The following is a 922,746-nucleotide window of genomic DNA, read 5'->3' on the forward strand; positions in this document are numbered from 1 at the left end:
TTTAAACTGAGCGGGCTGGCCAGCAGCTGGTTGACCATGGCGGTCTGATGATTGAGCAATTGGCCGGCCACCACGGCAGTGAAGTCGGTTGGCGCCTTCTGCTGCGCCTCCACTTTTTTCAGCAGCGCCTGCGCGTAACGTGCCGGCACCAGGAAGCTCACCAGTTCGCCGTCGAGGCGCTTGGAGACGTTGACGCCAGCCACCGAGCCGTCGGCGGTCACGCTGGGGCCGCCGCTCATGCCGGAGTTGATCGGACCGGTGAACATGAGCTGGTCGTAGAAGCTGCGCGTGATGACGCCGTTGTAGGCGCCTTCCGAAATCGCAAACCCCAGGTCAAGCGGATTGCCCATCGAGTACAGGTACTGGCCTTGCGTCAGGCGCGCCAGCTGCTCGGGCATTTTGAAGAAGCCGGTGCCGTTGCGGTTCACGCGCAGCACGGCCAGGTCGTGCAGCACATCGACTGCCAGCAGTTCGACATTGCCGCGCTGGCCGCCAGTGTCCACCCATTCGCCCACATACGTGTCGGGATCGAGCGCGAACTGCGACACCACGTGGTAGTTGGTCAGCACCAGGTTGCTGGTGCCGATCAAAAAGCCGGAGCCGACCGAGGATTGCGTGCGGCCGCTTTTCAGCAGCGAGCGTACTTGCAGGATGTCGTTCTTGGCGGCGGCGTACAGATGCTGGGCGGCGCTGGATGGCGGCGGCAGCGGCGCGGCGTCCGCATTGGCGTCGGGATCGGCGGCAGGCGCGGCCTGTGGCGCAGTGGGCGCTGGCGCCTGCCGTGCGCCGTGCGGCGCCGTTGCGGCTGGCGTGGCTGCCGGTGCGGCGGCGGGATTAGCTGTCGAGGCTGCCTGGGCAGCGCTGGCAGCGGCCCAGGTGAACAATAAAACGTGAGCGAGCTTGGTGACTTTCATGCAGTCCTTAAATCGTTACTACCTTACAGCGCGCCATCCTCCACTTGCGCCGGCGTCAGCGGCGTCATCATGTGGCCCAGCTTGGCGGCCTTGGTATCCAGGTAATACTGGTTGAAGGCATTGCGGTTGACCAGCAGCGGAACGCGCTCGGCCACCTCAACACCCAGTTTGGTCATGGCATCGATCTTACGCGGATTATTGGTCATCAGGCGCAGGCTTTTCACGCCAAATTGCGCCAGCATCGGCTGCACCAGGCCATAAGTGCGCTGGTCGGCCTTGAAGCCCAGCTGTTCATTCGCTTGCACCGTGTCGGCGCCGGCTTCCTGCAGGCGGTAGGCGCGGATCTTGTTGACCAGGCCAATGCCGCGGCCTTCCTGGCGCAGATACAGCAGCACGCCACGGCCTTCGTCGGCGATCTTCTTGAGTGCGCCCTCAAGCTGGGCGCCGCAGTCGCAGCGCTGCGAGAACAGAACGTCGCCGGTCAGGCACTCGGAATGCACGCGCGCCAGCACCGGGGCGCCATCGCCGATGTCGCCCAGCACCATGGCCAGATGCTCTTTGCCGGTGGCTTTTTCAACAAAGGCATGCAGCGTGAATTGTGCCCAAGGGGTGGGCAGGGCGCAGGAAGTGACGTAGTTCAGTTCGTCTGGGGAAGGGATTTCTGCGCTCTGCGACATGGTTTTGCTCTTTATATTCGGTGATGACTAGGTAAAAAAGGCGCGCCGGGCTGTTCCAACAGACCCGGCGCGCCCCTCATGATACCAAAACTGGCGGAAACTTATTTAAGGCCTCCCTCTACCCTTTGCAAGACTTATTTCGGCAGGTCAAATACTAAAATCTCGGCTGCCTTGGCGTTATCCAGCGTCACCAGCGTTTCATCGGTGATTTTGGCCGCATCGCCGCCTTGCAGGGCGGTGCCGTTGACGGTCACTTCGCCACGGATCACGTGGACGTAGGACTGGCGGCCCGCTTTCAGCTCATGCTTCAGGCTGTCGCCCGAGGTCATGATGGTGGCGTAGATTTCCGCATCCTGGTGGATCAGCACCGAGCCGTTGCGGCCGTCATTGGAGGCAATCAGGGCCAGCTTGCCCAGTTTGCTTTCCGGTGTGAAGTGCTTTTCCTCATAGCTGGGCGGAATGCCGAGCTGGTTAGGCTGGATCCAGATTTGCAGGAAGTGCACCAGTTCGCTACGGTCGCCGTTGAACTCGCTATGACGCACACCGGTACCGGCGCTCATGCGCTGCACATCGCCGTAGTGCAGTACCGAGCCGGTGCCCATGCTGTCCTTGTGTTCCAGCGCGCCGCTCAGCACGTAGGAGATAATCTCCATGTCGCGGTGGCCGTGGGTGCCGAAGCCCTGGCCGCCGTGTACCTGGTCTTCGTTGATGACCAGCAGCGGGCCAAAGCCCACGTGTTCCGGATCATGATAGTGGCCGAAGGAGAAGCTGTGTTTGGAATCCAGCCAGCCGTGGTTAGCTTTGCCGCGCGATTCAGATTGACGTACTTGCAACATGGTGAGCTCCTTTGATATGCGATAATTTTGAAAGCGATGGACACATTGTAGGCCGCCGTTTCGGAATAAAAAAACGGAAAATTTACCCCTCTACTATCGAAAATTTCGAATGCTCAGATTAAGCCTGGAAGCCCTGCAAATTGTGGACGCCATCGACCGCCGGGGATCGTTCTCCGCTGCGGGCAAGGAGTTGCACCGCGTGCCATCGACGATTTCCTACACCGTCAGCAAGCTCGAAGATGACCTGGGCGTCCAGGTGTTCGAACGCAACGGTCCGCGGGTCGAGCTGACGGCCGCCGGCGCCGAGCTGCTCAAGGAGGGACGCTACCTGCTGAAGGCCGCGCTGGATCTGGAACACCGGGTGCGCCGCGTCGCGTCCGGCTGGGAGACGGAGCTTGCGGTGGCGATGGACTCCATGTTCTCGGCTTGCGTGTTCCATGAGGACATACCGGCGTTTTACGCGGTGGCGCAGCAGACCCGCTTGCGCATCGTGCAGGAAGCCCTGTCCGGCACCTGGGAGGCGCTGCTGGATCGCCGTGCCGACCTGCTGGTGGGCGCGGCGGGCGATGGTCCCGCAGGCGGCGGCTACGTATCGGAACCGATCGGCAAGGTGGATTTTGTGTTTGCCGTCGCCCCGACGCATCCGCTGGCCGCAGTCGAGGAACGGCTGGGACGCACCCATTTGCAACACTATCGCGCCATCAGCGTGGCCGATTCCGCGCGCCAGCTGGCGCCGCGCACCGTCGGCCTGTTGCTGGGCCAGGACGCGCTGACCGTGGCCGACATGCACACCAAATTCCAGTACCAGCTGGCCGGCGTCGGCTTTGGCTTCCTGCCCGAGCCCTGCGCGCGCGCTGCCATCAGCGCCGGCCTGCTGGTGGAAAAGCAGGTGGACGAGCCCAAGCCGGCCGAAACGTTCTATCTGGCCTGGCGTAGCGGCGAAAACGGCGCGGCATTGAACTGGTGGCTGAACCGGATGCGCAAGCCGGGATTGTTTGAGCGCTTGCTGCGCCATCTGCCCCATCATAATGTTGACCAACGTTAATAATTTCGGAGTACCATAGCGGGATAATTGCCTGTCCATTTGCTGGAACGTGTTCATGACTGTTTTGACTGCCATGCCGCCCGTGTTTTTGCATCCGCTGGCCGACCGCAACGGCAGCCCGGCGGCTTTGTTATTTGACGCCGCGCGCCGCCCCGCTGTGGACGGCGAGCTGCCGGTCAACCTGCTCGAAGAGCTGGCCAACGCCAGCATGAATTGCTTTTACCGCCCCGGCCCCAGCCAGGCACTGAACCAGATGCTGGGCCATGCCGGCTGGAAGGCGCTGGCCGCCGATAAAGTGCTGCGTGCCGACAGCGCGCTGCCCAAGGACTTGCCGGCGTCGGTGCAGTGGGTGGAAGGCGACTGGTTCCTGGCGCCGCCCCCGAAAGCCGTAGGCACGCAAGCCGCCTCGCGCGCGCTGGCGCTGCAACTGGTGCAACTGGTGTCCGCCGATGCCGATACCCATGAAATCGAAGCGCTGCTGCGCCAGGACCCGACGCTGTCCTACCACCTGCTGCGGCTGGTGAATTCGCTGGGCATGGGCACTGGCCGCCGCGTGACGAGTTTTTCGCAAGCCATCCTGATACTGGGCCGTTCGCAATTGCGCCGCTGGCTGAACCTGATGCTGTTCTCGTCGCGTGAAGGCGATCCGCGTTCGGCCATGCTGCTGTCGCGCGTGGCGGTGCGGGCGCGCTCGATGGAGCTGCTGTCGAAAGCCTGTGGCGAAGACAAGCCGCACCAGGAGCAGGCCTTCATGGTCGGCATGTTCTCGCTGCTGGGCGCATTGTTCGGCATGCCGCTTGAAGAGGTGCTGAAACCGCTCACGGTCAGCGAATCGGTGCAGCAGGCCTTGCTGTCGCATGAGGGCGACTTGGGACAGCTGCTGTGCGTGGTTGAATCGGCCGAGCGCGAAGACTTCGATGCGTTCAACGGCTGCCTGCAGGCGCTGCAGCTGGACAACGCCACCTACAACCGCATCATCATCGACGCCTATCTGTGGATGCAGAGCGTGGCGGCGGGCAAAACCGGTAGCCCCCATGCGTGACGCGATCGAGCGTTGTCTTGCCCTGAGCCGCCAAGCCCGGAGTGAGCAAGGCGAGGCGCTGGCGCAGACATTGGCCGCACTGGATGCGGCGCTCAACGAGGCCCGCGAGGCGATCAAGCCGGCCGATATGCCGGCGCTGGATGCGTCGCTGGCGCTGGACCTGACCGGTTACGTGACGTCCTGGAGTCCGGGCGCGGAGCTGATGTTCGGCTACGCGGCGCACGAGGTGGTGGGCCAGCACGTGCTGTTCCTGTACGCGGAAGACGATGACGATGGCAACATCGCCGAACTGTTCTTCGACCATAGTCCCGGCGAGACGGCGGCGCGCACCGAAGTCCGGCGCCGCAAGAAGAACGGTGAAATCATCTGGGTCCATCTGGATATCGAACTGCGCCACGAGGACGGCGAGCCGGTGGGCATGCTGGTGCGGCTGTCGCAAGCCAACCAGACCCTGTCGGACATGGACAAGGTCAACCTGCACGCGCGCATCATCGAGGACAGCGAGCAGGGCGTGCTGATTACCGATGCCCATGAGCGCATCGTCTCCATCAATTCCTCCTTCACGCGCATCACCGGCTATACGCCAGCCGAATCGATCGGCAAAACGCCGGACCTGCTGCGCTCCGGCGTGCACGATGCCGACTTCCGCGCCAAGGTGCGCGCGGCCATGCAGGGCGGCGGTCCGTGGCGCGGCGAGATTGTCGGCAAGCGCAAGAACGGCGAGTTGTTCCCGCAGTCGGTGACCATCAGCGCAGTGCGCGACCAGAACGGCAGGATCAGCCACACCTTCTCGCTGTTCTCCGACATCAGTGTCCACAAGGATGCGGAAGCGCGCATGCAGCGCATGGCCAATTACGACCCGCTCACCGGCTTGCCGAACCTGTGCCTGCTGACGCAGCTGGTGGGCCAGGCGCTGACCGAAACCAAGCGCACCGGCGAACATGGCGCGGTGATGGTGATTGAGATTTCGCGCGTGGGCGCCATCAGCGATACACTGGGCCATGAAATCGGCAATGAGCTGCTGTGCGAAATCGGCCGCATGTTCCGCACTTCGCTGCGCGAGGGCGACGTGCTGGCGCGGCTGGATGGCCACCGCTTTGCCATCGCGCTGCTGCACATCGAAAAGCGCGAGCACGCGGCCATCGTCGCCAAGAAGCTGCTGGCGGCGTTGTCCTCGCCGATTGCGCTGGCCTCGCACAGCCTGCAGGTGGGCGCGCATATCGGCATTACCGTGTATAGCGAGGATGGCGTCGATGTGCCGACGCTGATCCGCTGCGCCGACGTGGCCGTGGCCAAGGCGGCGCAGAGCATCGAGTCCAACTTCCTGTTCTACAGCGAAGAGATGAACCAGCGCGCCAAGGAGCATCTGCGCATCGAGAGCGAATTGCGGCAGGCCTTACAGAACAACGAGCTGCTGCTGTATTACCAGCCCAAGGTGAGCTTGCGCAGCGGCCGCATCGTCGGTGCGGAAGCGCTGCTGCGCTGGCGCCATCCGATACGCGGGCTGGTGTCGCCGGGCGTGTTCATTCCGGTGGCGGAAGAGACGGGCCTGATACTGGACCTGGGCGCGTGGGTGCTGGAAGAGGCCTGCCGCCAGGTGCGCGAATGGCGCGACGCCAACCTGATTATGCCGCCGATTGCCGTCAACCTGTCGGCACGCCAGTTCGACAATGAGCTGCCGAAGCGGATTGCCGCAGTGCTGGAGCGCCACTGCGTGCAGCCCGACCAGATCAATCTGGAGATCACCGAAAGCCTGCTGGTGCGCGGTACCGACAAGGTCATCGCCATCATGAACCAGCTGGTGGCGATGGGCATGGCGCTGGCGCTGGACGACTTTGGCACGGGCTATTCCAGCCTGGCCTACCTGAAAAAATTCCCGATCAGCACACTCAAGATCGACCGCTCCTTTGTGATCGGTTTGCCGTACGAAGAAAACGATTGCGCCATCGCGCGCGCCATCGTCACCATGGCGCAGCAGCTGCGTCAGGAGATTGTGGCGGAAGGCGTGGAGACGGCCGAGCAAATGGCTTTCCTGCGCGAGCTCGGTTGTGACCAGCTGCAAGGCTATCTGTTCAGCCAGCCGGTCCCCGCAGCGGAATTCGCGGCCATGCTCAGGGAAGGCAAGCGGCTGGCGTTCGGCCGCTAAGCTGGCATAGCGCCATACCGCCATACCGCTAACGGGGGATGGCGCCGGCACGGGCCAGTGGTACTTTGTATGACGCCGGTTTCGGCGACATCTGACCAGAGGAGTGCATGTCCATGTTCTCAGCCCGTAAATGCCTGGCCGCCTTGCTGACGGCTTTATCCCTGACTGCGGCCCATGCGGCGGTTCCCGCTTTCCCTGACAACTTCAAGACCATGAAAGTGGCCACGGCCGATGGCGTCATCCATGTGCGCGTGGGCGGTGCCGGTCCGGCGGTGCTGCTGATCCATGGCTTTGGCGACACCGGCGATATGTGGGCGCCGCTGGCGGCTGCGCTGGCCGTTGACCACACCGTCGTGGTGCCGGACCTGCGCGGCATGGGTTTGTCCTCGCGTCCGGCCGGCGGCTACGACAAGCGCACGCAGGCTGCTGACATGCGCGCGGTGCTGGAAAAACTGCGCATCGACCATGCCGATGTGGTCGGCCATGACATCGGCACCATGGTGGCTTACGCCTATGCCGCCCGCTATCCCGACAAGACCGATCGCCTGATTGTGATGGATGCGCCGGTGCCCGGCATTCCGCCGTGGGAGCAGATTGTGCGCAGCCCGCTGCTGTGGCATTTCTCGTTTGGCGGCCCGGATGCGGAGCGCCTGGTGGCGGGCCGCGAACGTATTTATCTCGACCGCTTCTGGAACGAGTTTGCCGGCACGCCGTCCAAAATTGACGAGGAAACGCGCCGCCATTACGCCAAGCTCTATGCGCTGCCAGGCGCAATGCATGCCGCCTTCGCGCAATTCCTGTCGATCCCTAAAGATGCCGAGGATAACCTCAAATCCATGGCGACCAAACTGACCATGCCGGTACTGGCTGTCGGCGGCGCCAAGTCCTTCGGCGCCAACGAAGCGATCGTAATGCGCAACGCCGCTACCAACGTCACCGAACTGGTGGTACCGGACGCCGGCCACTGGCTCATGGAGGAGCAGCCGGCCGCCACGGTGGCGGCGGTCAAGTCCTTCCTCAAGCGCAATCAATAAGGAGCTGACATGAAGCTATTGACCATACTGGCGGCGGCCTTGCTGGCAGCCGCGCAGGCTGCGGCCGCACCGATCCAGTCCGCTTCCCGGCTGACTTTCGGCGATGCCCACACCTTGTTTGTCGCCGACTGGAAGGGTGCGCGTATCCATGCGCTGGAGGTGCCGGTGGCGGCCAATGCTGCGGGCCGGCCATTCAATCTGAAGGATGTGCAGGGCACGATCGCCAAGGCACTGGGCGTGGCGCCAGCTGCGCTGCGGTTCGAGGATCTGGCGGTGCAGCCTGGCAGCGAGCGGGCGTTTGTGGCGTTGACGGTGCAGGGCGCCAAGGGCAGAGCGACGCCAGCCATCGTCAGCATCGACGCGGCCGGCAAGGTGACGCGGCTTGACCTGGGCAAGGCAGGCGGTTCGGCGGCGGTTGGCGATGTGCCGGCGGCTGACGTGGCATTCTGGCGCGACGTGCCGGCGCAAACGCTGACCGTGACCGACATGCGCTTTTACCAGAACAAGCTGTACGTGGCCGGCTTGTCCAACCGCAGTTTTGCCTCGACGCTGCGGGTGTACGACTATCCGTTCCAGGGCCAGGCCCGGACCACCACGGTGGAAATGTACCATCCGGTGCATAACCAGATCGAAACCCGCGCGCCGATCCGCAGCATGGCGGTAATGACGATCAATGGCGAGCCGTCGCTGCTGGCGGCATACACATGCACGCCGCTGGTGGTGATCCCGCTCAAGGACCTCAAGGATGGCGCGCACATCGCCGCCAAGACCATTGGCGAAATGGGCTGGGGCAGCATGCCGAATGGCCTGGTCACGTTCACGCAGGGAGACTCGGAATACGCCTTGCTGCTCAATTCCAGCCGCTCGGCGGACCTGCTCAGCGCGGCGGATCTGGCCGCTGGCGCCGCCGCGCCGGGCCTGAAGACGCCGATTGAGTGGCCAACCCAGCCTTATCTTGGCGTGAAGGGCACGATGACGCCTATGGCCGCCACCATGCGCGTCGATAACCTGAATCCGCAGCTGCTGCTGGCGTTGCGGCGCGAGGATGCGAGCGGCCGGATGCAGCTGGTGTCGATTCCCAAGGGCGCCTATCTGCGGCTCAGCGACTTTGTGAACGAGTACGACTTCCCGGATTACCGTTATCCGGATGGCGACAAGTTCCGTGACTTCCACAAGTATGCCCGTGGTCTTGAAGGCTATTCCGATCTGGCGCGCTAGTGCGCTGGCGCTGGTGGCCGCTGCAGCGCCAGCGGCCACGCTGGTGACGCCGTCCGGGCCGGCGGTGCCGGCCAATCTGCTGCGCATCGGGCTGCATCTGGATCGCCCGCTGTCCGCACCGCTGGACATGCACCAGGTGGCCTTGCTCGACAGCGAGGGTGCGCTCATCAAGGACGCTTTTCTTGACCTGCCGCTGGCGGGCCGGGACGGGCGCTCGGTCACGTTGCTGCTTGATCCGGGGCGCATCAAGACCGGCGTCGGCCCGAATCTGGCGCACGGCTTGGCCCTGCAGGCGGGGCAAACGGTGCTGTTGCGGATCACCGATCCCCGGCTGGGGCGGCCCGTGGAAAAGCGTTGGCTGATTGAACCTGTGCTGCGGCAAGCCATTTTGCCGCAGCAGTGGCGTTTGACGACCCCCGCGCGGGGCAGCCGCCAGCCGCTGCGCGTCGACTTCCCCACGGCGCTGGACGGTGACGCCGCTCCGTTGCTGGCGCTGCAAGGTCCCGACGGCCGGCGCGTGGCAGGCAAGGTGCAACTGGCGGACGGCGAGCGGCAATGGCGCTTCATACCAGCGCAAGCGTGGCGCGCCGGCGCCTATCTGCTACGCGCGCATCCGCGGCTGGAAGATCCGCAGGGGAACCGCTTGTGCTCGGCATTTGAACAGGCGCAGCAGAGTGCTCAACAGTGCGACGAAGAAGGGCGGCGTGCGTTTATCATTGATTAACAAACTTTTTTGGGAGATTGTCATGCAAAAACGTACTTTCCTGACGCGCAGTGTGGCCGCTGTCGCTTTCGCAGGCCTGGGCCTGGCAATGAGTGGTTGCACCACGACCACCGGCGCCGCCAAACCAAGCAGCGCTGCCGTCAAGACGGAAATCGAACAAGGTGCTTACACCACGCTGGAGCGCCTGTACAAGGAAGTCAAAGGTTCGCGTGAACTGGTGCACAAGGCGAATGGCGTGCTGGTATTCCCGAACGTGGTGGCGGCCGGCCTGGTGGTGGGCGGCGAATACGGCAAGGGCGTGCTGCGCACCGGTGGCCAGACGGCGGATTACTACAGCGTCGCTTCGGTATCGGTCGGCTTCCAGGCTGGCGCGCAATCCAAGGCCGTGGTGCTGCTGTTCATGAGCCGCGAGGCGCTGGACAAATTCCGCAACGGCAAAGGCTGGACCGCTGGCGTGGATGGTTCGGTGGCGCTGATCAAGGTCGGCGCGAATGGCGAGGTCGATACCAACACCGCCAACAATCCGGTCCAGGCGTTTGTACTGACCAATGCCGGCCTGATGGCCAACCTGAATCTGGAAGGCACGAAGATTTCCAAGCTGGACCTGTAATGCTACTCTACGGTCATCCTACTAACATGGAGTAATGATGACTCGTAATATCCTGGACCAGGCCCATATTCATCCTGCCGCCTTGGCGCAGATCGAGAGCAATCATCCGCATCTGATCGCCGAGGTAAAGGCCGCCATTGCCGCCAACAAGGTGGTGGTGGTCGGCATGGGCTTGAATCCTTTCCCTGCCAAGGCGCGCAAGATTCTGGCTGCGCAGGGCACGCCGTACACCTACCTCAGCTACGGCAACTACTTCTCCCAATGGCGGCCGCGCCTGGCGCTCAAGCTGTGGAGCGGCTGGTCGACGTTCCCGATGATTTTTGTGAACGGCACGCTGATCGGCGGCGCCAACGATCTGCAAAAGCTCATCGATAGCGGCGAGTTCGCGCGCCTGGTGGGCTGAGTCATGCAGGCCTTGCCGCTGCGCCTGAATCCCGGGGACGACCTGCGGGCGTCGGTGGTGGCGGCCTTGGCGGCCAGCGGCCATGCGGCTGGTTTTGTACTACAGGGCATCGGCAGCCTGAGTGTGGCGCAGCTGCGCTTTGCCGGTGTGCCGCAACCATCCGAGCTGCGCGGCGATCTGGAAATTTTAACGCTGGCCGGCTCGATCTCGCCCGACGGTGCCCATCTGCACATGACGGTGTCGGATGCGCAGGGCCGCGTCATGGGTGGGCACGTGGGGGGCGGCTGCATCGTGCGTACCACGGCGGAATTGTTGCTGGCGCTGCTGCCCAGTCAGCGGTTCACACGCGAGCATGATCCGCTGACCGGCTATGCCGAACTGAAAATCAGCTAGTCCGGCTCGACCTCATCGTTGATCTTTTCGGTAAGCGCCTTGAGCGCGGCCGGCGCCTGGTCCAAATGGTAGCTGATGCAGTGGCTTTGCTGGCCATCGTCTACCGTCAGGTCGTATTGAAAATCCCAGGATTTGGGCGCTTCCTTGACCAGTTGCGGATGCAGCGCGAAAAAATCGCTGGCCTGCACCAGCTGCCGGAGCTGGCTGGCCTGGTCTTGCGGCAGCTGGGCCAGATCCACGGTGCGCGTCTGCGCGCCCGCCGGTCCGGTAAAGCCGCCCTTGCATGTCAATGTCAAGCGCATCATGGTTCCTCAGGTGACGCCGACGACTTTCCATGCAGCTTGCACCGCATGCTCTTCGGCTGAATCGGCGCCGTACAGCAGCACGGCCGCTTGTGCAGTGGCCTTGGCCATGTCGGCAAAGGTGGCATTGGAGGTCAGCAGCGACAGCGCCTTGTACCAGATCGGCCCGGCCTTGTCCCAGGCGTTGCCCTTGAGCGCAATGGCGGCCGCGTAGAACGCGTGGTTGGGAATGCCGGAGTTGGTGTGGACGTCGCCGTTTTCCACATAGCCCTTCATGTGCTTGGGCTGGTCGTCGCCGGACCAGGTGAGTTCCTTGTTGCCCGGATCGGCCATCGAGCGCAGCGCCTTGCCGACGGCGGGCGCCATGATGCCGGGGCCAATCAGCCAGTCAGCCTGTTCGACGCTCTGCTTGAGCGTCCATTGCTTGACCACGCTGCCGAACACATCTGAAATCGATTCATTGAGTGCGCCGCTCTGGTCCTGGTAGACCAGGCCGCCCGGTACCGAGTACTGGGTCACGCCGTGCGTGAGCTCGTGCGCAATCACATCGATGGCGCTGGTGAAACCCAGGAACAGTTTGCCGTCGCCATCGCCATACACCATCTGCTGACCATTCCAGAACGCGTTGTTGAAGCGGTTCTGGTAGTGGACCGTGGAATCCAGGCGCATGCCCTTGTTGTCGATGGAATTGCGTTTCAGGACTTCGCGGTAGAAGTCGTAGGTGACGCCAGCGCCATCGTAGGCCTGGTTGACGGCCGTATCGGTGGACGGTTTTCTGTCCTCTTCGCGCACCAGTTTGCCGGGCAGCGCGGACTTGTTCTGGCCATCGTAGACGGTGCGGCGTTTTTCGCCGGTGGCGGTTGCAACCAGACCCAGGGCGATAGGCGCAACCGACCGCTGCCCACGCAGATGGGCGGACATTTCGGCCTGGTCGAGCAGGCAGTGACGCTCAGCGGTGTCTGGCGTTTCCTCGGCAAGCTGGCGCAGCATCTTCGGTGGAATGATGAAGCAAGTGCAGCCGGGTGAATGCTCAGCCATGACGTTCTCCTAAACAATGCAATAGTGTATTTATACACGGATTTTGAAGGCCGGGATGTCACGGTTGACGACGCAGGGGATCGAGCAGGGAGCGCAGATTATTGTGGTCGATTTCGTACATCAGCGCGATCAGCGCACCCAGTTCGCCAGACGGAAAACCTTCGCGCGCGAACCAGCCGAGGTAGTGGCCGGGCAGGTCGGCAATCTTGCGGCCTTTGTACTTCCCGTAAGGCATTTCGCGCGTGAGCAGCAGGGCGAGTTTTTCAGAATTCATGGGCGGGCTTGCGTCAGAACGTATTGCCGGATCGTGTACAGGCCGACGATGTCGGCCGAGGCATGGATCATCATGGCCGCGACCAGGCCGATATGCTGAGCGATCGCACCGAATGCGACGCCGGTGAAGAACAGCATGCCGGCCTGCATCAGGGTTTTCCGATTCAGCTGCTGAAAGCGGTAGGCGCGGATATGGGCCAGCGTGAACAGGGCAGCGGCTGCGTAAATGCCCATCAGCGGCTGCAGTGCGCCGCGGAACAGCAGTTCTTCGCCAAAGCCGGCGGCCAGTGAAATCCAGAGCGGATTCCAGCCCGAGAGATCCAGCCGGGCATAGTTTTCTGCCGTACTCCGGGCGGCCTCCGATTTCGTCATATACCGGTAGCCGATTTTTGTGCCGGACCAGTACAGTGCAAGGAACGCGGCGCCGATCAGGACTTGATAGCTCAGCGGCACGCCGGCAAGCAGGGTCGTCAGATACGGCGGCTGGTGGAATACGGCGATGACGGCAACAGCAATCGCCGACAGCAGCGCGCAGGTTGCCAATTGCCGGCGCAAAGTAATTTTTGGGGCTTCTGACGTCATGGCTGGAACCAGTTGAGAATACGCTGATATTCGGGCCATAGCGCGTCACCCGACGCACCCGCTGGCTGCAAGGTGTGGCCCACATCGGGAAGCCGGCGCACGGTGACATCGCGGCCGGCGGCGCGCAGGTCGGCGGCCATGGCTTCGGCGGACAGGATCGGCGTGCTGCTGTCCTGCATGCCGCTGACGACGTAGACCTTGCTCCGGCTCTTCAGCAGGCTGGTGGTATTGGAGGCGCGAAAGAAGCTGCTCCAGCGTTTGTAGGGATGGCCCCAGGCGAAGTCCGTGGCGCTGTCCGACGCGGCAAAGATGCGCTGGCGGGTGGCGTCGAGTTCATCGAGTTTTTGTTTGACCTCGCTATCATTGGCGCCGCTGCGGTAAGCGCTGACGATGAAGTCGTAATACTGCGTCGCGCCGCTGCCGCTGACCATGGCGACGTTGGTGACGGCGGCATCGCGCGCAGCCAGCGCGGCCGCAGCGGTCGCGCCTTCGGACACACCAATCACCAGCAGCGGGCCTTGCGCCACCCAGGGCAGGCTGCGCGCGTGCTGCACGGCGCGCGCCAGATCGCGCGTCCAGTTCTCCAGCGTGAAGTACTGGTTGAATTGCTCGGGACAGGCGGTTGCGGTGCCGTCGGATTGCGGCGTGGCCGGCGAGTAGGGCTTGTTGACCGTCATGACGGCATACTTGCCGGTCCACGCCGTATCGAGAAAGCCGAAGATATTGGCCGAACGCCTTGGTGTGCCCAGGCCGCTGAATCCCGGTGTGCAGCCCGAGCCTTGAATCAACAGCACCAGCGGCGCTGGCGCCGTGGTCCGCGAGATGTAGTATTCAACTGGTGGCGCGTCGCCAGCCGGCGGTACCTGATACTCGATGAAGCCGGTACCGCGCGCCTCGAAACGCGTGATTTCCTGCGCTTGCTCCTGCGCTTGCGCCGCACCCGCCAGTGCCAGCGCTGTCAACAATCCAGATGCTTTCACCACTGGGTCTCCTGTTCAGTGAGTGGCGGTGAGCCAGTTGCCGATGGCATCCAATGCCGTCGGATTCGACGGAATGAAAGCATGGCTGGCCGGAACCGCAATGGCGGGCCATGGGGCTGGCGGCGCGGCCTCTTGCGCGGCAACCATACCGTCGTGCGCAAAGCCAAAGCCGAACAATATGCCTAGCGCCCCGAGCCATGGCCAGGTTCCGTAGACGCATGCGGTGGGCACGGTGGGCATGGTGAGCGTGGCCATCTGCGCGCGGTCGGCGGCGAACTGGCCGCATTCGCCGCACAGCAGGCGATAGATGCGCCAGTCACGCAGCCGGGCGCCCAGCCGCATCGCGCCAATCGGCGAAGCCAGCAGCACGACCTTCGACGGCTGGATAGCGGCGCTGCTTATTTCGTTCCACAGCATGCGCAGCAGTACGCCGCCAAATGAATAGCCGATCACGCTGTATTCACCACGCTGTGCGGCTTGCGACAGCGCGTGCATCAGGTTTTGTTTGATGGCGTCCAGCGATTGGCGCGAGGCCAGGTAGTCGAAGCAGTGGACGGTATAACCATGGCGCTCGAAATAACGCACCAGCGCGCCCCGCATATACCGTTTTCCGCCTACGCCATCGATGAATAAGATCTGCCGCGCCATATGAATAGTCCTGATGTCCGGCTGGAACTGTAACCGATTTGCCAACTACTGTCATTGTTGCTCGCGGGTCAAATATATTTTTGATTGATCGCTCTTTTTCTCATTAAAAGAAATCCTGATACTGCATGACATTAACTTTTCAGGAGTGAAGCATGCCAATTGCCCTACTTGCGCTGACCATCAGCGCGTTTGCCATCGGGACTACCGAGTTTGTGATTGTCGGCCTGTTGCCTACCATCGCCGCCGATCTGGGCGTGAATCTGCCATCGGCTGGGTTGCTGGTCAGCCTGTATGCCTTGGGCGTCGCGGTTGGCGCGCCGGTGTTGACCGCGCTGACCGGCAAGGTGCCGCGCAAACTGCTGCTGGTATCGCTGATGGTGCTGTTCACACTGGGTAATCTGCTGGCCTGGAAGGCGCCCGGCTATACGTCGCTGGTGATTGCCCGGATTCTCACAGGCCTGGCGCATGGCGTGTTCTTTTCGATCGGCTCGACCATCGCCACCTCGCTGGTGCCGAAGGAGAAGGCGGCCAGTGCGATTGCCATCATGTTCACCGGCCTGACCGTGGCGCTGGTGACCGGCGTGCCGCTGGGGACCTTCATCGGCCAGCATTTCGGCTGGCGTGAAACCTTCCTGGCCGTGGCGGCGCTGGGTGTACTGGCGATTGCCGGCAGCGCCATCTTCGTGCCCTCGACGGTTCAGCACAACCAGCCCGCCTCGCTCATGCAACAGGTGAGGGTGCTGGCGGAGCCGCGTCTGCTGCTGGTGTATGCGATGACGGCGGTCGGTTATGGCGGGTCCTTCATCGCCTTCACTTTCCTGGCGCCGATCCTGACGCAGATTAGCGGCTTCAGCGCCAATGCGGTCAGTCTGGTGATGCTGGTGTACGGTGTATCGGTCGCTGTCGGCAACCTCTGGGGCGGCAAGCTGGCGGACCAGCGCGGCCCGATCGGCGCGCTGAAGATCATCTTCCTGGGGCTGGCAACTGTACTGCTGGCGCTGAGCTTCACTGCACCGAGCAAACCCCTGGTGCTGGCAACTGTACTGGTGTGGGGCGCGGTGGCGTTTGGTAACGTGGCGGGCCTGCAGGTGTATGTGGTGCAGCAGGCGGAACACTTCACGCCGCGTGCGGTGGACGTGGCGTCGGGCCTGAACATTGCTGCCTTCAACCTGGGCATCGCTGGTGGCGCCTGGGGCGGTGGGCTGATTGTCGAGCATCTGGGGCTGATTCATACCGGCTGGATTGGCGCGCTGGTGGTACTGGGCGCTTTTGGCCTGACGGCGCTGAGCGGCCGGCTGGATCGGTTGAATCCACGTCCCGCCAACGCCGGCGCCAGCAAATCCATTCACGCTGTGGGCCATTAAGGACGGCGGCGAGCGTGGCCGGTGTATAGTGGCGGCGATTTGAACTCAGCCGCCACACCATGTCCGCAGTCTCGCTATTTTGTCTCGTCTTCGCCTATTTTTCCGTGCTGCTGGTTGTCGCCTGGCGCACCTCGCGCAACGCCAATAACGACAGCTTCTTCATCGGTAACAAGAGCAGCAACTGGGTGCTGGTGGCGTTTGGCATGGTCGGCACCACCATGAGCGGCGTGACCTTCATCAGCGTGCCCGGCGCGGTGGGCCGGGACGGTTTCGCCTACCTGCAAGTGATACTGGGCTATGTGCTCGGTTACATCGCCGTGGTGTGCGTGCTGCTGCCGCTGTATTACCGGCTCAAGCTCACCTCGATCTACACTTATCTGGAGCAGCGGCTTGGTCCGCGCTCGTATCAGAGCGGCGCCGCCTTCTTCATCCTCTCACGCACCATGAGCGCCTCCGCGCGGCTGTACCTGGTCGTCAACATCCTGCAGATCACCATACTGGACAGCATGGGCGTGCCGTTCTGGCTCAGCACCGTCGTCATTCTCGCCATGATCCTGCTGTACACCTTTGAGGGCGGGGTTAAAACCATCGTCTGGACCGATACGCTGCAAACGCTGGGCATGGTGCTGGGACTGGTGATCTGCACCGGCTGGCTGCTGCACGAAATGCACCTCGGCCCGCTCGAGAGCATCGCGCAGATGCAGCAGCACGGCCTGACCAGGATCGTCAATCATACGGTCGACAGCCCAGGCTATTTCTGGAAGCAGGTGCTGGCCGGCTTCTTCATTGTGCTGGGCATGACTGGCATGGACCAGGAAACCATGCAGAAGAATATCTCCGTCAAGACCCTGCGCGATTCGCAAAAGAATATGGTGCTCATGACGGTTGTACTGACTGCTGTACTGGTACTGTTCATGTACCTTGGCGCGCTGCTGTACCTGTACGCGCCGACGGTAGGTGTATCGGCCACGGGCGACAAACTCTTCCCTGCTGTGGTGATGGGGCATATGCCGGCTGTACTGCAACTGATTTTCTTCATCGGCCTGATCTCGGCATTGTTCCCCAGCGCGGATGGCGCCATGACAGCGCTGACCTCCTCGTTCAGTATCGACATCCTCGGCGTGCAGCGCCGCACCGGCATGACGGAACAGGTCAGGAAACGCTTGCGCCACCGCGTGCACCTGGCGTTCTGCGCCATCTTCCTGATCCTGGTGCTGGCGTTCAAATGGGTGGACAACGCCAGCATGGTGGGGCTGGTGCTGAAACTGACCGGCTATACCTACGGCCCCCTGCTTGGCCTGTTCGCGTTTGGCATCCTGACCCGCCGCACGCTGCGCGACGGCTGGGTGCCGCTGGTGGCGCTGGCCGGTCCCGCGCTGTGCTACCTCATCGACAGCAACCAGGAAATCCTGTTCGGCACCTATCGCATAGGGCTGGAATTGCTTATCCTGAATGGATTGCTGGTCTTTGCCGGCCTGCTGCTCATTTCAAAAAAAGGCACATAAGGGCTGGCATACAGTATTATCATTGCCAATAACGCAATCACTGGAGTGTAGATGAGCCAATCGCCGTTTTCTTATATCCGTCATGGTTTCGCTTTTTTCTGGCGCGCGCTGGATGCCGGCCGCCGTACGTTGCTGAACCTGATTTTCCTGATTATCTTGCTGGTGCTGCTGTATGGGATCTTTGGCGGCGGCGCCAAACCGCTGCAGCCCAAGACCACGCTGGTGCTGGAACTCAAAGGCCAGCTGGTCGAGCAATCCAGCATCAATGCGCGCGATGCGCTGCTGACCAACGTGCGCGGTGGTGACGTGCACAAGATGATCCAGCTGCGCGATGTGCTGGCCGTGCTGGAGCAGGCCGCCAAAGACCCGGACGTGGGGGCGGCGGTGCTGCTGACCGATGAATTGCAAGGCGCCGGCCAGGCTTCGCTGCGTGAAGTGGCGGCCGCCATCGACCGCTTCAAGGCCTCCGGCAAGCCGGTGATTGCCTGGGGTTCCAGCTATGACCAGCGCCAGTACCTGCTGGCGGCGCATGCCAGCGAGGTGTATCTGCACCCGATGGGCATGGTGCTGATCGAAGGCTTTGGCCGCTATCGCAACTACTACCGCGATGCGCTGGACAAGTTGGGCGTGACTGTCAACCTGCTGCGCGTCGGCACCTACAAGAGCTTCGGCGAACCGTTCATCGCCAACGGCCCGTCGCCGGCGGCCAGCGAAGCGGAGGCTTACCTGAACAACGCCCTGTGGGCGTCCTATACCGACAACGTGGAAAAGGCGCGCAAGCTGCCGCAAGGCCAGATCATGAAGGTCATCAACGACCTGCCGGCGCAAGTGGCAGCGGTGAATGGCGACCTTGGCAAGCTGTCGCTGTCGTCCAAGCTGGTTGATGGCCTGAAGACCAAGGATGAAATCCGCAAGCTGATGATGGACCGCGGCGTGCGCGATGCCGATGGCAAGAGCTTCCGCCAGATCGCCTTTGACGACTACCTGGCACGCGTGCCGCGCAAGGCGACCGGCGCTGCCGTGGGCGTGATCGTGGCGCAGGGTGAGATCAGCGACGGCAGCGCCGGACCTGGTTCCATCGGCGGCGATTCGACGTCGAAACTGATCCGCATGGCGCGGGAAGACGACAACATCAAAGCCGTCGTGCTGCGGATCGATTCGCCTGGCGGCAGCGCCTTCGCTTCGGAACTGATCCGCCGCGAACTGGAGCTGACCCGGTCGGCCGGCAAGCCGGTCGTGGTCTCGATGGGCAACGTGGCCGCGTCGGGCGGTTACTGGATTTCGATGTCGTCCGACGAGGTGATCGCAGAGCCGACCACCATCACGGGTTCCATCGGCGTATTTGCGATCCTGCCGACCGCCGACAAGGTGATCGACAAGCTGGGCATCCACACCGGCGGCCAGCCAACCACCTGGCTGGGTGACGCCGGCAATCCGCTGCGCCCACTGGACCCGCGCTTTGGCCAGGTGATCCAGGGCAGCATCAATCACATCTACGAAGAGTTCACCACCAAGGCCGCCAAGGCGCGTAAAACCACACCGGAGAAAATCGACGCCGTGGCCCAGGGCCGCGTGTGGACCGGCGCGCAAGCCAAGGACCGTGGCTTGGTTGATCGCCTGGGCAGCTATAACGATGCGCTGAAATCCGCAGCTGCCCGCGCCAAGCTGCCAGCCGACTACCGCGTGGTCTACGTTGAGCGTGAAATCAGCAAGTTCGATCGCCTGGTTGAAATGGTGGGCGGCGGCACGGCGCAGGTGATTGCGCAGGCGGTATCGACGCAGCTGAAACTGGGCGCGGCCGCTACCACCGGCCTGCCGCCAAGCGCCGCCAGCGGCATCGCCAATGACCTGGGCTGGCTGTCGGAGATCACCGCGCAGCGCAAGCCGTTCACCGCGATCACGCACTGCCTGTGCGAATCGCCATGAGCGATATCCTGATCCGCGCCGCCGCGCGCGGTGACGAGGAAGCCTTGTCCGCAGTGGGCAAGGCCAGCTTCCTTGAAGCCTTTGCCGGCATCCTGGACGGCGGTGACATCATCGCCCATTGCGAGAAGCAGCACGCCGCTGCGGTCTACCGCGACTGGCTGGCCGATGGCGACATGCGGATCTGGCTGGCGGAGGTGAACCCGGGCCGGGCGCCGATCGGCTACCTGGTGCTGGCGCCGGCCACGCTGCCCATCGCCGAACCGCGTGCCGATGATCTGGAGATCAAACGCATCTACCTGCTGCACCGTTTTCACGGGCAGCGTGTGGGCAAGCGGTTGATGGATGCAGCGGTGGCCGATGCACGTTCACGTGGCGTGGGCCGTGTGCTGCTGGGCGTGTATGCGGAGAACCATGATGCGCTGGCGTTTTACCAGCGCTGCGGTTTCCGGCAAATCGGCAGCCGTACCTTCCGGGTCGGCGATACCGATTATGCCGATACTATTTTGGCGCTGGAGCTGACAGCGGCAGCGTAACTTCAAAGCAGCTGCGTCCATCTTTCATGAGGGCGCAGCGCGCTTCACCGCCGTGACGGCGGGCGATCTGGCGCACCAGAGCCAGTCCCAGTCCGGCGCCGGTATTATCCAGCGTGCCGCGGCGGCGGAAGAAGGGCTCGAAGACGCGCTCAAATTCCGGGTCCGGCACACCTGGTCCCTGATCCCACACCCTGAGCGTCGCCACCTGGCCGGCGCAGGTGATTTGCACATTGGCCGGCGGTATGCCGTGCCGGTGGGCGTTTTCCAGCAGATTGCGTAGCAGGCGGCGCAGCAGGCGCGGATCGCCTTGCATGATGGCGGATTCGCCATCCAGCGTGGCATCGTCGTAATGCGCGCATTCTTCGGCGGCCAGGGCCAGCAGGTCCAGTTCTTCCGTGTCGGTGTTTTCCGGGATGGCGCCCAGGCGGCTGGCCAGCAGGATTTCGTCCAGCAGGTGATTCAGCTCGGCGATGTCCTGTTCCAGCCCTGCGCGGCGTTTTGGATCGATGCCTTCCTGGATCAGTTCCAGCGCCAGGCGGATGCGTGCCAGCGGCGTGCGCAGTTCGTGCGAGGCATTCGCCAGCAGCGTTTTATGGGCGCTCACCAGTTGCTCGATCTGGTCGGCGGCGCGGTTGAAGCTCTGCGCCAGACGCGCCACTTCATCCTTGCCCTCAACCGGCACGCGTGCCGTCAGGTCGCCTGCGCCGAGTTTTTCCACGCCCATCTGCAAACGTTCCAGCCGCTTGGTCAGGTGGCGCACCAGCGGGAAGGCGGCGATGCCGATACCCAGTGCCAGCAGCAACAGGGCGTTGTGCAGCATGGCTTTGGGACGCGTGAAACCCAGCGGCTCGCTGGACAGCAGGCGGCGGCCATCGGGCAGGCGCACGTAGGATTCGGGCGGCGGGCCGGTCATGCCCTGGCGGCGCCAGTGACGGGCCGGAATCTGCTCGCCGACCACGGCCAGCGGACGCCAGTCGCGCGTGTACAGCGTCATGTGCGCGTTGAGGCCTTGCGCCACGCGCGCCAGTGCGGCCTGCTGGACGTCGGGCGGTGCATCGGCGGGCGCCAGCACGTTCTGCATCACTTGCGCCAGCGTGGCGTTGGAGCGTTCCAGCGGACTGCCGGTGCGGTTCCAGATCATCACTACCGCCATCGCAAACAGCACGAGGATGAACAGCAGCGCGACATAAAAACGGAAGTACAGGCGCGGCAGGCCCATGCTGATGCGCGCCATCAGTCCTGCACCTTTGCGAACAGGTAGCCGGCGCCACGCACGGTGATGATGCGGCGCGGTTTTTTGGGATCATCTTCGACAGCGGCGCGGATGCGCGACATATGGACGTCGATGGAGCGGTCGAAGGCCTCCAGCGGCTCGCCCTTGAGCAGATCCATCAGCGCATCGCGCGACAGCACGCGGCCGGCGTGCTTGGCCAGTACCAGCAGCAGGTCGAACTGGTAAGCGGTGAGTTCGCACGGCACGCCGTCCAGTCGCGCCGCGTGTGCGGCGGGATCGATTTCCAGGCGGCCGAAGCGCAGGAACTCTTCGCTGGCGCCGGCGCTGCCGCGTGCTGTATCCAGGTGGCGTACGTCAACGCGGCGGCGCAGGATGGCGCGCAGGCGGGCCAGCAGCTCGCGTGGCTCGAACGGCTTGGGCAGGTAATCGTCGGCGCCGATTTCCAGGCCGACGATGCGGTCGATGGCGTCGCCGCGCGCGGTCAGCATCAGCACCGGGACATCGGACGTGGCGCGCAACTGGCGGCACACGTCCAGGCCATCCATATCGGGCAGCATCAGGTCCAGGATCACCGCGTCGATTTCGGCGCTGTGAATATGGTCCATGGCGGCACGGCCGGTGGGGGCGTGGGTAACGCGAAAGCCCGACTGGCCCAGATACTCGGTGAGCATCTCAGCCAGGCGGGGATCGTCTTCTACTAACAGAATGCGGTCTACAGGGTTCATGCGGTCAATTCTTACATGCCTCGGAAGCGGCGTCCATGGCTCAGGTGTTCGGCCAGTTTCTTGCGCTGTTCCGGCGTCAGATTATCACCGACGTCGGCCACCAGCTGGAGCACGCGGCTGGACGCCTTGTCGGCCAGCGCCAGGCCTTGCTGGCGCGTGGCTTCCATGGCGGCGCGGTCGATGGTGGGCGCGCTTGCCTGTTCGAGTAGTTTTTTATGCAAGTCGCGCAGCTGTTCGTGCAGTGGCTTGAGATCGGCCATGGCGGCCTTGAGCAGTGGATCGATCTTGGCTTTTTGTGCGTCAGTGGCTTGCACTTCGGCGTACAGTCGGCCGATATGCGCGTGCGGCCCGCCTTCATGGCGCTCGACGGCGTAGGCGCCCACGCCCACAGCCAGTGCGGAACCCAGCACAAATGCGGCAACGGTCTGACGGTTGAAGATACTCATGACAATCTCCTGGTTGAGTGACAGTGAAGCCAGTATGCGGACCATACGTTTAGTTGCCATGTCGCGCCGGTAAAGATATGTAAAGGCAGTTTAACGATTGATGCTGAAGTCCTTGTTTTGTAGCGAGTTTGTAACCCATGACCGTCGCTGACAGGCACTTATGCTAGAGTCCTCGCATTGATGCCGTGGCGTGTTTGCCATGGGTACGCACGTCTACAAAAAGGAAAAAGATGGATTCGCAAGCCAAGCCGAATTTGAATGCCAACCCTCCTAAACGCAGCCGCAAATTGCTGGGCAGTGTGATTGCCGTTGCCGCCATGGCGGGCCTGGGCGGACTGGCATGGCACTTGACCCATCAGCCGGCTGGCAATGCCGCCGGTGCGCAAGGCCAGGGAGGTCCTGGCCCCGGCGGCCCAGGTGGTCCCGGCGGTCCGGGCGGCGCTGGCGGTGGACGGCGCGCACCAGCGACCACGGTCGGCGTCGCGGCTGCGGAAAAGGCTGATATTCCCGTGACGCTGGAAGCGCTGGGCACGGTCACGGCAGCTGCCACCACCACGGTGCGTCCGCAGGTATCGGGCATCCTGCAAAACGTCCTGTTCAAGGAAGGCCAGATGGTGAAGGCGGGGCAGGTGCTGGCGCAGATCGATCCGCGCCAGTTCGAGATGTCGCTGATGCAAGCGACCGGCCAACGCCAGCGCGATGAAGCACAGCTGGAAAACGCCAGGCTGACGCTGAACCGTTACCGCACGCTGCTGGGCCAGGACTCGATCGCGCGCCAGGACGTGGACACCCAGGCCGCGCTGGTGAAGCAGCTCGAGGGCACGGTCATGACCGACAAGGCGGCCGAAGGCACGGCCAAGCTGAATCTGGGCTACACCAAGGTGGTGGCGCCGATCTCCGGCCGCGTGGGCTTGCGCGCGGTTGATATCGGCAACCTGGTCGGCTCCAGCGATGCCAATGGCATTGCCACCATCACCCAGCTGTCGCCGATTGATGTGGAGTTCTCGATTCCGCAGGATAGCGTACCCGCAGTGGCGCAGCGCGTGAACGAAGGCGCGAGCCTGCCGTCGCTGGCGCTGGACCGCACGCGCACCAATACGCTGGACAGCGGCAAGTTCTATGCAATGGATAACCAGATCGATACGCAGACCGGTACCGTGAAAGCCAAAGCGCGCTTCGCCAACAACAAGATGGCGCTGTTCCCCAGCCAGTTTGTGAACGTGCGCCTGGAGCTGCGCACCATCAAGGATGCCATCATGGTGCCGGTGACCGCGCTGCGCCACGGTACCAACGGCGATTTCGTGTATGTGCTCAAGGCCGACAAGACCGTGACCGTGCGTGCGGTCAAACGCGGCGCGGCGACCGTGGACAAAATCCAGATCACCGAAGGCCTGCAACTGGGCGAACAGGTCATCACCGAAGGCGCGGACCGACTCAAGGAAGGCGCGAAAGTGACGCTGCCAGGTCAGGGCGGCGGCCAGGGCGGCCAGGGTAAGGGCGGCAAGGGTGAACACGGCGGCTGGAAAGGCAAGCGTGACGGCGCCGCTGCCGCGGATGGCGCCAGCGCCGCCGCAGCTTCCGCACCGGCCGGCGAAGCCCCATCCGGCGAGCATCGCCGCCGCAACAAGGAAGGCGCAGCACAACAATGAGTCCATCCGCACCATTCATCCAGCGTCCGGTAGCGACTTCGCTGCTGATGCTGGCGATCATCCTGGCGGGTATTGTGGGCTTCAGGTTCCTGCCGCTGTCGGCCTTGCCGCAGGTGGACTTCCCGACCATCCAGGTACAGACGCTGTATCCGGGCGGTAGTCCGGAAGTGATGGGCCAGACCGTGACGGCGCCGCTGGAGCGCCAGTTCGGCCAGATGGCCGGCCTGCAGCGCATGAGCTCCACCAGCGCTGCCGGCGTTTCCATCATTACCCTGCAATTCAGCCTGGGCCAGTCGCTGGACGTGGCCGAGCAGGAAGTGCAGGCCGCGATCAATGCCGGCGCTTCGCTGCTGCCGACCGATTTGCCGGCGCCGCCGGTCTACGCCAAAGTCAACCCGGCCGATGCGCCGGTGCTGACGCTGGCGATTACGTCGGATACGATGCCGCTGACCGAAGTGCAGAACATCGTCAACACGCGCCTGGCGCTGAAAATCAGCCAGGTCTCCGGCGTGGGCCTGGTGACGCTGAGCGGTGGCCAGCGGCCTGCGGTCCGCATCCAGGCGGACACCAATGCGCTGGCGTCGTATGGCCTCGGCCTCGATACGCTGCGCACCGCCATCACGGCGGCCAATGCCAATGGCGCCAAGGGCAGCTTTGACGGTCCGACGCGCGCCTACAGCATCAACGCCAACGACCAGCTGGTTACGGCCAAGGACTATCAGGAGCTGATCCTGGCCTACAAGAACGGCGCACCGGTGCGCCTGACCGATGTCGCGCAGGTGGTGGACAGCGCCGAGAACGTGGAGCTGGGCGCGTGGTCCGGCACCAAGCAAGCCATCATCCTCAATGTGCAGCGCCAGCCGGGCGCCAACGTCATCGCCACGGTGGACGCCATCAAGGCGCGTCTGCCGGAGCTGCAGGCGGGCCTGCCCGGCGCCATGCATGTAGAAGTGCTGAGCGACCGTACCACCGGTATCCGAGCCTCCGTCGAACACGTGGAGACAGAGCTGGTGCTGGCGGTGGTGCTGGTGGTGCTGGTGATCTTCGCCTTCCTGCATAGCCTGCGCGCGACCGTGATTGCCAGCCTGTCGGTGCCGATTTCGCTGATCGGCACCTGCGGTGTGATGTATTTGCTGGGCTATAGCCTCAACAACCTGTCGTTGATGGCGCTGACCATCGCCACCGGTTTCGTGGTCGATGACGCCATTGTCATGATCGAAAATATCTCGCGCTACATCGAAGAGGGCGAAACGCCGATGGCCGCTGCGCTCAAGGGCGCCAAGCAGATCGGCTTTACCATCATCTCGCTGACGGTGTCGCTGATTGCGGTGCTGATTCCGCTGCTGTTCATGGGCGATGTGGTGGGGCGCCTGTTCCGCGAGTTTGCGATTTCGCTGGCCATCACCATCCTGATTTCCGCCGTGGTGTCGCTGACACTGGTGCCGATGATGTCGGCGCGCTGGCTCAAGAATCACGCCGAGGAAAAACCATCCCGCTTCGCGCAACGCTTCCAGCAGTTCTTTGACTGGGTGATTGGCCATTACGACAAATCGCTGACCTGGGTCATCGATCACAGCGGCCTGACGCTGCTGGTGGCGCTGGGGACGCTGCTGCTCACGGTGCTGCTGTATGTGGTGATTCCCAAAGGCCTGTTCCCGACGCAGGACACAGGGCAGCTGCAAGCGCGCCTGGAAACCGGCAAGGCGGTCTCGTATGACAAGATGGCCGCCCTGCAGCAGCAGGCTGCCAAGGCGATTCTTGACGATCCTGACGTGAACAATCTCAGTTCCGTGGTGGGCGTGGATGCAGCCAACAACACCATGCTGCACACCGGCAGCATGCTGATTAATCTGAAGCACAAGCGCATCGGCAGCCAGCAGGAAACCATGGACCGTCTGCGCGCCCGGATTGCCGAGATCCCTGGTCTGACGCTGTACCTGCAACCGACGCAGGATCTGACCATCGATGCTGAAACCGGCCCGACCCAGTTCCGCGTGTCGATTGAAGGCGCCGACAACGCCACCGTCAACGAATGGGCCACCAGGCTGGCGGTGCAGATGCGTACCAAACATGAGTTGCGCAACGTGGTGTCCGACGTCGGCGCCAGCGCCAATGCGGCCTACGTTACCGTTGACCGGGATACGGCGTCGCGCCTGTCCGTCACCGCCGCCTCCATCGATGATGCGCTGTATAGCGCGTTTGGCCAGCGTATCGTCTCGACCATTTTCACAGAGACCAACCAGTACCGCGTGATTCTGGAAGCGCGCCGCGACGATATCACCACGCCGGCCGACCTGGCCAACCTGCAGCTGCGCACCGGCTCCGGCAAGGCGACGCCGCTGTCGGCGGTGGCCACCGTGAGCGAACGCGCGGCGCCGCTGCAGATCACCCACGTGGCGCAGTATCCGGCCACCACGCTGGGCTTTGACACCGCCTCCGGCGTCTCGCTGGGGACGGCCGTGGAAAGCATCCGCCAGGCCGCGACCGAGATCAAGTTCCCGGCTTCGGTGACCATGACCTTCCTCGGTGCGTCCGGCGCGTATCAGAATTCGCTGTCGAACCAACTGTGGCTGATCCTGGCCGCCGTGATCTGCGTGTACATCGTGCTCGGCGTGCTGTACGAAAGCTATATCCATCCGCTGACCATTCTGTCGACGCTGCCGTCGGCTGGTGTCGGCGCCTTGCTGGCGCTGCTGGTGACTGGCCAGGATCTGGGCGTTATCGGCATCATCGGCATCATTCTGCTGATCGGCATTGTGAAGAAAAACGCCATCATGATGATCGACTTCGCGATCGAGGCGGAGCGCGATGAAGGCAAGGCGCCGCGTGATGCCATTCACCAGGCCGCGCTGCTGCGCTTCCGTCCCATCCTGATGACGACGTTGGCCGCGCTGTTTGCCGCCGTGCCGCTGATGTTCGGCTGGGGCGAGGGCGCGGAGCTGCGCCGTCCACTGGGACTGGCCATCTTCGGTGGCCTGATCGTCAGCCAGATGCTGACGCTGTTCACCACGCCGGTGATCTACCTGGGCTTTGACAGCCTGGCCAGCCGCTTCCGCCGCAAGCCAGCAACCCATGCCGAAGGTGGTGCGCTGTGAATCTGTCCTCGCCATTCGTCAAGCGCCCGATCGCTACCGTCCTGCTGACGATAGGCGTGGCGCTGGCCGGCATCGGTGCGTTCTTCGTGCTGCCGGTGGCGCCGCTGCCGCAGGTGGATTTCCCCATCATTTCGGTGAACGCCACGCTGCCGGGCGCCAGCCCGTCCACCATGGCGACCAGCGTGTCAACGCCGCTGGAGCGGCATCTGGGCACCATTGCCGGGGTCAACGAAATGACCTCGCAGTCCAGCACCAGCACGTCCAACGTCACCTTGCAATTCGACTTGAACCGCAACGTGGATGCGGTGGCGCGCGAGGTGCAGGCGGCGATCAATGCCAGCCGTGTGGACTTGCCGGCGTCGCTGCGCAGCAATCCAACCTACCGCAAGGCGAATACTTCCGGTGCGCCCATCATCATTCTGGCGCTGACCTCCAAGACGCGTACGCCGGGCCAGATCTTTGATTCGGTCTCCAACATCGTGCTGCAACGCCTGTCGCAGGTGACGGGCGTGGGCGACGTGGAGCTGGGCGGCAGCTCGCTGCCTGCGGTGCGGGTGGAGCTCAATCCCTATGCGCTGAACCGACAGGGCTTGTCGATGGAAGACGTGCGCGCGGCCCTGCAGGCCACGAACGCCAACCGTCCACGCGGTGCGATCCAGGGCAATGGCCGCCGCTTGCAGATCTATTCCGAGGCGGCCAACGCGATTGGCGGCCGCAGTGCTTCCGATTACCGCAATCTGGTCGTCGGCTGGCGCAACGGCACGGCAATCCGCCTGCAGGACGTGGCGGAAGTGGTGGATGGCGTCGAAGACCAGAATAACCTTGGCCTGTTCAATGGCCAGCCGGCGATTATCGTGCTGCTGCGCTCCCAGGCTGGCGCCAACGTGATTGAAACCGTGGACAGCGTGCGCGCGCAGCTGCCGACCCTGCAGGCGCAGCTGCCGCCGGATGTGAAGATCGAGGTGGCCAGCGACAGCACCAACTCGATCCGCTCGTCGCTGCACGAAATTGAGGTCACGCTCATCATCTCCATCCTGCTGGTGGTGCTGGTGGTGAGCGTCTTCCTGCGCAATGTGCGGGCGACGATTGTGCCGACGGTGGCCACGGTGGTGTCGCTGCTGGGTACCTTCGGCGTCATGTATCTGCTGGGTTTCAGCCTGAATAACCTGTCGCTGATGGCGCTGACCGTGGCCACCGGCTTTGTGGTCGATGACGCCATCGTGGTGCTGGAAAATACCACGCGCCATATCGAGGCCGGCATGGACCGCTTCAAGGCGGCGCTGCTGGGCGCGCGCGAGGTGGGCTTCACCGTGCTGTCGATCAGCCTTTCGCTGATTGCCGTATTCATTCCGCTGCTGTTCATGGGCGGCCAGTTCGGTGCGCTGTTCAAGGAATTTGCCGTCACGCTGTCGGCTGCGGTGATGATTTCGCTGGTGATCTCGCTGACCACCACCCCCATGATGTGCGCCTGGCTGCTGACGCCCGGCGGCCATGAGGCCAAGCCGCCGGGCCGCGTCGCACGTTTCTTTGAACGCGGTTTCGACGCTATTCTCAAGGGCTACGAGCATAGCCTGGACTGGGCGCTGCACAGCGTCTGGCTGGTGATGCTCAGCCTCTTGTTTGTGATCGGCCTGAATGTCTATCTGTTTGCGGCGATTCCCAAAGGCGGCTTCCCGCAGCAGGATACGGGCCAGATCAGCGGTGGCATCCGCGCTGACCAGAGCATCTCTTTCCAGGCCATGCAGGGCAAGCTGCGCCAGCTGGTCAACATCATCAAGGATGATCCCGATGTCGCCACGGTGGTGGGCTTTACCGGCGGCCGCCGCGCGGGCGGTGGTTTCATGTTCATCAATCTGAAACCGGCCAGCGAGCGCAAGGCGGCAGGGCAGGCGGTGATTGCGCGCCTGCGGCCCAAGCTGGCCAGGGTGACGGGTGTGAGCCTGTTCCTGAGTCCAGTGCAGGATCTGCGCTCGGGTGGACGCTCGGCCAACGCCAACTTCCAGTACACGCTGAAATCGGACAATCAGGCCGACCTGAAAAAATGGGCGGCGCGTCTGGCGGAAGCGATGAAGGCGCAAAAAGGCCTGACTGATGTGGACTCCGACCAGGCGGATAACGGTGTCGAGACCTTTGTCACCATCGATAAGCAAAGCGCGGCGCGGGTCGGCGTCTCCACGCGCGATATCGACAATGCGCTGTACAACAGCTTCGGCCAGCGCCAGGTGGCGACCATTTACAGTGAGCTCAATCAGTATCACGTCATCATGGAAGTGCCGCGCTGGTACGCCAAGTCGCCGGAGGCGCTGAACGATGTATATGTGCCGTCCAAGGGACTGCCGTCGCCGTCGGCTTCCAATCCGACCGGTGCGCCGGTTGCGACCACGACGTCGGCGACCGGCAATGCCACTGCGGCCAACGTTGCGGCGCCGGCGGTGAAAGATGCGTCGTCCGGTTCGGCGCTGAGCACGACGGCGACCAAGATGGTGCCGCTGACCACACTGGCGTCGTTTGCCGAAAGCTCGGCCGCCACCTCGATCAACCATCAGGACGGCGAACTGGCCACCACCATCGCGTTCAACCTGGCCGAAGGCTACAGCCTGTCCGACGCCGCAGAGCAGATCAAGGCGGCGGAAGCGGACATCGCCATGCCGAACAATGTGCGCGGCAGCTTCCAGGGTTCGGCCAAGGCGGCGCAGGACAGCAACAAGTCCTTGCCGCTGCTGATCCTCGCGGCGATTGTGGTGATCTATATTGTGCTGGGCATCCTGTACGAGAGCCTGGTGCACCCGGTCACGGTGCTGACCACCTTGCCGTCGGCGGGTGTGGGCGCGGTGCTGGCGCTGCTGGTGTTCAAGATGGAGTTCTCGACGATTGCGCTGATCGGCATCTTCCTGCTGATTGGTATCGTCAAGAAGAACGCCATCCTGATTATCGACTTTGCGCTGGAAGCCGAGCGTGCCCGTGGCCTGTCGCCGATGGAAGCGGTGCGCGAGGCTTGCCTGCTGCGCTTCCGTCCTATCCTCATGACCACGGTGGCTGCAGCGCTGGGCGCCTTGCCGCTGGCGATCGGTTTCGGCGAAGGCTCGGAACTGCGCCAGCCGCTGGGCGTCGCCATCATCGGTGGCCTGATTGCCAGCCAGTGCCTGACGCTGCTGACGACACCCGTGGTCTACATCCTGATGGACAAGCTGCGCCGCCGCAGCCCGTCCGAACAACAACTGAGCCGCATCCATAGCGGCGAATCGCCGATTACATCATGAGCAAATACGCACCAACTCCCCGTTATTCATTGATTGCGCTGGCCGTGGCGGCTGCGTTGCTGTCCGCGTGCTCGGTTACGCCAAGCTACAAGGTGCCGGAGACGCCGCAGCCAGCGGCTTTCAAGGAAACCGCCACCGATGCGGACAAGGCGGCCGCCGGCTGGACCGCCGCCGCACCGGCCGATATGCTGGAGCGCGGCCCGTGGTGGCAGCTGTTCGGTGACCAGCAGCTGAACCAGATGACCGAGAGTATCGAGGTCAATAACCAGAACGTGGCTGCCGCCGTGGCGGCCTATGCGCAGGCGAGGGCGCTGGTGGCGCAGCAGCGCGCCACGCTGTTCCCCAGCGTAGACCTGAACGGCAGCGCGACGCGCACCGGCGGTGGCGGCGACACCAAGACGGGTAACCAGTACCGCGCCAATATCGGCGCCAGCTGGGAGCCGGATGTGTGGGGCAAGCTGCGCGCCGGCGTCGGCAGCGCCAACGCCAGTTTGCAGGTGAGCGCGGCCGAGCTGGCGGCGGCACGCCTGTCGGCACAGGGCGAACTGGCCACCAACTACTTCTCGCTGCGCCAGGCCGACGCCGAAAAGGCGCTGCTTGACGCCACGGTGGAAGGTTATGAGCGCGTGCTGCAAATTACCCAGAACCGCTTTGACGCCGGCATCGCTGCCAAGTCCGATCTGCTGCAGGCGCAAACGCAGCTGGCCAGCGCGCGCATTGACCAGATCACGCTGGTGCGCCAGCGCGCCAACCTGGAACATGCGATTGCCGTTTTGCTGGGCAAGGCCGCCAGCGACTTCACGCTGGCGCCGGCGTCGTGGACAGTCGTGGTGCCGGATGTGCCGGCCGGCGTGCCATCGACGCTGCTGCAGCGCCGTCCGGATATCGCTGCCGCCGAACGCCGGGTGGCGGCGGCCAATGAGCAGATCGGCATTGCGCGCAGCGCCTACTTCCCGAGCCTGAACCTGACCGGTTCCTTTGGCTATGGCGCGGCATCCACCGGTGGCCTGTTCAACGCCTCGAATAATCTGTGGTCGCTGGGGCTGACGGCTGCACAGACCTTGTTTGACGCCGGCGCCACCAAAGCCCGCGTCAGCGGCGCCGAAGCGGCGCGCGACCAGGCGATTGCGAGTTACCGCCAGACGGTGCTCGCGGCGTTTGCTGATGTCGAGAACCAGCTGGCAGCCACCCGCACACTGGCGCAGCAGCAGGACTTGCGCAAGGCGGCATCCGAAGCGGCGGACCAGGTCGAGGTGCAGATGCTGAACCGTTATCGCGCCGGCCAGGTCAGCTACAGCGATGTGGTCACCGCGCAGAATACCGCGCTGACCGCGCGCCGCGCGCTGGTGCAGTCGCAGGCCGACCGCCAGACCACGGCCATCGCGCTGATCCAGTCGCTCGGCGGTGGCTGGCATGCGGCAGGCAACTAAGCCGAAACAGCCCCTTTAACGGCGTAGCCTTGCTGTATAATCATCTGGCAAGATGTACATAAAAACACGCCTCGATGAACAAAACAAGCGCTACCGCCGTTCCCGCCGCTGAGACGCTACTGCCCATCGTAGGTATCGGTGCATCGGCCGGCGGGCTCGATCCTATTTGCGAGTTTCTCGTCAGCGTGCCAGCTGACAGCCGGTTTGCCTATGTGGTCGTGCAGCACCTGGACCCGCTGCATAAAGGCATGCTGCCAGAGCTGCTGCAGCGCATGACCAGCATGAGGGTGTGCGAGATCGAGGACGGCATGGCGGTGCAAGCCAATCATGTCTACGTCATCCCGCCTGGTCACGACATAGGCATCGAACACTATCATTTCACATTGCAAGCGGTTGCGGCGCGGCGCGGCCACCATCTGCCGATCGACAGTTTTTTCAAGTCGCTGGCCTTGCACAGCCGCGATGTCGCGATTGGCGTGCTGTTTTCCGGCATGGGAGCGGATGGCTCGGCGGGCCTGAAAGCGATCCGCGACAGCGGCGGCCTGACGCTGGCGCAGCTGCCGTCGTCGGCCCGCTTCGATCCCATGCCCTCCAATGCGATTTCCAAACGCGCCGTGGATATGGTGGAACTGCCCGGGCAGATGGCCATGCGGATTGCCGAATGGTGGGCGACGCAGGAATCCGGCCTGCCGGAACAGGCGATGATCCAGCGTGAAGGCTTGCAGCAGCTGTTCCAGCAGCTGCTCAAACAGACCGGCGCCAACTTCTCCGACTATAAACTGAGCACGGTGCTGCGCCGGATTGACCGGCGCATGAAGCTGCGCCAGTGCAGCTCGCTGGCCGACTACGTGAAGTTCATGCGCGCCAATCCGGCCGAGGTGGAGCTGCTGTTCAAGGAGCTGCTGATCGGCGTCACCAACTTCTTCCGCGATGCCAAGGTGTGGGAGTACCTCATGAATACGGCGCTGCCGCAGCTGATCGCGGAGCATCCCGAGGGTGCGGCGTTCAAGGCCTGGGTCGCCGCCTGCTCGACAGGCGAGGAGGCCTATTCGCTGGCCATCGCCTTTAACGAAGTGCTGGAGCGCCTGCGGCCCACGGCGCACTACACGCTGCAGATCTTTGCGACTGACCTTGATGACGATGCGGTCGATCAGGCCCGCCAGGGCGTGTTTGGCGCCGATATCGAGGCGGATGTGTCGGTCGAGCTGCTGCAGCGTTACTTTATGCCGGCCGAGAAAAATGGCTATCGTATCCGCAAAGATGTGCGTAATATGATTATCTTCGCGCGCCAGAACGTGATCTCCGATCCGCCATTCACCAAGCTGGACATCCTGTGCTGCCGCAATTTGCTGATTTACTTTACGGCCAAGCTGCAGGAGCGGCTGATCCCCTTGTTTCATTATGCCTTGCGCACCGGCGGCCTGCTGATGCTGGGCAGCGCCGACACACCGGGGCACTTCAACGAATTATTCACCCTGATGCCCGGCGCCGGCCGTATTTACCGGCGATTGGATGCATCGATCCATCGCGTAGCGAATTATTTCCCGACCCGCGTCAGTAGCGTCGTGGCGCCCACAGTGATTGAACCAAGCAACCTTAACATGAACGGTAACCTTCAAATTCAGGTTGAGCAGATGCTGCTCAAGAAGCATGCGCCGGCTGCGGTGCTGCTGAACGCCCACGGCGACATCCTTTACATTCACGGACGCACCGGCGCCTATCTGGAACCGGCGGCGGGTAAAGCCAACTGGAATATCCATGCCATGGCGCGTGATAGCTTGCGCCATGAGATGGCGGAGCTGCTCAAGCGCTCGACCCAGGAAAGCGGCTTGATTGCGGTGCGTGGCCTGATCCAGCGCGACGAAGCGGGCAAGCCCTCGCAGGCACTGGACCTGACCGCCGAGGCCATGCCGGACAGCGGGCCGTTGCCAGGCACCGTGCTGCTGACGTTTTCCAGCGCGCCGCTGCCGCCCAAGAAGCGCCGTACACGCTCGAGCAATCCCTACGTGCTGGAACTGGAACAGCAGCTGGCGCAGGCGCGGCTGGAGATTCAGGCCGTGCGCGACGAGATGCAGGCCTCACGCGAGGAACTCAAGTCGGCCAACGAGGAACTGCAATCGACCAACGAGGAACTGCAGTCCACCAATGAAGAGCTGACCACCTCCAAAGAGGAGATGCAGTCGCTGAATGAAGAGCTGTACACCGTCAACGCCGAGCTGCAATCCAAGGTGGATGACCTGTCGCTGGTGAATGGCGACATGAAGAATCTGCTCAACAGCACCGACGTGGCCACCATCTTCCTGGATGGCGAACTGCGTATCCGCCGCTTTACCGACCAGACCACGCAGATCTACAAGCTGATCCCCAGCGACGTCAATCGCCCGTTGAGCGATATCGTCAACGATCTGCTGTACACGGACCTGGAGCAGGATGCCCAGCACGTACTGCGCACGCTGGTGTTTTGCGAAAAGCAGATCGAAACCCGCAGCGGCGGCTGGTACACCATGCGCATCCGTCCTTACCGCACAGTGGACAATGTGATTGATGGCGTGGTGGTCACCTTCATCAATATCACGGAGCTCAAGCAGATGGAAGCGCGCCTGCTGCCGCTGTTGCGGGATAGAAGAGATGCGAGCCGGCCATGACCAAGCCCTCGCGCGCTGAGCTGGACGCCCATCTGCTGCGCGAGAACGCCGAGCGAGCCGCCGCCTCGCTGCCGCCGCAGCCGCCGGCGGATACGCCCAGCGACCAGCTGAAACAGTGGCATGAGTTGCAGGTCACCCAGATCGAACTGGATATGCAGAACCAGGCGCTGGCCGAACTGCAGACCGAGCGCGATCTGGCCGATGAGCAGCGCGAGCGCTATACGGACTTGTACGACCAGGCGCCGGCCGGCTATCTGTCAGTGGACGACGAAGGCTACATCACCCGCGCCAATCTGGCGGCGGGCGAATTGCTGCGCAGCGGCCGCGATGAACTCATCGCCAAACGTTTCGAGCAGTTTGTGGCGCCGCAGGCGCAGGCAGGCTGGCGGCGCTTCCTGCAAGCCCTGTTTGCCAGCGGCGAGCGCGGTGTCATGGAAGTGCCCTTGTTTGATCCGGCCGACGCCGCCGGCATACCATCGCGGCAGGTACGCATGGAAGCCAACCTGGAGGCAGGCGCGCGCAAGTGCCGCATCATCCTCACCGACGTTGGCACGGCGCCGGTGCGTGATGCGGTGCGTCTGCGCGCCCTGCAGGTACTGGACAGCATCAAGGAAGGGGTGCTGGTGTGTGACGCCGACTACCAGATTGTCTCGGTCAACCCGGCGTTCACGGAAATCACCGGCTATCCGGTGGAGGAGGCGCTGGGCCGTAATCCGCGCTTTCTGGGCCGCCAGACGGAACACCCGCCTGGGTACCATGCCGAGGCTATGCAGCAGTTGCGCAGCGAGGGGCGCTGGCAAGGCGACGTTTTCAATTGCCGCCGCGACGGCACGCTTTACGTGGCGCATATGTCGCTGACGGTGATACGCGACGAGCATGGCGCGATCAGCTACCACATCGGCGTGTTCTCGGACGTGACGGCGCAGCGTCAGGCCGATGCGGAGCTGCTGCGCTGGTCGCACGAGCTGGATGAACGGGTGGAAGCCCGCACCGCGGAACTCAGCGAATCACGCGAACAGCTGCGCAAGCTGGCGGCACACCTGGAAACCATCAAGGAAGAAGAGCGCAAGCGCATTGCACGCGATATCCATGATGAGCTGGGACAGAACCTGCTGGCGCTGCGCATCGATATTTCCATGCTGGGCACACGGACCAGCGAGCGCCACGCGCGCCTGCACCAGCGCGTCAACGCGGCGCTGGACAATGTGGACGCCACCATCCGCAGCGTGCGCGGCATCATGAATGAACTGCGGCCGGCGGTGCTGGACCTGGGCCTGCCGGCAGCGCTGGAGTGGCAGGCGGCCGAATTCAGCAAGCGTAGCGGCCTGGCGTGCACGCTGACGCTGCCGGACGATGCGGATAGCCTGGTGGTGGCGCCGGACATGGCGATTGTGCTGTTCCGTGGCCTGCAGGAAGCGCTGAGCAATGTGCGCCGCCATGCGCAGGCCAGCAAGGTGGCGATTGCATTGGCGCTGCGCGGGCGCCGTCTGTCGCTGAGCATCGTTGATGACGGCATCGGCCTGGAGCCGGCGCCGGCCGGCATCGGCCAGCGCGATTCCTTTGGACTGATCGGCATGTCGCAGCGCGTGGCCGCACTGGGCGGCGCAATGGAGATTGGCACCCCGGCCACGGGCCATGGCTGTAGGCTGATGGTGAGCTTCGATCTATAATATCGGCGCCGTAATCAATCAGGGGCCATATCTTGTTAAAAAAATTAGTTATTCCAGCCGCGCTGCTGTGCGTCACAAGTGTACAAGCGGACGAAGGTCAATGGCAGCCGTACCAGCTGCCGCAATTGAAATCCGAACTGAAACGCGTCGGCATCGCCATTCCGGCGGAGAAGCTGGCGGATCTGTCCAAACATCCGATGAGCGCCATCGTGTCGCTGGGCGGCTGTTCGGCATCGTTTGTGTCGGACGCCGGCCTGGTGGTGACCAATCACCATTGCGCGTATGGCGCCATTCAGCGCAACTCGACCCCTGAACACAATTACATCGCCAACGGCTTCCTGGCCAAGACCCGCGCAGCAGAACTGCCGGGCGGCCCGAACACGCTGGTGTACGTGACCGACAAGGTGGAAAACGTCACCAGCCGCGTGCTGAAGGACATCACGCCGGCCATGAGCGGCAAGCAGCGCAACGAAGCGGTCGAGAAAAACATCAAGTCGCTGATCGCCGAATGCGAAAGCGACAAGTTCTACCGCTGCTCGGTGCCGGCCTTCCACCGTGGCCTGGAGTACTACCGCATCCGCCAGATGATGATACGCGACGTGCGCCTGGTCTATGCGCCAGCCAACTCGCTGGGCGACTTTGGCGGCGATATCGATAACTACGAATGGCCGCGCCATGTCGGCGACTATTCCTTCCTGCGCGCTTACGTGGGCAAGGACGGCCGCCCGGCCGATCCGTCGCCGGACAATGTGCCGTACAAATCCAAGGACTTCCTGGTGGTGTCGGCCGAAGGCCTGAAGAATGGCGATCCGGTGCTGCTGGCCGGCTACCCTGGGCGCACCAGCCGCTACAAGCTGCCGTCGGAAATCCGCTACGCGCGCGATGCCGCCTATCCGGCCAAGGCTGGCGAGATCCAGTCGGACCTGGACGTGATTGCTGCGTCGACCAGGGACAACGAAGCCAATGCCGTGCGTTACGCCAGCGTGGTCAAGAGCCTCAACAATGTGATGAAGAAAACGCGCGGCCTGATGGACGGCTTTGCGCGCAAGGACATCGCCGCCATCAAGGATGTGCAGGACGCCGAGTTCCGCGCCTGGTACGCAAAGCAGTCTGGCGGTAACAAGAACCTGCTGGCGGAACTGGATGCGCTGATCGCCGCCGACATCGCCCTGAGCGATGAGGAGTTCGGCCACAGCGTCGCCACCACCAGCGACCTGCTGAAATCCGGCACCACCCTGTACCGTCTGGCCCAGGAAAGTGCCAAGCCGGATGCGGAGCGTGAAAGCGGCTACCAGCAGCGCGACCTGGCCTTCATCAAGGCCCGCCTGAACCGCCTGGAGCAGTCGTATGTGGGCAGCGTGGATCAGGCGCGTTTTACCGCAGCCCTGCAGCGCTATGCCAAACTGCCGAAATCCATGCACATGACCGGCCTGGATCCCTTGCTGCCATCGGTTGACAGCGTGCCGGCGTTGTACGCGCAATCACAGCTGGGCGACACCGCCCAGCGCCTGTCGTGGGTGGGCAAGGATGGCGCTGCGGTCGCCGCGTCGGATGATGCCTTCCTCAAGCTGGCGGTGAAGATCGACGGCGTGTCGCAAGCGCTGAAGGAGCGCCGCAAGGAACTGGACGGCAATCTGGAACGCGTGATCCCGCAATATATGGCGGCCGTTATCGCGTGGAAGAAATCGCAGGGCAAGCCAGTGTACCCGGATGCGAATTCGACGCTGCGCGTGACCTATGGCACCGTATCGCCGTACTCGCCGAAGGACGGCATCACCAAAGGCCCGTTCACCACCATCGAAGGCATCGTCGAGAAGAACACCGGCAAGGCGCCGTTCGACGCACCGGCCAATCTGCTGGAAGCGATCAAGGCCAAGCGCTATGGCAAGTTCAAGGATCCTGTTCTGGGCACCGTGCCGGTGGACTTCCTGACCAGCGCTGACACCACCGGCGGCAACTCCGGTTCGGCGGTCATGAACAAGAACGGCGAGCTGATTGGCCTGAACTTCGATTCGACCTACGAGTCCATCACCAAGGACTGGTACTTCGACCGCGATATCACCCGCGCCATTCATCTGGACATTCGTTATATGCTGTGGGTGATGGCGGAAGTGGATCACGCCGAGAATCTCCTCAAAGAGATGACGATCAAGTACCCTAAAAAATGAACGCACTGACGCTCCTGCTTAGTTACGCCAATATGCCATTGCACCTGGCCGTATTCGCCACGACCCCGCTGGAGCTGCTGTCGTTCCTGCTGTCGGTGGCGACGGTGTGGTTGAACATACGCCAGAGCCACTGGGGCTGGCTATTTGCCATCATTTCGTCCGCCACCTATGGCCTGGTGTTCTACGGCTCGCGGCTGTATGGCGACATGGGCTTGCAACTGGTGTTCATCACTGTGTCCATCTTCGGCTGGTATCAATGGCTGCATGGGGACGACCGCCATGAGAAGCTGCCCGTGACCGCGCTGGACGCGCGCGGCCGCTGGATCGCCGGTGCTGCGTGGCTGGCGGGCTTCGGCGTGCTGGCCTGGTTCCTCAAAACCTACACTGATACCGATGTACCCAGTTCTGATGGCTTCCTGACCGCGGGTTCGCTGATCGGTCAGCTGCTGCTGTCGCGTAAAAAGATCGAGAACTGGCATGTCTGGATCATCGTCGATATCCTGTATGTGGCGCTGTACCTGCACAAGCATCTGATCCTGACGGCCATTCTGTACGGCGTATTTGTCGGTATGGCGATTATCGGCCTGCGCGCGTGGAGCGGCGACGCTGGCACGGGTGGCCGCCGCCTGGCGCTGGAATGACGGTGTTACGCATAGCCATTCTGGGTACGGCGTCGTCCGGCAAGACGACGCTGGCCGCGGCATTGGCCGGGCGCTATGGCACGCTGTGGGTGCCTGAATATCTGCGCGAGTTTGTCGATGTTGAAGGCCGTGTGCCGGTGGACGCGGACCAGATCCATATCGCCCGCGTGCAGCGCGAACGCGAGAACATGGCCGCACCGGCGGCGCAGCGCTATCTGTTTTGCGATACCACGCCGTTGATGACGGCGGTGTACAGCCGCCATTATTTTGGCGGGATTGATGCGCAGCTGGCGCCGCTGGCGGACGCGCATCTGCAGGATTACGACCTTACGCTGGTGACGGCCGCCGACATCCCATGGCAAGCGGATGGCCTGATGCGCGAGAATGAAGAGGTCAGCATTATCATCAACCGCATGCTGAACGAAGAGTTGACGGCACGCGGTATTCCCTACGTGCCGGTGAGTGGCAGCATCGAGCAGCGCGTCGCGCAGGTTGCGGACGCGCTGTCGCGGCTTTAAAGGTCGAACTGCGCCGAGACGCGGAAGGTGCGCGAGGCGCCCGGCATCAGATAACCACCCAGATCCGGCGTCACATCGCGCCAGTAGAACTTGTCGAAGGCGTTGTCGACGTTGGCGCGCAGCGTGGTGGCCACATCGCCGATGCGGGTCGCATACGAAGCGCTCAGGTTCATCACGTGATAGCTTGGCACGAACACGGTGTTGGCGGCGTCAAAGGCTTTCTTGCTGCTGTAAACCCAGTTGGCCGCCACGTCCAGGCCACGCACCTGCGGCACCGCATACTTCGCGTACAGGGATGATTTGAAGGCCGCGACGTCGGTGACGCGCTTGCCGTCCAGCGTAGCCGAACCGGTGCCGCTTTGCTGGGTGTTCAGCGCGGTGGCCGATACGCCGACCAGCAGTTCAGGCGTAACACGGCCGGCCAGCGCCATCTCCAGGCCACGGTTCTGCGCTTCGCCATTGCGCACGAAGGTGTTGGCGGCGTCCGTGTACTCCAGGCCTTTGCGGATCTGGAACAGCGATACGCTGGCGCTCAGGTCCGGACGGATGTCCGCCTTCACGCCCACTTCCACCTGCTTCGATTTGCCCGGCTCCAGTGCGCGGCGCTGGTTCGCCGTGCCCATCGGCGCGACGCCGCCGTGCTCCAGGCCCTGGGCGTACGACACATAGGTCGCCACGTTGGGACGCACGTTGTACACCAGCGCGACGTTTGGCAGCCAGAAGCCGACGTCGGTGTGGGCATAGGGCAGTACCTTGCCGGCATCGACGCCCACGTATTCGTCGCGCTTGACCTGCGCGTAGCGTGCGCCCGCATGCAGCTTGAGTTGCTGGTTGAGGCTCAGGATGTCCTGGGCGAACAGGCCGCGTTCATTGTCGCTGCGGCGTTCGGTGACCGGGCCGCTATCGCCTGGCGCCGGCGTCACCACCACCGGGCGATAGATATTGCTGGTGCCCGAGTAGTCGTACAGGTAGTCGCCCCATTTTTCGCTGTTCTTGAAGAACGATGCGCCGGCGGTCAGTTCATGCTGCAACGCGCCGGTGGCAAAGCGGCCCTGCAGCAGCGCTTGCGCGGTCAGCGGCGATTTCTTTTCGCCTTTGCTGATGTAGTTGTAGACGTCATAGTCGCCGTTGCCGCAGAAGCCGGGGTACAGGTCCTGTGCGCCGCAGCCGTAAGGGAAGGCCGTGTAGTCGTCGCGCTTGAAGTTGTGCTGGTTGGCGCTGATGGTGGCGGCCCAATCCGGCGAGAACTTGTAGTCGAAGCGGATGCCGACGTTGCTGCTGGTGGTTTCCACGGGACGGGTCCATGGCTGGTCGTTCAGCAGCTGGTCAGCAGGGACGTTGGGCAGCGTGGCGTTGTTGAGCAGCTGGTAGCCCGGCGCGGTGATCTGCGATTTGCGCTGGTAGTCGGCATCCACTTGCAGCAGCGCTTGCGGCGAGATGCGCCAGTCGAAAGCGGCCGAGATGAATTTGCGATTGCCGTCGGCGCCCTTGATGTAGGAGCGCAGGCGTTCGGCGGCGGCGTTGATGCGGTAGCCGAAGCGGCTGTCTTCAAAGCGTCCGCCCAGATCGACGGCGCCATACAGCGTGCCGCGTTCGCGGGTTTCCAGCACCACGGTGCGCAGCGGCGTATCGGTCGGGCGCTTGGTGACGAAGTTGATGACGCCACCGGGCGCGGAGACGCCGGACTGCAGGCCGGACAAGCCTTTCAGCACTTCCAGCTGTTCCTTGTTTTCCAACGGGATCTGGGTGTCGCCGGCAATCGCCATGCCATCCTTGCGGTAGCTCGAGGCGTTGTCCAGTTTGAAGCCGCGGATGGAGAACTGTTCCGCGTAGCCGACGGCGTTGTAGGCGTCGCTCAGGCTGGCGTCGAATTTGGCGGCATCGGTAGTGGAACGGATTTGCAGGTCCAGCATCTGCTGCGCGTTCAGCACGCTGACCGACGCTGGCGTTTCCAGCAGCGGCGCGTTGGAGAAGCCGGCCACGCTGGCCGAGCTGGCGCGGACCTTGACGCCGCTGACGACGACTTCCGGCATGGTTTGGTCTGGGGCTGCGGCCGGGTCAACGGCTTCAGCGCGCGCGGCGCCGGACATAGCCTGTAAAACCGCCAATGCGATGGCGGACACTGCAAAGTTTGGTGTGGACATATCTGCTCTCTACTTGTTCGGCTGGAGGCCGGCGAAGAGAGCCATCAAAGGAGGGGAGAACCACTTTTGCGCTTTCCTTCGCTGGCATTATCCAGATCAGGTACGAAGGGTATCTCTCACCCGGAAATGCGTTTCCAGGACCCCTAGCGAGGCGCCAGTGTAACACAGTTGTCATCAAGGCTCGCCGCAGCAGTGCCGTGCGCCGTGTTTTGCGCGGCGCCGCTACACTGCGGACTTGCACCGCCCGGTGCTGATGAAAGGGTTGGAATGAAGCAGTCGTATCAAGAGGGGAGCTGGTTTGCTGTGCCATTGCTGGACGGCGGCTATGGTTGGGGCCTGGTGGCGCGCATGACGCCTGGCAGCAAAATCCTGCTCGCCTATCTGTTCGGTCCCAAACTGACGCGCTTGCCGTCGGTGGAAGAGCTGAATACCCTGCAGCCGCAGGATGCGGTCAAGGTGCTGCGTTGCGGCGACATGGCGCTGGCCAGCGGCCACTGGCGCGTGCTTGGCGATATCGCCGTGTGGGATCCGGCCATGTGGCCGGTGCCGCAATTCCTGCGCCGTGCCGATGCGCTCAAGCGCGCCTGGCGCGTGACGTATTCGGACAGCGATCCGGGCCGCTCGGAGCGCGAAGAGTCCGTGCCCTACGATACACCGGGACTGGAAGCGGACTCGCTGTACGGCTACGGTTCGACCGAGCTGCTGCTGACCAAGCTGCTCGAACACGCCGATCATCCCATCAATCAGGGATGACCGGCAGTGCCCGATCAGGGCACTGTACGCATGACTTCACGGCTTGAGGTGCCGACGCCGGCGGCGATAAACAGGCGGCCATTGAGCGCTGCCATGCCTTGCGCGGCAAATTGCCTGCCAAGGTCGGCCCGCTCGGGCTGCCAGGTTTGCAGATCGGCCGTCGAATAGGTCGGTCTGCCATAGCCATCGCTTGGCGTTACATACAGGCGGTCCTTGAGTACCGCGCATTGGCTGGACTTGTACGGGAAGCTCTTGCTGGAGACTGGGCGCTCGGTCCAGGTCTTGCCATCGCTGGAGGTGACCACGGTGTCGCCGATGACGACCAGTGAACCGCGCCAGCCCAGCGCGCAGGTAGGACGGCCCAAGGCTGCCGGCAGCGTGGCCAGGCGGCTCCAGTGACTGCCGTCATCCGACGATTTCCACACATCGCTCAGTTGTTGACTGCCATTGACGCCGCCCATCAGGTAGATGTCGCTGCCCATCTTTGCCATGAGATGCTGCTCCCGGGGCAAAAATTCGCCGGCGGCCGTACGCTGCGTCCAGCGCGCGCCGTCAAACTTCCACACGTGATTGGTATCGTTGTTGTTGCTATCGCGGCCGCCGCTCAGATACAGGGCGGTGCCATCGCCAGCCGTTGCATACGCATTGGTGACCGGCGTTGGGCCAGCAGCTGGCGACAATTGCCAGCTGTCGGCGTTGTCGCTGGATAGCCAGGTCTGAATCTGCTGTGGAGTATAGGGGCTGACGGAGACCATGGCCAGCGATGAGCCGATGGTGGCCAGTTGCATGCCATAGACGAAAGGCGCGGACGGCGTGGCGGTTTCCCATCGGCTGTAATGCAGGTCGCTTTCCGCCAGCACGGTGATTTTGTATGGCAGCTGCCATGGCGAACCTGCGATTGGGCGCGCGCAGGTGGTGGGGGCGTCGTAGCACAGCTTTAGTTCCAGCGCGCCGGTGTGCACGCCGGCCGGCAAGCCTGCCCGGGTTTGCAGGCTAAACACGTAGATCAGCGGGCTGCCGGTTGGATCCATCCGGACGTCCGGGTTGAAGACACCGATGTTGTCGGTCAATGCGCCATTGAATGTCTCGCTGATGACCTTGCTGGATTGGGCCGTAATGCCAGCGCGCGCAGGCTGTCCGGGGAAAACCAGGATATCGTCGAGCGTCGATCTGAATGTCAGCCATGAACCGTCATTGGTGGACGAGCCATTGCCGCCATTGCCGCCGTTATTGCCAGGGTTGGTACTGCTGCCATTGCTGCCGCCACCGCCGCCGCCGCAAGCGCTGAGTCCTGCAGCGAGTACGAGTGCGGCAACGCCCGATATATTTTTCTTCAACATGCCTGCCTTTATTTTTTAACAAAGGCCGGGATTGTACTTTATTTAACTAGACAACAGGGCAGCTGACATTCCACGCGGCGTATTCGCCGCGATGCTTGCGGACGGCGACGTGTACCCGCGTGTCACGGTCGCTCTCGAATACCATGCCGACCATGGCCGGAGCGCCGTTGGCTGGCGGCGCCGGCTCCATTGCGGCAAAGCGGAAGGTCAGCGAGCGCTGGCGCGCGCAGCCGGAATTCCCCGCAAACAGCAGGCGCGCGCGCTGCAGCAGTTCGCGATGCTGGCGCAGCAGCGCGGTGGCGTCCTCGTTCGATACGGCCGGGTCCATGCGCACCGTGTATTGCGCTGCGGTGCAGATGACCTTGGGCGTCGCCAGCCACACATACCATTCCGGCGCCGCTGCAGACGGCGACCAGCGCTGTCCCTTGGGCGCCTTGGCGTCATAGATGTAGCTGGTGCGGACCTGGCGGCACAGCTCCGGCGTGTAATGGCGTGGCGATGAATCCACGCGCGCAATCACCTGCCATGGCTGGCCGCGCCGGCGCTGGATGTCGAAGACGGGGGCAAATAGCGATGGTCCGCCGCTGACGCGTGGCGGCACTTGTTCGCGGTAGTACTCGTCAAAGGTATTGCGCTCATCGGCGCTCGGCTCGCGCTGCTGCACGGCTGGCGGCGCAGGGTGCGCGGCATGGACAAGGGTGGCCACGCCGAGCAGCGCGGCGCAAACGAGGGTACGGCGCATTACAGGCCTTTCATGACAATCTGGATCAGCAGGCCGCCGCCTTCGCGGTTGCGCACATGCAGTTCGGCGCCGTGGCGCGTGATGACGCGGTCGACAATCGCCAGTCCCAGACCTGCGCCGTTGGCCTGGCTGCGCGCCTCGTCGAGCCGGGTGAAGGGCTTGAGCAGCTGCTCGATCTGCTCCGGCGGTACGCCGCTGCCATGGTCCTGGACTTCGATGGTCACGCGTTTGGCAGCATGCATGCCTTTGACGCTGCACTTGATGTCGATTTCAGTGTAGTCCGCGCCTGGCGTTTTGCCGTAGCGGCGGGCGTTCTCGATCAGGTTGTTGATGACGCGCTTGATGTCGGTGGCATTGCCCATGGCGTGCGCGCCTGGCGCGATGTCGGTGCCGATCCGCACATCGGGCAGGCGCGCGGCTTCGTGCGCCGTATCCGTCAGCAGTTCGCTGATATCGACATTGATAAAGCTGGCCGCCTCGGTCGGCTTGGCGTAGTCGAGGAACTGGCCGATGATGGCGTCCATCTGGCCGATGTCCGACTGCATGCCCTCGCGCGCTTCCTGCGACAGATTGGCCATCTCCACCTCCAGCTGCATGCGCGCCAGCGGTGTGCGCAGGTCATGCGAGATGCCGGCCAGGATCACGGCGCGGTCGGACTCCACCTGCTGCAGGTCGTCCACCATCTGGTTGAAGCTGCGATTGGCTTCGAGGATTTCAAGCGGGCCTTTTTCCGGCAGCGGCGCCGGGCGCTTGCCCTGGGCGAAGTCGCGTGTGGCCTGCGTCAGGCGGCGCAGCGGCAGGTTAATCAGACTGGAAATGAAGGCGGCGCCCAGCAGCGATACCACCGACACCACGCTGGCCCAGCCCAGCCACTGGATGCCGGTCAGGCCGCGGATGCGCTCGCGCTCGAGCATCAGCCAGTACTGGTCGTCGTCGATATTGAAGCTGACCCAGAAGCCGGCCACGCCATTTACCTTGGACGAGAAGCGCGTGTCCGCACCCAGCTTGGCCTTGACCAGCTTTTCGATGTCCGGCATCAGCGCGTTATCGGCTGGCGGTTCGACCTTGTCGTCGTCCTCGAGCGGGAATACGCGGATGCCCTCGTTCGACACCAGCTCGAACAGCAGCTCGCGCCGCAGTTCGGGCGCGGAGTGGGTGAGGGCGGCGTGGGTGATGGTGACCACCGAGATCACCTGTGAGGAAATCTGCTGCACCTGCGGCTCGTGCTGCACCACGCTGATCATGCCGACCCAGGCCGTCATACTGGTGGTGGTCAGCGCCCCGAGCAGGAAGAAGGTGCGCCAGAATAATCCGCTTTTGAGGCTGGCGATGCGGAGGCCAAAGGGTAGCTTCGACGGCAACTTCATGAACGCGCCCGCGCCTTAGCGCGGCTGGCCCTCCGGAATGAAGACGTAACCCAGGCCCCATACGGTCTGGATGTACAGCGGGCTGGAGGGATCGGGTTCGATGAGTTTGCGCAGGCGCGAGATCTGCACGTCCAGGCTGCGGTCGAATACTTCGTACTCGCGGCCGCGCGCCAGTTCCATGAGCTTCTCGCGCGACAGCGGCTGGCGCGCATGGCGCGCAAACACTTTGAGCACCGAGAATTCGCCGGTGGTCAGCGGCACGGTCTCGCCGTTTTTCTTCAGCGTGCGCGTGCCCAGGTCCAGCACGAACTGGCCGAACTCGAAGGTCTGCGGGGTTTCCGATGGCGCGCCCGGGATTTCGTCCGGACCACGGCGGCGCAGTACGGCGCCGATGCGGGCCACCAGCTCGCGCGGGTTGAAGGGCTTGGGCAGGTAGTCGTCCGCGCCCATTTCCAGGCCGACGATGCGGTCCACGTCCTCGCCTTTTGCGGTCAGCATGATGATCGGCGTCTGGTCGCCGGCGCCGCGGAGGCGGCGGCAGATCGACAGGCCGTCTTCGCCAGGCAGCATCAGGTCCAGTACCAGCAGGTCGTAGCGCTCGCGCAGCCACAGCTTGTTCATGGCCGTGGCGCTTTCGGCGGTGAAGACGTTGAAGCCTTGTTCGGTGAGGTAGCGGCGCAGCAGATCGCGCAGGCGGACGTCGTCGTCCACTACCATAATCTTGGCCGCGTGGCCTTGCGCGTTGGCGTTGTTGTTGCCGGATTCAGTCGTTGTGCTAGTCATTTGGCTGCCAGAATTGTCTTATTCATGTTGCTATGGTAACGTCATATTCGTCCTGCGAATACGAACGCAAGATAACCCATTACAAAGTGTTACAAACTTTACCCATTTAGCCTTACCCCCTCAGGCAAAGCATCATACACTGCGGGCATAGAATCAGTTTTTTAGGAACGCCATGTTCATCGATCACAAAAAAAAATCCGCGGCAGCTAGCGCATCTTTTTGCGTTCGATCCTCCCTGGCTTCCGCGCTTTTATGCTGCGGTTTAATCAGCACCGGCATCGCCCGCGCTGAAGGCCCTGACGGCCCGCGCCGCGAGGTGCCGCAGCATCAGCAAGGCAGTCAGCGTACCGAGCAGCGTCCAAGCAGCGAACAGCGTCAGATCGATACGCGCACTTACGAAGCGCGCGCCGAGGAACAGCGCCGCGCCATGCAGGAAGCCAGCCGCAATGCGGAAATGAGCCGCCGCGTCGGCCGCATGACGCCGGACGAACGCCGTGATCTGCGCCGCCAGATCAACGAAGTGAGCCAGGACCTGTACGCCAATCCCCCCCGTCGTTAATTGCCTGGCAATTAACCATAATAAAACGGCACTATTATTATTTGATTAGTATTGGTTTGTATCAATATTTTCACAGTTGTGCCGTTTTAGTCACAGAATTTCCTTCTTTTTCTATGGTCTGCGTGTAAGATTAATTAATCACACGCAACGCCTTCCGGCCCGAGCGTGCCGTTTGGAGGAAGACCGTGGTTCAAGACGTTGCATCCGCAGCGCCAGCCGCAGGCGAGGGGCCAGAAGCCTCCGGCCCGGCATTGCCTATTGGTTTGGGTAAGCTGGCGGACGGAATTTACATTGATCTTGGGATGAGCAAGCCGGCGCTGGTGGCTGCGGTCACGCACGTCTTTCAGTCGGGCTGGTATTTCATCGGCCTCGATTACCCGGTCCTGATCAAGGCGCTGTACGGGGTGGGGCCGGACACGGGCAGTCAGCAGGCATTGCGCCTGGCCGACGATGTGCGGGTGTTCGACGCAGGCCGTCTGTCGCTGTACAAAAATCCGAAAGTGAGCCTGTCCTACGCCGAGTACTACTTCCAGCAGCTGTACCTGGAAGAGATGACGCTGCCCGACGGCACCGTGATTCCCGAGCGCCCCGTGGCGCTCGATATCGACGAGTTCATCGCCGATATGTGGAACAAGGGCATCCACTTCGGCATCGATGTGGCGGCGGTGAAGGCGGCGATGGCGTCGACCAAGGCCGACCGCATTACCTTTGCCAGCGACCTGGAACCGGAGCCGGGCCAGGATGCCACGGTGGTGGAGGTGTCGTCCGAACTGCACCGCAGCGATGCGCCCAAGGCGCGGCCGGATGGCCGCATCGACCTGCAAAGCTTCCAGAACCGCTTCCCGCAAATCAAGGCGCATATGCGGCTGCTGAAAAAGCTGCCGCCGGTGCCTGGCCTGCCGGGCTTTGACCTGGCGGGACGCAAGACCGACCCGGAGCCGCCCAAGGATCTGACGCTGCGCTTCCTGTCTGGAGAAGGCACCGAGGCCAAGCTGTTCGAGGACGGTGAATACCTGGTCTCGACGCGCGAAGGTTTTCTCAGCGTGGATGCCAAGTCCAACCGCATCTCCATCACCGACAAGATCATCAGCCTGGAAGGTGTGAGCGGCCGTACCACGGGCAATCTGCAACTGGCCGGCGCTTATGAGGAATATGGCGATGTGCAGGAACAGCGCGACGTCACGGGCAGCGATATCACGGTGCATGGCAACGTCTACGGGAATATCCATTCGCGTGGCGGCACGGTAGTGCTGGACAAGAACCTGGTCAGCGGCAGCGTGCATAACGCCGCCGGGAATATCAACATCGCTGGCGTGGCGTCCAACTCGGTGATCTATGCGGCCAACGGCGCCATCACCATCAGCCGCGCCGAGAACTGCGTGATCTCGGGCAGCCGGGTCAAGGTGGAGGAGGCCTCCAACTGCGAGATTATCGGCGACGAGGTGATCGTGGAAGTGGCGGAGGGCTGCGCCATCGCCGGCCGTAACGTCGAAGTGGAAAGCGCCGGCCCGCGCCGCCGCACCGAGATGATGATTTATGTGCTGGTCAAGGACGTGACCCAGTTCGATCAGGAGATCGCGGAACTGGACATGCGTATCGCCGCCTTTGTCCAGGCCAACCAGGCCAGCGAGGAGGAATTGAACCGCATCTCGGCGCTGCCGGATGTGCGCCGCTACCTGGCGCTGGCCGCCAAGCTGCGTACGCAGGAACTGGTGCTGACGCCGGAACAGGGCCAGCATCTGCGCAAGATCGCCGGTGCGGTGGCGGAGGAAATGAAAGCCATGCAGAAGCTGCAACAGGAACTGCAGGTCGGCCATACCCAGATCAAGCTGCTGCAGGACCGGCTGGCGCGCGTGATCGAGCAGAAGATCGAAGCGGCCGGCATTTCGCGCTGCGGTCTGCACATGGTCAGCGGCGACACCATGGTCCGCACCATGCCGTTTGCCGCCGACACCGCGGCGCTGCGCCAACTGCAGCCCAAGGATATCAAGGCGCGCCTGCGCGGCACGCCGACCGGCGGCGAGTTGTTGTTTGCCGATAGCCTGGGTTCACTGGACTGGCATATGAACCCGCACTTGCGGCCTGCGTCCCCTTGAAGCGGCTGGCGCAAGCCCGGCTTAACATGCTAATCTTGGGCTAACATCAAAAAGTGAAGGGCGCTTGCTATGGCGGGCTTCCGACGTACATCTTCCTGGGGATAGCACTGTGTCAGACGACGCTACGGCGCTGGAACAAACTGCGGAAGGCGATCTGCCTGCAGCGATCGTCAGGCGGGCCGACGGCATCTTTTTCGCTGCGGATGCGGCGGCGGTGTCCTGCCTGTCCGCCGTCAGCCAGATTTTCCTCAGCAGCTCCTACTTCACTGGCCTGGATTACGCGGTGTTCAGCAAGATGCTGTACAACGTCGGCCCCGATCTACCGGACACCTTGAAGAACAAGCCTTTGCTGCGTTTTGCCGACAGCATAGAGCCGTTCCATGCGCCACGCCGCGCTTTGTACAAAAACGTCAAGATCATCAACGGCGAGGCGGAGTATTACTTCGAGCCGGTGTTCTTTGAAGTGCCGGACATGCCGCCGCAGCCAGCGCGCCTGAACTTCGACGAATTCGTTTCCGACATGTGGGTCAAGGGCATCCGCTTTGGCATTGATGCGCCGGCGGTGCGCGATGTGATCCTGACAGGGCGGCTGGCGCGCATGATTGTGGCGCGGCGCCTGAATGCGACGCCAGGCAAGGACGCTACCATCGTGGAAGTGTCGCAGGATATCCACCGCAGCAATGCGCCCAAGGAGAAGGGGGATGGCCGGCTGGATTGGCAGACGTTCCAGAACCGCTTCCCGCAGGTGAAACCGCACGTCAAGCTGCTGCGCAAGGTGCCGCGTACACCGGGCGTGCGCGGCTACGAGCTGTCCGGACTGGTGCTGGAGCCGCCGGTGCCCAAGGATATCGAGCTGACTTCGGTGGCCGGTGAAGGCACGCTGATCGAAACCGTCAAAGGCGTGGAATACCTGGTCTCCGCAGTCGAAGGCTTTTTGAGCGTGGACCCCGGCAGCAAGCGTTTGTCGATCGGCCCCAAGATCATCAGCCGCGAGGGCGTGAGCGCGCGCACCACGGGCAATCTGCAACTCACCGGCGAGTACGAGGAGTTTGGCGACGTGCAGGAGCAGCGCGTGGTCGAAGGCGGCAACATCACCATCCACGGCGATGTGTTCGGAAATATCGTGTCGCGCGGCGGCGATATCGTGCTGAGTAAAAATCTGATGGGCGGTACCGCCACCAATGCCGACGGCGCGATACGCGTGCAGGGCGTGGCTTCCGGCGCGGTGCTGCAAACCAAACGCGGCGAGATCGCGCTGACGCGTGCGGAGAGCTGCATCATCTCGGGTACGCGCGTGGTGATCGGCGAGGCGAGCAACTGCGAGATCATGGCCGAGGAAGTGGTCATCAAGGTGGCCGAGGGCTGCGCCATCGCGGCGCGCAAGATCGAGATTCTTCACGCCGGCCCGCGCAAACAGAACGAGATGCTGCTGTATCCGCTGGTGCCGGATACCGCCAAATTCGACAAGAAGATCGCCGAGCTGCAGCCCAAGGTGCAGCACGCGGCGCGCGAGGCCGACAAGCGCAAGGCCGAGATGGATGCGATCACCAGCCAGACCGAGGTCCGTAATTATCTGACGCTGGCGACGCGCGTGCGCAAGCGCGAAGTCACTCTGACGCCAGAGCAGGAGCCGCTGTTCCACAAGATGGCGGAAGCAGTCGGCCCGTCGCTGCGCCAGGTGGCGAAGATATCGCTGGCCATGAAGGCGGCGCAGGTACAGCAGGAACAGGCGCAGGAAGAGGTCAACCAGGTCATCCGCCAAAAGAAGGCGATACAGCGTGGCTCGCGCTGCGTGGTGGAGCTGCTGACTGGCGATGTACTGGTGCGTACCATGAGTTTTGTGCCGGGCGAACCGGCGCCATACGACCGCCCCGCCAAAGAGGTCAAGGCCAAGGTGCGTACCGTAACGCCGGGCATGACGGTGCTGCACTCAGGGCACATCGGCCCGATCAACTGGGCGCCGGACGTGGATTAGCTAGCGGTGATTTTCTGCCAGCGCGCCAACCAGCTCGCGGGCATAGCCGGGCAGGGTGCTGGCGTCGCGGACGCAAATCAGGAGTTTGCGGTCGGCCCATTCGTCGGTGAGCTTGACCATGCGCAGACCATTGCCGCTGCGGCGCGCGGCCGCTTCCGGCAACAGGGCGACGCCGGCGCCGCTGGCGGCCATGCGGCACACGGCTTCAAAGCTGAGCAGACGGATCTTGCAGTGAATGCGCCGGCCCAGCCGCGTCGCCTGTTCGTTGGCGTTCTGCTGAAAAGCGCTGTCGCCGGCCAGGCCGATGAAGTCGTGATCCAGCGCATCCGCAAACGCCATGTGGCGCTTGTGGCCAAGCGCGTGCGCCAGCGGATGGCCGCGTGCCATGACCAGCACCAGTGGATCGTCACGGAAGGGAAAGGTCTGCAGCGCGCCACGGTCCACGGCGTCCGAGATGATGCCGATGTCGGCGGCGCCGTCCGCCACGGCACGCGTGATTTCGCGGCTCAGGCGTTCTTCCAGATTGATGCTCAGTTGCGGATGCGCCTTGAGGAAGCTGGCCAGTGCGTCCGGCAGGAATTCGGTCATGGCCGAGGTATTGCACAGCAGGCGCACCTGGCCTTTGAGGCCGGTGGCAAACTGCGCGAGATCGGCCTGCATATCGCTGACCTGGCGCAGGATGGTACGGGCGTGCTGCAACAGCGTACGGCCAGCTTCGGTGGGCTCGGCGCCGCGGCGGCCGCGTTCCAGCAGCGGCACGTTGAGCGCTTCTTCCATGCCGCGTATGCGCGCACTGGCCGATGGCAGCGCCAGATGCGACAGCTGCGCACCAGCCGTGATACTGCCGCTTTCAGCGACATGAATAAATAGCTGCAAGTCAGTCAGGTCGAAGCGCATCGCTTTGTGCCTATGGAAATTCCGAAGTCTGGCTCAGTATATTCCAGATTTTCAAGTGCCGCGCCAGCGCTCAGAATGGCTGGCATGGACATCTTCTTCATTACCCTGGTTTTCATCCTGGCCGGCATGGTTAAAGGCGTGACGGGCATGGGCTTGCCGACGGTGGCAATCGCGCTGCTTTCCCTGCGCATGCCGCCGCTGGAAGCCGCCGCGCTGCTGATTGTGCCTTCGGCTGTTACGAATGTATGGCAGCTGGCTGCCGGGCCTGCGCTGTATCCGCTATGGCAGCGTTTCAAGTGGGTGATGCTGGCGGTGTGCGCCGGCGTTGCGCTGGCTTTCCTCCTAGGCGCTGCATCGTGGAGTGGCGCGGTGCTCGGGCTGGCGCTGGCCGGCTATGGCTTGCTGGGCCTGACGGGCTGGCGCTTGCACGTGGCGCCGCACAACGAGCGCTGGGCCGGGCCGCTGGCCGGGGCCGCCACCGGCGTCATGGCTGGCGTTACTGGTGTATTCGTGATGCCGGTGGCGCCCTATCTGCAAGCGCTCAACCTCGACAAGGATGACCTGGTGCAGGCGCTGGGCATGGCGTTTACCGTCGGTACGCTGGCACTGGCCGTGATGCTGTCGTTGCGCGGCCAGTGGCATGTCACGGCGGCGGGGAGTTCTTTGCTGGCGCTGGTCCCATCCGGCATCGGCATGGTGCTGGGCCAATGGCTGCGTGACCGCATGCAGCCCGCCGTGTTCCGCCGCTGCTTCTTCATCGCGCTGCTGGCGCTGGGCATACATCAGCTGGCGCGTCTCATTACAGGGTAACTTTGCCGCGCAGCTGTTTGCGTTCGCCGTCCTTGGCCTTGCCATCGAGGCGGCGGCGCTGTGAGCTGCGGGTCGGTTTGGTCGGCCGGCGTACGGTCGGCAGGACGGCGACGCTATCGACCAGCTCCTGCAGGCGGCGCAGCGCATCTTCCTTGTTTGCCTCCAGGCTGCGCGACTGCTGCGCTTTCAGCACCACCACACCTTCCCGCGTGATGCGGGTGTCGCGCAGTGCCAACAGGCGTTCCTTGATATGTTCGGGCAGCGACGAAGCCGTGATGTCGAAGCGCGCATGCACGGCGTTGGACACCTTGTTCACATTCTGCCCGCCCGGCCCCTGGGCGCGGATGGCGCTGAATTCCACTTCGTTCGGATCGATGTTCATGCGCGGATTGTAGCAAACGTGCATAGCTGCCGGAGAAGGTTGACGCTAGTCAACGCCTGACAGTGGGGTCACGGTTAGGATGATACTTGCTGTTCTCCGAACGAAAGGATCATCATGTCTTCCTCGACCACGCAGACAAATGAGTCATGCCAGTACCTGGTTTTCCGGCTCGGCGGACTCGATTACGCGCTCGACTTCAGTAAAGTCCAGGAGCTGCGTCCCTTAAAGGCGCTGGAGCGCTTTTCCTCGGATGGTGAAATCGTCAGTGGCGTGGTGGTATCGCGCGGCGTCATCATGCCGATTGTCGATATGCGGATTGCCTTCGGCCCGCGTCCACCGCAGCACGATCCGTTGACGGATGTGATTATCCTCAAGCTGTCCAGCTGTGTGATGGGGATGGTGGTGGATGGCGTGACGGATATCGTCGCCTTGAAACCGGCCCAGATCCAGCCGATTGCCGGTGCCGGCGCGGTTGATTATCTGGTCGGCCTGGGGGAAGTGGAAGGGCGCCGGCTGATTGTGGTGGACATCGACAAGCTCATGTCCATCCGCAAAGTGCAGTTCGGCGCCCGGCAGGCGGCTTAGCGGCCGTGAGCCGTTAAGCCAAAGCCTCCAGCTGCTCATTCAAGGCCAGCCACTGTTCTTCCAGTTCGCCCAGGTCCTTGGTGAAGAACGCCTGATCGGCCAACAACTGCTTCAGCTTGGCCTTGTTGGCCGCGTCGTAGATTGATTCCTCGCCCAGTTGGGCATCCACTTCCGCTTTCTGTGCCGTGCGTTTGGCGATCTGCTCGTCCAGACGCTTGACCTTCTGCTCGATCGGCTTGCGCAGCGCGGACAGGCGCTGACGGTCTTCCGCTTCCTTGCGCTTCTGTTCCTTGGTGTTGACGACCGGCGCTTCAGCTTCGGCTTTTGACGGCGCCACTGGCGACTGCACCGGGAAGGCAGTCTTGTTGTCCTTGCCCGCTGCCGGCAGCACATCGGTGCCTTTACCCAGCTTGGTCTGGAACAGCCAGTCCTTGTAATCATCCAGGTCGCCGTCGAACGGTTGCAGCTTGCCGTCAGCGACGATGATGAACTGGTCGGTGGTGGCGCGCAGCAGGTGGCGATCGTGGGATACCACCACCAGCGTGCCTTCAAACTGCGCCAGCGCTTCGGTCAGCGCTTCGCGGGTTTCCAGGTCCAGGTGATTGGTTGGTTCATCCAGCAGCAGCAGGTTAGGGCGCTGCCACACGATCAGGGCCAGTGCCAGGCGCGCCTTCTCGCCGCCGGAGAATGGCGCGATCGAACTGGTGACCATGGTGCCCGGGAAGTTGAAGCCGCCCAGGAAGTTACGCAGCTCCTGCTCACGCGTGGTCGGCGCAATCTTCGCCAGGTGCCACAGCGGCGACTCGTCGTGACGCAGCATCTCCACCTGGTGCTGGGCGAAGTAGCCGATGTTCAGGCCCTTGCCGGTGGTGGATTCGCCGGTCAGCGGCGCCAGTTCGCCTGCGATGGTTTTGATCAGCGTGGATTTACCTGCGCCGTTCACACCCAGCAGACCGATACGCTGGCCTATCTGCAGCGAGAAGTTGATGCCGTGGACGATGGTTTTTTCGGAGATCTCGCCGGTCTTCTGGTCTTCGCTGCGGTAGCCGGCGTCGACGTCCTCCATCACCAGCAGCGGATTTGGCGCGTTCAGCGGCTCGCGGAATTCAAACGAGAATTCGGCAGCAGCGCGCAGCGGCGCCAGTTCTTCCATCTTGGCCAGCGCCTTCATGCGGCTCTGCGCCTGGCGGGCTTTGGAAGCTTTGGCCTTGAAGCGTTCGATGAACGACTCCAGGTGGGCGCGTTTGCGCTGCTGCTTCTCGAGCGCACCGGCGGCCAGCGCCATCTGCGCTGCGCGCTGGCGCTCGAAGGCCGAGTAGTTGCCCGAGTAGCGTTTCAGCTTGCGTTCGTCGATGTGCACGATGACGTTGACGATTTCGTCGAGGAAGTCGCGATCGTGGGAGATGATGAGCAGCGTGCCGGTATAGCGTTTGAGCCAGTCTTCCAGCCAGATGATGGCGTCCAGATCCAGGTGATTGGTTGGTTCGTCCAGCAGCAGCAGGTCGGAAGGGCACATCAGCGCTTGCGCCAGATTCAGGCGCATACGCCAGCCCCCCGAGAAGCTGGCCACGGGGCGCTGCATCTGGTCGAGCGAGAAGCCAAGACCCAGCAGCAGCTGTTCGCCGCGCGACTGCACGGTGTAGGCGTCGGCGTCGGCCAGGGCGCTGTAGATCTCGCCCATGGCGATGCCGTTTTCGGTGGACTCAGGCTCGGTTTCCAGGCGCTCCAGTTCCGCTTGCAGCTTGCGCAGGTTGACGTCGCCGTCGATGGCGTAGTCCAGCGCGGCGCGTTCCAGCGGCGGGGTTTCCTGCGCCACGTAAGCGACGCGCCATTTGGCCGGGAAGTCGATGTCGCCCTGGTCCGGGTGCAGCTCGCCGCGCATCATCGCGAACAGGCTGGATTTACCGGCGCCATTGGCGCCGATCAAACCGATCTTGTCGCCCGGATTGAGGGTGACGTCTACTTGTTCCAGCAGCGGCTTTACGCCGCGCATCAGGCTTACTTGATTGAAGCGAATCATTCGTGGTTCTTCTTAGAGTTTCAGTTGGTCTGCCGTCAGCAGGAAGACCATGTCGTCGCCATTGCTGGTGGTGAGCCAGGTCAGTCCCAGTTCACCAAATGCGGCTTCAGCGAATTCCTTTTCATTGCCGATTTCAACGATCAGCAGGCCATCATCGGTCAGACGTTCAGCAGCGCCGGCGACAATGCGGCGCACGATGTCCATGCCGTCCTTGCCGCCGTCCAGCGCCAGTTCAGGCTCCGCGCGGTATTCCATCGGCAGCTTGCTCATCGACGACGAGTTCACATACGGTGGATTGGTGATGATCAGGTCATACTTCTTGTCCGGTACATTGGCGTACAGGTCGGACTGGATCAGCGTCAGGCGGTCTTCCAGTTCGTAGGTCGCCACGTTGCGCTTGGCGACTTCCAGCGCATCGGCCGAAATATCGACGGCATCCACGTGCGCGTCCGGGAAGGCGTCGGCCATCATGATAGCCAGGCAGCCGGAGCCCGTGCACAGTTCCAGAATGTTGGACACATTCTCTGGCTCGTTGACCCACGGCGCAAAGTATTCTGGAATCAGCTCGGCGATGAAGGAGCGCGGTACGATGGTGCGCTCGTCAACATAGAACTTGTAAGTGCCCAGGAAGGCTTCGTTGGTGATGTAGGCCGCCGGCACGCGATCGTTGACGCGGCGGTCGATCACGGCCATCACCGCCGCGATTTCTTCCGGCAGCAGCTTGGCGTCCAGGAATGGATCGAGCAGGTCCAGCGGCAGCTTCAGCGTGTGCAGGATCAGATAGGCTGCTTCGTCATACGCTTCCGTGCTGCCATGGCCGAAGAACAGCTGGGCGGTGTTGAAGCGGGTGACGGCGTAGCGCAGCAGGTCGCGCGGCGTGGTGAATGGAGTCGTGTTCATGGCTATCTCGGTAAAACGGTCATCGGAGCCCACGCCGCACTGCTGTTACGTCAGCAGGTTTTCCAGCGTGCGGCGATAGATATTCTTCAGCGGATCGACAAATCGCAGCTCGATATGCTCATCGATCTTGTGGATACTTGCGTTGGGAGGACCGAATTCTATCACCTGAGGGCAGATCTGAGCGATAAAGCGGCCGTCCGACGTGCCGCCAGTGGTCGACAGTTCCGTGTCCACGCCGGTTTCCGACTTGATCGCCGACGACAGCGCATCGCTCAGGGTGCCGCGCGGGGTCAGGAATGGCAGGCCGCTCAGCGCCCACTTGATGTCGTAGTGCAGATTGTGCTTGTCCAGGATGGCGTGAACGCGGCGTTTCAGTTCCTCGTGCGTGCTGGCGGTCGAGAAGCGGAAGTTGAAGTCGATGACCATCTCGCCCGGAATCACGTTGTTGGCGCCCGTGCCGGCATTAATGTTGGACATCTGCCAGGAGGTCGGCAGGTAGTACTCATTACCGTGGTCCCAGACTTCGGCAGCCAGTTCGGCCAGCGCAGGTGCGCCCAGGTGGATCGGGTTCTTTGCCAGCTGCGGGTAGGCGATGTGGCCTTGCACGCCCTTGACCGTCAGCTTGCCGGACAGCGAACCACGGCGGCCATTCTTGATCATGTCGCCCAGGGTTTCGTCCGAGGTTGGCTCGCCGACGATGCAGTAGTCCAGCGTTTCGCCGCGCTCTTTCAAGATGTTACAGACGATGACGGTGCCGTCGGTGGCCGGGCCTTCTTCATCGCTGGTAATCAGGAAGGCAATCGAGCCTTTGTGGTCGGCGTGCTTGGCGATGAACTCTTCACAGGCGACGACGAAGGCGGCAATGGAGGTCTTCATGTCCGCCGCGCCACGGCCATACAGCTTGCCGTCGCGATGGGTCGGGGTGAAAGGCTGCGAGCGCCATTGTTCGACCGGGCCGGTAGGCACCACGTCGGTGTGACCGGCGAATACCATCACTGGCGAGGTTGTGCCACGGCGCGCCCACAGATTGGTCACGCCATTCGATTCGATGGTTTCGCAGACGAAGCCCAGTGGGGTCAGCAGGTCGATCAGGTGCTGCTGGCAGCCCTTGTCGTCCGGCGTGACGGAGGACAGGGAGATCAGCTTTTCGGTCAGCGCCAGGGTCTTGGATGGAGTCATATCAGCTATTGAAGATTTGTTGATACTGCGCGTCGGAGAAACCGACGGAGAAAGTGCCATTCTTGTCCAGCACCGGGCGCTTGATGACGGATGGATTTTCCAGCATCAGCGCGATGGCTGCTTCATCGTCAACGATGGACGCCTTGCGTTCATCGGACAGCGCGCGCCAGGTAGTGCCCTTGCGGTTCACCAGCACATCGCGCGACAGGTGTTTGAGCCAGCCGGCGACGATGTCGCGGGTCAGGCCCTGTTTTTTGAAATCGTGGAAAACAAAATCCTGCTGCTGGTCGGCCAGCCAGGTGCGTGCTTTTTTGACGGTATCGCAGTTAGGGATGCCGTAGACGGTAATGGTCATGATCGTTCGGGAAAGTTGGACCCGGTAGGATACCACGCCATGCAGGCCCGCTCATAGCGGCGGCCCATCGGTAAAAACTGGTTTCACCAATTATCAAATCGTCATTTACCATGATGATAGCTATACTTGCGAGAATATTTTGATAACAATGAGAGAACGGCATGAAAATCAAACCAATCATCTTCGCGACGATCGCCGCCTTGGCAATGGGCGCATCCGCCGCCCAGGCAACGGTGCTGGACTTCGACACTTTGGGTGCTTGCAACAGCGCTTCCAATGGCAGCGGCAGCGTCGTTGCCTGCGGTGACTGGAGCGCCATCTCGCAGGCCTACGGCGATGTGGCCGGCGTGGTCGACGTGCAGTACTCGGCGCCGCGTATTCCAGGCAGCTCGCTGCAGTGGTGGTCTGCCAGCTACAACACGCTGCATGGCATCGTGTTTGCACCAGGTGGCAACGACAACTCGAAAGCCCGTATTGATCTGGTGTCGCTGAACGGCCAGGCTGTCACGCTGTCGCACTTCGATCTGGGCGCCTATTCCAACACGACCCGCAACACCAAGATCACCATTTCGGACCTGAGCGGCCATGTGCTGATGAACTATGCCGGCACCGTGGGCAACGACAATCCTAATGGCCCAAGCAGTTTTAATGGCAGCTGGACTGGTGCAAGCGGCATCCGTATCGAGTGGGAAGATAATGCCTACAACGTCGGCATCGATAACATCACCTACAGCATGGCGCCAGTCCCTGAGCCAGAAACCTACGCCATGCTGATCGCCGGCCTGGCTGCGTTGGGTGTGGTGGCGCGCCGCCGCAAGGCCTAAGCGTTAGGGAAGCTGATAAACGACGCGGGCACGGCCTCCGTCAGCCAGACGCCGTTCTCAGACACGTAGAACTGGTGGCCTTGCTGATGCATGGCCTGCGCCCGGACCTCCAGTATTACGGGCTTGCCATGACGTTGGCCGACATTCATCGCAGTGTCTTTTTGCAGCGAAAGATGGACGTGGTTACGTGATCTCGCGTGTAAGCCGCTGGCTTTGATCGAGTCGACAAACCGGCTGGCGGTACCGTGGTAGAGGATGGCGGGCGGTGTCGCAGGTGGCAGCGCCAGATCGACACTCGCAACGGAATGGCCCTGATTAGCGCGTATCGACAGACCGTCTTCGCTCAAGGCGAAGCGCTTTTTATCGCTGGTGGCGACCACTTCCTCAAGCTCTGAGCGCGTGAACGCTTTGCCATGCGCGGCTGATTTTTCCAGCAGCTCCGCCACATTGGCCCATCCATGCTGGTCCAGCTGAAGGTTCACGGTTTCTGGCGCGTGCCGCAGAATCAGCGACAGGAATTTGCTGGTACTTTCCAATTTATTCTTATTCATGGCTGAAAATTATACAAGAACCGTTTGCCAATTCGCTACTGCGTGGTGCCGAGCCGTTCCAGGATAGGCTTGCGATAGCGTCGGCTCATTCGCAGGCGTTTGGCATTGTGCAGGACGACCTCGTACTCGCCGTCCTCGCGGATCTCCAACGCGCTGACGCGGTCGAGATTGACGATGGCAGAGCGGTGGATACGCGAGAAGCCATGCGTTGCCAGCAGCGCGTCTAGATCCGCCAGGCTGCGGCGTAGCATATAGGTCTTGCTGCCGGCATGCAGTGTCGAGTAGTAGTCGCTGGCTTCAATCCAGTCGATGTCGGTGAATTTCACTACTTCCAGTGCGCTGCCGTTCTTGATGATGAAGCGCCTGGTTTCGCTGCTGGTCTGCAGGCGCTCTTTTGCGCGCGCCAGCACACGTTCAAAGCGCTGATCGTCGAAGGGCTTCAACAGGTAGTCCAGTGCCCCCACTTCAAACGCGCGCAGTGCGAACTGATGGTGAGCGGTGACGAACACAATCGCGAAGGCCGGCGCCGGACCGATACGCTCAAGCAGCTCGAAGCCGTCGCACTCCGGCATTTCTATGTCGAGGAATACCAGGTCGGGTGTAAGGCTGGCTATCGCGGTGATGGCTTCTTCGGCCGAGCCGCATTGGCCTACGATGGTGATTTCCGCGTCGCGCGCAAGCAGTGCGGCGACATTGCTGCGTGCCAGAGGCTCGTCGTCGACGATCAGGGCGCGTAACAAATTCCTGCTGTTGTCCATTAATGCTCGCGGTAAGGCAGGGTGATGGTGGCCACCACACCGGTACTGGCGTGGTTTTGCAGCGTCAGGTCCGAGGCGTTACCGTACAAGGCAAGCAGGCGCTGACGCGTATTGCTGATGCCTACCCGTTCCTCAAGACGCTCTGGCAGCGGCGGGCCGTCATTGGAGACACACAGTGCGAGCGTGTCGCCATCGCGGCTGGCGGCTACCTTCAGTTCTCCACCCCTGGCGCGTTTGGCGATGCCGTGCTTGATCGCGTTTTCCACCAGCGCCTGTACGACGAAGTCCGGCACCTGCGCCTTCATGAGGTCATCGGGAATATCGATTTGGTAGCGCAGCCGTTCGGCAAAGCGCATCTGCTGTATCGCCAGATATTTACGCAGAAATTCGATCTCCTCTTCCATGCTCACAAATTGACGCTCCGATTGGTCGGTGACACGGCGCAGCAGGTCTCCCAGCGCCGCGATCATCGCAATCGCCTCGTTATCCTTTTTTTCGCGTATCAACCCGGTGACGGCATTGAGTGAATTGAAAATGAAATGCGGTTCGATTTGTAGTTTGAGCGCAGAGAGCTGTGCCTGCGCGAGCAGTTCGGCAAGCTGCGCGCTCGCCGTTCGCTGGTGCAAAAGGCGGTTATGCGCGTCCAGCATCAACGCCAGCGTGACGACGGCGCCGTACAGCAGAACATCAATCACCAGCGTGCCGAGGAACTTGGATTTCCAGAGTAGCTCGAAAGAGCCGGGACCGGCCGCATAGGCAAATGGATTGGTCTGGTGCTCCAGCAGCGCCGCCCATGTCGCCCACACCCAGCCAATTGCCAGGCAGGCTGCGATATGCACTCCCCATGGCGCGGCCGCGCGGGACGGAAGGTGGAAACGCTGCAGCAGCGCCAGTATGGCGGGAGTCAGCACCGCCCAGGGCGCCCAGGAGGCGGCGGTTACGATAAATAAGGTCAGCCAGGCGTGATGCATGCCCATCGCGCGCATCGAGGCCACGGTCTGGATGGCGTCGAACAGGGCGATCGCCAGCCAGCCACCAGCCACGTAGCGCCATGAACTGGCCAAAGAATGGGAGCTTGATTTCATGGCGCAATCATAGGGGAAAAGCAGCCCGGCAGCGACGTTTTGCAGCGAATTCACGAAAGCGTGCAGGCAAGCGCCTCGTGTCGCCGTGCTCGCGATGGGACACTCCACAGCTTCTAACTCGGAGGATAAATAATGAATCGACGCGATCTTTTCCGTTTGGCGGCGGCCATGGGGCTGGCAGCGGCAATTCCCAATATTGGGAACGCCAGGCCGCAGCAGGCTTTGTCCAACCCGCTGCAGCCGCCAGCGGAAGGCAGCATCCCCGTGGCCGTCCTGCTGTCGGATGGCGCGGTCGTCATCGATTTCGCAGGACCGTGGGAAGTATTCCAGAACGTCAGCGTCCCCGGACGGGCGACGGAACCGGTGTTCCAGCTTTATACGGTGGCTGAAACCACTGCGCCGGTCAAGGCTGGCGGCAGCATGACCATCGTGCCGGAATATACCTTCGCCACAGCGCCTGCGCCCAAGATCATTGTTATCCCCGCGCAGGGCGAACCCACCGAAGCCATGCTGGCCTGGATACGCGAGGCGGCGCGCACTGCGGACCTGACCATGTCGGTTTGCACCGGCGCCTTTGTGCTGGCCAAAACAGGCCTGTTGTCCGGCAAAGCCGCAACCACGCACCATAGCGCCTATGCGCAATTCGTGATGGCGTTCCCTGACGTAGCGCTCAAACGTGGCGCGCGTTTTGTCGAATCAGGCCGTTTCGCCAGCTCCGGCGGCCTTTCGTCCGGTATCGATCTGACGCTGCGCGTTGTGGAACGCTACTTTGGGCGCGCTGTGGCGCTCAATACTGCGAACACCCTGGAATACCAGGGGCAGGGCTGGCTGGATCCCGCCTCCAATATGGTATATGCCAAGCGCCGGAAATCGACTGCGCAGCACCCGCTGTGTCCTGTCTGCGAAATGGATGTCGATAAGGCGAACGCGCCGTCGTCGGTCTATCAAGGCCGGACATACTACTTTTGCATGGCTTCTCACCAGAAGATTTTCGACGCCAGTCCGGCCAGATTTTTAAGCTAAGTTTTTGCTGGCGGGGGCCAGATAGGGGCCGGGGTGGTTTAGCCGCCACGGCCACTGAGCTTTTGCTCCACAACAGGAGACTTTAAGCTTACAATTCCAAAAAAGATTCTTGTCGGAAATACCATTTTGGCCCCTACATGAGCAATTCCGGAGTTATTTCGCCCGCTCCCGCTGATTCTCTGGTCCAGCGGCTAACGCGCATGAACCTGCAGCTGCTGACCATCACCATGCTGCTGACGTTTGCCTTGTTGGCCACCGCGACCTGGTATGTCGCGCGCGCTCACCAGCTGCATGCCGCCCAGCTCAGCGCGCGCCAGCTGGCCAACAGTGTGTCGCCGATGATGGTGTTTGCCGACCGTGCTGCTGCGCGCGGCGAGCTGGAAGCCTTCTCCCGCCGCAGCGATCTGCTGCTGGTGCAGGTACAGACACAGACCGGTGAGGTGTTTGCGCAGTGGCAGGCCGTTGAGAGCGCGCCGCTGCCGCGTGTGATGCCACCGGCCGCCGCCAGCCAGCAGGAGGGCGCAGCGTCAGCGACCCTGCGCGGCCTGGAAGTGTGGACACCGATACAGTTGAAAGGCGAGACAGTCGGTGTACTGGTGCTGCGCGAAAGCCTGGATGGTTTGCGCACTTCTGTACTGGTACTGAGCGCAGTGGCCATGGCCTTGATTACAGTGGCCATCCTGGTAGCCTGGCGCGGCCTGCTTCTGGTGCAGCGCCGCGCACTGGCGCCGCTGGTCGAACTGTCCAACCTGGCCGAGCACATTGCCCGCGAACGTGATTACAGCAAGCGTGCCAATGTCTACCGTCCCGACGAGGTAGGGCGCCTGACCGAACGTTTCAACGATATGCTCAAGCGGATTGAGGTCTGGCAGGCAGACCTGCACCAGAAACTCGAACAGGAGCAGGAGGCGGGCCAGCAGTTCCAGCAACTGGCGCACAAGGACAGCCTGACTGGCCTGCCCAACCGCCTGTACTTCCAGGGCGCTTTGCAGCGTTACATTGGCGCCAGCGTCGAACGGCACGAGCTCATGGCGCTGATGTTCATCGATCTGGATAACTTCAAAACCGTCAACGATAAACATGGCCACGACGCTGGCGACGAGGTACTGTGCGAAGTTGCGCGCCGCATGACCAGCGTGGTCCGCTCGCGTGATGTGCTGTGCCGCCTGGGAGGCGACGAATTTGCGCTGATCCTGCCGGAGCTGCCAGATGAAGCAGCCGCCGAGCAAATGGCGCAACGCCTCATCGATGCGGTACGCGTCACCATGACCATACGCAGCCAGATCATGCCGATCGGCGCCACGGTGGGACTGGCGTTTGCGCCTGTCGATGCCAATGATCCGGCTGCGCTGCTCAATGCCTCGGACCAGGCCATGTACGAGGCCAAGCGGGCTGGCAAGAACTGCTACCGGAGGGCGCTGCGTGCGGCCGCGTAGTGCCTTGCTGCTATGGGCAGCCTGCCTGTCAACGGCAGCGCTGGCGCAGCAGCAGCCGGCCAGCCTGGAGGACCTGCTGCGGCAGACGCCGACCGATGTCACGCGTGACGTCGAAGAGTCCACATCGTCGCGCTTTGCGCAGAGCAGTTCGCAGGCGCCGTCCGTCACCTACGTCGTCACGGATACGGATATCGCACGCTATGGCATGCGCAATATGGCCGATATCCTGCGCAGCATGCCGGGGCTGTATGTCACTGCCGACGGCAACTTCACTTACGTTGGCGCCCGCGGCCTGGGACGGCCTGGCGATTTCAATGCGCGCCTGCTGTTCCTGATCGACGGCATGCGCGTCAACGAGAACATTTACGATGCGGGCCTGCTGGGCAGCGAATTCTTTGTCGACGTCGATTTGATCGACCATGTCGAATACGCGCCTGGTCCCGGCTCTGCGCTATACGGGAATAACGCCTTCTTCGGCGTGGTCAACATCATTACCAAGGGCACCGACAAGCTGCACGGCTTGCAGGTGCGGGCCAGCGCGGATTCGGACCGTACACGCGAGGTGCGCGCCAGCGTCGGTCACCGCTCGGAGCAGGGCTGGGAGGCCACGCTCGGACTAAGCGCCTTTGAACAGAGCGATATCGCCCCACCTTATGACTTGCGGCCCCAGGATGCCGAGGCTGTCAAACCGCTCAGTTGGGACCGTGGGCGGCGCCTGCTGGCCATGGCCAGGTATGGCGGTCTCACGCTGCGCGCGGGCGCCAGCCACCGCGAACATGGCATCCCGGCGTATATGGGGCCGGATGCGCCGATCCGCTTCCTGCAGGACCGCCGAGTCTTCAACAACAACTTCATCGCGGCTGAATATCAGCGCGACCTGGGCGAGTGGAACCTGTATGGTGCGGTTTCTTCGAAGCGCAGCGACTACTTGGGCGCCTACGCCTTTCTGCGTGAAGACTTGACGCCCATGGTCTTCGACAATCACTCGCTGGGGCGCTGGTATAACCTGGACCTGCGCATTGGCACGCGGCGCTGGCATGACCATGAAGTGATGGCGGGCTTTGAGTACCAGTACGACCGCACGCAGCAAATCATCGAAGGCCCGGCGGGCGAAGAGCCGGATGACTACTTCTTTGGCGAAAACCGGCGGCGCGGCCTGTTCTTGCAGGATACGTGGCAGGTCAGCGATCATCACCGCCTGACGCTCGGCCTGCGCCATGACAGCGCGATGATAGGCGGCTCCACGGTCAATCCGCGCTTCGCCTGGATCTGGAGCGGCGTGCCGGATGCATCGCTGAAGCTGATGTACGGCAGCGCCTTCCGCGAAGCCAACCTGTACGAGTACCGCGCTAACGCGCCGATGGACGCGCCGCTGCCGAGGCCCGAGCGCATACGTACGCTGGAATTGGCGTGGGACCACGCGCTTGGGCGTAATTTCCAGTACCGCGCATCGGTGTATCTGTCGCGGATACGGGATCTGATTAGCCTGAGAATGGACTATCCGGTATTTGAGAACAGCGGCCCGATACGCAACCTGGGCGCGGAGCTGGGGCTGGAGCAGCGCTGGGCTGGCGGCCAGCAATTGCAGGCCTCAGTGTCTTTGCAGCGCACCACCGACGACACAGGCCGCCGGCTCGATAATTCGCCGCGCGCGCTGGTCAAGCTGCTGTACACGCAGCCGTTGCAAGGTGATCGCCTGCGGCTGTCGTGGCAAGTGCTCGGCGAGAGCCGCCGCACCAGCGGCCCGCAGGCGCTGCCAGGTTACGCGCTCTTGAACACTACCTTGTTATGGCGTCCGGCCAACGACACCGATGTGGCGCTGTCCTTGTACAACGCCGGGGATGTGCGCTACTACGACCAGCCAATTGCCGTCGGCGCGCCATTGCGGCAGCCAGGTCGCGTAGTGCGCCTGAGTTTAACGCGGCAGTTCGGACCATGAACGCCTTGCGCCGATTGCTCGCCTGGGTGTTGTTGGCGATGCTGCCATTGCCGCAGGCTTGCCTGGCACAGGACCAGCTACAGTTGAAGGCGGCTTTCATCTACCGCTTCGCGCAGCTGACAGAATGGCCGCCGCCACCGGCGCGCGAGTTCACGTACTGCATAGCTGGCGATGCGCGTTTGCAGGAAGCCTTGCGCGCGCTGATGCAAACCACGCCATCCAATGCTTCAACACACACGCTGCTGCTGAACGAGCCGCAACGCGTGCCGCAGTGCCAGTTGCTGGTGCTCGGAATCGGTGCGCGCGGCGACCTGCGGCGCTGGCATGAGGTGCTGGCAGATGATCCCGTGCTGGTGATTGGCGATAGCGCCGATGCCTTCCGCAGCGGCGCCAGTATCGGCCTGGTGATCGAGCCGAACGGCCTGGCCTTCCGCATTAATCAGACGGAGGCCAGGCGGCGCGGCCTCACACTCAGCTACCAGATGCTGAAGCTGGCGCGTGAGGTGAAGTAGGGCGTTCAGGTATTGAGGGTGAACTCGGTGAAGGAAGCTTCGCTGGCCGGGGCCTTGGTCTCTTCTTCCTTGGTGGCCGCGCTGTCCGGGCCATTGTTCAGGAGCCACAGCAGGTTGGTGGCGGAATCGGCGTTAGCCAGGGCTTCGTCCTGGCTGACCAGGCCATCATGCACCAGCTTGAGCAAGGACTGCTCGAATGATTGCGAGCCAGGCGACATGCTCTTTTCCATCGCTTCCTTGATCTGGCCGATTTCGCCTTTTTCAATCAGGTCCGAGATGTAGCGGGTGTTGACCATCACTTCCACCGCTGCCGAACGCGTGCCGCCGTTGAGGGAACGGATCAAGCGCTGCGAGACGATCGCCTTGACGGTGCTTGACAGGTCCTGCAGCAGCGCTGCGCGGTTTTCGATCGGGTAGAAGCTGATGATGCGGTTTAGCGCGTTGTAGCTGTTATTCGCATGCAGCGTCGCCAGTACCAGGTGGCCTGACTGCGCGTAGGCCAGCGCTGCGGCCATGGTTTCCTTGTCGCGGATTTCGCCGATCAGGATGCAGTCCGGCGCCTGGCGCATGGAGTTGCGCAGGGCGGTGTAGAAGTCCTTGGCATCGCTGCCGATCTCGCGCTGGTTGACAATGGATTTCTTATTGCGGAACAGGTATTCGATCGGATCTTCCAGCGTCAGGATATGGCCGGAGCGCAGTTCGTTGCGGTGATCCAGCATGGACGCGATGGTGGTCGATTTGCCCGAACCGGTGGAGCCCACCAGCAGCAGCAGGCCGCGCTTTTCCATGATGAGGTCTGCCAGCACGGGCGGCAGCTGCAAATCTGCCAGTACGGGGATGGTGGCGGGTACAAAGCGGAATACGGCGGAGATGGTGCCGCGCTGCTTGAACGCGGACAGGCGGAAGCGCCCCAGGTTGGGCACGGACACGCCCATGTTCAATTCATTGGTGGCCGCCAGTTCCTCCATCTGCTCCGGCGAGGCGATTTCCGCCAGCAGGGCATGGATGTTTTCAGGCTCCAGCTTTTGCTGGTTGATGGGAATCAGGTTGCCGTTGATTTTGATGTGCACCGGGGAGTTCACGGCAAAGAACATGTCAGACGCGTTCTTTTCCTTCATCAGCTGGAACAAACGATCCATGGCCATGATGATCTCCCCGGTTGGCTTACAGCTTATACAGCTTAGATACCGCGCAGCAGTTCGTTGATGCCGGTTTTCGAGCGGGTCTGTGCATCGACGCGCTTGACGATCACCGCGCAGTACAGCGAGTACTTGCCGTCATCCGATGGCAGCGAGCCCGATACCACCACCGAGCCCGAAGGTACGCGGCCGTAGGTGATTTCGCCGGTGGTGCGGTCATAGATCTTGGTCGACTGGCCAATGTACACGCCCATCGAGATCACCGAGTTCTCTTCCACGATCACGCCTTCAACGATTTCCGAACGGGCGCCGATGAAGCAGTTGTCTTCGATGATGGTTGGATTGGCCTGCATTGGTTCCAGCACGCCGCCGATGCCGACGCCGCCCGACAGGTGGACGTTCTTGCCGATCTGCGCGCACGAACCCACGGTGGCCCAGGTGTCTACCATCGCGCCTTCATCGACGTAGGCGCCGATGTTGACGTAGGAAGGCATCAGCACCACGTTCTTGGCGATGAAGGAACCACGGCGCGCCACTGCTGGCGGCACCACGCGGAAGCCGCCCTTGGCGAAATCGTCGGCGGTGTAGTTGGCGAACTTGGTTGGTACCTTGTCGTAGAACTGCATGGTGCCATCCGATGGCAGGACCACATTGTTCTCCAGGCGGAACGACAGCAGCACGGCTTTCTTGACCCACTGGTTCACTACCCAGGTGCCGGTGGCTTTGTCGGCCACGCGGATGGTGCCTGCGTCCAGGCCGGCCAGCACGTGGTTGACGGCGTCACGCAGTTCGGCGGAACCGTTGGCTGGGTTGATGTTGGCGCGGTCTTCCCATGCCTGGTCGATGATGTTCTGGAGTTGTTGGGTCATGATATTCAACTTATTTGTTAAGGGACTTGCAGAATTGGACAATGCGCTGCGCGGCTTCCAGGCCTTCCGCCGTTTCGGCGACCAGCGCCATGCGGATGCGGTTGCGGCCCGGATTGACGCCATGCGCTTCACGCGCCAGGTAGCTACCCGGCAGTACAGTGACATTATATTCGGCGTACAGGCGCTGGGCGAATTCGGTGTCCGACAGGCCGGTGCGGCTGACGTCAGCCCACAGGTAGAAGCCGGCGTCCGGCAGTTCCACGTCCAGCACGTCCTTGAGCAGCGGCGTGATGGCGTTGAACTTGGCGCGGTATTGTTCGCGGTTCTGTTCGACGTGGGTTTCGTCGTTCCAGGCCGCGATGGACGCAGCTTGCACGGCGGTGCTCATGGCGCCGCCGTGATAGGTGCGGTACAGCAGGAATTTTTTGAGGACATCGGCGTCGCCGGCCACAAAGCCCGAGCGCATGCCCGGCACGTTGGAGCGCTTGGACAGGCTGCTGAACACCACCAGGCGCGCGTATGGCTTGTCGATGGTGGCCAGGCCCAGTTGATGGGCGGCTTCCATCGCGCCCAGCGGCGCCTGCTCGCCGTGGTAGATCTCCGAGTAGCACTCGTCGGCGGCGATGACAAAGTTGTAGCGCTCCGACAGCGCGAACAGGTGTTCCCAGTCGGTCAGCGAGAGTACGGCGCCGGTTGGGTTGCCCGGCGAGCAGACGAACAGCAATGCCACGCGCTGCCACACTTCGACCGGAATGCTGTCATAGTCGCAGCCGAAGTTGCGGGCCGGGTCGGAGTTGACGAAGTAAGGCTCGGCGCCGGCCAGGTAGGCCGCGCCTTCATAAATCTGGTAGAACGGATTCGGACTGACCACAATCGACTTGGCATCCTTGTCGATGACTGCCTGGGCCAGCGCAAACAGCGCCTCGCGCGAGCCGTTCACCGGCAGCACCTGCGTGGCGGGATTCAGCTTGGGCAGGTTGTAGCGGCGCTCCAGCCACGTGGCAATCGCAGCGCGCATGTCGGGAGTGCCAATGGTGGTGGGATAGACGGCCAGGCCATCGACATTGTCGATCAGCGCCTGCTGGATGAATTTGGGCGTAGGATGCTTGGGTTCACCCATGCCCAGACTGATCGCCTTGTACTGCGGATTGGCGGTGACTTGCTCAAACAGCAAACGAAGTTTTTCGAACGGGTAGGGATGCAGCTTGTCGAGAAGTGGGTTCATAGTCTTTGATTATAGCGCCTCAGCGCCTGTCGGGTCATCCATGCTAAATTATTAAAATATACGAATTACCAATCACGGATGGAGACAATGGAGCAACACGAGATTGCATTGGAGACGCAGGTCAGCCGCAAGGTCATGCTGGCACGGCTGGGTACAGGGCTGGTGCAGGGATTACTGTTGTACTGGTTATACGCCGCTGGCCGCGATGGCGTCTGGCCTGCCACGGAGCCGTATCTGATGGTGCCGCTGCTGACGGCGCTGGTAATTATGCCGGTACTGCTGATCTCCAGTCTGGGCCATCTGCGTCCGCGCCAAATCGTCATCTGGCTGCTGGCGGTGCTGGCCGTGCTGCTGGCGTTTTCGGCGCATGATGTGTGGCGTGGCCTGAACTCGCATCCGTTCATGATGGGCTGGGACCACAGGCCTTCGCATACGCCGTCGTTCCTGATGGTGTTTTTCAGCGTGGTGTTTTTCTTCATTGCGCACACCCTGGTGCGGGCAGGCGCGCACGATGGACGGCGCATCGCGCGCTACGGCACTTATTTCGAGACCGCCTGGAAGCATGCGATCCAATTGCTGTTCTCGGGCTTTTTTGTGGGAGCGCTGTTCTTTGTGCTGTATCTGGGCGCGGAACTGTTCATGCTCGTCAAGCTGAAGTTCCTGCACCAGATGCTACAAGAGTCTTGGTTCAATGTGCCGGTGATTTGCACGGCCTTCTCCTGCGCCATGCACGTAACGGATGTGCGGCCGTCGATCGTGCGCGGCATCCGTACCTTGCTGCTGGTGCTGATGTCATGGATCTTGCCGGTGGCCGTGGTGCTGGTTACTGGCTTCCTGTGCTCCCTGCCATTCACGGGCCTGAAAGCCCTGTGGGAAACGCGCCATGCGACGTCGGTATTGCTGGGCGTAGCTGCTGTGCTGCTGGTGCTGATTAATGCGGCGTTCCAGAATGGCGATGCCAAGGTAACGCTGGCGCTGCGCGTCAGCGCGCGCACGGCGGCGATACTGATACTGCCGGTGGTCATGGTCGGCGTCTATGCGCTGGGCCTGCGCGTTCATCAATACGGCTGGACGTCGGATCGCGTGGTGGCTGCGGCGTGTCTGCTGGTGGCGGCGTTCTACGCGGCGGGCTACCTGTGGGCGGCATATCAGTACGAGACCTGGCTCAATCCCGTCACCATCGTGAATGTGCTGGCGGCGTTTCTGGTGCTGGCCGTGCTGCTGGCTTTATTTACGCCGATAGCCGATCCCGCACGCATCGGCGTCAATAGCCAGATGGCGCGTCTGGCCAAGGGCAAGACCAAGGTCGCCGATTTCGATTTCCGCTATCTGCGGTTTGAGGGCGGGCGCTATGGCCGCGCCGCGCTGGAGGCGTTAAAGCTGCGCAGCACAGGGCCGGACGCCGCCGCATTGCAACGCGGCGCTGCCGAAGCATTGGCGTGGACAGATACGGACCGCTGGAAGGCGGCGTCACTCTCTACGACGCCAGTCGCCGTGGCGGACAACCTGACTGTCTGGCCAGCCAAAGCCACACTGCCAGCCAGCTTCCTGGCGCAGAAATGGGATGCTATTCCGGATAATCAAAAGCCCGATTGCCTGAGCAGGAAAGAAGGTAAATGCGATGCGATCCTGATTGACGCCGATAGCGATGGTAAACCGGAGGTGCTGTTGGTGGAGCAGCATAGTCCTTGGGGCGGGCAGCTGTTTGCGGAGGGGCGTGATGGCCAGTGGACGGTGGTCGCCTCCATCAGCTACCGCCACCTCGCCTGCAAACCGCTCATGGAAAAGCTGCGCAAGGGGGAGTACACCCTGGAGGCGCCGCGCTACAAGGAGTTAAATGTCGGCGGCCGGCAGGTGCAGCTGGACCCGGTATATGAGCAGGATCTGGAGTGCAGCAAGCTGCAATAGCAGAGGTTTCATCGCCGGTGAGTCAATTGCTACTCAGGGATGGGTTGCAATGGGCAGTTCTGCATGTCGTCGCCTATGCGCCGCGCCAGTTCCCCGCGCAGCATTTGCAGACCGGAGATGCGCTGGTCGATGTCGGCGAGTTTGCGTTGTAGCGCGGCGCGCAACTGAGGTGCGGCGGCATCCGGTTCGGCCAGCAGCGGCAGGTCGGCTTCGATTTCATTCAGTGTGAAGCCGAGTGTCTGCGCCAGGCGGATGTAGCGTAGCCAGTCCACGGCTTCCGGCGGATAGTCGCGGTAGCCATTGGCGCTGCGGCGGGCGCGCAGCAGGCCACGTTTTTCGTAAAAACGCAGGGTGTCGCGGCTTAGGCCAGTGGCGTCGGCCATCTCTCCGATTTGCATACAGGTCTCCAGATAATGCTTGACCCTGGAGTGTACTCCAGCCTTTAGCATGCCTCATCACTTTGAGGAGCCACCATGCTTACAGCCGCAAACTTCCGCAAAATCGTCCTGGGCAGCGCCGTCTACGACCTGATTGTCACCGCGCCGTTTGCCACCCCGTGGACCTTCGCCGCCGCGCACACGCAGCTGAGTGCCATCAACCAGCAGCTGGGTGGTACGGCGCTGCCCGCGTTCACGCCATTTCATGTGCTGTTCGCGTGCCTGCTGGGCAGCGTGGTGCTGGTGTGGGCCGCGTTGCGCATCAGCGATCCACAAGTACGCTACGGCCGCTTCGACGGTGTCGCCCGGCTGCTGTTCACCACCTGGATGATGTGGACGCTGAACGCCACTGGTGCACCGCTGTTATGGCTATTTATCGTCCCGGAGCTGTCCTGGGGCGTGGTCCAGTGGCTGCCGGCACGCTCTCTACCAGGAAGTCGATAAAGGCCCGCGCCCGCGCAGGTTGCTGTTGACGGCTGGGGTAATACGCGTACAAGTCCGCCGAGGGCAGGGTGTAGTCGGGCAGGATGACTTGCAGGCGGCCGCTGTCCAAGTACTTGGCCGCATCCCATTCGGAGCGCAGGAGGATGCCATGACCGTCGAGCGCCCAGCCCAGCACCACATCACCGTCATTGCTGGACAGGCTGCCGTGGACTTTCACGGTTTCGTGCTTGCGGCCCTTTTGCAGTTTCCAGGTACTGTAGGTATCGTCGTTCTGGCGGTGCAGGATGCAGCGGTGCTGCGTCAGCGCCTGTGGTGTCTGCGGTACGCCATTGCGTTTCAGGTAGGCCGGCGAGGCGCACAGGTAGCGCTGGTTGGAGAGGATCTTGCGCGCGCCCAGGCGTGTATCCGGCAGCTCGCCAAAGCGGATGCCCAGGTCGTACGCGTCCTCCACCAGATTGATGGCACGGTCGGTGAGCTGGAGCTGCACTTCAATGTCGGGATAGCGCTTGGCGAACGCCGACACCAGCGGGGCGATCGTCGTGCGCCCGAACCCCAGCGTCGCATTCACGCGCAGCAGGCCTTTCGGTGCGGCGCGGCTGCTGGATACGGATTCCTCCATGTCGCGGATGTCCGCCAAGATGCGTGCAGCTTGTGTCAGATAAGTCTCACCCTCGCTGGTCAGGCTGACGCGCCGCGTGGTGCGGTTCAGCAGACGGACGCCGAGACGCTGCTCCATCTGCAGCAGTCGTTTGGTGATGGCTGGTGGCGTCAAACCCAGCTCGCGCGCAGTGGCGGCCAGGCTGCCCAGCCTGGCCAGCTGCACAAAGAATGCCATTTCCGAGACGATGTCGTTATTCACTTGAAGTTAATAAAGGAATCAATGTCAGTAAATTATACGACTATCTTTCAAGAGTAAGCTGTCACCATTCTTTAACGGAGACCACATCATGAAAATAGTCGAGATACGCGAAAAGACCATCCCGATCAGCTCCCCGATCCGCAACGCTTACATCGATTTCAGCAAAATGACCTTGAGCCTGGTGGCGGTCATTACCGATGTGATCCGCGATGGCAAGCCGGTCGTGGGTTACGGGTTCAACTCCAACGGCCGCTATGGCCAGGGCAAGTTGATGCGCGAGCGTTTCATCCCCCGCATACTGGAAGCCGATCCGCTGTCGCTGCTGAACGATGAAGGCACCAATCTGGACGCGCACAAGGTGTGGGACTGCATGTTCACGAACGAGAAGCCGGGCGGCCATGGCGAGCGTTCCGTTGCCATCGGCACCATCGACATGGCGATCTGGGACGCCGTCGCCAAGATCGAACGCAAGCCGCTATTCCAGCTGCTGGCGGAGCGCTACGGCGCCGGCGCCCCGGACCGCAAGGTATTCGTCTATGCCGCCGGTGGCTACTACTATCCGGGCCAGAGTCACGAGGCGCTGAAAGACGAAATGCGCAGTTACATCGACCGTGGCTACAACGTGGTCAAGAAAAAAATCGGTGGCGCTTCGCTGGACGAGGACCTGCGCCGCATCGACTCCATCCTCAGTGTGCTGGGGGATGGCCAGAAGCTGGCGGTAGACGCCAACGGCCGCTTTGATCTGGACACGGCCGTCAAATACGCCAAAGCGCTGTCGCATTATGATCTGTTCTGGTACGAAGAGGCAGGCGATCCGCTGGACTTCGAACTGCAAGCCACGCTGCGCAACTACTACGACAAACCCATGGCGACAGGCGAGAACCTGTTCTCCATGCAGGATGCGCGTAACCTGATCCGTTACGGCGGCATGCGCGCGGACCGCGACTGGCTGCAGTTCGACTGTGCCCTGAGCTATGGTCTGGTGGAATACCTGCGCACGCTGGATATGCTGCACCAGCATGGCTGGTCGCGCAACCGCTGCATCCCGCACGGTGGCCACCAGATGTCGCTGAACATCGCCGCTGGCCTGGGCCTGGGGGGCAACGAATCCTACCCCGACCTGTTCCAGCCCTTTGGCGGTTTCCCGGACGGCGTGCAGGTCGATAACGGCTACATCACCATGCCGGACCTGGTGGGCATAGGCTTTGAAGGCAAGGCCAATCTGTATAGCGAGATGAAGGCGCTGAGCGAATAATCACGCAGCTTTGGCCAGTTGCTCGGGCGCGTTCCACACCTGCTGTGCAACGCGCATCATATTGCGGCCCAGGACCAGTTCCGCTTCGCTGTCGCTCATGCCGACCCTGCGCAGCGCGAGCGGCAACTCGCGCCATACTTCCGGTGGCGTGAAGGTTGGCGGGTGCTCCATGCTGTAGCCGGCCGACGAGGGCCACCAGTGCGATGGATCGAATGCGCCTGGCGGCGTGTCATCCAGTCCAGGCTCGGTGAAGCAGATGTCCAACCCTATGCCGGCGTGGCGTACGCCCACCAGGTCGGCCACGTAGGCCGCGTGGCGTGCCACGTCGTCGGCGGTTGGCTGCGCGCTGCCGATAAAGAAGGAGAGGCCGGAGACGCACACCACGCCGCCAGTCGCCGCGCAGGCGCGAATCTGTTCATCCGTCACGTTGCGGCCATGCTGCACCAGCGTGTACGGATTGGCGTGGCTGAAGATGACCGGCCGGGATGAGGCGTTCATGATATCCAGACTGCACAGACGACCCGTATGCGAGCAGTCCATCAGGATGCCGTTTTCGTTGACGGCTTCCACCATGCGGTGCCCCAGGGACGTCAGGCCGCGTGGCACATCATGGCAGCCATCCGCGACGCTGTTGTTGCGGTTGTAGGCGAAGTGAATCTGGCGCACGCCCAGTTGCGCATACAGTGCAACCATCTCCGGCTGCTCCATCAATGGCATGGCGCCTTCCAGATCGAAGGTGATGGCCATGCGGCCGTCGGCTGCGGCCTGAATGATGTCGTCCACGCTGGACACCAGCACATAACGCTCTGGGTCGGCGGCGATGGTGGCGCGGTAGCCCGCGATCACGGACATTACCTGCGACACAGGGTTCATGTCCGCGCCCACGTTCAGCGATACATAATTCACGCCAGCGGCGTGCAGCTTGCGCACCGGCGTGAAGTCGGCCAGTGGATGTTGCGGCAGACAAGCGTGGGCGTCCCAGTTAATCATGATCTTCTGTGTGGTCAAAAAGGCTATATTCCCACGAATGGCCGGGAAGGGCAAATTTGCCGCATGCTTTATACTGTCGGCTTTTCACCGTATTCACCTACCCAAAGGCCGACATGTCTTTCTCTACGCTGGGCCTTGCACCCTCATTGCTTAACGCCGTTACCGAAATCGGCTTCCAGGAACCAACCGCCATCCAGCGCGCCGCCATTCCCGCCATCCTGCGCGGGGAGGATGTGCTGGGCGCTGCGCAAACCGGTTCCGGCAAGACGGCCGCATTTGCGCTGCCGCTGCTGCAATCGATGGTAGAGAAGCGTAAATGGCCACGCAAGCTGCATGGCCTGGTGCTGGTGCCGACGCGCGAGCTGGCGGCGCAGGTAGGGGAATCCATCAGCAAGCTGGCGGAGCATCTGAATGAACCGGTCAAGCTGGCGGTGGTATTCGGTGGTGTGTCGATTAACCCACAGATGATGGCGCTGCGGGGCAGCGCGGACATCGTGGTGGCGACGCCGGGCCGTCTGCTGGATCTGATTGACCACAACGCACTGGATATCTCGCATACCCGCATGCTGGTGCTGGACGAGGCAGACCGCTTGCTGGATCTGGGCTTTAGCGAAGAACTGAACCGCATCCTGGAGCTGCTGCCCAAGCAGCGTCAGAGCCTGTTCTTTTCCGCCACGTTCCCGCCTGCAGTACAGGCGCTGGCGGACAGCATGCTGCACCAGCCGTCGCGGATTGAGGTCCTGGCGGAGCCGGAGAGCCGGCCGGACATCCAGCAGCGCGCGATCACGGTGGATGTGCCGCGCCGTACCATGCTGCTCAAGCATCTGATCCTGGAAAATCAATGGCGCGGTGTGATGGTGTTTGTCGCTACCAAATACGCGTCCGACCATGTGGCCGAGAAGTTGAACCGCAATGGCATCCGCGCCGCGTCCTTCCATGGCGAATTGAGCCAGGGCGCACGTACCGACGCGCTGAAGGATTTTAAAGAGGGCCGCCTGCAAGTGCTGGTGGCGACCGACGTGGCGGCACGCGGCATTGATGTGGCGCGCTTGCCCGCTGTGGTCAATTACGATCTGCCGCGCTCCGCGGTCGACTACACCCACCGCATAGGCCGCACCGGCCGCGCTGGTTTGAGCGGCGTGGCCATCAGCTTTGTGACCGCCGAAACGGAACAGCATTTCCGCCTGATCGAGAGCCGCCAGGGCGGCCGCGTCGAGCGTGAAGTGATTGCCGGCTTTGAGCCGACCGAGGTGGCGCCGGCGCCGGCCAATGGTGTGACTGACATCGTCAACGGTGGCATCAAGGGCAAGCGCAAGAGCAAGAAGGACAAGCTGCGCGAAGCCGCTGCGCTTGAAGCGGCCGGAAAATAATCAGGCTGCGGTATCGCGGAACTGACGCCGGTACTCGGACGGCGATGTATGCAGCGTGGCGCGGAAGTGCTGGCGCAGCGATAGCGCCGAACCGAATCCGGCTTCCTGCGCCACCACTTCTATCGATACATCACTGGTCTCCAGCAAGCCCTGGGCGTGCGCTACGCGCTGGTTCAGCAGCCATTGCTTGAACGAGGTGCCGGTGGCGTCACGGAAGTGGCGCGTAAAATTGCGGCGGCTCATGGCCGCGCGGCCGGCCAGTGCGTCGATGCTGTGATCGTGGGCCAGATGCTGGTTCACCCATTCCAATACCTGCGTAAAGCGGTCATCGCTGCCGCTGACGGGAATCGGACGCTCGATGAACTGGGCCTGGCCGCCCTGACGATGCGGCGCCACCACCAGTTGGCGCGCCACGCGGTTGGCCACTTCAGCGCCGCATAGTTCGCGCAGCAGGTGCAGGCAGCAATCCAGTCCCGCCGCCACGCCGGCTGACGTCAGAATGTCATCATCCACGTAAAGCACTTCACGGTCCACGGTGACGGCGGGGAAGCGCTCGGCCAAGGTGTGTGCAAACGACCAGTGGGTGGTGGCGGTGCGGCCATTCAGCAGCCCCGCTTCCGCCAGCGGAAACGCGCCCAGGCACAGGCCGACAATCCGGGCGCCACGGCGGTGGGCGCGGCGCAGCGCATCCAGCAGCGTCGCAGGTGCTGGCCGGCAGTCGTCGTGCCAGGTCGGTACGATGACGATATCGGCGCGGCTCATTGTCTGCAAGCCGTAAGGCACGGAGATGTCGAAACCGCCGGTGGTGCGCAATGGCGAAGGATCGGGCGAGCAGATCCTGATGTCGAACGCCTCCACATGCCGGAACACCATGCCTGGCACGGATAGATGGAAGGGTGTGATGTCGTCGAAGGCGACGACGGCAATTTTATATTGGGCGCGCATGGCCCGATTGTATCGTATGTATGCCTACGGGCCACTGTTTTGACAGCCGCTGAACGCGCACAATGTCTCTCATCGCAACCCACCAAGGAGAACTAAAATGCGCCGTGCCCTGCTTGTCATTGATGTACAAAACGAATACTTCAGCGGTCAATTGCCGATTGAATACCCGCCAGTGGCTATCTCCCTGCCGAATATCACCCGCGCCATGGATGCTGCGCGCGTGGCTGAAATTCCGGTCGTCGTCGTGCAGCACGACGCCCCGGAACAGTCGCCTATCTTTGCCCAAGGTTCGGAGGGCTGGAAACTGCACCCGGAAGTGGCCAGGCGCCAGGCCAGCCACCAGATCAACAAGGCTTACGCCAGCGTGTTCACGGATACGGATCTGGACAAATGGATCGCCGCCAACAGCATCGATACGCTGACGGTGGTCGGCTATATGACGCACAACTGCAATGCTTCCACCATCTTCGAGGCGGCGCACAAGGGGCTGACGGTGGAGTTTCTGGCGGATGCCGGCGGCTCGCCATCGTATGAAAATGCGGCCGGAAAAGCGAGTGCAGAAGAGATACACCGGGTTTTCAGCACGGTGTTCCATTCGAGCTTTGCGGCCGTGGCCAGCACCGATGAATGGATTGCGGCCGTACGTGACGGGCGTGCGCTGGAGCGTGACAACATCTATCAGTCCTACCAGCGCACCCGCAAATAAGGCTTAGCCGCCCACGCGCTTGGGCTTGTGGCCGAGTTTTGTCAGCTCGGCCATCACGCGTTCGCAATGGTCACCCTGGATTTCGAGGACGCCATCCTTGACGGTACCGCCGGAACCGCACGCGCTGCGTAATTGCTTGCCCAGCGCTGCCAGTGCGTCGGCATCCAGTGGCAGGCCACGCACCAGCGTGACGGTTTTGCCGCCGCGTCCTTTGGATTCACGCGAGACTTTGACGTTGCCGTCGCCAATCGGCCTGGCCTTGGCGGCGGCTTTGCATGTACAGTCGCTGAGCGGCTTGCGGCAGTCCGGGCAGATACGCCCGGTTTCGGTGGAGTAGACGAGGGCCATGGTTTAGTCCTTCAATAAACGCGGCATCAGAATCTCAAAGAAGCGCTTCTGGTCAGAGGCCAGGCATACCTGGACGTTGGGTGTGCCAGCCTGTTCGCGCGTGTAGCCTTCGTGATCGACCATGATGCGCAGCGGGATGGTGGGGCAAACCGATGGATCGATCATCCATGCGACCGGCACCACGTCAAACAACGACGGCATATTGCTGGACCATGGCTGATAGGCGTTTATCCACTGGTGGTAGAGCAGGGCCAATGCGTCGGTGACGGCCGACCCGTGGCCGAGCAGGGCGTTGCGTTCCACTTCGTCGAGGCGGATTTGCGTGGAATCGACGGGCATCATCACAATCGGCACGCCGGAGGTGAACAGCTTTTGTGCGCTGGCGATGTCGGAGACGATGTTGTACTCCTTGTCAACCGGACGCGCTGGCACGTATTGCGATTTGCGGTAACCGCTGCGTACCGAGCCGCCCATCATTGCGACCTGTCTGAGCTTGCCGAAGGTGGCGGCATCGCGTTCGATGGCGGCGCCGATATTGGTCAGCGGGCCAAGGGCCAGCAAGGTAATCTGGCCGGGCTGGCGCTTGATCTGGTCCAGCATGAAGCCGGCCGCGTCGATCTTTGGCGGCAGCTTGCCGCGCTGAGCATAGCGGGCTTGCGTAAATGGCTGCGGGTTGCCGGTGGTATGGATACCCTGGGCTATCGGAATTTGGCCATGGCCGGTTTCACGCAGCATGCGCTCCAGCAGTTGCGCGCGCAGTGCGGTGTCGCCCCAGGCGGTGGTGATGCCGACAATCTCGATCTCGGGGCTTTGCAGCAGCAGGCCCAATGCGAAGGCGTCATCGATGTCGTCGCCGATGTCCATGTCGACGATGACTTTCTGCGGTGCGGCCTGCGCCAGCATCGCGCAGGACAGTGCAAGTACGGAAAACAGCCCGCGTACAGTGCGGGCGAGGGTGGAGGCCATGTAAATCCCTGATGCGTTGGAAGCAGGATTTTACAGGAAGCGGGCTTTCCTCAACGTGGCAGGAACGATGCGGCGATGGGCCGGCGCCACAAAGAACATATAGATGCGTCCCAGCGTATTGTTGATGTGGACCACGGTGCTGACCGAAACCTGCTGCTGCGTCTTGCAGATGGAGAGTTCGACTTTGAGGTGTTTGTCGTTGTCGCCGAGGATGACTTCCCGCTCGCTGAGGTAGCGGATGCGGAAGATGCCGATACGGTCGCCGACCGTGTAAGCACTGGCTGGTTTGTCTGGATCGATGTCGGTCAGCAGGCCAAGGTCTTGCAGGCCGACCAGCTGGACGATGCGGTTGCGGAGCGCCATGGCCGTGTTGACCCAGCGTGGCGTGGTGGCGATCACCTTCAGATAGGTCTCCAGCGCGGACAGCGTGTTTGGCGTGGTATCCACGCTAAAGCAGTCATGAAAATAGGCGCCGGGCAGGCGCTGGGCGATTTCGCTTTGCTGCGGGATGGCGGTTTCGAGAACGGTCATGGCGGTTCCTGTTTTAGCGCGTGATAAGGGCGATGCGGCGCTTGATGCGCTGGGCTTCGGCCGTGTCGCCAGCTTGCTCGGCGCGCATGGCCTGCACGCCAAGCCAGGCAAGCAGTGGCCGGCGCCAGCCTTGGGCGGAGGCGGTGTCCACGGCGTTGGCCAGCACTTGTGGGCTGGCGCGGCTGGTGCGCAGCAGGACACCGCTGGCCACCAGCCGGGACAAAGGATCGGCGATGGCCTGGACGGCGCTTGCTGCTGCCTGGTCGCTTGCGGCGGCTGCCACCGCCTGGTGCTGCGCAGGCAGCAGGGCTGCGTCGGCGCTGGTGGCCTGGCCGGCCAGATAGGCGGCGTAGGCGCGGTCCGCCGGGCTGGCGTCCTGTGCGAGTTTTTGATAGCCGGCGCAGTCTTCGAAGACCAGCGAGGCGACACGGGCCGCGCATTGGATCAGTTCCGCGCGTATCATCAAATCCACTTTGCCGGTACTGGCCAGCGCGCTGCGGGCGCGCTGGTGTTCTGCGGCTTCAACACGGGCGTTGCCTTCCATGTAGGCTGCCGTGGCGTGCTCGATGCCGTTTTGCGCGTTCATCTGCCAGTCTGGCACAGGAGGATTGTTGCCGCAGCCAGCGAGCAGCAGGACGGATATCGCGATGATTTTTTTCATGGCAGCTTGATCTCCGTATCGCGCTTGAATGGCCATTTGCGGTTGATTTCGTTGACCAGTTGTTCGACGCGGCGCAAGCTGCTTTCCACTTCACCGCGCAAGGCGCCCAGATCTGCCGTAGCTTCCTTGGTGTTGGAGGCGACGGCCTGCGCTTCAACCAGCACGGCATCCATTTTTTTCAGGCTGTTGCGCGCATCCGCCAGCAATCCATTCAACTGGACGATGGTGGCTTGCGCATCCGTCATCACGCCTTGCTGGCCGAAGACGCGTTCGTCGGCGTGGCCGATCAGGCTATCTGCCTTTACCGCCAGCGCATTGACGGTGACCAGCAGCTTGTTGGCGCGCTCGGCAAGCTGCTGTGCATTTTTGTCGTCGCCGGCGATCACGCCCATGGCGCCATACGGGCCATTGAGCTTGCCGGTAACGCCCTGCACATTGGCGAGGCTGGCGGCCAGTGCGGAATTTTCCGCTGTGAGGTCGTTCAGGTTTTGCAGCAGCTCGCGTGCGGACGCCAGCAGGCGCGGGATTTCGGCGGCTGCATCGCCAACCAGCAGCGAACGTGTAGCGCCGTCTTCCAATGGCGGATCGGTGGGGATGCCGCTGAATGCGCGCAGCTTGGCGCCGCCGACGATCGCCCGTTCAAGCGTGAAGATGCTGGAGCTGCGCAGCCAGTGCGCGTCCTTGCGCGGGACGTCGACCAGCACGTGGGCTTTGCCTTCTGTGCTTAATTCAATGCGCCGCACGCGGCCGATGGGGAAGCCGGCAAAGGTGACGTCCATGCCGACCACTACGCCTTCGGAATCGTCTGCCTGCAGCACCAGCGTCTGGGTGGACTCGAAGGCGCCGCGCGCGTACATGAGGTAGAGGGCGGATCCAAGTACCAGCGCCACCATCAGCACCAGCAGCATGGCGGCCTTGAATTCGGCATTCCGCACCGGGGCGGTTTCATTGGTTTGTTCTGTCATATTAGTAGTAGTTCCCCATGAGCGACGCGACTTCGATGAAGAGCATCACGGCAAACAGGCGCACCATGTCCGACAGGCCGTGCGTGACCTTGTTGCGGTAGCTGGCGCCAAAATAAAAGGAGGAGGCCATCGGAATCAGTCCGACGGCAAAGCTGAAGAACACGATTTTCAGCACCAGGATCAGTGTCACGGCCGGGTTGAACACCTGTCCCACCACGCGCGTGTAGCCAGCCATTGCCCACGGCGTAAAGCCATACAGCGACAGGTAGGCCAGTATCAGCGTGAGTACGCAGCTGACCGCCGCCAGCATCCACACGGCGAAGATGCCTGCTGCTACGCGCGGGAAGAACTCGGTGTGCAGCTCGGCCAGCGTCACCGTGCCGGCGCTGCGACGCTGGGCGAATTCCAATCCTGCCGGCAGTGTGGTGCGCAGGGCAACGAAGGCTGCTGCCGTCAGCGGCACCAGTTCCAGCACCAGTACCCGCACCACCATCTCCAGCGCAAAGCGCGACAGGCCGTAGCTTTGCGAGGTCACCACCACAATCCGTATCAGCACCAGGCTGACCAGCGCGGACAGCACGCCATACCAGGCCAGGTTGGGCGCCGTATCGGCAACCAGGTGACGCGCGAGCAGGGGGCGCTTGTCGCGTCCATAGGTGGAGGGCAGCAGTGCCAGCGTGAACATCACCACCGCAAAGTGCAGCAGCCGCCACCAGCTATGCAGCCAGTCGACTGTGCCCTGATGCAGCCGTTGCAGGACGGTAGGGATCGATGCTTGTGTGCTCATATTGGCATATTAGCACCGCCGGCGCCCAGGCAGGCGTCCGCTACTTTTCCGGGAAGCTGGCGATGATGGCATCCGCTGCTGCGCGTACGCGCGCGCTGCGGCTCAAATCGCTGTGCATCACCAGCCAGACGTCATAGTGATCGACGCGCTCCGGCCAGATGCGTACCAGCCGCTTGTCGCCGTCGGCCATGTGGCAGGGCAGTTCGGTGACGCCCATGCCCTGGCGCGCCGCTTCGATCAGCGCCAGGCCGCTGTTGACCTCCATGGCGACGCGTGCGTTGTGCACGGGTTCCAGGCATATTTTCTCGCGATGGCGGGGCGCCACTGTGGCCTGATAGATCACGATGTCGTGGCCGGCCAGCCCATTGCCCTGGACCGGCATGCCGCGCGCCTTCAGGTAGCCCGGCGTAGCGTACAGGCCCATGCTGCGCCTGACCAGGTGGCGCGAGATCAGGTCGGGACTGGTGGGCTTGAGGGTACGTACCGCAAGGTCGGCCTCGCGCCGCGTCAGGCTGGTGATATCGGTGCTGGTGCTCAGCACAATGCGGATATCGGGATGCTGCACGTGCAGCCGCTGCATGGCGTTGATGACAAAGTGGATGGCCATGGTGTCGGACGTGGTCACGCGCACACTGCCCGACAGGCGGTTGTCGATGCCCTGCATCTCGCGTTGGAACTGCAGGGCCGCCTGCTCCATCTTCTCGGCGGCGCTGAGCGCCAGTTCGCCGGCCGGCGTGGCCATATAGCCCGATGGCGTGCGCAGGAACAGCCGCGCGTTCAGCGAACTTTCCAGCGCGTTGAGGCGCCGGCCGACGGTGGCCTGGTCGATATCCAGCATGGCAGCGGCAGAGCGCAGCGTGCCTTTGCGGTAAATGGCGAGGAAGATGCGGGCGTTGTCCCAGTCCATGGCGGGCATTTCACGTGATGCATTTTTGCATCGGAGTGCTGATGTTATGCGTATTTACTGCATCGCGCAAGCGGCCTACCATGCGCGCATGAACACGACAACCACAACGGCGGCGCCAGCCCGCCAGATTCCCCCGCTGTTGATGCTGATGACGCTGGCCATCGGCTTTGTGATGGCGATGATCGATGTCACCGCCGTCAATACGGCGTTGTCCGACATCTCGGCCAGCCTGTCGGTGCCGCTCACGGGCTTGGTGTGGGTGGTGGACGGCTACACGCTGACCTTTGCCGCGTTGCTGATGGCGGGCGGCGCGCTGGCCGACCGCTACGGCCCCAAAGCCGTGTATCAGGGCGGGTTGTGCGTGTTTATCCTTGGCTCGGTACTATGCGCGCTCGCGCCGAGCGGTAATGCGCTGATCGCCGCGCGCCTGCTGCAAGGCGCCGGCGCCGCGCTGTTCATGCCCAGTTCCCTGAGCCTGCTGACGCATGCTTATGAAGACCAGGCCACGCGTGCGCGCATGCTGGGTACCTGGTCGGCCATTGTTGGCTGCTCGTCGGCCGCCGGCCCGCTGGTGGGCGGCCTGCTGGTGCACGAATTTGGCTGGCGTAGCGTGTTTTGGGTGAACGTGCCTATCGGCTTGCTGGGCATCGTGCTGACGCAGGTGCTGGCGCCTGCCACGCCGCGCCACGAGCGTGATCTGTCAATGCTGAGCCACGTGCTGGGCGTGACAATGCTGGCGGCGCTGAGCTTTGTGCTGATTGAAGGCCCGGTGCTGGGTTGGACGTCCGCTGCGGTGTTGTCCGCGGCGGCTGCGGCGATGGCCGTGGCGACGCTGCTGGTGCGGCGCGAGCGCAATGGCGCGCATCCGCTGCTGCCCAAGGCGCTGTTTGAAACGCCGGCATTCGCAGCGGCCAACGGCGTCGGCTTCATGATTAATTTTGCAGTGTTTGGCCAGCTGTTCCTGCTTAGCCTCTTTATCCAGCAGGGCGGGGCGGACGCGCTGCAAACGGGCCTGAAACTGATTCCCATGATGGCGGCTTTCGCCATCGGCAACCTGACCTCGGGCCGCATTACCGCCCGCACAGGTACGCGGCCGCCGATGCTGTATGGCCTGATGGTTGGCCTGCTCATGGCGGTACTGATGCTGCTTGGCCTGCGTCCCGAAACGCCTTACTGGCTGCTGGTAACGGCGGCGGTGGTGATGAACGTTGCGATCGGTATTGCGATTCCTGGCATGACAGCCACCGTGATGCTGGTGGCCGGCAAGGCGCACGCCAACAGCGCCGCCGCCGCACTCAACGCCAACCGCCAGATCGGCGCGCTGGTGGGCGTGGCGATGATGGGCACGGTGATGCACATGGCGCAGAACTGGTCGCTGCGCCTGCCGCTGGCGTTCACGCTGATCGCAGCGGCATACGCAGGCGCGCTATGCCTGGTCTACCGCTACGTCAAGCTGGGAAAACCGGTTTAAATACCGTGTTTGGTGCGCCATTCGATCATCTCGGCGATGGTCAGAATGGGCATCTGGTGCAGTTCGGCGAAACGTTCGATGTCGGCGCCGCGCATCATGGTGCCATCCGGGTTCATCAACTCGCACAGTACGGCCGATGGATTCAGGCCCGCCATGGTGGACAGGTCGACCGAGCCTTCGGTATGGCCTTTGCGGGCCAGTACACCGCCTGGCGTGGCGCGCAGCGGGAAGACATGGCCTGGATGTACCAGGTCGGATGGCCTGGCGTTTGCTGCCGTCGCCGCGCGGATGGTGGTGACGCGGTCGGCAGCGGAGACGCCGGTGGTCACGCCTTCGCGCGCTTCGATCGATACCGTGAACGGCGTGCCGTAACGGCTACCGTTATTGGCCGCCATCATCGGCAGTTCCAGTTCGCGCACCTTGTCGGCGCTCAGGCACAGGCAAACGATGCCGCTGCATTCGCGGATCATCATGGCCATGGTTTCCACGGTCATCTTTTCAGCGGAGACGATCAGGTCCGCTTCGTTCTCGCGGTCGAAATCATCGAGCAAAATGACAGGCACACCGGCGCGCATGGCTTCCAGCGCCGCGTGGATGCGGCCTTCCAGGTCATCGGATACGAGGGAGTAAGGGGATACTGCGGTTTGGTCCAGCATAGGTGAAACGCTCCTTGTAAGAATCAGGAACGCGACAGGGCAAGCGAATACGCGCAGCCAGCTACGCCGATCTCTCGGGCAGCAGGATACGTAATAAGCGCACATCTTCTTTCATCCGGACTTTAACCGTCGGCCCTGGAGTTACACCAGATCTGCGCCGAAGCGCTCGCGGGCTTTACCGCCGGTGGGGAATTGCACCCCGCCCCGAAGACGTCGTTGTTGTTACCCGCCGGGTGGCAGGCAAGCGAGGATTCTAGCCTAAATTAAGAATTTCGGTGTATGGTAGCTGTTCTCTAAAATTTTCAAGCACTGCGGAATGAAGCTGAATAACCTGCGTATCCTGTCCGGCGCTGCACTGGTGGCGTGTACTTTTCTGGCGCAAGCCGACGATCTTCCAGCACTTAAGCTAAGTGACAAGATTCCAGTTGGACCGCAGGTCAAGGTTGGCAAACTTGCCAATGGCCTGACGTACTACATTCAAAAGAACAGCCGTCCGGAGAAGAAGCTGGAGCTGCGGCTGGTGGTGAAGGCAGGCTCCATCCTGGAAGACGAAGACCAGCAGGGCCTGGCGCACTTCACGGAGCACATGGCATTCAACGGCTCGACGCACTTCAAACGCAATGAGCTGGTATCGTATCTGCAGTCGATTGGGGTAAAGTTTGGCGCGGACCTCAATGCCTACACCAGTTTCGACGAGACGGTTTATATCCTGCCTATCCCGACTGACAATAAGGAAGTTGTGGAGAAGGGCTTCCAGGTGCTGGAAGACTGGGCGCATGGCCTGTCGTTCAACGATGCCGATATCGATAGCGAACGTGGCATCGTGCTGGAAGAACTGCGCCTCGGTAAGGGTGTGGACGACCGCATGAACAAGATCGTCCTGCCCAAGGTGCTGAACGGCTCACGCTATGCGCAGCGTATGCCGATCGGTAAAGAGGACATCCTCAAGAGCTTCAAATACGACGCCATCAAGCGCTTCTACCGCGACTGGTATCGTCCGGACCTGATGGCGGTGGTGGCCGTTGGCGACATCGATCCGGCCGAGGCGCAGCGTTTGATTGAACAGCATTTCGGCAAGCTGAAAAATCCCGCCACACCGCGTCCACGCGACTACGCCAAAATCCCTGAGCGCCAGGATTCCGAAGGCATCGTCTTCACCGACAAGGAAGTCAGCGCCAACACCGTCTACATCCGCTATCCGATCCAGTCCTGGCCGGCCGGCGAGACGATTGCCGATTACCGCCAGAAGCTGATCGACAGCATGTACAGCTTCATCCTCAGCCAGCGCATGTACGAGTTGACGCAGCAGGCGAATCCGCCATTCCTGCAAGGCGGCAGCGGCATGAACAAGATCGTGCGCGGTTACCGCTCGTTTGGCGCAGGTGCGGTGCTGGGCAAGGGCGGTGCGACGCCGGCCATCAATGCGCTGGTGGAGGAAGACCAGCGCGCGCGCCAGTACGGCTTTACCGCCTCTGAAGTGGAGCGTGCCAAGAAAGGACTGCTGCGGAATTACGAGCGCATGTACAACGAGCGTGACAAGTCCGACTCGGGTGGCTACGCGGCGGAATACATCCGTAACTTCCTGGAGCAGGAGACGATTCCTGGCACCGCTGCGGAGTACCGTTACGCGACGGAGCTGATCCCCGGTATTACGGTGCAGGAGGTGAATGCCGCCGTACGCGCCGCGATTCCGCTCAATCAGAGCAAACTGGTGATCTATTCCGGCGTCGACAAGCCGGGCGTGGTGCAGCCGAAAGCCGATGAACTGGTGGCGACTGCGAGCGCAGCGGAAAAGAACGCCGTCAAGCCGCTGGAAGAGAAGGTCTACGCCAGCCAGCTGATGCCGGCGCTGCCGAAAGCCGGCAGCATAGTCAGCGAAAAGGTCAACGCCAGCATCGGCACCACGGAACTCACGCTGAGCAACGGCGTCAAGGTCGTGCTCAAGCCGACGGATTTCAATAACGACCAAGTGATTCTGGGCGGCTTGCGCTACGGCGGCTGGTCGCTGCTGCCGGACAGCGATGTCTTTGCCGCGCACTACGCCAGCAGCATCGTCGGCCAGATGGGCGTGCTGAATTACACGCCCAACGATCTGGTGAAAGTCCTGGCAGGGAAGAGCGTGAGCTCCAGTGCCAATGTCAGCTCGCTCAATGAATCGGTGGGCGGCAGCTCGGGCAGTTCGGATGTGGAGGCCATGCTGCAGCTGGTGTATCTGCAAATGACGCAGCCGCGCAAGGACGCTGCAATCTACACCGCCTACGTGGATCGCCAGCGCGAACTGGCGCAGAACAATCTGGCAAGGCCGGAGTCGGTGTTCTACGACACGGTGACGTCCACCCTGTATAACAACAATCCGCGTGTGCTGCGCGCTGCCAAGCCGGCCGACTTTGACCAACTGGCGCTGGACCGCGTACTGGATATCTATAACAGCCGCATGTCCAGCGCGCGCGGCTTCACCTTCTTCATTGTCGGCAGCTTCGATGTGGCGAAGATCAAGCCGCTGATCGCGACTTACCTGGCCAGTTTGCCGGTGGGCGAGATTCCGGTGGCGTTCAAGGACGAAGGCGTCCGTCCGATCAAGGGCGTGGTGAAGAAGGAGGTGCATGCCGGCTCCGAGCCGAAGAGCACGATCTCGCTGTCCTTCACCGGCGAAGTGGCTTACTCGCGCGCCGAACGCATGCGCCTGCAGGCACTGGTGGAAGTCATGAATCTCAAGCTGATTGAAACGCTGCGCGAGAAGATGGGCGCCATGTACAGCGGCGGCATGAGCGGCTCCATGAGCCGTATCCCGTACGGGAACTACACTATCAACGCCAGCCTGCCATGCGCGCCGGAGAACGTGGACAAGGTACTGGCCGCGACCTTTGCTGAAATCGACAAGATCAAGCAGGGCGGCGCGGAAGAGGCGGACCTGAACAAGGTCAAGGCCTCGTGGATCAAGAATTACCGCAAAGGCATGCGTGAAAACGGCTACTGGATGGCGTCCCTGCAAAATGCCTTCTTCAACAATAACAATCCAGAGGATATACTGGCCTATGAGTCACGCGTGAACGCGCTGACGGCTGCGGACTTGAAAGAGGCCGCGCAACGCTACTTCGATACCGACAACTATCTGCAAGTAGTGCTGTACCCCGAGAAGTAAGGAGCAATGCAATCATGGCAAAGAAAAAAGAAGAGCTGGACCCGGAAACCCTGGAACTGATTAACTGGTGTATCGAAGTGGAGGGCTTCCTGGTCAAGGGCGGCGCCACGCAGGAGCAGGCGCAGGAACATATTGAAGAGCAGGTAGAATGGTTCACCGACCAGTTCTACGAAGGCTTGACGCCTGAGGAAGCGGCCAAGGAAGCCCTGGCCTAAGCCTTATCCGGCACGGCGTCGTGACAGGCGACGCCAAATTTATTCCCCTCCGGGTCGCGGAAGTAGGCGCCATAGTAGTTGGCGTGATACTGCGGACGCAGACCCGGCGCACCTTCGCAAGTGCCGCCATGCTCGCGCGCGGCTGCATAGACGCGATCCACGATCTCCCGTGAATTTGCCAGCAAGGCAACCATCTGGCCATTGCCGGCGGCAGCCGGCTGGCCATTGTTGGGCGCGCCGATTACAAACAACGGCCGCCCGCCTTCCGCCGGTTGCCATGCCGCCCACGGCTTGCTGGCGTCGGCGAAGCGCAGCTTTGCGCCCAATGCCTCCAGCACCGCGCTGTAAAACGCCAGCGCCGGTTCAAAGTTGTTAATTCCCACATAAACGTGCGACAGCATTTGCTTCCTCCCGCGAGTGAGTATATCGTCAACATTTGGAGACCCAAGTGTACGCGGAGACGGACGGGAATGGAAAAAAACATCATGGAACTTACACCGGGCATGGCGCCGCAGCGCCAGATTACCGATCTGCCAGGGCCAAGGGCGCGGCCGCTGATGGGCAATATACGCGAGATTCGCGCCCAGCCTTTCCACCGTGTGCTGGAGGGCTGGGCACGCGAGCATGGTCCGCTCTACCGCTTCCGCATCATGCGCAAGCAGATGCTGGCCACGGCCGACCGCGATCTGATCGCCTCGCTGCTGCGCGACCGGCCGGACGTGATGCGCCGTTCCAGCCGCACGGCGGAAATGCTGAATGAAGTGGGCACGCGCGGCCTGTTCACGGCCGAAGGCGAGGAATGGCGCCGCCAGCGCAAGCTGGTGATGCGTGCGCTGACGCCGGAAGTGATCCATAACTTTTTCCCGACCTTGTCGGCGATGACGGAACGCCTGCGGCTACGCTGGGAGCGTGCCATTGCCGATGGCCGCCCCGTTGATTTGCTGCGCGACCTGAAGGCGTACACGCTGGACGTGATCATCGGCCTGGCCATGGGGCAGGACATCAACACGCTGGAGCTGGAAGAGCATCCGCTGCAGCGCGATATCGAGTTCCTGTTCAAGCTGGTGGCCAAGCGTCTGACCACGCCGTTTGCCTACTGGCGCGTGCCGATGCTCAAGCGCGAGCAGGATCATGAAGCGGTTGCTGCCGCAGCGCGCATTCAACAGGCGATCTTCGGTTTCATCGCCGGCGCGCGCAAGCGGTTGGCGGAGAATCCGGCATTGCGCCAGAAACCCGCGAATATGCTGGAGGCCCTGATTGTGGCGCGCGACGAGCCGGATTCCGGCTTTACCGATGAGGGCGTGGTGGGCAACGCCATCACCATGGTGTTTGCGGGCGAAGACACCACGTCGAACACTGCCGCGTGGCTGCTGGAGTTCCTGGCCGATCACCCGCAGGCTGCGGCGCATATGGCGGCAGAATCGCAGCAGGTGCTGGGCGCGCGCACCGTGCTCGATGATTATCATTTGCTGGACAAGCTCAAATACATCGACGCCGCAACGCGCGAAGCCATGCGCCTCAAGCCGGTGGCGCCGTTTATGGCGGCGGAGCCGAATCAGGATGTGGTGCTGGGCGATCTGGCCGTGCCGGCGGGTACCGTGATTTTCCTGCTGCTGCGCCATGCATCGGAGCGCGAATGCGAGTTGTCCGAGCCCGAGCGCTTCATGCCGGAACGCTGGCTGGATGGCGCCATCGGGCAGGGCGACGACCCTGGCCGCAAGCTGTTTCCGTTTGGCGGCGGGCCGCGTTTCTGCCCGGGGCGTTACCTCGCCATGGCGGAAATCAAGATGGTGATGTCCATGTTGACGCGGAATTTTGCGCTGGCGCGCGTGCCAGGTGCGCCTTCCGCGCGCGAGTGCTTTACCTTCACCATGACGCCGGATGTGTTGCCGGTCCGGCTGGTGCATAATTAATCCAGAAAAGGGGAAACCATGTTCAAGAAGATTATCATTGGCCTGTCGGTGCTGATCCTGATTGTGCTGGCCGTGGCTGCCCTGCAGCCGGGCACGTACAGCGTGACGCGCTCCATCGCCATCAAGGCGCCGCCTGAAAAAATCCAGCCGCTCATTAGCGACTTCCATCAGTGGCCGCAGTGGTCGCCATGGGAGAAGCTGGACCCGGGCATGACACGCACCTTCAGTGGTGCGCCCAAGGATCTCGGCGCGGTCTATGCTTGGGAAGGGAATAAAAACGTGGGCAGCGGCCGCATGGAAATCGTTGGCCTGACGCCACCGGCCAAGGTCAACATCAAGCTGGACTTCTTCCAGCCGATGGCGTCAACCGCCATGACGGATTTTGTGCTGGAGCCAAAAGGCGATACCACTGTCGTCAGCTGGACCATGTCCGGCAAGACGGATTTTATGGCCAAGCTGATGACAATCTTCGTCAGCATGGACAGCATGATCGGTCCGGCGTTTGAAAGCGGCCTGTCGCAAATGAAGACGGTGGCGGAAAAATAAACGGAGGTGTGCGATGCGGATGCGAGTTTGGACGTTGATGGCACTGGCGCTGCTGCCCGCTGTGGCATCGGCCGCTGCCGGCGCCAAGGCTGGTGCGCCATTGCGCGCGGATCATCCCGTCGTCGGCACCTGGCGCATCACGCTGCCCGATGGTTCCTGCACCGAGACCTATCGTATCCGCGCGGACGGCACCACGCTGGTGTTCAGCAATGAGGAGGTGGCCGAATCCACCTTCACCATCAGCGACCAGCCCGACAAAGAGGGCTTTTACAAAGAAACCGATACCATCTTCAAAGACAACGGCAAGCGCGATTGCAGTGGCGAGGTCACCAAACCAGGCAAGGCCGTTACCAGCTACCTGCAATTTCACCCCAACGGCAACCTGTTTGTGATGTGCGTTGAGCGTGATCTGGAGCGCTGCATCGGCCCGTTCATCCGGGTGCGCGGCGACACCATTTAACTGCTGCGGTACGCGCCGGGATTGACGCCGGCCCACTCCTTGAAAGCGTGATTGAAAGCGCTTTGCTCCTGATATCCAAGCAGGAAGGCGATATCCACCAGGCTTAATTCCGGCCGCCGCAAATAATCCCTGGCCAGCGCGAAGCGCGCCTGGTCCAGCACCTGCTGGAAGCTGCTTCCCGCATCGCTGAGTTTGCGCTGCAGGGTACGCGGCGACAGTTTCAGCTCCTGCGCAATTGATGCCAGCCGCACCTGCCCATGCGAGAGATTGGCGACGATGGCGGCATGGACCTGCTGCGTAATCGACGGCTGTAACGTGGTGCGCTGTTGCAGCAGCTGCTCGGCATGCTGCTGCAGCACCGGATAGAGGCTGACGTCCGCGTTCGGCACAGGCCAGGACAGCATGGCGGAGGTGAAGCTGGCGGTATTGGTTTGCGCGCCGAAGACGGGCATCTCGCCCAGCACCCGCACGTATTCCTCGCGCAGTTCGGCCGGGCCGCCGTCATGCGTCAAGGTCAGTTGGTTGGCGGGCAGCTTCATACCGGCCAGCCAGTTGCTGAAGACGCGTATGCCCGAAAACACGCTGTCGGCCAGATGGCGGTGAGCGCTGCCATAGTTGCTATGCCAGGTGTAGCGGGCCATCTCATCTTCGATCGTCATGGAGGAGCGGCCCAGATCATGGGCCAGCTGCTCGTAACGCATGGTCTGCTCGAAGACCTGGCCGAAATCGCGGCAGCTCAGAAGTATCAGGCCGTAGACAGTGTAGGTGCCCAGTTTGACGCACTGGCCCACATGCAGACCGAAATGCGGATCGTTGGCCAGTTCGGCGCCGATATCCAGCAGGCGCACGTAGACATCGGCCGGCAGCGACTCCGGCAGCGGATCGAGGGCGCCAGGCGCCAGACCGGCCGCGCTTTCCAGCGCCTGCGCGTTGACGCCGCGCTGGGCGGCAGCCTCCAGCAGCGGTTGCAGATAAGAGCCTGCGACGCGCTTGGCATGATCGAACAAGGCGGATGTCATGAATGCGCAATACCGGCAGAAGGCATTGTTTTAACCTTATTTGGTGAATAATCGGTGCGCGTCAGTATAGCAAGCGCTCCGCCAGGGAGACAGAAAAACAATGAGACGCTGGAACGGTTGGGGTGATGATGCAGTTGAATTTGCGCTCAATGAGGAGGCCTTGGCCTTTCTCGTGCAGCGCGTGGGCGCCGGCAAGCCGGTGAAGGATGCGGCGTTTGAGCAGGCATGCGCGCAGGTGCGTGAATCGCGCCTGCCGCCGCATCGCCTGATTGATGTCGCACCGGAGGTCAGGCTGCGCAATGCGCTGGGCCAGAGCCTGCCGGACTGGCTGCGGCTGCGCTATGGCGTGATCGGCACGACGCCGGATGGCGTGGCCTATCCGGAAAGCGCGCAGGACGTGCGCGACCTGCTGGACTATGCGCAGCAGTATGGCGTGGCGCTGATACCGCAGGGCGGTGGCACCAGCGTGGGCGGCCATCTGACGGCGCCCGCTGAAATGCCGGCACTGGCGGTGAACATGACGCGTATGCGGCAGCTGCTGTACCTGGATACGGAGTCGCAACTGGCGACGTTTGGCGCCGGCGTGTTCGGGCCGGACCTGGAGGCGCAGCTGCGTGCGCGCGGTTATACGCTGGGACATTTTCCGCAATCGTTCGAGTATTCGACGCTGGGCGGCTGGGTTGCGACGCGTTCGTCGGGGCAGCAGTCCTTGCGCTATGGGCGTATCGAGCAGATGTTCCGTGGCGGCTCGATGGAGACGCCATCCGGCACGCTGCATCTGCCGACCTTCCCTGCATCCGCAGCGGGGCCGGACCTGCGCGAGATGGTGCTGGGTTCCGAAGGCCGCATGGGTATCCTGACCGAGGCGACGGTGCGCGTGACGGCTGCGCCAGCATATGAATCCTTCCATGCGGTGTTCTTCCCCAGCTGGTCGGCAGCCGAGACGGCGGTGCGGCAGATCGTGCAGGCAGGGTTGTCGCTCTCCATGCTGCGGCTGTCGAATGCGCTGGAGACGGTGACCATGCTGGCGCTGGCGGGCCACAAGAAACTGATCTCGCTGCTCGAGGGCTATCTGTCACTGCGCGGCTGCAAAGAAGGCAAGTGCATGCTGATGATCGGCGTCAGCGGCCGTAAAGCCCTGGCGCGCGCGGCCCTGCGTGAGGCATTGTCGCTGACCACTCCGCACGGCGGTGTGCACATGGGGCGCTATATGGGCGAAAAGTGGAAGCAGAACCGCTTCCGCAACGTCTACCTGCGCAACGCAGCATGGCAGCACGGCTTTGCCATCGATACCGTGGAGACGGCGGTCGACTGGCCACGCGTGGAAGTCATGATGCGCGCGATAGAAACGGCGGCGACGGCGGCGCTGGAACAGCACGGCGAACAGGTACATACCTATACCCACCTGTCGCACCTGTATGCGCAGGGTGCCAGTGTGTACACGACTTTTGTGTACCGTCTGGCGGGCGATTACGAGTCGGATCTGGCGCGCTGGAAGTCGCTGAAGAAGGCCGTCAGCATGGCGATTGTGGAGAATGGCGGCACCATCAGCCACCAGCATGGCGTAGGTACGGACCACGCGCCGTATCTGGCGGCGGAGAAGGGGCGCCTGGGGATGTCGTCGCTGCGGGCGATGTTTGACCATCTGGACCCGCAGCAGATCATGAATCCAGGGAAGCTGTTGCCATGAGCAGGCAAAGTGCGTTGGCGGGAGCGTGGGATGTCGTCGTCATCGGTGGCGGCATCACAGGCGCCGGCATACTGCTGGAGGCATCGCGACGTGGCTTGAAGATCTTGCTGGTCGAGCAGCGCGATTTCGCGTGGGGCACGTCCAGCCGTTCCTCCAAGCTGGTGCACGGCGGCTTACGGTATCTCAAAGAAGGGCAGTTCGGGCTTACGCGTGAATCCGTGCACGAGCGCGAACACCTGCTGCAACAGGGCGCAGGCCTGGTCGAGCCGCAAAGCTTTGCGTTCGGCGACTATGCCGGGCGCAAGCCGGGCAAGCGCGCGTTCCTGGTCGGGCTGGCGATCTACGACCGCATGGCAGGACAAAGCGGACGTCATTATTTTGACCGTGCCGAGTTTGCCGCGCTGGCGCCAAACGTGGCAACGGACGGTCTGCAAGGCGGCATGGTCTACACCGACGCCAAGACCGACGATGCGCGGCTGGTGCTGCGCGTGTTGCAGGAAGCGCGCCAGCACGGTGGTGTGGCGCTCAACTACATGGCGGTTGAATCCCTCGTGCGCAATGACGACGGCGAAGCAGCCGGCGTATGGCTGCGGGACGGCCAGAGTGGCGAACAGCACGAAGTGCGCGCACGGCTGGTCATCAGTGCCACAGGTGCCTGGGCAGATCGCTTGCGCCAGCCTTCCGTGGCCGGTGACGGTGGCGCGGGTCACAGGCTACGGCCTTTGCGCGGCAGCCATCTGGTGCTGCCAGCCTGGCGCCTGCCGCTGGCGCAGGCGATTAGCCTGATGCATCCGGCAGATGGCCGCCCGGTGTTTGCCTATCCGTGGGAAGGCGTGACGCTGGTCGGCACCACCGACGTCGATCATAAACAGGATTTGTCGATGGAAGCGGCCATCACGCGCGAGGAGTGCGACTACCTCATGGCTGCGCTGCATGCCCAGTTCCCGCAACTGGAGCTGACCGACGAAGATATCATCGCCACCTATGCAGGCGTTCGACCCGTGATCGACAGCGGCAAAGCCGATCCGTCCAAAGAGACACGCGACCACGCGCTGTGGCTGGAGAACGGCCTGTTGACCGTCACTGGCGGCAAGCTGACCACCTTCCGTGTCATCGCGCTGGATGTGCTCAAGCTGGCCGCCGCGCGCCTGCCCCAACTACAGGGCAAGCTGGCGCCGCAACCCGTGTTTGCGCCGTCGCCACTGCTGCGCTACATGCCGGACCTGCCGCCAGGGCAGGCGCAGCGTCTGCAGGGGCGCTACGGCGCCTCGGCACAGGCGCTGCTCGATGCAGCGCAGCCTGGCGAACTGGCATGCATCCCTGGCACGGAAACCATCTGGGCGCAGCTGCGCTGGGCCGCGCGTCACGAAGACGTCTGCAAGCTGGAAGACCTGATGCTGCGCCGTAGCCGCATCGGCATCCAGTTGCGCGGCGGCGGCGTGGATATTCTGCCGCGCATCCGCACCATCTGCCAGCCGGAGCTTGGCTGGAGTGACCAGCGTTGGGAAAGCGAGCAAGCCGATTATCTGACGCTGTGGTCCAGGCATTACAATCTACCAAAACTAAAACCATAACGAGACACCATGGCAGACCAATACCTGCTCTCCATCGACAATGGCACGCAGAGCGTACGCGCGTTGCTGTTTGATTTAAACGGCAACCTCGCCGCCAAATCGCAAATCCATTTGCAGGCATATTTCTCAGAGCATCCCGGCTGGGCCGAGCATGACGCGGATGGTTACTGGGATGCCGTGGCAGCCGCGTGCCAGCAACTGTGGCGCACTACCGACATTCCGCGCAGTGCCATCAAAGGCGTGGCGGTGACCACCCAGCGCGGTACCGTCGTCAACGTGGACCGCGACGGTAAAGTCCTGCGGCCGGCGATTACCTGGCTGGACCAGCGCCGCGTAGGCAAGCAAAAGCCACTGAGCCTGTTGTGGCGCACCGCCTTCAAGCTGGCGCGCGTCGAAGACACCATCGAATACTTCCGCCGCGAAGCGGAGATCAACTGGATCGCCGAGCAGCAGCCGGAAATCTGGGAACGGACCCACAAATATCTGCTGCTGTCAGGCTTCCTCAACTACCGCCTGTGCGGACGCCATGTCGATTCGATCGGTTCGCAAGTCGCCTATCTGCCGTTCGATTACAAGCGCCACAAATGGGCCGGGCCGCGCGACTGGAAGTGGGAAGCCTTGCGCGTGAAGCCCGGGATGCTGCCCGAGCTGGTGGAACCAGGCGCCATCATCGGCGCCATCACAGCGGAAGCGGCAGCGGTCACCGGCATCCCGGAAGGCACACCGCTGGTGGCAGCGGCGGCCGACAAAGCCTGCGAAGTGATCGGCGCCGGCAGCCTGGAGCCGCACATCGCCTGCCTGAGTTACGGCACCACCGCCACCATCAACACCACCAGCAAAAAATACGTTGAAGTGACGCCATTCATTCCACCGTATCCTGCGGCGGTACCGGGTGCATATAGCACCGAGGTGCAGATATTCCGCGGTTACTGGATGGTCAACTGGTTCAAGGAGCAGTTCGGGCATCTGGAGCAGATCGCGGGCGCGGAGCAGGGCATGGCGCCAGAAGCCATGTTCGATCAGCTGGTAAACGAGGTGCCGCCGGGTTCCATGGGACTGATGCTGCAGCCGTACTGGAGTCCCGGCATCCGGATTCCGGGGCCGGAAGCCAAGGGTGCGATGATCGGCTTTGGCGACGTCCACACGCGAGCCCATGTGTACCGCGCCATTCTCGAAGGCCTGGCCTATGCGCTACGCGAAGGCAAAGAACGCATCGAAAAGCGCAGCGGCGTGCCGGTGACGGAACTGCGCATCGCCGGCGGCGGCTCGCAAAGCGACGCCGCCATGCAGCTCACCGCCGACATCTTCGGCCTGCCCGCGGCGCGAGCGCACGTCTACGAAACTTCCGGACTTGGCGCCGCGATAGCGATTGCGGCCGGCCTGGGGCTGCACAAAGACTTTGACACCGCCACGCGCGCGATGACGCGCCCGGGGCGCGTGTTCCACCCCATCGCCGCCAACCAGAAAATCTACGACCAGCTTTACCGCCGCGTGTACCTCAATATGTACAGGCAGTTGCAGCCGATGTACCAGCAAATCGCCGACATCACCGGCTACCCCGAGCAGTTATAACTCGGGAATTAGCGCATGACCATGGCTTTGACGGCGGCCAGCGAGGCGCCGCCGGTTTTGGTGGCCTGGACCTGGTTGCGGCCACCTTCCTTGGCCACGTACATGGCGCGGTCGGCGGCCACGAACAGGGATTCGGTGTTGTCCAGCTGGTGCGGGTGGATGGTGGCTACGCCGATGCTGACGGTCAGCCATGCCGATGTCGTCGAGCGCGGGTGCGGGATCTGCAGCGATTCGATGTGGTTGCGGATCGATTCGCCCAGCAGGTAGGCTGCGTCGCCATCGGTCTCCGCAAACAGCAGCACGAATTCTTCGCCGCCGTAGCGGGCCGCCAGGTCGGTCGGCCGCAGCGCGTGCGAGGCGATCGCTTGCGCCACCTGCTGCAGGCAGGCGTCGCCCGCCGCATGCCCCAGGGTGTCGTTGTACAGTTTGAAGTGGTCGACGTCCAGCACCACCAGCGACAAGGGCTGGCCGCTGCGCATCGCGCGCTGCCATTCTTTTTCGAGGAAGGTATCGAAGTGGCGGCGGTTGGCGATTTTGGTCAGCGGATCGACCATGGCGGCGCGCTGCAAGGCGTCTTCCGATTGTTTGTGGTGCGTGATGTCGTGCAGCAGGCCGATAAACAGCGGCTGGCGCAAATACATCGGCGTCAGCGTCAGGTCCATGCACACGGAGCTGCCGTTGCGGTGGCGGATGATGACTTCGCGCGTGCCGTGGTTGTGCGCGGTCTGCGGCGCGGCGGCGTAGCGCGCGAAGTAGTCCAGGTATTCCTGCGCCACCAGTGGGTTCAGCAGGTCGGTGATGCTGCGCCCCGCCAGCTCTTCCACCTGGTAGCCCAGGTACTTGTCGCAGGCGGGATTGGTGAACTGGATGCGGCCATCCGCTTCAATAATCAGCAGGCCCTCGGCCATGTTGTTGACGATGGTGCGCAGGCGCTCGGCCTGTTCTTCGTGTGTTTCGCTCCTGCTGCGGATTTGCAGCTGCGTACGCACGCGCGCGCACACTTCGGGCATGCGCAGCGGCTTGCTGATATAGTCGACGGCGCCGATATCAAAGCCGGCCACCACATCGTCGGTGCCGGTGCGTGCGCTCATGAAGATGACGGGAATGCGCTGGGTCGCGGCATTGCTCTTGAGCTGGCGGCAGGTTTCGTAGCCGTCCATCCCGGGCATCATGATGTCGAGCAGGATCAGGTCCGGATGCACGCGGCGGGCGATTTTCAGCGCGCGCTCGCCGGAGGTGGCGACGAAGGTTTGATAGCCTTGTTCGACCATCAGCTTGCGCAGCGCGCCCAGATTTTCGGGCGCATCATCAACAATCAGTATCGCGGCATCCCGCCGCGTTGCAAAACTCAGACTTCCAGAATTCATCGGGATTCGCCTTTAACCTGGTGGGTTGCGTTGGCGTGGCAGTGCGGTTGCGCGGATGGGCAACGGTGGGGGAAAGCGGGGGTGATTGGTGCGCGTTTCAACAAAGGCTGGCCTGATTTGAAAGTGACTATCCGTTCAAATCATACCGCTTTGCAACGATTGCTGGTGAAAAAAAACCGATGATTTTGGAGGATGTCCTCGAAAGCATGATGCCGCAGCCAGACTAGCGCCAAATGGTATAAGTAATGTTGGCGGCTTGCTATTGGTTTAGCGCTTTTTGGTGACTTTTAGTGATAAAGACTGCGCGGCCGGTGTTGTATTTTTGTGGGCGGCGAGCGCCGCCCACGGAGGTGTGACTTGCGACGGCTTAGATCTTGGAGGCGATCAGCTTACCCAGGATCTCAATGCCGGTGCGGATGCGCTCTGGCGACACGGTCACGAACGACAGACGCAGGGTATTGGTCTCTGGCTCGTTGGCGTAGAACGGCGAACCTGGTACGAACGCCACTTTCTGTGCGATGGCTTCGTCCAGCAGCTGCATGGCGTTGATGTGCTTTGGCAGCGTCACCCAGATGAACATGCCGCCTTCCGGCTTGGTCCACTCGACACCGGCCGGGAAGTGCTGCGCCATGGCGTCCAGCATGACCTGGCACTGGTTGCCGTACAGGGTGCGGATTTTTGGAATGTGCTGCTCCAGGAAACCGTCCTTGATCACTTCGTGCACCACCATCTGGGTCAGCTGCGAAGTGTGCAGGTCGGCCGCCTGCTTGGCCAGTTCCAGGCGGCGCGCCAGTGGCAGCGGGGCGACCACATAGCCCAGGCGGATGCCAGGGGTCAGGACCTTCGAGAAGGAGCCCATGTAGATCACGCCGTCCGGGTTCATCGCCACCATCTTCGGTGCCGGGTCGCCTTTGTAGCTCAGGGCGCCGTATGGATCATCTTCGATCAGCGGCAGGCCAAGGCGGGCGCAGGTTTCTACCAGTTCCAGGCGGCGCTCAACGGACAGCGAACGGCCGGTCGGGTTCTGGAAGTTCGGCAGGGAGTACAGCAGGCGCGCGCCTTCTGCCACTTTGTCGATCGACGCTGGCACCAGGCCATGGTCGTCGGTCGCCACCGATTTGAATTCCGGACGGTAGACCGAGAACGCTTGCAGTGCGCCCAGGTAGGACGGGGTTTCGACCAGCACGCGGCTGCCTTCGTCGATGAGCACTTTGCCCAGCAGGTCCAGCGCCTGCTGCGAACCGGAGGTCATCAGGACTTGTTCCGGCAGGATCTTGGCGCCGCCGGTCGACAGCGAGTCGGCGATCCATTGGCGCAGCGGGGTGTAGCCGTCGGTCGGGCCGTATTGCAGCGCTACCTTGCCGTTGTCGCGCAGGACTTTGTCAAACGCGGCCTGCATTTCTTCGACCGGGAAGGTGGCTGGCGATGGCAGGCCGCCGGCGAAGGAAATGATCTCTGGCTGCTGCGTGATCTTCAGGATCTCGCGGATGAAGGATGCCTGCAGCTGCTCGGCGCGTTCAGCGAAGCGCCATTCGATCGGATTCTGGTTTTCGATTTTCATACATGTCTCACTAGAGGAACCGGCGTGGCCGGTCATTCATTCAGCGCGCTTGTGGCGTGCTCTTATCAAAGGAACGGCAGCGGGTAAGCTGCCGCCCGCTTACGCGACTTCCGCGATCAGTTCGATTTCGACGCAGGCGCCAAGCGGGATTTGTGCGACACCAAAGGCCGAGCGGGCGTGCTTGCCGGCGTCGCCGAAGACTTCGCCCAGCAGCTCGGAAGCGCCGTTGGTGACCAGGTGCTGTTCGGTGAATTCCGAGGTCGAGTTCACCAGGCTCATGACTTTGACGATGCGCTTGACGCGGGTCAGGTCGCCGCCCACGGCCGCTTGCAGGGTGCCGATCAGGTCGATGGCGATGGCGCGCGCGGCAGCCTTGCCTTCTGCGGTGTCGATGTTCTTGCCCAGTTGGCCTACCCATACGCTGCCGTCGGCGCGTTTGGCGATGTGACCGGACAGGAATACCAGATTGCCGGTTTGGGCGTACATGACGTAGGCGGCTGCTGGAGTGGCCGGTGCAGCCAGGGTGATATCAAGCGCTTTCAGTTTTTCGTAAACAGACATGTGGTTATCCAAGTGTTATGTGTATCAAGACCGTTATTGTACCCTTGCCGCCGGGGATGCTCACAATTGAGGCAAAATCAAAATCCTGTATGGCCTCAGCTGCGTTTTACCTGCATTTTGCGGCCCGCACCCACCACGGCGATCACGGCAATTGCGAAGATCAGGGTTTGCCATTCCAGCGTTTCCCCGAGCACCACGGTGGCGCCCAGTACAGACAGAAACGGCTGCACCAGCTGTACTTGTCCGACCCGCGCCACCCCGCCCAGGGCCATGCCGCGGTACCAGAACACGAAGCCGATGAACATGGAGAACACGGAAACATAGGCGAAGCCGGTCCAGGCGGCCGTGCTGGCGCTGGCGATTTGCGCCTGTTCCTGCCAGGACTGCCAGCCGACGATGGGCAGCAGCAGCGGCGCCGACAGCACCAGCGCCCAGCAAATGGTCTGCTGTCCGCCCAGCGTCTGCGACAGGCGGCCGCCGGCGGCATAGCCCATGGCGGCCAGCACCACGGCCAGGAAAATGGCCAGGTCCGCCAGATGCAGACTGCCGCCGCTCTGGCGCAGCGCAAAGCCGACCACCAGCACCGAGCCTAAGATCGCCATGATCCAGAAGCCTCTGGACGGCTTTTCACCGCCCAGCAAGGCCGCAAACACGGCGGTGGCCAGCGGCAGGATGCCGACCAGTACAGCGCCATGGGCGGCAGGCAGACTGCGCATGGCGACGGAGGTCAGCCACGGGAAGCCGATCACGCAGCCGATGGAGACCATGGCAAGTGCGGGCAGGGCGGATTTGGGCGGCAGTGGAACGCGTTTCCAGTACAGCCAACTGCCGGCCAGTACAGCCGCCGCCAGCGCACGGGCGAGGGCGACGAACAGCGGCGACAAGCCATCGCCATCCACACCGCCGCTGACTGCCAGGCGCGTGAAGGGCAGTGTCAGGCTGAAAATGGCAACGCCGATTAAACCCAGCAGCATGCCGGTGGTTTCTTCGCTCAGGCGGCTGTGTGTGGGCAGGGTCGGTGTAATGGGTGATGTATTTTCTGTCATGGGTTTATGCTACGTGACAAAACCAGTACAGTGCCAGTACACTTGATAACATAATTCCTCATACTGTGACGGTAAAATGACCAATACACGATCACGCACTTCGATGTTAGGCGCCGCCGCAGCTGCCGCGGCGGAGGCAGTCAATGAAGCGCTGGCCGCAGCGCAGGCCCGCGCCATGGCGGCGCCGGCGCCCGGACCGTCGGTGATGTCGGTGCAGGTGCAGGTGCCGGCCACCGCGGCCGCACAGCGTAGGCCGACCCGCACGCCGGGGCGGGGCGCGAGCGGGCCGATGGTGGGCTTGCTGTCGCGCGAGTCCGGTGAGACGCTGATCGACCAGATCGTGCGGTCGGTGGCGGCGCGTATCGATGACCGCCTGCTGCGGGGCGGCGCCCGCATGCCGTCCATCCGCGCCTTTGCGGCCTCGCATGGGGTATCGGCGTTTACCGTGGTGGCCGCGTATGACAAGCTGGTGGCGACCGGTTATCTGGAATCGCGCCGCGGCGCCGGCTTCTTTGTGCGCGAGCGGCCAGCCATGGCGGTGCACGCGGGCGACAGCGCGCCATTGCTCTCGCCAGTCCGCAGTCAGCACGCCGGCTTTGAATCCAAGCCGATCGACATTGTCTGGCTGGTGCGGAATATGTTCCGCCAGATGCCGCACCAGCAAATGCCGGGCACCGGCGTGCTGCCGTCCGAATGGCTGGATGGTCCGGCCATCGCCAATGCGCTACGCGCCGTCAGCCGCCAGAATCCCAACCTGCTGCTCAGTTATGGCGTGCCACAAGGCTTCCTGCCGCTGCGCCAGCAACTGCAGCACAAACTGGCCGAGCTGGAGATCGCCGCCGAGCCGGAACAATTCGTCACCACGGCAGGCGTAACGCAGGCGCTGGACCTGGTGGCGCGCGAGTTCACGCGCCCCGGCGATGTGATTTTTGTCGATGACCCGGCCTGGTTCCTGATGTTTGGTTCGTTTGCGGCGCTGGGCGCGCAGGTGATCGGCATTCCGCGCCTGGCCGACGGCCCGGATATCGCCCGCCTCACGGAGCTGGCCGCCATCCACAAGCCCAAGCTGTACATCATCAACTCCGTGCTGCACAACCCGAGTTCCACCTCGCTGTCGGCGGCCAAGGCGTTTCAGGTGCTGCGGCTGTCGGAGGAGCATGGCTTCCTCATCGTGGAGGACGACATCTACTGCGACCTGCATCCGGGCAGCGCTGTGCAACCGGCCACCCGGCTGGCCGCACTGGACCAGCTGCAGCGCGTGATTTATCTGGGCGGTTTTTCGAAGACCATGGCGGCGAACCTGCGCGTGGGCTTTATCGCCACCTCGATGGAACGCGCCGAGCGGCTCGCGGATCGTAAAATGCTATCGACACTGACCACCAGCGATATCGGCGAGCGGGTGGTCTACAAAGTGCTGTCCGAAGGCTCCTACCGCAAGCATGCCGACCGTTTGCGCGGGCGCCTGGACAGCGTGCGTGCCAAGGCGCTGCGCCAGATGGAGCGCATCGGCCTAAGAGTGGAAAGTTCGCCGCTGGCCGGCATGTTTGTGTGGGCCGACGCCGGCTGCGACACCAATGCCCTGACCGAGCGCGCCATGGCCCACAACCTGCTGCTGGCGCCGGGTAGCCTGTTCTCGCCCAAGCAGCTGCCTTCCACGCGTATGCGCCTAAACGTGGCGGCGATGCAGGAGCCGGCCGTGTGGCGTTTTCTTGAACGAGAGTTAGGCGGCTCTTGAAAAGCCTTTTATAATCCCCACCTTCCGCAAATCTTAACCAAAAGACTATTCAAAAATGGCTGATACTGAAAAACAGACCCTTGGATTCCAGGCCGAAGTGAAACAGCTGCTGCAGCTGATGATTCACTCCCTGTACTCGAACAAAGAAATCTTCCTGCGCGAGCTGATCTCCAACGCGTCCGATGCCTCGGACAAGCTGCGGTTTGAAGCCATCAACAACGATGCCCTGTACGGCAACGACCACGAACTCAAGATCAAGGTCTCGTTCGACAAGGCGGCGCGCACCATCACCATTTCCGACAACGGCATCGGCATGAGCCGTGACGAGGCGATCTCCCACCTCGGCACCATCGCCAAATCGGGCACCAAGGAATTCTTCGGCAAACTGTCGGGCGACCAGCAGCAGGACGCGGCGCTGATCGGCCAGTTTGGCGTGGGCTTCTACTCGGGCTTCATCATCGCCGACAAGATCACCGTGGAATCGCGCCGTGCCGGCTTGCCGGCGTCGGAAGGCGTGCGCTGGGAATCGGGCGGCGAGGGCGACTACTCGGTCGAGCAGATCGAGAAAACCAGCCGCGGCACCGACATCATCCTGCATCTGCGCGAAGGCGAGGACGAGCTGCTGTCGTCGTGGAAGCTGAAATCCATCATCCGCAAATACTCCGACCATATCTCGCTGCCTATCGTGATGCAGAAAGAGGAATGGGACGACGAGAAGAAGGAAACCGTCGTCAAGGACGACCTGGAAACCGTCAACCAGGCCAGCGCGCTGTGGGCACGTAACAAGTCCGACATCACGCCGGAGCAGTACGACGAATTCTACAAGCACGTGTCGCACGACTTCCAGTCGCCGCTGACCCACACCCACAACCGCGTGGAAGGCCGCAGCGAATACACCCAGCTGCTGTACATCCCGGCCAAGGCGCCGTTCGACCTGTGGGACCGCAACAAGCGTGGCGGCATCAAGCTGTACGTCAAGCGCGTGTTCATCATGGACGATGCCGAACAGCTGATGCCGACCTATCTTCGCTTCGTCAAAGGCGTGATCGATTCGGCGGACCTGCCGCTGAACGTCTCGCGCGAAATCCTGCAAGAGTCGCGCGATGTGAAAGTGATCCGCGACGGTTCGACCAAGCGCGTGATCGGCATGCTGGAAGAGCTGGCGAATGCGGACGAACAGGAAAAGAAAGACAAGTACCAGACCTTCTGGACCGAATTCGGCCAGGTGCTGAAAGAAGGCATCGGCGAAGACGCGGCCAACAAGGACCGTCTGGCCAAGCTGCTGCGCTTTGCCTCGACCGCCAACGACAACGACGAACAGATTACGTCGCTGGAGCAGTACATCGCACGCGCCAAGGAAGGCCAGGACAAGATCTACTACGTCACGGCCGATAACTACATCGCCGCGAAAAACAGCCCGCACCTGGAAATCTTCCGCAAAAAAGGCGTGGAAGTGCTGCTGCTGACCGACCGCGTGGACGAGTGGATGCTGTCCTTCCTGACCGAGTTCGAAGGCAAGGAACTGGTCTCGGTAGCGAAAGGCGGCCTGGATTTGGGCGCGCTGGAAGACGAAGCCGAGAAGAAGGAACATGAAGAGACCGAAACCGCCTACAAGGACCTGGTCGAGAAGATGAAAGAAGCGCTGGCCGACAAAGCCAAGGACGTGCGCGTGACCTTCCGTCTGACCGATTCGCCGGCCTGCCTGGTGGCGGACGAGAACGAACTGTCGGGCAACCTGCTGCGCATGTTGAAAGCGGCCGGCCAGGCCGCGCCCGAGTCCAAGCCTATCCTGGAAATCAATCCAGAGCACCCGCTGGTGCAGCGCTTGAAGGCCGAAAATGTGGCCAGCTCGTTTAGCGACTGGTCGCACCTCCTGTTCGACCAGGCCCTGCTGGCCGAAGGCGGCGCGCTGAGCGATCCCGCCACCTTCGTCAAACGCCTCAACGAACTGCTGCTGGCGAAATAAACGCCTTCCGGGGTCAGGTCCGTCATTTCTACACGAGCTCTGCGCTAACGCGTTTAGTGCTGAGGCCGTGTAGAATTGGCGGACCTGACCCCGGAGTTCTCATGAAGAAATCTGTTCTTGCGCTGGCTGTTCTGGCCAGCGTGCTGCTGTCTGCGCATGCGCAGAATCCTTTGCCGAGCGAGACGCCGGACGAATTCAAAGCCCCTGTCGATAGCTTCGACTACATCAAGCGCGCGGTCATGATACCGATGCGCGACGGCGTCAAACTCAATACGGTGATTGTCATTCCACGCAAGGCGCGCAATGCGCCGATTCTGCTCACGCGTACGCCGTATAACGCGGCGGATATGGTCAATCATGCGGAAAATTCGCAGATGGAGTCGGTGCTGACGGGCTATGACAATATGGCGGATGTCATCACCCAGGGCGGCTATATCCGGGTGGTGCAGGATGTGCGCGGCAAGTATGGCTCGGAAGGCGATTATGTGATGACGCGGCCGATGGCCGGCACGCCGTTCAATCCGACCGTGATCGATCATTCCACCGATGCCTGGGATACCATCGAGTGGCTGTCCAAAAACGTGCCAGAGTCGAACGGTAAAGTAGGCATCATCGGCGGTTCGTATGACGGTTTTCTGCCGCTGATCGCGCTGGTGAATCCGCATCCGGCGCTGAAGGTGGCGGTGCCGATGAATCCGATGGTGGATGGCTGGCGCGGCGATGACTGGTTCCATCACGGCGCTTTCCGCCAGATTAATATGTCGTACATCCTGGAACAGGTGGCCACGCGCCGCAATGACGCGCACTGGTTCACCAGCCATTACGATGACTACGATACCTTTATCCGCGCCGGCTCGGCCGGTGCGCTGGCGCGTCAGCGCGGCGTGGAGCAGAGCGGTTTCTGGCGTAAGATCGCCGCCCATCCGTCGTATGACGAGTTCTGGCAAAGTCAGGCGGTCGACAGGATACTCGCCAGGCAGCCGGTGACGGTGCCGACGCTGCTGGTCCACAGCTTGTGGGATGCGGAGGATATTTATGGCGCGATCGCTGTCTATAAGGCGATCAAGCCCAACGATAAGGATAACCAGGTGTTCATGGTGCTGGGGCCGTGGAATCACGGCGGCCAGGATGGCGACGGCAGCAAGCTGGGGCCGATTAAATTCAACAGCGACACGGGTCTGTACTTCCGCCAGGAGATATTGCGCCCCTTCCTTGATCGTTATCTGAAGGATGACCCGTCGCCAGAAGCGCTGGCAGCGAAGATCGCACCAGTTACGGCGTTTGAGACGGGGACCAATAAATGGCGGGCGCTGGACAGTTGGCCTGCCGGCTGCGTCAGTGGCTGTGTAATCGCTCCTGCGACGCTGCGTCTGGCCGCCGGCGCGCGGCTGAACCTGACCAATACGGCGTCGGTGCCGCTGGCCAGGCCCGCGCAGAAAGAGGCGTACGATGAATACGTCTCCGACCCGGCCAAGCCGGTGCCTTACCGCCAGCGTCCCATCGCACCTTATGGCTACGATGAAGCCAAGGGCCAGACCTGGCCGCGCTGGCTGGTGGATGACCAGCGCGAGGCCTCGGGCCGCACCGACGTGCTGACGTACACCACGGGTGTGCTGTCCGCGCCCGTCAAGATCAGCGGCGAGCCGATCGCGCACCTGCTGGCCGCCACCAGCGGCACGGATGCGGACTGGGTGGTGAAGCTGATTGATGTCTACCCGGACCAGGTGGCGTCGCAGCCGGAGATGGGCGGTTATCAGCTGATGATTTCCGCCGATATCTTCCGTGGCCGTTATCGCGAAAGCGCTGCCACGGCCAAGCCGATCGCTGCCAATACGCCGCTGCCGTACCGCTTTGCGATGCCGACGGCGAACCATGTGTTCCTGCCGGGACACCGCATCATGGTGCAGATCCAGTCCAGCTGGTTCCCGCTGTACGACCGTAATCCGCAGACCTTTGTGCAGAATATCTTCTACGCGCAGCCGGCGGATTACAAGAAGGCGACCCAGCGCATTTATCACGACAGCTATATCGAGCTGCCGCTGGTGAGCGCTACGGTCAGGTAGGCCTGCGGCGGCGCCGTGCCAGCATCAGCACTGCGGGCAGGCCCAGTCCGAACATGGCGTAAGTGCCGGGTTCGGGCACCGGCGAGACGTTGACCAGGAAGCCGCGGATTTCACCGTTCGGATAAATGCTGCTATGGATGTTGAGGTAGGCGCTGCCGGAGTTAAGCCCGGTCAGGAACGCGGCCTCGGCGCCGGCGGCAGTACCGCCATTGGCGCTCAGGAAGGCCGGATTCCAGCTGCTGGTCAGCGCGGTGTCAAAGGTGTGCTGATAGGCGCCGGTATGCAGGTCCAATGGGAAGTTGGTGAAAGAGGGCAGTTCGGTGGCGACGCCCGCTGTGCCGCTGCCCGCCGTCGTGGTGCAGCAGTGGATGTGCGCGGCGGTGCTTTCGCCGAGCAGTCCGCTGAAGGCGACGCCGATGTCCAGCACATGCGTGGTGGCGTCAAATTTGACGAGGGCGGCGCCGATGCCGCCTGAAGTATTGGCCGGCGATTCCTGCGGGCCGGTCAGGATGGTGGTGTAGGTGGCGGCGGACGCCACGGTGGCAAACAGCAGGCCTGCTGCCGCCACCGCATTGCGGATATGCTTCATGATGTGATCCCTCCTTGTTATGACGTATAACTTAGAGGGGACATCGGCGCTGGAGTTCCCGGCTTCTTCCCGGCTTCTTTACAGTGCGGTGCGCAGGGCGAACAGTTCGGGGAACAGCACCACGTCCAGCATCTTGCGCAGGTAGCTGACGCCGGCCGTGCCGCCAGTGCCGGTCTTGAAGCCGATGATGCGTTCGACCGTGGTCACGTGGCGGAAGCGCCAGAAGCGGAACGCGGTTTCCATGTCCACCAGCTTTTCGGCCAGCTCGTACAGCGCCCAGTAGCGGGTCGGGTCGCGGTAGACTTCCAGCCAGGCTTGCTGCACCGATTCATCGGCCACGGTGGGCTGGCTCGGATCGGCATTCAGGCGTTCGGCGGAAATCGGCAGGCCGTTACGCGCCAGTAGCTTGATCGCTTCGTCGTAGATCGATGGCGTGCGCAGCGACTCTTCCAGCAGCGGGAATTCCGGCGTGGTGGCGTGGACGTTGAGCAGGTTGGCGTTCTTGTTGCCGAGGATGAATTCGATTTCGCGGTACTGGTAGGACTGGAAGCCCGACGATGCGCCCAGATAGGGACGGATGGCGGTGTATTCCGGCGGCGTCATGGTGGCCAGCACGTCCCAGGCGTGTACCAGCTGGTCCATGATGCGGGCCACGCGGGCCAGCATCTTGAACGCCGGCGGCAGGTCGTCGGCCTGCAGGTGCGTGCGGACGGCGCGCATTTCATGCAGCATCAGCTTCATCCACAGTTCGCTGGTCTGGTGCTGGATGATGAACAGCATTTCGTTATGGTTGGGCGACAGCGGGTGCTGGGCGTGCAGGATTTTTTCCAGGCCCAGGTAGTCGCCATAGCTCATGTCATTGCTGAAGTCCATTTGCGCGCCGTGCCACTGGGCCGCGTCGGCGCTGGCGCCGTGCATGGGACATTTGTTATCGCTCATATTGTTTATCTCGTTTTCAGGTGACGGCGTCGCGCTTGGCGTCGACGTTGTAGTCTTGGCGGTCCAGGATGTCGCGCAGGATTTCCACGGCGTCCCATACCTCAGCATAACTCGTGTACAGCGGCGTGAAGCCGAAACGCATGATGGCCGGCTCGCGGTAGTCGCCAATCACGCCGCGCGCGATCAGCGCTTGCATCACGGCGTAGCCATGCGGATGGGTGAAGCTGACATGGCTGCCACGGTGTGGGTGTTCGCGCGGCGTCACCAGTCCCAGCGGATGCATGCCGCAGCGCGCTTCCACCAGTTCGATGAACAGATCGGTCAGCGCCAGCGATTTTTCGCGGATCGCGGCCATGCTGGTCTGGGCGAACACGTCCAGGCCGCATTCGACCATGGCCAGCGAGACGATGGGCTGGGTGCCGCACAGTGCGCGGCCGATGCCGTCGGTCGGTGCAAAGTGCGGCGCCATCGCAAACGGCGTGGCGTGACCCCACCAGCCGGACAGCGGCTGCTGGAATTGGCCCTGGTGTTTTTTCGGGACCCAGATGAAGGCGGGCGCGCCAGGTCCGCCATTCAGGTATTTATAGGTGCAGCCTACGGCCAGGTCGGCGCCGTTGGCGTGCAGGTCGACCGGCACCGCGCCCGCCGAGTGGGCCAGGTCCCAGAGGATCAGGGCGCCGGCGGCATGGGCGAGGGCGCTGGTGGCCTGCATATCGTACTGGTAACCGCTGCGGTAGTTCACGTGGGTCAGCATGACGACGGCGGTGTCGGCGCCGATAACGGCCGACAGCTCATCCGGGCTGTTGATGAGTTTGATGCTGTAGCCACGGTCCAGCCATTTGCTCAGGCCTTCCGCCATGTAGATGTCGGTCGGGAAGTTGGAGCGTTCGGTAACGATCACGCGGCGGGCGGTATCGCTGCTTTGCATCTGCAGGGCGGCGGCCAGGGCCTTGAACAGATTGACCGAAGTTGTGTCAGTGACAACCACTTCGCCATCCACACCACCGATCAGCGGCGCCAGGCGATTGCCAAGATGCCTGGGCAGGTCAAACCAGCCGGCGGTATTCCAGCTGCGGATCAGGTCGTGGCCCCATTCCTGGGTAATCACGTGCTGGGCACGGGCGAGGGAGGTCTTCGGACGGGCGCCCAAAGAGTTGCCATCCAGATAAATAACGCCGGCTGGCAGGTCAAACTGGCTGCGGAAGGCGGCGAGCGGATCTTGCGCGTCGCGCTCCAGGCAATGGTTGCGAGTTGTCATTTTGATCGTTGCTTGAGGTCTAAAGTAGTGAGTTTAACCTGAAAAATTGCGTCCGACGCCGTTTTTTCACTGGCAGGATCGCCCGCTAACCCGCATGAATGCTGGACTTGAGCTCTTTTTTAAAAATTTTTCGGTTTTTTTCAAAAAACCCCTAAAGTTCTTTAAACCTCTGCCGTTACCGTTCTTAGATGTGCAGGAATCCGTTGGTGGGTGACTTTTGAAAGAAGCGAAAAATATTTTAAAAATTTTTCGTCAAAACCCTAAAGTTCTCCAAAACCCTGCCGTTACCAGTTTAGATGTCGCAAAAAAGAGTCGTTTTATCGTCTTATTTTTCGATTCAAAGCAGGATATTTTTGAAGATTCATCGCCTCCCCAGGCCCGCATCCACAGCGGGTTTCAGAGTGATCTGCGTGTGTTTGTAAGACAAACACCGACAGGTCCTGCCCGTCATTTCCCGACCTAAAATACGGAGTGTCACCTCTTCTCGTGCATTTGTTGCTCGAGCAGAATGTATCTCAACGGAAACGCAAATGCGTTCTGACAGAGAGAAAACTGCAAGGAGTGGGAAAATGACCGCAAACGATATGATGGCTGAAATTCGCGACGCCAACCTGAGCTACCTGATGCTGGCTCAGCAGATGATCCGCGCCGACAAAGTCACCGCGATCTTCCGCCTCGGCATCTCCGCCGACATTGCCGACCTGATCGAAGGCATGAGCAATGCGCAAATCCTGAAACTGGCAGGCGGCAACATGATGCTGGCCCGTTTCCGCTTCGACGACAGCGCCATCCTGTCGATGCTGACCAACTACAACAAAGACCGCGTACTGGCCCAGTCGCACGCCGCCATCCTGATGGCCGGCCAGCCAGTCGAAGAGATTGCTTAATTTACCTGCGTCGTTGGAGTAGAGATCATGGCCGCCAAGAAAAGCGTAGTGTCGGAAGCCCAGGAAATTCAGCTGGCAATCGAATTGATCCAGCTGGGCGCCCGCCTGCAGCTGCTGGAATCGGAAGTGTCGCTGTCGCGTGAGCGCCTGCTCAAGCTGTACAAGGAGCTCAAGGGCGTGTCGCCACCGAAAGGCATGCTGCCGTTCTCGACCGACTGGTTCCTGACCTGGCAGCCGAATATTCACTCCTCGCTGTTCATCAACATCCACGGCTTCCTGGTGACCCACGCCGGCGCCACCGGGGTGGAAGCGGTGATGAAGGCTTACAAGCTGTACCTCGAACAAATGCCGCCGGAGCCGGGCGAAGAGCCGCTGCTGTCGCTGACCCGCGCCTGGACGCTGGTACGCTTCTTCAGCAGCAGAATGCTGGAGACGGCGCCTTGCACCAAATGCCAGGGCAAATACGTGGTCAACGCCATGGATCTGAACGGCAGCTATGTGTGCGGCCTGTGCCACATGCCTTCGCGTGCCGGCAAGACCAAGAAAATTCGCGAAGTGGAAGTATTGGCGGCATAATGCCCGCGTGACCCTCTCTTATCTCCACCGTATCGCCCGCGCGCCCGCCGTGCGGGCCATGCTGATCCAAGCCGGCGCCTTGCCGCTGACACTGGCCCTCATTTATGTGATGGCCAGTTTTCATTTCTCCGTTGATTATCTGACTGTGGCCGTGGTGCAGGGGCTGATTGCGGCCGGCATTACCTGGAAGCTGGCGCTGGCGGCCTGGTGGCGCGCGATCCAGCTGCTGTTTCCGCTGGCGGTGCTGACGGCGCTGGCGCTGCAGCTGCCGTCCTGGCTGTTTGGCCTGGTGTTTTTGCTGCTGCTGGGCTGGTACTGGTCGACATTCCGCACCCAGGTGCCGTACTACCCGTCCGGCGCCGCCGTGTGGGATGCGGTGCGGCAGCAGCTGTCTGATCGCCAGGCGCCGCGCATTATCGATATCGGCAGTGGCCTGGGCGGCTTTGTACTGTATATGAGCCGGGTCCGGGCGGATGCCGAGGTGGTGGGGATTGAACTGGCGCCATTTCCCTTCTTATATAGCTGGCTGCGCGCCAAACTGGGCGGCAGCCGCGCCCGTATCCTGCTCGGCGACTACGAGAAACTTGATTTCAGTCAGTTTGATGTGGTCTTTGCCTACCTGTCGCCGGCCGCCATGTCTGGATTGTGGCGCAAGGCGGCGGCGGAAATGCGTCCCGGGTCCATGCTTGCAAGCTACGAATTTGTCATTATGGAAAGATCTCCGGATGAGGTCATTCCTGCCACAGAGCTAGGATCTTCACTCTACATTTGGTACTTTTAAGCATCATTTGACGTTATTCTCTTGCCCGTCTACCCCTACTCAGGCTATTGTAGTTCTACATGTAAATTTATAGAAAATCGGCTATTGATTTGACATATTTCAACCGGTTTTCGCTCTGGGGAGTCTGGACACTTGTTAGTCATCATTGGATATGTAGTGGTCTGTGTCGGCGTGTTCGGCGGTTTTGCCATGAACGGCGGGCATCTGGCCGCCCTGATGCAGCCGCTGGAGGTGGTCATGATCGGCGGCGGTGCGATGGGCGCTTTCCTGGTTGGCAATAACGCCAAGACGCTCAAAGCCACGATCGCCGCACTGCCGACCCTGTTCAAAGGCTCGCGCTACACCAAAGACCTGTACATGGAAATGATGTCGCTGCTGTTCGACGTGCTGTCCAAGGTGCGCAAGGAAGGCCTGATGTCGATTGAAGGCGATATCGACAGCCCGGAGCAGAGCCCGCTGTTCAGCAAGTATCCGACGGTGCTGGAAGATCATCACATCGTGGAATTCATGACCGATTACCTGCGCCTCATGGTGTCGGGCAATATGGATGCGTTCCAGATCGAGAACCTGATGGACATCGAAATTGAAACCCACCACCACGAGGGCGCCGCGCCGGCCCACGCGATCGCCAAGCTCGGTGACGGCATGCCGGCTTTCGGTATCGTGGCGGCGGTGATGGGCGTGGTGCACACCATGGAATCGGTGGGCCTGCCGCCGGCCGAGCTGGGCATCCTGATCGCGCACGCGCTGGTCGGTACCTTCCTCGGTATTTTGCTGGCCTATGGTTTCGTTGGCCCGCTGTCCAGCCTGCTGGAGCAGAAGCTGGAAGAATCAACCAAGATGTATCAGTGCGTCAAAGTCACGCTGCTGGCCAGCCTGAATGGCTATGCGCCGGCGCTGGCAGTGGAATTTGGCCGCAAGGTGCTGTATTCGACCGAGCGTCCGACCTTCAACGAGCTGGAAGATCACATCAAGAAATCGAAGTCGAAGTAAGCCATGCTGGTCACTGTTTATATGTTAAGGAAGAATCATGGCTGAAGAGGGCTTACGGCCTATTATCGTCAAGCGCGTCAAGAAGGGCGGCGGTGGTCACCACGGCGGCGCCTGGAAGATTGCGTATGCCGACTTCGTGACCGCGATGATGGCCTTCTTCCTGCTGATGTGGCTGCTGGGCTCCACCACCAAGGGCGACCTCAACGGGATTTCCGAATACTTCAAGACGCCGCTGAAAGTAGCGATGGAAGGCGGTTCGGGCAGCGGCGACAGCTCGTCCATCCTCAAGGGCGGCGGCAAGGATCTGACCCGCAGCGAAGGCCAGGTCAAGGCCAGCGATGACCCGGCCGTGAAAAAGACCTTTAACCTGACCGCCGCCAAGGCCGCGCTCGAGGCCGAGGAAAACCAGCGCCTGAAAGCGCTCAAGGAAAAGATCGAGAACAAGATCGACGCCAATCCGCTGCTGAAAAAGTACAAGGAACAGCTGCTGCTGGACATCACCAATGATGGCTTGCGGATCCAGATCGTGGACGAGCAGAACCGCCCGATGTTCGCGCTGGCCAAGGCCGAGCTGCAGTCGTATACCAAGGACATCCTGCATGAAATCGGCTTTGTGCTCAATGACGTGCCGAACCGCATCGGCCTGTCCGGCCACACCGATTCGACGCCGTACATGAGCGAAACCGGTTACAGCAACTGGGAGTTGTCGGCCGACCGCGCCAACGCGTCGCGCCGCGAACTGATTGCCGGCGGCATGAACGATGCCAAGGTGCTGCGCGTGGTGGGCCTGGCGTCGGCCGTGAATTTGGACCGGGCTGACCCGTTCAACCCGATCAACCGCCGCATCAGCATCGTCGTGATGAACAAGCGCGCCGAAGAGAGCGTGCTGCGCGATGGCCGCAAACTGGAAGTGGGCGACGTGGAAGAGGCGGCCGGTGTGGCCGCGGCTGCCGGCGCCGCGCCCGCGCCTGCGAAGTCGGGGCCGCCGGTACGCAAATAAGAGATGTAAAGAACGAGACTGTTATGACGAGAAAAAAAATTCTGGGTTCCCACGTCAAGCGCCTGTTGTCCGGCGTGTCTGACCACGGTCGCCGTCATTTGACCGAAGTCGAGACTGACCTGATCCAGACCGGCCTGCTGCTGGAGGAAGCGATAGAAAAGCTGTCCTTCAACTTCATGGCCATCCATCAAACGGTGGAGGCCGAACAGGCCACCATCCAGTTGCTGCTGGACGGCGGGACGGTGACGCCCGAGCAGCGCGCCCAGCTGGAGGCGCTGCAAGGCCAGGTGGGCAGCTATGTCAATGCTGCCATCACCAGCCTGCAATTCCAGGACATGACCAGCCAGCTGCTGGATCGCACGCTGAAACGCGTGACCGGTTTGCGCGAGTTCCTCGGCACACTGGGCGCTCATGGCGCAGAGATGCTGCCGGAAAGCGACAACGAGCAGATCGTCGAGCTGCTGGGCAAGGTCAGCATGGCGCTGGCAATTCAAAGCCTGGAACTGCGCAGCGTGCTGCGCAAGGCGGTCAGTCAGCAACACCTGGAGAGCGGCGACATCGAGCTGTTCTAACGACTAATAAATGATTTACTGAGTGAGATAAAAAGATGGCTAAGACTATACTTGCGGTTGATGATTCCAGTTCCCTGCGCCAGATGGTGGCGTTCAGCCTGAAAGCGGCTGGCTACCAGGTGGTGGAAGCCGTGGACGGCCAGGACGGCCTGGAAAAAGCCAAGCTGCAGAACGTCGATCTGGTGCTGACCGACCAGAACATGCCGCGCATGGACGGCCTGCAACTCATCAAACTGCTGCGTGAGCTGCCCAGCTACGCCAAGACCCCTATCCTGATGCTGACCACCGAATCGTCCGACGAGATGAAAGCCAAGGGCCGCGCCGCCGGCGCCAATGGCTGGCTGGTCAAGCCTTTCGATCCACAGCGGCTTATCGAGGTAGTCAAAAAGGTCATCGGCTGATAAGGCGTGCAATGATGCTGAGCGAACGTAACGGAGTATCACCATGACCATCGATATAAGCCAGTTCTACCAGGTCTTTTTCGATGAGGCCGAGGAACTGCTGGCTGAAATGGAACGGCTGCTGCTGGCCGTCAATGTGGAGTCGCCTGATCCGGAAGACCTGAATGCGATCTTCCGCACCGCCCACTCGGTCAAGGGCGGCGCGTCCACGTTCGGCGTGACCGACATGAGCGAAGTCACGCACGTGCTGGAAACCCTGCTGGACCGCATCCGCAAGGGCGAGATGGCGCTGACTTCCGAGCACGTCGACGCCTTCCTGGCCGCCAAGGACATCCTCAAGATGCAACTGGACGGCCACCGCAACGGCAGCGAAGTGGACCAGGACGCCGTCGCCGACGTGCGCATGATGCTGCAATCGCTGGCGCAGGATGTGCCCGTGGTGGCGCTGGCGCCCGTGGCGCCGGCCTTCAATGCGCCGGAAGCCAAGGTGGTCGATCACAGCGGTGGCCGCCGCTACCGGCTGGAATTGCCGGCCATGGCGTACCGCGAAGTGCAGGCGCTTGGCGACGAGCTGGGCCTGATGGGCCACGTCTCGATCACGCCGCTGGACAAGGACCGCAATGCGATGGTGATGACCACGCATGAAAGCCTGGACGACATCATTGCAATCTGCTCGTTCGTGCTGAACCCGGACGAGATGCAAGTCACCGAGCTGCCCAGGCTGGACGACGCCCAGGCGCAAAAGGAAAAAGCCGAGCGCGACCAGGTCGAGAACGACCTCGGCTACGGCTTCTTCGACACCACCGAACTGAAACCGGCCGCGGCCGCAGGCGAAGGCTATGGCTTCTTCCAGCCGCTCGACGAGATCCGCGCCAATGCGGCCGCCGGCAGCGAGGATGCGCAAGGTTACGGCTTCTTCCAGCCGGTGGAGCAGATCCGCGCGGCGGCCGGCATCGTGATCGAGACGCCGCCCGAGGAAGAAAAGAAAGTCGTCAAAAAAGAAGAGAAGGAAAAGGAAAAATCGCCGGCGCCGGGCGCCGAGTCTTCCTCGATCCGGGTATCGATTGAGAAGGTTGACCAGCTGATTAACCTGGTCGGCGAGCTGGTCATCACGCAAGCGATGATCGAGCAGCGCGTCGATACGCTGGACCCGATGGTGCACCAGCGCCTGCTCAACAGCGTCAGCCAGCTGACCCGCAACACGCGTGACTTGCAGGAAGCGGTCATGTCGATCCGCATGATGCCGATGGACTTCGTGTTCTCGCGCTTCCCGCGCATGGTGCGCGACCTCGCCACCAAGCTGGGCAAGAAAGTCGATTTCATCACGAATGGCGCTGCCACCGAGCTGGACAAGGGCCTTATCGAACGCATCGTCGATCCGCTGACCCACCTGGTGCGCAACTCGATCGACCACGGCATTGAAATGCCGGACGTGCGCCGCGCCGCCGGCAAGAGCGACGCCGGCCGCCTGTTCCTGTCGGCCTCGCACCAGGGCGGCAACATCATCATCGAGGTATCGGACGACGGCGGCGGCCTGAATCGTGAGAAGATTCTTGCCAAGGCCCAGCAGAATGGCTTGCCGCTAAGCGACAACATGAGCGATGCGGACGTCTGGCAGCTGATCTTTGCGCCTGGCTTCTCCACCGCCGAAACCGTGACGGACGTATCCGGCCGCGGCGTCGGCATGGACGTGGTCAAGCGTAACATCACGGCCATGGGCGGTGTGGTGGACATCCGTTCAGCCAAGGGCTTTGGCACCACCATCTCGATTTCGCTGCCACTGACGCTGGCGATCCTGGATGGCATGTCGATCCGCGTCGGCGAGGAAATCTACATCCTGCCGCTGGGCTTTGTGATTGAGTCGCTGCAGCCGGTGCCGGAAGACGTCAAGGAAATCAGTGGCAAGGGCCGCGTCATCAAGGTGCGCGGCGAGTACCTGCCGCTGGTGCCGCTGTATCAGATGTTCGACATCACGCCGCGCTTCAATGACCCGTGCAAGGGCATCGTGATCATTGTCGAAACCGATGGCCGCAAGGCCGGCCTGTTTGTCGATGAACTGGTAGGCCAGCAGCAGGTGGTGGTCAAGAACCTGGAGTCCAACTACCGCAAGGTGGCGGGCATCTCCGGCGCAACGATTTTGGGCGATGGCGGCGTGTCGCTGATTCTGGATGTCGCCGCGCTGATACGCTCGTCGCGTCAGCTTGCTGACGAATCGATTTTTTCTTCATAGGGGGCCATCATGGCAGAGATTCAATCCAACGCGGCACATGCCAGCGACATCGCCGGCCACGAATACCTGGCATTCAAGCTGGGCTCGGAAGAGTACGGCATCGACATTCTGAAAGTGCAGGAAATCCGCGGCTACGAAGCCGTGACCCGGATTGCCAATGCACCGGAATTCATTAAGGGCGTGATCAATCTGCGCGGCATCATCATTCCGGTGGTGGACATGCGCATCAAGTTCAACCTGGGCGAGCCGGTGTATGACCAGTTCACTGTGGTCATCATCCTCAACATCAACGGCCGCATTGTCGGCATGGTGGTGGACTCGGTGTCGGACGTGACCACGCTGAGCCCGGAGCAGGTCAAACCGGCGCCGGAAATGGGCACCGCGTTCAGCAGCGATTACATGATCGGCCTGGGCACCATTGATGAGCGTATGCTGATCCTGGTGAACATCGACAAGCTGATGTCCAGCCCGGAAATGGGCTTGATCGAACAACTGGCGGCCTGATCCAGGCCGACTGCCGGCGCCACAGCCCCGCGCCGGCCACGCAAGACTACGGACGCACTCCAAAAAGAAGAGCGCGCCGCCACATCATATAGAGCACAGACATGAGGGGAGAATCACAATGAATTTACGCGACTTCAAAATCGGCGCACGGCTGCGGATCGGGTTCGGCATTATTTTGCTGATCCTGGTGGCGATCGTCCTGATGACCAATTACCTTAATTACAGCAACAAGAGCAAGCTGACCAAGGGATTGGAAACCGCGACGGCCAAGAATCTCGACGCCGGCACCATGAAGAGTGCGATGCTGGAAACCGGTATCGCCATGCGCAATATCGGCTTGCAGTCCGACGTCAGCCTGATGCAGAAGGAAGAGCAGAAGGTGAAGGACCAGCGCGCGCGCTATGACAAGGCGCTCAACGAACTGAAGGCGCAGGGCCTGAATGACGCCGAGAAGAAGGTGCTGGGCGAGATTGCCGCGCTGGATGCCGACACCGATGCGGCGTTCAAGGAAGCCATCGGCCAGATCCTGGCGTTTAACAGCGAAGGCGGCGCCAAGGTGATTTCCGGCCGCATCGACCCGCTCAACACGCAGACGCTGGCCCTGATCAACAAGCTGGTTGACATGCAGCAGGCCAACGCCAAGGAAGTGATGGACGGTTCCGTCACCGCCGACCGTGGCCTGATGGTGGTGCTGTTCGTGCTGGGCGGTATTGCCGTGGCGCTGGGTGTGATCTGCGCCACCGTGATTACCCGTTCGATTACCGGTCCGTTGTCGGGCGCCGTGGGCGTGGCGCAGAAAGTGGCTGCTGGCGAACTGACCTCGCATGTGCACGTGGAAGGCCAGGACGAAACCAGTGAACTGCTGCAGGCGCTCAAGGACATGAACGAGAGCCTGGCCAAGACCGTGGGCGATGTGCGTACCGGTACCGAGCTGATTTCGACCGCGTCGCAGGAAATCGCTTCCGGCAATGCCGACCTGTCGGCCCGCACCGAATCGCAGGCCAGCTCGCTGGAAGAAACCGCGTCCTCGATGGAAGAACTGACCAGCACCGTGAAGCAGAATGCCGACAATGCGCGCCAGGCGAATCAGCTGGCGGTGACGGCGTCGTCGGTGGCAGAGAAGGGCGGCACCGTGGTGTCGCAAGTGGTGCAGACCATGGGCTCGATCACCGAATCCTCGCGCAAGATTGCCGACATTATTTCGGTCATCGATGGCATTGCGTTCCAGACCAACATCCTGGCGCTGAATGCGGCGGTGGAAGCGGCGCGCGCTGGCGAACAGGGCCGCGGCTTTGCGGTGGTGGCCTCGGAAGTGCGTAACCTGGCCCAGCGTTCCGCTGGCGCCGCCAAGGAAATCAAGGAACTCATCAGCGACTCGGTGGAAAAAGTCGACGCTGGCAGCAAGCTGGTGGATGAAGCCGGCCAGACCATGGACCTGATCGTGACCTCGATCCGCCAGGTGGCCGACATCATGGGCGAGATCACTGCCGCGACCCAGGAACAGAGCAACGGCATCGAGGAAGTCAACCAGGCCATCTCGCAGATGGACGAAATGACGCAGCAGAATGCCGCGCTGGTGGAAGAAGCTGCCGCAGCGGCGGAAAGCATGCAGGAGCAGGCCGAGCTGCTGTCGCAGGCGGTCAGCATCTTCAAGCTGTCGCATGACGAGTCGGTGCGCCGTCCGGCACCACGTCCGGCGCCGGCGCCCGTGGTGGCCGCCGCAGCGCCAGCACGCGCGCCGGCGATTGCCGCACCGCGTCCGAAACCGGCCGCCGCCAAGCCTGCCGCACCGAAGAAGGCGCCAGCCGCGCCATCCGGTGGTGACGAGTGGGAAGAGTTTTAAGTTAGCGTGTCACGCCCGCGTCAGCGGGCGTGACGCGGGCATAGTTAGCACAGCCAAAAAGGATTTAACATATGCCGCAATCAAAAGATACGGTCAAAGAATTTGACTTCAACGCCCGCGATTTCGAGCGGGTTCGCGGCCTGATTTACAAGCGCGCCGGCATTTCGCTGGCCGACAGCAAGCAGGAGATGGTCTACAGCCGCCTGGCACGGCGCCTGCGTGCCACCGGCATCGACTCGTTTGCCAAATACCTCGACGACCTGGAAGCCGGGCGGCTCGGGGAAGAGTGGGAGTCGTTCACCAACGCGCTGACCACCAACCTGACCTCCTTCTTCCGTGAAGCCCACCACTTCCCGCTGCTGGCCGACCACATCAAGGGCAAGCGTGAACCGCTGACCATCTGGTGTTCCGCCAGTTCCACCGGTGAAGAACCGTACTCGATCGCCATGACGGTGTGCGAAGCGTTCAATACGCTGACGCCGAACTGCCAGATCGTCGCCACCGACATCGACACCAATGTGCTGGCCCACGCTGCCAACGGCGTCTACACCATGGACCGGCTGGACAAGATGGCGCCGGAACGCCAGCGCCGCTTCTTCCTGAAAGGTAAAGGCGACCGCGAGGGTATGGCGCGCGTGCGTCCGGAATTGCGTAATATGATTACGTTCAAGCAGTTGAATCTGCTGGCGGACGGTTGGCCGATCAGCGGCCAGTTCGACGCGATTTTTTGCCGGAACGTCATGATTTACTTCGACAAGGCGACCCAGCGCAAGATCCTGGCGCGCTTTGTGCCGTTAATGAAACCGGATGCCTTGCTGTTTGCAGGCCATTCGGAGAACTTCCTGTATGTCTCGGAGTCGTTGAAACTGCGCGGCAAGACCGTCTACGAATTGGACGATAACGCTGCGGCCCGCAAAACACCGCAACGCACATGAGAATAAAACATGGACCTCGAACAATTTGCCACGAACGTGTATTACGACAGGACGTTCGACTGCCAGGCCGCCAAGATTTTGCCGGGCGAGTACTACCACACCAACAAGGACATGTTGATTGTGACGGTGCTGGGCTCCTGCGTTTCCGCCTGCATCCGTGACCGGACCACCGGCCTGGGCGGCATGAACCACTTCATGCTGCCGGATGGCGGCGGCGATGCCGGCAGCCCGGTCTCGGCCTCGGCGCGCTACGGCACTTATGCCATGGAAATTCTCATCAACGATCTGCTCAAGGCGGGCGCCAAGCGTGAGAACATGGAGGCCAAGGTGTTTGGCGGCGGCGCCGTGCTCAAGGGCTTCACCGCCATCAACGTTGGCGAGCGCAATGCGGCTTTTGTGCTGAATTTCCTCAAGGTGGAAAAAATCCGCGTGGTGGCGGAAGACCTCAACGACATTTATCCGCGCAAGGTGTACTTCTTCCCGCGCACCGGCAAGGTGCTGGTCAAGAAGCTGATGCAAAGCCATAACGATACACTGGTCAAACGCGAAATCGAATACGCCAGCCGCCTCAAAGTGGCGCCGGTGGGTGGTGAGATTGACCTGTTTTAAATAATAAAAGGTAGTACATATGAAGATCAAAGTCCTGGTGTGCGACGACTCCGCACTGATCCGCAGCGTCATGAGCGAGATCATCAACTCCCAACCGGATATGGAAGTGGTGGGCGTGGCGCCTGACCCGCTGGTCGCGCGCGAACTTATCAAACAGACCAATCCCGATGTGCTGACGCTGGACGTCGAGATGCCGAAAATGGACGGCCTCGACTTCCTGGAAAAACTCATGCGCCTGCGGCCGATGCCGGTGGTGATGGTGTCCTCGCTGACCGAACGCGGTTCGGAAATCACCATGCGCGCGCTGGAGTTGGGCGCGGTCGATTTCGTCACTAAGCCGAAAATCTCGATCCAGGCCGGCATGCGCGAGTACACCGAGCTGATTACCGACAAGATCCGCGCCGCCTCCAAGGCCCGCATCCAGGCGCGCCGCCTGCCGCAGCCAGGCGCGGAGGGCCACACCGCAACACCGCTGTCGGCGCTGCGCAACCCGCTGTTGTCGTCGGAAAAACTGATTATCGTCGGCGCCTCCACTGGTGGCACGGAAGCGATCCGCGAATTCCTGATGCAGATGCCGTCCGACTGCCCGGGCATCCTGATCACCCAGCACATGCCGGAAGGCTTCACGCGCTCGTTTGCCAAGCGCCTGGACTCGCTGTGCAAGATCTCGGTGCAGGAAGCGCAGGGCAATGAACGTGTGCTGCCGGGCCACGCCTACATCGCGCCCGGCCACTCGCACCTGTACCTGACCCGTAGCGGCGCCAACTACATGACCCGCATCGACCAGGCCGAGCCGGTCAACCGTCATCGTCCATCGGTCGATGTGCTGTTCCGTTCCGCCGCACAGTGCGCGGGTAAGAATGCGGTTGGGGTTATCCTGACCGGCATGGGGAAAGATGGTGCAGCGGGCATGCTGGAGATGCGCAACGCCGGGGCGTATAATTTTGCTCAGGACGAGGCGAGTTGCGTGGTATTCGGCATGCCGCGTGAAGCGATCGCAGTGGGGGCAGCGCACGAAGTGGGCGCCTTGCAGGCATTGCCGGGCATGGTGCTGGGTTATCTGGCGCAACACGGGATGCGCGCATTGCGTGTTTAATTGTGCAACTGTGACGTTTTACTGCGACTTTGTTCGCCTTAAAGCAACGAAAATGCTATCCTACAACTTGCTGCCAATTGTAGGCACTATTAACAACCGCGTAGAGAAACAACGGAGCAATTCATGGCTGATCCAAAGATGAAATTTTTAGTTGTTGACGATTTTTCGACGATGCGCCGCATCGTCCGGAATCTGTTAAAAGAACTGGGTTATGCCAATGTCGACGAGGCAGAAGACGGCGTGATGGCGCTGGCCAAGCTGCGTGCTGAGCAGTTCGACTTCGTCGTGTCCGACTGGAACATGCCGAATATGGACGGCCTGACCATGCTGCAAAACATCCGTGCCGATCCGGCGCTGGCCAAACTGCCAGTGTTGATGGTCACTGCTGAAGCGAAAAAGGAAAACATCATTGCGGCAGCCCAGGCTGGCGCAAACGGCTATGTGGTGAAGCCATTCACCGCGGCCACGCTGGATGAAAAACTCAACAAGATCTTCGAGAAACTCGGAGCTTGATGATGTCTGAGCAATACAGCGGCGCCATCGCAGCAGCAGCGGTGGAGCCGAGTGAGGAGTTTTTGTCGCGTATCGGTCACATGACCCGGGCCTTGCATGAAAGCTTACGCGGTCTCGGCCTGGATAAACTGATTGAAAAAGCCGCGTCGGACATCCCCGACGCGCGCGACCGCCTCGATTATGTGGCGCGTCTGAGTGAAGACGCGGCCCAGAAAGTGTTAAACGCCACCGACGCCGCCGGTCCCTTGCAAGACCAGATCAGCGGCGACGCCCGGGAGCTCAGTGCTTCCTGGAACAGCCTGTTGGCGGCAGGCGGAGCAGATGAGTCCTGGCGTGCCCTGGCGCAGCAAACCGTCGCCGCGCTGGATGGCGCCGCTGCCGGTTCCTCGCAGACCAAGTCGCATCTGATGGACATTATGATGGCGCAGGATTTCCAGGATCTGACGGGCCAGGTGATCAAACGGGTCACCTCGATTGCCCAGAATCTGGAACAGCAGCTGGTACAGATGCTGATTGATTTTGCGCCTGAACAATTGAAGAAAGACAGTGACAACGGCTTGCTGAACGGACCGCAAATCGATGCCGGACGCGAAGGCGTGGTGGCTGACCAGGAGCAGGTCGACGACTTGCTGGACAGCCTGGGTTTCTGATTCCTACGGCCCGCTTGTGCGGGCCTTTTTCATGCGACAGCCATGCACCAGACTAATTATCTCGTTCGTGAGCCTTTGCTGGACCCCAGGCAGCGGGTGGTCGGCTATGAGCTGAGCTGGCAGCAGCAGAGCGGCGGTGCGACCTCGACGCTGGAAGCGCTGGAGTCGCTGGTCGGCTTTGTCGCCGGCCAGGTGCTCGATGACGACGGCGACTGGCGCCTGCGCGACAAGATCCTTTTCCTCGAAGCTGTCCCCGCCATGCTGTCGACCGATGCGCTGCACGAACTGCCGCCGGAGCGCACGGTGCTGTCGATCCGCGCTGCCGAGCTGGCCAATCCCGATACCATGGCGGCGGTTCAGGGCTTGCGCGCAGGCGGCGTCGGTGTCCTGCTGCGTGAAGCGGACCTGACCCGCATCGGCACGCGTTTGCCGACCATGGCTTCTTACGTGGAAGTGCGTTTTTCCGGCGCCGATGTGGGGGCGCAGGCCCGCACTTACGCTGCCTTGAAACAATCTACGGTAGGCATGATCGCGCGCCCGGTCAGCAACTGGGCTGATTTTGACGCCTGTGCGGCGCTGGGCCTGAATGCCTTCGTCGGCAAGCTGCACCTGACGCCGCGCCCGTCGACCGATAGCAAGGGGCTCAATCCGGCCCAGACCATCATCATGCAGTTGATGCAGATGGTGCGGCAGAATGCCGACATTGCCCAGCTGGAAGCCGTGCTCAAGCGCGATGCGACGCTGTCATACAAGCTGCTGCGTTTCATCAACTCGGCGGGCTTTGGTGCGGGCAGGGAAGTGCAGTCGCTGCGCCAGGCGCTCACGCTGCTGGGCTATACGCCACTGTACCGCTGGCTGACCCTGCTGCTGGCCACGGCCAGCACGTCGGGCTATTCGCCGGTGCTGCTGGAAACCGCCGTGGTGCGCGGCCGCCTGGCCGAGTTACTGGGACAATCGGCGCTGGGCAAGAGCGAAGCGGAGAATGTGTTCGTGGCGGGTATGTTCTCGCTGCTGGACCGCCTGCTGGGAATCCCGATGGCCGAGGTGCTGGCCAATATCCAGCTGTCGGAAGAAGTGGTCGCCGCGCTGCTGACCCGCAGCGGCAAATATGGGCCTTACCTGGCGCTGGCCGAGGCCTGCGAACTGAACTCCGACCTGGTCGCCTCCCTGGCCGCGAGCCTGAAATTGACGCCATTGGAAGTCAACCAGGCCCACCTCTCAGCGCTCGCCTGGGCACAAAACGTCGCCGCTTGATCTTGCTCAAGCACGATATGCGTGCGCGTTGACGTCCCCGATTGCGCGGCGCATCATGGCCGCATGAACGCGAATTCCGACAGAGAGTATATCGACAACAAGGTGGGCGATGTCCGCACCTCCCTTGAGGACTTGCGCACCACAATGAACGAGCGCTTTGACGCCTTGCGCACCACCATGGATGAGCGCTTCAAAGCGGCCGACGCCAAGCTTGAAGCCATGGCGGCAAAAATCATTGCTGATGTGATCAAGTGGGTTGTCGGACTGTTCGTGACGATGATTGCGCTCACCGTCGGGCTGGTCAGCATTGCGCTGAACCTTATTTTGCGGATGCCTCTGCCAGCGGCGCCACCAGCGGCTCCCGTGCCAGTCGTCAGCACGCCATCCGTCATCATCCAGCTGACACCGCAAGGCGCGACCGTATTGCCGGCCGCGCCTGCGGGAGAACGAAAACCTTAGATTTCCAGATTGTCGATCAGGCGGGTTGTGCCCAGCTTGGCGGCTGCCAGCACGACCAATGGCGTGCCTTGCGCCAGATCGCCAGCGTTCGGTGGTTGCAGATCGTTGCGTTTGCGGATGGAGATGTAATCCGGCTTCCAGCCGCGCTGGGCCAGATCGTCCATGGCCTTGTGCTCAAGCTGGAACACATCCAGATGGCCGGAACGCACTTCATTGGCGACGGCATTCAGCGTCTGGTACAGCGCTGGCGCTTCCGCGCGCTCGCTTGCCGACAGATACATATTGCGCGACGACAGCGCCAGGCCGTCATCGGCACGCCAGGTCTCGGCAGCAATGATCTCGGTCGGCATCGCAAACTGGCGGCTCATGTTACGGATGATCATGAGCTGCTGGTAATCCTTTTTGCCGAACACGGCCACGCGCGGCTGCACGCACGAGAACAGCTTGGTCACCACCGTGCACACGCCGTTGAAGAAGCCCGGACGGAACTCGCCTTCCAGCGTATTGCCCAAACCGTCAGGCGGCTGCACGCGGTATTCCTGCGGCTCCGGATACAGATCCTTCTCGGTCGGCGCGAACAGCACGTAGACGCCTTCTTTTTCCAGCTTCTCGACGTCAGCCTGGAAGGTGCGTGGATATTTGTCGAAGTCTTCGTTCGGGCCGAACTGCAGGCGGTTGACGAAGATCGAGGCTACCACCGGGTCGCCATGCTTGCGCGCCAGGCGCATCAGCGACAGGTGGCCTTCGTGCAGATTGCCCATGGTCGGGACAAACGCGGTACGCAGCTGACCGCTCAGTTGGTCGCGTAGTTCTTCAATGGAGGTGATGATTTTCATGGTGTAGGCTCATTCTTATTGCCGGCTTACGCCGGTGAGTAGGCAAGCCGCACGTAAATAGGTGCGAATGGCTCGGCCTGGGTAATTTCAATCAGGGTTTCTTTGGCCAGCTCCAGCAGCGCGACAAAATTGACGACCACTACCGGCACGCCGCCGGCGACGTCGAACAGGTCGGCAAACTCCACGAAGCGGGTCGATTGCAGACGTCGCAGGATGCCGGTCATGTGCTCGCGCACCGACAGCTCCTCGCGGCTGATTTTGTGATGCTGGGTCAGCTTGGCACGCTTCATCACGTCCAGCCAGGCTTGCTGCAGGTCGCTGGCGACCACCTCGGGCCAACTTGGCGCCAGGCTTTGCTCGATGAAGATCTGGGTACGCACAAAATCGCGGTCCAGTTGCGGGATCGTGTTGAGGTCGTAGGCGGCCAGCTTGATTTGCTCGTATTCCAGCAGACGGCGCACCAGCTCGGCACGCGGGTCATCGGCTTCCACATCCAGGTCCACCTGGCGCTGCGGCAGCAGCATGCGCGATTTAATCTCGATCAGCATGGCCGCCATCAGCAGATACTCGGCCGCCAGCTCCAGATTGGACAGGCGGATCTGGTCGACATACTTCAGGTATTGCAGCGTCAGCTGCGCCATCGGGATGTCGAGGATGTTGAAGTTCTGCTTGCGGATCAGGTAGAGCAGCAGGTCCAGCGGACCTTCAAACGCATCGAGGAAGATTTCCAGCGCGTCTGGCGGGATGTAGAGGTCGGTCGGCAGCTTGAGCAGCGGCTCGCCGTACAGGCGGGCAAGGGAGCCGACTTCGGCGGTGACCGCTGCGGCTTCGTCCGCCGCAGCCTGCGCTGTGGCGTCGTTTGCTGCCTCGCCGGCTTCTGCGGCAACCGCATCCACCGCGTCGGTCGCGACCACAGCACCGGCTGCCGGTGCGCCGTGTTCGGCTTCCGGCACCGGCGGCTGCTGGTCAGCCGTTTCGTCTGGCAACATCCTTGCCGTCCGCGTACTTAAACTTTGTTCTGGTAGACGTAAGCTTGTTGCTTGACGGCCGATTCCAGCTGACGCTGTTGTTCATCCAGCGAGACCGGTGGACGATCCCACAGCAGAGCACGGCCTTGTTGCTGGCCTTCCTCGATGCCTGGATTCTTTTCCTTCAACGCCTTGATGAACAGGGTGTGGTCGGATTCGTACATCGAATGTTGTTTAGAGAGTTTCATATTATCTAAGAGGGTGGATCAGCAGCGGTTATTTTACCGCGCCCCGGCGCTTCAACGCTATTTCTATCGCTCGCAGGACGGAAGGATGGGGTATGCTTTTGCGGATAATGTTGCATGAATATTAAAAATGAACCATCGCCTCACTCCCCGGACCATCTTCCTGCTGACCTTGCCGCCGCTGCTGTGGGCCGGGAATGCCATCGTCGGCCGCCTGGTGCACGACATGCTGCCGCCGGTATTGCTGAATTTTCTACGCTGGTCGATCGCCTTTGTCATCCTGCTGCCGCTGGCCGGGCCGGTGTTCCGGCGCGAAATTGGATTGTGGCGCTATTGGAAGACATACGCCGTGCTGGGTCTGCTGGGCATCGGCATGTACAACGCGCTGCAATACATGGCGCTGCAAAGCTCGACGCCGATCAACGTCACGCTGGTCGCCTCCGGCATGCCGGTGTGGATGATGCTGACCGGCTGGCTGTTCTTTGACGTTCCCGTGAGCCGCAAGCAGGTGGTGGGCGCTGTGCTGTCGATTGCCGGCGTGCTGCTGGTGCTGGCGCGCGGCGAATGGCAGCGTGTGCTGGAGTTGCGGCTGGTGGCGGGCGATCTGTTCATGATACTGGCGACGATCGCCTGGTCGCTGTACAGCTGGCTGCTGCTGCGCGTGAAGGAACCGGCGGCGGTGCGCGCCAACTGGGCCAGTTTCCTGCTGGCGCAGGTGGCGTTTGGCGTGGTCTGGTCGGGCGGCTTTGCGCTCGGTGAGCAGGCGCTGGACGCGATTGCCGTGCAATGGAGCTGGCCGCTGGCTGCGGCGCTGCTGTATGTCGCCACCGGCCCGGCGATTGTCGCCTTCGGCTGCTGGGGCGCAGGCGTGCGCGAGGCTGGGCCATCGGTCGGCGCGTTCTTTGTGAACCTGACGCCGCTGTTCACCGCGCTGCTGTCGTCGGCGTTTCTGGGCGAGGCGCCGCATGGCTATCATGCGGCGGCATTTGCGCTGATTGTAGGCGGAATCGTGGTATCCGCGCGCCGGGGTTAGCCGCCGGTCGCGGCTTTCAGCGCATCGATAAAGACGCGCACCTTCTGCGGCAGGTGCGAGGTGGCGGGATAGACGGCGTGGATCTCGCTTTCCGGCTGCGTCCACTCTGGCAATACCCGCACCAGCCGTCCTGCCGCCACATCCTCCCTGACTGAGAACACGGTCGCGCGCAGCACGCCGTCGCCTGCCAGTGCCGCTGCGCGCGTGGCATAGGCCGTGTTGGAAGAGAACACGGTGTTCTGCATGCGTACTTCCGTCTGGCTGCCGTCGCTGCCGATCAGCGTGAACTGATTCGGCTGCGCCAGCACGGACAGCGACACATAAGGCAGTTGCGGCAGATCGTCCGGTGTGGCTGGCGTGCCGTGGCGGGCAAGGAAGTCCGGGCTGGCCACCAGCCAGCGCGTCAGCTTGTCGATCCGCGTGGCCATATGGCCGGAGTCCGCCAGTTTGCCCAGCCGCACGGTGACGTCGATGCCTTCGGCGATCAGATCGATGATGTGGTCGTGGCAGGTCAGGTCGATCTTCAGCGCCGGATAGCGCGCGCGCAGCTGCGCCAGCACGGGCGACACCACAATAATCCCGTAGTCGATGGGCGAGGCCACGCGCAGCGTGCCTTGCGGCGTATCGCGGCCACTGCGCGCCTGCTCGATGGCCTGCTCGGCCGCCTGCAATAGCTGGCGGCTGGATTCGTAAAAGCTGCGGCCGGCTTCGGTCAGGCTCAGCTTGCGCGTGGAGCGCACCAGCAGACCCACGCCAATTTCCTGTTCCAGCAACTGCATATGTTTGCTGACCATCGATTTGGCGAGCCCCAGCCGCTCGGCGGCAGCGGTCAGCGAGCCGGCCTCGACCACGGCGACAAAGGTGGTCAGGCGGTTGAGGTTGATGGTGCTGAGATCGATCATGCGGCGATTGTACACTTATAGTGGACAGAGATTCCGGTTTTGTCCGGCTTATCAGCACGACCGGCGCTCCCTATACTGGCTTCATCGTTCACTTACCAAGGAGTAATCATGAAACTGTATGGCATCCCACTGTCCGGCCACACCCACCGCGCCCATTTGTTCCTGAACCTGCTGAACCTGCCACATGACTATGTGACGGTCGACCTGCGCAATGGCGAACACAAAAAAGCACCGTTCACGGACATGAACGCGTTTGGCGAAATCCCGGTACTGCAGGACGGCGACGTCACGCTGGCCGATTCCAACGCCATCCTGGTCTACCTGGCGTCGAAATACGACGACACTGGCCGCTGGCTGCCGCGCGATCCGGTTGCCGCCGCCAATGTGCAGCGCTGGCTCTCCATCGCCGCCGGCAAGGTCGCCTACGGCCCGGCCGCTGCGCGCCTGGTGACCGTATTTGGCGCACCGCGCGACCATGAAGCTGCCAAGACCATCGCCGTCAACCTGTTCGACGTGATGGAGCGCGAGCTACAAGGGCGCCGCTGGCTGGTGGGCGATCACGCCAGCATCGCCGATATCGCCGGCTATAGCTACATCGCGCATGCACCGGAAGGTGGCGTGTCGCTGAAACCGTACCCGAACATCCGCGCCTGGCTGGACCACGTGCGCGCGCTGCCAGGCTTCGTCGCCATGCCGGCCAGCCAGGCCGGTCTCGCACCAGAAGAGGTGTAATCATGACTGCCGCCGTAGTGTCCCCATTCCATGCCCAGGAGCTGGAGATTCAGCAGCGCGTAGGCGTGCGTGAACAGATGGCGGGTGCGGCGGCATTCATCCGGGATTACATGCCGGACCAACACCGCGAGTTTTTCGCCGAGCTGCCGTTCTTCTTCCTCGGCGCGCTGGATGTGTCGGGCCAGCCGTGGGCGACCATGCTGGCTGCCGATCCGGGCTTCGTCTCGACGCCAGACGCGCGCACGCTGCACATCAACGGCGGCATGCTGCCGGGCGATCCGCTCACCGGGCAGCTGCATGCGGGCGACCACGTGGGCGGCCTGGGACTGGCGCCAACCACACGCCGTCGCAACCGCGTCAACGGTGAAGTCGTGGCGGCTCATGATGGTGCGCTGCGCATCGCCGTCACGCAGAGCTTCGGCAACTGTCCGCAGTACATCCAGCATCGCCAGCACACGCCGGTTGTGCCGGGGACGCATGCAGTGCAGGTATTGCGCAGTGCGTCGCTGACGGCGGCGGACCGCGAATTGATCGCGCGCGCCGACACGTTCTTCATCGCCAGCGCCAATCTGGCGGCCGACGCGGGCCGTGGGCGCGGCGTGGATGTATCGCACCGTGGTGGCCGTCCGGGCTTCGTGCGCGTGGACGACGAGCACACGTTGACGGCGCCCGAATTTGTCGGCAACTTCTTCTTCAATACCATGGGCAATCTGCTGGCGCATCCGCGTGCCGGCCTGCTGTTCATCGACTTCGAACGCGGCGACATGCTTCATCTGGCCGTGGAGGGCGAGATCATCTGGGACGGTCCGCAACTGCAAGCCTTTGCCGGTGCGGAGCGCCTGCTGCGCTTCCATGTGCGCGAAGTGGTGCGCAATGTCGGCGCGCTGCCGTTCCGCTGGACCGATCCGCAACCCGCCATGCAGCTGGCGCGCACCGGCAACTGGAGCGAAGCAGATCGCACGCAGGCTGCGGCCTCCCTGACCACCAGCTGGCGGCCGTTCAATGTCGTCGACGTGGTTCAGGAAAGCAGCGACGTACGCTCCTTCTACTTTGAACCTGCGGATGGCCTGGGCGTTGCGGCCCATGTGCCGGGACAGTTCGTGTCCCTGCGCGTGCCCGATTGGGCGGGCGATGGCGCGGCGTCGCAGATACGCAGCTATACCATTTCCGATGCACCCGATGGCCGTCGTTACCGCATCAGCGTCAAGCGCCAGGGCCTGGTGTCGTCATGGCTGCACGCACACCTCGCACCGGGCGCGCAGATTGAACTGATGGGACCTGGCGGTGACTTTACGTTTGAGGAGGGCACGCAGCGGCCCGTGGTGATGCTGTCGGCCGGTATTGGCATCACTCCCATGATCGCCATGTTGAATGGCTTGCTGGTCAACGGCAGCCGCACGCGGCACAAGCATCCGATCTATTTCGTGCACGGTGCGCGCGAGGTTGCGCATCCGTTTACGGTGCATCTGCAAACGCTGGCGGCGGGGCATAACAACCTGGCGGTGCACGTGCAGCAGAAACGCATCGACATCAAGGTGCTCAAGGAGCTGCTGCCGTTTGATGATTACGATTTCTACCTGTGCGGTCCGGCCGGATTCATGCAGGATATGTACGAGGGACTGCGCCAGCTGAATGTCGCCGATGAGCGCATCCGCTTTGAAGCATTCGGTCCGGCCAGTGTACGCCGCAGCGGTGCAGCCAATGCGCCGGCCGTGTCAACGGCGACCGGGCCGGTGCCGGTGCGCTTCGTCCGTTCGGGCATTGAGGCCACATGGGATGGCTCGCACGGCAGCCTGCTGGAACTGGCCGAAGCCAATGGCGTCGCCGCGCCTTCGGGTTGCCGCTCAGGCTTGTGCGGCTCGTGCGCGGTAGGGCTGGAAGCGGGCGATGTCGCTTACACCCGCACCTGCGGCTCCCAGCCGGCAGCAGGGCAGGTACTGCTGTGTTCTACCGCCCCGCGTGCAGGCGCCAGCGAGATTGTGCTGGCGCTGTAAGGCTTAACGCTGCGTTTTGGTGGTGTTATCGCAGTCCGCGCGGACCGTGTCGGCTGGCGTGGTCGAGTTGCCATCGGTATGGGCCTGGTTGCAGTCCATCTTGGTGCGGTCACTTTTCTTCATCTTCGAGTGTTTTGCGTTCTTGGCCGGCGCGGTGTTCTGCATATTGCTGTTGTTCTGCATGGTGGTGGCGTTTTGCTCGCCGCTGTTAGCCATGCTCTGGCCCTTGGTTGGCGTGCCGGTATTGCTGGTGCCGGAAGGTTGCGTCTGCGCGATGGCGGCGCTGCTCAGGCATAGCGTTGCGATACATGCAATGGCTTTGATATTCATGGCTGTCTCCTGGTTAAAGTAGGGCCATTTTTTCATGACCGGTCCATGCGCCGCGTAGGAGCACGCCTTGCGTGGCGGTCGGACGTCAACCCAGTGACTTGATGTAGCGCGGATCGACCTGCGCGCAATAGCTGGCGCACGACTGGCGCGCGGCGTTGGCGGCCGCATGCACCAGCATCTCGGCATTGGAGTGGAAACACATGGACACGATAATCGACGGCGGCTCCGGCTGCACCGGCAGCTCGACAAATTCGCCACTGTCGAGCAGACCCGCGACAAACAGGCTGGGGATCGCCGCCACGCCATAACCATCTTTCATGAGCTGAACAATCGCCGCCACCGACGGCGAGCAGGTGATGCGCGTCTGCTCCAGCGGCATCATGGCCAGATTCGCCATCTTGCTGACGATTTCCTCCAGCATGCGGTGCGGCGCCGTGCCGCGTCCGAAGGTGAGGATAGGCAGCTGCAACAGGCGCTGGTTCAAGCCCTCCTTGCGCGGATCGAGCAGGCCTTTGCGGGCGATCCAGTGCAGCGGATAGACCGCCAGCGCTTCGGAAACGATGTCGCTGCTTTCCACGCCCTCCACCTGAATCACCAGGTCCAGCTCACGCGCGCGCAGGCGGCGCTCCAGCACATTGCTCATATCGACCGCCAGATCGACTTCCATCTCCGGATACACGGCATTCAGTTCGCGGATGTACTGCGCCAGCCAGCTATGCACCACCGATTCAATCACGCCGACCCGCAAACGGCCACGTACTGCACTGTCCTTGTGCGCTGCAGCCTGCAGGCGCCGTGTCGCGTCAACCACGGCCTTGGCATGGCCCAGCAGGTATTCGGCATTGGCGGTGAGGCGAAAGTCCTTGCTGCTACGGTCGATGAGTTCCGTTTGCAGCTCTTCCTCCAGCGTCTTGATACGCAGGGAGATGGCAGCGGGCGTGGCGTGCAGTGCCTGCGCGGTAGCACGAAAGCTGCGCAGCTGGGCCAGGATGACGAAAGTCTCCAGAAAGCGGGTATTCATGCAACAAGAATACCTTAACCTCATGCACCAGGATAGCGCAGAGTGGTAAGAAAAACTAAACAACAACATCAACAATAACTAGATAGCCTGTGTGGTTATTCGAGATTATTCTTGTCTCATGCAGTTTTAATATGATTGAGCGAGCCAGCCATGACACCACTTGAATTGCGCCAGCAGGTCCGTAGCGGCGCCTTCCGCCAGCCCACCGCAGGTTATTGCGGTCCATACGCCCAGGCCAACCTGGTGATCCTGCCGCAGCAGCATGCCAACGACTTCCTGCTGTTCAGCCAACGCAACCAGCGTGCGTGCCCGCTACTGGCGGTGGGGGAGCCGGGCCAATGGCATCTGCCGCGTCTGGGCCAGGACCTCGACATCCGCAGCGACACGCCGGGTTACAACATCTACCGCGAAGGCAAGCTGGAAGAACAAACCTATACGCTGCATGAGGTCTGGCGCGATGACATGGTGGTGTTTGCGATTGGCTGCTCGTTCTCGTTCGAGCACATGCTGCAGGAAGCGGGCATCCACCTGCGTCACGTCGAGCAGCGCCGCAATGTCGCCATGTTCCGCACCAATATCCGCAACCAGCCTGCCGGGCCGTTTGGCGGCGAGATGGTGGTATCGATGCGGCCGATGAAAGCGGCCGACGCCATCCGCGCGATTCAAATTACCAGCCGCTATCCCGCAGTCCACGGCGCGCCGGTCCATCTGGGCGACCCAGGTTTGATCGGCATTGCCGACATTATGCGGCCGGATTACGGCGATGCAGTCGAGATCATGCCTGACGAAGTCCCGGTGTTCTGGGCTTGCGGCGTCACGCCGCAGGAAGCCATACGCCACGCGCGCCTGCCGCTGGTGATTACCCACCAGCCGGGCTACATGCTGGTAACCGACATACCCAATTCTTCACTCGCAGCTTTTTAATCTAAAAAAACCGCGCAGTACCACAACGGTCCAGCACTGCTGGCCCGAACGGGGACGGCTGCGCCTTCAAAAAGGGAGACAACCATGAATACACGAGCACTCAGCACGGACCAGCGGGAAGGATTCTTTTCCTGGTTCTTCGCCTTGACGGGCAAGGAGCGGCGTACCTTCTGGAGCTGCAAAATCGGCTACGCGCTGGATGCGATGGACACGCAGTTCCTCAGCTTCGTGATTCCAACACTGATCGCCACCTGGGGCCTGTCCAAGGGCGACGCGGGTTTAATCGGCACGGTGACGCTGCTGACGTCCGCAGCAGGCGGCTGGATCGCCGGCATCCTGTCAGACCGCATCGGGCGCGTGAAAGCGCTGCAAATTACGATTCTGTGGTTTGCCTTCTTCACCGTGCTATGCGGCCTGGCGCAGAACTTTACGCAGCTGTTGTGGGCGCGCGGCCTGATGGGCTTTGGCATGGGCGGCGAATGGACCGCAGGCGCCATCCTCATCGGCGAAGTAATCCGCGCCAAGGATCGCGGAAAGGCGGTCGGCATGGTGCAGGCGGGATGGGCGATCGGCTGGGGCGTATCCGCACTGCTGTATGCGCTGATGTTCTCGCTGCTGCCGCCGGAATGGGCGTGGCGCTCGCTGTTCCTGCTGGGGATCTTGCCTGCGCTGTTCGTCATCTTCATTCGCCGCTTTGTCGATGAGCCGGAAGTGTTCGTGGCCGAGAAGAAGAAAGCGGCGCGTGCCGAAGGCCAGCCATCGTTCTGGCAGATCTTCTCGCCCAAGATGTTGAGTGTAACCCTGCGTGCCGTGCTGCTGACCACTGGCGCCCAGGGCGGCTACTACGCCATCACCACCTGGCTGCCCACCTTCCTCAAGACCGAGCGTCACTTGACGGTGCTGGGTACCGGTGGCTACCTGGCCATGGTGATTGTGGGCTCCTATGCCGGTTACATCGTCAGCGCCTTCCTGACCGATTACCTTGGCCGCAAAAAGAACTTCATCCTGTTCGCTACCGGTTCAATGTGCATCGCGCTGGCTTACACCCGTTTGCCGGTGACCGACGGCGTGATGCTGTTCCTCGGCTTCCCGCTGGGCTTCTGCGTGTCCGGTGTGTTCAGCGGCATGGGCGCGTTCTTGACGGAGCTGTTCCCGACCGCCATCCGTGGCTCGGGCCAGGGCTTCAGCTACAACATGGGCCGCGCAGTCGGTTCGCTGTTCCCGCTCATGATCGGCATGAGCAGCCAGTCGATGGCGCTGGGTGAAGCCATCGGCATCTTCGCCGGCACAGCATACGCCGTCATGATCCTGGCGGCGCTGACACTGCCGGAAACCGCCGGCAAACAACTCGAATCCTGATTACAGACTTAAAGGCATCATCATGAAAAACGACATCCCCGCTCAACAACTGCGCTGGCAATTCTGGGTTGACCGTGGCGGCACCTTCACGGACATCGTCGCGCGCCGTCCCGACGGCAAGCTGGTAACGCACAAGCTGCTGTCGGAGTGCCCGGAGCGCTACGACGACGCCGTTACCCAGGGCATGCGCGAGATGCTGGGGCTGAAGACTGGCGATCCACTGCCAGCCGGGCAGATTGAGGTCATCAAGATGGGCACCACGGTGGCGACCAATGCGCTGCTGGAGCGCAAAGGCGCGCGCACCGCACTGGCGATTACCCGTGGCTTCGCCGACCAGCTGCGCATCGGCTACCAGGACCGTCCGGACATCTTCGCCATGCACATCGCGCTGCCGGATCTGCTCTATGAAGACGTGATCGAGATTGATGAACGTATCGGCGCACGTGGCGAAGTGCTGCAAGCGCCGGACGAAGCGCTGCTGCGGCGCCAGTTCCAGTCATTGCGCGAACGCGGCATCGATGCGATTGCGATTGTGCTCATGCACGCATACCGTTACCCGCAGCACGAACAGCGTCTGCGTGTGCTGGCCGAAGAGGCAGGCTTCAGACAAATCTCGGTCAGCCATCAAGTCAGCCCGCTGATGAAAATTGTCGGTCGCGGCGATACGACGGTGGTGGATGCTTACCTGTCGCCTGTGCTGCGCGACTATGTCTCGCGCGTTTCGGCGGATACCGGCGATGTGCGCCTGATGTTCATGCAATCCAATGGCGGCCTGACGGACGCCAGCCGATTCCAGGGCAAGGATGCGATTCTGTCCGGTCCTGCTGGCGGCATCGTCGGCGCGGTCAAGAGCTGTGAGGCGATCGGACTGAAACAGGTGATCGGCTTTGACATGGGCGGCACCTCGACCGACGTTGCGCATTACGATGGCGCTTATGAGCGGGTGTTCGAAACCGTCGTTGCTGGCGTGCGTGTGCGCGCACCGATGATGCACATTCATACGGTAGCAGCGGGTGGCGGCTCGATTTGCAGCTTCGAGAACGGCCGCTTCAAGGTTGGCCCGGAATCGGCGGGCGCCAATCCGGGGCCGGCAAGCTACCGCAAAGGCGGCCCACTGACCGTCACCGACTGCAACGTGATGCTGGGCCGGATTCAGCCCGAGCACTTCCCGCACGTGTTTGGTCCCAACGGCGACCAGCCGCTGGACCGTGACGTGGTGGTGCGCCGCTTCAGCAAACTGGCCGAGCAGATCGAAGCCGAAACCGGTACGCGCCTGTCGCCATCGGCGGTGGCAGATGGCTTCCTGGCGGTCGCTGTCGATAATATGGCGCAGGCGATCAAATCGATTTCGGTGGAGCGCGGCTATGACGTCAGCCGCTACGCCATGTGCTGCTTTGGCGGCGCCGGTGGCCAGCACGCCTGCCGCGTGGCCGATGTTCTGGGCATGAGCAAGATCGCGATTCATCCGTTTGCTGGCGTGTTGTCGGCATTCGGCATGGGCCTGGCGGACATTCGTGCAATGCGCGAAGCCGCCGTCGAGCAGCCGCTGAATGCCGCCACGCTCGCCGCGCTGGCGCCGCAACTGGCGACGCTGACGCAGCAGGCGGCCGACGAACTGCTGGCGCAACAGGTCGCATTGGACGACATCTGCGTTGAACTGTGCGCGCGCGTAAAATACCAGGACAGTGACTCTGCTTTCGTCGTCGCGTTGGACAGCGAGATCGCCATGGCCGAAGCCTTCGCCACGCTGTACCGCAGCCGCTTCGGCTTCGTGATGGAAGGCCAGCCGTTGGTGATTGAGTCCGTGTCCGCCGAGGCGATAGGCGCCGGCGATGGCGCCGACTTTGAAATCGCCGTGCCGTCCGGCGGCGGGAATGTGGTCGATGGCCGCGTCTACAGCTACGTTGATGGCCAGACGGTGCCGATCCCGCTGTATGTACGCGCCGAGCTGCCAGCGGGTAGCCGCGTCGCTGGCCCGGCGCTGATCCGCGAAGCCATCGCCACCACCGTGGTGGATGCCGGCTGGAGCGCACGCGTGCTGCCAGACCATACGCTGCTGCTGGAGCGCGTGGTCGCCGCAGGCGCCGCGCACAAGATGACCACTGCCGTGCATCCGATTCACCTGGAGATCTTCAACAACCTGTTCATGGCGATCGCGCGCCAGATGGGCACCACCCTGGAGAACACCGCGTATTCGGTCAATATGAAGGAGCGCCTGGACTTTTCCTGCGCCGTGTTCGACCGCCATGGCAATCTGATCGCCAATGCACCGCACATTCCAGTGCACCTTGGCTCGATGAGCGACAGCGTGCAATGCGTCATCCGCCAGCATGCCGCCACCATGGCGCCGGGCGATGCGTATGTACTTAATGTGCCATACAACGGGGGCACCCACCTGCCGGACATCACCGTGGTTTGCCCGGTGTACGGCAAAGCCGATCAGCCGCTGTTCTACGTCGCCGCGCGCGGCCACCATGGCGATGTGGGCGGCATCACGCCAGGCTCCATGCCACCGAATAGCACCAGCATCCTGGAAGAGGGCGTCCTGCTGGATAACCTGAAGATCGTCGACCGTGGTGTCTTCCTCGAACAGGAAGTGCGGGTGCTGTTTGCCGCCGGCCCCTGGCCGAGCCGTAACATCGACCAGAACATCTCCGACCTGATCGCGCAACTGGGCGCTTGCGAAACCGGCGCCAATGAATTGCTGAAGGCCGTAGCGACCTACGGTGATGACGTGGTGCTGGCTTACATGCAGCACGTGCAGGACAACGCCGAGCAGGCCGTACGCAAGGCCATCCGCCAGCTGCGCGATGCCAGCTTCGCTTATGAGATGGATGATGGCGCGCTGCTACAGGTGAAGCTGACCATCGACCGTGATAACGGCAGCGCCATCGTTGACTTCACCGGCACCAGCGAGCAGCGTCCGACCAACTTCAACGCGCCGCTGTCGGTGTGCAAGGCGGCGGTGCTGTACGTATTCCGCACGTTGATCGACAGTGATATTCCGATGAATGAAGGCGTACTCAAACCACTGCACCTGATCGTGCCGGAAGGCTCGATGCTGAACCCGCGCTATCCGGCAGCGGTGGTCGCTGGGAACGTGGAAGTATCGCAGTATGTCACGGACGCCCTGTATGGTGCGCTGGGTGTGATGTCCGCCTCGCAGGGCACGATGAACAACTTCACCTTCGGTAACGACGAACACCAGTACTACGAGACGATTGCTGGCGGCTCTGGCGCCGGTCCAGGATTTGACGGTACAGCCGCTGTGCAGACCCACATGACCAACTCGCGCATGACCGATCCGGAAGTGCTGGAGTGGCGCTTCCCGGTGCTGGTGGAGACGCATGCCATCCGTCGCGGCAGCGGCGGCGCGGGGCTGCATCGTGGCGGTGATGGTGCGCTGCGCCGCATCCGCTTCCTGGAAGCGATGACCGCCAACATCCTGGCCGGCCACCGCCGCATCGCACCGTTTGGCCTGCAGGGTGCGGAAGCGGGCGCGTTGGGCCGTAACTGGGTGGAGCGCGGCGATGGCACGGTCGAGGAATTTGGTGCGACCCATACCGCGGAGATGCAGGCAGGTGATGTGTTTGCGATTGAAACGCCGGGCGGTGGTGGCTTCGGCGCCTAACTAAAACAAGGGAGATGACAATGAAAAAAACAATGATCGCACTCGCATTGAGTGCAGTGGCAGGCATGGCGGCGGCACAGTCCAACGTCACCGTGTACGGCATATTCGACATGGCGCTGGTGCACGAGAGTGGCGGCACGGCTTCCAGCACCAAGGTGACGAGCGGCGTGGAATCAGGCTCGCGCATCGGTTTCAAGGGCACAGAGGATCTGGGCGGCGGCATGTCGGCGATCTTCCTGGTGGAGAATGGCTTCCAGGGCGATACCGGCGCGATGGGGCAGGGCGGCCTGCTGTTCGGCCGTCAGGCTTACGTCGGCCTGCAAGGCAGCGCCGGTACAGTGGCGATAGGCCGCCAGTACACGCCGCAGTATCTGGCCGTGGCGGCGGTTGATCCCTTCGGTTCCGGTACTGCGGGCGATACCAAGAACCTCATGGCATCGACCGGCAATAGCGCTAGCCGCATGGACAATGCCGTCAAATACATCTCGCCGATGGTGCATGGCTTCAGCACGGAGGTGGTGTATGGCGCCGGCGAGGTGGCTGGTGACAATAGCGCCAGCCGCCAGTTCGGTGGCACCCTGGCATACGTTGGCGGTCCGTTGACATTGCGGCTCTCCACGCACTATCGCAACAACGAAACTGCCACTGTGAAGAACGTCAGCAGTGCGCGTAACTCCGTGATTACAGCGCTGTACGACTTCGGCGTGGCCAAGGCGCATTTCGCCTATGGGGTGGACAAAGGCGTCAACAGCGCCTTGCCGCGCAACCTGGCCAATCCGTTTGGCGCGGCGGTGGCGCCGACGCCCTCTACCGACAGCGACGTCATTTTGCTGGGCGTGACAGTGCCTGCTGGCCTGGGCACCTGGCTGGGCTCCTACATCCGCAAGAACGACAAGACCGGCTTCAATCAGGATGCGGAGCAGTTTGCGGCGGGGTATCGCTACTACCTGTCCAAACGTACCGACCTGTATGGCGTGTACGGCTACATCCGCAACAAGAACGGCGCCGGCTACACGGTCGGCAGCGCGATTGAAGGTGGTACCGGCAACCGCGCGCTCAACCTCGGCATCCGCCATATTTTTTAAGGAGTGGTTATGTTCAAGCGTATCTTGATGGTGCTGTTGATGGTGTGGACGGGTGTCGCTGGCGCGGTAGAAAAGGGCACGGCGGATGAAGCGGTGGCCATGGTGAAAAAAGCCGGCGACTTCCTCAAGAAGAATGGCAAAGAAAAGGCCTACGCCGAGTTCAATAATCCGAAAGGACAGTTCATCCAGAACGACCTGTATATCTTCACCTTCTCCGCCAATGGCGACGGCATCGAAACGTCCAATGGCGCCAACCAGAAGCTGGTCGGCAAAAACGTCAAGGAGATGAAGGATGCGGACGGCAAGTTCCTCATCAAGGACATACTCGCCGTCGGCATGAGCAAAGAAGGCAAAGGCTGGGTCGATTACAAATGGCCTAACCCGAGCACCGGCACGATTGACGCCAAACGCACTTACGTCGAGCGTGTGGATGATGTGGTGATCGGCTGCGGTATCTACAAATAGCCGTCAGCTGATGGTATCGACCACGCCGCCGTCCACGCGCAGTGCCGCGCCGGTGGTGGCCGATGCCTGTGGCGAGCAGACATAGACCACCATGTTAGCGACTTCCTCCGGCGTCGCCACCCGCTGGATGATGGACGTGCTGCGATGCTCTTTCACAAAGGCGTTGGCTTCGCGCTCCGCAGCCGCATAGTCGGCATCCGGCGCCACCAGGTGCTGCACCCCCTCCGATAGCGTAGGTCCGGGCAGCACCGCATTCACCGTGATGCCGGTGCCGGCCAGACTCTTGGCCAGGCCGCGCGAGATCGCCAGATAACCGGTCTTGGTGAACCCATAGTGAATCATATCGGCTGGAATATTCAGTCCCGATTCCGACGAAATGAACACGATACGTCCCCAGTTCTTCTGCTGCATGCCAGGCAGGTAAGCGCGACTGGCGCGCACGCCCGACATGATGTTGATTTCAAAGAAGCGCGTCCACTCTTCGTCGGGAATCTCGGCGAATGGCTGCAGATTGAAGATACCGAGGTTGTTGACCAGGATGTCCGCCACCGGCTCAGCCTTTTGCAGGATAGCGAAACCTGCCGCATTCCCCAGATCCGCCGCCACACCGCGCACCTGCGCACCCGGCACCTGATCGCGCAGCTTGTTGAGCGCCTGATCGACGTCCGTCTGCTTGCGGCCCGTGATAACAACCGTCGCTCCAGCGCCGGCCAGGCCCAGTGCAATGGCGTAACCGATGCCACGCGTGGAACCAGTAACGATAGCGGTCTTACCTTTCAGATCAATCTGCATGACATGTCCTTTCGAGTTAGGTGATGTGCCGCTCCATCCTAGTCGAAAAGCGAGGGAAGGCAATCTACCTTAAAGAGTTATTTCGATCGCAGTTTCCTCAGTGGCATTTCGCTAGATTTTCGGCAAGGCTTATATGGTAAATTGCCATCGGCTTGTGTACTGTAAGGGTACCTGAATGTGATTGGCTGGCCGTTGGCTAAAAAATGACGAATTGATTTCGAAAATGGATTTCGTACACTTGAGAGTAGTCTATGACGGTAAAGGACCGTTAATTTGGGGGCGCAAACCCGGAACTTTCGGTTTGCAAGACAAAGACGGGCACCTGCAAATCGGGACTATTGGGGGCGCTGGTGAAACTACATTTGAACTATCTCTCCAAGTAAAATCTGGCAAATCTGGTGAGCCCGTGTTGCTCGGCTCTTTCGCTCATGGTCCACCTGCCGGGCGTTTTTTATACCTCTCGTGGGCCGAAGGAGATGGAACATTAGCTCAGCGCTTGAAGTTACCGCTTGCTGGTATTGAGTGGAGCGACATACGCGAGTCCGTTAAACAGCAGAAGCCGTTAGTCGGTGTTCTAGTCGATCATGCGCCACGCGTTACCTCGACTGGCGCCAATATTGGTGGGAGCCGGCCAGTTTGCTGGAAATTACTCTAGGTTGCTAACAGCCAAGAACAGACTCTGACGCACGCCTCTCATTGGCCTTCTTTGCGTAGATAAGGCAGCCACGGACTATGAAAAAAATCGCCAAAAAACTATCGCTGCTAGCCGGCCATTTGCTAAACGTGGTGATTGCGCTCGTCGCCGTTGTTTACCTTTTCGGAGCGGTAGTTTGGATGCATGTGTCTCTGATTCCTGCATTACTTCTTACTCTGGCGATGGCATTGCCATTTTTGGGGATTGCATGGGTTTTGTTGAAGCTGGGAAAGGTGGTCAGAGAATGATGGGCCTGATTAGGGGCAATGTTCGGCCAAAACCAACCCTTCGCATTTTTCTTCTTTATCATGTTCGAACATATAGATTACATTCTCACTAACTTCTTCTCAGTAGAAATTGGTCATAGCGAGCACGAGGCGCTGGACTGTTTGCGGCAGGAAGTAGGACTCGATACTCCTATATGGGAAGAGCTACGTTTGCAGCTAGTACGAGCATTTTCGGATCCAAAATTTTCATGGAAAAGTGCATTTTCCCGAAATAATGTTTGCGACTTTGCTGACGAAGATACTGCTAGAACATATGCGGAAAGACTTCTTAGGTTGGGGTTGAAAAATCACTTAGGATAGACTTGACTGATTTCGGCCAAGAGCGGGCATCCATAATTTTTGAGTTCTATTGATGAGTGAAATTGCGAAAGCCATAGATGAGTTGGTCAGAATTGGTATCATGCCAATCTTGAAGGATGCTGGGTTTAAGAAAAAGGCTAGAAATTTTCACCTCGTACAAACTGAATCCATCGCAGTCATCAACGTTCAAGCAAGTCAATGGAACTCTGGGAAAGAGGGACAATTTACTTTTAATGTTGGGCGATACTATCCGGCATTAGACGCACGAGTGCGGGGCGGTAAGCTCTCGTTTCTTCCAAAAGAATATGAATGCACGATTCGCCGCCGCGTAGGCAGCCTGATGCCCGAAGGGATCGATATCTGGTGGACGGTAAATCTTGAGCAAGACAACACGCAAATTGTGGAACAAACACGTAATGTAGTTCAAGAGTTCGCGATACCGTGGTTGGCGCGAATTGAGTCAATTGCCGGGCTGAAAGACCTATTGGAGCATGAGGCGTCTATCGATGCTGCGGAAATCTTGATCTTCTTGGGTAACACAACAGGCGCCAAACAGTGCCTGCAGCGTTTGATGTCAATAAGGCCGACTGACTGGCGACGTATTGAACTCTGGGCACATCAACACGGTATCGACCTCGGGTAATGATTTTTCAGCGGTAGGAAGTCAGTGAGTCCGCATTGAATTATCGTGCATCGAGCTGCTATTTTCCTAAATGTGCGAATGGCAACAACGGGGCGACTTCTGTCAGGGCGTGACAAATCGTTAGGTTTGCACACTGGCAAGATACTATTCTGACCATGTTGGCCGTATTCGGCCAAAAGCGGGCACTGCTCCGGCCTCGCAAGCCTCTCCGGCCGTTGCCGATCATAGACGGATTTTAGCAAGCCGGGTAGGATGCCCAAGATCAACATCGTAACGTTTTAACTCCGAAGACCATGAACATGAAGTCTATTCTCGCGCTTGCCCTCGCATTATTCATCCCAGCGGCAGTCCATGCTCAAAATCAGGAAATAGTCGTGCAGCAGCCACCGCCATTGCCGGGAAAGTATGCCGGTGGGACTCCGGTTAGTTGCCCCCAGCCCGCCTGGCCACGCGAGGCGTTGCGCTATGAATTGGAGGGGACGACTACCACAGAGGTTCTCGTAGGGGATGATGGTAAGCCCTACGGTCAGCGGGTCTATAAGTCTAGTGGTTGGGACATTCTCGACGAGGCGACACTCTCGATGATGGCGTCATGTCGTTTTATACCGATTACGCGTGATGGCCAACCGGTGGGGGCGCATTGGAGTAAGGTAGCTTTCAAATGGACGCTTGAACAGGAAGGTAATCCGTCCGTCTCGCGCCCTGTTTTGATTCGTGAGTCATGCGCTGGGGCCGAGGGACTTGTCTTGGTCGACAACCCGGCCTCCGGTCGCGGCGTTCTGCTGCGCTTTCTGGTCTCGCCTGAAGGCAAGCCGTTCGGCATTAAAGTGGTGAAGGACGGTACCAGTACCGAACTCCAAGAAGCAGCCGTTCGGAAGCTGGAGAGCTGCAAGTTTCTACCAAGTGTGAACAGGGGGGCGCCAGTGCCTGGGAATGCATTTGCGCGTTACCAAGCGGATCTATCACGTTGAATCCCCAAACCAGGGTGACAGTGAGAAACAGTTCATCCACCGGAAGGGATACATAAGTTTGTGCTTGGTTGTCTGTGCTCGGCCAGTAGTAGACGTACTAGCTTTCGCGAGAATATTTGAAATGCAACGAAAATACATTTTACTTATAGTCTTTTGCACTTGGCTTCTCGGCGTATTGACTATTGGAATCGTGGATATCTACAGTACGATGGAAGAGCTACGAGTGAATCCATCTCCAGACCTCTATGCAAACAACGTGGGATTTCAAATAATCGTCTTCACTGTAAGCAAGGGCATGGCATCCCTACTGCTCTTGGGACTCGGACTGATTGCGGGGTTGTCATGGCGCGTTGGTGACAAACAGGCCGGTTAGACAGCACCCGGCCAAGAGCTGTCGTTGAAATTGAGTATATGATAAGAACGTCAGTGTTCGGAGTTGAGTTGTTATGCTCGCCCTAACGCAGGGAGCTCTCGCCGTGGAAAATAGTCCAAAAAACGGAAACCGTGAACTTGACCCATTTGCGCCCGCTGTCGTCGCCTATGCGAATGTATGTTCTGAGCGGTATCCTGAAAATACTTATACTATCAAGTTTCTGTTAAGGCGGTTCTTGATGGGTATAAAAAAGAATACGAAAAACTGAACGCTGATATCCAGTTTCAAAAAGAACTCGGAAAATTTAGAAAACAGGTAACCGAAAAGTCCAAGGCCCAGCTAGACAGTGAGTGTGCAGGTGTCCTGGAAATGGGAAAAGAGGCTGTGCAGCAGTACAAACCTCAGCAGTGAAAGACTGACCTCGGCCAGTGACAGCCAGTCAGAAAGCTAGACAAAAGGGAATAGAGTGATTTTTAAATATGCTGCTGTATTAGTAACTGTCGGCTTGGGTATTTCGTGCCACCCCGCACAAGCGGGTTCTGGAACAACACCGTGTTCTCTAACCACTGGATTTGGTCAGACATTTGGTTCGTCACTCGTCGTAGGAACGGTGACCGCTAGGGGCCTAAATTCAGTCTTCGTTACCCCGCATGATGTAATGCCACCCTATACGCAACCTGAGGTAGGCGTAAGCCAAAAGACTGGACTGATATGGAGCGCAAATGCATGGGCTAAATTTGACAATGAAGATGCGGCCTCTAGTTTCGCCATAAACCTTGTTAAACAATTTGAGGCTGAACTTTCAGTGACGGAGAAGAAAGTTGAATCCAACACGATCGAGTTATACACAGGGGCGTTAGTTAAACGAAAACTTGACGGTAAGGACTACATCTATCACGATAATGGATTGAAGGTGGTTATATCGCCACACAGGAATGCTGTGTCCGTGGAGTGTGTTGATCTTAAGTCTGAACAAATACACATAAAAGAAGCCTTTGCGCGCTAGCGTGTCAATAGTCCTATTCTAGGAACGGTTTAAGCCGTGAACGGCCAACAGCAGACCTTCAAGGTTAAAAAAGTAAAGGCAAATATGACTGGAGTCACGACCGAGCGGATCACCGAATTAGAGGTAGCGATTGGGCTGCAGCTGCCTGAGGATGTTCGCTCTATGTACGGCATATCTAATGGATATAAAGGTCCGACAGAGTGTCAGCTCTTGTATCCAGCAGATGCTGAAAGCGAAATTCTGAGTATGAACCGGCTCAAGGAAGAGCCTTGGTTCCCTAAGCAATTTCATTCGCTTGTGCTCGTTGGGGATGACGGATGCGGTAATCTGATTGGGTTTGACTGGGCAACTGGTCGTGGAGTTCTTTGGAACCCTAGCGATGGTGACTCTGTGCAGCAATCACGTGGTTCGGTCACAGAAATCTGGGAGTACGTCATTGACTGGTACAAAACGATCGGATGATCGATCAAGAACGTGAACTTTATCGGATTCAGCATTCGGCCAGTGACAGACGGACGCTCAACTATTAGCATGAGTTAAAAAATGCGCGTACGCTTAAACAATGGATATGATGCAGAAATTATCGCGGATGGCGGTCGATTGGACCTATTTTTACCGGACGGTCACTATGTGTTCACAGCCAAATCACCCGAATTCAGTACCTTCTTTGCTTTTGCAGACTACGCCACCAAGGGCGTCTGTCCTCTCATTTCCTTTGCGCCAGAACACAAACAAAATGGGTGGATGGACTGGTTTTGTGAAATAAACGTTCGTTCTCAATCGATCACTTTGCTCAATCCTTGGCGATAAATGTAAAGCGGTTTCACCGAATGCGACAATAACCGGCCAGTTGCAGTCCTTCTTAGCTAAGAAATTTTAAATATCGAACATGGCAACACTCTCTGTTATATCAGTCGAGCCGTACTCACCTGGTAATGAATGCGCGTCCGTAAAGCTGAGCAGCGGAAAAGGTGAGGTTGTGGCTTTTTGTTGGCCTTGCAGTCTCAATGTTGGGGATGTCGTTGAAAATCGCCTGTCTACGTTGGAGGGGCAGGCTCAAGCAGCTTATTTCTCGGACTGGCCTGACGACGAAATAGAGGCATTGTCAACGGAGTGGATGGAGAGCACTGGAAGCTATTCGTACAAAGGGCGTGGGCTAGTCATTGATGCCTCAGAGGGGCTTGTGGAAGTCAACGGCTTTGTCATTGAGCTTGACGATGTCTTTGGTGAGGGGCATGTCGATTTCGAAATTACTCGGCTTGACGTCAGGTCTTAGCAATTGTCGAGAACCGGCCAAGAGCTGTCGTTGATGTGGCGCTCATTAAGGAAAGTTTGGAGATAAAATGGACCAAGACCCTGCACCGTATCTGGACATGAAAAAACATGGAGCTACTGCCGCAGAGGTATATCGCAAGGCGCGTGGAGACGGCTATAAAAAACATGAGTGCTTGGGTCTCATAATGGGAGTGTTCGGACTTGAGCTTGATGAAGCAAGAAAAATTGGACATCAGTTGTTTTATCAAGAACGCGATATGCTTGGGAAAGCTGACCTATAACGGCCAAAAGCTGACTATGTTTTATAGAAATTCGTATCAACCAATACTTTTAAAGACTCAACCAAATCGTGAAAACCAATGTTTTTTCTTTTCTTTTTATGCTAGTTTGTGCCCAAGTAGTCGCTGCCACGAGCGATGCTAAAATCGAAATTGCAGGAAGCGGACTAAAATCAATTCACCCCCGTAGCTTCAGTTATCCTCGTATCGGGACCTATCTAAAAGATGATATAGGAACGGCCGCTATCTTGGTTACGGCTATGCCTATAATTAAATACAATCCTGAAAATGATAAAGAATATTTAAAATATTCCTACCCTGTTCCCCCTGAGGCGTTTTCCAATGGGAGGTTGGCGGGGCGACTTTACAAAAGATCCAGAACTGGAAATGTTGGAAATTGGGATGGGACTTGGCTTACTGTAAATCGGGGAGGCACGCAACTTTCTGTTACTGTGAGTTTTAATGGTCCTGTTGAAAAGTCCCGTGCGGTCTTCGAGCTCGCACAACCATTCTTGGATCATCTTGAGTGGGACGAAACTAAGCTGGACAGTGAGGTTGCGTTCGGAGCAAGATTGAGAATTCCAGGCATGTTGCCGGTTAAAAAAATGGTGGGCACACTGCTCTATAATAAGACGGGTGAGCCAGGAAATAGTTCACCAAATATAATGATAAATGCTACCCCGCTACCTCGCACAATAACAACTGCAGAATTCACCCAGCTTTGTACCAATGCACTAACCCGGACGTTTTCAGGAAAAAAACATGAGGGACCTTATATAAACGTCAAAAATGGGGTTCGAGTGTGCGATGGGTGGGGTTCTGACATGCAGGGCAGCATAATGTACATTGGTGTAGCTAGCCTTCCAAGTGGTGATGTTATCAATTCCATTGGATACGTCCCGGATACCATGAAGGACTTTAAGGTGACGAGCCTGAGAGAGGCTATTTTAAATGTCCAATTATTGCGGTAAGGCTTTGTGTAAATGAGTGCCAAGGTCCGCAACGGGGTGCGGAAGCCGCCTGTCATGTACTGCAATTATTTAAGCACTGGATCTTTTTGTTCTGGATTCGGTGTTGTCGGCGCGGCGCTGGGAGAATCGGCTTTGCGATTATCTTTGCCGCACGCTTTGCTATTGGCGGCGGTGGCTTTGTCCGATTTGGCGTGCATCTCGACGCTTTCGCCGCCGCTGGCATCGACGCCGCCTTGCATGCCGGCGCATTTCGATTGGCTGGTCGATTTGGCATGCGCAGCCTTGCCGTTGGCGGTTTTAACCGCTGGATCAGGATTGGTTTGCTGGGCGTAAGCTGCTGAACTCAGGCAGAAGGCCAGCAGTGGGATGGCAAGCTTCATGATGTGTCCTCAGGTGAGGTAACTGTGAACAGTTATTTTTTCACCTTGTCGTCCAACAGCAGGTAGGACGCACCCTCGTGATTACGTCGGACAAGCGATTCAGTGCCGCAGCGAGCGTCGCATCACCAGCGGCGCGGGCTCCAGTGGATTGGCGTGCGAGTATTCCAGCTCTTCCGCGAGCTCAAATTCATACGCGGTGTAGAAGTCGATGAGTTTGGGCTGGTCGGCGCGCACCGCCAGGCGGACTTCTTCCACGCCCACGGCCAGGCCGTGGTGGATCACGGCTTCCAGCAGATGCTGCGACAGATTGCTGCCGCGATGCTCCGGTAGCACGCCCATGCGGCACACTTCCCACACGTCCTGCTCCGCATCCAGCGGCAGCCAGCGTACCGAGCCTACCGGTTGCTGATCGATCTCCAAAACAAAACCGCCGCCATCGCGCAGGTGTTCTGCTACGAGGACGGCGGTTTCGCGGTGGCCGCTGGAGGTAACACTGACCTTGCCGGCCCACGCTGCACGCGTGAGCTCGGCGATCAGTTTGGCATCTTCCTTTGTCGCTTCGCGCACCACAAGGTTCATGCCGGCTTCCTTAGCTGATGCGCATGCCCGGTTCAGCGCCCGGCCATGGGTTCAGGATGTAGATGCCTGGATTGGCTTTTTCATCCACTGCCGATGCTGCCATGACCATGCCTTCCGACACGCCAAACTTCATCTTGCGCGGCGCCAGGTTGGCCACCAGCACGGTCAGCTTGCCGATCAGGTCTTCCGGCTGGTACATCGATTTGATGCCGGAGAAGACGTTGCGGTGACGGCCTTCGCCAGCGTCCAGCGTCAGGCGCAGCAGCTTGTCGGAACCTTCCACGTGTTCGCAGTTGACGATCCTGGCGATGCGCAGGTCGACCTTGAAGAAGTCGTCTACCGAGATTTCTGGCGCGATCACTTCAATGCCAGTCTCGGTCACGGCCACCGCTGGGGCGGCCTTGGCTTTGGCTGGCTTCTCAGCCTTGACGGCTGGTGCTGCCGCTGGTGCGGCGCCGGCAGCCGGCGCATCGAACAGGTCTTCGATCATCTTTGGATCAACGCGGGTCATCAGGTGCGTGTAGGCGCCGATGGTACGGCCCAGCATGGCGTTGGCGACCACGCCGCTGGCCACATTGGTTTGCGTCCAGTCGAACTGCTCATCGTTGAGGAACTTGGCGACATTGGCGGCCACGCCTGGCAGCACTGGCGACAGCAGGATGGACAGCTGGCGGAACAGGATCAGCGCGGTGGTGCAGACGTCGTGCAGCTCGGCGAGCTTGCTTTCGTCCTTGGCCAGGATCCACGGCTTGTTCTCGTCCACGTACTGGTTGGCGAAGTCGGCGATCTCCATGATCTCGCGCAGCGCTTTGCCGAACTCGCGCGACTCGAAGTTGGCAGCGATATTGGCCTGGCGTTCCACGCCTTCCGGCGTCACCAGTGCGCGCTTGATCCATTCCTGCGCGTTGGCGGACAGGCTGGTGGCCAGCTTGCCGTCAAATTTCTTGGCGATGAAGCCGGCGCAACGCGACGCGATGTTGACGTATTTGCCGATCAGGTCCGAGTTCACGCGGGCCACGAAGTCGTCGCCGGTGAAGTCCAGGTCTTCGACCTTGGAGTTCAGCTTGAAGGCGATGTAGTAGCGCAGCCATTCCGGATTCATGCCCAGGTTCAGGTAGCGCAGCGGCGAGATGCCGGTGCCGCGCGACTTGGACATTTTTTCGTTGTTGACGGTCAGGTGGCCGTGCACCGCGACGCGCATGCGGTCGATGGTCGGGTGGTCGGCAAACTTCAGCATCGCTGGCCAGAACAGCAGGTGGAAGGAGACGATGTCCTTGCCGATGAAGTGGATCTGTTCCGCGTTCGGGTCTTGCAGGAAGGCGTCGTAGTCGATGCCTTTCTTGCCGAAGTAGTTTTTCAGCGAAGCCAGGTAGCCGACTGGCGCGTCCAGCCAGACGTAGAAGTATTTGCCCGGTGCGTCAGGAATCGGGATGCCGAAGTAAGGCGCATCGCGCGAGATATCCCAGTCGGCCAGTTTTTCACCGGCTTCGCCCAGCCATTCGGACACCTTGTTGACCATCTCTGGCTGCAGGCGGCCAGGGGTGTTGAGCCAGTCGCGCAGGAATTCGTAGCAGCGCTTGTCGGACAGTTTGAAGAAGTATTGTTCCGATGGTTTCAGCACCGGCGTGGCGTTGGTGAACACGGAGAACGGGTTCACCAGGTCGGTCGGCTGGTAAGCCGCGCCGCATACTTCGCAGTTGTCGCCGTATTGATCCTTGGCGCCGCATTTCGGGCATTCGCCCTTGATGTTGCGGTCGGCCAGGAACATGCCTTTGACCGGGTCAAAGAAGCGGTCCACGGTTTTGGTCTGGATCAGGCCGGCATCGCGCAGCTTGCGGTAGATGCCTTGCGACAGTTCGACGTTTTCCGGCGAGTCGGTCGAGTACCAGTTATCAAACGCGATGTGGAAGCCGTCCAGGTACTGGGCGCGGCCAGCCGCGATCTTGGCAACGAACTCCTGGGGAGTAATGCCTTCCTTTTCCGCCGCAATCATGATCGGCGTGCCGTGAGTGTCGTCGGCGCCGACAAAGTGCACCTCGCGCGGTGCATCGCCGTCACGCTGCATTCGCTGGAACCGGACCCAGATGTCAGCCTGGATGTACTCCATCATGTGGCCAATATGGAAAGCGGCGTTCGCGTAGGGCAGGGCAGTGGTGACAAACAGCTTACGAGTCATGGTTAATGCACTTTTTGGGTGGAAAAGGAGCATTTTAACAGCGGATGCGGTGCTTGCGCAGGTTGCGCTAGAATGGCAGCATATTTAACGGAGAGTTACATGAGCATTGCAGTAGAAGACGTCAAGGCCGCCCTGTCTAAAATCGTTGATCCAAATACAACGAAAGATTACGTCAGCGGCAAGTCCGTGAAGAATTTGAAGGTCGATGGCAGCGATATCTCGCTCGACATCGAACTGGGCTATCCAGCCAACAGCCAGATCGACGCCATCCGCAGCAGTGTGATTGCCGGTTTGAAGGCGCTGCCGGGCGTGGGCAATATCAGCGTGAGCGTGTCCAGCAAGATCCTTGCGCACACCGTGCAGCGCGGCCTGAAGCCGATGGTCAATGTGAAAAACATCATTGCCGTGGCCTCGGGCAAGGGTGGCGTGGGCAAGTCGACCACCGCCGTCAACCTGGCGCTGGCGCTGGCCGCAGAAGGCGCTTCGGTTGGCCTGCTGGATGCCGATATTTACGGCCCGTCGCAGCCGATGATGCTGGGCGTGTCCGGCCGTCCGCAGACCAAGGATGGCAAGTCGATGGAACCGCTGGAGAATTACGGCGTGCAAGTGTCGTCAATCGGCTTCCTGATCGATCCGGATGAGCCGATGGTGTGGCGCGGCCCGATGGTCACGCAGGCGCTGCAGCAGTTGCTGGAACAGACCAACTGGCGCGACCTGGACTATCTGATTGTCGACATGCCGCCAGGTACCGGCGACATCCAGCTGACGCTGTCGCAAAAAGTGCCGGTCACCGGTGCGGTCATCGTTACCACGCCGCAGGACATCGCGTTGCTAGATGCGCGCAAGGGCCTGAAGATGTTCGAGAAAGTCGGCATCCCGATCCTGGGCGTGGTGGAAAACATGAGCGTGCACATCTGCACCAACTGCGGCCATGCGGAAGAGATCTTCGGCCACGGCGGTGGCGAGAAGATGTGCAAGGACTTCGGCGTGGACTTCCTCGGCGCGCTGCCGCTGACCATGGCGATCCGCGAGCAGGCCGATGCGGGCAAGCCGACCGTGGTCGCTGACCCGGATGGTAAAGTTGCTTCCATCTATAAGGAAATCGCGCGTAAAGTAGCGGTGCAGGTGGCAGAAAAAGCCAAGGACATGACCAGCAAGTTCCCTACCATTGTCGTCAAGAACGACTAACAGGAGAGCATCATGATGAAAGCGGTATTGGCGGCAGCGCTGCTGACCCTGAGCGCGGGCGCGTTTGCGCAGCAATCGGTATGGTTTGTCGAGCCGGCCAACGGCGCGACGGTGACCAGCCCGTTCAAGGTCAAGTTCGCGGTGGCCGGCATGGACATCAAGCCGGCCGGCGACATGACCTCCAATACCGGCCACCATCATTTGCTGGTCAACGCCACGCCGGTCAAGGCCGGCGAGGTGATTCCGGCCGACGAGAAGCACATCCACTTTGGCAAGGGCCAGACCGAAACGGAACTGACCCTGCCGCCGGGGAACTACACCTTGACCATGCAGTTTGCCAACGGCCTGCACCAGGCCTACGGCCCGGGCATGAACAAGGAAATCAAAATCACCGTCAAGTAATCACTTGTGCAGCGTGATGCCGATGGTCCTGCCATCGGCTGGCAGCGAGAAGCGGGCCGCTTCGTATTTGGGCGGACCGAAGCTGCCTTCGGCGTCATTGCTGAAGCCCGTGGGTTCGGAGGGAATGCCGAAGATCATGGTGTCCAGCTTGCCGTTGCCGTTCACGTCCTGAAACAGCGCGACCGCGTAGTCGCCGGGCGCCAGATCCTCCAGTTTGACCTGCATGGCGGCCTCGCCAGCGGGGACGATCTTTTTCTTCATGCCCTTGTGCAGGAAACTCTCGCTGCTGTCGTACAGCACGATGGCCACACTGCCTTTGCCAGGGATGACGCCTTTGAGATCCAATGTCAGTGTGCTGGCTTGCGCCGTGGTGGCCAATGCGGCCAGCGCGATGGCCGCCGCCGCGCCGCGCGCCGTCCGGCCCCAGAAGTAGGCGAGGATCATCAGGAACACCACGATGGTCAGACCCTGCGACAGGCCGAGCATGGCCTGCTGGCCAATCAGTGATGGCACGCGCGAGAACAGTTCGTTAATCAGGCCGCCGATCAGCTGGTAGTAGCTGAAGACGATGGCGGTCAGGTGGACGCGCAGCCACTGCCGTCCCGGCGTTTGCCAGCGCGCGCTGGCGAACGCAATCCCCAGGCTGGCCAGCGTGCACAGTGCCAGTACGTGGAAGATATTGAAGCCGCCGATCTGGTAGATGCCCAGCGCGCTCAGATTCACAAACACCATCGCATAAATATAGCGCCGGCCATCGCGCTGGTGCGCTGTGCCGCCCTTGGCTGCCCACAGCAGTTTGGCGCCGATGATGAGCGAGTAACAGCAAGCCAGCGTGTGCAGCCAGCCAATCAAAGTCAGATGCATGGTATTCCTTTCAGGTCGGATTACATGTCCAGCAGCGAGCGTAGTTGCGCCACGTGGTGGCGGTAGGCGGCGCGGCCGGCGGTGGTGGTGCGGATGCGGGTCAGCGGTTTTTTGCCGACGATTTGTTTATCGATTTCCACGTAGCCGGCGCGCGCCAGCGTGTCCAGGTGCGCGCCCAGGTTGCCGTCGCTGGCGTTGATCAGCGATTTGAGGCGCACGAACTCTATCCACTCATCTTTCTTGAGCGCGTGCAGCGCCGTCATCATGCGCAGGCGTGTGCTTTGGTGGATCACTTCATCGAGGCCGTTCATGTGGATGGCCTCAGCGCGCGTGGCGCATCCAGGTGCCACCCAGCAGCAGGCCGCCGCCCGCCGCTGCGGCCATGATGAGTTCATACCATGGGCTGTGCGAGAAGTAGGCCAGCAGGCTGACGGCGATCACCAGCGCGCCCAGCACGGTCCAGCGCAAGCCAAACCACAGGCCATGCAGCATGTACGCGCTCATGAACAGGCAAGTCCAGAGTACTTCGATCGCGCGGCCGCGAGGGCCGATCAGCATGGACGCGATGGCGCCAAACGCCAGCAGGATGCAGCCGGCCCACGTCAGGCGGCGGCCGGTCTGCCGCTGGCTGCTGTCATCGGTGCTATGGCGCAGGCGGAGCAGGACGGTGCCGGCGAAGCCGATGGCGTCGCAGACCAGCCAGATCTGACCGGCGCTGGCGGGCAGGAAGTAGCAGGCGACGTGGGCGATGATCCATACTAGGCCCCACAGCTGAACCGTTGGGCCTTGGCGCCAATAGCCGAGATACTGCGCGCTACGTTGCTGGGTTTGCTCAATCTCCGCGAGCATGTCGCGTGCCATTTGCTGATTCATGATGATCCATAGAGTACTCTGTAATGCAGAGTATACTGCTTGGGGATTATCCTGATGTCAACAACAATTTAGGCTGCGTCGCGGTGCGCTGCTTCGCCGACTTTCCAGTAGCCTTTGGCGCTGACGCGTTTTGCGTCCAGCCACAGCGTTTGCAGGTAGCGGTTGCGCAGGCTGCGGATGCTGGCCGATTCGCCGGCGATCCAGATGTAACCGGGACCGGGCGGCAACGGGCGATTCAGCAGCGACAGGCACAGCGCGCTGCCGGGCATGGCGCCAGCGGGCAGCCAGTGCACATTCAGCGAGGCCGTGCTGTCGATGACCTGGCGGTCGTCTGGCGATGCCAGTTCGACGTGGATCTCGGCCGGCAGGCCTGGCGGCAGCGTCGCCGCGATGCGCTGGATGGCTGGCATCGCGGTCAGGTCGCCGGCCAGCAGCAACCAGCTTGCGCCATCCGGCAGCGCGTAGCCGCCGTCGCGCGGACCAGCGATGACGACCTGTTCGCCGGCCTGGGCTTGTGCAGCCCAGGTTGCGGCGGGACCGGATGCGCCATGCGCCGTATGCAGCATGAATTCAATGTCCATCGTGCCTGCGCTGTGATCGACACTGCGGATGGTGTAGGCGCGGCTTTCACCCGATGGCAGGAAGATCTTGACCCAGGCGGCGGGCGTGTCGATGCCATCCGTTTGCAGGAAGGCCGCCAGTTCCGGCCCGCCGAAGGTAATCCGCTGCAGGTGCGGCGACGTCAGACGTGTCGCCTGCACCTGCGCTTGGACTTGCAGGCGTTTGGGGCGCAGAAGTTCAAGCATGGCGGACTCCTTGCGACTGGCGGCCCAACAGCATCAATGCGACCACGAAGGACAGCGATACCGATGCCGCACCCGCCAGATACACCGCGCTGATGCCGCAGTGCGCGGCCAGCATGCCGGCCAATGGGCTGGTGATGCCGAGCGAGATGTCGAGGAAAGCCACATACGCGCCCATGGCCAGCGCACGCGTTTGCGGCGGCGCGCGGCGCATGGCTTCCACACCAAAACCGGGGAAGGCCAGCGAGTAGCCGAAGCCGGTCAGCGCGGCGCCCATATACGCCAGCGGCGCCGTGCCCGCACCCCAGATCAGCAACTGGCCAATGGCTTCGATCACCACGCACACCAGCGCCACGCGGGCGCCGCCCAGTTTGTCCGGCAGGTGGCCGAACAGCAGGCGGGCGCCGATGAAGGCAGCGCCAAACGCGGAGAAGGCCAGTGCCGAATTGCCCCAGGATTTGGCGGCAAACAGCAGCGCAATGAACGCCGTGATGACGCCAAAGCCGACGCTGGACAAAGCCAGTCCCACACCAGGCGCCCACACTGCGCCCAGCACCTTGTAGAACGGCGTGCGGCGCGTGGCGCTGGGCGGCGTAGCGCGGACGCCCGGTACGATGATGGCGGCCAGCAGCGGCGTCACGATGGTGGCAATCGCGATGCCGCTAAAGCCCGCAACGCTGTTGAACGCCACGCCCACCGGCGCACCGAGTGCGTAAGCGGCATACATAGCGATGCCCAGCCAGGCCATGACCTTGCCGCCGTTCTGCGGGCCGACCAGGCCGATGCCCCAGCCCATGGTGCCGGTGACGATCAGGCTTTCGCCCAATGCCAGCAGCACGCGGCCTGCAACCAGCACCCACACCGATGACACGGGAGCATCAACAAAAGCCAGCGAGGCCAGGTAGATCAGGCCGGAGGCGGAAGCCGTCAGTGCGCCGGTGATGACGGCACGCTTGGCGCCGCGCATATCGGCAAAGTTGCCGGCCCAGGCGCGTGACAGCAGGGCGGCGGCAAACTGCGCGCCGACCACCAGGCCCACCACACCCGGCCCCATGCCCAGTGTGTCGTGCAGGTGCAGCGGCAGCACGGGCAACTGGATGCCGATAGTCAGAAAAGCGATAAATACCGCCAGCGTGATAGGCGCCAGCGTCAGGAATACATTGGCGCCGCCTGGCGCCGGAGAAGTAGATTGCATGGTTTGCTCACTTGAGACGGAGGGAAAGTTCGATGCCGCCATCCAGCGGCATCGACAGATAGCTGTGCGTGGACGAACGGATGTAGTCCAGGTATTCCGGGCTGTAGGCCGCGTCGTCGGCGATGATGAGGGCGCCGCGCGCCAGACGGTGTTCGACCAGTTGCAGTACTTCTGGATACAGGCCTTTGGCGCCGTCCAGCAACAGCATGTCGATGCGGTCAGGTAGGTCGGCGGCCAGGGTTTGCAGGGCGTCGCCCTGGCGGATTTCGACCAGGTCGAGCAAGCCGGCCGTATCCAGGTTGGCGCGGGCGCGTTCCACCTTGGAGGGCTCGAACTCGGTGGTGAGCAGGTGGCCGCCGCCGTTGTCCTTCAGCGCGGCGGCCAGGTACAGGGCAGACACGCCGAATGAGGTGCCGAATTCGACGATCGACAGCGCCTGGTTTGCGCGCACCAGCATATACAGCAGCATGCCGGTTTCGCGCGAGACGGCCAGCGGCATGTCTTTCAGGCTGCGGTAGAAGTCGAGGTATTCGGTTTTGCTGGCCATCAGCTTGTCCTGTTCCGCTTCGCTGAGCTGGAAGAATGGATGGCTGCGGTCCGGCATGGCGGCCTTGGATTCGGCAAACAGCTGGTCAATCAAGGCATTGAATTGTGGTGTGGCGATAGTGGTCATGATGGTGTCTTGTAGGTTGAGCGCGATGCCGCGCTGGCGTAAAATGCGACTAATTCGTCACATCGAAGTATGCGACGAATTCGTCACATTTTCTATTCGCATTCCTCAACCCACTTTTTCGCTGCCATGACAGACCGCCCGCGCCCGCAGATCTCCTCGAGAAAACAGCCGAAACAGGCCCGTTCCGCCGAACTGGTGGCGGCCATATTGCAGGCCGCTATTCAGGTTTTGGCCAAAGAGGGCGCGCAGCGTTTCACCACCGCGAGGGTGGCGGAGAAGGCTGGCGTGAGCGTTGGGTCGGTGTATCAATACTTTCCGAACAAGGCGTCCATCCTGTTCCGGCTGCAAACCGATGAGTGGAAACAGACCACCGACATGATGCGTGGCGCGCTGGAGGCGCCGGGCAAGCCGCCGCTTGAGCGCTTGCGCAATCTGGTGCATGTGTTTGTGCAGTCCGAGTGCGAGGAAGTGGAAATGCGCGGTGCGCTGGACGATGCGGCGCCGCTGTACCGCAATGCGCCGGAAGCGCAAGAGGCGCGCGCTGCGGTACAGGAGACGATCGACAAGTTCATGCTGGAGGTCTGGCCGGGGGCAAACGCCGATGCGCGCACGATGGCGGGAGACATGATCCTCACCACGCTCAGCACCATGGGCAAGCATGTGTCCAATACTGCGCGCACGCCAGCCGAGGCCCGGACCTATGGCGATGCCATCGCAGATATGTTCTGCGCCTACCTTGAGCAAGGATTATGAATTTCATCTAAAATTGGATGAAGTGTTTAATTTTGAGGAGTTACGGATGCAAACTGTTCTGGAAACGCCGGCGTTGTTGCTGGATGAGGCGCGCATGCAGCGCAATATTCAACGCATGCAGCAGCGTATGGATCAGTTGGGTGTCGCGTTTCGCCCGCACGTAAAGACCAGCAAATGCCTGGAGGTGGCACGTCGCCAGCTGGCGGAGGGCGCGCGCGGGATTACGGTCTCGACGCTGAAAGAAGCGGAAGAGTTTTTCCGCGCCGGTGTGGACGACATTCTGTATGCAGTGGCGATTGTGCCCAACAAGCTGGATCACGCGCTCAGGCTGATCCGCGAAGGCTTGCGTCTGACGTTGCTGCTGGAGTCGGTGGCGATGGCGCAGCAGGTGGCCCGGCGCGGTACGGAACATGGCGTGTGCTACGACGTGATGATCGAGATTGATACGGACGGCCATCGCTCCGGCGTCAAACCAGACGACCCTGTGCTGCTGGAGATCGCCGCCGCGCTGCAGGGCGGCGCGCGGCTCAAGGGCGTGATGACCCATGCAGGCGCATCCTACGACCTGAATACGCCGGAAGCGCTGGCGGGCATGGCCGAGCAGGAGCGTTCGCGCTGCGTCGCGGCGGCGCAGTTGCTGCGTCATGGCGGCCATGCTTGCGAAGTGGTCAGTGTCGGCTCGACGCCGACCGCGCTCAGCGCCCGTCATCTGGAAGGCGTGACGGAGGTGAGGGCGGGCGTCTACGTGTTCTTTGATATGGTGATGGTCGATGTGGGCGTATGCAGCACCGACGATGTCGCCATCAGCGTGCTGTGCACCGTGATCGGCCACCAGCCCGCGCAAGGCTGGGTCATCACCGACGGTGGCTGGATGGCGATGAGCCGCGACCTTGGTCACAACCATCACGGCTACGGCCTGGTGTGCGATAGCGAGGGGAGGCCGGTGCCGGAGCTGGGCTTTGGCAAGGCCAACCAGGAACACGGCGTGCTGCAATGGCGTGGCGAGACGGGGGCGGACATCACCCAGCGCTTCCCGGCCGGCAGCAGCCTGCGCGTCCTGCCGAACCACGCCTGCGCCACGGCGGCGCAGCACGGCCAGTATCATGTGATCCCGCAAAACGGCGGCGACTGGCCGGTCTGGCCGCGCTTTAGCGGCTGGTAAGGTGCGTGATCCGGCGGTTGTTGGCGCCAAGCCCACGCTGACGCGGTAAAATAGCGCTTTTATATCTCAGCTTTTTTACTTCGATGACGAACGTACCAACACCGGCACCAGCCAAGCCAGTCCGCACCCGTTTTGCCCCTAGCCCGACCGGCTACCTCCACCTCGGCGGCGCCCGCACGGCGCTGTATTCGTGGGCCTTCGCCCGTCACTTCGGCGGCACCTTCGTGCTGCGGATTGAAGATACCGACCTGGAACGTTCGACGCCGGAAGCCGTGCAGGCGATTATCGAAGGCATGGAATGGCTGGGCCTGAACCACGACGAAGGTCCGTTCTATCAGATGCAGCGCATGGACCGCTACCGCGAAGTGGTGGGCCAGATGCTGGAAGCGGGCACCGCTTACCACTGCTACTCGTCGCAGGAAGAAGTGCAGGCCATGCGCGACCGCGCAACGGCCGCTGGCGAAAAGCCGCGCTACGACGGCACCTGGCGTCCAGAGCCAGGCAAGGTACTGCCGGCGATTCCGGAAGGCCGCAAGCCGGTAGTGCGCTTCAAGAACCCACTGGATGGCGAAGTGAGCTGGGATGACTTCGTCAAAGGCACCATCACCATCGGTAATAAAGAGCTGGACGATCTGGTGATCGCGCGCCCGGACGGCACGCCAACTTATAACTTCTGCGTGGCGATCGACGACCTGGATATGGAAATCAGCCACGTGCTGCGCGGCGACGACCACGTCAACAACACGCCGCGCCAGATCAATATCCTGCGCGCGATTGGCGCACCGCTGCCGCTGTACGGCCACCTGCCGATGATCCTGGGTTCGGACGGCGCCAAAATGTCCAAGCGCAAGGATGCCGTCAACGTCATGCAATATCCCGCCGAGGGCTATCTGCCGGAAGCCATCCTGAACTACCTGGCGCGCCTGGGCTGGAGCCACGGCGATGATGAAGTGTTCTCGATGGAGCAGGTGTGCGCGTGGTTCGACGGCACCCACCTGTCGAATTCCGCAGCACAGTTCAACATCGAAAAGCTGAACTGGCTGAACAACCACTATATTAAGCAGGCCGACAATGAGCGCCTGGCCGAACTGGCCAAGCCGCGCATGCTGGCCGCCGGCGCCGTGTTCGAAGGCGCACCGGCGCTGCCAGTCGTACTGGGTCTGCTGAAAGAGCGTACCAATACTGTTAACGAACTGGCCGACGCCGCCATGCTGTTCTACCGCGAGCCGCAACCGGACGCGGCGTTGCTGACCCAGCACGTCACCGATGCCGTCAAGCCAGCGCTGGCCGACTTTGCCGAGCGTTGCAAAACGGTGGAGTGGAACAAGGCAGCGCTGGCCGCCATGATTAAAGAAGTGCTGGCCGCACATGGCTTGAAGATGCCGCAGATCGCCATGCCGCTGCGCCTGTTTATTACGGGCCAGTTGCAAACGCCGGCGATTGACGCGGTGCTGGAAATCTTCGGCCGCGACACCGTTGTGGCGCGCCTGGCAAAGTTCCTGTGATTTAAGCGTTGAAGCAGGGGCAAAGTTGCAAAAGGGTATTTGCATAATACGGCGCCTCTGCTATACTCTTGTCTCTCGCGCAAACGGGGGTATAGCTCAGCTGGGAGAGCGCTTGCATGGCATGCAAGAGGTCAGCGGTTCGATCCCGCTTACCTCCACCAAGTTTGCAGAGAAAGTAGTACGGTAGTTCCAAGGTCCCCATCGTCTAGAGGCCTAGGACATCACCCTTTCACGGTGAGTACCGGGGTTCGAATCCCCGTGGGGACGCCAGCTTCGCCAAGGCTGGTTAGTAGTAAATGTTCTGTGCCCTGAGGGGGTATAGCTCAGCTGGGAGAGCGCTTGCATGGCATGCAAGAGGTCAGCGGTTCGATCCCGCTTACCTCCACCAACAAGCACAGGATAGTAGTACGGTAGTTCCGAGGTCCCCATCGTCTAGAGGCCTAGGACATCACCCTTTCACGGTGAGTACCGGGGTTCGAATCCCCGTGGGGACGCCAGCTTTGCCAGAGCTGGTCGGTAGTAGTAAATGTTTTCTGCGCCCGGGGGGTATAGCTCAGCTGGGAGAGCGCTTGCATGGCATGCAAGAGGTCAGCGGTTCGATCCCGCTTACCTCCACCAACAGCGTAGAATGCATATTGAGAAGTTCCTTGGTCCCCATCGTCTAGAGGCCTAGGACATCACCCTTTCACGGTGAGTACCGGGGTTCGAATCCCCGTGGGGACGCCAAAGCGTAATGAACAAGCCGCCATGAGCGGCTTTTTGTTTTTTTGGCATTCAAAAATCCTCCCTTTTTATACCATCGCGCCGCGGATGTTGATTCAGCGGTGAGCGTCGTGCTGTGCCGGATAACACCGCGTTATATGCCAATCTTCATCTCCCAAAGCGCTTGTGGTGACAAAATGTGAAATTTCACTATGGCAAAAATGCTATGCTTGTCTGCGCAGAGTGATTGAATCCACAGTCTAAGGCCGCCGTTGTAGTTGTAGGCGATTTCCTAAACAAGGAGCGAAATTGATATTACCGATAATGCTTGGTACCGGCGTCGGTGCCGGTGCTGGAACCGCACTCGCTGTTGCCCTGCACAGTTCTACCTTGGGATTTGCTCTTGGTATAGGAATAGGCATTGCGACAGCATTGGGGTTTGCTGTCGTCATAAGAAAGAAAGCCTGAAATAACCTGTAAAGGCCGTTGAAGAACGTTAACAGGATAGACATGGGTGTACAAAATGACCTGATGGATCTGGTCGAATTACGAACCAATAAATTTGCGCCGTTTCTTCCTGATGACTCACAAGTAAATCCAGGGGGATATGGCGCTGAGCTCGCGTTTTGGCTCGCGAAAAAGTTGGCGTCTCGTGGAATATCTACCAGCTATCCCGAAATGTAGAAGTGGTGCCTTGGGAACTGGCATTGTTGGCTGTTTGTGCGATAAGAACTGGTGTGCGGGAAATCGCTTTGGGGGCTGATGAATTGGCGGCGACGTACACATGTCTCAACTCTAAATGTCATTCTACAGGACGGACCCCAGAGGCAAAACGTTACACTGGGCGTCACTGCGGCTAACGGCCAGGAGCAGCCGAAGACATTTTTACTGATGAAAAATGTCCTGGACGGTAAAAATGAAAGCCAGGTACGGTCTACGGACTTTTTTAATTTGAATTCAATACGTCAGGCTCATCGTGATCAAATTAGTTGCCAAGCTCATTCTTGTCGCCTACGCCACTCTCGTCGGCTTTTTCGGGCAGTTAGCGGCTTTGGACAGCATGGATCTTGGCTATTCCCCGATCTTTGTGCTTATCACTTCTATCTCCGCACTTTCGTTGGCGGCAGCCATTCTTATAGTTGCACTGGAATGGGATGCTGAAATTCTGCGATTCTGGCGGCCACTCTTTTGGCTTAGTTGCTTCGATCTCGTTCTCGGTACCATTATGGATTTGGGGCACATGTCCAGTAGCTTTTGGGCTCGTGTCTTCATAGCTTTTCTTGTCGTTGGCTTTTTGGCTCCCGCCTATTACATCAGTTATGCTCTGGCTTACAGGTCGCACCCTAATTCGAACAACAGAACTTAGCGAGTTAGTTGGCCATTTTGACCATTTGTACCGCATCCGGCCAATTGCGGGCACTAGTTCGACCTCAAACGATTACTAGATTCCTATTTAAGAAAGCAGCATGGCGAACTCCGAGCAGCACGCAGCCGATTGGCTGAATTTTTTGCTAGCGCAAGATTTACCGTTCGCTGAGGCTTTAAGCACTCAGGTCGGTGTTGGCAAGGTGGGACAACTTTGTGCTTGCGGATGTCACGGCTTTGCGTTTGATGTGCCGGCTAATGTCGACTTCTTACCGTTGCAGTCAGGCCCGGGAATATTTTATGAAATGGTACTAAGTTCTAACTTTTCCGAAGAAATTGATTTGCTTTTGTTTACCGATGAGCGGGGCTGCTTGAGTTGGGTCGATGTGACCTACGGCGCATGCAATATCGAACCTATGCCAGAAGGGATTGTGCCTGAACTAGTAACTGGTATTTGGCCAGGCACTCGCAAGGACTTGCCAACTGTTGAAGTAGAGGTCAAGCATTCCACAAAAAGTTGGTGGAAGTTTGGCTACAGACGCTAACGGCCAAAAGCGATCGGTTTATCACGATAAAGAATTTCTAGTTCTAAAGGATACCAGTGCAAGCACATGCCAAGGGTGGCTACGAGATTCCGGTGGTAAAAGACGCGCAAAATCAAGGTCCAATTCCTTCGACCTGGCGTTCAATCCTGGCGGAGATTATTGCGGCATTCGTGCGCAAAGATTATCGGCTCAATACTGGCATTCCCGGAGTTGCCCCAGTTTCCGCAACGATAGGAGAACAAATCCAAAATTACATTCGTGACTACGGAGCGACGTTGATCGATCTTCCGGAGTCTACGTGGGATACTTCAGTGTGTATCTGGGGAGGTAATCGCTGGGATGTCCTTATTGATCTGTCAACGCAAGAAGAAGGCAGCAGCGATCTGGTCCTGCAGGCCCATATTTTGGAGACGAATGGTAGTTATGTCGTCCATGTTTATATGGTTTACGTTCCCTAGACTGGAATCCGCAGCCAAAAGCCGCCGCTCATGTTTTGGGAAGCAATAATGGAAAGGCTAGCTGTGTTACATGAAATTCTAGCTGGCCGCGCCCCAAGCGATGTGTTCCGGCGTATCTTTGCTGCTGACTCGTCGATGAGCAATAGTCGCCTCGGTGAAATGCTCGCGGATGAGTTTGTGGAACTAGACAGTTTGGCCGAACAACTTGTCTGGCGCTGGATGGGGCCTGGCAAGACGCAAGGTCTTAGTGACGCAAATCTCGACGGTCTATTGCTATCAATATTCCGCGATTCTGGTTACTCAGTGCCTGATTGGAGCAAGTAAATTTCTAATGCCGTAATTGGCCACAACCAGACATTGCCTTTTCGAATGAGATAACCTGGAAATTTCTAGATGTACTTACTATACCCGTCTGACCCATATAATAAGACTGCCGTAGACGAAGCCTTCGCGGAAGAGTATGCCGCTGTAAGCACACTTGGACTTCCGTGCTCGTTGTTCTCGTTTGAAGATTTCGAAAGCAATGAGTTTCGTGCAAAGCCCGCGCTGCCAACAGGGAGTGACGTGATCTATCGCGGGTGGATGATGACGCCCGACGTATATGTACGGTTAGTCGAAGCCGTTACAGCTAAAGAGGCGTATTTAGTTACTCAAGCTGATGCATATCGTGAGTGCCACTATTTGCCGGGGTGGTATTCGCTTTGTGTGGATTGGACGCCTGAGACCATCTTTGCGGATAAGGGTGCTGATTTTGTGAAGCTAGTACAGGGAAAGCAATGGCCCGCCTATTTCGTAAAAGACTACGTCAAATCGCTAACCACGCAGCGTGGGTCTGTCGCCGAGTCACCTGATGGAATCGCGGAAGTGGTTACGCTAATCGAGCAATACCGTGGCTCTCTAGAGGGCGGCGTATGTATTAGAAAGTTTGAAGAGCTTCTGCCTGAAACAGAGGAGCGCTACTTTGTGCTTAACGGAAAGCCGTTCTCCCGGAATGGCACTGTTCCGAGTCTTGTTCATGAAGTAGCCAAGAAAATTTCAAGTCCATTCTTTTCCGTCGATACTGTCATGGCCAAGTCCGGTGAGTTGAGGCTGATCGAACTGGGCGACGGACAGGTTTCGGATAGAAAAAAATGGGAACCAGAACAGTTTGCCGCTATTTTACAAAGCCAGTCGTGAATGCAGCTGTCGGCCGAGAGCGGCCGGTGAGTTTTTGGGAGGATTGGTGAGGCAATATTTGAGGTTGATGCGTCGGCATAATGAGACCCTGCCTTCAGAGGGGGAACTTGATGCATTGCTGAATCTGCTGAAGAATGCTCCTGGAGCATCAAAAGTCGAGTTCAAAGGACGGCATCCCAAAGGAGGATATCGTCTGACATTAAATGTCGCTGACGAATCCATGAGTGAATTCATTAGTCTACTGGAGGGCAGCGGCTGGATGTCCGTTTTGTGAGCCTTTATAGCCGCGTTCGGCCAGAAGCCGCCGGTCATATAAGGGTTTTCAAGAGTGCAGATAAATAATGAAAGCGTTGATGACGCAGCACTAAAAGCAGTTGGGCGTGATGCCGTTCGCCTTTTGTGTTCAGGCGACACAACCACCCTGGCTTCTCGCTTTGGATATGCGACTGCACTTGACCGGGGACCAGCGGCAGCTATTCAAGAGGACCTGGCAGAGTGTTTAGAGCAGATTGGCGCTTCCGGATTAGCACGTGAACATAAACTCGACTACGAAGTAAAATTCTTCGCTCCGAACGCTACCAATCTCTTCGCGTTAATCGAATGCGTCATTCCGGTCATAGATGGCAGTGGTGGCGTTTTGGTCGAAGTAATCGTGACGTCGAACGGAATTGATAAGTATGCGACGTTAGAGCAAATCAGCGTGGCGTAGTGGGGCTGATTCCGGCCAGGAACGGACGGTCGAAATTAAATATAATTGAAACTGGGCTTAGACCAATAAATGAAAGTATATTGTCCTGAATCGTGGCCGAAAATTCCAGGGATTGATTATTCTGATGAAATTAGCTTGGCTGCGATTTTTCCCAAAGCTGGTGAACTGACCTACGCCTTTTTCTTCACTGAGGTGCCAGTCGGCGAGATCATCCGCCTAATTTGGATGCCGCCGTTCACTGCAATAAACGGCTGGAGCGAGCAGCCCTCTGAAATTGCAAAGAGTTTTATTGTGACCGCAATGGTGAGCCGTGCTTCAATGTCTGATACGCGGCAATATCGATACGACTTTGAAGTACTCTCCTGCGAACCACTCCTTCCAGTGCTACGAACTATTCCTGGGGACTGGACCTTGGAGAAATGCTTGGACACGCGAACGGTTCCACCCACAACCTTTCTTATCTGGGAGGAGGCTTCTTGGTGTGGAATCGCGGATATTCATGGGCTCAAGTACATTTGCGCGAGTACTTCAGCTGAAGCACATTTGGAGCTTCTAGTGGAAGAAGTTAACGGAGAAATTTTCGGACTTTTCTCTAGTCATTTCGACCCTGGCGGAGAATATTGCTTTATAGGTCGGCGAAAGTTATCAGAACACGAGGCAGTCGCTGTTGAGGCGGCAATGAAGCAAGCTGTTCAACTCGCAGATTCGCACAACGAATACCTACTCGACTAAACGTAAGCAATGTCCGTAACGGGGCGGCTTCTGCCGCATGTTGAAAAACCGTGAGCTTTGCACGAAGGCAAGATGCTATCCTCACCATGTTCGCCGCATTCGGCCAGTAGCTGCCGCTGGTGTCGCGACCGTGTCGAATGCTATTGATTGCCGAACCGTATAGCTTTACTGTAGGAATTCTATGAAGAACTGCGTGCAGTTTATGTCTTGGTTGAAGTATCTGGATGTTGAGTACATCGACGGAACCAAGTGGGAAAGCTTAACCAAGCTAGACATAAACGATCCTAAACACTGGAGTCAAATCATCGATTTGGCAATGCGCGAGGATGTCGCAAGTTTAAATGCGATATCGAAGCAGGCTATGAAGGCGGTACTCGATGATCTCGAAGATTTTTCGGAGCGAGAAGTCAAGGACCTGATGGATAGAATTTGTATGCCTTTTGAAACACCAATGCACGATTACGCCGCCTTTTTTCGAATCGTACGCCAAGAATTTTTTGGTTCGAACTGATAACGCTTAGGTGCTTTCGGGCAACAGCGGTCGCTGAATTTTTAGAGCACAAAATGAGTATAGATAACATAGAGGCGCGGCTGATTGCCAATGCTCTTTACGAGATACGTTTGCTGCTGAGTCCTTATTTAGGAAGTGAAAATGACGCGCCTCGTGATGTGCGTTTAGCGGCTCACCTAGCGTATGCTTTGCATAGCGAAGCGGCAGCATTAATCGATTCAGGAAAATTCGACCTAGAGGCAGCGCTCCGCAAAGTGGCTGCAATCGATAATATGGTGCCTGGTAACGATGGTGGCAGACTAGCTGCGGCGTGGACCATTCAAAATGGTACGGCTCATTCAGGCTGAGATCGGCCAAAAGCAGATGGTTCAAAGAATGGGAAATTAAAATGCGGACTGAGCAATTTTTTAAGCTAAAAGAAGACCTTGGCCAACCACTATTCCAACTATATCCTGACGCCACCATAATTGACGATGATCTGGCGGAGGTGGTGGACAATCTGTTCGTCACTCTTTCTCAACATGAAGCGGAGAATAGCGAGTATCCTAGGATGGATGCCTTACTTTGGGCGGTTTCAAGAGGTGCGGCAATGCGTTCTTTTAACTTGAAAATCAGTGAGGATGATGGTCAACTGGGAATTCCACCTGATTGCGTATTGCCGGCTAACAGTAAGCGCTACAGTGAAATAATCGGTAATTTGAAATTATCAGGAACATATTACAGCGAGACTGCCTCTTATCGCATTATGAAGGATGGAGCATTTGTTCATAAAACCATCCAAACGCGGGGTGTTATATATTATTTTCGGTCGCAAACAGTAAGCAATAACGAAGTGCCCTATGCTATTTTGCAATCAAATGTCTAAACAAAATAAACGCGAGCAGCATTATAGCTGAGCTGTCTCGATCCAAACCGTAGCGGTCCGCTTCTGGCCGGAAGCAGCACCCCTAGTGTGGCATGTTGACGTGCAAAGATTCTCTTTCAAGGGCAAGAAGAGTTGATTCAATTGAATATAATTGACCTCGAACTACCGCAGTCCTACCATGTGCGGACAGACCTGAAACTATAACTCCGTAGTCAGTGCAAACTTGAGAACCGGAAAATCTCTTATCCCCGAAATAGTTTTCAATAACCAACTGTGTCGTGAAGTCGTCAATGGAAGTTTTTGCATCCGAATTGCTAATGGAAAGAGCCGACGCGTACAACGGAACGACCTTTTCTACAGTCACATCAATCAAAGATATAAGTGATTCATTCTTTCTTGACCATACATCATACGTTTCACGCATTGCGCCGGCCATTTGGGGTAGTTGGATCGAGCATTTTTCGAGCAAGACACGAGGAATTATGCGCCATGCGTGGACCGGGCCTAGAGTATCAGAAATAAACGCAAGATTATCGTTCTGAGCAGCGATTGTTGGGGGCGAAACTGCCATTGCGGTCAGACAAGCTACAATCAATTTAGGAACAGTCATAAGAATGTGAATAAAGAGTGTAAATACTGCCATAACAAGATGGACGCCCTGAACAGAAAACGACTATGCAATTTCAGCTTACCAAATGTCCGTTGTTGGCCAAACACAGCCAGGCAGGATCATAAATTTTTTCAAACTTATCTCCATCGAAATCGCTTTAATGCATTGACGACAGCAGCAATAGCAGTTCCCCAGCATAGGCTAGTTATAAGTGCAGAAACGAAAAAGCCGCCATCACCTTCCCAAGTAAAGTAACGCCCTGGCGTAGTTAACGTGTTCGCTAGCGGCAGCGCAGTTTCTGAGACGACATGGTCTAGCCAAGTCCAGGTTTCTTTGTCCTTGAAACCTAACCCTAACGCGGCATAACTAAGTGGTCCCAGCCATGCTATCGCAGTGACAATCCCGTGCAGAAAGGCATACTTTGAGACTGTCTTTAACCCATCCAATAGTCTTTTCGTGTCCACGTCGTTCTCTAAACATTGACAGGCAGTTCTTGGCCCTATGCCGTCTCGGTGATTTCATCCATGATAATCAATATCTCCGCAGGTAGGGTCAATATCCTTAACATGGTCAACTTGCGGCGATTGGAAGAGTGGGATGTGCTCACGCGCTAGGTACCAGGTCAGGTAAGCGCCGAATATTGGCACAAACAAGATAAGAGCTGCTTGTGCCCACCGTTGCGTGGGTTCGTAGAATGGCGAGACCAATACCTTTCGCACGGCGATTGCGTCAAGGGCAAGCGTCACCACAGCGAGCGCAAGGAGAATCCATCCGGTTGAAGTAAGTGTGCTCATATCCTTCTTGTAGGTCAGCTTTTGGCCGAACGCAGCATTGTCATTGGTTCATTACCTACTCGGCACAATTCCGGCAACCGCGAGTGCTAGCTCGTCATCGAGAATTTCAGTTTCATCCGTATAGCCGGATGCAATACGCCGGTGCGCTTCAGGTACCACTAGGTCCAATGCAATTCGCTGGCGAATGAAGGTGGCCAATACATAGTTCGTAATTTCGCCTATAGGCATCGACCAGTTGTCGCGACAACGACCAATGAAGCTTGATTCGAAGCCAGGATCAACCCAGGGGCCAACGATATCTATAACTGCTCGTTTTTCCATTTAGTTCTGCGCAAAAATGTTTGAAAGATTTTCCCACAGGCTGCTCGTGGCCGGTTGCTGCATATCGTGGCCTACCAATGTCCCGATGGCGGAGGCAACATCTTGGTCTTCAAGAAATCGAAGTATTTGGAATTTTCAGCTTGGAAGATTTTCGCTCCCTCTAGCATATACGCTCGCGCCAAGTGCTCTGCTGCTTCTTCGAGTAAGCCCTTCTCTAATGCACATTGACCCAAGCGGAGGTGCAAGAAAGGATTAGCCATTCCGCCCGGACAAAGCAGTGCATAGCGAAGTGCATCTAGTGCGGACTCAAAATAACCACTGAAGAAGCAAGCATCTGCGATTGCGGCAAGCACCCAGATGCTGGCTTCCCATTCATTTTTCGGTTCTGGAATAATTTTCCAAGCCTCGTTGTACTTCGAAATCGCACCGGTCCAGTCACTAACGTCAGCCCGGGCATCACCTGATGCGGATAATGCAGCTATTTGTTCATGAGCCTCGGCAGGTAGTTCCAATTCCATACGGTCAATCCTAAAGTTAAAATTTTAAGCTTGCCTGAACGGCCGCTATTGGCCGAATCTATCCGCCGCTCAGCATAGCATTTTGCATGTTGGGAAAATACACTGATTATCACAATAGTCCACCAAAATGAATTCGTCGCTTGTACAATTAGTCCATCTCAACTCATGTAAAGGGTCGTGCAATGTCTTCGTACCAGGACTATCAAAAGCAAATCGCTGAACTTCAGGCTAAAGCTGAAGCCGCTCGTCTTGCTGAGGTCGCCGAGGCGAGGGCTAAGATCAAGGCGATCATGAGCGAATATGGATTAACCGTAGCTGACCTTGGCGGTGCGTCCAAGCAAGCGTTTAAGGCTCCTCGCAAACCCGTAGAGATCAAATACAGGGATGAGGCAACTGGCGACACTTGGACTGGCCGCGGTCGCGCACCAAAGTGGCTCGAAGGTAAAGATAAGGATCAATACCTGATTCGATGATCAGTCGATGGTGCGCTTTCTGCTCCTTATCAGGCATCAGTTTGTTCAGCCATTTCGAGCGCATCATCAACTTCTATTCCGAGGTATCGGACTGTACTTTCTAGGCGTGTATGTCCAAGTAAGAGCTGGACCGCGCGCAGATTCTTAGTCCGCCGATAAACAAGCGTGGGCTTGGTTCTGCGCAGAGTATGCGTGCTATATGCCGTAGGATCGAGGCCGATTTCTTCGAACCACTGATGTACGATGCGGGCATACTGCCTAGTTGAAATGGTGAATTTCCGATCCGGCTCGGGAACAGATAATCGCTGTGTCTCAGGCCTGCAGAACTGATCCATTCAACCAGACTTTTCCGCGTGCCGGCAGTGAGCTCAAATTGCACCGGGCGTTTTGTCTTTTGTTGCATTACAGTGGCGCGGCTGGCCACGTGGTTGCCATGGCAAACGTCTTGCACCCGAAGTTGCACGAGATCGCAACCACGCAATTTGCTGTCGATGGCCAGGTTGAAAAGCGCTAGGTCTCGCCGTCGCCCATAGATTTCAAGTCTGACCCTGATAGCACATATCTCGCTAATGCGGAGCGGCGCCTTTGGGCCAATTAGTTTGCCCTTATTCCATGGAGCACGGCGCTCCGAGGCGGAAGTAAGTGTGTTCATGATGGACCTCCTTTGTTTGGACCTCTACTATGCGCGCCGTCTATGTAGATTGCTTTGTCATGTGGGAATTTGTGATATTTCCATTTCAGCAAGCTGGTATCCTATGGCTGAGGCGCAGCATGCTGGGCCGAGAACGGCCAATAGCGGTCATCAAATAAGATGGAAGAAAAAATGAAATACGGTCCGAGAACGAAGATGCCCGTTCTGCTGCTTACATTGTTGGTGGCTTTCTGTATATCCGGTTGCGCAGTAGGGTTCAATAAAAATGGATTTTACTGCACGGAGGGCCCTGTAACAGATGACACTCGGTCATGCTTCGGGACGACTCCAGCGCCTTCCCAGCAGTCGCAACCAGCGGCCACAGTTCAGCCAGGGGTAAGCCCTTAACTCTTACGCTATCGGCCAAGCGGACGGGCCTCCACCTCAGGTTTGAAATCTAAGCTGTCAAAAATTGAAGATACTAGAGAAAATGTGCAAGTCAAAGTTTGCGCTATCGGCGTTGCTCAGTACAGTGTTTATAGCGCTACCTGCGCAGGCCAAAGATGCCTGTTTCAATCGTTTTTCTCAGGGAACGAACGATGCTGCGAACTCGACGTTTGACCGAGGAACAGCTGCATTTGCTTCCGGTGACTATAAAGCTGCTGTCGATGCTTGGGGAATACTTGCAGAGAAAGGCGACTGCCGTGCGCAGTTCAACCTCGGGACATCGTATCTGGCTGGACGTGGTGTCGACCAAGATATTGGCAAGGCACTTGAATGGTTCCGCCGAGCCGCAGAACAAGGTAATGCAAAATCCCAATTCAACTTGGGTGAGGGCTATCGGGTTGGACGCGGCGTTGACAAGGACATGCCTAAGGCAATCGATTGGTACATCAAAGCGGCTGACCAAGGTCTGAAGGAAGCTCAGGCCATGTTAGGCTTAATTTACGATCGTGCTCCGGATTTTCCAAGAGACCCATCGAAGGCAGCCTATTTCTATCGACAGGCCGCAATGCAGGGGGAGATGCCTTCTTATGTGAACCTGGGAATCATGTATGCACTCGGAGATGGCGTCCCCGCTGACAGAGTTCTGGCATATTATTTCGTGTCCGTTGCCGCAACCGCACACGTCCCGGCGGCCGAAAAAACACTTCCGAAAATTCTAGCAAAGATGAGTGCGGAACAAATTGAGGAGGCAGAACAATTGGTCCGAACTTGGACTCCTTCTGCCGTGTTGCCAGTAAGTTCACAAACTGGACTGCGCTGAACCGGTCTGTCTCAGAATTTGCTCAAAGCAGTGAGATGGGGGCAGAACACGGCCAGAAGCCGACGGACGTGATACGTTTGAAAGAAAACATGATCAACAATCAGCAAGTCAATGAGGCGCTTGAACAGTTCTCCCAGTGGGCCAGGCCATGGACTTATGTTCGTGAAACATTAGCTGCAAAAGGGCTTACGGCACAAAATGCCGCTCTTGTTGAAGAAGTTTGGCAGGAGGCCAACTCTTCTACCCATTGGATTCAGCCGAGCTGTGAGTCCGGCGCAGAATTGGCAAGCGCTGCATTGAGGACAAGGTATTCTTGGCTTAGTGAAGCCGCGATTAGTAATTTAGTGCGTGGTGCTTCCTATATGTGGAAGTAGTGCTAACGGCCAAGAGCGGACCTAGCCATAGAAAGAACAGCCGTATGCTGTCATTGATGAACGATACGAAGTGGGATGAGTTGAGACTGGCGATGTATGGGCTTGGGCCACTCTCACCCAAATGGCGTACATTGCACGTGGAAAATGGACACCTCTCAGAGTGGGATGGAGAATGGTTTTACCACTTCTTGAATGGCGGATATAAATTCATTAAATGGGTAGAAATCGCTATCGAATCTCCCGCACAACGGCAGGCGGTATTGACTGAGCTGGCCAAGGTCCACGTTCCAGGAGAATCCACTGAAACCGGGTTTCGAGTTCTTGGCTACGCCGAGTTGGGCGTCGAGGTCGATTACCTAGCTTGACGTCTAACGGCCATATGCGGTCGTTCGAACTGGTATCCGCTATCACGATGTAGCGTTTTCATGGGAAGTTATGAACTATCAGTTGGTCTTACAAGTACGCGGCGAGTCGCTGTCGGACTTTGATGCGATGATGGATTTGGAACAGGAACTGGCTGTTAAGCTGGGCGATATTGCCGAGGTTGATGGCCATGATATGGGCTGTGGTGAAATAAATATCTTCATATTGACTTCAAATCCAGAAGCAGCCTTCGAGAAAAGCAAACCGTGCTTGATTAAACATAAATTGTTGAACCGTATAAAATCCGGATTCAGGGTGCTTTCCGAGGATACCTTTACAACTATCTGGCCTGAGAATTCGGCCGATGAGTTTATAGTTGCATAGGTGGCCGAAGTCGGCCAAAAGCAGCCATCGCAATCTTATGTCATTGAACAATATACGATATGAAAAATGAAGGAAAACGCGAAAAGAACTGGAAGGAGTTGTACATCAGGTCGACAAAGCTTGCACGCGCAAAGCAACTTGGTATTGATTACCCTAGAATTTCTGAAACTGAGCTAAGAAAAAACTCTGTTGCCAAGGCTAGTGAGCGAATCAACGTTCTCTTCGTTTGTAGCAAAAATCAATGGAGAAGCCCAACGGCAGAAGCAGTCTGGCGCGGTCATCCAAAGTTGAACGTGCGATCCGGAGGGACAAGTCCTAATGCTCGACACCATGTTTCAGAGGATGATATTCGGTGGGCTGATGTAATCCTTGTTATGGAAGAGAAGCACAAGTCTCGGTTGAAAGCAGAGTACACGCGAGTTTTGGATTTTAAACCCATTCACGTACTAGATATTCCTGATGACTATAAATATATGGATGCGGAGCTGATCGAACAGCTGAATCAGGCTGTGCCGTCAATTTTGATGATCGAGTAACGTCAGATATCGGCCAATAGCCGCCGTTGCGCATACTGGAAAAGTAAACGAATATCTAAACTCTTAGGATTTGCTGGGCTTGCTCGCCACTGAACTAGAAAAATCATTGCGCCAGTCGTTGCGTTCGGCAGGACAACATCTGAAAAATTTGGACGCGCCGGATGCATTGCGTTTGGCTACTGAGCACTGGCAGTCAAGCGAAGTTGATGGTCTAAGGGCAACGCAGGGCGACGGCTTGGTAGCCTATTTTGAGCTATTGGATAGGGGGCGTGGTTCTGTTTTAGAGTTTGGAATTAATCGTATCTTGCGCTTCCCGCCAATCGACGGTGCGAATTTCTGGGAATGGGGCGCTGGCTATAAGCTGCGTCTCTCGATTTGCTACAAACCACCCCTTGAGTTCTTTCAACTCAATGCGGCTAAGTCGGTTGTTGATTGCTGGAATAAGGTTGATGTGCTGACTTTTATTGATGAACTCAAATCACTGCAACTATTTAACCTCGTAAGCCAACTTGAACCGCATTCCTCTAGCATTAGCTTCACTGAGTGCGACAGTCCACCAACTGAGGCTAATCACGCCACCAATGGGCTGACATGGGCCACAGCTTAAAAGCGGGTGCATAACGGCCATTAGCTGCCGGAAGCCAAATGACGAGATTTGCGAAATTATGACCACCGAAATTTTTCAATTACGGGCGATTGCACAAATAGCGCTGGCGACTCACATAACACCTCGCGTCAGAAGTATTTCGATGAGCCTTGATTCTTCAGGGCATGAAATTGAGTTCCGTGTTTACACCGATGGCAGATTGCCCGAATCCGCAGCAGAAGCGCTAAGTTGCGCGGTGACGGAGATTCATGCGGCATATCCTTCAGGGCAGATTTTACGCATCAACGAAGAATTTATTATTGCGCCTGAGCCGGAACCGATGCACCATCTTCCAATAGTTGTCTATGTTCGTTGTGAAGACGCATGGGTTGACCGAACCTGACCGTGCTCGGCCAATAGCGGACCATTCGTAAAACTGGGGCAATCAATGAGAGAAGACGCAATAGACAACATTCGCCGCTGGAGTGATGAGGACCTTCAATCTGACTATATGGATTTGTTGCGCACGTGTGCCGGTAAAATTGTTAATGGCCGAGTCCTTATCTATGGTGCTGAAGATGTAGTGGAGCGAAACCGGACCTTTGAAACTAAGAAGTATTGTGCTGGATACTTTGCTTTAGGAGATGATAGTGGGGGACGTGCGATTGTTACCAACTTAGGGAAAGTCACTGGTCCCATCTTCATAGTTGACCAAGGTTCGATGAGCGAGGATGATTTTATTCAGATTGCATCAGACATGCAGACCTGGTTGCGGCAAGGCTGTCCCATCGATTGACCGCCATGCCGCAAACGGCCAATCGTAGTCGGTGAAGAGCTGATTAGATACCCCTTCATTTCCAGTTGGCGCTTGATATGAGAAATTTTATTATATTTGTTTTTTGGTACGTGCTTCACTTTGTCCTTATCGGAGCTTTAGCTGGATTCTGGGTGCACCTGGACACCAGCACATTAACGGATTCCGAACTTGGGCAACGTATTGGCCACCTATTGGGCTTTTGGGTGCTTGGACTTCCTTGGCTCGCGACCTTTGTTGGCTGGCACTTTGGTTGGCTGCCATTTTTCAAAGGAAAGAAGAATGAGCATAGCTCAGCTCCGTCTGACGTAAGCTAGTCAGAATTCGGTCAGAAGCCGCCGCTGAGTCGACCATACAATACTTTTCAATTTAATCAATATTTTGTGCGTACTTTCGAACTTCTAATACCTCTAGTATTGCTCGCGTTGTGTGCTGAGGCATATGGCCAAGTTCCTGTTTACGCCATCTATGGTGTAGAGCGACAGAGGGAACACGGTGTGGTTAAGACGCTAAACGTTGGAACCCTTCCGAATGGAACATTGTCCGATTGCCAGAATCAAATTGATGTGTTTGAGACCGCTATCCATCGTTTAAGTCAGAACGGCGCTATAAAACTAATTCCTTCGACCTGCGCATATATGCTACCGAAAGAATTGCAACCGATGCTGCGTGATGAAAAATTGCCTGATGCATATGTACTAAAACAATCCGGGAAGTGGGCACCTATTTACACGGCTTGGTATGGTTTGGCAACGGCTAAGCCTGCTGAAATATGCAGTCAACTAATAGATGGCATGCGGAAAAATCTGACGGCCGATAAAGCTGAAATCCAATGTCTCGCCCCGTTAGAAGTCCGGAAAAAGAAAAAATAGATGTCTTTTGTGCGCCTCACTGACTTAAGCAAGGTCGGCTTAGGGGCGGAAGCGGCCTCTGGTACGAAATGAATATAATGTTGCGGACCTGCCAATCTTGCTGTGATTTTTCAGCAAAAACAAGGGTTTGCTATTGCGTTCGGGGAACGGCGCTGATATAGTACGCGCCTTGGAAATGTCCCCATCGTCTAGAGGCCTAGGACATCACCCTTTCACGGTGAGTACCGGGGTTCGAATCCCCGTGGGGACGCCAAAAGACATTTCCAAACAAGGCCAGTACGGACAGGTTTCTGTCCCCATCGTCTAGAGGCCTAGGACATCACCCTTTCACGGTGAGTACCGGGGTTCGAATCCCCGTGGGGACGCCAAATCAGCAAAAAGCCGCTTCGTGCGGCTTTTTGCATTTCCGGCCCTACCACATGATGGGGTTGTAGGGATGGGGCAGCGGGAAGCGTCCCACATGCAGCAAGGGCCACGGCTGGTTCTGCGCCGCCATCTGCATCTGCATCATATCCAGTCCCAGCGGATCGTAAGCCATGCCCCCAGCCTGTTGCGGCGCCATGGCCTGCGCGGCTTGTTGGCCGGGTTGCAGCTGCAGGCCGACTGCCGCCAGCACATCGGGCAAACCAAAACCAATCCGGCTCTGATCTCCCAGGCTAACGCGGTGCGCGCTGGCGCGGATGATCTGGAATAGCCGCTCCACGCGGTCCGGCCCGGGTGTCTTGTACTGTGGCGACTGGAAGTCCGGATGGTGGGCCAGGCACAACGCCGCGAGTCCTGTCACGTGCGGCGTTGCCATCGAGGTGCCATCCCAGGCTGCGAAATTATTCGGCGGCACGCACGATGTGATGGCTACGCCCGGCGCGCACACGGCTACCTGCGGCCCGAAGCAGCTGAACTTGGCTGAGAAGTAGCCGTATGCGTCGACATTGCTGTCCAGCGTTTGCGCGTGATAGCTGTCGGCCGGGAATTCATCGAACTTGCCGATCGCGGCTACCGCCAGCACGTTGGGCGACGAAGCAGGGTATTGCACCGGTCCCGCTGAATTGCCGGCTGCGACGATGCACGCCACGCCCGCCCGTTTGGCGCGCATGATTTGCTGCTCCAGCGCTTCCGAGACTTCCTCGCCGCCCAGGCTCAGGTTGACGACGTCGATTTGTTTGTCGATGCAGTATTCCAGCGCTTCGATCAGTTGGCTGATCTGGCCGCCGGGGAAAAGCTTGCACGCATGGATTTCGGCGTCGGGGGCGAAGCCGCGGATGCCGGAGGCGATGTCGGCTGCGGCGATCACGCCCGCGCAGTGGGTGCCGTGGCCCAGCGTGTCCTGGTCCCAGGTGTTGGGGTCGACTTTCTTGTTGATGATGTCGAAGCCGGCATGGATGCCATGCAAGTTGTCGTGCGTGGTGGCGGCGCCGGAATCGATGATGCCGATCTTGATGCCCTGGCCGCGATACTTGCTGGGCAGCTGGTCCAGCCGCATGGCTTTCTGTCCCCAGCCGTAGGCGCGTTGGCGCGGGAAGCCTGCCAGGGATGGCCAGTCGGACAGCGCGCGCAATGCCACGACGTTGGGTTCGTCGCTGCTGATATCGGGGTCGCGCTGGTAGAAGCTCCAGTAGTCGGCCTTGGGCTTGACGTACAGGCCGCGCACGGTGTCTGCCGTTTCGCCAAACAGCGACAAGCTTACCTGGCCGTTGGCATCCGTCACGCCGCTGGCCGGTAGCATGCTGCCAAACAGCGATACTTCCGCATTGGCCTGCGGTGCGCCGTCTTTGCCGATGACACTGATCACGGCATTGAGTACCGGCCCGCCGGCGGTGCTGGGATTGACGCCCGTGACCATGCCGGGCAGGCGCAGCGCCGGGTCCATGAGGTTCAATTGCTGATCGCGTTCCACCAGCAGGCGTCCTTGTGCCTGCTGGTGAAGCGCGGCGGCTTTTTGTTCCGTCATGCGCGCTACCAGCACGCCTTGCGCGCCGCCCATGCCGTCAGCCAGCGCGCCCAGCGTGGACTTGAGACTGATCTTGTCGACCACTTCAATATCGCTGTTGCTGCGCAGTGCCTGTTCTACCGCGTCAAACTGCAAGGGCTGGAAGCCCAGTGTTTGCAGGCCGTCCGGTGGCAGGCGTGAGGCAATGACAAACTGTTTTTTGCGGGTGCCGACGCTGCGGCCGGCACCGTTGCTGTTGCTGCGGCCGTTTGGCTGTGGCGTGTCTCTCGGCGCGGCGGCGCCGTCGATGCCGCGTGCTTCGCGGCTGCTGCCGTCAGGCGAGGCAGCCGCTTCGCCATCGGCGCTGGATACTGGGGCATCGGGCGGTGCGGTGGCGCCGCCAGGTAGATTCTTGGGCATGGGGATATTCCTTTTAAAGTTCTTTTACAGTTCGTTAAACGGGCCGCTGTCGAACATGGATAGCGGACGGTCTGGCTCGATGCTGAGTTGGTGGCTGGGTGTGGCGCTCTGGCGGAAATGCTCGTCCAGCAGGCGCGCCTTGCCGGGGCTGAGTTCCACCACCGCCGTGTGCGGACGGTCTGGTGGGCCGATCACATCCAGCACGGTGATGTCGGGATCAATTGCGGCGATCGCCAAAAAATCGTTGAGCGGTGCGCCGTGCTCGGCATGGATCAGGAAGCGCGCCTTGTCCGGCAACGCTTGCGCTGCATCGGAAGAATTGAACATGCAGACTCTCCTTGAAGCGGTGCTCCCCGGTGGTGGTTGCCGCTGGAGAGCACGTTGACGTGGTCAGGGTGCCGTATCAGTGCAGCGATTGCTGGCCACCATACTGCGCGCCATTACCTTGCTGTCCCAATTGGGCTTGCTGAATCAGCTGTGCGAGCTGGGCCTGTTGCTGGGCATAGAGCGCCATGGGGTCAACGCAGAAGGGCAGCATGCCGCCCAGTTGCCCGGCAATGCCGCCGATGGTGCCGCCGATGCCGCTATTGCCGAAGGCGCCGCCAATGGCGCTACCCAGTGGCTGCGCCACGCTCTTGATGATGTTGCCGAACCATCCTTGCGGCGCCAGCCCTTGTTGTTGCAGCTGCTGTAGTTGCTGCATCTGCTGCAGTTGTTGTAGTTGCTGGAGCTGTTGTTGCTGCTGCTGTTGCGCCTGCTGCGCATAGGCCGCGCTCACGGGGTCGGCGCCAAACGGCAGCATGCCACCCAGCTGGCCAGCGATGCCGCCGATGGTGCCGCCGATGCCGCTATTGCCGAAGGCGCCGCCAATCGCGCTACCCAGTGGTTGTGCCACGCTCTTGATGATGTTGCCGAACCAGCCTTGTGGCGCCAGTTGCGCTTGCTGTGCCAGTTGCGCCAGCTGGGCCTGTTGCAGCATCTGTTGTTGCTGTTGTTGCTGTAGCAGTTGCTGTTGTTGCGCCTGCTGCGCGTAAGCGGCGGCGACGGGATCGGCGCCAAACGGCAGCAGCGAGCCGCCGATGCCGCCTGCTGCCTGGCCGATCTGGCGGCCCAGGTTGGCATTGCCAAACAGGCCGCCGATGCCGCGTCCGATCAGTCCACCCAATGGCGCGCCTAGTAGACTGCCGAAGAAACCTTGGGGGGCGAGGTCGCCAAATTGTTGTGGTGCTAGCGCTTGTCCGTAGTACTGTTGGAATTCATTCATGACTTCTCCTTGTTGTGGTGGTAGCGCAGCCGACTGGCCGTGCTGGAAGGATTGGACTGGCCGATGTGCGGGAAGTTTTGATATTCTTGGTTCTTATCTAACGTTAATCAGTTATCATCCAGCCTCGAGTTTTTGCAGCCCCCATACATGATGAAATTCCGCCGTCTCGATCTGTTCTGCCGCGTCGTTGATAACTACGGCGATATCGGTATTTGCTGGCGCCTGGCCAAACAGCTGGTGCGCGAGCATGGGCTCGCCGTTACGTTGTACGTGGATGATCTGGCCAGCTTCAAGCGCATCTGCCCGCCAGTCGCGGAGGGCGCGGAACTGCAGCAGGTGGATGGCGTCACCGTGCGCCACTGGCGCGATCAGGATGGCAGTTACATGCCGCACGAGGTGGCGGACATCGTGATCGAATTCTTTGCGGTGGATATTCCACCTGGCTATATCGAGGCCATGAAACAGTGCGAGCCGCGACCGGTCTGGTTCAACCTGGAAGGGCTGACGGCGGAAGAATGGGTGGAGGGCTGTCATCGCCTGACCTCGCCGCAGCCAGGTGGATTGATCAAGCATTTCTTCTTCCCGGGCTTTACCGGCAAGACTGGCGGCCTGCTGCGCGAAGCAGGGCTGGAGCAGGAGCGTCTGCAATTCGCGCCAGCGGCGTTCCTGTCTCAGCTGGGGTTGACGCCGGCTGAAATTGCGAGCACCAGGATCTCGCTGTTCTGCTATCCGCACGCACCGGTGTCGGCCCTGTTCGAGGCCTGGCAAACCGCCAGCCAGCCGATGACCTGTCTGGTGCCAGAAGGTGTGGCGGCCGACACGGTGCGCAGCTTCACGGGCGGCGATGGACGGGCGGGGACTGTGGCCACGCACGGCGCGCTGACGGTGCGCGTGCTGCCATTTGTGCCGCAGCCGGACTACGACAAGCTGCTGTGGGCCTGCGACCTGAATTTTGTGCGTGGCGAGGATTCCTTCGTGCGCGCGCAATGGGCGGGCAAGCCTTTCATCTGGCATATCTACCCGCAGGACGAGAACCTGCATCACAAGAAGCTGCGCGCCTTCCTGCAGCGCTATGCGGGCGCGTTGCCGGGGCTGGCCGATTTCTCGCTGCGCTGGAACGGCGCGCCAAGCCAAGGCGAGGCGGAGGACTGGGCGGCATCCTGGGCCGCGCTGGAAGCGGAGGCCGCCGCTGCGACTGTCCGCGCCGCCGAGTGGCAGCAGCAGATGTTGTCGCTAGGCGACCTGGCCAGCAACATGCTGGTCTTTGCCGCGACGCTGAGATAGGCGCTGCGGAAAAAACAAGGTACAATGCCGGGTTAATCTATATGACGCATTTTTTACCCGATCAAACGTAAGCCAGCTAGGCGACAATGATCTTTACGCAACCACCTTATTAAGTAGAATCACTATGAAACCTGCAAAAGAAATTCGTGTTGGCAATATCATTATGGTTGACGCTAAGCCATTCATCGTGCTGCGCTCCGACGTCAACGGATCGAGCCGCACGGGCTTCACCTACAAGTGGAAAATGAAGAACCTGCTGACCGGCGCGCCGTTCGAAAGCGTGTTCCGCGGCGATGACAAATTCGACGTGGTTGTTCTGGACAAGAAGCCAGTCACCTACTCGTACTTCGCAGACCCACTGTACGTGTTCATGGACGCTGACTACGAACAGTACGAAATCGAAGAAGAAAACTTGGGCGACGCCCTGAACTACCTGAAAGACGGCATGGAATGCGAAGCCGTGTTCTACGATGGCAAAGCAATCTCGGTTGAACTGCCAACCACCATCCAGCGTCAGATCGTGTACTCGGAGCCTGCAGTTAAAGGCAACACCTCGGGCAACGTGACCAAAGAAGCCAAGATCGAAAACGCGATCGAAGCCAAGCAGTTCTCGATCCAGGTACCACTGTTCGTGTCGCAAGACGACATCGTCGAGATCGACACCCGTACCAACGAATTCAAGAAAGTCGTGCGTAACTAAGCCGATTCTTCGCGATCAAAAAAGCACGCCCTGGTGGCGTGCTTTTTTTTTATCAATTTTTGTGGTGTAAGTTGCAACCTGCTGATATATTAATGTAACGCAACAAATTCGGCGCATTGGTGATAACCACGGGGATGGCATGGATCGCAGGGATTTCGTAAAAATCGGACTGGCGGCAGGCGCCGCCGGCAGCAGCAACCGGGTACTGGCGGGACCTGCCGGCGCCGCACCCAAACTGGGCACGGGTGGCATCCTCGACGCCGGTGTCTGGGAACAGCAGCAGATGATGGAGGCGGGCAAACTGACCTCGCATTCGCTGACGTCGCAGTACTTGGCGCGTATCAAGACCATCGACAAATCCGGGCCGCGCCTGAATTCCGTCATCGAGATCAATCCCGAAGCGCTCAGGATTGCGCTTGACATGGACCGTGAGCGCAACCTCAAGCGCGTGCGTGGTCCGCTGCACGGCATCCCCGTTCTGTTGAAAGACAATATCGCCACGGCCGACCGCATGAGCACCACCGCCGGTTCGCTGGCGCTGGCCGGCGTGCGCGCCGCGCGCGACGCCCATGTGACGGCGCAACTGCGTGCGGCTGGCGCGGTCATCATCGGCAAGACCAATCTGAGCGAGTGGGCGAATATGCGCTCCACCCATTCCGTCAGCGGCTGGAGCGCACGTGGCGGCCTGACCTTGAATCCGTATTCGCTGGACCGCAATTGCAGCGGTTCCAGTTCCGGCTCGGGCGCGGCGATTGCCGCCGGCCTGGCGACGCTGGCGGTGGGCACGGAAACCGATGGCTCGATCGTCTCGCCAGCCTCTATCTGCGGGCTGGTGGGCATCAAGCCGACGCTGGGCCTGGTGAGCCGCAGCGGCATTATTCCCATCGCCCATTCGCAGGACACGGCCGGGCCGATGGCGCGCAGTGTGGCCGATGCTGCACTCATGCTGTTCGCCATGGCCGGTGTCGACCCGCGTGACCCGGTAACGCAGGAGGGCGCAGGCAAGCTGGCCGACTACCGCGCCGCGCTGGACAAGGGCGGCTTGAAAGGCGCGCGCATCGGCGTGGCCCGCAATTTCTTCGGCCAGCACGCCGAGCGCGATGCAGTGATTGAAAAAGCGCTGCTGGATTTGAAATCGCAAGGCGCGGTGCTGGTGGAAACGGACGTGCCCAACGTCGGCAAGTACGACGCCAGCGAAACTGAAGTGCTGTTGTATGAATTCAAGGCGGACCTGGCGGCGTATCTGAAAGAGTATGCGCCCAACGCGCCCGTGTCCAATATGGCGGAACTCATCATCTTCAATCAGCAGCATGCGCAGCAGGAGCTGGCTTACTTTGGCCAGGAATATCTGGAGCGTTCGCAGGCCAAGGGCGGCCTGGATACGCCGGCCTACCAGGAAGCGCTGGCCAACAACCGCCGCTACGCGCGCGCGGAAGGGATCGACAAGGTCATGAAGGAGCACCAGCTCGATGCGCTGGTGGCGCCCACCGGCGGTCCGGCGTGGCTGACCGACTTCGTCAACGGCGACCATGACACGGGCGGCTTCTCGTCACCGGCTGCGGTGGCAGGCTATCCGCACATCACGGTGCCGGCGGGCTATGTGCATGGACTGCCGGTCGGTTTGTCCTTTGTCGGCGCGGCTTACAGCGAAGCGGCGCTGATACGCATGGCGTACTCGTATGAGCAAGCCACGCTGCACCGGCGCGCGCCGCAGTTCCCGCCCAGCGTCAGGATTTGAGGATGTGACGGAAGGTCGGCTCGATGCCCATGGCGTGCAGCCGGCGCACGATGTCTTCCAGCGAAGCGTCCTTGAGCAGCAGGCCTGGCGGCACCGCGTCGCGTGGCGGCATGGGCGGCGGCGCAGGCGGAGCGTCGTGCTGGCGTTGTAGCGTCGCCAGGGCGTGGGCGAATTGTTCTTCCGTGATGCTGTCCAGGTTGTCGAGGAAGGCGGCTTGCGCGGCGTCCGGCGGCGCCATTTCCAGTCCCAGATCGTCGGCCAGGGCGCCGCCCATGCTCGGGTTGACGAAGGCCGCCCACAAGCCCGTGGCCTCGTTCAGCGATGGCGGCAGCGGGACCTCGCTGCGTCCCAGATCGATCTGCTCGTCCGGGAAGTAGGTCGTGTGCAGCAAGGCCAGAAAGCGGCGTGCCGCCTCGGCGCTGACCGGCCGCGCCAGCGACAGCCACAAACGGTAGGCGTCACCACCCGATACGCTGACGGCGGGAGCGGGCAGGCCCAGTTCCTTCTGCAGCGCGTTGGCCACATCGCACAAACGCGTCCAGTGCTGCTCGCCCTCGGCCTTGTGGAAATCGATGATCAGGGCGCGGGTCTGCCCGGCCGCATCGGTGAACTGGCCGCCGATCAGATAAAGCCGGTGCAGCGCTGAAGTGAGCTTGTCCATATTGGGTTCCCATGCAATCAAGACGCGCATGGTAACGTGATTGGCTTATTCGTGCATGCCCTGGTTGTCGATGCGGAGTTTGGCCGGGTCCATGCGCAGCGCCAGTTGCAGGTTTTCGATGGCGGACTTGCGCAGGTTTTCCTGCACCTCCGGCGGTTGCGGCTGCTGTTTTCCAGACATATGCACCAGCGCCATGAAGGTGCCAACCATGGCGCTTTGCTCGAACACGTCGCGGATCTTGTTCTGGTCCGGGTTGTCGTTCAGTTTCTGCATGCCGGGCTGCGCGCGGAACTGGCGCGCGACGGCATCAAATGCCTCGTCGGAGACGTCGGTGTTATTGAGGATCATGTAGTTGCCGACCACGAAAGCGGCGATGCCGCCGGAGAGGTCGCGCGGCTTCCATTTCATTTTCTGCTCTACCTTGAGGTAGACGTCCATGCTCTGGATGTACATTTTCTCCATCTCGGCGCGTTTGGCTTGCGGGAAGTGCAGCGACAGCGCATGGGCGTTGGCCTGGATGGCCGGCCTGGCTTTCGCCACCGGCGTTTGCAAATGCTGCTGCGCGATCTGGGTCGTGGTCAAGACCGGCACACGCAGGTCCGGCTGCGGCCAGACGGTGATGTTCTGCATGCCATAGCCGCAACACTGGCCGTAACTCAAGGGCGTGACGCCCGCCATCAGTGCCGCGAATAACACACCGTATTTCATCGCCGCTCCTCATCAGGTTTGGGAAGCGATGAAGAATAAACAAGAATCCGCGCACGATACAGCAGTTTCTACCGCATGCAAGTCACTATGGCTTATTTATCAATGTTGATTTATTAGAGACGACTTTGATCGTGACGTATAATCCCCAGCCATTGCAATAGTCTCAGTGGCGCCATGCTAGACCTTCGCACCATCAACTCGATCACAGGCATGATGGCCTTGCTCATGGCCTTCGTGCTGCTGGGGATGCGTCACTATTATCCGCGCAAGATGCCGGGGACTTTGCTGTGGGCGTTGTCGCCCATTGTGGGCGGCGGCTCATCGCTGGTGTTTGCACTGGAGGGCATACTGCCCGCTGCGCTGATCGCCATGCTGGGCAACTCACTGTCGTTCGCCAGCGCCGCGATGAACCTGTTCGGAACCGCCGCGTTTTATGAACAATCCCTGAATCGCCGCCGCTGGCTGGGCTTTACGCTTGGCGTGCTGGGTGTGATCGCCTGCTTCATGCTGGTCTGGCCCGACTACCGCGTGCGTGTCGCCGTGTTTGCGTTGGCGATGACGGTCTACACCGGCACGCACGCCTGGCTGCACTGGCGCCATGGCCTGAGTTTTGCGGGCCGCTTCCTTGCTGTGCTGCTGTTTGTCCGCTGCCTCGTTTTGCTGGCGCGCGCGGGCAGCGCGCCGTTTATCGACGCAGCCGATTCGACGCGCTTTGCCGCCTCGTTCATTCAAACCCTGTATCTCAGCTCGTTCAGCGTGGGCGGCATGATTACCTGCCTGGGCTTTGTGCTGCTGGCCAGTGAACGCATCCGCGCGGAGTTCGAGCGCTTGCTGAATGTGGACCTGCTCACCGGTGCGGCATCGCGGCGCGCCATCATGCAGGCGCTGGAAGGGGAGGTGGAACGCTGGCGGCGTACGGACCGCGTGTTCTCCATCCTGTTGCTGGACATCGACCACTTCAAACGCATCAACGACAACTACGGTCATGCGGTTGGCGACCAGGTGCTGACCCAGTTCGCCAACAGCGTCAAATCGGCGTTGCGTTCCATCGATACCTTGGGCCGCTATGGCGGCGAGGAGTTCATCGTCCTGCTGCCCGAAAATGATTTGCGCAGCGCGGCCATCGTCGCCGAGCGGGTGCGCCTGGCGGTGGAGCGGCAGATCGTGGAGGCAGGCCTGCCGGCTTGCACCACCAGCATCGGCTGCGCCAGCATTGCCGACAGCGGGCCGACACTGCCATTACTGCTGGCGCAGGCCGATGCCGCGCTGTACACCGCCAAGCGCGAAGGCCGCAACGCCGTGCGCCTGGCCGAGCCGCCCGTGCACGCTGCGGCGCTGGCGAATTAAGGCCGCGTATTGCGGACCAGTACAGCGTCGGCTCTGTACAGGTCTGGCGCGATACGCTTCAGATTCGCCACCTTGGGCAGATCGTTGTAGACGATGTAGGGATCGTTGGGATGCAGCGTCAGGTAGTTCTGGTGATAGCCCTCGGCGGGATAAAACTGCTTGCCCGACTCGATGCGCGTTGCCAGCGGCTTGCTGTAGGCATGCGAGGCATCCAGCTGCGCGATGTACTGCTGCGCCACACGCTGCTGCACCGGCGTCTGCGGGAAGATCGCCGAACGGTACTGCGTACCGCTGTCCGGCCCCTGGCGGTTCAGCAGCGTGGGATCATGCGCCACCGAGAAGAACACCTGCAGCAGCTTGCCGTAGCTGACTTGCGTGGGATCGTAAGTGATCTTTACCGATTCTGCGTGGCCGGTATCACCGCCGCTGACGGCGTCGTAGCTGGCGCTGCGGCCATCGCCGCCGGCATAGCCGGAGACAGCGTTGGTCACGCCTTTCACGTGCTGGAACACGCCCTGTACACCCCAGAAACAGCCACCGGCAAAGATGGCGGTGGCGGTGTGCTCTGTACTGGCCGGTTCATCGACCGCCGGCGCGGCGATTACCACGGCCTGTTCTGCTGATATCGACTGCTGGCAGGCGACAAGGCTGAGAAGGGTGAGCGCGCCGCCCAGTGTTTTGCTGATGCTGTTCATAATGCCGCTCCTGATTAACCGAAGGTGAAGGCGTAGGCTTGTACGCCGGGATCGAGGAATTCAATGCTGAAGGTACGGTCGGCCACATCGCCCGACTGGCGCACCAGCTGGTACAGACGCTGGCTGTTAATCACGCCACTGCCATCGGCTTGCACATCCGTGCCATGGTTATTGCCTGGCGCGACGCCATCGATGGTGACGCGAAAGCGTACCGGTTTGCCATCTTTGGTGGGGCCGAGCACCAGGTGCAGATCGCGGGCGTGGAAGCGGTAGACGATGCTGCCCGTGCCCTGGTTCAGCGTGACCTGCTCCGCTTGTGACAGCCAATTGCCAGCCAGGCCCCACTGGTTCAGCGCCGGTCTGGCAGGCGCCGTGTACTGGCGGGCAGCGTTGGCGGCCTGCTTTTCCGGCGAGGCGAAGTTCTCGGCGCGGTCGTAGCCCAGATAGGTTTCCGGCGAGCCGACCTGGCCCATGTCCGACTGCTGCTGGATGCCTTGCGCCGCTTCGGCGCTGACCACGGTGTTGGTCACATTCTTGCGGCCCGCTTCTTCCAGCAGTTGCTGGATCACCTGCTCGGACTGGGCGTAGTCGCCTTCGCCAAAGTGGTGGTGGCGGATCTGGCCTTTGGCGTCGATGAAGTAATGCGCCGGCCAGTATTGGTTGTTGAAAGCGCGCCAGATGGCGTAGTCGTTGTCGATCGCGACCGGGAAGTTGATGCCTTGTTCCTTCACGGCCTTGCGCACGTTGCCGACGTTGCGCTCAAACGCGAATTCCGGAGCGTGCACGCCGATGACCACCAGGCCTTGGTCGCGGTACTTTTCGGCCCAGGCCTTGGTGTAGGGCAGGCTGCGCAGGCAGTTGATGCACGAGTAGGTCCAGAAATCGACCAGCACCACCTTGCCTTTGAGCTGCTCAGCGCTGAGCGGCGCCGTGTTGAGCCATTCGACAGCGCCGTTCAGCGACGGCAGCTTGCCTTCCACCGGCAGCGTTTCGGCAGCAGGCGCCATCGCGCGGCGCGCCATCATGGCAGGACCGGCACCAGTACCAGTACCAGTACCAGTCATTGCGGTGCGTGACATCATGGCGCCGCCAGCTGGCGCTTCGTTGCGCGGGGCCAGCGTATCAATGAGTTTTTGCTCAACGCCTGCCGTGGCGACGGTCGATACTTGCGTCAGGATGCCGGTGTCCAGGCCCGTGGCAATGGCGCCGACGCCAGCCAGCATGGCGACGCCCAGACCACGGCGTATCCACTCGCCAGCACCCAGCGAACGCTTCATCGCGCTGAAGACTTTGCCACCCACCAGCAAGGCCAGGGCCAGCGAGGTCGCGGCGCCAGCGGCATAGGCCAGCAACAGCAAAGTAGTGCCCACGCTGGCGCCGTTCAACGCCGCGCCGGTCAGCACCAGGCCCAGTACGGGACCGGCGCACGGCGCCCACAGCAGGCCGGTGGCCACGCCCAGCAGGAAAGAAGCGCTGGCGCCAGAGCGTTCACCGTCGGCCGCCTTATTGGACAGCTTGTCGCCCAGCGCCACCAGCGGTTTGGTCAGGCGGTCCGCCAGATGCGGCAGCAGCAGGGTGAGGCCGAAGAAGGCCATCAGTACCAGTGCGACCCAGCGGCCGTACTGATTGGCCTGGACTACCCAGCCACCGCCAACGGCGGCCAAGGTGGCGACCAGCGCAAAGGTCAGCGCCATGCCGGCCAGCAGCGGCAGGCCGCTACGCACAAACGGCTGGCCGGTGCGGGCAAATACAAACGGCAGTACCGGCAGGATGCAAGGGCTGAGGATCGTCAGCGCGCCGCCGAGATAGGAGAGCAGTATCAGTAACATGGTGTGGTCCTCCTCTCAAGCTTCGCCAGGGGTAAAAGTCAACGCCACGCCGTCGATGCAGTAGCGCAGGCCGGTCGGTTCCGGGCCATCGTCAAACACATCGCCCAGGTGGCCGCCGCAGCGGCGGCATACGACTTCCACGCCGTACATGCCGAGCGATGTGGTGCGGCTGGTGACAACGCCACGGTCCAGCGGCTTCCAGAAGCTAGGCCAGCCGGTGCCGCTATCGAACTTGTTCTTGGATGAGAACAGCGGATTCTGGCAGCCGGCGCAGGTGAACCTGCCGGCCCGATGTTCCTTGTACAGCGGGCTGCTGAACGGCCGCTCGGTGCCATGCTTGCGCAGCACTTCGTACTGGGCTGGCGTCAGCAGGGTGCGCCATTCGGCATCGGTGTGGGTGACTTCCCAGGCGGCGGCTGGCGCGGCCGTGGTGCTGCGGTAGGCGATGCCCGCCAGCAGGGCGGCGCCGCTGGTCAGGATGAAAGAACGTCTCGATGTCATGGTGTCCTCCGTAAGTGGAATAACGATGGAGCCATTCTGCGCCCACAGTGGTGACAAAATCCTCACGTAAACTTAAACTAATTGTGATACTTTTCACCCTCGGAATCCTGCACAATACAGGCTATGGAAACCGCAAAACGTGTCTTGATCGTCGAAGACGATATGCCGATCGCAGATCTGCTGCGCATGCACCTTCAAGATGAAGGGTATCAGGTCACCCATTGTGCCGATGGCGCTCAGGGACTGGCGCAGGTCCGTACGGGCGGCTGGGATGCGCTGATCCTCGACATCATGCTGCCCGGCGTGGATGGGCTGGAGATCTGCCGCCAGGCGCGCGCCATGACGACTTATACGCCCATCATCATCACCAGTGCGCGCTCCAGCGAGGTGCACCGCATCCTTGGACTGGAGCTTGGCGCGGATGATTACCTGCCCAAGCCGTTCTCCGTGCTGGAACTGGTGGCGCGCGTCAAGGCGCTGCTGCGCCGCGCCGACGCCATGGCGCGCAGCCAGCGCAACGAGGGCGGGGCGCTGGAGCTCAACGGCGTACGCGTCGATCCGCTGACCCGCCAGGCCCATGTCCACGGTAGTGTGCTGGACCTGACGCCGCGCGAATTCGATCTGCTGTACTTCTTCATCAAGCATCCTGAGAAGGTGTTCTCGCGGCTGGATCTGCTGAACCAGGTGTGGGGCTATCAGCATGATGGCTACGAACATACGGTCAACACGCACATCAACCGCCTGCGCGCCAAGATCGAGGCCGATCCCGCTGACCCGGTGCGCATCCTGACTGTATGGGGCAAGGGTTACCGCTACGCCAGCGCGCCGGGACCGGCGGCATGAACCTGACGCTGTCGCAGCGGCTGTCGCTGGCGTTCTCCCTGCTGTTGCTGGTGTGCTGCGGCGCGTCGGCATGGCTGCAAATCCGCGCCAACATCATGCATGAGAAGGAAGTGGTGCAGGGTTTGTCGCGCGGCCTGGCGCGCAGCATCGCGCTGGATGCGCAGCTGATGCAGGCCGACAGCGAAGCGCAGCCGGGCGCCACGCCCAGCGAAGGACTCGGCCCGGAAGCGGTGCGCCGCCTGTTCGGCAAGCTGATGGTGGTGAATCCCAGTGTGGAAGTGTATTTGCTGGATAACGATGGCCGCATCGTCGGCCATGCTGCACCTGCCGGTCATCTGAAACGCGACCATGTGGACCTGGCTGCGGTCCGCCGCTTCCTCAACAACGAGGCCTTGCCGATACAGGGCGACGATCCGCGCAGCGAGCAAGGACGCAAGGTGTTCAGTGCCGCCGTCCTGCGTGCTGGCGAACAAAAAGTCGGCTACATCTACGTCATCCTGCAAAGTGAGGAGCACGACCGGCTGGCGGCGCGCGCTTCGGCCAGTTCGGTGCTGCGCACGACGCTATGGTCGATGGCCGTGGTGGCGTCGCTGGTGCTGGTCGCCGGCCTGATTGCCTTCCGCCTGATTACACGGCCATTGCGCCGCCTGACCGCCACCATGCAGCAACTGGATACGAAGGCCGATCAGCTGGTGCTGCCGGAGCCGCAGCGTGGTGGTCCGCGCGACGAAATCGCGATTCTGGATCAGGCCTTTGCCGACATGGGCTCGCGCATCAATGAGCAATGGAAGACCATGCGCCAGCTGGATCACGACCGGCGCGAAGTGGTGGCGAATATCTCGCACGACCTGCGCACGCCACTGGGTTCCCTGCACGGCTATCTTGAAACGCTGTCGCTCAAGGATGAGACGCTGGACGCGGCCAGTCGCCAGCACTATCTCGGCATCGCGCTGGCGCAGAGCCAGAAGGTAGGCCGTCTGGCGCAGGCCCTGTTTGAACTGGCGCGGCTGGAGCATGGCTCGGTGCAGCCGGAGCTGGAGCCATTCTCCCTGTCCGACCTGATACAGGACGTGTTCCAGAAATTCGAACTGAAGGCCGCCGAGCACCATGTGCGCCTGATGGCGACACTGCCGCATCCGGCGCCCATGGTGCGTGCGGACCTGGGCATGATAGAACGCGTGCTGACGAATTTATTCGATAACGCCATCCGCCACACGCCAGCCGGCGGCGAGGTGGAAATCACCGTGCAGCCAGCGGCGAATGGCAAGGTCACCGTGACCGTGGCCGACACCGGCCCCGGCGTGCCAGCCGCCATGCGCGAAAACCTGTTCCGCCGGCCCATTGCGTTGCAGGGCGAGTACCGCGTTGGCGGTCTTGGGCTGTTGACGGTCAACCGCATCCTGCAGCTCCATCACAGCAAGATCACGCTGCTGGAAGAGCCGCAGCTGGGCGCGGTGTTCCGCTTTACGCTGGACGCTGCGTAAGCGGCTGACGCCACTCCGTCAGATAGTGCTGCGGCGTTTTGCCCAGAATGCGGCGGAACATGGCGCTGAAGGCACTGGGGCTGGCGTAGCCCAGCGCCGTAGCGATTTCGCCGATGCTCTGGCCGTGCGCCAGCCGGTTGAAGGCTTCCGCCAGATGGACCTGCTGCACCCACTGGCGGTAGTGCAGGCCGGTCTCCTTGGGGAATAGCCGTATCAGCGTGCGCGCGCTGGCGCCCACTTCATCCGCCCACTGTTCAATATTCCGGCTGCTGCCTGGATCGTCCATGATGGCGCTGCAGACGGCCACCAGGCGCCGGTCGCGCGGCCATGGAATCGCAATGGGTACCGTCTCCGCTGCTGCCAGTTCGGACAGAATCAGCATGGCCAGATATTCGCCGCGTCCCGGTATGGCGTATTCGATCGGTTCGTCCAGCAGCGCCAGTATCAGCTCGCGCAGCAGGGTGCTGACTTCAATCACGCGGCACTGGTCACCAAAGGCCCTGGCGGCATCGGGCGCTATGTAGATGGTCCGCATGGTGACTTTGCTCAGCGCCGTCCAGTGGTGCACTACGCCGGGCGGTATCCATAGCGCGCGGCGCGGTGGCAATACCCACATGCCGGCATCGGTCCTCACGCGCATCAGACCCTGGGTGGCGTACAGCAGCTGCGCGCGTTCGTGGCTGTGCGGCGTGCCAGTGACGCCGTGCTCCTCGTCACGCGCCATGGCGGTGACGACGCGTGGCACGCGCTGATAATCGCGGTGATCGCTGCTGCGGGCTGTATTTGGCATTTATTCGACGATAGTTGGAATATCCGGTTTTGCAGCCTATATTACACTCGTCGCATGACTACTACCACCTCTCCCCATACCATCAGCCGTCCTCACGGCGAAACCGTCATGCAGATACTGGGCGCAGTCGCGCTGGTCCACCTGCTGAACGACCTCACGCAGGCCATGCTGCCTTCGATCTACCCGATGCTAAAGGCGGAGTTTGGCCTCAGCTTCACACAGGTTGGTCTGATTACCTTGACCTTCCAGTGTACCGCGTCGCTGCTCCAGCCCTGGATCGGTTTGTACACAGACCGCCGTCCCATGCCTTTCCTGCTGCCGATGGGGATGGTGGCCACGCTGATTGGTGTGCTGATGATGTCCTTTGCATCGACCTTCCCGTCGCTGCTGCTGTCGGCGGCGCTGATCGGCGTTGGCTCTTCGACGTTCCACCCGGAGGCTTCGCGCGTGGCGCGTGCCGCTTCCGGCGGCCGTTTCGGCTTCGCGCAGTCGCTGTTCCAGGTCGGCGGCAACGCCGGTTCGGCGCTGGGGCCGGTGCTGGCGGCGGCCATCATCATTGGCCGTGGACAGGGCAATATCGCCTGGTTCGCGCTGCTGGTGGCGGCGGCAATCGCGATACTGGTGTATGTGAGCCGCTGGCACAGCCATCATCTGGCGCAGCCGAAGAAGGCAGTTGCGGTGGTGGCTTCACCATTGTCGAAGGGCCGCGTGTACGGCGCACTGGCGGTGCTGGCGCTGCTGGTCTTCTCCAAGTACATCTACATGTCCAGCCTGACCAGTTACTACACCTTCTACCTCATCGACAAGTTTGGCGTGTCGGTGTCGAACGCGCAGATGTATCTGTTCCTGTTCCTCGCCGCCGTGGCGGCCGGCACCTTCATGGGCGGCCCGATCGGCGACCGTATCGGCCGCAAGCGCGTGATCTGGATTTCGATTCTGGGCGCGGCGCCGTTCACGCTGGCGCTGCCTTATGTGAACCTGTTCTGGACGGCCGTGCTGACGGTGGTGATTGGCTTTGTGATCTCGTCGGCATTTTCTGCGATCGTGGTGTTTGCGCAGGAACTCATGCCGGGCAAGGTGGGCATGGTGGCCGGGATCTTCTTTGGTCTGATGTTTGGCGTGAGCGGCATAGGCGCCGCAGCCATGGGGCATATTGCGGACGTCAACGGCATCGCTTACGTCTACACACTGTGTTCCTACCTGCCGCTGCTGGGCATACTGACGGTGCTGCTGCCGCATATCGAGCAGCACCGCCATTAAATTGCATCAGGCGTCGATAAAGCGCATCTTGAAGTTGCGGCCTTTGATGGCGCCGAAATCACCGCCCAGTGGATTGCCTTTGTTCAGGCGCGCAAAGGCGTCATAGGCGACGCGGCGGTCGATGGCGACGTAGGTCTGGAATTCGGTGACGTTGATCTTGCCGACTTGTTCCTTGCTCAGGCCAGCGTCGCCGGTCAGCGCGCCCAGCACATCGCCTGGGCGCAGCTTGTCTTTCTTGCCGCCCGAGATCACCAGCGTCATCATCGGCGCCGGATCGACACCGTAGTCGTTCTCGTCCAGGCTATCCAGATCGAACCAGTCGACTGGCTGGCCTTGATATTCCTCGATCAGCTTGACCCACTTCTTCTCGTTCGGCGCGCACAGCGACAGTGCCAGGCCTTGCTCGCCACCACGGCCGGTACGGCCGACGCGGTGGATGTGGACTTCGGTGTCTTTCGATACATCGACGTTGATCACCGCTTCCAGGTTCGGGATGTCCAGGCCGCGCGCGGCGACGTCGGTAGCCACCAGTACAGAACAGCTACGGTTGGCAAACAGAATCAGGATCTCGTCGCGCTCACGCTGCTCCAGTTCACCATACAGTGCCAGTGCAGAGAAGCCTTTCGACTGCAGTTCTTCCACCAGTTCGCGGCATTGCACTTTGGTGTTGCAGAAGGCGATGGCCGATACCGGCTTGTAGTGGCCCAGCAGGCGGGCGACGGCTTCGTTGCGGTTGTCAAAACCAATCTCAAAGAACAGCTGTTCGATCTGGCTGTTGTCGTGCTGCGCCTCGACGGTCACTTCCACCGGATCGACCAGGAAGTCATCGGTCGCGCGGCGGATGTCGTCAGGGTAGGTAGCCGAGAACAGCAGGGTCTGACGGCGTTTCGGACAGGCGCTGACAATGCCGGCGATTTCGTCGTAGAAGCCCATGTCGGTCATGCGGTCAGCTTCGTCCAGCACCAGCGTGCCGACTTTGGACAGATCCAGCGTGTTGCGGCCCAGGTGGTCGCGCACGCGGCCCGGCGTGCCGACGATGATGTGGGCGCCGTGTTCCAGCGAAGCGATCTGCGGACGCATCGGCGAACCGCCCGTCAGCACCAGCACCTTGACGTTGCCGGTCGAACGCGCCAGACGGCGCAGCTCACCGGCCACCTGGTCGGCCAGTTCGCGGGTTGGGCACAGCACCAGTGCCTGCACGGCAAACCAGGCCGGATTCAGTTTATGCAGGATGCCGATGCCGAAGGCGGCGGTCTTGCCGCTGCCGGTCTTGGCCTGGGCGATCAGGTCGCGGCCTTCCAGTACCGACGGCAGGCTTTGCGCCTGGATGGTCGTCATCTCCTTGTAGCCGAGCGAGTCGAGGTTGGCCAAAAAGTCGGGATTCAGCGGCAGGCTGGCAAAGGAGGTGGAAGTCATGGTGGAGGACCCTGTTCAAAAAGGATGTGGGCACAGTCTAACAGGCTAACAGTTGCCTGGCCCACTGTGCAGGAAGTGTTTGTAAGGTGATCTGCGGCTGTGCCGGTTCAGTCACGCTTCCATACCGGCAAACCGGTGAGGTCGAGATTTTCGTCGCGTACCCAGATAGGCAGACCGGAGTTATCGGTCGGCTCCAGCAGTTCCAGCTGCTCTTGTTTGAGCACCGCGCGGCGCGCACGAGGCGGCGGCGGGCGCTTGGCTTCCGGTTCGAGCGGCGCGGCGGGAGAAAAGCCGGGCAGGTCGAACGTAGCGTTATCTTTTTTATCTCTCATCTGGAAAAAAACAAAAGCCCGGCTGCATCAGTCGGGCTCCGTTAGCGATTACTTAAGGCGCGAAGTGTAACACAAAGCCTAAACTCAACGGAAGCTGAGTGCCCCCGTCAGATCGCCTGGCGGCGTGGCGTGGCGGGCCGCGAAAGCCTCGTTCCGCGTCTTCAGGCCTTCCAGCAGCGGCAGGCCATGCAGGCGGGTGATGAAGCGCATGATCGACGTGGTGTCGTAGAAGCTGTGGTCCACATGGCCCTTCTTGGCGAACGGCGAAATGACGATGGCCGGGATGCGCGAACCCGGACCCCAGCGGTCGCCTTTCGGTGGCGCCACGTGATCCCACCAGCCGCCGTTTTCGTCGAAGGTAATCACCACCAGCATATTCTTGAACTGCGGGGACTTCTTCAAGTGCTCGATCACGTTGGTGATGTGGGCGTCGCCCGATTCAATGTCCGAATAGCCGGCGTGCAGGTTCAGATTACCTTGCGGTTTATAGAACGCCACGGCCGGCAGCTTGCCCGCCACCGCGTCGGCGATGAACTTGTTGGAGATCGGGCTGTCACCCAGGCCGCCATCGCGCAGGTGGTCTTCACGCTCCTTGGTACCTGGTGCGAACTGCTGGAAGTAGTTGAACGGCTGGTGGTGGTACTGGAAGTTCGGCTTCTCGCCGCCACCGCGCGCATCCAGCGCGGCCTGCCACGCGCCGCCATACCACGCCCAGCTGATCTTCTTGCGCGACAGCAGATCGCCAATGGTGTCGTAGGTTTGTGGCGGCAGGGTGCCGGCGTCTTTAGGATCGGCGTGCAGCGGGTCGCCATCGTAGGCCGGGCGGATATAGCTTGGCTGATACGGCGGCGCCATGGTGTTGACCGCGTAGCCGTCCGGCGTGATGGCGCCGTTGTTGACGAAATGCGGATGGCCGTCCATGGCGGAAGCCGGGCTTTCCTTGGTGACGGACAGGCGATAGCCGGTTGGGCCGTCGTCCAGCACTGCAATCTTCTTCTTGGCCGCGGTGTCCTTGGCGTTGAAGTATTCCGGCACGCGGCCGCTGATGAGGAACTGGTGATTCAGGTAGGAACCGCCAAACGCCGCCATGAAGAAGTTATCGCATAGCGTGTACTGCTCGGCGATCTTCCACAGGCCGAGGTTTTTATTGGTCTCGCCGTAGTAGCCCATCACCATGCCGCCGGTGTTGCCCCATGCGGCGAAGCCATCGTTCTTGCCTTCGTTGATCTGCATCTGGTTCTGGTAGAACAGGTGCCACAGGTCGCGCGTGATGATGCCTTCCGGCAGCGGCTTGCCCTGGGTATCGACCAGTTTGAACGGGCCGTTAGGCAAGCCCTTGATATCGTCTTCCTTGACGACATAGTCTTTGCCGCCGATGTTCTGCGTGTTCGGCACCATGCCGCCCCAGACCTTCGGCAGCGACGGCAGTACCGAGCCATCGCGGTCGCGCTGCGCGCATGCGGCGGCCGGTGCGGCCGACAGCGGATTGGCGGTACCCGGGAAATTGGCGAACAGGTTGTTGAAGCTGCGGTTCTCCAGATAGATCACCACCACATTCTTGATGTTGGCTTTGATCTTCTCATCCAGCGAGCCTTTGGCTGCGGGCTTGGCCGGCGCTGCCTCCGTCATGGCAGGCAGCGTCGTCGCCAGGCCGGCAGCACCAGCTGCCTGGAAGATGCGGCGACGGGAAGGATTGACTGGAGCGTCTTGCGCTGCTGGTTCTGCTGCTCGTATTGGATCCTTCACTCGTGCCTCCTAGACTAACCAAAAAGGCCAATTGTGACAGCTTTGTGACGGTTTGGGTATGCAACTGGTTTGACGTCAGACGCTTTGCGGCGCGCCCAAACCAGCAGTCCCAGACCCGCCAGCAGCATGCTCCAGGTAGCGGGCTCCGGCACCGGCGCCGCATTGAAACTGACTTCATCGATGAAAACCCACGTGCCTTGAACGCCAGGCGTGGCGGTGATCCGCAACTGGTCGGTCGTCACGTTCAAACCGGAGAAAGTGAAGACGGGATGCGGGCCCGAGTCATATGGGCTGCTGTCGTTGGCACTGCTGGCGGGATTGGTGATGGTGCCTTTCAAAATCCAGTTGCCGCCCTGATAGGCCCACAGGTCGAACGAAGGCAGGACCACATCGCCCAGACTGTCCTGGGTACTGCCCACGCTCACCGAAGAGAAATTCATCGCTTGGGCAAACTGGAAGGTGATGTTGACATTGGGGACGCCTACCCAGCCGTCCCACTCAGTACCGGCGTTGTAGGCCCAGCCGCGATTGCCCACCACGCCGTCCGTCAGCTTGGTGAGGTTGGGATCGTGATAGCACCAGGAGCCGCAGGACGTGGCTTGATCGAATGTGTAACTGGGGGCCGCCGCGTGGGCCGGGGTGAGGTGTGCCATTGTGGCGAATGCCGAGGCGAGGACGAGCTGCTGCAATTTACCCATTTTTCTTCTCCCTGTTGTGGTTCTGGTTGCATCAACTTTCAGAATAGCAGGCAGTGTCAGGAAGGAAAGGAGTTTTGTGCTTTTTGTACTATGTGAGGATAAGAAGCAACGGGTGTTTCCGGCGAGTTTTTTGAGCTGCAAAAAAAGAAAGCCGCTAATTCCTTGCGAAATCAAAGGCTTATCGTATTTGGTTGCGGCGACAGGAGCGGTGCCTTCAGATGAGTTAGAGTTTAAGTATGCAGTGGTGGAGCCGATCCAATTATCTCCGCGTGGACAATTGAAGTCGATGGCGGCGGGCTCATGCCATCCGTAGATTGCTTATCGGGGACTTCTTGCCAATAACCACCAGGTTCAGGAACGTACCCACTGCCTCCACCACTACCGCCACCTGCCCCGCCACCGCCCCCGCCGCCATCGTTGGGTGGCGTTGGCGGGATATAAGCAGGGAGTTTCCAGTTTTGCGGGTTACTGCAAAAAGCGACATATTTGGGATCATTGGAGAATACTTGTTTGGCATAGGCGATTGCCTTGAGTTCAAATTGGGATGATCTCGGATCGAGCGTGCCGACTGCAGCCAACATTGAGGCATATAAATCTGGTATCGAGTCTGTCCCTGGCACATGCAGATTTCCCCCTGAAGCGTGGTTTTCCACTGCCACCTCAAACGAGAATGCTGAAGCCTCGGCTTCTCGAGTCAAACACCAAGAAACCTTGTCGGCCAAGGGAGCGGCATCGCCTGGATTGGTTTCATAATCTCGTTGCTGGAATACCGCGTGCCCCAACTCATGAATCGCTAAATCTCTAGCTGCCCATAAGGGCGATATTTGCATTTTTGCTGCGTAATTGTCGATGGCTGTCGTGCCTATGTAAATGGTGCCATTAGTCTCGATCGAATTGACAGGGTGGCCTCCGCTCACATAATTACATTGGTTCGAGTTGACCATTTTTATGATGCCACCATTGTTAAGGAAGTTATTTTCGGCGGCTTGTGCTTTGGGGTTGTTAATAGATCTCAATGCACTGACGATATTAAACGATGTAGTAGTTGGCATAAGCTATCTTCCTTAATTATTCAAATTGCGCATGAAGTTCTATGCGACTAACACAGTCGCCATTGGTAGACACCATAATATAGATGCCGGGATATTGACGATTATTGCGATAAATGGAGTTGATTAATGGCGACTCTACGCCTTCACTTCTCCCGGGCGCAATGTACATCGTGGAGGGCATGGAATTTTTTTCCGCGTCTACACCGACCCGACGCCGAAAAATTTCACTAGAAAGACATAAGTTTGTATTGGACAGTTCCCAAGTTGCAACGCCTCCCCGAGGTCTACTGTTTTTTCCTTGAGCGATCACTAAATGCATCAAAGCAAGTCGCCCCTGCGCATGTGTCGGGGCGGCTACATAGGTACACTGCGACAACGCTTCATTCACTGAATAGCACTCAACTTGCGTAAGTGTTGTCGAAAATGAATTTCTCATGTTGGCCAAAGTTATTTCCTCTGGCTGTAAAGAAAAATGGAAAATCGATTTTAGATCGGATTCAATACCGTCGGATATTATTTTATTATTTGATACGTTAAGTTGGCTTGTGGAAGCTGCAACGTTTACCACTCTAGCCAATACCAAAAAGACGATCAGAATTCCTATCCCGGATTTCTCTAAAGTAAATTTCATTCCTACCTCCCGTGAAGAAATGTAGCATGTTAAAACGAGCGCATTATCACAGATTGTAACTTTTTTATTTAATATAATGCATTCACCAACGGTTTCTAATCGACAAATACGTTAGCTACGGGGGGGGATTGCGGCATTATTATCCTTCAACTGTCAAACCCTCTTGGAGCTTCCGCTTAGTTGAGCTGCGATCCAGAACGACGTTGGCCGGTTCGTCGGGAATGACATTCGCGAGATATGATTACGCTGCAACTGCTGGTTTCGCCGGCACCCTGCACATCTTACGTCTGATGTATCTATCGGCAGATGCGCCGCGCATCCGTGGCGATGTGCCGGTCAATCGCTACCTAAGAAAACCTGGCGCAACACGGGAACATCGACTCGATGACCTCAATGCGGTCATTAACCACAATCCGCAAGGAGATCGTTGATGGGAGCGCTGGCGATACCGCTTATCGACGGGGCTGCTGCCCGGATAATAACTGCGTTGGGCGTTGGCGCCGCCGGAGGTTTGGCTGGCGAGGTCGCGAGGGAACGGGCACGCCAGCGCCAGAAAAATTGAAAAGATGTTTGTGAATCGCGCAGCTGATGATTACTATGCCGTCAAAGCAAAAAGCCGTTGAATCCTTTGGAATCAACGGCTTTGCCGAATCTGGTTGCGGGGACAGGATTTGAACCTGTGACCTTCGGGTTATGAGCCCGACGAGCTGCCAGACTGCTCCACCCCGCGTCTGAGGCCCGTATTATAGACAGGTTCGTTCCAATCCGCAAGGGCGATTATTTTGCTCCCAAACGCCACAGCGAAGTGACCTCGGCTGCACGGGCTGCGTGCAGTGGATCGGTGGCGTCGCTGGCGCGGGGATGAATAGGGCGGACATCGGTCTTGCCCACGACTTGCAGGCCGGCGGCGGCGATCCATTCCAGCAGCTGTTCGCGGGGGCGCAGGCCAAGGTGCTCGGCCAGGTCGGACAAAATCAGCCAGCCTTCGCCACCGGGCGTCAGGTGCGCTGCCAGGCCATTGAGGAAGCCGCGCAGCATGCGGCTGTCCGGATCGTAGACGGCATATTCAATCGGCGAGCTTGGACGGGCGGGGACCCAGGGCGGATTGCAGACCACCAGCGGCGCGCGGCCTTCCGGGAACAGGTCGGCCACGCGCAGTTCGACCTGGCCGTCGTCCAGGTCAAGCAGGGCCAGGTTCTCGCGGGCGCAGCTCAGGGCGCGCTGGTCCTGGTCGGTGGCGATCACGCGTGCGACGCCGCGGCGTGCCAGCACGGCCGACAGTACGCCGGTGCCGACGCCGATATCAAAGGCCAGCGAGGTGTCGGCCGGCAGCGGCGCGTCAGCCACCATCTGCACGTATTCGCCGCGCACGGGAGAGAACACGCCGTAATGCGGATGGATGCGAGCGCCCAGCGCCGGAATCTCGACGCCGGTGCGGCGCCACTCGTGGGCGCCGATCAGGCCAAGCAGCTCGCGCATCGAGGCGATGAACGGTTCCTCAAAGCGTCCGTAGGCTTCGTTGCAGGCCAGCGCCACATCCGGCGCGCGGCGCAGCGGAACGGTATAGCCTTCGTCAAAAGGAATCAGCAGCATGGCCAGGGTGCGGGCGCGCTGCGATTGTGCCTGGCGATGCAGGTGGAAGGCTTCAGTTGGCGTCGCGGGAACCTTGGCCGGCTTGGCCTTCTTGCCAGTGCGGCCTTTGTGGTCGGCGCGGCGCGCCAGCGCTTGCAGCAGTTGGCGTGCGTTCTGGAAGTCGCCTCGCCACAGCAGTGCCGTGCCTTCGCAGGCCATGCGGTAGGCGATATCGGCGTTGGTGCGGTCGTCGGCAATCACGACGCGCTTCGGCGGCGGCATGCCCGCTTCCGAGCGCCAGCGCGCGGAGCGCTGTTCGCCATTCTCCTCCCAGTGGATGTGCAAAGGAACAACGGCGGCGGGAATTTGTACGGACATGGGATGCGATCGACTGAAATAGTGGCGCGCTACGCGGGGCCGCGTAGCGGAAAGTGCCGCTATTATACCGGGCGCCGCAGCGGGCGCCCGCGCGCGATCATGCGGAGGCGGTTTGTGCCGGCGTTGTATTGGCCGGCACCGCTGCTGCATCGGCCGCCGCCGGCGCGGTGGTGGTAGGCGCTGCTGGTGTGGCCGGGGTTTCAGGCGCTGGCGCCGGCGCGCTGGCTTGCTCTGCGCCGGTGATTGCCTTGGCCTTGTCCGCCGGCGTCGGCGCGGCATAGGTGTGAGCGTCCTTGCTATCGACCAGATTGAGCAGGCGCAGCGACAGGTTGCGCAGGGTGTTGCGGTCGATGCCGTCGCTGGTTTTGCTCTCGCTGTCGCCGCTGCTGGCCAGTGCGGTTTTCAGATCGACGCCGATCAGTTTGAACAGGTCGGCCAGGGTGCCGGGGAAATCGATATTCGGCAGCTGGACGGTCGGCAGATCCTTGCCGGACGTGCTGTCGCTGGCTTTGTCCGGTGCTGGCTGCTGGTCTGCTTTGCTGGTCTGGCTGGCGGCGGCATCCAGTTCGGCGTCGTATTGGACTTCCACTTCAAAGTCGAACTTGCGGCCGTCGGCGGTGGTGATGGTGCCCTTGCCGATGAAGTGCGAGCTGTCGGTCAGGCTCAGCGCAGCCGCGTCGGTCGTGCCGTTGGCGCCTTGCGTGTGCTGGTAGCCGATGGCGTAGCTGGAGGATGCTTCCAGGCTGGCCGAGTCAAAATCGATGGTCGCGCCCTTGGCGTTGTCGCCAAACAGGGCTTGCGTGAAGCTGCTGACGAAATTTTGGGCAAAATCCACCGTCGCATTGCCGAGCGATGCGACGCGATTATCCAGGTCCAGCGCCTTGCTGGGGGCCGTGGCAGGCGTAGCGCCTTGCGTTTTTGGCAAAGCAGAGGCCTTGCCGCTGGTTTGCTGGCTGTTGGTATATAAAGACGCCGGATTGCGTGCGCCCAGATTGGAAATGGTCGACATGATGGATTCCGTTTGATGATACTTCTACAACTCTTTAACGGTATCGTACCGGATTACTTGAGGGCGCGGCGCTAAATTAATGGTGGTGGGTCCAGCCTTCCGGGGCGGCCAGGTAGGATGCCACGGCGTCTTTCTGGCCGATCGCGTGGTGTTTCACTTCGCCGCACGGGCAAACGCCGACGTAAGGCTGGATATGCGAGCAGGCCGATACCTTTTGCAGGCGGACCTGAACGGCTTTGGCGCATTTGACACATTTGAAGGTGAGGGTACGTGGTGCTTTTAACATGGTGCGGATTCTGAAAAGGCAAAACCGCGATTTTATCACTCAGGCGTAGGTGTTCACCGCGCCGCCGGCCGCCGGCTTGCTGCCATAGGCGCGCTGCGCCTGTTGCTGGGCGAGCTCGGAGCGGGCTTTGGCTTCCATCTGCTGCGCCTGGGCGGCGACTGCGCGGTCGGGACCTGATGGTTCGGCCGGAGCCAGCGCCGCCGCCGCGATGGTGCGGGCGCGCTGGATGGTTTCCTCGGGCGTGCCGCCGGGCGAGGTATCGATATTCACCTCGCCGCCGATGGCATAACTGACGCCGTTCGGACCGCGCTGATAGGTGAAACTGGGGCCGCCCGTGGCCAGCCCGCCCGCTGCCGCCATGTGGGCTTGTTCATGCTGGCGGACTTCGGTGTCGCGGGCCTTGAGTTTGTCGATGAGCGCGAGCGCCTCGGGCGACAGTTTGGTGGTGCTGGAAGACGGGGAAGATGCGGTGGATGGCTCGGCATTCGGCGACGCAGGCACCTGCGCTGGCGCCTCGCTGCGGACTGGCGTCAGGTTGGCGGAACTCGGGGATAGGGCGCCGATGCTCATGTTTAGGCCTTCTGAAGCCTTCAGCATAGCAAATCTGGCGCGGAAAGCGCGTTTCTTTAACTATCGGGCAACCGTGGCGACGACGTTGTGTAGCAGGCCATTGACTTTGGCGCCCATGGCGTCCGATCCGTAGTCGCCGGCGGTGGTGATAACGGTCATGTCCAGCTCCGGGACGATGAAGATGCGTTGGCCGCCGTTGCCGAACGCCGCCTGCCACGCGATGCGGCGGCCTTGCCATGCGGCCGTGCCGGTCCACCACTGGTAGCCGTAGTGCAGTTCGTCCGGCTGGTTGCCGGGGCTGCGGAAGCCAACGCTCAGGCGCGGCGTGAGCGATGCATCAATCCAGTCTGCGGCCACGATCTGGCGGCCGTTCCACTGGCCGTGATTGAGCATGAGGCGTCCCAGCTTGGCCATGTCGCGCGGGCGCATGCGCAGGCCGGAGAAGGCGGCGGGCCGGTCGCGCAGATCTGTCACCCACTCCCACTGCGTGATGCCGAGCGGCGCAAACAGCTCGCTGCGCGCTACCTCCAGCCAGGGCTTGCCGCTGACGCGTGTGACGATGTCCGACAAAATCACGGTCCCGCCGCCGTTGTAGTTCCAGACCACGCCCGGTGGCGACACGATGGGCCGTTCCAGCACATAGCGCACCGGATCGGCTTTGAAGAACAGCCGCAGCTCGTTGTTCGGCTGCGCGCCTTCGTCCCATTTCCAGCCGCCGCTCATGGTCAGCAGGTGATCGAGATGGATGGCTTGCAGCGCTGGCGTGCGCAGGTCCTTGTATTCCGGGTAGTAGTCCAGCACCGGCGTTTGCAGCGAGGGGATTTTGCCTTGCTGCTTTTTGATGCCGACCAGCAGATCAATCACGCTTTTGCCGATCGAGCGCGTGTCGTGCAAGGTGTCCGGACCGAATGACACGGTGGGCGCAATCAACGGCCAGGTGCCAAGTGCGCGGCGGATGGATTTGTCTTTGCCACTGCGGTACAGCTCCGCCACCAGTTTGCCATGACGCTCAATGACGATGCTGTGGATATTGTCCTTGCCCTGTGCGATGGCGTTCAGCGTATCGCACAATGCGCCCTCGTTGAAGCCCGATGCTTCGGGCAAGGTGCTTTGCCAGCCGTCGCCTTGCTGCACGGGTGCGTAGCAGGGCGCGGCGGCAGCAGGCAGGGTGACGATCAGGCCTAGCGTCAGGCAGAGGGCAGGGTTCATCGGCTCATTGTACCGTGATGGCGCTGCGGCCTCCGGCGGATGGCTGGACCAGAATTTTGGCCGAGATGCGCTCGGTCATTTCCTGCACGTGCGAGATGACGCCAACCTTGCGGCCCATGGCTTGCAGCCCGTCCAGCGCATCCATGGCGACGCGCAGGGTGTCCGCATCCAGGCTGCCGAAGCCTTCGTCGATGAACAGCGATTCCACGCGCACGCGGTTGGACGACAGCGAGGCCAGGCCCAGCGCCAGCGCCAGCGATACCAGGAAGGATTCGCCGCCCGACAGCGAGTGCACCGAGCGCATTTCGCCGCCCATGTCCTGGTCGCGGACCAGCAGGGCCAGTGAGGGATTGCTGGTGTTTTGGATGCGCTCCAGTTGATAGCGGCGCGACAGATGGTTCAGGTGCGCGTTGGCGTAGCCCAGCAGGACGTCCAGCGTGAATTGCTGGGCGTAGTTGCGGAAGCGTTTACCGTCTGCGGAGCCGATCAGGTCATCCATGCGCGCCCAGCGCTGGGTGATGGCTTCCTGCTGCTCGATCTCGGCCAGCATGGAGGATGAGCGGCGGCGTTTTTCCTCGTCCTGCGCCAGCGCGAGCTGCAACGCGGTGGCATGGTCGTTGGCGGTTTTGCGTTCGGCCAGCAGGACGTTGAGCGCGTTGACGACGGCGCTGATCGGTGTTTCGGCCGGTTCGGCTGATTTGACTGATTTGGCTGATTCTGCAACCGGCACGGCGGCAGGTTCGGACCAGAGATCGGCAACGGCCGGTTCGGCTTCTTCCGTTTCGGCCGGTACTGCCACGCGCGATGGTGGCGCGCTCTGTTGATGCTGTTCGCGCTGGCGCTGGCGTTCCTGCAGCACGGTTGCCGCCTGGTCGGTGGCGCGCGACAGCGCTTGCAGGGCATTGCGCTCGGCGTCGATGTCTTGCGCGGAGTAGGCCAGCAGCTCATGCAGTTGCGCGAGGTCTTGCAGTCCTGCTTCGGGCTGGCGTTGCTGGAAGGCGGACAGCCAGTCCGCCAGCCGTGCCGCCGCCGCATTGGCATTCGCCTGCAACGTGGCGAGGCGCTGGCCTCCCAGTGCCAACGCTTCGTCGCTGCGCGCGCGGGCTTGCGCGGCTTGCTGGGCGGCGTTCTGGCTGGCGGCGTGGCGTGCTTTGGCGGCGTCAATCGCCGCTTGCAGCGCGGCTTCCACATCGCGTACTTCCTTGCCGCCCCACATCGCCATGCGCTGCTCCTGGCTCACTTTGATTGTGGCGTCGGCGGCGTCGAAGGCGTTGCGGGCGGCGAGGGCGTCCTGGCCGGCTCTGGCCAGGGCTGCGCTCAACGCGTTGAGTTCCACCTCCATGCCGGATAGCGCGGCGGCGCGTTCGTCATACGCCGTACGCTGCGTCAGCCATTGCCTGCTTTCGGCCTGGCGCGCTTCGTAGAAACGTGCGGGGCCGGATTTCCAGTCTTCCTTCCATTCTTCGCTTGGCATGTCGCCGCCACTGAAAGCGGGGTCCAGATCGGCCAGCAAAGCGCTGAGCGACAGCGCAACTTCGATGCGCTGGTCTTCCAGCGCCTTGTATTCGGTATTGGACTGCGCCAGCGCGGTGCGCGCGGCGGCGGCCACGGTTTGCAGGCGCGTATGCTCGGCGGCGGCCTGGTCGTAGGCCGTTTGCGCCTGGTCGCGGGCGACGCGCGCGGCATGCAGCGCGCGCTCCTGCTGCTCGACTGCTTGCAGCGCCTGATGTGATGCAGTCAGCTGCGCGGTGAACCATGCGGTGCGCTCATCGGCCGGCGGGGCGCTGGCGGCAAGCGGATGTGCGGACCAGGCGATGTCTGCGCGCTCCAGCATTGGCTGTAGCGCGTGCTGCTCGGTAGCGAGTACGTTCAGCTGCTCGGCGCTGGATTGTGCTGACGCGCGCAACGTGGCTTCCTGCTGCATATTGGCTTGCGCCTGTTCACGGCAGCGCGTGACGTCGGCCTGGAATTCGCGCAGCATGGATTGCAGGCTGTCGTCATGGTGGCGATATGGATGCTCCAGGGCGCCGCAGACCGGGCAGGGGGTGTGGTCTTCCAGCGACTGGCGCAGCGATTCGACGCTGGCGGCACATGCGGCTTCGGCCAGTTTCAGCGAACGCTCGGCTTGCGAAAAGGCGGCCATGATGGCGATGCCTTGCTGCTGCGCGGCGCCCAACTGCGCTTCGGCGTTGGTCATATGCTGGCGCAACTGGACGGTTTGCGTTTCGATCTGGCTGTGGCGCGTCTGGCGCGATGCCAGCTCCAGCCAGAGCTTTTCCGCACCGATCAGCTGATTGCGGCGTTGTTCCGCGCTGGTGCGCGACGCCTGTAATGCTTCGACGGAATGCACGGACAAGGTCTGTGCTGCCTGCTGGCGCTGAGCATCCAGTGTCTGCAGCGAGGCTGCGGCGGCGGACAGCCCGGTGCTGGCATCCGCTTCCTCGTCGCGGTGGGTCTGGGCATTGCGCTGCACGCGCGCCAGGCCGGAGGCCAGCAGGTCGGCGCGCGCAGCGGCCTGGCCGGCTTGCACGAACAGCACGTCCCAGCGCTCCCATTGCAGCGCCAGGATCTTCCATTGTTTATGCTGCTGCAGCCAGGTGACGCCGGCTTGCTGCTGCGCCGCCAGTCTGGTGTGTTCGTTCTGGCGTGCCTGCAGCGCGGCTTTTGCGGCGGCATCGGCTTGCTCGGCCTTTTCGCAGGCGGCGGAGGCCTGGCGGTAGGCGGGCAGCATGGCTTCGATGCGCGCGTCCAGTGCCTTGGCCTGATCGAGTTGCGGCGTTGCTGCGCGCTGGGCGTTCTCCGCTTCCTGCTGCGCCAGCGCGGATTGCGCTGCGGCGGAGTTGGCCTGCTCCAGCGCCGCTGTCGCCTGCTGGGCGTTTTGCGTGCTGGTGGCGATGGCGGTTTGCGTGGCGCCGATGTCGGCCTCGATGCGGCGAATATCGTCAGCCAGCGGGCGCGCGGGTTGTACGGCGTCGATGCACGCCAACGCTGTACGGCGCGATGCCGCGGCTTCCGCTGCGGTCTGCGCGGCGGCCAGGGCGGCGCCAGCGGCTTGCTCTTCCTGCGCCAGTTTTTCAGCGTGCTGGTGCCAGCGCAGTTCCTGCTCCAGCTCTGCTTTCTGCTGGTCCAGCGCTTGCAGGGCGATACCCGCGTCGGCGTTTTTGGTTTCCAGTTCCGCGCGCTGATCGGCACTCAGTGGCTTCTGATCTGCAAGACGCAGATTCAGTTTTTGCAGCGCGGCCTGTTCCACCTTGTTGCGTTCGAAGGCGCGCATGGAGATTTCGGAATAGACGGTGCTGCCGGTCAGCGTTTCCAGCAGTTCGCCGCGTTCGTTGTCCTCGGCTTTCAGGAAGGCCGAGAATTCGTTCTGCGCCAGCAGCACGGCGCGCGTGAACTGTTCAAACGACAGGCCGATGCGCTTTTCGATTTCGGCCTTGACTTCGGTCTTGGTGGCACCGATAGGCTGCTCGGACGGCAGCAGTTTCAGCGACATCATTGTGGGCTGCAAAGCGCCTTCCGCCTTGGTGCGCGAGCGGCGCACGCTCCAGCGCGCACGGTAAGATGCGCCGTCGCTGCCGACGAAGTCCACTTCCGCATAGCCTTCCGCCGTGCCACGGCGCAGCAGCGTGCGCGGATCCTGGGTGGAGACGGTTTCGTTGCCGACATCGGCCAGCAGGCTGCGGCCGGCTACGCGCAGCAGGCGTGGCGTGGCGTCGTACAGGGCCAGGCACAAGGCGTCCAACAAGGTGCTTTTGCCGGCGCCGGTCGGACCGCTGATGGCGAACAGGCCGGTCGAGGCCAATGGCTCGGCTTCAAAATCGACGCTGAATTCTTCGGCCAGCGAGGCCAGGTTCTTGCCGCTGATTTTCAGGATTCTCATGGCAGCATCAACTCCGCAAAGGCGCTCAGTTGATCGGCCGGCGCTTCATTGCCGAAGCGCTGTTGATAGAGCTGTTTGAATATATCGTCCGGTTTGAGTTTTTCCAGCTGGTCCAGCGTCATGACTTCCTTGTCGATGGAAGAATTGCGCGCGGCGGTCGAGGTTTCGATTTTGGCCAGGCGCACGGCCTTGCCATCCAGCGCAGCTTCGATGCGCGCGCGCAGACCCGGCTCCGGTTGTTCCAGCAGCACGCGCACTTCCAGGAAGGGCTGCTGTTCGGCTGGCGCATCCGGCGGCGCCAGCGCGTCCAGTTCTTCCAGCACCTGCGCCAGCGGCGCCGGTTTGGATGGAATACGCAGCAGATCCACCGCGCGCGGTATCGGCACTGGTGCTATTTCGCGCACTGTAGCGCCGTCCAGATCGATGCGCAGGACCTGATGCGCGTAGTTCACTTCCGCGAACGACAACGGCAGCGGGCTGCCGCAGTAGCGGATATGTTCCTGCTTGCCGACGCTTTGCGCCAGATGCAAGTGGCCCAGCGCCGCGTAGGCGATGGCAGGATCGAAGATCCCGGTTGGCAGCATTTCCGTGCCGCCGATAACGATGCGGCGTTCGGAGTCGCTGGACATCTGGCCATCCACCATGTGGCAATGGCCCATGGCGATGATGGCCTGGCCGTCCTCTCGCTTGCTGACGGCCAGTTCAAATGCCTGCTGATAGAGCTGGGCGATACCAGCCAGATAAGGATCTGCGCCTTCTTCGGTGGTCACGCGTGGTACGTCGCCAGGGCGCAGGAAGGGCACGGCGAGGCACCAGGCGGCCACCGTGCCATCGCGGCCGGTCAGCGGCAGCACCAGTGATTCCACATCGATCTCGCCATCTGCATCGCGCTGCACGGCGCCGATGACGCGCGTGCCATGCGCTTCCAGCAGCGGACCTGGCGCATCCAGCCGGCCTGGCGAGTCATGGTTGCCGGCGATGATGACCAGGTTCAGATGCGGTGCGCGCTCCTTGGCCTGCCGCAGAAAACGATACAGCTGCTTCTGCGAAGCCGCCGATGGATTGGCGTTGTCGTAAATGTCCCCGGCAATCAGCAGCGCGTCGGCCTGTTCGGCGACGATGGTGTCCAGCAGCCAGTCGAGGAATCGCTGGTGTTCGTAGTGACGCTCAAAATTATGCAGGGATTGGCCGAGATGCCAGTCGGAGGTGTGCAACAGACGCATGGGAAATGGAGTGAAACGACCGGAAAGCGCTCAATATAGCCCAAGCCGGCCGGTCCCGGCTTGATTAAACGCCATTATGCCGCATTGCTGGCCGGAGGTGGGATGACGGGACCGGCGCGGAAGGTGTTGCGGCCCGCCTGTTTGGCCTCGTACAGCAGAATGTCGGCGCGGTTCAGCAGTTCGGCGGGGCTCACGTCTTCGTTGCGGTAGAAGGTCAGGCCGATGCTGGTGGAGATCGATACCACGGTGCCATCCAGGTCGAAGTCAGCCTGCATGGCCGAGACGATTTTGGCCGCCAGCGCCGCTGCGTCGTCAGTGCGGTGGATGCGTTCCATGATAATGGTGAATTCGTCGCCGCCCAATCGGGCGATGGTGTCGCTGGCGCGCATGGTGTGCGTCAGGCGGGCCGAAAACGCCTTGAGCAGGGCGTCGCCGACGGCGTGGCCGAAGGTGTCGTTGACCGGTTTGAAGCGATCGATGTCCATGTACATCACCGCCATCAGGTTGCCGTTGTCGCGCGCGGAGCCCATGGCGTCGTGCAGTTTTTGCAGGAAGCCGGCGCGGTTGGTCAGGCCGGTGAGGGCGTCTACCTGGGATAGCCGCAGCAGGCGTAGTTTCTCGCGCTTCTGCACCGTGATGTCCTGGCGCATGACGTGGAAGCCGATGACGTTGAGGCCATCTTCGTCCATTTGCGGAATATAGACCACTTCATAGGTGCGTTCGGTGGCGTCGCTGTTGTCGTCTTCTTCGAAGGTCAGCGTTTCGCCGGCCAGCGCGCGCAACACATAGGGTTCGAGGAAGGCGTGGCGTTCGGCGCCCATGGTTTCCAGGATGGTGCGGCCCAGCACAGTGGTGCCGGTGCGATTGAATTCGCGCTCGTAGGCCAGGTTGTGGAAGCGGTAGACCTGTTCGGCGTCGATGTAGGCGACCATGGCCGGCAGCGTGTCGGCGATGGTGCGCAGGCGCGATTCGCTTTCGCGCAGCGCCATCACGGATTTGCGCACGTGGGTGATGTCGTCCACAGTGCCGACGTAGCCGTACACCTGCCCATCCACCACCATGGCGGCGATCTTGAAGGAGATCCAGACGATCATGCCGTCCGGGTGCACGCAGCGCAGCGTGTCCTGATAGGGTACGCGGGTTTCGGCCATGTGGCCCAGCGCCGCCTGCAGCACGGCGCGGTCGTGCGGGTGGACGGCGCGTATCCAGGCGTCGCCCATGGCTTCCTCGCGCGTCAGGCCGGTGATGAGTTCAAAGGTGCGGTTGACGTAGGTGCAGTGGCCGGTGGCGTCGGCACGCAACAGGCCGAGCGGCGAGGCGTCGTTGACGGCGGTGAGTTCGGCCTGGTTCTGGCGCATCGCCAGCTCGGTTTCCTTGCGCGAGGTGATGTCGCGCACGTTGACCGCGACGCCGTCGGTAATCGGCACGATCTGATGCTGCAACCAGTGCACCGCGCGGTTGGGCAGGAAGTCGACTTCAAATTCTTCTTCCAGCGGCTGGCGCGATTCCAGCACGTGGCGGTATTTTTCAACGAAGCCTTGCGAGTGCAGGTCCGGCAGCACTTCGATGAGCCGCTTGCCCTTGATGTCGTCGCTGCGGAAACCCATCAGCTGCGCGCCGCGTTCATTGAGATCGGCGATGGTGAAGTCCAGGATCTCGCGCTGCGCGCCGCGCATACGGCAGGCCTTGAACAGATAGACCGAATCCAGGCTGGCGTCGGCCGCCGCGCGCAGCATCAGCTGGGCTTCGATCACCATGCTGGCGGTGCGGCGCAGGCGGTAGGCCTGGCGCACCAGCAGGTAGACAAACAACAGCACCATGCCGGAAGCGGCAATCGAGATGATGTAGTACACGCTGCGGCGGCGCTCAAAATGGGCCATCGCCGATTCGGTCGGGCTGCCGACCACCGCCATCAGCAGATAGCGCGGCAGTTCTGCGGAGCTGTAGATGCGGTCGATGGCGTCGAAACGGCGCTTGAGCTGAAGCTCCTCGTTTGCTTCGCCATTGCTGGCCTGGACGGCGGTGAAGTCAATGCTGTCACTGATGATGACCTGGTCGTCGATGCGCGCGGCGGACATGCCGTTTTCGCGGCTGATCAGCATGACGGCGCCGCCGGGATCGATGCTCATGCGGTCGTAGTCTTCGACAAAATAGGCCGGGTCCATCATCACCAGGATCACGCCGGCAAAGCTGCCATCCGGCTTGTTCAGGCGGCGCGAGATCTGGATCTGCCATTTCTTGGTGCGGCTGTCGACCACCGGCGTGGATACCAGCGACACATCGGCCGGATTAGAGGCATGACTCTTGAAGAAGGGCGTATGTTTGTGCTCGGGCGCGAAATAGCCGTTCTGGCTGTCGATGACATGGCCGTCGCTGTTGAGGATTGCCAGCGGCAGATCCAGCTTGGTCGGCAGCAGGGAATCCAGCAGGCCGTTTTTGCGGCTGAATTCCGCCAGCCGCAGGCGGCCGTCGGTTTCCTCGTATTTGAGCTTGAACAGCTGGGTGGCGTGGTCGGTTTGCCGCAGCAGGTGGTTGGTGTGCTCGGCCAGCGTGCGCGCCAGCGACTGACTGTGCAGGACCGCATCGTGACGGGCGGTTAGCTTTTCCTGCCGCACCTGGTAAGCCACCGCCAGCCACATGAAGGTCAGCAGTGCGACGCCAAAGGCGGGCAGCAGGATGGAGCGGTACAGACGGCGTAAGAAATCCAGCATCGGCGCACGGTCCTCATCGGTGATTGGAACTCTTTGCGGTTATTCTGCACGGAAATATCGCTTTTGGTGTGAAAGTGGAGAAAAAAACCTCATTCCGTTCACAGGCAATATTGAAATCTTTATTAGAATAGGGACCATGACCGAAACGATATTGAGCCTGTCCGCGGCGCGGGCGTTGCATCTGGCGGCGCAAGGCTTGTTGCAGCCGCGCCGCCGTAAGGCGCGCCAGCCGGACGTGGTGGACACCATCCGGCAAATGGGCGTGCTGCAAATCGACACCATCCATGTGGTGGCGCGCAGTCCGTACCTGGTGCTGTGGAGCCGTCTGGGCGATTATCCGCAGCCGTGGCTGGAGCAGGCGCTGGCCGCCGGCGAACTGTTTGAGTACTGGGCGCATGAGGCCTGTTTCGTGCCGGTTGAGGATTATGGCCTGTACCGCCATCGCATGCTGGACCCGGAAGCCATGGGCTGGAAGTATTCCGCCACCTGGATGAAGGAGCGCCGCGCCGAGGTGGACAAGGTGCTGCAGCATATCCGCGTCAACGGCCCGACGCGTTCCGCCGACTTTGAGCGCACCGATGGCCAGAGCGGCGGCTGGTGGAGCTGGAAGCCGGAAAAACGCTCGCTGGAGGTGCTGTTTACCACCGGCGCGCTGATGATCTCCGCGCGCCATAACTTCCAGCGCATTTATGACCTGGCCGAACGCGTGCTGCCGGATTGGGACGACAGCCAGCTGCGGCCCATGGATGAGGTGCGGCGCGCGCTGGTGCTCAAGGCGGTCAAGGCCATGGGCTGCGCGCGCAGTGCATGGATCAGCGACTACTTCCGCACCAAACCGCCGCGTCTCGATCCCGAACAGCTGTTCGCGGAGGGCGCCTTGCTGCGCGCCTGGGTGGAAGACTGGGACGATCCTGTCTACGTCCATCCTGATCTTGCGCACTTGCTGGCCGCTGCCGCCGATGGCACGCTGTCGCCGACGCTGACCACTATCCTGTCGCCATTCGATCCGGTGGTGTGGGACCGCCGCCGCGCGCTGGAGCTGTTCAACTTTGATTACCGGCTGGAGTGCTACACGCCCGCCGACAAACGCCAGTACGGCTACTTCACGCTGCCGATCCTGCGCCGCGGCGCGCTGGTCGGCCGGCTGGACGCCAAGGCCCACCGCCGCGATGGCGTGTTTGAAGTGAAGTCGCTGGCGCTGGAGCCATCGTCACGTGTCAGCGACCGCTTTACGCGCGACATCGCCGGCGCGCTGCAGCGCCTGGCCGATTGGCATGCCTGTCCTGAAGTACACATTAAACAAGCTGCACCAGCCATTTTTGGCCAGCAGCTGCAAGCCGCGCTGGATGCAGCCGGATCAGAAAAGGAAGCCGCATGACTTTGCCCGCCGCCCCCGCCAGCCCGCTGGCCGCTGACGGACAACCGCTGTTTGGCCGTTACGCCGGCCAGGTCGGTAATATCGATTGGACGCAGCTGGCCAAGCCGTTTGCGCGCAGCGCGCTGTGGCGCCGCTTCCATCACAAGCGCTGGCACTACGTGGCGCTGTGCACCGAACAGGTGTTCTGCGCGGTGGCGATTGTCGACCTGGGCTGGATCAGCACCGCGTTTGCCTACGCGTTCGACCGTGGCGAAGGCGATATGCTGGCCAATTTCTCCCAGGACGGCCTGCCGCTGATATCGGCCAAGCTGGCCAACCACGCGGGCGAATCGAGCAGCTTCAAGGCGCGCAACTGCCATATCGCGGTCGATGCGCAGGGCGATGGCAGTTACCAGCTGACGCTGCGCTGCGATTTCCTGGAAATCGACGCCAGCTTCGGCCCCGGCGCGTCGCCGCTGCTGCTGGCGACGGGGCCGATCGACAAGGGTTCGGTGCATGCGACGCAGAAGTCGTCCGCCATGCCGCTGCGCGGCGAGGTGCGTACCTGGCGCGAGGAGTACAAGCTCGACGGCGGCGTCGCCAGTTTTGACTATTCCAATGGCCTGCTGGCGCGCAATACGGATTGGCGCTGGGCCTCGGCGCACAATCTGGAGCTGGGCTTCAATCTGCAGGCGGGCTATTTTGGCGGCCATGAAAATGCGCTGTGGCTGGATGGCGAGCTGTATCCGCTGGCGGCGGCGCACTTCCTGTACGATAAAAAAGACGCGCTGTCGCCGTGGCATATCTTTACCGAGGACGACATGCTGGACCTGGTGTTCACACCGGATGGCGCGCGCCGCGACAACAAGAAGATGGTGGTGGCGGCCAGCCGCTACCTGCAACCGATAGGCAGCTTCACGGGCTGGGTGCGCAGTGCGCCGGATCAGCCCAAACGCATGGTCACGCAGTTGATGGGCGTGACTGAAGATCATTCATCGCGCTGGTAATCCTCCATGAGTATTCGTAATCTGGACCGTCTGTTCCAACCACGCTCGGTGGCCCTGATCGGCGCGTCGGATAATCCGCAGCGCATCGGCACGCGGGTGCTGGCGAATCTGCTCGATGGTGAATTTACGCGTAGCGGTGGCGTGGTGTATCCAGTCAACCCGAAGCACCAGGCGTTGCACGGCTTGCCGTGTTATGGGCGGGTCAGTGCGCTGCCCAAGCCGGCCGACCTGGCCATCATCTGCACGCCGCCTGCCACGCTGCCGGGATTGATCGGCGAGCTGGGACAGCACGGCACCAAGGCGGCCATCGTGATGACGGCCGATCCCGCGCACAGCGGTGGCCGCAGCTTGCGCCAGCAGATGCTGGAAGCGGCGCGGCCTTATTTGCTGCGGATACTGGGCGCTGGCAGCGTCGGGCTGCAATCGCCGTCACTGGGCCTGAATGCCAGCTTTACGCAAATGGAGGCGGGCAAGGGGCGGCTGGCTTTCGTCTCGCAATCCGGTGCGCTGGCGACGGCGGTACTGGATTGGGCCGGCCAGCGCGGCATCGGCTTTTCGCGCCTGGTCGCCATGGGCGACGGCATGGATGTGGACTTTGGCGACTTGCTGGATTATCTGGCGGCCGATGCGGAGACGGAAGCAATCCTGCTGTGCATAGAACACGTGAGCAGCGCCCGCAAGTTCATGTCGGCGGGGCGGCTGGCGGCGCGCGGCAAGCCGGTCATCGTGCTGAAAGTAGGGCGCGATGCGGCGCCTGGCCAGGATCTGGTGTTTGATGCGGCGATACGCCGCGCCGGCATGCTGCGCGTGTATTCGACCGAAGACCTGTTCGATGCCGTGGAGACGCTGGCGCGCCAGCGTCCGCAGCGCGGCGAGCGGCTGGCGGTGCTGACCAACGGCGGCGGCCTGGGGCTGATCGCGGCCGATGCCTTGTCCTGCAGCGGCGCGCAACTGGCGGCGTTGTCGCCGGAAACGGTGCGCGGCCTGACGCAGGCCGGTGCGCCCCAGGCCAATCCGCTGGATGTCCTGGCCGACGCGCCCGTGGCGCAGTATGTGGGGGCGGTCGAGGCGCTGCTGCGCGAGCCGCAGGCGGATGCGCTGCTGTTTCTGCACGCGCCGACCGCCATGGTGGCCAGTGACCTGATCGCTGAAGCAGTCGCACCGCTGATGAAAGCCGCTGGCAAGAATGTGCTGTCGTGCTGGCTGGGCGGCAGTTCGGTGGCACAGGCGCGCCGGGTGTTTGCCGAGGCGGGCCTGCCGACCTATGACACGCCTGAAAAGGCCGTCAACGGCTTCCTGCAAATCGCCCAGTATCGCCGCAACCAGGAATTGCTGATGGAGGTGCCGGTTGGCATGCCGACCACCAGCGCCAGCGGCCGTTCCACCGCGCGCGGCCTGGTGCAGGCGGCGCTGAACGCCGGCCACAGCGAGCTGTCCGACGCTGATGCGCGCGCGCTGATGGCCGCCTACGGCATCGCGCTGGCGACGCCGCAGCAGACGGCGCTGGCCGGCGCGACGCTGGCCGCAGCACGCATCCAGATTGGTCATGATCCAGTGTTTGGCCCGGTGGTGTTTTTTGGCCAGGGTGGTATTGCTGCAGATGTGGCGGCGGACCGCGCCGCCGGCCTGCCGCCGCTGAATATGACGCTGGCGCGCGACATGGTCGGCCGCACCCGCGTTTCGCGGCTGCTGGCGCAGGGGCAGACGCCGGCCGACGCGGAAGCGCTGATCCGCACCCTGGTGCAGGTCGCCGACATGGTGGCCGACCTGCCCGAGCTGACGGAGCTGGACCTGAATCCGCTGCTGGCGATCGGCGGCAGCGTGGTGGCGCTCGGCGCGCGCATGCATCTGGCCAAGGCGCGGGCGCGGCGCACGGTGCTGGCGATCCGGCCGTATCCGCAGGAACTGGAAGAACGCGTCGACTGGGGCGGTGGGCAGATCCTGCTGCGGCCGATCCGGCCGGAAGACGGCCCGCAGCACCAGGTATTCTTTAGCGCGCTGGAGGCGGACGATATCCGGCTGCGCTTCTTCTCCGCCATGCGCGAGCTGCCGCCGGCCCAACTGGCGCGGCTGACGCAGATCGACTATGACCGTGCCATGGCGTTTATCGCCACGCGGCCTGGCGTGGATGGCATGCCGGAAACACTGGGCGTGGTGCGGGCTGTGACGGATCCCGATAACCAGTCGGCGGAATTTGCCGTCATCGTGCGTTCCGATCTGAAAGGCAAGGGACTGGGCTACATCCTGTTCCAGAAGCTGGTCGATTATTTCCGTGCGCGCGGCACGCGCGAGATCGTCGGCGATGCCTTGGCAGAGAATACCGGTGTGCAAAAACTGATACGCCACTTTGGCGGCGTGGTATTGCCGCATCCAGAAGCCGGTATGGTGAGATTACAACTGCCGTTGCGATAGCATTCGCGGCACGCTTGAGATATATTGGCGGTGGGCGGGTTTGTTCTAGCTCAAAGCGTCGTTGTCGGGATTATTTACACTTTTTACTTCCACCTACAGCCTTGGGAGTCAGAATGTTAACCGCCACATATACTCTGGTCGCACTGTCAGTCGAACAAGCGAGCGTTCGTCTTAGCCTGCAGTCGTTCCAGAAATATATGCGTTCCACGCTGATGCAGCAAAACCGCATGACCCTGTCGCAACTGGAATATGCTTGCGAAAACCTTAATACCCTGTACCAGTCTTGCCACTGGCGCAAGACCGAGATGTATCTGATACCGGCGCTGCGCGACGCCACTGAGCGGGCCGATCAGTTGCTGGACGAGCTCAACCGTTTGAACCAGGCCGCGCTGACGTCCATCCGTTTGCTGCAAGACAAGCTGGGCGCGCTGGCCGATGTGCGCGACGAGCAGGTCAGCGAAGTGTGCGACAGCATCGACACCTTCTGCGCCTCGCTGCTGAAGCGGCTGGAAAAAGAAGAGCACGAATTGTTCGGCCTGGCCCGGCATGCGATCGCCGGCGAAACCTGGTTCTCGATCGCCAATCAATTGATGATGCACGACAAGCATCTGGACGAAATGAAGCGCTCCGGCCTGCCGCCGGCAGAAGCTGCCCAGGTTGCCGCGCGTCGCCGCGCCTTGCCTGGCGGCGAAGTCGATGATGGCCAGATTTCGATACCAGGCTTGCAGGTATTGCCAGTTGTAAGTCTCGACGACGCGCCTGCGCCGCCGTTGCGCAAGCCCGCGCAGCAAGCATCGCATGACGATGCTTTCATGAAGTAACCGCCCCATAGCGCCTTCGCAGGGCAAAATCTTCCTGCTTTGCTATGATGGTGGTTTTAGCCATCACCATAGCGCACCATGTTTGATTTCCTCTTTAAGCGTGCAACAGAATCCTCGGTCGTTCCGCCAGCTCCTGCGCCCGCACCGGAGCCGGATGCTGCGGCTGGCCGCCGCGATGAACAGGCGCAACGCGCCGCCGCCCTCAATGGCAATGAAGCCGCCGCTGTCGCACTGATATTGGAGAGCGAATTCGCCGGGGTGCGCCTGACCGCCGCCGAGCATGTGCAGTCGCAGGCCGCGCTGGAGCAGGTGCTGCAGGCGGTGCGTAACACCGACCGCCGCGTCGCCAAGCTGATGCAGAGCCGGCTGGACGCCATCCGTTATCAGCAGGCCGAGCTGCAAAAAGCCCAGGCGTGTCTGGATCTCGCGCAACGTCTGTTGCAGGATGAAAAGTTGACGCCGAATCAGGTTGCAGAGCTGGACCGCCAATGGCTGGTGGTGGCGGACGTGCCGGCGTTGGCGGAGCAGTTCGCGAGCGCCCGCGCGGCGCTGGCCGCACGCCTGGAAGAGCAGGTCACATTACAGCGCACCATCATCGATGCCATGGCGGCCGTGCGCAAGCTGCCCGATGCCGGCTTGCCAGCGGAAGAGGCGCTGCAGACGCTGGAACGGCATGCCGCAGCCGAGGCGGAATACCAGAATGCCCCCGAACACAACGCCTTGCCGCGCCATCTGCTGAGCGACTATGCGCAAGCGCTGGCGCAAGTGCGCGCCGCGCTGACCGTGCCTGTCAAGCCGGCGCCCGTGGCCGAGCCTGAAGCTGCGCCAGCCGTCGCCGAGGCCGCGCCGGACCAGGCTGCGGCCCCTAAGCAGCCCAAACAGCCCAAGCAGCCGCCCAAGGAAGCCGACAAGAAATTCCTGGAAACATTGGAGGCGATGGAAGCTGCGCTGGAGCACGGCCAGCTCCACATCGCCGGCGAACACGACAAATGGCTGCGCGAGCACAAGACCCGTCTCAGCCACGCCCAGACCGAGCATCTGAACCACGTCCGTGCCGAACTCAAGCGACTGGGTGACTGGGCGCGCTGGGGCGGCAATGTCTCGCGCGAAGAGCTGGTCAAGGCGGTGGAAGAACTGCCAGGCCAGAAACTGGCCATGAGTGAGCTGGCCAAGAAAGTCGGCAGCATGCGTGACCGCTGGAAAGCGCTGGATGCAGTATCGGGCCATGCGCCGAAAAGCCTGTGGGAACGCTTCGATGCGGCCTGTACCGCCGCTTACGCGCCTGCCGCCGCCCACTTCAAGCAGCTGGCCGACGAGCGCCACGCCAACGCCGCCAAGGCGCAGGCCCTGATCTCTGAGACGCAAGCCCTGGCCGAGTCGGTGGCTGCGGGAGGGGCGGACCTGAAGAACGTCGCGGCAGCCGGTCAGCGCCTGCGTCAGATGTGGACGCGTCTGGGCACCATCGACCGCAAGGAAAAACGCAAGCTCGACCAGACCTTCGACAAGGTGCTGGCCCATATGCTGTCGCCGCTGTCCGAGCAGCGCAAGGTGGAAGCCGCCAAGCGCGAGCAGCTGATTGTGGAGGCAGAAGCACTGGAGCCGTCCGACCGCCAGACGCTGGACAAGCTGCGCCGTCTGCAGGAGCGCTGGCAGGAGCAGGCCAAGGCCTTGCCGCTGGAACGCAAGATCGAACAGGCGCTGTGGCAGCGTTTCCGCGCCGCATGCGACGCTATCTTCTCCAGGCGCAAGGAAACTGCGCACGCTGCCGATCACGAACGCAAGGCGCAACTGCACGCGCGCGAAGCGATCTGCAAGGAGCTGGAAGAGGCGACTTTCAGTGGCGAAGACAAGGCCCAACTGGCGACCATCGCCAAGGCGCTCAAGGATGCAGCCACGGCCTGGCATGCGACCGGTATCGTGCCGCGTGCTGCCGAAGCCCGTATCAATCAGCGCTATCACAATGCGGTCGGCAAGGTGCAGGGGCAGGCGGACGCGATCAAGCGCCGTGCCGGTGCGGCCCAGGCCAATGCGTTGCGCGACAAGCTGCGCCTGTGCCAGTCGCTGGAAAGCGCGCTGGGCGCGGATAGCAGCGCCATCGATGCGACCGATTGGCAGGCGCGCTGGGCTGAATTGCCGTCGCTGGGCAATGAGTATGAGCGCGCGCTGAACGGCCGTTTCACCGCTGCGCTGGGCGCGCTGAATGGCGAGCGCAGTGCCTACGCGCAGCAGCTGGAGCGTAATCGCGCCAAGTTGCTGGATGAGGTGCTGCGCCTGGAAATCGTCGCCGGGGTGGACAGCGGCGCCGAATTTGCGCGCGAACGCCTGAAAATGCAGGTGGAAGTGCTGCAATCGTCGCTGAAATCCGGCCAGAAGCCGCAGTCGGCCAGCGCCGCCTACCTGCAGCTGTGCGCGATGCCGGCGCTGGCGGACGCACGTACCGCCAGCCGTATCGAGCAACTGTTCCGCCGCATTGGCGCCTCGGAGCGTGCATGAGTTTGAATGAGGTGCGTATCCAGGCAGAGGATTTCGATTTGTCTGCCGAGGTCGCCCAGCTGCGCGCCGATTATCCCAAGGTCGGCGGCGTGGTGACGTTTGTCGGCACCGTACGCGACCTCAACGAGGGTGCGGCAGTGTCCGAGATGGTGCTGGAACATTATCCGGGCATGACGGAGCAGGCGATCAGCAACATCATCGACCAGGCAAAGGCGCGCTGGCCCATTTTCAGCGCGCTGGTGATCCATCGCGTCGGTCCGCTCCAGCCCAAGGACCAGATCGTCCTGGTGGCGGTGACGTCGGCGCACCGGGGCGAGGCGTTTGCTGCGTGCGAATTCATCATCGACTATCTCAAGACCGAGGCGCCGTTCTGGAAAAAGGAGCAAACCCCGGACGGCGCGCGCTGGGTCGATGCCCGCGTGAGCGATGATGCGGCATTGACTAAATGGAAAGTTTAAATGCAGGGTTAGCTCCTTGAAAACGTCATCGCTTATCCCTATGTAAGCGATAACTGTTAAATATCGGAGCAACAAATGCGTCAAGACAAACTCACCACCAAACTCCAGGAAGCCCTGTCGGACTCGCAGAGTCTGGCCGTGGGCAATGACAACCAATACATCGAACCGCTGCACCTGCTGACGGCCCTGTTGAACCAGGACGATGGCAGCGCGCGCTCGCTGCTGCAACGCGCTGGCGTCAATGTCGGCGGCCTGAGCAAGGCGCTGAGTGCGGCGCTGGAACGCTTGCCGAAAGTGTCCGGCACCGGTGGCAATGTGCAAGCGAGCCGTGAACTCGTGGCCGTGCTCAACCTGGCCGACAAGGAAGCGCAGAAGCGCGTCGATCAATTCATCTCCAGCGAAATGGTGCTGCTGGCGCTGACCGACGACAAGTCGGACGCCGGGTCGCTGGCGCGCGAAAGCGGCCTGACCCGCAAGTCGCTGGAAGCGGCCATCGACACCGTGCGCGGCGGCGCCAAGGTAGACAATGCCGAGGCTGAAGGCCAGCGCGAAGCCCTGAAAAAATACACGCTGGACCTGACCGAGCGCGCCCGCCAGGGCAAGCTGGACCCGGTGATCGGCCGCGACGATGAAATCCGCCGCGCGATCCAGGTGCTGCAACGCCGCTCCAAGAACAATCCTGTGCTGATCGGCGAACCGGGCGTGGGCAAGACCGCGATCGTGGAGGGCCTGGCGCAGCGCATCATCAACAACGAGGTGCCCGATTCGCTCAAAGGCAAGCGCGTGCTGGCGCTGGACATGGCGGCGCTGGTGGCCGGCGCCAAGTACCGCGGCGAGTTCGAGGAACGTCTGAAAGCCGTGCTCAAGGAGCTGGCCATGGACGAAGGCCAGACCATCGTCTTCATTGACGAGATGCACACCATGGTGGGCGCCGGCAAGGCCGACGGCGCCATGGACGCGGGCAATATGCTGAAACCGGCGCTGGCCCGTGGCGAGCTGCACTGCGTCGGTGCGACCACGCTGGACGAGTACCGCAAATACATCGAGAAAGACCCTGCGCTGGAGCGCCGCTTCCAGAAAATTCTGGTGGACGAGCCGAGCGTAGAAGACACCATCGCGATCCTGCGCGGCTTGCAGGACAAGTACGAGCTGCACCACCAGGTGGCGATTTCGGACGCGGCGATCATCGCGGCGGCGGAGCTGTCGCACCGCTACATTACCGACCGCTTCCTGCCCGACAAGGCGATCGACCTCATCGACGAGGCAGCTGCCAAGATAAAGATCGAAATTGATTCCAAGCCGGAAGTCATGGACAAGCTGGAACGCCGCCTGATCCAGCTGAAGATCGAGAAGGAAGCCGTCAAGAAGGAAAAGGACGAAGGCTCGCGCAAGCGTCTGGAACTCATCGACGAGGAAATTGTGCGGCTGACGCGCGAGCTCAACGACTACGAGGAAATCCTCAAGGCCGAAAAGTCGGTGGTGCAGGGCAGTACCCACATCAAGGAAGAGATCGACCGCATCAAGCAGCAGATGGAGCAGGCCACGCGCGAAAGCAACTGGCAGCGCGTCTCGGAGCTGCAATACGGCCGCCTGCCTGAACTGGAAGCGCAGTTGAAGCAGGCTGAAAAAGCCACGGCCAGCGCCGGTGGCGCGCAAGATCCGTCCAAGCCCAAGCTGCTGCGCACCGAAGTGGGCGCCGAGGAAATCGCCGAAGTGGTGTCGCGTGCGACCGGCATTCCGGTGTCACGCATGATGCAAGGCGAGCGCGAGAAGCTGCTGCACATCGAGGAGAAGCTGCACGAACGGGTGGTCGGCCAGGACGAGGCGATCAATGCGGTGGCCGATGCCATCCGCCGTTCGCGCGCGGGCCTGTCGGACCCGAACCGTCCGTACGGCTCCTTCCTGTTCCTTGGCCCGACCGGTGTCGGCAAGACCGAAGTGACCAAGGCGCTGGCCGGCTTCCTGTTCGATACGGAAGAATCGCTGATCCGTATCGACATGAGCGAGTTCATGGAGAAGCATTCGGTGGCCCGTCTGATCGGTGCGCCGCCAGGCTATGTGGGTTACGACGAGGGCGGCTATCTGACCGAGGCCGTGCGCCGCAAGCCGTACAGTGTGATCTTGCTGGACGAGGTGGAGAAGGCGCACCCGGATGTGTTCAACGTGCTGCTGCAGGTGCTGGACGATGGCCGCATGACCGATGGGCAGGGCCGTACGGTGGACTTCAAGAACACCGTCATCATCATGACCTCAAACCTGGGTTCGCACAAAATCCAGTCGATGGAAGACTCTGACCCCGGCGTGGTCAAGCTGGCGGTGATGGCTGAGGTGCGTTCGCACTTCCGTCCCGAGTTCATCAACCGTATTGATGAGATCGTGGTGTTCCACGGCCTGGATGAGAAGAACATCGGCGCGATTGCCCGCATCCAGCTGGCCACGCTGGAGAAACGTCTGGCCAAGATGGAAATTGGCATGACGGTGACCGACGCGGCGCTGCAGAAGATCGCCGAGGCGGGCTACGATCCGGTGTATGGTGCGCGGCCATTGAAACGGGCGATCCAGCAGCAGATCGAAAATCCGCTGTCCAGGCTGATCCTGCAAGGGAAGTTTGGACCGAAGGACACCATCCACGTCGACGCCGTCAACGGCGAGCTGGCCTTCAGCTAATGCCGGCCCATGTGGGCTAGTGGCGGACGATGCGGTTGCGACCGTCGCGCTTGGCGCGGTACAACGCATCGTCTGCCCGTTTCAACACTTCCTCGTACGCGCTGTCACCGGCGGTCATTTCGCTGAGGCCGCCGCTGATGGTGGCGCCGCGTCCTAAGGTGCCCAATTCCCTGAGCTGTTCCGCAATGCGCAGGCGCAGGCGTTCCGCGATCGGCATGGCCTGCGCGCTGTCCGTGTGCGGCATCAGCACGACAAATTCGTCACCGCCCAGGCGGGCCGGGAAATCGGTGGCGCGCAGCTCGCGCCGGCAGACCTCGGCCGTGGCCATGATGGCCTTGTCGCCGCTCAGGTGGCCGTATTCGTCGTTGATGCCTTTGAAATGGTCGATATCGAAGATCAGCACGGAAGCAGCGGTCTTATAGCGCGCGAACAGTTCAAAATGTTCGGTCAGGCTGTTCATGAGCTTGCGGCGGTTGGCCAGGCCGGTCAGCGAATCGGTCTCGCTTTGCATGCGCAGCAGCGCTTCCAGCTTTTTGCTGGCAGTGATATTGCTGGCGACCCATAGCACCGCATCTTCGCCCAGCACCTGGTATTCCAGCGGCTGCACGCGGCCTTCAAACCACAGCGTTTCCGCCGGTCCCTCGCGGCCCACTCCCTTGACGTCATCGCCGGCCAGCGGATATTCGACCACATGCAGGCCGCGCGAGGCCAGTGCAATGGCCACCTGCGCCTGGAACCAGGCGGCCTTTTCCGGGTTCAGCACCTCGGCCAGGTATTTGCCGGCCAGGCCGCTGCCGTCGTGGTAATAGCGCGTGTCCGTGCCGCCGAAAATGGCGGCATAGCGGCCGCTGCGCGTGAGGATGAATGCCGGATCGGGCAGCGCTGACAACAGCGCGGCGATTTGCTCGTTCGAGAAGAGGGACAAATCCGCCATCCGATACCATTTTTCTAATTGTTGAGTTTCCACTAATGTACCGTACTTTTATCCAAGCACACGTTATCGGCATAAATCTGGAAAACTTAACTAACGATCATTATTGTTGTTATCCAAAGAAGGTGGACGGCGAGCAGCCAAAGGTTTTCTTGAACATGGCGGAGAAGGCGGACTGGCTGGCGTAACCGAGTTCGGCAGCCACCTGCGACAGCGGTACGCCCCGGGCGATCAGCGGCGCTGCATGCGCCAGGCGCACTTGCTGGCGCCAGTGGCCAAAGCCCATGCCCAGTTCGCGTTCGAACAGGCGGGTCAGCGTGCGTTCGGAGGCGCCCACTTGCGTGGCCCAGCCGGCCAGCGTGCATTCGGCGCCGGGATCGGCGATCAAGGCGTCGCACAGCGCTTTCAGGCGCTTGTCAGTAGGCAGCGGCACGCGCACGGGACGCTCGGCGCAGCGCGGCATTTCGTCCAGCAGCAATTCCATTAGCAGGCGTTCGCGGCCGGATTGCTCGTGCTGGTCGTGCTGTTCCAGCGCCGCCATGAGTTCCCGCAACAGGCTGGACACTTCCACCACCTTGCAGTCGTTGCCGGGGAAGGGCGAGCGGCTGGCGTGGATGCACAGCGGCCGCAAGCGCGTGTTTTCCAGGATGGTCACGCCATGCACCACGTCCGGCGGCACCCAGATGGCGCGCTGCGGCGGCACGATCCAGCTGCTGTGGTTGGCATCCACGCGCATCACGCCTTGCATCGCGTAGGTGAACTGGCCCCACGGATGGTGGTGGGGCAGCAGCACATCGTCCGCTTCCAGGTCACGGCCGGACATGGTAAGCGGGTGGGCTTCGGTAGGAAAGTCGCAGTCCCAGTTGAATTGCGTGTGCTTGACGACGTGGATAGGCATGGCGGATTCACGATAAAAATTGTCTTTCTATCTTAAATCAGACCATGATGATTTGCGTAAACTTCAGCAAACAACATGGAGAGCAGCATGAACGACAAGACTTTGCTGCGCCAGGATGCCCGGGTAATCACGCTCGTGGGGCTGGCGCATGGCACTTCCCATTTTTATCACGTGATCCTGGCGGCGCTGATACCGTGGCTGAAGCCTGAGTTCGGGCTCAGCTATTCGGAACTCGGGTTGCTGATGACGGTATTTTTTGTGGTGTCCGGCGTGGGACAGGCGATGGCCGGTTTCATCGTCGACAGGTTCAGCGCGCGCACCGTGCTGTTCAGCGGGATTGCGCTGCTGGGCCTGTCGGCGGTGATGCTGTCGAGCGCGCACAGCTACGCGCAGCTGATGCTGGGCGCCCTCCTGGCCGGTTGCGGCAACAGCGTGTTCCATCCGGCGGACTACACCTTGCTGAACCAGCGCGTGTCCAAGGCACGGCTGGCGCACGGTTTTTCGGTGCACGGCATCAGTGGCAATATCGGCTGGGCGCTGTCGCCGCTGTTCCTGACGTTTGTGGCCGGCCGTACCGACTGGCGCACGGCGCTGCTGTGTGCGGCCGTATTGCCGCTGGCCGTGCTGGCGCTGCTGGTCTGGAACCGCCATGCCTTGCGGCCTGAGCCGGCTGCGGTGCCGGTGGCCGGCAAGCATGCGGTTGCGGCGGCGGGCGAGGGGCCATTCAGCTTCCTCAAGCTCAAGGTGGTGTGGTTGTGCTTTGCCTTTTTCCTGATTTCGGCCGTGGCGCTGGCGGGCATTCAGACCTTTGCGTCGACCAGCCTGGTCAGCCTGTACGGCATGTCGCTGGGCACGGCGACCTCGGCTTACACCTGCTTCATGATGGCATCGGCGGCGGGCATGGCCTACGGTGGCTTCCTTGGCGCCGGCTCGCGCAATCACGACCGCATCATCATGCTGGCGTTTGGTTCGGCGGCCGTGCTGTCGCTGGTGCTGGCGGCGGCTGTGGTGCCGGGCTGGATGGCGGTGGTGCTGATGGGCTTGATCGGTCTGGTGACGGGCATCTCCGGCCCATCGCGCGACCTCATGATACGCGGCGCGGCGCCAGCCAACGCCACCGGCCGCGTGTTTGGCGTGGTGTATTCCGGCCTCGATAGCGGTCTGGCGCTGGGGCCGCTGCTGTTTGGCGCGCTCATGGACGCCCACCATCCGGCTGGCGTGTTTGTGGGCATCGCCGTATTCCAGGCGCTGGTGATCCTGACTGCGGTGGGTGTCGGCAGCAATAGCCGCGTGACCGCCGTGCCAAAAACCGCATAAAATAAAGTCATCTTAATAACGATACACGGGAAGATGATGAGCTTTGCCACCACCGATTTATGCGACGACAACACCAACTTGCTGGACGATGGCCGCCTGGCGGTATTGCCGCCGTTGTTCCGCCACTTTGGCCAGCGCGTGCGCTTTTCCGGCCGCGTCGTCACGCTGAAAGTGCATGAGGATAACGCGCTGGTGCGCGCCACGCTGGAAACGCCGGGCGACGGCAATGTGCTGGTGGTGGATGGCGGCGGCAGCCTGCGCCGGGCGCTGGTCGGCGGCCAGCTGGGCTTGCTGGCGCAGGACAATGGCTGGTCCGGCATCATTGTCGATGGCTGCGTGCGTGACACGGAGGAGATCAACGCTTGCGACATCGGCGTGCGCGCGCTGGCGGCGCATCCGCAGAAAAGCAGCAAGAAGGGCGTCGGCGAGCGCAATGTGCGCGTGCATATCGCCGGTGTGCCGGTCAATCCGGGCGACTGGATCTATGCCGATGCGGATGGCGTGTTGGTCGCCCAGCAGAAGCTGGCCTGATTTCGCATGACGAAAAGGCGGTTTCATATTGCGGAATTCGATGTGGGACTGCAACATCAAAATCTTTCATTGTGAGGAATTTGGTTTCGTATCCTGAAAATTGATAACTAAGCTATTGATTCATATTGGAATTAATTTACTTAGTTGTCTTATATAAGAGTCTTGGTGCGCAGCGTCAAAAGTTCTATCATTTCTCTCACCGGCTTGAGAGAAACAGGAGAACGCCATGGCCACCCGCGAACAGCAAATCGCCGCACTGCAAAAAGACTGGGACACCAATCCACGCTGGAACGGTGTCACCCGTACTTACACGGCTGACGACGTGGTGCGCCTGCGCGGTTCCATCCAGATCGAGCACACGCTGGCGCAGCGCGGCGCGGAAAAGTTGTGGGACCTGGTCAACCATGAACCATTCGTCAATGCGCTGGGCGCGCTGACGGGTAACCAGGCCATGCAGCAAGTCAAGGCTGGCCTGAAAGCGATCTACCTGTCGGGCTGGCAGGTGGCCGGCGACGCCAATCTGGCGGGCGAAATGTACCCGGACCAGTCGCTGTACCCGGCCAATTCGGTGCCGATGGTGGTTCGCCGCATCAACAACAGCTTGCAGCGCGCCGACCAGATCCAGTGGTCGGAAGGTAAAAACGAGATCGATTATTTCGTTCCCATCGTGGCCGATGCGGAAGCGGGCTTTGGCGGCGTGCTCAACGCGTTTGAACTCATGAAGTCCATGATCGAGGCGGGCGCCTCCGGCGTGCACTTCGAAGACCAGCTGGCCTCGGCCAAGAAATGCGGCCACATGGGCGGCAAGGTGCTGGTGCCGACGCGCGAAGCGGTGGAAAAGCTGACCGCAGCGCGCCTGGCGGCCGACGTCATGGGCACCTCGACGCTGGTGATCGCCCGTACCGATGCCGAAGCGGCGGATTTGCTGACCTCGGACATCGACGATAACGACAAGCCGTTCTGCACCGGCAAGCGCACCGTGGAAGGCTTTTACCAGGTACGCAACGGCCTCGAGCAGGCGATCGCGCGCGCCCTGGCGTATGCGCCGTACGCCGACCTGGTGTGGTGCGAAACCGGCAAGCCGGACCTGGAATTCGCCAAGAAATTCGCCGAAGCGGTGCACGCCAGGTTCCCGGGCAAGATGCTGGCCTATAACTGCTCGCCGTCATTCAACTGGAAGAAAAACCTGGACGACACCACCATTGCCAGGTTCCAGAAAGAGCTGGGCGCGATGGGCTACAAGTTCCAGTTCATCACGCTGGCCGGCTTTCACGCGCTGAATTACGGCATGTTTCACCTGGCGCACGGCTATGCGCGCCGCCAGATGCCGGCCTTTGTGGAATTGCAGGAAGCGGAATTTGCCGCAGCGGAGCGCGGCTTCACCGCCGTCAAGCATCAGCGCGAAGTGGGGACAGGATATTTTGATGCGGTGACTCAGACGATACAAAACGGCCAGTCGTCCACCACCGCCTTGCATGGTTCGACCGAAGACGAGCAGTTCTTCGATAAAAAGGTCGCGTAACGATAACAGGGAGTGAGATGGCGAGGGCGGGCGACACCCGCTCGCGCCATAAGCGGCAGCGACACAATCGCTGCCGCTTTGCCGTTTACGGCTGCTGTTGTTGCTGTTGCTGGTGCTGCTGCAGGTGGTGACGCAGGCGCTGCTGGAATTCGTCGACGTCATCAATCGTGCTGAGGTCGTCGTCGACTTCGATCAGGTGGGTCGAATGGCCGGGCGCAAACGACACGCTGGCTTCCACATCGCCTTTTTTCTCCGACAGGGAGTGGCCCTGGACGGCGCCCAGCACGTTGCCGTGCACATCCGTAATGACGGTCATCTTCATGACATGCCTCCGCCTTGCAGGTTATGGAAGCAACCGCCGACGCCCTGGTTGTGGATGGCGACGAAGTAGGTTGCATTGCCGTTGTTGTCCTTGCGCTTGCGCTGCTGGTCGGCCAGGTGGACCGCGCCCTGGTTGGGCGTTTTGACGTCGGCCGAAGCGAACTGGGTACCGCGGTCGCCGCCGTAGCTGTAGTTCCAGAACGCCGTCTGACCCGGCGCCAGGAAGGTCAACGGGCCTACATTGTTGAAAGCCATAATCTCCTCCATGAAAGTACGCCGCGCATGCGGATGCGTACGCGGCTGTACCATCTTAGACAGCACGCACGCGGGCGCTTTGATGCAAACGAGATGTGCGCTTTTTTGGCGGCCGGCGCGATCTGAGGGATAATGCGGGATTGAATCACTCAGGATCACCAGCTTATGTTCTCTTACCGCCACGCCTTCCACGCGGGTAACCACGCCGACGTGCTGAAGCACTTCATCACCATCCAGCTGCTGCAGTATCTGAACCAGAAAGACGTGGCGTACAGCTACATCGATACGCACTCGGGCGCTGGTGTCTATGAGCTGGATGGCGCGTTTGCGTCCAAAAATGCCGAATACGACACCGGCATTGGCCCGCTGTGGAACCTGAGCGACCTGCCGGCGCCGATCAAGGAGTATGTGGACCTGATCAAGGCCATGAACCCGAGCGGCAAGATGCGCTACTACCCGGGCTCGCCGTACATTGCCGACCAGGTCGCGCGCGAACAGGACCGTTTGCGCCTGTTCGAGCTGCATCCGGCCGATTCCAAGCTGCTGGCCGATAACTTCCGCAAGCTCGATGAGCACGCGGCGGCGCAGGGCATCCGCTCCACCGTGCGCGGCAAGCGCGTGCTGATTACCCGTGGCGATGGCTTTGCCTCGCTCAAGGCGCTGCTGCCGCCGCCATCGCGCCGCGCGCTGGTGCTGATCGACCCGCCATATGAAGACAAGCAGGACTACAAAAAGACCAAGGACGTGCTGGCCGAAGCGCTGGGCCGCTTCCCGAGCGGCACCTACGCGGTCTGGTATCCGCTGCTGCAGCGCATGGAATCGCGCCAGTTTGCCGACAAGCTCAAGCAGCTGCCCGCTGCCAACTGGCTCAACGTGACCCTGACCATCAAGACGCCGATGCCGGACGGTATTGGCGGTCTGCACAGCAGCGGCATGTTCATTTTGAACCCGCCTTACACGCTGGAGCCGATGCTGAAACAGGTCATGCCGTGGCTGGTGAAAGCGCTGGGACAGGACGCTGGTGCGCGCTTTACGCTGGAAAGCGGCACCCAGACGACGGGTACGCGCAACAGTAGCGAGCGCCGCCCACCGGTTCGTCAAAAAAATATTGTCAAGTCTGCATAGTTGGGTATAGTCTGGACGTAAGCAGATTGACAATGGGAGCACCCCCATGATGTTAGCCTCTTCACCAGCGTCATCCAGACTAGCGGACAACTTCTTCCTTGCGCGCCAGCCCATCCTCAACCGGGGACAGCGGCTGGTGGCTTACGAACTTCTCTTCCGCGACGCCGGCTCGTACAACGGCGCGCACATCACCGACGACACCGAAGCCACTGCCACGGTCATTGCGCACGCCTCCGAACTGGGCATGGGCCATGTGGTGGGCGACCAGATGGCCTTCGTGAACGTCGATGCGGTCGGGCTCATGAGCGATTTCATCCGCTTCCTGCCTAACGACAAGGTCATCCTCGAAATCCTGGAAACCGTCAAAGCCACGCCCGAGGTGCTGGAGCGCATACGCGAACTCAAGCAGGCCGGCTTCAAGTTTGCGCTGGATGATGTGATCGGCCATTCGGAAGATGTGCAGAAGTTCACGCCGCTGTGCGATGTGATCAAGGTGGATATCAAGGACATGCAGCCCGGTACGCTGCCGGCGCTGGCCAAGGTGCTTAAAAATCCCAAACAGAAGCTGCTGGCGGAAAAGGTGGAAACGGTCGAGGAGTTCCAGCAGTGCATGGAACTCGGCTTCGAATACTTCCAGGGCTATTACTTCGCGCGGCCGGTAATCCTGAGCGGCAAGAAGATCTCGCCATCGCAGTTGAGCGTGCTGAATCTGCTGGACCTGCTGGACCGCGACGCCAGCAATCAGGAAATCGAAGCCAGCGTCAAGCATGACGCCCTCATCACGCTGAACCTGCTGCGCCTGGTGAACACGCCAGCGGTGGGCGCGCGGCAGCGCATCAACTCGGTCGGCCATGCGCTGATGGTGCTGGGACGGCGGCAGCTGCGGCGCTGGCTGCAGATCCTGCTGTATGTGAAGAACGGCGGCACGCAGGAATTCACTTCACCGCTGCTGCAACTGGCCACCACGCGCGGCAAAACCATGGAATTGATCGTCGAGCAGCGCAAGCCGGGCCAGCGCGTGAGCGCCGACATCGGCTTTACGGTGGGCGTGATGTCGTTGATGGACACCTTGTTCTCCATCCACATGCGCGACGTGCTGGAAAGCGTCAACGTGCTGGACGAGGTGAGGGCGGCGCTGCTGCACCGCAGCGGCGACTACGGCGCCATGCTGAGCCTGATCGAACACGTCGAGCGCGGCCGTGATGGCAAGGTGCTGGCGCAGATGCTGCATCAGCTGGACTTGCGGCCAGCCGAGCTTTACGCCATCCAGCTGGCCGCCATCGAGTGGGTGACGGAATACACCCGCGGCATCTGATTACTCGTAGCGCAGCGCTTCAGCCGGGTTGGTGCGGGTTGCCCACCAGCTCGGGTAGAGCGTGGACAGGAAGGACAGCAGCACCGCCACGCCCACCACGCCACCCACATCGCTCCACAGCAGTTGCGATGGCACCGAGGTGATGAAGTAGATGTTTTTGTCCAGGATCTGCACGCCCAGCACATGCTCGATGCCGCTGGCGATGCCGGGCAGGTTCCACGCCACCAGCACGCCAAACACGGTGCCGGCCAGCACGCCCAGCAGGCCGGACAGCAAACCCTGCACCACAAATATCTTCATGATGGACGGCGGACTCGCGCCCAGCGTGCGCAGGATGGCGATATCGGCGCGCTTGTCGGTCACCGACATCACCAGCATGGCCACCACGTTGAAGGCGGCCACCGCCACAATCAGCGTCAGGATGATGAACATCATGTGCTTCTGGCTCTGCACGGCGGCAAACCACGTGGCGTTGCGCTGGGTCCAGTCCCGCACCAGGTAGTTGCCATTGAGGCTGAACTTGAGTTCGCGCGCCACCAGCGGCGCCTGGTTGGCGTCGGCAATGCGCAGGCGCAGGCCGACGGGTGCGTCGATATGCAGCACTTGTTCAGCATCCTGCAGGTGGACGAAGGCCATGCCGGAGTCGAACTCGAAGTGGCCCACTTCAAACGTGCCGGCCACGGTGAAACGGCGCGTCTGCGGCATCGCGCTGCTCAGCGAGGCTTGCTGCGACGGGATGGCCAGTACCACGTTGTCGCCGGTTTTAACGTGCAGCGCCTTGGCCAGTTCCGCCCCCAGCACGATCTGGAACGCGCCCGGCTTGAGCGCGGCCAGCGCGGCGGCGTTCTTGCCTTGCATGAAGTCGGCCACCCTGGTTTCCTGCTCGGGCAGGATGCCGCGCAGCAGGGCCGGTTTCATCTCGCCTTCCTGCAGCAGCATGCCCGGCAGCTCGACGAAGGGCGCGGCGGCTTGCACGGCCGGATTGCGCGCGGCATCGCGCGCGGTGGCCTGCCAGTCGTTGAGGATGCCGCGGGCGTCATAGATTTCAATGTGCGACAGCACGGCCACCATGCGTGCACCAACATCGCGCTGGAAGCCGTTCATGATCGACAGCACCACGATCAGTGCCGCCACACCGAGGCCGACACCGGCGATCGACACCAGCGACATGAACGAGATGAAGCTGTTGCGGCCGCTTCGGCGACCCGCGCGCAGGTAGCGCAGGCCGATCTGCCATTCGTAAGGGAGCTGCATCGCTTACTGGCCCAGCAGCAGGAACACGGTGGGCTTTTTATGGAAATCCGGCGCGGACGCGGTTTTCCATTGTGCCGCCGTCATGGTGCGGATGGTTTCGCTCGGCAGGCTGAGGTCGGTAGCGACGCAGAGCAGCGTACCCGGCGCGCAGGCGGCCACCATGGCTTCCAGCAGCGCCGCGTTGCGGTAAGGCGTTTCGATGAACAGCTGGGTCTGCTTTTCCTTGCGCGAGCGCTGCTCCAGCTCCTTGAGGCGCTTGTCGCGCTGTGCTGCATCGGTCGGCAGATAGCCGTTGAAGGCAAAGCTCTGGCCATTCAGGCCGCTTGCCATCACGGCCAGCAGCAGCGACGACGGGCCGACCAGCGGCCGCACCGGAATCTTGTGCTGATGCGCCAGACGCACCAGGTCGGCGCCGGGATCGGCCACGGCCGGCACGCCAGCTTCCGACACCAGACCGCCATCCCGGCCTGCCAGCAGCGGCGCCAGCAGGTCGTTGAGCGCGGCGGCCGGGGTGTTCACGTTCAGTTCGGCGATGTTGATGTCCTGCATCGGCTTGCACAGCGGATGCTGGGCGCCCACCAGTTTCAGGAAGGCGCGCGCGGTCTTGGCGTTTTCCGCCACGAAGTAGTCCAGCTGCGAGGTGATGCGCTGGACCTGCTCAGGCAGTACGTTGGCAAGCGCTTCGGTCTCGCCCAGGGTGTTCGGAATTAAAAAGAGGGTGCCGGTCATTGTTTAGTTTTTGAAAAAAGTGACGCCAAGGTTGCGCAGCATGCCTGTCAGGGCGATTAATGGCAAGCCGGTGAGGGCGGTTGGATCATTGCTGTCGATGCGCTCCAGAATGGCGATGCCCAGCGCCTCGTTCTTGGCGCTGCCCGCACAATCGTAGGGCTGCTCGATGCGCAGATAGGCGTCCAGCTCGTCATCCGGAAGATCGCGGAACTTCACCACGGTCTGGATGTCTTCTACCTGGGCCGTGTTGTTGCGGCCGTCCCACACGCACAGCGCGGTGTGGAAGATAACTTCGCGGCCGCGCATTTTCTGCAATTGCGCCAGCGCGTTGGCATGGTTGCCAGGTTTGCCAATTTGTTCATCGTCCAGTGTGGCGACCTGGTCGGAGCCGATGACGATGGCGCCGGGCATCTTGGCGGCGACGGCGGCGGCTTTTTCCCTTGCCAGGCGCAGCGCGGTGGCGCTCGGCGTTTCGCCCGGCAGCGGGGTTTCGTCGATATCGGGCACGGCCACCTCAAAAGGCAGTTGCAGGCGCGACAATAATTCCTTGCGGTAGGCGGAACTGGAGGCCAGTACGAGTAAACTTGATGTCATGAGGGGAATGTTATATGCTCTGTCGCCGATGTAGCCAGCGGCAAAAACGACGAGAAAATCGCTAAGGCTTTGACTTGAATGCGAAAACCCTGCTATTATCGCAGGTTTTCAGGGAAACTCTGTAATGAATGCTCTTGTGATCGACACCTTTGAATTCTGTCGGACCAACAGCAGCAAGGCAGGCGTGACGCCTGTCGCTGACATGACCCGCTTGGCCAAGGAGTGTGTAAATCCCTCCGGCGAGATTTCCTGGAAAGCAGTAGGAAGCACCCACAAACTGGGTTTCCCGCAGATGACACTGTCGGTCAACGGCACTGTGCAACTGGCCTGCCAGCGCTGCCTGCAGCCTTACGCTCACCACCTCGATTCGTCGACCGTGCTGATGCTGGGTAAGGATGATGAACAGGCGGACGAAATTGAAGAAACGATAGACGACGAATCGATCGATGTGATCGTCGGCAGTCGCAGTATGGAACTGATGTACCTGGTGGAAGATGAAGCCTTGCTGGCCTTGCCGCAATCGCCGCGTCACGATGTCTGCCCGGATGCCAGCCTGCTGGACAAGGCGAAAAGCGAGAAGATCTCGCCGTTCGACGCTCTGAAGAGCCTCAAATCCGAATAAGTAGTAGTAAAGAACGTGTCAATACGCGGCGAGTAAATCGAGTCTTGGCAAGTTAGCAGTGCAAAGTAGTAGGGCTCGATTCGCATGTTTTATGCCGGTCGATTGTGTTAGAATTTTAGAACTTAAGTATTAGGAGTCATTAACATGGCAGTTCAACAGAACAAAAAATCCCCATCGAAGCGCGGTATGCACCGTTCGCACGATTTCCTGGTTGCTCCGCAACTGGCAATCGAGCCAACCACCGGTGAAACCCACCTGCGTCACCACATCAGCCCTAACGGCTTTTACCGTGGTCGTAAAGTCCTGAAAACCAAAAACGACGAGTAATCGACGCTTTTGCTGGACCCAGAAACAGGCGGTGCTGACTTGTGTAGCATCGCTTTTTCTTTTTTCATCGGCTGCAATTTAGTTTTGCACACCGTCATGTTCCAACGCGGAGTCCGGCTGTTACGGTCCCGCCGCTTGCCATAACAATGACAATCAAAATTTCTATCGACTGCATGGGTGGCGATCATGGCCCGTCGGTCACTATTCCCGCAGCTGTTTCCTTCGTCAAACGCGAACCTGATGCCGAGCTGATTCTTGTTGGTCTCGAAGACGTCATCCGCGCTGAACTGAAGAAACACCACGCCGACGCGCACCCGCGTCTGAGCGTCGTACACGCCTCCGAACAAGTTACCATGGACGATCCGCTGGAAGTGGCCCTGCGCCGCAAGAAGGATTCGTCGATGCGCGTCGCCATCGAGCAAGTCAAGGACGGCAAAGCCCAGGCTTCCGTCTCGGCCGGCAATACCGGCGCGCTGATGGCGGTCGCCCGCTATGTGCTGAAGACCATGAGCGGCGTCGACCGCCCGGCGATCTGCAGCATCATGCCGAATCGAAAAGGCGGCCCGACCTATATGCTGGACCTGGGCGCCAACGTCGATTGCGAACCGCATCACCTGCACCAGTTCGCCATCATGGGCTCGGTGCTGGTGTCGGCCATGGAAAACATCGAACGCCCGACCATCGGCCTGCTCAACGTGGGCACCGAGGACATCAAGGGCAACGATGTGGTCAAGGCCACCAGCAAGCTGCTGCAAGCCGACCATGAGCGCGGCGCACTCAACTTCTACGGCAACGTCGAAGGCAACGACATCTTCAAAGGCACCACCGACATCGTGGTGTGCGACGGTTTCACCGGCAACGTCACGCTCAAGGCCGTGGAGGGCGTAGCCCGTTTCTTTGCCGACACCGTCAAGTCTGAATTCACCCGCAACCCGCTGACCATGTTGAGCGCACTGATCGGCCGCGGCGCACTGAACAACATCAAAAAACGTCTGTCGCCATCGCGTTATAACGGCGCCAGTCTGCTGGGCCTGCGCGGCCTGGTATTCAAGAGCCATGGCGGCGCCGACGCATATTCCTTTGAATGGGCGATCCGACGCGCGTATGATGCTGCAAAAAATGATGTGTTGCCGCATATCTCGACGTTGATCACCGAGTTGATGCCGCGTAGCACCGAAACTCCGGAAGTACCCAGCTCAACTATTTAGTGGACGGTAGAACGGCATGACCTTGTATAGCAAAATTATCGGCACCGGCAGTTATCTGCCGGCCAAGCGCGTGACCAATCAGGAACTGGCCGATCAACTCGCCGCCAAAGGCATCGAGACCTCGGACGAATGGATCACGAGCCGCAGCGGTATCAGCGCGCGCCACTTTGCCGCGCCAGATGAGAAGTCGTCGGACTTGGCGGTGAAGGCCGCCAGACAGGCGCTGGACATGGCGGACATGCAGCCCAACGATATCGACCTGATCATCGTTGCCAGCTCGACGCCGGATTTCTTCGGCAGCTTCCCAAGCACGGCCTGCATCGTGCAGCAAAAACTCGGCATCACCAACCACGGCGCTGCGGTTGACGTACAGGCCGTGTGCAGCGGCTTTGTGTACGCGTTGTCCACTGCCGATGCGTTCATCCGCGCTGGCGTGCACAAGAATGTGCTGGTGATTGGCGCCGAAGTCTTCTCCCGCATTCTTGATTTCAGTGACCGTACCACTTGCGTGCTGTTTGGCGATGGCGCCGGCGCCGTGGTGCTGGGTCCGTCGCAAGAGCCGGGCCTGCTGGCCAGCGCGCTGCACGCGGACGGCCGTCACTCCGACATCCTGTGCATGCCCAACACCTTTGCGGGCGCCACCGCTGGCGAGGCTTATCTGTACATGGACGGTCCGGCCGTATTCAAGATGGCGGTCTCGGTGCTGGAAAAAGTGGCCAATGAAACGCTGAAAAAAGCCGGTATGCAGCAAGACCAGATCGACTGGCTGATTCCGCACCAGGCCAATCTGCGCATCATGAGCGGCACCGCCAAAAAGCTGGGCCTGCCCATGGAAAAAATGGTGGTCACTGTCGATCAGCATGGCAATACCTCGGCAGCCTCGATCCCGCTGGCGCTGGACGCTGCGGTGCGCGATGGCCGTATCCAGCGCGGTCAAAATATCATGATGGAAGGCGTGGGCGGCGGCTTTACCTGGGGCGCTGTGCTGGCGCGTTTTTGACCTGAATTAGAATTAGAGTTCTAACGGACTCAACGGTAGTAGTGCTGTCATGTTTGCATGTTAGCTTTGCAGCCAATAATAAAAGAGATGGAAGAAGTTATGACTAAATTTGCTTTTGTATTCCCAGGCCAGGGTTCGCAAGCGATTGCGATGATGGACGGCTTTGCCGGTAATCCGGTGGTGGCGCAAACCATTGCGGAAGCGTCGGACGCGCTGCAGTTCGATATCGGCAAGCTGATGGCCGAAGGTCCCAAGGAAGAACTGGACCTGACCACCAACACCCAGCCGGTCATGCTGACCGCTGGCGTGGCCGCTTATCGCGCCTGGATCGCTGCGGGCGGCGCTGTGCCGTCGGTGGTAGCGGGCCATAGCCTGGGTGAATACTCGGCGCTGGTGGCCGCCGGCGTGATCGCGTTCAAGGATGCGGTGCCGCTGGTGCGCTTCCGCGCGCAAGCCATGCAGGAAGCGGTGCCGGTTGGTCAAGGCACGATGGCGGTGGTGCTGGGTCTGTCGGACGATGATGTGCGTGCTGCCTGCGCCGAAGCCACTGCGGCTGGCGGCGTGGTGGAAGCGGTCAATTTCAACGCGCCAGCGCAAGTGGTGATTGCCGGTGAAACCGCTGCTGTTGAGCGCGCCTGTGAGATCGCCAAGGGCAAGGGCGCCAAGCGCGCCATGAAGCTGCCGGTGTCGGCGCCGTTCCACTCGTCGCTGCTGAAGCCGGCGTCGGACCGCCTGCGCGACTACCTGGCTGGCATCACGTTCTCGGCGCCGCAGATCCAGCTCATCAACAACGTCGATGTGGCGGTGCTGAGCGACCCGGCCTCGATCAAGGATGCACTGGTACGCCAGGCCGCCGCGCCGGTGCGCTGGGTGGAAACCGTGCAGAAAATCGCTGCCGATGGCATCACCAAAGTGGTAGAGTGCGGCCCGGGCAAGGTGTTGATGGGCCTGACCAAGCGTATCGATGGCAATCTGGTGGGCGATGCCATCTACGATCAGGCTACGCTGGAACGCGTATTGAGCGAGCTCAAGTAAGCGCTTGCGCTTTCAGGCACACTCCGTATTTACTGTAGAAGGACATACATGACTTTAGCAAATCAAGTCGCCCTGGTAACGGGCGCATCGCGCGGCATCGGCAAGGCCATTGCCCAGGAACTGGCGCGCCAGGGCGCGAAAGTGATCGGCACCGCCACCACGGAAGCGGGCGCGGAAGCGATTTCCGCCTACCTGGCCGAGATCGGCGCCGAAGCCGGCAAGGGCATGGTGCTCAACGTCACCAGCGCGGAAGCCTGCGCGGCGATTATCGACGACATCAGCAAGACCTATGGCGCGGTTGGCATTCTGGTCAACAACGCCGGCATCACGCAAGACCAGCTGGCGATGCGGATGAAGGATGAGGAGTGGGACAACGTCATTGCCACCAACCTGAGTTCGGTAGGTCGCCTGTCGCGCGCCGTGCTGCGCGGCATGATGAAGGCCAAGACCGGCCGCATCATCAACATCACTTCGGTGGTGGCATCGTCCGGCAATCCGGGCCAGATCAACTACGCTGCCGCCAAGGCCGGCGTGGAAGGCATGACGCGCGCGCTGGCGCGTGAAATCGGCAGCCGCAACATCACGGTCAACAGTGTGGCGCCGGGCTTTATCGATACCGACATGACCAAGGCGCTGGGCGAAGACCAGCATGCCGCCTTGCTGACCCAGATTCCGCTGGCACGCCTCGGCAAGCCTGAGGATATCGCCGCAGCGGTCGCCTTCCTGGCGTCGCCGCAAGCCGCTTATATTACCGGCACCACCCTTCACGTGAACGGCGGTATGTATATGAACTGATTAGAATAGGCAAAATAAAGCTTATTCAAATCTTTTAGTAGTGATTTCAGAGTAGTTAGCAGCAGACACTGAAATTAGTTTTTCAGCGCGCAAACCTGATAAAATGCGCGCTTTCCGTAACAAACAAAATGGAGCCATAACATGTCGGATATCGAACAACGCGTTAAGAAAATCGTCGCTGAACAACTGGGCGTCGCAGAAGCAGACATCAAAACCGAGTCCTCGTTCGTCGACGACCTGGGCGCTGACTCGCTGGACACCGTTGAACTGGTGATGGCCCTGGAAGACGAGTTCGAAATGGAAATCCCGGACGAACAAGCAGAAAAAATCACCACCGTGCAGCAAGCGATCGACTACGCTACTGCGCACGTCAAGGCGTAATTTCTGCCCGATCGACTTTAGGAGAATCGCTTGAGAGGTTCTAAAAACCGTCGTGTTGTCATTACCGGCCTGGGCGCCGTCACCCCGATCGGCAATAACATTGCCGATACCTGGGCGGCGGCGACCGAGGGCAAATCCGGTATTGCCACCATCACCAAGTTTGACGCAACAGCTTTCAGCACCCGCTTTGCCGGCGAAGTCAAAGGCTTCAATATTGAAGACTACATCTCGGCCAAGGAAGCCCGCCACATGGATACCTTTATCCATTACGGCATGGCGGCGGGGATTCAAGCTGTGAACGACTCTGGCCTGGTCGTCACCGAAGAGAACGCCGATCGTATCGGCGTGCTGGTCGGTTCGGGCATCGGCGGCCTGCCGATGATCGAAGAACAGAAGGAAGATTACGACAAGCGCGGTCCGCGCCGTATCTCGCCGTTCTTCGTGCCTGCCTCGATCATCAATATGATCTCGGGCAACCTGTCGATCAAATATGGCATGCGTGGTCCTAACCTGTCGATCGTCACGGCTTGCACCACCGGCCTGCATTGCATCGGCGCCGCTGCTCGTCTGATCGAGTACGGCGATGCGGATGTGATGGTGGCGGGTGGCGCGGAATCGACCGTGTCGCCGCTGGGCCTGGGCGGTTTCGCCTCGGCCAAGGCGCTGTCGTCGCGCAATGACGATCCGGCTACCGCTTCCCGTCCATGGGATACGGACCGTGATGGTTTCGTGCTCGGCGAAGGCGCTGGCGTGATGGTGCTCGAAGAGTATGAACACGCCAAAGCGCGCGGCGCCAAGATCTACGCGGAAGTGCTGGGCTTCGGCATGAGCGCAGATGCGTATCACATGACCTCGCCTCTGGAAGACGGCAGCGGTGGCAGCAAGTCGGCGCAAGCCGCCCTGGCCAACGCCGGCATCAATCCGGACCAGGTGCATTATGTGAACGCGCACGGCACCTCGACGCCGCAAGGCGACGTGGCGGAAGTGCAGGGCATCAAGCGCACTTTCGGCGACCATGCCAAGAAGCTGGTGGTCAACTCCACCAAGTCGATGACGGGTCACCTGCTGGGTGGCGCGGGCGGTCTGGAATCGGTGTTCACGGTACTGGCGGTGCACCACCAGGTGTCGCCACCGACCATCAACCTGTTCAATCAGGACCCGGCCTGCGATCTGGACTTCTGCGCCAATGTGGCCCGCGACATGAAGATCGATTACGCGTTGAAAAACTCGTTCGGCTTCGGCGGTACCAATGGCAGCCTGTTGTTCGGCAAGTTCACTGGCTAAAAAGTTTAACTCCGCGTTGAACTAATTCTCCGCTCGCCTTGTCCAAACAAGGTGAGCGAGAATTCGGCGCCGGCATCCGCTGGCGCCAGAATTGCCCGGCTTTACACCGGCGTTCCTACGTCGTATTCCCCGTTTTTTTAATGTGTTTGTGGTGCTGCCGTCATGTCGATCGCGGTGTCTGCCATCGTTCGCCCCTCGCGTGGCCTGCGCTTAGCGCACGCCGGCTTGTGTTGCTGCGTGCTGGCGTCTGCCGCCGTGTGTTCCGGCGTGGTGGCGCCCTTGCTGTGCCTGTTGGCAGCGGTGCTGGGGTGGATGTGCGGCCGTCCGCGCGCTATCGCGCGGCAGCTTGATATCTCGGGTATCGGCCAGTTGCGGCTGGCGTTATACCAGCACAGCGGCACGGCGTTGCAACTGCAGGATGGCTCGACCTTGTGGCCGCGCCTGCTGTTGCTACGCCTGGGCGATGAGTCCGGTTGCGTGCAAACCCTGGTGGTGCTGCCGGATAGCGTGGCGCCACACGAGTGGCGCGCGCTGGCACTGGCATGCCGCGCCGCCGCGCGCGGCGAAATAAACACGCCGGCAGTGTGAACTTCTTGCAGCGGGCTAACTCTATAGCATTAGGGCCGCAAAACGCGGGCCGCGCTGCAGGCCACCAAGGAATGCAGGAGTGATGACAGAACGCGAGTGCGACCAGTTGCTGGTCGAGCGGGTCAGGGCGGGTGATAAGCAGGCGTTTGATTTGCTGGTGGCGAAGTACCAACGCCGGCTGATGCGCCTGCTGTCACGCATCGTGCATGATCCAGCCGAAGCGGAGGATGTGGTGCAGGAGAGTTTTATCAAGGCCTACCGGGCGTTGCGGCACTTTCGTGGCGACTCGGCCTTCTACACCTGGTTGTACCGCATCGGCATCAATACCGCTAAAAACTTCCTGGCGACCCAGGGACGGCGCGCACCCACGTCCAGCGATGGCGAGCACGACCCGGCGGACGGGTTTAACGACGGCGAGCATCTGCGCGACATTAATACGCCGGAGTCCATGTTGGCCAGCAAGCAGATCGCCCAGACCGTGAATGCGGCGATGGATGCCTTGCCGGTGGATTTGCGTACTGCCATTGCCCTGCGTGAAATCGAGGGCTTGAGCTATGAGGAAATTTCCGACATCATGGCTTGTCCGATCGGCACGGTGCGCAGCCGTATTTTCCGTGCCCGCGAGGTCATCGCTGAAAAACTCAAACCCTTGCTGGACAAGCCGGTAGACAAGCGTTGGTAGGAAGGCGTGATGGACACCCACAAAAAACTGCGTGAGCATATTTCGGCGCTGGCTGACGGTGAATTGCCGGAGAGCGAGCGCGAACTGGCCCTGGCCGCACTGTCGACGCCGGAAGGGCGCGCTGCCTGGCAAGCCTACCAGCTGGCGGGCGATGCATTGCGCGCCGCGCCGGGCGCCGAACTGGGTGACGGCTTCCAGTCCCGGCTGGCCGCGCGCCTGGCGCTGGAGCCTGTCTGTGCAACGACCCCGGAAGAACCGGTTTCAGCCATCATTGCTCCTTAAGTAGATACCTTTATAATCATTTCGCGCATACGGTAAGCGATTTTTCGCTTACCATGTGCTAGCCTCACGTCGCGCTTATTGTTTATAGAGTATTTATAGAGATCGATACTGTCCATGAAAAATAACTTCTCTGCTGGTCGTCAAACTCTTTCCGCGCTGGTACTCGGCGCAAGCTTGTGGATGTCCCTGGGCATGTCGCCCGCCACGGCAGCCTCGCCGGTCACCGGCGCCGTGATTGGCCTGCCGGACTTTGCCGACCTGGTGGACCGCGTCGGTCCGGCGGTGGTCAATATTCGCACCACCGAACGCCCCAAACAAAACAACCGTGCCAATGGCCTGCCTGCTGATGACGAGATGCAGGAACTGCTGCGCCGCTTCTTCGGTGGCAATATCCCGTCGCCGAATGGCCGCGGCCCACGCCGCCAGGCGCCGTCCGATGAGCCGGTCCAGCGCGGCGTCGGTTCCGGTTTCATCCTGTCGGCCGACGGCTATGTGATGACCAACGCGCACGTGGTCGATGGCGCCGATGAAGTGTTCGTCACCTTGACCGACAAGCGCGAATTCAAGGCCAAGGTGCTGGGCGCTGATGCGCGCACCGACGTCGCCGTGCTGAAAATCGAAGGCGAAAAGCTGCCCTTCCTGCTGATGGGCGATTCGGACAAGATCCGCGCCGGCGAGTGGGTGATTGCGATTGGCTCGCCATTCAACCTGGAAAACACGGTCACCGCCGGCATTATCTCGGCCAAAGCGCGCGACACCGGCGAATACCTGCCGCTGATCCAGAGCGATGTGGCAGTCAATCCTGGCAACTCGGGCGGCCCGCTGATTAATATGCGTGGCGAAGTGATTGGCATTAACTCGCAGATTGCGACGCTGTCGGGCGGCTCGAACGGCATTTCGTTTGCCGTGCCGATCAACGAAGCCATGCGTGTTTCGGAGCAGCTCAAGAAGAGCGGCAAGGTGACGCGCGGCCGTATTGGCGTGCAGATTGGCGAAGTCAGTAAGGAAGTGGCGGAATCGCTGGGCCTGAAGTCGGCCCAGGGCGCGGAAGTTTCGCTGGTGGAGCCGGGCGGTCCTGCGGACAAGGCTGGCATCAAGGCGGGTGACATCATCCTGAAATTCAATGGCACCACCGTCAATCGTTCGTCCGACCTGCCGCGTCTGGTGGGCGACACCGAGCTCAACTCCAAGGCCACGATCACCATTTGGCGCAAGGGTGCTGAGCAGACCCTGCCGGTGACGGTGGCGGAACTGGATGCCGACAAGCCGGCCAAGGGCGGCAAAGGCAAGGGCGGCAAGGCGGAGCCCGAGGTCAGCAAGGCCAACGCGCTGGGTCTGAAGGTCAGCGATCTGAGCGACGAGCAGAAAAAAGAGCTCAATCTCAGCGGTGGCGTGGTGATTGAAGCGGCGGAAGGCGTCGCTGCACGTGCCCAGTTGCAAGAGGGTGATGTATTGCTGCAGCTGAATAACATCGAGATCAAGGACGCCAAGCAGTTCAACGCGGCGGTGGCCAAGCTGGATCCGAAAAAGCCGTCGGTGCTGCTGGTGCGCCGCGACGACACGACCCGCTTCATCTCGCTGCGTCCAACCGCAAAATAAACGTCTTCCCCGCGCAGGCGGGGATCCATGCTGAATTTGCTCCGTATGGATCCCCGCTGTCGCGAGGACGACGCGCCGCCTATGCAATTTACCCTGTATTCCCGCAGTTATTGTCATTTATGCCAGGACATGCTGGACGCGCTGCTGCTGTTGCAAACCCCGCAGCAGCCGTTCAGTGTGAACGTGATCGATATCGACCAGGCCAACGACCCCGTTCTGCTGGCGCGCTACGACGAACTGGTGCCCGTGCTGTTTGCCGATCTGGACCAGCCCGAGCTCTGCCACTACTTCCTGGACGAAGCCAAAGTGCGCGAATTGCTGAAAAAATAAGCATTACTGCATCCTATTTGCATTTCGCACTGCATAAGTCGGCCTTTCCCCTCTGAAATCCGGTAAAATGCCGGGGGTATAAAATGTCTTCAAGGCGCTCGCCAGGGCACAATGCCCCGCTCGGAGCGCTTTTTTTGTATTGCGCGAGCCTGCGCGCCTCTCTTCGTCGCTATTCGTTTTTGAATTTTTGTTAATGAACAACATACGTAATTTCTCCATCATCGCCCACATCGACCACGGCAAATCGACGCTGGCTGACCGCATCATTCAGCTGTGCGGCGGCCTGTCCGACCGCGAGATGGAAGCCCAGGTGCTTGACTCGATGGATCTGGAGCGCGAGCGCGGCATTACGATCAAAGCGCAAACCGCCGCCCTGCAGTACAAGGCCCGCGATGGCGTGGTCTACAACCTGAACCTGATTGACACCCCGGGCCACGTCGACTTCTCGTATGAAGTGTCGCGCTCGCTGTCGGCCTGCGAAGGCGCGCTGCTGGTGGTCGATGCCTCGCAAGGCGTGGAAGCTCAGACCGTGGCCAACTGCTACACCGCGCTGGACCTGGGCGTGGAAGTGGTGCCGGTGCTGAACAAGATCGACTTGCCTAACGCTGATCCGCCGAGCGCGATTGCCGAAATCGAAGACGTGATCGGGATTGAAGCCGGCGACGCCGTGCATTGCTCGGCCAAGACCGGCCTGGGCGTGGAAGACGTGCTGGAATCGATCATCGCCAAAGTACCACCACCGAAAGGTGATCCGAGCGCGCCGCTGCAGGCGCTGATCGTCGACTCGTGGTACGACGCCTACGTGGGTGTGGTGATGCTGGTGCGCGTGGTCAACGGCACGCTGAAACCAAAAGAAAAAATCAAACTGATGGCCACCGACTCGGTGCAGCTGGTCGAAGACGTCGGCGTCTTCTCGCCGCGCTCGTTCTCGCTGCCACAGTTGTCGGCGGGCCAGGTGGGCTTCGTGATTGCCGGCATCAAGGAACTGAAAGCGGCGAAAGTGGGCGACACCATCACGCTGGCGTCCGCTCCGGCACCGGCGCCACTGCCCGGCTTCAAGGAAGTGCAGCCGCAGGTGTTTGCGGGTCTGTTCCCGGTCGAGGCCAACCAGTACGACGCGCTGCGCGACTCGCTGGAAAAACTGAAACTGAACGACGCCGCGTTGATGTACGAGCCGGAAGTGTCGCAGGCGCTGGGCTTCGGCTTCCGCTGCGGCTTCCTGGGCCTGCTGCACATGGAAATCGTGCAGGAGCGTCTGGAACGCGAATTCGACATGGACCTGATCACCACCGCGCCGACCGTGGTGTATGAGGTCGAGATGCGCGACGGCTCCGTCATCAAGGTAGACAATCCGTCGCGTATGCCGGAAACCACCAAGATCAACGAGATCCGCGAACCGATCGTCACGGTCAACCTGTACATGCCGCAAGAGTACGTGGGCTCGGTGATTACGCTGTGTATCGGCAAGCGTGGTGTGCAGATGGACATGGCTTATCACGGCCGCCAGGTCAAGCTGGTCTACGAAATGCCGATGGGCGAGATCGTGCTGGACTTCTTTGACAAGCTCAAGTCCACCTCGCGCGGCTATGCCTCGATGGACTACGAGTTCAAGGAATACCGCCCGGCCGACGTGGTCAAGGTGGACATGCTGATCAACGGCGAGAAAGTCGATGCGCTGGCGATTATCGTTCACCGTTCCAACTCGGCCTACCGTGGCCGCCAGGTGGCCGCCAAGATGCGCGAACTGATTCCACGCCAGATGTTCGACGTGGCGATTCAGGCGGCCATCGGCGTCAACGTGATCTCGCGTGAAAACGTCAAGGCGCTGCGTAAAAACGTGTTGGCCAAGTGCTACGGCGGTGACGTCAGCCGTAAGAAGAAACTGCTGGAAAAACAAAAAGCCGGTAAGAAACGCATGAAACAAGTGGGCTCGGTGGAGATTCCACAAGAAGCGTTCCTGGCGATCTTACAAGTGGATGAGAAATGAACCTGCAAATAATCTTAGGTAATTTTGCATTAATCCTGTTCGTACTCATGGTGGTCACGGGCGTGATCTGGTTCCTGGACGTGTTCTACCTGGCCAAGCAGCGCCGTGCCGCGGCCGACCGCGCGCTGGCCGAGTATGACGCCCGCAACGCCAGGCTGACGGCCGATGGCGTCAAGATCGACAACACTGGCAACCGCGCCCAGCTGGAAGCCGGCATCCTGCGCCAGCCGACCTGGATCGAATACTCGGGCAGCTTCTTCCCGGTGATCGCGCTGGTCTTCTTCCTGCGCTCCTTCCTGTTTGAGCCATTCAAGATTCCATCGTCGTCGATGGTGCCAACGCTGCTGGTTGGCGACCTGATCCTGGTGAACAAGTTCACCTACGGCATCCGTCTGCCGGTCATCAACCAGAAGATCGTGCAGATCAATGATCCGCAGCGCGGTGACGTCATGGTGTTCAAATATCCGATGGATATGAGCCAGGATTACATCAAGCGCGTGGTTGGCGTGCCCGGTGATAAAATCACGTATGAAAACAAGCGCTTAACCGTGAATGGCGTGGAAGTGAAATACACCACGCTGGATGACTACCTCAATGACGAGCGTCTTGTTTATAACAAGCAATTCGAGGAAAACCTGACTGGTGTCAGCCATCGCATCCTGAACGACGAAAGCAAGCCGACCTACAACCGCGACAGCGTGTTCCCGTTCCCGAACAGCGAAGCGTGCACCTACCGTTCGGAAGGCTTTAGCTGCGTAGTGCCGGCAGGCAACTACTTCATGATGGGCGACAACCGCGACAATAGTATGGACAGCCGCTACTGGGGCTTTGTGCCGGATAAGAATATTGTCGGTAAGGCAATTGTTGTGTGGATGAACCTGGGTAATCTGCGCCGCATCGGCAGCATTCACTAATCTGCACTGGGTCGAAAGGGACTAAGATGCAAACACGGCAGAAGGGTATTTCGCTGGTGGGCCTGATTGTGATTCTGGCGCTGCTGGGCATGGTGCTGGTGCTGGGGTTGAAAATCGTCCCGACCTACACCGAATACCGTGCGGTCCAGAATGCCATCGTCACGGCCAAAGGGGCGGGCGGTTCTGTCGTGGACATTCAGAAGTCGTTTGATGCCAGTGCGGTGGCGGGCTATATCAGCTCGATCAACAGCCGCGATCTGATTATTGAAAAAGTCAACGGCGAAACGGAAATCAGCTTCGCCTACGAAAAGAAAATCCCGCTGGTCGGACCGGCCAGCCTGTTGCTTGAATATGAAGGCACCACCGCCAAGAGTGGCGCCAAACCCGCGAAAACCGAATAAAGAACACAATGAATCTCCAGTTATTGCAAACTCGCTTAAGCTATACGTTCCAGGATGCTGGTCTTTTGCAGCAGGCCCTGACGCACCGTAGCCATAGCAGCGTGCATAACGAACGACTGGAGTTCCTCGGTGATTCGATCCTGAACTGCGTGGTGGCCTCGATCCTGTACGACCGTTACCTGGATATCGACGAAGGCGACCTGTCGCGTTTGCGCGCCAACCTGGTCAAGCAGCAGTCGCTGTTTGAGATCGCCCAGAAGCTCGAGCTGTCGCAGTTCCTGCGCCTGGGCGAGGGCGAGCTGAAATCGGGCGGCTTCCGCCGTCCATCGATCCTGGCCGACACGCTGGAAGCGCTGCTGGGTGCGATTTATATCGACGGCGGCTTCAATCAGGCGCGCGATGTGATCCGCTCTTTCTACATTCCGATCCTGGATTCGGTCGACCCGCAGACCCTGGGCAAGGATGCCAAGACGCTGCTGCAGGAATTCCTGCAGTCGAAGAAAATCTCCCTGCCGCAGTACAATGTGATTGCCACCCATGGCGCCGCGCACAGCCAGGAGTTCGAGATCGAGTGCCTGGTGCCCAAGCTCGGCATCCAGGTGTTTGGCCGTGGCGGCAGCCGCCGTGCCGGCGAACAGGCCGCTGCCAAACTGGCGCTGGAAGTCGCCGAACAGGCGCTGCAAAAAGCGCCTGCCGCAGTCCGCAAGTCCAAGCCGCGCGCAGCCCAACTCAAGCTGGCCGGCATCGCCACCGTGCAGACCAACGATGGCGCCAACCCGCCTTCGTCTGCCAAGGCAGCCAATAAATAAAAGAGAAATACCATGACCACCGAACAGACCTCCGCCGCCAACTACCGTTGCGGCTATATCGCCATTGTGGGCCGCCCTAACGTCGGCAAATCCACGCTGATGAATACGCTGATTGGCGCCAAGGTCAGCATCACCTCGCGCAAGGCGCAGACCACGCGCCACCGCATTACCGGCATCCAGACCTACGACGATGCCCAGTTCATTTACGTCGATACGCCGGGCTTCCAGACCCGCCACGCGAATGCGCTGAACAAGAACCTCAACAAGACCGTCACCAATACGCTGATCTCGTCGGACCTGATCCTGTTTGTGATCGAGGCGGGCACCTTTGGCCCGGCCGACCAGCAGGTGCTGGATCTGCTGCCAACTGAAGTACCGGTGATCCTGGTCATCAACAAGGCCGACCGCGTCAAAGACAAGGCCGCGCTGATGCCGTTTGCGCAGCAGGTGGCGTCCAAGTTCAACTTCGCTGCCATCGTGCCGGTATCGGCCAAGCTGCGCTTCCAGCTGGATGGTCTGGAAAAAGAACTCAAGCAGTTCCTGCCGGAGAACGAAGCGATCTTCGGACCAGACGACATCACCGACCGCAGCGAGAAGTTCATGGCCTCGGAAATCGTGCGTGAAAAGCTGTTCCGCTTTGTTGGCGATGAACTGCCGTACACCAGCACGGTGCTGATCGAGAAGTTTGAGCAAGAGGGCGATCTGCGCCGCGTTTTTGCCGCCATCCTGGTCGAGCGTGACACGCACAAGTCCATGATCATCGGGAACAAGGGCGCACGCCTCAAGGAAGTGTCGACGCAAGCTCGCATGGACATGGAAAAGCTGTTCGGCGGTACCGTGTACCTGGAGATCTGGGTCAAGGTGAAATCCGGCTGGGCAGATAACGAAGCCGGTCTGCGCGCTTACGGTTACGAGTAAGCGGGTTCACACCACTAGCATGTCCACCACGCCAGACGCCACCCTGGAAGCGCCGCCTGAAGCGGCGCCGGTGGCTGCTGTTGCACCTGCCGCTGCTGCAGCCAAGCGCCCGCGCGCACCGTCGCGCGAACGCACCGTCGGCACCAAGGTCGCTGGCCAGCCGGCCTTCGTCCTGCACAGCTATCCCTACAAAGAAACCAGCCTGATTATCGACCTGTTCACGCGCGACTTCGGCCGCGTGGCCTTGATCGCCAAGGGCGCCAAGCGTCCGCACTCGCAGTTGCGCGGCGTGCTGCAAACCTTCCAGCCTTTATCCTCCAGCTGGGTTGGCAAATCCGAACTCCGTACCCTGACCGATGCCGAATGGATCGGCGGCATGCTGCCGCTCGAGAAAACCGCGCTGCTGTGCGGCTTCTACCTCAACGAACTGCTGGTCAAACTGCTGGCGCGCGACGACGCCCATCCGGCCCTGTTCGACCACTACGTCTCGACCTTGAACCAGTTGGCGCATAATGAACCTGCGTCCATCGTCTTGAGAAAATTCGAACGGACCTTACTTAAAGAGACAGGCGTTGCCGCCGACTTCACACGCTGTGTGGAGACGCGCCGTCCGGTGCAGGCCGGCGTGGTGTATGTGGTCGATCCCGAACGCGGTCCGCGTCCGGAGCGCGCTGCGGATCCCTGGCCACGCGTGGCCGGCAAAACCCTGCTGGATATGGAATGTGAAAATTACGAGGACGCCGCCACGCAAGCCCAAAGCAAGCAGCTGATGCGCTTCCTGGTCGCCCACCATCTCAATGGCGCGCCCTTGAATACCCGCCAGATCCTGATCGATCTGTCCCAGTTATAGAACGAGATTACGACAATGAGCTTTCTGCAACCCTCTGGCACCATCATCGACCTTGGCGTGAACATCGACCACGTCGCCACCTTGCGCAACGCACGCGGTACGCAGTATCCGGACCCGATCCGCGCCGCGCTGCTGGCCGAGCAGGCCGGCGCCGACTGCATCACGCTGCACCTGCGCGAAGACCGCCGCCACATCAAGGACGCCGACGTCATCGCGCTGGCGCCGCAGCTGCTGACCCGCATGAACCTGGAAGCCGCAGTGACGCAGGAAATGATCGACTTCGCCTGCAAGATCAAGCCGGCCGACGTCTGCCTGGTGCCGGAGAAGCGCACCGAAGTGACCACCGAAGGCGGCCTGGATGTCGTCGGTCACTACAACGCCGTCGAGCGCGCGGTGAAGCAGCTGCAGGCCGAAGGCATCCGCGTCAGCCTGTTCATCGACGCGGAAGAAGCGCAGATGGACGCTACCGCGTCGCTGGGCGCACCGGTGATCGAACTGCACACCGGCCGCTATGCCGACACCGAAGGCGCCGAACAGGCGGCGGAACTGGAACGCATCCGCCGCGGCGTGGTGTATGGCGTCAGCAAGGGTCTGAAGGTCAACGCCGGCCATGGCCTGCACTACACCAACGTGCAGGCGATTGCCGCGATTCCGGAAATCGCAGAACTCAACATCGGCCACGCTATCGTCGCCCACTCGGTCTTCGTCGGCTGGGAAAACGCGGTGCGTGAAATGAAGGCTATCATGGTCTCGACCCGCATCGGCGCGCGCAAATGATTTACGGTATCGGCACCGATATCTGCAAGATCCCGCGCATCGAGGCCGCGCTGGCGCGCCATGGCGACCGTTTTGCGCAGAAGATCCTCGGGCCGCAGGAATTTCAGAAGTATTTGGCGCGCAAGGCCAAGAACCCGGTGCGTGGCATCCGCTTTGTCGCCACGCGGTTCGCGGCCAAGGAAGCCTTCTCCAAAGCCATCGGCCTGGGCATGCGTATGCCCATGACCTGGCCGGCCGCGCAGATGCTCAATGCGCCCAGCGGCAAGCCGGTCATCGTATGCAGCGGCGTACTAAAAGAGTTCATGGAAAAGAACAAGCTGACCGCACAGGTGACCGTCAGCGACGAGGAGGATTACGCCGTCGCTTTCGTCATCGTCGAGCAAGCCCACTGAGACGAAGTAATGACTGATCTGGAAGCCAAGCCGGACCCGCGTGAGCTGGTCCTCGCCACCGTCGCCAAACTGCCCAACCTGCCGGGCGTCTACCGCTATTTCGACGCCGAGGATAAAGTCCTCTATGTCGGCAAGGCGCGCGACCTGAAGAAGCGCGTCTCGAGCTACTTCCAGAAAAACCTGAGCAGCCCGCGCATCGCCATGATGGTCGAACGCATCGCGCGGCTGGAGACCACCGTCACGCACAGCGAGGCGGAGGCGCTGATCCTTGAGAATAACCTCATCAAGGCACTGAGCCCGCGCTACAACATCCTGTTCCGCGATGATAAATCGTATCCGTATCTGAAGATCACGGGCGGCGATGCACCGCGCATGGTCTACTACCGCGGCGCCGTCGACAAGAAGAACCAGTATTTCGGGCCTTTCCCAAGTTCGTGGGCGGTAAAGGAATCCATGCAGATTCTGCAGAAGGTATTCCAGATCCGCACCTGCGAGGAGAGCGTCTATGCCAACCGCACGCGCCCCTGCCTGCTGCACCAGATCGGCCGCTGCAGCGCGCCGTGCGTGGACCTGATCAGCAACGACGACTACAAGCTGGACGTGGAAAACGCCGCGCGCTTCCTGCGCGGCCGTCAGTCTGAAGTCCTGGAAGACCTGGAAAAGAAAATGCACGCCTATGCGGCTGACCTGAAGTTCGAACAGGCAGCATCGGTGCGCAACCAGATCCAGTCGCTGTCGCGCGTGCTGCACCAGCAAAGCATGGAAACCACGGGCGACGCCGATGTCGACATCATCGCCGTGCTGGTGCAGGGCGGACGTGCCTGCGTCAACCTGGCCATGGTGCGCGGCGGCCGCCACCTGGGTGACCGCGCCTACTTCCCGACGCACCTCAGCGATGCCGAGGCGATTGCCGAAAACGCGATTGAGGTCGAAGTGCTGGCCGCCTTCCTGGCGCAGCACTATGCCGACAAGTTCATCCCCGGCACGCTGATCCTGAACATCGAGTTCGATCATCCGGCACTGATACAGGCCTTGCAGGAGCAGTGCGGCCACCGCATCAATCTGATCTTCCAGCCGCAGGACCAGCGCCGCAAATGGCTGGAGCTGGCGCAGAAGGGCGCCGAGATCTCACTGGCGCGGCTGCTGTCCGAACAGGGCTCGCAGCAATCGCGCACGCGCGCGCTGGTTGAGGCCCTGCAGTTGGAGCCGGAAGATATCGACACCTTGCGTGTGGAGTGCTTCGACATTTCGCACACGCAGGGCGAAGCGACGCAGGCTTCGTGCGTGGTATTCCATCACCACCAGATGCAGAACGGCGAATACCGCCGCTACAACATCAACGACATCACGCCAGGCGACGATTACGCCGCCATGCGCCAGGTGCTGTACCGCCGCTACGAGAAGGTCGCCAATGGCGACGGCGTGATGCCAGACGTGGTGCTCATCGACGGCGGCAAGGGCCAGATCGAAATGGCGCGCCAGGTGTTTGCCGAGCTGGGGCTCGACATCAGCCTGATCGTCGGCGTGGCCAAAGGGGAGGGGCGCCGAGTCGGCCTGGAGACGCTGATGTTCGTCGACGGCCGGCCGTCGCAGGAGCTGGGCAAGGAATCGGCCGCGCTGATGCTGGTGGCGCAGATCCGCGACGAGGCCCACCGCTTTGCCATCACCGGCATGCGCGCCAAGCGTGCCAAGACGCGCCAGACCTCGCGCTTGGAGGAAATCGAAGGCATCGGCGCCAAGCGGCGCCAGCGCCTGCTGGCCCGCTTTGGCGGCCTGCGCGGCGTTGTGAACGCCAGCGTGGAAGATCTGAAAACAGTTGAAGGTATCTCCAGCGCGTTGGCGGAAGAGATCTACAAACAGCTGCATTGAGTGGGCAGGGAAGCAACGGTGCTGGTTTAATATGCCCCGTCAAGGTAGACTAGCGGCGCATTATAAATTTTCACGGCCGCACTTTATTTTGAGCTTATGCCTTTCAATATTCCGATTCTGTTGACCTGGTTGCGCGTTGCGCTGATTCCGCTGGTGGTGGGCGTCTACTACCTTCCCACCAATGTGCTGCCGGTGTCGGATCAGAACCTGGCGGCCACGCTGGTGTTCATCATCGCCGCAGTGACCGACTGGTTCGACGGCTTCCTGGCCCGCCGCTGGAATCAGACCTCGGCGTTTGGCGCCTTCCTCGATCCGGTGGCCGATAAGCTCATGGTGGCCGGCGCCTTGCTGGTGCTGGTGCAGCTGGACCGCGCCAATGCCGTCATGTCCTTCATCATCATTGGCCGCGAGATCGCCATTTCGGCGCTGCGCGAGTGGATGGCGCAGATTGGCGCGTCCAAGTCGGTGGCCGTGAGTTCGCTGGGCAAAATCAAAACCACCGCACAGATGACCGCGATTCCGCTGCTGCTGTTCCATGACGTGCTGTGGGGCGCCATCGACAGCCAGTTCTGGGGCGCGCGCCTGCTGGAGGTGGCGGCGGTGCTGACCGTGTGGTCGATGTTCTACTACCTGCGTCTGGCATGGCCGCTGATCAAGGAAAAATCCGGTCAGATCTAATCGTATAAACAATATTTTTGATTCGGCAAATTTTTACCATTGACAGGCTCTATAGAACCTCTATAATGCTGGCCTGTTGTTGATGACGACGAAGCAAAGCGGGAGTAGCTCAGTTGGTAGAGCGCAACCTTGCCAAGGTTGAGGTCGAGAGTTCGAGACTCTTCTCCCGCTCCAAACGACGTGATCAAAAACAAGTAGTACTAGCAAAAACAACAGTCACCTGTTATGATGCTGGACTCGAAATGCGGGAGTAGCTCAGTTGGTAGAGCGCAACCTTGCCAAGGTTGAGGTCGAGAGTTCGAGACTCTTCTCCCGCTCCAGTTTCTCCGGAAGCTGAGTGGCGTAGTAAAAAGTAGTAACACTCCATGCGGGAGTAGCTCAGTTGGTAGAGCGCAACCTTGCCAAGGTTGAGGTCGAGAGTTCGAGACTCTTCTCCCGCTCCAGAATTTCGGGTGGCAGCGTAACCGGCTGTTATCCCAGTAAAGTACCTTTGGCGAGGTAGCAAAGCGGTTATGCAGCGGCCTGCAAAGCCGTCTAGGTCGGTTCGACTCCGATCCTCGCCTCCAAAGCTCCTAAGCGGGAGTAGCTCAGTTGGTAGAGCGCAACCTTGCCAAGGTTGAGGTCGAGAGTTCGAGACTCTTCTCCCGCTCCAAAATACAGAAGGGCAGCCGATGTGGCTGCCCTTTTTGCATTCCGTAATGTTAATTTGCATTGAAAATTGACCCATCTTTGGACTGCCCCCCTCGGGCTGGACCAATCGGGTCTCCAGATTTAAGCCGCTTGGCGAGCGAGTTGTGCTTCGAATTTGTTGGGTGATTGATAGCCTAGCGCCGAATGCATGCGCCGCTCGTTATAAATCTGTTCGATGAAATACGGCAGCCTATTGACAACATCACGGAACGTCTCGAAGCCGGCCAGATAAACTTCCTCGACCTTCAAGGTCTTCATAAAGCTCTCCGCCTGCGCATTATTGTAAGGGTTTGCCGGTGCACTCATCGAACCGATCAAACCAAACTGCGCCAGCGCATCACGATACAGCCTGCTGGCGTATTGGCACCCTCTGTCCGTGTGATGGATGCAGGTGCCTGCTGGTGGCTGCCTTGCCACGTAGGCCGCATTCAATGCGGCCAATGCCAGGGGCGTATCGATCTGCCGCGACAAGGCATAGCGAATGACTTTACGGCTACAGGCATCGAGAATAACTGCCAGGTAAACGAACCCGGCTGCAACGCGGATATACGTAATATCTGCAACCCATACGCGGTCTGGTTCTGTCTGGATATTGTTACGATACAGGTTCGGATACACACACAAATCGGCCTCGAAACCTTTTGCCGATTTGAAGCGGCGCCTACGATGGGCATGCAAATCGTGGATGTCGTTGATCAGGCTGACCAAAGCCAAGTCATCCATCTGCCGTTCCGCAGCACTTGGTCGATAATAGTAGGTGCTCCGAGGCAGGTCGATCACTTGGCAGCCCCGTCGGATGGAGCAGGCCTCGGGCCGCTGACGATCGATGATGTCTCGTTGTCGCTCACGAGTCGCAGCCGAGGTGTTTTTTTAAGGAGGTCCAGCTCCATTGCGAGCTGGCCAACCTTGCGCTCCAGGGCTGCAATATGGGCCTCGTATTCAACCATGGTAGCTGCGGCGGATTCTTCCAAATCCAGCTCACCGCGATCAAACTGCGTTAGCCACATCTGCATGAGATTGGCTGACAGGTTGTGCGTCTTCAACGCTTCCCGGCGTCCGACTTTGCCACTACGAACATCGGTGCAGACTTGAATTTTAAATTGCAGGCTATGCCGCCGGTATGGTCCTCTAACTGACATGGTGTCGCTCCTCTTGTGAAGGCTCGACAAGCGTATCACTTCATCTTGCTACCTTGGTCCAGCCCAAGGGGTTCAGTCCATCCAGGCAGTGGAAGGCGGGTCAATCGGAGTGGGTCAATTCCGCGAGCAAACGAACATCCAGACAGCAGTGGATGGACATTATTTAAGCAAAATAACGCCATTTGAGGCATGAAGCCATGGCGACATAAGCCTAAGTTAAGGCGCGCAACCGTCGAAACTCCCGCGTTTCAGCAAAAAATGCTGAAAAGCGGGAAAAGGGAGCGGCTGTTGTGAACACTAAACAGGGCACCCATAACGAAGCGCCCAATGTAAGCGTAAGCTTGTATTTACAGCAATCATTTCCCGTTCCGGATTTCCCAAATCATTCTTGAAATGTCCTTTGCGGCAGAGTGGCCCGATTTAAAATCAGATCGGGAAAAAGAGTCAATTGCCTCATTGGTTTTTTCAGAGAATTCGATTAGTAATTGTTGGTCAAGTTTCCAAATAGATCTTAGTGCCTCAAATTTTTCTAGACATCGAGCACGACGCTCTGCATGTGTTGGCTCATCCGGTAATGGCTGAACCTCTGCAGTGAGTTGCATCCCAACCAGGGATTCTTCAAAAATCATTAATGCATTAGAAAATTTAGTCATTTTTCACCTTGGCAATTATCGTCCTTTAAATACTTTTTGTGGTGCATATATTGTAGTAGGTGGCTGATAAGGGGAAATATTAGTCCACGATTTTGCGCCATATCTGAGTGTATCTCTAACCTGCGCAGTCGATGAAGTTTTAACTCCAAGTGTCGCATCTATCGCATAAATATCTTTTGAACTATATCGTACGAGTATATCAGGCACTCGATAGTCCATCGGATTCAGAGAATCGGAAAATTTCCGCCCTAATGCTACTACACTGTACGCTCCTTCCGGAATTTTTTGAGCTATCAAGAAATCACCAGCGGCACCTTTCGCAAATCGATCTGTCGCATTGCCAAGCATTATACGTTCGGCATTCTCTTGGCCAAATTTCTCAATCAATTTTGGAGGAATAAATAAATTCCCTGCATCTAGTGCGGTTTTGGCCAAGGATGAGCCACGATCGACCGCATTTTGATAAACCCCAGTAAGTTTTTCAAGAAACTCGTTTGGCTTCATTCTATCTTTTCCAATAGTTTCAATGGAAAGATCCTTGCCCAAGGTGACTGCCCCTTGATTGGCTAATGCGACACGCCGAGTGTATTCGATATGATTATCAATTTCTTCAGAACTGTAATTCGGAACCTCCCGAACAAGCAGGGGGTTACTTAGCTCCGGCAAATAACGCTTCCCAAGCTCAGGTGGTGAGTATCCATCGCGAGTAAGCTCTGTGCGAATACCTTCGATAATTTCGCCGCGAGCAGTATGACGCATCCATTCACCTGCCAAACCAATCTCACTCTTAATGCCTTGATAATCTCCAAGCGACATAAGATTGGAGAATGCGTCAAGTAAGTTGTGCTGTCGACCATTCATTGCAAATTCAAACTCGCTTGACCAACGAACAGGCATGCGTCCACGGCCACCACCTCGCACACCACCGATTTGAAGGAAGTCCGCATCATCTTGCCCGGGGTTATAGAGCCCATCACGAACGTTGAAACTCATATTCTGGGCCTCCAGGAAAGCTTGAACGCTCTCGCGGAACGATAATTGAGAACCAGCGGAACTGTTGTCATTGCCAGCTGTTCGCACAAAGTTGGCCTTTTCGAATTCAGCTTCTTCACGTCCTGAACGCATTTGATCAGCCTCGATACGCGCTGCCGTTTGGTAGTCGTTAATCGATTCAGCCAGGCTCCTACCCAATGCATTACCGAACGCATCTGTAGCAATCTGTATGGTACTGATACGTCCACCACGCGCCACTGCGGTGGCGGTCCCGGCTGCAAAGCCTGTCAGCGACGCTTTGGCAAAATTATTGAGTTTGATAGTATCAAACAATACAGTGCCGTTGAGTGCGTCGCTAACGGCAGCCCCAACACCAGCACCGACTGCCGCCGCCGCTACGCCTGCCCAATTGAAGCTCTGAAGACCCGTGACCGACGCTACGGCTTGCGTTGCAACGTTGGCTATCGCAGCGCGCGCCGCCACCACATAGTTGCTGCTGGCGTCGGTCAGTGCCGAGCTCAATGTGCCGGCATCGGCAAGCATATTGACGCCTTGCGTCATGCCCGCAGCAAGTTCAGACAGTGCCACTGCTTTCCAGTTGAACGACTTTTGCTGGCCAGTTGCCATATTAAACAGCTGGCTGGCAATGCTGCCCAGTGCCGGATTGCCGGTAAAAATGGTGACCGCCACCGCGACCACTACGGAAATGATTTTGCCAGCGACACCGCAGCCGCCGCCCCCCCCTTGCGGCGCGGCGGGCATGGCCAGCGTTGGCGTGGTGCTGCCCAGTGCGTCGTTTTGATTGTATGGCTTGAAGCTCTGGTAGCCGTTCAAGACGGTGTTGATGCGGGTGGGAGTCTTAAGGACCGTGCCCGCTGTCAGCTTTGTGTCGGCGCCGCTGATGCCTGGGTTGACGTCAGCGATCAAGTACCACAGGCGTTCGTCGCCCCACAGCATTTTGGCGATGCTGCGCGGTGATTCCTCCGTGCCCTGCACTACATAGACACTTGGCGGCGTTGCGACTTCCGGTGAGTTGGCCGACTCGTACACGCTGCTGAACGATTCGAAGTCCTTGCTGCTGCTGCCGATCAGCTCGCCGTTTGCAAACAGGCTGTGCGTGACCACGTTCTTTTGGTTCTTTTCCAGTATCCGTCCGTTGCTGTCAGTGTAGAGCAGGCGCTCGTCTTCGCCGGTGACCATGTACAGATTGCCGTTGCGGTCGTAGTGGCGGATGCTGCTCTTGCTGTCGGTGGGGCTATTGGCAACCCGGGTTTCGGTCAGCAGATAGCCGTCGCGCAACATGTACTGCATGGTGATGGTCTGGGTGTTCTTGTTGTCGGCTGAGGTGACGGTGTAACGCTCCAGGTTGCCTGCCGTGTCATAGTAGTAGGCCAGCTTGCTGACCTGGTTACCCCGGCTGTCAACATTGCGCTGGGCCGCCATGCGGCCCAGCGTATCGTAGCTGTTGTAGTGGGTGCCATCGCGGTCGAGATTGGTGATGACGCGGCCGGCGCCGTCGTACTGGCGCGTCCCGTTCAGATTGTCGTTGGCATAGCTATTCCACAAGCGGCCGGCATTGTCGTATTCGTAGCGCTCCTTGTTGTCGGTGATACGGTTACCCAGCCAGTCATAAGCAATGGCGTGGGCATCGATCGGACCCTGGGTGACCTGGTTGGGATTGTCGATGCCTGCGGGCGTGTCCACACTGGTGCGCACGCTGCCCGACACGCTGGTCAGGCGGTTCATATTGTCATAGCCGTAGTCGACGACGATGTCTTTTTCGTCGCCGACGTCGTTGAAGAAGTGCGTGCGGACGTGTTTGCGGTTGCCGTAGTCGTCATACTCGTAGTGCACTTGGTAGGCCGCGCCAGGCACCTTGGAAACAATGTCGGTCAGGCGGCTCCGATGGTCGTAGCTGAGCGTATTGTCCTGCAAAGCACGGTTTAAGGCCACCTGCCAGATTTTCTCGGTGATGCGGCGGCCCGCATGGTCGTAGCGGTAATCGGTCACCTGTGCCATGGTTTCCACGCCGGTCAGCTGGTCGGTGACCTTGTCCTCAATGCGCAGCAGCAGGCCGGTGCCGTTGTCGTAGGTATAGATGAGATTCTGCTTCTGGGCACCGCTGCCGCGGAACTGATTGGACAGCCGGCCAGCGGTGTCGTAACCGTAGGTCGTGGTGACGCCGCTCAGGTCGGTATAACGCTTGATACGGCCATGATCATCTACTTCCCAGTACTTGGTTTCGTAACGGGCTGGTGCACCGGCAGCACTGACACCTACTCGTTGTTCGGCCACCTTGAAGTTGAAGGCGTCGTAAGCGGTCACCAGGGCGTTGCGAGGTGCAGCCAGCGCACGGTTGGCGGGGGCACCGCTTTCGGTGCTGATGACGTTGCCGCTGAGGTCGTAGCGGGTCAGCGTACTCAGCCCATTGTTGGGATCGGCGATGTTGGCGCTGCTGGTGCTTGTGCTGCGGATCTGACGGCCCAGCTCATCATAGAAGTAGCTGTCGGTGCTGCGGCCGACAGCCGACTTCAGCGATGTGTCGTTACCCCCCATCCAGTAGTAGGTATCGACTGCTGCGCTGGTACGGCTGGTCTGCCGTCCCAGGCGGTCATAGCCATAGTCGGTCTTGACGATGCTGGTGGCGTCGCGGTACTGCCAGATGGCGGTGCGCTGGCCGAAGTTGTCGAGCTGGTAGTCGATGATGCCGCCGTCGGCGTGCTGCTCGCGCAGCAGGTTGCCGTTGACGTCGTAGTAGTTGCGGCTGATGTGGTCGGCCGCCCCTTCGGTGACGGTCAGCGTGCGTCCTGCGGCATCGTAGCTGATCTGCTGCGCATACTTGGGCGCCTCGTTGAGCTGCTGCTGCTGGGTCATGGTCAGCAGCTGGTTGTTGGCGTTGTAGGTGTAGCTGATCGCCCAGTTGGGATCTTGCGCGCCCAGCCGCTTGGTGACGTTGCCCCAGCGGTCCAGCGTCAGGGTCGGCAAGGCGAGGTTCTTGCCGCCTTGTTTGATCGACGAGGCGATGCCCCATACCACGCCATCGACATGCTGCTCTACCGGATTGGTGGCGGCCAGTGCCTGCGCGATGGCGCCCGCTTCGCTCAGATAGCGTGCCTGGTTGGTCAGCGCCACCGCCACAGTGGCCAGCGCCTGGTCGGCCTTGGCGATGAAGGCATTGCGCGAGGCGATCTGCTGCAGGCTGCTGCTGGAGGGGGCATCAACGATGGCATTGAGCATGGTCAGCGCTGCCGCGCCCCGGCCGTTGGCGGCAATTTGCGCCAGATACGGCGTCAGCGCGCCGGCCGCCGGCGCATAACCCATGGCATTGGTGTAGACCTGGGTCAGGAAGTCGCTGTCGCTGAGCTGCTGATAGCGCGCCTGCGACTCGGGCGCGGCCAGCATGTCGTTGGCCACCCGTTGCAAGGTCAATGGCAATTGGCTGCGCGTCAGCGCATCGACCCAGAACTGCATCCCGGCCAGGTCCGGCGCGCGGTTCAACATGGCCAGGTACAGGCGCGTCAGTGGCTGCGTATACTGCGTCAGCGGCACCTTTGCGGCGGCACTGATGCCTGCCGCATCGTAGCTGGCGGCCTCGCTGCGCGCAGTATCCTCGGCCAGCTGGATGGTCTTGGCCATGGCCTGGTCGATCTGGTCGCTGGCCGTGCCTGCCAGGGTAATCTGCTGCAGCGTAGCGGAGACTTTGTTGTTGAAATAGACGCTGTCGTCGTTGTTATTGGTCGGCACGGAACCGGCGAACATACTGGCCAGCTCAGCACGGCTGAGTGGATTGTCGCCGGATAAACGCTGGCTCCAGAACTTGAGCCCCAGTTTGTCGTTGTCGAAGCCACGGTTCAGTGCCGTATTGAACAACTGTTTGACGAAGTCGTCGTTGCTCAGGCTGGCCGGGTAGAGCGCCATGCCTTCTTTACTCTGCAGCAGGTTTTGCGCCAGCTTGGCTGGCGAGGTGTTGCCCTGGCTGAGTTTCCCCGTCCAGAAGCGCAGCTCTGCCAGTTGTGGCGAGCGGCCCAGCAAGGTGAGGTAAAGCTGGGTCACCTGACGCACTTGTTTGCTGGCGGCGGTGCTAGCGGCATCGGCGATAGACGCCCGTGCCTGGCCCACGTCAGCATTGGCGGCGGCAGACAAGGCCAGTGCCAATGCCCCGCCAGCCTGGTCCGAGGCGCCATTGGCGGCGATATCGGCAAGCAGGTTCAGCGCCTGCTGTTTGGCGTCGAAGTCTGCTTTCTGCTTGAGATAGGCGTCCTGCGACTGTCTTGCCGTGCTGATCGCGTTGTCTGCTGCAGCGATGCTATTGAACAGCGCCTGCAAGGTATTGGTCGCGGTCAGCTTGCCGTTGGCGATGTCGTAAGTGCCGCGCGCTATATCAGCGGCATTGGCGGCGTCTGTGTAGCGCTGCACGGCGATGGGCTGTGCAGCGACGGCATCGTCATACGCTTTCTTGGCGTTGTTGCGGTTGGCGATGATCTGTAGCGCGTAGTTCAGATCGTCAGTGACCTGCCTTGCAACCCGGGCCTGTAGGTCCGATGAGGCCTTGGTCATCACCATGTCGTAAGCCATTTTTCCGCGCGAGAGACCGTTATCCGTCATGTACTTGGTCGTCGCGACAACTTCCGCGTTGGTGAGGCTGAGGTCCGCAGGCCGGCCTGCGACCACGATCAGCAGTTTTCGCACGAATTGCGTCGGATCGGTAGGCCAGTAACCGTTGCTGCCCGGTTCAGTCAGCAGCGTGCCGCTAATCCCCACCCCGAACTCCGGCTTGCCGGTATCGTTCGCCATCTGGAACGCCAGGCCGGGGAAGTCGCGGCTGCCGTCTCTGCGCAAACCAAGGTACAGCGAGGTGATCCAGTTCTGGTTGCCCTTGCTGCGTGCATCCATGAACATTTTCGCGTAGAAGTACTCCTGCTTGACATCGTCCTGGAGCGGCTTCCAGACTGCGTAGGTATCGGTAACCGCCTGGTCGGCATTGTTCTTTTGCGTCTGTGCGCTGTCTGCGGCCAGGTATTTGCTCCACCATGCGCTATAGGCGCTGCTCTTGATGGAGTCGGCGGCCTGGCGTTCCTGTTCGATGAAGCTGCTGATAAGCTGATCGAACGCCACTTTGCGTTGAAGCTGTGCAGGCTGGCTGTCGCTGCCGTTCATGTACACCATCAACAGTTTGTAGGCAAACTTGCCGCGACCATCGTCGTCGTTGGTAAATTGATCGCGCCAGTAGTTCTTCTCGCTCTGCACCGCCGAGCGCCCCAGGATGACGGTGTACAGCTTGTCGACAAACCCGTCTTTGTCAACCGGATAGCCGACACTCTTGCCGTCCGCGCTGGCGATGAAGACGCTTGCCGCTTTCTCGATGGTATAGGCGGCGCCATCGCCGCTGATGTAGTAGTCGAGTTCCAGCTGCTTGGGCGCTTCTTTGCGTTGTAGCAGCGTCGTGTACATCAATGTCAGGTCCAGGCGGCGTTTGGTGGCGCTGCTGGTCCCCGCGCTGGCGGCATCGGCAATGCCCTTGAGCCGGTTTTTCTCTTGCTCATCTGCCTGGCTCCGGGACAGCAAGTCGGCCACGGTTTTGGCCAGGGCGTCCTGGTCCTGTTTGGCTTTGGCATAGGTTGCTGCCGAGCTTTGCTGCGCCTGATTGACAATGACGAAACAATCCGACACGCGCTGGAAGAATGCCTGGCGCGCGGCCAGGTAAGCGCTGGCAATGGTATCGGGCTGGGTACTGCTGTAGTTTTTGACTGCGTTCAGAATGCCCCAGGCCACATCACCGCGTGATGGCGGCGAGGCGCCATTGAGTTGGGCGATCCATGACGCCAGGTCGGCGGCGGGCAGGGTGACCTGCTTGTCGAGGATGGTGGTATAGACTTTTTTGACGAACTGATCGTTAGTCAGCGACAGCGGCGCGCCATAGATTTTCTGGCCTTCCTCGCTATCTATGAAGCTCTGCGCGATCTGTCCCATGGTGCGGGGCAGTGCTATCTGCTTGACCTGGACTTCCAGACCTTCCAGGTCGACCGACCTGTTGTACGACTCGGTAGTGCGCCCCAGTATGCCGACGTACATCTGCATCAGTTGCAGGCGGGCCATGGCGGTCGGCTGCGCTTGCGCAGCGTTCTGCGCGCTATCGACACTGCTCTTGGCCTGCAGCGAAGCGGCGGTGGCCGCAGCGTTGGTATCGACCGCAATCCGGGCCTGGGCGACGGCATCCAGCGTTGGCTGCGAGCTGTTCAGGTACGCTGCCTTGGCGATATCGTAGGCATTGTTCAGCGCCAGCTGAATGTCGGTGGCGGTGACGTCCTGTAGGACCGAACGGGCTGCCGTACCGGTCTTGCCCCAGTCAAAGGCGCTCAGGTTGACCGCGCAGGCCAAGGCCACGCCGACTTTGTTGTTGAACCTGGCGCGCAGCGCGGCATCTTCCGCCGTCAACTCCTTGTAGGTCAGCAGGCCGCTGACGATGTTGAGTGCGACTTCGCCGCGCGTGCTGCCGGCTGTCAGCTGTTGGACGAAAGCCGCCATTTCCTGGCGCGCGCCCGCACTGACAGGCTTGCTGCCCACGGCCAGGGTGTACACGCGCTCGACAAACGCGGCATCAGTCAGCGGCGGCAGTGCGGTCAGCGTGCTGTCCTTGCGCGATTCCTCACTGTTGATGAGGTTGTTGGCAAGCGCAATCCAGGCGGCGGGGCTGCCGTTGTCGCGCTGGATGGCCGCGACCTGGAACGGCAGGCCGTCGCTGTCCGGCGTGCGGTTGAGCAGCGCTACATACAGGCGCGTTATCTGGGCGCGAATGTCTTCCAGCCGGGTAGAGCCGGCCATGGCGTTGGCCGCTGCACTCAGCGCTGCCGCAGCGGTGGCGTTGGCGGCGACGGTGGCCACGGTTTTATCGACCGCGGCCTTGGCGCTGTCACCGGTCGTCACTGCCGCGAACATCGCGGCCCCCATCGCGCCCTGGTCAAGCGCAGGGACGCCCGACAAATCCAGGGTGGCATATTTGAGCGCCAGCGTGATCTTGGTGTTGAACAGCTGCTTTTGCGCCAGCCGTGCGCTGTCCTTGTCGGCGTAGTTGGAAATTTCGGCGGCCAGCGTCAGCACAAACTTGCCGCGTTTCACATTTTTCTGGTCGCCAGCATCGGTGGCGCCTGGCAGCACGCTATTCCAGCGGATCAGCTCGGCATCAGTCGGCGCGCGTCCCAGCAGGTTCTGATAGACATGGTTGACTAGCTGGCGGTTATACGCTGCGTCGTCCAGGCCTAGGTCTGGGTAGAACGCCGGATCTTTGGCCTCTGGGCTGCCCAGCATGCCGCCGACCATTTCCTCAGGGCTCAGCGACTTCAGGCCCTGCAGCCAGAAATCCATGCCGGCTTTTTCCGGTGGACGGCCAAACAGCGCCAGATAGCATTGGGCGATCTTGATGCGCAGCGTTTCGTTGGTGGCGAGCTCCTGGGCTTGCGCCATGGCGGTGCTCAGGCTGGTGGCAGAACTTTTCCAGATGGCGGTGGCGCTATCCTGGTTACTACCCAGATAAGTCGTGGCATAGGCCAGCCCGGCTGTCACGCCATTGCTCATGCGCGCCTGGGCCGCCGCCTTGGCGGCTTTGATATTGGGCAGCAGGCTGCTGTCAGCTGGCTGCATCATCGCGTCGATCATGTCCAGCATCATCTGTCCGGTGGCATCACCGCCGGCCGCCTTGGCCTGGTCGTAAGCGTCTGCCCACTGCTTGACCTCGTCATTAAACGTGGGATCGGCCAGGAAGTTGCTGCCATCGCGGCCGAAGCCATTGAGCAGCAGGCGCTTGATGGCGTCGCTGCTGCTGCCGCCCAGGAAGACGGATGCCTCGGTGCTGCGCAGGAAATCCAGCACCAGGTGCGCCAGGCTTTCGCCCTTGTTGGCGCGGTCGACATAAAAATTCAGGCCGATCGCGTCGGGCACACGGTTCAGCAGCATGCCGTAGACGCGGGCCAGCTGCATATTGGTCTCGCTCGTGGGCGAGGTAACGATCGTCACCACGCCCTGCGAGCGCACGAAGGCGCTCTCGCCAGGTGGTGTCAGCGTGACCCTGTATTCATAGTCGCCGGCACTCAGGCCACGCGTGCTGAAGACGGTATAGCCTTCCAGTGTCTGCAGGCGGCTGGCTTCGGACACCCAGACTGTACTGCCTTTCAGGCGGTAACTCACTTGCTTGGCCATCTCTTTTTCAGAAGGGTCACTGACCAGCAGCCTGCTGTCCACCAGTGAACTGATGCGGTTCTGTGCATACTTGGTCAGCAGGCCGGTGATGGGATCGCGTTCCAGCACGAACACATTGGCCTCGTTATCGCGGCGTGCATCGATCTGGCGGCCCATCAGGTCATAGCTGAAATCGGTACGCTGCAGGCCGGTTTTGCCGAGTGCCTGCTCGACGTTGATGGACCGGGTCAAATCGGAGCCGAATTCAAGGCTGGCATCGGTTCTGACCAGCGTACTGCTGACGTTGCCCTGGGCGTCAAACAGCGACACCTTGTCGATGCCATCGCCCGTGTTGCTGAGCCAGGCATGGCCGGCATTGTCGTACCGGGTGTATTCGCTTTGCTTCTTGCCATCGGCGCCGACGCCGTCGACTTGCTTGACTTCGCCGAAGGCATTGTACTGGTAGGTCTTTACCGTATTGGCAGGCGTCAGGTTGCCGCGCACCAGGTCGATATTGCCTGGTTTGGTCACCGTCTGCACGCGGCCCAGGCTGTCGTAGCTGGTCACGGTAAAGCTGGTTTCCACCGGGTTGCTGGCGTTGTCCGGGTTGGTCACCGTGCGCCACTGCTTGGCGACACGGCCATAGACGTCATACGAGTTATAGCTGTACTTGCCCTCGGCATCGATGACCTGGTCGACACGGCCGCCGCCATCGTAGCGGGTGACCGTGGCGCGGTCACGGCTGCGGTCATAGACCGCCACCGGGCGGGCCGCTTCACTGGTGCCAGCTGCGGCGCCGTTGGCAACATCGATCTGCACCACCACATTGCCGAACAGGTCGCGGCGGAATTCGGATAGCGATCCGCTGGCCAGTGCCAGGGTGTAACTGGGCGCGCCTGCGGAGACCGGTGGCGTGACGCTGCCACCACGCGCCACGGCAGTGACCTGGCCGACCGCATTGTAATAGCTGAAGGTCGACAGGCCGGTGGCGTCGGTCACCCGCGTGGTATTGCCCACTGCGTCATAGTTATAGCTGGTGGCTGCACCGTTGCGGGCCTCACTGATTTTACGGTGGAGGTTGTCGTAGGTGTACTGGGTGACGCGCTCTGCCGGGCTAGGGGTGGGCAGGCCATAGCGGGTGTCTTTCCAGTCGGCCTGCCAATCGCCATACAGACTCTCGTATTCGGTCTGCTTGAGCAGGTCGCCGGCATCGTTGTAGTCAAAAGTAGTGAGATAACCCTTGCGGCCTGAGGCATCGTCCTGCAGCGTGGCGATCTGGGCTTTTTTGTTGCCGGCCGCGTCGTAGTAATAGCGCGTGCTGGCGGCAGCGGTCAATGCGGTGCCGCTGCTGTCCGCGCCGTAGACCAGAATCTGCCGCGCCTGGCCGAAGGCGTCGTAGCGGGTCTCGGTGGTACGGGCGGCCTGGAAGTACTTGATGCCATTGAGTGCGTGTTCATCATACACCGAGGCCATCGGCTCGATGACCTTGATTGCCCGGCCCAGCTTGTCGAATTTGGTACGGACGGTACGGTTTTCCGCTGGCGTACCACGGTGCTGCTCGACGAAGCTCAGGGTGCGCTTGGCAGCATCGGCCTTGAAGCTGTCAAAGCCATCCATGCCTACCGCATAGCGGGTCAGGGCCGTCACGGCGCCAAATGCGTCGTGCTCATAGCCGGTGAGATAGCCGAGGGCATCAACGTCGTAACGCACCTGGCCAAGGCGGTCGTAGACCTTGAAGCTGAGTGCACCACCGACGTCCTTGTTGCTGACAGCATTGCCCAGCATATCGTAGCTGACCACCACGGTGAGTGGGCCGGAATCGACTTCGCTGCGTGGCGCTACGCCAATGGTGCCGAGCGCGGCACCGGTGTTGTAGACGGCAGCGGCCGGCCGGGTGGTGACGGTCTGGCGGCCGACGCGGTCATACTGGTAGCTGGTGACACGCGGGCGGTCCGATCCATAGCCCTCGGTACGCGTGACCAGGTTGCCAAGGGCGTCGTATTCCATCGCGGTTTTCAGCGCCACCGGGAGTGCAGTGGCAGTGTCCCAGCCGGCATCACCGTTCGGATAGGCATCAACCGCAGGGGCGGTTTCCAGCAGCAGATGGCCGACGCTATCGTAGGCATAGGTCCAGGTGTTGTTGAGCTTGTTGGTGAACGTGATCTTATGGTTCAACGCATCATAGGTATAGCTTTCGCTCTTGCCCAAGGCGTCCGTCGACTTGACCAGGTTGCCGGCGGCATCGTATTCGAAGCTGCTGACGCGGGGTGTGCCTGCATTGGCCTTGGCTGTCGCGGCAGCCGCGACGGTAAAGCCGCTCAGCGCCGCTGCGGTGGGATAGCTCAGTGTGGTGGCAACCCGGCCGAATGCGTCATAGGTTTTTTCCGTCAGATAGCCGAGTGCATCAACGGTATACACCAGGCGGTGGTTACGGTCATAGATGTAGCGTTCGGTGCGGTCGTTGTCGCCGGCCGACAGCTGGCCATTAAGGCTGCTGGTCTGGACGCTGAGCAGATCTGGATTGACCTGTTTGGCGTAACGGACTGTGGCGGCGAGATTGCCCAGCGCGTCGTAGCGTTGCTCGGTGACGCTGCCAGCCGCATCGACGCTGTATTGCAGGCGGTTGTCGAGATCGTAGTACAGGCGCGTGCTGCGGTCCTCGGCGCGGGTGTCGCCCAGTGCAGTACGCTGGACGATGTTGCCCTTGGTGTCATACGCGAGCACGGTCTTGCCGCCTTCGGCATCCGTGGTGGTGGTCAGGCGGCCGGCGGCATCGTATTCGAACGCCGTGGTACGGTCGCGCGCGGAATCGGCGGCCGGCGCAGTTTTCAAAACTGCCCCCACTGCGCTCTGGCCGGCAGCCGCATACTGGGTGCTTTTTTGCAATTGGCCCAGGCCGTCGTAGAAACGCTCAGTGACGGACCAGAGTGTCGTCGCCACCTGATTTACCGTGGTGGTGCTCTGTGCTGTTGCGACAGTCTTGATACGGTTGGCGCTGTCGTAGGTATAGCAGGTGACGGCGTCGGCGCTGGAGGTGTCCGCGTACGCGTTCAATTCCGCCGTGCTTGGCAAGAGGCCGGCTTTGGCTTTGGCATAGGCCGTCACCAGCACCAGGTTGCCGATCGCGTCGTAGCTGTTACGTACCAGTGCCCAGTTGCGGATGGTTGGCTTGGCCGGATCCGGTGCTTTTTGCGCGGTGGCGGTCATCACCAACCGGTTGGCATTGTCGTACGAATAGGCCGTTACACTGTCGGCGCCGCTGTCTGCCGGATAGCTGAGGGCAGGCTGTGCATTGTCGCTAGGGAGCTTGGTGGCATAGGCGGTGCGCGTGAGCAGGTTGCCGTTGCCATCATAGGTATTCTTGACCACCGACCACTGCAACTTCCCATCCGACAGGCCATCTGCCGTCATGCTGGCTTTGACCAGGCCACGTTCATCATAGAAATAGCGCTGGTGCAGGTCGTGCGCGTTGTCGCTCTGTGCCGCCGGAGTCGCCACCAGTGTTTTCAGGTTATCCGCACTGATGTCAAACGCCACGGGCTTGGCGTAGGTAATGCGGTCGGTGAGCTGATCCAGTGCATTGTAGGTATAGACGGTCAGGCTGCCGCTGGACGTCAACACCGCACTTAAACGGCCGTCAGCGTCGTAGAGGCTGCGGGTGCCCGGGTTGCTGGCCGGCGCAGAGGCATTGCTGCCGGCGACGCTTTGCTGCTCGGTGATGTCGGCGCGGCCAAAAACGTCATAGTGCGTGGTGCTGCGGTTTTTCAACGCGTCGACGGTGGCGGTGAGATGGCCGTCGCCATCGTATTCATAGCTTTCCGTGCTGTCCAGCGTGGACGACTTGACGCTGTCAATCCGCTGCGTATCGCCATCCATATTTTGCCCACCTGACAGCGATGCCAGCGTGGCCGCGTCGATGCGCGCGGCAAAGCGGGTTTTGCTGGTCAGCTGGCCGAAAGCGCTATAGGTCAACGCAGTGACTTCGCCCAGCGCATTGACGGTGTAGCGCAGGTTGCCTATCGCATCGTAGTAGTAGCGCGTCTTGTTGCCGTTGGCGTCGGTCGCGCTGATGCGCAGGCCGCTGCTGCTGTAGGCATAGCTGCTGCCGTAGCGTAGCCAGAGGCTGTCGATGTCGGCCTGCGTCTGCGCACCGGCCAGCAGCGCGCTCCCTTCGGCATTGAGTTCGGCGATAACATTGCCTTTGATGTCGTAGCGCTTGGCTTGGGCACGTTCAATGCCGCTGCCAGCGCCGACCCGCGTTTCCATCAACTGGCCCAGTTTGTTGTAGGTATAGCGGGTAACGATGCCGCCTGGCGCGGTTTCGGTTTCGACCTGGTTACGGGCAGTGTAGGTGTAGCTGGTCAGCAGGTCGGCAGTGTCATCGGCGGCGTAGTTGAGATCCTTCATTCTGGCTGCGCCTGGCGTTTTGACGGCGGTGGCGTAATGGCGGCGGCTCAGCACATTGCCGTTGAGGTCGTACCTGATCTCGGTCAGGAAGTTGCCATTGTCGAGCGTGCCAGCGAGCTGGTTTTTGCTGTTGTAGAAATAGCGTTCGTGGGTAGCGACGGCGCCGGCGGTGGTGATGATGTCGCTGGCGGTAGCGTTGGGCGTTTGCGCGAAGTAGTTAGCCGCGAGTGCCGTGGCGCGACGGAGCATTTCGATTTTCTGGCCGGCGGCGTCATAGCGGTACTCGGTGACGTAACCGGCGGCATCGACTTCCAGCTGCAGATTACCGTCCTTGTCATAATAGTTACGGCTGATCAGGTCGGCAGGGGACGGCGTGTCGGCAACGCTGTCCAGTGCGAATGCGCCGGACAGCGTGTTGACGGCAATGATCGTGGCGCTGCGGACAGTCTGCGTCAAACGGCCGGCTTGATCGTATTTGTAGCGGGTCACGGAACCCGTGGCATCGACAGTCGCTGAAAGGCGGCCGGCTTTATCGTAGACATTCCAGGTGCTGCGGTTGTTGACGTCGCTGGTATCGAAGTCGAGGTCGATCAGCGTCACCGGCGGCCACGAGCCGCGGGACGGCAGGATCATTGATATATCGGTGCGCTGGGCGAACTGGATGGTACGGCTGAGCTGATTGTTGGCGTTGTAAAAATAGGCAGTCAGGTTGCCGTTAGCATCTACCTTGGCGCTCTGGCGGCCGGCCGCGTCATAGATCAGGTAGGTGGCTTGGCCGTCGGGGCCAACAGTTTTGCGCAGCAGACCAGCGTCGTCGTAGGCGTTGACAATACGGGACAGTACCTGTCCGGAGGCATCGTACTGCACGATGCCTGTAGTGTTGCCAGTTGCATCAAAAGTAGTCTTCGTGACCAGGCCATTAGACAATCTTACGGTACGCGCACCATTGGCGTCGTCGTAGCTATAGATGGTGGTATCAGTGCCTGCTCCTGCGTCCGGCGCGATTCGGGACAACAACCGACCCTGACCATCATACGCAAATATGGTGCTTGTTTTATCGTTGTTGTTAATGCTCTGTAAGAGCTGGCCGTGCTGGTCATAGACCAGCAAGGCGCTTGCGGCAGTCGTAGCAATACGGGTCGGTGGTGGCGTAATGGTGATGTTGTTGACCGTTATGCTGTTTGTGCTACCGACAGTGTCCCCACCATTTTCGGGACCGCTGTAAGTGTTTGCAAAAAATCGCAACTCTTTTCCAACTGGGAACAAAATATCGACTGCCTGTATTCCGGCGCCATAAGCGGAGCTCACAGTAATAGATGCACTTCCGGTCGGGCGTGTTACGATCTCAACTGTAAAAATCTCATCTGGGGCGAAATCAGTACCGGTCGATTCATAGCGATTTTTAGTGGAATCTATAGCTTCCGAAAAAATATAATCGTCGCCAACATTGATATGGATGCGTTGCTGCATATCCGGCCAGCTCGCTATGCCTAAATTCAGCAACCCTCCTCGTGCCGTGGCAGGCGCTTTCATCGTAAAACGCAGAGTGCTACCTAACTGGAATGCCTCATTTGCTATTAGCGAGGCAACATTTTCAGTGCTCTGATTTGTCGATGTGAACGTGAGCGTTTGCCCTGTGCGGCTAATTCCCGCAGGAAGGCTACTCGGCAGTTTCATTTGCTGCTCGGGCACAGCATATGCGAGGTAAGATTGCGTTTGGGTGACTAAGCCGCGCGCGTCACGAACATAGTCGGTATAGCTGATGCGGACACTGCTTCTGCTCAGTCCGGTGCTCCAGGCAGAAAGAGAGTCAAGATCGATGCTGGTACCAACCGGATACGCGTTATCCGGGAATTCCCGAGTGCTGTCCTGTTGTCCGTTTCGATCATATGTAATCTCTTTTACACGAGACTCTGGCGTGACGATAAATCGAAGTTTACTGTACTTATCGTGCAAATAAGAGGTCTTCTGACCAGAAGTTAATACTGCATCGCCTGCGGGCCACACCGTTTCGGACAATAAATTGTTATTTGCATCGTAGCTTCGGGTGACTACATTGCCTGCAGAATTGGTCTCCCTGGTCCGGTTGCCATTTGCATCATAGGTGTACGTAATTAAATTGTTGCGAGCATCCGTGACGGTGTAAAGGTTGCCCTTGGTGTCATAGCTATACTTGGTTACTTGGGAGGGGCTGCCAGTCCCCATAACAGGGGGCAATGTAACCGATAATAGTTGTCCGTACACATCGTACGTGTAGATAGTCTTCGCACCCAACGGATCGGTCACGGTGGTCTGGTTGCCGATGTAGCTATACTGCGTAACGTGACCGAGCCCGTCTGTCACGCTGGAGAGTTTTGAAGAGGACCCGGTGCCGAGATAAGCAAAATTTAGAGAAGTGCCATCCGTTTGGCTGACGCTGGCAACCAAGTTGCTATTTCCGACATATGTGTATGCCGTTTTATAGACATTGCCATCAGCAATACTATTGTCATCCGGAGTCAAATCAACGGTGACTTGGCTCAAACGTTGAAGCGAGTCGTAGGCATACCTTACGCGCGTAGTTGTCTTGCTATCGGTAGCTGAACGTACGCTTATTTGAGAAAGATTGCCATTAAAATAATCGAATGCCGTAATATCACCAGACCCATCGGTAAACTGCGCTAGTTGTCCGTTGGCGTCATATTTGTAGGTCTGGCTGATACGATTGCTGGACAGGGAAATAATGCGGCCACCGTTGGCGATCAAGTCATAACTCTCAACCGTGTTGTTGGATCGGTCTCCGCTTTTCCATGACCAATTTGTATTAGTTGCTTCAAGCGTGTTGTATGCGCCCGCGCCATCAGTACTAACATACAGGGAACGACTTTGGTCAAAGACATAGCGCTCTGCGCTGCCATCGTCATTAATACGGATGACTGTACTGTCTTTGCTGTTCAGATTGCCGGTCAGATTGGTAATTTGCTTGACCAACCCCATCTGCCAACTCGTCCCACTTTTTCCCTGTACTCCACCCAGCGAATTATAAGTTCGTGTCAGCGCAAGATTGACGCCCAGCGATGCGACAAACTCGTCCTGATCTTGGAGTACCAGATTGCCGGTGGAAACATTAACGTACACACCTTCTTTATTACCGCCTTGGACGGCGTTACCGAAAACTCCTTGCCCTCCCAATAGTGCAGCCGAGCTATTTAACAGGCCCAATCCGTTGCCACCGACAATCGCTACCATAAATTCTTTCCTGAGAAGACGGAACAGTCCAATCCTAGTTAGTCAAGCTAAACGGAGGTCACACAACGCTCAGCCATATAGCAATGTATCCTCGCTTTTTTCTAGATGTTTAGGAAAAACTCTTGTTTATTTTGTTAGTTCGAGAAAAACGGATAACCCAGCTTCCTAACGGAGTGATGTCGTCATCGATTAATTGCTCCACCACTCAATCCCTAGTTGAGCAGGCGCTTACTTAGGGCTTGGAGGGGGACTCGAGTTATTGGCAATTGCTGCGGAACTGATTGTTGTTCCGAGAGCTAAAGCCGCACGGCCAGCGGCTTAGGGGGGGAAGCAGTCCTGGCGAAGAAGGTGAGCGCAGGCAGTGCAGCGCGATGCGCCACGAGCCGATTTAAGGCTGTCATCAAATATTCTCCGCGCAAGCTGGGTCCCACTTCGATGTCCAAAGCTTCGCGGGTATAAATATCGAGCATGGTCAGCATGCGGAATTTGCTGCCATCGGCTAATTGGTTAGCCACGAAATTCATACACCAGGCATGATAGGGAGAGTGACGGCTAGCCGCTGCTCTTATGTCACGGCCATCTTGCGTCGCTTGTGGCGCCATGCCCGCAACTGCAACTTTTCCAGGCAGTACCAGCGATAAAGTCTGGTTGACGCGGAGCTGCCAGCAAGGTATTCACTTTTTCGGGATTTGCCAGAATTTCGGTTAACCACAATAGTTCAATCATGTAGCATCAACTAATATGTTGCCCAACATAACTGCACGCTCGTGCTCCAACGTCCAACGGAGCATGCCCACAGCAACACATTTTTGCCACCCAAGCGCACTTGCGCGATTTGCAAGGCTGCCGGCGCCAAGGCAACCAGATTCGATACAGCGTCATACCTTGACCAAGACCAGGCTTTTGCCGGGCATGCTGCATCGCTTGTGAACCTGGTTGCCCGTTTCAACACTTCTTAAGAGGACAAACTCCATGAGTCAAAAGGACAACAAAACTACCGCAGCCGATGGCAAACGCGGCCGCTTCTCGCGTCGCCAGTTTATGGGCGCGGCGGTTGGCGCCGCAGCCGTATGGGGTGGCTATTCGGTGTTCTTCGGCGGCCAATTCCGTGCCGATAAGGCCGATCGCAAAGTAGATGTGCTGCTCATTGGCGGTGGCATCATGAGCGCGACGCTGGGCGTTTATCTGTCCGAACTGGAGCCGGCCTGGACCTGCGAGGTGTTCGAGCGCCTGGACAAGGTTGCGGAAGAAAGCTCCAATGGCTGGAATAATGCGGGCACCGGCCACTCGGCGCTTTGCGAACTGAACTACACGCCGATGGACGACAAGGGCAAAGTGCAGATTTCCAAGGCGGTGGAGATCAATGAGAATTTCCAGGTGTCGCGCCAGTTCTGGTCGCATCAGGTGCGCAAGGGTGTGCTGGGCAATCCGCGCGAATTCATCAATTCGACGCCGCATATGAATCTGGTTTTCGGTGAAGAAAATCGCGCGTTCATTCGCAAGCGCGTCGAGGCGCTGAAAGCATCGCCGCTGTTTGCCGGCATGGAGATGACGACTGATCCGGCCCAAATCAAAGAGTGGATTCCCATCATGATGGAAGGCCGCAAGCCGGAAGACATCGTGACGGCCACGCGTTCCCCGTTGGGAACCGACGTCAACCTGGGCGCGATCACCCGCCAGTTTTACCAGCACCTCAACCAACGTGCCGGCGTCAAGATTTCGACGGGCTATGAGGTACGTTCGATCACGCGCAACAGCGATGGATCGTGGCGGGTGTCGGCGTTCGACATCAAGGACAAGTCCAGGATTCAGACTGTTGATGCGCGCCACATATTCATCGGCGCCGGTGGCGCGGCGCTGCCGCTGCTGCAGTTGTCGGGCATTCCTGAAGCGAAGCAATATGGCGGTTTCCCGGTGGGCGGCGAGTTCCTGGTTACGGATAATCCGCAGATCACTTCACGCCACCTGGCGAAGGTCTATGGCCTTGCCGATACTGGCTCGCCACCGATGTCGGTGCCGCATCTGGATACCCGCGTGCTGGATGGTAAAACGGTGCTGCTGTTCGGCCCATTTGCCACCTGGTCCAGCAAGTATCTCAAGAACGGATCCTACTTCGACATGGCGAAGGCCACGACGCCGTCCAACATCATTCCGCAACTGCAGGTCGGCATGCATGAATTTGCACTCGTCAAATACCTCGCGCAGCAACTGGAGCTGTCCAAGGAAGAAAAGATGGCAGCGCTGCGCCATTACATGCCTGAGGCAAAAGATGAAGACTGGCGCTTGTGGCAGGCGGGCCAGCGCGTCCAGATCATCAAGAATATCCCTGGCCAGGGCGGCGTGCTGAAGCTCGGCACGGAAGTCGTGGTGTCCGAAGACCGCTCGGTGTCCGCTCTGCTGGGCGCCTCGCCAGGTGGATCGACCTCACCGGCCATCATGCTGTCGCTGCTGGAGAAAGTCTTCCCTGACCAGATGAAATCGGCGGCATGGCGCAGCAAGATTCTCGAGATCGTTCCGTCGTATGGGAAAAAACTCAATGAGAATCCGGCACTGCTAGCCGCGGAATGGGCAAGCACCGCTGAAACCTTGCAACTGGCGATTGCCTCGCCTAGCCTGGAGGGCTTCACGCCGGCCGCCGCTACGGCCGACAAGCCGGGAGTGGTGAAAAAAGTACCGGATATCGCCCTGTAAGGCTGTTCTGCGGAAACCGTTTGGCGGGCAATCGGGCAAAGCCACGCAAACAAAAATGGTTGATTTAATTGCTAACGTTATTTGTTAGATATTTCTTCCTGTATCATTGCCAGCAAAGCTCAAGGGAAGGCGCCGGTGGTTGACTGGCGACCCACCTGCGCATGCAACTCCCTTGAGGCCATCCTTCTCACTGTTTGAAAGGTGTGCATGCTGACCAAGCTCTCTGCGGCGTTCCGCTACTTCAATGGTGCTGTACCGTTCCGCCTGGTACCGGCGCTGATTACCACCGCTGTACTGTTTGTGCTGCTGGCGCTGCCGTGTCCCACAGCACTCGACCCCAAGGCCTGGGCCTTGGTGGCGATCTTCCTGACCACCATCGTTGCCATCATCCTTAAAGTCATGCCGATCGGCGTGATGGCGATGATGGCGATTGTGATTGTGGCGCTGTCACAAGTGACCTCGACCTCGTCCAAGGGCGCGATTACCGATGCGCTGAGCAGCTTCTCCAGTCCGCTCATCTGGCTGATCGTGGTGGCCATCCTGATCTCGCGCGGGCTGAAGAAAACCGTCCTGGGCAACCGCATCGGCCTGATCTTTATTGCCATGCTGGGCAAGCGCACCATCGGCATTGGCTATGGCCTGACCGTGTGCGAACTGGTGCTGGCGCCGTTCACGCCCAGTAATACGGCGCGTGGCGGCGGCATCGTCCATCCGATCATGAAGTCGATTGCCAACGCTTTCGACTCCGACCCCGCCAAGGGCACCGAAGGCAAGGTCGGCACCTACCTGGCGCTGGTCAACTACCACGCCAACCCGATCACCTCCGCCATGTTCCTGACCGCCACCGCGCCCAATCCGCTGGTGGTGGATTTTGTCGCCAAGGCCAGCAATCAGAGCTTTCATCTGAGCTGGACCACGTGGGCCTTGTGCATGCTGCTGCCCGGACTGGCCTGCCTGCTGCTGATGCCGCTGGTGATCTACCTGTTGTCGCCGCCGCAGTTGAAGGCAACCCCGGATGCGGTGCAATATGCGCGCAGCGAACTGGCACGCATGGGCGCGCTGGCGCCCAAAGAGAAAGTCATGCTGGGCACCTTCGGCTTGCTGCTGGTGCTGTGGGCCAATCTGCCGGCGATGATGTTCGGCCCGGCCTGGACGCTAGACCCCACCGTGGTGGCTTTCCTTGGCCTGTTCGTGCTGATCATCACGGGCACGCTAGACTGGGATGATGTGCTGTCGGAAAAGAGCGCCTGGGACACGCTGGTCTGGTTCGGCGCGCTGGTCATGCTGGCCGAGCAGTTGAACAAGCTGGGCGTGATCAGCTGGGCCGCGCTGGCCATGAAAGACGCGATTGTTGCCAGCGGCATGGGCTGGCTACCGGTGGCCACGGTGCTGTTGCTGGCCTTTGTGTTTTCGCACTACCTGTTTGCCAGCACCACTGCGCACATCAGCGCCATGCTGTTTGCCTTCCTGTCGGTGGGCGCACAGTTGCTGCCCCCGCAATATCTGGTGCCGTTCCTGCTGCTGATGACAGCCGGCTCGGCCATCATGATGACGCTGACCCATTACGCCACCGGCACCTCGCCGATTATCTTCGGCAGCGGTTATGTCACGATGGGCAACTGGTGGCGGGTCGGGTTTGTCATGTGCGTGCTGGAACTGCTGGTGTTTGCCGTGATCGGTGGCGCCTGGTGGAAAGTGCTGGGCTACTGGTAAGCCGGCCTGGCGCGTTACTGCGCCAGGATGCCGACCAGTTGCACCAGCAGGATTTTCAGCACCGTCATCGACGGGAAGATCATGGCATAGCCGATATCCGGCCGGTCCGTCGGTGCAATCCGGTTGGCAAACGCCAGGATGGCCGGATTGCCGGTGGCGCCCGCCACAATCCCCGCCACACTGTCAAACGGCAGGCGGAACACCAGCAGCGCCACCAGCATGGTGACGATCACCATGACCGAAACGATGGCGCTGCCCAGCAGCAGGTAGAGCATGCCGCTTTCCGCAAAGGTGGCGGCAAAGGTGGCGCCCGACGAGATGCCGACCACGGCCAGGAACAGGGTCAGGCCGAAATTGCGCAGCACCAGGTTGGCCGAGATCGGCATGGCCCACTGGAACGGACCCGTGCGGCGCTGGCGGCCCAGCAGCAGCGCCACCAGCAGCAGGCCGGCGAAGCCCAGCGACAAATCGCCGAGCAGTGGCAGCGGCCAGTGGATGGCGCCAAACGCCAAGCCCAGCGTGACGCCAACGCCGATGCTGAGGTAGCTGATTTCGCCGGTGCTGCGCACTGAATCGCCAAACAGCTTGCGTAGCGCCGGAAAGCTGGCGCGCGGCGCCAGCACGCCGATGCGGTCGCCAAACTCCAGCGTGCGTTGCGGCGTCAGATGCAGGTCGGCGTCGTTGCGGCGCAGGTGCAGGATGCGCGCGTTGAGTTCGGCAGGAAGGCTTAGCTGCGACAGTTGCAAGCCGGCGATGGCCGCGCTGGAGATGAAGAAGCGTTCGTAGTCGAGGTCTTTGCGGTCATGCAGCATGCGGCCCGGGGTGGCCGGGCCGAAGCGGGTAGCGGCATCGTGCAGTACCGTGGTGTCATTGCCGGCGATGAGCAGCACGTCATCGCGCTCCAGGTGCATGCTGTCGTCGGCCACCAGGTTGTGATGGCCGCGGCGGATGGCCACGATGGCGATGCCGGCCGGTAGATTGCGCGCGGCTTCGGCCAGCGTCATGCCGATCACGTAAAACTCGGTGACCTCAATTTCTTCCACATGCAGTGATGCGGGCACCGCGCTGGACAGGCGCGGCTTGCGCCAGGCGTTGTACAGGCCCAGCAGCAAAATCGGCACGGCCACGCCGATCGGGTAGGCCATCGAGTAGCCGGTGGCCGGCGATGTGCCAAACACCGCCAGCGCCGCCTGCAGCGCCGCTGTGCTGGTACCGGCGCCGGCAAACGCGCCCAGCGCGTGCGGCAGGTCGATGGCTGGCAGCCAATGCGTGCTGGCCAGTGTCAGCGCCAGCGCTGCACCCACCGCGATCAGCGCGGCCAGATTGGCTTTGACGCCTTCGGCGGTGGTCAGGCCGCGGAAGAATTGTGCGCCGTAAGCGATGCCGACGCCGTACAAAAACAGCAGCAGGCCCAGGTTGCCGAGCAGGCCGGGCAGCACCAGCTTGGGCGCCGCTGCGCCCACCGCCAGTCCGACAAACAGCACCGCGCCCGAACCCAGCGACAGGCCTTTGATGCTGAGCGCGCCCAACAGGTAACCGATGGCGATGGTGAGGAACAGGGCCAGCAAAGGCTGGCTGGTGAGAAATACGCTAATCTCAGTCATGGGCTAAAAACTTTCGTTTAGAATATTGTTGGTAGGATTCTAATTGATTCTCAAAAAAGGACCAGAAGATGAAAACTGCCGTATTCAGTGCGCGCCGCTATGACAAAACCATGCTGGTCCGGGCCAATGCCAGCGCCGGCCATGAGCTGCGTTTTCTGGAAGACCGCCTGAGCGTCGCCAGCGCGCCGCTGGCGGCCGGTTGTGAAGCGGTGTGCGTGTTCGTCAACGATACGGTGGATGCCGAGGTGCTGGCGATCCTGGCGCAGCAGGGCACGCGGCTGGTGGCCACGCGCTCGACCGGCTACAACCAGATTGATGCTGCGGCGGCTGAACGGCATGGCATTGCCGTGGTGCGCGTCACCGACTATTCGCCATACTCGGTGGCGGAATTTGCAGTGGGCCTGCTGCTGGCGGTCAACCGCAAGATTGCGCGCGCCAGCGTGCGTACGCGCGAAGGCAATTTTGATCTCGATGGCCTGATGGGTTTTGACCTGCACGGCAAGACTGTGGGCGTCATCGGCACCGGCAAGATCGGCACCATTTTTGCGCGCATCATGAGCGGCTTTGGCTGCACAGTAGTTGGCTATGACCGCTACCCGTCAGCTGCGTTCGAGGCGCTGGGTGGGCGCTATGTGTCGGTCGAGGAGCTGCTGGCCTGCAGCGATGTGGTGTCGCTGCATTGTCCGCTAACTGATGAAACCCGCCACATCGTCAATGCTGCCTCGCTGGCGCGCGCCAAGCGCGGCAGCATTCTGGTCAACACCAGCCGTGGCGGTCTGGTCGATACCGAGGCCGCAACGGAAGCGTTGAAGACCGGCCAGTTGGGCGGGCTGGCAATCGACGTCTACGAGCAGGAAGCCAATCTGTTCTTCCAGGACCTGTCGTCCACCATCATCTGCGACGACGTGATCCAGCGCCTGGTGTCATTCCCGAACGTGATTGTCACCGGCCATCAGGCGTTCTTCACCGAAGAGGCCATCGGACAAATCATGCAGACCACCATCGACAGCATCTCCGCGTTTGAGCGCGGCGAGGCGCTGGTGAACCGCATTCCCAAGTCCTGAGAACGCCGCGCTAAACAGCGTGATACAAGAAAACTGATCTAGTTAGGCTTGTCGATAATTTGAACCGCAAGCGCCTTGCGGCTCGCTACCGCTTTCTCCAGGAAAGGGGCTGCCAATGCACGGTCTTTAGGTAAGTCGAGCTGCGCAACCTGACTCTCGAAGACAGCGATGTTTCGCAACGTCGCGGCCCGGTATTTCTCTTGGAGTTCGCTTGCATCGTGAATTGTTTTTACGTCCTTCAACTCTTCATAGAACCTGGAGGTAATCACAATCGGTTCGTATGCCTGAAGTATTCGTTGCGTTTCCCTTGCCTCGAATATGGCTTGTGTTGCGACGCTGCGTGCCTCTCCAAAACCAGCATGGAAAAGGTAGCCGGAGATAAAGCCTAGAGAGGTAGCGACCCCAAGAGCGACTGCTGCAGAAACAGTTAAATTTTTCATTCTTCCCTTACAGTAGCAGTGCCGCGATGGCTGAACGTAGGGCGTGAGAATAGCACCTTGCTCGCTTGAAAAATGCGCGAAATCTCACCTCGGATCGGCGCTGTCATACACATTGATTTATTGCGGGGGGCCGATTTTTATGTTTCCATACTTGTGCTATCTACTTTGCAAGGTGACCCATGAAACGCTCGTTCATGTTTTTGTTGTGCGCGGTATGGCAGCTGGCGGTGCAGGCGGCGGATGCCACTGATGATCAGTTGATCGAACGCGCGGTGCGCGACTATATCGAGTCGCAGCACAAGACCGATCCGGCACGCATGGAGCGCAGCCTTGATCCGCAACTGGCCAAGCGCACTTACTGGCGCGCGGCTGATGGTTCGGAATTTATCATGAACACCGATTTTGACACCATGCTCAAGGTCGCCAAAAACTATAACAGGGACGGCACGAAGTTCCCGGCAATGCCAAGGGTCGATATCAAGATTCTCGATGTGGATCAGCGCGTAGCAACCGTCAAGCTGACCGCTGACGAGTGGGTTGACTATATGCACCTGTACAAGAACCAGCGCAGTGAATGGAAGATCGTCAATGTGCTTTGGCAGTACCACGATACGGCACGGCAGGTCAGCAAGAAATAATCAGGCTGACCACTGCAACGCCGTTGTTATTTCTGTGCGCTTCGGCAGGCGCCGTCGGCGAGCTGGGTGCCGAGTTTTAGCGCGGCAGCGGCGTCGGCTTCATTCAGGTCGTCCCCAAACTGGCGCTTCCATTGTTCTGGTGTCTTGTCACCGCCCCGCGCACGCGCGGCGGCAATGCCGTAGGCCATGACCAGCCCTGGATCACGCTCGACCATGCTGCCCATATCATACGCGTTGGACAGCAGAGATAGCGCATAGGCATTGCACTGCGCACCGGCAGTGCGCAAATAGCCCATGGCGTCCTGTTTCCATTGCTTCACAGCTGGCTCGTCGGCGTTAGCGGCGAGGTCGACCGGCTTGCCGCCCGGGCCTTCCATGAAATAGTCCACCTGCGCATCGGCATTGCCGGCATCGGCTGCCAGCTTCAGGTAGCGCATGCGCTCCTGCACCTGGGATGGCGAAATGTTGATGCATAGCGCGCGCTGGCGTGCCTGTGCGCGGGCGATCTGCTCGCGGTCGGGGCTCTCCGTGGTTTCCGGCAGCGGCTCGTCCGTATTGGCGCACAGGGACTCGGCCTGATAGACCTCGTAGGCAGCCTTGATGTTGCCCAGCCTGGCCGCGCCTTCGCGTTGGGCGACGTATTGCGCAACGCTGAGGCCGCCCAGGTCCACGATGCGGCCATTGCGGCCGACCAGTGGCGGTTCGGACGCCGTCACCGCAGCGCTGGCAATGCTTGCGCCGACTGGCATTGCGGCCAGGCGGGACAGCACGCTGGCTGCCGCGACAGCGGTGTGCTCAGGCACAGGAACGGCGGCCGGCTCGTCGTGCGGCCACAGGCAATAGGCCGCCACGCAGGCCAGGGCGCCTGCGACTATCAGCCAGGGTGACAGGCGTTGATCCATGTGCCGGGCTGACGCGCGCTTAGTTCCAGAGGTAGCAGTAGGTCTGGCTGCGTTCGAGGTTGGCGCCGACGCTGCCGCTCGACGAAAGCTGCTTGACCCAGCCGTTCGGTGCCGTAGCGGTCGGCACTGCGCCGCAGTTCGAATGCACCCAGTGGATGCCCACGCCACTGGTGTACTTTTCGCCGCACACTTCAAGGCGGCTGCCCACCGTGATGGCTTTCAGCGAGTTCGGCACGGCCTTGGCATTTTTCACGTAGTCCACGGCGTAGACATTGTCCATCGCCACGTCATAGGTTTTGCCGTCCTGGTCGGCTTTCAGGTTGACGTGGGTGTGCGACGTTTCAACGCCGTCGATAGACGAACCGGAGGCAAACTTTGGTGCGCTCGTGACGGTGCCGGTCAGGAACGCGCCCTTGTTGGCGCTGCAAGAGGACTGCTCGCTGGCAGTGGCGGTCAGGAAGGGCGATACCAATAACAACAGGGCGAGGATTCGAGACATGTCAATTCCATGGGTGATTGTTGATCGGAAGGGATTGTGAACTCCCGTGTCCAGCTCAGGACACATCTGCATACTAACGGACAAAAGTTTCAAATTTGTGACTTTTGTTTGATTGTTGCATCTTTGCTACGCCGTAGAAATACGCGTCGCCTGATCGGGCTGTTATTGACGGTTGGGTTTGTGTCATACTGCCGCGCTTTGGCAGCGATGCCAAAGAATCATTTAAAACAATTAGAGCGAGTAACGGAGGTAGCAGTCGTGAGTATTTTTAGAACGAAGGATTTCGATGCCATGCGCGCAACCAGCGCCAGTGGTGGACTGAGGAAGGTGCTCGGCCCCGTGGACCTGGTGTTGATGGGGATAGGCGCCATCGTCGGTACCGGCATCTTTGTGCTGACCGGCAGCGGCGCCACCACGGCGGGTCCGGCGCTGGTGCTGTCCTTCGTTGTGGCCGCGTTTGCGTGCGGCTTTGCGGCGCTGTGCTACGCCGAATTCGCGTCGATCCTGCCGGTGGCCGGCGGCATCTACACCTACAGCTATGCAATCCTGGGCGAGATCATCGCGTGGATGATCGGCTGGGACCTGATCCTGGAATACGGGCTGGTGACGTCCGCCGTGTCGGTAGGCTGGTCCGGCTACTTCCAGTCCCTGCTGGGGGGCTTCGGGCTGCAGATTCCGGTGGCGCTGTCCGCCGCGCCAGGCGCGATTCCCGGCGTGACCACCTTCTTCAACCTGCCGGCCTTCCTGATCATGATGGTGCTGACCATCATGCTGTCGCTCGGCGTGCGCGAATCTGCGCGTATCAACAACATCATGGTGGCGGTGAAGATCGGCGTGGTGCTGCTGTTTATTTTCGTCGGTGTGCGTCATGTGGCGCCGGCCAACTGGCATCCTTTCATGCCCTACGGCGCGACCGGCGTGATGAGCGCTGCGGCACTGGTGTTCTTTGCCTTCATCGGCTTTGATGCGGTGACCACGGCAGCCGAAGAAGTGAAGAATCCAAAGCGCGATCTGCCAATCGGCATCATCGGCTCGCTGGCTGTGTGCACCGTGCTGTATGTGGTGGTGACCGCCATCATGACCGGCATCGTGCCGTTCACGCAGTTCAAAGGCATAGACCACCCGGTATCGCTGGCGCTGCAATTCGCGGGCGAAAACTGGTTTGCCGGTTTCGTCGATCTGGGCGCGATCCTGGGCATGAGCACCGTGATCCTGGTGATGGCGTTTGGCCAGACCCGCGTGCTGTACGCGATGTCGCGCGACGGCCTGCTGCCTAAGCGTCTGTCAGCGCTGAGCGGCAACGGCACGCCTATCGTGGCGACCTGGCTGGTGGGCATCGTGTTTGGCCTGCTGGGCGCACTGGTACCGCTGCAGGTGCTGGGCGAGCTGGCGAATATCGGCACCCTGGCGGCATTCTGCCTGGTGTCGGTGGCGGTCATCGTGCTGCGCAAAAAACGTCCTGACCTCAAGCGCGCATTCAGCTGCCCAGGCGTGCCGGTGATTCCTGGCCTGGCGATCCTGTTCTGCGGCGCGTTGATGGTCTTCCTGAGCGCAGTGACGTGGATTGCTTTTGCCATTTGGCTGGCGATCGGCCTGGTGGTGTACTTCACCTATGCCCGACATCACTCGGCGCTGAATCAGGTGCGCTAATCACGCAGGGGCAGCCGGAGTGGCTGCCCTTTTTTTTTATTCCCGCATATGCCGCTGTTCCTGGATCAGCAGGAGTTCGATGGCGGCATCCAGCTTGCGTCGCATCATGAAATTTTCGACGGCGCTGATCGCTGCCGTGATGAACGCCGTGACGATCAGGACTCTGACCGACAGCGGCGCCGTATAGGCGGCGCTGTTGACCAGGAAGTTGCATACGCCGGTGCCCAGCAGGACCAGCAGGTAAAAGGGAAGCCTGGAATCGGTTTTCTTTAAAATGGCTTTTGCACGCTCGGTGCGATTCAGCTGCGAGAGCAGGGCTTGAGCCTGATATTCCTGGGCGGTTTTTTCGGTGCTAGTCATTGTTTTGTTTCCTGTTCCTGGCAGATCTTCATGTTCAGTGTGCCCGGCCGCTGCAGCCAGTAGTCCCGCTCACGCGCATCAAACGTCACACCGAGTCCCGTGGCGTACATAATGGCAAGCGCGCATTGTGACGGCGGCAGCATGCCGCCATCGCCGATGCCCGGCTCGGTAGACTTCAGAAACCACGCGGCCGCCATCTGATAATCCTGTTGTACGCCTTTTCCTTGCGCGTACAGGCGCCCGATCTTGAATTGCGCACTTTGCGAAAAATAAGAGAACGTTGAAGCGGCGTGCGCAGCGGCTTGTTGGTACAAGCCCATCGCCTCCTGATAGTCCACCGGTACACCGAGGCCAAACTCATACATCTCACCCAGCCGCTCGGTGACACTGCGGTTCCCCGGCTGTTGCATGAGCAACTGGAAAAGCGCTGCGGCTTTTTGCTTGTCAACCGCAACGCCGAAGCCGCTGTCATACATTGTCGCCAGTGAGAGCGTCGCGCGGGTGTCGCCGTTGTCGGCCGCCTTTTGAATCCAGGCGACGCCCTCTGACGCATCGTAAGCAAGCCCCTGTCCCAGAAAATAGCGGACGCCAAGCTCGTGCTGCGCCTCTGGTACTCCCTCTCTGGCGTCGTTCAGCAGACGCTGCAAGCGCTCACGTTCTTGCTGTTCGCTGAGTGGCGGCGCGATCGGGCAGTGCGGGCAGTAGGGATGCGTGATGCTCCAGAACAGCGTATCGGCCCCACGTCGGATTTCTTCAGCGTTCTGGTAAGGGCCGCCCTGATTGACGACGAAATCCATATCTTCTGCAAACAGGGCATCCAGTTTCTGCATGCCATCTTTGCCGGTGGCGGCGTGCAGCGGCACGCTGGATGCCGCAAGCAGGCTCAGTGCGGACCATCCTGCCAGCCAGCGACGCTTGGATAGTATTCTCATGATAAAAATTATAAATACACCAATTCCGCAAAGCAACTTGATTATCCAGATTAGGTAAAACTCCCTAGTTCACCTGCCATTTGTTCCAATATCTCTCAGAAAACATGAAGCGTAAGCTTGCCCCTGACTTATCAAGGCGGAGGTATGAACCCAGACACCGCTTGGGCGATTTCCCCCACGCGGTGCATTTCGACGGTACCATGGCGGAAATCGGCTTCCGTCCGTCGCCTATTTTGAAGATTTACTGTTGTCCGATCCAGACTAGATAACCATGAAGCCCACCATTACCGCGTTCCACCTGCAGTCGCCAACCCCGGAGTATGACCATCCGCGCGAGGAGCGCCGTCTGGATGGCAGGCCCAAGCGCACGACCTGGAATCATTTCACCAACGCCAGTGGCGAGGTCCATGCCGGCATCTGGGCGTGCGAGCGTGGCAGCTGGCGCATCGCTTTCTCCGACAACAAGGATGAATATTTCTATGTGCTGGAAGGCCGTTGCCGTGTGATCGATGAAGCCGGCCATGCCGCAGAAGCGGGACCGGGCGATGCGCTGGTTATCCCGGCCGGGTTCAAAGGCGTGTTCGAGGTTGTCGAACCGGTCCGGAAGCACTACGTTATCGTCGAGCGCTCCGCCGCCTAGTCCAGCCAGGGATGGGCGGCGAGCCAGCGGCCCAGCTCATTGTCGTTCGCGCATTGCAGTTTGTTGAAGATGTTGGCGCGGTGGGTTTCCACGGAACGCGGGCCGCAGGGCGGCACCAGCACGCGGGCGATTTCCTTGTTTGGCTGTCCCAGTCCCACCAGACGCGCCACCTCGCGTTCACGTGGTGTCAGCTCTTGCCACAGCCGTAGCGCCTGGCCGCGGGCGCGGGCTTCCACAATGGCGGCCGGCAGTTTGTCCAGCAGTTGCTGCGTGTCCGGCTTGGTCACCCAGTCGTAGGCGCCGCGCCGCACGGCTTCGATTGCCGTGGGAATGTCGCCATGACCGGACAGGAATACCGTCACCAGCGGGCTATGCCCGGTGCGCAGACGTTCGAACACCTCCAGTCCATTCATGCCGCCCATGCGCAGATCGAGGATGACGCAGCCCGGCTGGCGCATGTCTACCGCCTCCAGAAACGCCTCGCCGGAATCGAAGGCCTGTACTGCCAGGCCTTGTGAAAACAGCAGAAGCAGCAAGGAACGACGCAGGGCTTCATCGTCATCAACAACGTACAGCGTGAGTGGAATGTCTTTCATGGCGCGGTAGGCAGGGTGAAGGAGAATATGGCGCCGCCGTCAGCGCGGTTTTCCACCGTCAGCGAACCGCCGTGGGCTTCAATGATGGTGCGGCAGATGTTTAAGCCCAGGCCCAGGCCATCAGGCTTGGTGGTAAAGAAGGGCGCGAAGACCTGGTCGATCTGGTCGGCCGGAATGCCTGGTCCGTGGTCGCTGACGGCAATGCGTATGCCCGGGCCGGCGCGCTCGCTGCTCAGCACAATGGCGCGGCGGTGGCGCGGCTGGTCCTGCATCGCCTGCACGGCATTGTGGATCAGATTGACCAGCACCTGCTCCAGTAAGACGCGGTCGCCGCGCACCTGCGCCGTTGTGTCGCTTGACACCAGTTGCAGCGTCACGCCATACCGGTCCAGCTCCGGCTTGAGCAGGGTTTCGGCATGGGCAATCACACTGTCAATGGCCAGGCTTGCATAATCGGCGCGCTGTGGATTAATCAGTGCGCGCACCCGTTTGACGATTTCACTGGCCCGCTTGGCTTGTTCGATGATGTCGTCCAATGCACCGGTCAGCAGCTCGGGCGCATCGCAGTTGGCCAGCGTGCGTGCGGCGACGGCAAAATTCGACAGCGCCATCAAGGGTTGATTGAGCTCGTGCGCCAGCGTGGACGCCATTTCGCCAACGCTGGCCAGGCGCGCGCTGCGTTGCAGGCGGACTTCCTGATCGCGTTGCCGGGCTTCTGCCTGCTTCTGGGCGGTGATGTCCACCACAGAACTCATCCAGCCGCGCCGCACGCCTGCGGCATCGATGAGCGGCGCGGTGTAGACCATGGTGATGACGTCATGGCCATCCTTGTGCCGGATACGCGATTCAAACCCATGCGGTGCGGCGCGTCCCTGCAGGGCATCGTCACTTTCCCGTGCCTGTTTTTCCAGGTCGTCCGGATGCCAGTAAGGGTAGGGTGGCCGGCGCCCCATCAACTCTTCACGGCTGTAGCCAACCATGGCGCAGAGCGCGGGATTGACGTAGATGATTTTGCCTTCCGGGTCGCGGGCGCGCATGCCGACCAGCAGCGAGTCTTCCATCGCCTGCCGGAATGCGTGGGCTTCCTGCAGATCGCGCGTGCGTTCTTCCACGCGGTGCTCCAGTTCCAGGCGGGCTGCCTGCTGTTCCGCAAAGCGCCGGTCGCGCAAGCGCCAGTACAGTACACCCAGCAGCAGCAAGGCGACAGCCAGCGTGGCCAGTACATGTGCCAGACGCCGCGCCTGATGCACTTCGCGCATGTCTTCGGTCACGGTCAGGGTCCATCCCAATTCAGGGAGTGGGGTATCCAGCGCCAGAAAGTCTGTGTTGCGCCCTTGTATCGGCGCCTGCAGGACAAAGGCGGGCGTATCGCTGCTGGTTGCTGTTTTCCACGGCAGGATGTCGAAACGGGTACGCGCGCCATACTGGCTATGTGCACTGATCCACTGCAGATCCGCAGCAGGAACCGGCTTGGTGCTTTGGAATAGCCAGTCGGGTATGGCGCTCAGGAAGACAATGCCACGGCTGTCCCGCAGCACCACGGGATAAGCGCCGCGCATCCAGCTGCGTTCCAGTGGTTCGAGGCTGATCTTGACGACCAGTACACCCAGAATGCCCTGTGGCGTGTGTACTGGTTCCGCAATGAACAGGCCAGACTGGCCGGTGGTCAGGCCCAGACCGTAGAACAATCCCCTGCGCCCTTGCACCGCGTCCTCGAAGTAAGGGCGCTGATGGTAGGACTGTCCGACAAAGCTGGAGGGCAGATTCCAGTTGCTGGCGGCTAGCGTCAGGCCTGCCGTGTCCACGAGGAATAAGGCGGCGGCGCCGGTCGTGGTTTGCAGGCCGGCGAAGTAGTGGTTGACGCGCGCCTGCAGCGCTGCATCGTGCGGCGTGTGCAGCAGATTCTGCACATCAGGATGGCGGGCTGCCGCATACGGCAGAAAATCGTGCTTCTCCACCAGTCCGCGCAGGCCCAGGACGTGGGCGGCGCTGGCCTGGCGCAAAGTGAGCGTCTTGGCTTGCAGTTCGCGCTGTTCCGCCCATTTGCCGGACACCACAATCAGGACGAGCGCCGCCGCGAGGGCCAGCCATCTGCGCCAGTGATGTGGTTTGAACAAGGAGGGCATGGAAGTCCCGCAGCCAAATAGGCAAACAATACCAGTTGCGGGCGGGGGATTGGGGGCTCTCCGTATTTTTACGGAGGCGCAGGCGCCAACGTTGCGGATGTGCCGCAGCTTTGCGCGGCTCACAATCAAAACTCAAAAAAACCGGAGACCAACATGAACACAGTCACAACCCAGCCGCTTGCGGGCGGACGCGCCGCTGCCGTCAGAGAACCCATCTCGGCCAAGCGCTTGCGCGCCATCTTCGTTGGCTCGGCAGGTAATCTGGTGGAATGGTTTGACTTCTACTGCTACGCCGCGTTTGCGCTGTATTTCGCGAATTCCTTCTTCCCCGCGCAGGACGCCACTGCGCAAATGATGTCGACCGCCGGCATTTTCGCGCTCGGCTTTTTCGTGCGCCCGCTGGGTGGGATATTGTTTGGCCGCCTGGGCGACCGTCATGGCCGCAAAGTAGCGTTGATGATGTCCGTGCTGCTGATGTGTCTTGGCTCGCTGCTGATCGCCTGTGCGCCGACCTATGCCAGTGTCGGCATCGTGTCGCCTTGCATTCTGCTGCTGGCGCGTCTGCTGCAAGGCCTGAGCCTGGGCGGCGAGTATGGCGCCAGTGCGACCTATCTGTCGGAAATGGCGGACTCCAAACGGCGCGGCTTTTATGCGAGCTTCCAGTACGTGACGCTGATCGGCGGCCAGTTGCTGGCGCTGCTGCTCTTGCTGGTGTTGCAGAACTTCCTGCTGGATGCGCAGCAGCTGCGCGAGTGGGGCTGGCGTATTCCGTTCTTTGCTGGCGCGGTACTGGCTTTGCTGGCGCTGCGCATGCGTCATGACATGCCGGAGACGCCATCCTTCGAGGCCGCCCGCAAGAAAGCCAAACCGATGGGCGGCTTGAAGCAGCTGGCCCAGCATCCGAAAGAAGTGATGCTGGTGATCGGCCTGACCATGGGTGGCACGCTGGCTTTCTATGTCTACACCGTGTACATGCAAAAATTCCTGCGCCTCTCGGTTGGCCTCAGCGACGCCCAGACCACCGCCGTATCGGCCGCTTCGCTGCTGTTTGCGATGTGTTTGCAGCCAGTGTACGGCGCGCTGTCCGACCGCATCGGCCGTCGTCCGCTGCTGGTCGGCTTTGCGGTGCTGGGCACCATCTTCACGGTGCCGTTATTGACTGCGATCCGTCACGCCAGCGGCCCATGGGAAGCCTTCGCGCTGATCGCCTGCGCCTGGCTCATCGTCTCCGGCTACACCTCGATCAATGCGCTGGTGAAGGCGGAACTGTTCCCCGCCAATATCCGCGCGACCGGCGTTGGCGTACCTTATGCTGTCGCCGTATCGGTGTTTGGCGGCACGGCGGAATACCTGGCGCTGTGGTTCAAGTCGATACAGATGGAGAGTGCGTTCTACTGGTACGCGAGCGCTGTGATGGCGTGCACGCTGGTGGTGTGCTGGTATATGCGCGACACCGGCGCAACCTCGCGGATCGACGCCGAGATGCAATGATCCATATCAAGTTGCACACATATAAATAATTATTTCGCTTTAGTCATTTTTCTTGTTTTCACGACTATATAATCGCCGGGGATTTAAAACTCTTTGAATGCGATTATGCGGTTAAACTTACCTGTAACCAATATTGAATATGTGCTGGATGAAAGCGAAACCATTGTTTCAAAAACTGATCTGAACGGGAATATCACTTACGTCAATCGGGACTTCATTCAGATCAGCGGATTTTCAGAAGAGGAATTACTGGGGGCGCCACAAAACATCGTGCGCCACCCCGATATGCCCGCAGCGGCCTTTGCCGATCTGTGGGCAACGCTGAAGGCAGGCCGGGCCTGGACTGGCCTCGTCAAGAATCGCTGCAAAAACGGCAATTACTATTGGGTGGAGGCGAACGCCGCGCCGTATTATGAAAACGGTAAAGTTGTTGGTTATACTTCAGTAAGAACCAAGCCGAGAAGGGCGCAAATCGACGCGGCGTCGGCATTATATTTTTCGGAAAATTTTAAAATCAAAAAACAGCGCAATATATCGCTGTCATTTAAATTCAATTTGCTGATTGTTTTAATGCTGGTTTCAATATTGCTGCCAGAATTACGGATAATCAGCATGCTGCTCGCGGTGGCCGGTTTAACCGTTTTGCGCAAAGCCGCGATCACGCCGTTACACGCGATGCGCGCGTATCTGGATCAGATGAGTGGCGGCGACCTGACTGGCTGTGTCGCCGTCAAAGGCAGCACGGAGGCCGCCAATACGCTGCAAGCCTTGCGCGTCCTGCAGATCAACCTGAAGTCGCTGGTGGGCCAGATCAAGGAGGCCAGCGCTGTGGTGAACGCGGATGCCCACGACATCGCTGCCGGCAATGCGGATTTGTCCGCGCGCGCGGTCGAACAATCCGGCTCGCTCGAGGAGACGGCCGCGTCGATGAAGCAGATGACGGGCACGGTGCGCCAGAATGCGGACACCGCGCACGATGCGAACGAACTGGCGCTGGCTGCGGCGCGGGTCGCCAGCGAAGGCGGTGCGGCGGTGAGCGCGGTGGTCGATACCATGGCGTCCATCCGCGCGAGTTCCGCGCGGATCGCGGACATCATCAGCGTCATCGACGGCATCGCCTTCCAGACCAATATCCTGGCGCTGAATGCGGCAGTGGAGGCCGCGCGCGCGGGCGAGCAGGGACGGGGTTTTGCGGTCGTCGCCAATGAGGTACGCAGTCTCGCCCAGCGTTCAGCGACGGCCGCGCACGAGATCAAGGATTTGATCAGCAGCTCGGTCGGGGAAATCGAAAGCGGCAGCCGACTGGCTGCAGATGCGGGCCGCATCATGTCCGGCATCGTGTCTTCGGTGGGCGAGGTTGAGCGTCACATGAGCGACATCAGCGACGCCAGCAAAGAGCAGAGCAAGGGCATACAGCAGATCAACCACGCGGTAGCGCACATCGACGCGATGAATCAGCAGAATGCCGCAGTGATGGAAGACGCCGCGCTCGCGGCCAAACGCATGCAGCAGCAGGCGGCGCAACTGGCGCGCCTGATCGGCCAGTTTACCCTGGTTCAGCCGCGCGCTCGCCTGGCTTTCGCCGACGACACCGGCGCTACCGTGGAAGGCGAGGCCGCACCGAACAGCGCTTCCACCATCGGGTCGCGCCGTATCGCCAGTTTTCGGGCGCGGGTCGGGTAAGTGGTGTCATCGGCCAGGCGGTGGACGCGGGCGCCTTCGCGGTTGATGGTGATGCTCATGGTGGGACCGTCATAGCAGTCTTCGGCAAATCGTTTCATGCTTGATTCTCTCTCGGTTAAGCGGTCATATAGGTACCGGCGCGGCGTGCCAGATGGCGGCGCGCTGGTGCTGGCACGTCGGCCGGCTCGGCGGCTGGCGCTTCGGTGATCTTGAGGATATGGCGGCGTGCCTGGGCAGCGCAGCCGGCGTACAGCGCGACATAGGTCTGGTAGGCCTGCATGGCAGGCCAGTTTTCAGGCAGCAGTTCCTGCGGCAGCAACTGGTCGGCGCGGCGGCAATGCTGATAGCCATGGCTGACCAGCAGGCGCGCCATGTAAGCCTGTTCGTCGGTGAAGGCGCCGCGCTGGCCCAGCATCTGGCGCAAAGGCTCGAAGCGGCGCAGGAATTCGTTGTACAGCTCCGAGGCCAGGTCCAGATCCCACTCCATCTTGCCAAACAGGGGCTGGCGCACGGCGGCGGCCAGCTGCGTGCCGCTGACTTCAAACAGCGCCAGGCCGTGGTCTTCGCCAGTCTGCATGCCGCGCGTGTACGACGCCGGGCGTGCCAGCACATTCGGCGCCAGGATGCAGTAGTCCAGGTCCAGCAACTGCTTGCGGGTGGTGGCATAGCGCGCCGCACTGATGCCGCCGCTGTTGACCAGCATGATCCAGTCTTCGTTGAAACTGCGCGAAGAGGGAATGTTGATGCGCTGGCGCGCCGACAGTATGGCTTCCGCCGCTGGTGGCGTCAGCATGCACAGGCTGCGGCGGCCATGGCGTTCGATCTGGATCATCTTGTGTTCCGCCAGGCGGAATAGCGCGGTGCGGATGGTGCGTTCCTGGAAACCCAGTGGTTCCATCAGCGCGATGACGCTACCCAGCCATTGGGTCTTTTGGCCAAACGCTTGCGCTTCGCTGAACATCAGCTTGAGCATGGTGCTGAGCCGTGGCTTGGCCTGACGCAGGCAGGCGCTTATATAAAATTCGCTAGTCATGATTGTGGAGGTACGGAGAGAAGCTGGTTCGGGACCACGCGCAACTGCCAGTACAGGTGTGCTGCGCGGCCCAGGTTAAGCCAGAGCGCCAGGCTGGCAGCGCACATCAGCGCCGCGCCAGGGCGCACCAGCGCGGGTTGGTAGCAGGCGACCAGCAACAGCAGCAGGCCGGCCATATGGGCGCCGTACTGCCACTGTGCGCGGCGCTCGGGAATGATCTGGTTGAGCGTAGGCGGTTTGCGGCCGCTGATATCGCGCCCATCCTGCAGGTGGTACCAGGCGAGAAAGGGCACGATCTTGTACAGCATGCCGTTGACGGCGGACAGGGCAAAGCCGGCGATGAGCAGGATGCCGGTCGCCAGTGGCACGGCATTCGACGGCGCCATTGGCCACAAGTGCAGGCACAGGGCGGCGATCAGGCAGGCCATGGCGGTACGCCAGTACAGCGTGGTGGGATCGGCGCGCGGCCGCTTGCGGCGCAACAGCAGCATCAGCGTGGTGCCGGCAAACAGCGCGTAGCCCGCGGCCAGCAGCGCCACGATGGCGTAATGCAGGACCCGGCCGGAACCTGTCCATGCGCTCGAGAGCGAGGTGGCAACCAGCAGCAGGAACATCCCGGTGTTGTAGCCGCCGGTCAGCCATTTTGGATAGGGCTCGGTGAGCATAAACATCGGCACGACCTGGAAGGCGATGCTGATGACCAGCAGTCCCACCCAGCCCAGCAAGCCCCACATCGCGTGCAGGTCGGTCAGGCGTTGCAGTGGCAGCTGGAGCAGGCCTGGCCACGCAAACAGGCTGGCCAGCATGCCGCCCAATACCATGGTCAGCACCAGCGAGGCGAGTGAAAGCCGTATGCCGGCCACCACCGCGCCGGAGCCGGGCAGGTGGACTTGCCACATGCCGACCGTGCACGCGGCCACGAACAGCAGCAGCCCCGCCAGCAGCAGGCCCATGGCGATGCGGAACAGCACCGGCTCCTCGCGCCAGAACGCCGCAGCCAGCACCAGCGTACCGGCACACAGGCTCAGATGCACCACCGTGCCCACGCGGCCGGCGCGCGGGATGGCGATGCCTGCCACCACCGGCAGCATCTGCAGCATCGCGCCGATCATGGTCATGCTCAGACAACCCAGCACCATCAGGTGGGTCAACGCCAGTGTCAGCGGCGACCAGCGGGTGGCCAGTGCTGCCTCCCCCTGCCAGGTAAGCAAGGCCGTAGCCAGCGCGGCAAACAGCGGCGCGCTCAGAAAATACCGCATCGGCAGCGAAAGCGGCGGGTTGTCGCCGAAGGATAGTGCGCGCTGCGGAGCGTCTAGAGGTTTCATGCGATGGGCGCCAGCCAGATCATCACTTCATAACGCTGCTCTTCCTGCACCGTGGTGCGGTACTGGTAGCCGTTGCGTAGCAGGATGCGGTACAGCGGCACAGGCTCGCGGTCGATCAGTACGCGCAGGCGTTCGTCGGGACCGAGCGTGTCCAGCGCTTCGAGTATGCGTATCATCGGCTCCGGCGGTTCCAGGCCGCCGACGTCCAGCAGCCGTGCGCTGTTGCCGCGTTCCAGCAGGGTGTTCATGCTGCGCTCCCTTCGGCGACTGCGTGGTCCAGCTGTTCCATGCTGGCGACAACCGCGTCGGCCTGTTTGGCCAGCACAAAGTCGGCCTGCGGGTAAAGGATGCCTTCTTCTTTCAGATTATGCTGGCGCATCAGGATACGTAGCATGTCGGCCTGGTCGAAGAAGGACGCGCAGTCGCGTTCTGTAATCGCGGCCTGCATGGCGGCGAGCATGTCGCGCATCTGGCGGTGCTCGGCGCGCATCACGACAGTGGGACCGTAGCCGTTGCCCAGCGCATGGTCCAGGCGGGGAAACAGCACGCGTTCTTCCTTGTCCAGATGGCGGTTGAACATGCCGAGGAAGGCGGCGAAGCTGGCGCCGGCTGCGTCCCAGTGACGCAGGATGACGTCCGATTCCGCCAGCGTGTACTGATCGTCGCAACGGCGATGATCCTGATCGAGATAAGTGGCGATCTTTTGCATCTTCTTTGTCCTTGATTAAAGCTGCGCACATTGTCCCACCCGGTAAAGCTCAAATTCTTTGATTCATATCAAGGATTTTCGGGTTCATGGAGCGATACAGTTCGTTCGCCCCATTTAGCTATCAGGAACACATGAATCATCCTGCCTCTCCACCCATCGAGCTGGTATGCCCGGCGGGTAGCCTGCCGGCCTTGAAGGCCGCCATTGACCTGGGCGCGGACTGCGTCTATCTCGGTTTTCGCGACGCCACCAATGCCCGCAACTTCGCCGGCCTGAATTTTGACGACGCCGCCATCGCCACCGGCATCGGTTTTGCCCATGAACGCGGCCGCAAGGTGCTGCTGGCGCTGAACACGTATCCGCAACCGGATAACACGGCACTCTGGCAGAGCGCCATCGACCGCGCCGCCCGCGCCGGTGTGGACGCGGTGATCCTGGCCGACCCCGGCCTGATGCGCTACGCCGCCGACCATCATCCCAATCTGCGCCTGCATTTATCGGTGCAAGGCTCGGCCACCAACGCGGAGGCAATCAACTTCTACCAGCACCACTTCGGCGTGCAGCGCGCGGTGCTGCCGCGCGTGCTGTCGCTGGCGCAGGTGGAGCACGTGGTCAGGAACACATCGATTGAAGTGGAAGTGTTTGGCTTCGGCAGCCTGTGCGTGATGGTGGAAGGCCGCTGCCAGCTATCGTCCTATGTGACGGGCGAATCGCCCAACACCCACGGCGTGTGCTCGCCGGCGAAGGCGGTGCGCTGGCAGCAGAATCCACGCGGGCTGGAATCGCGGTTGAATGGCGTGATGATCGACCGCTACACACCGCAGGAAAGCGCAAGCTATCCCACGCTGTGCAAGGGCCGCTTTGAAGTGGAAGACGAAACCTACTACGCCATCGAGGAACCAACCAGCCTGAATACGCTGGAACTGCTGCCGCAGTTGCTGGAGATGGGCGTACGCGCGGTGAAGATCGAAGGGCGCCAACGCAGCCCGGCTTACGTCTCGCAGGTAACGCGGGTGTGGCGCGCGGCGCTGGACGACTGCCTGCGCAATGCGGCCCGCTACTCGGTCAGGCCGGCCTGGATGTCGGAACTGAATACGCTGGCGGAAGGCCAGCAGCACACACTGGGCGCGTATCACCGCTCATGGAAATAACACTGGAGAAGTCATGCTGAAACTCGCCCTCGGGCCGCTGCTGTATTACTGGCCGCGCGCCAAGGTCATGGAATTTTATGAGGAAATCGCGGAGACGCCGGTGGATATTGTCTACCTTGGCGAAACCGTGTGTTCGCGCCGTCACGAGCTGCGTGCGTCGGACTGGCTGGAAGTCGCCGCGCTGCTACAGAACCGCGGCAAGGAAGTGGTGCTGTCCACGCTGGCGCTGATCGAATCCAGCGCCGACCTGGGCACGCAGCGCAAGCTGACGGCGAACGGCCAATTCCACGTCGAGGCCAACGATATGGGCGCGGTGCATATGCTATCCGGCCAGTCGCGTTTCATCGCCGGCCCGCATTTGAACATCTACAACCCGCCGACGCTGGCGCTGCTGCACGGCCTGGGCGCGAAGCGCTGGGTAATGCCGCTGGAGATGAGCCGTGATGGCCTGCGCCATATGCAGGACAGCCGTCCCCCGGGTATGGAAACCGAAGTCTTCGCTTTTGGCCGCATGCCGCTGGCATTCTCGGCGCGCTGCTTCACCGCCCGCAACCGCAATCTGCCGAAGGATGACTGCCGTTTCAGCTGCATCGATCATCCGGATGGCTTGCTGATGCAGACCCGCGAGAAGCAGGCCTTCCTGATTTTGAACGGCATCCAGAGCCAGTCCGCACTGGTCTACAACCTGGTGGCGGAGCTGGAACAGATGCAGGCGCTGGGTGTGGATGTGGCCCGTCTTAGCCCGCAGTCCAGCAACATGGCCGGGATCATCGCCGCCTTTGACGCCGTGCGCAGCGGCGCCACGCCGCCACGCTCCGCAGCGGAGGCAATCTCGCCGCTGCTGCCGGCTGAAGCCTGCAATGGCTACTGGTACGGCAAACCCGGTCTGGAATATCGCATGGAGCAAGCGGCATGAACCCTGTAGCACAAAACAATTACGGTCCGGCGCAGCTGCTGCCATCCTTTCTGGCGACGCTGGGCCAGCGTCTGCCTGCCTATCCGGGCTCGCTGCTATGCGTGGCGGCGTTAAACCTGGTGCTGCGGCCGCATCTGCCGGACGATGTACGCGCCGGACTGGCGGGCCGCCATTTGCGCGTGCGCGTCAGCGATGCTGGCGTGGCGTTTGATTTTACGTGGCGTGGCGAGGGCTTTGCCGCATTGCGCAACAATGGCGTGCCGGATCTGGAAATCGGCGCCTGCACACGGGATTTCATCGCACTGGCACGGCGCGAGCAAGACCCGGACACCTTGTTTTTCTCGCGCCGTCTGTCGATGGAGGGGGATACGGAACTGGGCCTGCTGGTCAAGAATACACTGGACGCGATTGACGTCCCGGTGACGGAACTGGGCCGTCAGGCCCTGTCCCGGGTTGTCAACGCGCTTCCTGGCCGGCGCGCCGCACTCTGAAGTTTCTGAACAATGGGGCTATGCCGGTCAGCACATCCTCACCCGGATAGCCGGGAATCGCGCCGTTAATCAATGCGTCTTCGGCGCAACCGGTGGCGCGAAACTCCTGCAGGACGTAGTTGTTCACGCCCATGGCGGCCAGCATATGCGCCAGTGCGACCAGCCGCTCCGGCGGCAGCTGGTCCGGGTGCACGGTAGTCCGGCACTCATAGGCGACGCCGCTGTCGAGAATGGCGGCAACGCACTCGCGTACCGGCTCGCCGCTGCCGCCAACGCCGGTAATGCCGGCGTAGCTGTCAAACGTCGTCTTGACGTCGAAGCCGATCCAATCCAGCAGCGGCAGCACATCCCGCAAGCGGTCGGGATAGATGCACGCGGTTTCCAGGCCAACCTTGAAACCCATGGCGCGCACCTGCTGGATGGCGTCCTCCAGTGCCGGGTCCATGGTCGGTTCGCCGCCGCAGAATACCACCGCATCCAGCAGGCCAGAGCGGCGCTCCAGTGTCGTCATCACATCCTTCCAGGCGATGGGACTTTCGCGCGTGCGCTCCTGCAAATGCGGGTTCTGGCAATAGCCGCAGCGCCACGGACATCCCTGCACAAACACCACGGCGGACAGGAGGCCGGGGAATTCAGTGGCGCTGAACGGGGTATAGCCGCCCACGCGCAGTGAGCGGCGTTCCTGCTTAGGTTCCGGACTGGGCATGTGGCTCACGGAAGAATTTACGTTCGTGGAATTCGCCTTGTTTGCCGATGTTGAAGGATGAAACCGGGCGATGGTAGCCCATCACGCGGGTCCAGATTTCGCAAGGCTGGCGTTCGGCGTCGTCGAGTTTGACGGTCTGCGGATTCAATGTGTGCATGGCGTTTCCTTTGCTGGTGATTGAAGAGAGGCTTGTTTGCGGGCGATGATTTCGGCGTCGCATTTGGGACAGAACGCATGGCTGCCTTTCAGGTAGCCGTGTTTGGGGCAAATCGAGAAGGTTGGCGTCACCGTGATGTAAGGCAGGCCAAAGCGGCCCAGCGCGCGGCGCACCAGTGTGCGGCAGGCAGCGGCGCTGGACAGGGCTTCCGTCAGGTACAGGTGCAGCACGGTGCCGCCCGTGTATTTGCGCTGCAAGGCGTCCTGCTGCTCCAGAGCTTCAAACGGATCGTCGGTGTGGCCGACCGGCAGTTGCGAAGAGTTGGTGTAGTACGGCATCTGCGGTGTGCCTGCCTGCAGGATGTTGGCGTAACGCTTGCGGTCTTCCTTGGCGAAGCGGTAGGTCGTGCCTTCGGCCGGCGTGGCTTCCAGGTTATACATATGGCCAGTCTGCTCCTGGAATTCCACCATGCGCGCGCGTACGTGGTCCAGCAGGCGCAGCGCGAAAGCGTGGCCCCACGGTGTCGTGATGTCGTGCTGGCCCGATGGATCGAAATTGCGCACCATCTCGTTGATGCCGTTGACGCCCAGTGTGGAGAAGTGGTTGCGCAGCGTGCCGAGGTAGCGTTTTGTGTAGGGGAAAAGGCCGTTGTCCATGTGGCGCTGGATGACCTTGCGCTTGATCTCCAGGCTGTCGCGGCCCAGCTCCAGCAGGCGGTCCAGCGCTGCCAGCAGCGCCGGTTCGTCATTGCGGTACAGATAACCCAGGCGCGCGCAGTTGATGGTGACCACGCCCAGCGAGCCGGTTTGTTCGGCCGAACCAAACAGGCCGTTGCCGCGCTTGAGCAGCTCGCGCAAGTCGAGCTGCAAGCGGCAGCACATGGAACGGATCATGTTCGGCTTCAGCTCGGAATTGATGAAGTTCTGGAAGTAGGGCAGGCCGTAGCGCGCCGTCATTTCAAACAGCAGCTCCGCATTCGGGCTTTCCCACGCAAAGTCTTCGGTGATGTTGTAGGTCGGGATGGGGAAGGTGAAGGCGCGGCCTTTGGCATCGCCCGTCATCATGATCTCGATGTAGGCGCGGTTGATCATGTCCATTTCGGTTTGCAGCTCACCGTAGGAGAACGGCATCTCTTCGCCGGCGATGTGGGGAACCTGCTCGCGCAAGTCCTCAGGGCAGACCCAATCGAAGGTCAGGTTGGTGAATGGCGTTTGCGTGCCCCAGCGCGATGGCACGTTGAGGTTGTAGATCAGCTCCTGCATGTACTGCTTGACTTCCTCGTAGCGCAGCTTGTCCTTGCGAATGAAGGGCGCCATATAGGTATCGAAGGAGCTGAATGCCTGGGCGCCTGCCCATTCGTTCTGCAAGGTGCCGAGGAAATTGACGATCTGGCCGATGGCGCTGGACATATGGCGCGGCGGGCTGGATTCCACCTTGCCCGGCACGCCGTCCAGCCCCTCATTGAGCAGCGTACGCAGCGACCAGCCGGCGCAATAGCCGGACAGCATATCCAGGTCATGAATGTGGAGATCGGCCTCGCGGTGCGCCAGGCCGATCTCCGGCGGATAGACATGATTGAGCCAGTAATTGGCGATGACCTTGCCGGAGACGTTGAGTATCAACCCGCCCAGCGAATAGCCTTGGTTGGCGTTGGCGTTGACGCGCCAGTCCTGGCGGTCGAGGTATTCGTTGATCGAACTGGCGACGTCCAGCAGCGAGTGTTTGTCCTGCCGCAGCGTGGCGTGCTGCTCGCGATAGACCACGTAACGGCGCAGTGTCTGGCGATAGCCAGCATCGTAAAGCACTGTTTCGACATTATCCTGGACCAGCTCCACCGTCATCTTTTCATTGGCAGGCAGGGAGGACAGCTGCAATAGCACGCCCTCGGTCAGCTGGCTGGCTTTGACAGCATCGAATTCGCCACTGGCGCGGCCGGCGCGGAGCAGGGCGCTTTCAATCTTGGACAGATTGAATTCCTGCTCGCTGCCGTCACGCTTGACGATTGTGGTGTGATACAGACCTTCCATGTTCGCCCCATATCTAGTTGATTTGATCGTTTGTCTACTATATATGGTGTTTTTAACGTGGGTGGGAGCTATCTATTGATTTCTTGATCTGGCTTATCTTTTTAAGGCCGCAGCGATCTGTCTGACGAAAACGGGATCGGGCTCCGCATCCAGCCGCGTGGAGTCGGCCTGCACCGCGCCGGTGTGATTGAGCAGCGCGATGCGCGTGGTGTGATTGATCTCGCCGTTGTCCAGCGCGCGGTAGCGGATGTTGAGCGCGGAGGCGAGCATGCGCGTGTCGCTGTCATCGCGCGCCACCGCCAGGCGGTACTGGGCTGGATCGAGATTCTGCATGTGCGCCATCATCGCCAGCGATCTGGGATTATCGCGCTGCGGCGCCAGACTGATAAGCAGGATACGCAGCCGCTTGCCGTCCGGGCCAAGCGCGGTGACGGTGCGCTTGAGTGTTTCAATCACGATGGGACAGGCGGAGTGACAGTCGCCGTAGAACATGGTCACCAGCACCGGAGCACCGGCCATGTCGCGTAGCGTGAAGTGCTGGCCGCTGGTATCGGTGAGCCGGGTGTCGAGCTGATAGAGCGATGTGCTGGCAGGCGCCGTCGCTGGCGTCTCTGCCGCCGTTGATGCGACAGGCAGGACGAGGGTGACCGCTGCGGCCATGGCGGCAGCGCGCAAGATGGTTTTCATGGTGAGGCTCCTTGATCGTTGGGGACGGGATCACGCGCGCAGCGGAATCCCAGGTTGGCGCCATCCTGCCGTGCTTCCATGGCGGAGAGCAGGGCCAGGCGCATCAGGACTGCGTAGTTGCGGCGGTCTGCCAGCGAAACGGCGGCGCCGCCGCAGTAGTCGAGCTGTTTCTGTTCGCCCTTGGCGCGGCTGTCGGCGTTGACAAACAGGCCGCTGTAGTCTTCCACCCATTCCCACACCAGGCCGTGCGTGTCATGGATGCCGTAGTAGTTGGCAGGCGTGGCGGCGACGTGGCCTGGCGCCGCCTTGCCCGCATCGGCGTACCAGCGCAGGATGGCGGTGAGCCAGGCGTCGTCGTCGCGGGCGTCTGCCCGGGTGGCGTCGGCTGCGGCGGCGAACTCCCATTCGTACCAGCGCGGCAGGCGGGCATCCTCGCTGGTGCAATAGGCCTGGGCGGCGTACCAGCTGACGTGGGTGACGGGAGCGTCGTCGTCAGCGGTGTCCAGGGTGGCCAGGTAGCCCGGTGCGGTGAACAGCGCCGGGGCCTGGCCGCGTCGCCATGATGGCGACGTTTGCAGAAAGGCTTTGAATTCGCGGTTGCTAACGAGGCGGCTGCGCAGCAGGAAGGGCGCCACCCGGGCGTCGCCTGCCACGCCGTCGGCGGGCAGCACGCTGCGCAGCGGCCCGCCGGCGATGGCGCGGTAGCCGGCGCCGGAATCCGCAGGACTGGGCGCGCGGCAAATGTCTGCGAGCGCCTCGTCGGGATGCGCGCCGGCCTTGGCTGGCTGCACCGGCGCAGGGCTGGCGGCTGTGCTGCCAGTCATGCCACAGGCGACTGCCATCGACAGCGCGAGTGCGGTCCTGAAACCAGTGCGGCAATAGCCGGACGCCGGCGTTTTCATGGCTACCTCGCTTTGCGGATGTCAGCGACCTGGGTCGCCGTGATGACGGGCTTACCCTTGTTCATTTCGACGCTGACATAGTTCAGCACTGCGGCGACATCCTCGTCGCTGAGCTCCTGCTGCGGCATTACGCCGTTGTAGTGCTCACCATTGACGACGATTTCTCCGCTGCGGCCATGGAGCACGATGTGCGCCATTTCATACGGACGCTCCTTGAAGAAATCCGAATTTGCCAGTGGCGGAAAAACGCCGGCCACGCCTTCGCCTTTGGACTGGTGGCAAACCGTGCAAGTGCTGTCATACACCGATTTGCCGCGCAGGTGCTGGCCGGGTACCACGGCGACCGGTTCAGCCGCCTTGGCCGGCGCAGGCGCCACCGCTGCTTTGGCCGCAGGCAGCGGCTTCTTGATGCCTTTGCCGTAGATGGACAGGTTCTCCGGGCCGCTGACCGACAGCAGACCGATCGCCCCTTTGTTGAATGCGCGCGTCAGCGAGTGGTCCACCAGCGTCAGGTTGCCCGGCACTTTGGGCGTGAACTCGACGATGGTCGAACCACCGGCAGGCACCATGGTGGTCTGTACCTGTTCCTGATATCTGGTGCCGCCCTCGGTATAAACCTTGTCAAAGATCGCGCCAATGATGTGGAAGCTGGAGGTGATGTTCGGGCCGCCGACGCCAAAGAACATGCGGACCTTCTCATTGGTCCTGGCCGTCAGTGCATTGGCGCCGGTCAGCGCGCCATCGGCGCCGTTGAATACGACGTAGGTCGGTTTCTCGTCGATGGCCTTCTGCTGATCGAAGGCTTGCAGGCCGGGCGCGCGGTAAGCGCCCGTGGTGTAGAAGTCGCCCTGCATGACGTAGTATTCCTTGTCCACCCTGGACATGCCTTCTTTGGGCTCGACCAGTATCATGCCGTACATACCGTTCGCCACGTGCATGCCGACTGGCGCGGTAGCGCAGTGATATACGTACAGGCCAGGATTCAGCGCCTTGAACGTGAAGCTGGCTTCATTGCCCGGAGCGATCAGTGTCTGTGCGGCGCCGCCGCCAGGACCAGTCACCGCATGCAGGTCGATATTGTGCGGCAGTTTGTTGTCCGGCAGGTTCTGAAGGTGAAGTTCGACCGTATCCCCTTCACGCACGCGTATCATTTTGCCGGGCACGGTGCCGCCAAAAGTCCAGAAGGTGTACTTGGTACCCGGCGCGATTTCGCGCTCGACCTCCTCTACAGTCAGATTGACCACCACGTGAGCGGCGGTCTTGCGGCTTATCTGTGGAGGCAGCAATGGCGGAGCGACCAGCTCCTGGGTAATCACGGGCAGTACTGGTTCGGCGAAACTTTGGGATACGACGAGCAGCGCAGCGGCGACGCTGGCGGCGGCAAGCTTGAATTGCGTTTTCATCTCATTCACCTTCTGGTTGTTAATGGTTTTGCGGCGTTTCGTCCCCGGCTGCATGGCGGAAGCGTTTGGCGACACCGTCCTGCGCCATTGGTGTCGAACAGTCATGAGGGATTTTGAAACTCCTTCTGCTTTTAAAAAAGTGGGGCAGCTCAAGGCCGCCCCATATAAATCACGCGTTGTTTGCGACAGCGGCACTTCGTTCTTTACGCGCCGTCAGCAGGCGCCATGCAAACAGCGCCAGGAACAGCGTGCCGATGGCGAACACCACGTCGCCAGGGACGCGCAGCCACACCAGCGTTTCCATCAGCTTCGAGTGGATCACTTCCGGCGAGCGGGCGAACCACATGCCGGTGCTGACGCTGGCCCAGGCCTGATAGATGCCGGCTGGCGTCAGCGACATGAAGACCATCATCGCCAGGCCGATATTCAGGCACCAGAACATAGGGCGCAGCAGCGCATCGGACCAGGCCAGGCGGTCGCTCAGGCCGCGCAGGCAGAACAGCAGCAGGCCGATGCCCAGCATGCCGTACACGCCAAACAGTGCGGCATGGCCGTGGGCTGCGGTCATGTTCAGGCCCTGCATGTAGTACAGCGCGATCGGCGTGTTGATCGAAAAGCCCAGCAGGCCGGCGCCCACGGTGTTCCAGAAGCCGACAGCGATGAAGCACAGGATGGACCAGCGGTAGCTGGCAACCCACGGCGCCGCCTTCGAGCGCTGGTAGTTGCGCCATGCCTCGATACCGATCAGCGACAGCGGCACCACTTCCAGCGCCGAGAACATGGCGCCAATCGCGATCACGAAGGTTGGCGTGCCGGTGAAGTACAGGTGGTGCAGCGTGCCCAGGATGCCACCGAACAGGAACACAATCGTCTCCAGTACGATGGCATTGTTGGCGGTAGCGGCGCGGATCAGGCCCAGGCGGGTGAACAGCAGCGCAATCACGGCGGTGGCGAATACTTCGAAGAAGCCTTCCACCCACAGGTGGACCAGCCACCAGCGCCAGTATTCGATCATCGAGTAGTGGCTGTGCGGGCCCCAGGTCAGCGACGTCGCGTAGAAGCCGCCTATGCACAGTGCGGCCAGGAAGACCATCACGATCAGCCCACGGCTTTCCGATGGCTTGCGCAGCGCTGGCCATAACGCGCGGCCCAGCAGCGTGACCCAGAACAGCAGACCGACGAACAGCAGGATTTGCCAGATGCGGCCCATGCTGGTGAATTCCAGGCCCTGGTTGCCGAGCCAGAAGGCGAAGGCTGTGCCCTTGTGCTGCAGGGAGCCGATCCAGCCCATGGCGGTCGAACCAACCACGATGAACAGCAGCGCGTAGAACAGGACATTCACGCCCAGTTTCTGGAAGCGCGGCTCGTGGCCGGAGATGGCCGGTGCAATGTACAGGCCCGTCGCCAGCCAGGCGGTGGCTATCCACAATACGGCAAACTGGGTGTGGATGGTACGGCTGACCACAAACGGCAGCACGTCGGCCAGCGGGAAGCCAAAGAAGCTGTGGCCTTCCACCGCATAGTGCGCAGTAATCACACCCATGCCGACTTGCGCCAGTATCAGGCCGATCACCACGAAGAAGTATTTTTTGGTCGCCAGCATCGATGGCGTCGGTTTGAGACTGAACAGCGGATCGGACTTGGGCGGTTCTGGGTCTTCTTCTTCCCTGGCGGTGGAGTGGGCCATGACCATCGCGGCAATCGCGCCGATCATCAGGATCACACTGGCGATCGACCAGATGCCTGCGCCGGCGCTGGGGCGGTTGTCGATCAGCGGTTCATGCGGCCAGTTGCTGGTGTAGCTCAGCTCCGTTGCGCCGGGACGGTCGGTGGACGCGGCCCACGACGACCAGAACACAAACGCTGGCAGGGCGCGCAGGTCATCCTGATCCGGCACCGAGTTGGCGTTCATCGCGTATTGTTCGCGCAGATGATCCAGGCTGCGGGCATCGCCGAACAGGTCGGTGTAGTGTCTGGCGACGGCGCGCACGGCGGCTGCACGGTCGGCGGACAGCACGATGACGCCGCGGCCCGCGTCATAGGTATTGCGGCGCATCTCTTCCTTGAGGCGGGCGTTGATGGCGGCCTGGGTGGGCTTGCTCAGATCATCGAAGTTGGCGCCGTGATCGCGCCTGGCCCAGATCTGGCGCAGTTCCAGCGCTTCGCGGTGCAGCCAGTCGGCCGACCAGTCTGGCGCCACATAGCTGCCGTGGCCCCAGACTGTGCCAAGCTGCTGGCCACCGGCGGAGAGCCAGGCTTGCTGGCCGCGGTCGACCTGGCCTTCGCCGAACAGCGTATCGCCATTGGCACTGATGATTTGTTTGGGGATGGGTGGCGCCGTTAGATAGATCTCTGCACCTACCCAGCCTAGCACGGCGAAGGAGAGGGCACAGATAACGGCCAGCCAGGTCCAGAGCTTGCGGGTAGCGTGCATGGCATGGTTCCTTATGGTGGCTTGTCAAATCGACGCCGCCGATTCTAGGCGCGTGGTTTAAACATGCATATTCGATCCTCGTTTTTCTTGACGCAGGTTATGCGCGAGAGCGAGCCGGATTTCTATATGGCGGATTGTTTTGACGCCCGGCGCGCCAGCTGCCGCTATGCGGGCTGCTGCCAGGTGCAGCAGCTGCTGGCCAGGGCAAGCGATACCTTTCTGGCGACGCTGGATGAGGTGACGCTGGCGGATCTAGTTCTTTCGGCCTAGACGGGATATCCGTCATGCCGATAGTCGTGTGATGCGCTGCAGCGTAACCTGATGCCATCCCTATGTGCGTCAGGAGAAGTAAAGTGGCAAACAATAATAAAGCGGTGCAGGTACTGGTAAGCAGTACGGTGTCATTCACGATCTGCTTTGCGGTCTGGATGATGTTTGCGGTGCTGGGCATCCCCATCAAGAAGATGCTGGGCCTGAACGAAACGGAGTTTGGCCTGCTGGCGGCGATGCCGGTGTTAAGCGGTTCTCTGGTGCGCGTCCCGCTGGGCATCTGGTGCGACAAACACGGTGGCCGTATCGTGTTCTTCCTGCTGATGCTGGCCACCGTGCCGGCGATTTACCTGATCGGCAAGGCCACCGCTTACTGGCAGTTCCTGGTACTGGGCCTGTTTGTGGGCCTGGCCGGCGGTTCGTTCTCGGTCGGCACGCCGTATGTGGCGCGCTGGTTCGCCAAGGAGCGCCGTGGCCTGGCCATGGGCATTTTCGGCGCCGGTAATTCCGGTTCGGCGCTGACCAAGTTTGTGGCGCCAGCCATCATCGCGGCCTGGGGCTGGCAAGCCCTGCCCACGGTGTACGCCATCGCCATGCTGGTAACGGCCTTGCTGTTCTGGCTATTCTCGGCCACCGACCCGTCGCATCAAAGCGGCGCCAGCGTGTCCTTTGCCGACCAGGTCAAGGTGCTCAAGGATCGCCGCGTGTGGCGCTATTGCCAGTACTACTCCGTGGTGTTCGGCGGCTACGTCGCGCTGGCGCTGTGGATGACCAAATACTACGTGGGCGAGTATGGCTTCGACCTGAAACTGGCCGCGCTGCTGGCAGCCTGCTTCTCGCTGCCAGGCGGCGTGCTGCGCGCACTGGGTGGCTGGATCGCGGACCGTCACGGCGCCTACAAGGTCACCTGGTGGGTCATGTGGGTGTGCTGGGTGTGCTTCTTCCTGCTGTCCTATCCACCGACCTCGATGATCGTGCAGACCACGCGCGGTGACGTGCATATGAACCTGGCCCTGTCGCCGTGGATATTTACCGCGCTGCTGTTCATCGTCGGCACCGCGATGGCGATTGGTAAAGCCTCGGTCTTCAAATTCATCGCCGACGATTTCAGCGACAACATCGGCGCCGTGTCGGGCGTGGTTGGCCTGGCCGGTGGGCTCGGCGGTTTCATCCTGCCGATCATGTTCGGCGCCTTGCTGGATCTGACTGGCGTACGTTCCAGCGCCTTCATGCTGTTGTACGGTGCTGTCTGCGTCTCGCTGGTGTGGATGCACTACTCGTTCCGGCCAACCGTGACTGCCGCCCCCGCGCTGCAAGCCGCTTAAATAAGGAGAATTCAATGAGCAAGTACATGATTAACACGTGGGAGCCAGAGAGCTCCGCCTTTTGGGGCAGCGGTGGGCGCAGCACGGCCACCCGCAACCTGTGGATCTCGATTCCGGCACTGGCGCTGGCATTCGCTATCTGGATGGTGTGGAGCGTGGTGGTGGTCAACTTGCCCGCCATCGGCTTCAAGTACAGCACTAACCAGCTGTTCTGGCTGACGGCGCTGCCTGGCCTGTCCGGCGCCACGCTGCGTATTTTCTATTCATTCATGGTGCCTATCTTCGGCGGTCGCAAATGGACCACGATGTCAACCGCCTCGCTGCTGATTCCTGCGGTCGGCATTGGCTATGCCGTGCAGGACGTGAACACCGGCTACCCAACCATGCTGATACTGGCGCTGCTGTGCGGCTTCGGTGGCGGCAATTTCGCTTCGTCGATGGCCAACATCAGCTTCTTCTTCCCGAAGGCGCAGAAAGGCTACGCACTGGGCATGAACGCGGGCCTGGGCAACCTGGGCGTATCGGCGGTGCAGTTTGTGGTGCCGCTGGTGATTACTGCCAGTGTGTTTGGCGCGCTTGGCGGTGAGCCGCAAACCTCGCTCAAGGCAGGCGTCAGCAGCACCCTGTGGCTGCAGAACGCCGGCTTTATCTGGGTGCCGTTCATTGTGGTCAGCAGTCTGTTGGCGTGGTTCGGCATGAACGACCTGGCATCGGCCAAGGCGTCGTTTGCCGACCAGGCGGTGATCTTCAAACGCAAGCACAACTGGCTGATGTGCTGGCTCTACACCGGCACCTTTGGCTCGTTTATCGGATACTCGGCCGCCTTTCCGCTGCTGATCAAGACCCAGTTCCCGGACGTGAATCCGTTGCAGTACGCTTTCCTTGGCCCGCTGGTGGGCGCCTTGTTCCGCGTCGCTGGCGGTGTGATTGCCGACAAGCTGGGTGGCGCGCGGGTCACCGTCTGGACCTTCGCGGGCATGATCGCCGCCGTGTATGGCGTCATCATGTTCCTGCCCCATGGCGAGGTGGCCGGCCAGTTCGCTGGTTTCTTCTGGATGTTCATGCTGCTGTTTGCCGGTACCGGCATCGGTAACGCCTCGACCTTCCGCATGATTCCCGTGATTTTCCTGACCGAGCGCCAGCGCGCGGTGAAGGGGCAGCCGGAAGCCATGCAGCAGCAGGCTGTGGCCGACGCCAACAAGGAAAGCGCCGCAGTACTGGGCTTTACCTCGGCGGTGGCGGCTTACGGCGCCTTCTTCATCCCCAAGAGCTACGGTACGTCGATTGCGATGACGGGCAGTGCGGATGCGGCGTTGTGGTGCTTCATCGCCTTCTACTTCAGCTGCATCGGCATCACCTGGTGGTGCTACGCCCGCAAGAACGCCGCCATGCCCTGCTAACCGGAGAACGACCATGATACCGCTGATCCCATCCGTCGAATTCGACGCCGCGCTGGTGCGCAAATTGAACAAGATGGGGCCACGTTACACCTCGTATCCCACTGCGGACCGCTTTACCGGCGACTTTGGCGTAGGAGACTACCGCGCCGCCGTCGCGCGGCTGGACGCGGCGGGCGAGCAGGCGCCTTTGTCGCTGTATGTGCACATCCCATTCTGCGAATCGCTGTGCTACTACTGCGGCTGCAACAAGATCATCACGCAGGACAAGAGCAAGTCCACCGAGTATCTGGGCTACCTGTCGCGTGAAATCGCGCTGCAGGCCGATGTGCTGGGCGGCCGGCGCAAGGTCGATCAGCTGCACTTTGGCGGCGGCACGCCGACCTACCTGAGCGACGCGCAGATGGACGGCCTGCTGGGCCAATTGCGCGCGCGCTTCGATTTTGCGGCGGATGAAGCAGGCGAGTTTTCCATCGAAGTCGATCCGCGCACGGTGACGCCAGAACGTATTGCGACGCTGCGCCGCCAGGGCTTCAACCGAATCAGCCTGGGTATCCAGGATTTTGATACAGCGGTGCAAAAGGCCGTCAACCGCATCCAGTCCTATGAACAGACCATGGATGTGCTGAACGCCGCCCGCGCTTGCGGTTTCCGCTCCATCAGCGTGGACCTGATCTACGGCTTGCCGCTGCAAAGCGCGACCAGCTTTGCACCGACGCTGGACAAGGTAATCGCCGCGCGTCCCGACCGCATCGCGGTCTACAACTACGCCCATATGCCACAGCTGTTCAAGGCGCAGCGGCTGATCAGGGAGGAGGAACTGCCAGACCCGGAGGCCAAGCTGGACATGCTTGGCCTGTGTATCGAACGCCTGACCGCAGCCGGCTATGTCTACATCGGCATGGACCACTTCGCGCTGCCGCAAGACGACCTGGCGCGCAGCCAGCATGAAGGCCGCCTGCAGCGCAACTTCCAGGGCTATTCCACACATGCGGATGCGCCGATGGTGGCGCTGGGCGTGTCGGCGATCAGCGCGGTTGGCGATACCTATAGCCAGAACGAGAAATCGCTGACGGCGTATTACGAACGGCTGGACCGCGGCGAGCTGCCTATCGCGCGCGGGATCACGCTAAGCCAGGACGACATCCTGCGGCGCATGGTGATTGGCCGGCTGATGTGCAACTTCATTCTCGACTTCGACGGCTTGCCGATGCCGCAAGGCGTCACTGCAGCGGAATACTTTGCCGCTGACCTGGAGCGGCTGAAACCGCTGGAGGAAGAACATCTGCTTTGCCTGGGCAGCCGGGGCGTACGCGTGAAGATGCGTGGGCGTCTGTTGATACGCAATATCTGCATGGCGTTCGACCGCTATCTGCACGCACCACGGCAGGAAGGGCCGCAGCCCGCGCGTTATTCCAAAACCATCTGAGGCAGGCATGGACAAGAACAAGATCAAGGTACAGGAGTTTCTGGCGCGCGTGCCGCTGTTTAACTCCATGGGACCGGAAGAGCTGAACCGCATCGCGCTCGGGACAACGGAAGTGCGTGCGGAACGCGGGGAAGTGCTGTTCCAGCGCGGCGACGCCTGCGTGGGTTTTCACCAGGTGCTGTACGGCCAGGTCAAACTGTCGTTTACCTCGGCCAGCGGCATCGAAAAAGTGATTGAGCTGATCGGCCCTGGCCACAGCTTTGGCGAAGCGCTGATGTTCATGGGCAGTCCCTACATCGTGGCCGCGCAGGCAATGGAAGACACGCTGCTGCTGCACGTTTCCAAGCCGGTGATCTATCGCGAGATCCATCACGATCCCGAATTCGCCTGCAAGATGCTGGCGGGCCTGAGCCAGCGCATGCACTCGCTGATGTGCGATATGGAGTCCTACGCACTGCGCAACGGCACCCAGCGCGTTGTGGCCTATCTGCTGAAAGAACTGCCGGACCCGCAGGCCACGCAAGTGACGCTGCCTGTCACCAAGGCGGTGCTGGCCTCACGCCTGAACCTGACGCCCGAACACTTCTCGCGCATCCTGGCGGAGCTGAGTACACACAGGCTGATTACCTTCAAAGGGCGCAGGATCGACATTATGAATACAGAGGCATTGCGCAATCATGCAGGATATTGAAAAATTCATCAGCGGTTTTAACCGCTTCCAGCAGCAGTACTTCAATGAGAATCCCGACCTATATGGCAACCTGCGCGCGGGCCAGCGTCCCGGCACCTTGCTGATCGGCTGCTGCGATTCGCGCGTCGATCCCGTGCTGCTGACCGGCAGTGATCCGGGCGATATGTTCGTGGTGCGTAACATCGCCAACCTGGTGCCGCCCTGTACGCCGACGGCATCGGCCGGCGTCAGTTCGGCGATCGAGTTTGCCGTGTGCGAGCTGGAAGTCGAGCGCATTATCGTGCTGGGTCACGCCCGCTGCGGCGGCATCCGCGCCGTGATGGCGCCCAAGCCTGTGCAGCGTGAGACTGACTTTGTCGGCCAGTGGATGCGTATTGCCCAGCCGGTGGCGGAGCGGGTGCGGCGCGACCTGGCACACCGCAGCAGCGAAGAGCAGCATCACGCCTGCGAACTGGCCAGCATCCTGCTATCGCTGGATAACCTGCTGACCTATCCGTGGCTGAAGCGCCGCGTGGATCAAGGCAAGCTTAAACTTCATGGCTGGTACTTTGACCTGGAGAGCGGGGCGTTGATGGCGTATTCGGCGCGCCAGCAGCAGTTCCTGCCGCTGGTTTGTCCTCTGACCGAGCGTCCTGCGCATTGAGGCCAAAGGTCTCCCAGCCTTCGCCGAAGGTTTCTATCGGATGCTGGGTGCGGTCGGCGCCATTCCCGCAGATCATGGCGCCGGCCGCGCAATAGCGGTCGCATCCCCAGCAGATCAACTCCGGCCGCGCTGGCCGTATTGGAAAAGTCTTGGCCACGGCGTTCCCGATCAGGCGTATTGCAGCAGGTCGCCGCTGCGGTCAAAAGCCAGCAGACGTTCCATCTGGCCATGGCGGATGGCCTTGATCATCTTGCGCAGCGCGGCATCGGTCTGTTCGTGATCCGGCAGCTGGCTGGCGCTGCCGGACAGGGTAGTCACCAGCAGTACATCCCAGTCCTGGCCCATGCGCCTGGCTTCTTCCGCCAGATTGTGAAAGGTATCCAGCTCCACAACCTGCTTGTCGACGCACATGACCGGCACCAGCGTGGTGCGCGGACGGATGCCTGGCGTGCTGTCCGGCTCCGGTTCGGCGACGGCAAACGTCAACAGCAGCCGTTGCTGCTCCGGCTGGACGGCGGCGGCAATCAGCAGTTCTTCAAAAGTGGCGATGTTCATATGGACTCCTTGCTTTATGGCGCGCGCGATGTGGCGGCCCGACCGTATGTATAGCGCGCCTGGCGACGCCTGCCCATGCTCATGAAGGACTACCCGGCCTAGTTCTTTTGCCTTGAAATGAATCGGGAAAACCTGACCTGCATCAAAGATTTTTAGCGCAGCGGCCATGGACAATGGCGCCGCTACGAAAGGAATGTTGATGCGAACCTCAATCAGTCATCGCCGCACGGCGTGGGTGCTGGCCGCACTCACGCTGGCTGCGGTGTTATACGAAGGCTATCGCCCTGTGGGTGCCAGCGGCCTGCCGCCGCAGATGGCGCGCTGTGAGGCGGAGGGCGGTGCGCTGCGGGCGCAGATCCGCTACGACAGCGGCCGCACACTGCGCTATTGCAGCGTCGTCGCCATGTTCGCCCAGCTGGCCGCGCAGGAACAACCGGGCCTGGTGCGCGCTGCCCTGGTGCTGGATGGCGATGGCCGCTGGATCGACGCACGCAGCCTGCACGGCTATCGCGAGTTGCTGGCGGCCTGCGGCCGTACACGCTGCGGCTAGCGGCAGAATAGTCATTTGGAACTAGATGGCCTAGGCCATCTCACCACGCCGCGCCGACTTCTTGCCGATTCACACATGCTGGCGGCCTCCGTAGACTGATCTCATCGTCGCATAGGAGGTAGCATGAGTCATTTTCTGGATCGCCTGAAGTTCTTCAATAAAACCACATCGACTTTCTCCGACGGCCATGGCGCCGTCGTCGACGAAGACCGCACCTGGGAAAACGCCTACCGCCAGCGCTGGCAGCATGACAAGATCGTGCGTTCCACGCACGGCGTCAACTGCACCGGCTCCTGCAGCTGGAAGGTCTACGTGAAGAACGGCCTGATTACCTGGGAAACCCAGCAGACGGACTATCCGCGCACCCGCCCGGACCTGCCCAATCACGAACCACGCGGCTGCCCACGCGGCGCCAGCTACTCCTGGTACGTGTACTCCGCGCAGCGCGTCAAATACCCGATGGTGCGCGGCCGATTAATGGAAATGTGGCGCGAGGCGCGCAAGACCATGGATCCGGTCACGGCCTGGGACTACGTCAGCCAGGACCCTGAACGCGCCGCCAGATACAAAACCGTACGCGGTCTTGGCGGCTTCGTGCGCGCCAGCTGGGATGAAACCAATGAGATGATCGCCGCAGCCAATGCGCTGACCATCAAGAAGTATGGCCCTGACCGGGTTGTCGGCTTCTCGCCGATTCCTGCGATGTCGATGGTCAGCTACGCTGCCGGCACGCGCTATCTGTCGCTGATCGGCGGCGTTGCATTGAGCTTCTACGACTGGTACTGCGATTTGCCGCCAGCCAGCCCGCAAGTCTGGGGCGAGCAGACCGACGTGCCGGAATCGGCGGACTGGTACAACTCCACCTATCTGATGGTGTGGGGTTCCAATGTGCCGATGACCCGTACACCGGACGCCCACTTCTACACCGAAGTGCGCTACAAGGGCACCAAGACTGTCGCAGTGTCGTCGGATTTCGGCGAGATGGCCAAGTTTGGCGATATCTGGCTGGCGCCCAAACAAGGCACGGATGCCGCACTGGCGCTGGCCATGGGGCACGTGATCCTGAACGAGTATCACACCGCGCAGCAGTCCCAATACTTCACAGAGTATGCCAGGCAGTACACCGACTTCCCGATGCTGGTGCAGCTGAAGGAGCAGAACGGTGTGCTGGCGCCGGAATACTTCCTGCGCGCCTCGCACCTGGACAACAACCTGGACGAAACCAATAATCCGGAATGGAAAACGCTGGTGATCGACGAAGCCAGCGGCCGTATCGTGGCGCCGGCTGGTTCCATCGGTTTCCGCTGGGGCGAATCCGGCAAATGGAACCTGGAGATGAAAGAGGGCGGCAATGGTGCGCCGGTCAGTCCTCAACTGTCGCTGCTGGGCAGCAGCGATGACGTGGTCGCCGTTGGCTTCCCATACTTCGGCGGTAAGGACGCCAGCGATATGCTGATGCGCCACGTGCCGGTCAAGCGCCTGACACTGGCCGACGGCAGCACCGCGCTGGTTGCCACCGTGTTTGACCTGACCATGGCAAATTACGGTGTGGACCGTGGCCTGGGCGGCGGCAATGTGGCTGCCAGCTATGACGACGCCAGCGTGCCATACACCCCGGCATGGCAGGAGAAGCATACGGGCGTCAAGGCGGCCGATGTGGTCACCGTGGCCCGCCAGTTCGCCGAGAACGCTGACCGTACGCGTGGCAAGAGCATGGTGATTGTCGGCGCTGCGCTGAATCACTGGTACCACATGGACATGACCTATCGCGGCATCATCAATATGCTGATGATGTGCGGCTGTATCGGCCAGTCGGGCGGCGGCTGGGCGCACTATGTGGGTCAGGAAAAGCTGCGGCCACAAACCGGCTGGACGCCGCTGGCATTCGCGCAGGACTGGAACCGTCCGATGCGCCAGATGAACGGCACCTCGTTCTTCTACCACCACAGCAGCCAATGGCGCCACGAGAAGCTGCACACCGGGGAAATCGCCTCGCCGCTGGCGGGAGATGACGTCGCCCCCATGACACTGCTGGACTACAACGCCAAGGCGGAACGTCTGGGGTGGCTGCCATCGGCGCCGCAACTGCAAACCAATCCGCTGGAAGTAACGCGTGCGGCGGCGGCGGCGGGTGTCAAGCCGGTTGACTACGCGGTAGACCAGATCAAACAGGGCAAGCTGGAATTCTCCTGCGACGACCCGGACAATCCCGCCAACTTCCCCCGCAATATGTTTGTCTGGCGCTCGAATATCCTGGGCAGCTCGGGCAAGGGCCATGAGTACTTCCTCAAGTACCTGCTTGGCACCCAGAACGCGCTGATGAGCGATGAAGACGACTGCATCAAGCCGCAGCACGTGAAGGTACGCCCGGCGGCGGAAGGCAAGCTGGATCTGCTGGTGGTGCTGGACTTCCGCATGTCCACCACCTGCCTGTACGGCGACATCGTGCTGCCGACCGCCACCTGGTACGAGAAGGATGACCTGAATACCTCGGACATGCATCCGTTTATCCATCCGCTGTCGGAAGCCGTGCAGCCGCTGTGGCAAGCCCGTTCGGACTGGGAAATCTACAAAGGCATCGCCAGGAAGTTTGAAGAAATTGGCGGCGCCTATCTCGGCACGCAGCAAGACATCGTGCTGACGCCGCTGATGCACGATACCCCGGGTGAACTGGGCCAGCCATTCGATCCCAAGGACTGGCGCGCCGGCGAATGCGAACCGGTTCCCGGCAAGACCATGCCCAACTTTACGGTGGTGGAGCGCGATTACACGCAGATCTACCAGAAATACACCTCGATCGGCCCATTGCTGGAATCGATCGGCAACGGCGGCAAAGGCATCAGCTGGAAGACTGGCCATGAGGTGGAGGTCCTGCGTGGCATCAACCGCACGGTGCTGACGCCTGGCGTGGGCCACGGCCAGCCGCGCCTTGATACGGCGATCGATGCGGCCGAAATGATTCTGTCGCTGGCGCCCGAAACCAATGGCCACGTCGCGGTCAAGGCCTGGGAAGCGCTGTCCAGGATCACGGGCCGCGACCATACCCACCTGGCCATTCCGCGTGAGCACGACAGCATCCGCTTCCGCGATATCCAGGCGCAGCCACGCAAGATCATTTCGTCGCCGACGTGGTCCGGCCTGGAATCGGAGGAGGTGAGCTACAACGCCTGCTACACCAACGTGCATGAACTGATCCCATGGCGCACGCTGACCGGCCGCCAGCAGTTCTACCAGGATCACCGCTGGATGCGGGATTTTGGCGAGGGCTTCTGCGTCTACAAGCCGGCCATCAACACCAAGACTACGACCGCCATGCTGGGGGCCAAGCCTAACGGGAATAAGGAGATCGCGCTGAACTTCATCACGCCGCACCAGAAGTGGGGTATCCACTCCACCTACTCGGACAATCTGCGGATGCTGACACTGTCGCGTGGCGGTCCTCACGTGTGGCTGTCGGAGGTGGATGCGAAAACGGCCGGCATTGCTGATAACGACTGGATCGAGGTCTTCAACGTCAACGGTACGCTGACGGCGCGCGCCATCGTCAGCCAGCGCGTACCGGAGGGCATGACGATCATGTATCACGCACAGGAAAAAATCATCAACGTACCCGGTGCGGAGCAGTCGGGCAAGCGCGGTGGCATACACAACTCGGTAACGCGTGCGGTCACCAAGCCGACCCACATGATTGGTGGTTATGCGCAGCTGTCGTGGGGCTTTAACTACTATGGCACGGTAGGTTCCAACCGCGATGAATTCGTGCTGGTGCGGAAGATGAACAAGGTTGACTGGCTGGAAGGCCCTATGCAAGGAGTGAACGTATGAAGATCAGAGCGCAAATCGGCATGGTGCTGAACCTGGACAAATGCATCGGCTGCCACACCTGCTCGGTCACCTGCAAGAACGTGTGGACCAGCCGCGATGGCGTGGAGTACGCATGGTTCAACAACGTCGAAACCAAGCCAGGTATCGGCTACCCCAAACACTGGGAAGACCAGAACAAGTGGAACGGCGGCTGGCGCCGCACGGACAGCGGCAAGATCGAGCCGCGCCAGGGCAGTCGCCTGAAGATCCTGGCACAGATATTCGCCAACCCCAACCTGCCGAACATCGACGAATACTACGAGCCGTTCACCTACGATTACGAGCGATTGCAGAACGCGCCGCTGGTCGAAACGCCACCGACCGCGCGCCCGATCTCCGTCATCACCGGCAAGAAGATGGACAAAATCGAGTGGGGTCCGAATTGGGAAGACGACCTCGGTGGCGAATTCGCCCAGCGCAGCAAGGACACGCTGTTCGATAATATGCAAAAGGAAATGTACGGCACCTTCGAAAACACCTTCATGATGTATCTGCCGCGTCTTTGCGAGCATTGCCTCAATCCGGCCTGTGTCGCCTCCTGCCCATCGGGTTCGGTGTACAAGCGGGAAGACGACGGCATTGTGCTCATCGACCAGGACAAATGCCGTGGCTGGCGCATGTGCATCTCCGGCTGCCCATACAAGAAGATCTATTACAACTGGTCGTCAGGCAAGGCGGAAAAGTGCACCTTCTGCTATCCGCGTATCGAAGCCGGCCAGCCCACCGTTTGCTCGGAAACCTGCGTGGGCCGCATCCGCTACCTGGGCGTGCTGCTGTATGACGCCGACAAGATCGAAGCCGCTGCATCGGTGGCCGATCCGCGTGACCTGTATCCGTCGCAACTGGACCTGTTCCTGAATCCGCACGATCCCGAAGTGATTGCGGAAGCGCGCCGCCAGGGCATCCCTGACTCGTGGCTGGAGTCGGCCAAACGTTCGCCGGTGTACAAGATGGCGGTGGAGTGGAAGGTGGCGTTCCCGCTGCATCCTGAATACCGTACGCTGCCAATGGTGTGGTACATCCCGCCACTATCGCCGATCCAGGCTGCCGCCGAATCGGGCCGCATGGGCAGGAACGGCATCCTGCCGGACACGCAAAGCCTGCGCATTCCGGTGCAGTACCTGGCCAACCTGCTGACCGCCGGTGACCAGCCGCCTGTCATCAGGGCGCTGGACCGCATGCTGGCGATGCGCGCCTATATGCGCAGCAAGAGCGTGGACGGCAAACCTGACCTTGAAGTGCTCAAGCAGGTGGGCCTGGAAGCGGAGATGGTCGAAGACATGTACCACATCATGGCGATTGCCAATTACGAAGACCGCTTCGTCATCCCCAGCAGCCACAAGGAGATGGCCGAGGATAGCTTCAACGAGAAAGGCAGCTGTGGCTTCAGCTTTGGCAACGGTTGTTCGGATGGCGTCAGCGATGCCAGCTTGTTCGGCAAGCGAAAACACGGCTCGGAAATCTTCATGATGATGCCGAAGTCGCGCAAGAAAAAGGAGAACGTCGATGTCTAAGCCAGGCTACAAGGTGCTGTCGGCACTGCTGCTGTACCCGGAACCGGAGCTGCTGGAAGACCAGGCGGCGCTGAATGAACTGCTGCTGGAGCAGGAACCGGAGTGGCATGCGGCATTGGGTGGACTGTTTTCCTGGTTCGCCTGCACGCCGCTGATCGAACTGCAGCAGCAGTATGTGATGACGTTTGACCGCAACCCTTCGCATTCGCTGCACCTGTTCGAGCATATTCATGGCGAGTCGCGCGACCGTGGCCAGGCCATGGTGGACCTGATGGCGGAGTATCGCAGCCACGGCCTGGAGATGGTCGGCGACGATCTGCCGGACTACGTGCCGCTGTTCCTGGAATTCCTGTCGCAGCAAACGGCGCAGGATGCGGAGCGCCTGCTGGGCGACGCCATCCACGTGCTGACCCACATCGGGCGCAAGCTGCGGGCCAACGGCAGCCCTTACGCCGCCATCTTCGACGTGCTGCAGACGCAGACCAGCGTACAGGCGGAAGAATTGCGCGGCCCGCCGGTACGCGATATGGACGAGGCCCTGGAGACTTTCGGCCCTGGCGCTGACGGCATCGAACCGTTGCTCAAGCCGGGAGCCGGGTCGTTGCCCGGCGGCGCGCATCCGATCAATTTCTATCCCAAGGCGGCAGCGCCGCGGCATCATTGAAGGAGACTGCCATGAACTATCTAAATCAATTTTTGTTTGGGATCTACCCCTACATCGCACTGGTGATCTTCTTCGTGGGTAGCCTGATACGCTTCGACCGCGAACAATATACCTGGAAGTCGGAATCGAGCCAGACGCTCAATACCGGCATGCTGCGTCTTGGCAGCCCCCTGTTCCACGTCGGCGTGCTTGGCCTGTTCTTCGGCCACGCGGCCGGCCTGCTCACGCCTGTGTGGGTGTGGGATGCACTGGGCGTCAGCCACACCGTCAAGCAACTGGTGGCGATGACGGCGGGTGGCCTGATGGGGGCCATGTGCCTGCTGGGACTTCTGATGCTGCTGGCGCGCCGTTTCAGCAATGACCGCGTGCGTGCCCGCACCACCTTCAAGGACAAGCTGGTGCTGCTTTGGCTGCTGGCTACCTTGCTGCTTGGCCTGTCGTCGATCTTTGTCTCGGCCGGCCACCTGGATGGCTACATGATGGTGCTGCTGATGACCTGGGCGCAGCATATCGTGACCTTCCGCGGCGATGCCGCTGGCTTTATCGAGACCGCGCCGCTGATCTTCAAGCTGCATCTGGTTATGGGCATGTCGCTGTTTGTGATTTTCCCGTTCACACGTCTGGTACACGTCTGGAGCGGTTTCGGTGCGGTGACTTATCTGAGCCGTGCATATCAACTGGTGCGTTCGCGCTGAGGGGAAGAGAATGGGGATTGCAGTCAACGGCGTGGACATCAACGACAGCGCCATCGAAGCAGAAATCGTGCATCACCAGCAGGCCGGCAATCCGCTGCGCGAAGCGGTGCATGAAGTGGTGCTGCGCCGCGTGCTGCTGGACGAAGCGGCGCGGCTGGGTGTCGGCGGCGCCAATGACGACGAACGCATCGAAGCGCTGTTTGCGCAAGAAGTGATGGTGCCGCAGGCGGACGAGCAAGCCTGCCTGCGCTACTACCTGGCCCATGCGGAGCGTTTCCGCAGCGGCGATCTGGTGGAGGCGCGCCACATCCTGTTCCAGGTGACGGATGCCTCGCCGCTGGATCTGCTGCGGCAGACGGCGGAGGATATCCTCGCCGAGCTGCAGGCCAGACCCGAGCGCTTTGCCGAACTGGCGGGCCAGTATTCGAACTGTCCGTCCGGCGCGATCGGAGGCAGCCTGGGGCAGCTGGCACGAGGCCAATGCGTGCCCGAATTCGAGGAGCTGCTCTTCCGCCTGCAACCGGGCGAGCTGTCCGGCCGTCTGCTGGAAACGCGCTTTGGCCTGCATATCGTGCAGGCGATGCGGCGCGTGGCAGGGCAGGTGATCCCGTTTATTACCGTGCAGGCGCAGATCGCCGATGAGCTGCAGCGCCAGTCCTGGCAGCGCGCGCTGCACCAGTACCTGCATATCCTGGTCGGCCGCGCCGACATCGACGGCGTAGAGCTGGAAGGCACAAGCTCGCCACTGGTGCAATAGTTATAAAGAACTAGGCCGGCTACGCCGTCATGTGAAGTGGCAGGACGCGCGCCGGCCCTTACAATGGTGTTACACCATTCAAGACAGGAGAGCGACGATGTTAAGCGACCGTTTTGGTCGATCGATCGACTATCTGCGGGTGTCGGTGACGGATCGCTGCGATCTGCGCTGCACGTATTGCATGCCCAAGGACTTCAAGGGGTATGAGGATCCGCCGGACTGGCTGACTTTTTCAGAAATCGAGCGTGTGGTTGCAGCCTTCGCACGGCTGGGCACCTCGCGCGTGCGCCTCACCGGCGGCGAGCCGCTGACGCGCCGCAATATCCCTCAACTGGCTTCACGTTTGTCCTCGCTGCCGGGAATCCGCGACCTGTCGCTGTCCACCAACGGCACGCGGCTGGCGCGTTATGCCGAGGCGCTGAAGGCGTCTGGTGTCACGCGCGTCAATGTCAGCCTGGATACGCTGGACCGCGACTGCATGGCCAATATCACGGGACGCGACTGTCTTCCGGTGGTGCTGCAAGGCTTGCAGGCGGCGAAGGATGCGGGGCTGGCGCCGGTCAAAATCAATATGGTTGCCATGCGTGGTGTGAACGATGCCGAGATCGACGCCATGGCGGCGTTCTGCATCGAACAGCAGTTCATGCTGCGGCTGATCGAAGTCATGCCCATGGGGGCGACGGGGCAGAATACGTCCTACCTCAACCTGGCGCCGGTGCAGGCGCGCCTGGCGGCAAAGTTTGACCTCAGGCCACAGGCGCTGGAGCTGGGCGGCGGGCCTGCGCGCTACTGGGCGACGGCGGATGGCCAGGCCAGCATTGGTTATATCACGCCCATGTCGCAGCACTTCTGCGCCACCTGCAACCGCGTGCGGCTATCGGTCGACGGCACGCTGTATCTGTGCCTGGGACAGGAACAGCAGTATCCGCTGCGTCCTTTGCTGCGCGGCGGCGCCAGCGACGCGCAACTGGAGCAGGCGATACGCGAGGCCATCGAACTCAAACCGCAGGAGCATGACTTTAACCGTCAACCGGAGAAGATCATCCGCCTCATGTCGCAAACAGGCGGCTGAGCTGCCGTGTATACTAGTGCTGTCCACATCTGGAGAGATCATTGAAGCCGATACTGTTCGCCAGTTGGCAAAAGCTGTCGACCCGCATCGTCGGGCTGCTGCTGAGTTTTCTCGCAGTGGCCCTGCTGGTAATCGGCTCGACCCTGCTGCTGTCCTGGCAGCTGGAAGGCAGCGCGGCTGCGATTAACGTTGCCGGCAGCTTGCGCATGGAGAGCTACAAGCTGGCGATGCTGGCCGGCCGCCTGATCGATGACAGCGGCCACGCCGATGCGGTGGAGCGCCTGCGCGCGCAAGTGCAGCGCATCGACGGCACCTTGGAGCTGCTGCAGCATGGCAATCCGCAGCGGCCCTTGTTCCTGCCGCCGACTTCCGCCATCCGCAATGTGTATAGCGAAGTCCAGCGCGAATGGCGCATGGCGTTGGCGCCGCAGGTAACCGCCCTGATGACACCTGCGGCTTCGCCGGTCGCCGCCTCCTACGCGGTGCAGCAACGCACCGAACACTTCGTGCTAAGCGTGGATCAGCTGGTGCAGCGCATAGAACGCGACAGCGAAAGCCGTACTTTCTGGCTGCGGGCCTCCCAATTGACGCTGCTGGCGCTGGCCCTGGTCGGCACGGTCAGCATCATCTACCTGTTGTTCGACATGATCGTGGCGCCCGTCACGCGTCTGCAGGGCGGCCTGGAACGCATGCGCGAGCAGGATTTGAGCGTGCGGCTGCCGGTGGAGAGCAACGACGAATTCGGCATGCTGGCGCGCGGCTTCAACCAGATGGCGGACAAGCTGCAGGACTCCTACGGCAATCTGGAGCAGCGGGTGCAGAACAAGACCGCAGAGCTGGAGCAGCAAAACAAGGAACTGGCGCTGCTATATGACAGCGCTGCCTTCCTGCAGCAGCCGCAGTCGGCGGAGGCCATGTGCAGCGGCTTCCTGCGGCGCATCAGCGACTATTTTGGCGCGGATGGCGGCTCCGTGCGCGTGCTGGACCCGAACCGCAATAACATCCATATGCTGGTGCACGAGGGCATATCGGAGGAACTGGTGGAGTCCGAGCGCTGCCTGAAAGTTGGCGACTGCCTGTGCGGCGAAGCGGTGGTCAACAAGCTGGCCGTGATCCATGACCTGCGCCGCCACAAGGATAACCACAATCTGCAATGCCACCGCGAAGGTTTCTCGACCATTTCGATCTTCCATATCTTCGCGCAGCGCCAGTACCTTGGCTTCTTCAATCTGCATTTCCGCCAGACCACCGTGTTTACGCCGGCGCAGACAGCGCTGCTGGAGACACTGGGCCAGTTGCTGGGCACCGCGATCGAGAACCAGCGCCTGCAGGTACGCGAGCGCGAGCTGGCCATCTCGGAAGAGCGCAACCTGGTGGCGCAAGGGCTGCACGACAGCATTGCCCAGGGTCTGAACTTCCTGAACCTGCAAGTGCAGATGCTGGAGCAGTCGCTCAAGCAGCAGCGTCTTGATGAAGTGGAGAGCATCGTGCCCGCGCTGCGCGCCGGCGTGGACGAGAGTTACCAGGACGTGCGCGAACTGCTGCACAACTTCCGCACGCGTTTGCAGGAGGGCACGCTGGTGTCGTCGCTGGAAACCGTGATCGACAAGTTCCGCCGCCAGAGCGGCATCGCGGTCGGGTTCGATGCCGATAGCGATGGTGCGCCATTCCCGCGCGAGCATCAGCTGCAGCTGCTGTTCATCGTGCAGGAAGCCTTGTCCAACGTCCGCAAGCATGCATCGGCAAGCCAGGTGTGGATACAGCTGTCCGACGACCAGGACTTCACGCTCAGTATCAGGGACAATGGCCACGGTTTCAATGTACAGAAGCTGGAGACATTGGGTGACGCCCATGTCGGCATCAACATCATGCGCGAGCGCGCGCAGCGCATCGACGCCCAGCTGCAACTGAACTCGGCGCCGGGCGAGGGTACGGAAGTGGTGCTGCACATGCCGCGCGCCCAGCGCCGCGCCGCATAACAAGGAGAGAAATGCCATGGACGAACCTATCAGCGTGCTGCTGGTCGACGATCACACCCTGTTCCGTAGCGGCATACGCTCGCTGCTGCAACGACATCCGGAATTTTCCGTGGTGGGCGAGGCGGCCGATGGCTTTGAAGGCGTCAAACGCGCGCAGCAACTGAAGCCGCAGGTGGTGCTGCTGGACCTGAACATGCCCGGCATGTCCGGCGTCGAGACGCTGCAACTGATGCGGCAGGACAGTCCTGAAAGCGCCATCGTGATGCTGACCGTATCGGAAGATGCGGAAGACCTCAGTACGGCATTGAAGGCTGGCGCCAGTGGTTACCTGTTGAAGAACATCGACACCGACTACCTGACCCGCGCCATCCGCCGTGCCGCCGCCGGTGAAACCGTGGTGGCCGAAGCCATGACCGCCAAGCTGGTGGCCCAGCTGCAAAGCGGCACGGTGCCGCCGGCGGCGTCCGAACTGGACAAACTGACGCCACGTGAGCGGGAAATTCTCGATTGCCTGGCGCGCGGCGAAAGCAACAAGGGCATTGCGCGCATCCTGGATCTGGCGGAAAGCACGGTCAAGATCCATGTGCAGAGCGTGCTGAAAAAACTCAAGTTGAGCAGCCGCGTGCAGGCGGCCGTGTATGCGGTGGAGCACCGCAAACAACACGGCGGCTGAAGCGCCGCCGGACCAGCATCAACCGCCGCAGCAGCCACCGCAGCAGCCGCCGGATTTGGCCGCTGGTTCGGCAGCGGGCACGGACGGGTAGCCAGCTGAGGTCAGGCCGCGCGTGAGCGTGCGTGCCGAGACGACCGCTTCATCCAGCTGCACGCTGGCCAGGCCGTCGCGCAGCGACACGCGGACATCGCTGACGCCCGCCATATTGGTCAGCAGTTCGGTGATTTTGTCGGCACAGCCTTCGCTGTTCATGCCGTCGATGTTGAGTACAGCGATTTGCATAGCAATCCTTTCAAGATGATGTCGCAACAGCGATAGCCTAGCGCAGGCGTGTCCCGGCTGCCGGGCTAAGTGTGGTTTTCTTGATCCAGGTTATGAATATCGGGCGTGCTGCTTCACTCGCGCGCGCCTGGCGCGGAAAATGAGAATGACCACTCAAAGGAAATGAATCATGACACTGCTCCGTATCGACGAACCCACGCGCGCGCAAACTGGCCATCCCTTGTGGCGGCTGGGCTTCCGGCCGTTCTACATGGTGGCGGCGATCTTTGCCGCGTTGGCGATTCCGCTGTGGATGGCGCAGTATTTCGGCCTGCTGTCGCAAGGCCTGAACATCGGCTTCATGTGGCATATGCACGAGATGGTGTTCGGCATGGCGGCTGCGGTGGTGGTGGGCTTTCTGTACACCGCAGGCTATAACTGGACCGGCTTGTGGACGCCACGGCGCGGCAGGCTGGCGGCGCTGGTGGCCTTGTGGCTGGCGGGGCGCGTGGCCATGCTGGTGGCGCCGCCGCTGGTCGCCGCGGCAATCGACTGGCTGTTCCTGCCCGCCGCCGCATGGCCGCTATTCCGCGTGATGCGGCAGGCGAACAACAGGCGCAACTACTTCCTGGTTGGCTTGCTGGCGCTGATGGCGCTGGCGAATGCGGTGTTCCATGCTGCCGCGCTGGGATGGCTGGCGGTGACGCCCGCTACCCCGGTGCAGGCTGCGATCCTGGTCATCGTGATGATGGAAGCTGCCATCGGCACGCGCATCATTCCCATGTTCACCCGTAACGGTGCGCCCGGCACCGCGCCGCTGGTGCAACCCGGACTGGATAAGGCGTGTTTAGGCTTGCTGGCTGCGTCGGCCCTGTGCTGGGTCGTGAATGCGCCGCGCCTGCTGTTCGCGCCCCTGGCACTGGCTGCCGCCGCGCTGGTGTTGCTGCGCCTGTGGCGCTGGCAGGCGTTGCGTACGCTGTCGGTGCCGCTGCTGTGGATTATGCATCTGTCCTACGCGTGGATCGCAGCGGGCTTTGTGCTGCTGGTGCTGTCGCGCTGGCAGCTGGTGAGCGCCAGTGCTGGCTTCCATGCGCTGACGGTAGGTTCCATGGCAGGCCTGATACTAGGCATGATTACCCGTACCACGCTGGGCCACACCGGACGGCCATTGAAGGCAGGGCGTGGGGAGCGCTGGATGTTCACGCTGATCCAGTTGAGCGCCCTGGCGCGCGTGGCGTCGGCATTAGGTTACGACACGCAGCAGGGCGTCGTGCTGATGGCCAGCGCGGGACTCTGGACGGCCGCCTTCATCGCCTACGCCATCGTCTACGTGCCGTATCTGTCCAGCGCGCGCGTGGACGGCAAGCCGGGTTGAGCTCAGCGTGCGTCGTAGATGATAAAGCCGCTCTTGCCATTGCGTTTGACCTGATACATGGCACTGTCGGCCCGCTCGATCAGCTCATTGAGGCTGGTGCCGTGCTGCGGATAGAGGCTGATGCCGATGCTGGCGCCGAGGGCGAAGTTGTTGCCGCTGACGGGAATCTGGGTGGTCAACTGTTCCAGCAGTTTCTTCGCAATCTCGTAGGCTTGCTCCGCTTGCTCCAGCTGAGTGCCGATGACGATGAACTCATCGCCGCCAACCCGCGCGCAGATGTCGGTACTGCGGGTGTGGGATTGAAGCCGGGCCGCCACGGTTTTTAGTACCTGGTCACCCACCGCGTGGCCGGCGCTGTCGTTAATCGGCTTGAAGTTATCCAGGTCGATATAGAACACGGCCACCACCTGATGCGGGCGCGTGGCCAGCAGGAGCGCATGGTCGAACAGCTGCTCCATGTAGCGCTTGTTCTTCAGTCCCGTCAGCGGATCAAGAAAGGCCAGCCCCAGCGCCTTGGCTTCCGCATCCATCAGGCGTTTCTGCACGCGGTGCAGGATGGCCGCCAACAGCGAGGAATACATCATCAGCACCAGCAGGGTGCCAAGCAGGAAACCATTGCGCGACCATGCCGGCGCATAGAACATTGCGTAGGGTGCGGTCAGCCAGTGTATGGCAAGCGCGGAGGCCGCAGCGGCAGTGGCATGCAGCGTCCATCCCGGCACCTCATGACGATGGCGGAAAGCGGTGTAGCCCAGGTAGGCCAGCATGCCGGCATTCAGCAGCGCATAGCCGGTACTGCGCACATAGCCTGGCGCTTCCAGCGTCCATGTCGAGAGTATCCACATTTCGGCGAGGCCGCCGGCGATCCAGAACCAGCGCTCCTGTACCTCCAGATTCAGGAAGCGCACCAGTCCTGTCAGCAGAAAGGGCTTCTCCATGATGATGAACAGGGCGTAGACGAAAGCGGCAGGCTGGATATTGGTGGGGGCGGACGCGGCCATGAATAGCACGAGCCGCGAGCACAGTGCGAAGGAAATCGACACCGCCCACCAGCCAGCCCCGGAGCTGGTCCTGGCAAACCGGCTGATCCATAGGAAGAATAGCAGGAATACAAAGTACACCGTGAAACCAAAGGTATGGACGATTTCGTGGGACATCTGGGGACCCTCTCGATATCCAAACATTATGCCCTGTGTCTTCACGGGAATTTGTGTCTATTCTGCAACGGATGTGAAATTCGTTGCATGTCAAGCTATTGCTTGACCAGCACCTGCACCCCCACCGTGCCCTGGCGCACAAAGGGCGGCAATCGTGCGTCCTACAATCGCCGCAGAGGGGGAAGGATATGAAAAAACTCATGCTGGCGTTTGGCATCGTCCACGCCACGATCGCGCTGCTGTTTACCGCCGGCGCCTTGGTGTTGATCGCCATCGGCGCACAGGTCGGCTGGCATGCGCTGCATGCGGACACCGGCCTGGCTGCTGCGCAGGAAGTGATCGAGGCAATCGGCATCCTGGCTGCCGCCGTGGTGGCGCTGCAGATCGCCGAAACCATTATTGAAGAAGAGGTGGTGCGGGACGCCGACATCAGCGCGCCGACGCGCGTGCGCCGTTTCCTGTCGCGCTTTTTCGTGGTGGTGGTAGTGGCATTGGCGATCGAAGGGCTGGTCGCAACATTCCGCGCCGTGCACGACGACGCCAGTGAGCTGCTCTATGTGGCCGCCCTGGTGGCCAGCGTTGGCGTGCTGCTCGCGGCATGGGGGACGTTCATCTACCTGAACCGCTCGGCCGAAGAACTGGAACCGGCTGCCATGCAGGAAGCCCAAGCGGAAGACGAAAAACTCAAACCATGAAGATTATCCAACAGCGCCTGCTACGCGGCGCGAATATGTACCATGCCTTACCTTGCATCGCCGCCATCGTTGAGGCGGATGAAACGGCGGCCAACCGGATTGCCGATCTCAGCCTGCAGTTGCAGCGCGAATGCGGACATGCCGTGAATTACGCCCGGACCGAGCCTGTGTCCGGCCATGCAGATCAATACCGTATCATCGTCGAATACGCGATTGAACATGTGGCGCAAGCTTCGCTGCGGACGGCCGTGGAGCTGGCAGCCCAGCCGCAGCCTAATATGGCAGCGGCGGTCGCCAGCCTGCGCCACTATGCCACGGAGATGGGCCTGTCGCCGGCAATGCAGTCGCTGGCGGAGTCGGCACGCATCCAGGGCTTCCCGGTACTGCGTGTCAGCGAACACGCAGGACTGCTGACGGTAGGATGGGGGAGCCGCCAGTCGCGTTTTATGGAGGGCGCGGGCCCTGACAACCGCCTGCTTGGCCACACCGTCGCGCGCGATGCCCAACTGACGCGCGCCCTGCTATCGGAAGCATTGCTGGACAAGCCAGACGCGGATGCCAGCATGGTGGCAGCCAAAATCGGCGTTGGTGGAGATGAGGATGTGCTGCTCGACCAGGCCACGCGCGTGACACACATGCTGGCCGAAGCAGAACATGGCCGTATCCCGGTAGTCGCCGTCACCGGCACCAATGGCAAAACCACCACCACGCTGATGATTGCACACGTGGCCCGCTGCGCCGGCCTGCGTACCGGGCACACCACCACCACGGGCGTTTTTGTCAACGGTCACCGCCTGTCACATGGGGACTGCACCGGTTACTGGTCGCATCGGGCGGTGCTGATGTCGCCGCAGGTGGACTACGCGGTGCTGGAGACGGCGCGCGGCGGCATCCTGAAGCGCGGCCTGGCCTATGACCGTTGCAGCGTTGGCGTACTGCTCAACGTCTCTGGCGATCACCTTGGCCTGGATGGCGTGGACACGGTCGAGGATCTGGCGCGCGTGAAGTCGCTGGTCGTGCGCAGTGCAGCTGACGCGGTACTGAATGCGGACGATATACATTGCGTTACGGCGCAAGCGACACTGGCACCAGATACCCGCACCATCTTCTTCTCCCTGCATGCGGACAATCCCGTTTTGCGCGCCCATCTGGAGCAGGACGGCTGCGGCGTCTGGCTGGAGCATGAAGTCATCATGCTGGGTACGGGAACGCGGCGGCAACCGGTGATGCCGGTCACGGACATTCCTGCAACGGTGGGTGGCCTCGCGCGCTACAACATTGCCAATGCGCTGGCCGCAACCGCCGCGCTGCATGCCACCGGCTTGAGTGTGGAGCAGATTGCATCGGGTCTGGCGTCGTTTGTCTCGGATGCGGCGACCAACCCGCTGCGCACCAATATTTTCAAGGTGGGCGATGTGCGGATCGTACTGGATTACGCCCACAACGCGGCGGCCTACACGGCACTGGGCGCGCTGACCCAGGGCATGGGCGGCAGCGTACTTGCCGTCGTCAGCTCGCCGGGCGACCGCCGTGACAGTGATTTGTGCCACATCGGCGCCTGCTGCGCGGAGGCGTTCGACCGCCTGTTCGTGTACGAATCGTCGAGCCGGGGCAGGCCGCATGGCGAGGCTGCTGAACTCATCGCGGATGGCGCGCGCGCTGCAGGCTCGCGGGGTGTGGAAACCTTCAGCTCCGCCAGCGATGCGCTGCAACGTGCTTTTCGCGAATGCCGGGCGGGCGATGTGATGATGTTTTCATGCGGGACGACGATAGCGACGCTGATCGATGCGCTACGCACCATCGATCCGACGGCGGCCGATGCCGTCGCAGAGCAGGCGGGCGCCTAGTCTGCGTTCAGGGTCCAGGCAGGCATGTCGCGGTTACTGGCGCTGCCTGCCTCGCTGGCAGTGACCGCAATCAGTCCCAGGTCAATTTTATGATCCACCATGCCCAGGCCACGCTGTAGTGCTTGCGGCAGCGGTATGCCATCGGCCAGCCATTGATAGACCTCGCGCGCCAGCAAGTGCCGCATGATATGTTCACCGATGCCGGTAGCGGCAACGGCGCCTTTGGGACCGGCATAAAAGCCTGCGCCGATGATGGGCGTATCGCCAACACGGCCCAGCGGCGACGGCGATGCGCCGCCGGTCGATCCGGCTACCGCAAACCGTCCTTCGCTGTCGCGTACCACGGCGCCGACGGTGTCGCAGCCGTCAACACGTGTCGGCGAACCGTTGTTTATCGTATCAAACACCGCATAGCCTGACTGGCGGGCGAAGCGCAAAGCACCTTCGCCGCACAGCAGATGCTGCGGCGTGGCCGCCACGGCGCGCGCGACCTGCACCGGATTGCGCACCGTCTGCAAGCCCGCCACCGCCCCCAGCAGGCCCGTGGAGTCCATGACGGCGGCATCCATTTGCACGCTGACGCCGTCGCTGCGCACTTTAGAGCCGATGCCCGCGTTGAAGCGGCCATCGTTTTCCAGCAGGACGACCGCGGCCACCGCCGCCTCCAGCGCGCCGGCGCCATTACGCAGCGCTAACATGCCCGCCTGCGCGGCAGCGACGCAGCCATCCTCGTATGCCTTGCTGGCGCCGGCGCCGCCGTGGACCACGATGGTTGGCATCTTCAGGCCTGTGCCAGCGTTTCGCCAATACGTTCGGCACTGGCGGGATCGACCGGACGTAGCGCCTCTACCAGTTCGGATACCGAAGCGCCGCAGCAGTAAAGCAGCACGTCACCAGGACGGCACAACGCCAGGCCACGGCGAAGTGCCTCCGCAGGATCGCTGTCGATGTAGATGCCGTCGGACGAACCGCGCGCGTTGCTGGCTGCTTCAAACATGATGCCGGCGCGTTCTCCGCGCTGGCGGCCACGGTGCTCGCTGGTCCATTCGTAGAACACGGCGTTGTCGAAGCCCTGTGCGCAAATCTGGCCGATCTGTTTGAAATGTTCGTCACGGCGATCGCCAGGGGAGGTGACTATCGCCACGGTGCGCTGCGCCGTCATCGCGCGTGCGGTGGCTGCCAGCGCGGAGAATGCCGCCGGGTTGTGCGCGTAGTCGGCAATTACCTGGACGCCGCCGACGTCATAGACATTGCTGCGCATAGGGTTGTTGCGTGCGTCCGAAACGAAGGTGCGCAGTCCCGCGACGATCATCGGCGCACTGAGCTCGTTCGCCATCAGGGCGGCGGCTGCAGCCAGACCGTTGGCGATATTGTGCTGTGCACAGCCGCCCAGCGTGGATGGCATGTCGGCTGCTGCCAGCAGGCGTTGCGTGGTTTTGCCATCGGCCAGCATGAGCGCACCTGACTCCAGCCATGCTGCGCGGCCACCGCGTTGCAAGTGCGCCTGCAGTACCGGATGCGCGGCTTGGCAGCTGAAATAGATGATTTCTACCTGAGGGGACAGGCTGGCGCCGATGGCGACGCATCGTTCATCTTCCGCGTTGAGCACCACGGCACGGCTGGCGGTTTCCACCACCACGGCCTTGACGCGCGCCAGTTGCTCCACCGTGTCCACGCCATCCATGCCCAGATGGTCGTCGCTCACATTGAGCAGTACGGCAACGTCGCAGCGGTCGAACGCCAGCCCGCGTTTGAGGATGCCGCCACGGGCGGTTTCCAGAACGGCGAATTCCACTTCCGGCGCCGACAGCACGGTGCGCGCCGACCAGTAGCCGGTACAATCGCCTTGCGCCACCGGCTGGCCGTTGATGCTGACGCCCTCGGTGGTGGTGCAACCGGTGGCAATGCCCGCCTGGCGCAAGGTGTGTTCGATCATCAGCGTGGTGGTGGTCTTGCCGTTGGTGCCGGTGATGGCGATAACAGGAATGCGGCCGTCGCTGTTGCCGAACATGGATTCGACGATGGCGGTACCGGCGTCGCGCGGCGTGCCGGCGCTCGGGTATTCATGCATGCGGATGCCGGGGGCGGCGTTGATCTCGATGATCGCGCCGTTGCGGCCGTCCAGCGGTACCGAGATGTCCTCGCAGACCAGGTCGATGCCAGCGACGTCCAGGCCGATCTTGCGCACGGCGCGTACACACATTGAAAGCGTTTGCGGCGGCAGGCGGTCGGTGACGTCTTCCGCAGTTCCACCGCTCGACAGGTTGGCGTTGCCGCGCAGGCGTACGCGCTGCTGTGGCGCTGGAATGCTGTCGAAGTCCAGGCCCTGTTCGGCCAGTTCGGTGGCGGACAGGCCATCCAGTGGAATGCGCGTCAGGATGTTGGTATGGCCCTCGCCGCGTGCCGGATTGCGGTTTTCCTGTTCCACGAGCTGGCGGATGGTCGAGGCGCCGTCGCCCACTACCGTCGGCGGCCGGCGCAGTGCTGCGGCGACTACGCGTTCACCGGCGACGAAGATGCGATAGTCGTCGCCCTTGATGTAACGTTCGACGATGATGGTGCGGCCATGTTCACGCGCACGCTCAAAGGCCGTTTCCACTTCCTCCGGCGTGCCGCAGCGGGTGGTGACGCCACGTCCATGGTTACCGTCCAGTGGCTTGAGCGTCACCAGGCCGCCCAGCTGGCGTGCCGCGCGCTGCGCCTGTTCGACGCTGCGTACGGTGACGCCTTCCGGCACCGGTACGCCCGCTTCCTGCAGCAGTGTTTTGGTCAGCTGTTTATCGCATGCGATTTCAACCGCGATATGGCCGGTGTCGCCGGTGATGGTCGCTTGCAGGCGTTTTTGCTGTGCGCCCCAGCCTAACAGGAACATATTGGCCTCCGGCGTCAGCCGCGCCACAGGAATGCCCTGACGGCGCGCGGCGCGCACGATGGCGCCGCTGCTGGTGCCGATGGCCTGGCGCTCCGCCAGGTCGCGCAACTCGGCCAGGCCTTTGTTGAGCGTTTGCTCCACGGCGTGGTCACCAGTGGCCAGGCCGTGCGCCAGCGTCACGGCCAGTTCCACCGCATCGACGGCGACCTGCTCCAGTTCATAGGCGCACACCACGCGGTAGCGGCCCGGAACGTTTGCCACTTCATGCGTACGCCCCAGATTGACAGGCGTACCGGCCAGGCATTGCAAGGTGATGGCCAGGTGTTCGGTGAGATGCGCAAGGCTGGTGCCTTCCTTCAGCGACTGTACGAAGCCCGCATACTTGCCCACCGGGCCGCGATGATCGTACAGCGATGGCAGCATGGCCAGCAGGCGGTCATTCAGGCCGGGGACGCTGGCGGTGGAGACATGCTGCAGTTCACCCAGATCGAGCACGGTCAGTACGCATGGCTGCGAGGAGTACAGGTTAGGGCCGCGCAGTACGCGTTGTTCGATGATATTCATGTTTCAATGTTCCTTGGTCAGATAATCGATAAAGTCAGTCAGTTCGCCTTCGCGGCGGAAGCAGGCGCCGGCTGGCAGCAGATGCAGGCGCGCGCCAAAAATATGGGGGACTTCGCCGGCCGGAATGTCCACGATGTTGGTGCGTGCATCGCGGCAGTCCACCACGGTGACGCAGCCTTCGCCAACCACTTCCAGGCCGTCGCTCTGATGAACCACCAGCGCCGTGTTTTCATCGATGCCGGCGCCCAGCAGGAACGGGCTTTGCGTCACGACGCTGAGCAGGCGATTGATGCGGTGGCGTTGTGCAAAGTGCTGGTCGATCACGACGCGCGGGACAAAACCCAGTCCCGCCGCAAGCCGTGCCGCGCCTTTTTCCGGCGCCAGGTCGGCGTGGCCTTCCGCCATCATGTGCGTGCACATGCCCGAGGCGCCAGCGCTGGTGCCGGCCAGGCAGGCGCCGTTTTCCAGCCAGGCCTGGCGCAGGGCGTTGCCGCAGCGGGTGCCGCCGATAATCGTCATCAGCCGTTTCTGGTCGCCGCCGGTAATGAAGATGCCCTTTGCCGTCGCAATTGCGTGCGCCAGTTCCTCGTCTTCAGCTGCGGCACGGTCGGCCATTGGCAGGTGGCGCACCTTGTGCGCATGCAGGGCGTTGAAAGCGCCCTGGTACATCTCCCAGATTTTTTCCGGTACGGTGCTGGCAGCGGTCAGCACCACCAGGGGTTGATCTTCGCCGCCAGACAGTTCAATAAACTTCTTGAGCACTTCCATGTTGTCGGTGCGGTCTTCCGCACCGCCGATAATCATCAGGCTACCCATGGGACTCCTCAGTTCATCAGTTGGCGGAACATGCGCGTGGCCATCAGGCCACTGGCACTGTGGTGCAGGTCCGGCGACATATGCTTCATCAGTAGCTGCATCGCTGCCTGCTTGCTGCCGAGCGATGCGATTTGCTGTTCCAGCTGACGCAATTCCGCGCTGCTGGCGTTAAGGCTGTCGTTGGCCGCATCAGAAGCCGGGTGATGACGGATCACGCCGCGTTGGGCACCGCCGCGTGGCGTGTGATGGACGCCCAGCGTGTCCAGGGTGCGCTGGCGCGCGCGGTAGCTTGGAATGCGCGCGGATGCTGCTGGCGCCTGGCCGGGAGGCGTGGCAATCCAGTCGCTGAGGATCTGCTGTTCGTAGGCGTTGAAGACGCCGAACATCTCGGCCCGCTCGCTCTGGATCAGCCGCCAGAAACGGCTGTTCTCTGCGGGTTGGCCGCGCTGTATCCAGCCTGCGCTTTCAAGCGCTGCCAGCATGTGCGGTATCTGCTGCGGATCGGCCAGCCAGTCGTTGATGCTGCGGCCACCCACCCGGCAGTAGTCCGAATGCATATTGTGGCCAACCACCGCCTTGGCGGCCATGATGCGTACCAGTTCCTGCTCCAGATCGAAGCCGGAAATGACGGAGGTGGTGCAGGAGCCCAGGTCGTTCAGGCGATAGCCGTCGTGGACGCGGCCCAGGAACGCCGCCGGATCGCCGCAGCGCGATAGCAGCTGGCGCAAGGCTTGCACAGCCATCTGCGCGTGCCCGGTGCCACCGTTATCGACCGTGACATGCAGTGTGAAGTAGTAGGGATCGATGCCCAGCTCATTCAGTTCGTAAGCGGTGATGAGCAGATGCAGTGGCAGCTGTTCGTAACCGAGGTTGTAGCCCACGATCTCCGGCAGATAGCGTTCGGCGTTGTAGGCCAGTGCGAGTTGAATCGCGCCCTGGATGAAGTGCTCGTCCGGTGCATCCTGCCATTGTTCGCAGCGGTGGCTGGCCAGCAGTTTTTTGTACAGCAGTACGTGGTTCTTGTCTGGTACGCCGTCGCCGAGTTCTTCCAGATAGGTTTCGATGAGCGGACGAAAATCCGTATCGTCCCAGTGCGCCAGCAGGCCATACAGCCAGGCGCCGTCTACCAGTTTGGTCGGCGCGACGTTTTGCAGGAAATGCAGCGCGTGGCCTTTGCCGCTGAAATAGCGGCGTGGCGCACCTTCGTGACGCGCTTGCAAATAGCTGCGGTAGGCGTCGCCAATACGTGCCGAGCGCTTGACCATCCATGCGGTCATATCGTCCAGATGCTCGGGCAGATCGTCGCAAAGCTGGCGCGCTTCCAGCAGGCGTTGATCGAGCCATGCGCAGGCAAGGGCGTTGGCCGCGGTTTGCGCCGGGCCGGCGTTGAGCAGCTGGTAGACCGCCTTGGCGGTGAGGGCGGTGGTGGCAGTAGTGGTGGCGTCGCCGGTGTCGGCAGTCGCCGGGCAAGCGTCAACAGCATGCGCGAGCAGAGTCATTGTTATTTCCGTGTGTAGGTTGAATGCACCACCATGGGGCGGTGCATCGGTGAAGGAATTATCGGTGCGCAGTCCAGACTGTCACATCGGTGCCGCTCCTGTGCGCGTGTAAGAAAAGGCTTACGTCATCAGTGAGGGCGCGTCTTCATTTCACGCTCAGGCAGCAGTTGCTCGTTGGCGGCTTCCGTACCCTGCTCGAATACGAGGCGGCGGGTGGCGGCATTGGCGTCGATGCCCAGGTCCGCAAAGGCCTGGAGTGCGTCGAGCAGCACCGCCTGCTGGGCGTTCATATAGCTGAGGTAGGAGGAATTCAGCACGTAGAACACCAGTTCATATTCCAGCGCGTCCTGGCTGATGGACTTGAGGTGCACGCGGTCGGCGCGCACGTCCGGCTGGCGTTCGACAATCGCCCTGAGTGCGTCGGGCACCTTGGCGGCTTGCTCGGGCGGCGTCGCCGGGTTGATGCGCAGCGAGAACTGCACCCGCCGGGTTTGCATGCGTTTGTAATTGCGCACCGTATTCTTGAGCAGCTCCGCATTGCCGATGACGATTTGTTCGCCGCTGTCGGCACGGATGCGGGTGGTCTTGAGGCCGACATGCTCCACGGTGCCGGAGACATTGGTGATGGCAATTGCGTCGCCCACTTCAAACGGTTTGTCGACCGCGATAGCCAGCGAGGCGAACAAATCGCCCAGCACGTTTTGCACCGCCAGCGCGACGGCAATCCCGCCGATGCCCAGGCTGGCGACCAGCGCCGACACATTGATGCCGAGGTTGGACAGCGCTGCCAGCAGGAAGATCACCCACAGCGTAGTCTTGAGCGCCCACACCATGAGGGTATTGGCGACGGTGGTCGGCGATTGCTCGTCCTCGGCATGGCTGCGGAAATAGCGGCGCGCACCCAGTGTGACGGCACGGTCCAGGTACAGTACCAGTTGCAGTCCCAGTACAATAAACCACAGGTGGCGTAACCGTTCTTCCCACACCACCGGCAAGTCCAGTGTGTTCAGGCCAGTCATGATGGCGATGACCAGTACAGCCAGTGTACTGGTACGGTTGAGCGAGGATTTAAGCAGCTCTGCTACCGGGCGGTCGGCGCGCCCCTGTTGTTCATGCTTGCACAGGCGCCGCCGCAGCACGCGCAAAAACAAATGGATAGCGAGGAAGGTGATGAGGGCAGTGACAGCGGCAAGGATCAGCGCTTCGCCGTCCAGTTGCGCAAACGGCGCCAGATAACGTTGGATATTCAAAACCAGACTCCTGTCAGATGGCGGTAAGCACCTCATCTTAGGCGGCTGGCTGGCACCGTTCTGTTCGTTGCATCACACCGCCACCTCATTAATAATTCCCCTTCGGTAATATTTGAATGAATTGGCCGTCGTAAGGTATGGTTTGTCCAGGACGAACGATTGAAGAAGTTTGCGTGGTTTTTGTTTGCTCTCAAGTAAAATTCATGTTGAGTAGCGAATAAGGATGACTATGCAGCAAAGTGCCCAGCCCAGTGTCGTTGCGATCGAAGCCGAACGGTTCCGCCAGTTTATTATGGGGGTGACTGACTACGCGATCTACATGCTGTCACCGGAAGGCGTGGTCGTGACCTGGAATGCGGGCGCGCAGCGTTTCAAGGGCTATCATCCGGACGAAATCATCGGCCGTCATTTTTCCATGTTCTACACGCCAGAAGACCAGGCGGCGGGGCGGCCGGCGCTGGCGCTCGAATTGGCGCGCACCACCGGCAAGTTCGAAGACGAGGGCTGGCGCGTGCGCAAGGATGGCAGCCGTTTCTGGGCCAGTGTGGTGATCGATCCGATTGTCGATCCGCACGGCGAGCTGCTGGGCTTTGCCAAGATCACCCGCGACATCACCGAACGCCGCGTCGCCGCCGAACAGCTGGAGCGCGCCCGCGAGGCCTTGTTCCAGTCGCAGAAGCTGGAGGCCATCGGCAAGCTCACGGGCGGCATCGCGCATGACTTCAATAATCTGCTCAGCGTCATCATGAACGGGCTGGAGCTGCTGCGCCTGTCCAAGGACCCGGCCATCATCGCCAAATCCGTCGATACCATGGCGCGTGCGGCGCAGCGCGGCGCCTCGCTGACCCAGCAACTGCTGGCCTTCGCGCGCCAGCAGCCGCTCAAGCAGGAGGCGCACGACATCGGCCGCGTGATCCGTTCGTTCGAGGCGGTACTGCACCGCGCGCTGCCGGATGCCATGCATCTGTCTCTGCAGATGGAGGCCGACCTGCCGCAGGCCATGATCGATCCGACGCAGTTCGAGGCGGCGCTGCTCAATCTGGTGGTCAATGCGCGCGACGCGATGAAGGAAGAAGGCGAGGTGATGATGGACCTGGCCGCCGTCACCCTGGCCGATAACGAGGTGGATCGCCTGCCTGCCGGCCGCTATGTGCGCGTGGTGGTCAAGGATAGCGGCGAAGGAATGACACCGGAAACCATGACGCGTGCCATCGAACCGTTTTTCACCACCAAGGAAGTGGGCAAGGGCACAGGACTGGGCCTGAGCCAGGTGTATGGCCTGGCGCAGCAATGCCACGGTGCGTTGACGCTGGACTCGCGGCCAGGGGAGGGGACGTCGGTGTCGCTGTACTTCCCGGCGCTGCCCGCACAGAAAGAGTCGAACCTGATTCACCCGGGCGCCGGCGCGGAGAAAGTACTGCTGGTCGATGACCAGCCCGAGGTGCTGGAAACAGCCATCAGCCTGTTCAGCCATCTCGGGTATGAAGTGCTGTCGGCGCATAACGGCATGCAGGCGCTGGAAACGCTGCGCCGTACGCCGGATATCGCCATCCTGTTCTGCGACGTGGTCATGCCCGGCATGAGCGGCGTGGAACTGGGCAAGGCGGTGCGCAGCGACTTCCCCAGGGTGAAGATCGTGCTGGCATCGGGTTACGTCACCTCTTCACTGCGCGATGAAATGCCGGACATCGGCAGCTTTGAACTCATCGCCAAACCTTACCGCCTGAGTGACCTGATTCGTACGCTGAAGGCGTTGTAGCGGCTCAGAGGCTGTCGCCATCCGCTTCCAGGTTGTCGCGGATCTGTTGCAGCAGCGTTTGCAGCTGAGTCAGCTGTGCGGCCGACATGCCGTCCACCGCCGCGCCGGACGCCTGTGTGCCGAGTTGATTGAGACTGTTGAAGATTTTCTGGCCTTGCGCACTCAGCGTCAGGCGGGTGATGCGGCGGTCCGCCTGGTCGGCGGCCGCGTCCAGTAGCTCCTTGTCGCGCAGGCCTTTGAGCAGGCGCGCCAGCTGCGCCTTGTCGCGGCCGGAATGGGCGACCAGGTCGCCCTGCGTGGCGCCGGGGTGGCGCGAGAAAAAGCCCAGCGCCTTGTATTCCATATGGGTGATTTCATGCGGCGTGTCGCGCAGGCCGCGCAGCTGGCGGGCGCGGTACAAATGCATGATCGAATGGATGGCGTCAAACACCTGTTCCGATTGGTTGACTGTATTAACTTGTTTTGCCATAATGGGTGATATTATCAACTAATTGAGGTCGATGATGAACAATCGTATTCAGCGTGTGCGGCACGAAATCAAACGGCGGGAAGTTGAAGTGGTCAATGTCCAGCATCTGACCCCGAACTACGTCAGCGTAACATTCAAAGGCGAGACCTTACACGATTTCGTCTCCGCTTCCTATGACGACCATGTGAAATTCATGCTCAGCGACGCGGACCGGCGCGATTTCACGCCGCGCAGTTTTGACAACGTTGCGGGCGAGTTAACCATCGAGTTTGCGCTGCACGCGACCGGCGCCGCCTCGGACTGGGCACGTCAGGCCGCGCCCGGCCAGACCGCCGTCATTGCCGGTCCGCGCGGTTCGATGATTATCCCCATGGACTATACCTGGCATGTACTGGCTGGCGACGCCACCGCGCTGCCGGCGATACGCCGCCGCCTGGAAGAGCTGCCCGCAGACGCCAGGGTGCATGTGCTGGTAGCCGGGGAAGAGGCGGCCACGCTGGTGTTCCGCAGCGAAGCGCAGGTCCACTTGCAGCGCTATGCCGATGCAGAGACGCTGCTGAACGCCATCGGCGCGCTGTCACTGCCGGATGGCGATGGCTTCGTCTGGTTTGCCGGTGAAGCTGCCGTCGCCGCACAAGTGCGCGACATGGTGTTTGGCGACAAAGGCCATCCGCGTGAGGCGGCCCGGATCTCGGCGTACTGGAAGCAGGGCGCTTCCGGCCACCACGAGGATTTGTAAACGCCAGTGCCAGCCTTATGCTGGCACTGGCGCCGCCGCTAACGGTGAACGCTGGATAAACAATGCGGTCAGCATGCCGATCACGCAGACGCCCATCACATAGTAGGCCGGGCCGAGCGGATCGTTCTTCATCATCAGTGTGACCACGACCGGCGTCAAGCCACCAAAAATGGCGTAGGAAAGGTTGTACGAGAACGACAGGCCGGTAAAGCGCACCTGGGCCGGGAAGGCCTGCACCAGCACGCAAGGCACGGCGCCGACCACGCCGACGCAGAAGCCGGTCAGGCCGTACAGCGGCAACAGCAGCTCGGGCTGGGTGCGCAGCGTGGTGTAGAACACGTAGGTGCAGACTGCCAGTAGCAGGGAACCGACGAACAGCACCGGCTTGGCGCCCAGCCGGTCGGCCAGCACGCCGTAGGTGATGCAACCCAGGGCCAGGCCCAGCGTGGCGACGGTATTGGCGATCAGCGAAGTACGCGCGTCGATATGGTAGACCTTTTGCAGCAGCGCGGGCGTCATCAGGATCACCACCACGATGCCGGCCGACAGCAGCCAGGTCAGCAGCATGGAGATCACCGTGGCACTGCGGTGGTTGCGCAGCACGGCTTTCAAAGGCATCTCGGCAGCCAGCGCCTTGCGTTGCGCCATCTCGGCAAATACCGGCGTTTCGTGCAGCCAGCGGCGCAGATACATGGCGCCCAGGCCAAACACGCCGCCCAGCAGGAAGGGCATGCGCCAGGCGCCGGCCAGCACTTCGTCCGGTTGGTAGGCGGTGTTGAGGGCGGTCGCTACCAATGAACCCAGCAGGATGCCGAAGGTCAGGCCTGCGGTCAGCACGCCGCAGGCGTAGCCCGTGTAGCGCGACGGTACGTGCTCGGACACAAACACCCAGGCGCCCGGCACTTCGCCGCCGACCGCCGCGCCTTGCAGCACGCGCATCAGCAACAGCAGCAGCGGCGCGGCCAGGCCGATGTTGGCGTAGGTCGGCAGCAGGCCGATGGTCAGCGTCGGCACTGCCATCAACAGGATCGACAGTGTAAACATGCGCTTGCGGCCCAGCAGGTCGCCAAAGTGCGCCATGACGATGCCGCCCAGCGGCCGCACCACGTAGCCGGCGGCGAAGATGCCAAAGGTCTGCAGCGACCGTAGCCAGTCCGGCATTTCGGACGGGAAGAACAATTGGCCGATGGCGTTGGCAAAGAAGACGAAGATGATGAAATCGTAGAATTCAAGCGCGCCGCCCAGGGCGGCAAGGGACAGGGTTTTGTAGTCCTGGCCGGTCAGCGGGCGTGCCGCATTGGCCGGGAAGGTGGTGTCGGTCATGTGCAGGTCTCTTCTTGTAGTTGGATGACGTGTGTAGCATACGGTATTCTGGCCGCCATCGTTACAACTTAGTGCGTTCCCGCACGGCGCTCCCTGCGGTAGAATCCGAAAATTGGATTTCGTCCATCAACAGGAGGCAGAAATGTCTACCAAGCAAACTTTTCGCCCGGACTTTCAATCGTCCGAGGTGGTAGAGGCCGGCATCGAGCTGGCTGACCAGGTTGGCCCCGAGAGCGCGGCCGAATACCTCAGCCACCGCGGCGTACTGGAAAGCGTGATCAAACGCGTTATTTCCGAGCCGGAACATCGCCGCAATCCGGGCCGCCTGCGGTCGCGCGATGAGCGGCTCATCGAAGAGGGCAGCCGCTTTAAATACATTCCTTAAAGCAATCGATTGCGTTGCGTGGCCGCTACCTTATAGCCGGGGTAGGAATAGGCCCACAAACTACTATGTTCCCAACCTACATAAGGCGTGACTGTGCTCCTATAATCCAGCGTACATAGCGCGGCTATAGTGTTAATCATCCAACACAGACCTGAGATGAGGAACGCCATGTACGCAGCTAACCAGACTTCCGTTTCCGCCAGCATCCCACGGGCGATGCAAAACACCGCCGCACCAGCGATCAGCCTGACCGGCGCCCAGCAAAACGAACTGCTGCGCGCGCTGTCGCGTGAAGAGTTGCTGGATCTGTTCGTGCATCTGGATCTGGTTCCGCTGGAAGCAGGCAAGCGCCTGTTCGACGCCGGCGAAGCCATGGAATACGCCTACTTCCCGACCAACGCCATCGTCTCGCTGCAGTACGTGACGGAAGACGGCGGCGCCGCTGAAGTGGCGGTGGTCGGCCGCGAAGGCGTGGTCGGCGTCACCATGTACGAAAACGAACGCGCCAACTGCTGCGCCGTGGTGCAGACCGCAGGCTACGGCTACCGCATCAAATCGGCCGTGCTGCGCCAGGCCTTCTTCAGCGGCGGCGCACTGGCGCAACAGCTGATGCGCCATACCAGCGCGCTGTTTGCCCAGCTGGCCCAGACTGTGGCTGGCGTGCGTCACGGCAGTATCGAGCAGCGCCTGTGCCGCTGGCTGCTGGAGCGCCTGGACCGCTCGCTGTCGAACGAACTGAAAGTGACGCAGGAGATGATCGCCAATATGCTGGGCGTACGCCGTGAATCCATCACCTGCTGCGCCGGCAAGCTGCAGGAAGAGGGGCTGATCGAATATCGTCGCGGCACCGTTACCGTCATCGACCGTCATGCCATGGAGCGCCGCGCTGGCGGCTGCTACTCCCCAGTCTAATGCAGGTAACGCGGCGCATGCTGGAGCTGATCCAGCTTGCGCTGCACCAGCTGATACCACGCCTGCGCCCAGCGCGCCGCTGATTGCGATTCTTCCAGCGTCGCCGCCGATATCGTCCGCCGTACCGCCACCATCTGCCTGTGCATTGCATAAGCGGCAGGGTGGTATTTGCGCGGTTTGGTGATGTTGGTTTGCGTATCCATGACTGCAATTGTGCGCGCCCCACCTGGCTGCGGCTGTACGCTGTCTCACCTACACAAAATCCGCATAAAGAAGCGCGATTTAATTCGTTTCCACCGTTGGCAGCGCTACCTATACTCGGCCCTGAGATGATTACCGAGGGTACCGATGCAGGCCTGGATAGACGCACAGCAGCAAGCCGAAGTTGTCGCCGAACGCACCCGCACGTTCTGGCGCGGTGAGTGGCCGACCTGGCTGCTGATTGTGGTGATCCACGGCGGCTGGCTGGCGACACTGGTCTGGTGGCCCGTACTGGGAACGCCGCTGGCGACCTTGCTCATGATCTGGTGGTGCGCCTGGTATATGTCGCTTCAGCATGAGCTGATTCATGGCCATCCCACGCGCTGGCCGTGGCTCAACCGCCTGTTTGGCTATCTGCCGCTGGCGGTATGGTATCCATATGAAATCTACCGCGAGACCCACCTGCGTCACCATGACGATTTCAACCTGACCATGCCGGCACTGGACGCCGAAAGCACCTACGTGTCGCCTGCCGAGTGGGCGGCGATGAGCAAACCGCTGCGCGCCATCCACTGGCTGAACAAGACCTTCTGGGGACGGCTGGCGGTCGGCCCGGCACTGGCCATCACGGCGACGTGGGGTGGCGCGGTACGCAAGCTGGCGCGCGGTGATCTGCGCGATGCCGGTGTCTGGCTGCGGCATCTGGCCTTGCTGGCCGCCTTGCTGTGGTGGGTGGAGGCGGCGTTTGGCGTATCGGCGCTGTGGTACGTGCTGGCGATTTCCTATCCGGCGCAATCGCTGGCGATGATACGCTCCTATTACGAACATCGTCCGGCTGAGGACCACAAGCAGCGCATTGTGCTGAATGAAGCGGGCCTCGTGTTCCGCCTGCTGTTCCTGAATAATAATCTGCACCTGGTGCATCACGACCTGCCGTCATTGCCGTGGTATTTGCTGCCGCGTGTGTATGAAGCGCGCCGCGCGGCCTATAATGCCCGCAGCGGCGGCTTCCAGATCAACGGTTACGGTGAGCTGATGCGCCGCTTTGGCTTCCGTCCGATTGACGCACCTGTCCACCCGCGCATGCCCGAATGAACTGGAAAGCTGCACTGCCGATGTATAACCTGTCGCCCCGCATTCAGCGGGAGTATGAGGCATTGCTGGCGCGTCTGCTGGTGGATGGCGGCGTGCGTGACAGGGTGGAGCTGCTGGCCGCGCCGGACCTGCATGCGTTCTGGCGGCGTTCCGACACGCTGGTCTCGCAGACCTGCGGCTATCCCTACATGACCATGCTGCGCGGCGAGGTGACGCTGCTGGCCACGCCATCCTTCGCATTCTTCGGCTGCGAGGGCAGCGACTACTCAAGCCTGATCGTGGTGCGCGCCGGCAGCAAGGTGCAGACGCTGGCCGATCTGCGTGGCGGCATTGCCGCCGCCAACGATGTACATTCCAACAGCGGCATGAACGTGCTGCGTCACGCCGTAGCGCCGCTGGCGCGCGATGGCCGGTTCTTTGGCGAGGTCAAATGGTCGGGCAGCCACGTCGCCAGTTTGCGCATGGTGCGCGACGGCGAGGCGGACGTTGCCGCCATTGACTGCGTCACGTATGGCTATCTGCTTGACGCCGCGCCAGACAGCGTGGCCGGCGTCAGGATTTTGCAGAGCTCCGCGCCATCGCCGGGATTGCCGCTGGTGGCCGGGCGCGATGTGCCACCGGACCTGATCGGCCGTCTGCGTGCGGCGCTACTGGCGCCCAGCCCAGCGTTGCGCGCGCATATGACGGCGCTGCGTATCAACGGCTTCGAATATCGTGCCGAAGAAGATTATCAGCGTATCCTGCACATCGAGGAGGCGGCGGAGCGCGCCGCCTACCCGCTACTCATGTAGTTGAATGGAGGTTCATCATGAATTTCAAGCGTCTAGGAAAATCTGGTCTGCGGGTGCCGGAGCTGAGTTTTGGCACGGCGACCTTTGGTGGCGGTAATGACTTTTTCAAAGCCTGGGGCAGCACGGATACCAGCGGCGCCGCGCGCCTGATCGATGTCTGCCTCGAGCATGGCGTGTCGATGTTCGATACCGCCGATGTCTATTCGGACGGTCTGGCGGAACAAATCCTCGGCGAGGCTATCAAGGGCAAGCGCAATCGCCTGCTGATCTCGACCAAGGTCACTTTCCCTACCGGCCAGGGGCCGAACGATTACGGTTCCTCGCGCCAGCACATCATCGAAGCCGTCAACAAGTCCTTGCAGCGCTTGCAGGTAGAGCATATCGACCTGCTGCAGCTGCACGGCCAGGACTACAACACGCCCGTTGAAGAAACCCTGTCAACGCTGGATCAACTGGTCCGCGAGGGCAAGGTGCGCTACGTCGGCGCCTCCAATTTCTCAGGCTGGCACTTGATGAAATCCCTGGCGACCTCGGAGCGCTATGGCTATCCGCGTCACGTGGCGCATCAGATTTACTACTCGCTGCTCAACCGCGACTATGAGTGGGAACTGGCGCCGCTGGCGGAAGACCAGGGCGTGGGCGCCGTGGTCTGGAGTCCGCTGGGCTGGGGCAAGCTGACCGGTAAAATCCGCCGCGGCCAGCCTGCCAAACCGGGCACGCGCGCACATGATATCGCGGGCACCGGGCCGCACTTCGAAGAAGAACGCCTGTTCCGCATTATCGATGCGCTGGACGTGGTGGCCGAACAAACCGGCAAATCGATTCCCCAGATTGCGCTCAACTGGCTGCTTGGCAAGCGCACCGTGTCCAATGTGATTATTGGCGCGCGCGACGAGAAGCAGCTCATCGAGAATATTGGCGCCACCGGCTGGTCGTTGACGCGGGAGCAGAACGCGCTGCTGGAAGCCGCCAGCGATGTGCCGCCGGCTTATCCTGTCTGGCATCAGCGCAGCTTTGCCATCCTCAACGAGCGCGATGCCTAGAAGTTTTTAATCAGCGTCGCCCGCAGCGAACGCGATTCGATAGGGTGGAAGTGGATGTCAGCCACTGGCGCCGCTTCTCCCTTCAACTGCGATTCATAGTAGTAGTCGATCGCCGAATTGCGCCGGTTGGTGATGTTGAAGGCTTCCAGCTCCAGCGTCAGTCCCTTGCGTATCTTCCAGCCGATGCGGCCATTCAGCGTCATGCTGGCTTGCGAGCGGACGCTGTTATCTTCAAGCAGCGGACGCGGGCCGAAATAGCGCAGCTTCAATGAGCCGGACCATGGACCGCCATCGTCCACGGTCACCGCCAGCTGGCCAGTGCCTTCAATCGCGCCGGGGATGTAGCTGCCTTCTTCCTGTTGGCCACGCGAGCGCGCGCGGGCATAGGCCAGGTCCAGGTCCACCGACAGCCATTTCAAGGGCTTGTAATAGTTGGAGAATTCCACCCCATAGCGGCGGCTTGGCGGGCCGGCTTCGGTACCGCCTGCATCGCCCACGTAGGTCAGCTCAGAATCGAAGTCGAGGCGATACAGGGACAGCGAAGTCTGCAAGCCCGGCAGCCATGCCGTGCGGGCGCCCAGTTCCATGCCACGTGAACGTACCAGCGGCTGCACCTTGTCGGCCGCCAGTCCGGTCTTGGGATCGATGGCGATGACCGTGCCGCGCGCATCGTTGCTGTGGAAGCCGCTGCCGACGTTGGCGTAGACCTCAGCGCTTTGCCATGGCCCGTAGATCAGGCTCAGACTCGGACTGGCCAGGTGGTCGCTGCTCTTGCCCGAATTGGCGGCGAGGCTGCTTTGCACGTTGAAGCGATAGCTGTCCAGGCGGACGCCCGCCACCGTGCGGAAGGCGGTATTCCAGCGCGTGTTATTTTCAAGGTAGACGGCGGCACTGGACTCGACGATGTGGTCTTGCCGCGTGGTCGACAGCGGGCGGCGCGCCTGCGTGCTGTAGAGCCCATTGAAGATGTTGTCGTTCTGGAGCTGTACGCCGACGGTGGTTTCGCTGTTGCCGGTGTCGGTGTGCTGGTGCCAGCTGTGCGAGGCATTCAGGCCGCTCGTCACGCGCTTGTCCGGCTGTGCAAACTGGTCGCCGTGCACCGGATCGTCCATGAAGTAGGTGAAGTTGGACCATAGGTCCAGCTGGTTGGCGATGATGTAGGCATTGACTCTGGAGGCGCTGTCTTCCGCCGTACGGCGCCATGCGCCGGAAAGGCTGTAGCGGTGCGCCTTGCCGCCATCCGTATTGTCGATGGCGTCGTTGCGGCCAAGCTGGCCTTCCTGCACGGCGCGCAGTGGAATCTGGTCGGTGGCGTTCCAGTCGGCCTTGTACGCCATCAGGCTGAGATTGAAACCGTTATTGGCGTAGCCTTCGCTGTAGCGCAGCACCGCGTTCAGTTTTTGATAGTCGTCGGGACGCGTGAACGGGCCGTCGTTGTGCAGGGCTTCGATCGCGTACAGCAGGCTGCCGCGCTGCGTCTCCAGCGAATTGGCCACCAGTGCGCGGCCATAGCCATTCTGCCCGCCGGACACACTGGCGACGCCTTGCAGCAAGCGGTTGGCATACACCACCGACGCGGTGCCTGCGGAGGCGAAATCGCCTTCTTCGGCGGAGTAGGGACCTTTTTTGTAGTCCAGCCGCACGGCCAGTTCGGGTATCAGGAAATTCAGGTCGGTCCAGCCCTGGCCATGGGCGTGGCTGCGCTGGTTGACGGGCATGCCGTCGACGCTGGTGCGCAAGTCCGTGCCGTGATCGAGATTGAAACCGCGCAGATAAAACTGATTGGCCTTGCCTTCGCCGCTATGCTGGCTGACGATCAGGCCGGGCGCCGCTTCCAGAATCTCGCCGGGACGATAAACGGTGCGTGCCGCCAGTTCCTCCTGCGTCACCGTACCGGCGCTGGCGGCATCGGCCACGCCAAGCTGGTTGGTGCGCGAACCGTCCACCAGGATGCGTTGCATGATCTGGTCATCGGCATGGGCCGAGCCCAATGCCAGCAGGAGTGCGTATTTAAGGGGCGATTTGATCGATGCTGTTTTGATCGAAGAGGAGCGTCTGGACAGGGCCATTGGTTTGCACGTTCACGGTGTTCTTTTGCGAAGGCAGGAAGTCTATCAGCAAACCATTGTGAATGCGGCTGCCTTTTTCAAGTTTCACGTGCGGGATTTCCTGAAAGATGAGCACTGTGTCGGCATCGACTTTATAGCCCACCCATTGCAGCGGCAGGCGCTGGTGGTTCGCATCTTCCAGATAGAACTGCTTTTCCACGTAGCGCCGCAGCGGCGCCTCACTGTCCGCGCGTCCCAGGTCGAACTGGCGGCCATAGAGGTTGGTCAGCAGCGTGGCGAGATCGTGCGCAGTGTAGCTGTGCACGATCTCGGTGCTGCCGGTGCGCTCGTTGTAGCTGATGTCCGCTATGCCCATGTGGAAGTTATGGGCGTGAGCAGCCGTGCTGGATAAGGCCAGCACGGTAGCGGCAACAAGGCACAGGCGGCGTATCACTTCTTCTCGTCCTTTTTCAACGGCATATTAAAGTCACGCATCATATTGTTCTTGTCACGTTCGGTCTTGAACAGTTCCAGACGCGATTGCGTTACCTTGCGTGGCCAGGCGTTGTTGGACGTGTCGATGTCGGCGGTTTCCCAGTATGGGTCCTGGGTCAGGCTGACCATTGGTTCGTCGGTGACGATCAACTTGGTGATCTTGTGCGAGTTGTAGCGCCATACTTCGGCCGGAATGCGCTCGATGTATTTTTTGCCGCTCTTGAGCTCAATCTCCAGGATCAGCGGCATCACCATGCCGCCCAGGTTGGAGAAGTCCACCAGGTACAGGTGCTTGCCCTGATCCAGCAGTTTTTTCTCCCAAGGCTCCAGCTTTTCCACCGCTTCGTTGTAGCTGTTGCGGTCCTTGTTGGTGACGGTGAATTCGTCATGCTCGTTGTAGAAGTCCTTCAGCTCAGGATGGGCATCCAGGCGCTTCGGCAGGGCCTTGTTGCGCTGCTCGGAAACGGACACCGGTTCCGCATCGCGCTGCGCTTTTTTCCAGGCTTTCTCGGTTTCCGGGTTCTTGGTGTTCACACCGTATTCGCTGATGCCGTCGATGCTGATATCGACCGGATCGGTGGTGTAGAACCAGCCGCGCCAGAACCAGTCCAGGTCCGTGCCGGAAGCGTCTTCCATGGTGCGGAAGAAGTCCGCCGGCGTAGGACGTTTGAACTTCCAGCGCTGCGCGTATTCGCGGAAGGCGAAGTCGAACAGTTCGCGGCCCAGGATCGTCTCGCGCAGGATGTTCAGGCCAGTCGCCGGTTTGGCGTAGGCGTTGTTACCCACCTGGAGCAGCGACTCCGAGTTGGTCATGATCGGCACCTGGTTCTTGCTGCGCATGTAGTCCACGATGTTGCGTGGCTCGCCGCGGCGCGATGGGTAGCCGTTTTCCCACTCCTGTTCGGCCAGGTACTGCACGAAGGTGTTGAGGCCTTCGTCCATCCAGGTCCACTGGCGTTCATCGGAGTTGATAATCATCGGGTAGTAATTGTGGCCTACCTCGTGGATGATGACGCCGATCAGGCCATACTTGGTCTGCTGCGACCAGGTCAGTTCACCGGTCTTCTTGTCCTTGGTTGGACGCGGACCGTTGAAGGAGATCATCGGGTATTCCATGCCGCCGACCGGACCATTGACCGAAATCGCGGTCGGATAGGGATAGTCGAAGCTGTACTTGTTGTACTTGTCGATGGTGTGGATGATGGCCTGGGTGCTGTACTTGCCCCACAGCGGATTGCCTTCCTTCGGATAGTAGGACATCGCCATCACATCGGTGGAGTCCTTCTTGAAGCCCTGTGCATCCCAGATAAACTTGCGGCTCGAGGCCCAGGCGAAGTCGCGGACGTTGGCTGCCTTGAAGTGCCAGGTCTTGCTGGCGCTGCTGTGCGATTTCTCGGCCTTGGTGGCTTCTTCCTGGGTGACGATGACGACTGGCGCGGTGGCGGTCTTCGCCTTGGCCAGGCGGTCGCGCTGGGCGGCGCTCAGCACATCGTTCGGGTTTTGCAGTTCGCCGGTGGAGGCGACGATGTGGTCGGCCGGGACGGTCAGCTGCACGTCATAGTCGCCGAACTCCAGCGTGAATTCGCCGGTGCCCAGGAACTGCTTGTGCTGCCAGCCATATACGTCATAGTAGGCCGCCATGCGCGGGAACCACTGGGCGATTTCGAACAGGTCGTTCTTGTCGTCTTCAAAATGCTCGTAGCCGGAGCGGCCGCCCAGCACCTGCTGTTCGTTGATGTTGTAAGACCAGTCGATGTTGAAGACGAACTTCTGGCCCGGTTTCAGCGGCGCAGGCAGGTCGATCCGCATCATCGTGCGGTTGATGACGTACTTCAGCGGCTGGCCATTGGCGCCCACCGTCTTGATCTTGAAGCCACCGTCGAATTCACGGCCGGCCAGAATGCCGCGCATGCCTTCAAACTTGTAGCCGTCATCCGGCGACGACGACTTGGCCCAGGCCTCGCGCGAAGGCTGGGTAAGCATCATGCGCGCATCGGAGTCTTTTTTATAGATGTTCTGGTCCAGCTGCACCCACAGATAATTCAGCGTATCGGGCGAATTATTGTGATAGGTGATTTGCTCGCTGCCGGTGAGGGCGCGCTTGGCTTCATCCAGCGTGGCGCTGATGGTGTAGTCGGCGCGCTGCTGCCAATAGGCGTGGCCGGGCGCGCCGGAAGCGGTGCGGTAGGCGGTTGGCGTCGGCAAGGTTTCGTCGAGTTGACGGAATTTGTCGTCGAAGGGCTCCGCTGCGTAGGCGGAAACCGTCAGGCAAAGGGCCAGAAAGCCAAGGTGTTTGCGCATGGGGTTTGTTTCCTCTGGATAAGAGGATAAATTGTATAGCAGGTTTTCAAACCTCGCCTGAAACTAGCTTCAGTTTTTCACCTGGGTTTCCTGGAACTTGTAATGCGCGTCGTCGGTTGCAGTGATCGCGGCCGATGGCACGTCGAGCTTCATCAGGCGGGAGGCCCCGCCAGCACTGGCTTGCGGCCATTCCGGCAGGCCGGCGCCATTGGGATTGCCGGTTTTGATGAAGTTGGCAAAATAGCCCTGCATCTGGTTTGACAGCGCCCGATCATTGTCCGTCCATGCATAGACTTTATTTGTCGCCAGGTTGCCCATGGCGTACTCGATTTCCACTGAATGGTTGGCGCCTTCCTGGCCTGGACGCGGCCGCGTGTAGTAGTAGCGATAGACCGGCTTGCCGCTGCTGCGCGCATGGCTGTCTATCCACTTCCACGTGCCAAAGCCGATAAAGCGGTCGCTGGCCAGCTCCGTCGCCGCCTGTTGGACGTCGCCGCTATAAGCTAGCTGGGCCGCGCCAGCCTGGTCGCCGTACAGTTTTTTCAGGGCGGCGCTGAAGTTTTCCGCCGTCGGCGCGTTGTTGCCGAGGATTTGCCTGTAGTGGTCTTCATAGGCATTCCAGCCCGCCAGCAAAGGGACGCGGGCTTGTTCGCCGGCCGCGTACATCGCCACCGGAGAACGTGGAATGACATAGCCGTCCTGAATCGCGGAGAACCAGGCGCCTGGTTTTTTGGTGGCGTCCAGCAGTTGCTGCGCTGTCAGGGCGCGCAATGCGGCCAGCGTGGAGGCGCCTGCGGACCTGGCGAAACCAGCGCCGATCTGCTCGCCGACGTTCAACGGCGCAGGCGCCATATGGCCAAGCAGGGAGCCGCTTTCGCCGATGGCGCCTGCGATCAGGCCTTTGGCTTGCGGATTAATCATTTGCGCGCTGACCGAGAAAGAGCCGGCCGACTCGCCGGCGATGGTCACGCGTGCGGGATCGCCGCCAAAGGCCGCGATATTTTTCCTGACCCATTGCAGGGCCGCTGCCTGGTCCATCAGACCGTAGTTGCCGGAAGCGCGGTTGGGCGATTCTTTGGTGAGTTCGGGATGGGCCAGGAAGCCGAATACGTTCAGGCGGTAATTGACGGTCAGCGTGACGATGCCTTTGCTGGCCATGCTTTCGCCGTCGTAGCGCGGTTCGGAGCCGTCGCCTGCGGCAAAGCCGCCGCCGTAGAAATAGACCAGCACCGGCAGTTTCTCCTTGTCTGACCGTGCAGGCGTCCAGACATTCAGGTACAGACAGTCTTCGCTGACGCCATCGGAACGAAACACCATATCGTCAAACAGCGGCAGTTGCATGCAGCGCGCTGCAAAATGGTCGGCTTTACGGACGCCTTTCCAGCTGGCGGCCGCTTGCGGCGCTTTCCAGCGAAGGGCGCCGACTGGCGGGGCTGCAAACGGAATTCCCTTGAATGACTTGACGCCGGAGGTCTCCTGCACGCCATCCACGATGCCATTGGCAGTGGTGGCTCTCGGCGCGGCGGCATGGGCGGAAAGGGCAAGCAGACTGGAAGAGACGAGCAGCAAACCGGCTTTTTTCATGGCGTGAGCGGGGTAGGGGAATCGGGAGATTCACTATATCGCAAAACGTCATCGTGCGAAGCTGGCGCGGATGCTGCATCGCCGCAGACTTCGTGTGGAAACGCGCGGATCGCGGTTATTTAAGCGTGTGCTTCCCGGTGGTGGATCGCTGTAAAATCGCTGCTCCGGCGGCATCTGCTGCCCGGACGGCGAACAGAGGAGAGAGACGATGACACCCAAGAACATAATCTGCCTGTGGTACGACAAAGACGCGGAAGAAGCAGCGAATTTTTACGCCAGCGTTTTCCCGGACAGCAAAGTCACCGCCGTGCACCGTGCGCCCGGCGATTTCCCCGGTGGTCAGCAGGGACAGGTGCTGACAGTGGAGTTCACGGTCTGTGGCGTGCCCTGCCTGGGCCTCAACGGTGGACCGATTTTCAAGCACAGCGAAGCGTTTTCGTTCCAGATCGCGACCGACAACCAGGAAGAGACGGACCGCTACTGGAACGCGATCATCGGCAACGGTGGCGCCGCCAGCGAATGCGGCTGGTGCAAGGACAAATGGGGACTATCGTGGCAGATCACGCCGCGCGTCCTCACCGATGCCATGGCCAAGGGCGGCGAGGTCGCGCAGCGCGCATTCCAGGCGATGATGAAGATGTCGAAAATCGATGTGGCGCAGATTGAAGCCGCAGTGCGCGGTTAATCAGCGTCCAGCATTTACTGGCCGGCTGGCGGCTCCCACAGTTCGACCTTGTTGCCTTCAGGGTCGATCACCCAGCCGAACTTGCCGTATTCGGAATCGTCGGTCTTGTCCATTACCTGGCAGCCTTCGTCGCGCAGCGCTTGCAGCAGCGCGCCCAGGTCGGCCACGCGGTAGTTAATCATGAACGGGGAGGCGCCCGGCGCGAAGTGGCCGCTGTCGGCAGCGCTGATGCACCATGCGGTGGTGCCGCCCACCGGTTTGCCCGATTCGTCGGACCAGTCAAACGCTGCGCCACCCCATACCTGCACGTCGATGCCCAAATGGGTCTTGTACCACTCGCGCAGCGCTGCCGGATCTTTCGCATAGAAGAACACGCCGCCTATCCCCGTCACCCGCTTCATATCGTCCCCTTGTTTGTTGTTTTGGCTAGGTGCGCTGGCGAACATACACCGTGCGGCACCGTTGCTACGATTCTCCCACAATTTCAAACAAGTGAGGCTGATCATGGCAAGCGCAAAACAGGTTCTGGTGGTGGACGATAATGTCGATATGGTGGAGTCGCTGTCGGCACTGTTGCAGTGCCAGGGCTATGAGACCGCCGCCGCCCATAACGGCTACGAAGCCTGCGACTGGGTGCGGGATGCGATGCCCAAGGCGATCATCATGGATCTGGGCATGCCATGGATGGATGGCTTTGGCGCCGTGCGGGCGATCCGCCGTATGCCGGGAGCGCAGTCGGTGCCGATCATTGCGCTGACGGGGTCCGCCGACCGCGACTCGGCCAAGAAGGCCGTCGCGGCGGGCTTTACCCAGCATTTCTCCAAGCCGCTCAACTTCGATCACCTGAATCAGTATTTGAACAGCCTGTCCTGAGGACAGATGACAGAGAGCTGATTAACGCAGCGTTTCCGTCAGCACGCGGCCTTCCGCGCCTGCTGGCGGACGTACGTGCAGCAGATTGGCCAGGGTCGGCGCGATGTCGACCACTTCCGCGTACTGGCCGTAGGCGCCTGGCTTGACCCAGCGTTTACCCATGATCATCAGCGGTACGTTGGTGTCGTAGGCGTATGGCGAACCATGGGAAGTGCCGCTGACGCCGGTGCCGAAGTACCAGAATGGCTTGGTAATCACCATCAGATCACCCGACGATTCGCGGTTCCAGGCGCGGCGCATCAGGGTATTGATATGCGTGCCTTGCACCGCGCCGCTTTCAAACTGGGTGCGGGTGATGGCGTCAACAATGCCGTTTTGCGCCAGCAGGTAGCGCGCGGCGGCGGTTTCCACTTCTTCGCGTTTCAGCTTGTTCTGGTCGATCAGCGCATAGTCCAGATGGATGTTGGGCAGCGACCATGCCTGCACCAGTTTGGCGACGCCGAATTTTTCCGACAGATGCTGGTCCAGGGCGGCCATCAGCTTGTCGCCATCCAGGCGCTCGGCGTCCAGGTGCTGGGTTTTCGAGAATTCCGGCGTGTTGGGGAAGCCGTGGTCGGCGGTCAGCACCACCAGCACATTGTCCATGCCGACGCGCTTGTCCAGGTAGTTGAAGAAGTCAGCCACCATGCGGTCCAGCCGCTGCAGATGGTCGTGCGACAGTTTGCTTTCCGGACCGAACGCGTGATTCACGTAGTCGTGCGCCGACAGGCTGACGCCCAGGATGTCCGGCACGCCGGCCGGATTGCGGCCCAGGTTTTCGCCTTCCACTGCGGCGCGGGCGAAGTCCAGCGTCAGCTGGTCCAGGAACGGACCCACACGCAGGCTGGCGTAGTAGCCCGCATCGATTTCACCGCTTTCGCTGTAGTAGGTGTATGGCAGGCGATTGTGGGAACCGGCTTTGGGAATGTTCAGGTCTTCGTTGGCGTCGCCTTCATAGGCGGCAGCCGGCAGCAGCGGCGCCCAGGTTTTGCCGTAGAAGCGGTCCTGCGGCTTGGTGGCCAGGTACTTGCTGACCCACTCAGGATGCTGCTTCATATAGTAGGTGCTGCTGGCGAAGTTGCCGGTTTTTTCCATGTACATATAGGCGGTGCCGGTTTTGCCCGCCAGCAGAATCGCGCCACGGTCTTTGCCGGAAACCGTAATCACCTTGCTCTTGCTGCCGGTGGCGTAGCGCAGTTCGTCGCCCAGCGTATTGACTTTCAGTTTGGCGGGCGAGGTGCCGTCCGCAGGCTTGGTTTCTTCGCCGATGTAGCTGTAGTTGCTGTCTTCGGTGCAGTAGACCGATTTTTTGGTGACTGGGTCGATCCAGTTGTTGCCGATGATGCCGTGTACGTAAGGGTAGGCGCCGGTCAGCACGGCGCTGTGGCCGATCGCGGTCACGGTCACGCCGTGAGCCTGGTGCGCGTTGCTGAACGATGCGCCCTGGTCCAGCATGCGGCGCAAGCCACCCTGGCCGAACTGGTCGCGGTAGCGCTGCACCTGTTCATTCGGCAGGCCATCCACCACCAGCACGACGACGAGCTTGGGCAGGGTGGAGGCAGTAGTTGGCGCCGCTGGCGCAGCGTAGCAGCTGGACAGGGCAAAGCAGGATGCGGCGAGTACGATCGTGCGCAGGGACATTTTCTTCGTCATATAGGTCGTCGTCAGGTTGAATGGGGTAGCGCAGCCGCGTAGCGTAACACGCGCGTGCGGCATGCTACCCCATTCGTATGACGATACGATGACAGCTTTATTTAAGGCTGTGGATTCCATCCCGCACCACCGCCGTAAGCGGCAAACAGCCTGGCGCGGTCGGCAAAACCGGCCGCCACGTCGCTGGCACTGAGCTGGAAACCTCCCACGCGCGCGGCCAGATTGATGGCGTCCCCGCTCATCGTGGTGCTGCCGTACTCGCGCCAGCCGCTGACGGAGTTGGCAACTGCGGGATTCGGTGCCGGCTGGCTGTTGACGCCCGCACTGGCCCAGCCCACGGTGGCGATATGGCTGTCCATCCTGGTGTTGATGAAAGCGATGTTGTCCCAGTAGGCCGTGCTGCCGGCGCTGCGCGCGAGGTAGGTGGCGCCGGCAGGCACGTCGCCGTGCTGCGGGCCAGGGCCGGCGCCATGCGTCAGGCTGCAGTTGAGGAAGACATAGCCCTTATCATTGGCGTTGGCCACGCGCGCCTGCAGGATATAGCCGCCGCTGCCAGCGTTGCTGGTGTCGCCCACCGAGCGGATCTCGCTTTCTTCAAACAGCGCGGCGCGGCTGCTGCCCCAGATGAAGTCCACATTGCCCGCCACCAGCGTGTGCCAGAACCACGCGTAACCTTTCAGGTTCAGCGTGTCCTGCTCGCTGTAGAAATTGGCGTTTTTGGCGATCAGGCGGCCGCTGTCGTTGTTGAAGTAGAGGGTTTCCGCCTGTGCGGAGATGGCGTTGGAGCGCAGCGTGGTGTTCTTCAGCGTTAGGGTGTCGAGCACCAGCATGTCGGACGATTCCACCAGCATCACCGCGCGTCCGCCCGCTGCTGCCGCATCCGGACTGGCCTGGCTGGCGCCGGAGCCGGTATTGAGCGTGTCGTAGTTGGTGTACTGGATGATGGCGCCGTCGCGGCTGTCGCCTTTCAGCGTCACGTTGTCTTTGCCGCGCAGGTAGAGCAGTTCGTTATAGACGCCGTTGCGGATGCGGATGGTGACAGGATCGGCGGCGCCCAGCATCTGCATGGCGAAATTCAGCGCGCCCTGGACGGTGCTGAAGTCTGTATCGGCAGCGTCGCCCACCGTCAGGCTGTTGCTGATGGCCGGCGCGCTGGCGCGGGTGGTGAACGACCAGTCACCCAGCTTGCCTATGCCGGCAAACGGCACGCCACCCAGGGCCGTACCGGTAAACACGCCGTTCGAGATGGCGACATAATACTCGGTGCCGTAGGCCAGCCGGTTGGCGTGCGGCTTGATGGTGACGGTGTTGCCGCTGATGGTGATGGGCGTGGTGTTCACCTTGCGCACATTGGTCTGGCCGGGATAGCCCAGTACATCGCTCTCGCCGGACAGCCGGATGACATCAACCAGCGCGTTGTCGGTCTTGCGGAAGATGCGGATGCTGCCGCCGGTGCCCAGTGTGGGCGGAGTGTCAAAAGTCAGCTTGAGCGACGCGTCCACCTGGATCGTGTCCGCGTGAGGGGCGGGCAGCGTGGCGCCGGACAGTGCATAGGTTTGCACAGGCTGCACGAACTGCGGGCTGATTGTGGCGGCAATGGTGCGCGTCAGGGTTGGATCGGATGCGCTGGTCACGGTGATGGTGGCATTGCCCGCGCCAACCGCGGTTACCGTCAGCGCCGTACCGTTGATGGCGACTGCCGCCACGCCGGGATTGCTGGACGAAGCGGTGAAGTCATCCAGCGTGCCATCCGGCTTCAGCGCCGTCACGCTGACTGCCAGCGGCGCGTCGCCGACTTCAGCGGAATAGGTCAGCGCCGCCGGATTGAGCGTGAGCTGCGAAGGCTTCAACGCCGGATTGCCGATGCGGACGTCGTCAATCTGGAAGGACTTGTTGGCCGTGTACAGGCCCACTACGCCGCGATCCGCGAAAGCGGCGTCCGTTACGCTGCCCAGCGCTTCGCCGTCCAGATAGACTGTGAGCGTGCTGCCGATCATTTCAAAGCGCACGGTGTAGAACTGCGCATCCATCTGAATCGGCTTCTTCACCTGCTTGGGGCGCGTCAGGGTACCGTTGAGCATTCTGGCGATTTCCACCTGCGTGCTGGTCGTGGCGCTTTGCACGTTGAGTCCCGCGCCATACCAGTTGCTGGCATCCTTGTAACGTGTGAGCAGATACAGCAGCTTGTTGCCGGTGGTGCTGTTGGTCAGCGGCTTGATGCGCGCCTCGACGTAGTAATCGCCATTGGGCACACCGGCCATGGCGCTGGACTTGAGCGTTGCCAGCACGCCGCCGGTGCTCGCTGCCGTGTACTGCATCACGATATTGGCCGCACCCACCGTCTCGTTCTTGACGCTGAAGCTGCCGTTGGCGCCAGTCACCGGCAGCAGATTCCAGTTAGCCATGCTGCTGCTCTGGAAGTCATCGCAGAAGTACAAGCCGGTGGCGGGGCAGGTCAGAGTGACGGTGGGATCGGGTGTGACATTGCCGCTGCCGCTGATGCTGGTCGTCAGCTTGCCAGCGCCGGCTTGTGCAATGGCGTTGGCCTTGACCAGCGCCACCGGACGCGCGCTGTAGGCATAAGGGACGCTGTAGGCGACGCTGCTCGGCGTCGAACATCCCGCCAGTGCGGCGCCGTTCAGCACCGAGCCGGCATCCTTGAACGCGCCGGGCACGGTGCCGCCGATCGGCGTCACCACCTCGTCGCAGCGCGTCACGCCGGCAATCTCGAACACGTTGTTGTTGGACAGGATCTGCGCCTGCTGGCCGACGCCCACGCTGTATTCATAGGGATAGGCCGGATGCGATTTGCTGCCCACGAAGTAGTTGTTGAACAGGTGGACCTGGCCATAGCGCACCCGTGGCGCACGGCTGACGATGTCGCGGAAGACGTTGTTGCTGAAGGTGATGTGCAGCTTGCCGTTGTCCCCAGTGGCGGTGTCGCTGGAACCGATCAGATTATTCTTGCGGTGCTGGCCGAATACGTTGTACGACACGGTCACGTAGTCGGATGCGTTGGTGATATCGAGCGCGCCGTCATGGCACTGCCTGACCTGGCCGTTCTCGACGGGCAGCAGGTCGTCGCTCATGGCGCCATCGGTGAAGCTGACGTGGTCCACCCACACGTGGTCGGAGCCGGAGACGCCGATCCCGTCGTAGGCGGAGTTCCAGTTACCCAGTGCGCCGTCATTCGGGTCCCATATCGGACCGACGTCGCATGGGTTGACGATCTTCAGATTGCGGATGATGACTTGCGAGACGTTGGCGACGACGATATGGCCGTTGATGATGCCGGCAGTGCTGTCCGCGCCGATCAGCGTGGTATTGGCGGGCAGGCGTATCAGGCCGCGTATCGCCTGGTCGCCCGTATTCGCGTAGGGCACGCCCTCGCTCATGTCGATGGTGCCGGCCAGCTTGATGATTTTCGGATTGAGGCCGCCGCGCTGTATGGCGGCCAGCAGCTGCGGGCGGCTGGCCACGGTATAAATCTGCGAGCTGATGGCGGCCGAACCACCGGTGGTGCCGCTGCCAAAACCATCTGCCGGTGCGCCTTGCAGTGCCGGATCGACGCCCGCCGCGTGGGTGGCCGCGGCCAGGCTGAATAAAAGGGACAGGCGTAGCGCCGCCCTGAAACGGAAGAGTTTCATCTGGTACTCCTTGAATTGTAAGAGGGCGGTTAGCGGTTGCGGCGGCGTGCGCGCAATCCCAGGCCGAGCAGACCGGCTGCCAGCATCATGGCGCTGGCGGGTTCCGGCACTGCCTGCAGCGTGATATTGGTTTGCAGCGGGCTGTAGTCGCCGTTCCACTTCACCGCACTGAGGTCGATGGTGATGGTGTGGCCATCGGCCACGGTCAGCACCGGCATGCCGCTGGTCAGGCCCGCATCCGTGATGTTGAAGGTTTTGATGGCGGCGCCCAGCGAGGCGCCAAAGTCAAAGCTGGCGATGTAGGCGCCGGTGGGGATGGTGCTGTTGTTATAGATGGTCAGGTGGCCGTCGGCGGCGAAATCGAAGCCGAACAGGGCGTCACTGGTAAAGAATTCCACGCTGGTGTCGAGCGGGTCGAGCCCACTCACGCTGCTGCCGGCATAGTCGTCGGCGATGCCGAGCATGCCGCCGGCGTTGTAGCTGGCGCTGATGATGGCGTTTTGCAGTGGTTGTGCGGCCGTTGCGGCGCCGCCAGCCAAGAGCAGGCATGCCGCGACGGCGGCCTGGCGTAAGGTAATGTGCATTGAGTCTCCAGATAGTTTGAGTTCAACAACGCCGGTCTGTGCCGGTCGCCGGTCGGCACACCTCGCGTATGCCGTGCCACTGCCAGGAGGGCCGGAGGATGGCCGAGCTTGCAGTTGGTCAAAAATCTGTGATGCGGTGGGGACTGCTGGTTGACCAATTCTACGGTGGTCTGACCACTTCCGCAACGCCGTGTTGTATAAAAGATGCTACGTAGACATCAAAAAACATGCAAAACTATGAAAACTTAATGTCAATTAATTCTGTCAATCAAGGCAGTGTTGTATGGAAAGTTTTTTTGAAGAAAAAAGTACTTTTTTGCTTCTGCAGCCCGCACGAAATGGTAACTGTTGCCAAAACGCTGATAGAATGAAGGGGTGAGGAATCGTCCTGCAGGAGTCAATTATGATTATGGTGAACAACATTGGCGGTGCTACTCTTTCCGCGGCCCTGGTTGCCGAGAAAGCGCTCGAACCTCGAAAGGTCGTTCAGTCTATTGATAATGGCGCCAATGCAGACCTGAGCGCTTCGGTTGCCGCTTACCTGTCGCTGCCTGGTTTCAACGCCACCAGCCCGCTGCAGACGGATACCGGCAACACCAACGGCAATCAGGCCAACGCCCTGGTCAAAGCGGTGTCGCAAGACGAAACGCTGAAGACCGCGCTGCAGCAGTTCGATGAAGGTCTGAAAAAACTGACCTTGCGTCCAGAGACCCAGATCTTCCAGGCCCGCTTTGGCGCCGATGCCCATGCCAACAACAACGTCAACGACAGCTTGCCTGCGCCAGAGCCGCTGCCAGGCGTCGGCAAGGATGGCATCCTCGGTGCGCCACCGCCAGATAGCGAAATGGCCGCCGACACCAATCATGACGGCAAGGTAAGCGAGGAAGAGCGTATCCGCTACGAAGCGCCGTTGACCTACCGCAGCCTGGCCCATGACGACCAGCTGGATGCGCAAACCAATGGTCCGAGCGCCTTCTCGCTGGCCGAAGTCAACCGCGCTTATGGCGCCGTGGCCACGCCGGAACCAGCCTGATTATTGTCCTGATCTGAAAACGGGCTTTGCCAGCAATGGCAAAGCCCGTTTTTTTTCATCGCCGCAGGGCAATAAATGTACACGTGACACAGAAAAAATGCGAATATGGCACTAAATGTATATTCATTTAACCTTTAGTGTGCAGCAACCTTAAATATCAGTAACAGGTGCGGGAGACTGTAGTGAAAAAACGGATCTTCAGGCAGTTCCATACGCTGGCCTTGCGGGCTGGCGTTGCGGCGTTGATCGCCGCCGGTCTGGGCGGATGTGCGCTCGGGCCAAATTTCAAATCCCCAGAAACGCCGGCCACCGCCGGCAATAGTTATACCCCCACGCCGCTGCCGCAACAGACAGCGTCCGCGCCCGGTCTGGGTGGCGCTTCACAGCAGTTCGCGTTTGGGCAGGAAATTCCCGCGCAGTGGTGGACGCTGTTCCGTTCACCAGCATTGGATCAGCTGATCCGCAGTGCGCTGGAGCAGAACCCGAACATGGCAGCCGCCGAAGCAGCGCTGCGCCAGACGCAGGAAAACTATAACGCGCAGGTCGGCAGCCTGGTTTATCCGTCCGTGAACGCCCAACTGGGGGCGACACGGCAGAAGACCAGCGTTGCTACCGCCGGTGCGGGCGCCGGCGTCTATAACGTGTATAACGCCTCGGTCAACGTGGCTTACACGCCGGACGTGTTTGGCGCCACCCGCCGCACGCTGGAAGGCGCGCAGGCTGCGGTGGACTACCAGCGCTATCAGGTGGAAGCGACTTATTTGACGCTGAGCGCCAACGTGGTGACTACGGCGATTCAGGAAGCATCGCTGCGCGCGCAGCTGAAGGCCACGCGTGAAGTGCTGGAGGCGCTGACGCGGCAACAGGGCGTGATCGAGAAGCAGTTTGAATATGGCGCAATTCCGCGCGCGACGCTGCTCAGCCAGCGCAACCAGGTGGCGCAGATTCAGTCCACCATTGCGCCGCTGGAGAAGTCGCTGGCGGCGACGCGCCACCAGTTGTCCATCCTGGCCGGCAAGCTGCCGGGCGAAGCGGGCATACCGGAGTTTTCGCTCGAGACGCTGACGTTGCCGGAGCAGTTGCCGGTGTCGCTGCCGTCCGCACTGGTGCGCCAGCGGCCTGACATCCGCGCCAGCGAAGAACAGCTGCACCAGGCCAGCGCTGCCATCGGTGTGGCGACGGCCGCCCAGTATCCGCAGTTCACGCTGAGCGGCAGCTACGGTTCGGCCTCCGATACCTTCAGCAAGCTGTTTGATTCCCAGACCACGGCCTGGAATCTGGCGGCGGGCATCGCGCAGCCGATTTTCAACGGCGGTGCACTGAGCGCCAGGCGGCGTGCTGCGGAAGCAGCCTACGATGTAGCGGCCGCGCAGTACCGCGCCACGGTGCTGACTGCGTTCAAGAACGTGGCGGACACGCTGCGCGCGCTGGATGCGGATGCTGCGGCGCTGAAGTCGCAAGCGGATGCGGAAGCGCTGGCCAAGGAAACGTTGACGCTGGCCGAGCAGCAATACAAGCTCGGTGGCATCAGCTACCTGGTCTTGCTCGACGCGCAGCGCAGCTACCAGCAGACCCATATCAACCTGGTCCAGGCGCAGGCGGTGCGTTACGCCGATACCGCCGCGTTGTTCCAGGCATTGGGCGGCGGCTGGTGGAACCGCGCCAACGGCGTGCCGGCAGCGACTGCGGTATCCACCGCAGCGCCCTACGGTAAAAACCAATAACTCATACAGCAGGAGAACGATTCATGGCCAAGCGACTGATGACCAAGCGTATGCTGATCATGGTGGGATTAGTCATTCTACTGATCGCCGTACTGGCGTTCGGGAAGTTTTTGCAAATTAAAAAGCTGATTGCCAGCGCACCCAAGCCGTCCGCGCAGGTAGTCACTGCGATCCAGACGCAGGTGGCGGAATGGCAGCCGCAGCTCAGCTCCGTGGGCACGCTGTCGCCGGTACGCGGCGTCGATGTGACCACCGAGATCGCCGGCCTGGTGCGCGAAGTGCGCTTCAAGTCGGGCGACGAGGTGAAAGCCGGGCAGGTGCTGTTCGAGATGAACGCCGATTCCGACATCGCCCAGCTGCGCGCCCTGCAAGCCAGCGCCGACCTGTCCGGCACCACGCTCAAGCGCGACAAGCTGCAGCTGGCGGCGCAAGCCATCAGCCAGGCGCAGGTCGATGCCGATGAAGCGGATGTGAAGTCCAAGCAGGCGCTGGTCGCACAGCAAAAAGCGCTGGTCGACAAGAAGACCATCCGCGCACCGTTCGCTGGCAAGCTGGGTATCACCGCCGTCAATCCGGGCCAGTACCTGAACCCGGGCGACAAGCTGGTGACGCTGCAAACCATCGACACCGTGTATGTGGATTTTTACGTGCCGCAGAAGCAGCTGGCCAATCTGTCCATCGGCCAGAAGCTGAACCTGACCAACGACGCGTATCCTGGCGTGGCATTCCCGGCCAAGGTTACGTCGATCAATCCGAAAGTGGACGCCGCCACCCGCAACGTGCAGGTGCAGGCCACCGTGCCTAACGCCAAGCGCCAACTGCTGCCTGGCATGTTCGGTAATGTCAGCCTGGATCAGGGCGACTTGAAAAAATACCTGACCCTGCCGCAGACGGCCATTACCTACAACCCGTATGGTTCGACCGTGTTCGTGCTGGCGCCGCCGCCAGCCAACGCCAAGGATCCGCTCAAGGATGAGAAGGGCCAGCCTTACCTGGTGGCGCAGCAGGTGTTCGTGACCACTGGTCCGACGCGCGGCGACCAGGTGGCCATCCTCACCGGCCTGAAAGAAGGCCAGACCGTGGTCACCAGCGGCCAGCTGAAACTGAAGAACGGTTCGCCGGCTGTGATCGACAACAAGGTGCAACCGGCTAACAGCCCGAATCCGACGCCGCAGGAACACTGAGGATAAAGCGCCATGAACTTTACCGACATCTTCATTAAACGGCCGGTGCTGGCCAGCGTGATCAGTTTACTGATCGTGGTGCTGGGTCTGCGCTCGCTGTTCAGCCTTCCGATCAACCAGTATCCGAAGACGCAGAACTCGGTGGTGACCATCTCCACCACCTACTATGGCGCTGATGCTGCCACGGTGGCGGGCTTTATCACCCAGCCGCTGGAATCGGCGATCGCGCAGGCCCAGGGTATCGACTACCTGTCGTCGTCGTCCAACAGCGGCGTGTCGACCATTACCGCCACGCTGCGCCTGAACTACGATTCCAACCGCGCGCTGACCGAGATCACTACCCAGGTCAACTCGGTCAAGAACCAGCTGCCGCAACAGGCGCAGCAACCGGTGCTGACGGTGCAGACCGGCCAGACCACGGACGCCATGTACATGGGCTTCTACAGCGACACGCTGCCGACCAATAACGTGACCGACTTCCTGTCGCGCGTGGTCAAGCCCAAGCTGGATTCGATCCAGGGCGTGCAGACGGCTGAACTGCTGGGCGCCCGCCAGTTTGCGCTGCGTGCCTGGCTGGACGCAGGCAAGATGGCCGCGCATGGCGTGACGGCGACAGAAGTCAGCCAGGCCCTGGCTGCCAACAACTACCTGGCCGGCCTCGGCGCCAGTAAAGGCCAGATGGTGACCGTGCCGCTGACCGCCGGCACCGACCTGCATACGGTGGACGAATTCAAGCAGCTGGCTGTCAAGCAGAAGGGCGGCGCCATCGTGCACCTGGAAGACATTGCGACGGTGACGCTGGGGTCGGAAAACTACGACTTCAACGTCGCCTTCAGTGGCGTGCGCTCGGTGTTCATCGGTATCAAGGTAGCGCCGGACGCGAATATCCTGGACGTGGCCAAGCGCGTGCGCGAGGCCTTCCCGGCCATTCGCGACCAGCTGCCATCGGGCCTGACCGGTGAAATCGTCTACGACTCCACGGACTTCATCAACACCTCGATTGACGAAGTGGTCAAGACACTGGTGGAAGCGCTGGTGATTGTGACCATCGTGATCTATCTGTTCCTGGGCAGCTTCCGCGCGGTGATCGTGCCGGTGGTGGCAATGCCGCTGTCGCTGATCGGCACCTTCTTCGTGATGCTGATGCTGGGCTACTCGATCAACTTGCTGACGCTGCTGGCGATCGTGCTGGCCATCGGCCTGGTGGTGGACGACGCGATTATCGTGGTGGAAAACGTTGACCGTCACATGAAGGCGGGCATGACGCCATTCGACGCCGCGATTGTCGCGGCGCGCGAACTGGGTAGTCCGATCCTGGCGATGACGGTGGTGCTGATCGCCGTGTATGTGCCGATCGGCTTCCAGGGCGGCCTGACCGGCGCGCTGTTCACCGAGTTTGCGTTCACGCTGGCTGGTGCGGTAGCGGTGTCCGGCATCGTCGCGCTGACGCTGTCGCCGATGATGTGCGGTCACTTCTTCGACCACTCCCAGGATGAGGGCAAGTTCGTCAAAGCCATCGACCGCGTGTTTGAAAAAGTCCACAACGGCTACCTGCGCGCGCTGCATGGCCTGCTGGAGACCTGGGCGGTGCTGATCGTGTTTGGCGTGATCGTGTTTGCGCTGTTGATCCTGATGTTCAAGATGTCGCAGTCGGAACTGGCGCCGGAAGAGGACCAGGGCATCGTGCTGTCGCAGGTGGTGGGTGCGCCTACCGCCACGTCGGACCAGATGCAGACCTATGCCAAGCAGATTTTCGAAGTGGCCAAGGGCCTGCCGGAATACGAGCAGATGTTCCAGATCACCGGCGTACCGACCACCAATGCCGGTATCGGCGGCGTGCTGTTCAAATCCTGGGACAAGCGTAGCCGTTCGGCGCACGAGATCCAGCAGGAACTGCAAGCCAAGTGGAACCACATTGCCGGTGGCCGCGTGGCGGCATTCCAGTTCCCGGCGCTGCCGGGCAGCTCGGGCCTGCCGGTGCAGTTCGTGATTACCACCACGGAGCCGTTCGAAAACCTGAATACGGTGGCGCAGGCAGTGCTGGACCGCGCGCGCAAGGACAACAAGTTCTACTTCGTCGACGTCGACCTGAAAATCGACACGCCGCAGGCGCGCGTTGATGTGGACCGTGAAAAGCTGGCCACGCTGGGCCTGACGCAGCAGGACTTCGGTAACGCCATGGCGGCGGCGCTGGGCGGCGGCTACGTCAACTACTTCTCGATCGCCGGCCGTTCGTACAAAGTGATCCCGCAGGTGCAGCAGGTGGACCGCCTGAATCCTGACGACGTGCTGGACTTCTACATCAAGACGCCAAGCGGCGACATGATCCCGGCCAGCACCGTGGCGACCATCAAGTACAGCGTGCAGCCGGAATCGATTACCCGCTTCCAGCAGCTGAACTCCGCGACCGTCTCCGGCGTGAGCGGTGCGACGCAGGGCGAGATCCAGCAGTACCTGCGCGATGTGCTGAAGGAAGTGGCGCCATCCGGCTACACGGCGGACTTCTCTGGCGAATCGCGCCAGTACGCCAAGGAGTCGGGCGGCTTCCTGGTGACCATGCTGTTTGCGGTCATCATCGTGTTCCTGGCGCTGGCCGCGCAGTTCGAGAGCTTCCGCGATCCAATCGTGATCCTGTTCTCGGTGCCGATGGCGCTGTTTGGTGCGATGACGTTTATCTTCCTTGGCTTCGCGTCCATCAACATCTACACCCAGGTGGGTCTGGTGACGCTGATGGGCCTCATCTCCAAGCACGGTATCCTGATCGTGGAGGTGGCCAACCATCTGCGTGAAGCCGGCAAGTCCAAGCGCGAGGCCATCGAGGAAGCGGCTGCTACCCGTCTGCGTCCTATCCTGATGACCACCGCCGCGATGGTGTTTGGTGTGGTGCCGCTGGTGATCGCATCGGGCGCGGGTGCGGCCGGCCGTCACGCCATGGGCCTGGTGATCTTTACCGGCCTGTCGATCGGTACCTTGTTTACGCTGTTCGTGGTGCCAGCCATGTATATGTTCCTGGCGGGTGAACACAAGGTGGAGGCCAAGCCGGCCGACGCCGCACCAGGCGAGCCGTCGGCGCAAGGCGCCCACTGAGCGCCACCATGAGCAGGACCGACATCAGCAGCGCCGGCCGCTGGCGCTGGCTGTCGGGCGGGCGCCAGCGGCGTCAGGAAGAGATCATCCTGATGCTGCTGTGCGCCCTGAGTATCCCCAGCATTCTGCCGTTCGGCATCTACCGGCTGCTGCAAGGCAGCTGGGCCTCGGCTGCGGTGGACATGGCGCTGGTAAGCGGGATGTTTGCCGTTATCGTGCACGTCTGGCGCACTGGCCGATACCAGATCGCGAGCCTGGGCGTGACGATCTTCTATTCGCTTGGCATGCTGACCACCGTCTATCTGCGCGGTGTGTCGCTGGTGTACTGGGTGTACCCCACCATGATTGCCGCCTACTTCGTGCTGCGGCCGACAGTGGCCCTGGCCATCAACAGTGTCGGCCTGGTGGCGCTGGTGGGCATCCTGGTGTCGCAGCTGGCGGTGGTCAACCTGATGACCATTGTCGTGACCATCGGCCTGGTGAATCTGTTCGCCTACATCTTCGCGTATCGCACCGGTTTGCAGAACAAGGAACTGCACACGGCTGCGGAGCTGGATTTCCTGACCGGCATCGGCAACCGCCGCGCGCTGGAGCGCAAGCTGGCCGAGCATGCGCAGGAGCGCCGTCCACATCTGGAATCGAGCCTGCTGTTGCTGGATCTGGACCATTTCAAGCAAGTCAACGACCAGTACGGCCATGCGGCGGGCGACAAGGTGCTGATACGCCTGGCGGAACTGATGCGGCGCCACACGCGCTCGTCGGACCGCCTGTTCCGCTACGGCGGCGAAGAGTTCGCGATCATCGCCAGCGGCGCCGGCCTGAGTGCGGCGGCGCGACTGGCGGAGGGGCTGAGGGCCGCAGTGGCATCAGCCACGCTGCTGGAGTCCCACCCCATCACCATTTCGATCGGCGTCACCTACATGAACAAGGAGCATACGCCAGCCGACTGGCTGGCGCAGGCCGACAAGATGCTGTATGCGGCCAAGCAGGGCGGCCGCAATGCAGTCCACGTGGCCTACGGTTCAGACTACGCCGAGAGCCTGTAGCATGGGCAGGCGGCTGGTCTGGAAACCGGCAGCCTGCACCTTGAGTTCTGCAAGATTCGCCTCATCGCCCTCCAGCGCCTTGCCGTCCTTGAGGACTGCCTGTTGCTGTATCTTGAGCAGCTGCCATGCATATTCTGCCCATTCGTCTGACTGTTTTTTGCCTTCCACGTAAGCCAGCAGAAGCAGTTGCTGAACCACCGACAGGGGCAACGCGCCGCCAGTGACCGGGCTGGCCAGATAAGCCAGGCCCCTGCCGTTACGGGCATACGTCAGCAGCGTCTTATTCAGCTGGGCGGTGCGGGGGCGGGCCTCGGCAATGGCATCATCATCTTGTGCCGCCACCAGTACGGCTTTTTCTGCCATCACCAGCGCACACTCCACTAGCTGGATCAGGTTGACCTGGTACTCGCGCAGTGCAAATTCGATTTCACCCAAAGTCCGTGGACGAAAATCGGACATCAGCTCCAACAACGGGCGGTAGACTTTTTCTTCCATGGTGCCCTGGCCCAGCGTGCCGGTGATGGTCATGTCCACTTCCTGCAGTGGGCGCATCATGACCAGGCGTAGTTGGCGTAGCTGGCTTACGCGTTCGAGCGCGTTAAGGGGACGTGGACCCTTGACCCAGTAGTCGCGCCGGAACTGCTGGTTGACGACGAAGTCGCGTACGCTCTCGCGGAATACCGGATCTGAAATCTCGTTGAGCAGCGTCTTCTGCTCGGCGCTCAGATGAAGCTGCGGCAGATGGTCCAGCGCCGTGGCAGAACAGCCGAAACTGAGTTTGGCCGTCTCCATCCAGTCTGCCATTTCTGCAAACGACATGGGCAGCCAGTCGCGGTTGAAGTATTCATGCGCCAGATAGTGGCGGTCCTGTTTTTCCATGGCCTTGAGCTTTTCTCCGATCAAGGGATAGGCGCGCGCAAAAAGAGGATTGGCGGCCCACAATTTGTGGGCGAAGGCAATCGCGCTATCGACCTTGCCCACCACGCCCGCGCCGGGTGGCGTCATGATCTCGGCATGGCGTGCCAGCAGGTTGCGGACCGGGACCATGGCGCTCCAGCCTGGAGACGTGTTATAGCTGACGTAGACTATGCCGCCCACCTTGAGTTTGCGGCGGATGAAATCGACAATGATGTGGCGGTTCTCGTTGGAGATCCAGCTCCAGATGCCATGCAGGCCGATGTAGTCGAAATCGGGGAGGTCGTCACGGCTGCAAAATTCCGCAAACGACTGGTCGTACAGCTGTGCGCCATTGGTATAGCTGGCCGCGAGATCGCGTGCAAACGCGGCCTGCGAAGGGTTGAAATCGGTGCCGTACCAGCTGCTGCCGGAAGCGGCGGCGTGAACATTGGCGCTGACGCCTTGACCAAAGCCCAGTTCACAGGCAATGCCACGTTGGGGCAGCGCCAGGCCGGCATTGAGCATCAGCAGCTGTGCACGCAGTGGGGAGAGCTCAGCATAATAGCCATAGGTGTAACCAACATTTGCAACGTATCCGCTAGTCCAATCAGTCATGACAGTCCTTTACCGGTAGAGGGGTTGTCAAATATTCTAGGCGATTTTGCAATCTGCCGGCCGCACGGCATGCGGGCATGGCACAATCTGTTGCATGAACCGTACGTCCATCATTTTTTCTGTGTTGTTGATGACGTCTGCGCCAGCGTATGCGCAGCAGCAGGCTGCTGCCCTGGATTTGTCGGCGCCGGCCAGGCCAGTGCTCACTGACGACATCATCAGGAAGGCGGTGCGGGAAACGATTGCAGAGGACCCGCATCCGGCGCCGGCGCCTGCGCAGAATGCGCTTGTACTGCGTGGCAGTTCGGCGCAAACGCGTATGGCCGCGGCGTTTGAACAGGCCAAAATCCCATCCTGTCTACACGAGGACGCGCTGAAGCAGCAACCGGCCATGATCGGCCCGGTGAATGTGGTCGGGCCATATTCTCTGCCGTGGATTATTGCTGCCGCTGTACGCGGCAAGTGCCTTTAGAAGGGACGTACGCCAATCAGCGGGCCATGCAGCCACATGGCGAATACGCCCGCTCCTATGACGCCGGCCACAATGGTCAGGGCGGTGGCCGCGCCGTTACCGGCCGGGTAGACTGTTCCCATCGCCGCATCGCGCTTGCGGGACGCGCGGAACAGCAGCACCGACCATACCAGGAAGCTGCCAAACAACACGATGTCGTGCAGTGTGCCGTTGGCGATCAGGTGAGCCAGCGCCCAGGTCTTCACGCCCAGCGTCATCGGATGGTGCAGCCTGGCCTTGATGCCGTTGCGCGGAATGTAGGCGGCAGTGATAAAGACAAACGCGATGACGGCCAGCAGGGCGGCGATATGGCGCGTGAATGGCGGCGGCGCCCAGACCACGACGGGCGTTTCGCGTGCGATGCCGTAGCCATAAATAATCAGCCCGAAACCGATCAGCGAGATCACCGAGTAGATGCCTTTCCACGCATGCTCGCCCAGACGCGCGCGCGTGGCAGTGCGCCAATCCTCCGCCACAATACGGACCGAATGCAGTCCGAGGAATATGATCAGGCCAAGTATCAGTATCGTCATCGCGCTTCCCTAAGGTTGATCTGGTGGCGTGACGATACACTGGTAAACCCGGCCATGCAACGGGCTGGCGTGGGGATAGCCGTTAGCGCAGCCGGCCCGCCAGATGGACCGCGTCGCCGTTGCCGGCCAGCCGCAATGCGCGCCAGCCGTCAGCGTCGGCGCTGCCTTCCGGCGCCACCTGCACCGATAACGCAGCGCAGGGCAGGGGCACCGGTTTGACGAAGCGGATGTCGATTTCGTCAAAGCGCACACCCTGCCGCATCAGCACCTCATAACTGCGCACCAGACTGCCGAAGCCGTGCAATACCATGCCGCGGAAAACCGAACGGCGTGCCAACGGACCGCACCAGTGGATGGGATTGAAGTCTCCTGTCAGCAGCGCAAAGCGCAGGCCATCGCGGTCATCCGCGTGCCACAGACCAGCGGTAATCCATTGCGGCTCGGGGCCGCGTTCCTGCTGCGCTCTGGGCGCGCGCGGGCCGGGCAGCAGGAAACTCATATGCAGCTGCGCTTCGACCAGTGCCGGCTGTTGTTCGGTGCCAGTGGTGACCGCCACCACGACCTTGATGCGGCCAGGCGTTTCCTCGATGCGGTCAACCTCGGCACGTACCAGCAACGGCGTGCCGCGTGGCAGAGGACCGTGCACACGCAGTGTCACGCCCTGGTTGATGACGGTGACGAGGCGATAGGGCATGCGCAACAGCAGCTCGCCCACTAGCGGCAGGCTCCATTGCGATACCATATGGGGCGGCAGCTGGCCCGCATAACATCCGCTGGCGCCGGCCCAGGCCAGATACTGCTCCACCAGCTCGTGCGATGGCGGCGCGATCAGGCGTTCCACCGGCGTGCTGGCGCCATGGCGGGCGCGGCGCAGTGCATGCGATAGTGTATGGCCCACCACGCGTGCGCCGGTCAACAGCATCGGCAGCTGATAGCGCAGCAGGCCGTAGGGCACAGCGGCCGTCATGGCTGGACCTGTTTCACGACCGCTGCCAGCAGCGCCTGCGGTTGATACAGCAGCTTGTGCGGCGTCAGTCCAAGCCGCACGATCACCAGTTGCTGTGACGGCACGATGGCGATGCTCTGGCCATCGTGGCCTTCCATCCAGTAGGTATCGGCAGGCAGCTGGAAACGGGTGTCGGGATTCTGTCCTTCCGGCGTGTCGCCGGATGGTCCCCAGCGCCACAACTGGCCCTGGCCATACTGCCCGCCGGACGCCGTCGCCACCTGCTGCATGCCCTCAACAAAACCGGCCGGCAGTATGCGCTTGCCTTGCCAGACGCCGTCCTGCAGCAGGAACTGGCCGAAGCGCGCCCAGTCCAGCGTGTTCGCATACATATAGCTGGAACCCACCAGATTGCCGCGTGCATCGGCTTCGATGATCGCGCTGTGCATGCCCAGTGGTGCGAACAGGCGGTCATGCGGCAGTGCCAGCACGCTTGCCGCAGTGGCGCTGTGCCCGGCGCCGGCAGCGGCGCGCTGCCAGATGCGCGACAGCAGCACCGTGGTGCCGCTTGAATAATTCCACTTGGTGCCCGGCGCCTGTTCGAGCGGCTGCGCCGCCGTGAACGACGCCATGTCCGGTTCCAGATACAGCATGCGCGTTACGTCGGAAACGTCGCCATAGCTTTCGTTGTAGCGCAAGCCGCTGGTCATGGACATCAGCTGCGCCAGCGTGATCTGCGTACGGTTGTCCGCCTTGTCCGGCCAGAAGCCGCTCTGCGGCAAGGACAGCTTGCCGTCGGCGATCTGCATGCCTGCCAGCGCCGCGCTGACAGTCTTGGTCATCGACCATCCCAGCAAGGGCGTGGCGGCGTTGAAACCGGCGCCGTAACGCTGGGCGATGAGCCGGCCGCGATGAATCACCGCCAGGCCGCGCATGCCGGGACCTGCCAGCGCATCCTGTTCCAGCAACGCCTGTACCGCAGGATTGCTCTCCGCCTGCGAGCCCGTAGGCCAGGCCACGTTGGGCGAGGGCGCCCATATCTTGATCGGATTGAACTGGTACTGTGAGGCTTGCGCTACATCGCCATCCGGTACCGCCGCGCAGCCGGTGCCGGGCCGGTAGACTGCCAGGCCATCGCCGACAAAACCCAGGAACTGCGCGCGCACCGTCTTGCGCTCCCGATCGACCTGCACGCTCAGATGTTTGAGGATGGGGTGGCCGGGCGCCTGCACGTCATCGGCCAGCACGGCCTGCGCATCGCGGCCGGCGATGAAGACATTGGAACACACCATCTTGGCGCCGTAGTTTGCGCCCACCCGCAACAACTCCGGCGGTTTGGTGGCCAGCACCACCGCCAGTGTCGCCGCACCGCCTGCCGCAAGCACCACTACTGCCGCAGCAGCCAGTACGATTTTTGATGCCATTTACATGCTAGCCCTGAATTCGACACCGATTGCGCGCGGTGGCGTGAGATAAGCATACGGCGCGCCGTATTGTTCCGTCTGACCGCCCAGCGACGTGATGTAGCGCTGGTCGAAGACATTATTGACGATCAATGCTACACCGTAGCGCGAACTTGGGCTATCCCAACCGACGCGCAGATCGAATTTGCTCATCGCTGCGCCAGTTTTCAGCCTGGCGGTGCTCAGGCAGCTCAAGGCTGCGGTATCGTTGTTGCAGCGCTGGCCGGTGGCATGGGTGCCCTGGAAGTTGACGCTGGCGCGGCCGGCGGCATATTCCCAGTTCATATTGATGCCCGCCATCGCGGTCAGGCGTGGCGTGCCGACTGGCTGGCCGCCCAGGTCCAGCGTGACTTTGCCGCTGGCGTCCAGGCGCTGGTAGCGCGTGTAAGTCTGGTCGATGTATTCGAAGCCGCCGAACAAGGTCACGCGCGGCGATATGCGGATACGGCCATCCACATCCAGGCCGTGTGCCTTCTGGTCGCTGGAGACCACGTTATAAGTCGGCAGCGTGCCCACGCTATATAGCTGGATGTCCTGCAGGTTCTTGAACTTGTAGGCGAACAGCGAAGCGTTAATGCTGGCGCGGATGTCCGGCAGCGCCATCTTCATACCGGCTTCGAAGTTGGTCATTTTTTCCGGCTCAAAGCTGGGGTCCTGGCCGGTGCGCGTGGTGGAAGCCGGATTTGGCGGCGTGAAGATATTGAAGCCGCCGGCCTGGTAGCCGCGTGACACGGAGGTGAACAGCAGCGTGTCCTTGTTGAGCTTATGGTCCAGCACCAGGCGCGGGCTCCAGTCGGTCCAGTCCTTTTCACGCTGGACCGGCGACGATGCCAGTTGCGCGGCGGTGCCAAAGATGACGTTCGATGGGAAGGCCGAAGCGTCCAGGCCAGCCAAGGGGCCGAAGCGGTTGAGGAAACTATCCAGTTGCGGCGATACCCGGCCCGGCACAAACCAGGTCATGCTCTTGTTGTCGCGTGTGTAGCGCAGGCCGATGGTGGCGTTGGTCTCCGGCGTCAGGTGCCAGATGGTGTCGCCGTAGATCGATGCGGACCTGGTGCGCACGTCGCTGTAGTGCGTCTCATCCCAGTTAAATACCGTATTTGGGCTGATGCCCGGCAGGCCAGCTGCCGCAAGGCCGCCAAACAGCATGGCGAAATTCGGACTGCCGCCCTGGAACTGGCTCAGGGTATCCAGTGTGCCGGTGGTGACGTAGGCGCCCGCATCCTGATGTTCGTTGTTGTGATAGAAGCTCAGGCCCGCGATCCAGTCCAGCTTATCGGTTTTGCCGGACAGCTTGAACTCCTGCTGGAAGCTGTGCGCGTGCTTGGCGTCCTGTGTGGTCAGGTACAGGTCCGGACGTGCACCGCCATCGTTGTCGGTCAGGTTGTGGGTCTGGAAGCGGCGGTAGGCCGTGACGGAATTGAAGGTCATGCCCGCCACCGGCGCCTCGATGCGCAGCGTGGCGCCGTCAAACAAACGGCCTTCGGTACCCTGCTGGTCGTTGGCCAGCGGTGCGTCGAACGGGTTGACGAAATTGGCGACGTAGGCCGCGTCATAGACCCCACGGTAGCCGCCCAGCGGCAGGTTAGGGTCTTTGATGACGCCAAAGGCCGGACGGCCATACTGTTCCATGTTCTCGTGCTCCCACGTGAACACCAGTTTGGCGGCGTCGAAGTCTTTGCGCAGCGACAGGCGGGTAGCCCAGTCCTTGTCGCCGCCGGATTTTTTGCCGGTAGCCGTATTGTCCGCCCAGCCTTCGCTGCCGGAGCGCACCGCGACCAGGCGGGCCGCGAAGGTGCTGGAGAACGGGTAGTTCATCATCACGTCTGCATTGGCGCGGCCGAACTTGCCCAGTTTGACGTGGGCCGATGCATCCAGGTCATTGCCTGGTTCATTGGTGGTGATGGCGATGGCGCCGGCTGCGCTGTTACGGCCGAACAGCGTGCCTTGCGGACCTTTGACGACTTCAATCCGCTGCACGTCGATGAAGTTCATCAGCGCGCCGCCGGTCTTGCCGGTGTAGACGCCGTCTACGTAAATGCCGACCGGGGAATCGGTGGCGATGCCGAAATCGCCCGCCTGCACGCCACGGATGCCGAAACTGGGCTGCGTAGGTTCGTTGGCATCGACGGTCAGGCCGGGGATGTAGCCGTTGAGGTCCGCCAGATCCTTGGCGCCGACGTTGGCGATGTCTTTGGCGGTGACCACCTGCATGGTCATCGGCACGTCCTGCACCAGCTGCTTGCGCGACTGCGCGGTGACGACGACGGACTGGATATCGTCAGCGGCCCACGCGGGTGGTACGAAGAAGGCCGCAGCGAGGCTGGCGGCAAGTACGGTGCGATTTGTTTTCATGTCGTCTCCCATTGATTTGCTTTTATGTTTTTTTCCAGCCATAACGCAGCGCCCAGCGTGAGCGCCAGCACCGTTGCCCGCAGCAGCACCGGCGCTTCGTATCCAAACCAGTCCGGCAGCAATGTAAACGCCAGCCCAAGCAGCATGCCGCGTGCCTGCTCGATGCGCGCGCTCAGTCGCCGTCCTTCCAGCAGTGCGCCCACGGTAAAGGTGCTGGCGACAATCAGCAGCGCATACAGTGTCAGTTCGGGCAGCAGCAATGCCGGGCCGGTGGCAATCAGGTGTACCACGCACGGCACCAGCAGGGCGAATTGCAATGCGGCGTAGGCGGCTATCGGCGCTGGCGTGCCGGGACGGTAATGCTGGTACTGGCTGCCATCGAAATGGGGCAGCGGTTCTCCCGTCCATGCGCCCGGGCCGCCCAGCCATACGTGCAGCTTTCTCCGCCAGCCCTTGACCTGCGTGGTGGATTGCCACAGGTCGGCGTAGTAGTGAAAATTGGCCCACAGCGGATTCAGGCTGCGCAGCGGCGAGCGTACGCCGTAGATGATTTTCTCGTCGTCGCGTTCGTCGGCAAAGGTGCCGAACAGGCGGTCCCACAGGATCAGGATGCCGCCGTAGTTCTTGTCGATGCAGTAGTCGTTCTGGCCGTGGTGTACGCGGTGATTGGACGGGGTGACGAAGACGCGGTCCATCCAGCCCAGGCGGCCCACCATTTCGGTATGCACCCAGTACTGGTAGAGCAGATCGATCAGCGCGACGCCGACCATGACGATGGGTGGCACGCCGGCCAGTGCCATCGGCAGGTAGAACACCCAACCGAAAATCCAGCCGCTGGATGTCTGGCGCAGCGCGGTAGACAGGTTATAGAACTCGGAAGAATGATGCACCACGTGCGCAGCCCACAGCACAGCCACTTCGTGGCCCATGCGGTGCGCCCAGTAGTAGAAGAAATCGTAGACCAGCAGCGCCGCCAGCCAGACCCACGCACTGCTGATGGGCAGCGTGGTGAAACGCCAGTGATTGTAGACGGCGGTATAAATGCCAAGCACCGCCAGTTTGACGAACAGGCCGGTGACCTGACTCAGTACGCCGAGATGCAAACTGGTTAAAGCATCTGCGGTGTCGTAGGCTTTGACACCGCGGCGACGGGCTATCCAAACCTCCACCAGGATGGAGGCGATGAAGACTGGAATGGCAAAGACGATAGGATTCACGTGAGGCCAAGATCGTTTAAGTCGCCTCGATTATGCCTACAACAATGCTTAATACTCAAGAAATTAGCGGCCATGTGACGCGTAACGAACACATTTGGGCCGCCAGCACGCTTGATAGTTAATCCAGTTGTAGCGCCGGCCGGTGCGCATGCAACTGCCAGGAAGTGAGGGCGCCATTCAAGGGCAGCACAATGTGAATCACCATCAGCCACCACAAGCTGCCGCTGAGCGCATAGGCTGCGGCGAATGCCAGTGCCATGACGATGCTGAGTGCAAACTGTTTGGGATTCTTGTAGCCGTGGGCCGCGCCATAGGCAAGGCCGGACAGGGCGACTGCGCCCCAGACGCCGATGTAGGGTTTCAGTGCCAGCAGCAGGAAGCCGCGGTACAGCAATTCCCAGCCGCCGCCGAGGGCGAAGGCCAGCAGTACGCACAGACGTAATTCTTCCGAGGTGGTTGGCATGCCGGAGTCGCGCATGCGGTCCAGCATCTCCACGCGTTTTGCGTCTGTCATTTTGCTGGTGCTGCGGTAGGTGCTGGCAAGGAGTATCGCCATGCCGATGACGGCGGCGCCCAGGCACCACAGCGGCACGCCGGAGGCGGGGAGCGCCAGACCCAGGTCGGCAGCGCTGTAACCGTTCCACCAGCAGCACGCCAGCATCGCTACCAGCAACAGGCAGACGTCGCGGATGGTGGCGACATAACGCTGCGCGAGTGGACGCTTGGGTGCAGTAGAAGGGCGCACGCTGCGCCACAGGTGTCTCACCGGGAGGATGAAGACGAGATAGAACGCCAGCACCAGATCGATCATATAAGCCCCGCCATGGAAAAATGACGACCGATTATACGTTACGAAATAAGCAATCTGTCAACGCCGGCGTTCTGGCTGTGATTTGACGCTAGTGGATGCTGCACGCGCCGTCCTCGCACCGCGCCTGCTGCGGCGCGGCTTCGGCCGCCAGCTGTCCGATCAGTGCACCGACCCGCATGTCCTCGGCCTGGCCGAAATGGCTCAGGCGCAGGCGCCCCTGACGATCGATCAAGATCAGTGTCGGCGTACCGCGCAGCTGATATTGCGCCATCGTCAGCGGTACAGGGCTGTGTGGCGACGGCTGATCTATCGCGACCGGGAAGCCGATGCGGTATTCGTGCATGAAGGCTTCCAGTGCCGCGCGGTGCATGACGGCGTGATGCTCGAATACCGAATGCAATCCGAGTACCACCACATCCTGTTCATCAAATGCGGCGCGGATGGCTTTGGCCTGCGGGATGCCATGCGAAACACAACCAGGGCACAGCATCTGGAACGCGTAGATAGCCACAACCTTGCCGCGCAACTGCGTCAGCGACAGCGGCTGTGCGGCGTTGAGCCAGGCGGCTACCTGGAGTTCGGGAGCGATAGGGTGCATGGTAGGACTCCTAATTAAAATGATTAAAAAAACGAAGCAAAAAACTACGCAAAAACTTTCCAGTTGCGTGCCTTTGCCAGTGGATCGGCTGGTTCATGTTCCTGGCAATCCATGCGCAGCAACGACACCGACAGTGGCGCATTCACCAGATTGCAATGGTGCGGCGCAGGCTTGCCCGGGTGGGCGTTCGGTTCAAAGAAGCGGCACGACAAACAGGCCCGCATCTCGGGAAAGCGCTCTGTCTTTTGCAACTGCGCGATCAGCTTGAACAAGCCGCCAAGCAGTTCCGTCTGCGTGGATGCAGGCAGGGCGTCTGCGGCTTCTTCGGCAAAGTGCAAAGCGCTGCCGATGCGGGCAGCCATGACCGCGCCTTCCGGCGTGAGGAAAAGTGCGGTGGCGCGGCCATCATCCTCGGCGCGCGCCTTGTACAGCAAACCCTTGGCGACCAGTGCCGATACCGAATCGCTGGCACTGGCGGCGCTGATCGACAACTGCGACGCGAGCCAGGACAGGCGCACACCCTGCTTGCGGCCTTGAAGCAGCTGCAGCATCTCGGCCTGGGTGGGATTCAGGTTTTCGGCCGTGGCGAATTCCCACATACCGGAGCGCATCACGCTGGCGATGCGTCCGATAGAGGTAACGATGCGCGCTGAAACATCAGGCGTATCCTGCCACGGCTTTTTCGGTTTGGTGTCCATGCGGCGGATTATACACCGCAATTCTGATTTACAAAGGAGTCCTAATAAAGATCAGAAGCTGGTTGAAATGCCGGCATACAGCGAGCGGCGTTCGCCATACTGCGGCGCACCGACGCCCACACCTGAACCGTCACGCAGCAGGTAGGATTTGTCGAAAGCGTTGATGAGCGCCAGGCGGCCTTCCACCGTACCCACCGGCGTGGCCTTCCACGTATGCGTGAGCGCCAGGTTGACCGTGGTGTAATGCGGCAGGTGACCGGAGTTGGGGGCGCCGCCATCAGGCGTCAGGCGCAGGCCGCTGCCATACAGGAAGTCGCCGCTGACCTGCGAATCGCCCCAGTGATAGTGGGCGCCGCCGGAAACCGTGACCGTCTGGTCGTGGTCCACGTGAATGTAGTGGTTGGCGATATACGCCAGTTCATCCGGTCCAAAGAGCGACTGGCCGGAGATGATGTTGGTCGCCTCCGCCTTCTGGGTGGTCAGGTTGAGGAAGCTGCCCCAGTTCTTCTGGCTGTAGACGGCGGACAGTTCCAGGCCCTTGGCGTAGCCGCGGTCATAGTTAAACGGCGACAGGATCAGTGCCTGTCCGAACTGGCCTTCATCCAGCATATTGCGGATTTTCTTGTAGTAGGCATCGGCCGTCACGGTCAGCGATTCGCTGATCTGGTGGCTCAGGCCCACGTCGAAGTAGTGCGTACGTTCGGACTTCACATTGTCCGACACCGCTACCGCCGGGGCGTTCGAGGTGCCGGCATATTTGTCGATGCTGGACTGCGCCGCCAGCTCCTGCGGCGGTGGCGTGAAGTAGCGCGAATAGCCCGCATGCAGCGCCGTGCCTTTGGCCAGCTGGTACGCAACGTTGATGCGCGGGCTCCATTGCTGTTCGTCGACGAAGGCCGACACCTTGTCGAAGCGCACGCCGTAGTTGACGGTCAGCGGCGCGCCGATATGCCATTCATCCTGCAGATAAACGCTGGACAGACGGCCGGTCTTGCTGCCGTTGTCGACGATGGTGCGGGCGAGACTGCTGGCCTGGGTGCCGTCGTCGTTCATGTCGAACACGCCCACGGTGTTGTCGCTGTGCGTGGTCTGGCGCGTGTAGGCCAGGCCGCCGCGTATGGTATGCGTGTCATTCAGCTTGTAGCTGGCATCGAACTGCAGGCCGTTGGCGGAGTTGGAGCGCAGCGTGTTGGAGGAGACGCCGTTGTACACCAGATCGCCGACAGGATCGGGCGTGTAGTGCAGCTCCGAATACTGGTTAAAGGCCGACACCTGGTAGTTCAGTGCGCCCACGCTCTTTTGCAGCGACAGCGTGACAAAGCGGTTGGTCTCGCGCTGATGCTGGTCCAGCTGCGACGAGGCGGGCGGCGTGGCGCCAGACAGCGTAAAGCCTGGCGACTGCTCCGGGTTGTTGGGGATCTGGAAGCGGCCGTTATAGGTTCCGAACATCAGGCCCAGGCGCGTGTCGTCATCGAGGAAATAGGACAGGGCGCCGAAGGACTTGGTCTGCTTGGTACGGTCATGCAGCGCATTACGCGTCGGCAGCGGGTTTTCGATGCCCAGGTTATTCGACTCGTAGCTGCCGGACAGGTAATAGTTGAACGCGCCCTGCGAGCCAAAGAACTCTGCGCTTGGTTCGACATGGTCATGGCTGCCGACCAGCACACCGATGCGGCCACCAGGCTGGGTCTTGCCTTCCTTGGTCTGGATGTCGATGATGCCCGCAGTGCGCAGGCCGAATTGCGCCGGCAGCGCGCCGGTCATGAAATCGGTCGACTCGACAAAGCGCGTATCGATGGACTGGCCAAAGCCGCTGATGGCCTCCGGCAGCTGTACGCCATTGACGCGGTACTGTACATTGCCATGGTCGTCGCGTACGTGGATGGAGCCGGAGCCTTTGGAGTCCTGGCTGATGCCGGGAAGGCGCAGCAGCACTTCATTGAATGGCGTGTTGTCGCCCTGGCCCAGCTGGTCGACCATGTGGCGGTCGATGCTATAAATGGTGGTGCCAACATTGGGCGACAGGTCGATACGCGCGCTCTTCAGGTGGGCGGCGGTGACTTCCACTTGTGGAATTGGCGCCGTATCTGGTGCAGCAGTATCTTCCGCGTAAGCGTGATGTGCGTAAAAGGCCGCAGCGATCAGCAGTGGCAGGGTACGGAGTTGTGGCGTGTGTTGCATATTAAATCCTTGAATGTACAGACGTGGCGCTGCGGCGGCCCGCAAAGGGCGTGCAACGGTTTAAATTCAGATGGAAGTAACAGCAACGCCGGGCGGCGCGTGGGAAGGCGGGGTGAGATAGCTGGTCTGGGCGGCGCGTACGGCTGCCGACGGCGCCAGCACCGGAAGGCTGCTTTGCAGCGCGACCGGCGCGACATGCACGGTTGCCGGCGGAACGCCGCCAGTGGGCAGATGCACCACCGCACAGGCGGCGCAATCGGGTTCGTGATCAGTGTAGGCGTGGGTGTGCAAACCCGCGCCGAGCAGCTGCAACGCCAGGAACATCAGCACGAAGAACATCATGACGCGTTGATAACGCGTCTGGCGATGTTCGGTGCTCATGGTGATGGTCGGGGCGTACATACCCGGATTTTACAACGGAATGCGCTACTTAGTGCTGCTGATTGTGATAAGAGTCACCCACCAGCCCACGCCGCGTCGCCAGTACCACGGCGTGCGTACGTGCCGTGGCGCCAAGTTTGTCAAAAAGACCTTTTACGTGGGTCTTCACGGTGCCGACGCCGATGCCGAGTTCGCGCGCGATGGACTTGTTGCACTGGCCTTGCGCCAGCAGTTGCAGCACATCGGTTTCGCGGCTGGTCAGGCCGATGCGTGTGAAGCTGTCGGCCACACAGCGGCTCAGCTCCGGACTCAGGTAGCGCATACCACGGCTCAGCGAACGCACCGCCACCAGCAGCTGTCCGGCATCGGCATTTTGCAGCAGGTAGCCATGTACGCCGGCCATCATGGCGGTGCGGACTTCCCACTCGCGCTCCAGCTGCGTGACGATCAGTACGCGCGGCTGGGCGTCGTGGTGCGGGGCGCTGGCGGCGCGGCGCATGTGTTCCAGGCCGCCGCGGTGATCGAGGATGATGACATCCGCGCGTTCGCCGGGGGCGGCGATCCGCAGGTCGTCGTGTGCGCCCAGCAGGGCGGCCAGGCCGGCGCTGATGATCGCATCTGCGTGCGCGACCTGCACATGCACTTTGTCGGCTTGCTGGACGATGGCGTTATCATCTCGCATATCTCTCTCCTAAAATAAAAACTAAAATCTGTCGCTGTCGGACGGCACCACCAGCCGGCGGCGGCCAAACAGGCGCGCATCCACCGAGTAGGCGCCGGCCCCCATCAGCACCAGCGCAATCGCCGTCACGGTGGCGATCATCAGCATGGCCGTTTGCGGCCAGCCTGTGTAGCCCAGGCATATCACCTGCCACGCAGCGCTGAGCAGGGCCGCGACTGGCGTCAGCAGTCCGGCCACCAGCGCCATCACCAGCAGTAGCTCCAGCATCGCAAGCCACCATGGCGTGACGTTGCAGCAGCCGCTCACCATCAGCAGCTGCAAGCTCACGGCCACCCTGAGCATCAACAGGCCGATACCCGCGCTACCGCGCGGAAAACTGGAGCTGAATCCCCGCATTTGGTCCGGCCCTCATGAATACGCTATGCCAGGTAGAAGAGTAAGCGTTCCCGCCTGTCTTGCCACGCCCCGATCCGGGAGGAGCGCTCTACCCATATGGAGGTATAGGCAAAGGCTTGCGCTTGTGTCATGCTGCGTGCCAGCTGTCAGAACTTTAATCACGAGATACGCATGAACCCTAGGCCTATCACCATCCTGAGCGTGGACGATCACCCGATGTTCCGCGAAGGTATCGCCAGCGTGATCGCTGACGAGGAGGATATGCAGGTAGTGGAAGAAGCTACCAATGGCGTGCAGGCAGTCGAAGCCTATCGCCGCTTGCAGCCTGACGTCACGCTCATGGATATCCAGATGCCGGACATGAACGGCATTGACGCCACACTCGCCATCCGCAAGGAATTCCCCAACGCGCGCATCGTCGTGCTGACGACCTATGAAGGCGACGTGCTGGCACAGCGCGCAATCGCCGCCGGCGCTGCCGGTTATCTGCTCAAGAGCATGCTGCGCAAGGAGCTGCTGGCCACCATCCGCTGTGTGCACCAGGGCCGCCGCAGCATTCCGGCGGCGGTGGCCACCGGCATCGCCGAACACTGGCACGAGGGTGCGCTGAGCAAGCGCGAAGTGGAAGTGCTGCAGCTGGTCGCGGGAGGCCAGAGCAACAAGCGCATCGGCATGCATCTGGTGATTTCGGAAGAAACGGTCAAGGTGCACATGAAAAGCATCCTGGCCAAGCTCAATGCCAGCGACCGCACGCACGCCGTCACACTGGCGATTGAGCGCGGCATTCTCGACCTGCATTCCTGCGGCGTGATCCAGTAGCCTGTCCATGCGCCGGCCGCCCCCGTCAAAAGGGAGAGTCCGGGGCGATCATTACCGGTGATGCCAGAAGCAGGCGTGCTCTCTACACTATGGGCACGATTTACTTACTGGAGTACCGTTAGATCATGAAAATGTATATCGTATCCGTGGCGGTCGGCTTGCTGGTCGGCCTGATTTACGGCTTCCTGAATGTGCGCTCGCCCGCGCCGCCGGTGATTGCGCTGGTCGGCCTGCTTGGCATGCTGCTCGGTGAGCAGTTGCCGCCGCTGCTGCGCCAGCTGTGGCAACCGGAAGCCCCCAAAGTCTCGTGGATCGAAGACCACGTCAAACCGCATTGTTTCGGCCAGCTGCCGTCCGCGCAGAAGTCCGATGAAACCAGGAGCACCTGATGACCCAAACTCCCGACCTGATTCTGCACCGTGGCCTGTTCACCACGCTGGACCGCAGCAATCCGCATGCCGAAGCTGTCGCCATCACGGATGGCAAATTTACCGCCGTCGGCCGCGCCAATGAGATCATGGCGCTGGCCGGGCCGAATACCCGGATCATCGACCTGCACGGCAAGCGCGTGCTGCCAGGGCTGATCGACAATCACTGCCACATCATCCGTGGCGGCCTGAATTTCAACCTGGAGCTGCGCTGGGACGGCGTGCGCTCGCTGGCCGACGCCATGGCCATGCTCAAGGCACAGGTGGCGATTACGCCTGCGCCGCAGTGGGTGCGCGTGGTGGGCGGCTTCACCGAACACCAGTTCGCCGAGAAGCGTCTGCCGACCATCGAAGAACTGAACGCGGTGGCGCCGGATACGCCGGTGTTCATCCTGCACCTGTATGACCGCGCACTGCTGAACGGCGCTGCGCTGCGTGCCGTTGGATACAACAAGGAGACGCCGGCACCGCCAGGCGGCGAGATCATGCGCGACGGCTCAGGCAATCCTACCGGTCTGCTGCTGGCCAAGCCGAATGCCTCGATTCTGTACGCAACGCTGGCGAAAGGGCCGAAGCTGCCGCTGGAATACCAGGTTAACTCGACGCGCCACTTCATGCGCGAGCTGAATCGCCTTGGCGTGACCGGCGTGATCGACGCCGGCGGCGGCTTCCAGAACTATCCGGACGACTATCAGGTAATCCAGCAGCTGGCCGATGAAAAGCAGCTGACCATCCGCATGGCCTACAACCTGTTCACGCAGAAGCCCAAGCAGGAGAAGGAAGACTTCATCAACTGGACGCAGAGCGTGAAGTACCAGCAGGGCGACGACTACTTCCGCCATAACGGCGCAGGCGAGATGCTGACCTTCTCGGCGGCCGATTTTGAAGACTTCCGCCAGCCGCGCCCTGACATGCCGGACAATATGGAAGACGACCTGGAAGGCGTGGTGCGCGTGCTGGCGCAGAACCGCTGGCCATGGCGCATGCATGCGACCTACGACGAAACCATCAGCCGCGCGCTGGACGTGTTTGAACGCGTGAATCAGGACGTCCCGCTGGAAGGCCTGAACTGGTTCTTCGACCATGCCGAGACTATTTCCGACCGTTCGATTGACCGTATCGCGGCACTGGGCGGCGGTATCGCTGTGCAGCACCGCATGGCCTATCAGGGCGAGTACTTCATCGAGCGCTATGGCCACGGCGCAGCCGAAGCCACGCCGCCGGTAAAGAAAATCCTCGAAGCCGGCGTGAAGACCTCGGCGGGCACCGATGCCACCCGCGTCGCCTCATACAACCCGTGGGTATCGCTGGCCTGGCTCATCACCGGCAAGACCGTCAGCGGCGCCCAGTTGTACCCGCGCGCCAACTGTCTGGACCGCGAAGCAGCGCTGCGCATGTGGACCGAGAACACCACCTGGTTCTCGAACGAGGAAGGCAAGAAAGGCCGTATCCAGGTTGGCCAGCTGGCCGACATGATCGTGCCGGACAAGGATTTCTTCGCCTGCGCGGAAAGCGAGATCTGGGACCTGACTTCGGACCTGACCATCGTCGGCGGCAAAGTGGTGTATGCGGCCGGTATGTTCGCCAGCCACGATCTGCCGCCGCCGCCCGCAATGCCCGACTGGTCGCCGGTGCGCCGCTTCGGTGGCTATGCCGGATGGGGCGAGAAGCAAGGCACCAGCCGTGCCGCGCTCAAGGAGCTGGAGCAGCGCCAGTTGCAGCAGAAGCGCGAACGCCAGCAGCAGGCTGCCGCCTGCGGTTGCGCCAATAACTGCAATGTGCACGGCCACCAGCACACCGGCGCGTGGGCCAGCAAGTTGCCGATCTCCGACCTGAAGAGCTTCTGGGGCGCGCTGGGTTGCGCCTGTTGGGCGGTGTGATGCGGTCGCCGGATATCGCCACGACCAGCGTTCCGCACGGCGGCGTGAGGGCGCCCTGGGTACGCTGGTTATGTCTGCTGCTGTTGTGCGCCGCCTATCTCCAAGGCGGCATCAACAAGCTGACCGACTTCAATGCCGCCATCGGCGAGATGCAGCATTTCGGCCTGTCACCTGCGGCGCCCCTGGCAGCGCTGGTGATCGCGCTGGAACTGGGCGCGTCGGTCGCCATCTTGACCGGCTTTTACCGTTGGCTGGGCGCGGGCTTTCTTGGCGTGTTCACGCTGATGGCAACCTTCGTGGCCAACCGTTTCTGGGAGATGTCGGGCATGGAGCGCTTCATGGCCGCCAACAGCTTCTTCGAGCATCTGGGCCTGACCGGCGCCTTCCTGCTGGTGGCCTGGCTCGATATGCAGAAAGGCGGCGATGGAACGCGGTGACATCAAGCAGGGCATCGCGCTGGGTTTCCTGGCCGGGTATGTGGACACGCTGGGCTTTGTCGGGCTATTCGGCCTGTTCACCGCCCACGTGACCGGCAACTTCGTGCTGATAGGCCGCGCGCTGATCGAGCCCTCGCAATCGATCACCATCAAGCTCATGGTGTTCCCGGTATTTATCCTGTTTGTCGCGCTGGCGCGGCTGGCGATACTGTACTGGGACCGGCGCGGCGCCAAAACGCTGCGCAACAGCTTCCTGTTCCAGCTGGCGATGATGCTGGCGACCGTGGTGTGCGCGTGGCATGCGGCGCCGGTGGTGCGGGCCTCCGCGCCGCTGACGTTGATGACTGGCATGCTGTGCGCCGGCGCCATGGCAGTGCAGAACTGCTACGGCAAGCTTTTGCTGGGCAAGACGGCGGCCACCACGGTCATGACGGGCAATGTGACCACGCTGGTGATCGAACTGGTGGACTCTCTGCGCGGCGATCCCGAGGCGATCGGCCGCTGCAAAAAGCTGACCTGGCCGGTGCTGGCGTTTGCCGCCGGCTGCATGAGCGGCGGCGTCGGGTTTGTGCTGGCTGGCTTCCACGGCCTGCTGCTGCCGTGCGTGTTGCTGGTCTGGCTGGCCTGGAGTGCGAAGGACTAGATCGTCAATTACATTGTAATAATCCCGCGCTTGAGGGCGATCGTTACCGCGTGGGTGCGATCGTTCGCGGCCAGTTTGGCCAGCACGTTCTTCATATGCGCCTTGACGGTTTCCTCGGAAATCGACAGGCGTTCCGCGATGCGGCGATTGGAATTTCCGGTCGCCGCATAATTCAACACTTCCATCTCGCGCGAGCTTAGCGGACCCTGGCCCATGTGCTGGGCCAGTTCCATGGCGATTTCCGGCGGGATGCGGCGCTGGCCCATGTGCACACCGCGCACGGTGTCCAGCAAGTCCTTGCGCAAAGTGCTCTTCAACAGGAAGCCGGCGGCGCCACCCTGGACGGCGCGCAGGATCTGCGCGTCGCCCTTGTAGGTGGTCAGCATGACGACACGGGCGTTGTTATGCTCGCGGCGGATTTCCTGCAGCGCGGTGACGCCATCCATTTCCGGCATGGCGATATCCATGATGGTGACGTCGGGCCGCAGCTGTGCGTGCGCGGCGACGGCCTCGCGGCCGTTGCTTGCTTCGCCCACCCAGGCCATGTCGGCCTGGCTGGAGATGGCCTCGCCCAGGCCAGCACGCAACAGCGGATGGTCGTCCACAACCAGCACGGAAATAGGGCGGGAAGTATCACTCATACTACGCATTGTCACGATATTCGCTGACACCAGACTGACTAGCGCAACTGCGTGTAGCTGACCGGCACCCAGTCGTAGCCTTTGCCCGCCGTGCGCAGATGGCCCAGGCCCGGGAAGGAGATGTGGCTGGCGCCGACCAGCGCACCTTCCCTGGCTGCCGCCTGGAAGACCTTGGCGCGTGCAGCTGCGGCGTTCTTGGCGTCGCTGTCAAAACCGATCGTCACTTCCGGATGTGGGAACTGCACCGCGCCTGCGTGGATCAGGTCACCGATCAGCACCAGCTTCTTGCCCTTGCTTTCCACCGTATAGATGGTGTGGCCTGGCGTGTGGCCGTAGCTGGAGGTGGCGCGCACGCCGGCTGCCAGTTCAGTGTCGCCGCTGAACGGTTGCACGCGCTGGGCGTAGGGATTCAGCGACGCCATCGCGCCCTGGAAGAAGCCTTTGCTGTCGACCGGCGCCTTGTCCATATTGGCCTGGCTGAGCCAGAAGTCGGTATCGTGCTTGTCGGCGCGCACCACGGCGTTGGTGAACACGGTCTGGCTGCTGGCTGCCAGGCCGCCCACGTGGTCCGGGTGCAGGTGGGTCAGGTAGATTTCATCCACTTGCTCCGGCCGATAACCGGAGGCCTTCAGGTTGGCCACCAGTTTGCCCAGGGTCGGGCCGAACAGGCTGCCCGCGCCCGTATCCACCAGTATCAGTTTGCTGCCGGTGTTAATCAGGAAGGCGTTGACCGACGATTCGGTTGGCGTGTTCTGGAAGTTGCGGGCCAGCGCCTTGGTGGTGACGGCAGCCGGTTCGTGCAGCAGTTTGTCGAATGGCAGATCGATTGTGCCGTCGCTCAGCGCGGTGACTTCAAAATCGCCCAGCATGATGCGATGGAAGCCTGGCGCATTGGTGCCGGCCAGCGGCGCGGCAGCAAACACAGGAGCGGAAACGGCGAAGGCCAGAGCGGCAAACAGGGGTGTGAATTTCATTATTGTCATCCTTAACAATTCATCGATAAGCGAAGTATGCTGCTTTGCAAAAAATGGCACAATATGCAAAAAGGCAAATAGTCTTTGCAAAATCCGCAAAGATGTCTGCCGGTGGAGAAATGATGATTGATGCTTTGAAGTGCTTCGTGACCGTGGTGGAGTTGAGCAGTTTGTCGCGTGCCGCAGTACAGCTGGAAATGGCCGTGTCTTCGGTGTCGCGCAAGATCGACGCGCTGGAGTCTGAACTGGGCGCGCGCCTGCTGCTGCGCAGCTCACGCCATGTGGTGGTGACCGATGCGGGGGAGCGCTTCCTGCCGCGTGCGCGCAATATCCTGGCCGAGCTGGCGGATGGCAAACATGCCGTGCAGGAGCTGGACAGCGAGCCGCGCGGACTGCTGACGGTGACTGCGCCTGCCGCATTCGGGCGACTGCATGTGGCGCCGGCGATCGCCTCGTTCCTGCAGCGCTATCCGCTGATTGAAGTGGATCTGCATGTCAGCGACGACGTGGTGGACCTGTCCGCGCGGCGCGTGGATGTTGCAGTGCGGGCTGGCGTGCTGCCTGCCAGCGACCTGGTGGCGACGTGGCTGGCGGGAATGAACCGCGTGGTCAGCGCCAGCCCGGCCTATCTGGCGCGGCATGGCTGGCCGGCGTCGCCGGAGGACCTGCTCAAGCATCAGTGCCTGACGGTGAATGGCCGCGTGCCGCCGCGCGGCTGGTGGCGCTTTGAAGGTGTCAACGGTAACCAGCCCTTGCCGGTCAAGGGCAATCTGCGCTGCGACGATACCGACTCGCTGCTGCATGCGGCCATCAGTGGCGCTGGCATTGTGCATCTGGCCAACTGGCTGGCCAGTGATGCGATTGTGGCGGGCCAGCTGGTGCCGGTGTTTCCGATGCTGCCGATTGAGCGCGACGACGTGCGCCGCGATACGAATGCGCCGGCGATACATGCCGTGCATATGCCGGGCCGGTCCAACCAGGCCAAGTCACAGCTGTTGATACGTCATTTGAAGGAGTATTTTGGCAGTCCCGCATATTGGGACGTGGCGATGGAGGCTGCCGGGGCGGGCGAGCGCCGCGCCCCGTGAGGTGAGTCAGCGGTCAGGCAGATGCAACGGGCTTAGTCCCAGTCGCTGCCGCCACCACCACCGCCGCTGTCGCTGCTGCCGCCGCCATCATCCCAGCCACCGCTGGTGCCAAAGTCGTTGCCGCCCATGTCGTCACGGCGCAGCAGTTCGTCGCGCGAGGATGGATCGTCGTAGACGATGTCATTGCGTGGCTGGCTGGAGCCGGAATCGTGGTTGCCGCCCGTGAACTGGCGCGCAATCGCTTCGCCGGCAACGATACCCGCACCTACTGCGGCGCCGGTCGCCAGGCCGCCCATGATGCGCGAGCCCATGCCAGGCTGCTGCGGTTGCGGGTAGCCCGGTTGGCCGTAGCCTGGCTGGCCATAACCCTGCTGCGGTACGCCGCCCGGGGTATAGCCCGGAGCGCCGCCGGGATTGTAGCCGCCCGGGTTGAAGCCATCATTGACGGCTTGCTGTTGCTGGCGGCGCTGCATGAAGCGGGTCGCCAGCCAGATAAAGCCAACCAGGCCGACGCCCAGGATCAGGATGCTGCTCAGGGAAAAGCCGCTGCTTTGCTGTGGCGCGTTGGCGTAGCCGCCGCTGTTATAGCCGCTGCCGCCGCCATTCTGGCGTGCCGGCTGCTGCGAATAATTCACCTTCTGGCCTTGCACCAGCAGGGTTTTGAGCTTGGTCACTGCGGCGGGATCGATTTTGGGCAGGCCGGGCGCCAGCTGTTCAGCCTTGGCCAGCGACGCTTGCGCGGCCACGAACTGGCCTTGCTTGGCCTGCAGCTCGGCTTCGACAAAATACGCCTTGGCGCTGTTCGGGTGCGCTTTGAGCACCTGGTCCAGCATGGACTGGGCTTCCGCGTACTTGCCCGCTTCCGCCGCCACATAGATTTCGTGGATGGTGGGTTCGGCGGCAAATACAGGGGCGGTCAGCGCCATGGCGCCCGCCAGCAAGGTGATACGTGCAATAGATTTAGCCGTCAAATGTTTCATGTGATACCTCCTGGTGAAGACAGGCCTAAGATGAAGCTAGTTTACGCTAATTTCAAGGGGGTGGCGGTGCGCTGCAACACAGAGTCCCTGGAAGCGGCAATTGCGCCAGCCACCATCTCGGCCGTAGCGGCGGCCAGCGTCCAGCCCAGATGGCCGTGGCCGGTGTTGTAATACACGCCTGAGACCTTGCCGGCGCCCACGCGCGGCACCAGATCCGGCATCATGGGCCGCAGGCCGGCCCATGGCGTCAGGTTGCGGGTGCTGACCTCGGGGAAGTTCTGTTGCACCCAGTTGGTCAGCGGCGCGATGCGGTCGGCGCGAATGTCGCGGTTAAAGCCACTGAATTCCGCCGTGCCGGCCACGCGCAGGCGCTTGTCGCCCAACCGGCTGCAGACCAGTTTCACCGTGTCGTCCACCAGGCTGACATTGGGCGCGGCCGCCTGGCTGGCTGCGTCGTCCAGATGCAGCGTGACCGAGTAGCCTTTGACCGGATAGACATTGACGTTCTCGCCCACTTGCGCGGCCAGTTCGCGGCTGGCGGCGCCGGCGCAAACCACCACGGCATCGTAATCGCTGGTAGTGGCGCTGTCGTCGTGCAGCACGGTCAGGCGCACGCCGTTGCTGATGGGGTTGAGCTGCACCACATGCTGGTTGAAGCGCAGTTGCGCGCCCAGGCGCTGCGCCGCCTGCGCCAGGCCGGTGGTGAATTTGTGGATATCGCCGCTGCTGTCGCTGTCGGTGTAATGTCCGGCGTAGTACTGACCTTGCAGCGACGGCTCAATGGCCCGCATCTCCTCCGGCGTTACCGCGCGGCGCGGCACGCCCGCCCGCGCCAGCAGCTTGCTGACAGCGACCGCGTGCTCGAATTCTGCGCGGTCGTGGTGGATGTGCAGGATGCCCTGGCGTTTCAGGTCAAACTGTATGCCTTCCTCGTCGGCCCATTGGAACAGGTGCTCGCGCGCCGCCACCGCCATGCGGGCGAGGGCGATGGTGTTGTCGTGATAGTGCTGCATGGCGCCGATGAATTCGGAAAACCACGACAGCTTGTGCCACGTGGGATGCAGGTGCACCAGCAGCGGCGCGTCGCGCTTGAGCATCCATTGCAGCGCCTTGGCGATGGTGGCGCGGTGATTCCAGACTTCCGCATTGGAGGCGGACAGCTGGCCGCCGTTGGCATACGAGGTTTCCATCGCCGCATAGCGATGGCGTTCCAGCAGGGTGACGGCAAAGCCGCGCTTGGCGAGGGCGTAGGCGGTGGTCACTCCCGTGACGCCGCCGCCGATGATGGCGATGGTTTTCATAATTTCGTGACAAGCTTACAAGAAAACCATCTCCGGATAAACGACTTTTACGTTTTCTGTTGTTTGGCGATGTAGCGGTCGATCACGGTCGGCAGCACGGTCAGCGGCACGCCAGTGCTGGTGACCAGCGCGTCGTTGAAGCCGGCCAGATCGAACTTGCCGCCCAGCGCCGCCTTGGCGCGCTCACGCTGGCGCAGGATTTCGTTGTGGCCCATCTTGTAGCCGCAAGCCTGGCCTGGCGATACCGTGTAGCGGTCGATTTCACTGGTCATGGCCTGCTGGCCGCGGCCCGTGTTCTCGACCAGGAAACGGATCGCCTGCTCGCGCGTCCACTTCATGGCGTGCATGCCGGTGTCCACCACCAGGCGGCAGGCGCGGAATTGCTGCGCTTGCAGATAGCCGATCTGGCTGAATGGATCGTTGGCGTACAGGCCAAATTCATCAACCAGTTGTTCCGCGTACAGCGCCCAGCCTTCGATGAAGGCGTTAAAGCCGATCAGCGAGGAGATCAGCGGCAGCTGGTCGTGGTGTTCGGCCAGGTAGGCGCCTTGCCACGCGTGGCCGGGCAGGCCTTCGTGCGCGGTCAGGGTGGCGATTTCCGACTTCGGCCACAGCGTGGTCGATTTCAGGTTGATGTAGTAGATGGCAGGACGCGAACCGTCAAGCGAGGCAAAGTTCATATAGCCGAGCGGTGCGCCGGCTTCGATATCGACCGGCACGCGCTTGATTTGCAGCGGCACCTTCATGTCGAGGTGCGAAATTTGCGGCATCAGCTTGCGTACCGCCATCACGCGTTCATTGCAGTAGGCGATCAGTTCTTCGCGGCCCTTGTCGTTGTCGGCGTAAAAGCGTTGCGGCTGTTTCGACAACGCCAGCAGGCGCTGGCCCACGGTGCCATTGGTGATGCCCTGTTTTTTGAGGATGGCGTCAATGCGCGCCTGCAGTTGCTTGTTCTGCTCCAGGCCAATCGCGTGGATTTCCTTTGCGCTGTGGGTGGTCGAGGTACCGAGGCGCAGCGCCCATTCGTAATACGCGGCGCCGTCCGGCAGGCGGTGTACGCCGGCCACGCTGGTGGCTTTGGCGGAGGCTTTGCTGAACGCGGCGATCTGGCGCTCCAGCGCTGGATAGATGGAACCTTCCACCAGTTTCAGCGCGCGGGCATTCCACTCGCCGGGGATGTTCTGCTTTTGCGTACGCTCGGTAATCGAGGTCACCAGCTTTTGTTTGGCAGCCGGCGTTTTGCGGAAGTCCTTCAGTTGGCCGAGTGCCGTGCGGCAGATGAAGTCGGGCGGCATGATGCCTTTGCCCGCCTGCTCTGCGATGCGCGCGGTTTCCTGGTCCAGCATCCTGGCCATGCCTTCCAGGCGGGCCATGTAGGCGTCGGCATCGGCGGCATTGTTGATCTGGTGCTGGGAGTCGAGGAATTCCGGGAGGCGGGTCAGCGTGCCGTCCTGCTGCGTGACAGGGAAGGGCGCGGTGCCGCCATTGAAGCCGCTGGCCGCGCCACCGAACGGGAAGCGCAGACCTTGTACGCCCGATTCGGCGGCGTAGGCGATGGTGTCGTAGCGGGTTTGCGCCGTCTCGCTCAGCGCGGCGCGGCTGATCGCCTGCAGGCGGGTCTGGATGGATTTGACTTCCGCCGCCCATGCGGCATCGCCGGCCGGCGACAGATCTTCCAGCTGCGACTTCAGCGCGGCGCGCGCATCCTTGTCCAGACCCAGGCCGGTGGCGCTGGTCGGCGACAGGCGCAGGATCTCTTCTGCGATATCGTCCAGCAGTTTGGCGAAGGTGGCGTCGGCGGCGTTGCCGCTGTCGGCAAAAGCCAGGCCAGGAGCGGTGCTGGCAGCAGTGGCGGAGAGCGTGGCCAACAGGAAGTCGCGGCGGGAGTAAGTCATGGCATCCTTTGTATGAGTAGGGTAAAGAATCAGCGCGATGCTGACCTTAGCGTGCTCCCTGCTGCGATGTCAATGGCTTTTAGCTATCCCTGCTAAAGCGAAGCTGGAAGCGCACAGCCAGTTCCTGCAGCACGTCGGTTTCCTGGCGTGGCATGGCGAGTGCGACGTGCATGTCTGGCCGTACCAGGTAGGCGGCGTCCTGCAGCAGGCCGGCGTGGGCTGCCTGCTCGCTCCATGGATAAGCGTGCAGCGGCAGCCGCAGGGCTTGCGCCGCCGCCGTCAGGACCGGGCTGGCCTGGCCGTAGACGTGGATTTGCCAGTCCAGCGTCTGCAATGACGAGAAATTGTCGGGCACCCAGGGCAGCCTGTCGCCGCCAATCACATCGCCCGCGCGGCCGCCGCTCAATGCGCTGTCAGGATAATGTATCAACACTTGTGAAACTGTTTTAAACAAGGTCCGCCGCGCCGCCGCAAATCCGCTCAGGACCGGGAACACATGCGGCAGCAGCCAGCTACGCAGCAGCTGCCCGCCGGTGCCCTGCGAGACGATCAGCTGGAAAGCGCGGTCGGTAGTGATGACCAGTTTGCGCGCGAAGACGATGCGTTCTGCTTCGTAGGTGTCGAGCAGTGTGTGATCGGCGCGGCCTTGCAGCACGTGCGCCAGTTTCCATGCCAGGTTGACCGCGTCGCCGATGCCGGTGTTCATGCCCTGACCGCCGGCCGGGCTGTGGATGTGGGCGGCATCGCCGGCAATGAAGCAGCGGCCGGCGCGGAAATGCGCGGCCACGCGATGATGCACGCGGTAGGTGGAGAACCAGTTGACCCGTTCCACCTGTATGCCGAGCAGCGGTTCCAGTACCGGGCGTATGTCCTCGAAAGTTGGCTGCTGCGGTGCGCCCTCGGGCATCACGCCGATCAACCGCTGCATGCCGCTGGAGCGTACCGGCAGCATCAGCGCAAAGGTCTGGGCGCCCAGATTGCCGATCAGGTCTTCGTTGGGCGGTCCGCTGACCTGCGCGTCGGCCACATAGAACTGGTGGGCATAGGTGCCGCCGGTGAAATCCAGTTTGAGCGATTCCCGCACGCGGCTGCGGGCGCCGTCGCAGCCGCACAGGTACGCGCTGCTGCAGGTGATGCGGTCGCCGCCGTGTTCCAGCGCGGCGCGTACGCCCCATTCATCCTGCGTGAACGATTCCAGTTCGGTATTCCATTCCACTTCCACGCCTTCGGCTTGCAGCTGGGCCGTGAGGAAGCGTTCGTGGTCATCCTGTGGAAACGCCAGCACGAAAGGATAGGGGCTGATGCCGGTGCCGATGTCCTTGAGCGGCAGTGCGGCGATTTCCTCTCCATGTTCGCGCAAATGGATGGCTTCTATCTTGATGCCGAGGTTGACCACCATGTCGCCAAAGCCCAGCTGGCGGTAGAACTCCAGCGTCCGCGCGTGGACCGCCATCGCGCGTGAAGCCTGGCCCGGCCCGCTGTTTTTATCGATGATGCGGACTGCAACACCCCGTCTCGCCAATGCGATGGCAAGCACTAAACCGGTAGGGCCGGCGCCGACGATGAGCACTTGGGTAGCCATGAAATCAGTCTACAGCTACGGCAGATTGCGGTGCGCGCAATTGAGTCACCCCGGTCGGCGCCGGCACTGGTATGATATGTTTATTTTTATTTAACTCTGTGCTGGTTGTATGACTCACTCTACCACCCGTCGCGCGCTGATGCTGGCGCTGGTTTCCACGCCGTTTGCGCGAGCGGCAGACCTGCTGGACCAGGCCCCTACTACCGTGCAGCTGTCGCCGACGGCGCAACTGGCCCTGCTGGAGAAGGAATCCGGCGGGCGGTTGGGCGTCGCAGCGCTGAACACGGGCGATGGCCGTCAACTGCTGCATCGTGCCGATGAGCGCTTCCCGGTTTGCAGCACCTTCAAGATGATGCTGTCGGCCGCGGTACTGGCGCGCGATCCGGCATTGCTGAAGAAGCGCATCCCGTACGAGAAGAGTGACCTGGTACCGCATGCGCCCATCACGAGCAAGCATGTGGGGGAGGGCATGACGGTGGCTGAATTGTGCGAGGCGACGCTGCAATACAGTGACAATCCTGCCGCCAATCTGCTCATGAAGCAGCTTGGCGGACCGGCTGCCGTCACGGCGTATGCACGTTCCATCGGCGATAGCGAATTCCGCCTGGAGCGCTGGGAGACGGAGCTGAACACCGCGATTCCCGGCGATCCTCGCGATACCACCACGCCGGAGGCGATGGCAAGGTCGCTGCAAAAGCTGGTGCTCGGCGATGCGCTGCCGCCAACCCAGCGCAAGCAATTGAAGGACTGGATGCTGGGGAATACTACCGGCGCCACCCGCATCCGCGCCGGCGTGCCCCCCGGCTGGCCGGTGGCCGACAAGACCGGTGCGGGTGATTACGGCACGGTCAATGATATCGCCGTCATCTGGCCGCCGGGGAAGGCGCCGATTGTGCTGGCGGTGTATCTCACCCAGCCTGGCAAGGATGATAAGTCGCACCCGGAGATACATGGCGAGGTCGCCAAAGTCGTGATCGAGGCATTCAAATGAAAGAACTGAAGTTCAAGGTCTTTGGTTCCTTCATCGCAGTGACCGGCATGCCCGGTGCGTGGCGGGCGTTTTACTTCGGTGCGGAAGGCAAGCGCCGTCCTGCGGATTTCATCATTCCTGGCGACGTCGCCGAGCGGGATCTGTGCGAATACCTGTCCGACCTGTTGCATGAAGATGCGACGCCGCGCAACCACACTGCGGTGCAGCTGTCATGACGCACGACGGCGCCGTACAGCAGGCGGTCGACGCCTATCAGGAGGGCCGCTACGAAGAGGCGTTGGGTCTGGTGCAGGAGCTGTTTGAGCGTGCCGACCGCAGCCACTTCATCACGATGTTCACCTGGAGTCAGCTGATTGAACACCATGCGCCCGCGCGCGACGCCCTGGTCCTCAAGCGTGAAGCGCAAGTGCGCTTGCTGTTGCAGGGTGACGTGACATTCCAGATGCGCGACGGCCGCTGGCCACGCTCGCGGTTTAGCGTCATCCATGAAATCAACGACATGCTGAATGACAGCCGTGCGACCTATGAGTTGTTCCTGCAACTGCTGGAGACGCAGCCGGAACAGGCCGACAATGAATCGTATCTTGCCTTGCCTGCCATCGTGGCGGCGGGCGACTACACGCTGGCCGAGCGTTATCTTCGCAATCCTCTGGAGCGCCTGGATGAACTGAATCAGACCTCCATCAGGTTCCCCCTGTTTCCGCCAGCGGGCCAGGCGCCACGTCTGGCGGCTGAATTGAGCAATTACGTCAACAGCCTGTCCTTGTGCCTGAACGTGCTGCTCGGACGTGGTCAGATTGCCGAAGCGGAGTCGCTGCGCCAGACTGCATTGGCAGGGCTGCTGGACGATAAGCTGCGCGCACTGGCGGTACGCCAGCTTGCCGATCCAAGTACCATCTCACGCGAAGTCTCTGCGAGAATCGAATGATGAAAACCTACCATGGCAGTTGTCACTGTGGTGTGGTGACTTTTGAAGCGGATATCGATTTAAGCCAGGGCACCATACGTTGCAACTGCACGATTTGCACCAAGGTGCGCTTCTGGCCGGCGATCATCAAACCGGACGCCTTCCGTCTCAAGTCCGGCGAGGATGATCTGACGCTGTACCAGTTCCTCACCAAGACCGACAAGCACCTGTTCTGCCGCCACTGCGGCGTGCGCTCCTTCGGTATCGGCCGCTCGCCGCGCTGGGGCGATTTCTACGCAGTGAACCTTAGCTGCCTGGATGATGTCACGCCCGAAGAATTGGTGAACGCGCCAATCACTTACCTCGACGGCAAAAACGACAAATGGGAAACGCCGCCAGCAGAAACGCGGCATCTTTGAAATGAAGCACATCACGTTCAGGAACTGTTCGCTGGCGCTGGGTATATTGGCCAGCGCAGCAGTCATCTACCTGATGTATCAGCATTGGCTGTTTGAGCAATGGGCGCGTGAGCAGGCGGCTCACGGTTACTTTATCTGCGGTATGTCGGTCATGGGCGTGGTGATCGGGGCAGGAGTTGCGCTGATTGTTGCTGCAACCGGTAGCGTGCTAGGCCTGATAAGCTATTGGCGTATTCTCCGCCCCCGGCCGCGTCGGCGTTTGCTGGAACCCTTGTTGATTGTCGCCTTTCCTTTGTTTTGTATTTTTGTAGGCTTGTATCGATGGTAGTACGTTACACAAGAGAAGAGGACTGGCAGGAACTGAAACGTATCCGTCTGGCGGCCTTGCTGGACGCACCCACTGCGTTTGGCGTGACGCATGCTTCCGCCGCTGCGTACACGGACACCGCCTGGCAAGACCGTGCGGCAGGTCGTGGACCCGCGCGGTATCTGCTGGCGTTTCAGGATGGTGTGGCAGTCGGCATTGTCGGGCATGTCCCGGTCAATGCGCAGACCCTTGGCCTGATTGCCATGTGGGTGGCGCCGGAAGTGCGCGGCACCGGCATTGCGAAGTCTTTGGTGCAAGCCGTGCAATCTCACGCTGCGTTACACAATTACGCGCGCGTGACCTTGGATGTATCTCCCGAAAACAGCCGTGCCGCAGCCTTCTACCTGAAGCAGGGCTTTACCTTTTTGCCTGAATGGGAGGCGCTGGAAAGCCATCCGGCTATCCAGTTGCAGAAGATGGCATGGCGCCAGATCAGCATTGGCGTCGCCACAGAGGCCGAGCTGGCCGCCGTGGCAGGCTTGTATCAAACCGTCGGCTACGGCGGTGGTGTTTCCGCTACGGACGTGACCCTGTGTGCAAAAGAAGGCACCCGCCTGGCAGGCGCTGTTCGTCTCTGCAAGGAAGAGGGCGTGATGGTTTTGCGAGGCATGCACGTCCATCCGGACTTTCAGCGACAGGGAATCGGCAGCCTGCTGCTGACGCACTGCATTCCATACCTGTCACAGGGCGAGTCGTACTGTCTGCCGTACGATCACCTCGTGCAGTTCTATGAACAGGCGGGATTCAGGATTGCCGCTGTCGCCGGGGTGCCGCCATTCCTGGCAGAGCGCCTGAAGGACTACCTCGCATCCGGCCAGCAGATAGTGGCAATGAAGCACCCTTGGCATACTGGGAAAACAATCCACGATCTCCAACGCTGCGCAGACATCCGCTCCGTGACCTAGCTCCATATCGTGGTCCGCGCGAACCTGGGCAAGTTCGGGCAAAACCCCGCCTTGCGCGAGTTCCTTTTGCAGACCAGCGAACGTGTGCTGGTCGAGGCCAGCCCGGTGGATAACATCTGGGGCATCGGCCTTGCCTTTGACGACCCGCGGGCAGAAAATCCGCTCGAATGGCAGGGGCTCAATCTTCTCGGCTTCGCCCTGATGGAAGTGCGCGCCCGGCTTGGTTTAGCCAATCAGTGAAGCGGAGCGCGCGCCGCGCTTTCTCAGGCTGCAGGCCTGGAGAAGATGTTGACCAGGTTGCCGTCCGGGTCGCGCAGCAGTAGCGAGAGGTTCCCCCAGGGCATACGCGTTGCGGGCATGACCACCTCAATTTGCTCTTTGATTGCGAGCTCGCTTATGGCCTGGACGTCGGCCACCTCAAATTCGAGAATGGCCGAGCGGTTGGCCGCTGCAACCGCGGCGCCAGCGTTAAAGCGGGCTACCAGCGCCTGCGACGATATGGCCAGCACCGCGCCATCAAAGCGGACTTCCGCGAAGCCGTCGGCCAAACGGACAGGTTCAATCCCGGAGATTTTTTGGTAGAACGCGAGGAGCGGTTCAAACTGCTCGGTGACCAGACGGATGGATGCGAATTTCATATTGGGACTCCAATTCAAAAGGAGCCCCAGTATATGGACGGGCACTGTCAGTTTTTGTCAGGAGCTTTAATCGTCCAGCCCTTTGCCAGCCAGGATGCGTTGAACGCATTTGTCGATGCGGGATTCGCGCGTCTTTGCCTGTTTGGCCGACGAGAAGTGCAGCAGGTAGCCGCGCTGGCGGCCGGGCGTCAGTTCTTCGAAGGCGGTGCGCAGGGCCGGGATCTCATCCATCTTGCGTTCCAGCTCTTCGGGGAAAGAGAATTCCGCAGTTTTTTTGAACGCCACCTTGGCGCCGGACTGTTCCAGCTCGATGGCGTTCTTGACGTAGCTCTTGAGCGTCTTTTCCAGCTTGGTGATCTGGTCGAGAGAAGTGAAGCGGACCTGGCGCGCGGCCTGCACGTTTTCTGTTTGCTGGACCAGGATGTTCTTCGGATCTTTCATCAGCGCGCCCTTGAAGAACAGCAGCGCGCAGTAGTCTTTAAAGCCGTGCATCAGCACTACGTTCTGGCCATCCAGCGTGTAGCAGGGCTGGCCCCACTTCAATTCTTCGCTCAAATCGCTCGACAGGATGATCTCGCGCAGCGCCGCGAATTCAGCTTGCCAGTTGGTGGCGCGGTGCATAAACGCATCAACTTTTTCACTGCTCATGTGGCCTCCTTATTTGCTGGATATGCTGCAAATAATATCGCATTGTGTAGAGCGCAGCGCGGTAATGACCTGCTGATACTGCGTGCTGAATTCAGGGGGCATGTTCGCTGCCTGCATCAGCCAGAACTTGAGCGCGGCTTCACGACGCTCCAGATCAAGCACCTGAGAAAACGATGGCGTGACATCTGCCATCGCGGACATCATCTGCCGGCGGTTTTCAAAGCGGATATCGGACGTGCCAGCACTTTGCGCCGTGCCGAGATAGGCCTGCATCAAACCTTTGCGTATCTGCTCCAACCCTGCGCGGCGCTCATCGGTCATTTCTTCAGGCTTCAGATTTTTCGTCAGCTCGGCCAGCAAAGGCATTTGCCTGGCCTGGCAGCGCAGATTGAATGCCATCACCGGCGTCATTTCGTCCTGGTAGGTGAGCGCATTGCGCGCGCCCACCGCAGCGACGGCGGCAGCAACGCGCTGAGGATCGGTGATTGACTTGTCTACCTTCGCCGCCAGATCGTACAGCAGGTAGCCGATGACGATTTGGTTGGCCTGGGTGCACATGGTATTCAGCGATGACATGTCAGCGCTGGAGAAGTTTTGCGTGTCCAGGAAGCGCTTGTGGTCAGCCAGCGTATTCAGAACTTGAGCGGTAAGCGGGTCACTGCGCCTTGGCATGCCATGCTGGCTAGCTGCGGCAGTGCTGAGTTGTGCAAACTGCTGTGCGGCCACGGCGTATTCCTCATATGGCGCCGCCGTTGCAGCAAGGCTGGCAAGGCAGAGCAAAGTACAGGCAGCGCGGTGGAGGCGTTTGATCATTGTTGTGGTGGTGTCGTATCTGATGGACGGTAGGCCAATGTACCGGCCATCCCGGCAGGAAGTATAAGCGATTGCAAGTGGATCGCTGCGTCCGGCGCATGGCCGGTCCATTCGGATAAATGCAGGCCAGAGAGTTTTAACCGCGCCTCGTATCGGGTCCAGGCCTCGGCGAGAGCGAGAGGACGGTCAGCGGCAGTCAGCAATGCGGCGACCGCATCCGGCCCCAGATAGTCGCGGACGACTGCCTGCCAGTCGGGGATGTCCTGAATCTGCATCAGGTCCGTGCCGACAGGGCCTTGCAGATTGATTGCGGCGAGCGCGTAATTGCCGTCGTGGCTGAACGAGCAGCCGATACGGCATACGCTGCCGGCCAGCAGGATGCGTGGTGGCTCGCCCGGTTGTGAGGCGATGCTGATGTCGCCAACGCGCACGCGAAGCACGGCGGCCAACGCCTCGCGGGTGGCGAGGCGAATGCGGCTGCGGGCGATATCACGCTGCGGACCTGCCGGTGGCGGCGTGGCCGTGAGATCAATCAGAATCGCAAACAGGCCATCCTGCGGCACCGGCACGGGACCGGGCCAGAGCTGGACGGCCATCGTTTTCATTTGCGCGCTGGGGCCGCCGGGCAGCCTGCCCAGTTGCCGTTGGCCGGGATGTGCTCACCTTTCATCACCAGTGTGAGCGGGCCAAGGCGGGCGTTGTCGCCGACTGCTGCGCTGTACAGCACCGCCGCGCGTGGCCCCATGTAGACACGCTCGCCGATGAAGACATGGTCGATTTTCATGACGCGGTCTTCAAACAGGTGCGTCTGCGGGCAGGTCAGCGCATTCAGTTCGCTATTGTCGCCAATGCGTACACAATCGAATTCGGTGATGTCGGTGGTGTCCATGTACACGCCTTTGCCTATGCGGCAGCCCAGCACATTGAAGGCCAGCGGCAGCCACGGCGTACCGCGCAGGTAGCGCATGAAGTTCGGCACCGCGATCCCTTCGTACAGATTGGTCACGCCTTCGGACAACCAGACAAACGGCGTCCACATGGGTTCCGACTGTTTGCGATAACGGCCGATCAGCAGCCATTTGAGCAGGACCACGAAGAAGTAGTTGCCGATGCCGTAGCCCAGGCCCGCCAGCGTCAGGTCCCAGATCACTTCGCCCCAGCGTCCTGCGCCGGCGGCAGGCATCACGGCCAGTACCAGCGTGTAGCCCACCGCAATCACCAGCGCGTGCGGCGCCACGATGCGGAAGGCTTCGATCAAGCCACGGCCCAGGCGGCGCAGTGGCGACGGGTGGAAGGTCAGGTGTTCCGGATAGCCGCTGGTCTGCTCGCGCGCCGGCAGATTGATCGGCGGAGAACCGAGCCAGGTGTCGCCGTCCTTCATGTGTTGATTGTCCGGCGCGCGCGAATGCACGCCGATCAGCACATGCTCGGGCAGCACCGTGCCGTCCGGGATGTAGGCGCCATTGCCGACAAAGCTGCGGTGCGAGATTACCGTCGGCTTCATGACCATCCAGCCGCCGTCGATTTCCTCGTCGCCCAGCATCACGGCGTCGGCGATGAAGGTTTCATCGCCCAGTGTCAGCATGTCCGGCACCACGCCCAGCGCGGTGGAGATTTCCGCATCCTTGCCTACCTTGGCGCCGAGCAGGCGATACCAGTATGGCGCATACACCGTCGCATAAATGCCGTGCAAGACGTTCAGGCTGGATTCCTGGATCTGGCTCACCAGCCATTTGGCGCAGTAGGTATTGCCGTGCACGGGGAACTGGCCCGGTTTCAGGCGCGGCAGCGCGCTCCAGCGGATGCCGGCCGACACCAGCGCAGTCAGGATGATGAGCACCGCGCTGGCCGGGAAGGCCAGCAGGAAGTAGCGCAGCAGGCGGATACGCATGTCGTCGCCCTGTATCCATGGCAGCCAGTTGGCCTCGTCGAACCAGTCGATGAGTACAAAGCTCGGGAACACCGGCATGAAGAACAGCGTCACAATCAGCAGGGTGCCAAGAATGAAGAATAGCGCTTCCGCCGCATGGCGCGCGGCGCCAGTGGCTGGCCGTGGCGGCAGCGTTCTGGTGAACGCGCCCATGTCACGCGCTGGCGAGCCTGCCCACACGCGGCCTGCCGGTACGACGCCGCCATCGGCCAGTGCGGACTGGCCTTCCAGGTGGCCCAGCGCCTCAACGCGTGTATTGCCTTCCATGATGGCGTAGGAACTGATGCAGGCATCCTGCTGTAGCGTGATCTGGCCCAGATGCAGCTGTCCGCGTTCGACGCGGGCGTTTTCAAAGTTGACCGCGTTGCCGATGCTGACCTTGTCGCCGATGTGCAGCAGATCCGGGACGCGTAGCGTCATTGAACCGATGGTGACGTCCTTGCCGACCTTGGCGCCCAATGCACGCAACCACCATGCGTTGAGCGAGGACCCGCTGAGCAGATAGGCCGGCGCGGCTTCGACCAGGCGGTCGGCCAGCCACCAGCGGTAGTAGGTGATGCCCCAAAGCGGATAGACACCGGCTTTCAGGCGGCCGGCGATGAGCCATTTGCCAGCGATGGCGATACCGAATTCCATGATGGTCGCCAGCAGGAACACGCCAACTGACGCGGCGATCGCGCGCACCACCGAGTCGCCAGGATCGCCGGTGAAGAAGTGGTAGGTGAAGAACGGCGCCAGCCACTGCGCCATGCGCAGCGTGACCAGCGGCGGCATGGCCGCAGCTTGCGCTATGCCGCATATCCAGCGTTTCAACGTCGAAGGCGGCGTCCAGTCCTGTTCTTCGGCGCCGGTGTCTGGCGCGTCCGCCAGCACCTGGGCGATTTTGCCGATCTGGCGTTGCTGATAGATGTCGCGCACAGTGATGTGGGCGTAGCGTGGATCGGCACGCAATGATGAAGCCAGGCGGGCGGCAAAGAAGGAGTGGCCTCCGAGGTCGCTGAAGAAGTCGGCCTGGCGCAGGATGGGCTGACCGGGGAACAGCGTTGCCAGCGCGGCAAACAGCGCTGCTTCGGCTGGCGTTTCGGGCAAGTCCGAGTCTTCCGCGCTGCCGGCTTGGGCGGCGCTGAGTGGTCGGGCTTTCAGTGTCTTGCGGTCGATTTTGCCGGAGGTCAGGCGCGGCATGGCGTCCAGCATCTCGTAGCGGCCGGGGACCATGTATGGCGGCAGCTTTGCTGCCAACGCGGTGCGCAGTTCGCGCGGCTCCAGCGCGGCAGCGCCTTCCGTGACGATGTAGGCGACCAGCTGGTCGATGCCGTCGTCCTTGCGCAGCAGGACGGCAACCGTGCCGACGCCGGGCTGCTGCGCAAGCAGGGCTTCGATTTCGCCGAGCTCCACGCGGAAGCCGCGGATTTTGACCTGGTCGTCGGCGCGGCCCAGGCAAACCACTTCGCCGTCAGTGCCGATGCGGGCCAGGTCGCCGGTGCGGTACAGGCGCGCATCATGCGGGCCGCTGGACCAGGGATTGAGCAGGAACTTTTCCGCCGTCAGATCCGGGCGGCCCAGATAACCCGCCGCCAGACCGGGGCCGGTGATGCACAACTCGCCCACCTCGCCGCGCGCCAGCAGGCGCAGTGCCGGTTCATGCGGTGCGGTGGCGGCGACGGTCGGTTCGGTGTTGGTGTCGATCACCAGCAAGCCGTAGTTAGGCAGCGGTGTGCCGATGGTGACTGGCTGGCCGGGCTGCAGGCGCGCCAGGCTGGCCGATACGGTCGCTTCGGTCGGGCCGTAGGTGTTAAACATCTGCCGGCCGTCGCGCGACCAGCGCTGCACCAGCGATTCCGGGCAAGCCTCGCCGCCAAGATTAATCAGGCGGAGGCTGGGCACTTCCTGGTTGAACAGGGCGAGCAAGGTAGGGACGGCGTGCAGCACCGTCACGTGGTTTTGCTCCAGCATGCGCGGCAGGGTTTCCGGATCGCCGCTGATTTCCTTGGGGCCGATCCACAGCGTCGCGCCGACCAGATACGCGATCCAGATTTCTTCAAACGACATATCGAAGGCCACCGAAAAGCCCTGATAGACCTTGTCGCTGGCCTGCACGCCCAGCACCGCGTTCTCGCTGCGCAGGAAGTGGCAGATGCTGCGCTGGGTGATGAGAATGCCTTTGGGTTTGCCGGTGGAGCCGGAGGTGTAGATCACGTAAGCCGGTACGTCGGGCGAGACGGCGCCTCGGCGCGCCAGCACTTCGCCGGCAGCGGGAGCGGCCAGCAGCGTTTCGGCAGTCCACACAGGTTTGCCGATGCCGTCCAGGCGCGGCGCCAATGCCGCGCTGGTCAGCACGCCGGCGCCGGCGGCGTCGTCCAGGCAGACCTGCAGGCGTTCGACCGGCGTGTCTTCGTCCACCGGCAGCCAGGCCAGGCCGGCTTTGGCGATACCGGCCTGCAGCACCAGCAGCTCGATACCGCGCGCCAGCCACAACCCGACGATCTGGCCAGGCTGCACGCCCGCCGCGATCAGACGCGCGGCAACCAGATCGGCCTGGGCGTTCAATTCGCGGTAGCTCAAGCAACGGTCGCCAAAAATCAGCGCCGTCTGGTCAGGCGTGCGCGCGGCAGTGGCTTCCAGCAGGTCGGCGAGGATTTCCTCACGCAGTAAATCTTCCTGCTGCGGGCCAAAAAGAACGTCTGGATTGAGCTGTATTACGCGTTGATTCATGCTGATACTTTATTCTGATTTAGCCTGCCATTGTACGGTACGCCAGTTGGTTCCCCTAGAGGGAGAATGCAAGTTCTGCTTACAGCCTTTACAATAGGAAATACGAGTTGAAAATCGAAGGAGCCGCATGACTACGAATCACCGTCCATTCATCGCCCCTGTGCAGTTTGATGACGCCCAGGCGGCCTATGACCAGGTGTTGGCTATCTATGAAACCAACATCGCTTATTTGCGCGACTCCATGAAACGTTTTGTCGCTGGCGAAGACGTCGGCGACCATGTCCGTGCCTGCTATCCCTTTGTCCGTGTGCATACCGACACCGTGGCCCGCGCCGATTCGCGGCTGGCGTTTGGCTTTGTAGCCGGCCCTGGTACCTATGAAACCACACTGACCCGGCCGGATCTGTTCGCTCGCTACTATTTGCAGCAATTTAAACTGCTGCTGAAGAACCATGGCAGCCATCATGTCAAGATTGAAGTCGGCACCAGCGCGCAGCCGATTCCCATTCACTTCTCGTTTGCCGAGCATGAACATATCGAAGGCAGCCTGACCGCCGAACGCCGGCTGCTGATGCGCGATGTGTTCGACCTGCCGAACCTGGCGGCCATGGACGACGGCATCGCCAACGGCACCCACGAGCCGCCGCCGGGAGAAGCGCAGCCGCTGTCGCTGTTCACGGCGCCGCGCGTGGACTATTCGCTGCAGCGCCTGCGCCATTACACGGGCACCTCGTGCGAACACTTCCAGAAGTTTGTTTTGTTCACCAACTACCAGTTCTACATTGACGAATTCATCAAGCTGGGACATGAACTCATGGCCAGTCCTTCCGGTGCGCCGGGCGACGATTACATCGCTTTCGTCGAACCGGGCAACCTGGTGATGCGCCGTGTGGGCCAGGCCGTGGCGCCGGGTGACGCCCACGGCGCGCCGCTGCCGCGCATGCCGCAGATGCCGGGTTACCACCTGATGCGTGCCGATGGCACCGGCATCTCCATGGTCAATATCGGTGTCGGTCCGGCCAACGCCAAGACCATTACCGACCACATCGCCGTGCTGCGCCCGCATGCCTGGCTGATGCTGGGGCACTGCGCCGGCCTGCGCAACACGCAGGAGCTGGGCGATTACGTGCTGGCCCATGGCTATGTGCGTGAAGATCACGTGCTCGATGAGGACCTGCCGCTGTGGGTGCCGATTCCGCCGCTGGCCGAGGTGCAGGTGGCAATTGAGGCGGCGGTGGCGGAGGTCACGCAGCTCACGGGACATGACCTCAAGCGCGTGATGCGGACGGGCACGGTGGCCAGTACCGACAACCGCAACTGGGAACTGATGCCGCAGCGCACTCCGGAGCGCCGTTTCAGCCAGAGCAGGGCGATTGCGCTGGACATGGAAAGCGCCACCATTGCTGCCAACGGCTTCCGCTTCCGCGTTCCGTACGGGACCTTGCTGTGCGTGAGCGACAAGCCCATGCATGGAGAAATCAAGCTGCCCGGCATGGCCAACCAGTTCTACCGCGACCGGGTTGACCAGCATTTACGCATCGGCATCCGCGCGATGGAACTGCTGCGGGCGCTGGGTGTGGACAAGCTCCACAGCCGCAAGCTGCGCAGTTTTACGGAGGTGGCTTTCCAGTAAAGCGGCGACTGTGAGAATGTGAGATTTTTTTGTAGCTTGCGATCAAGTATCCTGCGTGTTCATTAAAAAAAGTGGACTGAACATGAAATTGATCCTGGCTAGCCTGGGCGCCGTTGCGCTGTGCACATCGGCCGCCTGCCTTGCTGCTGACAGCCCGGCCGCTGTGGCCCAACAGTTTGTGGACGCGTTGCAGCATCACCGCGTGAACGATGCGGCGGCGATGTTCGCTCCAGGCGTGGATGCGGCAACGACGGCGCAGATACTGAAGCGCGCAGATGACAGCGTCGGCGGTTTCTCGACGATGCATGCGATTGCCATGCTGCCGGACGGTAAAACCATCAAGCTGCTGGTTCCGGCGCGTAACAATGCATCGCTCCAGAAGTTCGTCCAGTTTCGATATGGCGCCACCGCAGCCGATGGGCAGCCGGTGTTTTACGAGTTGAACCTTGCCGACGACAGCAATGCGCCGCAAGTGCTGTCGTTTGATCTGCATTTTCCTGCCGCTGACGCCAACGCCAGCCAACGCGCGAACAAGCTGGTGCTTGCCGTGCGTGGGTTGTCCGCGCAGCCGGTTTCCCCCCATGAAGAGGCAAACATGAACAACGTGGTGCATCTGGTCGTCAGCGACGACAGCTATATACACCTGGGTGATAAAAAACTGCGCACCCGGGAAGAGGTCACTGCCGCCCTTCGCATCGTTAAGGAACAAAATCCCGATGCGATTGTGTCGCTTGAGGCTGGCAGCCCGGACCAGTATGAAGCCATCGGCCAAGCCATCTATGGGGCTCATGTCGCCGGCTTTTCCGGTGAGCGTTTTCGCATGACGATTGAGGGCAAACCGCTGGTGCCCTAGGAAAACTGGTCAGGCGCTCCGGTATTCAATTGACTATTTAAACCACGCCGCCTATATTCAAAGCCGACTTATGGCCTGGGTGGTGCGATCAGCAATCCCAACGATTTGCCGCGCAGTCTATCGATATCTTCATGGAGGCTTTGATGTCCCAGGAACGAATTTCAGTTGATGATCTGCTGCAGAAGCAGGCTGCGCCCCCCAAATTGCTGGTCACCATTGAAGCACTCACAGAACCCGATCTGGTGAAAGTCACGCCGTTTAACAGCGGCGCGAGATGTGCCTGCAACACCGCGCTCAAAATCAGGAAGGAGGCCATCGACTGGGTCAAGCCGACTGACCAGACCCATGAGTGCTGTGGCAAGCAACTGATCGTGGTGGAAATTGGGTTGAAGGACGCCACGCTGGCCGATGTCCTGGGGCAGCTTGCCGCCAATGCCCAGACCCGCTCCCTGCCTACGCCGGAACAGGCGCAGGCGTATTTTCAGGACAATATGCCTCCGGCCGGCGCGGCCCGGCCCCGCAGGCCAACGGCCAGGCGTCCTCCGGGGCGAAATGAGCGCCCGCTTGGCCCTGTCGGCATCTGGGACCCGGAAGAAGGCAGTTCCGGGGTCGGCGAGCAGAATACCTGTGAAGATATGTTCGCGAATTGCAATTACTGGTGCAAGATCTTCGGCCGCAGCTACCCGAGCGGCGCCAGCAGATGCCATTGCAACTGCCAGGTGGATTACTGGCGTTGCCTGGACCCTAATACCTTCATCCCGGTTGACTGCAATCAGCTTTAAAACTTGTTTTGCCCGTTTGCAGCCGACTCGTTACGCTGCCTATTTTTGGGCGGCCACCGTGCCGAACGATTCAAATGCTTCCAGCAGTATCCTGGCGCGGAAGGGTTTGAGGATCACGCGGTTGACGTGAAGCTCGCGCAGTTCGCGCATCAGATCCGCAGTCGCCTGGTCCACCATGACGGCGATGGGGATGCTGGCCGCACTGGCCGACAAGCCGTTGCGCACCTTGTCCAGCAAGGCCAGGTTGTAATGGCAGTTCTCGTCCGCGCCGCAGTCGATCGAGATGACGGCGCCATGGAAGGCGCGTTCACGCAGCATGCGTTCCGCCGCCTGCATGCTGGCGGCTTCATGTACCGTGCCCAGGCCCAGCGAACGGGCCGTTAGCGACACGGTTTTACGCAGCAACGTTTGCTCTTCCACGAGCAGCATGTTCAGGTTACTGACTGGCGCTTCACTCATGAGGGGCCTCCGCAGGATTGCTTAGTTCTTCCACCAGCAAGTCGCGCAGCGAGGAGAAGATGGCCAGCTCGGTGGTGTCGAGTGTGCGCGGTTTGTGATCGATGAGGCACAGCGTGCCGATGACGTAACCGGACGGCATGGGCAGCGGGGCGCCGGCATAAAAAATCACGTAGGGCGCGCCGGTGACAATCGGATTGTCGGCAAAGCGCGCATCCGCCCGCGCATCGGGAATGACGAAGATGTCCGGCTGCAGGATCGCGTGGCCGCAGAAGGAGACGTCGCGGCCCGTCTCGCACACGTCCAGTCCCACGCGGGCCTTGAACCATTGGCGGTTCGCGTCGATCAGTGAAATCAGCGCGATTGGTACGTCAAATTCCTGCGCCGCGAATTGCACCACCTTGTCGAAGCGCTTTTCGGGTGGCGTGTCGAGTATCAGCATCGCGCGCAGCGCGGCGAGGCGTTCGCTGTCGTAAGAAGGGATCGGCGCAGCTAACATGGCAAGGGGCGGCGCACGGCCGCATAGTCGTGTTGTGCTTACTCTAACATTACTGGCCCCGGATGGCGCATCTGGTGCCGCGATGAGACACAATGTTGACTCAGTCAGCAATTTATCGCACAATCGGCCCGTTGATGCTAGCCGGAGTCCCCATGCCTGCCCCTGTTTTCAGCGACCGCGTTGCTGCGGTCCGCTCGTTTAACCGATTCTTTACGCGCCAGATCGGCGTGCTGCGCGAAGGCCTGCTGCATAGCGACTTTACGCTGACCGAAATGCGCGTGCTGTATGAGTTGGCCCACCACGGCGACCAGCCATCCGCCACGCTATGCCGCGATCTGGGACTGGACCGCGGCTACCTGAGCCGCATCATCGCCAAGTTCGAGAGCGCTGGCCTGGTGGGCAAAGTCCCATCCGCCACCGATGGCCGCGCCAAGCTGCTGCACATGACGGAGCACGGCCGCGCCGTATATGAACCGCTGGACCGCCGCTCGCGCGAAGAAGTGGGCGACATGCTGTCGCGCTTCGATGAACCGGACCAGTTGCGCATGCTGGACGCGATGAACACCATCCGCGAACTGCTCGACTCCGCAGAGGGCATGAAGTATGCGCAGCCGTTTGTGCTGCGCGCCCACCGTGCCGGCGACATGGCCTGGATCACGCGCCGCCATGGTGATCTGTACGTCCAGGAGCAGGGTTGGGACCGCAGTTTCGAAACGCTGGTAGGCCAGATCTGCGCCGACTTCGAGCGCGACTTCGATCCGCAGCTGGAGCATTGCTGGATCGCTGAAATGGCGGGCAAGCCGGTCGGCTCCATCGCCGTGGCGCGCAGTGGCGAGGAAGGCGTGGCCAAATTGCGCCTGCTGCTGGTGGAAGAGGCGGCGCGCGGCTACGGACTGGGCTCGCGCCTGGTCGACGAATGCCACCGCTTTGCGCGGGACGCGGGTTATCGCAAGATGCGCCTGTGGACCACTGACCAGCAGAAAGAGGCGCGCCACATCTACCGCAGCAAGGGCTATGCGCTGGTGGCGGAAGAACCGGTGCACGCTTTTGGGCAGGATATGGTCAACGAAACGTGGGAGCGCGATCTGTGACATCAAGTAGCTGATTGCTCCGCTGGCGCGGCTCTGGCAATATCCTCCACTAATCGTTTAAACAACATGGGGATGGTATGCAAAAGAACCGGCTGCTGGTGTGGTCCAGGCGTGTCCTGTTTATCGTATTGGCTTTACTGGTGCTGGCAATCGCCGGCGCCTGGCTGTACCTGCGCGGCAGTCTCGCACAGCTGGATGGCACGCTGAAAGCGGCCGGTCTTGAATCCACTGCCAGCATTGCGCGCGATGCGCACGGCGTGCCGGTCATCAGCGGCGGTAGCCGGAGGGACGTCGCCTATGCCACCGGTTTCGTCCATGCGCAGGAGCGTTACTTCCAGATGGATTTGCTGCGCCGTGTGGCGGCGGGCGAGTTGTCGGAGCTGTTCGGCGAACGCGCGCTGCCGCTGGATAAATCCCACCGCCTGCACCGCTTCCGTGCGCGTGCCGAACTGGCGGTCAAGTCCATGCCCGCCGCCGATCGTGCGCTGTTGGAGCGTTATGTGGCAGGCGTCAACGCAGGTTTGAATGCCCTCAGCGCCAAGCCGTTCGAGTATGCGCTGGTCGGCATGCCGCCGCGCGCGTGGGCGCCGGCCGACTCGCTGCTGGTGATCTGGGCGATGTATTTTGACCTGCAAGGCAGCCAGGAACCGCGTGAACTGGCGCGTGGCTGGTTCAAGGAACATACGACCGAAGAGCAGCGCGCCTTCCTCGCGCCGGAAGCGTCACCATGGGACGCGCCGCTGGATGCGAACAGCATTGCCGCCAGCGACATCGCCATCCCTGCTGCGCCGCCGGCATGGTGGGGCAAGCCGAAAGCGGCAGATGCGCCAGCGCCGGCCAAAGTGGCGGCGGCTGAATTCCTCAATACCGTTGGCAGCAACAACTGGGCGGTGGCCGGCAGCCGTAGCGATACCGGCGCCGCCATCGTGGCCGATGATATGCACCTCGGCATCCAGCTGCCCAACACCTGGTACCGCGCAGCCTTGCAATTCCCGGACGGGAAGGGCGGCCAGCGGCGCCTGGTGGGCGTGACGCTGCCAGGTACGCCGTTTGTGGTGGTGGGCAGTAACGGCCGTGTAGCGTGGGGCTTCACCAACAGCTATGGCGACTACATGGACTTCATTGCACTGGACACGGATGCCTCCAGGCCCGGCCAGGTACGCACGCAGGCGGGTTGGGAGACGCCGGCTGAAAACGAGGAAACCATTCTGGTGAAAGGCGCAGCGCCGGTCAAACTCATCGTACGCGAAACCTCGCTTGGACCGATCCGCGAAGCGCTGGGCCGCAGCTATGCGCTGCACTGGACGGCACATACGCCAGCCGCTACCAACTTCAATGCACGCAACCTGGAAGTGGTTGAGACGCTGGAACAGGCGCTGGCGATCGCGCCGACGCTGGGCATCCCGGCGCAGAATTTTGTCGGTGGTGACGACAAGGGCAATATCGGCTGGACGATCGCCGGTCCGCTGCCGCGCCGCGCACCGGCTGGCGTGGCGTCGACCTATCCGATGACGGCCGATGATGCGGCGGGCATATGGCAAGGCTGGCTGGCGCCGGAGGAGTATCCGAAAGTGATCAATCCCGCCGATGGCCACATCGCCACCGCCAACAGCCGCCAGCTGGCAGGCAACGGCGCGGAGAAGATCGGCGACGGCGGTTTTGACCTCGGCGCGCGCACGCATCAGGTACGCGACGACCTGGCGGCGCTGGGAGCGAAGACGGACGTGAAAAAAGTCTACGCCATCGGCCTTGATGACCGTGCCGTATTCCTGACGGCCTGGCGTGAGCGCGCGCTGGCCACGCTGGATGCCAAGGCGATCAACGGCAACGCGCAGCGCACCGAAGCGCTGGCGCTGTTGAAGAATAACTGGAGCGGCAAGGCCAGCGTGGATTCCGCCGGCTACCGCATCACGCGCGGCTTCATGTACGCCGTGTACGACATCCTGTACGAGAGCGCCAACGCCGAACTGGCCAGGGTCGATAGCAAAGCTAGCATGGCGTCGGTCAGCTCGCGCTGGCCGGTGGTGGTGGCGCGCCTGCTGGACCAGCAGCCAGCTGCCTGGCTGCCACCGCAGTACGCGGACTGGCAGGCCTTGCAGCTTGCCGCCATGGACCGCGTCATCAAGGACCTGACCAAGGACGGCCAGCCGCTGGCCAAGGCGACCTGGGGCCAGCGCAATACGGCGGCCAGCGCGCATCCGTTTGCAGCGGTGCTGCCGGTAGTGGGCAAATACCTGAAGGTGGCGCCGGATATGCTGCCGGGCGACCAGCACATGCCGCGCGTGTCCGGTCCAACGTTTGGCCAGTCGGAGCGCCTGACCGTGTCGCCGGGCCATGAAGAGCAGGGCATCTTCAACATGCCGGGCGGCCAGAGCGGCCATCCCTTGTCGCCTTACTTCCTGGATGGCCGCATGGACTGGGTTACTGGCCGTGAGTCGCCGCTGCTGCCGGGACCTGCGCAGCATACGCTGACGTTTGTGAAGTAAGCGGGCCGAGACCGAACAGTGGGCGCAGCACGGCGATGCGGCGCACCACTTCAAAGACACCGAAGCTGAAGCCGAAGGTCAGCACGATCAGGAACACGCCTTCGATGCCTGGCGCCAGCTTGATTGGCTTCATCCAGTGCGCCATGCTGACGATCAGCGTCTGGTGCAGGATGTAGACCGGGAACACGGCTTCGGTCAGGTAGCGGCGTTTGGCGCTGTCGAAATTCAGATGGCGGCGGCCGAACCCGCACACGGTCAGGATGGGCGTCCACTGGCACAGGCAGTAGATGACGCGGAATACCGGCCGCCATTGCTGGACTTCCGGCGTATTGGCCAGCGCTTCCGGCATCGACCAGTAGCACACGATCAGCGCCCAGCTGGTGAGCCACAGGCCAAGACTGGTCCAGCGCAGCGTTTCGATTTTCGCCCACAGGCCGCCTTGCACCGCCATCAGCGCGCCCAGCGAGAACAGGAAGAAGTACTGGGCGTGGTTGTACCAGTCATTGGTCAGCGCGTGTGTGGCGGGGAAGCGGTCGGCCAGCGTGAAGCGTGCGATGGCCAATACCAGCACCGGCAGCACCACAATCGTCCAGCCGCTGAGCAGGCGGCCCATTGCATCGCTGGCTTTCTGGAAGCGCGCGCCCAGCAGCCACACGATCAAGCCGGCTATCATGGTGTAGGCCCACAGATAGGCGACAAACCACAGGTGGTTCCAGGTCGGCATGGCGAGGCAGTCGCTGCCACGGCAGAAGCCATGGTAGCCGCTCACATACAGCCGCATGAATTCGGCGTAGCTGCCCTGGTAGGCGACTTTTTCCACCACTTCGAAATACGCCTGTGGCGGCACGATCACGAACATGCCGAAGATCAGCGGCACCAGCAGCCGCCAGCTGCGCTGCCTGAGCAATGCGCCGACGCGGAATTTTTTCAGCATGAAGGCAGTGGCCACGCCCGAAATCATGAACAGCAGGCCCAGACGCCATGGCGACGACAGGATCATCAGCGGCTCGATGGCATCGCTGGCGAAAGGACTTTTCACGTGCCAGTCCCAGGTCACGTAGTACATGCCGGTGTGGTAGAAGATCAGCACGCAGAAGGCGAAAATCCGTATCCAGTCGAGGAAGTAGAGGCGGTTGTTATGATTCATTCTGGCTCCTTTTTGTAATGAATCCAGATTAATGGCGCCCCGTGCCTGCGTCCATCGCCGTGGGGCGAAATGGGCGCATTTTGGGGTGAGCCGGACTTGTTTAGTTGATACAATCAATCTCCGCCCAACCAACTGGAGGTAACTTTTATGAAGATTGCCGATGTCGATTTAAGCGTGACCAATGATGGGTTTCTGAAGGTGGACGCCATGGCGACCACGCCAACCCTGGGCTGGACCAATGTTGGCCTGCAGCCTGTGGAATACGTGATGTTTCCGGGAGACGGTGTTCTCGATATCCAGCTTGTGGGCACGGCGCCGGTGGGCGCCGCTGCCACCAGCATCGGACACTTTCCGGTCAGTGTGGTCGTCAGTGACAAGCCTGAAGTGAGGGGTGTTCGCATCAGCTGGCAAAATGAGCGGCTGATTACGGTATTGAGGGCGGTAAAAAATGCAGAAGATATCGGCAAGGCGCCGATATTCCTGGAGGCTGGTTCGATTCAGGGCGATCAGCTGTTTCTGAACGTGCGCTATGCCGGCGGCTGCGGGCCGCACAGTTTTCAGCTTGGCTGGGATGGTGCGTTCCTGAAGTCCTTCCCGCCACAGATCATCCTGCGCTTGAGCCACAACCCGTTGCAGGACGAATGCAAGGCGGTGCAGAGCGAGCTGCTGCAATTTGATCTATCGACCGCGCTGGGCGAGACGCCGCCTGAACTCATGAAGATTCACGTGGCCTCGGTGCAGAATCAGATCTCGATTGACGTCCCCAGGTAGCGTCAATTGCACTGGTAGATTTCCAGTGCCCCGTTATCAGCTGCGCCGTCCGCGACATGCCAGCCGGTGAGGCCAAACGGGGTTTTGACGAGCAAGGTGGTGCCGGTTTTTTGATCCTTCCCGGGTTGCAGGCCGATCACGAAGGCTGTCGATCCTGGCGCGAGTGTCGCCACCACGTTTTTGCTGGCAGGCGATTCAAAAAGCCGGACCGTGCCTTGTACCTGCGTTTCTGTGCCGATGTAGATGAGTGGCTGCACGGCTTCGGCGAGCGCTTTTTCTTTTTGAACGATCTTCCTGGTATAGCGCGGCCCGCATAGCGACAGGTGCAGCTGGTTCAGATACGCCATGCCGTTCCCCGCGAAATACCATTCTGCGTCGTCAGGATTGAAGACGGCATACTTGCCCAGCACCGCCCCTGTCACCACGTCCACCAGCTCGTAGTAGGAAGGGAAGTGCATCATGTCTTCGATCATGTCGACATGGACTTTCAGCTGAGGCCCGAAACTGACCGTGCCGAGACGCGTCCTGTTGTAGTAAGCCTTGTCGTAGTCGCCTTGTGGTACTGGCTTGCCGCTCCACTTCACAAACTGCGATGCGGATTCGACGTGGATATGCGGCGCCACTAGCGCCTTGTCGTTAAACAGCGGCGCGGCGCCGGACGGCGCCGGTGCTATCGCAGTCAGAAATACCGCGATCAGCTTTAAGGGAGAGATGGACATGTCTAGTTCGCGGATGCCGAGGCGCCCGGCAGGTCAGGCACTTGCAGGATGAACTGGCTGCGCAGGTCGCGCACCATTTTCTTGATGTCGGCCTGCATGGCCAGTTGATCTTCCGGCGTGCAGACTTTGGTGCCGGCCTTGCCGCTTTTGAGGCTGCGTTCAATCACCAGCTTGCCCTCGGTCTGTTTGAACCTGGCATGGTACTGGAAGTAGGGACTGGCGATGTCCACGTCGGGCGGCACGGCCAGCAGCCTGGCGTTCTGAGGAAACTGGTAGCTTGCCTGCTCTTCGAAGTCGTTCTCATAGCAGATGAAAGGCTGGGTGCGGGTCGTTTCGTTGGTCATCCTGAACACCTGATTCCACAGCCCTGCATACAAGCTGCTCGCTGCAACCAGGCCAACCGTTCCTGGCAGGTAGGCCCAGTTTTCTCCTTTACCATGCAAGCTATATTGATAGCCTTTGCCGGTGTTCGTATTATCCGGATCACCGGCGTCCACAGTGCCGCTGCCTTTGATGCCATTTGCCTTGAGCAGGTTTTCGACGAAGCGGCTTTGGTCGTTCTTGTTCCAGTTTTGTATTTCGGTGCGGATCTCTTCTTCCCAGACGCCCAGATTGTCGCGTGTGAATCTGAATTGGGCTGAGCCGTCTGCGGCAATCTGCACCGTATAGACATTTTTGACCTTGCCCGATTGCGATACCGGCGTATGGCCCATGGTGCCAGTCCGCGTCAGGATGACCTGCTTGTCCAGATCCCAGAACGGCAGATAGCCAACCGCGAGATTGTTTGCAGTTGAATCGATGTATAAATCGAGACCGGGAATATACGTAATCACATGATTGAACGGCTCCATGTGGGCTACCGGTGACAGCTTGTAGGCGCTGCCATAGTTGATCAGTGCTGGCGTGCTGTCGATGCCTACAGCACCCAGCATGGCCTCCATCAGCGCAACGTGGTCCTTGCAATCGCCGTAGCGGTTCTCCAGGATTGATTCTGCGCTGTGCGGTTCGATGCCGCCATTGCCAATGTAGACTGCGACGTAGCGGATATTCTTGCGTACCCAATTGCCGATGGCATGTGCTTTGTCGCGCGGATCGCTGCTCCCTTGTACCAGTTCACGCGCCTTGGCTTCGATATGCGGCGTAGCCTTGGCGGCTGCCTTGGCAGCGCGGTCGTACGAGAGGCCGATGGTGCCGTAGCTGTCGAAGGTCGAGACAATCAGGTACTGTCCGTAGTCGGAGTAAGCAACCGCGTCGGCTTCAATGCGCGCATTGTCGGCAGGCAGATAGTCCCAGCGGTAGACGGTGCGGTTCTCGTGCTGTTCCGGCGGGCTGGCCAGGTAGCCGCGTTCGTCGACTTTGAGCTGCATGTCCGCGGGCAGGTCGTAGATCAGGGTCTGCTGTTTGGTTGGATTGAAGTAAGGCGTGGTCCTGTCATAAAACTGGCCACTAAACTGCGCACTGCTGCGCTTTCTGCGGATTTTTGAATACAGCTTATCGCCCACCTCAACCTCGGCATAGATCAGCGTTTTAATCTGCATGTCCTGGAACATGGGCGCACCCGCGTAGGCTGGTTCCTGCTGCAGCTTGATCTGGCCGGGCAGCACCGCGATGCGGCGGCCATCGGGTTTTTCCGTGTAGGCTTCGTCGATCTCGACGTCTTCCAGCGTGCGGTTGAAATGGAACTGACGCTGAGCCTCACCGGCAATGGCGCGCTGTTCATTCAGCTGCACCAGCGTTTCTTCCGTCACCATATAGCTGCCGTCACGCTGGACGACGAAGTGCTGCAGGTTTTTTAATACGGACACCGATCTGTCAGTGCCATCATCAGCTGCTAAAGCGTGGGAGGAAAGCAGGGCTGCGGCGCACAGCGCCGCGAGTAACTTCAATTTCATTGAGTGCTATTTCTTGTTATTGGATGATGTCGTAGTCTTGCGTGTCGATGACTTTCTTGTCGATCGAAACAACCACGCGGTAATGGCCAGGATCAAAGCCGCTGGCAGGCATGCGCCAGTACATGCGGTATGGGCTGGCTTCCAGCCTCATGTTCTTGTCGCGCACGGCGACGACCTTATCGCCTTCATACCAGGTCCAGTTGACAGCGTGGGTACCGGCGCTACCCGCTTGCGGGTCCCATTTGAGGCGGGTGATAACGACCAGCGTATCGCGCTGGTGGATTTGCGTTTGCGGGATTTCTTCAAACGCTGCGCCGTTGCGCGCTGCGGTGACCAGGCCGCCATTTGGCGTGATCTGGTCGACATTGATGGAGGCGCAGCCCTGCATCGAGCACAGTACCGCCAGGCTGGCAGCGATCTTTTTCATCATGTCCTTACGTCCCTATGAAATTAGTTGAACGGATTGTAAGGAGATTGCTGCGTGCGGAAATACACCATTTGTCACTATTTACAAAGCGATACAAGACGGGCTTCGACGTCGGCGCGGTATTGGCGGCTCAGCGGAACACGGGCGTCGCCGCGCAGCAGCAGTTCGCCATCGCCTTTGTCGAGATTGACGATGCTGGCGATCCAGTTCAGCTGCACGGCAGCGCGGCGGTGGCAGCGGATGAAGCGCGGGCCCAGCTTGTCCAGCAGGCCAGCCAGGGTCTGGCGCATCAGTGGCTCGCCCTCGGCGGTGTGCAGAATGACATAGTTGTCAGCCGTTTCTATCCATTGGATGTCGTCTACCTTGACCACGCGCGTGCCATTGCGCTCGGGGACCAGCAGCTGTGCGACGGCGGGCAGGGCTTCAGCCAGCGCCGCTGCTGCCGGTGCTGCCGATGCTGTGACAGCGCGCTGCGGCAGCCGTTCGCGTACGCGCTGCATGGCGCGTTGCAGGCGCGTCTGGTCGTAGGGCTTGAGCAGGTAGTCGATGGCATTGGCGTCGAAAGCGCGGATGGCGTATTCATCGTAGGCCGTCACAAACACCACCAGCGGCGCCGGTTCCGGCAGCGAGGCGGCGACATCGAGGCCGGTAATCTCGGGCATCTGAATGTCCAGCATAAGCACATCGGGCGCGAACGTGGACAGGCGCTCCAGTGCTTCAACACCATCGCGCGCTTCTTCGATGGCGCTGATGCCGGGTTCCTGCGCCAGCATGCGGCGCATTTTGTCGCGGGCAGGACGTTCGTCGTCAACGATCAGGATACGCATGGCAGTCTCACTTCGGCCCGCACGCCGGCGGGTGACAATTGAATCAGGTCGAACGTGGCGCGCTGGCCGTACAAGGCTGCCAGCCGCTCGCGCAGATTGCGTACGCCGATGCCATGGCCAGACGGGCCACCGGCGGCCAGCATGCCACGGTCATCTTCCAGCCGCAGCACCAGCAGGCCCTGCTCGCGCTGCACCGAGATGTGGATGGCTGCCGGCTGTCGTTGTTTTTCAACCGTGTGTTTGAAGATGTTTTCCAATAGCGGCTGCATGCTCATGACCGGTACTTCACAGGCCAGCAGCGAGTCATCGATCTGCCAGCTGATGCTGACGCGGTCCGAGAAGCGTTCGCCCATCAGCGCTGCATAACCGCGCAGCAGGCGCAGCTCGGTCTCCAGTGGTACCAGGTGGCGCTCGCCGACATCCAGCGTGGCGCGCAGCACGTCGGACAGCTGGATCAGCATGGCATCGGCACGCTGCACGTCGCTGTACATCAGCGATGAAATCGTATTGAGTGCGTTGAACAGGAAGTGCGGCTGCATCTGCTGGGTTAAGCGCAGCAGCTGCGCCTCACGCAGCGAGGCGTTGGCGCGCTCCACGCGCAGCCGCTCTTCCAGCATGGCGTAAAACGACAGCACGCCAAACACGATGCCGGTGAAGGTGGTAAAGAATACCGTGATCTTCACGTCTTCATACAGGAAGGTCTGCGGCCATGGCGTGTGGGTATAGACCTGTCCATTCAGCGCATACACCGCATGGCGGATACCAAAGGCCACCGGGACGAAGACGATCCAGTACATCGGCAGCCACACCAGCTGCCGTGCAAACCAGCGTATCGGCGAGGAAACCAGGCCGTCATACTTGCGTGTCAGACGGCGCTGCGTCACCAGCAGCAGGGTGCAGGTGAAGGCCGACGAAGTCTCCCACAGGATCGGCTTCCAGTACTCATGGCCGCCGTCGCGAATGTATTCTTGCACGGCAGTCGATACCATCAGCGCCCAGAACAAAATCCAGGCGAGGATCAGCAGCAGTCGGGTGCGGGAACGTAGCATCGGTGGTTAGCGGTAGCGTGCTTCCATCAGGTCGATCTCGCGTACCAGCTTGCGCGAGATCTCGTCGGAGATATGGTCATGGCGGGCCAGGTCGAATACCGTGCGGCGCTCTGCCGCCAGCGCCGCCAGCCGCAGTTCCTTTTCTGCATAGTCGGTCTTGCGCCATGCCTGCTCGGTGTCCGGATCCACCTCTTTGAGCTTGTGCTCATAAAACGCGATCACACGCGCCGCGGCTTGCGGGTAGACTTCCGGATCGATGCAGGCGTCGGATTCCATCAACGCGATCTGGGTCTTTTCAATCGCGGTAATCGCCGCGTTGGCGGCGGCGCGGCGGGCAATGTCTTCTTCCTGCTGCTCTTCCGGCTCGGCCGGGAAGGTCATGCCGGCCAGCAGGCGCGGCAGGCCGATGCTGGCGACCAGCAGTGAAATCAGGATCACCGAACAGGCCAGGAAGATGGTCAGTGCGCGCGCGGGGAAGGGCGAGCCATCCGGCAGCGCCAGCGGCAGCGTCAGCACGCCGGCCAGCGTGATGGTACCGCGCGCGCCGGCCAGCGTGGTTGCCAGCAGCAGGCGTGGATTGATCTTGTGGCGCGGACGGTGACGCACTTTTTGCTTGAAGATGGTGAGGCGCAGCGACGCCCACACCCACACCATGCGCAGCACCAGCAGGCCGAAGGTGATGGCAAACGCGTAGGCCACCAGCCACCAGCGGTTCACATGGCCGCTTTCCTCCAGCGAGGTACCAGCCAGCAGGAAGATGTCCGGCAATTGCTCGCCCAGCAGCACGAACATCACGCCGTTCAGCGAGAACTGCACGGTGTCCCACACGGCCGAACGCTGGATGCGCGTGTTGGCGTGCGCGTGGCCGCTCAGCTCCACGTAGCTCATGGTGATGCCGGCCGCCACTGCGGCCAGGATGCCCGATGCGTGCAGGCGCTCCGCCACCAGATAGGCGCCAAATGGGATCAGCAGGTTGACCAGGATCGGCGAGCCAGGCGGTTCGCCGAAGTGGCGCACCAGCCAGCGCTGCGCCCAGGTCACCACCAGGGTCAGGCCGACGCCGGCGGCAAGCCCCGCGATCACCAGCCAGATAAAGGTGAGGGTGGCGGTTTGCAGCGAGAAGGCGCCCGTCATGGCGGCCGCCACGGCAAAGCGGAAGCACACCAGGCCGGAGGCGTCATTGAGCAGCGATTCGCCTTCCAGAATGTGCATCAGCCGTTTCGGGATGGGCGCGCTGGAGGCGATCGAGCTGACCGCGATCGGGTCGGTCGGCGAGACGATGGCCGCCAGCGCAAACGCCACTGGCAGCGGCATGGCGGGTATCAGCCAGTGAATCAGGAAGCCGGCGCCGACCACGGTGAACACCACCAGTCCGAGCGCCAGTTCAAGGATGGTGCCTTTGTCGCGCAGCAGGCCGCTTTTGGGAATGCGCCAGCCGTCCAGGAACAGCAGCGGCGGCAGAAAGACCAGGAAGAACAGGTCCGGCTCCAGGTCCACGCCATGCGAGGACTTGGCGGCAATCAGTGCACCGAGGGCGATCTGCACCAGCGGCAGCGGTATGGTACGCGGCAGCACACGGCGGATGTAGGCGCTGGCCACCACGGCCAGCAGCATAATCAGCACAACTTCAATTGAATCCATTCCCTTCCTTCTATCCCGGTAGTAAAACGGCTTAAGCTTACACTATTGGCAGTTCGGTAAAAAGTTGGGTGGTACTCTGGCGGAACGGAAATCTTTCTGTCATAATACTGCCTTCTGCGGGAGTAGCTCAGTTGGTAGAGCGCAACCTTGCCAAGGTTGAGGTCGAGAGTTCGAGACTCTTCTCCCGCTCCAGAATTCAGTAGCACATCAAAAGGAAGCCCACGGGCTTCCTTTTTTGTTGTTTATCGTTCTCCAATACAACATCTTCCCCTCAAAATGTGACGCGGCCCAGTGGCAAACGTTATACTGGGTGAGGACCACCGAAGGAGACGAAACCCATGAAATCTGTTCAACAGGAAGTTGATGAGCGCAGTAACCTAACCAACTCCAACAAATTCGAACTCCTCCTGTTCCGCCTGGGCGGTGACGCCAACGGCGAACATTCCGAGCTGTTCGGTATTAACGTCTTCAAAATCCGCGAGATCGTGGCAATGCCCGAAGTAACTGCTGTGGCCGGATCCCCGCCACACATGCTGGGCGTAGTGAACCTGCGCGGACAAATCATCACGGTGCTGGATTTGCCAGGCATTGTCGGTGTGACCCCAAAAACTGGTCTGAATATTATGCTGGTCACTGAATTCGCGCGCACCACGCAAGCGTTCGCGGTCGAATCGGTGGATGAAATCGTCCGTCTGGACTGGAGCCAGGTGCTGACGGCCGAAGGTACGGCTGGCGGCAAGGTCACCAGTATCGCGCGCGTCGACGGCGATACCCAGAACACCCGCCTGGCGCAGGTGCTGGACGTGGAAACCATCCTGCGTGAGCTGGTGCCGCCGGAGCGTGCGGACATTGACCCGGAAACCATCGGCCCGAAAGTGCTGCTGAAACCGGGCGCGGTCGTGCTGGCCGCCGACGATTCCGTGGTGGCGCGCAACCTGATCGAAAAAGGTCTGGAAGCGATGGGCGTGCACTTCATCATGACCAAGTCGGGCAAGGAAGCCTGGGATCGCCTGCAGTCGATTTCCGAAGGCGCCAAGGCCGAAGGCGTGCCAATTGGCGACCGTGTCGCCATGGTGCTGACCGACCTGGAAATGCCGGAGATGGACGGCTTTACGCTGACCCGCCTGATCAAACAGGACCCGCGCTTCGGCAAGATTCCTGTCGTGATCCACTCTTCGCTGTCCGGCAAGACCAATGAAGATCACGTCAAGGGCGTGGGCGCCGATGCGTACGTGGCCAAGTTCTCGGCAGAGGATCTGGCTGGCACCATCCGCAATGTGCTGGGCAAAGCCGCCGCCACCGCGTAATAAAAAAACAAGGTAGTATAGGAGGGCCGCAATGGAAACATTGCGGCCCTTTTCACTTCTCAGAAAGGATCTACCGTGGCAGCGAAAAAGATACTGTTTTTGACGGGCGACTTTGCAGAAGACTATGAAACCATGGTGCCGTTCCAGGCGCTGCAAGCGGTGGGCCATACGGTGCACGCGGTGTGCCCGGACAAGAAGGCCGGCGACACCGTGAAGACCGCCATCCACGATTTTGAAGGCGACCAGACCTATACCGAAAAGCCGGGCCACCTGTTTGCGCTGAATGCAAACTTCGACGACGCCGATGTCAGCAAGTACGATGCGCTGGCGATTGCCGGCGGCCGCGCGCCGGAGTATCTGCGCCTGAAGCCGCGCGTGATTGAGCTGATCCAGCAGTTCGCTGCCGCCAACAAGCCGATCGCGGCGATCTGCCATGGTGCGCAATTGCTGGCCGCAGCGGATGTCATTCGCGGCAAGACCATTTCCGCTTATCCGGCCTGCGCGCCGGAAGTCAAGCTGGCGGGCGCGCAGTATGCCGACATTCCGGTGGACCAGGCGGTCACCGACGGCATCTTCGTGACGGCGCCGGCATGGCCGGCGCATCCCGCGTGGATCGCCCAGCTGCTGCAAAAACTGGGCACGGAGATCAGGCTGTAAGATTCCGTGCGTGGAAGCGCAGGTGGTCTTCGATGAAGGTCGAGATGAAGTAGTAGCCGTGATCGTAGCGCTGGTGCCGACGTAAGGTCAGCGGCTGCGCTGCGGTCTGGCAGGCCGCTTCAAACGCTTCCGGATACAGCTGCTCCTGCAGGAATTTGTCGCCCAGGCCCTGGTCGATCAGGATACCGTTGGGGAAGGGCGTGTGCGCCTGCACCATCAGCAGGCTGGCGTCGTAGGCCGCCCATGCGGTCTTGTCCTCGCCCAGATAACCGGTGAAGGCCTTGATCCCCCATGGGCACAGCGACGGCGCGGCGATTGGCGCAAACGCGGACACGGAACGGAACACGTCCGGCCGTTTCAGCGCCATCGTCAAGGCGCCATGGCCGCCCATCGAATGGCCGAAGATGCCGATGCGCTGGGCATCGGCAGGCAGTTCCTGGCTGACCAGTTCACGCAATTCGTGAATGTAGCTGTACATGCGATAGTGTCTGGACCACTCGGGCTGGGTGGCGTCCAGATAGAAGCCGGCGCCGAGGCCGAAGTCCCAGTGGTTGGTTTCGCCGTCCACACCGGCGCCACGCGGGCTGGTGTCCGGCGCAATCAGCATCAGGCCCAGTTCAGCGGCCATGCGCTGTGCGCCTGCCTTGACCATGAAGGTCTCTTCGGTGCAGGTGAGGCCGGCGAGATAGAACAACGCAGGCACGCGGCCTTGCGCCGCTTGCGGCGGAATAAAAACCGAGAAGCGCATCGGCAGGCCGATCTCGCGCGATTCGTGACGGTAGAAGCGCTGCACCCCGCCGTAGCAGGCGTGTTCACTGACCATTTCCAGCATAATTGTTTCCTTATGTTTTCCAGCGCACAGTGATAAAGCTGGTATCAGGTCAGAATTGTACAAGTATCTTTAAAAAGGAGAAGTACATGCCGGATATTCAAGCCATCTTGGCTGATCTGGGCTGGCCGCTGGCAATTGCAGTGGCATGGCTGACGGGTGAATTCGTGCATCGCTGGACGCGCCTGCCGCGTATCAGTGTTTACGGTTTGATTGGTTTTTTACTGGCGCAGGCTTTTCCGGAGGCGCTCAGCAGCGGCGCCTCGAGCAATGTGACCATCCTGGCGAATCTCGCATTTGGTCTGATCCTGTTTGAATTTGGTTACCGCATCAATCTGCACTGGCTGCGGATTAATCCCTGGATTGCGGTCAGCGGCCTGGCGGAATCGGCGGCGACCTTCGGCGTGGTCTATCTGATCGCGCATCTCACCGGCATGCCGCCGCTGACCTCCCTGTTACTGGCGTCGCTCGCCATGTCCACTTCGCCGGCCGGCGTGCTGCGCGTGATTAATGAAGAAGACAGTTCCGGCCAGGTGACCGAGCGGGTGCTGCACCTGGTGGCGATCAATAGCGTGATTGCGCTGTTTGTATTCAAGGTAGTGGTGGGTTTCTGGGTGTTCCAGACCTCCGGCAGCCTGACGCAGGCGGTGTCGCACAGCGGCATCGAGCTGCTGGTGTCGGCGGCAATGGGCGCGGTGATGGGTTTTATCGTGCCGCCGGTGCTGCGCCGCCTGGGCGCGCTGGCGCGTGACGGCACGATTGCGTTTGCGCTGGGCGTGATCCTGCTGGTGGCTGCCTCGCGCGCGTTTGACGTGTCGCCGGTGCTGGCGACGCTGACCTTCGGCCTGACGGCGCGCCACAAGCGCGTGGCTTTCAGCCGCACCGAGCGTAACTTTGGCGGCATCGGCGAGTTGCTGACCGTGCTGCTGTTTGTGTTTGCCGTCTCGACGCTGGAATGGGAGCGCGTGGTCGATGGCGCCGGCCTGGCGGCCGTGCTGCTGCTGGCGCGCTTTGTGGTCAAGGCGGTCAGCGTGGGCGCGTTCGCGCACGTCAGCGGCATCACTTGGCGCAAGGGACTGCTGACCGGTATCGCGCTGTCGCCGATGTCGGTGTTTGTCACGCTGCTGCTGGAGCAGACGAAATACATGGGAATCGTGCTGGTGGACGAACTGGCCGCACTGGCGGCGATGACGCTGCTGCTGGAAGTGGTCGGCCCCGTCATCACGCAACGCGCGCTGCACTGGGCGGACGAAACCCCGAAGGAGGCTAAATAATGGCATTGGAAGAATTCAAATCATCGCAGCCGCTCACCATGGGCGTGGAGCTGGAGCTGCAACTGGTCAGCCTGTCGGACTTCGATCTGACGGCGTCCAGCCCGGACCTGCTGCATCTGTTGAACCGCAAGCCTTTCCCCGGCAATGTGACGCCGGAGATCACCGAGAGCATGATCGAGATTAACAGCGATGTGCACACCAATCACACCGAGCTGGTGGCGCAGTTGCAGCTGATCCGCGACACGCTGGTCCAGGCTGGCGAACAGCTCAACATCGGCATTTGCGGCGGCGGTACGCATCCATTCCAGAAATGGGCGGAGCGGCGGATTTTCTCCAAGCCGCGCTTCAAGGAAGTGTCCGAGCTGTATGGCTATCTGGCCAAGCAGTTCACGATCTTTGGCCAGCACGTGCACATCGGCTGCGCCTCCGGCGACGATGCGCTGTTCCTGCTGCATTCCCTGAGCCGCTACGTGCCGCACTTTATCGCGCTGTCGTCGTCTTCGCCGTACGTGCAGGGTAATGACACGCTGTTCAACTCTGCGCGTCTGAACTCGGTGTTTGCATTCCCGATGAGCGGCCGTGCGCCGTTCATGCAGCATTGGTCCACGTTCGAGAACGAGTATTTCTCGAAGATGGAGCACACCGGCGTGATCAAGAGCATGAAGGACTTCTACTGGGACATCCGGCCCAAGCCGGAGTTCGGCACCATCGAGCTGCGCGTCTGCGATACGCCGCTGACGGTGGAGCGGGCGGCGGCGCTGGCGGTGTATCTGCAGGCACTGTGCCGTTATCTGCTGGAGCGCAAGGAAGAACCGCCGGCCGAAGATGACTACCTGGTCTACAACTACAACCGCTTCCAGGCTTGCCGTTTTGGCCTGGACGGCACGGTGGTGCATCCGAAGACGTACGAGAGCGTGTCGCTGCGCGAGGATATCCTGACCACGCTGCGCAAGATGGAGCCGCATGGCGTGGCGCTGGGCAGCACGGCGGGCTTGCAGCATCTGATGCAGGTCACGCACGAGGGCAGCGACGCGCATTATCTGCGCCAGCAGTTCGACAGCAGTGGCAGCGTGGAAGGCGTCGTGGATGCGGCGATTCACCGCTTCCGCGGCCGCTGATCTACCGGAAAGTGATTGCCTTGTTCAGGCGGGCGATCACCTCGTCCGGCACCGCTTTGCTGCACATGATGTAGCGTTCGGGGCCGCGCGGCATGTCCTTCAATGACAGCAGGCGCAGGTTGTTGGCGTCGGCGGCGTGCTGCTTGAGCAGGTAGCTGCCTTCCTCGTCCGACACGAACATCAGGTCGACGGCGCCCTTGCTGACCGACTGCACCATCTTGACGGTGGACGCGGTGGACACTGCCATCACGGGATGCCACTGCCGGATGTACGCATCCAGTCCGCCATACGAATAGTTATCCTTGACCAGCACACGGATGTCGCGCTGCCGCGTGAGTTCGTCCAGCGTGGCGATGCCGCGCGCGGCAAAGGCGTCGTTGGTCAGCACCAGCCAGGTGCGGTCGCGATAAATCGGCCTGGTGAACTTGGCGTATTGCAGCCGGTCCGGCAGCATGAACCAGCCGACCGCGCAGTTCAGACTTTTGGCGTCCTTGACCATCGCCAGTTGGCGGTTGGTGGGAACCTTGTGCCACTGCACGGGAATGCCGGCAGTCTTGAACGCGTGGACCGTTGGCGTACCGGTCAGGCCGGATGGCGTTCCGTCCGGCAGCGGCACCATGTACGGCGGCCGCTCGCTGTAGGCGACGTGTATCGTCTCTTCCGCAACGGTGGTCAGCGGAACGAGCAGGCTGGCAAGGATCACAGCGGCGCTACGCAGGCGATTCATGAAAATCCATCCGGTGTCACAACGACCAACAGTCTACACCGGGCGATGGCATAAGATCAAAAGACATTCATTAATTGCATCATTGCGGTATGATATTCTTTTTGCATTATGGCAGTTCTTGTCATGAAAATCCTGTGTACTGCCTTGCTGGCGCTGGTGACGTTGCCCGCGCTGGCGAAAGACAACAAACAGCAGGGCTACGCAGCGCTTGCCGCAGGCCGCTATGCCGATGCTTACAGCTCATGGCTGGTACCGGCAGACTACGACGGCGATGCTGAAGCCCAGGAAGCGATGGCATTGTTGTTATTTAGCGATAAGCCGATCAGGCACCGCTTGCCTGCGCCACGCAAAGTGCTGGCCTTGCAGTTCCTGTATCGCTCTGCTTTGAACGGCTATCCCGGTGCGGTACAAAGGATGGCCTCGGGCAGCGAGGAGGGTAAGCTGGGTCTGGTTAAAGATATGGATGCTGCGGCATGTTGGCGTCGCGTGCAGGCCGGTAATACTCAGCCTATGGCATGCGCGGGCCTGACACGCTTCAAAAACAAGGCCGGCCGGGCGCAGTGTGATCAGCTGGTTATGCGAGGTGGGCACGCGAATCTGAGTGGGGCCGAGGCGGCGCAACGCTGTCTCGCCAATAAAACGCCGGCTATCCTGATTCCCATGCCGCCCCCGACGAGCAAATATATGATGACGCTGGATAAGGCGTACGGACGCTATGGCATTGAATGGATGCCTGCGGGAGATGCGTTTTCCGAGCAGAGCATGCATTTTATGGAGTCCTTCAATACGGCCATGGCCGAAAACATCCAGCGCCGCCATGGTGCGGATGTCTTCGATAAGATCCATGCCGAGATCCAGGCCGCGATGGGCTGGTAGCGGTTTAGAAGCGTGTCTCGCGCGCGACGCGCAGGAAATTGTCGAGGATGCCGGTGCAGTCCAGCAGTTCGACGCCGCCGGCGCGGTGGAATTCGGGGTGCCATTGGAGGCCCATCACAAACGGCGCCTTGCGGTAACGGATGGCTTCGATCATATTGTCGGGTACCGACAAGGCTTCCACTGACATGTCACGCCCCAGTGTCTTGACGGCCTGGTGGTGGATGGAATTCACGAGTCCCGTGCTTTTTCCCTTGAACATGCGCGCCAGCGAGGAGCCGGCCGGGAAGCTGATTTCGTGGCGGTTGCGGTCGTAGTCGTCGTTGACGTGGGCCAGTGAATCCGGCACATCGGTGGCGATGTCCTGGTACAGCGTGCCGCCAAACGCCACGTTGATGAGCTGGCAGCCACGGCAGATGCCCAGCACGGGCTTGCCCGCTTCGACAAATTCGTGCAGCAGCTCCAGTTCGTACATGTCGCGCGCGCGGTCGCCGCCCCATTCAGGCCGCGTCGGCACCTCGGAATAGCTTTGCGGTGAAACGTCCGCGCCGCCTTGCAGTACCAGGCCGTCCAGGTGCCTGGCGTAGTCGCGCAGGCGGATGTTGGACGGGTGGAGCAGGCCGTCTGTATTCACGGTCGGGATCATGAACACCAGCACGTCGCGCGACATTACCCATTGTGCAATCGACTCTTCAAGGTATTGCAGGTTCTTGCTGCGCAGGCCCGTGGCGCCAGGCTCGGGATGGAAGATGCGCGCGGAGACGCCGATGTGCAGCGGCCGCTGGATGATGTGCCGCGTGGCCGCCGCCGCGATGCGACGGTAGCGCGCCATGATGACGCGGCCCCACAGGCTGAACACGGTGTCGCCCGGGTCGAGGTAGCGCGGCGTGCCGTCGTCATGACGGGTCTTGCGGTCCTGTTTGCGCCGCTCGCCTTGGTCGCTGGCGCGGCGCTGCGGGCTGACCTGCTGCGGATCGTTGCTGTCTGGTCCGTCGCTCATGCTGATTCCTGTCTGTCTCGTATGGCATTAGTGTGCCACACGTCGAAGTCATCAGTCGCCCGGTTCAATCGGGATGCCAACCGTCTGGCTCGGCCATTGGTGACCGTGGGTCTGAATAAGCAAGGAATGTCCTACGCGGGCACAGGCTGCATGCCCTAGGTGTACCTGTCCAGAGCGCGCATGATGGCTACTCCCTGGCGTGTGCCGACAAGCGGCCTGCTAGTCCAGGAATACATTCACTTTCGGAGATACATATCATGGCAAACTCAAATCAAGGCAATCAGGGCCAGGGCAATCAAGGCAGCCAGGACAGCAAGCAATCCAAGCAAGGCGAACAAGGAGGTAAAAGCCAGCAGAGTGATACCAGTAACCGTGGCTTTGCTTCCATGGACCCTGAACGCCAGCGCGAGATTGCTGCCGAGGGCGGACGTGCCGCCCATGCTTCCGGCAACGCGCATGAATTCACGTCGGAAGAAGCGCGCGAAGCAGGTAGCCAAAGCCACAAGAACGACGGCAATCAACAGAGCGGCAGTTCGAGTGGTTCGCGCAGCTCCAGCGGTGACAGTGGCAGCAGCAAACAATCCGGCGGCAGCGGTAGCAGCGGTAGTGGCACCGGCGGTAGCAGCGACAGCAAATCCGGTTCGTCCGGCAGCACGCGCGGCGGCACCCCGGAACAACACGCAGAGGCAGGCCGTCAAAGCCATAAAAATGACAAATAACCGCTGTTAGTCTCGGTTGAAGGCGGCCACTGGCCGCCGTTTTTATGTCTGGATGGCGTCCAGCCCGGCCAGCAGTGTGGTGGCAAAAGCGGTGACCAGCGGATCGGCTTCGCGCCGTGTCGCCATGCCGACGGTGGTCAGCAAGCGGCCATGCGATAGCGTGATGAAACGTACACCCGGTGGTGCCGTCAACTGCATGCATTCCGGCACAATGGCAATCCCCAGGCCTGCTGCAATCAGATTTAGCTGCGATGACTTGCGCGACAGCGCACGGGCCGGTTTGGGGAAGAAGCCCAGCTCCAGGCACAGATTCGCCACCAGATAGCTCAGGCCCCCACGGTCTTTGTGCGGTATCGAGATGAAAGCGTATTCGCTCAACTGCGCCAGGTCCACATTCTCCAGTGCCGCGAGCGGCGAGTGCTGCGGCACGGCCACCATCAATTTTTCACTGCCGATGTCCTGCACCTGGATGTGCGGATGGCGGCGCAAGGTGGGCAGGCGCACCAGCCCGATATCAGCGCGGCCTTCTTCAATTTCCAGTGTCTGATTTTCCGACGGCAGCATGGAGACATCCAGCGTAACGCCGGCATGCACCTCCAGCGCTCGCGCCAGCGCGTTGCTGATGCGCGGTGTGAGGATCACCGAGCTCGAATGCTGCAAACGGATTACGCCTTGCGCACCTTTGCCCACGTGGCGTGCCTGCACCAGCGTGTCGTCGATATCTTCCAGGATGCGTTTGCCCCGTTCGAAAAACAGCTGGCCGGCCGGCGTCAGCTCGAACTGGCGCGCGTCGCGCGTGAGCAGCGGCGTTTGCAGCTCGTCTTCCAGCTCCTTGATCTGACGGCTCAGCGCCGACTGGGCGATGTACAGCTTTTCGGCCGCGCGCGAGTAGCTGCCGGCCTCCACGATCTCTATAAAATATTTAAACTGTTTAAGCGAAATCACCGTTATGCCGTTTCGAGATAGATGGCCGCCGTTTTTGATATTGGATCAAATCCGGCCCGGCCGTTAAAGTGAAGTGTCTCTTCTTCATATACGGAACCTGCCATGTTGGGAATGATCGGTGTACTGGGCGTGATCGGCGTGGTGCTGAGTATTGCAGTAAAAATCATCTGCGTCCAGATCGGATGTGCCGGCGGAGTCGACGACCGGGAGGATTAGGCCTCATAATGAGGGCATGACTAAACGATATGTCGTTTTCACCCTCATGCTACTTGGCTCACTGATCGTTGCGGCATTGGCCGCATGGGGTACAGGCGCGCTGTGGTTCCAGCTGCCCGCGACCGCCGTCTTGCGCAAGCTGGCGCTGGCGGTATGGATCGCGGGCAGTCTGGCGGCCATGGTTTTTCTGTGGCGGCGTAGCTGGCTGCCGCCTGCTGTCTGGCTGGTGGCGCTGCTGGCCATGATGGGCTGGTGGAGTACCATCAAGCCGTCCCACAATCGCCTATGGGCGGACGATGTCGCCCGCATGGTGACCGGCACGGTGGACGGCAGCATCGTCACGCTGGACCTGGTGCGCAATTTTGACTGGCGCACGGATGACGACTATACGGTCCGCTGGGAGCAGCGCCAGTACGACCTGAATCAGCTGCGCTCCGTGGATGTGGCCCTGTCTTACTGGATGGGGCCTGCGATTGCGCATACGCTGGTGTCGTTCGGCTTTGCGGACGGACGCTATCTGACCTTCTCCATCGAGATCCGCAAGGAGCGCGGCGAGAGCTTTGACGCGCTGGCGGGCTTCTTCAAACGCTATGAAACAGTGCTGATCGCGGCCGATGAACGCGACATCCTGCGCGTGCGTACCAATGTGCGCGGCGAGGATATGTGGCTGTACCGGCTCCGGATGCCGCCGGAGATGATGCGTTCCCTGTTTCTCGCGTACCTGGACGAAGGGGAGCAGCTCAAACGTGAGCCGCGTTTCTACGATACGCTGACCGCCAACTGCACCACCATCGTCTATCAGATGGCCAAGCGGATTTCGCCAGGGCTGCCGCTGGACTGGCGCTTGCTGGCTTCCGGCTATCTGGGCGATTATCTGAAAGAGATCGGCGCGCTGGCCGGGCCTGGGCAGCACATCACCGACAAGGCCCGTGCCGCCGGCACAGCGCAGAACTTCTCAGAGCGGATCCGTCACTGACGCCATTTGCCGGAGCTGGTGCTTGAGGATTTTGCCGCTGGCCGCAGCGGGCAGGGTGGCCATGGCGATGATACGCGCCGGGCGTTTGTACGGCGCCAGCTGGCTGGCCGCATAACGCAGCAACTCGTCCATGCTGACGGTGTGCTGCGGGGCCAGCTCCACATATGCCACCACCTCTTCCTCACCATCTCCAAGACTGCGGCCGACGACAGCCGATTGCGTGACGGCGGCATGGGCGTTCAGCACCGTCTCCACTTCCAGCGGATAGACGTTGAAACCGGCGCGGATAATCAGCTCCTTGGTGCGGCCGACGATGAACAGCGCGCCGTCGGCATCCTGGCGTACCATGTCGCCGGTATTCAGCCAGCCGTCGGCATCGATCACGGCGGCGGTCAATTCGGGCTGTCTGTAGTAGCCGCGCATGACGTTGGGGCCGCGTATCCACAGCTCGCCGGCTTCGCCGTCCGTCACGCGCACTTCGACGCCGGGGATGGCGTGGCCGACCGAGGTATCGCCGCGCGGCTGGTCGAGGCGGGTCTGGCTCACGGTGGGCGCGGCTTCGGTGAGGCCGTAGCCATTGTGCAGTGGCAGGCCAAGCAGCTGTTCAACCTGCGTTTTCAATGACGGCGACAACGGCGATCCGCCCGCGTAGGCAAAGCGCAACTGCGTGTCGAGCTTTTGCGGCGTGCCGCCCAGCTGTTCCAGCAGGCGCGCATACATGGCGGGAACGCCCTGTACGATCGTCAGCCGGTGTGCCTGCAAGGCATGCAGCAGTCCATCGGGCGTAAAGCGCGGCGCCAGATACAGACAGGCTCCCGCATATAAAGTCCCCAGCATGACCGATGTCAGTCCGTAGACGTGGGTAATCGGCAGTACGCCATAGGCGCGGTCGGACGGCGTCAGGCCGCGCAGCGTGCTGGAGACGGCGGCGATGAACAGCAGGTTGCGGTGGGTGAGCATCACGCCTTTGGGATTGCCGGTGGTGCCAGTCGTGTAGAACAGCGCGGCGACCTGCCCGCTGCTTGCATCCACGGGCTCCGGCGTGCAGTCGGCATTCAATGCGCCCAGCATCCAGGGGCCGAGCCGGGTATCGACGGCGACAGCGGCATTGTGCCTGGCATGGGCGATAGTTTCCGGCGAGGCGGGCGAGGCGAGGTAGATCGCCAGCCGGGCATCGCTATGGCGCAGCACAACTTCCACTTCCCGCGGCGACAGGCGGCCGTTGATGTGGACCACCCAGGCGTCCACGGCGGCCGCTGCAAAACTCAGCACCACTTGCGCGACGCTGTTTTCACCGACCACGGCCAGCCGGTCTCCGGGCCGCAGTTGCCAGCCACGCAGCTTGGCGGCCGTGTCGTCGATGGCGTTTGCCAGTTCGGCGTAGGTCCAGTGGCGTTGGCCGTCGTGCAGCGCGGGCGCTTGAGGGGAGTGCGCCGTCCAGCGGCGCGGAATGTCGGAAATACGGGCGGGCAGGGATGCCAGCAGTTCAGCGGTGTTCAGGGTCTTCATTACCGCGCATTGTGGCCGATACAGCCGGCGGCGATCAAGCCTTGATGTTGATCAGGGTGCCGATATTCTGGTCCGCGGCCTGCACCACCTTGGCCGACAGGTTGAATTGCGCTTTGTAGACCAGTGAATTGGTTGTTTCGGTAGCCAGATTGGTGGCGCTGGGAGCATCCACCTTGAGCAACTCCTGGCCGCGCGTGGAAATCGAGACCCCCGTGCCGGCTGGCGCGTTTTCCGCAAACGTCGCCTGCTGCGGCTGGAAGCCCTGGGTGCCGATGTTGGCGATCGCGTGCGCGCTATTGCCCAACGCGCGTTCAGCAGCGTTGAGACCGGTAACTCCAGAGCTAAGTGCGGCGATGGCCATGTTTTAATTTCCCTTCGGCAATATCCGTAGTGTACTCCGATGCGGGCTGAAATGCACGGATTGATTAAATTTTAGGCGAGCGGCTGTTGTAACTTTCCGGTTAGCTCACACGTTACGATCAGAAACGTTTCCCATGAGAATTGTTTTTGTGCTACCCTTGCGCGCTTTATTGTTCATAAAAAACGCAATGTGGGGAAAAGTGAATGGCTTTGTTTGATTTTCTAGAAAAAGAACGCACCGTTGCCGGTGCAGGTTTTAACCGTTGGCTGGTGCCGCCGGCGGCGCTGGCAATCCATCTGTGCATCGGCATGGCGTATGGTTTTTCGGTGTTCTGGCTGCCGCTGTCCAAGGCGCTGGGCATCAAGGAATCGATTGCCTGTGCGGCCGATATTGGTTTGCTGGAACGCATCTTCTCGGCTACCTGCGACTGGCAGATTTCCATGCTGGGCTGGATGTACACCATGTTCTTCGTGTTCCTGGGCCTGGCTGCATGGCTGTTCGGCGGATGGCTGGAGCACGCTGGTCCGCGCAAGGCCGGCGTGGTGTCGGCCGTGTGCTGGTGCGGCGGCCTGGTGATTTCGGCGCTGGGCGTGTACCAGCATCAGATCTGGCTGATGTGGCTGGGTTCGGGTGTGATCGGCGGCATCGGTCTGGGCCTGGGCTATATTTCGCCGGTATCGACGCTGATCAAATGGTTTCCTGACCGTCGCGGCATGGCGACCGGCATGGCGATCATGGGCTTCGGCGGCGGCGCCGTGATTGGCGCGCCGCTTGCGGACAAGCTGATGAAGTATTTCGCCACCCCGGCTTCGGTCGGCGTGTGGGAAACCTTCCTGGTGATGGCCGCCATCTACTTCGTCTTCATGATCGCTGGCGCGCTGGCTTACCGCGTGCCGCAGGCCGGCTGGAAACCGGAAGGCTGGACGCCACCGGTGGCCAAGGCCAATGGCATGATTACCAACCGCCACGTGCACGCCAGCAAGGTGTGGGGCATTCCGCAATTCTGGCTGGTCTGGCTGGTACTGTGCCTGAACGTGACTGCCGGTATCGGCATTCTGGGCATGGCGTCGCCGCTGCTGCAAGAGATCTTTGGCGGCCAGTTGCTGGGCGTCGCCAAAACCTTCAATGAACTGGACGCGGGCGAGAAGGCCAAGATTGCATCGATTGCCGCCGGCTTTGCGGGCTTGCTGTCGCTGTTCAATATCTGCGGCCGCTTCGTGTGGGCGTCGTGCTCGGACTTCCTGGGCCGCAAGGCGACTTACAGCATCTTCTTCGTGCTGGGCATTGCGCTGTATGGCGCGATTCCATCGATGGCGCATAGCGGCAACCTGCAGCTGTTCGTGGCGTTCTTCTGCATCATCCTGTCGATGTATGGCGGTGGCTTTGCGACGGTGCCGGCCTACCTGGCCGACCTGTTCGGCACCCAGATGGTAGGCGCGATCCACGGCCGCCTGCTGACCGCCTGGGCCGCCGCCGGCGTGTTCGGTCCTATCCTGATCGGCTATCTGCGCGAATATCAGCTGGCCCATGGCGTGGCAAAAGCGCAAGCCTACGATATCACCATGTACGTGCTGGCTGCCCTGCTGGTGGTTGGCCTGATCTGCAACCTGCTGGTACGCCCGGTGGCAGACAAGCACTTCATGACCGAAGCGGAACTGGCTGCCGAGAAGAAACTGGCGCATGAGCGTGATGTCGCTGCGCTCAACAGCACGACGGTGGCGTCGAATGGCAAGACCAGCCCGCTGGCGGTGGTCTTCGGCTGGTTGGCGGTGGGCATCCCGCTGGCCATCGGCATTGCCCTGACGGTGCAGAAAGCTGCTGTGCTGTTTAAATAAACCGCAGTCGTAGCTTGTTCCGACGGGGCCGCTTTGAAGCGGCCCCGTTTTTATTTGCCTGCCTAGGAATGTGGGAAGGGATGGTGTAGGAATTGTCTGGATACAGACGGATCGGCGTCGAATGGCCCCGATATGTTTGATGCAGATCAAACGAATCGTGTGGCGCTAACGTAGCCTTGGTGTTCGCACCGCACGCGCGGTGTCGAATCTGTTGGACAAATTCCCCTGCCATTTCTCTTTCACTTTAGAGGTAAGTATGTATCCATTTTCTCAGTCTGTTACCCCAGCAGCAAAAAACCATCTGGAAGCGCAACTGTCGTTCTTTAATGACATGTCAAAGTCGCTGTTCCACACTGCCCAGCAATACAGCGATCTGAATCTACAACTGGCCCAAACCCTGCTGGAAGAGGGGACGCAGGTCGGCCAGACCCTCATCACGGCGCACCGGCCAACCGAAGCACTGGCTGCTGCCGCCGCCCATGCCCAGCCGGCAGCGGAAAAACTGCGCGCCTACCAGCAACATTTGTCGCGCATTGCTGCCGATACGCATGTTGACCTGTCCAAAGTCGCCGAAGAGCACATACAGGAAACCAGCCGCACGGCGAAAGCACTGGCGGAGGAAGTCGCCCGTGTGACGTCGGAAGAAACGGCAAAGACCCTGCGCAACCATCAGGACGCGGTCGAAAAATTCAGTGATCCTTTCTCCGTCGGTAATGGCGCCCGCTACGGTCGCGGCAATGAGAGCCGTGGCAGCCAGACCATGCAAAGTGCTACCAATGGCACGGACGGTAATGTCCAAGGTGGCCATGCCGTGCCGCCGCAGGCCGCCGCGCAGGGTAGCAAGCAGCCAACGGCCCGCAAGGAGCCTTGAGCAGCCCTGTCACTGATCAAGGGTTGACGTGCCGTGCGAGGGAAGCGAGGTCCTCGTGCGGCATTTTTTTTGTCCTTGGATTATCATGCTCAGCCTGTACTGAGCTGTTTGGAGATAAACAATGACAACCTCAAGCGCCGCGCAAGCTGAGTCGCTGCATATCGTCTGCCCCCATTGCGACGCGGTCAACCGCGTACCTGCCGCCAAGCTGTCGGCTGAACCGGTGTGCGGCAAGTGCCAGAAAGCGTTGTTCACCGGGGCGCCGGTGGACCTGGGCAGTGCACGCTTCCTCAAGCACATCGAGCGTAGCGATATCCCCGTGCTGGTGGATTTCTGGGCGCCATGGTGCGGACCGTGCCGGACGATGGCGCCGTTTTATGCGCAAGCGGCACAACGGCTGGAGCCGCAGTTCCGTGTGGTGAAGGTCGATACGGAGCAGGCCCAGGATCTGGCAGCGCGTTATGCGATCCGCAGCATTCCGACGCTGGCCCTGTTTAAGGGCGGCCGCGAAATTGCGCGCCAGCCGGGCGCGATGGATGCATCCAATATCATCGCCTGGGCGACGCAGAATATGCGCTAGGTGTCGAGTACGCGGTCCAGCCATTTGCCGATGCCGTCCAGCGTACGGAAGTCCGCGACCGAACGCGTGGCGATCTGTGGATGACGGTTCTGCAGCATTTTCGATAGCGCGCCGCCGGGGCCAAGTTCCAGCGCGGCCGTGATGCCTGCTTCGGCTGCCGCATCCATGCAGGACAGCCAGCGGATTTTTTCTGCGAGCTGGCGCGAGAGGGTGTCGATAGCCGCGGCGCGCGTGCTGACTGGCGCAGCGCTGATCCCCGCTATCACCGGGGCTTGCATCGCCTGAAATGCGGCCGCGTCGAGCGCTGCGGCAAATGGCGATACCGCGTCCTGCATATACGGCGTATGGGACGCCACTGGCACCGGCAGCCGTTTGCTGCGCGCGCCTGATGCTTCAATTGCCTGCTGCAGCGCGTCTGCCTGCGCGTCAGGCCCGCCGGTGATGCAGCTGTCTTCGCCCGTTTCTATGCTGACGTGATAGCCGTAAGCGGCAGCCAGTGTGCTGGCGCTGGTCAGCGGCAAACCGGTGATGGTGACCAGCGCTTGTCCCGGTGCAGCGCGCTGGCAATCGTCCATCAGCTGTGCGCGTTGTGTGGCAAGTGCGATGGCCTGTGCTGGCGTGATCGCCCCCGCCACGCTGTAAGCCGAGAGCTCGCCGACGCTGTAACCTGCCACCAGCGCAGGCGGCGGTGCGATATCGCGGATGGCTTCCCACATGCCCAGCGTTGCGGCCACGATGAGTGGCTGGGCATTGCGGTTGGCGTAGATGTCGGCGCTGTTCATGGCGGCAATGCCAGGCAAGCTGTCCAGCAGTGCCGATGCGGCAGGACTGGTGCGCGCCAGATTGAACATGTCGGGATGCTGGTCTCCTTGTCCGGGGCACAGCAGCAGCAGGCGCGGATAGCTCATGGCTGGTCCATTGCCGCAATCGACTGCACCAGACAGCAGGCCGCCAGCAGATCGGCTGCGCCGCCTGGCGAAAGGCGATGCCGCACGAAAGTGCGGTGACTGTCGGCCGCATCGGCAAGCCAGTTGACGTAGGCGGTGCCGCCTTGGGCCAGGAAGCGCTGCGCGTGTTCGCGGACGATCTGCGCGCCGTGCGGTCCGGCGCGGTGGTAGACGTTGCTGTCGCTGATGTGGGCCATCAGCGTGTACAGCGTATCGACGCGTTCTTCAGTCACGGTAGCGCCGCGTTCGCGCGAGGCCAGCATGGCGGGCAGACCGACTTCAAATACGGATGGCAGGCCTAATGCACCTTCCTCGCGTGCACCGCTCACCGCATACCGCGCGGCGACGCGCAAGCCATTGCTTGGCGCGGCTCCGGCAGGGGCGGCGTGCATGGCGAGTTCCTCGCCCCAGCGTATCAGCATCGCTGCGCGCAACGCGGCCGGCGTTATGGGTGTACCTTGCGCGCGGGCGCGGCCAGCGGTGGCGCACAGCATGCCGAGGCTAAAAATCGCACCGCGGTGGGTGTTGATGCCGCTGGTCGCTTTCAGCATTGCTGTCTCGGCTGCGATGCCGAGCTGCTTCAGTTGCGCAAACGGTGCGTCATCCCATCCCGCCAGACAGATTTTTCGGAAGTAGTGCCGCAGCGAGAACATGCTGCGCATGAAAGTGCCCGCGTCCATATCATCGTGACTGCCGCTGTCTACTGGCGACACCAGGCCAGGCTTGGGATACAGGCATAGCTCCGCGTGCAGGCTGCGCACCGCCAGTCGCGCCACTTCACTTGCAAATGCAGTGCGCTCAGCGTGGCCAAGGTGCGGGGCCGGGGTGTTGCGTGGCGCTGGGCGCAGGCTGGATTGGGATATCACGAGGCCTCCTGCAACGTCGCCAGCAGCGATGCGGTATCGGCCAGCCGCACGGACTGCAATGCTTTCACCATGACCTTGGCCGGATGCGTCATCGCCAACTGCCATTCTTTCCACGATACGGCCTGATCGCCGGGGAACACGACTTCGCCATCCAGCGGCAGCGACGCAGCATGGCGGACCAGCAGCGCGAGGCCCTGATCCAGCTGCTGGCGGCTGGCGGGATGAAACAGCACATCCACATCCGACCTGGGTGAAAGATAAGGCATGCCGGTCAGAGTCTGCATGGCCAGCGATCCATACACGCGCAGACCCAGAGCGCCTGCTTCCTCGCACAAGGCAGCTAAGCGCTCGCGGAAAGGGCCGGCTGACGGCAAGCTGCTGCGCAGCGTGGTCGCGGGCCTTGTCTTGGTGATTTCCTCCCGGCGCACGCGCAGCGAAATGCGTATCTTGGCGCCAGTGGCTTCGTCCGGCGGCAAAGGCAGGCCCAGACAGACTTCGTCAGGCGCCGCATCGGCGTCCAGGCGGCGCACGACAAGCGGCCAGTCCTGGCTTTGCCACAGTTTGAGCGCCAGCATATGCTCGTTCTGCGCCGAGCGCATGACCGAGCGCCAGCCGGCTTCTGTCAACCAGGCCAGCATGTGCCGCTCAACAGATTCAGTGACGCTGGACATGACCGCCAGAGACCACTGCATCAATCACCGGTTGCGCCAGACGACGCCCGCCGCGTTGCAAGCCCAGCGCGCTGCGCTGGTCGCCCTGCGTTTGCTGTGCCAGCGCGGTGCGCAAATGCGCAGCCAGGTCGCCATCCCAGATCGATTCCAGGCCGCCCATGCGCAGGTAGTTTTCCGGCCCTGGTGCAAACACCGGATTGCTCTGCGCCAGTTCAGTCAGCAGTTCTTCCGGCACCTTGGTGATGCGCGCCATGGCGGGCAGGCCCATGACGCGGATGGTCGCATCGGGCAGGGCGTGGCAGGCATCCGCCATCAGGCCGCTGGTGATGAAACCGCCCGACAGCGCCTGGTCATATACCAGACCGATGATCTTATGGCCCTGGCGGCGGGCCAGGTCCACGCACTTGCCCAGATGCGCCATGTAGCTGTTGATGCCTAACATTTCATCGCGATGACGCAGGCGCTGGCCCTGCGTATCAATCAGCATCACGATCGGCATGCCGGGGAATTCGCGTACCGTGCGCAGGATGGTCGTGGCTTGCGCCAGCGCGATTTCCACGCCGATGGGCGTGTGGCCGGTAGTGCCGATCACCGCAACGGCTTTGCCATCCACCTGCGCGCTGCCGCACAGGAAGTCATTCTGTTCAACAATCGCGTGCCCTTCGGGGAACAGGGCATCGGCGAGTTTTTTCCAATCCATCTCAGACTCCCTGGCGGTGGGTTGCCGCCGCCGCGATAAAACTGTCGACGTCCAGCATGGGAATGTTGGACGCATCGGGCATCTGCATCGCGCTCCAGATATCCACTGGATCGGGCAGGGCGCCATAGTTGTTCAGGCGTGCTTCCAGCATCTGCTGTTCTGCTTCCAGCGCCGCCAGCGTCAATCCGGTTGGCGTGCCGGCCAGTGTGGCGACCGCTTCCTGCGCGGCAGCGCGGAAGGCCGCCATGTCGTCGGCGACGATGCGCTGGCAATCGCCCAGCAGATAGCGGTGCTTGCCGCCGGAGGTACGCCACACGAGCGCGCGGTCACGCGAATCGAATTCCTCCACGCCGCTGGCCGTTTCAATCACTTCCGGGCCGGACATGGCCAGACGTCCTTCTTCCGACATGACGACCATATTGGCGCAGCGCGTGACGATGCCCATGCCGCCAAACGCGCCATTGGCGCCGCCCACCAGTGCGATCACGGGAATGCCGGCGTCGCGCGCATCGAGCAGCGCGCGCATGACTTCCGACACGGCGATCAGGCCGGCGTTGGCTTCGTGCAGGCGCACGCCGCCCGATTCCACCAGCAGCACCACCGCCGCTGCCTTGTCGGCAACCGCCTTGCGCAACAGGCCGACCAGTTTGGCGCCATGCACCTCGCCGACGGCGCCGCCCATGAAAGCGCCTTCCTGTGCCGCGACGTATACCGGCATGCCGCCCAGCAGCGCGCGGCCGATAGCGACGCCATCGTCAAACGCCACCGGCGCATTCAACTGCGCCAGGTGCGGGCTGGTGATGCGGGCGGATGGCGGAATAAATTCTTCAAAGCTGCCCGCGTCGAACAAATGCTGCAAACGCTCGCGTGCAGTCGCTTCCTGATAACTGACAGGCCGGCTCATCATGCGTCTCCCAGCATGGTTTGCACTGCCTGGTCCATGCGCAGGCTGACAACGGCGGGCGTGGCGCCCATGTCGTTGATCGAGATGCGGGTGTCGGCCAGCAGCCAGCGCTGGTGGAAGTCGCGCATCACGGCTTCCCAGATCGGCCCAAAGCCGACAGCGGCCGTGCTGATCTCAATGGTGCAGGCGCCGTTCAAGTCAGCCGGCTCGATCAGCACTTCCAGATTGCCTGAGCCGACCACGCCCACCACTTCGGGGGGCGCGGTGAGGCGACGGCTGCCTTGTTCAAATCGATAATTCAGGGTTTCCATCTTCGTGCTCCTTACCAGTTGCGGAAACGCTTGGGCGGATTGTACAAACCGCCCGATGCGCGCACCAGGTCTTTCATGTTGCGGGCAGCCAGCAGGTCGCGCGTGGCCATGCGCTTGTCGATGCCCAGGTCTTCGGCGCGGGTGATGATGCCACGGTCGCGCAGGTTTTCCACCATGCGCTGATCGCGGCCCAGTCCGACCGGCGTGTAGCCAGCCACACCGCGTATTGCCTGCTCGCGTTCCTCATCGGTGCGGCACAGCAGCAGGTTGGCGATGCCTTCCTCGGTCAGGATGTGGGTGACGTCATCGCCGTAAATCATCACCGGCGGGATGGCCATTTTGGCCTGCTCCATGAGCGTCCATGCATCCAGCTTGTCAATGAAGGCCGGCTGCATATGCTCACGGAAGGTTTCGACCATCTGTACCACCAGCTTCTGGCCGCGCGGGATGGTGTTGCGGCCTTCGCGCGCCTGCTGGCCGGCTTTCAGCCATGCCGGGCTGGCGTGACGGCGGCCGCGCGCATCGGCGCCCATGTTGGAGGCGCCGCCGAAGCCGGAGATACGGCCAGCCGTCGCGGTGGAGGAGTTACCCTGCAAATCGATCTGCAAGGTCGAGCCGATGAACATATCGCAGGCATAGTGGCCGGCGGCCTGGCACATGGCGCGGTTGCTGCGCATGGTGCCGTCCGGACCGATGGCGAAAACGTCCGGTCGCGCGTGGATGTAGTCTTCCATGCCTAGCTCGGAACCAAAGGAATGCACCGAGCTGACAAAGCCTGCTTCAATGGCGGGTATCAGCGCCGGATGCGGATTCAGCGCCCAGTGCTTGCCGATCTTGCCGCGCAGGCCGAGCGATTCCGCATAGGTCGGCAGCAGCAGCTCGATGGCTGCCGTATCGAAACCGATGCCGTGATTCAGGCGCTGTACTTCGTATTCTGCGTAGATGCCTTTAATCGCCATCATTGCCATCAGCACCTGGATCTCGGAAATCTGCGCCGGATCGCGCGTGAACAGCGGCTCGATGTAATAGGGACGCGGCGACTGCACCACAAAGTCCACCCAGTCGCCCGGCACGTCCACGCGCGGCACCTTGTCCACCAGCTTGTTCACCTGGACGATGACGATGCCTTGCTTGAAAGCCGTGGCCTCCACGATGGCAGGCGTGTCCTCGGTGTTCGGGCCGGTGTACAGATTGCCGTGACGGTCGGCCGCTTCCGCCGCGATCAGGCACACGCGCGGCGGCAGGTCGATGAAGTAGCGGCTGAACAGCTCCAGGTAGGTATGGATGGCGCCGATATTCAGCTTGCCGGCCGATGCCAGCCGCGCCACGCGCGCCGCCTGCGGACCGGAGAACGAGAAATCCAGCCGCGCGGCGACCCCGCGCTCGAAGACATCCAGATGCTCCGGCAGCGCCAGTACCGACTGCAGCATGTGCAGGTTGTTGACACGCTCCGGATTCAGGTGGGCCAGCGCATGGCCGAGAAAATCGGCCTGCTTCTGGTTATTGCCTTCGAGGCAAACGCGGTCGCCGCATTCGATAACCGCATGCAGCAGATCGGCGATGCGCGCTGCTGGCAGGCTTTTGCCATCCAGTTCGCTGCCGAGCGCCGCGCGGGCGCGCTGCAATCGCGCCTCGCGATTTTGCTGCAAGGTGTTCCAGGACATTTTATTTTGCTCCCATAATCATGTCAGGCAGGCCAGTTGCAATCGACGGGAAGAAGCACAGCAGCAGCACCGCGACCACCATCAGCAACAGGAACGGGAACACGCCCCAGATCACATCCTTGAGCGGAATGTCCGGCGCAATGTTCTTGATGACGAAAATATTCAAGCCGACCGGTGGATGGATCAACCCCATCTCCATCACCACCGTCATCACGATGCCGAACCAGATCAGGTCAAAGCCTGCTTCGCGCAGCGGCGGCAGGATGATCGGCGCTGTCATCAGGATGATGGAAACCGGCGGCAGGAAGAAGCCGAACACGATCACCATGCATAGTATCACCGCCAGCAGCACCCATTTGGACAGGTGCAGGCTGACTACCCACGCGGCGGCCGACTGGCTGATGTGCAGGTAGCTCATCACGTAGGAGTACAGCAGCGACATGCCGATGATCAGTAATAGCATGGTCGATTCCTTGATCGAGGAACCAAGGATGGGCGACAAGTCCTTCGGCTTCCATACGCCGTAGATCACAGCCAGCAGCGCCATGGCCAGCAGCGCGCCCAGGCCCGCGGTTTCCGATGGGGTGGCGAAGCCGCCGTACAGCGCGACCATCACGCCGATCAGCAGCACGATGAACGGCAGCACGCGCGGCAGCATCTCCACTTTTTCTTTCAGCGTGAAGTGCTCGTCTTCCAGATAGGCCGATTTCTCGCCGCCTTTCTGGTAGATGTCCAGCGCCATGCGGTATTCCTTGCGGGCGCGGTACACGGCGTAACCGGCGAACAGCACCACCAGCAGGATGCCGGGGCCGATCCCGGCCAGGAACAGGCGGCCCAGCGACTGCTCCGCAGCGACCGCGTACAGGATCATGGTGATCGATGGCGGCAGCAGGATGCCCAGCGTGCCGCCCGCCGCGATGATGCCTGCGGCGAAGCCTGGCGAGTAGCCGCGCTTGCGCATTTCCGGGATGCCGGCCGAGCCGATGGCCGAGCAGGTGGCAGGCGAAGAGCCGGCCATGGCGGCAAACAACGCGCACGCAAATACGTTGGCGATGCCCAGTCCACCGGGGATCTTGTGCATCCAGGTGTGGATCGCCGAATACAGGTCGCGGCCGGCCGGCGATTTGCCGATGGCTGCGCCTTTCAGAATAAACAGCGGAATCGATAGCAGCGTGATCGACGCCATCTCTTCGTAGACGTTCTGGGTAACCGTATCCAGCGAGGATGCCGGCATGAAGAAGTACATAAAGCCGGTGGCCACGATGCCGAGCGCGAAGGCAATCGGCATCCCGGAAAACATCACCACCAGCGTGACGGCGCCGTACAGCGCGCCCAAGGTCAGTTCACTCATGCTGCATGCTCCGGTTTATTGGTGATGCGGGCCAGCGTTTGCAACAGCAGCTGTAAGGTCAGCAGCGTCATGCCGGCGGCCATCATGGAGTAGGGTATCCACAGTGGCGGTGCAAAAGTAGAGGAGGTGGTCTGGCCATCGACCCACGCTTCATGGAACAGCATCCACGACTTCCAGGTAAAGAAAGCGCAGAACAGCGTCGAGGCCAGGTCGACCACGAACAGGCGGATCGCGTTCACGCGGCGCGGCAGCAAGCCCGCAATCGCTTCAATGCCGATATGGCCGCGATGGTACTGGACGTAGGCAGTGCAGAAAAAGGTCACGCCGACCAGCATGAACACCGATGCCTCGTCCTGCCAGTCGGTCGGCGCCTTGAAGAAGTAGCGCGACACCACTGAATAAGTCAGCACCAGCGCCGTCAGCACCAGGGCGATCATGGACAGCACCATGAGCGCGCGATTGAGCTTGTCCAGCCACGCCGTCAACAAGGCGATGACAGCGTTGTCCGGCGGCGCCGGACCGCGCGATGGCGTGAGTTCGACGCCGTGACTCACAGGGTTTTCTCCGCCAGCTTCAGCAGGTTGGCGCAGCTTGGATTTTTCTCGCTGTAGTCCTTCCATGCGGTGGCCTTGGCGATGGCCTGCCATTTTTTCAGTGCGGCCGGGTTCATATCCACCACCTTGGAACCGGTCTTCTGGTAGACGTTGGCGACTTGCTGGTCGTCTTCCTTGGACGATTTGAGCGCGAAGGCTTCCAGTTCGGCGCCGACCGCCAGGATCAGCTGCTGCTGGTCCTTGGGCAGACGGTCGAAGATGGAACGCGACATCATGAGCGGCTCCAGCATGAACCAGTAGGAACCGGCGCGCGCCGTGGTCAATGCTTTCGATACTTCCTCAAGCCGGAACGAGATCAGCGAAGTGGAGGAGGTCAGCGCGGCTTCCATCGCGCCGGTCTGCATGGCGGCGTAGATTTCGTTGGATGGCAGCGTGACCACGGCGGCGCCGGCGGCTTTCAGCATCAGGTCCATCTCGCGCGAACCGCCACGGATTTTCATACCCTTGGCATCGTCCGGGTCCACCACCGGCTTGCCGCGCGAGGCCATGCCGCCGCCCTGCCAGATCCAGCTGACCATCACAATGCCCTTGTCGTACAGGATGCGCGCGAGCTCCTTGCCCACTTCCGCATTCTTCCAGCCATAAGCCTGGTCATATGACGTCACCAGGCCAGGCATCAGGCCGATATTCACTTCCGGTACTTCGCCGCCCGCATACGACAGCGGCACCAGCGACAGGTCCAGCGCGCCCTTGCGCATGGCGGAGAACTGGGCGTTGGTCTTCATCAGCGAGGAGCCGGGATAGACCGCGAACTTGAGCGCGCCCTTGGAACGCTTCTCCACTTCGGCGGCAAACATGCGGGTCAGGCGGTCGCGGAAATCGCCCTCGGTGAGGGTGCCGCCGGGGAATTGGTGGGAAATCTTGAGCGCGGTTTGCGCCCAGGCTGGTTGCAACAACAACGGGCTGGTGGCCAGAGCGGCGATGCTTGCCAGAGCGGACCTGCGGGTAATAGCAGTCATACTTTCCTCCAAGGAGTTGATGTCCGGAAATATTATCGATATCGCATTCGATATGCAATCTTCTTTTTCGTGTATACAAGAATAGCGGTTGCGAATACATTGTCAAGCGATATAATGTGACCATGACTACTCACTCCGCCACCTTGCGTGAACAAATCGAAGAGATGATCGCTGTCGGCGAGCTCAAGCCGGGGCAGCATCTGGACGAAACCGAACTCGCCACGCGTTTCGGTGTGTCGCGCACGCCGATCCGGGAGACGCTGATACAGCTGTCCTCGATGGGGCTGGTGGTGATCCGTCCACGGCGCGGCGCCATCGTGGCCGAGCTGGGACCGCAGCAGCTGGTGGAGATGTTTGAAGTGATGTCGGAACTGGAAGCGACCTGCGGCCGCCTGGCCGCGCGCCGCATGACGCCGGCCGAGCAGCAGGCCCTGTTGGCCGCGCACCAGGCCTGCCAGCAGGCGCTGGAAGCGCAGGAGCCGGATGCCTACTACTACAAGAACGAGGTATTCCACGAGGCGATCTACGCCGGCAGCCATAACCAGTTTTTGATCGAGCAGACGCGCGCGCTATATCGCCGCCTGCGTCCTTACCGCCGCCTGCAACTGCGGGTGCGCAATCGCCTGGCCAATTCCTACAACGAGCACGATGGAGTGGTGAAAGCCATTCTGGATGGCGATGGCGAGCTGGCCGCGCAGCTGCTGCGCGAGCATGTCATGATACAGGGCCAGCGCTTCTCGGACCTGATGGCGTCCCTGCCGCAGCTGGCCGCGTAAGGCTCAGGCCTTGGCCGCGCCGCGCATCAGGCGCACCGGCTTGGACTGCGGCTCTTTCGACGGCAGCATGTCTTCCAGCGTCTGCTGGTCCAGCACCGTCAGGAAGGCCTTGGTGGCGTCGTTCAGCGTGTGCTTCAACTTGCAGTTGGGCGTGAGCGGGCAGGTATCGCTGGCGCGGTCGAAACACTCGGCCATGAAAAAGTCCGTCTCGGTGGAGCGGACCAGCGCACCGATATTGATGTCCCTGGGTTCCTTGGCCAGCCGCAGTCCGCCATTGCGGCCGCGTACCGTCTCCACCAGGCCGGAGAGACCGAGTTGATAAACCACCTTCATCAGGTGATTCTTTGAAATCACGTGCAGATCGGCGATGTCCTGGATGGTTACCAGTCGGTCCCGATTGGCTGCCAGATAGAGCAGCGTGCGCAATGAATAATCGGTAAATGAGGTCAGGCGCATTCGGTGGTTCAGGCTTTGGCGGGTTAATCTTTTATTTTACATGCTTGAGCGTGAACTTGCGTACCGAAGCATTTCCGGCTTTGCGCCAGACTGGCGCAATATCGAAGGAGGCCTTATGGATAATGAAGATGCACGCCGCCGCTTCATCAGCGAATTGTGGCAGCGTTTCGAGCAATTGCAGGCGTGGGCGGTAGAGAACTGGCCGGATCAGGAGCATCCGCTGTCGAGCGCGGATTTTGTCGAGTCACGCAAGGAGATACTGGGGTTGCGCAATCCGTCGCAGGCGCCGGCCGGCCAGCCGGCGGACCGGGAGCCGGAACAGGGCGGGGCGCAGTATGTCGATCTGAATCCCGCGCCCTGGCCCTGATTATTCGTGGACGACCGGCTTGCCGGTCTGCGCCAGCATCCAGGCGATAACGCTGAGAACCAGGCTGGCGAGCACGCCCCAGGCCAGATTGAGCGCACTGTCGAACAGCAGCGGCGCCACCAGGCCGGACACCAGTGCAAACAGCAGCATCTGGATGAAGGACTGCATCGACGCGGCCAGGCCGCTGTTATTCGGGAAGTATTCCAGTGCGATCAGCGACAGCGGCGTCATGGCCAGCGCCAGGCCGAACGAGTAGATAAACAGCGGCATCACCGCCCACGGCACTTCCGCCACAAAGAAGCTGTTGTAGGCGACGTTGATGACGCCTGCGGTAATCATCACCGCAAAGCCCAGCCACACCTGTGCTGTGCGCGAGAACTTGTGTGCGAACTTGCCGGACAGCGCGGAGCCGATCACCATGCCACTAATCAGCGGCACGAACATCCAGGCGAATGCCGTCTCCGGCAGGTGCAGGATATTCATGACGAAATAAGCGGCGGAACCGATGTACAGCGCCACGCCCGCAAAGCACATGCCGACAGCAACCGCCAGCAGCAGGAAGTGGTGGTGGCACAGCACCTTCCAGTAGTTTTTGGCGATCACGCCCAGGTGGAAGGGATGACGGTCCTTGACCGCCAGGCTTTCCGGCAGCGCGCGGTACACGGCCAGTAGCATCAGGATGCCGAAAGCGCTCAGGAACCAGAACACCGAGCGCCAGCCGAAGCTCACTTGCAGCCAGCCGCCCAGCACCGGCGCAATGGCGGGCGCCAGGCCAAACACCATCATGATATGCGACAGGATCTTTTGCGCGGCGGCGCCGGAAAAGCGGTCCTGCACGATGGCGCGGCCCACCACCGAACCTGCGCCTGCAGCCAGGCCTTGTACGATGCGGCAGGCCAGCAGCACGCCGATGGATGGCGCCATCGCCGCCACGATCGAGGCGGCGATATACAGGACCAGCGAAATGATAATCACCGGACGGCGGCCGAACGAGTCGGACAGCGTACCGTAAAACAGCATCATGAACGCAAAGCAGAACAGGAACATCGACAGCGTCTGCTGGATCAGCAGCGGGCTGGCGTTAAATGCCTGAGCGATGGCCGGGAAGGACGGCAGATAGGTGTCGATGGCCAATGGACCGACCATGGAAAGGCCGGCCAGCATCAGCGTCAGCAGAATATTCATGAATAGCGTATTGTTCGTTGGACCCGGCATTTTACGCGATATGCGGATGCCGCATAAGAAACGCTGAAAACCTTCGTTCGTGTAGGCGAGCGCAATGGTTAAGCTGTACAGTGGGCGACTACGTCCACGTTTTCCGAATTCGAGACATTATGACTATAGATACTTTTGACGCGGCGTCCGTCAAACCATCGCACTGGAACCTGGCCAGCGTGATCGAACAATTGCGCGTATCGCGCGAAGCTACCCACAACATCCGCCACCATGGCCGTGTGCGCGAGCTGCCGTCGCGCGAGGCGCTGACCACCATCGTCAACGGCTTGCAGGCGGCGCTGTTCCCCACCCATTACGGCCGTCCCAACCTGACCGACGAAAGCATCGACTTTTTCGTCGGCGATACCCTCAATACGACCTTGAACCGGCTGGCGGAGCAGGTACGGCGCGGCCTGCAGTTTTCGGCGGAAGAGGCGATCCCGGATGAGGAGGCGATGACGCGCCAGGCGCACGACATCACACGCAGCTTTGCGGCCAGTCTGCCCGAGGTGCGGGCCTTGCTGGTGTCTGACGTGCTGGCGGCGTTTTCCGGCGACCCGGCGGCGACCTCGGTGGCGGAAATCATGCTGTGCTATCCGGGCACCATCGCCATCCTGTACTACCGCCTGGCGCATAGCCTGCACCAACTGGGTTCGCCGTTCCTGGCACGTCTGATATCGGACATCGCACATTCATCAACCGGCATCGACATCCACCCGGCGGCGCAGATCGGCGCCAGTTTCTTCATCGACCATGGCACCGGTGTGGTGATCGGCGAAACCGCGATCATCGGCCAGCGCGTGCGCCTGTACCAGCATGTGACGCTGGGCGCCAAGCGCTTCCCGGCTGACGAACAGGGTGTGCTGATCAAGGGCGTGCCGCGCCATCCTATCGTTGAAGACGATGTGGTGATCTACGCTGGCGCGACGATCCTGGGCCGCATCACCATCGGCGCCGGCTCCACCATTGGCGGTAACGTGTGGCTGACGCAAAGCGTGCCGCCAGCCAGCAACGTCTCGCAAGCGCAGATGCGCAACGACTGAGTGTGCGCGCCGTTCTGTTCTAACGGCGGTTGCGGCCGAATAGCTGATGGCGCAGGGTGCCAGGGCTGTAGTCGCGCTGGTAGCGGCCGCGCTGCTGGAGTTCCGGCACGACGAGGTCCACCACATCGCGCATGCTTTCATGGGCGACGGCAAAGGCCAGGTTAAAGCCGTCGATGCCGGTGTCGTCAAGCCAGGATTCAAGCTGGTCGGCGACCTGGCGCGGGTCGCCGACCAGCACCGGGCCGCGGCCACCGAGGCCAATGAATTCGGCCGCTTCGCGCACGGTCCACTTGCGGTCCGGGTCGGCCTGGCTGAAGGAGGCTAGCGCGGAGCGGCCGGCGTCGGAGTCGATGTATTCGATGGTGGCGTCCAGCGGGAACCTGCTGAAATCGACACCAGTCCAGCCAGATAGCAAGGCCAGTGCAGCCTCGATATCGATATGGCGCTTGTATTCCTCGTGCTTGGCGCGTGCCTCTGCCTCGGTGGGCGCGGTAATGATGAGGGCTTGGGCGTAAATTTTCAGATCGCCGCCATCGCGTCCGGCCGCGCGCACGGCGGCACGCAGGTCATCGGCATACTTCTTCACCACCTTTTTGCTTGGGCCGCTCACGAAAGTGCATTCGGCATGCTTGGCCGCGAATGCGGTGCCGCGCGGCGAGGTGCCGGCCTGGTACAGCAGAGGTGTGCGTTGCGGCGACGGCTCGCTCAGGTGGAAGCCCGGCACTTTGTAGAACCTGCCTTCGTGATTGATCGGATGGACGCGTGACGGATCGGTGTAGACGCCCCGTTCCTTGTCGTTGACTACCGCGTCATCGTCCCAGCTTTGCTCCCACAGCTTGTAGACGACTTCCATATACTCGTCGGCCAGGTCATAGCGTTCATCGTGGCTCAGTTGCTGGTTCAGGCCGAGATTGCGCGCGGCGCTGTCCAGATAACCGGTCACGATATTCCAGCCGATGCGGCCGCGCGTCAGATGGTCCAGCGTCGACATGCGGCGGGCGAAAGTATAGGGATGTTCGTATGGCAGCGCGCACGTGACGCCGAAGCCGAGGTGCCTGGTGACCTGCGACATCAGCGGCACCAGCGCCAGCGGATCGTTCAATGGCGCTTGCACGGCGTGGCGCAAGGCGGCATCGGCATTGCCCTGGTAGACGTCGTAGATGCCCAGTACGTCCGCCAGGAAGATGGCGTCAAACCGGCCGCGCTCCAGCAACTGCGCCAGTTCGGTCCAATGGTCGGGATCTGTGTAGCGGTGGCTGTTGTCGCGCGGGTGAGTCCACAGTCCCGGGGACTGGTGACTCACGGTGTTCATCTGAAAAGCGTTGAAGCGGATGAGTTTAGGCATTACTTTTCCAGCGCGAGCTGGTAGTCGGTCTTGGCGTAGTCGGTGAAGTATTTGTTGGTCAATTCCAGGAATTCACGCGAGCGGTAGGCGGCGGCGATATCCTTGGCAAACTGCTTGTCCTTGTCCGCCGTGCGGATGGCCACCAGGTTGGCGTAGGCTGGCGAAATTTTCTCCCTCAGCAGCGAGTCTTTGAGTTTCAGGCCCGATGCCACCGCATAGTTACCGTTGATGAAAGCGAAATCGACATCCTGCAGGGAGCGTGGCAGCTGCGCGGCTTCCAGCGGCAGCAGCTTGATTTTCTTGTTGTAGGCAGCGATGTCCCGTTCCGATGCCTTGAGCGGATCGGTTTTCTCGCGCAGCTTGATCCAGCCCTGCTGGTCCAGCAGCACCAGCGCGCGCGCCTGATTGGTTGGATCGTTAGGCAGGGCAATGGTGGTGCCGTCTTTTACCTCGTTGAGCGACTTGTGCTTTTTGCTGTAGATGGCGATGGGCGCAGTCGGTATCTTGATCAGTTCCGACAGTGCCAGCTTGTGATCGGTCGAGAATTTGTTGAGGTAGATGATGTGCTGGAAGACGTTGGCGTCCAGCGAACCTTCCGCCAGCGCGAAGTTGGGCTGGATGTAGTCGTTGAACTCCACCAGCTTGACCTTGTAGCCTTGCTTCTCAAGGATAGGTTTGATGCCCAGCTTGAGCTGGTCCGCATACGGGCCGGAGCTGGTGCCAATCACCAGTTCCTTGGGATCTTTGGCGTGGGCGGAGAAGCTGACGGCGGCGGCCAGTGCGGCCACCAGCAGGGTGCGGCGATTGTTCATGTATTTCCTTGTTTAGCGTTTGTCTATGCGTTTGGCGATGCGGTTGCCAGCGAACTGGATGACCTGCACCATCAGAATCAGGATGGCCACGGTGGCGACCATGATGTCGGTTTCGAAGCGGTAGTAGCCGTAGCGGATCGCGAGGTCGCCGATGCCGCCGCCGCCCACTACGCCGGCAACGGCGGAATAGGACAGGAAGCTGATCGACAGCACGGTCAGCGCCAGCACCAGGCCGGAGCGGGCTTCCACCAGCAGTACGCGCAGGATGATTTGCATTTCCGATGCACCCATGGCGTGCGCGGCTTCGATGACGCCGCGCGGCACTTCGCGCAGATTCTGTTCAACCAGCCGGGCGAAGTACGGCACGGCCGCAAACGACAACGGCACGGCGGCAGCCAGCGGGCCGATGGACGTGCCGGCGATGACGCGTGTGAACGGCACCAGCGCAACCAGCAGGATAATGAACGGGAACGAACGTACGGTATTCACCAGCCAGCCCAGTACCAAGGCGGCAGGGCGGTTTTGCAGGGACTGGCCGTCCGCGACCAGGAACAGCAGGATGCCCAGCGGTCCGCCGATCAGCAGCGCGGCGGACAAACCGATGCCCAGCATGAGCAGGGTCTGGCCCAGTGCTTCCCACATTTCAGGCAGCATGGCGGCGATAGCATTGGCCGACACGGCCAGCGAGGAAATGAGTTCAGACATGGATGCTCTCCGGCTGTGGCGCGATCACGGCCAGTGTGTTGGCGGCGCTGGCGGCGGCCAGCTCGCGGCCCAGGGCGGTCAGGCGCGGCCCCGCGAGCGTGGCGGCGTCGTCCAGCGCAAACTGTTCGGCGATGGCGCCGTTTTCAATCACGGCCACGCGATTGCAGATTTCACTGATGACGTCCAGCTCATGGCTGACGATCACGATGGTCACATCCAGGCGATGGTTGATGTCCTTGAGCGTGGCGAGCAGGGCGCGCGTGGTTTCCGCATCAAGTGCGGAAGTCGGTTCATCGCACAGCAGCACCGCAGGCTTGCTGGCCAGTGCGCGAGCGATGGCGACGCGCTGCTTTTGTCCGCCGGACAGCTGCGCCGGATAGCTTTCCGTCTTGTCGCTCAGGCCCACTAGTTCCAGGCAATCCGCCACCCGCGCAGCGATCTGCTGCTTGGTCTGGCCGCCGTGGATGCGCAGCGGGAACGCCACGTTCTCAAACACGCTGGCGTTTTGCAGCAGGTTAAACTGCTGGAAGATCATGCCGATGTTGGAGCGCGCGTCACGCAGGTCGCGCTTGGAAAGCGAAGTCAGTTCACGGCCATCGACCGTAACCGCGCCCGCATCCGGACGCTCCAGCAGGTTGATTAAACGTAGCAGCGTGGACTTGCCCGCGCCGCTCTTGCCGATCAGGCCAAAAATGTCGCCCTGGCCGACCTCCAGCGATACATCGCGCACCGCGTGGAAGTCACCAAAGGATTTGCTCGCATGTTCGATGCGAATCAGGGGGGTAGTCATCAGGAATAAGCAGTAGGTTCAGGCAGCGTACCGTCGAGTGCATAGCGTCCGAGGTCGCGGATTTTATAATCGACCGGATCGTGCAGCGTGTGCACGCGCGCATTGCGCCAGAAACGGTCAAAGCCAAATTTGATGGAGGTGGAACGGGCGCCCGTCAGCTCGAAGATCTCGCTGCTGACTTCCACGCCGGCGCGGTGCGACAGCACCTTGGCCTCGGCCACGGAAATCGCCAGTTCGCCACGCTGTTGCGCGGTGACAGCCGAGCCGAGACGGAACACGCGCTCCAGTTCCTGCGCCGCCTGGTCGGCCAGCACCGACGCTGGCCGCAGCTTGAGCCACAGCTGGCCAAAGCGGTGCTGCACCAGCGGATCGGCGCCGGCGGAGGCGACACCCGAGGCAAACCAGGGCCGCGCTTCTTTCGCCAGGTATTCGCGCGCCGCTTCAAAGGCGCCTTCGCCTATGCCCAGGTAGAGATTGGCCATAATCAGTTGCGCCACCTGCGAACGCAAGGTGGCTTGCGGCGTGGCCTGCACGCCTGGCGCTTGCAGCACCTGCGTGGACGGCAGCGACACCTGGTTGAAATGCACATTGCCGCTGTCGGTCTGCTTCTGGCCGAAGGCATCCCAGTCCGCCTGCACGGACACGCCATGCTGGCGTGCAGGGACCACGCCGATCAGCGCCGACTGGGTTTCCGCATGCCAGGCCGAGATGGTCAGCCAGTCCGAGCCCACGGAGCCGGACGAAAAACTTTTGATGCCGTCGAGCTGGAAGCCGTAGTCGGCATCGGTGGCGGTGGTGCGCTTGTCCAGCGGATTCAGTGCATTGCCCCAGAAAAGGTTCTGCTCCACGGTCTGCGTCAGAAGGCGGCGCTGCTGCTGGGCGTTGCCATACAGCTGGATGCCGGCCAGTTGCAAGTGGTGGAAGCCGAAGACATGCGCCAGCGCGCTGTCGGCGCGGGCCAGTATGCGGATCACCTGATAGACCGTCGGCCAGTCCGCGCCCTGGCCGCCAAATGCGGTGGGGATGGACAGGGTGAGCAGACCGGATTCGCGTATCCATTCGCGTTCCTGCGCCGCGTGGCCGCCGGCCTGGTCGCGGGTGTTGGCGGTCGCTGCCAGCCGTTGCGCCAGTTCGGCGGCAACGCTGAGCGGATTGTACGCACTGCCGTGCGACGTTTTTAATAGTGCTTGAGACATGGTATGTCCGTCGTCTTGGTATCGGTGTTTTTAGTATTGCATCCGCACCTAAACGCCGTACACGAAGAATTCCGGCTTTTGATATGCGAAAAACTCATGCAATGGTTTTCGCATATCGAAGCGTAAAACAATTCGTTTTGATTTCAATAGTGCAGATTTATTCTGGCAGCCACGATTAAAACAAAGGGACAGTACCATGAGCATTCTTCTCCTCAGCGGCAGCCCGGCCGCACCTTCCAGCACCGGCCGGTTGCTGGATCACGTTGGCGACAAGCTGGCCGCGCTCGGCCACCGCCGCAGCAAATTACAAGTCCGCGACCTGCCTGCCAAAGCCCTGCTGCATGCAGATTTCACCGATCTGGCCATCAAGCGCGCCGTGGATGCGGTGGCTGAAGCAGAGGCGATCGTGGTGGCGACGCCTGTTTATAAGGCGTCCTACACCGGGATCCTGAAGGCCTTCCTCGACCTGCTGCCGCAAGATGGCCTGAAAGACAAGCTGGTGCTGCCACTGGCCACCGGCGGCAGCCAGTCGCACATGCTGGCGCTGGACTATGCGCTGCGCCCGGTGCTGCAGGCGCTGGAAGCGCGCCAGGTATTGACCAGTATTTACGCCACCTCGCAGCAGCTGACCTGGAATGACGTCAGCGGCCTGACGCTGGACCAGGCGATTGCCTGGCGCGTGCAGGATGGCGTGGACGCCTTGTCCGCCGCACTGAACGTGCTGCGTCAGCAGGCGGACGATGTATTTGTGACGCAGGCGCAGCCCGTGCGTCTGGCGCGATAAGGAGGCGGGATGAGTATTGACCAGAAACGCGCGGCACGCCGCCATACCTTGGGCTTGTTGTTTGCGGCGGGCGTGATGGCGGCCGGCGGCGCGCAGGCGCAGTCCGCGGCCAAACAGGAAGTCCGCATCGGCTATCAGAAATACGGCACGCTGACGCTGCTGAAAGGACGCGGCACGCTGGAACAGCGCCTGGCTTCCCGCAACGTCACCGTCAAGTGGACGGAATTCCCCGCCGGCCCGCAGCTGCTGGAAGGGCTGAACGTGGGCAGCGTGGACTTTGGCACGGTGGGCGAGGCGCCGCCTATCTTTGCCCAGGCGGCTGGCGCCAACCTGGTTTATGTCGGCAATGAGCCGCCGTCGCCCGGCAGCGAAGCGATCGTCGTCCCCAAAGACTCCAGGCTGCGCAGCCTCGCTGACCTGAAGGGTAAAAAGGTGGTGCTGAACAAAGGCTCCAATGTGCACTATCTGCTGGTGAAGGCGCTGGAAAAAGCCGGCCTGGGTTACAAGGATATTGACGTCGTCTATCTGCCGCCAGCCGATGCGCGCGCCGCGTTCGAACGCGGTAGCGTCGATGCATGGGCGATCTGGGACCCGTTCCTGGCCGCAGCCGAAAAGCAGCTGAATGCGCGTGTGCTGGCGGATGGCAAAGGCCTGGTCGCCAATCACCAGTTCTATCTGGCCTCGCGTCCATACGCAGAAAAGAACAGCGATATCGTCCGCATCGTGCTGGAGGAAATCGCCAAGGTAGACGAGTGGGGCGCGAAAAATCCGAAGGAGGTCGCGCAGATCCTGTCGGCGCAGATCGGCCTGGAAGTGGATGTGGTGGCGCTGGCGGCATCGCGCTACAGCTACGGCGTGAAGCCGATCACCAGTGAGGTGCTGGAGCAGCAGCAAAAGGTTGCCGATGCCTTCTCGAATCTGAAACTGATCCCGAAACCGATCGTGGTCAAAGATGCACAGCTGCCGGCCAAACAGCTGGCAGCGCAATAAGGAATCAAGATGTCTCTGAATTTGTTCTGGTTTATCCCGACCCATGGCGACAGCCGCTACCTCGGCACGTCGAAGGGCGCGCGTCCCATCGATGCGAATTATCTGAAGCAGGTGGCGGTGGCCGCCGACACGCTGGGCTACGACGGCGTGCTGCTGCCGACGGGCCGCTCGTGCGAAGACGCGTGGGTGGTGGCGTCGTCGCTGATCCACGTGACGCAGAAGCTCAAGTTCCTGGTGGCGATCCGTCCGGGCCTGACCACGCCGGGGCTGGCAGTCCGCATGGCGTCCACCTTTGACCGGCTGTCGAATGGCCGCCTGCTGATTAACGTCGTGACCGGCGGCGACCAGGGCGAACTGGAAGCCGATGGCCTGTTTGCCGATCACGCCAAGCGCTACGAAATTTCGGATGAATTCATTCGCGTCTGGCGCGCTTCGCTGTCGGGCGAGGGCGGCGACAAGGGTTATGATTTTGAAGGCAAGCACATTACCGTCAAAGGCGCGAAAACGCTGTACCCGCCGGTGCAGAAGCCTTATCCACCGCTGTACTTTGGCGGCTCTTCCGAGCCTGCGCATGAACTGGCAGCGGAGCAGATGGACGTCTACCTGACCTGGGGCGAGCCGCCAGCCGCCGTGGCGGCCAAGCTGGACGACATCCGTGCGCGCGCTGCCAAACATGGCCGCACCGTGAAATTCGGTATCCGGCTGCACGTGATCGTGCGCGAAACCAGTGAAGAAGCCTGGCGTGCGGCCGATGAGCTGATCAGCCACCTCGATGACGAAACCATCGCCAAGGCGCAGGCCGCGTTCTCCAGGATGGATTCGGTAGGACAGCAACGAATGGCAGCTTTGCACGGCGGTCGCCGTGACAAGCTCGAAGTATCGCCCAACCTCTGGGCCGGCGTGGGACTGGTGCGTGGTGGCGCCGGGACCGCGCTGGTGGGCGACCCCGAAACCGTGGTCGCACGTATCAGGGAGTATGCGGACCTGGGTATCGAAACCTTCATCTTCTCGGGCTATCCGCACCTGGAAGAGTCGTACCGCTTTGCGGAGCTGGTGTTCCCGCTGCTGGGCAAAGGCAAGGATCATGGCGAGCAGTCGCTGACCGGTCCTTTCGGCGAGATCATGGCCAGCGATATCGTGCCGAAAAAGAAGGCTGCATAAGATGAAGAAGCAAAGCCTGTGGGCGCCGTGGGTGCTGCCTGTGCTGCTGATCGCCGTGTGGCAGCTGTCGTCGCAACTAGGCTGGCTGTCCAGCCGCATCCTGCCGGAACCGTGGGCGGTCGCCAAGGCTTTCTGGACCCTGGCGTTGTCGGGCGAGCTATGGGTGCATCTGCGCACCAGCCTGTGGCGCGCGGCGAGCGGCTTTGCCATCGGCGCCGGTCTGGGCCTGCTGCTTGGCCTGCTCACCGGCAGCTTCCGCCGCGCCGAGACACTGCTCGATACCACGCTGCAGATGGTCCGCAACATCCCGGCGCTGGCCTTGATACCGCTGGTGATCCTGTGGTTCGGCATTGACGAAACGGCCAAGCTGTTCCTGCTGGCGGTGGGCGTGTTCTTCCCCGTGTATCTGAACACCTTCCACGGCATACGCTCGGCCGACCAGGGCCTGATCGAAATGGCGCGCAGCTATGGCCTGTCTGGCTGGCCGTTGTACCGTGACGTGATTCTGCCAGCCGCGCTGCCGTCGATACTGGTGGGCGTGCGCTTCTCACTGGGCCTGGTGTGGGTGCTGCTGATTGTGGCCGAGACGATTTCGGCGCAGGCGGGCATCGGCTATATGACCATGAACGCCCGCGAGTTCCTGCAGACTGACGTGGTGCTGGTGGGGATATTGCTGTACGCCTTGCTGGGCAAGGCTGCTGATCTGCTGTCGCGCGGGATGGAGAAGCACTTCCTGCGCTGGAATCCCGCTTACCGTTAAGGAGAACGCATGTTCATATCCACCGCTTTATTCGATACGGGGGCACTGCCGCGCGAAGGCGCTGCGTGGACGTCGGCGCCGCCTGCGCGCCGCCAGGGTGTGGCGCTGGAACTGGATAGCGTCAGCAAGTCGTTCGGCGCACGCAAGGTGCTCAAGGACGTTCAGCTGGAGCTGCATGCGGGCGAGTTTGTCGCCATCGTCGGCCGCAGTGGCTGCGGCAAGAGCACGCTGCTGCGCGCCATCGCCGGCCTGGAGACGGCGGATGAAGGCAGTATCGCCGTTGGCAAGGGCAGTATCGGCGCCAGCATCCGCATCATGTTCCAGGAAGCGCGCCTGCTGCCGTGGAAGTCGGTGCTGGAGAACGTGGCGCTCGGTTTGCCACGGTCGTTGAACGCAGCGGCAGCCACGCTGGCCACGGTCGGCCTGGCGGAGCGCGCCGATGATTGGCCATCGGAGCTGTCCGGCGGACAGCGCCAGCGCGTGGCATTGGCGCGTGCCTTGCTGCACGAGCCGCAGTTGCTGTTGCTGGATGAGCCGTTGGGTGCGCTGGATGCGCTGACCCGCATCGAGATGCAGCAGCTGATCGAGTCGCTGTGGCTGGCGCGCGGTTTCACGGCGGTGCTGGTCACGCATGATGTACAGGAGGCTCTGGCGCTGGCCGACCGCGTGGTACTGATCGAGGACGGCCGCATCACGCTGGACCTCAAGGTTGACCTGCCACGTCCGCGTGCACGCGGCAATGCGGCGTTTGCCGCGCTGGAGCAGCGCCTGCTGGGCCGCATCCTGCACCAAACTCCCGCCGACACGGCCATTGCGGCCTAAGCTGCCCGTTCGCTGGCACCGGCCATCTGATACTCCGGCAGCGCAAGCGCATCGGCCTTTGGCGCCAGAAATTTCGCGAGCAATGGCTTGAAAATGGGCGTATCCGCCATGCGCAGCAAGGCATGGCCGATTGCGATACCGGTGCGTGAGTGCGGAGAGGCGAGGCGAGGCGCGAATGTCGGCACGTCCTGCGCCTGGTCTACATAGGGCCGCATGATCTTTTCATAAGCGGCGAACGCCTCGGTGTGGCTGTCATGGCGTCCCAGTTCGCCCGCCAGTACATAGGCGCCGCACATGCCCAGACTGGTGCCCATGCCGCTGATCGGCGAAGCGCAATAGGCGGCGTCACCGACCAGCGCGATGCGCCCCTTGGACCAGCGCGCCATTTTTACCTGGGAAATCTGGTCGAAATACAGGTCCGGGGTGTCGTCCAGCGCCGCCAGGATGCGCGGTGTCTCCCAGCCCAGCCCCTTGAACTTTTCCTTGAGCAGCTGCTTCTGTTGGGCGAGCGGCAGCTTCTCGTATCCACGCGGTGGCTCCTGGAACGACAGCAGCGCGCGGGTCGTGCCCAGGTTGTCCGGGCGGAGGCAGACACACAAGCCGCCTGGCGCATTGAACCAGCGCATCTGGTGGGCGTCGCCAGGGCCGCGCGGAATGGTGAAATAGGCGGTGTACAGATCAAACGATCTCCGTTTGACCTCGTCACCAAACACCAGCTTGCGCGTGTGGGAGCCGACGCCTTCGGCGGCAATCACGAGATCGAACATTGCGACGCTGCCTTGTTCAAAGCGCACCTGCACCCCGTCGGCTTGTTCTTCAAGCGCGGCGATACTGTCGCCAAAGCGGTATTCCACCTTATCCCGGCTGTGCTCGATGAGCAGCTTCGCCAGTTCGCCGCGCAAAATTTCAAGCTCGGCAATGGGGCCGTTGCCGTCATAAGCCTCTACCCCAATCTGGGCCTTGGTACGATTGCGTTCGTCGACGAAGGTGATGCCATGCTCATGGGTAGTCTTGGCGCGGATGGCGCTTTCAAGTCCCATGCGCTGGGCGACAATTTTGCCGGCGCCCCGCACGTCGATCGTCTGGCCGCCGTCGCGAAATTCCGCCGCGCGTTCGACCACGGTGACGTCCATGCCTTGCCGCGCAAGCCAGTAAGCCAGGGTTGGGCCAGCGACACTGGCGCCCGTGATCAGAATTTTTCGTTGTTTCATTATTGGTCTTCCTTTGCCTTCCCGGCAAAACTATGCGTTGACACGGCATCCCGGTAAACGTTGATGACCTGTGCCAGGAACAGGTGGATGGTCTTCCGGTCATTTGCCGACAAGGCGCCCAGGACCTCGTCGAGCTGATTCAACATGGGGGCGATATGCTGGTAGGTCTGTGCAACGGATGCCTGCACGGGGCGCACCAGCACGCGGCGCTTGTCGTTCTGCTGCCGCTCTCGCACGACATGGCCGGCACGTTCAAGGCGGTCAATCACGAGCGTGATGCCGGCCGTTGTGACGGACAGCCGCGATGCCAGTTCGTTGGGCGACAGCGGGCCATCGGTGATGAGCTGCTCCATCAACGACAGATCGGTCTGGTTGATGCCCATGGCGTTGCCTAATTGCTCGGCCACTTCGCGCGTCAGTACGGCGACCTCTTGCAGCTGCCGGCCGATCGGGTCGCCTGCAATGTGCAGGCCGCGCGGATCTTCCGCAGGAAATGCTGTGGTTTGAATCGGTTTGTCATCCATGGTTAGCCTCAACGTCAGGGTTTGCAGCGGTAGGGAAAAATAAGGTCACGCCAATAAAGGCAATGAGTATGATGGTTTGAACGGTCAACGCCGCGCTTAACGCCGAGGCCGGGGCAACGGCCGGATTCGCCAGGAAAAATGTGCTGCTGAACACGGCAACACCCACCGAGGCCGCCACGGATTGCACGGCAGAGAGTACGCCGGAGCCTGAGCCGATCTGTTGGTCGTCGAGCGCTGCCAGAATGATGCTGAACAGCGCCGCAATCACCAGGCCTGCGCCGATGCCGCAGACCAGGATGCCTGGCGCCACCTGCCACGCGGAAAACGCGGTGCTTGTACCCAGTTCAAATTTCAGCAGCACCACCCCGGCCAGTTGTACCACAGCGCCCAGCTGCAAGACCTTGCGGCCGAAGCGCGCCGCCAGAACCGCGCCACTGAGCGTGGCGCCGCATGCCGTTCCCACTGCAAAGGGGAGGCTGGCAATACTCGCCTCGCCGGGTGTGAATCCATGACCAATTTGCAGAAACAGCGTCAGCACCAGCTGCATGCCAACCAGCGAGCAAAAGAAGAGTGCGATGCCGGCCAAGCCGGCGGTATAGGCCGGTTGCTGGAAGATCGACGGCATGACCAGCGGTGTCCGTCCGGACTTGACGATCGAGGACTGGCGGACGACAAACAGCGCGAAACCCACCGCAGCCGCGCCGAGACAAGGCCATCCCCAGTGTGGCCAGCCTTCGCCGCCGCCCAGTGGCAGGACGATCAGGACCGAGGAAGCCATCAGGATCATGGTGCCGATCACGTCAATCTTGAGCGTAATGTCACCTGGGCGGTGGGGCAGGTAGCGCCAGGCGACGGCGAAGCAGACGATGCCAATTGGGATATTCATCAGGAACACGGATCGCCACCCGAGATCGAAGAGATTGGCCTCGACCAGTGCGCCGCCCAACACCGGTCCAAGAATGCCTGCCAGGCCCAGGACCGGGCCGAATATGCCAAATACTTTCGCCAGGTCCGGACCGCTATAGTTTTCCCGCAACAGCCCCAGGCCTTGTGGCAACAGCATGGCTCCGGCCAGGCCTTGTAGCAGGCGCAGCGCAATCAGGAAGGTCATGGTCGGCGCCATGGCGCAAAGCAGGGAGGCGATGGTGAATGCGGCAAGTCCATATAAAAACATGGGGCGCCGGCCGAAGCGGTCACCCAGCCGTCCGCCCAGCACCAGGCCGGCACCGAGCGTCAAGGCATAGCCGCCTATTCCCCACTGCATCTGGGCGGGCGTGGCGCCTAGCGACGCGATCAGCGCGGGGCCGCCGACGTTGACAATGGTCGATGCTGCCAAGTCCATTATTTCGGCCACGATCATGACCACCAGGATGGGCCAGCGTGGTGTCAAGTTGGTTCTCATTGAAAATAAATAGCTAAGTTAGTTAGTGAATTGAGCGGCGATCTTACGGGTTGAGCGCTGGGGTGTCAAGCAAAAGCGCTTGCAGGCTGCAGTCTTTACCCCTGGGATAGCACGGCACCGGCCTTAAGCCAGATACCTTTTGCGGGGCAGGCCGCTATCATAAGGGCATGCGGATATGATCGATTTTATCGATAATAAAGCGGTAAATAATTCGTTTTACAACTTGAAATGGCGCGAGCATAATAGTCCGTACACGAACAATTTTTGTTCCCACATTAGGAGTTTCTAAATGAAAAAAATCGTTGCCCTGCTGATCGCTGCTGGTATCTCGCTGACCGCTGCTGCCGCTCCTGACAACTTCTCGTCGGACGCCAACCACACCTTCTCGAGCTTCAGCTACAGCCACTTCGGCTACTCGACCCAGCAAAGCCGCTTCAACAACACCACCGCCAAATTCACGCTGGACCGCGCGGCCAAGACTGGCTCGGTGGAAGCGACCATCGATGCCAAATCGGTAGACACCGGCTCCAAGCTGTTCGACCAGCACATTCAGGGCGAAGATTTCCTGGACACCGCCAAGTATCCAACCATCACCTACAAGTCCACCAAAGTGAACTTCAAGGGCGACGTACCAGCGACGGTTGAGGGCAACCTGACCCTGAAAGGCGTGACCAAGCCAGTGACCCTGACCATCACCCACTTCCAGTGCATGGATCACCCGATGATGAAGAAACTGGCTTGCGGCGCCAATGCCACCGCCACCATCAAGCGTACCGAATTCAACGCCGGCAAATACGCACCGCACGTGGGCGATGACGTGACCCTGTCGTTCGCTATCGAAGCACTGAAAGACTAATCCACGGGAACTGGGCTCGCCTCAATTCTCTGACACTGCCGGCGCGGCACTGAACACCGCGCCGTTTTTATTTTCCAGGAGTAGTTATGAAGTTGAAGCAGCCCGCAATTGCGGTGGCGCTCGCCTGCGCGTTCTCCGCCCACGCAACCGACCTGATTATCACCAATGGCAAGGTCGCGACCATGACCAAAGAGGGCGCCTACGCCCAGGCGCTCGCCATCACCGACGGCAAGATCGACGCCGTGGGCAGCAATGCCCAGATCCTCAAACGCAAATCATCCAATACGCAAGTCATCGACGCTGCCGGCAGGACCGTGATTCCCGGCCTGAACGACTCGCACCTGCACATCATCCGTGAAGGCTTGAACTACAACGCCGAGCTGCGCTGGGATGGCGTGACCTCGCTCAGGCAAGCCTTGCAGATGCTGAAGGAGCAGGCCGCGCGTACACCGGAAGGCGGCTGGGTGAAGGTGGTCGGCGGCTGGAACGAATTCCAGTTCGAAGAGAAGCGCCTGCCGACGCTGGAAGAAATCAATGAGGCGGTACCGGACAAGCCGGTATTCCTGCTGTATCTGTACGGCCTGGGCTTTTTGAACCAGAAGGGCATTGAAACGCTGGGCTACAACGCCGACACCAGGTTCAAGGACGGCGTGGTGGAGCTGGGCGCAGACGGCAAACCGACCGGCAAGCTGATCGCCAAGCCGAACGCGATGATCCTCTACACCACGCTGGCAAAGACGGGCGCGCTGTCGCGCGAGCAGCAGCTCAATTCCACGCAGCAGTACTACACCGAACTGAATCGCCTTGGCCTGACCAGCGCGATCGATGCGGGCGGCGGCGGCCAGGCGTATCCGGATGACTACGCGGTCAGCCTGGAGCTGGCCAGGAACGGCAAGCTGACGGTGCGTACTTCCTATTATCTGTTTGCGCAAAAGCCTGGCAAGGAGCTGGAAGATTATCAGCGCTGGCTGACGCAAACCCATCCCGACAAGAATGACCACCTGTTCTACGCCAACGGCTACAACACCGAAGGCGGCGGCGAGAACCTGGTGTGGAGCGCGGCGGATTTCGAAAACTTCCTGGAGCCGCGCCCGGACATGCCGGCGCAGATGGAGAGTGAGCTGGAGCCGGTGCTGCGCCTGCTCATCAAGAACCGCTGGCCGTTCCGCATCCACGCCACTTATGACGAGAGCATCGACCGCGATCTGGCCGTGATCGAGAAGGTGAACAAGGATACGCCGCTGAGCGGCCTGCGCTGGTTCTTCGACCACGCGGAAACCATCAGCGACAAGCAGTTGGCGCGCGTGAAAGCGCTGGGTGGCGGCATTGCGGTGCAGGACCGTATGTATTTTCAGGGCGAGTTGTACTGGAAGCAGTACGGTGCGCAAAGCCGCCAGATGCCGCCGATTCAGAAAATGCTGGCCATGAAGATTCCAGTGGGCCTGGGCACGGACGGCACGCGCGTTTCAAGCTATGGCCCATGGCCGTCGATCTACTGGGCCGTGACCGGCAAGACCGCTGGCGGCCTGAAGATCTGGCGCGACCAGGATGTGCTGAGCCGCTATCAGGCGCTCAAGCTCATGACCCAAGGCAGCGCCTGGATGAGCGGCGAGGAAAAGCTGAAAGGCACGCTGGCCAAAGGCCAATATGCTGACATCGTCATCCTGCCGCAGGACTATTTCACGATGGACGTGGAGAAGATCAAACAGCTCGAATCCAGCCTGACGATTGTGAACGGCAAGGTGGTGTATGCCGCCCCCGAGTACTCGCAGTTCGCTCCGGCCAGGCTGGAGGTGCAGCCGGACTGGAGTCCCGTGAAGCATTACGGCGGCTACCAGAACAAATAGTCAGGCGACGAACCAGCCGATCAGTGCGCCCGCAGCCAGCAGCCACAGCAGGTGGATGCGGGTGCGCCATAGCAGCAGGCCTGCAGTGAGCGCGATCAGCCACAGTGGCCAGTCGGTCGCCGGCTTGTCGTTGCTGGCGGCGAGTATCACGCCGACCGACACCATCAAGCCCACCACCACCGGCGCCATGCCTTGCTTGAAGGCGCGTACGCCCAGCAGCTCGCGGTTGCGGTGTCCCCAGCGTGCGGCCATGTAGGTGAGCGTGGTCGCGGGCGCCAGAATGCCGAACATGGTGACGGCGACGCCGGCCAGCGCAGCCGCATAGCTGCCGGCGTTCAGGCCCACATTCCAGCCCATCAGCGCAACGAACAGCACATTGGGGCCGGGCGCCGCTTGCGCAATCGCGATCGAATTATTGAATTGTTCCTGCGTCAGCCAGTGGTGCTCCACCACCAGGTAGCGGTGCATTTCAGTGGTGGTGGAAATCGCACCGCCAATCGACATCAGTGACAGCAGCATGTAGTGACCGAACAGACTGAGCCAGTCACTCAAGCTCAGTACGATGTGGAGTGGCGCTTCGTTCATCATGCCGGCGTTCCCTTTAGTTTGCGGTAGGTGAGTACGCAAGCTGCGCCGCCCAGGATGAACAAGGTGTAGGCCAGGGGAAGGCGCAGCACCAGCACGGACACCACGCACAGCGCCGCAATCAGACCCGTCAGCCAGCGCGGCAGCGGATGCGTGCGCAAGGCGGTCGCCAGCTTGAGGCCGGTCGCTGCGATCATGCCTGCCGTGACGGCGGCCATGCCGCGCAAGGCGCCTGCCACGCCGGGATGGTTGCCATACTGCGCGTACAGCACGGCCAGCACCAGCACCACCAGCAGCGGCACGCACAGCATGCCGGCCAGCGCTGCCAGCGCGCCGCGCAGGCCGAAGTAGCGGTCGCCGATCATCAGCGAGAGATTGACGACGTTGGGGCCGGGCATGATCTGTGCGACCGCCCAGTCTTCAATGAATTCTTCCGGCGTCAGCCACTTCTTGCGTTCGACAATTTCGCGCTGGACCACGGCCAGCACGCCACCAAAACCTTGCAGTGCAAGAATGGTGAATGACATGAATAAATCCAGCAGGGAGGCAGGACGGGGGCGGGCGGCATCGGAGGTCATACCACATTATAGAACGGGGTGACTTTAATTGCGGAATGATGGGAGGCTGATATTGACTTTGTCTCATCGTCGTCCATACTCCCTGAGCGCATCACCGATCGGGCGGCAGCCCTCACTCTCACCAAGGATCATGATGAACGTTATGCTAGTCCAAAGCCTGGAATCAGCGCCTCCCACCTTGCTATTCCAGCAGCGCCGCGATGAAGAATGCAGTGCCGTGGTCGAACGCGGCATTACCGTGCAGGACAGTTTCAATACCGTGTGTGCCATCGAGTACTTGAAATCGCACAACGTCAATCCGAAAGTGATCGAACGGGTGCTATTACACCCGGATCAGCGCCGAAAATCCTCGCATTGATATCTGCGGCCTGCGTTTACTTATGCACAAATCATGTTGACAAGAATTTTTTTGAAAAGTTTTCTTGTTACAATCGAAGACCTTGCAAGCTATTGATTTTAAAGGCGATTGTTTTTGCCTGTTGGATGGGCAGTTTGTCGGAAACCGCGCCGTTACAGGCCGTATGCGTTGTCAATGGGGGTATATCCACATAGATATCCACAAGTATTGTGGATATCCCGAAAAACGCTTATCAATCCGTGACTTAAGCGAAACTTAAAGTGGTTTTTTCAGCGCCTGCAGCACGCTACCGACGATGATGGCGCCGCCATTGTCGCCGGTGACGGTAATCCGCAGGCGGACTTCCTGGCCATCCTTGCGCCAGGTGCTGATCACGTCGGTCCAGGCTTCACCTTCCTTCAAGGCCTGCAGGGCGTCCGCCAGCTGGTCTTGCGGGTAGGGCTGGGTGTGCAGCAGGTGCGGGTCGGCGCCCATCAGTTCTTCCCGGCTGAACTGGAAGACGGTGCAGGCCTTGTCGTTGACCGAGCTGATGCGGCCGTGTGCATCCAGCGTCATCATCACCGCGTGCTGGTCCACCGCAGCGAGCAGCTTGCGCGCCTGATCCAGCTCGGCCTGGATCGCCAGCGTATGCTGGTGCGCGTCCTCCAGCCCGGCATACGCGCGCAGCGAGGAAATCACGGTGGTGAACAGCTTGCGCGTGGTCAGGTCGGTCTTGCACCAGAAATCGTTGATGTCGTAATCGAGGATGATGCTGTGCTCGAGCGCCTGGCCCGGCTGGCCAGTGCGCAGCACGATGCGTACCAGCTTGTTGTGCAGGCTGTCGCGGATCTGGCGTGCCACCTGCAGGCCGGCATCGCTGGTTTCCATGATGACGTCGAGCAGCACCAGCGCGATATCCGGCGTATTGCGCAGCACATTCAGCGCTTCCTCACCGCTGTAGGCATGCAGGAAGCTGAGCCGGCGACCCTGGAAGCAGGCATTGCTGAGCGAAAATTTGGTGACGACATGCACATCCACGTCATCGTCCACAATCAGCACGCGCCATGGCGGCGGCGCCGGAGCTGCATTGGCGGCGTCCGTCCTGGTCTGGTTGGCGGGCTGTCCCTCGTCTTCAATCATCCAATCGGTATCGTCGTCGTTCTGATTCATGCATCATCCCAGGGTAAGTCGAAGAGGCCGAGCTCCAGAGTGACACTATTCCTCGCCAGCACATTTGTCAAAGAATTCGCAGTGCAGCGAAACAACGGGCGTCATGCTACCTACTTATGCACATAAAATTTATTTTCAAGCGGCGAAAAAGCCGCCAGTTGGCGACTTTTTAATTTTTCTAAGTTGTTGATTTTATGTGATAAAAAATCTGCCTGTGGATTAGGCAATTTGTTGTTCTGCCCGCCGTTAAAGGCGTTCTCAGCTGTCAAGAGGCGGTTATGCACACGCTTATCCACAGTTGGTGTGGATATCTGAAAAATCCACTTTAGATACGCTGACTTATCCCTTGTTTCTGAGAAAAAGCTTGCGCTATGTCTTCCGACAGATGGCGGCTCATCAAAATCAGGAATACAAGCAAGGCATGGAGCGCCAGTGCGAAGGTGATGGCGACGTTGGCCTGGGCACCTGCCAGGGCGGGATAGGCCAGCACGGCAATGGCCGGCGAAAAGCCGTAACGGTCTGATTTAAGTAGTTGCTTGGCGTCGAGTCTGGCCCAGGCGACAATGCCGATGCCAAAGAAGGCCCAGCCAGCCGTCTGGTAGTCGAAGTTGCCCAGCACAAAGGCCGTCAGCAGGGCAATGGCGCTCAAGGGCAGGGGAAGATTCTGTAGGCGTTTCATGATGTGCTCTCGTATGCGTTGGAACGTGTGGTCAGAATAAAGCCTGGGCTGCCATTGGTAAATTTTATTGTTCCTATCTTGTCGATAGATTTTAATATTTTGTTTTTTCATCTATGATGTGAGGATGGCAAACCTTTTCCGTATTTTCTGCCTGTTAGCTCTGCTGATTGGCGCTCCCGGCGCCTGGGCATTGGACAGCAAAGTTACCCTCAACGATTACCACCATGACATCTGGACCGGCAAGGACGGCGCGCCGGGTGAAATCTCCAGCATGGCGCAAACGGCTGACGGCTGGCTGTGGATGGGTAGCAGCAACGGCCTGTACCGGTTTGATGGCGTGCGCTTCCGTCGCTTCGAGGCCTTGTCGGGCGAGGTGGCGCCCCAGCGGCCCATCACGGCGCTGACTGCGCTGCGCAACGGCGACCTCGTGATTGGCTACATCTACGGTGGCATCAGCGTGCTGAGCAAAGGCCATCTCACGCATTCGCCGTCCATGCTGGGCGGCGCGCTGCTGGGGCCGGTATCGAGTGCGGCCATGGACCAGAACGGCGTGTTGTGGGCTGCCACCGGCCATGGCCTGCTGCAGCTGGCGAACCATGAATGGCGCAATGTCGGCAAGGCGCTGGGCGTGCCGCCGGGGCGCGTGTCCAACCTGATTATCGATCAATACGATCAGATCTGGCTGGCGGCAGGCCAGCAGTTGCTGATGCTGGCCAAGGGCGGCCAGCGTTTCCGTACCGTACTCAGCGGCTACGGCGTCACCAATCTGAGCGAGTCGCCGGATGGCCGCCTGTGGCTGGACACGCATGACAAGCTGGTGCCCGTGCCGCCCCAGCATCGCGGCCCGGACAAGCCGCGCCCGGCATGGCTGGCGCAGTCGGAAGGCCAGGAAAATGGCTTGTTCGACCGTGACGGCAATTACTGGATGCTGGCCTGTCCCGGCGTCTGCCGCAGCGATGGACTGGGCAGCGGGCTTGCCACCATGCTCACGCCGGCCGCGCATCCCGATAGCCGGCTGGATCAACCATGGCAGCTCAGCAGCCTGACGGGCAACCTCCTGTTTGAAGACCGTGACGGCAGCATGTGGGTCGGCACGCAGGCCGGCGTCGAGCGCTTCCGCAACAACCGGCTCACGCAAGCGCGGCTGAATGGCGGCGAGCGCTTCCTGAGCTTTGCGCGCGACAGCAACGGCCATGTGCTGGCCTGGGCCAAGCCCACGGGCGAGATCTGGCAACTCAGCAAGGACGCGCCGGCGCGCGTGGTCGAACGCGGCGCGGCCGGTAATTTCGGTGTGCTTGGCAACGCGGCCGATGGCGCGCTGCTGGTGGCCGGCGTAGACCATATCGAACGCCGCTATGCGGACAAGACCGAGCGCATCGCCTATCCGCCCGACCCCGACAAGCCATCGGGCGATGTGCCGGTGACGCGCATCATGGACGACGGCCGCGCGCTGTGGGTGACGATCTCCCGCCGCGGCACCTTCCGCTGGCACGATGGCCGCTGGCAGACACAGGCCGAGCTGGGCCTGCCGCCGGGGATTTTCTTTGCCGCGCCGGGGACGCCGGGCGCCATGTGGTTCGGCTATAACGATGGCGTGGTGCTGCATTTCGATCAGGGCCGTATCACGCGCTACGCGCCGCAGGGCGATCACGATGTCGGCGCCATCACCTTCCTGCATGGCGGTGACGAGGTGATCGCTGGCGGCAGCGCTGGCCTGGCGGTGCTGCGCGGTGGGCAGTTCCGCCGCATCGGCGCGATCGATCCGGAGGTGCTGTCGCGCGTGTCCGGCATGGTGATCGCTGCCAATGGCGATCACTGGTTCAACGGCGGCAAAGGCGTGGTGTCTGTGCGGGCGGCCGACTGGCAGGCTGCCGTGTCCGCGCCGGACAAGCCGTTGAAGTATGTGTTGTACGGCGTGCTGGATGGCTACCCCGGCTTTGCCGCCACTGCCATCCGCTTGCCCAGCGCGATTGCCGACGCCGATGGCCAGCTGTGGTTTGCCGGCGTCAGCGGCATCGCGCAGCTGGACAGCACGCGCGTGTATCCGGCGCCTCATCCGCCGCAGGTGAAGATAGAGACGCTGGTGGCGCAAGGTAACCGCTATCTGGACTTTGCGCAGCCGGTGACGCTGGCCCCGGGTACCACCTCGTTCCGCATCGAATACACGGCGCTGAGCTACACCATGCCGGAAGGCCTGCGCTTCCGCTATCGGCTGGAAGGCGTGGACGCCGATTGGCAAGACCCCGGCGCGCGGCGCGCGGTCTCGTACACCAATCTGGGACCGGGCGATTACCGCTTTCGCGTCGCGGCGGTGAACCAGTTCGGCCAGTGGAACGATGAGGAGGCGTCGATCGCCGTACGCATACTGCCGACCTTCACGCAGACGCGCTGGTTCTACGCCTTGTGTGCGCTGGGCGTGGCCGGCGTGCTGTATCTGTTGTATCTGTTGTGGCTACGCCAGGCCACCATGCGCTTCGCCACCCGCATGGCGGAGCGGGAGCGCATCGCGCGCGCCTTGCATGACAGCTTCCTGCAAAGCGTGCATGGGCTGACGATGAGCTTCCAGACGGCGCTGAGCGGACTGCCCGAGGATTCGGTGGTGCGCCAGAAAATCGAACGCGTGCTGCTGTTGGCGGACAAGGTGATGGAAGAGGGGCGCGATGAAGTGCAGGATCTGCGCTCCGGCGCCATGGGAAATGGCGATCTGGCGCATGGACTGACCTTGGTTGGCGAGGTGCTGCAGGAGTCGCATGGCAGCGTGTTCAGCCTGCGCACGGCCGGCACGCCGCGCACGCTGGAAGCGCAGGCAGCCTGCGAGGCGTACAGCGTCGCCCGCGAAGCCATCATGAATGCGTTCCGCCACGCGCAAGCGAGCACCATCCAGGTGGAGCTGAACTATGGCGACGACCAGTTCATGGTCCAGGTGCTGGACGATGGCAAGGGCATCGACGCTGACGTCATCCGCAACGGCCGCACAGGCCATTGGGGCCTGACTGGCCTGTTCGAACGCGCCGCCCGTATTGGCGGCCACATCGCCATCGATCACCGCGAAGGTGGCGGAACGCGCGTGATGCTGACCGTGCCCGCGGCTTGCGCCTATGCCGGCCAGGCGCGCTGGAAGCGTTATATACCGCGCTGGCTTAGCCGATAGTCGCCAGCACTTTGCGCACGGCGCCATGCGCCATCACCAGTTCAGGGCCATCGTGCAGCAGCGCGTTGTATTTTGCGCGGAATGCCTGGTCGCCTTCCTCGCAAGGGCCGATCAGCATTTCCAGCGACTGGCGGAACGCTTTTGCCTCCTCGGCGCCGATCTCCGCCTCGTCTTCCAGGCGTTCGTCCAGTTGCGCCATCAGGCCGGACAGCTTTTGCAGCCAGGCGAAATGCGGATGGTTGGTAATCAGCTGCAAATGCTCCAGCGGGCTGCCGGCAGCGCCAAAATACTGGGTTTCCAGATGAATCAGTTGCTTGTGCAGGTCGCGCAAGGCGCGCTGCAAAGCGGTCAGTTGGGTGTGTTGGGTGCTCATGGTAGATCCATCTTAGCAGACGCGCGATGCGCGAACAGCCTATATTAAGATGAGTAGTTTTTGCCTGGCGCGCGCCCTAAGATGAGGGTTCCTTTTACACCATATGGAACCCATCATGAGCAATCCTAAATTAGAAGTCCTGACCCCGAAAAACAGCCAGCTGATCTTCATTGACCATCAGCCGCAAATGGCTTTCGGCGTACAGTCGATCGACCGCCAGGTGTTGAAGAACAATACCGTGGCCTTGGCCAAGGCGGCCAAGGTGTTTGGCGTGCCAACCACCATCACCACCGTGGAAACCGAAGCCTTCTCGGGCCACACTTACCCTGAACTGCTGGACGTATTCCCGGGCCAAGACATCCTGGAACGTTCGTCGATGAATTCGTGGGACGACCAGAAAGTGCGCGATGCGCTGAAAGCTAACGGCAAGAAGAAAGTCATCGTGGCTGGCCTGTGGACGGAAGTCTGCAACACCACTTTCGCCCTGTGCGCGATGCTGGAAGGAGATTACGAAATCTATATGGTGTCCGACGCCTCGGGCGGCACTTCGAAAGAAGCCCACGACTACGCCATGCAGCGCATGATCCAGGCCGGCGTGGTGCCGGTGACCTGGCAGCAGGTGCTGCTGGAATGGCAGCGCGACTGGGCGCACCGCGAAACCTACGATGCGGTAATGGCCATCGTGCGCGAACACTCGGGCGCCTATGGCATGGGCGTGGACTACGCCTACACCATGGTGCACAAGGCGCCGGAGCGCACCCACAGCACCCACAAGGTGCTGCCGGCCGTGCCAGCGAAGTAATCAGAAGACGCTGAGCAGGCCACGCCGGGCCGCCACGGTGGCGGCTTCCGTGCGGCTGGCAACATTGAGCTTGGCCAGGATGTTATTGACGTGGAATTTGACGGTGCCGACTTCAATATCGGCACTGCGCGCGATCATCTTGTTGCTCTTGCCGGTGGCCAGATGCGTCAGGATTTCCAGCTCGCGCCGCGACAGCTGGCTGGCGGCCTTGCGTTGCGCCAGCTTGCTGGCCACTGCCGCAGGCAGGAATTGCTGGCCGCTGGCCACCGTGCTGATGCAGTCGAGCAGCTGGTCCGAGCCGCCGTCTTTGAGCAGGTAGGCCTTGGCGCCAGCGCGCAGGCCGCGGTAGACATCTTCGTCACCCTGGTAGGTGGTGAGGATGACGATGCTGGCGCTGTCGTCAAACGCGCGGATTTGCTCGATGGCCTCGACGCCGTTCAGGCGCGGCATGCTGAGATCGAGGATGGCCACGTCCGGCCGGTGTTGCTGATACAAGGCCACCGCCTGCACGCCATCGGCCGCCTGTGCGACCAGCCGGAATTCCGGCATGGCGCCGAGCAGGGAACTGAGGCCCGCCAGTATCAGGGGATGATCGTCCGCGATCAGGATCGAGATGGGGTCCATACGGTGTACTCCTTGAAACTCAGGTGAAAAGCGGTGCCGTGCGGCTGGACTGTGGTGGTCCAGATTTGACCGCCGTGGGCCTGGACGATGCTGCGGCAAATCGCCAGGCCCATGCCAGTGCCACCCGGCTTGGTGGAGAACAGTGGTTCGAATATGCGTTCTGCCAGTGCGGCAGGGATTCCGGCGCCGCTGTCCTCGATGCTGATGCGCAGCGCACCATCGGCCAGCAGGGTTTTCAGCGCCAGCGTGCGCGGAGCAGCGCTGTCTTTCAACGCTTCGATGGCGTTCAGCAGCAGGTTCAATATCACTTGCGCCAACTGGACGCGGTCGGCCGTGAGCTGGTACGGCACGGCTGCGTAGTCTTCGGTCATGGTGATGCCGTGCTGGCGCAGTTCACCGCGCATCAGCTGCAAGACCTCGCGCAAGGCATCTTCGACGATGAAGGTGCTGCGCTCGGGCGCCGCCTGGCATGCCATGCCGTGCAGGCTGCGCACCATGCCGGCGGCGGCCGTACTGGCTTGCATCACCACGCGCAGCGCGGCCCGTGCCTGCTCCAGGCGTGGCGGGTCCTGCTCCAGCCATTTCATGCAGGCTTCTGCGTTGATGGTCACGGCGGCCAGCGGCTGTTTGACTTCGTGGGCAATCGATGCCGCGAACTCGCCCAGCGCGTTGAGACGCGCCGGGCGCAGATCGGGTGAGGGCGGAGGACTGGCCATACTGGGCTTTACATGATGGTTACGCGAGCAGACATCATGCAGCAGTTGGCGGCCAGCGAAAATCCAGCATAGTTGTCATGGCTGGGTCACCCGATCGGGTTAGTCCCCGGGCAGGCTGGCACCCGTCCAACCACAGCTCTACCTAAAGGCGGAGGCGCTTACCAGCGATATACGGCTGAAGCGATGGCCTTGCGCGGTTCGCCATAGAAGCAGCGGTAAGGGCAAGCGGTGATGAAGGTCTTGTCGCTCACGTTGCTGAGATTGAGCGCGAAGCGCCATGGACCGGCGGTGTAGCTGGCCATGGCGTCGAACACCGTGTAATCGCCGCCACGGTAGTCGTGCCATTGGCTGCTTGTTTCGCCGACATAGCGGGCGCCCGCGCCCAGTTTGATCTGCGGCAGGCCGAAAGCAGCGAGCGATGCATCCCCCCAGACCGACAGCTGATTGTAAGGAATGCCGCTGACGCGTAATCCCGCCTGTTCCGGATACAAGGGACCGGCTTTGGTGGTGCGGACATCGGTGTAGGTGTAGGCGGCAATGATTTGTGCATTGCGGCCGATGCGGCCTTTGGCTTCCAGCTCCACACCGCGCGAACGCACCTCGCCCTGCTGCATCTGATAGCGGGGATCGGCTGGATCGTCGGTCAGTACATTGGTTTGCGTGAGCTGATAGGTGGCGGCGGACAGCATCAACGCGCTGCCCCTTGGCTGGTAGCGGATGCCAGCTTCATATTGCTCCCCGCGCGTCGGCTTGAAGCGGCTACCGCTGCGGTCTATGCCAGCCAATGGCGCGAAGGACTGGCTGAAGCTGGCGAATGGCGCCAGGCCGTTGCCGGCCAGGTAGACAGCGCCAACGCGGCTGGTGAACGCCGAGCTGCGCTCATTGTCGACCGTGCACTGGCTTTGGTCGAAATAATTACACTGCTTCTGGCGCACCTTGTCCTGACGGCCGCCCAGCAGCAGTACCCACTTGCTGGCTATTTTCATCTGGTCCTGGAAGTACAGGCCCAGTTGGCGCGTGGTGGTGCGCGTCGCGGTGGATTGCTGGGGCTCGCCTATCGGGCCGCCATACACGGGTGTGTACAGGTCCAGCGGGCCGACCGCGCGGTCATAGCGCAAGGTGGCCCATTTCTGCTCGGCGTAATCGATGCCTATCAGGCTCTTGTGGGCGATGCCTGCGCTTTGCCAGTCATATTGCAGGGACGTGTCCGAGGTGATGCCGGAGCTGTGTTCTTTGCGGTCCTCGCCATAGCGTTCCTCCACCGAGCGCTGATCTTCGCTGAGGTTGAACGGAACGGAAATGGCAGCCCAGTCCTGGCGCATATTGTAGCGGCGCAGGCTGTGATGCAGTTTGAGCTGATCGTTAAACGCGTGCTCAAACAGATAGCCGAGGGAGAAGCGGTCAATGTGATAGTGGTCATAACCCGGCTCGCCAGTAAAGCGCCTGCGCGGAATGGGACCGTTGACGTTAGGCGCCACGGTGCCTGCCGCCGGCAGGCCGTCGCCGCTATAGGCAGTGCGGTCGCGCTGGTATTCGCTCAACAGGGTCAGACTGGTACTGGCAGAGGGCTGCCATGTCAGCGCGGGCGCGATGTACGCGCGGTTGTCAGGGATGAAGTCAATCGCAGTATCGCTGTCGCGTTTCAGCCCGGTCAGGCGGTAGGACCAGGTACCATCCTGGGACAGGGCGCCGGCAAAATCGGCCGCCACCTGCTTGCGTTTGAACGAACCCAGTTCCACGTTGATTTCGCGTAGCGCTTCCGTGGTAGGCCGCTTGCTCACCGTGTTGACGACACCACCCGGTTCGGCGGCGCCGTACAGGATGGAAGAGGCGCCTTTGAGCACTTCCACCCGCTCCAGTCCATACGGCTCCTGCTGGCCATCAAAACGGTTGCTCTGGTAGCGCGTGCCATCGCGGAATGAGGTCGGGATCATAAAGCCACGCAGCATCACCTCGTCGCCGATGCGCTCGACGTAAGGTGCGCGGGCGCCGCCGATGGCGTAGGCTATGGCGTCGGTAAGGTTCTGTGCTTTCAGCGTTTCGATTTGCTCGGCACCGATGACGGTGATGGATTGCGGTGTTTCGGCAATCGCGGTATCGGTCTTGGTCGCTGTTGCGCTGCGGCTGGCCGCGTAACCCATTACCGCGCCTGTGGCCTTTTCCTGTTCTGCGGTGACAAGTACTTGTGGCAGGATGGCGCTGCTGGGCGCTAGGTCGGCCGCACGGGCGGCGCTGGTCAGCGTAAGCGTGAAAAGAAGGCCGGCAAGGCCGGCCTGGAATGCGGTAGATGGAATTTCTCGCGGGGACATGAAGGGCTGTCAAAAAGTGTCTGGAACTAGGCAGACGTTCCAGCGCCCCATTTGTTCAGGCAATCCTGAAAAGTGAATTCACGCAGCGCGTTGAGAAGCCCCGGGCGGAAATTGATCGAGGGAGATAGAAAACCGGCGATGGTTGCCATCGCCGCATCACCGACCGGTTTAGTCTTTTTGCAGGAAGGCCAGCAGGTCGGCGTTCAGCTTGTCCTTGTGGGTGGTCGGCAGGCCGTGCGGCGCACCTTCGTAGACCAGCAGCGTAGCATTCTTGACCAGTTTGACCGCTGTTTTGGCTGAGGCGTCGATAGGGACGATCTGGTCGTCGTCGCCATGCACGATCAGGACCGGTACATCTATTTTCTTCAGGTCTTCGGTGAAATCGGTTTCCGAGAATTGCTTGATGCAGTCGTAAGCATTCTTGATGCCGCATTGCATGCCTTGCAGCCAGAACGTATCGCGCACACCTTGCGATTCCTTGGCGCCCGGACGATTGTAGCCGTAGAACGGAATGGTCAGATCCTTAAAGAATTGCGAACGGTCTTTCAGCACGCCGTCGCGGATGCCGTCAAAGACCGACATCGGCAGACCGCCCGGATTGCTGTCCGACTTGACCATTTGCGGTGGTACGGCGCCCACCAGAACGGCCTTCTTTACGCGTGCGCTGCCATGACGGCCGATGTAGCGGGCGACTTCGCCGCCACCAGTGGAGTGGCCGACCAGCGTGGCGTCCTTGATATCGAGCGCGTTGAGTAGCGTGGCCAGGTCATCGGCGTAGGTGTCCATGTCGTTGCCGTTCCATGGCTGGCTGGACAGGCCGTGGCCGCGGCGGTCATGGGCGATGACGCGGTAGCCATGGCTGGCCAGGAAAATCATCTGGTCTTCCCAGGCGTCGCCCTGTAGTGGCCAGCCATGGCTGAAAACCACGGCCGGGCCGCTGCCCCAGTCCTTGAAGTGAATGCGGGTACCGTCTTCTACGGTGACGCTGTCGATCGTCAGTTTGCTATTGCTCATGGGGGCTCCTGTATTCCTGGGTGAGTGAGTAGGGTACTGCCCATGCAGTGTAAGCACCGCACGATTGGATGGCTCCTGCCAAAAGTCCAGTTCTGGCTTAGGGCTGAGTGATGGGTGACTCGTCATAGTTAAGCGGCAGCCATTGGTACTCGCCTTGATGCCGGCGGATGTGGCCCAGGCCGGGGAAGGCAATGTGGGCGGCGGCGACGATCCAGTGCTTTTCTGCTGCCTTCTGCAGCAGCATCGCGCGCGTGGCCTGTGCATTTGCTTCGCTGCTATCGTACTTCACGGTGGCGGCAGGATGCGGCAGCTGAATCGGCGCGACGTGCACGATGTCGCCCCAGATCAGTAACTGCTGGCCGCGGCTCTGGATCAGATAGCTGGCATGGCCGGGGGTGTGGCCGGGAGCGGGCAGGGCCTCGATCCCGGCTTCCAATGGGCCGAAGGCCCGGTAGGGCTGGAAGCGGCCGGCGGCCTGGTATGGTGCAACGGCAGCCTGCGCCGCATCAAAAAAGGTGGCAAGCAAGGCTGGTGCCCTGGCCTTGTTGTCCGCTGTCAGCCAGTAATCCGCTTCCGTTTGTGACAGGCGCAGCACGGCGTTCGGAAAAGCGGGTACGCCGCCGGCGTGATCCTTGTGCAGATGGGTGAGGTAGATTTCATCGACTTGCTCCGGCTGGTAGCCGGCTGCGCGCAGATGTGCCACCAGCTTGCCGCAGCAGTCGCCATACAATGCGCCGGCGCCGGTGTCGACCAGTATCAGTTTGCTGCCCGTATTGATCAGGAAAGCGTTGATGGAGCCCTGGACTGGCAGCGCAAGATCGGCGTCCGCCAGTTCCTTGATTGCCTGCTGCGGTGTGATGTTGGTCATCACGGTATCGACCGGGAACGGATGCGTACCGTCCGACAGCGCAGTCACTTCAAAGTCGCCCAGCATGATGCGGTAATAGCCGGGTGCCTGATGCTGCGACCGGGGTGCGGCAGCGTAGGTGATACATGGCGCGAGCGGCGCGGCCAGTACGCAGGCCAGCAGGAAATACTTCAGTGTCAGTTTCATGGCGATCCTTGTGCTACAACGGGAGTCACCGATGCTAGCGGAAAGCGCCTCGCCGCGCCCCGGCCGTAAGACCAGCTTCGGCATAAATCATGCGGGCCGCAGATGGTGGCGATGCCGGGTTAGTGCACTATTTCACATTGGCCGCAACACAGGTCAGGCACATAGTATTTTCAACTGGTCGAGTTGATCGAGGAAACGTTCAGCGGCGACAGCGGGCGGCCATGGCTCCCACGCAGTGCCGCCATAGATGGCTTGCAGCGGGTCGTCACTCAGCGGCGGTACCGTGATCTTCAGCGTCTGGCGGACTTCCTGTGCCGACCAGCCGGCGACATGTACCGCTTCGCTGGCGGCGGCCAGGCGGTCGGCGAGTTTATGGGCGGCGTGTTCCTTGACCGTCCAGCGCGGCAGGCCGTAGCGCAGGAAGACAGCGGCTTCCAGTTTCTGCGATAGCGTCTTGAAGGCGTCGCCCATGAAGGGCTTGAGCGGCGAGACGCAGTCAAATCCCAGCAGGCCTTCCTCCGCATCATGCAGCAGTTCGCGCAACGCGGACAACGGCGCCAGCGTCAGGCCGGCAGACTGGCAGGCCGCAGCGCGCACATGCATCACGGTCAGCGAGTGCTGCGCTACTGACAGCGGCAGCGGCCAGGCCGAATGCCCGCCCCAGCGATAGGTGCGGGCCAGCCCCAGTGCAAGGTCGCTATCGTCCCAGTCAAAAGGTGTGGGATCGAGCAAATCCAGCCGCCGTCCGGACGGCATGCGCACCCAGGCGCGTTGTGCTTGGTGGTCTCTGGCCATGGCAAATTCTACCTCGAAAATCGTTATTTATTTTAGGCAATAGTGCCTGATCTGAAATACACTGAGGGATTACCGACTTCTCTTTCCCGCAACGCCATGGCGACCAGACCTTCCTATATTTATCAGGGCGGCTCGGTGATGATGCACTCACCGCTGCAATTGAAGAATTCCGAGATGTACGGCTTTTTCGTCAAAGGCGAACTGGCCAAACTCCAGGCGACGCTGGACGATACGCTGAACGCCGTCGCCGGCCAGCGCATGACGTTCAAGGCGCTTTCGCCGTATGTGCTGATTACTTTCACGCGCGTGAATCACGCGGATTCCGCCGCCCCGGTGGACCATGCCAAGGGCTGGATCACGGAAATCGACATCGTCACCTGGATCATGGTCGGCGCGATGGATGAAGAGGGCGAGCTGGCCCACATCTACTACTACCCGGCGCACATCTTCGTGGACGATGCGATGGCGCTGATTAATGGCCGCGAGCTGTTCGGCTATACCAAATACCTGTGCGAGTACGAGATCGACGCCAGTCGCTGCGCGCTGTCGGCCAAGGGCTTCCACCCGTTTTCGCCGGACACCAAAATCGCCATGCATCCGCTGCTGGAGGTGAACGCCACGCAGGCCACGGACGGCGAGCGTGAAGTCAGCAGCATCTTCGACATCATCGAGCAGGCGATTGAGCTGTTCCTGTCGATCCCGGACTTCTTCAACATGGACGTCGCGGGCTGGGAAGACATCATCTCGCTGCTGCGCAATCCGCGCATCGACCAGATCTTCCTCAAGCAGTTCCCGGACAGCGCCGGCCTGAAGGCGGTGTACCAGGCGATCCTGGCGGCGCCCGCCACCATCGAGAAAATCCACAGCGGCAAAGTACTGGGCTATGAATACGAGGCCGTGCTCCATGCCTTCGACAGCTTCCCGCTCAACGACACGCTGGGTCTGAAACTGGGGCCGCAGCAAGCCATCCTGCCGTACTACCTGAATTTCGATTTCACCGCGCAGCCGGGTGAAGAGCTGGTGGACAACTCGTCGATCGCGCCGCAGAAGATTGCGATACTGGGCGGCGGCGTGGGCGCAATGACCACGGCCTACCATCTGAGCGACCAGCCGGGATGGCAGAACAACTACGACATCACCGTCTACCAGCAAGGCTGGCGCCTGGGCGGCAAGGGCGCCAGCGGGCGCAATGCCAAACTGGGACAGCGCATCGAGGAACACGGACTGCACATCTGGTTCGGTTTTTACGCAAATGCCTTCAAGATGATCAAGGCCGCCTATGCGAGCCTGGACCGCCCGGCCGGTTCGCCGCTGGCGACCTGGCGTGACGCCTTCAAGCAGCATGATTATGTGGCCCTGTCGGAGCAGGTGGGCGACCAGTGGCATAACTGGTCGATCGTGTTCCCGACGCTGCCGGGCGAACCGGGCGAGGGCGATGAAAAGATCACGCTGTGGCAGATGGCCGTGGCCATGGTGGGCTGGATCGAGAAGTGGATACGCAGCCTGGATAAGCTCACGAAGGAGATGGAACTGCCGCCGCATCCGCACCACACGGGCGTGATTCCGGACTGGCTGTATCACCTGGCGGAAGGCGTGACCTCGTCGGTGCACGAGCTGCTGGATGATGTGTCGCTGCTGGCCAGTGCGCTGACCGGCATGGTGTTCAATATGGCGGAAGATGCGGACCCGGGCCAGCATCTGGCGCTGGCGGGCGCACTGGCGGGTGTGCGCGGCAAGCTGCATTCGCGCTACGACAAGCTGATCGCCAATGCCAACGGCGATGTCGCGGATGATATCCGCCGCCTGTTCATCTGCCTGGACCTGGGCATTACGGTCATGAAGGGCGTGTTTGAAGATGGCGTCATCAAGCATGGCTTTGATGTCATCAACGATATCGACTTCCGCGACTGGCTGCGCAAGCACGGCGGCGACGAAGCACTGTGTGTGAATTCGGCGCCAGTGCGTGGCTTCTACGACCTGGTGTTTGCCTACGAAGGCGGCAACTTCGACAAGCCGAATGCGGAAGCGGGCACGCTGCTGCGCGCGATGGCGCGTATCGGCCTCGCTTACAAGGGCGGCATCATGTTCAAGATGCAGGCGGGGATGGGTGACACCATCTTTACGCCGATGTACCAGGCCTTGCTGGCGCGTGGCGTCAAGTTCAAGTTCTTCCACAAGGTGGAGGAGCTGGTGCCGGACGGCAGCCAGATCGGCAGCATCCGCATGACGCAGCAAGTGGCGCTGGCAAACGGCAGCTACGATCCGCTGGTGCCGGTCAAAGGGCTGGACTGCTGGCCGAGCGAACCGCTGTACGGCCAGATCGACAAGGCGCAGGCGGCGCTGCTGCAAGCGAAGAATATCAACCTGGAGTCGCATTGGACCGACTGGCCGCAAGTGTACCGCGAGGCGTTTGACCAGGAACTGCCGGTGGTGACGTTGCAGCGCGGCGTCGATTTCGACCAGGTGGTGTTTGGTATTTCAATCGGCTCGCTGCCGGTACTGTGCCCGCAGTTGCTGGCGCAAAGCCCGGCGTTGCTGGCCACGTCCGAGAAGGTGCAAACCGTGGCGACGCAAGCCTATCAGGTCTGGCTGGACAAGGACCTGGCGCAGATGGGCTGGTCGTATCAGCCGGATGGTCAGCAGCCGGTGCTGAGCGGCTTCACCGAGCCTTACGATACCTGGGCGCCGATGGACCAGCTGCTGGTACGCGAAGACTGGCCGGCGCCGCTGGACCCGCGCAATGTGTCCTACTTCTGCAGCGCATTGCCGGTGGAGAGTTATCCGCCAGTCAGCGATCATGGCTTCCCGGCGCACATGGCGGAGGTGGCCAAGGCTGGCGCCATCAGTCAGCTGGGCAAGGAGATCGCTTCGCTATGGTCGGCGGCCGGTCCGTCCGGCGCGTTCCCGTGGCAGTGGCTGGTGGATGGCAGCGAGGCCACCGGTGTACAGCGCTTTGATGCGCAATACTGGCGCGCCAATGTCGATCCGTCCGAGCGCTATGTGATGTCGGTGGTGAATTCGACCAGGTACCGCTTGCGCACCGACCAGTCGGGATTCTCCAACCTGTTCCTGACCGGCGACTGGATCAAGACTGGCCTCAATGCGGGCTGCGTGGAAGCGGCCGTGATGGCAGGCATGCAGACTTCGCGCGCGATCAGCGGCTATCCGGCCGTGATCGAGGGCGAGGTGGATTTCTAAAGCTGCTTGTAAAAGAAGGTGGTGCCGCAGTAGGCGCCATCTGGCATCAACGCGTAATTGGGCACGACGCCAACCGCTTGCCAGCCGGCGCGCTGATACAGGCGTTCGGCGTCGCCACCGGTGACAGTGTCCAGTACCAGTACGGTTTTGCCTTCTTCCCGGGCGGTGTGATCGACTGCCGCCATCAGCTGCGCCGCCACGCCGCAGCGGCGGGCATCGCGGTGGACCAGCATTTTGGCGATGTCCGCACGGTGCGGCTGGTTGTCGGGCAGCGCGGTGATGAGCTGGACGGTGCCGATGATGCGCCCCGCGCCAGTTTCCGCCACCAGCAGGATGCGTTCGTGGCGCGCCGCGCCGGCCAGCACGCCGCGCCAGAATTCCAGCGCTTTCTCGCGCGGCATCGGCAGCATGAAGCTGACCGAGGCGCCGCCTTCAACGCAATCAAGCAGCACATCCGCCAGGGCTGACGCCAGCGTTTCGGCGTGCGTACTGGCCTCGCTCGCGCTCACACGGCGGACTGTGACGGCGTTCATGCGTTTCTCCTGGCGTTGGGCTGGGTGGTCAGTGCGACCAGATAGCGCGCCTGGGCGCCGGTGGGATTGTGGAAGCTGATGTGGCGGTCCAGGCGCATGGCCAGCGTGTCGCCAGCGTCCAGCCGCCACTGCTGATCGCCGACGCTGACTTCCATCGCGCCTTCTATCATCCATACCTGCTGGTGAATGTCGGCATTGTGCGGCACGCTGTCGTAGGCAACGCGCTGGCCGGCCGGGAAGACCACGTCCACCAATTGCAGCGGAGATGGTGCAGCTGGCGACAGGCTGCGCCGCATATAGCCGGATGCCGGGTCGGTCCATACTGGCTGGTCGGCGACCCGCGCGACCGGCGATGGCCCGGCCTCTGGTGCGGCCTTGTCTTCAAACAGCGCGGCCAGCGCCACGCCCAGCGCGCTGGCCAGTTTGTCCAGTACGGCGGCAGTGGGGCTGCTCTCGCCGCGCTCAATCAGGGAAATGTTCGAACGGCTGACGCCACTGCGCGACGCCAAAGCATCCAGTGAGAGGCTTTGGGCGTCGCGCAGTTCCCGCACGCGGCGGGCGATGAGCTGATGTATGTCCATGAATTCCATTTTACAGGAAATTCATGTCCAGTAAACTGGAATCAGCGTTTGTCCTGATTGTTGTCGGTGGAGCTGTCGCCGCGCGCACCGGCATTTTTGTCACGGTGGGTGGCTGCCGTTGCTGCCGCCGACGCGCTTTGCTGGTTGCGCTGGTCGCCGCGATTCTGGTTGTCCTGGCGCAGCGCATGTTCCGAACGCGCCGGGCCGCTATCGCGCTGTTGCTGCTGCAGATTGCCCGGCGGGGTATCGTTGCCAGCATCGCCGGTGGCATGGTTGCCACTCTCCGACATGCCCTGGGTTTTCGGATCGTAGTCGCCGTGCGGCATATTGGCGCCGGGTTTGAAGCCGCGTGGATCGGGTTTATTGGATGCACTCATGATGGGTCTCCTTAAGGAATGCGAGTTGTCATCGTAAGCCGTCACAGCCGCGGGGGGCGTAGGCGCACGCGCCGTGGTCATGTAGGAGCGTGCGTCAGCGCACGGAGGAGCGCCGGGCTGCGTGCCAAGCTGGGATTTCACCGGGAGATGACAATGGCAGAAGTACGACAGGGACAGGCGCCGCAGCCGCTCGAGCGCAAGGAATTTCATGTGGAATTCATGCGCGCATTTGTGGACCCGAAGTTCGAAGCAGTCAAGACTGCGCTGGCGCAGGTGGAGGAAGTCGCATGGCAGAATTATCACGAAGGCCGCAAGGCGCCAGTGACGCAAAAGGCCGGCAGCGGGTTTGCCGATCCCGATTACGATTTGTCGGTGGAGTGGAAAGCCACGCGCGACCGCCTGCTGGCGGCAGAGAAGCGCCAGAAAGATCCGCAGACGCGGTCGCGCGTGCTGTTGATTATCGGCGCCGCCCGCAATGACGGCTCCTGTCCCGGCGAAATCTCCAAGACCTACCGCATGAGCCTATGGGCGAAGGAAGCCCTGGCCGAAGCCGATATCGAGGTGGACGTGCTGGATCTGAGCCTGCTGACTTCCGGCTATGACCTGCACATCCATCCCTGCAAGGGCTGCGTCTCCACCGCCATGCCGCTGTGCCACTGGCCTTGCAGCTGCTATCCGAATCACGGTGCACGCCAGACCAATGACTGGATGGCGGAAATTTACGAGAAGTGGGTGGCTGCGCACGGCGTCATCATCCTGACGCCGACTTACTGGTACCAGGCGCCGTCTGTGCTCAAGCTCATGATCGACCGGCTGGTCTGCGCGGATGGCGGCAACCCGGATCCCACCAGCACCCACGGCAAAAAAGCGGCGGAGGCCAAGGAACTGGAACTCAAAGGCTGGGACTATCCCAAGCATCTGGCTGGCCGCGCGTATGGACTGGTGGTGCATGGCGATGTGGCTGGAGTGGAAAGCCTGCGGCGCAACCTGTCGGACTGGCTGAACTGGATGGGATTCATTGATGCGGGCCAGCAGTCCACGCTGGACCGCTATCTGGGCTATTACGAATCCTATGCGGAGAGCCATCAGAACCTCGACCAGGAAGTGCAGTTCCAGCAGGAGGTGCGCAATGTGGCGCGCTCGGTGGCAGCCGCCGTCGGCAAGCTGCGCAGCGGTTGGCTGAGCAAACCAGATGCGGCGATCACGCCGGTACGGCCCAAATAAGGCGCAACCGGCCTAGCGCTTGCGCGCCAGCGTCAGGCCGTCGCTGAGCGGCAGGAAGGACAGGTCAATGCGCTCGTCCTGATGCAGCTTGATGTTCAGCGCCTGGATCGCGGCGGTATCGTCGTTATCGGCGCGCTGCGTGACCTTGCCTTCGCGTAGCGTGTTATCCAGCACGATCAGGCCGCCGCGGCGCACCAGTTGCAGGCAGCTTTCGTAATAGCCGTCGTAGCCGGTTTTTTCTGCATCGATGAAGGCGAAGTCGTACAGGCCTGCTTCGCCATCTTCCAGCAGGGTGTTCAGAGTCTGCTGGGCGGGAGCGATGCGCAGTGAAATCTTGTCGGCCACGCCTGCCTGCTGCCAGAACGGACGCGCGACGCTGGTGTATTCCTCGCTGATGTCGCAGGCGACCAGCCGGCCTTCCGGCGGCAGCGCCAGTGCGACGGACAGCGCGCTGTAGCCGGTGAAGACCCCGACCTCGATCGCATTGCGTGCGCCCATCAGTTTGACCAGCAGCGCCATGAACTGGGCTTGCTCCGGCGAGATCTGCATGGTAGCGCGCTCGTGGCCGCGCGTTGCATCGCGCAAGGCGGTTTGTGCCGGATGTTCGCGCAGCGAATGCGTCAGCACGTAGTCGTACAGGGTGTCAGTCAGGGTAAGCGTGCGGTTGGACATGCTGTCTCCTCGAATCGGTGTGCAAACAGTTTAACAGCGCTGCCGTAAATGGGGTTCACCGTTGCGCGACGACCAGCCGCGAAAAACTGGCGATGCTGGCGACGCCGGAAAACACTGCGGCCAGGATCAGTGCATACGTGGTGCCGCGCGTGGCGGACAGCGTGAAGCAGTAGGCTACCAGGGCCGCGCCGGTGGCCTGCCCCAGCAGCCGCGCGGTGGCGACGATGCCGCTGGCGCCGCCGGCACGCGTGGGTGGCGCACTGCTCATGATGGCTTTCAAGTTAGGCGCCTGGAAGAAACCGAAGCCGACGCCGCACCACGCCATGCGCCAGCCGATGTCGAATGCAGAGGGCTGGTCCGGCAGCATCAGCATCGCCACCAGTCCGGACGACAGCAAGGCCAGGCCTATGCCGCCCAGCGCGCCGGGCGGATAGCGGTCGCTCAGGCGGCCGGCGATGGGCGCCATGACGGCCACCAGCACCGCCCATGGCGTCATCAGGAAGCCGGTTTCAATCGGCGAACGGCCCATCGTATGCTCAAAATAGAAGGGCAGCGACACAAAGGCCAGGCCTTGTGCGGCAAACGTGCACACGGCGGTCAGGGCGGACAGGGTGAATAGCGGGAGCCTGAACAAATCCACCGGCAGCATGGGCGCTGCATGGCCGGCCTGGCGGCGCAGCAGCAGGCCAAAGAAGATCAGCGTGGCCACCAGCTCCGGCAGCAGCTTGTGCCAGCCCTCCTGGTGCGCGGCGTCGCCGAAAGTGAGGATCAGCAGGCCGAAGGCAAATACGTTGAGGATGGCGGTTGGCGCGTCGATCTTGTGCGTGGCGCGCACGTTATGCGGCAGCGCGCGCCTTGCCAGCAGGATGGCGGCGATCCCCAGCGGGACGTTGATGGCAAACAGCCAGGGCCAGGTTGCGGCGGCCAGTATCAGCGAAGCGGCGGTGGGACCGACCGCAAACGCCACAGCGACCACCAGCGAGTTGAAGCCAAAGCCCTGGCCATGCAGCCTGGCGGGGAAGATGGTGCGTATCATTGCGGTGTTCACGCCCATCATGGCGGCGCCGCCGATGCCCTGGAACAGGCGCGCTACCACCAGCGAGGGCAGCGACCATGCGAGTGCGCAGGCCAGCGATGCGGCGGTGAACAGGGCCAGGCCGAAGATGCAGACGCGCCGGTAGCCGATCACTTCACCCAGCGCGGCGAACGGCAGCAGCGTGGCCACCATGGCCAGTTGGTAGACGTTGACGATCCATACCGAGGCGGCGGGCGTGGTGTGGAGTTGATCCGCAATCGCCGGCAGGGCGGTATTGGCGATGGCGGTGTCCAGCGACGCCATGCCGACGCCAATGGCGACCGACAGCATGGCCAGGCGCCGCGCATCGGGCGGCAGGCCGTCGCGCGCAGCCAGCGCGCTATCGTGAGTATTCATGTGGGGTCCGATGCAAGGTGAAACGGGTCCACCATTGTCGCGGAAAATGGAAAACTTTGCTTACGCTGCGGCCGCGCTGCGCAAGTCGGTACAGGCTTTGTCCAATGCGGCTTCGACGCCGGGCAGCATGTCGATGACTTCCACCAGGTCGCCGGCCGCCGCCGCTGCTTCCATCTCGTGGCACAGGGTGTGCAGGTGGGGCGAGTTGAGATAGCCGGCGCTGCCTTTGAGCGCATGGATCGCCGCTGCCGCTGCGGTGCTGTTGCCGGCGACGACGGCGGCGCGTGCGGTTTCCAGGCGGCGCGGCGCTTCATCCAGGAAGGCTTGCGTAATGCGCTGCATGTGTTTGTGCGACAGCCCCGCCAGCGGCATGATTTGCACCGTGTCCGGATCGGTCACGATGGCCGCTTGGGATACCACGCCGAACTGCTGGTCCAGCGCCACCATGCGCTCCGCCATCAGGCGGGCCGCGTCGGTGGCGCGCAGCTGGCGGCCACGGCTCAGATGCTGGGCGATGACTTTTTCCACCTGGTCATACAGCAGGCGTTCGTCCACCGGCTTGCTGAGGAAGCCATCCATGCCGACCGCCAGATAGCGCGCGCGGTCATGGTCGCTGGCGTTGGCGGTCAGCGCGATGATTGGAATGTTCGGGTCCAGTACGCGGTAATCCTCGCTGCCGCCCGAGCGGATCAGGCGCGCCGCCTGTTCGCCGTCCATCATCGGCATGCGGCCGTCCATCAGCACCAGGTCGTAGGCGGCGGTGCTCAGGGCGTGCAGCGCCTGCAAGCCATTTTCAACGATGCGGATATCGTGGCCCATGCCTTCCAGCAGGGTGCTGACGATGATCTGGTTGGTGCGTACGTCTTCTGCGCACAGCACGCGCAGGCGATAGGCGTGGTGCTCCTTGCGCGGCAGCAGGGATGGGTCGAGCGTGGGGGCTGCACCCAGTTCCAGCGGCAGCGTGAAGCTGAACGTGGAGCCGGCGCCAACGCGGCTTTCCGCTGCAATTGCGCCGCCCATCAGTTCGACCAGTTCCTTGCAGATGGCCAGGCCAAGGCCGGTGCCGCCGTAGCGGCGCGTGGTGGAGTGGTCGGCCTGTTCGAATTTCTGGAACAGGCGTGGCAGCGTTTCGGCCGGAATGCCAGGGCCGGTGTCGCTGACATCGAAACTGACGCTGGTGCAGCCGTCGCTGGTCAGCAGCGCGGTGGCGTCGAGCCGCACTTCGCCACGGTCGGTAAATTTGATGGCGTTGCCCAGCAGGTTAAGCAGGATCTGGCGCAGGCGCGTCGGGTCGCCGCGCACATAGCGTGGCAGGTCCAGCGCCAGGTCGGAGCGCAGCAGCAGGCTCTTCGCGTCGGCCTGGCCTTGCAGGATGCCGATGGCGTCGTCGATGAGCGCAATCAGGTCGAAGTCCACGGTTTCTATCGATAGCCGGCCAGCGTCGATCTTGGAGAAGTCGAGGATGTCGTTGAGGATGGCCAGCAGCGACTCGCTGTTCTGCAAACCGATGCGCAGATATTCTTCCGTACGTCCGCGCACCGACTGGTCGCGCATGGCGAACTTGATCATGCCGATCACACCGGCCAGCGGCGTGCGGATATCGTGGCTCATCGCCGACAGGAAGTCGATGCGGTGGCGGCTGACGACTTCCGCGTGCTCCTTGGCTTCCGTCAGTTCCGCCGTGCGTTCCTTGACGCGCTGCTCCAGATTGTTGCGCAGCAGGCGGATCTGGTCGGCCAGCGCAAACGCCAGCAGCACGCCGTCCAGCGTCCCGCCCAATAAGGTGAACAGCTGGGCGTTGGTCACCACGGCGGGAATCAGGCCGACGTTCGCCGGCAGGATCAGCAGCCCCGGTATCATCAGCGCGACAAAGCCCAGCACAAAGAAACGCGCCGGGTAGTAGCCGCTGCGCCAGACGATGATGCCGCTGGTGAGCGCCATGGTCATCCAGATCGTAATGACGATGGTGGCGATGGTGTGTGCATAACTGAGCGCGAGGAAGCAGCTCGGCAGCGTCACCAGCGGCAGCACGATGTTGATGCGGCTCAGCGCATACAGGCGTGGCGCGGTTTCCTTCAGGCGCAGGAAGGTGGTGTAGAACAGCGTGCTCAATACCGGCAGCAGGAAGAAGGGAACGTAGTGCCAGTGCAGGTTATGCCACCCGAACAGGTCGGCCGCCATGTGGAAGGTCGTACCCCATGCCACCGCGTAGCACAGCACATACATCGAGTAGTACAGCGAAGAGCGGTCGCGCGTGATCGAGTAGATGAAGAAGTTGAACACGGTGAGCGCCAGCAGCGCGCCAACCGAGCCAATAATCAGAACGTTTTCCTTGGCCACCAGCTGCTGGTAGGCGGGACGCGGCAGCACCGAGAACACGGGCGTGCGTGCATAGTAAGGACTGGAGAAGCGTATCAGCACGTGATAGCGCCGGCCCGGCTGCAGGTCGATGTCTTTACCGTAGTGCAGAAGGTAGGAGTGCGGTTGACGGTAGCCGGTCAGCATCTGGTAAATCGAGCCGTCCTCGCCGTAGACCTGGATATCGACCACGTCGATCAGCGTGTCGTTGGGATCGATGACCCAGGCGGGCTGGCGGCCGTCGTTACGTAGTTCTGCGTAGAGCCAGTAGCTGCCGCCCAGCAGGTCCACCTTGGACGCGGGCTTGAGCCGGGCCAGCATGGCAGGCAGGCCGGCAGCATCGACGGGATAAGGCTGGCCTTGGTCCTGATACAGCTTGCCGGCCTTGGCCAGGTCGATGTTGTCATGGGTGAGCGCAATGGCTTGCGCCTGTACCGGCGCGTTTGCACACAGCGCAACGAAGGCCAGCAGCACCAGCAAAGCATAACGGTGGAAATGCGCGCTGAGGCTGTGGATCGTGCTCGCTTTGCTCATTCGTTGTCCGTGCGCCGGCTGTTCGTAAAAGTGGTATTTCTCATTTTAAACGAGAACTTGACGGTTTGGTATGATGACGGCTTTGCACGACAGGAAAACATCTTGCCAATTTCACCAGAACAGTTCATCGGATTTCTTGGCGCAGCGCTGTTGATTACGGTTTCTCCGGGGCCGGACAACCTCATGGTGCTCAGCATGGGCATGTCACGCGGACGTCGCCAGGGCATGATGTTTGGCCTCGGTTGTGCGCTGGGCTGCCTCAGTCATACGGTATTGGCGACGCTGGGCGTGGGGGCGCTGATCAAGGCCTCGCCCATGGCGTTTGGCGCATTGAAGCTGCTGGGAGGAGCTTATCTGATCTGGCTCGGCATCGGCGCACTGCGTAGCCGCGGCGGCGCGCGCGTGGAGGGCGCGGGCTTACCGGACGAAAGCCTGGGCAAGCTGTTTACCAAAGGGCTGTTCGCCAATAGCATCAACCCCAAGGTAGTGTTGTTCTTCCTGTCCTTCCTGCCGCAATTCGTGGTGGCGGAGCGTGGCGATGCGAGCTGGCAGACCGCGCAACTGGGCTTGCTGTTTACACTGCAGGCAGTGATGGTGTTTGGCTTGCTGGGTTATTTTTCCGGCGCGGTCGGTGCGTGGATCAACCGTACGCCTTCCGCAGGCAAATGGATGGACCGCATTGCCGGCGCCATCTTCGTTGGCCTTGGTCTGCGCCTGATCGTCGCACGTTAAAAAAAGTTTGTTCGGGAGAGCGGTGATGTCATCATCGCGTCATGCAGCGCTGAGATACTGTCTTTGCTCTTTCAAGTCTCTCCCGATTTGAAACCTTTGGCCCGCGCCTTACAAAGTGCTGCGGGCCTTTTTTTATCTGGCGGTCAGATCGAAACGCAGTTCCATCTGATCCTGTACGGCCATCGCGCCGGCCATCACGGAAAACGGCGTGATGCCGAAATCTGTCTGTTTCAGGTTGACGTTACCCTTGACGTTGATACTGCCGTTTTCTTCCCTGATCGATGCAGGAATGGCCAGCGTGCGCGTGACCCCGTGCAGCGTGATGCTCACTTGTAGTGCTTGCGCATTGCCGATGCGTTCCACATGCATCTGTACCAGCGGATAGCGCTCGGCATCCAGCACCTTGCTCAGCATATTGTGACGCGTGCCGTCGATGGCGTCGGCGGAAGGCTGTTTGTCGAGGCCCGCAATCTGGCGCAGGTCGGCTTCGTCGACGATGAGCTGGTCCAGGCGGAACTGGAGATCCGCACGGTTTTGCGACGGCGTGACAGTACCGCTGACGGTGTGGCTGGCAACCACATGATCGTGACCAAGGCGCGCCAGGATGCCACCACGGCGCACGGTCACGGCGATCAGCGAGCTGGCGCTGTCGATGTGCAGCACGGGGCCGGCTGGCGCTGTCGCCGCGATGGGGGCGGTGGATGCGGTAGCCGCAACCGGCGCTGGCGGCGTTTTTGGCGCCACCGGTGCGCTGTGCGGCGGCGGCAGCGGCGAGCATGCGCTCAAGGCATGCCAGGCGATGCACGCAACGGCCGCGCGTGATGGAAATGTAAAGTTTGTGTGCGTCATTTAGCCGTCATATTGTCCAATTATTATCGCTCCGCTGGCGACAGCATGCTTTGATTGGCCCCGCATCCAAGCTGGTGCGGTCATCCGCAAAGCATAGCTCAGCAGGCTGGCCGGTGGCCTGAAACACCGGCACCATTCCCTTCCTCCGCTACCTTAATGAAGTCCTAAGCCTGCGCTTGCCGATCAATGGCAAAGTAGCACCCATAGCGCAAGGTTAAGCCCAGCGCCCGGTTGCCGGACCGTTCAAGCCCGGCACAAATTTTGTTCAACTGGCACGATAGCCGGTGAACCGTAGAGCAGCAGACATCCCCACGCTTTCGAGCGTTTTGCAACCAGCACCATCTCGCGATGGCGCTGGTTTTTTTTTTGCTTAGCCGCGCTGATGCTGCGCCAGCCACGCGTCGATCTGCGGCAGACGCTTGCTGCGTACCTTGATGCGGTATTCGATGGCGGCAATCGCGGTTTTGGTGTCGCCTTGCGCGTCAGCGCTCAGATGCTGTTTGGCGTAGGCTTGCAGCTTGCCGATCATGGCAGGATCTGCCGAGCTTCCGCCCAAAGCCGGGAAGTAGCGGCTGCGCGAGCTGCCGTCCACTTTCTTTTCAATCTGTTCGCGATGGGCGATGGCAAAGTCAAACGCCAGGTCGGGATGGCCGTGCGAGACATGGCTGATAATCGACGCGCTGGCAGTGGCGCCGGCTTCATCGGTCAGTGCCAGCTCCAGCGCGCGCTGTGCCAGGGCCTTGTCGTTGGCGGAGCCCAGCAGGTCATACAGCTCGCTCTTGATCATGGTCGATTGCTCGGCTTGCGCAGCGGCGCGGAGCTGGTCCCAGGTTGCCGCATCCGCATGGGAGGCGATCACGCCCAGCACCGGGCGGCGCAGCGCGGCCGGCAGGGCGTCCTTGTCGGTTGCGAATGCGGCGTAGCGGCGGCGCGCTTCAGCGATCACGCCATCGTCGCCGACCTCACCCAGCGTGGTGATGAGCGTCTCACGCAGATTGGCAACCGGCGCGGCTTCGTCTTTGGCCGCAGTCCAGCCGATGCGGGCCAGCACTGGCGCCAGGCGCGCACGCGCGTAGCGGTCCAGCGCCGCGCGCTGCTCTGGCTTGCCTTCGAAGTGGGCGTGCAGCCCGCCCAGCGCATTGGCGATCCGCTGCCATACTTGCGGTGCAGCGTCGACCGGGGCTTTGCTGGCCAGGTCCATGAAGCCGGAAGCCGGCATCAGACCAGCCATGCCCAGCGACCAGCTGTCGGCCAGCAGACCCAGTTGATCGATGGCCGGCATGGTGGCGAAGCTGTCCGTCAAGGCCGCAAATGCCTTGGGCGCATACAGCGTGCGGTAGTAGCCGCTCTGGCCGGCGTTGACCAGCACCGCGCCGCAGCCCGGCAGCGTCATGCTGGCCTTGCCGCCGTTGACCACGGTGCGTACCGTGGCGCCGCCCACGGTTTGCGCAATCACCGGCACGCGCCAGCTCAGTGGCTTTTTGTTTTCCTGGTCCTTGCTGTATTCGCCCTGGGTCAGCTGGATGGTGGTCTGGCCGTTTTTGCAGACCGCCTCCGATACGCGGATCAGCGGTACGCCCGGCTGCAGCGTGAAGTCATGGGCAATCGCGGTGACTGGCTTGTGCGCCGCCTTTTCCACTTCGCGCCACAGATCGTCCGATACCGTATTGCCGTATGCATGTTTGGCGATATAGCTGCGCACGCCGGTGCGCCAGGCTTCGTCGCCGACATAGTTTTCCAGCATGCGGATGACCGATTCGCCTTTGCTGTAGGTGATGGCGTCAAATGCCTGGCTGGCTTGCTCGACGCTGTTGATGCGCTGGACGATCGCGTGGGTGGTGGCCAGCGCATCGCGTTCCATCGCACCTTCGCGCGTACCGACAGCGCGCAGGCTCCAGTTCCATTCCGGATGCAGGCGGTCGGTGGTGCGCGACTCCATCCACGAGGCGAAGCCTTCGTTGAGCCACAGGTCATCCCACCATGCCATGGTAACCAGGTCGCCGAACCACTGGTGCGCCATTTCGTGCGCGGCCACCAGGAAGGCGGTTTCCTTGTCCGACTGGGTCGCGGTGCGCGGGTCCAGCAGGATGCCATATTCAAACGTGAAGATGGCGCCCCAGTTTTCCATGGCGCCGAAGAACTGGCTGCGGCCCGGCGCGGCCACGTTGTCCAGTTTGGACAGCGGGTACTTGACGCCAAAGTAGTCGTTGTATTCCTTGAGCACGGCGCGCGACGAGTCCAGCGCAAACTGGGCCTGGCCCAGCGAGCCTTTTTGCGTAATCACGCCCAGTTCCACGCCATCTTCCACGGCGCTGGCGCGTTCAAATTCGCCCAGGCCGAAGAACAGCAGGTAGGTCGACATCTTGGGCGAGGTCGCGAAGCGCACCAGCTCACGTCCATCCGCCAGTTTGGTGGTGGAGGCCACCGGCATGTTCGACACGGCCATCTGCCCGGCAGGCACCGTGGCTTCCAGCGCGAAGGTGGCTTTGTAGAACGGCTCGTCCCACGACGGGATCACGCGGCGCGCGTCCGAGTTTTCAAACTGCGTGTACAGCGCGCGCTTTTTGGCGCCGCCGTTTTCATAGTCCAGCGAGAACATGCCGGAAGCCTGGGTGCCGATCACGCCGGTGTAATCCAGCTTGAGCTGGTAGCTGCCCGGCTTGAGCGCTTCGGCAAAATGGAAGGTGGCGGTCTGCTGTTCTTCGTTGACGTCGATCTTGCTGGCGGCATGCACCGCTTTGCCCGGACCGGCGCTGATGTTGGCCGCGCTGAATTTGAGCTCGGAGGCGTTCAGCGTCAGGCGGTTGGTGGCTTGTTTGATCTCGAGCGCGATGGTGACGCTGGCGCTGAAACTGCTGTTGGCCGCATCTGGCGTCAGCGAAACGGCGTAGTGCGTCGGAACGGCGGTGCGCGGGAGCTGGGTGGTGACCTGCGCAGCCTTGGCGGCAGGTGCGGCAGCGGCCAGGGCCGGCGCGGCGGCGGACAATCCCATCAGCGCCGTCACGGCGAGCGAAATCAAACTGCGTTGCATGCTAATCCTTTGTAAGATGTAAAGGCCTTTTGGGCAAGCGTGCAATCTACGGCGAAGCGCAGGCGCTGTCAAATCCCAAATAGGATTATGATTTGAGCTAGCCCACCAAACCGAAGGCGAAGACATGATCGATCTGTACACGGCCGCCACACCCAATGGCCACAAAATCTCCATCGCTCTGGAAGAGCTGGAGCTGGTTTATACGCTGCACGCGCTGGATTTGTCCGCTGGCGAACAAAAGGAGCCGTGGTTTTTAGCGCTCAACCCGAACGGCCGTATTCCCGCGATTGTGGACCGTACGGAAGATAACTTCGCGGTATTTGAGTCCGGCGCCATCCTGATTTACCTCGCCGAAAAGACTGGCGAATTAATGCCCACCGATTTCAAAGGCCGCTCGCAGGTGCTGCAATGGCTGATGTTTCAGATGGGCGGCGTCGGTCCGATGATGGGGCAGGCCAATGTCTTCCACCGCTACTTCCCGGAGAAGATACAGCCGGCCATCGACCGCTACCAGGGCGAGAGCAAGCGTTTGTTCCGCGTACTGGATAGCCATCTGGCGCACCATGAGTATCTGGCGGGCGACTACTCGATTGCCGATATCGCCAACTGGGCCTGGGTACGCACACATGAATGGTCAGGCGTGACGGTGGATGAGCTGCCGCATTTGCAGCGCTGGATCGCGGCGATCGCCGCGCGCCCTGCGGTACAGCGCGGCATCCTGCTGCCGCCGCGCGCCGAACGCACCGACCCCACCACCGTGCGTACCATGCTGGAGACGGGGCAGTCGCGATGAAATTCTATACGTCGTCCCGCGCACCCAATCCGCGCCGCGTGGCCATGTTCATCGCGGAAAAGGGGCTGACCGATATCGCGCAGGTGCAGATCGATCTTGCCACGGTCCAGAACCGCAGTCCGGAATACCTGGCCCTCAATCCGTTTGGCCGTGTGCCGGCGCTGGAACTGGATGACGGCCGCATCTTGTGCGAGACGCGCGCCATATGCAGCTGGCTGGAAGGCCATGCGCCGGAACCCAATCTGATGGGCGATGGCTACGATGAGCGCGCGTTCATCGAGATGACGGACCGCCGCGTGGAACTGCATCTGTTTTACGGCGCCGCCAATTACATCCGCCACACGCATCCGGGGCTGGCCATACTGGAGCAGCCGCAGTTTCCCGAATATGGCGCGGTGCAGGGAGAGCGGATGCGCGAAACGGCGCGCTGGCTGGACCAGGTGCTGGCCACGCAGCCTTACGTGGCAGGGCAGCGTTTCACGATTGCGGATATCACCGCCTTCTGCGCGCTGGAGTTTGCACGCGGGCTCATGAAATTCCGGCCAGGGCAGGAGGGCATGGCGCATCTGCAGGCATGGCGCGACCGCATTGCCGAACGGCCCAGCGCTTCGGTCGTGTATTAAGCGACCCGCTTGTACCAGGGCTGGTGCGCGAGGATGGCTTTGTAATCGCGCGCCAGCGGGTCGTGTTGGTCGAGCGGGCGATCAAGGGCCAGCATGCCGAACGGCGCCAGGCTGTCGTGGAATAGCTGGAGCACGCGCTTGCGCAATGACGGCCCAAAGTCGGGCAGGGCGCGGTGGCCCAGTATCATCTGGAATTCGTTGAACGAGGCGTCGGTCACCAGATTGTATTGCGACCACGTGATGCGGTTGCTCAGATGGCTTTTCAGTACGGCGCGGGTGCCGTCCTCACTAACGTCGAAGTAGTCAATCAGCTTGCCGACGCCGCCGCTGCGGATGTAGTTCCCCTGCAGTTCGCCGAGGCGGTCCATGGGCAGGCTGGCTTGCCGGACCTCGGCCAGCATGGCGTCGCTGGCGACCGTGGCATGAATTTCCGTGCGCGGCGCAAGCTGCTCCTGTTCCAGCAGGATGGCCAGCGTCCAGGCTTGCTGGACGCCCGCGCAGTCGGCCAGCCAGACGCGCGGCAAGGCGGCGCCGTGCAGGCAAATGCCCAGCGACAGGCGCAGCATCGACACTTCCGCCGCGTTGTCAAACATCAGCGCGGGTGTCACGTACAGCGCGCGCAGCAGGGCGTTATAGGTGGCCTCGTCGTGCAGCACGCGCGATTGCAGGGCCGAGATGGTTGTCAGGCCAAGGCTGGCCTGCAAGGCCTGCACCTTGCGCTCGACCACGGCGCGTTCGTAGCCACGGAAGTCGTAGCCGTGGCATTGGAACAGCGCTTCCAGCAGCAGTTCCAGCTCCAGCTCCTCAACCGTGGACGGCGAATGGCGGCGGGCCGCATGGCCGCCGGAGACGATGACGGACGTGTCAACCGATGGCGCCGCAGCTTGCACGCTCGCGTGCGGCGCGGCGGCATCGTCGCCCAGCAGCGCTGCCTTGATGGACGCGAACAGCGACGACATCAATGCAACCACACGCGCATCAGCGACAGCAGCTGTGCCACATCGACCGGCTTGGTGATGTAGTCGGAAGCACCGGCGGCGATACACTTGTCACGGTCGCCCTTCATCGCCTTGGCCGTCAGCGTGATGATCGGCAGCGACTTGAACTTCGGTATGCGGCGGATGGCGCGCATGGTGTCGTAGCCGTCCATCTCCGGCATCATGATGTCCATGAGGACGATCTCGATGGTCGGATCGCGCTCCAGCACCTCGATGCCGTCACGGCCGTTTTCGGCAAACAGCACCTGCATCTGCTGGCGCTCCAGCAGCGAGGACAGGGCGAAGATATTGCGCAAGTCATCATCGACGATCAGCACCTTGCGTCCTGCCAGGCCGCCCTCGGCCGCATGGATTTCTTCCAGCATGCGGCGCTGCGCTTCCGGCAGGCTGGCCTGGGAACGGTGCAGGAACAGCGCCGTCTCGTCCAGCAGGCGTTCCGGCGAACGCGCATCCTTGATGACGATGGTCTTGGCGTAGCGTTTAAGCTTGGCCACTTCCTTGCGGTTCAGGTCCTTGGCGGTGTTGATGACGATGGGCAGGTCGCGCAGGGATTCATCCTTGCCGATGATGTCCAGCAGGTCGAAACCGCTGATGTCCGGCAGCGTCAGGTCCAGCACCATGCAGTCGAAGCGCTGCTCGCGCAGCGCATCCAGCGCCGCCTGGCCGTTGTCCACGGCGACGATGTGGATGTCGGCATCGCCGATCAGCGCGACGATGGATTCGCGCTGCGCCGGTTCGTCGTCCACCACCAGCAGGCTGCGTTTACCGCCCAGCAGGAACTTCTGGATGCGGCTGAATTCTTCCTGCAGCGCCTCCTTGCTGACTGGCTTGTTCAGGTAGGAGATGGCGCCCAGACGCAGCGCGCGCTCACGCTCGCGCAGCGAGGACATCACGTGCACGGGAATGTGGCGCGTGCTGGGGTCGCGTTTCAGGCGGTCCAGCACCGTAAAGCCGTCGATGTCCGGCAAGTCCAGATCGAGCAGGATGGCGGACGGCAGGTAGTCACGCGCCAGGCTCAGTGCCGAATCGCCCTGCATGGTGACGATGCCCTTGAAGTTCTGCTCGCGCGCGAAGCCCAGCACGATCTGCGAGAAGCGCTCGTCGTCTTCGATAATCAGCACCGAAGGATCGCCAGGCGCCACCAGGCCGCGGTCATCGCTGCCGCTGTATTCATCGAGGTCGGCGTCGAGCTCATTGAGGTTGCTGAGGGCATCGTGCTCCGGCAGCACATGCCCGGCCTGCGGCGGCGTGTACACCACTTGCGGCGCCGGCAGCGGCATGCGGACCTGCGGCTGGCGGCCGATGTCGTAGTTGACGAAGCCCGCGCGGTTATAGGGCAGGAACAGGGTAAAGGTCGAGCCGCTGCCGACCACCGATTCGACGCGGATTTCGCCGCCCAGCAGACGCGCCAGCTCGCGCGAAATCGACAGGCCCAGGCCCGTGCCGCCGTACTTGCGCGCGGTGGAACCGTCGGCCTGCTGGAATGCTTCAAAGATCAGCTGCAGCTTGTCCGAGGCAATCCCCACGCCGGTATCGCTGACGCCAAACGCCAGCACCGCATCCGCATGCAGCAGATTCGGGTGATCGCTGGTGAAGCCGCTGTTGACCAGGCTGATGACCAGCGAGACCTGGCCGTGCGTGGTGAACTTGAAGGCGTTCGACAGCAGGTTTTTCAGCACCTGCTGCAAGCGCGTGGTGTCGGTCATCATCGCGGTTGGCAGGTTGTCCTTGAGCTCCACGTAGAAGCCCAGATGCTTGGCCTCTGCCATGTGGCGGAAGGTGCGGTCGACGTAGTTACGCAGATTCTGGAAGCGGTACTCGGACACGTCCAGCGTCACGGTACCGGATTCGATCTTCGACAGGTCCAGGATGTCGTTAATCAGCGTCAGCAGGTCGGAGCCAGAGCCGTGAATGGTCTTGGCAAATTCCACCTGTTTCGGCGACAGGTTGCCATCCGGGTTGTCGCCCAGCTGCTGCGCCAGGATCAGCAGGGAGTTCAGTGGCGTGCGCAGCTCGTGCGACATATTCGCCAGGAACTCGGATTTGTATTTGGAGGACAGCGCCAGCTGGGTGGCTTTTTCTTCCAGCGCCAGTTTTGCCTGCTCCACCTCGCGGTTCTTGCGTTCCACCTCGATGTTCTGCTCGGACAGCAGGCGCGCTTTTTCCGCCAGCTCCTGGTTGGTCTGTTGCAGCTCTTGTGCCAGCGATTGCGACTGCGTCAGCAGCGACTCGGTACGGCTGTTTGCCTCGATGGTATTCAGCACCACGCCGATGGATTCCATGAGCTGGTCGAGGAAGGACAGGTGGGTTTCCGTGAAGCGGTCGAGCGAGGCAATCTCGATCACCGCCTTCACCTGCTGTTCGAACAGGATAGGCAGCACCACGATGTTGGTCGGCGGCGCCGCGCCCAGGCCCGACGAAACGACGATGTAATCGCGTGGCACGTCGGTCAGCCAGATACGCACTTTCTCCAGCGCGCACTGGCCCACCAGGCCCTCACCTGGCAGGAAGGAGGTGGGCAGCTTGCGGCTGGAACGGTAGCCGTAGCTGGCGATCATGCGCAGGCGGGCGTCGGAATCCTGCGAATCCATCATGTAGAACACGCCGTGGTGCGCCGATACCAGCGGCGCCAGTTCGGACAGAATCAGCTTGGTCACGGCCTGCAGGTCGCGCTGGCCTTGCAGCAGACGGGTGAAACGCGCCAGGTTGGTTTTCAGCCAGTCCTGCTGCGCGTTTTTCAGCGTGGTGTCTTTCAGGTTACGGATCATCTCATTGATATTGTCCTTGAGGTAGGACACCTCGCCGCGCGCCTCCACCTGAATGGAGCGGGACAAGTCGCCGCGCGTCACCGCCGTTGCCACCTCCGCGATCGCGCGCACCTGGTTGGTCAGGTTGGCGGCCAGCTGGTTGACGTTTTCGGTCAAGTCCTTCCAGGTACCGGCCACGCCGGACACGTTGGCCTGGCCGCCCAGCTTACCTTCCGTACCCACCTCACGCGCCACGCGCGTCACCTCGGAGGCGAAGGAGGACAGCTGGTCCACCATCACGTTGATGGTGTCTTTCAGTTCAAGAATCTCGCCCTTCACGTCCACCGTGATTTTCTTCGACAAGTCGCCACGCGCCACCGCCGTCGTCACGGCCGCGATGTTACGTACCTGGCCCGTCAGGTTGGACGCCATGAAGTTCACGTTGTCGGTCAAATCCTTCCAGGTACCGCCCACGCCGGGCACGTAAGCCTGGCCGCCCAGCTTACCCTCGGTACCCACCTCACGCGCCACACGCGTCACTTCCGAGGCGAACGAGGACAACTGGTCCACCATCACGTTGATGGTGTTTTTCAGTTCGAGAATCTCGCCTTTCACGTCCACCGTGATCTTCTTCGACAGGTCGCCGTTGGCCACCGCCGTGGTCACGTCGGCGATGTTACGCACCTGGCCCGTCAGGTTACCCGCCATGGAGTTCACGCCGTCGGTCAAGTCCTTCCAGGTGCCGGCCACGCCGGGCACGTTGGCCTGGCCGCCCAGCTTACCTTCGGTACCCACCTCGCGCGCCACGCGCGTCACTTCGGAGGCGAAGGAGTTCAGCTGGTCCACCATCACGTTGATGGTGTTTTTCAGTTCGAGAATCTCGCCTTTCACGTCCACGGTAATCTTCTTGGACAAGTCGCCGTTGGCCACGGCGGTGGTCACGTCGGCGATGTTACGCACCTGGCCCGTCAGGTTACCCGCCATCGAGTTCACCGAGTCGGTCAAGTCCTTCCAGGTACCGGCCACGCCTTTTACCTGCGCCTGGCCGCCCAGCTTACCTTCGGTACCCACTTCACGCGCCACGCGCGTTACCTCGGAGGCGAAGGAGGATAGCTGGTCCACCATCACGTTGATGGTATTTTTCAGTTCGAGAATCTCGCCCTTCACGTCCACCGTAATCTTCTTCGACAAGTCGCCGTTGGCCACCGCCGTCGTCACCGCTGCGATGTTACGCACCTGGCCCGTCAGGTTGGACGCCATGAAGTTGACGTTGTCGGTCAAGTCCTTCCAGGTACCGCCCACGCCCGGCACATAAGCCTGGCCACCCAGCTTGCCCTCGGTACCCACCTCACGCGCCACACGCGTCACTTCGGAGGCGAAGGAACGCAACTGGTCCACCATCACGTTGATGGTGTCTTTCAGCTGCAGGATCTCGCCGCGCACGTCCACCGTGATCTTCTTGGACAAGTCGCCGTTGGCCACGGCCGTCGTCACCTCGGCGATGTTACGCACCTGCGACGTCAGGTTACCCGCCATGGAGTTTACCGAGTCGGTCAAGTCCTTCCAGGTGCCGGCCACGCCTTTCACCTGTGCCTGGCCGCCCAGCTTACCTTCGGTACCCACCTCGCGCGCCACGCGCGTTACTTCGGAGGAGAAGGAGGACAGCTGTTCCACCATGGTGTTTGCCGTCATTGCCGCACGCAGGTACTGGCCTTTCAATGGATGGCCGTCGACTTCCAGCGCCATGGTCTGCGACAAATCGCCTTTCGCCACGGCGCCGATCACGCGCGCCATTTCCGTAGTGGGACGTACCAGATCGTCGATCAGCGTGTTGACGGAGCTGATGATGGTGGCCCAGCCGCCGGTGGTGTTGGTCATTTCGGCGCGCTGGGTCAGCCTTCCTTCCCGGCCGACCACGCGGCTCACTTCCGTCACCTCGCGCACCATGCGCGACTTGGTGTCGATGATGTCGTTGAGCGTGTCGGCGATCTTGCCGGCCATGCCTATCCAGTCGGATGGCATGCGTACCGAGAAGTCTCCTTTTTTCAGTGCCATCAGTGTGGACAGGAGTACTTTTGCGTCCAGCTGTTCGCCCATATCGGTCATATTATTCATGGCTATTCCTCGTTGCTTAGGAGGGAGGGTGTAGTGGTGTCCAGATCAGCAATGCTGGTTTGTTCCAGCAGCCCGGCCGCCGGCAGCGGCGGATAAAACAGTTCGCCCTGGCAGGTATGGCAGCCCAGGGACTGCAGTACTTCCAGTTGCTGGCGTGTCTCCACGCCCAGCGCCACCACGCGCATGGACAGCGCCCTGGCGAGGTGGATGACGGCAGCCACGATGTCGGTGCCGCCTTCGTCGTTGCCGATGCCGTGCACGAAGCTGCGGTCGATTTTCAGCACATTGAGCTGCCAGCGCTTGCACGCCGCCAGCGATGAACGCGCGCTGCCGAAATCGTCCAGCGCGATGCGTACGCCGGTGCTATGCATTTGCGTCAGCATCTGCGCCAGCGGCTCGGTAGGACCGAGCAGCAGTTTTTCGTTGAGTTCTATGCCGATGCTGCCGGGCGCCAGACCATGCTTGCGCATGGCCGGCAGCAGCACCTGCAGCAGGTCGGCATGCAGCTGTGGCGTGGCCAGGTTGAGCCAGATGCACAGCGGCGGCGACTGCGCCGCACCGCTCATGCTTTGCCACAGCGAGGCTTGCGAGCAGCACTGCCCCACCACCCAGGCATCGATGCGGTCGAGCAGGGCGCGCTCCTGCACCAGCGGCAGGAAGTGCGCGGCGTCCAGCAGGCCGCGTACCGGATGGCGCCAGTACAGCAGCGCTTCCGCGGCAATCACGCGGCCGCTGCGCAGATCGACCTGCGGTTCATAATGCAGTTCCAGTTGGCCGGCGGCGAGCCCCTTGCGCAATTCCAGCGTCCACTGTTCACGTTCGCGCTCGCGCACATTGAGCTCTTCATGGAAGAACTGCACCGGCGTGGCGCTGTTCTTCTTGGCGTGATACATGGCGGTGTCGGCGTTCTTCATCAATGCCTGGGCGTCGCTGCCGTCCTCTGGATACAGGGCGATGCCAATGCTGGCGGCGGTCTTCAGGCGGTGCTGGCCGATGTCGAAGGGCAGGGCGCAGGCCAGTTCGATCTTGCGCGCCACGCGGGCGGCGTTGGCGGAGGCCGACTTGCCTTCGATGAGCACGACGAATTCGTCGCCGCCAAGCCGCGCCACCACGTCGGCCACGCGTACGGCTGCGGTCAGCCGCGCCGCGACCTGGCGCAGCAGTTCGTCGCCGGCTTCGTGGCCGTAGGTGTCGTTGATCGGCTTGAATTTGTCCAGGTCGAGGAACAGTAGCGCGAAGCCGACGCCGCTGCGGTCGGCGGTGGCGACAGCATGCTCCAGCTGCTGTATCAGCGCGCGGCGGTTGATCAGGTTGGTCAGGGCGTCGCGTGTGGACAATTCATGCGCGCGCTGCTCGGCCTGTTTGCGCTCCTTGATTTCCTGTTCGAGTTCGCGGTTGATGCGCTCCAGATCCTGCAGGCGCTGCACGCGCAAGTCCTGGTTGAGCCGCGCCAGCTCTTCCGTCTTGATGCGCAGCTGCATATTCTTCTTGGCCATTTCCACAAACACGGCTACCTTGGTTTGCAGAATTTGCGGTATCACCGGCGTGAACAGGTAATCGGCCGCACCTTTCTGATAAGCCTTGAGCCGGTTCAATTCATCCGCATAATGGGCGGTGATGAAAATAATCGGCGTGCCGGCCGAACGCGGATGCGAGTGGATGGCCTCGGCGGTTTCAAAACCATCCATGCCGGGCATGCTGACGTCCAGCAATATCACTGCAAATTCATGCAACAACACCTGGCGCAGCGCTTCCTTGCCGGAAGCGGCGGTAATCAATTCATATAAATGCTGATCGGCTGCATCGAGCAGCAAGCTTTCCAGCGCGTACAGGCTGGCCTGATCGTCATTGACGAGGAGAACTTTTGGAATCTGCACGGCGGCGTCGAAGATAGCGGTTTGGAAGGTAAAAGATACTCTTGTAAGGTAGAGAGTCAAGCAAAAATTGTGCACTGCCGCAAGGCGCATACGGTTGTTATTTTATCGTTTTACCAACTGTTTTTCCATCTTTTATAGCCTGAAAATATTATCGGAATTAAATTTTCCTGTGCGCACGATTGACAGTAATTGCTTGTATTTAAGAAGTAATTAATTTCAAATTCTCACCAATTCTTTCTCTGGTTCCTGTGCAGCATTAATAGTATGCTGCTGTGATGCAAAAGAATTCCGTTTTTAAAGTGATCCTGCATGTTCAAAACAACTAACAGGGGGAAAGCGGTCACGGGTTCGCGCCTGATTTTTTGGGGCGTGGGCTTCGCATTGGCAACCGGCATGGGCGCTGCGTTGTACAGCACGGCCGCCAAAACGGTGGATGCCGATGCGGCACTGCGGTTTGAAAATCTGGCGCGCAGCACGCAGTACGGCATTTCTGCGCGCATCAAATCGTATTCCGACCTCACGCGCGGCCTGGCGGCGCTGTTCCAGACTTCTGACCACATCACGCGCGAACAGTTCCACCAGTATGTGGTGAACCTGGATATTGCGCGCTACTTTCCGGCGATCGAGGCGTTGACTTGGGCGCCGCTGGTCCAGGACGCGCAGCGAGATGCGTTTGTGGCCAGCGTGCGCGCGGAAGGCTATCCGGCGTTTGACATCAAGCCGGCGGGCCGGCGCGACCAGTATGCGGTGCTGACCTATCTGGAGCCATCTTCCCTGGTGGAGGAGCGGCTTGGGGTCGATATCGCCGCCAATCCGCTGGTCGCCAAGATGCTGAACGGTGCGCGTGACAGTGGGCTGGTGGCCGCATCCGGCTTGCCGATCGTGGTGCGGCAGCCGACGCCGCATTTCGGTCTGGGCGTACGCCTGCCTGTCTATCGCCGCAATATGCGCCTGGGGACGGTCGATGAACGGCGCGCGGCCTATCTCGGTTCGGTGGGCGCCGGTTTCAGCATCCCGCGCCTGGTCCAGGGCGCGATTGACGAGATGACGGTGCGCCAGGTCCATCTGACCTTGTACGCGGACGGCAGTACGGATGTCGAGCAGCGCCGGCTGGTGATCGAAAAGACGGACCGCCTGCTGTTCAACGATAACGGTGCCATGGAGGCAACGCCGTTGCCGGCCGCCGAGTTGGACAAGTATTTCGAAACCGTGCTACCGATCGACTTCAACGGCAGCTTGTGGAAGGCGCATTTCCAGGTGAAGAAAGAGGCGCTGCTGACCGGCTTTGATCTGTACTTCCCGCGCATCGCCGCGCTCACGGGGTTTGCCGGCACGCTGCTGTTGTACAGCTATGTGTTCGTGCTGTATGCGTCGCGCCGGCGCGCGCTCAAGCAAGGACTGTTGCTGGACACGGTGCTCAACAACGTTGACGCGCACGTTTACATGAAGGACCAGAACCGGCGCTATATCTATGTGAACGCGCGCATGGCCGAGTCCATGGGTTTGCCGGTCGAGGACATCATCGGCAAGCGTGACCGCGAGCTGATGCCGGCCAACCTGGCCGATGCGGCGTGGGCGCAGGAGCGGCCGATCTTTGCGGACCTGGTCAAGCGCTCGGGCGAGTCGCAGTATGTGGACCGCAACGGCGAGGTGCAGCACCAGTGGACCGTCAAGGTGCCGGTGGAGCTGGGGCGCTCGTCCACGGCCGTGATCGGGCTGGCGACCGACGTTACGGCGCTGCATAAGCTCAAGGATGAAGCGGATGCGGCCAACCAGGCCAAGAGCGACTTCCTGTCGAATATGAGCCATGAGATCCGCACGCCGATGAATTCGATTATCGGCATGGCGCACCTGGCGCTGAAGACGGTTACCCATCCCAAGCAGCGCGACTATCTGCAGAAGATTTACCATTCGGGCCAGCATCTGCTGGGCATCATCAACGACATCCTGGACTTCTCCAAGATCGAGGCGGGCAAGATGGACCTGGAGGTGCTGGACTTTACGCTGGATGCGCTGCTGGCCAATATCTCCAGCCAGCTGGGCGAGAGCGCGCAGGCCAAGGGGCTGGAGCTGGTCTACGAAATCTGGCCAGGCCTGTCGCATCAGCTGCGTGGCGATCCGCTGCGGCTGGAGCAGGTGCTGCTCAACTTCACCAGCAATGCCATCAAGTTTTCCGAAGACGGCAAAGTCATTATCCGCGCGCGTCCGGTCGAGGAACGCGACAGCAATATCATGGTGCGCTTCGAGGTGGTGGACCATGGCATCGGCATGACGCCCGAGCAGATGGCGCAGCTGTTCCAGTCCTTCCACCAGGCCGATACGTCGACCACGCGGCGCTACGGCGGCACGGGACTGGGCCTGGTCATCAGCAAGCAGCTGGCGGAGCTCATGGGCGGCGGCGTTGGTGTCGACAGCAAGCCGGGCGAGGGCAGCACCTTCTGGTTTACTGCGCGCCTGGCCAAGGGCGTGCGCTTCCTCCAGCAGAGCGACGAGTCGGTGCAGCCGGATGTGCTGGACAGCATACGCGGCGCCTCGATCCTGCTGGTCGAGGACAATATCTTCAGCCAGCAGGTGGGGCAGGAACTGCTGGAGGATGCCGGCGCCACGGTCTGCGTGGCCAACAACGGCAAGGAAGCCATCGATCTGATGCTCAAGGAGCGCTTCGACTGCGTATTGATGGATGTGCAGATGCCGGTGATGGACGGCTACGAAGCCACGCGCCTGATACGCGCCCACCCCAAGCTGTCGGCGACGCTGATTATCGCGATGACCGCCAACGCCGGCCGCGATGACCAGCAGCGCTGCCTGGATGCGGGCATGGACGAATTTGTCACCAAGCCCATCGCACCCAAGCTGCTGTTCGATATGCTGTCCAAGTGGATGAGCCAGCGCGCGCGTGCGGCCAACCCGCCGCGCAAGCCGGTGCCGCCGCCACCCTCCTATTTCTCGGTGCCGGAAGGGGCGGCCGTGCTGCCGGTATTTGTACCGCGCCAGATGGCGCCGTCGGCGCCGGCCATGCCGATGGTGATTGCGGCGCCGGCGCCGGACCCGGAAGCGCCGGTCGAGATGTTTGATGTCGCGGCGCTGGCTGAGACCTTCTCCGGCAAACCGGACAAGATGCGCAAATACGCCGCGCTGTTCCTGACTTCCGCGCGCGACGGCCTGCAGGAAATCGACGAGGCGCTGGCCATGGAAGACCTGGCGCATCTGTCGGAACTGGGTCACCGCACCAAGTCTGCTGCGCGCGCAGTGGGCGCCATGCAGTTCGGGAATCTGTGCCTGGCGCTGGAAAAAGTCCGTAACGACCCGGATGCCAGCAATGCCCGCCGCATCGTCGGCGAACTGCACGCCATGCTGGATGTGCTGGATCAACTGGTGGAGCAGGAACTGCTGGCATACGATCCGGGCTAGAGCGATAATAGGGGCTGGACCATAACGAAGAGCCCTATGCACCCTGGCATCACCCCCGGCTTGCTGATTTTGCACGGTAATCAGATGGAGCAATTGCGCGCCGCCGTTTTTCAATGGCTGCGCAATCATCCGCTCGGGGCGCTGGAGCCGGAAATCTTCCTGGTGCAGTCGAACGGCGTGGCCGAGTGGCTGAAAATTGCGCTGGCCGAGGAAATCGGCATCTGCGCGGCCTCGCGCGTGGCGCTGCCCGCCCGTTTTCTATGGGACGCCTATCGCGGCATGCTGGGCCGCGACCGCGTGCCGCCCATTTCCGCTTTCGATAAAGGCCCGCTGACCTGGCGTTTGATGCGGCTGTTGCCGACCTTGCTGGCCGAACCGGTGTTTGCGCCATTGCGTCACTTCCTCGCGGACGGCGAGGCGGAGCGCCGCTTGCAGCTGGCCGAGCGTCTGGCCGACTTGTTCGACCAGTATCAGGTGTACCGCGCCGACTGGCTGGATGACTGGGCTGCGGGCCGCGACCAGATGCGTACTGCGCGCGGCGAACTTGTGCCGCTGCCGGAAGAGCAGCGCTGGCAGGCGCAGTTGTGGCGGTCGGTGATTGCGGATGTGGAGCCGCACGAGCGTGGACTGGGCCGCGCCACCGTGCACACGGAATTCGTGCGTGCCAGCGCGGCGGGCGAGCAACCGCTGGGGCGTCTGCCACGCCGGGTGGTGATCTTTGGCGTTTCGGCGCTGCCGTTTCAGACCTTGCAGGCGCTGGCGTCGATCGCGCGTTATACCCAGGTGCTGTTGGCGGTGCCGAATCCCTGCCAGTACTACTGGGGCGACATCATCGAGGGCCGCGACCTGCTGCGCAGCGCGCATCGGCGCCAGCAACTGCGCAATGGCCAGGATCTGGGCCAGATTCCGCTGGAAGAGCTGCACGCGCACAGCCATCCGCTGCTCGCGAGCTGGGGACGCCAGGGCCGTGACTTCGTGCGTATGCTCGATGAATTTGACGAGGGCGCGCAGGCTGCTGCCGCTGAAAACGATGAGGTGGCGCCGCTGCGCGTGGATCTGTTCAGTGAAGGCGAGGGCGATACGCTGCTGACGCAGGTACAGGCCGCAGTGCGCGAGCTGCTGCCGATGTCCGAACACGCAGCGCTGTCACCGCTCGCGGAGGGTGACCGCTCCATCGAATTCCACGTCACCCACAGCGTGCAGCGCGAGGTGGAAGTGCTGCACGACCAGCTGCTCAAGATGTTTGCCGATGCGGAGCAAAACGGCCGTCCGCTGCGTCCACGCGATGTAGTGGTGATGGTGCCGGACATCGACACCTTCTCGGCCGCCATCCACGCCGTGTTTGCCCAGCACCGCCGCAACGATGCGCGCTATATCCCGTTTGAAATCGGCGACGTCAACGACCGCAGCGTCAATCCGCTGCTGGTGGCGCTGGAGTGGCTGCTTCGTTTGCCGCAACAGCGTTGCCGGCAAAGCGAAGTACGCGACCTGCTGGACGTGCCGGCGCTGGCCGCCCGTTTTGGCCTGCATGAAGACGACTTGCCGACGCTGGGCCGCTGGATCGAAGGCTCCGGCGTGCGCTGGGGGCTGGATCAGCAGCACCGCAGCGGCCTGGGGCTCGGTCCGGCCGGTGAGCAGAATGCCTGGATTTTCGGCGTGCGCCGCATGCTGCTCGGCTATGCCAGCGGCGCGTCGGGCAGCTATGCCGGCATCGAACCGTATGCGGAAGTGGGCGGGCTCGATGCGGCGCTGGCGGGTTCGCTGGCGCAGATGGTGGAAGCGTTGCTGCACTGGCGTGCCATGCTGGCGGAGCCGCACACGCCGGCTGAGTGGGGCGTGCAGGCGCGTGCGCTGCTGGCAGCCTTCTTCAAAGCCAACGAGGAGGGCGACCGCCTCACATTGGCACAGCTGGACGATGCCCTCAACAAATGGCTGGACACCTGCGAGGGCGCCGGCTACGAGGAGGCCGTGCCATTGGCCGTGCTGCGCGAAGCCTGGCTGGGATTGATGGACGAGCCGACGCTGAACCACCAGTTCGTTTCCGGCGGCGTGACCTTCTGTACGCTGATGCCGATGCGCGCAGTGCCGTTCCGCGTGGTCTGCCTGCTTGGCATGAACGACGGCGATTTTCCGCGCCGCGCGCCGAAGGCCGACTTTGACCTGCTGGCGCTGCCGGGCATGGCGCGGCCAGGCGATCGCTCGCGCCGCGACGATGACCGCTATCTGATGCTGGAGGCTGTGCTGGCGGCGCGTGACAAGCTGTATATCAGCTGGGTAGGGCGCAATGTGCGCGATAACAGTGAACAGCCGCCGTCGGTGCTGGTATCGCAGCTGCGCGATTATCTGGTCAATGGCTGGGGGCTGGATCTGCATGCCCGTACCACGGAGCACGCCTTGCAACCGTTCAGCCGCCGCTATTTTGAGGATGGCGGCCTGCTCACCTACGCGCGCGAGTGGCGCGAGGCGCACGGTGAGGAGACCACTGCGACGGAGGCCACAGAACTGCCGCCGTTCGATATCGACGACAAATTCCGCCTCAAGCTGGGCAGCCTGCATAACTTCCTGCGCCAGCCCGTGCGTTTCTTCTTCCGCCAGCGGCTGGGCGTGATGTTCGGCGAAGCCGCGCTGGTGGGCGAGGACGAGGAACCGTTCTCCCTCAATGCGCTGGAGCGCTATCTGCTGGAAGACACCATGCTTGATGACGGCGAGACGCCGGAAGAAATCGACCAGGTCTACGACAAGCTCACGCAACGCGCCGAACGCCTTGCGCGCGAGGGTGTGCTGCCGATTGGCCTGATCGGCCAGCAGTACCAGCACCAGCTGGTGGAAGCCCTGGTGCCGGTGCGCTGTGCATGGCTGACGCTGCGCCAGTACTACAATAAGCCGGCGCCCAAGGTGGCGCTGAATCTCGAACTGGCCGGCGTGCCGCTGGATGACTGGATCGATCAGCTGCGGAAAAACGAGAGCGAGACGGTGTGGCTGGCGCAGATGTCGTCGCGCGTGGCCGACAAGCAGGGCAAGCCGCGCGGCGATAAATTGATCGCGATGTGGCTGCGCCAGTTGGCGGTATCCGCCACCGGCATGCAGGTGACGGGTTATCTGGTGGCGCGCGATGCAATCGTCACCATGAACCCGCTCGACCCCGCGCAGGCGCAGGAGGCGTTGCGCGAGCTGGTGTGCCTGTGGCGCGACGGCATGAACCGTCCGCTGCCGACTGCCTGCAAGACCGCGCTGGCGCTGGTGCAGGAGGGCGATCCGCGCGCTGTCTACGATGGCGGCTTTGAGGTCAACGGCGAAAATGAGGACCTGTGCCTGGCGCGTTTGTGGCCTGACTTCTCGTCGCTGAGCAGCGAGCCGGATTTTGACGATGTATCGCGCGCCCTGTATGAGCCGTTGGCGGACTGGATGGAGCAGCATATCAAGGTAGAGCAAATTGACGGCGAGAGCGCGGAATGAGTAACACGGCCAATCAACTCGCCCCGCTGACGTTCCCGCTGCATGGCTCGCGGCTCATTGAGGCCAGTGCCGGCACCGGCAAGACCTGGACCATCGCTGCGCTGTATGTGCGGCTGGTGCTGGGGCATGGCGATGACAATGCCTACCGGCGGCCCTTGCTGCCTGCCGATATTCTGGTGATGACCTTTACGCGGGCGGCGACGCGTGAGCTGTCCAACCGCGTGCGCGAGCGTCTGGTGGAGGCGGCGGCTTACTTCCGCTCGCACGAGGGGCGGGGGCAGCGCGACGATTATCTGGACGCGCTGCTGGAGTCCTATCCCGGCTACAGCGCACAACAGCAGGCGGCGCACCGCTTGCAGCTGGCTGCTGAAACGATGGACGAAGCGGCCATCTTCACGATTGACGCCTGGTGCCAGCGCATGCTGCGCGAGCACGCCTTCGATAGCGGCAGCCTGTTTGATGAAGAACTGGTCAGTGATGAACAGGCGCTGTTCGAGGATGCTGCACACGATTACTGGCGACAGCAGGTCTACCCACTCAATGCGGTGTCGCTGGACGCGCTGCTGTCGTGCTGGGGCGATGTGGGAGCATTGAAGTCATCGATACGCGAGCTGGTCAAACGTGCCGATATCATCGGCGAGGTGGATGCGCGCGGCGCATCGCTGGGCGCCCTGATCGCCGACGTGCAGCGCAAGCAGCAGGCGCAGCTGGCTGAACTCAAGGGCGGCTGGTGGGAGCGGGCCAACCGCATGGAGCAGTGGATTGCGCAGCATCGCGCGGTCGATCCGAAGTGCTTCAACGGCAACAAGATGCGTGCTGATTCGCTGGTGAGCTGGTTCAACGGCTTACGCGAATGGGCGCAGAATCCCGCAGCCGTCATGCCGGAGATATCGGATACGGCCTGGAAGCGGCTGACGCCCTGGGGCATCGAGGATGCCTTCTCCAAGAATTTCAGCGCCGCCGTCCCCGAGGACTTTGACGCCATCGAATCACTGAAGCAGGCGCTGGATGGGATTGAGCCGCTGTCGCACGCGCTGTACCGCCACGCAGCGGCGGCAGTGGCGGACCGCATGGCCGAGTTGAAGAAACGCAGCCGCCAGTTCGGTTTTGCCGACATGCTGGACCGCCTGAACGCGGCGCTGCAAGGTGAGAATGGCGCCGCGCTGCGCAAGCGGATTACCGACCAGTATCCGGTGGCGCTGGTGGATGAATTCCAGGACACGGCGCCGAACCAGTACCAGATCTTCAATGCGCTGTACCGCGTGGCGGAGAACGACCCGGAGACCGGCCTGTTCCTGATTGGCGATCCCAAACAGTCCATCTATGGCTTCCGTGGCGCCGACATCCACAGCTATCTGTCCGCGCGCCGCGCCACTGCGGGCCGGCATTACCAGCTGGGCACCAACTATCGCTCGACCAAGCCGGTGGTCGACGCCGTCAATCATTTGTTCCTGCATGCCGAAGGCCGTGGCGGCGACGATGGTTTCGCACGGGGCGCGTTCCGCTTCCGCGATCCTGCCTCGCGTGAAAATCCGCTGCCGTTCGAGGCGGTCGGCGCCCAAGGCCGCAAGGAGCGCATGGTGGAGGCGGGCGGTGATGTGCCGGCGCTGGTGATTGCCTGCAGCGCGGCGCAGGACTTGAAGGCGGATAGCTACCGCGAGTTCTTTGCGCATCACTGTGCGGAGGATATCGTGGCCCGCCTCAATGCCGAGCACACCGGCTTCGCTGGCGGTAACAAGGGCTTTGAACGCCTCAAGCCTGCCGATATCGCGGTGCTGGTGCGCGACCGCAAAGAGGCTGCTGCGATCCGCCGCGCGCTGCAACGGCGCGGTGTGCCCAGCGTCTACCTGTCCGACAAGGATTCGGTCACGGACAGCGAAGAAGCCGCCGATGTGCTGCGCTGGCTGTCGGCCGTCGCGAATCCGCTGGATGGCGCGCTGGCGCGTGCCGCATTCGCGACGCGTACCACCGGTTTGCCGCTGGCTGAACTGGCGCGTTTGTCCTCGGACGAACTGGCGTGGGAAGAACGGGTCGAACAGCTCAAGGCACTGCACATCATCTGGCAACGCCAGGGCGTGCTGGCCATGCTGCGCCGTTTCATCCACGAGCTGCAATTGCCTGCGGCCCTGCTGCAGCAGGTTGGCGGCGAACGCCGTCTGACCAATCTGCTGCATCTGGCGGAGTTGCTGCAATCAGCCAGCCGCCAGCTGGATGGCGAACAGGCGCTGATACGCTGGCTCGCCGAGCAGATCGAAGGCGGCGAGGGTGCGGGCGATGAGCGTGTGCTGCGCCTGGAAAGCGACGCCGAGCTGGTCAAGGTCGTCACGGTGCACAAGTCCAAGGGCTTGGAGTATCCGCTGGTGTATCTGCCGTTTGCCGTCACCGCGCGCAAGGTGGAGCGCCGCAACCGCAGCTTCTTTGAGTTCAGCGACGATGATGGCGTGCGCCGCATCGATATGGCGCTGACCGATACAGCGATGGAACTGGTCGAACGCGCGCGCCTGCAGGAGGACCTGCGCCTGATGTACGTGGCATTGACGCGCGCGCGCCATTTCCTGTGGCTGGGCGTGACCGCGCTGTCGGCCCGCAAGGCCGGCGAGAACACACTGCACGAATCCGCACTGGGCTATCTGCTCACTGGCGGCGCACCGCTGCCGTCGGACTTGATGATGGAACGCTGGCACCACGCCTGCCAGGGCTGTGACGATATCAGCATCCTCAGCTTGCCGATGGATGGCCAGCCGGTCACGCGTCTGAGCCGTATTGAAGAACGCCCGCCGTTGCTGGAGCCGCAGCACTACGGTGGTCATTTTGAACGGGACTGGTCGGTCGGCAGTTTCAGCTCGCTTGCGCGCCGCACGGGGCCGACCGGCACCATCAGCGCGGCTGGCCTGGTGCCACGCGACGCGGCCGAGGCGAAGCTGCTGGAAGGCGCCGATCAGCCAGCCATCGTGCAGGCGTCGCGCGTGGAGGGTGTGGCCTGGCATCGTTTCCCGCGTGGCTCCGTCCCCGGCAACTTCCTGCACGAGCAGCTGGAGTGGATGGGGCAGGAGGGCTTTGCGATTGTCGATGACGAGAATTTCGCTGCGCGCCTGACGCGCCGCGTGGAGCGCGCCGGCTGGGGCAATCGCCTCGACGACACGCTGGTCTGGCTGCGCGAGATCGCCAGCACAACGCTGCCGTATTTGAACGCATCGTTGAGCCGCATTGTGTCGCCGCTGCCGGAGATGGAATTCTGGTTCCCTAGCGATCGGCTCGGTACGGCCGCGCTGGACCGGCTGTGCGCCACGCATCTGCTGGGCGGCGCGCCGCGCCCCGCGCTGCCGGAGCGCGAACTGCACGGCATGCTGAAAGGTTTTTGCGACCTGGTGTTTGAACACGCGGGGCGCTACTGGGTGCTGGACTATAAATCGAATGCCCTGGGCAGCGGTGACGCGGCTTACCACGAGCCGGCGCTGATGACAGCCATGGCCGAGCATCGCTACGACATCCAGGGCGCGGTCTATATGCTGGCGTTGCACCGTTTGCTGCAAAGCCGCCTGGGCGACGCCTACGATCCGGCGCAACAGTTGGGCGGCGCCATCTTCATGTTCTTGCGTGGCATCGGCAATGCGCAGACGCGCGGCTGCTACCGCATCGAACCCGATCCTGAACTACTGGATGGCTTGGATAGCCTGCTGGGTGCAAGTGATGAATGACGAATTTTTTACGCAGGTCGATGCGCTGACCGAAGCGGGCCAGCTGCGCCGGTTGAGCGGCGCGTTTGCGCGCTTTATCGCGTCGATCGGCGCCAGCTCGCCGCCGCTGATGGCGGCCTGCGTGCTGTTGTCCGAGCTGGAGGGGCGTGGGCATAGCTGCCTGCTGCTGTCGGAATTGAACGCCGACCCGGCCGCGCTGCTGGGCTGGAACGGCGACGAATGGCATCATCTGCGCGCATCGGTTGATGGCTGGCCGGAAGATCTTGCCAGCTGGCGCATCTTGCTGGCGGCCTGCGAACAGGTCTGGCCGGTCGGCGGCGCGGATTGCAGCCAGCCGCTGGTGCTGGATGGCGACCGGCTGTATCTGCGCCGCTACTGGCAGGACGAAACCCATGTGGCCGCCGCTGTCCGTGGCCGCGCGCTGGGTGGCGTACTGGCCTCGGATGCCGATGCAGAAACCGCCGAGATCCGCCGCTGGCTGGATATCCTGTTCCCGCACGCTACGCGCGGTGGCGGTGTCGACTGGCAAAAAGTCGCGTGCGCGGTGGCGATGCGTGGCAAATTAGGCATCATTACCGGTGGCCCGGGCACGGGTAAAACCTACACGGTGGCCCGTCTGCTGGCGCTGCTGTTTGCAACGGCCGGCAGCACGCGCCAGTCCGGCTTGCGGGTGGCGCTGGCGGCGCCGACCGGCAAGGCAGCTGCCCGCCTCAAGCAGTCGATTGACGATGCGCTGGATAAATTGGCGGTGCTGGTCGGCACGGCATTGCCGCTGCGCGAGCTGACGGCACGCATGGGCGCCGCGCGTACGCTGCACAGCTTGCTTGGCGCACGCCCGGATACACGTGCCTTCCAGCACAACGCCGGTAATCAGCTGGATGTCGATGTGCTCATCGTCGATGAAGCATCCATGATTCATCTGGAAATGATGTCGGCACTGCTGGCGGCGCTGCCGCCGGAAGCGACATTGATTTTGCTCGGTGACAAAGATCAGCTGGCGTCGGTGGAAGCCGGTGCGGTGCTGGGCGACCTGTGCCATAACGCCGAAGCCGGTGAGTATCTGCCGGAGACCTTGTCTTATGTGCAAGCTAGCACAGGGCAGCAGATCCCGGACGACTATGCCGGCCACGGCGGCCCGATTGCGCAGCAGACCGTCATGTTGCGTGAGAGCCGGCGTTTTGGTGGTCCGATCGGCGAGTTGGCGCTGGCCGTCAATGCCGGCAATGCGGCCAAGGCTGTTGAAGTATTGCGTTCCGGGCAAGACTGCAAGGTCGCCTGGACCGACTTTGCGCAACCTGGGGACATGCTTCAGCTGGCGTTGTCGGGTTATCGGCAATATTTGCAATTAATTAAAAATTCAATCGCTGATGCGGATGACGTCGCACGACTTGCTATTTTGAGAAGCTTTGAAGGCTTCCGTATTTTGTGCGCGGTACGCGACGGCGAGTGGGGCGTGTCCGGTCTTAATGATGCCATCGAGCAACGATTGCAGTCGGCTGGATTGCTCAAGAAAACGGGCGAATGGTATGTCGGGCGTCCCGTCATGGTCACCCGCAACGACTATGCGACCGGTGTTTTCAACGGCGATATCGGCCTGACCCTGCCTGACCCGGCACGGCCGGGAGCGCTGCGCGTCTACTTCTCGGAAGGCGAAACGGTGCGCAGCGTCCTTGCCACCAGGTTAAGAAATGTGGAAACCGCGTTTGCCATGACCGTGCATAAATCGCAGGGTTCGGAGTTCGCGCACACCGCCATGGTGCTGCCCAAGGACGGCGGCAGCATGCTGGCGCGCGAGCTGATCTACACTGGCATCACGCGTGCACGCGACTACTTTACGTTACTCACGCCGAATGGCCAGGTACTGCTGGACGCCATCGGACAACGCACCCAGCGTGCCAGCGGCTTGCGCCATCTGCTGGATAATTAAGCCAAAAATTAGCTTGTTGACACCAATTTTTGGCGTGCGTACGGGCGTAAAAAAGCCGGACAGCGAGGTCCGGCCCTGTGGTGCGTGGCGTCAGCCGCTTACATTGCGCGGCGGCTGCGCTTGCCGGCCTTCACCGCTTTCTTATGGCGCGTTACCGACGCCTTCATGACTTTTGGTTTCTCATCCGGGCCGGCAATGAAGCGGCGAATGTTGACCGCATCCATCAGGCGGGCCGAATTGGCCTTGGCGTTGAGCAGCACCAGGGTGGCATTTTTGCCTGCGGATTTGAAGCGCATGATGAGGCAACGGCCAGCTTCCTCGGTGTAGCCGGTTTTGGACAAACCGACATCCCAGCCCTTGGCGCCAACCAGGCGGTTGGTGTTGTGGTATTCCACTTTGCGACCCTTGATGTTGATCACATCTTTGGTGTCGGTGGTGATGCGGCGGATGTCCGGATAGGCAGCGGCGGCGCTGGCCATCTTGACCAGGTCGGTCGCGGTGGACATATTATGCGGCGACAAACCGGTCGGTTCTTCGATCACGGTCTGGGTCAGACCCAGCGTGCGGATCTTGGTCTTGACCGCGTTTTTGAACGCGTCTGCACCGCCAGGGTAGGTGCGGGCCAGCGATGCCGCGGCGCGGTTGTCTGACGACATAAGCGCGAGTTGCAGCACATCACCACGCGAAATTTCGGCGCCGACCGGCACGCGCGACGCGCTGTGTTTCAGCATGTCAACGTCGGTATGGTCGATGGCGATTTTTTCGTCCATGTTTTGTTTGGCATCCAGCACGACCATCGCGGTCATCAGCTTGGTCAGCGAGGCGATCGGCACTTGGGCGTTGGCGTTCTTTTCGAGCAGCACCTTGCCGGTGCCGTCTTCGACCACCAGCACCGACTGCGAACCCAGCGGTACTGCGGCGAACGCAGCCGCAGTAAACGAAGTGAGCAATACAGCAACAATTTTCTTGAGCATACGGATATTCAGAGGGAACAGGAGTCTATCGGACACGTCAGGGCGACGTGGCGCGCGCAATCTAGCTATACGGCAATATTCTCTAAGGATAGACAATATCATTAAAGTGGGTTCTCGTCTATTGTGCCTAAGTGTCTAATTCTTATATTTTTTATGCGATATGGCCTGCTTGATGCAAAAAAGCCCTGAGACGGGAGTTCTCAGGGCTTTTTTCCGTTTTTCCGGCCACGGCGGCAGCCGGGACGGGGACGTTAGCTGCCGATCTTGGCGATCGACACTTCGGTGGATTTCACCAGGGCAATCACTTCACTGCCCACTTTCAGGTTCAGGTCTTGAATCGAGCGCGAGGTGATGACGGAGGTGACGATCCCGTGCTGGGTCTCTACATCGACTTCCGAAACGACTGGGCCAAAGATGATTTCCTTGATCTTGCCACGGAATTGGTTGCGTACATTAATTTCAGAAATGGCCATCGTGCTTCCTTTGTCTGGTTAATTACTACACTTCCAGATTACGGGCACGATGGCCATTTGCAAACGAATCTATCCGAATAATCTTATTTGTTATAGATTTTGTCGAATTCGGCGCCATCGTCGAAGTGCTTCTTCTGCGCCGTTTTCCAGCCGCCGAACACGTCATCGATGGTGAACAGCGTGACCTGGCGGAAGTTGGCGTTGTACTTCTTGAAGGCTTTTTCCGAGCGTGGACGCAGCGAGTGCTTGGCGATGATTTCCTGGCCTTCTTCGCTGTACAGGAAGTTCACGTAGCCGGTGGCCTGCTTGCGCAGGTTGCGGCGGTCCACCACCTTGTCGACCACGGCCACCGGCGATTCCGCCAGAATCGAGATCGATGGGTAGATCACATCGAATTTGTCGCCAAACTCTTCGCGCACCAGATTCACTTCGTTTTCAAACGTCACCAGCACATCGCCGATTTCGCGCTGGGTGAAGGTGGTGGTGGCGCCGCGGCCGCCGGCATCCAGCACCGGCACGTTCTTGAAGATCTTGCCGACCAGGTCGCGGGCCTGTGCTTCGTTGCCGCCTTTCTTGATGACGGCGCCCCACGCCGCCAGGTAGGTGTAGCGGCCATTGCCTGAGGTTTTAGGATTCGGGATGATGACTTTGACGCCCGGCTTGCCCAGGTCGGCCCAGTCCTTGATCTGTTTAGGATTGCCCTTGCGTACCAGGTACACCATGGTGGAGTAGAACGGCGAAGCATTGTTCGGGAATTTCTTGGCCCAGTCGGCCGCTACCACGCCGCGCTCGACCAGAATGTCGATGTCGTTGGCCTGGTTCATGGTGACCACCGACGCTTCCATGCCGTCTGCGACCGAACGCGCCTGCTTGGATGAACCGCCGTGCGACTGGTTCACATCAATGGTTTCGCCCGTGGTCTTTTTCCATTGCGCGGTGAAGGCGGGATTGATCTCTTTGAACAGTTCCCGCGTGACGTCGTACGCGGCGTTCAGCAGCACGGTATCCGCAGCGTGCGCCTGCGGCAAGCCAAACAGGGTGGCCGAGGCGGCCAGGAAGGAGGCGAGGATAACGCGGCGAGTTGAATTTTTGGTGGTCATAATGAGCTTTCGTAATAACGAGCGCTCATAGTGTAAAATTTCGCCCCGAAAAGATACGAATTTTTCGTAATATGCTTAGAAGTTCGCTATAAAACATATATGGATTTTTGAAAACATTAGTGGGCAAATAAGGAAGCACCCTCTAGTCTGGCAGCATCCGACAGCCTTATGCCGCTTGGTGTATAGTCCGTACCAGCACAGAAAGGCGTGCTATCAGTAATAGTTTTGTGAGCGTACATGAGTCTTGAAATTCGTATTGCTGCTTCGACGGATGCGGAGGCAGCGTGCAATGTATTGCGCCGGTCCATCAGGGAATGCTGCGAACTGGATCATAAGAATGATCCCGCCATCCTCGATGCCTGGCTAGGCAATAAAACTCCGCAGATGGTGGCGAACTGGTTCAGTTCCCCGACCAATTTTTCGCTGGTGGCTGTCAGCGAAGGCGTTGTCGTCGGCGTCGCATTGCTGACGGGAGCGGGCAAACTGGCGCTGTGTTATCTGTTGCCGGAAGCACGCGGGCAGGGCGCCGGCAAGGCGCTGCTGGCGCGCATGGAGGAACAGGCATGCAGCTGGGGCGTGAAGGCGCTGCAATTGCATAGCACGGCCACCGGCAAGGACTTCTTCGCCCAGCGTGGCTATACCGATGCCGGCATGGTGCGCTCGCCGTATGGCGTCGAGACGGTGTTTTACTGGAAGCAGCTGGATGAGGACACCACCTGTCCTAACGCGCCCAAGCGCAAGCGCTTCTGCAATTGCAATAGCGATTGATGTAACCATTGGTTGCCGCGCGCTGCTCGGCGCCCGGCGAAGCGCACAGTAATCAGTAGCACATCGCCAGACGGAATTCGGCGTCACGCGCCGGTGTCGCGCCGACCTCTTCACCGTTGACAAACAGCTTCAGCGCGCCAGCTTCCAGCCTGGTCCATGCCTCGTTCGAGGTCAGCGGGTGGGTGGCGATCACGGCAATGCGGTCGTCCAGGTGGTTGTGGCGGCTGAAGTCGATGCTGAGGTCGCAGTCGATCAGATGCGCCACCGAGAACGGATACTCCCTCACGACATAATGCAGGTCGGTGCTGCAATGGGCGAACAGCAGGTCGCCATTCGACAGGATGAAATTGAAAGTGCCATAGGCCGCTATCTCGCCAGCCAGCGTCTCCACCGCCGCGTACAGCACATGGCGTTCCGGCGGACTGTCGAAGCGCAGCGCCAGGCCGGACAGCAGGTGGCAGAAGGCGCGCTCGCTATCCGTGTCGCCCCACGGCGCATACAGACTCGGGTTGGGATCGAACAGCTGCAAGTCGCCGTTGTGGGCGAACGACCAGGTCTGGCCCCACAGCTCGCGCGTGAACGGATGGCTGTTTTCCAGCGAGACGCGGCCTTGCGTGGCTTTGCGGATATGCGCCACCACATTGCGCGCCTTGATCGGACTCTGCTTGAATTGCGCCGCCAGCGGCGAGTGGATCGACGGCAGGTAATCGGTGTACAGGCGGCAGCCGTTGGGCGTATGCAGGGCGATGCCCCAGCCATCCTTGTGTTCCCCGGTGCGGCCGCCGCGTTCGGCGAAGCCGGCAAAGGAAAAGTCCACGGCGGCGGGTTTATTGCTGCTCATCGCGAGTAATTGGCACATGACTAGACGGCGGAGTTAATCGATGACATCACGATAACGGCCGCACCGCAGGGGCGGAACGAATGTTTTGGCATATCCATAGGCGAAAGCATTCGTTCTGCTTTGCCGCGCGCGGGCATACGCTGTCGACATTATTCGTACCCCTAGAGGAGTTCCATGTCATTCCCCATCTTGCAGAAGTACCTGGCGCGTTTATCCGACGCGACCGGCGCCGCTTCCAGCATCTGGCTCGATCACGAGGGCAAGGCGCAAGGGCGGTTTTTCAATTGCACCATGAGCAGCGCGTTCCAGCCTATCCGGCAACTGGACAGCGGCGCGGTGCAGGCATACGAAGGTCTGGCGCGCAGCGTGTCGGCGCAGGACCAGGGACTGTCGCTGTGGAAGCTGCTCGACCATGCAGCCAGCGATGATGAATCCATCGAACTCGACCGGCTGTGCCGCATGCTGCACGCGATTAATTTCTTCCGCCAGGCCGGGGAGTCGCAGGCGGACCTGTATCTGAATGTACATGACCGTTTGCTGAGCGCCGTCAGCAGCAATCACGGCCACGCGTTCCGGCGCATCCTGGATGCGCTGGAGCTGCCGCTGAGCCGCGTGGTGCTGCAACTGCCGGCGGCGACGCCGCAGCAGGGCTGGCTGTTGAACTATGTGTCGGACAACTACCGCCGCAACGGCTTCCGCTTTGCGGTCAACGTCAACAGCCCGCGCGATGCGCTGGGCGTGCTGGACCGCCTGCGGCCGGATGTGTTCAAGCTGGATGTGCGGGAATTGCAGGACCGGGCGGGCCTGCTGGAAGTGCTGCAGCGTTGCGCGGCTGCCGGTGTGTCGGTGGTGTTCAAGCGGCTGGAGACGCCCCAGCACGTGGCGGCCTTGGGCGAACTTGCTGCCGATGCCGGCGCCTCCTTGCTGGTGCAAGGCTATCTGCTGGACGAACCGCGCGCCACCCTGCCGCAGGAGCAGGCGCGGCGCGCTGCCTGACGCTTAGTTCAGGACCCAGTTGTACTGGACTTGCGCCCACACCGGCTCGCTGCCGTTGCTCGCTGGCTTGAACTTGCAGCTGGCGCCGGCGCGCAGCGAGGCTTTGTCCAGCGCTACGTGGCCGCTCGACGAGATCACTTTGGTATCTTGCACATTGCCATTGGCGTCCACCAGGACCGCCAGTTTTACATTCCCTTGCAAGTCATCGTCCTGCCATGCGGTACGGTAGTTCGGCACGTTGCATTCGGCGTTGCTCAAGCGGCTATTGCTGGTGGTGGCTGCTTGCGATGGGTTGATGGTCGACAGCAGAATCAGGGACACGGCGGCGATAGAACGGATGATCATGATGGGCTCCGGTAGTGAGTGCGATGAGTTCACTATACTGCGGTGCATCATATATGAATACTTTATTGTTGGAATGCCAGCCATCAAAAATTGAAATAACTGAGGGCTTGAAAACGTTTCTGATACGCAGTTTCTGTATCGTTGCAGCAGCCGTATCATTTCTTAAACGTAAGTTGCGCAGGTTTTTCTTTCCCTCAGCATAAGCTATAGTAACAATATTGTTTTTTACGAGTAGGCTATGGCATCGCGCAGAGATTTTTTACAGCAGGGTTTGGGGCTGACCGCAGCGAGTTTTTTGTCCGTACCCTTGATTGGTTGTGCATCGAGCACACCGGTGCGGCATAGCAGCACCAGCGCTGCCGCCGCAAAACCGGCAGTGCACAGCACACCGGCCGCGCCTGCGGTGGCGTCGTCCGGCGGCATGCCGCGTGCATCGGAGCAGTCCGCGCCGTCTGGCGCCGGCGGCATGATGGAACCACCTCCCGATATTTTTGACGCCCAGGCGCTGGACCTCGAGTTCTGGCTGCGTCCGCGCACGATTGAAGTGATACGCCCGGCCAGCAAGGAGCGCGCCAAACTGCTCTACTGGAAAGATGGCGAGATCATCGAATCGGCCTATCAGGATTTGTGCCACCTGATGCGCGACGTCAATGGCGGCAATGAGGCGCGCACCATCGATCCGAAGCTGTTTGAAACGCTGTGGGGCACGCAGGCTTTCGTGCAGCGCTACGGTATCGATTCGCCGCTGGAGATCCTGTCCGGCTACCGCACCCCCGCCTCCAACCAGAAGCTGCGCGAAGCCGGTGTGCCGGCCGCGCGCCAGTCGCTGCACATGGTGGGGCGCGCGGCCGACATCCGTATCGCCAACCTGAACGCTGAAGTGCTGGGCGGACTGGTCAAGAGCTTCCGCCAGGGGGGCGTCGGTTTCTATTACCGTGCCGGTCCACGCGGCGGCTGGATCCACGCTGATACCGGCCTGCAACGCACCTGGAAGGGCTAATTGCCGTTGCGGCGATGGCGGCGGACGTCAGCTGTTCTGCGGTCTGTGGGCCGTCGACTTCATGCTTTGTCCTGCGATCGATTACACTGGCGGCTTAATGAGTAAGGAATCGTTATGCAAGACAACAGTGAGCCGCCACGCTTTCGACCGGTGCCGTGGAGCGGCCTGGAAACGCCTGCCGATGTAGAGCTGTGGATAGAGGAACATAATCAGTCCATGCTGCAGCATATCGGCAAGCATGAAACGGGTTATGGCGTCTGCTTCACGCTGGCCGAGGGCGGCGAGATTTATCTGCAAACCACCCAGGACGGCGCGCTGATTCTGGATGTGACGCCGGAAGCGGCATGGGTGGCGCCGCTGATTATGGCGGCCGCGCGCATCGGCGACGCGCCGCCGGGCCGGCTGTGGGTACTGCCGAACGATAAGCTGGTACAGTTGATGATCGGCCTGAGCGGATTGATCGCCAGTTCCATCCTGGTCGTGGGCCATGATTTTGGCCTGCGCCGCCGCATGGGCGCCGCGTGGTAGGCGTCCGTTTTTAAAGGGATTTCATGCGCGAACGGGATTTCGTATTGATGCTGGCGCTGTGTGCCGCCTTGCCGGCCATGGCCGCCGATCTGCTGGGCGCCGTCAAGGCGCGCGGCACGCTCAAGGTCGCCATGGAAGGTACCTATCCGCCGTTTAACTACCGCGAGAAGAATGGCGAGCTGGCTGGCTACGATGTCGATGTCGCGCGCCTGGTCGCGGGCAAGCTGGGCCTCAAGGTGGAGTTTGTCACCAGCGAATGGGCCAGCATCCTGGCCGGGCTGTCGGCCAACAAGTATGACGTGATCATTTCCCAGGTCGGCATCAACCCCAAGCGCGAGCAGGCGTTTGATTTCTCCGAACCGTATATCTATTCCGTGCCGCAGCTGATCGTGCGCAAGAACGAGACCGCCACATATAAATCGCTGGCCGAACTGAAGGGCAAAAAGCTCGGCGTCGGGCAGGGCAGTGTCTACGAGCAGCAGGCCAAGGCGGTGCCGGGCATCGAGGTGCGCAGCTATGCGGCCGCGCCGGAGACCATGGCGGACCTGGCCTCCGGCCGTATCGACGCCGCGCTCAACGATAGCCTGATGTCGGCCTATCTGCTGAAAATCTCCAGGCTGCCGATCAAGGCCGGTGCGCAGGTCGGCGCCGTGGAGCGCATGGGCATCCCGTTCCAGAAAGGTAATCCGCAGTTCAGGCAGGCGCTGAACAAGGTGCTGGCCGATGCCGCCGCCGATGGCAGCCTGAAAGCCATTTCGCTGAAATGGTTCGGCACTGACGTCAGCAAGGCGCCATAATCCATGGAATGGCTGGAGCTGCTGCGCGAGGCCGCGCCGGTCATGTTGCGCGGCGCCGGCTATACGGTGCTGTTCGCGCTGGCAGCCATGCTGGGCGGCTTGCTGATCGGTTTTCCGGTGGCGATCGTGCGGATGCTGCCTTACCGCGTGCTGGCGTGGCCGGCCAATGTGTATGTCAGCCTGATGCGCGGCACGCCGCTGCTGGTGCAGATGTTTGTGATCTACTACGGCCTGCCCAGCATCGGTATCGAGTTCACGCCAGTGACGGCCGGGATCCTGGCGCTCAGTCTGAACTCGGGCGCGTTTCTGTCGGAAAGCCTGCGCGGCGCGATTGCCGCAGTCAGCCAGGGGCAGTGGGCCGCCAGCTACAGTCTGGGACTGGGCTACTGGCGCACGCTGTACCACGTGGTGCTGCCGCAGGCGCTGCGCGTGGCGGTGCCGGCCATGAGCAATACGCTCATCAGCCTCATCAAGGACACCTCGCTGGTGTCGGTGATTACGCTGACGGAACTCATGCTCTCGACCAAGGAAGTGATTGCCACTACCTTCCAGCCGCTGCCGCTCTATCTGGCCGCAGCCGCTATCTATTGGCTACTCAGCCTGCTGTTTGAAGCGCTGCAACGGCGCGCAGAACAACGCTTGAACCGCGCACACCGTTCCCGATAGCTGGTACGCTCGACATCGCTCTCGTGTGATGTTAGTCTAAAGACATCAACGAGGGGGTGTATGGATAAGACTATGCACGCTGAATTGCCAGGAATGGCCGTGTTTGCCGACGCGGCTGCACTTGCGCCGTCGCTCACGCCATTTGCGGTGATGGGCGCCGAGATGGAACCAGACTGGTTCAATGATATTTATCTGCTGGCGCCGGTCGGCTACTTCGTGCTCGCGCCGGACACCAGCATCCTGCAAATGAACGTGGTAGGCGCGGACCTGCTTGGGATTGCACGCGCCAATCCGGAGCGGCTGCCGCTGCGCCAGTTCATCGCGCCGCGCTTCCATGAGGACTTCGACCGTTTCCTGCGGCGGGCCATCAACACCACCCAGCCAGAGCAGTGCGACCTGCAGATGCTGCGCCACCGCAACCAGCAGGGTTTTCCGGTGTCGCTGCGCGCCAGCGCCGACAGCACCGGCCAGACCATCCGCGTGGTGCTGGAACTCGCGGAAGGCAAGATGGCAGCGCTGGAACGCAGCGAGGAACGCTTCCGCCGCATCGTCCACAACGCCGAGGAAGGCATCTGGGAAATCGACGCCGCCGCGCGCACCAGCTTTGTCAATCCGAAGATGGCGCAGATGCTGGGCTACACCATCGAGGAAATGCTGGAGCAGCCACTGGTGGCGTTCATGGACGAGGAGGGCCGCACCATCCTTGAGCGCAATATCGCGCGCCGCCAGCAGGGCATGGCCGAACGCCACGAATTCAAATTCCTGCGCAAGGACGGCAGCGACCTGTGGGCCACGCTGGCCACCAATCCGATCTTTGATGCGGACGGCAGCTACCGCGGCGCGCTGGCGCTGGTCAGCGACATTACCGATACCCGCGCCTCGGCGGAACTGATCTGGCAGCAGGCCAATTTTGACGCGCTCACCGCGCTGCCCAACCGCCATATGTTCAATGACCGCCTGAACCAGGAAATGAAAAAGGCGCGGCGCGAGAATGTGCAGCTGGCGCTGCTGTTCATCGACCTCGACGATTTCAAGGACATCAACGACCTGCTGGGCCACGAGCAGGGCGATGCCGTGCTGGTGGAAGCGGCGCGCCGCATCGGCTTGTGCGTGCGCAGTTCGGATACGGTGGCGCGGCTGGGCGGCGATGAGTTCACCGTGATCCTGTCCGGGCTGGACCAGGTCAGCAGCGTCGACCGCATCGCCCAGAGCATGCTGACCCTGCTGAACCGGCCGCTGGCGCTGGGCGCCGCGCAGCCCTCGATTTCTGCCAGCGTCGGCATTGCCCTGTTCCCGTCCGATGCGGGCACAGCGGAAGAGCTGGTGCGCAGCGCCGACCAGGCCATGTACGCGTCCAAGCAGGGCGGCCGCAACCGCTACAGCTACTTCACGCCGGACCTGCAGCTGGCGGCCCAGGCACGCCAGCAGGTCACGCTGGACCTGCGCTCGGCGCTGTCGCTGGAGCAGTTCGAGCTGCACTACCAGCCCATCGTCAATCTGCAGAACGGCAAGGTGGAGCGGGCTGAAGCCCTGCTGCGCTGGCGCCATCCGCAGCGCGGGCTGCTGGCGCCGTCGGAGTTCCTGCCGTTTGCCGAGTCAGGCGGCCTGATGCTGGAGATCGGCGACTGGGTGTTCCGCCAGGCCGCGCAGCAGGCACGCCGCTGGCACGAGCAGCTGGGCGCGGGCTTCCAGGTCAGCATCAACCAGTCGGCCACGCAGCTGCGCGGCGATACCGCGCTGTACGTGTCGTGGCTGAACTACGCCACCCAGCTGGGACTGCCGGTGCGCAGCATCGTGCTGGAAATTACCGAAGGGGTGCTGCTGGACGGCGCCGCGCGCGCCAGCGAGCGCTTGCGCGACCTGCGCGAGATGGGCTTGCAGGTGGCGCTGGATAACTTCGGCACCGGCTACTCCTCGCTCTCGCATCTCAAGCATTTCGGCATCGACCTGCTCAAGCTCGATCACAGCTTCATCCAGCACCTGGCCCACGACAGCGGCGACCTGGCCATGTGCGAGGCGCTCATCGTCATGGCGCACAAGCTGGGATTGCGGGTGGTGGCGGAGGGCGTGGAAACGGCGGCGCAAAGCGGCTTGCTGGCCATGGCCGGTTGCGATTACGCGCAGGGATTTGTGTTTGCCGGCGCGCTGCCGCCGGACGAGTTCACCGCGCTGGCGCAGCGCGGCATCAGTCTGCTGAATTAACGCAGGCTCAGCAGGGAGATCACGCGCTCGCGGCTGATGCCGGCCAGCGCCGAAGTGATCGACAGCAGCGACTGATAGCCGGGCTGCTTGGTGGTGCTGACGAAGTTCTGCGCCACCTGGTCCATGCCGTTCTTGGTGGCCACCGGCGCCGCGCTCTGTACGCGCGCACTGACTTGCGCCAGCGCCTGATGCACGGAGGCGATCGACTGCTCGACCTTGGCCAGCGCCTGCACCACCTGCTGCAGCGTGGCGCGGATGCCATCCAGATCCGAGGTGTTCCAGCTGTCCGGTTCGATGTCGGCCGATTCCGATTCCGCCTTGACCCGGTTCAGCTGGCCCGCAGGGAAGCGCACGCCGCCGCCTTGCACGGCGATAGTGTCACGCACATTGGTCCACTGCGATTCGGCGGTGGAAAACGCCAACTGGCCGTCGCTATTGATGGCGGCGCGCACCCCGGCCGGCGCCAGCGCTTCGTCGAAACGCTGGGCGATCTGGCTGTCGGACAAGCCCGGTTCCAGCACCACCGAGCGCACGTTCTGGCCGCCGCCGACCGAGATGGCCAGCACTTCGCGGCCGCCCGAACGCAGATTGCCCAGGTTCATGCCGCGGATCGTAAATTGGGTATTGGTGCCCTTGGTGCTGAAATTCAGGCGCGCATCCAGCGTGCCGCCGGACGCCGTGCTGCGGTTGCGCCAGCTATTGCTGAACTGGCGCACGCGCGCTTCGACGGCGCCATCGGCGCGCTGGCGGTTGGCCAGGCGGGCGCTGAGGTCCGCCTTGAGGTTGCGCAGCTGGGCCGCGCTTTGTTCGAGGAAGTCGAGCGCCTGCTGGGCGCCCGAGATGTCGCCTTGCAGCGGCTGGTCCCAGTTGTTCAGGCCACGGCGCAGCGGCGCCGCCGAATTCGGCGTCGGCGTGACCGGCGTCGCGGTGGCGGCGTTTTCGCCGTTGAGCCCCAGCGATGTGCCGTCCACCGCAGTGGCATTGCCGGCATTGGCGCCGGGAACAATGACTTGGGGTGTGGATGTGGACGTGATTTGCATACGCTTAGGGCCGGAAAGGGTTACAGGATGTTAAACAGCGACAGGCCGCTGACCTTGGCATACGCCTTGTAGGACGCTTGCAACGCGGTGTTGTAGCCGTTCATCTCGGTGACTGCCGTGGTCATGTCCAGCGAACCCAGGTCCAGGATCGCGGTCTGGTTGGACAGGCTGACGTTGGCGTGGTTGCCGTCCAGCGTGGCCATGACGTTTTGCGCGCCGCCGAAGCTGGCGACCTTGCCCGACACCAGGGTCAGGGTGTCGGCCGCGCCGTCCATATTGGCTTTGATGGCAGCCTGCAGCGATGGCGTCGAAGCGGTGATGCCTGGCTGCGACAGCTGGTCGATCGTGGTGTCCATCTGGTTCAGCAGCGACTCCAGGCCCTTGACGTCAACGTTGACGGTTTGCGTGATGCCATTGCCGACCACCGATTTCTGCTCGTTGGTGTTGCCGGTAAAGGTGTAGCGCGAGCCGGCCGGCGCGGTAGCGTCGTAGCTGATCGACGGGGTATTGGTCAGCGTGCCCGAGAACAGGTAGCGGCCTTCCTGGTCTTTCTCGTTGGCGCTGTAGTAAATACTGTCGCGCAGCGCGGTCATTGAAGTGACCATGGCTTTCAGGTCGTCGCCGGTATTGCTGCCGTCCGAGGCCCACACCAGCAGGTCGTGGCTCTGGGTGATGTCGTTGACCATACTGGTCAGATAGGTCTCGTTGGTCGACAGGCGGATCTTGATGGCCGAGATGTTGTCGCGGTACTGGCCGACGATGGCTTCTTCGCGGTTCAGGCGCGACAGGCGCACGGCGGTGACCGGATCGTCCGACGGCACCTGGATGGCCTTGCCGCTGGCGATGCGCTCGGTCAACGAGGACAGGGCGCTCTGGTTGTCTTGCAGGCCGCGGTTCATGGTGGCCTGGAACTGGCTGGTGGCGATACGCATTCAGGCTCTCCTTAACCGAACATTTGCAGCGTCGAGTCGAACAGGGTGTTGGCGACCGCAATCACCTTCATGTTCGCTTGATACATATTCTGGAATTCCACCAGGTTGATGGCTTCCTCGTCCGTGTTGACGCCGCTGGTTGATTTCCAGTCGTCTTCGGCCTGGGAACGGATGGTGGTGGCAGTTTTCAGCTGCGACTGGTTTTGCTGGCTGCTGATGCCCAGCTTGCCGACGATCTGGGTGTCGGCGTCGCCCAGCAGCACACTGCCGATCGAGGTCAGGTTGATCGGCTGGCCTTTGACGTCCACCAGTTTTTGCAGGTTGCCGCTGTCGCCCGGCGTGCCATCGCTGGAAAACGCCAGGTCGGTGGTCAGGAAGCCGCTGGCAACTTGCAGCAGGCCGGTGGCGCTGGTCGGGTTGAACGACAGCATCGCCACACCGGCCGTGCCGTCGCTCTTGAAGCCGGAGGTCAGCGTATCGTTGATCTTCTGCGACATTTGCTCGGCGATTTCGGAAATCGACTTTTGCAGCGGCTTCAGCGTGTTGTCGCGGAAGTCGCCCAGGCCGCCCAGCTGGCCGCCCACCTTGGTGTCGTCCAGCTTGAAGCTGGTGTTGGCAAACGTCAGTGTCAGCGTGCTGGCGCCCGAGGTGCTCACGTAGTTCAGGTTGGCCGCCAGGTTGGACACCACCAGCGGCTGGCCGCTCTTGAGCGAGACCGAGGCGGTGCCGTCCGGATTGTTGATGACTTCCACCGCCACCTGCGAGGCGACGCTGTCGATGAGCTGTTCGCGCTTGTCGAGCAGGGCCGAGGTGTTGGTGCCGGTAGCGCCCAGCGACACGATCTGCTGGTTCAGCGCGGCAATCCCGGACAGCGATTCATTCAGCGACGGCAGGATCGCGGTCTGCTGCTGCTGGACCGAGATCAGCTGGTTGGCGGTCAGGTTGTAGATGCTGTTGAACTGCTGCGACATCGAATCGGCCGCGGTAATCACCTGCTGGCGCAGCGGGGTCGAGGTGGGATCGACGCCGGCCGCGTTCAGGGCCTTGAAGAAGTTGTCGACGCCATAGCTGATGCTGGACTTGTCGGCGCTCATCACGGTTTCCAGCTGGCTCAGGTAAGGCTGCACTTGCGAACGCTGGCCCAGGTCGGAGGCGGCGCGCCACATCTGCTGGGATTTGTACGAGTCGCTGAAACGCAGCAGGGAGCCGATCTGCACGCCGTTGCCTGGCGAGTTGGCGCTGGCGTCAGACGCGGTCGCCACCAGCAGCACACCCTGGCGCGTATAGCCCTTGGTTTGCGCGTTGGCGATATTCTGACTGACAGCGTTCAGTGCGGCCTGGGCGGCCAGGGCGCCCGACAGTGCGTTATTCGTGATGGTCATGGAGCGGGTCTTTCCTGGTGAAGTCCGAGGGGCCCGTGGTGCGCTGCATGAGGGCTGGCGCCCACTGGTCCGATATCAGTAACGGGCGACCGTTTATTGCTGCGGATTAAGCGGCTTGGTGAAATTTTGCGAACTAGAAACATTAGTCGCCGTGACAGCTTGCTGTGGAGGCAACAATTGACGCAGGATGGCGTCGGCCACGCCGAACGCGCGCTTGCCGGCCAGCTGGTCGGCCACCAGGTTGTCGGCCATGTCCAGCATGTCATCATTGATGCGGTCTTTGGGCGCGTCGTCGGAGGCCAGGGCGCGCGTGCCGTCGCGCATCTGGTGCAGCATGTGGCCGATGAAGAAACTTTCAAACTTGACGGCGGCCTCGGTGGCCTTGGCGCGGTAGGCCGGATCGACGCTGTCGCCGGCCGCGGCCGGCTGTGGCGCCACGTGGGTGCCGCTGAGCTGGCCGGCGACGCCCTTGTCCAGCAGGCGGGAGGGATCGAAGCTGTTGTAGTCCATGGCGTGTCCTTAGATAACCACCAGTTCGCCTTCGATGGCGCCGGCCTGGTCCAGTGCTTGCAGGATGGCCATGATGTCGTCCGGGGTGGCGCCCAGGCTGTTGACCACGTCGATAATCGATTGCAGCTTGGCGCCGGCCGGCCATTTGAACATCTGCGCCGGGCCCTGGTCGGCCGTGACCTGCGACTGCGGCGTGGCGATGGTCTGGCCGCCGGCCAGTGCGTTCGGCTGGCTGACCTTGGTTGATTCGGAAATCACGACTTTCAGCGAGCCGTGGGTGACGGCGGCCGCGCGCACGCGCAGGCCTTCGGCAATCACCACGGTCCCGGTGCGCGAGTTGAACACCACTTTCGGTGCGTCTTCGCCGACGTCAATGTTGAGCGACTCCAGTTTGGCCATGAAGGCTACGCGCTGGGTCGGATTGGCGGGCGCCACCACGTCGACGCTGGTGGCGTCGCTGGCGGTGGCGATGTCGCCAAAGCGCTTGTTGATCGAATCGACGATGTTGGTAGCGGTCTGGAAGTGCGGGTGGCGCAGCGACAGGCGCACGGTCGGCTTGCTGATGAAGTCGGTAGCGATTTCGCGTTCGATATTGGCGCCGCTGGGAATGCGGCCCGAGGTCGGCGTGTTGACCGTGATCGAGGAACCGCTCTTGCCCTGGGCGCTGAAGCCGCCCACCACCACATTGCCTTGCGCCAGTGCGTAGACTTCGCCGTCGGCCGCGCGCAGCGGGGTCAGCAGCAGGGCGCCGCCGCGCAGGCTCTTGGCGTCGCCCATGGACGATACCACCACGTCGATGCTCTGGCCCTTGCGGTAGCCAGGCGGGAACACCGCCGACACCATCACGGTGGCGACGTTCTTGGACTTGGCGTCAGTACCATCCGGCACCTTGACGCCAAACTGCTTGAGCATATTGATCACGGACTGGCTGGAGAACTTGACCTGGGTCGAGTCGCCGCTGCCGTTGAGGCCGACCACGAGGCCGTAGCCGACCAGCGGATTGTCGCGCACGCCTTCGATGGCGACCAGGTTGCGCAGCACCTGCGCCGCCTGCACTGGCGCGGAGGCGCCCAGGCCCAGGCTCAGCGCCAGCGGCAAGACCAGGAGTAGCTTGCGGAAATTCATGGGATCACCCCTTGGTTAAGCTTAAAACGGCATCAATGGGCCGTTGAAGAAACGCGACAGCCAGCCCGGCTGCTGCGTATCGGCCAGCGTGCCCTGCGCCGAATAGGCGATGCGCGCATTGGCAATGCGCAGCGAGGACACCTGGTTGTCGGCATCGATATCGGCCGCGCGCAGGTAGCCGCGCAGACGGACGAATTCTTCGCCATTGTTCAGGGTCAGGGTTTTTTCGCCGGACACGCGCAGCAGGCCGTTCGGCAGCACTTCCTGCACGATCACGGTGATCGCACCGCTCAGCGCATTCTGCTGGGTGCTGGTGGCGTCGCCGGCAAAGGTGTTGGAGGCGCCCAGGCCCACCGCGGCCTTGCCGAAGGTCTTGCCCAGCAGGTTGGGCGCGTTGATGTTGTCGGCGGAATTCTTGGAGTAGCTGGTCCCGGCCTTCTTGCTGGCCTGGGTGGTTTCCTGCAGGTTCACGGTGACGATGTCGCCGACGCGGAAAGCGCGGCTGTCCGAGGTCAGCGACATGCTGAGGTCGGTGCTGAAGACGCCGCCCGAAGTGCCTTTGGGGCCGCTCACGCGGTTGACCTGCGGCGGTTCGTCGGACGGGCCGGGACGCACTGCTGGCGGCTGCAACTGGGCGCAGCCCGCCAACGACAGCGCCGTCAGCAGCGCCGTCAGCAACAGCGCCACCGGCCGATTGCGCAGTGCGGGTTTCATCAGCGTGCTGCCTGCGACAGGTATTGCAGCATATTGTCGGCGGCCGACAGCACCTTGGTGTTCATTTCATAGGTGCGCTGGGCAGCAATCATGTCCACCATTTCTTCCACCACCTGCACGTTCGAGCCTTCCAGCGTGCCTTGCTTGATCTTGCCCCACTGGGCGGTGCCTGGCGTGCCTTCGGTTGGCGTACCCGACGACGGGGTTTCCGCAAACAGATTCTCACCCAGGGCCAGCAGGCCGGTCGGGTTGATGAAGCTGGTCAGGGTCAACTGGCCCAGTTGCTGCGGCGTGGTGTTGTCGGCGATCTTGGCCGACACCACGCCGTCTTCGGCGATGGTCAGCGCGGTGGCGGTGGCGGGTACGGTGATCTGCGGGATCAGCGGCAGGCCGCTGGCGTTGACCAGGATGCCGTTGGCGTCCACCTGCAGCTGGCCGGCGCGCGTGTAGGCGGTGGTGCCGTCAGGCTGGCGTACCGACAGGAAGCCGTTGCCCATCACCGAGATGTCCAGCTCGCGCTGGGTGGTTTGCAGGATGCCCTGGGTGAACACCTTCTGGGTGCCGACCATGTGCACGCCGTTACCGAGCTGTACGCCCGACGGATTCAGCGTGTTGTTGTCGGCGCGCTGGGCGCCCGGCTGCTGCTCGACCGAGTAGAACAGGTCTTCAAACACCACGCGGTCGCGCTTGAAGCCGACGGTGTTGGCATTGGCGAGGTTGTTGGCGATGGCCTGCAGTTTCTGGTCCTGGGCTTGCACGCCGGTCTTGCTGATCCACATTGCTGGATTCATGATTTCTCCCTGTAGTGTCGAAGTGGATTAGCTACCGCTAATCAGGCGGTTACCGGCTTCAGTCATCGAATCGGTGGACGAGAACAACTTCATTTGAATTTCAAACGTACGGTTCAGGCTCATGGTGGCGACCATTTCCTCGACCGCCGAGACGTTGCTGCCTTCCAGGTGGCCGGGACGCAGCACCACGGTGGGATCGGTGGCCAGCTGGCCGCCGTTGCGCGGCACCAGCAGGCCGGCTTCGTTCTTGGTCAGCTCGGACGCTTCCGCCTTCACCAGGCGCAGCTTGTCGATCACCTGCATGGTGGTGGTGCCCGGCGCCTGGATCGAGATGGTGCCGTCGGCGCCGATGTCGATGGCCTTGTAGTCGGGCAGGGTGATCGGGCCGCCTTCGCCCAGCACCACGTTGCCATTGATGCGCAGCGTGCCGTTTTCATCCAGCACCATATTGCCGGCGCGGGTGTAGGCTTCGCCGGCGCCGCCGGTCTGCACGGTCAGATAGCCGCTGCCGGCCACTGCCACGTCCAGGTCGCGGCCGGTACTTTTTACCGTGCCCGTCTTGCCGGAAATGGAGTTGGCCTGCAACTGCGACATGTGACGGTCGTCGTAGCCGTAACCGTTGACGGTTTGCGCCGCCGACAGTTCCATATTGGCGCGGAAGCCCGTGGTGTCGGCGTTGGCCAGGTTGTTGGCGTGCACCTGTTGCCCGCGCAGGGCCCGTTCGGCCCCGCTCATGGCGGTGTAGATCAGCGCGTCCATGTGTGGTCAGCCTTAGATAGCCTGCATCAGCGACTGCAGCATGGTGCTCTCGGTCTGGATCACCTTGGAGTTGGCCTGGTAGTTGCGCTGCGAGGTCATCAACCCCACCAGTTCCGAGGTGATGTCGACGTTGGACTGTTCCAGCGTGGCGACGTTGATGGTGCCGCCCATGCCCACGCCTGGCGCGTTGACCAGCGGTTCACCCGAGGTGGTCGAGGTCACCCAGCTGGTGTCGCTGACCGCGGTCAGCGCGCCTTCGTCCGGGAAGGTGGCCAGCGCCAGGCGGCCCACGGTCTGCTTCTGGCCGTTGGTGTAGCTGGCGATCACCGAACCGTCGGTACCCAGCGCCACACCGCTGAAGGTGCCCGACGAGTAGCCGTCGGCGTTGTTGGTCGAGGTGGTGGCTTCGCCGGCAAAGCCGGTGGTGCCGGTGTAGTTGATGACCACGCTCTTGAGCGCGCCGCCATTGGTGGTCGTCACCGCAGTCAGGTCCAGCGTGATGCTGCCGGCATCGGCCGATGGGTCGGGCGTGACCATCTGGCCGGTGGTCGGGCTGAACGTCATGGTGGTCGGCGTGCCGACTTCAACGCCGTCCAGCACGTAGTGAACGTCCACCGAGTTCGCGGTGGCGGGACCGCCAGCGCCGGTGCGGGCGAAGTACTGGGTCAGCGTATGCTTGCCACCCAGGGTGTCGTAGATCACCGACGCCTTGGACATATTGAAGGTGGTGGTATCCGGTGCGTCCGCCGGGGTGGGCGGGGTGACCCAGGCCGTGGTCGGCGCATTCCAGTCGGCCGACAGGTTGCCGATGTAGCTGACTTTTTCCGACGCCACGGCCGGAATCGAGCCGGTCGGAATGGCCAGGTCGCCCAGGGCGCCGGCGGTGCCGCTTTTCGGGTCGATCGGATAGCCCTGGATCTTGCGGTTGGACGCGTCGATCAGGAAGCCGTCTTTCGATGCATCAAAAATGCCGACGCGGGTGTACTGGGTTTCGTTGGTGGCGCTGTTGCGCGCGATGAAGAAGCCGCGGCCGTTGACGGACGCGTCCAGCGCGCGGCCGGTGTTCAGGATGCCGCCTTGCAGGCTGATGTTCTGCGTCGTCGAGCCGACCATCACGCCCGTGACCTGGTTGCCCGCGACCAGCGAGGCAAAGTTGGTGCGGCTGGCTTTGTAGCCGTAGGTGCCGGCGTTGGCGATGTTGTGGCTGGTGGTGTCCAGCGAATCGTTGATGGCCTGGATGCCAGACAATGCGATATCAAAACTCATGATGGAGACCTTCCTTTAGAGAGCAGATTGAGTGGCAGTTTTGCCGGCAAATGCGGTAATGGTGTCGGAACCGGTGTCGCCGATGTTGGCGACATTGAGCTGCACGGTGCCGCTGGACAGCAGACGCACGCTGTTGAGGCGGCCCTGGATGTCGATGGTAGGCGTATCTTTGCTGCTGGTTTCCACTGCCACGCTGTAGGTGCCCACAGGCAGGCCCAGCGCGGCTGGATCGATGGTGAACGGCACGGTGCCCGGCGCTTGCGTGCCCAGGTTGACGTTGTGCTTGACGCCGTCGGCGCCGGTCAGCACCAGCGTGGTCTTGGCGCTCGAGGCGGACAGCGTGGTCTGGCCATTGATCTTGCTGCCGGTGCCATCCACGAGGACCGACTTGCTGCTGACCATGAGGTTGGAGCCGACCTGGGCGCCCAGCGCCATCACCTGCAGGCTGGACAGCGCGCTGGCGCTGGCGTTGGTGATGGTGGTCAGGTTTTGCAGCGATTCGGTCTGCGACAGCTGGGTCAGCTGCTGCACGAACTGGGCCGGATCGGACGGCGACAGCGGGTCCTGGTTCTGGATCTGCGCCACCAGCAGCTTGGTGAACATCTGCGAGGTCTCACTGGCGGTATTGCCGGTGATGTTGGCAGTGGTGCCGGCATTGCTGCCGCTGGCATTGTTATTGAGGAGACTGACGCTCATGGCTTAACCTTCACCGAGTTTAAGGAGGGACTGCTGCATCGTGCGGATGCGGCCGAGGACTTCAACATTGGTTTCAAAGGCGCGCGAGGCCGACATCATGTCGGTCATCTCGGCCACCTGGTTGACGTTGGGATAGAACACCATGCCCTCGCCATTGGCCATCGGGTTGCCTGGTTCGTAGACCTGGCGCAGCGGTTCCGACGATTCCACCACGTCCAGCACCTGCACCTTGCCGCCGGCGCTGGCCATGCCAGCCGGGCTGTCGCTCATGACGGCGGCAAACACCGGCTTGCGCGCGCGGTAGGTATCGCCTTCGGTGCCGGCCACGGAGTCGGCATTGGCGAGGTTACTGGCAATCGTATTGAGGCGCACCGATTGGGCCGCCATGGCCGAGCCGGCGATCTCGGAAATATTCTTGAAGGACATGCTGGCGCTCCTGCGGTTACTGGCCGTTGATGGCTTTCGCCAGGCCTTTGAATTTCATGTTGAGGAAGGTCAGGCTGGTCTGGAAGTCGGTGGCGTTCTGCGAGAAGGCCGCCTGTTCGACGCCGATTTCCACGGTGTTGCCGTCGCGGGTAGGGTGGAAGGGCACGCGGTACATGCGCGCGCTGTCGCCGCCGTCGCCGATATCGCCGCTGGCTTCGGCCTGCACATTGGCCAGCGTGGCGCTGAAGTCCATGTCCTGGGCCTGGAAGCCGGGCGTGTTTTCGTTGGCGATATTGGCTGCCAGGATGCGGGTGCGTTCAGCGCGCAGCGCCAGCGCGTCGCCATGGACGCCTGCTGCATCCTTGAAGTTAATCCCCATAGTCTTCCCCTGTGTAGACGTTGCAGTAAAACGCATGAGCATGAGTGACAACCGCTACACCGCATGTAGAATGACGGCCGGGCATTGTGTTGCCCACCGTCTCCGGCATCATAGTAGAGGTATTGCCCATGCTCAACAAATGTATTGTAACTGTTTCGGCGGGAATGTTGCTGGTTTGCATTCCACTTTTTAACGCTTTTTCTGCGCCCGTGCCGGTGGCCGCGGAACAAGTGCCGGGCGTGGTGGAAAAAGCCGCGCGCCAGCATGTGCAGCGCTGGGTCGAAGCGGCCGGTTTCAGCGAGCCGCAATTCACGCTGGAAGTGGTGCCCGGTACACGGCCGCTGGCCGCCTGCAGCCAGCCGCTCACGGTGCAGGGCGCCGATACGCGCTTGCCGAGCCGTATGCGTTTTGTCGCCGTCTGCGGCGGCACGCCAGGCTGGCGGTATGAATTCATCGTGCGCGCCCAGGTGTCGGCGCGTATTGCAGTCATGGCAAACGACTTGGCAGCGGGGAAAGTTCTGGCAGATGAGGACCTGTTGCTGGAGCGCCACGACGTGTCTGGTGTTACTGACAGCATTACCGATCCGCAGGACGCGGTGGGCATGAGCGGCAAGCGCGCGCTGCGCGCGGGCGAGGTATTGCGCAAGGGTTTGCTGTCGTCGCCGACCGTGGTCAAGCGCGGCGAGCCGGTCAACATCATCGCGCGCCGCGAGCAGATCGAGGTGAGCATGGCTGGCGAGGCATTGGACGCCGGCGCGCGCGGTGACACGGTGCGCGTGCGCAATGCCAACGGCATGGTGATCCGCGCCCGGGTGACAGGCGTGGCCACGGTGGAACCTGTCTCGATGCCGGTCACGACTAATTCTCCGTCGGAGTGAGGCGGGCAAGTCCGCCGCCACGCTGCAATTGCGTGGCGACCTTGCTCAGCTTGTCTGCATAGTTGGGGTCAGTGGCATAGCCGGCCTTGGCCAGTCCGCTGGCGAAGGCCTGGGCATTGCTGCCAGTGTTGAGGGCGGCCGCGTAGCGCGGATTGCTGGTCAGCATATCGGCATAGTCGCGGAAGGCGCTGGCGGTGTCGGGATAGCTGCGGAAGCGTTCGGTCTTCTTGAGCATGGCGCCATGTTCGTATTCGGTGGTGCTGGCCACGGCCACATCGCCTTGCCAGTTGCCGCTGGCCTTGAGGCCGAACAGGTTGTTGGCACTGGCCGCGCCGTTGCGCAGCGGCTGCTTGCCCCAGCCCGATTCCAGCGCCGCATGGGCCGCCACCAGTTCCGGCGAGACGCCCAGCTTGCTGGCGGTTTCCTCGGCCCACGGTTTGATCGACGCCAGGAACTGCTGCTGCAGCTCGCTGTCGACGCCGTTGCCATCGTCTGCGATGGCGCCGCTGGCGCGGTTGCGCAGCGCCATGGCCTGCAAGCTCATGGCTTGGGAAGAGGGCTGGGAGGATGGCTGGAAGTCGCTGCGGAAGCCGCCGTCGCCGTTGGCGATAAAGCCGGCGACGTCGCTCTGCACTTGCTGGAAAGTGGTGTTGAAGCCGCCGGACGCGGCAAAGCCGCCAGTCGCCGCGGCAGGACGGCTGGCAGTGATGTTCGATACGGTTGCGGCAGTGGGCGCGGTGCTTTGCATGACCCCGTTAAGCTGGCGCATAAATCTGCTCCTCGCCATGCAGCACGCGCTGCATGATGCTGTATTGCTCTACCAGCAGGTCACCATTGCGCTTGCTGATGCGCTTGCATTCAATGACGGCCTGCTCCAGCGTGTTCCAGTCCGCTTCCATTTTCTCCCGTGCCGCATTTTTCAGCAAGGCAAAAGCCTGCTTCATGGTGCCATCCGGCCCCACCAGACGTTGTACCAGCGCCACGCGCTGCACGCGGCGTGCCTGCATGGTGTCGACCAGCGTGGAAATCGCCTCGGCCACCGGGCCGAGTTCGGCCGCCTTGTGGCGCAGCGCGGCCTGGAACTGCTGCTGCAACAGCGTGTTGAGGGTTTGATAAGCTTGCAAATCGTCGGCGATGCCGCCCAGCAGCAGGCGCATGGCGTCCTGGCGGGAGAGCGCGGCAACGGCCGCGCCCGGGGTGTTGAAACTCACTGCTCGCTCCCATGGAAACGCTGGATCAGGCCGGCCAGCTTGGCGGGATCGAACGGCAGCTCGCCCTTGGCCAGCGCATCGCGCAGCATGTCCACTTTTTCCTGGTCGATTTCCGGCATCTCGCGCATCGCTTGCAGCGCGGGCTGCAGCACCGCCGATTGCAGGCGCGCAGGCGCGGGGGCGGCGAGCGCTTCGGCGGCGTCCACTGGGGCGCTGTCGGCCACGCGCTGGACGGCCATGCCGTCCGGGGTCGAAGTCGTGATTCTCATGCGGGTGCCTCGTGTTGGCTTGGTTTCCATACGAACTCTTATTTATTGCGGCGCGGATCACGCAACGGACTGTCGCCGCCGAGCTTGCTGCGCAGCTGCTGCAGCAGCGTGGCGTCCGGCAGGGCGGTATCGACATCGTGAGTCAGCGGATCGGCAGCATCGGGTACGCCAAACATGGTGGCGATGGTCTTGGCTTGCGCCGTGGTCAGGATCAGCAATTCAATGCGGCGGTTGACGCCGGCATCGACGCGCTTGGTGTCGAGCGGCGCGCGGTCGGCCATGCCCACCACCTGCAGCACGGACTCGCGGTTCATGCCGCCCGCCAGCAGCTGCGCGCGCGCCGACATGGCGCGATTGGCCGACAGCGTCCAGTTGGAGAACGCGGCGTAGCTGGTGTCGGCATACTGCAGCGAATCGGTGTGGCCGACAATCAGCATCTGGTTGTCCATTTGCGCGAACAGCGGCCCCATCTTGCGCAGCAGTGCGCGGAATTTGTCGGTCGGCACGGCGCTGCCGCGCACGAACATGCCCTGGCGGTCGGTGTCGTGCAGCATCACGCGCAAGCCATACGGCGTGACGATGGACTCGAGGTTGCTCGATAGGCCGGCCTCGGCGCTCATCTTGGTCAGCACCTTGGACAGCTGGGTCAGGTCATCGGGCGAGTCGTACTTGACCTTGGACGACGGTGTGGTCGGCACGTCGGTCTGCTCGGCCGTGGCCTTCTGCTTGCCTTCCGATTCCGAATTGCCAAAGTGCGGCATCGGGAAGCGGTCGATCAGGCTGCCGCGCGGGCCGCCCACCTGTTCCGGCATCACACCTTTACCCTGGTCGGTCTTGGCGCCATCGGCCTCGGTCAGGATCTGCTGCAACGACTCGGTATTACGCGCCGCCATCAGCCACAGCACCAGGAACAGACACATCAGCGCCAGACAGAAGTCGGCAAACGCTACCTTCCAGGCGCCGCCGTGGTCGTCGTGCTTGTGCTTGCCGCCACCGCGCTTGACGATGGTCTGGTCATGCCCCTTGTCATGCGGCTTTAGCACCACGGCCTCCGCGTCCCGAATCCGAAGGTTCGCTGTCGCGGCCTTCCAGATCGTTAATCCAGCGTTCCAGCTGAGCGAAGCTCGGCTTGATGTTGAGCTGCACCAGGCGGCGGCCGGCGTCAATCGCCAGCAGCGGCGGTTTGCCGGCCACGTGGGTCACCAGCACCACCTTGACGGTTTCCTTGTTGGCCGCTTCCGAGTTGACCAGCTGTTTCAGCATATTGCACAGCGGGTCGATCAGGCCGTAGCAGAAGAAAATACCGATGAAGGTACCGACCATGGCGGCGCCCACGTGCTCGGCGATCTCGCCCGAGGTCGCGCCTTCGCTCACGGTGTTCATGGTAATCACGATGCCCAGCACGGCGGCCAGAATGCCGAAGCCCGGCATCGCCTCGCCGATCTTGTTGAGCGACTTGGCCGGCTGTTCCTGTTCGGTGTGGATGGCTTCCAGTTCCTGGTCCAGCACGCCTTCGAGTTCGTGTGCGTTGATTTTGCCCATCGCCATCAGGCGGAAGTTGTCGACGATGAAGGCCAGCAGTTTCGGCTCATCCAGCACGCGCGGATAGCGCTGGAACAGTGGGCTGTCCTTGGGCGCCTCGACGTGGGCGTCCAGCGCTTTCAGGCCGCCGGCGGCCAGTTGCAGCAGTTCGTACATCAGCAGCAGCAGCTGACGCTGGAACTCCGAGTCGTACTTCTTCTTCATGATCTTCTTGATCTGCGTGCCGAGCTCTTTCAACACATGGCTCGGGTTACCGATCACCAGCGCGCCCAGGCCCGAACCGGCAATCACGATCAGCTCGATCGGTTGCCAGATCTGATGGAAAGCCCCGCCCATCATGAAGAAGCCGCCGAAGACGCTGCCTAAAACTATGAGTATGCCGACTATTTGCTGCATGATGATTCGCCTTTCCGCGTCATTTTTCTAATCCCTAGCTGCGCTGCACCGGTGCTCAGGCGCTTTGCAGTACTGCCTTCATTTTGTTAAGCGCCGCCTTGTTCAGCTGGCACACGCGGGCGTCGGTCAGGTCCAGCACGGCCGCGATTTCCTTGTAGCTCAGCTCGAATTCGTAGTACATCTGCACCACGCGCTGTTCGCGCTCGTCGAGACCGCGCAACGCCTGCTCCAGGCTGCGGCGCACCACCAGCTGTTCTTCCGGGCTCGGCGCGCTGTCGTTGCTGACGCTTTCCTGCAGCACCTCGTCAAAGCTGGCAATCAGTTCGGCGTTTTCGTCCATCAGGTAGGCCTGATAGGCTTCGGCCGTCAGCCCCAGCCCGCTCATGATTTCATGCTCGGTCGGTTCGTGGCCCAGCTTGCGGGTGAGGGCGCGCACGGCGTCGCGCAGCTTGTGGCTTTGCTGGCGCACCGCGCGCGGACGCCAGTCCTGGCGGCGCAGCTCGTCCAGGATCGCGCCGCGGATGCGCAAGCTGGCGTAGCTGCCGAAGGCGCCGTCCGGCTCGCCGTAACGGCGCAACGCTTCCAGCAGCCCCATCAGGCCGATCTGTTCCATATCGTCGCGGTCGATGGCGCCGGCGATTTGCGAATTGAGCTGGCGCACGATGCGCTTGACCAGCGGCGCATATGCCAGCAGATGCTTTTGCTCGTCCGCTACGCTGTGCGTGAACGGCGCGTTGCCGTTCTCGCTGTAGCTTTCGGCATAAGCGTCTGCAAATTCCTCTACATATCCCATGCCCGCTCCACTTGTGTTCATGCTGCTTTGGCCTACTCCAGGATGAGCTTGCCAATCATGACTTCGTCAAACGGCTTTTCCCGGTTTTCTTCTTCGAAGGTGTGCTCAAACGCTTTGTTCAATTCTGCGGCAAACTGGTCGATGGTCATGACGCGCGCGGTGGCCATCGGCAGGCCGGACAAGGTCCGCACGGCCACGCTGCGCAGCAGCGGCAGGTTTTCCTTGGCTTCCTTCTCGCGCTTGGCGTCGGTGCTGACCACCAGGTCGGCCGACAGGTAATGCGTCAGGTTGTCGCCTGGCTGGGCCTTGAGCATCACCACTACCTTGTCCACCGTCAGATACTTGGGCGGCAGCTCGGATTTTTTCTCTTCCTTCTTGGCCGGTTTTTTCTTGGCGTCCTTGGCATCCTTGCCCTTGGCGTCGGCGGCCGATTCTTCGCTGTTACCCTTCGACATATACCAGACGGCGCCTCCGGCCACGGCGGCGCCAACCACGGCGACCAGGACAAAGGCGATGATGACTTTCATATTCTTCATTGTGCGAATTACTCCCCGGTCATGGCAAAGGTGGCAGTGCTGTCATCGTCGGACAGTGCGCGGCCTGGCGTGCGGCCGTCATCCTGGCCGCGCTGCTGGCCATTTTTACCATTCTGGCCGCCCTGGTCGGCCTGGGCCTGGGCGCGCGACGACGACACGGTCACCGCCACATCCACGAACTGCTTGTTGGACAGGTCCTGGCGCACGCTGTCGCCGATGGTGTTGAGCTGACGCACCACCTCGCTGTTATTGGCCGACAGGTTGACCTGCAGCGCGCCCGCGCTGTGGCGGATCGAGATTTCGATGCTGCCCATATTCAGCGGTTCCAGGCGGATCACCGCGTGGTCGTTATTGCGTTGCAGCTGCACTTGCAGGCGGTCGCCGAGCGCGTCGCGCAGCGGCTGCTGCCACTGGTCCGGCGTGCCGGCCAGCTTGACCGTGGTCGCGCCCTGGCTGGTGGTGGCCGGAGTGGCGCTCTGGTTCACGTTGACGGTGGTGCTGGCCGCGGTGGTGGCAAAGCTGTGGCTGCTATCGTCCTTGCTGGCGGCGCTGCTGAAGCCTGGCGCTGGCGCCGCGCTCGCGCTGGTGCTGGCAGTGCTGCTGGCCACATCGGCGCTGCGTGGCGCCACGCGCAGGGTGTTGGCGGCGATCACGGGCGTGTCGCTGGCCACGGTATCGGTCGCCACCGGTGCGGCGGTATCGACGGCCGGGACCGGGGTGTCGCTGGTGGCGGCGCTGGCATCGCCCTGCAGCTGGCGGGCGGCAGCGGCGGCCAGTGTGGCGTTGTTGGCCAGGTTGTAGATGTTTTGCGGCACGGCGGCCTGGTTGGCGTTGACCTGGGCGGCGGCGTTGTCGTCGCTGACCGGCGCTGACGGCATCACGGCCACGCTGGCGGCGGCCAGGTTCAGGCGCGTGGCGCTGGCGTTCAGCGTCGAAGTGGCGCTGATGGCGTCGATGCGGCCGGCGTCGCTGTCGGTGCTGGCGACCGGCGTGGCCGGCACCGGCGTCGCCAGGTTCAGCATCGAGCTGACCATGGCGGGCAGCACGGCGCTGGCGGTGGCGCTACCACTGCCGGTGGCGTCCGTGGCGACATCGGTGCTGGTGTCGGTTTTGCTGTCGTCGCCGGCGGCGGTGACATCGGTCAGGTTCAGCAATTGGGAAAACAGCGGCGCCACGACCGGCACCGCATCAGCGGCGGCCTGTGCCAGCTGCGCGGCGGCATCGGCGGCGCTGTTGCGCTCCGGCGGTTGCGCGGCTGGCGCAGCCTGGCGGCCCGGCGTGTTCTGTGCAGTGGTGCTGGGCTTGGCCGCAGCCGGCTGGGTGTTCTTGGTGTTGTTGGCGTTGCCTGCAGTGGCGCCGTTGCTGGCGGGCGCCGGCTTGGCCACCGGCGCGCTCCTGGTGTTATTGGCGCTGTTGGCGGCCGCTGCCGCGATAGCAGAATTATTGGCCGCCACAGGTGCGGTGAAGTCGGCCTGGTCGGCTTTGGCGGCCTTGGCCGCTGCGCTGGAGAGAGTCATGCTCATGCTTGGATTCCGGTATCTGCGTGTTCGCTGTCGAGGGCATAAGCCAGCCAGCCCTCTTTGTTTGCCTGCATTTCTTGCAACTTGCGTCCCAGTGTGTCGGTGGCAAGGTTGCAGCGCCTGACTGCTTCGTTGTGCATCTGGTGCAGCGCCGACAGGGCGGCCCGCTCGGCCGCGCTCAACGGCCCCTGAGCCACCAGCTGCGGCAGCGTCGCGACCATTAACGTGTTAATCGCCGCCAGCGTCTTCCAGTCTTCGGAAGCGATGGCGGCGCTCATTTTCTGCGTCATCTGCAGTAACGTACGCTGCCTATCCATTGGTTTTAGCCTGCACGCCCAGCCAGCCCTTCTTGATCGTGGTCAGCAGTTTGGTGACCTCGTCGATGATGGCCGGGTCCAGGCTGACGCCGGCCGTGTACAGGCGGCCGGCGCAATACTCGTATAAACGGCCCAGGTTTTCGACCACTTCACCGCCGTTGTCGAAGTCCAGCGAACTGGACAGGCCGTTGATGATGTCGGTGCATTTGTTCAGGCTTTTTGCCTTGAGCTCGTAACGCTTGCCGACGATGTGGCCACGCGCGCGCGCCAGCTCTTCGAGCAAGCCGTCGGTGAGCACCAGTACCAGCTCAATCGGCGACGCCCGCGAGACCTGGGCGTCGAGATTGGTGGAGTGATAACTGCTATAGGCTTCCTGGTTCAACATGGTATTCACCGTACGTTCAAAAAAATACTGAGGTTATGCTTAACTGTTACTGGACGAGAACATCGCCGTGAACATATTCGAGGTGCTGGTCATGCTCGCCTGCAGCTGCTGCAGTGCGGTGAACTGCGTCAGATAGCGCTTGTAGGCGCTGTCGAACTGGTTCTTGAGCGTGGCCTGGCGGTCGGTCAGGTCGCTTTGCAGCTTGTCGTTCTGTTCGCGGCGCTGCACCAGGAAGCCACCGGCAGCGGTGGTCCACGAGGTGGTCAGCTTGCTCATCGCGCCCAGCACGCCGGTGTTGACGCCGATGCCGGCGCGGCCGAACAGATTGTCGATCGCGCCCGGGTTGGCGGCAATCGTCTTGTTGAGGCGGTTGGTGTCCAGCGTCAGCGAGCCATCCTTGGCGGCCGAGATGCCAAAGCTGATCAGCGATACGCCACCGGTGGCGCTGCGCAGCAGCGAACCCAGGCGATCGCGCAGATTGTTGACGCCGGCATCGTTGTAGAACGCCGCATCTTCTGCGGTCGCGCTCGGCGAACCGTTCGGGTCGGTGGACTCCACCACGGTGTGGTCGCCGGCCTTGGTCAGCGTGTTGAGCGCGGTCAGCAGGGTGTTGTAGGCGGTCACGAAGGATTGCACGTTGGCTGCGGTGCCGGTGTTGTCGGGACCGACCGTCAGCGTGACGGGCGCATCGTTGGCGCCTTGCGCCTGGTTGATGGTGAACTTGACGCCATCCACCACGTTGAAGGTGTTGGAGGCCTGCTGCACCTTGGTGCCGTTTTTGCCGCCGACCCAGACGATGGCGTCCTTGGCGGTGGTCAGCACGTTTTGCGACGACAGGCTCGATTGCAGCGACGCGCTGCCCAGGCCGCTCACATCGATCGAGGCGACGGCATTGTTGGCGCCGGTCTGGGCCGAGGTCATCACGAGCTGGGTCTGGCCGTTGACGGTCATGGTCGAGGCGGTGACGCGCGAGCTGTTGTTGGCGGCCGAATTGATCGCGGCTGCGACTTCCTTGGCGCTCAGCACGCCGTCCATATTGCTGTCGGCGTTGGCCAGGTCGACCTGGAACGAGGAGCCGTCAGCCAGCACCACATTCATGGCGCCTGCATTGGTGGCGACGCTGTCGGCAACGTTGTACGACACCTGGCCTGCCGTGGCCAGCTGCTCGACGTAGAAGGAATAGCTGCCAGCGACCGCGCTCGACGACGCGGTGGCGGTGCCGATCGCGGTATTGCTGAACGTGGCCGAGGTGGCGCTCACCGACTTGGTGCTCGATGCCAGCGCATTCAGCGAGGCCTGGAACGCGCTCAACGCCGAACCCAGCGTGGTCAGACCGGTGCCGACCGCCGTGGCTTTGGTGCCTTGCTTGTCCAAGATGGCCTTGGTCGGGGCGACATAGGCATTGGCCAGATTGGTCGCCGTGGTGGTTGGATCGTAAGTAGGGCTGGTGATGACTGCCATGATCGTGCTCCTGGAAAGGATAATGAAGTGTACCCTGATATAAGGCGACCTTAATCGTTTCCGTATGAAAATATTTCTAACTTTTTTTTGTAACCGCGCTTATTTCTGTCCGCGCAGCCACAACTGGGTTGCCAATTCATCATGCTGCTTGCGTTCCTTGGCATTTTGCTGAGCTGACACCACCTTTTGCTCCTTGTTCAACACCTTGCCCATGACTTCGCGTTTGGCCCAGGCCGCGTTAAGCGCCTGTTGCGATACCGCCATGTCGGCCTCGTGCATGTGCAGGTCCAGGCGGTGGCTGTCGGCCATGGCCATGACCGCCTGCTTGTAGTCGCCGCAGTTGCCGGCCAGGGCAGGGTGCAGATTGCCGCTGGCGCCGCTGTTGGTGTACAAGCTGGTCAGGCGCTCCAGATTTTTCTGGTAGCGGTCGCGCAGATTGGTCTTTTCCGCCATTTCCGTCTGCAGGCGCTCCACCTCGGTGTTGCGCAGCGCCACCAGCGTGGTCAGATTGCGTATCTTCTGGCTCATGTCATCAGCTTTTCAAGTTGAGCAATGCAGTGGGCGATCGGGGCTTCTTCCTTGGTACCCTGGCACAAAAATTCTTCCACGCGCGGGTGCAGCTGCACCGCCTTGTCGGTGACGGGATCGGCGCCCGGCACGTAGGCGCCGAGCGGAATCAGGTCGCGCACGCGGTCATGGCGCGCCATGCTGGCCTTGAGCGCGCGCGCTGCCATCACGTGATTGTGGTCGATCACCTGCGCCATGCAGCGGCTGATCGAGGCGGCAATATCGATGGCCGGATAGTGGCCGCGTTCAGCCAGTTCGCGCGTCATGACGATGTGGCCGTCCAGGATGGCGCGCGCGGTATCGACCACCGGATCCTGCTGGTCGTCGCCTTCGGCCAGCACGGTGTAGATGGCGCTCATGCTGCCGTTCTGGTTTTCGCCGTTGCCGGCTGATTCCACCAGCTGTGGCAGATTGGAAAAGACCGATGGCGGATAGCCCTTGGTGGCGGGCGGCTCGCCCAGCGCCAAGGCCACTTCGCGCAGCGCCATGGCGTAGCGCGTCAGCGAGTCGACCAGCAGCAGCACGTTCTTGCCCTGGTCGCGGTAGTGGGCCGCGATCGAATGGCACAGTTCGGTTGCCATCACGCGCATCAGCGGGCTTTCGTCGGCGGGCGCAATCACCAGCACGGCTTTTTGCAAACCTTCCTTGCCCAGCGACATATCGACAAACTCGCGCACCTCGCGCGAGCGTTCGCCGATCAGGCCGACCACCACCACGTCGGCCACGGTCTGGCGCGTCATGATGCCCAGCAGTACGGATTTACCGACGCCCGAGCCTGCCATGAGGCCGACACGCTGGCCCTTGCCCAAGGTCAGCATGGCATTGATGGCGCGCACGCCGACGTCGAGCGGCTCGGTCACGGGTTTTTTGCGCAGCGGGTGGACGCGTGGCGGCTGCGATTCCAGCGGGAAATCGCCGCTCAGCTTGCCGAGACCGTCGATGGGTTCGCCGAGGCCATTGACCATGCGGCCCAGCCAGCCGGAACCAATCTGCAGACTGACTTTTTCAGGGGAGGGCAGCACGCGGGCGCCGGTGGTCAGGCCCACGGCTTTCTTGAACGGCATCAGATAGGACAGTTTTTCGCGGAAACCCACGACTTGCGCATCCAGCCATTCGCCGCCGACTGTCTCAATCTGGCAACGCTGACCCGTGTGCAAAGGGCAACCTACGGCCTCAAGCAACAAACCGGATGCGCCCACCAGGCGGCCCGTCGGGGTCGCCATGGGTACCGAACCCAGTTCGAGATTGCGTAAGGCATCTGCGATCACTCTTCGATCTCCGGTTCATCGCCGCTGTCGGCGATCTGTAATTGATTATCGACCTGTTCCATGACCGCTGCAAGACGTTGATGGCAACCGGCATCAACTTCATTATCGCCAGCCTTGATGCGGCACTCGCCCACTTCCAGGCGGGCGTCGGGAATCAGGTTCCAGCGCTTGGAGCGTTTCGGGTCCAGCTCGGCAATACGCTTGAGCTCTTCCGGATTCAGGAAGACGTCGATTTCATCGCGTGTCGGCGGCATCGAGGCCAGGGTTTCTTCCACCAGCGCCATCAGTTGCACCGGCTGCAAGGCCAGTTCTGCGCGGATCACCTGGCGCGCCACCTTGGCCACCAGATCCACTACTTCCTTGCGCTGGGCGGCGCGGTAGTCGGAGCGCAGTTTCTTGAGGCTTTTCAGCATGGCATCGACCGGGCGCGCCATCTGGTCGTAGGCCACCAGCGTTTCGTGGCGGCCTTCTTCGCGGCCCTGTTCCTGGCCGGACTGGCGGCCCGCTTCAAAGCCGTCTTCCTGGCCACGTGCCAGGCCGATTTCGTAACCGTCACGCTGGCCCTGTTCAAAGCCCTCGCTGACCGAGGCGGCCCATTGCGCGCCGCCGTCGCCGCCGTGGCCGTGAGCATGGCCGTGCGCCGCCGCAGCTGCTGCGCGCTGGGTGGTGAATTGCGCCAGCGGCGGGAAACGGTAAGCGCGGAATTGCTTCATTCAACCACCTGTTCGGCAAACAGCTGCACTTCGACCTCGCCGGCATCGGCCAGCGCCTTGACGGTGGCCATGATTTCCTGGCGCGTCTGTTCGATGCGCGACATCGGTACCGGACCGGCGCGGCGCATCATGTCTTCGAAGGCCTGGGCCTGACGTTTCGGCATGGTTTTCAGGATCGCATCGCGCACCGAAATATCGGCGCCCTTGAGCGCGATGGCCCATTGTTCCAGCGGCACGTCTTCCAGGATGCGGGTGATCGCCTGTTCGGTCTGGTTGCCGAGAATGAAGAAGTCGTACATCGACAGCTCGATCTTGGACACCACTTCCGGATCATGGGCGCGCAGCAGCTCGACCATTTGCGCGCGGTTGCTGGGCAGACGGTTGAGGATTTCGGCGGTCTGGCGGATGCCTTCGACGCTGGTGCCTTGCGAGTCGAACGAGCTCAGGCAGCGATCGACCAGCTCGTCGAGTTCCTGCAGCAGGTCGCTGTCCACTTCTTCCATGCGCGCCAGGTTGAGCAGCACCAGGTCGCGGCTGTCCTGCGGCAGGCCGTCGATGATCTGGCCGGCCAGCGCGGCCGGCAGGAAGGCCACAAACACCGCCTGCATCTGCACGTGTTCGTTGGAGATGTATTCGGCCAGCCATTTCGGCGACGCCCATTGCAGACGCGCCATCTTCGGCCGCAGTTCGTCGCCGTAGATATTGTTGAGCACAGTGTTCGCGAGATCGCCGCCCAGCGCCAAGTCCAGCGAGCGCTTGAGGTAGGAGCGCGATGCACCGTGCACGCCGGACTGCTCGCGGTAGTCGTCAAAGAACTTTTGCATGGCGTTCTTGACGGACTCCACCTTGATGCCGCTCATGCGCGACATCACTTGCGTGACTTCGAGCAGCTCTTCGCGGCTCAGGCAGCGCAGCACGGCGGCAGCCGGTTCTTCGCCAATGCTGAGCAGCACGATGGCGGCTTGTTCGACCGGGGTCAGCTTGGTCGGGATGGCGTATTCGCCATCATCATCCATGTTATTGAGTTCGGCCATTTTTCTGCATCCATTGTTTGACGACTTCGGCTACGCGTTCCGGCTCTTTTGCTGCCAGCACTTTCAGGTGATCGACCATGACATCGACGGCAGAGCCTGGTGGCGGCAAATCGTAGTTTTCCAGCAGCGGTACCACTGGCATGCCCGGCTGCGCGGAGCTGCCGCCCAGGGCCGGCGTGGCGCCCGGCGTGCCTGGCGCGGCGGTGCCGGCCAGCACGGCCTGTTCCTTGGCGCCTGCTTCCTTGGCTTCCTTGGCGGCGGCCACGGCAGCCTGCTCAGCAGCACGGCGTTCAGCGGTGATGCGTGCGGCTTCCTTGGGATCTGGGGTCAAACGCATGGTAATCAAGCGCAGCAGCGGACGCGCCAGCAACAGGTAGCCCAGCAGTGCGGCGATGGCATAGCCGGCGTATTTGCTCACATCAACAATGTTGTCGCGCTCTTCCCACCACGCGACCGGCGCGGCTTTGGCCGGGAAGTTCATGGCCGATACCACCAGCTGGTCGCCGCGCTCGGCGTTGATGCCCAGGCCGTTACGCAGAATCTTGTCGATGTTGGCAATCTCGGCCGCGCTCCAGCCGGTTTTCGGCGTTGGCGAGGCTGCTTGTGCCAGCACCACGGCCACGCTGAGTTTCTCCAGGCGGCCACGGCTGCGCTTGGTCTGGATGATGCTGCGGTCGTATGCATACTGGCGCGAGGTGGCGTTCTTGCGCGCCGTGCCATCCGGCTGGGCGGCGTTGGGATCGGCAGCGGTGCCGGCGGTCTGCTGGTTGGCGGCGGCCGGGTTGGCGGCGGCTGGCGGCGGCCGGTTGGACAGCGTGCCCGGCACCCCCATCACCATGCGGTTGCGGTCCTGCTCTTCACGCATGGCTTCGCTGGTGACTTTGGGATCGGCGCCATATTTTTCAACGGTTTCTTCGACGCGGTCGTTATCGACGGCGGCCGCCACCGACATGCGGTAGTTGTCTTCGCCAATGACCGGGCCCAGCAGGCCCTTGATGTTGTTTTTGACTTCGTCCTGGTAGTGCTTGCTGGCGTCGTTGCTGCTGGTGCCGGCATCGAAGCCGTCCGCCAGGTCGATGTGGGCCGACAGCAGATTGCCGGCCTGGTCCACCAGGCTCACGCGCTGCGGCGCCAGGCTGGCGACGCTGCCCGCCACCATGTTGACCACGGCGGCAATCGCTTCCGGCTCCAGCGTGCGGCCCGGCTTGAGCTGCACCACCACCGAGGCCGAGGACTTCTCGCCATCGGACGACACGAACGAGGTCGACTTGGCGATCGACAGGTGCACGCGCGCATGCGAGATCGCATCCAGCGTCATGATCGATTGCGCCAGTTCGCCCTCAAGGCCGCGGCGGAAGCGCACGTCCTGCACGAATTGCGACACGCCCAGTGGGTCGTTCTTGTCCATCAGTTCCAGGCCAGCCGGCAGCTGCGCGGTCACGCCCTTGGCGGCCAGCAGCATGCGGACCTTGCCCAGCATGGATTCCGGCACCAGCACCTGGCCGCTTTCCGGGTGGATGCGGTAGGGGATGTGGTCGGTATCGAGCACGGTCATCATGTCCGGCGCCGAGACTTTTTCGCGCGCGCCGAACACCGGCTTGTAGCCGGCCTGGTTGTTCCACATGTACATGAGCACCAGCGCCGTCAGGCCGATGGCCAGGATCAGCATGGGGTACAGGGTTTTCAGCAGGGCAGGCGACAGCGATGGCGCAGACGGGTTCGCTCGCCAGCGCTCAAAGGCGGACTTGATGTTGTTGATCACGTTGTTTGCTTTCGCAGAAACTTACAGCGGTAATTTGATGAGTTCGTCGAGACCGCCCATCACTTTGTTGCGTACTTGCATCAACATCGAGAAGGACAGGCCAGCTTCCTGGCTGGACAGCATGGCGCCGACCAGGTCGTCGCTCTTGCCGGCATCGACATCGGCCATTTTCTGGCCCGCTTCGACGTCCTGGGTGTTGACCTGGTTGATGGCGCTTTGCATGGACTGGGCAAAGGAGAAGGTGGGTTGGGCGTCTTGCGCCCCAAACTGGTTGGCGGCAGCGATGGTTGGGCTGCTGTTTGCCAGGTTGTGCGCCGCGTTGGTCAACGACGCCAGATCGGCCTGTATCAGGCTGGAGAATCCATTACTCATCTTGCTACCCCCCGTTTTTACCGCGTTTTTTGCTGCATTGGATCCAGATGACTACCTTAGCGAGATTGCCGAAAAGCAGCAAGCCTCAAAGGCAGATATTGTGACGTCCTATACCAAACGCGCGACACATCTGTTGCCGCATGTCACAGTCTTGTAAGAAAGATAGTGTAGCCATGTCGGTCAAAATCGGACGCGCAGGGTGAGCAAGTGCTCGGCGTCGCGGATGGGTGGTCTGCCTGGCAGGCGCCGCTTTTATTTACTCTATGTAAATTTTCGCACCGTGTGTTTCCAGGCTGATTAGAAGTGTTTTATTTAAGCAAATATCGTTATAAATCATTCACTAAGCGCCGTTTGTTGAGGTGTGTTGCAGAGCAATGTAAGCCGCTGACAAGCTGGAACAAGCTTACCTGCTAGCAACATTCCTGTAAAGCGGTATTTGCCCCAGGATAACTTATTGGGCCAAATATTGATTATTAGCAATAATGTGAATTTTGATGTATGCTGCTACCGAGATCGTCCTACTTTAAGTTACGATTAGCTATCGAGCCTGAAAATTGCGCTGGAAGTAACCAGTTTTTAGCTGGATAGTGCGATGATGGAGGAGTGGGGAAGAATTATCCGACATGGCCAACACATGACAACGACAAAACAGACGCAACATCAAGTCCTGGACCCCTCCCTGCTGGGACGTCCGGTGCACCTGCTGCATATTTTTGCAGCGCAGTTGCGCGACGATCTGGCGCAGTCGATGCGCCTGAATATGAACCGCCGCTACTGGGGCGGCTTCCAGGTGGACGATGTGGGCTTCAGCCGTCTGGAAGGCAATGAAATCCGCAGCCGCTGGCTGAGTTTTTCCGCACCGGCGGGCCAGATTGCGTTTGCAATGGAACGCAAGGTGCTGCTCAGCGTTCTCAACTACCGCTATGGCAGCGGCGCCAAGAGCGAAGCCAAGGCCGATACCTCCTCCGCAGTCGATGAAAGCACGGTGCGCGTGACCGCCACCGAAGAGCGTCTGGCTGTGGTGCTGGGGCAACAGTTGGCCGGCACGCTGGCCGGCCGCATCGAACTCAACCTGCCAGCCATCGAGAAACCGGCGCTGGCCGAGGGCGAGATTGCGCCAGCGGACGAGCCTGCCGATACCGAATTCAAGCCGGTGCCCGGCTCGCATCCGCCGAAAGGCACCTGGGTCATCACCGTGACCGTGGCCGACGTCGCCAGTGGCGCCACCGGCCAGTTCTGGTTTGCGCTGGACAAGCACCTCATGTCCAGCGTGCTGCGCGGCCTGCTGCGTGACCGCGACGCCGGCAAAAAGAGCAAGACGGCCGCACCGCTGGCGCAGCGCCTGCAGGTCGGCCTGATCGGCCGCCTGGCCAGCAAGGAAGTCACGCTGGGCAGCTTGTACGATTTACAGGTTGGCGACGTCATCCCGATCAGCCTGGCCAGAGCAGACGTCTTGCTCGAAGATTCCCGCCTGTTTACGGCCGCAGTCACCGAGCACAAAGGCAAACTCTGTTTAACCTCTTTTGAAGACGCAGAATAATGATGAACATGAACGTAGCCAATCCTAGCGACGCCCTGCTGGAAGACCTGTCGGAAGAAATGATCATCGATCAGCCCGGCACCGAGCTGACCGATATTCCGGCCTCGACGCCGCGCCGCGACCTGCCAGCCATGATGCGCAAGATCCCGGTGACGCTGACGCTGGAAGTGGGGTCGGCCCGTATCTCGCTGCAGGACCTGATGAATATTGGCCCGGACAGCGTGGTGGAGCTCGATGTGCTGGCCGGCGAACCGCTGGTCATCAAGGTCAATGGCACCGCCATCGGCCGCGCCGAAGTGGTAGTGGCAGGCGAAAACTACGGCCTCAAAGTGATCGACCTGGACGGCCTGAATCTCGACATGATGGCTCCATGACCTGGAGCGTGAACCTGCAGTGGCGGCGCCGCCTTGCAGCGCTGGCGCCAGCCGCTGTTGTCTTGCTGGGCCTGGCGTGCACGCCGGGCATGGCCCAGGCAGTGGACCTGCTGGCCAACGTGGTGCCGGGCGCCAAGACCGAACTGACGGTCAAGATGCAGATCCTGATCGTCATGACCTTGCTGGGCTTGCTCCCGGTGATGGTCATGATGATGACCAGCTTTACCCGTTTTGTGATTGTGCTGTCGCTGCTGCGCCAGGCCCTGGGCCTGCAGCAGGGCTTGCCCAACCGCGTGATTACCGGCGTGGCGCTGATCCTCACGCTGCTGGTGATGCGGCCGATCGGCAACCAGATCTGGACCGATGCATTCGTGCCGTATGACCAGGACAAGATCGGCCTGGAAACCGCGCTGCAGATTGCCGAGAAGCCGATTTCGCGCTTCATGCTGGCGCAGACCAGCAAGGCGGCGCTGCAGCAGATTGCCCACCTGGCCGGCGAAGACAAGATTACCGAGCCGGCGCAGCACGCGTTCACCGTCAAGCTGGCGGCGTTTGTGCTGTCCGAGCTGAAGACCGCGTTCCAGATCGGCTGCATGCTGTTCATCCCGTTCCTGGTGATCGACCTGGTGGTGTCGTCGGTGCTGATGGCGATGGGCATGATGATGCTGTCGCCGCTGGTGATTTCGCTGCCGTTCAAGCTGCTGCTATTCGTGCTGGTGGACGGCTGGACGCTGACCGTGAATACGCTCGTGACGAGCATCCAAGCTTATTGATAGGGATAGGGCAGACCGATGCTGACTCCTGAAGTTGCCGTCGACCTGGTGGTCGAGTCGCTGCACATCGTCATGCTGCTGGTGGTGATCCTGGTCGTGCCCGGCCTGATTACCGGCCTGCTGGTGGCGCTGTTCCAGGCCGCCACCCAGATCAACGAGCAGACCCTGAGCTTCCTGCCCAGGCTGCTCATCACGCTGCTGGCCATCATCCTGACGGGGCGCTGGATGGCGACCTATCTGATGGACTTCTGCGTGTCCATCTTCACCCGCGCCGCCACCCTGGTCGGCTAGCCCGCCGCGCACCCGCCTCATGGAAGCCATCTTCGCCCAGTTGCTGCCGATGCTGACCGCCCTGTGGTGGCCGTTCTGCCGCATCCTGGCCATGTTCATCGGTGCGCCGGTGCTGGGCGAGGCGGTGACGCCGACCACGGTGCGCATCCTGATCGCGCTGGTGCTGGCGATCATCATGATGCCGCTCACCAGCGGCGTCGACTGGGGACCGGCCGCGATCAACCCGTTTTCGCTGCATGGCGTGGTGGCCACCATGGAGCAGGCGCTGATCGGCTTTGTGCTGGGGCTGGCATTCCATTTTGCGATGTCGGTGATCGGCGTGCTGGGTTTCATGGTGTCGTCGCAGATGGGCCTGTCGATGGCGGTCATGAACGACCCGCTCAACGGCCAGTCCTCGGACGTGACCTCGGCCTTGCTGTCGACGCTGGCCATCATCATCTTCTTTGCCATCGACGGCCACCTGGTGATTGCCAATGTGATTGGCCAGAGCTTCCGCGCCTGGCCGCTGGGCCATGGCTTTGGCCCCTTGCTGCTGCAGACCGTGGCCTACAACGTCGCCTGGATTTTTTCGGCCGCCATGCTGCTGGCGATTCCCGTGGTGTTTTCCACGCTGGTGGTGCAGCTGGGCTTCGGCTTCCTGAACCGCGTGGCGCCCAGCCTCAACCTGTTTGCGCTGGGCTTTTCCGTGATTACCATTTTCGGCCTCATGATGCTGGCCCAGGTGGTGCGTTTCATTCCCGAACACTATGTCCGGATGACCAATATGGTGCTGGAAATGATACGCCAGCAGATGCAGGTGGCGCTCCATGGCTGACGACAGCACTGGCGATAAAACAGAAAAGGCTTCACAGCAGAAGCTCAAGAAATCGCGCCAGGAAGGGCAGGTGGTGCGTTCGCGCGACCTGTCGACCGCGATCGGGATCCTGGTCAGCCTCAAGCTGTTTGTCTACCTGCTGCCCGGCTACCTGATGGAGTTCAACGAGATTTTCCACCAGAGCTTTGCGCCGTTCAGCAGCGAGGGCGCGATCGACAACACCATGTCGATCGTCTTCAGCAGCTCGATGTGGCTGCTGATCAAAATGGTGCTGCCGCTGTTCGTGGTGCCGTTGTTCATCATGCTGGGCGCCATGGTGCCGGGCGGCTGGGTGGTTTCAACCAAGCACTGGGAACCCAAGCTGTCGCGCATGAGCCCGATGGCCAACCTGGGCCGCCTGTTCAGCGGCAAGCACGCGTTCGAGCTGGCGGTGTCGATCGGCAAGGCGGGCGTGCTGATTGCCGTGCTGATCCACGTGGCGCGCTCGTCCGTCAACGATTACACGCAGCTGCAGAACATGCCGATGGGGCAGGCCATGTTCATGGGCTCCAACCTGATGCTGGACGGCCTGATGTCGATGGTGGCGGTATTCATCATCTTCGCGCTGATCGACGTGCCGGCCCAGGCCTGGTTCTTCGCCAAGAACCAGCGCATGTCCAAGCAGGATTTGAAGGAAGAGCACAAGTCGACCGAGGGCCGGCCGGAAGTCAAGAACCGCATCCGCCAGCTGCAGCGCGCCATGGCGCGGCGCAGCGCGCGCAAGACCGTGCCCAGCGCCGACGTGGTGATCGTCAACCCGGAGCACTATGCGGTGGCGCTCAAGTACGATCTCGACAAGGCGGAAGCGCCGTATGTGATTGCCAAGGGCCTGGACGAGATGGCGCTGTACATCCGCCAGCTGGCCATGGAATTCAAGATCGAAGTGATGGAGCTGCCGCCGCTGGCGCGCGCCATCTACAACACCAGCCAGGTCAACCAGCAGATCCCGGTGCAGCTGTACCAGGCCGTATCGCAGGTGCTGAACTATGTGCTGCAGTTGCAAGCATTCCGTGCCGGACGGCGTAACGCCGAGCCGGTACGTCCAGAAGAAGTTGTTGTGCCCACATCCATGAGCGAGGTTAAGCAGTGAATTTTTTACAGACGCTGATCGCGGAGGCGCGTCGCCACAAGTTTGCCACCCCGGCATTCTTGCTGATGATTTTGGCGATGATCATTCTGCCGTTGCCGCCGGTGCTGCTGGACGTGATGTTCACGTTCAATATCGTGCTGGCATTGATTGTGATTCTGGTGTCGGTGTCGGCGCGCCGGCCGCTGGACTTCTCGGTGTTCCCGACCGTGATCCTGGCCACCACCATGCTGCGGCTGACGCTGAACGTGGCGTCGACCCGCGTGGTGCTGCTGCACGGCCATGAAGGCACGGCCGCCGCCGGTCAGGTGATCGAGGCCTTTGGCAAGGTCGTCATCGGCGGTAACTACGTGGTCGGTATCGTGGTGTTCGTGATCCTGATGATCATTAACTTCATGGTGGTGACCAAGGGGGCGGAGCGGATTTCCGAAGTGTCCGCGCGCTTCACGCTGGACGCCTTGCCCGGCAAGCAGATGGCGATTGACGCCGACCTCAACGCCGGCCTGATCAATCAAGAGAAAGCCCAGCTGCGCCGCCTGGAAGTGGCGTCGGAAGCCGACTTCTACGGCGCCATGGACGGCGCCTCCAAGTTCGTGCGCGGCGATGCGGTGGCATCGATCCTGATCCTGATCATCAACATGGTCGGCGGCGTGGCGATTGGCGCGCTGATGCAGGACATGTCGTTTGGCGACGCCTTCAAACAGTACGCACTGCTGACCATCGGTGACGGCCTGGTGGCGCAGATTCCGGCACTGCTGCTGTCGGCAGCGGCCGCGATCCTGGTGACCCGCATCTCGGATTCGGGCGATTTCGAACAGCAGGTGGGCAGCCAGGTGCTGACCTCGCCGCAGGTGATGCTGAGCGCGGCCGGCATGATGATGATACTGGCGCTGGTGCCAGGCATGCCATGGCAGATGTTCGGCCCGTTCTCGCTGGTGCTGGCGTATGTGGGCTGGAAGCTGCTGAACCGGGTGCAGAAGCCCGACACCAGCAATCTCGACGCGATCGAAGCTGCGCTGCGCGATGACCGCGCGCCGGATCTGGACTGGCACAGCCTGCCGGCAGTGATGCCGCTGCAGATCGCGGTCGGCTACAAGCTGGTCGGCCTGATCGACAAGGCGCATGGCGAACCGCTGACCAAGCGCGTCAAAGGCGTGCGCCAGAGCTTGTCCGAATCCATGGGCCTGCTGCTGCCGCCGATTTCGGTGCGCGACGACCTTGGGCTCAAACCCTCGCAGTACTCGGTGATGCTGTCGGGCAGCGTGGTGTCGCAGGCCGAGGTGTTTGCCGACCGCCTGATGGCGATTCCATCACCGAACGTGTACGGCCAGATCGACGGCATCCCCGGCATCGAACCGGCTTACGGCATGCCGGTGACATGGATAGAAACCAGCGAGAAAGCCAATGCGCTGGGCCTGGGCTACCAGGTGGTGGAAGCGCCAAGCGCGATTGCCACCCATTTGTCCAAGCTGATCCGAGAATACCTGCCCGAGCTGTTCCGTCACGAAGACGTGCCGGCGCTGATGGAGCGTCTGAGCGCGATCGCGCCCAAGCTGGCCTCCGCGCTGGACAAGGCGCTGACGCATACCCAGATGCTGCGCGTGTTCCGCGTGCTGCTGGCCGAGAACGTCTCGCTCCGGGACATCGTACCGATCGCCACCACCCTGGTGGACAGCTCGGAAACCACCAAAGACCCGATCCTGCTGGCCGCCGAAGTACGCTGCGCGCTGCGGCGCCAGATCGTCACCAGCCTGTTCGGCCAGAAGACCGAGATGCAAGCCTTCAACCTGGGCGGCGATCTGGAAAACATGCTGCTGGGATCGCTGAACCAGGCGCGCCAGAGCGGCAAGGTAGTGCTGGACAACTACCCGATCGACCCGCACCTGCTGGCCCAGCTGCAAGTGAACATGCCGGTCGCGCGCGAGCAGATGAAGCAGCAGGCGACGCCGCCGCTGCTGCTGGTGCTGCCGCAGATCCGGCCGCTGCTGGCGCGTTACGCGCGCCTGTTCGCGCCCGGCCTGCACGTCCTCTCCTACAACGAAATCCCGGAAAACCGCGAAGTCAGCATCATCGGCACCGTCGGCTAACCACTGGACTGCCTCCGGGGTCAGGTCCGTCATTTCTACACGAGCTCTGCCGTAATCACGCGACTACGGCAGAGCTCGTGTAGAAATGACGGACCTGACCCCGGAGTGTTTTATGGTGTGACGAACCGGCCTGGGAGTTCAGGCGGATTCGGAGAAGAGGTCGTCGGGGACGGTGGGTTGCGATAGCAGAACGGCGACTTCGGCCATGGCGCGGAACAGGGCTTGTGTCAGCGCTGCCGTGTGCAGGCGGCTCGGGTAGGCGTGTTCGCCGGAGGAGGCCGGCAGTTCGCGCCGCAGGCGGCAGCGCAGGATGCTGAGGCCGGAACGGCTGACCACAGCCGCCAGCTGCGGCAGCATGTCGCGCATGTGCTGCATGGCCGAGGTCTGCGCGGCGCCGACTTCCATCACCACGCCATTGCCGCTGGCCGGTTCCATCTGGATCACGACCCGGCCCACGCCGGGCAGCATCAGTTCCAGCCGCAAGGCCACGCGCGTGCGGCGTCGGCGGTTGCGGTCGTATTCTTCATCATCCTTGACCACCACTTTCAGCACCAGCCGTTCGGCGCCCCAGGCGTAGACGGCAAAGCGCCACGGTTCCATTTCGGTGACCAGCGGCAGGCCGGGACGGCCGTCGCGCAGCGAGGCGGCGGCGTTGTCGGTCATGAACAGGCTGGCGGGCAGGTGCTGGCCGGTGGCTTGCTCGAGCCAGGCGGCACGCTGTTCGCCGTAGGTGCGGACCATGACTTGCCAGGAGGCGGCCATCATGTTGGTGTCGGGCGGCTGCCATACCATCTGGCGCGACAGGAAGACCTGGTTGGGACGCATCGCGGCCGGGTCGCCGGCATCGGGCACTTCGGCCAGCGCCGCAGCCAGTGCTTCGGCGCCGCCGGGCGGCAGTGTCTGGGGTTCGGGGCCATCAAGGATGGCGCCGACGGCATTGGGGCCGTTGGTGCTGTTGGGACCGCCGGGCAGCAGCGGGCCGACCGGGAAGTCGATATCGAGCGGTCCTTCGACGCCGGGGGCGCGCGCAACCGGGCCTGGCTGCTGCACGGGCTGCCGGTCCGGGACGCCCAGGGGGCGTAATGAAGGTCCGATACGATCTACGGCCATCAGGCTCGCTTTCTACTTTGCTGATATAAAAAAAGCCAACCGAAATGCTCCGGTTGGCCCTTTTAGTATTCCGGATATGCCAACTATGCCAACATATCCGGATATTACTACGATTACTGCAGCAGGGACATAACCAGCGACGAGGTGCTGTTCGACTGCTTCAGCATGGCGGTGCCAGCTTGCAGCAGCATCTGTGCCGAGGTCATGTTCGACGATTCAGCGGCGAAGTCGGTGTCCATGATACGGCCGGTCGCGGCCTTGGTGTTGGTCGACACGTTGGCCAGGTTGTTGTAGACGTGGTCCAGACGGTTCGAGACAGCACCCAGTGCCGAACGTACGGTCGACACGTTGTCGATGGCGGTTGCCAGTTTGTCGATCGACGCATTGGCGGTGGTGGCCGAAGCGATTTCGGTACCAGCGGTGGTGGCGCCAGCTGGGTCAACGCCGTCAGCGCCGAAGTGGGCCGATGCGCCGGTCAGGCCGGAGGTGTTCATCGCGGTCAGTTCGGTGGTCAGGTCGACGCTCATGGTCTCGCTCGACGAGGTGCCGATCTGGAAGGTCACGGCGGTGCCCGAACCGAATTTCGAACCGGTTTTGGTGCCCAGCAGCGAGGTGCCGCCGAACGAGGTGTTGGCCACGATGTTGGTCAGCTCTTTGCCCAGTGCATCGTATTCAGCTTGCATTGCGGTACGGTCGGAATCGGTCGACGAACCGTCAGCCGATTGGGTGGCCAGATCTTTCATACGCACCAGAATGTTGGTGGTCTCGTCCAGCGCGCCTTCGGCGGTTTGCATCATCGAGATCGAGTTCTGGGTGTTGCGCATTGCTACGGTCATGCCGCTGGTCTGATATTTCAGACGGGTGGCAATTTGCAGGCCCGCAGCGTCGTCCATGGCCGAATTGACACGGAAGCCGGTGCTCAGACGAGTCTGCGAGGTCGACAGCTGCGACTGGGTGCGGGAGATCGAGTTCTGTGCGGAAAGGGCCGCAGAATTGGTGTGAAGGCTCAGCATGAAATAACTCCTGGTAGGTGGATTCAGTTCGGAGCAACGGATCCATTGTGCTCTCCCAAGTACAAGACGACCGTATCTGGAAGGACATTAAATGCTTTAAGGAAATTTATGAAAAATTTTTTAAGGGCGACGCCAAAACCGCTGTTTACCGCCACTTGCGCCCTGTCTGCATCCGCCGATTATGGGCCGATTGCCGGGCCGGAGCAAGAATTCGTACCGTGTGCCAAAAGAAAAACAGCGCGGTTGAAGGCCGCGCTGTGGTCAAAGTGTTGCTTTTTTACATATTCGGATAATTCGGGCCGCCGCCGCCTTCCGGCGTGATCCAGACGATATTCTGGGTCGGGTCCTTGATATCGCAGGTCTTGCAGTGGACACAGTTCTGGGCGTTGATCTGCAGGCGGTCGGCGCCTTCGTCGGTTTTGACGAATTCATACACGCCGGCCGGACAGTAGCGCGCTTCCGGACCCGCATACTGGGCCAGGTTGACGTCCACCGGCACGCTCGGGTTCTTCAGCGTCAGGTGGATCGGCTGGTCTTCGGCATGGTTGGTGTTCGAAATAAACACGGACGACAGGCGGTCGAAGGTCAGCTTGCCATCCGGTTTCGGGTAGCTGATCGGCTGGAACTGCGACGCCGGCTTCAGGCATTCGTGATCGGCGTGCGAGTGGTGCAGCGTCCATGGCGCCTTGCCGCGCAGGATCAGCTGGTCAATCGCGGTCATGACGCTGCCCAGGTACAGGCCTTTGCTCAGCCATGGCTTGACGTTACGCGCCACATGCAGTTCGTCGTGCAGCCACGATTGCTCGAACGCGGCCGGGAAGGTGGCCAGTTCGTCGCCCTGGCGGCCCGCGCCCAGCGCTTCAAACACGGATTCCGCAGCCAGCATGCCGGATTTGATCGCGGCGTGGCTGCCCTTGATGCGGCTCATGTTCAGGAAGCCGGCGTCGCAGCCGATCAGCGCGCCGCCCGGGAACACCAGTTTCGGCAGCGATTGCAGGCCGCCGGCGGTAATCGCGCGGGCGCCATAGGAAATGCGCTTGCCGCCTTCCAGGAAGTGGCGGATTTCCGGGTGGGTCTTGTAGCGCTGGAATTCCTCGTACGGCGACAGGTAAGGATTTTCATAATTCAGGCCCACCACGTAGCCGACCACGACCTGGTTGTTTTCCAGGTGGTACAGGAAGGAGCCGCCATAGGTCTTGGCGTCCAGCGGCCAGCCGGTGGTGTGGACCACCAGGCCAGGCTGATGCTTGGCCGGATCGATTTCCCACAGTTCCTTGATGCCGATGCCATAGGATTGCGGATCCTTGCCCTTGTTCAGGTCGAATTTGGCCATGAGCTGCTTGCCCAGGTGGCCGCGCGCGCCTTCGGCAAACAGCGTGTATTTGCCGTGCAGTTCCATGCCCAGCTGGAATTCCGGACCGGCTTCGCCGTCGCGCTTGACGCCCATATTGCCGGTGGCCACGCCTTTGACGGAGCCGTCATCGTTGTACAGCACTTCGGCAGCAGCGAAGCCCGGGAAGATTTCCACGCCCAGCGCCTCGGCCTGCTGGCCCAGCCAGCGCACCACATTGCCCAGCGAAATCACGTAGTTGCCGTGGTTTTCGAAGCACTTCGGCAGCAGCATGTTGGGGGTCTTGAAGGAGCCGGTTTCGGTCAGAAACAGCACGCGGTCTTCGGTGACCGGGGTGTTCAGCGGTGCGCCTTTTTCTTTCCAGTCAGGGATCAGCTCGGTCAGAGCCTTCGGGTCCATCACGGCGCCCGACAGCGTGTGCGCGCCCAGTTCGCCGCCTTTTTCCAGCACGACGACCGACACTTCCTGGCCTTTGGCCGCGGCCAGCTGTTTGATCTTGATCGCTGCCGACAAGCCTGCTGGGCCGCCGCCGACGATCACGACGTCATACTCCATCGCATCGCGTGGGCCGTACTGTTCTACGAGGTTTTGAGGCTCTGTCATGGTCTGTTGTTATAGTGATTGTGGTGAATAAAAAAATTTTAGCACGAACGTTCTGTTTTTTGTTGCCGGTTTGCGTGTGGCGCCATTTTCCGCGACATTATTAGACACCGCAATCTAATACTGGCGATTTATGTAATGATTATGCTTCGACAGGTATTATCACCAACACTAGGAGCAGCTCGTGGGCATAGAAGTTAACTTTGAGGGAAAAATTGCGCTGGTCACCGGCGCCTCCAGCGGTCTGGGAGCCCGGTTTGCCAAAGTGCTGGCTCAGGCAGGTGCCCAGGTGGTGCTGGCCTCGCGCCGCACCGAACGCCTGAAGGAATTACGCGCTGAAATCGAGGCCGATGGCGGCGCCGCGCATGTGGTCAGTCTGGATGTGACCGATTACGCCAGCATCAAGTCGGCGATTGCCCATGCCGAGACGGAAGCGGGGCCCATCGATATCCTGGTCAACAACTCGGGCGTATCGACCACCCAGCGGCTGGTGGACGTGACGCCGGAAGACTATAACTTTGTGATGGATACCAACCTGCGCGGCGCGTTTTTCGTAGCGCAGGAGACGGCCAAGCGCATGATTGCGCGCGCCAAGGGGGATCCCACCAAAAAACACCGCATCATCAATATCGCTTCGGTGGCGGGCCTGCGCGTGCTGCCGCAGATCGGTGTGTATTGCATGAGCAAGGCCGGCGTGGTGCAGATGACCAAGGCAATGGCGGTGGAGTGGGGCAAATACGGCATCAATACCAACGCCATCTGCCCCGGCTATATTTCGACCGAAATCAATGAAGACTATTTCGCCTCCGAGCAGGGCCAAAAGCTGATCGCCATGCTGCCGCGCAAACGGCCCGGCAAGCCGGAAGACCTGGATGGCCTGCTGTTGCTGCTGGCGGGCGAGGACTCCAACTTCATCAACGGCGCCGTGATCTCGGCGGACGACGGCATGACCGCGATGTAAGGCTTAGAGCTGTACGCCGACCAGCTTGTGCACGAGTTCGGACGAGGTGGCGGCGGAAAACTTGCGCATCAGTTTGGCGCGGTGCATTTCCACCGTGCGCGGACTCAGGTCGACCTGGCGCGCGATGGTCTTGCTAGTCTTGCCTTCCACCAGCAGCGCGGCGATCTCGCGTTCGCGCGGGGTCAGCTCGGCGGTGACGGGACGTTTTTCGCTGACATCCTCAAAGGTCCAGATGCCGGGACCAAGCGGCGCGCTCGACAGCATGGCGTGGCCGGTCACATGGCACCAGAACAGTTCGCCATCGGCGCGGCGCATGATGCGCTCGTCCGAGTAGCGGCCTTTGGCGTTCATGATGGGGATGATGCGGTCGCCGGTGCGCAGGAACTCGTCCATGGTGGGGTAGAGCGCGCGGAAGGACAGGCCGTCGAGCTGGGCGCGGGTGTAGCCAAACATGCTGGCCAGCGCCTCGTTGCTGGACTGGATGACGCGGTTTTCCGAGATGCACATGCCCACCGGCGCGTGCAGGAAGATGGTTTCGTAATCGATGACGGGCTGAACGCTCATGGTGTGGCAGCAGGTATTTCTACGGTATTGAACTTTCGATGTGCGTATTCTATGCTGAGTCGCCGCATCGCTAACGCATTTAATAACGTTGGCTAGGCTCATGCAACATAAATCATAAGGGACACCCATGAATAAAATCTTTCCGGACGCGGCCAGCGCTTTGGCCGGCGTCGTGCAAAACGGCCAAACCATCGCGGTTGGCGGTTTCGGCCTGTGCGGGATTCCTGAAGCGCTGATTGGCGCGCTGCGTGATTCCGGCGTGACCGGCCTGACCGCCATCTCCAACAACGCCGGCGTGGACGGCTTCGGCCTGGGCCAGCTGCTGGAAACCCGCCAGATCAAGAAGATGATCGCTTCCTACGTGGGCGAGAACAAGGAATTCGCACGCCAGTACCTGGCCGGCGAACTGGAGCTGGAATTCACGCCGCAAGGCACGCTGGCGGAAAAACTGCGCGCCGGCGGCGCCGGCATTCCTGCCTTCTTCACCAAAACCGGCGTTGGCACCATCGTCGCCGACGGCAAGGAAATCCGTGAATTCGACGGCGAACAATATGTGATGGAACGCAGCCTGGTGGCCGATGTGGCGCTGGTCAAGGCCTGGAAGGCCGACCACGCTGGCAACCTGGTGTTCCGCAAGACTGCGCGCAACTTCAATCCGAATGCCGCCATGGCGGGCAAGGTCTGCATCGTGGAAGTCGAAGAGCTGGTGGAAACCGGCAGCATCGACCCGGACCAGGTACACCTGCCGAGCATTTACGTGCATCGCATTGTGGTCAACGCCACGCCGGAAAAACGCATCGAGCAGCGCACCATCCGCGCCGCCAATCAAGAATAACGGAGATTACTATGGCATGGACTCGTGATGAAATGGCCGCGCGCGCGGCCAAGGAACTGCAGGACGGTTTCTACGTTAACCTGGGCATCGGTCTGCCGACCCTGGTGGCCAACTATGTACCAAGCGGCATGGAAGTGTTCCTGCAGTCGGAAAACGGCCTGCTGGGCATCGGTCCTTTCCCGACCGAACAGGAAATCGACGCCGACCTCATCAACGCCGGCAAGCAGACCGTGACGGCGCTGCCAGGCGCGGCGTATTTCAGCTCGGCCGATTCCTTCGGCATGATCCGCGGCGGCAAGATCAACCTGGCGATCCTGGGGGCGATGCAGGTGTCCGAACATGGCGACCTGGCCAACTGGATGATCCCGGGCAAAATGGTCAAGGGCATGGGCGGCGCGATGGACCTGGTGGCCGGCGTCAAGAAAGTGGTGGTGCTCATGGAGCACGTGGCCACCGCCAAGGACGGCTCGACCTCGCACAAGCTGCTGCCGAAATGCGACCTGCCGCTGACCGGTGTGGGCGTGGTGGACCTGGTGATTACCGACCTCGGCGTGATGGCCGTGACGGACGCCGGCCTGAAAGTGACGGAACTGGCGCCAGGCGTGACCAAGGACCAGATCCAGACCGCCACCGGCGTCAAACTGGATTTCTCGGCGCTCTGAATTTAGACCTCCGCATGAGAACGGCACGCTGCGGCGTGCCGTTTTTTTTAATTTTTTATTTCGTAGAAGTAATTTCTCGTAGTAGACTGATTTTGATTTTAAGATAACGTTAATCATTCATGAGCTACGAATTCAATCCCGAAAACAAACTCTTCGAGTTTCCCAATCCTCATAAAGTGCAAAACCTGGCCTTGCTGGTGGCTGGCGGCCTGCTGACCATCGGCGGCATCGGTACGCTGGTGTCGGTGCGCGAGCGTATTGCGCAGGGCACGGACCTGGCAGCGCTGAAAGTCATCGGCATCGCCGTCGTACTGATGGTGCTGGGTTTTGCGTTTCTGGGCCGGGCTTTTGTGCAGCTGCGTTTTTTCTTCGGCCGCAACCGCCCAGCCAGTCTGGCGCCGGTGATTGCCCCCGATGCGGATGGCGACAGCCGGCGGGCGGCGGAACACAAGGAAACGCTGCGCCAGAATGCGCTGACCTACGCCGAACCCAAGGGCGCACTCAATGGCTTGCTGTACTCCTTGCTGCCGGCGCTGATTTTTGCGCCGCGCGAGGTGCGCTTGTCGGCGCAGACGCAGTTCTATAATTTTTTGGCGCTGGCGGCGACCTTCCTCAGCTTCCTGGTTTGCTGGGTGGCGTTTGGCCAGAGTCCGGCCGCTGGCTGGATCGGACTGGCGTATGGCCTGTTTGCGTTTGTGCAGATCATCCGGCCGATGATGCGCGGCCGTACCGAGGAAGCCCAGCTAGGCGTGGGCAGCCTGGTGGTCCTGGTGGTGGTGGCCGTGCTTGGGCCAGTCATTCTGGGTATGCTGGCCAAGGGGCTGCCTGCTCTGGGCGAGGTGTCGATTAACAGCGTGGTCTGCGTGGCCTTGCTGTGTGCGCTGGTCAGCTGCGCGGTGTTTGGCCTGGCGCTGAAAAAGCAGCTGCATCCAGCGCCGGAGACGGTGGGCGCGGCACGTGTGACGGAAACCGTGACCATGAATGCCCATCCGAACAAACTCATCGAGGAGCTGGACCGTATCCTGATGACGCGCTGGTACAGCAATATTCCCAACCGCCGCTATACGCGGCATTCGCCGCAGGTCGATGGCCGCCAGGGGCAGTTCACGGCAGAGCTGTTTGAGGAAACCCAGCCGCGCCCGCAAACCAGCCGGGTTGCCGAGGGCCTGGGGCACGCATTCTCCAGCCCGCGGTTTTTCTGGCTGACCTGCCTGACCGCGCTGGGACTGATATTTACCCTGGCCGGCCTGGTGGCCGCGCTGCTGGTCAGCCAGCACATCCTGCATGAGGAGCCAGTGGCCAGCACGGCCGCGTTTGCGCTGAGCCAGTTTGCGGTCGCCATCTATTGCCTGCACGCTGCGCAAAGCCTGTGGGGCCGCTTTGATTTCGTCTCAGAGTTGATCTGGGTTGATATCAACGGCAGTTATGAGTCGGCGCAGATGAATGTGGGGAATCAGGTGACGTCGCAACTGCACAGCAGCAAAAGCGTCATCAATATCGAGGCGATGACGGTGCGCGTCTGGGTGTCCGAGATTGATACCGTCATCTTCGGCAAGGACGGCCAGCGTCAGCTGGTGGGCATGCGCGGCTTGCCCCTGTTGGCGGACGAATTGGCAAAAATGCTCAAGGGTTTCGGCGAAACCCGTTCGGCCATTGTGGCGCCGACGTCGCAGCAGGACTTGCAACGGGCGCAGAGCATTGGCGTGCTGGGCAAGGTGGTGGCCGGCGTGGTGCCGCCGGAGGCAGCGGGGCTGTCGGCGGTTCAGCCTGCGGAAGCCATCGCTGCGCCGCCAGCCTGCAAGCAATGCGGCGCCAGCATGGGACGTGATGCGCGCTTTTGCTCTGACTGCGGCACCGCCGTCTAGATTTCTGATAGGGTGAGCTGATGCACTTCGTGTTTGCGGTACTGGGATTTTTGTTGCTGTGCGCCGGTGACGCGCAAGCCAGGTCGGACGCTTATAAAACCGGCGCGCCGCCGGCCTGGGTGCTGGCGCTGCCGGCCGAGCCGCCGCCATCGCCTTCGCCATCACCATCACCGCAGCGCGGCAGCGTGACCTTCCTGCTGCGCGATATGCAGACGCGCGTCGACCAGCGCGGCAAGGTGACGTACTTCCATACGGCCAGCAAGGCACTGGATGGCAGCGGGGTGGAGAAGGTCGCCAACCTGAGCATCAACTTTGATCCCTCGTTCCAGACCCTGACGCTGCATGCGATCAATGTCATCCGCAATGGCAAGGTGATTCCCAAACTGCCGGGCGCGCGCGTGCAGGTGCTGCAGCGCGAGACTGAGCTGGACTATCTGGTGTACGACGGCAGCATGACCGCCAGCGTGCTGCTGGACGATATCCGCATCGGTGACATCGTCGAGTATGCGTTCAGCCTGGACGGAGTTAATCCGGTGTTTCAGGGGAAGGTTTCCAGCCGGGCCGAGATGGCGTGGTCGGTGCCGGTGGCGCGTTCCTTCGTGCGCCTGCTGATGCCGCGTAACCGTCCGCTGCGCATCGTCGCGCACAACAGCAAGATGGAACCGCAGATCAGCGAAGCTGACGGCTATCGCGATTACCGCTGGGAGCAATACGCCACGCCGGGCTTCAAGACCGACAAGGGGGCGCCGGAATGGTTTAATCCCTATGCCGCCGTGCAGTGGACCGAGTTTGCCGAATGGGCTTCGGTGGTGCAGTGGGCCTTGCCCCTGTATCAGCCGCCGCGCGAAGTGGGGCCGGCCCTGCGCGAGGAGATCGCCCGTATCGGCCGTGACTACACCGATCCCGCCGCCCGCACGGCCGAAGTGCTGCGTACGGTGCAGCGTGAAATCCGTTACCTTGGCATCGAAGTCGGCCCCGGCTCGCATGCGCCAACCCCGCCGGACAAGGTCTACCAGCGCCGCTTTGGCGACTGCAAGGACAAGACGCTGCTGACCATCACCATGCTGCGTGCGCTGGGCATTGACGCCGTGCCCGCGCTGGTCAACACGGAGATCACTCGAGATATCGAACACTGGGCGCCGACGCCACTGGCCTTCAACCACGTGCTGGTAAGTGCGCGCGTGGACGGCAATGTGTACTGGCTCGACCCGACGCGCAGCATGCAGCAGGGCGAGCTGGCGTATCTGCACCAGCCGGATTACGGCTATGCGCTGGTGCTGGAGCCGGGCAGCACGGCACTGAGCCTGATGGGGCCACGCACCGGCGGTGTGAAGCGCGTGCGTGCCGTGTTCGATGCCACCGATGGCGTGGATCGGCCGGTCAACTACACCATCAGCACCACGGTGCAGGGCGACCGCGCCGACAGTCTGCGCACGCAGCTGCAGCATAGCCGCGCCGAGCTGGAGACGCAGTATCAGAATTTTTACGCGCGCGGCTACGAAAGCCTGCGCGCCAACGGCGGCATGGATGTGCAGGACGATGAGCGCCGTAACGAGCTGACGACGGTGGAACACTACCGCATTCCCGGCTTCTGGACCTTCAACAAAAAGCGCGCGCGCAGCGAGGCTTATGTCGAGGTGTCGGAAATCGACAGCTCGCTCAAGGCGCCCGAGGCGATCAGCCGCAATGCGCCGTTGCGGTTGGAGTACCCCTACGAAATCACCGAGACCACGGAAGTGCGCTTGCCGGAGCGCTGGAATATCAAGACCAGCAAGGTGGAAGTCCACGATCCGTCGTTCGCGTTTTCATACAAGGTCACGCAGGGGCCGGACAGCCGCAGCGTGCTGATTACCGCCTACTACAAAGCCTTGCGCGATCACGTGGAGCCCGGCGACATGGGCAATTACGCCGCCCACCTGAAGCAGGCGCGCGATGCGCTGGGCTATAACCTGTACAGCAGCGCGGCCGGCGCCGGCAGCGAGGAAACGACCGGCAGCGTGAGCGGCCGCAGCGGCCTGCTGCTGGCCGCGATGATGATATTGATGGGAGCCTGGCTATGGCTGGCGATGCGCATGCAGCGCGCGGCGCCAGCGCACGGAGAAGTCAACCGCCGCCTGCTGCTGGCGGTGGTCATCATCAGCGGCACGGTGGTGATGTGCTGGATGTCGCCCATCCCCCTGTCGAAAGCCGTGCCGCCAGCGCTGGTGATCCTGGTCGTTATGGCGCAGTACCTGCTGCGCACCGTGCCGCAGGTACCGTCAACGCATCTGGCTTACCCATGGGCGTTGCGGCTGTACCGGGCGCGCAATGGCACCGGCCCGCTGGTGATGCGCTCCATGCTGCGCAAGCTGGTGCCGTTGATAGGCTGGTTCGCCATCGGCACCTCGCTGGTCAAGCTGATACGTTGAAAGGCAGCCGGATGCCGCGGTAACGGCGTTTGTAGATCACCACGCCCACCGCTGTCGTCACCACCAGCGCCGCTGCCATGAGCAGATCCTGGCCGCCATGCGTTTCTACGGCGGGCTGGCTGGAGATCATGGTGGCGGCATGAAACTTGTTGCCGGTGCTGCGCGCACCGATCACCAGCTCCTGGTTGTTGATGGCATTGACCAGGTACAGGCCATGGCCGCCCGGGTGCACAGTCATCTTGCCGTCGCGGTAGACGAAGGAACGGCGCTCATCGCCGATGCGGATGCTGCCGACCACGTGGCCGGCGTTGTTGACGGCGGTGGCAAAGCTGTCGCCATAGCCGATCAGCGCGCCGAGATCGGTCATCTTGCCCTGGTCCCAGACAAAGGCGTGCCAGCGCCGGCCTGCAGTTTCCGATGCGCCGACCACCATGCCATTGTCGTTGACGGCCGTGGCGCTGCTGGAGCGGCCGCCCAGCGTGCCGATGTCCTGCATGGCGCCACCGGCTTGGTACAGGAAGGCGTGGCGGTAGCCATCCATCATGGCCGAGGTACCGACGATGTCGCCGTGGTTGTTGATGCCCGCTGCGTAGCTGATTTTTCCGCCCAGCGTACCCAGGTCGACCGGCGCCTTGTCGCCGTCGGCGCTGAAGGCGCGGTAATAGCCGTCGGTGGTGTCGGCATAGCCGGCGATGTGGCCATGATCGTTGACGGCGGCGCCATAGCTGCTGTTGCCACCGAGCGTACCGATGTCGCGCATCTTGCCACCGTAAGGAACAATGAAGGCGCGCCAGTAACCACGGGCGTCCTGCGAGGTGCCGACGACATCGCCGCGCGCATTGATCGCTTTGGTAAAGCCCTCGTTGCCCCCTAGTGTGCCCAGTTCTATTGGCCGCTTGTCGAACAGGATGGCGCGCTGGTGGCCATCGTCATCCTCGATAATGCCGGCCATCTGGCCTTGTGCGTTGATGTCAACGGCGATGCTCTGCTCCTTGTCGCTGGCGCCCAGTGTCAGGTCCCCCATGGTGTCTCCTCTCTCAATAATGGAAAAAAGAACAGCAAGTCCCATGCCACGCCGATTTGCGCCCTGTGGACGCCGGAACTGTTCAAAAACGAACGCTATCGCTGTCCACTTTCGGACATTAAGTCCCTTGCTCGCTCGGCTTGTTCGCGCAAGGCAGACTGGTAACGATAGCGCTGCGCCTTCAACTGGTTTTGCGCCAGCGCCTGCTCGTAGGCTTCGCGCAACGCCTTGTCCTTGATCGCTTCCGGCGCCGCGCCGGCCGGCAGCTGCACTTCAGGTGACGGAGCGAGATTCAATTCCGGCACATCAGAAAAATCGTAGCCAGGTATGGTCTCCGCATCGATCGCGGAAAATACGGTGCGCCACAAAACTCGTTGTTGCGCGGCTTTTTGCTTGGGAAGGCTGGCAGTCAGCGTGATGGCCTGATTTAATGCTGCGATGTCTTGCCTGGTCCGCAAGCGCGTCAACAACGCCGGTATTTGCTGGACTGGATCTGCAGCAGCCGCGGGCAGTGCGATCAAACCCGCCAGCATGCAAAGCAGGGCGCGGCGGCGTTTAATCACAGACCTCTCCAACCGCGTTGATACGCTATTTGCGGTTGAGGAGTTCCAGCGTGTCCTTGCCGAGGATACGCAAGGTGGCACTGGATTCGAAATCGCTCAGTTCATGTTCTGGCGGCAGTGCAGGGTCGTTGACCTTGACCTTGGCCGAGAGCTCGATGAGCGCGGTGACATCAATCAGTTTCAGGCGGAACTCGGTGATCTCCTGCGCTTTCAGGATGGATGACAGGTGAATCACTTCGCCTGGCTTGATGGTCGTGAATACCTTTTTGAGCGCGAATTTCGGCAGGCCGGTCTTCAGCACGGCCTTGGCCTGCGTTTCCTTGTCAATCAAGGTCAGATACGGGCCTTTCTCCTGCATATACTGCTGCGGCAAGCCGATGGAGAAAGGCGATACATTCCTGATCGCGATATCAATCGGCATATCCTGGCCATCGAAAAGGCACTCGGTTTTTTCCTTGCAAGTTACCTGAACCGATAACAACTGGCTGCTCATGCCATTTCCTTTTAAGTGCGGTAGTGAAAACAGTATTAAAACAAATAATAATCTCAGACGATGTCGCATTTGATTTTACGTCCCAGTTTGGCGCATAGCAGCGCTTGAACCTCAATGGCGATATTCCATGCATGCCGTGGCTTGACCACGGTCGATGGATTGGCCGCCATGATGGTGGCATCCGGCTCGTCGGGGTCTTTGCCATCAAACGGCGCCACAATCGCTTCGCTCATGGTGCCGTCGGGCTTATAGTACTTCACGGTTTCGGTGGAGTCCTTCACATAGGAGTACTCGTCCGGCAGACCGTAGCAGTGGCCAAATTCATGCGCATAGGTCCATTCATCCGTCGCCGTCGACACGTCGATGATAGGGCCGGTGACACCTTCACGATCATAGCGCTTGTGGATGTTGAGCTTATAGTGCTCGCCGGAGTCCACCCACTTGATTTTATACACGATCGGCAAGGTGCGCTTACCGCACTGCGGATCCGTGATCTCCATCTTGAACTTATTGTTCCAGTGGGCGTTCAACCCGGCTTCTGCCAGTCGTTTGACGTAGGCCACCACGGCTTCGCGCTGCTTGGCGCGGGTTGCCGCAGCTGGTGTTCCTTTGTCTGACTCTTCCAGCGCCTCGCCCACGGCATCGAGCACCGTTTGCGCGTGCAGGCGCAGCTCAGCGACGATCTCCGTGTTGGATTTGACCGGCACATAGATCTTGTACTGCACGCTGATATTGTAATTGTGTGGTGCGCCGGCCGCATCGTAGCTCTGGCAATAGTGGCCCGGCGTCTTGGTTTTGATTTCCTTTTCGTAGTCTTCCATCCAGCATTGCGGTAGCTTGACCTTGACTTCCTTGCGCTGTTTGTTATCAACCGGCGTGGTCGACGAGGCACCTGCTGTCTTGAATTTCGGATCACGGGTGGCCGGTACCGGCTGTTCCGGTTGTTCCACGCCGGTATGCAGCAGTTCGATCACCAGTTGCTCCACGGCGGCAGCGGCAATGATGTGCGTCAGGCCTTTCTCGTCCGTCATGCCTTCTTCGTAGCTGCCGTCGGCGCGTTTGATGCGGTAAGGCTGGCGTGGCATCAGCTCACCGCTATCGCGGTCTTTGAGGACGAACGCTTCGTCATACAGTTTCAGGCGGCTGTCCGGCAAACCTGGCATCGTGGGGGGCGCGCTACCGCCGCCTTCAAACACGTGCTGGCCACCCTTGACGGTAAAGCTGCCAGGGCAGGCGAAGGTGATGTCGCCGCCTTCCAGCGTGATGGAGGACTGGCCGGCTTGCAGTACGATTTTCTGGTTGGCTTTGATCTCGATACTGTCGTTGACGGAGATGACCTTGACGGCTTTATCGGCCAGGATTTCCAGCTGGTCGGTGTGCGCCTGCAGCGATACCGGGCCATTGGCCGCAATCGCCTGGATGCCGCCCGCGTGGCTGAAATAGCCCGCCGCATTGGCGGAGACGGAGGACAGCGTATGCTGCGCCGTCATGTGGATGTCGCCTTGCGACGTCCATTGCAGCTGCTCGCCGGCGAACAGCACGGTCGATGCGGGCGTGGCCCAGTTGATGCTGGCCGGGGCGTCCATCAGCACCAGCGGATCGGCGAATTTTTCTACCGGCTGTGAGGCATCCAGATCGCGGGCGTCTTCTTTGGTCTTGCTGGCATCCTGGCCGTTGACGGCGCCGTCGTGCTTACCTTTTTCTTTGGGATCGATACGGGTCAGCATGTCTTCCTGCGCCTTGGCCGCATCGGCACTGGACAGCGCCTGCTGCTGTTTGGCGGCATCGACCATGATGCGGCTGAGTTCACGGCCGGTTTTCAGCGCACGCACGGCTTCGGCCATGTCCATCTGCGTGGAGCTGACGCCGCTGCCTTGTGCGTTGCGCGCGCTGGTGGTGAGCAGCACGCCGCCGCCGCCGCGGATCACGGCCCAGGCGTCGGTGCGCAGCTCAAAGCCGGAACCGCGATAGGCGCCGCGTTGCGCAGAGGCGGGCGCCTGTTCGATCAGATAACCCAGGTTGAGCTGGGTGGCCGCGCTGCTGGTGGCAAGCCGTGTGCGTACCTGGCCCGGCGTGTCGTCCAGCTGCCATTGGTTGTAGCCGCCGCCATCAAAGTTATGGCTATGGATGCCGGACAGCGTGCCGGCGTGGTTGGCGCCGGAATCTTCGCCGGCCGCGTAGGGCGGCGTGTCAGACCCGGTGTACAGCTGGGCCACCACCAGCGGGCGATCCATGTCGTTGTCGATGAAATCCACCAGCACTTCGGTGCCGATGCGCGGTGTGAACTGCGAGCCCCAGTTGGGGCCTGCCAGCGCTTCCGCTACGCGCACCCAGGTGCCGCTGCTATCGTCGCCGGGGGCGCTGCCGTGTGCGTCGGTGTCGTGACCCAGGCCGCCAGCATTGGCGCCGTGGCCGCGTTGCCAGGCAAACTGGATGCGTACCTGATGGTCGCGCGTGGTGGTGGACACGGCACTGTTGGCGCCGACCACGATGGCGGTCTGCGGTCCGAGTGCTGTCGCAGCCTGCGGCGCGGCAATGCCGCGCGGGACGATGGGCACAGCGGAACGCACGCAGCCAAAGCGGTTGCGATACGTCCCGGCCTCCAGCAGGTCGGCCAGTTTCTGTACTTGCGACGTGAAGTTGTTGCGCGCTTCGTGTTCTACCCACAGCGCGGTAAAGCGGTTGTCTTCCAAGTAGCGCTCATGCTGCGTCAGCGCAAAGGCGTGACCGGCGGCCAGCTGGCGCACCGCGCCTTCGCCTTCAAACACCTTGTTGTTCAGCTCCAGCGCTTGCAGCATCAACTGGCTGTACTGGTCTGGTTCACCGCTGGCGTTGGCGATGCGTTCGCCGCCGCCGTCGTACACGGGCAGTGACGGCAGCTCGCCCGCGTCCAGCGACGATTCCTGTTCAGCGGCGGGCGCCAGCAATTGCGCCGGGTCCCAGCTGCTGATGCCGACGGCATTCGGCTGCACCTGGCGGCGTGCGGAAAACTGGTCAATGGCGTCGGCGCTGTCGGTGGCGCGTACGCCATGGAAGCGGATGTCGGCGCCGCCCGGCATATCGGGCGCCTGCGCTTTGCTGTCGAAGATCACCAGCTTGTGGCGTGCCTGGCCGTCCTGCGTTTGCTGGTCCGGCTGGTCGTGTTCAAAGCGCCAGCTCAGGCCCTCGGAGGCCAGCAGGCGGGTGAAGAATTCCAGATCGCTTTCGCGGTACTGGGTGCAGATCGCGCGTGGCGCCAGTGTTTGCGTGACGTCGAATTCAAAGCGCAACTGCGGATAATCCGCCAGCAGCTCGGTGACGATACCCTGGGCGTTCAGATCCTGGAAGATATAGCTGTCGCGGCGCAGGCGCAGCAGGGCCAGCGCCGGTTCCAGCAGCAGGCGATAGCGCGCGGTGCCGCCATCGGCGCCCAGCCACGCGGCTTCGGTGCAGATGCCGTGCCATGCGCGGCGGCTGCCGTCAGCTTGCAGCAGGGTGATGGTGAGCTCTTCGCCAATGAACTGGTTCAGGTCCAGATCCGTCGAGGTGCTCAGCGCATCGACTTCAAACGCGTACAGCTCATTGACGCCTTCGCGCCCGGCGAAGCGTTCCGCCATCAGGGATTCCGGTAGCGACGAGTCCTGCGCGCTGGCCAGCGTAATCAGGCGCGCGTGCTGGCTCAAGCCGGTGCCAAACAGCCCCAGTGCCGAGGGGATTAATGCAGCGATATCCATTTACGGCAAGGTGATCGTCAGGTTGGCCTGGCGCGGCGCCAGCTTGACGACATCGTTATAGGCCGCCACCTGCTGCTCGGTATTGCGGTTCAGCGAGGTGCGCAGACCGATGTAGCCCAGCACGCAGATCAGGCCAAACACGGAACACAACACCCACAGCGGCAGGTCGCTGCGCAGCTTGTGGACGATCTGGTCGGGACGTTCCGCATGCGGCGCAAAGCCGCCACGCTTGCCTTTCATGTTGGCGATTTCGTCGCCGAGGCGCGCGGTCAGGTAGTTGAGTTTCTCCGAGCCTTCCAGAATGTAGCGGCCCTGGAAGCCCAGCAGCAAGCACATATGGAACACTTCCAGCGCCTGCAAATGCGCGCTGCCGCGTGCGCGCAATGCTTCCAGGCGATGGAAGAAGTTTTCGCCGGCCAGCTGTTCGCCGAACAGCGCCAGTTGCAGCGGACGGCGTTCCCAGGCGTCGCGGATGGCGAAGTTGGAACGCAGGATGATCTCATCCACGGCTGCGCAGAATGCGTATTTGGCGGCGTCGATATCGTCGGGCGAGGCGCCATGCTTGCGTGCGGCGCGGTTGAAGTCATCAAGGAACTGCGACATCTTCTGCGCAAATTCGGCATTCTCCTGCGGGCCATTGCCGTTCTTGAGCATGAACAGCGCGTAGAAGCCGTCGTACATCAGGTCGAGCAGGGTTTGCGGCGCGTTGCTGGCCACTGGCGCAGGCGCTGCGCCCATCAGGGAAGGTGCGGAAACGGTATTCATGGTTTCGGGTCTCAGGAAGTAACGGCGACCAGTTCCAGCTTGAGGTCATGGATGCCGCTAGGGACGTAAATGGAGATCGACTGCGCCTGCAGCATGCGTTCGTACATCTGGCCCTTGGCCTCGATGGAGAAGTACAGGGCGTCTGGACGCACCGGCACGGCGGCCGGTACTTGCGGCGCGTGCTGCAGGCGCACGCCGGGCATGGCCGACAGCACGAATTTATCGACATCGTCCGGCGCACCGACCTTGAAGCGCAGCGGTACCACGTCCACCAGTTCACTGGCCGGCATGGCGGCGGAGACGGCGACATAGAACGTGGTCTTGTCGTCGATCTTGCCGGAATCGAGCATGCCGTGGTGGTAGGACGGTTTCACTTCGCGCAGCGCGATGGCGAAGTAGCGCGACGAAATCACGGTGTCCAGCAGCTCGCGGATGATCTGGTGCAGCGTGGCGAAAGCCGGACCCGGATCGTTGTGCTGGTACGGCGGCAGGTCGGCCAGGGTCCAGCTGCGCGAAAAGGTCATGAGTGCACCGGCCAGGCCGAGCAGCTGTTCGTACAGGCGCTCCGGATGCAGTGCCGGATGCTGGAAGTAGTGGGTCAGCGAGGCGAACGAGGAGCTGGCCGTATGCAGCAGCCAGAACGAGGACATATCGCCTGAACGGAATTCGATCACGTGTTTGCTTGGCTCGCGGTGATGGCCATACAGCGCCGCCACCTTGGCCTGCAGCGCATCGAGCAGGCGGCGCAGCTGCAGGAACAGCAGCGGCGCGGCGCGCAGGCTCAGGCTCGGCGGCACAAACGAGGCGTCGAGTTCAAAGCCGCCGGTGGCCGCACGGCGCAGGCGCAGCAGCGGGAAGTGGGTGTACGAATCGCGCGGATCGAATTCCGGCACCAGGCGCAGCGTTTTTTTCAGGTAGCTGAGCTGGGCCGACGCGGCTTGCGTGTACAGGTCCGGCGTGTCCTGGTTGCTCTGCTGGTAGCGCACCGCGCCTTCACCGAAGTTGCCGCCGAACGGTTTGAACGCCGGCAGCGCCGCGTAGTAGGTGATGGTCTGCTGCGATTGCGGCAGCTGGCTCAGGTCGACCGGATCGGGCAGGTCGTCGGCGCCGGGCGCATCGAAGAATTCGCCGTCCTGAAAGCGCACCGACAGCTCCAGCAGGCGCAGGCTGTTATTCGCCAGCGCATCGCGGTCGAGCTGGAGCTGGTTGACGCCCCAAGCGTACGGGTGCAGCGCCTGCACGCTTTGATGCAGGCGCTGCTCGTGGTAGCGGTCCTGCTGCTGAAAGTGTTGTGGGCGGAGGAACAGGCCTTCGCCCCAAAGAATCTTGCTGCTCATGCTGTGGCCTTTTTTGAAAGTATCAGAACACTAACATTTCTTTCGTTAAAGGGTCGCACGGATGGGTTCGTATTGTGCGCAGGGGTTGCCCGCACACGGTTGAGTTCAATTGAACGCGGTCAATAATAAATTTCTGATAACGTGGCGCCAGTCGCAGAACTTGTGTTTTTAATATTCCTATTTGATATCGTATTTGAGGTAAGCATGAAAACCGTATTCGCCCTCGGCCAAGTCGGCCGTTTCGCCAGCGCCGCTATCTGCGTGGCCGCGCTCAGCGCCTGTACCACCATCGCGCCAGTTACACCCGCAGTGGCCGCCAAGCCGAGTTTGCAATCGATGCTGTCCCAGGCCAGCACGGCCTCCGGCTCGGGCCAGAAAGAACAAGCCGTGACGTTGTGGAAGCAGGCTGCGGTCGCTTACCCAGCCGATAAATCGCCGTGGCTGAGCATCGCGCAGACCCGTTACGAGGCCGGCCAGTACGGCGACGCCATCATCAACGCCCAGGAAGTGCTGGTGCGCGATCCGAACGACACGCTGGCCAACAGCATCATCGCCATCAGCGGCCTGCGCCTGTCGACGCGCTCGCTGGCGGACCTGAGCCGCCAGAACAACCTGTCCGGTTCCCTGCGCACCGAATCGCAGGATCTGGCCAAGCTGCTGCGCGAGAGCCTGGGCGAAACGGTATTGGTGCCGCCAGCGCAGCCGCCAGTGCAGCAGGCGGCCACGCCGGCACGTGGCAAAGGCAAGAAGGCCCCGGCCACCCGCAAACAGCAGGAAGACGATGCCAGCGCGAATCCGTTTGGCGCTTTGAAGTAACCAGAAGGGAAAAGACCATGTCCAAGAACACGAGTGTGCAGAAGAAGCTGCAAAAAATCCGCCCGCCACGGGTGCAAATGACTTACGACGTCGAAATCGGCGACGCCATCGAGAACAAGGAACTGCCGTTCGTGATGGGCGTGGTCGGTGACTTCGGCGGCAATTCGGAAGTCGAGCAAAAGCGCCTGAAGGAACGCAAGTTCGTCAACATCGACCGCGACAACTTCGATGAAGTGCTGAAAGGCGTGGAGCCGCGCGCCGCGTACCGCGTGAAGAATGAGCTGAGCGAAGGCGGCGGCGAGTTTGCGGTGGATCTGAAATTCAAATCGGTGGACGACTTCCGCCCTGAATCGGTGGTGCAGCAGGTGGAACCGCTGCGCAAACTGCTGGAAGCGCGTACCAAGCTGGCCGACCTGCGCAACAAGCTGGCGGGCAACGACAAGCTGGAAGACATCCTCAACGATGTCCTGCACAGCACCGAGAAGCTGGCCGTGCTGGGCCAGCAAACCGCAGACAAGAAGGAGGACTGATATGTCCGCACAACTGACGCCAGGCGGCGCACCGGCCGTCGCCGAAATGGCTTTGCTGGACCAGATCGTCGAGCAAAGCAAGGTCGCCAAGTCCAGCACGGAACATGCGCGCGCCAAGGATCTGATCGCGGAACTGGTCAACCAGGTCATGGAAGGCACGGTGGTGGTGTCCGACAATCTGGCCGCCACCATCGATGCCCGCGTGGCGGAGCTGGATCGCCTGATTTCGGCGCAGCTGTCGGCCGTGATGCACGCACCGGAATTCCAGAAGCTGGAAAGCAGCTGGACCGGCCTGCATTACCTGGTCAAGCACAGCGCCACCGGCCAGAACCTGAAGATCAAGATGCTCAACGCCACCAAGAAGGAACTGGTGAAGGACTTCCAGTCGGCGCTGGAATTCGACCAGAGCACCATGTTCCGCAAGGTCTACGAAGAAGAATTCGGCACCTTCGGCGGCGCCCCGTTTGGCGCGCTGATCGGCGATTTCGAAATCACCCGCCAGCCGGAAGACATGTACTTCATCGAGCAGATGTCGCACGTGGCAGCTGCCGCGCATGCGCCATTCATCTCGGCGGCGTCGCCCGAGCTGTTCGGCCTGGAGAGCTACAGTGAGCTGGGCAAACCGCGCGACCTGTCGAAAGTATTCGATACCGTGGAATACGCCAAGTGGAAGTCCTTCCGCGAATCGGAAGACTCGCGCTACGTCGGCCTGACGCTGCCGCGCTTCCTGGGCCGTCTGCCATTCAATCCAGCCGATGGCGCCACCGTGGAAGGCTTCAATTTCGTTGAAGACGTGGACGGCACCGACCACCAGAAATACCTGTGGTGTAACGCCGCCTACGCGTTCGGCACCAAGCTGACTGCGGCGTTCGAGGACTACGGCTGGTGCGCAGCGATCCGCGGCGTGGAAGGCGGCGGCCTGGTGGAAGACCTGCCGACCCATACCTTCAAAACCGATGAAGGCGAAGTGGCGCTCAAGTGCCCGACTGAAATCGCCATCACGGACCGCCGTGAGAAAGAACTGAGCGACCTCGGTTTCATCTCGCTGGTCCACTGCAAGAACACCGACTACGCGGCCTTCTTTGGCGCGCAGTCGGCACAGAAGGCCAAGAAGTACAACAGCGACGCCGCCAACGCCAATGCGGTGCTGTCGGCCCAGCTGCAGTACATCTTTGCGGTGTCGCGCATCGCCCACTACATGAAGGCCATGATGCGCGACAAAATCGGCAGCTTTGCCGCTGCCAGCAATGTCGAGGACTTCCTCAACCGCTGGCTAACGCAGTACGTCCTGCTGGACGATAACGCCAGCCAGGAACAGAAGGCGCAGTTCCCGCTGCGTGAAGCGTCGGTGCAAGTGTCGGAAGTGCCGGGCCGTCCGGGCGTATATCGCGCCGTGTCGTTCCTGCGTCCTCACTTCCAGCTGGACGAACTGTCTGTTTCACTCCGATTGGTCGCGGAGCTCCCGGCATCGACCAAAACCTAAGCAACGTAGTAAAGCAATCTCTTTAAATTTTTGAAAGGAATCCCCATGGCAATCGACGTCTACCTGCAAATCGACGGCATCAAAGGCGAATCGGCAGACACCACCCACAAAGACTGGATCGAAGTGAAATCGGTACAGTGGGAAGTGCTGCAACCGAAATCGGCCACTGCGTCGACCGGCGGCGGTCACACCGCTGAACGTACCGAGCACAAAGACATTGTAGTGAGCAAGCTGGCTGACCTGGCGACGCCACTGCTGCTGCAAAATTGCTCGTCGGGTAAAACCCTGCCGAAAGCAAAGCTGGAATTCCTGCGCGCTGACGGCCAGGGCGACCGCGTGAAGTACTTCGAAATCGAACTGGAAAACGTGCTGATCTCCAGCGTGGCGCCAGCTGTCGAACCAGGCAATATCCTGACCGAAGACGTGTCGCTGAAATACTCGAAAGTGAAGTGGAAATACACCCAGCAAAAAGTGGGCGGCGGTTCCGGTGGTAACACCTCCGGCGGTTGGGATCTGTCGGCCAACAAAACGGCCTGATAGCGCATGAAAGGATTTACTCCGGGTTTATTCGACCGCCTGATGGATGCGCCGCTCCACGGCGCCAGTGGCACACTACCGCGCCTGTCCATCGAGGACATGAAAGATGCGGTAGCGCGCGACCTTGAAGCGTTACTCAATACGCGTGCGGTCATCCCGGAGGAACTCCTGAAACGTTTTCCAGAGTGCGGCCGGTCGATCGCGACTTATGGCCTGAATGATTTTGCCGGCCTGTCGCTGTCCAGCACGGACGACCGTGCTTTCATTTGCCGCAGTCTGGAAAGGGCGATCGCCCGCCACGAGCCTCGCCTGCGCAATGTGCAGGCGTCGCTGGAGCTGCGGGCGGACGCCGTCAACCGCCTGAATTTTGCCATTACCGCGCTGTTGGTGGTTCACAGCGCACATGAACCGGTCAATTTTGACGCGGTCCTGCAGCCCTCAAGCCTGCATTACACCATCAGCAAAGCGAGACGCGTTAGCCCGTTGCCGCTGGGAGCCTGAGATTGGAACAATTATTACCGTATTACGAACGGGAGCTGGGATTCCTGCGCCGCTACTCGCGCGAATTCGCTGAACGCTACCCGAAAATCGCCGGCCGTCTGCTGATCGCCGGCGAGGTGTGCGAGGACCCGCACATCGAACGCATGATCGAGTCGTTCGCACTGCTGAACTCCCGCATCGCCAAGCGGCTTGATGACGACTACCCCGAGTTTACCGAGGCACTGTTTGAAGTGCTGTACCCGCACTATCTGCGGCCGTTTCCATCGTGCTCGATCGCGCGCATGGACTTCAGCGGCGCGGCGGCGCAGCTGACTACTGCCAGCGAGATCCCGCGCGGTACGCAGCTGACCACGCGCCCGGTGCGCGGCGCCGCCTGCACCTTCCGTACCGCTTACCCGGTGACGGTCGCACCGCTGGCGCTGAGCGCCGCACAGTTCGACGCCATCATCGCCACACCGGAAGCGCTGCGCCCGCCGCAGAACGCCACGTCCAGCATCAGCCTGACCCTGTCGGTGACGGCGGAGCAGGTGAATCTGGGCCAGCTGGGCCTGGGCAAGCTGCGCGTATTTATCGACGGCGAACCGTCGTTCTGCGCCGCGTTGCGCGATGCGCTGTTCACGCGCGCGGTCGCCGCCTATGTGGAAGCGGACGGCAATGGCCGCTGGACGCCGCTGCACAAAATTCCCGTCACGCCGGCCGGCTTCGCGGAGGAAGAGGCGCTGATCGATTTTTCGGCGCGCTCGCACACCGCTTACCGCCTGCTGACCGAGTACTTCTGCTTCCCGGAGAAGTTCAATTTCTTCGACATCGACCTGCATGCGCTGACCGGCGTGGTGCCGGCCGGCTGCAAGTCGGTGACGCTGCACCTGGCCTTGTCCGGCATGCGTACCGACTCCAACCTGGCGCGCATGCTGGCGACCCTGAGCACCAACAACGTGCTGCTGGGCTGTACGCCGGTGGTCAACCTGTTCCGCCAGCGCGGCGAACCTATCCGCCTGACGCATGCGTCGGCCAGCTCTCCCGTGCTGGCCGATGCGCGCCGCGCCTTCGCCTACGAGGTGCAGGCGATCGAGTCGGTCAAGCTGGTGCGCCAGACGCCGCAAGGCGAATCGGTGCAGGAATTTCGCCCGTTCTACTCGCTGCGCCATGGCCAGACGCCGGACAAGAACGGCCACTACTGGGTTGCGCGCCGCGATGAGGACATCGCTGAAAAGAGCCCCGGCTACGAAACGCACATCTCGATTGTCGATATCGACTTCGATCCGGCCGAGGTGGAAACCGATACCCTGAGTCTGGAGCTGAGCTGCACCAACCGCGATCTGCCCGCAGCGCTGAGCTACGGCATGCGCGGCGGCGACCTGTTCCTGGAGGGCGGCTCCAGCGTGCGCGCGATCAGCTTCCTGCGCAAGCCGACACCGTCGTACCGTTTTGAACGCGGCCGCGGTGCACACTGGCGCCTGATTTCGCACCTGTCGCTGAACCACCTGTCGCTGACGGGCGGCGGCCTGGATGCCTTCCGCGAGATGCTGACGCTGTATGACCTGCCACGTTCACCGTCGTCGCAGCGCCAGATCGGCGGCATCGTCGCGGTTACGCACAAAGCCGCCAATACCTGGCTGCCGGGGAATCCGTTCGCCTGTCTGGTGCGCGGCATTGAAGTATCGCTGACGGTGGATGAAGAAGCCTTTGTCGGCAGCGGCATCCACGCTTTCGCGCAGATTGTCGAACGCTTCCTCGGCCTGTACGTACACGCCAACAGCTTCACGCAGCTGGTCATCAAATCGAATAAAAACGGAGAGGAACTGCTGCGATGCTTGCCCCGAAGCGGCGATTTGAGCCTGCTGTAATCGAGCGGCTGTTCGCGCAGCCGCATCGTTTCGAATACTTCCAGGCGGTACGCATGCTGGAGCTGTGGCTCAAGAAGCACGGCGCGCCGCAGGATGGCGCGGTCGCGAACTTCCTGCGCTTCCAGAACTCGACTTCGTTGGCGTTCCCCGCCAGCCAGCTGGAGGCCCTGCAGCCGGAACCGCGCAATATCGCCACCAATGCGTCCAGCCTGAGCGAAGCACTGCAAACGGCGCAGCTGCGCTATATCCGCATCACGCCCGCGTTCATGGGTTTTTTGGGCAGCAACGGCACGCTGCCCGCGCATTACACCGAACGCATTGCGGCGCACATGCTGTACCAGAAGGACGATGCGCCGCGCGCGTTTCTGGATACCTTTTCCAACCGCGCGCTGGCCCTGTTTTATGAGGCGTGGCGCAAATACCGGCTGGAGCTGAAATACCAGATCGACGGCAAGGATGGCTTTCTGCCGCTGCTGCTGTCGCTGGCCGGCATGCACAACCCGTCGCTGCGGCGCCGCCTGTCGGACAGCGGTGATGGCGTGCTGGATGAATCGATGGCGTACTTTGCCACCGCCATGCGCCAGCGTCCGGCGTCGGCGGTGCAGATTGCGCGCGTGTTGTCGGAGTATTTCAATCAGCCAGTGCGCGCCGAGCAGTTCATCGGTTGCTGGTACACGGTGCCGGATATCCAGCAGACCATGCTGGGCATGGCCAACGCGGTGCTCGGTGGCGGCGCGATGGCCGGTGAGCGCGTATGGCAGCGCGACCTGCGCGTGCGGCTGGTGATAGGCCCGCTGGACCGGAAAGGCTACGAATCCTTTCTGCCCGGCGGTATCGCAGCGAAAGCGCTGGAGAGCATGCTGACCATGTTCACCGGCGTCACGCTGGAGTATGAAGTGCAGCTGGTATTGCGCGCCGAAGACGTGCAGGGTGCCCGGCTGGAAGAACCGCGTCATGGCGGACGCTTGGGCTGGGACAGTTTCCTGGTCACAGAGACGCAGCAGCAGGACCGCAGCGACGTGCGCTACGAGATCCACGCAATGACATCATAAAAGGATAAGAACATGAGCATCAATCTGAAAACGCTGATCGGCAAGTTGAACGACACCAGCCGCGCCGCTGCCACGCGTGCTGCCAGCCTGTGCGTGTCGCTGGGCCAGTACGAGGTCGATATCGAACACCTGTTCCTGGCATTGCTGGAGCAGCCCAAGAGCGACGTGGTGTTGATCGCCCGCCAGAACGATATCAGCGTGAACCAGCTGGAAGCCGATCTGCGCGCAGAAGTAGGGCGCTTCAAGAACGGCAATACGCGCACACCGGTGTTCTCGGCCCGTCTGCCCAAACTGTTTGAAAACGCCTGGCTGATCGCCTCGCTGGATTTGCAGGACAACACGCAGGTGCAGATCCGCAGCGGCCATCTGCTGCAGGCGCTGTTGACGGATACGGAGCTGGGCCAGCTGGCTGCGCGCAGCTCCAAGCTGTTCGCGCGCTTCGACCTGGAACAGATCAAGCACAATCTGGACAAGCTGACGGCTGGTTCGGAAGAGACGCCGCTGTCGCAGCCCGCTGGCGGCGACGATAGCGGCGATCCGGTTGGTGAACTGCAGGCGCGCGCTGCCACCAAGACGCCAGCGCTGGACCAGTTCACCACCAACCTGACGCAGCGCGCGCGCGATGGCAAGGTCGATCCGGTGATTGGCCGTGATGTGGAAATTCGCCAGGCCATCGACATCCTGATGCGCCGCCGCCAGAACAATCCCATCCTGACCGGCGAGGCGGGCGTCGGCAAGACCGCCGTGGTGGAAGGCCTGGCGCTGCGCATCGCGCAGGACGACGTACCGGACGTGCTGAAAGGCGTGGAGATCCACACGCTGGACATGGGCCTGCTGCAAGCTGGCGCCAGCGTCAAGGGCGAATTTGAAAACCGCCTGAAAAATGTCATCGACGAAGTCAAGAAAAGCCCGCATGCCATTATCCTGTTCATCGACGAAGCGCACACGATGATCGGCGCCGGTGGCCAGGCCGGCCAGAACGACGCGGCCAACCTGCTGAAGCCAGCGCTGGCGCGCGGCGAGCTGCGTACCATTGCCGCCACCACCTGGGGCGAGTACAAGAAGTATTTTGAGAAGGATGCTGCGCTGGCGCGCCGCTTCCAGGTCGTCAAGGTTGAAGAGCCGAGCGAAGAACTGGCCTGCGCCATGTTGCGCGGCATGGCGCCGCTGATGGAAAAACACTTCGGCGTGCGCGTGTACGACGAAGCGATAACCGAGGCGGTACGCCTGTCGCACCGCTACATCATGGGCCGCCAATTGCCGGACAAGGCCATCAGCGTGCTGGATACTGCATGCGCCAAAGTGGCGCTGGGCCAGAACGCGACGCCGGCGCGTATTGAATCGCTCGCGCGCCAGATTGAACGCATCGACGCGGAAGTCACAGCGCTGGAGCGTGAGCAGGCCGAAGGCGGCGCATCGCGCGTGGTGCGTCTGCAAGAGCTGGGCGATGCCCGCACGGCAGCGGATGAGCAGCACAAAACGCTGTCCGAACGCTGGGAGAAGGAAAAAGCACTCACGGCGGAAATCATCGCGGCCCGTTCTGCGGCTGCGGCGCCTGCGGTGGAAGGACAGGGCAGCCAGACCCGCGACATCCAGGCCATGCTGACCGAACTGCGTACCCTGCAAGGCGAAACGCCGATGGTACCGGTGCAGGTGGATGGTCATGTGGTGGCCGAAATCGTCGCCGGCTGGACTGGTATCCCTCTGGGTAAAATGGTCTCGGACGAAATCAAGACGGTGCTGCGCCTGAAAGACATGCTGGAACAGCGCGTGCTGGGTCAGACCCACGCGATTGAAGCCGTGGCGCAGCGTGTGCGTACCTCGCGCGCCAATCTGGACGATCCGAACAAACCGAAAGGCGTGTTCCTGTTTGTCGGTCCGTCAGGCGTCGGCAAGACCGAAACCGCGCTGGCGCTGGCGGACGTGCTGTATGGCGGCGAGCGCAAACTCATCACCATCAACATGAGCGAGTATCAGGAAGCGCACAGCGTCTCTGGCCTGAAAGGTTCGCCACCGGGCTATGTTGGCTATGGCGAAGGCGGCGTACTGACCGAAGCCGTACGCCGCAATCCTTACAGCGTGGTGCTGCTGGATGAGGTGGAAAAAGCCCACCCGGATGTGATGGAGCTGTTCTTCCAGGTGTTTGACAAAGGCGTGATGGACGATGCGGAAGGCCGCGAGATCGACTTCAAGAACACCATCATCATCCTGACTTCGAATGTGGCATCGAGTGCGCTGATGCAGGCTTGCCTGAACAAGACGCCGGAAGAACTGCCATCGGTGGAAGCGCTGGAAGAACTGGTGCGTCCGCAGCTGATGAAGCAGTTCAAGCCAGCTTTCCTGGGCCGCCTGAAAGTGATTCCGTTCTATCCGATTCCGGATGATGTGCTGGTCGAGATCATCAAGCTCAAACTCGGCAAGATCGCGCACCGCATTGCGACCAACCACAAGGCGGAGTTCAGCTACGACGAAGCGCTGGTGGAAGCCGTGCTGGCGCGTTGCACGGAAGTGGACTCCGGCGCCCGCAACGTCGATAACATCCTCAATGGCACGCTGTTGCCGGAGATCGCGGAAGCGGTGCTGGCCCGCATGGCGGAAGGTACGGCGATTGGCAAGATCAAGGTCAGCGCCAGCAAGGCTGGGCAGTTCAAATACACTGTGAAGTAAAGCGCTAGCCCGGTGGTTCGCGCCGCCGGGTTGGCTTTCCTGCAAAATCAGGAGTAAGACTCATGGTTAGTCGATACTCCCTTTGATTTCGGTTATGGTCCGTAGCGCGTCTTCCGGTACTGCCTCACTGCGCCGCCTCATGGTGAATGTTTCGCCGGTTGGCGCATTGCATGTCAGTGTCTGGCTAGTTACGCTGTAAAGACAGGGAAAGCTGGCTTTTTCCAATTTTGCAGACTGCACGCCGTTAGGCAAGAACGGCTTCACCAGCAGTCCATCACTCGTCACATTTGCCCGGACCGGAAATCCTATGATCGCCCGTGGGCCGGGCTTGCCATCATCGCTGCCGTCTGCACGCTGCGCTGGCGTCGTTGAACCGGCAAGCAATCCGAAACCGTCTGCGAGCAAGTACATCTCGGTTTGCTTGTCTAAGCCGTCGTACAGCGATTTTCCGGTTCCCCAGGTGCCTGTTAAATTCGCTGGCAACGGATCTGCCGCATGTGCGGAGAAATGTAAACAGCCGCATACCACTAGAACCTGTGCACGTTTCAGGCAGATGACGGAGAACACGGAAATTAAGCCCCAGGTAGCACTGCAGTCGACCAGGGAGCGATGACTTGCCAGTCAAGGCGGGTGTAGAGCGCACGGCCATCTTCTGTTGCCACCAGCAGCCGTTCGCTGGCGCCTGCCTTGGCGGCGATAGCGTCCAGTGCCTGCATGACTACCGATCCCAGGCCGCGCCGGCGATGGGATTCGGCAGTTTCGATCTGGTCAAAGACGGCGCAGCCCTGATGCAGCGTCATGCGGCCGGATGCCGCCTGTTCCTGGCTTTCGTGCATGACGCGTACCAGATGGCCGTTGGGCTGCGCATCGACCACGACCTGGTAGCCGGAGGGCGTCGCCGTCAGGTGTGGTGGCTCGGATGGACCCAGCATCAGATAGCCAGGGGCTTCCACATGCCAGCGAGCCGGCAAGGCTTGCCGTAAGGTGTGCGGTTCGACGGCCGCCTTGAGGAAAATGAGGGGCTCGTGTATGCGGTCGGCACATGCCTGCAGGGCGGGGCCGGCATCGATAAACACATAGCGTCGCAACTGCGTCGGCAAGCCGACTTCCACGACCAGGCCACCTTCACAAGGCTGCGGCATCGGCACGCTGCGGGATAAAGTCCAGCCGATCAGCCAGCGTTCGGCGGTTGCAAGGTCTATCGTTTTCAAGCCAGGTTCTCCATCAGGTTAGTTGGCCAGGCGCAGGCGGGTGACGACCGGGAAATGGTCGGACGGATAGCGCGCCTCCACCGAGTCGGTGAGCACCGCATAGCGCAGTACCTGCCACTGCGGGCTCAGAAAAATGTAGTCGATGCGTTCCCGGGCCGGCTTGGCGACATCGAAGTCGTTGAAGGTGGCGGCGGGACCGTAGGGCGGTGTCAGGCTGATCGACTTTGCATCGCGCAGTGCGGCGTTCACGGTGGCGAAGGCTGTGCTGTCCGGCGTGCTGTTAAAGTCGCCCATCACGATCAGCGGCAGTGAACCTGCCAGCGCACGGCCGCGCTGGACCAGCAACTGCGCCGATTCGCGCCGTGCGATTTCGCCTTCATGATCGAAGTGTGCATTCAGCACCAAGAACATCTGACCGCTGGGTTTATCGCGCAGCCGTGCCCAGGTCGCAATGCGCTTGCAGCAGCGGGCGTCCCAGCCCATGGACGGCTTGTCCGGCGTGGCGCTGAGCCAGAAGTCACCGTGGTCTTCCAGCGCAAGGCGCGCGCTGCGATAGAAGATGGCGGAATGCTCGCCGGCGTCCTTGCCGTCGTCGCGGCCGGCGCCGACGCGGGCATAATCGCCCAGCGCATCCAGATCCTTGAGCTGATTTTCCAGGCCTTCCTGCGTGCCCCAGAGGTCGAAGTCATGGTAGCGCACCAATGCGCGCATGGCGTCACGGCGCGCCGGCCAGACGTTCTTGCCGTCGTTGGGATTGTCGTAGCGGAGGTTGTAGGTGGCGATGTTCAGGTCAACCTGAGCGAAAGCGAACGGTGCGAACAGCAGAAGCAGCAGGGCGAAGCGGCGCATAGGACTCCCGTCGAAAGTGAACGTCGATTCTATCAAAATAGCGGCTACGCGTCTTTTGCCCCCAGCAGAATGTCAAGCATGCGTTTGGGGTTGACCACGAAGTCGTGCATCACCTGAAAATGCTCGGTGTCTTCGTAGCGAATCCGCTGGATGCCGGTGTCCGAGCATTGGTAGACGTAGGCGTCTGGATAGGCCATCAGGATCGGCGAATGGGTACTGATGACGAACTGCGAATCATCGTTTGCCAGTTCGTGGATGCGGCTGAGGAGCGCGAGCTGGCGCTGGGGCGAGAGTGCCGCTTCCGGTTCGTCCAGGATGTAGAAACCCTTGCCGCCGAAGCGGTGCATCACGAGCGACCAGAAGGACTCGCCGTGCGATTGCTCATGCAGGGATTTTTTGCCGTAGGAGTTGATGATCGGCGGCCCGCCTGGCCCTTTGTCCAACTCCTCGATTTCTGTCGCGAGGTTGAAGAAGCTCTCCGCGCGCAGGAAGAACCCATCCCTCGGACGCCTGATGCCTTTGGATAGCCGGATGTACTGGTGCAGCGTTGAATGGGACGCGCGCGTGTTGAAGCCAAAATTTTTGGTTCCGCCCTCCGGATTGAAGCCGAACGATACCGCGATTGCTTCCAGTAGCGTCGATTTCCCCGAACCGTTTTCGCCGACAACAAACGTGACTTTGGGGTGAAGCTCAAGGACGTCAAGATGGCGCACCGTCGGCAGGCAAAACGGATAGCGGTCAAAGCTTTCGATGTCGTCGGCTCTCAGGCGTACTTGCGAAACGTATTGTTTGGAGATCATGCATCGGATTGTACGCCCAACAGCTCCTCGATGTGAGCAAGTGATGCCTGGTCTTTTACCACGGAACGCAGCCAGGTGTGCAGATCCTGTTCAGCTGCCGCTGCGGCCTTGTCGGCAAAGTAGGAGGCAGGACTATGCGGCTCGCTGCGACGGAAAAAGTCCGCCACCGCGCGCAACTGTGCCACCGCCTGCGCGCGATTGCTGATGACACCAGGGCGCGCCGGCGGCATCGGCGCAGTGTTTGCAGCGCCGGCGTCGGCGCCGATACCGGTCGACAAACCGGATTCCTCCGCTTCACCCGGCTCGCTGGCGCCAGTAGCGCCGCCAGCTGCAGTCGCCGGGGCAGGTACGGCGCGCAGCATGGCCTTGACCGCATCGCGCGCTGCGGCGAAGCCTGGAGCGTCGTTGCCGAGACGTGCGTCAGCCACGCGCTCCAGCTGCTCCAACGCTTCAATGCAGAACTGCGCATCGGCACGGAAACTGGCGGAGAATTGTGCCGAGTTATTGCGCTTGGCGGTTTCGATATCAGCCAGGCGCGGTGTGCGGCTTTGCTGTGCTTCATCGCCGCTGGTGGCGCGCTTGCGGGCTTCTTCGATATCGATGGTGGAGTAATCGCCATTTTCGGTCAGGCCGATTTCGCGCACCAGCCCTGGAGTGCGCGACAAGATCCAGCTCAGGTTACCAATGCGCTGTTCGTTGTCGCCATCGTCCGCGCTCGGATACAGGCCCTGGTTCCAATACTGGTCGCACAGGCCGGCCAGCAGCTGGAAGCCTTCGCCGAGACCGCGCAACTGGTGCACGCGTGCGCCAGCTTCGGTCAGCCAGACGGCCAGCCGCAAGTCCTTGCTGGATTTCTGCAGCAGATGGGCGCAGCGGTCAACCACGAAGGGCCAGTCGGCTTCCTTCAATTCGGTCACCCATTCGCCCTGGTCGAGCGAAGGGTCGTCAAACTTGCGGGCCTGGGCGATGGCGTCCAGCTCAGATGAAAACGACAGGTCGGCGCCGGCCGGCTGGCTGTCGCTGATGGGTTGCAGCAGTTCTTGTGCAGAATACATGGTGTCCTCTTTCGGTCGGCGCTTACTGCGCCATGCGGAATTCGATGCGGCGGTTGCGCGCGCGGCCTTCCGGCGTGTCATTGCTGGCCACCGGGCGGTCCGGTCCCTGGCCGCTGGCGCTCAGCAGCTCGCTGTTGATGCCGTGGCTGGACAGATACGCCTTGACCGCCTCGGCGCGCGCCTGGCTCAACCCCTGGTTGGTGGCGCGCAGGCCCGCACTGTCGGTGTGGCCGATGATTTCGACCTTGCGGTTACTCAGCTTGCGCAGCGCGGCGACCATTTCATCCAGAATGCCTTTGCCGGCCGGCGTCAGTTCGGCCTTGCCGCTTTCGAATTCAATGATACGGTTGGCCAGTGCGCTATCCAGCACACCCTGATCGGCAGCCGATACGCGCAAGCCGTTATTTACCGTGTAGGTCGGATTCAGGCTGGTGGCGATGTTGCTGGCGATGCGCTGGCGTACTGCCTCGTTGCCCACTTCACCTCGCAGGCTCACGGTGCTACCGTCGATTTTTAACTGGCCACGGCTGATTTGCTTGAGGTCCGGGGTAAGCAGTTTCTGCACGTAGCCATTCCAGTTGGCCGGCGTCGCCACTTTGTCGATGGAGATCTGGTCCACCACCTTGTCTGCGCCATAGACTTCGCGCAGCTTGGCCAGCACGGCCGCCTTGCTGGCTTCATCGGGCAGGGTGCCGGCCGCCAGCACCTGGCCTGGCTGTGGCGCCGCTGTCTGGGCAAGGGCGCTGCCGCCGGTCAGCAGCAGGACGCTGAAAATAAGAGTACGCATGATTCAGGTTCCAATAAACGCCGTGCGGACCGACTCCAGCGCGGACTTGAGTGACAGGGATGGCTGGGACAGATAGGTGGACAGCTTCTTGACGGCGTAATCGCTGTCGGCTTGTTCTTCCACCCAGTCCAGCTGCTCGAACGCGATGTGCTGTTCCTGCGCGGCTTGCGGGTCCATGATGCCGTGCAGCGTCGCCGCCGACGCACCCGAGAAGCCGAGCAGCAGCACCGGCTGTTCGTGCTGGCGGGTCAGGAACATGGCCAGTTCGAAGTCGGCGCGTGCCAGGAACGGCGTAATCAGGTGCATCCAGAAGGCGGCCACCAGGTTGCGGTACATCGGGTCCTGCGGCAGCGGCAGCAGCAGTGTCTTGTCGAGACGGCTGGAGCTGCTGGCCAGTACCGGCTGCAGCAGCATGCCGAGTGCCAGCAGCACTTGCCGCGACGAGCCGCGGAAGCCTGCCTGCGACAGCAGCGCATCGAGCCCGCCGATGGTTTGCAGTTCGAGGAAGTCATCAAACGTGGCTTGATAGGCGGCGCTGCGCAGATCCAGTTCGACGGCCTCGCTGGCTGCGAGCTGTAACGGCACGGTGGGGTCACCGGCAGCGACCACGCTGCTGCTCAACGCTGCGAGACGGGTCCACAGGCGGTTGAAGACCAGCGGTGCGGTTGGCACAAAGCTGGCTGGTTCGGCGACTTCCACGCTGCTCGTCATCAGGAATGGAAAGCGGCGTTGCGACTGGTCGCTGCTGGCGACGATGTGGCCGGCGATCGCATGTCGCCGGCGCGGGCCGACGAAGGCGAAATGCAGTGGCGCGACGGCGTCGTAGTTCAGTTTCCAGCGGGCGTCGGTGCTCATCAGGTCCATGGCCTGGGCCAGCCAGTCGTCCAGGACTTTAATCAGCGCTGGACTGTCGCCGCCTTTGACGAAATCGCCGCGCCCGGGGATTTTGCCGAAATAGCCAATGCTGGCAATGGTGGCGCCGCGGCTCATGGCTGGGCTCCTGCGGTGCGGATTACACCGGGCTGCACCGGCGCTGGCATGGTGGCCGGCGTTGGCGCGGACGGCGGCGGCGCTGCTGGCGCGCGCACAGGCGTACCGGCAGGCGCACCGGCAGGGCTGACTGCCGGCGTGGCGGTGGCAGGTGCGGAGTCAGGTACTGGTGCAGGCGCTGGAGCGGTCACCATATCCGGCAGGCGCAGGCGCTTGAAGCCAGCCGTCGGCGCCGCCGCAGCTTGTGCCTGCACTGGCGGCGGCGCGGTGCCGATGATCTTGAGATTGGCGGTCACGGAGACGCCCGAGTTATCCCAGGTCAGTTCGAACGCGCCATTGTCCTTGCGTTTGCGTTTGGCCGCGTCGATCATCTTCTTGAGGCCAAAGTGACCCGACTCGTTGAACACCACAATGCTGCGGCCTTCTGGTGTGATGGCGGTAATGCGCGCGCCTGGCACACCTTGCGGGTTAGGCCACGCCATGTGTACCCAAGGCTGCGGCTGGCCGCGCCAGCGCAGGGCCTGCCCATCGATCTCGATGGTGAACTCGGTGGCGCTGACAGCACCCAGCGCCTGCAGGTCGAAGCTGGTCTGGCCTTCGCCGCCGCTGGAGGCTGCGGCATTGGCGACACCGTTGGCCGCCAGTGGCGCGACCCAGCCCGGGAAACTGGCGACGACAGGCGGCGCCAGATTGATGCCCATGTTGGCCCAGGTCTTGGTGCTCAGCGTGTCGCCACGGCGTACCACCAGTGGGCCGATGGTGGTGTTGAAGAATTTGGCGATGGCGCCGTCCGGACCAAACACCGTACCGATTTCCGCATTGCTGGCTTCCGCGCGCGATTCGGTGGCGAAAGGATATTTGGTCGCCAGCGTCTGACGGAACGGTTGCAGCACCTGCGCTGCCCACACCTTGTTGATCTCCGCCTCGGTAGGCTGCACGATCACGGCGAACGATTGTATCAATGGACGCACCAGCAGCGGACGGATGGCGGCTTTCTGCGCATCGGTCATCCCGGTCAGCATTTGTTCATCGACGTATTTCAGTGCGTCAGCCAGTTCGGAGCCGCTGCCATCCAGCGTTTGCTGCATCAGCTGCTTGGCGCCAGGGCCTGGGTCGCCCTGGTTCTTGATCTGATTGAAGCGGCCGCGCAGCTTGGCCAGTTGGTCCATATAGCCGCGCATCAGCGACGCGTCCTTGTCCTTGGCGACCACCAGTTTCGCCACGCCCGAGAACTCGCGGCCGACCGGGCCAAGCGGCATGGCGGCATTCTGTACGCCGGCGGTGCTCACATTGACGTTGATCTGCGAAGGCTTCTGGCGCAGGATGGTTTCCTTGAACCAGCCGGTGACGCCGCGCTGCGCACGTTGCAGGCCAGCGTCAAGCAGCGATGGGTTGTCCCACGAGGTCTGTTCGTAGACGGTGTTCATCAACTTGTTCAGCGGCGAGGCTTGTGGATCGCCGAGACGGTTCATGGCGCCCGCTGCCTGGTCAAAGCTGGACAGGTCCTTGACGGTTACGCCTTGAACGAATTTCTGCCATTCGCGTGCGTAGTCGTTTTTATACAGGTCCACCAGTGCCTTCTGGATCTGCTCTGGGCTGCCTTCCAGCGTCAGGTCATCCTTGGACGAGGTTTTCAGCACCCAGTCGGCGCTTTGCAGTTCGCGGTTGGCGGCTTCGCGGAACGCGTCCTGCACGAAGCCCTGCCATGCGGCGCGCGTGAAGCTGCCCGGTACGGCGTAGCTGCCCAGCACCAGTTCCTTGTCCTGATCGCCGACGATGGAGGCCACCGTCACCGCCGGGAAGCGGGTCGCCGCACGTGCTTTGACGTCGGCGTAGACGCGTTCGCGCGCCGGCATGCCACGCACCACGCGGCGCAGGTTGTCGCGGGTCTGGTCAACCAGTGCCAGGCGCGAATCGATCTGCGGCCAGGAGGTATCGTTGATCTGCGCCAGGTAGAAGGAAATCATGCGTTCGGCGCTGCGTATCATCTGCTCGCGCGACATGGTGCCACGGTTGGTGTCGAGCCACACACGCCAGAAGCGCGTCAGCTGATCGTTCAGGTGGCCCGCTTCGGCACGCGATTTATCGCTCAGCATCAGGTAGGTCTTGAGCGCGTTGTAAGCGTCTTCCGCGTCGGTTGGCGCAGCATCCTTGAATTGCTGGGCGCTGTTGTTGATGGCCGCCGCTGCTTCGGCCTGCGTTGCGTTGGCGGGCGCCACGTTGCCGCCCGAGGCGGCCGATACCGGCTTGGCCATCGGCTGCAGTTGGCCCGCGTTGTTGTTGACTTCCGCCAGGAAGGCTTCCAGCGTCTGGCTCACGGGCTTGAGCATGACTTCACGCACGCCGTTGAAATACTCTTCGCGCAGCTTGCGGTCCAGCAGCGTGCCCTGGTACAGGCCCAGGCTCAGCGACAGCGGGCGGTTCTGCTCATACTTGTCCAGCTGTTCGATGCGGTCCTGCAGGATCTCCAGCGCGGCAAAGCGCGATTGCAGGTCCATGGATTTCTCCTGCACCTTGATGGCCTGGTCGAGGTCTGCCTGAACATTGGCCACCAGCTGGCGGTTGTTCATGTACGACCAGCTCCAGCCGGCCAATGCCAGGCCGGCCAGTGCTACGGCGCCAAAGAAGGCGGCGTAGCGCACGCGCAGCTTGGCCGGACTGGCGTATTGCGCCACCAGGTCCTTGTCGGCAAAGATCACTTTGCGGAATAGGTTAAGCAGGAAGTAGCCTTGCTGCTGGTGGGCTTCTTCGTGATCGGCCGGCCTCAGTTGCAGGTCGAAGCGTTGCGCCACGCGTTGCGACGAGGCGGAGACGGATTCGCCTTCCTGCAGCGCGCTGGTGAAGTAGAAGCCACGGAACACGGGCTTGAACTGGAACGGATTCTCTTCAAACATCGTGGCGATAAAGGTGCGCAGCGATGGTTTGATGGAGCTGAACTCCAGCGGGAAGGTGAAAACGCCAGGCGGCATGCGCTCGCGCCATTGCAGCGCCATGTTGGCGGCGCTCAGGTCTTTCAGGCCCTCGTACAGTTCATCGAAGCGGGCGTCGAACTGGCTCAGGACTTCTTCGCTGGTGGTGCTGCGGCTATAGGGCAGGGTGGCGCCCCACACCTTGTCGCGTTCACCGCGTTCGCTGTCGTGGAAGAATTCGTTGAAGCCGTTAATCAGGTCGGCCTTGGTGAACAGTACATACACCGGCGCGTGCACTTCCAGGCGCTCGGTCAGCTCCTGCACACGCTGGCGCAGGTTCTTGGCCAGGTTGATGGCGAATTCCGGCCGGTTGCGGGTCAGCTCCGCCACGCTCACGGCGATGATGATGCCATTGATCGGCGCCTTCTTGCGGTATTTTTTCAGCAGGTCGAGGAAACCGAACCACTCGCCGCGGTCTTCATCGACCACCGAATAGCGGCCCGCCGTATCGAGCAGGATGCCGTCCGTGGTGAAGAACCAGTCGCAGTTACGCGTGCCGCCAACGCCTTGAATGATTTTGCTGTCGGCGAAAGGGAACTGCAGGCCGGAGCTGGCCACCGCCGTGCTCTTGCCGGCGGCCGGATTCCCGATAATCATGTACCACGGTAGCTCATACAACGCGGCATTGCCCGAGGTCTGGCCCAGTTTGGAATTCTTGATGGTGCCGATTGCGTCGAGCATGCGCGTGCGCAGCGCTTCGGTTTCCTGGCGCTGGGCCGGATCAGCCTTCACCGGTTTGGACGCCTGCTGCTCGAGCATGTCGCCCAGTTTGCCGGCGGCGCGCTGGCGTTTGCGGTAGCGCCAGTACCAGACGATGGCGCCAAAGGCCAGTGTAATCGCCAGGACGGTCCAGGGCACGGAGGCGGGCCATTGCAGCAGCGCGGCTGTAATGAACAGCAGTGCGGCAAAGGCCAGCCAGCCAATGACAATCAGCGTGCGGCGTTGGGTCAGGAAGAGCCAGAATTTTTGCATCATGATAGGACTCGGTTGCTTGGAGTAGTCAGGCCGCCAACGCCGGGCGTAATAGCGCGGCGTAGCGGCGGTAAGGATCTTCGTTACTTATGCAGAGCACAGGACCGCCGCGGTCCTGTACTTCCGCATCCGCCACGGCGAGGGCGGTTAACCAGGTGACGGCGCCACAGCTGCCGCAGCTGCTGCCGATGCTGATGACGTCTGCGCCGGGATCGAGCTGCGGTGCGGCAGCGGTGACCACGTGCATGAGTTCTGTGACACGGCTGGTGCGGTGGCCCGTGTCGGCGGTGACCAGGGTGACGGCCGCGCCGTCCAGCCGGGCGTTGTGCAGCGCCTGTTCGGCGGCTTGCGCCAGGCTGGTGTCGGTATCGCGCTTGGCGTCGTCGGCGGATGCGCTGCGGCGGCCGCTGGCGATGGTCTGCAATACGCTGCCACTGTCATCGCGGCCGGTTATCAGGCTGGCGTGGGCGGCGTCGGCCAGCAGCAGCCCCGCTGCGCCTTCGCCGGGAATGCGGCCTTGCGGATGCGTGGCAGAGAACAGGCCATTCTGCGCCGACAGGCTTGCGATGCTGTTTTCGCTCAGATGGGAGGCGGCGGCAATCACGATGGCCAGGCAAGGGTGCTTGCTGTCGCCGCAGTGGCCCAGCAGTTTCGATAGCGCCGGGCCGGCGTCGTCCGCATCGCTGATGGGCGCTGGCGCCGCAAGACGCTGCTGTGGCCAGCCCGCCTGCACGGCGACAGTGCGCAGCCATTGATCGGCAATCTCGCGCTGTTGCGCGGTCCAATCCGCAGGCCAGACTGCCAGCAACTGCAAGGATGGTGGCACGGGAACCGGCACTGCGTTCGGCGGCAAACGGCCCTGCTGGCGTTCGTGTTCCTGTTGCAGCCATGGCGCCACATACATATGGCTGGCCGCCTGCGCCGCCAGTTCGCTGACCGCGCTGGTGGCAGCATCCAGAGCGCGCCACTGTGCGGTGTCGAAGCGTGGGTTGGCCAGTTGCAGCTTGCCGCGCCAGGCTTCCAGGTCGTCGCGCAGTGCGTCTTCGTCGATATCGCGCAGGCGTGCGCTCATGACGGGATAGCCGTCGTCGTCCTGCAGTTCGCTGTCGAGGTTAGGGCGGGCCTGGTTGCCGGCTAGCGCGGCGCGCAGCTCGTCAACCGATGCGCCATGCGGCACGCGGATGGCGCTGGCGGCGATGATTAATGCTGCCGGCAGCGGTGCGGCTTCCGGCGCGGCATCGATGGCGGGCGTGGCGGCAGCGGTGGCGCCCGCCGTCGCCGGCACGCTGATACGCGCCCAAGCCTTGCGGCCCAGCCATAAGGTGGTCAGCAGAACCAGCGGCAGCACCAGCATGTACAAGGCCAGTTCGCTGGTCGCGGGCATGCGGTTGGTCTCGCGCCAATACCAGATTGCGCCACCCCAGCTGATGCCGAAGGCGGCGCCGGCCAGTGCCAGTTTGCGCAGCCAGTTCATTATTTATTCCCTTGTTTGTGCATGACACCGGGCTGACGCAATTCCGTGTGTCCGAAGTCCATCATCTTCCAGCGGCCGCCCCAGGTCAGGCCCAGCGACTCCGCTACTTCGCCATACAGCTGGTAGCCGCGCATGGCCCATGGGTCGCGTTCGGAAATCACCAGTTTGCCGTCGCGCAGGAAGGCGCAGTCTGCGGCCAGGCCGTATTGGTGCCAGCTCTGGAACGCGGCGGCATTGGTCACGCCGGAACCCATGGCCGCCAGCGTGTTTTGGCGCTCGGGGCTGCGGTAGCCTTCCAGCAGCGCCATGTCGTAGCCGTATTTCTCTTTCATGATGCGGAAGGCCATCAGCAGGCGCTGGGCGTAAACGCTGTCCAGCATGGCCCAGTCACGGCTTGCGGTTGACAGCATTGGACGTTCCAGCTGCACTTCGGCGGTGGTAAACACCAGCGGCGGCAAGGCCGGCGGCGGCACCAGCTGTTCGCCTTGCAGCAGACCTGCGACCTGAATGTTGACCTCACGCGTGGAGGTTTCGTAAGCGCTCAGCGTCGGCTTGCCGGCCAACAGCAAGGCCAGCAGCGGCGGGATGCACAGCAGCGCCAGGCCGCCCAGGCAGAATAAATAATGGTCGGACCAGAATGCACGCAGGCCGCCCATTGATGCGCGGCCGCTGCGCGCAAGCGCGCCCATGTCTTCGCGGCGGCGATGGGCGAGCCGCCCCAGCGTGTGCTGCAGGCGAGTGCCGGCGCCAGCCAGTGCGGCTGCCACAAACTCACGGCCGGATGGGAAGAGCAGCATCCAGCTGATGAGGCAGGCAAGCAGGAAATATAGGGTTACCGCCAGTAGGAACACGTCGACCTCGATTAATACTAATGTCTAAAAAGCATTGCTCTGGAGTATATATTAGAGTTCTGACAATCCGCGCACGATTGAATTGCCGAGTTGTGCGGCATGTTTTTCTTGAATGTCGTAAAGTCATGCGAAATTTACAAGGGAGCTTATTTTGCAACGTGAAGATGAACGCCCGTCGCCCAGCGGCCGTCCCAGTCTCCTGTCGAAGGAGCCTGCGGCGGAGGCTGGGCGCAGCGGCATTCTGGATGGGCTGGAGCGCAAACCTGCCGCTGCTGCGGTGGGCAAACCTGCGCCCAGAAAGACGGCCGCCATGGTGGGTGTCGCCGGTGTTGGCGTGCTGGGCCTGGCAATTGCCGCTGTGGCGCTGTGGCCAGGCACAACGCCGGAACCCGAATTGACACTACCCGTCGCGGCGGCCACGCTGCCAGCGTCCAAGTCTGATATGGCCGTCACCGTCGCTGCTCCTGCTGCGGTGGTGCCCGCCGCCACCATTGTGGAAGACACGGCAGCGTTGAGTCCTGCCGTGGACAACTCACGCACACTCAAGCAGATATTGAACGACACCCCGGCCAAGCCGCAGCATGATGAGTTGACGGCGGCGTTCGACCATCCGCATGCCGCGCCCGCCAAGCCCAAGCCGCCCGCGAAGAAACCGGTGCAGGTGGCGAAAAAGGCTGAACACCCCGTCAAGAAGCCTGCCCCCGCCGACAATGACGTCACGCTGCTGGCTGCGCTGATGGCGCATGTGCAATCCAACCGCCAGTCCAAGGAAACATCGTCGCCCGCTTACCAGCTCAAGCAATGCAAACGCATGAACGAAGCCGGCGCTGCGCAATGCCGTGAACATTTGTGCTCGACCAGCGCGCGCAACGAGCCCGAATGCAAACAGCAGCCTGTGGCGGTGAAGACAGCGTCGGAATCATGAGCACGGCGTTGATCGAGCAGGTCACCACAGCGCTGGCGCAGTTTTCCAGTGCTACCCGCCTGTATGCGCTGGCATTGGAGGCCGGCGACGGCGACCTGGGCTCGGGTGGCTTGCTGGTTGAAGCATTTTCCGCGGATGACAGCGTGCAGGGCGTCGGCCCGCGCGATGTGATCGTCCTGTCCACCAACGCCATGGTCGATCTGCCGTCGTTGATGGGGCAGCGGGCGGGGCTGACCGCCAGCCTGGCCGATGGCAGCCGCACCACGTTTTATGGCGAAATCACGCAGGTGGCAATGCTGGGCAGCGAAGGCGGCCTGGCGCGCTTTCGCCTGCGCCTGACGCCATGGCTGTGGCGTTTAAGCCAGGTCCGCAACAGCCGCGTATGGCAGGACAAGACCGTTATTGAAATCGTTGACGACGTCTTCAACACCTACGCGCCGCTGGCGCAGTGGCGCTGGAGCGAAGAAGCGACGCCGTTCATGGCCGATGCGGTGGCGCGCAGCTACTGCTGCCAGTATCGCGAATCCGACCTGGAGTTTGTCCAGCGCCTGCTGACCGAAGAAGGTCTGGCCTGGCGCTACGAACAACTGGAAGACAGCGTCGGCGTGGTGCTTTTTGCCGACAGCAGCCAGGACGGCGCAACGCCGGAAGACGCCAGCAGCAAGGCTGGCGGTGGCATCCGCTTCCATGGCGTACGCGCTGGCGAGTCCTCAGATACGGTGCAGGTATTGCAAGCGCGCCGCATGGTCGCGGCGTCCGTCAGCACCTTGCTGAGCTATGACTACAAAGCCAAGCGCGCGGTCAGCGCCAGCGCGCCGTCCAGCCTGAGCGCGGGCAAGCTGCCGCCGCTGGAAAGCTACGATGTGCCCGGCCAGTACAGCTACACCAATAGCGCGCAGGCGCAGCGTTATGCCGAGATCCAGATGCAGGGCAGGGAGGCCGCCGCACAGCTGTGGCGCGGCCGTTCCACGGTTCGCACCATGCAGGCTGGCACACGCTTCACGCTGACGCAGGGACCATTGTCGTTGGACGGCGATGCGCCGCCAAATAGCGCGCCGGCCTACGTGCTGCTGCGCGTGCGCAGTGTGGGCATCAACAACCTGCCGTCGCCCGCGCAGCAGGCGCTGGCCGAGTTGTTTGGCCCGATTCCGGAACTGCTGGAAGAAACCGTGGCCGCGCCATCGGACGACTTCCGGCTAACCATCGCCCAGGCGCGCAAAACCGGTTATGCCAACAGTTTCGACGCGGTGGCCGCCGATGTGGTCTGGCGTCCGCAACTGCCCGGCAGCGATGGCCGCAGCCATCCGAAGCCGACTGCGCGTGGCACCCAAAGCGCCATCGTGATCGGTGCCGATGGCGCGGCACAGGCGGCGGGCGCGGATGAACTGTATTGCGACAAGCTGGGCCGCGTACGCATCCGCTATCACTGGCAGGACAATGGCGACGCCACTTGCTGGGTGCGCGTGGCGCAGCGCTCGGCCGGTGGCGGCATGGGCAGCCAGTTCCTGCCGCGCATTGGCCAGGAAGTGCTGGTGCAGTTTATCGAGAACGACATTGACCGCCCCATCATCATTGGCGCGCTGTACAACGGCCAGGGCGAAGGCGGTGTCACGCCCACGCCCGCAGGCAAGACCAGCGAAGCCAGCGCCGCGCAGCCTTTCAATCCGGCCGGTGACCAGTCGCCATCGGCCCAAGGCAATCTGGCTGGTGGCAATGGCCCGCTGTGGCACGGCGCATCGACCGATACGGAGGGACATCGCAACGCCGCCGCGCAGTGGGGCATGCGCAGCAAGGAGTTTGGCGGCATCGGCTACAACCAGCTGCTGTTCGATGACACCGATACGCAAGGCCGCGTGCAGCTGCGCTCTACACATGCCGCCAGCGAACTGAGTCTGGGCCACCTGATCCACAGCGCCGATAACTATCGTGGCAGCTTGCGAGGACAGGGCGCCGAACTGCGCACAGACACGTATGGCGCAGTGCGCGGCGGTGCCGGTCTGCTGATTAGCAGCTACAAAATCAATCACGGTGCCGACGCGCGCGATCCTGCTGGCGACAACGCGGCGGGCATTGCGATGCTCAAGCAGGTCGCCAAGATCGGCGAAACTTTCAGCGACGCCGGCAAGACCCACGAAACCGTCGCCCTGGCAGGACACATCGGCTCGGCCAAAGCCAATGCCAGCAAGCTCGATGAAAATACGGCGCCGCTGAAAGCCATGCTGACCGCCGTTTCGGGCATGGTCGGTAACAAGAACCTGGATGCAGCACGTGCTGATGTGGGTGAGAAAAAGACAGCGCCAGGCGATGGTCAGCTGCCGCATGCCAGTTCTCCCATCATTGCGATCAGTGGCAAGAGCGGAATCGGCGTGACTTCTGGCGCGGCAGTGCAATTGTCAAACGGCGAAGCGATCGCGCTGGTGAGCGGCAACGACAGCCAGTTCGTGACCGGCGGCCAGTTGCGCGCGCAAACCGGCCAGGCCATTGGCGTGCTGGGTGGCGCAATGGCGCCAGGCGAAAATGGTTTGGGCCTGCAGCTTGTCGCTGCCAAGGATACCGTTGACATCCAGGCGCAGGCCGACCAGATGAAAGTGCAGGCACGCGATGACATTAACATCACCAGCGTCAACGCTGAGATGGATTGGGCTGCGGCCAAGCGCATTACGCTGTCGACAGCGGGTGGCGCCAATATCACGATTGACGGCGGCAATATCATTGTGCAGTGCCCGGGCACGTTGACGATCCACGCGGCCAAGAAGAGTTTTTCCGGACCGGAGCGCCAACCGTATCCGATGCCTGCGATGCCTAACAGTATCTGCGTCGAATGTCTCAAGAAATCGCTGGCCGCCGCACCAGCGTTCACCTCAGTGGAGTGAACATGATGATCGACGCTTATGTTCCTTCATTGTTAGCTGAGTTGCCCCGACGGGCTGCACAGGCCATGCCCGGTCAGCAGCTTTATCTGCTGATTGACGGTGTGTTTTTGCCTGGCTTCTATCGCCGGGTTGGCGTAGTCGTGCCGCGCCACGCACTGGCGCTGCTATTTGACGTTTTACCGGGCAGCACGGAACAGGTGCTCGCAGTCTCTCCATTTCTGGTCAGATATTCTGCGGACCTGCCGAGGCTGCATGTCTTGCTAGAACAATGCAGTGGCTGGCCCATGTTGAGTGTGATCCAGACGACGGAGACATTGCCCCAGCTGAAAACCAGGCTGGCGGTGTGGTGCGTCATTCAGGCCGATGGCCAACGGTTTAACTTCCGCTTTCCTGATACGCGCCGCTTGTCTGGCATATTTCAGGCCTTGAGCGAGCAGCAGCGCGCGCAGATGGCTGGTCCTGCAACGCGCTGGTCGTATGTGGACCGAAGCGGGCAATGGCAAGAGTTGGCCGTGACGGGTAAAGCGCTTGCAGCACCTGGCGATAAGCCTGAGCTAGAGATGCAACAGTTTGGCGACATGGTAGGCGATAGCGAACCAGATGAAATGCTGTTGCGCCTCAGCGACCGCGGCCGCAACTGGGAATTCAGTCTCTCGCAGCAGCATGCGGTGGTCTCGCAAGCGCTTGCCATTGCGGATAGCGCTGGTCTGGAGACCGACCTGCGGCTGGAATGGTGCGAGGCCTGCCTGGATGACGCCAGCCAGGCCGCTCATCAGCTTAGCGGCGAGAGGTTGGCACGCTGGCGTGATGCCCAAGTGTTGACCTGATCGAATGGAATGGAAATGACGATGAAACAGCGGTTTATTGCCCGGTGCTGTAGTGTGATGGTGATGTGTTTGTTCTCCCTGCCTGCATTGGTGGCTTGCGCGAAAAATACGGTGCCCGTCAGCGTGCACGGCGTCAATTACAGCGGCGAGGATTTCAGCTATGTCGTGATCGACCCGGCAAATGACAAGAATGCGGCTGGCGGTGAAACGATAGCACCGTACGCGGCAGGCGGCACTATGTGCTGCTACGACCTGCCAACCAAATGGCGCAGCGGCATCCAGATCAAGGTGAAGGCCAAGCACTGGTTAGCCGAGAAGCCGAATGGCGATATCCCTGAAATTGCAGAGACCAAGCTGATTGATGTTCCGGCCTATGTCGATGGCAAGCCTGGCGAGCTGTGGGTGCTGCGCATGGCAGATGGCCAGTTCGGCATCGTTTCAAGCGACTACCAGCCAGACCATGCCAAGTGGCCGGGCAAGATCAAAGGCTGGCCAGTGCCGTCATTGGCGTATCAGCGGGCGCAGATGGATTTACATATCCAGCAAGAAGAGGGCGCTGTACAGCTGAACGAAAATTTTTTGAGAGACATGCGCAAAGACCCGCTTGTAGTGGCGACACGGGTATGGAATTACTCAAAGAAGCGTGATCCCCAGTCTATTGCCGGTTTTAGCGGCCCGGAAGATAAAGCATATCAGGCTTATCTGTTGAAAGATTTTGAGGCAGCCTATGCTCGTGCGCAGAAAAATCTTAAAGAGCTGAAGGAGCGTCGTCCATGAGCGCTATTTTAATTCCGCCTATACCTGAGACTTTCGTCAAAGCTGATGCGATGAAGGGCTTTTTTGATGACCTGGAGGAGCGGGATATTCGTAAAAAGCACGAAGTCAGAGAGCAGCCGATTCTCGGTGTGCCGGGCGAATCCTGCAAGACCAATCTGTTTTTTGGTTTCTTTTTTGATGGGACCAAAAACAATTACGTGCAGGCTGAGGCGGGGCAAAACCATTCGAACGTGGCGCGGTTGTACGACTGCTACCCGGGACTGAGTGTTCCTGGTGTGCTGCCCGCCAGCACGGACTGGACCTATAACGCCGCGCGTTATCAGCACTTCTTCAAAGTCTACGTTCCCGGCGTTGCGTCGCCGTTCAAGGAAATCAATGACAGTGGAACGGGGACGGAACTGACGCGAGGTGCTGCGATGGGGTACCGAGGCGAGTCGCGCATCATATGGGGCCTGCTCCAGGCCATCAACAACGTGCACCGTTATTTCCTCAAGACGCCGCTGTTATCGCCTTCGGAAACACTGTCTCTGGTCTACCGCCTCGACATGACCAAAGAACATCGCCGTTACATGGGCAAACAAAGCCAGCGCGCTGGTTTGTTCAGCCGCTCGGACCGCAACGAAGAAAAGGATGAAAAAACGCGCCTGGAATTTGAGAAAGTGCTGAAACGGCTGCATGCGGCGGTGAGCCAGCATTGGCCGGATAAGAAGACCGGCAAGCCTGCAAAAATCGACCCGGCGCAAGTCAAGAAAATCTATATCTCCATCTTTGGCTTCTCGCGCGGGGCGACGCAGGCGCGCGCTTTTACCAATTGGCTCATGGCGGTATGCCGCTTGGATGCGAAGCTTGCCGGCCGTACCGGCATGAGCCTGGGCGGGTTTGACGTGCAGTTCGATTTTCTGGGGCTGTTTGATACGGTAGCGTCGGTAGGTGCTGGCAATACCATGGGCAACAGTATCCTCGGACGTTTTTTTGACGGCCACGGCGGCTGGGCTGATGCGGAAGAAAGCTTGCGGATACCGGAAGGCATTCGTTGTGTGCATCTGGTCGCCGCGCATGAAATCCGGCGTAGCTTCCCGCTTGACTCTATTTCGGTGGGACAGACTACCCCGCCTAACAGTGAAGAGATTGTGCTGCCTGGCGTTCACTCGGATATTGGTTGTGGCTACTGTCCGCTGGAGCAGGGACGGGGAACCGATCCCTCCGGCGCTGATATGCTGACGCGGGTGCCACTGCTGTATATGTACCGTGAGGCGAGGCTGGCTGGTGTGCCGCTCAAGCTTGAGCTGGCGAGTCCGGCGGTGAAAAAGAAATTCAAGATCATGCCTTCGACGATCAAGGCATTGAATAGCTACCTGGCCAACTGTCAGGTCAAGAGCGGCACGCTCACGGCGATTATGCGTGAGCAAGCGAAGAACCACATCTTGTATCACAAAACCCGCCGGCCTACCGGGAAAACGCCGTTGGAATCGACCGCCAGCTTTGGCCGTGCGACTAACTTCGACAAGAATGATCTGCACAGCGCGAATCTGGAGCTGGAGGCAGAGATAGGGAAATTCGAGGAGTGGCTGAAAGAGGAAGGAAAAGGGTTTAAACCACGTGCGCAGGAACCCGGTTTCGATAACGAGCATAAAAGCGAATGGGAAGAGATCGCCACTTGGTGGAGCAGCGCGCCGCCGGTGCCCCAAACGACATTGGACTTCTTTGATAACTATGTCCATGACTCACGAGCATGGTTCAAGTTGACCGGCGACTACCCGGACAATGAACCTGAGCTTGAGGAAAACCTGAAGAAATGGGCCGCACAGTTGCGCAGAGTCGCGGAGTACAACGAGCGGAAAGCAAAAGCTGCGGCGCTCAATGAGGAGCGCATGACTAAGCTGTACGGGAAAAACTCGGGTATGCAGCAGCCGCCATTTGTACCTATGAAGGATAATCTCGACGACAACAAGCGCCAGGCTGCGCTGGAATATGATCGTACCGGGAAAATTCCGCGCATGAAAACGGATGGCCGCGAACCGTATGAAAGCTGGGGACTGTCGCCGCTGGCAGGCTATCTGCGCTTCCGGAAAGTATATGCAGGACGCGACAGCGTGCTGATCTCCGAAGTACATCAAGCAGAAGATAAGCAGGTTGCGTAGCCTGCATCGACTTCGCATGGTCGCGAGCACTACGGGTGTTTTCCCACCATGCTAGGTGCTGATCGGGCAAGCTGACCGTGCCCGGGAAGATTCAAGGCTGGCGTAAATGCCCCGCGCGCTGAGCAGCGGCGGGGAATGGGGAGGGATCAGGCTTGCTTAGTGGCTGACCGCTTGCTCCAGCAGTTCAGGATCCTTGATGGTCGAACCCGGGTTGGCCAGCTCGGCCTTCATCTTGTCGCGGTCCAGTTCTTTTTCCCAGTTCGACACGACCATTGCAGCGACGCCGTTGCCGACGAAGTTGGTCAGGGCGCGGCATTCGGACATGAAGCGGTCGATGCCCAGGATCAGCGCCATGCCGGCCACTGGAATATCCGGTACCACGTGCAGCGTCGCCGCCAGCGTGATGAAGCCGGCGCCGGTGATGCCCGATGCGCCTTTCGAGGTCAGCATCGCCACGCCCAGAATAGTCAGCTCTTGCAGCAGGGTCAGCTCGGTGTTGGTGGCTTGTGCCACGAACAGCGCGGCCATGGTCATGTAGATGTTGGTGCCGTCCAGGTTGAACGAGTAGCCGGTGGGGACCACCAGGCCGACCACCGATTTCGAGCAGCCCAGGCGCTCCAGTTTGTTCATCAGCGAAGGCAGGGCCGATTCCGACGAGCTGGTGCCCAGCACGATCAGCAGTTCTTCCTTGATGTAGCTGATGAAGCGGAAGATCGAGAAGCCGGTCAGGCGCGCCACGGTGCCCAGCACCACGATCACGAAGATGCCGCAGGTCAGGTAGAAGCAGCCCATCAGGCTGGCCAGCGGTTTCAGCGAGGCGATGCCGTATTTGCCGATGGTGAAGGCCATGGCGCCAAACGCGCCGATCGGGGCCACTTTCATGATGATGTTCACGACGCCAAAGATGGCGTGCGAAGCGTCGTCGATCAGCTTGACCAGCGGCTTGCCGCGCTCACCCAGCAGGGAGATGGCAAAGCCGAACAGGATCGCGATGAGCAGCACTTGCAGGATGTCGCCTTTGGCAAACGCGTCCACCACCGTGTTCGGGATGATGTTCATCAGGAAGTCGGTGGTGGTCAGCGGGTGCGCTTTGGTGGTGTACTGCTCGATGGACTTGGCGTCCAGCGTGGCGGCGGTGGCGTTGAAGCCGGCGCCTGGCTTGGCGATATTGGCCACGAACAGGCCGATCACCAGTGCGAAAGTGGAGATCACTTCAAAATACAGCAGCGCTTTGCCGCCGACGCGGCCGATTTTCTTCACGTCCTGCATGCCGGCGATGCCAGAGACCACGGTGCAGAAGATCACCGGTGCAATAATCATCTTGATCAGCTTGATGAAGCCGTCGCCGAAGGGTTTCATGGCGACGCCGCTGTCCGGATAGAACACGCCGAGCAGAATGCCGCAGGCGATGGCGAAGAGTACCTGTACGTACAGGACTTTATAGAATGGTTTTTTCACGGGGTCTCCTCGTGTTTCGGGTGAGGAGTGCATGATCGCTCAGGGCGAGAGATATCACTATTGTGGAAAGCCGCAAATCACGGCCAGTGATATCTCTGTTTGCTAAGGGATACTACGTACCATCCGGGGTCAGTTCTTGCAATCCAACACGAGCCCAGCCGTAGCGCACACTACGGCTGGGCTCGTGTTGGATTGCAAGAACTGACCCCGGATTGGTTTATTGCGGATTGGTTTATTGGGCGACCCAGCCGCCGTCCATATTCCAGGCCACGCCGCGCACTTGTTTGGCGGCGTTGGAGCACAGGAACACGGCCAGTGCGCCCAGTTCTTCCGGCGTGACGAAGTCGCCTGACGGTTGTTTGTCCGCTAACAGTGCCTTTTTGGCCTGCTCGTTGCTGATGCCGTCGCGCGCGGCGCGGTCGTCCACCTGTTTTTGCACTAACGGTGTCAGCACGAAGCCTGGGCAAATGGCGTTCACGGTGACGCCGGTGGTGGCGGTTTCCAGCGCGTTGGCTTTGGTCAGGCCGAGCAGGCCGTGCTTGGCGGCGACGTAGGCGGATTTGCCGGCCGAGGCCACCAGGCCGTGGGTCGATGCCAGGTTGATGATGCGGCCCCAGTTGTTGGCGCGCATGCGTGGCAGCACCAGGCGTGAGGTGTGGAAGGCCGAGGTCAGGTTGATGGCGATAATCGCATCCCACTTCTCGACCGGGAATTCTTCCACATTGGCGACGTACTGGATGCCGGCGTTATTGACCAGCACATCGACGCCGCCGAACTTGTCGCCGGCGAACTGGATCATGGCTTCGATCTCGGCCGGCTTGGTCATGTCGGCGTTGTGATACGCCACCTGCACGCCGTATTCCCGGGCCAGATCCGCCTGCAGCTGTTCGATTTCCCCGGCATCGCCAAAACCGTTCAACAACACATTGGCGCCTTCGGCCGCCAGCGAGCGGGCGATGCCCAGACCGATGCCGGAAGTCGAACCGGTTACCAGGGCGGTTTTGCCGCTCAAAGTCTTGTTTGCCATACTGTCCTCTATAGGGTTGGTGATTGAAGGCGCGCTGCGCTACACTTCGGTAGGATTTTGTCACAACGCGGTAAAATGGTACTTCTGAACATCATTACATAAAAACCATTGAGGAAGCCGCATGCTCGAAGCAAAAATAAAGTCTGTTCAATGCCTGTCGCTGGCGGGCTTGCATCGCATGTCCTACAAAGAATGGGGAGATGAGAGCAACCCGAATGTGCTGGTCTGCGTCCACGGCGTGACCCGCGTGGCGGATGACTTCGACAACATGGCCCGCGCGCTGGCCAACGATTACCGTGTGATTTGCCCGGACATCGTCGGCCGCGGCCGCTCGGACTGGTTGAAAAATCCGCAACTGTACCGCATTCCCCAATACGTGAGCGATATCGTAACCCTGTTGGCGCGCGTGCTGCCAGACGCCGAAAGTCAGAAGGTGGACTGGTTCGGCACCTCGATGGGCGGCCTGATCGGCATGGGTCTGGCGTCGTTGCCGGGCAATCCGATCCGCAAGCTGGTCCTCAACGATATCGGCCCGGTGCTGGCGCCGATGGCGATGCAGCGCATTGGCGATTACATCGGCCAGGACTTGCGGTTTGAAACGTTCGAGGCCGGCGCCAAGTTCATCCGCGATGTCTCGCTGTCCTTCGGCGAACACACCGAGGCCGAGTGGCACAAGCTGGCCACCGACGTGCTGCGTCAGGATAAGGATGGCAAGTGGGTGCGTCACTACGATATGGGCCTGGCGCTGCCGTTCCGTTCTGCCACGCCGGAGTCGGCCGATGCCGACCAGGCCATGCTGTGGGCCGCATATGACGCGATCACCTGCCCGACGTTGCTGGTGCGCGGCGCCGAGTCCGACCTGCTGTCGCCGGAAACGGCCAAACTGATGACGGAGCGCGGCCCGAAAGCCACGCTGGTGGAAATTCCGAACGTGGGCCACGCGCCGACCTTCATCCACGACGATCAAATCGCGATAGCAAAGCAATTCCTGTTAGGTTAAGAAGAGTATGGAAATCAAACGACTGTATGTAGGCAAGCGCCTGTCCGAGGTGGCTATTCACAACAACACCGTGTACCTGGCCGGCCAGATCCCGGACGACTACTCGCTCGACATCCGCGGCCAGACGCGCGAAGTGCTGGGGCACGTGGACCGTCTGCTGGCCGAATCGGGCAGCGACAAGACCTGCATCCTGAGCTGCACGATCTACGTCAAGGACATGGCCGACTTCCCTGGCATGAACGAGGAGTGGGACGCCTGGGTGCCGCAAGGCCACACGCCGCCGCGCGCCACCGTAGAAGCCAAGTTGTTCGATCCCCAAGTGCTGGTCGAAATCGTCGTCGTCGCCGCACAGCGTTAGGAGCACCATGGTTTCCACCACTGCGCTTAACAGCGCAACGTCGGAGCAGCTGGTTCACGGGCTGTCACCGGATGACAGCGCGCGCATGCTGGCGGCGCTGGAATTCGCCGACGCCGCGTATGCCGGCAAAACCGCCAGCAGCGGCCAGCCGGCAGCGGAGTTTGCGGCTGGCGTGGCTGGCACGCTGGCTTCGCTGAATACCGATGTCGAGACCCGTATCGCGGGCCTGATGTTTGAACTCACCCTGCTGGAACCTGAACTGGCGCCGATGATCGAGCCACGTTTCGGCGCGGGCGTGAATGATCTGGTGGCTGGCGTACGTCAGCTGATCCGCCTGCGCGAGCTGACGCAGGCGCAGAACGCACCTGCGGCACGTGGCCGCAATGCCCAGCAACTGGCGGTGGCGCAGGTTGAAACCCTGCGCAAGATGCTGCTGGCGATGGCCTCCGATATGCGCGTGGTGCTGGTACGTCTGGCCTCGTGCGTGACGTCCTTGCGCTATTTTGCCGACATCAAGCTGTTTGACGATATGACGTGCGCCTACGGGCGCGAAACGCTGGACCTGTATGCGCCACTGGCCAACCGCCTCGGTATCTGGCAGCTCAAGTGGGAGCTGGAGGATTTGTCGTTCCGCTTCATCGAGCCGGAAACGTACAAGCGCATCGCCAAGATGCTGGAAGAGAAGCGCGTGATGCGCGAGGGCTTCGTCACCAGCGCCATCGAGCGTCTGCAATCGGAAATGGCGGCCGCCGGCATTCAGGCCGAGGTGTTTGGCCGGCCCAAGCACATCTACTCCATCTGGAGCAAGATGAAGGGCAAGGAGCTGGACTTCACCGACCTGTACGACGTGCGCGCGTTCCGTGTGATCGTTGCCGACGTCAAGACCTGCTACACGGTGCTGGGCGTGGTCCACAATATCTGGACGCCGATTCCGAAAGAGTTCGACGACTACATTTCGCGTCCCAAGGCGAACGGCTACCAGTCGCTGCACACGGTGGTGACGGCGGAAGACGGCCGCCCGCTGGAGGTGCAGATCCGTACCCAGGAAATGCACAGCTTTGCCGAATACGGCGTGGCGGCGCACTGGCGCTACAAGGAGACGGGCGGGTCTACCTTCACTGCGCAGCAGTACGATGAAAAGATCGCCTGGCTGCGCCAGCTGCTGGCGTGGAAGACTGACGTGGCGGATGTCGTGGTCGGCCAGGAAGAACAACAGCGCGAATGGGTCGAGAAGCTCAAGGCCGCCGCGCTGGACGACCGCATCTTCGTACTGACGCCGCAAGCGCGCGTGATCGAGCTGCCGGTCGGCGCGACGCCGGTGGACTTTGCTTACCATCTGCATAGCGATGTTGGCCACCGCTGCCGTGGCGCGCGTGTCGACGGTGTGATGGTGCCGCTGAATACGCCGCTGAAAAATGGCCAGACCTGCGAAATCATCACCGCCAAAGGTGCGCCCGGTACGGCCGGACCATCGCGCGACTGGCTCGGCGACGATTACACGGTGGCGACGCGCACGCGTTCCAAGATCCGTGCATGGTTCCACGCTATCGACATGCAGGAAACGCTGTCGCATGGCCGTGCCGTGGTGGAGAAAACCTTGCAGCGCGAGGGCAAGACCGCCGTCAATCTGGAAGCGCTGGCCAATAAGCTGGGCTTTGCCAAGGTCGATGATCTGTTCCTGTCGGTCGGCAAGGACGAATTCAGTCTGCGCGCGATTGAGAATGCGCTGCACGACAGCGGTGAACCGCAGGAGCCGGCGGACGAGGTCTTCCTCGGCAAGAGCCGCGCTTCCAGCGTGGAGCAGGGCGCCAAGTCGGGCGTGCTGGTGGTGGGGACCGACGGCCTGATGACGCAGCTGGCCAAGTGCTGCAAGCCGGCGCCGCCGGATGGCATCGTCGGCTTTGTCACGCGCGGCAAGGGCGTGTCGATCCACCGCGCGACGTGCAAGAACTTCGCCGAAATGCGCGCCAAGGCGCCGGAGCGGGTGATCGTCACCGAGTGGGGACGTGCCGGCTCGGATACGGTCTATCCGGTCGATATCTTCATCCTGGCAAATGACCGCCAGGGCCTGCTGCGCGATATCTCCGAGATTTTCTCGCGCGAGAAGATCAACGTGATCGGCGTGAACACGCAGTCGGCGAAAGGTTTTGCACGCATGACGTTCACCGCAGAAATCGGCGCGACGGCGCAACTGCATAAAGCGCTGCTCTCCATCTCCGAAGTCACCGGCGTGCAGGAAGCGCGCCGTGCGTAGGGACTGCGTATGACGGTACTCGAAACACCACGTCTTTCGCTGGTACCGTTTAACGATAGCCATTTGGCGGGGCTGGCGGAACTGAACAGCGATCCTGAGGTGATGCGCTACATCGGCGCCGGCCTGCCATTTACGGTAGCGGAAAGCCAGGCCATGATCGACTGCGTGAAAGCACGCTGGATCGAGCATGGTTATTCCTGGTGGGCGGTGCTACGTAAAAGTGACGGCATGCTGATCGGCGCTGCCACCTTGCAGCCGCTGGAGGGCGTTACCGGCGCGGCACCCGAAATCGGCTGGCGCTTCCGGCGCGACAGCTGGGGGCAGGGCTATGCCACCGAGGCCGCACGTCGCGTGGTGGCGTATGCCCAGCAACTGCGCATACCGCAATTGCTGGCGGTTGCACATCCGGATAACACCGCCTCCACGGCGGTGATGCAGCGGCTGGGGATGCGCTATCGGGGCATCGAAACGCACTACAAGGTTCCCTGCGCAACCTACGAGATCGAGATCTGAACCCGGCGTTTGCTGATAACGCCAACGACGGCGTGCTCCAATCAATTATGTGCCATTAGCGCCGCCTGGACTGACGGGCGCTCTGCCACGCGCTTGTACCAGGCAGCGACGGCTGGCCATTGTTCCAGACTGATTTCGAAGAAGGCAAACCAGCCCAATACCGTGTACAGGTAAGCGTCTGCGATGGTGAAGGCGTCGCCCATGACATGCTTGTGGTGTTGCAGTACGCTCATACGGCGCAGCAGGCGCTCGCGGAATATGGCCTGGGCGGCTTCCGGCAATGCCTGGTTGAACAGCGGCGCAACGCCCGCGTGGATTTCGCTGGTGATGAAGTTGAGTGTCTCTTGCAGGCGCACGCGTTGCCAGCTGCCGGGCGGCGGCGCCAGTTGCGCCTCCGGTTTCAGATCCGCCAGATACTGAACGATGGCCACGCCTTCGGTCAGTACTTCTCCATTGTCCAGTTCTAGCGCCGCGACGTAGCCTTTCGGGTTGATGTTGCGGAAGTCGCGGCCATCGGCGGTGCGCTTGGTCTGGTTGTCCACTTTGATTAATGCGTGTGGCAGGTCGAGCTCTTTGAGTACGATCAGCGGCGAGAGCGAGCAGGTATGTGGTGCGTAGTACAGCTTCATTGGCGACTCCGGAATGGTGAGGAGCTGCCACTGTATGCGGCACGCCGATGCGCTGTAAAATTAATGCTCTAGAAACGAGCTATCAGTTTTTCTAATGATGAATTTGACCCATTGGCGTCTGCTGGTTGCGGTAGCGGACGTCGGCAATATTTCGCGGGCGGCGGAGCAGGTCGGCATCACGCAATCGGGCGCGAGCCAGGCGATTGCGCAGATTGAGTCTGCACTGGGCAGCAAGCTGTTTGTGCGCGAGCGGCGCGAGGTCAGCGTGACCGCCTTGGGCGAGCAGGTGCTGCAGCATGCGCGCGTCATGCTGGCGCAGTTTGATGCGATCCGCGCGCTGGCTGACGATGCGCAAGGACTGCACGCCGGGCGTATCCGTCTGGCGTCTTTCCCGTCCGTGCTGGCGACAGTGCTGCCGCAGATGGCGCAAGCTTTTCAACGGCGCCATCCCGGCATCGCGGTGGTGGCGCTGGAAGGCTCGGACAAAGAGGTGGAAACCTGGCTGGCGGAAGAGACGATAGAACTGGGCGTGGTGCTGAATCCCGCGCCCGAACGTGAGGCCGTTATCGTCGGCCGCGACGCATGGGTTGCGCTGCTGCCGTCCAATCATCCATTAAGCCGACGCTCCAGCGAGCAGGGCGTGGCGCTGAGCGAGCTGGCCGCTGAGCCGTTTGTGCTGGCCACGGGCGGTTGCGACGTCCACGCGCGAGCGCTCGCAGAGGATGCCGGCGTGACGCTTTCCGATATCCGCGTAACGGTGCGCGACCTGTTGAGTGCAGCGGTGCTGGTGCGCGAGGGCATGGGTGTGTCCGTGGTTCCCGAATCCGCGCTGCCGGAGGACCAGCGCGGATTGCGCGTGATGCAGCTGCAACCGCGCGTGTATCGGGAGTTTGGCCTGGTGTGTTCGCAGTCTGGCCGTGCATCGGCTGCAGTGCAGGCCTTCCTGCGCGAGTTATGAGGCGATCGTTTTTTCGATACCCGCTGCAATCGCTTGCGCCAGCAGGTGGATGTGGTAGCCGTCCACGAAGCCGTGATGCGCCTGCACCGACATATTCATCGTCAGCTTGCCGTCGTCGCGCGCATCGCTGAAACGGCCCCAGGCCAGCGATGGAATATCGTAGGACTTGTGTTCGTAGATTGGATGCTCGATTGACGACAGCTTCAGCCAAGGCATGCAGGTGATGTGGATGTTGCGGCGTTGATCGTACTCGCTCAGTTTAGCGGTGGTGTTGACGATTTTCTCGCTGGCTTCCGCGAACTCCTTGGCTGCTACGCTGCGGGCGATGAACTCTTTCAGATCTTCGGTCATTTCAAAGCGCGCGAAGTTCAGGTTCTGATCCTGGTTGAGCACCGTGTACGAAGCCCAGAAGTCGTCGATCTTGATCACCTCACCCTTGTGGATGCGGTACATGAAATTGTCGATGCCCTGTAGCGCGTGCAGCACGTGATACAGGAAGAAGTGAAATGGCGGCAGGCCATGCTGCTTGCAGTAAGGCCGGAATTCCGGCACTTCCAGTTCAAAGCTCAGGTTGACGAGAGGGTTTTCGAACGATGCGAAAGCATCGTAGCGGTCACGGCGTTTTTCAAAGTTCTGCATGATGGTGAGGCGTTAGTTCTTGCTACGTTTAAGGATGGTGCGTGCCGCTTTCGTGGCGGTGAGGTTAATTTTCTGTCTCGCCCAGTGGGTCATGTACGTCCTTGTGGGGCGACTTCCGCTTGCAGGGTGATGTGGTCGATGCCGTGTTTTTCCAGCAGCATGGCCTTGATGGTGTGCAGGATGTCGGGCCAGTGTTTCAGGTCGGTGATTTCAACGTGGCCTATCAGTGCGGGCTGGCCGGGCGACATGTCCCACACGTGCAGGTCATGGACCGAGCACACGCCTTCGATCTGTTCCAGGTCTGCGCCGACTTTAAGGTAGTTGATTTCCTCGGGCACGCCGCCCATCAGGAAGTGGTAGGACTCGCGCAGTACGCCGACGGTTGATTTCAAGATCAGCAGCGCCACGAACAGCGATAGCAGCGGGTCGATCTGCATCCAGCCGGTGTAGTAGATCACGGCGCCGGACACTAACGCGGCCACGGAGCCGAGCAGGTCACCCAGCACATTGACCAGGGCGGCGCGGGTATTCATATTGCTCTCGCCACGCGACAGCAGCCAGGCCAGTAGCAGATTAATCACCAGGCCGATGCCGGCCACAATAAATACGGTGGCGCCGTGGACTTCTTCTGGATGCGAGAAGCGGCTGATGGCTTCGTAGGCAATCCACGCCACCAGCACCATCAGCACCAGGCTGTTGACGAACGCTGCCAGCGCTTCCGCGCGGCCAAAGCCGAATGAGTGGCGCGCGGAAGGCGGGCGCTTGGCGATCAGTTGCGCCAGCAGGGCCAGGCCCAGCGCGGCGGCGTCCGTCACCATGTGGCCGGCGTCGGAAATCAGTGCCAGCGAATTGGACATGAAGCCGGTCACCACTTCCACAATCGCAAAGCCCAGCGTCAGTACCAGCGACCAGGCCAGCACGGACTGGCTGCGCTGCACGGTGTAGTGCTTGTAGTGGGCGTCACCGGCGCGGTGTTCGTGCAGGTGGGCGGAGGGCGACGATGGTGCGGTGGTGTCTGCTTGCATGGGCGTGATCGAGAATGGGATTAGCGTTAGTTTAATGCAAGCCAGAAACGCCTGCGTTTCAGCGTCATAGCGGAATTTGAAATGTTTCCTTTCATTACCCTTGTTTTTCTTCCGGGCGCTCTCTATAATGCTGGTCTTCGGGCGGTTAGTTCAGCTGGTTAGAATACTTGGTCGACATCCAAGGGGTCGGGGATTCGAATTCCTCACCGCCCACCAGAATGCGCAGTAAAGCAGTACAATTTAAGGCAGTACCCACGGGCGGTTAGTTCAGCTGGTTAGAATACTTGGTCGACATCCAAGGGGTCGGGGATTCGAATTCCTCACCGCCCACCAGACATCTGTAAGAGCGAGAAAGGCAATCACGGTTATGACACCGCGAACTACTACCAAGTTTTGGGAGTGACGCTAGTCAACGGGATTCTTTTGCTTGTAAAAAAGAGAAAACGCGGCTAGCCCGCGTTTTTTTTCGTCCGCATTTTTTAAACTACTTTTTTTAATCACCGGCCCGCGCGCCGACATGGAGATCACAATGATTTCAGTTCGCCTTCCTGATGGTTCTGCCCGTGAATTTGACGGACCAGTCACCGTTGCTCAAGTGGCGTCCAGCATTGCTACCAGCCTGGGCAAGGCTGCGCTGGCTGGCAAAGTCGACGGCAAAGTGGTGGATACTTCCTACCTGATCGACAAGAATGTCGATCTGGCCATCGTCACCGATAAAGATCCGGAAGGTCTGGACGTGATCCGTCACTCGACCGCCCACTTGCTGGCCTACGCAGTGAAAGAACTGTTCCCGGACGCGCAAGTCACCATCGGCCCAGTCATCGAAAACGGCTTCTACTACGACTTCTCGTACAAGCGTCCGTTCACGCCTGACGACCTGGTGGCGATTGAAAAGAAAATGGCCGAGCTGGCCAAGAAGGACGAGCCAGTCACCCGCAAAGTGCTGCCGCGCGATGAGGCGGTGGCCTACTTCAAATCGATCGGCGAAGCCTACAAGGCTGAAATCATTGCATCGATCCCTGCGGATCAGGATGTGTCGCTGTACAGCGAAGGCAGCTTTACCGACCTGTGCCGCGGCCCGCACGTGCCATCGACCGGCAAGCTGAAAGTATTCAAGCTGATGAAGCTGGCCGGCGCTTATTGGCGCGGCGACAGCAAGAACGAAATGCTGCAGCGCGTGTACGGCACCGCCTGGGCAAAGAAGGAAGATCAGGAGCAGTACCTGTTCCAGTTGGAAGAGGCGGAAAAGCGCGACCACCGCAAGCTGGGCAAGCAGCTGGACTTCTTCCACTTCCAGGACGAGGCGCCAGGCCTGGTGTTCTGGCATCCGAAAGGCTGGACCATCTGGCAGCAGGTTGAGCAGTACATGCGCAACAAGTACCAGGTCAATGGCTATCAGGAAGTCAAGGCGCCGCAGATTCTGGACTCCAGCCTGTGGGGCAAGACCGGCCACTGGGATAACTACCGCGAAAACATGTTCGTGACCGAGTCGGAAAACCGCTCGTACGCGCTGAAGCCGATGAACTGCCCGGGCCACGTGCAGATCTTCAATAGCAATATGCGTTCGTACCGCGACCTGCCGCTGCGCTACGGCGAGTTCGGCCAGTGCCACCGCAACGAGCCGTCGGGCGCGCTGCACGGCATCATGCGCGTGCGCGGTTTTACCCAGGATGATGGCCACATCTTCTGTACCGAAGAGCAGATCGAGCCGGAAGTCGTGTCTTTCCATACGCAAGCGATGGAAGTCTACAAGGATTTCCATTTCCATAATATCGACGTCAAGCTAGCGCTGCGTCCGGACAACCGCATCGGTACCGACGAGGTCTGGGACGAGGCGGAAGAGGCGCTGCGTTCCGGCCTGCGTGCCTGCGGCGTGACCTGGACCGAGCTGCCGGGCGAGGGCGCGTTCTACGGTCCGAAGATCGAGTACCACCTCAAGGATTCGCTGGGCCGCCCATGGCAGGTCGGCACCATGCAGGTTGACTTCTTCATGCCGGAGCGTCTGGGGGCCGAGTACGTTGCAGCCGACAATAGCCGTAAAGTGCCGGTCATGCTGCACCGCGCCATCGTTGGTTCGATGGAGCGTTTCATCGGCATCCTGATCGAAAACTATGCGGGCGCGCTGCCGGCCTGGCTGGCGCCGGTGCAGGTTTCGGTGCTGAATATCTCGGATGCGCAGGCGGAGTATGTGCAACAAGTGGCTGAAAAGCTGCGCCGCTGCGGGTTCCGCGTACAGACCGATTTGCGCAACGAGAAAATAAACTATAAAATACGTGAACATTCCGTCCAAAAACTGCCTTACATTCTGGTTGTGGGCGATAAAGAACGGGATGCCAACACCGTCGCCGTGCGGGCACGGGGCAATGTCGATCTGGGCGTCATGTCCGTCGATGCCCTGATAGAGCGACTTCAGCAAGACGTCGCCACCAAGGCCTGATCGCACTGGCATTCATTAGATTTTAAAAGGAATCACCATAGCTACTGACAAGTCGCATCGCATCAATGGCGAAATCACTGCCCCTGAAATGCGTTTAAGTGGGGTCGATAACGAGCCTCTCGGTATCGTGAGTTTGGCCGAAGCCTTCCGCCTGGCGGAAGCGGCGGACGTCGACCTGGTCGAGATCGCACCTACCGCGGTCCCACCGGTCTGCCGTCTGATGGACTACGGCAAGTTCAAGTATTCGGAGCAGAAGAAGGCTCACGAAGCGAAATTGAAGCAGAAAGTCATCTCCGTGAAGGAAGTCAAATTCCGTCCGGGTACTGATGATGGCGACTACAATATCAAGCTGCGTAACCTCATCAAGTTCCTGGAAGACGGTGACAAAACCAAGATCACCTTGCGCTTCCGTGGCCGCGAGATGGCGCACCAGGATATTGGTTTCCGTATGCTGGAACGCCTGAAAGCCGATCTGGAGCCGCATGGCCAGGTCGAGCAGTTCCCGAAAATGGAAGGCCGCCAGATGATTATGGTGCTGGCACCGAAGAAAAAGAAGTAAATTGCTATAGTGGCAATCAAAAAAAGGGCGCAACAGTGCCCTTTTTTGTTTTTCTGGGCTATAATTGTCGGCTGTAGTAAATGTAGTGGACTCGCATCCGCTGCACAAACAAGTGAGAGCAGGCATCTAAGAGCGACGTAGTGTTGCCACCTGTAATCCTGTTTAATAGGAGCTGTCCGAGAGGACAGAATATCTATGCCAAAAATGAAAACCAAGAGCTCCGCGAAAAAACGTTTTCGCGTGCGTCCAGGTGGTACCGTTAAATCGGGTATGGCTTTCAAACGCCACATCCTGACCAAGAAGACGACGAAGAACAAGCGTCAACTGCGCGGCACCCGTAACATCAATGCGTCCGACGTCCAGCGCGTCTACGCTATGATGCCATCCGCTTAATCTCACACTCATTTAAGGAGCTAATATGCCTCGAGTAAAACGTGGGGTTACTGCGCGTGCCCGTCATAAAAAAGTACTGAATCTTGCCAAAGGCTACCGCGGTCGTCGTAGCAAGGTATACCGTATTGCCAAGCAAGCAGTCATGCGCGCTGGCCAGTACGCATACCGTGACCGTCGTAACAAGAAGCGCGTCTTCCGCCGCCTGTGGATCGCCCGTATTAACGCTGCTTCCCGTGAGCACGGCGTTACCTACAGCGTATTCATGAACGGTCTGAAGAAAGCTGCTATCGAACTGGACCGTAAAGTCCTGGCCGATATGGCTGTTATGGACAAGCCAGCATTCGCTGCGATTGTCAACGTCGTGAAAGCTAAAATCGCTGCTTAATGCATTGATTTAAGATTCGCTATGCCGGCAACGGCATACGTTAGGAACGGGGCAAAGGTGTGAACCTGTGCCCCGTTTTTGATTCAAGGATAAGAAAAACGCATGGACTCCCTGGAACAACTCGTTGCCTCTGCAGTGCTGGATTTCGACGCGGCCAAAGATGACGCCGCCGCACTGGAAAACGCCAAAGCCAAATACCTGGGCAAGACCGGCCAGATTACCGAATTGATGAAGGGCCTGGGCAAGCTCGAACCTGAGGCCAAGAAGGCGCAGGGCGCGCTGATCAACGCCGCCAAGCAGCAGATCGAAGCCGCGCTGAATGCGCGCCGTGATGCGCTGGCCGAAGCCCAGCTGCAAGCCCGTTTGAATGCCGAGGCGATTGACGTCTCACTGCCTGGCCGCGGCCGCGCCGGCGGTGGCATCCACCCGGTGATGCGTACCTGGGAGCGCGTGGAAGAGATCTTCCGCTCGATCGGTTTCGAGGTGGCCGACGGCCCGGAAATCGAAAACGACTGGACCAACTTCACCGCGCTGAACAGCCCGGAAAACCATCCTGCGCGTTCGATGCAGGATACCTTCTACGTGGACGGTAACGACAGCGAAGGCAAACCGCTGCTGCTGCGCACCCACACCTCGCCGATGCAGGTGCGCTATGCGCGCAGCCACACGCCGCCGATCAAGGTGATCGCACCAGGCCGCACCTACCGCGTGGACAGCGATGCCACCCACTCGCCCATGTTCCACCAGGTTGAAGGCCTGTGGATTGCCGAGAACATCAGCTTTGCCGACCTCAAGGGCGTGTACCTGAACTTCGTCAAAGCCTTCTTCGAGACCGACGACCTGCAAGTGCGTTTCCGTCCGTCCTACTTCCCGTTCACCGAACCGTCGGCCGAGATCGACATCGCGTTTGGCAGTGGTCCGCTCAAAGGCCGCTGGCTGGAAGTGTCTGGCTCGGGCCAGGTGCACCCATCGGTGGTGCGCAATTTCGGCCTGGATCCGGAAAAGTACATTGGTTTCGCGTTCGGCTCCGGCCTGGAGCGCCTGACCATGCTGCGCTACGGGATCAACGACCTGCGCCTGTTCTACGAAGGCGATCTGCGTTTCCTGAAGCAGTTCAATTAATTCGGCCCCGATAACAAGAAAGTTCGAACGAATATGCAATTCTCCGAAAACTGGCTCCGTACCATGGTCGATCCGAAGATGACTTCGGATGAACTGGCCCATCTGCTGACGATGTCCGGCCTGGAAGTGGAAGAAGTGGAAGCTGTCGCGCCGCCGTTCTCCAACGTGGTGGTTGGCCACGTGCGCGAAATGATGAAGCACCCGAATGCGGACCGCCTGAACGTCTGCCAGGTCGACGTCGGCACCGGCACCTTGCTCAACATCGTCTGCGGCGCGCCGAATGTGCGCCCGGGCCTGAAGGTGGTGTGCGCCATGGCTGGCGCCGTGCTGCCGCCAGGCGCCGATGGCAAGCCGTTTGAAATCAAGGTGGGCCAGCTGCGCGGCGTCGAGTCGCAAGGCATGCTGTGCTCGGCCAAGGAACTGAAACTGTCGGAAGAGGGCAGCGGCCTGCTGGAACTGCCGGACGACGCACCGATCGGCAAGAACTTCCGCGACTACTACGCGCTGAACGATCTCAAGTTCACCATCAAGCTGACCCCGAACAAGGCGGACTGCCTGTCGGTACTGGGCGTGGCGCGTGAAGTGTCGGCGCTGACCGGCGTGGCGCTGACGGCGCCGACCTTCCGTGCTGTGACGGTCAACAGCGATGAGAAGCTGCCGGTGAAAATCTCGGCGCCAGACCTGTGCGGCCGTTTCTCGGGCCGTGTGATCCGCAACCTGAATGCCAAGGCCGTCACCCCGGACTGGATGAAGCAGCGCCTCGAGCGCAGCGGCCAGCGTTCGGTGTCGGCGCTGGTGGACATCTCCAACTATGTGATGCTGGAGCTGGGCCGTCCGACCCACGTGTTCGATCTGGCCAAGATCCACGGCGGCCTGGACGTGCGCTGGGGCCGCAAGGGCGAATCGCTCAAGCTGTTGAACGGTAACACCATCGAGATCGATGAGTGGGTTGGCGTGATCGCCGACGACCAGGAAATCGAATCGCTGGCCGGCATCATGGGCGGCGACGCCACTGCCGTGTCGCTGGACACCGAAAACATCTATCTGGAAGCAGCGTTCTGGTGGCCCAATGCCATCCAGGGCCGCGCCCGCAAGTACAACTTTTCGACCGACGCGGCGCACCGCTTCGAGCGTGGCGTGGACTATGCCACCACCGTGGAGCACATCGAGCGCATTACCGCGCTGCTGATCGAAATTTGCGGCACCGCGACGACGCAAGTGGGGCCGGTGGACGACCAGATCGTCAATCTGCCTCAGCCTCAGCCAGTCAAGCTGCGCACCGCGCGTGCGCAGAAGGTGATCGGCGTGGCGCTGGACGACCAGGTCATCGCGGACATCTTCACCCGTCTGGCGCTGCCGTTCACGCTGGAAGACGGCGTGTTCAGCGTGACCGCACCGTCGTACCGCTTCGACATCGAAATCGAGGAAGACCTGATCGAGGAAGTGGCGCGTGTCTACGGCTTCGAGAACATCCCGACCGTGGCGCCTGTAGCGGCCAACACCATGATTATTGCGCCGGAAAACACCCGTTCGCTGTTCGCGATGCGCCACCAACTGGCCGATCTGGGCTATCAGGAAGTGGTCAACATGAGCTTCGTGGAAGCGGCATGGGAAGCGGACTTTGGCGGCAACACCAATCCGATCAAGCTGCAGAACCCGATCGCCAGCCAGCTGAGCGTGATGCGTTCGACGCTGGTCGGCAGCCTGGTGGCCAACGTGCGCTACAACCTGAACCGCAAGACCAGCCGCGTACGCGCGTTTGAAATCGGCGCGACCTATCACCGTGACGACAGCGTGGCCGATGGCGCGCTGACCGTGGCCGGCTACCACCAGCCTAAGCGCGTGGCAGGCATTGCCTATGGTCCGGTGGCCGACGAGCAGTGGGGCCAGGCTACCCGTGCCGTGGACTTCTTTGACGTCAAGGCCGACCTGGAGAATCTGTTCGCGCCAGTACAGCTGCGTTTCGTGAAGGCGGAACACCCGGCGCTGCACCCTGGCCGCTCGGCCCACGTGTTGCTGGATGGCAAAGTCATCGGCTTTATCGGCGAGCTGCACCCGCGCTGGCTGCAGAAATACGAGCTGCCAAATGCACCTGTTGTGTTTGAAGTTGAGGCGATTGCCTTGCAGCAACGACCTGTGCCAAAATATGACGAAATTTCCAAGTTCCCGGGCGCCACCCGTGACCTGGCTGTGGTCGTCAAGCAGGCGGTCCCAGCACAGGATTTGCTGGATGCGTTTAATGCCGCTGTGCAAGCAAGTCCGCAAGGCAAGATTGTGCAAGCCATTGTTTTGTTTGACGAATATCGTGGTAAAGGGTTGGAGGCGGACGAAAAATCGCTTGCTTTCCGCTTTAGCTTGCAAGATACTCAAAACACGCTGCAAGACGATGTAGTGGAAGCTGTGATGGCTGCCGCCGGCGACGCTGCGAAGCAAAAACATGGTGCTCGCCTGCGTTCTTAAGCGTTGCATTTTTGACTAATCGGGAGTCCGGCCTGTGCCGGACTTGTTCATTTTTGATATAAGGCAGGGCTGGAAAATTAATAACAACGACGTTGATTCCGCCGTACTCCAATCCGCATTGGCTGCCGATCTGCACCGGGCCATGCAGGTTGCCAAAGTGCGCCAGGATGCGGAAAAAGATTTGCCGACGCTGACCAAGGCAGAGCTGGCCGAACTGTTGTTCGAGCAAGTCGGCCTGAACAAGCGTGAGGCCAAGGACATGGTGGAAACCTTCTTTGACGAGATCCGCAACGCGCTGGAGCGCGGCGAGGCCGTCAAGCTGTCCGGTTTCGGTAATTTCCAGCTGCGCGACAAGCCGCAGCGCCCGGGCCGTAATCCGAAGACGGGCGAAGAAATCCCGATCACGGCGCGCCGCGTCGTGACCTTCCACGCCAGTCAAAAACTCAAGGGCATGGTAGAAGAGAGCAATCCGATGGCGCGCGCCGCCTGAACCGGAGCTAAGCAGCGATGAACGATCGACTCGCCAAGTCAGAACTGGTCGTCTTGCCGCCGATTCCAGCCAAACGCTATTTCACCATCGGTGAGGTCAGCGAGCTGTGCGGCGTCAAGCCGCATGTGTTGCGTTACTGGGAGCAGGAATTCACCCAGCTCAAGCCGGTCAAACGCCGCGGCAACCGCCGCTATTACCAGCATCATGAAGTGCTGCTGATCCGCCGTATCCGTGAGCTGCTGTATGAACAGGGCTTCACCATCAGCGGTGCACGCAACAAACTCGATAGCCGTGCTTACGACGGCGCCGCCGCGGAGTATGATGGTGGAGCAGTCAACGGAGTGGATGCAGTAGCCGTTGAACCTCCGCTGGACCGCGAAATGATACGCAGCGAGTTACTGGCCATCCTGGGGTTGCTTAAGCAGGACTGAAGAGCGACAGCAGAGGCGCGCACCGCAGGCGCAAAGCGCGGTCCGGGAATTGATTGCTGCTATACTTTCAATGTTATTCGATTATCAGCGACGCTGATGCACGGTGGCGGATAGCCCGCTATGTACGGGCACGACGAGAGGAAACAATGATACGCGTTGCCATTTGTGACGACCATCAAATTGTAAGAGCAGGCTTTAAACAGATTTTTTCATCGTCGGATGATTTCGACGTCGTGGCGGAAGCCGGTACCGGCCGTGAAGCGCTGGATATCGCCCGCCGCGAAATTTGCGACGTGCTGCTGCTCGATATCGCTATGCCTGATCAGAGCGGTATCGACACGTTGCGCACCATACGCCAGGGCCAGCCGGATTTGCCGGTACTGATCCTGTCTGGCTACCCAGCCCAGCAGTACGCGCTGAATCTGTTCAAGATGGGCGCCAACGGTTATCTGAACAAGGAATGTGAAGCGGATGAACTGATGACTGCCGTGCGGACCGTGTATCAGGGACGCCGCTATGTGAGCTCGCAAGTGGGCGAACTGCTGGCGCAGAGCTTTGACCGCGACCCGAACACGGCGCTGCACACGGAGTTGTCGGACCGCGAGTTCCAGGTCTTCCTGCGTCTGGCGCGCGGTGCGACGGTGTCGGACATCGGTGTGGCGCTGTCGCTGAGCATCAAGACGGTGTCAACTTACCGCACCCGCATCATGGAGAAAATGGGGATGCAGTCCAACTCGGACCTGACCTATTACGCCATGAAAAACAATCTTCTTGACTAGCAACACGCGCGCACGCTTGCGGTGCGCGCAAACGCGAAAAAATTCCTTCCAGTCTATAATTGCTTAGTCTGGGCGCATCCCTGCCCGGAAACTATAGTGAAGGAAACGGATGTATTTCACCGTCCAGACAGCGACGCATCATCGTTTGCCGCTGTACAAGACCGTCTTGTGCGTGACGTGCGCGCTGCTGTTGATCGTCAACGGTTTCAGCCTGTTCCACAATCTGCAAGCGCTGCGCGGCGCGCAAGTTCTGCTGAGCCAGACCGCGCGCGTAGCCGACCGTCTTCAATATCTCAACGTGCTGGTGCTTGATGCGGAAAGCAGCATGCGCAGCTATTTTCTGTCCGGCCGTGATTCCTACCTGGGGCCGACCCGCACCGCGCTGGCCGATAGCGAAACCGAATTCAAGGAACTGGAAAAACTGCTGGCGGATAATCCGTCGCAGCTCAAGAACCTGACCCAGCTGCACACGCTGGTGCGCCGCCGCCTGAGCATCATGAGCCAGGCGATTGATGTCTACCGTGACGGCGGCCTGGCTGAAATCGTCAAGATCGCCCAGCTCAGCGACGACCGTGCCAGCATGGACGAAATCCGTCTGCTGGTGGTCATCATGGAACAGGAGCAGAATGAAACGCTGAATGCGCGCAGCTCGATGTTTTACCAGGAATACCAGAAAGCGGTGTGGCTGGGCGTGAGCATCAATGCGCTGGCGATCCTGGTGCTGATCATGTTCTATCAGCTGGTGCGGCGCAGCTTTGCGCACCGCGCGGCAGTCGAGCATGCGCTGCAAAGCGCCAACGAGAATCTGGAATCGACCGTGGAGCAGCGTACCGAGCAGCTGTCGGTGCTGTCACGCCATCTCATCAGCATCAGCGAAGAAGAAAAGGTGCGTCTGTCGCGCGAGCTGCACGATGAACTGGGCGCCAACCTGACGTCGATCAGTATGGATATCGGCGCCGTCACCAAGCAGCTGCGCGATACACACCCGGAGCTGGCCGAGCAGCTCAAGCGCGCCCGCGCCACGCTGGTGGAAACGGTTGAGATGAAGCGCCGCATCGTCGAGAATCTGCGCCCCAGCCTGCTGGACAACCTGGGCCTGTGTGCGGCAATTGAAAGTTATTGCGAAGAGTTCAGCCGTCTGTCGCAGGTGCGCTGCGATTGCAGTGTGGCGGCGGAAATTGAACATGCGGCCCGCACCTCGGGCGGCGATCTGGCGATTGCGCTGTTCCGAATCGTGCAGGAGTCGCTGACCAATATCCGCAAATACGCCAAGGCCAGCCGCGTCACCGTCACGCTGGCCCGCAATGGCGATGGCTTGATGCTGCGGATTATTGATGATGGTATCGGCATTTCGTCCGACAACATCGTCAAGCCCATGTCGCACGGCCTGCTGGGCATGCGGGAGCGTGCTTTGCTGCTGGGCGGCAGCATGAATATCCGTCGTGGCCGCAACGATATGGGAACGTGTATCGAGGTGGCGATACCGCTGCGCGCCGCGACTTCTGGAGCAGCAGCACCCATCCCGGCGCTGCCGCCCGCCATCAGTGACGTGATTAGCAGCGTGCTACATCCACCCGCAGACGATCAAACTCCGTCTTCGCCACCTTATAGCACTCACCCGCATAATCCTCCAAGCCTGAGCGATCAAGCACAGTGATATTGCCGCGGCGGTAGGTAATCAGGCCTTCGTCCTGCAGCTTGCCGGCGGCGGCGGTAATGCTTTCGCGGCGCACACCCAGCATAATCGAGATCATTTCCTGCGTGACCTTGAGCGCGTTCGATGGCGAACGGTCCAGGCGGTCCAGCAGCCAGCGGCACAGCTTTTGTTCGATCGAACTGTGGCGGCCGCCCACGGCGTTCTGCGCCATCTGCGCGAACAGCGCGGTGTTGTAGCGCATCAGCAGCGCGGGCAGGGCGCCACCCTTGCTGAACGCTTCGCGCAGATGCTGGGCCTTCATGCGGTAGCCATAGCCGGCGGCTTGCACCACCGCGCTGCACATGGCGCGCTCGCCTTCAAACAGCGACACGCCGACCACGCCTTCATGGCCTACTACGGCAATCTCGGTGGTGGCGCCGTCTTCCATCACATACAGCAGCGAGACGATCGCCGAGGTCGGGAAGTGGACGTACTCCATAGTGGTGCCGAATTCAAACAGCTCTTTGCCAAACGGCAGTTGCACCAGCTCCAGGTGGGGGAACAAGGATTCCAGGACGTCGCGCGGCAGGGCTGACAGCAGTTCGTTCTGCTGGGCGCCGCTATAGGTAACCGCAGGCCGGGCCGCAACTTTATTGGCGTTTTTCTTGGTGGTTGCGATGACTTCGGTAGTGTTCATGGTGATCCTCACAAGCTAGTTACGTGTTGGTGTAACTTTATGAGGATTGTTAGTTTGCGAACATAAGAGCAGGGGACGCGGAAATGTAGGCATGGACCATGCACGCTTGTAGTCCTGGTCCTACACGGGCCACTGTCTTTATCAGAGAGGTAGCGGCATAATTGCATAAACCCCGACAAGGTGGCGCACGATTATGCACATACTGGTAGTGGAAGATGATGTGGTGTTGGCCGACGGTCTGCGCCGCGTACTGGGCAGCCATGGCATGGCGGTGGAGGTGGTCGCCAACGGCACGCAAGCGGACCAGCTGCTGCAACGCGCCGTGGCAGCGGAGATCGTGGTGCTGGATATCGGCTTGCCCGGCCTGGACGGCTTTGAAGTGGTGCGCCGCCTGCGTGCGCGCGGCAGCGCCGTGCCGGTGCTGCTGCTGACCGCGCGCGACGCCATCGAGGACCGCGTGCGTGGCCTGGAACTGGGCGCCGACGATTATCTGGTCAAGCCGTTTGCGACTGCGGAACTGGTGGCGCGCGTCAAGGCGCTGGCGCGGCGCCATGCGCCTCGTCCTACAGGACTGGTACTGGGCAGGCTGTCGTTGGATGTGGATGCCAGGCGCGCGCGGGTCGGCGACAAGGTGGTCGAATTGTCGGTGCGCGAGTGGGCCGTATTGGAATATCTCCTACAACATGCGGCGCGCGTGGTATCCAAACAGCAGATCATCGACGCCATCCTGCCGTGGGGCGATGACATCACGCCCAACGCGGTGGAAGTGTATATCTCGCGCCTGCGGCTCAAGATTGCCGATGCCGGCGTTTCTATCCGCACCATCCGCGGCTTTGGCTACATGCTGGAGCTGACTGCATGAGCAGCGTGCGGCTACGCCTGCTTAAATGGCTGATACCGCCGATCCTGCTCATGAACCTGGGCGCCGGCGCACTGGCCTACATGCTGGCGCCGCCGCATCTGCGCGAGGCAGTGCTGCGCACACTGGTGCTGGTGGAGGTGGTGTTTGCGCTGGCGTGCGTGGGCCTGATCTGGTTCTCGGTCACTAACGGCTTGCGTCCGCTGAATCGTCTGAGCGCCGGCCTGCATGCGCGCGCGGCCGACGACCTCGCGCCCATCGCTGTCGGCGAAGTGCCTTACGAACTGGAACCCGTCGTCTTCGCGTTCAACGACCTGCTGGCGAGGGTGGGCGAGGGCGCGCGGGCGCGGCAGGACTTTCTGGCCAACGTCGCCCATCAGTTGCGCACGCCGCTGGCGGGCCTCAAGACGCAGCTGGAATGGCTGCGGGCGCGGCACGGCGAGCCGGACACCGCACAGTCGCTCGCCTTGATGCTGTCGGCGACCGAACGCATGATACGGCAAACCAATCAGCTGCTGGCGCTGGCCCGCGCCGAACCGCAGCACTTCGAAAAGGCCAGACTGGAGCCGCTGGCGCTGGATGCGCTGGTGGCTGACGCGGTGCAGGTCTTTGTCGATCAGGCCACGCTGAAAAACATCGATATCGGCTTTGACCTGCAGCCGGCGGTTGTCACGGGGGACCGCTTTCTGCTGCGCGACCTTATCGACAACCTCATCGACAACGCCATTCGCTACACGCCGCCGCATGGCGCGGTCACCGTCACCGTGCGGCCGGGCTGGCTCACCGTGGAAGACAATGGTCCTGGCATCCCGGCCGGCAAGCGCGAGCAGGTGTTCAGCCGTTACGTCCGGCTGGACGAACGCACCCACGGCAGCGGCTTGGGGCTGGCGATCGTACGCGATATCGCCATGGTCCACGGCGCCCGGCTGACGCTGGGCGATGGCGCCGACGGCCGTGGCGCCCTGTTCTGCGTGAAATTTTCCTGAATTTGTGCGCTTGTCAGCGGTTTGTCAGAATTTCCTCAGGGAAATGCAAGCAAACGTGGTTACACTGTTCCTCATGGGCTAAAAAACCGGGAGCAAGCCATGCAACGACGCATTCAGCAGGGTTTCACACTGATTGAAGTCATGATAACCGTGGCGATCGTCGGCATCCTGCTGGCGGTGGCGATTCCGGCCTACAGCGATTACACCACGCGTGGCCGGCTCAGCGAAGCCTTCACCGCGCTGGGCGGCGCGCAGACCGCCGCCGAGCAGTATTGGTCGAATAACCGCACCTACGTCAGCTTCGATACGTCGCCCAACTTCCCGGCCCGCACCCCAAACTTTACCTACGCCCTGAGCAACGCCACCGCTTCAACCTACACACTCACGGCCACCGGCACCGCCAAGGCGAATGGCTTTGTCTTCACCATCAACGAAAGCGGCACCCATGCCACGACCGGCAGCCCGACGGGCTGGGGGACCAACGCCAACTGCTGGGTGGACCATAAAGGTGGAGCATGTTCCAATTAAGACTATGCTTTGACCGCAGCAAGGGCTTTACGCTGATTGAGCTGCTGGTCACCATCACCATCTTTGGCATCATGCTGGCCATCGGCATCCCGAACGCCAGCAACTGGCTGCTGACCAACCGCGCACGCGGCGCCAGCGAGTTCTATGCGGAAGGCTTCAGCCTGGCGCGGCGTCAGGCGGTATCGCACAATTCGTTCAGCCGCATCTCGCTCACGCCCAATGTCAATTCGGGGCAGATGGACTGGCAGGTGGACATCTGCTTCGTCGGCGCCAACACCACGTGCGCGCCGGGCGACAATACGTGGTCAACGACCAGCGCCGCTGCCGCCAATGATCCGCAGGGCGCTGCCGGCTTCCGTTCGGTGTTCCGCGCGGCCGACGCGCTGCCGTCGTCGGAAGTGCTGCAGCCAACCACGCTGCCGGCCGGGGCGTCGCAGGTCTACTACACAGCGACAGGCTGGGTCGATACCACGTTCGGCGCCAACCTCACGCAACTGCGTCTGGACCCGTCAACCCAGTACGCCAGCCAGGTGCCTGTGGTGGCACTGGTTGTCACGCTGGCCGGCATGGCGACCAAATGCGATCCCACGCTGCCCGCCACCGATAACCGCGCCTGCCCACCATGAAAACCCGCATACAGCGCCAACGCCGCCAGCACGGCATCGCACTGCTGGAAGCCATGCTGGCCATCGTCATCCTTGGCATCGGCTTGCTGGGGACTGTAGGCTTGCAGGCGCGCGCCTACGCGGCGCTGTCGGATGCCGGCATGCGCGCGGAAGCCACGCTGGCAACCGAGAAGCTGATTGGCGTCATCAACGCCGACCTGCCCAATGCGACCTCCTACAATCTGGCGGAGAGCGGGACGCCGAATGCGCTGCTGCTGCCGTGGGCGAACGAAACCAAGGCCGCGATTCCGGGCGCGTTGCTGTCGGTGCAGGTACAGGACCAGCCGGCGCTGAACCGCTATCAGGTCGATATTTCCATCCGCTGGCAGCGCAAGGCGCGCAGCGAAATCAATCGCCACCGGGTCACTTCCTACATCGCGCGCTGACATGGATACCTTGGCAAAACATCGTAACGGCGGCTTCTCGCTGGTGGAACTGATGGTCAGCGTGGTGATCGGCATGCTGGCGCTGCTGTTTGCCACGCGCCTGGTCATCAGTGGCGAAACCAATAAAGACGCCGCAGTGGGCGGCGGCGACTCCATGCAGAACGGTATGCTGGCGATGTTCTCGCTGAGCGGCGACGCCAGTACCGCCGGCTGGGGCCTTAACGACCGCACGGTCGCCGGCTGCAATACCACCTTCAGCGACCAGCGCGGCTATGCGCTGCTCAGCGTGAAGCGCGACGCCACGGATATCACGCCGCTGGCCGCCGTCGTGATCCAGTCGAACAATGCGGCGCCGGACGTGATCTCGTTTAACAGCGGCAGCTCTAACGCGGGCGTGGGCTCCATCCTGATGACGGCAGATTACGGCGGCGAGAGTTATGTAGTGGGCGCGCAAGGCTCGCCGTATGGCTACAACAATGGCGATGTGCTGGTGGTGGCGCCGCAGTCACCCGACCGTCCTTGCACCGTGATGCAGATGGCGGGCTTTAATCCGGCGACGGGCCACAGTGCGGAAATGCTGCTCAACACCGGGGGCGCGTATCGCTACAACCCTGCCGCCAGCATGGCGCAGGCCTACGCCAAGAACGTCACCTTCCTGTACAACCTGGGGCAGCCGAACCTGCTGCACTTCCATACCTGGTCGGTGCAGAACGGCATCCTGCGCCTGCGTGCCACCGACCTGGCGGGTTCGGAACAGAATGGCGCCTCGGTGAGCGACAACATCGTTTCAATCAAGGCGCAATACGGTTTTGATACGCGCGCGCTGGCCAATTACGACCCCAACCCGGCCGGCAACGGCACGCAGATGCTGCCAACCACCAACGGCGGCATGCAGCTCACGCGCTGGAGTCCGACCATGATCGATGCCGACGGTGATGGCGTGGTGGGTGGCCCGGGCGATTATCAGCGTATCGCAGCGGTGCGGATTGCCGTAGTGGCGCGCAGTAAAACGGTCGAGAAGCCCAATCTGGCGGGGCAGTGCACTGCGACCGGCACGCTGCCTACCGTGTTCTCCACCAGTGTGCCGAATGGCGTGGCGGCGGTACCGGTGCAGGTGAATGTGGCAGTCGCCGGCGATGCGGTCAGCTGGAAGTGCTATCGCTACCGCGTGTTCGAGACCATCGTCCCCATCCTGAATTCCCAATACCGGCCATGATGATGCGCGCCCACATCCTCCTTCGCCAGCGCGGCATCGCCTTGCCCATCATGCTCATCATGCTGGCGGTGATGATGGTCAGCAGTATCTACCTGCTCAAGTCCAGCACCTCGACCACGCTGACCACCTCCAACCTGGCGTATGAGGCGGCGCTGACCAAGGCGGCGGATGCGGGCCTGCACGCGGGCTTCACCTACTTGCGCACCATCCCCAACAAGAATGTGCTGCTTACCGACCAGGCGGCAGCCGGCTACGTAGCAACGCTGGCGCAAAACTGGACCGTCAGTAATCCTAACTTCTGGCTGGGCGCCATCACCTTGCCGGCCGATGCGGATGGCAACCGGGTGCAGTACGTGATCCACCGCATGTGCGCCTTTACGGGGGCTTACGACAACCCGGCCAACCGCTGCCAGACCACCGCGCCGCGCCCAGGCACCACCGGCCCGCGCGCACTTGGCGAAACGCTCAAGATCGACGCTTCCAACCTGGCCAGTGCGGCCCAAATCCATTACGTCGTAACGGCGCGCGTGTTCGGTCCGCGCGGCGGCAATGTGGTGACGCAGGCCGTCATCATGAAAGGCCCTTGAGGATTCATCATGAAGAAGCTACTTTCCTTGCTGGCGCTGTTGGTCGCTTTGCCGGTGCTGGCCGCGCCTACCCAGATCGCCCAGGTACCGCTGCTGAATATCACCGGCACGGGCACCGTCAAGCCCAATCTGATGCTGTTGTTCGACAATTCCGGGTCGATGGACCAGACCTACACGCCGGACTACGTCAACGACAATCTATGCCGCAGCAATGTCTCGCTGCAGGCGGGCGTCATGGCCTGCAATGTGGGCCATCCACCGTTCATGAGTCCCGACTTCAACAAGCAGTACTACAATCCGGCGATACACTACCAGGTGCCGATCAAGGCCGACGGCACCTTCTATCCCGAGCAGAATGCCGCCAACACCTCCAACTGGACGGTGGTCAGCAATGACGGTTTTGGCGCGCGCCGCGCAGACCTGTTTGGCAACACGGGCAGCAACAACATCAATCTGGTGACCGGTTTTCCGGACCTGAAGTGGTGTACCTCCAGCAGTGCCAGCTCCTGCCAGTTCAACACCTCGACTTACAGCTACCCCGACGCGACGTACAAGACGCCAATCGATATCACCACCGGCCCTTACTACTACACCGTCGGCGTCGGCCAGTTCTGTGTGGACGACACCATGAAGAACTGCAAATCGACCTCGATCGGCGCAGCCGCACCCAGTGGCTTTCCGGTGCCGGTGAAGGTACGCTGGTGCAGCGACAAACTGCTGACGCAATGCCAGGGCAAGCGGGTCGGCAGCTTTATCTATCCCGGCTACTCGTCGCCATCCGGCGCCATCGCTTCGTATGGCACGATTGCGATTGGCGCCTCGTCCAGCGCCACGTCGCTGAGCATCACCAATATTGCGATCGCCGAATCGGGCGGCAGCGTCAACATCACCAGCGGCAGCATGACCGCCGCCACCGGTACCAATACCACGCTGAAGCAGCAGACGCTGGCCAGCACCGTCGCCGCCAACATCATCGCGCGCACCACCACCAACCAATACTATGCCTGCGTGAAAACGCCTACCGGGCAAGCCACCGTGCCGGCGTGCAGTGTGTTCGGGATTACGCTATCGGCCGATAACATCGTCGCGGTGGTGCCGGTGACCTGTACCGGTTCCAAGAGCCTGACCAACTGCGTCACGGTCAACGACAACTCGCGCGCCGGCTGGGGTTTTACGGTGACGGCCACCACCGCGCGCGTGGCGCCAGCCTATCTCACGTTCACCGGAACCACCGCCAGCAGTGGCTCGCCCGCGCTGGGGACAACCAGGTATGTCGCCAGCAGCACGACCACCTTGTTCAACAGCCTGACGCTGGGCCAGAGCAAATCCGCCGCCAACGTCGCCACCCTGGTAGCCAACCAGATCGGCACCGGCGGCACCTACAAAGCCTACGTCACCGGTAACAGCAACTGCGTCATCACGCTGCCGGCCAACAGCGTATGCGTCGTGGATAGTGGCGCCGCAACCAATACGGGCGCCATCACGATCGCCAGTGTGACTTCCGCCGGTACATTAAGCTATACCGCGACAGCTGCCGCGATGGACACCATTTCCACCACCACGGCTTCCTTGTCCGCAGGCTCCGGCGCACCCAATCCGTTTGTACGCGTGAACATCGTCAGCGGCCAGACCTATCCGAAATCCGTAGACCGCATCGACTGCGCTGGCGCCGCCTGTACCTATGCCGAAGAGATGAACAACTTCGCCAACTGGTATGTGTACTACAAGAGCCGCTTGCAAATGATGAAGACCTCATTGGGCATTGCGTTCTCGCCGATTACCGCCAATTACAAAGTGGGTTACGTCAAACTCTCCAATGCGGGCGCCGGCGCCGCGATGGACCTGAAACCAGCCGACTTCACCGGCAGCGCGCGCTCGACCTGGTACACCACGCTGTACAACACGACGACATCCGGTTCCACGCCGATCCGCACCGCGATGGACAATGTCGGCCGCATGTTCGCCAACCTGTCGCCATATAACTACGCGGCAGGACAGGAAGTGGTGCAGTTCCCGTGCCAGCCCAACTTCATGATACTGACCACGGACGGCTACTGGAACGGCAGTAGCACCAGCAATGTCGTCAACAACGACAACGTGGAGAATGCGGCGCGCTTCTGCACCATCTCGTCCGGCTGCGTGGACCCGCGCGCGCAAAGCCAGCCGTCGATTTCCGACGTTGCACTGCACTGGTACAACGGCGGTTCCAGCACTACCACCATCTCGCTGCGGCCCGCGCTGGAACCCGATATGACCAAGCCCGGCTCCGTCCCCGCAGCCAATGGCGAAAACACGCACCTGCATATGAACACCTACACGCTGGGCCTGGGCGTGGACGGCGTGATGACGTATGAGCCGAACTACGACACCGCGCCCAGGTCAGGCGGCGATTTCTACAACCTGATTACCCAGGTGCCGACGGGATGTCCGTGGAACAGTGGTGGCGCCTACGTCTGGCCCGACCCGGACGTCACTAATACGGCCAGCACGGTGCAGGAGCGGGTCGACGACTTGTGGCATGCCGCCATCAATGGCCACGGCAAATACTTCAGCGCACAGGACCCGAAAGACGTGGTGAATGGCCTGCGCGAGGCGCTGTCCAATATGCAGGTGCGTACCGGCGCGGCAGCGGCGGCGGCGACATCGACACCGAATATCACGCTGACCGACAATGACATTTTCTCCGCCACCTTCACCACGGTGCGCTGGTATGGCGAACTGACTGACCGCAAGATCGACACCACCACCGGCGCGGTGATTCAGAATCCGGCCTGGAGCACCAGCAGCACCGTCGGCAAAACCATCGCCACGCGCAAGATTCTGATGATGCAGTCCTCGCAGGCGCCGGGAACGGCGCCCGTGAACTTCTCGTTTGGCGTAATGGATGGCGCCACCCAGGCCTGGTTCGCCAACAAATGCAGCATCCTGGCGCAATGCACGCTGTTGTCCGCCGCCGACAAGGCAACCGTGAACAACGGCGTCAACATGGTCAACTGGCTGCGCGGCGTGCAGGATTATGCGGACGACAACCTGTTCCGCGCGTACAGCACCACGACCGATTCCACTGGCGCCGCGGTGCCCATCGTGATCGGCGATATCGCCTCATCCAAGCCTGCCTATCTGCGCGAACCCCACAACAACTACCCGGATCTGGCGTACACCGACTACAAAACTGCTTACGCCAACCGTCCTGGCACAGTGTTTGTCGCGGCCAACGACGGCATGCTGCACGCGTTCGACGGCGCCACCGGCAACGAGCGCTGGGCCTACGTGCCGCGCATCGTGATGAGTAAACTGGCGGCGCTGGCCAGCACCACCTACGGCACCAACCACCAGTTCACTGCGGACGGCTCGCCGGAAGTCGCAGACGTCAAGATCAACGGCGCCTGGCGCACCATGCTGGTCGGCGGCCTGAATGCCGGTGGCCGCGGCTACTATGCGCTGGATGTCACCGACCCTACCGCGCCCAAGGTGATGTGGGAACTGTGCGCCGATGCCGCCGTCTGCCCGCAGCACCACGAAGATGAACTGGGGCTGAGCTTCGGCAACCCGCAATTCGGCATCTGGCAGGGCAAATGGGTGGTGTTCCTCACCTCGGGCTACAACAACATCCCCGGCACGGACGGCGTGAGCACCGGCACCGGCACCGGCATGCTGTTCATCGTCGAAGCGGCGACCGGCAATGTGCTGGCGCGTGCCAAAACCAATTCCGGCGATACCACCACGCCATCGGGGCTGGCGAAGATTACCGCCATCAGCAGCGATCCGCTCGCCGACGCCACGGTCACCTACGTCTATGGTGGCGATGTGCTGGGCCAGATGTGGCGTTTCGACCTGACCGCCACCACGGGCGCGGTCACGGTGCTGAAAATGGGCGACGCCGGCACCACCAAGCCTATCACCACGCGGCCGGATGTGACACTGTGCGGCGTGCCGGTCACCACCACCGACGCTTCCGGAGTCTCGACCACGCGCACCACGGCCACGCGCGTCGTGGTGTTCGGCACGGGGCGGCTGCTGGACGTGCCGGATACCTCCAACACTGCAGTGCAAAGCCTGTTCGGCCTGAAAGACAGCGGCACTGCGCTGGGCACCATCCCGAGTTCCAACCTGGTGCAGCAGATACTCAGCGTACAAGGCTCGTCCAGCAATGTGGTGACCTATGCCGTTACCAGCAACCCGGTCGACCTGAGTCAGAAGGACGGCTGGTACTTCAACTGGAACCTGAATCCCGGCGAACGCATGAACCTCGACCCGCAGATCGTCAGCGGCGTGGTGAATGTGATTACCAATATTCCGTCGTCATCGTCGGCGTGTTCGGTGGGCGGCACCAGCAATCTGTACCAGGTGGACGTCTGCACGGGGCAGGGCGTGAATGGCGACCCGGCCGGCACCACGTTGTCCAGCACCTCGGCGGCGGTGGGCTTCATCATCGTGCGCCTGCCAAGCGGCCAGTTGAAACTGATTACCACCTTCGCCGACGGCAGCAACGCCACCAGCCGCACCAAGGAACTGGATACGGCAGAGGCGCACCGGGTCGGATGGCGTCGTATTAAAGGAGAATAACGGGTATAATCGAGGGTTTGCAGAACCGCCTTAGATCGCCAACAAATGGTCAACGATAACGAAAACGTAACCCCCGATAATAACGACGACGTATCAGCCTCCGCCAGCGCCAAGACGCCAGCCCTGATCGCGCGCGAAGTCGCACGCCGCCGCACCTTCGGCATCATCTCCCACCCGGATGCGGGTAAAACCACGCTGACCGAAAAGCTGCTGCTGTTCTCGGGCGCGATCCAGATGGCGGGTACCGTCAAGGCCCGTAAATCCGGCCGTCATGCGACCTCGGACTGGATGGAGATCGAGAAGCAGCGCGGCATTTCGGTGGCATCGTCGGTGATGCAGTTCGAATTCCGCGACCACGTGGTCAACCTGCTGGACACCCCGGGTCACCAGGACTTCTCGGAAGACACCTACCGCGTGCTGACCGCAGTTGACTCGGCGCTCATGGTGATCGACGCCGCCAAAGGTGTGGAAGCGCAGACCATCAAGCTGCTCGACGTCTGCCGCATGCGCAATACGCCGATCGTCACCTTCATGAACAAGATGGACCGCGAAACTCGCGATCCGCTGGAACTGCTGGACGAGCTGGAGTCGGTGCTGAAGATCCAATGCGCGCCGGTGACCTGGCCAATCGGCATGGGCAAGAACTTCCGCGGCGTGTACCACCTGCTCAACGACACCATCATGCTGTTCAAGGCCGGTGAAGAGCGGGCCGACGGCGCGTTTGAACTCATCGAAGGCATCGACAATCCACGCCTGCAGGAGATGTTCCCGCTGGAGATGGACCAGCTGCGCATGGAAGTCGAACTGGTAAAAGGTGCGTCGCATCCGTTTGACCTGCAAGAATTCCTGGCCGGTGTGCAGACGCCGGTGTTCTTCGGTTCCGCGATCAACAACTTCGGCGTGCGCGAGATCCTGTCGGCGCTGGTGGACTGGGCGCCTGCACCGCGCGAACGCGATGCGACCGTGCGTGCCGTCGATCCAAAAGAAGAGCCGTTCACCGGTTTCGTGTTCAAGATCCAGGCCAATATGGACCCGGCGCACCGTGACCGTATCGCCTTCCTGCGCGTGTGCTCGGGCCGTTTCGAGCGGGGCATGAAGGTCAAGCACCTGCGTCTGGGCCGTGAAGTGAAGGTCTCCTCGGTGGTGACCTTCATGGCATCGACGCGCGAGCAAGTGGAAGAGGCATACGCGGGCGACATCATCGGCCTGCCTAACCACGGCAATATGCAGATCGGCGACTCGTTCTCCGAAGGCGAAATGCTGACCTTCACCGGTATTCCATTCTTCGCGCCGGACTTCTTCCGCCAGGTCCGCATCCGCAACCCGCTGAAAATCAAGCAGCTGCACAAAGGTCTGCAGCAGCTGGGCGAAGAGGGCGCGGTACAGGTCTTCAAGCCGGTGCAGGGCGGCGAGCTGGTACTGGGCGCGGTCGGCGTGCTGCAGTTCGAAGTGGTCGCCAGCCGCCTGCTGAACGAATACGGGGTTGACGCCGTATTCGAAGGCACCAGCATCAGCAGCGCGCGCTGGGTATCGAGCGACGACAAGAAAGCCTTGTCCGACTTCGAAGACCAGCTGGGTCACAACGTCGCCTACGATGCAGCGGGCAACCTGGCCTATCTGGCCACGTCCAGCGTCAACCTGCGCCTGACGCAAGAACGCTGGCCGAAGCTGCAATTCCACGCCACCCGCGAACACTCCGCCAAGCTGTAAACACTCCGGGGTCAGGTCCGCCATTTCTACACGAGCTCGAGCGTAGTCACGCTTTACGGCTCAGCTTGTGTAGAAATGACGGACCTGACCCCGGATTTTTTATGATTTTGGCGCGGCGGGCTGGTCTTTCTGGTGGGTGACGGGCGTGCCGGCATCTTCCAGTGGGGCGACGAAGTTGGCTTGTACCAGCATTAATTTGCCGTGCTTGCCGGCGGCGGGATCGAAGCGGTATTCGGTGATGCCGCAGTTGGGCACGTCGCCGGCGCGGTCGATGGCCAGAATGGCGTCTTCATCCAGTCGTTCCAGCAGGTAGCGAAAGCAGTTCACGATCACTTGGTGGGCGACGATGAGTACGCGTTCGCCGCGATATTCGCGGGTGATGGTGTCTATTACGCTGCGTAGACGCAAGATGACGTCGCACCAGCTTTCGCCGCCTGGCGGCCGGAAGTAGAATTTGCCGACGTGGGCGCGCTGCTCGGCCAGCTCCGGGTATTTGTCGCGGATACCCAGCGGTGTCAGGCGGTCGAGGATGCCGAATTCTTTCTCGCGCAGGCGTTCGTCTGCGGCCACGGCGGTCAGTTGACTGCGATCCAGCCGGTCCAGCACAGCCTGGGCGGTGGCGCGGGCGCGCACATAGGGCGAAAACAGGATCACGCTGGGCTGGTCGTCTGGCCCCAGGCCGTGGAACCAGTCGCTCATGGCGGCGGCCTGGTGTTTGCCGAGGTCGGATAGCGGCACGTCAACATCGCGGTCGGCTATGTCGATCAGGAACTGTTGACTGGCTTCGGCCACCTCCCGCGCTACATTGCCAGCGCTTTGTCCGTGGCGAACTAGCCACAGCTGCTGCGGCCATTTTTGCTCCATCAGCCCAGTCTCCTTAAATCAAGCTCTACCCAGACGGGTGCGTGGTCGCTGGGTTTTTCCCGGCCCCGTATTTCGCGGTCGACTTCGGCCGCTTTCAGGGCGGGCGTTAGCGATGGACTGAGCAATAAATGATCGATGCGCAGGCCTGCGTCACGGCCATAGGCATTGCGGAAATAATCCCAGAAGGTGTAAATCTTTTCGTCCGGATGCATGGTGCGCAGTGCGTCGCACCAGCCTTGTGCCAGCAGCCGGTGAAAAGCCTCACGCGTCTCTGGCCGGAATAATGCATCATCCACCCAGCGCTCGGGTTTATAGACATCGCGTTCGGTCGGCATGACGTTGAAGTCACCGCAAAGTATGGTTGGCGTTCCGCTTTGGATTAATTTGTCAGCGTGAATAATCAGCCGTTCAAACCATTTAAGTTTGTAATCAAATTTGGGGCCGGGCGCGGGATTGCCATTTGGTAGATATAATCCGCCGATTAATATGCCATTGACCGTCGCTTCAATATACCGGCTTTGGAGATCTTCCGGATCGCCAGGGAGGCCGCGCCCGGTTTCTATCGGCAGTTGACCCCGGGCCAGAATGGCGACGCCATTCCAGCTCTTTTGTCCATGCCAGATGGCCTGATAACCTATGTCGTTAATCGCTGCCTCAGGGAATTTTTCCTGGGGTGCTTTTAATTCCTGAAGGCAGACGACATCCGGCTGAGTCTCTGTCAGCCATTGCAAAAGGGCAGGGAGGCGGGCGCCTATGCCGTTGATATTGAAAGTAGCGATACGCATACAGCAAGTGTACCGCGACCTGGGTTGATGCACCTCAAGCATCTCACTCCACAGTGCGTTGGCGTACGCCAGCCCCTGCATTCAAGCCAGGAATTGGCGCGTTCCCGCCAGTCTTTGGTCTGTTACAAAATCTTCGCTTGACAGTGCAGGTGTATGGGTCTACTGTATTAATCAACTAATACACAGATACAACCATCATGGCTACTCATGTTGCTTCCTTGTTTTCAATAGTGACGGGTTCATCCGATCCTATCTACCGGCAGTTAATCGAGCAGGTGCGTCGATTGATCGCGGCCGCAGTATTAAAGCCCGGTGATGTATTGCCGTCAGTGCGCGATGTGGCGCTGGCATTGGCTGTCAATCCCATGACTGTTTCCAAGGCATATAACATGATGGAGACAGAGGGATTATTAAGCCGCGCACGCGGTATCGGCATGCTGGTGGCGAACGGTAAAACATCTGCTCACCAACAGCTGGAGCGGGAAGCCTTATTAAGACCGACGCTGGAACGCGCTGCGGCGGAAGCACGGCAACTGGAATTGAATACTGAAACTGTCATGGCGCTGTTTGCGAAAATCCTGGGAGAGAGTAAATGAAATCATCCGTCGTTGAAGTGACAAATCTGCATAAAGCTTTCGGCAGCCAGCAAGTATTACAAGGCGTTAATTGGAATATTGAATCCGGCAAGGTGATTGGATTACTCGGCCGTAATGGCGCCGGTAAATCGACTTTATTGGAATGCCTGCTGGGTTTGCGTGAAGCGGATGTCGGCAGCAGCAGATTATTGGGCGAACCGGTCACTGGATTAAGCGAGGCGGCCCGCGCCAATATCGGTTATGTGCCGCAAAAATCCGAGCTGTTTGAGTGGTTGACGCCAATGCAGCTCCTGGCGTATTTCAAGGCCCTGTACCCGCGCTGGAATCACGCCAAGGTGGAGGGGCTGATGCAGCGCTGGGGTTTTGCCGGTGAATCCGCGCATAAGCAAATTAGCAAGCTTTCCGGCGGCGAGAAACAGCGCCTGTCCATCATCCGGGCGCTGGCGCATGATCCAAAATTGCTGGTCCTGGACGAACCCGTCGCCAGTCTCGACCCGGTGGGCCGCCGCGACTTCTTGCAGGAGCTGGTCAGCGATGTGATTGAGCGCGACACCACCGTGGTGTTCTCCACCCACATTTTGTCCGACCTGGAACGCGTAGCTCTGGATGTGGCATTTTTGCAAGGTGGCAAGATTGTCTTGCAAGGTGCGCTGGATGAATTGCTGGAAGGTAAAAATCTGAGTCTGGAAGACCTGTTTGTCGAGGTGACCAAATGAACGCCGTGGAAACCCAGTTGCTGTCGCAAATGCTGCTGGACCATTGCCAGGGACGCATGATGAAGCGTCTGAGCTGGGGCCTGGTGCTGTGCGCCGCTGGCGTACTCGGCGCGAGCCATTACCTGGGGGCGCCCGTGTTCGGCAATGTGCTGTTTCTGGTGCTGATCTGCGGTCTGGGTTATCTGTGGTGCGGCTCTTTCCTTAAAAGCGCGATACAGCAGAATCGGCCGGCGAACGCGGTGCTGGTGCCGGGCCTGCGTGCCAATCTGATGCGCTTGACGGCGCTGCTGTACATCGGCTGTACCCTGGCCACTGGTGCGCTGGGCTGGCTGTTGCTGGGGCATCCGGGGTATGTGCTGCTGACTGGCGGTGCTCTGGGCGTCTACAGCCTGTTTACAAGCCGCTACGCCTGGCTGAATACACTGCCGTCGTTCATCATGATTGTTATCTTTTCGATCAATAACCGCAACGTCACGATACTCGATGTCATCACCGGTCTGATGGGGGAGCCGCTGTTGACCTTCCTGGGCGTCATCGTGCTGATATGGCTGGGCTGGCTCGGGCTGCAGGCGGCTTTTCCGCAAGGCGGAGACAAGCACTGGCGTTGGCTGAGCTGCCAGGCCCGGCAGCGGGCAATGAGCCGTGGCGAACTCCTGAACAGCGAACCTGGCGGCGGTATCCGCTGGCTGGCCTGGCTGCGTGGCCCCTACAACGCCGCGCTGCGCGCTGACAGCCGCAAGGGAGCCGATCAGGGGCGCCAGATGGCGCATACGCTGGGAACGACGGCGCATGATGGCGTGACCATCGCCTATGTCCTCATCAGTGCCGTGGTGATGGCGATGTTTGCCCACCACTGGGCGGCTTCGAAAGATCCGGTCTTCATGCTGGTGATTTGCATGACCATGCAAGGTGTGCTGATGCAGAGCGCGCTGATGTACATCAGCAGCATCATCAGCCGTGCTGGCCGTTACGGGACTGAGCAGAGTCTGTATCTGTTGACGCCGGCCGCGCCGGCTCTGGCAGGGTGCAACCGTAGTTTGATGCGGACCTTGCTGTTCCGTACGCTGCGCTTGTGGTTGTTGTGCTCGCTCGGGATTGTGGCCATCGATATCGCCGCGCAAGGCAAGCTGGAAGTGCGTGGCACGACCTATCTGCTGGCCATGATGATGCTGCCGCTGACCGGACTGGTGCTGCGCAATTACGCTACCACGCAGCGCCAGTCCACCGACTGGCTGGCAATTATCGGCACGACGACGATGATTTTGCTGTACGTCGCCCTGGCCTTGTTCGCGCAAGATCATCCGGGATTGCCGCTGTTCTGGGTGGGTAGTGCTGTGGGCATCGCGGCGCTGGTTGGCCTGCGTCTGCGCTGGCAGCATGTGATGCAGTTGCCGCCGGTGTTGCCGGTGGGCCGTCTCGTGGCTTAATTGGTTTGCAGGACCAGGCCCAGCGTGACGACCGGTTCGCTGGCGCCACGCGTGATGCGGTTGCCCCAGGTGGCGTCGATTTGCAGATGGTCCGGTATCAGCGCATGCGCGATGCCGAACTGGTAGCGGGCGCCGTTGCGCTGCTGGCCGAAAACTTCGGCGCTCAGCGTGTTGCGCTCATCGAGCTTGAACGCGGCGCCGGCGCCCCAGGTGGCATTGACCTTGTGCGTTGCGTGTCCGCGTTGCACGCCGGCGTTCAGGTGCAGCAGCACACCATCGTCCAGCAGCGAGAAGCTGAGCGGCACGTTGGCCGAGAGATCGCCGTCCAGCCCACGGCCGGCGCGGAACTGATGGGCCAGCACCAGGCCTAGCCCCCAGCCGCCCGCCTCCAATGGCTTGAACACGGTCTTGGCCTGTAAGCGGCCATAGTGGGTGGTGCGCTTGTCCTCTTCCGACCAGGCGCCGCCGGCGGCGAGTTCCCAGCTGCCGCCGACATTGCAGGCCGGCGTGGCCCAGTACTGTTCAAGCTGATCTGCGCGCAGCGCGTAAGTCTCCAGCTGGCACTGGCCGGGCGCGACGATGGCGGCGTCATCCACCGTCATCGGGCGGCCGGCGTGAGTGGGCTGGGAGATAACAGCCAGCGCGCAGGCGCCAGCCACACCAGCCGCTGTGCGCGGCCGGAGCAGGATGTTCAGCAAGGTCATCGGGTCGGCAGTTGTTCTTGTATGGCTGCTACTGTAGCGTCCCCAGATGAAACGGTGATGACAGCATTACTTGGCTGCGGTGGCCAGCGGCTTGCCTTTGTCCACCACATACACGCCCACCAGCTTCATCGGTCCCTTGCCGGTATTGACGGCATCGTGGATGGTGCCCGCCGGGATGACGAAGGAATCGCCTGCCTTCAGGCGGCGCGGGTCTTCGCCTTCGATGAGCAGCTCGCCTTCGCCTTCCAGCACATAGCTGATTTCATCGCCGGGATGGGAGTGGCGTCCCGCCGCAACGCCCGCATCCAGCTCCACCCTGGCGACGACCGCCTCGCGGCCGGGGATGGAGACATCGGCTTTCTGGATCACGGTACGGCGGATGCCGCCCGTTTGCGCCAGTGCGCTACCGGCGACGAGAAGCAGCAGGACAAGCTTGAGCAGTTTCATGGCGCATCCCTTCTGGTGGTTAGTTCTGCGTGCGGCGGCCCAGCCATAAAGCGTCGGCAATCGCGCCTGCCCAGCAAAGCAGGCAGACCAGCGACGCCAGATTGGTGAGCGGGTTGTCGATCCCGGAAGCGTGTATGCGTTCGGTGATGGCGATGGGATCGAAAGGCAGCTTACCGCTGTTGAGCTCGGCCAGCAACTGGTCGGTCAGGCGCAGCACGCTGCCTATCAGGTAGAACACGGCCACAACGGCCGGCGCCAGGAACAGCAGGCCGCGCTTGCCGCGCCGTGGCTGCAAGGCCAGATGGCCCAGGCCGGGAAAGATCAGCGCCGATATCAAGGCTGCCTTGGTCGATGCTTGCATATTGCTCCTGTTGTTACTTTGTGTCAGTTGACCAAGCGCAAGATTGCGCCTTAGCGGCCAGCGTAGATTACAACATCTTTGCAGCCAGGGGGAATCATGCGTGCTTGGATCGTCAGTGTGATGGTGTGCTGTGCAGCGCAAGCGGCGCCCGGCGAGAAGGATGCGATGGCGCTGGCCGAGAAGGGCGCGCAATTCGTGCGCGCGCATGGCAAGGCAGAGATGATCGCGCGGATTAACAGCCGCGACCCGGAGTTCAACCAGGGCGCGCTGTATCTGGCGATGCGCGATCTGAACGGCATCACGGTGGCCCATCCGACCACGGCGCTGATCGGCAAGAACCTGCTGGAAGTGCCCGACGCGGACGGCAAGTTGTTCCGCCAGGAGATGCTGGCGCTGGCCCGCGGCCCGGGCCGTGGCTGGGTCGATTACAAGTTCCGCAATCCGGAGTCGGGCAAGGTCGAGGCCAAGCGCACCTATGTGCTGCGGGTGGAGGACATTGCGCTGGAAGCCGGGATCTACAAGCATTGAGCGGCCGTGCAGACTATGCTGAGCAAACTGAAAATCGGTCCCAAGCTGCTGCTGGCGCCAGGCGTGGTGCTGATCCTGTTGATCGTGCTGTCAACCGGCGCCTATCTGGGCCTGCTGCGCCAGAACCAGTCGCTGGACAATATGGTGCAGCAGCGCGCCGTGCGTTTGAAAGCAGCGGCCGACCTGGTGGCGGGCGCGCACAAGGCGCATACCGAAATTTACCAGCTGCTCACGTGGATCAACGCCAGTTTTTCCACGCCGCGTGTGGATGCGCTGGTGCGCGACCTTCATCTGCGCCATGCGGGACTGGACCGCCAGTTCGCGCAGCTGGAGATGGCCACCCAGTCCGATCCCGCCGAACGCCGCTTCGTGGCGCAATCGCAAGCAGCGCACACGCTGTATGTGAAGGCAATGGAGGATGTGATCGAGCTGGCGATGGTCGATCAATCGATGGCTGCCAACGCCATGTCCAAGGCCGAGCGGGCGTTTGACGTGGTGGCGCAGCGGCTGGAAGAACTGTCGCGGCTGGAGCAGTCCCTGAGCGAACGCGCCTACGCGGATGCGGAGATGGATTTCCGCATCCTGTCGACCTGGATGCCGATTGTGGTGGCGCTGTCGATTGCCTTGTCGCTGCTGGTGACGATGGCGGTGCGTAACGCCATGCTCAAAGAAGTGCGCGAGATCGGTGCGGCGGCGGTGGATCTGGCCGAGGGCAACCTGACCGTCCGCCAGCGCGTGTATGGCCGTGATGAAATCGCCGAAACCTCGCGCGCGCTCGACACCAGCATCCGTAATCTGAACACCACGCTGAAAACCATCCTGGCGTCGGCGCAGTCGATTGACCATGCCTCGCGCGAGATCGCCCAGGGCAACTCGGTGCTGACGCGCCGCACCCGCACGCAAGCTGGTTCGCTGGAGGACGCTGATGCAGCGATGCAGCTGATGAGCGGTCAGCTGGCGCAGACCGCATCGCATGCCGAACTGGCGGGCCAGCTGGCACACTGCGCCAACAGCTTCGCTGCGCGTGGCGGCAGCGTGGTGCAGCGGCTGGTGGTGACCATGGCATCGATACGCGGCAGTTCGCGTCGGGTGGTGGAAGTCGTCGGCGTGATCGATGGCCTGGCGGTGCAGACGCATATGCTGGCCCTGAGCGCGGCGGTGGAAGCGGCGCGCGCGGGGGAACATGGCCATGGACTTGCCGTGGTCGCGGGCGAAGTGCGCTCGCTGGCGCAACGTTCGGCGTCGGCAGCGCAGGAGATCAAGGCGTTGATGAGCGAGTCGGCGGTGGCTATCGATAGCGGCACGCGCTCGGTGGAGGAGGCGGGCGACAATATGGCGGAAATCGTGGCCACCGTGCGGCAGGTGGGCGAGATCATCGGTCAGATCGGCGCAAGCAGCGGCGAGCAGACGCAAGGTGTGCTGGGCATGCAGCAGGCCATCGTCAGCATGGACCAGATCACCCAGCAGAACCTGGCGCTGGTCCAGCAAGCCGCCGCCGCCGCGAGCAGCCTGCAACGGCAGGCCGCTTATCTGTCCGAAGCCGTCGCCATCTTCAAACTGGACGAAGGCGCCGAGCCGCCCGACACCAGCCGCCCCGCCGGCAGTCCCCGCGTGGTGCGCCTGCGGCTGGCCTCCGTGCGTACCTAAGCGGTGGCAGCGCGCCAGCGGTCGCCGGTTTTCTGGATGTAGTGGGCGTAGAAGTAACCCCATGGCATGGCGAGCGGGATGATGATGGCGACCGAGCATTCGATCAAGGTGCCCATGGTGGCTTCATCCATGGTGCCGCTTTGCCACGCGGGCAGGGCGACGATCAGCAGCCAGATGGTTTTCCAGGTCAGTTCCCACATCAGCACCGGCAGCATTTGCAGCGGGTAGCGGATGCCGATGACGCACAGCAGACTAAAGGCCGCCAGCATGCATTTGACCACGCCTTGCGACAGGCCCCACGGCTCGGCGTGATGCAGCACGCTTGGCCATACCACCAGCGCCAGACCCAGCGCGATAATCAGATAGACAGCTCTCAGCGAATACAGGCGAAACAGCGATACGTGTGGCATGGTCAGGCTCCTCTGGTTGATGTTTATATTATTCGACTTCTTTCAGGACTTTCTCGATGCTGGCCACACGGGCCTTGAGGTCTGCCAGTGCGGCTGCGGTTTCTGCTTGCGCGGCGACGGCTTTCTCCGCCAGTTCGCGGTAGGATTCCTCGTTGTCGTAGCGGATGCGCGCCTGCTTCATGGCGGCCAGGTAGCGCATGCCGAAGATCAGCAGCACGGTCGCCAGCGGCAGGCCGATCGTCAAAAGGTAGATATGTTCAGACATGATGACCTTCAGTTCTCAGAGTTGTTAGACAGGGTTTTCGCTGCCGCCGCGATCATCTCCGGGGTCAGCTCGATGCCGAAATCGGCCACTTCAAAGTAATTCAGCGCCTTGCCGTCGTCCGACAGCTCCATCTGACTCGTGACCAGGCCAGCCTCCTCCAGCTTCTGCAAATGCAGGTGCAGCAAGGGACGGCTCAGATTCAGCTCACGGGCCAGCTGGCTGACGTAGTTGCGGCCACCCGTGGACAGCGCCGCCACCACCCGCAAGCGGTGTGGGTTCGACAGCGCCGCCAGCGTCGCCAGCAATCGATCACCAGTGAGATGTTTTGATTTCATGTGTAAAGAATATCTGACAGGTGTAAGCGAGTCAAACACTTTTTGATAAAAATAAAATAAAAAAAACCCGGCACATGGCCGGGCTTTGGGGCTAGTGGAGGCTAGCTTATTCGTAGTCGCTCATCGGCGCGCAGCCGCAGAACAGGTTACGGTCGCCGTAGACGTTGTCCGCACGGCCGACTGGCGGCCAGTACTTTTGCTTGCGCAGCGATGGCACCGGGTAGGCCGCCACTTCACGCGAGTACTTGCGGTCCCAGACATCGGCAGTCAGCACTTCCGCAGTGTGCGGTGCGAACTTGAGCGGGTTATCCAGCTTGTCGAATTCGCCGCTTTCCACTTTGGCGATCTCGCCGCGAATCGCGATCATGGCGTCGATGAAGCGGTCCATCTCGACCTTCGATTCCGACTCGGTCGGCTCGATCATCAGCGTGCCCGGTACCGGGAACGACATGGTCGGTGCGTGGAAGCCGAAGTCCATCAGGCGCTTGGCCACGTCTTCGTTCGAGATGCCGGTGACATCCTGCAGCGGACGCAGGTCGATGATGCACTCGTGCGCCACCAGGCCATCGTGGCCCGCGTACAGCACAGGGAAGTGCGGCGACAGGCGGCGCGCGATGTAGTTGGCGTTCAGGATTGCGGTTTCGGTTGCTGCGGTCAGGCCTTCCGCGCCCATCATGGCAATGTACATCCACGAGATAGGCAGGATCGACGCCGAGCCGTATGGTGCGGCCGATACCGAACCGATGCCGGCGTCGTCGCGGATATAGCCGGTCGAACGCTGGTTCGGCAGGAACTTGGCCAAGTGCGCGCCAACGCCGATCGGACCAACGCCTGGACCGCCGCCGCCGTGCGGGATGCAGAAGGTTTTGTGCAGGTTCAGGTGCGAGACGTCGCCGCCGAACGCGCCCGGTGCAGCTACGCCGACCAGTGCATTCATGTTGGCTCCGTCAACGTAGACCTGGCCGCCGTGGCTGTGGATGATCTCGCACAGTTCACGGATGCCTTCTTCGAACACGCCGTGGGTCGAAGGGTAGGTGACCATGACGCAGGCCAGGTTCTTCGAGTGCTGTTCCGCCTTGGCTTTCAGGTCCGCCAGGTCCACGTTGCCGTTGGCGTCGCAGGCGGTAACCACCACCTGCATGCCAACCATCGAAGCCGATGCCGGATTGGTGCCGTGCGCCGACGATGGAATCAGGCAGATGTTGCGGTGGCCTTCGCCACGCGACTGGTGGTAAGCCTGGATCACCAGCAGGCCGGCGTATTCGCCTTGCGAACCAGCGTTAGGCTGCAGGGAAATGGCGGCGTAGCCGGTGACAGCGCACAGCATCTCTTCCAGCGAGGAGATCATCTCGCGGTAGCCCACGGTTTGCGCTTCCGGCGCGAACGGGTGGATGGTCGAGAATTCCGGCCAGGTGACTGGAATCATTTCGCTGGTGGCGTTCAGCTTCATGGTGCACGAACCCAGCGGGATCATGGTGCGGTCCAGCGCCAGGTCCTTGTCGGCCAGCGAGCGCAGGTAGCGCAGCATCTCGGTTTCCGAGTGGTAGCGGTTGAATACCGGGTGGCTCAGGTACGCGGAAGTACGGGCCAGCGCATCCGGGAACGAACGCTCGACAGCAGCTTCCACGGTGTCGAAGTCCGGGCCGTGGGCAGGGCCGCCGACCGGGTGCGAGAACACGGTCCACAGCAGCGCGATGTCTTCGCGGGTGGTGGTTTCGTCCAGCGATACGCCGACGTGGGTGGCGTCGATCACGCGCAGGTTGACGCCATGCGAGTGGGCCGATGCGTGCAGCTGTTCGGCGTTTTTCACCGACACGGTCAGGGTATCGAACCAGCTGTCGTTGGTGATGGTATAGCCCAGGGTCTTCAGGTTCGACGCCAGCACGCCGGTCAGGCGGTGCACGCGCTTGGCGATCTGCTGCAGGCCTTTCGGGCCGTGGTAGACGGCATACATCGACGCCATCACTGCCAGCAGTACCTGTGCGGTGCAGATATTGGAGGTGGCTTTTTCGCGGCGGATGTGCTGCTCGCGGGTTTGCAGGGCCAGGCGGTAAGCCTTGTTGCCTTGCGCGTCGATGGTCACGCCTACCAGGCGGCCTGGCATCGAGCGTTTGAATTCGTCGCGGGTCGCCATGTAGCCGGCGTGCGGGCCGCCAAAGCCCAGCGGTACGCCGAAGCGTTGCGAGTTACCGACCACCACGTCCGCACCCCATTCGCCCGGTGGCGTCAGCATGGTCAGCGCCAGCAGGTCGGCGGCGGCAACCACCATCGCGCCCTTGGCCTTGATGGCTTCCACGTCGGCCTTGTAGTCGCGCACATTGCCGTTCACACCTGGATATTGCAGCAGCACGCCGAAGCAGTCGCCCACCGCAGCCAGTTCGGCCGGATGGAATACCTTGACGTCGATTTCCAGCGGCTTGGCGCGGGTCTGCACCACTTCCAGGGTCTGTGGCAGCACGTCGTCGGCAACGTAGAACACGTTCGATTTCGATTTGCTCACGCGCTGGATCAGCGTCATGGCTTCCGCAGCAGCGGTGCCTTCGTCCAGCATCGACGCGTTGGCGATGCCCATGCCGGTCAGGTCGGTGATGGTCTGCTGGAAGTTCAGGATGGCTTCCAGTCGGCCTTGCGAGATCTCTGGCTGGTACGGGGTGTACGCGGTGTACCAGGCCGGGTTTTCAAAAATGTTACGCAGGACGACGTTAGGCGTCAGCGTGTTGTAGTAGCCCTGGCCGATCAGCGACTTGAGCACCTTGTTTTTCGACGCGATTTTTTTCAGCTTGTTCAGCGCTTCGTTTTCCGGCATCGGCTGCGCGTAAGCGCCCAGCGGCAGGTCGGCCTTGTTGCGGATATTGGCAGGCACGATGGCGTCGATCAGGGCTGCGCGCGTGGCGTAGCCGAGTACCGACAGCATTTCCTGCTGTTCGGCGGCGTCAGGGCCGATGTGACGGGCGATGAAGGCGTCGCGCGCTTCGAGTTGGGTCAGGCTGGTGCGGGTCATGATTTGTCAGGGCTAACGAGAGAGGGGAAAACAAAAAAGGCCAGCGCAAGGCTGGCCTGGTGGCGTGGATTAGCCGCCGATGTTGTTGCCGTAGGCAGCTGCGTCCAGCAGGCCGTTGATCGCGGCAGCATCGGCTGGCTTGATCTTGAACAGCCAGTTGGCGTAAGCGTCTTCGTTGATCGATTCCGGTGCGTCGACCACGGCGTCGTTCACGGCCACGACTTCGCCTGCGATTGGCGCGTAGATGTCGCTGGCGGCTTTGACCGATTCCACGACAGCGGCGTCGTCGCCGGCGGCGTAGGTGGTGCCGACTTTTGGCAGCTCGACGAAGACGATATCGCCCAGTGCGTCCTGCGCGTACTCGGTGATGCCAACGGTGACAGTGCCGTCGGCTTCAGCGCGTACCCACTCGTGGGATTCGGTGTACTTCAGGTCTGCAGGAATGTTCATGTAAGGCTCCAAGGATCGAGAGGTGAAATATGTTGATTTATACGGCCAGGATTTTGCCGTTGCGTACGAACGGCAATTTAACCACAGACGCGGCCAGTTTCTTGTCGCGGATTTCGACGTGGACGGTGTCGCCGACGTTGACGCCATTCGGCACGCGCGCCAGCGCAATCGCCTGCTGCATGGTCGGGCTGAAGGTGCCGCTGGTGATTTCGCCGGTGGCGTCGGTGCCCGCCACCACCACTTTCTGGTGGGCGCGCAGCACGCCGCCTTTTTCGCGCAGGATCAGGCCCACGAACTGGGCGTTCTGGCCCATGGCTTGCAGGGCTGCCTTGCCGATGAAGTCGCGCTCGGAGACCAGGTCGATGGTCCATGCCAGGCCGGCGTCCAGCGGGTTCACGGTTTCGTCCATGTCCTGGCCGTACAGGTTCATGCCGGCTTCCAGGCGCAGCGTGTCGCGCGCGCCCAGGCCTGCCGGTTTGACGCCGGCGGCGACCAGCGCGTTCCACAGGTGCTCGGCCTGTTCAGCGGCGACGCCGATTTCGAAACCATCTTCACCGGTATAGCCGGTGCGGGCGATCATCGCTTCGCCGAAGGTGGCGCTCTGTGCGAAGGCCACGTTGAACGGCTTCATGTCCGCCGTGCCTTCTTTCGATTCAGGGATCACTTGCCATACCTTGGCGCGGGCGTTAGGGCCTTGCACGGCGATCAGCGCCATGGCATTGTCGCCGTCGCGGCGCTGGGTGATGGTCAGGCCGCTGCCGGTGGCCTGGTTATGCGCCTGCATCCAGGCCACGTCTTTTTCTGCGGTGCCGGCGTTGACCACCAGGCGGAACCAGCTCTCGTTGATGAAGTAGACGATCAGGTCATCGATCACGAAGCCTTGTGGGTTCAGCATGCAGGAGTAGAGCGCCTTGCCCGATACCTGCAGCTTGTCGACGTTGTTGGCCAGCAGGCCGCGCAGGAAGGTGCGCACATTGTCGCCCTTGATGTCGACCACGCACATATGGGCCACGTCGAACATGCCGACGTCGGTACGCACGGCGTTGTGCTCTTCGATTTGGGAACCGTAGTTGACTGGCATATCCCAGCCGCCGAAATCGACCATGCGGGCGCCGGCAGCGCGGTGTGCGTTATTGAGGGGAGTAGCTTTGAGCGTCATGGTACGGTCCAAACGAAAAGGGGTTAACAGGGAATGACGATGATTCCATCATGTTGCAACCCCTCTGTCCTTGGTACCTGAGAGATAGCGGAACGGGGGATGTCCTCGTTTTCCGCACGCCCCTTCGGTGGATTGCTGCTGCAATCTCTCTCCAGAGTTTGAGCCACGTTTTTTATGGCCCCTTGACCGGTCCTTTTGCCTGAGAGTTTTTGGGTAGTGCCCCTTCGGCGGCAACGCTGGTTTGCCCTCTCCCGATCAAGACTCGAGAATATATGCCAGAAGGGCATGAAAGTCAATCTTGGCGCCTTGCGCACGAATGAAGCGGGGAAAACGGTAAAAACGACAATTTGCTAGAATTAATCACACTAATTGAGAGCCCACCGATGAGCCAAGACCAAACTACTTACGAGGGACATGCGTGGTTCACGTTGTCCGGTGATGTGAACAGCGACATGGTGCGCCGCGTGTTTGACGCGGTTGCCGACATGAGCGAAGACCGTATCACGACCGCCCATATCCTGATCCAGTCCAACGGCGGCTATGTCAGCGATGGCATCTGCCTGTACAACTACCTGAGCAAGCTGCCGATCAAGATCGTCACCTACAACGCCGGCGCCGTGGCGTCGATTGCCGTGATCCTGTTCCTGGCCGGGGCCGAGCGCTATGCCAGCGACACCGCGCGCTTCATGGTGCACAAGTCGCATGCCAGCGCGCCGCATGGCGCCCGTCCTGACGCGCTGCGCATTATCGTGGAAGGCCTGCAGGCCGACGATGCGCGCACCGAGCAAATCCTGCGCAGCCATGTTCAGCTCAGTGATGAGCACTGGCGCGTGCATGAGTATTCGGACCTGCACCTGACGGCGGCGGAAGCGCTCAAGGTCGATCTGGTGAATGGGGTGGAGGACTTTGTGCCGCCAGCCGGCCAACGCATCACCAATATCTGAAAACAAATGCGGCGCCACCAGGCGCCGCATGCACCGCCGAATGTCTACTTAGCGGTTGCCGGCCTTGTTGCCGTCATTTTTGTGGCTTTGACGGCCAGCTTCCACATGCTGCTCATGGGTGCCGCCCTGGGTGCCGGTACGCGAGCCGCTGGACGAACCGGCGTTGCCCGATTGCTTGTTGCTGCCCTGGTTGGAGCCTTGCTTGCTGCCGCTGCCACTATTGCTGTTGCTGTTGCCTTTTTGATTCGCGTTCATTTTGATTCCTTTACGAAAGTTAAAGAACGCCAGAAACGATTTAACGTTTCTGGTGACGCCATGATGCGTTTTCAGCAGCAGTCCAGCTATCGGAATACCCCCTGGTGGCGTGTAGGAGCATGGCTTGTCGGCCGGCGTTGCGGGAACTCGGCAAAATACACCAAAAATTGCACATACTTGGTTTTCATCCATTGCTTTATGGAAATGCAATGTGAGAATGTGAGGGTACGCCTGACCTGACTCCGCAAGGCCGCCATGACTGCAACGCCGACAACCGCCGCACCGCTGACCACGCCCAAGACGGTGTCGCCGCGGCATGCCTTGCTGGAGGAGTTGATCGGCATCGCCGTCAAGCATGCGGGCGACCAGTACCTGGACCTGGCCAACAAGCTGGCCGGCGCGCTGATCGACGCCACGGACGGCGACGCGCGGCTGATACAGCAGCGCCTCCGCGCCGGTAATCAGCTACGCAACCGCAACTATGCGTTCCTGCATCTGGCCACCACTGCGCTGGAAAAAGCGTTGCGGCGCGAGATCGCCGAGCTGGCGCCAGGCGTCAAAGGCAAGGCGCGCGCCGCCGCCGGGCCACTGTCGCTGGTGTCGCTGGAAGAGATGGATAGCAAGGTGGCCATGAGCGGCGTCAGCAAGCCATTTGAAGCGCTGTATGCGGATGCGCTGCAGACGCTCAACGTGCGGCTGGCGTTTCTGCTGGACCGCGAGATCCTGCGCGTCAACCAGAACCCGTTCCGGCCGGAGGTATTCCTCACCGCCTTGCAGCAGGCGTGGAGCGAGTTCGATACGGAAGAGGAGGCGGCCGGGTTGCTGCAGCCGCTGCTCAAGCCCGGCATGTTTATCGAGATCGGCCCGATGCTGGCGGCGCTGAGCCTGGCCTTGCAGACCAAGGGCGTGCTGCCGGGACCGGTGGAGGGCTACCAGCGCCGCAAATCGGATGGCGCGGCATCGCCTGCCGCCAGGTCGCGCACCAATCAGGCGGCGCTGGCGCAGCAGTTGCGCCAGTTCTTTGCTGCCAGTGATGTGGCGGGATCGGCGGCCGGGCAGATTGTCGACGGCATCGCCAGCGGCATGCTGCAGGGTGCGGACTTGACGATCCCGGATTTGCCCGCGTCCGCGCTGACCGCGGACAGCCACTGGAAGCCGAATGCGGTAACTCGCGCAACCGCTGTGACGCCAGCCGGCGCCTGGGCGCAGGGACCGGCGCAGGGCTTCCATACTGGCGCGGCGACCAATGAAGAGGTTCAGCGGCAGTCGCAGATCGGCGCCAGGCAGCCTTTGTTGTCCTATCTGGCGGACCTGCAAAAAGCGGCGCCGGCGCCAGGCCCGGGCAATGTGTTCTACCTGCCCAGTCTGAAGCAAAGCATGCCGCAGGGGAGCTTGTCGCGCACCGACGAGAGCACCATTGATCTGCTGTCGGCCGTGTTTGATACCGTGTTCCGCGACCAGAGCATTTCGCCGGAAATCCGCGAGCTCATACGCTTCCTCCAGGTCCCTGTGTTGAAGGCAGCGCTGGTGGACAAGAACTTCTTCTTCCAGGAAGCGCATCCGGCCCGCCGCCTGCTGGAGCTGTTGTCGCGCATGGGCTGGGAGCAGCGCAAAGGCCCGGATGATCCGCTGTTCCAGGCCATGCAGCGCAGTGTTGACCGCGTGGGCCGCGATTACGACCACGAACTGTCGGTGTTCACCGAAGCCGTCAACGAGCTGGAAGCGCAGATTCAGGCCGAAGAAAAGGCCGCTGCCGCCGCGATAGCCGCGCCCATCGCGGCCGCGCTCAAGCAGGAAAAAATGGCGGAGTCGAACAAGCTGGCCAAAAACGCGGTGGCGCTGCGGATCGGTACGGGCGAAGTGATCGCCGTGGTGGAAGCCTTCCTCGAGCAGCGCTGGAGCGCCGTGCTGACCATCGCCTACAGCATTGAGGACGACAAGCCGGGCGCCGTCAACAACGCCACCCGCACCATGGATGACCTGATCTGGAGCGTGCGTCCCAAGATCAAGCCGGAGGAACGCAAGCAGCTCATCGCCAAATTGCCCGGCCTGCTCGCGACGCTTAATAAATGGCTGGATGTGATCAAGTGGCAGGATGCCGACCGGTTGCAGTTCTTTGCCGAACTGGCCGAGTGTCACGCGTCCATCGTTCGGGCGCCGCTGGAGCTCTCGCCCGAACGCCAGGTGGAGATTGCCATGCAGGTCGCGCGGCAGGCGGCCGAGCGCCGGCTGGCACTGCAGGCCAAGGCGGAAGCGGAAGTGCAGGCACTTAGCGAACAGGCGCCCGACCCCGGCGCTGAAGACGCCATCGTCGAAGTCGATGGCCTGGTACGCGGCATGTGGCTGGAATTCGCGCAGGACGATGGCAGTCAGCGCAAGGTCAAACTGGCGTGGATCAGTCCACGCCGAACGCTGTACATCTTCTCGACCGCCGCGCGGCAGGAGGCGTTCTCCATGTCCGGCGACGAGCTGGCCAGGCGCTTTGGCGAAGGCCGCGCGCAGGTGCTGCGTGCGGACGGCGTGGTGGCGGTGGCGCTGTCCCAGGCGCTGTCGCGCGGCGCCGGCAACGATCCGGACATGGCCGCCGTCGGCTAAGCCGCGGATTGAGCCGCGTCTAGCGCACCGTCAGCAGTGCGCCACCCATCCCGATAAACACCAGTGCGCCGCTGCGGCCGGCCAGGCGGCGGCGCTTGGCGCTGCTGGCGATATTGCGCTTCAACCAGGATGCGCAGTTCACGTAGAAGAAGTGCGACAGCAGCGTGCAGGCAGTGAAGGTGGCGGTCAGCAGCAGGAAGCGCAGCGGATCGATGTGGTCCGGCGGCATAAACTGCGGGAAGATCGCGGTGAAGAACAGGATCGCTTTGGGATTGCTGACCGCCACCAGCAGCCCGGCGCGGAAGGTGCTCAGGCGGCTTTCCTCCGCCGCTGGCTGCAGCGCCTGCGCTGCGCTCTGCTGGCCGGCGCTGCGCCACAGGCGGATGCCCAGATACACCAGATACGCGGCGCCGGCCAGCTTGAGCAGCCCGAACGCCAGCGCGGACGCCTTCAGCACCAATCCCAGTCCCGTCACCGCCGTCGTCGCAACGATGAACACGCCCAGCGCATTGCCGGCCGAGCTGTAAAACGCACGCCGCGCACCCTGGCTCGACGCGGTGGAGATCGCCATTAGCACGCCTGGACCAGGACTAAAAGCGGCAGCCATTGAAACGGACAGGAATAGCAGCCAGGTCGAAAAGCTCATCTTGTACTCCAGAAAGTAAAGACTCAGTATGGTTTTAAACCAGTCAACGATAAATACTTTAATATTTACAATATCTTTAACTGGTAATTCATAATCATGGACAGGCTGCGTAGCATGGAGGTGTTTGTCGGCGTCGTGGAAGCGGGCAGTTTTACGGCGGCGGCCAGGGCGTTTGAGATGTCGGTGGTCATGGTGGGCAAGCATATTGCCGACCTGGAGCAGCGCCTCGGCGCGCGGCTGCTGAACCGCACCACGCGCCGTCAGAGCCTGACCGAAATCGGCGAGCAGTATTGCGAGCAATGCCGCCAGATACTGGCCCACGTGCAGAGTGCGGAATCGGGCGCACTGGCGATGCGCAGCAGTGCGCGCGGCAACTTGCGTATCAGTGCGCCCGTGGCGTTTGGCAGCGCCTTGCTGGCGCCGCTGTTGCCGGCCTATATGGCGGCGCATCCAGAGGTCAGCGTGGACCTGGATCTCAGCGAGCGCATTTCCGATCTGGTGGAGGAGGGGCTGGATGCCGCCATCCGCATCGGCCGGCTCGATGACTCGACATTGACCGCGCGCCCGCTCAAGCCATATGGCATGGTGATCTGCGGCGCGCCAGCCTACCTGGCACGGTGCGGCACGCCGGCCACGCCTGCCGATCTGGCGCAGCACCAGTGTCTGGACTTTCTGCATTGGCGCCGTGTGGTGCGCTGGCGCCTGGGACAGCCGGATGGCGCGCTGCCATCGCCGCAGCCGAGCCGCTTCCGCTCGAATAACGGCCAGGCGGTCAAGCAGATGGCCCTGAATGGCTTTGGTCTGGCGATGCTGCCCGAAATCGTCGTGGCTGAAGAAATCGCCCAGGGCCGGCTGGTGCCGCTGCTGTGCGACTACATGCCTCCGCTGCGGCCCTTGCATCTGATTTATCCGCGCGGTCGGCAGACCACGCCCAAGCTCAGCACCTTTGTCGATTTCGTGGTGGAGAACTTCGGCCTGGCGTGATCACGGCGTACCGTTGGCGCCGTGCTGGACGTAGCCAGGGCGTTCCATCAGGCGCTGCGACCAGGCCTGCAGCGCGGGCAGCGCCGGCCGCGCGACAGGGGTGGACAGCCAGCGATTGAGCGATAGTCCGAGGACGATATCGGCCAGCGTAAAGGCGTCGCCGCACACGTAGGCGCCGGTAGCGGCAAGCTGCTGATCCAGCAGGGCCATCAGCCGGTTCCAGGTGTTGGTGCTGCTGGCGATCATGGCCGGATCCTGGTGCTCGGCGCTGCCGCGAATTAACGCCATGAAGGGATAGCGCCAGGCGTTGTTCAGTTCCGTGGCTTGCCAGTCCATCCATTTCTCCACTTGGGCGCGCGCCATGGGCTCAACCGGCAGCAGGTCCGTGCGGCCGTGCTTGCCCGCCAGGTAGCGGCAAATGGTGTTGGATTCCCATAGTGCCTGGCCGTTATCGATAACGACCGGCACCAGGCCGTTGGGATTCAGGCCCAGGAATTCCGGCGTGCCGGTCGGCTGGAAGCCGCCGCCGTACTGTTCCAGTTGGTAGGCCTGGCCGGTTTCAGCGCAAGTCCACAGCACCTTGCGCACATTGATTGAGGTCGATTTTCCAAGTAGGGTCAGCATGCGGGCAGTATGCCACGGCTTGGCCGATCAGGTCGCATTGCCCTCAGGTAATGCTTCGCTATAATGCTTGCGTATGTGGTCTAATAGATGGTGCGGTGCAAAATAAGGAGCAGTATGTATTTTTGGTGGCATTGGTTAAGTGTAATAGGTAGTCTTGCGGTGACCGGCCCGATCGGCGTCGCCATCGTGGTCTGGCTGCTGGCTGGCAAGTCCTGGCGCCTGACCGCCATCTGGGCGCTGCTGTTTGGTACCGGCATGGCGCTGGTCGTCATTACCAAAATGGCCTTTATCGGTTGGGGTGTCGGGGTTGCGTCGGTTGAGTTTGCCGGCTTTAGCGGTCATGCGATGCGCGCTGCCGCAGTCTTTCCGGTGGCCGGCTATCTGGTGACCCGGTCCTCGCCAGTGTGGGCACGCCAGCTGGGTACATTGGCGGGCGTGCTGCTTGCCGTCCTGATCGCCATTTCGCGCGTGTATGTGCAAGCGCACTCGACATCCGAGTCCGTCACGGGTTGCCTGCTTGGCCTGCTGGTGGCTGCAGTCTTCATCTGGTATGCCAGCACCGAGCACCACATGGCCTTGAGCCGCGTGCTGGTGGTGCTGTGTATTCCCGTGCTGCTGGTGGCGCCGACCGTTGAGCCGATTCCGGCCGAACAATGGATCACGCAGGCCGCATTGTATCTGTCCGGCCGCGACCAGCCCTTCACCCGGCAGATGTGGCACAACCCGCAGCAACAGCTGACGCAGCAGCACTGAGGGCCGTGCAACGTTGCACGCTTTCCGGCCTGATATGATGCGCAAAATGGTATTATTGTGAAATTTTACAGCCCACACACCAGATAACAACGTGCGTCTTTCTTCCATCAAATTGTCGGGATTTAAGTCTTTCGTTGATCCCACCAATTTTCAGGTGCCGGGTCAGCTGGTTGGCGTCGTAGGTCCCAACGGTTGCGGCAAATCGAACATTATCGATGCCGTGCGCTGGGTGCTGGGCGAATCAAAAGCGTCGGAGCTGCGTGGCGAATCCATGCAGGACGTGATCTTCAACGGCTCGACCAACCGCAAGCCGGCTGGCCGCGCATCGGTGGAGCTGGTGTTCGATAACCATGCGGGCAAGGCAGCGGGCCAGTGGGGCCAGTACGCCGAGATCGCCGTCAAGCGCACGCTGACGCGCGATGGCACCTCCACCTACTACATCAACGGCCAGCCGGTGCGGCGCCGTGATATCCAGGACATCTTCCTTGGCACCGGCCTGGGGCCGCGCGCTTACGCGATTATCGGCCAGGGCATGATTTCGCGGATTATCGAATCGCGTCCTGAAGAACTGCGCGTATTCCTGGAGGAGGCGGCCGGCGTTTCGAAGTACAAGGAACGCCGCCGCGAAACAGAAAACCGTCTGCACGACACGCGCGAGAATCTGCTGCGCGTGGAAGACATCCTGCGCGAGCTGAATGCCAACCTGGAAAAACTGGAAGGCCAGGCCGCCGTCGCCACCAAATTCCATCAGCTGCAGGCAGACCAGGAAGAGAAGCAAAAGCTGCTTTGGCTGCTGCGCAAGGTCGAGGCGGAGAACGAGCAAAAGAAGTATTTCCGCGAAGTCGAGCAGGCGCAGAACGATCTGGAAGAACAAACCGCCAAGCTGCGCAACGTCGAGCTGTCGCTGGAGCAGATGCGCCAGTCGCACTTTGCCGCCGGCGACCGTCTGCACACGGCGCAGGGTGCGCTGTACCAGACCAACGCCGAAATCGGCAGCCTGGAAGCGCAGATCAAATTCGTGGTGGAGTCGCGTAGCCGTTTGCAAGCGCAGTTGGCCGCACTGACCGCGCAGCGCGATCAATGGGAACGCCAGGCCAATGAATACGGCGAGCAGATTGCCGAAGCCGAGTTCTCGCTCGAAGAGCTGAGCGCGAAGGTCGAAGAGTCGGCCGTGATGGCCGAACAAAAGGCCGAATCGCTGCCGATGCTGGAACAGGCCTGGAAGGAAGCGCAGACCAGAAGCACCGAGTCGCGTGCCCGCATCATGCAGGCGCAGCAGCAGCTGGAGCTGGAGTCGGCCCATCAGCGCAACGCCAACAACATCCTGAATGGCCTGGCCGTGCGCCGCGAGCGCCTGATGCAGGAAAAGAGCGGCTTGAGCATGCCTGATAGCGCGCACCTGTCCAACCTGCGCTTGCAGCTGGAAGAAAAGCAGCAGTCGCTGGAAGAACAGAGCTTCATGCTGGAAGAGGCGCTCGAGCAGCAGCCCCGCCTGGAGCAGGAGCGCCAGGAAGCGCAGCAGCAGGTCAATAGCGAAACCGCCGCGAACGCGCAACTGGAAGCGCGCCTGAATGCACTGCGCCAGCTGCAGGAACGCGTGCAGACGCAAGGCAAGGTTACGCCGTGGCTGCAAAAGCATGAGCTGGAGTCGCTGCCGCGTTTGTGGCAGAAACTGAATATCGAAGCGGGTTGGGAACAGGCGCTGGAGTCGGTGCTGCGCGAGCGTACCTCTGCGCTGCAAATGTCGAACATCGAATGGGCCAAGGCCTTCTTCAGCGACGCGCCGCCAGCCAAACTGGCGTTGTATGCACCGTCTACCGCGGTGCCGCCAAATCCGGTGGAAGTGGCGGGCCTGAAGCCGTTCCTGAACCTGCTGAAGTTGAACGATCCGGGACTGCGCGGTTTGCTGCAGGACTGGCTGCACAACGTCTACACGGCGGACGATGCGGCGGAAGCGTTTGCCGACCGCACCAAACTGCCGGCTGGCGCTTGCATCATCACGCGCCAGGGGCACGTCATCACGCCGGGCAGTGTGCGCTTCTATGCGGCCGACTCGGAACAGGATGGCATGCTGGGCCGCCAGCAGGAAATCGACAACATCACCAAGCAGCTGCGCGCGCAGCAGATGCTGGCCGACGAGGCGCGCGCGCGTTCGGTGCGCGCGGAAGCTGCGCTCAGTGAGCTGACCCGCCGTCTGACGGAGTACCGCGCCAAGCTGCAAAGCCTGCAATCGTCGGTGCATACGCTGCAAATCGACGTGGTGAAACTGACCGAGATCGAGGCGCGCTTTAACCAGCGCAGCACGCAGATCGAAACCGACCTGGCCGAGATCACCGCGCAGGAAGAGGAGCAAACCCAGGTCAAGCTGGAGTCCGAGGAGAAGTTCGAACAGCTGGACATGGAACTCGGCAACCTGCAAGGTACGCACGAAGATGGCCAGACCGTGTTCATGGAAAAAGAGCAGCGCCTGGCCGATGCCCGCCAGGCCTTGCGCGATCTGGAACGCGCGGCGCAGGAAGTGCAGTTCGCTGAAAAGACCCAGCGCAGCAAGATCGAGGAATTCCGCCGCAATATCGCCACCGCCACCGCGCAGGTGGCGCAGGTGACGGAAAGCCTGGAAGCCGGCCGCACGGAGCTGGAGAGCCTGGAGCAGGGCACGGCCAACGAAGGCTTGCAGGAATTGCTGGACCGTCGCACCAGCCAGGAAAAAGCGCTGTCGGACGCGCGCCACGAGCTCGATCAGATCGCGCAGCAGCTGCGCATGTTCGAGGAAGGCCGTTTGTCGACCGAACGCGCACTGCAACCGCAGCGCGACAAGATCATGGAGATGCAGCTCAAGGAGCAGGCCGCGCGCCTGAACCAGGAACAGTTTGCCGCCCAGCTGGCCGAAGTGCAGGCCGACGAAGCGGCGCTGTCCGAGAAGCTGCATCCGGACATGAAGGCCTCGTATCTGCAGGGCGAGGTGACGCGCCTGACCAATGCGATTTCGCTGCTGGGCGCCGTCAATCTGGCGGCGCTGGACGAACTGGCGACTGCTTCCGAGCGCAAGAACTTCCTCGATTCGCAGAACGCGGACTTGCAGGAAGCGATCGCCACGCTGGAAGACGCCATCACCAGGATCGACAAGGAAACGCGCGATCTGCTGCAGGACACGTTCGACCGCGTCAACGGCCACTTCTCCGAACTGTTCCCGATCCTGTTCGGTGGCGGCCAGGCCAAGCTGATGATGACGGGCGACGAAATCCTGGACTCCGGCGTGCAGGTGATGGCGCAACCGCCGGGCAAAAAGAACGCCACCATCCACCTGCTGTCCGGCGGGGAGAAAGCGCTGACCGCGACGGCGCTGGTGTTCTCCATGTTCCGCCTGAACCCGGCGCCGTTCTGCCTGCTCGACGAGGTCGATGCGCCGCTGGACGACGCCAATACCGAACGATTCTGCCGTATGGTCAAGCGCATGTCCGACCAGACCCAATTCCTCTTCATCTCGCACAACAAGATTGCGATGGAGATGGCCAATCAACTCATCGGTGTGACGATGCAAGAGCAGGGTGTATCGCGCATCGTGGCGGTGGATATGGAATCCGCCGCAAACTTCGCTACCGAGGCACAAGCAGCATGAACGATCTTCAACTCAGCTTAATCGCAGCCGCCGGCGTGTTTGTCGCCGGCGTCTTCACGTACAACAAAATCCAGGAATACAAGGCCAAGAAGAGTGTCGAACGGGCCTTTTCCACCGACCATGACGATGTGCTCATGCGCAGCGGCGACGAACCGGTCGCCCGCCAGGAGCCCAGCTTTTCTCTCGATGGCAGCGCGCCCGGCCTGGCTGGCGGCGAGGCCAGTGCTGCTGCGTCGGCACTGAGCGCCGTTGCAGCGGAGTTCAGCACCGACGACGAAGCCGGCAAGCCGGCCAGCGACGACCAGCTGGCTGCCCGCGCCAACGCTGCATCGGCCGCCGCGGCGGAACAGGCCACGGCGCTGGTTGATCCGCTCATCGACTGCCTGCTGCCGCTGGCGCTGGAAGCCCCGGCGCGCGGCGACAAACTGCTGCCCATACTGCAAACCCTGCGTATGGTCGGCAACAAGCCGGTGCACTACATCGGCATGGCCGTCAGCGGCGACTGGGAACCGATCGCGCATGGCGGCGTCTACACCCGGTTGCAGGGCGGCGTGCAGCTGGCCAGCCGCAGCACCGCGCTGAATGAACTGGAGTATTCGGAACTGGTCACGCGCCTGCGCGCCATGGCCGACGAAATCGGCGCCGAGCCGGAAATCCCTGACATGATTGAAGTGATGGCCGAAGCGCGCAATCTGCACCGCTTCGTCGCCGGTCATGACGCACAGCTGGGCGTCAACCTGCAATCGAATGGTGCGCCTTGGTCGGTCAACACGCTGATCGGCGCGCTGGAGAAGCAGGGCTTCGACGTGCGTCCTGATGGCCGCTTCGTGATGCCGGATGGCGAGGGTGGCTTCCTGTTCTCGCTGTCCACCAACGTGACGCCGGCCGAGGAAACCACTGCGCGCCTGACGCTGCTGCTGGACGTGCCTTGCGTGGCGCCTGCGCGCGACGGCTTTGGCGCCATGGTGGCCTGCGCCAGGGCGCTGGTAGCGCGCCTGGACGCCACCATTGTCGATGACTACAACCAGCCGCTGTCCGATGCCGCGCTGACGGAAATCGCCAGCCAGGTGCAGGACTTCTACGATGAAATGAATGACGCCGACATTGCTGCCGGCTCCACCCGCGCATTGCGTCTGTTCAGCTAAGGTAAGGCAATGAAGGAAGTAGACTTCAAAACGCGCATCGAACAACTCAGCGCGGAGCTGAACCGCCATTTGCACGCCTATCACGTGCTGGATGCGCCAACCATTCCCGATGCGGAATACGACAAGCTGTTCATCGAACTGCAAAAGCTGGAAGAGCAGCACCCCGGGCTGGCGCTACCTGACTCGCCGACCAAGCGTGTTGGCGCGGCGCCGCTGCCGCAGTTCGAACAGGTCACCCACACGGTGCCGATGCTGTCGCTGAATAACGGCTTTAGCGACGAGGACATCGAGAACTTCGACCGCCGTGTATCCGAGGGGATCGACGCTAACGACTATGTTGAATACGCGGCAGAAGTGAAGTACGACGGCCTGGCGATCAATCTGCGCTACATTCACGGCGTGCTGACGGAAGCGGCCACGCGCGGCGACGGTTACACGGGTGAGGATGTCACGACCAATATCCGCACCATCCGCAGCATTCCGCTGCGCCTGAAGACCGGCAATCCGCCGGCCATTCTCGACGTGCGCGGCGAAGTGCTGATGTTCAAGCGCGATTTCGAGTCGATGAATGCGCGCCAGCGCGAGGCTGGACAGAAGGAATTCGTCAACCCGCGCAATGCGGCGGCGGGCAGCCTGCGCCAACTGGATTCGCGCATCACGGCGTCGCGCAAGCTGAGCTTCTTCGCTTACGGTATCGGTGCGCTGGAAGGCGCCGAGATGCCGCTGTCGCATTCGGCGCTGCTGGACTGGTATCGCGAACTTGGCCTGCCGGTCGCCAAGGAAGCCACGGTGGTGCGCGGTTACGATGGCCTGATGGCTTACTACCAGCAGATCGGCGCCGCGCGTCCCTCCATGCCGTATGAGATCGATGGCGTGGTGTACAAGGCCAATCTGCTGCAAGACCAGCGGGCGCTGGGCTTCGTCTCGCGTGCGCCGCGCTTTGCGCTGGCGCACAAGTTCCCGGCCGAGGAAGCAACCACGGTGGTGCAGGCGATTGAAGTGCAGGTCGGCCGCACCGGCGCCATCACGCCGGTGGCGCGCCTGGCGTCCGTGTTTGTCGGCGGCGTCAACGTCACCAACGCCACGCTACACAACGAGGACGAAGTGCGCCGCAAGGATGTACGCGTCGGCGACACGGTGATCGTGCGCCGCGCTGGCGACGTGATTCCGGAAGTGCTGGCCGTGGTGCTGGAGAAGCGCCCCGAATCGACGGTGGCCTACGAGCTGCCGAAGGCTTGCCCGGTGTGCGGCTCGCATGTAGTCCGTGAAGAAGGCGAAGCAATCGCGCGCTGCTCCGGTGGCCTGTTCTGCTCCGCGCAGCGCAAGGAAGCAATCCGACATTTCGCCGGCCGCCGCATGATGGACATTGAAGGCCTGGGTGACCGCTATATCGACAACCTGGTCGAGCATGGCCTGGTCAAGCGCGTGGCCGACCTGTATGCGCTCAAGCTGGAAGACCTGCTGGAGATGAAGCGCCTGGCAGATGAACGCGACGGCACCACGCCGGAGACGGTCGTGCAAGGCAAAATCGCCACCAAGTGGGCGGATAATCTGCTGGAAGCAATTGCCGCCAGCAAGAACCCGCCGCTGGAGCGCCTGTTGTTCGCATTGGGCATCCGCCACGTCGGCGAATCGACGGCCAAGACGCTGGCGGAATGGCTGGGGCGTTTCGACCTGATACGCCGCGTGCCAGCCGCCTTGCTGCGCGTGCTGCCTGATATCGGCGGCACGGTGGCGGAATCGATTGCGGACTTCTTCGCCGAGCCAAAGAATCAGGAAGCGATCGATGCGCTGCTGGCCGCAGGCGTGGCGCCGCAAGGCGAACATGCGCCAAGCGCCAAACTGCGCGAGAAACTGGACGTCATCAAGCTGATGGCGGCACTGGGAATTCCCAAGCTGACGGAGCCACGCAGCAAACAGCTGGTGGAGCAGGAGGTTTCGCTGGAAGTGCTGGCGCACCTGCCCGTGTTCACCGTATTCAGTCTGCCGGCCGCAGTGGCGGAGTCGCTGGAACAATGGATGGCGCAGCCGGGTCATCGCGAGCAAGTCAAGGCGCTGCACAAGCTGCGCGAAGACCTGTTGGCGCAGTTACCGCAAACTGTGGCTGCGGAAGGCCATCTGACGGGCAAGACCTTTGTCCTGACTGGCACCTTGCCAACCATGGGCCGCGACCAGGCCGCCGCGCTGATTGAAGCGAAGGGCGGCAAGGTTTCCGGCTCGGTATCAAAGAAAACACATTACCTTGTCGCTGGCGCGGATGCGGGCAGCAAGCTGGCCAAGGCGCAGGAGCTGGAAGTGACGATTCTGGACGAAGCAGGACTGCTCGCACTACTTGAAGAAAAATAGTTATGCCAAAAATTCAAAAAGCAGTCTTTCCCGTGGCAGGCCTGGGCAGCCGTTTTCTGCCCGCCACCAAAGCGCAGCCTAAAGAGATGCTGCCTATCGTTGACAAGCCCCTGATTCAGTATGCGGTGGAGGAGGCGGTTGCCGCCGGCATCAGTGAGATGGTGTTCATCACTGGCCGCAACAAGCGCGCGATCGAAGACCATTTCGACAAGGCCTATGAGCTGGAGTCGGAACTCGAAGCCGCCAACAAACAGCAGCTGCTGGAGCTGGTGCGCAACGTGATTCCCAAGCACGTCAACTGCATCTATATCCGCCAGTCGGAGCCCTTGGGCCTGGGCCACGCAGTGCTGTGCGCCCGTCCCGTAATTGGCGATGAACCGTTTGCTGTGCTGCTGGCGGACGATTTCATGGACACCGCCACGGGCGTCAAGCCGGTGCTGGCGCAGATGACCGACTTGTACGCATATGAGCGTTGCAGCCTGCTGGCAGTGCAGGAAGTGCCGCGTGAAGCGACGCGCCAGTATGGCATCGTCAGTGCCACCGGCTATCAGCCCAAGCTGGAGCTGGTGCACGGCATCGTTGAAAAACCCATGCCGGACAAAGCGCCATCGACGCTGGCCGTGGTGGGCCGATACGTACTCTCGGGCCGCATTTTCGACTATCTGGAAAACCTGGGCAGCGGCGCCGGCGGCGAGATCCAGCTGACCGACGGTATCGCCTCGCTGATGAAGGACGAACGCGTGCTGGCCTACCGCTACGATGGCACACGCTACGACTGCGGTTCGAAACTGGGCTACCTCAAGGCGACCACCGCGATGGGCCTCAAGCATGCGGAAACCGGCGACGAATATTGCCAGTTCCTGCGTGAAATCCAGTGCCAGATTAAGGACTAGACATTATGGCGGTTCGTGAAATCCTGAAGATGGGCGACCCGCGCCTGCTGCGCGTGGCGGAACCTGTCACCGAGTTCAACACGCCCGCCATGCGCGAGCTGATTGCCGACATGTTCGACACCATGCACGCGGCCAATGGCGCCGGTCTGGCTGCGCCGCAGATCGGCGTCAACCTGCAGCTGGTGATCTATGGCTTCAAGCACAATCCGCGTTACCCTGAGGCGCCGCAAGTGCCGGAAACGGTATTAATCAATCCGGTGCTGACGCCGTTGTCGGAAGAAATGGAAGAAGCGTTTGAGGGTTGCCTGTCGGTGCCGGGCATGCGTGGCAGCGTACCGCGCTACACCAGGCTGCGTTACGAGGGCGTGGACCAGCACAATCAGCCGATCAGGCGCGATGTGGATGGCTTCCACGCGCGCGTGGTGCAGCATGAGGTGGACCATTTGCTGGGCAAACTGTACCCGATGCGGATTAAGGACTTTTCCAAATTCGGTTTTACCGAGGTGATGTTCCCCGGCCTCGATCCCAACGACGACGACTGACATCATGAGCCAACAGCCGCCGCTGCAAAAAGCCGTACGGCCACGCGTAGGGCAGGTGCGCGGCGAATTCCAGCTCGGGACTTCGCGCATCAAACGCATCGGCATCAACCGCTGGCACTGGGGCGACATTTATCACTGGATGCTGACCATCGGCTGGCCGCAGTTCTTCCTGCTGATTGGCGCGCTGTACTTCTTCACCAACCTGGTATTTGCGCTGGCATTTTATCTGGTGCCGGGTTCGATCTCCAACGCCCGGCCGGGTTACTTCCCCGATTGCGTGTTCTTCTCGATCGAGACGCTGGCCACCGTGGGCTATGGCTTCATGAACCCCGGTTCGACTTATGGCCACGTGGTGGCCTCGACTGAGATTTTGCTGGGCATGGTGGAAGTGGCCGCCGTGACTGGCCTGCTGTTTGCACGCTTCTCGCGGCCGACGTCACGCATCATGTTTTCCGAGGTTGCCGTGATTACGCCGTTTAATGGCGTACCAACGCTGATGCTGCGCGCCGGGAACGAGCGCGCCAATCTGATACTGGAAGCCTCGGTGCGCGCTTCGCTGGTACGGCGCGAGACCACGCTGGAAGGACAGGTGTTCACGCGCTTCTACGATCTGACACTGGAACGCGAACATTCCGGCGTGTTCGCGCTGACCTGGACCATTCTGCACAAGATCGATGAATCCAGTCCGCTGTTCGGCAAGAGCCAGCAGGATTTGCAGAACGAAGGCACCACGCTGACGGTGGCGATTTCCGGCACCGACGATACGCTCAACGATTTTGTTCACGCGCGCCAGACCTATGCTGCCGAACATATCTACTTCAACCACCACTTTGCCGACATCATGTCCGACAAGCTGGAAGGCAATGTGCGTATCCTCGATTACAGCAAATTCCACGACATTTACCCGGACGGCAGCGGCGAAGGCCTGATGCCCGGCGCGGCACTCGCGCATCCGGGCTAATTGCCGAGCAGGTCGCGGGCGTTCAGCAGCGCATAGACGATATCGGGATTGTTGCGGAAGCAGCGGCGCAGCGCCGCCGGCAGCGCTTCATGCGTCTTGCGGCACAAGCCCGGTTGCTCGGCCAGCTTGATCGACAGGCCCATGACGGTGCTGACGCCGTGCACGCTAGGCGTGATGGTCAGCGTGATGCCCAGCAGCTCCCGCAAGCGCTGCTTGACGCGTCCCAGATCTTCATACGTGGCGATCGACTCAATGCGCTCGATGAGCCGCTTCTCTTCCTCGCGCGTGAGTTGCAGCACGCGGATATCAGCGCCTTCGCGCTCCCATGTATCGAGCAGTTCGTCGCGTCCGCACACGCAGGCGCCGGGCGGGCACTCTTTGCGGATAGGGAAGGGCGGGCTCTGAGACATAGCCCGATTTTACTCCGATTTTATGGGCGTTCCGCTGGTGTCTGCAGACGGTGTTGCAACAGTGCCAGCACGGCTGCTTCCTCGGGACGCAGCGCATGCAGGTCGTCTTTGAGCTGCTGTTGCGCGCGGCGGCTGAGCGTCTCGCGCATGGTGCCGTCAAGGTAAGACTCGATCACGGCGGGATGCACATAGCATTTGCGGCAGATGGTCGGCGTATTGCCGAGCCGTTTGGCGACCGACTCAATGGCCTGCACCACGTTCTTCTTGGCCTGTACTTCGGAGTCGTATTTTTCGTATTCCTGCAGCGCGACGGCGGCCAGCACGGTGCCGGCCCAGGTGCGGAAGTCCTTGGCGGTGTAGTCGGCGCCAGTGACGGTTTGCAGAAACGCGTTGACGTCGGCCGAATCGATGGCGTGCGGATTGCCTTCGTCGTCCTCGTACTGGAACAGTTCCTGGCCTGGCAGGTCGCGCACGCGGCGGATGATGCCGGCCAGCCGGCGGTCGTGCACTTCCACCGCATGATGTACACCGCTCTTGCCGCGAAAGCGGAATTGCACCTTGCCGCCATCCAGCCGCACGTGGCGGTCGCGCAGCGTGGTGAGGCCGAAGGATTTGTTCTCGCGCGCGTACTCCTCATTCCCGATCCGCATCAGCGTCGCTTCCAGCAGGTAGACGATGGTGGCGAGCACCTTCTCGCGCGGCAGGCCAGGCTGGCGCAGCGCGCCATCGACAGCGCTGCGTATCGATGGCAGGGCCTTGCCGAAGCTGAGCATGCGGCCGTACTTGGCATCGTCGCGATGCTCGCGCCAGCGCGGATGATAGCGGTACTGCTTGCGGCCGCGCGCGTCGCGGCCCGTGGCCTGCAGGTGGCCCAGCGGATGCTTGCAGATCCAGACATCGGTCCACGCCGGCGGAATCACCAGCGATTTGATGCGGGCCTGCGTGTCGTCGTCGGTGACGGCCTTGCCATCGGCGTCCAGGTAGCGGAAGTGTTTTCCGTGCCGGCGGCGGGCGATGCCTGGCTGGTCGTCGTGCACATAGCGCAGCCCCGCCAGCTTGGCGGCGATGGGGGCGGGCGTTGGGGAAGGGCAGGCTGCGGCGATGGCGGCGTGCGGGTCGCGTTTCATGGCTATCCTCGCTGATCGGGTCAGGAGCATGCTACGCCCGCGCGTGCCCGGACGATGTGCGCTAACGCACGCTTTGTGGCGGCGCTTCAGTCCATGCGCTTGAGGCGCTGGCCAACGATGCTCCACTTGCAGGCTTCGCCGTCGACGGTGCCGGTCAGTACCCAGCCGGTGCCGATCTTCTCGACGCCGATTGCGCACTCCAGCTCCTTCGCCAGTTTTTCAGCCCAGCCTTTGGCGGCGCCTTGGCCTTTGAATAATTCATGGCCGTCGTAGATCACGGTGGCGTCGAACACGGGGGCGGCAAATATGGTCATGATGCTCTTCCAAAAAAGTAAGCCGACATTGTGCCACGTCTGCGCTGCTGGAGTTGGCGAAGCACTGAGCTTGTGCGCCTGTTAAGGATCTGGCAATATCCGCCTTCTTGAATTTTAGGCAAGGCGGAGTATGAAACGGATTTCGGCAGCGCTACTGGCAGCGACGCTCGCTGCGCATTGTGCGGCGGCGAGTGTCATCGACAGCGCGCAGCACGTGCGGGCGCTGCGCGCGCAGGCGGACAAATTCACCATGGCTGGCGCCGCGCCTGCCGATTTGCAGCAGGCCGCCGCCTTGCTGGAAGAAGCGCAGCACTATCTGGACGGGGACGAGGTGGCTTCGGCCAGTCCTGCCTTGCAGCTGGATGCATATAACAACCTGATTCCGCTGGCGGCAGTCTACAGCCGCCAGGGGCGCAAGGAGGAGGCACTGGCCGCGTTGAGCAAGGCGCGCATGATACTGTGGTATCCCGGTGCTGCCCAGGCGCTGCGTGGCGGCAGCGACTTTGACGCTATCCGTGGCGAGCCGCGTTTTCAGGCCATGCTGGATGCATCGCTGACGCCGGACCGCGTATGGAAAGGTCCGGCCAGCGATCACCCCTACAAAGCGGCGCTGACGGTTGAGGAACGCATCGCCGGCCTGACCCAGTTCTGGACCGAGGCGCGCCACAGCTTTGTGTACTTCGACAAGGTGCCGGATCTGGACTGGGACCAGGTCTACCTGGACTATCTGCCCAAGGTGATGGCGGCGCGCACCACGCGCGACTACTATGCCGTCATGCTGGAGCTGGCGCCGTTGCTGAGGGATGGCCACACGAATATCTGGACGCCGGGAGAACTGGCCGATGAGTTTTACGCCGTGCCGCCGGTGCGTATGGCACTGGTGGAGGGGCGCGTGCTGGTGGCTTTCGTTGATGATGCAGCGCTGCGCGCACGCGTGCATGCCGGTGACGAGCTGCTGGCGATCGATGGCATGCCGGTGCACGACTATGCGCGGCAGCGCGTCTATCCGCGCATCAGTGCTGGCGCGCCGCAGGACCGGGACTTCCAGACCTACACGGTCGGTTTGCTGCGTGGCCGTGCTGCCGATGCCGTAACGCTGCGCCTGCGCGCCGCCAATGGTGCGGAGCGCGAAGAGAAAATCGCCCGCACCGGCAGCTACCTTGCGCCGCAAGCGCCGGAATTCAAGATGCTGGATCAAGGCATCGCCTACCTTCGCATCGAGCACTTCAGCGACAACACCGGCCTGAAAGCATTTGAGGCGGCGCTGCCGCAGATAATGAAGGCACGCGCACTGGTCATCGACATGCGCCGCAATGGCGGCGGCGATGGCCAGATCGGCTATGAGATCCTGAGCTACCTGACGCGCCAGCCGATCACCGGCGCGGTCAGCTACATCCGCAGCGACGATAGCTACAACCGCGCCAGAAGCGGCAACATCATGAGCTGGACGCAGCTGGCCAACGGCGGTTATGTGCAGCAGCGCGACCAGGTGTATGAAGGCCGTGTGGCCGTGCTCACCGGTCCGCAGACGTATTCCGCAAGCGAGGACTTCGTGGTGGCCTTCAACGTCTTGGAGCGCGGCCTGACGCTGGGCGAGGCGACTGGCGGCAGTACCGGCCAGCCGCTGAACTTCACATTGCCGGGCGGCGGCGGTGCGCGCATCTGCATCAAGCGCGACCTGTTTCCGGATGGCCGTGAATTTGTCGGCATCGGCGTGCCGCCGCAGATTGAGGTGAAGCAGACCGTGGCTGGCCTGCGCGCCGGCCGCGACCCGGTGCTGGAACGCGCGCTGGCGGAGCTGGGCAAGCCTTAGTGCGGCTTGAAGAAGTTGCGGATGACGCTGTCCATTTCGCCGCTGCGCTTCATTTGCAGGATGGCGGCGTCAAACTGCCTGACGAAATCGGGCTTGAACGCATAGCGGCCATTATCACGGCTGGTGTAGCCCAGGTAGGCCTGATTGCTGCCGATCTGTATGGCTTCTGCCAGTTCGGCGTGGGCGCCGCCTTCATCGTACTTGTGTTCCGCTTTGAGCTGGCTGATGGTCCACTGGATGGAGACACGGTCATTGATGTAGCAGTCGGTGCGCTTCAAGCCTAGCTTGATGATGTTGGTTTCGCTGTCCTTGCCTTCCTCGATGCGCAGCTTATGGGCCTGGACGGCCTTGTCGAACTCCTCGCCGCCGATGATGAAGCCGGCGTTGTTGCCGATGGTGAGGCCGTAGAAGTCCTCCGGCCAGCGCTTGCGCGGTTTGGCGGCGATAACATCCTTGCGGCAGTAGGCGACCACGTGTTCCTCATACAGCGGCTGCGAATAAGGCCAGGTCCACGGCTCGTCCTTGACGTTCATGTAGGGCGGGTAGAGCGCAAAGCCGGTGCCTGATTTGAGCAGGGCCATGCCGCGCTTCCATGGCACGGTTTGTACCTCGATTTTATAGCCGTGCATATGGCCGAAGGCGGCGCGCACGATGTCGTAATACAGGCCAACCGGCTTGCCATCTTTTTCGTAGGAGTAGGGCGGATAGCCGGCGTCGGCGTAAATGGTGACGGGAATATCGGCCCCTTGCGCTGTGGCGCATATCGCGGGGATGACCAAGGTAAGCCAGGATTTACGCACGCTGCTGTCTGAGATGGGGGCGGAAGCGGAAATAGACCTATCCTAACATGATAGTCAGCGCGCCAGCCACTCCATCGCCTGCGCACTCAGATAGAGCAGCAGGCCTATCATGCCGCCCACCAGCGTGCCGTTGACGCGGATGAATTGCAGGTCTTTGCCGATATTCAGTTCGATCTGGCGCGACATGTCCTGGTTGTCCCAGGCCTTGACGGTATCGCTGATGTGGCGCGTGAGGAAGCTGGAAAACGCCGGCGCCAGCGTGCGCGCCATGCCGGCCAAGTGCTGGTTGAGCGACGCCCGCATATCGGGATGCGCCAGCAGTTCCTCGCTGAGCCAGGCGCTGGCTTGCTGTACGCCGGTGCTCAGGCGCGAGTCTTCGGCCGCAATGTCGGCCCGGATCCAGTCACGTACGCTGATCCACAAGTCCTTGGTGTAGCGGTTGAAAGTCTCGCTGTCGCGCAGGTAGCGCTTGAACTCATCGCCCTTGGCGATAAAGGCGGGATCGGACTGCAGCCGCAGCACGAAGGCCTGCACCATCTCGTCAAAGCGTGCGCGCAGCTTGTGGTCCTTGTCGGCGGCGATGTTTTCCATGATGTTGTTGAGCGTATTGGCGATCATGGTGGCGCCGTTTTCGCTGATCCAGCCGGTCGGCAGCACCAGCTCCATGGCCGCATGCTCGCGTTTGAGCCAGCTGGTAATCAGTTCCGCCATCACCTGGCGCGTGGCCGGGCGGTTCAACAGGCCAATCAGCGCGCGCATGCCGTCGTCCAGCAGCTCCTGGTGGCGGCCTTCCCTGGTCAGGCTGGCGATCACGGTGCCCAGCGAGGGCGCCATATCCAGTTTGCCGATGGCCGCGTGCAGCGCGTCGCGCAGCAGCTGCTGGATGCGCGCATCGTCGGCCGTGGCCAGGATTTCCGGCACCAGCCTGGCCAGTTGTGCCGCCAGGTAGTTGCGGTTGGCCGGCGTCTTGAGCCACTCGGCCACGTTGGTGGCGGGATCGGACTTGAGGATCACGGCGGCCAGCGATTCCGGCTTGAGGAATTTGTCCTCGACAAAGCCGGCCAGGTTGTCGGCGATGCGGTTCTTGTTGTTGGGGATGATGGCCGTGTGGCGCGAGACGAAGGGAATCGGCACCTTGCGGAACAGCGCCACCACGGCAAACCAGTCGGCCAGCGCGCCCACCATGGCCGCTTCCGCGATGGCGCGCACACCATCGATCCAGAAGCCGCGCGGCAGCAGCGAGGTGATGATGAACATGGCTGCCGCTGCCGCCAGCAGCGACAGGGCCAGACGCTTGGAACGTTGTAATTCCTTTTCTTTGTCCATGCGCTGATTATGGCATGGACCGGTGCGCTGCTCTGTTAGCCGATCAACGGTATTTGTTGGAGTTCAGCTTGTCGAGCAGGCGCTTGAGTTCTTCTTCCATCATGGGCGACAGATTGATGAACTGGCAGCCGATCTGCACCTGCTCGCCCAGCAGGAAGGAGCGGAAGGTGCGCGACAGGCGTACTTCCAGGTCGGCGATCATCACCGAATCCGGTCCCAGTTCCAGGCGCACGCGCTGCAGCTTTTTGCCCACATGCAGGCCGACCGCGTCGCGCGGCGCGGCGCGCATGCCGACGCCGCCAGCCGAGAAGTCGTACAGCTGCAGCTCGTAGGGTTTGCCGTTCATGACGAAGGACGCCATGTAGTACACGCCCAGCGGCGTTTCCAGGCGGGTGGAAGCGCGGCGGTTCAGCACATTGCACTTGAGCGGGAATTCCAGCGGCAGCATGGTCGGCTGCTCGGGCAGCGTGGACCAGGTGTCGGACGACAGCTTGAACTGGATCTTGGACGAACGCATCCAGGCGACAAATACCGCTTCGCCCGGCGGCAGGAATTCACCTTCGTTGAGCTCCACCACAAAGTAGGGATTTTCCGGATCGACCGATTTAATCCGCGCCATCACCACATTGGTGGCGGACGACGGGTAAATGGAGACCGGCTCGCCGGAATCGGCAAGGAAAGTCAGGGCATCACCGATGTCATGTTCATCGGTCATGTCGTGCGGGTTCGAACCCGCCGCAATTGGCTCCACAGCGTCTTTTAGGGTGGGAGCCGGGCGACGAAATTCATTTGGTATTGGATCGTTCACGACGGCATATCTCTTTGATAATGACTTCTACAATGCGAGGTCGATCTACGCAGTTTACAGCGGATTCGCTATTTTGGCTTGCAAAAAGGCAAGAAAATTTAGGTACTTGTGGCTTAGAAGCGCTCATCCGGGCGCAAATAGCGCCATTGCCCCACGGGAAGATCACCCAGTTTCACTTTGCCGATGCGAACTCGTTTCAAACCAACAACTTTCAGTCCGACCATGTCGCACATGCGGCGGATCTGGCGCTTCTTGCCTTCGCGCAGCGTGAAGCTGAGCTGGTCGTCGTTTTGCCAGCGCACCTTGGCCGGCAACAGCGGCTTGCCATCCATCCACAGGCCGTGGTTCAGCTTTTTCAGGTCGCTGTCGGGCAGCTTGCCTGGTTTGGTGTATTCGACGCGCACCAGATATTCCTTGTCGACGTCGGTGGTTTCGCCGATCAGGTGCTTGGCGACGCGGCCATCCTGTGTCAGCACCAGCAGGCCGACGGAGTCGATGTCCAGGCGGCCGGCCGGTACCAGCGAACGCAATTGCGTCGGATGAAACATTTCCGGCGACGGATCGTCGGGCCAGCGGTTTTCCGGCTTGACCAGCACCACGGCTGGCTGGTAGCCATCCTCGGCCTGGCCACTGACGTAGCCCATCGGTTTATTGATCAGGATGGTCACGCGCTTGGATTGCTCGGCGGCAGCCTGGCGTTCCACGGTGACTTTCTGGCTCGGGTAAATCTTGGTGCCGAGTTCGGAGACGACGTTGCCGTCGACGCGAACCCAGCCGCGCGCGATCCACTCGTCGGCTTCACGGCGCGAGCACAGGCCCAGTTCGGACATGCGTTTGGACAGGCGGAGTAATTCTTCAGACATGATGATGCTCGTATTGGATAAAAACAGTTTATACCTTGATGGCGTCCAGCAGATCGGTTTCCAGCTGGATCTGGTTGCGGGCGTTGCTGAGCGCCGCACCGTCGATGAGGAATACATCTTCCACGCGCTCGCCCAGGGTCATGACCTTGGCCGTGTGCAGGTTGATTTTGTACTTGGTCAGCACATTGGCGATCGAGTACAGCAGGCCGGTGCGGTCATTGGCCGCGACCGACAGCAGATAATATTGACCCCGTTCGTCCGGGCGCAGGTCCACCGTCGGCTGGATCGGGAAGGTGCGCGACAGGCGCGACAAACGGCCTTTGCTCGGCGCGGGCAGGGCTTCCGGCGTGGTCAGCAGCGCGCACAGTTCGTGCTCGATGAGGCTGATGATGTCGCGGTAGTTCTTGGCGAAGTTCTGCTCGGTGACCAGGAAGGTGTCCAGCGCATAGCCGTGGCGCGTGGTGTGGATCTTGGCGTCCAGGATGGAGAAGTTCTTGCGGTCGAAATAGCTGCAGATGCGCGCGAACAGATCCGGCTGGTCCTTGATGTAGACGGCAATCTGCAGGCCCTCGCCGATCGGCGCCAGGCGGCATTTGACCACCGGCTGCTCGCTGTTGAAACGCTCGTACAGCGCGCGCGTTTGCCAGGCGATGTCGGAGGCGTCGTGGCGCAGGAAATAGGCGACGTCGAGCTGCTTCCAGAACGCTTCGTGCGCGTCCGGCGCCAGACCATACAGGCGCAGCGTGGCCAGCGCTTCCTGCTGGCGGTTGCGCAGTTCGTTGTCGGCGCTGTGCGGTTCACCGCCCAGCACGCGCAGCGTGATCTTGTACAGGTCTTCGAGCAGCTTGGCTTTCCACGCGTTCCAGACTTTCGGGCTGGTGCCACGGATGTCGGCCACGGTTAGCAGGTACAGGCTGGTCAGGTGGCGCTCGTCGCCCACCAGTTTGGCAAAGGCCTGGATCACATCGGGATCGGACAGGTCCTGCTTTTGCGCGACCTGCGACATGGTCAGATGGTTCTCGACCAGGAAGATCACCAGTTCGGTGTCCTCGTCGCTCATGCCGTGTTCGCGGCAGAACTGTTCGGCGTCGGCCATGCCAAGCTTGGAGTGGTCGCCGCCACGGCCCTTGGCGATGTCATGGAATAGCGCGGCCAGATACAGCACCCACGGCTGCGGCGAGTTGGCCATGAGCTGGCTGCAGAACGGGTATTCGTGCGCGTGCTCGGCCATGGTGAAGCGGCGCATATTGCGCACCACCATCAGAATGTGCTGGTCGACCGTGTAGACGTGGAACAGGTCGTGCTGCATCTGGCCAACGATCTTGCGGAAGTTGGGCAGGTAGCGGCCCAGGATGGACAGGTCGTTCATGCGGCGCAGCGCATGGATGATGCCGACCGGCGCCTGCATGATGCGCAGGAACAGCGAGCGGTTGACCGGATCGGCGCGGAACGCAGCATCGATCTGGAAGCGCTCGTGCCACAGTGCGCGGGTGGCGCGCGCCGTCATGCCCTTGAGCGAAGGGCGCTCGGTCATGAGCAGGAAAATTTCCAGCATGGCCGACGGATTCTTCTCGAAGGTATCGTCGTCGGCAATGTCGATCAGGCCGTTGACGTCGTTGAAGCGCTCGTTGATACGCACTGCTTCGCCGGATTTCGGGAACAATCGCTCTTCGATATTCTGCAGCAGGATGGTGTTGAGCTGGGTGACGGTCTTGGCGGCCCAGTAGTAGCGCTGCATCAGGTATTCGCTGGCGCGGCGCATGTGGACGCCGCTGCCGGTGGCGGTCAGGCCCAGCGATTCGGCAATCGCGGTCTGCACGTCAAATACCAGGCGGTCTTCGCGGCGGCCGGCGTGCAGGTGCAGGCGCACGCGGATGTCCTTGAAGGCGCGTTCCTTTTCCATGAGCTGCTTGGCTTCGGTCTGGGTAATCAGGCCGCTGGTGGCCAGCGTGCGCCAGGAATTGGCCAGGCCGGAGGCTTTGACCAGCCACAGGATCACTTGCAGGTCGCGCAGGCCGCCCGGGCTCTCCTTGCAGTTGGGCTCCAGGCTGAAGGCGGTGTCCTCGTACTTGGCGTGGCGCTGGCGCATCTCCAGCAGCTTGGCGTGGAAGAAGGCGCGCGGGTCCATGGCGGCCTCATAGCGTGCTTCCAGCTGCTGGAACAGCTGCTCGTCGCCGCAGATGATGCGCGCTTCGAGCAGGCTGGTCTGGACCGTGATGTCGGCGGCGGATTCGGTCAGGCACTCGTCCACGGTGCGGATGCTGTGGCCGATTTCCAGGCCCAGGTCCCACAGCAGCTGCACCAGTTCTTCGAGTTTTTCCGTGGTGGCGGCGTCGGGCGACTGCTCCAGCAGGATCAGCAGGTCAACGTCGGAATACGGGAACAGCTCGCCGCGGCCGTAGCCGCCGACGCCAATCAGCGCCGTGTTGTCCGGCAGGCCGGCCGCGTGCCAGGCCGTGGTGAGGACGGCGTCGACGCTCTGGCGCAGGCTGCGCAGCAGCTTCTCCGGCTTGCCGTCTTCCTTGAAGGCGGCGATCACGACCTGACGGTCAGCCTTGAGTTGGCGCTTGAGCTGTTCGCGCAGTTCCTTCTTCATCACGGCCGTGTTCACGGTTTATGCTGCCTTGGCGGCGCCGCCGGTCACAAACGCGGGCGGCGGCGGGCTGCCGGCCGACAGCGTCAGCACTTCGTAGCCGGTGTCGGTCACCAGGATCATGTGTTCCCACTGGGCCGACAGGCTGCGGTCCTTGGTCTTGATGGTCCAGCCGTCGCCCATTTCGCGGATTTCGCGGCGGCCGGCGTTGATCATCGGCTCAATCGTGAAGATCATGCCGGTTTCCAGCTTGACGCCGGTGCCCGGACGGCCGTAGTGCAGCACTTGCGGCTCTTCGTGGAACACCTTGCCGATGCCGTGGCCGCAGAATTCGCGCACCACGCTGTAGCCGGCTTTTTCGGCATGCTGCTGGATGGCGTGGCCGATATCGCCCAGGAAGGCGCCCGGCTTGACTTGCTGGATGCCCAGCCACATGCATTCATAGGTGACGTCGGACAGGCGCTTGGCCATGATCGACGGCTCGCCGATGAAGAACATGCGGCTGTTGTCGCCGTGGTAGCCATCCTTGATGACGGTGATGTCGAGGTTGACCACGTCGCCGTTCTTGAGCACTTTATCGCCCGGGATGCCGTGGCAGATCACATCGTTGACCGAGGTGCAGATGGCTTTCGGGTAGGGCGTGTAGCCGGGCGGGCAGTAGTTCAGCGGCGCCGGGATGGTGCCCTGGACGTTGACCATGTATTCGTGGCACAGGCGGTCCAGCTCGCCGGTGGTGACGCCCGGCTTGACGAAGGGGGTGATGTAGTCCAGCACTTCCGAGCCCAGGCGGCCGGCAACGCGCATGCCTTCGATATCTTCGGCGGTTTTGATGGAAATAGACATATTGGATCGCAATCTGCAAAGTAAACGGTGAACACGCCCGGCGCGCTCGCGGTGGGGCGAGCAGCGCGTGGCGTGCAATATGTCGAAATTATAAACGACGGCGAGGTGGTCGCGCAGGCTGCTTATTTGCGGGTGGTGGCCGCGGCCTTGCGGGCGCGGCGGCGGGCTTGCCAGCCGAGTAGGCCCAGACCTGCCAGCAGCATGGCCCAGGTGTCAGCTTCCGGCACGGCAGTGATTGGGCCAAGGAATGGGTCGTCATCCTCGCCAAACGCGCCGTGGCGGCCAAATGCGCCATAACGGCTGGCATCTGCGGCGTCGGCAAGTTCTTCCTCGGTCAGGATGTCGTGCAGCGCATCCAGGGCGCGCTTTTGGGCGGCATGGCGCTGCATTTCTTCTGGCTCGTCCAGGGCAATGTCCTCGTGTCCTGGCGCGTCAAGCAGTCCAAGATCAGCGAGTTCGACCGGTATGCCTTGTTCTGCCTTGCCCTTGTCTGCGGACGTGACCGGCTTTTTGTTGGCGGCCGCCGCAGCGTCGTTGCGCGTAATACGGCTGACGTTGCCGCAGATGCGCGGCACCAGGATGCAGTATTCGCCGACGCAATACACGGCGCCCGGCTCATTGCGGGTTTCTGCCCATTTGTCGCGGGTGACGGTGCTGCACACCGAGGCCTTGCCAAAGTGCATGTCGCGAATGGCTGGGTTGTACTGGTACTTGCCGGTGATCTGGCTGCGCGTGATATTGACCGTGTCGTCCGACTGGCTTTCTTCCATGCGGCGCTTGAGCGTACTGCGCACGGAGGCTGGAATGTCGGTGTAGCGCTCGATGGCGGCGGCATTGCCGCCGGTGTAGGGATTGTGGCCGGGATTATCCCAGGAGCAGTTGGGCTGAATGGCGGCGGCCAGTGTGACAGCTAGCAGTAAGGGCATGATTGTTCTCTCAGGCTGAACGCTATCGCAGGGGTTGGGCGCGGCGAGGTTGGTAAAAAGAAACTAAGATATCTTCAATGATATTACATTTCTGGCAGCTATGAACGTTCCGGGAGGAATTTATTTGTTCTATGAGGTATTTTGGTGCAGCCGGACGTGGCGATAATGTGACGCTTGCACCACGATAGGGCGGACGTCCTATAGAGGGCGATGCTTGATTAAGTGCCTGTTTATGAGGTAGAATCTCGGGTTGCTTGAATTTGGTTTAAGCAATGTTGTAATTTTCGTTAATTTAAACACGCGAATCCGATCGACAAGGGTGCCTGGCAATCGCTAAGGTGACTGGTCGGATTCCAGATCTAACCCTGGAGCAAAATTATGTCCGTAACTATGCGCGAAATGCTGGAAGCCGGTATCCACTTCGGCCACCAAACCCGTTTCTGGAACCCAAAGATGGCGCCGTTCATCTTCGGTCACCGCAACAAGATCCATATCATCAATCTGGAAAAGACGATGGCTATGTATCAAGAAGCGATGAAGCATGTTAAGCAAGTCGCCGCTTCCCGTGGCACCATCCTGATGGTTGGCACCAAGCGTCAAGCTCGCGATATCATTGCTGCCGAAGCCCAGCGCGCAGGCGTTCCTTATGTTGACCAGCGTTGGCTGGGCGGCATGCTGACCAACTTCAAAACCATCAAAACCTCGATCAAGCGTCTGAAAGACATGGAAGCCGCTGTGCAAGACGGTTCGGTAGAGAAGCTGTCGAAAAAAGAAGCGCTGATGTTCCAACGCGAAATCGTCAAGCTGCAAAAATCGATCGGCGGCATCAAAGACATGGGCGGCGTTCCTGACGCAATCTTCGTCGTTGACGTTGGCTACCATAAAGGCGCTATCACCGAAGCCGCTAAACTGGGCATCCCAGTCATCGGCGTGGTCGATACCAACCACTCGCCAGAAGGCGTGCAGTACGTTATCCCTGGTAACGACGACTCCTCGAAAGCAATCACGCTGTACGCCCGTGGCGTTGCAGATGCGATCCTGGAAGGCCGTGCAGCTGCTGGTGCTGACGTAGTCGAGGCGATCAAAACCGCAGCCGGCGACGAATACGTCGAAGTCAGCGAACAGGCTTAATCGTTCCTGATAAGCTGTAAGGAAAAAGGGGTGGCCAACAGCTCCCCCTTTTTTTTAACGTAAATGGTTGGAGCGAAGTTAATCAACTCGCCGCTCACCATCCCACCGAATTCCGAATTACCGAATTAACAGGAGAAACACATGGCAGCGATTACTGCAGCAATGGTAGGCGAACTGCGCGCGAAAACTGACGCGCCGATGATGGAATGCAAAAAAGCACTGACCGAAGCCGAAGGCGATCTGGCCCGTGCGGAAGAGATCCTGCGCGTCAAACTGGGCGGCAAGGCATCGAAAGCGTCGGCACGTATCACCGCTGAAGGCGTGGTAGCGACCTACATCGCTGGCGGCATCGGCGCGCTGGTGGAAGTGAACTCGGAAACCGACTTCGTTGCGAAAAACGACGATTTCCTGGCCCTGTCGAACACCGCCGCCAAGCTGGTGGCTGAACACAACCCAGCCACCGTTGAAGCCCTGCTGGCACTGCCAGCTGGCAACGGCCAGACCCTGGATGAAGTGCGCTCGGCCCTGATCGGCAAGATCGGCGAGAACATGACCATCCGCCGCTTCCAGCGCTTTGAAACCACCGGCAAACTGGCATCGTACCTGCACGGCACCCGTATCGGCGTGATCGTCGAGTTCGAAGGCGCGGACGAGCAGGTTGGTAAAGATGTGGCAATGCACATCGCTGCAATGAAACCAGTGTCGCTGTCGGCTGACCAGGTACCTGCAGAACTGATCGAAAAAGAGCGTTCGGTAGCAAAACTGAAAGCCGATGAAGATGCAGCTGCTGCCATCGCCGCCGGCAAACCAGCCCAGCCTGCCGACATCGTCGCCAAGCGTCTGGAAGGTTCGGTACAGAAATACCTGAAAGAAGTATCGCTGCTGAACCAGGCATTCGTGAAGAACGACAAACAGTCGATCGAACAGATGCTGAAAGAAAAATCGACCACCATCAAAGCCTTCACCATGTACGTGGTAGGCGAAGGTATCGAGAAGAAAGTAGACGACTTCGCAGCTGAAGTGGCCGCTCAAATGGCCGCTAACAAAGCGTAATCAAGAAAACGGGCCGAGAGGCCCGTTTTTTTAAGCCCGCAGCAGTGCCCGGCGTTGGGCGAGGTATCATAAGCGCCGGCAAGCCTCACCCCGTACAACCAATCAATAGGAGCCCCGTCTCATGTCCAAACCAGCCTACAAGCGCGTACTCCTCAAATTATCCGGCGAAGCCCTGATGGGGGATGATCCTTACGGCATCAACCGCGGCACGATCGAACGGATGGTGGCCGATGTGGCCGAAGTCGCGAAACTGGGCGTGGAACTGGCGATCGTCATTGGCGGCGGCAATATCTTCCGTGGCGTCGCGCCCGGTGCGCAGGGCATGGACCGCGCCACCGCCGACTACATGGGTATGCTGGCCACCGTGATGAACGCGCTGGCCCTGGCCGACGCCATGCGCCATGTCGGCATCACCGCGCGTGTGATGTCCGCCATCGGCATCGAGCAGGTGGTCGAGCCATATGTGCGCCCGAAAGCGCTGCAGTACCTGGAAGAAGGCAAGGTCGTGGTGTTTGCGGCCGGCACCGGTAACCCGTTCTTCACCACCGATACCGCTGCCTCGTTGCGCGGTTCGGAAGTGAGTGCGGAGATCGTGCTGAAAGCCACCAAGGTGGATGGCGTGTACACTGCCGATCCAAAGAAAGACCCGAACGCCACGCTGTATCGCTCGATCACTTTCGACGAAGCGATCGCCAAGCACCTGCAAGTCATGGACGCCACCGCGTTTGCGCTGTGCCGCGACCAGAAACTGCCGATCAAGGTGTTCTCCATCACCAAGCCGGGCGCGCTGATGCGCGTCATCATGGGCGAGGATGAAGGTACACTGGTTCACGTTTAATCTAGAAATAACAGGAGAGCAGCAATGTCCGTAGCTGACGTTAAAAAGAGTGCCCAAGACCGCATGACCAAATCGCTGGAAACCCTGCGTGGTGACCTGGCCAAAGTCCGTACCGGCCGCGCCCACACCGGCATCCTCGATCACGTGATGGTGGATTACTACGGTAACCCGACCCCGATCAACCAGGTGGCCAACCTGACCCTGGTCGATGCGCGTACCATCGGTGTGCAGCCATTCGAGAAAAAGATGGCGGCCGCCATCGAGAAAGCCATCCGCGACGCCGACCTGGGCCTGAACCCGGCCGCCCAGGGCGACGTGATCCGCGTACCGACCCCGGCCCTGACCGAGGAGCGCCGCAAGGAAATGGTCAAGCTGGCCAAGGGCGAAGCGGAAGATGCCAAAGTTGCCGTGCGCAACATCCGCCGCGATGCCAATGAAGGCCTGAAAAAGCTGGTCAAGGATAAAGCCATCTCGGAAGACGACGAGCGTCGTGGCACCGATGAAGTGCAGAAGCTGACCGACAAGTTCATTGTCGACATCGACAAGATGGTGGGCGAGAAGGAAAAAGAGATCCTGACGGTTTAATCCCGTCGGCGCCAGCAGCTGACTCAGCACCCGGTCCGCAAGGGCCGGTTGCCGGGTCCGGTTGACTGGCGTCTTGTCTTTTTAAGCTACACCTGCAATACTTTATACTTTGGCACCAAAGTTTTCATGAAATATACGAGTTCGACTACCGAGGTACCAGACGCGCCTGCCGTGCCACGCCATGTGGCCATCATCATGGACGGTAACGGCCGCTGGGCCACCAAGCGCTTTCTGCCGCGCGTGGCGGGACACGTCAAAGGCGTGGAAGCCGTGCGTACCGTGGTTGAATCCTGCGCCCGCCGCGGCGTCGAGTACCTGACCCTGTTTGCCTTCAGCTCGGAAAACTGGCGTCGCCCGGAAGAAGAAGTGTCGCTGCTGATGCGCCTGTTCGTGACGGCGCTGGAACGCGAAGTCTCCAAGCTGCACGCCAACAACATCCGCCTGCGCGTGGTGGGCGACCTCAGCCGCGCCGACGACAAGCTGCAAAGCATGATCGCCGCCGCCGAGCGCAAGACCGCCGCCAACACCCGCATGACGCTGACCGTGTGCTTCAACTACGGCGGCCGCTGGGACGTGATGCAGGCCGTCGGCCAGATGGTCAAAGCCCATCCTGGCGTGAGCGATTTCTCCGAAGAGCAGCTGGCGCCGCACCTGGCCATGGCCTATGCGCCCGAGCCCGACCTGTTCATCCGCACCGGCGGTGAGCAGCGCATCTCCAATTTCCTGCTGTGGCAGCTCGCTTACACCGAGCTGTTCTTCACCGACACCTACTGGCCGGACTTTTCCGCCGGGTGTCTCGACGAGGCGATCGCCTCCTACCAGCACCGCGAACGGCGTTTTGGCCGCACCGGTGCGCAACTGGCTGAAAAGACAAGCTGATGCTGAAAACGAGGATTATTACCGCTGTGGTCTTGCTGGCGGTGCTGCTGCCGGTCCTGTTCTTCAACTATTTCCCTGCCTTTGCGCTGGTGGTGACGCTGTTTGTCGGCGCCGCCGTGTGGGAGGGCGCGCGCCTGTTTGGCCTCAGCGAGAGCAAGGCCCGTGTGGCCGGCTTCGTCGGCGGTATGCTGTTTGTCGCGCTGATGTATTCGGCCAAGCCGGGCGCGGTCAACGCGCTGTTTGGCGTGGCGGCGCTGCTGTGGATCATCCGCTATGCGCCGACGCTGGGCATGGGCCTGCCGCCACTCGGCGGCGCCGCCAACTGGTCGCTGGCGATCACGTTTACGTTTGCGCTGTTTGCCGCTTTCTTTGCGATCGTCGGCCTGTACCTGCATTCGCCGCTGTACCTGCTGTCGGTGATGGTGCTGGTGTGGATCGCCGATATTGGCGCCTACTTCTCGGGCAAGGCCTTCGGCAAGCGCAAGCTGGCGCCGTCGATCTCGCCGGGCAAGTCCTGGGAGGGCGCAATCGGCGGCGCGATTGCCGTGCTGGCACTGGCCGCGCTGTCGGTGGTGCTGGCCGATGGCGCCGCACCATGGCTGCAGGACACCTTCGCCTACAAGCTGCATGCGCGCTTCGGCTGGGGCCTGACGCTGCTGATCCTGGCGGTGATCGTGATGTTCTCGGTGATCGGCGACCTGTTTGAATCCCAACTCAAGCGCCGCGCCGGCATCAAGGACAGCAGCAACCTGCTGCCTGGCCACGGCGGAGTGCTTGACCGTGTGGACGCGTTGATCCCCGTGCTGCCGATGGCCGCGCTGGTCACGTCCTGGCTCTGAAAGTAGTTTAATCATGCAACGTATCACCGTATTAGGCGCCACTGGTTCGATCGGCGTATCCACGCTGGACGTGGTGGCGCGCCATCCCGGACGCTATTCCGTGTATGCCCTGTCGGCGCACAGCCGCGTGGACGAACTGGCCGCGCAATGCGTGCAGTTCCGTCCCGCGCGCGCCGTGGTCGGCACGGCGGCGGCAGCCGACCGCCTGGCAGCGCTGCTGCGCGCGGCCGGCGTCAAGACGGAAGTGGAGTGGGGCGAGCAGGCGCTGTGCAGCATCGCCAGCGCGGCGGAAACCGATAGCGTGATGGCGGCCATCGTCGGCGCCGCCGGCCTGGCGCCAACCCTGGCCGCAGCGCGCGCCGGCAAGAAGGTCCTGCTGGCCAACAAGGAAGCGCTGGTCATGTCCGGCCAGCTGTTCATGGACGCGGTTCACGCCTCCGGCGCCGTGCTGCTGCCGATCGACAGCGAACACAATGCCATCTTCCAGAGCATGCCGCAGTTCGGCGGCAAGATGCCGGCCGTGCGCGACGCCTCGGCCGGTATCGCCAAGATACTGCTGACCGCATCGGGCGGCCCGTTCCTGACGCGCGACGTCGCCACGCTGGACGCAGTAACGCCGGAGCAGGCGTGCAAGCATCCTAACTGGTCGATGGGCCGCAAGATTTCGGTGGACTCGGCCACCATGATGAACAAGGGCCTGGAAGTGATCGAGGCGCACTGGCTGTTTGGCGCCCCGGCTGACCGCATCGAAGTGGTGATCCATCCGCAGTCGGTGATCCATTCGATGGTGTCGTACACCGACGGTTCGGTACTGGCGCAGCTGGGCAACCCCGACATGCGCACGCCGATCGCCCACGCGCTGGCCTACCCGGAGCGCATCGCCTCCGGCGTCGCCCAGCTGGACCTGACCCAGATGGCCGGCCTGCATTTCCACCAGCCGGATTTTGAACGCTTCCCGTGCCTGCAGCTGGCGTTTGACGCGCTGCGCGCCGGCGGCACGGCGCCAGCCTTGCTGAACGCGGCCAACGAGGTGGCGGTGCAAGCCTTCCTTGATTTGAAAATCGGCTTCCGCCAGATCGACCGCGTGATCGCCCACGTGGTGGACACGCTGCCGCATGGCGACGCCCACAGCATCGAGGCGGTGATGGCGCAGGACGCTGCCGCGCGCGCCGCTGCTGAAGTCTGCGTCGCCGGACTGGCCAAATGAACTTCCTGCAAACCCTGCTGGCATTTGCCGTCTGCCTGGGCTCCCTGATTATCTTCCATGAGCTGGGACACTATCTGGTGGCGCGCTGGTGCGGCGTGAAAGTGCTGCGCTTCTCGGTCGGCATGGGCAAGGTGGTCTGGTCGCGCCGTTTCGGCCCCGACCAGACCGAGTGGGCCATTTCCGCATTGCCGCTGGGCGGCTACGTCAAGATGCTGGATGCGCGCGAAGGCGAGCTGACTGGCTTGTCCGAAGCAGAGATGCAGCGCGAGTTCACGCGCCAGAATGTCTGGAAGCGCATCGCCATTGTGGCGGCCGGCCCGCTGGCCAATTTCCTGATCGCGATTGTGCTGTTCACCGGCCTGTATATGTACGGCGTCGAAGAACCCAGCAGCAAAATCAGCGTGGAGGCGGGAACCGCAGCGGCGCAGGCAGGACTGCATAGCGGCGACGTGGTCACCGCTGCCAATGGCCAGCCAGTGCATGGCTGGTCCGAACTGCGCTGGCAGTTCATTCAATCCGCTATCGACAAACATGATCTGCGCCTGGCCGTGGATCGCGCAGGGCAGGGCCGTGTCGCGGCCACGCTGCCGGCGTCCGCGCTGGCCGGCCTGGATCTGGAAGGCGATGTGCCGTCCCAGCTGGGGGTGGGCGTTGCACTGCCAGCGCCGGTGGTGCTGCGCGTGATGCCCGGCAGTCCGGCCGAACTCGCGGGTCTGCGCGAAGGCGACCTGCTGCTGGCGGCCGACGAGCAACCGGTGGCCGATGGCCGCGCTTTTATCACCGCCATCCAGGCGGCGCCCGGCAAAGCCGTGCAAGTGCTGCTGCAGCGCGCCGGCCAGCAGGTGACGGTCAGTGTGCTGCCGAAGCCGGAACAGGCAAAGACCAGCAAAGGAACTGTAACAGTCGGTAAGATCGGCGCGGAAATCGCCAGCCGCCCGGATATGATCACCGTGCCCTCGGCGCCACTGGAGGCGGTCGGCAAAGGCGTGGTTCGCGTCTGGGACACATGTACGATGACGCTGAAGATGATCGGCAAAATGATCACCGGCGAAGCTTCGCTGAAGAACGTCACCGGCCCGATCACCATTGCCGATTACGCCGGCCAGACCGCACGCATGGGCGTAGCAAGCTATTTGAGCTTTATTGCGTTCATCAGTATTAGTCTGGGGGTAATGAATTTGCTGCCAATTCCCGTTCTAGACGGGGGGCATTTGCTGTATTATTCGCTGGAAGTTTTAACTGGGCGTTCTGTGCCGGAACGCGTCGGCGACATTGCGCAGCGTCTGGGCATGGGTTTGTTACTCACGCTGATGCTGCTGGCGGTGTTTAACGACGTCGCCCGGCTGCTGTAGCTGTACTGTGTAGTTCTCGTTGATTGAGCCATTGAACCCGATGAAATTATATTCTGACCGTATTACTTCAACTTCCTTGCGCCGTAGCCTGATCGGCGCCGCTGTCCTGGCACTGTGCAGCGGTAGCGCCATGGCGATCGATCCTTTCATCATCAAAGATATCCGCGTCGAAGGGATCCAGCGTACAGAAGCCGGTACGGTCTTCAGCTACTTGCCGGTACGAGTCGGCGAAACCTTCAACGACGACAAATCCATCGCGGCCATCAAGGCCCTGTATGCCACCGGCTTCTTCAAGGATGTGAAGCTGGAAAAGGACGGCCAGGTGCTGGTGGTGCTGGTGGAAGAACGTCCGGCCATCGCCAAGGTGGAATTCACCGGCACCAAGGAATTTGAAAAAGACACGCTGGTCAAGGCGCTGAAAGACATCGGCGTCGGCGAAGCCAAGATTTTCGACAAGGCCTCGGTTGACCGCGCCGAACAGGAACTGAAGCGCCAGTATCTGTCGCACGGCCTGTATGGCGTCAAAGTCGTCACCACCGTCACGCCGATCGAGCGTAACCGCGTCAACATCACCTTTGCGGTGGACGAGGGCGAAGTCGCCAAGATCAAGCAGATCAACATTGTCGGCAACAAGGTGTTCTCGGATAAAGAGCTGAGGGAAAACCTGGCGCTGAATACCGGCGGCTGGTTCAGCTGGTACACCAAGGCCAACCAGTATTCCAAGACCAAGCTGACCGGCGACATCGAGTCGCTCAAGTCCTTCTATCTGAATCGCGGCTACATCGAGATGAATATCGATTCGACCCAGGTGTCGATCACGCCCGACAAGAAGGACATTTACATCACCATCAACATCACCGAGGGCGAGAAGTACAAGGTCTCGGACATCAAGTTTGAAGGCGAGACCTTCGGCCGCGAGGAAGAACTGCGCCAGCTGGTGCTGCTGAAGCGCGGCGCCACCTATTCGGGCGAGCTGCTGACCGCCACCAACAAGCTGATTTCGGACCGCCTGGGCACCTTCGGCTACGCCTTCGCCAACGTCAACGCCAATCCGGACATCGACCGCGACAAACGCGAAGTGGCGTTCACCTTCTTCATCGATCCGGGCAAGCGCGCATATGTGCGTCACATGAACATCGCCGGTAACACCACCACCCGCGATGAAGTGATCCGCCGCGAATTCCGCCAGTTCGAATCGTCGTGGTACGACGCCAACAAGATCAAGCTGTCGCGCGACCGCGTCGACCGTCTGGGCTACTTCAAAGACGTCACCATCGACACGCCGGAAGCGCAGGGCACGTCCGACCAGGTCGACGTCAACCTGACCGTGACCGAGAAACCGACCGGTAACTTCCAGATCGGCGGCGCGTTCTCGCAGTCGGAGAAGTTCTCGTTCCAGGCAGCGATCCAGCAGGCCAACTTTGCCGGTTCGGGCACCACCGTGGGCCTGGAGCTGAACACCTCCAAGTACACGCGCACGATTTCGTTCTCGCAGACCGACCCGTACTACACTGACGACGGCGTCTCGCGCGGCTACGAGCTGTATCTGCGGACGCAGCAGCCGCCGGCGCTGAACATCGGTTCGTACACCATCAAGCAGCAGGGCGGCCGTATCAGCTACGGTGTGCCGTTCTCGGAAGTCGATACGGTGTTCTTCGGGATTGGTCTGGAACGTTCCAAGATCACCACCGACCAGACGTCGCCAGTGCGCTTCCAGGATTACGTGAACACGATTAACGGCACCACCACCGGTGTCGGTACCGCCTCCACCAACGCCGTGCCGCTGACCGTCGCCTGGGCGCGCGATAGCCGTGACTCGGCGCTGACCCCAACCGTCGGCCGCTACCAGCGCGCCAACCTCGAGATCGACCTGGTCGGCGCACAGAAATACTACCGCGCGGTGTACGAACACCAGTGGTACAAGCCGATTTACCAGAAGGTCACGCTGGCACTCAAAGGCGAGATCGACTATGGTCACGGCCTGGGTAACAGCAGCTATCCGGTGTTCAAGAACTTCTACGGCGGTGGTATCGGTTCGGTGCGCGGCTATCTGAGCTCCTCGCTGGGCGCGGTCGACTACCGTTACGGCGATGCGCTGGGCGGTGCTTCGCGCCTGATCGGTAACGCCGAACTGCAACTGCCATTCCCGGGGTCGGGCCAGGACCGCAGCTTGCGCTGGTTCGGCTTCCTGGACGGTGGCCAGGTTTATCAGGAAGGCGAAAAGATGCGCGCTTCGCAGCTGCGTTATTCGACCGGTCTGGGGATCAGCTGGATTTCGCCGGTCGGTCCGCTCAAGTTGAGTTATGCTAAGCCTTTGAACGCCAAGCAGGGCGACCGCCTGGAACGCTTCCAGTTCCAGATGGGCTCTGGCTTCTAATGTTTGATGGCATTAATTTTTACCTCGGAGAAATAAGTTGAAGACTGCATCCGCTACCATGACCAAATATCTTGCCGGGCTTGCATTGGGCTGGTGTGCATTGGCGCCGGTGCAGGCGCAGACTTCGGCCTCGCGCATTGCATGGATCAGCCCTGAGCGCATCTACAATGAGTCGAAGCTGGCCAAGCTGGCGGAAGAAAAGCTCAAGGAAGAGTTCAAGAACCGCGAAAAAGCCATGGCCGATATGGCCGGCCGCCTGAAGACGGCGTCGGAAAAGCTGGACAAGGATGCGCCGGCGCTGAGCGAAGCCGACCGCGTCAAACGCCAGCGCGACGTGTTTGAGCTGGACAAGGAATACCAGCGCCGTCAGCGCGAGTTCCGCGAAGATGTCAGCCAGCGCACCAATGAAGAACGCCAGGCGATTTCGGAAAAAGCCACCAAAATCATCAAGCAGCTGGCAGGTGTCGAGGGCTTCGATATTGTGCTGCAGGACGCCGTCTGGGCCAGCAACCGTATCGACATCACCGACAAGGTGCTGGCGGCGCTGGATAAAGACAAATAAAACAAGGATCACCCGATGGGCACTCGACTAGGAGCATTGGTCGAACGCTTGGGCGGACAGCTGGTCGGCGACGAAAACCTGGAAGTCTCCGGGATCGCGCCGCTGGCTGATGCCGGCGTTTCGCACATCAGCTTTCTCAGCAACAGCAAGCTGCGCGCGCAGGCGCTGCAGAGCAAGGCGGCCGCACTGATCGTGTCGGCCGCGGACGACGATTTTATCGCCGCCGGCTACCACGGCGCCCGCATCGTGGTCCCGAATCCGTATGTGTATTTCGCCCGCGCGGCGCAGTATTTCGAATCGCTCACGGCCATCGTGCCGGCGCCCGGCATCCATGCCAGCGCCGTGGTGGCGGACAGCGCGCAGGTGGCGCCGACCGCGCACATTGGCGCGCGCGCAGTGGTGGAAGAGGGCGCCGTGATCGGCGAGAGCGTCGTCATCGGCGCCGGCTGCTACATCGGCCGCGAAGCGGTGGTCGGCGAAGGCACGCAGTTGTTTGCCAACGTGACCTTCCATGCGCGCTGCCAGATCGGCAAGCGCGGCATCATCCACTCGGGCGCGGTGATCGGCACCGACGGCTTTGGCTTTGCCAACGAGGGCGGCGTCTACATCAAGATTCCGCAGACCGGCCGGGTGATGATCGGTGACGACGTCGATATCGGCGCCAACACCACCATCGACCGCGGCGCGCTGGCGGATACGATTATTGAAGATGGCGTCAAGCTGGATAACCAGATCCAGATTGGCCACAACTGCCATATCGGCGCACACACGGCAATGGCCGGCTGCGTTGGCGTGGCGGGCAGCGCGAAGATCGGCAAATACTGCACCTTTGGCGGCGCGGCCATGGTGCTGGGCCATCTGACCATTGTCGACAAGGTGCATGTGGGTTCGGGCAGCATGGTGTCGCGTTCGATTCTCGAGCCGGGCCAGTACACCGGCTTCTACCCGCTGGCGAAAAACGCCGACTGGGAGAAGTCGGCTGTCATCGTCCGCAATTTGTCGGCCATGCGCGATAAAATCCGCGCGCTTGAAAAAATCATTAAGACCAAAACAGAAGACGAATCATGACCACTACTGAAAACAAGACCATGGACATCTGCGAGATCAAGTCCTACCTGCCGCACCGCTACCCGCTGCTGCTGGTGGACCGCGTGATCTCGTACGAAGAGGGCAAGACCATCACCGCCATCAAGAACGTGACCGTCAATGAAGAATTCTTCAATGGCCACTTCCCGCACAAGCCAGTCATGCCTGGCGTGCTGATGATCGAGGCGATGGCGCAGACCGCAGCGCTGCTGTCGTTCAAGACCATGGGCATCAAGCCTGATGAGAATTCGGTGGTGTACTTCGTCGGCATCGACGGCGCGCGCTTCAAGCGTCCGGTAGGTCCTGGCGACCAGCTGAAAATGGACGTCGAGATCCTGCGCAATGCACGTGGCATCTGGAAGTACAAGGCAGTGGGTTCGGTAGACGGCCAGGTGGCGGTTGAAGCTGAACTGATGTGCACCATTCGCAGCGCTTCGGACGCATCGCAGCCAGCCGCAGGCCAGTAACCATGGGTAAGATACACGCAACAGCAATCGTTGACAGCAAAGCGGAGCTGCACGAAAGCGTTGAGATCGGCCCATATTCGGTGATTGGTCCGAATGTGGTGATCGGTTCCGGTACGGTGGTCGGTCCGCACGTGGTCATCGAAGGCCACACCACCATCGGCAGCGACAACAAGTTCTTCCAGTTTTCGTCCATCGGCGCTGCGCCGCAGGACAAGAAATGGAACGGCGAGCCGACCCGCCTGACCATCGGCGACCGCAACACCATCCGCGAGTTCTGCACCTTCAATACCGGTACGGTGCAGGACAAGGGCGTGACCTCGCTCGGCAACGACAACTGGATTTCGGCGTATGTCCACCTGGCGCATGACTGCCAGGTTGGCAGCAATACGATCTTCTCGAACAATGCGCAGATCGCCGGCCACGTCGAGATCGGCGACTACGTCATCATGAGTGGCTTCGCCAATGTGCACCAGTTCTGCAAGATCGGCGCGCACGCGTTTGTCGGCATGAGCACGTCGCTGACGCAGGATGTGCCGCCGTTCGTGCTGTTGAACGGTAACCCGGCGGCGGCGCATGGCGTGAACATCGAGGGTCTTAAACGCCGCGGCTTTACGCGCGAGCAGATCAACGGCATCCGTTCGGCCTACAAGACCATCTACCGCTCCGGCCTGACGCTGGAGGAGGCCAAGGCGGCGCTGATCGCGGAAGAAGCGGCCGTGCCGGCCGATGTGGCGCTGCATATGCGCGCCATGCGCGAGTTCCTCGATACGGCGACCCGTGGCATCGTCCGATAATATGGCGCCGGGCGCCCGCTTGCCTGTCGACGGGCGCGGGTTGTCCCTGGCGTTGGTGGCAGGCGAGCCGTCCGGCGATGTGCTGGCGGCTCGTTTGCTTTCCGGCCTGCGCCCGCACCTGCCGGATGCCTACTTCCACGGTATCGGCGGCCCTAACATGATGGCGCAGGGCTTCGAATCGCATTGGCCGATGGACAAGCTGACGGTGCGTGGCCTGCTGCCTGTGCTGATGCGTTACCGCGAACTCAAAGGCGTTCAGAACCAGTTGCGCGACCGCCTGCTGGCCGAACGGCCGGCGGTATTTATCGGCGCCGACTATCCCGGTTTCAACCTGGGACTGGAAGAGCAGCTGAAAGCCGCTGGCATCCCGACCATGCACTACATCGGCCCGCAGATCTGGGCCTGGCGTGGTGGACGCATCAAGAAAATCCAGCGCGCAGTGTCGCACATGCTGGTGGTGTTTCCGTTTGAAGAAGCGATCTACCAGCAGGCCGGCGTACCGGTCAGCTATGTCGGCCATCCGCTGGCCGAGCTGATTCCGATGGCGCCGGATGCCGGCGCCGCGCGCCGCGCACTGGGTCTGGCGGAGGACGCCAATGTGGTGGCCATCATGCCGGGCAGCCGCATGTCTGAACTGAAGTACAACACCGTGGCGTTTGTGCAGGCGGCCAGGCTGCTGCTGCAACGCGACCGCAGCTTGCGCTTCGTCGCGCCGATGGCGGGCGACAGGCAGAAAGCCTATTTCCAGGAGCTGGTGGCGCAGGCGGGCTTGCAGGATGTCGAGATCCAGCTGCTGGACGGCCAGTCGCACACGGCGATTGCGGCCGCGGAGGCGGTGCTGGTGGCATCCGGCACGGCGTCGCTGGAAGTGGCGCTGTTCAAGAAGCCGATGGTGATTGCGTATAAGATGATGGAACTGGAGTGGCAGATCCTGCGCCATTTCGGCTATCAGCCCTGGATCGGCTTGCCGAACATCCTGGCGCGCGAATTCCTGGTGCCGGAGCTGCTGCAGCATGCGGCCAATGCGGAAGCGCTGGCGGAAGCCATGTGGAAGCAGCTTGACGATGCGCCGCATCGCCAGCGCCTGGTGCAGCGGTTCACCGATATGCACCACAGCCTGCTGCGCGACAGTGCGAAGGAAAGTGCAGCCGCCGTGCTGCAAGTGATAGAAAGAGCAAAGTGAAGAATCAACATCCCGGTCTGTTCGATGACCTGCCTGAATCGCCCGATGAAATCATCTGCGGCGTGGACGAGGCAGGGCGCGGGCCGCTGGCCGGCCCCGTGTTTGCGGCCGCCGTTATCCTCGACCCGCTGCGGCCTATCGATGGCCTGCGCGACTCCAAGAAGCTCAACGAAGCCAAGCGCGACATGCTGGCGCCGCTGATCAAGGCGCATGCACTGGCATGGGCCATTGCCGAGGCATCGGAAGAGGAAATCGACCAGCACAACATTCTGCAGGCGTCGATGCTGGCCATGCGCCGCGCGGTCGAAGCGCTGAAGACCGTGCCCACGCTGGCCCTTATCGATGGCAACCGCTGCCCGGTCATGAAGATCCAGAGCATCGCCATCGTTGGCGGCGACGATAAAGTGGAAGCTATTTCGGCGGCCTCGATCCTGGCCAAGACCGCACGCGACGCCGCACTGGTGGCGCTGCATGCCCAATATCCGCAGTACTGCTTCGACCAGCACAAGGGCTACGGCACGGCGCTGCATCTGGCGCGCCTGCGCGAGCATGGGCCTTCGCCGGTGCACCGCCGCTCGTTCGCGCCGGTGCGCGCCTTGCTGGAGGTGCGCCTGTGAAGACGATTACCTCGCGCGACAACGCGCAATACAAGGAACTGGCCAAGCTGGCCGGCAGCCAGCAGGCGCGCCGCAAGGCTGGCCGCACGCTGCTGGACGGAGTGCACCTGTGCCAGGCGTTCTTGCAGCTGCGCGGCGTGCCGGAGCAGTGTGTGGTCAGCGAAAGCGCGCTGCACAATCCCGAAGTGATGGAGATTGTCGGTCAGCTGGAGTCGCAGCGCGCGCACGTGCTGGCGCTGCCGGATGCGCTGTACAACGGCGTCAGCCAGGTTGAACATGGCGTCGGCGTGATGTTCCTGATCCAGACGCCGGAACGCGCGGTGACCGCGCCGGTGAGCGTATCGGCCGTGCTGCTGGACGGCGTGCAGGACCCCGGCAATGTCGGCTCCATCCTGCGCAGCGCGGCGGCGGCGGGCATCAAGCAGGTGTATTGCAGCGCCGGGACGGCGTTCTGCTGGTCGCCGAAAGTGCTGCGTGCGGCCATGGGCGCGCACTTCGTGCTGGATATTTTTGAAAACGTCGATCTCGCGGGGCTGGTGCGCGCGGCCAAGGTGCCGACGCTGGCGACCAGCGGCTATGCGACGCAGCGCCTGTACGACGTGGATCTGCGCCAGCCGGTGGCGTGGCTGTTTGGCCACGAAGGGCAGGGGGTGGCGGACGATCTGCTGTCGATGGCCACTCACCAGGTCGTAATTCCGCACCTGGGCCAGGTGGAATCGCTGAACGTCGCTGCCTGTGCGGCAGTATGCTTTTTCGAGCAAGTAAGGCAGAATCAGACGTAAGCACACACGGGAGCCGTCATGGATATCGCGCAGTTGCACTTTCTGGTAGCCGAAGGGGATCAGGTTCAACGGCACGCACTGGCTGATATCCTGGTTCATCTTGGCGTCGGACGGATCACGCAGGCGCCTGACGGCCACACGGCGCTGCGCCACTTCAGCGCCGGTATCACGCCGGTGGTGGACATCGCCATCATCGACCTGGCCCTGCCGGGCATGGATGCACTGGAGCTGATACGCCGCCTGGGCGAAGCGCGCTGCAAGGCTGGCATCATCATCGTCGGCGCGCAGACCAATGCGGTGCTGTTCTCGGTGGAGACCATGGCGCTGGCCTACGGCGTCAACGTGCTGGGCGCGATCGGCAAGCCGGTCATCGGCAGCCGTCTTGAAGCGTTCATCGGCAATTATCTTCAACCGGCGCAGCCGCACGGCGCGGGCGGCAGGGCGCCGGCCCTGTCGTTTGCCGAAGTCGGACAGGGTTTGCAGTCGCGCGAATTCGATCCCTTCTTCCAGCCCAAAATCGAACTGGAGACAGGGCAGGTCAAGGGCCTGGAGATGTTTGCGCGCTGGCGGCATCCGCTGTATGGGGTGCTCGGGCCGGCGTCGTTCATGCCAGCACTGGAAGAAGCACGGCGTGTCGATTTTCTCGACTGGACCATGATCGAGAAGTCGGCAGCGGCCTGCCGCGCACTGCACGACCAGGGCATACCGATTTCGTTCTCCATCAACGTTGACCAGACCACGCTGGCGCATCCGCAGTTCATGGAGCAGGTCGCGGCCTGTCTGGAGCGGCACCGCATCATGGCGGACTACATTACCTTCGAGATGACGGAATCGGCGGTGCTGACCACCGACCCGCACTTCCTCGAACGCCTGCTACGCCTGCGCATGAAAGGCTTTGGTCTGGCGATCGACGACTACGGCACGGCGCGCAGCAATCTGCAGCTGCTGGCGCGTATTCCATTCTCCGAGCTCAAGATCGACCGCAGTTTTGTCGATGGCGCTTCCAAGCGCGCCGCCATTGGCACCGTGCTGCGTTCCTGTCTGGGCCTGGCCCGCAGCCTGGATCGCCGCTCGGTGGCGGTCGGCGTCGAGACCAAACAGGACTGGGACTTCCTGCAGGGACTGGGCTGTACCTACGCGCAGGGCTACTACATCGCCAAGCCGATGCCGGTTGAGGAGTTCCCGGCCTGGCTCGCGGACTGGCAGCACTTCTTCTGAGCGCGATCAAATACACGCCGCTGTAACGCACGCACACTCGTTGCCTGCCTTCCCGCCGGGAGGGCGCCACAAACGAGGTGTGACATGGCTAAACGTAAAACCAATGGCGGCGCAGAGGATGGCGCCGGGTCCATCCTGAGCACGGTGGCCGGACCGTCAGTGCCGCCACATCCCACGCGGCTTGGACCGCCGAATCCCATCGCCAGCCAGTTGCTCGAAAAAGTGACGGGCGACGAAAAGCTGGCGGCGGACATGCCATTCAATGCCACCAAGGCGCTGGAATATGGCGAAGCCGCTTACACGCCGCACCAGGGTGAAACGCATACGCCGCCGACATCGCTGGCCACCGCCGGCACCAGCACTGAAACCGTGGCATCGCCCAAGGTTGGCGACGGCCAGCCGGCCATCGGCGACAACGCCCTGAACCGTCCGCTGGACCGCGTTCGTGTCGACGATAGCGCGCGCGAGCTGACCACCAACCAGGCCGTGCCCGTGGCGGACAATCAGAACTCGCTGAAAGCGGGACTGCGTGGCCCAACGCTGATGGAAGACTTCATCCTGCGCGAAAAGATCACCCACTTCGACCATGAACGCATCCCGGAACGGGTGGTACACGCGCGCGGCTCGGCCGCGCATGGCTATTTTGAAAGCTACGAGGACCTGAGCGATATCACACGCGCCGCGCCGTTCGCAGCGGCCGGCAAGCGCACGCCGGTGTTTGTACGTTTCTCGACGGTGGCCGGCGAGCGTGGTTCCGCCGACACGGTGCGCGATGTGCGCGGCTTTGCCGTCAAGTTCTATACCGATGAAGGCAACTGGGACCTGGTCGGAAATAATATGCCCGTGTTCTTCATCCAGGATGCGATGAAGTTCCCGGACCTGATCCACGCCGTCAAACCCGAACCGCACAACGGCATGCCGCAGGCGGCCAGCGCGCATGACACGTTCTGGGACTTTGCTTCGCTGAGTCCAGAAATCGCGCACATGCTGCTGTGGCACACCTCTGACCGCGCCATCCCGCGCAGCTACCGCATGATGCAGGGCTTCGGCGTGCACACCTTCCGGCTCGTGAACGCGCAAGGCGTATCGGTATTCTGCAAATTCCACTGGTCGCCGATGGCGGGTACGTATTCGCTGGTGTGGGACGAGGCAGCACGCATCACCGGCGCCGACCCGGACTTCCACCGCCGCGATCTGTGGGAGGCCATCGATAGCGGCCAGTTTCCGGAGTGGGAGCTGGGCCTGCAGATCTTCACGGAGGAGCAGGTGGCGCAGTTCCCGTTTGATATTCTCGACCCGACCAAGATCGTGCCGGAAGAGATGGTGGCGGTGCGTACGGTGGGCAAGATGGTCTTGAATCGTAACCCGGATAATTTCTTCGCCGAGACCGAGCAGGTGGCGTTTTGCGCCGCGCATGTGGTGCCGGGTGTGGACTTCAGCGATGATCCGCTGCTGCAAGGACGGCTGCACTCGTATATCGACACGCAGATCAGCCGTCTTGGCGGGGCGAACTTCCACGAAATTCCGATCAACACTCCGGTCGCGCAGATGCACAATAATCAGCGCGATGGCCTGCACCGCCAGGCGATCAACCGCGGACGCGTCAACTACGAGCCCAACTCCCTGGCGGGCGGCTGCCCGTTTCAGGCGGGCGCGCGCGGCTTTGTCAGCTTCCCTGAGCCGCAGCATGGCAGCAAAGTGCGTGGCAAGCCGGAGCTGTTTGCCGATCACTATTCGCAGGCGCGCTTATTCTGGATCAGCCAGAGTCTGACGGAACAGCGTCACATTATCGCTGCATTCCGTTTCGAGCTGACGCGCGTGCAGACATCGGCCGTGCGGCAGCGCGTGCTGGCTTTGCTGGCCAATATCGATGAGGTGCTGGTCGCCAGCGTGGCGGAAGGGCTGGGCATGCTGGTGCCGCCGCCATTGCCGCCAGCGGCCGACCGGCCACCCTACGACTATCCGCCATCGCCAGGCCTGTCCCTGTTTGCCCGGCCGGGCAGCATGGGCATCCGTACGCGGCGCGTGGCGCTGCTGGTCGGCGCCAATACGGATCTGGCGCAAGCGCGCAGCCTGTATGCCTCGCTGCTGGACGACGGCGCCGTACCGCGCCTGATCGGCGAGCGCATTGGGCCGGTTGTCGAGATTAGCCTGGAAACCGCACCGTCGGTGCTGTGGGATGGCGTGATCGTGCCGGATGCTATGCCCGCCGTGGGGGACGTCACGGTGTTTGAATTCCTCAAACTGCAATACCGTCATGGTAAGCCGCTACTGGCATTGGGCAACGGTGCGGAGCTGTTCAAGGCCGCCCGGATTCCGCACACGCTGCCGCATGGTGTGCCCGATCCCGGTGTGATTGTCGCTGCGGCGGCTGATGCAATAGAGGCCTTGGCCAGCTTCAAGGCGGTGCTGGCGCAGCACCGCGTATATGCGCGCGAGACTGATCCGCCGAGCGTTTAGCCTGACGTTAGTCCGCGCGGTAGCTCTCGCGGACTTTCACCAGCAGCATCTCCAGCGCGCTGCGGTCGTACCAGCGGCCTGCCGCCATCACGCCGACGGGTTTGCGCAGCGTCGACAGGTCGTCGAGCGGGTTCTGCTCGCTGAGCAGCAGGTCGGCCTGGTATCCCACCTTGATCTGGCCGAACGGCACGCCGCCTTTGGTGCGCGCGATAAAGGCGCCGGGCGCGCGCGTGGCGGTAGTCAGCGCCTGATAGCGGCTCAACTGAGAGCGTTCCAGCTCCGCCAGATTGTCGTGCAGTGAAAAGCCGGGCGTCAGGCCCGGAATCGTCGGCGCATCGGTGCCGGATAGCAGTTCGACGCCGCTGTCCGCCATCGCTTTCGCGAGTTTGCGTTCAAACGCCAGCTTGGCTTCCAGCCTCGCGCTCTTGCTGCCGTAGCTGGTGCGGCGCCATGCCTGCCGATCCGTCCACGACACATACGCCGCCTCGCGCGCGCCCAGGTAGCGCCGCAGCGCGTCGGGACGGCTCATCTGGTCTGCCAGCGTTTTATAGGTGATGAGGTCTGCCGTCACGGCGGCGTTGTACTGGCGGACCAGCGCCACGGCTTGCGGAATGCGCGATTCATCCGGGGGCGTGTCTGTCTCCTGCGCGCCGGCCGGTGTGAAGTAGGTATAGAAGAATTCCTCCAGATGCGCGACCATGACCTGGCCTTGCGCCAGTTGCCGCTCCAGCCGCACGGCCGTAACACCATGGCCCACCAGCGGCAGCGCGTATTGGCGGCTGGTGTTGGCGAGTGCGCTATAGACTTCCGGCGACAGGCCGACATAGACCTTGATGAAGTCGTAGCGATTGGCGGCCGCCAGTTCGACTGCGGCGCGCGCTTGTGAGGGCGTTTTTAGCACCACGCCGTTGTAGTCCGGCGTACCGTCCACCATCAGGCTCGCATATACGTGCGGGCCGGGCAGGTCGCCGCGCTCGACGGCCGGGATGATGCTGTCAACCAGATTGGCGCGCGCACCGCCCATGTTGAGCAGCGTGGTCACGCCGTTGGCCAGGTACACGGCCAGGTCGCCACGTGTTTCAGCGTGGGTGTGCATATCGGCCAGGCCGGGCGACAGCCAGCGCGTGCCGTAGCCATCGACGACCTTGACGCCAGCGGGAACCGGCAGCGCTTCGCCGATGGCGGTGATACGGCCATCGGTCACCAGCACTGTCTGGTCGGTCAGCACGCGCTCGCTGTCCATCGGCACGACGTTCATGCGGACGAAGGCGGTAGTCTCCGCGCGCGCAACGCCATGCGCGGCCATTGCCAGCATGGCTGATGCCGCAAGCAGGCGCGCGACGAAACGCATCAGTATTCGCGCCGGTCCGGTTTGATCTCTTGCAGGATGGTGGTCGAGATCTCTTCAATCGACTTGGTGGTCGATGACAGCCAGCGGATGCCTTCGCGCTTCATCATCAGTTCCGCCTCGTTGACTTCATAGCGGCAGTTTTCCAGCGATGCGTACTTGCTGCCCGCGCGGCGTTCATTGCGGATTTCGCTCAGGCGCTCCGGCGTAATCGTCAGGCCAAAGATCTTGGATTTGAATTCGTACAGCGACGATGGCAGTCTCCCGCGCTCGAAGTCGTCCGGAATCAGCGGATAGTTGGCCGCCTTGATCCCGTACTGCATGGCCAGATACAGGCTGGTTGGCGTTTTGCCAGAGCGCGAGACACCGACCAGTATCACGTCGGCCGAGGCCAGGTTCTTGTGCGACTGGCCATCGTCATGCGCCAGCGAGAAGTTGATCGCCTCGATGCGGTTCTTGTATTCCTCGCTGTCGACGATGTTGTGCGAGCGGCCAATGGTGTGGGTCGACGGCACGCCAAGTTCTTGTTCCAGTGGGGCAACAAACGTCTGGAACATGTCCATATACATGCCCTTGCATAGACGAATGATATCGGACAACTCCGTCTTGACCAGCGTGGAAAAGATGATGGGACGTTGACCGTCGGTCGCAAATGCCTCGTTAATCTTGCGCACGGCGTCGTGCGCCTTGTCCAGCGTATCGATGAAGGGCAGGCGCACCTGGCGGAAGCGCAGCTCGAACTGGGTCAGCACCGAGTGACCAAAGGTTTCCGCCGTAATGCCGGTGCCATCCGAAACAAAAAATACGGTACGGGCCGCAGAAGGCAGAGGTTGTCGTTGTTCTTGTGTCATGTAGAGGAAGCTATCTTATATTGTGAATCGTCAATTCTCGCCGCAGGCTGTAGAATAATCGCCAATGGTTAGATTGTGCTGCACGACGAACAGAATAACAAGAAACAAGTCTGCGCCTCGCTGGAAGATTTCTATCATCAAAAAGGTGTAATTATGTCCAACGCAGCATTGAAGGAGCAGAGTAACGACGCGGTATACGTTGCCTCATTTGAACACTTGCGCATGACGGATGTTGAATCCGTCGGCGGCAAGAACGCCTCCCTGGGCGAAATGATCAGCCAACTGGCAGGTGCCGGCGTGCGTGTGCCTGGTGGTTTTGCCACCACCGCACAGGCTTTCCGTGACTTCCTGTCGCACAGCGTGGACGGCGGCAAATCGCTGGCCGACCGTATCGCTGACCGCCTCGCGGATCTGAACATCGACGACGTGCGCTCGCTGGCGCAAGCCGGCGCCGAGATCCGTCAGTGGATCGTCGAGACCCCATTCCAGCCTCGCCTGGAACAGGAGATCAAGACCTACTACGATCAACTGGTGGCCGACTCGTCGACCGAAATGTCGTTTGCCGTACGTTCCTCGGCAACCGCAGAAGATTTGCCGGACGCTTCGTTCGCCGGCCAGCAGGAGACCTTCCTGAACGTGGTCGGCATCGACAACGTGCTGGACGCGATGAAACACGTCTTCGCCTCGCTGTACAACGACCGCGCGATTTCCTACCGCGTGCACAAAGGCTTCACCCATGCGGAAGTGGCGTTGTCGGCTGGTGTGCAGCGCATGGTGCGTTCGGACCTGGGCGCAGCAGGCGTGATGTTCACCATCGATACCGAATCCGGCTTCAAGGACGTGGTGTTCGTGACTTCGAGCTATGGCCTGGGTGAGACGGTGGTGCAGGGCGCGGTCAATCCGGACGAGTTCTATGTCCACAAGCCGATGCTGGAAAAGGGCAAGTCGCCTGTCATCCGCCGCAATATCGGTTCGAAACTGATCAAGATGGAATTCACGGCCGAAGCCAAGGCTGGCCGTTCGGTGAAGACGGTCGACGTTCCGGTCGAGCTGCGCAACCGCTACTCGCTGAACGACGAAGAAGTGGTGGAGCTGGCCAAGTACGCGGTCATCATCGAGAACCACTACGGCCGTGCTATGGACATCGAGTGGGGCAAAGATGGCCGCGACGGCAAGCTGTACATCCTGCAGGCGCGTCCTGAAACCGTGAAGTCGCAGCAGAAACCGACCGACGTGCAGCAGCGCTTCAAGCTGAAATCGTCGGGCACCGTGCTGGCCTCGGGCCGCGCGATTGGCCAGAAGATTGGCGCCGGTCCGGTACGCGTGATTAGCGACCCATCGGAAATGGAACGCGTGCAGCCGGGCGACGTGCTGGTGGCCGACATGACCGACCCTAACTGGGAACCGGTCATGAAGCGCGCATCGGCGATCGTCACCAACCGTGGCGGCCGTACCTGCCACGCGGCGATCATCGCGCGTGAACTGGGCGTGCCTGCGGTAGTAGGCTGCGGCGACGCGACTGACGTGCTGAAAGACGGCACCTTCGTCACCGTGTCCTGCGCTGAAGGCGATGAAGGCAAGATCTACGACGGCCTGCTGGAAACTGAAATTTCGGAAGTCTTGCGCGGCGAGCTGCCCAAGCTGCCAACCAAGATCATGCTGAACGTGGGTAACCCGCAGCTGGCGTTTGACTTCCAGGCCGTGCCTAACGCTGGTGTGGGTCTGGCGCGTCTGGAGTTCATCATCAATAACAATATCGGCGTTCACCCGAAAGCGATTCTCGAGTACCCGAACATTGATGCGGACCTCAAGAAGGCAGTGGAGTCGGTCGCACGCGGCCACGCTTCGCCGAAAGCCTTCTACGTCGACAAGCTGGCTGAAGGCATTGCCACCATCGCTGCGGCGTTCTGGCCGAAACCAGTGATCGTGCGTCTGTCGGACTTCAAGTCCAACGAGTACAAGAAGCTGATCGGCGGTTCGCGCTACGAGCCGGATGAAGAAAATCCGATGCTGGGCTTCCGCGGCGCGGCACGCTACCTGGCGGCTGATTTCGCCGGCGCATTCGAAATGGAATGTGCAGCGATGAAGCGCGTGCGTAACGACATGGGCCTGACCAACGTCGAGATCATGGTGCCGTTCGTGCGGACGCTGGGCCAGGCCGAGAAGGTAGTCGACCTGCTGGGCAAGAACGGTCTGGTACGCGGCGAAAATGGTCTGCGTCTGATCATGATGTGCGAAGTGCCGTCCAACGCGATTCTGGCCGAGCGCTTCCTGGAGCACTTCGACGGCTTCTCGATCGGTTCCAACGACCTGACCCAGCTGACCCTGGGCCTGGACCGCGATTCCGGCATGGCGCTGCTGGCGGCGGACTTCGACGAGCGTGACGATGCCGTGAAAGCGCTGCTGTCGCAGGCGATCCAGGCTTGCCGCGCGCAGGGCAAGTACATCGGCATCTGCGGCCAGGGTCCTTCGGACCACCCTGACTTTGCAGCGTGGCTGATGGAGCAGGGTATCGAATCGATGTCGCTGAATCCGGACTCGGTGATCGATACCTGGCAGAAGCTGGCGTCCCTGCAAAAGTAATTGAGGCATTGACGTAAGCTGAAATTGGTATAGACTGCAGTTATCGAATTTAGTAGCAAAAAACTCTATCAATACCATTTGTTCAGCAGTAAAAACCCTCGCAGCCCACACCGGGACGCGGGGGTTTTTGCATTTTGTTTCATCGAAAGGAGCCCATCATGGCTGACTGGAGTTACTGGCTGGCTGGCGCCGGCTTGACCGTCATACTCGAACTGTTCAGCGGGACGTTTTACCTGCTGATGATTGCGATAGGCCTGGCGGCCGGCGCTGGGGCGGCGGCGATCGGCTTTGGCGAAGCGGTGCAGCTGCTGGTTGCCGCCGTGGTCGGCGTAATCGCCACCGTGGCCTTGCGCCGCAGCCGCTACGGCAGGCAGCAGCAACGCGTGCAGGCCGAGCGCGACCCCAACGTCAATCTGGATATCGGCCAGACCGTGCATGTGCCGGCATGGCAGAACGGCGCAGCGCGCGTGATGTATCGCGGCGCGCTGTGGGATGTAGAACTTGCGCCTGGCGGCACCGCGACGCCGGGGCAGTACACGATACGCGAAGTTCGCGGCAGCCGCCTGATTGTAGCGGCTTAAGATCAACCAACGGAGAACCATATGGACATCAGCATCGGCAATGTCACCTTCATTCTGTTTATTCTGGCTTTAGTGTTTGTTTTCAAGACCATCAACGTGGTGCCGCAGCAGCACGCGTGGGTGGTGGAGCGGCTCGGTAAATATCACGCCACGCTGGGGCCTGGCCTCAATATCGTGATTCCGTTTGTCGACCGCATCGCCTACAAGCACGTGCTGAAGGAGATTCCGCTCGATGTGCCGCCGCAGGTTTGCATCACCAAGGACAATACGCAGCTGCAGGTGGACGGCATCCTGTACTTCCAGATCACCGACGCCATGCGCGCCTCGTATGGCTCATCGAACTACATCGCGGCGATTACCCAGCTGGCGCAAACCACGCTGCGTTCCGTGATCGGCCGCATGGAACTGGACAAGACGTTTGAGGAGCGTGAGCACATCAACACCGCGATTGTGAATGCGATTGACGAATCGGCCTCCAACTGGGGCGTGAAGGTGCTGCGCTACGAGATCAAGGACCTGACGCCGCCGAAGGAAATCCTGCATGCGATGCAGGCGCAGATTACGGCCGAGCGTGAGAAACGCGCGCTGATCGCGGCGTCGGAAGGCCGCAAGCAGGAGCAGATCAACATTGCCAGCGGTGAGCGTGAAGCGCAGATTGCGCGTTCGGAGGGTGACAAGCAGGCGGCGATCAACCGCGCACAGGGCCAGGCCGCCGCCATCGTCGCGCTGGCAGAAGCGAATGCGTCGGCGCTGCGCCAGGTGGGTGCGGCACTGCGCGAGCCTGGCGGCGACGAGGCGATGAACCTCAAGGTGGCAGAACAATACGTGAACGCCTTCGGCCAGCTTGCCAAGACCAATAATTCGATTATCATTCCGGCCAATCTGGGCGACATGAGCGGCTTGATCGCCACGGCCATGCAGGTCGTGAAGACACAAAACAAAATCATCAAGGAGTAATTATGGGTACTTGGGCGGTGGACGCCTTCGGCAACGACTACGCGCAGGACTGGGCGGACGATTTGCACGAGACGAACAATCTGGATGCGGTCGAGGACACGCTGAACACCGTGCTGGAGAGCGGCGACTACCTGGAAGCGCCGTTTGCCGCCGAGGCCCTGGTCGCCATCGAAGTGCTGGCGCGCCTGCAAGGCAAGGGCGGGCCGCGCACGGAAGACAGTGCTTCGGTAGACGAATGGGTGGACGCGCGTAAAGCCAAAGCCAAGCCGCGTACCGACCTGGCCGAGAAGGCTGTTCGCGCACTGGAGCGCATCGTGTCGCCGCAGAGCGAGCTGCGCCAGCTGTGGGAAGAAAGCGAGTATGGCGACGGCTGGCTGGCCACCGTTGAAGACTTGCGCGGCCGCTTGCAACCATGACCTTGCGCTTGCTGGCCGCTGCTGCTGCCTTGCTGGCGTTGCCGGCGCATGGTGAAGAGATCACGCCGGAGTCGATGCGCGCGATGGCGGATGCGGCCAGCGTCATAGCCTCGACCTACTTCAAGCCGGTCGATACCGGGCGCCTGCTGCGGACTTGCACGGATGCCGCCAGCCAGCCGGACAAGCAGGCCTTGTCGTCGTCACAGAAGGAAGAGGTATGCGTGCGCGCGATGGTGGCGACGCTGGATAAGGATTCCGCCTATCTGGGGCGCGAGGACTGGCAGGCATTACGAACAGCGGCGCCTGCGCAAAAGGCGCAACTGGCGTTGAAAGCAGAACGGCTGCCAGGCGAGGTGCTGTTGATTACGCCAGGCCAGTTCACGGATGCGACACTGGAGCAGTTGGCCAGCGCCCTGCGTACGGTGGATGCGGCGCCAAAAGTCAGCGGCATCATTCTCGACCTGCGTCACTGCCAGGGCGGGCTACTCACGGCGACGATAGGAGTGGCCGCTGCATTCCTGCCGCTCAAGGCACTGGTGTTCAAGGCCCAGGGAAACAGCCCTGATTTCGCGATGGATGCCTTGGCCGATCCCGAATATTACGGCGCGGGCAAGCCGCCGTTTGCCGGCTTGCCGCCAGTGGTGCTTACCTTGCCGCTCGTGGTACTCGTGGATGCGCAGACTGCGTCGGGTGCGGAAATGGTGGCTGCCGCCTTGCAGGACCATGGGCGGGCACGCATTGCTGGTGTGCGCACCGCAGGACGCGGCATGATACAGACGTTGCGCATGTTGTCCGCGCAGGTGGCACTGAAGCTGACCAGCGCAGAGATCAGCCGCCCGAACGGCCGCGCAATTGAAGGCGTGGGCGTCACGCCGGATGTGATGCTGGCGTCCGATGTGCCGGACGCCATCGCCAAGGCGCAGGCGCTGCTGCGCCGCTAGCCCTTACTTGCGGCGGCGGGCAGTGAAGCCAACCAGGGCCAGGCCGGCCAGCAGCATGGCGTAGGTTTCCGGTTCCGGTACGGCGGTGGTCAGCGAAACGTGATCCAGCGAGGTGCCCAGGCTGTCGCTGGTGCCGATGGCTTTGAATTTCAGTGCTTCCAGGCTGCCGTTGCCGATCAGGGTGTAGCTGCGGGTTTCCCAGCCGCCGCCCAGCGAGTTGTTGACCGAGGCGACGAGATTGCCACCCCAGCTCACTTCCAGGCCTTGCGACGAAGTCGGCACGCCTGCGCGGTCCTGGAACTGGAAGCTCAGCGTGTAGGCTTTGCCCAGCACGGTGTTGACCGACTGGCTCATCCAGCTGTTGGCGGTGGTGTCCAGTTCGACGAAGTTCACGCCGTTCGATGCGGTGCCTGCAACGTTGTTGCGCAGTTCGATGCCATAGGCGCCACCGGTCCAGCCGGTCAGGTTGCTGTAGATGTTCCAGGTGCCTGCCGCTTGCGCATTCTGCTCAAAGCTGCCGTTGGTCAGCAGTTCTACCGGTGCGGCGTGGGCGACGCCACCCGCCAGCAGGGCGGCGACAGCGAAAGATTTGATCAGTTTGGTGGCGTTCATGGCAAGATTCCCGTTAATTGATTATTGGTAATTTTAATTTCTCAAAAGACATGCAAATCTTATCTCGACCAGGCTGCTTGCGGCCAGAGACATTTGTCACTTTCTGATGTGTTGTACCATTCGGGTATGAACCTGAACCAGCAAATCGATCATCTCCAGACCTTTCTGCACCAGCACCAGCGCGTGCTGGTACTGACCGGCGCCGGCCTGAGTACGGCGTCCGGCATTCCCGATTACCGTGACAAGGACGGCGTGCGGCGCGGCCGCAACCCGATCCAGGGGCCGGATTTCCGCAAGTCCGAGGCGGTGCGGCGCCGTTATTGGGCGCGCAGCATGGCCGGCTATCCGACGCTGGCCGGCGCTGCGCCGAATGTGGCGCACCATGCGCTGGCGGCGCTGGAGCAGGCGGGCCGCATCCACAGCGTCATCACGCAAAACGTCGACGGCCTGCATCAGCGCGCCGGCAGCCACAAGCTGATTGAGCTGCATGGGAATATCCATGGCGTGGTGTGTCTGGATTGCCGCACTGTCCATCCGCGCGCCGAGATCCAGCACTGGCTGGCGCAGGCGAACCCGGAACTGGTGCCGACCGGCCCGGCTGGCGAGGTGGTGCCGGAAGCGCGCCCCGACGGCGATGCGGAAGTGGAGCTTGATGAATTCCAGGATTTCCAGCTGCCTTACTGCGCAGCCTGCGGCGGCACCTTGCAGCCGGACGTGATCTTTTTTGGCGATAACATCCCGCCGCAGCGCACGGCGGCAGCATTGCAATGGGCGGAGGAGGCCGATGCGGTGCTGGTGGTCGGTTCCTCGCTCATGGTGTTTTCCGGCTACCGCTTTGCCAAACTGGCGGCGCAGGCAAACAAGCCGATCGCGGCCATCAACCTGGGCAAAACCCGGGCGGATGATCTGATCGGCTTGAAGGTCGAGGCGTCGGCCGTGGATGTGCTGCCGTTGCTGTTGTAGTTAATTCCGCTGCAGCATGGAGCGGATGATGGCTTCCTTGGCCAGCACGTAGTCATGGCCAGCCAGCACGAAGTTGGTGTTGGGCTGGATCACCTTGATGTTGATGAATACCATGTCGCTGGTCTCCGCGTACGACCCCACCACGATGGCTTGCGCATTATGGCTGTTGGCCACTTCGCCGATTTCGCGGGTCAGCATCAGCTCGCCCTGATTGCGTTTCAGGTAGACGCTGTTGCGCAGCTTCATCTCCAGCATCGCCAGGCCGCCTTGCGCCATGCGCGTGGAAATCTGTTCGGACACCAGGCGCCCCAGCGTGGTGGTCTGTTCAAGCGCGTCGATATTGACCACGGTAGCCACGATCAGCGGCTTGTCGGCCACCAGCTTGCCGCTCAACTGCTGCAATAGCGCGTCGGCTGCCTTGTAGTTGGCGTTGATGAACTGGTTGGACGAAATGGTCGAGTAGTTGCCTTCTTCCTGTTTCGGATTCGAGGAACAGGCAGCCAGCAGCAGCGGCGTGGCCAGCACGGCGGTGCGCAATACGGTCTTCAGCATTACAGGTCTCCGCGTACCTGGAAGGTACGGGTCAGTTTAGGTTCTTCGGGCTGGGGATCGACGATGCCGTACAGGAAGCGGTCGCTGTCGGCCACATAATAGGCCGAGGTGTTGCGTGCCAGATAGCGGTACTGGTCGGACACCGAGACGGTAACGATGATTTCGGTTTTAGGTGTGTCGCCCGGCGCGAACTGGGCGTTGATCCAGTTATGGCCATCCACCGCACCGGCTCCGGCAGCCACATTGAACAGCACTGGCGCTTCCACTGCGCTGAGCAGCCAGACGCCGGCGCCGATCGCCGCCAGTTCGCCGTGATAGCGGTATTGCGGACGGTTGACTGCAAACGTGACTGCCTGCACATCCATGTCCACCTTGAGCGAGCCGGCCGGCGTCCGCGAGACCACGTAGCCATCATTGACCAGGGAGGTGGTCAGCTGAGCCGCCAGCGCGCGCTGGAATGGGTTGGGATCCTTGGCTTCATTGATGTAGACCGGGCGCGACGGGCTCTTCTTGAGCTCGGCCACCACGCGTTTCTCGATATTGTCGGCAATGACGCCCCAGTGATACGCCGCCTGCAGCTTGGCTTGCTTGGTAGTGGGGAAATTGGCGGCCAGCGGCGTCGGCGTATAGCGCGCCGCACATCCTGCCAGCAGGATGCCGGCTGCCAGAGCTATTGCAGTTTTCAGCGCCATAATTGCCTCGTCGTCAAAAGTACACTGTCCAGATCGCGGCCACACGCAAGCCACGAATGTAAAATCGTTGTTCTCCCAGTTTAGCATGGATGTTTCTAATTAGAAATTCTCCACCCAATAAAAAACCCGGTGCAAGACCGGGTTTTGTACAGGGCGCGCAACAGTTTTAGCGGCGGTGGGTTTTCATGGCTTGCGCCACTTCGCGCTTGCCGTCGCGATCTTTCTCGGTGGCACGTTTGTCGTGCATCTTTTTGCCCTTGGCCAGGCCGATTTCACATTTCACGCGGCCACCCTTGAAATGCAGGTTGAGCGGGACCAGCGTGTAGCCGGCGCGCGTGACTTTACTGATCAGTTTGTCGATCTGCTCGCGGTGCAGCAGCAGTTTGCGGGTCCGCACCATGTCCGGCGTGATGTGGGTGGAGGCGGTCGGCAGGGCGCTGATGTGGGCGCCAAACAGGAACAGCTCGTCGCCCTTGATGGTGACGTAGGCTTCCTTGATCTGGACCTTGTTATCGCGGATGGCCTTGACTTCCCAGCCTTCCAGCACGATGCCCGCTTCAAAGCGGTCTTCAATGAAATAGTCAAAAAAGGCTTTTTTGTTATCAGCTATGGTCATGTGTTCGTATCGGTTAAACTACTGCTGCGCGCGCAAAAGCGCGAATAATTCAACATCATAGCAAATGGTTAGACAATGGCAGTAGTGCACAAATCAGTTTTACTCGGTTACAGCGCCCAACAAATGTTCGATCTGGTCGCTGCGATCGAGGATTATCCGAAGTTTTTGCCATGGTGCGGTGGTGTGGAGATCAAGGAGCGCAGCGAGGATACCGTGGTGGCCAGCGTTGGCATCAATTACCACGGCGTCAAGCAGAGCTTTACTACCTCCAACCAGAATACCGTGCCGACCGAGATCAAGATGAAGCTGGTGGACGGTCCTTTCAAGTGTCTGGACGGCGTGTGGACCTTCAAGGCCTTGCGCGAAGATGCGTGCAAGATCGACCTGGACCTGCATTACGAGTTTTCCAGCGCCTTGCTGGCCAAGCTGGTGGGGCCGGTGTTTGGCATGATCGCTAACAGCATGGTGGATTCCTTCTGCAAACGGGCGGAAACGGTCTATGGCAGCTGAGACCTTTACGATACAGGTGTGCTACGCCAGCGACGGGCTGCAGTTCCTGCGCGACTTGCAGGTACCGCCCGGCACTACTATCGAACAAGCCATCGCCCTGAGCGGCGTGCAGCAGGAGGTGCCGGGCCTGAACCTGAGCGAATTACAGGTCGGTATCTACGCCAAGAAAAAAACGCTGGACACCGTGGTGCGGGAACACGACCGGATCGAACTCTATCGCCCGCTGATCGCCGACCCCAAAAACGCCCGCCGCCGGCGTAAATCTGCACCGGTAGAGCCGGCCGCCTGAGCACTGCCGCCTTAACGTAAATGCTGCAGTAGAAACGCGCGCGTGGCGGGCTGGCTAAAGAATTCTGTGTGCCAGACCTCGTTTTGCTTTTGTTCCGCAGTGCCAAAGCTGAGTAGGTGGGCGTCGTCGGGCGTGGCCTGCGGCAGCAGCACGTTGGCGTAGGGGACGATCAGGTCGCTGGCGCTGTCCATGAGGGCGTGACTGAGCAGGGCGCCTGTGCGCTCCAGTGCAGAGTGGCCATAGTCGAAGTTGGCGCGTGCGTAGTAGCTGTTGGCGCTGGTGAGCAGCGTGGCGCCGTGGTCGAGTTTGCCGATGAGTTCGGAGCCGCTGGCCAGCGCCTGTATGCTGGGACGGCCGAAACCCAGCGACAGTACCATGCGCGCCAGACCGATCACCACATCCAGCGCCATGCCGCTGCTGAAGGATGCCAGCAAAGCCGCCGCATTCAGAAACTGTTGAATTTCATCCGGCGACGCCAGCGGCGAACCTTGATTGGCCGCCGCCACGAACATCACGGTACCGATTTTGCTGAAGCGTCCGCTACGCGCCTGCACGATGTCGGGCATGGCTTGCGTCAGCAGTGATCGGACCACCAGACCACCACGGCTGTGGCACAGGATGTCGACCTCCCACGCCACGTCCTGCGGCAGCAGAGACAGCAAGTCCAGGGCGTTGCGCTGCGGCGTCTTGGCGATGGTCCAATGGTCGTAGCCGAACACGCGGCCTTCGTAGCGCTCCAGCAGCGGCTGCAGATCGACGTCCGCAAACGCACCGTCGATAGAGCTGAACACGCCGTGTACCAGCAGCAGTACCTTGTGCCCGCGCGACGCGGCCAGTTCCTCCGGCGTGGCGGCGACGCCGTAACCATGGCGCAGTGACAGCAAGCGCTCGGGCTTGTTGTGCTCCTCGATCTTTTCGATCATCGACTGAGTCATGTGCTCGCCGGTCCGCAGCGTGGCCTGGACGATCCAGTCCCAGCCTTGCGGCGCCAGCGTGGCCGGGCCGGCCGCCGGAAACACAAACTGTACACAGCCATTGTCCTTGTGGCGGACGATGTGCAGCTCGCCATCGGCAATGTGCGCGACGGGCAGCGGTGGCGTGCCGATCAGCGGCTCCAGGCCTGGCGGCGCCGACAGCAAGGCGTGATCCGCTAGCGCATCATCCAGGGCACGGTGGAGTTCGGCTTGCTTGGCGGGCGTCAGATTCATGCTGCTAGTGTACCGCTATCCCCTTGGCTGCTTGACACTGTTGCAAACCGGCTTGGCTGTCCTGATTCGCTCTTACCGCAGTGCATCAATGTGCGATACACTCGCCATTACTAGTTGCCAAGAGTCCGTGATGAGACGCAACCGCTTGTTTCTGCTGGCCAGTTTGTGGTGCTGCCTGCCTTGGGCGCAGGCGGGCGGCGATTGCCCGTCCATGACACGCGTCGGTTTCAGCGACCTGGGGTACACCTCGTATCGCGAAAACGGCCGTATCAGCGGGATTGCGGTGGACGTCGTCAATGAACTGGCGCGGCGTTCCGGCTGCAAATTCGAATTCCATTGGTATCCACGCCAGCGCCTGTTTGTCGAGCTACAGGCCGGACGCATCGACATGGCGATGGGCGCGTTCCGCACGCCGGAACGCGATGCTTATGCGCGCCATTTGCCTTACGCCTATCTGCAATATGATTTGATATTGCGGGATGCGGCGGGACAGAGCTACGCCAGCCTCAGTGACTTCGTCGAGCGTGGTACGGGGCGGCTCAACATCACGCGTGGCCTGGTCTACGATTCAGCGATTGAGACGCAACTGGCGCGGCTGGCCACTGCCGGCCGTGTGGAGCTGGTGAATGACTTTGAAACGGTATTCGGCAAACTGGAAATGGGCCGTGCCGATGGCACGGTCGCTACCGCCGCCATCTATGCCAAATATCTGAAGCATCCGCGCCTGAAAGGCAGCGTGGCGGTCATTCCGATTGCGGAAGCTGCGCCGCGCTTCACTGGCATTTATGTTTCGAAGAAGAACATCAGTCCCGAGGTGCGGCTGCGTTATGCAACCGCACTCAAGACGATGGTCGCCGATCAATATGTGGCTGGCCTGTACAGCCGCTATATAGACGACGCCACCATCAAACGCACTTTCCGTCTGGGCGCTGCGCCATTGCAGGCAGCGCTGTCCACATCTGATTAAGCAAGGAGCTTTTCTGACTCAGCCCGATTACAGCAGGTATGACGACACCGCATTGCGCCAGGCGCTGCGGACGATTGATAAAGACCGTTTCCCCGAGCGCGTCGTGCAGATAGAGGCGCGTCTGGCGGAGTTGGCGGCGGCGCCATCGCCATCGCCCGTGTCCGCGCCAGTTGCGCCACCATCGTCATATCGCCCGGTGTTGCGTCGTGCCGGTCTGGTCATGCTGGTGCTGGGCGCTGTTGATCTGGGCCTCGCTGTCTGGCAGTTCATGCAAAGCGGCGACACGACCTTCGGGCTGAATTACGGTGCGCTGATTAGCGCTGTGCTGCTGTTGTCCGGTGGCCTGGCGGTCAGCGAATTCCTGCGCTGGGTCGGTTGGCTGGTGCTGCCGGGCGCGGTGCTGGCATTGGTGACTGTGTTTGCGCAGCCGCTTGATCTGAGCCTGGTCCAGTTACGGCAAGCCCCGGCCAACTATCTCACATCCGTGGTGCCGACGGTGCTGTCGCTGGTGGCGCTGCTGTGGTTATTGCGCGAACTCGGTAGCGCGCCGCTGATGCAGGCACGCGCTATCGAAGGCCGCAAGCTGCGCAATATGCGGGTGCCGCAAGCACTGGGCGTCTTGCTGGCGCTAGCCGGCGCCACTGTCCTTGTGGTTGCATTGAACGGCGACCGCGCGCAGCACGCGCTGGCACTGGCCAGCCAGCACGGTGGCAAGCAGTTACACTACCATCTGCGCTCCATCAATGTAATCAACAGCGACGGCCCCACGCGCGTCGCTTCGGTGGTGACCGTTTGGGATGATAAGTCGGTAGGCTACCTGCAGGTCAACTGGCAAGAGTAGCCTTTGATGCTGCCCGCAGCTTAACGCGAGCAGCAGCCGTTGACGTCTACCGTTCTCGCTTCCAGCTTGACCTTGACGCTGGCGGCCGGCGCGGCGCCAGCCGAATCAGCCAGGGTGACGAGGTATTCACCAGCTGCGATCTTCCAGGTTTTGCTGGCGCTGTCGTACACACCCAGCAAACGCGGATCGATTTGCACGGTGGCGTCGCCGCTGGCGCCAGCTTTCAGATCCTGCTTGCTCCAGCCACCGAGACGCTTGGGTGCTTCCCAGCCGCCCGCTACTGATGATACATAGACCTGGCCGACGGCCTTGCCCCCACGCTTGCCGGTGTTCTTGATGCTAAAGCGGACTTCAATGCCATTGCCGGCCGGTTTGGCGCTCAGGCCTTCATACGCAAAGCTGGAGTAGGACAGGCCGTAACCAAATGCGAACAGCGGCTTGTGGCTTTTGAGGTCAAACCATTTATACCCAACGGCGGCGCCTTCGATGTTGTAGTCCGTGCTTGCCTTCTCGATGATGTTCTCATCCTTGGTTTTGGCGTCGCCATCGAGGACCGGGCGTGGCAGCTGCGTCAGCGAGGCCGGGAAGGTGACTGGCAGGCGGCCGGACGGATTCACGTCGCCATTCAGCACGCGGGCAATCGCCGCGCCGCCGCTGGTGCCCGGATACCAGGCCTCCAGCACCGCGCCGACATTGTTCAGCCATGGCATGACCACCGGTCCGCCGGTTTGTAGCACCACCACGGTTTTCGGATTGGCCTTGGCCACCGCTTCGATCAGCGCGTCCTGTCTGTTCGGCAGATTCAAGTCCTCGGCGTCCACACTCTCGCCCATCCACTGATTACCGAAGACGATGACGACATCGCTGCCGGCAGCCAGCCTGGCGGCCGCTGCAACATCCTTGCCGTCGTTATAAGCCAGTTTGGCTTTGGTGAGCCTGGCCAGTTCGCCCATCGGCGAGGAGCGGTGATACACGATAGGACCGGGGAAGTGCTTGGGGCCTTCGTTCGGTACCGGAGAACCGCCAACCGGATACACCTGCGCCGAGCCGCCGCCTGACAGCACGCCGACATCCGCATGTCCGCCGATGATGGCGATACTGCGCACGCTTGAGGCCAGCGGCAGCAGGCCGTTATGGTTCTTCAGCAGGACGATGGCTTCTTCCGCGTCGGCCTGGGTGATCCTGGCGTGCGCCGCGAAGTCGATGCCCGCATCTGCGGAGGCAGGCTTGGTGACTGGATGCTCCACCAGGCCGTTGGCAAACATGGTGCGCGTGATGCGTTTCACCATGTCGTTCAGGCGCGTTTCCGGCACGTGACGATTGATGACCGCTTCCTTCAGCGGGTGATTAAAGTAGTCCGATTTGTCGAACGGGTAGCCTGACTGCTGATCCAGGCCGCGCAGCGCCGCCGGAATGGTGGAGTGCGTCGCGCCCCAGTCGGACATGACGTAACCCGGATACTTCCAGTCCTGCTTCAGCACCTGGTTAAGCAGATAGTCGTTCTCGCAAGCGTAGTCGCCGTTGACGCGGTTGTAGGCGCACATCACCGAGCCAGGCTGGCCGCGTTCAATCGCGAACTGCATGGCCAGCAGGTCGGACATGCGGCCGGCCTGGTCGTCGATCTTGACGTTGATGTGATTGCGGTTGGTTTCCTGGTCGTTGAAGGCGTAGTGCTTAACCGTAGAAATAATATGGTTCGACTGGATGCCGCGTATCTGCTCGCCGACCATGACGCCGGCCAGCAGCGGATCTTCGCCGGCATATTCGAAATTGCGGCCATTGCGCGGCTCGCGCAGCAGGTTCACGCCGCCCGCCAACTGGATGTTGAAGCCGGAACTGCGCGACTCGCTGCCGATCATGGCGCCGCCGGCAAAGGCGACGGCCGGATTCCAGGTCGCAGCGGTGGCAATGCCAGATGGCAGGGAGGTACGTTCATACGGTTTCTTGGACACGGCCTGGGTGGCGACGCCGACACCTGCATCCGACTGCCATTGCGGCGGCAGGCCAAGGCGCGGAATGCCCGGCACATAACCAGCCGAATCGGGACGGCCTTCTTTCGGCGGTTCGAATTTCTTCGGTGCGAATTCGGTCGAGAAGTAGGCAAACACGGTCTGGATTTTTTCGTCCAGCGTCATCGCCTGCACCAGCTGGTCGGCGCGTACGTCCGGCGACAGCGCGGGATTGAGCCAGGGCTGACTGGTGTCCGCAGCGTGTGCGCCGCCAGTCAACATGAGAGGATAAGCCAGTGCCAGAGACAAGCAGAGACGCTTCTTCATACGATTACCGTGTCCTTGTAGTTATGGTGAGCGCGGAATGAAAACCTCCAGCGCATAAGTTTTGCCCGCAACGATACCGGTGATACGCGATGTAGTCAAACGTTTACCATCGCAATGCAGCTGGATTTTATCGACGTCCGCACGTTGTATAGACACATTGAAGGTCGCATGGCGGAACTGGCGTACCACCTTGATGCCATCCCAGTGCGAAGGCAGCTGCGGTTTGACGGACAAGCCGTCAGCACAGCCCTTGAGCCCGCACAGTCCCTCGACAAAACACAGGTAGGCCCATGACACGGTGCCGGTGTTGAACAGCTGGCTGGAACGTCCTGCGGTGCGCGGATACTCACGCCAGGCGCCGCGATAGTAGTTGGGGATAAAAACGGGAAGTTGGCCACGTTGAAGGTAATCGATTTCTTCCGGCCTTGGCAGCATCTTGCGCAGCAGCGCATAGGCGCGATCGCTCTCGCCGATGGCGTACAGGCTGTAGATGTAGAAGATGGCTGCGTGGTTGTACACCGCGCCGTTTTCCGCCGAACCGGGATGCTTTTGCGTGACGCGGCCAACGTCGTCGCGCATGGCGCTGTAGGGTGGTGCGAACATCTGCACGCCGTAGGGCGTCACCAGGTGCTGTTCGACCTGCGCGAGCATGGAGGCGCGCTGGCCGGTATTCGCTGCGCCGCCCAGAATGGCCCAGGCCTGCGGGTTGAGCCAGATGCGGCCTTCCTGGTCATTACGGACGCCGAATGTGACATTGTCGTCGGTGATGCCGCGCGCGTACCAGTCGCCGTCCCACAGATATTCGTTGGCGGCGCGATTGACGGCACGTGCGCCAGCGCGGAAGTGCTTTGCGCTTTCGGCCAGCGAAGAACTGGCGCCGGTGGTTTCGCAAATCTCCGCCCACAGATTGAGGGCGTAGGCGGTGGCCACCGTCAGCCAGCCGGAGACGCCGCGCCCTTTGTAGCCGACCATGTTCATCGGGTCGCACCAGTCGCCCTGGGCGATGTAGCTCAGGCCTCGCTTGTCGCGCGCTTGCAGCAGCCAGTCCATGGCGCTGCTCACGCGTTCCGAGACGGTGAGTGCAACGCCGCTGTCCGCGCCGATGACGTCTTCATTGAGGATGTCGTAATCGGCGGTTTCGTTGAGATAGACCTTGAGCGCAACCGGCAGCCAGACGCAATGGTCGGTATGCGGCACCTGGTTGATGTATTTGAGTTCTGCGCCTTCCGCCAGCAGTATCCCGTCCGGCATGGCGCCGCTGGCTTCCTGCTGCGACAGCGCATGTAGGAAAGCCTTGCGCATGACGCTGGGCTTGATGAAGCTCATGCCCATATTGTCCTGCAGGTAGTTGCGGGTTTGTGGATCGGTGCTCAGGCGATTGACGTCGCCGTGATAGAACACCTGGCGCGGCAGCCAGTGATTGACGAAGTTGTCCAGGTCCGCGTCCGGTGTTTCGATGTGCAGGCATCCACGGCCACTGGCGATGTAGTCCGCATAGTCCTTCGCTGTGGCCGCGAAGGCGTCGGCGCTCAGGTACCTGGCGCGCATGGCTTTGATTTCGGCGTCATCGAACGCGGGGCCGAACAGGAAGCGATAGTCGCGCGTCTCGCCGGCGGCCAGCGACAGGCGGTATTGCACGGCAGCCGTTGGCGTCTCGTAGCGCGCGTCGCTGCCGCTCAGGTGTTGCGCCTGCACGCCGGACGGTTGATGCAGGCCGCCTTCGCCTTCAAAAGCGCTTTGCCGCGCATCCCATGCGTCGGGCGTTTGCTCGCACAGGAAGTAAGTCTGGTCCTTGAAGTCCTTTTGTTTGAAGTAGTCGGCGACTTTCTGATACGGCGTAATGCTGCTGGCGACGATGCCGTCCAGATCCGCTCGGTACTCGCCTGACTGGTTCATCCACGACATATACCCGATGGGGAAGTAGGGGTAGACGCTGATCTTGCGTGTTCGGCCGGACAGGTTGGTGACGCGCAGCGACCACAGTTCGACGACATCCCTGGACGGCAGGCCCAGGGTCAGCTCCATGCGTATGCCCAGATGTTCGACGGTCCACTGGAGATCGCTTTTACCGACCGAGAAGGTGAAGTGGTCGACTGGCGCGCGTACCGGTTCATATGGCGCGGAGAACAGCTCGCCCGTCTCTTCATCCTTGAGGTAGAAGAAGCGGCCCGGATGGTGTGCGTAATAGTTCTGCTCCGGCTGCATGAAAGTTTTGGCTTCCAGGTTGGGCGCGTGCGCGTACTTGGCAGGCTCCGGCTGCATGAACTGCGCGGTGGCGTAACCACGGCAGGTCATCTGTATCATCATCTGCTGATTCCACAGGAAGCCGGCTGCTTGTGGCATGGCTGTGGCGCTGGTCAGCTGGTAGCGGTCGCCGTTGTGGGTGGGGCGTAGCATGGGAGTGTCTCCGTCAGGATTGGCGGTCTTGCAGATCGGACTGGATCTGCAGCAGTTTGTGGTTATCCAGGTTGTAAGCGAACATCACCGCCACAGCGAGCAGGGCGAAGGCAGCGGGAATCAGCGACATCAGCCACACAATGCCTGCTTGCGAAACGGCTGTCTGCGCGGCGTTGGCGACGTATCCCAGCCGGGTGAAGATGCCGCCGATGACCGCCACCGCTATCGCGGTGCCCAGCTTTTGCGAGAAGGTGGCGGCGGCAAAGGTCATTGCGGTGGCGCGCCGGCCGGTGCGCCATTCGTTATAGTCGGCGGTGTCGGCGTACATCGAGAAAGCCAGCGGCGACTTGGGGCCGAGCGCCAGGCCCATGCCGATCTGCAGCGCGAACATCAGCCAGATCTGGTCCTTCTGCACAAAGAAGAAGGCGGTCGAAAGCAGGGAGGTAATCGTCATCAGCAGGATGAGTAGCTTCTTCTTGTCGATGAAGCGTGTCAGTACAGGCGTCAGTGCGGCGCCTGCGGCTGCGGCCAGCATGTAGGCGGGAACAAAACCGGCCATCAGATCCGGCCGCCCGACTACGTACTTGAAGTAGTAGGCGGCGCTGCTGGTGCGCAGAGTGACGGTAATCATGATGATGAGTGCGAGGAAGAACAGCGCGATCCACGGGCGGTTGCGAGACAGGTCGTGCAGATCCTGCCTGACGCTGGTTTTCTGACCGGCCGGCGGCGCAATGCGTTCGCGGGTGTTGAAGAAGGTCAGCACGAACAGCGCGCAGGCCAGCACGCTCCACGCCAGCATGGTTAACTGCCAGCCCAGTTTATCGTTGCCATCGCCCAGTTGGTGCACCAGCCACGGCGTCGCCGCCGTCACCAGCGTGCCGCCGGCAAATGCAAAGATGAAGCGCAAGCCATTGAGGGTAGAGCGCTCCTGCGCGTCGGCGGACAGCACGCCGGACAAGGCGTTGTACGGAATGTTGATGCAGGTGTAGCACACCATCATGCACAGATAGCTGCCATAGGCCCAGAGGATTTTGCCGTCTTCGGACAGGCCGGGCGTGGTGTAGGTGAGGACCGCGGCGCAAGCGAGCGGCAACGGCAACCAGACCAGGTAAGGGCGGAATTTGCCCCAGCGCGTGCTGGTGCGATCCGCGATGGCGCCGATCAGCGGGTCGGTGAAGGCGTTGAGGAGTTTGATGGTGAACATCATCGACGCGGCAGCAGCGGCGGAAATGCCAAACACGTCGGTGTAGTAAATCAGCAGGAAGGTGGCGATGTTGGTCCAATAAAAATTGAAGCCCATGTCGGCCACGCCGTAGCTGATTTTTTCACGCCAGGTCAGATGCGGGTTCACGTTGGATTTGATAGCGGTAACTTCAGCGTCAGGTCTTGAGAATCTGCTGCACCAGCTCTGCGGGCGGGCTGGAGATATCCAGCACGATGCCGGCTTCGTCGTCGTGTAGCGGTTCCAGTGTGGCCAGCTGGCTATCAAGTAGCGTCGCCGGCATGTAGTGGCCCTGGCGTGCCGCCATGCGTTCCGCAATCAGTTCGCGTGGGCCGGCCAGGTGGGCGAAACGCAGCTCTGGATCGGCGCTGCGCAGCAGGTCGCGGTAACGGCGCTTCAATGCGGAGCAGGATAACACCAGTCCTGTCCCGTGGATGCGCGCGCTGCGGATCTCGCGATGCAGCGTCCATAACCAGTCGGCGCGGTCGGTGTCGGTGAGCGGCATGCCGGCGGCCATCTTGGCGATGTTGGCGGTGGAGTGGTAAGCATCGCCTTCGAGAAAGGGGACGCCGAACCCCTGCGCCAATTGCCTGCCGATCGCGCTTTTGCCGCATCCGCTGACGCCCATCACGACCCAGCGTGGCTGCCTGGTTTGTACAGTTTTTAGCATAAATTTGTTAGCGCTAACAATGGTGGCTAGTTTAGATAGATGTGGCATTTTGTAAAGAACAATCGATGCTGCGGTGCAGCAGCCAGGTGGCTTATGCGCTTTCGCGTGCCATCAGCGTGAAGCCGAGATCGATTTGACGATGGGCTGGCTGCTCGCCTTTGATGACAGCGCGCAGCAGTGTGGCGGCTTCAAAGCCGATGCGGTAGCGCGGCGTGCCGATCGTGGTCAGTGACGGGTTCATCCATGCCGACGCCGGCAGATCATTAAATCCGCAGACGGCCAGCTGCGACGGCACTGCGATACCACGGCGCTGGCATTGGTAGATGGCGCCGTGCGCGAGGTCGTCATTGCAGCAGAAGATGGCGTCGCAATCCGGCGCCTGGGCCAGCATGCGGCCAAGCAGCTCGGCGCCCAGTGCAATGGTGGACGGCTCACCCACCATCACCTCCAGCTTGATGTCGGCCAGGCCCGCATCTACCATGGCCTTGCGGTAGCCCTCGGCGCGGCGCAGCGTGCGCTCATCGAGTTGTGCGCCGATGAAGCCGATGCGCTTGTGGCCCTTGTCCAGCAGGTAGCGCGTCATCGCATGGCCGGCCTGGAATTGCGAGAAGCCCACGGACAGGCGCTCGGGATCGGCCGACATATCCATCATGGACACCACGGGCATGCGGTTGGCGGCCAGAATCTGCTGCACGCGCGGGCTGTGTGTCAGGCCCGACAGCAGCATGCCGTCGGGATTGGACTGCAGGTAGGTGGCGATGAGTTTTTCTTCTTCGCGGTCGGAGTAGCGGGTGTTGCCAATCAGGATCTGGTAGTCGTCGGCGTCCAGCGCATCCTGTATGCCGGCCAGCACTTCGGTGAAGACGGCGTTGGACAGCGACGGCACCAGTACTGCGATCACCTTGGATTGTGATGACGCCAGTGCGCGGGCGGCGCGGTTGGGGACATAGCCCAGCTCGTCCACGGCTTGCTGCACGCGGTCGCGCAAGGCTTGCGACACCATGTCCGGCTGGCTGATGGCGCGTGAAGCGGTCATGGTGGCGACGCCGGCGCGCTGCGCCACCATCGCCAGCGTGATACGGCCGCTAGCACGGCTCTTCCCCGCTTGAATCTTGGTCATGGATGAAACCGGGTGATATTGATAGCGATATCATACGGCACCCCGGTCAAAAGTAAGAGGGCCTATTTGCAATCAGCCAACACTTTTTGTGTCTTTTTGCGCAAATCCTCGCGTTCCTGATCGTTCATATAGCCGCGCTCACCGTTCTTGTCATAGGTGCTCAGGCGCAGTCCCTGGTCGAGTGCCTGCTGGTTCTGGCGCGCGGCGTCACAATTGGCGGCAATGTCAGCCTTGCGTTGGGTGTCGGCGGCAGCGCGTTGCTGGGCGTCGGCAGCTTCGGTCTTGCGCTTGTTGAAGTTGGCGTTGCGGTCAGCTAGCGTGGGCGCGGGCCGGGTAGCTGGTATGTCTGCTGCAGGTTCGAGGTCTACTGCGTTGGGGTTGAAGAGCGGCTTGCCGGGAGCTTTAAGGATGCGCTTTTCTGGCACATTAGGAGTGGGCGGACGATCAGAAAGTTGCTTGACGCCTTTGTCGTCAATCCACACGTATTGCGCCAAGGCTAATGGGGAAATTGCCAGCAGCCCGGCAATCAACAATGTATTGCGGTGGTTCATAAAAAGGCGCTCCAGTAAGGCATGCACCGATTTCGCCACTATTCATGGCGGCTGTCAACTGGAGCACCAGCGGCTTTACGACTGTTTTTTACGGCGAGCCATGAAGCCGACCAGGCCCAGGCCGCCCAGCAGCATGCCATAGGTTGCTGGCTCCGGTACCGGGCTGACAGTAATCGAGCCATGGTAGTTGTGGAGATTGTCGGCAAGCACTTGGGTGCCGTTCAGAACCAGCGTGAATGGCGAGCCCGAGGTAATAGTGAAGCCGCCGACGCTGAAATAGCCTGGAATGTTGGCAGCGTAAGCGGTGTTCTGGTTGTTCAGCGTGGCGGAGGTGATATCTACCAGGTTGCTGTGGTAGGACAGAATCACATTGTAGGTGCCGGAAGCCAAGCCGTTGAAGGTGATAGTGTCGGAGCCACCAGAAAGCAGAGTACCTGCTCCGGAAAAGTCGAACGTATTACCCAGCGAAATATTGAAAGACTGGTCATCAGCACTGGCGGAGAAGGCAGCACTGGTGAGCAAAACAGCAGCAAGCAGTTTCAGTTTCATCGTAGAACCCCTAAACATAACGTTATAGTGACCGGCAGATGCAGCTACCGGGCTGTTTTTTGCCTCGAAGGGCAAGCTAAGATAGCAATAATCTTAAATTGGCGTTAAAACAACACCAATTCCGCGTGGCAAAATTTAACAATTGTTTTGGTAGTGGCACACGCTCCAACCTATCCGATTGAAATTCTAGTATAAATATTTTAACTTTTGCACTAAAACTGTTGTATTGGTGTGTAAATTTTGGTTTGTTTTATGATGAAAGTAATTAGTGCTGAAGCCTTCCAGGCTTATGACTAGGGTTCGATTCCCTTCATTCGTCCCAAACATCGAATTTCAGCTTCATCCATAATGGCTGTTCCAACTTTCAGGAGGCCAATATGCCGTTATATCAAATTCGGTACCGTGGTGATAAAGAGCTGACTATTAACTCTTCTAGCATTCTGCGCGAAGAGCAGATCGTCGAAAATGTGCTGGCCGAGGAGGGGATCATTCCGCGCGTGCTGGAAGACCGGGTGCGTGGCCAAGCTCAAGGTGCTGGACAGAGTCTGAAAGAGTTAATTGCTGCGAATAATCTTGCTCCGATGGCGTACACGGAAGACGAGAGTGAGCCGATCACCATTGCGTGATGCTTATCTACGAGTTTGGAGCTGCCCTCAGGCGGTTTTTTTGTCCTAAGTCTCTGCTCGGTGACAAGGACTGGCTTGAAAAAGCGTGCGTAGTCGCTGATGAAACATGGCCTGGCAGGCTATGCGCCTTGCAGTTTCCATCGCTACTCCACCCGGTCCCATATTATGGCTGGACAAGTTTCAGGTTGTTGCAGACAAACATTAGCGCTTCCTGTATAATGCCGCTTTGCGCCTATAGGAAAATGCTATGCGTCTACTCCAAAAAGCACTCACATTCGATGACGTGCTGCTCGTCCCAGCGTACTCCAACGTTTTGCCCGCGGATACGTCCCTCAAAACCCGTCTGACTCGCAATATCAGCCTGAACATCCCTCTGCTGTCGGCAGCAATGGATACGGTCACCGAGGCCCGCCTGGCAATCGCCATGGCACAAGAGGGCGGTATTGGTATCATTCACAAAAACCTGAATCCGAAAGATCAGGCCCGTGAAGTAGCGCGCGTCAAGCGCTTCGAGGCTGGTGTGCTGCGTGACCCGATCACGATTCCGCCGACCATGAAAATCCGCGACGTCATCAAGCTGACCGAGCAATATGGCATTTCCGGCTTCCCGGTCGTGGAAGGCAAAGAAGTCGTCGGCATCATCACCAACCGCGACCTGCGTTTCGAGCAAGAGCTCGATGCCGAAGTGCGCGCCAAGATGACGCCACGCGAAAAGCTGGTGTACGTCAAGGAAGACGCCGACACCACCGAAGCCAAGCGCCTGATGAACAAGCACCGCCTGGAGCGCGTGCTGGTAGTCAACGACGCGTTTGAACTGCGCGGCCTGATTACCGTCAAAGACATCCAGAAATCGCACGAGCACCCGCTGGCGTCGAAAGACTCGCAAGGCAAGCTGCTGGTCGGCGCCGCAGTGGGCGTTGGCGCCAAGGATGAAGAGCGGATCGACCTGCTGGTCGCCGCTGGCGTGGACGTGCTGGTGGTCGATACCGCCCACGGCCACTCGCAAGGCATCCTGGACCGCGTAAAGTGGATCAAGACCAAGTACCCGCACGTGGATGTCATCGGCGGCAATATCGCTACCGCCGCTGCCGCCAAAGCGCTGGTCGAATACGGCGCGGACGCGGTCAAGGTCGGTATCGGCCCAGGCTCGATCTGCACCACCCGTATCGTCGCTGGCGTGGGCGTACCGCAAATCACCGCGATCTCCAACGTGGCCGAAGCACTGGAAGGCACCGGCGTGCCATGTATCGCTGACGGCGGTATCCGCTTCTCGGGCGATATCTCGAAAGCGCTGGCGGCAGGCGCCTCGACCGTGATGATGGGTTCGATGTTTGCCGGTACCGAAGAGGCACCAGGTGAAGTGATCCTGTACCAGGGCCGTTCGTACAAGTCCTACCGCGGCATGGGCTCGCTGGGCGCGATGTCGGATGGTTCGGCCGACCGCTACTTCCAGGACGCCACCATGAAGGCCGACAAGTTCGTGCCGGAAGGGATCGAAGGCCGCGTGGCTTACAAAGGCTCGGTGCTGGCGATTATCTTCCAGCTGGTCGGCGGCGTGCGCCAGTCGATGGGCTACTGCGGCTGCGCCACCATCGAAGAACTGCGCAACAAGGCGGAGTTCGTCGAGATCACCTCGGCCGGCATGCGCGAATCGCACGTCCATGACGTACAAATCACCAAGGAAGCGCCGAACTACCGTTCGGGCGACTAAACAGTCCTTGCAACGCCGGCCGCCGTGGCCGGCGTTTTTCTTTTCTTTACCTCTTCAGTACATCCCATGCACTCTAAAATCCTCATTCTCGATTTCGGTTCCCAAGTGACCCAGCTGATCGCGCGCCGCGTGCGCGACTCCGGCGTGTTCTCGGAAGTGTATCCGTATGACGTCAGCGACGAATTCGTGCGCAACTACGGCGCCGCCGGCGTGATCCTGTCGGGCAGCCACAGCTCCACGCTGGAAGGCGACGCACCGCGCGCACCAGACGCCGTCTTCGAACTGGGCGTGCCAGTGCTGGGTATCTGCTACGGCATGCAAACCATGGCGGCGCAGCTGGGCGGCAAAGTGGAAAACGGCAAAGTGCGCGAGTTCGGCTACGCGGAAGTGCGCGCGCGCAACCACACCAAGCTGCTAGACGGCATCAACGACTTCGTGACCGCAGAAGGCCACGGCATGCAGAAGGTCTGGATGAGCCACGGCGACAAGGTGCTGGACATGCCGCCAGGCTTCGTGCTGATGGGCGACACGCCGTCGTGCCCGATCGCCGCCATGGCCAATGAAGAGAAGCACTTCTACGGCGTGCAGTGGCACCCGGAAGTCACCCACACCGTGCAAGGCAAAGTCATGCTGAGCCGCTTCGTGCACGAAATCTGCGGCTGCAAGTCGGACTGGAATATGCCGGACTACATCACCGAAGCGGTCGAGAAGATCCGCGCGCAGGTCGGTAAGGATGAAGTGATCCTGGGCCTGTCGGGCGGCGTCGATTCGTCGGTAGCGGCAGCGCTGATCCACCGCGCGATTGGCGACCAGCTGACCTGCGTGTTCGTCGACCACGGCCTGCTGCGCCTGAACGAAGGCCAGATGGTGATGGACATGTTCTCCAAAAACCTGGGCGTGAAAGTGATCCGCGTGGATGCGGAAGACCAGTTTATGGGCCACCTGGCGGGCGTCACCGATCCTGAGCAGAAGCGCAAAATCATCGGCCGTGAATTCGTCGAAGTGTTCGATAAGGAATCGGGCAAGCTGGTGAATGCCAAATGGCTGGCGCAAGGCACCATCTATCCGGACGTGATCGAGTCGGCTGGCAAAGGCAAAAAGGGCCAGACCATCAAGTCGCACCACAACGTCGGTGGCCTGCCAGAGCACATGAAACTGTCGCTGCTGGAGCCGCTGCGTGAACTGTTCAAGGACGAAGTGCGCAAGCTGGGCGTGGCGCTGGGCCTGCCGCATGACATGGTCTACCGCCATCCATTCCCAGGTCCGGGTCTGGGTGTGCGTATCCTGGGTGAAGTGAAGAAAGAATACGCCGACCTGCTGCGCCAGGCCGACGCCATCTTCATCGAAGAACTGCGCAACACGCCATACGAGTTCGTGGCCGGCCAGGCAGTCGATGCCGACAACCTGCCGAAGAACTGGTACGAAGCGACCTCGCAAGCGTTTGCGGTGTTCCTGCCGGTGAAGTCGGTGGGCGTGATGGGCGATGGCCGTACTTACGAGTACGTGGTCGCACTGCGCGCAGTACAGACGCAAGACTTCATGACCGCCCACTGGGCGCACCTGCCGCACGCGCTGCTGGGCAAGGTAAGCAACCGCATCATTAATGAAGTCCGCGGACTCAACCGTGTCGTGTATGACATCAGCGGCAAACCGCCTGCGACGATTGAGTGGGAATGATTTGCTAGCTGGCAGCGGCTGGCGCTGCCTGGCAAAAGGATGAGACTAAGCCCCTGATTTTCAGGGGCTTTTTCTTTTTGAGCCCACGCTGTCTGGCAAATTCAAGCAAGCGATAGCATGTTAATGTGCATGTATATTTGAGCTAGTCTCAAGCATAGATTTGTGTCGGCGCATGACATGTAACTTAGTTTCAAAGCTCTTTTTCACAAGTTAGAGGGCGTGAAGGCTGGGGCAACGATACTTGGTCAACTTTGCGTGCGAATGAAGAGAATGTTGACGTAATGACATCGCTTGAGTGACGAAGTGCATTGCTTAAATAATAAAAATACTTGTAATGCGCCAGTAGTGAAAATTTATAAATATTTCCGGCTTGTGATTTTTTGTGAGAATCGCCAACGTTGAAATCAGGCAAAATAGAAAGGTTATTAAATAGTTAAGCACCTTTCAGGTGCGGCCTGGAGCTTTAGATGGTCTTTCAACGAGTGCGCCAACTTGGCACTGTAGCGAATACCTTTATTCTATGTGTAGCTGTGTTCCTAGTGTTGGGCTTGCTAAGCAGTCAGAATGCATTGGCACAGCAAACAGTTACCTTCCCCAGTTTTTCCATCACCCCGCCTAACGGCGGAACGGTAGACCCGAATACTGGCAAGCTCAGCGTGACCGTTGAGGGCGGTGTTCTTGCCACCAATGTTAGCGATGCTATTCAGGCCGTACGGCTTTTTTACGATAATGTGCCCAATCAATCGATTTCCTGCAGGGTTGTGAATGATCCTGCGGGCAATCCGATAAACAATTTATGTAAATTCAAGTTCGAGCTGCTGGTAGACCCGGGGAGCCACACCATACAGGTCGGCGCACAGCCCAGGAATAATTCGATGGGGTATTCGAATGTTTTTCCGATTACTGCGGACCAGGGGACGAACAACGCGAGAGTTGCCGGGCAAAGTGTAGCGAACACGATGATTGCAGGGCAAACTTACCCGGTAGTTGTTGTAATGACCAATACCGGGACTTCGACCTGGCGGCCGGACGGCGTCAAGCCATATCGCCTGGGACCTCAGTCCCCACAAGATAACTATAACTGGATCAATCCCAATCGCGTGCCGCTCAGCGCTGCGGTTCGTCCAGGAGAGAGCGTCACCTTTAGCTTTAATGTGACGGCCCCCGCTACTCAAGGACGCCACGATATCGATTGGCAGATGGTGCAAGATGGCGCTGGCTGGTTTGGCGACAAGACCGGGCCGCTGGCTGTCACAGTCGTTTTTCCACAACCAAGCGCAGCGTTCACAAGTCCGCAAGAGGGGGAGCGATTTGTGGCGAATGGAGGCTCAGCGCCCGTGACCTTCACCGGCACGGCGGCACCAGGTAGCGGGGCTGCGCTAAGCAGTGTTCAACTACTGGAAAATGAAGTGCCGTTTGCCAGCGGTAGAGACAGCGCCATCAGTGGCAGCAAGAGCCTGTCGCTGGGCATCCACAAGATCACACTACGCGTAACGGACAATAAAGGACAGACCGTCAATGTCGAGCGCAGCGTCTCGGTCATACCTTCGGCTCCGTCCGCACGCATTACCAGCCCCTCTGATGGTGCGGTGCTGGAGAGCAGTGGCGGCACGTTGAATGTACCGATCACGGCCAGCGCCTCGCCCGATAGCGGTGCCAGCATTGGTCAAATGCGCTTGTATATCGATAATAATCTGGTACCAAGTGCGACTGCTTCGGGCAATTCGCTGAGCACTACCCAGACCTTGTCGGCTGGCGGACATCTGATTGGCGTTGAAGCCACGGATAACTATGGCAGCACCAGTAGCCGCAGCACCATCAGCGTGAAAGTCCAAGCGCCGGCACCTAATGTATCGATGAATCTGCCGGCACGCAATACAAGCTATCTTGCAGTCGACGGCAAAGCCACGGTAAGCGTAATGGGGACGGCCAGCCCGGTTGGCGGCGTCGCCATCACGCGGCTGGAGTTGCTGGACAATGGCGCGGTGATCGACCCAGGTAGTGGCACGGCAACGTTCAATAAGAGCGTTGCACTCGAGGTGGGCAGACATACGCTGTCACTTCGTGCGACGAACGCTTCCAATGTCAGCAGCACCAGTACGCCAGTAGTGGTCGATGTGATCCCGCAAGTGGCGGGCGACAGCGCGACGCAGTATGAGATCACTGTACCGAAAGCCATGCGGGCCAGTCAGCCCTATACTGTCACCGTCAGTATGCTTAACACCGGCACTACGACGTGGACGGATGCTGCCAACTATAGGCTGGGTTCGCAAAATCCGCAGGACAACCGTACTTGGGCAGGACGTGCCTACTTGCGCGCTAGCGTAGCCCCAGGACAGGTGGCGACCTTTACGATTCAGGTGACCGCGCCGTCGCGCGCGGCGAATTACAATTTCCAATGGCAAATGCTGCGGGAGGGCGGGACTTGGTTTGGCAAACCGACTGACAATATTTCCATTGCCGTCACCCCGGGAGCCGGACCGATGGCGACGCTTTCGGCCACGCCCAGCAACGTAAGGCTCAACGGTGTCCCAACCCAGGCCGTCAGTTTTACCGGCACCGGGACCAGCAATGATGTGACGGTGGCGACGCTGGAGCTGTTTCAGGACGCAGGGCGCGGCTATGGCATTGATCCGGTGCGGCGCGTCAGCGGCAGTACGCGTACGCTGAACTTCAGCGAGACCTTGAATTTGTCGGCAGGCGTGAACGCTTTCCGCTTGCGTGCTACCGATAGCAATGGCATACCGACCAGTTCTGAGCAGATATTTGTTATCGTCAGCAACAGCACGCTGTTAGGGACCGTAGGCGGCGTGCGTAGCAATGCTGCCGGTGCGCCGGAGCTATTTGGCTGGCTATGCAAGCCAGGCAGCACTGCGCCACTGGCTTATCAGGTGTTGCTTGACGCGCCGACACTGAGCACCGGCGGCGTATCGCTGACCCAGGGCGTCGCGAATGTCAGCACAGAGGCGGACAACGCCAGCGTGGCGGCCCAGTGTGGTTCAGGTGGCCACCATTTTGTACTGGACCTGAGCAATTACACGGCGGCCTATGCTGGACGTCCGCTGTATGTGTATGCAGAAACGGACTCGGCAACAGTGGTGCTGCCGTGCGCAGATAACAGCTGTACCATGCCAGGCAGCCAGCGCGTTGCGATCGCCTCGCCAGCTGCCAATGCCATCTTTACATTGCCGCAGCCGGCTTTCCTCAAGCTCAAGCTGAGCAATTACAGCGGCAACCTCGATGAAGTAGGCTTTGTGGTCAACGGCGAATATGTTGCCGCATCGCCTGATGGTGCTGCCGGTGAGTATTCAGCCCAGAAATATGGCCTGGCTGCCAGCACGACGCCATATACCGCCTACGCACGTGTCCGTCAGGGCAATATGACGGTACGCAGCATAGACTTGCCATTCTATGTCAATGCCGGTACCACGTTGACGCTGGATGCGCCCACTGCCAACACCAGGCTGAGCGTCGGAGTACCGGCAGCGCTGCGCGCGACAGTGACCGGTAGCGTCACGGCAGCGGTGCGCTTCTATGCCAATGGCACACTTATCGCTGAAGGCAGCAACAGCGGCGCGACATGGACGGCCAATTGGACGCCGGCAGCGGCGCAGACCTATAGCTTAGAAGCACGCGCCTTCGACAGCAACGCGGTGCTGCTGACGAAATCTGCAGGATTGAATGTGACCGTTGATCGAGGTCCACTGGCCCCGGATGATCCTATGCCGGTGGTGGTGCAGGTACCGCATTTGGCTGATCGCATGGGCGGGACTTTGCCTGGCAGCCTGGGGGTGAACAAAAACGGCGCGGCCACTTACGGCATGGCACTCGATGTGCCACCGGGCACGGCAGGCATGCAGCCCAAGCTGTCACTGAACTATGATAGTTCTGCGACCAACGGCATCGTCGGCCTGGGCTGGAGCCTGGGCGGCCTGTCGAGCATCCATCGCTGCGGACGTACCATTGCCCAGGATGGGGTCAATACGCGTATCGGTTTTGATCACGGTGACCGGTTGTGCCTGGATGGCCAGCGGCTGGTACTGATGAATTTGACGCTGACGGACGACAACTACTGGGCCGATAACGCCGAGTATCGTACTGAACTGGACGACTTTACCCGCATCCTTGCCCAAGGTAGCGGCGACCAGCGCAGTTTCAAGGTCGAGGCTAAGGATGGGCGTATATCGACCTATGGCAGCACGAGCTCCAGCTTTGTGAAGGCCTACGTCAGCGCCATCCATAGTGCCGACACGGTGGGTGGCAATCCGGAGGGACCGCAGCCGGCTGCCAAGAGCGGTGCGCAGTCTTGGGCAATTGACCGCGTCACCGATCGTATTGGCAACTATGTCAGCTTCAGCTATGAACAGGATGCGAGCACGGGCGAGCACCGCACGACCTTCATCCGCTATGGCGGCAAGGCACTGAGCGCGCACGCGGCGGTGGAATTTGTTTATGGTGATCGTGCCGATGCGTGGAAGCGCTATATGGACGAAAGCCGGGCCGACATGCGCAAGCGCGTGACGAATATCCGCACCTATGTCGGCGCCAACCTCGACGGCGACGTGAACAGCGCTGGCACGCTGGTGCGCGACTACACGCTGGCGTACAAGCAGAGCCCCACGAGCGGGCGCAGCTTGCTGACCTCGGTGGTGGCCTGCGCCGTCAATCCTCAGAGCAAGTTAGCGGAATGCCTGCCGGCGACCAGTTTTGCCTGGGGCGAGCCCGATCCTGCTAAACGGGCAGGTTTTGAGAGCAAGGGCATCTGGGCCGGTGCTCCCAATCTGAACGTGAAAAACCTGTTCAACGGCACGCGTCCGCCGCAAGGCATTACCCATGCGGACTACTTCGCGTTTGCCGATCTGGACGGCGACGGCTTTAGTGATGTGCTGGAAAAGCGTGTGGCATCCGTCATTCCCACTGACTGGCCGAGTGTCGGTGCGCGTCTGCGAGAAGAGGTTAATCCGATCGAACCGGGCACCATGCGCGGCAATTACCGCTATTTCCGCAATAACGCGGCTGCCGGTGGCACCGGCTTTACGGCCTATAACTACAAGCTGAGCACGGACGAACCGTTTGTGGTGCTCGATATTGGCGACTTCAACGGCGATGGCGCGCTGGATGTGCTGGCCTCAACGCCGAACGGCGCGCGCATTTGCCTGTCTCCATTGGCACAGGGCAGTGGCTACAGCAGCACCATCGTCTTTAATTGCCAGACGAACTGGCCGGCGTTTGGCAGGAATGGTCCCAAAGAGCAGCCCTATGTGTTTGATGTACTGGGGGACGGGCGCGCCGGTCACTACAGCGATATCCAAATGGACGCATCGGTCAAGCTGTTCTTGCGTGAGAAAACCTATGTGGAGCCGAATCCGCCAACCACGGTCATCAATGTCAACTTCAGCGACGACACCCGGGTCTATCCGGTACGTGAGTACGTGAGTTTCGAGCAGATGGTTGATTTCAGCGGCAACGGCAAGCCGTACGATGTGCGCTGGTCTCAGCCGGCCTATATTACGCACACCGCCGCCAGCGGCGAGATCTTGCGAAACTGGGTCAACCTCACCCCCACCTTGAGCATGACGGGCTTCGGCTTGCCAGGCACGGTGGCAGCGCCGATGACGGCCTACCGCTACAAGACCTATCAGCTTCCATGCAGTGACGGCACGTGCCTGGGGCCGTATGAGTTCGAGCGTCCGCTGCAAAGCGGAACGCTGACGGCCGACTTCAACGGCTCCGGCTATAACAGCGTGTTGTTTGGGTTCAAGGAGCGTGCGGCGAATGGCAGCCTGACGCGCGCAGAGGCCACGCTGTGCCTGTCCACCGGCCGCGCACTCGATTGCAGCATCCGCAAGAAGTTCAGTGGCGACCAGTACAAGGCTATACTGGCGGTCGGTAACTTCTACGGCGATGGTTATCCCGCTGTGCTCATGGAAGACATGATCTATCAGAGCGGAAGCGCGCCCAAGCACAGCGGCAACATCCAGATGTGCCGCATCCAGGGGGACGCTAGCGTAGACGGTTCGCGCACTGGCGATAGCAACTTCGTCTGCGTGCCGTGGCAAGGCTTGAAGCTGCCGATTTCGACAGCGGTGTTTCCAGGTGATACGCCCGCCAAACTGGATGACCAGGTCTATGTGATGGACTTGCTCGGCACTGGCCGTCCGCAACTGGTGTATTACCACAGCGGCAAAATCAACAATGCCGGCGATGGCTCCTGGATCGAAGACGGCCGCTGGGAGCTCTTTGCACCGGTGGATGTGGCGGTGACAGGGCAGGCACTGGACCGGATCTATGCAGTGACCAATGGCGTGAAAGCTGTCTCAACGGTCGAGTATGTCGATGGCCTGGCCAGCGGCGTGGTGTCGCGCACCGCGCAGGCGTTGAATTATCCCCAGCGTTCGTCCATGAATCCGGGCAAGATGGTGCGTCGCCTGTACAGCGACAACGGCAGTCAGCCGGCACGCGTTACCCAGTACAGCTACCAGGATCCGATGGTCGACCAGCAGGGCCGTGGCTCGCTGGGCTATGCCAGCGTGACCAGCCTGGACGTGCTCGACACCACGCGCGCTACTGGCATCACCACCAAGGTCACGTATAGCCAGACCTGGCCTTATACCGGCATGGCGCTGCGCGAAACCGTGACCTCGAGCGGCGGCATTGTGCTATCGGAAACCACCAATACGCCGGATGTGTTGACCGCGGCCGATTCGTGCAGCATGACCTCCTATCCATACGTCAAGTCCAGCCGCGTGGTGCGCAAGGATCTGCTGGGTCTGGCCTTGTCCGATACCACGACCACCAACCAGAAACCGGATTGCTGGGGAAATGTGGCGACGCAGGAGGTCAGCACGATAGGCACTGCGGGCACCTACAAAACAACGGTGACCAAAACCTATAACGACGATAACCACAAGCGCTGGGGCCTGCCGGACAAGGTGAGTGTCACCAAAGCGGCACCGGGCGTTGCCTCGCTCACGCGTAGCACTAGCTATGCCTATAACGCCGATACTGGCCTGCTGACCTCGGAAACCATAGAGCCAGGCAATACGGTACTAGAAGTGAAAACCGAGTACGATCGCTCGGGCAATGCCTTTGGCCTGGTCAGCAAAACCACGCAAAGCTGGAAGGGGGCCTTGGGCACGGCCTTCAGCCGCGCCAGTAATACCCGCTACGATGGCAACGGCCGCTATGCGGTCTGGCAGAGCAATGCGCTGGGTCACGAGACCACACGCGAGTATTTCCCGGGAACCGGTGCGCCAAAAAGCGTGACGGACCCAAATACCTTGACCGTGAAATGGGAGACGGACGGTTTCGGCCGCGCTACAAAAGAGAGCACACCGGACGGCAACGAGACCCGCACTTACCTGAAGGACTGCACCGGCTGCAGCGCTGGCGCTACGACGGTGCAGATCGTCGAGCGCTATCACGGGACGGACCGCATCGCGGTACCTGCGCTGGTGTACAACGACAGTCTGGGACGGCCAGTACAAGCCAGCAGCTGGAATCTCAACGGCAAGGTCACGGTGAGCGCCAAACGTTACGATGATCGCGGCCGCGTCTTTGAAACCGACCAGCCTAGCTTTGAGGGCACCAGCGCCCAGCTGGCCAGCCGCCAGCAATACGACGAGCTGAACCGCGTCTTGAACGTGGTGACGCTGGACGAGGGCGGGGCGGAACAGACCCTGAAGTATGCTTATTCAGGCCTGACCACGACCATCACCAATGCGCGTGGAAAGACGCGTACCGAAAAGCGCGATGAGATCGGGCAACTGGTATCTGTGATGGATGCGCTGAACAATAGCACCAGCTTCCTCTACGATGCTTTCGGTAACCTGACCCAGACCACTGATCCGGAACAGAACGTCATCAAGGTGGAGTATGACCTGCTGGGGCGCAAGACCGATCTGCACGATCCCGACCTGGGCTGGATGCATTACGACATCGATCCGCTGGGCCGCATCTATCGCCAGACCAGTCCGAACCAGCGCAAGGCCGCCGGCGGCAAGAATGATGATCCGGTTAATTCGACCCGCTTCGAGTATGACCTGCTCGATCGCATGACCGGACGCTACGAGAGCGATCTGGAAAGCCATTGGGAGTTTGACGTTGGCACCGCAGCAAAAGGCAAACTGTCGGAAGCTTATACCTACCTGAGCAAGGCGGCCAAGCGGGACTACCGCCGCCTGCATAGCTACGACACGTTAGGCCGTCCGGGCAAGGTCGAGCAGATACTGTCCGATGCCAACTATTCAGCGGAGCCTAGCTATGACCTGTGGTCGCGCGTCACCAAGCAAACCTACCAGCGCGGCAGCGACACAGCGAAGTCTTTCGTTACGCGCTACAACGCCTATGGTTATCCGAGCCGTATCGAGCGCGGCAACCTGGTGCTGTGGGAGGTGCAAACCCAGGACGCCGCCAACCGTGCGACAGTAATCGCACTGGGCAATGGCCTGACGGCGAAATACGACTACAACAAGTACAGTGCGCGTCTGAATGGCGGCAGCCTAGTGGACGGCGCCAACGCCGCGCTGCTGCAGGATGGTTATACCTACAACGCGATCGGTAGCGTGTACAACCGCACCCAGTCATGGATGAGCAGCGCGGGACAAACCGTGATGTTCCAGGAGAACTTCGATTATGACGACCTGGAGCGCGTCAAGTTCAGCCAGGTCGTAGGCCAGGAGGCGCAGTACTTTGATTACTACCCATCTGGCAATATCAAGGTCAAGCCTTCAGCAGGTACCTATAGCTATCCGAACAGTGGCGCAACTGCGGTACGGCCACATGCGGTCAGCAGCACCACGCTGCTGGGGCAGTTCAATTACGACGATAACGGTAACTTGCTGGATGGAGCGGGGCGCGGTGCCGCCTGGACCAGCTTCGACATGCCGTTGACGCTCAGGAAAGGCAACGACCTTAGTAGTTTTGCCTACGGCCCGGAGCACCAGCGCGTGCGTCAGGAACGCAGGGACGGCAGTGGCGGTGTGATGCAGACCATTTATGCGGGCGCCCAGGAAGTCGAAATTAAAGGCGATAAGGTGACCGTGAAAACATACTGGCCAAATGGCGCAGGTGTGGAAATCGATCGCCCGGGCGCCAGCACGGCCGAATTGAACTGGACCTATGTTGATCGCCTGGGTAGCGTGCTTGGCCTGAGTGACGAAACGGGCAAGCTACGCGAAAGTACGGTGTTCGACACCTGGGGCAAGCGCCGTACGCTCGATGGCAAGCCGGACGGTGGTAGTGCAACACCGGACAAGCTGGACGGCAAGACCGACAACCGAGGCTTTACGGGCCATGAGATGCTCGACAACCTGGACCTGGTGCACATGAATGGCCGTGTGTACGATCCGCTGGTGGGCCGCTTCCTGTCAGCCGATCCGCTGGTGCAGGACCCGGTGAACGGCCAGAGCTATAATCGCTACAGCTATGTGCTCAATAATCCGACGAATCTGATCGATCCGACAGGTTTTGCGTCGTGCGGAGAATCCAATACGGGTGAGCATATGACTCGCCGCTGCGATGCAGCAGAAAAGATTGCTGAAAAATGCGGTACTTGTGTAGTCGGTACAAAGGATAAGGATGGCAATGTTACAATTAAGGCAGTAGCAATAAACGGTGTTGCTACGAGAGTTGATAGCAACGGTAGCCAGATGGTGAATGTAAAAAACCCATCGGCAAACAGCGGAAGTTGGGCAGATAATCATTTGCCTCGAGTTTCCGATATCACCGAAAATGGCTTTATTGGAGCAGGTATTGAGGCTGTCAAAGCCACTGCAACTACAGCTAGTAACCTTATCCATTTCATAGGCGGTGGTATTGCTGGTGATTCGGACATGGCTGCTGCTGCGGCAGATAATTTGCTAAATAAGGATCGTGACGCGACAATCGCAACGGTTATGATCGTCGCATCTCGTGGCGTAAAAATACCTACTTCTCCGGAAGCTCCGCCACCTTTGACTGTAGGTAATTTTCCTGAGGTTGCACCTAAAGTTAGCCAAAAGCAGTTGCGGCATGTATCTGGCCGTAACGAATATCGCGGTGGTGGTGTGCTTAACAGCGTATCAGACGCACAGAAGGTATTAGATGCGTACAGGGCCGGAAATACACAAATTTTAGGTGCTTCCCAAGCGGGATTCCCGGTTATTCGATTTGACGGGGTAACAGGTACAAATATAAATCTTCCTAGCTTCCCTAACCAGCCGACAAATGTATTCATGATTAAGGGGACATCGGCTCCAAGTGTTGTACCTATGAATCCGAATTGGACACCAAGATGAAATATGAATTTACTGATCAAATATGGGTCATCCAGACACTAAGAATTGTGCAGTCCCTATTAGGTGCTGTTTCAGAGAATTTTCGTCTGGTTGGTTTGTCCAATGATGGAAATGCTTGGATTTTAATTTTCATTTTGTCTGAAGAGAGCGAAGAAGATAGAGAAGAAATAGCCGATGTTTGCTGTCAGTTTGAAGCTCTACAGGAGGGGCCTATTGCCTACTCTGTTGACATTGTTGTCTCGCAAGATCCAATTCCTTGGCCGAATGAACCTGTTCGAGTAGTTTTTAGGCGACGAGAAAGTTAAGTGTTGATTTGCATGAGATCTTGACCCAACCTCAGGCATCGATTTGTAACGCCGAATGACCCATGCAGTTTAGGCGGAGAGTATTCATTCGCAGGCTTGTCGGCGTCAAAGGCGGGGCAATCGCACTGGGTCAGATCGGCGTGCAAGCGAACACTAAGCCTCGTGGGGGCATTCCGAAAGAGGGCAGGATGCCAGTAATAGGGCGACGGCTTAATATTGGGCCTCTTTAGCCCCTCATTATTATTATCTAGTGCGCCAGTTCAAATGGAAGAAATTTTCTTAAAAAGCAATTTCCAAGGGGTAATTTAGGTGTTTTTGTGATAATATCCCCTGCTTGTGCATCTCCGGGCCTGCCGAGGATGCCTTCGAGCATACGGATCACTTGTTCGCCTGGCTTGCTTCCGCGCCCCAAAATCGATTACGAAACATGCTTCTCTTGCTCGAGGAAAGTCCTCGCTCCTTTTCCGTTTGTGATTGCGCAACGTGGATGGGCCAGCCATGAATGGTGGCCTGTCCTTCGTTCGTTTCTACACCCGCAAGCTGGTTCAGGCTGCGCCTGCCAGCTTCGTGGCGTGCTGTATTGCCGGGCTGGCGCTGCTGCTGGCACTCGCGTCAGTTGCTCTCGGGACTCAACATTTAGCACAACACCGTCTTGAGCTCACCGAGCTGCGCAGCAAGGCGCGCACGCCGGTGTCCACGCCGTACACGCCTGCATCGCTGGCACCGAATCTGCCGTGGTTCGATAATGCCAAGCTGGTGGAACAATTGGGCAAGGTCGCTGGCGAAAATAATTTGCCGATTGACGAGGTGGGCTATGTACTGGAGGACGGCACGCAGCATCCCTATTTGCGTTATCGGATCACGCTGTCGGTGACCGCAGCTTATCCCGCCATCCGCCAGTTCGCGGACGACGTGTCGTCGAGCTTGCCGCATGTCGACCTGGACAGCATCAGCTGTACCCGCTCGGACATCGCGGTGGTGGCGCCGACCTGCGAGCTGGCGTTCTCGGCCTTCTTCAGGAAGGACGCGCATGCCAAGTAACACGCGCCTGCGCTGGGCACTGCTGCTCGGCACGCTGGGGTTGACGCTGGTGGCGATGTATTACCCGCTGGAGGACGATCTGGCCAGCCCTGCGCTACCCAGTGCGGCGCGCGCGCCACAAACAGCGCCCAGCACGCTGGTGGAAAACCTGAGTGCGGAGACTGTGGCCGAAACGGAGCAGGCTGAGGCGGGACGCGATCCCTTTGCCCCGCGCGGCTGGTCCGCGCCGCCACCACCCGCGCCGCCGCCGGCACCAGCGCCGCTGGTCGTGGCGCCGGTCGACCTGACGCCTGCGGGACCGCCCGAACTGCCGTTCCGCTACGTCGGCAGCCTGGTCGATGGCAGCGAGCAGACTGTGTATCTGGCGCGCGGCGACCAGGCCTACGTCCTGAAACCGGGCGACGTGGTTGACGCCACCTACAAGGTGCTGGGCATTACGCCGACCCAGATTGAATTTGAACATCTACCCACCAGCGCCAAACAGGCGCTGGTATTTCCCGCACGCGAAAACTGACCATGACTTTTCCCTTTGTACGATACGGCCAGCGTTATGGCGCCAGTGTGGTGCTATGCCTGTTGCTGGCGGGCTGCGCTGCTGAACAGCATCACCGCGATGGGCTTCACGCGATTGATGAGGGCAATTATGGCAAGGGGGTGGCGGAACTGTCCAAGGCCGCCGAGCTGAAGCCCAAGGACGTGGAGTACCGCAACGACTGGCTACGCGCCCGTGAGACGGCTACGGCGCGTCTGCTGGCCAGCGCGGCCGAAGCAGCCGCACTGGGCAAGGCGGCGGACGCGGAGCAGGCTTACAAGACCATCCTGGGCTATGAACGTGACAATGCGCGCGCACTGGCCGGGCTGGAGTCGCTGGCGGCAACCGCCCGTGCTGCGGCCGATGCGGCGAAGGCGCGCCAGGCGTATAAGCAGGGTGATGTAACGCGCGCGGCCGAACTGGCAGCGCTGGTGCTCAAGCGCCATCCCGGCCAGGAAGACGCCAAAGCCCTGCTGGCGGAAATCGAGGCGCAGCAGACGATTGAAATGCCTGCTGTGCCCACACTCAGTGGCGTGTACAAAAAACCCATCAATCTGGAATTCCGCGATGCCAGCATCAAGATGGTGTTCGACGCCTTGTCGCGCACCACCGGCATCAACTTCATCTTTGACCGCGAAGTCAAAGGCGATCAGCGCACCACGGTGTTTCTGAAGCAGACCACGCTGGACGATGCGATTGATGTGATCCTGTCGACCGGCCAGTTGGAAAAGAAGATTCTGAACGCCAGCAGCGTGCTGATTTATCCCAATACGCCGGCCAAGCTGCGCGAATACCAGGACCTCATGGTCAAGGCGTTTTATCTGGCCAATGTCGATGCCAAGCAGGCGGCCACCATGCTCAAGACGGTGCTCAAGCTGAAAGACATCTATGTCGACGACAAGTACAACATGCTGGTGTTGCGTGAAAGTCCGGAGTCGATTGCGCTGGCGGAAAAGCTGATCGCGCTGCAGGACCTTGAAGAGCCAGAGGTCATGCTTGAAGTCGAGGTGCTGGAGATTAACCGCAACCGCCTGCTCAACCTGGGCATCCAGTGGAATGGCCAGTTCACGGTATCGCCTTTGGCGGTGACCACCACCAACAATGGCGGCAACAACAGCTCCAACGGCACTGCGACAGCGACTTCGACCATGAAGCTCAGCGATTTGAAGAGCATTAATTCGACGCAGATCGGCATTACGCCACCGAGCGCCGTCATCAATCTGCAAAAAACCGATGGCGACGCCAACCTGCTGGCCAATCCACGCATCCGCGTGCGCGACCGCGAGAAAGCCAAGTTCCTGATCGGCGACAAGGTGCCGGTGGTGACCACCACCAGCAACGGCAACTTCGTCAGCGAGAATATCCAATACCTGGATGTGGGCCTGAAGGTGGAGGTGGAGCCGGACATCCACCTGCGCGATGAAGTCGGCCTCAAGGTGGCGCTGGAGGTCAGCTCGCTGGTATCTTCGGTCAAGACCAATAGCGGTTCGCTGGCGTACCAGATCGGTACGCGCAATGTGAACACGGCGCTGCGCCTGAAAGACGGGGAAACCCAGATCATGGCCGGTCTCATCAACGATGAAGACCGCAGCGCCGCCAACCGGGTGCCGTTGCTGGGAGAGCTGCCGGTGCTGGGCCGCCTGTTCGGCAGCCAGAGCGATAATCGCAAGAAGACCGAGATTGTGCTGTCGATCACACCGCACCTGATCCGCAATGTCCAGCGCAAGCAGCCTGCGGCCGAAGCCTTCTGGTCCGGCACCGAAGCCAGCCTGCGTAACCGGCCGTTGCAACTGCGTTCGTTTGACAGCCAGCCCGGCGCAACCGCCGATGGCGCGGGCCCACGCGCGGCGCCGGCCACGCCGGGCGGCCCGTCGCCTGCTGCGGTGCCGGCCTCGGAACCGACTTCGGCCAATGCGCCCAAGCTGGGCTGGGAAGGGCCGGGCACGCTCAAGGTGGGCGAGCAGGCCACGCTGTATCTGAACCTGGATAGTCCCGAGCTGCTGCGCGCCACTTCGCTGCAACTGGCGTTCAATCCGGCGGAACTGGACGTGGTGTCAATCGAATCGGGCGACTATTTCAGCAAGACCGGCAAGGGCACGTTCAGCAAGACCATCGATGCTGCGGGCGGCAGGGCCTCGGTGGGCCTCAGTATCAGCGAAGGCGATGGCACGCAGGGGCGCGGCCGCCTGCTGGCTGTTGGCGTCAAGGCCAAGGCGCCCATCAATGGCGCCGACAGCACCAGCATTGCGGTGATCGCCATGACGCCGATCGGCGCCAAGCTGGCCATTGGCCGGCCAGGCTTGCCGGCCGCGCAGCGGTTCAAGGTCACGCCATGAGGGTATTACGGGCGCGCTGGCGGTCCGCACGCGGCTTCAGCCTGATCGAGCTGCTGGCGGCATCGGCGATTCTGGGCTTGCTGGCGACGGTGGCCGTGCCTTTTATCGAGACCACGGTCAAGCGCCAGAAAGAACAGGCGCTGCGCGTGGCGCTGTATGAAATCCGTACCGCCATCGATGCGTATAAAAAAGCGGTGGACGATAAACGGATTGATCCTGTGGATTCAGGCGCGAGCGGCTATCCGCCCACGCTGGGCGACCTGGTGAACGGCGTGCCGGACAAGAAAAACGACGGCAAACCGCTGTACTTCCTGCGGCGCATTCCGCGCGATCCCTTCTATGCCACTGCAGCGCCGGAAGCGGCTGCCACGTGGGGACTGCGTAGTTTTGCCTCGGCGCCCGACAAACCGCGTTCAGGCGCCGATGTGTTCGATGTCTACTCGACCACGGACAAGACTGGCTTGAACGGTGTGCCTTACAAGGACTGGTGATGGCTAAAACACATCGTGGCTTTACCATGATAGAACTGCTGGTGGCGCTGGCGATTATCGGCATGCTGGTGGCGATTGCGTCGCCGCGCTACTTCGGCAATATCGACCGCACCAAGGAAGACGTGCTGAAGGAGGACTTGCACGTCTTGCGCAACGCGCTGGACCATTTTTATGCGGACCGCAATGTCTATCCGGAGACGCTGGACGATCTGGTCAAGGAGCGCTACTTGCGCAATCTGCCGGTCGATCCCTACACCCAGAGTTCCCATAGCTGGGTGCCGTTGCCGCCCGCCGATGCGTCGCTGGGCGGCGTGGCGGACGTGAAGAGCGGTGCGGCAGGCACTGCGCGCGACGGCACCTCGTTCAAGGACTGGTGAGCCGTGCGCCATCAACAAGGATTCAGCTATGTCATGGTGATGTTCCTGGTTGCCTTGCTGTCCATCGTCTCGGTGCGGGCGCTGGAAAACAGCATGATGACCGAGCGGCGCCAGAAAGAGGCGCAACTGCTGCAGGTTGGCAAAGCCTACCGCGACGCGATCGGCGCGTACTACAACAACTCGCCGGGGACGGCCAAGCAGTTCCCGCGGACGGTGGACGAGCTGCTGTTTGACAACCGCCTGACCCGGGTCCAGCGTCCGTTGCGCAAGCTGTATTACGACCCCATGACCGGCTCGGCGACGTGGGGCTATATTTATCAGAATGAGCGGCTGATCGGGGTGTACTCGCTGTCCACGCTCAAGCCCTTGAAACGCGATGGCTTCAGCGAGGAGCAGCGCAGTTTTAAGAATGCGGCAAGCTATCAGAACTGGCGGTTCATCTATGCGCCAAATTAAGGTCGCGGGATTTTCCCTGCTGGAGCTGCTGGTGGTGATCGCCATTCTGGGCATGCTGGCGACGTTTGCCGGGCCGCGCTACTTTGCGCAACTGGAACGTTCCAAAGCGCAGATCGTGCGGACGCAGATTGAAGCCATGGACAAGGGGGTGGTGCAGTACCGCATCGATACCGGCCATTATCCACCGGCGGCGCCAGGTCTGGTGGCCTTGTTTGCGCCGCCGCCGCATGAGGCGAACTGGCAGGGACCGTATTTGCACAAATACCTGCCGACGGATGCGTGGGAGCATCCGTATGTGTACCTACTTCCCGGCCGTGACGACCGCGAATACGAAATCATCTCCTACGGCAGCGATGGACAGCCTGGCGGCCAGGGCGATGCTGCGGATATCACCAACTGGCAATAAGCGGACGTTATGCAATTTCGCATCAAAGTGTTAAACCAGAAAATGGCCATCGAGTTTCTCGACATCGATGCTTCCAGCGAAGACGAGGCGCGGCGCCTGGCCGCCGCCGCAGGGGTACGCATTCTTGACGTGCGCCTGGGGCGCAGCGCGCTCGGCGGCAACGCGGGCGCCAACGCCTTTAAACTCGGCGTTTTCAACCAGCAGCTGCATTCGCTGCTGGAAGCAGGGCAGACCGTGGTCGATGCGATTGAGGTGCTGGGCCGCAACGACCGGCGCGACCGCAACCGCGCCATCTACGACTCCATGCTGCAGAGCCTGAAGAGCGGCCATCAGCTGTCCGACGCGATGGCGGGCCTGCCGTCAGTGTTTTCGCCGCTCTACGTGGCCATGGTGCGCGCCAGCGAAACCACGGGCACGGTGCGCGCCGCGATCCGCCGCTACATGCAGTACCAGCGGCAGATCGATGAGATCCGCGGCAAGGTCAAGGCAGCGCTGACGTATCCGGCGATTCTGCTTAGCGTCGGCTTTGCGGTGATCAGTTTCCTGATGCTGTACGTGCTGCCGCGTTTCAGTGCGGTGTATGACGACGCGGGGCAAGGCCGCCATAGTGATCGCGGTTTTGTGCAGGCCTGGGGCGGCTTCGTGCGTAACAACACGGCGCTGGCGTGGCTGGCGGTGGCGGCGATTGGTGCCGGCGTGGCGGCTGTGGCGCTGAATCCGGCGCTGCGCTCGGCGGTGCTGCGCCGCGTGCTGGCCCTGCCGTGGATCGGCGAGCGCGTGTGGGTGCTGCAGCTCGCGCGTCTGTACCGTACCTTGGGCATGCTGCTGCGCAGCGGCATCAATGTGATTGCCGCGCTGCGCATGACGCGCGCCTCGATGCCCGCCACCATGCACGCGGATCTCGACCTCGCGATCAAGGCGGTCAGCGAAGGCCATCCCATGTCGCAGGTCATGCGCGAGCACCGCCTGAGCACCGAGATTGCGGAGCGCTTGCTGCTGGCGGGCGAATCATCGGGCAACCTCGATGAAATGATGGAGCGCATCGCCGACTTCTACGATGAGGAGACGGCGGCCTGGATCGATGCGGCCAGCCGTATCGTGGAGCCGGTGCTGATGCTGGTGATCGGCGCCATCGTTGGCGCCATCGTATTGATGCTGTACAGCCCGATCTTTGATCTGGCCAATATTGTTTGAGGCGATATGCTGACTATTTCTTTGCTTAACGACGTTGCGCAGACGGCATCGCCGCCGGCGCGCTGGCTGTCGCTGTTGGCCGCGCGCCTGGAGCAGGCGCGCGACGCCGTCCTGGTGCAGGTCGCCACACTGCTGGCGATGCCCAGCCTGGACCATGCGCAACTGGACGCGCTGGCGCCGGCCTTCACCCAGGCCAGCTATGCCGACATGGTGGGACGCCAGCTGCTGTTGGCCACGGATGCGCATGGCCGCCTGGTTGCCGTGCTGGGTCTGCCGCTGGCAAACGATGCCGGCAGCTGGCTGGTGCAGTTTGCGCTGTACGAAATTTATCTGGGCGACCCGGACGCCATTCACGCCAAGCTGGAAGCGCACGAGACCAGCTTCAGCGCGGTGGCGGATGCGGTAGGCGAGGAAACGGTCAGCGAAGTCGTGCGCGACGCCAGCGACGATCTGACCCTGACTTCGATCCAGGGCGAAGCCAGTCCCGCCGTGCGCCTGATTAACTCCACCGTGTTTGACGCCTTGCGCTTTGACGCCAGCGATATCCACCTGGAATCCTTACCGCAGGGGCTGGTCATCAAGTTCCGCATTGACGGCGTGCTCAACCGCATCGGCGCCGTGAACAACCCGGCCCTGGCCGAGCAGGCGATTGCACGCATCAAGGTGCTGGCCGAGCTGGACATCGGCGAAAAGCGCGTCCCGCAGGATGGCCGCTTCCGCGTTGCGGCCAAAGGGCGTGACATTGACATCCGCGTGTCCATCATGCCGAGCATCCACGGCGAGGATGCCGTGCTGCGTGTGCTGGACAAGAAAGCGCTGACCGACAGTGTCCAGCGCCTGACGCTGGACACGCTGGGGTTTGACGACCAGACCATCCACCTGCTGCGCCGCCTGGCGGCCGAACCGTACGGCATGATGCTGGTCACCGGACCGACCGGCAGCGGCAAGACCACCACCTTGTATGCCGCGCTGACCGAGATCAACCACGGCGAAGACAAGTTCATCACGATTGAAGATCCGGTGGAATACCAGCTGCCTGGCGTGCTGCAGATTCCTGTGAACGAAAAGAAGGGGCTGACATTCGCGGTAGGCCTGCGCTCGATACTGCGGCATGACCCGGACAAGATTCTGGTCGGCGAAATCCGCGATGCGGAAACGGCGCAGATCGCCGTGCAGTCGGCGCTGACCGGCCACATGGTGTACACCTCGGTGCACGCGAATAACACCTTTGACGTGATCGGGCGCTTTATGCACATGGGCGTTGATCCCTACAATTTCGTCTCCTCGCTGACCGGCGTGGTGGCGCAGCGTCTGCTGCGGCAAAACTGCCCCCACTGCAACGCGCCGGTGGAGGTCAGCGCCGAGTTGCTGGCCGAATCCGGCATCCGTGATGCCTCATCCTTCCATTTCCACGCAGGCAAAGGGTGTGCGCAGTGCCGCCACACCGGCTATAAAGGGCGGCGCGCCATTGCCGAAGTGCTGCGCCTGACGGACGAGATCCGCGAAATGATTATTGCGCGCGCCTCGATCCGCGCACTGAAAGAACAGGCGCGCAAGGAGGGTACACGCTTCCTGCGCGATGTGGCGCTGGAGCTGGTGCGCCATGGCCATACCACGTTACAGGAGGTGAACCGTGTTACGTTTGTGGCCTGAAACCCTGCACGGCGGTCTGTTCGCGGGCGCTGCCTGGTTGTCCACCAAAGGCGGGCGCGACATGCCTGAGCGCAGTCCGGCCAGCGTCCAAGCCGATCACCTGCTGGCAGAGCTGGAGGCCATGCTGGCTGCGTTGCCGCCAGCGGCGGGGCGCCGCCGGGTGCTGCACCTGCAGGTCAGCGACAGCCTGGCCAAGATCGCCGTGCTGCCGTGGCAGCAGCAGCTGCAGGCGCAGGCCGAACTCCAGGCCTATGCGCAAGCCTGCTTCGAGCGGAACGGCATGGCGTTGGACGCGACCTCGGTGATGCAGGTCGGCTTCCGGCAATTTGGCCGTAGCGGCCTGGCCTATGCGCTGCCGCGGGCATGGCTGGGCGCCGTGGTGGCGCTGTGCCAGCAGCATCAAATTCAGCTGCAATCCGTGCTGCCGGTTTCGGCGGCTGCTTACTGGCGCTTGCCGCCCACGGCTGCGCGTCTACCGGGCGTGGTGTTGCTGGTGGAGGCGCAGCGTGTTACGGCGCTGGCGCATCGGGCGGGCGAGTTGTCGCTGATCGATGTACAGCCCGTGACCGGCGATGCGGTGGCAGCCAGTGAGCGTCTGCTACGGCGCTTGCTGGCCCGTCAGCCCGGTTGTTCGACGGTACGCTACTGGTCCGCCAGCGCGTCCGCAGTCGCGCCAGCGGTGATTCGCGAACAGCTGCCGGAAGCGGAAGTGCTGTTGCTGAAGAGGGAGGCGTGGCAATGAAGACGCGTGAACTGTCTGCCTATCTGCGCCCGCCAACGCGGGCAGGCTTGTGGATGCTGGTCGTAGCGGTTCTGCTCTGTGCAGTTGCTGCGGTGGCGTTCTGGCAAGTGTTCGCGCTGGACCGGGATGACGTAGAAGTGCGCCGTCAGGTCGCAACGCTACGCCTGGCCACGCAAGTCAAGCCGGCGCCCACATTGAGCAAGGTGGAAATTGATCAGAACAAGCGCTGGACTGAGTTGCAGACCGAGCGCGGCTTTGCATGGGCGCCGCTGTTCAATGCGCTGGAAGCGGCGGGGAATGCGGATATCGAGCTGCTGGAGCTGCATCCCGACAAGCCAAGTGCCAGTGTCATCCTGCGTGGGGAAGCCAAGGATGAGGCTGCATTGCTGGAGTTTATGGAGCGGTTGGCGCGCAGCCCGGCGCTGCAGCAGGTTTATCTAAGCCACCGCAAGAGCCGCAAGCGCGACCGGCTGGTGACGATTGCGTTTGAGCTCAAGGCCAAGCTGGCTCCGGCGCTGCGTCCGCAGTAATGCCACGATCACGCGCTTGATGGATCTGCGCAGCTTGCGTTTGATGGTTGGCTACAGGTCGAGATGTGGTGCGTCGTCTTGTGCAGGCATAGAAAAAACGCGGCGAGCCGCGTTTTCAAAAAAAGCTATTTCATACGGGAGAGTTGCCGGCTGGCGTAGCTCGCCACATCGGAGGTCGTCGCCGTCCTGAGGTCGCGCTGCGGTCCATGTTGTGCACGTTCTTTAATGCCCAGCGGGGGTTGTTCCATATGCGGACGATCGCCCGGTCCCAGACATGTATGGTCGCACTGAGAAAGGGACTGTTCCCTTAGCGTGGTGGGGCGCTAAGCCGGTCCAGCCTACCTAGCAATTTAAGCTTCATGAATTTCTCCCGTTCGATGCATCGATTAAAGCCAGGACCTCTGGACGGCGCGTATCGCGAGAGTTGTCGCTCGCCCGTAAGTGTCTATCCGCTAGTGAGCGAGGAGAAATTTTCATTTAGAAAATAAAGTTGTTATTTGTTACATTTCGCGTATTTTCATATGCAATTGATAATGCATAATAGAAAGATTTTTATGCTTTAACAAGCTGATGATTGGCCAAGTTGGTCGAATCATCTTTGACCTGCCACGACATCTTTATTCCGCGCCAAACATGACGCTACCATCCCGCCTGTTCGCTTCGCTATTCCTACACATCTCTCGGCTCGGACTCTTTGTGATTCTGACCGCCGTCGTGGCAGAGGCGCAAGCCATTACGTGCTCAATGAAACCGGTCACGTTAAGCGTTACGGCTGGGGTAGTGCCTGGCGCGACCGTATATGGGAATAACTCCGATGGGTACACTAGAGACTCTGACATTCCGGCAGCGCTAGTCCATTCAGGTTTGCTAGCGCGAGGCGAGACAGCCTATGTCGACATTACTCCCCTTGGGAGCATGAGGATCTTTTATGCCTTTACTTCGCCAAATGGAATAAATAGTGGCGACTGGGATGAACCCGCATGTGGAATGCGCTTGTCACTGGCGAAGAATGCTCCTGCTATCACTACTTCACCGCCAACAATTGATGTGCAGATCAAGCCGTCACCGCTGCGTGCTGGGCAGCCTTACACGATGACTTGGAGCACTACCAACGCTACCAATGTACAGCGTATGTGTATGAGCGGCGTAACTAATATGCTATTAAGTCCATCGGGCTCCGAAGTTGCAACCGCGAATAGAGACTCGTATGTTGACTGCACCTGGGTTGCGACGGGGCCGGGTGGGACGACTCGAATTCAGACTGTCACCGATTGGACGTCTCCGATACTCGCAAACTGTTGGGCTACCACGCCGCCGAGCGGAATCTATACGGCGCACGCGGGGTATGTATACGGGAACAATTTTCAAGGCTATTTAGTTGACAGTCAGGTACCTGTATCTGCGGCGCTGGCACATTCCGGTCTTCTTTCAGAAGGCGCCAGTGGGCATATCACTGTTACTCCGTTGGGCAAGTTGTCCAAATTTGCTAGCGAATGGGGGCCAAGCGGTTATTCGTTGGATTGGGATGACCCGGGCTGCGGTATGCGCCTTTCACTTACCTCAAAGGTAAAACCTACCATTGTTGTTGAGACGACCTCGACACCTTTAACAAAGAGGGTCCCTCTGACTGCCGGACAAAGCTATCAAAGCGACTGGCGTTCCACTTACGCTGACTCAGTCACACGCGTCTGCACGGGGGAAAACACTCCGAAACAACTGGATGTCAGCGGCGTATTGATCGGCACCGTTAAGGCCGCCTGGGCAGGATCACCTTCAACTTGTGTCTGGACAGCGTCAGGGCCAGGGGGCGTAACTAAATACACAGAAACTCTGTCGTCGACGGTTCCGGATCTTTCGGCAAAATGCATGGGCAAGGCGCCTGCTACGGGGATCTATACCGGCAATGCAAGCGGCGGCGCTGTCTGGGGCGAAAGTTCAAACGGCTACCGCACCGATTCAAACTTGGCAGCGGCGCTGGTCCATGCAGGCTTATTAGCGGATGGCGAAACGGGAAAAGTCATCATTACGCCACTGGATATCGTACGGAGTTTCCAGGGTACTACTAGCAATGGCGTTACATCAGGTGGCTCACCAGTTGCCGCTTGCGGCATGAATCTGGCACTGCCGCCTAAGCCGCCTACACCTGTGACAATCACTGTCAATACGACGCCGTTGGTGGCTGGTCAGAGTTACACCACTACCTGGAGCACTACCGGAGCGACATCCTTGCGCAGATACTGTCGCGCCAAAGGATGGGGTTACTCTACCCCTGATGAGGAGGTTGATGTCAACGGCTCCAGAAGTGGTGTGACGAGCTGGGACTGGCTGGACTATCCGAGCACTTGTACATGGACGGCTACCGGGCCAGCCGGCACCAAGACCTACGACGAAATCTGGACCACTCAATCGCCCCCCGTCGACGCGAGCTGCGCTGCCGCTACGCCGAAAGAAGGGCACTACATCGCTCGGAAGGACAACGGGACTATCTGGGGCGATAACGCCAACGGGTACAGCCTTTCGTCCGACGTCGAGATCGCGATGGTGCACGCGGCAATAGCGCGTCCAGGGCAGGGCGCAACCGTGTACTTCACGCCGCTGGGCCGCGTCTCCAACCTGCGCAGTAGCACCTCATTTGGCGTAACCTCGCTGGCCAATCCTGGCCCGGTATGTGCATACCGTCTACGGGGGACAACGGATCCTGACGATCCGAATGTCCCGCCCACGGTGAGCTTCACGACGCCGGAAGAAGGCCGGAGTTTTGTTTCGCAGGACGGCAAACCGGTGACGGTCAATGTTTCCGGCACGGCGGCATCTGCTCCAGGTAATGTCATCAAGCTCATTGAAGTAATCGACGGCACTAGTTCGCTGGCCAGCATCAGCTCCAACACCAGCATCAATGTGTATGTGCCGATGGCACTTGGCGAACATCAGCTCCAACTACGAGCGACCGACAGTGCCGGGAGACAGAGTTCGACGCAGGTATTCAAAATCAAGGTGGTCAGTCCCACCTCGGGCAATGCTGCGGCCTTCATGTCGCAAACGGTGCCGGTGTCCATGTATGCTGGCGAGCCGACCACGGTAACGATCAAGATGGCCAACACGGGCACGACTACATGGGTACCGGACGGCCAGAACCCGTATCGTCTGGGAGCACAAAGCCCGCAGGACAACCAGCTGTTCCGAAGCTCGGGACGCGCCAATCTGAAGTCCGCTGTCGCACCAGGCGAGGTGGGTGTTTTTGCGTTCACGGTCACGCCGCCGCGTAAAGCCGGCACCTATAAATTCCAATGGAAGATGCTGCGGGAATTTGTCGAATGGTTCGGTGAGTCAACTCCTGCGATTGACATTACGGTTTTCGACAATCCATCCCTGAGCGCCACCATCAGTGCGGCGCCATCCAGTGTCCGCGTAAACGGCACGAGCAAGGCTGACGTGATGATTACCGCGAGCGGCAGCTCTGGTGGTGTCAACGCGAGAAAGCTGGAAATTTTCCAGGACAATGGTGACAACAACGATTTTGATTCGTCGCCCATTAACAGCACAACCGGGGCTGCCTATACGCTGAATCAGAAGTTCACGGTCTCGCTTGGCGCCGGTACCTACTGGTTCAAGTCCAGGGTAACCGATGACCTGGGGCATTCAGCCGAGTCTGAACGTTTCGCGGTCAACGTGACCAATAGCGGTATTCTGGGCAAAATCACCGGTGTACGATTCGATGGCGGCAATAAACCGCAGCTGGTAGGCTGGGTGTGCGAGGACCGTGTCGACCAGTCACTGAATTACGAAATTCTGCTGGACGCGCCGACACTGAAAGCCGGTGCGACGCAGCTGGCGACCGGCGTAGCCAATGTAGGCACTGAGGCTGATGATGCGACAGTGCAGTCCACCTGCCATACGCCTGGCCGTAGCCACCATTTCGTCGTGGACTTGAGTCCCTACACCGGTTTGTACAGCAGCCGGGCTATCTATATTCGTGCCTTGGGTAGTACTGCGGGCAGCGATATTGTGCTGCCCTGCGCTGACGCCAATTGCACCATGCCCGGCAGCCTGCGTGTGGCGCTGAGCACGCCGTTGGACGGGCAGCATTTCAATGGCGCCGGTCCGGTGTTTATCCGTACGCAGCTGAGCGGCGGTAGCGGTCCTTATGACGAGGTGGCGATCGGTGTAGACGGTGTCTGGACTGTGGCCAGTGCCGATGGTGCGGTCGATGCGTACTCGCTGAGCTTTACCGGCATGACGGAAAGGGCGGCGCCGTATGCGGTGCGCGCACGTGTCCGGCAGGGCAACTCGACGCTGTATTCGGCGACCCATTATGTCTATGTGGATTCGGCTGCGGCGGTCAGCGTGAACATTGCCAGCCCGGCCAACGGCAGCAGCGTGAATGCGGGCGGCTCATCGAGCCTGAGCGCGTCGGTGGCGGGGAACACGGCATCGGTGGCGAGCGTGAAGTTTTATGGCAACGGCCAGCTGATTGGCACGGCGGTACAGAATGGCACAAGCTGGACGGCGTCGTGGAACGGCGCGGTGGCGGGGCAATACAGTGTGGTGGCGACGGCGTTTGACGCCAACGGCGTCAAGCTGGCGCAGTCGGCTGCGGTGTCGGTGACGGTGAAAGTCGCCAGTGGCGGCAATGCCGGTGGCGACCTGCAGCCGGTCGCGATCACGCCACCGTTCCTGGACAACGCCGACGCGGGCAGCTTGCCGGGCGAACTGGGCGTCGATGCCAATGGCGCCGCCACTTATAGCGTGCCGCTGGCGGTACCGCCGGGCACGGCGGGCCTGGCGCCGAGCCTGTCGCTGAACTACAGCAGCAGCGGCAACAACGGCCATGTGGGCGTGGGCTGGAACCTGGGTGGTCTGTCGAGCATTCACCGCTGCGGCAAGACGATCGCGCAGGACGGCATCAATGCGCGCATCAATTTCGACACGGGCGACCGCCTGTGCCTGGACGGCGCGCGCCTGGTGCTGACCGGCGCCAAGCTGACCGACGATACCTACTGGGCGGACGATGCGGTGTACCGCACGGAGATCGACAGCTTTGTGCGGATAAAAGCGCAGGGTACCGGCAGCGCGCGTACCTTTGTGGCCGAGTACAAGGACGGCCGCGTGGCCACCTTTGGCAATCCGGACAAGGCCGTCAACGCGCGGGTGCTTGCGTATGTCACGTTTGACAGCGCTAAAGCGCTGAAAGACACGTTGACGCGTGCCGATGCGCAGTCGTGGGCGCTGGACAAGGTCACCGACCGTAGCGGCAATTTCATCACCTTCCACTACACCCAGAACAGCAGCACGGGTGAGCACCTGATTGACGCCATCCGCTACGGCGGCAGTGGCATGAAGCCGCATGCGATGGTGCAGTTCAGTTACGAAGCCCGCAGTGATGGCTGGACGCGCTACATCGACGGCACGCGCAACGACCTGCGCCAGCGCATTGCGCACATCAAGACCTATGTTGGCAATGACATGTCGGGTACGCCGGCGGCCACCGCCATGGTGCGCGATTACACGCTGAACTATGACATCAGTCCAAGCAGCGGCCGCAGCCTGCTCAAGAGCGTTGCCGCCAGCGCGGCCAATCCGGCCACCGGCACCATGGAGGCGCTGCCTGCGACCACGTTCGAGTGGGGTGCTCCCGATCCGGGCAAGACTGCCGGTTTTGTGAGCCGGGGACTGTGGCCTGGTGCGCCCATCCTGACCACGCACGCGAAGTCGCAATGGCGCTCGGCCAATCATCCGGATTACTTTGCATTCCAGGATCTGGAGAACCATGGTTATACCGACGTGCTGGAAAAGCGTGTGGCCAATCCCTACCCGATGCCGGGCACCGAGGAAAACCTGGATCTCGCCGCCAATCCTGAACGTCCGGGCAAGACCCAGCAGCGCTACCGCTACTTCCACAACAATGGCCATGGCTTCGACGAGTATCAGTACCAGCTCGATACCCAGGAAAGCTTTGTGGTGCTGGACCTGGGTGACTTCAATGGCGACGGTGCGCCCGACCTGCTGGTGACGACGGATAAGAATGTGGCGAAGATCTGCCTGTCGCCGCTGGCCAAAGGTATCACCACGGCGCGCAGTGAGCCGATTACCTTTGCCTGTGCGTCCACAGCGGAGCGGCCGGCGACGGGTGTCAATACAGTGGATGGCATGCCGTACGTGATCGACGTGGTCGGTGATGGACGTTCGGCGATCTATGGCGAACTGGATCCGAGCGCCCACACGGCGCCGCTGTACATCCAGAATGAACAACTGGTCGATAAGGAACCGCCTTACAGCGTGCTGCATTACAGCCGGGAAGATCAGCGTAACTTCATTGCCGACACCTTACAGCGGTTTGTTACCTTCGACCAGATAGTGGATTTTGCCGGCATCGGCAAACACGCGGACGTGCGCTGGACGCTGCCATATGTGCGTCCATTTATGATCGATGACCGCGGTGAGCCAGTTGGTAGGACTGGTTGGGTGAATCTGGAGCCAAGCATTATCATCACTGATTTCCACCGGCCCGGCACTCCGCGTCTGGGGAAAATGCGCGGCTATGCAATGCATGACGAATACCCGGCGCCAGTGTGCGTGGCAGAACACTGGCCGGACAATTTTGGCGGCAGCCGTTACGCCTGCGATCCGGCGCCGTACCGGTTCGATGCGCCAAGTGGCGGTGCCGTTGCCGACTTCAGTGGCTCGGGTTACAGCAATCTGATGTTTGGTTTTGTTGAGATCAACAAGTTTAACGAGGCTCCACGTGCCGATGCGACGCTCTGCCTGTCGACGGGACGCGAGCTCGATTGCGGCGCGCTGGCCGAGCATAGCGGCGCCAGCTACAAGGTGGCGCAGGCCATCGGCGACTTTGTCGGCGATGGCGCACCGGCAGTGCTGATGCGGGAAACCCGGCGCGGCAAAGACACTTCGGGCAGGGACATGGCGCCGGTAGCGGTGGGCGGCCTGCAGATGTGCCGCCTGACGGGCATGGGCGGCACCTCTGCGGACGTGCGTACCAGCTGCGCTTCCTGGACGGGGTTGGAGATCCCCAACGAATCGTCTGACGCCAGCGACCAGTTGTTCTATATGGACTTGCTGGGCACGGGCAGGACACAGGCGGTGTACTATCACGCCGGTAAATCTGTCAGCAATGTGTGGCAGGAGGACGGGCGCTGGGAAGTATTTGAGCCGCTCGACATGGCGGTGGATGGCCAGGCACTGGACCGCATCCACAAAGTGACCAATGGTCTGGGCGCGGTGTCGGGCGTGGAATACCGCGATGGCCTGGTGAGCGGCGTGGTCAGCCGCACGGGCAATAGCGATCTGACGACCAGCTATCCGCAGCACGTGGCGCTGAGCCCGGGCAAGCTGGTGAGCCGTCTCAAGCAAGCCAACGGCGTGGCGGCACAGCACACCACGAGCTACCGCTATTTCGATCCGGCCACCGATGTGGCGGGCCGCGGCGCGCTGGGCTTTGCCGCAGTGGAGAGCCGCGACGAGCAAAGCGGCATCGTGACGACCACGCAATATAGTCATGTGTGGCCGAAGAATGGCCAGGTGCGCACGGTCACTGTGGCCAGCGGCAGCGTGGAGCTGGCCAGGACCAGCAATACGCCTGCCTACAAGCAGTTCGTCCATCCGAGCGGTGAGAGCACCTACCAGCCCTATATTGATACCAGCGAGGTGGTTCGCCACGATCTGGACGGCACCAGCCTGGGCAAGGTCACCACCAGGAACACCTATGACGAGAGCTACGGCAACCTGAAGAACCAGCGCGTGACCAGCACGATCGATGACAAGACCTTGTTTGTCACGGAAGTGGCGACCGAGTTCCAGAACGATGAGGCGAAATGGCTGATTGGTTTGCCGACCAGCGTCACGACCACGCGCACCGATCCGGCGTCGGGATCGGCAGCACGCAAGGTCGCCTACGCGTATGACAGCGTCACCGGCCTGCGTAGCAAGGAGACGGTGCAGCCGGCGGAAACCCTGTACCAGGTGGTAACGGACTACCTGCGTTCGCCGAATAAGTTTGGGTTGGTGGAGGAAACCCGGCAGACCTGGACTGACCCGCTGGACCAGCAGGTAAGGACCCGGTCGTCGAAGACGGGCTACGATGGCAATGGCCGCTACGTAGTGTCGGCCACCAATGCCGCCGGGCATACGGAGAGCTACAAATATGTGGCCGGCACCGGTGCGCGCAGCGAGCGGACCGATGCCAATAATCAGGTCACCCAATGGACCACGGATGGCTTTGGCCGTGTGCGCAAGGAGACGCGCAGCAACGGCAATGACAGCAGCAGCGTGGCCAATGAAACACGCGTGTATCAAAAGAGTTGTCTGGCCAATGCCTGTCCTGGCATGTCGGGAGCGGCGGTGGTGCAGATCACCGAGCAGTTCCACGGCGCCAGCCGCATCGCCGTGCCCACGCTGGTGTACCGCGACAGCGTGGGCCATGTGCTGCGTACCCAGACCCACGCCTTTAACGGTGACGCCACCTATGTCGACCAGAGCTACGACAGCCTGGGACGCTTGATGCATACCAGCCAGCCGGCGTATCTCACCAATACATCGCCGGTGATGGCGAGCCGTCTGGAGTACGACCTGCTCAACCGCGTGGTGGTCGCGGCCACGCTGGATGAAGCGGGCAAGGAACTGCTGACCAAGACCGCCTACCAGGGCCTGAAGATCACACTGACGAACCCGAAACTGCAGGGGCGCACCGACGAGCGCAACGTAATCGGGCAGGTGGTGAAGGTCACCGATGCGTTGCAAGGTGTGACGGAGTTCGTCTACGACCCGCTGGGTAACCTGAGCCAGACCACCGATCCCGGCAAGAGCATCATCAAGGTGGAATACGACAAGCTGGGCCGCAAGACGGCGTTGGTCGACCTGGACCTGGGCCGGATTGAATATACGGTCGACCCGGTAGGCCGCGTGCGGGCGCAGTCGTCAAAGCTGCAGCGCGACAAGAAGCAACGCACCGAGATGGACTATGACCTGCTGGACCGCATGGTGAGCCGCGTCCAGTCCGACCAGAAGGCGTACTGGAAATACGATACGTCAGCCTATGGCAAGGGCCAGCTGGCCGAAGCGTCTACGGTCGCGCTCAAGGACGACTATCTGCGCGTGCACACCTACGACAGCTACGGCCGTCCGGACACGACTACGCAGACGCTGACCGGCGGTGCCTATATAAGCCAGGTAGTGTATGACGACTGGGGCAGGGCGATCGCGCAGAAATATACCGGCGCTGGCAAGACCAAGCAGTTCGACCTACGCTACAACAAGAATGGCTATCTGAGTGCGGTCGAGCGCGGCGGGCAGAAGCTGTGGAGCGTGAGCAAGCAGGATGCGGCCAACCGGCCGACCGAGCTGGCACTGGGCAATGGGCTGACCCAGGTGCTGGGCTACGACCCGGGATCGGGCCGTCTGACCAGCGACCAGGTCAAAACCGCCGCCAGCGCGCTGCGGCTGGACCAGGGCTATGCCTATGATGGCCTGGGCAGTGTGGTCACGCGTACCCAGTACTGGGACACGCACGGCTTTATGGAGGGATTCACATATGATGGCCTGAATCGTCTGGAGACCAGCAAGATTGGTGAGGCGACGCAAACCTTCAAGTACAACGCCAATGGCAGCCTGCGCAGCAAAAGCGGCGTTGGTAGCGGGGACTATGTGTATCCGCAAGCGCTCGAGCAGCGGCCGCATGCGGTGAGCAGCATTCCGGGCTACGCCAGCTTCAAGTATGACGACAACGGCAACCTGACGTCGGCGGGGAGCCAGTCGATCGAGTGGACCAGCTTTGACATGCCAAGGCTGATCAAGAAGGGCGACTACAACAGCAGCTTTGTCTATGGTTCAGAGTACCAGCGGGTGCGGCAGGACCGTGGCGACGGGCTGTCGATCGTGTATGCGGGTGCGCAGGAAGTGGAGCTGCAAAACGGTGCGGTGAGCAAGGTGCGTACCTACTGGCCAATGGGCATCGGCTTTGAGGTTGATATGGCGGACAGGCCGGTGCAGCTGGTGTGGACGCACAAGGACCGGCTGGGCAGCCCGGTGGCGTTGACAGGCGACGATGGCCAGATCATCGAGCAGCTTGCGTATGACGCCTGGGGTAAGCGACGCTCGGCGGTGGACAATTCCACCCCCGACGCGGTCGATGGTGTGACGGACCACCGCGGCTTTACGGGCCACGAAATGCTGGACCAACTGGATCTGGTGCACATGAATGGACGCGTGTACGATCCATTCACGGCCAAGTTCCTGTCTGGCGATCCTCTCGTTCAAGACCCGATGAATGGGCAGAACTATAATCGCTACAGTTATGTGCTGAATAATCCGACGAACCTGACCGACCCGACTGGCTTTGAATCAGTCACGATTAAGGGTGATCGAATTAATGTCGTAACGGAGGGGTTCAAACTTCAGGACGTTTTGCGGGCATTGCAGCAACAGCAACAGGCTGGACGAAAAACCGTAACCGTCGCGTTTAGTTGGCCCGCTCTCTTCGGCACACGTATAGCCAAACGGGGCGGTTATACTGTAACAGTTCGGCTAGCACCCGATGACTCCGATGACTCGGAAAACAGTGGCGCTCCTAAGCTTCGTGAGCGAGGTGTTATTGAGTCGGAAATCTCTGCTATTCAAGGACGAATGAAAGAGATTGATGACGGTGGGTTTAGTGGTGGAAAAAAAGAGTTGAGTGAATATGCTCGACTGAACTCCCAATTATTCCATGACAAAACAGAGCTTGCCGAAGTCGTTCGACGGTATCGAGCTGATACGCCGTTCTCCCAGTGGAGCAAACAAGATTGGGAGGATGCCGCTAACGATGTGGCAGGTACGCTTGCTGCGCGGGGTTCTGGCATTGGAGGCTCGCGTGCGCCACCTCTGGTAACTTATTCATCTTCTCGTGGTGCACTTGGAAATGGATACACTGCCGTCGGTGAAGTTACCGCTACTGTAAAAAATGCAGGGTTGCTCAACGCCTTAAGTAAGGCTGGCCCAGGAACTTGGGAAAAGGTTTATGAGGCTGGCATTATGAAGGGACAGCAAATTGAGGTGCATTATTTTAGAAACGAATCGTCAGGACGTGTTTTTGATGTAAAAATTAAATACGATAATTGGCATCAAAGGGAATTCCGAAATTTAGGACAATAACAAGATGCATATTATTGAAATCGAAAAAGCTATAGAAGAGTGGCCGTTTAGGATAGAGCTGCAAAGCTGCGTTCACATACTCTTGCAGGCTGTAAATGACTGGCCAACTAATATCGAAAGTACAGAACAGTTTTTGCAGCAACTTGGCATGGCTGTAGATGGAGAGTTAAATGAGGCCAATATCAGGGCTAGGCTTTCGACGATTGAATTCTCGACGGAAGCTTGGTTAGCTGAATCCTTGGAGGAATTAACAGAGATATTTGCGTTCTTTCCGCAAGGTACATCGATCATTAGCATCATTTCTTCGATAGAGGATGAGCTTAGCGGAAAACGTCAGAATTAGAGTGTGTTGATCGCGGCCAGATTTTGCATGGTGCGAATACCTAGAGTTGGAACGCTTGATAGATGAGTTGAATCGTCCCAACTTGAAGTAAGGACCGAGAAAAACGGCCTAGCATGGTGCGAACACTGCCGGAGTGGCCTTGGCGACGGTGCCGCGCAGCAAGCCAACGGTGTGCGATCACTGCGGTCTACATGGGGGCTAGCGCGCCCCCATACCCTGCCACATTCCCGATGAGGTAGCCGCGTGGCGCTTACGATCTGTACTTTGAGCGCAACTCATTGAGGGCTTTTTCGCTTCAGCGCTCGATACGTGGATTTCCGAATTTTCGAAGGTTTTTTTATGGCGACTTATACCTGGGTGGATTTGCATCATGCGGAAGCGGCACTGCTAGCCGATCTGCATGGGATCAAGGTGGACTTGGAAAGGGCGCGGGATTTTGCGCTGTCTTGGCGTGGCGCTAGCGACAGCGTGTCGCCGGCGCTCCAGTGGGGAGAGGCCTTATCGATCGCGATAGTGGTGAAATACAGCCGGCCGTTCCGCACCGGTGTGCGCGCCCGACTTGAACAGGACGCGTTGGTTTTGCTAGACCTGCGTCAGCGCGAGGCGCACGATTATCTGTTGGCCTACCGTGACAAACATGTCGCTCATTCAGTCAACGGTTATGAACACAACCAGCCTCGCCTGAATTACTGCGTGGAGCGGGTGGCAGAGGAAGGCTTCACCGATGTCAGCTGCTCGCACGCGCGGGTGGTTGGTCTGAACGGCCAACGGATGGGCGACCTGGTGGAGCTGTGTGGAGTGTTCCTGAGCGAGGTCGAGCAGCGCATCGAGGCCGAGCGCCAGCGCCTGCTGCGGTTGCTCCGCGCCATGCCCCATGAAGAACTGTTGAAGGCTGGTCAGAGCGGGTTTGCGGCGGAGCGCCTGGGCAGGGTATCTGAGCGTCGCAAGCCATAATGCCGACTGTGGCGTCGGCGTACCATAGCGTCGCGTATGTGCTGGCGCTAGTGGAGACGAGGGCGCCAGCCTGCCGGTATTCTCGATTGCCCATCCCTGCTGCCCGAGATGGACGTTTTATTCCCGCCAGCACTAGCGTCAAGCTGCCGTTGTGGACATGCGGCTCAGTTCCGTGTGCAAGGTGTGCAGGTTGTTTGGAATCTGCTTAGTGGTCTTTCTGTCTGCGTGCGACGCACGGGAGTTGCACCTTGAAGGGGCCGGGGTGTGCCAGTCTGCGCTCACTGAGATCCGGTGAGCTGGGGTGGTGCCTGTGGTCAGCGTCATTGCCCGGCGGACCGACCTGGCGGCGTGAGGCGCTGCGTGGCAGGGAGGGCGTGAGCAGGCTGTTTTTGATGGTATTTTTGATGGCATTGCGCTCGTCGAACCGATTAAATCTTTTGAAATTCAGAAGCTTAGCTGACTCGGCGATAATAGAGTGGGAATGATTTGCTAGCTGGCAGCGGCTGGAGCTGCCTGGCAAACGGATGAGACTAAGCCCCTGATTTTCAGGGGCTTTTTCTTTTTGAATCGACGCTGCCTGGCAAATTCAAGCAAGCGATAGAAAGGATTTTTGATGGCCATCATGATGGCATGGTTTTCGCCGGTGATGATGTCAGGCAAGGAATACCATCACCTGCCGCTGAGCTCGTGATGGTTCGAGAAGTCTCTAAGTAACTGATATTTATAGAAATTTCTTATTTCAATGGTATACGACTGGAGACTGAAATGCTGACTGATACAAGGCTAAAGAACCTGAAGCCGCAGGATCGCCTTTACAAAATCGCCGGCAGGGGTGGACTGTATATCGCGGTGTCACCCAGCGGCGGGGTGTCGTTTCGATTCAACTACCGAGCAATGGCCGACAGGAGACTGTGACCTTGCGCCGGTACGGCGTGGGCGGCATGACCTTGGCGGAAGCGCGTACGGAGCTTGCCGAGGCACGCAAGACCCTGAACAGCGGCGAGTCGCCGGCGCGCACCAAGACCGAGCGGATCCAGCAGAGAAAGGCGGAGGAATCCTTTGCTGTGTGGGCGGAACGCTGGCTGGAAAAGTAAAAGATAGCGGAGTCGACGCGCGACATACGGCGCTGGACTTATGAACACGATCTGAAGAAACCGTTTAGCGCGCTACTGCTGTCAGAAATTACCGAGCAGCGCTTACGTGAATTGTGTGACCGCGTTGTGGAACGCAAGGCGCCAGCGGTGGTGGTATATGCACGTGAAATTGTCCTGCAGGTGTTCAGGTATGCTGACTCGCGCGGTGTGAGGTATCCGAATCCTGCGCTAGGTGTGCGGCCGGTATCGGTAGCGACGTTGCGCCGCGCGACCGTGCACTCTCGCCAAACGAAATCCGATGGTTCTAAAAATTGAGCTTCCCCTGAAATTTCGTCTTCCACAGGTGACGTAAAATTGACGTTACTTTGGAAGGGCAAGAGATGAAGATTTCACGAAGCGCATATACGGCAGAGTTCAAAGAGCAGGCCGTCAAACGGGTCCAGGCTGGCGCATCGATTCCAGCTACGGCGACCGAGCTTGGCATGAATGACCAGACGCTGCGCAATTGGCTGAAGGCGGCCCCTGCTGGCACGCTTAACGGCGCCGGAAGCAAGCTCGTCACCCCGGATGATATGGAATTGTCGCGACTGCGTGCCGAGAATGCCAAACTCAAGCGGGAGAACGAGATTATAAAAAAGGCAGTGGCGTACTGCGCGAAGGATGTTCTGGGAGGTACGCCTGGATCGACGCGCAGACCAAGCAACATGCGTTGGCTGAACTGTGCGCCGCGCTGGACGTGAGCATCAGCGGCTTTCGCGCATCAGACGCCAAGCATGGCCTGCCGGTTGCGCCGAAGTTGCTCGACCGCAAATTTACGCCGGTGGCTCCGAACCAGGTATGGACGGCGGATATCACGACCTGTGGACAGACGAAGGCTGGCTGTAATTGGCAGTCGTATTGGATCTGTTCAATCGGGAAGTGATCGGCTGGTCGCTTAAACCGCGCATGACGAAGGACCTGGCGACCGATGCGCGGACAATGGCATGTTTCCGCAAACGACAGGCGCCTGGCGTGTTGCACCACTGCGACAGGGGCAGCCAGTATGCCAGCAGGGCGTATCAGGCCAAGCTGGCAGAATTCGGCATGACGTGTTCGATGAGCAGCAAGGGAAACTGCTGGGATAACTCGCCGACCGAAAGCTGGTTTAACAGCTTCAAAAACGAGCGTTACCATGGCGTACGTTACCCGACTCAGGCCGAAATGAAGGCAGCCAGCTTTGAGTACATCGAGGTGTTTTACAATCGAAAACGGCAGCATTCAACCCTCGGGTATAAATCGCCGGTCCAGTTTTTGAATCACTGGATCAGTGAACAGAATCAGGAACCACAGGCCACATAGGAGTCGTCTGTTGGAAGGCGGAAAACAGAGGAAACCTCACAAGTTGCGTTATTCGATGAAGAAGTATTTTGTGGCGACCTGATGGGTTTTAGAAAATTTTGTGGTTCTGTTTTCGGTTGAACTCGGGAATACCGTATATTTTGAGTGGATCAGCGGTCTGTTGTGCGGTCGGCATATCATTGTCCGTGAGTTCACTCGTAGTCTTGGATTGTGCTGAGCCCATCTTCTAGGCGCTAATTGATCGCACGAACTCACCGAGCAACAGGTCACTTGGTGGTCGACATGGCTAGCCTTCTGGACGAAACGGCAGGCTTCTCACTTCGATGTCCAATCTGCCAAACTCAAGCTTCTGCGCTGCGCGGGTACCGGACGGTAGGCTAACCGCCTCAGTGACGATGCTGTCTGCTGAAATGCCGTGAGCGATCAGGTAGTTTCTTACCAGTTGCTGCATGCGCTGCTCCAGAGCGGTGATCTCATCAAAGCTACTGATGTTTCCAATGGTGGCTTTAAGGGTAATGGTGCTGAGTTTGATATTTTGGATTTTTTCGATGAGCTGATCAAGTTGCATGCTTTGTGCTCTAGAGAGCGATCTCTGTGACGTATCAAAATATATAGTTGATGTGAACAAAGAGCGGATGCCGTTCTCGGTCGAGCTTGAGATTGCGGATAAAACCTCACTGACCGGAGGCGATGTGGCTGGCGTTGTCGACGTGCCCGCAGAAGTCTGATCTTTGTTGTCGTTCGCTGTCGTGCCAGCGTTGACAGCGGGCGCCGACGACGCTTGTTTTTCTGCTTCCAGGCCGCTTAGACTGGTTGGCAGATTGTGAATTATTGCAGGCCGTGTTATCACCAAGGCTCGAGTACTGCTATTGCCTGCTTTCCCGTCTTTTTCTACTTGGATGGAGCTTGTGCTGATGCGAAATACGTCGATGCCCCCGGCGACGGTGGTGTAGGCGTAGGCCAGTTTGTCTGCAGACGCCGCGAATGGCGGCGAGGCGTCCTTGCTTGTATACTGCTGCCACGACTGTTCATTAAATAGCCATAGACTGCCGTCCGCCATGACGACGCCGGGCAGCTCGCTATATTCGCCATGAGTGAGCGCAGCGATGACTCCTGCTACCGGTGCTGCATAGCGTTTCAGGACCTTGGTCGGTCCGCCGCTCACATCGATGCGGAGAAGTTCCTCTCGATTCACCGCGATCACCATGCTCTTGCCATCACGCGCAAAAGCGCAGTCAATTGCACGGTCCTGCCCATCCAACAAGACTTTATCGACAAATTTTCGTTGAAGTCCCACTAGCGTTCCCCACTCACTGGTGGTTGCGCAGAGAAGTTTACCATCCGCTTGCGGGAGGCTTGTTACGTTGGCGGTCTGCAGGCGCCCGGACTGATAGCCCGTCGCCAGCGATAGACGCACCGGCATCTGCCTGGTGATCTTGCAGTCCGCCGAAATCGTGGTATTGCGTAGCTTGTCGTGATCCGAAGAGAGCAATTGAACGCTGCCACTGCCGTCGAACGACAGCATATACGGCGTTCCGAAGCCTGCTGCGGTGCTGCATAGGCTGGCAGCACTGGTTGCCGGGATCGGCGGGATCGGTGTGAGTGCGACAGTACCGTTGACATCGGCAACAGCCATTCGGGTACCGCGGCTGTCGATGGCGATGAGCGCTGGCCTGGAGCGCGTTACGCCGGCAGGGTGTACGCGCGAGAATAACTGGACCGGTGGAAACAGCACGGCAATCACTGCGGTGGCGGACAGTGCCAGACCCAGCGGCCACAGGCGGGGGCCGCCGAGCGGCACGCCGTGACGGTAGAACAGCCTTACCAGGGCTTTGCCCGCAGCTACGGTTAGGTTTTTTTGCGGCCCGCTCATGAACTTGAGGAAGATGGCGTCATCGGTCGTATCCGGGGCCGGCTGGCGTGTGCGCCAGGCCCGCAGGCCCGCCCACACGTCCATCCAGGCACGCCGGGCAGGGGAGACGGCGATTTCCAGGACTGCTTGAGGACGCTCTTTGAGCACGCGCTCTGTGACACCGGCCAGCAGTTGGTCCAGCTTCATGCGGACCGCGCGCTCAGTTTCCGGCGCCAGCCTGTTCAGCAGTGCGACGCGCAGCCAATCAGGCATAAAACCCAGGCGCATCCAGGGCAGGCGTGACAGCTGGGCCAGTTTCTGTGCATAGTGCGCTTGTCGTTGCGGTGTCGGCAGTCCACGCGCTTTGCTCTGCTGCCGTGCACGGTCGTCTTTCGGCAGGGACTGCACGGCATCTCCCACTGCGAGGGTGACTGGCCAGTGAATTTCTGGGAACACCGCGCACGCCGCCAGCCAAGCCAGGCCATCCTGCTTGAGATCCGCTGCCAGCGCGTCCAGCAATGCGCCAAGCGCCTTATCGTCTAAAGCATTGCGGTCCAGCAGCAGGTCGGTCTCGCGCAGATAGGCGGGACGGCTGCGGCTGCGCGCCGAGGCGCCGGCGCCGTACCGCGATACTTCATGTCGCAGTATGCCACTGAGTTGACGCAGTCCCTGGCCGTCGAGCGGCAAGATGACGAGCCCCGTGCTTGCCAGCAGCCACTCACGCAGCGTCCAAAGATGGCGCGGCTGCGGCGTGATCAGCACCGGTGATGGCCACGCCGTTAAGCAGTCCAGCCAGGCAGCAGGCTTGCCGGTATAGCTGTCAATCATCGCGTTGCCATCCGAGAAAATGATCAGGCGTGCGGCCGGATGGCGGTGTTGCAGCGTGTCCAGGCTTTGCGTGCCGGACTGCTGCGGTGGCCGGTCCAGTGGCGCATGCACTGAAAAGCGCGGGTCGCCATCAAACTCGTAGCGCTCAAGCGCCACGCCATGCGTCAGGAAGGCCCGTATCACTTCATCGCTGAGATGGGCTTGATGATCGGCGCTGCCGGTGCTGTCGACCATCACCAGATAATCCGGTTCGCTGCGGCTACCCAAGACCGGCATCGGCATGCCGCCTGCACGCAATGTTGCCGCCAGGGTCGCGCTGATATCCAGCGTGCGCGATGGTGTTGCGCGGCGCCGGCGCATTTCCCGGCTCAGATAACGCAGGTCTCCGGCATAGGCCGGCAGGGCCGGCGCTGTCGGATAAGACAGCAGCATGTGCGCGAGGTCTTCCTGTTTCGGCAAGCGCTCAAGGAAGCCGCGCCGACGGGCAGCCGTGTACAGCCACCACGCAAGGCTTGCCATCAGCACGACGATGATGCCAGTCAGCGAAGCCGCATTGATGTGCATGTCGGGATTGCCGGGCGGCTCCGCCTTGAGCGGTATGACAATGGCGGGCCGTGAGTCGACCAGCAGGCCATAGGCTGCCTTGGACGTATCGGGCCTTGGCGGTGCGGGCGGCGAAAGCAGCGCTAGCTCCAGCGCGGGCTGGGCTGCCTTGAGTTCTTGCGATGCAACGGCAAGTGCATTGCCGTCCATGAATGCCGGATCGCTTGCATAGACCTTGAATGGTAAAGACCAGTGCCGGTAGTGCAACACTTGGCGTCCGTCGTCGCGTGACGCCAGCCATAGGCCGGGCTTGCTCACGACGATCTCGGCGTCGCGCAGCAGCTTACCGTCACCGGTGACGGCAATGATGGTGCTGTGTTGCCGGCATTCCCACAGCAATCCCGCCATAAGCAGTACTAACAGCGTCAGTATTGCTGCCCACAGGGTGACCGGTGCCCGCTGCACCAAGGACTTGCGGCGGGGGGGAGGTGGTGGCGGAGGCGGGGCTTCGGGGGCGAACCGGGACTGCTCCAGCCAGCCGGTGTACAGCGCCGCGAACCGGATCTGCTCGGCCTCCGATGTGCAGAAAACTGGCGCCAGCCATGGCGCCAGTTTCGCTGGCGACGGTAGCTGCCCACGCTGTGCCAGCAGCCGAGCGGCTGCAATCGCCTGGCCTGAATGGATGCGCATGTCGTGGGCACGCAGCCATTGCGCCAGCGCGGCAAGGTCGTCGGGGCGCAGCAAGGTCGGCGTCGCAGGCTGGTTCATGCTGGGCTCAGGCTTCACCCATGCTGGTACCGAACTGGCTGTCTGCTAGCTGATAAATCTTGCCGAGATCGTTGGCAGTTTTCCCGATCACACTGAGGGTGGCCTTCAGGTAGCTCGATGGCAGCGTCGCCAGCTCGCTGTCCGACCGGGTATGGTTCACGGCGAGGTGGTTCCGGCTATACAGTATGCGGACCCATTGCACCAGCTCCGAGGTGCTCGGCGGCTTTTCAAGCTCCAGTTGCTCACGGATGTCATAAAAAAATTCGATGGCGCTGTTGGTCAACGGACCAGAAGCTTGCGCCAGATTGGCGCGTACGATTTCGGCTAGCCGCGCGGCGCCGAATTCACGCTCGGGGAAGCGGATGTGGTGGAACACGCAGCGCCGCAGGAACGGTGCCGGCAGATTTTTTTCGCTGTTGCTGGTCAGAATGACGATCGGCCGCAATGGTTTTGGTGCCCGCAGTTCGCGCACGCTGCGGCCGTCCGTTGCAGTCAGCTCTGCGATGCGGAAGCGCATATGGTCGATCTCGTTGAGCAGGTCATTTGGGAAGTCGCGTGGCGCCTTATCGATTTCATCGATGAGTACCACTGCCTGGCGCGGGCCGCAATGGTGTTCTGCGAGCAGAAGGTCGGCCACATCGTGCCACGGCAGCGACTCTAGTATCGCCGTGCCCAGCGCTTCAAAAGTAATGTAATCGATGGTGTTTGCGCTCATGCGCTGGTCATGCACTGCATGAAAGCGCCGCAAGCTGTCGAAGCGGTAGAACAGGTCGTTGGCGACGCTGGTGGACTTGGTCTCAAATATATGCAGCGGCAAGGGGCCGGGTATGCCCGGTATGCCGCCGTGGTGCAGATATTCCGGTGCGAGGTGATCCGCCACATAGCGGGCAAACGTGGTCTTGCCGGTGCCGGGTTCACCGGTCAGCAGCAGCGGCAAGCCCAGTTCGAGCGCAACTTGGGCTGCTGCTACCAGGTCTGGATCAGGCAGATAGACCGGTTCAGTGGCAAGCGTGTCTTCAGCGAGGGGCGGCATGGGGAGCTCCGTTTGGATCAGGGGGTTTATGGATGGAATAGGTGATCAGATTCAGCAACTTACGTGGGTTGAGTGGCGTTTGTTCGTGCCACAGCCCCAGATTGCCTTCTATCCGTTCGGCATTGCGTCCCAGCGCTCCTTTGACCATCGGCATCTCAATCCAGTTGCGCAAATGGTCGATATCGAAATCATCCAGTACCAGCGGCTGGCCGAGTATGATCGCTGCCAGCTGAGGGTGTCCGCTGTGGATGGCTGCCACAGCCTCGTGCGCCGTGCGTGCGAGCTCGTCCTTCAAAGCGGCGTCTTCGTAGCGGATGGTTAGCAGCAGCAGCAGTCGGCGCTTGCCCAGCGCTAATCCGGCCAGCCAGGTTGCTGCGTCGTGCAGGCGTTGACGGATTTCCGGTGCCGCGTCGGCGGCGCAGGTGCAGTATTGGCCGAGCAGCACCAAGCCGGCAGCGCCGCGGAAAGCTGCCGAGGATTGGACATGCGGATCGCCTGCTACTTTGAGCACGCGCAGGGCCTCGCGGCGCAGCTGGCCGAGATTGCCATGATCGATTTTACTCAGTAAATGAACTGTGTTGGACAGCACCCGGTTGGGCTTTTGCTCGCTGAGCTCCTTGGCGATGCGTTCCAGCAGCAAGGTTTGGCGGTTGTCGGAATGCCCGACCAGGCACAGCAGTTTTACCCCGCCTTGCTTGATATCGAGCCAGTCGTTAATGCGGTCGGTCACCGCTTCACGGTCGCACCATGAGACCACCTTGTCGAGCTCGGGATCGGCCTCTGGAGCGCTGGCTTCCAGCGAGCGGACACGCACGCTGGAGGGCAATAATGTCAATGTTGCGGCGACCGGACACGCCAGCAACTGGCCGCCGACATTCTTGTCAAGGTTGGTCGCGTCGGAATATTGCTGCACGATATGTCCGACCAAACCGCCGCCGACGGTCACGGCGGACCCCGAGGCCCCTTTCATGTCCATATTGGTCATGGCTTCTTTGCTGTAGAGGGCAATTTGCGGTGGCTGTTCAGTGAGGCTGGCATCCAGTATCGATCCCGTCAGATGGACCCCGGTGGCGCCTTCCCGATTGTATGCCATGGCCATCGGAAAGCCAAAGCCGCTCCAGGCATCGTTGTTGCTGGCCCAGCCGATCGGCATCGGCTCGATGTCATCGCAGCCCTCCAGTACCAGAACGGCGGCGTCGAATGCGACTTCGCGCCGGTATACTCTGGCGATGGCCGGCCGCCGCGTATCGCCCCAGCCGACCAATACCTCAAACGGCACACCATCGGCCCAGTGCACGACGACGTGTTCGGCGGTGGCGGCGTAGCCGCGCGCCACTAGGTAGCCGCTGCCGATGCTGCCGTCGGGGCCTTGGATCAGGATGCAGGTCTGTTTCAGCCGCTGCTGGACGTTCAGCTGGCTCATGCGCTCGCGGCGCCGGTTAGCAGCTGCATCAGGCTGACGGTGCTGACGGGCGAGTCATCCTGGGCAAACCGCAGCTCCGCTTTAACCACATCGTCACCATTAATTTCGATGTGGGCATAAGTGGGGATGGCGCGCCGCCAGCGCGACAGGCTATTCGCGCCGAGATCGGCCGCAAACTGCTGGAACAGGGCGCGGCCTTTTTCCTGATCTTCATCCCAGATGCCGTTCGGCACGCACATTACGTCGGCCCAGGTGCCGGTGTTCAAATAGCTTGCCTGTGCCCCGTTGTCGAGCATAATCGCAACGTTCTTGGGCAAATGCGTATGGCCGTAGACGATGACTTTAAAGCCGGCGTTTGCCGTATGGCGCGCCGGATTGAGGTAGGTATCGACTTCGATGCCTACATCAAAGGCCTCGCGGTGCATGCGTTGCAGCTCCGCCAGTCTGCGGAACGCTGCAAACACAGCGTCGAGGCGGGCGGCACGGATCTGCTCGGTGACGATGGCTGCGCCGCGGCTCAGCAAGTCGCCGACTGCGCTGACCTGCCGGCCGCTACCGCCGCGAGCGATCTGCTGGGCTTCAACCCATAACTGGTCATCGGTGCTGGCGGGCTTGCCACTGATGTAGTTGCTGCGAAGCGGTGCGCCGCTTTCCTCGTTAAAGTCAACGGCTTTGCTGGCGCGGAATTTGCCAAATGCCGTCCATACCTGCTGCAGTCCGATGCCGCCGAGTGCAGCCGCAATGGGCAGGGCTGCGGCGGTCTCTGGCTTCATCAGGTCGATGAATGGATACTGCTGCTTGAGCGGGTTGATGACATCGATCACCATGCGGCTACCGGGCAGGGCCTCGAACGGCGGTATCACGGCGGCCTTACGGGACAGCTGGGAGCGGACGCGGCGCAAGGCGCCGTGCGGCACCGCATTCCAGGCATCGAAGCGATTACCGTGTTCAATCAGGAGCGGACCTAGAGTGAATGCTTCGTTGTCGTAGATAAAGCGCACACCCGGAGCGGGGAGCTGTTCAAGCAGCAGTTCGCGCACGCCGGGCAGCGACAGTTCGATATCGTGGTTGCCCAGCATGAGCGTCAGCAGCGTGTGCGGCCGGCTGCAAAACTCGCGCAGGGCTTCCCATACCACGGCGGTGCTGGCAAAAATACGTCGCAGCTTGTCACAGGCCATGGTGGCATCGCCCGTGAAGGCTTGGAACGGCTGCTCCGCAAGAAAGTCGACAATATCACCGGCAATTACCAGATGGCTGTCTCTTTCGGCGCTGCCAGGGGGGAGCTTGCGTATAAATCCGGCCAGCAAGTCGCGTGTTTTCGGTGGACACATTTGAAACGCAGCAGCGTCCTGGGTTGCGGCGGCGCCGCCAAGGTGCAAATCCGAAATCACGTGAACAAGATGGCGCATCGGACTACTCCGGAGTGGACGGACAAGACAGGCAAATAAGATAGAAATGTCTTATTGGAAATTTGTAACGCAACTATAGTATGTTTTTGATCACTGATGTTCATGTTTTGACATGATATTGATTGCCGTTAGATGTGGACCACTCGCCGGCCTTGCTGTCTCCGGCGAAAAAGGCGAATGCCTTTGAGGTTTTTATGCAACATGGGCTGGATCGATGGCGTTGGTCGTCTGGTGGCTATGTCCCTTTCCGGCGGGGCGGGGGTTGCCACTGATTAGGCCGCGCAATCTTCCTGGAATCAGGGTGGGCGCAATCGGGCTGCTTGCCATCGCCAACGAACGCCCGGAAGTGCTGCCGTTGCGGGCAAGAATTTATCCCCATTTGATCGATGGCATACTTCCAGCTCGCGCTTATATCTCGCGCGATGGCGATCATCAGACCAGGTTCGCATATAACAATGCAGGCGAAGTGATGGTGCGCCTCGTCATGTGGCGTCGGACGCTGAATACCGTCGAACAGCAGATCCTGCCAAACGACTTCACGCCGAAACTGATCAATCCGTACATTTACGCATTGCACCCCATGCACGTATCCCGCCACAGGCAACAATTACAACTTGGCAGTGGCCGGTCCGTGGATGGGGTATATGGCGGCCGCAGTCGAAGGGAATGGCATCGCTACCGCATTCTATGAAGCGCAGATCAAACCCCGGCGCTTCCGCCACTCGTAACAGGATTTATGGGATGCGCTGTATTTTCTGATGTGAGAGCGGCGCGTGTGCCGTTGGATAGCCTGCCGCTGTCGGACCAGTATGCGGTGTCCGGTAGCGTGACCATGTGCGACACTTGGAACTACGCCGATGCGACGCGATTGGATTTCAAATCGTCGCCATTCAGCAGCGAAAACCATCAACACCTGGACCAGAACCACTTCTCGCTGTTTTATCGAGCGCCGCTGCTGGTCGATTCCGGTGCCTATGACGACCACAACTCGACACATTGGTTCAACGATTATCGCCATACTATTGCACACAGCGCTTGGCGCATAGAAATTTCGCCGGTGCCGAAAAATGCCGTAGCTTCGTACTACCAGTTTTTCCTGAATGTGCTATGGCTGGCCGACAATGACCCCGGGGATTCGGCGCCGGTGGCGAATACCTCCAGACTGCTGTCCTGCAGCGATGCCAGCGCCGATACTGTCGATATCGACAGTAACATCACGGTGGTCTTTGCCCGCAACTTCCGCAATGTCACACAGTTGCGCTGGAAGCCGAATAATTCCTCGGCCAATGTCCTCATCGTTGGCATGCTGCCGTCTACTGCCTATTCAAAGACGCGCGACTTGGCCACGGGTGAATGGATCATCAGCAGGGTTGCAAGCCCCGTGCTGAATCTGCGGAGTTCAGCCAACGGCGTCATCGAGGACTTCGCCAACTGAATCAGCGTATCGCAACGGGCTGGCTGCGCAGACAATCATCTCCTGCTGCGCGTTTTCAGACGGCGCCAGCCCAGCACCAGCCCGGTCACACTCAACATGGCGCCCAGCACGCACAGCGATACCACCATGACGTCCCACACCGGGCGCGCGCGTACCGCGGCGGCAAAGTCCAGCTGATGCAAGCCACTGAATAACCAGCGGTTCCATTGGCTGTTGCGGTCGGCGTATTCAACCAGTTTCCCCTGTGCCGGATCGGCGTAGAAGGTCGTCTGGTCGGCCGACTGGAATTGCACGCGCAGCACGGGGAATGCCCGCTCCGTGTGATGGCTGTAGTAATAGTTGTCGGCGCTGGTGATTATTTCGGCGGCCAGCAGTGGTGCGCCGGGACGCGTGGCGCGCACGGCGTGCAGCAGCACTTCCTGGGGAATGGCCGGCAATACGGCACCGCTATTGGCGTCGAGCAGGCTACGGCTTGTTCGATCTAGCGCGCTGAAATACAGCTTGCCATCGATGCGGCGCCATTCCAGTTCCAGCAGATCCGCATGCACGCGGCCCACATGCGCAGGCGACACCGACAGATCATCGCGCGTCAGCGGTCCGCCTGCGAACGCCAGCCGGTCTTGCGCTGTGATGCCTGGCGACGACAGCCAGTCAAACGGCGTGACCGACAGCCAGCCACTGAATAACCAGGTCAGCGTCAGCGTGCCCGCGCCAAGGCCCAGCCAGTGATGCCACGCCTGCCAGCCGCGATACGGCGAGCGCCGCCCGCCGGCGTAACGCTTACGCAAGCGCAGCCGCTGGATGCCCAGCACCATGCCCAGCATCACCAGCACGAACGCCGCGGCGGAAGTCCACATCACCACTTGCCGCCATGGCTGGCCGTAGGTGCGCAAGGGCGTGAAGTAGATCCAGTGAATCACCGAACCGACCCAGTTCCACGCGCGTTCGCTGCGCGTGGTGTCACGCACCAGTTCACCAGTGCGGCCGGAGACATACAGCACGCTGCCTGCCGCATCGTCGGCTTCCACGCGGTACAAGGGACGATGCATTTTGACGGAACCAAACGTCCACTGGTCCAGATCCACGGTGTCGACGGCCAAGGTGCTGGCGCCCGGCGCCGCGCTGGCGGCGGCCGACCTGGCGATATCGTCCGTCATTTGCAAGACTGTACCGGTATCGGCCCACACCGAACGCCAGCGGCCGTCAGCCATGAAGTGGTAGGTAGGCCGGCCCGCCACGCTATTCAGCTTGACGACGTCGGGGACACCGGGCTGGCCCGTGGCCTGCCAGGCATTCCACGCGCTGACCTCGACTTGTTCGACGTTAAGCGGCGCCAGCCATGCCATGCGCTCCTGTTCGGTCAGCGCAGGGTAGGGCACATACATCATGACGATGCCGGAGCCGAACCACAGCAGCACCAGCAAGCCTATGCCGATGCCAAGCCAGCGATGCAGCAGATGCAATTGCCGTTTCCAGGAACCCATGGCGCGGACGATCAGTAGCGCCACTGAACCGTCAGCTCGCCGTGGCGGCGATCACCGAGCAGGTACTGGGCATCGCTGTAGGAGGTGCTGGCGTACAGCTTGTTGGTCAGATTGCGCAGGTTCAGCTGCAGCAGCACGTTGCGGCTGATGTTCCAGCCCAGCGAAGCGTCCATGGTGGTGTAGGCAGGCAGCACCTGCGAATTGGCGTTGTCGATGAAACGTTCGCCGACGTAGCGCGCACCCAGCGCCGCGCGCCAGGCATCAGCACGGTAGTTGAGCCACAGATTGGCCGAGATCTTCGGCACGTCGGACGGACGGTTGCCGGCGCGCGAGACGTTGCCGCTTTCCAGCAGCTGGTCGAACTGGGCGTCAGTGTAGGCTGCGTTCGCTTCCAGGCGCCATGCCTGTGCCAGCTTGACACTGGCGCTCAGTTCGGCGCCGCGCGACGATTGCGAACCGCCCTGGATCGACAATGCCGGATGGGCCGGGTCGCGCGTGATGATGTCATCCTTGCTGATGCGGTATAGCGCCGCGGTCCACTCCGCCTTGCCATTGGCCAGCGATTGCTTGACGCCGGCCTCCACCTGGCGCGAGCTGGTCAGCTTGTAGCGGCTGTTGGCCAGGTTCAGCGACAGCAGGCTGGTGACCGGATCGCTGCCGCTGCTGACCTGGCCGTACACCGAAGTATCGGCCGCCAGTTTCCATGTCAGACCCAGGCGCACCGCGTTCGAGTTCAGGCGCGAAGTGAAGCCGGTGGCGCCCAGCAGGCTGACGCGCTCCACCTTGTACTGGTCGTGACGCACGCCCGCCAGCAACAGCAAGCTGCTGGTGATGTCATAAGCATCCTCGGCATAGAATGCGTTGGTGGTGGTATGGGTTCTGAAGTTAGGCAGCACCGGGTCCGGGCTATCAAACGTGCCGGGATTGAAGCCGGTCGGCGCCACGACCGAGGCGCCGCCGTAAGGTGAGTTATTGTTATGCTGGAAGTTGATGCTGGCCGCTTCCCAGCCGGCCACCACGCGGTTGGCGCCCGCGTTCCAGCGCGCCTCGAGACGATTGCCGGTCTGCTCCTGGTTGTGCTGGATGGCGATGTAGTCGCTGCGGTCCACCACCTTGGCTTGCGTGTCGTAGTAATAGTATTCGGCGTTGCGCCAGTTGCGATGCGCCTTCATGTAGGCCAGCTCGTTGCTGATGGTCAGCGCTGGCGTCACGCGCCAGGTCAGGCGCGCAACGGCCTTGTCGTCCGTGAAGGAGATATCTGCATCGCCGACGTCGTAGTTCTGGTGGCGCAGTTCGCCGGCGATGCGGCCATTCACCAGCGGCGTGCCGAAATAGCGCTGCGGCTTCTGCTCCAGATGGTCGAGCGACAGGTCCAGGTCGAGGTCATTCGTCAGCGCGTACGTGAGGCTGCTCAGCACCTTGCCGTGGCGCGAATTGCCACGGTCGATGAAGCCGTCGCTGCGATCAGCGTAGGCATCGATGCGGAACGCGCCTTTTTCGCCGATGGCGCCAGTAGCACCGACGCCGCCGCGCAGCGCCTTGCCGTCGCCGATGCCGGCTATCGCTTCAAAGGCCGTGGTCCGTTGCGGCGCCTTGCGTACCGCATTGATGGTGGCGCCGGTGGTGCCGCTGCCATACACGATGGAGCCAGGACCACGCAGCACTTCGATGTATTCATAGCCCCATGGATCGGCCGGGTAGGTGGCCGTGCCCGAACCTACCTGTGGACGCTGGCCATTTTCCAGCAGCGCGATGGCGCCGTTGCCGCTGAAGCCGCGCGCGGAGTAGGCCACGCCGTTGCCCGGCGAACTGATGTCGGTCAGGCCGGTGGTGCGGGTGACTGCATCCTTGACCAGCAGGTCGCCGCGCGCCTGCATGGTATCGGCGCTCAGCGTATCGAGGCTGGCGGGCAGTTCCATGGCGGTCAGGTTCAAACGGCTGGCCGTGGCGTTCTGGCGGGTCAGTCCCAGCCCTTCGTGCAGCGCTTCCGCTTGAACGGTCACAGTGGGCATGGATTCGGCCTGCTGGGCCAGGGCGCTGTGGGCGCACAGCAGGGCGACGGCGGCAACGACAGGGCGCAGGGAAGTGGTGTGGACTGGGCGGGATAGGATCATGAAAGCATCTCTGTATAGGTGATATGCCAGGCGCACGCCCACGGACGACACAGCGCGCCGCGCGCCCACGGCGAACGGCAGCGCGCACAGTCACGATGTGCGATTGCTGAAGCGATAAAAAGGAAAACGACGAACAACTCTCAGGCAAGGCCACACCCCGGGCTTTACCGTGCATCGTGACTGGCCGGTCTTCTGGCTCGCCATCATCCTTCCCTGGTCTTGCCTTCCCGTGCGCGGCACAGTGGCGGTTGATCAAGGTCGTCAGGCTTACAGCAGCGGGGGCTGCGCCGGACTGGCGCGAAATGAAAATCTCGCGTGTCACCGGCTTCCCGTTTCACCCTCCAGCTGACAAGCAGGAGGGCACCATTCACGTATTGGCGCGTATTCTACATGTGAATAGCAGCATTGTCATACGATCCTTGCGGCGTAAGCAGTAGTGGTGGCGACGGCGGGCGCTGGGAATTCCTGCAGCCTCAGGTATAATCCGCGCGTTGGTGCTCGCGGCGTCGTTCAAGCGCTGCAGTTCAACGGGAAGCAGGAGGGCCACGCAATCAGCGCTGCCTAACCTGCGCTGCCCCCGCAACGGTAAGTGGATGAATCAGCTGATTCCGCTTCCATCTAGGCCACTGAGCGTTTCGAACACGCGCTTGGGAAGGCGATGGAGGTTTGTCCACCAGCCCGGATACCGGCCAACGACTACGCCGGCACGCATGCGTGCCGGTCACATGCCCAAATATCGTCGGGGAAGACGGTGAGGGCTCACCACGAGTGCCGCTGATCCGTTTCGCCATCTCATTTATTCGCCAAGGAACTTCTATGCAAACCCGCAAAATCCCTGCCACCATTGTGACTGGCTTTCTGGGCAGCGGCAAAACCACGCTGCTGCGTCATTTGCTGACCAACGCGCAGGGCCGCCGCATTGCCGTCATCGTCAACGAGTTCGGTGAACTCGGCATCGACGGCGAATTGCTGCGCGGTTGCGGCATCGGTTGTGACGAGGAGGGCGAAGAAAATGGCCAGCTGTTTGAACTGGCCAACGGCTGCCTGTGCTGCACCGTGCAGGAAGAGTTTGCGCCGGTCATGGAGCAGCTGGCAGCGCGCCGCGACCAGATCGACCATCTGGTGATCGAGACTTCCGGCCTGGCCCTGCCGAAGCCGCTGGTGCAGGCGTTCCAGTGGCCGGCGCTGCGCAATGCCTTCACCGTGGATTCGGTCATCACCGTGGTCGACGCGCCAGCGGTGGCGGCAGGCCGCTTCGCCGACGATCCGGATGCGGTGGACGTGCAGCGCCGCGCGGACGACAACCTGGATCACGAGTCGCCGCTGGCGGAACTGTTTGAAGACCAGCTAGCTACTGCCGACCTGGTGGTGGTGAACAAGACCGACGGCATGGATGCCGCTACCCTGGCTGCCGTGGAAGCGACGGTCCGTGCCGAGACCCCGGCCGGTGTCAAGCTGGTGCATGCCCAGCATGGCCGCCTCGCGCTGGACGTCCTGCTGGGCCTGGAGCGCGCGGTGGAAGATGTAATCGACGAGCGCAAGACCCACCACGACGAAGAGGAGGACCACGATCACGACGCGTTTGATTCCGTCTCGGTGACGCTGGAAGTGAGCGACCGCAACAAGCTGCTGGCCGTGCTGACCAGTCTGGTGGAACACCATGAAATCTACCGTGCCAAAGGCTTTGTCGCCTTGCCCGGCGCCGCCATGCGTCTGGTGGTGCAGGGCGTGGGCCAGCGTTTCGACAGCTACTTCGATCGCGCCTGGCGTGGCGACGAGGTACGCGCCACGCGCATCGTGCTGATCGGCGACCATCTGGATGGCCCGGCGCTGCAGCAGGAAATCTCCGCAGCCCTGCTGGCCTGAAGCATAGCGCAGTAAGCAGCCATGCATCTTCTTTCGGCCCGGCCTGGTGGACACGTCGAGGATGACGGTCTTGGTGTCGTGCGCGTTGAGCAGACACCGGGTGATATCGTCATCCTCAGCGCCGCCGACACCACGCTGTCGCTGCTGTCGGATGTGGCATCCGGGCTGGATGCCAGCTTTCCCAGTATCCGCCTGGCCAACCTGATGTGGCTGCGCCAGCCGGCCAGTGTCGATCTGTATATGGACGACGTGTTGCAGCACGCCCGTGTGGTCATCATCGATCACATCGGCGCGCCGGGCGATTCGGCTTACCTGGTCGAGCAGGCGGTGGCGAAAGCGCAGGAGCGCGGCCAGTGGCTGGCCATGTTCTCCGGCGACATGAATGAAGATCTGCAACTGCTGTTGCGCAGTACCGCCGCGCAGGACGATTGCCGTCACCTGTGGCGCTGCCTGCGTGAAGGCGGGCGCGACAACGCGCAAAAGTTCTTTGCGCTCATCGCCCATGCGGTGTTCGGCCTTGGCCAGCGTCCGGCCCCGGCCGTACCGTTGCCGCCCGCACTGCTGTACCAGCCGTATAAACTGACCGGTCCGTGGCGGCCGGAAGCACCGGTGGCCTTGCTGGTGTTTTACCGCGCCCATCTGCTGGCCGGCAATACCGCCGTGTTCGACGACATGATGGCCGCCTTGCACGACGCCGGCATGAATCCCCTGGCGCTGGCGGTGGACTCCCTCAAGACACCCGCCAGCTATGCCATGCTGCAATCGCTGGCCCGCGAGCAGCAGGTGCAGGTAGTGCTTAACGCCACCAGCTTTGCAGTGTCCTCGCTGGATGGCGACGATGAACAACTGAGTCAGGCGCTGGCCGACGACGCGCCGGTACTGCAACTCATCACCGCCGGCTGCGGGCAAGATCAATGGCAGGCGGACCCGCACGGCCTGACGCCGCGCGATATGGCCATGCAGGTGGTGCTGCCCGAAGTCGATGGCCGCATCGGCACACGCGCCATCAGCTTCAAGGGCTTGTCATGGCGTTGCGAACGCACTGAAATGGATATCGTCCGCTATCAGCCCGAGCCGGAACGCATCGCCTTCGTGGCCGAGATGGCGCGCCGTTGGTGCGTGTTGCGCAACAAGCCCAACGCCAGCAAGCGCGTGGCGCTGATCCTGGCCAACTATCCCAATGACGACGCCCGCCTGGCCAATGGCGTCGGCCTGGACACACCGGCTTCCACGGTGGCGATACTGGAAGCATTGCGCGAGGCCGGCTACGCAACCGGTGCGCTGCCTGAAGACGGCGATGCGCTGATGGCCACGTTGATCGGCAGTGTGACGAATGCACTTGGCGCCAATGACGCGCGGCCAGCGTTGCAGAGCCTGTCCATGGACGACTACCTGGCAGACTTCCATGCCTTGCCGGCCAACAGCCGCGATGCGGTCAACGCCTTATGGGGCTTGCCTCAGCACGACCCGATGGTACGGCAAGGGCGTTTCATGGTGTCCGGCCGCCGCTACGGCAATGTCTTCGTCGGCAACCAGCCTGCGCGTGGACGCGACCTGGACCTGGTGGCCAGCTACCACGATGCTGACCTGGTGCCGCCGCATAACTACCTGGCGTTCTACTTCTGGCTGCGCCGCGTCTATCTCGTGGATGCAATGGTCCATGTGGGCAAGCACGGCAATCTGGAGTGGTTGCCGGGCAAAAGTGTGGCCTTGGGGGCGGACTGCTGGCCTGACGCCATCCTGGGGCCGTTGCCGCATCTGTACCCATTCATCGTCAATGATCCGGGCGAGGGCAGCCAGGCCAAGCGCCGCACCCAGGCGGTGATCATCGACCACCTGATGCCGGCGATGACCCGCGCCGAAACCTACGGCCCGCTGCAGGCGCTGGAACGGCAGATGGACGAATATTACGAGGCGCTGTCGCTGCATCCACGCCGCGCCAAAATGCTGCGTTCGGAAATCCTTGAACGTATTCTGAAAGAGAACCTGCATCAGGAACTGGGCTTTGCCAAACCGGCCGACGAGGCGGCGCGCGAGGCGTTGCTGAGCCGGCTCGATGCCTACCTGTGTGAAATCAAGGAATCCCAGATTCGGGACGGCCTGCATACGCTGGGCAGTTCGCCGCAGGGACGGCAGCGCATCGACACCATGGTGGCACTGGCGCGCTTCCCGGGCGGGAATCAGGCCGGACAGCAAAGCTTGCTGCAAGCCTTGTCCGAGGATTTGGGGCTTGACGGCTTCCAGCCGTTGAATCCCAACTGGGCGCAGACTTGGCAGGGACCTAAGCCTCAAGCGTTGCAGCAGCTCAGCGATGACGTCTGGCGTCACGAAGGCCATACACGCGAACGTCTGGAACTGCTGGCGGCGCAATTGACCGCGGCCGCGCTGGACGATGGCGCCATAATGGATGCCGCCGTCTGGCCGCGCACCGCAGCGGTACTGCAGCGTATCCGCGAAACCCTGCAACCTCGCCTCGATGCCTGCGGTCCCAACGAGATGACCCAATTGCTGCGCGGCCTGGCAGGACGCTTTGTGCCGGCCGGCCCGAGCGGTGCGCCATCGCGCGGCCGGCCGGACGTCTTGCCCACCGGCCGTAATTTCTATTCCGTCGATACGCGCGGCGTGCCGACGCCCACCGCCTATGCGATGGGTGTGGCGGCGGCCGACCTGGTGGTGGAACGCCATCTGCAGGACCACGGCTGTTTCCCCGGCGCAGTCGGCTTGTCGATCTGGGGCACCAGTACCATGCGTACCGGCGGCGAGGATATCGCCCAGGCGTTTGCACTGCTGGGTGTGCGGCCCAAATGGGCGCCCGGCAGCAACCGCGTGCTGGATATTGAAGTCCTGCCGATGTCCATTAAATGGCGTCCGCGCGTGGATGTGACGTTGCGTGTGTCCGGCTTCTTCCGTGATGCTTTCCCGAACGTGATCGACCTGTTTGACACCGCCGTGCGCGCCGTGGCGGCGATTTCGGAAGAAGACGAGCCCGACGACATCAATCCCATCCGTGTGCGCGTGCGGCGCGAGGCGGCACAAGCGCAGGAGCAGGGCCTGTCGGCAGAAGATGCCGAGCGCCAGGCCAGCTGGCGGGTGTTCGGCCCACGTCCGGGCGGCTACGGCGCCGGTTTGCAGGAACTGCTCGGGGGGCGCTGGAACGATGGCTCCGACCTGGCGCAAGCCTATCTGCGCGCAGGCGCCTACGCCTATGGCCAGGACGAGCATGGCAAGGCGGCGCGCGGCGCTTTCGAGCAACGGCTGTCGCATATCGACACAGTGCTGCACAACCAGGACAACCGCGAGCACGACATCTTGGACTCCGACGATTACTACCAGTTCCAGGGCGGCATGGCGGTGGCTATTGAACAGCTGACCGGTACGCCCGCCACGCTCTACCACGGTGACTTCAGCGTGCCAGGTGCGCCGCGCGTCCGCACGCTGGGCGAGGAGCTGGCGCGCGTGGTGCGCTCGCGCGCGGTCAATCCCAAATGGCTGGAAGGCGTCAAGCGCCATGGCTACAAGGGCGCGTTTGAAATCGCCGCCACGGTGGACTATCTGTTTGCGTTCGACGCCACCACCGGCGTGGTCAGCGATCACCAGTACGCAATGGTGGCGGACGCCTATCTGCATGATGACGCCACCCGGGCCTTCATGCAGCAGCATAATCCGCTGGCCTTGCGCAATGTTGGCGAGCGTTTGCTGGAGGCCATGCAGCGGGGCATGTGGGCCGAACCGGGCGATCACCGGGAACGTATTGAAGAACACCTGCTGGCGCTGGAGCATCGGCTCGAAACGCTGGAGGATGTTGAAAGAGGAGATATGCCATGACCGTTGTCCAAGCCGCCGCACCTGCGGTCTTTCCGTTCACCGCGCTGGTGGGGCAGTCCGAACTGCAGCGCGCGCTGCTGCTGACTGCGGTCGATCCTGGCATCGGTGGCGTGCTGATCAGCGGTCCGCGCGGCACGGCGAAGTCGACGGCGGCACGCGCGCTGGCGGAACTGCTGCCAGGGGCCACGGAGGCCGCACCGTTTGTGTCGCTGCCGCTGACCGCCAGCCTGGAGCAACTGGTCGGCAGCCTGAACGTCGAAGACGTGCTGCGCGATGGCAAGGTGCGGCTGTCGCCCGGCCTGGTGGCGCGCGCACACAGCGGTGTGCTGTACGTGGACGAAGTGAACCTGCTGCCCGACGCACTGGTGGATGCGCTGCTAGATGTGGCCGCCAGTGGCGTGAACATCGTCGAGCGGGATGGCATCTCCCAGCAGCATGCCGCGCGCTTCGTGCTGGTCGGTACCATGAACCCGGAAGAGGGTGAACTGCGGCCGCAACTGCTGGACCGCTTCGGGCTGGCAGTCACGCTGGAAAATCCGCGCGATCCCGTGCAGCGCCAGGCCATCCTGCGCGCGCGGCTGCAATTTGACGAGGACGCGCAGGCGCTGATCGGCGCACACGCACCGCAGCTGGTCCAGCTCGCCGAGCAATTGACGCGGGCACGCGCCGCCTTGGCCGGGCTGACGTGGCCGGATGCGGTCCTGGCGCATGCAGCCCAAAAAGCGCTTGATGCTGGCGTGGACGGTGTGCGTGCCGACCTGGTCATGCTGCGCGCCGCCCGCGCGCTTGCAGCTCTGGAAGGACGTAGCGCAGTGACGACAGCAGATGTTGATGCCGTAGCGGATCTGGCGCTGGCACACCGCCGCATGGAGCCGGCTGGTACGCCGCCTGGCGCCAGCCAACGTCCGCAGCCTGCACCGTCCAACGGCCATCAACACCAGCCAGCGTCTGACGCACCGGCTGAGCCCGGCCGCGAACCCGAAGGCGACTGGGGCGCATTGCCGCCGCAGCCGGTTGCCACCACGCGTGTCGTCTCTACAGGAGCGTGGCCAGCAAAAAAAGCCTGAGCCACCCTGGCGCGCAGCCCCGGACAGGGGAGAGCGGCCAACGGTGGCGTACCTCCCCGCTGTCGCCTGCTCCGGCAGTCCGAAAGGCCGCCACGCACGCCCCCGCATCAAGTTCAGCGATAGCCTGGGTGCGAACACTGGTCGCCAAAGGTCCACAGCCGCTGAGGAGCGAGCATCTGCGTCGCCAGCCAGCGCATGCCGTGGTGCCCGCATTGCACCTGATCCTGCTGGATACCTCGGGATCAATGCGCCAGAACGGTCGACTGGCGCTGGCCAAGGGCTACGCAGCGCGGTTGATCGAACAAGCCGCGCGCGCTGGCGACGACGTCGGCATGCTGTCGTTTGGCGGCCGGGGTGTTGAAATCACCGTGCCACCTGGTCCGGCACGGGCCGCAGGCGCCATGCGCGCACGCGAATGCGGCGGCGGCGGCGGAACACCATTGGTACAGGCGTTGACGGTGGCCGGGCAGTTGCTGGCAGTGTCATCCCGGCGCGGCCACAGGGAAACAGTGTTGTGGTTGCTGACGGATGGCCGCACGCTGGAGCAACCCGGCGCGCCTGCCGCCGCCGGGCACATCGTCATCATTGACTTCGATCATCGCGATCGGCCACTCGGCCGTTGCGCGGCCTGGGCCGAGCGCTGGCCAGCCGAGCATCGGCTGGCTTAACTATTTCAAGGGCAAATGTCGTGCAAAAACTGATTCTGCTTCTTTCCGCGCTGTGCATTGCCGGTACGTCCGCCGCTGCCATCACCGTCAAGGACGATGACGGCAATCCCGTCACCTTGCAAAAGCCGGCAAGGCGCGTGATTTCCATGGCGCCGCATGTGACTGAACTGCTGTTTGCCGCTGGCGGTGGTGAACGCATCGTCGGCGCAGTTACTTACAGCGACTACCCGGAAGCGGCCAAGAAGATCCCGCGCGTCGGCGATAACCGCCAACTCGACATGGAACGCGTGATTGCGATGAAGCCGGACCTGATCGTCGTCTGGATGCATAGCAGTTCGGAGCGCCAGCTCGATATGCTGCGCCAGCTCGGCATTCCGCTCTATCACAGTGAGCCGCCGACATTGGATGCCATCCCTGGCAGCATTGCCCGTCTTGGTCAGCTGCTGGGGACCGAGAAAGTGGCCGACGCTGCCGCTGACGACCTGCGCCAGAAGCTGGCAGCGTTGACCGCCAGGTATGCCCGCCGCTCGCCGGTTCGGCTGTTTTACCAGGTGTGGGACAAGCCGCTGTACACGCTCAATGGCACGCATATCGTCAGCGATGCCATCCGCGTATGCGGCGGCGAGAATATCTTTGCGGATCTAAAAATGACTGCCCCTGTCGTCAGCGCCGAAGCGGTGCTGCAGCAGGATCCGGAAGCCATCTTCGGCACCAGCCAGAAGGATAACGGCGGCGTCAATCTGTGGCGGCAATACACCACGATGACGGCGGTGCGCAACGATAATCTGTTCACGCTGAATGGCGAATTGCTCAACCGCGCAGGCCCGCGCATGATCGAAGGCACGGCCGCCTTGTGCGAGAAACTCGATATCGCCCGGCAGCATCGCAAGAATGGTGGCTAGGACACGCTATCCTGCGGGCTTGTGATCCAGCTCCACCCACGCGCTGAGCGCCGCAACTCCGCCAGTGACAGCGGCGCGACCTCAATGCGGGCATGCGCGGAGAGCGGGGCGCCGAGCGCATGGAGAATGGCCGCGCGAATGACCGAGGCATGCGTCAGCGCGATGACGGTCCCGGACGTGTGAGGCAGCGCATCCAGCCATGCGCCGACCCGGGCGACCAGCGCGCCAAAGGATTCGCCGCCGTGCGGCGCCGCCTGCGGATCGCTGAGCCACGTTGCCAATGCGTCCGGTTCGGCGGCCGCGACATCGGCAAGGCGTTGTCCGGTCCAGCGGCCAAAATCAATTTCTGCCAATGCAGGCGCGATGGCGGCCTCGAGATTGAGCAGGCGGGCAGTCTCGCCCACGCACACGGCGGTGCTGCGGAAGGCGGCCGCTGCCTGCATGGCTTCGATACGCGGACGCCACGCCTGTGTCGCTTCAATGCCACGTTCATCGAGCGCATCGTCGGACGGAAAGCGTCCGCTGCGCATTGCTGCCGTGGCTGCATGGCTGATGAGTAATAAGCGTAAGTGCATGAATCTCTTTCCGCCTAAGCGATGAATCAATTTCTGAAAGAATAGTGCGTATAATGCGGGCGTCGAGATACGGAAACCGGTGCAAGTCCGGTGCGGTCGTGCCACTGTAATCGCTGCTGTCCAACAGCCGAAAGCCAGACCCGAATCGAAGCAGCAACCCTTAATTTTATAGTGGGCACGTAACCCCGGGAGAATTTATTATGAACGTCGGCACCCTCAATCCAGCCCTGGAACCTGTCGTCAGCCCCATTCCTGTCAGCGAACTGTTGCCATGGCTGGTATTTGGCGGCCTGTTAATGCTGCTTGCCATCTACTTTGTCGGTGCCGAGCAAGGCGCCACCTCCCTGATTCCCGGCATGTATGTGCATGAATTCGTGCACGATGGCCGTCACCTGCTCGGCTTCCCCTGCCACTGATCGGGAGCACAACATGGTAGGTAAGTTTTTAGTACGCGGCATGCTCGCGGGCGTTGTTGCGGGCGTGCTGGCGTTTGGCTTTGCCCGTTTCTATGGCGAGCCGCAGGTGGAGCAGGCGATTTCGCTGGAAGATCATGGCGCCGCTGCGGGCGGCCACTCCCATGGTCCTGCCGAAGCATCCGTCCATACCCATGAACACGAGCACGAGCATGAAGAAGAGCTCGTGAGCCGGCCCACGCAGGCAGGCCTCGGCCTGCTTACCGGCGTGGTGGTGTTCGGCGCAGCGGTTGGCGGCTTGTTTGCGCTGGTGTTCGCCTATGCCCACGGCCGCGTCGGGCGGCTTGGCGCCAGGGCATTGTCCGCCTGGCTGGCACTGGCCGCGTTCACGACGCTGGTGCTTGTTCCTAATATCAAGTACCCGGCCAATCCGCCCTCAGTGGGGATGGCCGAGAGTATCGGCTATCGCACCGACCTGTTTTTCCTGATGATCGCCATTTCGATCACGGTCATGGTGTTTTCGCTCAAGGTGCGCGGCGCGCTGGTTGCCCGGCTGGGCGCATGGAACGGATCGATTGCCGGGGCAGGCGTGTTTGTAGCAATCACTGCTGTCGTCCTCAATCTGCTGCCGGCACTGAACGAAGTGCCGTCGAACTTTCCCGCAGCGCTGTTGTGGGAGTTCAGGATCGCCGCAGTCGGCATTCAACTGCTGATGTGGACTGTGATCGGACTGCTGTTTGGCTGGCTGGTAGAGCGGGTTCAACGCACCGGTATAAGGCGCCATTGACTAATTGGTGAGCGCTGAATAAATAAAAACGAAGGCTGTCAATGGTTCGAATCCGGATCATTGACAGCCTTTATTATTTGGAGATAAGGTTGGCGCAGCTGCTGCCGAGTGTCGGCTCGCGATATGTTTTCACGTAAGCGAAGATAGGCAAGGAACGTATGGTTTCAATCTGGGTGAATGGCGAAGACAAGACCGGGAAAATCAGTGATTGGAAAATATGGTGGGGCTATAAACAAGGTGAGCTGATGCTGACTTGTATTTTTCCTTCTGGTAAATCCTTTCATAGTCCATTGAGTCATTGCAGGGTTGAACCTACTGTTATTGTGCCTGGCGGGCTGCTGTCAAAAAAAGACGGCGCGCTGTTTCAAGCCGTTGAGGACGTACCGATTTACGGCGGACGGTTTGCCGTTATTCGGTGTCGAGGAAGCACCACAATCAAAATCGAGAGCCCGGATAATCTGGTCTTGAACGTCGAAACAGCGCTCAAGACAGGCCCGGTATTCCGCTATTTCGTTGACGTTGTCGAGGCCAGGGTAAAGCGAGCGAGTGCGCAGAATCGGCCAATCGACGAGAACATATTACGTCAGCTTGATAAAGTGCTCCCCCATGAAGATACCGCGCTACAAGCCTACTGCACGGCACAGAATAGGCAGCGCGAGCCGGGCTGCGATTTCATCTATCCTTTTGGCGTCAACCCCAGCCAGTTGCAGGCGGTTGAACAAGCTTTTTCCTCCCAGGTTAGCTTGATCGAAGGACCGCCAGGCACAGGAAAAACGCAAACGATATTGAATATTGTCGCCAATATTCTTCTGCGCAAAAGTACGGTCGCTATTCTGTCCAACAACAATGCTGCGGTAGAAAACGTCTATGAGAAACTGGATGCGGCCGGACTGGACTATCTGGCCGCCAGGTTGGGCAGTGACCAGAACCGGACGAACTTCTTCAGTGCCTTGCCCACGCGGCCCGAAGAGCCAGAACTATCTCCGATTGCCATGGATGAGATCCAGGCCATACTACAAAAGCTAAAGCAGCTGCTTCATGCACAGGCTGCGGCAGCGCGGCTGAGTGCGGAGATAGATGAATTGTCGGTGGAGCGGCGCTATCTGCTGCAATGGCAGGACGCCAATTTGGTGGAGGCGCCGATGCCCCTGGAGAAGTATCGCCTGTCGCCGCAGGCTTCTTCGGACTTCATGGCATACCTGGCCTATCTCGCTGAGCGCCGCATCAAGATCAAGGACCGGATCGAACTTTTGCTGAACTTTAAGATCCTGCGGATGAAGCCCTTTGATAGCTGGGAAAAGCGCAGCGCCGCAATCTTTGCCTTGCAACTTAATTTTTACGACAAGGCGCTGCTGGAGCGCTCGATTGCATTGGCGGCTCACCAGGAGGCCCTGGCGCGCGGCGAATTTGATACCTTGCTGAGTCAGTTGACCGGCCGGTCGATGGGCTATCTCAAACAGCATCTGCATCAGCACATCCCCGAACAGCAAGAATTCGATGCCCGCAATTACCGGCGGCAGTTTGACGCGTTTGTAAAGTGCTTTCCTATCATCGGCAGCAGCACACATTCCATCATTAACTCATTGGGCAACGGCGCATTGCTGGACTACGTGATTATCGATGAGGCTTCGCAGCAGGATATCGTTCCAGGCATCCTGGCCTTGGGCTGCGCCAGAAACCTGATCATTGTCGGTGACCGGCAACAGTTGCCGCATATTCCCACCATCGTTGGCATCGAAGCGCCCACGGCCTTTTACGATTGTGAGCAATACAGCCTGCTTGACTCGTGCATCAACGTCTTCAACGACACCATACCGAAGACGCTGCTGAAGGAGCATTACCGTTGTCATCCCCGTATTATCCAGTTTTGCAATCAGCAGTTTTATGACAACCAGCTGGTGCCGATGACGCAAAACCGGGCTGAACCATCGTTAGAGCTGATCATCACTGCCAAGGGAAATCACACGCGTAATAATGCAAACCTCCGGGAACTGGATTCAGTGCAGGAAGTTCTCAAGTGGGACGGTGTGAGTGACTGGGATGGCGAGCGCCACCGAGGATTTATCGCCCCGTACAATGCGCAGGTCGCGCTCTCGCGCGCCCATCTGCCAGCGGACTTTGTCAAAGACACGGTACATAAATTCCAGGGCAGGGAGTGCGATGAAATTGTCTTTTCCACGGTGTTGGACAAAAAGCACAGTGGCCAGCGAAAGCTCGATTTCGTGGACGATCCTCACCTGGTCAATGTAGCGGTGTCGAGGGCAAAAAACAAATTCACTTTGGTGACCGGCGATGATGTTTTTACCAGAAACAATGGCCACGTTGCTGCCTTGGTGCGCTATATCGAATACTACGCCGAGGAAAAGCAGATTCATCGCGCGCCCGTTGTCTCGGCTTTTGATTTGCTCTACAAGGAGTATGACCGCTCGCTTGAAAAACTGCGTCGCCGATTGCGCCCCGCTGACTCGCGCTATATGTCCGAGCAGATTGTCGCGCAGATTCTGCGCGAGGTGACGGCACGAGAGCGATATCAGGCGATGACATTCCATTCCCAGATTTTTTTGTCGCAGCTGGCTTCGCCAACCAATGAAATGCTGACTCCACGCGAACGGGACTTCATGAAAAACCGGGCCAGCTGTGATTTTGTGGTGTATTTCAAAGTGGGAAAAACACCGCTCGGTGTGATCGAGGTGGACGGTGGGACGCATGACGGGGAGCCGCAGTCAGCGCGGGACGCATTGAAAGACAGTATTCTGCGAAAGAGTGATATTCCATTGCTGCGGCTGCGAACTGTCGAGAGCTTTATTGGAAAGAAAATTGCGGACTTCCTGGACCAGTGGGCCATGGGGAGCTCGGGCGATACAGGAAACCTGCGTGCCGGACAGTGACATGCCCGGCACGCGTCACGCAGCTTAGAAGCTGGCGTGCAGGCTGACGCGGTAGGCGCGCGGCGAACCTGGCGTGATGTTGTTATCGCCGTTGGCGTACAGGTAGTACTTCTTGTCGGTCAGATTTTCCACATTCAGCTGCAATTTGTAGTTTGCGCTGATGGTATAAAACAGGGCCGCATCCACCCGGGTATAGCTGGGCAGTACCACCGTGTTGCTGGTGGAAGCAAACATGTCCGAGCGGCGTACCAGGCCAACGCCGGCGGCCAGCGCCTGCGTGAAGTCATAGCGGTTCCACAGTGACAGGGTATTCTTCGGCACCATGCCGATGATGGCGCCGTTCAGCGCGGTGGCCGAGGCGGTGGCCAGCAATTTTGCGTCCTGATGGGCGTAGCCGCCATTGATGCTCCAGTGGCGCGTCACTTTGCCATTGATGCCGATTTCAACGCCGTTGGTACGCTGGCCATCGACCAGACGGTCGGCGATGCCGGTTGCTGGATTCGTTACGGCCACGTTGTTGCGATTGAGGCGATATACGGCCAGCGTGGCCAACAGGTCCGGATTGATTTCCAGCTTGGCGCCGATTTCATAGTTGGTGAATTTCTCCGGCTTCAGGCCTTGATTGACGCTGTTCAGGCTGCTCAACTGGTCGCCGCCACGCGGGAACGAAGCCACGCTGTAGTTGGCGTACACGGTTGCCGCTGGCACCGGTTTGTAGACGACGCCAAAGCGCGGCGATACCAGATTGTCGCTGCTGGACAAATTCGCAGCGCTGGCTGGCACGGCGCGCAGGCCGGCGGCGATATTGTTGTGATAGTCGAGCTTGAAGTTGTCGTAACGCAGGCCTGCAATCAGTTGCCACTGCGGGTCAATCTCAATCTGGTCCTGGAAATACACACCGGCGATCTTGGCAGTGCTGTAGCCGTCGCGGTCGGCACTGCCGCCGCCGAGCACGTAATTGACCGGCAGGCTGCCGTCTGGACGGGCCAGGGGAACGTCGATGCTGGTGCCACCTTTGGAAAACAGACCGGTCATGCGCAGATAGTCCGTGTCCTGCTTGCCCAGTTCCAGCCCGGCCAGGATTTTATGCTTGATACCGCCCGCATTGAGGTCCGTGGTCAGGTCGGTCTGATTGAACAGGTTTTTACGCCACTGATGGTTGTTATAGGCGCTGATAGGGACGGTCCCGGCCTGGGCGTTGACGACACCGGCGTTGTAGTTCTGATAGAACTTGTTGTAGTCGGTATAGCGGGTTTTATTCGACAGGTGAATGCCGTTGCCGAAGCTATGCTCGATGACGCTGCTGAACGCGTTTGCGTTCACGCTGGTCGGACGGCTGTCTGCGCTGGCATCGCCAAAGAAGGCGTCGACCGGCAGATTCATCGGCACACCATTCAAGGAGGGAACGCCACGGTCGGCGGCGCGCCTGTCTTCAAAATGCTCCAGGCCCAGCACCACGCTGGTGTCGTTGCTGACGCGGATGGCCAGTGTCGGGTTGATGCCGGAACGCTTGACCTTGGCATTGCGCTGGTAGCCTTCGGAATCTTCCATCAGGCCGGTGACACGCAAGACCAGCGTGTCGTTAATGGCCTGGCCGATATCCACGGTCAGGCGACGATTCTGGTAGCTGCCCAAGGTCAGGTCCGCAGCGCGCACGGATGGGCCGAAATTGGCTTGTTTGGTGACGCGGTTGATGACGCCGCCGGAACCGCCGCGGCCAAAGACCATGGCGTTCGGGCCGGTCAGGGCTTCAACCTGATCGACGTTATACAGATCACGGTAGTATTCTACGTCGTCCCGCACGCCGTCAATGTAGAAGTCGCCGGAGGCATTGCTGCTGCCACGGAAAATCGGCGCGTCGCGGTTGCCTTCACCATTGGCCATGCCGATGCCTGGGACATAGCGCGCGACGTCTGCCATGCTTTGCATGCTGAGGTCTTTAATCAGCGCCTGGTTGATGATGGTGACGGTCTGCGGCAGGTCGCGCACGGCGGTGTCGGTCTTGGTGCCGGCCGAGGTGCGTTTGACCAGGTAGGCATCCGCTTCCGTTTGTCCGGTCACGGTCACGCTCGGCAGGGCGGCATCGGCACGCTGCTGATCGGCGTCGGCAGCATGGGCCAGGGCGCCGGTAAAGGTCAATTGCAGCATCAGCGCCAGCGGCGACAAGCGAGGGAAAACAGTACGTTGCATTACAGCTCCAGTCATAAATACAAATGAGAATGAATCGCATTATTGTTTGTGTAGCGGCAGCAAAACAACGCAAAAATTATATTTTTGCAATCCGTGGGAACGGTGCAACTTTTTAATACTGCGTTAATGCTTGATTCGCTACCATCCGCCGCTTGCGCGCCCAGCCTCTTGCCAGGCGTGCCGTACGAACGGGGAGTAGCATGATGGAACATGGCCAGTTGGCTGAAGACGAGGCGGTCTACGCTCAGCTGCGCAAATTGAAGCTGCGGCCTACCAGTGCACGCATCTGCGTGCTGACGGCGTTGCAGCAGCAGCGCGAGGAAGCGTTGCCGGCCGAGCGCATTTTTCTGCAGCTGATCCAGACGGGCGTCACCATCAGCCTGGGAACGGTCTACCGTGTCTTAACCGAGCTGGAGCAGCATGGCCTGGTGCAGCGCGAGTGGCCGCCACTGGACCCGGCTGGCAAATCGCGGTTCATGCTGATTCCCGTGCTTGCCGCGCCCATGGTGTGCAGCATGGTGTGTCCGCTGTGTCAAAGCGAGCATGCGGTTACCGACAAACTGCTGCTGGAGGCCTTGCGGCGCCAGGCGCGCGCGGCTGGATTTGAACGCGGACTGGCCGCAACGGCCATTACGCTGATGTGCGACCGCTGTACTGCCGGGAGTTAAGGTGGCGTTAATGGACGGCCCGCTAAGGTGGCTTCTCTGATGTCAGGGAGAAGAGCCATGGATGAGGAATCGCTGGACCCGGACGACTGGGCTGGTTTCAGGGCGCAGGCCCACCGCATGCTGGATGATATGTGCAGCTATCTGGAGACGATCCGCACCAGGCCAGTATGGCAGCCGATGCAGGCGCAGGCGCGCGCGCCGTTCCGCTCGCCGATGCCGGCCGAGGGCCGGACCTTGGCGGACGTACACCAGCAATTCATGACGCAGATATTGCCCCACACGGTAGGCAATCCGCATCCGGCCTTCTTCGGCTGGGTGCATGGCGGCGGCACGCCAGTGGGCATGTTGGCCGAGATGCTGGCCGCCGGCCTTAATGTCAACCTGGGCGGACGCGACCAGATTCCGCTCGAGGTCGAGCGTCAGGTGGTGCGCTGGATGGCCGACCTGTTTGATTTTCCAGAAGGCGCCAGCGGCGTACTGGTGACCGGCAGCTCCATGGCCAACCTGTTGGCGTTGCTGGTCGCGCGCCATGCCCGGCTGGGGGACGCGGTGCGCCAGCATGGCCTGGTGGCATACGCTGCCAGCACCGCGCACGGCTGCATTGCGCAGGCGTTGGAAGCGAGTGGCCTGGGGCGTGCAAGTCTACGGATTATTCCGGTGAATGAACACGCGCAAATCCAGCTGCCTGAGTTGCAGCGCGCGATCCGCGCCGACAGGGCGGCCGGGTTGACGCCGTTCTTTGTCGTCGCCACGGCCGGCACGGTGGATGTGGGCGCGGTGGATGATCTGGCGGGCGTTGCCGCGATTGCCCGCGAAGAGCAGCTGTGGTTCCATGTCGATGGCGCCTATGGCGCGCTGGGCATGCTGGCGCCACCGCTGCGGCCTCTGCTGCAGGGAATCCAGCAGGCCGACTCGGTCGCCTGCGATTTTCACAAGTGGGGACAGGTGCCGTATGATGCCGGCCTGCTGCTGGTGCGCGATGGCGCGGCCCAGCTGGCCGCCTTCAGTGCCGCCGATCGCTATTTGCGCCGGGATCTGCGCGGCATGGCGGCCAACTCGCCCTGGCCGTGCGACCTGGGGCTGGACTTATCGCGTGGATTTCGCGCGCTCAAGGTGTGGATGACGCTACAGGTACATGGCGCCGACAAGCTGGGACGGACCATTTACCAGACCTGCCAACTGGCGCAATACCTGGCCGAACGGGTTCGCGCGCAGCCGCAGCTGGAACTGCTGGCCCCCGTGACGCTCAATATCGTGTGCTTCCGCTATCGCGACCATGAGCCCACTGTCAACGCGCTCAACGCGGCGCTGGTGGTGGCGGTGCAGGAATCCGGGCTGGCGGCGCCGTCGCTGACCAGCCTCGACGGGCAGCTGGCGATCCGTTGCGCAATCGTCAATCACCGCACCCAGGCGCGGGATATCGATGCGCTGCTGGCGGCGGTATTGTCCTGCGGTGCTCAACAACTGTTCGAACGTCACGCGGCATCGCGGTAAGATAGCAGTGTAATCACTAAATGGAGAGAGACAGGTGCGCCTGTTGCTAGTGGAAGACGATCCCATGATCGGCGAAAGTATCGAGGAAGGCTTGCGCGGCGAAAGCTATGCGGTCGACTGGGTGCGGGACGGCCAGGCGGCCGATCTGGCGCTGAATACGGTCGGCTACGACTTGCTGTTGCTGGATCTGGGGCTGCCCAAGAAACAGGGCATGGCGGTGCTGCACACGTTGCGGGCACGCGGCGATGATTTGCCGGTGCTGATTATCACTGCCCGCGACAGCACGCCCGCACGGGTTGATGGGCTGGACAGCGGCGCGGATGACTATTTGGTCAAGCCGTTCGACCTCGATGAATTGCTGGCACGCGTACGCGCGCTGTTGCGGCGGCGTGTCGCCCGCACCCGTTCCATGGTCACGCATGGCCTGCTGACGCTGGACCTAGCCAGCCATGAGGTGACGTTCGAGGGCCAGCCGGTCAAACTGTCGGCGCGCGAATTTTCCGTGCTCAGGGCACTGCTGGATAATCCCGGCAGCGTGGTGTCCAAGAGCCAGCTGGAAGAAAAACTGTATGGGTGGAATGCCGAGGTGGAGAGCAATACCGTGGACGTCTATGTCCATCATTTGCGCAAGAAATTTGGTGCGGACTTCATCCGCAACGTGCGCGGTGTCGGCTACAAGGTGACGCCGCTGCCATGAAGACCATCCGCCAACAATTGCTGATTGGTTTGCTCAGCGCCTCGCTGGTGTGCGTGCTGAGTGCCGGCGCCATGCTGTACCGCTCCTTGCTGGCCGAAACCAATGAGCTGGCGGATTTGCAGCTGCGCCAGCTCGCGGTGGCGCTGCCGGATGAGTTCAAGGGCACGGCCTTGCCGGAAAACATCCATGATCCCGAGGAAGCATTCGTGTTGCAGGCGTGGGACCGCGATGGCGCGCCGATGCATACGACCGTGGCACCCGGCCTGCAACCGTTGCCGCATTATGGTTTGCAGGGCTATCAGGAAAAACAGGTGAACGGCAATCTCTGGCGCATCTACGGCGTGCATGAACCCGGACGTTATGTCCAGGTTGGGCAACCGCAGTCGGCGCGCGACCGGCTGGCCTTGCGCATGGCAGTACGCGCCGGTGCGCCGCTGCTGGTGATTGCGCTGGTGTTTTCCTGTCTGATGCTGATTGTCGTCGGCCGGGCATTGCGGCCGCTGGACCGCCTCGCCCGCGCTGTGGTGGGGCAGTCGCCCACGGCCTTGCAGCCATTGGACCCGGTGGCCATGGCGCCCGACCTGCGTCCCGTGGTGGAGGCCCTGAATGGCCTGATGGGCAAGTTTGAAGAAGCGCTGGCGGCGCAACGCACTTTTGTTGCGGATGCGGCGCATGAACTACGTTCGCCGCTGACAGCGCTGAAATTGCAGCTGCAACTGGTCGAGCGGGCCGAGACGGACGCCGCGCGCACCCTGGCGCTGGCACGGCTGCATGAACGGCTGGACCGCGGCAGCCATCTGGTGCAGCAACTGCTCAGCCTTGCCCGTCACGAGTCCGGACTGACGCGTACGCAGTTGCAGCGTGTCGATGTCAATTCGCTGCTGGTCAGCGTGGTGGCGGACCATTCCGCGCTGGCGGATAGCCGCGACATCGACCTGGGCGTGGAAACCGTGGAGCCGGTCGTAGTGCAGGCCGAACCGGATGGCTTGCGCGTCATGCTGAATAACTTGGTGGACAACGCGCTGCGCTATACCCAGCGCGGTGGCCGGGTCGATCTGCTGGCCGGTACCGATCAGGGCCGGGCATATCTGCAGGTACGCGACAACGGACCGGGTGTCGCGCCGGAGCACAGGGAACGCCTGTTTGACCGCTTCTTCCGGCCGGACGGCAATGAGGTCTGGGGTTGCGGCCTGGGCTTGTCGATCGTGCGCAACATCGTTGACCATCACCGCGCCGATATCCGGCTGGAAGACGGCGAGCAAGGCAAGGGCTTGCGCGTCACCGTCTTCTTCCCTTGAATCGCGTCGCCGCTTATTCCAGTCCCAGCTGGTGGCGCAGTTCGGCACGGGCCGCCGCCAGTTCCACCTGATACTGCGGATTGGTGTGCATCACGGCATGGGTGGTATAGGCCAGCAATTTCGAGGCGGCGATATCGCTGGGGTAGTGCACACCGCAGACCAGGCGGTTTTTCGCATACGCATCTGCGCGCGCCAGGATGGCGTCACGCTGCTCCGGCACCATTTCGATCAGGGTCAGCGCGGCCAGATAGCCGGCGGTGGCATGGCCGCTTGGGTAGGAATCGTCCTTGGTTTTGGTCTTGCAGACTGGCTGCAAGGTTTTGTCCAGATTGTAGGGACGGATGCGCTTGAATGCTTCCTTGGCGGGAATGGCGTTGACACCCTCGTCGTTCTTGACGCGCTTGCCGAATGCGGTCGTCAGCGGCAGCGCGGCGGAATTGAATTTATCGCCAAGCACGGTCTTGTAGATGAACAGCGACTCTTCGGCGTCGTCCGCCTTGGCCTGGGCTTCTTCCGCTGTGGTGCGCGTCGATTGCAGGCGATGCAGTTCCGCCAGCTCGGCCCTGGTGATTGCGGAATCGGCGAGGGGCGGCGCCGGCAGAATCAGCTGGGCCTGGGTTTGGGCCGGACCGGCAAAGATGGGTTCGGCGGCGAAGGCCGGCGCGGCCAGCAGCACGGTGATGGTCAGTGGAAGGATGAGCTTGCGCATGGTTGGGGGCTTTCAAAGATCAAAGGTTAGAAATCGAGGGTCAGGCTGGCCGACACGCTGCGTGCGGGCAGCACGGTTAACACGTCTGCCGGCGATGGCGCGGCGCTGGAACTGGTCTTGGTACCGGCCGCAGCCACATCGACAATGCTGTGACGGTTGAACAGGTTGTTGACGCCCAACTGCAGCTTGGCCGTTTTCGCGAAGGAAACCGGATTCTTGAGACGGTAGTTGATGAACAGGTTGGCCAAGGTGACTGGATCGATACCGTAAGCCTCATGCGTGGCGCCGTTGTCGGCATATACCTTGCCGACGCGTTTGATGAATACACCGCTGTTCCAGCCGGCGTGCTGATAATTCAGCGACAGCGTTTCGGTATCGGCCGGCGCGCCCGCCACCCATTTGCCGGTATCGTATTTGGTGGTGCCCACGGTGGCGTTGCCGTACACGCTGAAGCCATTGCCCAGCAGGACCGTACCTTCGGCCTCGACACCCTGGCTGATCTCTTTGCCGTTCAGGAAATACATGGCATTGCCGCTGACCGGGTCCACCGACGACGAGTACGGGCTGTCGAGGCGGATGCGGTAGACGTCTGCCGCCAGGGTCCATTGTTCCGACTGCCATACGGTGCCGAACTGGGTGGTGGTCGACTTGGTGGCCTTGGGCGTGGTCGCCACCCTGGCGTTTGGCACGTCGAATACGCTGGTCGATGGAATCTGGTCGCCGCGTGCGATCTGCGCGTAAGCGGTCCAGCCTGGCGTGATCTGGTAGTGCAGATCCAGCGACGGCAGCGTGTCGGTGTATGTCACGGCATTGTCGATATACGGCGCGCCACCCGTGATGGTGCCGCTAGTCTTGTTGTACACGCCACCCAGCGGGCCGACGGCGCCGCCGTTATCCTGGAGGTGACGGAAATCCTGTTTATAGGACGCGTATTTGACACCGGGCGTGATGCGCAGCGCCGGAGTGACGTGGAATTCATATTCGACGTAGGGCTGGACCGTGGTGGTCTTGTAGGTTTCGCTGAAGTTGGGCGCGGCCTGGTCGACCCAGGTGCGCGGATCGCTTGGAATCTGGTAACGGTAGCTTTTCGCATAGTCATACCAGACGCCGGTGCGCAGTATGCCCAGCGACGATTCCTGGCTCAGGCGCAGCAGATTCCCCTTGGTCAGGTAGGAGTTGAGCTTGTCAATTGCGCTGGTGGTGCTGATGACGGTGGCACTGTTGTTGTAGTTCTGCTTGTTCCAGTAGCGGTAAACATAGGCCTTGTCTTCCAGCTTCCAGCCGCCGCCCAGGTTGCTTGTCACGCCGATGTAGTTGAACGCGGTCGAGATGTCGTAGAAGTTAAAGCCCCAGTAATTGCCCTTGCCTGGATCGCCGCTGAGCAGGGTGTTGTAGTTGCCCTGGTCATAGTTGGCGCGCGTCAGGCCCTTGATGTTGGGCGTGTTGTTGGTCAGGTTCAGCCACGAGGAAAACAGCGTCACGGCGGTGTTGTCGCTGAGCTGGTAACGGTATTTGAGCGAAGCGGCATCGCGCTTCTGCTTGTTGTAGGTCTGGTAGCCGTCCGACTTCATTTCATGCAGGTTGATGAGCAGGTTCGAGTTGCCATCCGGGCCGAAGTGGCCAGTCGCATGCTCCAGCCCGACCAGCGAGGTGTTCCAGGTGCCGTACGAGCCGGTGACGCTGGTGCGCTGCTGGCTGTCCAGTTCGCGCGACAGCAGATTGATCGAGCCGCCGTAGGTGGCCTGGCCGATGGTGGCGGCGGAACCAGGGCTGCGGTCAATCACCGCGCCGCCCGTGAACTGGCTCGGGAAGAACACCCATGCGTGGTGGCTGACGCCATTGGTGTCATTGAACGGGATGCCGTCAAATGCGATGACGCTGTTGCCATCGGCCAGGCCGCGCATGGTGGTCTTGTTGTCGCCCAGGCCGACGCCGTTGGGGCTGTAGCTGAACATGCCGGGCGCCATCTGCAGTACCTGGCTGTAGTCCGCCACCGGCGAGGTAAAGTCGCGCACAAACTGGTCGCTGACTTCCGACAGGGCCGAGCGGGCGTCGAGCGAGGCCTTGGACGGTGCGCTGGACGCGGCGGTATTCAGCGAGGAGCGGATTTCCACGATCGGCGTTGGGCCATTTGCCAGGGCGTCGCTGTCAGCGGCGGCGGGCGCATCGGCCGCATGGGCGTAGACGCTGTGCAGCAGGCCAGCCAGCAGCGCCAGCGCGAAACGTGGGGGGAGGGAATGTGAATACATCAAATGTCCTTAGCCATGGATGAAAAACCGCAGAGCTTAGAAGCGCTTTATGTCGCCTCCATGACATGCTTGCGGATGGCAAGTTGGCCGTTGTATTTCCATCCATGTGTGCATTTTTTAATGTTGGGTTAATAGTTGCTGAGGCATGCTCGGCCGGCCGCCGCGTGTTAATGCGCGCTTAATGAAGCGTTTCGTAGACTGTCCCCGTTGAATCAGTCAGGGGACGACAATGCGTCTGCTATTAATCGAAGACGACCCCATGATCGGGGAAAGCATGGAAGAGGTGCTGCGGCGCGAGAACTACGCCGTGGACTGGGTCCGCGACGGCGATAGCGGCCTGTTGGCCTTGCGCCAGGACGTGTATGACCTGCTGTTGCTGGACCTGGGGCTGCCCAGGAAACAGGGCATGCAGGTGCTGCGCCAGTATCGCGCGCAGGGCGGCGCCACACCGGTGCTGATCGTTACGGCGCGCGACGCCACCGCGTCCCGGGTCGAAGGGCTGGATGGCGGCGGCGATGATTACCTGGTCAAGCCGTTTGAGGTGGATGAACTGCTGGCCCGCATCCGTGCGTTGCTGCGCCGTGGCAAGCCGCAGCATCAGGCCGTGGTCAACTACTGCGGACTGCGGGTCGATCTGGCGGCGCATGTCGCCAGCCTGCACGGCTTGCCGCTGCATTTGCCCGCGCGCGAGTTCGCCGTGCTGCGGGCCTTGCTGGATACGCCGGGCAGCGTGGTGTCCAAGAGCCAGCTCGAAGAGCGCATCTATGGCTGGGGCGAGGAAATCGAGAGCAATACGATAGACGTCTACATCCACCACCTGCGCAAAAAACTCGGCAGCGGCTTTATCCAGAATATACGTGGCGTTGGTTATAAGCTGTGCGCGGCATGACGACGATCCGCACCCGTCTGTTGATCGGCCTGATGACGGGCGCCATCGTGTGCACGCTGGCGGCCACCATGCTGCTGTATAAGCTGGCCGACCATGAGGCGGATGAACAGTCGGACCAGCGTCTGCGGCTGCTCGCGTGGTCATTGCCGTTGCAGGCGCAGCAGGACTGGCAACTGCCGCACGAAAACGATCCCGATGACCGCTTTGACGTCCAGGCCTGGCGTGCCGACGGCGTGCCGGTGCATCTGTCGGTGGCGGCGCCTGCGCTGCCGTTTCCGCGGCCGCAGGGTTTTTCCACCGTCGCCCATCAGGGCCAACGCTGGCGGGTTTATTCCGATACGGTGTCCGGCTTCAACGTCCAGGTGTCACAGCCCATTGCGATCCGCCAGCGGGTGGCGGCTGAGATGGCGCTGCGCATCGCGCCGCCGTTGCTGCTGCTGTTGCCGGCCATGGCCATCATGATCTGGGTTGTCGTGGGCCGCTCCATGCAGCCGCTGGAAAAACTGACGCAAGCCGTGCGTGGCCGTACGCCGGCCGCGTTGCAGCCGCTGGCAGCCACGGGGCTGCCGCCGGAATTGCATCCCATCGTGATGGCGCTGAATGTCCTGCTGGGCAAGGTGGAAAGCGCAATTGCAACGCAGCGTAACTTCGTTGCTGATGCGGCGCATGAGTTGCGGTCGCCGCTGACCGCATTGAAGTTGCAATTGCAGCTGGCCGAACGGGCGGAGGACGGCGCGCGGCAGACGGCGTTTCGCAAGCTGCATGAGCGCCTCGACCGCGCAACCCATCTGGTGCAGCAGCTCATGACGCTGGCGCGGCAGGAGCAGGGCGGGGCACCGCCGGTGCCTCAGCGGGTGGACCTGTTGAAGCTGGCGCGCCAGGTGGTCGCCGACCATGCGATTTATGCGGAGAGCAAACAGATCGATCTTGGTGTCAGCGCCGCCATCGATGCGCTGGACATCAGCGCGCATCAGGAGGGACTGGCGGTCATGCTGAGCAATCTGGTCGATAACGCCTTGCGTTACACGCAGCCGGGTGGCCGGGTGGATGTCTCGGTGGGCATGGAGCACGGACGGCCTTTCCTGCGCGTCGCCGACAATGGACCGGGCGTGCCGGAGGAGGGGCGCGAACGGCTGTTTGACCGCTTCTACCGGCCGGACGGCAATACTGTCTGGGGCTGCGGCCTGGGACTGTCGATCGTCAAAAGCGTGGCGGATGCACACCATGCGCTGATCCGTCTGAACACCAATGGCAGCCGTGGCCTGATGGTCACTGCCTCTTTTCCTCATCTGCTGGCCGGATGACGAGTGCTTAATACGCGGTTAACAATGCGTTTGCTCTAATGCTGGCATCTCTGAATGTCACTGAAAGCGCGTTAGCATGTCCCTATCCCGTCCTGCCCTTCCTGCGATGCTGGTCCTGATGACCGGTATCGCCCATGCGCAAAGCGCCGACACACCCTCAACGGTGGTGGTGGCAGGCAAGCGGGCCGATGTCATCAACAAGATCGACCGCAAAGTGTATCGCGCCGACGCCGACCTGCAGTCCAGTACCGGCAACGCTGCCGACCTGCTCAACAATATCCCGGCCGTGGATGTTGATATTGACGGCAATGTCAGCCTGCGCGGAGACAGCAGCGTTACCGTGCTGATCGACGGCAGGCCATCGAGCCAGATGCAAGGCGCTGCGCGCGGCGGCGCGCTGATGGGTTTCTCTGCGGCGGATATCGAGCAAATCGAAATCATCACGTCGCCGTCGGCGGAATTCAAGCCCGATGGCGCGGGCGGCATCATCAACATCGTGACCAGGAAGAACCGCAAGCGCGGTGCGGCGGGGCAGTTGCTGGCCAACCTGGGCAACAACGGCCGCCACAATGGCGCGCTGTCCGGCAGTTACAACAACGGACCGCTCGACCTGAGCGGCAGCATCGGCAACCGCAAGGACTGGCGCCAGCGTGTGACCGACACGCTGGTTGGCCCGCGCGACGGTGGACTCACCAGCTCGCATCAGGTGCTGGATGAAACCAACGACCGCTGGTACGGCAAGGGAGCGGCAAAATATACCCCGAATGAGCGCCAGACACTGGGCCTGACGCTGGACTATGCCAGCCGCACCGAACGGCGTATTTCGTCGCAGGATACGCTGCCCGCCGATCTGCCGGCCTATCAGCGCTTCGGCAATGGCGGCGGGCCGCGCACCGATGCAGGCGTGGCCCTGAGCTATGAACAGAAGCTGGCGCATCCTGGCGAAGCGTGGTCGCTGTATCTGCAACGCAGCCACTCGATCGAAACCAATCTGTACGACTACCGGACGCTGCATGCGGACCCCGCGTTGCAGCGTGATTTTGGCCAGCAGGTGTTTGATGTGTCGAAATTCACCGGCGCATATGTGCGCCCGGATGGCGAAGGTGCGACGCTGAAGATGGGCTATGACGTCGAATACAACCACAACGCCTTCAATAATTGGAGCGCGGTGGGCGCGGGCGAACCGCCGGTCGTCAATCCGGCGGCCGACAACCGTTTCCGCTACCGCCAGGCCGTCAACGCGATCTATACGACCTATGCCGTCAAGCGCGGGGCGCTCGAGACGTTGGGCGGTCTGCGGGTGGAGCAAACCGATATCCGTACCTTGCAGCGGATTTCCGGCGACGCCAGTACCCAGCACTACCGCAAGCTGTTTCCCACCCTGAATCTGCTGTACACGCTCAATGACAATGATGTGCTGTCGCTGGGGTACAGCAGGCGGGTAAAGAAGCCGGACCCGGAAGACCTCAATCCCTACATCAACGCCGCCGACCCGCGCAATCTGCGCCAGGGCAATCCGGCGTTGCGGCCGCAGGTAACGGATGCGCTGGAATTGGGCTACCGGCACGAGGCGGGCGGTGCCTCGTACGGGCTGACCGCCTACTACCGCCGCAGCCGCGATGGCGATACCGAGATCCTGACGCCACTGGACAACGACGTCGTACTGGTCACCAAGGCCAATATGCCGACCAGCCAGTCGGGCGGCCTGGAGTTTGCTGCAGCCGGCAAGCTGCTGCCGGGACTGAACTACAACGCCAGCGGCAACCTGTTCTACAACCAGATCATTGGCCAGGTGCTCGGCGGCGGCAGCAACCGTTCTAACACCGGCTTCAATGGCAAGGGCACGCTGGACTATCAACTCAGTGCGCGTGACCGCGTCCAGCTGGGCGCCAACTACCGCGGCAAGCGTTTGACGCCGCAAGGCTACATCCTGCCATTCACGGTGGTCAACTTCGGCTACCGGCATCAGGTTGACGAGCAATGGACGCTGGTGGCCACATTGTCCGACGCATTCAATTCGCAGCGTCAACGCCGGGTGTATGAGACGCCTGACTTTACCGGCCGCTACCGCCGTCAGCAAATGGGGCAGGTCGCCTATCTCGGGTTGTCCTGGACTTTCGGTGGCAACCGAAAAGTCAAAGACGCCGACTTCAACTACGAATAACCCAGCTTTTGTGACGAGGACTACGCCATGCAGACAACTACGCTTAACAAGGTGCCGGAAGTAACGCTGAGCTTCTGGCTAATTAAAATTTTATCGACCACCGTTGGTGAAACGGGCGCGGACTACCTGGCCGTGAATGTCGGCCTGGGCACGCTGTTTACGGACGCCATCAGTGCCTGCCTGCTGCTGGTGGCGCTGAACTGGCAGTTGCGTCAGCCGCGTTATGTGCCATGGGTGTACTGGCTGTCGGTGGTGCTATTGAGTGTAGTCGGCACCCAAATCACCGATGCGCTTACGGATGGCCTGGGCGTCAGCCTGTATCTCAGCACGGGGGTGTTCAGCCTGCTGCTGGCCACGGTGTTCTTCCTGTGGCACCGGCGCGAGCGCACGCTGTCTATCCATACCATTTTTACGCGGCGGCGCGAGCTGTTCTACTGGTCTGCCATTCTGTTCACGTTTGCGCTGGGGACGGCGGCCGGCGACCTGGCGACCGAAGCGCTGGGGCTGGGCTTCCGTCTCGGCGTATTGGTTTTTGGCGCGCTGATTGGCGCGATCTATGTCGCTTTCCGTTGCGGCGCCAATCCAGTGCTGAGCTTCTGGCTGGCGTACATCCTGACCCGGCCGCTCGGCGCCTCGCTGGGTGATCTGTTATCGCAGGCGCCCGAATATGGCGGCATCGGCTGGGGCACCGTCAACACCAGCATTGCTTTCCTGCTGGTGATTGCCGCACTGGTGGCCATCCTCAGCCGTACGTCGTCGCACCCAGCTTCACAACCCTAGAAAGGAATTACGATGAAACGCTTATCTGCCATTACTGTTGCCGCTGCCTGCACTTTTGCGCTGGCGGTTGCCGATGCCCCGCTGCTGGCCAATATGCTGCCCGCCGCACAGGCCGCAGCAAGCAAGCTCGGTGATCTCAGCAAGTTCCGCCAGATCGCCGCCGACACCGCCGCCATTGTCGACAAGGGCGATCTGGCTGGCGCCAAGGCCCGTATCAAGGATCTGGAAACCAGCTGGGACCAGGCCGAGGCAGGTCTGAAACCCCGTGCGGCAGCGGACTGGCATGTGGTCGACAAGTCGCTGGACCGTGCTCTGGATGCCTTACGGGCCAGCCATCCCGATGCCAGCGCCTGCAAGAAGGCACTGGCGGAATTGCTGGCGGACCTGGACAAATACGGTAAGTAGCCGCGCTTAATCCTGGCGCCAGGAAAACTGATCCAGCAGGCTGCGGAAAGCGTCAAATACTTTCCGCATGGCCGGCTGCTTGTACGGATACAGCTGCTCGTCATCCATGACGTGGACGATCATGGCGTTATCCACCTCAAAGATCAGCAGGCGGCCATCCGGTGTTTCGGCGCAGTCGATGCCGAGGTAGGGCAGTTGCAGGCGGCGCTGGATGTCCGCCAATGCTTCGGCGTGGCGCTTCGCGAAACCGGTGTCAAACTGCTGCATGCTCTCGGCCTCTTCGGCGCGCTTGCCGGCGCTGTGATCCATGCCGGCATTCAGATAATGCACCATCCAGTGCGATGAAATCGCATGATGGCAGAGGTAGGGCTGGCCATTGATGAGCACCACGCGCAGCTTGCGGAATAATCCATCGGCGCCGCTGTAGTCAACAAAACTGGCCAGGTAAAATTGTTGGGCCGGCACGCGCGCCAGATAGGCGGCCAGCGCGTCCGCTGTGTCGATTTTCTCGAGATTTTGGCCAGCGTGTGAACCTAGCGGGCGCACGATCAGCGGGAAGCTTGCGCCGGGCAGCAGGCTGGACAAGCTTTCCGGCCGTACCGCCAGCGACGCCAGGTCAGCGCGCGTGCTGCGCCGGGTCTGCGGCATGAGCACGCCGCATGTTCCCGCCAGCGCGCGCCAGGCGCCGTCGCGTGACAGGACGGCGATATGTTCAGGACGGTTCAGTACCGGATGCGGCCAGCTTGCCAGCTGCTCCGCCAAACGTTGCAGCAGCGGCTGGTTAGCGTCGGATTCGGCGATGGCAACCATCAGCACATCATGCGCAGGGAAGGTGGCTGGCCAGGGGATTTCGTCGCCCAGATAGAGTAGCTCGAGCGCCACATCGCCTTGTTCCAGCAAGAACTCCACCGGCGTGTTGGCCATTAAATCTCCCGACGCCATGATGACCAGCAGCCGCAAGGCAGGTTGCGTGCCGCCATACGGCAAAAGGTAGTGTTGTTGCAAGCGGAGCGCCTCGGCCTGCAGCTGCATGGCGATGTCGCGCTCGCCGGTAAGCTGCAGGACGGTGGAACAGTCCAGGTAGGCGTGGGCATCCTGTGGCCAGGCCTGTGCCCGTTCGACCAGCGCGGTGGCGATCGGCACCATGTTTTCGCCACGGAACGCACGCCGCATCAGCGCAGCGACGCCGTGCAGCGGTGCGAATGGCCGACGCAGCTGGGCGGGCAGGTCGGGCAGCAATTGTTCCAGCACCGCCCGTTTGCCGGCAAGGCGGGGATCGTCCCATTCGCGGGCATACTGCATCAGCAGGCGCTGGTTCTCATGGATGCGTACAAAGTAAGGCTTTTGCATCAGCACGATGTGGACATACAGCGCGAAGGACTCCGCGAAGTCTTCCGCCGCGCTTTGCGCGCCATACATGGTGAACAGATTGGTTTCCAGTAGCGCGTGATACATCGGCAGGATACCGTCTGATGGCAGTTGTGGCTGATTGTAATAGCGCAACTGGGCGCGGCCAGAAAAACCATTTTCCGCACGCGGCCGGACGGTTCCCTGACCTGCGATTTCCCAGGACAGTGACAGGAACGCATAGTCAGCGGTCGTGCCCAGCTCTTCGGGTTGCAGCCACCAGTCCGGCACCAGCTTGCGGCCGAGCGACAGCACATGGCCAATCTCATGCAGCAGCAACATCTGCAAGGCATTCTTGCGGTTGTCCTGGTCGCCGTCGGCAATGCGTACGGTAATGTGGTGCGCGCCAGCGGTGAATGGCATGTTCTCCCGCCAGCTTATCCATTGGTTGGCGGTCCGCTGCGCAATCGCCTCGACATCGAGCATGATGAGCGCGCCGTGAAAATGACCGCCGGGACCGATCACGATGTCGGTGGCCGCAGAGGAACCGGCACCGGCGACAAAGTAGATGCCGAGGAAGTGATCCTGCAGGCGCGCCCTGACGATTTCCGGTAACTCGATCAGGGCTTGCTGCAGGTCCGCCTCCAGATCCGGCGGCGGCTGCACGGAGTGTGCCGGATGGCCGTTGACTTGTTCAAGGTGGTGAAGCAGTTGCGCTGGCGCCGGCGCGTAGCGCTGTTCGGGCGGCAGCGACAAGGTCGATGGCCAGCCATCGAGATCGGTCACGATAATCACGGAAATACCTTTGATGCTTTGAGTGTGCCGATCGTAGGTGCTGGCAGGTTAAGCCTGCATTAAAGATGGGCTTTAATCCTGCGTTAATGCAGCGCTCAGTACGCTGCGTACCATGCGTAACTATTTCAACCTCGACGATCAGCAAATGGCCAGGCCAGGGCCACACCTCAGCCGGGTGCTGCTGCTGTTTGTGGCAGTGCTGGCAGCGCTGATACTGTTTGGCGTGCTGGCAGAGGATGTTGCGGAAGGCGACAGCATTTTCTTTGACCAGCCGGTGCTGTTCTGGCTGCGCGGGTTCTCCAGCGAGCCATTGGATCAGCTCATGCGCGCTGTGACATGGCTGGGTTCCGCCGCCGTCATCATCCCGCTGCTGTTGCTGGCGGCCTGGCGTTTGCAATGGCAACGGTGGCCGGTGATTTACCTGGCGACGGCCAATCTCGGCGTCTTGTTATTGAATCTCGCGGCCAAACATGGTTTCGAGCGGATGCGTCCGGCGTTTTGGGCGCCACTGGTCCCGGTCAGTTCCTATAGTTTCCCCAGCGGCCACGCGATGCAAAGCATGGCGCTGGCGTGCAGCTTGCTGGTGGTGGCCGCCGGCCTCAGGCAGAAATGGGCATGGCGGCTGTTGGCTGCGGCGTATGTGGTGGCGGTCGGCACTTCCCGCATGTATCTCGGGGTGCACTATCCATCGGATGTGTTGGCGGGCTGGTGCGCTTCATTCTGCTGGTGCGCAGGGCTGGCATATGCCACGCGCCGGATGAGAATGAACCATCAAAATGGCTCATTCTCGCTGCGGCAGCGAATGTGAAACGCCGTCTGAGAAGGCCGTATTTTGCTCGTCTGTTCGCTGGCGAACATTGCTACCATATTTCAATATGGAATGTCACTGGATATTGTTGTGTTTCTGCGTTATAATGACGTATATTTACAACATTCACCCCGGTTGGGGCTGCTGTATCGGGCCATGCGCCCAACCCTGCGTGGCTAAGAGTCCTGAGTCCCAGCTTCTTTTAGCACGTACATGACACCTCGGCACACCGGCTCTCTATTTGAGCCTCGCCGGTTACCCCGTGTTCCATCCTTCTCCGTCGCTTGCGCGCGCTTCTTTTGCGCCGTTGCATAACCGTCGGCGCAGGATTCGCTGATTCCCGTCGCCAGCCTGCGGCTCGCCGGGTTTCATTCCATTCGTCAAATCGAAGGAGACCACAACGTGGCAAAACAAATCATCATCGACCATGTATTCAAAGTATTCGGCGACCGGCCCGATGACGCACTGGCCTTGGTCCGCCAGGGCGCCAGCAAGCAGGACATCCTGGCCAGGACGGCATGCACCATCGGCGTGTTTGACGCCACGTTTACCATTGAAGCTGGTGAGATCTTCGTCATCATGGGCTTGTCCGGTTCGGGCAAGTCGACGCTGGTGCGGATGCTGAACCGTCTGATCGAGCCGACGGATGGCCGTATTCTCATCGACGGCAACGACATCAACACACTGCCGGACGCGCAGCTGCGCGCCTTGCGCCGCAAGGACATCAGCATGGTGTTTCAGTCATTCGCGCTGCTGCCGCAACTTACCGTACTGGACAACACCGCATTCGGCATGGAACTGGCCGGCGTGCCCAAAGCCGAGCGCCACGCGCTTGCGCGCCAGGCGCTGGAGCAGGTTGGCCTTGCGGCTTATGCCAACAGCTATCCGGACGAACTGTCGGGCGGCATGCAGCAGCGCGTGGGACTGGCGCGTGCGCTGGCCTGCGATCCGTCCATCCTGCTCATGGATGAGGCGTTCTCGGCATTGGACCCCATCATGCGCGTGGACATGCAGTCGGAGCTGTTGCGCCTGCAGCAGATCAAGCGCCGCACCATTGTCTTTATTTCGCACGACCTCGATGAAGCCATGCGTATCGGCGACCGGGTGGCGATCATGAAAGATGGCCATGTGGTGCAAGTAGGTACGCCGGAAGAAATCCTGCGCAAGCCGGCCAATGACTATGTCTGCAAGTTCGTGCGCGGGGTGGATGCCGCTGCGGTGTTCAAGGCCAGCGACATTGCCCGCAAGAGCCAGATCGTGGTGTCGGAATCGCCTACCCGCGGCGCCCGGGCCGCATTGTCGATGCTGGAAGAACAGGACCGGAGCTATGCCTATGTCGTCGATGCCAGGCGCAAGTTCCTTGGTCTGGTGTCGGCCGATTCGCTGCGCAATGCATTGGATGGCCACACGGGGCCGCTGGGTCTGCAGCACGCCTATCTGCCGGAAGTGCAGTCCATCCGCGCCAATGAAGCGGTGGCGGGACTGTTCGGCCAGGTGGCGCAATTGCCGTACGCGGTGCCGGTGGTGGGCGATGACGGCAGCTTCCACGGCGCCATCAGCCGGACCACCTTGCTGAAATTCCTCGACCGCGATACGCCGCCGATTGCCGAACCACAAGCACAGAAAGGACACGCATGACTTCCAGTACCGTCAACACCGCAGCAACCGTTGCAGAACAAGCCGCCCCAGTCAATCCATGGCTGCCGACGCCACCTGGCGACACCGCGTGGCTCGACGCCGCCAAGCCGGCCGAACACGCCAGCGGCGTTCCACTGTCGCACCTGTTTGACGGTGCGCTACCGCTGGAATCCTGGATCAACCAGGGCCTGGGCTGGGTCGTTGAGCATTGCCGGCCATTCTTCCAGGCCGTACGCCTGCCGATTGATGCCACGCTGAACGGCGTGGGCGAAGTACTGATGGCGGCGCCATCGCTGATGGTGATTGCCATTATCGGCTTGCTGGCCTGGCAGTTTACGCGCCGCGCGCTTGCCGCCGGTACCGTACTGGCGCTGCTGGTTGTGGCGATGCTGGGTGTCTGGCCGGAAGCGATGACCACTCTGTCGCTGGTACTGACGTCGCTTGCGTTCTGCCTGCTGATCGGTTTGCCGCTGGGGATTTTCCTGGCCAATAGCGACCGTGCGCAAAACATCCTGCGTCCGCTGCTGGATGCCATGCAGACCACGCCGGCCTTTGTGTACCTGGTGCCGGTGGTGATGTTGTTCGGCATCGGCAACGCGCCCGGCGTGATCGTGACCATTGTCTTCGCCTTGCCGCCGCTGGTGCGCCTGACCAGCCTCGGCATACGCCAGGTGCGTCCCGACCTGATTGAAGCGGCGCGTGCCTATGGCGCTTCGCCGTGGCAGTTGCTGACCCGCGTGCAGCTGCCGCTGGCCATGCCGTCGATTATGGCGGGCGTCAACCAGTCGCTGATGTTGTCGCTGTCGATGGTGGTGATCGCCTCCATGATCGCGGTGGGTGGCCTTGGGCAGATGGTGTTGCGCGGGATTGGCCGTCTGGATATGGGCCTGGCAACCGTCGGTGGCCTTGGCATCGTGCTGCTGGCCATCACGCTGGACCGCCTGACGCAAGCGATGGGACAGCCGCGCCGTGGCGTGCGTCACTGGTACCAGACCGGCCCGGCAGGCATCGTTTTGCGCCTGCTGCGTGGCAGTTCGGCGCGCGGTGCGGTGAGCACGCCTGCCGTTACACAATAAGAAGAAAGGATCGTAATGCAACGTATTGAACAATTTAAAATCACCTATAAAACGCATCGTAAATTCAAGTGGCTGGCGGCGCTGGCACTGGCGGCGCTGACCTTGACCACCGGCCTGGCCATGGCGCAAACACCGGATGCCAGCCTGCCCGGCAAGGGCATCAAGGTACAGGCGCTGCAAAGCTCACTGGCCGAGGAGAGCTTTCAGACCATGCTGGTCGAGCGCGCCCTGGAGAGGCTGGGTTATGCGCCGCAGCCGGTGAAGGAAGTGGAATATCCCACCGCGCACGTCGCCATCGCCAATGGTGACGCCACCTTCCTCGCAGTCCATTGGGACCCGCTGCACCAGAGCTACTATGACAATGCCGGTGGTGACGCCAAGCTGCTGCGCATCGGCGCGTATGCCGGTCCGGCGGCCCAGGGCTATCTGATCGACAAGGCCACGGCCGAAAAGTACAACATCAGCAATATCGACCAGTTGCGCGACCCTGGCCTGGCCAAGCTGTTTGACCACGATGGCGACGGCAAGGCCGACCTGACCGGTTGCAGCCCGGGCTGGGGCTGCGAGGCCATGATCGAAAACCATATGGACGCCTACAAGCTGCGCGCGACAGTCAAGCATGTGCAAGGCAGCTATGCCGCACTGATGGCGGATACCATCGGCCGTTACAAGCGCGGCGAGCCGATTTTGTACTACACGTGGACGCCGTACTGGGTGAGCGGGGTGCTGGTGCCGGGCAAGGATGTGGTCTGGCTGCAAGTGCCGTTCTCGTCCAATCCGCAGCATGCCAACACCCGGCTGGATGACGGCAGCGATTATGGCTTCCCGGTCGCCACCACACGCATTGTCGTCAATCGCGCCTGGGCCGAGCATAATCCGGCGGCGGTCAAGCTGTTTGAAGTCATGCGCTTGCCGATTGCCGACATCAACGCGCAAAACCAGCGCATGCGTGATGGCGAAAGCACACAGGCCGATATCGTGCGCCATACCGAGGGCTGGATCAAATATCACCAGCAGCTGTTCGATAGCTGGATTGCGCAGGCGCTGTCCGCTGCAACGCCGTGATGATTTACTAAACACGCTAAACAAGGCCGCTTTTCAGCGGCTTTTTCTTTTTCGCGGTACTCCGCGTTTATGCTTGGGACAAGCCATTGATGGAGACTGCATGATGACGCCCAAGAAAAAAATAAATGGTTTATCCCATTTTCTGCTGACGCTCTGCCTGGCAGGCGCGGTGAGTACGTCCAGCGCTGTCAATCCGATTGTGCCGGGCTGGTACGCCGATCCGGAAATCCGTATCTTTAACGGCCAATACTGGATCTATCCGACGTACTCCGCCGACTATGGCGCGCCGGACCGGTCGAAGCACTTCACGCCTGAACAGCAGCGCATGCGTGCGCAATCCCAGCTGATCTGGGAACCCTACCTGAAAATCACCTTCTTCAACGCCTTCTCGTCGCCGGACCTGGTGCACTGGACCAAACATCCGCACGTGCTCGATGTGGAGAATGTGTCGTGGGCGGCCTATGCCGTATGGGCGCCGTCGGCGATTGAACATCAGGGCAAGTACTATCTGTTTTTTGGCGCCAACGACATCAAGAGCAACGACCAGCTTGGCGGCATTGGCGTGGCCGTGAGCGATAAGCCGGAAGGGCCGTTCAAGGATGCGCTGGGAAGGCCGTTGATCGGGCAGATCCACAATGGCGCCCAGCCGATCGACCAGATGGTGTTCAAGGATGACGACGGCCAGTTCTATCTGTACTACGGCGGCTGGAAGCACGCCAATGTGGTCAGGCTGGCGCCGGACCTGCTCAGCGTCGTGCCATTCGACGACGGTACCATGTTCAAGGAGATCACGCCGGACCCCGAGTACGTCGAAGGGCCGTTCATGGCCAAGCGCAAGGGCGTGTATTACTTCATGTGGTCGGAAGGAGGGTGGACCGGTCCCGATTACAGCGTGGCGTACGCGATGAGTTCATCGCCGCTCGGGCCTTTCAAGCGCGTTGGCAAAATCCTGCAGCAGGATAGCAAGGTGGCGCGCGGCGCGGGCCATCATTCGGTAGTCAACATTCCGGGCACCGATGACTGGTACATCGCCTACCACCGCCGGCCGCTCACGGAGACCGACGGCAATCACCGCGAACTGGCCATCGAACATCTGCACTTTAACGAGGACGGCACGATACGGCCGGTTGTTATCACCACCGAGGGCGTCGCCGCGCGAAGGTTGGCGCCCGCTGACCAGTAGCAGCGATGTTAAAGCACTGCTTGCGGGTGCGCCGCAGGCACGCCATCCAGTTCAAGTTTGGCGGCCCAATGGCTCAGATAAAGTAGAACTTGATTAAATATGTGATGGTGATGAGCGAATTCCTTGTGTACCAGCGACCATAAACCGCTGAGATATCCCTTCGCGACCCGCTGGCTTTCCTCCCCGGGCTGACCGGTAGCCGCCACGATCCATTCTAAAAAATCGAAAATCAGCTCATTGAAAGCATACATTGCGAAATAGCGTCCTTCTTCCACCTGTGGCAAATACGTTTTTAATTTGTTGATGCTGGTCTTCAGTGCCGCATCATCGTGTTCTGAATAGTCGCCATTTTTGAGCGCAAGAAGCCGCCGATGCGATTGCCTTAACTCCTCGCGGACGAGTGCAAAGGTAGCAGATTTCTCCTCATCGAAATGCGTCATAAGATAGCCATGACTGATTTCATCCAGACCGTTCAGGAGAGTCAAATGGGCATCGTCTTTTCTGAAGCACGTAGCATACAAATCGGACATCGCCGCCAGCACAGCCTTCTTGAATACAGGGCCTGCAGAAAACATGATAAGGTCATTTTTCGAGGCAGCTTTACCCTGCAGTTCACGCAATGCCAGGTTGAAGGTTTTTAGATGTATCTGTTCGTGTGTCGGCCAGTAAGAAGGCCTGATAATTTTATCTTCAGTTAAGCCGTCGAAGTGGTGGAAGTAGAGGCTGGCCAATACACCGGGAAAATTTTTCGGCGTCGCCCCTTGAACGATGATATGGGGGTTGATAATTAACATGTCCACCTCGCTGAATCGGCGCTGCAGTGCGATGCGTTCAGTGGCTTCAAGTTTTAATTGTTCGAGATCGTCGAACTGATGAGAAATTATTTTTAGCAGGTCTTCCTGGCTTTTGTCCCGTAACAATTTCCTGAAGACCTTGGCTCGCTGTGCAAAGGTCAACACACGAAGATCGATATCGTTCGATGCACTGAACTCCACCATGGCTGTTGCTGACAGCGCGGCAAGTACCTCGGCAATCCATGCACGATTCTGGGACTTTATATCAACGTTATGCGATGCTGTGAATTGCAGAAGCTTAAGTAGCTGTTCTTCTTCAACTTGGCCAAATTGGCTGACGCATTTTAGAAAATGCGATGGCTCTTCTAACAGGAATTCACCAAATCTCAGCCATAGATCGTTTGCATAAGGCGCATAGGGGCTATGTTTTGACAGGATGGCTTTGCCTAATGCCGCAATAATTGAGTCGGGAACACAAGCCCAATCCATCGCATCAATGACTTTCGGAATGTCCACTGCGCGCAATCCGCCGTCGATCAACTTTGCCAGCAGTCTGTCTGCAGATACCGACTTTCCTGCCTGTTTTTTTACAATGTCAGCAAACATTTCTTCCGAGGTCTGATCCTTTCCGCGTGCCGTGATGACGTGCGTGTTTTCTTCCAGGGCCTGCATTGTTGGGAACAATTGATTCATGCAGATCTTGTAGGCAAATAACAGTCCTTCAGTGCAGAAAAATTCGCTCTGACCTTCAAGCGGAGGCAGGCCTGGAACCCGCCATCCGTGACGGCGGAGAATCAGTTTCATCGTGGTCTCCGCATTGATGGCCGCTTCCCTGGAGGTTGCAATGACCAGCGCGCAGTAGATATTCAGTTGCCCGCCCCAGATTTCATTTATTTTATCGAGGCGCCGATCTGCCGCAACGCCCCAGCCAACCTTGAACATGGGTTCTGACTTGTGTGGAATGATGTAAAACGCGGCTTCACACGGGCTGTCGGCTACGTCTTCACTGAAGAAAAAATCACCATCCAGAAATTTGTCGCCGAGGATTTTGCGGCGGCTTCGTGGTTTGAGTTTTAAATAAGATTTATACATAAATATATGAAAACTTGAGAGGCCGCCCCTGCTCTCCAAGACAGCAGGGGCAGATGGGTAAGCCATCATACAGACTGGCATGGGCACTAGCGCCTTGCCTGCACAGCATGATCCGGAGCCGCCCGGGGCGGCGAATCGCCGTCGTTTTTACCTGAAGCTACATGAAGACTATTTGCAGAAAAGTCACAGTTTACAAAAAAGACATCGTGGCTTGAAGGACGCGTGCTATAGTTTCTTCCGAATTATCTAAACGGTAATTTTTTACGTTTTGCATGATTACCTAACATATCATTTGTCATGCCATCGCCGTCGCGGATGAACTCCGCAGGCTGCCCCAACGGAGTTGAAGAATGTCGCCAGAAAATCAGGTCGAGACGCTGTACGAAGTGGTGGTAAACGAAGAAGAGCAATATTCCATCTGGCCTGTGACCAAGGCCATTCCCGCAGGCTGGCGCACCGTAGGTGTGCAGGGCGCCAAGCAGCTTTGCCTGGATCACATCAATACTGTCTGGACCGACATGCGCCCGCTGTCGCTGCGCCAGCAGATGGCCGCAGCCCAGTAATTCCGCACCGACGGCCCACTTTACCAATTTATCCAGCCGGGACTACGGCGCCCAAGCCTGAACGGTAGCGGCGTCTGGTCCGGTCTATGCCGTGCCCGGAAATATTCTGGTGCGCGTGAGGCACCGTATTGCCCGAAAGTTGATGAGGTCCACCATGGAGCATCCATCCCGTCCTGCTTTTGCCACGTTGCTCGAGTTGCTGTCTTTTCGCGCGTCGCCGCAATCCGGCAGTGCGGACAAGATGGCTTTCAGCTTTCTCGACGACGGCGAAAATGTCAGTGACACGCTGACGTTTGCGCAACTGGACTGCCGCGCGCGCAGCCTGGCCGCGCAGTTGCAGCGGGTCTGCGAACCGGGCGACCGGGTGCTGCTGGTTTATCCGCCAGGGCTGGACTACATCGCCAGCTTCTTCGCCTGTGCCTACGCCGGTGTGATTGCGGTACCGGCGCTGCCACCTGCGAATGCGAAGACGCTGCCACGCTTGCTGCTGATGGCGGAGGATGCGCAGCCGGCAGTGGCGCTGACACTGTCGTCGATCGCCGCACGCGTGGAGCAGATGCAGGCCGGCAGCGACAACGTGTTGACCCGCTTGCGCTGGCTGGCCGGCGATGCGCTTGACGATGCGGCCGCGCAGTGGGCGCCGCCGTCCACCCAGCCGTCGGACATCGCCTTCCTGCAGTACACCTCGGGTTCGACGGGCACACCGAAGGGCGTCATGGTCAGCAATGCCAACATCCTGGCCAATGCCCACTTCATCGCGACCAGCTTCCCGTTCAGCGCCGGCGATACGGTGGTGTCCTGGCTGCCGCCGCATCACGATATGGGCCTGGTCAGCATGATCCTGTGTCCTGTCTATGCCGGCTACCACAGCGTGCAGTTCCCACCTGCGGCGTTCCTGATGCGTCCTTACCGCTGGCTCAAGGCTGCCAGCGACTATCAGGCCCGCTTCATCGCCGCGCCCAACTTTGCCTTTGAACTGTGCGTGGACAAAATCACGGATGAGCAGAAGGCAGGGCTGAAACTGGATTTGCTGGAGTATGCGCTGAACGGCGCCGAACCGGTACGCCCTGCGACCTTGCGCCGCTTTGCCGAGGCCTTTGCACCATGCGGACTGCGTCCAGAGATCGTCTTGCCCGTGTTCGGCCTGGCCGAAGCGACGCTGTTCGTCACAGGCCAGTGCAAGGCCACACCAGTGGCGCAGCGTGGCTTCTGCGCGGACAAGGCAGCGCTGGCGGCCGACCGTATTGAGGCCGCCGCCGGCGATGGTGTCGAATTCGTCTCGCTGGGCGCGGCGCGCATGGGCGGACATGAGGTATGCATCGTCGAACCGTCCGGCGGCGAAGCCTGCATCGAAAACGTCATCGGCGAGGTCTGGGTACAAGGGCCTTCCGTCGCCCAGGGTTACTGGCGGCGCGAGGAGGCCACTGCGACCAACTTCCACGCCAAGATACGCGGCAGGGAAGGGCAGTGGATGCGTACCGGCGACCTGGGTTTCCTGCGCGAGGGCCAGCTGTACATCGCGGGCCGCATCAAGGAAATGATGATCTTCAATGGGCGCAACATCTACCCGCAGGACGTGGAGCGCACCATCGAATCGCAGGACCCGGCTTTCAGGACCAATGGCTGTGCGGTGTTCGCGCTGGAAGAACAGGCCGGAACACGGCTGGTGGTGGTGCAGGAGCTGGAGTCGCGCCGTGAGCCCGATCATGCGACGCTGGCGTCACGCCTGCGCGCGGAGCTGGCGGAACAGCATGAACTGTATGACGTCGCTGCGATCGTACTGGTGAAGGCGGGGCGCATACCGCGTACCTCCAGCGGGAAAATCCAGCGGATCCGCTGCCGTGACCTGTTCCTGGGCGGTGAGCTGGACGTGCTGTGGCGCTGGGACGCACCGGTGGGCACCATCGCCGCAGCCACCAACTTCGCCATGGGCGCGGATGAGCAGGCGCTGGCCGCCATCTGGTGTGAAGTGCTGGATCTGCCTTCGGTCGACATGCATGCAGATTTCTTTGCATTGGGCGGCCAGTCGCTGCTGGCGACGCGTGTACTGGCTGCGGTGCGCGAGCGCATGGGCGTGGAACTGCCGCTGCGCGCGCTGTTTGATGCCCCCAACATCGCGGCGTTGGCAGATCGTATCGCCGCAGCGCGGCTTTTGCCGCCAGCCACGTCCGAACCTGTGGCGGTGCGCGGTACAGGGCCAACGCTTTTGTCGTTTGCGCAGCAGCGCCTGTGGTTCCTGGAACAGTTCGAGAACGGCGCAGGCAATTACAATCTGTGTGGCGCACTGCGGCTGCGCGGCCCGTTGGATATCGGCTATTTGTCGCAAGCGCTGAACGGCGTCGTGGCGCGCCATGAAAGTCTGCGTACCACGTTCGGCATGGTGAACGGGCGGGCCGTGCAGGTGATTGCGGCTACCACGCCGCTGCCTTTGCCAGTGGTCCAACTGGCCGCAGCGGCGGCAGAGGCTCAACTTACGACGCTGCTGACGCAGGAAGCGGCTGCGTCGTTCGATCTCGAACATGGCCCGCTGTTGCGTGCCCGCCTGTTCGTGCTGACGGACGACGAGCATGTGCTGGCCTTGTCCATGCATCACATCATCGCCGACGGCTGGTCGGTCGACCTGCTGATCGATGAAATCGCGCAGAATTATGCCGCCTGCGAAAGCGGCGCCAAACCCGCGTTGACCGCGCTGGCCGTGCAGTATGCCGACTATGCGGCATGGCAGCGCACCTGGTTCAGCGGTGACCGTCGGGCAAGCCAGTTGGACTACTGGCGCAGCCAACTGGCAGGCGCTCCCGCCTTGCTTGCCCTGCCAACCGACCGGCCACGCCCTGCACGTACCAGCTATGCAGGTGCGGTTCACCACTTCCATATCGACGCGGCTTGTTCTGCTGCCATTGCCGCACTGGGGCGTGTGCACGGCGCGACGTTGTTCATGACGCTGGCCGCTGCGTTCAATGTGCTGTTGGCCCGCTACGCCGGCCAGGACGATATCTGCATCGGAACGCCGGTCGCTAACCGCCCACGGCGGGAATTTGAGCCGCTGATCGGCTTCTTCGTCAACACCACGGTATTGCGTACGCATGTGAATGCGGCTGCATCCTTCACTGAACTGCTTGGCCAGGTGCGCGCAGCGGCGTTGGCCATGTATGCCCACCAGGATCTGCCATTCGACCAGCTGGTGGAGGCGCTGCGACCGGAACGTAGCTCCGGCCACGCACCCTTGTTCCAGGTGATGCTGGCGTTGCAGAATAGCCCAGTGCATGAAATCTCTGCCGGTGCATTGCGCATGCGACTTGAAACCATCGACCGCGCGGCCTCGCAGTTTGACCTGACGCTGAATGTGCTAGAACGGGACGACCAGCTGGAATGCACCTTTGAATATAGCACCGCGTTATTTGACGCTGCCCGTATCGAGCGCATGGCGCAGCACCTCGTGACGCTGCTGGCGGCGATTGTGGCAACGCCCACGCTACCGCTGGCCAGTCTTGCGATGTCCAGCGACGAAGAGCGGGCATGGCTCGCCAGCCTGAATCAGACCGTATTCGACTTTTGCGCACCACAGACCTTCCATCAATTATTCGAGGCACAAGTTACGCGTACGCCGGAAGCCCCGGCGTTGATCTGCGGCGGCGAGCGGTGGACGTATGCGCAACTGAACCGCCGGGCGAACCGGTTGGCACGCCATCTGCGCGATGTCGGCGTCGGCGCGGAAGTGCACGTGGCGCTGTTGCTGGATCGTTCGCCCCACATGATCGCTGCGATTCTGGCTGTGATGAAGGCGGGCGGCGCCTACGTACCGTTGGACCCGGACTGGCCAGAAGAACGCCTGACATGGCTGTTGAAGGACGCGGTGCCGCTGCTGGTGTTGAGCACTACTGCGCTGCGTGGGCGGTTGCCGCGCGGCGGAATGGAAGTGCTGTGCATCGACGCCATGCAAGGCGCAATCGACGACAGCAACCTGCCCAGCGTTAGCCATGCCGGCAACGCCGTCTATATCATCTACACTTCCGGCTCCACCGGCCAGCCAAAAGGCGTGATCGCCACGCACGGTGCAGTGGCCAACCTGGCGCAATCGCATATCCGCGACATCTGCCGTCGGCACCAGCTAAAGCAGGCGCATACCAGCTTCAATGCACCCTATGTGTTCGATGCCTCGGTATCGGAATTGGCCATGCTGCTGGATGGTCAAACACTGCATGTGCTACCGGACAGCGTACGTCAGTCCCCACAGGCGCTGGCGGCTTATCTGGCGGCCCACGATTTGCAGCTGCTGGATACCACGCCGATGCAGCTGCGTTATCTGCTGGATCAGCAGGCAATATTGCCCAAGGTGGTGATGCTTGGTGGCGAAGCGATAGACCTCGTGCTGTGGCAACGGCTGCAGGCCATCCCGGATACACGTTTCATCAACGCTTACGGGCCGACGGAAGCGACTATTGACGCCACGTTGGCGGAGATCGACGAGACACATGCGCAGCCCTTGATCGGCAAACCGGAAGCCAACGTGCAAGCCTGGATACTGGATGCGGCGTTGGATCTGGCGCCGTCCGGCGTTCCGGGCGAGCTGTATATCGCTGGTACAGGGCTGGCGCGCGGTTATCTAGGCCGCGCAGCCCTTACTGCAGAGCGCTTCCTGCCTAACCCATACGGCGCTCCGGGCGCCAGGATGTACCGCACTGGTGATCTGGCGCGCCATGCGATGGATGGCAGCATCGTTTATCTGGGCCGCAGCGACGATCAGGTCAAGCTGCGTGGCTTCCGCATCGAGCTGGGGGAAATCGAAGCTGCGCTCCGGCGTATCGAAACCGTGCGTGAAGTCGCCGTCGTGCTCAGGGATGAGCAACTGCTGGCCTATCTGGCCGCGCCAGCCACGTTGGATGCGGCTGTGCTGCGAGCGCAATTGGTGCGTCTATTGCCATCGTATATGCTGCCCAGCCGCTTCATCGTGCTGGAGAACTTGCCGCTAACGCCTATCGGCAAGGTGGATCGCCGCGCACTTCCTGAGCCATTGGCAGCAGAGGAAGCAGATTACGCAGCGCCACGCAATGAGCGCGAAGCGTTGTTGGCCGCCATCTGGCAAGATGTTCTGAAGATTGAACGCATTGGCATCCACGACGATTTCTTCGCCGTCGGTGGTCACTCCTTGCTGGCGGCCCAGCTGACTGCACGTATCCGCGCCGAGCTGCATTGCGAGCTGTCAGTGCGCGCCGTATTTGAAGCGCCGAGCGTGGCGCAACTGGCGGCGGTGCTGGATGCGTCGCGGGAGGCGGCAACGTTCGCCATCAAGCGGCGCCCGGCGGACGCCGCATCGCCGCTGTCGTTTGGCCAGCAACGCCTGTGGTTCCTGGACCGGTTTGAAGAAGGCAGTACTGCCTACAATATGTCCGGAGCGGTGCGCCTGCGCGGTGAACTGGACCTGGCGGCATTGACGCGTGCCCTGAATGCGGTGGTAGCGCGTCACGAATCGCTGCGCGCCCGTTTTCAGGACGTGGACGGTAAGGCGATCCAGGACATCGTTGCCGAACTGCTTATCGACCTGCCGCTGACCGACTTGTCTGCGATGCCCGACCGCGCAGTGCACAGCCAGCGCATGATGCAGGAAGAATCGGAGCATCGTTTCGACCTGAGCCAAGGGCCGTTGCTGCGCGCCAGGCTACTGCGCATGGACGCACGCGAGCATCTGCTGATGCTGAACATGCACCATATCGTTTCCGACGGCTGGTCGGTGAGCGTGTTGATCTCCGATCTGGCCACGCTGTATGCGGCATTCAGCCAGCAATTGCCGTCGCCTTTGCCGGAACTGCCGATCCAGTATGCAGATTATGCCGCCTGGCAGCGCGCCCGGCTCGAGGGATCGATGGCGGAACGCCAGCTCGATTACTGGCGCAAGCAGCTCGCCGATGCTCCGGCTGCGCTGGAGCTGCCTGTCGATTATCCGCGCCCAACGCTTCCTGCCTATCGCGGGGCGGTGGCGCATTTCCACATCGGCCAGGACACGATGCAAGGCTTGCATACCCTGGCTCGCGGTCAACAGGCCAGCCTGTTCATGACCTTGTGCGCCGCATTGCAGCTGCTGCTGTCACGTTATTCCGGACAGGCGGACATCTGCATCGGCACGCCGGTTGCCGGTCGCGATCAACTGGAAACCCAACGCCTGATCGGCTTCTTCGTCAACACACTGGTGCTACGCACGCGCATCGACAGCAGCTGGAACTTCGTGCAGCTGCTGGATCAGGTACGTCAGACGGCGCTGGATGCCTACGCCAATCAGGATTTGCCGTTCGAACGCTTGATGGAAACGCTGCAGCCTGAGCGCCAGGTAAATCGCTCACCGCTGTTCCAGGTGATGCTGGTGTTGTTGAATACGCAGGCGGAACGCCAATCGCTGGCGGGGCTGGAAATGGAGGTGGTGACTGAGGACAGCCGTCGCTCGCAGTTTGACCTGACCCTCAATGTACAGGAAGAGCCGGATGGCCTGCGCTGCGCATTCGAGTACAACACAGACCTGTTCAGCGCTGCCACCATGGCACACATGGGACAACACTTTTCTCGCCTCCTGGCCACCGTTGCAGCTGACGGTAGTGCCAGCATCGGCAGTATTCGCCTGACCAGCGACGCGGAGCGCCATCATATTTTGCATGCATTGAATGCGACAGCAAGCCCGGCGCCGCTGGAGCAGGGTATCGCAGCGCTGTTCGAAGCACAGGTCACGCGTGCTCCCAATGCGATCGCGGCGGAGATGCCTGGCCCTGCGGGTAACGTCAGCATCACATACGCAGAACTGAATGCACGCGCCAACCGTCTTGCACATCGCTTGCGCGAGCAGGGTGTCGGGCTGGACGTACTGGTGGCTATCAGCGCCGCCCGCACGCTGGATACCCTGAGCGGCCTGCTGGCGATCCTGAAAGCTGGTGGCGCCTATCTTCCGTTGGACCCGGCGTATCCGCGGGAACGCCTGACATATATGATCGCCGACGCACGACCAAGGCTGCTGCTGACCTGCGCCGCGATGGCCGACAGCCTGCGTATCGAAGGACTGCCGCAGTTGCTGATAGACGGCCAGGACGACGGCGGCGCCGACACCAACCTGTCACCGCAAGGCCACGCGGCCAATCTGGCCTATGTCATCTACACGTCAGGCTCCACGGGGCAGCCGAAGGGTGTGATGAATACCCGTGCGAATCTGGTCAATCACTTGTGGGCGCATATTCGCACTTGTCGCCTGGCGCCGGGCGACCGCGTACTGCAATTCGCAACGCTCAACTTCGACGCCTCGGTAGAAGAAATTTTCCCGCCACTGATCGCGGGCGCCACGGTCGTGCTCCGGCCCGAAGAACTGATGGACGGCGCAGCGTTCACGGCTTTCCTGTCGGCCCAGCGCATTTCCGTGGTTGATCTGCCAACCGCCTATTGGCACCAGTGGACCGATGACATGAGCGCTGGTGCGTTGCCGTTGCCTACCGATCTGCGCCTCGCCATCGTCGGCGGTGAAAAAGCGCAGCCAGAGCGGCTGGCCCAATGGCTGCATTTACGCGGCGCGGAACGCGTAAGATGGCTCAATACCTACGGTCCGACGGAAACCACGATCAGCGTCACCAGCCACGAATGTGCTGTAGATGCACCGGCTGGCCCCATCCCGATAGGCCGGCCGATGGCCAATGCGCAGGCGTACATACTGGACGCGGCACTCGAGCCGGTACCACAGTGTGTTGCAGGCGAGCTGTATATCGGCGGTGCAGGACTGGCTCGCGGCTATCTGGCACGGCCAGGCCTGACCGCCGCAGCCTTCTTGCCTGATCCGCACGGTATCGCCGGCGCCCGCATGTACCGCACGGGAGACCTGGCACGCTGGAATATGGACGGCACGCTGGAATACCTGGGCCGCGTTGATCGCCAGGCGAAGATACGCGGCTTCCGTGTAGAACCTGATGAGGTGACAAGCGCATTGAATGCCTTGCCGCAGGTCGCTGCCGCCACCGTGATGGTGAGGGAAGACGAAGCCGGGCAGCCGCGTCTCATCGCTTACGTCGTAGCGCGCGCGGATAGTGGCGACAAGGACGATGCCGCGTTACGTGCGGCGCTGGCGCGTACGCTGCCCGACTATATGCTGCCATCCCACATCATCTGGCTGGACGCCTTGCCACTGACGCCCAGCGGCAAGATCGACCAGCATCGCTTGCCGGCGCCGCAGGCAAGCCCGCAAAGTATTCTGGGAGATGATGCGTCACCACATCCCGGTGTGGAAAACCAGCTTGCGGCGATCTGGCAGACTGTGTTGAAGACCGCCGCAGTCGGACGACATGATAATTTTTTCCAGCTAGGCGGTGATTCTATTCTCAGCCTGCAGGTCGTCTCGCGCGCGCGTCAGGTAGGCTTGCAGTTTTCTCCGCGCGACCTGTTCCGCCAACCCACGGTGGCTGGTCTGGCGCCGCTGGTGCAAAGCGTGTCGTCCGTAGCCGCCACCGCGAGCGATGCGGTGGGTGATGTACCACTGACGCCAGTACAGCACTGGTTCTTCGAACAATCGCTGGCGAATACCACGCATTTCAATCAATCCGTTCTTCTGGAAGCGCGTATCGATGCGGGGCGGTCTGTACTGAATATGGCGCTGAAGGCGATTCTTCAGCAGCACGCCGGATTGCGCCTGCGCTTCACCTGCGAGCAGGGCGTCTGGCGCCAGCAATACGCCAAGGAAGTGCCCGAGCAGATACTGGAAGTGTTTTCACTACCGGACAACGCCGCCGTGATCCGGCATGCCTCAATCATTCAGGCGGCATTGGACTTGCGGCGTGGGCCGCTATTCCGGGCGGTGCGTTATGAAACGCCAGACGGCGTGCGTTTGCTGCTGGTTGCACATCACCTTGTAGTTGATGCGGTGTCCTGGCGGATCCTGCTCGCGGACTTGAATACCGCGTGTGCTCAAATGGTGCGTGGAGAGGCAATGCGCCTTCTGGCGGCATCCAGTTCGTACAAGGACTGGGCGACCCGTCTGTCGCCCTACGCCGGTAGCACAGCAGTATCAACAGAACTACCTTATTGGCAAAGGACAGCCAAGCTGGCCCCATTGCAGGTGGACGTCCCTGCAGGCGCCAACCTGGTATCCGATGCGGTCACGCTGGATCTGATTTTCAAAGAAGTCAGTACTGCTGATCTGCTGTCCTCATTGCCAGCGCGCGGCGCTAGCGTGGAGGAAGCGTTGCTGACTGCCCTGGCGCTGGCCTTCAACGAATGGCGTGGTCAAAGTGCATTGAGCATTCTGCTGGAAGGTCACGGCCGCGAGGATTTGTTCGATGGCGTGGACCTGTCGCGCACTGTCGGCTGGTTCACCGCGCTTTACCCGGTCACGCTATCGCTGTCCAGCCGTGCCTACGGCGACGCTTTGAGACAGGTCAAGGAGCAACTGCGCGCGGTGCCCGCAAAAGGCCTTGGCTATGGCCTGCTGCGTTACGTCACCGGCGCACCGGCACTTAGTATACAAGGCACACCGGCGGTCGCGTTCAACTATCTGGGCCAGGTGGGCGATATGTTCGATAGTGAGTGCGCTTACGTTCCTGCTGCTGCCTGGCAGGGAGCGGACAACGGACCCACAAACGCGCGCGCGCACGAACTGGAAGTAGACGCCGTCATCATGAAAGGCCAACTCAAGATCTCGCTCTGTTACGGCAGCTTGCGCTTCCGCGCGGCGTCTATTCAGACGCTGGCGGATTTGTTTGCGCACCACTTGCAAGGCCTGATTGCTCACAGCACGCACACGCCGGACAGCGCACACGTCAATGCGGCCGATTTCAACCTGGCGGGACTGGACCAGGATGAACTGGATGCGCTGCTGGACGATCTGGATGAGATGGAAAACTAAGGAATGTCGGGAACAGCCATGCAAACCAAGAGCAAACAAGTCGAAGATATCTATCCGCTTACGCCTGTACAGCATGGCATGCTGTTCCACACGTTGATGGAGCCCGGATCTGGCGTTTACATGGAGCAGATGCAGTGCACCCTGGGGCGCGAACTGGACGTAGCACTTTTTCAGCAGGCCTTGCAGGCATTGGTTCAACGTCATGCGGTGCTGCGTACCAGCCTGGCCTGGGAAAAGGTGAAATCACCAGTGCAGGTCGTGCATCGGTCATTGGCTGTGCCATTCCAGGTGCTGGACTGGCGCAACGAACTGGCAGAACAGCGTGACGCGCGCATGGCGGCGTTTTTGGAAGAGGACCTGCGGCGCGGTTTCGACCTGGCGAAACCGCCGTTGCTGCGCTTCGCATTGATCCGCATGGATGAAAGCAGCTGGGAATTTATCTGGACCAGCCACCACATCCTGTATGACGGCTGGTCGCTGGCGCAGATGATGCAGGACCTGTTGGCCATCTATGCAGCACTGAAAGAATCGGGGCGCCCCATGCTACCGGCGGTGCGCCCATATCGCGATTTTGTCGCGTGGTTAAAGCAACAGGATACGACATCCGCCGAACACTGGTGGCGCGAAGCGCTGGCAGGACTGGAGGCGCCAACCCCACTGTCGCTCGATGGCCGCTACCCTGGCCAGCATGGCTGCGGCGAGCGCACGGTACGGCTGGACAAAGCTGCTACCAGCGCACTGAGTGCATGGGCGCGTGAGCGGGGCATCACCATGAACACGATAGTGCAGGGCGCATGGGCGATCATGCTGTCGCGTTATAGCCGGCAGAGCGACGTGGTATTTGGCGTTACCGTATCCGGCCGTCCGCCCGAACTCACCGGCGTGGAATACATGGTGGGTCTGTTTATCAATACGCTGCCGTTGCGCGTGCAGATCGCGGACGCACCATGTGCGGCCTGGCTCCAGACGCTGCAAGCGCAGAATATGGAAATGCGCCAGTTTGAATTTGTCCCTCTGACGCAAATTCAAGGCTGGATTTCCATTCCCAACGGCGTCGCCATGTTTGACAGCATGGTGGTATTCGAGAATTTCCCCATTGATGCGTCGCTGCGGCAAGGCGCCTCCATCCTGCCCGTCGATGCAATCCGCGGCGCGGAGCATACCAGCTATGCCTTGACGCTGGTGGCCACCCAAGCCGAAACGCTGGACGTTAAGCTGGTTTTCGACCGTCGCCGTTTCACCGACGTCACGATAGCGCAGATCAGCCAGCAGCTTGGCTGCCTGCTGCGGTCCATGGCGGAGGCGCCAGATGCGAACCTTTCGGCTTTATCGTGGACCACGGCCGAAGAGCGTCAACAGATGCTGGTCAGCTGGAACGACAATGCATTGCTTGATGTGGCACCACAGCTGGCGCATCGGCTGTTCGAACAGTGGGCAGCGTCCTCGCCGCAGCAGGCAGCCATTATCTTCGATGACACCAGCATCAGCTATGACGATCTGAATGCGCGCGCCGAGCGTATGGCCGGCCACCTCCGTGCGGCTGGTGTCGGGCCAGATGTCCTGGTGGGCATCTGCGCCGAGCGCACGCCGGATATGGTGGTGGCCATACTGGCTGTATTCAAAGCAGGTGGCGGCTATCTGCCGCTGGACCCCGCGTATCCTGCCGAGCGCCTGGCCTTCATGCTAAAAGACGCTGAACCTGCTGTCGTACTGGCGCATCGCGCACTGGCAACCACCTTGCCCGTGACCGCAGCACCGCTACTGATGATCGAAGACACTTTGGCCATCGACGCAGAGCAGCCAGGCACCGGCAAGCCGACGCACGTGTCGCCCGCGAATCTGGCCTACGTCATCTACACCTCGGGTTCCACCGGCAAGCCCAAAGGCGTACTGCTGCACCATGAAGGCTTGTGCGATGTGCTGCGCGCGCAGGCGCCGCTGCTGGGCGCCGAGCCAGGCCGCCGTGTGCTGCAAGCCGCCTCCTTCAATTTCGATGCCTCGGTGTGGGAAGTCTTTGCCGCGCTCGCGACTGGCGGCACGCTGTGCATGGCCCCGCGCGAGCAATTGCTGCCGGGACGACTGGAACACACGCTGACCGCACTGCGGCCGGATCTCGCCTTCCTCACGCCGGCGGTAGCAGCGGCGCTGCCAGCGGATTTGCCAGCGATGCCGGCGACACTGCTGATTGGTGGCGACACCTGTCCGGCCGCACTAACCGCGCAGTGGGCCGCCGGACGCCGCTTCATCAACGTCTACGGCCCCACGGAAACCACGGTCTACGCCGTCATGCATTTGTGCGCGCCGGACAGCCATCGTTCACCGCCCATCGGAAAACCGATGCCGAACACGCAGTGCTACATCCTTGACGAAGCGCTCAATCCAGTGCCGGTCGGTGTGACTGGCGAACTGCACATCGGCGGTCCGGGACTGGCGCGTGGCTATCTGCACCGGCCTGGCCTCACGGCAGAACGCTTTATCCCGAATCCGTTTGGTCCGCCCAACAGCCGGTTATACAAGAGCGGTGACCTGGCGCGTTATCTGCCGGATGGCGCCATCGAACATCGTGGCCGTAGTGATGGCCAGATCAAGCTGCGCGGACAGCGCATTGAACTGGGCGAAATCGAAGCGGTGCTGGCGGCCATCGACGGCGTGACTGAAGCACTGGTCATGTTGCGCGAGGACGAACCGGGCGAACGTCGCCTGGTGGCTTACGTGGGCGGCAAGCTGGCGCCTGACGCCATCGCGTTACGCACCGCACTGCATCAAACCCTGCCAGATCACATGGTGCCAGCCCATTTCGTCCTGCTGGAGGCGCTGCCACTGAACCACAACGGCAAGGTGGACCGGCGCGCTTTGCCTGCGCCGCAAGCCGGCGATGCAGCGGGTTACACACCACCGGCCACCGCGACGGAGGAGATCCTGGCTGCCATCTGGGCAGGATTGCTGAAGCAGGATAAGGTTGGTGCGGACGATAACTTTTTCGCTCTCGGAGGGCATTCGCTGCTGGCCACGCAAGCTGTGTCACAAATACGTGCCGCTTTCAAGGTTGATTTGCCGCTGCGGGTCTTATTCGATGCGCCCACACTGAGGCGCTTTGCTGCCGCCGTAGATGGGCTCCAGAAAACTGCATTGCCGGCCATCGCTCCAGTACCGAGGGCGACACAGGTGCCCTTGTCGTTTGCCCAGCAGCGCCTCTGGTTCCTGGAACAGTATGAACCTGGTGGCGCCACCTACAACATTCCGGCCGCGCTGCGCCTGCAGGGAAAACTGGATGCCGAGGCACTGACGCATAGTTTGCAAACGGTGATGCATCGTCATGAAGTGCTGCGCACCCGCTTTGTTGCATCTGAAGGGAAGCCGCTGCAGATTATCGAAGCAATACTTGAACTGCCTTTACGGCACGCCGACCTGAGTGGCTTGTCCGCCATCGAGCGCGAAGCCTGCATGCTGCAACAAGCGCACGACGAAGCCTCCATGCCGTTCGCACTGGATGCCGGTCCGCTACTGCGTGCGGCTTTGCTACGCATGGGCGAGGAAGAGCACGTGCTGCTGCTTACGCTGCATCATATTATTGCTGACGGCTGGTCGATCGGTGTGCTGATACGCGAAGTCGCAAGCTTGTACACTTCATCCTGCGAAGGCGCTGCAACGACGCTGGCGCCGTTGCCAGTGCAATACGCCGATTTCGCCATGTGGCAGCAGCAGTGGTTGAGCGGCGCGGAACTGGATAGACAGCTCGATTATTGGCGAACACAGTTGGCCGATGCACCGCTCACACTGGCGTTACCAACTTCGCATCCTCGTCCTGCGGTGCTGTCCTCGCAAGGCGCACAGTTTTCCTTCATCCTGCCTGCCGAACCAGCGCGCCAGCTGGCGCGCAAGACGCACACCACGCTCTTCATGGTACTGGCGGCTGCCTATAAAGCGCTGCTGGCCCGTTACAGCGGGCAGCCGGATATCTGCATCGGCACGCCGGTGGCGAACCGCAACCGGCTGGAAACGGAAGGATTAATCGGCTTCTTTGTGAATACGCTGGTGCTGCGTTCAAGCGTGGCATTCAACGGTACATTCAATGCGCTGCTACAGCAGGTGCGCGCTACGGCGCTGGGCGCTTATGCACATCAGGATCTACCGTTTGAACAACTGGTGGAAGCGTTGCAGCCCGAGCGTCAGCCAGGTCATACGCCGTTGTTCCAAACCATGCTGACACTGCAGAACGCCACCTTCACGACCCTGGAACTGCCTGGACTCTCGGTATCGAGCGTAGACGCAGACAACGCCACGGCAAAATTTGACCTCAGCCTGAATGTGGACGAATCCAATGCTGGCTTGCGCGCGACGTTCGAATACCGTACATCGTTATTCGATATCACCGCTATCGAGGCCATGGGGCGTCACTTCGCCAAATTGCTGACGGCTGCCTGCGCCGACCCCGCACAGCGCATTAGCGACCTGCGCATGCTGGCAGATGATGAGATGCACCGCATGCTGGCGAGCTGGAATGACAATGTGCTACCTCATGTGGAGCCACAACTGGCGCATCGGCTGTTCGAACAGTGGGCGGCGTCCTCGCCGCAGCAGGCAGCCATTATCTTCGACGGCACTAACATCAGCTATGACGATCTGAATGCGCGCGCCGAGCGTATGGCCGGCCACCTCCGTGCGGCTGGTATCGGGCCGGATGTCCTGGTGGGCATCTGCGCCGAGCGCACGCCGGATATGGTGGTGGCCATACTGGCTGTATTCAAAGCAGGTGGCGGCTATCTGCCGCTGGACCCTGCGTATCCTGCCGAGCGCCTGGCCTTCATGCTGGAGGACGCTGAACCTGCTGTCGTACTGGCGCATCACGCACTGGCCGCCACCTTGCCCGTGACCGCGACGCCGCTGCTGATGATCGAAGACACTTTGGCCATCGACGCAGCGCAGCCAGGCACCGGCAAGCCGACGCACGTGTCGCCCGCGAACCTGGCTTACGTCATCTACACCTCGGGTTCCACCGGCAAGCCCAAAGGCGTACTGCTGCACCATGGAGGCTTGTGCGATGTGCTGCGCGCGCAGGCGCCGCTGCTGGGCGTCGAGCCAGGCCGCCGTGTGCTGCAAGCCGCCTCCTTCAATTTCGATGCCTCGGTGTGGGAAGTCTTTGCCGCGCTCGCGACTGGCGGCACGCTGTGCATGGCGCCGCGCGAGCAATTGCTGCCGGGACGACTGGAACACACACTGACCGCACTGCGGCCGGATCTCGCCTTCCTCACGCCGGCGGTAGCAGCGGCGTTGCCAGCGGATTTGCCTGCGCTGCCGGCGACGCTGCTGATTGGTGGCGACACCTGTCCGGCCGCGCTAACCGCGCAGTGGGCCGCAGGACGCCGCTTCATCAACGTCTACGGCCCCACGGAAACCACGGTCTACGCCGTCATGCATTTGTGCGCGCCGGACAGCCATCGTTCGCCGCCCATCGGCAAACCGATGCCGAACACGCAGTGTTATATCCTTGACGAAGCGCTCAATCCGGTGCCGGTCGGTGTGACTGGCGAACTGTACATCGGCGGTCCGGGACTGGCGCGTGGCTATCTGCACCGGCCCGGCCTCACGGCAGAACGTTTTATTCCGAATCCGTTTGGCCCACCCAACAGCCGGCTATACAAGAGCGGCGACCTGGCGCGCTATCTGCCGGATGGCGCCATCGAACATCGCGGCCGCAGTGATGGCCAGATCAAGCTGCGCGGACAGCGCATTGAACTGGGCGAAATCGAAGCGGTGCTGGCAGCCATCGATGGCGTAACTGAAGCACTGATCATGTTGCGCGAGGACGAGCCGGGCGAGCATCGTCTGGTGGCTTATGTGGGCGGCAAGCTGGCGCCTGACGCCATCGGGTTACGCACCGCACTGCATCAAACCCTGCCAGACCACATGGTACCAGCCCATTTCGTCCTGCTGGAGGCGCTGCCACTGAACCACAACGGCAAGGTGGACCGGCGCGCGTTACCGGCGCCGCAAGCCGGTGATGCAGCGGCTTACACACCACCGGCCACAACGACCGAGGAGATTTTGGCTGCCATCTGGGCAGGATTGCTGAAGCAGGACAAGGTTGGCGTGCACGATAATTTCTTCGCTCTTGGAGGACATTCGCTGCTGGTGACGCAGCTGGTATCCAAGATCCGCACCGCGTTCGGTATTGAACTCCCGGTTCGCGCGCCATTCGAGGCGCCGACGCTTGCTGCCCTGGCGCGCCGCATCGACGCGGAGCATGGACACGATCTGCTGCCGGCTATTCTGGCCACGCCGCGTGATGACACGCTGCCGCTCTCGTTTGCCCAGCAACGGCTGTGGTTCCTGGACCAGTACGAGCCCGGCGCCGCCGTCTACAACATGCCTGCGGCCCTGCGCCTGCGCGGTAATCTGGATGCGACGTCCTTGCAGAACGCCCTGAACGAAATCGTGCAACGCCACGAATGTCTGCGCACCCACTACGTCCAGCAAGAAGGCATGCCACAGCAGGTCATTGTATCCAGACTGTCGCTTGCTTTGCCTGTTACCGATTTACGCGCCCTGCCGCACGGTGAACGTGAAGCCAGGGCTGAGTGGCTTATCGAAGCAGAAGCGCAGGCGCCATTTGACCTTTCGGCTGGCCCCATGATCCGCGCATCGCTGTTGCGTCTTGCGGACGATGAGCATGTCCTGCTTTGCACCATGCATCACATCGTATCGGATGGCTGGTCGTCCGGAATATTTGTAAGAGAGCTGGCGGCGCTGTACACCGCGTTCTCGCAAGGAGCACCATCGCCGCTGGCGGCATTGACAATACAATACGCGGACTTCGCTGCCTGGCAGCGTCGCTGGCTGAGCGGAGAGGTGCTGCAACGCCAGTTGGGTTTCTGGCGGCAGCGCCTGCAGGGAGCACTGGCGTTGTTGGCATTGCCGACTGACCGCCCACGTCCGCCCGTTCAGAGTTATCGCGGCGCGTCGTATGACTTCAGCATTCCAGCCTCGCACGTGGCGCCGTTGGCGGCTTTGACGCGTGGCGAAGGTGCTACGCTCTTCATGGGACTTGCCGCAGCGTTCAATCTACTGCTTTCGCGTTACTCCGGGCAGGACGATATCTGCGTCGGTACGCCGATCGCCAACCGCAAGCACGCAGAACTGGAAAACCTGATTGGCTTCTTCGCCAATACGCTGGTGCTGAGAACACAAATCGAGAACGGCGCCAGTTTCCGCACGCTGCTGCAACAGGTAAAAGGCAATTTGCTGGATGCGTACGCCCACCAGGATGTGCCATTCGAACAAGTGGTGGAAGCGGTGGCGCCATCACGCAGCCTTGCGTACTCGCCGCTGTTCCAGACGATGCTGATTTTGCAGAATGCGCCGGGCGATGCGCTGCAGCTGCCTGGCCTGACGCTTGAACAGATGGATGCGGAAGTCGGCACTTCAAAGTTTGACTTCCGTCTCTCGCTATGGGAAGAACAGGACGGTAGCCTGCACGGATCGTTTGAGTACAACACGGACTTGTTCGAACGTTCGACCATGGCGCGCATGAGCAGCCATTTCGCGCAGTTGCTGCAAGCGGCAGGCACGCAGCCGGACAATGCGCTGGATGCACTGCCGCTGCTGAGCGTCGAGGAAAAAACACGACTGCTTCAAATATGGGACGCCATTCAACCTGGCTTCACCAGCAAGACCGATGCGGAACTGGCGCTGCCCCTGCCTACGCACCATGTACTAGATTTGTTCGAGGCGGCCGCGCTGGCGGTGCCTGACAAAACAGCGATCGAGTGGCGTTCCGATCGTGTCAGCTATCGTCAGCTTGATGCCGACAGCAACCGGCTCGCCGGGCATCTGCTGGCCGGCGGTATGCATCACGGCGCGGTGGCCGCGATCATGCTGCACAATCCGGTGTCGCAGATCATTGCTACTATCGCCATCCTGAAAGCTGGCGGTGTGTTCACGTCGCTGAACCTGCGTTATCCGGTGCAGCGTGTACGAGAGATGCTGGAACTGGTCAGGCCTGACTGGATTATCACCGACCAGGATAGTGCGGTACAGGCAGCGCAGGCTGCAACTGGGCTGGAATGGCCGCATCGGCGCGTGCTACTGGATGGCCCGCTTGATGGCGACGACAGATACGTCCGGGTCGCGGTTGGTCCTGACGCCCCGTGCCATATTTTCTATACGTCCGGCTCCACAGGAAAACCCAAGCCGGTACTGGGACGGACCAGTGGCCTGGCGCACTTCATCCAATGGGAGATCGATACCGCATCCATAGGCCAGGACGTGCGGGCCAGTCAGCTGACCAATCCATCTTTCCATGTCTACTTGCGCGACATCTTCCCGGCCCTGTGCTGTGGCGGCACAGTATGCATTCCACCTTCGGATGAAGTGTTTGAAAGCGCTGCGCTGGCCAACTGGCTGGAAGCAAGCGAGATCACGCTGCTGCATTGCGTGCCATCTTCATTCCGTCTGCTGCTGGGTGCCAATCTGTGTTCCGCCAGGTTGCGCGAGTTGCGTACCGTGGTAGTAGGCGGCGGTGCATTGCTGCCACCGGACGTGAACCGTTGGAATAGCGTCTATGGGGGTACGAAAGAGCTGATAGGCGTGTACGGACAAACCGAAACCAGCCTGGCGAAATTCTTCTACCGCGTCCCGCCAACCCTGGTCACGGCTGGCTATCTGCCCATGGGCCGGCCGCTGCCTGGTGCACAAGCCATACTCTTGAACGCCAATCTGGAACCATGCGCGCCTGGCGAGACAGGAGAGCTTTACGTCCGCACGCCTTACCGCAGTCTGGGCTACTATCGCCAGCGGGAGCTTACGCAAGCCGCCTTTGTCTCCAATCCACACAGCAAAGGTGAGCAGGACGTCTTGTACAAGACAGGTGACCTGGCCATGCTGCTGGCCGACGGCACTTTCCGTTACATGGGGCGGCGTGACTTCCAGGTGAAGGTGCGCGGCATGCGTGTCGAAACCGGCGAAGTGGAAAGCGCCCTCGGTGATTTACGCGACGTGGCGCAGGCCGTGGTGCTGGCGCATGATGCGGGCGAGGGCGAGAAATCACTGACCGGTTACGTGATCGCGCAGCCTGACCGCGCCGATGCCGGTCTGCCTGCACGTATCCGTGCCCAGTTGCTGGATGCGCTGCCGGATTACATGGTGCCGTCGCATATCATGGTGCTGGAACGGTTCCCGCTCACGCCCAACGGAAAGATCGACCGTGCCGCCTTTCCTCGTCCGGAAGCCGGGCAGGGTGCGGCGCCATACGTGGCGCCGCGTACGCCAGCGGAGGCCCGGCTGTGCGAAATATGGACTGAGATACTGGGACTGGCAAGCGTCGGCGTCCACGATGACTTCTTCCTGCTTGGCGGTCATTCACTGCTTGCTACCCAGGCAGTCGCGCGTGTCAATGTCGCCTTTGGTATTCGAATGCCGGTGCGGTCGTTATTCGAAGCGCCCACGATTGCCGCTTTGGCGTTGTGCATCGAACAGGCGGCGCGCGACGATGACGCCGCGCCCGTCATCAGGCCCCGCTTGCAGACCGCCACTGCGCCGCTGTCGTTCGCGCAGCGGCGCCTGTGGTTCCTTGACCAGCTTGAGCCAGGAAGCCCGCTCTATAACCTGCCGTCTGCGCTGCGCCTGAGTGGTACGCTGGATGCCGCCGCATTGGAACAGGCACTGAACCAGCTCGTGGTCCGCCATGCCGTATTGCGTACGCGCTTCGCATCACAGGACGGCGAACCTGTCCAGCTTATCGTGCCTGACCTGGCGCTGTCCCTGCCGCTGACCGACCTTTCTGCCTTGCCGCATGGTGAGCGTGTGGCGCGCGCGGATTGGCACATCCAGGAAGAGATGCGCGCACCATTCGATCTGGCTGTGGGGCCACCCATCCGCGCCCAGTTGCTGCGGCTGGAGCCGCAAGCGCATGTGCTGCTGCTGACGGTACATCACATCGCAACGGACGGCTGGTCCAACAACCTGTTGGCCAGGGAGCTGGCCGACTGCTATCGCGCCGTCATCACTGGTGAAACCGTGAAGCTGCCCGTGTTACCGTTCCAGTACGCGGACTACGCCAGCTGGCAGCACGATCATTTGCAGGGTGATGTCCTCGCGCGCCAGCTTGATTACTGGACGGCGCAGCTGGCTGGCGCCCCGGCGATGCTTGAGCTGCCGACCGACCGTCCACGCCCGCAGGCACAGACGCACGAAGGCGCCATGTACCGCTTCACTCTGCCGGTCGCACGCCTGCGTGTCGTTGCGGGGAGCGAGCGGACTACATTGTTTATGGCCTTGACCGCCGTTTTCAGCATGCTGCTGGCCCGCTACAGTGGTCAGGACGATATTTGCATCGGCACCCCCGTGGCGAATCGCAGCCAGGCTGAAACGGAAAACCTGGTCGGCTTCTTCGCCAACACGCTGGTGCTGCGCACGCGTCTTGATTCGGACACTGATTTCAATGCCTTGCTGCGCCAGGTACGCACTACGGCGCTGGATGCCTTTGCCCACCAGGAGCTGCCATTCGAAAAGCTGGTGGAGGCATTGCAGCCCGAGCGCAGCATGGACCGCAGTCCCTTGTTCCAGGCCATGCTGGTACTGCAAAACACGCCCGGTGCTGCCTTTGCGCTACCGGGGCTGGAATGGCAGGCCATCGATTCCGATAGCCGTACGGCGAAATTCGATATTACGCTCGCGGTGGCAGGCGACGGAGATGTGCTGGAGGCAGGCCTGGAGTACAACACGGCCTTGTTCGATCACGACACCATTGCACGCATGGCAGGCCATCTGTTGCGGTTGATCGATGCTGCCTGCGCTGATCCCGCATTACCGCTGGCCGAGTTGTCCATGTTGGCGCCGGAGGAACGGCAGCAGATTCTATATGGCTTTAACCCCGGGCATTCGTCGCCGGCAGGCACCATCCAGTCCATGTTCGAAGCGGCTGCCGGGCGTACGCCCGATGCCATCGCCGTCGAATATGAGGATCAGATACTCAGCTATGCCGAACTCGATGCATGCACCAATCGGCTGGCACGTGCGCTGCTTGAGATGGGTGTGCGTACCGACGCCAGGGTCGGCGTGTGCCTCGAACGTTCGCCCGCCATGGTCATTGCATTGCTGGCCGTGCTGAAAGCAGGTGCGGCTTATGTGCCGCTCGATCCCGGCTATCCGCGCGACCGCCTGTCCGCCATGCTGGAGGATGCTGCGCCAACACTGGTGCTGACGCAGACCTCACTGATCGATCGCCTGCCCGCCATCAGTACCGTCAGTATGGAGGCGTTGGAACAGCGGGCGAAGGAGCAGGCGGCGGACAGTTTGAACCTGTACATCCCGCCAGACAGTCTGGCCTATGTGCTGTTCACCTCTGGCTCCACCGGCCGGCCAAAAGGAGTGGCCATGCCGTCGGCCGCGCTGGCCAACTTGCTGGCCTGGCAGCTGGAACAGCGGCGCAGCACGCAGAGCATGCGTGTCTTCCAGTTTGCATCGCTGAACTTCGATGTCTCATTCCAGGAGATATTCTCGGCGTTGTGTGCGGGCGATACCCTGGTTCTGTGCAGTGAAGCGCGGCGCGCCGATCTTGACGGATTGCGAAGCTACATCGCCGAACGCCGCTGCGGCAGGGTATTCCTGCCAAACGCCGTGCTACAGCACTTCGCGGGAGGACCCGACATGGCGCCGTGGCCAGAGCCGTGCGATATCGTGACCGCAGGCGAGCAGCTGGCCATCACCGATGCACTGGCCAAGCTGGTACGGACCACTGGTGCGGCGATGGTGTACAACCAATACGGACCCACTGAAACGCACGTCGCGACCCAGTCCAGCCTGGAAGTGAAGCGTATCGCCGACTGGCCTGCGTTGCCACCAATCGGACGTCCCATCGCAGGTATGTGCTGTCACATCCTTGACCGGGCGCTGAATCCGGTGCCGGTTGGCGTGGTGGGAGAGTTGTATATCGCAGGTGCGGGGCTGGCACGCGGTTATATCGGGCGTCCCGGCCTGACGGCGGAGCGTTTCGTGCCTAATCCTTATGGCGCTCCCGGTACTCGCATGTACCGCAGTGGCGACCTTGCACGCTACCGTGACGATGGCGAAATCGAATTCCTGGGCCGCGCGGACCAGCAGGTCAAGCTGCGTGGCTTCCGTATCGAATTGGGCGAGGTGGAAGCTGCACTGTCGTCCTGCGCTCCTGGTTGCGAAGTCGTGGCCGTGGTGCGGGAAGATCAACCCGGCGATCGGCGACTGGTTGCCTATGTCGCGGGGACGAATCCGCCTGACGCCGATGAGCTGCGCTCAGCACTGCGATCACGGCTGCCGGACTACATGCTGCCGTCTCACATCGTGCCGCTCGCAAGCTTGCCGCTGACACCAAATGGCAAGGTGGACCGGCGTGCCTTGCCACTTCCCGAGGTGAGTGTGGGCGAGGGGCGTTACGAGGCGCCAGAGGGACCGCTTGAAGAAGCGCTGGCTGGTATCTGGTGTGCCGTGCTCAATGCTGGGCAGGTCGGACGGCATGACAACTTCTTCTCGCTTGGCGGTCACTCGCTGCTGGCCATGCGCCTGATCGCGCGCATTCGTGAAGAATTCGACGTCGATCTGCCGCCGCGTACCTTGTTTGACGGTCCCACAGTTGCGGCGCAGGCCGAAGCTGTCGAGGCGCTGATTCTGCAAAAAATAGAAGGCATGACGGACGAGCAGGCCCGTTCCATCGCAAACGATTTGAGTGAGTAGAAAAAGATGAGCGACGATTCCAAACTCTCCGCGTCCAAACAGGCTTTGCTGGCCAAGTGGCTGCAGGGTAAAGTCAAGACCCAATCCAGCATTCCGCGCCGTCCCGCTGATGCGCAGGCCGCGCTGTCGTTTGCCCAGCAACGCCTGTGGTTCCTGGATCAATATGAGCCAGGCAGTCCGTTCTACAACATGCCGATGGCCTTGCGCCTTACCGGGACTCTCGCTACGGACGCATTGGATCGCACGCTGAATGAGCTGGTGCGCCGTCATGCCACCTTGCGCACGGTCTTTGCGCTGGAAGGCGATATGCCGGTGCAGCGGGATACCGGCATGACAGAACTCACTGTGCCGCTGCACGATCTGACCCGTCTGGCCGTCGCGCAGCGCGAAACCAAGGCGCAGGAATTGGCGCAGGCAGAAGCGCTCGCGCCATTTGATCTGGGTACGGGGCCATTGATCCGCGCCACCTTGTTACGCCTGGACGATCAACAGCATATTTTGCTGTTTACGCTGCACCACATCGTGGCCGACGGCTGGTCGCTCGGCGTACTGGTGGATGAAGTGGCTGCACTCTACGGCGCGTTCGTGCAGGGACAGGCATCGACACTGCCCGAGCTGCCCATCCAATACACCGACTTCGCCCACTGGCAGCGAGCCTCGCTGGACGGCGCTGCCCTGCAAAAACAGGTTGATTACTGGAAGGCGCAGCTGGAGGAGGCAACGCCATTACTGACACTCCCCACGGATCATGCACGGCCGGCCCGCCAGTCACACCGTGGGGCGGTGCTGCACTTCACCGTGGACGGCGTCACTGGCCAGGCGTTGCAGGCCCTGGTGCAGCCGGGTGGCAGCACCTTGTTTATGGCGTTGCTTGCCGCTTTCAACGTCCTGCTGGCGCGTTATTCGGGCCAGACCGATATCTGCATCGGCACACCTGTAGCAAACCGCTCACGTCCCGAACTGGAAAAGTTGATCGGCTTCTTCGCCAACACGCTGGTACTACGCACGCAGGTAAATGAGTACGCAAGTTTCAATGAGCTGCTGGCCGATACGCGCCGTACGGCACTCGATGCCTTTGCCCACCAGGATGTACCGTTCGAGCAGTTGGTGGAAGTGCTGAAGCCAGAGCGCAACGCGGGCCATAGTCCGCTATTCCAGGTGATGCTCGCCCTGCAGAATACACCGGCCGGCACGCTGGAACTGCCCGGCTTACAATTGGAACCTGTACTGACCGAACGCGTTACCGCGAAGTTCGACCTGATGCTCAACGTAGCGGAGGAAGCGGATGGATCGCTGGCCTGCGCGCTGGAATACAGCACCGACCTGTTTCAGGCATCGACGATACAGCGTATGGCATGCCACTTTGCCCGGTTGCTCGACGCGATCGTTGCCGCGCCTTCAGCGCCGATTCATACGCTCGTCATGCTGGACACAACAGAGCAGTTGGCACAACTGGAACAAGGCGGGCCAACTGCTGCGCCCCTCGCCGTCGAGCCGGTACACCGCATGTTTGAAGCGCAGGCACTGCGTACGCCAGACCGTATCGCACTGGAATTCGGACCGCTCACGCTCAGCTATGCACAATTGAATCGCCGGTCTGACATCCTGTCGCAGCGACTGTGTTCCCAGGGCGTCGGGCCGGACGTATGCGTCGGTGTCTGTGCCAGCCGCTCGCCGGAGATGGTGATTGGCGTGCTGGCCATCCTGAAAGCTGGTGGCGCCTATGTGGCGCTGGACCCGAACTATCCGCAAGAGCGCCTGGGCTATATGCTGTCCGACGCGGCGCCGCGCCTGGTGCTCACGCAGCGTGCGCTGCTGGAACGCTTGCCCGCCACGCCTTACCTGCTGCTGGACGATGCGGCGGAAGATAGCGAGGCGGCAGCGATCAGCATTGCCACCGGCCCGGACATGGCCAACCTGGCTTATGTTATCTACACCTCCGGCTCCACGGGCCGGCCCAAAGGCGTGGGTTTGAGCCATGCCGCGCTGGCCAATCTCATCGCATGGCAGTTGGCCGAACACCCAGGTACTGGCGGCCGAGTGCTTCAATTCGCCTCGCTTAATTTCGACGTCTCGTTCCAGGAGATATTCTCTACGCTATGCGGAGGAGACACGCTGGTACTGCTCGACGAAGCGCAGCGCCAAGACATGGAACATCTTCAGCATCTGGTGCTGAACGGCGACTTTAGCCGCGTATTCCTGCCCAATGCCGTACTCCAGCAGTTTGCCAGCCTGCCCCTGCCGGATGCCGGAAAAGCCCATTGCGACATCATTACAGCTGGCGAGCAGTTGCTGGCCGGTCCAGCAGTCAAGGCACTGGTGCGCGTGGTTGGTGGTAACCTGTTCAACCAATACGGCCCGTCCGAAACCCACGTCGCCACACAGTTCCGCCTCGACGCGCGTGCCATGGACGACTGGCCCACGCATCCACCGATAGGCCGCGCGATTGCCAATACCCGGATTTATATACTGGATGCCTATTTCAACCCGGTCACTCCCGGCGCCGTGGGCGAGCTGTATATCGCCGGGATGTGTCTGGGGCGCGCTTACATCAATCAGCCCGCGCTGACTGCGGCAGCCTTCCTGCCTGATCCTTACGGCGCGCAGCCTGGGGAACGCATGTATCGCACCGGGGATCTGGCTCGTCGCCGGGCCGACGGAAATGTCGAATACCTGGGACGTATTGACGGGCAGGTCAAGATACGCGGCATGCGCGTGGAATTGGGAGAAATCGAAGCCGCGCTGCGTGCACTGCCTGGTGTGCGGGAAGCCAGCGCGCAGGTGCGTGAAGATACTCCTGGCGACAAGCGTCTGGTGGCTTACGTGGCGATGGACGCGGATGCGTTCCGGCCGCAAGACATGCGTGCCGCACTGTCGGGCGGCCTGCCGGAGCACATGCTGCCAGCGCATATTGTCAGACTCTCTCAACTGCCGTTGACCCGCAACGGCAAGGTGGATCGCCGTGCTTTGCCAGCGCCCGAGGGCAGCAGGGGAGAAGACGACTATGAAACGCCTGCAGGCCCGCTGGAAAGCACCGTCGCCGCTGTTTGGACAGATGTGCTCAAGCTGGATAAGGTAGGGCGCAATGATAATTTCTTCCATCTGGGCGGCCATTCGTTGCTGGCGACGCTCGTCATGACACGCTTACGCCGCGCACTGCGTCGCGACATTGCGCTGCGTACCTTGTTCGAAGCACCCACCGTACGTTTGCTGGCTGCCAGCATCGCCCAACAGCCCGATAGTGAAGATAGCCATATCCCGGTTGCATCAAGGGACGCGGCCTTGCCTTTGTCCTTTGCCCAACAGCGTCTGTGGTTCCTGGATCAGCTGGAGACATCGAGCGCTTTCTACAACATACCATTCGCGCTACGCGTTCATGGGCGGCTCGACACGGCGGCGTTGCAGCGCACACTAAGCCATGTCCTGGAGCGCCATGAAGTGTTGCGCACCCGTTTTGTAACTGAAGCCGGTACGCCCGTGCAGCGCATTTCGACGGTAGCCGAACTGGCGCTTCCAGTTGTCAGTCTGGTGCACTTTCCGCACGCCGAACGCGAGGCGCAAGTCACGTGGCGCGCGCAGGTCGAAGCGCAAACGCCGTTTGATCTGAAGCAGGCGCCATTGCTGCGCGCAGGTCTTCTGCAACTGGCCGAAGACGAACATATCCTGCTGCTCACCATGCACCATATCGCCTCAGATGGATGGTCGGTTGGCGTGTTGGTGCGCGAAGTCGCCGCGTTGTATAGCGCCTTCGCTCAAGGCCATGCAGTGCCGTTGGCTCCATTGGCGCGTCAATATGCAGACTACGCCTGCTGGCAACGCGAGCGTCTCGCTGGCGACCGTATGCAGCGACAACTGAACTACTGGCTGAAACAACTGGCCGATGCGCCAACTGTGCTCACGCTGCCGACGGATCGTCCACGCCCTGCGGTACAGACCTACGCCGGTGCGTCGCATGTGTTCACCGTTGACAGCAGTGTGACGTCGGTTCTAAGGGACATTGGTGCGCGCCAGGGCGCCACGCTGTTCATGACGCTGGCGACGGCCTATCACATCCTGTTGGCGCGTTATGCCGGGCAAAGCGATATCTGTACCGGTTCACCCGTAGCTGGCCGTGAGCACGCAGAATTGAGCGACTTGATCGGGTTCTTCGTCAATACCGTAGTGCTGCGATCCCGTCTCGACTTGCATCTGCCTTTTGCGGCTTTGCTTGAGCAAATGCGTCAGGTAGCGCTAGACGCTTTCGCCAATCAGGATGTCCCGTTTGAACAGTTGGTTGAACGCCTTGCGCCCGAGCGTGACGCCAGCCATGCGCCGCTGTTCCAGGCCATGTTCGTGCTGCAGAACGCTCCAATCGGTGAGCTGGAATTGCCAGGACTACGCTTGTCTCCCGTCACCACCGGAACAGTCAGCGCCAAGTTCGACCTCACGCTGAGCGTGAGCGAGGACGAAGGAGGACTATGGTGCGCGCTTGAATACAACACGGACCTGTTCGAAGCATCCACTATCGAAAAAATGGCAGGTCACTATGCCTGCCTTCTGCAAGCGCTGATCGAGGCGCCAGACATGCCGATTGGCGACCTGCCGCTGATGGACGACATCGAGCGAGCGCACACGCTGCGCATTCCCTCCGCCAGCTACATTGAATCACTCTGCCTGCACCAGCTGTTCGAGCAGCAGGCTGCAAGGTGCCCGGACGCCATCGCGCTGGTGTGCGAAGACCAGCGTCTGAGCTACGCTGAACTGAATGCCTGCGCCAACCGCGCGGCGCACCAGTTGCGCGCCATGGGCGTCAGACCAGACGTATTGGTAGGGCTCTCTGTGGAGCGCAAACCGGAGATGATCGTCGGTCTGCTGGCGATCCTGAAAGCGGGCGGCGCCTATGTTCCGCTCGACCCATCATATCCAGAAGACCGCATCGCCTACATGCTTGCCGATGCCAAGCCGGCCGTTGTGCTGGCGCAGCCGCATACGGCGCCTGCATGTGACGCACCAGTCCTGCGCTTTGACGATGCGGCGCTGGCCGCGCAGCCGGACAGCAACCTGGCCAATCTCACCACGCCATCGAATCTGGCGTATGTCATCTACACCTCCGGCTCGACCGGCCGACCCAAGGGAGCGCTGCTCCAGCATGGCAATGTAACGCGGCTGTTCAAAGCAACGGCGCAGTGGTTCGATTTCAGCGACAAAGATAGCTGGAGCCTGTTCCACTCGTATGCCTTCGATTTCTCGGTATGGGAGATCTGGGGCGCGCTACTATACGGCGGCAAGCTGGTGATGGTGCCGTATCTGGTATCGCGTGCGCCGGAGCAGTTCCACGCCTTGCTGGCAGCGGAGCAGGTGACGATCCTGAACCAGACCCCATCAGCATTCCAGCAACTGATGGAAGCCGACCGCCAACCCGGCGCGCCAGCCCTCAGCCTGCGCCAGGTGTTGTTTGGCGGCGAGGCGCTGAACCAGTCCGCGCTGGCGCCGTGGTTCGCCCGGCATGGCCGCACGCAGCCGCTGCTGGTGAATATGTACGGTATCACGGAAACCACGGTGCACGTCACCCATGTGCCGCTGCATGCGGAGATTGCCAGCGCATCGCCGATCGGCGTGCCGATTCCCGATCTGGGCGTGTACATTCTGGACAGCCGCCAGAATCCGGTGCCGGTAGGCGTGCCGGGCGAGTTGCACGTGTCTGGCGCTGGGCTGGCGCGTGGTTATCTGAACCGGCCGGATCTGACGGCGGAGCGCTTCGTGCCCGATCCGTTCAGCGCTCAGGCAGGATCACGCATGTATCGCTCGGGTGACCTGGCGCGTTGGCTGCCAGACGGTGGTATCGAATACCTGGGCCGTATCGACCACCAGATCAAGATACGCGGCTTCCGCATCGAGTTGGGCGAGATCGAGTCGGCACTGGCGGCGCTGGATGGCGTACGCGAAGCGCTGGTGCTGGCGCGCGAAGACAACCGGGGCGACAAGCGCCTGGTGGCATATGTGGTGTCCTCGCTGGACGAAGCGGCGTTGCGCGCAGGCCTGGGCAAGACCCTGCCCGAGTACATGGTGCCGTCGCACTTTGTATCGCTGGAGCGCTTCCCGCTGACCGCCAACGGTAAAGTGGACCGCAAGGCGCTGCCGGCGCCGGACCTGTCGCGCAGCCAGGCCGACTATGTCGCGCCATCGAGCGAGGTTGAAATCGCCGTAGCCGCAATCTGGGCCGAGGTGCTGATGGTGAAGCGTGTCGGCCTGCACGATAACTTCTTCTCGCTAGGCGGTCATTCGCTGCTGGCAGCCCAGCTGGTGGCGCGCGTGCGGGACGCATTTTCCTGCGAGCTGCCGTTACGCAGCCTGTTTGAGTCGCCAACAGTAGCTGGGATGGTACAACGCATGGCCGTCGCCAAGCCGGGAGCGCCGTCTGTCACCGCCATCACGGCCGTGGATCGCAACGGTGTATTGCCACTGTCCTTTGGTCAGAAACGGTTCTGGTTCCTGGACCAATACCAGCCGGGCAGCGCGGCATACAGCGCCCCGATTGCGTTGTCGCTGAAAGGAATAGTGGATCCAGATATTCTGCAGCGTACCTTCAACCATCTGGTGGCCCGGCACGAGCCTTTGCGTACCGTGTTCACTGCGGAAGACGGAGAACCTCGGCAGCTGATATTGCCACCTTTTGCACCGGTGATCGATACGCGCGACCTGAGTGCGTTGGCCGACTTGGAACGCGATCATCAGATCGAGGACGCCATCCGCAATGAAGCCGTCACGCCGTTCAATCTGCGCCATGGACCGTTATTGCGCATAGCGCTGCTCAAACTGGATGAGCAGGAGCATGTGTTACTGCTAACGCTGCACCACATTCTGTACGATGGCTGGTCGATGGGCCTTCTGCTCGACGAGTTCACTACGCTGTATTGCGCCTTGCGCGAAGGTGCATCACCGGCCCTGGCGCCTTTGCCTATGCAGTATGCGGACTACACGCACTGGGAAAACGCTCAGTTGAGTGGACCTTCGCTGGATCGCCAACTTGATTTCTGGCGCGCGCAACTCGCTGATGCGCCAGCGCTGCTCGCGCTGCCGGTTGATCGCGCGCGTCCGTCTGTCATGACACATAACGGCGCCACGCTGCACACCGTGATATCCGCTGAAACCACCCATGGTTTGCTGCATCTTGGACAGTCCCGGCAGGCGACTTTGTTCATGGTACTGGCTGCGGCGTTCAATACGCTGATGCACCGTTATACCGGGCAGGATGATCTCTGCATTGGTGCATTGTCTGCCAACCGTCCTGCTGGCACGACCGGATTGATCGGGATTTTCGTCAATATCCTGGCCTTGCGCAGCCGTGCCAGCATCGATGAGCCATTCACCGCAGTCCTGCAACGCACCCGTGATTCCCTGCTGGCGGCCTACGAGAATCCGCTGCCGTTCGAACTGGTGTTGAGCCATATCGCTCCGCAGCGCGACGCCTCCAGCCTGCCGTATGCGCAGGTCGCGCTGAATTTCCACAATGAGCGCGATCCCAAGGTGGACGATGCAGCCTTTGCCCGCAGCCGGGCAAGCGGCCTGCATATCACTGGACTGCACGGTTCCAGCGCGACCCACGCCCACTTCGAGCTGAAGCTGGAAATGGGACTGGAAGGCGACGTCCTGCATATTGATTACGAATACAACACGGACCTGTTCGACGCGTCCACCATTGAAAGTATTGCCGGCCACTATGCCCGTCTGCTGCAAGCGCTGACCGAAGCTCCAGACATGCCAATTGGCGATCTGCCGCTGATGGACGATAGCGCTCGAGCGCGCACGCTGCGCGTTCCCTCCGCCAGCCCCACGGAATCACTCTGCCTGCATCAGCTGTTCGAGCAGCAGGCTGCAAGGTCCCCGGACGCCATCGCGCTGGTGTGCGAAGACCAGCGTCTGAGCTACGCTGAACTGAATGCCCGCGCCAACCGCGTGGCACACCAGTTGCGCGCCATGGGTGTCGGACCGGATGTGCTGGTGGGACTTTCTGTGGAGCGCAAACCGGAGATGATCGTCGGTCTGCTGGCGATCCTGAAAGCGGGCGGCGCCTATGTTCCGCTCGATCCATCATATCCAGAAGACCGTATCACCTACATGCTTGCCGATGCCAAACCGGCCGTTGTACTGGCGCAGCCGCATACGGCGCCAGCATGTGACGCACCAGTCCTATGCTTCGACGATGAAGCGCTGTCAGCGCAGCCGGACAGCAACCTGGCCAATCTCACCACGCCATCGAATCTGGCGTATGTCATCTACACCTCCGGCTCGACCGGCCGACCCAAGGGAGCGCTGCTCCAGCATGGGAATGTAACGCGGCTGTTCAAGGCAACGGCGCAGTGGTTTGACTTCACGGACAAGGATAGCTGGAGCCTGTTCCATTCGTATGCCTTCGATTTCTCGGTATGGGAGATCTGGGGTGCGTTGCTGTACGGCGGCAAGCTGGTGATGGTGCCGTATCTGGTATCGCGTGCGCCGGAGCAGTTCCACGCCTTGCTGGCAGCGGAGCAGGTGACGATCCTGAACCAGACGCCATCAGCATTCCAGCAACTGATGGAAGCCGACCGCCAGCCCGGTGCGCCAGCCCTGAGTCTACGCCAGGTGGTGTTTGGCGGCGAAGCGCTGAACCAGTCCGCGCTGGCGCCGTGGTTCGCCCGGCATGGCCGCACGCAGCCGCTGCTGGTGAATATGTACGGCATCACCGAAACCACGGTGCACGTCACCCATGTGCCGCTGCATGCGGAGATTGCCAGCGCATCGCCGATCGGCGTGCCGATTCCCGACCTGGGTGTGTACATTCTGGACAGCCGCCAGAATCCGGTGCCAGTCGGTGTGCCGGGAGAGTTGCACGTGTCTGGTGCAGGGCTGGCACGCGGTTATCTGAACCGGCCGGACCTGACGGCGGAGCGTTTCGTGCCCGATCCGTTCAGCGCTCAGGCAGGGGCGCGCATGTATCGCTCGGGCGACCTGGCGCGCTGGCTGCCGGATGGCGGCATCGAGTACCTGGGCCGTATCGATCACCAGATCAAGATACGCGGCTTCCGCATCGAGTTGGGCGAGATCGAGTCAGCACTGGCGGCGCTGGATGGCGTGCGCGAAGCGCTGGTGCTGGCGCGCGAAGACAACCGGGGCGACAAGCGCCTGGTGGCATATGTGGTGTCCTCGCTGGAGGAGTCGGCATTGCGCGCAGGCCTGGGCAAGACCCTGCCCGAGTACATGGTGCCGTCGCACTTTGTATCGCTGGAGCGCTTCCCGCTGACCGCCAACGGCAAAGTAGACCGCAAGGCGCTGCCGGCGCCGGACCTGTCGCGCAGCCAGGCGGACTATGTCGCGCCATCGAGCGAGGTTGAAATCGCCGTAGCCGCAATCTGGGCCGAAGTGCTGATGGTAGAGCGTGTCGGCCTGCACGATAACTTCTTTTCGCTAGGCGGTCACTCGCTGCTGGCGACACAGGTCATATCGCGCACTCGCACGCGCTTCAACGTGAATCTGCCACTGCGGTCGCTGTTCGAATCGCCGACGGTCGGCGCCATTGCCGCATTGATCGGCGAAACGGAACAGGACAGCGCCGCCGAGCATATCCCACAAGCGGACCGCAACCAGGCCTTGCCACTGTCCTATGCACAGCAGCGTTTGTGGGTGCTGGATCAGTTCACGGCCGGCACGGCCTCGTACAATGTGCCTTTCGTACTGACGCTGCGTGGTCGGCTCGACGTCGAGGCATTACAGCGCACTTTGGACGAAGTAGTCCGCCGTCATGAAGCACTGCGCACCACCTTCCACGCGGAAGATGGCATACCGGTGCAGCGTGTCACGGCTTCCGTGACGCTACCGCTGGTGCAGACCGATCTAAGTGATTTGCCACGTGCAGAACGTGAAGCCCATGCCGCATGGATGGCACAGGACATGGCACAGGCGCCGTTCGATCTGGCGACCGGACCGCTGATCCGTGCTTCCATCGTACGCATGGGTGAAAGCGAACACCGCTTCATGCTGACGATGCACCATATCGTCTCCGATGGTTGGTCAGTCGGCGTGCTTGTGAGCGAATTGGCTGCACTGTACAGCGCTTATGCACAAGGCTTGCCATCTCCACTTGCGCCGCTGTCTATCCAGTATGCCGACTTTGCGCAGTGGCAGCGCAACTGGCTGTCTGGCCCGGTGCTGGATGCGCAGCGCAGCTACTGGCGTGATTATCTGTCCGGTGCTCCAGCGATGCTGACGCTGCCGACTGACCGTCCACGGCCTCCGGTGCAGACATATCGCGGTGCGGTGCATTATTTCCATTTGCCCGCATCAGTGGCAACAGGCCTGCAGGTGCTTGGCCGCGAGACTGGCACAACGCTGTTCATGTCGCTGGCCGCAGCATTCAATATCGTGTTGTCGCGCTATAGCGGACAGGATGATATCTGCCTAGGGACTTCCATCGCCAACCGCAATCGCGCTGACATCGAGCCTTTGATCGGCTTCTTTGTCAACACACTGGTGCTGCGCACGCGGATTGACCGGTCGATGCGCTTCCGCACATTGCTGGAAGGGGTACGCGCCGATTCGCTGGCTGCCTACGCGCGCCAGGATTTGCCATTCGAGTATCTGGTAGATGACTTACATCTGGAGCGCCAACGCAGCCACTCGCCATTGTTCCAGGTGATGCTGGTGGTGCAGAACGCGCCACTGGGCGACCTGGAATTGGCCGGACTGGAACTGGAGCCTTTGCGCGCCGAAACCGCAAGCGCCAAATTCGACCTCACGCTGGGCGTAGGCGGCGAGGGCGACACGCTGTCGGCCAGCATGGAGTACAGCACGGATTTGTTTGATGAATCCACCATCGTCCGCATGGCGCAGCACTTTACCCGCCTGCTAGAGTCGATTGTGGCGGCCCCGGATGCACGCATCGGGGACCTGGATATGTTGACACCAGCCGAGCGTCAGCTCGTGCTGTACGGCTGGAACGACAGCGCGGCACTGCATACGCCCGGCTTGCCCATACACCGGCAGATCGAAGCCCAGGTGGCGCGCACACCCGAGCGTACGGCGGTCGTGTGCTGCGGCAGTCGCCTGAGCTATGCGCAGCTCAACGAGCGCGCCAATCGTCTGGCCCACCGGCTGCATAGCCACGGCGTGGCCCCCGACACATTAGTCGGTGTGTGCATGGAGCGTTCGCTGGAGATGGTGGTTGCAGTACTGGCGGTGCTCAAGGCCGGTGCTGCGTACGTGCCGCTGGACCCCGGCTATCCCGAACAGCGCCTGTCCTACATGCTGGACGATGCGCGTCCTGCGGTGCTGCTCACGCAAAGCCATCTTCCCATCGCGCGGCAAACGCACGCCGTGCCCGTCGCGTTCCTTGATCGGGAGGATGATGCAGCGTACCCGGATACCAATTTGCCGCTGCAGGCAGTCGCCCAGAACCTGGCGTACGTGATTTACACTTCCGGCTCAACGGGCAAGCCGAAAGGAACGGCGGTGCACCAGGGGGGCTTGCTCAATCTGGTGAACTGGTTTGTAAAGCAGTTCGGGATTGGTGCGGAGGACAAGATCCTGCTGTTCTCATCCTTCAGCTTCGATTTGACGCAGAAGAATTTGTATGCGGCCCTGATCTCAGGTGGCGAGCTGCATCTGCCCGCCGAAGGCTACGATCCGCAAAGCGCAGCGACGCTCATCCGCGAGCAAGGAATCACCTGTATCAACTGCGCGCCAAGCGCGTTCTACCCACTGCTGGCGCACGGGCCGCTACCTCTGCGTCATGTGTTCCTGGGCGGAGAGCCAATTCGCGCCGAGCTGTTGCTGGAATCGTTCAGCCATCGCACGAAAGTCCCGGCTATTCACAATACCTACGGCCCGACCGAAGCGTCCGATGTCGTGTCGTTCCACAGCTGGGACATGGCGCAAGGCAGTACGGTGATTCCGATTGGCCGTCCCATCGCCAATACCCAGCTCTACATCCTCGACCAGGATATGCAGCCAGTGCCGCCAGGCGCGGCGGGCGAACTGCATATCGGCGGCGATGGTGTGGGTCGCGGCTACCGCCAGCGCCCGGCGCTGACGGCCGAGAAGTTTGTACCCGATCCATTTGGCACTCGCGCAGGCGCACGCCTGTACAAGACTGGCGATCTGGCGCGCTTCCTGCCGGATGGCGCGATCGAATACCTGGGACGGATCGATCACCAGATCAAGCTGCGTGGCTTCCGTATTGAACTCGGGGAGATCGAGGCCGCGCTGGGCGCGATTGCCGGAATTGGCGAAATGCTGGTCATGCTACGCGAAGATACTCCCGGCGACAGGCGCCTGGTAGCCTATTTGTGCGGCCCAGCGGTACCTGATGCGCCAACGCTGCGCGCCGCGCTTCTGCGTAGCCTGCCGGACTACATGGTCCCGGCACACTTTGTCGTACTGGAGAAGATGCCTTTATCGCCGAACGGGAAAATCGAGCGGCGCGCGCTTCCGGTGCCGGATGCAGTCTCCTTCGTGCAGGAGTACGTCGCGCCCTCGACGCCCGTAGAGAAGACCATCGCCACGATATGGACCTCGGTATTGAAGGTTGACCGCATTGGCGTTCAGGATAACTTCTTCGAACTGGGTGGCCACTCGCTGATGGCAGTGCAGGTACTGAGCCGCATCACCCGCGAGACCGGCGTGACGCTGCCGATTGAAACCATCTTTGCGGCACAAACCGTGGCCTTGCTGGCGCGGGAGCTGGAGACACGGCGTCCGGCGCCACAAGACGGCGTGACAACGATAAGGATTTAAGCATGACCATGGACTTGAACGTTTTTCTGGACAGCCTGCGGGCACGTGGTATTTCCTTGCTGGCGCAAGGTGAAGAACTCGTGCTGGAAGGGCGCACTGACCTGCTCACCGCAGATCTGGTACAGACCATCCGCGCGTACAAGCCAGAGCTGGTGTCCATGCTGTCCCGCGATGTCAGCATCGTCGCGGACCGGACTTCCTGGGCGGCCCCTGACCGCTGCGCCATGTCGCTGGCGCAGCGGCGCTTGTGGTTTATGGATCAGCTCCAGCCTGGCAGTGCCTTTTACAATATTCATTCGGCGCTCAGGCTTGAGGGCCATCTTGACGTAGCGGCCATGCAGCGCACGCTGGACGAAGTACAGCGTCGCCACGAATCGCTGCGGACACGCTTTGTCGATGGAATGCAGCATATCGACGCAGCCTGTGGCCTGCCGCTGGAGTTCGTCGATTTGTCTGCACTGGTAGCAGACGAGCAGCAGGCGCGCATCGAACAGCTGGCGCAGCGCGAGGCGCAAACGCCGTTTGATCTCGCGACGGGTCCATTGATTCGTGTCAGGTTGCTGGGCTTAACGCCAGAGTCGCACGTGATGCTGCTGACCGTGCACCATATCGTGGCCGATGGCTGGTCCATGGGTGTGCTGCTGGGTGAAATCGCAAATCTGTATGCGGCGTATTCGACTGGCCAACCATCACCGCTGCCGCCATTGACGATGCAGTATGCTGACTATGCCCATTGGCAGCAAGCCTGGCTTGAGGACGGGCGGTTGCAGGGTCAGCTCGCATACTGGAAGGAGCAACTGGCAGGTGCGCCCGAGCTGCTGACACTTCCCACGGACCGGCCGCGCCCCAATGTACAAACGCAGCATGGATCGCTGCACCGCTTTACACTGCCCGCTGCCGGTATACAGGCGCTGGCACGACGCACGGGCAGCACCTTGTTCATGCTGATTGCTGCCGGATTCCAGCTGCTATTGTCACGTTATAGCGGGCAGCAGGACATCTGTATCGGAACGCCGGTTGCAGGAAGAGGGCGTCCGGAACTGGAGGATCTGATCGGATTTTTCGTCAACACGCTGGTGTTACGTACCCAGCTCGATCTGCAGGACAGCTTCGAGACGCTGCTTGGCCTCGTGCGCAAAAACACGCTGGAGGCTCTTGCGAATCAGGACGTGCCGTTTGAGCAGGTTGTAGAAGCGCTCCAACCGGCACGCCATACCAGTCACACGCCTTTATTCCAGGCCGCGCTGGCCTTGCAGAATACGCCGGCGAACGGCGCCGAACTTCCGGGACTGGCGCTATATCCCATCGTGGCTGACAGTGCCACGTCCAAATTCGACCTGACGCTGGGCATAGAGGACGAAGGACCGGCGCTGCGTGCCAGCTTTGAGTACAACACGGACTTGTTCGACGCTGCCACTATCGTCCGCATGGCGGCTCATCTGCAGCTGCTGCTGGCGGCAGTCGTTGACCGCCCTGATGCACCTGTGGCCGATCTGCCCTGGTTGACGGCGGAAGAGGCGACGCAGCTAGCCGGCTTCAATTCACCAGCGCATTCCTGGGACGGACCGCAAACGACACACACGCTGTTTGAGGCGCAGGTGACGCGCACGCCGCTGGCCCAGGCGCTGGCCTGGCGGGGCGGCGCAATGAGTTACGCGGAGCTGAATGCACGTGCCAATGCGCTTGCCTGGCGCTTGCGTGAAGCAGGCGTTGGGCCTGATATGCTGGTTGGTATCTGCTCCGAACGTGGACCGGACATGTTGGTCGCGGTGTTGGCCGTCCTCAAGGCGGGCGCCGGCTACCTGCCACTTGATCCTGCATATCCTGCTGAGCGTCTGGCATATATGCTGGAGGATGCACGTCCTCAATTGGTGCTGGTACAGCCTTCTTTGAGTGATCGTCTGCCCGCAGCTGTACGGATAATGGCGCTGTCTTCGCAAGGCGATCCAGTTGAAGAGCAGCCGAATCCAGAGAATCTGACATGCGCCGCCCATCTGGCTTACGTCATTTACACGTCAGGTTCCACCGGTCGCCCCAAAGGCGTGATGCTGCAGCATGGCGCGTTGTGTAATCTGGTGCACGGCCAGGCGCGCGCATTTGGAGCCCGGCCAGGCTTGCGCATGCTGCAATTCGCCTCGTTCAACTTTGACGCTTCGGCATCCGAGTTTTTCGTCGCATTGAGCACGGGCGCCACGCTGGTGCTGGCGGCGCGTAATGATTTGCTGCCGGACCGTCTTGAAAATACGCTGGCCGCGCTGCAGGTGGATGCCGCCACGCTGCCGCCAGCCTTGCTTGCATCGATGCCGGCCGGCGCGCTCATGCCATCGACCCTGGTAGTAGCCGGCGAGGCTTGTCCAGCGGCGCTGGCGGCGCAATGGCGCACCGGACGCCGTTTCATCAACGCGTACGGTCCGACCGAAGCCACGGTGTGCGCAACGCTGCACCAGTGCGGCGAGCATGAAGACGGCGCCCCGCCGATCGGACAGCCGCTGCCCAATGTGTATTGCCGCTTGCTGGATGCGGGTCTGAACCCGGTGCCTGTTGGCGTTACTGGCGAACTCTATATCGGTGGCGCCGGACTGGCGCGAGGCTACCTCAGACAACCGGCACTGACGGCGGAGCGCTTTATCCCCGACCCGTGGGGACAGTCCGGCGCGCGCCTGTACCGTAGTGGCGACCTGGCGCGCTATCGGCCGGATGGCAGCATCTGCTACCTTGGCCGCATCGATAGCCAGCTCAAACTGCGTGGCTTCCGTATCGAACCGGGCGAAATCGAGGCGGCACTGCGCGCAATTCCAGATGTGCGTGAAGCCGCCGTCGTCGCTGCCCGGCAGGAAACGGGCTTGCAGCTGATTGCGTATGTGGCTGGCGAGGCCGTGCCGGATGGAGAAACGCTGCGTGCCGCTTTGAAGCGTGTGCTGCCGGATTATATGGTCCCGGCGCAGTATGTAAGGCTCGCCACGCTGCCGCTGACGGTGAACGGCAAACTGGATCACAAGGCGCTACCGGCGCCAGAAACGGATACCGGCAGCTACGAAGCACCGTCAACGGAAGCTGAGCAGATACTCGTGGCCATCTGGCGCGATGTGCTGAAGGTGGAGCGCATCGGCCGTCATGACAACTTCTTTGCATTGGGCGGACATTCCCTGTTGGCGACACAGGTGATCAGTCAGCTGCGCGCGCGTCTGGGTACGGAATTGCCGCTGCGGGCCCTGTTTGAAGCCCCAACGGTTAGTGAGCTGGCTACCCGGCTGCCATCGGCAGAAGGACAAGGGCGGTCCCATATTCCCGCAGCACCGCCGGCGGCCAGCTATCCGCTCTCGTTCACGCAGGAGCGCCTGTGGTTCCTGCAGCAGCTGGAAGGACAGGGCGCTGCACTGAACATGCCGTTGGCCCTGCGCCTGCGCGGCAAGCTCAATGTCCCGGCATTGGCGGGCGCGTTTCTGAAGCTCCAGCAGCGCCATGCCATCTTGCGCGCACGTGTTGTGGCTGGGGTGGAGGGACCGACAATCGTGATCGATCCTGAACCGGCTGCCATGCTGCACTGCCAGTCAGTAAGCGCAGACCAAGTGGCGCAGCGCGCGCAGATGCATGCCACGCGCGTGTTCGACCTTGAGCGGGGGGCGCTGCTGGCCGCGGACTTGCTGGAAGTCGCAGAAGAAGAGCACATCCTGCTATTGAATCTGCATCACATCATCGCCGATGGCTGGTCGATGGGAATTCTGGCCGACGAGTGGATGCAGTTGTACCGCGCCGTAGAACTGGCGCCACTACCTTTGCAATACACGGACTACGCTGTGTGGCAGCGCGGCCAGCCTGCGCAGGAAGAATTGCTCAACTACTGGAAAACCAAACTGGCCGGCGCGCCGGAACTGCTCAATCTACCGCTGGACCGACCGCGTGAACCGGTGCAGCGCTTTGATGGCGCCAGCACGGCCTTGCAACTGGATGCCGGCTTGTCTACCCGTTTGCGGCAGCTGGCGCGTGCCGAAGATGCCAGCCTGTTCATGGTCTTGCTGTCCGGGTTCGGCTTGCTGATGGCGCGTTACAGCGGCGAGACGGACATCGTCATCGGTACACCGTCAGCCAATCGCAATCGGGAGGAACTGGAAAGACTCATCGGTGTTTTCCTGGGCAATCTGGTTTTGCGCGTCGATTTGTCCGGCCAGCCGAGTTTCCGCACGCTGCTGCGGCGCGTGCGCGCGACTGCCCTGGATGCCTATAGCCACGCCGACGTACCGTTCGAGCATATTGTCGATGCATTAAAGCTGCCCCGGGACCTGAGCCGGAATCCGCTGTTCCAGGTCTACTTCAATATGCTGAACCTGCCCTCGGGCGAAGGCCATTTCGATGGGCTTGAAGTATCAGGCCTCGATGGCGGCCATGACAGCGCCAAGTTTGACATGACAGTCTACGCGCAGGATACGGAGCATGGCGTCCACCTAAACCTGGTCTACAACAGCCGCCTGTTCGATGGGGCCCGCATGGAAGAGACATTGCGCCAGTACGCCCAGCTGCTGGAGCAGGCGTGTGCCGCACCGGATGATCTCGTGGAGATACATAGCCTGCTTACGCCAGCAGCGCGGCTGCTGCTGCCCGATCCGACACAGCCGCTGGATGGCGGTTGGGGTGGCCCGGTACACGAACTGTTTATGCGGCATGCCCGCAGCACACCGCTGGCAACCGCCGTGGTATCGCATGAGCGGCGTTGGACCTACGCCGAGCTGGATGAACAAAGTGAACGTATCGCCTGTTGGCTGCAGGAGCGCGATGTAGGTATTGGCGATATCGTTGCCATCTGTACCGCGCGCAATGCCACACTGGTGGCGGCCGTGATGGGTGTGCTCAAGGCTGGCGCCGCATTCATGATGCTCGATCCCGCTTATCCGCCAGGTCATTTGCAGGCCTGCCTGGAAGCAGCGCCGCCAAGCGCCTGGCTACAGGTGGCGGAGGGCGCGCTTGGCCCCGAGCGGGAAGCATTGGTAGCGCTCGTGCCGGTATATCTGGACCTGCGGGACATCGACAGTCATGCAGGCTTGCGCAATTGCGGCGCGCGATCGCGCCGGCACCAGGAGCTAACGCAGGACGATGTCGCGCTGATCGCGTTCACCTCCGGCTCCACCGGCAAGCCCAAAGCGGTACAGGGACGCCACGGTCCGCTCACACACTTCCTGCCATGGCTACAGGACACCTTTGATATCAGCGGGCGTGCCCGCTTTGCCATGCTGTCTGGCCTGGCGCACGATCCGCTGCAGCGTGATATCTTTACCACGTTGTGCATAGGCGCCACACTGCACATCCCGCACCCGGACTGCTTCATGCCGCATGCATTAGCCGAGTGGATGAAGGAAAGCCGCGCCAGCATTGCCCACCTGACGCCGGCCATGGCGCAGATTCTAGCAGAGGCGCCGGCGGGACTGGCCTTGCCGGACCTGGCCTATGTTTTCCTGGTGGGAGACGTGCTGACGCGCCGCGATGTCCAGCGTTTGCAGCAACTGGCGCCCAAAGTACGCATCATCAACTACTACGGCTCCACGGAGACGCAGCGTGCCGTGAGTTATTACGATGTCGGCCTGGAGTCGCCAGCTGAATCGCTGCGCGAGATTATTCCCCTGGGCCGTGGCGTACGCGATGTGCAGTTGCTGGTACTGAACGCGGCGGGCCAGCAGGCCGGTGTTGGCGAGCATGGCGAAGTGTATTTGCGCAGCCCGCATCTGGCAGCGGGTTACCGCGGCGATCCGGAGCTGACGGCGCAACGCTTCCTGCCGAATCCATTTTCACAGGCAGCGTCGGACCGCATGTACCGCACTGGCGATCTGGGACGGTATCTGCCGAACGGCATGGTGGAGTGTATGGGCCGTGTCGACACGCAGGTAAAGCTGCGCGGCTTCCGCATCGAGCTTGGGCATGTTGAATCCGTGCTGGGGCAGCATGAGCTGGTACGCGAGGCGATCGTGGTGATCCGCGCCGACGCCAGCGGCGAGAAGCAACTGGTGGCGTATGTCGTCGGAGAAGATGGCCTGCCCGATACCGCCGTTCTCCGCGCGTACTTAAGCGGCAAGCTCCCCGACTATATGCGGCCGACCCGTTACGTGGCGCTGGATGCACTGCCATTGACACCGAACGGCAAGGTCAATCGGGCAGCTTTGCCCGCACCCGATTCCGTACCGGACGACCAGCCTTACGTCGCGCCAGCGACTGCCACCGAGCAGCGTCTTGCCGTGCTCTGGAGCCGCCTGCTGCGGACGGAGCGCGTGGGCGCGCACGACAACTTCTTTACCCTCGGCGGCAACTCACTGCTTGCTGTCCGGCTGATTGCGGCCATCGGCAGTGAGCTGGGGCGCCGCTTGCCAGTGGCGCAGCTGTTCTCCACGCCGACCATTGCAGCGCTGGCCGCAGCCCTGGACGCCGATACCGTGACCGAGAGCCATGTGGTGCCGCTGCGTGCCGGCGGCGATACGCCGCTGTTCATGGTACACCCGGCGGATGGCAGCATTTTCTGCTACGCCGAACTGACAGCGGCGCTGGCGGCGGACTACACGGTATATGGCATACAGTCCGCATTCCATGCTGGCGTCAGTATTACGCCCTACACGCTGGATGCTGTGGCGGCGGCCTACGCACGCGATATTTGCGCCACCTGTGCCGGGCCCTATCGCCTGGCCGGATGGTCTCTCGGCGGTACGCTCGCCATGCGTATCGCTGCCCTGCTTGAGGAGCAGGGGCATCAGGTGGCCTGGGTCGCGCCGTTTGACACGGTATTTCGTGGCGATGTGGTGCGGCCTGGCTTCACGCTGGAGCAGTATCTTGACGATATGCTGGCCGATAGCGCTTATGCGCTGGAAGCGCGTGTGGGCGATGAACACGTGGCACTGTATCAGCGCATTCGCATGCTGGCAGGAGAAATCGGCATACCGCAGCTGGCCGCGTTGCTGTGTGAGGCGCCGGAACAGCTGGAGGTCCGGCTGTCCTTCGACCGTGCTTTGCAAGCGTTACTGGTGCAAAAGCACCGCGATATGAATGACAATATCCGCCTGGCCAACGGCTTCAAACCTGCCATGTTACAGGCGCCGGTATATAGCTTCTGGGCTGACGGAACGGTGGGCGAGGGCGCAGACGTTAAGGCATGGCACGCGTACACGCATGCTCGCGATCATAGTAAGGCCTTTACGCTGCCGGGACGGCATGGCGACTTTATTCTTGGCGCGAATGCGTCGGCAATTGCGGGCCATCTGAATGACCTGCTGGAAGGAAGGGCATGAATCTACTCACATATCTGTACCGGCAGTCACGCCGCTTGCTGGCGATCGCCACGGTCGCTGGTTCGATTGGTGGCGTGGCCGGGGCAGCGCTGGTGGCGGTCATCAGCAAAGGTGTGAGCGGGACGGAAAGCCCGGCAGCACTGGCCTGGAGTTTTTTCGGCCTGTGCCTGGTGACGCTGGTATGCAAGTCGATTTCGGAGATCGCTCTGCTGCGGTTGACGCAGGACGCCATCTTCCGGCTGCGTGTGGATTTGAGCCGAAAGCTGTTGGCAACACCCCTGACACGCCTGCAGGAGCTGGGCAAGCACGGTTTGCTGGCCATCCTCACCAAGGACATCGACACCTTCATCCAGGCATTCCAGTTTCTGCCACTGGCATTTGGTAACGTGGTTGTCATTGTTGCTTGTCTTGGCTATATGGCCTGGCTGTCCTGGCAGGTATTCCTGGTGTTTGCCGTGTGCCTGATAGTGTGCGTGACCGGCTACCACTACGCGGAGCGTGGGCCGCTGCGCCAACTGGTCCAGATGCGCGAGCATATGGATGCGCTGTATGGCCATTTCCGCAGCCTGGTGGAGGGCAGCAAGGAATTGCAGCTCAATCGCACCCGTGCGGAGCAGTTTGTCGGACGCGTGCTGGCGGGGAGTGCCGGCGGATTCCGCGACACCTTTGTCCGCGCCATGAGCACCTATACCTGGGTGGCCAATGCCGGCGCGATGATGTTCTACCTGGTGATCGGCATGCTGCTGTTCGTGCTGCCCCAATGGTTGCCGCAGCAGTCGGCAACGCTGACCGCCATCACGCTGACACTGCTCTATCTGATCAAGCCTGTGACCGAGATGGTGGGCGCATTGCCGCCCGTGCGGCAGGCTGCCGTCGCCCTCAACAAGATCATGCAGCTCAATGGCGAGCTGGATGCACGGCCAGCCGTGGCACTCGCCACCAACCCGTTCGGCGCGCAGGGTGGCTTGCAGCTGGAATTGCATGGCGTCTGCCATCGCTATCCGGGCCTGCAGGACGACAGTCATTTCATGCTTGGACCGCTGGATCTGAGCGTCACGCAAGGCGAGACCGTGTTCATCGTGGGTGGCAATGGCAGCGGCAAGACGACGCTGGCGATGCTGCTGCTTGGCTTGTATCAGCCGGAAGCCGGGACGGTAAGGCTGAATGGCGTCGCTGTCACGGAAGGCAACCTGGAACACTACCGCAGCCATTTCTCCGCAGTGTTTGCGGATTTCCACCTGTTCGACCAGTTGCTGGACTGCGACGGCACCGACATGCCGGCGCGCGCCATGCGCTACATCGAGCAGCTTCAGATGGGGCATAAGGTGCGGGTGGAGAACGGCAAATTCACGACCGTGAACCTGTCCACGGGCCAGCGCAAGCGCCTGGCGCTGGTGGCGTCGTATCTTGAGGACCGTCCCATTTATCTGTTTGACGAATGGGCGGCGGACCAGGACCCGGCGTTCAAGCGGGTGTTCTACACCGAGCTGCTGCCGGATCTGAAGGCGCGTGGCAAGACAGTGCTGGTGATTAGCCACGACGACGCGTATTTCGACTGTGCTGACCGTATCATCAAGCTGGCGGACGGCCACCTGAGTGAAATCAGCACACCGCAGCGTACATCGCTGCATGCTGTTTAAGGACTGGGCATGACGATCCATGAAACCCAGCGCTGGTTTATACGCCAGCCGGCGAGCACCAGGCCGCGCATGCGGCTGTACTGCTTTGCCTATGCCGGCGGCAGCGCCGCTGTCTACGGCGGATGGCAGCGTGAACTCGATCCCGCAATTGAGGTTGTGGCGATTGAATTGCCGGGCCGTGGCAGCCGCTTCAGCGAGAAGCCTGTGTCCAATTTTTTCTGGCTGGTGCAGGAACTGGCCTACGCTATTGCGGCGCAGGAGCGGCTGCCGTTTGCGTTCTTCGGCCACAGTCTGGGCGGGCTGCTGGCGTTCGAGGTGGCGCGTTACTGCAAGCTGCGCTTGCTGCCGCAACCATGTCAGCTGATGGTGTCTGGCAGTGCAGCGCCAGGTATGCGCAAGCCGGGCCGCAATCTGCATCTGCTGCCCGATGAGGACCTGATGACGGAACTGAAATCCTACAACGGCACGCCGGCTGCCGTACTGGAAAGCGCAGAACTGATGGCGATGCTGCTGCCCATGATACGGGCCGACTTTGGCCTGGTAGACAGCTACCGGTACCGTCTCGCACCGCTGCTGGATATGCCGCTGACCGTGCTGGCAGGGCGCGGCGATCCGCATGTCACGCAGGATCAGGCGTCAGCGTGGTCGACGGAAACCAGTGCCGACAGCCGCGTGATATGGCTGGAGGGCGACCACTTCTTCATCCACGGCGCCCGCGCCGCCGTGCTGGATGCCGTCCGCGATACCTTGACCGGAAAGGTGCCTGGCTGACGCGTAACAAGAAATGCAACGGAATCGCCATGTCATATAGATGGATGCGCGTAGAGATTGCGAAGGGCGGTATCATACGCTGATGAAAATGATGCGATCGATATTGTTTCTACTGCTACTGAGTGCCGGCGTATGCCGGTCGCAGGACCTGGTCTTTGCAATCTCCTCGGGGAGCGCCATGCCGATGACGGCTTTTTCCGGCTATACCTTGAGCGGCGGTCTGCTCAAGGATTTCGGCGACGCGTTGGCCGCAGCGTTGCAGCTCACGCCACGTTACCTGCTGGTGCCCCGCAAGCGGGTGGAAGAAATGCTGCAAACCGGTAAAGCGGATATCGTCTGCGATCTCAAGCCGGAGTGGCTGGACGGGAAGAACTACGCCTGGTCCTCGGCGATATTCACCAATAACCTTATCGTTGCCTCGCGCACGGACACGCCGCCTGCGAATACGCTCAGGGACCTGCGTGATGCCCGGCTGGGCACCATACACGGCTACCGCTATCCCGAGATCGATGCGGAAATCGGCGTGCATTACACGCGTGACGATGCCATGAGCGATGAGGTCAACCTGGCCAAGCTGGTGCTGCACCGTTTCGATTACATCGTCACCAATTCCCTGTACTTCGACTATGCACGCTACGTTCATCCCTCGCGCCAGCAATTGAATGCCGTAAGCCTCAAGATCAATAGCTTCAACACCTATTGCGCGATCAGGCCGGACGGCAAGCTGACGCTCGCGCAGCTGAACCGGGCCATCGACGCGCTGCACAGGCGTGGCGCCATCGACCAGATGATGGCGCGTTACAGGACGGCGCCGAAATAGCTGGTGGTGGAACCGGCGACAGATTTTTCACGTCTCAATCAAATCTCCATGTGTGCCCCATAGTCCGTTCATGGATCGCCGCTACTCTCACGGTAAGGCGCTTACTGCCAAGCGCCGTGTCTGTAGGAGTTGTTATCCATGTACGCGCCAACGATTTCTCCGAGCTGCGGAGCGAATGATTTCCGTGGCCTCAAATGGCTGCGTGAAAGCGCAAAATTAAATCTCAGAGCATTTTTGCATCCCTATGCCACTGACAAGTGGCTGGTGTTTTTGAATTCAGATGCACTGTTTGCCGACCTGGCGACGATCCGCCCGCGCCTGATCTGCAAGATCTACCGTCCTTACCAGAGCAACACCATGACGTGCTCGCAGCGGGTGCGGGTGCTCATCGGGCATTACACCTTTATCCAGGCGATAGGCTGGGGAGCACTGACGCTGAAGGCCGCGAGAAGTCCGGTCTTGCTGGCATCGGTCGCGGGAAAATCCGGCGCGGTTTATCAGCTACAGTTATGCGCGGTCGAGCCGCTGGAACGGGAAGGGGAGCTGGCGCTGCGCCTATTGCGGAACAATGAACTGGTGTATTCGTGCGCCTTTACCTTCCTGCGCACCGGTGCTGCGGTGCAGATGGGCGTCGGCTGCATGCAGGGGCCGAAAGGCGACCATGGTTTGGCGCTGGTGCGTACCGCCACAAGCGAGTTGCATGGTCTGAGGCCAAAGAACCTGATGGTCAAGCTGCTCAATGTGCTGGGGCACGACCTGGGTTGCCAGCACATGCAACTGGTGAGCAACCGCAATCGTGTTCTGCTGCGCGCGCAGCGGCAGGGCAAGGTGCATGCGGACTATGACGATTTCTGGCGCTCCTGCGGTGCCTTGCCGCGCCCCGATGGCAACTTCGAATTGCCATGTTCGGGCCTGAAAGAACCTTGTCTGCTGACGGTGCCGTCGCGTAAACGTGCGGCAGCGCGCAGGCGCCATGACACTGTCTGCCAGTTTGCCGCCGGCGTATTGGCAGCGCTGCCTCGGGGCAGTGCCAGGCAGGTTTGTAGCGTGCGCTACGAAGATTTTTGTTAAGTTTTGTAAGGCGTCTGCAGCAGGTATTGCGCCTCGTGTAGCGGCAATGGCAGCAGTTCCCAAGGGCTGGGCCGGCCGCAGTAAGGAAATGTAATGGCATATTTTATCTGAATAGATATTTTTCATATAAATCATATGCTTAGCACCTGTTCGGTAGTCCGTGCGGCCGGTGCTAGAATCCGTTCGTGGGTATGAGCTCGTGCCTGCTCAGTAGTGGAATCACCTATTCCTCCCCTTGGTACGGTGCTTCCTTTTTGGCCGGTGTCCCGCCGGACACCGGCTTTTTCTTTCCACGCTCTTATGGTTATACTAAGGCGCGATTAAGAACAGAATTCATCGGACAGGAAGCGGTATGCGCAAGATATTGATTGCGGAGGATGACGAGAAAGCGGGCGTGCTGCTGAAAACCTATCTGGAAAAACACCAGTACGAGGTGACGCTGGCGCAGAATGGCCTGAGCTTTCAATCCGAGTTCTCACGTCTTGCCGACCAGCTGTCGCTGGTGATCCTGGATGTGATGCTGCCCGATACCGACGGCTTCGTGCTGTGCAAAGAGGTGCGCCGCCGCTCCAATGTGCCGGTCATCATGCTGACCGCGATTTCAGATGGGGCGGACCGTATCGTCGGCCTGGAACTGGGGGCAGACGATTACATCGCCAAGCCCTACGACCCGCGCGAGCTGCTGGCCCGTATCAAGGCGCTGCTGCGCCGCGCCGGCATCGACAATCAGAGCGTCACGCGCTATTACCGTTTTGTCGGCTTCACGCTGGACCTGCTGGAGCGCACGGTGACCGACAGCGCAGGCGCGCTGGTGCCCTTGACCGGCCTTGATTATCAGCTGCTGAAGTACTTCGTTGAACATCCTGGCGCGATTCTCGACCGCAGCGTGTTATGCGAACAGACGCGTGGCCGTGATGCCGGTCCGCTCGACCGCTCGCTCGATGTCCAGATCAGCAAGCTGCGTCTGCGCCTGAATGACGACGGCAAGCAGCCGTCGCTGATCAAGACGGTGCGCGGCGCCGGCTACGTGTTCTCGGCCGATGTCGCTGTGTCGCCGGCGTGAGCCGGTCACCATGCTTCGCCATGCCATGCTGGCCAGCTGTCTGTGGCTGCTGCACTGCCTCGCAGCGGCCGCGATACCGCACACCCTCAACTTCGAGCAATTGAGCGTCAAGGACGGCCTGGCGCAGGAAACCGTCACCGCGATTGTGCAGGACCAGCAGGGCTATATGTGGTTCGGCAGCCAGCATGGTTTGAGCCGCTACGATGGCTACCGCGTCACTGTCTACCGCACCATTCCCAACGACCCGCGCAGCCTGGCCGACAACTGGGTGCAGGTGCTCCATGTCGATAAAAAGAACCGCCTGTGGGTCGGCACCCGTGGCGGCTTGCAGCGCTTTGATCCTGCCACCGGCGATTTCACCCGCTTCCCCGTAGCCCCTGATGCTCCGGGGCGGAGTGGCCGGCAGCAGGTGCAGGCCATCATCAGCGATGGCTATGGACAGCTATGGCTGGGCACCAGCGATGGCGTCCATCACTTCGATCCTGAATCGGGACGTTATCAGGTGCTGCGCCATGATCCGGCCGATCCTGGCAGCCTGGCCAACGACCGGGTCAACGCGCTGGCACTGGATGCCGATGGTGGATTGTGGGTCGGCCTCAAGCAAGGCCTGGACCGGCTTGCCGCCGGCGCGACGCAGTTCCAGCACTTCCACATCGATACGCCGGCCAGGCCGAATGCACCGCTCAACGAGGTGCAGCAGCTGCGCATCGACCAGCACCAGGTCCTGTGGCTGGTCACCATGGACGGCCTGGTGAGCTGGCAGCTGGGCGTGCCCGGCATGCCGCGCCATCTGTTTGGTCCTGCCGATGGACTGGCGCCAGGACTGGTGACCGCGCTGGTGCAGGACCGCGACAACACGCTGTGGCTGGGCACCAATACCAATGGCCTGCATCGCTGGGATGCGGCGCGCAAGCGCTTTGACGTGATCCCGGCGGATCCCCACCAGAGCGCCAGCAATGAGGTGTCCAGCCTGTTCCAGGACCATAGCGGCACGCTGTGGGTAGGCACCTGGACGGCTGGTGTGCGGCGCGCCGACCTGGCCAGCGGTGGCTTTAGCCGCTACTTCCACATCCCGGGTGATCCGCGCACGCTGCACGACAACCGTATCTATGGCATGTGCAGCGATGGTAAAGGCGGGCTGCTACTGGCGGGCATTGGCGGCATCGACCGGCTGGACCCGGCGACCGGCAAGGTGACCCGGCTGCGCGGTGACGCCCGGCTGGAGCGCCATATGCACAACAAGGAGATCGTGCTGTCGGTGTACCGCGATGCGCGTGGCGTGACCTGGGTTGGCAGCAGCGCCGAGCTGGGGCGCTTTGATCCCGAGCGGGGCACGTATGCGGCACACAGCTTTGACAGCCCCGATCCCAATAGCGGCTCGATCACCCACATCACGGGGGACCGCGCCGGCAACTTGTGGGTAGGCAGCCGTGGAGGCTTGCACCGTATCGACAGCGGGGGCGGGCCTGACCGCAGCTTCCGCCATGACGCGCGCGATCCGGCCAGTCTCAGTGACGACTGGGTACGCATGACGGCGGAAGACGCCACCGGTGCGATCTGGGTCGCCACTGACAATGGCCTGAATCTGCTAACCGCCGATGGCCGTGGCTTCCGCCGCTTCCATCACGACCCGGCGAATGCATCGAGCCTGAGTAGCGACCGCGTGCAGTCGCTCTTTCTCGACCGCCAAGGCACACTGTGGATCGGTACCAACGGTGGCTTGAACCGCATGGTGCGCGACGCCAGCGGCACGCTACGCTTCCGCCGCTACACCACGCGCGACGGGCTGGCCGACGATTCCATCGGCGCCATCCTGCAGGCCGATGACGGTGCGCTTTGGCTCAGCACTGCCACCGGGATTTCGCGCATGGCGCCTGCAACGGGCGCGTTCAAGAATTATTCCGCCCGCGACGGCATGATAGAAGGCTATTACTTTTCCGGCTCGGCCTACCGCGAGCGCGATGGCACCATGTATTTCGGCGGCGTCAATGGCCTGACCGTGTTCCACCCAGCGGGCATACGCGACAATCCCTATCCACCGCCCGCAGTGGTCACCTCGGTTGAGGCAGGCGGCAAGCCGCTGCACGTCGGCAGCGCTGCGATGCGCCTGGCGCATGATGCGGCCGCGCTGACGTTTGAATTCGCGGCGCTGCACTACAGCGATCCGCAGCGTAACCGGTTCCGCTACCGCTTTAAAGGCTATGACCGTGACTGGATCGAGAGCGATGCCAGCAAGCGTGTCGCCACTTATACCAATCTCGATCCCGGCGCCTACGAGTTCCAGGTGCAGGCCGCAAACAAGGATGGCGTCTGGGGCCAGCCCTCGCCACCACTGGCGTTTGACATCGCGCCGCCATATTGGCAGCGCTGGTGGTTCCGGCTTGCGTTCATCCTGTCAGCGTTGATGCTGGTGTGGCTGGGCCACCGCACCCGTGAACGCATGCATGCGCGCCGGCGGCGCGAGCTGGAGGTGCAGGTGCGGACCCGCACGCAGGAGCTGGAGCAGGCGCAAACCCAGTTGCAGCGCTACGTGGAAGACCGCGAACGCTTGTTCCTCTCGATCTCGCACGATCTGCGTACGCCGATCACGCGCCTCAAGCTGCGCTCCGAGCTGCTGAACAATGACGCTGTGCGCAGGGAGTTCCATGACGATCTGGATGATCTGGACATGATGGTGAAAGGTGCGCTGCAAACCGTGAAGGACAGCGACATTTATGAAAATACCACGCCCGTCAGGCTGGACGCGCTGATCGGGCGCATGCTGCGCAGCGCGCAACTGGCCGGCCACAAGATCGGCTTTGCGCCGGCCGGACTGGTGGTGCAGGCCAGGCCGCTGGCGCTCAAGCGTGCCATCGGCAATCTGCTGGACAATGCGCTGTTCTACGGCGGCCGCGCCGATATCTCTACCTCGGAGTACGACGGTGTGGTGCATATCCAGATCCGCGATTACGGGCCGGGCGTGCCGCCGGAACAGCTGGCGCAACTGTTTGAGCCGCACATGCGGCTCGATCATGGACGTGCCAAAAATGCGGATGGTCTGGGACTGGGGCTGGGAATCGCCCGCAGCATCATCGAAGAAAACCAGGGCACGCTGGTACTGCAGAACCATCCAGAAGGTGGCTTGCTTGCCACGATCCTGCTGCCAGGCGCCATCAATTCGTAATGATTTGTGAACTGGCGGAGTTCAGGGGCACCGGTTCTGCGGCGATGCAGACCACTTCTGTAAAGAAGCGTAAGCGCGATTTCCCCATTTTTGATGATTCTTCCATGTAATCAATCACTTGCCGTGTTAGCTGGGCGCCGTTGCGAGGCCCGTCAGGCACATGCTAGTGTCTCTGCATGCAAATAAAAAAACTCCCTGTTCTACCGCGCCAGCGCATCGTCGCCATCGACGCCTTGCGCGGCCTGACGTTCGTTGTCATGCTGTTCGTGAACTGCCTGTCGGGCGCCGACGGCATCCCTTACGGCATCCAGCACATGGCGGCCAGTGTTGACGGCATGAGCCTGGCCGACATCGTGTTCCCGGCGTTTCTGTTCGTGGTCGGCACCTCAGTGCCTTTTAGCCTGAATCACCGGCTGGCAATCGAGGGCAGTACGGGCCAGACCCTGCGCCAGGTTGCGGCAAGGGCGTTTGGCCTGATCGTCTTCGGCCTGTTCATGGTCAACACGGAGGAGGGCTACAACCAGGCGGCAATGGGCATCTCCATTGAGCTGTGGGCCTTGTGTTTTTTTGGCGCGGCGCTGCTGGTATGGGGAACGCGCAGCAACCGCCTGCTGCGCTGGTCCGGCGTGGCGGTAATCGTGTTACTGGCGCTGGTCTACCGCAGTGGTCCGGCCGGCGATGGCTCGATGCAGACGTCGTGGTGGGGCATCCTGGGCTGCATCGGCTGGGCGTACCTCGCTGCCAGTCTGGTGTATCTCGCCGGGCGTGGACGGCTGGCAGTGCTGGTGCTTGCGGCAGTGGCCTGCGTATTGTGGTTCATGGACAGCCACGCTCTCGATGGCAACGAAGTCGTCGCCATGCACGCCACGCATACCTCCGTTGTGCTGTGCGGCGCCATCTGCGCGCTGCTGTTGTTTGACGGCGCACGCGGCGCCGATGGCATGCGGCGGGTGGCGGCAGGGTTGGCAATGGCCTTGCTGCTGGCCGTGGCGGCATACCTGCTGCATCACGTTTATCCCATCTCCAAGATTGGCGCGACACCGCCGTGGGCGCTGTATTGCGCGGCGTTGTGCAGCGGCCTGTTGGTACTGCTGTACTGGTTGACCACAATGCGTCACCTCACGCGATGGACTGCGCTGGTACAGCCTGCAGCGGCCAATCCCCTGGTGACTTATCTGCTGCCGATCGTGCTGGCCACGCTGATGCGCTACCTGCATCTGCACTGGTGGCCGGTGCTGATGCATGGCGGTGTTGCCATCGCTTTTGCGCTGCTGTTTTCTTCAGTGATCGTGGCGGTCGTCGCTGTCCTGAATGTCTATAACGTTAAACTGAAACTCTGAGATGTCGAATCCTGCTTCCCCGCGCTATCTGGCGCTGGACGTCTTCCGCGGCCTGACGCTGGCGCTGATGATTATTGTGAATACGCCTGGCGGCGAGAACAGCTATGCGCCGCTGGAGCACGCGCTCTGGCACGGCTTCACGCTGACGGACCTTGTCTTCCCGTCCTTCCTGTTTGTGGTAGGCGCTGCCATGAGCTTGAGCATGAAGAAGTTCGAGGCCCATGGCGAGGCGTATTTCCTCAAGCGCGTGTTCAAGCGCGGTGCGCTGATTTTCTTGTGTGGCTATCTGCTGTACTGGTTCCCGTTCTTTACGCCGGACTTCACGCTGGCGCCGTTCGCGAATACCCGCGTCATGGGCGTGCTGCAGCGGATCGGCCTGTGCTACCTGTTCGCCGCGCTGATCGTGCGCTACAGCGGCTTGCGTGGGGCCGCCGTATTCAGCGTGATCGCGTTGACGGGATACTGGTGGCTGCTTGCTTCCTTCGGTGACTACACGCTCAGTGGCAACGCAGTGCTCAAGCTTGATCTGGCGCTGCTGGGCGCACCGCATCTTTATCACGGCGAGGGCATCGCATTTGATCCGGAAGGAATACTCAGCACCTTGCCATCCATCGTCAACGTGCTGGCGGGTTACGGCGCGGCGGTGTGGCTCCGGCAAAAGCGCCCGCTGACGAAGCTGGCGATGGCGGGAGCGGCTTGCCTGTTGCTGGCGTACGGATGGGACGCACTGCTGCCGATGAATAAAAAGCTGTGGACCAGTTCCTTCGTTGCCTGCACCGTGGGCTGGGATCTGATCATCCTGGCGGTGCTGTCTGCTGTTATCGACAAGGCGGGGCTGCGGTCTGGCACATACTTTTTCGAGGTCTTCGGCAAAAACACGCTGTTCATCTATGTGCTGGCGGATGTCGCCGTGATTGTGCTGGCGCGGCTGTACGTGGGCGGCGACATGCTGTACCGCTGGCTGTATCAAACCTTGTTCCTGTCGTGGTCATCGCCTTACAACGCGTCCCTGTTGTTCGCGGTGGCATACATGCTGGCATGCTGGCTGGTGGCCTATGTGATGGACCGCCGAAAAATATACATCAAACTCTGAGGAGACTATGCGTACACGTTTATCCTGTCTGGCCATCGCAGCGGCCCTGTTGGCTGGCGGCGCTCACGCCGCCGAAGTGGGTTCCTACTACACCGGCTGGAGCATCGGCAAAGGCTTCCGGCTCAAGCAGCTGGACCAGTCCGGGGCCGCGGCGGGCTATACCTACCTGGTATATGCTTTTGAAAATGTCTACAAGATGCCGGATGGCGGTGTGCGTTGCGACAGTGGGCGCGATAGCGAGGACACGGCCAACGGCATGAACGCGACGCTGGATTACGCGCGCCGCTTTACGGCCGATGAATCGGTGGACGGCAGCGCCGACCGGCCAGGGCAGGCGCTGGCTGGCAACTTCAACCAGCTGGCGCAATTGAAGAAACGCCATCCCCAGCTCAAAGTGCTGGTGGCCCTGGGCGGCGGCGAATGGTCGCATCAGTTCCCGGCTGGTGCGGCGACGCCGGCGCTACGCAGTGCGCTGGTTTCGTCCTGCATCAACCTCTATTTGCGCGGCAATCTGCCCAAGCTGGACGGCCATGGCGGCATCGGTGCGGCTGCTGCGGTGTTCGACGGCATCGATCTGGATTGGGAACATCCCGGCCCGGACGACAAGGCCAATTTCACGCTGCTGCTGGAAGAGTTCCGCCGCCAGCTCGATGCACTGGGCAAGGAAAATGGCAAGCGCTATCTGCTGACCGCCGCCATCAACAGCACCGGCGACAAGATGCGCCATACCGATCCCGCTGCTTATAGCCGCTCGCTGGACTGGATCAACCTGATGACCTATGACTTCCACGGCGCGTGGAGCAAGCAGGGGCCGACCGGCTTCCAGTCCAACCTTTACTCCGATCCGGCCAGCGGCGACGCCAGCCCGCGTAGCGTGGATGCCGGCGTAAAGCGCTTTATGAAAGTGGGCGTCCCGGCAGACAAAATCGTCGTTGGCGTACCGTTCTATGCGCGTGGCTGGAGCGGCGTCAGTCCGGCCAACAACGGCTTGTATCAGCCAGCGACCGGTGCGGCGCAGGGATTCGAAGAGGGCGCGGAACAGTATTCAACCATCGCAGCGCGCGGCCTGAAAGTTTTCTATCATCCGCTCACCAGACAGTTATGGACCTACGATAAAGGGACTTTCTGGACCTACGATGATCCGCGTGTGATCCGCGAAAAAGCGGCGTATGTGCGCAAGCAAGGCCTGCGCGGCCTGATGTCCTGGTCGCTGGACCAGGATGATGCCGCCTTTTCGTTATCGCGCGCGATGCAGGAAGTACGCCAGTGAGATTAAAACACGTTGTCGCCGGCGTCTGTATTGCCGGCGTGGTTGCTGCGGTGGGCGCGGCACTTGGCATGCAGGGCGCTGCACCGGCGGGCCTGCCGGCGCGGATTCTGGCGGGTTATTATCCCGGCTGGTACGAGGCGCCGGTGCGCCTGCGTGACATCGAACCCCACTATGGCCTGGTGTACCTGTTTGCTGCGCGGCCGGTGGGCGGTGCCCCCGGCAGTACTGGCGCCGTGTATTGGACGTCACCCGGGGATGGCCGTGGCGCCGCCGCACATTTCAAGGACGATCTCCAGTATGTACGCCGGGTGCAGGGCCGCAAAATCATCCTGTCGGTCGGCGGCGACGGCAACGGCATGAGTTTTCCCGACCGCGCCAAATCGCGCGCCTTCATTGCCAGCATCGCCGGCTTGCATCGCCAGTTCGGCGGCATTGATGGCCTGGACTGGAATACCTTCCAGGCCAACCAGCGTCCCGATACGGCCGAAATGATCTGGATCAGCCTTGAACTCAAGCGCATGTATCCCGGCTTTATTATCAGCGCACCACCGGCGCCGTGGAGCGCCATCGACCAGCGCTTCTGCCGCGACATGCTGAACGCGGGTGCGCTCGACTACTGTGCGCCGCAGTACTACGACGGCCCCAATCTGGCCGACCCTGCGTATGTCATCGCCAACGTTGACCAATGGGTCAAGCTGCTCGGCGCATCGCATGTAGTGGTGGGCTTCGGCATCAACAACGCTGCCAATTTCATGAGCGACGCACAGGTGGCAAGCACCTGGCGCGAACTGCAGCGCCGCCATCCTGACTTGCGCGGCGCCTTCAATTGGGAACTGGCGACCGATGAACGTCAGGGCTGGCCGTTTGCCCGCAAGATCGGCCCGATGGTGCTGCAGGCCGCAGTGCCATGAGCGGGCGTCTCGCGCTGTACCGACGCGCTTGCGTGTTGCAGGCGCGGCACAGCAGCTCTGTAATGAATTGTAAAGAGATGCAGGTTTTTCGGAGCGATGGCGGCGACCATCAGGGCAGATACGGTGGCTCCGTAAGGAAGTGTAAGTGCAGTGTCAGAGGCTAGTAAAAATAGTCAATCAATTCAGAAGCTTATGATTTTTCTGATGATGTGGGCGCAGGTTTGTTGTGGCCACAAAGGCAGTGTTAGTGTTGAACCACGGATGCAGATAAACGCAAACAAGAGCAGTTGGGATTTCAATCAACAAAACAACAAGAGGAAAGAGCATGTTTGATTTGAACCGCAGGAAAACCCTCATCAGTTCTGCCGTTGCCGGGGCGCTGGCCATGCTGGCCGCACCAGGCTACGGACAGGAGGAGGCCAGCAAACCCAAGTCCGCCGATACCATTCAGGAGGTGATGGTGACGGCGACGCGCTACAGCACGTCGCTGCTGAAAACGCCGGTGGCGGTAACGGCCGTAACCCAGGAGGACCTGACGCGCCAGGGTGCGCTCAATGTGAAGTCGCTGTCCGGCGAAGTGCCCAACCTGCAGCTGGGCGGCGCGGTGGACGGCAGCTCCGGGGTACAGATCGCGATTCGCGGCGTATCGAATTCCGACTTCACCGAGATCGGCAACCCGGCGGTGGGCCTGCACGTTGCGGGTATCTATTCGCCGCGTCCGCAGGGCGCGCTGGCGCTGCTGTTTGACCTGGACCGGCTGGAGATTCTGCGCGGCCCGCAAGGTACGCTGTTTGGCCGTAACTCGACCGGCGGCAGCATCAACGTCATTCCGAACAAGCCTGTCATTGGCAGCAAGGAAGGCAGTGTTGAACTGGACCTGGGCAACTACAACCACCGCCAGCTCAGCGTGGTGCAGAACATTCCCGTCACCAGCGACTTCGCGTTGCGCTTCACTGCCATGGGCGTCAAGCGTGACGGCTGGATCAATCAGACGCAGGACAAGTACGACGTCAACATGCCATCGAAAGGCTTCCCGGCGGACGGCATTCCCGACACCGACCAGCGCCTCAACCGAAAACTCGACAAGAGTGACTACTACACCAACCGCAATCAGTGGGCCGCTCGCCTGTCCGGCCTGTGGAAGGTGAACAAAGACCTGCAATGGCTGGTCTCTTATGAGACCTACCAGAACAATGATGCAGGCGATCTGGCGCTCAAGGACTGCGCGCAGGCGGCGGGCACGCCTTACGCGTGCAAAGGCGGTAAATACGACGTTGCCATCAACGTGCCGGGCGTGACCGATATGTCGATCCGTACGCTGCGCTCCAACATTGTGTGGAACCTGAACCAGCAAACCGACATTGAATATAGCTATGCCCACGCGGTACAGCGCCGTTTCCAGCAGCAGGATAGCGATGCCGGTTACCAGAATATCGAAGCGGATGTCAACGCGACCGCAGCGGCCGGCGGCGATCACTGGCCGGTGGTGGACAACGCCACCTACACGCTGGGCTCCCGCTTCGCATCCGACGTGCACGAGCTGCAGCTGCGGCAGAATTTCGGCTCGCTGCGTTATGTAGCTGGCCTGTTCTACATGAAGGAGAAGAACAGCATCGACTTCGGCCAGGACTTCCTGAATCAGGGACCGAGCGGCTATCCGTACGCGAACTTCTACCATCAGCCCGACCGCCGCTCCGAATCCAAGGCAGCGTTTGCGCAATCCGACTGGCAGTTCGTCCCGGCCTGGAATTTCACGGCGGGCGTCCGCATGAGCAAGGACTCGCGGGCCGATAACAACGGCCAGTTCTGGGAAGCGTATGGCAAGGACTACTTCAATGGCATCCTCGATCCCGGCGGTCCGGGTACGCCGGGCTACACGGGCGTCAATTCCAGCCTGCTCAAGCCTGGCATGGGCGCTTACTATGGCAGCAGCGCGTTCCCGGCCGCGTCCTCGATCAGCAACCACGCCGAGTCGTGGAGCAAAACCACCGGCCGCCTGGGCCTGACCTGGCAGATCAATCCGCGCAACATGGTGTACACCTCGCTGTCGACCGGCTACAAGGCGGGTGGTTTCAACGACCGCTTCAATCTGTGCGGCACCGAACTCGATGCCAACGGCAAGCCGTATGATTGCGCCTCCGGTCCGCCGGGACCGCAGTACTCCTTCCTGCCGTACCGCCCGGAGACGGTCACCAATCTGGAATTCGGCTACAAGGGCAAGCTGCTGGATGACCGTCTGACGCTGTCCGCCACGGTGTTCTACAGCCGCTACAAGGACATGCAGGTCACCGGCCAGCATACGGTTGGCCGCAGCAAACGCACCTGCGACGCCGACCATCCGGCTTGCGATGCGGTGATCAGCTGGTGGTCGACGCAGAACGTGGGCCGCGCCGACATCAAGGGCCTGGAGCTGGAAGGGCAGTACCGTCCATGGCGTGATGCGCGCATCAGCTACTCGGCCTCGCTGCTGAGCGCGAAGATTGCGGACTATCCAACCTACAGCGACGACATCGGCTGCACCGCGCGCGCCGCGCAAGGCGTGACGCCATGCCCGGACTACTACACCGGCACCGATCCGTCGCTGGCGCAACTGCGTCCCTACAACGTGGTCGGCAACCACCTGCCGTACTCGCCGCCCAAGACCTTGAACCTGAGCTTCTCGCAAGACTTCTACTTTAACGACGGCTGGTCGCTGTCGCCCTGGATCCAATGGCGCTGGCAGGACAAGATGTATTTCTCGCTGCGTAATCTCGATACGCCGCACCTGTCCGATGCGCAGCAGGCCTATAGCCAGGTGGACGCCTCGCTGCGCCTGAGCGCACCTGGCGGCTCGAAATTCCCATGGCACGCCGAACTGTATGTTCGCAATCTGGGCGACGTACGTGCCAAGACCTGGGCTGGTATCGGCGGCCCGCAGCAGACCTTCACCGTGGCGTCGTACAACGATCCGCGCATGTTCGGCATTCGCCTGGGCACCGAGTGGTAAGCGCCCCGGCAGTCTGATTCAACCCGTGGTAATGCAGCAAGCGGCGGTTCGTATCCGGACCGCCGTGGGGCGAACTCGCCCAGTCGTTCCTGATGAATACTCAACCTGGAGACTTTCGTGATTGCTACCAAAATTGTTTCGTCCCGGCTGCGCACTCTGGCCGCTTCCCTGTCACTGGCCGCGGCCGTACTGAGCGCCGATGCATCCGCCGGCGCTTTCGTACTGGCGTATACCGACGGCCAGCTGACCCAGTCCTACACCAATTTGCAGGCGTATTACGGCAGCCTGTCGGCAGTCGGCCTGGGCTCATCGTATGCGATGCTGGCCAACGGCAGCATCGACAGCAGCGGTGTTACGGCCACCACCAACAGCATCATCACTTTCGCCAAGAGTAAAAGTCTGCCGCTGTATCCCACCGTGTCGGATTACAGCAATTCCTACGGCGGCTTTGACCCGTCGGTAAGCAATGGCTTCCTGGCCACCGCCAGCGGCCGTGCGGCTGCCGTGACCAGCCTGGTCAACCTGGCGGTCAACAATGGCTTTGCCGGTATCGACATCGACCTTGAAGCCGTGCAGCCAGCCATGAAGACGCAGATGTCGTCCTTCATCAGCGCGCTGGCGACGGCGCTGCATAACCAGAACAAAAAACTCATCATCAGCATTCCGCCGATGAGCGGAGACGGCCAGCCGGCTTACCTGGCGGGCTATGACTATGCGGCCATCGGCGCGGCGGTGGACTACTTCCAGCTCATGACGTATGACGAAGTGGGACCAGGCTGGTCTTCCTCCAGCTCCGCTACCTGGCCAGGACCGGAAGTGGGCCTGGACTGGATGCAGGCCAAGCTGAGTTACGCGGTATCGCGCGTGCCGGCGGCCAAGGTGCTGCAAGGTCTGCCGACCTACGGTTACGACTACAGTACGGGCGCTATCGCTTACTGGAAGGGCGCGAACGGCGTCTCTGGCTACAACGACGTCATTGCGGCCCACGGCGCCACCAAAAAACGCGACACGCCATCGGCAACGCCATACGCTACCTGGGGCACCGTGGTGCAGCAGCCGGATGGCACCGGATGGAGTAGCAGCACCAAACAGCCGGTGCTCTGGTATGACGATGCGCAGAGCATTACCGCCAAGGCCGCGCTGGTGAACACCTATGCGCTGGGCGGCACCAGCGTCTGGGCAATGGGCTATGAAGATGGGACTTTCTGGAGTGCGGTGTCGGCAGGGCTGGGAAATGGTGGCGGCGGTACAACAGATGGCAACATTGCTACCTCCGGCAGTGGTTACGTGTGGACCGCTAATACCACTTCGACCGCAAACACCAATAAGGCAGCAGCGGCCGCAGTCAATGACGGCAACACCAGCACCAGCCTGACCCTCAACGGCGCGGGGGAAGGCGGAAACCAGAAATGGCAGGCGGCTGGCGTGACCTTCGCAGCGGCCAAGACCATTTCATCGGCCAAGTTCATTAACGGCGCAATTGACACTTATGGCAACGGCTATTTTGAAGCCGGATTGAGCTTGCAGTACACAAGCAACGGTACGACTTGGGTAGACTCTGGGTGGGCTGTGAGCCCGGCCTACCCGAACAGCGCATCGGCTGGTGGCGTGACCTACACCTTTAGCGGTACCGGCATCAGCGGCGTGACCGGGGTGCGGGTGGCGGGACGCACCGGTGCTTCGTCATGGAGCGGGTCGATCAAGGAGCTGCAGGTGCTGGGCCATTGAATTTATTTTAAGGAGTAATGCATGCGGTGGATGATGGTGGTTTTGCTGTCGGCAGGATTGAACTGGAGTGCGCCTTCGATGGCCGAGGAGTTGTATGCCGCGACTGCGCTGACAGCCGAGCGCAGTTTCACCGCCGGGATAGAAGGCCCGGCGGTGGACGCGGCAGGCAATATCTACGCGGTCAATTTTGGCCGCCAGCAGGCCATCGGCATCGTCACGCCGCAAGGCGCCGGGCGCGTGTTTGCGCTGCTGCCCGGCGCTTCGGTGCCGAACGGTCTGCGGTTTGACCGCCAGGGGGCGCTGTATGTGGCTGACTACGTGGGACACAATGTGTTCCGCATCGCCCCGGGTTCCAGTCTGCCGCAGCTGTATGCCCATGAGGCGAAGATGACGCAGCCAAACGATCTGGCGATGACTGCGGACGGCGTGCTGTATGCCAGCGATCCTGACTGGGAACATAACACTGGCCGCGTGTGGCGCATCGACACGGACGGCAAGGTCAGCCTGGCGGCGGATGGCATGGGCACCACCAACGGCATTGATCTGAGTCCCGACGGCCGCACGCTGTACGTGAACGAGAGCGTGCAAAAGCTGATCTGGGCCTTCACGGTGGGGGCGGATGGCGCGCTGACGGACAAGCGCTTGCTGCACCGTTTTGAGGACTTTGGCATGGATGGCATGCGCGTCGATGTGGACGGCAATCTGTATGTGAGCCGCTTTGGCAAGGGCACGATCGCCAAGCTGTCACCGGACGGCGTGCTGTTGCAGGAAATCCGTCTGCCCGGCGCACGGCCCAGCAATCTGTGTTTCGGCGGCCCGGATGGCCGTACGGTGTATGTGACCGAGGTCGAACACCAGCGGCTGCTGCAATTCCGGGTTGACCGTCCCGGCCTGGAGTGGCAGCGCATACAGGGCCGCCAGTGATCCAGCCGCGCCACGCAGACGGCATGTCGTTGATCGAGCTGCTGGCCGCGATGCTGGTGCTATCGCTGATGACCGTGATGGGATGGCGCGCGCTGGACGGCATACTGGCTTCGCGGGTGGCACTGAACGCGCAGCTGGACGCCATGCGCGGACACCAGCTGGCCTTTGCCCAGCTGGAGGCTGACTGCGCGCAGCTGGTACGAAGCGCGGCGCTGGATGGACAGCCGACGCTGTCCGCCGCGCCGGGACGGCTGGTGATGCTGCGTAGTGTCGTTGTTGACGGCGGTGCCGATCAGATGCAAGTGGTGCTCTATCACACCGACGGCGCTCAGCTGATCCGCAGCACCTCGGCCGCCACGCGCGACATTGAACAGCTGCGAGCTGCCTGGCAGGCGGCGATAGCCGGTGTGGCGCCGCAGGCCGGCGCCGCGCTGGACCAGCAGGTAGCGGCAGTGGAGCTGCAAACCTGGAGCGGCGGCGCATGGCAGCCGGTCGCCGCTGCTGGTGGCGCGAGAATACGTACCCGGCGCGTGGTCAGACCACCGTCGGCAGATGCACCTGGTCTGCAGGTGATACTGCACCCGGCCGGCAGCGTTGCCCCGCTGGTGCGGATGTTCATGCTGGGAGCCGGCTGATGCAGCACGGTGGCAGCCGCCGTCAGCGCGGCATCGCGATGGTCACTGCGTTATTGATTACCACGCTGGCGGTGAGCGCGGTCGCCAGCCTGTTCTGGCATCAGCAGGTTCAGGTCCGCATGATGGAAAACCAGCGCCTGCATGTGCAGACGCAGTGGGTGCAGCGCGCGGGCCTGGACTGGAGCCGGCAGATATTGCGTGACGATGGCCAGCGCTCCCCCGAACTGACCACGCTGGACGGTGTCTGGAATACGCAGCCCGCCGAAATTCGTCTGGACCGCTACTTCGACCGTGATCCGGCCGATGCGGTGGCGGCCAGCATTGCCAGCCGGCTGGTGGATGCGCAGTCGCGCTACAACCTCGCCAACCTGGCCAGCGGCCGCACGCTGAACCTGCCCGAAGTCCGCCTGTACGAGCGCTTGCTGGCCAGTCTGCAACTTGATCCTGCGCTGGCCTTGCGCACTGCGCAGGTCATCGCCGCCAGCCAGCCGGGCGAGGGCAGTGCCAGGCGCCAGGTGGCGCTCAAGCGTATCGATGAATTATCCAGCGTGCCAGGTTATACGCCGCCGGTGCTGGCCGCGCTGGCAGCTTTCATCATTCTGCTGCCTGCGCCTGCCGAACTGAATCTGGAAACGGCGGGGCCGGAACTGCTGGCCGCCGCCACGCGCCTGTCCTTGCCGCAGGCGCGCCAGCTGGCCGAGCGCCGCCGCCAGGCGTATTTCCGCAGCATGGCGGAATTTCGCGCTGCGCTGCCTGATGGCTCGGTGCTGGATGGCGTGCAGGCCGGTTTGCGCAGCGACTATTTTCTGGTCGAGGGCAAGATCCGGCTGGCGCATGCTGAACTGAATACCGTTTCATTGCTTTACCGGCCGCGTGGGAGCGCGACCGCCATTGAGCTGGTCTGGTCCCGCGAGGAATGACTGGCCGGTGTTTTCATTTTACGTTTGAGGTGAGTATGCGTTTACAAGTTGTGGTGTCATGCTGGCTGGGGATGATGGGGGCAGCATATGCCCAGCAGGTCGTGCCGCTGCCGGCACATATGCAGCGCAATGCCGGCGAGTTTGTGCTGACTTCCGCCACGCGCATCGTTGCGGATGGCGCGGCCCGGCAGGAGGCGCAGATGCTGCGCGACTATCTGCGTCCGGCCACGGGCTTTGATCTGCCTCTGGCGACGGCTGGCGGGACCAATGTCATCCAGCTTAAACTGGACAAGAAACTGGCCACGCTGGGCAAGGAGGGCTATCGCCTCGCCAGTGACGTGCACGGGGTCACCATCACTGCGGCAGAACCGGCGGGCCTGTTCTACGGCGTGCAGACGGTGCGCCAGATGCTGCCGGCGGATATCTACCGCAAGGCGCTAGTACAGCGCCGCTGGCAGCTGCCTGCCGTCCGCATCGAGGATCAGCCGCGCTTTGGCTGGCGTGGCAGCCATCTGGACACGGCACGGCACTTCATGCCCAAGAGTTTTGTACTCAAACACATCGAGCTGCTGGCGCAGAACAAGATGAACGTGTTCCACTGGCATCTGACGGACGATCAGGGCTGGCGCATCGAAATCAAGCGCTTCCCGCTGCTGACGCAAGTAGGCGCATGGCGTCGCGAAACCCAGCTGACGCCGCGTCCCGGCGATCCACCGGGCCTGCGTTACGACGGCCAGCCGCATGGCGGCTACTACACGCAAGAGGATATCCGTGAAGTGGTGGCTTATGCGGCGGCCCGCCACATTACCGTGGTGCCGGAGATTGAGATGCCGGGCCACGCGCTGGCGGCGATTGCCGCCTATCCTGAGCTGGGCAATCAGCCGGCGACCCGGCTGGCAGTGGGGCGCGAATGGGGCGTGATCCGGCAAGTGTTCAGCCCTGAAGACAACACCATCCGCTTCCTGCAACAGGTGATGGACGAGGTGCTGACGCTGTTCCCCGGCCAGTACATCCACGTCGGCGGTGACGAGTGCCCCAAGACCGAATGGGCGCAATCCCCTGCGGCGCTGGCGCGCATGAAGACGCTGAAGCTGGTGCCGGCATCTGCCACGCTGGAAAACATCCAGCACTACCAGGACGCGCAAGGCAAGCCTGCCGAGCATCCCGCACTGCACCAGCTGCAAAGCTGGTTCATCGGCCAGATGGACGCTTATCTGGCGCAGCATGGCCGCCGCCTGATCGGCTGGGACGAAATTCTGGAGGGCGGCCTGGCGCCGGGGGCGACGGTCATGAGCTGGCGCGGCGAGGAGGGAGGCCTTAACGCCAGCCGCGCCGGGCACGATGTGGTCATGACGCCCGAGCGCGAAACCTATCTGGATTACGCGCAGATCCCGGCCAGCACAGAGGGCTACCGCGAACCGCCGGGAGCGCGCGCGGTCATCACGCTGGAGCGCATCTATGCCTACGACCCGCTGCCTGCGGCCATGCCGCCGGAACTGGCCGGGCATGTGCTGGGCAGCCAGGCGCAGTTGTGGACCGAATACATGAGCGGGCCGCGCGAGGTGGAGTACATGGCCTGGCCGCGCCTGCTGGCGATGGCGGAAGTGTTATGGACGCCCAAACCACGCAAGGACTACAGCGGCTTCCAGCAGCGCCTGCCGTCGTCGCTGCAGCGTCTGGACGTACAAGACGTCAATTACCGTACTGCTGACGGCCCACGCTGGCCACGCTGAGAGGAGCGCCATGTCGCAAAAGAGTTATCAGATGTTCCTGGCCGTGGTCAGCGGCCTTGCCGGCCTGCTGTACGGAATCGATATCGGCATCATTGATCCGGCGCTGCCTTATTTGAACCGTGCCACCAGCCTGTCGGAAAGCCAGTTGTCGCTGGTGGTGGCGGCGGTGCTGGGCGGCTCGATTCTGGGCTCGGTGGTGGCCGGCGCGCTGGCCGACTGGCTGGGCCGCAAACCCATGATGGTCATGAGCGCGCTGATGTTTGTTGGCAGCGTGGCCGTGATTTATCTGTCGCAGTCCTTTGTGCCGCTGTTGCTGGGCCGCCTGTTGCAGGGCACCAGCGGCGGTGTGATCGCCGTGGTGGTGCCCCTGTACCTGGCCGAATGCCTGCCTGCGACCCAGCGTGGGCGCGGCATGGCGGTATTCCAGTTCATGCTCACAGCCGGGATTGTGCTGGCGGCTTTCGTCGGCAACCATTATCTGGGCAACGCCGAACTGGAAATCCAGGCGGCCGGCAGCGACCAGCTGCGCATCGTCGCGGCGGCTGACCATGCGTGGCGCAGCATGTTCCTGACGGTGATGTATCCGGGCGCCCTGTTTTTCCTGGGCTGCTGCCTGGTATCGGAATCGCCGCGCTGGCTGATACGCCATGGGCGTGCAGAAAAAGCCCGCGCCGCGCTGACACGCCTGCTGCCACCGCCGGCCGCAGCGGCGGAATTTGACGATATCGGCAATGCGCTGGCGGCGGAGCGCGCCCGGCCCAAGACGTCGCCGTTCACGGCGCTGACGGAGATGTTGACTGAACGCCGTTATGTGCTGCCATTCGTCCTGGCCTGCATTATCCTCGGCTGCAACCAGGCGACGGGCATCAATTCGGTGCTGCAGTTCATGTCGACCATTTTGCAAAAAGCCGGACTCGATCCGGTTTCAGCGGCGGGCTATGGCACGCTAATCAAGATCCTCAATTCAGTGATGACGGTGGTGGCGATCGTACTGGTCGAGCGCAAGGGCAGGGTATTCCTGCTGAAGCTGGGGACGGGCGGGATTATTGTGTCGCTATGCCTGCTGGCCGTGCTGTTCTACCGCTTTGAGTCGCAGCGGGTTGACGTGCGCGCCGACGTGGCATCGCTGGTCAAGGACAACCGTCTGGATTTCAACCTGGCGGATGCGCGCTGGGCCGGGCAGGGTGCGGTGCAGCTGAGCATCCTGTATCAATACGGCGACCATCAGCAAGTCGCGGGAGCCTATACGCCGACCGAGGCTTCGCTGGCGGTGCTGGCGCGCGCGAGGGCGGAGGTGCAGGCGCTACCGGCCGCGCAGCGTGCGGTGCTGGAACAGGCGCAGCTGGCCTGGAGTGGACGCGGTGCAGCCGCGGCTGCAGATCAGGCGCAGCAGCTGATTGCCACGCTGCCGCCGGCATCGCGTGACGCGCTGAATGCGGCACGGCGCGTGTATGCGGCGCAGCATGTACAGGTGCAGGCCGCCGGCCCTGCTGCGGAACGGCTGCCGCTGCAGATCGTCCGCGCCAGCGTCGGCCCCACACCCAGCCGCGCGACCGGCTTGCTGGCGGCGCTGTGCATCGGCGGCTTTATCGCTTTCTTCTCGATCGGGCCTGGCGTATGCGTGTGGCTGGCGCTGTCCGAACTGATGCCGACACGGATACGTTCGGTCGGCATGGGTGTGGCGCTATTGATTAACCAGGGCACGGGAACACTGATCGCCGGCGCCTTCCTGCCGATTGTCGGCAATTACGGCTTCCACGTCATGTTCCTGTTCTGGACCGCTTGCACCGTAGTGTACTTCGTGACATCGGCCTTCTTCCTGCCCGAAACCAAGGGCAAATCGCTGGAAGAAATCGAGCAGCTGTTTGCGCGGCCGGGGAAGACGTAGCACTACTTCTGCCGCTGGAGCGCAGAAATGCGCTCGGCTTGCTCGAAGACGCTGCGGGCAGTCAGGTTGATGCCCGATACCGGCAAGCCGGCGGCCCGCAGCGCGCCAACCAGCCATGAATTGCAGTTGTTGAACATGCTGTAATTGCCGGTGGCCTTGTAGAACAGGTTCAGATTCACCACCTGCTTGCCGAGGTAAACCGGTTTGCCGTCCGCATCGGCGGCAATGCTGCGGTCAACGTAGGCGACCAGTTGCGCATAGCCGCTTTCCGTGACCGCCAGCGCGACGCTGTCTCCGGCGGCCACGCCCAGTGGTGGATTGGTCTCGCGGCCGCCTACCTGCAACGCCGGATAGTCGGACGCCACCAGCGCCTTGACGGCCTGCCCCATGCTGGGGTGGTCTTCGACAAAATACTCGCCATCGCCCCAGCCGACCAGCATGTACTTGTGGTCCTTGAAATCGTGCCCCAATTTGGTGCTGCGGGCCAGGAAGGACGGGCCGTCAAACAGCAGCGCGGTATGCCAGCCATACTGCACCACATGTACGGTGTACGGCGTTTTTTCTGCCGGCAGGTCAGACCGGCTTGGGGTACCGGCACAGCCGGTCAGGAATAAGGTGAAGACGAAGAGGAAGCACTGCTGGATTGATTGCATCAAGAAAAACGGCCGAAGGTCAGAAATACCCACGCTACCACAATCACTGCCATGCCGGCCAGTGTCATACATGACCAGGTGAAGAAGTAGGCCGACAGCATGGTGGCCTGCAAACCGCGCTCAAACAGGAACCCCAGTCCGAAGTCGAACGTGGCCAGCACGCTCCAGCGGCGCAGGTAGACCGGCAGGTAGCGGCTCATGTATTTGTTGTGCTGCAGCGCCGCGTGGCGCTCAAACCGGTTGCGCGCCGCATTGACATCGCGGAATAGCCAGTCGAAGAAGATGAACCGGTAGAGCAGGGTACGGAACGGTATGGCCGGCGGCTCTGGCGTTTGATTCTCTTGATTGGGCTTCAATATTTCCGTCATCTCGAGCTCTCCCGCTGGTTTGTGGGCCGCCATCCTGTTGTTCAGGATATACGCAACGGCGGCCAGCCTCAAGCGAATGTGGAGGCTGGCGTTGCCTACTTAACGCCAGTCGGCATTTCCTATCCAGCGCAGCGCGCTCAGCGACGGCATGAACAGGTACTCACCGCCGCGCAGGCGGTTGAAGGTGTTCACGCCGTCGATCCGGCGGCGCACCGGCGTTTCCGGGATGGTGAAACTGCCTGGCGGCTCCTGCAGCCCCACGAGCGGGTCGCGCTCCTCGCCCAGGTCGATGAAATTGCCGCGGTTGATCCATTCCTGCTGGAAGAATTCCATGGTGTCGTAGGCACGGGCGCTGATGAAAATGAAAAATATGCCGCTGTCGCCCTTGTCATCTTGCGCCGTCAGGCTGCGCTGCCATTTGGGACCGAAGGTCGAGGAACGGCGAATAATCCGGTGGATATTGATGTCGGTGAGGATGGTCAGCTGGCTGTCACGCGGATTCAGGCGCCGCATATGCGCGGCGTGTGGACACAGCAGGCCGCGCGGGTCCTTGGAAAAATCGAAATCGTTATTCCGGCCGGGATCTGCGCCGAGGGCGGCATCGTCGTGGTCCGGCGACATCACCAGCGGCGCGCCGCTGCGCCAGCGTCCGACCATTTTGGCGGCCAATAATTCTTCATCGGCCTCGCTGCCGGCCTGGTTGCGGATGAAGTCATTGAAGGCGCCGACCTGGCTTTGATACTTGCGCAGCACCACAAAAGAGCCGTTCCGGCCGAGCTCGGGTGGATCAGGCATGGCCACCGGCGCGCCGGTTTCGCTGTTTTCACCCAGGATGAACTCGCCGGCGGCGATGGCGCGTTCCTGTCCCGGCGTGGGCGCGATGCCGCTGCCGGCGATGGACGGCTGCGAAATGGAGTCGCGGAAGCCAAACGGATTCTTGGCATCGGCGTCGGCGCCGAAAGCGTGTTGCGCCACCAGCGTGACGCCGTGCGAGTGGCCCAGTTCGTCCATGGCCTTGGCTTTTGCCACGTCCAGCGCGGCCTGGTCGCGCGCATAAATCGTCAGCGCCAGGTGGCAGGTGCCCGGCTGGAATGCCGGGTCCCAGTGTTCTGATGCGTTGCTGCCGACATCGCGCAGCTGCTCGGAACGCTGCGCCATGCCTTGTTGGAACGGCAGCGGGAAGCTGTCCAGCGAAGCCTGCGGCACTTCCAGCGCCTTCAGACCCTGGAAGCTTAGCGCCATGCCCATCCAGGCATCGCGGTCATCGGTCCAGCCGGCGGCTGATGGAATGTGTTCCGCCATGCGGCGTATCAGATCGCGTCCGCCCGCTGCATCGTCGATATGCAGCATGGCATGCAGGCCGACATAGGGTTCCGGGCGGGAGCGCAGGATCAGGGCCTGGATATCATCCAGCGCCAGTGTGACGTGTTCGCGCTTGAAGCGCGCTGTGAGATCGGTGAGGAAGGCCATATCAGTAATCCACTCCTTCCGGCTGGGACAAGGCGGTACTCAACTGATTGAGTGCCTGGCGGGTGGCTTCGTCCTGCGGCGGCTGGCGCGACATCTGGTCGAGGAAGGCGTTGAGCGCCTTGTCCATGCGCTGGAAGCGGCGGGTGTCCACCACCGTGACCTGCGGATTGGCGACAAACCAGCCCGCTGCGTCGATCTGATGGCCGGCGATGAAGTCCTTTACTGCCGGGCTGTCGATGCCAGGCCAGCCCTCGATATTGGCAAACAGCAGATCCATCAATTCCGGAATCTTGGTGGCGAAGTCGTTGATGTAGCTGTCCCAGTCGCCATCGTAGGTGGTGGCGAACAGGATGCGCGTATCGTTGTCAAAGAACACGAAGCGCATGTCGTGCAGTGTGGAGACCCGCTGCGCGCCATCCATATTGCCGTTGGTCAGATCGAAAATCCGCCGCAGGCGCTCGGCGCCGCCAGGCTTGAGCGGCGCGATGGCCGTGAGTTCGGAGACGTTGCCGGACTGCTTGCCGGCGCGCCCGGCGGAGCTGGCGCTGCCCTTGAGGTCCGGGTTATGTTTGCGCACCAGGGCTTCCAGCGCGATTTTCGCCAGGTGGGGCGCATCATGGGCGACCGCGTCGATCTTGCGGCGGATGGCTTGCAGGGCCGATTCGTCGGCCAGGCGTGGGTCGGTGCTGTGGTCAGTCATGGGGGTGTCCTTTCAATCGGGAATATCGGAAGCCTGGCCCGGCTCAACGCGCGGCTGCGCGTTCATCGCATGGCGGAAGGCAGTGGAGCGTTCGTAGGCAAATCGGCGGATACGCATGATGCCGCCAAGCGGCTGGTGCGCAGCGATGCCGTTCCATGGGTTGAACGACAGGACGTCGTCACCATAGACCTGGCGCGCCGGATGGGCGGTGGACTGCGGCGCGAAGCGCAGCGTGGCAAGCGGGCGGTGCGGGGAGGTCTGCTCCGGCCAAGTGACGGCGGCATCTTCCACCGGCATGCTGGCCAGGTCGGTGCATAGCTGGGCCGACAGCGTGTACTCGGCGCCATGCTGGGCAAAATGCGCTGCGACCACATCGCGCATGCCTGCGTAGGCGATGTCGTCCACCGGCTGGCCGGTCAATTGGCGTACGCTGGCCGAGCTGGGATGCAGTGCCAGCTTGGCGATGTAGTCGCCGAAGCGGATGGCGGCCTGGGTATGGTAGGTCTCGCCCAGCGGATGGTGGTTGTCGCGCGCGAGTCCGTCCAGGGTGGCGCCCGGCGTACCGCCCAATGCTTCGACCACCTGCTTGGCGCCGTGGGCGGTACCGGCCACCAGGCGCTGGAAGGTGTCAGGCGCATGGGCATTGGCCTCCAGCAGCGTCAGCATGCGTTTGTATTTGGCGATGGTGCCGAAGGCGAGGGCAGGGAAGTTCACCATCAGGAAGTCCTGGTTGTGGCCAGCGATATCGGGCGTCAGCCGCTCACCTTCGACGCCGATGATCTTCAGCGCAAAGCCGCGCGCTGCCGGGATGGCATCGGAATGGATATCACCCGGCGCCGACGACAGCCTGGCGACCACGTCGTAGGTGCGCGGCTGGGCGAACAGGCCCTGGCGTAATTCGTCGGGCAAATCGGCATGCACCGTGAGCTGCCCTTTGAGCAGACCGTTCGACTTGGCATGGGCATCGCGCAGTGCATGGCGGTGGCGTTCGAAGGCGCAGCGTGAGGTGGCGCCCATCTGTTCAACGATCTGGTTGATGAGCGTGCGCTCTTCTTCATCGATGACTTCAATGTCTGGTGTGTAAAGTATGGGGCTCACAATTTCCTCGGTAGTTGGGATTGAAAACGCACGATGGTGCTTTTTTTGTTTAAAAAAATGGCCTTGCTTTAGCCGGACATGGCGTACTGGCGGCAATGCTCCAGATAGCCCGCCTCGTGGCTGGCGACCAGTTGCACCACGCTTTGCCACAGCCATTCCGGCGTGCCGGTGATCTTGCCGGGATTGGCCATCAACTCCTGCAGCCATTGGGCGCGGACGCCACTGTCCATTTGCGCGGCGTGGGCGCGGCCGACCACGTAGGCCAGGTAGCTTGCGGTGCGTACCGCGTCATGGATCTCGAGATGTTCAATTTCCAGTTTCAGGTCTTGCGGCATCAGCTGGCGCACGAATACGCCGCGCTCCATGAAGCGGCGCGCCACCATGCGCTGCCCCAGCGAAGGCGACAGGTGGCTGGCGCCTTCAACCACACGCCGGGCGTTATCGCGCGGCATGCTGATGCGGCGGTAGCGCGGACTGGTGGCCGCCACCGCTTCCTTGATGTCGACCAGACAGTGCGCGCCATTGAAATCCACCAGTACCGCGTAGCGCAGCAGGCCTAGCGAGCTGCAACCCTTGACCCAGTAGGCGGCGTCCAGCACGGTGGCTTGCGGCGCGTCGGCCTCGCCGGCGGCACGGCTGCCGGTGATGTGCTCCATGACGAGCGGGTCGGCAAACAGCTCTGCGATGGCGGCGCGTTCCGCCTCGCTCAGGGGCCAGAAGTTCTTGCCGAGCGGGATGGTCTGGCGCACGTCGATGGCGCGCTCCCGGGCCAGCATGCGCCATGAACGCTGCTGGGCGTGGCGCAGCGCGGACTTGACCACGCCAGGCTTGGCAACCAGGCCATCGTGGCCAGGATAAAACGCCCGCTGGTATCCGAGCAGCATGTGCTGTAGCATATGCGCTGTGACCACGCCCGGCAGCGACGAGCCCCGTGCCGCTGTTGCCAGGGACAGGCCAAGCCGTATCAGATCATGGGTGGGGTTGCCGATGGTGGTCTGGTCGAAGTCGCGTAATTCGAGTTGCACCTTGCCGTCGAAATCGGCCACTGGCCCCAGATTGCCCACGTGGCAGTCGCCGCAGATCCAGATCGCCGGCCCGCGCGGCAGCCGTTGTCCGGCCAGCGAGTGCAGCCAGTCGTAATACTGTGCGGTATTGCCCCGTACATAGGCGTGCGGCGACCTGGCCATTTTGGCGTCGCGTCGCCGTAGTAACAAAGGGCGCCGTTGTTCCGGGGAGGGCAGGGTAGATGGCCTGGAGGAGTATGTTGGTGTTTTTGCCATGAACACGATTCTGCCCGGACTTCGCCGGCGTCACTGTGCGTAGCCCAACAGTAGAGCTCAAGTGCTTTTGTGCATCGAATGTGGCAAAAACTGCGGTGGCGTCTCCTATTATATGTCTTATATAAGAGTTGTTGATGTACAATAGCGCTCAGAACAGGCGGTCGCTCATTGCCTGCCCTGCAATCAACCTGACGAGATCTCTTATGTTAGCTGCTTATCGTGACCACGTTGCCGAACGTGCATCCCTTGGTATTCCTCCGCTGCCGCTGTCCGCAGCCCAGACCACCGACCTGGTGGAACTGCTGAAGAACCCACCTGCCGGTGAAGAACAATTCCTGGTCGATCTGATCACCAACCGCGTACCTGCGGGCGTGGACGATGCCGCCAAGGTCAAGTCCGCCTTCCTGACCGCCGTTGCCAAGGGCACCGAAACTTCGCCGCTGATTTCGCGCGAACTGGCGACCCAGCTGCTGGGCACCATGCTGGGCGGCTTCAACATCAAGCCGATGATCGATCTGCTGGACGACGCGGTGGTCGGCGACGTTGCTGCTGAAGGCCTGAAGAAAACCCTGCTGATGTTCGACTACTTCCACGACGTCAAGGAACTGGCCGACAAAGGCAGTGCGCGCGCCAAGGGCGTGCTGCAATCGTGGGCGGATGCCGAGTGGTTCACCTCGCGTCCGGAAGTGCCACAAAGCCTGACCCTGACCGTGTTCAAGGTTTCCGGCGAAACCAATACCGACGATCTGTCGCCAGCACCTGACGCCACCACCCGTCCTGACATTCCGATGCACGCACTGGCGATGCTGAAAAATCCACGCCCAGGCATCAATCCTGAAGAGCCAGGCAGGGTCGGTCCGCTGAAGCAGCTGGAAGCGCTGAAAGCCAAGGGCAACCTGGTGGCCTACGTTGGCGACGTGGTCGGTACCGGTTCGTCGCGTAAATCCGCGACCAACTCGGTGCTGTGGTTCACCGGCGAAGACATTCCATTCATTCCGAACAAGCGTTTCGGTGGCGTCTGCCTGGGCACCAAGATCGCTCCTATCTTCTACAACACCATGGAAGATGCAGGCGCACTGCCGATCGAGCTGGATGTGACCCAAATGGAAATGGGCGACGTCATCGAACTGCGTCCATACGAAGGCAAGGCCCTGAAGAACGGCGTTGTCATTGCCGAGTTCAAGGTGAAATCCGACGTGCTGTTCGACGAAGTCCGTGCCGGTGGCCGTATTCCGCTGATTATCGGCCGTGGCCTGACCACCAAGGCGCGCGAAACGCTGGGCCTGCCAGCATCGACACTGTTCCGCCTGCCACAGAACCCGGCCGACACCGGCAAGGGCTACTCGCTGGCGCAGAAAATGGTTGGCCGTGCTTGCGGCATGCCAGAAGGCCAGGGCATCCGTCCAGGCACCTACTGCGAACCGAAGATGACCACGGTGGGTTCGCAAGACACCACCGGCCCGATGACCCGCGACGAGCTGAAAGACCTGGCTTGCCTGGGCTTCTCGGCGGACCTGGTGATGCAGTCGTTCTGCCACACTGCGGCGTATCCAAAAATCGTCGACGTGAAGATGCACCGCGAACTGCCAACCTTCATTGAAAACCGTGGCGGCGTGGCCCTGCGTCCAGGCGACGGCGTGATCCACTCGTGGCTGAACCGTCTGCTGATGCCGGACACCGTCGGCACCGGCGGCGACTCGCACACCCGTTTCCCTATCGGTATCTCGTTCCCGGCAGGTTCCGGCCTGGTGGCGTTTGCCGCCGCCACCGGCGTCATGCCGCTGGATATGCCGGAGTCGGTACTGGTACGTTTCAAAGGCGAAATGCAGCCAGGCGTGACCCTGCGTGACCTGGTCAACGCGATTCCGCTGTACGCGATCCAGCAAGGCCTGCTGACCGTGGATAAAAAAGGCAAGAAGAACATCTTCTCCGGCCGTATCCTGGAAATCGAAGGTCTGCCGAAACTGAAAGTGGAACAGGCATTCGAACTGTCCGACGCGTCGGCAGAGCGTTCGGCTGCTGGTTGCACCGTGCACCTGGATAAAGAGCCGATCATCGAGTACATGACCTCGAACATCACGCTGATGAAGTGGATGATCGCCAATAACTACCAGGACAAGCGCACGCTGGAACGCCGTATCAAGGCCATGGAAGCATGGCTGGCCAACCCGAACCTGCTGTCGCCGGATGCGGACGCCGAGTACGCAGCCGTCATCGAAATCGATCTGGCCGACATCCACGAGCCTATCGTCGCCTGCCCGAACGATCCGGACGACGTCAAGACCCTGGCTGACGTGGCCGGCGACAAGATCGACGACGTGTTCGTTGGTTCGTGCATGACCAACATCGGTCACTTCCGCGCGGCGTCCAAAGTCCTGGAAGGAAAATCGGATATCCCGGTGCGTCTGTGGATCGCACCGCCGACCAAGATGGATGCGCAACAGCTGACCGCCGAAGGCCACTACGGCACGCTGGGCCGCACCGGCGCCCGCATGGAAATGCCGGGCTGCTCGCTGTGCATGGGTAACCAGGCGCAGATCCGCAAGGGCGCTACCGTGATGTCGACCTCGACCCGTAACTTCCCGAACCGTCTGGGTCTGGAAACCAATGTGTACCTGGGTTCCGCCGAACTGGCAGCGGTGTGCTCGGCTCTGGGCCGCATCCCGACCAAGGAAGAGTACATGTCGCACATCGGCGTGATCGACCAGAACGCTGACAAGATCTATCGCTACATGAACTTCGACCAGATCGAAGAGTTCCGCGCTGTCGCCGATACGGTCAAGGTCTAATCCGGTCTTCCGGCTATCGCCCAAAAGCCCCTGAGCAATCAGGGGTTTTTTTTCGACTATCAAAAAGATATCCATTGGCTGTACAAGGATGGGGGCGGACCGCTGCGGCTTTTCCCTGGCAAAGCCCGTGGTGACGGGGCCTGCGCCCTTCTTTGTACGCAACAGTATTTTCCTCACACCCTGCAAAAAAAGACACATTGCAAAAAAGGCTAGCATCTGCGAGAATCAGTAAACGCGAATCATTATCATTCAAACTCTCACATATGCCCATGCCCATGACCACTGCTGTCGACATCCGTCAGCTCTTTATTGCATCCCGCACCCAATTGCGCGATGCAGCCGCGCGCATCCTGGGTTGCCGCCAGCGCGCCGAGGATGTTGTGCAGGATGCGTATGTCAAGCTGGCCGACGGTATCGAAGAGCTGCATATTCTGAATCCTGGGGCCTACCTGTTTCAGCTGGTGCGTAACCTGGCCATCGACCGTCATCGCCGCGCCGCTTTCGAGCAGCAGGTGTTTTCGCCGGGCGAGGAAGACTTGCAGCCCGGTTCGAACGTCACGCCGGAAGTGCAGGCCATCCATACCCAAGAGCTGGTCCGTGTGGCGCGTGCGCTCGACAAACTGCCGGAACGCACCCGCGCCGCATTCGAGCTGCACCGGCTGGCCGGCAAAACCCAGCGCGAGGTGGCGGCCCACCTTGGCATCTCCACCACGCTGGTGAACTTTATGATCCGCGATGCGATGGAATGCTGCCGCGATGCCTTGCGGGCGGCCTGATAACGCCAGTTGATATAATGTGCCGACGGCGTCAATGACGATGTCGTGCATCTCATATCGGCAAGGCCATGACGACAAATACAAACGCTGACCAGCATTGGCAAAGCGCCCTCGATTGGATACAACGCGAGCACGAAAATGCGCTCGATGAAGCTGCGCTGGCCGAACTGGCGGCGTGGCTGAAAGCCTCCCCCGATCACCTCAAGGCATATGAAGAAGCGCGCCGCGTCTGGCTTGCGGCGGGCCTTGTGCCGCCTGCGGACAGGCAGGCCTGAACTGGCGCGCTGCAGCCGTTTTTTCCTTACCCATCGCAGTAAATTTCGCTTTGCCTCATGCGTCATAGGGGAGAGTAGTGCCGCTGGCCTTCCATGTCGGAATGCGCGGCGCTGCCATCACCATCATGAGGTTAGCGCATGTCCACCAGTTGTTTCGATCGTGAAGATGAAGTCTTCATCGTCCTTGTAAATCACGAAGAACAGTATTCGATCTGGCCGCAATGGAAAGCGGTGCCCGGCGGCTGGCGTGCCATCGATGGCGTGCATGGCAACAAGAAGAGCGTGCTGGAATACGTCGAGAAGACGTGGACCGATATGCGTCCCAAGTCGCTACGCGACTGGATGGCCGAACAATCCAGCGCACGCTGATACGCGGGACATCCGATGCTTACTCAGTCGCCCGCGCGCCACTATCCCGAGAATTTTGTCGCCCATCTGCGCGCGCTTGCCACACAGCGTCCCGACGACGTCGCCCTGATTGTGGTGGCCGAGCGGGACGGCGCGGCTTTCGATACGCCCGTTTCCTACGCCTTGCTGGAGCAGCGCGTGCGTGCGCTGGCAGCGTATCTGCAGCGCCGCTTCGGCCATGGCGAACGCGTATTGCTCCTGCTGGATAATGACGATCATTATGTGGTCGGCTTCTTCGCCTGCATGTACGCGGGGCTGGTCGCGGTGCCGGTGTTTCCGCCGGAGTCGGCGCGGCCGCAGCATCTGGCGCGGCTGGTTGGTATCGCGGAGGATGCGCAGGCGGCTTGTATCCTGACGTCCAGCGCGATCCTGGAGATGGTGGGCGAAGCCATGAGCGCATTCGGCAGCGCGGTGGTGATTGCGGCCAATGGCATTAGCGCCAGTCTGGCGGATGAATGGGCTGAGCATGCGCCGGCGAGCAGCGACGTCGCCTTTCTGCAGTACACCTCGGGCTCGACCTCGACGCCCAAAGGCGTGATGGTCACGCACGGCAACCTGATGGCAAATGAGCGCGCCATCGAAACCAGCATGGATGTGCGTAGCAGCGACATCTTCGTCTCCTGGCTGCCGCTGTATCACGACATGGGCTTGATCGGCGGCCTGCTGCAGCCGCTGCATCGCGGGATTCCCGTTGGCTTGATGACGCCGAAATTTTTCCTCGAACGACCGGTGCGCTGGCTGCAGGCGATATCGCGGTTGCGCGCGACCATCAGTGGCGGGCCGGATTTCGCGTTCCGCCTGTGCCTTGAACGGATCAGGGATAGCCAGATTGCGCAACTTGATTTGTCGAGCTGGCGACTGGCGTTTTCCGGTGCGGAGCCGGTGCGCTACGATACGCTGCGTGACTTCATCGCCCACACCAGACCTGCTGGTTTTTCCGCTGATTCAGTCTACCCATGCTATGGCCTGGCTGAAGCCACGCTGCTGCTGACTGGCGGTCGCCGTGCGGAGGGCTTATGCGTACAGGGTTTCTCCGCTGAGAGCCTGGCGCAAGGCCAGCCGCTGGCGGATGACGGTGGCACCATGCTGGTGGCGTGTGGCGCCATCGCTGTCGATCATGTGCTGGAGATTGTCGATCCTGAGACGGGCCGTGTGCTGGATGCCGGACATGCCGGCGAAATCCAGGCCAGTGGCCCAAGTATCGCCCGTGGTTACTGGCGTCGTGAGGATGCCAGCGCCGAAGCGTTTATCGAACGCGCTGGGCGGCGCTGGCTGCGCACGGGCGACCTGGGCTTCCTTCATGACGGACAGCTGTACATCACGGGCCGCATCAAGGACTTGATTATTGTCCGTGGCCTTAATATCTATCCGCAGGATATCGAGCAGGGCATCGAGGCGGATGTTGAAGCCGCGCGCAAAGGGCGGGTGGCGGCGTTTGCCGTCAGGACGCCTGATGGTGGTGAAGGCGTCGGCGTGGCCGTCGAAATCTCACGCGGCTTGCAGAAGCTGGTGCCGGTGCAGGCGCTGGTGGGGGCGTTGAGCCAGGCGGTTGTCACGGCCTGCAAGGAACCGGCATCAGTGGTGGTGCTGCTGAATCCGGGCGCGCTGCCCAAGACATCGAGCGGCAAACTGCAACGCGGCGCGTGCCGCAAGGGCTGGCAGGAGCGCACGCTGGACGCCTATGCGGTGTATGAATTCGGTGCCTTTGCATCAGGAGGTCCTGCGGATGCGGATAGTGCAGACGCAGCAACGCTGAACGACACCGAGGCAGCGTTGGCGGCCCTGTGGCGCGATGTGCTCAAGCGGGATGCTGCAACGGTGTTTGTGCGCGAGGCGCATTTCCTCGCCAGCGGCGGCAATTCGCTGACGGCGGTACAGCTGGCGGCGCGCATTGGCGAGCGTTGGCATGTCGATTTTCCGGTTCGCCTGCTATTCGAACATCCGCAATTGGGCGCGATGGCCGCTGCCATCGGCAGACAGCCGCAGGCTGCCGTCCATCCGCTCGCCATCGTCCCGCTACCACCAGAGCGACGCAGTGCGCCGCTGCCGTTGTCGCATGCCCAGCAAAGACAGTGGTTCCTGTGGCAGATGGCGCCGGAAAGCTGCGCCTACCACGTCAGCGGAGCGTTGCGTTATACCGGCCCGCTGGATAACGCCATACTGCGTTCGAGCTTCGAAGCGCTGGTGGCAAGGCATGAATCGTTGCGCACCTTGTTCCAGCCAGGCGCAGATGGCAAGGGCGAGCAGCTGATACAGCCTGCGATGCCGCTGGCATGGTCGGAAAACGACCTGCGCGAACTCCCCGCAAACGCGCGCGAAGCCGAAGCACTGCGCCTTGCGGAAGAACTCAATGCCGAGCCGTTCGACCTGTGCCACGGGCCGCTACTGCGCGCGAAACTGCTGCGCCTTGACGGCGAAACCCATATCCTGGCAGTGGCCATGCACCACATCGTTTCGGACGGCGTGTCGATGCAGGTCTTGCTATCCGAGCTGGGGGCGCACTACCGCGGAGACGCTGCGGTGATGGTGCCACTGCCGGTACAGTATGCGGATTACGCCGCATGGCAGCAGTCATGGTTGCAAGAGGGTGAAGGCGCACGCCAGCTGGCTTACTGGCGCGAACAGCTGGGTGGTGAACAGGCGGTGCTGGCCTTGCCGGTCGATCGTCCACGGCCCCCAGTGGCAAACTATAAGGCAGCCGCCCATCAGCTGGAACTGCCGCTGCAACTGGCTGAGGCGTTGAATGCGTGTGCGCGCCGCAACGACAGCACGCCGTTCATGGCGCTGCTGGCTGGCTTCATGGCGCTGCTGCACCGCTACAGCGGCCAGCGCGATATCCGCGTCGGCATCCCGATCGCCAACCGGCAGCGCATTGAGGCGGAGGGCCTGATCGGCTTCTTCGTCAACACCCAGGTGCTGCGCGGCGATATTCAGGGTCGTGGCAGCCTTGGCGCGCTACTGGCGCAGGTGCGAAACGCTGCGCTGGAGGCGCAATCGCATCCTGATCTGCCGTTTGAGCAGCTGGTCGATGCCCTCCAACCCGAACGCAGTCTGAGTCATACCCCATTGTTCCAGGTGATGTTCAATCATCTGCGTTCGGACTTCGGAACATTTGCGCAACTGCCTGGCGTGACAGCCGAATACCTCCGCCTGCGCGAGCAGGCCGCGCAGTTTGAGCTGACGCTGGAAACGACGGAGCAAACGGATGGCCGCCTTGGTGTGCGCTTCATATACGCGGCTGAGCTGTTCGATGCCGCGACAATCGCCCGGTTGGCAGAAGACTACCTGGCTATTCTGGCCGCGCTGGCGCACCGCAGTGAGCTGGCGGTAAGCGATGTGGCGCTGGTAAGCCAGCATGAGCAGATCCAGCTGGAGAAATGGGGCGTGAATCCGGTCCGCCATCAGGACGCGGAGCCGGTCCACCGCAGCTTTGAACGCAACGCGGCGCGCTATCCCGACGCGATAGCTTTGCTGTTTGGCGATCAGGCACTGAGCTATGCGGAACTCAACGAGCGCGCCAATCGCCTTGCGCATCGGCTCATCGCGCTGGGAATCGGCCTGGAAAGCCGTGTCGGCATCGCGGTTGAACGTTCGTTTGACATGATGACAGGGCTGCTGGCGATACTGAAGGCGGGCGCCGCCTACGTTCCGCTGGATACCGATTATCCGGCCGAACGGCTGCGCTACATGGCCGAGGACAGCGGCATCCGCCTGCTGCTGACGCACAGTGCGCTGACGGACAATCTTGCGTTGCCCGCGCTGCCCGTCCTGCTGCTGGACCAGGTTGACCTTGGCGCTGAGAGCACCGCCAATCCCAACGTCGCCGTGCATGGCGAGAACCTGGCGTATGTCATCTACACCTCCGGCTCGACCGGCAATCCCAAGGGCGCAGCCAACCGCCATCGTTCGCTATCCAGCTGCATGGCCTGGATGCAGGAGACCTACCGACTGACGCCTGCTGATACGGTGCTGCATAAAGCCGCTTTCGGCTTCGACGTATCGGTATGGGAGCAGTTCTGGCCACTCACCACTGGCGCACGCCTGGCGTTGGCTTTGCCGGGCGATCAGCGCGATCCGGCACGCCTGGTGGCGCTGATCCAGCAGCACCAGGTCACGACGGTGAATTTTGTGCCGCCGATGCTGCAAGCCTTCCTCGCGCATGAAGGCATTGAGGCCAGCACGCGGCTCAAACACATCATCTGCGGCGGCGAGGCCATGCCGGCCGACACGCAACGAGAGACGTTTGAACGTCTGCGCCGGGCCGGTCTTCACAACCTTTACGGGCCGACCGAAACTGCAATCCACGTGACCCATTGGGCCTGCCGCAATGACGGACAAAGCCTGGTCCCGATCGGCCGCCCAATCAGCGAAACCCACACTTACGTACTGGATGCGGACCTGAACATGGTGCCGGCCGGCGTCGCGGGTGAGCTGTATCTGGGTGGCGTTGCGTTGGGACGCGGTTATCTGCATCGTCCGGGATTGAGCGCCGAGCGTTTTGTCGCCGATCCTTTCGATCCGCGCGGTGGCCGTTTGTACCGCACCGGTGACCTGGTGCGCTGGAACGGGGAAGGACAACTGGAATACCTCGGGCGTATAGATCATCAATTGAAGATACGTGGCCTGCGCATCGAGCTGGGCGAAGTGGAAGCGCAACTGCTGGCACAGCCGGAAGTGCGTGAAGCGGTGGTGGTGGCGCGCGATGCCGCCGGCGGCAAGCGCCTGGTGGGCTATGTGTCGGCGCACGAAGGAAAGCAGCTGGACAGCGCTGAATTGAAAGCGCGTCTGGCCCGGCGCCTGCCGGACTATATGGTGCCGCAGCAGATCGCGGTGTTGCCGTCGCTGCCGCTGAGCGCCAACGGCAAGGTAGACCGCAAGGCGCTGCCGGATGTGGCGCTGGCGCAGCGCACCGCCAGCGAAGCTCCCCGTGGCCAGCTGGAACAGGCGCTCGGCCAGCTCTGGTGCACCTTGCTGGGACTGGAGAGTGTAGACCGGCGCGACAGCTTCTTTGAGCTGGGCGGTAATTCGCTGCTGCTGTTGCAGCTCCAGCGCCGTCTGGCACAGCAGCTCGACCTGCAGGCGTCCGTGGTTGACCTGTTCAAGTATCCGACGCTGGAGGCGCTGGCCGCTTTCCTGAGCAGCGCCGCACCGGCCGTGCGGTCCACGGCAGCAGTCGATGAACGTGCAAAACGCCAGCGTGGCGCATTCTTACAACGTAAAGCAGTAGCAGAAAGAGTTTCGACATGAATCTCGCAGACCAAGGCCTGCCCGGACAGCAGGAGTTTAGCGGCGTGGAGATCGCCATTGTTGGCATGGCAGGGCGGTTTCCCGGGGCCTCCGGCGTGGATGAACTGTGGCGTAATATCGTTGGTGGCGTGGAGTCGCGTCAGGTATTCGATGACGAGAAATTGCGTGAACGCGGTGTCGCCGATGCTGCTCTGGCGGATACGGCGTATGTAAAAGCAGGCATGGTGCTGGACGGCCTGGATCAATTCGATGCGGGCTTTTTCGGCTACTCGCCGCGTGAAGCAGAGCGGCTCGACCCACAACAGCGCGTCTTCCTGGAAACCGCGTGGCACGCTTTGGAACACGCAGGCTACGCTGGCGCTGCCACGCCGGCACTCACTGGCGTCTATGCGGGATGCGGCAGTAATCTCTACCTGATGCGCAACCTGCTGCCCGGCGTCGATTGGGCGGCCAGCGACATTGCTTCGCTGCTGGGACTCATGAATGGCAACGACCAGGGATCACTGGCGACGCGCATCGCATACAAATTGAATCTGCGCGGCCCGGCGGTGTCGGTGCAAACAGCATGTTCCACTTCGCTGGTGGCGGTACATATGGCTTGCCGCTCGCTGCTGAATTATGAAAGCGATCTGGCGCTGGCCGGTGGTGTCTGGCTCAATTTGCTGCAGGAGATGGGCTATCGGCACCAGGCTGGTGCGATTCTCTCACCGGATGGCCATTGCCGCGCGTTTGACGCGGCGGCCGGCGGGACGGTCATCGGCAGCGGTGCGGGCATTGTGGTGCTCAAGCGGCTGGATGAAGCGCTGCGCGATGGCGATACCATTCACGCCGTGATTAAAGGATCGGCACTGAATAACGACGGCGCCGAAAAGATGGCGTATAGCGCGCCCAGCGTCGATGGCCAGGCCGAAGTCATACAGGCGGCATTGGCGATGGCGGGTGTCGATGCAGGCACGATAGGTTATGTGGAAGCGCATGGAACGGGCACCGCGCTGGGCGATCCGGTGGAAATCGCCGCGTTGACCCAAGCCTTCCGCGCCAGTACGCAGGATAGCGCTTATTGCGCGATTGGCTCGATAAAAACCAATATTGGCCACCTCGATGCGGCGGCCGGCGTCACCGGCCTGATTAAAGCCGCGCTGGCCCTGAAGCACGGCATTCTGCCGCCCAGCCTCAATTTTGAGCAGGCCAATCCGCAAATCGATTTCGCCACAAGCCCTTTCTATGTGAACACCGAGGCGCGCCCGTGGACCACGGCCGGCGCACCGCGCCGTGCCGGCGTCAGCTCGTTTGGCATGGGTGGAACCAACGCCCACGTAGTATTGGAAGAGCCGCCAACGCTAGTGCCGCAGCAGGTGTCCGGCGCTGCGCAACTGCTTCTGCTGTCGGCGCGCAGTGAAGAGGCGCTGGATAATGCGGCTGCGCAGTTGGCAGACCATCTGGAACGCCACCCGGCGCAGCGCCTTGCGGATGTCGCCTACACGCTGCACGCCGGGCGTCGTCATTTTGCGCACCGTGCGCTTGCATGGGCAGACAATCACGGTGATGCAGTCAAGGCATTGACGGGAACGGGTGTGCAGATGGTGCGCGGTTTGGCCATGGCTGATGCACCGGCGGTAGCGTTCCTGTTCCCCGGCCAGGGTGCGCAGCATACCGATATGGGGCAGGATCTGTACCGGACCAACAACGTCATGCGCGAGAGCGTGGATCGCTGCTGCGCTTTGCTGAAAGGCCGTCTTGGTCTGGATCTGCGCGATCTGCTGTACCCCGCGCCGGAAAATGAAACCGCTGCCGCAGCGCAGCTCGAGCAGACTGCCTACACGCAGCCCGCGCTGTTCGTGCTGGAATACGCCATGGCGCAAATGTGGATCAGCCATGGCGTCAAACCCGATGCGCTGCTGGGCCACAGCATCGGTGAGTATGTCGCTGCTTGCCTGGCGGGCGTGTTTACGCTGGAAGACGCGCTGACCATTGTCGCGGAGCGCGGGCGCCTGCTACAGGCAAGTGCCGAGGGAGCCATGTTGGCGGTCAGCCTGGCCGAAGCACAGTTGGCGCTTGGCGCAGATGCCGGCTGCGATGTCGCCGCCGTGAATGCCGCTGATTTATGCGTCCTGGCTGGGCCGCTTGCTGCGATCGAAGCCGTTGAGCGCCAGTTTAAGGCGCGCGCAGTGGGTGTACGTCGCCTGCATGTCAGCCGGGCTTTTCATTCTTCGCTGGTGGAACCGGCACTGGCTGAATTTGAAGCCGTACTGCGTACCGTGCGCCTGCAGGCGCCGGGGATTCCTTTCATATCCAATCTGAGTGGCGACTGGATCACGGATGACGAAGCCCGTGATCCCGCTTACTGGCTGCACCATATGCGTGGCACTGTGCGTTTCGCCGACGGCCTGGCGACTTTGCTGCAACAACCCAATCGCGTGCTGCTGGAGGTAGGACCAGGCGAGACGTTGACCAGTCTCGCGCGCCGCCATCCGCAGTCGACTGGCCGGCCGGTATTTGCCACGCAGTCGCATCCTGCCCGACGTAGCCAGAATGCGCAGCAGTATATGCAATGCCTGGCGCAGTTGTGGGTCACTGGCGTTGCACTGGACCCTGCGGCCCTGGGAATCAATGGAGGCCGGCGCGTGGCACTGCCAGCCTACCCATTTGAACGGAAGTCATATTGGGTCGTGCCGGAGACCGTGGCGCCGTCCGAGAAGCCGCGTGGCGTGGACGACTGGTTCCTGCATCCGGTGTGGAAGCGCGCCATGCCATTGGTGACTGCAGACCAGCAGCGCCGTGGTGCTGTGCTGATACTTGGCGATGAAAACAGTTTCGCCAATAGCCTGGCCAGTCAGTGTGCCGCTCAAGGACGAGCGGTGATATACGTTGAACGCGGCTCCGGTTTTGAGCGCATTGCGGCAGACCGCTATGCCGTGCGTCCTGATAGTGCGGAGGATTTCAAGCAATTGCTGGCCGCAGTGCAGTTCTCCGCTATCGACGTATGCCACTTGTGGACACTGAATCCGCAGTCCGACATGCTGGAACAAGGCTTTTACAGCCTGACGGCACTGGCGCGGGCACTGGATGATGCGGGCGTACGCGATGCAGCTATCACCGTCATCACCAGCGGCATGGAAGATGTTACCGGAACCGAGGAACTGCATCCCCAACTGGCTACGTTGAACGGCGCGTGCAAGGTCATTCCTCAGGAGTATCCGCATATCTCCTGCCGTTTGCTGGATGTCCTGCCAGGACAAGTATCGCCGGGTCAGGTGGTCGCCGAAATGAACGCGACGAGTGGTGAACCGCTGGTGGCATATCGCGGCGCTCATCGCTGGTTCAAAGATTACGAGCCCTTGGCGCGGCCGGTGAGTGGCGATCAGCGTTTACGTCAGAACGGCGTCTATCTCATCACGGGTGGCGCGGGCGGTGTCGGTATGATACTGGCGCGTTACCTGGCGCAGGCGTGGCGGGCCAGGCTTGTACTTGTGAATCGCAGCGTCATGCAGGCCGATGCGCCCGCGCTGCGTGAGCTGGAGTCGTTTGGTGGCGACGTTCTGGCGCTGCAAGCCGATGTGAGCGATGCAGAACAGATGAACGCGGCCATCGGCGCCGCACGACAGCACTTCGGCACCCTTAACGGCATCATTCACGCCGCAGGCGTTGCTGGTGGCGGCATGATCGCGACGAAGCAGAAGCCGGCCATGGAGAAGGTCTTCGCGCCCAAGCTACAGGGCACAATCAACCTGCTGAACGCCACAAGGAATGAACCGCTGGACTTCATTCTGCTGTGCTCCTCGCTGACAGCCATCACCGGCGGTTACGCACAAGCCGACTACTGCGCCGCCAACGCCTTCCTCGATGCTTTGGCGCAGCGCGGCAGCAGTCCCTGGCTGGTATCGGTTAACTGGGATGTCTGGCGCGATGTCGGGATGGCGTCAGGTCAGCGCCTTCCTGATGACGAGGGCATCACGGCCGCTGATGCTGGCCCTCTGCTTGAGCGTATTTTTTCCGGTCCGTCCGTACCGCAGGTGCTGATATCCACCATCGGATTACAGCGACAGATCGCGCGCAGCGCTTCGATGGAAATGGCTGAGCGTCTATTGGCGGCCCCCGTGTCAAAACGGCAGCAGCATGCGCGTCCAACCTTGTCTGCCGCCTACGTTGAGGCGTCCGGCGGTCTGGAAACCGGCCTGGCATCATTGTGGAGTGAATTCCTCGGCATCACACCGGTAGGCGCGAACGATAACCTGTTTGAACTCGGTGGCGATTCGCTGCTCGCGATTCAATTACTGGCCAAGGTGCGCAGCACCTATGGCATCGAGCTGCATCCCACAGGATTTTTCAAAAATCCCACGGTCGCCGCGTTGGCAGTCACGATGGGCGGTGCTGCATCTGATGCGGGTAGCTCGCCCGTCATTGTGCCGCGCTCAGAAAGTGGTCCGGCCTTACTGTCTTACGCCCAGCAGCGGTTGTGGTTCCTGTGGCAGCTCGACCCGGAAAGCGCAGCTTATCATTTGAGCGGAGGGCTGGGCTTTAAAGGCAAGCTGAATATCGACGCGCTGCGCGCTGCTCTGGACGGACTGGTTGCCAGACACCCAGCATTACGCACCGTGTTCCGTCAGGATCCGGATGGCAGCTTATACCAGGTGGTGCAGGAGCCACAAGCCGTGGCACTGCCTTACCTGAATATGGGCGATGAAATACATCGCCTGTGCGCTCAGCCATTTGATCTATCCAATGGCCCTTTGTTACGTGCGGCCTTGCTCAAACGTGGGGAGCAGGAGCATCAGCTTGTAGTGGTCATGCACCACATCGTTTCGGACGGCTATTCGACGCAACTGATTCTGGATGAATTGGCCCAGCGATACGCGGCACATCTTCAAGGATCGGCATTGCAGCTGGTACAACTGCCGATTGCATACAGCGACTACGCCGCATGGCAGCGTGCCTTGCTGGCCGGCCCGGAGGGAGCGCGTCAACTCACGTGGTGGAAAGACCTGCTGGGCGCACAGAATACCGCATTGAATTTGCAGACGTCCCGTCCGCGTAAGGCAGATGCAAGGTATGGCGCGGCACGGCACGTGATCTCATTGCCGTTAGAACTGACTGCAGGATTGCGCCGCCAGGCTCAAAACCATGGCGCCACCTTTTTCGCCGTGCTGTTGACGGCGTACCAGGCGCTGTTGTTCCGCTACAGCGGACAGACCGATATACGCGTAGGGGTACCGGTCGCGAACCGCCATCATGCTGAAACGGCGGGCCTGGTTGGCTTCTTCGTCAATACCCAGGTTCTTCCCGCAAGTCTGAACGCGAAAACGCCGCTGGTGCAGCTGCTGGCGCAAACGCGGGATCACGCCTTGAACGCACAAGCGAATCAGGATCTGCCTCTGGACTGGCTTGTGGATGCGATGCAGGTGGAGCGCAATCTGAACGGAAATCCGCTGTTCCAGGTGATGTTTAACCATCTACGGCTGGACCATGGCTCCCTGGCGCAATGGCCAGATCTGGATGTTGAACGCATCGACCTTGATGAACAAAACGTACAGAGCGAATTGTCGCTGACTACCTACGAAAGCTCGAACGGCCAGGTAACGGCCAACTTCAGCTATGCACCAGAGTTGTTCGATGCCGAGCATATTGAAGCCATGGCCGGGCATTATCTGCTGCTATTGCAGGCATTGGCGAATAAGCCGGAGCAGGTGGTTGGCGAGGTTGAGCTGTTGAGCGAACGGCAGCTGGACCGCTTGCAGCAATGGGGCGACAACCGTGAGCAGCACGGCGAGGGCGCGCCTGTCCACCTGCTGTTTGAACGACAGGCAGCAGTACAGCCGGACAAATGCGCGCTGCTGTTCGGTGACGAATCGCTGAGCTATGGCGAACTGAATGCCCGCGCCAACCGTCTGGCGCACCATCTGATTCAACTCGGCGTACGGCCCGAAACCAAAGTCGGCATCGCGCTGGAGCGTTCGTTTGACATGGTGATTGGCCTGCTGGCGATCCTGAAAGCGGGCGGCGCCTACGTCCCGCTCGATCCGGAATATCCTGCCGACCGCTTGCGTTATATGGTGGAAGACAGCCGTATTGGCCTGCTGCTGACGCATAGCCAGCTGCCAGGCCAGGATGGCGTGCGCGCGCTGCTGCTCGATCAACTGGATCTGAGCAGCCAGCCGGCGTACAATCCGGCACCGGTGCTCAACGGTGAAAATCTGGCATATGTGATTTATACCTCGGGTTCAACGGGCAAGCCCAAAGGCGCTGCCAACCGACATCGCTCGCTGTACAACCGGCTGGCGTGGATGCAGCAGGCTTACCAGCTAACGTCCGCAGACACGGTGCTGCAAAAGACACCGTTCAGTTTTGACGTCTCGGTATGGGAATTCTTCTGGCCCCTGATGATGGGCGCGCGGCTGGCGATTGCCGCACCGGGCGAACACCGCGAGCCTGCGCGCCTGCGCGAACTGATTTGCCATCATCAGGTGACCACGCTGCACTTCGTTCCATCGATGCTCCAGGCCTTTATGGCGCATGACGGCGTGGCCGCCTGCACCAGCCTGACGCGGATGATTTGCAGCGGCGAGGCGTTGCCGGTGGATGCGCAGAACAGCGTGTTCAAACTGCTGCCGCAGGCGGCGCTGTATAACCTGTATGGCCCCACCGAAGCGGCGATCGATGTCACCCATTGGACCTGCCGTGCTGACGGCAGCAACCAGGTGCCGATCGGCCAGCCAATCAGCCAGACCAAAACCTATGTACTGGACGGCGACCTGAATCTGGCGCCGGCAGGCGTGGCGGGCGAGCTTTATCTGGGCGGGATCGGCCTGGCGCGCGGCTATCTGGAACGTCCGGCATTGACGTCGGAGCGCTTTCTGGCCGATCCGTTCGACCCGCAAGGCGGCCGTTTGTACCGTACCGGAGACCTGGTGCGCTGGAACAGCGAAGGGCAGCTGGAATACCTGGGCCGCCTCGATCATCAGGTGAAAATCCGCGGCCTGCGCATTGAGCTGGGCGAGATCGAAGCACAACTGCTGGCGCAGCCGGAGCTGCGCGAGGCGGTGGTAGTGGCGCGTGACAGCGCGGCTGGCACCAGGCTGGTGGCCTACATCTCGCTGCAAGCAGGCCTGCATTGCGAGACGGCCGAGTTGCGGGAGCGGCTATCGACAGCGCTGCCGGACTACATGGTGCCGGGCGCTATCGTGGTGCTGGATACCTTGCCGCTCAACGCCAATGGCAAGATAGACCGGAAAGCGCTACCTGAGCCGGAACTGTCGATCACCACCGAGTACGAGGCGCCACAGAATGAGGTCGAAATCACACTGGCTGCATTGTGGCGCGAGCTGTTAGGCGCAGCGCAGATAGGCCGCAACGACCACTTCTTCCAGTTGGGGGGACACTCGCTGCTTGCGGTCCAGCTCACGGCGCGCATTCAGCGCGACATGCAGTTTGAGCTGCACGTTAAAGACGTATTCCGTTATCCGCTGCTCGCCGATCTGGCGCGGCATGTCGGCAGCCAGCTTGGCAACTCGAATGACCAGGCCCTGGCCGACCTTGATTCCTTTATCGATAGTTTGGAGAATGTTTAATGAGTGACGTCGCAACGCGCCGTATTGCGGAGAAATTTGCGCAACTGTCGACGGCACAGCGCCGCGTGGTGTATCAGCGTCTCAAGGCGGATGGCATGAGCATCGGCCAGTTCCCGATTCTGAAACGCGCCGAATCGGTGACGCAGGCTTGCGCCTTGTCGTATGCCCAGGCGCGCCAATGGTTCCTGTGGCAGCTGGACCCATCCAGCACCGCTTATCATATTGCTGGCGCACTGGAACTGAAGGGTGACTTGAAGCCGGAAGCGGTGCGTACGGCCTTCGCCGCACTGGTGGTGCGCCATGAAGCTCTGCGTACCGTGCTTCGCCCAAGTGGCGATGGTCTGGCTGAGCAGGTCATCCTGCCACAGGCTGAATTGCACATGGAACTGATAGACCTGAGTTCAGTACCGGCAGATGCGCGTGAGTTGCGTTTGCAGCAGGAGGCCATGCGTATCAGTCAGCGGCCGTTCGATCTGCTTCACGGGCCATTGCTGCGCGTCGGTCTGATTCAATCGGCTGCGGATACGCATGTGCTGGTGGTGGTCATGCACCATATCGTTTCCGATGGCTGGTCCATGCAGATCATTGTCAACGAATTCTCTGCGCTCTACAGCGCCGCTGTACAGGGGGGCGCACCGACACTGGCCGAGCTGCCGATTCAGTATGCGGACTACGCCTTGTGGCAGCGCAGCTGGATGGAAGCGGGCGAGCAGGAACGTCAACTGGCTTACTGGATTGATGCGCTGGGCAAGGAGCAGGTGGTACTGCAATTGCCTGCCGACGGTCCGCGCCGCGCGGATGGTGTGTATTGCGCCGCGCGTCACAGCGTCACGCTGCCGGCGGAACTGGCACTCAGTTTGCAAAAGCAGGTACAAGGACAAGGCATGACCCTGTTTATGGCCTTGCTGACTGGCTTCCAGGCTTTGCTGAACCGTTATTCGGGACAGTCTGACGTTCGCGTTGGCGTGCCGATCGCGAACCGCCATCGTGTCGAGAGTGAGGGCGTTGTCGGTTTCTTTGTCAATACCCAGGTACTGCGCAACCAGCTGGATGGCCGAATCAGCCTGTCGCAAGCGCTGGTTCAGACACGCGATGCGGCGCTTGGCGCGCAGGATCATCAGGATTTACCGTATGAGCAGCTGGTCGAGGCGTTGCAGCCGGAGCGTAGCCTGGGCGGCAATCCGTTATTCCAGGTGATGTTCAACCATCAGCGTACCGACTACCGCGCCTTGCAGCAGTTGCCGGGCCTGTCGATGCACGACTACGTGCTGGATCGCCAGCAAGCACAGTTTGAACTGACACTGGATACGCGGGAAGACGAAAATGGTGTGCTGACCGCCACCTTTACCTACGCTGCCGAGTTGTTTGATGCTACGACAATCGCGCGCATGGCGCAGCACTATCAGACACTCTTGCAAGCCATCAGTGATAGTCCGCAGCAGTTGCTGAGTGAGGTCGCGCTGCTGGATGAGGCACAACACGTCCAGTTACAGCAATGGGGTGACAACCGTGAGCAGCACGGCGAGGGTGAGCCTGTCCACCTGCTGTTTGAACGTCAGGCAGCAGTACAGCCGGATAAATGCACGCTGCTGTTCGGTGACGAATCGCTGAGCTATGGCGAACTGAATACCCGCGCCAACCGTCTGGCGCATCATCTGATTCAACTCGGCGTGCGGCCCGAAACCAAAGTCGGCATCGCGCTGGAGCGTTCGTTTGACATGGTGATTGGCCTGCTGGCGATCCTGAAAGCGGGCGGCGCCTACGTCCCGCTCGATCCGGAATATCCGGCCGACCGCTTGCGTTATATGGTGGAAGACAGCCGTATTGGCCTGCTGCTGACGCATAGTCTGCTGCCAGGCCAGGATGGCGTGCGCGCGCTGCTGCTCGATCAACTGGATCTGAGCAGCCAGCCGGCGCACAATCCCGCACCGGTGCTCAGCGGTGAAAATCTGGCATATGTGATTTATACCTCAGGTTCAACGGGCAAGCCCAAAGGCGCTGCCAACCGACATCGCTCGCTGTACAACCGGCTGGCGTGGATGCAGCAGGCTTACCAGCTGACGTCCGCAGACACGGTGCTGCAAAAGACACCGTTCAGTTTTGACGTCTCGGTGTGGGAGTTCTTCTGGCCCCTGATGATGGGCGCACGGCTGGCGATTGCCGCACCGGGCGAACATCGCGAGCCTGCGCGCCTGCGCGAACTGATTTGCCGTCATCAGGTGACCACGTTGCACTTCGTGCCATCGATGCTCCAGGCCTTTATGGCACATGACGGCGTGGCCGCCTGCACCAGCCTGACGCGGATTATCTGCAGCGGCGAGGCGTTACCGGTGGATGCGCAGAACAGCGTGTTCAAACTGCTGCCGCAGGCGGCGCTGTATAACCTGTATGGTCCCACCGAAGCAGCGATCGATGTCACCCATTGGACCTGCCGTGCTGACGGCAGCAACCAGGTGCCGATCGGCCAGCCAATCAGCCAGACCCAAACCTATGTGCTCGATGGCGACCTGAATCTGGCGCCGGCAGGTGTGGCGGGCGAGCTTTATCTGGGCGGGATCGGTCTGGCGCGCGGCTATCTGGAACGTCCGGCGTTGACGTCGGAGCGCTTTGTCGCCGATCCGTTCGACCCGCAAGGCGGCCGTTTGTACCGCACCGGAGACCTGGTGCGCTGGAACAGTGAAGGGCAGCTGGAATATCTGGGCCGCCTCGATCATCAGGTGAAAATCCGTGGTCTGCGCATTGAACTGGGCGAGATCGAAGCACAACTGCTGGCGCAGCCGGAGCTGCGCGAGGCGGTGGTGGTGGCGCGTGACAGCGCGGCTGGCACCAGGCTGGTGGCCTACATCTCGCTGCAAGCAGGCCTGCATTGCGAGACAGCCGAGTTGCGGGAGCGGCTATCGACAGCGCTGCCGGACTACATGGTGCCAGGCGCCATCGTGGTGCTGGATACCTTGCCGCTCAACGCCAATGGCAAAGTAGACCGCAAGGCGCTGCCAGAGCCGGACTTCAGTTCCACTTCCTACGAGGCGCCGCAAGGAGATGTGGAGGAAAAGCTGGCAGCACTCTGGGCGGAACTGCTGGAGCTTAAGCAGGTAGGCCGTCATGATAATTTCTTTGAGCTTGGCGGCCATTCGCTGCTCGCGCTCACACTGCTGGAGCGTATGCGTTCGCAAGGGCTACAGGCGCAGGTACGTACCTTGTTCCAGTACCCACAGTTGACCGCATTCGCAAAAGCGCTGATGCAGGGCGTGTTGGAAATCTCTTCCTACAGCGTTCCACGCAACGGCATTCCTGATGACTGCGATGCGCTGACGCCGGAAATGATTACGCTGGCGAGGCTGGACGCCAATGAGATCGCGGTTATTGAAGCCACTGTTCCTGGTGGTGCCACCAATATTCAGGACATCTATCCACTGGCGCCGCTGCAGGAGGGTATCCTCTTCCATCACCTGCTGCAAAGCGAAGGCGATGCTTATGTCACGCCGCAGCTACTGAGTTTCGATAGCGAGCAGCGCCTCCTGGCGTTTGTCGATAGCTTGAACAAAGTCATTGCACGTCACGACATTTTACGTACTGCCGTATTGTGGGAAGGACTGAGAGAGCCGTTGCAGGTCGTCTGGCGCAAAGCCGGGTTGACGACCGAATGGCTTGACGTCGCCAATGGCGACGCCGCTGCGGCACTCACGGCTGCCGTCAATCCTGCAAGCTATCGCATTGATGTAAGGCAGGCGCCTATGATACGCGCGCTGGCCGCACGCGATCACGCCAGCGGACGGTATCTGCTGCAACTGCCTAGTCATCACCTGGTAGTTGATCACACCACGCTGGAGTTGCTGGTTGAAGAAATCGGCATGATCCAGCGAGGAACCGTACTTCCGCCTGCCGTGGCGTTCCGTGATTTCGTGGCGCGGGCACGTTACGGCGCCAAACCGGAAGAGCAGGAAGCGTTTTTCCGCCAGATGCTGGCAGATGTTGAAGAGCCGACGGCGCCGTTTAATCTTATCGATATTCAGGGCAACGGCAGCACAGTGGAGCAGGCCAGGCTGGCGATGCCGCCATTGCTGGCAGCACGCTTACGCCAGGCTGCGCAGCGTCATGGCGTGAGTGCTGCTACCGTCTTCCATCTGGCGTGGGCAGTTGTTCTGGCGCGCGCATCGGGCAAGGACGACGTGGTATTCGGCACGGTACTGTTTGGCCGGATGCAGGGTGGCGAAGATGTCAGCCGCACGCTTGGCCTGTTTATTAATACGCTGCCGCTGCGTATCCGGCTTGGCACGCAGGACGTGGCGCAGTGCTTGCAGCAGACCCATGCCGCGCTGACCGGGTTGCTGCAGCACGAACATGCCAGCCTTTCCCTGGCCCAGCGTTGCAGCGGGCTGCCGGGAGGCACACCATTGTTTTCCGCATTGCTTAACTATCGCTATGGCAGCAAGCCCTCCGATGACGGCGTGTGGGAAGGCGTGGAACTGCTGGGCGGTGAAGAGCGCAGTAACTATCCGTTATCGATGTCCGTTGATGATATGCAGGATGACTTCGCACTGGTCGCACAAGTGCCGCCGTCCATCGGTGCATTACGCATATGCGAGATGATGCAGGAGGCAGCGACTGCACTGGTGGACGCACTTATAGCACACCCGCAAACGCTGACCGCTGCTTTGCCAGTCATGAATGGAATGGAAACGGCACTGCTGCGCCAGTGGAGCGTGAACCGTCGTCGATATGCCGAGGCGGCACCGCTGCATCAGCTATTTGAACGCCAGGTAGCCGCACAGCCGGCATCTTCCGCCTTGCTGTTTGGCGAACAGGTGTTGAGCTATACCGGCTTGAATGTACGCGCCAACCAGCTGGCACACCGCTTGTTGGCGTTGGGTGTCAAGCCGGAAGACAGGATCGGTGTCTGCATCGAACGCTCGATTGATATGGTAGCGGCATTGCTGGCGATCCTGAAAACCGGTGCCGCCTATGTTCCGCTTGACCCTGAGTATCCGCCGGAGCGCCTGCGCTATATGGCTGAAGACAGCGGCATTAGCCTGCTTCTGAGCCATTCGGGTTTGCAGCACATCGCGCCATCGCTGCCAGCGGAGCGCGTGCTGCTGCTCGACCAAATTGACGTGACTGCGGAAAGTACGAAGAACCCTGGCGTTGCGGTACATGGCGAAAATCTGGCGTATGTGATTTACACGTCCGGATCGACCGGTCTGCCGAAAGGTGCAGCGAACCGGCACCGTGCTGTTGCCAGCTGCATGCTGTGGATGCAGGATATCTACCACTTGACCGGCGACGACACCGTGCTGCACAAGGCGCCATTTGGCTTTGACGTCTCGGTATGGGAATTGTTCTGGCCATTGACCTCCGGTGCACGTCTTGCCCTGGCACTGCCAGGCGACCAGCGTGATCCGGCCCGCCTGGTTGCGTTGATACAGCAGCACCAGATCACGACGGTCAACTTTGTGCCGGCCATGCTCCAGGCCTTCCTGGCACATGAGGGCATCGAAGCCAGTACGCGGCTCAAGCACATTATTTGCGGCGGCGAGGCCATGCCATCCGAAACGCAGCGCGAGACTTTCCAACGCCTGAGCGACGCGGGACTGCATAATCTCTACGGCCCGACAGAAACGGCCATTCACGTTACCAACTGGGCTTGCCGCGATGATGGACAAAGCCTGGTGCCGATTGGCCGTCCGATCAGCGATACCGTGGCGTATGTGCTGGACGCCGGGTTGAATCTGGCGCCAGCTGGTGTGGCAGGGGAGTTGTACCTGGGCGGCGTTAGCCTGGGGCGCGGCTATCTCGGCCGGCCAGGCTTGAGCGCAGAACGGTTTGTGGCCGACCCATTTGATCCGCACGGCGGCCGCCTGTATCGCACGGGCGACCTGGTACGCTGGAATGACGAAGGCCAGCTAGAGTATCTGGGGCGTATCGATCATCAGGTGAAAATCCGTGGCTTCCGGGTTGAACTGGGCGAGGTGGAAGCGCAGTTGCTGGCGCAGCCCGAGGTACGCGAAGTCGTGGTGGTTGCCCGTCAGGGACCTGGCGGCACGCTGCTGGTGGCCTATCTGGCGGCGCATGAGGGGCAGCACATCGACGGGATGGTGCTACGGGATCGTTTGCGCCGTACGCTGCCGGAGCATATGGTGCCGGGAGCGGTCATGGTCATGCCGGCATTGCCGCTCAACGCCAACGGCAAGGTTGACCGAAAAGCGCTGCCGGAGCCGGAGCTGGCCGCCCGCAGCCATGTCGCACCACAGGGCCAGTTGGAACAGACGCTGGCAGAGATATGGGCCGAGGTGCTTGGACAAGAGCGTGTGGGGCGCACGGACAACTTCTTTGAACTGGGCGGCGACTCGATTCTGAGTCTGCAAATCGTCGCCCGGGCGCGACGGGCGGGGTGGGCGCTGAATCCCAAGCTGATGTTCACGCATCCGGTGATTGCGGACCTGGCCAGTGTGCTGGAGCCGTTGGCGCCCGCTGCACAGACGTCGACACCGCAGATACGTGGCGTGTTGGCGGATTATCTGAGCGCGCCGGCGTTGGCCGCCGTCTCGGTTGATCCTGCCGATATCGAGGATGTTTATCCGTTGTCGCCGCTGCAGGAAGGTATGCTGTTTATGTCGCTTGAGGCGCCGGGCAGTGGCTTATACATGAATCAGCTCAGCGTCACCGTACATGGACTGGATGCGGAAAAACTCGCTCAAGCCTGGCAGGCGATGGTTCGGCGACACGCGGTGCTGCGGACAAGCTTCCTGTGGCAGGCCGGCGCGGATACTGCGTTGCAGATGGTCTGGCGTGCAGCCAACGCTTTCGTGGAGATACAGGATTGGCGCGGTTCTGCTGATATTGAAGCCCGCTTGAGCGCACTGCGTTCGGCCGAGCTGTTGCGCATCACTGACTTCTCGCAACCTGCGCTGGCGCGCCTGTTCCTGATACGCGTAGCGGACAATGAACATCGCCTGCTGCTTGGCATGCACCATATCCTGCTGGATGGTTGGAGCCAGTCACGCCTGCTCGGCGAGCTATTGCAAAGCTATGGCGGCGCTGCACTGACGCCAGTCGAGGCGCACTATGGCGACTATATACGCTGGCTTGCCCGTCAGCCGGGAGACATGGCGGAGCGCTATTGGCGCGGCCAATTGCAGCAACTGGATGGCCCCAGCCTGCTGGCGAGCCGCCGGCACGCGGACAGCGGCTATCACAAAATCTATCTGCGCTGGGATGCTGCGCAGACGGGATTTCTGTCCGATTGCGCCAGGGTGCAGCGGGTCACGGTCAACACGATGGTGCAGGCGGCGTGGGCGACGCTGCTGCAGCGCCATCTGGGTAAGGACAGCGTGTGCTTCGGTGCGACGGTTGCAGGACGGCCCGCAGAGCTGGCCGGCGCGGAAGACATGGTGGGCTTGTTCATCAATACCATTCCGGTGTTGGCGGTACGCCAGCCGCAGCTGCCTGTGGGGGAATTCCTGCGTCAGCTGCAAGCCACCAATCTCGATGCACGCCAATATGAGCATACGCCGCTGGCGCAGATTCAGCGTTGGGGTGGTGCTGCCGGCCAGGCGCTATTCGATAGCATTATCGTGTTCGAGAACTATCCGATGCATAAGGCGCTGGGCGAGCCGCTGGCGCATGGCCTCCGCTTTGGCGATGTCGGCAGCGAGGGGCTGACTGGCTACGCCATGGACTTGCAGGTGACGCTTGAAGGGACGCTGGAGATTGAGTTCTGCTATGCACGCGCCAGTTTCGGCGAACGCGAGGTGTTGGCTCTGCGCGCCGAAATGGACCAGCTGCTGCGTACCATGAGCATGGCGCCGGATATGCCGATGGGCGAGCTGCAAAGGCTCGACGCGCAGGCCACGGAAGCGGTGCTTGCGCTTGGCCAGACGGACTTCCGCCAGCAACCAGACTGGGTGCATCGTCAGATCGAACGGCATGCGGCGTCACATCCCGAAGCCATTGCGTTGCGGATGGGAGAACAGGTAGTCAGCTTTGCAGAGCTGAATCTGCGTGCCAATCGTCTCGCGCACTGGCTGATCGCGCAGGGACTGAAGCCGGAAGACCGCGTGGCGGTACTGCTGCCGCGCTCTGTCGATATGATTGTGACGCTGCTGGCGATCCTGAAGGCCGGCGCCGGCTATGTACCGCTGGACGCGGAATACCCGGTAGAGCGTTTGCGCTACATCATCGGCGACTGTTCGCCGGCGCTGTTGATTAGCAGCGGTGTGTATCAGCATAATCTGCCTTGCCCTACGGTGTGGCTGGAGCAGTTACAGCTGGACGGCCGTAGCGCGGCCGATCCGGACGTCGCGCTCAGCGAGCACCATCTGGCTTACGTCATCTACACTTCGGGATCGACTGGCCAGCCTAAAGGTGTGACGGTGGCGCACGGGCCGCTGGCCATGCATTGTGCGGCGACCAACGAAATCTATGCAACACAGCCAGGTTCGTGCGAACTGCTGTTCATGTCGTTCTCGTTCGACGGCGCCCATGAGCGCTGGATTAGCGCACTGACCGCAGGCGCCTCCGTCGCGATCCGCGATCCGGAGATCTGGACAGCCGAACAAGCCAGCGACGCGCTGCATCGCTATGACGTCTCCACGGTAGCTTTTCCGCCGGCGTATCTGAGCCAGCTGGCCGATTGGGCTGGCATGGCTGGTGATCCACCGCCAGTGGAGTTATACGTATTCGGTGGTGAAGCAATGCCGAAAGCAGGTTTCGAGCAGGTACGCCGGCATCTGCGTCCACAGCGCCTTATCAATGGTTACGGACCGACTGAAACCGTGGTCACACCATTGATCTGGCAGGCGCGCGGCGATGAGGGATTCGACTGCGCTTATGCGCCAATCGGCCGTCCGGTCGGCGAACGTACGGCCTATATTCTGGACAGCGATCTGCAGCTGGTACCGCATGGCGCCGTAGGCGAGTTGTATATCGGTGGCTACGGGCTGGCGCGCGGCTATATCGGCCGCAGCGATCTGACCGCCGAACGCTTTGTCGCCGATCCATTTGGCGCGGCGGGCGGACGCCTGTACCGTACCGGGGATCTGGTGCGCTGGCTGGATGACGGCAACGCCGAGTACATCGGCCGCGCCGATCATCAGGTGAAAATCCGCGGATTCCGTATCGAACTGGGTGAGATCGAGGCACAATTGCGCAAGATTGCCGGTGTCAGCGATGTTGCTGTGGTGGCGGTCAGTGGCGAGGGCGGCGCAGTCCTGCATGCCTACCTTGCGAGCGATGGACCCGCGCAGGAAGTGATGCAGATGGCACGTATCACGGTCGCTGATGCGCTGCCCGACTTCATGCAGCCCGCTGCTTATGCAGTACTTCCTGAACTGCCACGCCTGCCGACCGGGAAGCTGGATCGCCACTCGCTGCCGGCTATCCTGAGTACGAACGTACGCCAGTATCGCGCACCGTCCACACCGCAGGCAGAGCAAATGTGTGAGGTGTGGCGCGAGGTGCTGGGTGTGGAGCGCGTTGGAGAAACGGACAATTTCTTTGAACTAGGCGGCGATTCGCTGCTTTGCCTGAAATTGATTTCGCGCCTGCGTGCGCTGAAAGACGCACGTTTCAACTTCAAGCTGCGCGACCTGACGCAAAAGCCGACTATCGCCCAGTTGCTTGGGCTGGATGCGGACGAGCGCGCGACTCAATCCGGCGTCACGGCGCTGAACCGCGAGGGCCACGAGCCCTTATTCTGCCTGCACGCGGGGTTTGGCACCATCTTTGACTACCAGCCATTGGCACGCAAGCAGGATGGTGTGGCCACGGTGTACGGCATCGCTTGCCGGATGCTGGCCGACAGCAGCCACGTCGATGCTTCGCTGGAGCAGATGGCGCGCGACTACACCCGCATGATACGCCAGGCGCAGCCCCAGGGGCCGTATCGCCTGATGGGATGGTCGCTTGGCGGCACGCTGGTGGCCATGGTTGCGGCACTGCTGGAGTCGGAGGGGCAGCCGGTCAGTTTTGCCGGCCTGGTTGATCCCTTCATTCCAGGCACCGAACAGGCAGTCATGCCGCCATGGCAGCTGGATTTCGCTGACTTTCTGTCCCAGTTGCTGCCGGATGTGACGCTTTCCGCATTGCCGCCGGCGCCGGGGCCTGAGCTGGAAGCACTGCTGTCACAGGCCTTGGCCGGCAACCGCACGGTGTACGGGGAGATGGGGGCGGCAGAGCTGTTGCGTGGCTTTGAAGTGGCGCGCCATCTGAAGGCGCTGTCGATCGAGGCAGGTCCGCTGACAAAGCTCTCTTGCCAGCCGCATTATTGGTGGGCTGAGGGGCGTGCGGACGATGAGCGGGCGGCATTGTTGCGGCAGACCGCTGCCCAAGGCGTGGCCAGCGAGATCGCGGCAGGCCACTACACGATCATGCGTAATCCACAGTGGCTGGAGCAGGCCGCCCGTTTGGGTGAGGGTGTGTTACAGGGGTAGACAGAAGGTGAGGCTGGCTCCGAAAGGAGCCAGCCTACTTGTTCGCTGGCGACTTGCTTATCGCGGGGACCAGAATTGTTCGTCGAAGAAGCGCTGGCGTGGCAGGGCGCCAAGTACGGCGCGTTTGTGCGGGAAGTCGAATTCGCCCAGCAGGGAATAGCCGGAACGCTGCAGATTGCGGCGCATGCGCTGGTTGTCCGAGCGCGGCTCAATCACCAGCCGGTGGGTGCGGTGATCGTCCAGGAACAGATAGTGGGAAATCGAAGGCAGCCACGCCGATACAAAGGCCTTGCCGCGGCAATCCGCTTCGCCGATCAGCACGTGCCAGCCACGGTCAAAATCGGTGGCGTCGCAGAACGGCGAGATGCGGTCTTCCTTGGCCCAATATACTTCGAAGTAGCCGATCGGCCTTTCGTCCAGGCAGGCGATGAGCGGAATGCTGTGTGGGTCCGCGCCTAGCCGTTCCAGATAGCTGCGATGATAGTCGAGGCTACCTTCTTCCTCCCAAAACTCCGCGACAAACGGATCGTTCATCCAGCGGTGAAAATGGGGCAGGTGGGCATCGATATCGGCTACGCGAAAGCTCAGTGTCTGCTGCAGCCATGGGATGTGGCGCTGGTACACCACGCCCACAGGTTGCGCAGGACGCGCGGGATGACGATGTTCCCCGCTGATCTCGAAACTCAATGGAAATACCCGCTGCACTTGCGGTAGCCACAGCGCGCGGTCCTGTGCGTTGTGCTGATTCAGTACAGGCTTGCTGCGCTCTTCTGCGTGGGACGCGGCCTGGAGTTCAATCATTTGCTGTTACGCCGGCAAAGGCGCTAGATAAGATGTGCGCCAGATCGTCGCGCAGGGTGTCCGCGTCGTCAACGATATTTCCCAACCGGGCAAAGTCATGCACCATGCCGGTATAAATCTTCTGCGTTACCGGCACGCCGGCGTCGTGCAGCTTGGCGCCATAGGCCACGCCTTCATCCAGCAGGGGATCGTATTCGGCCAGGGCGATGTGTGCTGGCGCCAGGCCCGATACATCCTGTGCGGCCAGCGGCGCAAAGCGCCAGTCATTGCGCTCATCCGGGTGATTCAGGTAGTGGGCAAACATCCATTGCAGGGTTTCCGCCTCCAGCAGATAACCCTGACCATGACGTTCATGGGACGGACTGTTTTGCTGGCTGCTGGTGCAGGGATAGAGCAGCACTTGCAGCGCCGGTTGCCGTTGACCGGCGTTTTTCAGGGCGATGCAGAGCGTGGTGGCCAGTGTGCCACCGGCGCTGTCGCCGCCAACGGCCAGACGTCCGGCGTCAATCCCGTGGCTGGCGGCGTGCCTGCATAGCCATTGCCAGGCATCGCGGGCGTCGTTGTACGCAGCGGGGAATTTGTGTTCCGGCGCCAGCCGGTAATCGACTGCGAGCACTTTGCAGGGCGTGCGCTCTGCCAGATCACGGCATAGCGCATCGTGCGAGTCAAGGCCGCCGATGCAGAAGCCGCCACCATGGAAGAACAGCAGGCAAGGCAGGCTGTCCGTCGACGGTGGTGAGTACAGCCTCGCGCCGACCTGGTGACCGTCAGCGCAATGCAGGGACAGGTCTTGCGTGGCGACCGATGCAGCGCCGGGCGCATCGAGCATGGGTGTTGCTTCGTCATAGCTGGCGCGGGCGGCGGCCGGCGTTTGCAGATGCATAGGCTGGCTATCGCCGGCTTGCACCAGCTCCAGGAAAGATGCGAGGTCGGGATTGAGCGGCATGACAAACAAAAGTGATGACAGTGTCTGATAGACGATCCGCATGGCGGTTTGTTTAGCTAACTTTTTTGTGTGCTCGCTCGTCATGCTACTAAGTCCGGCAGTCCGGCCCGAATAACCAACTTGAACGCATATACCCTATGTCGAAGGCAAAAATCGTCTATATCTGCTCGTTGAGGAATGCCACTGCTGATCAGGCGGGGCAGTACATCGAGTACAAGGAACAGCAGCGCTACATGAAATCGCCGCTCGAATATCTGACCGAGGCGCTTAACGAGACCAGTCTTGGCCTGTCCTACAGCCTGGAAGCCGTCATCTATGATGATGACGCAGACTCTCCGCGCGACCGCGAAAAACTGGCCGGCTACGGCTTCCGCCGGGAGCAAGGCAAGAAGTGGATCTATCCGCAAGGCCTGGCGGTACAAGGCCGCGCGCTGGATGATCTGCTACAGCCGATCCCGTCGACCTATCGCCGTCACGCCAAAGGCACACCGGAGCACATCGCAGGAAAACGCGATTTCGAGGCACGCCTGCTGGCACGCCTGAATGAGCTGGATGCCGACCTGGTGGTGCTTGATGGCCTGCTGGTGATCCTGGATGAACTGGTGCGGCCCGGCGCGGCATATCATCGCCGTATCGTGAATATCCATCCCGGCATTACCCGCCTGGAGTCGCCCTACGAACGGCGCGGCGCCTGGGCTACGCTGGACGCGTTGTACGGCGCGCGCGGCCAGAAGGTGGTTGACTGGACGACGAAAGAGACAGTCGCGGTCGAGCCATTACGGATGACGGGCGCTTCATTCCACTATGTCGATAACGGCATCGACTCCGGCGAAGTGATTGTGGATGTGCTTAAAACGGAGATCGATCCGGAAGACACGATACTGGAACTGCGCTGGAATAACTTCAACTACAGCCTATTCCCGGCGCTGCATCAGGGCCTGACGCTGATGGCAGGCCGCCTGCGCAAGGCTGCCTGATAAAAGGCCGGGCATTGCACCCGGCCTTCTTCATTTTCAGAACTGGTACTTGAGCGTCGCCAGCACATTGCGTGGCGCACCAAAGGTGATGTTCTTGAAGGTGTCGATCTGGTTGGCGTAGTACTTCTTGTCAAACAGATTGTTCACATTCACTTGCAGCGACAGCTGTGGGCTGTACTGGTAGTTCGCCATCAGGCTCGCCACCGCATAGGAATCCTGACCTACCTGCACGGTCTTGCCGTTGCGTGGATCGGTGATCTCCGCATAGCTGCGGCCTTCCCAGTTCACGCCGCCGCCGATCGCCAGCTTGCTCCATTCGCCAGGCAGGCGATATTTGGTATAAGCCTTCAGCATCTTGTGCGGATGTGCGGTGTTGATGTCCTTGCCGGTGCCATCCTCGCTGTTAAACTGGCTCCAGCCCAGGCTTGCGCTCCAGCCGCGCGCCAGTTCGCCGCTCAGCTCAAACTCGTAGCCCTTGGTCTTGGTGCCGCTGGTGGTGGTGTAAGCCTGTTCGCGGGTATTGGGAATGACCTCGTTGCCGTCCGGGATGGCAAAGTTGTCCTGCTTGATGTGGAACACGGCAAACGAGGTATTCAGCTTGCCATCAAACAGCTCGCCCTTGACGCCGGCTTCAAATGCCTTGCCCTTGAGCGGATCGACATAGACGCCGCGCTTGTCGCGATAGTTCTGCGCATCGAAGATGGTGGTGTAGCTGGTGTACAGCGTGGTTTGTGGCGTCAGGTCGTACAGCGCGCCGACATATGGCGTGATCTCGCCGTTGTGGGTGATCTTGAAGGCTTCCGCCGTCCACATTGCCTTGTCGCCTTTGCGCTCCCAGTTGGTGACACGGCTGCCGACGATGAATTTGAGGGCGTCGGTCGCCTGCAGGCGGGCCATGGCATACGCGCTGGTCTGCGTATCGCGGTTGAAGCTGCCGGTCTGGTAGGGCGACCAGTTGGGTTCAGGATAGGCGCCGGTCCAGGCGCGGAAGTCGCCGACAGGCGGCAGCACGCTGGCATCGCTGGAAAGCCACAAGGTCTTGTGTTCACCGTGCAGGATACCGACGGCCAGTTCATGCTTGCGGCCAGCCAGTTCGAACGGGCCGGATGCGGTCAGTCCAAAGTCGCTTTGCTTGTCGCTGACGCCATAGCCGATGATCCATGGTTCCAGACCCAGGCCGGTGTTGCGGTCTACCACGCCATCCATCCAGTTCAGGCGCTGGTCGCCGCTGTTGGTGCGCTGGTTGAACGAAGCTTGCAGCTTCCATTGATTGGCGAAACGGTGTTCCAGCGTGGCGAAGGCGGTGCGCTGTTTGGTATCCCAGAAGTTCCAGCTGGCGGCGGTGGTGGTCGAACGGTCCCAGTCGGTGCGCGTGAAGTCGCTGTAGAAGATCGGCAGACCTGCCCATTGGTTGCCGCGGTGACGGTCGCGCTGCTCGCTGAAGCCGACACTGAGGCGGGTATCCGGCGTCAGGTCGGCGTCGATTACGCCATAGGCCAGGGTCTTGCGGGTGTTTTCCAGCCGGATGAAGTTGTCCTTGTCTTCAGCGCTGATGACGACGCGGCCGCGTACCGTGCCTTCTGCATTCAGCGGCGAGCTCAGATCGATAACGCCGTTGCGCTTGTCCCAGGAACCCACGCTCAGGCTTGCCGAGCCGGTGAAGACCTTGCTGTCCGCATGCTTGCGGATCAGGTTAATCGAAGCGGATGGATTACCGGTACCGCTCATCAGGCCCGTTGCGCCGCGGATCACTTCAACGCGGTCATAAATCGCGGTGTCGGCCTGCGACTCGCCTGCGTTGCCGCCGACCATAGGAATGCCGTCCATCTGGATTTTGTCGATCTGGAAGCCGCGCGCGTAGTAGTAAGCGCGGACACTGTCGATTTCCTTTGCCGAGACGCCGGTGGTGTTATTCACCACGTCGAAGACGGTGTGCAGCGCCTGGTCATCCAGTCGCTCGCGCGTAATCACGGTCACGGATTGTGGCGTATCGCGGATCGACAGATTCAGGCCGGTGGCGCTGGTGCTGGCACTGGTGGTGTAGGAGCCGCTGCCTTCCGTCGGGCCGGTGGCGCCGGCAGTGACAGTGACCGTGCCCAGTGTCTGGCCGTCCTTGGCGACGGATGCAGGTGCTTGCTCGGCGTGGGCCATGCCGCCCATGGAAAGACTGGCCAGCGCCAGTTGCAGGACCAGCGCACCGCGCCGGAGAGGGATGTGACGAAGATTAATATGCATATTTACTTGCCTGGTTGATAATAATAAAATGCAGCTGTACATGCTCAAAAGAAACGGACGCATGTAGTCCTACCCCGCTGACGAATCAGCGAGGCAGAAATTTAAGAAAAAGTTATTCCGCTTTCGCGGCGGCGGGGATCAGGCGGTGGCTTGCAGGGCGGCGCCGATTTCCTGGCTGCGGATGGCGGTGATGGAAAGCAGGGTGTCGGACAGGCCGTGCGAGGCTTCGCAGCTGCCTTGCAGGAAGACGCGTGGCGCGAAGCGCTCATCGGCGATCAACTGGTAGTTGCGGTCCACTGCCATATTGTCCAACCATGGCGACAGGGCTGACAGCAGTTTCTGATGCTGCTGGCGGCGATAACCGGTCGCCAGGATCACCGCGTCGTAACGGCTGGCGAAGGTGGTGCCGCTGTCCTGGTCCTTCAGTTGCAGCTGGATGCCGCTGGCTTCCGCGTTGACCGTCACCACTTCGTGGCGGCGCAGGAACTGGTGGTGCTGGTGGCCCAGTACTTTTTGCTGGTAGAAGACGCGGAAGATCTGCTCGATCAGGTCTGTATCGGCGACCGCGTAGTTAGTGTTCAGGTGTTCCTCGATCAGGGCGGCGCGCTCCGATGGCGGCTGCTTGAAGACGTAGTCGGTGTAGTCGGCGTTGAAGATTTCGTTGATGAAAGGGCTGTCGTCCGCAGGTTTCATGGCGCGTGCACGCGTCACCAGATCGACGTGGCAGCCCTTGCCATGCAGGTCCATGAAGATTTCGGCCGCGCTCTGCCCGGCGCCGATTACGGCGACGCGGCGCGCGTCCTTCAGTTTATTCATGCTGGCCAGGTAGGCGCTGGAGTGGAATACGCGCGCATCGTCGCGGAACGGCGCAAAGCATTCAGGGATGGAGGCGGCGCCGCCGATGCTGACCACGATATTGCGCGCCAGACGCTCATGCTGCTTTCCGTGGCTGTCGCGTGAGACGACCGTCAGGTGCGTCACGCGGCCATCCTGCTGCACTGGCAGCACCGCCGTCACTTCTTCGCCGTAGCGGGTTTGTGCTGCGAACTGGCGCGCGGCCCACGCCAGATAGTCGTTGAACTCATAGCGGCTTGGGTAGAATGTCTTGAGATTGATGAAGTCCGGCAGGCGCTGCTGCTGGTGCAGATAATTCAGGAAGGTGTAGCGGCTCGCCGGATTGCGCAGGGTCGCCAGGTCCTTGAGGAAGGAAATCTGCATGTGGGTACCATCCAGCAGCATGCCGGGATGCCAGGCAAAGTGCTCCTGTTTTTCCAGGTACAGCGCGTCAGGCG

General features: G+C 61.3%; 771 protein-coding genes, 17 tRNA genes, 6 pseudogenes and 7 riboswitches (2 of these 801 only partly in view). Of the genes and pseudogenes, 444 read left to right on the plus strand and 350 right to left on the minus strand.

Going from position 1 to position 922,746, the window contains the following annotated elements; translation table 11 throughout:
- The 3 genes from GTP58_RS02940 to GTP58_RS02950 all read right to left on the minus strand — a co-directional run.
- Positions 1-914 carry the 5' portion of a serine protease gene (locus GTP58_RS02940; RefSeq protein WP_072780576.1) on the minus strand. 529 nt of this gene lie to the left of the window's left edge, so 914 of the gene's 1,443 nt are visible here — the first part of the coding sequence; it begins with the start codon at positions 912-914; the stop codon falls past the left edge of the window.
- A gap of 23 nt (positions 915-937) precedes the next feature.
- Complete coding sequence (ribA, locus tag GTP58_RS02945; protein ID WP_161076198.1) at positions 938-1,591, minus strand: GTP cyclohydrolase II; 654 nt, start codon at positions 1,589-1,591, stop codon at positions 938-940.
- Between the two features lie 134 nt (positions 1,592-1,725).
- Positions 1,726-2,427, minus strand: coding sequence for a pirin family protein (locus tag GTP58_RS02950; protein WP_072780573.1), 702 nt, complete (start codon positions 2,425-2,427; stop codon positions 1,726-1,728).
- A 109-nt stretch (positions 2,428-2,536) separates the two neighbouring features.
- Here GTP58_RS02950 and GTP58_RS02955 point away from each other — a divergent pair, with 109 nt between their 5' ends.
- From GTP58_RS02955 to GTP58_RS02995, 9 genes are all read left to right on the plus strand, one after another.
- Positions 2,537-3,472, plus strand: a complete 936-nt coding sequence (locus GTP58_RS02955) for a LysR substrate-binding domain-containing protein (RefSeq protein WP_161076199.1) — start codon at positions 2,537-2,539, stop codon at positions 3,470-3,472.
- Between the two features lie 55 nt (positions 3,473-3,527).
- On the plus strand, positions 3,528-4,514 hold the full coding sequence (locus GTP58_RS02960) for an EAL and HDOD domain-containing protein (RefSeq protein ID WP_161076200.1): 987 nt from the start codon (positions 3,528-3,530) through the stop codon (positions 4,512-4,514).
- Positions 4,507-6,660 carry a bifunctional diguanylate cyclase/phosphodiesterase gene (locus GTP58_RS02965; protein WP_161076201.1) on the plus strand — a complete coding sequence of 718 codons (2,154 nt, stop codon included), beginning with the start codon at positions 4,507-4,509 and terminating at the stop codon, positions 6,658-6,660. Before GTP58_RS02960 ends, GTP58_RS02965 begins: the two co-directional genes overlap by 8 nt.
- 212 nt (positions 6,661-6,872) lie before the next feature.
- Positions 6,873-7,694, plus strand: coding sequence for an alpha/beta fold hydrolase (locus GTP58_RS02970; protein ID WP_373924721.1), 822 nt, complete (start codon positions 6,873-6,875; stop codon positions 7,692-7,694).
- 9 nt (positions 7,695-7,703) lie between these two features.
- Positions 7,704-8,912 (plus strand): hypothetical protein, encoded by a 1,209-nt coding sequence (locus tag GTP58_RS02975; protein WP_229215403.1) that lies wholly within the window; start codon positions 7,704-7,706, stop codon positions 8,910-8,912.
- On the plus strand, positions 8,878-9,636 hold the full coding sequence (locus GTP58_RS02980; protein WP_161076203.1) for a hypothetical protein: 759 nt from the start codon (positions 8,878-8,880) through the stop codon (positions 9,634-9,636). The genes GTP58_RS02975 and GTP58_RS02980 overlap by 35 nt, the downstream gene beginning before the upstream one ends.
- A gap of 22 nt (positions 9,637-9,658) precedes the next feature.
- Complete coding sequence (locus GTP58_RS02985; protein ID WP_072780565.1) at positions 9,659-10,246, plus strand: YSC84-related protein; 588 nt, start codon at positions 9,659-9,661, stop codon at positions 10,244-10,246.
- Positions 10,247-10,283: 37 nt separating this feature from the next.
- The gene (locus GTP58_RS02990) at positions 10,284-10,649 is read left to right on the plus strand and encodes a glutaredoxin (protein WP_161077242.1); all 366 of its coding nucleotides are present in this window, start codon (positions 10,284-10,286) and stop codon (positions 10,647-10,649) included.
- 3 nt (positions 10,650-10,652) lie between these two features.
- On the plus strand, positions 10,653-11,042 hold the full coding sequence (locus GTP58_RS02995; RefSeq protein ID WP_161076204.1) for a PPC domain-containing DNA-binding protein: 390 nt from the start codon (positions 10,653-10,655) through the stop codon (positions 11,040-11,042).
- Here the strand turns inward: GTP58_RS02995 and GTP58_RS03000 are convergent.
- The 6 genes from GTP58_RS03000 to GTP58_RS03025 are packed head-to-tail and all read right to left on the minus strand — an operon-like array spanning position 11,039 to position 14,865.
- The gene (locus tag GTP58_RS03000; RefSeq protein WP_161076205.1) at positions 11,039-11,347 is read right to left on the minus strand and encodes a protealysin inhibitor emfourin; all 309 of its coding nucleotides are present in this window, start codon (positions 11,345-11,347) and stop codon (positions 11,039-11,041) included. The two genes, GTP58_RS02995 and GTP58_RS03000, sit on opposite strands and share 4 nt — an antisense overlap.
- Positions 11,348-11,353: 6 nt before the next feature.
- A complete protein-coding gene (locus GTP58_RS03005; protein WP_161076206.1) occupies positions 11,354-12,382 on the minus strand; it encodes a M4 family metallopeptidase in 1,029 nt (342 codons plus the stop codon).
- Between the two features lie 58 nt (positions 12,383-12,440).
- Positions 12,441-12,656: a DUF3820 family protein gene (locus GTP58_RS03010; RefSeq protein WP_072780555.1), complete on the minus strand. Its 216-nt coding sequence runs from the start codon at positions 12,654-12,656 to the stop codon at positions 12,441-12,443.
- A complete protein-coding gene (locus GTP58_RS03015; RefSeq protein ID WP_161076207.1) occupies positions 12,653-13,237 on the minus strand; it encodes a CPBP family intramembrane glutamic endopeptidase in 585 nt (194 codons plus the stop codon). Before GTP58_RS03015 ends, GTP58_RS03010 begins: the two co-directional genes overlap by 4 nt.
- The gene (locus GTP58_RS03020) at positions 13,234-14,217 is read right to left on the minus strand and encodes a prolyl oligopeptidase family serine peptidase (protein WP_161076208.1); all 984 of its coding nucleotides are present in this window, start codon (positions 14,215-14,217) and stop codon (positions 13,234-13,236) included. Before GTP58_RS03020 ends, GTP58_RS03015 begins: the two co-directional genes overlap by 4 nt.
- Positions 14,218-14,232: 15 nt before the next feature.
- Entirely contained in the window at positions 14,233-14,865 is a 633-nt protein-coding gene (locus GTP58_RS03025) for an alpha/beta hydrolase (RefSeq protein WP_161076209.1), read from the minus strand.
- A gap of 152 nt (positions 14,866-15,017) precedes the next feature.
- Here GTP58_RS03025 and GTP58_RS03030 point away from each other — a divergent pair, with 152 nt between their 5' ends.
- The 4 genes from GTP58_RS03030 to GTP58_RS03045 are packed head-to-tail and all read left to right on the plus strand — an operon-like array spanning position 15,018 to position 20,193.
- Positions 15,018-16,229 (plus strand): MFS transporter, encoded by a 1,212-nt coding sequence (locus GTP58_RS03030; protein WP_161076210.1) that lies wholly within the window; start codon positions 15,018-15,020, stop codon positions 16,227-16,229.
- A 59-nt stretch (positions 16,230-16,288) separates the two neighbouring features.
- Positions 16,289-17,734 carry a sodium:solute symporter gene (locus GTP58_RS03035; protein ID WP_161076211.1) on the plus strand — a complete coding sequence of 482 codons (1,446 nt, stop codon included), beginning with the start codon at positions 16,289-16,291 and terminating at the stop codon, positions 17,732-17,734.
- 51 nt (positions 17,735-17,785) lie between these two features.
- Complete coding sequence (gene sppA, locus GTP58_RS03040; protein ID WP_161076212.1) at positions 17,786-19,660, plus strand: signal peptide peptidase SppA; 1,875 nt, start codon at positions 17,786-17,788, stop codon at positions 19,658-19,660.
- On the plus strand, positions 19,657-20,193 hold the full coding sequence (locus tag GTP58_RS03045; protein ID WP_161076213.1) for an N-acetyltransferase: 537 nt from the start codon (positions 19,657-19,659) through the stop codon (positions 20,191-20,193). The genes sppA and GTP58_RS03045 overlap by 4 nt, the downstream gene beginning before the upstream one ends.
- Here GTP58_RS03045 and GTP58_RS03050 read toward each other — a convergent pair.
- Genes GTP58_RS03050 through GTP58_RS03060 form a run of 3 tightly spaced genes read right to left on the minus strand, consistent with a single transcriptional unit; the run spans position 20,159 to position 22,598 of the window.
- Positions 20,159-21,427, minus strand: a complete 1,269-nt coding sequence (locus tag GTP58_RS03050) for a HAMP domain-containing sensor histidine kinase (RefSeq protein WP_161076214.1) — start codon at positions 21,425-21,427, stop codon at positions 20,159-20,161. The two genes, GTP58_RS03045 and GTP58_RS03050, sit on opposite strands and share 35 nt — an antisense overlap.
- A complete protein-coding gene (locus GTP58_RS03055; RefSeq protein WP_161076215.1) occupies positions 21,427-22,152 on the minus strand; it encodes a response regulator in 726 nt (241 codons plus the stop codon). The genes GTP58_RS03050 and GTP58_RS03055 overlap by 1 nt, the downstream gene beginning before the upstream one ends.
- 11 nt (positions 22,153-22,163) lie before the next feature.
- Positions 22,164-22,598: a Spy/CpxP family protein refolding chaperone gene (locus GTP58_RS03060; protein ID WP_161076216.1), complete on the minus strand. Its 435-nt coding sequence runs from the start codon at positions 22,596-22,598 to the stop codon at positions 22,164-22,166.
- A 230-nt stretch (positions 22,599-22,828) separates the two neighbouring features.
- Here GTP58_RS03060 and GTP58_RS03065 point away from each other — a divergent pair, with 230 nt between their 5' ends.
- From GTP58_RS03065 to GTP58_RS03105, 9 genes are all read left to right on the plus strand, one after another.
- Positions 22,829-24,247: an efflux RND transporter periplasmic adaptor subunit gene (locus GTP58_RS03065; RefSeq protein ID WP_161076217.1), complete on the plus strand. Its 1,419-nt coding sequence runs from the start codon at positions 22,829-22,831 to the stop codon at positions 24,245-24,247.
- Complete coding sequence (locus GTP58_RS03070; protein ID WP_161076218.1) at positions 24,244-27,342, plus strand: efflux RND transporter permease subunit; 3,099 nt, start codon at positions 24,244-24,246, stop codon at positions 27,340-27,342. The genes GTP58_RS03065 and GTP58_RS03070 overlap by 4 nt, the downstream gene beginning before the upstream one ends.
- Complete coding sequence (locus GTP58_RS03075; RefSeq protein ID WP_161076219.1) at positions 27,339-30,602, plus strand: efflux RND transporter permease subunit; 3,264 nt, start codon at positions 27,339-27,341, stop codon at positions 30,600-30,602. The genes GTP58_RS03070 and GTP58_RS03075 overlap by 4 nt, the downstream gene beginning before the upstream one ends.
- On the plus strand, positions 30,599-32,032 hold the full coding sequence (locus tag GTP58_RS03080; protein ID WP_072780535.1) for an efflux transporter outer membrane subunit: 1,434 nt from the start codon (positions 30,599-30,601) through the stop codon (positions 32,030-32,032). The genes GTP58_RS03075 and GTP58_RS03080 overlap by 4 nt, the downstream gene beginning before the upstream one ends.
- Before the next feature lie 74 nt (positions 32,033-32,106).
- Positions 32,107-34,677 (plus strand): chemotaxis protein CheB, encoded by a 2,571-nt coding sequence (locus tag GTP58_RS03085; protein WP_072780533.1) that lies wholly within the window; start codon positions 32,107-32,109, stop codon positions 34,675-34,677.
- A complete protein-coding gene (locus GTP58_RS03090; protein ID WP_161076220.1) occupies positions 34,674-36,347 on the plus strand; it encodes a PAS domain-containing protein in 1,674 nt (557 codons plus the stop codon). Before GTP58_RS03085 ends, GTP58_RS03090 begins: the two co-directional genes overlap by 4 nt.
- Before the next feature lie 32 nt (positions 36,348-36,379).
- The gene (locus tag GTP58_RS03095; RefSeq protein WP_161076221.1) at positions 36,380-38,515 is read left to right on the plus strand and encodes a S46 family peptidase; all 2,136 of its coding nucleotides are present in this window, start codon (positions 36,380-36,382) and stop codon (positions 38,513-38,515) included.
- Complete coding sequence (gene pnuC / locus GTP58_RS03100; protein ID WP_229215404.1) at positions 38,512-39,156, plus strand: nicotinamide riboside transporter PnuC; 645 nt, start codon at positions 38,512-38,514, stop codon at positions 39,154-39,156. Before GTP58_RS03095 ends, pnuC begins: the two co-directional genes overlap by 4 nt.
- 2 nt (positions 39,157-39,158) lie before the next feature.
- Positions 39,159-39,674: an AAA family ATPase gene (locus tag GTP58_RS03105; protein ID WP_373924684.1), complete on the plus strand. Its 516-nt coding sequence runs from the start codon at positions 39,159-39,161 to the stop codon at positions 39,672-39,674.
- Here the strand turns inward: GTP58_RS03105 and GTP58_RS03110 are convergent.
- Positions 39,671-41,818, minus strand: coding sequence for a TonB-dependent siderophore receptor (locus GTP58_RS03110; protein WP_161076223.1), 2,148 nt, complete (start codon positions 41,816-41,818; stop codon positions 39,671-39,673). The two genes, GTP58_RS03105 and GTP58_RS03110, sit on opposite strands and share 4 nt — an antisense overlap.
- 56 nt (positions 41,819-41,874) lie before the next feature.
- A riboswitch (TPP riboswitch) is annotated at positions 41,875-41,973 on the minus strand.
- A 112-nt stretch (positions 41,974-42,085) separates the two neighbouring features.
- Here GTP58_RS03110 and GTP58_RS03115 point away from each other — a divergent pair.
- Positions 42,086-42,571, plus strand: a complete 486-nt coding sequence (locus GTP58_RS03115; protein ID WP_161076224.1) for an Imm26 family immunity protein — start codon at positions 42,086-42,088, stop codon at positions 42,569-42,571.
- Between the two features lie 14 nt (positions 42,572-42,585).
- Here GTP58_RS03115 and GTP58_RS03120 read toward each other — a convergent pair whose 3' ends face one another.
- The 4 genes from GTP58_RS03120 to ompR are packed head-to-tail and all read right to left on the minus strand — an operon-like array spanning position 42,586 to position 46,803.
- On the minus strand, positions 42,586-43,911 hold the full coding sequence (locus GTP58_RS03120) for a kelch repeat-containing protein (protein ID WP_161076225.1): 1,326 nt from the start codon (positions 43,909-43,911) through the stop codon (positions 42,586-42,588).
- Between the two features lie 46 nt (positions 43,912-43,957).
- The gene (locus tag GTP58_RS03125) at positions 43,958-44,653 is read right to left on the minus strand and encodes a hypothetical protein (protein ID WP_161076226.1); all 696 of its coding nucleotides are present in this window, start codon (positions 44,651-44,653) and stop codon (positions 43,958-43,960) included.
- A complete protein-coding gene (locus GTP58_RS03130) occupies positions 44,653-46,020 on the minus strand; it encodes an ATP-binding protein (RefSeq protein ID WP_161076227.1) in 1,368 nt (455 codons plus the stop codon). The genes GTP58_RS03125 and GTP58_RS03130 overlap by 1 nt, the downstream gene beginning before the upstream one ends.
- Positions 46,021-46,035: 15 nt before the next feature.
- A complete protein-coding gene (gene ompR / locus GTP58_RS03135; RefSeq protein ID WP_072780521.1) occupies positions 46,036-46,803 on the minus strand; it encodes a two-component system response regulator OmpR in 768 nt (255 codons plus the stop codon).
- Between the two features lie 316 nt (positions 46,804-47,119).
- Between ompR and GTP58_RS31225 the strand changes: the two genes are divergently transcribed.
- The 3 genes from GTP58_RS31225 to GTP58_RS03150 all read left to right on the plus strand — a co-directional run bounded on the left by GTP58_RS31225 (position 47,120) and on the right by GTP58_RS03150 (position 51,433).
- Positions 47,120-47,362 (plus strand): hypothetical protein, encoded by a 243-nt coding sequence (locus GTP58_RS31225; protein WP_229215405.1) that lies wholly within the window; start codon positions 47,120-47,122, stop codon positions 47,360-47,362.
- Positions 47,363-47,664: 302 nt separating this feature from the next.
- On the plus strand, positions 47,665-49,458 hold the full coding sequence (locus GTP58_RS03145; protein WP_161076229.1) for a flagellar assembly protein A: 1,794 nt from the start codon (positions 47,665-47,667) through the stop codon (positions 49,456-49,458).
- A gap of 109 nt (positions 49,459-49,567) precedes the next feature.
- Positions 49,568-51,433 carry a flagellar assembly protein A gene (locus tag GTP58_RS03150; protein ID WP_373924686.1) on the plus strand — a complete coding sequence of 622 codons (1,866 nt, stop codon included), beginning with the start codon at positions 49,568-49,570 and terminating at the stop codon, positions 51,431-51,433.
- Here GTP58_RS03150 and GTP58_RS03155 read toward each other — a convergent pair whose 3' ends face one another.
- Positions 51,434-52,330: a LysR substrate-binding domain-containing protein gene (locus GTP58_RS03155; RefSeq protein WP_161076230.1), complete on the minus strand. Its 897-nt coding sequence runs from the start codon at positions 52,328-52,330 to the stop codon at positions 51,434-51,436.
- 84 nt (positions 52,331-52,414) lie between these two features.
- On the opposite strand from GTP58_RS03155, the gene GTP58_RS03160 reads away from it, so the two are divergent.
- Positions 52,415-53,140 carry a sulfite exporter TauE/SafE family protein gene (locus GTP58_RS03160; RefSeq protein WP_161076231.1) on the plus strand — a complete coding sequence of 242 codons (726 nt, stop codon included), beginning with the start codon at positions 52,415-52,417 and terminating at the stop codon, positions 53,138-53,140.
- Here the strand turns inward: GTP58_RS03160 and arfB are convergent.
- On the minus strand, positions 53,130-53,522 hold the full coding sequence (gene arfB / locus GTP58_RS03165) for an alternative ribosome rescue aminoacyl-tRNA hydrolase ArfB (RefSeq protein WP_161076232.1): 393 nt from the start codon (positions 53,520-53,522) through the stop codon (positions 53,130-53,132). The two genes, GTP58_RS03160 and arfB, sit on opposite strands and share 11 nt — an antisense overlap.
- 114 nt (positions 53,523-53,636) lie before the next feature.
- Between arfB and GTP58_RS03170 the strand changes: the two genes are divergently transcribed.
- Positions 53,637-54,107 (plus strand): chemotaxis protein CheW, encoded by a 471-nt coding sequence (locus tag GTP58_RS03170; protein WP_161076233.1) that lies wholly within the window; start codon positions 53,637-53,639, stop codon positions 54,105-54,107.
- A 13-nt stretch (positions 54,108-54,120) separates the two neighbouring features.
- On the opposite strand, the gene GTP58_RS03175 is transcribed toward GTP58_RS03170, so the two are convergent.
- From GTP58_RS03175 to GTP58_RS03190, 4 genes are read right to left on the minus strand one after another with little or no spacing between them, the layout of a single operon-like run.
- Complete coding sequence (locus GTP58_RS03175; protein ID WP_072780511.1) at positions 54,121-56,127, minus strand: ATP-binding cassette domain-containing protein; 2,007 nt, start codon at positions 56,125-56,127, stop codon at positions 54,121-54,123.
- A gap of 12 nt (positions 56,128-56,139) precedes the next feature.
- The gene (prmB, locus tag GTP58_RS03180) at positions 56,140-57,027 is read right to left on the minus strand and encodes a 50S ribosomal protein L3 N(5)-glutamine methyltransferase (RefSeq protein ID WP_161076234.1); all 888 of its coding nucleotides are present in this window, start codon (positions 57,025-57,027) and stop codon (positions 56,140-56,142) included.
- A 45-nt stretch (positions 57,028-57,072) separates the two neighbouring features.
- A complete protein-coding gene (dapE, locus tag GTP58_RS03185) occupies positions 57,073-58,206 on the minus strand; it encodes a succinyl-diaminopimelate desuccinylase (protein WP_161076235.1) in 1,134 nt (377 codons plus the stop codon).
- Position 58,207: 1 nt separating this feature from the next.
- Positions 58,208-58,561 carry an ArsC family reductase gene (locus tag GTP58_RS03190; RefSeq protein WP_072780508.1) on the minus strand — a complete coding sequence of 118 codons (354 nt, stop codon included), beginning with the start codon at positions 58,559-58,561 and terminating at the stop codon, positions 58,208-58,210.
- A gap of 161 nt (positions 58,562-58,722) precedes the next feature.
- On the opposite strand from GTP58_RS03190, the gene GTP58_RS31230 reads away from it, so the two are divergent.
- On the plus strand, positions 58,723-59,385 hold the full coding sequence (locus GTP58_RS31230) for a PEP-CTERM sorting domain-containing protein (RefSeq protein ID WP_229215406.1): 663 nt from the start codon (positions 58,723-58,725) through the stop codon (positions 59,383-59,385).
- Here the strand turns inward: GTP58_RS31230 and GTP58_RS03200 are convergent.
- From GTP58_RS03200 to GTP58_RS03210, 3 genes are read right to left on the minus strand one after another with little or no spacing between them, the layout of a single operon-like run.
- Positions 59,382-59,936 carry an RNA 2'-phosphotransferase gene (locus GTP58_RS03200; protein WP_161076236.1) on the minus strand — a complete coding sequence of 185 codons (555 nt, stop codon included), beginning with the start codon at positions 59,934-59,936 and terminating at the stop codon, positions 59,382-59,384. The genes GTP58_RS31230 and GTP58_RS03200 overlap by 4 nt on opposite strands.
- 35 nt (positions 59,937-59,971) lie before the next feature.
- Positions 59,972-60,676, minus strand: coding sequence for a LytTR family DNA-binding domain-containing protein (locus GTP58_RS03205; RefSeq protein ID WP_202413466.1), 705 nt, complete (start codon positions 60,674-60,676; stop codon positions 59,972-59,974).
- Between the two features lie 17 nt (positions 60,677-60,693).
- Positions 60,694-61,779 carry a sensor histidine kinase gene (locus tag GTP58_RS03210; RefSeq protein ID WP_161076238.1) on the minus strand — a complete coding sequence of 362 codons (1,086 nt, stop codon included), beginning with the start codon at positions 61,777-61,779 and terminating at the stop codon, positions 60,694-60,696.
- A gap of 132 nt (positions 61,780-61,911) precedes the next feature.
- On the opposite strand from GTP58_RS03210, the gene GTP58_RS03215 reads away from it, so the two are divergent.
- The 4 genes from GTP58_RS03215 to GTP58_RS03230 all read left to right on the plus strand — a co-directional run bounded on the left by GTP58_RS03215 (position 61,912) and on the right by GTP58_RS03230 (position 66,689).
- Positions 61,912-62,802 (plus strand): DJ-1/PfpI family protein, encoded by an 891-nt coding sequence (locus GTP58_RS03215; RefSeq protein ID WP_161076239.1) that lies wholly within the window; start codon positions 61,912-61,914, stop codon positions 62,800-62,802.
- 200 nt (positions 62,803-63,002) lie between these two features.
- On the plus strand, positions 63,003-64,238 hold the full coding sequence (locus GTP58_RS03220) for a sensor domain-containing diguanylate cyclase (RefSeq protein WP_161076240.1): 1,236 nt from the start codon (positions 63,003-63,005) through the stop codon (positions 64,236-64,238).
- Positions 64,225-66,177 (plus strand): TonB-dependent receptor plug domain-containing protein, encoded by a 1,953-nt coding sequence (locus GTP58_RS03225; RefSeq protein WP_373924687.1) that lies wholly within the window; start codon positions 64,225-64,227, stop codon positions 66,175-66,177. Before GTP58_RS03220 ends, GTP58_RS03225 begins: the two co-directional genes overlap by 14 nt.
- A complete protein-coding gene (locus GTP58_RS03230) occupies positions 66,174-66,689 on the plus strand; it encodes a YfiR family protein (protein ID WP_161076242.1) in 516 nt (171 codons plus the stop codon). Before GTP58_RS03225 ends, GTP58_RS03230 begins: the two co-directional genes overlap by 4 nt.
- Positions 66,690-66,694: 5 nt before the next feature.
- Here the strand turns inward: GTP58_RS03230 and GTP58_RS03235 are convergent, their stop codons facing one another.
- The 3 genes from GTP58_RS03235 to dapC are packed head-to-tail and all read right to left on the minus strand — an operon-like array spanning position 66,695 to position 69,922.
- Positions 66,695-67,834 carry a PilT/PilU family type 4a pilus ATPase gene (locus GTP58_RS03235; protein WP_072780496.1) on the minus strand — a complete coding sequence of 380 codons (1,140 nt, stop codon included), beginning with the start codon at positions 67,832-67,834 and terminating at the stop codon, positions 66,695-66,697.
- 35 nt (positions 67,835-67,869) lie between these two features.
- The gene (dapD, locus tag GTP58_RS03240; protein WP_072781517.1) at positions 67,870-68,697 is read right to left on the minus strand and encodes a 2,3,4,5-tetrahydropyridine-2,6-dicarboxylate N-succinyltransferase; all 828 of its coding nucleotides are present in this window, start codon (positions 68,695-68,697) and stop codon (positions 67,870-67,872) included.
- A 10-nt stretch (positions 68,698-68,707) separates the two neighbouring features.
- On the minus strand, positions 68,708-69,922 hold the full coding sequence (dapC, locus tag GTP58_RS03245) for a succinyldiaminopimelate transaminase (protein ID WP_072780494.1): 1,215 nt from the start codon (positions 69,920-69,922) through the stop codon (positions 68,708-68,710).
- Positions 69,923-70,009: 87 nt separating this feature from the next.
- On the opposite strand from dapC, the gene GTP58_RS03250 reads away from it, so the two are divergent.
- Entirely contained in the window at positions 70,010-71,830 is a 1,821-nt protein-coding gene (locus tag GTP58_RS03250) for a DUF4153 domain-containing protein (protein ID WP_161076243.1), read from the plus strand.
- 29 nt (positions 71,831-71,859) lie between these two features.
- On the opposite strand, the gene GTP58_RS03255 is transcribed toward GTP58_RS03250, so the two are convergent.
- Complete coding sequence (locus tag GTP58_RS03255; protein WP_161076244.1) at positions 71,860-72,228, minus strand: MerR family transcriptional regulator; 369 nt, start codon at positions 72,226-72,228, stop codon at positions 71,860-71,862.
- Positions 72,229-72,303: 75 nt separating this feature from the next.
- Here GTP58_RS03255 and GTP58_RS03260 point away from each other — a divergent pair, with 75 nt between their 5' ends.
- A complete protein-coding gene (locus GTP58_RS03260; protein WP_161076245.1) occupies positions 72,304-72,711 on the plus strand; it encodes a hypothetical protein in 408 nt (135 codons plus the stop codon).
- Here the strand turns inward: GTP58_RS03260 and GTP58_RS03265 are convergent.
- On the minus strand, positions 72,641-73,570 hold the full coding sequence (locus GTP58_RS03265; protein ID WP_161076246.1) for a LysR family transcriptional regulator: 930 nt from the start codon (positions 73,568-73,570) through the stop codon (positions 72,641-72,643). The two genes, GTP58_RS03260 and GTP58_RS03265, sit on opposite strands and share 71 nt — an antisense overlap.
- 88 nt (positions 73,571-73,658) lie before the next feature.
- Between GTP58_RS03265 and GTP58_RS03270 the strand changes: the two genes are divergently transcribed.
- Positions 73,659-74,825, plus strand: a complete 1,167-nt coding sequence (locus tag GTP58_RS03270) for a mandelate racemase/muconate lactonizing enzyme family protein (RefSeq protein ID WP_161076247.1) — start codon at positions 73,659-73,661, stop codon at positions 74,823-74,825.
- On the opposite strand, the gene GTP58_RS03275 is transcribed toward GTP58_RS03270, so the two are convergent.
- Positions 74,826-75,815: a dipeptidase gene (locus GTP58_RS03275; RefSeq protein ID WP_161076248.1), complete on the minus strand. Its 990-nt coding sequence runs from the start codon at positions 75,813-75,815 to the stop codon at positions 74,826-74,828.
- Positions 75,816-75,928: 113 nt separating this feature from the next.
- On the opposite strand from GTP58_RS03275, the gene GTP58_RS03280 reads away from it, so the two are divergent.
- A complete protein-coding gene (locus GTP58_RS03280; RefSeq protein ID WP_161076249.1) occupies positions 75,929-77,185 on the plus strand; it encodes a DEAD/DEAH box helicase in 1,257 nt (418 codons plus the stop codon).
- Here the strand turns inward: GTP58_RS03280 and GTP58_RS03285 are convergent, their stop codons facing one another.
- On the minus strand, positions 77,186-78,130 hold the full coding sequence (locus tag GTP58_RS03285; RefSeq protein WP_161076250.1) for a GlxA family transcriptional regulator: 945 nt from the start codon (positions 78,128-78,130) through the stop codon (positions 77,186-77,188). It lies immediately after the preceding gene.
- A gap of 97 nt (positions 78,131-78,227) precedes the next feature.
- Between GTP58_RS03285 and GTP58_RS03290 the strand changes: the two genes are divergently transcribed.
- Complete coding sequence (locus tag GTP58_RS03290) at positions 78,228-78,836, plus strand: cysteine hydrolase family protein (protein ID WP_161076251.1); 609 nt, start codon at positions 78,228-78,230, stop codon at positions 78,834-78,836.
- A 3-nt stretch (positions 78,837-78,839) separates the two neighbouring features.
- Here GTP58_RS03290 and GTP58_RS03295 read toward each other — a convergent pair whose 3' ends face one another.
- Genes GTP58_RS03295 through GTP58_RS03325 form a run of 7 tightly spaced genes read right to left on the minus strand, consistent with a single transcriptional unit; the run spans position 78,840 to position 84,001 of the window.
- The gene (locus GTP58_RS03295) at positions 78,840-79,184 is read right to left on the minus strand and encodes a translation initiation factor Sui1 (protein ID WP_161076252.1); all 345 of its coding nucleotides are present in this window, start codon (positions 79,182-79,184) and stop codon (positions 78,840-78,842) included.
- Positions 79,185-79,187: 3 nt separating this feature from the next.
- Positions 79,188-80,150 carry a nucleoside hydrolase gene (locus GTP58_RS03300; protein WP_161076253.1) on the minus strand — a complete coding sequence of 321 codons (963 nt, stop codon included), beginning with the start codon at positions 80,148-80,150 and terminating at the stop codon, positions 79,188-79,190.
- 30 nt (positions 80,151-80,180) lie between these two features.
- Positions 80,181-80,681 carry a DUF2867 domain-containing protein gene (locus GTP58_RS03305; protein WP_161076254.1) on the minus strand — a complete coding sequence of 167 codons (501 nt, stop codon included), beginning with the start codon at positions 80,679-80,681 and terminating at the stop codon, positions 80,181-80,183.
- A 13-nt stretch (positions 80,682-80,694) separates the two neighbouring features.
- A complete protein-coding gene (locus GTP58_RS03310) occupies positions 80,695-81,342 on the minus strand; it encodes a hypothetical protein (RefSeq protein WP_161076255.1) in 648 nt (215 codons plus the stop codon).
- Complete coding sequence (locus GTP58_RS03315) at positions 81,339-82,307, minus strand: MlaD family protein (RefSeq protein WP_161076256.1); 969 nt, start codon at positions 82,305-82,307, stop codon at positions 81,339-81,341. The genes GTP58_RS03310 and GTP58_RS03315 overlap by 4 nt, the downstream gene beginning before the upstream one ends.
- Before the next feature lies 1 nt (position 82,308).
- Positions 82,309-83,094, minus strand: coding sequence for an ABC transporter permease (locus GTP58_RS03320; RefSeq protein ID WP_161076257.1), 786 nt, complete (start codon positions 83,092-83,094; stop codon positions 82,309-82,311).
- Between the two features lie 40 nt (positions 83,095-83,134).
- On the minus strand, positions 83,135-84,001 hold the full coding sequence (locus tag GTP58_RS03325; RefSeq protein WP_072781515.1) for a LysR family transcriptional regulator: 867 nt from the start codon (positions 83,999-84,001) through the stop codon (positions 83,135-83,137).
- A gap of 88 nt (positions 84,002-84,089) precedes the next feature.
- Between GTP58_RS03325 and GTP58_RS03330 the strand changes: the two genes are divergently transcribed.
- Positions 84,090-85,472: an MFS transporter gene (locus GTP58_RS03330; RefSeq protein WP_161077246.1), complete on the plus strand. Its 1,383-nt coding sequence runs from the start codon at positions 84,090-84,092 to the stop codon at positions 85,470-85,472.
- Here the strand turns inward: GTP58_RS03330 and ribB are convergent.
- Positions 85,469-86,128 (minus strand): 3,4-dihydroxy-2-butanone-4-phosphate synthase, encoded by a 660-nt coding sequence (gene ribB, locus GTP58_RS03335; protein ID WP_161076258.1) that lies wholly within the window; start codon positions 86,126-86,128, stop codon positions 85,469-85,471. The two genes, GTP58_RS03330 and ribB, sit on opposite strands and share 4 nt — an antisense overlap.
- Positions 86,129-86,227: 99 nt before the next feature.
- Positions 86,228-86,344, minus strand: a riboswitch (FMN riboswitch).
- A 100-nt stretch (positions 86,345-86,444) separates the two neighbouring features.
- On the opposite strand from ribB, the gene GTP58_RS03340 reads away from it, so the two are divergent.
- Both GTP58_RS03340 and GTP58_RS03345 read left to right on the plus strand, forming a co-directional pair.
- Complete coding sequence (locus GTP58_RS03340) at positions 86,445-89,270, plus strand: pitrilysin family protein (protein WP_161076259.1); 2,826 nt, start codon at positions 86,445-86,447, stop codon at positions 89,268-89,270.
- A gap of 14 nt (positions 89,271-89,284) precedes the next feature.
- On the plus strand, positions 89,285-89,485 hold the full coding sequence (locus GTP58_RS03345; protein ID WP_072780462.1) for a hypothetical protein: 201 nt from the start codon (positions 89,285-89,287) through the stop codon (positions 89,483-89,485).
- Here GTP58_RS03345 and GTP58_RS03350 read toward each other — a convergent pair.
- Positions 89,482-89,886 carry a VOC family protein gene (locus GTP58_RS03350; RefSeq protein ID WP_161076260.1) on the minus strand — a complete coding sequence of 135 codons (405 nt, stop codon included), beginning with the start codon at positions 89,884-89,886 and terminating at the stop codon, positions 89,482-89,484. The genes GTP58_RS03345 and GTP58_RS03350 overlap by 4 nt on opposite strands.
- A gap of 84 nt (positions 89,887-89,970) precedes the next feature.
- Between GTP58_RS03350 and GTP58_RS03355 the strand changes: the two genes are divergently transcribed.
- The 3 genes from GTP58_RS03355 to GTP58_RS03365 are packed head-to-tail and all read left to right on the plus strand — an operon-like array spanning position 89,971 to position 92,404.
- Positions 89,971-91,398: a cytochrome P450 gene (locus GTP58_RS03355; RefSeq protein ID WP_161076261.1), complete on the plus strand. Its 1,428-nt coding sequence runs from the start codon at positions 89,971-89,973 to the stop codon at positions 91,396-91,398.
- Between the two features lie 18 nt (positions 91,399-91,416).
- On the plus strand, positions 91,417-91,944 hold the full coding sequence (locus tag GTP58_RS03360; protein ID WP_161076262.1) for an SRPBCC family protein: 528 nt from the start codon (positions 91,417-91,419) through the stop codon (positions 91,942-91,944).
- A 13-nt stretch (positions 91,945-91,957) separates the two neighbouring features.
- Positions 91,958-92,404 carry a hypothetical protein gene (locus GTP58_RS03365; protein WP_161076263.1) on the plus strand — a complete coding sequence of 149 codons (447 nt, stop codon included), beginning with the start codon at positions 91,958-91,960 and terminating at the stop codon, positions 92,402-92,404.
- Here the strand turns inward: GTP58_RS03365 and GTP58_RS03370 are convergent.
- Complete coding sequence (locus tag GTP58_RS03370) at positions 92,401-93,423, minus strand: AraC family transcriptional regulator (RefSeq protein WP_161076264.1); 1,023 nt, start codon at positions 93,421-93,423, stop codon at positions 92,401-92,403. The two genes, GTP58_RS03365 and GTP58_RS03370, sit on opposite strands and share 4 nt — an antisense overlap.
- A 100-nt stretch (positions 93,424-93,523) precedes the next feature.
- Between GTP58_RS03370 and GTP58_RS03375 the strand changes: the two genes are divergently transcribed.
- From GTP58_RS03375 to GTP58_RS03385, 3 genes are read left to right on the plus strand one after another with little or no spacing between them, the layout of a single operon-like run.
- Positions 93,524-95,113 carry an FAD-binding oxidoreductase gene (locus GTP58_RS03375; protein ID WP_161076265.1) on the plus strand — a complete coding sequence of 530 codons (1,590 nt, stop codon included), beginning with the start codon at positions 93,524-93,526 and terminating at the stop codon, positions 95,111-95,113.
- On the plus strand, positions 95,110-96,687 hold the full coding sequence (locus tag GTP58_RS03380) for a glycerol-3-phosphate dehydrogenase/oxidase (RefSeq protein ID WP_161076266.1): 1,578 nt from the start codon (positions 95,110-95,112) through the stop codon (positions 96,685-96,687). Before GTP58_RS03375 ends, GTP58_RS03380 begins: the two co-directional genes overlap by 4 nt.
- Before the next feature lie 9 nt (positions 96,688-96,696).
- Positions 96,697-98,259: an FGGY-family carbohydrate kinase gene (locus GTP58_RS03385; RefSeq protein ID WP_161076267.1), complete on the plus strand. Its 1,563-nt coding sequence runs from the start codon at positions 96,697-96,699 to the stop codon at positions 98,257-98,259.
- Positions 98,260-98,267: 8 nt separating this feature from the next.
- Here GTP58_RS03385 and GTP58_RS03390 read toward each other — a convergent pair whose 3' ends face one another.
- The 4 genes from GTP58_RS03390 to GTP58_RS03405 form a co-directional block, all read right to left on the minus strand.
- Positions 98,268-99,626 carry a diguanylate cyclase domain-containing protein gene (locus GTP58_RS03390; RefSeq protein WP_161076268.1) on the minus strand — a complete coding sequence of 453 codons (1,359 nt, stop codon included), beginning with the start codon at positions 99,624-99,626 and terminating at the stop codon, positions 98,268-98,270.
- 367 nt (positions 99,627-99,993) lie between these two features.
- Entirely contained in the window at positions 99,994-101,187 is a 1,194-nt protein-coding gene (locus tag GTP58_RS03395; protein WP_161076269.1) for a PLP-dependent aminotransferase family protein, read from the minus strand.
- Between the two features lie 99 nt (positions 101,188-101,286).
- Positions 101,287-101,748, minus strand: coding sequence for a RidA family protein (locus GTP58_RS03400; protein ID WP_110848828.1), 462 nt, complete (start codon positions 101,746-101,748; stop codon positions 101,287-101,289).
- 95 nt (positions 101,749-101,843) lie between these two features.
- Entirely contained in the window at positions 101,844-102,794 is a 951-nt protein-coding gene (locus GTP58_RS03405) for a DMT family transporter (RefSeq protein ID WP_229215407.1), read from the minus strand.
- Between the two features lie 76 nt (positions 102,795-102,870).
- Between GTP58_RS03405 and GTP58_RS03410 the strand changes: the two genes are divergently transcribed.
- The 3 genes from GTP58_RS03410 (at position 102,871) to GTP58_RS03420 (ending at position 108,558) form a co-directional block, all read left to right on the plus strand.
- Entirely contained in the window at positions 102,871-104,529 is a 1,659-nt protein-coding gene (locus tag GTP58_RS03410; protein ID WP_161076270.1) for a PLP-dependent aminotransferase family protein, read from the plus strand.
- Between the two features lie 55 nt (positions 104,530-104,584).
- On the plus strand, positions 104,585-106,495 hold the full coding sequence (htpG, locus tag GTP58_RS03415) for a molecular chaperone HtpG (RefSeq protein ID WP_161076271.1): 1,911 nt from the start codon (positions 104,585-104,587) through the stop codon (positions 106,493-106,495).
- A gap of 101 nt (positions 106,496-106,596) precedes the next feature.
- On the plus strand, positions 106,597-108,558 hold the full coding sequence (locus GTP58_RS03420) for a CocE/NonD family hydrolase (RefSeq protein ID WP_161076272.1): 1,962 nt from the start codon (positions 106,597-106,599) through the stop codon (positions 108,556-108,558).
- On the opposite strand, the gene GTP58_RS03425 is transcribed toward GTP58_RS03420, so the two are convergent.
- From GTP58_RS03425 to kynU, 3 genes are all read right to left on the minus strand, one after another.
- Positions 108,551-109,147, minus strand: a complete 597-nt coding sequence (locus GTP58_RS03425) for a CHRD domain-containing protein (protein ID WP_202413468.1) — start codon at positions 109,145-109,147, stop codon at positions 108,551-108,553. The genes GTP58_RS03420 and GTP58_RS03425 overlap by 8 nt on opposite strands.
- A 78-nt stretch (positions 109,148-109,225) precedes the next feature.
- Positions 109,226-110,086 (minus strand): tryptophan 2,3-dioxygenase, encoded by an 861-nt coding sequence (gene kynA, locus GTP58_RS03430; RefSeq protein WP_161076273.1) that lies wholly within the window; start codon positions 110,084-110,086, stop codon positions 109,226-109,228.
- A gap of 16 nt (positions 110,087-110,102) precedes the next feature.
- Complete coding sequence (gene kynU, locus GTP58_RS03435) at positions 110,103-111,344, minus strand: kynureninase (protein ID WP_161076274.1); 1,242 nt, start codon at positions 111,342-111,344, stop codon at positions 110,103-110,105.
- A 217-nt stretch (positions 111,345-111,561) separates the two neighbouring features.
- Here kynU and GTP58_RS03440 point away from each other — a divergent pair, with 217 nt between their 5' ends.
- The 18 genes from GTP58_RS03440 (at position 111,562) to GTP58_RS03525 (ending at position 126,647) form a co-directional block, all read left to right on the plus strand.
- Positions 111,562-111,807 (plus strand): hypothetical protein, encoded by a 246-nt coding sequence (locus GTP58_RS03440; RefSeq protein ID WP_139260313.1) that lies wholly within the window; start codon positions 111,562-111,564, stop codon positions 111,805-111,807.
- A gap of 106 nt (positions 111,808-111,913) precedes the next feature.
- Positions 111,914-112,231: a flagellar transcriptional regulator FlhD gene (flhD, locus tag GTP58_RS03445; protein WP_072780431.1), complete on the plus strand. Its 318-nt coding sequence runs from the start codon at positions 111,914-111,916 to the stop codon at positions 112,229-112,231.
- Between the two features lie 27 nt (positions 112,232-112,258).
- The gene (flhC, locus tag GTP58_RS03450; RefSeq protein WP_072780430.1) at positions 112,259-112,807 is read left to right on the plus strand and encodes a flagellar transcriptional regulator FlhC; all 549 of its coding nucleotides are present in this window, start codon (positions 112,259-112,261) and stop codon (positions 112,805-112,807) included.
- A 58-nt stretch (positions 112,808-112,865) separates the two neighbouring features.
- Positions 112,866-113,588 (plus strand): class I SAM-dependent methyltransferase, encoded by a 723-nt coding sequence (locus tag GTP58_RS03455; RefSeq protein ID WP_161076275.1) that lies wholly within the window; start codon positions 112,866-112,868, stop codon positions 113,586-113,588.
- A gap of 132 nt (positions 113,589-113,720) precedes the next feature.
- On the plus strand, positions 113,721-114,581 hold the full coding sequence (gene motA / locus GTP58_RS03460; RefSeq protein WP_072780427.1) for a flagellar motor stator protein MotA: 861 nt from the start codon (positions 113,721-113,723) through the stop codon (positions 114,579-114,581).
- Positions 114,582-114,618: 37 nt separating this feature from the next.
- Positions 114,619-115,581 carry a flagellar motor protein MotB gene (gene motB / locus GTP58_RS03465; RefSeq protein WP_072780425.1) on the plus strand — a complete coding sequence of 321 codons (963 nt, stop codon included), beginning with the start codon at positions 114,619-114,621 and terminating at the stop codon, positions 115,579-115,581.
- A 23-nt stretch (positions 115,582-115,604) separates the two neighbouring features.
- Positions 115,605-116,153, plus strand: a complete 549-nt coding sequence (locus tag GTP58_RS03470) for a chemotaxis protein (protein WP_072780424.1) — start codon at positions 115,605-115,607, stop codon at positions 116,151-116,153.
- 35 nt (positions 116,154-116,188) lie between these two features.
- A complete protein-coding gene (locus GTP58_RS03475) occupies positions 116,189-116,554 on the plus strand; it encodes a response regulator (RefSeq protein ID WP_072780422.1) in 366 nt (121 codons plus the stop codon).
- Between the two features lie 43 nt (positions 116,555-116,597).
- Positions 116,598-118,784 carry a chemotaxis protein CheA gene (gene cheA, locus GTP58_RS03480; protein WP_161076276.1) on the plus strand — a complete coding sequence of 729 codons (2,187 nt, stop codon included), beginning with the start codon at positions 116,598-116,600 and terminating at the stop codon, positions 118,782-118,784.
- A 9-nt stretch (positions 118,785-118,793) separates the two neighbouring features.
- A complete protein-coding gene (locus tag GTP58_RS03485; protein WP_161076277.1) occupies positions 118,794-119,288 on the plus strand; it encodes a chemotaxis protein CheW in 495 nt (164 codons plus the stop codon).
- Positions 119,289-119,406: 118 nt separating this feature from the next.
- Positions 119,407-121,131, plus strand: coding sequence for a methyl-accepting chemotaxis protein (locus GTP58_RS03490; protein ID WP_161076278.1), 1,725 nt, complete (start codon positions 119,407-119,409; stop codon positions 121,129-121,131).
- A gap of 71 nt (positions 121,132-121,202) precedes the next feature.
- Positions 121,203-122,066 carry a CheR family methyltransferase gene (locus tag GTP58_RS03495; protein WP_072780415.1) on the plus strand — a complete coding sequence of 288 codons (864 nt, stop codon included), beginning with the start codon at positions 121,203-121,205 and terminating at the stop codon, positions 122,064-122,066.
- Between the two features lie 9 nt (positions 122,067-122,075).
- Entirely contained in the window at positions 122,076-122,675 is a 600-nt protein-coding gene (gene cheD, locus GTP58_RS03500; RefSeq protein ID WP_072780414.1) for a chemoreceptor glutamine deamidase CheD, read from the plus strand.
- A gap of 19 nt (positions 122,676-122,694) precedes the next feature.
- Complete coding sequence (locus GTP58_RS03505; RefSeq protein ID WP_072780412.1) at positions 122,695-123,771, plus strand: chemotaxis response regulator protein-glutamate methylesterase; 1,077 nt, start codon at positions 122,695-122,697, stop codon at positions 123,769-123,771.
- 123 nt (positions 123,772-123,894) lie between these two features.
- Positions 123,895-124,284, plus strand: a complete 390-nt coding sequence (gene cheY / locus GTP58_RS03510; RefSeq protein ID WP_028104141.1) for a chemotaxis response regulator CheY — start codon at positions 123,895-123,897, stop codon at positions 124,282-124,284.
- A gap of 2 nt (positions 124,285-124,286) precedes the next feature.
- Positions 124,287-124,934 carry a protein phosphatase CheZ gene (cheZ, locus tag GTP58_RS03515; protein ID WP_072781511.1) on the plus strand — a complete coding sequence of 216 codons (648 nt, stop codon included), beginning with the start codon at positions 124,287-124,289 and terminating at the stop codon, positions 124,932-124,934.
- Positions 124,935-124,976: 42 nt separating this feature from the next.
- Positions 124,977-126,188, plus strand: coding sequence for an EAL and HDOD domain-containing protein (locus GTP58_RS03520; protein WP_161076279.1), 1,212 nt, complete (start codon positions 124,977-124,979; stop codon positions 126,186-126,188).
- Between the two features lie 63 nt (positions 126,189-126,251).
- Positions 126,252-126,647, plus strand: coding sequence for a hypothetical protein (locus tag GTP58_RS03525; RefSeq protein WP_161076280.1), 396 nt, complete (start codon positions 126,252-126,254; stop codon positions 126,645-126,647).
- Here GTP58_RS03525 and panC read toward each other — a convergent pair.
- The 3 genes from panC to GTP58_RS03540 are packed head-to-tail and all read right to left on the minus strand — an operon-like array spanning position 126,644 to position 128,699.
- On the minus strand, positions 126,644-127,483 hold the full coding sequence (gene panC / locus GTP58_RS03530; RefSeq protein ID WP_072780408.1) for a pantoate--beta-alanine ligase: 840 nt from the start codon (positions 127,481-127,483) through the stop codon (positions 126,644-126,646). The genes GTP58_RS03525 and panC overlap by 4 nt on opposite strands.
- Positions 127,484-127,509: 26 nt before the next feature.
- Positions 127,510-128,472, minus strand: coding sequence for a ScpA family protein (locus tag GTP58_RS03535; protein WP_229215408.1), 963 nt, complete (start codon positions 128,470-128,472; stop codon positions 127,510-127,512).
- A gap of 17 nt (positions 128,473-128,489) precedes the next feature.
- The gene (locus GTP58_RS03540; protein WP_072780405.1) at positions 128,490-128,699 is read right to left on the minus strand and encodes a DUF3460 family protein; all 210 of its coding nucleotides are present in this window, start codon (positions 128,697-128,699) and stop codon (positions 128,490-128,492) included.
- Positions 128,700-128,826: 127 nt separating this feature from the next.
- On the opposite strand from GTP58_RS03540, the gene GTP58_RS03545 reads away from it, so the two are divergent.
- Positions 128,827-129,729, plus strand: coding sequence for a DMT family transporter (locus GTP58_RS03545; RefSeq protein ID WP_161076281.1), 903 nt, complete (start codon positions 128,827-128,829; stop codon positions 129,727-129,729).
- Here the strand turns inward: GTP58_RS03545 and GTP58_RS03550 are convergent.
- On the minus strand, positions 129,726-130,631 hold the full coding sequence (locus tag GTP58_RS03550; RefSeq protein WP_161076282.1) for a LysR family transcriptional regulator: 906 nt from the start codon (positions 130,629-130,631) through the stop codon (positions 129,726-129,728). The two genes, GTP58_RS03545 and GTP58_RS03550, sit on opposite strands and share 4 nt — an antisense overlap.
- 108 nt (positions 130,632-130,739) lie before the next feature.
- Between GTP58_RS03550 and GTP58_RS03555 the strand changes: the two genes are divergently transcribed.
- Both GTP58_RS03555 and GTP58_RS03560 read left to right on the plus strand, forming a co-directional pair.
- Positions 130,740-131,363, plus strand: coding sequence for a glutathione S-transferase family protein (locus tag GTP58_RS03555; RefSeq protein ID WP_161076283.1), 624 nt, complete (start codon positions 130,740-130,742; stop codon positions 131,361-131,363).
- 2 nt (positions 131,364-131,365) lie between these two features.
- The gene (locus tag GTP58_RS03560; RefSeq protein ID WP_161076284.1) at positions 131,366-133,357 is read left to right on the plus strand and encodes a pyridoxamine 5'-phosphate oxidase family protein; all 1,992 of its coding nucleotides are present in this window, start codon (positions 131,366-131,368) and stop codon (positions 133,355-133,357) included.
- Positions 133,358-133,360: 3 nt separating this feature from the next.
- On the opposite strand, the gene GTP58_RS03565 is transcribed toward GTP58_RS03560, so the two are convergent.
- Both GTP58_RS03565 and GTP58_RS03570 read right to left on the minus strand, forming a co-directional pair.
- Complete coding sequence (locus tag GTP58_RS03565; protein WP_139260312.1) at positions 133,361-133,687, minus strand: hypothetical protein; 327 nt, start codon at positions 133,685-133,687, stop codon at positions 133,361-133,363.
- Between the two features lie 85 nt (positions 133,688-133,772).
- Positions 133,773-134,708 (minus strand): LysR family transcriptional regulator, encoded by a 936-nt coding sequence (locus tag GTP58_RS03570; RefSeq protein WP_072780395.1) that lies wholly within the window; start codon positions 134,706-134,708, stop codon positions 133,773-133,775.
- Positions 134,709-134,858: 150 nt separating this feature from the next.
- On the opposite strand from GTP58_RS03570, the gene GTP58_RS03575 reads away from it, so the two are divergent.
- The 5 genes from GTP58_RS03575 to GTP58_RS03595 all read left to right on the plus strand — a co-directional run bounded on the left by GTP58_RS03575 (position 134,859) and on the right by GTP58_RS03595 (position 142,172).
- The gene (locus GTP58_RS03575) at positions 134,859-135,632 is read left to right on the plus strand and encodes a putative hydro-lyase (protein ID WP_161076285.1); all 774 of its coding nucleotides are present in this window, start codon (positions 134,859-134,861) and stop codon (positions 135,630-135,632) included.
- An 84-nt stretch (positions 135,633-135,716) separates the two neighbouring features.
- Positions 135,717-136,991 (plus strand): MFS transporter, encoded by a 1,275-nt coding sequence (locus tag GTP58_RS03580; RefSeq protein ID WP_161076286.1) that lies wholly within the window; start codon positions 135,717-135,719, stop codon positions 136,989-136,991.
- 22 nt (positions 136,992-137,013) lie between these two features.
- The gene (locus GTP58_RS03585) at positions 137,014-140,622 is read left to right on the plus strand and encodes a hydantoinase B/oxoprolinase family protein (protein ID WP_161076287.1); all 3,609 of its coding nucleotides are present in this window, start codon (positions 137,014-137,016) and stop codon (positions 140,620-140,622) included.
- Between the two features lie 20 nt (positions 140,623-140,642).
- Positions 140,643-141,707, plus strand: a complete 1,065-nt coding sequence (locus GTP58_RS03590) for a porin (RefSeq protein WP_161076288.1) — start codon at positions 140,643-140,645, stop codon at positions 141,705-141,707.
- A 9-nt stretch (positions 141,708-141,716) separates the two neighbouring features.
- The gene (locus tag GTP58_RS03595) at positions 141,717-142,172 is read left to right on the plus strand and encodes a cache domain-containing protein (protein ID WP_161076289.1); all 456 of its coding nucleotides are present in this window, start codon (positions 141,717-141,719) and stop codon (positions 142,170-142,172) included.
- Between the two features lie 3 nt (positions 142,173-142,175).
- Here the strand turns inward: GTP58_RS03595 and GTP58_RS03600 are convergent, their stop codons facing one another.
- Entirely contained in the window at positions 142,176-142,964 is a 789-nt protein-coding gene (locus GTP58_RS03600) for an SDR family NAD(P)-dependent oxidoreductase (protein ID WP_161076290.1), read from the minus strand.
- 223 nt (positions 142,965-143,187) lie between these two features.
- Between GTP58_RS03600 and GTP58_RS31865 the strand changes: the two genes are divergently transcribed.
- From GTP58_RS31865 to GTP58_RS03640, 9 genes are all read left to right on the plus strand, one after another.
- Positions 143,188-143,619 (plus strand): DUF5990 family protein, encoded by a 432-nt coding sequence (locus GTP58_RS31865; RefSeq protein WP_373924688.1) that lies wholly within the window; start codon positions 143,188-143,190, stop codon positions 143,617-143,619.
- Positions 143,620-143,696: 77 nt separating this feature from the next.
- Complete coding sequence (locus tag GTP58_RS03605) at positions 143,697-143,906, plus strand: hypothetical protein (protein WP_161076291.1); 210 nt, start codon at positions 143,697-143,699, stop codon at positions 143,904-143,906.
- Positions 143,907-144,297: 391 nt separating this feature from the next.
- Positions 144,298-144,888 carry a DUF4304 domain-containing protein gene (locus GTP58_RS03610; RefSeq protein ID WP_161076292.1) on the plus strand — a complete coding sequence of 197 codons (591 nt, stop codon included), beginning with the start codon at positions 144,298-144,300 and terminating at the stop codon, positions 144,886-144,888.
- 293 nt (positions 144,889-145,181) lie between these two features.
- Positions 145,182-145,859: a TonB family protein gene (locus GTP58_RS03615; protein WP_161076293.1), complete on the plus strand. Its 678-nt coding sequence runs from the start codon at positions 145,182-145,184 to the stop codon at positions 145,857-145,859.
- A 1,415-nt stretch (positions 145,860-147,274) separates the two neighbouring features.
- Positions 147,275-147,700 carry an SMI1/KNR4 family protein gene (locus tag GTP58_RS03620; RefSeq protein ID WP_161076294.1) on the plus strand — a complete coding sequence of 142 codons (426 nt, stop codon included), beginning with the start codon at positions 147,275-147,277 and terminating at the stop codon, positions 147,698-147,700.
- 81 nt (positions 147,701-147,781) lie between these two features.
- Entirely contained in the window at positions 147,782-148,048 is a 267-nt protein-coding gene (locus GTP58_RS03625; protein WP_161076295.1) for a hypothetical protein, read from the plus strand.
- Positions 148,049-148,127: 79 nt separating this feature from the next.
- A complete protein-coding gene (locus GTP58_RS03630) occupies positions 148,128-148,514 on the plus strand; it encodes a hypothetical protein (RefSeq protein WP_161076296.1) in 387 nt (128 codons plus the stop codon).
- Positions 148,515-148,581: 67 nt separating this feature from the next.
- Entirely contained in the window at positions 148,582-148,794 is a 213-nt protein-coding gene (locus GTP58_RS03635; RefSeq protein ID WP_161076297.1) for a hypothetical protein, read from the plus strand.
- Between the two features lie 68 nt (positions 148,795-148,862).
- The gene (locus tag GTP58_RS03640; RefSeq protein WP_161076298.1) at positions 148,863-149,762 is read left to right on the plus strand and encodes a hypothetical protein; all 900 of its coding nucleotides are present in this window, start codon (positions 148,863-148,865) and stop codon (positions 149,760-149,762) included.
- A gap of 65 nt (positions 149,763-149,827) precedes the next feature.
- On the opposite strand, the gene GTP58_RS03645 is transcribed toward GTP58_RS03640, so the two are convergent.
- The 3 genes from GTP58_RS03645 to metG form a co-directional block, all read right to left on the minus strand.
- Positions 149,828-150,142, minus strand: a complete 315-nt coding sequence (locus tag GTP58_RS03645) for a hypothetical protein (RefSeq protein WP_161076299.1) — start codon at positions 150,140-150,142, stop codon at positions 149,828-149,830.
- 99 nt (positions 150,143-150,241) lie between these two features.
- Positions 150,242-150,721: a GNAT family N-acetyltransferase gene (locus GTP58_RS03650; protein ID WP_161076300.1), complete on the minus strand. Its 480-nt coding sequence runs from the start codon at positions 150,719-150,721 to the stop codon at positions 150,242-150,244.
- Positions 150,722-150,731: 10 nt separating this feature from the next.
- Entirely contained in the window at positions 150,732-152,897 is a 2,166-nt protein-coding gene (gene metG, locus GTP58_RS03655; RefSeq protein WP_161076301.1) for a methionine--tRNA ligase, read from the minus strand.
- 99 nt (positions 152,898-152,996) lie between these two features.
- On the opposite strand from metG, the gene apbC reads away from it, so the two are divergent.
- Positions 152,997-154,085: an iron-sulfur cluster carrier protein ApbC gene (gene apbC, locus GTP58_RS03660; RefSeq protein ID WP_161076302.1), complete on the plus strand. Its 1,089-nt coding sequence runs from the start codon at positions 152,997-152,999 to the stop codon at positions 154,083-154,085.
- 12 nt (positions 154,086-154,097) lie between these two features.
- The gene (locus GTP58_RS03665; RefSeq protein ID WP_161076303.1) at positions 154,098-154,487 is read left to right on the plus strand and encodes a DUF4399 domain-containing protein; all 390 of its coding nucleotides are present in this window, start codon (positions 154,098-154,100) and stop codon (positions 154,485-154,487) included.
- Here GTP58_RS03665 and GTP58_RS03670 read toward each other — a convergent pair whose 3' ends face one another.
- The 6 genes from GTP58_RS03670 to GTP58_RS03695 form a co-directional block, all read right to left on the minus strand.
- The gene (locus tag GTP58_RS03670; protein WP_161076304.1) at positions 154,488-155,351 is read right to left on the minus strand and encodes a DUF2141 domain-containing protein; all 864 of its coding nucleotides are present in this window, start codon (positions 155,349-155,351) and stop codon (positions 154,488-154,490) included.
- 20 nt (positions 155,352-155,371) lie between these two features.
- Positions 155,372-155,662, minus strand: a complete 291-nt coding sequence (locus GTP58_RS03675; protein WP_161076305.1) for a transcriptional regulator — start codon at positions 155,660-155,662, stop codon at positions 155,372-155,374.
- A 10-nt stretch (positions 155,663-155,672) separates the two neighbouring features.
- Positions 155,673-156,224, minus strand: a complete 552-nt coding sequence (locus tag GTP58_RS03680) for a hypothetical protein (protein WP_161076306.1) — start codon at positions 156,222-156,224, stop codon at positions 155,673-155,675.
- Positions 156,225-156,292: 68 nt separating this feature from the next.
- Positions 156,293-157,030, minus strand: coding sequence for a siderophore-interacting protein (locus GTP58_RS03685; RefSeq protein WP_161076307.1), 738 nt, complete (start codon positions 157,028-157,030; stop codon positions 156,293-156,295).
- A complete protein-coding gene (locus tag GTP58_RS03690; RefSeq protein WP_229215409.1) occupies positions 157,023-158,222 on the minus strand; it encodes an arabinose transporter in 1,200 nt (399 codons plus the stop codon). The genes GTP58_RS03685 and GTP58_RS03690 overlap by 8 nt, the downstream gene beginning before the upstream one ends.
- A 7-nt stretch (positions 158,223-158,229) precedes the next feature.
- Positions 158,230-158,895, minus strand: coding sequence for an O-methyltransferase (locus GTP58_RS03695; protein WP_161076309.1), 666 nt, complete (start codon positions 158,893-158,895; stop codon positions 158,230-158,232).
- Between the two features lie 126 nt (positions 158,896-159,021).
- On the opposite strand from GTP58_RS03695, the gene GTP58_RS03700 reads away from it, so the two are divergent.
- From GTP58_RS03700 to GTP58_RS03790, 19 genes are all read left to right on the plus strand, one after another.
- Positions 159,022-159,648, plus strand: coding sequence for a TetR family transcriptional regulator (locus GTP58_RS03700; RefSeq protein ID WP_161076310.1), 627 nt, complete (start codon positions 159,022-159,024; stop codon positions 159,646-159,648).
- A gap of 46 nt (positions 159,649-159,694) precedes the next feature.
- On the plus strand, positions 159,695-160,810 hold the full coding sequence (locus GTP58_RS03705; protein ID WP_161076311.1) for an alanine racemase: 1,116 nt from the start codon (positions 159,695-159,697) through the stop codon (positions 160,808-160,810).
- A gap of 83 nt (positions 160,811-160,893) precedes the next feature.
- Positions 160,894-162,315, plus strand: coding sequence for a glutamate--tRNA ligase (gene gltX, locus GTP58_RS03710; protein ID WP_161076312.1), 1,422 nt, complete (start codon positions 160,894-160,896; stop codon positions 162,313-162,315).
- An 85-nt stretch (positions 162,316-162,400) separates the two neighbouring features.
- Positions 162,401-162,476 (plus strand) — tRNA-Ala (locus tag GTP58_RS03715).
- A 33-nt stretch (positions 162,477-162,509) separates the two neighbouring features.
- A tRNA-Glu gene (locus GTP58_RS03720) sits at positions 162,510-162,585 on the plus strand.
- 42 nt (positions 162,586-162,627) lie between these two features.
- A tRNA-Ala gene (locus tag GTP58_RS03725) sits at positions 162,628-162,703 on the plus strand.
- A 33-nt stretch (positions 162,704-162,736) separates the two neighbouring features.
- A tRNA-Glu gene (locus GTP58_RS03730) sits at positions 162,737-162,812 on the plus strand.
- Positions 162,813-162,857: 45 nt separating this feature from the next.
- Positions 162,858-162,933, plus strand: a tRNA-Ala gene (locus GTP58_RS03735).
- A gap of 32 nt (positions 162,934-162,965) precedes the next feature.
- Positions 162,966-163,041 (plus strand) — tRNA-Glu (locus GTP58_RS03740).
- A gap of 952 nt (positions 163,042-163,993) precedes the next feature.
- A complete protein-coding gene (locus GTP58_RS03745) occupies positions 163,994-164,383 on the plus strand; it encodes a hypothetical protein (RefSeq protein ID WP_161076313.1) in 390 nt (129 codons plus the stop codon).
- A 100-nt stretch (positions 164,384-164,483) separates the two neighbouring features.
- On the plus strand, positions 164,484-164,927 hold the full coding sequence (locus GTP58_RS03750) for a hypothetical protein (RefSeq protein WP_161076314.1): 444 nt from the start codon (positions 164,484-164,486) through the stop codon (positions 164,925-164,927).
- 56 nt (positions 164,928-164,983) lie between these two features.
- Positions 164,984-165,385 (plus strand): hypothetical protein, encoded by a 402-nt coding sequence (locus GTP58_RS03755; RefSeq protein WP_161076315.1) that lies wholly within the window; start codon positions 164,984-164,986, stop codon positions 165,383-165,385.
- Between the two features lie 30 nt (positions 165,386-165,415).
- A complete protein-coding gene (locus GTP58_RS03760; protein ID WP_161076316.1) occupies positions 165,416-165,709 on the plus strand; it encodes a hypothetical protein in 294 nt (97 codons plus the stop codon).
- 69 nt (positions 165,710-165,778) lie between these two features.
- A complete protein-coding gene (locus tag GTP58_RS03765; protein ID WP_161076317.1) occupies positions 165,779-166,561 on the plus strand; it encodes an ATP-grasp domain-containing protein in 783 nt (260 codons plus the stop codon).
- A 328-nt stretch (positions 166,562-166,889) separates the two neighbouring features.
- On the plus strand, positions 166,890-167,270 hold the full coding sequence (locus GTP58_RS03770) for a hypothetical protein (RefSeq protein WP_161076318.1): 381 nt from the start codon (positions 166,890-166,892) through the stop codon (positions 167,268-167,270).
- Between the two features lie 69 nt (positions 167,271-167,339).
- Entirely contained in the window at positions 167,340-168,002 is a 663-nt protein-coding gene (locus GTP58_RS03775) for a hypothetical protein (protein WP_161076319.1), read from the plus strand.
- Positions 168,003-168,183: 181 nt separating this feature from the next.
- Positions 168,184-168,513, plus strand: a complete 330-nt coding sequence (locus GTP58_RS03780) for a hypothetical protein (protein WP_161076320.1) — start codon at positions 168,184-168,186, stop codon at positions 168,511-168,513.
- 53 nt (positions 168,514-168,566) lie between these two features.
- Positions 168,567-168,860: a hypothetical protein gene (locus GTP58_RS03785; protein ID WP_161076321.1), complete on the plus strand. Its 294-nt coding sequence runs from the start codon at positions 168,567-168,569 to the stop codon at positions 168,858-168,860.
- Between the two features lie 41 nt (positions 168,861-168,901).
- Positions 168,902-169,378, plus strand: coding sequence for a hypothetical protein (locus tag GTP58_RS03790; protein WP_161076322.1), 477 nt, complete (start codon positions 168,902-168,904; stop codon positions 169,376-169,378).
- A gap of 82 nt (positions 169,379-169,460) precedes the next feature.
- Here GTP58_RS03790 and GTP58_RS03795 read toward each other — a convergent pair whose 3' ends face one another.
- The 3 genes from GTP58_RS03795 to GTP58_RS03805 form a co-directional block, all read right to left on the minus strand.
- Positions 169,461-170,021: a hypothetical protein gene (locus tag GTP58_RS03795; RefSeq protein WP_161076323.1), complete on the minus strand. Its 561-nt coding sequence runs from the start codon at positions 170,019-170,021 to the stop codon at positions 169,461-169,463.
- 812 nt (positions 170,022-170,833) lie between these two features.
- Complete coding sequence (locus GTP58_RS03800; RefSeq protein WP_161076324.1) at positions 170,834-171,103, minus strand: hypothetical protein; 270 nt, start codon at positions 171,101-171,103, stop codon at positions 170,834-170,836.
- Between the two features lie 71 nt (positions 171,104-171,174).
- The gene (locus GTP58_RS03805; protein ID WP_161076325.1) at positions 171,175-171,621 is read right to left on the minus strand and encodes a tetratricopeptide repeat protein; all 447 of its coding nucleotides are present in this window, start codon (positions 171,619-171,621) and stop codon (positions 171,175-171,177) included.
- Between the two features lie 182 nt (positions 171,622-171,803).
- Between GTP58_RS03805 and GTP58_RS03810 the strand changes: the two genes are divergently transcribed.
- Positions 171,804-172,094, plus strand: coding sequence for an H-NS family nucleoid-associated regulatory protein (locus GTP58_RS03810; protein WP_161076326.1), 291 nt, complete (start codon positions 171,804-171,806; stop codon positions 172,092-172,094).
- 29 nt (positions 172,095-172,123) lie between these two features.
- Here the strand turns inward: GTP58_RS03810 and GTP58_RS03815 are convergent.
- Positions 172,124-172,746 (minus strand): annotated as a pseudogene (locus tag GTP58_RS03815) (tyrosine-type recombinase/integrase).
- Between the two features lie 451 nt (positions 172,747-173,197).
- Here GTP58_RS03815 and GTP58_RS03820 point away from each other — a divergent pair.
- The 11 genes from GTP58_RS03820 to GTP58_RS03870 all read left to right on the plus strand — a co-directional run bounded on the left by GTP58_RS03820 (position 173,198) and on the right by GTP58_RS03870 (position 178,289).
- Entirely contained in the window at positions 173,198-173,992 is a 795-nt protein-coding gene (locus GTP58_RS03820) for a tetratricopeptide repeat protein (RefSeq protein ID WP_161076327.1), read from the plus strand.
- Positions 173,993-174,027: 35 nt separating this feature from the next.
- On the plus strand, positions 174,028-174,366 hold the full coding sequence (locus GTP58_RS03825; protein ID WP_161076328.1) for a hypothetical protein: 339 nt from the start codon (positions 174,028-174,030) through the stop codon (positions 174,364-174,366).
- Positions 174,367-174,410: 44 nt separating this feature from the next.
- Complete coding sequence (locus GTP58_RS03830; protein WP_161076329.1) at positions 174,411-174,731, plus strand: DUF6678 family protein; 321 nt, start codon at positions 174,411-174,413, stop codon at positions 174,729-174,731.
- 70 nt (positions 174,732-174,801) lie between these two features.
- Positions 174,802-175,113 (plus strand): ABC transporter, encoded by a 312-nt coding sequence (locus tag GTP58_RS03835; RefSeq protein ID WP_161076330.1) that lies wholly within the window; start codon positions 174,802-174,804, stop codon positions 175,111-175,113.
- A gap of 59 nt (positions 175,114-175,172) precedes the next feature.
- A complete protein-coding gene (locus GTP58_RS03840; protein ID WP_202413471.1) occupies positions 175,173-175,649 on the plus strand; it encodes a low molecular weight protein tyrosine phosphatase family protein in 477 nt (158 codons plus the stop codon).
- Positions 175,650-175,728: 79 nt separating this feature from the next.
- Positions 175,729-176,256, plus strand: a complete 528-nt coding sequence (locus tag GTP58_RS03845; RefSeq protein WP_161076331.1) for a hypothetical protein — start codon at positions 175,729-175,731, stop codon at positions 176,254-176,256.
- Between the two features lie 58 nt (positions 176,257-176,314).
- Positions 176,315-176,638 carry a hypothetical protein gene (locus GTP58_RS03850; protein ID WP_161076332.1) on the plus strand — a complete coding sequence of 108 codons (324 nt, stop codon included), beginning with the start codon at positions 176,315-176,317 and terminating at the stop codon, positions 176,636-176,638.
- 45 nt (positions 176,639-176,683) lie between these two features.
- Positions 176,684-177,031 (plus strand): SMI1/KNR4 family protein, encoded by a 348-nt coding sequence (locus tag GTP58_RS03855; protein WP_161076333.1) that lies wholly within the window; start codon positions 176,684-176,686, stop codon positions 177,029-177,031.
- Between the two features lie 401 nt (positions 177,032-177,432).
- A complete protein-coding gene (locus tag GTP58_RS03860) occupies positions 177,433-177,921 on the plus strand; it encodes a hypothetical protein (RefSeq protein WP_161076334.1) in 489 nt (162 codons plus the stop codon).
- Positions 177,922-178,098: 177 nt separating this feature from the next.
- Positions 178,099-178,174 (plus strand) — tRNA-Glu (locus tag GTP58_RS03865).
- A gap of 39 nt (positions 178,175-178,213) precedes the next feature.
- Positions 178,214-178,289, plus strand: a tRNA-Glu gene (locus tag GTP58_RS03870).
- A gap of 44 nt (positions 178,290-178,333) precedes the next feature.
- Here the strand turns inward: GTP58_RS03870 and GTP58_RS03875 are convergent.
- The 3 genes from GTP58_RS03875 to GTP58_RS03885 all read right to left on the minus strand — a co-directional run bounded on the left by GTP58_RS03875 (position 178,334) and on the right by GTP58_RS03885 (position 181,532).
- Complete coding sequence (locus tag GTP58_RS03875) at positions 178,334-180,268, minus strand: S8 family serine peptidase (protein ID WP_161076335.1); 1,935 nt, start codon at positions 180,266-180,268, stop codon at positions 178,334-178,336.
- A gap of 24 nt (positions 180,269-180,292) precedes the next feature.
- A complete protein-coding gene (locus GTP58_RS03880; protein ID WP_072783704.1) occupies positions 180,293-180,595 on the minus strand; it encodes a hypothetical protein in 303 nt (100 codons plus the stop codon).
- A 76-nt stretch (positions 180,596-180,671) separates the two neighbouring features.
- Complete coding sequence (locus GTP58_RS03885; RefSeq protein ID WP_161076336.1) at positions 180,672-181,532, minus strand: hypothetical protein; 861 nt, start codon at positions 181,530-181,532, stop codon at positions 180,672-180,674.
- A 147-nt stretch (positions 181,533-181,679) separates the two neighbouring features.
- On the opposite strand from GTP58_RS03885, the gene earP reads away from it, so the two are divergent.
- The 3 genes from earP to GTP58_RS03900 all read left to right on the plus strand — a co-directional run bounded on the left by earP (position 181,680) and on the right by GTP58_RS03900 (position 185,254).
- A complete protein-coding gene (gene earP, locus GTP58_RS03890; protein ID WP_161076337.1) occupies positions 181,680-182,816 on the plus strand; it encodes an elongation factor P maturation arginine rhamnosyltransferase EarP in 1,137 nt (378 codons plus the stop codon).
- Positions 182,817-182,940: 124 nt separating this feature from the next.
- A complete protein-coding gene (locus GTP58_RS03895; protein ID WP_161076338.1) occupies positions 182,941-183,516 on the plus strand; it encodes an elongation factor P in 576 nt (191 codons plus the stop codon).
- A 139-nt stretch (positions 183,517-183,655) separates the two neighbouring features.
- Positions 183,656-185,254, plus strand: coding sequence for an amidase (locus tag GTP58_RS03900; RefSeq protein WP_161076339.1), 1,599 nt, complete (start codon positions 183,656-183,658; stop codon positions 185,252-185,254).
- Here GTP58_RS03900 and GTP58_RS03905 read toward each other — a convergent pair.
- On the minus strand, positions 185,244-185,915 hold the full coding sequence (locus GTP58_RS03905) for a hypothetical protein (protein ID WP_161076340.1): 672 nt from the start codon (positions 185,913-185,915) through the stop codon (positions 185,244-185,246). The genes GTP58_RS03900 and GTP58_RS03905 overlap by 11 nt on opposite strands.
- Before the next feature lie 45 nt (positions 185,916-185,960).
- Complete coding sequence (locus GTP58_RS03910) at positions 185,961-186,623, minus strand: DUF6683 family protein (RefSeq protein ID WP_161076341.1); 663 nt, start codon at positions 186,621-186,623, stop codon at positions 185,961-185,963.
- 174 nt (positions 186,624-186,797) lie between these two features.
- Here GTP58_RS03910 and GTP58_RS03915 point away from each other — a divergent pair, with 174 nt between their 5' ends.
- Entirely contained in the window at positions 186,798-187,970 is a 1,173-nt protein-coding gene (locus GTP58_RS03915) for a GGDEF domain-containing protein (protein ID WP_161076342.1), read from the plus strand.
- Here the strand turns inward: GTP58_RS03915 and msrA are convergent.
- From msrA to msrB, 3 genes are read right to left on the minus strand one after another with little or no spacing between them, the layout of a single operon-like run.
- Positions 187,967-188,665 carry a peptide-methionine (S)-S-oxide reductase MsrA gene (gene msrA / locus GTP58_RS03920; RefSeq protein ID WP_161076343.1) on the minus strand — a complete coding sequence of 233 codons (699 nt, stop codon included), beginning with the start codon at positions 188,663-188,665 and terminating at the stop codon, positions 187,967-187,969. The genes GTP58_RS03915 and msrA overlap by 4 nt on opposite strands.
- Before the next feature lie 14 nt (positions 188,666-188,679).
- The gene (locus GTP58_RS03925; RefSeq protein ID WP_161076344.1) at positions 188,680-190,494 is read right to left on the minus strand and encodes a cytochrome c biogenesis protein DipZ; all 1,815 of its coding nucleotides are present in this window, start codon (positions 190,492-190,494) and stop codon (positions 188,680-188,682) included.
- A 15-nt stretch (positions 190,495-190,509) separates the two neighbouring features.
- Positions 190,510-190,995 carry a peptide-methionine (R)-S-oxide reductase MsrB gene (gene msrB / locus GTP58_RS03930; RefSeq protein WP_161076345.1) on the minus strand — a complete coding sequence of 162 codons (486 nt, stop codon included), beginning with the start codon at positions 190,993-190,995 and terminating at the stop codon, positions 190,510-190,512.
- Between the two features lie 123 nt (positions 190,996-191,118).
- On the opposite strand from msrB, the gene GTP58_RS03935 reads away from it, so the two are divergent.
- Entirely contained in the window at positions 191,119-191,838 is a 720-nt protein-coding gene (locus tag GTP58_RS03935; protein ID WP_161076346.1) for a response regulator transcription factor, read from the plus strand.
- The gene (locus GTP58_RS03940) at positions 191,835-193,322 is read left to right on the plus strand and encodes a sensor histidine kinase KdpD (RefSeq protein WP_161076347.1); all 1,488 of its coding nucleotides are present in this window, start codon (positions 191,835-191,837) and stop codon (positions 193,320-193,322) included. The genes GTP58_RS03935 and GTP58_RS03940 overlap by 4 nt, the downstream gene beginning before the upstream one ends.
- Here the strand turns inward: GTP58_RS03940 and GTP58_RS03945 are convergent.
- Positions 193,303-194,112 carry a helix-turn-helix domain-containing protein gene (locus GTP58_RS03945; RefSeq protein ID WP_161076348.1) on the minus strand — a complete coding sequence of 270 codons (810 nt, stop codon included), beginning with the start codon at positions 194,110-194,112 and terminating at the stop codon, positions 193,303-193,305. The two genes, GTP58_RS03940 and GTP58_RS03945, sit on opposite strands and share 20 nt — an antisense overlap.
- Before the next feature lie 108 nt (positions 194,113-194,220).
- On the opposite strand from GTP58_RS03945, the gene GTP58_RS03950 reads away from it, so the two are divergent.
- The gene (locus GTP58_RS03950; RefSeq protein WP_202413558.1) at positions 194,221-195,372 is read left to right on the plus strand and encodes an MFS transporter; all 1,152 of its coding nucleotides are present in this window, start codon (positions 194,221-194,223) and stop codon (positions 195,370-195,372) included.
- A 6-nt stretch (positions 195,373-195,378) separates the two neighbouring features.
- On the opposite strand, the gene dbpA is transcribed toward GTP58_RS03950, so the two are convergent.
- From dbpA to GTP58_RS04025, 15 genes are all read right to left on the minus strand, one after another.
- Positions 195,379-196,788, minus strand: coding sequence for an ATP-dependent RNA helicase DbpA (gene dbpA, locus GTP58_RS03955; protein ID WP_161076350.1), 1,410 nt, complete (start codon positions 196,786-196,788; stop codon positions 195,379-195,381).
- Positions 196,789-196,895: 107 nt separating this feature from the next.
- Positions 196,896-197,120 (minus strand): hypothetical protein, encoded by a 225-nt coding sequence (locus GTP58_RS03960; RefSeq protein ID WP_072783738.1) that lies wholly within the window; start codon positions 197,118-197,120, stop codon positions 196,896-196,898.
- Positions 197,121-197,204: 84 nt separating this feature from the next.
- Positions 197,205-198,866, minus strand: coding sequence for an acid phosphatase (locus GTP58_RS03965; protein WP_161076351.1), 1,662 nt, complete (start codon positions 198,864-198,866; stop codon positions 197,205-197,207).
- A gap of 14 nt (positions 198,867-198,880) precedes the next feature.
- Complete coding sequence (locus GTP58_RS03970; protein WP_161076352.1) at positions 198,881-199,738, minus strand: PEP-CTERM sorting domain-containing protein; 858 nt, start codon at positions 199,736-199,738, stop codon at positions 198,881-198,883.
- A 56-nt stretch (positions 199,739-199,794) separates the two neighbouring features.
- On the minus strand, positions 199,795-200,616 hold the full coding sequence (locus tag GTP58_RS03975; RefSeq protein ID WP_161076353.1) for a hypothetical protein: 822 nt from the start codon (positions 200,614-200,616) through the stop codon (positions 199,795-199,797).
- A 16-nt stretch (positions 200,617-200,632) separates the two neighbouring features.
- Positions 200,633-201,247: a hypothetical protein gene (locus GTP58_RS03980; protein WP_161076354.1), complete on the minus strand. Its 615-nt coding sequence runs from the start codon at positions 201,245-201,247 to the stop codon at positions 200,633-200,635.
- A 653-nt stretch (positions 201,248-201,900) separates the two neighbouring features.
- Positions 201,901-201,977: transfer RNA gene (locus tag GTP58_RS03985), tRNA-Met, on the minus strand.
- Positions 201,978-202,024: 47 nt separating this feature from the next.
- The gene (locus GTP58_RS03990) at positions 202,025-203,197 is read right to left on the minus strand and encodes a class I SAM-dependent methyltransferase (RefSeq protein WP_161076355.1); all 1,173 of its coding nucleotides are present in this window, start codon (positions 203,195-203,197) and stop codon (positions 202,025-202,027) included.
- A 97-nt stretch (positions 203,198-203,294) separates the two neighbouring features.
- Positions 203,295-204,206 (minus strand): hypothetical protein, encoded by a 912-nt coding sequence (locus GTP58_RS03995; RefSeq protein ID WP_161076356.1) that lies wholly within the window; start codon positions 204,204-204,206, stop codon positions 203,295-203,297.
- 76 nt (positions 204,207-204,282) lie between these two features.
- Positions 204,283-204,492 (minus strand): hypothetical protein, encoded by a 210-nt coding sequence (locus GTP58_RS04000; RefSeq protein ID WP_072783755.1) that lies wholly within the window; start codon positions 204,490-204,492, stop codon positions 204,283-204,285.
- A 39-nt stretch (positions 204,493-204,531) separates the two neighbouring features.
- Positions 204,532-205,062, minus strand: a complete 531-nt coding sequence (locus GTP58_RS04005; protein WP_161076357.1) for a putative metalloprotease CJM1_0395 family protein — start codon at positions 205,060-205,062, stop codon at positions 204,532-204,534.
- Between the two features lie 60 nt (positions 205,063-205,122).
- Positions 205,123-206,271, minus strand: coding sequence for a serine hydrolase (locus tag GTP58_RS04010; protein ID WP_161076358.1), 1,149 nt, complete (start codon positions 206,269-206,271; stop codon positions 205,123-205,125).
- A 4-nt stretch (positions 206,272-206,275) separates the two neighbouring features.
- Positions 206,276-210,151 (minus strand): AAA family ATPase, encoded by a 3,876-nt coding sequence (locus GTP58_RS04015; protein ID WP_161076359.1) that lies wholly within the window; start codon positions 210,149-210,151, stop codon positions 206,276-206,278.
- Positions 210,148-211,374, minus strand: coding sequence for an exonuclease SbcCD subunit D C-terminal domain-containing protein (locus tag GTP58_RS04020; RefSeq protein WP_161076360.1), 1,227 nt, complete (start codon positions 211,372-211,374; stop codon positions 210,148-210,150). Before GTP58_RS04020 ends, GTP58_RS04015 begins: the two co-directional genes overlap by 4 nt.
- 74 nt (positions 211,375-211,448) lie before the next feature.
- Positions 211,449-214,085, minus strand: a complete 2,637-nt coding sequence (locus tag GTP58_RS04025) for a diguanylate cyclase domain-containing protein (protein ID WP_161076361.1) — start codon at positions 214,083-214,085, stop codon at positions 211,449-211,451.
- A 136-nt stretch (positions 214,086-214,221) separates the two neighbouring features.
- Between GTP58_RS04025 and GTP58_RS04030 the strand changes: the two genes are divergently transcribed.
- From GTP58_RS04030 to clpB, 7 genes are all read left to right on the plus strand, one after another.
- The gene (locus GTP58_RS04030) at positions 214,222-215,463 is read left to right on the plus strand and encodes a winged helix-turn-helix domain-containing protein (RefSeq protein WP_161076362.1); all 1,242 of its coding nucleotides are present in this window, start codon (positions 214,222-214,224) and stop codon (positions 215,461-215,463) included.
- Positions 215,460-216,449 carry a DUF2804 domain-containing protein gene (locus GTP58_RS04035; RefSeq protein WP_161076363.1) on the plus strand — a complete coding sequence of 330 codons (990 nt, stop codon included), beginning with the start codon at positions 215,460-215,462 and terminating at the stop codon, positions 216,447-216,449. The genes GTP58_RS04030 and GTP58_RS04035 overlap by 4 nt, the downstream gene beginning before the upstream one ends.
- Before the next feature lie 6 nt (positions 216,450-216,455).
- Entirely contained in the window at positions 216,456-218,861 is a 2,406-nt protein-coding gene (locus GTP58_RS04040) for a bifunctional acetate--CoA ligase family protein/GNAT family N-acetyltransferase (protein WP_161076364.1), read from the plus strand.
- A 197-nt stretch (positions 218,862-219,058) separates the two neighbouring features.
- Positions 219,059-219,682, plus strand: coding sequence for a hypothetical protein (locus tag GTP58_RS04045; RefSeq protein ID WP_229215410.1), 624 nt, complete (start codon positions 219,059-219,061; stop codon positions 219,680-219,682).
- A 78-nt stretch (positions 219,683-219,760) separates the two neighbouring features.
- Positions 219,761-222,175: a DUF349 domain-containing protein gene (locus GTP58_RS04050; protein WP_161076365.1), complete on the plus strand. Its 2,415-nt coding sequence runs from the start codon at positions 219,761-219,763 to the stop codon at positions 222,173-222,175.
- Positions 222,172-222,633: a molybdopterin synthase catalytic subunit MoaE gene (gene moaE / locus GTP58_RS04055; RefSeq protein ID WP_072783779.1), complete on the plus strand. Its 462-nt coding sequence runs from the start codon at positions 222,172-222,174 to the stop codon at positions 222,631-222,633. The genes GTP58_RS04050 and moaE overlap by 4 nt, the downstream gene beginning before the upstream one ends.
- Positions 222,634-222,708: 75 nt before the next feature.
- Positions 222,709-225,300, plus strand: a complete 2,592-nt coding sequence (gene clpB / locus GTP58_RS04060; protein ID WP_161076366.1) for an ATP-dependent chaperone ClpB — start codon at positions 222,709-222,711, stop codon at positions 225,298-225,300.
- A gap of 16 nt (positions 225,301-225,316) precedes the next feature.
- Here clpB and GTP58_RS04065 read toward each other — a convergent pair whose 3' ends face one another.
- Entirely contained in the window at positions 225,317-226,234 is a 918-nt protein-coding gene (locus GTP58_RS04065) for a sensor domain-containing diguanylate cyclase (RefSeq protein ID WP_161076367.1), read from the minus strand.
- Positions 226,235-226,343: 109 nt separating this feature from the next.
- Complete coding sequence (locus GTP58_RS04070) at positions 226,344-227,129, minus strand: helix-turn-helix domain-containing protein (RefSeq protein ID WP_161076368.1); 786 nt, start codon at positions 227,127-227,129, stop codon at positions 226,344-226,346.
- Positions 227,130-227,216: 87 nt separating this feature from the next.
- Here GTP58_RS04070 and GTP58_RS04075 point away from each other — a divergent pair, with 87 nt between their 5' ends.
- The 3 genes from GTP58_RS04075 to aceA all read left to right on the plus strand — a co-directional run bounded on the left by GTP58_RS04075 (position 227,217) and on the right by aceA (position 230,499).
- Positions 227,217-228,446, plus strand: a complete 1,230-nt coding sequence (locus tag GTP58_RS04075) for an MFS transporter (RefSeq protein WP_161076369.1) — start codon at positions 227,217-227,219, stop codon at positions 228,444-228,446.
- 36 nt (positions 228,447-228,482) lie between these two features.
- Complete coding sequence (gene rraA, locus GTP58_RS04080; protein WP_161077252.1) at positions 228,483-228,977, plus strand: ribonuclease E activity regulator RraA; 495 nt, start codon at positions 228,483-228,485, stop codon at positions 228,975-228,977.
- Positions 228,978-229,203: 226 nt separating this feature from the next.
- On the plus strand, positions 229,204-230,499 hold the full coding sequence (aceA, locus tag GTP58_RS04085) for an isocitrate lyase (protein WP_161076370.1): 1,296 nt from the start codon (positions 229,204-229,206) through the stop codon (positions 230,497-230,499).
- 85 nt (positions 230,500-230,584) lie between these two features.
- Here aceA and GTP58_RS04090 read toward each other — a convergent pair whose 3' ends face one another.
- Positions 230,585-230,821, minus strand: a complete 237-nt coding sequence (locus GTP58_RS04090) for a hypothetical protein (RefSeq protein WP_161076371.1) — start codon at positions 230,819-230,821, stop codon at positions 230,585-230,587.
- A complete protein-coding gene (locus tag GTP58_RS04095; protein ID WP_161076372.1) occupies positions 230,818-231,075 on the minus strand; it encodes a hypothetical protein in 258 nt (85 codons plus the stop codon). The genes GTP58_RS04090 and GTP58_RS04095 overlap by 4 nt, the downstream gene beginning before the upstream one ends.
- Before the next feature lie 165 nt (positions 231,076-231,240).
- Between GTP58_RS04095 and GTP58_RS04100 the strand changes: the two genes are divergently transcribed.
- Together GTP58_RS04100 and GTP58_RS04105 are read left to right on the plus strand one after the other, a co-directional pair.
- Positions 231,241-232,200 carry a 23S rRNA (adenine(2030)-N(6))-methyltransferase RlmJ gene (locus GTP58_RS04100; RefSeq protein WP_072783795.1) on the plus strand — a complete coding sequence of 320 codons (960 nt, stop codon included), beginning with the start codon at positions 231,241-231,243 and terminating at the stop codon, positions 232,198-232,200.
- A 46-nt stretch (positions 232,201-232,246) separates the two neighbouring features.
- Positions 232,247-233,515: an EAL and HDOD domain-containing protein gene (locus GTP58_RS04105; protein ID WP_072783797.1), complete on the plus strand. Its 1,269-nt coding sequence runs from the start codon at positions 232,247-232,249 to the stop codon at positions 233,513-233,515.
- On the opposite strand, the gene GTP58_RS04110 is transcribed toward GTP58_RS04105, so the two are convergent.
- Genes GTP58_RS04110 through GTP58_RS04120 form a run of 3 tightly spaced genes read right to left on the minus strand, consistent with a single transcriptional unit; the run spans position 233,516 to position 236,092 of the window.
- Entirely contained in the window at positions 233,516-234,769 is a 1,254-nt protein-coding gene (locus tag GTP58_RS04110) for a lipoprotein-releasing ABC transporter permease subunit (RefSeq protein ID WP_161076373.1), read from the minus strand.
- A gap of 3 nt (positions 234,770-234,772) precedes the next feature.
- Positions 234,773-235,498, minus strand: coding sequence for an SAM-dependent methyltransferase (locus tag GTP58_RS04115; RefSeq protein ID WP_072783801.1), 726 nt, complete (start codon positions 235,496-235,498; stop codon positions 234,773-234,775).
- Between the two features lie 3 nt (positions 235,499-235,501).
- Positions 235,502-236,092: a Maf-like protein gene (locus GTP58_RS04120; RefSeq protein WP_161076374.1), complete on the minus strand. Its 591-nt coding sequence runs from the start codon at positions 236,090-236,092 to the stop codon at positions 235,502-235,504.
- 124 nt (positions 236,093-236,216) lie between these two features.
- Between GTP58_RS04120 and GTP58_RS04125 the strand changes: the two genes are divergently transcribed.
- The 28 genes from GTP58_RS04125 to GTP58_RS04260 all read left to right on the plus strand — a co-directional run bounded on the left by GTP58_RS04125 (position 236,217) and on the right by GTP58_RS04260 (position 256,472).
- Complete coding sequence (locus GTP58_RS04125) at positions 236,217-236,714, plus strand: DUF177 domain-containing protein (protein ID WP_161076375.1); 498 nt, start codon at positions 236,217-236,219, stop codon at positions 236,712-236,714.
- Positions 236,715-236,858: 144 nt separating this feature from the next.
- Positions 236,859-237,041: a 50S ribosomal protein L32 gene (gene rpmF / locus GTP58_RS04130; RefSeq protein WP_072783806.1), complete on the plus strand. Its 183-nt coding sequence runs from the start codon at positions 236,859-236,861 to the stop codon at positions 237,039-237,041.
- Positions 237,042-237,187: 146 nt separating this feature from the next.
- On the plus strand, positions 237,188-238,249 hold the full coding sequence (gene plsX, locus GTP58_RS04135; protein WP_161076376.1) for a phosphate acyltransferase PlsX: 1,062 nt from the start codon (positions 237,188-237,190) through the stop codon (positions 238,247-238,249).
- Positions 238,250-238,265: 16 nt separating this feature from the next.
- Positions 238,266-239,249, plus strand: a complete 984-nt coding sequence (locus GTP58_RS04140) for a beta-ketoacyl-ACP synthase III (RefSeq protein ID WP_161076377.1) — start codon at positions 238,266-238,268, stop codon at positions 239,247-239,249.
- Between the two features lie 99 nt (positions 239,250-239,348).
- On the plus strand, positions 239,349-240,284 hold the full coding sequence (gene fabD, locus GTP58_RS04145; protein WP_072783812.1) for an ACP S-malonyltransferase: 936 nt from the start codon (positions 239,349-239,351) through the stop codon (positions 240,282-240,284).
- 48 nt (positions 240,285-240,332) lie between these two features.
- Positions 240,333-241,079 carry a 3-oxoacyl-ACP reductase FabG gene (gene fabG, locus GTP58_RS04150; protein ID WP_161076378.1) on the plus strand — a complete coding sequence of 249 codons (747 nt, stop codon included), beginning with the start codon at positions 240,333-240,335 and terminating at the stop codon, positions 241,077-241,079.
- Between the two features lie 141 nt (positions 241,080-241,220).
- Positions 241,221-241,460, plus strand: coding sequence for an acyl carrier protein (acpP, locus tag GTP58_RS04155; protein WP_055936274.1), 240 nt, complete (start codon positions 241,221-241,223; stop codon positions 241,458-241,460).
- Between the two features lie 30 nt (positions 241,461-241,490).
- Positions 241,491-242,744, plus strand: coding sequence for a beta-ketoacyl-ACP synthase II (gene fabF, locus GTP58_RS04160; RefSeq protein WP_161076379.1), 1,254 nt, complete (start codon positions 241,491-241,493; stop codon positions 242,742-242,744).
- A 162-nt stretch (positions 242,745-242,906) separates the two neighbouring features.
- Positions 242,907-243,332, plus strand: a complete 426-nt coding sequence (locus GTP58_RS04165) for a protein YgfX (RefSeq protein WP_161076380.1) — start codon at positions 242,907-242,909, stop codon at positions 243,330-243,332.
- An 82-nt stretch (positions 243,333-243,414) separates the two neighbouring features.
- The gene (gene rpoE, locus GTP58_RS04170) at positions 243,415-244,014 is read left to right on the plus strand and encodes an RNA polymerase sigma factor RpoE (protein WP_202413562.1); all 600 of its coding nucleotides are present in this window, start codon (positions 243,415-243,417) and stop codon (positions 244,012-244,014) included.
- Between the two features lie 9 nt (positions 244,015-244,023).
- A complete protein-coding gene (locus tag GTP58_RS04175) occupies positions 244,024-244,296 on the plus strand; it encodes a sigma-E factor negative regulatory protein (RefSeq protein ID WP_161076381.1) in 273 nt (90 codons plus the stop codon).
- A 180-nt stretch (positions 244,297-244,476) separates the two neighbouring features.
- On the plus strand, positions 244,477-245,895 hold the full coding sequence (locus GTP58_RS04180) for a DegQ family serine endoprotease (protein ID WP_161077253.1): 1,419 nt from the start codon (positions 244,477-244,479) through the stop codon (positions 245,893-245,895).
- Between the two features lie 81 nt (positions 245,896-245,976).
- A complete protein-coding gene (locus GTP58_RS04185; protein ID WP_072784609.1) occupies positions 245,977-246,225 on the plus strand; it encodes a glutaredoxin family protein in 249 nt (82 codons plus the stop codon).
- Between the two features lie 193 nt (positions 246,226-246,418).
- The gene (lepA, locus tag GTP58_RS04190) at positions 246,419-248,212 is read left to right on the plus strand and encodes a translation elongation factor 4 (protein WP_161076382.1); all 1,794 of its coding nucleotides are present in this window, start codon (positions 246,419-246,421) and stop codon (positions 248,210-248,212) included.
- The gene (gene lepB, locus GTP58_RS04195) at positions 248,209-249,126 is read left to right on the plus strand and encodes a signal peptidase I (RefSeq protein ID WP_161076383.1); all 918 of its coding nucleotides are present in this window, start codon (positions 248,209-248,211) and stop codon (positions 249,124-249,126) included. The genes lepA and lepB overlap by 4 nt, the downstream gene beginning before the upstream one ends.
- Before the next feature lie 26 nt (positions 249,127-249,152).
- A complete protein-coding gene (locus tag GTP58_RS04200) occupies positions 249,153-249,527 on the plus strand; it encodes a DUF4845 domain-containing protein (RefSeq protein ID WP_161076384.1) in 375 nt (124 codons plus the stop codon).
- A gap of 8 nt (positions 249,528-249,535) precedes the next feature.
- Positions 249,536-250,336: a ribonuclease III gene (gene rnc / locus GTP58_RS04205; RefSeq protein ID WP_072783834.1), complete on the plus strand. Its 801-nt coding sequence runs from the start codon at positions 249,536-249,538 to the stop codon at positions 250,334-250,336.
- Between the two features lie 12 nt (positions 250,337-250,348).
- Positions 250,349-251,254 carry a GTPase Era gene (gene era / locus GTP58_RS04210; protein WP_161076385.1) on the plus strand — a complete coding sequence of 302 codons (906 nt, stop codon included), beginning with the start codon at positions 250,349-250,351 and terminating at the stop codon, positions 251,252-251,254.
- A gap of 19 nt (positions 251,255-251,273) precedes the next feature.
- Positions 251,274-252,104: a DNA repair protein RecO gene (gene recO / locus GTP58_RS04215; protein WP_161076386.1), complete on the plus strand. Its 831-nt coding sequence runs from the start codon at positions 251,274-251,276 to the stop codon at positions 252,102-252,104.
- Positions 252,105-252,119: 15 nt separating this feature from the next.
- Positions 252,120-252,881, plus strand: coding sequence for a pyridoxine 5'-phosphate synthase (gene pdxJ / locus GTP58_RS04220; RefSeq protein ID WP_161076387.1), 762 nt, complete (start codon positions 252,120-252,122; stop codon positions 252,879-252,881).
- The gene (acpS, locus tag GTP58_RS04225) at positions 252,878-253,273 is read left to right on the plus strand and encodes a holo-ACP synthase (RefSeq protein WP_161076388.1); all 396 of its coding nucleotides are present in this window, start codon (positions 252,878-252,880) and stop codon (positions 253,271-253,273) included. Before pdxJ ends, acpS begins: the two co-directional genes overlap by 4 nt.
- Before the next feature lie 9 nt (positions 253,274-253,282).
- The gene (gene uvrC / locus GTP58_RS04230; protein WP_161076389.1) at positions 253,283-255,142 is read left to right on the plus strand and encodes an excinuclease ABC subunit UvrC; all 1,860 of its coding nucleotides are present in this window, start codon (positions 253,283-253,285) and stop codon (positions 255,140-255,142) included.
- Between the two features lie 96 nt (positions 255,143-255,238).
- Positions 255,239-255,820: a CDP-diacylglycerol--glycerol-3-phosphate 3-phosphatidyltransferase gene (gene pgsA / locus GTP58_RS04235; protein ID WP_161076390.1), complete on the plus strand. Its 582-nt coding sequence runs from the start codon at positions 255,239-255,241 to the stop codon at positions 255,818-255,820.
- Positions 255,821-255,918: 98 nt separating this feature from the next.
- Positions 255,919-255,994 (plus strand) — tRNA-Gly (locus tag GTP58_RS04240).
- 70 nt (positions 255,995-256,064) lie between these two features.
- A tRNA-Gly gene (locus tag GTP58_RS04245) sits at positions 256,065-256,140 on the plus strand.
- Between the two features lie 47 nt (positions 256,141-256,187).
- Positions 256,188-256,263: transfer RNA gene (locus GTP58_RS04250), tRNA-Gly, on the plus strand.
- Positions 256,264-256,312: 49 nt separating this feature from the next.
- Positions 256,313-256,386: transfer RNA gene (locus GTP58_RS04255), tRNA-Cys, on the plus strand.
- Positions 256,387-256,396: 10 nt separating this feature from the next.
- Positions 256,397-256,472 (plus strand) — tRNA-Gly (locus GTP58_RS04260).
- 119 nt (positions 256,473-256,591) lie between these two features.
- On the opposite strand, the gene GTP58_RS04265 is transcribed toward GTP58_RS04260, so the two are convergent.
- From GTP58_RS04265 to GTP58_RS04280, 4 genes are all read right to left on the minus strand, one after another.
- Positions 256,592-257,290: an IS3 family transposase gene (locus tag GTP58_RS04265; RefSeq protein ID WP_161076391.1), complete on the minus strand. Its 699-nt coding sequence runs from the start codon at positions 257,288-257,290 to the stop codon at positions 256,592-256,594.
- On the minus strand, positions 257,287-257,649 hold the full coding sequence (locus tag GTP58_RS04270) for a transposase (RefSeq protein ID WP_161076392.1): 363 nt from the start codon (positions 257,647-257,649) through the stop codon (positions 257,287-257,289). Before GTP58_RS04270 ends, GTP58_RS04265 begins: the two co-directional genes overlap by 4 nt.
- Positions 257,650-258,005: 356 nt before the next feature.
- The gene (locus tag GTP58_RS04275; RefSeq protein ID WP_161076393.1) at positions 258,006-258,302 is read right to left on the minus strand and encodes a hypothetical protein; all 297 of its coding nucleotides are present in this window, start codon (positions 258,300-258,302) and stop codon (positions 258,006-258,008) included.
- A 15-nt stretch (positions 258,303-258,317) separates the two neighbouring features.
- The gene (locus GTP58_RS04280) at positions 258,318-272,888 is read right to left on the minus strand and encodes a DUF4214 domain-containing protein (RefSeq protein ID WP_229215412.1); all 14,571 of its coding nucleotides are present in this window, start codon (positions 272,886-272,888) and stop codon (positions 258,318-258,320) included.
- A 75-nt stretch (positions 272,889-272,963) separates the two neighbouring features.
- Here GTP58_RS04280 and GTP58_RS31235 point away from each other — a divergent pair, with 75 nt between their 5' ends.
- Entirely contained in the window at positions 272,964-273,368 is a 405-nt protein-coding gene (locus GTP58_RS31235; RefSeq protein ID WP_229215413.1) for a hypothetical protein, read from the plus strand.
- 522 nt (positions 273,369-273,890) lie between these two features.
- Here GTP58_RS31235 and GTP58_RS31870 read toward each other — a convergent pair.
- Positions 273,891-275,102: pseudogene (locus GTP58_RS31870) on the minus strand (DUF6531 domain-containing protein); the annotation flags it as partial.
- A 296-nt stretch (positions 275,103-275,398) separates the two neighbouring features.
- Positions 275,399-275,581, minus strand: a complete 183-nt coding sequence (locus GTP58_RS04285; protein WP_161076395.1) for a hypothetical protein — start codon at positions 275,579-275,581, stop codon at positions 275,399-275,401.
- 493 nt (positions 275,582-276,074) lie between these two features.
- On the opposite strand from GTP58_RS04285, the gene mqo reads away from it, so the two are divergent.
- Positions 276,075-277,793 carry a malate dehydrogenase (quinone) gene (gene mqo, locus GTP58_RS04290; protein ID WP_161076396.1) on the plus strand — a complete coding sequence of 573 codons (1,719 nt, stop codon included), beginning with the start codon at positions 276,075-276,077 and terminating at the stop codon, positions 277,791-277,793.
- Positions 277,794-278,000: 207 nt separating this feature from the next.
- The gene (locus GTP58_RS04295) at positions 278,001-279,506 is read left to right on the plus strand and encodes a DASS family sodium-coupled anion symporter (RefSeq protein ID WP_161076397.1); all 1,506 of its coding nucleotides are present in this window, start codon (positions 278,001-278,003) and stop codon (positions 279,504-279,506) included.
- 14 nt (positions 279,507-279,520) lie between these two features.
- Here the strand turns inward: GTP58_RS04295 and GTP58_RS04300 are convergent, their stop codons facing one another.
- Positions 279,521-281,110, minus strand: a complete 1,590-nt coding sequence (locus GTP58_RS04300; protein ID WP_161076398.1) for an aspartate:alanine exchanger family transporter — start codon at positions 281,108-281,110, stop codon at positions 279,521-279,523.
- 68 nt (positions 281,111-281,178) lie between these two features.
- Between GTP58_RS04300 and GTP58_RS04305 the strand changes: the two genes are divergently transcribed.
- Positions 281,179-282,174, plus strand: coding sequence for a 2-hydroxyacid dehydrogenase (locus GTP58_RS04305; RefSeq protein WP_161076399.1), 996 nt, complete (start codon positions 281,179-281,181; stop codon positions 282,172-282,174).
- Positions 282,175-282,212: 38 nt separating this feature from the next.
- Here the strand turns inward: GTP58_RS04305 and GTP58_RS04310 are convergent, their stop codons facing one another.
- Positions 282,213-282,614 (minus strand): hypothetical protein, encoded by a 402-nt coding sequence (locus GTP58_RS04310; RefSeq protein WP_161076400.1) that lies wholly within the window; start codon positions 282,612-282,614, stop codon positions 282,213-282,215.
- A 179-nt stretch (positions 282,615-282,793) separates the two neighbouring features.
- On the opposite strand from GTP58_RS04310, the gene GTP58_RS04315 reads away from it, so the two are divergent.
- Positions 282,794-283,252 (plus strand): nuclear transport factor 2 family protein, encoded by a 459-nt coding sequence (locus tag GTP58_RS04315; RefSeq protein WP_161076401.1) that lies wholly within the window; start codon positions 282,794-282,796, stop codon positions 283,250-283,252.
- 26 nt (positions 283,253-283,278) lie between these two features.
- On the opposite strand, the gene GTP58_RS04320 is transcribed toward GTP58_RS04315, so the two are convergent.
- Both GTP58_RS04320 and GTP58_RS04325 read right to left on the minus strand, forming a co-directional pair.
- Positions 283,279-284,154: a hypothetical protein gene (locus tag GTP58_RS04320; protein WP_161076402.1), complete on the minus strand. Its 876-nt coding sequence runs from the start codon at positions 284,152-284,154 to the stop codon at positions 283,279-283,281.
- Positions 284,155-284,173: 19 nt separating this feature from the next.
- Positions 284,174-284,653 (minus strand): hypothetical protein, encoded by a 480-nt coding sequence (locus GTP58_RS04325; RefSeq protein ID WP_229215414.1) that lies wholly within the window; start codon positions 284,651-284,653, stop codon positions 284,174-284,176.
- A gap of 258 nt (positions 284,654-284,911) precedes the next feature.
- Here GTP58_RS04325 and GTP58_RS04330 point away from each other — a divergent pair, with 258 nt between their 5' ends.
- The gene (locus tag GTP58_RS04330) at positions 284,912-286,303 is read left to right on the plus strand and encodes an amino acid permease (protein WP_072783894.1); all 1,392 of its coding nucleotides are present in this window, start codon (positions 284,912-284,914) and stop codon (positions 286,301-286,303) included.
- Positions 286,304-286,339: 36 nt separating this feature from the next.
- On the opposite strand, the gene GTP58_RS04335 is transcribed toward GTP58_RS04330, so the two are convergent.
- On the minus strand, positions 286,340-286,663 hold the full coding sequence (locus GTP58_RS04335) for a hypothetical protein (protein ID WP_161076403.1): 324 nt from the start codon (positions 286,661-286,663) through the stop codon (positions 286,340-286,342).
- Positions 286,660-287,595 carry a tetratricopeptide repeat protein gene (locus GTP58_RS04340; protein ID WP_161076404.1) on the minus strand — a complete coding sequence of 312 codons (936 nt, stop codon included), beginning with the start codon at positions 287,593-287,595 and terminating at the stop codon, positions 286,660-286,662. The genes GTP58_RS04335 and GTP58_RS04340 overlap by 4 nt, the downstream gene beginning before the upstream one ends.
- A gap of 271 nt (positions 287,596-287,866) precedes the next feature.
- Between GTP58_RS04340 and GTP58_RS04345 the strand changes: the two genes are divergently transcribed.
- Positions 287,867-288,235 carry a cupin domain-containing protein gene (locus tag GTP58_RS04345; RefSeq protein ID WP_161076405.1) on the plus strand — a complete coding sequence of 123 codons (369 nt, stop codon included), beginning with the start codon at positions 287,867-287,869 and terminating at the stop codon, positions 288,233-288,235.
- Here GTP58_RS04345 and GTP58_RS04350 read toward each other — a convergent pair.
- Positions 288,232-288,831, minus strand: coding sequence for a response regulator transcription factor (locus GTP58_RS04350; RefSeq protein ID WP_161076406.1), 600 nt, complete (start codon positions 288,829-288,831; stop codon positions 288,232-288,234). The genes GTP58_RS04345 and GTP58_RS04350 overlap by 4 nt on opposite strands.
- Complete coding sequence (locus GTP58_RS04355; RefSeq protein WP_161076407.1) at positions 288,828-290,957, minus strand: PAS domain S-box protein; 2,130 nt, start codon at positions 290,955-290,957, stop codon at positions 288,828-288,830. Before GTP58_RS04355 ends, GTP58_RS04350 begins: the two co-directional genes overlap by 4 nt.
- Positions 290,958-291,110: 153 nt before the next feature.
- On the opposite strand from GTP58_RS04355, the gene GTP58_RS04360 reads away from it, so the two are divergent.
- The 3 genes and pseudogenes from GTP58_RS04360 (at position 291,111) to GTP58_RS31245 (ending at position 294,131) form a co-directional block, all read left to right on the plus strand.
- Positions 291,111-292,448, plus strand: a complete 1,338-nt coding sequence (locus GTP58_RS04360) for an MFS transporter (protein ID WP_161076408.1) — start codon at positions 291,111-291,113, stop codon at positions 292,446-292,448.
- A gap of 105 nt (positions 292,449-292,553) precedes the next feature.
- Positions 292,554-292,835, plus strand: a pseudogene (locus GTP58_RS31240) (PAS domain-containing protein); the annotation flags it as partial.
- Between the two features lie 225 nt (positions 292,836-293,060).
- Entirely contained in the window at positions 293,061-294,131 is a 1,071-nt protein-coding gene (locus tag GTP58_RS31245) for a methyl-accepting chemotaxis protein (RefSeq protein ID WP_304506174.1), read from the plus strand.
- Between the two features lie 115 nt (positions 294,132-294,246).
- On the opposite strand, the gene GTP58_RS04370 is transcribed toward GTP58_RS31245, so the two are convergent.
- The 4 genes from GTP58_RS04370 to GTP58_RS04385 are packed head-to-tail and all read right to left on the minus strand — an operon-like array spanning position 294,247 to position 297,198.
- Positions 294,247-295,164, minus strand: a complete 918-nt coding sequence (locus tag GTP58_RS04370) for a PaaX family transcriptional regulator C-terminal domain-containing protein (RefSeq protein ID WP_161076410.1) — start codon at positions 295,162-295,164, stop codon at positions 294,247-294,249.
- Entirely contained in the window at positions 295,161-296,489 is a 1,329-nt protein-coding gene (locus tag GTP58_RS04375) for a permease (RefSeq protein WP_161076411.1), read from the minus strand. The genes GTP58_RS04370 and GTP58_RS04375 overlap by 4 nt, the downstream gene beginning before the upstream one ends.
- On the minus strand, positions 296,486-296,737 hold the full coding sequence (locus GTP58_RS04380) for a DUF2249 domain-containing protein (RefSeq protein WP_161076412.1): 252 nt from the start codon (positions 296,735-296,737) through the stop codon (positions 296,486-296,488). Before GTP58_RS04380 ends, GTP58_RS04375 begins: the two co-directional genes overlap by 4 nt.
- On the minus strand, positions 296,734-297,198 hold the full coding sequence (locus GTP58_RS04385; RefSeq protein ID WP_161076413.1) for a hemerythrin domain-containing protein: 465 nt from the start codon (positions 297,196-297,198) through the stop codon (positions 296,734-296,736). The genes GTP58_RS04380 and GTP58_RS04385 overlap by 4 nt, the downstream gene beginning before the upstream one ends.
- A 131-nt stretch (positions 297,199-297,329) precedes the next feature.
- Between GTP58_RS04385 and GTP58_RS04390 the strand changes: the two genes are divergently transcribed.
- Genes GTP58_RS04390 through GTP58_RS04400 form a run of 3 tightly spaced genes read left to right on the plus strand, consistent with a single transcriptional unit; the run spans position 297,330 to position 299,756 of the window.
- Positions 297,330-298,349, plus strand: a complete 1,020-nt coding sequence (locus GTP58_RS04390; protein ID WP_161076414.1) for a peptidase U32 family protein — start codon at positions 297,330-297,332, stop codon at positions 298,347-298,349.
- A gap of 13 nt (positions 298,350-298,362) precedes the next feature.
- Positions 298,363-299,265: a U32 family peptidase gene (locus GTP58_RS04395; protein ID WP_161076415.1), complete on the plus strand. Its 903-nt coding sequence runs from the start codon at positions 298,363-298,365 to the stop codon at positions 299,263-299,265.
- Complete coding sequence (locus tag GTP58_RS04400; RefSeq protein ID WP_161076416.1) at positions 299,262-299,756, plus strand: SCP2 domain-containing protein; 495 nt, start codon at positions 299,262-299,264, stop codon at positions 299,754-299,756. The genes GTP58_RS04395 and GTP58_RS04400 overlap by 4 nt, the downstream gene beginning before the upstream one ends.
- On the opposite strand, the gene GTP58_RS04405 is transcribed toward GTP58_RS04400, so the two are convergent.
- From GTP58_RS04405 to GTP58_RS04435, 7 genes are all read right to left on the minus strand, one after another.
- A complete protein-coding gene (locus GTP58_RS04405; RefSeq protein WP_161076417.1) occupies positions 299,722-300,462 on the minus strand; it encodes an anaerobic ribonucleoside-triphosphate reductase activating protein in 741 nt (246 codons plus the stop codon). The two genes, GTP58_RS04400 and GTP58_RS04405, sit on opposite strands and share 35 nt — an antisense overlap.
- Positions 300,443-300,619: an anaerobic ribonucleoside-triphosphate reductase gene (gene nrdD / locus GTP58_RS31580; RefSeq protein WP_072783926.1), complete on the minus strand. Its 177-nt coding sequence runs from the start codon at positions 300,617-300,619 to the stop codon at positions 300,443-300,445. Before nrdD ends, GTP58_RS04405 begins: the two co-directional genes overlap by 20 nt.
- Entirely contained in the window at positions 300,607-302,646 is a 2,040-nt protein-coding gene (locus GTP58_RS04415; protein ID WP_161076418.1) for a ribonucleoside triphosphate reductase, read from the minus strand. The genes nrdD and GTP58_RS04415 overlap by 13 nt, the downstream gene beginning before the upstream one ends.
- A 93-nt stretch (positions 302,647-302,739) precedes the next feature.
- A complete protein-coding gene (locus GTP58_RS04420; RefSeq protein ID WP_161076419.1) occupies positions 302,740-303,333 on the minus strand; it encodes an SCO family protein in 594 nt (197 codons plus the stop codon).
- Positions 303,330-304,235, minus strand: coding sequence for a formylglycine-generating enzyme family protein (locus GTP58_RS04425; RefSeq protein ID WP_229215416.1), 906 nt, complete (start codon positions 304,233-304,235; stop codon positions 303,330-303,332). Before GTP58_RS04425 ends, GTP58_RS04420 begins: the two co-directional genes overlap by 4 nt.
- 2 nt (positions 304,236-304,237) lie before the next feature.
- Complete coding sequence (nirK, locus tag GTP58_RS04430; protein ID WP_161076420.1) at positions 304,238-305,638, minus strand: copper-containing nitrite reductase; 1,401 nt, start codon at positions 305,636-305,638, stop codon at positions 304,238-304,240.
- Positions 305,639-305,807: 169 nt separating this feature from the next.
- Positions 305,808-308,072 carry a nitric-oxide reductase large subunit gene (locus GTP58_RS04435; protein WP_161076421.1) on the minus strand — a complete coding sequence of 755 codons (2,265 nt, stop codon included), beginning with the start codon at positions 308,070-308,072 and terminating at the stop codon, positions 305,808-305,810.
- Positions 308,073-308,171: 99 nt separating this feature from the next.
- Between GTP58_RS04435 and GTP58_RS04440 the strand changes: the two genes are divergently transcribed.
- From GTP58_RS04440 to GTP58_RS04465, 6 genes are all read left to right on the plus strand, one after another.
- Positions 308,172-308,342: a hypothetical protein gene (locus GTP58_RS04440; RefSeq protein ID WP_161076422.1), complete on the plus strand. Its 171-nt coding sequence runs from the start codon at positions 308,172-308,174 to the stop codon at positions 308,340-308,342.
- 62 nt (positions 308,343-308,404) lie between these two features.
- Positions 308,405-309,667 (plus strand): nitrate/nitrite transporter, encoded by a 1,263-nt coding sequence (locus GTP58_RS04445; RefSeq protein ID WP_161076423.1) that lies wholly within the window; start codon positions 308,405-308,407, stop codon positions 309,665-309,667.
- 14 nt (positions 309,668-309,681) lie between these two features.
- Positions 309,682-311,067, plus strand: coding sequence for a NarK family nitrate/nitrite MFS transporter (locus tag GTP58_RS04450; RefSeq protein ID WP_161076424.1), 1,386 nt, complete (start codon positions 309,682-309,684; stop codon positions 311,065-311,067).
- A 13-nt stretch (positions 311,068-311,080) separates the two neighbouring features.
- Complete coding sequence (hemN, locus tag GTP58_RS04455; protein WP_161076425.1) at positions 311,081-312,493, plus strand: oxygen-independent coproporphyrinogen III oxidase; 1,413 nt, start codon at positions 311,081-311,083, stop codon at positions 312,491-312,493.
- A 7-nt stretch (positions 312,494-312,500) separates the two neighbouring features.
- Positions 312,501-313,184, plus strand: a complete 684-nt coding sequence (locus tag GTP58_RS04460; RefSeq protein ID WP_161076426.1) for a Crp/Fnr family transcriptional regulator — start codon at positions 312,501-312,503, stop codon at positions 313,182-313,184.
- Complete coding sequence (locus GTP58_RS04465; protein WP_161076427.1) at positions 313,171-313,827, plus strand: carbonic anhydrase; 657 nt, start codon at positions 313,171-313,173, stop codon at positions 313,825-313,827. Before GTP58_RS04460 ends, GTP58_RS04465 begins: the two co-directional genes overlap by 14 nt.
- Here the strand turns inward: GTP58_RS04465 and GTP58_RS04470 are convergent.
- Entirely contained in the window at positions 313,712-313,984 is a 273-nt protein-coding gene (locus tag GTP58_RS04470) for a DUF3079 domain-containing protein (RefSeq protein WP_161076428.1), read from the minus strand. The two genes, GTP58_RS04465 and GTP58_RS04470, sit on opposite strands and share 116 nt — an antisense overlap.
- Positions 313,985-313,995: 11 nt before the next feature.
- Entirely contained in the window at positions 313,996-314,382 is a 387-nt protein-coding gene (locus GTP58_RS04475) for a hypothetical protein (protein ID WP_161076429.1), read from the minus strand.
- A 199-nt stretch (positions 314,383-314,581) separates the two neighbouring features.
- Between GTP58_RS04475 and GTP58_RS04480 the strand changes: the two genes are divergently transcribed.
- The 9 genes from GTP58_RS04480 (at position 314,582) to GTP58_RS04520 (ending at position 326,150) form a co-directional block, all read left to right on the plus strand.
- Positions 314,582-314,932: a hypothetical protein gene (locus tag GTP58_RS04480; protein WP_161076430.1), complete on the plus strand. Its 351-nt coding sequence runs from the start codon at positions 314,582-314,584 to the stop codon at positions 314,930-314,932.
- A 123-nt stretch (positions 314,933-315,055) separates the two neighbouring features.
- Positions 315,056-318,757: a nitrate reductase subunit alpha gene (locus tag GTP58_RS04485; protein WP_161076431.1), complete on the plus strand. Its 3,702-nt coding sequence runs from the start codon at positions 315,056-315,058 to the stop codon at positions 318,755-318,757.
- Positions 318,754-320,310 carry a nitrate reductase subunit beta gene (narH, locus tag GTP58_RS04490; RefSeq protein ID WP_161076432.1) on the plus strand — a complete coding sequence of 519 codons (1,557 nt, stop codon included), beginning with the start codon at positions 318,754-318,756 and terminating at the stop codon, positions 320,308-320,310. The genes GTP58_RS04485 and narH overlap by 4 nt, the downstream gene beginning before the upstream one ends.
- Positions 320,303-320,974 carry a nitrate reductase molybdenum cofactor assembly chaperone gene (gene narJ / locus GTP58_RS04495; RefSeq protein WP_161076433.1) on the plus strand — a complete coding sequence of 224 codons (672 nt, stop codon included), beginning with the start codon at positions 320,303-320,305 and terminating at the stop codon, positions 320,972-320,974. Before narH ends, narJ begins: the two co-directional genes overlap by 8 nt.
- 11 nt (positions 320,975-320,985) lie before the next feature.
- The gene (gene narI / locus GTP58_RS04500; protein ID WP_161076434.1) at positions 320,986-321,669 is read left to right on the plus strand and encodes a respiratory nitrate reductase subunit gamma; all 684 of its coding nucleotides are present in this window, start codon (positions 320,986-320,988) and stop codon (positions 321,667-321,669) included.
- A 10-nt stretch (positions 321,670-321,679) separates the two neighbouring features.
- Positions 321,680-322,426, plus strand: a complete 747-nt coding sequence (locus GTP58_RS04505) for a peptidylprolyl isomerase (RefSeq protein ID WP_161076435.1) — start codon at positions 321,680-321,682, stop codon at positions 322,424-322,426.
- 97 nt (positions 322,427-322,523) lie between these two features.
- Positions 322,524-323,498 (plus strand): GTP 3',8-cyclase MoaA, encoded by a 975-nt coding sequence (moaA, locus tag GTP58_RS04510; protein ID WP_161076436.1) that lies wholly within the window; start codon positions 322,524-322,526, stop codon positions 323,496-323,498.
- A 50-nt stretch (positions 323,499-323,548) separates the two neighbouring features.
- Positions 323,549-325,477 (plus strand): type IV pili methyl-accepting chemotaxis transducer N-terminal domain-containing protein, encoded by a 1,929-nt coding sequence (locus GTP58_RS04515; RefSeq protein ID WP_161077256.1) that lies wholly within the window; start codon positions 323,549-323,551, stop codon positions 325,475-325,477.
- A 16-nt stretch (positions 325,478-325,493) separates the two neighbouring features.
- Positions 325,494-326,150, plus strand: coding sequence for a response regulator (locus GTP58_RS04520; RefSeq protein WP_161076437.1), 657 nt, complete (start codon positions 325,494-325,496; stop codon positions 326,148-326,150).
- Positions 326,151-326,168: 18 nt separating this feature from the next.
- On the opposite strand, the gene GTP58_RS04525 is transcribed toward GTP58_RS04520, so the two are convergent.
- Positions 326,169-326,432 (minus strand): heavy-metal-associated domain-containing protein, encoded by a 264-nt coding sequence (locus GTP58_RS04525; protein WP_161076438.1) that lies wholly within the window; start codon positions 326,430-326,432, stop codon positions 326,169-326,171.
- 169 nt (positions 326,433-326,601) lie between these two features.
- Here GTP58_RS04525 and GTP58_RS04530 point away from each other — a divergent pair, with 169 nt between their 5' ends.
- Complete coding sequence (locus GTP58_RS04530; protein ID WP_161076439.1) at positions 326,602-327,786, plus strand: NnrS family protein; 1,185 nt, start codon at positions 326,602-326,604, stop codon at positions 327,784-327,786.
- A 2-nt stretch (positions 327,787-327,788) separates the two neighbouring features.
- On the opposite strand, the gene GTP58_RS04535 is transcribed toward GTP58_RS04530, so the two are convergent.
- Positions 327,789-328,943, minus strand: coding sequence for a diguanylate cyclase (locus GTP58_RS04535; protein ID WP_161076440.1), 1,155 nt, complete (start codon positions 328,941-328,943; stop codon positions 327,789-327,791).
- Positions 328,944-329,131: 188 nt separating this feature from the next.
- Here GTP58_RS04535 and GTP58_RS04540 point away from each other — a divergent pair, with 188 nt between their 5' ends.
- Positions 329,132-329,638 (plus strand): hypothetical protein, encoded by a 507-nt coding sequence (locus tag GTP58_RS04540; protein ID WP_161076441.1) that lies wholly within the window; start codon positions 329,132-329,134, stop codon positions 329,636-329,638.
- Positions 329,635-331,485 carry a Mur ligase family protein gene (locus GTP58_RS04545; protein WP_161076442.1) on the plus strand — a complete coding sequence of 617 codons (1,851 nt, stop codon included), beginning with the start codon at positions 329,635-329,637 and terminating at the stop codon, positions 331,483-331,485. The genes GTP58_RS04540 and GTP58_RS04545 overlap by 4 nt, the downstream gene beginning before the upstream one ends.
- On the opposite strand, the gene GTP58_RS04550 is transcribed toward GTP58_RS04545, so the two are convergent.
- From GTP58_RS04550 to GTP58_RS04570, 5 genes are all read right to left on the minus strand, one after another.
- Entirely contained in the window at positions 331,482-332,264 is a 783-nt protein-coding gene (locus tag GTP58_RS04550; protein ID WP_161076443.1) for an isoaspartyl peptidase/L-asparaginase, read from the minus strand. The genes GTP58_RS04545 and GTP58_RS04550 overlap by 4 nt on opposite strands.
- Before the next feature lie 2 nt (positions 332,265-332,266).
- Positions 332,267-334,921: a cyanophycin synthetase gene (gene cphA / locus GTP58_RS04555; RefSeq protein ID WP_161076444.1), complete on the minus strand. Its 2,655-nt coding sequence runs from the start codon at positions 334,919-334,921 to the stop codon at positions 332,267-332,269.
- Between the two features lie 3 nt (positions 334,922-334,924).
- Complete coding sequence (locus GTP58_RS04560) at positions 334,925-335,737, minus strand: cyanophycinase (protein WP_161076445.1); 813 nt, start codon at positions 335,735-335,737, stop codon at positions 334,925-334,927.
- Between the two features lie 8 nt (positions 335,738-335,745).
- On the minus strand, positions 335,746-337,236 hold the full coding sequence (locus tag GTP58_RS04565) for an iron-containing redox enzyme family protein (RefSeq protein WP_161076446.1): 1,491 nt from the start codon (positions 337,234-337,236) through the stop codon (positions 335,746-335,748).
- Between the two features lie 128 nt (positions 337,237-337,364).
- Positions 337,365-338,486 (minus strand): mechanosensitive ion channel family protein, encoded by a 1,122-nt coding sequence (locus tag GTP58_RS04570; RefSeq protein ID WP_229215417.1) that lies wholly within the window; start codon positions 338,484-338,486, stop codon positions 337,365-337,367.
- Positions 338,487-338,715: 229 nt separating this feature from the next.
- On the opposite strand from GTP58_RS04570, the gene GTP58_RS04575 reads away from it, so the two are divergent.
- A complete protein-coding gene (locus tag GTP58_RS04575; RefSeq protein WP_229215418.1) occupies positions 338,716-340,245 on the plus strand; it encodes a PAS domain-containing sensor histidine kinase in 1,530 nt (509 codons plus the stop codon).
- 4 nt (positions 340,246-340,249) lie between these two features.
- Here the strand turns inward: GTP58_RS04575 and GTP58_RS04580 are convergent, their stop codons facing one another.
- Entirely contained in the window at positions 340,250-340,714 is a 465-nt protein-coding gene (locus tag GTP58_RS04580) for a MarR family winged helix-turn-helix transcriptional regulator (RefSeq protein ID WP_229215419.1), read from the minus strand.
- Positions 340,715-340,745: 31 nt separating this feature from the next.
- Between GTP58_RS04580 and GTP58_RS04585 the strand changes: the two genes are divergently transcribed.
- Complete coding sequence (locus tag GTP58_RS04585; protein WP_161076449.1) at positions 340,746-341,453, plus strand: siderophore-interacting protein; 708 nt, start codon at positions 340,746-340,748, stop codon at positions 341,451-341,453.
- Positions 341,454-341,468: 15 nt separating this feature from the next.
- On the opposite strand, the gene GTP58_RS04590 is transcribed toward GTP58_RS04585, so the two are convergent.
- Positions 341,469-342,776 carry an MFS transporter gene (locus GTP58_RS04590; protein WP_161076450.1) on the minus strand — a complete coding sequence of 436 codons (1,308 nt, stop codon included), beginning with the start codon at positions 342,774-342,776 and terminating at the stop codon, positions 341,469-341,471.
- A 142-nt stretch (positions 342,777-342,918) separates the two neighbouring features.
- On the opposite strand from GTP58_RS04590, the gene GTP58_RS04595 reads away from it, so the two are divergent.
- Positions 342,919-343,161, plus strand: a complete 243-nt coding sequence (locus tag GTP58_RS04595) for a hypothetical protein (protein WP_072783947.1) — start codon at positions 342,919-342,921, stop codon at positions 343,159-343,161.
- A gap of 168 nt (positions 343,162-343,329) precedes the next feature.
- Positions 343,330-344,073, plus strand: coding sequence for a Crp/Fnr family transcriptional regulator (locus tag GTP58_RS04600; protein ID WP_161076451.1), 744 nt, complete (start codon positions 343,330-343,332; stop codon positions 344,071-344,073).
- Here GTP58_RS04600 and GTP58_RS04605 read toward each other — a convergent pair.
- Positions 344,070-344,276 carry a hypothetical protein gene (locus tag GTP58_RS04605; RefSeq protein ID WP_161076452.1) on the minus strand — a complete coding sequence of 69 codons (207 nt, stop codon included), beginning with the start codon at positions 344,274-344,276 and terminating at the stop codon, positions 344,070-344,072. The genes GTP58_RS04600 and GTP58_RS04605 overlap by 4 nt on opposite strands.
- Positions 344,277-344,421: 145 nt before the next feature.
- Between GTP58_RS04605 and GTP58_RS04610 the strand changes: the two genes are divergently transcribed.
- The 3 genes from GTP58_RS04610 to GTP58_RS04620 are packed head-to-tail and all read left to right on the plus strand — an operon-like array spanning position 344,422 to position 347,203.
- Positions 344,422-345,369, plus strand: coding sequence for a fatty acid desaturase (locus GTP58_RS04610; protein ID WP_161076453.1), 948 nt, complete (start codon positions 344,422-344,424; stop codon positions 345,367-345,369).
- A complete protein-coding gene (locus GTP58_RS04615; protein ID WP_161076454.1) occupies positions 345,366-346,160 on the plus strand; it encodes a phosphate/phosphite/phosphonate ABC transporter substrate-binding protein in 795 nt (264 codons plus the stop codon). Before GTP58_RS04610 ends, GTP58_RS04615 begins: the two co-directional genes overlap by 4 nt.
- Before the next feature lie 17 nt (positions 346,161-346,177).
- On the plus strand, positions 346,178-347,203 hold the full coding sequence (locus tag GTP58_RS04620) for an aldo/keto reductase (RefSeq protein WP_161076455.1): 1,026 nt from the start codon (positions 346,178-346,180) through the stop codon (positions 347,201-347,203).
- Here the strand turns inward: GTP58_RS04620 and GTP58_RS04625 are convergent.
- The 4 genes from GTP58_RS04625 to GTP58_RS04640 form a co-directional block, all read right to left on the minus strand.
- Positions 347,200-349,164 carry a TonB-dependent receptor gene (locus GTP58_RS04625; protein ID WP_229215420.1) on the minus strand — a complete coding sequence of 655 codons (1,965 nt, stop codon included), beginning with the start codon at positions 349,162-349,164 and terminating at the stop codon, positions 347,200-347,202. The two genes, GTP58_RS04620 and GTP58_RS04625, sit on opposite strands and share 4 nt — an antisense overlap.
- A gap of 49 nt (positions 349,165-349,213) precedes the next feature.
- Complete coding sequence (locus GTP58_RS04630) at positions 349,214-349,705, minus strand: DUF6702 family protein (RefSeq protein WP_161076457.1); 492 nt, start codon at positions 349,703-349,705, stop codon at positions 349,214-349,216.
- On the minus strand, positions 349,702-352,047 hold the full coding sequence (locus tag GTP58_RS04635; RefSeq protein ID WP_161076458.1) for a M1 family metallopeptidase: 2,346 nt from the start codon (positions 352,045-352,047) through the stop codon (positions 349,702-349,704). Before GTP58_RS04635 ends, GTP58_RS04630 begins: the two co-directional genes overlap by 4 nt.
- Before the next feature lie 69 nt (positions 352,048-352,116).
- A complete protein-coding gene (locus tag GTP58_RS04640) occupies positions 352,117-353,631 on the minus strand; it encodes a carboxylesterase/lipase family protein (RefSeq protein WP_161076459.1) in 1,515 nt (504 codons plus the stop codon).
- A gap of 208 nt (positions 353,632-353,839) precedes the next feature.
- Here GTP58_RS04640 and GTP58_RS04645 point away from each other — a divergent pair, with 208 nt between their 5' ends.
- Entirely contained in the window at positions 353,840-354,316 is a 477-nt protein-coding gene (locus GTP58_RS04645) for a VOC family protein (protein ID WP_161076460.1), read from the plus strand.
- Positions 354,317-354,330: 14 nt separating this feature from the next.
- Here GTP58_RS04645 and GTP58_RS04650 read toward each other — a convergent pair whose 3' ends face one another.
- On the minus strand, positions 354,331-354,717 hold the full coding sequence (locus tag GTP58_RS04650) for a VOC family protein (RefSeq protein ID WP_072783968.1): 387 nt from the start codon (positions 354,715-354,717) through the stop codon (positions 354,331-354,333).
- A gap of 103 nt (positions 354,718-354,820) precedes the next feature.
- On the opposite strand from GTP58_RS04650, the gene GTP58_RS04655 reads away from it, so the two are divergent.
- The gene (locus tag GTP58_RS04655) at positions 354,821-355,189 is read left to right on the plus strand and encodes a response regulator (protein WP_072783970.1); all 369 of its coding nucleotides are present in this window, start codon (positions 354,821-354,823) and stop codon (positions 355,187-355,189) included.
- A gap of 21 nt (positions 355,190-355,210) precedes the next feature.
- On the opposite strand, the gene GTP58_RS04660 is transcribed toward GTP58_RS04655, so the two are convergent.
- The 3 genes from GTP58_RS04660 to GTP58_RS04670 all read right to left on the minus strand — a co-directional run bounded on the left by GTP58_RS04660 (position 355,211) and on the right by GTP58_RS04670 (position 361,112).
- Positions 355,211-356,881, minus strand: a complete 1,671-nt coding sequence (locus GTP58_RS04660; RefSeq protein ID WP_161076461.1) for an alkaline phosphatase family protein — start codon at positions 356,879-356,881, stop codon at positions 355,211-355,213.
- 101 nt (positions 356,882-356,982) lie between these two features.
- Complete coding sequence (locus GTP58_RS04665) at positions 356,983-360,528, minus strand: pectinesterase family protein (protein WP_161076462.1); 3,546 nt, start codon at positions 360,526-360,528, stop codon at positions 356,983-356,985.
- Between the two features lie 29 nt (positions 360,529-360,557).
- Positions 360,558-361,112 carry a PEP-CTERM sorting domain-containing protein gene (locus GTP58_RS04670; RefSeq protein ID WP_161076463.1) on the minus strand — a complete coding sequence of 185 codons (555 nt, stop codon included), beginning with the start codon at positions 361,110-361,112 and terminating at the stop codon, positions 360,558-360,560.
- A gap of 403 nt (positions 361,113-361,515) precedes the next feature.
- Here GTP58_RS04670 and GTP58_RS04675 point away from each other — a divergent pair, with 403 nt between their 5' ends.
- The 5 genes from GTP58_RS04675 to GTP58_RS04695 all read left to right on the plus strand — a co-directional run bounded on the left by GTP58_RS04675 (position 361,516) and on the right by GTP58_RS04695 (position 369,186).
- On the plus strand, positions 361,516-362,145 hold the full coding sequence (locus GTP58_RS04675) for a hypothetical protein (RefSeq protein WP_161076464.1): 630 nt from the start codon (positions 361,516-361,518) through the stop codon (positions 362,143-362,145).
- A 182-nt stretch (positions 362,146-362,327) separates the two neighbouring features.
- On the plus strand, positions 362,328-363,869 hold the full coding sequence (locus tag GTP58_RS04680) for an efflux transporter outer membrane subunit (protein WP_373924697.1): 1,542 nt from the start codon (positions 362,328-362,330) through the stop codon (positions 363,867-363,869).
- Between the two features lie 38 nt (positions 363,870-363,907).
- Positions 363,908-365,053, plus strand: coding sequence for an efflux RND transporter periplasmic adaptor subunit (locus GTP58_RS04685; protein ID WP_161077258.1), 1,146 nt, complete (start codon positions 363,908-363,910; stop codon positions 365,051-365,053).
- A 12-nt stretch (positions 365,054-365,065) separates the two neighbouring features.
- Entirely contained in the window at positions 365,066-368,140 is a 3,075-nt protein-coding gene (locus GTP58_RS04690) for an efflux RND transporter permease subunit (RefSeq protein WP_161076466.1), read from the plus strand.
- 8 nt (positions 368,141-368,148) lie between these two features.
- Positions 368,149-369,186: a GGDEF domain-containing protein gene (locus GTP58_RS04695; RefSeq protein ID WP_161076467.1), complete on the plus strand. Its 1,038-nt coding sequence runs from the start codon at positions 368,149-368,151 to the stop codon at positions 369,184-369,186.
- Here the strand turns inward: GTP58_RS04695 and GTP58_RS04700 are convergent.
- Positions 369,163-370,698, minus strand: a complete 1,536-nt coding sequence (locus tag GTP58_RS04700) for a class I SAM-dependent methyltransferase (RefSeq protein WP_161076468.1) — start codon at positions 370,696-370,698, stop codon at positions 369,163-369,165. The genes GTP58_RS04695 and GTP58_RS04700 overlap by 24 nt on opposite strands.
- 130 nt (positions 370,699-370,828) lie before the next feature.
- On the opposite strand from GTP58_RS04700, the gene GTP58_RS04705 reads away from it, so the two are divergent.
- Positions 370,829-371,170 (plus strand): hypothetical protein, encoded by a 342-nt coding sequence (locus tag GTP58_RS04705; protein WP_229215421.1) that lies wholly within the window; start codon positions 370,829-370,831, stop codon positions 371,168-371,170.
- On the opposite strand, the gene GTP58_RS04710 is transcribed toward GTP58_RS04705, so the two are convergent.
- The 12 genes from GTP58_RS04710 to GTP58_RS04765 all read right to left on the minus strand — a co-directional run bounded on the left by GTP58_RS04710 (position 371,167) and on the right by GTP58_RS04765 (position 383,470).
- Positions 371,167-371,742 carry an NnrU family protein gene (locus GTP58_RS04710; RefSeq protein ID WP_161076470.1) on the minus strand — a complete coding sequence of 192 codons (576 nt, stop codon included), beginning with the start codon at positions 371,740-371,742 and terminating at the stop codon, positions 371,167-371,169. The genes GTP58_RS04705 and GTP58_RS04710 overlap by 4 nt on opposite strands.
- Positions 371,743-371,824: 82 nt before the next feature.
- Positions 371,825-372,709 (minus strand): MaoC/PaaZ C-terminal domain-containing protein, encoded by an 885-nt coding sequence (locus GTP58_RS04715; RefSeq protein ID WP_161076471.1) that lies wholly within the window; start codon positions 372,707-372,709, stop codon positions 371,825-371,827.
- A complete protein-coding gene (locus GTP58_RS04720; protein WP_161076472.1) occupies positions 372,706-374,112 on the minus strand; it encodes a serine hydrolase in 1,407 nt (468 codons plus the stop codon). Before GTP58_RS04720 ends, GTP58_RS04715 begins: the two co-directional genes overlap by 4 nt.
- Positions 374,113-376,506: a TonB-dependent receptor gene (locus tag GTP58_RS04725; RefSeq protein WP_161076473.1), complete on the minus strand. Its 2,394-nt coding sequence runs from the start codon at positions 376,504-376,506 to the stop codon at positions 374,113-374,115. It abuts the gene before it with no gap.
- The gene (locus GTP58_RS04730) at positions 376,503-377,723 is read right to left on the minus strand and encodes a sterol desaturase family protein (protein ID WP_161076474.1); all 1,221 of its coding nucleotides are present in this window, start codon (positions 377,721-377,723) and stop codon (positions 376,503-376,505) included. Before GTP58_RS04730 ends, GTP58_RS04725 begins: the two co-directional genes overlap by 4 nt.
- Positions 377,724-377,841: 118 nt before the next feature.
- Positions 377,842-378,534, minus strand: a complete 693-nt coding sequence (locus GTP58_RS04735) for a CPBP family intramembrane glutamic endopeptidase (protein WP_161076475.1) — start codon at positions 378,532-378,534, stop codon at positions 377,842-377,844.
- 88 nt (positions 378,535-378,622) lie between these two features.
- The gene (locus tag GTP58_RS04740) at positions 378,623-379,132 is read right to left on the minus strand and encodes a redoxin domain-containing protein (protein ID WP_161076476.1); all 510 of its coding nucleotides are present in this window, start codon (positions 379,130-379,132) and stop codon (positions 378,623-378,625) included.
- Between the two features lie 44 nt (positions 379,133-379,176).
- Positions 379,177-379,830, minus strand: a complete 654-nt coding sequence (locus GTP58_RS04745; protein WP_072783994.1) for a MarR family winged helix-turn-helix transcriptional regulator — start codon at positions 379,828-379,830, stop codon at positions 379,177-379,179.
- 51 nt (positions 379,831-379,881) lie between these two features.
- On the minus strand, positions 379,882-382,011 hold the full coding sequence (locus GTP58_RS04750; RefSeq protein ID WP_161076477.1) for a TonB-dependent receptor: 2,130 nt from the start codon (positions 382,009-382,011) through the stop codon (positions 379,882-379,884).
- Between the two features lie 66 nt (positions 382,012-382,077).
- Positions 382,078-382,413, minus strand: a complete 336-nt coding sequence (locus tag GTP58_RS04755) for a hypothetical protein (RefSeq protein ID WP_229215422.1) — start codon at positions 382,411-382,413, stop codon at positions 382,078-382,080.
- Positions 382,414-382,441: 28 nt separating this feature from the next.
- Positions 382,442-383,074, minus strand: a complete 633-nt coding sequence (locus GTP58_RS04760; RefSeq protein ID WP_072783999.1) for a response regulator transcription factor — start codon at positions 383,072-383,074, stop codon at positions 382,442-382,444.
- Positions 383,075-383,095: 21 nt separating this feature from the next.
- The gene (locus GTP58_RS04765; RefSeq protein WP_072784002.1) at positions 383,096-383,470 is read right to left on the minus strand and encodes a hypothetical protein; all 375 of its coding nucleotides are present in this window, start codon (positions 383,468-383,470) and stop codon (positions 383,096-383,098) included.
- Between the two features lie 171 nt (positions 383,471-383,641).
- Between GTP58_RS04765 and GTP58_RS04770 the strand changes: the two genes are divergently transcribed.
- From GTP58_RS04770 to GTP58_RS04790, 5 genes are all read left to right on the plus strand, one after another.
- Positions 383,642-384,289 carry a response regulator transcription factor gene (locus GTP58_RS04770; protein ID WP_161076478.1) on the plus strand — a complete coding sequence of 216 codons (648 nt, stop codon included), beginning with the start codon at positions 383,642-383,644 and terminating at the stop codon, positions 384,287-384,289.
- A gap of 125 nt (positions 384,290-384,414) precedes the next feature.
- A complete protein-coding gene (locus GTP58_RS04775; protein ID WP_202413473.1) occupies positions 384,415-384,678 on the plus strand; it encodes a DUF1427 family protein in 264 nt (87 codons plus the stop codon).
- Positions 384,678-386,597: an amidohydrolase gene (locus GTP58_RS04780; protein WP_161076479.1), complete on the plus strand. Its 1,920-nt coding sequence runs from the start codon at positions 384,678-384,680 to the stop codon at positions 386,595-386,597. The genes GTP58_RS04775 and GTP58_RS04780 overlap by 1 nt, the downstream gene beginning before the upstream one ends.
- A complete protein-coding gene (locus GTP58_RS04785) occupies positions 386,597-387,034 on the plus strand; it encodes a DoxX family protein (protein ID WP_161076480.1) in 438 nt (145 codons plus the stop codon). Before GTP58_RS04780 ends, GTP58_RS04785 begins: the two co-directional genes overlap by 1 nt.
- The gene (locus GTP58_RS04790; protein WP_161076481.1) at positions 387,021-387,677 is read left to right on the plus strand and encodes a YoaK family protein; all 657 of its coding nucleotides are present in this window, start codon (positions 387,021-387,023) and stop codon (positions 387,675-387,677) included. Before GTP58_RS04785 ends, GTP58_RS04790 begins: the two co-directional genes overlap by 14 nt.
- A gap of 8 nt (positions 387,678-387,685) precedes the next feature.
- Here GTP58_RS04790 and GTP58_RS04795 read toward each other — a convergent pair whose 3' ends face one another.
- A complete protein-coding gene (locus GTP58_RS04795) occupies positions 387,686-388,318 on the minus strand; it encodes a response regulator transcription factor (protein WP_072784011.1) in 633 nt (210 codons plus the stop codon).
- Positions 388,319-388,356: 38 nt separating this feature from the next.
- Positions 388,357-389,292 carry an MBL fold metallo-hydrolase gene (locus GTP58_RS04800; RefSeq protein WP_229215423.1) on the minus strand — a complete coding sequence of 312 codons (936 nt, stop codon included), beginning with the start codon at positions 389,290-389,292 and terminating at the stop codon, positions 388,357-388,359.
- A gap of 119 nt (positions 389,293-389,411) precedes the next feature.
- Here GTP58_RS04800 and GTP58_RS04805 point away from each other — a divergent pair, with 119 nt between their 5' ends.
- On the plus strand, positions 389,412-390,380 hold the full coding sequence (locus GTP58_RS04805; protein WP_229215424.1) for a LysR family transcriptional regulator: 969 nt from the start codon (positions 389,412-389,414) through the stop codon (positions 390,378-390,380).
- Positions 390,381-390,412: 32 nt separating this feature from the next.
- Here the strand turns inward: GTP58_RS04805 and GTP58_RS04810 are convergent, their stop codons facing one another.
- The 4 genes from GTP58_RS04810 to GTP58_RS04825 all read right to left on the minus strand — a co-directional run bounded on the left by GTP58_RS04810 (position 390,413) and on the right by GTP58_RS04825 (position 396,138).
- A complete protein-coding gene (locus GTP58_RS04810; protein ID WP_229215425.1) occupies positions 390,413-391,360 on the minus strand; it encodes a tetratricopeptide repeat protein in 948 nt (315 codons plus the stop codon).
- 41 nt (positions 391,361-391,401) lie between these two features.
- A complete protein-coding gene (locus tag GTP58_RS04815; RefSeq protein ID WP_161076483.1) occupies positions 391,402-392,661 on the minus strand; it encodes a D-amino acid dehydrogenase in 1,260 nt (419 codons plus the stop codon).
- Positions 392,662-392,708: 47 nt separating this feature from the next.
- Positions 392,709-394,556 carry a DUF885 family protein gene (locus GTP58_RS04820; RefSeq protein ID WP_161076484.1) on the minus strand — a complete coding sequence of 616 codons (1,848 nt, stop codon included), beginning with the start codon at positions 394,554-394,556 and terminating at the stop codon, positions 392,709-392,711.
- 79 nt (positions 394,557-394,635) lie between these two features.
- Entirely contained in the window at positions 394,636-396,138 is a 1,503-nt protein-coding gene (locus GTP58_RS04825; protein ID WP_161076485.1) for an FAD-dependent monooxygenase, read from the minus strand.
- Between the two features lie 109 nt (positions 396,139-396,247).
- Between GTP58_RS04825 and bla the strand changes: the two genes are divergently transcribed.
- From bla to GTP58_RS04860, 7 genes and pseudogenes are all read left to right on the plus strand, one after another.
- Positions 396,248-397,129 (plus strand): class A beta-lactamase, encoded by an 882-nt coding sequence (gene bla, locus GTP58_RS04830; protein ID WP_161076486.1) that lies wholly within the window; start codon positions 396,248-396,250, stop codon positions 397,127-397,129.
- A complete protein-coding gene (locus GTP58_RS04835; protein WP_161076487.1) occupies positions 397,126-397,344 on the plus strand; it encodes a hypothetical protein in 219 nt (72 codons plus the stop codon). Before bla ends, GTP58_RS04835 begins: the two co-directional genes overlap by 4 nt.
- Positions 397,341-398,057: a hypothetical protein gene (locus GTP58_RS04840; RefSeq protein WP_161076488.1), complete on the plus strand. Its 717-nt coding sequence runs from the start codon at positions 397,341-397,343 to the stop codon at positions 398,055-398,057. The genes GTP58_RS04835 and GTP58_RS04840 overlap by 4 nt, the downstream gene beginning before the upstream one ends.
- Entirely contained in the window at positions 398,054-398,455 is a 402-nt protein-coding gene (locus GTP58_RS04845) for a GFA family protein (RefSeq protein ID WP_072784022.1), read from the plus strand. Before GTP58_RS04840 ends, GTP58_RS04845 begins: the two co-directional genes overlap by 4 nt.
- 1 nt (position 398,456) lies before the next feature.
- A complete protein-coding gene (locus GTP58_RS04850; RefSeq protein ID WP_161076489.1) occupies positions 398,457-398,783 on the plus strand; it encodes a hypothetical protein in 327 nt (108 codons plus the stop codon).
- Complete coding sequence (locus GTP58_RS04855) at positions 398,777-399,727, plus strand: GNAT family N-acetyltransferase (RefSeq protein ID WP_161076490.1); 951 nt, start codon at positions 398,777-398,779, stop codon at positions 399,725-399,727. Before GTP58_RS04850 ends, GTP58_RS04855 begins: the two co-directional genes overlap by 7 nt.
- A 6-nt stretch (positions 399,728-399,733) precedes the next feature.
- Positions 399,734-399,967: pseudogene (locus GTP58_RS04860) on the plus strand (NADAR family protein); the annotation flags it as partial.
- A gap of 23 nt (positions 399,968-399,990) precedes the next feature.
- Here GTP58_RS04860 and GTP58_RS04865 read toward each other — a convergent pair.
- The 5 genes from GTP58_RS04865 to GTP58_RS04885 form a co-directional block, all read right to left on the minus strand.
- Positions 399,991-400,365 carry a VOC family protein gene (locus GTP58_RS04865; RefSeq protein WP_161076491.1) on the minus strand — a complete coding sequence of 125 codons (375 nt, stop codon included), beginning with the start codon at positions 400,363-400,365 and terminating at the stop codon, positions 399,991-399,993.
- Positions 400,366-400,431: 66 nt separating this feature from the next.
- Positions 400,432-401,013: a YdeI family protein gene (locus GTP58_RS04870; protein ID WP_161076492.1), complete on the minus strand. Its 582-nt coding sequence runs from the start codon at positions 401,011-401,013 to the stop codon at positions 400,432-400,434.
- A gap of 9 nt (positions 401,014-401,022) precedes the next feature.
- Positions 401,023-401,826: a hypothetical protein gene (locus tag GTP58_RS04875; RefSeq protein WP_161076493.1), complete on the minus strand. Its 804-nt coding sequence runs from the start codon at positions 401,824-401,826 to the stop codon at positions 401,023-401,025.
- Complete coding sequence (locus GTP58_RS04880) at positions 401,823-402,431, minus strand: 4'-phosphopantetheinyl transferase superfamily protein (RefSeq protein WP_161076494.1); 609 nt, start codon at positions 402,429-402,431, stop codon at positions 401,823-401,825. The genes GTP58_RS04875 and GTP58_RS04880 overlap by 4 nt, the downstream gene beginning before the upstream one ends.
- Positions 402,428-406,468, minus strand: coding sequence for a Pls/PosA family non-ribosomal peptide synthetase (locus GTP58_RS04885; protein WP_161076495.1), 4,041 nt, complete (start codon positions 406,466-406,468; stop codon positions 402,428-402,430). The genes GTP58_RS04880 and GTP58_RS04885 overlap by 4 nt, the downstream gene beginning before the upstream one ends.
- 127 nt (positions 406,469-406,595) lie before the next feature.
- On the opposite strand from GTP58_RS04885, the gene GTP58_RS04890 reads away from it, so the two are divergent.
- From GTP58_RS04890 to GTP58_RS04900, 3 genes are all read left to right on the plus strand, one after another.
- Positions 406,596-408,101 (plus strand): AMP nucleosidase, encoded by a 1,506-nt coding sequence (locus tag GTP58_RS04890; protein ID WP_161076496.1) that lies wholly within the window; start codon positions 406,596-406,598, stop codon positions 408,099-408,101.
- 82 nt (positions 408,102-408,183) lie between these two features.
- Positions 408,184-408,954 (plus strand): hypothetical protein, encoded by a 771-nt coding sequence (locus GTP58_RS04895; protein ID WP_161076497.1) that lies wholly within the window; start codon positions 408,184-408,186, stop codon positions 408,952-408,954.
- A gap of 143 nt (positions 408,955-409,097) precedes the next feature.
- The gene (locus GTP58_RS04900; RefSeq protein WP_161076498.1) at positions 409,098-409,736 is read left to right on the plus strand and encodes a hypothetical protein; all 639 of its coding nucleotides are present in this window, start codon (positions 409,098-409,100) and stop codon (positions 409,734-409,736) included.
- Between the two features lie 39 nt (positions 409,737-409,775).
- On the opposite strand, the gene GTP58_RS04905 is transcribed toward GTP58_RS04900, so the two are convergent.
- Positions 409,776-410,195: a response regulator gene (locus GTP58_RS04905; RefSeq protein ID WP_161076499.1), complete on the minus strand. Its 420-nt coding sequence runs from the start codon at positions 410,193-410,195 to the stop codon at positions 409,776-409,778.
- Positions 410,188-410,691, minus strand: a complete 504-nt coding sequence (locus GTP58_RS04910; RefSeq protein ID WP_161076500.1) for a GAF domain-containing protein — start codon at positions 410,689-410,691, stop codon at positions 410,188-410,190. The genes GTP58_RS04905 and GTP58_RS04910 overlap by 8 nt, the downstream gene beginning before the upstream one ends.
- A gap of 152 nt (positions 410,692-410,843) precedes the next feature.
- Here GTP58_RS04910 and GTP58_RS04915 point away from each other — a divergent pair, with 152 nt between their 5' ends.
- Both GTP58_RS04915 and GTP58_RS04920 read left to right on the plus strand, forming a co-directional pair.
- Positions 410,844-411,782 (plus strand): bifunctional helix-turn-helix transcriptional regulator/GNAT family N-acetyltransferase, encoded by a 939-nt coding sequence (locus GTP58_RS04915; RefSeq protein ID WP_161076501.1) that lies wholly within the window; start codon positions 410,844-410,846, stop codon positions 411,780-411,782.
- A 77-nt stretch (positions 411,783-411,859) separates the two neighbouring features.
- Positions 411,860-414,268: a penicillin acylase family protein gene (locus tag GTP58_RS04920; RefSeq protein ID WP_161076502.1), complete on the plus strand. Its 2,409-nt coding sequence runs from the start codon at positions 411,860-411,862 to the stop codon at positions 414,266-414,268.
- Here GTP58_RS04920 and GTP58_RS04925 read toward each other — a convergent pair.
- Complete coding sequence (locus tag GTP58_RS04925; RefSeq protein ID WP_161076503.1) at positions 414,204-415,415, minus strand: acyltransferase family protein; 1,212 nt, start codon at positions 415,413-415,415, stop codon at positions 414,204-414,206. The genes GTP58_RS04920 and GTP58_RS04925 overlap by 65 nt on opposite strands.
- A gap of 147 nt (positions 415,416-415,562) precedes the next feature.
- Here GTP58_RS04925 and GTP58_RS04930 point away from each other — a divergent pair, with 147 nt between their 5' ends.
- Entirely contained in the window at positions 415,563-416,186 is a 624-nt protein-coding gene (locus tag GTP58_RS04930) for a hypothetical protein (RefSeq protein WP_072784046.1), read from the plus strand.
- A 2-nt stretch (positions 416,187-416,188) separates the two neighbouring features.
- Here the strand turns inward: GTP58_RS04930 and GTP58_RS04935 are convergent, their stop codons facing one another.
- From GTP58_RS04935 to GTP58_RS04960, 6 genes are all read right to left on the minus strand, one after another.
- Positions 416,189-416,905 carry a hypothetical protein gene (locus GTP58_RS04935; protein ID WP_161076504.1) on the minus strand — a complete coding sequence of 239 codons (717 nt, stop codon included), beginning with the start codon at positions 416,903-416,905 and terminating at the stop codon, positions 416,189-416,191.
- A gap of 2 nt (positions 416,906-416,907) precedes the next feature.
- Complete coding sequence (locus GTP58_RS04940; RefSeq protein WP_161076505.1) at positions 416,908-418,710, minus strand: DUF3857 and transglutaminase domain-containing protein; 1,803 nt, start codon at positions 418,708-418,710, stop codon at positions 416,908-416,910.
- A 103-nt stretch (positions 418,711-418,813) separates the two neighbouring features.
- On the minus strand, positions 418,814-419,227 hold the full coding sequence (locus tag GTP58_RS04945; protein WP_072784052.1) for a hypothetical protein: 414 nt from the start codon (positions 419,225-419,227) through the stop codon (positions 418,814-418,816).
- 74 nt (positions 419,228-419,301) lie between these two features.
- Positions 419,302-420,051 (minus strand): LytTR family DNA-binding domain-containing protein, encoded by a 750-nt coding sequence (locus GTP58_RS04950; protein ID WP_161076506.1) that lies wholly within the window; start codon positions 420,049-420,051, stop codon positions 419,302-419,304.
- On the minus strand, positions 420,039-421,100 hold the full coding sequence (locus GTP58_RS04955; RefSeq protein ID WP_161076507.1) for a sensor histidine kinase: 1,062 nt from the start codon (positions 421,098-421,100) through the stop codon (positions 420,039-420,041). Before GTP58_RS04955 ends, GTP58_RS04950 begins: the two co-directional genes overlap by 13 nt.
- Positions 421,101-421,106: 6 nt before the next feature.
- Positions 421,107-422,741 (minus strand): Na+/H+ antiporter, encoded by a 1,635-nt coding sequence (locus GTP58_RS04960; RefSeq protein ID WP_161076508.1) that lies wholly within the window; start codon positions 422,739-422,741, stop codon positions 421,107-421,109.
- A gap of 116 nt (positions 422,742-422,857) precedes the next feature.
- Between GTP58_RS04960 and GTP58_RS04965 the strand changes: the two genes are divergently transcribed.
- The 3 genes from GTP58_RS04965 (at position 422,858) to GTP58_RS04975 (ending at position 424,705) form a co-directional block, all read left to right on the plus strand.
- A tRNA-Gly gene (locus GTP58_RS04965) sits at positions 422,858-422,933 on the plus strand.
- 146 nt (positions 422,934-423,079) lie between these two features.
- Entirely contained in the window at positions 423,080-424,048 is a 969-nt protein-coding gene (locus tag GTP58_RS04970; protein ID WP_072784057.1) for a chemotaxis protein, read from the plus strand.
- A gap of 75 nt (positions 424,049-424,123) precedes the next feature.
- Positions 424,124-424,705, plus strand: coding sequence for a DJ-1/PfpI family protein (locus GTP58_RS04975; protein WP_072784058.1), 582 nt, complete (start codon positions 424,124-424,126; stop codon positions 424,703-424,705).
- On the opposite strand, the gene fghA is transcribed toward GTP58_RS04975, so the two are convergent.
- Positions 424,695-425,537: an S-formylglutathione hydrolase gene (fghA, locus tag GTP58_RS04980; protein WP_161076509.1), complete on the minus strand. Its 843-nt coding sequence runs from the start codon at positions 425,535-425,537 to the stop codon at positions 424,695-424,697. The two genes, GTP58_RS04975 and fghA, sit on opposite strands and share 11 nt — an antisense overlap.
- Before the next feature lie 86 nt (positions 425,538-425,623).
- Here fghA and GTP58_RS04985 point away from each other — a divergent pair, with 86 nt between their 5' ends.
- The gene (locus tag GTP58_RS04985) at positions 425,624-426,808 is read left to right on the plus strand and encodes a cation:proton antiporter (protein ID WP_072784060.1); all 1,185 of its coding nucleotides are present in this window, start codon (positions 425,624-425,626) and stop codon (positions 426,806-426,808) included.
- Positions 426,808-427,926 carry a YbdK family carboxylate-amine ligase gene (locus GTP58_RS04990; RefSeq protein WP_161076510.1) on the plus strand — a complete coding sequence of 373 codons (1,119 nt, stop codon included), beginning with the start codon at positions 426,808-426,810 and terminating at the stop codon, positions 427,924-427,926. Before GTP58_RS04985 ends, GTP58_RS04990 begins: the two co-directional genes overlap by 1 nt.
- A 1-nt stretch (position 427,927) precedes the next feature.
- On the opposite strand, the gene GTP58_RS04995 is transcribed toward GTP58_RS04990, so the two are convergent.
- On the minus strand, positions 427,928-428,653 hold the full coding sequence (locus tag GTP58_RS04995) for an ABC transporter substrate-binding protein (RefSeq protein ID WP_161076511.1): 726 nt from the start codon (positions 428,651-428,653) through the stop codon (positions 427,928-427,930).
- 123 nt (positions 428,654-428,776) lie between these two features.
- On the opposite strand from GTP58_RS04995, the gene GTP58_RS05000 reads away from it, so the two are divergent.
- Positions 428,777-429,529: a hypothetical protein gene (locus GTP58_RS05000; RefSeq protein ID WP_161076512.1), complete on the plus strand. Its 753-nt coding sequence runs from the start codon at positions 428,777-428,779 to the stop codon at positions 429,527-429,529.
- A gap of 4 nt (positions 429,530-429,533) precedes the next feature.
- On the opposite strand, the gene GTP58_RS05005 is transcribed toward GTP58_RS05000, so the two are convergent.
- Positions 429,534-430,526 (minus strand): gamma-glutamyl-gamma-aminobutyrate hydrolase family protein, encoded by a 993-nt coding sequence (locus GTP58_RS05005; RefSeq protein ID WP_161076513.1) that lies wholly within the window; start codon positions 430,524-430,526, stop codon positions 429,534-429,536.
- A 257-nt stretch (positions 430,527-430,783) separates the two neighbouring features.
- Here GTP58_RS05005 and GTP58_RS05010 point away from each other — a divergent pair, with 257 nt between their 5' ends.
- A complete protein-coding gene (locus GTP58_RS05010; RefSeq protein ID WP_072784064.1) occupies positions 430,784-431,245 on the plus strand; it encodes a KGG domain-containing protein in 462 nt (153 codons plus the stop codon).
- 42 nt (positions 431,246-431,287) lie between these two features.
- Here the strand turns inward: GTP58_RS05010 and GTP58_RS05015 are convergent, their stop codons facing one another.
- Positions 431,288-432,190, minus strand: a complete 903-nt coding sequence (locus GTP58_RS05015) for a LysR substrate-binding domain-containing protein (RefSeq protein WP_161076514.1) — start codon at positions 432,188-432,190, stop codon at positions 431,288-431,290.
- Positions 432,191-432,422: 232 nt separating this feature from the next.
- Here GTP58_RS05015 and GTP58_RS05020 point away from each other — a divergent pair, with 232 nt between their 5' ends.
- Positions 432,423-433,382 carry a DUF4105 domain-containing protein gene (locus GTP58_RS05020; protein WP_161076515.1) on the plus strand — a complete coding sequence of 320 codons (960 nt, stop codon included), beginning with the start codon at positions 432,423-432,425 and terminating at the stop codon, positions 433,380-433,382.
- On the opposite strand, the gene GTP58_RS05025 is transcribed toward GTP58_RS05020, so the two are convergent.
- Entirely contained in the window at positions 433,362-434,891 is a 1,530-nt protein-coding gene (locus GTP58_RS05025; protein ID WP_161076516.1) for a class I adenylate-forming enzyme family protein, read from the minus strand. The genes GTP58_RS05020 and GTP58_RS05025 overlap by 21 nt on opposite strands.
- Before the next feature lie 34 nt (positions 434,892-434,925).
- Complete coding sequence (locus GTP58_RS05030) at positions 434,926-435,252, minus strand: flagellar basal body rod C-terminal domain-containing protein (protein ID WP_161076517.1); 327 nt, start codon at positions 435,250-435,252, stop codon at positions 434,926-434,928.
- 203 nt (positions 435,253-435,455) lie between these two features.
- Between GTP58_RS05030 and GTP58_RS05035 the strand changes: the two genes are divergently transcribed.
- From GTP58_RS05035 to trxC, 3 genes are all read left to right on the plus strand, one after another.
- Complete coding sequence (locus GTP58_RS05035) at positions 435,456-437,087, plus strand: OFA family MFS transporter (protein ID WP_072784069.1); 1,632 nt, start codon at positions 435,456-435,458, stop codon at positions 437,085-437,087.
- A gap of 256 nt (positions 437,088-437,343) precedes the next feature.
- The gene (gene phaP, locus GTP58_RS05040) at positions 437,344-437,958 is read left to right on the plus strand and encodes a TIGR01841 family phasin (RefSeq protein WP_161076518.1); all 615 of its coding nucleotides are present in this window, start codon (positions 437,344-437,346) and stop codon (positions 437,956-437,958) included.
- A gap of 121 nt (positions 437,959-438,079) precedes the next feature.
- Entirely contained in the window at positions 438,080-438,538 is a 459-nt protein-coding gene (gene trxC, locus GTP58_RS05045; protein WP_161076519.1) for a thioredoxin TrxC, read from the plus strand.
- Here trxC and GTP58_RS05050 read toward each other — a convergent pair.
- From GTP58_RS05050 to dctP, 10 genes are read right to left on the minus strand one after another with little or no spacing between them, the layout of a single operon-like run.
- Complete coding sequence (locus GTP58_RS05050; protein WP_161076520.1) at positions 438,535-439,446, minus strand: acyltransferase domain-containing protein; 912 nt, start codon at positions 439,444-439,446, stop codon at positions 438,535-438,537. The two genes, trxC and GTP58_RS05050, sit on opposite strands and share 4 nt — an antisense overlap.
- Complete coding sequence (gene mdcB, locus GTP58_RS05055) at positions 439,443-440,348, minus strand: triphosphoribosyl-dephospho-CoA synthase MdcB (RefSeq protein ID WP_373924722.1); 906 nt, start codon at positions 440,346-440,348, stop codon at positions 439,443-439,445. Before mdcB ends, GTP58_RS05050 begins: the two co-directional genes overlap by 4 nt.
- A complete protein-coding gene (mdcG, locus tag GTP58_RS05060; RefSeq protein WP_161076522.1) occupies positions 440,348-440,989 on the minus strand; it encodes a malonate decarboxylase holo-[acyl-carrier-protein] synthase in 642 nt (213 codons plus the stop codon). Before mdcG ends, mdcB begins: the two co-directional genes overlap by 1 nt.
- A 16-nt stretch (positions 440,990-441,005) precedes the next feature.
- Positions 441,006-441,722, minus strand: a complete 717-nt coding sequence (gene mdcE / locus GTP58_RS05065; RefSeq protein ID WP_161076523.1) for a biotin-independent malonate decarboxylase subunit gamma — start codon at positions 441,720-441,722, stop codon at positions 441,006-441,008.
- 1 nt (position 441,723) lies between these two features.
- Positions 441,724-442,626, minus strand: coding sequence for a biotin-independent malonate decarboxylase subunit beta (locus GTP58_RS05070; RefSeq protein ID WP_161077264.1), 903 nt, complete (start codon positions 442,624-442,626; stop codon positions 441,724-441,726).
- Complete coding sequence (gene mdcC / locus GTP58_RS05075; RefSeq protein ID WP_072784076.1) at positions 442,626-442,937, minus strand: malonate decarboxylase acyl carrier protein; 312 nt, start codon at positions 442,935-442,937, stop codon at positions 442,626-442,628. Before mdcC ends, GTP58_RS05070 begins: the two co-directional genes overlap by 1 nt.
- 11 nt (positions 442,938-442,948) lie before the next feature.
- Positions 442,949-444,601, minus strand: coding sequence for a malonate decarboxylase subunit alpha (gene mdcA, locus GTP58_RS05080; protein WP_161076524.1), 1,653 nt, complete (start codon positions 444,599-444,601; stop codon positions 442,949-442,951).
- Position 444,602: 1 nt separating this feature from the next.
- Positions 444,603-445,952, minus strand: a complete 1,350-nt coding sequence (locus tag GTP58_RS05085) for a TRAP transporter large permease (protein WP_072784078.1) — start codon at positions 445,950-445,952, stop codon at positions 444,603-444,605.
- Positions 445,949-446,506 carry a TRAP transporter small permease gene (locus tag GTP58_RS05090; protein WP_072784079.1) on the minus strand — a complete coding sequence of 186 codons (558 nt, stop codon included), beginning with the start codon at positions 446,504-446,506 and terminating at the stop codon, positions 445,949-445,951. Before GTP58_RS05090 ends, GTP58_RS05085 begins: the two co-directional genes overlap by 4 nt.
- The gene (gene dctP / locus GTP58_RS05095) at positions 446,503-447,525 is read right to left on the minus strand and encodes a TRAP transporter substrate-binding protein DctP (RefSeq protein ID WP_161076526.1); all 1,023 of its coding nucleotides are present in this window, start codon (positions 447,523-447,525) and stop codon (positions 446,503-446,505) included. Before dctP ends, GTP58_RS05090 begins: the two co-directional genes overlap by 4 nt.
- Positions 447,526-447,647: 122 nt before the next feature.
- Here dctP and GTP58_RS05100 point away from each other — a divergent pair, with 122 nt between their 5' ends.
- Entirely contained in the window at positions 447,648-448,301 is a 654-nt protein-coding gene (locus tag GTP58_RS05100; protein ID WP_161076527.1) for a GntR family transcriptional regulator, read from the plus strand.
- Positions 448,302-448,304: 3 nt separating this feature from the next.
- Here GTP58_RS05100 and GTP58_RS05105 read toward each other — a convergent pair whose 3' ends face one another.
- Positions 448,305-448,757 carry an Rrf2 family transcriptional regulator gene (locus GTP58_RS05105; RefSeq protein WP_072784082.1) on the minus strand — a complete coding sequence of 151 codons (453 nt, stop codon included), beginning with the start codon at positions 448,755-448,757 and terminating at the stop codon, positions 448,305-448,307.
- Positions 448,758-448,872: 115 nt separating this feature from the next.
- Here GTP58_RS05105 and GTP58_RS05110 point away from each other — a divergent pair, with 115 nt between their 5' ends.
- Positions 448,873-449,124 carry a hypothetical protein gene (locus GTP58_RS05110; RefSeq protein WP_161076528.1) on the plus strand — a complete coding sequence of 84 codons (252 nt, stop codon included), beginning with the start codon at positions 448,873-448,875 and terminating at the stop codon, positions 449,122-449,124.
- Here the strand turns inward: GTP58_RS05110 and GTP58_RS05115 are convergent, their stop codons facing one another.
- On the minus strand, positions 449,125-450,309 hold the full coding sequence (locus GTP58_RS05115; protein ID WP_161076529.1) for a multidrug effflux MFS transporter: 1,185 nt from the start codon (positions 450,307-450,309) through the stop codon (positions 449,125-449,127).
- Between the two features lie 149 nt (positions 450,310-450,458).
- Here GTP58_RS05115 and epsC point away from each other — a divergent pair, with 149 nt between their 5' ends.
- A complete protein-coding gene (epsC, locus tag GTP58_RS05120; RefSeq protein WP_161076530.1) occupies positions 450,459-451,382 on the plus strand; it encodes a serine O-acetyltransferase EpsC in 924 nt (307 codons plus the stop codon).
- 19 nt (positions 451,383-451,401) lie between these two features.
- Here epsC and GTP58_RS05125 read toward each other — a convergent pair whose 3' ends face one another.
- Genes GTP58_RS05125 through GTP58_RS05145 form a run of 5 tightly spaced genes read right to left on the minus strand, consistent with a single transcriptional unit; the run spans position 451,402 to position 456,230 of the window.
- A complete protein-coding gene (locus GTP58_RS05125; protein ID WP_161076531.1) occupies positions 451,402-452,727 on the minus strand; it encodes an LLM class flavin-dependent oxidoreductase in 1,326 nt (441 codons plus the stop codon).
- Positions 452,727-453,539, minus strand: a complete 813-nt coding sequence (locus GTP58_RS05130; RefSeq protein WP_161076532.1) for a MetQ/NlpA family ABC transporter substrate-binding protein — start codon at positions 453,537-453,539, stop codon at positions 452,727-452,729. Before GTP58_RS05130 ends, GTP58_RS05125 begins: the two co-directional genes overlap by 1 nt.
- Positions 453,540-453,551: 12 nt before the next feature.
- On the minus strand, positions 453,552-454,244 hold the full coding sequence (locus GTP58_RS05135; RefSeq protein WP_072784088.1) for a methionine ABC transporter permease: 693 nt from the start codon (positions 454,242-454,244) through the stop codon (positions 453,552-453,554).
- Positions 454,237-455,034 carry a methionine ABC transporter ATP-binding protein gene (locus GTP58_RS05140; protein WP_161076533.1) on the minus strand — a complete coding sequence of 266 codons (798 nt, stop codon included), beginning with the start codon at positions 455,032-455,034 and terminating at the stop codon, positions 454,237-454,239. Before GTP58_RS05140 ends, GTP58_RS05135 begins: the two co-directional genes overlap by 8 nt.
- Positions 455,034-456,230 (minus strand): acyl-CoA dehydrogenase family protein, encoded by a 1,197-nt coding sequence (locus GTP58_RS05145; RefSeq protein WP_161076534.1) that lies wholly within the window; start codon positions 456,228-456,230, stop codon positions 455,034-455,036. Before GTP58_RS05145 ends, GTP58_RS05140 begins: the two co-directional genes overlap by 1 nt.
- A 196-nt stretch (positions 456,231-456,426) precedes the next feature.
- On the opposite strand from GTP58_RS05145, the gene ssuE reads away from it, so the two are divergent.
- Genes ssuE through GTP58_RS05170 form a run of 5 tightly spaced genes read left to right on the plus strand, consistent with a single transcriptional unit; the run spans position 456,427 to position 460,747 of the window.
- Positions 456,427-457,014, plus strand: a complete 588-nt coding sequence (gene ssuE, locus GTP58_RS05150; protein WP_161076535.1) for an NADPH-dependent FMN reductase — start codon at positions 456,427-456,429, stop codon at positions 457,012-457,014.
- A 9-nt stretch (positions 457,015-457,023) separates the two neighbouring features.
- The gene (locus GTP58_RS05155; protein WP_161076536.1) at positions 457,024-458,004 is read left to right on the plus strand and encodes a sulfonate ABC transporter substrate-binding protein; all 981 of its coding nucleotides are present in this window, start codon (positions 457,024-457,026) and stop codon (positions 458,002-458,004) included.
- A 15-nt stretch (positions 458,005-458,019) separates the two neighbouring features.
- Entirely contained in the window at positions 458,020-459,165 is a 1,146-nt protein-coding gene (gene ssuD, locus GTP58_RS05160; protein WP_202413573.1) for an FMNH2-dependent alkanesulfonate monooxygenase, read from the plus strand.
- Position 459,166: 1 nt separating this feature from the next.
- The gene (gene ssuC / locus GTP58_RS05165) at positions 459,167-459,925 is read left to right on the plus strand and encodes an aliphatic sulfonate ABC transporter permease SsuC (protein WP_161076538.1); all 759 of its coding nucleotides are present in this window, start codon (positions 459,167-459,169) and stop codon (positions 459,923-459,925) included.
- Between the two features lie 9 nt (positions 459,926-459,934).
- Entirely contained in the window at positions 459,935-460,747 is an 813-nt protein-coding gene (locus GTP58_RS05170) for an ATP-binding cassette domain-containing protein (protein WP_161076539.1), read from the plus strand.
- On the opposite strand, the gene GTP58_RS05175 is transcribed toward GTP58_RS05170, so the two are convergent.
- Genes GTP58_RS05175 through GTP58_RS05185 form a run of 3 tightly spaced genes read right to left on the minus strand, consistent with a single transcriptional unit; the run spans position 460,744 to position 463,884 of the window.
- Complete coding sequence (locus tag GTP58_RS05175) at positions 460,744-461,958, minus strand: FAD-dependent monooxygenase (protein WP_161076540.1); 1,215 nt, start codon at positions 461,956-461,958, stop codon at positions 460,744-460,746. The genes GTP58_RS05170 and GTP58_RS05175 overlap by 4 nt on opposite strands.
- Complete coding sequence (locus GTP58_RS05180; protein WP_161076541.1) at positions 461,958-462,482, minus strand: MarR family winged helix-turn-helix transcriptional regulator; 525 nt, start codon at positions 462,480-462,482, stop codon at positions 461,958-461,960. Before GTP58_RS05180 ends, GTP58_RS05175 begins: the two co-directional genes overlap by 1 nt.
- The gene (locus GTP58_RS05185) at positions 462,475-463,884 is read right to left on the minus strand and encodes an MFS transporter (protein ID WP_161076542.1); all 1,410 of its coding nucleotides are present in this window, start codon (positions 463,882-463,884) and stop codon (positions 462,475-462,477) included. Before GTP58_RS05185 ends, GTP58_RS05180 begins: the two co-directional genes overlap by 8 nt.
- 289 nt (positions 463,885-464,173) lie before the next feature.
- On the opposite strand from GTP58_RS05185, the gene GTP58_RS05190 reads away from it, so the two are divergent.
- Together GTP58_RS05190 and GTP58_RS05195 are read left to right on the plus strand one after the other, a co-directional pair.
- The gene (locus GTP58_RS05190) at positions 464,174-464,740 is read left to right on the plus strand and encodes a YceI family protein (protein ID WP_161076543.1); all 567 of its coding nucleotides are present in this window, start codon (positions 464,174-464,176) and stop codon (positions 464,738-464,740) included.
- A gap of 86 nt (positions 464,741-464,826) precedes the next feature.
- Positions 464,827-466,587, plus strand: coding sequence for an amidohydrolase (locus GTP58_RS05195; protein WP_161076544.1), 1,761 nt, complete (start codon positions 464,827-464,829; stop codon positions 466,585-466,587).
- Here the strand turns inward: GTP58_RS05195 and GTP58_RS05200 are convergent, their stop codons facing one another.
- Entirely contained in the window at positions 466,588-467,172 is a 585-nt protein-coding gene (locus GTP58_RS05200; RefSeq protein ID WP_161077265.1) for a chromate transporter, read from the minus strand.
- A complete protein-coding gene (locus GTP58_RS05205; RefSeq protein ID WP_308937353.1) occupies positions 467,172-467,699 on the minus strand; it encodes a chromate transporter in 528 nt (175 codons plus the stop codon). Before GTP58_RS05205 ends, GTP58_RS05200 begins: the two co-directional genes overlap by 1 nt.
- 193 nt (positions 467,700-467,892) lie before the next feature.
- Here GTP58_RS05205 and GTP58_RS05210 point away from each other — a divergent pair, with 193 nt between their 5' ends.
- Positions 467,893-468,108 carry a hypothetical protein gene (locus tag GTP58_RS05210; protein ID WP_161076546.1) on the plus strand — a complete coding sequence of 72 codons (216 nt, stop codon included), beginning with the start codon at positions 467,893-467,895 and terminating at the stop codon, positions 468,106-468,108.
- Between the two features lie 255 nt (positions 468,109-468,363).
- Here the strand turns inward: GTP58_RS05210 and GTP58_RS05215 are convergent, their stop codons facing one another.
- The 3 genes from GTP58_RS05215 to GTP58_RS05225 all read right to left on the minus strand — a co-directional run bounded on the left by GTP58_RS05215 (position 468,364) and on the right by GTP58_RS05225 (position 469,936).
- Positions 468,364-469,257 (minus strand): PAS domain-containing protein, encoded by an 894-nt coding sequence (locus GTP58_RS05215; protein WP_161076547.1) that lies wholly within the window; start codon positions 469,255-469,257, stop codon positions 468,364-468,366.
- A 110-nt stretch (positions 469,258-469,367) separates the two neighbouring features.
- Complete coding sequence (locus GTP58_RS05220) at positions 469,368-469,541, minus strand: hypothetical protein (protein ID WP_161076548.1); 174 nt, start codon at positions 469,539-469,541, stop codon at positions 469,368-469,370.
- A gap of 41 nt (positions 469,542-469,582) precedes the next feature.
- Positions 469,583-469,936: a hypothetical protein gene (locus GTP58_RS05225; RefSeq protein ID WP_161076549.1), complete on the minus strand. Its 354-nt coding sequence runs from the start codon at positions 469,934-469,936 to the stop codon at positions 469,583-469,585.
- A gap of 124 nt (positions 469,937-470,060) precedes the next feature.
- Between GTP58_RS05225 and GTP58_RS05230 the strand changes: the two genes are divergently transcribed.
- Positions 470,061-473,087 carry a sensor histidine kinase gene (locus GTP58_RS05230; protein ID WP_161076550.1) on the plus strand — a complete coding sequence of 1,009 codons (3,027 nt, stop codon included), beginning with the start codon at positions 470,061-470,063 and terminating at the stop codon, positions 473,085-473,087.
- Here the strand turns inward: GTP58_RS05230 and GTP58_RS05235 are convergent.
- Positions 473,077-473,460, minus strand: a complete 384-nt coding sequence (locus GTP58_RS05235) for a hypothetical protein (RefSeq protein WP_161076551.1) — start codon at positions 473,458-473,460, stop codon at positions 473,077-473,079. The two genes, GTP58_RS05230 and GTP58_RS05235, sit on opposite strands and share 11 nt — an antisense overlap.
- 115 nt (positions 473,461-473,575) lie before the next feature.
- On the opposite strand from GTP58_RS05235, the gene GTP58_RS05240 reads away from it, so the two are divergent.
- On the plus strand, positions 473,576-474,262 hold the full coding sequence (locus tag GTP58_RS05240) for a hydrolase (RefSeq protein ID WP_072784118.1): 687 nt from the start codon (positions 473,576-473,578) through the stop codon (positions 474,260-474,262).
- Here the strand turns inward: GTP58_RS05240 and GTP58_RS05245 are convergent, their stop codons facing one another.
- From GTP58_RS05245 to GTP58_RS05270, 6 genes are all read right to left on the minus strand, one after another.
- The gene (locus tag GTP58_RS05245; protein ID WP_161076552.1) at positions 474,263-474,886 is read right to left on the minus strand and encodes a response regulator transcription factor; all 624 of its coding nucleotides are present in this window, start codon (positions 474,884-474,886) and stop codon (positions 474,263-474,265) included.
- On the minus strand, positions 474,865-475,602 hold the full coding sequence (locus tag GTP58_RS05250; protein WP_161076553.1) for a sensor histidine kinase: 738 nt from the start codon (positions 475,600-475,602) through the stop codon (positions 474,865-474,867). The genes GTP58_RS05245 and GTP58_RS05250 overlap by 22 nt, the downstream gene beginning before the upstream one ends.
- A gap of 158 nt (positions 475,603-475,760) precedes the next feature.
- A complete protein-coding gene (locus GTP58_RS05255; RefSeq protein ID WP_161076554.1) occupies positions 475,761-477,911 on the minus strand; it encodes a TonB-dependent siderophore receptor in 2,151 nt (716 codons plus the stop codon).
- A gap of 168 nt (positions 477,912-478,079) precedes the next feature.
- Entirely contained in the window at positions 478,080-478,925 is an 846-nt protein-coding gene (locus GTP58_RS05260; RefSeq protein WP_202413474.1) for an alpha/beta fold hydrolase, read from the minus strand.
- A 97-nt stretch (positions 478,926-479,022) separates the two neighbouring features.
- Complete coding sequence (locus GTP58_RS05265; protein ID WP_161076555.1) at positions 479,023-479,979, minus strand: MBL fold metallo-hydrolase; 957 nt, start codon at positions 479,977-479,979, stop codon at positions 479,023-479,025.
- Between the two features lie 153 nt (positions 479,980-480,132).
- A complete protein-coding gene (locus GTP58_RS05270) occupies positions 480,133-480,774 on the minus strand; it encodes a phosphohydrolase (RefSeq protein ID WP_229215426.1) in 642 nt (213 codons plus the stop codon).
- Positions 480,775-480,870: 96 nt separating this feature from the next.
- Here GTP58_RS05270 and GTP58_RS05275 point away from each other — a divergent pair, with 96 nt between their 5' ends.
- Positions 480,871-483,972: an NAD(P)-binding protein gene (locus GTP58_RS05275; protein WP_161076556.1), complete on the plus strand. Its 3,102-nt coding sequence runs from the start codon at positions 480,871-480,873 to the stop codon at positions 483,970-483,972.
- On the opposite strand, the gene GTP58_RS05280 is transcribed toward GTP58_RS05275, so the two are convergent.
- From GTP58_RS05280 to GTP58_RS05290, 3 genes are read right to left on the minus strand one after another with little or no spacing between them, the layout of a single operon-like run.
- A complete protein-coding gene (locus GTP58_RS05280) occupies positions 483,969-484,505 on the minus strand; it encodes a GNAT family N-acetyltransferase (protein WP_161076557.1) in 537 nt (178 codons plus the stop codon). The genes GTP58_RS05275 and GTP58_RS05280 overlap by 4 nt on opposite strands.
- Entirely contained in the window at positions 484,502-485,086 is a 585-nt protein-coding gene (locus GTP58_RS05285; protein ID WP_072784636.1) for a helix-turn-helix domain-containing protein, read from the minus strand. Before GTP58_RS05285 ends, GTP58_RS05280 begins: the two co-directional genes overlap by 4 nt.
- A gap of 41 nt (positions 485,087-485,127) precedes the next feature.
- Positions 485,128-485,463 carry a hypothetical protein gene (locus tag GTP58_RS05290; protein ID WP_161076558.1) on the minus strand — a complete coding sequence of 112 codons (336 nt, stop codon included), beginning with the start codon at positions 485,461-485,463 and terminating at the stop codon, positions 485,128-485,130.
- A gap of 153 nt (positions 485,464-485,616) precedes the next feature.
- Between GTP58_RS05290 and GTP58_RS05295 the strand changes: the two genes are divergently transcribed.
- Positions 485,617-486,687 carry a flavodoxin family protein gene (locus tag GTP58_RS05295; RefSeq protein ID WP_161076559.1) on the plus strand — a complete coding sequence of 357 codons (1,071 nt, stop codon included), beginning with the start codon at positions 485,617-485,619 and terminating at the stop codon, positions 486,685-486,687.
- A gap of 12 nt (positions 486,688-486,699) precedes the next feature.
- On the opposite strand, the gene GTP58_RS05300 is transcribed toward GTP58_RS05295, so the two are convergent.
- Genes GTP58_RS05300 through GTP58_RS05310 form a run of 3 tightly spaced genes read right to left on the minus strand, consistent with a single transcriptional unit; the run spans position 486,700 to position 491,683 of the window.
- On the minus strand, positions 486,700-487,359 hold the full coding sequence (locus GTP58_RS05300; protein WP_161076560.1) for a class I SAM-dependent methyltransferase: 660 nt from the start codon (positions 487,357-487,359) through the stop codon (positions 486,700-486,702).
- Positions 487,360-487,414: 55 nt separating this feature from the next.
- Entirely contained in the window at positions 487,415-488,791 is a 1,377-nt protein-coding gene (locus GTP58_RS05305; RefSeq protein WP_161076561.1) for an MFS transporter, read from the minus strand.
- Positions 488,792-488,851: 60 nt separating this feature from the next.
- Positions 488,852-491,683 (minus strand): hybrid sensor histidine kinase/response regulator, encoded by a 2,832-nt coding sequence (locus GTP58_RS05310; protein WP_161076562.1) that lies wholly within the window; start codon positions 491,681-491,683, stop codon positions 488,852-488,854.
- Positions 491,684-491,785: 102 nt separating this feature from the next.
- Between GTP58_RS05310 and GTP58_RS05315 the strand changes: the two genes are divergently transcribed.
- On the plus strand, positions 491,786-492,415 hold the full coding sequence (locus tag GTP58_RS05315) for a LysE family translocator (RefSeq protein WP_161076563.1): 630 nt from the start codon (positions 491,786-491,788) through the stop codon (positions 492,413-492,415).
- 132 nt (positions 492,416-492,547) lie between these two features.
- Here GTP58_RS05315 and GTP58_RS05320 read toward each other — a convergent pair whose 3' ends face one another.
- Together GTP58_RS05320 and GTP58_RS05325 are read right to left on the minus strand one after the other, a co-directional pair.
- A complete protein-coding gene (locus tag GTP58_RS05320) occupies positions 492,548-493,264 on the minus strand; it encodes a YceI family protein (RefSeq protein WP_161076564.1) in 717 nt (238 codons plus the stop codon).
- 370 nt (positions 493,265-493,634) lie between these two features.
- Positions 493,635-496,295 carry a M1 family metallopeptidase gene (locus GTP58_RS05325; protein WP_161076565.1) on the minus strand — a complete coding sequence of 887 codons (2,661 nt, stop codon included), beginning with the start codon at positions 496,293-496,295 and terminating at the stop codon, positions 493,635-493,637.
- A 124-nt stretch (positions 496,296-496,419) separates the two neighbouring features.
- On the opposite strand from GTP58_RS05325, the gene GTP58_RS05330 reads away from it, so the two are divergent.
- Positions 496,420-497,088: a glutathione S-transferase family protein gene (locus GTP58_RS05330; protein WP_161076566.1), complete on the plus strand. Its 669-nt coding sequence runs from the start codon at positions 496,420-496,422 to the stop codon at positions 497,086-497,088.
- Positions 497,085-497,711: a glutathione S-transferase family protein gene (locus GTP58_RS05335; protein ID WP_161076567.1), complete on the plus strand. Its 627-nt coding sequence runs from the start codon at positions 497,085-497,087 to the stop codon at positions 497,709-497,711. Before GTP58_RS05330 ends, GTP58_RS05335 begins: the two co-directional genes overlap by 4 nt.
- Here the strand turns inward: GTP58_RS05335 and GTP58_RS05340 are convergent.
- The 3 genes from GTP58_RS05340 to GTP58_RS05350 are packed head-to-tail and all read right to left on the minus strand — an operon-like array spanning position 497,708 to position 505,448.
- Positions 497,708-498,670 (minus strand): CheR family methyltransferase, encoded by a 963-nt coding sequence (locus GTP58_RS05340; protein WP_161076568.1) that lies wholly within the window; start codon positions 498,668-498,670, stop codon positions 497,708-497,710. The two genes, GTP58_RS05335 and GTP58_RS05340, sit on opposite strands and share 4 nt — an antisense overlap.
- Entirely contained in the window at positions 498,670-503,571 is a 4,902-nt protein-coding gene (locus tag GTP58_RS05345) for a HAMP domain-containing protein (protein WP_202413475.1), read from the minus strand. The genes GTP58_RS05340 and GTP58_RS05345 overlap by 1 nt, the downstream gene beginning before the upstream one ends.
- A 2-nt stretch (positions 503,572-503,573) precedes the next feature.
- A complete protein-coding gene (locus GTP58_RS05350; protein WP_161076569.1) occupies positions 503,574-505,448 on the minus strand; it encodes an EAL domain-containing protein in 1,875 nt (624 codons plus the stop codon).
- A gap of 309 nt (positions 505,449-505,757) precedes the next feature.
- Here GTP58_RS05350 and GTP58_RS05355 point away from each other — a divergent pair, with 309 nt between their 5' ends.
- Genes GTP58_RS05355 through recD form a run of 4 tightly spaced genes read left to right on the plus strand, consistent with a single transcriptional unit; the run spans position 505,758 to position 517,940 of the window.
- Positions 505,758-508,859, plus strand: coding sequence for a CHASE domain-containing protein (locus GTP58_RS05355; protein WP_161076570.1), 3,102 nt, complete (start codon positions 505,758-505,760; stop codon positions 508,857-508,859).
- A 36-nt stretch (positions 508,860-508,895) separates the two neighbouring features.
- On the plus strand, positions 508,896-512,315 hold the full coding sequence (gene recC, locus GTP58_RS05360) for an exodeoxyribonuclease V subunit gamma (RefSeq protein ID WP_161076571.1): 3,420 nt from the start codon (positions 508,896-508,898) through the stop codon (positions 512,313-512,315).
- Positions 512,312-516,013, plus strand: a complete 3,702-nt coding sequence (gene recB, locus GTP58_RS05365; protein WP_161076572.1) for an exodeoxyribonuclease V subunit beta — start codon at positions 512,312-512,314, stop codon at positions 516,011-516,013. The genes recC and recB overlap by 4 nt, the downstream gene beginning before the upstream one ends.
- Positions 516,006-517,940: an exodeoxyribonuclease V subunit alpha gene (gene recD, locus GTP58_RS05370; RefSeq protein WP_161076573.1), complete on the plus strand. Its 1,935-nt coding sequence runs from the start codon at positions 516,006-516,008 to the stop codon at positions 517,938-517,940. The genes recB and recD overlap by 8 nt, the downstream gene beginning before the upstream one ends.
- A gap of 98 nt (positions 517,941-518,038) precedes the next feature.
- Here the strand turns inward: recD and GTP58_RS05375 are convergent, their stop codons facing one another.
- The 3 genes from GTP58_RS05375 to GTP58_RS05385 all read right to left on the minus strand — a co-directional run bounded on the left by GTP58_RS05375 (position 518,039) and on the right by GTP58_RS05385 (position 520,487).
- Positions 518,039-518,914 carry a serine hydrolase gene (locus GTP58_RS05375; RefSeq protein ID WP_161076574.1) on the minus strand — a complete coding sequence of 292 codons (876 nt, stop codon included), beginning with the start codon at positions 518,912-518,914 and terminating at the stop codon, positions 518,039-518,041.
- 251 nt (positions 518,915-519,165) lie between these two features.
- Positions 519,166-519,387 (minus strand): molybdopterin-binding protein, encoded by a 222-nt coding sequence (locus tag GTP58_RS05380; protein WP_072784171.1) that lies wholly within the window; start codon positions 519,385-519,387, stop codon positions 519,166-519,168.
- Positions 519,388-519,470: 83 nt separating this feature from the next.
- Positions 519,471-520,487 (minus strand): sulfate ABC transporter substrate-binding protein, encoded by a 1,017-nt coding sequence (locus tag GTP58_RS05385; RefSeq protein ID WP_161076575.1) that lies wholly within the window; start codon positions 520,485-520,487, stop codon positions 519,471-519,473.
- A 237-nt stretch (positions 520,488-520,724) separates the two neighbouring features.
- Here GTP58_RS05385 and GTP58_RS05390 point away from each other — a divergent pair, with 237 nt between their 5' ends.
- The gene (locus GTP58_RS05390) at positions 520,725-521,255 is read left to right on the plus strand and encodes a GNAT family N-acetyltransferase (RefSeq protein WP_072784173.1); all 531 of its coding nucleotides are present in this window, start codon (positions 520,725-520,727) and stop codon (positions 521,253-521,255) included.
- Positions 521,256-521,307: 52 nt separating this feature from the next.
- Here the strand turns inward: GTP58_RS05390 and GTP58_RS05395 are convergent, their stop codons facing one another.
- A complete protein-coding gene (locus GTP58_RS05395) occupies positions 521,308-522,114 on the minus strand; it encodes a class II glutamine amidotransferase (protein ID WP_161076576.1) in 807 nt (268 codons plus the stop codon).
- Positions 522,115-522,270: 156 nt separating this feature from the next.
- On the opposite strand from GTP58_RS05395, the gene GTP58_RS05400 reads away from it, so the two are divergent.
- Positions 522,271-523,092, plus strand: coding sequence for an EAL domain-containing protein (locus tag GTP58_RS05400; protein WP_161076577.1), 822 nt, complete (start codon positions 522,271-522,273; stop codon positions 523,090-523,092).
- A gap of 3 nt (positions 523,093-523,095) precedes the next feature.
- On the opposite strand, the gene GTP58_RS05405 is transcribed toward GTP58_RS05400, so the two are convergent.
- Complete coding sequence (locus tag GTP58_RS05405) at positions 523,096-523,437, minus strand: energy transducer TonB (RefSeq protein ID WP_161076578.1); 342 nt, start codon at positions 523,435-523,437, stop codon at positions 523,096-523,098.
- Positions 523,438-523,662: 225 nt separating this feature from the next.
- Positions 523,663-523,905 (minus strand): hypothetical protein, encoded by a 243-nt coding sequence (locus tag GTP58_RS31010; RefSeq protein WP_202413610.1) that lies wholly within the window; start codon positions 523,903-523,905, stop codon positions 523,663-523,665.
- On the opposite strand from GTP58_RS31010, the gene GTP58_RS05410 reads away from it, so the two are divergent.
- The 5 genes from GTP58_RS05410 (at position 523,859) to GTP58_RS05430 (ending at position 528,630) form a co-directional block, all read left to right on the plus strand.
- Positions 523,859-524,437 carry a DUF882 domain-containing protein gene (locus GTP58_RS05410; protein ID WP_072784642.1) on the plus strand — a complete coding sequence of 193 codons (579 nt, stop codon included), beginning with the start codon at positions 523,859-523,861 and terminating at the stop codon, positions 524,435-524,437. The genes GTP58_RS31010 and GTP58_RS05410 overlap by 47 nt on opposite strands.
- 114 nt (positions 524,438-524,551) lie before the next feature.
- Positions 524,552-524,965 carry a hypothetical protein gene (locus GTP58_RS05415; protein WP_161076579.1) on the plus strand — a complete coding sequence of 138 codons (414 nt, stop codon included), beginning with the start codon at positions 524,552-524,554 and terminating at the stop codon, positions 524,963-524,965.
- A gap of 23 nt (positions 524,966-524,988) precedes the next feature.
- A complete protein-coding gene (locus tag GTP58_RS05420) occupies positions 524,989-525,762 on the plus strand; it encodes a transporter substrate-binding domain-containing protein (RefSeq protein ID WP_161076580.1) in 774 nt (257 codons plus the stop codon).
- A 3-nt stretch (positions 525,763-525,765) separates the two neighbouring features.
- On the plus strand, positions 525,766-526,428 hold the full coding sequence (locus GTP58_RS05425; RefSeq protein WP_072784187.1) for an amino acid ABC transporter permease: 663 nt from the start codon (positions 525,766-525,768) through the stop codon (positions 526,426-526,428).
- Positions 526,429-526,488: 60 nt separating this feature from the next.
- Positions 526,489-528,630 carry a bifunctional diguanylate cyclase/phosphodiesterase gene (locus GTP58_RS05430; protein ID WP_229215428.1) on the plus strand — a complete coding sequence of 714 codons (2,142 nt, stop codon included), beginning with the start codon at positions 526,489-526,491 and terminating at the stop codon, positions 528,628-528,630.
- Here the strand turns inward: GTP58_RS05430 and GTP58_RS05435 are convergent.
- From GTP58_RS05435 to flgB, 12 genes are all read right to left on the minus strand, one after another.
- Positions 528,627-529,670, minus strand: a complete 1,044-nt coding sequence (locus GTP58_RS05435; protein ID WP_161076581.1) for a hypothetical protein — start codon at positions 529,668-529,670, stop codon at positions 528,627-528,629. The two genes, GTP58_RS05430 and GTP58_RS05435, sit on opposite strands and share 4 nt — an antisense overlap.
- A 20-nt stretch (positions 529,671-529,690) precedes the next feature.
- Positions 529,691-530,602, minus strand: coding sequence for a flagellar hook-associated protein FlgL (gene flgL / locus GTP58_RS05440; protein WP_072784195.1), 912 nt, complete (start codon positions 530,600-530,602; stop codon positions 529,691-529,693).
- An 11-nt stretch (positions 530,603-530,613) separates the two neighbouring features.
- Positions 530,614-531,984: a flagellar hook-associated protein FlgK gene (flgK, locus tag GTP58_RS05445; RefSeq protein ID WP_161076582.1), complete on the minus strand. Its 1,371-nt coding sequence runs from the start codon at positions 531,982-531,984 to the stop codon at positions 530,614-530,616.
- Positions 531,985-532,077: 93 nt separating this feature from the next.
- On the minus strand, positions 532,078-532,494 hold the full coding sequence (locus GTP58_RS05450; RefSeq protein WP_161076583.1) for a hypothetical protein: 417 nt from the start codon (positions 532,492-532,494) through the stop codon (positions 532,078-532,080).
- A 9-nt stretch (positions 532,495-532,503) separates the two neighbouring features.
- Positions 532,504-533,619 carry a flagellar basal body P-ring protein FlgI gene (locus GTP58_RS05455; protein WP_072784203.1) on the minus strand — a complete coding sequence of 372 codons (1,116 nt, stop codon included), beginning with the start codon at positions 533,617-533,619 and terminating at the stop codon, positions 532,504-532,506.
- Between the two features lie 21 nt (positions 533,620-533,640).
- The gene (flgH, locus tag GTP58_RS05460; RefSeq protein ID WP_161076584.1) at positions 533,641-534,333 is read right to left on the minus strand and encodes a flagellar basal body L-ring protein FlgH; all 693 of its coding nucleotides are present in this window, start codon (positions 534,331-534,333) and stop codon (positions 533,641-533,643) included.
- Positions 534,333-535,124 (minus strand): flagellar basal-body rod protein FlgG, encoded by a 792-nt coding sequence (gene flgG / locus GTP58_RS05465; RefSeq protein ID WP_167544276.1) that lies wholly within the window; start codon positions 535,122-535,124, stop codon positions 534,333-534,335. Before flgG ends, flgH begins: the two co-directional genes overlap by 1 nt.
- A gap of 27 nt (positions 535,125-535,151) precedes the next feature.
- The gene (locus tag GTP58_RS05470) at positions 535,152-535,883 is read right to left on the minus strand and encodes a flagellar basal body rod protein FlgF (RefSeq protein ID WP_072784210.1); all 732 of its coding nucleotides are present in this window, start codon (positions 535,881-535,883) and stop codon (positions 535,152-535,154) included.
- 12 nt (positions 535,884-535,895) lie between these two features.
- A complete protein-coding gene (locus GTP58_RS05475; protein WP_161076585.1) occupies positions 535,896-537,149 on the minus strand; it encodes a flagellar hook protein FlgE in 1,254 nt (417 codons plus the stop codon).
- 15 nt (positions 537,150-537,164) lie between these two features.
- A complete protein-coding gene (locus GTP58_RS05480; protein WP_072784214.1) occupies positions 537,165-537,845 on the minus strand; it encodes a flagellar hook capping FlgD N-terminal domain-containing protein in 681 nt (226 codons plus the stop codon).
- 3 nt (positions 537,846-537,848) lie between these two features.
- The gene (flgC, locus tag GTP58_RS05485) at positions 537,849-538,271 is read right to left on the minus strand and encodes a flagellar basal body rod protein FlgC (RefSeq protein ID WP_072784217.1); all 423 of its coding nucleotides are present in this window, start codon (positions 538,269-538,271) and stop codon (positions 537,849-537,851) included.
- 16 nt (positions 538,272-538,287) lie between these two features.
- Entirely contained in the window at positions 538,288-538,650 is a 363-nt protein-coding gene (gene flgB / locus GTP58_RS05490; RefSeq protein ID WP_072784220.1) for a flagellar basal body rod protein FlgB, read from the minus strand.
- A gap of 215 nt (positions 538,651-538,865) precedes the next feature.
- On the opposite strand from flgB, the gene flgA reads away from it, so the two are divergent.
- Entirely contained in the window at positions 538,866-539,528 is a 663-nt protein-coding gene (gene flgA, locus GTP58_RS05495) for a flagellar basal body P-ring formation chaperone FlgA (protein WP_373924699.1), read from the plus strand.
- Here the strand turns inward: flgA and GTP58_RS05500 are convergent.
- The 17 genes from GTP58_RS05500 to GTP58_RS05580 all read right to left on the minus strand — a co-directional run bounded on the left by GTP58_RS05500 (position 539,509) and on the right by GTP58_RS05580 (position 553,674).
- Positions 539,509-540,297: a glucosaminidase domain-containing protein gene (locus GTP58_RS05500; RefSeq protein ID WP_161076587.1), complete on the minus strand. Its 789-nt coding sequence runs from the start codon at positions 540,295-540,297 to the stop codon at positions 539,509-539,511. The genes flgA and GTP58_RS05500 overlap by 20 nt on opposite strands.
- On the minus strand, positions 540,284-540,739 hold the full coding sequence (gene flgN / locus GTP58_RS05505) for a flagellar export chaperone FlgN (RefSeq protein WP_229255667.1): 456 nt from the start codon (positions 540,737-540,739) through the stop codon (positions 540,284-540,286). Before flgN ends, GTP58_RS05500 begins: the two co-directional genes overlap by 14 nt.
- Positions 540,736-541,008 (minus strand): flagellar biosynthesis anti-sigma factor FlgM, encoded by a 273-nt coding sequence (locus tag GTP58_RS05510; protein WP_161076588.1) that lies wholly within the window; start codon positions 541,006-541,008, stop codon positions 540,736-540,738. The genes flgN and GTP58_RS05510 overlap by 4 nt, the downstream gene beginning before the upstream one ends.
- 38 nt (positions 541,009-541,046) lie before the next feature.
- On the minus strand, positions 541,047-542,051 hold the full coding sequence (locus GTP58_RS05515; RefSeq protein WP_161076589.1) for a flagellar motor protein MotB: 1,005 nt from the start codon (positions 542,049-542,051) through the stop codon (positions 541,047-541,049).
- Positions 542,035-542,946, minus strand: a complete 912-nt coding sequence (motA, locus tag GTP58_RS05520; RefSeq protein WP_072784233.1) for a flagellar motor stator protein MotA — start codon at positions 542,944-542,946, stop codon at positions 542,035-542,037. The genes GTP58_RS05515 and motA (GTP58_RS05520) overlap by 17 nt, the downstream gene beginning before the upstream one ends.
- 55 nt (positions 542,947-543,001) lie before the next feature.
- Positions 543,002-543,739: an RNA polymerase sigma factor FliA gene (fliA, locus tag GTP58_RS05525; protein ID WP_161076590.1), complete on the minus strand. Its 738-nt coding sequence runs from the start codon at positions 543,737-543,739 to the stop codon at positions 543,002-543,004.
- A 32-nt stretch (positions 543,740-543,771) separates the two neighbouring features.
- Positions 543,772-544,275: a flagellar basal body-associated FliL family protein gene (locus tag GTP58_RS05530; RefSeq protein ID WP_084560094.1), complete on the minus strand. Its 504-nt coding sequence runs from the start codon at positions 544,273-544,275 to the stop codon at positions 543,772-543,774.
- Between the two features lie 8 nt (positions 544,276-544,283).
- Positions 544,284-545,798 carry a flagellar hook-length control protein FliK gene (locus GTP58_RS05535; protein WP_161076591.1) on the minus strand — a complete coding sequence of 505 codons (1,515 nt, stop codon included), beginning with the start codon at positions 545,796-545,798 and terminating at the stop codon, positions 544,284-544,286.
- Entirely contained in the window at positions 545,795-546,073 is a 279-nt protein-coding gene (locus tag GTP58_RS05540) for a hypothetical protein (protein ID WP_229215430.1), read from the minus strand. Before GTP58_RS05540 ends, GTP58_RS05535 begins: the two co-directional genes overlap by 4 nt.
- 31 nt (positions 546,074-546,104) lie before the next feature.
- Positions 546,105-546,497, minus strand: a complete 393-nt coding sequence (fliS, locus tag GTP58_RS05545; protein WP_072784646.1) for a flagellar export chaperone FliS — start codon at positions 546,495-546,497, stop codon at positions 546,105-546,107.
- Positions 546,498-546,536: 39 nt separating this feature from the next.
- On the minus strand, positions 546,537-547,958 hold the full coding sequence (gene fliD, locus GTP58_RS05550; RefSeq protein WP_161076593.1) for a flagellar filament capping protein FliD: 1,422 nt from the start codon (positions 547,956-547,958) through the stop codon (positions 546,537-546,539).
- 99 nt (positions 547,959-548,057) lie between these two features.
- The gene (gene fliJ, locus GTP58_RS05555; protein ID WP_072784247.1) at positions 548,058-548,486 is read right to left on the minus strand and encodes a flagellar export protein FliJ; all 429 of its coding nucleotides are present in this window, start codon (positions 548,484-548,486) and stop codon (positions 548,058-548,060) included.
- Entirely contained in the window at positions 548,483-549,793 is a 1,311-nt protein-coding gene (gene fliI, locus GTP58_RS05560) for a flagellar protein export ATPase FliI (RefSeq protein WP_161076594.1), read from the minus strand. Before fliI ends, fliJ begins: the two co-directional genes overlap by 4 nt.
- The gene (gene fliH, locus GTP58_RS05565) at positions 549,790-550,506 is read right to left on the minus strand and encodes a flagellar assembly protein FliH (RefSeq protein ID WP_161076595.1); all 717 of its coding nucleotides are present in this window, start codon (positions 550,504-550,506) and stop codon (positions 549,790-549,792) included. The genes fliI and fliH overlap by 4 nt, the downstream gene beginning before the upstream one ends.
- Positions 550,503-551,540: a flagellar motor switch protein FliG gene (locus GTP58_RS05570; RefSeq protein ID WP_072784250.1), complete on the minus strand. Its 1,038-nt coding sequence runs from the start codon at positions 551,538-551,540 to the stop codon at positions 550,503-550,505. The genes fliH and GTP58_RS05570 overlap by 4 nt, the downstream gene beginning before the upstream one ends.
- A complete protein-coding gene (gene fliF, locus GTP58_RS05575; protein ID WP_161076596.1) occupies positions 551,524-553,302 on the minus strand; it encodes a flagellar basal-body MS-ring/collar protein FliF in 1,779 nt (592 codons plus the stop codon). The genes GTP58_RS05570 and fliF overlap by 17 nt, the downstream gene beginning before the upstream one ends.
- Positions 553,303-553,323: 21 nt before the next feature.
- Positions 553,324-553,674 carry a flagellar hook-basal body complex protein FliE gene (locus GTP58_RS05580; RefSeq protein WP_072784252.1) on the minus strand — a complete coding sequence of 117 codons (351 nt, stop codon included), beginning with the start codon at positions 553,672-553,674 and terminating at the stop codon, positions 553,324-553,326.
- A 634-nt stretch (positions 553,675-554,308) separates the two neighbouring features.
- Here GTP58_RS05580 and GTP58_RS05585 point away from each other — a divergent pair.
- Genes GTP58_RS05585 through GTP58_RS05615 form a run of 7 tightly spaced genes read left to right on the plus strand, consistent with a single transcriptional unit; the run spans position 554,309 to position 560,679 of the window.
- Positions 554,309-555,214, plus strand: coding sequence for a FliM/FliN family flagellar motor switch protein (locus GTP58_RS05585; RefSeq protein WP_161076597.1), 906 nt, complete (start codon positions 554,309-554,311; stop codon positions 555,212-555,214).
- 2 nt (positions 555,215-555,216) lie between these two features.
- Positions 555,217-555,588, plus strand: a complete 372-nt coding sequence (locus tag GTP58_RS05590) for a FliM/FliN family flagellar motor switch protein (protein ID WP_202413478.1) — start codon at positions 555,217-555,219, stop codon at positions 555,586-555,588.
- Positions 555,585-556,361, plus strand: coding sequence for a flagellar type III secretion system pore protein FliP (fliP, locus tag GTP58_RS05595; protein ID WP_161076599.1), 777 nt, complete (start codon positions 555,585-555,587; stop codon positions 556,359-556,361). The genes GTP58_RS05590 and fliP overlap by 4 nt, the downstream gene beginning before the upstream one ends.
- Before the next feature lie 18 nt (positions 556,362-556,379).
- Positions 556,380-556,652 (plus strand): flagellar biosynthesis protein FliQ, encoded by a 273-nt coding sequence (gene fliQ / locus GTP58_RS05600; protein WP_072784256.1) that lies wholly within the window; start codon positions 556,380-556,382, stop codon positions 556,650-556,652.
- 19 nt (positions 556,653-556,671) lie between these two features.
- On the plus strand, positions 556,672-557,466 hold the full coding sequence (locus GTP58_RS05605) for a flagellar biosynthetic protein FliR (protein WP_072784258.1): 795 nt from the start codon (positions 556,672-556,674) through the stop codon (positions 557,464-557,466).
- Positions 557,459-558,595, plus strand: coding sequence for a flagellar biosynthesis protein FlhB (locus GTP58_RS05610; protein WP_072784261.1), 1,137 nt, complete (start codon positions 557,459-557,461; stop codon positions 558,593-558,595). The genes GTP58_RS05605 and GTP58_RS05610 overlap by 8 nt, the downstream gene beginning before the upstream one ends.
- Entirely contained in the window at positions 558,592-560,679 is a 2,088-nt protein-coding gene (locus GTP58_RS05615; RefSeq protein WP_161076600.1) for a flagellar biosynthesis protein FlhA, read from the plus strand. The genes GTP58_RS05610 and GTP58_RS05615 overlap by 4 nt, the downstream gene beginning before the upstream one ends.
- A gap of 138 nt (positions 560,680-560,817) precedes the next feature.
- Here GTP58_RS05615 and GTP58_RS05620 read toward each other — a convergent pair whose 3' ends face one another.
- The 3 genes from GTP58_RS05620 to GTP58_RS05630 all read right to left on the minus strand — a co-directional run bounded on the left by GTP58_RS05620 (position 560,818) and on the right by GTP58_RS05630 (position 564,756).
- Positions 560,818-561,789: a hypothetical protein gene (locus GTP58_RS05620; protein WP_161076601.1), complete on the minus strand. Its 972-nt coding sequence runs from the start codon at positions 561,787-561,789 to the stop codon at positions 560,818-560,820.
- Between the two features lie 113 nt (positions 561,790-561,902).
- A complete protein-coding gene (locus GTP58_RS05625) occupies positions 561,903-562,802 on the minus strand; it encodes a flagellin (RefSeq protein ID WP_161076602.1) in 900 nt (299 codons plus the stop codon).
- Between the two features lie 277 nt (positions 562,803-563,079).
- Positions 563,080-564,756 (minus strand): electron transfer flavoprotein-ubiquinone oxidoreductase, encoded by a 1,677-nt coding sequence (locus tag GTP58_RS05630; protein ID WP_202413479.1) that lies wholly within the window; start codon positions 564,754-564,756, stop codon positions 563,080-563,082.
- 181 nt (positions 564,757-564,937) lie between these two features.
- Here GTP58_RS05630 and GTP58_RS05635 point away from each other — a divergent pair, with 181 nt between their 5' ends.
- Complete coding sequence (locus tag GTP58_RS05635; protein WP_072784272.1) at positions 564,938-565,714, plus strand: SDR family oxidoreductase; 777 nt, start codon at positions 564,938-564,940, stop codon at positions 565,712-565,714.
- A gap of 3 nt (positions 565,715-565,717) precedes the next feature.
- Here GTP58_RS05635 and GTP58_RS05640 read toward each other — a convergent pair whose 3' ends face one another.
- Positions 565,718-566,278 carry a LuxR C-terminal-related transcriptional regulator gene (locus GTP58_RS05640; RefSeq protein ID WP_072784274.1) on the minus strand — a complete coding sequence of 187 codons (561 nt, stop codon included), beginning with the start codon at positions 566,276-566,278 and terminating at the stop codon, positions 565,718-565,720.
- 127 nt (positions 566,279-566,405) lie between these two features.
- Here GTP58_RS05640 and GTP58_RS05645 point away from each other — a divergent pair, with 127 nt between their 5' ends.
- From GTP58_RS05645 to GTP58_RS05660, 4 genes are all read left to right on the plus strand, one after another.
- Complete coding sequence (locus GTP58_RS05645; protein WP_161076603.1) at positions 566,406-567,113, plus strand: CoA transferase subunit A; 708 nt, start codon at positions 566,406-566,408, stop codon at positions 567,111-567,113.
- 11 nt (positions 567,114-567,124) lie between these two features.
- A complete protein-coding gene (locus GTP58_RS05650) occupies positions 567,125-567,775 on the plus strand; it encodes a CoA transferase subunit B (protein WP_072784278.1) in 651 nt (216 codons plus the stop codon).
- 119 nt (positions 567,776-567,894) lie between these two features.
- Positions 567,895-569,640: a zinc ribbon domain-containing protein gene (locus tag GTP58_RS05655; protein ID WP_161076604.1), complete on the plus strand. Its 1,746-nt coding sequence runs from the start codon at positions 567,895-567,897 to the stop codon at positions 569,638-569,640.
- 20 nt (positions 569,641-569,660) lie between these two features.
- Positions 569,661-572,048, plus strand: coding sequence for a DUF3857 domain-containing transglutaminase family protein (locus GTP58_RS05660; RefSeq protein WP_161076605.1), 2,388 nt, complete (start codon positions 569,661-569,663; stop codon positions 572,046-572,048).
- Here GTP58_RS05660 and GTP58_RS05665 read toward each other — a convergent pair.
- The 6 genes from GTP58_RS05665 to tssK form a co-directional block, all read right to left on the minus strand.
- Positions 572,032-573,072 (minus strand): HAF repeat-containing protein, encoded by a 1,041-nt coding sequence (locus GTP58_RS05665; protein WP_229215431.1) that lies wholly within the window; start codon positions 573,070-573,072, stop codon positions 572,032-572,034. The genes GTP58_RS05660 and GTP58_RS05665 overlap by 17 nt on opposite strands.
- Positions 573,073-573,167: 95 nt before the next feature.
- Entirely contained in the window at positions 573,168-573,635 is a 468-nt protein-coding gene (locus GTP58_RS05670) for a hypothetical protein (RefSeq protein ID WP_161076607.1), read from the minus strand.
- Between the two features lie 25 nt (positions 573,636-573,660).
- Complete coding sequence (locus GTP58_RS05675) at positions 573,661-574,056, minus strand: hypothetical protein (RefSeq protein ID WP_161076608.1); 396 nt, start codon at positions 574,054-574,056, stop codon at positions 573,661-573,663.
- Positions 574,057-574,181: 125 nt separating this feature from the next.
- The gene (tssI, locus tag GTP58_RS05680; protein WP_161076609.1) at positions 574,182-577,841 is read right to left on the minus strand and encodes a type VI secretion system Vgr family protein; all 3,660 of its coding nucleotides are present in this window, start codon (positions 577,839-577,841) and stop codon (positions 574,182-574,184) included.
- Positions 577,842-578,606: a type IVB secretion system protein IcmH/DotU gene (gene icmH / locus GTP58_RS05685; protein ID WP_072784297.1), complete on the minus strand. Its 765-nt coding sequence runs from the start codon at positions 578,604-578,606 to the stop codon at positions 577,842-577,844. It abuts the gene before it with no gap.
- Positions 578,607-578,617: 11 nt separating this feature from the next.
- Positions 578,618-579,943 carry a type VI secretion system baseplate subunit TssK gene (gene tssK / locus GTP58_RS05690; RefSeq protein WP_072784299.1) on the minus strand — a complete coding sequence of 442 codons (1,326 nt, stop codon included), beginning with the start codon at positions 579,941-579,943 and terminating at the stop codon, positions 578,618-578,620.
- A 204-nt stretch (positions 579,944-580,147) separates the two neighbouring features.
- On the opposite strand from tssK, the gene GTP58_RS05695 reads away from it, so the two are divergent.
- The 8 genes from GTP58_RS05695 to tssH are packed head-to-tail and all read left to right on the plus strand — an operon-like array spanning position 580,148 to position 589,376.
- Complete coding sequence (locus tag GTP58_RS05695; RefSeq protein WP_229215432.1) at positions 580,148-580,759, plus strand: hypothetical protein; 612 nt, start codon at positions 580,148-580,150, stop codon at positions 580,757-580,759.
- A gap of 17 nt (positions 580,760-580,776) precedes the next feature.
- The gene (gene tssB, locus GTP58_RS05700) at positions 580,777-581,289 is read left to right on the plus strand and encodes a type VI secretion system contractile sheath small subunit (protein WP_072784303.1); all 513 of its coding nucleotides are present in this window, start codon (positions 580,777-580,779) and stop codon (positions 581,287-581,289) included.
- 1 nt (position 581,290) lies between these two features.
- Positions 581,291-582,772, plus strand: coding sequence for a type VI secretion system contractile sheath large subunit (tssC, locus tag GTP58_RS05705; protein ID WP_072784305.1), 1,482 nt, complete (start codon positions 581,291-581,293; stop codon positions 582,770-582,772).
- A 45-nt stretch (positions 582,773-582,817) separates the two neighbouring features.
- Positions 582,818-583,309: a type VI secretion system tube protein Hcp gene (locus GTP58_RS05710; protein ID WP_072784307.1), complete on the plus strand. Its 492-nt coding sequence runs from the start codon at positions 582,818-582,820 to the stop codon at positions 583,307-583,309.
- A gap of 6 nt (positions 583,310-583,315) precedes the next feature.
- Complete coding sequence (tssE, locus tag GTP58_RS05715; protein WP_072784309.1) at positions 583,316-583,810, plus strand: type VI secretion system baseplate subunit TssE; 495 nt, start codon at positions 583,316-583,318, stop codon at positions 583,808-583,810.
- A gap of 2 nt (positions 583,811-583,812) precedes the next feature.
- Entirely contained in the window at positions 583,813-585,657 is a 1,845-nt protein-coding gene (tssF, locus tag GTP58_RS05720; RefSeq protein ID WP_161076610.1) for a type VI secretion system baseplate subunit TssF, read from the plus strand.
- Positions 585,621-586,709 carry a type VI secretion system baseplate subunit TssG gene (gene tssG, locus GTP58_RS05725; protein WP_161076611.1) on the plus strand — a complete coding sequence of 363 codons (1,089 nt, stop codon included), beginning with the start codon at positions 585,621-585,623 and terminating at the stop codon, positions 586,707-586,709. The genes tssF and tssG overlap by 37 nt, the downstream gene beginning before the upstream one ends.
- Before the next feature lie 12 nt (positions 586,710-586,721).
- Complete coding sequence (tssH, locus tag GTP58_RS05730; RefSeq protein WP_161076612.1) at positions 586,722-589,376, plus strand: type VI secretion system ATPase TssH; 2,655 nt, start codon at positions 586,722-586,724, stop codon at positions 589,374-589,376.
- Between the two features lie 66 nt (positions 589,377-589,442).
- On the opposite strand, the gene GTP58_RS05735 is transcribed toward tssH, so the two are convergent.
- From GTP58_RS05735 to GTP58_RS05780, 10 genes are read right to left on the minus strand one after another with little or no spacing between them, the layout of a single operon-like run.
- A complete protein-coding gene (locus tag GTP58_RS05735; protein ID WP_161076613.1) occupies positions 589,443-589,943 on the minus strand; it encodes a hypothetical protein in 501 nt (166 codons plus the stop codon).
- Positions 589,944-589,948: 5 nt separating this feature from the next.
- Positions 589,949-590,587: a GNAT family N-acetyltransferase gene (locus GTP58_RS05740; RefSeq protein ID WP_229215433.1), complete on the minus strand. Its 639-nt coding sequence runs from the start codon at positions 590,585-590,587 to the stop codon at positions 589,949-589,951.
- Between the two features lie 18 nt (positions 590,588-590,605).
- Positions 590,606-591,436 (minus strand): endonuclease/exonuclease/phosphatase family protein, encoded by an 831-nt coding sequence (locus GTP58_RS05745; RefSeq protein ID WP_161076614.1) that lies wholly within the window; start codon positions 591,434-591,436, stop codon positions 590,606-590,608.
- 44 nt (positions 591,437-591,480) lie between these two features.
- Complete coding sequence (locus GTP58_RS05750; RefSeq protein WP_161076615.1) at positions 591,481-592,236, minus strand: AAA family ATPase; 756 nt, start codon at positions 592,234-592,236, stop codon at positions 591,481-591,483.
- The gene (tssA, locus tag GTP58_RS05755; RefSeq protein ID WP_161076616.1) at positions 592,233-593,291 is read right to left on the minus strand and encodes a type VI secretion system protein TssA; all 1,059 of its coding nucleotides are present in this window, start codon (positions 593,289-593,291) and stop codon (positions 592,233-592,235) included. Before tssA ends, GTP58_RS05750 begins: the two co-directional genes overlap by 4 nt.
- A gap of 22 nt (positions 593,292-593,313) precedes the next feature.
- On the minus strand, positions 593,314-594,078 hold the full coding sequence (locus GTP58_RS05760; RefSeq protein ID WP_161076617.1) for an OmpA family protein: 765 nt from the start codon (positions 594,076-594,078) through the stop codon (positions 593,314-593,316).
- Between the two features lie 3 nt (positions 594,079-594,081).
- Positions 594,082-595,068 carry a type VI secretion system-associated protein TagF gene (gene tagF / locus GTP58_RS05765; protein ID WP_072784324.1) on the minus strand — a complete coding sequence of 329 codons (987 nt, stop codon included), beginning with the start codon at positions 595,066-595,068 and terminating at the stop codon, positions 594,082-594,084.
- Positions 595,065-599,009, minus strand: coding sequence for a type VI secretion system membrane subunit TssM (gene tssM, locus GTP58_RS05770; protein WP_161077273.1), 3,945 nt, complete (start codon positions 599,007-599,009; stop codon positions 595,065-595,067). Before tssM ends, tagF begins: the two co-directional genes overlap by 4 nt.
- Positions 599,010-599,037: 28 nt before the next feature.
- On the minus strand, positions 599,038-600,483 hold the full coding sequence (locus tag GTP58_RS05775) for a hypothetical protein (RefSeq protein ID WP_202413480.1): 1,446 nt from the start codon (positions 600,481-600,483) through the stop codon (positions 599,038-599,040).
- Complete coding sequence (locus tag GTP58_RS05780) at positions 600,483-601,280, minus strand: M15 family metallopeptidase (RefSeq protein WP_161076618.1); 798 nt, start codon at positions 601,278-601,280, stop codon at positions 600,483-600,485. The genes GTP58_RS05775 and GTP58_RS05780 overlap by 1 nt, the downstream gene beginning before the upstream one ends.
- Positions 601,281-601,485: 205 nt before the next feature.
- Here GTP58_RS05780 and GTP58_RS05785 point away from each other — a divergent pair, with 205 nt between their 5' ends.
- Genes GTP58_RS05785 through GTP58_RS05805 form a run of 5 tightly spaced genes read left to right on the plus strand, consistent with a single transcriptional unit; the run spans position 601,486 to position 608,877 of the window.
- Entirely contained in the window at positions 601,486-602,259 is a 774-nt protein-coding gene (locus GTP58_RS05785) for a hypothetical protein (RefSeq protein WP_161076619.1), read from the plus strand.
- Entirely contained in the window at positions 602,256-605,132 is a 2,877-nt protein-coding gene (locus GTP58_RS05790) for a type VI secretion system Vgr family protein (protein ID WP_161077275.1), read from the plus strand. The genes GTP58_RS05785 and GTP58_RS05790 overlap by 4 nt, the downstream gene beginning before the upstream one ends.
- A gap of 2 nt (positions 605,133-605,134) precedes the next feature.
- Positions 605,135-605,959, plus strand: a complete 825-nt coding sequence (locus tag GTP58_RS05795; protein WP_161076620.1) for a DUF4123 domain-containing protein — start codon at positions 605,135-605,137, stop codon at positions 605,957-605,959.
- Positions 605,960-605,974: 15 nt separating this feature from the next.
- Positions 605,975-606,736 carry a DUF3304 domain-containing protein gene (locus tag GTP58_RS05800; protein WP_161076621.1) on the plus strand — a complete coding sequence of 254 codons (762 nt, stop codon included), beginning with the start codon at positions 605,975-605,977 and terminating at the stop codon, positions 606,734-606,736.
- The gene (locus GTP58_RS05805) at positions 606,733-608,877 is read left to right on the plus strand and encodes a DUF2235 domain-containing protein (RefSeq protein WP_161076622.1); all 2,145 of its coding nucleotides are present in this window, start codon (positions 606,733-606,735) and stop codon (positions 608,875-608,877) included. The genes GTP58_RS05800 and GTP58_RS05805 overlap by 4 nt, the downstream gene beginning before the upstream one ends.
- 156 nt (positions 608,878-609,033) lie before the next feature.
- Here GTP58_RS05805 and GTP58_RS05810 read toward each other — a convergent pair whose 3' ends face one another.
- Positions 609,034-610,335, minus strand: coding sequence for a dicarboxylate/amino acid:cation symporter (locus GTP58_RS05810; RefSeq protein WP_072784345.1), 1,302 nt, complete (start codon positions 610,333-610,335; stop codon positions 609,034-609,036).
- Between the two features lie 232 nt (positions 610,336-610,567).
- Positions 610,568-611,362, minus strand: a complete 795-nt coding sequence (locus GTP58_RS05815; protein WP_161076623.1) for a 3-hydroxybutyrate dehydrogenase — start codon at positions 611,360-611,362, stop codon at positions 610,568-610,570.
- Positions 611,363-611,483: 121 nt separating this feature from the next.
- On the opposite strand from GTP58_RS05815, the gene GTP58_RS05820 reads away from it, so the two are divergent.
- Genes GTP58_RS05820 through GTP58_RS05835 form a run of 4 tightly spaced genes read left to right on the plus strand, consistent with a single transcriptional unit; the run spans position 611,484 to position 615,487 of the window.
- Positions 611,484-612,362 (plus strand): alpha/beta fold hydrolase, encoded by an 879-nt coding sequence (locus GTP58_RS05820; RefSeq protein WP_161076624.1) that lies wholly within the window; start codon positions 611,484-611,486, stop codon positions 612,360-612,362.
- Positions 612,363-612,369: 7 nt separating this feature from the next.
- Entirely contained in the window at positions 612,370-612,720 is a 351-nt protein-coding gene (locus tag GTP58_RS05825; protein ID WP_161076625.1) for a RidA family protein, read from the plus strand.
- 7 nt (positions 612,721-612,727) lie between these two features.
- Positions 612,728-614,974: a bifunctional (p)ppGpp synthetase/guanosine-3',5'-bis(diphosphate) 3'-pyrophosphohydrolase gene (locus GTP58_RS05830; RefSeq protein WP_072784353.1), complete on the plus strand. Its 2,247-nt coding sequence runs from the start codon at positions 612,728-612,730 to the stop codon at positions 614,972-614,974.
- A 9-nt stretch (positions 614,975-614,983) separates the two neighbouring features.
- Positions 614,984-615,487: a GNAT family N-acetyltransferase gene (locus GTP58_RS05835; RefSeq protein ID WP_161076626.1), complete on the plus strand. Its 504-nt coding sequence runs from the start codon at positions 614,984-614,986 to the stop codon at positions 615,485-615,487.
- A gap of 41 nt (positions 615,488-615,528) precedes the next feature.
- Here the strand turns inward: GTP58_RS05835 and gstA are convergent, their stop codons facing one another.
- Entirely contained in the window at positions 615,529-616,116 is a 588-nt protein-coding gene (gene gstA, locus GTP58_RS05840) for a glutathione transferase GstA (protein WP_161076627.1), read from the minus strand.
- A 94-nt stretch (positions 616,117-616,210) separates the two neighbouring features.
- Here gstA and GTP58_RS05845 point away from each other — a divergent pair, with 94 nt between their 5' ends.
- Entirely contained in the window at positions 616,211-617,074 is an 864-nt protein-coding gene (locus GTP58_RS05845; RefSeq protein ID WP_161076628.1) for a LysR family transcriptional regulator, read from the plus strand.
- Here the strand turns inward: GTP58_RS05845 and GTP58_RS05850 are convergent.
- Both GTP58_RS05850 and GTP58_RS05855 read right to left on the minus strand, forming a co-directional pair.
- Positions 617,069-617,713, minus strand: coding sequence for a CatA-like O-acetyltransferase (locus GTP58_RS05850; protein ID WP_161076629.1), 645 nt, complete (start codon positions 617,711-617,713; stop codon positions 617,069-617,071). The two genes, GTP58_RS05845 and GTP58_RS05850, sit on opposite strands and share 6 nt — an antisense overlap.
- Positions 617,714-617,802: 89 nt before the next feature.
- A complete protein-coding gene (locus GTP58_RS05855) occupies positions 617,803-618,738 on the minus strand; it encodes a cation diffusion facilitator family transporter (RefSeq protein ID WP_161076630.1) in 936 nt (311 codons plus the stop codon).
- A gap of 139 nt (positions 618,739-618,877) precedes the next feature.
- Between GTP58_RS05855 and GTP58_RS05860 the strand changes: the two genes are divergently transcribed.
- From GTP58_RS05860 to GTP58_RS05915, 12 genes are all read left to right on the plus strand, one after another.
- Positions 618,878-618,954 (plus strand) — tRNA-Val (locus GTP58_RS05860).
- Positions 618,955-618,994: 40 nt separating this feature from the next.
- Positions 618,995-619,071: transfer RNA gene (locus tag GTP58_RS05865), tRNA-Val, on the plus strand.
- A gap of 196 nt (positions 619,072-619,267) precedes the next feature.
- Positions 619,268-621,175 carry a threonine--tRNA ligase gene (gene thrS / locus GTP58_RS05870; protein ID WP_161076631.1) on the plus strand — a complete coding sequence of 636 codons (1,908 nt, stop codon included), beginning with the start codon at positions 619,268-619,270 and terminating at the stop codon, positions 621,173-621,175.
- 19 nt (positions 621,176-621,194) lie between these two features.
- On the plus strand, positions 621,195-621,734 hold the full coding sequence (infC, locus tag GTP58_RS05875; protein ID WP_072784364.1) for a translation initiation factor IF-3: 540 nt from the start codon (positions 621,195-621,197) through the stop codon (positions 621,732-621,734).
- 195 nt (positions 621,735-621,929) lie between these two features.
- Positions 621,930-622,127 (plus strand): 50S ribosomal protein L35, encoded by a 198-nt coding sequence (gene rpmI, locus GTP58_RS05880; RefSeq protein ID WP_110849662.1) that lies wholly within the window; start codon positions 621,930-621,932, stop codon positions 622,125-622,127.
- 25 nt (positions 622,128-622,152) lie between these two features.
- Positions 622,153-622,512, plus strand: a complete 360-nt coding sequence (gene rplT, locus GTP58_RS05885; protein ID WP_056156032.1) for a 50S ribosomal protein L20 — start codon at positions 622,153-622,155, stop codon at positions 622,510-622,512.
- 102 nt (positions 622,513-622,614) lie between these two features.
- On the plus strand, positions 622,615-623,634 hold the full coding sequence (pheS, locus tag GTP58_RS05890) for a phenylalanine--tRNA ligase subunit alpha (protein ID WP_161076632.1): 1,020 nt from the start codon (positions 622,615-622,617) through the stop codon (positions 623,632-623,634).
- Positions 623,635-623,667: 33 nt separating this feature from the next.
- Entirely contained in the window at positions 623,668-626,094 is a 2,427-nt protein-coding gene (gene pheT, locus GTP58_RS05895; RefSeq protein ID WP_161076633.1) for a phenylalanine--tRNA ligase subunit beta, read from the plus strand.
- 142 nt (positions 626,095-626,236) lie between these two features.
- Positions 626,237-626,584 (plus strand): integration host factor subunit alpha, encoded by a 348-nt coding sequence (locus tag GTP58_RS05900; protein ID WP_019919772.1) that lies wholly within the window; start codon positions 626,237-626,239, stop codon positions 626,582-626,584.
- A gap of 17 nt (positions 626,585-626,601) precedes the next feature.
- Complete coding sequence (locus GTP58_RS05905) at positions 626,602-627,015, plus strand: MerR family transcriptional regulator (protein WP_072784369.1); 414 nt, start codon at positions 626,602-626,604, stop codon at positions 627,013-627,015.
- Between the two features lie 146 nt (positions 627,016-627,161).
- Complete coding sequence (locus GTP58_RS05910; protein WP_072784372.1) at positions 627,162-627,794, plus strand: response regulator transcription factor; 633 nt, start codon at positions 627,162-627,164, stop codon at positions 627,792-627,794.
- Positions 627,795-627,903: 109 nt separating this feature from the next.
- Complete coding sequence (locus GTP58_RS05915) at positions 627,904-629,451, plus strand: CHASE3 domain-containing protein (protein ID WP_161076634.1); 1,548 nt, start codon at positions 627,904-627,906, stop codon at positions 629,449-629,451.
- On the opposite strand, the gene GTP58_RS05920 is transcribed toward GTP58_RS05915, so the two are convergent.
- Positions 629,348-630,127: a Crp/Fnr family transcriptional regulator gene (locus tag GTP58_RS05920; RefSeq protein WP_161076635.1), complete on the minus strand. Its 780-nt coding sequence runs from the start codon at positions 630,125-630,127 to the stop codon at positions 629,348-629,350. The genes GTP58_RS05915 and GTP58_RS05920 overlap by 104 nt on opposite strands.
- Positions 630,128-630,320: 193 nt before the next feature.
- Here GTP58_RS05920 and GTP58_RS05925 point away from each other — a divergent pair, with 193 nt between their 5' ends.
- From GTP58_RS05925 to GTP58_RS05965, 9 genes are all read left to right on the plus strand, one after another.
- Positions 630,321-630,989, plus strand: coding sequence for a response regulator transcription factor (locus GTP58_RS05925; RefSeq protein WP_161076636.1), 669 nt, complete (start codon positions 630,321-630,323; stop codon positions 630,987-630,989).
- Positions 630,986-631,972, plus strand: coding sequence for a HAMP domain-containing sensor histidine kinase (locus GTP58_RS05930; RefSeq protein ID WP_161076637.1), 987 nt, complete (start codon positions 630,986-630,988; stop codon positions 631,970-631,972). The genes GTP58_RS05925 and GTP58_RS05930 overlap by 4 nt, the downstream gene beginning before the upstream one ends.
- 99 nt (positions 631,973-632,071) lie before the next feature.
- On the plus strand, positions 632,072-632,500 hold the full coding sequence (locus GTP58_RS05935; RefSeq protein WP_161076638.1) for a type IV pilin protein: 429 nt from the start codon (positions 632,072-632,074) through the stop codon (positions 632,498-632,500).
- Positions 632,488-633,126: a Tfp pilus assembly protein FimT/FimU gene (locus tag GTP58_RS05940; protein WP_161076639.1), complete on the plus strand. Its 639-nt coding sequence runs from the start codon at positions 632,488-632,490 to the stop codon at positions 633,124-633,126. Before GTP58_RS05935 ends, GTP58_RS05940 begins: the two co-directional genes overlap by 13 nt.
- On the plus strand, positions 633,123-633,551 hold the full coding sequence (locus GTP58_RS05945; RefSeq protein ID WP_072784388.1) for a prepilin-type N-terminal cleavage/methylation domain-containing protein: 429 nt from the start codon (positions 633,123-633,125) through the stop codon (positions 633,549-633,551). The genes GTP58_RS05940 and GTP58_RS05945 overlap by 4 nt, the downstream gene beginning before the upstream one ends.
- A gap of 1 nt (position 633,552) precedes the next feature.
- On the plus strand, positions 633,553-634,767 hold the full coding sequence (locus GTP58_RS05950; protein ID WP_161076640.1) for a PilW family protein: 1,215 nt from the start codon (positions 633,553-633,555) through the stop codon (positions 634,765-634,767).
- Positions 634,764-635,354: a hypothetical protein gene (locus GTP58_RS05955; protein WP_229215434.1), complete on the plus strand. Its 591-nt coding sequence runs from the start codon at positions 634,764-634,766 to the stop codon at positions 635,352-635,354. Before GTP58_RS05950 ends, GTP58_RS05955 begins: the two co-directional genes overlap by 4 nt.
- Positions 635,355-635,363: 9 nt before the next feature.
- The gene (locus tag GTP58_RS05960) at positions 635,364-639,920 is read left to right on the plus strand and encodes a PilC/PilY family type IV pilus protein (RefSeq protein ID WP_161076641.1); all 4,557 of its coding nucleotides are present in this window, start codon (positions 635,364-635,366) and stop codon (positions 639,918-639,920) included.
- A gap of 45 nt (positions 639,921-639,965) precedes the next feature.
- The gene (locus tag GTP58_RS05965) at positions 639,966-641,630 is read left to right on the plus strand and encodes a peptide chain release factor 3 (protein ID WP_161076642.1); all 1,665 of its coding nucleotides are present in this window, start codon (positions 639,966-639,968) and stop codon (positions 641,628-641,630) included.
- Between the two features lie 99 nt (positions 641,631-641,729).
- On the opposite strand, the gene GTP58_RS05970 is transcribed toward GTP58_RS05965, so the two are convergent.
- Both GTP58_RS05970 and xth read right to left on the minus strand, forming a co-directional pair.
- Positions 641,730-642,494, minus strand: a complete 765-nt coding sequence (locus tag GTP58_RS05970) for a histidine phosphatase family protein (RefSeq protein ID WP_161076643.1) — start codon at positions 642,492-642,494, stop codon at positions 641,730-641,732.
- On the minus strand, positions 642,494-643,279 hold the full coding sequence (gene xth / locus GTP58_RS05975) for an exodeoxyribonuclease III (protein ID WP_161076644.1): 786 nt from the start codon (positions 643,277-643,279) through the stop codon (positions 642,494-642,496). Before xth ends, GTP58_RS05970 begins: the two co-directional genes overlap by 1 nt.
- A 197-nt stretch (positions 643,280-643,476) precedes the next feature.
- On the opposite strand from xth, the gene GTP58_RS05980 reads away from it, so the two are divergent.
- Genes GTP58_RS05980 through GTP58_RS05990 form a run of 3 tightly spaced genes read left to right on the plus strand, consistent with a single transcriptional unit; the run spans position 643,477 to position 646,018 of the window.
- Positions 643,477-643,875: a GntR family transcriptional regulator gene (locus tag GTP58_RS05980; RefSeq protein WP_072784394.1), complete on the plus strand. Its 399-nt coding sequence runs from the start codon at positions 643,477-643,479 to the stop codon at positions 643,873-643,875.
- Positions 643,872-644,591, plus strand: a complete 720-nt coding sequence (locus GTP58_RS05985) for an ABC transporter ATP-binding protein (RefSeq protein WP_161076645.1) — start codon at positions 643,872-643,874, stop codon at positions 644,589-644,591. The genes GTP58_RS05980 and GTP58_RS05985 overlap by 4 nt, the downstream gene beginning before the upstream one ends.
- Entirely contained in the window at positions 644,588-646,018 is a 1,431-nt protein-coding gene (locus GTP58_RS05990) for a hypothetical protein (protein ID WP_161076646.1), read from the plus strand. Before GTP58_RS05985 ends, GTP58_RS05990 begins: the two co-directional genes overlap by 4 nt.
- On the opposite strand, the gene GTP58_RS05995 is transcribed toward GTP58_RS05990, so the two are convergent.
- The 3 genes from GTP58_RS05995 to GTP58_RS06005 form a co-directional block, all read right to left on the minus strand.
- A complete protein-coding gene (locus tag GTP58_RS05995; protein ID WP_161076647.1) occupies positions 646,015-646,722 on the minus strand; it encodes a hypothetical protein in 708 nt (235 codons plus the stop codon). The two genes, GTP58_RS05990 and GTP58_RS05995, sit on opposite strands and share 4 nt — an antisense overlap.
- A 66-nt stretch (positions 646,723-646,788) precedes the next feature.
- Positions 646,789-647,169: a cupin domain-containing protein gene (locus GTP58_RS06000; protein ID WP_161076648.1), complete on the minus strand. Its 381-nt coding sequence runs from the start codon at positions 647,167-647,169 to the stop codon at positions 646,789-646,791.
- Between the two features lie 19 nt (positions 647,170-647,188).
- Positions 647,189-647,530 carry a hypothetical protein gene (locus GTP58_RS06005; RefSeq protein WP_161076649.1) on the minus strand — a complete coding sequence of 114 codons (342 nt, stop codon included), beginning with the start codon at positions 647,528-647,530 and terminating at the stop codon, positions 647,189-647,191.
- Between the two features lie 96 nt (positions 647,531-647,626).
- Between GTP58_RS06005 and GTP58_RS06010 the strand changes: the two genes are divergently transcribed.
- Positions 647,627-648,058: a cache domain-containing protein gene (locus tag GTP58_RS06010; RefSeq protein WP_161076650.1), complete on the plus strand. Its 432-nt coding sequence runs from the start codon at positions 647,627-647,629 to the stop codon at positions 648,056-648,058.
- Positions 648,059-648,073: 15 nt separating this feature from the next.
- The gene (locus GTP58_RS06015) at positions 648,074-649,705 is read left to right on the plus strand and encodes a methyl-accepting chemotaxis protein (RefSeq protein ID WP_161077277.1); all 1,632 of its coding nucleotides are present in this window, start codon (positions 648,074-648,076) and stop codon (positions 649,703-649,705) included.
- Here the strand turns inward: GTP58_RS06015 and GTP58_RS06020 are convergent.
- From GTP58_RS06020 to gcvT, 6 genes are all read right to left on the minus strand, one after another.
- Positions 649,702-650,115: a hypothetical protein gene (locus tag GTP58_RS06020; protein WP_161076651.1), complete on the minus strand. Its 414-nt coding sequence runs from the start codon at positions 650,113-650,115 to the stop codon at positions 649,702-649,704. The two genes, GTP58_RS06015 and GTP58_RS06020, sit on opposite strands and share 4 nt — an antisense overlap.
- Positions 650,116-650,143: 28 nt before the next feature.
- On the minus strand, positions 650,144-650,380 hold the full coding sequence (locus tag GTP58_RS06025) for a hypothetical protein (protein WP_161076652.1): 237 nt from the start codon (positions 650,378-650,380) through the stop codon (positions 650,144-650,146).
- A gap of 8 nt (positions 650,381-650,388) precedes the next feature.
- Complete coding sequence (locus GTP58_RS06030) at positions 650,389-650,715, minus strand: helix-turn-helix domain-containing protein (protein WP_072784405.1); 327 nt, start codon at positions 650,713-650,715, stop codon at positions 650,389-650,391.
- Between the two features lie 106 nt (positions 650,716-650,821).
- Positions 650,822-653,716 carry an aminomethyl-transferring glycine dehydrogenase gene (gcvP, locus tag GTP58_RS06035; RefSeq protein WP_161076653.1) on the minus strand — a complete coding sequence of 965 codons (2,895 nt, stop codon included), beginning with the start codon at positions 653,714-653,716 and terminating at the stop codon, positions 650,822-650,824.
- Positions 653,717-653,785: 69 nt separating this feature from the next.
- Positions 653,786-654,166 (minus strand): glycine cleavage system protein GcvH, encoded by a 381-nt coding sequence (gene gcvH / locus GTP58_RS06040; RefSeq protein ID WP_161076654.1) that lies wholly within the window; start codon positions 654,164-654,166, stop codon positions 653,786-653,788.
- Positions 654,167-654,203: 37 nt separating this feature from the next.
- On the minus strand, positions 654,204-655,325 hold the full coding sequence (gene gcvT / locus GTP58_RS06045) for a glycine cleavage system aminomethyltransferase GcvT (protein WP_161076655.1): 1,122 nt from the start codon (positions 655,323-655,325) through the stop codon (positions 654,204-654,206).
- A 54-nt stretch (positions 655,326-655,379) separates the two neighbouring features.
- Positions 655,380-655,490, minus strand: a riboswitch (glycine riboswitch).
- 12 nt (positions 655,491-655,502) lie between these two features.
- A riboswitch (glycine riboswitch) is annotated at positions 655,503-655,589 on the minus strand.
- A 119-nt stretch (positions 655,590-655,708) separates the two neighbouring features.
- Between gcvT and GTP58_RS06050 the strand changes: the two genes are divergently transcribed.
- Positions 655,709-656,269 carry an ATP-dependent Clp protease proteolytic subunit gene (locus GTP58_RS06050; RefSeq protein WP_072784408.1) on the plus strand — a complete coding sequence of 187 codons (561 nt, stop codon included), beginning with the start codon at positions 655,709-655,711 and terminating at the stop codon, positions 656,267-656,269.
- A 48-nt stretch (positions 656,270-656,317) separates the two neighbouring features.
- On the opposite strand, the gene GTP58_RS06055 is transcribed toward GTP58_RS06050, so the two are convergent.
- Complete coding sequence (locus GTP58_RS06055; RefSeq protein WP_161076656.1) at positions 656,318-656,524, minus strand: hypothetical protein; 207 nt, start codon at positions 656,522-656,524, stop codon at positions 656,318-656,320.
- Positions 656,525-656,779: 255 nt separating this feature from the next.
- On the opposite strand from GTP58_RS06055, the gene GTP58_RS06060 reads away from it, so the two are divergent.
- Complete coding sequence (locus GTP58_RS06060) at positions 656,780-659,119, plus strand: DUF1631 family protein (RefSeq protein ID WP_161076657.1); 2,340 nt, start codon at positions 656,780-656,782, stop codon at positions 659,117-659,119.
- 19 nt (positions 659,120-659,138) lie between these two features.
- Here the strand turns inward: GTP58_RS06060 and GTP58_RS06065 are convergent, their stop codons facing one another.
- Positions 659,139-659,765 carry a LysE family translocator gene (locus GTP58_RS06065; RefSeq protein WP_072784415.1) on the minus strand — a complete coding sequence of 209 codons (627 nt, stop codon included), beginning with the start codon at positions 659,763-659,765 and terminating at the stop codon, positions 659,139-659,141.
- A gap of 96 nt (positions 659,766-659,861) precedes the next feature.
- Here GTP58_RS06065 and GTP58_RS06070 point away from each other — a divergent pair, with 96 nt between their 5' ends.
- The gene (locus GTP58_RS06070; protein WP_161076658.1) at positions 659,862-660,749 is read left to right on the plus strand and encodes a LysR family transcriptional regulator; all 888 of its coding nucleotides are present in this window, start codon (positions 659,862-659,864) and stop codon (positions 660,747-660,749) included.
- Here the strand turns inward: GTP58_RS06070 and GTP58_RS06075 are convergent, their stop codons facing one another.
- A complete protein-coding gene (locus tag GTP58_RS06075) occupies positions 660,750-661,373 on the minus strand; it encodes a glutathione S-transferase family protein (protein ID WP_161076659.1) in 624 nt (207 codons plus the stop codon).
- 159 nt (positions 661,374-661,532) lie between these two features.
- Between GTP58_RS06075 and GTP58_RS06080 the strand changes: the two genes are divergently transcribed.
- The 7 genes from GTP58_RS06080 (at position 661,533) to GTP58_RS06110 (ending at position 671,632) form a co-directional block, all read left to right on the plus strand.
- Positions 661,533-662,126, plus strand: coding sequence for a phosphatase PAP2 family protein (locus GTP58_RS06080; RefSeq protein ID WP_373924700.1), 594 nt, complete (start codon positions 661,533-661,535; stop codon positions 662,124-662,126).
- A gap of 91 nt (positions 662,127-662,217) precedes the next feature.
- Positions 662,218-665,745: a chromosome segregation protein SMC gene (gene smc, locus GTP58_RS06085; RefSeq protein WP_161076661.1), complete on the plus strand. Its 3,528-nt coding sequence runs from the start codon at positions 662,218-662,220 to the stop codon at positions 665,743-665,745.
- The gene (locus tag GTP58_RS06090; protein WP_161076662.1) at positions 665,742-666,890 is read left to right on the plus strand and encodes a cell division protein ZipA C-terminal FtsZ-binding domain-containing protein; all 1,149 of its coding nucleotides are present in this window, start codon (positions 665,742-665,744) and stop codon (positions 666,888-666,890) included. Before smc ends, GTP58_RS06090 begins: the two co-directional genes overlap by 4 nt.
- A 9-nt stretch (positions 666,891-666,899) precedes the next feature.
- Positions 666,900-669,236 carry an NAD-dependent DNA ligase LigA gene (gene ligA / locus GTP58_RS06095; protein WP_161076663.1) on the plus strand — a complete coding sequence of 779 codons (2,337 nt, stop codon included), beginning with the start codon at positions 666,900-666,902 and terminating at the stop codon, positions 669,234-669,236.
- A 2-nt stretch (positions 669,237-669,238) separates the two neighbouring features.
- Positions 669,239-670,129, plus strand: a complete 891-nt coding sequence (galU, locus tag GTP58_RS06100) for a UTP--glucose-1-phosphate uridylyltransferase GalU (protein ID WP_161076664.1) — start codon at positions 669,239-669,241, stop codon at positions 670,127-670,129.
- Between the two features lie 5 nt (positions 670,130-670,134).
- Positions 670,135-670,671, plus strand: coding sequence for a peptide deformylase (gene def, locus GTP58_RS06105; protein WP_161076665.1), 537 nt, complete (start codon positions 670,135-670,137; stop codon positions 670,669-670,671).
- A gap of 4 nt (positions 670,672-670,675) precedes the next feature.
- The gene (locus GTP58_RS06110; RefSeq protein WP_161076666.1) at positions 670,676-671,632 is read left to right on the plus strand and encodes an ion channel; all 957 of its coding nucleotides are present in this window, start codon (positions 670,676-670,678) and stop codon (positions 671,630-671,632) included.
- Here GTP58_RS06110 and GTP58_RS06115 read toward each other — a convergent pair.
- The 3 genes from GTP58_RS06115 to GTP58_RS06125 form a co-directional block, all read right to left on the minus strand.
- Positions 671,629-672,042, minus strand: coding sequence for a hypothetical protein (locus tag GTP58_RS06115; RefSeq protein WP_161076667.1), 414 nt, complete (start codon positions 672,040-672,042; stop codon positions 671,629-671,631). The two genes, GTP58_RS06110 and GTP58_RS06115, sit on opposite strands and share 4 nt — an antisense overlap.
- Before the next feature lie 20 nt (positions 672,043-672,062).
- Entirely contained in the window at positions 672,063-673,169 is a 1,107-nt protein-coding gene (locus tag GTP58_RS06120; protein WP_161076668.1) for a DNA topoisomerase IB, read from the minus strand.
- An 86-nt stretch (positions 673,170-673,255) separates the two neighbouring features.
- A complete protein-coding gene (locus GTP58_RS06125) occupies positions 673,256-673,483 on the minus strand; it encodes a hypothetical protein (protein ID WP_072784429.1) in 228 nt (75 codons plus the stop codon).
- Between the two features lie 130 nt (positions 673,484-673,613).
- On the opposite strand from GTP58_RS06125, the gene GTP58_RS06130 reads away from it, so the two are divergent.
- Positions 673,614-675,296 carry a S41 family peptidase gene (locus GTP58_RS06130; RefSeq protein ID WP_161076669.1) on the plus strand — a complete coding sequence of 561 codons (1,683 nt, stop codon included), beginning with the start codon at positions 673,614-673,616 and terminating at the stop codon, positions 675,294-675,296.
- Here GTP58_RS06130 and GTP58_RS06135 read toward each other — a convergent pair.
- The 7 genes from GTP58_RS06135 to GTP58_RS06165 form a co-directional block, all read right to left on the minus strand.
- Positions 675,293-676,096, minus strand: coding sequence for a substrate-binding periplasmic protein (locus GTP58_RS06135; protein ID WP_373924701.1), 804 nt, complete (start codon positions 676,094-676,096; stop codon positions 675,293-675,295). The genes GTP58_RS06130 and GTP58_RS06135 overlap by 4 nt on opposite strands.
- A gap of 54 nt (positions 676,097-676,150) precedes the next feature.
- Positions 676,151-677,422 (minus strand): DUF445 domain-containing protein, encoded by a 1,272-nt coding sequence (locus tag GTP58_RS06140; protein ID WP_161076670.1) that lies wholly within the window; start codon positions 677,420-677,422, stop codon positions 676,151-676,153.
- A 43-nt stretch (positions 677,423-677,465) separates the two neighbouring features.
- Positions 677,466-678,137, minus strand: a complete 672-nt coding sequence (locus tag GTP58_RS06145) for a flagellar brake protein (protein ID WP_161077279.1) — start codon at positions 678,135-678,137, stop codon at positions 677,466-677,468.
- 206 nt (positions 678,138-678,343) lie between these two features.
- The gene (locus GTP58_RS06150) at positions 678,344-679,093 is read right to left on the minus strand and encodes a pseudouridine synthase (protein WP_084560102.1); all 750 of its coding nucleotides are present in this window, start codon (positions 679,091-679,093) and stop codon (positions 678,344-678,346) included.
- 28 nt (positions 679,094-679,121) lie between these two features.
- Positions 679,122-681,689, minus strand: coding sequence for a [protein-PII] uridylyltransferase (locus GTP58_RS06155; RefSeq protein ID WP_161077280.1), 2,568 nt, complete (start codon positions 681,687-681,689; stop codon positions 679,122-679,124).
- An 18-nt stretch (positions 681,690-681,707) separates the two neighbouring features.
- Positions 681,708-682,529, minus strand: a complete 822-nt coding sequence (map, locus tag GTP58_RS06160) for a type I methionyl aminopeptidase (RefSeq protein ID WP_072784446.1) — start codon at positions 682,527-682,529, stop codon at positions 681,708-681,710.
- A 122-nt stretch (positions 682,530-682,651) separates the two neighbouring features.
- Entirely contained in the window at positions 682,652-683,455 is an 804-nt protein-coding gene (locus GTP58_RS06165; protein WP_161076671.1) for an MHFG family PEP-CTERM protein, read from the minus strand.
- Positions 683,456-683,833: 378 nt separating this feature from the next.
- On the opposite strand from GTP58_RS06165, the gene rpsB reads away from it, so the two are divergent.
- From rpsB to GTP58_RS06255, 18 genes are all read left to right on the plus strand, one after another.
- A complete protein-coding gene (gene rpsB, locus GTP58_RS06170; RefSeq protein WP_072784448.1) occupies positions 683,834-684,586 on the plus strand; it encodes a 30S ribosomal protein S2 in 753 nt (250 codons plus the stop codon).
- 141 nt (positions 684,587-684,727) lie between these two features.
- Positions 684,728-685,639 carry a translation elongation factor Ts gene (gene tsf, locus GTP58_RS06175; RefSeq protein ID WP_161076672.1) on the plus strand — a complete coding sequence of 304 codons (912 nt, stop codon included), beginning with the start codon at positions 684,728-684,730 and terminating at the stop codon, positions 685,637-685,639.
- Between the two features lie 121 nt (positions 685,640-685,760).
- Positions 685,761-686,477 carry a UMP kinase gene (gene pyrH / locus GTP58_RS06180; protein WP_072784450.1) on the plus strand — a complete coding sequence of 239 codons (717 nt, stop codon included), beginning with the start codon at positions 685,761-685,763 and terminating at the stop codon, positions 686,475-686,477.
- A 24-nt stretch (positions 686,478-686,501) separates the two neighbouring features.
- A complete protein-coding gene (gene frr / locus GTP58_RS06185) occupies positions 686,502-687,062 on the plus strand; it encodes a ribosome recycling factor (RefSeq protein WP_072784451.1) in 561 nt (186 codons plus the stop codon).
- 126 nt (positions 687,063-687,188) lie between these two features.
- Positions 687,189-687,941, plus strand: coding sequence for a polyprenyl diphosphate synthase (uppS, locus tag GTP58_RS06190; RefSeq protein WP_072784452.1), 753 nt, complete (start codon positions 687,189-687,191; stop codon positions 687,939-687,941).
- Positions 687,941-688,780 (plus strand): phosphatidate cytidylyltransferase, encoded by an 840-nt coding sequence (locus GTP58_RS06195; protein WP_161076673.1) that lies wholly within the window; start codon positions 687,941-687,943, stop codon positions 688,778-688,780. The genes uppS and GTP58_RS06195 overlap by 1 nt, the downstream gene beginning before the upstream one ends.
- Positions 688,781-688,793: 13 nt before the next feature.
- Positions 688,794-689,987, plus strand: coding sequence for a 1-deoxy-D-xylulose-5-phosphate reductoisomerase (ispC, locus tag GTP58_RS06200; protein ID WP_161076674.1), 1,194 nt, complete (start codon positions 688,794-688,796; stop codon positions 689,985-689,987).
- A complete protein-coding gene (gene rseP / locus GTP58_RS06205) occupies positions 689,984-691,339 on the plus strand; it encodes an RIP metalloprotease RseP (protein WP_161076675.1) in 1,356 nt (451 codons plus the stop codon). The genes ispC and rseP overlap by 4 nt, the downstream gene beginning before the upstream one ends.
- A 40-nt stretch (positions 691,340-691,379) precedes the next feature.
- Positions 691,380-693,716 (plus strand): outer membrane protein assembly factor BamA, encoded by a 2,337-nt coding sequence (gene bamA / locus GTP58_RS06210; RefSeq protein WP_161076676.1) that lies wholly within the window; start codon positions 691,380-691,382, stop codon positions 693,714-693,716.
- Positions 693,717-693,774: 58 nt separating this feature from the next.
- Positions 693,775-694,278: an OmpH family outer membrane protein gene (locus tag GTP58_RS06215; protein WP_161076677.1), complete on the plus strand. Its 504-nt coding sequence runs from the start codon at positions 693,775-693,777 to the stop codon at positions 694,276-694,278.
- A 15-nt stretch (positions 694,279-694,293) separates the two neighbouring features.
- Entirely contained in the window at positions 694,294-695,346 is a 1,053-nt protein-coding gene (gene lpxD, locus GTP58_RS06220; RefSeq protein ID WP_161076678.1) for a UDP-3-O-(3-hydroxymyristoyl)glucosamine N-acyltransferase, read from the plus strand.
- Complete coding sequence (gene fabZ, locus GTP58_RS06225; protein WP_072784462.1) at positions 695,343-695,831, plus strand: 3-hydroxyacyl-ACP dehydratase FabZ; 489 nt, start codon at positions 695,343-695,345, stop codon at positions 695,829-695,831. The genes lpxD and fabZ overlap by 4 nt, the downstream gene beginning before the upstream one ends.
- A 2-nt stretch (positions 695,832-695,833) precedes the next feature.
- Positions 695,834-696,625, plus strand: coding sequence for an acyl-ACP--UDP-N-acetylglucosamine O-acyltransferase (gene lpxA, locus GTP58_RS06230; RefSeq protein ID WP_161076679.1), 792 nt, complete (start codon positions 695,834-695,836; stop codon positions 696,623-696,625).
- A gap of 1 nt (position 696,626) precedes the next feature.
- Entirely contained in the window at positions 696,627-697,808 is a 1,182-nt protein-coding gene (gene lpxB / locus GTP58_RS06235; RefSeq protein ID WP_072784464.1) for a lipid-A-disaccharide synthase, read from the plus strand.
- Entirely contained in the window at positions 697,805-698,425 is a 621-nt protein-coding gene (rnhB, locus tag GTP58_RS06240) for a ribonuclease HII (protein WP_072784465.1), read from the plus strand. Before lpxB ends, rnhB begins: the two co-directional genes overlap by 4 nt.
- On the plus strand, positions 698,422-699,207 hold the full coding sequence (locus GTP58_RS06245; RefSeq protein WP_161076680.1) for an RNA methyltransferase: 786 nt from the start codon (positions 698,422-698,424) through the stop codon (positions 699,205-699,207). The genes rnhB and GTP58_RS06245 overlap by 4 nt, the downstream gene beginning before the upstream one ends.
- Positions 699,208-699,225: 18 nt before the next feature.
- Positions 699,226-700,425 carry an EAL domain-containing protein gene (locus tag GTP58_RS06250; RefSeq protein WP_161076681.1) on the plus strand — a complete coding sequence of 400 codons (1,200 nt, stop codon included), beginning with the start codon at positions 699,226-699,228 and terminating at the stop codon, positions 700,423-700,425.
- Positions 700,426-700,509: 84 nt separating this feature from the next.
- Entirely contained in the window at positions 700,510-702,885 is a 2,376-nt protein-coding gene (locus GTP58_RS06255; protein ID WP_161076682.1) for a catalase, read from the plus strand.
- A gap of 7 nt (positions 702,886-702,892) precedes the next feature.
- Here GTP58_RS06255 and GTP58_RS06260 read toward each other — a convergent pair whose 3' ends face one another.
- Both GTP58_RS06260 and GTP58_RS06265 read right to left on the minus strand, forming a co-directional pair.
- Entirely contained in the window at positions 702,893-704,236 is a 1,344-nt protein-coding gene (locus GTP58_RS06260) for an amidohydrolase family protein (protein WP_161076683.1), read from the minus strand.
- Entirely contained in the window at positions 704,236-705,084 is an 849-nt protein-coding gene (locus GTP58_RS06265; protein ID WP_072784472.1) for a pyruvate, water dikinase regulatory protein, read from the minus strand. The genes GTP58_RS06260 and GTP58_RS06265 overlap by 1 nt, the downstream gene beginning before the upstream one ends.
- Before the next feature lie 153 nt (positions 705,085-705,237).
- Here GTP58_RS06265 and ppsA point away from each other — a divergent pair, with 153 nt between their 5' ends.
- The 5 genes from ppsA to GTP58_RS06290 all read left to right on the plus strand — a co-directional run bounded on the left by ppsA (position 705,238) and on the right by GTP58_RS06290 (position 710,562).
- Positions 705,238-707,667, plus strand: coding sequence for a phosphoenolpyruvate synthase (gene ppsA / locus GTP58_RS06270; RefSeq protein ID WP_161076684.1), 2,430 nt, complete (start codon positions 705,238-705,240; stop codon positions 707,665-707,667).
- Between the two features lie 158 nt (positions 707,668-707,825).
- The gene (locus GTP58_RS06275; RefSeq protein ID WP_072784474.1) at positions 707,826-708,248 is read left to right on the plus strand and encodes an NfeD family protein; all 423 of its coding nucleotides are present in this window, start codon (positions 707,826-707,828) and stop codon (positions 708,246-708,248) included.
- A gap of 21 nt (positions 708,249-708,269) precedes the next feature.
- Positions 708,270-709,205, plus strand: a complete 936-nt coding sequence (locus GTP58_RS06280) for an SPFH domain-containing protein (protein ID WP_072784476.1) — start codon at positions 708,270-708,272, stop codon at positions 709,203-709,205.
- Positions 709,206-709,207: 2 nt separating this feature from the next.
- Entirely contained in the window at positions 709,208-709,621 is a 414-nt protein-coding gene (locus tag GTP58_RS06285; protein ID WP_161076685.1) for a DUF4259 domain-containing protein, read from the plus strand.
- Entirely contained in the window at positions 709,618-710,562 is a 945-nt protein-coding gene (locus GTP58_RS06290) for a S41 family peptidase (RefSeq protein ID WP_161076686.1), read from the plus strand. The genes GTP58_RS06285 and GTP58_RS06290 overlap by 4 nt, the downstream gene beginning before the upstream one ends.
- Positions 710,563-710,565: 3 nt before the next feature.
- Here the strand turns inward: GTP58_RS06290 and GTP58_RS06295 are convergent, their stop codons facing one another.
- Positions 710,566-711,174: a PEP-CTERM sorting domain-containing protein gene (locus GTP58_RS06295; protein ID WP_161076687.1), complete on the minus strand. Its 609-nt coding sequence runs from the start codon at positions 711,172-711,174 to the stop codon at positions 710,566-710,568.
- Positions 711,175-711,300: 126 nt separating this feature from the next.
- Here GTP58_RS06295 and GTP58_RS06300 point away from each other — a divergent pair, with 126 nt between their 5' ends.
- A complete protein-coding gene (locus GTP58_RS06300) occupies positions 711,301-712,137 on the plus strand; it encodes an NAD-dependent protein deacetylase (RefSeq protein WP_161076688.1) in 837 nt (278 codons plus the stop codon).
- On the opposite strand, the gene GTP58_RS06305 is transcribed toward GTP58_RS06300, so the two are convergent.
- From GTP58_RS06305 to smpB, 3 genes are all read right to left on the minus strand, one after another.
- Entirely contained in the window at positions 712,138-712,689 is a 552-nt protein-coding gene (locus tag GTP58_RS06305) for a FlgO family outer membrane protein (protein ID WP_072784483.1), read from the minus strand.
- Complete coding sequence (locus tag GTP58_RS06310) at positions 712,689-713,381, minus strand: hypothetical protein (RefSeq protein ID WP_161076689.1); 693 nt, start codon at positions 713,379-713,381, stop codon at positions 712,689-712,691. The genes GTP58_RS06305 and GTP58_RS06310 overlap by 1 nt, the downstream gene beginning before the upstream one ends.
- A gap of 166 nt (positions 713,382-713,547) precedes the next feature.
- Positions 713,548-713,997 carry an SsrA-binding protein SmpB gene (gene smpB / locus GTP58_RS06315; protein WP_161076690.1) on the minus strand — a complete coding sequence of 150 codons (450 nt, stop codon included), beginning with the start codon at positions 713,995-713,997 and terminating at the stop codon, positions 713,548-713,550.
- 75 nt (positions 713,998-714,072) lie between these two features.
- Between smpB and GTP58_RS06320 the strand changes: the two genes are divergently transcribed.
- Positions 714,073-714,507 (plus strand): type II toxin-antitoxin system RatA family toxin, encoded by a 435-nt coding sequence (locus tag GTP58_RS06320; protein ID WP_161076691.1) that lies wholly within the window; start codon positions 714,073-714,075, stop codon positions 714,505-714,507.
- Positions 714,497-714,796, plus strand: coding sequence for an RnfH family protein (locus GTP58_RS06325; RefSeq protein WP_161076692.1), 300 nt, complete (start codon positions 714,497-714,499; stop codon positions 714,794-714,796). Before GTP58_RS06320 ends, GTP58_RS06325 begins: the two co-directional genes overlap by 11 nt.
- 11 nt (positions 714,797-714,807) lie before the next feature.
- On the opposite strand, the gene GTP58_RS06330 is transcribed toward GTP58_RS06325, so the two are convergent.
- Positions 714,808-716,004 carry a hypothetical protein gene (locus GTP58_RS06330; RefSeq protein WP_161076693.1) on the minus strand — a complete coding sequence of 399 codons (1,197 nt, stop codon included), beginning with the start codon at positions 716,002-716,004 and terminating at the stop codon, positions 714,808-714,810.
- Positions 716,005-716,134: 130 nt separating this feature from the next.
- Here GTP58_RS06330 and GTP58_RS06335 point away from each other — a divergent pair, with 130 nt between their 5' ends.
- Positions 716,135-716,971 (plus strand): ABC transporter substrate-binding protein, encoded by an 837-nt coding sequence (locus tag GTP58_RS06335; RefSeq protein ID WP_161076694.1) that lies wholly within the window; start codon positions 716,135-716,137, stop codon positions 716,969-716,971.
- Positions 716,972-717,023: 52 nt separating this feature from the next.
- Positions 717,024-717,812: a hypothetical protein gene (locus GTP58_RS06340; RefSeq protein WP_161076695.1), complete on the plus strand. Its 789-nt coding sequence runs from the start codon at positions 717,024-717,026 to the stop codon at positions 717,810-717,812.
- A 20-nt stretch (positions 717,813-717,832) separates the two neighbouring features.
- On the opposite strand, the gene GTP58_RS06345 is transcribed toward GTP58_RS06340, so the two are convergent.
- The 7 genes from GTP58_RS06345 to GTP58_RS06375 all read right to left on the minus strand — a co-directional run bounded on the left by GTP58_RS06345 (position 717,833) and on the right by GTP58_RS06375 (position 726,597).
- Positions 717,833-720,088: a beta-glucosidase gene (locus GTP58_RS06345; RefSeq protein ID WP_161076696.1), complete on the minus strand. Its 2,256-nt coding sequence runs from the start codon at positions 720,086-720,088 to the stop codon at positions 717,833-717,835.
- A gap of 21 nt (positions 720,089-720,109) precedes the next feature.
- Entirely contained in the window at positions 720,110-722,485 is a 2,376-nt protein-coding gene (locus GTP58_RS06350) for a GH36-type glycosyl hydrolase domain-containing protein (protein ID WP_161076697.1), read from the minus strand.
- Between the two features lie 13 nt (positions 722,486-722,498).
- A complete protein-coding gene (locus GTP58_RS06355; RefSeq protein ID WP_161076698.1) occupies positions 722,499-723,836 on the minus strand; it encodes an MFS transporter in 1,338 nt (445 codons plus the stop codon).
- A gap of 28 nt (positions 723,837-723,864) precedes the next feature.
- A complete protein-coding gene (locus tag GTP58_RS06360) occupies positions 723,865-724,377 on the minus strand; it encodes a gluconokinase (RefSeq protein WP_229215435.1) in 513 nt (170 codons plus the stop codon).
- Positions 724,378-724,468: 91 nt separating this feature from the next.
- A complete protein-coding gene (locus GTP58_RS06365; protein ID WP_161076699.1) occupies positions 724,469-725,497 on the minus strand; it encodes a LacI family DNA-binding transcriptional regulator in 1,029 nt (342 codons plus the stop codon).
- Positions 725,498-725,559: 62 nt separating this feature from the next.
- A complete protein-coding gene (locus tag GTP58_RS06370; RefSeq protein ID WP_161076700.1) occupies positions 725,560-726,048 on the minus strand; it encodes a DUF4124 domain-containing protein in 489 nt (162 codons plus the stop codon).
- 75 nt (positions 726,049-726,123) lie between these two features.
- Positions 726,124-726,597: an FxDxF family PEP-CTERM protein gene (locus GTP58_RS06375; RefSeq protein WP_202413485.1), complete on the minus strand. Its 474-nt coding sequence runs from the start codon at positions 726,595-726,597 to the stop codon at positions 726,124-726,126.
- Positions 726,598-726,974: 377 nt separating this feature from the next.
- Between GTP58_RS06375 and GTP58_RS06380 the strand changes: the two genes are divergently transcribed.
- The 20 genes and pseudogenes from GTP58_RS06380 to GTP58_RS06470 all read left to right on the plus strand — a co-directional run bounded on the left by GTP58_RS06380 (position 726,975) and on the right by GTP58_RS06470 (position 763,390).
- Entirely contained in the window at positions 726,975-727,223 is a 249-nt protein-coding gene (locus GTP58_RS06380; RefSeq protein WP_161076701.1) for a hypothetical protein, read from the plus strand.
- A 247-nt stretch (positions 727,224-727,470) separates the two neighbouring features.
- Positions 727,471-728,934, plus strand: a complete 1,464-nt coding sequence (guaB, locus tag GTP58_RS06385; RefSeq protein WP_072784510.1) for an IMP dehydrogenase — start codon at positions 727,471-727,473, stop codon at positions 728,932-728,934.
- 66 nt (positions 728,935-729,000) lie between these two features.
- Positions 729,001-730,611, plus strand: coding sequence for a glutamine-hydrolyzing GMP synthase (gene guaA, locus GTP58_RS06390; RefSeq protein WP_072784536.1), 1,611 nt, complete (start codon positions 729,001-729,003; stop codon positions 730,609-730,611).
- A 467-nt stretch (positions 730,612-731,078) separates the two neighbouring features.
- Positions 731,079-740,888 (plus strand): Ig-like domain-containing protein, encoded by a 9,810-nt coding sequence (locus GTP58_RS06395; protein ID WP_161076702.1) that lies wholly within the window; start codon positions 731,079-731,081, stop codon positions 740,886-740,888.
- Positions 740,885-741,193: a hypothetical protein gene (locus GTP58_RS06400; protein ID WP_161076703.1), complete on the plus strand. Its 309-nt coding sequence runs from the start codon at positions 740,885-740,887 to the stop codon at positions 741,191-741,193. Before GTP58_RS06395 ends, GTP58_RS06400 begins: the two co-directional genes overlap by 4 nt.
- Positions 741,194-741,691: 498 nt before the next feature.
- Entirely contained in the window at positions 741,692-742,234 is a 543-nt protein-coding gene (locus GTP58_RS06405) for a hypothetical protein (protein WP_161076704.1), read from the plus strand.
- Positions 742,224-742,748 (plus strand): hypothetical protein, encoded by a 525-nt coding sequence (locus GTP58_RS06410; RefSeq protein ID WP_161076705.1) that lies wholly within the window; start codon positions 742,224-742,226, stop codon positions 742,746-742,748. Before GTP58_RS06405 ends, GTP58_RS06410 begins: the two co-directional genes overlap by 11 nt.
- A 2-nt stretch (positions 742,749-742,750) precedes the next feature.
- The gene (locus GTP58_RS06415; protein ID WP_161076706.1) at positions 742,751-745,102 is read left to right on the plus strand and encodes a secretin N-terminal domain-containing protein; all 2,352 of its coding nucleotides are present in this window, start codon (positions 742,751-742,753) and stop codon (positions 745,100-745,102) included.
- The gene (locus GTP58_RS06420; RefSeq protein WP_161076707.1) at positions 745,099-745,593 is read left to right on the plus strand and encodes a type II secretion system protein; all 495 of its coding nucleotides are present in this window, start codon (positions 745,099-745,101) and stop codon (positions 745,591-745,593) included. The genes GTP58_RS06415 and GTP58_RS06420 overlap by 4 nt, the downstream gene beginning before the upstream one ends.
- Positions 745,593-745,970: a type II secretion system protein gene (locus GTP58_RS06425; protein ID WP_161076708.1), complete on the plus strand. Its 378-nt coding sequence runs from the start codon at positions 745,593-745,595 to the stop codon at positions 745,968-745,970. The genes GTP58_RS06420 and GTP58_RS06425 overlap by 1 nt, the downstream gene beginning before the upstream one ends.
- 3 nt (positions 745,971-745,973) lie before the next feature.
- Positions 745,974-746,426 (plus strand): type II secretion system protein, encoded by a 453-nt coding sequence (locus tag GTP58_RS06430; RefSeq protein ID WP_161076709.1) that lies wholly within the window; start codon positions 745,974-745,976, stop codon positions 746,424-746,426.
- A complete protein-coding gene (gspG, locus tag GTP58_RS06435; protein ID WP_161076710.1) occupies positions 746,413-746,832 on the plus strand; it encodes a type II secretion system major pseudopilin GspG in 420 nt (139 codons plus the stop codon). Before GTP58_RS06430 ends, gspG begins: the two co-directional genes overlap by 14 nt.
- A gap of 9 nt (positions 746,833-746,841) precedes the next feature.
- On the plus strand, positions 746,842-748,026 hold the full coding sequence (locus GTP58_RS06440; protein ID WP_161076711.1) for a type II secretion system F family protein: 1,185 nt from the start codon (positions 746,842-746,844) through the stop codon (positions 748,024-748,026).
- Between the two features lie 6 nt (positions 748,027-748,032).
- On the plus strand, positions 748,033-749,679 hold the full coding sequence (locus tag GTP58_RS06445; protein WP_161076712.1) for a GspE/PulE family protein: 1,647 nt from the start codon (positions 748,033-748,035) through the stop codon (positions 749,677-749,679).
- Complete coding sequence (locus GTP58_RS06450; protein ID WP_161076713.1) at positions 749,660-750,421, plus strand: hypothetical protein; 762 nt, start codon at positions 749,660-749,662, stop codon at positions 750,419-750,421. Before GTP58_RS06445 ends, GTP58_RS06450 begins: the two co-directional genes overlap by 20 nt.
- Positions 750,418-750,951: a PilN domain-containing protein gene (locus tag GTP58_RS06455; protein ID WP_161076714.1), complete on the plus strand. Its 534-nt coding sequence runs from the start codon at positions 750,418-750,420 to the stop codon at positions 750,949-750,951. The genes GTP58_RS06450 and GTP58_RS06455 overlap by 4 nt, the downstream gene beginning before the upstream one ends.
- Before the next feature lie 1,866 nt (positions 750,952-752,817).
- Positions 752,818-753,021 (plus strand): annotated as a pseudogene (locus GTP58_RS31875) (LCCL domain-containing protein); the annotation flags it as partial.
- 237 nt (positions 753,022-753,258) lie between these two features.
- Positions 753,259-762,093 carry an RHS repeat-associated core domain-containing protein gene (locus GTP58_RS06460; protein ID WP_373924723.1) on the plus strand — a complete coding sequence of 2,945 codons (8,835 nt, stop codon included), beginning with the start codon at positions 753,259-753,261 and terminating at the stop codon, positions 762,091-762,093.
- A 4-nt stretch (positions 762,094-762,097) separates the two neighbouring features.
- Positions 762,098-762,436, plus strand: a complete 339-nt coding sequence (locus tag GTP58_RS06465) for a hypothetical protein (protein WP_161076716.1) — start codon at positions 762,098-762,100, stop codon at positions 762,434-762,436.
- Positions 762,437-762,775: 339 nt separating this feature from the next.
- Positions 762,776-763,390, plus strand: coding sequence for a hypothetical protein (locus GTP58_RS06470; protein ID WP_161076717.1), 615 nt, complete (start codon positions 762,776-762,778; stop codon positions 763,388-763,390).
- A 489-nt stretch (positions 763,391-763,879) separates the two neighbouring features.
- Here GTP58_RS06470 and GTP58_RS06475 read toward each other — a convergent pair whose 3' ends face one another.
- Entirely contained in the window at positions 763,880-764,050 is a 171-nt protein-coding gene (locus tag GTP58_RS06475; protein WP_161076718.1) for a hypothetical protein, read from the minus strand.
- A 105-nt stretch (positions 764,051-764,155) separates the two neighbouring features.
- Here GTP58_RS06475 and GTP58_RS31880 point away from each other — a divergent pair, with 105 nt between their 5' ends.
- From GTP58_RS31880 to GTP58_RS06485, 4 genes and pseudogenes are all read left to right on the plus strand, one after another.
- Positions 764,156-764,305, plus strand: coding sequence for an Arm DNA-binding domain-containing protein (locus GTP58_RS31880; protein WP_202413487.1), 150 nt, complete (start codon positions 764,156-764,158; stop codon positions 764,303-764,305).
- Entirely contained in the window at positions 764,302-764,484 is a 183-nt protein-coding gene (locus tag GTP58_RS31020) for a hypothetical protein (RefSeq protein WP_202413488.1), read from the plus strand. Before GTP58_RS31880 ends, GTP58_RS31020 begins: the two co-directional genes overlap by 4 nt.
- A gap of 51 nt (positions 764,485-764,535) precedes the next feature.
- On the plus strand, positions 764,536-764,799 hold the full coding sequence (locus GTP58_RS31885) for a hypothetical protein (RefSeq protein WP_373924724.1): 264 nt from the start codon (positions 764,536-764,538) through the stop codon (positions 764,797-764,799).
- Positions 764,800-764,864: 65 nt separating this feature from the next.
- Positions 764,865-765,822, plus strand: a pseudogene (locus GTP58_RS06485) (IS3 family transposase).
- A 286-nt stretch (positions 765,823-766,108) separates the two neighbouring features.
- Here the strand turns inward: GTP58_RS06485 and GTP58_RS06490 are convergent.
- The 4 genes from GTP58_RS06490 to GTP58_RS06505 are packed head-to-tail and all read right to left on the minus strand — an operon-like array spanning position 766,109 to position 773,678.
- Entirely contained in the window at positions 766,109-769,813 is a 3,705-nt protein-coding gene (locus tag GTP58_RS06490) for a hypothetical protein (protein WP_161076719.1), read from the minus strand.
- A gap of 7 nt (positions 769,814-769,820) precedes the next feature.
- A complete protein-coding gene (locus tag GTP58_RS06495) occupies positions 769,821-770,846 on the minus strand; it encodes a MoxR family ATPase (RefSeq protein ID WP_161076720.1) in 1,026 nt (341 codons plus the stop codon).
- Complete coding sequence (locus GTP58_RS06500) at positions 770,830-772,269, minus strand: hypothetical protein (RefSeq protein WP_161076721.1); 1,440 nt, start codon at positions 772,267-772,269, stop codon at positions 770,830-770,832. The genes GTP58_RS06495 and GTP58_RS06500 overlap by 17 nt, the downstream gene beginning before the upstream one ends.
- Complete coding sequence (locus tag GTP58_RS06505) at positions 772,266-773,678, minus strand: metallophosphoesterase (RefSeq protein ID WP_161076722.1); 1,413 nt, start codon at positions 773,676-773,678, stop codon at positions 772,266-772,268. The genes GTP58_RS06500 and GTP58_RS06505 overlap by 4 nt, the downstream gene beginning before the upstream one ends.
- Positions 773,679-773,892: 214 nt before the next feature.
- Between GTP58_RS06505 and GTP58_RS06510 the strand changes: the two genes are divergently transcribed.
- Complete coding sequence (locus GTP58_RS06510) at positions 773,893-774,369, plus strand: hypothetical protein (protein ID WP_161076723.1); 477 nt, start codon at positions 773,893-773,895, stop codon at positions 774,367-774,369.
- A gap of 84 nt (positions 774,370-774,453) precedes the next feature.
- Positions 774,454-775,113 (plus strand): heparinase II/III family protein, encoded by a 660-nt coding sequence (locus tag GTP58_RS06515; protein ID WP_161076724.1) that lies wholly within the window; start codon positions 774,454-774,456, stop codon positions 775,111-775,113.
- 35 nt (positions 775,114-775,148) lie between these two features.
- Here GTP58_RS06515 and GTP58_RS06520 read toward each other — a convergent pair whose 3' ends face one another.
- Entirely contained in the window at positions 775,149-776,621 is a 1,473-nt protein-coding gene (locus GTP58_RS06520; RefSeq protein ID WP_161076725.1) for a PepSY domain-containing protein, read from the minus strand.
- On the minus strand, positions 776,609-778,711 hold the full coding sequence (locus tag GTP58_RS06525) for a TonB-dependent siderophore receptor (protein WP_161076726.1): 2,103 nt from the start codon (positions 778,709-778,711) through the stop codon (positions 776,609-776,611). The genes GTP58_RS06520 and GTP58_RS06525 overlap by 13 nt, the downstream gene beginning before the upstream one ends.
- Positions 778,712-778,875: 164 nt before the next feature.
- A riboswitch (cobalamin riboswitch) is annotated at positions 778,876-779,094 on the minus strand.
- Between the two features lie 92 nt (positions 779,095-779,186).
- Positions 779,187-779,420, plus strand: a riboswitch (cobalamin riboswitch).
- Between the two features lie 107 nt (positions 779,421-779,527).
- Here GTP58_RS06525 and cobW point away from each other — a divergent pair.
- The 5 genes from cobW (at position 779,528) to GTP58_RS06550 (ending at position 787,039) form a co-directional block, all read left to right on the plus strand.
- Positions 779,528-780,577: a cobalamin biosynthesis protein CobW gene (gene cobW, locus GTP58_RS06530; protein ID WP_161076727.1), complete on the plus strand. Its 1,050-nt coding sequence runs from the start codon at positions 779,528-779,530 to the stop codon at positions 780,575-780,577.
- 21 nt (positions 780,578-780,598) lie between these two features.
- Positions 780,599-784,402, plus strand: a complete 3,804-nt coding sequence (cobN, locus tag GTP58_RS06535; protein ID WP_161076728.1) for a cobaltochelatase subunit CobN — start codon at positions 780,599-780,601, stop codon at positions 784,400-784,402.
- On the plus strand, positions 784,399-785,469 hold the full coding sequence (locus tag GTP58_RS06540) for an ATP-binding protein (RefSeq protein ID WP_161076729.1): 1,071 nt from the start codon (positions 784,399-784,401) through the stop codon (positions 785,467-785,469). The genes cobN and GTP58_RS06540 overlap by 4 nt, the downstream gene beginning before the upstream one ends.
- 128 nt (positions 785,470-785,597) lie before the next feature.
- Positions 785,598-786,137, plus strand: a complete 540-nt coding sequence (locus tag GTP58_RS06545; protein ID WP_373924702.1) for a VWA domain-containing protein — start codon at positions 785,598-785,600, stop codon at positions 786,135-786,137.
- Between the two features lie 20 nt (positions 786,138-786,157).
- On the plus strand, positions 786,158-787,039 hold the full coding sequence (locus tag GTP58_RS06550; RefSeq protein WP_373924703.1) for a cobalamin-binding protein: 882 nt from the start codon (positions 786,158-786,160) through the stop codon (positions 787,037-787,039).
- Here the strand turns inward: GTP58_RS06550 and GTP58_RS06555 are convergent.
- Entirely contained in the window at positions 787,036-787,614 is a 579-nt protein-coding gene (locus GTP58_RS06555) for a histidine phosphatase family protein (RefSeq protein WP_161076731.1), read from the minus strand. The genes GTP58_RS06550 and GTP58_RS06555 overlap by 4 nt on opposite strands.
- 39 nt (positions 787,615-787,653) lie before the next feature.
- A riboswitch (cobalamin riboswitch) is annotated at positions 787,654-787,774 on the plus strand.
- 40 nt (positions 787,775-787,814) lie between these two features.
- On the opposite strand from GTP58_RS06555, the gene GTP58_RS06560 reads away from it, so the two are divergent.
- The 3 genes from GTP58_RS06560 (at position 787,815) to GTP58_RS06570 (ending at position 791,702) form a co-directional block, all read left to right on the plus strand.
- Entirely contained in the window at positions 787,815-788,030 is a 216-nt protein-coding gene (locus GTP58_RS06560; protein ID WP_072784589.1) for a CbtB domain-containing protein, read from the plus strand.
- Between the two features lie 13 nt (positions 788,031-788,043).
- Entirely contained in the window at positions 788,044-788,814 is a 771-nt protein-coding gene (locus tag GTP58_RS06565) for a CbtA family protein (RefSeq protein ID WP_161076732.1), read from the plus strand.
- Between the two features lie 158 nt (positions 788,815-788,972).
- Positions 788,973-791,702: an AAA domain-containing protein gene (locus GTP58_RS06570; RefSeq protein WP_161076733.1), complete on the plus strand. Its 2,730-nt coding sequence runs from the start codon at positions 788,973-788,975 to the stop codon at positions 791,700-791,702.
- A 24-nt stretch (positions 791,703-791,726) separates the two neighbouring features.
- Here GTP58_RS06570 and GTP58_RS06575 read toward each other — a convergent pair whose 3' ends face one another.
- A complete protein-coding gene (locus GTP58_RS06575) occupies positions 791,727-793,892 on the minus strand; it encodes a TonB-dependent siderophore receptor (RefSeq protein ID WP_161076734.1) in 2,166 nt (721 codons plus the stop codon).
- Positions 793,893-794,092: 200 nt separating this feature from the next.
- On the opposite strand from GTP58_RS06575, the gene GTP58_RS06580 reads away from it, so the two are divergent.
- Genes GTP58_RS06580 through GTP58_RS06595 form a run of 4 tightly spaced genes read left to right on the plus strand, consistent with a single transcriptional unit; the run spans position 794,093 to position 798,049 of the window.
- Positions 794,093-794,560 (plus strand): transcriptional repressor, encoded by a 468-nt coding sequence (locus GTP58_RS06580; RefSeq protein ID WP_161076735.1) that lies wholly within the window; start codon positions 794,093-794,095, stop codon positions 794,558-794,560.
- A 57-nt stretch (positions 794,561-794,617) separates the two neighbouring features.
- Positions 794,618-796,054 (plus strand): pyridoxal-dependent decarboxylase, encoded by a 1,437-nt coding sequence (locus tag GTP58_RS06585; RefSeq protein ID WP_229215436.1) that lies wholly within the window; start codon positions 794,618-794,620, stop codon positions 796,052-796,054.
- A 34-nt stretch (positions 796,055-796,088) separates the two neighbouring features.
- Positions 796,089-796,751, plus strand: a complete 663-nt coding sequence (locus GTP58_RS06590; RefSeq protein WP_161076737.1) for a response regulator transcription factor — start codon at positions 796,089-796,091, stop codon at positions 796,749-796,751.
- Complete coding sequence (locus tag GTP58_RS06595; RefSeq protein WP_161076738.1) at positions 796,748-798,049, plus strand: ATP-binding protein; 1,302 nt, start codon at positions 796,748-796,750, stop codon at positions 798,047-798,049. Before GTP58_RS06590 ends, GTP58_RS06595 begins: the two co-directional genes overlap by 4 nt.
- A gap of 13 nt (positions 798,050-798,062) precedes the next feature.
- Here GTP58_RS06595 and GTP58_RS06600 read toward each other — a convergent pair whose 3' ends face one another.
- The gene (locus tag GTP58_RS06600) at positions 798,063-798,758 is read right to left on the minus strand and encodes a phosphatase PAP2 family protein (RefSeq protein ID WP_161076739.1); all 696 of its coding nucleotides are present in this window, start codon (positions 798,756-798,758) and stop codon (positions 798,063-798,065) included.
- A 26-nt stretch (positions 798,759-798,784) separates the two neighbouring features.
- Entirely contained in the window at positions 798,785-801,007 is a 2,223-nt protein-coding gene (locus GTP58_RS06605) for a TonB-dependent receptor (protein ID WP_161076740.1), read from the minus strand.
- Positions 801,008-801,236: 229 nt separating this feature from the next.
- Between GTP58_RS06605 and GTP58_RS06610 the strand changes: the two genes are divergently transcribed.
- The 5 genes from GTP58_RS06610 (at position 801,237) to GTP58_RS06630 (ending at position 806,549) form a co-directional block, all read left to right on the plus strand.
- A complete protein-coding gene (locus GTP58_RS06610; protein WP_161076741.1) occupies positions 801,237-801,896 on the plus strand; it encodes a response regulator transcription factor in 660 nt (219 codons plus the stop codon).
- Positions 801,893-803,200, plus strand: a complete 1,308-nt coding sequence (locus GTP58_RS06615) for an ATP-binding protein (protein WP_161076742.1) — start codon at positions 801,893-801,895, stop codon at positions 803,198-803,200. The genes GTP58_RS06610 and GTP58_RS06615 overlap by 4 nt, the downstream gene beginning before the upstream one ends.
- Positions 803,201-803,276: 76 nt before the next feature.
- Positions 803,277-805,364, plus strand: a complete 2,088-nt coding sequence (locus GTP58_RS06620; RefSeq protein ID WP_161076743.1) for a TonB-dependent receptor domain-containing protein — start codon at positions 803,277-803,279, stop codon at positions 805,362-805,364.
- Positions 805,365-805,391: 27 nt separating this feature from the next.
- Complete coding sequence (locus tag GTP58_RS06625; protein ID WP_161076744.1) at positions 805,392-806,144, plus strand: hypothetical protein; 753 nt, start codon at positions 805,392-805,394, stop codon at positions 806,142-806,144.
- Positions 806,145-806,156: 12 nt separating this feature from the next.
- On the plus strand, positions 806,157-806,549 hold the full coding sequence (locus GTP58_RS06630; protein WP_202413489.1) for a histidine kinase: 393 nt from the start codon (positions 806,157-806,159) through the stop codon (positions 806,547-806,549).
- A gap of 6 nt (positions 806,550-806,555) precedes the next feature.
- Here GTP58_RS06630 and GTP58_RS31255 read toward each other — a convergent pair whose 3' ends face one another.
- Positions 806,556-808,691, minus strand: coding sequence for a RimK family alpha-L-glutamate ligase (locus GTP58_RS31255; RefSeq protein WP_229215437.1), 2,136 nt, complete (start codon positions 808,689-808,691; stop codon positions 806,556-806,558).
- Positions 808,692-808,803: 112 nt separating this feature from the next.
- Here GTP58_RS31255 and GTP58_RS06640 point away from each other — a divergent pair, with 112 nt between their 5' ends.
- From GTP58_RS06640 to GTP58_RS06660, 5 genes are all read left to right on the plus strand, one after another.
- Entirely contained in the window at positions 808,804-809,499 is a 696-nt protein-coding gene (locus tag GTP58_RS06640) for a phosphatase PAP2 family protein (RefSeq protein WP_161076745.1), read from the plus strand.
- 402 nt (positions 809,500-809,901) lie between these two features.
- A complete protein-coding gene (proV, locus tag GTP58_RS06645; RefSeq protein ID WP_161076746.1) occupies positions 809,902-811,137 on the plus strand; it encodes a glycine betaine/L-proline ABC transporter ATP-binding protein ProV in 1,236 nt (411 codons plus the stop codon).
- Positions 811,134-812,213: a glycine betaine/L-proline ABC transporter permease ProW gene (gene proW, locus GTP58_RS06650; RefSeq protein WP_161076747.1), complete on the plus strand. Its 1,080-nt coding sequence runs from the start codon at positions 811,134-811,136 to the stop codon at positions 812,211-812,213. The genes proV and proW overlap by 4 nt, the downstream gene beginning before the upstream one ends.
- Positions 812,214-812,228: 15 nt before the next feature.
- Positions 812,229-813,278, plus strand: coding sequence for a glycine betaine/L-proline ABC transporter substrate-binding protein ProX (proX, locus tag GTP58_RS06655; RefSeq protein WP_161076748.1), 1,050 nt, complete (start codon positions 812,229-812,231; stop codon positions 813,276-813,278).
- A gap of 100 nt (positions 813,279-813,378) precedes the next feature.
- Positions 813,379-814,461: a glycoside hydrolase family 43 protein gene (locus GTP58_RS06660; RefSeq protein ID WP_229215438.1), complete on the plus strand. Its 1,083-nt coding sequence runs from the start codon at positions 813,379-813,381 to the stop codon at positions 814,459-814,461.
- 8 nt (positions 814,462-814,469) lie between these two features.
- On the opposite strand, the gene GTP58_RS06665 is transcribed toward GTP58_RS06660, so the two are convergent.
- Complete coding sequence (locus GTP58_RS06665) at positions 814,470-816,416, minus strand: hypothetical protein (protein ID WP_161076749.1); 1,947 nt, start codon at positions 816,414-816,416, stop codon at positions 814,470-814,472.
- A 281-nt stretch (positions 816,417-816,697) separates the two neighbouring features.
- Between GTP58_RS06665 and GTP58_RS06670 the strand changes: the two genes are divergently transcribed.
- The 22 genes from GTP58_RS06670 (at position 816,698) to GTP58_RS31265 (ending at position 883,439) form a co-directional block, all read left to right on the plus strand.
- Positions 816,698-816,910, plus strand: a complete 213-nt coding sequence (locus tag GTP58_RS06670) for an MbtH family NRPS accessory protein (protein WP_161076750.1) — start codon at positions 816,698-816,700, stop codon at positions 816,908-816,910.
- Between the two features lie 154 nt (positions 816,911-817,064).
- Entirely contained in the window at positions 817,065-826,769 is a 9,705-nt protein-coding gene (locus tag GTP58_RS06675; protein WP_161076751.1) for a non-ribosomal peptide synthetase, read from the plus strand.
- A gap of 18 nt (positions 826,770-826,787) precedes the next feature.
- Positions 826,788-839,474: a non-ribosomal peptide synthetase gene (locus GTP58_RS06680; RefSeq protein WP_161076752.1), complete on the plus strand. Its 12,687-nt coding sequence runs from the start codon at positions 826,788-826,790 to the stop codon at positions 839,472-839,474.
- A 6-nt stretch (positions 839,475-839,480) separates the two neighbouring features.
- On the plus strand, positions 839,481-852,221 hold the full coding sequence (locus GTP58_RS06685; RefSeq protein WP_161076753.1) for a non-ribosomal peptide synthetase: 12,741 nt from the start codon (positions 839,481-839,483) through the stop codon (positions 852,219-852,221).
- Positions 852,222-852,223: 2 nt separating this feature from the next.
- Positions 852,224-859,483 (plus strand): non-ribosomal peptide synthetase, encoded by a 7,260-nt coding sequence (locus GTP58_RS06690; RefSeq protein WP_161076754.1) that lies wholly within the window; start codon positions 852,224-852,226, stop codon positions 859,481-859,483.
- The gene (locus GTP58_RS06695; protein WP_161076755.1) at positions 859,480-861,123 is read left to right on the plus strand and encodes a cyclic peptide export ABC transporter; all 1,644 of its coding nucleotides are present in this window, start codon (positions 859,480-859,482) and stop codon (positions 861,121-861,123) included. Before GTP58_RS06690 ends, GTP58_RS06695 begins: the two co-directional genes overlap by 4 nt.
- A gap of 9 nt (positions 861,124-861,132) precedes the next feature.
- Complete coding sequence (locus tag GTP58_RS06700) at positions 861,133-861,894, plus strand: thioesterase II family protein (RefSeq protein WP_161076756.1); 762 nt, start codon at positions 861,133-861,135, stop codon at positions 861,892-861,894.
- Between the two features lie 178 nt (positions 861,895-862,072).
- The gene (locus tag GTP58_RS06705) at positions 862,073-862,714 is read left to right on the plus strand and encodes an ABC transporter substrate-binding protein (RefSeq protein ID WP_229215439.1); all 642 of its coding nucleotides are present in this window, start codon (positions 862,073-862,075) and stop codon (positions 862,712-862,714) included.
- A gap of 138 nt (positions 862,715-862,852) precedes the next feature.
- The gene (locus GTP58_RS06710; RefSeq protein WP_161076757.1) at positions 862,853-863,785 is read left to right on the plus strand and encodes a DUF535 family protein; all 933 of its coding nucleotides are present in this window, start codon (positions 862,853-862,855) and stop codon (positions 863,783-863,785) included.
- Positions 863,786-864,137: 352 nt separating this feature from the next.
- Positions 864,138-864,848: a response regulator gene (locus GTP58_RS06715; protein ID WP_072782502.1), complete on the plus strand. Its 711-nt coding sequence runs from the start codon at positions 864,138-864,140 to the stop codon at positions 864,846-864,848.
- 10 nt (positions 864,849-864,858) lie between these two features.
- Positions 864,859-868,011 carry a two-component regulator propeller domain-containing protein gene (locus GTP58_RS06720; RefSeq protein ID WP_161076758.1) on the plus strand — a complete coding sequence of 1,051 codons (3,153 nt, stop codon included), beginning with the start codon at positions 864,859-864,861 and terminating at the stop codon, positions 868,009-868,011.
- Between the two features lie 176 nt (positions 868,012-868,187).
- On the plus strand, positions 868,188-869,351 hold the full coding sequence (locus GTP58_RS06725; protein ID WP_161076759.1) for a DUF5009 domain-containing protein: 1,164 nt from the start codon (positions 868,188-868,190) through the stop codon (positions 869,349-869,351).
- A 1-nt stretch (position 869,352) separates the two neighbouring features.
- Positions 869,353-870,444 (plus strand): acyltransferase family protein, encoded by a 1,092-nt coding sequence (locus GTP58_RS06730; RefSeq protein ID WP_161076760.1) that lies wholly within the window; start codon positions 869,353-869,355, stop codon positions 870,442-870,444.
- 7 nt (positions 870,445-870,451) lie between these two features.
- On the plus strand, positions 870,452-871,714 hold the full coding sequence (locus tag GTP58_RS06735; protein ID WP_161076761.1) for a glycoside hydrolase family 18 protein: 1,263 nt from the start codon (positions 870,452-870,454) through the stop codon (positions 871,712-871,714).
- Positions 871,711-872,625: a glycoside hydrolase family 18 protein gene (locus GTP58_RS06740; protein WP_161076762.1), complete on the plus strand. Its 915-nt coding sequence runs from the start codon at positions 871,711-871,713 to the stop codon at positions 872,623-872,625. The genes GTP58_RS06735 and GTP58_RS06740 overlap by 4 nt, the downstream gene beginning before the upstream one ends.
- A 325-nt stretch (positions 872,626-872,950) precedes the next feature.
- The gene (locus GTP58_RS06745) at positions 872,951-875,611 is read left to right on the plus strand and encodes a TonB-dependent receptor (protein ID WP_072782485.1); all 2,661 of its coding nucleotides are present in this window, start codon (positions 872,951-872,953) and stop codon (positions 875,609-875,611) included.
- A gap of 117 nt (positions 875,612-875,728) precedes the next feature.
- Complete coding sequence (locus tag GTP58_RS06750; RefSeq protein WP_161076763.1) at positions 875,729-877,339, plus strand: glycosyl hydrolase family 18 protein; 1,611 nt, start codon at positions 875,729-875,731, stop codon at positions 877,337-877,339.
- Between the two features lie 21 nt (positions 877,340-877,360).
- Positions 877,361-878,263, plus strand: a complete 903-nt coding sequence (locus GTP58_RS06755; protein ID WP_161076764.1) for an SMP-30/gluconolactonase/LRE family protein — start codon at positions 877,361-877,363, stop codon at positions 878,261-878,263.
- A 23-nt stretch (positions 878,264-878,286) separates the two neighbouring features.
- Positions 878,287-878,898, plus strand: coding sequence for a type II secretion system protein J (locus GTP58_RS06760; protein WP_161076765.1), 612 nt, complete (start codon positions 878,287-878,289; stop codon positions 878,896-878,898).
- Positions 878,898-879,818 (plus strand): type II secretion system minor pseudopilin GspK, encoded by a 921-nt coding sequence (gspK, locus tag GTP58_RS06765; protein ID WP_161076766.1) that lies wholly within the window; start codon positions 878,898-878,900, stop codon positions 879,816-879,818. The genes GTP58_RS06760 and gspK overlap by 1 nt, the downstream gene beginning before the upstream one ends.
- Positions 879,819-879,853: 35 nt before the next feature.
- Entirely contained in the window at positions 879,854-881,551 is a 1,698-nt protein-coding gene (locus GTP58_RS06770) for a beta-N-acetylhexosaminidase (RefSeq protein WP_202413490.1), read from the plus strand.
- Positions 881,552-881,561: 10 nt separating this feature from the next.
- Positions 881,562-883,439, plus strand: a complete 1,878-nt coding sequence (locus tag GTP58_RS31265) for an MFS transporter (RefSeq protein ID WP_161076767.1) — start codon at positions 881,562-881,564, stop codon at positions 883,437-883,439.
- A gap of 2 nt (positions 883,440-883,441) precedes the next feature.
- Here GTP58_RS31265 and GTP58_RS06780 read toward each other — a convergent pair whose 3' ends face one another.
- The 6 genes from GTP58_RS06780 to GTP58_RS06805 form a co-directional block, all read right to left on the minus strand.
- A complete protein-coding gene (locus GTP58_RS06780; protein ID WP_229215505.1) occupies positions 883,442-884,092 on the minus strand; it encodes a DUF2459 domain-containing protein in 651 nt (216 codons plus the stop codon).
- On the minus strand, positions 884,092-884,460 hold the full coding sequence (locus tag GTP58_RS06785) for a hypothetical protein (protein ID WP_161076769.1): 369 nt from the start codon (positions 884,458-884,460) through the stop codon (positions 884,092-884,094). Before GTP58_RS06785 ends, GTP58_RS06780 begins: the two co-directional genes overlap by 1 nt.
- A gap of 99 nt (positions 884,461-884,559) precedes the next feature.
- Positions 884,560-885,930 carry a Dyp-type peroxidase gene (locus tag GTP58_RS06790; RefSeq protein WP_161076770.1) on the minus strand — a complete coding sequence of 457 codons (1,371 nt, stop codon included), beginning with the start codon at positions 885,928-885,930 and terminating at the stop codon, positions 884,560-884,562.
- 1 nt (position 885,931) lies between these two features.
- A complete protein-coding gene (locus GTP58_RS06795; protein WP_161076771.1) occupies positions 885,932-886,630 on the minus strand; it encodes a hypothetical protein in 699 nt (232 codons plus the stop codon).
- A 12-nt stretch (positions 886,631-886,642) separates the two neighbouring features.
- Positions 886,643-887,728 (minus strand): catalase family protein, encoded by a 1,086-nt coding sequence (locus GTP58_RS06800; protein WP_229215440.1) that lies wholly within the window; start codon positions 887,726-887,728, stop codon positions 886,643-886,645.
- A 68-nt stretch (positions 887,729-887,796) separates the two neighbouring features.
- Positions 887,797-889,008, minus strand: a complete 1,212-nt coding sequence (locus GTP58_RS06805; protein WP_161076772.1) for a DUF2252 family protein — start codon at positions 889,006-889,008, stop codon at positions 887,797-887,799.
- Positions 889,009-889,211: 203 nt separating this feature from the next.
- Between GTP58_RS06805 and GTP58_RS06810 the strand changes: the two genes are divergently transcribed.
- The 7 genes from GTP58_RS06810 (at position 889,212) to GTP58_RS06840 (ending at position 916,495) form a co-directional block, all read left to right on the plus strand.
- A complete protein-coding gene (locus GTP58_RS06810; RefSeq protein ID WP_161076773.1) occupies positions 889,212-891,797 on the plus strand; it encodes a bifunctional aconitate hydratase 2/2-methylisocitrate dehydratase in 2,586 nt (861 codons plus the stop codon).
- 275 nt (positions 891,798-892,072) lie between these two features.
- Entirely contained in the window at positions 892,073-892,573 is a 501-nt protein-coding gene (locus tag GTP58_RS06815; protein WP_072782459.1) for an RNA polymerase factor sigma-70, read from the plus strand.
- A gap of 68 nt (positions 892,574-892,641) precedes the next feature.
- Positions 892,642-892,848 (plus strand): DUF4880 domain-containing protein, encoded by a 207-nt coding sequence (locus GTP58_RS06820; protein WP_072782456.1) that lies wholly within the window; start codon positions 892,642-892,644, stop codon positions 892,846-892,848.
- Positions 892,849-892,986: 138 nt separating this feature from the next.
- Positions 892,987-893,217, plus strand: coding sequence for an MbtH family NRPS accessory protein (locus tag GTP58_RS06825; RefSeq protein ID WP_161076774.1), 231 nt, complete (start codon positions 892,987-892,989; stop codon positions 893,215-893,217).
- A 15-nt stretch (positions 893,218-893,232) separates the two neighbouring features.
- Complete coding sequence (locus tag GTP58_RS06830; RefSeq protein ID WP_161076775.1) at positions 893,233-898,503, plus strand: non-ribosomal peptide synthetase; 5,271 nt, start codon at positions 893,233-893,235, stop codon at positions 898,501-898,503.
- The gene (locus GTP58_RS06835; protein ID WP_161076776.1) at positions 898,500-906,068 is read left to right on the plus strand and encodes a non-ribosomal peptide synthetase/type I polyketide synthase; all 7,569 of its coding nucleotides are present in this window, start codon (positions 898,500-898,502) and stop codon (positions 906,066-906,068) included. Before GTP58_RS06830 ends, GTP58_RS06835 begins: the two co-directional genes overlap by 4 nt.
- Positions 906,068-916,495, plus strand: a complete 10,428-nt coding sequence (locus GTP58_RS06840; RefSeq protein ID WP_161076777.1) for a non-ribosomal peptide synthetase — start codon at positions 906,068-906,070, stop codon at positions 916,493-916,495. Before GTP58_RS06835 ends, GTP58_RS06840 begins: the two co-directional genes overlap by 1 nt.
- A 57-nt stretch (positions 916,496-916,552) precedes the next feature.
- Here GTP58_RS06840 and GTP58_RS06845 read toward each other — a convergent pair whose 3' ends face one another.
- Positions 916,553-917,296, minus strand: coding sequence for a GNAT family N-acetyltransferase (locus tag GTP58_RS06845; protein WP_161076778.1), 744 nt, complete (start codon positions 917,294-917,296; stop codon positions 916,553-916,555).
- Entirely contained in the window at positions 917,289-918,242 is a 954-nt protein-coding gene (locus GTP58_RS06850) for an alpha/beta hydrolase (RefSeq protein ID WP_161077290.1), read from the minus strand. The genes GTP58_RS06845 and GTP58_RS06850 overlap by 8 nt, the downstream gene beginning before the upstream one ends.
- A gap of 137 nt (positions 918,243-918,379) precedes the next feature.
- Between GTP58_RS06850 and GTP58_RS06855 the strand changes: the two genes are divergently transcribed.
- Positions 918,380-919,219 (plus strand): formyltransferase family protein, encoded by an 840-nt coding sequence (locus GTP58_RS06855; protein WP_161076779.1) that lies wholly within the window; start codon positions 918,380-918,382, stop codon positions 919,217-919,219.
- Positions 919,220-919,255: 36 nt separating this feature from the next.
- Here the strand turns inward: GTP58_RS06855 and GTP58_RS06860 are convergent, their stop codons facing one another.
- Positions 919,256-921,454: a TonB-dependent siderophore receptor gene (locus GTP58_RS06860; RefSeq protein WP_161076780.1), complete on the minus strand. Its 2,199-nt coding sequence runs from the start codon at positions 921,452-921,454 to the stop codon at positions 919,256-919,258.
- A 138-nt stretch (positions 921,455-921,592) separates the two neighbouring features.
- Positions 921,593-922,746: the 3' portion of a lysine N(6)-hydroxylase/L-ornithine N(5)-oxygenase family protein gene (locus GTP58_RS06865; protein ID WP_161076781.1), read on the minus strand. 82 nt of this gene lie beyond the right edge of the window; the window shows 1,154 of its 1,236 coding nt (coding positions 83-1,236); its start codon lies beyond the right edge, outside the window; the stop codon is at positions 921,593-921,595.

Source organism: Duganella sp. CY15W (assembly GCF_009857555.1).
GTDB classification, from domain to species: Bacteria; Pseudomonadota; Gammaproteobacteria; order Burkholderiales; family Burkholderiaceae_D; genus Rugamonas; species Rugamonas sacchari.

What these genes read in the sequence shown, in the direction of transcription:
- ribA (WP_161076198.1), bottom strand. Translation starts at nt 1,591, where the DNA reads ATGTCGCAGAGCGCAGAAATCCCTTCCCCAGACGAACTGAACTACGTC.
- GTP58_RS02950 (WP_072780573.1), bottom strand. Translation starts at nt 2,427, where the DNA reads ATGTTGCAAGTACGTCAATCTGAATCGCGCGGCAAAGCTAACCACGGC.
- GTP58_RS02955 (WP_161076199.1), top strand. Translation starts at nt 2,537, where the DNA reads ATGCTCAGATTAAGCCTGGAAGCCCTGCAAATTGTGGACGCCATCGAC.
- GTP58_RS02960 (WP_161076200.1), top strand. Translation starts at nt 3,528, where the DNA reads ATGACTGTTTTGACTGCCATGCCGCCCGTGTTTTTGCATCCGCTGGCC.
- GTP58_RS02965 (WP_161076201.1), top strand. Translation starts at nt 4,507, where the DNA reads ATGCGTGACGCGATCGAGCGTTGTCTTGCCCTGAGCCGCCAAGCCCGG.
- GTP58_RS02970 (WP_373924721.1), top strand. Translation starts at nt 6,873, where the DNA reads ATGAAAGTGGCCACGGCCGATGGCGTCATCCATGTGCGCGTGGGCGGT.
- GTP58_RS02975 (WP_229215403.1), top strand. Translation starts at nt 7,704, where the DNA reads ATGAAGCTATTGACCATACTGGCGGCGGCCTTGCTGGCAGCCGCGCAG.
- GTP58_RS02985 (WP_072780565.1), top strand. Translation starts at nt 9,659, where the DNA reads ATGCAAAAACGTACTTTCCTGACGCGCAGTGTGGCCGCTGTCGCTTTC.
- GTP58_RS02990 (WP_161077242.1), top strand. Translation starts at nt 10,284, where the DNA reads ATGACTCGTAATATCCTGGACCAGGCCCATATTCATCCTGCCGCCTTG.
- GTP58_RS02995 (WP_161076204.1), top strand. Translation starts at nt 10,653, where the DNA reads ATGCAGGCCTTGCCGCTGCGCCTGAATCCCGGGGACGACCTGCGGGCG.
- GTP58_RS03000 (WP_161076205.1), bottom strand. Translation starts at nt 11,347, where the DNA reads ATGATGCGCTTGACATTGACATGCAAGGGCGGCTTTACCGGACCGGCG.
- GTP58_RS03005 (WP_161076206.1), bottom strand. Translation starts at nt 12,382, where the DNA reads ATGGCTGAGCATTCACCCGGCTGCACTTGCTTCATCATTCCACCGAAG.
- GTP58_RS03010 (WP_072780555.1), bottom strand. Translation starts at nt 12,656, where the DNA reads ATGAATTCTGAAAAACTCGCCCTGCTGCTCACGCGCGAAATGCCTTAC.
- GTP58_RS03015 (WP_161076207.1), bottom strand. Translation starts at nt 13,237, where the DNA reads ATGACGTCAGAAGCCCCAAAAATTACTTTGCGCCGGCAATTGGCAACC.
- GTP58_RS03025 (WP_161076209.1), bottom strand. Translation starts at nt 14,865, where the DNA reads ATGGCGCGGCAGATCTTATTCATCGATGGCGTAGGCGGAAAACGGTAT.
- GTP58_RS03030 (WP_161076210.1), top strand. Translation starts at nt 15,018, where the DNA reads ATGCCAATTGCCCTACTTGCGCTGACCATCAGCGCGTTTGCCATCGGG.
- GTP58_RS03035 (WP_161076211.1), top strand. Translation starts at nt 16,289, where the DNA reads ATGTCCGCAGTCTCGCTATTTTGTCTCGTCTTCGCCTATTTTTCCGTG.
- sppA (WP_161076212.1), top strand. Translation starts at nt 17,786, where the DNA reads ATGAGCCAATCGCCGTTTTCTTATATCCGTCATGGTTTCGCTTTTTTC.
- GTP58_RS03045 (WP_161076213.1), top strand. Translation starts at nt 19,657, where the DNA reads ATGAGCGATATCCTGATCCGCGCCGCCGCGCGCGGTGACGAGGAAGCC.
- GTP58_RS03050 (WP_161076214.1), bottom strand. Translation starts at nt 21,427, where the DNA reads ATGGCGCGCATCAGCATGGGCCTGCCGCGCCTGTACTTCCGTTTTTAT.
- GTP58_RS03055 (WP_161076215.1), bottom strand. Translation starts at nt 22,152, where the DNA reads ATGAACCCTGTAGACCGCATTCTGTTAGTAGAAGACGATCCCCGCCTG.
- GTP58_RS03060 (WP_161076216.1), bottom strand. Translation starts at nt 22,598, where the DNA reads ATGAGTATCTTCAACCGTCAGACCGTTGCCGCATTTGTGCTGGGTTCC.
- GTP58_RS03065 (WP_161076217.1), top strand. Translation starts at nt 22,829, where the DNA reads ATGGATTCGCAAGCCAAGCCGAATTTGAATGCCAACCCTCCTAAACGC.
- GTP58_RS03070 (WP_161076218.1), top strand. Translation starts at nt 24,244, where the DNA reads ATGAGTCCATCCGCACCATTCATCCAGCGTCCGGTAGCGACTTCGCTG.
- GTP58_RS03080 (WP_072780535.1), top strand. Translation starts at nt 30,599, where the DNA reads ATGAGCAAATACGCACCAACTCCCCGTTATTCATTGATTGCGCTGGCC.
- GTP58_RS03085 (WP_072780533.1), top strand. Translation starts at nt 32,107, where the DNA reads ATGAACAAAACAAGCGCTACCGCCGTTCCCGCCGCTGAGACGCTACTG.
- GTP58_RS03090 (WP_161076220.1), top strand. Translation starts at nt 34,674, where the DNA reads ATGACCAAGCCCTCGCGCGCTGAGCTGGACGCCCATCTGCTGCGCGAG.
- pnuC (WP_229215404.1), top strand. Translation starts at nt 38,512, where the DNA reads ATGAACGCACTGACGCTCCTGCTTAGTTACGCCAATATGCCATTGCAC.
- GTP58_RS03110 (WP_161076223.1), bottom strand. Translation starts at nt 41,818, where the DNA reads ATGTCCACACCAAACTTTGCAGTGTCCGCCATCGCATTGGCGGTTTTA.
- GTP58_RS03115 (WP_161076224.1), top strand. Translation starts at nt 42,086, where the DNA reads ATGAAGCAGTCGTATCAAGAGGGGAGCTGGTTTGCTGTGCCATTGCTG.
- GTP58_RS03120 (WP_161076225.1), bottom strand. Translation starts at nt 43,911, where the DNA reads ATGTTGAAGAAAAATATATCGGGCGTTGCCGCACTCGTACTCGCTGCA.
- GTP58_RS03125 (WP_161076226.1), bottom strand. Translation starts at nt 44,653, where the DNA reads ATGCGCCGTACCCTCGTTTGCGCCGCGCTGCTCGGCGTGGCCACCCTT.
- GTP58_RS03130 (WP_161076227.1), bottom strand. Translation starts at nt 46,020, where the DNA reads ATGAAGTTGCCGTCGAAGCTACCCTTTGGCCTCCGCATCGCCAGCCTC.
- ompR (WP_072780521.1), bottom strand. Translation starts at nt 46,803, where the DNA reads ATGACTAGCACAACGACTGAATCCGGCAACAACAACGCCAACGCGCAA.
- GTP58_RS03145 (WP_161076229.1), top strand. Translation starts at nt 47,665, where the DNA reads ATGAGCAAGCCGGCGCTGGTGGCTGCGGTCACGCACGTCTTTCAGTCG.
- GTP58_RS03155 (WP_161076230.1), bottom strand. Translation starts at nt 52,330, where the DNA reads ATGCGCTTCGACCTGACTGACTTGCAGCTATTTATTCATGTCGCTGAA.
- GTP58_RS03160 (WP_161076231.1), top strand. Translation starts at nt 52,415, where the DNA reads ATGGACATCTTCTTCATTACCCTGGTTTTCATCCTGGCCGGCATGGTT.
- arfB (WP_161076232.1), bottom strand. Translation starts at nt 53,522, where the DNA reads ATGAACATCGATCCGAACGAAGTGGAATTCAGCGCCATCCGCGCCCAG.
- GTP58_RS03170 (WP_161076233.1), top strand. Translation starts at nt 53,637, where the DNA reads ATGTCTTCCTCGACCACGCAGACAAATGAGTCATGCCAGTACCTGGTT.
- GTP58_RS03175 (WP_072780511.1), bottom strand. Translation starts at nt 56,127, where the DNA reads ATGATTCGCTTCAATCAAGTAAGCCTGATGCGCGGCGTAAAGCCGCTG.
- prmB (WP_161076234.1), bottom strand. Translation starts at nt 57,027, where the DNA reads ATGAACACGACTCCATTCACCACGCCGCGCGACCTGCTGCGCTACGCC.
- dapE (WP_161076235.1), bottom strand. Translation starts at nt 58,206, where the DNA reads ATGACTCCATCCAAGACCCTGGCGCTGACCGAAAAGCTGATCTCCCTG.
- GTP58_RS03190 (WP_072780508.1), bottom strand. Translation starts at nt 58,561, where the DNA reads ATGACCATTACCGTCTACGGCATCCCTAACTGCGATACCGTCAAAAAA.
- GTP58_RS31230 (WP_229215406.1), top strand. Translation starts at nt 58,723, where the DNA reads ATGAAAATCAAACCAATCATCTTCGCGACGATCGCCGCCTTGGCAATG.
- GTP58_RS03200 (WP_161076236.1), bottom strand. Translation starts at nt 59,936, where the DNA reads ATGAATAAGAATAAATTGGAAAGTACCAGCAAATTCCTGTCGCTGATT.
- GTP58_RS03210 (WP_161076238.1), bottom strand. Translation starts at nt 61,779, where the DNA reads ATGAAATCAAGCTCCCATTCTTTGGCCAGTTCATGGCGCTACGTGGCT.
- GTP58_RS03215 (WP_161076239.1), top strand. Translation starts at nt 61,912, where the DNA reads ATGAATCGACGCGATCTTTTCCGTTTGGCGGCGGCCATGGGGCTGGCA.
- GTP58_RS03220 (WP_161076240.1), top strand. Translation starts at nt 63,003, where the DNA reads ATGAACCTGCAGCTGCTGACCATCACCATGCTGCTGACGTTTGCCTTG.
- GTP58_RS03230 (WP_161076242.1), top strand. Translation starts at nt 66,174, where the DNA reads ATGAACGCCTTGCGCCGATTGCTCGCCTGGGTGTTGTTGGCGATGCTG.
- GTP58_RS03235 (WP_072780496.1), bottom strand. Translation starts at nt 67,834, where the DNA reads ATGGCCATGGATCGTTTGTTCCAGCTGATGAAGGAAAAGAACGCGTCT.
- dapD (WP_072781517.1), bottom strand. Translation starts at nt 68,697, where the DNA reads ATGACCCAACAACTCCAGAACATCATCGACCAGGCATGGGAAGACCGC.
- dapC (WP_072780494.1), bottom strand. Translation starts at nt 69,922, where the DNA reads ATGAACCCACTTCTCGACAAGCTGCATCCCTACCCGTTCGAAAAACTT.
- GTP58_RS03250 (WP_161076243.1), top strand. Translation starts at nt 70,010, where the DNA reads ATGGAGCAACACGAGATTGCATTGGAGACGCAGGTCAGCCGCAAGGTC.
- GTP58_RS03255 (WP_161076244.1), bottom strand. Translation starts at nt 72,228, where the DNA reads ATGCAAATCGGAGAGATGGCCGACGCCACTGGCCTAAGCCGCGACACC.
- GTP58_RS03260 (WP_161076245.1), top strand. Translation starts at nt 72,304, where the DNA reads ATGCTTACAGCCGCAAACTTCCGCAAAATCGTCCTGGGCAGCGCCGTC.
- GTP58_RS03270 (WP_161076247.1), top strand. Translation starts at nt 73,659, where the DNA reads ATGAAAATAGTCGAGATACGCGAAAAGACCATCCCGATCAGCTCCCCG.
- GTP58_RS03275 (WP_161076248.1), bottom strand. Translation starts at nt 75,815, where the DNA reads ATGATTAACTGGGACGCCCACGCTTGTCTGCCGCAACATCCACTGGCC.
- GTP58_RS03280 (WP_161076249.1), top strand. Translation starts at nt 75,929, where the DNA reads ATGTCTTTCTCTACGCTGGGCCTTGCACCCTCATTGCTTAACGCCGTT.
- GTP58_RS03285 (WP_161076250.1), bottom strand. Translation starts at nt 78,130, where the DNA reads ATGCGCGCCCAATATAAAATTGCCGTCGTCGCCTTCGACGACATCACA.
- GTP58_RS03290 (WP_161076251.1), top strand. Translation starts at nt 78,228, where the DNA reads ATGCGCCGTGCCCTGCTTGTCATTGATGTACAAAACGAATACTTCAGC.
- GTP58_RS03295 (WP_161076252.1), bottom strand. Translation starts at nt 79,184, where the DNA reads ATGGCCCTCGTCTACTCCACCGAAACCGGGCGTATCTGCCCGGACTGC.
- GTP58_RS03300 (WP_161076253.1), bottom strand. Translation starts at nt 80,150, where the DNA reads ATGGCCTCCACCCTCGCCCGCACTGTACGCGGGCTGTTTTCCGTACTT.
- GTP58_RS03305 (WP_161076254.1), bottom strand. Translation starts at nt 80,681, where the DNA reads ATGACCGTTCTCGAAACCGCCATCCCGCAGCAAAGCGAAATCGCCCAG.
- GTP58_RS03310 (WP_161076255.1), bottom strand. Translation starts at nt 81,342, where the DNA reads ATGAAAAAAATCATCGCGATATCCGTCCTGCTGCTCGCTGGCTGCGGC.
- GTP58_RS03315 (WP_161076256.1), bottom strand. Translation starts at nt 82,307, where the DNA reads ATGACAGAACAAACCAATGAAACCGCCCCGGTGCGGAATGCCGAATTC.
- GTP58_RS03320 (WP_161076257.1), bottom strand. Translation starts at nt 83,094, where the DNA reads ATGAGCACACAAGCATCGATCCCTACCGTCCTGCAACGGCTGCATCAG.
- GTP58_RS03325 (WP_072781515.1), bottom strand. Translation starts at nt 84,001, where the DNA reads ATGGACTGGGACAACGCCCGCATCTTCCTCGCCATTTACCGCAAAGGC.
- GTP58_RS03330 (WP_161077246.1), top strand. Translation starts at nt 84,090, where the DNA reads ATGAACACGACAACCACAACGGCGGCGCCAGCCCGCCAGATTCCCCCG.
- ribB (WP_161076258.1), bottom strand. Translation starts at nt 86,128, where the DNA reads ATGCTGGACCAAACCGCAGTATCCCCTTACTCCCTCGTATCCGATGAC.
- GTP58_RS03340 (WP_161076259.1), top strand. Translation starts at nt 86,445, where the DNA reads ATGAAGCTGAATAACCTGCGTATCCTGTCCGGCGCTGCACTGGTGGCG.
- GTP58_RS03345 (WP_072780462.1), top strand. Translation starts at nt 89,285, where the DNA reads ATGGCAAAGAAAAAAGAAGAGCTGGACCCGGAAACCCTGGAACTGATT.
- GTP58_RS03350 (WP_161076260.1), bottom strand. Translation starts at nt 89,886, where the DNA reads ATGCTGTCGCACGTTTATGTGGGAATTAACAACTTTGAACCGGCGCTG.
- GTP58_RS03355 (WP_161076261.1), top strand. Translation starts at nt 89,971, where the DNA reads ATGGAACTTACACCGGGCATGGCGCCGCAGCGCCAGATTACCGATCTG.
- GTP58_RS03360 (WP_161076262.1), top strand. Translation starts at nt 91,417, where the DNA reads ATGTTCAAGAAGATTATCATTGGCCTGTCGGTGCTGATCCTGATTGTG.
- GTP58_RS03365 (WP_161076263.1), top strand. Translation starts at nt 91,958, where the DNA reads ATGCGGATGCGAGTTTGGACGTTGATGGCACTGGCGCTGCTGCCCGCT.
- GTP58_RS03370 (WP_161076264.1), bottom strand. Translation starts at nt 93,423, where the DNA reads ATGACATCCGCCTTGTTCGATCATGCCAAGCGCGTCGCAGGCTCTTAT.
- GTP58_RS03375 (WP_161076265.1), top strand. Translation starts at nt 93,524, where the DNA reads ATGAGACGCTGGAACGGTTGGGGTGATGATGCAGTTGAATTTGCGCTC.
- GTP58_RS03380 (WP_161076266.1), top strand. Translation starts at nt 95,110, where the DNA reads ATGAGCAGGCAAAGTGCGTTGGCGGGAGCGTGGGATGTCGTCGTCATC.
- GTP58_RS03385 (WP_161076267.1), top strand. Translation starts at nt 96,697, where the DNA reads ATGGCAGACCAATACCTGCTCTCCATCGACAATGGCACGCAGAGCGTA.
- GTP58_RS03390 (WP_161076268.1), bottom strand. Translation starts at nt 99,626, where the DNA reads ATGAATTCTGGAAGTCTGAGTTTTGCAACGCGGCGGGATGCCGCGATA.
- GTP58_RS03395 (WP_161076269.1), bottom strand. Translation starts at nt 101,187, where the DNA reads ATGAAAATCGAAAACCAGAATCCGATCGAATGGCGCTTCGCTGAACGC.
- GTP58_RS03400 (WP_110848828.1), bottom strand. Translation starts at nt 101,748, where the DNA reads ATGTCTGTTTACGAAAAACTGAAAGCGCTTGATATCACCCTGGCTGCA.
- GTP58_RS03405 (WP_229215407.1), bottom strand. Translation starts at nt 102,794, where the DNA reads ATGACAGAAAATACATCACCCATTACACCGACCCTGCCCACACACAGC.
- GTP58_RS03410 (WP_161076270.1), top strand. Translation starts at nt 102,871, where the DNA reads ATGACCAATACACGATCACGCACTTCGATGTTAGGCGCCGCCGCAGCT.
- htpG (WP_161076271.1), top strand. Translation starts at nt 104,585, where the DNA reads ATGGCTGATACTGAAAAACAGACCCTTGGATTCCAGGCCGAAGTGAAA.
- GTP58_RS03420 (WP_161076272.1), top strand. Translation starts at nt 106,597, where the DNA reads ATGAAGAAATCTGTTCTTGCGCTGGCTGTTCTGGCCAGCGTGCTGCTG.
- GTP58_RS03425 (WP_202413468.1), bottom strand. Translation starts at nt 109,147, where the DNA reads ATGAAGCATATCCGCAATGCGGTGGCGGCAGCAGGCCTGCTGTTTGCC.
- kynA (WP_161076273.1), bottom strand. Translation starts at nt 110,086, where the DNA reads ATGAGCGATAACAAATGTCCCATGCACGGCGCCAGCGCCGACGCGGCC.
- kynU (WP_161076274.1), bottom strand. Translation starts at nt 111,344, where the DNA reads ATGACAACTCGCAACCATTGCCTGGAGCGCGACGCGCAAGATCCGCTC.
- flhD (WP_072780431.1), top strand. Translation starts at nt 111,914, where the DNA reads ATGACCGCAAACGATATGATGGCTGAAATTCGCGACGCCAACCTGAGC.
- flhC (WP_072780430.1), top strand. Translation starts at nt 112,259, where the DNA reads ATGGCCGCCAAGAAAAGCGTAGTGTCGGAAGCCCAGGAAATTCAGCTG.
- GTP58_RS03455 (WP_161076275.1), top strand. Translation starts at nt 112,866, where the DNA reads ATGCTGATCCAAGCCGGCGCCTTGCCGCTGACACTGGCCCTCATTTAT.
- motB (WP_072780425.1), top strand. Translation starts at nt 114,619, where the DNA reads ATGGCTGAAGAGGGCTTACGGCCTATTATCGTCAAGCGCGTCAAGAAG.
- GTP58_RS03470 (WP_072780424.1), top strand. Translation starts at nt 115,605, where the DNA reads ATGACGAGAAAAAAAATTCTGGGTTCCCACGTCAAGCGCCTGTTGTCC.
- GTP58_RS03475 (WP_072780422.1), top strand. Translation starts at nt 116,189, where the DNA reads ATGGCTAAGACTATACTTGCGGTTGATGATTCCAGTTCCCTGCGCCAG.
- cheA (WP_161076276.1), top strand. Translation starts at nt 116,598, where the DNA reads ATGACCATCGATATAAGCCAGTTCTACCAGGTCTTTTTCGATGAGGCC.
- GTP58_RS03485 (WP_161076277.1), top strand. Translation starts at nt 118,794, where the DNA reads ATGGCAGAGATTCAATCCAACGCGGCACATGCCAGCGACATCGCCGGC.
- GTP58_RS03490 (WP_161076278.1), top strand. Translation starts at nt 119,407, where the DNA reads ATGAATTTACGCGACTTCAAAATCGGCGCACGGCTGCGGATCGGGTTC.
- GTP58_RS03495 (WP_072780415.1), top strand. Translation starts at nt 121,203, where the DNA reads ATGCCGCAATCAAAAGATACGGTCAAAGAATTTGACTTCAACGCCCGC.
- cheD (WP_072780414.1), top strand. Translation starts at nt 122,076, where the DNA reads ATGGACCTCGAACAATTTGCCACGAACGTGTATTACGACAGGACGTTC.
- GTP58_RS03505 (WP_072780412.1), top strand. Translation starts at nt 122,695, where the DNA reads ATGAAGATCAAAGTCCTGGTGTGCGACGACTCCGCACTGATCCGCAGC.
- cheY (WP_028104141.1), top strand. Translation starts at nt 123,895, where the DNA reads ATGGCTGATCCAAAGATGAAATTTTTAGTTGTTGACGATTTTTCGACG.
- cheZ (WP_072781511.1), top strand. Translation starts at nt 124,287, where the DNA reads ATGTCTGAGCAATACAGCGGCGCCATCGCAGCAGCAGCGGTGGAGCCG.
- GTP58_RS03520 (WP_161076279.1), top strand. Translation starts at nt 124,977, where the DNA reads ATGCACCAGACTAATTATCTCGTTCGTGAGCCTTTGCTGGACCCCAGG.
- GTP58_RS03525 (WP_161076280.1), top strand. Translation starts at nt 126,252, where the DNA reads ATGAACGCGAATTCCGACAGAGAGTATATCGACAACAAGGTGGGCGAT.
- panC (WP_072780408.1), bottom strand. Translation starts at nt 127,483, where the DNA reads ATGAAAATCATCACCTCCATTGAAGAACTACGCGACCAACTGAGCGGT.
- GTP58_RS03535 (WP_229215408.1), bottom strand. Translation starts at nt 128,472, where the DNA reads ATGTTGCCAGACGAAACGGCTGACCAGCAGCCGCCGGTGCCGGAAGCC.
- GTP58_RS03540 (WP_072780405.1), bottom strand. Translation starts at nt 128,699, where the DNA reads ATGAAACTCTCTAAACAACATTCGATGTACGAATCCGACCACACCCTG.
- GTP58_RS03545 (WP_161076281.1), top strand. Translation starts at nt 128,827, where the DNA reads ATGAACCATCGCCTCACTCCCCGGACCATCTTCCTGCTGACCTTGCCG.
- GTP58_RS03550 (WP_161076282.1), bottom strand. Translation starts at nt 130,631, where the DNA reads ATGATCGATCTCAGCACCATCAACCTCAACCGCCTGACCACCTTTGTC.
- GTP58_RS03555 (WP_161076283.1), top strand. Translation starts at nt 130,740, where the DNA reads ATGAAACTGTATGGCATCCCACTGTCCGGCCACACCCACCGCGCCCAT.
- GTP58_RS03560 (WP_161076284.1), top strand. Translation starts at nt 131,366, where the DNA reads ATGACTGCCGCCGTAGTGTCCCCATTCCATGCCCAGGAGCTGGAGATT.
- GTP58_RS03565 (WP_139260312.1), bottom strand. Translation starts at nt 133,687, where the DNA reads ATGAATATCAAAGCCATTGCATGTATCGCAACGCTATGCCTGAGCAGC.
- GTP58_RS03570 (WP_072780395.1), bottom strand. Translation starts at nt 134,708, where the DNA reads ATGAATACCCGCTTTCTGGAGACTTTCGTCATCCTGGCCCAGCTGCGC.
- GTP58_RS03575 (WP_161076285.1), top strand. Translation starts at nt 134,859, where the DNA reads ATGACACCACTTGAATTGCGCCAGCAGGTCCGTAGCGGCGCCTTCCGC.
- GTP58_RS03580 (WP_161076286.1), top strand. Translation starts at nt 135,717, where the DNA reads ATGAATACACGAGCACTCAGCACGGACCAGCGGGAAGGATTCTTTTCC.
- GTP58_RS03585 (WP_161076287.1), top strand. Translation starts at nt 137,014, where the DNA reads ATGAAAAACGACATCCCCGCTCAACAACTGCGCTGGCAATTCTGGGTT.
- GTP58_RS03590 (WP_161076288.1), top strand. Translation starts at nt 140,643, where the DNA reads ATGAAAAAAACAATGATCGCACTCGCATTGAGTGCAGTGGCAGGCATG.
- GTP58_RS03595 (WP_161076289.1), top strand. Translation starts at nt 141,717, where the DNA reads ATGTTCAAGCGTATCTTGATGGTGCTGTTGATGGTGTGGACGGGTGTC.
- GTP58_RS03600 (WP_161076290.1), bottom strand. Translation starts at nt 142,964, where the DNA reads ATGCAGATTGATCTGAAAGGTAAGACCGCTATCGTTACTGGTTCCACG.
- GTP58_RS31865 (WP_373924688.1), top strand. Translation starts at nt 143,188, where the DNA reads ATGGATTTCGTACACTTGAGAGTAGTCTATGACGGTAAAGGACCGTTA.
- GTP58_RS03605 (WP_161076291.1), top strand. Translation starts at nt 143,697, where the DNA reads ATGAAAAAAATCGCCAAAAAACTATCGCTGCTAGCCGGCCATTTGCTA.
- GTP58_RS03610 (WP_161076292.1), top strand. Translation starts at nt 144,298, where the DNA reads ATGAGTGAAATTGCGAAAGCCATAGATGAGTTGGTCAGAATTGGTATC.
- GTP58_RS03615 (WP_161076293.1), top strand. Translation starts at nt 145,182, where the DNA reads ATGAACATGAAGTCTATTCTCGCGCTTGCCCTCGCATTATTCATCCCA.
- GTP58_RS03625 (WP_161076295.1), top strand. Translation starts at nt 147,782, where the DNA reads ATGCGCGTACGCTTAAACAATGGATATGATGCAGAAATTATCGCGGAT.
- GTP58_RS03630 (WP_161076296.1), top strand. Translation starts at nt 148,128, where the DNA reads ATGGCAACACTCTCTGTTATATCAGTCGAGCCGTACTCACCTGGTAAT.
- GTP58_RS03635 (WP_161076297.1), top strand. Translation starts at nt 148,582, where the DNA reads ATGGACCAAGACCCTGCACCGTATCTGGACATGAAAAAACATGGAGCT.
- GTP58_RS03645 (WP_161076299.1), bottom strand. Translation starts at nt 150,142, where the DNA reads ATGAAGCTTGCCATCCCACTGCTGGCCTTCTGCCTGAGTTCAGCAGCT.
- GTP58_RS03650 (WP_161076300.1), bottom strand. Translation starts at nt 150,721, where the DNA reads ATGAACCTTGTGGTGCGCGAAGCGACAAAGGAAGATGCCAAACTGATC.
- metG (WP_161076301.1), bottom strand. Translation starts at nt 152,897, where the DNA reads ATGACTCGTAAGCTGTTTGTCACCACTGCCCTGCCCTACGCGAACGCC.
- apbC (WP_161076302.1), top strand. Translation starts at nt 152,997, where the DNA reads ATGAGCATTGCAGTAGAAGACGTCAAGGCCGCCCTGTCTAAAATCGTT.
- GTP58_RS03665 (WP_161076303.1), top strand. Translation starts at nt 154,098, where the DNA reads ATGATGAAAGCGGTATTGGCGGCAGCGCTGCTGACCCTGAGCGCGGGC.
- GTP58_RS03670 (WP_161076304.1), bottom strand. Translation starts at nt 155,351, where the DNA reads ATGCATCTGACTTTGATTGGCTGGCTGCACACGCTGGCTTGCTGTTAC.
- GTP58_RS03675 (WP_161076305.1), bottom strand. Translation starts at nt 155,662, where the DNA reads ATGAACGGCCTCGATGAAGTGATCCACCAAAGCACACGCCTGCGCATG.
- GTP58_RS03680 (WP_161076306.1), bottom strand. Translation starts at nt 156,224, where the DNA reads ATGAATCAGCAAATGGCACGCGACATGCTCGCGGAGATTGAGCAAACC.
- GTP58_RS03685 (WP_161076307.1), bottom strand. Translation starts at nt 157,030, where the DNA reads ATGCTTGAACTTCTGCGCCCCAAACGCCTGCAAGTCCAAGCGCAGGTG.
- GTP58_RS03690 (WP_229215409.1), bottom strand. Translation starts at nt 158,222, where the DNA reads ATGCAATCTACTTCTCCGGCGCCAGGCGGCGCCAATGTATTCCTGACG.
- GTP58_RS03695 (WP_161076309.1), bottom strand. Translation starts at nt 158,895, where the DNA reads ATGACCACTATCGCCACACCACAATTCAATGCCTTGATTGACCAGCTG.
- GTP58_RS03700 (WP_161076310.1), top strand. Translation starts at nt 159,022, where the DNA reads ATGACAGACCGCCCGCGCCCGCAGATCTCCTCGAGAAAACAGCCGAAA.
- GTP58_RS03705 (WP_161076311.1), top strand. Translation starts at nt 159,695, where the DNA reads ATGCAAACTGTTCTGGAAACGCCGGCGTTGTTGCTGGATGAGGCGCGC.
- gltX (WP_161076312.1), top strand. Translation starts at nt 160,894, where the DNA reads ATGACGAACGTACCAACACCGGCACCAGCCAAGCCAGTCCGCACCCGT.
- GTP58_RS03750 (WP_161076314.1), top strand. Translation starts at nt 164,484, where the DNA reads ATGGCGAACTCCGAGCAGCACGCAGCCGATTGGCTGAATTTTTTGCTA.
- GTP58_RS03760 (WP_161076316.1), top strand. Translation starts at nt 165,416, where the DNA reads ATGTTTTGGGAAGCAATAATGGAAAGGCTAGCTGTGTTACATGAAATT.
- GTP58_RS03765 (WP_161076317.1), top strand. Translation starts at nt 165,779, where the DNA reads ATGTACTTACTATACCCGTCTGACCCATATAATAAGACTGCCGTAGAC.
- GTP58_RS03775 (WP_161076319.1), top strand. Translation starts at nt 167,340, where the DNA reads ATGAAAGTATATTGTCCTGAATCGTGGCCGAAAATTCCAGGGATTGAT.
- GTP58_RS03780 (WP_161076320.1), top strand. Translation starts at nt 168,184, where the DNA reads ATGAAGAACTGCGTGCAGTTTATGTCTTGGTTGAAGTATCTGGATGTT.
- GTP58_RS03785 (WP_161076321.1), top strand. Translation starts at nt 168,567, where the DNA reads ATGAGTATAGATAACATAGAGGCGCGGCTGATTGCCAATGCTCTTTAC.
- GTP58_RS03790 (WP_161076322.1), top strand. Translation starts at nt 168,902, where the DNA reads ATGCGGACTGAGCAATTTTTTAAGCTAAAAGAAGACCTTGGCCAACCA.
- GTP58_RS03795 (WP_161076323.1), bottom strand. Translation starts at nt 170,021, where the DNA reads ATGGCAGTATTTACACTCTTTATTCACATTCTTATGACTGTTCCTAAA.
- GTP58_RS03800 (WP_161076324.1), bottom strand. Translation starts at nt 171,103, where the DNA reads ATGGAAAAACGAGCAGTTATAGATATCGTTGGCCCCTGGGTTGATCCT.
- GTP58_RS03805 (WP_161076325.1), bottom strand. Translation starts at nt 171,621, where the DNA reads ATGGAATTGGAACTACCTGCCGAGGCTCATGAACAAATAGCTGCATTA.
- GTP58_RS03810 (WP_161076326.1), top strand. Translation starts at nt 171,804, where the DNA reads ATGTCTTCGTACCAGGACTATCAAAAGCAAATCGCTGAACTTCAGGCT.
- GTP58_RS03825 (WP_161076328.1), top strand. Translation starts at nt 174,028, where the DNA reads ATGGGGGCAGAACACGGCCAGAAGCCGACGGACGTGATACGTTTGAAA.
- GTP58_RS03830 (WP_161076329.1), top strand. Translation starts at nt 174,411, where the DNA reads ATGCTGTCATTGATGAACGATACGAAGTGGGATGAGTTGAGACTGGCG.
- GTP58_RS03835 (WP_161076330.1), top strand. Translation starts at nt 174,802, where the DNA reads ATGAACTATCAGTTGGTCTTACAAGTACGCGGCGAGTCGCTGTCGGAC.
- GTP58_RS03840 (WP_202413471.1), top strand. Translation starts at nt 175,173, where the DNA reads ATGAAAAATGAAGGAAAACGCGAAAAGAACTGGAAGGAGTTGTACATC.
- GTP58_RS03850 (WP_161076332.1), top strand. Translation starts at nt 176,315, where the DNA reads ATGACCACCGAAATTTTTCAATTACGGGCGATTGCACAAATAGCGCTG.
- GTP58_RS03855 (WP_161076333.1), top strand. Translation starts at nt 176,684, where the DNA reads ATGAGAGAAGACGCAATAGACAACATTCGCCGCTGGAGTGATGAGGAC.
- GTP58_RS03875 (WP_161076335.1), bottom strand. Translation starts at nt 180,268, where the DNA reads ATGCCCAAGAATCTACCTGGCGGCGCCACCGCACCGCCCGATGCCCCA.
- GTP58_RS03880 (WP_072783704.1), bottom strand. Translation starts at nt 180,595, where the DNA reads ATGTTCAATTCTTCCGATGCAGCGCAAGCGTTGCCGGACAAGGCGCGC.
- GTP58_RS03885 (WP_161076336.1), bottom strand. Translation starts at nt 181,532, where the DNA reads ATGAATGAATTCCAACAGTACTACGGACAAGCGCTAGCACCACAACAA.
- earP (WP_161076337.1), top strand. Translation starts at nt 181,680, where the DNA reads ATGATGAAATTCCGCCGTCTCGATCTGTTCTGCCGCGTCGTTGATAAC.
- GTP58_RS03895 (WP_161076338.1), top strand. Translation starts at nt 182,941, where the DNA reads ATGAAACCTGCAAAAGAAATTCGTGTTGGCAATATCATTATGGTTGAC.
- GTP58_RS03900 (WP_161076339.1), top strand. Translation starts at nt 183,656, where the DNA reads ATGGATCGCAGGGATTTCGTAAAAATCGGACTGGCGGCAGGCGCCGCC.
- GTP58_RS03905 (WP_161076340.1), bottom strand. Translation starts at nt 185,915, where the DNA reads ATGGACAAGCTCACTTCAGCGCTGCACCGGCTTTATCTGATCGGCGGC.
- GTP58_RS03910 (WP_161076341.1), bottom strand. Translation starts at nt 186,623, where the DNA reads ATGAAATACGGTGTGTTATTCGCGGCACTGATGGCGGGCGTCACGCCC.
- GTP58_RS03915 (WP_161076342.1), top strand. Translation starts at nt 186,798, where the DNA reads ATGCTAGACCTTCGCACCATCAACTCGATCACAGGCATGATGGCCTTG.
- msrA (WP_161076343.1), bottom strand. Translation starts at nt 188,665, where the DNA reads ATGAACAGCATCAGCAAAACACTGGGCGGCGCGCTCACCCTTCTCAGC.
- GTP58_RS03925 (WP_161076344.1), bottom strand. Translation starts at nt 190,494, where the DNA reads ATGTTACTGATACTGCTCTCCTATCTCGGCGGCGCGCTGACGATCCTC.
- msrB (WP_161076345.1), bottom strand. Translation starts at nt 190,995, where the DNA reads ATGACATCGAGACGTTCTTTCATCCTGACCAGCGGCGCCGCCCTGCTG.
- GTP58_RS03935 (WP_161076346.1), top strand. Translation starts at nt 191,119, where the DNA reads ATGGAAACCGCAAAACGTGTCTTGATCGTCGAAGACGATATGCCGATC.
- GTP58_RS03940 (WP_161076347.1), top strand. Translation starts at nt 191,835, where the DNA reads ATGAACCTGACGCTGTCGCAGCGGCTGTCGCTGGCGTTCTCCCTGCTG.
- GTP58_RS03945 (WP_161076348.1), bottom strand. Translation starts at nt 194,112, where the DNA reads ATGCCAAATACAGCCCGCAGCAGCGATCACCGCGATTATCAGCGCGTG.
- GTP58_RS03950 (WP_202413558.1), top strand. Translation starts at nt 194,221, where the DNA reads ATGCAGATACTGGGCGCAGTCGCGCTGGTCCACCTGCTGAACGACCTC.
- dbpA (WP_161076350.1), bottom strand. Translation starts at nt 196,788, where the DNA reads ATGACTTCCACCTCCTTTGCCAGCCTGCCGCTGAATCCCGACTTTTTG.
- GTP58_RS03960 (WP_072783738.1), bottom strand. Translation starts at nt 197,120, where the DNA reads ATGAGAGATAAAAAAGATAACGCTACGTTCGACCTGCCCGGCTTTTCT.
- GTP58_RS03975 (WP_161076353.1), bottom strand. Translation starts at nt 200,616, where the DNA reads ATGCCAACTACTACATCGTTTAATATCGTCAGTGCATTGAGATCTATT.
- GTP58_RS03980 (WP_161076354.1), bottom strand. Translation starts at nt 201,247, where the DNA reads ATGAAATTTACTTTAGAGAAATCCGGGATAGGAATTCTGATCGTCTTT.
- GTP58_RS03990 (WP_161076355.1), bottom strand. Translation starts at nt 203,197, where the DNA reads ATGTCCGTACAAATTCCCGCCGCCGTTGTTCCTTTGCACATCCACTGG.
- GTP58_RS03995 (WP_161076356.1), bottom strand. Translation starts at nt 204,206, where the DNA reads ATGTCGACCATTTCCAATCTGGGCGCACGCAATCCGGCGTCTTTATAT.
- GTP58_RS04000 (WP_072783755.1), bottom strand. Translation starts at nt 204,492, where the DNA reads ATGTTAAAAGCACCACGTACCCTCACCTTCAAATGTGTCAAATGCGCC.
- GTP58_RS04005 (WP_161076357.1), bottom strand. Translation starts at nt 205,062, where the DNA reads ATGAGCATCGGCGCCCTATCCCCGAGTTCCGCCAACCTGACGCCAGTC.
- GTP58_RS04010 (WP_161076358.1), bottom strand. Translation starts at nt 206,271, where the DNA reads ATGAACCCTGCCCTCTGCCTGACGCTAGGCCTGATCGTCACCCTGCCT.
- GTP58_RS04015 (WP_161076359.1), bottom strand. Translation starts at nt 210,151, where the DNA reads ATGAGAATCCTGAAAATCAGCGGCAAGAACCTGGCCTCGCTGGCCGAA.
- GTP58_RS04020 (WP_161076360.1), bottom strand. Translation starts at nt 211,374, where the DNA reads ATGCGTCTGTTGCACACCTCCGACTGGCATCTCGGCCAATCCCTGCAT.
- GTP58_RS04025 (WP_161076361.1), bottom strand. Translation starts at nt 214,085, where the DNA reads ATGCTGGATTTCTTACGCCGTCTGTACCGCTCCATCCTGCTGCCCGCC.
- GTP58_RS04030 (WP_161076362.1), top strand. Translation starts at nt 214,222, where the DNA reads ATGACCGAAACGATATTGAGCCTGTCCGCGGCGCGGGCGTTGCATCTG.
- GTP58_RS04035 (WP_161076363.1), top strand. Translation starts at nt 215,460, where the DNA reads ATGACTTTGCCCGCCGCCCCCGCCAGCCCGCTGGCCGCTGACGGACAA.
- GTP58_RS04040 (WP_161076364.1), top strand. Translation starts at nt 216,456, where the DNA reads ATGAGTATTCGTAATCTGGACCGTCTGTTCCAACCACGCTCGGTGGCC.
- GTP58_RS04045 (WP_229215410.1), top strand. Translation starts at nt 219,059, where the DNA reads ATGCGTTCCACGCTGATGCAGCAAAACCGCATGACCCTGTCGCAACTG.
- GTP58_RS04050 (WP_161076365.1), top strand. Translation starts at nt 219,761, where the DNA reads ATGTTTGATTTCCTCTTTAAGCGTGCAACAGAATCCTCGGTCGTTCCG.
- moaE (WP_072783779.1), top strand. Translation starts at nt 222,172, where the DNA reads ATGAGTTTGAATGAGGTGCGTATCCAGGCAGAGGATTTCGATTTGTCT.
- clpB (WP_161076366.1), top strand. Translation starts at nt 222,709, where the DNA reads ATGCGTCAAGACAAACTCACCACCAAACTCCAGGAAGCCCTGTCGGAC.
- GTP58_RS04065 (WP_161076367.1), bottom strand. Translation starts at nt 226,234, where the DNA reads ATGGCGGATTTGTCCCTCTTCTCGAACGAGCAAATCGCCGCGCTGTTG.
- GTP58_RS04070 (WP_161076368.1), bottom strand. Translation starts at nt 227,129, where the DNA reads ATGCCTATCCACGTCGTCAAGCACACGCAATTCAACTGGGACTGCGAC.
- GTP58_RS04075 (WP_161076369.1), top strand. Translation starts at nt 227,217, where the DNA reads ATGAACGACAAGACTTTGCTGCGCCAGGATGCCCGGGTAATCACGCTC.
- rraA (WP_161077252.1), top strand. Translation starts at nt 228,483, where the DNA reads ATGAGCTTTGCCACCACCGATTTATGCGACGACAACACCAACTTGCTG.
- aceA (WP_161076370.1), top strand. Translation starts at nt 229,204, where the DNA reads ATGGCCACCCGCGAACAGCAAATCGCCGCACTGCAAAAAGACTGGGAC.
- GTP58_RS04090 (WP_161076371.1), bottom strand. Translation starts at nt 230,821, where the DNA reads ATGAAGATGACCGTCATTACGGATGTGCACGGCAACGTGCTGGGCGCC.
- GTP58_RS04095 (WP_161076372.1), bottom strand. Translation starts at nt 231,075, where the DNA reads ATGGCTTTCAACAATGTAGGCCCGTTGACCTTCCTGGCGCCGGGTCAG.
- GTP58_RS04100 (WP_072783795.1), top strand. Translation starts at nt 231,241, where the DNA reads ATGTTCTCTTACCGCCACGCCTTCCACGCGGGTAACCACGCCGACGTG.
- GTP58_RS04105 (WP_072783797.1), top strand. Translation starts at nt 232,247, where the DNA reads ATGATGTTAGCCTCTTCACCAGCGTCATCCAGACTAGCGGACAACTTC.
- GTP58_RS04110 (WP_161076373.1), bottom strand. Translation starts at nt 234,769, where the DNA reads ATGCAGCTCCCTTACGAATGGCAGATCGGCCTGCGCTACCTGCGCGCG.
- GTP58_RS04115 (WP_072783801.1), bottom strand. Translation starts at nt 235,498, where the DNA reads ATGACCGGCACCCTCTTTTTAATTCCGAACACCCTGGGCGAGACCGAA.
- GTP58_RS04120 (WP_161076374.1), bottom strand. Translation starts at nt 236,092, where the DNA reads ATGACATCAAGTTTACTCGTACTGGCCTCCAGTTCCGCCTACCGCAAG.
- GTP58_RS04125 (WP_161076375.1), top strand. Translation starts at nt 236,217, where the DNA reads ATGAATGCTCTTGTGATCGACACCTTTGAATTCTGTCGGACCAACAGC.
- rpmF (WP_072783806.1), top strand. Translation starts at nt 236,859, where the DNA reads ATGGCAGTTCAACAGAACAAAAAATCCCCATCGAAGCGCGGTATGCAC.
- plsX (WP_161076376.1), top strand. Translation starts at nt 237,188, where the DNA reads ATGACAATCAAAATTTCTATCGACTGCATGGGTGGCGATCATGGCCCG.
- GTP58_RS04140 (WP_161076377.1), top strand. Translation starts at nt 238,266, where the DNA reads ATGACCTTGTATAGCAAAATTATCGGCACCGGCAGTTATCTGCCGGCC.
- fabD (WP_072783812.1), top strand. Translation starts at nt 239,349, where the DNA reads ATGACTAAATTTGCTTTTGTATTCCCAGGCCAGGGTTCGCAAGCGATT.
- fabG (WP_161076378.1), top strand. Translation starts at nt 240,333, where the DNA reads ATGACTTTAGCAAATCAAGTCGCCCTGGTAACGGGCGCATCGCGCGGC.
- acpP (WP_055936274.1), top strand. Translation starts at nt 241,221, where the DNA reads ATGTCGGATATCGAACAACGCGTTAAGAAAATCGTCGCTGAACAACTG.
- GTP58_RS04165 (WP_161076380.1), top strand. Translation starts at nt 242,907, where the DNA reads ATGTCGATCGCGGTGTCTGCCATCGTTCGCCCCTCGCGTGGCCTGCGC.
- rpoE (WP_202413562.1), top strand. Translation starts at nt 243,415, where the DNA reads ATGACAGAACGCGAGTGCGACCAGTTGCTGGTCGAGCGGGTCAGGGCG.
- GTP58_RS04175 (WP_161076381.1), top strand. Translation starts at nt 244,024, where the DNA reads ATGGACACCCACAAAAAACTGCGTGAGCATATTTCGGCGCTGGCTGAC.
- GTP58_RS04180 (WP_161077253.1), top strand. Translation starts at nt 244,477, where the DNA reads ATGTCCCTGGGCATGTCGCCCGCCACGGCAGCCTCGCCGGTCACCGGC.
- GTP58_RS04185 (WP_072784609.1), top strand. Translation starts at nt 245,977, where the DNA reads ATGCAATTTACCCTGTATTCCCGCAGTTATTGTCATTTATGCCAGGAC.
- lepA (WP_161076382.1), top strand. Translation starts at nt 246,419, where the DNA reads ATGAACAACATACGTAATTTCTCCATCATCGCCCACATCGACCACGGC.
- lepB (WP_161076383.1), top strand. Translation starts at nt 248,209, where the DNA reads ATGAACCTGCAAATAATCTTAGGTAATTTTGCATTAATCCTGTTCGTA.
- GTP58_RS04200 (WP_161076384.1), top strand. Translation starts at nt 249,153, where the DNA reads ATGCAAACACGGCAGAAGGGTATTTCGCTGGTGGGCCTGATTGTGATT.
- rnc (WP_072783834.1), top strand. Translation starts at nt 249,536, where the DNA reads ATGAATCTCCAGTTATTGCAAACTCGCTTAAGCTATACGTTCCAGGAT.
- era (WP_161076385.1), top strand. Translation starts at nt 250,349, where the DNA reads ATGACCACCGAACAGACCTCCGCCGCCAACTACCGTTGCGGCTATATC.
- recO (WP_161076386.1), top strand. Translation starts at nt 251,274, where the DNA reads ATGTCCACCACGCCAGACGCCACCCTGGAAGCGCCGCCTGAAGCGGCG.
- pdxJ (WP_161076387.1), top strand. Translation starts at nt 252,120, where the DNA reads ATGAGCTTTCTGCAACCCTCTGGCACCATCATCGACCTTGGCGTGAAC.
- acpS (WP_161076388.1), top strand. Translation starts at nt 252,878, where the DNA reads ATGATTTACGGTATCGGCACCGATATCTGCAAGATCCCGCGCATCGAG.
- uvrC (WP_161076389.1), top strand. Translation starts at nt 253,283, where the DNA reads ATGACTGATCTGGAAGCCAAGCCGGACCCGCGTGAGCTGGTCCTCGCC.
- pgsA (WP_161076390.1), top strand. Translation starts at nt 255,239, where the DNA reads ATGCCTTTCAATATTCCGATTCTGTTGACCTGGTTGCGCGTTGCGCTG.
- GTP58_RS04270 (WP_161076392.1), bottom strand. Translation starts at nt 257,649, where the DNA reads ATGTCAGTTAGAGGACCATACCGGCGGCATAGCCTGCAATTTAAAATT.
- GTP58_RS04275 (WP_161076393.1), bottom strand. Translation starts at nt 258,302, where the DNA reads ATGACTAAATTTTCTAATGCATTAATGATTTTTGAAGAATCCCTGGTT.
- GTP58_RS04285 (WP_161076395.1), bottom strand. Translation starts at nt 275,581, where the DNA reads ATGCTGACCATGCTCGATATTTATACCCGCGAAGCTTTGGACATCGAA.
- mqo (WP_161076396.1), top strand. Translation starts at nt 276,075, where the DNA reads ATGAGTCAAAAGGACAACAAAACTACCGCAGCCGATGGCAAACGCGGC.
- GTP58_RS04295 (WP_161076397.1), top strand. Translation starts at nt 278,001, where the DNA reads ATGCTGACCAAGCTCTCTGCGGCGTTCCGCTACTTCAATGGTGCTGTA.
- GTP58_RS04300 (WP_161076398.1), bottom strand. Translation starts at nt 281,110, where the DNA reads ATGACTGAGATTAGCGTATTTCTCACCAGCCAGCCTTTGCTGGCCCTG.
- GTP58_RS04305 (WP_161076399.1), top strand. Translation starts at nt 281,179, where the DNA reads ATGAAAACTGCCGTATTCAGTGCGCGCCGCTATGACAAAACCATGCTG.
- GTP58_RS04310 (WP_161076400.1), bottom strand. Translation starts at nt 282,614, where the DNA reads ATGAAAAATTTAACTGTTTCTGCAGCAGTCGCTCTTGGGGTCGCTACC.
- GTP58_RS04315 (WP_161076401.1), top strand. Translation starts at nt 282,794, where the DNA reads ATGAAACGCTCGTTCATGTTTTTGTTGTGCGCGGTATGGCAGCTGGCG.
- GTP58_RS04320 (WP_161076402.1), bottom strand. Translation starts at nt 284,154, where the DNA reads ATGGATCAACGCCTGTCACCCTGGCTGATAGTCGCAGGCGCCCTGGCC.
- GTP58_RS04325 (WP_229215414.1), bottom strand. Translation starts at nt 284,653, where the DNA reads ATGTCTCGAATCCTCGCCCTGTTGTTATTGGTATCGCCCTTCCTGACC.
- GTP58_RS04335 (WP_161076403.1), bottom strand. Translation starts at nt 286,663, where the DNA reads ATGACTAGCACCGAAAAAACCGCCCAGGAATATCAGGCTCAAGCCCTG.
- GTP58_RS04340 (WP_161076404.1), bottom strand. Translation starts at nt 287,595, where the DNA reads ATGAGAATACTATCCAAGCGTCGCTGGCTGGCAGGATGGTCCGCACTG.
- GTP58_RS04345 (WP_161076405.1), top strand. Translation starts at nt 287,867, where the DNA reads ATGAAGCCCACCATTACCGCGTTCCACCTGCAGTCGCCAACCCCGGAG.
- GTP58_RS04350 (WP_161076406.1), bottom strand. Translation starts at nt 288,831, where the DNA reads ATGAAAGACATTCCACTCACGCTGTACGTTGTTGATGACGATGAAGCC.
- GTP58_RS04355 (WP_161076407.1), bottom strand. Translation starts at nt 290,957, where the DNA reads ATGCCCTCCTTGTTCAAACCACATCACTGGCGCAGATGGCTGGCCCTC.
- GTP58_RS04360 (WP_161076408.1), top strand. Translation starts at nt 291,111, where the DNA reads ATGAACACAGTCACAACCCAGCCGCTTGCGGGCGGACGCGCCGCTGCC.
- GTP58_RS31245 (WP_304506174.1), top strand. Translation starts at nt 293,061, where the DNA reads ATGCTGCTCGCGGTGGCCGGTTTAACCGTTTTGCGCAAAGCCGCGATC.
- GTP58_RS04370 (WP_161076410.1), bottom strand. Translation starts at nt 295,164, where the DNA reads ATGACTAGCGAATTTTATATAAGCGCCTGCCTGCGTCAGGCCAAGCCA.
- GTP58_RS04375 (WP_161076411.1), bottom strand. Translation starts at nt 296,489, where the DNA reads ATGAAACCTCTAGACGCTCCGCAGCGCGCACTATCCTTCGGCGACAAC.
- GTP58_RS04380 (WP_161076412.1), bottom strand. Translation starts at nt 296,737, where the DNA reads ATGAACACCCTGCTGGAACGCGGCAACAGCGCACGGCTGCTGGACGTC.
- GTP58_RS04385 (WP_161076413.1), bottom strand. Translation starts at nt 297,198, where the DNA reads ATGCAAAAGATCGCCACTTATCTCGATCAGGATCATCGCCGTTGCGAC.
- GTP58_RS04390 (WP_161076414.1), top strand. Translation starts at nt 297,330, where the DNA reads ATGAATCATCCTGCCTCTCCACCCATCGAGCTGGTATGCCCGGCGGGT.
- GTP58_RS04395 (WP_161076415.1), top strand. Translation starts at nt 298,363, where the DNA reads ATGCTGAAACTCGCCCTCGGGCCGCTGCTGTATTACTGGCCGCGCGCC.
- GTP58_RS04400 (WP_161076416.1), top strand. Translation starts at nt 299,262, where the DNA reads ATGAACCCTGTAGCACAAAACAATTACGGTCCGGCGCAGCTGCTGCCA.
- GTP58_RS04405 (WP_161076417.1), bottom strand. Translation starts at nt 300,462, where the DNA reads ATGCCCAGTCCGGAACCTAAGCAGGAACGCCGCTCACTGCGCGTGGGC.
- nrdD (WP_072783926.1), bottom strand. Translation starts at nt 300,619, where the DNA reads ATGCACACATTGAATCCGCAGACCGTCAAACTCGACGACGCCGAACGC.
- GTP58_RS04415 (WP_161076418.1), bottom strand. Translation starts at nt 302,646, where the DNA reads ATGGAAGGTCTGTATCACACCACAATCGTCAAGCGTGACGGCAGCGAG.
- GTP58_RS04420 (WP_161076419.1), bottom strand. Translation starts at nt 303,333, where the DNA reads ATGAAAACCATCTTGCGCGCTGCCGCCATGGCCGCAGCGGTCACCCTC.
- GTP58_RS04425 (WP_229215416.1), bottom strand. Translation starts at nt 304,235, where the DNA reads ATGAAAACGCCGGCGTCCGGCTATTGCCGCACTGGTTTCAGGACCGCA.
- nirK (WP_161076420.1), bottom strand. Translation starts at nt 305,638, where the DNA reads ATGAAAACGCAATTCAAGCTTGCCGCCGCCAGCGTCGCCGCTGCGCTG.
- GTP58_RS04435 (WP_161076421.1), bottom strand. Translation starts at nt 308,072, where the DNA reads ATGCACGCTACCCGCAAGCTCTGGACCTGGCTGGCCGTTATCTGTGCC.
- GTP58_RS04440 (WP_161076422.1), top strand. Translation starts at nt 308,172, where the DNA reads ATGCGCGAGAGCGAGCCGGATTTCTATATGGCGGATTGTTTTGACGCC.
- GTP58_RS04445 (WP_161076423.1), top strand. Translation starts at nt 308,405, where the DNA reads ATGTGCGTCAGGAGAAGTAAAGTGGCAAACAATAATAAAGCGGTGCAG.
- GTP58_RS04450 (WP_161076424.1), top strand. Translation starts at nt 309,682, where the DNA reads ATGAGCAAGTACATGATTAACACGTGGGAGCCAGAGAGCTCCGCCTTT.
- hemN (WP_161076425.1), top strand. Translation starts at nt 311,081, where the DNA reads ATGATACCGCTGATCCCATCCGTCGAATTCGACGCCGCGCTGGTGCGC.
- GTP58_RS04460 (WP_161076426.1), top strand. Translation starts at nt 312,501, where the DNA reads ATGGACAAGAACAAGATCAAGGTACAGGAGTTTCTGGCGCGCGTGCCG.
- GTP58_RS04465 (WP_161076427.1), top strand. Translation starts at nt 313,171, where the DNA reads ATGCAGGATATTGAAAAATTCATCAGCGGTTTTAACCGCTTCCAGCAG.
- GTP58_RS04475 (WP_161076429.1), bottom strand. Translation starts at nt 314,382, where the DNA reads ATGAACATCGCCACTTTTGAAGAACTGCTGATTGCCGCCGCCGTCCAG.
- GTP58_RS04480 (WP_161076430.1), top strand. Translation starts at nt 314,582, where the DNA reads ATGCGAACCTCAATCAGTCATCGCCGCACGGCGTGGGTGCTGGCCGCA.
- GTP58_RS04485 (WP_161076431.1), top strand. Translation starts at nt 315,056, where the DNA reads ATGAGTCATTTTCTGGATCGCCTGAAGTTCTTCAATAAAACCACATCG.
- narH (WP_161076432.1), top strand. Translation starts at nt 318,754, where the DNA reads ATGAAGATCAGAGCGCAAATCGGCATGGTGCTGAACCTGGACAAATGC.
- narJ (WP_161076433.1), top strand. Translation starts at nt 320,303, where the DNA reads ATGTCTAAGCCAGGCTACAAGGTGCTGTCGGCACTGCTGCTGTACCCG.
- narI (WP_161076434.1), top strand. Translation starts at nt 320,986, where the DNA reads ATGAACTATCTAAATCAATTTTTGTTTGGGATCTACCCCTACATCGCA.
- GTP58_RS04505 (WP_161076435.1), top strand. Translation starts at nt 321,680, where the DNA reads ATGGGGATTGCAGTCAACGGCGTGGACATCAACGACAGCGCCATCGAA.
- moaA (WP_161076436.1), top strand. Translation starts at nt 322,524, where the DNA reads ATGTTAAGCGACCGTTTTGGTCGATCGATCGACTATCTGCGGGTGTCG.
- GTP58_RS04520 (WP_161076437.1), top strand. Translation starts at nt 325,494, where the DNA reads ATGGACGAACCTATCAGCGTGCTGCTGGTCGACGATCACACCCTGTTC.
- GTP58_RS04525 (WP_161076438.1), bottom strand. Translation starts at nt 326,432, where the DNA reads ATGCAAATCGCTGTACTCAACATCGACGGCATGAACAGCGAAGGCTGT.
- GTP58_RS04530 (WP_161076439.1), top strand. Translation starts at nt 326,602, where the DNA reads ATGACACTGCTCCGTATCGACGAACCCACGCGCGCGCAAACTGGCCAT.
- GTP58_RS04535 (WP_161076440.1), bottom strand. Translation starts at nt 328,943, where the DNA reads ATGTCCCACGAAATCGTCCATACCTTTGGTTTCACGGTGTACTTTGTA.
- GTP58_RS04540 (WP_161076441.1), top strand. Translation starts at nt 329,132, where the DNA reads ATGAAAAAACTCATGCTGGCGTTTGGCATCGTCCACGCCACGATCGCG.
- GTP58_RS04545 (WP_161076442.1), top strand. Translation starts at nt 329,635, where the DNA reads ATGAAGATTATCCAACAGCGCCTGCTACGCGGCGCGAATATGTACCAT.
- GTP58_RS04550 (WP_161076443.1), bottom strand. Translation starts at nt 332,264, where the DNA reads ATGCCAACCATCGTGGTCCACGGCGGCGCCGGCGCCAGCAAGGCATAC.
- cphA (WP_161076444.1), bottom strand. Translation starts at nt 334,921, where the DNA reads ATGAATATCATCGAACAACGCGTACTGCGCGGCCCTAACCTGTACTCC.
- GTP58_RS04560 (WP_161076445.1), bottom strand. Translation starts at nt 335,737, where the DNA reads ATGGGTAGCCTGATGATTATCGGCGGTGCGGAAGACCGCACCGACAAC.
- GTP58_RS04565 (WP_161076446.1), bottom strand. Translation starts at nt 337,236, where the DNA reads ATGACTCTGCTCGCGCATGCTGTTGACGCTTGCCCGGCGACTGCCGAC.
- GTP58_RS04575 (WP_229215418.1), top strand. Translation starts at nt 338,716, where the DNA reads ATGCAGCAAAGTGCCCAGCCCAGTGTCGTTGCGATCGAAGCCGAACGG.
- GTP58_RS04580 (WP_229215419.1), bottom strand. Translation starts at nt 340,714, where the DNA reads ATGGCAAAACAAGTTAATACAGTCAACCAATCGGAACAGGTGTTTGAC.
- GTP58_RS04585 (WP_161076449.1), top strand. Translation starts at nt 340,746, where the DNA reads ATGATGAACAATCGTATTCAGCGTGTGCGGCACGAAATCAAACGGCGG.
- GTP58_RS04590 (WP_161076450.1), bottom strand. Translation starts at nt 342,776, where the DNA reads ATGACCGACACCACCTTCCCGGCCAATGCGGCACGCCCGCTGACCGGC.
- GTP58_RS04595 (WP_072783947.1), top strand. Translation starts at nt 342,919, where the DNA reads ATGTCTACCAAGCAAACTTTTCGCCCGGACTTTCAATCGTCCGAGGTG.
- GTP58_RS04600 (WP_161076451.1), top strand. Translation starts at nt 343,330, where the DNA reads ATGTACGCAGCTAACCAGACTTCCGTTTCCGCCAGCATCCCACGGGCG.
- GTP58_RS04605 (WP_161076452.1), bottom strand. Translation starts at nt 344,276, where the DNA reads ATGGATACGCAAACCAACATCACCAAACCGCGCAAATACCACCCTGCC.
- GTP58_RS04610 (WP_161076453.1), top strand. Translation starts at nt 344,422, where the DNA reads ATGCAGGCCTGGATAGACGCACAGCAGCAAGCCGAAGTTGTCGCCGAA.
- GTP58_RS04615 (WP_161076454.1), top strand. Translation starts at nt 345,366, where the DNA reads ATGAACTGGAAAGCTGCACTGCCGATGTATAACCTGTCGCCCCGCATT.
- GTP58_RS04620 (WP_161076455.1), top strand. Translation starts at nt 346,178, where the DNA reads ATGAATTTCAAGCGTCTAGGAAAATCTGGTCTGCGGGTGCCGGAGCTG.
- GTP58_RS04625 (WP_229215420.1), bottom strand. Translation starts at nt 349,164, where the DNA reads ATGCAACGCATCCTGGTGGACGGTTCGCGCACCAACCAGCTTGGCGTG.
- GTP58_RS04635 (WP_161076458.1), bottom strand. Translation starts at nt 352,047, where the DNA reads ATGCGCAAACACCTTGGCTTTCTGGCCCTTTGCCTGACGGTTTCCGCC.
- GTP58_RS04640 (WP_161076459.1), bottom strand. Translation starts at nt 353,631, where the DNA reads ATGAAAAAAGCCGGTTTGCTGCTCGTCTCTTCCAGTCTGCTTGCCCTT.
- GTP58_RS04645 (WP_161076460.1), top strand. Translation starts at nt 353,840, where the DNA reads ATGACACCCAAGAACATAATCTGCCTGTGGTACGACAAAGACGCGGAA.
- GTP58_RS04650 (WP_072783968.1), bottom strand. Translation starts at nt 354,717, where the DNA reads ATGAAGCGGGTGACGGGGATAGGCGGCGTGTTCTTCTATGCGAAAGAT.
- GTP58_RS04655 (WP_072783970.1), top strand. Translation starts at nt 354,821, where the DNA reads ATGGCAAGCGCAAAACAGGTTCTGGTGGTGGACGATAATGTCGATATG.
- GTP58_RS04660 (WP_161076461.1), bottom strand. Translation starts at nt 356,881, where the DNA reads ATGACGAAGAAAATGTCCCTGCGCACGATCGTACTCGCCGCATCCTGC.
- GTP58_RS04665 (WP_161076462.1), bottom strand. Translation starts at nt 360,528, where the DNA reads ATGAAACTCTTCCGTTTCAGGGCGGCGCTACGCCTGTCCCTTTTATTC.
- GTP58_RS04670 (WP_161076463.1), bottom strand. Translation starts at nt 361,112, where the DNA reads ATGCACATTACCTTACGCCAGGCCGCCGTCGCGGCATGCCTGCTCTTG.
- GTP58_RS04675 (WP_161076464.1), top strand. Translation starts at nt 361,516, where the DNA reads ATGATTATGGTGAACAACATTGGCGGTGCTACTCTTTCCGCGGCCCTG.
- GTP58_RS04685 (WP_161077258.1), top strand. Translation starts at nt 363,908, where the DNA reads ATGACCAAGCGTATGCTGATCATGGTGGGATTAGTCATTCTACTGATC.
- GTP58_RS04690 (WP_161076466.1), top strand. Translation starts at nt 365,066, where the DNA reads ATGAACTTTACCGACATCTTCATTAAACGGCCGGTGCTGGCCAGCGTG.
- GTP58_RS04695 (WP_161076467.1), top strand. Translation starts at nt 368,149, where the DNA reads ATGAGCAGGACCGACATCAGCAGCGCCGGCCGCTGGCGCTGGCTGTCG.
- GTP58_RS04700 (WP_161076468.1), bottom strand. Translation starts at nt 370,698, where the DNA reads ATGACTGATTGGACTAGCGGATACGTTGCAAATGTTGGTTACACCTAT.
- GTP58_RS04705 (WP_229215421.1), top strand. Translation starts at nt 370,829, where the DNA reads ATGACGTCTGCGCCAGCGTATGCGCAGCAGCAGGCTGCTGCCCTGGAT.
- GTP58_RS04710 (WP_161076470.1), bottom strand. Translation starts at nt 371,742, where the DNA reads ATGACGATACTGATACTTGGCCTGATCATATTCCTCGGACTGCATTCG.
- GTP58_RS04715 (WP_161076471.1), bottom strand. Translation starts at nt 372,709, where the DNA reads ATGACGGCCGCTGTGCCCTACGGCCTGCTGCGCTATCAGCTGCCGATG.
- GTP58_RS04720 (WP_161076472.1), bottom strand. Translation starts at nt 374,112, where the DNA reads ATGGCATCAAAAATCGTACTGGCTGCTGCGGCAGTAGTGGTGCTTGCG.
- GTP58_RS04725 (WP_161076473.1), bottom strand. Translation starts at nt 376,506, where the DNA reads ATGAAAACAAATCGCACCGTACTTGCCGCCAGCCTCGCTGCGGCCTTC.
- GTP58_RS04735 (WP_161076475.1), bottom strand. Translation starts at nt 378,534, where the DNA reads ATGATCGATCTGGTGCTGGCGTTCTATCTCGTCTTCATCCTCCCGGTG.
- GTP58_RS04740 (WP_161076476.1), bottom strand. Translation starts at nt 379,132, where the DNA reads ATGCACCCTATCGCTCCCGAACTCCAGGTAGCCGCCTGGCTCAACGCC.
- GTP58_RS04745 (WP_072783994.1), bottom strand. Translation starts at nt 379,830, where the DNA reads ATGGACACCAAACCGAAAAAGCCGTGGCAGGATACGCCTGATGTTTCA.
- GTP58_RS04750 (WP_161076477.1), bottom strand. Translation starts at nt 382,011, where the DNA reads ATGCAACACACGCCACAACTCCGTACCCTGCCACTGCTGATCGCTGCG.
- GTP58_RS04755 (WP_229215422.1), bottom strand. Translation starts at nt 382,413, where the DNA reads ATGTACGCCCCGACCATCACCATGAGCACCGAACATCGCCAGACGCGT.
- GTP58_RS04760 (WP_072783999.1), bottom strand. Translation starts at nt 383,074, where the DNA reads ATGCGAGATGATAACGCCATCGTCCAGCAAGCCGACAAAGTGCATGTG.
- GTP58_RS04765 (WP_072784002.1), bottom strand. Translation starts at nt 383,470, where the DNA reads ATGCGGGGATTCAGCTCCAGTTTTCCGCGCGGTAGCGCGGGTATCGGC.
- GTP58_RS04770 (WP_161076478.1), top strand. Translation starts at nt 383,642, where the DNA reads ATGAACCCTAGGCCTATCACCATCCTGAGCGTGGACGATCACCCGATG.
- GTP58_RS04775 (WP_202413473.1), top strand. Translation starts at nt 384,415, where the DNA reads ATGAAAATGTATATCGTATCCGTGGCGGTCGGCTTGCTGGTCGGCCTG.
- GTP58_RS04780 (WP_161076479.1), top strand. Translation starts at nt 384,678, where the DNA reads ATGACCCAAACTCCCGACCTGATTCTGCACCGTGGCCTGTTCACCACG.
- GTP58_RS04785 (WP_161076480.1), top strand. Translation starts at nt 386,597, where the DNA reads ATGCGGTCGCCGGATATCGCCACGACCAGCGTTCCGCACGGCGGCGTG.
- GTP58_RS04790 (WP_161076481.1), top strand. Translation starts at nt 387,021, where the DNA reads ATGGAACGCGGTGACATCAAGCAGGGCATCGCGCTGGGTTTCCTGGCC.
- GTP58_RS04795 (WP_072784011.1), bottom strand. Translation starts at nt 388,318, where the DNA reads ATGAGTGATACTTCCCGCCCTATTTCCGTGCTGGTTGTGGACGACCAT.
- GTP58_RS04800 (WP_229215423.1), bottom strand. Translation starts at nt 389,292, where the DNA reads ATGAAATTCACACCCCTGTTTGCCGCTCTGGCCTTCGCCGTTTCCGCT.
- GTP58_RS04805 (WP_229215424.1), top strand. Translation starts at nt 389,412, where the DNA reads ATGATGATTGATGCTTTGAAGTGCTTCGTGACCGTGGTGGAGTTGAGC.
- GTP58_RS04810 (WP_229215425.1), bottom strand. Translation starts at nt 391,360, where the DNA reads ATGAAACATTTGACGGCTAAATCTATTGCACGTATCACCTTGCTGGCG.
- GTP58_RS04815 (WP_161076483.1), bottom strand. Translation starts at nt 392,661, where the DNA reads ATGAAAACCATCGCCATCATCGGCGGCGGCGTCACGGGAGTGACCACC.
- GTP58_RS04820 (WP_161076484.1), bottom strand. Translation starts at nt 394,556, where the DNA reads ATGACTTACTCCCGCCGCGACTTCCTGTTGGCCACGCTCTCCGCCACT.
- GTP58_RS04825 (WP_161076485.1), bottom strand. Translation starts at nt 396,138, where the DNA reads ATGGCTACCCAAGTGCTCATCGTCGGCGCCGGCCCTACCGGTTTAGTG.
- bla (WP_161076486.1), top strand. Translation starts at nt 396,248, where the DNA reads ATGACTCACTCTACCACCCGTCGCGCGCTGATGCTGGCGCTGGTTTCC.
- GTP58_RS04835 (WP_161076487.1), top strand. Translation starts at nt 397,126, where the DNA reads ATGAAAGAACTGAAGTTCAAGGTCTTTGGTTCCTTCATCGCAGTGACC.
- GTP58_RS04840 (WP_161076488.1), top strand. Translation starts at nt 397,341, where the DNA reads ATGACGCACGACGGCGCCGTACAGCAGGCGGTCGACGCCTATCAGGAG.
- GTP58_RS04845 (WP_072784022.1), top strand. Translation starts at nt 398,054, where the DNA reads ATGATGAAAACCTACCATGGCAGTTGTCACTGTGGTGTGGTGACTTTT.
- GTP58_RS04850 (WP_161076489.1), top strand. Translation starts at nt 398,457, where the DNA reads ATGAAGCACATCACGTTCAGGAACTGTTCGCTGGCGCTGGGTATATTG.
- GTP58_RS04855 (WP_161076490.1), top strand. Translation starts at nt 398,777, where the DNA reads ATGGTAGTACGTTACACAAGAGAAGAGGACTGGCAGGAACTGAAACGT.
- GTP58_RS04865 (WP_161076491.1), bottom strand. Translation starts at nt 400,365, where the DNA reads ATGAAATTCGCATCCATCCGTCTGGTCACCGAGCAGTTTGAACCGCTC.
- GTP58_RS04870 (WP_161076492.1), bottom strand. Translation starts at nt 401,013, where the DNA reads ATGAGCAGTGAAAAAGTTGATGCGTTTATGCACCGCGCCACCAACTGG.
- GTP58_RS04875 (WP_161076493.1), bottom strand. Translation starts at nt 401,826, where the DNA reads ATGATCAAACGCCTCCACCGCGCTGCCTGTACTTTGCTCTGCCTTGCC.
- GTP58_RS04880 (WP_161076494.1), bottom strand. Translation starts at nt 402,431, where the DNA reads ATGAAAACGATGGCCGTCCAGCTCTGGCCCGGTCCCGTGCCGGTGCCG.
- GTP58_RS04885 (WP_161076495.1), bottom strand. Translation starts at nt 406,468, where the DNA reads ATGAATCAACGCGTAATACAGCTCAATCCAGACGTTCTTTTTGGCCCG.
- GTP58_RS04890 (WP_161076496.1), top strand. Translation starts at nt 406,596, where the DNA reads ATGACTACGAATCACCGTCCATTCATCGCCCCTGTGCAGTTTGATGAC.
- GTP58_RS04895 (WP_161076497.1), top strand. Translation starts at nt 408,184, where the DNA reads ATGAAATTGATCCTGGCTAGCCTGGGCGCCGTTGCGCTGTGCACATCG.
- GTP58_RS04900 (WP_161076498.1), top strand. Translation starts at nt 409,098, where the DNA reads ATGTCCCAGGAACGAATTTCAGTTGATGATCTGCTGCAGAAGCAGGCT.
- GTP58_RS04905 (WP_161076499.1), bottom strand. Translation starts at nt 410,195, where the DNA reads ATGAGTGAAGCGCCAGTCAGTAACCTGAACATGCTGCTCGTGGAAGAG.
- GTP58_RS04910 (WP_161076500.1), bottom strand. Translation starts at nt 410,691, where the DNA reads ATGTTAGCTGCGCCGATCCCTTCTTACGACAGCGAACGCCTCGCCGCG.
- GTP58_RS04915 (WP_161076501.1), top strand. Translation starts at nt 410,844, where the DNA reads ATGCCTGCCCCTGTTTTCAGCGACCGCGTTGCTGCGGTCCGCTCGTTT.
- GTP58_RS04920 (WP_161076502.1), top strand. Translation starts at nt 411,860, where the DNA reads ATGCAAAAGAACCGGCTGCTGGTGTGGTCCAGGCGTGTCCTGTTTATC.
- GTP58_RS04925 (WP_161076503.1), bottom strand. Translation starts at nt 415,415, where the DNA reads ATGAATCATAACAACCGCCTCTACTTCCTCGACTGGATACGGATTTTC.
- GTP58_RS04930 (WP_072784046.1), top strand. Translation starts at nt 415,563, where the DNA reads ATGAAGATTGCCGATGTCGATTTAAGCGTGACCAATGATGGGTTTCTG.
- GTP58_RS04935 (WP_161076504.1), bottom strand. Translation starts at nt 416,905, where the DNA reads ATGTCCATCTCTCCCTTAAAGCTGATCGCGGTATTTCTGACTGCGATA.
- GTP58_RS04945 (WP_072784052.1), bottom strand. Translation starts at nt 419,227, where the DNA reads ATGATGAAAAAGATCGCTGCCAGCCTGGCGGTACTGTGCTCGATGCAG.
- GTP58_RS04950 (WP_161076506.1), bottom strand. Translation starts at nt 420,051, where the DNA reads ATGCGTATCCTGATCGTTGACGACGAACGTCCTGCCCGCGACAAAATG.
- GTP58_RS04955 (WP_161076507.1), bottom strand. Translation starts at nt 421,100, where the DNA reads ATGCTACGTTCCCGCACCCGACTGCTGCTGATCCTCGCCTGGATTTTG.
- GTP58_RS04960 (WP_161076508.1), bottom strand. Translation starts at nt 422,741, where the DNA reads ATGGATTCAATTGAAGTTGTGCTGATTATGCTGCTGGCCGTGGTGGCC.
- GTP58_RS04970 (WP_072784057.1), top strand. Translation starts at nt 423,080, where the DNA reads ATGAAATCTGTTCAACAGGAAGTTGATGAGCGCAGTAACCTAACCAAC.
- fghA (WP_161076509.1), bottom strand. Translation starts at nt 425,537, where the DNA reads ATGCTGGAAATGGTCAGTGAACACGCCTGCTACGGCGGGGTGCAGCGC.
- GTP58_RS04985 (WP_072784060.1), top strand. Translation starts at nt 425,624, where the DNA reads ATGCCGGATATTCAAGCCATCTTGGCTGATCTGGGCTGGCCGCTGGCA.
- GTP58_RS04990 (WP_161076510.1), top strand. Translation starts at nt 426,808, where the DNA reads ATGGCATTGGAAGAATTCAAATCATCGCAGCCGCTCACCATGGGCGTG.
- GTP58_RS04995 (WP_161076511.1), bottom strand. Translation starts at nt 428,653, where the DNA reads ATGAATCGCCTGCGTAGCGCCGCTGTGATCCTTGCCAGCCTGCTCGTT.
- GTP58_RS05000 (WP_161076512.1), top strand. Translation starts at nt 428,777, where the DNA reads ATGAAAATCCTGTGTACTGCCTTGCTGGCGCTGGTGACGTTGCCCGCG.
- GTP58_RS05005 (WP_161076513.1), bottom strand. Translation starts at nt 430,526, where the DNA reads ATGAGCGACGGACCAGACAGCAACGATCCGCAGCAGGTCAGCCCGCAG.
- GTP58_RS05010 (WP_072784064.1), top strand. Translation starts at nt 430,784, where the DNA reads ATGGCAAACTCAAATCAAGGCAATCAGGGCCAGGGCAATCAAGGCAGC.
- GTP58_RS05020 (WP_161076515.1), top strand. Translation starts at nt 432,423, where the DNA reads ATGACTAAACGATATGTCGTTTTCACCCTCATGCTACTTGGCTCACTG.
- GTP58_RS05025 (WP_161076516.1), bottom strand. Translation starts at nt 434,891, where the DNA reads ATGAAGACCCTGAACACCGCTGAACTGCTGGCATCCCTGCCCGCCCGT.
- GTP58_RS05030 (WP_161076517.1), bottom strand. Translation starts at nt 435,252, where the DNA reads ATGGCCATCGCCGCACTTAGCTCTGGAGTTACCGGTCTCAACGCTGCT.
- GTP58_RS05035 (WP_072784069.1), top strand. Translation starts at nt 435,456, where the DNA reads ATGGCTTTGTTTGATTTTCTAGAAAAAGAACGCACCGTTGCCGGTGCA.
- phaP (WP_161076518.1), top strand. Translation starts at nt 437,344, where the DNA reads ATGTATCCATTTTCTCAGTCTGTTACCCCAGCAGCAAAAAACCATCTG.
- trxC (WP_161076519.1), top strand. Translation starts at nt 438,080, where the DNA reads ATGACAACCTCAAGCGCCGCGCAAGCTGAGTCGCTGCATATCGTCTGC.
- GTP58_RS05050 (WP_161076520.1), bottom strand. Translation starts at nt 439,446, where the DNA reads ATGAGCTATCCGCGCCTGCTGCTGCTGTGCCCCGGACAAGGAGACCAG.
- mdcG (WP_161076522.1), bottom strand. Translation starts at nt 440,989, where the DNA reads ATGCTGGCCTGGTTGACAGAAGCCGGCTGGCGCTCGGTCATGCGCTCG.
- mdcE (WP_161076523.1), bottom strand. Translation starts at nt 441,722, where the DNA reads ATGGATTGGAAAAAACTCGCCGATGCCCTGTTCCCCGAAGGGCACGCG.
- GTP58_RS05070 (WP_161077264.1), bottom strand. Translation starts at nt 442,626, where the DNA reads ATGAGCCGGCCTGTCAGTTATCAGGAAGCGACTGCACGCGAGCGTTTG.
- mdcC (WP_072784076.1), bottom strand. Translation starts at nt 442,937, where the DNA reads ATGGAAACCCTGAATTATCGATTTGAACAAGGCAGCCGTCGCCTCACC.
- mdcA (WP_161076524.1), bottom strand. Translation starts at nt 444,601, where the DNA reads ATGTCCTGGAACACCTTGCAGCAAAATCGCGAGGCGCGATTGCAGCGC.
- GTP58_RS05085 (WP_072784078.1), bottom strand. Translation starts at nt 445,952, where the DNA reads ATGAGTGAACTGACCTTGGGCGCGCTGTACGGCGCCGTCACGCTGGTG.
- dctP (WP_161076526.1), bottom strand. Translation starts at nt 447,525, where the DNA reads ATGACTGCTATTACCCGCAGGTCCGCTCTGGCAAGCATCGCCGCTCTG.
- GTP58_RS05100 (WP_161076527.1), top strand. Translation starts at nt 447,648, where the DNA reads ATGACTACTCACTCCGCCACCTTGCGTGAACAAATCGAAGAGATGATC.
- GTP58_RS05105 (WP_072784082.1), bottom strand. Translation starts at nt 448,757, where the DNA reads ATGCGCCTGACCTCATTTACCGATTATTCATTGCGCACGCTGCTCTAT.
- GTP58_RS05110 (WP_161076528.1), top strand. Translation starts at nt 448,873, where the DNA reads ATGGATAATGAAGATGCACGCCGCCGCTTCATCAGCGAATTGTGGCAG.
- GTP58_RS05115 (WP_161076529.1), bottom strand. Translation starts at nt 450,309, where the DNA reads ATGAATATTCTGCTGACGCTGATGCTGGCCGGCCTTTCCATGGTCGGT.
- epsC (WP_161076530.1), top strand. Translation starts at nt 450,459, where the DNA reads ATGACTATAGATACTTTTGACGCGGCGTCCGTCAAACCATCGCACTGG.
- GTP58_RS05125 (WP_161076531.1), bottom strand. Translation starts at nt 452,727, where the DNA reads ATGCCTAAACTCATCCGCTTCAACGCTTTTCAGATGAACACCGTGAGT.
- GTP58_RS05130 (WP_161076532.1), bottom strand. Translation starts at nt 453,539, where the DNA reads ATGAACAATCGCCGCACCCTGCTGGTGGCCGCACTGGCCGCCGCCGTC.
- GTP58_RS05135 (WP_072784088.1), bottom strand. Translation starts at nt 454,244, where the DNA reads ATGTCTGAACTCATTTCCTCGCTGGCCGTGTCGGCCAATGCTATCGCC.
- GTP58_RS05140 (WP_161076533.1), bottom strand. Translation starts at nt 455,034, where the DNA reads ATGACTACCCCCCTGATTCGCATCGAACATGCGAGCAAATCCTTTGGT.
- GTP58_RS05145 (WP_161076534.1), bottom strand. Translation starts at nt 456,230, where the DNA reads ATGTCTCAAGCACTATTAAAAACGTCGCACGGCAGTGCGTACAATCCG.
- ssuE (WP_161076535.1), top strand. Translation starts at nt 456,427, where the DNA reads ATGAGCATTCTTCTCCTCAGCGGCAGCCCGGCCGCACCTTCCAGCACC.
- GTP58_RS05155 (WP_161076536.1), top strand. Translation starts at nt 457,024, where the DNA reads ATGAGTATTGACCAGAAACGCGCGGCACGCCGCCATACCTTGGGCTTG.
- ssuC (WP_161076538.1), top strand. Translation starts at nt 459,167, where the DNA reads ATGAAGAAGCAAAGCCTGTGGGCGCCGTGGGTGCTGCCTGTGCTGCTG.
- GTP58_RS05170 (WP_161076539.1), top strand. Translation starts at nt 459,935, where the DNA reads ATGTTCATATCCACCGCTTTATTCGATACGGGGGCACTGCCGCGCGAA.
- GTP58_RS05175 (WP_161076540.1), bottom strand. Translation starts at nt 461,958, where the DNA reads ATGAAACAACGAAAAATTCTGATCACGGGCGCCAGTGTCGCTGGCCCA.
- GTP58_RS05180 (WP_161076541.1), bottom strand. Translation starts at nt 462,482, where the DNA reads ATGGATGACAAACCGATTCAAACCACAGCATTTCCTGCGGAAGATCCG.
- GTP58_RS05185 (WP_161076542.1), bottom strand. Translation starts at nt 463,884, where the DNA reads ATGAGAACCAACTTGACACCACGCTGGCCCATCCTGGTGGTCATGATC.
- GTP58_RS05190 (WP_161076543.1), top strand. Translation starts at nt 464,174, where the DNA reads ATGAAAAAAATCGTTGCCCTGCTGATCGCTGCTGGTATCTCGCTGACC.
- GTP58_RS05195 (WP_161076544.1), top strand. Translation starts at nt 464,827, where the DNA reads ATGAAGTTGAAGCAGCCCGCAATTGCGGTGGCGCTCGCCTGCGCGTTC.
- GTP58_RS05200 (WP_161077265.1), bottom strand. Translation starts at nt 467,172, where the DNA reads ATGAACGAAGCGCCACTCCACATCGTACTGAGCTTGAGTGACTGGCTC.
- GTP58_RS05205 (WP_308937353.1), bottom strand. Translation starts at nt 467,699, where the DNA reads ATGTCATTCACCATTCTTGCACTGCAAGGTTTTGGTGGCGTGCTGGCC.
- GTP58_RS05210 (WP_161076546.1), top strand. Translation starts at nt 467,893, where the DNA reads ATGCTAGTCCAAAGCCTGGAATCAGCGCCTCCCACCTTGCTATTCCAG.
- GTP58_RS05215 (WP_161076547.1), bottom strand. Translation starts at nt 469,257, where the DNA reads ATGAATCAGAACGACGACGATACCGATTGGATGATTGAAGACGAGGGA.
- GTP58_RS05225 (WP_161076549.1), bottom strand. Translation starts at nt 469,936, where the DNA reads ATGAAACGCCTACAGAATCTTCCCCTGCCCTTGAGCGCCATTGCCCTG.
- GTP58_RS05230 (WP_161076550.1), top strand. Translation starts at nt 470,061, where the DNA reads ATGGCAAACCTTTTCCGTATTTTCTGCCTGTTAGCTCTGCTGATTGGC.
- GTP58_RS05235 (WP_161076551.1), bottom strand. Translation starts at nt 473,460, where the DNA reads ATGAGCACCCAACACACCCAACTGACCGCTTTGCAGCGCGCCTTGCGC.
- GTP58_RS05240 (WP_072784118.1), top strand. Translation starts at nt 473,576, where the DNA reads ATGAGCAATCCTAAATTAGAAGTCCTGACCCCGAAAAACAGCCAGCTG.
- GTP58_RS05245 (WP_161076552.1), bottom strand. Translation starts at nt 474,886, where the DNA reads ATGGACCCCATCTCGATCCTGATCGCGGACGATCATCCCCTGATACTG.
- GTP58_RS05250 (WP_161076553.1), bottom strand. Translation starts at nt 475,602, where the DNA reads ATGGCCAGTCCTCCGCCCTCACCCGATCTGCGCCCGGCGCGTCTCAAC.
- GTP58_RS05255 (WP_161076554.1), bottom strand. Translation starts at nt 477,911, where the DNA reads ATGTCCCCGCGAGAAATTCCATCTACCGCATTCCAGGCCGGCCTTGCC.
- GTP58_RS05260 (WP_202413474.1), bottom strand. Translation starts at nt 478,925, where the DNA reads ATGAGCAATAGCAAACTGACGATCGACAGCGTCACCGTAGAAGACGGT.
- GTP58_RS05265 (WP_161076555.1), bottom strand. Translation starts at nt 479,979, where the DNA reads ATGAAACTGACACTGAAGTATTTCCTGCTGGCCTGCGTACTGGCCGCG.
- GTP58_RS05270 (WP_229215426.1), bottom strand. Translation starts at nt 480,774, where the DNA reads ATGGCCAGAGACCACCAAGCACAACGCGCCTGGGTGCGCATGCCGTCC.
- GTP58_RS05275 (WP_161076556.1), top strand. Translation starts at nt 480,871, where the DNA reads ATGGCGACCAGACCTTCCTATATTTATCAGGGCGGCTCGGTGATGATG.
- GTP58_RS05280 (WP_161076557.1), bottom strand. Translation starts at nt 484,505, where the DNA reads ATGAACGCCGTCACAGTCCGCCGTGTGAGCGCGAGCGAGGCCAGTACG.
- GTP58_RS05285 (WP_072784636.1), bottom strand. Translation starts at nt 485,086, where the DNA reads ATGGACATACATCAGCTCATCGCCCGCCGCGTGCGGGAACTGCGCGAC.
- GTP58_RS05290 (WP_161076558.1), bottom strand. Translation starts at nt 485,463, where the DNA reads ATGAGTGCATCCAATAAACCCGATCCACGCGGCTTCAAACCCGGCGCC.
- GTP58_RS05295 (WP_161076559.1), top strand. Translation starts at nt 485,617, where the DNA reads ATGGCAGAAGTACGACAGGGACAGGCGCCGCAGCCGCTCGAGCGCAAG.
- GTP58_RS05300 (WP_161076560.1), bottom strand. Translation starts at nt 487,359, where the DNA reads ATGTCCAACCGCACGCTTACCCTGACTGACACCCTGTACGACTACGTG.
- GTP58_RS05305 (WP_161076561.1), bottom strand. Translation starts at nt 488,791, where the DNA reads ATGAATACTCACGATAGCGCGCTGGCTGCGCGCGACGGCCTGCCGCCC.
- GTP58_RS05310 (WP_161076562.1), bottom strand. Translation starts at nt 491,683, where the DNA reads ATGAGCAAAGCGAGCACGATCCACAGCCTCAGCGCGCATTTCCACCGT.
- GTP58_RS05320 (WP_161076564.1), bottom strand. Translation starts at nt 493,264, where the DNA reads ATGACGCACACAAACTTTACATTTCCATCACGCGCGGCCGTTGCGTGC.
- GTP58_RS05325 (WP_161076565.1), bottom strand. Translation starts at nt 496,295, where the DNA reads ATGCAACGCAGTTTGATTTCGCTCGCCGTGACGGCGCTGATGGGATTG.
- GTP58_RS05330 (WP_161076566.1), top strand. Translation starts at nt 496,420, where the DNA reads ATGATCGATCTGTACACGGCCGCCACACCCAATGGCCACAAAATCTCC.
- GTP58_RS05335 (WP_161076567.1), top strand. Translation starts at nt 497,085, where the DNA reads ATGAAATTCTATACGTCGTCCCGCGCACCCAATCCGCGCCGCGTGGCC.
- GTP58_RS05340 (WP_161076568.1), bottom strand. Translation starts at nt 498,670, where the DNA reads ATGTCGTCGCTGTTCGCGTCCATCAAGGCAGCGCTGCTGGGCGACGAT.
- GTP58_RS05345 (WP_202413475.1), bottom strand. Translation starts at nt 503,571, where the DNA reads ATGAATAATATGACCGATATGGGCGAACAGCTGGACGCAAAAGTACTC.
- GTP58_RS05355 (WP_161076570.1), top strand. Translation starts at nt 505,758, where the DNA reads ATGTTCAAAACAACTAACAGGGGGAAAGCGGTCACGGGTTCGCGCCTG.
- recC (WP_161076571.1), top strand. Translation starts at nt 508,896, where the DNA reads ATGCACCCTGGCATCACCCCCGGCTTGCTGATTTTGCACGGTAATCAG.
- recB (WP_161076572.1), top strand. Translation starts at nt 512,312, where the DNA reads ATGAGTAACACGGCCAATCAACTCGCCCCGCTGACGTTCCCGCTGCAT.
- recD (WP_161076573.1), top strand. Translation starts at nt 516,006, where the DNA reads ATGAATGACGAATTTTTTACGCAGGTCGATGCGCTGACCGAAGCGGGC.
- GTP58_RS05375 (WP_161076574.1), bottom strand. Translation starts at nt 518,914, where the DNA reads ATGCTCAAGAAAATTGTTGCTGTATTGCTCACTTCGTTTACTGCGGCT.
- GTP58_RS05380 (WP_072784171.1), bottom strand. Translation starts at nt 519,387, where the DNA reads ATGGCCATTTCTGAAATTAATGTACGCAACCAATTCCGTGGCAAGATC.
- GTP58_RS05385 (WP_161076575.1), bottom strand. Translation starts at nt 520,487, where the DNA reads ATGACCACCAAAAATTCAACTCGCCGCGTTATCCTCGCCTCCTTCCTG.
- GTP58_RS05390 (WP_072784173.1), top strand. Translation starts at nt 520,725, where the DNA reads ATGAGTCTTGAAATTCGTATTGCTGCTTCGACGGATGCGGAGGCAGCG.
- GTP58_RS05395 (WP_161076576.1), bottom strand. Translation starts at nt 522,114, where the DNA reads ATGTGCCAATTACTCGCGATGAGCAGCAATAAACCCGCCGCCGTGGAC.
- GTP58_RS05400 (WP_161076577.1), top strand. Translation starts at nt 522,271, where the DNA reads ATGTCATTCCCCATCTTGCAGAAGTACCTGGCGCGTTTATCCGACGCG.
- GTP58_RS05405 (WP_161076578.1), bottom strand. Translation starts at nt 523,437, where the DNA reads ATGATCATCCGTTCTATCGCCGCCGTGTCCCTGATTCTGCTGTCGACC.
- GTP58_RS05410 (WP_072784642.1), top strand. Translation starts at nt 523,859, where the DNA reads ATGCCGCGTGCATCGGAGCAGTCCGCGCCGTCTGGCGCCGGCGGCATG.
- GTP58_RS31010 (WP_202413610.1), bottom strand. Translation starts at nt 523,905, where the DNA reads ATGCCGCCGGCGCCAGACGGCGCGGACTGCTCCGATGCACGCGGCATG.
- GTP58_RS05415 (WP_161076579.1), top strand. Translation starts at nt 524,552, where the DNA reads ATGCAAGACAACAGTGAGCCGCCACGCTTTCGACCGGTGCCGTGGAGC.
- GTP58_RS05420 (WP_161076580.1), top strand. Translation starts at nt 524,989, where the DNA reads ATGCGCGAACGGGATTTCGTATTGATGCTGGCGCTGTGTGCCGCCTTG.
- GTP58_RS05425 (WP_072784187.1), top strand. Translation starts at nt 525,766, where the DNA reads ATGGAATGGCTGGAGCTGCTGCGCGAGGCCGCGCCGGTCATGTTGCGC.
- GTP58_RS05430 (WP_229215428.1), top strand. Translation starts at nt 526,489, where the DNA reads ATGGATAAGACTATGCACGCTGAATTGCCAGGAATGGCCGTGTTTGCC.
- GTP58_RS05435 (WP_161076581.1), bottom strand. Translation starts at nt 529,670, where the DNA reads ATGCAAATCACGTCCACATCCACACCCCAAGTCATTGTTCCCGGCGCC.
- flgL (WP_072784195.1), bottom strand. Translation starts at nt 530,602, where the DNA reads ATGCGTATCGCCACCAGCCAGTTCCAGGCCACCATGAACCGCGGCCTG.
- flgK (WP_161076582.1), bottom strand. Translation starts at nt 531,984, where the DNA reads ATGACCATCACGAATAACGCACTGTCGGGCGCCCTGGCCGCCCAGGCC.
- GTP58_RS05450 (WP_161076583.1), bottom strand. Translation starts at nt 532,494, where the DNA reads ATGGACTACAACAGCTTCGATCCCTCCCGCCTGCTGGACAAGGGCGTC.
- GTP58_RS05455 (WP_072784203.1), bottom strand. Translation starts at nt 533,619, where the DNA reads ATGAATTTCCGCAAGCTACTCCTGGTCTTGCCGCTGGCGCTGAGCCTG.
- flgH (WP_161076584.1), bottom strand. Translation starts at nt 534,333, where the DNA reads ATGAAACCCGCACTGCGCAATCGGCCGGTGGCGCTGTTGCTGACGGCG.
- flgG (WP_167544276.1), bottom strand. Translation starts at nt 535,124, where the DNA reads ATGAATCCAGCAATGTGGATCAGCAAGACCGGCGTGCAAGCCCAGGAC.
- GTP58_RS05470 (WP_072784210.1), bottom strand. Translation starts at nt 535,883, where the DNA reads ATGGACGCGCTGATCTACACCGCCATGAGCGGGGCCGAACGGGCCCTG.
- GTP58_RS05475 (WP_161076585.1), bottom strand. Translation starts at nt 537,149, where the DNA reads ATGAGTTTTGATATCGCATTGTCTGGCATCCAGGCCATCAACGATTCG.
- GTP58_RS05480 (WP_072784214.1), bottom strand. Translation starts at nt 537,845, where the DNA reads ATGAGCGTCAGTCTCCTCAATAACAATGCCAGCGGCAGCAATGCCGGC.
- flgC (WP_072784217.1), bottom strand. Translation starts at nt 538,271, where the DNA reads ATGTCCTTCAAGAATATTTCCGAGATCGCCGGCTCGGCCATGGCGGCC.
- flgB (WP_072784220.1), bottom strand. Translation starts at nt 538,650, where the DNA reads ATGGGGATTAACTTCAAGGATGCAGCAGGCGTCCATGGCGACGCGCTG.
- GTP58_RS05500 (WP_161076587.1), bottom strand. Translation starts at nt 540,297, where the DNA reads ATGCGCCAGCTTAACGGGGTCATGCAAAGCACCGCGCCCACTGCCGCA.
- GTP58_RS05510 (WP_161076588.1), bottom strand. Translation starts at nt 541,008, where the DNA reads ATGAGAATCACGACTTCGACCCCGGACGGCATGGCCGTCCAGCGCGTG.
- motA (WP_072784233.1), bottom strand. Translation starts at nt 542,946, where the DNA reads ATGCAGCAAATAGTCGGCATACTCATAGTTTTAGGCAGCGTCTTCGGC.
- fliA (WP_161076590.1), bottom strand. Translation starts at nt 543,739, where the DNA reads ATGGGATATGTAGAGGAATTTGCAGACGCTTATGCCGAAAGCTACAGC.
- GTP58_RS05530 (WP_084560094.1), bottom strand. Translation starts at nt 544,275, where the DNA reads ATGAAGAATATGAAAGTCATCATCGCCTTTGTCCTGGTCGCCGTGGTT.
- GTP58_RS05535 (WP_161076591.1), bottom strand. Translation starts at nt 545,798, where the DNA reads ATGAGCATGACTCTCTCCAGCGCAGCGGCCAAGGCCGCCAAAGCCGAC.
- GTP58_RS05540 (WP_229215430.1), bottom strand. Translation starts at nt 546,073, where the DNA reads ATGAGCGCCGCCATCGCTTCCGAAGACTGGAAGACGCTGGCGGCGATT.
- fliS (WP_072784646.1), bottom strand. Translation starts at nt 546,497, where the DNA reads ATGTTGAACCAGGAAGCCTATAGCAGTTATCACTCCACCAATCTCGAC.
- fliD (WP_161076593.1), bottom strand. Translation starts at nt 547,958, where the DNA reads ATGGCAGTCATCACCAGCCCTACTTACGATCCAACCACCACGGCGACC.
- fliJ (WP_072784247.1), bottom strand. Translation starts at nt 548,486, where the DNA reads ATGAGCCAGAAGATACGCAATCTGACCACGCTGGTGGCGCTGCGCAAC.
- fliH (WP_161076595.1), bottom strand. Translation starts at nt 550,506, where the DNA reads ATGAAGCAATTCCGCGCTTACCGTTTCCCGCCGCTGGCGCAATTCACC.
- GTP58_RS05570 (WP_072784250.1), bottom strand. Translation starts at nt 551,540, where the DNA reads ATGGCCGAACTCAATAACATGGATGATGATGGCGAATACGCCATCCCG.
- GTP58_RS05580 (WP_072784252.1), bottom strand. Translation starts at nt 553,674, where the DNA reads ATGAGTAATGGATTCTCCAGCCTGATACAGGCCGATCTGGCGTCGTTG.
- GTP58_RS05585 (WP_161076597.1), top strand. Translation starts at nt 554,309, where the DNA reads ATGACAACGACAAAACAGACGCAACATCAAGTCCTGGACCCCTCCCTG.
- GTP58_RS05590 (WP_202413478.1), top strand. Translation starts at nt 555,217, where the DNA reads ATGAACATGAACGTAGCCAATCCTAGCGACGCCCTGCTGGAAGACCTG.
- fliP (WP_161076599.1), top strand. Translation starts at nt 555,585, where the DNA reads ATGACCTGGAGCGTGAACCTGCAGTGGCGGCGCCGCCTTGCAGCGCTG.
- fliQ (WP_072784256.1), top strand. Translation starts at nt 556,380, where the DNA reads ATGCTGACTCCTGAAGTTGCCGTCGACCTGGTGGTCGAGTCGCTGCAC.
- GTP58_RS05605 (WP_072784258.1), top strand. Translation starts at nt 556,672, where the DNA reads ATGGAAGCCATCTTCGCCCAGTTGCTGCCGATGCTGACCGCCCTGTGG.
- GTP58_RS05610 (WP_072784261.1), top strand. Translation starts at nt 557,459, where the DNA reads ATGGCTGACGACAGCACTGGCGATAAAACAGAAAAGGCTTCACAGCAG.
- GTP58_RS05620 (WP_161076601.1), bottom strand. Translation starts at nt 561,789, where the DNA reads ATGGCCGTAGATCGTATCGGACCTTCATTACGCCCCCTGGGCGTCCCG.
- GTP58_RS05625 (WP_161076602.1), bottom strand. Translation starts at nt 562,802, where the DNA reads ATGCTGAGCCTTCACACCAATTCTGCGGCCCTTTCCGCACAGAACTCG.
- GTP58_RS05630 (WP_202413479.1), bottom strand. Translation starts at nt 564,756, where the DNA reads ATGACAGAGCCTCAAAACCTCGTAGAACAGTACGGCCCACGCGATGCG.
- GTP58_RS05640 (WP_072784274.1), bottom strand. Translation starts at nt 566,278, where the DNA reads ATGAGCGTTCAGCCCGTCATCGATTACGAAACCATCTTCCTGCACGCG.
- GTP58_RS05645 (WP_161076603.1), top strand. Translation starts at nt 566,406, where the DNA reads ATGAATAAAATCTTTCCGGACGCGGCCAGCGCTTTGGCCGGCGTCGTG.
- GTP58_RS05650 (WP_072784278.1), top strand. Translation starts at nt 567,125, where the DNA reads ATGGCATGGACTCGTGATGAAATGGCCGCGCGCGCGGCCAAGGAACTG.
- GTP58_RS05655 (WP_161076604.1), top strand. Translation starts at nt 567,895, where the DNA reads ATGAGCTACGAATTCAATCCCGAAAACAAACTCTTCGAGTTTCCCAAT.
- GTP58_RS05660 (WP_161076605.1), top strand. Translation starts at nt 569,661, where the DNA reads ATGCACTTCGTGTTTGCGGTACTGGGATTTTTGTTGCTGTGCGCCGGT.
- GTP58_RS05665 (WP_229215431.1), bottom strand. Translation starts at nt 573,072, where the DNA reads ATGGGGGACCTGACACTGGGCGCCAGCGACAAGGAGCAGAGCATCGCC.
- GTP58_RS05675 (WP_161076608.1), bottom strand. Translation starts at nt 574,056, where the DNA reads ATGCCGATTGATATCGCGATCAGGAATGTATCGCCTTTCTCCATCGGC.
- tssI (WP_161076609.1), bottom strand. Translation starts at nt 577,841, where the DNA reads ATGGATATCGCTGCATTAATCCCCTCGGCACTGGGGCTGTTTGGCACC.
- icmH (WP_072784297.1), bottom strand. Translation starts at nt 578,606, where the DNA reads ATGAATACCGTTTCCGCACCTTCCCTGATGGGCGCAGCGCCTGCGCCA.
- tssK (WP_072784299.1), bottom strand. Translation starts at nt 579,943, where the DNA reads ATGAGCAGCAAGATTCTTTGGGGCGAAGGCCTGTTCCTCCGCCCACAA.
- GTP58_RS05695 (WP_229215432.1), top strand. Translation starts at nt 580,148, where the DNA reads ATGAAAACCGTATTCGCCCTCGGCCAAGTCGGCCGTTTCGCCAGCGCC.
- tssB (WP_072784303.1), top strand. Translation starts at nt 580,777, where the DNA reads ATGTCCAAGAACACGAGTGTGCAGAAGAAGCTGCAAAAAATCCGCCCG.
- tssC (WP_072784305.1), top strand. Translation starts at nt 581,291, where the DNA reads ATGTCCGCACAACTGACGCCAGGCGGCGCACCGGCCGTCGCCGAAATG.
- GTP58_RS05710 (WP_072784307.1), top strand. Translation starts at nt 582,818, where the DNA reads ATGGCAATCGACGTCTACCTGCAAATCGACGGCATCAAAGGCGAATCG.
- tssE (WP_072784309.1), top strand. Translation starts at nt 583,316, where the DNA reads ATGAAAGGATTTACTCCGGGTTTATTCGACCGCCTGATGGATGCGCCG.
- tssG (WP_161076611.1), top strand. Translation starts at nt 585,621, where the DNA reads ATGCTTGCCCCGAAGCGGCGATTTGAGCCTGCTGTAATCGAGCGGCTG.
- tssH (WP_161076612.1), top strand. Translation starts at nt 586,722, where the DNA reads ATGAGCATCAATCTGAAAACGCTGATCGGCAAGTTGAACGACACCAGC.
- GTP58_RS05745 (WP_161076614.1), bottom strand. Translation starts at nt 591,436, where the DNA reads ATGCGCCGCTTCGCCCTGCTGCTTCTGCTGTTCGCACCGTTCGCTTTC.
- GTP58_RS05750 (WP_161076615.1), bottom strand. Translation starts at nt 592,236, where the DNA reads ATGATCTCCAAACAATACGTTTCGCAAGTACGCCTGAGAGCCGACGAC.
- tssA (WP_161076616.1), bottom strand. Translation starts at nt 593,291, where the DNA reads ATGTATTCTGCACAAGAACTGCTGCAACCCATCAGCGACAGCCAGCCG.
- GTP58_RS05760 (WP_161076617.1), bottom strand. Translation starts at nt 594,078, where the DNA reads ATGCGTACTCTTATTTTCAGCGTCCTGCTGCTGACCGGCGGCAGCGCC.
- tagF (WP_072784324.1), bottom strand. Translation starts at nt 595,068, where the DNA reads ATGAGCCGCGGCGCCACCATTGCCAGCATTGGCTATTTCGGCAAAATC.
- tssM (WP_161077273.1), bottom strand. Translation starts at nt 599,009, where the DNA reads ATGCAAAAATTCTGGCTCTTCCTGACCCAACGCCGCACGCTGATTGTC.
- GTP58_RS05775 (WP_202413480.1), bottom strand. Translation starts at nt 600,483, where the DNA reads ATGAACTGGCTGCGCAAACTGGCACTGGCCGGCGCCGCCTTCGGCATC.
- GTP58_RS05780 (WP_161076618.1), bottom strand. Translation starts at nt 601,280, where the DNA reads ATGCTGCTCTTCCCATCCGGCCGTGAGTTTGTGGCAGCCGCACTGGCT.
- GTP58_RS05790 (WP_161077275.1), top strand. Translation starts at nt 602,256, where the DNA reads ATGAGCACGGCGTTGATCGAGCAGGTCACCACAGCGCTGGCGCAGTTT.
- GTP58_RS05795 (WP_161076620.1), top strand. Translation starts at nt 605,135, where the DNA reads ATGATGATCGACGCTTATGTTCCTTCATTGTTAGCTGAGTTGCCCCGA.
- GTP58_RS05800 (WP_161076621.1), top strand. Translation starts at nt 605,975, where the DNA reads ATGACGATGAAACAGCGGTTTATTGCCCGGTGCTGTAGTGTGATGGTG.
- GTP58_RS05805 (WP_161076622.1), top strand. Translation starts at nt 606,733, where the DNA reads ATGAGCGCTATTTTAATTCCGCCTATACCTGAGACTTTCGTCAAAGCT.
- GTP58_RS05815 (WP_161076623.1), bottom strand. Translation starts at nt 611,362, where the DNA reads ATGGCAAACAAGACTTTGAGCGGCAAAACCGCCCTGGTAACCGGTTCG.
- GTP58_RS05820 (WP_161076624.1), top strand. Translation starts at nt 611,484, where the DNA reads ATGCTCGAAGCAAAAATAAAGTCTGTTCAATGCCTGTCGCTGGCGGGC.
- GTP58_RS05825 (WP_161076625.1), top strand. Translation starts at nt 612,370, where the DNA reads ATGGAAATCAAACGACTGTATGTAGGCAAGCGCCTGTCCGAGGTGGCT.
- GTP58_RS05830 (WP_072784353.1), top strand. Translation starts at nt 612,728, where the DNA reads ATGGTTTCCACCACTGCGCTTAACAGCGCAACGTCGGAGCAGCTGGTT.
- GTP58_RS05835 (WP_161076626.1), top strand. Translation starts at nt 614,984, where the DNA reads ATGACGGTACTCGAAACACCACGTCTTTCGCTGGTACCGTTTAACGAT.
- gstA (WP_161076627.1), bottom strand. Translation starts at nt 616,116, where the DNA reads ATGAAGCTGTACTACGCACCACATACCTGCTCGCTCTCGCCGCTGATC.
- GTP58_RS05845 (WP_161076628.1), top strand. Translation starts at nt 616,211, where the DNA reads ATGATGAATTTGACCCATTGGCGTCTGCTGGTTGCGGTAGCGGACGTC.
- GTP58_RS05850 (WP_161076629.1), bottom strand. Translation starts at nt 617,713, where the DNA reads ATGCAGAACTTTGAAAAACGCCGTGACCGCTACGATGCTTTCGCATCG.
- GTP58_RS05855 (WP_161076630.1), bottom strand. Translation starts at nt 618,738, where the DNA reads ATGCAAGCAGACACCACCGCACCATCGTCGCCCTCCGCCCACCTGCAC.
- thrS (WP_161076631.1), top strand. Translation starts at nt 619,268, where the DNA reads ATGATTTCAGTTCGCCTTCCTGATGGTTCTGCCCGTGAATTTGACGGA.
- rpmI (WP_110849662.1), top strand. Translation starts at nt 621,930, where the DNA reads ATGCCAAAAATGAAAACCAAGAGCTCCGCGAAAAAACGTTTTCGCGTG.
- rplT (WP_056156032.1), top strand. Translation starts at nt 622,153, where the DNA reads ATGCCTCGAGTAAAACGTGGGGTTACTGCGCGTGCCCGTCATAAAAAA.
- pheS (WP_161076632.1), top strand. Translation starts at nt 622,615, where the DNA reads ATGGACTCCCTGGAACAACTCGTTGCCTCTGCAGTGCTGGATTTCGAC.
- pheT (WP_161076633.1), top strand. Translation starts at nt 623,668, where the DNA reads ATGCAATTCTCCGAAAACTGGCTCCGTACCATGGTCGATCCGAAGATG.
- GTP58_RS05900 (WP_019919772.1), top strand. Translation starts at nt 626,237, where the DNA reads ATGCAGGTTGCCAAAGTGCGCCAGGATGCGGAAAAAGATTTGCCGACG.
- GTP58_RS05905 (WP_072784369.1), top strand. Translation starts at nt 626,602, where the DNA reads ATGAACGATCGACTCGCCAAGTCAGAACTGGTCGTCTTGCCGCCGATT.
- GTP58_RS05910 (WP_072784372.1), top strand. Translation starts at nt 627,162, where the DNA reads ATGATACGCGTTGCCATTTGTGACGACCATCAAATTGTAAGAGCAGGC.
- GTP58_RS05915 (WP_161076634.1), top strand. Translation starts at nt 627,904, where the DNA reads ATGTATTTCACCGTCCAGACAGCGACGCATCATCGTTTGCCGCTGTAC.
- GTP58_RS05920 (WP_161076635.1), bottom strand. Translation starts at nt 630,127, where the DNA reads ATGAACACTACCGAAGTCATCGCAACCACCAAGAAAAACGCCAATAAA.
- GTP58_RS05925 (WP_161076636.1), top strand. Translation starts at nt 630,321, where the DNA reads ATGCACATACTGGTAGTGGAAGATGATGTGGTGTTGGCCGACGGTCTG.
- GTP58_RS05930 (WP_161076637.1), top strand. Translation starts at nt 630,986, where the DNA reads ATGAGCAGCGTGCGGCTACGCCTGCTTAAATGGCTGATACCGCCGATC.
- GTP58_RS05935 (WP_161076638.1), top strand. Translation starts at nt 632,072, where the DNA reads ATGCAACGACGCATTCAGCAGGGTTTCACACTGATTGAAGTCATGATA.
- GTP58_RS05940 (WP_161076639.1), top strand. Translation starts at nt 632,488, where the DNA reads ATGTTCCAATTAAGACTATGCTTTGACCGCAGCAAGGGCTTTACGCTG.
- GTP58_RS05945 (WP_072784388.1), top strand. Translation starts at nt 633,123, where the DNA reads ATGAAAACCCGCATACAGCGCCAACGCCGCCAGCACGGCATCGCACTG.
- GTP58_RS05950 (WP_161076640.1), top strand. Translation starts at nt 633,553, where the DNA reads ATGGATACCTTGGCAAAACATCGTAACGGCGGCTTCTCGCTGGTGGAA.
- GTP58_RS05955 (WP_229215434.1), top strand. Translation starts at nt 634,764, where the DNA reads ATGATGATGCGCGCCCACATCCTCCTTCGCCAGCGCGGCATCGCCTTG.
- GTP58_RS05960 (WP_161076641.1), top strand. Translation starts at nt 635,364, where the DNA reads ATGAAGAAGCTACTTTCCTTGCTGGCGCTGTTGGTCGCTTTGCCGGTG.
- GTP58_RS05965 (WP_161076642.1), top strand. Translation starts at nt 639,966, where the DNA reads ATGGTCAACGATAACGAAAACGTAACCCCCGATAATAACGACGACGTA.
- GTP58_RS05970 (WP_161076643.1), bottom strand. Translation starts at nt 642,494, where the DNA reads ATGGAGCAAAAATGGCCGCAGCAGCTGTGGCTAGTTCGCCACGGACAA.
- xth (WP_161076644.1), bottom strand. Translation starts at nt 643,279, where the DNA reads ATGCGTATCGCTACTTTCAATATCAACGGCATAGGCGCCCGCCTCCCT.
- GTP58_RS05980 (WP_072784394.1), top strand. Translation starts at nt 643,477, where the DNA reads ATGGCTACTCATGTTGCTTCCTTGTTTTCAATAGTGACGGGTTCATCC.
- GTP58_RS05985 (WP_161076645.1), top strand. Translation starts at nt 643,872, where the DNA reads ATGAAATCATCCGTCGTTGAAGTGACAAATCTGCATAAAGCTTTCGGC.
- GTP58_RS05990 (WP_161076646.1), top strand. Translation starts at nt 644,588, where the DNA reads ATGAACGCCGTGGAAACCCAGTTGCTGTCGCAAATGCTGCTGGACCAT.
- GTP58_RS05995 (WP_161076647.1), bottom strand. Translation starts at nt 646,722, where the DNA reads ATGACCTTGCTGAACATCCTGCTCCGGCCGCGCACAGCGGCTGGTGTG.
- GTP58_RS06000 (WP_161076648.1), bottom strand. Translation starts at nt 647,169, where the DNA reads ATGAAACTGCTCAAGCTTGTCCTGCTGCTTCTCGTCGCCGGTAGCGCA.
- GTP58_RS06005 (WP_161076649.1), bottom strand. Translation starts at nt 647,530, where the DNA reads ATGCAAGCATCGACCAAGGCAGCCTTGATATCGGCGCTGATCTTTCCC.
- GTP58_RS06010 (WP_161076650.1), top strand. Translation starts at nt 647,627, where the DNA reads ATGCGTGCTTGGATCGTCAGTGTGATGGTGTGCTGTGCAGCGCAAGCG.
- GTP58_RS06015 (WP_161077277.1), top strand. Translation starts at nt 648,074, where the DNA reads ATGCTGAGCAAACTGAAAATCGGTCCCAAGCTGCTGCTGGCGCCAGGC.
- GTP58_RS06020 (WP_161076651.1), bottom strand. Translation starts at nt 650,115, where the DNA reads ATGCCACACGTATCGCTGTTTCGCCTGTATTCGCTGAGAGCTGTCTAT.
- GTP58_RS06025 (WP_161076652.1), bottom strand. Translation starts at nt 650,380, where the DNA reads ATGTCTGAACATATCTACCTTTTGACGATCGGCCTGCCGCTGGCGACC.
- GTP58_RS06030 (WP_072784405.1), bottom strand. Translation starts at nt 650,715, where the DNA reads ATGAAATCAAAACATCTCACTGGTGATCGATTGCTGGCGACGCTGGCG.
- gcvP (WP_161076653.1), bottom strand. Translation starts at nt 653,716, where the DNA reads ATGACCCGCACCAGCCTGACCCAACTCGAAGCGCGCGACGCCTTCATC.
- gcvH (WP_161076654.1), bottom strand. Translation starts at nt 654,166, where the DNA reads ATGAACATTCCTGCAGACCTGAAGTACACCGAATCCCACGAGTGGGTA.
- gcvT (WP_161076655.1), bottom strand. Translation starts at nt 655,325, where the DNA reads ATGACGCTCAAAGCTACTCCCCTCAATAACGCACACCGCGCTGCCGGC.
- GTP58_RS06050 (WP_072784408.1), top strand. Translation starts at nt 655,709, where the DNA reads ATGAGCCAAGACCAAACTACTTACGAGGGACATGCGTGGTTCACGTTG.
- GTP58_RS06055 (WP_161076656.1), bottom strand. Translation starts at nt 656,524, where the DNA reads ATGAACGCGAATCAAAAAGGCAACAGCAACAGCAATAGTGGCAGCGGC.
- GTP58_RS06060 (WP_161076657.1), top strand. Translation starts at nt 656,780, where the DNA reads ATGACTGCAACGCCGACAACCGCCGCACCGCTGACCACGCCCAAGACG.
- GTP58_RS06065 (WP_072784415.1), bottom strand. Translation starts at nt 659,765, where the DNA reads ATGAGCTTTTCGACCTGGCTGCTATTCCTGTCCGTTTCAATGGCTGCC.
- GTP58_RS06070 (WP_161076658.1), top strand. Translation starts at nt 659,862, where the DNA reads ATGGACAGGCTGCGTAGCATGGAGGTGTTTGTCGGCGTCGTGGAAGCG.
- GTP58_RS06075 (WP_161076659.1), bottom strand. Translation starts at nt 661,373, where the DNA reads ATGCTGACCCTACTTGGAAAATCGACCTCAATCAATGTGCGCAAGGTG.
- GTP58_RS06090 (WP_161076662.1), top strand. Translation starts at nt 665,742, where the DNA reads ATGAACGATCTTCAACTCAGCTTAATCGCAGCCGCCGGCGTGTTTGTC.
- ligA (WP_161076663.1), top strand. Translation starts at nt 666,900, where the DNA reads ATGAAGGAAGTAGACTTCAAAACGCGCATCGAACAACTCAGCGCGGAG.
- galU (WP_161076664.1), top strand. Translation starts at nt 669,239, where the DNA reads ATGCCAAAAATTCAAAAAGCAGTCTTTCCCGTGGCAGGCCTGGGCAGC.
- def (WP_161076665.1), top strand. Translation starts at nt 670,135, where the DNA reads ATGGCGGTTCGTGAAATCCTGAAGATGGGCGACCCGCGCCTGCTGCGC.
- GTP58_RS06110 (WP_161076666.1), top strand. Translation starts at nt 670,676, where the DNA reads ATGAGCCAACAGCCGCCGCTGCAAAAAGCCGTACGGCCACGCGTAGGG.
- GTP58_RS06115 (WP_161076667.1), bottom strand. Translation starts at nt 672,042, where the DNA reads ATGTCTCAGAGCCCGCCCTTCCCTATCCGCAAAGAGTGCCCGCCCGGC.
- GTP58_RS06120 (WP_161076668.1), bottom strand. Translation starts at nt 673,169, where the DNA reads ATGAAACGCGACCCGCACGCCGCCATCGCCGCAGCCTGCCCTTCCCCA.
- GTP58_RS06125 (WP_072784429.1), bottom strand. Translation starts at nt 673,483, where the DNA reads ATGACCATATTTGCCGCCCCCGTGTTCGACGCCACCGTGATCTACGAC.
- GTP58_RS06130 (WP_161076669.1), top strand. Translation starts at nt 673,614, where the DNA reads ATGAAACGGATTTCGGCAGCGCTACTGGCAGCGACGCTCGCTGCGCAT.
- GTP58_RS06140 (WP_161076670.1), bottom strand. Translation starts at nt 677,422, where the DNA reads ATGGACAAAGAAAAGGAATTACAACGTTCCAAGCGTCTGGCCCTGTCG.
- GTP58_RS06145 (WP_161077279.1), bottom strand. Translation starts at nt 678,137, where the DNA reads ATGACCGATGAACATGACATCGGTGATGCCCTGACTTTCCTTGCCGAT.
- GTP58_RS06150 (WP_084560102.1), bottom strand. Translation starts at nt 679,093, where the DNA reads ATGTCTGAAGAATTACTCCGCCTGTCCAAACGCATGTCCGAACTGGGC.
- GTP58_RS06155 (WP_161077280.1), bottom strand. Translation starts at nt 681,689, where the DNA reads ATGAAGAAGGAACTGCGCGAACAGCTCAAGCGCCAACTCAAGGCTGAC.
- map (WP_072784446.1), bottom strand. Translation starts at nt 682,529, where the DNA reads ATGTCTATTTCCATCAAAACCGCCGAAGATATCGAAGGCATGCGCGTT.
- GTP58_RS06165 (WP_161076671.1), bottom strand. Translation starts at nt 683,455, where the DNA reads ATGCCCTTACTGCTAGCTGTCACACTGGCCGCCGCCATTCAGCCCAAC.
- rpsB (WP_072784448.1), top strand. Translation starts at nt 683,834, where the DNA reads ATGTCCGTAACTATGCGCGAAATGCTGGAAGCCGGTATCCACTTCGGC.
- tsf (WP_161076672.1), top strand. Translation starts at nt 684,728, where the DNA reads ATGGCAGCGATTACTGCAGCAATGGTAGGCGAACTGCGCGCGAAAACT.
- pyrH (WP_072784450.1), top strand. Translation starts at nt 685,761, where the DNA reads ATGTCCAAACCAGCCTACAAGCGCGTACTCCTCAAATTATCCGGCGAA.
- frr (WP_072784451.1), top strand. Translation starts at nt 686,502, where the DNA reads ATGTCCGTAGCTGACGTTAAAAAGAGTGCCCAAGACCGCATGACCAAA.
- uppS (WP_072784452.1), top strand. Translation starts at nt 687,189, where the DNA reads ATGAAATATACGAGTTCGACTACCGAGGTACCAGACGCGCCTGCCGTG.
- GTP58_RS06195 (WP_161076673.1), top strand. Translation starts at nt 687,941, where the DNA reads ATGCTGAAAACGAGGATTATTACCGCTGTGGTCTTGCTGGCGGTGCTG.
- ispC (WP_161076674.1), top strand. Translation starts at nt 688,794, where the DNA reads ATGCAACGTATCACCGTATTAGGCGCCACTGGTTCGATCGGCGTATCC.
- rseP (WP_161076675.1), top strand. Translation starts at nt 689,984, where the DNA reads ATGAACTTCCTGCAAACCCTGCTGGCATTTGCCGTCTGCCTGGGCTCC.
- bamA (WP_161076676.1), top strand. Translation starts at nt 691,380, where the DNA reads ATGAAATTATATTCTGACCGTATTACTTCAACTTCCTTGCGCCGTAGC.
- GTP58_RS06215 (WP_161076677.1), top strand. Translation starts at nt 693,775, where the DNA reads ATGACCAAATATCTTGCCGGGCTTGCATTGGGCTGGTGTGCATTGGCG.
- lpxD (WP_161076678.1), top strand. Translation starts at nt 694,294, where the DNA reads ATGGGCACTCGACTAGGAGCATTGGTCGAACGCTTGGGCGGACAGCTG.
- fabZ (WP_072784462.1), top strand. Translation starts at nt 695,343, where the DNA reads ATGACCACTACTGAAAACAAGACCATGGACATCTGCGAGATCAAGTCC.
- lpxA (WP_161076679.1), top strand. Translation starts at nt 695,834, where the DNA reads ATGGGTAAGATACACGCAACAGCAATCGTTGACAGCAAAGCGGAGCTG.
- lpxB (WP_072784464.1), top strand. Translation starts at nt 696,627, where the DNA reads ATGGCGCCGGGCGCCCGCTTGCCTGTCGACGGGCGCGGGTTGTCCCTG.
- GTP58_RS06250 (WP_161076681.1), top strand. Translation starts at nt 699,226, where the DNA reads ATGGATATCGCGCAGTTGCACTTTCTGGTAGCCGAAGGGGATCAGGTT.
- GTP58_RS06255 (WP_161076682.1), top strand. Translation starts at nt 700,510, where the DNA reads ATGGCTAAACGTAAAACCAATGGCGGCGCAGAGGATGGCGCCGGGTCC.
- GTP58_RS06260 (WP_161076683.1), bottom strand. Translation starts at nt 704,236, where the DNA reads ATGCGTTTCGTCGCGCGCCTGCTTGCGGCATCAGCCATGCTGGCAATG.
- GTP58_RS06265 (WP_072784472.1), bottom strand. Translation starts at nt 705,084, where the DNA reads ATGACACAAGAACAACGACAACCTCTGCCTTCTGCGGCCCGTACCGTA.
- ppsA (WP_161076684.1), top strand. Translation starts at nt 705,238, where the DNA reads ATGTCCAACGCAGCATTGAAGGAGCAGAGTAACGACGCGGTATACGTT.
- GTP58_RS06275 (WP_072784474.1), top strand. Translation starts at nt 707,826, where the DNA reads ATGGCTGACTGGAGTTACTGGCTGGCTGGCGCCGGCTTGACCGTCATA.
- GTP58_RS06280 (WP_072784476.1), top strand. Translation starts at nt 708,270, where the DNA reads ATGGACATCAGCATCGGCAATGTCACCTTCATTCTGTTTATTCTGGCT.
- GTP58_RS06285 (WP_161076685.1), top strand. Translation starts at nt 709,208, where the DNA reads ATGGGTACTTGGGCGGTGGACGCCTTCGGCAACGACTACGCGCAGGAC.
- GTP58_RS06290 (WP_161076686.1), top strand. Translation starts at nt 709,618, where the DNA reads ATGACCTTGCGCTTGCTGGCCGCTGCTGCTGCCTTGCTGGCGTTGCCG.
- GTP58_RS06295 (WP_161076687.1), bottom strand. Translation starts at nt 711,174, where the DNA reads ATGAACGCCACCAAACTGATCAAATCTTTCGCTGTCGCCGCCCTGCTG.
- GTP58_RS06300 (WP_161076688.1), top strand. Translation starts at nt 711,301, where the DNA reads ATGAACCTGAACCAGCAAATCGATCATCTCCAGACCTTTCTGCACCAG.
- GTP58_RS06305 (WP_072784483.1), bottom strand. Translation starts at nt 712,689, where the DNA reads ATGCTGAAGACCGTATTGCGCACCGCCGTGCTGGCCACGCCGCTGCTG.
- GTP58_RS06310 (WP_161076689.1), bottom strand. Translation starts at nt 713,381, where the DNA reads ATGGCGCTGAAAACTGCAATAGCTCTGGCAGCCGGCATCCTGCTGGCA.
- smpB (WP_161076690.1), bottom strand. Translation starts at nt 713,997, where the DNA reads ATGACCATAGCTGATAACAAAAAAGCCTTTTTTGACTATTTCATTGAA.
- GTP58_RS06320 (WP_161076691.1), top strand. Translation starts at nt 714,073, where the DNA reads ATGGCAGTAGTGCACAAATCAGTTTTACTCGGTTACAGCGCCCAACAA.
- GTP58_RS06325 (WP_161076692.1), top strand. Translation starts at nt 714,497, where the DNA reads ATGGCAGCTGAGACCTTTACGATACAGGTGTGCTACGCCAGCGACGGG.
- GTP58_RS06330 (WP_161076693.1), bottom strand. Translation starts at nt 716,004, where the DNA reads ATGAATCTGACGCCCGCCAAGCAAGCCGAACTCCACCGTGCCCTGGAT.
- GTP58_RS06335 (WP_161076694.1), top strand. Translation starts at nt 716,135, where the DNA reads ATGAGACGCAACCGCTTGTTTCTGCTGGCCAGTTTGTGGTGCTGCCTG.
- GTP58_RS06345 (WP_161076696.1), bottom strand. Translation starts at nt 720,088, where the DNA reads ATGAAGAAGCGTCTCTGCTTGTCTCTGGCACTGGCTTATCCTCTCATG.
- GTP58_RS06350 (WP_161076697.1), bottom strand. Translation starts at nt 722,485, where the DNA reads ATGCTACGCCCCACCCACAACGGCGACCGCTACCAGCTGACCAGCGCC.
- GTP58_RS06360 (WP_229215435.1), bottom strand. Translation starts at nt 724,377, where the DNA reads ATGCTAAAAACTGTACAAACCAGGCAGCCACGCTGGGTCGTGATGGGC.
- GTP58_RS06365 (WP_161076699.1), bottom strand. Translation starts at nt 725,497, where the DNA reads ATGACCAAGATTCAAGCGGGGAAGAGCCGTGCTAGCGGCCGTATCACG.
- GTP58_RS06370 (WP_161076700.1), bottom strand. Translation starts at nt 726,048, where the DNA reads ATGAACCACCGCAATACATTGTTGATTGCCGGGCTGCTGGCAATTTCC.
- GTP58_RS06375 (WP_202413485.1), bottom strand. Translation starts at nt 726,597, where the DNA reads ATGAAACTGAAACTGCTTGCTGCTGTTTTGCTCACCAGTGCTGCCTTC.
- GTP58_RS06380 (WP_161076701.1), top strand. Translation starts at nt 726,975, where the DNA reads ATGCCGTTATATCAAATTCGGTACCGTGGTGATAAAGAGCTGACTATT.
- guaB (WP_072784510.1), top strand. Translation starts at nt 727,471, where the DNA reads ATGCGTCTACTCCAAAAAGCACTCACATTCGATGACGTGCTGCTCGTC.
- guaA (WP_072784536.1), top strand. Translation starts at nt 729,001, where the DNA reads ATGCACTCTAAAATCCTCATTCTCGATTTCGGTTCCCAAGTGACCCAG.
- GTP58_RS06395 (WP_161076702.1), top strand. Translation starts at nt 731,079, where the DNA reads ATGGTCTTTCAACGAGTGCGCCAACTTGGCACTGTAGCGAATACCTTT.
- GTP58_RS06400 (WP_161076703.1), top strand. Translation starts at nt 740,885, where the DNA reads ATGAAATATGAATTTACTGATCAAATATGGGTCATCCAGACACTAAGA.
- GTP58_RS06405 (WP_161076704.1), top strand. Translation starts at nt 741,692, where the DNA reads ATGAATGGTGGCCTGTCCTTCGTTCGTTTCTACACCCGCAAGCTGGTT.
- GTP58_RS06410 (WP_161076705.1), top strand. Translation starts at nt 742,224, where the DNA reads ATGCCAAGTAACACGCGCCTGCGCTGGGCACTGCTGCTCGGCACGCTG.
- GTP58_RS06415 (WP_161076706.1), top strand. Translation starts at nt 742,751, where the DNA reads ATGACTTTTCCCTTTGTACGATACGGCCAGCGTTATGGCGCCAGTGTG.
- GTP58_RS06420 (WP_161076707.1), top strand. Translation starts at nt 745,099, where the DNA reads ATGAGGGTATTACGGGCGCGCTGGCGGTCCGCACGCGGCTTCAGCCTG.
- GTP58_RS06425 (WP_161076708.1), top strand. Translation starts at nt 745,593, where the DNA reads ATGGCTAAAACACATCGTGGCTTTACCATGATAGAACTGCTGGTGGCG.
- gspG (WP_161076710.1), top strand. Translation starts at nt 746,413, where the DNA reads ATGCGCCAAATTAAGGTCGCGGGATTTTCCCTGCTGGAGCTGCTGGTG.
- GTP58_RS06440 (WP_161076711.1), top strand. Translation starts at nt 746,842, where the DNA reads ATGCAATTTCGCATCAAAGTGTTAAACCAGAAAATGGCCATCGAGTTT.
- GTP58_RS06445 (WP_161076712.1), top strand. Translation starts at nt 748,033, where the DNA reads ATGCTGACTATTTCTTTGCTTAACGACGTTGCGCAGACGGCATCGCCG.
- GTP58_RS06455 (WP_161076714.1), top strand. Translation starts at nt 750,418, where the DNA reads ATGAAGACGCGTGAACTGTCTGCCTATCTGCGCCCGCCAACGCGGGCA.
- GTP58_RS06465 (WP_161076716.1), top strand. Translation starts at nt 762,098, where the DNA reads ATGCATATTATTGAAATCGAAAAAGCTATAGAAGAGTGGCCGTTTAGG.
- GTP58_RS06470 (WP_161076717.1), top strand. Translation starts at nt 762,776, where the DNA reads ATGGCGACTTATACCTGGGTGGATTTGCATCATGCGGAAGCGGCACTG.
- GTP58_RS31880 (WP_202413487.1), top strand. Translation starts at nt 764,156, where the DNA reads ATGCTGACTGATACAAGGCTAAAGAACCTGAAGCCGCAGGATCGCCTT.
- GTP58_RS06490 (WP_161076719.1), bottom strand. Translation starts at nt 769,813, where the DNA reads ATGAACCAGCCTGCGACGCCGACCTTGCTGCGCCCCGACGACCTTGCC.
- GTP58_RS06495 (WP_161076720.1), bottom strand. Translation starts at nt 770,846, where the DNA reads ATGCCGCCCCTCGCTGAAGACACGCTTGCCACTGAACCGGTCTATCTG.
- GTP58_RS06500 (WP_161076721.1), bottom strand. Translation starts at nt 772,269, where the DNA reads ATGAGCCAGCTGAACGTCCAGCAGCGGCTGAAACAGACCTGCATCCTG.
- GTP58_RS06505 (WP_161076722.1), bottom strand. Translation starts at nt 773,678, where the DNA reads ATGCGCCATCTTGTTCACGTGATTTCGGATTTGCACCTTGGCGGCGCC.
- GTP58_RS06510 (WP_161076723.1), top strand. Translation starts at nt 773,893, where the DNA reads ATGGCGTTGGTCGTCTGGTGGCTATGTCCCTTTCCGGCGGGGCGGGGG.
- GTP58_RS06525 (WP_161076726.1), bottom strand. Translation starts at nt 778,711, where the DNA reads ATGATCCTATCCCGCCCAGTCCACACCACTTCCCTGCGCCCTGTCGTT.
- cobW (WP_161076727.1), top strand. Translation starts at nt 779,528, where the DNA reads ATGCAAACCCGCAAAATCCCTGCCACCATTGTGACTGGCTTTCTGGGC.
- cobN (WP_161076728.1), top strand. Translation starts at nt 780,599, where the DNA reads ATGCATCTTCTTTCGGCCCGGCCTGGTGGACACGTCGAGGATGACGGT.
- GTP58_RS06540 (WP_161076729.1), top strand. Translation starts at nt 784,399, where the DNA reads ATGACCGTTGTCCAAGCCGCCGCACCTGCGGTCTTTCCGTTCACCGCG.
- GTP58_RS06555 (WP_161076731.1), bottom strand. Translation starts at nt 787,614, where the DNA reads ATGCACTTACGCTTATTACTCATCAGCCATGCAGCCACGGCAGCAATG.
- GTP58_RS06560 (WP_072784589.1), top strand. Translation starts at nt 787,815, where the DNA reads ATGAACGTCGGCACCCTCAATCCAGCCCTGGAACCTGTCGTCAGCCCC.
- GTP58_RS06565 (WP_161076732.1), top strand. Translation starts at nt 788,044, where the DNA reads ATGGTAGGTAAGTTTTTAGTACGCGGCATGCTCGCGGGCGTTGTTGCG.
- GTP58_RS06570 (WP_161076733.1), top strand. Translation starts at nt 788,973, where the DNA reads ATGGTTTCAATCTGGGTGAATGGCGAAGACAAGACCGGGAAAATCAGT.
- GTP58_RS06575 (WP_161076734.1), bottom strand. Translation starts at nt 793,892, where the DNA reads ATGCAACGTACTGTTTTCCCTCGCTTGTCGCCGCTGGCGCTGATGCTG.
- GTP58_RS06580 (WP_161076735.1), top strand. Translation starts at nt 794,093, where the DNA reads ATGATGGAACATGGCCAGTTGGCTGAAGACGAGGCGGTCTACGCTCAG.
- GTP58_RS06585 (WP_229215436.1), top strand. Translation starts at nt 794,618, where the DNA reads ATGGATGAGGAATCGCTGGACCCGGACGACTGGGCTGGTTTCAGGGCG.
- GTP58_RS06595 (WP_161076738.1), top strand. Translation starts at nt 796,748, where the DNA reads ATGAAGACCATCCGCCAACAATTGCTGATTGGTTTGCTCAGCGCCTCG.
- GTP58_RS06600 (WP_161076739.1), bottom strand. Translation starts at nt 798,758, where the DNA reads ATGCGCAAGCTCATCCTTCCACTGACCATCACCGTGCTGCTGGCCGCG.
- GTP58_RS06605 (WP_161076740.1), bottom strand. Translation starts at nt 801,007, where the DNA reads ATGTATTCACATTCCCTCCCCCCACGTTTCGCGCTGGCGCTGCTGGCT.
- GTP58_RS06610 (WP_161076741.1), top strand. Translation starts at nt 801,237, where the DNA reads ATGCGTCTGCTATTAATCGAAGACGACCCCATGATCGGGGAAAGCATG.
- GTP58_RS06615 (WP_161076742.1), top strand. Translation starts at nt 801,893, where the DNA reads ATGACGACGATCCGCACCCGTCTGTTGATCGGCCTGATGACGGGCGCC.
- GTP58_RS06620 (WP_161076743.1), top strand. Translation starts at nt 803,277, where the DNA reads ATGTCCCTATCCCGTCCTGCCCTTCCTGCGATGCTGGTCCTGATGACC.
- GTP58_RS06625 (WP_161076744.1), top strand. Translation starts at nt 805,392, where the DNA reads ATGCAGACAACTACGCTTAACAAGGTGCCGGAAGTAACGCTGAGCTTC.
- GTP58_RS06630 (WP_202413489.1), top strand. Translation starts at nt 806,157, where the DNA reads ATGAAACGCTTATCTGCCATTACTGTTGCCGCTGCCTGCACTTTTGCG.
- GTP58_RS06640 (WP_161076745.1), top strand. Translation starts at nt 808,804, where the DNA reads ATGCGTAACTATTTCAACCTCGACGATCAGCAAATGGCCAGGCCAGGG.
- proW (WP_161076747.1), top strand. Translation starts at nt 811,134, where the DNA reads ATGACTTCCAGTACCGTCAACACCGCAGCAACCGTTGCAGAACAAGCC.
- proX (WP_161076748.1), top strand. Translation starts at nt 812,229, where the DNA reads ATGCAACGTATTGAACAATTTAAAATCACCTATAAAACGCATCGTAAA.
- GTP58_RS06660 (WP_229215438.1), top strand. Translation starts at nt 813,379, where the DNA reads ATGATGACGCCCAAGAAAAAAATAAATGGTTTATCCCATTTTCTGCTG.
- GTP58_RS06665 (WP_161076749.1), bottom strand. Translation starts at nt 816,416, where the DNA reads ATGATGGCTTACCCATCTGCCCCTGCTGTCTTGGAGAGCAGGGGCGGC.
- GTP58_RS06670 (WP_161076750.1), top strand. Translation starts at nt 816,698, where the DNA reads ATGTCGCCAGAAAATCAGGTCGAGACGCTGTACGAAGTGGTGGTAAAC.
- GTP58_RS06675 (WP_161076751.1), top strand. Translation starts at nt 817,065, where the DNA reads ATGGAGCATCCATCCCGTCCTGCTTTTGCCACGTTGCTCGAGTTGCTG.
- GTP58_RS06680 (WP_161076752.1), top strand. Translation starts at nt 826,788, where the DNA reads ATGCAAACCAAGAGCAAACAAGTCGAAGATATCTATCCGCTTACGCCT.
- GTP58_RS06685 (WP_161076753.1), top strand. Translation starts at nt 839,481, where the DNA reads ATGAGCGACGATTCCAAACTCTCCGCGTCCAAACAGGCTTTGCTGGCC.
- GTP58_RS06690 (WP_161076754.1), top strand. Translation starts at nt 852,224, where the DNA reads ATGACCATGGACTTGAACGTTTTTCTGGACAGCCTGCGGGCACGTGGT.
- GTP58_RS06695 (WP_161076755.1), top strand. Translation starts at nt 859,480, where the DNA reads ATGAATCTACTCACATATCTGTACCGGCAGTCACGCCGCTTGCTGGCG.
- GTP58_RS06700 (WP_161076756.1), top strand. Translation starts at nt 861,133, where the DNA reads ATGACGATCCATGAAACCCAGCGCTGGTTTATACGCCAGCCGGCGAGC.
- GTP58_RS06705 (WP_229215439.1), top strand. Translation starts at nt 862,073, where the DNA reads ATGCCGATGACGGCTTTTTCCGGCTATACCTTGAGCGGCGGTCTGCTC.
- GTP58_RS06710 (WP_161076757.1), top strand. Translation starts at nt 862,853, where the DNA reads ATGTACGCGCCAACGATTTCTCCGAGCTGCGGAGCGAATGATTTCCGT.
- GTP58_RS06715 (WP_072782502.1), top strand. Translation starts at nt 864,138, where the DNA reads ATGCGCAAGATATTGATTGCGGAGGATGACGAGAAAGCGGGCGTGCTG.
- GTP58_RS06720 (WP_161076758.1), top strand. Translation starts at nt 864,859, where the DNA reads ATGCTTCGCCATGCCATGCTGGCCAGCTGTCTGTGGCTGCTGCACTGC.
- GTP58_RS06725 (WP_161076759.1), top strand. Translation starts at nt 868,188, where the DNA reads ATGCAAATAAAAAAACTCCCTGTTCTACCGCGCCAGCGCATCGTCGCC.
- GTP58_RS06730 (WP_161076760.1), top strand. Translation starts at nt 869,353, where the DNA reads ATGTCGAATCCTGCTTCCCCGCGCTATCTGGCGCTGGACGTCTTCCGC.
- GTP58_RS06735 (WP_161076761.1), top strand. Translation starts at nt 870,452, where the DNA reads ATGCGTACACGTTTATCCTGTCTGGCCATCGCAGCGGCCCTGTTGGCT.
- GTP58_RS06745 (WP_072782485.1), top strand. Translation starts at nt 872,951, where the DNA reads ATGTTTGATTTGAACCGCAGGAAAACCCTCATCAGTTCTGCCGTTGCC.
- GTP58_RS06755 (WP_161076764.1), top strand. Translation starts at nt 877,361, where the DNA reads ATGCGGTGGATGATGGTGGTTTTGCTGTCGGCAGGATTGAACTGGAGT.
- GTP58_RS06760 (WP_161076765.1), top strand. Translation starts at nt 878,287, where the DNA reads ATGTCGTTGATCGAGCTGCTGGCCGCGATGCTGGTGCTATCGCTGATG.
- gspK (WP_161076766.1), top strand. Translation starts at nt 878,898, where the DNA reads ATGCAGCACGGTGGCAGCCGCCGTCAGCGCGGCATCGCGATGGTCACT.
- GTP58_RS06770 (WP_202413490.1), top strand. Translation starts at nt 879,854, where the DNA reads ATGCGTTTACAAGTTGTGGTGTCATGCTGGCTGGGGATGATGGGGGCA.
- GTP58_RS31265 (WP_161076767.1), top strand. Translation starts at nt 881,562, where the DNA reads ATGTCGCAAAAGAGTTATCAGATGTTCCTGGCCGTGGTCAGCGGCCTT.
- GTP58_RS06780 (WP_229215505.1), bottom strand. Translation starts at nt 884,092, where the DNA reads ATGCAATCAATCCAGCAGTGCTTCCTCTTCGTCTTCACCTTATTCCTG.
- GTP58_RS06785 (WP_161076769.1), bottom strand. Translation starts at nt 884,460, where the DNA reads ATGACGGAAATATTGAAGCCCAATCAAGAGAATCAAACGCCAGAGCCG.
- GTP58_RS06790 (WP_161076770.1), bottom strand. Translation starts at nt 885,930, where the DNA reads ATGGCCTTCCTCACCGATCTCACAGCGCGCTTCAAGCGCGAACACGTC.
- GTP58_RS06795 (WP_161076771.1), bottom strand. Translation starts at nt 886,630, where the DNA reads ATGACTGACCACAGCACCGACCCACGCCTGGCCGACGAATCGGCCCTG.
- GTP58_RS06805 (WP_161076772.1), bottom strand. Translation starts at nt 889,008, where the DNA reads ATGGCAAAAACACCAACATACTCCTCCAGGCCATCTACCCTGCCCTCC.
- GTP58_RS06810 (WP_161076773.1), top strand. Translation starts at nt 889,212, where the DNA reads ATGTTAGCTGCTTATCGTGACCACGTTGCCGAACGTGCATCCCTTGGT.
- GTP58_RS06815 (WP_072782459.1), top strand. Translation starts at nt 892,073, where the DNA reads ATGACCACTGCTGTCGACATCCGTCAGCTCTTTATTGCATCCCGCACC.
- GTP58_RS06820 (WP_072782456.1), top strand. Translation starts at nt 892,642, where the DNA reads ATGACGACAAATACAAACGCTGACCAGCATTGGCAAAGCGCCCTCGAT.
- GTP58_RS06825 (WP_161076774.1), top strand. Translation starts at nt 892,987, where the DNA reads ATGTCCACCAGTTGTTTCGATCGTGAAGATGAAGTCTTCATCGTCCTT.
- GTP58_RS06830 (WP_161076775.1), top strand. Translation starts at nt 893,233, where the DNA reads ATGCTTACTCAGTCGCCCGCGCGCCACTATCCCGAGAATTTTGTCGCC.
- GTP58_RS06835 (WP_161076776.1), top strand. Translation starts at nt 898,500, where the DNA reads ATGAATCTCGCAGACCAAGGCCTGCCCGGACAGCAGGAGTTTAGCGGC.
- GTP58_RS06840 (WP_161076777.1), top strand. Translation starts at nt 906,068, where the DNA reads ATGAGTGACGTCGCAACGCGCCGTATTGCGGAGAAATTTGCGCAACTG.
- GTP58_RS06845 (WP_161076778.1), bottom strand. Translation starts at nt 917,296, where the DNA reads ATGATTGAACTCCAGGCCGCGTCCCACGCAGAAGAGCGCAGCAAGCCT.
- GTP58_RS06850 (WP_161077290.1), bottom strand. Translation starts at nt 918,242, where the DNA reads ATGCCGCTCAATCCCGACCTCGCATCTTTCCTGGAGCTGGTGCAAGCC.
- GTP58_RS06855 (WP_161076779.1), top strand. Translation starts at nt 918,380, where the DNA reads ATGTCGAAGGCAAAAATCGTCTATATCTGCTCGTTGAGGAATGCCACT.
- GTP58_RS06860 (WP_161076780.1), bottom strand. Translation starts at nt 921,454, where the DNA reads ATGCATATTAATCTTCGTCACATCCCTCTCCGGCGCGGTGCGCTGGTC.